The sequence below is a fragment of the Mesorhizobium sp. HAY1-8B genome, from assembly GCF_056868045.1.
The window spans coordinates 6,053,262-6,952,698 of sequence record NZ_CP200321.1 but is presented as its reverse complement, the minus strand read 5'-3'; the positions used below and the strand labels follow the sequence as shown (position 1 = coordinate 6,952,698).

The 899,437-nt window shown below is 63.2% G+C and carries 855 protein-coding genes, 4 tRNA genes and 16 pseudogenes (2 of these 875 only partly in view); 411 read left to right on the top strand and 464 right to left on the bottom strand.

Features of this window, described 5'->3' with window-relative positions:
* Positions 1-146 carry the 5' portion of an AraC family transcriptional regulator gene (locus AC1VON_RS33420; RefSeq protein WP_483126216.1) on the bottom strand. 841 nt of this gene lie to the left of the window's left edge, so 146 of the gene's 987 nt are visible here — the first part of the coding sequence; the start codon lies at positions 144-146; its stop codon lies off the left edge, out of view.
* 90 nt (positions 147-236) lie between these two features.
* On the opposite strand from AC1VON_RS33420, the gene AC1VON_RS33415 reads away from it, so the two are divergent.
* Positions 237-1,451: an MFS transporter gene (locus AC1VON_RS33415; RefSeq protein WP_172348498.1), complete on the top strand. Its 1,215-nt coding sequence runs from the start codon at positions 237-239 to the stop codon at positions 1,449-1,451.
* A 37-nt stretch (positions 1,452-1,488) separates the two neighbouring features.
* Here AC1VON_RS33415 and AC1VON_RS33410 read toward each other — a convergent pair.
* A pseudogene (locus AC1VON_RS33410) lies at positions 1,489-2,068 on the bottom strand (TetR/AcrR family transcriptional regulator).
* A 98-nt stretch (positions 2,069-2,166) separates the two neighbouring features.
* Here AC1VON_RS33410 and AC1VON_RS33405 point away from each other — a divergent pair.
* Entirely contained in the window at positions 2,167-3,075 is a 909-nt protein-coding gene (locus tag AC1VON_RS33405) for an SDR family oxidoreductase (protein WP_483126215.1), read from the top strand.
* Positions 3,076-3,091: 16 nt separating this feature from the next.
* Here AC1VON_RS33405 and AC1VON_RS33400 read toward each other — a convergent pair whose 3' ends face one another.
* Positions 3,092-3,439 carry a GFA family protein gene (locus tag AC1VON_RS33400; protein WP_172348502.1) on the bottom strand — a complete coding sequence of 116 codons (348 nt, stop codon included), beginning with the start codon at positions 3,437-3,439 and terminating at the stop codon, positions 3,092-3,094.
* A gap of 116 nt (positions 3,440-3,555) precedes the next feature.
* Between AC1VON_RS33400 and AC1VON_RS33395 the strand changes: the two genes are divergently transcribed.
* Entirely contained in the window at positions 3,556-4,851 is a 1,296-nt protein-coding gene (locus AC1VON_RS33395) for an amidase (protein ID WP_483126214.1), read from the top strand.
* A gap of 24 nt (positions 4,852-4,875) precedes the next feature.
* Here the strand turns inward: AC1VON_RS33395 and AC1VON_RS33390 are convergent, their stop codons facing one another.
* Genes AC1VON_RS33390 through AC1VON_RS33370 form a run of 5 tightly spaced genes read right to left on the bottom strand, consistent with a single transcriptional unit; the run spans position 4,876 to position 9,138 of the window.
* A complete protein-coding gene (locus tag AC1VON_RS33390) occupies positions 4,876-5,265 on the bottom strand; it encodes a hypothetical protein (RefSeq protein ID WP_172348505.1) in 390 nt (129 codons plus the stop codon).
* Between the two features lie 41 nt (positions 5,266-5,306).
* The gene (locus tag AC1VON_RS33385) at positions 5,307-6,287 is read right to left on the bottom strand and encodes a hydroxyacid dehydrogenase (RefSeq protein WP_483126213.1); all 981 of its coding nucleotides are present in this window, start codon (positions 6,285-6,287) and stop codon (positions 5,307-5,309) included.
* Between the two features lie 14 nt (positions 6,288-6,301).
* The gene (locus AC1VON_RS33380; protein ID WP_172348506.1) at positions 6,302-7,018 is read right to left on the bottom strand and encodes a FadR/GntR family transcriptional regulator; all 717 of its coding nucleotides are present in this window, start codon (positions 7,016-7,018) and stop codon (positions 6,302-6,304) included.
* A 2-nt stretch (positions 7,019-7,020) separates the two neighbouring features.
* Complete coding sequence (locus AC1VON_RS33375) at positions 7,021-8,190, bottom strand: mandelate racemase/muconate lactonizing enzyme family protein (protein WP_483126212.1); 1,170 nt, start codon at positions 8,188-8,190, stop codon at positions 7,021-7,023.
* Between the two features lie 60 nt (positions 8,191-8,250).
* Positions 8,251-9,138 (bottom strand): sugar phosphate isomerase/epimerase family protein, encoded by an 888-nt coding sequence (locus AC1VON_RS33370; RefSeq protein WP_140772162.1) that lies wholly within the window; start codon positions 9,136-9,138, stop codon positions 8,251-8,253.
* Positions 9,139-9,539: 401 nt separating this feature from the next.
* On the opposite strand from AC1VON_RS33370, the gene AC1VON_RS33365 reads away from it, so the two are divergent.
* The 3 genes from AC1VON_RS33365 to AC1VON_RS33355 all read left to right on the top strand — a co-directional run bounded on the left by AC1VON_RS33365 (position 9,540) and on the right by AC1VON_RS33355 (position 12,954).
* Entirely contained in the window at positions 9,540-10,595 is a 1,056-nt protein-coding gene (locus AC1VON_RS33365) for a sugar phosphate isomerase/epimerase family protein (RefSeq protein WP_483126211.1), read from the top strand.
* A 146-nt stretch (positions 10,596-10,741) separates the two neighbouring features.
* Positions 10,742-11,929 (top strand): Gfo/Idh/MocA family protein, encoded by a 1,188-nt coding sequence (locus AC1VON_RS33360; RefSeq protein ID WP_140772159.1) that lies wholly within the window; start codon positions 10,742-10,744, stop codon positions 11,927-11,929.
* Positions 11,930-12,102: 173 nt separating this feature from the next.
* Positions 12,103-12,954, top strand: a complete 852-nt coding sequence (locus AC1VON_RS33355) for a sugar phosphate isomerase/epimerase family protein (RefSeq protein ID WP_483126210.1) — start codon at positions 12,103-12,105, stop codon at positions 12,952-12,954.
* 98 nt (positions 12,955-13,052) lie between these two features.
* Here the strand turns inward: AC1VON_RS33355 and phnE (AC1VON_RS33350) are convergent, their stop codons facing one another.
* The 13 genes from phnE (AC1VON_RS33350) to phnG all read right to left on the bottom strand — a co-directional run bounded on the left by phnE (AC1VON_RS33350) (position 13,053) and on the right by phnG (position 23,951).
* A complete protein-coding gene (gene phnE / locus AC1VON_RS33350) occupies positions 13,053-14,420 on the bottom strand; it encodes a phosphonate ABC transporter, permease protein PhnE (protein WP_483126209.1) in 1,368 nt (455 codons plus the stop codon).
* Positions 14,421-14,423: 3 nt separating this feature from the next.
* Positions 14,424-15,395 carry a phosphonate ABC transporter, permease protein PhnE gene (gene phnE, locus AC1VON_RS33345; protein ID WP_483126208.1) on the bottom strand — a complete coding sequence of 324 codons (972 nt, stop codon included), beginning with the start codon at positions 15,393-15,395 and terminating at the stop codon, positions 14,424-14,426.
* 55 nt (positions 15,396-15,450) lie between these two features.
* Positions 15,451-16,359: a phosphonate ABC transporter substrate-binding protein gene (gene phnD / locus AC1VON_RS33340; protein ID WP_483126207.1), complete on the bottom strand. Its 909-nt coding sequence runs from the start codon at positions 16,357-16,359 to the stop codon at positions 15,451-15,453.
* 102 nt (positions 16,360-16,461) lie between these two features.
* Complete coding sequence (gene phnC, locus AC1VON_RS33335) at positions 16,462-17,319, bottom strand: phosphonate ABC transporter ATP-binding protein (RefSeq protein ID WP_483126206.1); 858 nt, start codon at positions 17,317-17,319, stop codon at positions 16,462-16,464.
* A 233-nt stretch (positions 17,320-17,552) separates the two neighbouring features.
* The gene (locus AC1VON_RS33330) at positions 17,553-18,263 is read right to left on the bottom strand and encodes a DUF1868 domain-containing protein (protein ID WP_172348515.1); all 711 of its coding nucleotides are present in this window, start codon (positions 18,261-18,263) and stop codon (positions 17,553-17,555) included.
* Between the two features lie 91 nt (positions 18,264-18,354).
* A complete protein-coding gene (locus AC1VON_RS33325; RefSeq protein WP_172348516.1) occupies positions 18,355-18,972 on the bottom strand; it encodes a DapH/DapD/GlmU-related protein in 618 nt (205 codons plus the stop codon).
* On the bottom strand, positions 18,969-19,676 hold the full coding sequence (phnL, locus tag AC1VON_RS33320) for a phosphonate C-P lyase system protein PhnL (RefSeq protein ID WP_483126205.1): 708 nt from the start codon (positions 19,674-19,676) through the stop codon (positions 18,969-18,971). Before phnL ends, AC1VON_RS33325 begins: the two co-directional genes overlap by 4 nt.
* Before the next feature lie 2 nt (positions 19,677-19,678).
* The gene (gene phnK / locus AC1VON_RS33315) at positions 19,679-20,455 is read right to left on the bottom strand and encodes a phosphonate C-P lyase system protein PhnK (RefSeq protein WP_013892928.1); all 777 of its coding nucleotides are present in this window, start codon (positions 20,453-20,455) and stop codon (positions 19,679-19,681) included.
* Complete coding sequence (locus AC1VON_RS33310; RefSeq protein WP_483126204.1) at positions 20,452-21,351, bottom strand: alpha-D-ribose 1-methylphosphonate 5-phosphate C-P-lyase PhnJ; 900 nt, start codon at positions 21,349-21,351, stop codon at positions 20,452-20,454. The genes phnK and AC1VON_RS33310 overlap by 4 nt, the downstream gene beginning before the upstream one ends.
* Positions 21,348-21,767, bottom strand: a complete 420-nt coding sequence (gene fosX, locus AC1VON_RS33305; protein ID WP_483126203.1) for a FosX/FosE/FosI family fosfomycin resistance hydrolase — start codon at positions 21,765-21,767, stop codon at positions 21,348-21,350. Before fosX ends, AC1VON_RS33310 begins: the two co-directional genes overlap by 4 nt.
* Positions 21,764-22,876: a carbon-phosphorus lyase complex subunit gene (locus AC1VON_RS33300; RefSeq protein ID WP_172348520.1), complete on the bottom strand. Its 1,113-nt coding sequence runs from the start codon at positions 22,874-22,876 to the stop codon at positions 21,764-21,766. The genes fosX and AC1VON_RS33300 overlap by 4 nt, the downstream gene beginning before the upstream one ends.
* Positions 22,877-22,878: 2 nt before the next feature.
* Positions 22,879-23,490, bottom strand: a complete 612-nt coding sequence (gene phnH / locus AC1VON_RS33295) for a phosphonate C-P lyase system protein PhnH (protein ID WP_483126202.1) — start codon at positions 23,488-23,490, stop codon at positions 22,879-22,881.
* The gene (gene phnG, locus AC1VON_RS33290) at positions 23,490-23,951 is read right to left on the bottom strand and encodes a phosphonate C-P lyase system protein PhnG (protein ID WP_172348522.1); all 462 of its coding nucleotides are present in this window, start codon (positions 23,949-23,951) and stop codon (positions 23,490-23,492) included. The genes phnH and phnG overlap by 1 nt, the downstream gene beginning before the upstream one ends.
* Positions 23,952-24,073: 122 nt before the next feature.
* Here phnG and phnF point away from each other — a divergent pair, with 122 nt between their 5' ends.
* Entirely contained in the window at positions 24,074-24,823 is a 750-nt protein-coding gene (gene phnF, locus AC1VON_RS33285) for a phosphonate metabolism transcriptional regulator PhnF (protein ID WP_483126201.1), read from the top strand.
* A 15-nt stretch (positions 24,824-24,838) separates the two neighbouring features.
* Here the strand turns inward: phnF and AC1VON_RS33280 are convergent, their stop codons facing one another.
* From AC1VON_RS33280 to AC1VON_RS33255, 6 genes are all read right to left on the bottom strand, one after another.
* Positions 24,839-25,855 (bottom strand): zinc-binding alcohol dehydrogenase family protein, encoded by a 1,017-nt coding sequence (locus AC1VON_RS33280; protein WP_483126200.1) that lies wholly within the window; start codon positions 25,853-25,855, stop codon positions 24,839-24,841.
* Positions 25,856-25,927: 72 nt separating this feature from the next.
* Positions 25,928-26,893: an ABC transporter permease gene (locus AC1VON_RS33275; protein WP_172348525.1), complete on the bottom strand. Its 966-nt coding sequence runs from the start codon at positions 26,891-26,893 to the stop codon at positions 25,928-25,930.
* Positions 26,890-28,443: a sugar ABC transporter ATP-binding protein gene (locus AC1VON_RS33270; protein ID WP_172348526.1), complete on the bottom strand. Its 1,554-nt coding sequence runs from the start codon at positions 28,441-28,443 to the stop codon at positions 26,890-26,892. The genes AC1VON_RS33275 and AC1VON_RS33270 overlap by 4 nt, the downstream gene beginning before the upstream one ends.
* Before the next feature lie 161 nt (positions 28,444-28,604).
* Complete coding sequence (locus AC1VON_RS33265) at positions 28,605-29,597, bottom strand: ABC transporter substrate-binding protein (RefSeq protein ID WP_172348527.1); 993 nt, start codon at positions 29,595-29,597, stop codon at positions 28,605-28,607.
* 342 nt (positions 29,598-29,939) lie between these two features.
* The gene (locus tag AC1VON_RS33260) at positions 29,940-30,938 is read right to left on the bottom strand and encodes an aldo/keto reductase (RefSeq protein WP_483126199.1); all 999 of its coding nucleotides are present in this window, start codon (positions 30,936-30,938) and stop codon (positions 29,940-29,942) included.
* A gap of 62 nt (positions 30,939-31,000) precedes the next feature.
* Positions 31,001-32,506 (bottom strand): UxaA family hydrolase, encoded by a 1,506-nt coding sequence (locus tag AC1VON_RS33255; RefSeq protein ID WP_483126198.1) that lies wholly within the window; start codon positions 32,504-32,506, stop codon positions 31,001-31,003.
* 253 nt (positions 32,507-32,759) lie between these two features.
* Between AC1VON_RS33255 and AC1VON_RS33250 the strand changes: the two genes are divergently transcribed.
* The 6 genes from AC1VON_RS33250 (at position 32,760) to gndA (ending at position 38,629) form a co-directional block, all read left to right on the top strand.
* The gene (locus AC1VON_RS33250) at positions 32,760-33,662 is read left to right on the top strand and encodes a GntR family transcriptional regulator (protein WP_172348530.1); all 903 of its coding nucleotides are present in this window, start codon (positions 32,760-32,762) and stop codon (positions 33,660-33,662) included.
* Between the two features lie 118 nt (positions 33,663-33,780).
* Positions 33,781-34,137: a DUF2946 family protein gene (locus AC1VON_RS33245; RefSeq protein ID WP_172348531.1), complete on the top strand. Its 357-nt coding sequence runs from the start codon at positions 33,781-33,783 to the stop codon at positions 34,135-34,137.
* Positions 34,138-34,234: 97 nt separating this feature from the next.
* On the top strand, positions 34,235-34,777 hold the full coding sequence (locus tag AC1VON_RS33240) for a copper chaperone PCu(A)C (RefSeq protein ID WP_483126197.1): 543 nt from the start codon (positions 34,235-34,237) through the stop codon (positions 34,775-34,777).
* A gap of 39 nt (positions 34,778-34,816) precedes the next feature.
* Positions 34,817-35,335 carry a YcnI family copper-binding membrane protein gene (locus tag AC1VON_RS33235; RefSeq protein ID WP_483126196.1) on the top strand — a complete coding sequence of 173 codons (519 nt, stop codon included), beginning with the start codon at positions 34,817-34,819 and terminating at the stop codon, positions 35,333-35,335.
* Positions 35,336-35,412: 77 nt separating this feature from the next.
* Entirely contained in the window at positions 35,413-37,020 is a 1,608-nt protein-coding gene (locus tag AC1VON_RS33230; RefSeq protein ID WP_483126412.1) for a copper resistance CopC/CopD family protein, read from the top strand.
* A gap of 181 nt (positions 37,021-37,201) precedes the next feature.
* Positions 37,202-38,629 carry an NADP-dependent phosphogluconate dehydrogenase gene (gndA, locus tag AC1VON_RS33225; protein ID WP_172348535.1) on the top strand — a complete coding sequence of 476 codons (1,428 nt, stop codon included), beginning with the start codon at positions 37,202-37,204 and terminating at the stop codon, positions 38,627-38,629.
* A gap of 58 nt (positions 38,630-38,687) precedes the next feature.
* On the opposite strand, the gene AC1VON_RS33220 is transcribed toward gndA, so the two are convergent.
* A complete protein-coding gene (locus AC1VON_RS33220; protein ID WP_172348536.1) occupies positions 38,688-39,731 on the bottom strand; it encodes a LacI family transcriptional regulator in 1,044 nt (347 codons plus the stop codon).
* 395 nt (positions 39,732-40,126) lie between these two features.
* Between AC1VON_RS33220 and AC1VON_RS33215 the strand changes: the two genes are divergently transcribed.
* The 7 genes from AC1VON_RS33215 to mgrA all read left to right on the top strand — a co-directional run bounded on the left by AC1VON_RS33215 (position 40,127) and on the right by mgrA (position 47,513).
* Positions 40,127-41,365, top strand: coding sequence for an ABC transporter substrate-binding protein (locus tag AC1VON_RS33215; RefSeq protein ID WP_172348537.1), 1,239 nt, complete (start codon positions 40,127-40,129; stop codon positions 41,363-41,365).
* A gap of 82 nt (positions 41,366-41,447) precedes the next feature.
* Complete coding sequence (locus AC1VON_RS33210) at positions 41,448-42,341, top strand: carbohydrate ABC transporter permease (protein ID WP_172348538.1); 894 nt, start codon at positions 41,448-41,450, stop codon at positions 42,339-42,341.
* Positions 42,334-43,269: a carbohydrate ABC transporter permease gene (locus AC1VON_RS33205; protein ID WP_483126195.1), complete on the top strand. Its 936-nt coding sequence runs from the start codon at positions 42,334-42,336 to the stop codon at positions 43,267-43,269. Before AC1VON_RS33210 ends, AC1VON_RS33205 begins: the two co-directional genes overlap by 8 nt.
* A 2-nt stretch (positions 43,270-43,271) precedes the next feature.
* A complete protein-coding gene (locus AC1VON_RS33200) occupies positions 43,272-44,375 on the top strand; it encodes an ABC transporter ATP-binding protein (RefSeq protein WP_483126194.1) in 1,104 nt (367 codons plus the stop codon).
* A gap of 51 nt (positions 44,376-44,426) precedes the next feature.
* A complete protein-coding gene (locus AC1VON_RS33195; RefSeq protein WP_483126193.1) occupies positions 44,427-45,173 on the top strand; it encodes a sugar phosphate isomerase/epimerase family protein in 747 nt (248 codons plus the stop codon).
* An 11-nt stretch (positions 45,174-45,184) separates the two neighbouring features.
* Complete coding sequence (locus tag AC1VON_RS33190) at positions 45,185-46,327, top strand: Gfo/Idh/MocA family protein (RefSeq protein ID WP_172348541.1); 1,143 nt, start codon at positions 45,185-45,187, stop codon at positions 46,325-46,327.
* A 139-nt stretch (positions 46,328-46,466) separates the two neighbouring features.
* Positions 46,467-47,513 carry an L-glyceraldehyde 3-phosphate reductase gene (mgrA, locus tag AC1VON_RS33185; protein ID WP_483126192.1) on the top strand — a complete coding sequence of 349 codons (1,047 nt, stop codon included), beginning with the start codon at positions 46,467-46,469 and terminating at the stop codon, positions 47,511-47,513.
* A gap of 91 nt (positions 47,514-47,604) precedes the next feature.
* Here the strand turns inward: mgrA and AC1VON_RS33180 are convergent, their stop codons facing one another.
* The gene (locus AC1VON_RS33180; protein WP_483126191.1) at positions 47,605-48,702 is read right to left on the bottom strand and encodes a S1 family serine peptidase; all 1,098 of its coding nucleotides are present in this window, start codon (positions 48,700-48,702) and stop codon (positions 47,605-47,607) included.
* 400 nt (positions 48,703-49,102) lie between these two features.
* Between AC1VON_RS33180 and AC1VON_RS33175 the strand changes: the two genes are divergently transcribed.
* Positions 49,103-50,197 (top strand): trypsin-like serine peptidase, encoded by a 1,095-nt coding sequence (locus AC1VON_RS33175; RefSeq protein ID WP_483126190.1) that lies wholly within the window; start codon positions 49,103-49,105, stop codon positions 50,195-50,197.
* Positions 50,198-50,368: 171 nt separating this feature from the next.
* Positions 50,369-52,174 (top strand): MORN repeat-containing protein, encoded by a 1,806-nt coding sequence (locus tag AC1VON_RS33170; RefSeq protein WP_483126189.1) that lies wholly within the window; start codon positions 50,369-50,371, stop codon positions 52,172-52,174.
* A 21-nt stretch (positions 52,175-52,195) separates the two neighbouring features.
* Here the strand turns inward: AC1VON_RS33170 and amrB are convergent, their stop codons facing one another.
* The 5 genes from amrB to AC1VON_RS33145 all read right to left on the bottom strand — a co-directional run bounded on the left by amrB (position 52,196) and on the right by AC1VON_RS33145 (position 60,367).
* The gene (amrB, locus tag AC1VON_RS33165; protein ID WP_483126188.1) at positions 52,196-53,860 is read right to left on the bottom strand and encodes an AmmeMemoRadiSam system protein B; all 1,665 of its coding nucleotides are present in this window, start codon (positions 53,858-53,860) and stop codon (positions 52,196-52,198) included.
* Positions 53,861-53,919: 59 nt separating this feature from the next.
* Complete coding sequence (locus tag AC1VON_RS33160) at positions 53,920-56,886, bottom strand: caspase family protein (RefSeq protein ID WP_246740902.1); 2,967 nt, start codon at positions 56,884-56,886, stop codon at positions 53,920-53,922.
* Positions 56,887-56,954: 68 nt separating this feature from the next.
* Positions 56,955-57,671, bottom strand: coding sequence for a DUF4760 domain-containing protein (locus AC1VON_RS33155; RefSeq protein ID WP_172348547.1), 717 nt, complete (start codon positions 57,669-57,671; stop codon positions 56,955-56,957).
* Between the two features lie 54 nt (positions 57,672-57,725).
* The gene (locus tag AC1VON_RS33150) at positions 57,726-58,070 is read right to left on the bottom strand and encodes a hypothetical protein (protein WP_483126187.1); all 345 of its coding nucleotides are present in this window, start codon (positions 58,068-58,070) and stop codon (positions 57,726-57,728) included.
* A gap of 95 nt (positions 58,071-58,165) precedes the next feature.
* Positions 58,166-60,367 (bottom strand): caspase family protein, encoded by a 2,202-nt coding sequence (locus AC1VON_RS33145; protein ID WP_172348549.1) that lies wholly within the window; start codon positions 60,365-60,367, stop codon positions 58,166-58,168.
* Positions 60,368-60,612: 245 nt separating this feature from the next.
* Between AC1VON_RS33145 and AC1VON_RS33140 the strand changes: the two genes are divergently transcribed.
* Entirely contained in the window at positions 60,613-61,014 is a 402-nt protein-coding gene (locus tag AC1VON_RS33140; RefSeq protein WP_172348550.1) for a Fur family transcriptional regulator, read from the top strand.
* Between the two features lie 203 nt (positions 61,015-61,217).
* Here AC1VON_RS33140 and polA read toward each other — a convergent pair whose 3' ends face one another.
* Complete coding sequence (gene polA, locus AC1VON_RS33135) at positions 61,218-64,175, bottom strand: DNA polymerase I (RefSeq protein ID WP_172352852.1); 2,958 nt, start codon at positions 64,173-64,175, stop codon at positions 61,218-61,220.
* 420 nt (positions 64,176-64,595) lie between these two features.
* Between polA and AC1VON_RS33130 the strand changes: the two genes are divergently transcribed.
* From AC1VON_RS33130 to AC1VON_RS33110, 5 genes are all read left to right on the top strand, one after another.
* Entirely contained in the window at positions 64,596-65,981 is a 1,386-nt protein-coding gene (locus AC1VON_RS33130) for a M20/M25/M40 family metallo-hydrolase (RefSeq protein WP_172348551.1), read from the top strand.
* Between the two features lie 78 nt (positions 65,982-66,059).
* Positions 66,060-66,680, top strand: a complete 621-nt coding sequence (locus AC1VON_RS33125) for a ribonuclease D (RefSeq protein WP_172348552.1) — start codon at positions 66,060-66,062, stop codon at positions 66,678-66,680.
* Between the two features lie 144 nt (positions 66,681-66,824).
* A complete protein-coding gene (locus tag AC1VON_RS33120; RefSeq protein WP_140772080.1) occupies positions 66,825-67,028 on the top strand; it encodes a hypothetical protein in 204 nt (67 codons plus the stop codon).
* Between the two features lie 108 nt (positions 67,029-67,136).
* On the top strand, positions 67,137-67,391 hold the full coding sequence (locus AC1VON_RS33115; protein WP_172348553.1) for a GlsB/YeaQ/YmgE family stress response membrane protein: 255 nt from the start codon (positions 67,137-67,139) through the stop codon (positions 67,389-67,391).
* A 25-nt stretch (positions 67,392-67,416) separates the two neighbouring features.
* Positions 67,417-67,563: a hypothetical protein gene (locus tag AC1VON_RS33110; RefSeq protein WP_027031097.1), complete on the top strand. Its 147-nt coding sequence runs from the start codon at positions 67,417-67,419 to the stop codon at positions 67,561-67,563.
* A gap of 1,345 nt (positions 67,564-68,908) precedes the next feature.
* Here AC1VON_RS33110 and AC1VON_RS33105 read toward each other — a convergent pair.
* Positions 68,909-69,004 (bottom strand): putative RiPP precursor, encoded by a 96-nt coding sequence (locus AC1VON_RS33105; protein WP_445299302.1) that lies wholly within the window; start codon positions 69,002-69,004, stop codon positions 68,909-68,911.
* A gap of 510 nt (positions 69,005-69,514) precedes the next feature.
* Here AC1VON_RS33105 and AC1VON_RS33100 point away from each other — a divergent pair.
* The 4 genes from AC1VON_RS33100 to AC1VON_RS33085 all read left to right on the top strand — a co-directional run bounded on the left by AC1VON_RS33100 (position 69,515) and on the right by AC1VON_RS33085 (position 73,474).
* Positions 69,515-69,820, top strand: a complete 306-nt coding sequence (locus tag AC1VON_RS33100; RefSeq protein WP_172352853.1) for a DUF982 domain-containing protein — start codon at positions 69,515-69,517, stop codon at positions 69,818-69,820.
* Between the two features lie 26 nt (positions 69,821-69,846).
* Positions 69,847-70,131: a DUF982 domain-containing protein gene (locus tag AC1VON_RS33095; protein WP_483126186.1), complete on the top strand. Its 285-nt coding sequence runs from the start codon at positions 69,847-69,849 to the stop codon at positions 70,129-70,131.
* Positions 70,132-70,356: 225 nt separating this feature from the next.
* The gene (locus tag AC1VON_RS33090; RefSeq protein ID WP_483126185.1) at positions 70,357-72,642 is read left to right on the top strand and encodes a transglycosylase domain-containing protein; all 2,286 of its coding nucleotides are present in this window, start codon (positions 70,357-70,359) and stop codon (positions 72,640-72,642) included.
* Between the two features lie 79 nt (positions 72,643-72,721).
* Positions 72,722-73,474: an SDR family NAD(P)-dependent oxidoreductase gene (locus AC1VON_RS33085; RefSeq protein WP_027023639.1), complete on the top strand. Its 753-nt coding sequence runs from the start codon at positions 72,722-72,724 to the stop codon at positions 73,472-73,474.
* 9 nt (positions 73,475-73,483) lie between these two features.
* Here AC1VON_RS33085 and AC1VON_RS33080 read toward each other — a convergent pair whose 3' ends face one another.
* Entirely contained in the window at positions 73,484-74,404 is a 921-nt protein-coding gene (locus AC1VON_RS33080; RefSeq protein ID WP_483126184.1) for a zinc-binding dehydrogenase, read from the bottom strand.
* 103 nt (positions 74,405-74,507) lie between these two features.
* Between AC1VON_RS33080 and AC1VON_RS33075 the strand changes: the two genes are divergently transcribed.
* Positions 74,508-75,314: an AraC family transcriptional regulator gene (locus AC1VON_RS33075; protein ID WP_483126183.1), complete on the top strand. Its 807-nt coding sequence runs from the start codon at positions 74,508-74,510 to the stop codon at positions 75,312-75,314.
* Here the strand turns inward: AC1VON_RS33075 and AC1VON_RS33070 are convergent, their stop codons facing one another.
* On the bottom strand, positions 75,315-77,099 hold the full coding sequence (locus AC1VON_RS33070; RefSeq protein ID WP_483126182.1) for a cation:proton antiporter domain-containing protein: 1,785 nt from the start codon (positions 77,097-77,099) through the stop codon (positions 75,315-75,317).
* A 220-nt stretch (positions 77,100-77,319) separates the two neighbouring features.
* Positions 77,320-77,769 carry a baeRF12 domain-containing protein gene (locus AC1VON_RS33065; protein WP_483126181.1) on the bottom strand — a complete coding sequence of 150 codons (450 nt, stop codon included), beginning with the start codon at positions 77,767-77,769 and terminating at the stop codon, positions 77,320-77,322.
* 429 nt (positions 77,770-78,198) lie between these two features.
* Here AC1VON_RS33065 and cysG point away from each other — a divergent pair, with 429 nt between their 5' ends.
* The 7 genes from cysG (at position 78,199) to AC1VON_RS33030 (ending at position 85,623) form a co-directional block, all read left to right on the top strand.
* Entirely contained in the window at positions 78,199-79,665 is a 1,467-nt protein-coding gene (gene cysG / locus AC1VON_RS33060) for a siroheme synthase CysG (protein WP_172348561.1), read from the top strand.
* Positions 79,662-79,955, top strand: coding sequence for a DUF2849 domain-containing protein (locus AC1VON_RS33055; RefSeq protein WP_140772068.1), 294 nt, complete (start codon positions 79,662-79,664; stop codon positions 79,953-79,955). The genes cysG and AC1VON_RS33055 overlap by 4 nt, the downstream gene beginning before the upstream one ends.
* A 45-nt stretch (positions 79,956-80,000) precedes the next feature.
* Entirely contained in the window at positions 80,001-81,671 is a 1,671-nt protein-coding gene (locus AC1VON_RS33050; RefSeq protein WP_172348562.1) for a nitrite/sulfite reductase, read from the top strand.
* Positions 81,646-82,410: a phosphoadenylyl-sulfate reductase gene (locus tag AC1VON_RS33045; protein ID WP_172348563.1), complete on the top strand. Its 765-nt coding sequence runs from the start codon at positions 81,646-81,648 to the stop codon at positions 82,408-82,410. The genes AC1VON_RS33050 and AC1VON_RS33045 overlap by 26 nt, the downstream gene beginning before the upstream one ends.
* Before the next feature lie 171 nt (positions 82,411-82,581).
* Complete coding sequence (locus AC1VON_RS33040; protein WP_483126180.1) at positions 82,582-83,115, top strand: DUF934 domain-containing protein; 534 nt, start codon at positions 82,582-82,584, stop codon at positions 83,113-83,115.
* Positions 83,116-83,211: 96 nt separating this feature from the next.
* The gene (locus AC1VON_RS33035; RefSeq protein WP_483126179.1) at positions 83,212-84,819 is read left to right on the top strand and encodes a GMC family oxidoreductase; all 1,608 of its coding nucleotides are present in this window, start codon (positions 83,212-83,214) and stop codon (positions 84,817-84,819) included.
* Between the two features lie 183 nt (positions 84,820-85,002).
* Positions 85,003-85,623 (top strand): DJ-1/PfpI family protein, encoded by a 621-nt coding sequence (locus AC1VON_RS33030; RefSeq protein ID WP_140772059.1) that lies wholly within the window; start codon positions 85,003-85,005, stop codon positions 85,621-85,623.
* Between the two features lie 126 nt (positions 85,624-85,749).
* Here AC1VON_RS33030 and AC1VON_RS33025 read toward each other — a convergent pair whose 3' ends face one another.
* Both AC1VON_RS33025 and AC1VON_RS33020 read right to left on the bottom strand, forming a co-directional pair.
* Positions 85,750-86,772 carry a fatty acid desaturase gene (locus AC1VON_RS33025; RefSeq protein ID WP_172348566.1) on the bottom strand — a complete coding sequence of 341 codons (1,023 nt, stop codon included), beginning with the start codon at positions 86,770-86,772 and terminating at the stop codon, positions 85,750-85,752.
* A 136-nt stretch (positions 86,773-86,908) separates the two neighbouring features.
* A complete protein-coding gene (locus AC1VON_RS33020; RefSeq protein ID WP_172348567.1) occupies positions 86,909-87,109 on the bottom strand; it encodes a hypothetical protein in 201 nt (66 codons plus the stop codon).
* 227 nt (positions 87,110-87,336) lie between these two features.
* On the opposite strand from AC1VON_RS33020, the gene grpE reads away from it, so the two are divergent.
* Positions 87,337-87,969, top strand: a complete 633-nt coding sequence (gene grpE / locus AC1VON_RS33015; protein WP_172348568.1) for a nucleotide exchange factor GrpE — start codon at positions 87,337-87,339, stop codon at positions 87,967-87,969.
* 115 nt (positions 87,970-88,084) lie between these two features.
* A complete protein-coding gene (locus AC1VON_RS33010; protein WP_483126178.1) occupies positions 88,085-88,717 on the top strand; it encodes a trimeric intracellular cation channel family protein in 633 nt (210 codons plus the stop codon).
* A 78-nt stretch (positions 88,718-88,795) separates the two neighbouring features.
* Here AC1VON_RS33010 and olsB read toward each other — a convergent pair whose 3' ends face one another.
* The 6 genes from olsB to AC1VON_RS32980 form a co-directional block, all read right to left on the bottom strand.
* Complete coding sequence (olsB, locus tag AC1VON_RS33005; RefSeq protein ID WP_172348569.1) at positions 88,796-89,683, bottom strand: l-ornithine N(alpha)-acyltransferase; 888 nt, start codon at positions 89,681-89,683, stop codon at positions 88,796-88,798.
* 274 nt (positions 89,684-89,957) lie between these two features.
* On the bottom strand, positions 89,958-92,246 hold the full coding sequence (locus AC1VON_RS33000; RefSeq protein WP_172348570.1) for a PAS domain-containing hybrid sensor histidine kinase/response regulator: 2,289 nt from the start codon (positions 92,244-92,246) through the stop codon (positions 89,958-89,960).
* Between the two features lie 144 nt (positions 92,247-92,390).
* Positions 92,391-93,380, bottom strand: coding sequence for an acrylyl-CoA reductase (NADPH) (gene acuI, locus AC1VON_RS32995; protein ID WP_483126177.1), 990 nt, complete (start codon positions 93,378-93,380; stop codon positions 92,391-92,393).
* Positions 93,381-93,437: 57 nt separating this feature from the next.
* A complete protein-coding gene (gene lspA / locus AC1VON_RS32990) occupies positions 93,438-93,950 on the bottom strand; it encodes a signal peptidase II (protein ID WP_483126176.1) in 513 nt (170 codons plus the stop codon).
* Positions 93,951-93,963: 13 nt separating this feature from the next.
* Complete coding sequence (locus tag AC1VON_RS32985) at positions 93,964-94,821, bottom strand: TrmH family RNA methyltransferase (RefSeq protein WP_140772048.1); 858 nt, start codon at positions 94,819-94,821, stop codon at positions 93,964-93,966.
* A 17-nt stretch (positions 94,822-94,838) separates the two neighbouring features.
* A complete protein-coding gene (locus AC1VON_RS32980; protein WP_483126175.1) occupies positions 94,839-95,924 on the bottom strand; it encodes an RsmD family RNA methyltransferase in 1,086 nt (361 codons plus the stop codon).
* Positions 95,925-96,059: 135 nt separating this feature from the next.
* Here AC1VON_RS32980 and AC1VON_RS32975 point away from each other — a divergent pair, with 135 nt between their 5' ends.
* The 3 genes from AC1VON_RS32975 (at position 96,060) to AC1VON_RS32965 (ending at position 97,635) form a co-directional block, all read left to right on the top strand.
* Complete coding sequence (locus AC1VON_RS32975) at positions 96,060-96,749, top strand: helix-turn-helix transcriptional regulator (protein WP_483126174.1); 690 nt, start codon at positions 96,060-96,062, stop codon at positions 96,747-96,749.
* Between the two features lie 71 nt (positions 96,750-96,820).
* The gene (locus tag AC1VON_RS32970; protein ID WP_483126173.1) at positions 96,821-97,201 is read left to right on the top strand and encodes a VOC family protein; all 381 of its coding nucleotides are present in this window, start codon (positions 96,821-96,823) and stop codon (positions 97,199-97,201) included.
* On the top strand, positions 97,198-97,635 hold the full coding sequence (locus tag AC1VON_RS32965; RefSeq protein WP_483126172.1) for an EVE domain-containing protein: 438 nt from the start codon (positions 97,198-97,200) through the stop codon (positions 97,633-97,635). Before AC1VON_RS32970 ends, AC1VON_RS32965 begins: the two co-directional genes overlap by 4 nt.
* Here AC1VON_RS32965 and lhpI read toward each other — a convergent pair.
* From lhpI to sppA, 4 genes are all read right to left on the bottom strand, one after another.
* Positions 97,632-98,597: a bifunctional Delta(1)-pyrroline-2-carboxylate/Delta(1)-piperideine-2-carboxylate reductase gene (gene lhpI, locus AC1VON_RS32960; protein ID WP_483126171.1), complete on the bottom strand. Its 966-nt coding sequence runs from the start codon at positions 98,595-98,597 to the stop codon at positions 97,632-97,634. The genes AC1VON_RS32965 and lhpI overlap by 4 nt on opposite strands.
* A gap of 37 nt (positions 98,598-98,634) precedes the next feature.
* Complete coding sequence (locus AC1VON_RS32955) at positions 98,635-99,015, bottom strand: cyclin family protein (protein WP_172348578.1); 381 nt, start codon at positions 99,013-99,015, stop codon at positions 98,635-98,637.
* 53 nt (positions 99,016-99,068) lie between these two features.
* Positions 99,069-99,353 carry an integration host factor subunit beta gene (locus AC1VON_RS32950; RefSeq protein WP_006200394.1) on the bottom strand — a complete coding sequence of 95 codons (285 nt, stop codon included), beginning with the start codon at positions 99,351-99,353 and terminating at the stop codon, positions 99,069-99,071.
* A gap of 80 nt (positions 99,354-99,433) precedes the next feature.
* Complete coding sequence (gene sppA, locus AC1VON_RS32945; protein WP_483126170.1) at positions 99,434-100,390, bottom strand: signal peptide peptidase SppA; 957 nt, start codon at positions 100,388-100,390, stop codon at positions 99,434-99,436.
* A 335-nt stretch (positions 100,391-100,725) separates the two neighbouring features.
* Between sppA and lptC the strand changes: the two genes are divergently transcribed.
* The 6 genes from lptC (at position 100,726) to ptsN (ending at position 106,110) form a co-directional block, all read left to right on the top strand.
* Positions 100,726-101,439 carry an LPS export ABC transporter periplasmic protein LptC gene (gene lptC / locus AC1VON_RS32940; RefSeq protein ID WP_140772036.1) on the top strand — a complete coding sequence of 238 codons (714 nt, stop codon included), beginning with the start codon at positions 100,726-100,728 and terminating at the stop codon, positions 101,437-101,439.
* A complete protein-coding gene (locus AC1VON_RS32935) occupies positions 101,426-102,031 on the top strand; it encodes an LptA/OstA family protein (RefSeq protein WP_483126169.1) in 606 nt (201 codons plus the stop codon). Before lptC ends, AC1VON_RS32935 begins: the two co-directional genes overlap by 14 nt.
* Positions 102,031-102,849: an LPS export ABC transporter ATP-binding protein gene (gene lptB, locus AC1VON_RS32930; protein ID WP_172348581.1), complete on the top strand. Its 819-nt coding sequence runs from the start codon at positions 102,031-102,033 to the stop codon at positions 102,847-102,849. Before AC1VON_RS32935 ends, lptB begins: the two co-directional genes overlap by 1 nt.
* Before the next feature lie 261 nt (positions 102,850-103,110).
* Positions 103,111-104,637 (top strand): RNA polymerase factor sigma-54, encoded by a 1,527-nt coding sequence (gene rpoN / locus AC1VON_RS32925; protein WP_172348582.1) that lies wholly within the window; start codon positions 103,111-103,113, stop codon positions 104,635-104,637.
* A gap of 367 nt (positions 104,638-105,004) precedes the next feature.
* Positions 105,005-105,589: a ribosome hibernation-promoting factor, HPF/YfiA family gene (hpf, locus tag AC1VON_RS32920; protein ID WP_027043252.1), complete on the top strand. Its 585-nt coding sequence runs from the start codon at positions 105,005-105,007 to the stop codon at positions 105,587-105,589.
* Between the two features lie 56 nt (positions 105,590-105,645).
* Positions 105,646-106,110, top strand: coding sequence for a PTS IIA-like nitrogen regulatory protein PtsN (gene ptsN, locus AC1VON_RS32915; RefSeq protein ID WP_172348583.1), 465 nt, complete (start codon positions 105,646-105,648; stop codon positions 106,108-106,110).
* Positions 106,111-106,190: 80 nt separating this feature from the next.
* On the opposite strand, the gene AC1VON_RS32910 is transcribed toward ptsN, so the two are convergent.
* Both AC1VON_RS32910 and AC1VON_RS32905 read right to left on the bottom strand, forming a co-directional pair.
* Positions 106,191-106,445, bottom strand: a complete 255-nt coding sequence (locus AC1VON_RS32910; RefSeq protein WP_172348584.1) for a BQ00720 family protein — start codon at positions 106,443-106,445, stop codon at positions 106,191-106,193.
* 63 nt (positions 106,446-106,508) lie between these two features.
* On the bottom strand, positions 106,509-106,934 hold the full coding sequence (locus tag AC1VON_RS32905; protein WP_023760739.1) for an Hsp20 family protein: 426 nt from the start codon (positions 106,932-106,934) through the stop codon (positions 106,509-106,511).
* 315 nt (positions 106,935-107,249) lie between these two features.
* Here AC1VON_RS32905 and AC1VON_RS32900 point away from each other — a divergent pair, with 315 nt between their 5' ends.
* Positions 107,250-108,194, top strand: coding sequence for a nucleoside hydrolase (locus AC1VON_RS32900; RefSeq protein WP_172348585.1), 945 nt, complete (start codon positions 107,250-107,252; stop codon positions 108,192-108,194).
* Positions 108,195-108,226: 32 nt separating this feature from the next.
* On the opposite strand, the gene AC1VON_RS32895 is transcribed toward AC1VON_RS32900, so the two are convergent.
* The 10 genes and pseudogenes from AC1VON_RS32895 to AC1VON_RS32850 form a co-directional block, all read right to left on the bottom strand.
* The gene (locus tag AC1VON_RS32895) at positions 108,227-108,604 is read right to left on the bottom strand and encodes a hypothetical protein (protein WP_172348586.1); all 378 of its coding nucleotides are present in this window, start codon (positions 108,602-108,604) and stop codon (positions 108,227-108,229) included.
* A 3-nt stretch (positions 108,605-108,607) separates the two neighbouring features.
* Positions 108,608-108,880: a hypothetical protein gene (locus AC1VON_RS32890; protein WP_483126168.1), complete on the bottom strand. Its 273-nt coding sequence runs from the start codon at positions 108,878-108,880 to the stop codon at positions 108,608-108,610.
* A 178-nt stretch (positions 108,881-109,058) separates the two neighbouring features.
* Complete coding sequence (locus AC1VON_RS32885; RefSeq protein WP_483126167.1) at positions 109,059-109,673, bottom strand: LysE family translocator; 615 nt, start codon at positions 109,671-109,673, stop codon at positions 109,059-109,061.
* Between the two features lie 106 nt (positions 109,674-109,779).
* A pseudogene (locus AC1VON_RS32880) lies at positions 109,780-111,215 on the bottom strand (amidase).
* A 1-nt stretch (position 111,216) separates the two neighbouring features.
* A complete protein-coding gene (locus AC1VON_RS32875) occupies positions 111,217-112,122 on the bottom strand; it encodes a ribokinase (protein ID WP_483126166.1) in 906 nt (301 codons plus the stop codon).
* A 154-nt stretch (positions 112,123-112,276) separates the two neighbouring features.
* Positions 112,277-112,759, bottom strand: coding sequence for a hypothetical protein (locus tag AC1VON_RS32870; RefSeq protein WP_483126165.1), 483 nt, complete (start codon positions 112,757-112,759; stop codon positions 112,277-112,279).
* Entirely contained in the window at positions 112,734-113,261 is a 528-nt protein-coding gene (locus AC1VON_RS32865; RefSeq protein WP_483126164.1) for a hypothetical protein, read from the bottom strand. The genes AC1VON_RS32870 and AC1VON_RS32865 overlap by 26 nt, the downstream gene beginning before the upstream one ends.
* The gene (locus tag AC1VON_RS32860; protein WP_483126163.1) at positions 113,228-113,620 is read right to left on the bottom strand and encodes a hypothetical protein; all 393 of its coding nucleotides are present in this window, start codon (positions 113,618-113,620) and stop codon (positions 113,228-113,230) included. The genes AC1VON_RS32865 and AC1VON_RS32860 overlap by 34 nt, the downstream gene beginning before the upstream one ends.
* A gap of 22 nt (positions 113,621-113,642) precedes the next feature.
* On the bottom strand, positions 113,643-114,113 hold the full coding sequence (locus AC1VON_RS32855) for a hypothetical protein (RefSeq protein ID WP_172348593.1): 471 nt from the start codon (positions 114,111-114,113) through the stop codon (positions 113,643-113,645).
* 220 nt (positions 114,114-114,333) lie between these two features.
* Positions 114,334-115,212 carry a methylated-DNA--[protein]-cysteine S-methyltransferase gene (locus tag AC1VON_RS32850; RefSeq protein ID WP_483126162.1) on the bottom strand — a complete coding sequence of 293 codons (879 nt, stop codon included), beginning with the start codon at positions 115,210-115,212 and terminating at the stop codon, positions 114,334-114,336.
* A 115-nt stretch (positions 115,213-115,327) separates the two neighbouring features.
* Here AC1VON_RS32850 and AC1VON_RS32845 point away from each other — a divergent pair, with 115 nt between their 5' ends.
* Complete coding sequence (locus AC1VON_RS32845; protein ID WP_483126161.1) at positions 115,328-116,143, top strand: class I SAM-dependent methyltransferase; 816 nt, start codon at positions 115,328-115,330, stop codon at positions 116,141-116,143.
* Between the two features lie 2 nt (positions 116,144-116,145).
* On the opposite strand, the gene AC1VON_RS32840 is transcribed toward AC1VON_RS32845, so the two are convergent.
* Complete coding sequence (locus tag AC1VON_RS32840; RefSeq protein WP_172348596.1) at positions 116,146-116,640, bottom strand: DUF2244 domain-containing protein; 495 nt, start codon at positions 116,638-116,640, stop codon at positions 116,146-116,148.
* Between the two features lie 22 nt (positions 116,641-116,662).
* Between AC1VON_RS32840 and nth the strand changes: the two genes are divergently transcribed.
* On the top strand, positions 116,663-117,475 hold the full coding sequence (nth, locus tag AC1VON_RS32835; RefSeq protein WP_483126160.1) for an endonuclease III: 813 nt from the start codon (positions 116,663-116,665) through the stop codon (positions 117,473-117,475).
* A 246-nt stretch (positions 117,476-117,721) separates the two neighbouring features.
* Here nth and AC1VON_RS32830 read toward each other — a convergent pair whose 3' ends face one another.
* Positions 117,722-118,177, bottom strand: a complete 456-nt coding sequence (locus AC1VON_RS32830; RefSeq protein ID WP_483126159.1) for a DUF2214 family protein — start codon at positions 118,175-118,177, stop codon at positions 117,722-117,724.
* 220 nt (positions 118,178-118,397) lie between these two features.
* On the opposite strand from AC1VON_RS32830, the gene AC1VON_RS32825 reads away from it, so the two are divergent.
* On the top strand, positions 118,398-118,931 hold the full coding sequence (locus AC1VON_RS32825) for a GNAT family N-acetyltransferase (RefSeq protein ID WP_483126158.1): 534 nt from the start codon (positions 118,398-118,400) through the stop codon (positions 118,929-118,931).
* A 16-nt stretch (positions 118,932-118,947) separates the two neighbouring features.
* On the opposite strand, the gene AC1VON_RS32820 is transcribed toward AC1VON_RS32825, so the two are convergent.
* Both AC1VON_RS32820 and AC1VON_RS32815 read right to left on the bottom strand, forming a co-directional pair.
* The gene (locus AC1VON_RS32820) at positions 118,948-121,422 is read right to left on the bottom strand and encodes an EAL domain-containing protein (protein ID WP_483126157.1); all 2,475 of its coding nucleotides are present in this window, start codon (positions 121,420-121,422) and stop codon (positions 118,948-118,950) included.
* A 251-nt stretch (positions 121,423-121,673) separates the two neighbouring features.
* A complete protein-coding gene (locus AC1VON_RS32815) occupies positions 121,674-122,477 on the bottom strand; it encodes an IclR family transcriptional regulator (RefSeq protein ID WP_483126156.1) in 804 nt (267 codons plus the stop codon).
* A gap of 185 nt (positions 122,478-122,662) precedes the next feature.
* On the opposite strand from AC1VON_RS32815, the gene AC1VON_RS32810 reads away from it, so the two are divergent.
* The 5 genes from AC1VON_RS32810 to AC1VON_RS32790 all read left to right on the top strand — a co-directional run bounded on the left by AC1VON_RS32810 (position 122,663) and on the right by AC1VON_RS32790 (position 127,883).
* Positions 122,663-123,640 carry a Bug family tripartite tricarboxylate transporter substrate binding protein gene (locus AC1VON_RS32810; protein ID WP_172348602.1) on the top strand — a complete coding sequence of 326 codons (978 nt, stop codon included), beginning with the start codon at positions 122,663-122,665 and terminating at the stop codon, positions 123,638-123,640.
* A gap of 130 nt (positions 123,641-123,770) precedes the next feature.
* On the top strand, positions 123,771-124,307 hold the full coding sequence (locus AC1VON_RS32805; RefSeq protein ID WP_483126155.1) for a tripartite tricarboxylate transporter TctB family protein: 537 nt from the start codon (positions 123,771-123,773) through the stop codon (positions 124,305-124,307).
* Positions 124,308-124,311: 4 nt separating this feature from the next.
* Positions 124,312-125,835: a tripartite tricarboxylate transporter permease gene (locus tag AC1VON_RS32800; RefSeq protein ID WP_056577744.1), complete on the top strand. Its 1,524-nt coding sequence runs from the start codon at positions 124,312-124,314 to the stop codon at positions 125,833-125,835.
* A 15-nt stretch (positions 125,836-125,850) separates the two neighbouring features.
* A complete protein-coding gene (locus AC1VON_RS32795; RefSeq protein WP_483126154.1) occupies positions 125,851-127,035 on the top strand; it encodes a CaiB/BaiF CoA transferase family protein in 1,185 nt (394 codons plus the stop codon).
* Positions 127,032-127,883, top strand: coding sequence for a citryl-CoA lyase (locus tag AC1VON_RS32790; RefSeq protein ID WP_483126153.1), 852 nt, complete (start codon positions 127,032-127,034; stop codon positions 127,881-127,883). Before AC1VON_RS32795 ends, AC1VON_RS32790 begins: the two co-directional genes overlap by 4 nt.
* Positions 127,884-127,886: 3 nt before the next feature.
* On the opposite strand, the gene AC1VON_RS32785 is transcribed toward AC1VON_RS32790, so the two are convergent.
* The 3 genes from AC1VON_RS32785 to AC1VON_RS32775 form a co-directional block, all read right to left on the bottom strand.
* Positions 127,887-128,363 carry an NUDIX hydrolase gene (locus tag AC1VON_RS32785; RefSeq protein ID WP_172348606.1) on the bottom strand — a complete coding sequence of 159 codons (477 nt, stop codon included), beginning with the start codon at positions 128,361-128,363 and terminating at the stop codon, positions 127,887-127,889.
* A 128-nt stretch (positions 128,364-128,491) separates the two neighbouring features.
* Positions 128,492-128,800: a hypothetical protein gene (locus AC1VON_RS32780; protein ID WP_483126411.1), complete on the bottom strand. Its 309-nt coding sequence runs from the start codon at positions 128,798-128,800 to the stop codon at positions 128,492-128,494.
* A gap of 470 nt (positions 128,801-129,270) precedes the next feature.
* Positions 129,271-129,981, bottom strand: a complete 711-nt coding sequence (locus AC1VON_RS32775) for a hypothetical protein (RefSeq protein WP_483126152.1) — start codon at positions 129,979-129,981, stop codon at positions 129,271-129,273.
* Between AC1VON_RS32775 and AC1VON_RS32770 the strand changes: the two genes are divergently transcribed.
* Positions 129,928-137,469: an autotransporter outer membrane beta-barrel domain-containing protein gene (locus AC1VON_RS32770; RefSeq protein WP_483126151.1), complete on the top strand. Its 7,542-nt coding sequence runs from the start codon at positions 129,928-129,930 to the stop codon at positions 137,467-137,469. The two genes, AC1VON_RS32775 and AC1VON_RS32770, sit on opposite strands and share 54 nt — an antisense overlap.
* Positions 137,470-137,504: 35 nt before the next feature.
* Positions 137,505-138,080: an invasion associated locus B family protein gene (locus AC1VON_RS32765; RefSeq protein WP_483126150.1), complete on the top strand. Its 576-nt coding sequence runs from the start codon at positions 137,505-137,507 to the stop codon at positions 138,078-138,080.
* A 63-nt stretch (positions 138,081-138,143) separates the two neighbouring features.
* Here the strand turns inward: AC1VON_RS32765 and coaBC are convergent, their stop codons facing one another.
* The 3 genes from coaBC to ubiE all read right to left on the bottom strand — a co-directional run bounded on the left by coaBC (position 138,144) and on the right by ubiE (position 142,125).
* Complete coding sequence (gene coaBC, locus AC1VON_RS32760; protein WP_483126149.1) at positions 138,144-139,613, bottom strand: bifunctional phosphopantothenoylcysteine decarboxylase/phosphopantothenate--cysteine ligase CoaBC; 1,470 nt, start codon at positions 139,611-139,613, stop codon at positions 138,144-138,146.
* Positions 139,614-139,703: 90 nt separating this feature from the next.
* A complete protein-coding gene (ubiB, locus tag AC1VON_RS32755) occupies positions 139,704-141,278 on the bottom strand; it encodes a 2-polyprenylphenol 6-hydroxylase (RefSeq protein WP_172348608.1) in 1,575 nt (524 codons plus the stop codon).
* Between the two features lie 70 nt (positions 141,279-141,348).
* Positions 141,349-142,125, bottom strand: coding sequence for a bifunctional demethylmenaquinone methyltransferase/2-methoxy-6-polyprenyl-1,4-benzoquinol methylase UbiE (gene ubiE, locus AC1VON_RS32750; protein WP_483126148.1), 777 nt, complete (start codon positions 142,123-142,125; stop codon positions 141,349-141,351).
* 134 nt (positions 142,126-142,259) lie between these two features.
* On the opposite strand from ubiE, the gene AC1VON_RS32745 reads away from it, so the two are divergent.
* From AC1VON_RS32745 to AC1VON_RS32735, 3 genes are all read left to right on the top strand, one after another.
* Positions 142,260-143,234 (top strand): adenosine deaminase, encoded by a 975-nt coding sequence (locus AC1VON_RS32745; RefSeq protein ID WP_483126147.1) that lies wholly within the window; start codon positions 142,260-142,262, stop codon positions 143,232-143,234.
* 148 nt (positions 143,235-143,382) lie between these two features.
* On the top strand, positions 143,383-144,012 hold the full coding sequence (gene upp, locus AC1VON_RS32740; protein ID WP_010911460.1) for a uracil phosphoribosyltransferase: 630 nt from the start codon (positions 143,383-143,385) through the stop codon (positions 144,010-144,012).
* Positions 144,013-144,133: 121 nt separating this feature from the next.
* Complete coding sequence (locus AC1VON_RS32735; protein WP_172348611.1) at positions 144,134-144,697, top strand: TIGR02281 family clan AA aspartic protease; 564 nt, start codon at positions 144,134-144,136, stop codon at positions 144,695-144,697.
* Between the two features lie 18 nt (positions 144,698-144,715).
* Here AC1VON_RS32735 and deoA read toward each other — a convergent pair whose 3' ends face one another.
* The 6 genes from deoA to AC1VON_RS32705 all read right to left on the bottom strand — a co-directional run bounded on the left by deoA (position 144,716) and on the right by AC1VON_RS32705 (position 151,158).
* The gene (gene deoA, locus AC1VON_RS32730; RefSeq protein WP_483126146.1) at positions 144,716-146,035 is read right to left on the bottom strand and encodes a thymidine phosphorylase; all 1,320 of its coding nucleotides are present in this window, start codon (positions 146,033-146,035) and stop codon (positions 144,716-144,718) included.
* On the bottom strand, positions 146,035-146,844 hold the full coding sequence (locus AC1VON_RS32725) for a purine-nucleoside phosphorylase (protein ID WP_172348613.1): 810 nt from the start codon (positions 146,842-146,844) through the stop codon (positions 146,035-146,037). The genes deoA and AC1VON_RS32725 overlap by 1 nt, the downstream gene beginning before the upstream one ends.
* Before the next feature lie 13 nt (positions 146,845-146,857).
* A complete protein-coding gene (cdd, locus tag AC1VON_RS32720) occupies positions 146,858-147,250 on the bottom strand; it encodes a cytidine deaminase (RefSeq protein WP_172348614.1) in 393 nt (130 codons plus the stop codon).
* A 167-nt stretch (positions 147,251-147,417) separates the two neighbouring features.
* Complete coding sequence (locus AC1VON_RS32715; protein ID WP_172348615.1) at positions 147,418-148,488, bottom strand: ABC transporter permease; 1,071 nt, start codon at positions 148,486-148,488, stop codon at positions 147,418-147,420.
* 1 nt (position 148,489) lies between these two features.
* On the bottom strand, positions 148,490-149,629 hold the full coding sequence (locus AC1VON_RS32710) for an ABC transporter permease (RefSeq protein WP_483126145.1): 1,140 nt from the start codon (positions 149,627-149,629) through the stop codon (positions 148,490-148,492).
* Positions 149,626-151,158, bottom strand: a complete 1,533-nt coding sequence (locus tag AC1VON_RS32705; RefSeq protein WP_483126144.1) for an ABC transporter ATP-binding protein — start codon at positions 151,156-151,158, stop codon at positions 149,626-149,628. Before AC1VON_RS32705 ends, AC1VON_RS32710 begins: the two co-directional genes overlap by 4 nt.
* Positions 151,159-151,374: 216 nt before the next feature.
* Here AC1VON_RS32705 and AC1VON_RS32700 point away from each other — a divergent pair, with 216 nt between their 5' ends.
* Positions 151,375-151,584: a SlyX family protein gene (locus AC1VON_RS32700; RefSeq protein ID WP_056577711.1), complete on the top strand. Its 210-nt coding sequence runs from the start codon at positions 151,375-151,377 to the stop codon at positions 151,582-151,584.
* 17 nt (positions 151,585-151,601) lie between these two features.
* Positions 151,602-151,988, top strand: coding sequence for a hypothetical protein (locus AC1VON_RS32695; RefSeq protein ID WP_483126143.1), 387 nt, complete (start codon positions 151,602-151,604; stop codon positions 151,986-151,988).
* Here the strand turns inward: AC1VON_RS32695 and AC1VON_RS32690 are convergent.
* The 5 genes from AC1VON_RS32690 to AC1VON_RS32670 form a co-directional block, all read right to left on the bottom strand.
* Positions 151,983-152,444, bottom strand: coding sequence for a GNAT family N-acetyltransferase (locus AC1VON_RS32690; protein WP_483126142.1), 462 nt, complete (start codon positions 152,442-152,444; stop codon positions 151,983-151,985). The two genes, AC1VON_RS32695 and AC1VON_RS32690, sit on opposite strands and share 6 nt — an antisense overlap.
* 88 nt (positions 152,445-152,532) lie before the next feature.
* A complete protein-coding gene (locus tag AC1VON_RS32685; RefSeq protein ID WP_056577707.1) occupies positions 152,533-153,522 on the bottom strand; it encodes a BMP family lipoprotein in 990 nt (329 codons plus the stop codon).
* A gap of 337 nt (positions 153,523-153,859) precedes the next feature.
* Positions 153,860-154,522: a peptide-methionine (S)-S-oxide reductase MsrA gene (gene msrA / locus AC1VON_RS32680; protein ID WP_483126141.1), complete on the bottom strand. Its 663-nt coding sequence runs from the start codon at positions 154,520-154,522 to the stop codon at positions 153,860-153,862.
* 40 nt (positions 154,523-154,562) lie between these two features.
* Positions 154,563-154,886: a hypothetical protein gene (locus AC1VON_RS32675; RefSeq protein WP_483126140.1), complete on the bottom strand. Its 324-nt coding sequence runs from the start codon at positions 154,884-154,886 to the stop codon at positions 154,563-154,565.
* A 131-nt stretch (positions 154,887-155,017) separates the two neighbouring features.
* Positions 155,018-155,701, bottom strand: coding sequence for a hypothetical protein (locus AC1VON_RS32670; RefSeq protein WP_483126139.1), 684 nt, complete (start codon positions 155,699-155,701; stop codon positions 155,018-155,020).
* Positions 155,702-156,106: 405 nt separating this feature from the next.
* On the opposite strand from AC1VON_RS32670, the gene AC1VON_RS32665 reads away from it, so the two are divergent.
* A tRNA-Ser gene (locus AC1VON_RS32665) sits at positions 156,107-156,196 on the top strand.
* A 144-nt stretch (positions 156,197-156,340) separates the two neighbouring features.
* Here the strand turns inward: AC1VON_RS32665 and AC1VON_RS32660 are convergent.
* Positions 156,341-157,240, bottom strand: a complete 900-nt coding sequence (locus tag AC1VON_RS32660) for a LysR family transcriptional regulator (RefSeq protein ID WP_483126138.1) — start codon at positions 157,238-157,240, stop codon at positions 156,341-156,343.
* 117 nt (positions 157,241-157,357) lie between these two features.
* On the opposite strand from AC1VON_RS32660, the gene AC1VON_RS32655 reads away from it, so the two are divergent.
* The 3 genes from AC1VON_RS32655 to AC1VON_RS32645 are packed head-to-tail and all read left to right on the top strand — an operon-like array spanning position 157,358 to position 159,850.
* A complete protein-coding gene (locus AC1VON_RS32655; RefSeq protein ID WP_483126137.1) occupies positions 157,358-158,236 on the top strand; it encodes an NmrA/HSCARG family protein in 879 nt (292 codons plus the stop codon).
* Positions 158,237-158,268: 32 nt separating this feature from the next.
* Positions 158,269-159,219 (top strand): alpha/beta hydrolase, encoded by a 951-nt coding sequence (locus tag AC1VON_RS32650; protein WP_483126136.1) that lies wholly within the window; start codon positions 158,269-158,271, stop codon positions 159,217-159,219.
* Between the two features lies 1 nt (position 159,220).
* Positions 159,221-159,850, top strand: a complete 630-nt coding sequence (locus tag AC1VON_RS32645) for an NAD(P)-dependent oxidoreductase (protein ID WP_483126135.1) — start codon at positions 159,221-159,223, stop codon at positions 159,848-159,850.
* Between the two features lie 876 nt (positions 159,851-160,726).
* Here the strand turns inward: AC1VON_RS32645 and AC1VON_RS32640 are convergent.
* A complete protein-coding gene (locus tag AC1VON_RS32640; RefSeq protein ID WP_483126134.1) occupies positions 160,727-161,122 on the bottom strand; it encodes an ArsR/SmtB family transcription factor in 396 nt (131 codons plus the stop codon).
* 645 nt (positions 161,123-161,767) lie between these two features.
* Between AC1VON_RS32640 and AC1VON_RS32635 the strand changes: the two genes are divergently transcribed.
* Positions 161,768-162,070: a DUF982 domain-containing protein gene (locus tag AC1VON_RS32635; RefSeq protein ID WP_172348624.1), complete on the top strand. Its 303-nt coding sequence runs from the start codon at positions 161,768-161,770 to the stop codon at positions 162,068-162,070.
* A gap of 156 nt (positions 162,071-162,226) precedes the next feature.
* Here AC1VON_RS32635 and AC1VON_RS32630 read toward each other — a convergent pair whose 3' ends face one another.
* Positions 162,227-162,424 (bottom strand): hypothetical protein, encoded by a 198-nt coding sequence (locus AC1VON_RS32630; protein WP_172348625.1) that lies wholly within the window; start codon positions 162,422-162,424, stop codon positions 162,227-162,229.
* A 153-nt stretch (positions 162,425-162,577) separates the two neighbouring features.
* A complete protein-coding gene (locus AC1VON_RS32625; protein WP_140771976.1) occupies positions 162,578-162,814 on the bottom strand; it encodes a DUF6894 family protein in 237 nt (78 codons plus the stop codon).
* A 219-nt stretch (positions 162,815-163,033) separates the two neighbouring features.
* Between AC1VON_RS32625 and AC1VON_RS32620 the strand changes: the two genes are divergently transcribed.
* The gene (locus tag AC1VON_RS32620; protein WP_483126133.1) at positions 163,034-163,753 is read left to right on the top strand and encodes a Crp/Fnr family transcriptional regulator; all 720 of its coding nucleotides are present in this window, start codon (positions 163,034-163,036) and stop codon (positions 163,751-163,753) included.
* A gap of 160 nt (positions 163,754-163,913) precedes the next feature.
* Here the strand turns inward: AC1VON_RS32620 and AC1VON_RS32615 are convergent, their stop codons facing one another.
* Positions 163,914-164,411 (bottom strand): YciE/YciF ferroxidase family protein, encoded by a 498-nt coding sequence (locus tag AC1VON_RS32615; protein WP_483126132.1) that lies wholly within the window; start codon positions 164,409-164,411, stop codon positions 163,914-163,916.
* Between the two features lie 372 nt (positions 164,412-164,783).
* On the opposite strand from AC1VON_RS32615, the gene kdpF reads away from it, so the two are divergent.
* The 7 genes and pseudogenes from kdpF to AC1VON_RS32580 all read left to right on the top strand — a co-directional run bounded on the left by kdpF (position 164,784) and on the right by AC1VON_RS32580 (position 172,983).
* Positions 164,784-164,873 carry a K(+)-transporting ATPase subunit F gene (kdpF, locus tag AC1VON_RS32610; RefSeq protein ID WP_032918612.1) on the top strand — a complete coding sequence of 30 codons (90 nt, stop codon included), beginning with the start codon at positions 164,784-164,786 and terminating at the stop codon, positions 164,871-164,873.
* A gap of 34 nt (positions 164,874-164,907) precedes the next feature.
* Complete coding sequence (gene kdpA / locus AC1VON_RS32605; protein ID WP_483126131.1) at positions 164,908-166,611, top strand: potassium-transporting ATPase subunit KdpA; 1,704 nt, start codon at positions 164,908-164,910, stop codon at positions 166,609-166,611.
* A gap of 7 nt (positions 166,612-166,618) precedes the next feature.
* Positions 166,619-166,834 carry a hypothetical protein gene (locus AC1VON_RS32600; protein WP_483126130.1) on the top strand — a complete coding sequence of 72 codons (216 nt, stop codon included), beginning with the start codon at positions 166,619-166,621 and terminating at the stop codon, positions 166,832-166,834.
* Positions 166,831-168,924, top strand: coding sequence for a potassium-transporting ATPase subunit KdpB (gene kdpB, locus AC1VON_RS32595; protein ID WP_483126129.1), 2,094 nt, complete (start codon positions 166,831-166,833; stop codon positions 168,922-168,924). The genes AC1VON_RS32600 and kdpB overlap by 4 nt, the downstream gene beginning before the upstream one ends.
* A gap of 11 nt (positions 168,925-168,935) precedes the next feature.
* A pseudogene (gene kdpC / locus AC1VON_RS32590) lies at positions 168,936-169,501 on the top strand (potassium-transporting ATPase subunit KdpC).
* A gap of 57 nt (positions 169,502-169,558) precedes the next feature.
* Positions 169,559-172,294, top strand: a complete 2,736-nt coding sequence (locus AC1VON_RS32585) for a DUF4118 domain-containing protein (RefSeq protein ID WP_483126128.1) — start codon at positions 169,559-169,561, stop codon at positions 172,292-172,294.
* A complete protein-coding gene (locus tag AC1VON_RS32580; protein WP_483126127.1) occupies positions 172,294-172,983 on the top strand; it encodes a response regulator transcription factor in 690 nt (229 codons plus the stop codon). The genes AC1VON_RS32585 and AC1VON_RS32580 overlap by 1 nt, the downstream gene beginning before the upstream one ends.
* 25 nt (positions 172,984-173,008) lie before the next feature.
* On the opposite strand, the gene AC1VON_RS32575 is transcribed toward AC1VON_RS32580, so the two are convergent.
* From AC1VON_RS32575 to AC1VON_RS32545, 7 genes are all read right to left on the bottom strand, one after another.
* Positions 173,009-174,445: an MFS transporter gene (locus AC1VON_RS32575; protein ID WP_483126126.1), complete on the bottom strand. Its 1,437-nt coding sequence runs from the start codon at positions 174,443-174,445 to the stop codon at positions 173,009-173,011.
* A 180-nt stretch (positions 174,446-174,625) separates the two neighbouring features.
* Positions 174,626-175,105: a DUF992 domain-containing protein gene (locus AC1VON_RS32570; protein ID WP_483126125.1), complete on the bottom strand. Its 480-nt coding sequence runs from the start codon at positions 175,103-175,105 to the stop codon at positions 174,626-174,628.
* Positions 175,106-175,191: 86 nt separating this feature from the next.
* Complete coding sequence (locus AC1VON_RS32565) at positions 175,192-175,668, bottom strand: DUF992 domain-containing protein (protein WP_172348636.1); 477 nt, start codon at positions 175,666-175,668, stop codon at positions 175,192-175,194.
* Positions 175,669-175,873: 205 nt separating this feature from the next.
* Positions 175,874-176,716, bottom strand: a complete 843-nt coding sequence (locus tag AC1VON_RS32560) for a tetratricopeptide repeat protein (protein WP_172348637.1) — start codon at positions 176,714-176,716, stop codon at positions 175,874-175,876.
* A 192-nt stretch (positions 176,717-176,908) separates the two neighbouring features.
* Entirely contained in the window at positions 176,909-177,175 is a 267-nt protein-coding gene (rpsU, locus tag AC1VON_RS32555) for a 30S ribosomal protein S21 (RefSeq protein ID WP_027056687.1), read from the bottom strand.
* 176 nt (positions 177,176-177,351) lie between these two features.
* Positions 177,352-177,738: an SET domain-containing protein gene (locus AC1VON_RS32550; protein WP_172348638.1), complete on the bottom strand. Its 387-nt coding sequence runs from the start codon at positions 177,736-177,738 to the stop codon at positions 177,352-177,354.
* A gap of 111 nt (positions 177,739-177,849) precedes the next feature.
* Complete coding sequence (locus AC1VON_RS32545) at positions 177,850-178,608, bottom strand: SDR family oxidoreductase (protein ID WP_483126124.1); 759 nt, start codon at positions 178,606-178,608, stop codon at positions 177,850-177,852.
* A gap of 196 nt (positions 178,609-178,804) precedes the next feature.
* On the opposite strand from AC1VON_RS32545, the gene AC1VON_RS32540 reads away from it, so the two are divergent.
* The 9 genes from AC1VON_RS32540 (at position 178,805) to AC1VON_RS32500 (ending at position 187,545) form a co-directional block, all read left to right on the top strand.
* Positions 178,805-179,512 (top strand): hypothetical protein, encoded by a 708-nt coding sequence (locus tag AC1VON_RS32540; protein ID WP_172348640.1) that lies wholly within the window; start codon positions 178,805-178,807, stop codon positions 179,510-179,512.
* 180 nt (positions 179,513-179,692) lie between these two features.
* Positions 179,693-180,946, top strand: a complete 1,254-nt coding sequence (locus tag AC1VON_RS32535; RefSeq protein WP_172348641.1) for a sarcosine oxidase subunit beta — start codon at positions 179,693-179,695, stop codon at positions 180,944-180,946.
* Between the two features lie 2 nt (positions 180,947-180,948).
* Positions 180,949-181,371, top strand: coding sequence for a hypothetical protein (locus tag AC1VON_RS32530; protein WP_483126410.1), 423 nt, complete (start codon positions 180,949-180,951; stop codon positions 181,369-181,371).
* 11 nt (positions 181,372-181,382) lie between these two features.
* Complete coding sequence (locus AC1VON_RS32525; RefSeq protein WP_172348642.1) at positions 181,383-181,694, top strand: sarcosine oxidase subunit delta; 312 nt, start codon at positions 181,383-181,385, stop codon at positions 181,692-181,694.
* Positions 181,691-184,699: a sarcosine oxidase subunit alpha gene (locus AC1VON_RS32520; RefSeq protein ID WP_483126123.1), complete on the top strand. Its 3,009-nt coding sequence runs from the start codon at positions 181,691-181,693 to the stop codon at positions 184,697-184,699. The genes AC1VON_RS32525 and AC1VON_RS32520 overlap by 4 nt, the downstream gene beginning before the upstream one ends.
* The gene (locus AC1VON_RS32515) at positions 184,692-185,276 is read left to right on the top strand and encodes a sarcosine oxidase subunit gamma (protein WP_172348644.1); all 585 of its coding nucleotides are present in this window, start codon (positions 184,692-184,694) and stop codon (positions 185,274-185,276) included. The genes AC1VON_RS32520 and AC1VON_RS32515 overlap by 8 nt, the downstream gene beginning before the upstream one ends.
* 58 nt (positions 185,277-185,334) lie before the next feature.
* Positions 185,335-185,565: a hypothetical protein gene (locus AC1VON_RS32510; protein ID WP_172348645.1), complete on the top strand. Its 231-nt coding sequence runs from the start codon at positions 185,335-185,337 to the stop codon at positions 185,563-185,565.
* A gap of 76 nt (positions 185,566-185,641) precedes the next feature.
* Positions 185,642-186,427, top strand: coding sequence for a ThuA domain-containing protein (locus tag AC1VON_RS32505; protein ID WP_483126122.1), 786 nt, complete (start codon positions 185,642-185,644; stop codon positions 186,425-186,427).
* Between the two features lie 68 nt (positions 186,428-186,495).
* Positions 186,496-187,545, top strand: a complete 1,050-nt coding sequence (locus AC1VON_RS32500) for a Gfo/Idh/MocA family protein (RefSeq protein ID WP_172348647.1) — start codon at positions 186,496-186,498, stop codon at positions 187,543-187,545.
* Positions 187,546-187,676: 131 nt separating this feature from the next.
* Here AC1VON_RS32500 and AC1VON_RS32495 read toward each other — a convergent pair whose 3' ends face one another.
* From AC1VON_RS32495 to AC1VON_RS32470, 6 genes are all read right to left on the bottom strand, one after another.
* Positions 187,677-187,925, bottom strand: a complete 249-nt coding sequence (locus AC1VON_RS32495; RefSeq protein WP_172348648.1) for a DUF680 domain-containing protein — start codon at positions 187,923-187,925, stop codon at positions 187,677-187,679.
* Positions 187,926-188,106: 181 nt separating this feature from the next.
* Positions 188,107-188,751 (bottom strand): TetR/AcrR family transcriptional regulator, encoded by a 645-nt coding sequence (locus AC1VON_RS32490; protein WP_483126121.1) that lies wholly within the window; start codon positions 188,749-188,751, stop codon positions 188,107-188,109.
* Positions 188,752-188,843: 92 nt separating this feature from the next.
* Positions 188,844-189,620, bottom strand: coding sequence for an SDR family NAD(P)-dependent oxidoreductase (locus tag AC1VON_RS32485; protein ID WP_483126120.1), 777 nt, complete (start codon positions 189,618-189,620; stop codon positions 188,844-188,846).
* Between the two features lie 12 nt (positions 189,621-189,632).
* Complete coding sequence (locus tag AC1VON_RS32480; protein ID WP_483126119.1) at positions 189,633-190,667, bottom strand: phosphotransferase; 1,035 nt, start codon at positions 190,665-190,667, stop codon at positions 189,633-189,635.
* Positions 190,664-191,149: a MaoC family dehydratase gene (locus tag AC1VON_RS32475; RefSeq protein WP_019861112.1), complete on the bottom strand. Its 486-nt coding sequence runs from the start codon at positions 191,147-191,149 to the stop codon at positions 190,664-190,666. Before AC1VON_RS32475 ends, AC1VON_RS32480 begins: the two co-directional genes overlap by 4 nt.
* Before the next feature lie 39 nt (positions 191,150-191,188).
* A complete protein-coding gene (locus AC1VON_RS32470) occupies positions 191,189-192,004 on the bottom strand; it encodes an SDR family oxidoreductase (protein WP_483126118.1) in 816 nt (271 codons plus the stop codon).
* A 120-nt stretch (positions 192,005-192,124) separates the two neighbouring features.
* Here AC1VON_RS32470 and AC1VON_RS32465 point away from each other — a divergent pair, with 120 nt between their 5' ends.
* The 6 genes from AC1VON_RS32465 to AC1VON_RS32440 all read left to right on the top strand — a co-directional run bounded on the left by AC1VON_RS32465 (position 192,125) and on the right by AC1VON_RS32440 (position 198,068).
* Positions 192,125-193,366 carry an acyl-CoA dehydrogenase family protein gene (locus tag AC1VON_RS32465; protein ID WP_483126117.1) on the top strand — a complete coding sequence of 414 codons (1,242 nt, stop codon included), beginning with the start codon at positions 192,125-192,127 and terminating at the stop codon, positions 193,364-193,366.
* 52 nt (positions 193,367-193,418) lie between these two features.
* Positions 193,419-194,456 carry a zinc-binding dehydrogenase gene (locus tag AC1VON_RS32460; RefSeq protein ID WP_172348654.1) on the top strand — a complete coding sequence of 346 codons (1,038 nt, stop codon included), beginning with the start codon at positions 193,419-193,421 and terminating at the stop codon, positions 194,454-194,456.
* A 220-nt stretch (positions 194,457-194,676) separates the two neighbouring features.
* Positions 194,677-195,873 (top strand): glycosyltransferase family 87 protein, encoded by a 1,197-nt coding sequence (locus tag AC1VON_RS32455; protein ID WP_483126116.1) that lies wholly within the window; start codon positions 194,677-194,679, stop codon positions 195,871-195,873.
* Entirely contained in the window at positions 195,866-196,852 is a 987-nt protein-coding gene (locus tag AC1VON_RS32450; protein WP_483126115.1) for a glycosyltransferase family 2 protein, read from the top strand. The genes AC1VON_RS32455 and AC1VON_RS32450 overlap by 8 nt, the downstream gene beginning before the upstream one ends.
* Entirely contained in the window at positions 196,849-197,664 is an 816-nt protein-coding gene (locus AC1VON_RS32445; RefSeq protein ID WP_483126114.1) for a ChbG/HpnK family deacetylase, read from the top strand. The genes AC1VON_RS32450 and AC1VON_RS32445 overlap by 4 nt, the downstream gene beginning before the upstream one ends.
* Entirely contained in the window at positions 197,661-198,068 is a 408-nt protein-coding gene (locus AC1VON_RS32440) for a GtrA family protein (protein ID WP_483126113.1), read from the top strand. The genes AC1VON_RS32445 and AC1VON_RS32440 overlap by 4 nt, the downstream gene beginning before the upstream one ends.
* 63 nt (positions 198,069-198,131) lie before the next feature.
* Here the strand turns inward: AC1VON_RS32440 and AC1VON_RS32435 are convergent, their stop codons facing one another.
* The 3 genes from AC1VON_RS32435 to AC1VON_RS32425 form a co-directional block, all read right to left on the bottom strand.
* A complete protein-coding gene (locus AC1VON_RS32435; protein ID WP_483126112.1) occupies positions 198,132-201,263 on the bottom strand; it encodes an efflux RND transporter permease subunit in 3,132 nt (1,043 codons plus the stop codon).
* Entirely contained in the window at positions 201,260-202,420 is a 1,161-nt protein-coding gene (locus AC1VON_RS32430) for an efflux RND transporter periplasmic adaptor subunit (protein WP_483126111.1), read from the bottom strand. Before AC1VON_RS32430 ends, AC1VON_RS32435 begins: the two co-directional genes overlap by 4 nt.
* A 191-nt stretch (positions 202,421-202,611) precedes the next feature.
* Positions 202,612-203,439, bottom strand: coding sequence for a MurR/RpiR family transcriptional regulator (locus AC1VON_RS32425; protein ID WP_483126110.1), 828 nt, complete (start codon positions 203,437-203,439; stop codon positions 202,612-202,614).
* Positions 203,440-203,575: 136 nt separating this feature from the next.
* Here AC1VON_RS32425 and AC1VON_RS32420 point away from each other — a divergent pair, with 136 nt between their 5' ends.
* The 9 genes from AC1VON_RS32420 to AC1VON_RS32380 all read left to right on the top strand — a co-directional run bounded on the left by AC1VON_RS32420 (position 203,576) and on the right by AC1VON_RS32380 (position 214,392).
* Positions 203,576-204,394 carry an N-formylglutamate amidohydrolase gene (locus AC1VON_RS32420; protein ID WP_483126109.1) on the top strand — a complete coding sequence of 273 codons (819 nt, stop codon included), beginning with the start codon at positions 203,576-203,578 and terminating at the stop codon, positions 204,392-204,394.
* 21 nt (positions 204,395-204,415) lie between these two features.
* Complete coding sequence (locus AC1VON_RS32415; protein ID WP_483126108.1) at positions 204,416-205,972, top strand: amino acid permease; 1,557 nt, start codon at positions 204,416-204,418, stop codon at positions 205,970-205,972.
* Positions 205,973-206,059: 87 nt separating this feature from the next.
* Positions 206,060-207,430 carry a glutamine synthetase family protein gene (locus AC1VON_RS32410; RefSeq protein ID WP_056577936.1) on the top strand — a complete coding sequence of 457 codons (1,371 nt, stop codon included), beginning with the start codon at positions 206,060-206,062 and terminating at the stop codon, positions 207,428-207,430.
* Positions 207,431-207,612: 182 nt separating this feature from the next.
* Positions 207,613-209,001, top strand: coding sequence for an aldehyde dehydrogenase family protein (locus tag AC1VON_RS32405; RefSeq protein WP_483126107.1), 1,389 nt, complete (start codon positions 207,613-207,615; stop codon positions 208,999-209,001).
* 18 nt (positions 209,002-209,019) lie between these two features.
* Positions 209,020-210,192: an iron-containing alcohol dehydrogenase gene (locus AC1VON_RS32400; RefSeq protein ID WP_483126106.1), complete on the top strand. Its 1,173-nt coding sequence runs from the start codon at positions 209,020-209,022 to the stop codon at positions 210,190-210,192.
* A 242-nt stretch (positions 210,193-210,434) separates the two neighbouring features.
* Entirely contained in the window at positions 210,435-211,541 is a 1,107-nt protein-coding gene (locus AC1VON_RS32395; protein ID WP_172348665.1) for an ABC transporter substrate-binding protein, read from the top strand.
* Between the two features lie 64 nt (positions 211,542-211,605).
* Positions 211,606-212,523 carry an ABC transporter permease gene (locus AC1VON_RS32390; protein WP_445299303.1) on the top strand — a complete coding sequence of 306 codons (918 nt, stop codon included), beginning with the start codon at positions 211,606-211,608 and terminating at the stop codon, positions 212,521-212,523.
* Entirely contained in the window at positions 212,520-213,311 is a 792-nt protein-coding gene (locus AC1VON_RS32385; protein WP_172348666.1) for an ABC transporter permease, read from the top strand. The genes AC1VON_RS32390 and AC1VON_RS32385 overlap by 4 nt, the downstream gene beginning before the upstream one ends.
* Positions 213,312-213,327: 16 nt before the next feature.
* Positions 213,328-214,392, top strand: a complete 1,065-nt coding sequence (locus tag AC1VON_RS32380; RefSeq protein ID WP_056577610.1) for an ABC transporter ATP-binding protein — start codon at positions 213,328-213,330, stop codon at positions 214,390-214,392.
* Between the two features lie 20 nt (positions 214,393-214,412).
* Here AC1VON_RS32380 and AC1VON_RS32375 read toward each other — a convergent pair whose 3' ends face one another.
* Positions 214,413-215,039: a glutathione S-transferase family protein gene (locus AC1VON_RS32375; protein ID WP_483126105.1), complete on the bottom strand. Its 627-nt coding sequence runs from the start codon at positions 215,037-215,039 to the stop codon at positions 214,413-214,415.
* A 123-nt stretch (positions 215,040-215,162) separates the two neighbouring features.
* On the opposite strand from AC1VON_RS32375, the gene AC1VON_RS32370 reads away from it, so the two are divergent.
* The 4 genes from AC1VON_RS32370 (at position 215,163) to AC1VON_RS32355 (ending at position 219,743) form a co-directional block, all read left to right on the top strand.
* Positions 215,163-216,716 carry a cation:proton antiporter gene (locus AC1VON_RS32370; protein WP_483126104.1) on the top strand — a complete coding sequence of 518 codons (1,554 nt, stop codon included), beginning with the start codon at positions 215,163-215,165 and terminating at the stop codon, positions 216,714-216,716.
* 90 nt (positions 216,717-216,806) lie between these two features.
* On the top strand, positions 216,807-217,634 hold the full coding sequence (locus tag AC1VON_RS32365) for a hypothetical protein (protein WP_483126103.1): 828 nt from the start codon (positions 216,807-216,809) through the stop codon (positions 217,632-217,634).
* Between the two features lie 347 nt (positions 217,635-217,981).
* Positions 217,982-218,890: an endonuclease/exonuclease/phosphatase family protein gene (locus AC1VON_RS32360; protein ID WP_483126102.1), complete on the top strand. Its 909-nt coding sequence runs from the start codon at positions 217,982-217,984 to the stop codon at positions 218,888-218,890.
* 7 nt (positions 218,891-218,897) lie between these two features.
* Complete coding sequence (locus AC1VON_RS32355; protein ID WP_202325961.1) at positions 218,898-219,743, top strand: EamA family transporter; 846 nt, start codon at positions 218,898-218,900, stop codon at positions 219,741-219,743.
* Positions 219,744-219,749: 6 nt separating this feature from the next.
* Here the strand turns inward: AC1VON_RS32355 and AC1VON_RS32350 are convergent, their stop codons facing one another.
* The 14 genes from AC1VON_RS32350 to AC1VON_RS32285 form a co-directional block, all read right to left on the bottom strand.
* Positions 219,750-220,967 (bottom strand): MFS transporter, encoded by a 1,218-nt coding sequence (locus AC1VON_RS32350; protein WP_483126101.1) that lies wholly within the window; start codon positions 220,965-220,967, stop codon positions 219,750-219,752.
* Positions 220,968-221,057: 90 nt separating this feature from the next.
* Positions 221,058-221,375, bottom strand: coding sequence for a Dabb family protein (locus AC1VON_RS32345; protein ID WP_172348672.1), 318 nt, complete (start codon positions 221,373-221,375; stop codon positions 221,058-221,060).
* Positions 221,376-221,386: 11 nt separating this feature from the next.
* The gene (locus tag AC1VON_RS32340) at positions 221,387-223,015 is read right to left on the bottom strand and encodes a GMC family oxidoreductase (RefSeq protein ID WP_483126100.1); all 1,629 of its coding nucleotides are present in this window, start codon (positions 223,013-223,015) and stop codon (positions 221,387-221,389) included.
* Positions 223,016-223,026: 11 nt separating this feature from the next.
* Positions 223,027-223,788, bottom strand: coding sequence for a 3-ketoacyl-ACP reductase (locus AC1VON_RS32335; RefSeq protein ID WP_483126099.1), 762 nt, complete (start codon positions 223,786-223,788; stop codon positions 223,027-223,029).
* Entirely contained in the window at positions 223,785-225,287 is a 1,503-nt protein-coding gene (locus AC1VON_RS32330) for an FAD-dependent oxidoreductase (protein WP_483126098.1), read from the bottom strand. The genes AC1VON_RS32335 and AC1VON_RS32330 overlap by 4 nt, the downstream gene beginning before the upstream one ends.
* Positions 225,288-225,375: 88 nt before the next feature.
* Entirely contained in the window at positions 225,376-226,491 is a 1,116-nt protein-coding gene (locus AC1VON_RS32325; RefSeq protein WP_483126097.1) for an ABC transporter ATP-binding protein, read from the bottom strand.
* Positions 226,492-226,512: 21 nt separating this feature from the next.
* Entirely contained in the window at positions 226,513-227,457 is a 945-nt protein-coding gene (locus AC1VON_RS32320; protein WP_483126096.1) for a carbohydrate ABC transporter permease, read from the bottom strand.
* Complete coding sequence (locus tag AC1VON_RS32315; protein ID WP_172348678.1) at positions 227,454-228,410, bottom strand: carbohydrate ABC transporter permease; 957 nt, start codon at positions 228,408-228,410, stop codon at positions 227,454-227,456. Before AC1VON_RS32315 ends, AC1VON_RS32320 begins: the two co-directional genes overlap by 4 nt.
* 153 nt (positions 228,411-228,563) lie before the next feature.
* On the bottom strand, positions 228,564-229,817 hold the full coding sequence (locus AC1VON_RS32310; protein ID WP_095084589.1) for an ABC transporter substrate-binding protein: 1,254 nt from the start codon (positions 229,815-229,817) through the stop codon (positions 228,564-228,566).
* 58 nt (positions 229,818-229,875) lie between these two features.
* Entirely contained in the window at positions 229,876-231,387 is a 1,512-nt protein-coding gene (locus AC1VON_RS32305) for an aldehyde dehydrogenase family protein (protein ID WP_483126095.1), read from the bottom strand.
* A gap of 13 nt (positions 231,388-231,400) precedes the next feature.
* Positions 231,401-232,177 carry an enoyl-CoA hydratase/isomerase family protein gene (locus AC1VON_RS32300; RefSeq protein ID WP_172348680.1) on the bottom strand — a complete coding sequence of 259 codons (777 nt, stop codon included), beginning with the start codon at positions 232,175-232,177 and terminating at the stop codon, positions 231,401-231,403.
* Positions 232,170-233,771, bottom strand: a complete 1,602-nt coding sequence (locus AC1VON_RS32295) for an acyl CoA:acetate/3-ketoacid CoA transferase (protein ID WP_483126094.1) — start codon at positions 233,769-233,771, stop codon at positions 232,170-232,172. The genes AC1VON_RS32300 and AC1VON_RS32295 overlap by 8 nt, the downstream gene beginning before the upstream one ends.
* The gene (locus AC1VON_RS32290; RefSeq protein ID WP_483126093.1) at positions 233,768-234,784 is read right to left on the bottom strand and encodes a Gfo/Idh/MocA family protein; all 1,017 of its coding nucleotides are present in this window, start codon (positions 234,782-234,784) and stop codon (positions 233,768-233,770) included. Before AC1VON_RS32290 ends, AC1VON_RS32295 begins: the two co-directional genes overlap by 4 nt.
* Positions 234,781-235,839 carry a LacI family DNA-binding transcriptional regulator gene (locus tag AC1VON_RS32285; RefSeq protein WP_483126092.1) on the bottom strand — a complete coding sequence of 353 codons (1,059 nt, stop codon included), beginning with the start codon at positions 235,837-235,839 and terminating at the stop codon, positions 234,781-234,783. Before AC1VON_RS32285 ends, AC1VON_RS32290 begins: the two co-directional genes overlap by 4 nt.
* Positions 235,840-236,077: 238 nt before the next feature.
* On the opposite strand from AC1VON_RS32285, the gene AC1VON_RS32280 reads away from it, so the two are divergent.
* From AC1VON_RS32280 to AC1VON_RS32260, 5 genes are all read left to right on the top strand, one after another.
* Positions 236,078-237,232 (top strand): dihydrodipicolinate synthase family protein, encoded by a 1,155-nt coding sequence (locus AC1VON_RS32280; protein WP_483126091.1) that lies wholly within the window; start codon positions 236,078-236,080, stop codon positions 237,230-237,232.
* Between the two features lie 97 nt (positions 237,233-237,329).
* Positions 237,330-238,391 carry a GDP-mannose 4,6-dehydratase gene (gmd, locus tag AC1VON_RS32275; RefSeq protein WP_483126090.1) on the top strand — a complete coding sequence of 354 codons (1,062 nt, stop codon included), beginning with the start codon at positions 237,330-237,332 and terminating at the stop codon, positions 238,389-238,391.
* 13 nt (positions 238,392-238,404) lie between these two features.
* Positions 238,405-239,379, top strand: coding sequence for a GDP-L-fucose synthase (fcl, locus tag AC1VON_RS32270; protein WP_483126089.1), 975 nt, complete (start codon positions 238,405-238,407; stop codon positions 239,377-239,379).
* Between the two features lie 30 nt (positions 239,380-239,409).
* Positions 239,410-240,822 (top strand): hypothetical protein, encoded by a 1,413-nt coding sequence (locus tag AC1VON_RS32265; RefSeq protein WP_483126088.1) that lies wholly within the window; start codon positions 239,410-239,412, stop codon positions 240,820-240,822.
* Positions 240,823-240,923: 101 nt separating this feature from the next.
* Positions 240,924-242,342: a tetratricopeptide repeat protein gene (locus tag AC1VON_RS32260; RefSeq protein ID WP_483126087.1), complete on the top strand. Its 1,419-nt coding sequence runs from the start codon at positions 240,924-240,926 to the stop codon at positions 242,340-242,342.
* A 131-nt stretch (positions 242,343-242,473) separates the two neighbouring features.
* Here the strand turns inward: AC1VON_RS32260 and AC1VON_RS32255 are convergent, their stop codons facing one another.
* Complete coding sequence (locus AC1VON_RS32255; protein WP_483126409.1) at positions 242,474-244,141, bottom strand: sulfatase-like hydrolase/transferase; 1,668 nt, start codon at positions 244,139-244,141, stop codon at positions 242,474-242,476.
* A 728-nt stretch (positions 244,142-244,869) separates the two neighbouring features.
* Here AC1VON_RS32255 and AC1VON_RS32250 point away from each other — a divergent pair.
* Positions 244,870-245,070 carry a hypothetical protein gene (locus AC1VON_RS32250; RefSeq protein ID WP_483126086.1) on the top strand — a complete coding sequence of 67 codons (201 nt, stop codon included), beginning with the start codon at positions 244,870-244,872 and terminating at the stop codon, positions 245,068-245,070.
* 128 nt (positions 245,071-245,198) lie between these two features.
* Here the strand turns inward: AC1VON_RS32250 and AC1VON_RS32245 are convergent.
* Together AC1VON_RS32245 and cpdR are read right to left on the bottom strand one after the other, a co-directional pair.
* Positions 245,199-245,273: transfer RNA gene (locus tag AC1VON_RS32245), tRNA-Val, on the bottom strand.
* 105 nt (positions 245,274-245,378) lie between these two features.
* Complete coding sequence (cpdR, locus tag AC1VON_RS32240; protein ID WP_006199474.1) at positions 245,379-245,741, bottom strand: cell cycle two-component system response regulator CpdR; 363 nt, start codon at positions 245,739-245,741, stop codon at positions 245,379-245,381.
* A gap of 163 nt (positions 245,742-245,904) precedes the next feature.
* On the opposite strand from cpdR, the gene AC1VON_RS32235 reads away from it, so the two are divergent.
* Both AC1VON_RS32235 and hisN read left to right on the top strand, forming a co-directional pair.
* Complete coding sequence (locus AC1VON_RS32235; protein WP_140771865.1) at positions 245,905-246,846, top strand: N-formylglutamate amidohydrolase; 942 nt, start codon at positions 245,905-245,907, stop codon at positions 246,844-246,846.
* A gap of 362 nt (positions 246,847-247,208) precedes the next feature.
* The gene (hisN, locus tag AC1VON_RS32230; protein ID WP_483126085.1) at positions 247,209-247,982 is read left to right on the top strand and encodes a histidinol-phosphatase; all 774 of its coding nucleotides are present in this window, start codon (positions 247,209-247,211) and stop codon (positions 247,980-247,982) included.
* A 6-nt stretch (positions 247,983-247,988) separates the two neighbouring features.
* On the opposite strand, the pseudogene AC1VON_RS32225 reads toward hisN, so the two are convergent.
* Positions 247,989-248,306, bottom strand: a pseudogene (locus AC1VON_RS32225) (helix-turn-helix domain-containing protein); the annotation flags it as partial.
* A gap of 39 nt (positions 248,307-248,345) precedes the next feature.
* Positions 248,346-249,323 carry an alpha/beta fold hydrolase gene (locus AC1VON_RS32220; RefSeq protein WP_483126084.1) on the bottom strand — a complete coding sequence of 326 codons (978 nt, stop codon included), beginning with the start codon at positions 249,321-249,323 and terminating at the stop codon, positions 248,346-248,348.
* Between the two features lie 530 nt (positions 249,324-249,853).
* Here AC1VON_RS32220 and AC1VON_RS32215 point away from each other — a divergent pair.
* The gene (locus AC1VON_RS32215; RefSeq protein WP_172348695.1) at positions 249,854-250,321 is read left to right on the top strand and encodes an Hsp20 family protein; all 468 of its coding nucleotides are present in this window, start codon (positions 249,854-249,856) and stop codon (positions 250,319-250,321) included.
* Positions 250,322-250,390: 69 nt separating this feature from the next.
* On the opposite strand, the gene AC1VON_RS32210 is transcribed toward AC1VON_RS32215, so the two are convergent.
* Positions 250,391-251,443, bottom strand: a complete 1,053-nt coding sequence (locus tag AC1VON_RS32210; RefSeq protein WP_483126083.1) for a threonine aldolase family protein — start codon at positions 251,441-251,443, stop codon at positions 250,391-250,393.
* Between the two features lie 492 nt (positions 251,444-251,935).
* Here AC1VON_RS32210 and gltB point away from each other — a divergent pair, with 492 nt between their 5' ends.
* Both gltB and AC1VON_RS32200 read left to right on the top strand, forming a co-directional pair.
* The gene (gene gltB / locus AC1VON_RS32205; protein WP_483126082.1) at positions 251,936-256,666 is read left to right on the top strand and encodes a glutamate synthase large subunit; all 4,731 of its coding nucleotides are present in this window, start codon (positions 251,936-251,938) and stop codon (positions 256,664-256,666) included.
* 143 nt (positions 256,667-256,809) lie between these two features.
* Positions 256,810-258,264, top strand: a complete 1,455-nt coding sequence (locus AC1VON_RS32200) for a glutamate synthase subunit beta (protein ID WP_140771850.1) — start codon at positions 256,810-256,812, stop codon at positions 258,262-258,264.
* Between the two features lie 17 nt (positions 258,265-258,281).
* Here the strand turns inward: AC1VON_RS32200 and AC1VON_RS32195 are convergent, their stop codons facing one another.
* Together AC1VON_RS32195 and AC1VON_RS32190 are read right to left on the bottom strand one after the other, a co-directional pair.
* Positions 258,282-259,517, bottom strand: a complete 1,236-nt coding sequence (locus tag AC1VON_RS32195) for an SGNH/GDSL hydrolase family protein (RefSeq protein WP_483126081.1) — start codon at positions 259,515-259,517, stop codon at positions 258,282-258,284.
* 124 nt (positions 259,518-259,641) lie between these two features.
* A complete protein-coding gene (locus AC1VON_RS32190; RefSeq protein ID WP_483126080.1) occupies positions 259,642-260,865 on the bottom strand; it encodes a lytic murein transglycosylase in 1,224 nt (407 codons plus the stop codon).
* 211 nt (positions 260,866-261,076) lie between these two features.
* Here AC1VON_RS32190 and galU point away from each other — a divergent pair, with 211 nt between their 5' ends.
* Complete coding sequence (galU, locus tag AC1VON_RS32185) at positions 261,077-261,982, top strand: UTP--glucose-1-phosphate uridylyltransferase GalU (protein ID WP_172348700.1); 906 nt, start codon at positions 261,077-261,079, stop codon at positions 261,980-261,982.
* 166 nt (positions 261,983-262,148) lie between these two features.
* On the opposite strand, the gene AC1VON_RS32180 is transcribed toward galU, so the two are convergent.
* Positions 262,149-263,930: an outer membrane beta-barrel protein gene (locus tag AC1VON_RS32180; RefSeq protein ID WP_483126079.1), complete on the bottom strand. Its 1,782-nt coding sequence runs from the start codon at positions 263,928-263,930 to the stop codon at positions 262,149-262,151.
* A 196-nt stretch (positions 263,931-264,126) separates the two neighbouring features.
* Between AC1VON_RS32180 and AC1VON_RS32175 the strand changes: the two are divergent.
* Positions 264,127-265,129: pseudogene (locus AC1VON_RS32175) on the top strand (KpsF/GutQ family sugar-phosphate isomerase).
* Positions 265,130-265,295: 166 nt separating this feature from the next.
* Here AC1VON_RS32175 and AC1VON_RS32170 read toward each other — a convergent pair.
* The 13 genes from AC1VON_RS32170 to AC1VON_RS32110 form a co-directional block, all read right to left on the bottom strand.
* The gene (locus AC1VON_RS32170) at positions 265,296-265,760 is read right to left on the bottom strand and encodes an NfeD family protein (RefSeq protein WP_056577499.1); all 465 of its coding nucleotides are present in this window, start codon (positions 265,758-265,760) and stop codon (positions 265,296-265,298) included.
* A gap of 20 nt (positions 265,761-265,780) precedes the next feature.
* On the bottom strand, positions 265,781-266,731 hold the full coding sequence (locus AC1VON_RS32165) for an SPFH domain-containing protein (RefSeq protein ID WP_140771840.1): 951 nt from the start codon (positions 266,729-266,731) through the stop codon (positions 265,781-265,783).
* 121 nt (positions 266,732-266,852) lie between these two features.
* Positions 266,853-268,064 (bottom strand): NAD(P)/FAD-dependent oxidoreductase, encoded by a 1,212-nt coding sequence (locus AC1VON_RS32160; RefSeq protein ID WP_483126078.1) that lies wholly within the window; start codon positions 268,062-268,064, stop codon positions 266,853-266,855.
* A gap of 54 nt (positions 268,065-268,118) precedes the next feature.
* Positions 268,119-269,183 carry a ferrochelatase gene (gene hemH, locus AC1VON_RS32155; protein WP_483126077.1) on the bottom strand — a complete coding sequence of 355 codons (1,065 nt, stop codon included), beginning with the start codon at positions 269,181-269,183 and terminating at the stop codon, positions 268,119-268,121.
* A 138-nt stretch (positions 269,184-269,321) separates the two neighbouring features.
* Positions 269,322-271,424 (bottom strand): 5'-nucleotidase C-terminal domain-containing protein, encoded by a 2,103-nt coding sequence (locus AC1VON_RS32150; protein ID WP_483126076.1) that lies wholly within the window; start codon positions 271,422-271,424, stop codon positions 269,322-269,324.
* Between the two features lie 200 nt (positions 271,425-271,624).
* Positions 271,625-272,002, bottom strand: coding sequence for an outer membrane lipoprotein Omp10 (gene omp10, locus AC1VON_RS32145; RefSeq protein ID WP_172348707.1), 378 nt, complete (start codon positions 272,000-272,002; stop codon positions 271,625-271,627).
* A 181-nt stretch (positions 272,003-272,183) separates the two neighbouring features.
* A complete protein-coding gene (locus AC1VON_RS32140; RefSeq protein ID WP_483126075.1) occupies positions 272,184-273,629 on the bottom strand; it encodes a homospermidine synthase in 1,446 nt (481 codons plus the stop codon).
* 130 nt (positions 273,630-273,759) lie between these two features.
* On the bottom strand, positions 273,760-274,698 hold the full coding sequence (locus AC1VON_RS32135; RefSeq protein WP_483126074.1) for a heme-dependent oxidative N-demethylase family protein: 939 nt from the start codon (positions 274,696-274,698) through the stop codon (positions 273,760-273,762).
* The gene (locus tag AC1VON_RS32130; RefSeq protein ID WP_483126073.1) at positions 274,695-274,982 is read right to left on the bottom strand and encodes a YciI family protein; all 288 of its coding nucleotides are present in this window, start codon (positions 274,980-274,982) and stop codon (positions 274,695-274,697) included. Before AC1VON_RS32130 ends, AC1VON_RS32135 begins: the two co-directional genes overlap by 4 nt.
* A 14-nt stretch (positions 274,983-274,996) precedes the next feature.
* Entirely contained in the window at positions 274,997-275,659 is a 663-nt protein-coding gene (locus tag AC1VON_RS32125; RefSeq protein ID WP_483126072.1) for an aminotransferase class IV family protein, read from the bottom strand.
* A complete protein-coding gene (locus AC1VON_RS32120; protein ID WP_483126071.1) occupies positions 275,608-276,753 on the bottom strand; it encodes an aminodeoxychorismate synthase component I in 1,146 nt (381 codons plus the stop codon). Before AC1VON_RS32120 ends, AC1VON_RS32125 begins: the two co-directional genes overlap by 52 nt.
* Before the next feature lie 169 nt (positions 276,754-276,922).
* Positions 276,923-277,699, bottom strand: coding sequence for a proton-conducting membrane transporter (locus AC1VON_RS32115; RefSeq protein ID WP_172348713.1), 777 nt, complete (start codon positions 277,697-277,699; stop codon positions 276,923-276,925).
* Between the two features lie 362 nt (positions 277,700-278,061).
* Positions 278,062-279,900, bottom strand: coding sequence for a M3 family oligoendopeptidase (locus AC1VON_RS32110; protein WP_483126070.1), 1,839 nt, complete (start codon positions 279,898-279,900; stop codon positions 278,062-278,064).
* Between the two features lie 172 nt (positions 279,901-280,072).
* Here AC1VON_RS32110 and AC1VON_RS32105 point away from each other — a divergent pair, with 172 nt between their 5' ends.
* The 3 genes from AC1VON_RS32105 to AC1VON_RS32095 all read left to right on the top strand — a co-directional run bounded on the left by AC1VON_RS32105 (position 280,073) and on the right by AC1VON_RS32095 (position 284,263).
* Positions 280,073-281,599 carry a sigma-54-dependent transcriptional regulator gene (locus AC1VON_RS32105; protein WP_172348715.1) on the top strand — a complete coding sequence of 509 codons (1,527 nt, stop codon included), beginning with the start codon at positions 280,073-280,075 and terminating at the stop codon, positions 281,597-281,599.
* 501 nt (positions 281,600-282,100) lie between these two features.
* A complete protein-coding gene (locus AC1VON_RS32100) occupies positions 282,101-283,909 on the top strand; it encodes a peptidoglycan L,D-endopeptidase MepK (RefSeq protein WP_246740908.1) in 1,809 nt (602 codons plus the stop codon).
* Positions 283,910-284,086: 177 nt separating this feature from the next.
* Positions 284,087-284,263, top strand: a complete 177-nt coding sequence (locus AC1VON_RS32095) for a hypothetical protein (protein WP_172348716.1) — start codon at positions 284,087-284,089, stop codon at positions 284,261-284,263.
* A gap of 103 nt (positions 284,264-284,366) precedes the next feature.
* Here the strand turns inward: AC1VON_RS32095 and AC1VON_RS32090 are convergent, their stop codons facing one another.
* Positions 284,367-285,260, bottom strand: a complete 894-nt coding sequence (locus AC1VON_RS32090; protein ID WP_172348717.1) for an AraC family transcriptional regulator — start codon at positions 285,258-285,260, stop codon at positions 284,367-284,369.
* Between the two features lie 130 nt (positions 285,261-285,390).
* Between AC1VON_RS32090 and AC1VON_RS32085 the strand changes: the two genes are divergently transcribed.
* On the top strand, positions 285,391-286,140 hold the full coding sequence (locus AC1VON_RS32085) for an SDR family oxidoreductase (RefSeq protein ID WP_172348718.1): 750 nt from the start codon (positions 285,391-285,393) through the stop codon (positions 286,138-286,140).
* A 4-nt stretch (positions 286,141-286,144) separates the two neighbouring features.
* Here the strand turns inward: AC1VON_RS32085 and AC1VON_RS32080 are convergent, their stop codons facing one another.
* Positions 286,145-286,783, bottom strand: a complete 639-nt coding sequence (locus tag AC1VON_RS32080; RefSeq protein ID WP_172348719.1) for a 2-dehydro-3-deoxy-phosphogluconate aldolase — start codon at positions 286,781-286,783, stop codon at positions 286,145-286,147.
* Positions 286,784-287,012: 229 nt separating this feature from the next.
* Between AC1VON_RS32080 and trhO the strand changes: the two genes are divergently transcribed.
* Both trhO and AC1VON_RS32070 read left to right on the top strand, forming a co-directional pair.
* Positions 287,013-287,942, top strand: a complete 930-nt coding sequence (trhO, locus tag AC1VON_RS32075; protein ID WP_483126069.1) for an oxygen-dependent tRNA uridine(34) hydroxylase TrhO — start codon at positions 287,013-287,015, stop codon at positions 287,940-287,942.
* Between the two features lie 118 nt (positions 287,943-288,060).
* Complete coding sequence (locus AC1VON_RS32070; protein WP_172348721.1) at positions 288,061-288,801, top strand: tellurite resistance TerB family protein; 741 nt, start codon at positions 288,061-288,063, stop codon at positions 288,799-288,801.
* Positions 288,802-288,835: 34 nt separating this feature from the next.
* Here AC1VON_RS32070 and AC1VON_RS32065 read toward each other — a convergent pair whose 3' ends face one another.
* Positions 288,836-289,096: a hypothetical protein gene (locus AC1VON_RS32065; RefSeq protein WP_172348722.1), complete on the bottom strand. Its 261-nt coding sequence runs from the start codon at positions 289,094-289,096 to the stop codon at positions 288,836-288,838.
* Here AC1VON_RS32065 and AC1VON_RS32060 point away from each other — a divergent pair.
* Positions 289,095-289,850 carry an SDR family oxidoreductase gene (locus AC1VON_RS32060; RefSeq protein ID WP_172348723.1) on the top strand — a complete coding sequence of 252 codons (756 nt, stop codon included), beginning with the start codon at positions 289,095-289,097 and terminating at the stop codon, positions 289,848-289,850. The genes AC1VON_RS32065 and AC1VON_RS32060 overlap by 2 nt on opposite strands.
* Before the next feature lie 30 nt (positions 289,851-289,880).
* On the opposite strand, the gene AC1VON_RS32055 is transcribed toward AC1VON_RS32060, so the two are convergent.
* Both AC1VON_RS32055 and AC1VON_RS32050 read right to left on the bottom strand, forming a co-directional pair.
* Entirely contained in the window at positions 289,881-290,255 is a 375-nt protein-coding gene (locus AC1VON_RS32055) for a YciI family protein (RefSeq protein ID WP_483126068.1), read from the bottom strand.
* 153 nt (positions 290,256-290,408) lie between these two features.
* Positions 290,409-291,593, bottom strand: a complete 1,185-nt coding sequence (locus AC1VON_RS32050; protein WP_056578340.1) for a pyridoxal phosphate-dependent aminotransferase — start codon at positions 291,591-291,593, stop codon at positions 290,409-290,411.
* An 83-nt stretch (positions 291,594-291,676) separates the two neighbouring features.
* Here AC1VON_RS32050 and AC1VON_RS32045 point away from each other — a divergent pair, with 83 nt between their 5' ends.
* The 4 genes from AC1VON_RS32045 to denD all read left to right on the top strand — a co-directional run bounded on the left by AC1VON_RS32045 (position 291,677) and on the right by denD (position 294,665).
* Positions 291,677-292,363, top strand: coding sequence for a GNAT family N-acetyltransferase (locus AC1VON_RS32045; RefSeq protein ID WP_172348726.1), 687 nt, complete (start codon positions 291,677-291,679; stop codon positions 292,361-292,363).
* A gap of 32 nt (positions 292,364-292,395) precedes the next feature.
* Positions 292,396-293,373, top strand: coding sequence for a cation diffusion facilitator family transporter (locus AC1VON_RS32040; protein WP_172348727.1), 978 nt, complete (start codon positions 292,396-292,398; stop codon positions 293,371-293,373).
* Between the two features lie 89 nt (positions 293,374-293,462).
* A complete protein-coding gene (locus tag AC1VON_RS32035; RefSeq protein WP_172348728.1) occupies positions 293,463-293,675 on the top strand; it encodes a hypothetical protein in 213 nt (70 codons plus the stop codon).
* Positions 293,676-293,687: 12 nt separating this feature from the next.
* A complete protein-coding gene (gene denD, locus AC1VON_RS32030; protein WP_483126067.1) occupies positions 293,688-294,665 on the top strand; it encodes a D-erythronate dehydrogenase in 978 nt (325 codons plus the stop codon).
* Between the two features lie 43 nt (positions 294,666-294,708).
* Here denD and AC1VON_RS32025 read toward each other — a convergent pair whose 3' ends face one another.
* The 4 genes from AC1VON_RS32025 to AC1VON_RS32010 form a co-directional block, all read right to left on the bottom strand.
* Positions 294,709-295,938 carry a nickel/cobalt transporter gene (locus AC1VON_RS32025; RefSeq protein WP_483126066.1) on the bottom strand — a complete coding sequence of 410 codons (1,230 nt, stop codon included), beginning with the start codon at positions 295,936-295,938 and terminating at the stop codon, positions 294,709-294,711.
* Positions 295,935-296,603 carry a DUF1007 family protein gene (locus tag AC1VON_RS32020; RefSeq protein ID WP_140771796.1) on the bottom strand — a complete coding sequence of 223 codons (669 nt, stop codon included), beginning with the start codon at positions 296,601-296,603 and terminating at the stop codon, positions 295,935-295,937. The genes AC1VON_RS32025 and AC1VON_RS32020 overlap by 4 nt, the downstream gene beginning before the upstream one ends.
* Before the next feature lie 257 nt (positions 296,604-296,860).
* Positions 296,861-297,760, bottom strand: coding sequence for a LysR family transcriptional regulator (locus AC1VON_RS32015; protein WP_172348731.1), 900 nt, complete (start codon positions 297,758-297,760; stop codon positions 296,861-296,863).
* A 3-nt stretch (positions 297,761-297,763) separates the two neighbouring features.
* On the bottom strand, positions 297,764-298,960 hold the full coding sequence (locus tag AC1VON_RS32010; protein ID WP_483126065.1) for an amidase: 1,197 nt from the start codon (positions 298,958-298,960) through the stop codon (positions 297,764-297,766).
* Positions 298,961-299,501: 541 nt separating this feature from the next.
* On the opposite strand from AC1VON_RS32010, the gene odc2 reads away from it, so the two are divergent.
* Positions 299,502-300,635, top strand: coding sequence for an ornithine/lysine decarboxylase (gene odc2 / locus AC1VON_RS32005; protein ID WP_056578400.1), 1,134 nt, complete (start codon positions 299,502-299,504; stop codon positions 300,633-300,635).
* A gap of 152 nt (positions 300,636-300,787) precedes the next feature.
* Positions 300,788-301,357, top strand: a complete 570-nt coding sequence (locus tag AC1VON_RS32000; RefSeq protein ID WP_483126064.1) for a GNAT family N-acetyltransferase — start codon at positions 300,788-300,790, stop codon at positions 301,355-301,357.
* Positions 301,358-301,442: 85 nt separating this feature from the next.
* Here the strand turns inward: AC1VON_RS32000 and AC1VON_RS31995 are convergent, their stop codons facing one another.
* The 8 genes from AC1VON_RS31995 to flhA form a co-directional block, all read right to left on the bottom strand.
* Positions 301,443-301,727 carry an SCP2 sterol-binding domain-containing protein gene (locus AC1VON_RS31995; RefSeq protein WP_013529756.1) on the bottom strand — a complete coding sequence of 95 codons (285 nt, stop codon included), beginning with the start codon at positions 301,725-301,727 and terminating at the stop codon, positions 301,443-301,445.
* Positions 301,728-301,922: 195 nt separating this feature from the next.
* Positions 301,923-302,444 carry a hypothetical protein gene (locus AC1VON_RS31990; RefSeq protein ID WP_483126063.1) on the bottom strand — a complete coding sequence of 174 codons (522 nt, stop codon included), beginning with the start codon at positions 302,442-302,444 and terminating at the stop codon, positions 301,923-301,925.
* Between the two features lie 29 nt (positions 302,445-302,473).
* Complete coding sequence (locus tag AC1VON_RS31985) at positions 302,474-302,899, bottom strand: hypothetical protein (RefSeq protein WP_172348735.1); 426 nt, start codon at positions 302,897-302,899, stop codon at positions 302,474-302,476.
* Between the two features lie 13 nt (positions 302,900-302,912).
* Entirely contained in the window at positions 302,913-303,521 is a 609-nt protein-coding gene (locus AC1VON_RS31980) for a rod-binding protein (RefSeq protein WP_172348736.1), read from the bottom strand.
* 104 nt (positions 303,522-303,625) lie between these two features.
* Positions 303,626-304,156, bottom strand: a complete 531-nt coding sequence (locus tag AC1VON_RS31975) for a GNAT family N-acetyltransferase (RefSeq protein WP_483126062.1) — start codon at positions 304,154-304,156, stop codon at positions 303,626-303,628.
* 134 nt (positions 304,157-304,290) lie between these two features.
* A complete protein-coding gene (locus tag AC1VON_RS31970; RefSeq protein ID WP_483126061.1) occupies positions 304,291-304,674 on the bottom strand; it encodes a hypothetical protein in 384 nt (127 codons plus the stop codon).
* Between the two features lies 1 nt (position 304,675).
* Positions 304,676-305,428 carry a flagellar biosynthetic protein FliR gene (gene fliR, locus AC1VON_RS31965; RefSeq protein WP_038649353.1) on the bottom strand — a complete coding sequence of 251 codons (753 nt, stop codon included), beginning with the start codon at positions 305,426-305,428 and terminating at the stop codon, positions 304,676-304,678.
* Complete coding sequence (gene flhA, locus AC1VON_RS31960; RefSeq protein ID WP_483126060.1) at positions 305,425-307,512, bottom strand: flagellar biosynthesis protein FlhA; 2,088 nt, start codon at positions 307,510-307,512, stop codon at positions 305,425-305,427. The genes fliR and flhA overlap by 4 nt, the downstream gene beginning before the upstream one ends.
* Before the next feature lie 173 nt (positions 307,513-307,685).
* Here flhA and AC1VON_RS31955 point away from each other — a divergent pair, with 173 nt between their 5' ends.
* Positions 307,686-307,985 (top strand): putative quinol monooxygenase, encoded by a 300-nt coding sequence (locus AC1VON_RS31955; protein WP_483126059.1) that lies wholly within the window; start codon positions 307,686-307,688, stop codon positions 307,983-307,985.
* Between the two features lie 39 nt (positions 307,986-308,024).
* Here AC1VON_RS31955 and AC1VON_RS31950 read toward each other — a convergent pair whose 3' ends face one another.
* A complete protein-coding gene (locus AC1VON_RS31950) occupies positions 308,025-308,498 on the bottom strand; it encodes a MarR family winged helix-turn-helix transcriptional regulator (RefSeq protein WP_172348741.1) in 474 nt (157 codons plus the stop codon).
* A 62-nt stretch (positions 308,499-308,560) separates the two neighbouring features.
* On the opposite strand from AC1VON_RS31950, the gene AC1VON_RS31945 reads away from it, so the two are divergent.
* The 10 genes from AC1VON_RS31945 (at position 308,561) to AC1VON_RS31900 (ending at position 318,381) form a co-directional block, all read left to right on the top strand.
* Positions 308,561-309,289 carry an NAD-dependent epimerase/dehydratase family protein gene (locus AC1VON_RS31945; protein WP_483126058.1) on the top strand — a complete coding sequence of 243 codons (729 nt, stop codon included), beginning with the start codon at positions 308,561-308,563 and terminating at the stop codon, positions 309,287-309,289.
* 16 nt (positions 309,290-309,305) lie between these two features.
* Positions 309,306-309,818, top strand: coding sequence for a cupin domain-containing protein (locus AC1VON_RS31940; RefSeq protein WP_483126057.1), 513 nt, complete (start codon positions 309,306-309,308; stop codon positions 309,816-309,818).
* Positions 309,819-309,981: 163 nt separating this feature from the next.
* The gene (locus AC1VON_RS31935; protein WP_483126056.1) at positions 309,982-311,763 is read left to right on the top strand and encodes a chloride channel protein; all 1,782 of its coding nucleotides are present in this window, start codon (positions 309,982-309,984) and stop codon (positions 311,761-311,763) included.
* A gap of 165 nt (positions 311,764-311,928) precedes the next feature.
* Positions 311,929-312,588, top strand: coding sequence for a helix-turn-helix domain-containing protein (locus AC1VON_RS31930; protein ID WP_172348745.1), 660 nt, complete (start codon positions 311,929-311,931; stop codon positions 312,586-312,588).
* Between the two features lie 39 nt (positions 312,589-312,627).
* Complete coding sequence (locus tag AC1VON_RS31925) at positions 312,628-313,704, top strand: extracellular solute-binding protein (RefSeq protein WP_172348746.1); 1,077 nt, start codon at positions 312,628-312,630, stop codon at positions 313,702-313,704.
* A gap of 24 nt (positions 313,705-313,728) precedes the next feature.
* Complete coding sequence (locus AC1VON_RS31920; RefSeq protein WP_483126055.1) at positions 313,729-314,598, top strand: ABC transporter permease; 870 nt, start codon at positions 313,729-313,731, stop codon at positions 314,596-314,598.
* Positions 314,598-315,395 carry an ABC transporter permease gene (locus AC1VON_RS31915; protein ID WP_172348748.1) on the top strand — a complete coding sequence of 266 codons (798 nt, stop codon included), beginning with the start codon at positions 314,598-314,600 and terminating at the stop codon, positions 315,393-315,395. The genes AC1VON_RS31920 and AC1VON_RS31915 overlap by 1 nt, the downstream gene beginning before the upstream one ends.
* Positions 315,392-316,507 (top strand): ABC transporter ATP-binding protein, encoded by a 1,116-nt coding sequence (locus tag AC1VON_RS31910; protein ID WP_483126054.1) that lies wholly within the window; start codon positions 315,392-315,394, stop codon positions 316,505-316,507. Before AC1VON_RS31915 ends, AC1VON_RS31910 begins: the two co-directional genes overlap by 4 nt.
* Positions 316,508-316,531: 24 nt before the next feature.
* Positions 316,532-317,917 (top strand): NAD(P)/FAD-dependent oxidoreductase, encoded by a 1,386-nt coding sequence (locus AC1VON_RS31905; protein WP_483126053.1) that lies wholly within the window; start codon positions 316,532-316,534, stop codon positions 317,915-317,917.
* 95 nt (positions 317,918-318,012) lie between these two features.
* Positions 318,013-318,381, top strand: coding sequence for a cupin domain-containing protein (locus tag AC1VON_RS31900; protein ID WP_483126052.1), 369 nt, complete (start codon positions 318,013-318,015; stop codon positions 318,379-318,381).
* Positions 318,382-318,408: 27 nt separating this feature from the next.
* Here the strand turns inward: AC1VON_RS31900 and AC1VON_RS31895 are convergent, their stop codons facing one another.
* The 31 genes from AC1VON_RS31895 to AC1VON_RS31745 form a co-directional block, all read right to left on the bottom strand.
* On the bottom strand, positions 318,409-320,052 hold the full coding sequence (locus AC1VON_RS31895; protein ID WP_483126051.1) for an MFS transporter: 1,644 nt from the start codon (positions 320,050-320,052) through the stop codon (positions 318,409-318,411).
* Positions 320,053-320,388: 336 nt separating this feature from the next.
* On the bottom strand, positions 320,389-320,655 hold the full coding sequence (fliQ, locus tag AC1VON_RS31890) for a flagellar biosynthesis protein FliQ (RefSeq protein ID WP_013893193.1): 267 nt from the start codon (positions 320,653-320,655) through the stop codon (positions 320,389-320,391).
* 13 nt (positions 320,656-320,668) lie between these two features.
* Positions 320,669-321,064 (bottom strand): flagellar hook assembly protein FlgD, encoded by a 396-nt coding sequence (gene flgD / locus AC1VON_RS31885; protein WP_172352860.1) that lies wholly within the window; start codon positions 321,062-321,064, stop codon positions 320,669-320,671.
* A gap of 11 nt (positions 321,065-321,075) precedes the next feature.
* On the bottom strand, positions 321,076-321,519 hold the full coding sequence (gene flbT / locus AC1VON_RS31880; RefSeq protein ID WP_172348753.1) for a flagellar biosynthesis repressor FlbT: 444 nt from the start codon (positions 321,517-321,519) through the stop codon (positions 321,076-321,078).
* Positions 321,516-321,863, bottom strand: a complete 348-nt coding sequence (gene flaF / locus AC1VON_RS31875) for a flagellar biosynthesis regulator FlaF (RefSeq protein WP_140771748.1) — start codon at positions 321,861-321,863, stop codon at positions 321,516-321,518. The genes flbT and flaF overlap by 4 nt, the downstream gene beginning before the upstream one ends.
* Positions 321,864-321,892: 29 nt before the next feature.
* Complete coding sequence (locus tag AC1VON_RS31870; protein WP_172348754.1) at positions 321,893-322,936, bottom strand: flagellar hook-associated family protein; 1,044 nt, start codon at positions 322,934-322,936, stop codon at positions 321,893-321,895.
* Positions 322,937-322,939: 3 nt separating this feature from the next.
* Positions 322,940-324,394 carry a flagellar hook-associated protein FlgK gene (gene flgK, locus AC1VON_RS31865; RefSeq protein ID WP_172348755.1) on the bottom strand — a complete coding sequence of 485 codons (1,455 nt, stop codon included), beginning with the start codon at positions 324,392-324,394 and terminating at the stop codon, positions 322,940-322,942.
* Positions 324,395-324,421: 27 nt separating this feature from the next.
* On the bottom strand, positions 324,422-325,678 hold the full coding sequence (locus tag AC1VON_RS31860; RefSeq protein ID WP_172348756.1) for a flagellar hook protein FlgE: 1,257 nt from the start codon (positions 325,676-325,678) through the stop codon (positions 324,422-324,424).
* A 79-nt stretch (positions 325,679-325,757) separates the two neighbouring features.
* Positions 325,758-326,426 (bottom strand): response regulator transcription factor, encoded by a 669-nt coding sequence (locus AC1VON_RS31855; RefSeq protein ID WP_019860967.1) that lies wholly within the window; start codon positions 326,424-326,426, stop codon positions 325,758-325,760.
* Positions 326,427-326,649: 223 nt separating this feature from the next.
* A complete protein-coding gene (locus AC1VON_RS31850; RefSeq protein ID WP_483126408.1) occupies positions 326,650-327,237 on the bottom strand; it encodes a transglycosylase SLT domain-containing protein in 588 nt (195 codons plus the stop codon).
* Positions 327,167-328,537 carry a flagellar hook-length control protein FliK gene (gene fliK, locus AC1VON_RS31845; protein WP_483126050.1) on the bottom strand — a complete coding sequence of 457 codons (1,371 nt, stop codon included), beginning with the start codon at positions 328,535-328,537 and terminating at the stop codon, positions 327,167-327,169. Before fliK ends, AC1VON_RS31850 begins: the two co-directional genes overlap by 71 nt.
* Positions 328,534-329,907, bottom strand: coding sequence for a chemotaxis protein MotC (locus AC1VON_RS31840; protein WP_483126049.1), 1,374 nt, complete (start codon positions 329,905-329,907; stop codon positions 328,534-328,536). The genes fliK and AC1VON_RS31840 overlap by 4 nt, the downstream gene beginning before the upstream one ends.
* Positions 329,904-331,283: a MotB family protein gene (locus tag AC1VON_RS31835; protein WP_483126048.1), complete on the bottom strand. Its 1,380-nt coding sequence runs from the start codon at positions 331,281-331,283 to the stop codon at positions 329,904-329,906. The genes AC1VON_RS31840 and AC1VON_RS31835 overlap by 4 nt, the downstream gene beginning before the upstream one ends.
* Positions 331,280-331,900 carry a hypothetical protein gene (locus AC1VON_RS31830; protein WP_483126047.1) on the bottom strand — a complete coding sequence of 207 codons (621 nt, stop codon included), beginning with the start codon at positions 331,898-331,900 and terminating at the stop codon, positions 331,280-331,282. Before AC1VON_RS31830 ends, AC1VON_RS31835 begins: the two co-directional genes overlap by 4 nt.
* 3 nt (positions 331,901-331,903) lie before the next feature.
* Positions 331,904-333,553 carry a flagellar basal-body MS-ring/collar protein FliF gene (fliF, locus tag AC1VON_RS31825; RefSeq protein ID WP_483126046.1) on the bottom strand — a complete coding sequence of 550 codons (1,650 nt, stop codon included), beginning with the start codon at positions 333,551-333,553 and terminating at the stop codon, positions 331,904-331,906.
* Between the two features lie 131 nt (positions 333,554-333,684).
* Entirely contained in the window at positions 333,685-334,755 is a 1,071-nt protein-coding gene (locus AC1VON_RS31820; protein WP_172348762.1) for a flagellin N-terminal helical domain-containing protein, read from the bottom strand.
* A gap of 273 nt (positions 334,756-335,028) precedes the next feature.
* A complete protein-coding gene (locus tag AC1VON_RS31815; RefSeq protein ID WP_172348763.1) occupies positions 335,029-336,024 on the bottom strand; it encodes a flagellin N-terminal helical domain-containing protein in 996 nt (331 codons plus the stop codon).
* 245 nt (positions 336,025-336,269) lie between these two features.
* Positions 336,270-337,001, bottom strand: coding sequence for a flagellar type III secretion system pore protein FliP (gene fliP / locus AC1VON_RS31810; RefSeq protein ID WP_027030822.1), 732 nt, complete (start codon positions 336,999-337,001; stop codon positions 336,270-336,272).
* Positions 336,998-337,492 (bottom strand): flagellar basal body-associated FliL family protein, encoded by a 495-nt coding sequence (locus tag AC1VON_RS31805; protein ID WP_172348764.1) that lies wholly within the window; start codon positions 337,490-337,492, stop codon positions 336,998-337,000. Before AC1VON_RS31805 ends, fliP begins: the two co-directional genes overlap by 4 nt.
* Before the next feature lie 20 nt (positions 337,493-337,512).
* Positions 337,513-338,223 (bottom strand): flagellar basal body L-ring protein FlgH, encoded by a 711-nt coding sequence (gene flgH / locus AC1VON_RS31800; RefSeq protein WP_172348765.1) that lies wholly within the window; start codon positions 338,221-338,223, stop codon positions 337,513-337,515.
* On the bottom strand, positions 338,220-338,807 hold the full coding sequence (locus AC1VON_RS31795) for a MotE family protein (protein WP_483126045.1): 588 nt from the start codon (positions 338,805-338,807) through the stop codon (positions 338,220-338,222). Before AC1VON_RS31795 ends, flgH begins: the two co-directional genes overlap by 4 nt.
* A 3-nt stretch (positions 338,808-338,810) precedes the next feature.
* Positions 338,811-340,052 carry a flagellar basal body P-ring protein FlgI gene (locus AC1VON_RS31790; protein WP_172348767.1) on the bottom strand — a complete coding sequence of 414 codons (1,242 nt, stop codon included), beginning with the start codon at positions 340,050-340,052 and terminating at the stop codon, positions 338,811-338,813.
* Positions 340,049-340,585: a flagellar basal body P-ring formation chaperone FlgA gene (flgA, locus tag AC1VON_RS31785; RefSeq protein WP_172348768.1), complete on the bottom strand. Its 537-nt coding sequence runs from the start codon at positions 340,583-340,585 to the stop codon at positions 340,049-340,051. The genes AC1VON_RS31790 and flgA overlap by 4 nt, the downstream gene beginning before the upstream one ends.
* A 6-nt stretch (positions 340,586-340,591) precedes the next feature.
* The gene (gene flgG / locus AC1VON_RS31780) at positions 340,592-341,380 is read right to left on the bottom strand and encodes a flagellar basal-body rod protein FlgG (protein WP_127275716.1); all 789 of its coding nucleotides are present in this window, start codon (positions 341,378-341,380) and stop codon (positions 340,592-340,594) included.
* A gap of 10 nt (positions 341,381-341,390) precedes the next feature.
* Complete coding sequence (fliE, locus tag AC1VON_RS31775) at positions 341,391-341,714, bottom strand: flagellar hook-basal body complex protein FliE (protein ID WP_172224748.1); 324 nt, start codon at positions 341,712-341,714, stop codon at positions 341,391-341,393.
* Positions 341,711-342,127, bottom strand: a complete 417-nt coding sequence (flgC, locus tag AC1VON_RS31770; RefSeq protein WP_027060084.1) for a flagellar basal body rod protein FlgC — start codon at positions 342,125-342,127, stop codon at positions 341,711-341,713. The genes fliE and flgC overlap by 4 nt, the downstream gene beginning before the upstream one ends.
* A 2-nt stretch (positions 342,128-342,129) precedes the next feature.
* Positions 342,130-342,510, bottom strand: coding sequence for a flagellar basal body rod protein FlgB (flgB, locus tag AC1VON_RS31765; protein WP_019860948.1), 381 nt, complete (start codon positions 342,508-342,510; stop codon positions 342,130-342,132).
* A gap of 155 nt (positions 342,511-342,665) precedes the next feature.
* Positions 342,666-343,544, bottom strand: a complete 879-nt coding sequence (locus AC1VON_RS31760; RefSeq protein WP_483126044.1) for a hypothetical protein — start codon at positions 343,542-343,544, stop codon at positions 342,666-342,668.
* Positions 343,525-344,922 carry a flagellar protein export ATPase FliI gene (fliI, locus tag AC1VON_RS31755; protein WP_483126043.1) on the bottom strand — a complete coding sequence of 466 codons (1,398 nt, stop codon included), beginning with the start codon at positions 344,920-344,922 and terminating at the stop codon, positions 343,525-343,527. The genes AC1VON_RS31760 and fliI overlap by 20 nt, the downstream gene beginning before the upstream one ends.
* A 1-nt stretch (position 344,923) precedes the next feature.
* Complete coding sequence (gene flgF, locus AC1VON_RS31750; protein ID WP_172348771.1) at positions 344,924-345,649, bottom strand: flagellar basal-body rod protein FlgF; 726 nt, start codon at positions 345,647-345,649, stop codon at positions 344,924-344,926.
* A 2-nt stretch (positions 345,650-345,651) separates the two neighbouring features.
* Positions 345,652-346,773 (bottom strand): DUF1217 domain-containing protein, encoded by a 1,122-nt coding sequence (locus tag AC1VON_RS31745; protein WP_172348772.1) that lies wholly within the window; start codon positions 346,771-346,773, stop codon positions 345,652-345,654.
* A 161-nt stretch (positions 346,774-346,934) separates the two neighbouring features.
* On the opposite strand from AC1VON_RS31745, the gene motA reads away from it, so the two are divergent.
* The 6 genes from motA to AC1VON_RS31715 all read left to right on the top strand — a co-directional run bounded on the left by motA (position 346,935) and on the right by AC1VON_RS31715 (position 351,843).
* Positions 346,935-347,810: a flagellar motor stator protein MotA gene (gene motA / locus AC1VON_RS31740; protein WP_172348773.1), complete on the top strand. Its 876-nt coding sequence runs from the start codon at positions 346,935-346,937 to the stop codon at positions 347,808-347,810.
* 32 nt (positions 347,811-347,842) lie between these two features.
* On the top strand, positions 347,843-348,790 hold the full coding sequence (locus tag AC1VON_RS31735; RefSeq protein ID WP_483126042.1) for a FliM/FliN family flagellar motor switch protein: 948 nt from the start codon (positions 347,843-347,845) through the stop codon (positions 348,788-348,790).
* Between the two features lie 16 nt (positions 348,791-348,806).
* A complete protein-coding gene (gene fliN / locus AC1VON_RS31730) occupies positions 348,807-349,205 on the top strand; it encodes a flagellar motor switch protein FliN (RefSeq protein WP_483126041.1) in 399 nt (132 codons plus the stop codon).
* Positions 349,206-349,251: 46 nt separating this feature from the next.
* A complete protein-coding gene (locus tag AC1VON_RS31725; protein WP_172348775.1) occupies positions 349,252-350,262 on the top strand; it encodes a flagellar motor switch protein FliG in 1,011 nt (336 codons plus the stop codon).
* 67 nt (positions 350,263-350,329) lie between these two features.
* Positions 350,330-351,412: a flagellar biosynthesis protein FlhB gene (gene flhB, locus AC1VON_RS31720; protein ID WP_172348776.1), complete on the top strand. Its 1,083-nt coding sequence runs from the start codon at positions 350,330-350,332 to the stop codon at positions 351,410-351,412.
* Positions 351,409-351,843, top strand: a complete 435-nt coding sequence (locus AC1VON_RS31715) for a hypothetical protein (RefSeq protein ID WP_172348777.1) — start codon at positions 351,409-351,411, stop codon at positions 351,841-351,843. The genes flhB and AC1VON_RS31715 overlap by 4 nt, the downstream gene beginning before the upstream one ends.
* A gap of 190 nt (positions 351,844-352,033) precedes the next feature.
* Here AC1VON_RS31715 and AC1VON_RS31710 read toward each other — a convergent pair whose 3' ends face one another.
* The 4 genes from AC1VON_RS31710 to AC1VON_RS31695 form a co-directional block, all read right to left on the bottom strand.
* Positions 352,034-352,804: a response regulator transcription factor gene (locus AC1VON_RS31710; RefSeq protein WP_172348778.1), complete on the bottom strand. Its 771-nt coding sequence runs from the start codon at positions 352,802-352,804 to the stop codon at positions 352,034-352,036.
* Positions 352,801-353,511: a helix-turn-helix transcriptional regulator gene (locus AC1VON_RS31705; protein WP_483126040.1), complete on the bottom strand. Its 711-nt coding sequence runs from the start codon at positions 353,509-353,511 to the stop codon at positions 352,801-352,803. The genes AC1VON_RS31710 and AC1VON_RS31705 overlap by 4 nt, the downstream gene beginning before the upstream one ends.
* A gap of 451 nt (positions 353,512-353,962) precedes the next feature.
* Complete coding sequence (locus tag AC1VON_RS31700) at positions 353,963-354,994, bottom strand: histone deacetylase family protein (protein WP_483126039.1); 1,032 nt, start codon at positions 354,992-354,994, stop codon at positions 353,963-353,965.
* A 23-nt stretch (positions 354,995-355,017) separates the two neighbouring features.
* Entirely contained in the window at positions 355,018-355,671 is a 654-nt protein-coding gene (locus tag AC1VON_RS31695) for a TetR/AcrR family transcriptional regulator (RefSeq protein WP_172348781.1), read from the bottom strand.
* A 258-nt stretch (positions 355,672-355,929) separates the two neighbouring features.
* Here AC1VON_RS31695 and AC1VON_RS31690 point away from each other — a divergent pair, with 258 nt between their 5' ends.
* The 8 genes from AC1VON_RS31690 to AC1VON_RS31655 all read left to right on the top strand — a co-directional run bounded on the left by AC1VON_RS31690 (position 355,930) and on the right by AC1VON_RS31655 (position 366,534).
* Complete coding sequence (locus AC1VON_RS31690) at positions 355,930-357,609, top strand: amidohydrolase (protein WP_483126038.1); 1,680 nt, start codon at positions 355,930-355,932, stop codon at positions 357,607-357,609.
* Positions 357,610-357,748: 139 nt separating this feature from the next.
* The gene (locus AC1VON_RS31685) at positions 357,749-358,843 is read left to right on the top strand and encodes an ABC transporter ATP-binding protein (protein WP_483126037.1); all 1,095 of its coding nucleotides are present in this window, start codon (positions 357,749-357,751) and stop codon (positions 358,841-358,843) included.
* The gene (locus AC1VON_RS31680) at positions 358,843-359,763 is read left to right on the top strand and encodes an ABC transporter permease (protein ID WP_483126036.1); all 921 of its coding nucleotides are present in this window, start codon (positions 358,843-358,845) and stop codon (positions 359,761-359,763) included. Before AC1VON_RS31685 ends, AC1VON_RS31680 begins: the two co-directional genes overlap by 1 nt.
* Entirely contained in the window at positions 359,756-360,556 is an 801-nt protein-coding gene (locus AC1VON_RS31675) for an ABC transporter permease (protein ID WP_172348785.1), read from the top strand. Before AC1VON_RS31680 ends, AC1VON_RS31675 begins: the two co-directional genes overlap by 8 nt.
* A gap of 22 nt (positions 360,557-360,578) precedes the next feature.
* The gene (locus tag AC1VON_RS31670; protein WP_483126035.1) at positions 360,579-361,613 is read left to right on the top strand and encodes an ABC transporter substrate-binding protein; all 1,035 of its coding nucleotides are present in this window, start codon (positions 360,579-360,581) and stop codon (positions 361,611-361,613) included.
* Positions 361,614-361,674: 61 nt separating this feature from the next.
* Positions 361,675-362,871 carry a serine hydrolase domain-containing protein gene (locus AC1VON_RS31665; protein ID WP_483126034.1) on the top strand — a complete coding sequence of 399 codons (1,197 nt, stop codon included), beginning with the start codon at positions 361,675-361,677 and terminating at the stop codon, positions 362,869-362,871.
* Positions 362,872-362,904: 33 nt separating this feature from the next.
* Positions 362,905-364,086 carry a serine hydrolase domain-containing protein gene (locus AC1VON_RS31660; protein ID WP_483126033.1) on the top strand — a complete coding sequence of 394 codons (1,182 nt, stop codon included), beginning with the start codon at positions 362,905-362,907 and terminating at the stop codon, positions 364,084-364,086.
* Between the two features lie 126 nt (positions 364,087-364,212).
* Complete coding sequence (locus tag AC1VON_RS31655; RefSeq protein WP_483126032.1) at positions 364,213-366,534, top strand: Tex family protein; 2,322 nt, start codon at positions 364,213-364,215, stop codon at positions 366,532-366,534.
* On the opposite strand, the gene AC1VON_RS31650 is transcribed toward AC1VON_RS31655, so the two are convergent.
* Complete coding sequence (locus AC1VON_RS31650) at positions 366,535-367,446, bottom strand: LysR family transcriptional regulator (RefSeq protein ID WP_483126031.1); 912 nt, start codon at positions 367,444-367,446, stop codon at positions 366,535-366,537.
* Between the two features lie 157 nt (positions 367,447-367,603).
* Between AC1VON_RS31650 and AC1VON_RS31645 the strand changes: the two genes are divergently transcribed.
* The 9 genes from AC1VON_RS31645 to amaB all read left to right on the top strand — a co-directional run bounded on the left by AC1VON_RS31645 (position 367,604) and on the right by amaB (position 381,493).
* On the top strand, positions 367,604-368,800 hold the full coding sequence (locus tag AC1VON_RS31645; RefSeq protein WP_483126030.1) for an acyl-CoA dehydrogenase: 1,197 nt from the start codon (positions 367,604-367,606) through the stop codon (positions 368,798-368,800).
* A gap of 115 nt (positions 368,801-368,915) precedes the next feature.
* Positions 368,916-372,275: a transglutaminase family protein gene (locus AC1VON_RS31640; protein WP_483126029.1), complete on the top strand. Its 3,360-nt coding sequence runs from the start codon at positions 368,916-368,918 to the stop codon at positions 372,273-372,275.
* 6 nt (positions 372,276-372,281) lie between these two features.
* Positions 372,282-374,693 carry a circularly permuted type 2 ATP-grasp protein gene (locus AC1VON_RS31635; protein WP_483126028.1) on the top strand — a complete coding sequence of 804 codons (2,412 nt, stop codon included), beginning with the start codon at positions 372,282-372,284 and terminating at the stop codon, positions 374,691-374,693.
* A 166-nt stretch (positions 374,694-374,859) separates the two neighbouring features.
* Positions 374,860-375,744 carry a transglutaminase family protein gene (locus AC1VON_RS31630; RefSeq protein WP_172348794.1) on the top strand — a complete coding sequence of 295 codons (885 nt, stop codon included), beginning with the start codon at positions 374,860-374,862 and terminating at the stop codon, positions 375,742-375,744.
* A gap of 146 nt (positions 375,745-375,890) precedes the next feature.
* Positions 375,891-376,826, top strand: coding sequence for a glycosyltransferase family 2 protein (locus AC1VON_RS31625; RefSeq protein ID WP_483126027.1), 936 nt, complete (start codon positions 375,891-375,893; stop codon positions 376,824-376,826).
* A 113-nt stretch (positions 376,827-376,939) separates the two neighbouring features.
* On the top strand, positions 376,940-378,034 hold the full coding sequence (locus AC1VON_RS31620) for a DNA topoisomerase IB (RefSeq protein WP_483126026.1): 1,095 nt from the start codon (positions 376,940-376,942) through the stop codon (positions 378,032-378,034).
* 94 nt (positions 378,035-378,128) lie between these two features.
* Positions 378,129-378,503 carry a YciI family protein gene (locus AC1VON_RS31615; RefSeq protein ID WP_056578181.1) on the top strand — a complete coding sequence of 125 codons (375 nt, stop codon included), beginning with the start codon at positions 378,129-378,131 and terminating at the stop codon, positions 378,501-378,503.
* Positions 378,500-379,774, top strand: coding sequence for an RNA polymerase sigma factor (locus tag AC1VON_RS31610; RefSeq protein WP_172348797.1), 1,275 nt, complete (start codon positions 378,500-378,502; stop codon positions 379,772-379,774). The genes AC1VON_RS31615 and AC1VON_RS31610 overlap by 4 nt, the downstream gene beginning before the upstream one ends.
* Positions 379,775-379,978: 204 nt before the next feature.
* Positions 379,979-381,493, top strand: a complete 1,515-nt coding sequence (gene amaB, locus AC1VON_RS31605; RefSeq protein ID WP_483126025.1) for an L-piperidine-6-carboxylate dehydrogenase — start codon at positions 379,979-379,981, stop codon at positions 381,491-381,493.
* Positions 381,494-381,890: 397 nt separating this feature from the next.
* On the opposite strand, the gene AC1VON_RS31600 is transcribed toward amaB, so the two are convergent.
* From AC1VON_RS31600 to AC1VON_RS31570, 7 genes are all read right to left on the bottom strand, one after another.
* Positions 381,891-382,757, bottom strand: coding sequence for a hypothetical protein (locus AC1VON_RS31600; RefSeq protein WP_172348799.1), 867 nt, complete (start codon positions 382,755-382,757; stop codon positions 381,891-381,893).
* 150 nt (positions 382,758-382,907) lie between these two features.
* Positions 382,908-383,636: a hypothetical protein gene (locus AC1VON_RS31595; protein WP_246741010.1), complete on the bottom strand. Its 729-nt coding sequence runs from the start codon at positions 383,634-383,636 to the stop codon at positions 382,908-382,910.
* 686 nt (positions 383,637-384,322) lie between these two features.
* Positions 384,323-384,697, bottom strand: a complete 375-nt coding sequence (locus AC1VON_RS31590) for a hypothetical protein (RefSeq protein ID WP_172348800.1) — start codon at positions 384,695-384,697, stop codon at positions 384,323-384,325.
* A gap of 194 nt (positions 384,698-384,891) precedes the next feature.
* Complete coding sequence (locus AC1VON_RS31585; RefSeq protein WP_483126024.1) at positions 384,892-388,176, bottom strand: efflux RND transporter permease subunit; 3,285 nt, start codon at positions 388,174-388,176, stop codon at positions 384,892-384,894.
* The gene (locus AC1VON_RS31580) at positions 388,173-391,307 is read right to left on the bottom strand and encodes an MdtB/MuxB family multidrug efflux RND transporter permease subunit (protein WP_483126023.1); all 3,135 of its coding nucleotides are present in this window, start codon (positions 391,305-391,307) and stop codon (positions 388,173-388,175) included. The genes AC1VON_RS31585 and AC1VON_RS31580 overlap by 4 nt, the downstream gene beginning before the upstream one ends.
* Positions 391,304-392,689: an MdtA/MuxA family multidrug efflux RND transporter periplasmic adaptor subunit gene (locus AC1VON_RS31575; RefSeq protein WP_483126022.1), complete on the bottom strand. Its 1,386-nt coding sequence runs from the start codon at positions 392,687-392,689 to the stop codon at positions 391,304-391,306. Before AC1VON_RS31575 ends, AC1VON_RS31580 begins: the two co-directional genes overlap by 4 nt.
* 129 nt (positions 392,690-392,818) lie before the next feature.
* Complete coding sequence (locus AC1VON_RS31570) at positions 392,819-393,577, bottom strand: SDR family NAD(P)-dependent oxidoreductase (protein ID WP_056578165.1); 759 nt, start codon at positions 393,575-393,577, stop codon at positions 392,819-392,821.
* A 154-nt stretch (positions 393,578-393,731) separates the two neighbouring features.
* Between AC1VON_RS31570 and AC1VON_RS31565 the strand changes: the two genes are divergently transcribed.
* The 9 genes from AC1VON_RS31565 (at position 393,732) to AC1VON_RS31525 (ending at position 402,889) form a co-directional block, all read left to right on the top strand.
* Entirely contained in the window at positions 393,732-395,141 is a 1,410-nt protein-coding gene (locus AC1VON_RS31565) for an aldehyde dehydrogenase family protein (protein WP_483126021.1), read from the top strand.
* A 16-nt stretch (positions 395,142-395,157) separates the two neighbouring features.
* Positions 395,158-395,961, top strand: a complete 804-nt coding sequence (locus AC1VON_RS31560; protein WP_483126020.1) for an N-formylglutamate amidohydrolase — start codon at positions 395,158-395,160, stop codon at positions 395,959-395,961.
* A 71-nt stretch (positions 395,962-396,032) separates the two neighbouring features.
* Positions 396,033-396,617 carry a helix-turn-helix domain-containing protein gene (locus AC1VON_RS31555; RefSeq protein ID WP_483126019.1) on the top strand — a complete coding sequence of 195 codons (585 nt, stop codon included), beginning with the start codon at positions 396,033-396,035 and terminating at the stop codon, positions 396,615-396,617.
* A gap of 145 nt (positions 396,618-396,762) precedes the next feature.
* Entirely contained in the window at positions 396,763-397,488 is a 726-nt protein-coding gene (locus AC1VON_RS31550; protein WP_172348807.1) for an ABC transporter ATP-binding protein, read from the top strand.
* Positions 397,489-397,533: 45 nt separating this feature from the next.
* Positions 397,534-398,688: an ABC transporter substrate-binding protein gene (locus AC1VON_RS31545; protein WP_172348808.1), complete on the top strand. Its 1,155-nt coding sequence runs from the start codon at positions 397,534-397,536 to the stop codon at positions 398,686-398,688.
* A gap of 42 nt (positions 398,689-398,730) precedes the next feature.
* Positions 398,731-399,435, top strand: a complete 705-nt coding sequence (locus AC1VON_RS31540; protein WP_056578155.1) for an ABC transporter ATP-binding protein — start codon at positions 398,731-398,733, stop codon at positions 399,433-399,435.
* Positions 399,436-399,443: 8 nt separating this feature from the next.
* A complete protein-coding gene (locus AC1VON_RS31535) occupies positions 399,444-400,343 on the top strand; it encodes a branched-chain amino acid ABC transporter permease (protein ID WP_483126018.1) in 900 nt (299 codons plus the stop codon).
* A 33-nt stretch (positions 400,344-400,376) separates the two neighbouring features.
* Positions 400,377-401,462 (top strand): branched-chain amino acid ABC transporter permease, encoded by a 1,086-nt coding sequence (locus tag AC1VON_RS31530; protein ID WP_483126017.1) that lies wholly within the window; start codon positions 400,377-400,379, stop codon positions 401,460-401,462.
* A gap of 32 nt (positions 401,463-401,494) precedes the next feature.
* The gene (locus AC1VON_RS31525; protein WP_483126016.1) at positions 401,495-402,889 is read left to right on the top strand and encodes a glutamine synthetase family protein; all 1,395 of its coding nucleotides are present in this window, start codon (positions 401,495-401,497) and stop codon (positions 402,887-402,889) included.
* A gap of 13 nt (positions 402,890-402,902) precedes the next feature.
* Here AC1VON_RS31525 and AC1VON_RS31520 read toward each other — a convergent pair whose 3' ends face one another.
* The 11 genes from AC1VON_RS31520 to AC1VON_RS31470 all read right to left on the bottom strand — a co-directional run bounded on the left by AC1VON_RS31520 (position 402,903) and on the right by AC1VON_RS31470 (position 417,026).
* The gene (locus AC1VON_RS31520; RefSeq protein ID WP_483126015.1) at positions 402,903-405,692 is read right to left on the bottom strand and encodes a nitrate reductase; all 2,790 of its coding nucleotides are present in this window, start codon (positions 405,690-405,692) and stop codon (positions 402,903-402,905) included.
* 4 nt (positions 405,693-405,696) lie between these two features.
* On the bottom strand, positions 405,697-406,026 hold the full coding sequence (gene nirD / locus AC1VON_RS31515) for a nitrite reductase small subunit NirD (RefSeq protein WP_172348812.1): 330 nt from the start codon (positions 406,024-406,026) through the stop codon (positions 405,697-405,699).
* A 64-nt stretch (positions 406,027-406,090) separates the two neighbouring features.
* Entirely contained in the window at positions 406,091-408,541 is a 2,451-nt protein-coding gene (nirB, locus tag AC1VON_RS31510; protein ID WP_483126014.1) for a nitrite reductase large subunit NirB, read from the bottom strand.
* Positions 408,542-408,549: 8 nt separating this feature from the next.
* Positions 408,550-409,851, bottom strand: coding sequence for an MFS transporter (locus AC1VON_RS31505; RefSeq protein ID WP_483126013.1), 1,302 nt, complete (start codon positions 409,849-409,851; stop codon positions 408,550-408,552).
* Between the two features lie 56 nt (positions 409,852-409,907).
* The gene (locus tag AC1VON_RS31500; protein WP_483126012.1) at positions 409,908-410,105 is read right to left on the bottom strand and encodes a hypothetical protein; all 198 of its coding nucleotides are present in this window, start codon (positions 410,103-410,105) and stop codon (positions 409,908-409,910) included.
* 355 nt (positions 410,106-410,460) lie between these two features.
* A complete protein-coding gene (locus tag AC1VON_RS31495; protein ID WP_483126407.1) occupies positions 410,461-411,699 on the bottom strand; it encodes a CmpA/NrtA family ABC transporter substrate-binding protein in 1,239 nt (412 codons plus the stop codon).
* 2 nt (positions 411,700-411,701) lie between these two features.
* Positions 411,702-412,304, bottom strand: a complete 603-nt coding sequence (locus AC1VON_RS31490) for an ANTAR domain-containing response regulator (RefSeq protein WP_172348816.1) — start codon at positions 412,302-412,304, stop codon at positions 411,702-411,704.
* Between the two features lie 141 nt (positions 412,305-412,445).
* A complete protein-coding gene (locus AC1VON_RS31485; protein ID WP_483126011.1) occupies positions 412,446-412,769 on the bottom strand; it encodes a hypothetical protein in 324 nt (107 codons plus the stop codon).
* A gap of 199 nt (positions 412,770-412,968) precedes the next feature.
* Positions 412,969-413,811, bottom strand: a complete 843-nt coding sequence (locus AC1VON_RS31480; protein WP_483126010.1) for an endonuclease/exonuclease/phosphatase family protein — start codon at positions 413,809-413,811, stop codon at positions 412,969-412,971.
* A 120-nt stretch (positions 413,812-413,931) separates the two neighbouring features.
* Entirely contained in the window at positions 413,932-415,395 is a 1,464-nt protein-coding gene (locus tag AC1VON_RS31475; RefSeq protein WP_483126009.1) for a phospholipase D-like domain-containing protein, read from the bottom strand.
* Between the two features lie 734 nt (positions 415,396-416,129).
* A complete protein-coding gene (locus AC1VON_RS31470) occupies positions 416,130-417,026 on the bottom strand; it encodes a LysR family transcriptional regulator (protein ID WP_483126008.1) in 897 nt (298 codons plus the stop codon).
* A 268-nt stretch (positions 417,027-417,294) separates the two neighbouring features.
* Here AC1VON_RS31470 and AC1VON_RS31465 point away from each other — a divergent pair, with 268 nt between their 5' ends.
* The 6 genes and pseudogenes from AC1VON_RS31465 (at position 417,295) to AC1VON_RS31440 (ending at position 421,536) form a co-directional block, all read left to right on the top strand.
* Positions 417,295-418,029, top strand: a complete 735-nt coding sequence (locus AC1VON_RS31465; RefSeq protein WP_483126007.1) for an SDR family NAD(P)-dependent oxidoreductase — start codon at positions 417,295-417,297, stop codon at positions 418,027-418,029.
* Positions 418,030-418,097: 68 nt separating this feature from the next.
* Positions 418,098-418,850, top strand: a complete 753-nt coding sequence (locus tag AC1VON_RS31460; RefSeq protein ID WP_483126006.1) for an SDR family NAD(P)-dependent oxidoreductase — start codon at positions 418,098-418,100, stop codon at positions 418,848-418,850.
* A 90-nt stretch (positions 418,851-418,940) separates the two neighbouring features.
* Positions 418,941-419,539: pseudogene (locus AC1VON_RS31455) on the top strand (NADPH-dependent F420 reductase).
* An 84-nt stretch (positions 419,540-419,623) separates the two neighbouring features.
* Positions 419,624-420,052 carry a nuclear transport factor 2 family protein gene (locus AC1VON_RS31450; RefSeq protein WP_483126005.1) on the top strand — a complete coding sequence of 143 codons (429 nt, stop codon included), beginning with the start codon at positions 419,624-419,626 and terminating at the stop codon, positions 420,050-420,052.
* An 11-nt stretch (positions 420,053-420,063) separates the two neighbouring features.
* A complete protein-coding gene (locus AC1VON_RS31445; protein WP_483126004.1) occupies positions 420,064-420,696 on the top strand; it encodes a class I SAM-dependent methyltransferase in 633 nt (210 codons plus the stop codon).
* A 209-nt stretch (positions 420,697-420,905) separates the two neighbouring features.
* Positions 420,906-421,536, top strand: a pseudogene (locus tag AC1VON_RS31440) (tyrosine-type recombinase/integrase).
* Between the two features lie 240 nt (positions 421,537-421,776).
* Here the strand turns inward: AC1VON_RS31440 and AC1VON_RS31435 are convergent.
* From AC1VON_RS31435 to AC1VON_RS31420, 4 genes are all read right to left on the bottom strand, one after another.
* Positions 421,777-423,315 (bottom strand): carboxylesterase/lipase family protein, encoded by a 1,539-nt coding sequence (locus AC1VON_RS31435; protein ID WP_483126406.1) that lies wholly within the window; start codon positions 423,313-423,315, stop codon positions 421,777-421,779.
* Between the two features lie 304 nt (positions 423,316-423,619).
* Entirely contained in the window at positions 423,620-423,829 is a 210-nt protein-coding gene (locus AC1VON_RS31430) for a hypothetical protein (RefSeq protein WP_483126003.1), read from the bottom strand.
* A 55-nt stretch (positions 423,830-423,884) separates the two neighbouring features.
* Positions 423,885-424,658, bottom strand: coding sequence for a type I methionyl aminopeptidase (gene map / locus AC1VON_RS31425; RefSeq protein ID WP_483126002.1), 774 nt, complete (start codon positions 424,656-424,658; stop codon positions 423,885-423,887).
* A 1-nt stretch (position 424,659) separates the two neighbouring features.
* The gene (locus AC1VON_RS31420) at positions 424,660-424,866 is read right to left on the bottom strand and encodes a ParD-like family protein (protein WP_483126001.1); all 207 of its coding nucleotides are present in this window, start codon (positions 424,864-424,866) and stop codon (positions 424,660-424,662) included.
* A gap of 377 nt (positions 424,867-425,243) precedes the next feature.
* On the opposite strand from AC1VON_RS31420, the gene AC1VON_RS31415 reads away from it, so the two are divergent.
* Positions 425,244-427,589: an HAD-IC family P-type ATPase gene (locus tag AC1VON_RS31415; protein ID WP_483126000.1), complete on the top strand. Its 2,346-nt coding sequence runs from the start codon at positions 425,244-425,246 to the stop codon at positions 427,587-427,589.
* 79 nt (positions 427,590-427,668) lie between these two features.
* Here AC1VON_RS31415 and AC1VON_RS31410 read toward each other — a convergent pair.
* A pseudogene (locus tag AC1VON_RS31410) lies at positions 427,669-427,956 on the bottom strand (Ros/MucR family transcriptional regulator); the annotation flags it as partial.
* A 300-nt stretch (positions 427,957-428,256) separates the two neighbouring features.
* Between AC1VON_RS31410 and AC1VON_RS31405 the strand changes: the two are divergent.
* A pseudogene (locus AC1VON_RS31405) lies at positions 428,257-428,340 on the top strand (ATP-binding protein); the annotation flags it as partial.
* 170 nt (positions 428,341-428,510) lie between these two features.
* Here AC1VON_RS31405 and AC1VON_RS31400 read toward each other — a convergent pair.
* Complete coding sequence (locus AC1VON_RS31400) at positions 428,511-429,464, bottom strand: sensor domain-containing diguanylate cyclase (protein ID WP_483125999.1); 954 nt, start codon at positions 429,462-429,464, stop codon at positions 428,511-428,513.
* A 128-nt stretch (positions 429,465-429,592) separates the two neighbouring features.
* Positions 429,593-431,476 (bottom strand): sensor domain-containing phosphodiesterase, encoded by a 1,884-nt coding sequence (locus AC1VON_RS31395; RefSeq protein ID WP_483125998.1) that lies wholly within the window; start codon positions 431,474-431,476, stop codon positions 429,593-429,595.
* 617 nt (positions 431,477-432,093) lie between these two features.
* Between AC1VON_RS31395 and AC1VON_RS31390 the strand changes: the two genes are divergently transcribed.
* Positions 432,094-432,324 carry a hypothetical protein gene (locus tag AC1VON_RS31390; RefSeq protein WP_483125997.1) on the top strand — a complete coding sequence of 77 codons (231 nt, stop codon included), beginning with the start codon at positions 432,094-432,096 and terminating at the stop codon, positions 432,322-432,324.
* Here AC1VON_RS31390 and AC1VON_RS31385 read toward each other — a convergent pair.
* The 3 genes from AC1VON_RS31385 to AC1VON_RS31375 form a co-directional block, all read right to left on the bottom strand.
* A complete protein-coding gene (locus AC1VON_RS31385; protein WP_483125996.1) occupies positions 432,321-433,322 on the bottom strand; it encodes an Acg family FMN-binding oxidoreductase in 1,002 nt (333 codons plus the stop codon). The genes AC1VON_RS31390 and AC1VON_RS31385 overlap by 4 nt on opposite strands.
* Positions 433,323-433,645: 323 nt before the next feature.
* Positions 433,646-434,050, bottom strand: a complete 405-nt coding sequence (locus tag AC1VON_RS31380) for a host attachment family protein (RefSeq protein WP_172348834.1) — start codon at positions 434,048-434,050, stop codon at positions 433,646-433,648.
* A 48-nt stretch (positions 434,051-434,098) separates the two neighbouring features.
* Positions 434,099-436,486, bottom strand: coding sequence for a phosphoketolase family protein (locus AC1VON_RS31375; RefSeq protein ID WP_483125995.1), 2,388 nt, complete (start codon positions 436,484-436,486; stop codon positions 434,099-434,101).
* A 193-nt stretch (positions 436,487-436,679) separates the two neighbouring features.
* Between AC1VON_RS31375 and AC1VON_RS31370 the strand changes: the two genes are divergently transcribed.
* Positions 436,680-437,864 (top strand): acetate/propionate family kinase, encoded by a 1,185-nt coding sequence (locus AC1VON_RS31370; RefSeq protein ID WP_483125994.1) that lies wholly within the window; start codon positions 436,680-436,682, stop codon positions 437,862-437,864.
* Between the two features lie 177 nt (positions 437,865-438,041).
* Here the strand turns inward: AC1VON_RS31370 and AC1VON_RS31365 are convergent, their stop codons facing one another.
* The 4 genes from AC1VON_RS31365 to AC1VON_RS31350 all read right to left on the bottom strand — a co-directional run bounded on the left by AC1VON_RS31365 (position 438,042) and on the right by AC1VON_RS31350 (position 441,230).
* Positions 438,042-438,437: a hypothetical protein gene (locus AC1VON_RS31365; protein ID WP_483126420.1), complete on the bottom strand. Its 396-nt coding sequence runs from the start codon at positions 438,435-438,437 to the stop codon at positions 438,042-438,044.
* A gap of 225 nt (positions 438,438-438,662) precedes the next feature.
* The gene (locus AC1VON_RS31360; RefSeq protein WP_483125993.1) at positions 438,663-440,177 is read right to left on the bottom strand and encodes an acetyl-CoA hydrolase/transferase family protein; all 1,515 of its coding nucleotides are present in this window, start codon (positions 440,175-440,177) and stop codon (positions 438,663-438,665) included.
* A gap of 111 nt (positions 440,178-440,288) precedes the next feature.
* Positions 440,289-440,507, bottom strand: coding sequence for a hypothetical protein (locus tag AC1VON_RS31355; protein WP_483125992.1), 219 nt, complete (start codon positions 440,505-440,507; stop codon positions 440,289-440,291).
* A 123-nt stretch (positions 440,508-440,630) separates the two neighbouring features.
* Positions 440,631-441,230 (bottom strand): hypothetical protein, encoded by a 600-nt coding sequence (locus AC1VON_RS31350; protein WP_483125991.1) that lies wholly within the window; start codon positions 441,228-441,230, stop codon positions 440,631-440,633.
* Positions 441,231-441,363: 133 nt separating this feature from the next.
* Here AC1VON_RS31350 and AC1VON_RS31345 point away from each other — a divergent pair, with 133 nt between their 5' ends.
* From AC1VON_RS31345 to mgtA, 7 genes are all read left to right on the top strand, one after another.
* Positions 441,364-442,710, top strand: a complete 1,347-nt coding sequence (locus tag AC1VON_RS31345; protein WP_483125990.1) for a ferredoxin reductase family protein — start codon at positions 441,364-441,366, stop codon at positions 442,708-442,710.
* A 132-nt stretch (positions 442,711-442,842) separates the two neighbouring features.
* Entirely contained in the window at positions 442,843-444,333 is a 1,491-nt protein-coding gene (arcD, locus tag AC1VON_RS31340) for an arginine-ornithine antiporter (RefSeq protein ID WP_172348840.1), read from the top strand.
* Positions 444,334-444,364: 31 nt separating this feature from the next.
* Positions 444,365-445,594, top strand: coding sequence for an arginine deiminase (locus AC1VON_RS31335; RefSeq protein ID WP_483125989.1), 1,230 nt, complete (start codon positions 444,365-444,367; stop codon positions 445,592-445,594).
* A gap of 32 nt (positions 445,595-445,626) precedes the next feature.
* On the top strand, positions 445,627-446,628 hold the full coding sequence (gene argF, locus AC1VON_RS31330) for an ornithine carbamoyltransferase (protein ID WP_483125988.1): 1,002 nt from the start codon (positions 445,627-445,629) through the stop codon (positions 446,626-446,628).
* 1 nt (position 446,629) lies between these two features.
* A complete protein-coding gene (gene arcC / locus AC1VON_RS31325; RefSeq protein WP_483125987.1) occupies positions 446,630-447,535 on the top strand; it encodes a carbamate kinase in 906 nt (301 codons plus the stop codon).
* A gap of 57 nt (positions 447,536-447,592) precedes the next feature.
* The gene (locus tag AC1VON_RS31320; RefSeq protein ID WP_172348844.1) at positions 447,593-448,846 is read left to right on the top strand and encodes an MgtC/SapB family protein; all 1,254 of its coding nucleotides are present in this window, start codon (positions 447,593-447,595) and stop codon (positions 448,844-448,846) included.
* Positions 448,847-449,269: 423 nt separating this feature from the next.
* Positions 449,270-451,879 (top strand): magnesium-translocating P-type ATPase, encoded by a 2,610-nt coding sequence (mgtA, locus tag AC1VON_RS31315; protein WP_483125986.1) that lies wholly within the window; start codon positions 449,270-449,272, stop codon positions 451,877-451,879.
* Positions 451,880-451,966: 87 nt separating this feature from the next.
* Here the strand turns inward: mgtA and AC1VON_RS31310 are convergent, their stop codons facing one another.
* From AC1VON_RS31310 to AC1VON_RS31300, 3 genes are all read right to left on the bottom strand, one after another.
* Positions 451,967-453,007 (bottom strand): zinc-dependent alcohol dehydrogenase family protein, encoded by a 1,041-nt coding sequence (locus AC1VON_RS31310; protein WP_483125985.1) that lies wholly within the window; start codon positions 453,005-453,007, stop codon positions 451,967-451,969.
* Between the two features lie 188 nt (positions 453,008-453,195).
* Positions 453,196-454,188, bottom strand: a complete 993-nt coding sequence (locus tag AC1VON_RS31305) for a zinc-dependent alcohol dehydrogenase family protein (protein WP_483126405.1) — start codon at positions 454,186-454,188, stop codon at positions 453,196-453,198.
* Between the two features lie 70 nt (positions 454,189-454,258).
* Entirely contained in the window at positions 454,259-454,909 is a 651-nt protein-coding gene (locus AC1VON_RS31300; RefSeq protein ID WP_483125984.1) for a BON domain-containing protein, read from the bottom strand.
* 162 nt (positions 454,910-455,071) lie between these two features.
* On the opposite strand from AC1VON_RS31300, the gene AC1VON_RS31295 reads away from it, so the two are divergent.
* A complete protein-coding gene (locus AC1VON_RS31295; RefSeq protein WP_483125983.1) occupies positions 455,072-455,566 on the top strand; it encodes a cytochrome b in 495 nt (164 codons plus the stop codon).
* Between the two features lie 55 nt (positions 455,567-455,621).
* Here the strand turns inward: AC1VON_RS31295 and AC1VON_RS31290 are convergent, their stop codons facing one another.
* Together AC1VON_RS31290 and ftsH are read right to left on the bottom strand one after the other, a co-directional pair.
* Positions 455,622-456,596: a lysylphosphatidylglycerol synthase transmembrane domain-containing protein gene (locus AC1VON_RS31290; protein WP_483126404.1), complete on the bottom strand. Its 975-nt coding sequence runs from the start codon at positions 456,594-456,596 to the stop codon at positions 455,622-455,624.
* Positions 456,597-456,693: 97 nt separating this feature from the next.
* Complete coding sequence (gene ftsH, locus AC1VON_RS31285; RefSeq protein ID WP_483125982.1) at positions 456,694-458,556, bottom strand: ATP-dependent zinc metalloprotease FtsH; 1,863 nt, start codon at positions 458,554-458,556, stop codon at positions 456,694-456,696.
* A 234-nt stretch (positions 458,557-458,790) separates the two neighbouring features.
* Between ftsH and AC1VON_RS31280 the strand changes: the two genes are divergently transcribed.
* The 3 genes from AC1VON_RS31280 (at position 458,791) to AC1VON_RS31270 (ending at position 461,472) form a co-directional block, all read left to right on the top strand.
* On the top strand, positions 458,791-460,275 hold the full coding sequence (locus AC1VON_RS31280) for a PAS domain S-box protein (protein WP_483125981.1): 1,485 nt from the start codon (positions 458,791-458,793) through the stop codon (positions 460,273-460,275).
* Complete coding sequence (gene fixJ, locus AC1VON_RS31275) at positions 460,271-460,891, top strand: response regulator FixJ (RefSeq protein ID WP_483126403.1); 621 nt, start codon at positions 460,271-460,273, stop codon at positions 460,889-460,891. Before AC1VON_RS31280 ends, fixJ begins: the two co-directional genes overlap by 5 nt.
* A gap of 194 nt (positions 460,892-461,085) precedes the next feature.
* A complete protein-coding gene (locus AC1VON_RS31270) occupies positions 461,086-461,472 on the top strand; it encodes a response regulator transcription factor FixJ (protein WP_172348851.1) in 387 nt (128 codons plus the stop codon).
* Positions 461,473-461,677: 205 nt separating this feature from the next.
* Here the strand turns inward: AC1VON_RS31270 and AC1VON_RS31265 are convergent.
* Positions 461,678-462,001 (bottom strand): annotated as a pseudogene (locus AC1VON_RS31265) (VIT1/CCC1 transporter family protein); the annotation flags it as partial.
* Positions 462,002-462,153: 152 nt separating this feature from the next.
* The gene (locus AC1VON_RS31260; RefSeq protein WP_483125980.1) at positions 462,154-463,545 is read right to left on the bottom strand and encodes an NAD-dependent succinate-semialdehyde dehydrogenase; all 1,392 of its coding nucleotides are present in this window, start codon (positions 463,543-463,545) and stop codon (positions 462,154-462,156) included.
* Between the two features lie 190 nt (positions 463,546-463,735).
* On the opposite strand from AC1VON_RS31260, the gene adhP reads away from it, so the two are divergent.
* Both adhP and AC1VON_RS31250 read left to right on the top strand, forming a co-directional pair.
* Positions 463,736-464,761: an alcohol dehydrogenase AdhP gene (adhP, locus tag AC1VON_RS31255; RefSeq protein ID WP_483125979.1), complete on the top strand. Its 1,026-nt coding sequence runs from the start codon at positions 463,736-463,738 to the stop codon at positions 464,759-464,761.
* Positions 464,762-465,167: 406 nt separating this feature from the next.
* A pseudogene (locus AC1VON_RS31250) lies at positions 465,168-465,272 on the top strand (transposase domain-containing protein); the annotation flags it as partial.
* A 70-nt stretch (positions 465,273-465,342) separates the two neighbouring features.
* On the opposite strand, the gene sdhC reads toward AC1VON_RS31250, so the two are convergent.
* Positions 465,343-465,708: a succinate dehydrogenase, cytochrome b556 subunit gene (gene sdhC, locus AC1VON_RS31245; protein ID WP_483125978.1), complete on the bottom strand. Its 366-nt coding sequence runs from the start codon at positions 465,706-465,708 to the stop codon at positions 465,343-465,345.
* Between the two features lie 163 nt (positions 465,709-465,871).
* Between sdhC and AC1VON_RS31240 the strand changes: the two genes are divergently transcribed.
* From AC1VON_RS31240 to AC1VON_RS31230, 3 genes are all read left to right on the top strand, one after another.
* Entirely contained in the window at positions 465,872-466,441 is a 570-nt protein-coding gene (locus tag AC1VON_RS31240) for a TetR/AcrR family transcriptional regulator (protein WP_483125977.1), read from the top strand.
* A 408-nt stretch (positions 466,442-466,849) separates the two neighbouring features.
* Positions 466,850-467,167, top strand: a complete 318-nt coding sequence (locus tag AC1VON_RS31235) for an NAD(P)(+) transhydrogenase (Re/Si-specific) subunit beta (protein WP_483125976.1) — start codon at positions 466,850-466,852, stop codon at positions 467,165-467,167.
* A gap of 12 nt (positions 467,168-467,179) precedes the next feature.
* Complete coding sequence (locus AC1VON_RS31230) at positions 467,180-467,710, top strand: flavin reductase family protein (RefSeq protein ID WP_483125975.1); 531 nt, start codon at positions 467,180-467,182, stop codon at positions 467,708-467,710.
* 10 nt (positions 467,711-467,720) lie between these two features.
* Here AC1VON_RS31230 and AC1VON_RS31225 read toward each other — a convergent pair whose 3' ends face one another.
* From AC1VON_RS31225 to AC1VON_RS31210, 4 genes and pseudogenes are all read right to left on the bottom strand, one after another.
* Positions 467,721-467,927, bottom strand: coding sequence for a hypothetical protein (locus AC1VON_RS31225; protein WP_483125974.1), 207 nt, complete (start codon positions 467,925-467,927; stop codon positions 467,721-467,723).
* Between the two features lie 25 nt (positions 467,928-467,952).
* Complete coding sequence (locus tag AC1VON_RS31220; protein ID WP_483126402.1) at positions 467,953-468,138, bottom strand: 2Fe-2S iron-sulfur cluster-binding protein; 186 nt, start codon at positions 468,136-468,138, stop codon at positions 467,953-467,955.
* 28 nt (positions 468,139-468,166) lie between these two features.
* Positions 468,167-468,331, bottom strand: a pseudogene (locus AC1VON_RS31215) (2Fe-2S iron-sulfur cluster-binding protein); the annotation flags it as partial.
* Positions 468,332-468,336: 5 nt separating this feature from the next.
* Entirely contained in the window at positions 468,337-468,879 is a 543-nt protein-coding gene (locus tag AC1VON_RS31210) for a nitroreductase family protein (RefSeq protein WP_246740913.1), read from the bottom strand.
* A 132-nt stretch (positions 468,880-469,011) separates the two neighbouring features.
* On the opposite strand from AC1VON_RS31210, the gene AC1VON_RS31205 reads away from it, so the two are divergent.
* From AC1VON_RS31205 to AC1VON_RS31190, 4 genes are all read left to right on the top strand, one after another.
* Positions 469,012-469,581 carry a hypothetical protein gene (locus AC1VON_RS31205; RefSeq protein WP_483125973.1) on the top strand — a complete coding sequence of 190 codons (570 nt, stop codon included), beginning with the start codon at positions 469,012-469,014 and terminating at the stop codon, positions 469,579-469,581.
* 213 nt (positions 469,582-469,794) lie between these two features.
* A complete protein-coding gene (locus tag AC1VON_RS31200) occupies positions 469,795-470,826 on the top strand; it encodes an HlyD family secretion protein (RefSeq protein ID WP_483125972.1) in 1,032 nt (343 codons plus the stop codon).
* Positions 470,823-473,543 carry a ribosome-associated ATPase/putative transporter RbbA gene (rbbA, locus tag AC1VON_RS31195; RefSeq protein ID WP_483125971.1) on the top strand — a complete coding sequence of 907 codons (2,721 nt, stop codon included), beginning with the start codon at positions 470,823-470,825 and terminating at the stop codon, positions 473,541-473,543. Before AC1VON_RS31200 ends, rbbA begins: the two co-directional genes overlap by 4 nt.
* Position 473,544: 1 nt before the next feature.
* The gene (locus tag AC1VON_RS31190) at positions 473,545-474,666 is read left to right on the top strand and encodes an ABC transporter permease (protein WP_483125970.1); all 1,122 of its coding nucleotides are present in this window, start codon (positions 473,545-473,547) and stop codon (positions 474,664-474,666) included.
* 109 nt (positions 474,667-474,775) lie between these two features.
* Here AC1VON_RS31190 and AC1VON_RS31185 read toward each other — a convergent pair whose 3' ends face one another.
* Positions 474,776-475,432, bottom strand: coding sequence for a hypothetical protein (locus tag AC1VON_RS31185; protein WP_483125969.1), 657 nt, complete (start codon positions 475,430-475,432; stop codon positions 474,776-474,778).
* Positions 475,433-475,564: 132 nt separating this feature from the next.
* Here AC1VON_RS31185 and AC1VON_RS31180 point away from each other — a divergent pair, with 132 nt between their 5' ends.
* Positions 475,565-476,290: a Bax inhibitor-1/YccA family protein gene (locus AC1VON_RS31180; RefSeq protein WP_172348859.1), complete on the top strand. Its 726-nt coding sequence runs from the start codon at positions 475,565-475,567 to the stop codon at positions 476,288-476,290.
* Between the two features lie 352 nt (positions 476,291-476,642).
* Complete coding sequence (locus AC1VON_RS31175) at positions 476,643-478,292, top strand: CYTH and CHAD domain-containing protein (RefSeq protein WP_483125968.1); 1,650 nt, start codon at positions 476,643-476,645, stop codon at positions 478,290-478,292.
* Here AC1VON_RS31175 and AC1VON_RS31170 read toward each other — a convergent pair.
* The gene (locus AC1VON_RS31170; protein ID WP_483125967.1) at positions 478,225-478,743 is read right to left on the bottom strand and encodes a GNAT family N-acetyltransferase; all 519 of its coding nucleotides are present in this window, start codon (positions 478,741-478,743) and stop codon (positions 478,225-478,227) included. The two genes, AC1VON_RS31175 and AC1VON_RS31170, sit on opposite strands and share 68 nt — an antisense overlap.
* Before the next feature lie 524 nt (positions 478,744-479,267).
* Here AC1VON_RS31170 and AC1VON_RS31165 point away from each other — a divergent pair.
* From AC1VON_RS31165 to AC1VON_RS31145, 5 genes are all read left to right on the top strand, one after another.
* Positions 479,268-480,653: a Do family serine endopeptidase gene (locus AC1VON_RS31165; RefSeq protein WP_483125966.1), complete on the top strand. Its 1,386-nt coding sequence runs from the start codon at positions 479,268-479,270 to the stop codon at positions 480,651-480,653.
* A gap of 436 nt (positions 480,654-481,089) precedes the next feature.
* Positions 481,090-482,361: an efflux RND transporter periplasmic adaptor subunit gene (locus AC1VON_RS31160; RefSeq protein ID WP_483126401.1), complete on the top strand. Its 1,272-nt coding sequence runs from the start codon at positions 481,090-481,092 to the stop codon at positions 482,359-482,361.
* Entirely contained in the window at positions 482,358-483,587 is a 1,230-nt protein-coding gene (locus tag AC1VON_RS31155; protein ID WP_483125965.1) for an ABC transporter permease, read from the top strand. Before AC1VON_RS31160 ends, AC1VON_RS31155 begins: the two co-directional genes overlap by 4 nt.
* Complete coding sequence (locus AC1VON_RS31150) at positions 483,580-484,311, top strand: ABC transporter ATP-binding protein (RefSeq protein WP_172348864.1); 732 nt, start codon at positions 483,580-483,582, stop codon at positions 484,309-484,311. Before AC1VON_RS31155 ends, AC1VON_RS31150 begins: the two co-directional genes overlap by 8 nt.
* A gap of 155 nt (positions 484,312-484,466) precedes the next feature.
* Positions 484,467-485,327 (top strand): universal stress protein, encoded by an 861-nt coding sequence (locus AC1VON_RS31145; protein ID WP_483125964.1) that lies wholly within the window; start codon positions 484,467-484,469, stop codon positions 485,325-485,327.
* A 381-nt stretch (positions 485,328-485,708) separates the two neighbouring features.
* On the opposite strand, the gene AC1VON_RS31140 is transcribed toward AC1VON_RS31145, so the two are convergent.
* Positions 485,709-485,785 (bottom strand) — tRNA-Met (locus AC1VON_RS31140).
* 240 nt (positions 485,786-486,025) lie between these two features.
* Here AC1VON_RS31140 and AC1VON_RS31135 point away from each other — a divergent pair.
* Positions 486,026-486,991, top strand: coding sequence for a Gfo/Idh/MocA family protein (locus AC1VON_RS31135; protein WP_483125963.1), 966 nt, complete (start codon positions 486,026-486,028; stop codon positions 486,989-486,991).
* A 15-nt stretch (positions 486,992-487,006) separates the two neighbouring features.
* On the opposite strand, the gene mnmA is transcribed toward AC1VON_RS31135, so the two are convergent.
* Positions 487,007-488,197 carry a tRNA 2-thiouridine(34) synthase MnmA gene (mnmA, locus tag AC1VON_RS31130; protein WP_056578138.1) on the bottom strand — a complete coding sequence of 397 codons (1,191 nt, stop codon included), beginning with the start codon at positions 488,195-488,197 and terminating at the stop codon, positions 487,007-487,009.
* Positions 488,198-488,484: 287 nt separating this feature from the next.
* Between mnmA and sciP the strand changes: the two genes are divergently transcribed.
* Together sciP and AC1VON_RS31120 are read left to right on the top strand one after the other, a co-directional pair.
* Complete coding sequence (gene sciP / locus AC1VON_RS31125) at positions 488,485-488,760, top strand: CtrA inhibitor SciP (protein WP_006203587.1); 276 nt, start codon at positions 488,485-488,487, stop codon at positions 488,758-488,760.
* 447 nt (positions 488,761-489,207) lie between these two features.
* On the top strand, positions 489,208-489,477 hold the full coding sequence (locus tag AC1VON_RS31120; protein ID WP_483125962.1) for a winged helix-turn-helix transcriptional regulator: 270 nt from the start codon (positions 489,208-489,210) through the stop codon (positions 489,475-489,477).
* Positions 489,478-489,593: 116 nt separating this feature from the next.
* On the opposite strand, the gene AC1VON_RS31115 is transcribed toward AC1VON_RS31120, so the two are convergent.
* A complete protein-coding gene (locus AC1VON_RS31115; protein ID WP_172348868.1) occupies positions 489,594-489,971 on the bottom strand; it encodes a flagellar export protein FliJ in 378 nt (125 codons plus the stop codon).
* 451 nt (positions 489,972-490,422) lie between these two features.
* Between AC1VON_RS31115 and ctrA the strand changes: the two genes are divergently transcribed.
* Positions 490,423-491,118, top strand: coding sequence for a response regulator transcription factor CtrA (gene ctrA, locus AC1VON_RS31110; RefSeq protein ID WP_006203583.1), 696 nt, complete (start codon positions 490,423-490,425; stop codon positions 491,116-491,118).
* A gap of 192 nt (positions 491,119-491,310) precedes the next feature.
* Here ctrA and AC1VON_RS31105 read toward each other — a convergent pair whose 3' ends face one another.
* Positions 491,311-491,679: a response regulator gene (locus AC1VON_RS31105; RefSeq protein ID WP_056578130.1), complete on the bottom strand. Its 369-nt coding sequence runs from the start codon at positions 491,677-491,679 to the stop codon at positions 491,311-491,313.
* Positions 491,680-491,895: 216 nt separating this feature from the next.
* A complete protein-coding gene (gene chpT, locus AC1VON_RS31100; protein ID WP_019860754.1) occupies positions 491,896-492,525 on the bottom strand; it encodes a histidine phosphotransferase ChpT in 630 nt (209 codons plus the stop codon).
* A 387-nt stretch (positions 492,526-492,912) separates the two neighbouring features.
* Between chpT and AC1VON_RS31095 the strand changes: the two genes are divergently transcribed.
* Both AC1VON_RS31095 and AC1VON_RS31090 read left to right on the top strand, forming a co-directional pair.
* On the top strand, positions 492,913-493,449 hold the full coding sequence (locus AC1VON_RS31095) for a DUF1134 domain-containing protein (RefSeq protein ID WP_246741013.1): 537 nt from the start codon (positions 492,913-492,915) through the stop codon (positions 493,447-493,449).
* 159 nt (positions 493,450-493,608) lie between these two features.
* Positions 493,609-494,760, top strand: coding sequence for a coiled-coil domain-containing protein (locus AC1VON_RS31090; RefSeq protein WP_172348871.1), 1,152 nt, complete (start codon positions 493,609-493,611; stop codon positions 494,758-494,760).
* Positions 494,761-494,795: 35 nt separating this feature from the next.
* On the opposite strand, the gene AC1VON_RS31085 is transcribed toward AC1VON_RS31090, so the two are convergent.
* From AC1VON_RS31085 to AC1VON_RS31065, 5 genes are all read right to left on the bottom strand, one after another.
* A complete protein-coding gene (locus tag AC1VON_RS31085) occupies positions 494,796-495,593 on the bottom strand; it encodes a TrmH family RNA methyltransferase (protein WP_172348872.1) in 798 nt (265 codons plus the stop codon).
* A 103-nt stretch (positions 495,594-495,696) separates the two neighbouring features.
* Positions 495,697-496,041 (bottom strand): ArsR/SmtB family transcription factor, encoded by a 345-nt coding sequence (locus AC1VON_RS31080; protein ID WP_056578376.1) that lies wholly within the window; start codon positions 496,039-496,041, stop codon positions 495,697-495,699.
* Positions 496,042-496,196: 155 nt separating this feature from the next.
* A complete protein-coding gene (locus tag AC1VON_RS31075; protein WP_172348873.1) occupies positions 496,197-496,979 on the bottom strand; it encodes a HugZ family pyridoxamine 5'-phosphate oxidase in 783 nt (260 codons plus the stop codon).
* Between the two features lie 145 nt (positions 496,980-497,124).
* Complete coding sequence (locus tag AC1VON_RS31070; protein WP_172348874.1) at positions 497,125-497,886, bottom strand: 3-hydroxyacyl-CoA dehydrogenase; 762 nt, start codon at positions 497,884-497,886, stop codon at positions 497,125-497,127.
* 123 nt (positions 497,887-498,009) lie between these two features.
* Complete coding sequence (locus tag AC1VON_RS31065) at positions 498,010-498,534, bottom strand: GNAT family N-acetyltransferase (protein ID WP_172348875.1); 525 nt, start codon at positions 498,532-498,534, stop codon at positions 498,010-498,012.
* A gap of 265 nt (positions 498,535-498,799) precedes the next feature.
* Between AC1VON_RS31065 and AC1VON_RS31060 the strand changes: the two genes are divergently transcribed.
* On the top strand, positions 498,800-499,789 hold the full coding sequence (locus tag AC1VON_RS31060; RefSeq protein ID WP_172348876.1) for a glutathione S-transferase family protein: 990 nt from the start codon (positions 498,800-498,802) through the stop codon (positions 499,787-499,789).
* A gap of 1 nt (position 499,790) precedes the next feature.
* Here the strand turns inward: AC1VON_RS31060 and AC1VON_RS31055 are convergent, their stop codons facing one another.
* Entirely contained in the window at positions 499,791-500,285 is a 495-nt protein-coding gene (locus AC1VON_RS31055; RefSeq protein WP_172348877.1) for an NUDIX domain-containing protein, read from the bottom strand.
* Positions 500,286-500,356: 71 nt separating this feature from the next.
* On the opposite strand from AC1VON_RS31055, the gene AC1VON_RS31050 reads away from it, so the two are divergent.
* Positions 500,357-501,286 (top strand): metallophosphoesterase family protein, encoded by a 930-nt coding sequence (locus AC1VON_RS31050; protein ID WP_172352871.1) that lies wholly within the window; start codon positions 500,357-500,359, stop codon positions 501,284-501,286.
* Here AC1VON_RS31050 and AC1VON_RS31045 read toward each other — a convergent pair.
* The 4 genes from AC1VON_RS31045 to leuA form a co-directional block, all read right to left on the bottom strand.
* The gene (locus tag AC1VON_RS31045; protein WP_172348878.1) at positions 501,270-501,884 is read right to left on the bottom strand and encodes a hypothetical protein; all 615 of its coding nucleotides are present in this window, start codon (positions 501,882-501,884) and stop codon (positions 501,270-501,272) included. The genes AC1VON_RS31050 and AC1VON_RS31045 overlap by 17 nt on opposite strands.
* Before the next feature lie 109 nt (positions 501,885-501,993).
* Positions 501,994-502,797 carry an alpha/beta fold hydrolase gene (locus AC1VON_RS31040; RefSeq protein WP_172348879.1) on the bottom strand — a complete coding sequence of 268 codons (804 nt, stop codon included), beginning with the start codon at positions 502,795-502,797 and terminating at the stop codon, positions 501,994-501,996.
* 223 nt (positions 502,798-503,020) lie between these two features.
* A complete protein-coding gene (locus AC1VON_RS31035; protein ID WP_483125961.1) occupies positions 503,021-504,784 on the bottom strand; it encodes a tetratricopeptide repeat protein in 1,764 nt (587 codons plus the stop codon).
* Positions 504,785-505,026: 242 nt separating this feature from the next.
* Positions 505,027-506,787: a 2-isopropylmalate synthase gene (leuA, locus tag AC1VON_RS31030; RefSeq protein WP_483125960.1), complete on the bottom strand. Its 1,761-nt coding sequence runs from the start codon at positions 506,785-506,787 to the stop codon at positions 505,027-505,029.
* A 412-nt stretch (positions 506,788-507,199) separates the two neighbouring features.
* On the opposite strand from leuA, the gene AC1VON_RS31025 reads away from it, so the two are divergent.
* Genes AC1VON_RS31025 through AC1VON_RS31015 form a run of 3 tightly spaced genes read left to right on the top strand, consistent with a single transcriptional unit; the run spans position 507,200 to position 509,461 of the window.
* Complete coding sequence (locus AC1VON_RS31025) at positions 507,200-508,366, top strand: ATP-grasp domain-containing protein (protein WP_172348881.1); 1,167 nt, start codon at positions 507,200-507,202, stop codon at positions 508,364-508,366.
* A gap of 4 nt (positions 508,367-508,370) precedes the next feature.
* Positions 508,371-509,147: an esterase family protein gene (locus AC1VON_RS31020; protein WP_172348882.1), complete on the top strand. Its 777-nt coding sequence runs from the start codon at positions 508,371-508,373 to the stop codon at positions 509,145-509,147.
* Positions 509,147-509,461, top strand: a complete 315-nt coding sequence (locus AC1VON_RS31015; RefSeq protein WP_483125959.1) for a nuclear transport factor 2 family protein — start codon at positions 509,147-509,149, stop codon at positions 509,459-509,461. Before AC1VON_RS31020 ends, AC1VON_RS31015 begins: the two co-directional genes overlap by 1 nt.
* 15 nt (positions 509,462-509,476) lie before the next feature.
* Here AC1VON_RS31015 and AC1VON_RS31010 read toward each other — a convergent pair whose 3' ends face one another.
* Positions 509,477-511,009, bottom strand: coding sequence for an MFS transporter (locus AC1VON_RS31010; RefSeq protein WP_483125958.1), 1,533 nt, complete (start codon positions 511,007-511,009; stop codon positions 509,477-509,479).
* Between the two features lie 148 nt (positions 511,010-511,157).
* Here AC1VON_RS31010 and AC1VON_RS31005 point away from each other — a divergent pair, with 148 nt between their 5' ends.
* From AC1VON_RS31005 to AC1VON_RS30985, 5 genes are all read left to right on the top strand, one after another.
* Positions 511,158-512,039: a LysR family transcriptional regulator gene (locus AC1VON_RS31005; RefSeq protein ID WP_172348885.1), complete on the top strand. Its 882-nt coding sequence runs from the start codon at positions 511,158-511,160 to the stop codon at positions 512,037-512,039.
* A 133-nt stretch (positions 512,040-512,172) separates the two neighbouring features.
* Positions 512,173-512,634: a MarR family winged helix-turn-helix transcriptional regulator gene (locus AC1VON_RS31000; protein WP_172348886.1), complete on the top strand. Its 462-nt coding sequence runs from the start codon at positions 512,173-512,175 to the stop codon at positions 512,632-512,634.
* Positions 512,635-512,686: 52 nt separating this feature from the next.
* The gene (locus tag AC1VON_RS30995) at positions 512,687-513,250 is read left to right on the top strand and encodes a cysteine hydrolase family protein (protein WP_483125957.1); all 564 of its coding nucleotides are present in this window, start codon (positions 512,687-512,689) and stop codon (positions 513,248-513,250) included.
* A 1-nt stretch (position 513,251) separates the two neighbouring features.
* Positions 513,252-513,581, top strand: coding sequence for a hypothetical protein (locus AC1VON_RS30990; RefSeq protein WP_172348888.1), 330 nt, complete (start codon positions 513,252-513,254; stop codon positions 513,579-513,581).
* The gene (locus tag AC1VON_RS30985) at positions 513,578-514,867 is read left to right on the top strand and encodes an MFS transporter (RefSeq protein WP_483125956.1); all 1,290 of its coding nucleotides are present in this window, start codon (positions 513,578-513,580) and stop codon (positions 514,865-514,867) included. The genes AC1VON_RS30990 and AC1VON_RS30985 overlap by 4 nt, the downstream gene beginning before the upstream one ends.
* Before the next feature lie 367 nt (positions 514,868-515,234).
* Here AC1VON_RS30985 and AC1VON_RS30980 read toward each other — a convergent pair whose 3' ends face one another.
* The 5 genes from AC1VON_RS30980 to AC1VON_RS30960 form a co-directional block, all read right to left on the bottom strand.
* Positions 515,235-516,338 carry an AbrB family transcriptional regulator gene (locus AC1VON_RS30980; RefSeq protein ID WP_483125955.1) on the bottom strand — a complete coding sequence of 368 codons (1,104 nt, stop codon included), beginning with the start codon at positions 516,336-516,338 and terminating at the stop codon, positions 515,235-515,237.
* 90 nt (positions 516,339-516,428) lie between these two features.
* The gene (locus AC1VON_RS30975) at positions 516,429-516,668 is read right to left on the bottom strand and encodes a type II toxin-antitoxin system Phd/YefM family antitoxin (RefSeq protein ID WP_172348891.1); all 240 of its coding nucleotides are present in this window, start codon (positions 516,666-516,668) and stop codon (positions 516,429-516,431) included.
* 50 nt (positions 516,669-516,718) lie between these two features.
* Entirely contained in the window at positions 516,719-517,027 is a 309-nt protein-coding gene (locus AC1VON_RS30970; RefSeq protein WP_172348892.1) for a putative quinol monooxygenase, read from the bottom strand.
* Between the two features lie 64 nt (positions 517,028-517,091).
* The gene (locus tag AC1VON_RS30965) at positions 517,092-517,874 is read right to left on the bottom strand and encodes an SDR family NAD(P)-dependent oxidoreductase (protein WP_172348893.1); all 783 of its coding nucleotides are present in this window, start codon (positions 517,872-517,874) and stop codon (positions 517,092-517,094) included.
* A 63-nt stretch (positions 517,875-517,937) separates the two neighbouring features.
* Positions 517,938-518,375, bottom strand: coding sequence for a DsrE family protein (locus AC1VON_RS30960; RefSeq protein ID WP_172348894.1), 438 nt, complete (start codon positions 518,373-518,375; stop codon positions 517,938-517,940).
* A gap of 95 nt (positions 518,376-518,470) precedes the next feature.
* Between AC1VON_RS30960 and AC1VON_RS30955 the strand changes: the two genes are divergently transcribed.
* Positions 518,471-519,574, top strand: coding sequence for a hypothetical protein (locus tag AC1VON_RS30955; RefSeq protein WP_172348895.1), 1,104 nt, complete (start codon positions 518,471-518,473; stop codon positions 519,572-519,574).
* 156 nt (positions 519,575-519,730) lie between these two features.
* On the opposite strand, the gene AC1VON_RS30950 is transcribed toward AC1VON_RS30955, so the two are convergent.
* The 3 genes from AC1VON_RS30950 to AC1VON_RS30940 form a co-directional block, all read right to left on the bottom strand.
* A complete protein-coding gene (locus tag AC1VON_RS30950) occupies positions 519,731-520,678 on the bottom strand; it encodes a cation diffusion facilitator family transporter (RefSeq protein ID WP_281411437.1) in 948 nt (315 codons plus the stop codon).
* A 4-nt stretch (positions 520,679-520,682) separates the two neighbouring features.
* The gene (locus tag AC1VON_RS30945; protein WP_172348896.1) at positions 520,683-522,872 is read right to left on the bottom strand and encodes an anthranilate synthase; all 2,190 of its coding nucleotides are present in this window, start codon (positions 522,870-522,872) and stop codon (positions 520,683-520,685) included.
* 127 nt (positions 522,873-522,999) lie between these two features.
* Positions 523,000-523,125: a hypothetical protein gene (locus AC1VON_RS30940; RefSeq protein ID WP_274609153.1), complete on the bottom strand. Its 126-nt coding sequence runs from the start codon at positions 523,123-523,125 to the stop codon at positions 523,000-523,002.
* 68 nt (positions 523,126-523,193) lie between these two features.
* On the opposite strand from AC1VON_RS30940, the gene AC1VON_RS30935 reads away from it, so the two are divergent.
* The gene (locus AC1VON_RS30935; protein WP_483125954.1) at positions 523,194-523,964 is read left to right on the top strand and encodes an isocitrate lyase/PEP mutase family protein; all 771 of its coding nucleotides are present in this window, start codon (positions 523,194-523,196) and stop codon (positions 523,962-523,964) included.
* A 1-nt stretch (position 523,965) separates the two neighbouring features.
* On the opposite strand, the gene AC1VON_RS30930 is transcribed toward AC1VON_RS30935, so the two are convergent.
* The 3 genes from AC1VON_RS30930 to AC1VON_RS30920 all read right to left on the bottom strand — a co-directional run bounded on the left by AC1VON_RS30930 (position 523,966) and on the right by AC1VON_RS30920 (position 528,839).
* Positions 523,966-525,021: a M14 family metallopeptidase gene (locus tag AC1VON_RS30930; RefSeq protein WP_172348898.1), complete on the bottom strand. Its 1,056-nt coding sequence runs from the start codon at positions 525,019-525,021 to the stop codon at positions 523,966-523,968.
* Positions 525,022-525,134: 113 nt separating this feature from the next.
* Positions 525,135-526,310, bottom strand: a complete 1,176-nt coding sequence (locus tag AC1VON_RS30925; protein ID WP_483125953.1) for an MFS transporter — start codon at positions 526,308-526,310, stop codon at positions 525,135-525,137.
* A gap of 165 nt (positions 526,311-526,475) precedes the next feature.
* Positions 526,476-528,839, bottom strand: a complete 2,364-nt coding sequence (locus AC1VON_RS30920) for a membrane-bound PQQ-dependent dehydrogenase, glucose/quinate/shikimate family (RefSeq protein ID WP_483125952.1) — start codon at positions 528,837-528,839, stop codon at positions 526,476-526,478.
* Positions 528,840-529,011: 172 nt separating this feature from the next.
* Here AC1VON_RS30920 and AC1VON_RS30915 point away from each other — a divergent pair, with 172 nt between their 5' ends.
* The gene (locus AC1VON_RS30915) at positions 529,012-529,461 is read left to right on the top strand and encodes a MarR family winged helix-turn-helix transcriptional regulator (RefSeq protein WP_172348901.1); all 450 of its coding nucleotides are present in this window, start codon (positions 529,012-529,014) and stop codon (positions 529,459-529,461) included.
* 3 nt (positions 529,462-529,464) lie between these two features.
* Here the strand turns inward: AC1VON_RS30915 and AC1VON_RS30910 are convergent, their stop codons facing one another.
* Positions 529,465-530,856: an FAD-containing oxidoreductase gene (locus AC1VON_RS30910; protein ID WP_483125951.1), complete on the bottom strand. Its 1,392-nt coding sequence runs from the start codon at positions 530,854-530,856 to the stop codon at positions 529,465-529,467.
* Positions 530,853-531,314: a DUF4126 domain-containing protein gene (locus AC1VON_RS30905; RefSeq protein WP_172348903.1), complete on the bottom strand. Its 462-nt coding sequence runs from the start codon at positions 531,312-531,314 to the stop codon at positions 530,853-530,855. Before AC1VON_RS30905 ends, AC1VON_RS30910 begins: the two co-directional genes overlap by 4 nt.
* A gap of 140 nt (positions 531,315-531,454) precedes the next feature.
* On the opposite strand from AC1VON_RS30905, the gene AC1VON_RS30900 reads away from it, so the two are divergent.
* Positions 531,455-532,012, top strand: a complete 558-nt coding sequence (locus AC1VON_RS30900; protein WP_483125950.1) for a sugar O-acetyltransferase — start codon at positions 531,455-531,457, stop codon at positions 532,010-532,012.
* A gap of 2 nt (positions 532,013-532,014) precedes the next feature.
* On the opposite strand, the gene AC1VON_RS30895 is transcribed toward AC1VON_RS30900, so the two are convergent.
* Positions 532,015-532,320, bottom strand: coding sequence for an ATP-binding protein (locus AC1VON_RS30895; RefSeq protein WP_483126400.1), 306 nt, complete (start codon positions 532,318-532,320; stop codon positions 532,015-532,017).
* Between the two features lie 23 nt (positions 532,321-532,343).
* Between AC1VON_RS30895 and AC1VON_RS30890 the strand changes: the two genes are divergently transcribed.
* On the top strand, positions 532,344-532,730 hold the full coding sequence (locus AC1VON_RS30890; RefSeq protein WP_483125949.1) for a cytochrome b/b6 domain-containing protein: 387 nt from the start codon (positions 532,344-532,346) through the stop codon (positions 532,728-532,730).
* A 51-nt stretch (positions 532,731-532,781) separates the two neighbouring features.
* On the opposite strand, the gene AC1VON_RS30885 is transcribed toward AC1VON_RS30890, so the two are convergent.
* Positions 532,782-533,777: a helix-turn-helix domain-containing protein gene (locus tag AC1VON_RS30885; protein WP_483125948.1), complete on the bottom strand. Its 996-nt coding sequence runs from the start codon at positions 533,775-533,777 to the stop codon at positions 532,782-532,784.
* A 126-nt stretch (positions 533,778-533,903) separates the two neighbouring features.
* On the opposite strand from AC1VON_RS30885, the gene AC1VON_RS30880 reads away from it, so the two are divergent.
* Positions 533,904-534,548, top strand: coding sequence for a cysteine hydrolase family protein (locus tag AC1VON_RS30880; RefSeq protein ID WP_483125947.1), 645 nt, complete (start codon positions 533,904-533,906; stop codon positions 534,546-534,548).
* A 67-nt stretch (positions 534,549-534,615) separates the two neighbouring features.
* Here the strand turns inward: AC1VON_RS30880 and AC1VON_RS30875 are convergent, their stop codons facing one another.
* The 8 genes from AC1VON_RS30875 to AC1VON_RS30840 all read right to left on the bottom strand — a co-directional run bounded on the left by AC1VON_RS30875 (position 534,616) and on the right by AC1VON_RS30840 (position 545,116).
* The gene (locus tag AC1VON_RS30875) at positions 534,616-536,295 is read right to left on the bottom strand and encodes a formate--tetrahydrofolate ligase (protein WP_483125946.1); all 1,680 of its coding nucleotides are present in this window, start codon (positions 536,293-536,295) and stop codon (positions 534,616-534,618) included.
* Positions 536,296-536,688: 393 nt separating this feature from the next.
* The gene (locus AC1VON_RS30870; protein ID WP_483125945.1) at positions 536,689-537,813 is read right to left on the bottom strand and encodes a DUF2333 family protein; all 1,125 of its coding nucleotides are present in this window, start codon (positions 537,811-537,813) and stop codon (positions 536,689-536,691) included.
* 103 nt (positions 537,814-537,916) lie between these two features.
* Positions 537,917-539,221, bottom strand: coding sequence for a DUF6638 family protein (locus AC1VON_RS30865; RefSeq protein WP_483125944.1), 1,305 nt, complete (start codon positions 539,219-539,221; stop codon positions 537,917-537,919).
* Between the two features lie 9 nt (positions 539,222-539,230).
* Positions 539,231-541,141: an AAA family ATPase gene (locus AC1VON_RS30860; RefSeq protein ID WP_483125943.1), complete on the bottom strand. Its 1,911-nt coding sequence runs from the start codon at positions 541,139-541,141 to the stop codon at positions 539,231-539,233.
* A 24-nt stretch (positions 541,142-541,165) separates the two neighbouring features.
* Positions 541,166-542,311, bottom strand: coding sequence for a hypothetical protein (locus AC1VON_RS30855; protein WP_483125942.1), 1,146 nt, complete (start codon positions 542,309-542,311; stop codon positions 541,166-541,168).
* A 40-nt stretch (positions 542,312-542,351) separates the two neighbouring features.
* A complete protein-coding gene (locus tag AC1VON_RS30850) occupies positions 542,352-543,440 on the bottom strand; it encodes a hypothetical protein (protein WP_172348912.1) in 1,089 nt (362 codons plus the stop codon).
* A 309-nt stretch (positions 543,441-543,749) separates the two neighbouring features.
* A complete protein-coding gene (locus AC1VON_RS30845) occupies positions 543,750-544,139 on the bottom strand; it encodes a c-type cytochrome (RefSeq protein ID WP_172348913.1) in 390 nt (129 codons plus the stop codon).
* A 119-nt stretch (positions 544,140-544,258) separates the two neighbouring features.
* Positions 544,259-545,116: a LysR substrate-binding domain-containing protein gene (locus AC1VON_RS30840; protein ID WP_172348914.1), complete on the bottom strand. Its 858-nt coding sequence runs from the start codon at positions 545,114-545,116 to the stop codon at positions 544,259-544,261.
* Between the two features lie 98 nt (positions 545,117-545,214).
* Here AC1VON_RS30840 and AC1VON_RS30835 point away from each other — a divergent pair, with 98 nt between their 5' ends.
* The gene (locus AC1VON_RS30835) at positions 545,215-546,111 is read left to right on the top strand and encodes a DMT family transporter (RefSeq protein ID WP_172348915.1); all 897 of its coding nucleotides are present in this window, start codon (positions 545,215-545,217) and stop codon (positions 546,109-546,111) included.
* Between the two features lie 22 nt (positions 546,112-546,133).
* Here the strand turns inward: AC1VON_RS30835 and AC1VON_RS30830 are convergent, their stop codons facing one another.
* Positions 546,134-546,745: a thymidine kinase gene (locus tag AC1VON_RS30830; protein WP_140771487.1), complete on the bottom strand. Its 612-nt coding sequence runs from the start codon at positions 546,743-546,745 to the stop codon at positions 546,134-546,136.
* Between the two features lie 420 nt (positions 546,746-547,165).
* Between AC1VON_RS30830 and AC1VON_RS30825 the strand changes: the two genes are divergently transcribed.
* The 3 genes from AC1VON_RS30825 (at position 547,166) to choV (ending at position 550,271) form a co-directional block, all read left to right on the top strand.
* A complete protein-coding gene (locus tag AC1VON_RS30825) occupies positions 547,166-548,101 on the top strand; it encodes a choline ABC transporter substrate-binding protein (RefSeq protein ID WP_172348916.1) in 936 nt (311 codons plus the stop codon).
* A 137-nt stretch (positions 548,102-548,238) separates the two neighbouring features.
* Positions 548,239-549,093 (top strand): choline ABC transporter permease subunit, encoded by an 855-nt coding sequence (choW, locus tag AC1VON_RS30820; protein WP_140771483.1) that lies wholly within the window; start codon positions 548,239-548,241, stop codon positions 549,091-549,093.
* Positions 549,090-550,271 carry a choline ABC transporter ATP-binding protein gene (choV, locus tag AC1VON_RS30815; protein WP_172348917.1) on the top strand — a complete coding sequence of 394 codons (1,182 nt, stop codon included), beginning with the start codon at positions 549,090-549,092 and terminating at the stop codon, positions 550,269-550,271. Before choW ends, choV begins: the two co-directional genes overlap by 4 nt.
* Before the next feature lie 34 nt (positions 550,272-550,305).
* On the opposite strand, the gene AC1VON_RS30810 is transcribed toward choV, so the two are convergent.
* Together AC1VON_RS30810 and AC1VON_RS30805 are read right to left on the bottom strand one after the other, a co-directional pair.
* Positions 550,306-551,715: an ATP-binding protein gene (locus tag AC1VON_RS30810; protein ID WP_483125941.1), complete on the bottom strand. Its 1,410-nt coding sequence runs from the start codon at positions 551,713-551,715 to the stop codon at positions 550,306-550,308.
* Positions 551,712-552,428: a response regulator gene (locus AC1VON_RS30805; protein ID WP_172348919.1), complete on the bottom strand. Its 717-nt coding sequence runs from the start codon at positions 552,426-552,428 to the stop codon at positions 551,712-551,714. The genes AC1VON_RS30810 and AC1VON_RS30805 overlap by 4 nt, the downstream gene beginning before the upstream one ends.
* A 271-nt stretch (positions 552,429-552,699) precedes the next feature.
* Here AC1VON_RS30805 and AC1VON_RS30800 point away from each other — a divergent pair, with 271 nt between their 5' ends.
* From AC1VON_RS30800 to clpS, 4 genes are all read left to right on the top strand, one after another.
* On the top strand, positions 552,700-552,999 hold the full coding sequence (locus tag AC1VON_RS30800; RefSeq protein WP_115142115.1) for a hypothetical protein: 300 nt from the start codon (positions 552,700-552,702) through the stop codon (positions 552,997-552,999).
* Between the two features lie 36 nt (positions 553,000-553,035).
* Complete coding sequence (locus AC1VON_RS30795; RefSeq protein ID WP_172348920.1) at positions 553,036-553,275, top strand: hypothetical protein; 240 nt, start codon at positions 553,036-553,038, stop codon at positions 553,273-553,275.
* 163 nt (positions 553,276-553,438) lie between these two features.
* A complete protein-coding gene (locus tag AC1VON_RS30790; protein ID WP_172348921.1) occupies positions 553,439-553,753 on the top strand; it encodes a hypothetical protein in 315 nt (104 codons plus the stop codon).
* 139 nt (positions 553,754-553,892) lie between these two features.
* The gene (gene clpS / locus AC1VON_RS30785) at positions 553,893-554,198 is read left to right on the top strand and encodes an ATP-dependent Clp protease adapter ClpS (protein ID WP_010911143.1); all 306 of its coding nucleotides are present in this window, start codon (positions 553,893-553,895) and stop codon (positions 554,196-554,198) included.
* A gap of 133 nt (positions 554,199-554,331) precedes the next feature.
* On the opposite strand, the gene AC1VON_RS30780 is transcribed toward clpS, so the two are convergent.
* The 4 genes from AC1VON_RS30780 to AC1VON_RS30765 all read right to left on the bottom strand — a co-directional run bounded on the left by AC1VON_RS30780 (position 554,332) and on the right by AC1VON_RS30765 (position 561,238).
* Positions 554,332-556,410, bottom strand: a complete 2,079-nt coding sequence (locus tag AC1VON_RS30780; protein ID WP_483125940.1) for a hypothetical protein — start codon at positions 556,408-556,410, stop codon at positions 554,332-554,334.
* 63 nt (positions 556,411-556,473) lie between these two features.
* Complete coding sequence (locus AC1VON_RS30775) at positions 556,474-559,296, bottom strand: DUF4159 domain-containing protein (protein WP_483125939.1); 2,823 nt, start codon at positions 559,294-559,296, stop codon at positions 556,474-556,476.
* Positions 559,293-560,234 (bottom strand): DUF58 domain-containing protein, encoded by a 942-nt coding sequence (locus tag AC1VON_RS30770; protein WP_172348925.1) that lies wholly within the window; start codon positions 560,232-560,234, stop codon positions 559,293-559,295. The genes AC1VON_RS30775 and AC1VON_RS30770 overlap by 4 nt, the downstream gene beginning before the upstream one ends.
* Complete coding sequence (locus AC1VON_RS30765; protein WP_172348926.1) at positions 560,234-561,238, bottom strand: AAA family ATPase; 1,005 nt, start codon at positions 561,236-561,238, stop codon at positions 560,234-560,236. The genes AC1VON_RS30770 and AC1VON_RS30765 overlap by 1 nt, the downstream gene beginning before the upstream one ends.
* A 142-nt stretch (positions 561,239-561,380) precedes the next feature.
* On the opposite strand from AC1VON_RS30765, the gene AC1VON_RS30760 reads away from it, so the two are divergent.
* The 3 genes from AC1VON_RS30760 to AC1VON_RS30750 are packed head-to-tail and all read left to right on the top strand — an operon-like array spanning position 561,381 to position 563,904.
* Positions 561,381-562,010 (top strand): DUF1285 domain-containing protein, encoded by a 630-nt coding sequence (locus AC1VON_RS30760; RefSeq protein ID WP_483126399.1) that lies wholly within the window; start codon positions 561,381-561,383, stop codon positions 562,008-562,010.
* Positions 562,010-562,642, top strand: a complete 633-nt coding sequence (locus AC1VON_RS30755) for a CoA pyrophosphatase (protein WP_483125938.1) — start codon at positions 562,010-562,012, stop codon at positions 562,640-562,642. The genes AC1VON_RS30760 and AC1VON_RS30755 overlap by 1 nt, the downstream gene beginning before the upstream one ends.
* Positions 562,639-563,904, top strand: coding sequence for a CCA tRNA nucleotidyltransferase (locus AC1VON_RS30750; RefSeq protein ID WP_483125937.1), 1,266 nt, complete (start codon positions 562,639-562,641; stop codon positions 563,902-563,904). Before AC1VON_RS30755 ends, AC1VON_RS30750 begins: the two co-directional genes overlap by 4 nt.
* Before the next feature lie 18 nt (positions 563,905-563,922).
* On the opposite strand, the gene AC1VON_RS30745 is transcribed toward AC1VON_RS30750, so the two are convergent.
* The gene (locus AC1VON_RS30745; protein ID WP_172348929.1) at positions 563,923-564,108 is read right to left on the bottom strand and encodes a DUF1059 domain-containing protein; all 186 of its coding nucleotides are present in this window, start codon (positions 564,106-564,108) and stop codon (positions 563,923-563,925) included.
* 167 nt (positions 564,109-564,275) lie between these two features.
* Positions 564,276-565,190 carry an oxygen-dependent coproporphyrinogen oxidase gene (gene hemF, locus AC1VON_RS30740; protein ID WP_483125936.1) on the bottom strand — a complete coding sequence of 305 codons (915 nt, stop codon included), beginning with the start codon at positions 565,188-565,190 and terminating at the stop codon, positions 564,276-564,278.
* A gap of 209 nt (positions 565,191-565,399) precedes the next feature.
* Between hemF and AC1VON_RS30735 the strand changes: the two genes are divergently transcribed.
* Positions 565,400-565,657: a hypothetical protein gene (locus AC1VON_RS30735; RefSeq protein ID WP_027030665.1), complete on the top strand. Its 258-nt coding sequence runs from the start codon at positions 565,400-565,402 to the stop codon at positions 565,655-565,657.
* On the opposite strand, the gene soxR is transcribed toward AC1VON_RS30735, so the two are convergent.
* Positions 565,654-566,100 (bottom strand): redox-sensitive transcriptional activator SoxR, encoded by a 447-nt coding sequence (gene soxR, locus AC1VON_RS30730; protein WP_172348931.1) that lies wholly within the window; start codon positions 566,098-566,100, stop codon positions 565,654-565,656. The two genes, AC1VON_RS30735 and soxR, sit on opposite strands and share 4 nt — an antisense overlap.
* 159 nt (positions 566,101-566,259) lie before the next feature.
* Positions 566,260-566,718, bottom strand: a complete 459-nt coding sequence (locus AC1VON_RS30725; protein WP_483125935.1) for a tRNA (cytidine(34)-2'-O)-methyltransferase — start codon at positions 566,716-566,718, stop codon at positions 566,260-566,262.
* A gap of 446 nt (positions 566,719-567,164) precedes the next feature.
* Between AC1VON_RS30725 and AC1VON_RS30720 the strand changes: the two genes are divergently transcribed.
* From AC1VON_RS30720 to AC1VON_RS30700, 5 genes are read left to right on the top strand one after another with little or no spacing between them, the layout of a single operon-like run.
* Positions 567,165-567,560 carry a hypothetical protein gene (locus tag AC1VON_RS30720; RefSeq protein ID WP_483125934.1) on the top strand — a complete coding sequence of 132 codons (396 nt, stop codon included), beginning with the start codon at positions 567,165-567,167 and terminating at the stop codon, positions 567,558-567,560.
* Positions 567,561-567,589: 29 nt separating this feature from the next.
* On the top strand, positions 567,590-569,476 hold the full coding sequence (locus tag AC1VON_RS30715) for an ABC transporter ATP-binding protein (protein WP_172348934.1): 1,887 nt from the start codon (positions 567,590-567,592) through the stop codon (positions 569,474-569,476).
* Positions 569,473-571,356, top strand: coding sequence for an ABC transporter ATP-binding protein (locus AC1VON_RS30710; protein ID WP_483125933.1), 1,884 nt, complete (start codon positions 569,473-569,475; stop codon positions 571,354-571,356). The genes AC1VON_RS30715 and AC1VON_RS30710 overlap by 4 nt, the downstream gene beginning before the upstream one ends.
* A gap of 4 nt (positions 571,357-571,360) precedes the next feature.
* Positions 571,361-571,849 carry a GNAT family N-acetyltransferase gene (locus AC1VON_RS30705; RefSeq protein ID WP_483125932.1) on the top strand — a complete coding sequence of 163 codons (489 nt, stop codon included), beginning with the start codon at positions 571,361-571,363 and terminating at the stop codon, positions 571,847-571,849.
* A gap of 2 nt (positions 571,850-571,851) precedes the next feature.
* The gene (locus tag AC1VON_RS30700) at positions 571,852-572,163 is read left to right on the top strand and encodes a DUF6665 family protein (RefSeq protein ID WP_172348937.1); all 312 of its coding nucleotides are present in this window, start codon (positions 571,852-571,854) and stop codon (positions 572,161-572,163) included.
* 3 nt (positions 572,164-572,166) lie between these two features.
* Here AC1VON_RS30700 and AC1VON_RS30695 read toward each other — a convergent pair whose 3' ends face one another.
* Entirely contained in the window at positions 572,167-572,511 is a 345-nt protein-coding gene (locus AC1VON_RS30695; RefSeq protein ID WP_483125931.1) for a cupin domain-containing protein, read from the bottom strand.
* 315 nt (positions 572,512-572,826) lie between these two features.
* Between AC1VON_RS30695 and petA the strand changes: the two genes are divergently transcribed.
* The 4 genes from petA (at position 572,827) to AC1VON_RS30675 (ending at position 576,232) form a co-directional block, all read left to right on the top strand.
* On the top strand, positions 572,827-573,387 hold the full coding sequence (gene petA, locus AC1VON_RS30690) for a ubiquinol-cytochrome c reductase iron-sulfur subunit (protein ID WP_091579102.1): 561 nt from the start codon (positions 572,827-572,829) through the stop codon (positions 573,385-573,387).
* A gap of 16 nt (positions 573,388-573,403) precedes the next feature.
* Entirely contained in the window at positions 573,404-574,705 is a 1,302-nt protein-coding gene (locus AC1VON_RS30685) for a cytochrome b (RefSeq protein ID WP_056577996.1), read from the top strand.
* Between the two features lie 27 nt (positions 574,706-574,732).
* Entirely contained in the window at positions 574,733-575,590 is an 858-nt protein-coding gene (locus tag AC1VON_RS30680; RefSeq protein ID WP_172348940.1) for a cytochrome c1, read from the top strand.
* Between the two features lie 96 nt (positions 575,591-575,686).
* Positions 575,687-576,232: an adenine phosphoribosyltransferase gene (locus AC1VON_RS30675; RefSeq protein ID WP_172348941.1), complete on the top strand. Its 546-nt coding sequence runs from the start codon at positions 575,687-575,689 to the stop codon at positions 576,230-576,232.
* A gap of 246 nt (positions 576,233-576,478) precedes the next feature.
* Here the strand turns inward: AC1VON_RS30675 and AC1VON_RS30670 are convergent, their stop codons facing one another.
* The 5 genes and pseudogenes from AC1VON_RS30670 to AC1VON_RS30650 all read right to left on the bottom strand — a co-directional run bounded on the left by AC1VON_RS30670 (position 576,479) and on the right by AC1VON_RS30650 (position 580,864).
* Positions 576,479-576,940 carry a MaoC family dehydratase gene (locus AC1VON_RS30670; protein WP_172348942.1) on the bottom strand — a complete coding sequence of 154 codons (462 nt, stop codon included), beginning with the start codon at positions 576,938-576,940 and terminating at the stop codon, positions 576,479-576,481.
* On the bottom strand, positions 576,937-577,407 hold the full coding sequence (locus AC1VON_RS30665; RefSeq protein WP_483125930.1) for a MaoC family dehydratase: 471 nt from the start codon (positions 577,405-577,407) through the stop codon (positions 576,937-576,939). The genes AC1VON_RS30670 and AC1VON_RS30665 overlap by 4 nt, the downstream gene beginning before the upstream one ends.
* A gap of 126 nt (positions 577,408-577,533) precedes the next feature.
* Positions 577,534-578,508, bottom strand: a complete 975-nt coding sequence (corA, locus tag AC1VON_RS30660) for a magnesium/cobalt transporter CorA (protein ID WP_483125929.1) — start codon at positions 578,506-578,508, stop codon at positions 577,534-577,536.
* 152 nt (positions 578,509-578,660) lie between these two features.
* Positions 578,661-579,447 (bottom strand): annotated as a pseudogene (locus AC1VON_RS30655) (APH(3')-II family aminoglycoside O-phosphotransferase).
* A gap of 64 nt (positions 579,448-579,511) precedes the next feature.
* Complete coding sequence (locus AC1VON_RS30650) at positions 579,512-580,864, bottom strand: uracil-xanthine permease family protein (RefSeq protein WP_483125928.1); 1,353 nt, start codon at positions 580,862-580,864, stop codon at positions 579,512-579,514.
* Positions 580,865-580,999: 135 nt separating this feature from the next.
* On the opposite strand from AC1VON_RS30650, the gene guaD reads away from it, so the two are divergent.
* A complete protein-coding gene (guaD, locus tag AC1VON_RS30645; protein ID WP_483125927.1) occupies positions 581,000-582,364 on the top strand; it encodes a guanine deaminase in 1,365 nt (454 codons plus the stop codon).
* Positions 582,365-582,393: 29 nt separating this feature from the next.
* On the opposite strand, the gene yddG is transcribed toward guaD, so the two are convergent.
* The 7 genes from yddG to AC1VON_RS30610 form a co-directional block, all read right to left on the bottom strand.
* Positions 582,394-583,299, bottom strand: a complete 906-nt coding sequence (yddG, locus tag AC1VON_RS30640) for an aromatic amino acid exporter YddG (RefSeq protein WP_483125926.1) — start codon at positions 583,297-583,299, stop codon at positions 582,394-582,396.
* A gap of 94 nt (positions 583,300-583,393) precedes the next feature.
* Positions 583,394-584,497 (bottom strand): redox-regulated ATPase YchF, encoded by a 1,104-nt coding sequence (gene ychF, locus AC1VON_RS30635; RefSeq protein ID WP_172348948.1) that lies wholly within the window; start codon positions 584,495-584,497, stop codon positions 583,394-583,396.
* Between the two features lie 94 nt (positions 584,498-584,591).
* Positions 584,592-585,314, bottom strand: a complete 723-nt coding sequence (gene pth / locus AC1VON_RS30630) for an aminoacyl-tRNA hydrolase (protein WP_483125925.1) — start codon at positions 585,312-585,314, stop codon at positions 584,592-584,594.
* 23 nt (positions 585,315-585,337) lie between these two features.
* Positions 585,338-585,976 carry a 50S ribosomal protein L25/general stress protein Ctc gene (locus AC1VON_RS30625; RefSeq protein ID WP_172348949.1) on the bottom strand — a complete coding sequence of 213 codons (639 nt, stop codon included), beginning with the start codon at positions 585,974-585,976 and terminating at the stop codon, positions 585,338-585,340.
* 343 nt (positions 585,977-586,319) lie between these two features.
* On the bottom strand, positions 586,320-587,264 hold the full coding sequence (locus AC1VON_RS30620) for a hypothetical protein (protein ID WP_246740920.1): 945 nt from the start codon (positions 587,262-587,264) through the stop codon (positions 586,320-586,322).
* Positions 587,261-588,292, bottom strand: a complete 1,032-nt coding sequence (locus tag AC1VON_RS30615; RefSeq protein ID WP_483125924.1) for a glycosyltransferase — start codon at positions 588,290-588,292, stop codon at positions 587,261-587,263. Before AC1VON_RS30615 ends, AC1VON_RS30620 begins: the two co-directional genes overlap by 4 nt.
* Before the next feature lie 295 nt (positions 588,293-588,587).
* Positions 588,588-589,028, bottom strand: coding sequence for a MarR family winged helix-turn-helix transcriptional regulator (locus AC1VON_RS30610; protein ID WP_483125923.1), 441 nt, complete (start codon positions 589,026-589,028; stop codon positions 588,588-588,590).
* A gap of 150 nt (positions 589,029-589,178) precedes the next feature.
* On the opposite strand from AC1VON_RS30610, the gene AC1VON_RS30605 reads away from it, so the two are divergent.
* On the top strand, positions 589,179-590,036 hold the full coding sequence (locus AC1VON_RS30605) for an alpha/beta fold hydrolase (protein ID WP_483125922.1): 858 nt from the start codon (positions 589,179-589,181) through the stop codon (positions 590,034-590,036).
* 72 nt (positions 590,037-590,108) lie between these two features.
* Here AC1VON_RS30605 and AC1VON_RS30600 read toward each other — a convergent pair whose 3' ends face one another.
* Positions 590,109-591,347, bottom strand: a complete 1,239-nt coding sequence (locus AC1VON_RS30600; RefSeq protein ID WP_172348953.1) for an MFS transporter — start codon at positions 591,345-591,347, stop codon at positions 590,109-590,111.
* A gap of 151 nt (positions 591,348-591,498) precedes the next feature.
* On the opposite strand from AC1VON_RS30600, the gene AC1VON_RS30595 reads away from it, so the two are divergent.
* A complete protein-coding gene (locus AC1VON_RS30595; protein ID WP_483125921.1) occupies positions 591,499-592,383 on the top strand; it encodes an AraC family transcriptional regulator in 885 nt (294 codons plus the stop codon).
* A gap of 21 nt (positions 592,384-592,404) precedes the next feature.
* On the opposite strand, the gene AC1VON_RS30590 is transcribed toward AC1VON_RS30595, so the two are convergent.
* The 8 genes from AC1VON_RS30590 to AC1VON_RS30555 form a co-directional block, all read right to left on the bottom strand.
* Positions 592,405-592,863, bottom strand: coding sequence for a hypothetical protein (locus AC1VON_RS30590; protein ID WP_483125920.1), 459 nt, complete (start codon positions 592,861-592,863; stop codon positions 592,405-592,407).
* Positions 592,864-592,888: 25 nt separating this feature from the next.
* Positions 592,889-593,824 (bottom strand): ribose-phosphate pyrophosphokinase, encoded by a 936-nt coding sequence (locus tag AC1VON_RS30585; RefSeq protein ID WP_019860650.1) that lies wholly within the window; start codon positions 593,822-593,824, stop codon positions 592,889-592,891.
* A 168-nt stretch (positions 593,825-593,992) separates the two neighbouring features.
* A complete protein-coding gene (locus tag AC1VON_RS30580; RefSeq protein WP_172348955.1) occupies positions 593,993-594,622 on the bottom strand; it encodes a hypothetical protein in 630 nt (209 codons plus the stop codon).
* A gap of 43 nt (positions 594,623-594,665) precedes the next feature.
* Positions 594,666-595,817 carry a M24 family metallopeptidase gene (locus tag AC1VON_RS30575; protein WP_483125919.1) on the bottom strand — a complete coding sequence of 384 codons (1,152 nt, stop codon included), beginning with the start codon at positions 595,815-595,817 and terminating at the stop codon, positions 594,666-594,668.
* A complete protein-coding gene (pgeF, locus tag AC1VON_RS30570; RefSeq protein ID WP_483125918.1) occupies positions 595,817-596,611 on the bottom strand; it encodes a peptidoglycan editing factor PgeF in 795 nt (264 codons plus the stop codon). Before pgeF ends, AC1VON_RS30575 begins: the two co-directional genes overlap by 1 nt.
* 114 nt (positions 596,612-596,725) lie before the next feature.
* Complete coding sequence (locus AC1VON_RS30565) at positions 596,726-597,814, bottom strand: class I SAM-dependent methyltransferase (protein WP_483125917.1); 1,089 nt, start codon at positions 597,812-597,814, stop codon at positions 596,726-596,728.
* The gene (lgt, locus tag AC1VON_RS30560; RefSeq protein WP_172348959.1) at positions 597,811-598,671 is read right to left on the bottom strand and encodes a prolipoprotein diacylglyceryl transferase; all 861 of its coding nucleotides are present in this window, start codon (positions 598,669-598,671) and stop codon (positions 597,811-597,813) included. Before lgt ends, AC1VON_RS30565 begins: the two co-directional genes overlap by 4 nt.
* A gap of 134 nt (positions 598,672-598,805) precedes the next feature.
* Positions 598,806-599,039, bottom strand: coding sequence for a BrnA antitoxin family protein (locus AC1VON_RS30555; RefSeq protein ID WP_019860643.1), 234 nt, complete (start codon positions 599,037-599,039; stop codon positions 598,806-598,808).
* A 216-nt stretch (positions 599,040-599,255) separates the two neighbouring features.
* Between AC1VON_RS30555 and AC1VON_RS30550 the strand changes: the two genes are divergently transcribed.
* The 3 genes from AC1VON_RS30550 to AC1VON_RS30540 all read left to right on the top strand — a co-directional run bounded on the left by AC1VON_RS30550 (position 599,256) and on the right by AC1VON_RS30540 (position 600,759).
* Positions 599,256-599,558: an accessory factor UbiK family protein gene (locus AC1VON_RS30550; protein ID WP_172352876.1), complete on the top strand. Its 303-nt coding sequence runs from the start codon at positions 599,256-599,258 to the stop codon at positions 599,556-599,558.
* Between the two features lie 323 nt (positions 599,559-599,881).
* Complete coding sequence (locus AC1VON_RS30545; protein WP_013893499.1) at positions 599,882-600,382, top strand: type III secretion system chaperone family protein; 501 nt, start codon at positions 599,882-599,884, stop codon at positions 600,380-600,382.
* Positions 600,383-600,399: 17 nt separating this feature from the next.
* Positions 600,400-600,759, top strand: coding sequence for a tRNA-binding protein (locus AC1VON_RS30540; RefSeq protein WP_483125916.1), 360 nt, complete (start codon positions 600,400-600,402; stop codon positions 600,757-600,759).
* Positions 600,760-601,069: 310 nt separating this feature from the next.
* Here AC1VON_RS30540 and AC1VON_RS30535 read toward each other — a convergent pair whose 3' ends face one another.
* The 4 genes from AC1VON_RS30535 to AC1VON_RS30520 form a co-directional block, all read right to left on the bottom strand.
* On the bottom strand, positions 601,070-602,092 hold the full coding sequence (locus AC1VON_RS30535; RefSeq protein ID WP_483125915.1) for a glycosyltransferase family 4 protein: 1,023 nt from the start codon (positions 602,090-602,092) through the stop codon (positions 601,070-601,072).
* 221 nt (positions 602,093-602,313) lie between these two features.
* The gene (locus AC1VON_RS30530; protein WP_172348962.1) at positions 602,314-603,729 is read right to left on the bottom strand and encodes an ATP-binding protein; all 1,416 of its coding nucleotides are present in this window, start codon (positions 603,727-603,729) and stop codon (positions 602,314-602,316) included.
* A 147-nt stretch (positions 603,730-603,876) separates the two neighbouring features.
* Complete coding sequence (locus AC1VON_RS30525; protein WP_115142172.1) at positions 603,877-604,596, bottom strand: response regulator; 720 nt, start codon at positions 604,594-604,596, stop codon at positions 603,877-603,879.
* Complete coding sequence (locus tag AC1VON_RS30520; RefSeq protein WP_172348963.1) at positions 604,583-605,116, bottom strand: MarR family winged helix-turn-helix transcriptional regulator; 534 nt, start codon at positions 605,114-605,116, stop codon at positions 604,583-604,585. The genes AC1VON_RS30525 and AC1VON_RS30520 overlap by 14 nt, the downstream gene beginning before the upstream one ends.
* A 261-nt stretch (positions 605,117-605,377) precedes the next feature.
* On the opposite strand from AC1VON_RS30520, the gene AC1VON_RS30515 reads away from it, so the two are divergent.
* The 3 genes from AC1VON_RS30515 to AC1VON_RS30505 all read left to right on the top strand — a co-directional run bounded on the left by AC1VON_RS30515 (position 605,378) and on the right by AC1VON_RS30505 (position 607,514).
* On the top strand, positions 605,378-606,271 hold the full coding sequence (locus tag AC1VON_RS30515; RefSeq protein ID WP_172348964.1) for a branched-chain amino acid aminotransferase: 894 nt from the start codon (positions 605,378-605,380) through the stop codon (positions 606,269-606,271).
* 145 nt (positions 606,272-606,416) lie between these two features.
* Positions 606,417-606,734, top strand: a complete 318-nt coding sequence (locus AC1VON_RS30510; RefSeq protein ID WP_172348965.1) for a hypothetical protein — start codon at positions 606,417-606,419, stop codon at positions 606,732-606,734.
* A gap of 141 nt (positions 606,735-606,875) precedes the next feature.
* Complete coding sequence (locus tag AC1VON_RS30505) at positions 606,876-607,514, top strand: MBL fold metallo-hydrolase (protein WP_483125914.1); 639 nt, start codon at positions 606,876-606,878, stop codon at positions 607,512-607,514.
* Between the two features lie 149 nt (positions 607,515-607,663).
* Here the strand turns inward: AC1VON_RS30505 and AC1VON_RS30500 are convergent, their stop codons facing one another.
* From AC1VON_RS30500 to AC1VON_RS30490, 3 genes are all read right to left on the bottom strand, one after another.
* Complete coding sequence (locus AC1VON_RS30500) at positions 607,664-608,092, bottom strand: BA14K family protein (RefSeq protein WP_172348966.1); 429 nt, start codon at positions 608,090-608,092, stop codon at positions 607,664-607,666.
* 187 nt (positions 608,093-608,279) lie between these two features.
* Positions 608,280-608,492: a cold-shock protein gene (locus tag AC1VON_RS30495; protein WP_008877668.1), complete on the bottom strand. Its 213-nt coding sequence runs from the start codon at positions 608,490-608,492 to the stop codon at positions 608,280-608,282.
* Positions 608,493-608,816: 324 nt separating this feature from the next.
* On the bottom strand, positions 608,817-609,029 hold the full coding sequence (locus AC1VON_RS30490; RefSeq protein WP_006202520.1) for a cold-shock protein: 213 nt from the start codon (positions 609,027-609,029) through the stop codon (positions 608,817-608,819).
* Positions 609,030-609,531: 502 nt separating this feature from the next.
* Here AC1VON_RS30490 and AC1VON_RS30485 point away from each other — a divergent pair.
* A complete protein-coding gene (locus AC1VON_RS30485; RefSeq protein WP_483125913.1) occupies positions 609,532-609,945 on the top strand; it encodes a Kazal-type serine protease inhibitor family protein in 414 nt (137 codons plus the stop codon).
* Between the two features lie 15 nt (positions 609,946-609,960).
* Here AC1VON_RS30485 and AC1VON_RS30480 read toward each other — a convergent pair whose 3' ends face one another.
* From AC1VON_RS30480 to AC1VON_RS30455, 6 genes are all read right to left on the bottom strand, one after another.
* Entirely contained in the window at positions 609,961-610,578 is a 618-nt protein-coding gene (locus AC1VON_RS30480) for a flavodoxin family protein (protein WP_172348968.1), read from the bottom strand.
* Positions 610,579-610,765: 187 nt separating this feature from the next.
* The gene (locus tag AC1VON_RS30475) at positions 610,766-610,984 is read right to left on the bottom strand and encodes a hypothetical protein (RefSeq protein WP_172348969.1); all 219 of its coding nucleotides are present in this window, start codon (positions 610,982-610,984) and stop codon (positions 610,766-610,768) included.
* Between the two features lie 92 nt (positions 610,985-611,076).
* Positions 611,077-611,214 (bottom strand): hypothetical protein, encoded by a 138-nt coding sequence (locus AC1VON_RS30470; protein ID WP_483125912.1) that lies wholly within the window; start codon positions 611,212-611,214, stop codon positions 611,077-611,079.
* A 42-nt stretch (positions 611,215-611,256) separates the two neighbouring features.
* The gene (locus tag AC1VON_RS30465; protein ID WP_056578914.1) at positions 611,257-611,523 is read right to left on the bottom strand and encodes a hypothetical protein; all 267 of its coding nucleotides are present in this window, start codon (positions 611,521-611,523) and stop codon (positions 611,257-611,259) included.
* A complete protein-coding gene (locus AC1VON_RS30460) occupies positions 611,520-611,789 on the bottom strand; it encodes a hypothetical protein (RefSeq protein WP_172348970.1) in 270 nt (89 codons plus the stop codon). Before AC1VON_RS30460 ends, AC1VON_RS30465 begins: the two co-directional genes overlap by 4 nt.
* A 168-nt stretch (positions 611,790-611,957) precedes the next feature.
* Positions 611,958-612,164: a cold-shock protein gene (locus tag AC1VON_RS30455; protein ID WP_140777249.1), complete on the bottom strand. Its 207-nt coding sequence runs from the start codon at positions 612,162-612,164 to the stop codon at positions 611,958-611,960.
* Between the two features lie 326 nt (positions 612,165-612,490).
* Here AC1VON_RS30455 and AC1VON_RS30450 point away from each other — a divergent pair, with 326 nt between their 5' ends.
* Positions 612,491-612,715 carry a hypothetical protein gene (locus tag AC1VON_RS30450; RefSeq protein WP_483125911.1) on the top strand — a complete coding sequence of 75 codons (225 nt, stop codon included), beginning with the start codon at positions 612,491-612,493 and terminating at the stop codon, positions 612,713-612,715.
* Positions 612,716-612,901: 186 nt separating this feature from the next.
* On the top strand, positions 612,902-614,536 hold the full coding sequence (locus AC1VON_RS30445; protein ID WP_172348972.1) for a tetratricopeptide repeat-containing sulfotransferase family protein: 1,635 nt from the start codon (positions 612,902-612,904) through the stop codon (positions 614,534-614,536).
* A gap of 241 nt (positions 614,537-614,777) precedes the next feature.
* Here the strand turns inward: AC1VON_RS30445 and AC1VON_RS30440 are convergent, their stop codons facing one another.
* The 7 genes from AC1VON_RS30440 to AC1VON_RS30410 all read right to left on the bottom strand — a co-directional run bounded on the left by AC1VON_RS30440 (position 614,778) and on the right by AC1VON_RS30410 (position 623,359).
* The gene (locus AC1VON_RS30440) at positions 614,778-615,131 is read right to left on the bottom strand and encodes a DUF1428 domain-containing protein (protein WP_140777245.1); all 354 of its coding nucleotides are present in this window, start codon (positions 615,129-615,131) and stop codon (positions 614,778-614,780) included.
* 102 nt (positions 615,132-615,233) lie between these two features.
* Entirely contained in the window at positions 615,234-615,650 is a 417-nt protein-coding gene (locus AC1VON_RS30435) for a VOC family protein (RefSeq protein WP_172348974.1), read from the bottom strand.
* Between the two features lie 160 nt (positions 615,651-615,810).
* Positions 615,811-615,993, bottom strand: coding sequence for a hypothetical protein (locus AC1VON_RS30430; RefSeq protein WP_483125910.1), 183 nt, complete (start codon positions 615,991-615,993; stop codon positions 615,811-615,813).
* A 94-nt stretch (positions 615,994-616,087) separates the two neighbouring features.
* Positions 616,088-616,474 carry a nuclear transport factor 2 family protein gene (locus AC1VON_RS30425; RefSeq protein WP_483125909.1) on the bottom strand — a complete coding sequence of 129 codons (387 nt, stop codon included), beginning with the start codon at positions 616,472-616,474 and terminating at the stop codon, positions 616,088-616,090.
* A gap of 108 nt (positions 616,475-616,582) precedes the next feature.
* Complete coding sequence (locus AC1VON_RS30420; protein WP_483125908.1) at positions 616,583-618,109, bottom strand: ABC-F family ATP-binding cassette domain-containing protein; 1,527 nt, start codon at positions 618,107-618,109, stop codon at positions 616,583-616,585.
* Between the two features lie 323 nt (positions 618,110-618,432).
* A complete protein-coding gene (uvrB, locus tag AC1VON_RS30415; RefSeq protein ID WP_483125907.1) occupies positions 618,433-621,603 on the bottom strand; it encodes an excinuclease ABC subunit UvrB in 3,171 nt (1,056 codons plus the stop codon).
* Positions 621,604-621,730: 127 nt separating this feature from the next.
* Positions 621,731-623,359, bottom strand: coding sequence for a DUF2778 domain-containing protein (locus AC1VON_RS30410; protein WP_483125906.1), 1,629 nt, complete (start codon positions 623,357-623,359; stop codon positions 621,731-621,733).
* Between the two features lie 515 nt (positions 623,360-623,874).
* Between AC1VON_RS30410 and AC1VON_RS30405 the strand changes: the two genes are divergently transcribed.
* From AC1VON_RS30405 to AC1VON_RS30390, 4 genes are all read left to right on the top strand, one after another.
* The gene (locus AC1VON_RS30405) at positions 623,875-624,744 is read left to right on the top strand and encodes a protein-L-isoaspartate O-methyltransferase family protein (protein ID WP_172348979.1); all 870 of its coding nucleotides are present in this window, start codon (positions 623,875-623,877) and stop codon (positions 624,742-624,744) included.
* Between the two features lie 54 nt (positions 624,745-624,798).
* The gene (locus AC1VON_RS30400; protein ID WP_483125905.1) at positions 624,799-627,501 is read left to right on the top strand and encodes a spermidine synthase family protein; all 2,703 of its coding nucleotides are present in this window, start codon (positions 624,799-624,801) and stop codon (positions 627,499-627,501) included.
* A complete protein-coding gene (locus AC1VON_RS30395) occupies positions 627,501-628,436 on the top strand; it encodes a hypothetical protein (RefSeq protein WP_483125904.1) in 936 nt (311 codons plus the stop codon). Before AC1VON_RS30400 ends, AC1VON_RS30395 begins: the two co-directional genes overlap by 1 nt.
* A 145-nt stretch (positions 628,437-628,581) precedes the next feature.
* Positions 628,582-628,737, top strand: coding sequence for a hypothetical protein (locus tag AC1VON_RS30390; RefSeq protein WP_483125903.1), 156 nt, complete (start codon positions 628,582-628,584; stop codon positions 628,735-628,737).
* 28 nt (positions 628,738-628,765) lie between these two features.
* On the opposite strand, the gene AC1VON_RS30385 is transcribed toward AC1VON_RS30390, so the two are convergent.
* Positions 628,766-629,695, bottom strand: a complete 930-nt coding sequence (locus tag AC1VON_RS30385; RefSeq protein WP_483125902.1) for a LysR family transcriptional regulator — start codon at positions 629,693-629,695, stop codon at positions 628,766-628,768.
* A gap of 100 nt (positions 629,696-629,795) precedes the next feature.
* Here AC1VON_RS30385 and AC1VON_RS30380 point away from each other — a divergent pair, with 100 nt between their 5' ends.
* Entirely contained in the window at positions 629,796-630,995 is a 1,200-nt protein-coding gene (locus AC1VON_RS30380; protein WP_483125901.1) for a TauD/TfdA family dioxygenase, read from the top strand.
* 286 nt (positions 630,996-631,281) lie between these two features.
* Here AC1VON_RS30380 and AC1VON_RS30375 read toward each other — a convergent pair whose 3' ends face one another.
* Complete coding sequence (locus AC1VON_RS30375) at positions 631,282-632,538, bottom strand: hypothetical protein (protein ID WP_172348985.1); 1,257 nt, start codon at positions 632,536-632,538, stop codon at positions 631,282-631,284.
* Between the two features lie 170 nt (positions 632,539-632,708).
* Here AC1VON_RS30375 and AC1VON_RS30370 point away from each other — a divergent pair, with 170 nt between their 5' ends.
* Both AC1VON_RS30370 and AC1VON_RS30365 read left to right on the top strand, forming a co-directional pair.
* Positions 632,709-633,731, top strand: coding sequence for a CapA family protein (locus tag AC1VON_RS30370; protein WP_483125900.1), 1,023 nt, complete (start codon positions 632,709-632,711; stop codon positions 633,729-633,731).
* A 130-nt stretch (positions 633,732-633,861) separates the two neighbouring features.
* Entirely contained in the window at positions 633,862-634,812 is a 951-nt protein-coding gene (locus AC1VON_RS30365; RefSeq protein ID WP_172348987.1) for a DUF3137 domain-containing protein, read from the top strand.
* A 13-nt stretch (positions 634,813-634,825) separates the two neighbouring features.
* Here the strand turns inward: AC1VON_RS30365 and AC1VON_RS30360 are convergent, their stop codons facing one another.
* Positions 634,826-635,320 (bottom strand): YegJ family protein, encoded by a 495-nt coding sequence (locus tag AC1VON_RS30360; RefSeq protein ID WP_483125899.1) that lies wholly within the window; start codon positions 635,318-635,320, stop codon positions 634,826-634,828.
* 444 nt (positions 635,321-635,764) lie between these two features.
* Here AC1VON_RS30360 and AC1VON_RS30355 point away from each other — a divergent pair, with 444 nt between their 5' ends.
* The 3 genes from AC1VON_RS30355 to AC1VON_RS30345 all read left to right on the top strand — a co-directional run bounded on the left by AC1VON_RS30355 (position 635,765) and on the right by AC1VON_RS30345 (position 638,544).
* Positions 635,765-636,007 (top strand): DUF1344 domain-containing protein, encoded by a 243-nt coding sequence (locus AC1VON_RS30355; RefSeq protein WP_172348989.1) that lies wholly within the window; start codon positions 635,765-635,767, stop codon positions 636,005-636,007.
* Positions 636,008-636,202: 195 nt separating this feature from the next.
* Positions 636,203-637,849, top strand: a complete 1,647-nt coding sequence (locus AC1VON_RS30350; RefSeq protein ID WP_483125898.1) for an FAD-binding oxidoreductase — start codon at positions 636,203-636,205, stop codon at positions 637,847-637,849.
* Positions 637,850-637,920: 71 nt separating this feature from the next.
* Positions 637,921-638,544, top strand: coding sequence for a hypothetical protein (locus AC1VON_RS30345; RefSeq protein WP_483125897.1), 624 nt, complete (start codon positions 637,921-637,923; stop codon positions 638,542-638,544).
* A gap of 449 nt (positions 638,545-638,993) precedes the next feature.
* On the opposite strand, the gene AC1VON_RS30340 is transcribed toward AC1VON_RS30345, so the two are convergent.
* The 4 genes from AC1VON_RS30340 to AC1VON_RS30325 all read right to left on the bottom strand — a co-directional run bounded on the left by AC1VON_RS30340 (position 638,994) and on the right by AC1VON_RS30325 (position 642,236).
* Entirely contained in the window at positions 638,994-639,515 is a 522-nt protein-coding gene (locus AC1VON_RS30340) for a hypothetical protein (RefSeq protein WP_483125896.1), read from the bottom strand.
* Positions 639,516-639,650: 135 nt separating this feature from the next.
* Entirely contained in the window at positions 639,651-640,649 is a 999-nt protein-coding gene (locus AC1VON_RS30335; RefSeq protein WP_483125895.1) for an alpha/beta fold hydrolase, read from the bottom strand.
* A gap of 15 nt (positions 640,650-640,664) precedes the next feature.
* On the bottom strand, positions 640,665-641,795 hold the full coding sequence (locus AC1VON_RS30330; RefSeq protein WP_483125894.1) for a hypothetical protein: 1,131 nt from the start codon (positions 641,793-641,795) through the stop codon (positions 640,665-640,667).
* 6 nt (positions 641,796-641,801) lie between these two features.
* Positions 641,802-642,236: a DUF4383 domain-containing protein gene (locus tag AC1VON_RS30325; RefSeq protein ID WP_172348995.1), complete on the bottom strand. Its 435-nt coding sequence runs from the start codon at positions 642,234-642,236 to the stop codon at positions 641,802-641,804.
* Positions 642,237-642,975: 739 nt separating this feature from the next.
* Between AC1VON_RS30325 and AC1VON_RS30320 the strand changes: the two genes are divergently transcribed.
* The gene (locus AC1VON_RS30320) at positions 642,976-643,914 is read left to right on the top strand and encodes a diacylglycerol/lipid kinase family protein (RefSeq protein ID WP_483126398.1); all 939 of its coding nucleotides are present in this window, start codon (positions 642,976-642,978) and stop codon (positions 643,912-643,914) included.
* A 93-nt stretch (positions 643,915-644,007) separates the two neighbouring features.
* Here AC1VON_RS30320 and AC1VON_RS30315 read toward each other — a convergent pair whose 3' ends face one another.
* From AC1VON_RS30315 to AC1VON_RS30305, 3 genes are read right to left on the bottom strand one after another with little or no spacing between them, the layout of a single operon-like run.
* Positions 644,008-644,925, bottom strand: coding sequence for an NAD(P)-dependent oxidoreductase (locus AC1VON_RS30315; protein ID WP_483125893.1), 918 nt, complete (start codon positions 644,923-644,925; stop codon positions 644,008-644,010).
* Positions 644,922-646,136, bottom strand: a complete 1,215-nt coding sequence (locus AC1VON_RS30310; protein ID WP_172348997.1) for a mandelate racemase/muconate lactonizing enzyme family protein — start codon at positions 646,134-646,136, stop codon at positions 644,922-644,924. Before AC1VON_RS30310 ends, AC1VON_RS30315 begins: the two co-directional genes overlap by 4 nt.
* The gene (locus AC1VON_RS30305) at positions 646,133-647,749 is read right to left on the bottom strand and encodes a GMC family oxidoreductase (RefSeq protein WP_483125892.1); all 1,617 of its coding nucleotides are present in this window, start codon (positions 647,747-647,749) and stop codon (positions 646,133-646,135) included. The genes AC1VON_RS30310 and AC1VON_RS30305 overlap by 4 nt, the downstream gene beginning before the upstream one ends.
* Before the next feature lie 263 nt (positions 647,750-648,012).
* Here AC1VON_RS30305 and AC1VON_RS30300 point away from each other — a divergent pair, with 263 nt between their 5' ends.
* From AC1VON_RS30300 to AC1VON_RS30290, 3 genes are all read left to right on the top strand, one after another.
* A complete protein-coding gene (locus tag AC1VON_RS30300) occupies positions 648,013-648,954 on the top strand; it encodes a phosphoribosylaminoimidazolesuccinocarboxamide synthase (RefSeq protein WP_483125891.1) in 942 nt (313 codons plus the stop codon).
* 222 nt (positions 648,955-649,176) lie between these two features.
* Positions 649,177-649,572, top strand: coding sequence for an acyl-CoA thioesterase (locus AC1VON_RS30295; RefSeq protein ID WP_140774704.1), 396 nt, complete (start codon positions 649,177-649,179; stop codon positions 649,570-649,572).
* 147 nt (positions 649,573-649,719) lie between these two features.
* Positions 649,720-649,923, top strand: a complete 204-nt coding sequence (locus AC1VON_RS30290) for a hypothetical protein (protein ID WP_172349000.1) — start codon at positions 649,720-649,722, stop codon at positions 649,921-649,923.
* Positions 649,924-650,091: 168 nt separating this feature from the next.
* Here the strand turns inward: AC1VON_RS30290 and AC1VON_RS30285 are convergent, their stop codons facing one another.
* Positions 650,092-650,460, bottom strand: a complete 369-nt coding sequence (locus AC1VON_RS30285) for a winged helix-turn-helix transcriptional regulator (protein WP_172349001.1) — start codon at positions 650,458-650,460, stop codon at positions 650,092-650,094.
* A 91-nt stretch (positions 650,461-650,551) separates the two neighbouring features.
* Here AC1VON_RS30285 and AC1VON_RS30280 point away from each other — a divergent pair, with 91 nt between their 5' ends.
* Both AC1VON_RS30280 and AC1VON_RS30275 read left to right on the top strand, forming a co-directional pair.
* The gene (locus AC1VON_RS30280) at positions 650,552-651,157 is read left to right on the top strand and encodes an NADPH-dependent FMN reductase (protein ID WP_483125890.1); all 606 of its coding nucleotides are present in this window, start codon (positions 650,552-650,554) and stop codon (positions 651,155-651,157) included.
* Positions 651,158-651,660: 503 nt separating this feature from the next.
* Positions 651,661-652,815 (top strand): sulfite oxidase, encoded by a 1,155-nt coding sequence (locus AC1VON_RS30275; protein ID WP_483125889.1) that lies wholly within the window; start codon positions 651,661-651,663, stop codon positions 652,813-652,815.
* Between the two features lie 122 nt (positions 652,816-652,937).
* Here AC1VON_RS30275 and AC1VON_RS30270 read toward each other — a convergent pair whose 3' ends face one another.
* Positions 652,938-653,660 (bottom strand): MBL fold metallo-hydrolase, encoded by a 723-nt coding sequence (locus AC1VON_RS30270; protein WP_483126397.1) that lies wholly within the window; start codon positions 653,658-653,660, stop codon positions 652,938-652,940.
* Positions 653,661-654,072: 412 nt separating this feature from the next.
* On the opposite strand from AC1VON_RS30270, the gene AC1VON_RS30265 reads away from it, so the two are divergent.
* From AC1VON_RS30265 to AC1VON_RS30255, 3 genes are read left to right on the top strand one after another with little or no spacing between them, the layout of a single operon-like run.
* Positions 654,073-654,627: a winged helix-turn-helix transcriptional regulator gene (locus AC1VON_RS30265; protein ID WP_172349004.1), complete on the top strand. Its 555-nt coding sequence runs from the start codon at positions 654,073-654,075 to the stop codon at positions 654,625-654,627.
* Positions 654,624-655,727, top strand: coding sequence for an HlyD family secretion protein (locus AC1VON_RS30260; protein ID WP_483125888.1), 1,104 nt, complete (start codon positions 654,624-654,626; stop codon positions 655,725-655,727). Before AC1VON_RS30265 ends, AC1VON_RS30260 begins: the two co-directional genes overlap by 4 nt.
* 7 nt (positions 655,728-655,734) lie before the next feature.
* On the top strand, positions 655,735-657,297 hold the full coding sequence (locus tag AC1VON_RS30255) for a DHA2 family efflux MFS transporter permease subunit (RefSeq protein ID WP_172349006.1): 1,563 nt from the start codon (positions 655,735-655,737) through the stop codon (positions 657,295-657,297).
* Positions 657,298-657,339: 42 nt separating this feature from the next.
* Here AC1VON_RS30255 and AC1VON_RS30250 read toward each other — a convergent pair whose 3' ends face one another.
* Complete coding sequence (locus tag AC1VON_RS30250; protein WP_483125887.1) at positions 657,340-658,596, bottom strand: RNA polymerase sigma factor; 1,257 nt, start codon at positions 658,594-658,596, stop codon at positions 657,340-657,342.
* Entirely contained in the window at positions 658,593-658,997 is a 405-nt protein-coding gene (locus AC1VON_RS30245) for a YciI family protein (RefSeq protein WP_483125886.1), read from the bottom strand. The genes AC1VON_RS30250 and AC1VON_RS30245 overlap by 4 nt, the downstream gene beginning before the upstream one ends.
* Positions 658,998-659,232: 235 nt before the next feature.
* On the opposite strand from AC1VON_RS30245, the gene AC1VON_RS30240 reads away from it, so the two are divergent.
* Both AC1VON_RS30240 and AC1VON_RS30235 read left to right on the top strand, forming a co-directional pair.
* Entirely contained in the window at positions 659,233-660,111 is an 879-nt protein-coding gene (locus AC1VON_RS30240) for a DMT family transporter (RefSeq protein WP_483126396.1), read from the top strand.
* 104 nt (positions 660,112-660,215) lie between these two features.
* Complete coding sequence (locus tag AC1VON_RS30235) at positions 660,216-660,620, top strand: GNAT family N-acetyltransferase (RefSeq protein ID WP_172349008.1); 405 nt, start codon at positions 660,216-660,218, stop codon at positions 660,618-660,620.
* A gap of 80 nt (positions 660,621-660,700) precedes the next feature.
* Here AC1VON_RS30235 and AC1VON_RS30230 read toward each other — a convergent pair whose 3' ends face one another.
* From AC1VON_RS30230 to AC1VON_RS30205, 6 genes and pseudogenes are all read right to left on the bottom strand, one after another.
* Positions 660,701-662,011 (bottom strand): hemolysin family protein, encoded by a 1,311-nt coding sequence (locus AC1VON_RS30230; RefSeq protein WP_172349009.1) that lies wholly within the window; start codon positions 662,009-662,011, stop codon positions 660,701-660,703.
* A 73-nt stretch (positions 662,012-662,084) separates the two neighbouring features.
* The gene (locus AC1VON_RS30225) at positions 662,085-662,261 is read right to left on the bottom strand and encodes a hypothetical protein (protein WP_483125885.1); all 177 of its coding nucleotides are present in this window, start codon (positions 662,259-662,261) and stop codon (positions 662,085-662,087) included.
* The gene (locus AC1VON_RS30220; protein WP_172349010.1) at positions 662,258-662,965 is read right to left on the bottom strand and encodes an LssY C-terminal domain-containing protein; all 708 of its coding nucleotides are present in this window, start codon (positions 662,963-662,965) and stop codon (positions 662,258-662,260) included. Before AC1VON_RS30220 ends, AC1VON_RS30225 begins: the two co-directional genes overlap by 4 nt.
* Positions 662,966-663,090: 125 nt before the next feature.
* Positions 663,091-663,895 (bottom strand): annotated as a pseudogene (locus AC1VON_RS30215) (extensin-like domain-containing protein).
* Between the two features lie 121 nt (positions 663,896-664,016).
* Positions 664,017-664,604 (bottom strand): extensin-like domain-containing protein, encoded by a 588-nt coding sequence (locus AC1VON_RS30210; protein ID WP_246740923.1) that lies wholly within the window; start codon positions 664,602-664,604, stop codon positions 664,017-664,019.
* Between the two features lie 657 nt (positions 664,605-665,261).
* On the bottom strand, positions 665,262-665,687 hold the full coding sequence (locus AC1VON_RS30205) for a DUF3775 domain-containing protein (RefSeq protein ID WP_172349012.1): 426 nt from the start codon (positions 665,685-665,687) through the stop codon (positions 665,262-665,264).
* Positions 665,688-665,830: 143 nt separating this feature from the next.
* On the opposite strand from AC1VON_RS30205, the gene AC1VON_RS30200 reads away from it, so the two are divergent.
* Positions 665,831-666,367, top strand: a complete 537-nt coding sequence (locus tag AC1VON_RS30200) for a tetratricopeptide repeat protein (RefSeq protein ID WP_483125884.1) — start codon at positions 665,831-665,833, stop codon at positions 666,365-666,367.
* 274 nt (positions 666,368-666,641) lie between these two features.
* Positions 666,642-667,115, top strand: a complete 474-nt coding sequence (gene greA, locus AC1VON_RS30195; protein ID WP_008877613.1) for a transcription elongation factor GreA — start codon at positions 666,642-666,644, stop codon at positions 667,113-667,115.
* Positions 667,116-667,211: 96 nt separating this feature from the next.
* On the opposite strand, the gene waaC is transcribed toward greA, so the two are convergent.
* Genes waaC through rfaD form a run of 3 tightly spaced genes read right to left on the bottom strand, consistent with a single transcriptional unit; the run spans position 667,212 to position 670,107 of the window.
* Positions 667,212-668,180 carry a lipopolysaccharide heptosyltransferase I gene (waaC, locus tag AC1VON_RS30190; RefSeq protein WP_483125883.1) on the bottom strand — a complete coding sequence of 323 codons (969 nt, stop codon included), beginning with the start codon at positions 668,178-668,180 and terminating at the stop codon, positions 667,212-667,214.
* Positions 668,177-669,184: a lipopolysaccharide heptosyltransferase II gene (gene waaF / locus AC1VON_RS30185; RefSeq protein WP_483125882.1), complete on the bottom strand. Its 1,008-nt coding sequence runs from the start codon at positions 669,182-669,184 to the stop codon at positions 668,177-668,179. Before waaF ends, waaC begins: the two co-directional genes overlap by 4 nt.
* Positions 669,157-670,107, bottom strand: coding sequence for an ADP-glyceromanno-heptose 6-epimerase (rfaD, locus tag AC1VON_RS30180; protein ID WP_172349015.1), 951 nt, complete (start codon positions 670,105-670,107; stop codon positions 669,157-669,159). Before rfaD ends, waaF begins: the two co-directional genes overlap by 28 nt.
* A 156-nt stretch (positions 670,108-670,263) precedes the next feature.
* On the opposite strand from rfaD, the gene AC1VON_RS30175 reads away from it, so the two are divergent.
* The 4 genes from AC1VON_RS30175 to gmhB all read left to right on the top strand — a co-directional run bounded on the left by AC1VON_RS30175 (position 670,264) and on the right by gmhB (position 673,720).
* On the top strand, positions 670,264-670,896 hold the full coding sequence (locus tag AC1VON_RS30175; protein ID WP_172349016.1) for a LysE family translocator: 633 nt from the start codon (positions 670,264-670,266) through the stop codon (positions 670,894-670,896).
* A gap of 110 nt (positions 670,897-671,006) precedes the next feature.
* The gene (gene rfaE1, locus AC1VON_RS30170) at positions 671,007-672,500 is read left to right on the top strand and encodes a D-glycero-beta-D-manno-heptose-7-phosphate kinase (protein WP_483125881.1); all 1,494 of its coding nucleotides are present in this window, start codon (positions 671,007-671,009) and stop codon (positions 672,498-672,500) included.
* 7 nt (positions 672,501-672,507) lie between these two features.
* Positions 672,508-673,080, top strand: coding sequence for a D-sedoheptulose-7-phosphate isomerase (locus AC1VON_RS30165; protein ID WP_483125880.1), 573 nt, complete (start codon positions 672,508-672,510; stop codon positions 673,078-673,080).
* Positions 673,073-673,720 carry a D-glycero-beta-D-manno-heptose 1,7-bisphosphate 7-phosphatase gene (gene gmhB, locus AC1VON_RS30160; protein WP_483125879.1) on the top strand — a complete coding sequence of 216 codons (648 nt, stop codon included), beginning with the start codon at positions 673,073-673,075 and terminating at the stop codon, positions 673,718-673,720. Before AC1VON_RS30165 ends, gmhB begins: the two co-directional genes overlap by 8 nt.
* A gap of 15 nt (positions 673,721-673,735) precedes the next feature.
* Here the strand turns inward: gmhB and AC1VON_RS30155 are convergent, their stop codons facing one another.
* Together AC1VON_RS30155 and AC1VON_RS30150 are read right to left on the bottom strand one after the other, a co-directional pair.
* Positions 673,736-674,530: a glycosyltransferase family 2 protein gene (locus AC1VON_RS30155; RefSeq protein ID WP_483125878.1), complete on the bottom strand. Its 795-nt coding sequence runs from the start codon at positions 674,528-674,530 to the stop codon at positions 673,736-673,738.
* Between the two features lie 247 nt (positions 674,531-674,777).
* A complete protein-coding gene (locus AC1VON_RS30150) occupies positions 674,778-675,257 on the bottom strand; it encodes an Lrp/AsnC family transcriptional regulator (protein ID WP_019860544.1) in 480 nt (159 codons plus the stop codon).
* Between the two features lie 254 nt (positions 675,258-675,511).
* On the opposite strand from AC1VON_RS30150, the gene trxB reads away from it, so the two are divergent.
* Both trxB and AC1VON_RS30140 read left to right on the top strand, forming a co-directional pair.
* Complete coding sequence (gene trxB, locus AC1VON_RS30145; RefSeq protein ID WP_483125877.1) at positions 675,512-676,486, top strand: thioredoxin-disulfide reductase; 975 nt, start codon at positions 675,512-675,514, stop codon at positions 676,484-676,486.
* 90 nt (positions 676,487-676,576) lie between these two features.
* Positions 676,577-677,473 carry a LysR family transcriptional regulator gene (locus tag AC1VON_RS30140; protein WP_027044146.1) on the top strand — a complete coding sequence of 299 codons (897 nt, stop codon included), beginning with the start codon at positions 676,577-676,579 and terminating at the stop codon, positions 677,471-677,473.
* Between the two features lie 188 nt (positions 677,474-677,661).
* Here AC1VON_RS30140 and AC1VON_RS30135 read toward each other — a convergent pair whose 3' ends face one another.
* The 3 genes from AC1VON_RS30135 to AC1VON_RS30125 all read right to left on the bottom strand — a co-directional run bounded on the left by AC1VON_RS30135 (position 677,662) and on the right by AC1VON_RS30125 (position 682,772).
* Complete coding sequence (locus AC1VON_RS30135) at positions 677,662-678,159, bottom strand: methyltransferase family protein (RefSeq protein WP_483125876.1); 498 nt, start codon at positions 678,157-678,159, stop codon at positions 677,662-677,664.
* An 830-nt stretch (positions 678,160-678,989) separates the two neighbouring features.
* Complete coding sequence (locus tag AC1VON_RS30130; RefSeq protein WP_172349023.1) at positions 678,990-681,041, bottom strand: elongation factor G; 2,052 nt, start codon at positions 681,039-681,041, stop codon at positions 678,990-678,992.
* Positions 681,042-681,239: 198 nt separating this feature from the next.
* A complete protein-coding gene (locus tag AC1VON_RS30125) occupies positions 681,240-682,772 on the bottom strand; it encodes a putative bifunctional diguanylate cyclase/phosphodiesterase (protein WP_483125875.1) in 1,533 nt (510 codons plus the stop codon).
* 248 nt (positions 682,773-683,020) lie between these two features.
* On the opposite strand from AC1VON_RS30125, the gene AC1VON_RS30120 reads away from it, so the two are divergent.
* Positions 683,021-683,416: a (R)-mandelonitrile lyase gene (locus tag AC1VON_RS30120; RefSeq protein ID WP_483125874.1), complete on the top strand. Its 396-nt coding sequence runs from the start codon at positions 683,021-683,023 to the stop codon at positions 683,414-683,416.
* Positions 683,417-683,485: 69 nt separating this feature from the next.
* Here the strand turns inward: AC1VON_RS30120 and AC1VON_RS30115 are convergent, their stop codons facing one another.
* Positions 683,486-684,688, bottom strand: a complete 1,203-nt coding sequence (locus tag AC1VON_RS30115; protein WP_172349026.1) for a pyridoxal phosphate-dependent aminotransferase — start codon at positions 684,686-684,688, stop codon at positions 683,486-683,488.
* Between the two features lie 216 nt (positions 684,689-684,904).
* On the opposite strand from AC1VON_RS30115, the gene AC1VON_RS30110 reads away from it, so the two are divergent.
* From AC1VON_RS30110 to AC1VON_RS30100, 3 genes are all read left to right on the top strand, one after another.
* Complete coding sequence (locus AC1VON_RS30110) at positions 684,905-685,801, top strand: EAL domain-containing protein (RefSeq protein WP_483125873.1); 897 nt, start codon at positions 684,905-684,907, stop codon at positions 685,799-685,801.
* On the top strand, positions 685,798-686,646 hold the full coding sequence (locus AC1VON_RS30105) for an EAL domain-containing protein (protein WP_483125872.1): 849 nt from the start codon (positions 685,798-685,800) through the stop codon (positions 686,644-686,646). The genes AC1VON_RS30110 and AC1VON_RS30105 overlap by 4 nt, the downstream gene beginning before the upstream one ends.
* A 166-nt stretch (positions 686,647-686,812) precedes the next feature.
* Positions 686,813-687,421, top strand: coding sequence for a glutathione S-transferase family protein (locus AC1VON_RS30100; protein WP_172349029.1), 609 nt, complete (start codon positions 686,813-686,815; stop codon positions 687,419-687,421).
* Between the two features lie 210 nt (positions 687,422-687,631).
* Here the strand turns inward: AC1VON_RS30100 and AC1VON_RS30095 are convergent, their stop codons facing one another.
* The gene (locus tag AC1VON_RS30095) at positions 687,632-687,844 is read right to left on the bottom strand and encodes a cold-shock protein (RefSeq protein WP_010910991.1); all 213 of its coding nucleotides are present in this window, start codon (positions 687,842-687,844) and stop codon (positions 687,632-687,634) included.
* 274 nt (positions 687,845-688,118) lie between these two features.
* On the opposite strand from AC1VON_RS30095, the gene AC1VON_RS30090 reads away from it, so the two are divergent.
* Positions 688,119-688,445, top strand: a complete 327-nt coding sequence (locus AC1VON_RS30090) for a hypothetical protein (RefSeq protein ID WP_483125871.1) — start codon at positions 688,119-688,121, stop codon at positions 688,443-688,445.
* A 187-nt stretch (positions 688,446-688,632) separates the two neighbouring features.
* Here AC1VON_RS30090 and AC1VON_RS30085 read toward each other — a convergent pair whose 3' ends face one another.
* Complete coding sequence (locus AC1VON_RS30085) at positions 688,633-689,202, bottom strand: methylated-DNA--[protein]-cysteine S-methyltransferase (RefSeq protein ID WP_483125870.1); 570 nt, start codon at positions 689,200-689,202, stop codon at positions 688,633-688,635.
* Between the two features lie 181 nt (positions 689,203-689,383).
* Here AC1VON_RS30085 and AC1VON_RS30080 point away from each other — a divergent pair, with 181 nt between their 5' ends.
* On the top strand, positions 689,384-690,355 hold the full coding sequence (locus AC1VON_RS30080; RefSeq protein WP_483125869.1) for a transglycosylase SLT domain-containing protein: 972 nt from the start codon (positions 689,384-689,386) through the stop codon (positions 690,353-690,355).
* A 5-nt stretch (positions 690,356-690,360) separates the two neighbouring features.
* Positions 690,361-690,849 (top strand): GNAT family N-acetyltransferase, encoded by a 489-nt coding sequence (locus tag AC1VON_RS30075; protein WP_172349033.1) that lies wholly within the window; start codon positions 690,361-690,363, stop codon positions 690,847-690,849.
* 278 nt (positions 690,850-691,127) lie between these two features.
* Here the strand turns inward: AC1VON_RS30075 and AC1VON_RS30070 are convergent, their stop codons facing one another.
* Positions 691,128-691,466 (bottom strand): hypothetical protein, encoded by a 339-nt coding sequence (locus AC1VON_RS30070; RefSeq protein WP_172349034.1) that lies wholly within the window; start codon positions 691,464-691,466, stop codon positions 691,128-691,130.
* A 163-nt stretch (positions 691,467-691,629) separates the two neighbouring features.
* Between AC1VON_RS30070 and AC1VON_RS30065 the strand changes: the two genes are divergently transcribed.
* The 8 genes from AC1VON_RS30065 (at position 691,630) to AC1VON_RS30030 (ending at position 697,157) form a co-directional block, all read left to right on the top strand.
* Positions 691,630-692,049 carry a lysozyme inhibitor LprI family protein gene (locus AC1VON_RS30065; RefSeq protein WP_483125868.1) on the top strand — a complete coding sequence of 140 codons (420 nt, stop codon included), beginning with the start codon at positions 691,630-691,632 and terminating at the stop codon, positions 692,047-692,049.
* A gap of 138 nt (positions 692,050-692,187) precedes the next feature.
* The gene (locus tag AC1VON_RS30060; protein ID WP_483125867.1) at positions 692,188-692,931 is read left to right on the top strand and encodes a DUF899 family protein; all 744 of its coding nucleotides are present in this window, start codon (positions 692,188-692,190) and stop codon (positions 692,929-692,931) included.
* Positions 692,932-693,119: 188 nt separating this feature from the next.
* Positions 693,120-694,112, top strand: coding sequence for a YihY/virulence factor BrkB family protein (locus AC1VON_RS30055; RefSeq protein WP_483125866.1), 993 nt, complete (start codon positions 693,120-693,122; stop codon positions 694,110-694,112).
* Between the two features lie 69 nt (positions 694,113-694,181).
* Positions 694,182-694,604 carry a pyridoxamine 5'-phosphate oxidase family protein gene (locus AC1VON_RS30050; RefSeq protein ID WP_483125865.1) on the top strand — a complete coding sequence of 141 codons (423 nt, stop codon included), beginning with the start codon at positions 694,182-694,184 and terminating at the stop codon, positions 694,602-694,604.
* 104 nt (positions 694,605-694,708) lie between these two features.
* Positions 694,709-695,260: a DUF4142 domain-containing protein gene (locus AC1VON_RS30045; protein WP_483125864.1), complete on the top strand. Its 552-nt coding sequence runs from the start codon at positions 694,709-694,711 to the stop codon at positions 695,258-695,260.
* A 358-nt stretch (positions 695,261-695,618) separates the two neighbouring features.
* A complete protein-coding gene (locus AC1VON_RS30040; protein WP_172349040.1) occupies positions 695,619-696,083 on the top strand; it encodes a cupin domain-containing protein in 465 nt (154 codons plus the stop codon).
* Between the two features lie 216 nt (positions 696,084-696,299).
* Positions 696,300-696,692: a RidA family protein gene (locus AC1VON_RS30035; protein ID WP_483125863.1), complete on the top strand. Its 393-nt coding sequence runs from the start codon at positions 696,300-696,302 to the stop codon at positions 696,690-696,692.
* A gap of 72 nt (positions 696,693-696,764) precedes the next feature.
* Complete coding sequence (locus AC1VON_RS30030; RefSeq protein ID WP_483125862.1) at positions 696,765-697,157, top strand: RidA family protein; 393 nt, start codon at positions 696,765-696,767, stop codon at positions 697,155-697,157.
* A gap of 23 nt (positions 697,158-697,180) precedes the next feature.
* On the opposite strand, the gene AC1VON_RS30025 is transcribed toward AC1VON_RS30030, so the two are convergent.
* From AC1VON_RS30025 to AC1VON_RS30000, 6 genes are all read right to left on the bottom strand, one after another.
* Positions 697,181-698,950, bottom strand: a complete 1,770-nt coding sequence (locus tag AC1VON_RS30025; protein ID WP_483125861.1) for a 5'-methylthioadenosine/S-adenosylhomocysteine nucleosidase family protein — start codon at positions 698,948-698,950, stop codon at positions 697,181-697,183.
* The gene (locus AC1VON_RS30020; protein ID WP_483125860.1) at positions 698,934-699,890 is read right to left on the bottom strand and encodes a hypothetical protein; all 957 of its coding nucleotides are present in this window, start codon (positions 699,888-699,890) and stop codon (positions 698,934-698,936) included. The genes AC1VON_RS30025 and AC1VON_RS30020 overlap by 17 nt, the downstream gene beginning before the upstream one ends.
* 95 nt (positions 699,891-699,985) lie before the next feature.
* The gene (gene carB, locus AC1VON_RS30015; protein WP_483125859.1) at positions 699,986-703,489 is read right to left on the bottom strand and encodes a carbamoyl-phosphate synthase large subunit; all 3,504 of its coding nucleotides are present in this window, start codon (positions 703,487-703,489) and stop codon (positions 699,986-699,988) included.
* Between the two features lie 236 nt (positions 703,490-703,725).
* Positions 703,726-704,757 carry an SH3 domain-containing protein gene (locus AC1VON_RS30010; RefSeq protein WP_483125858.1) on the bottom strand — a complete coding sequence of 344 codons (1,032 nt, stop codon included), beginning with the start codon at positions 704,755-704,757 and terminating at the stop codon, positions 703,726-703,728.
* Positions 704,758-704,971: 214 nt separating this feature from the next.
* Entirely contained in the window at positions 704,972-705,727 is a 756-nt protein-coding gene (locus tag AC1VON_RS30005; RefSeq protein WP_483125857.1) for a metallophosphoesterase family protein, read from the bottom strand.
* A gap of 117 nt (positions 705,728-705,844) precedes the next feature.
* On the bottom strand, positions 705,845-706,201 hold the full coding sequence (locus AC1VON_RS30000) for an ArsR/SmtB family transcription factor (protein WP_483125856.1): 357 nt from the start codon (positions 706,199-706,201) through the stop codon (positions 705,845-705,847).
* Between the two features lie 195 nt (positions 706,202-706,396).
* Here AC1VON_RS30000 and AC1VON_RS29995 point away from each other — a divergent pair, with 195 nt between their 5' ends.
* Positions 706,397-707,575: an MFS transporter gene (locus tag AC1VON_RS29995; RefSeq protein ID WP_483125855.1), complete on the top strand. Its 1,179-nt coding sequence runs from the start codon at positions 706,397-706,399 to the stop codon at positions 707,573-707,575.
* 26 nt (positions 707,576-707,601) lie between these two features.
* Here the strand turns inward: AC1VON_RS29995 and AC1VON_RS29990 are convergent, their stop codons facing one another.
* Entirely contained in the window at positions 707,602-708,057 is a 456-nt protein-coding gene (locus tag AC1VON_RS29990; protein WP_483125854.1) for a MarR family winged helix-turn-helix transcriptional regulator, read from the bottom strand.
* 215 nt (positions 708,058-708,272) lie between these two features.
* Here AC1VON_RS29990 and AC1VON_RS29985 point away from each other — a divergent pair, with 215 nt between their 5' ends.
* The gene (locus tag AC1VON_RS29985) at positions 708,273-709,067 is read left to right on the top strand and encodes an SDR family NAD(P)-dependent oxidoreductase (protein ID WP_483125853.1); all 795 of its coding nucleotides are present in this window, start codon (positions 708,273-708,275) and stop codon (positions 709,065-709,067) included.
* A 60-nt stretch (positions 709,068-709,127) separates the two neighbouring features.
* Here the strand turns inward: AC1VON_RS29985 and AC1VON_RS29980 are convergent, their stop codons facing one another.
* Entirely contained in the window at positions 709,128-709,727 is a 600-nt protein-coding gene (locus AC1VON_RS29980; RefSeq protein ID WP_483125852.1) for a LysE family translocator, read from the bottom strand.
* A 94-nt stretch (positions 709,728-709,821) separates the two neighbouring features.
* Between AC1VON_RS29980 and AC1VON_RS29975 the strand changes: the two genes are divergently transcribed.
* The gene (locus AC1VON_RS29975) at positions 709,822-710,691 is read left to right on the top strand and encodes a LysR family transcriptional regulator (protein ID WP_483125851.1); all 870 of its coding nucleotides are present in this window, start codon (positions 709,822-709,824) and stop codon (positions 710,689-710,691) included.
* 70 nt (positions 710,692-710,761) lie between these two features.
* On the opposite strand, the gene AC1VON_RS29970 is transcribed toward AC1VON_RS29975, so the two are convergent.
* The 3 genes from AC1VON_RS29970 to AC1VON_RS29960 all read right to left on the bottom strand — a co-directional run bounded on the left by AC1VON_RS29970 (position 710,762) and on the right by AC1VON_RS29960 (position 713,787).
* Entirely contained in the window at positions 710,762-711,412 is a 651-nt protein-coding gene (locus tag AC1VON_RS29970) for a dihydrofolate reductase family protein (protein ID WP_172349054.1), read from the bottom strand.
* Between the two features lie 117 nt (positions 711,413-711,529).
* Positions 711,530-712,372 carry a protein-L-isoaspartate O-methyltransferase family protein gene (locus tag AC1VON_RS29965; protein ID WP_483125850.1) on the bottom strand — a complete coding sequence of 281 codons (843 nt, stop codon included), beginning with the start codon at positions 712,370-712,372 and terminating at the stop codon, positions 711,530-711,532.
* Between the two features lie 50 nt (positions 712,373-712,422).
* Entirely contained in the window at positions 712,423-713,787 is a 1,365-nt protein-coding gene (locus AC1VON_RS29960) for an Nramp family divalent metal transporter (protein ID WP_483125849.1), read from the bottom strand.
* Between the two features lie 234 nt (positions 713,788-714,021).
* On the opposite strand from AC1VON_RS29960, the gene mntR reads away from it, so the two are divergent.
* Together mntR and AC1VON_RS29950 are read left to right on the top strand one after the other, a co-directional pair.
* Positions 714,022-714,474 carry a manganese-binding transcriptional regulator MntR gene (mntR, locus tag AC1VON_RS29955; RefSeq protein WP_056578997.1) on the top strand — a complete coding sequence of 151 codons (453 nt, stop codon included), beginning with the start codon at positions 714,022-714,024 and terminating at the stop codon, positions 714,472-714,474.
* Positions 714,475-714,683: 209 nt separating this feature from the next.
* Complete coding sequence (locus AC1VON_RS29950; RefSeq protein ID WP_056578647.1) at positions 714,684-714,872, top strand: hypothetical protein; 189 nt, start codon at positions 714,684-714,686, stop codon at positions 714,870-714,872.
* A gap of 30 nt (positions 714,873-714,902) precedes the next feature.
* On the opposite strand, the gene AC1VON_RS29945 is transcribed toward AC1VON_RS29950, so the two are convergent.
* Entirely contained in the window at positions 714,903-716,972 is a 2,070-nt protein-coding gene (locus AC1VON_RS29945) for a hypothetical protein (protein WP_483125848.1), read from the bottom strand.
* Positions 716,973-717,157: 185 nt separating this feature from the next.
* Between AC1VON_RS29945 and ypfJ the strand changes: the two genes are divergently transcribed.
* From ypfJ to AC1VON_RS29930, 3 genes are all read left to right on the top strand, one after another.
* Positions 717,158-718,078 carry a KPN_02809 family neutral zinc metallopeptidase gene (gene ypfJ / locus AC1VON_RS29940; protein ID WP_483125847.1) on the top strand — a complete coding sequence of 307 codons (921 nt, stop codon included), beginning with the start codon at positions 717,158-717,160 and terminating at the stop codon, positions 718,076-718,078.
* Positions 718,079-718,230: 152 nt separating this feature from the next.
* The gene (locus tag AC1VON_RS29935; protein ID WP_483125846.1) at positions 718,231-719,496 is read left to right on the top strand and encodes a TCR/Tet family MFS transporter; all 1,266 of its coding nucleotides are present in this window, start codon (positions 718,231-718,233) and stop codon (positions 719,494-719,496) included.
* On the top strand, positions 719,493-720,413 hold the full coding sequence (locus AC1VON_RS29930) for an aldo/keto reductase (RefSeq protein WP_483125845.1): 921 nt from the start codon (positions 719,493-719,495) through the stop codon (positions 720,411-720,413). Before AC1VON_RS29935 ends, AC1VON_RS29930 begins: the two co-directional genes overlap by 4 nt.
* Before the next feature lie 2 nt (positions 720,414-720,415).
* On the opposite strand, the gene carA is transcribed toward AC1VON_RS29930, so the two are convergent.
* Positions 720,416-721,633, bottom strand: a complete 1,218-nt coding sequence (gene carA / locus AC1VON_RS29925; RefSeq protein ID WP_483125844.1) for a glutamine-hydrolyzing carbamoyl-phosphate synthase small subunit — start codon at positions 721,631-721,633, stop codon at positions 720,416-720,418.
* A gap of 276 nt (positions 721,634-721,909) precedes the next feature.
* Between carA and AC1VON_RS29920 the strand changes: the two genes are divergently transcribed.
* Positions 721,910-722,359, top strand: coding sequence for a GatB/YqeY domain-containing protein (locus tag AC1VON_RS29920; RefSeq protein WP_483125843.1), 450 nt, complete (start codon positions 721,910-721,912; stop codon positions 722,357-722,359).
* Between the two features lie 221 nt (positions 722,360-722,580).
* Here AC1VON_RS29920 and AC1VON_RS29915 read toward each other — a convergent pair whose 3' ends face one another.
* Both AC1VON_RS29915 and AC1VON_RS29910 read right to left on the bottom strand, forming a co-directional pair.
* Positions 722,581-723,027 carry an ester cyclase gene (locus AC1VON_RS29915; protein WP_483125842.1) on the bottom strand — a complete coding sequence of 149 codons (447 nt, stop codon included), beginning with the start codon at positions 723,025-723,027 and terminating at the stop codon, positions 722,581-722,583.
* A gap of 151 nt (positions 723,028-723,178) precedes the next feature.
* A complete protein-coding gene (locus AC1VON_RS29910) occupies positions 723,179-723,913 on the bottom strand; it encodes an SDR family oxidoreductase (protein ID WP_483125841.1) in 735 nt (244 codons plus the stop codon).
* A gap of 62 nt (positions 723,914-723,975) precedes the next feature.
* Here AC1VON_RS29910 and AC1VON_RS29905 point away from each other — a divergent pair, with 62 nt between their 5' ends.
* Entirely contained in the window at positions 723,976-724,896 is a 921-nt protein-coding gene (locus tag AC1VON_RS29905; protein ID WP_483125840.1) for an AraC family transcriptional regulator, read from the top strand.
* A gap of 9 nt (positions 724,897-724,905) precedes the next feature.
* A pseudogene (locus tag AC1VON_RS29900) lies at positions 724,906-725,174 on the top strand (alpha/beta fold hydrolase); the annotation flags it as partial.
* Positions 725,175-725,229: 55 nt separating this feature from the next.
* On the opposite strand, the gene AC1VON_RS29895 reads toward AC1VON_RS29900, so the two are convergent.
* A complete protein-coding gene (locus AC1VON_RS29895; protein WP_483125839.1) occupies positions 725,230-726,234 on the bottom strand; it encodes a hypothetical protein in 1,005 nt (334 codons plus the stop codon).
* A gap of 248 nt (positions 726,235-726,482) precedes the next feature.
* Between AC1VON_RS29895 and AC1VON_RS29890 the strand changes: the two genes are divergently transcribed.
* The 4 genes from AC1VON_RS29890 (at position 726,483) to AC1VON_RS29875 (ending at position 729,847) form a co-directional block, all read left to right on the top strand.
* A complete protein-coding gene (locus AC1VON_RS29890; protein ID WP_483125838.1) occupies positions 726,483-727,391 on the top strand; it encodes an AraC family transcriptional regulator in 909 nt (302 codons plus the stop codon).
* A gap of 178 nt (positions 727,392-727,569) precedes the next feature.
* Positions 727,570-728,313, top strand: coding sequence for an SDR family oxidoreductase (locus AC1VON_RS29885; protein ID WP_172349067.1), 744 nt, complete (start codon positions 727,570-727,572; stop codon positions 728,311-728,313).
* Positions 728,314-728,528: 215 nt separating this feature from the next.
* Positions 728,529-729,239, top strand: coding sequence for a DNA helicase (locus AC1VON_RS29880; RefSeq protein WP_483125837.1), 711 nt, complete (start codon positions 728,529-728,531; stop codon positions 729,237-729,239).
* 50 nt (positions 729,240-729,289) lie between these two features.
* Complete coding sequence (locus AC1VON_RS29875; protein ID WP_483126395.1) at positions 729,290-729,847, top strand: GNAT family N-acetyltransferase; 558 nt, start codon at positions 729,290-729,292, stop codon at positions 729,845-729,847.
* Between the two features lie 9 nt (positions 729,848-729,856).
* Here AC1VON_RS29875 and AC1VON_RS29870 read toward each other — a convergent pair whose 3' ends face one another.
* Together AC1VON_RS29870 and AC1VON_RS29865 are read right to left on the bottom strand one after the other, a co-directional pair.
* Entirely contained in the window at positions 729,857-730,888 is a 1,032-nt protein-coding gene (locus tag AC1VON_RS29870) for a DmpA family aminopeptidase (protein ID WP_483125836.1), read from the bottom strand.
* A 3-nt stretch (positions 730,889-730,891) separates the two neighbouring features.
* Complete coding sequence (locus AC1VON_RS29865) at positions 730,892-731,308, bottom strand: MerR family transcriptional regulator (protein WP_483125835.1); 417 nt, start codon at positions 731,306-731,308, stop codon at positions 730,892-730,894.
* 105 nt (positions 731,309-731,413) lie between these two features.
* Here AC1VON_RS29865 and AC1VON_RS29860 point away from each other — a divergent pair, with 105 nt between their 5' ends.
* On the top strand, positions 731,414-733,663 hold the full coding sequence (locus AC1VON_RS29860; protein WP_483125834.1) for a heavy metal translocating P-type ATPase: 2,250 nt from the start codon (positions 731,414-731,416) through the stop codon (positions 733,661-733,663).
* An 18-nt stretch (positions 733,664-733,681) separates the two neighbouring features.
* On the opposite strand, the gene AC1VON_RS29855 is transcribed toward AC1VON_RS29860, so the two are convergent.
* The gene (locus AC1VON_RS29855; RefSeq protein ID WP_483125833.1) at positions 733,682-734,512 is read right to left on the bottom strand and encodes an SDR family oxidoreductase; all 831 of its coding nucleotides are present in this window, start codon (positions 734,510-734,512) and stop codon (positions 733,682-733,684) included.
* 96 nt (positions 734,513-734,608) lie between these two features.
* Here AC1VON_RS29855 and AC1VON_RS29850 point away from each other — a divergent pair, with 96 nt between their 5' ends.
* Positions 734,609-735,505 carry a LysR family transcriptional regulator gene (locus AC1VON_RS29850; RefSeq protein ID WP_172349073.1) on the top strand — a complete coding sequence of 299 codons (897 nt, stop codon included), beginning with the start codon at positions 734,609-734,611 and terminating at the stop codon, positions 735,503-735,505.
* A 5-nt stretch (positions 735,506-735,510) separates the two neighbouring features.
* Here AC1VON_RS29850 and AC1VON_RS29845 read toward each other — a convergent pair whose 3' ends face one another.
* The 3 genes from AC1VON_RS29845 to AC1VON_RS29835 all read right to left on the bottom strand — a co-directional run bounded on the left by AC1VON_RS29845 (position 735,511) and on the right by AC1VON_RS29835 (position 738,769).
* Positions 735,511-736,695, bottom strand: a complete 1,185-nt coding sequence (locus AC1VON_RS29845) for an MFS transporter (protein WP_483125832.1) — start codon at positions 736,693-736,695, stop codon at positions 735,511-735,513.
* A 97-nt stretch (positions 736,696-736,792) separates the two neighbouring features.
* Positions 736,793-737,002: a DUF2061 domain-containing protein gene (locus tag AC1VON_RS29840; RefSeq protein WP_172349075.1), complete on the bottom strand. Its 210-nt coding sequence runs from the start codon at positions 737,000-737,002 to the stop codon at positions 736,793-736,795.
* 102 nt (positions 737,003-737,104) lie between these two features.
* Complete coding sequence (locus AC1VON_RS29835; RefSeq protein ID WP_483125831.1) at positions 737,105-738,769, bottom strand: Na/Pi cotransporter family protein; 1,665 nt, start codon at positions 738,767-738,769, stop codon at positions 737,105-737,107.
* Between the two features lie 386 nt (positions 738,770-739,155).
* Between AC1VON_RS29835 and AC1VON_RS29830 the strand changes: the two genes are divergently transcribed.
* From AC1VON_RS29830 to rpoD, 3 genes are all read left to right on the top strand, one after another.
* Positions 739,156-739,524 carry an RcnB family protein gene (locus AC1VON_RS29830; RefSeq protein WP_140774628.1) on the top strand — a complete coding sequence of 123 codons (369 nt, stop codon included), beginning with the start codon at positions 739,156-739,158 and terminating at the stop codon, positions 739,522-739,524.
* 142 nt (positions 739,525-739,666) lie between these two features.
* A complete protein-coding gene (dnaG, locus tag AC1VON_RS29825) occupies positions 739,667-741,601 on the top strand; it encodes a DNA primase (RefSeq protein WP_483125830.1) in 1,935 nt (644 codons plus the stop codon).
* A gap of 420 nt (positions 741,602-742,021) precedes the next feature.
* Complete coding sequence (gene rpoD / locus AC1VON_RS29820) at positions 742,022-744,046, top strand: RNA polymerase sigma factor RpoD (protein WP_056578576.1); 2,025 nt, start codon at positions 742,022-742,024, stop codon at positions 744,044-744,046.
* A 97-nt stretch (positions 744,047-744,143) separates the two neighbouring features.
* Here the strand turns inward: rpoD and AC1VON_RS29815 are convergent, their stop codons facing one another.
* Positions 744,144-745,199 (bottom strand): TauD/TfdA family dioxygenase, encoded by a 1,056-nt coding sequence (locus AC1VON_RS29815; protein WP_483125829.1) that lies wholly within the window; start codon positions 745,197-745,199, stop codon positions 744,144-744,146.
* 272 nt (positions 745,200-745,471) lie between these two features.
* Here AC1VON_RS29815 and AC1VON_RS29810 point away from each other — a divergent pair, with 272 nt between their 5' ends.
* The 5 genes from AC1VON_RS29810 to AC1VON_RS29790 all read left to right on the top strand — a co-directional run bounded on the left by AC1VON_RS29810 (position 745,472) and on the right by AC1VON_RS29790 (position 748,495).
* Entirely contained in the window at positions 745,472-745,765 is a 294-nt protein-coding gene (locus AC1VON_RS29810; RefSeq protein ID WP_056578573.1) for a GYD domain-containing protein, read from the top strand.
* 126 nt (positions 745,766-745,891) lie between these two features.
* Positions 745,892-746,161: a putative hemolysin gene (locus AC1VON_RS29805; protein ID WP_483125828.1), complete on the top strand. Its 270-nt coding sequence runs from the start codon at positions 745,892-745,894 to the stop codon at positions 746,159-746,161.
* Positions 746,162-746,196: 35 nt separating this feature from the next.
* Positions 746,197-747,261, top strand: a complete 1,065-nt coding sequence (locus AC1VON_RS29800; RefSeq protein WP_483125827.1) for a DMT family transporter — start codon at positions 746,197-746,199, stop codon at positions 747,259-747,261.
* Between the two features lie 13 nt (positions 747,262-747,274).
* Positions 747,275-747,667, top strand: coding sequence for a thiol-disulfide oxidoreductase DCC family protein (locus AC1VON_RS29795; protein ID WP_172349081.1), 393 nt, complete (start codon positions 747,275-747,277; stop codon positions 747,665-747,667).
* Positions 747,668-747,814: 147 nt separating this feature from the next.
* Complete coding sequence (locus AC1VON_RS29790) at positions 747,815-748,495, top strand: PadR family transcriptional regulator (RefSeq protein WP_172349082.1); 681 nt, start codon at positions 747,815-747,817, stop codon at positions 748,493-748,495.
* A 77-nt stretch (positions 748,496-748,572) separates the two neighbouring features.
* On the opposite strand, the gene AC1VON_RS29785 is transcribed toward AC1VON_RS29790, so the two are convergent.
* Positions 748,573-748,833, bottom strand: a complete 261-nt coding sequence (locus AC1VON_RS29785; protein ID WP_023779112.1) for a YiaA/YiaB family inner membrane protein — start codon at positions 748,831-748,833, stop codon at positions 748,573-748,575.
* A gap of 62 nt (positions 748,834-748,895) precedes the next feature.
* A complete protein-coding gene (locus AC1VON_RS29780) occupies positions 748,896-749,573 on the bottom strand; it encodes a PspA/IM30 family protein (RefSeq protein WP_172349083.1) in 678 nt (225 codons plus the stop codon).
* A 179-nt stretch (positions 749,574-749,752) separates the two neighbouring features.
* Between AC1VON_RS29780 and AC1VON_RS29775 the strand changes: the two genes are divergently transcribed.
* Positions 749,753-750,394, top strand: coding sequence for a TetR/AcrR family transcriptional regulator (locus tag AC1VON_RS29775; RefSeq protein ID WP_172349084.1), 642 nt, complete (start codon positions 749,753-749,755; stop codon positions 750,392-750,394).
* 47 nt (positions 750,395-750,441) lie between these two features.
* Positions 750,442-750,738 (top strand): HlyU family transcriptional regulator, encoded by a 297-nt coding sequence (locus AC1VON_RS29770; RefSeq protein ID WP_172349085.1) that lies wholly within the window; start codon positions 750,442-750,444, stop codon positions 750,736-750,738.
* 117 nt (positions 750,739-750,855) lie between these two features.
* Here the strand turns inward: AC1VON_RS29770 and AC1VON_RS29765 are convergent, their stop codons facing one another.
* The gene (locus AC1VON_RS29765; RefSeq protein WP_172349086.1) at positions 750,856-752,448 is read right to left on the bottom strand and encodes an ATP-binding cassette domain-containing protein; all 1,593 of its coding nucleotides are present in this window, start codon (positions 752,446-752,448) and stop codon (positions 750,856-750,858) included.
* Entirely contained in the window at positions 752,445-754,055 is a 1,611-nt protein-coding gene (locus AC1VON_RS29760) for an ATP-binding cassette domain-containing protein (protein ID WP_172349087.1), read from the bottom strand. The genes AC1VON_RS29765 and AC1VON_RS29760 overlap by 4 nt, the downstream gene beginning before the upstream one ends.
* 100 nt (positions 754,056-754,155) lie before the next feature.
* Between AC1VON_RS29760 and AC1VON_RS29755 the strand changes: the two genes are divergently transcribed.
* Genes AC1VON_RS29755 through AC1VON_RS29740 form a run of 4 tightly spaced genes read left to right on the top strand, consistent with a single transcriptional unit; the run spans position 754,156 to position 757,516 of the window.
* A complete protein-coding gene (locus tag AC1VON_RS29755; protein WP_172349088.1) occupies positions 754,156-755,727 on the top strand; it encodes a cytochrome ubiquinol oxidase subunit I in 1,572 nt (523 codons plus the stop codon).
* 15 nt (positions 755,728-755,742) lie between these two features.
* A complete protein-coding gene (gene cydB, locus AC1VON_RS29750) occupies positions 755,743-756,897 on the top strand; it encodes a cytochrome d ubiquinol oxidase subunit II (RefSeq protein ID WP_172349089.1) in 1,155 nt (384 codons plus the stop codon).
* Positions 756,898-756,916: 19 nt separating this feature from the next.
* Positions 756,917-757,048 (top strand): cytochrome bd-I oxidase subunit CydX, encoded by a 132-nt coding sequence (gene cydX, locus AC1VON_RS29745; protein WP_096449042.1) that lies wholly within the window; start codon positions 756,917-756,919, stop codon positions 757,046-757,048.
* A 24-nt stretch (positions 757,049-757,072) separates the two neighbouring features.
* The gene (locus AC1VON_RS29740; protein ID WP_246740925.1) at positions 757,073-757,516 is read left to right on the top strand and encodes a hemerythrin domain-containing protein; all 444 of its coding nucleotides are present in this window, start codon (positions 757,073-757,075) and stop codon (positions 757,514-757,516) included.
* Positions 757,517-757,528: 12 nt separating this feature from the next.
* Here AC1VON_RS29740 and AC1VON_RS29735 read toward each other — a convergent pair whose 3' ends face one another.
* Positions 757,529-758,251 carry a Crp/Fnr family transcriptional regulator gene (locus AC1VON_RS29735; protein WP_340163209.1) on the bottom strand — a complete coding sequence of 241 codons (723 nt, stop codon included), beginning with the start codon at positions 758,249-758,251 and terminating at the stop codon, positions 757,529-757,531.
* Between the two features lie 203 nt (positions 758,252-758,454).
* On the opposite strand from AC1VON_RS29735, the gene AC1VON_RS29730 reads away from it, so the two are divergent.
* The 4 genes from AC1VON_RS29730 to AC1VON_RS29715 all read left to right on the top strand — a co-directional run bounded on the left by AC1VON_RS29730 (position 758,455) and on the right by AC1VON_RS29715 (position 763,497).
* The gene (locus AC1VON_RS29730; protein ID WP_172349090.1) at positions 758,455-760,893 is read left to right on the top strand and encodes a GcvT family protein; all 2,439 of its coding nucleotides are present in this window, start codon (positions 758,455-758,457) and stop codon (positions 760,891-760,893) included.
* A gap of 19 nt (positions 760,894-760,912) precedes the next feature.
* On the top strand, positions 760,913-762,022 hold the full coding sequence (locus tag AC1VON_RS29725; RefSeq protein ID WP_172349091.1) for a mandelate racemase/muconate lactonizing enzyme family protein: 1,110 nt from the start codon (positions 760,913-760,915) through the stop codon (positions 762,020-762,022).
* 118 nt (positions 762,023-762,140) lie between these two features.
* Positions 762,141-762,728 (top strand): DUF308 domain-containing protein, encoded by a 588-nt coding sequence (locus AC1VON_RS29720; protein WP_172349092.1) that lies wholly within the window; start codon positions 762,141-762,143, stop codon positions 762,726-762,728.
* A 187-nt stretch (positions 762,729-762,915) separates the two neighbouring features.
* Positions 762,916-763,497 carry a TetR/AcrR family transcriptional regulator gene (locus AC1VON_RS29715; RefSeq protein ID WP_172349093.1) on the top strand — a complete coding sequence of 194 codons (582 nt, stop codon included), beginning with the start codon at positions 762,916-762,918 and terminating at the stop codon, positions 763,495-763,497.
* Between the two features lie 100 nt (positions 763,498-763,597).
* Here AC1VON_RS29715 and AC1VON_RS29710 read toward each other — a convergent pair whose 3' ends face one another.
* The 5 genes from AC1VON_RS29710 to AC1VON_RS29690 all read right to left on the bottom strand — a co-directional run bounded on the left by AC1VON_RS29710 (position 763,598) and on the right by AC1VON_RS29690 (position 768,731).
* The gene (locus tag AC1VON_RS29710) at positions 763,598-764,392 is read right to left on the bottom strand and encodes an ATP-binding cassette domain-containing protein (RefSeq protein WP_483125826.1); all 795 of its coding nucleotides are present in this window, start codon (positions 764,390-764,392) and stop codon (positions 763,598-763,600) included.
* Positions 764,392-765,489, bottom strand: a complete 1,098-nt coding sequence (locus AC1VON_RS29705; RefSeq protein ID WP_483125825.1) for an ABC transporter permease — start codon at positions 765,487-765,489, stop codon at positions 764,392-764,394. Before AC1VON_RS29705 ends, AC1VON_RS29710 begins: the two co-directional genes overlap by 1 nt.
* A 157-nt stretch (positions 765,490-765,646) precedes the next feature.
* On the bottom strand, positions 765,647-766,603 hold the full coding sequence (locus tag AC1VON_RS29700; RefSeq protein ID WP_483125824.1) for a rhizopine catabolism ABC transporter substrate-binding protein: 957 nt from the start codon (positions 766,601-766,603) through the stop codon (positions 765,647-765,649).
* A 113-nt stretch (positions 766,604-766,716) separates the two neighbouring features.
* Positions 766,717-767,616, bottom strand: coding sequence for a myo-inosose-2 dehydratase (gene iolE / locus AC1VON_RS29695; RefSeq protein WP_483125823.1), 900 nt, complete (start codon positions 767,614-767,616; stop codon positions 766,717-766,719).
* Positions 767,613-768,731: a Gfo/Idh/MocA family protein gene (locus tag AC1VON_RS29690; protein WP_483125822.1), complete on the bottom strand. Its 1,119-nt coding sequence runs from the start codon at positions 768,729-768,731 to the stop codon at positions 767,613-767,615. Before AC1VON_RS29690 ends, iolE begins: the two co-directional genes overlap by 4 nt.
* Positions 768,732-768,828: 97 nt before the next feature.
* On the opposite strand from AC1VON_RS29690, the gene mocR reads away from it, so the two are divergent.
* Positions 768,829-770,298, top strand: a complete 1,470-nt coding sequence (gene mocR, locus AC1VON_RS29685; RefSeq protein ID WP_483125821.1) for a rhizopine catabolism transcriptional regulator MocR — start codon at positions 768,829-768,831, stop codon at positions 770,296-770,298.
* A 41-nt stretch (positions 770,299-770,339) separates the two neighbouring features.
* Here the strand turns inward: mocR and AC1VON_RS29680 are convergent, their stop codons facing one another.
* Complete coding sequence (locus AC1VON_RS29680; protein WP_483125820.1) at positions 770,340-771,542, bottom strand: MFS transporter; 1,203 nt, start codon at positions 771,540-771,542, stop codon at positions 770,340-770,342.
* 127 nt (positions 771,543-771,669) lie between these two features.
* Positions 771,670-772,128 (bottom strand): Lrp/AsnC family transcriptional regulator, encoded by a 459-nt coding sequence (locus AC1VON_RS29675; RefSeq protein WP_172349101.1) that lies wholly within the window; start codon positions 772,126-772,128, stop codon positions 771,670-771,672.
* Positions 772,129-772,298: 170 nt separating this feature from the next.
* Between AC1VON_RS29675 and AC1VON_RS29670 the strand changes: the two genes are divergently transcribed.
* Positions 772,299-773,033, top strand: a complete 735-nt coding sequence (locus tag AC1VON_RS29670; RefSeq protein ID WP_483125819.1) for an AzlC family ABC transporter permease — start codon at positions 772,299-772,301, stop codon at positions 773,031-773,033.
* Complete coding sequence (locus AC1VON_RS29665) at positions 773,030-773,329, top strand: AzlD family protein (RefSeq protein ID WP_172349103.1); 300 nt, start codon at positions 773,030-773,032, stop codon at positions 773,327-773,329. The genes AC1VON_RS29670 and AC1VON_RS29665 overlap by 4 nt, the downstream gene beginning before the upstream one ends.
* A 29-nt stretch (positions 773,330-773,358) precedes the next feature.
* Here the strand turns inward: AC1VON_RS29665 and AC1VON_RS29660 are convergent, their stop codons facing one another.
* From AC1VON_RS29660 to AC1VON_RS29640, 5 genes and pseudogenes are all read right to left on the bottom strand, one after another.
* A complete protein-coding gene (locus AC1VON_RS29660) occupies positions 773,359-774,417 on the bottom strand; it encodes an ABC transporter ATP-binding protein (RefSeq protein ID WP_483125818.1) in 1,059 nt (352 codons plus the stop codon).
* A 10-nt stretch (positions 774,418-774,427) separates the two neighbouring features.
* Positions 774,428-775,361, bottom strand: a pseudogene (gene kce, locus AC1VON_RS29655) (3,5-dioxohexanoate:acetyl-CoA acetone transferase).
* Between the two features lie 30 nt (positions 775,362-775,391).
* Positions 775,392-776,240: a carbohydrate ABC transporter permease gene (locus AC1VON_RS29650; protein ID WP_483125817.1), complete on the bottom strand. Its 849-nt coding sequence runs from the start codon at positions 776,238-776,240 to the stop codon at positions 775,392-775,394.
* A complete protein-coding gene (locus AC1VON_RS29645; RefSeq protein ID WP_483125816.1) occupies positions 776,237-777,172 on the bottom strand; it encodes a carbohydrate ABC transporter permease in 936 nt (311 codons plus the stop codon). Before AC1VON_RS29645 ends, AC1VON_RS29650 begins: the two co-directional genes overlap by 4 nt.
* Before the next feature lies 1 nt (position 777,173).
* Complete coding sequence (locus AC1VON_RS29640; protein WP_483125815.1) at positions 777,174-778,424, bottom strand: extracellular solute-binding protein; 1,251 nt, start codon at positions 778,422-778,424, stop codon at positions 777,174-777,176.
* Between the two features lie 149 nt (positions 778,425-778,573).
* Here AC1VON_RS29640 and AC1VON_RS29635 point away from each other — a divergent pair, with 149 nt between their 5' ends.
* From AC1VON_RS29635 to AC1VON_RS29625, 3 genes are all read left to right on the top strand, one after another.
* Positions 778,574-779,497 carry a BadF/BadG/BcrA/BcrD ATPase family protein gene (locus AC1VON_RS29635; protein ID WP_483125814.1) on the top strand — a complete coding sequence of 308 codons (924 nt, stop codon included), beginning with the start codon at positions 778,574-778,576 and terminating at the stop codon, positions 779,495-779,497.
* Complete coding sequence (locus AC1VON_RS29630; RefSeq protein WP_483125813.1) at positions 779,498-780,520, top strand: SIS domain-containing protein; 1,023 nt, start codon at positions 779,498-779,500, stop codon at positions 780,518-780,520.
* A gap of 141 nt (positions 780,521-780,661) precedes the next feature.
* Positions 780,662-781,882, top strand: a complete 1,221-nt coding sequence (locus AC1VON_RS29625; protein WP_483125812.1) for an ROK family transcriptional regulator — start codon at positions 780,662-780,664, stop codon at positions 781,880-781,882.
* A 49-nt stretch (positions 781,883-781,931) separates the two neighbouring features.
* Here the strand turns inward: AC1VON_RS29625 and AC1VON_RS29620 are convergent, their stop codons facing one another.
* Positions 781,932-782,564, bottom strand: coding sequence for an FMN-dependent NADH-azoreductase (locus AC1VON_RS29620; RefSeq protein WP_483125811.1), 633 nt, complete (start codon positions 782,562-782,564; stop codon positions 781,932-781,934).
* 109 nt (positions 782,565-782,673) lie between these two features.
* Between AC1VON_RS29620 and AC1VON_RS29615 the strand changes: the two genes are divergently transcribed.
* Positions 782,674-783,630 carry a LysR family transcriptional regulator gene (locus tag AC1VON_RS29615; protein WP_483125810.1) on the top strand — a complete coding sequence of 319 codons (957 nt, stop codon included), beginning with the start codon at positions 782,674-782,676 and terminating at the stop codon, positions 783,628-783,630.
* Here AC1VON_RS29615 and AC1VON_RS29610 read toward each other — a convergent pair.
* The gene (locus AC1VON_RS29610; protein ID WP_483125809.1) at positions 783,563-784,189 is read right to left on the bottom strand and encodes a TetR/AcrR family transcriptional regulator; all 627 of its coding nucleotides are present in this window, start codon (positions 784,187-784,189) and stop codon (positions 783,563-783,565) included. The two genes, AC1VON_RS29615 and AC1VON_RS29610, sit on opposite strands and share 68 nt — an antisense overlap.
* A 66-nt stretch (positions 784,190-784,255) precedes the next feature.
* Between AC1VON_RS29610 and AC1VON_RS29605 the strand changes: the two genes are divergently transcribed.
* Positions 784,256-784,681: a VOC family protein gene (locus AC1VON_RS29605; RefSeq protein WP_483125808.1), complete on the top strand. Its 426-nt coding sequence runs from the start codon at positions 784,256-784,258 to the stop codon at positions 784,679-784,681.
* 9 nt (positions 784,682-784,690) lie between these two features.
* On the opposite strand, the gene AC1VON_RS29600 is transcribed toward AC1VON_RS29605, so the two are convergent.
* The gene (locus AC1VON_RS29600) at positions 784,691-785,641 is read right to left on the bottom strand and encodes a S1C family serine protease (protein ID WP_483125807.1); all 951 of its coding nucleotides are present in this window, start codon (positions 785,639-785,641) and stop codon (positions 784,691-784,693) included.
* 226 nt (positions 785,642-785,867) lie between these two features.
* Here AC1VON_RS29600 and AC1VON_RS29595 point away from each other — a divergent pair, with 226 nt between their 5' ends.
* The 3 genes from AC1VON_RS29595 (at position 785,868) to AC1VON_RS29585 (ending at position 788,351) form a co-directional block, all read left to right on the top strand.
* Positions 785,868-786,740, top strand: a complete 873-nt coding sequence (locus AC1VON_RS29595; protein ID WP_483125806.1) for a S1C family serine protease — start codon at positions 785,868-785,870, stop codon at positions 786,738-786,740.
* Between the two features lie 8 nt (positions 786,741-786,748).
* Positions 786,749-787,381 (top strand): helix-turn-helix transcriptional regulator, encoded by a 633-nt coding sequence (locus tag AC1VON_RS29590; RefSeq protein ID WP_483125805.1) that lies wholly within the window; start codon positions 786,749-786,751, stop codon positions 787,379-787,381.
* Positions 787,382-787,484: 103 nt separating this feature from the next.
* Positions 787,485-788,351: an SDR family oxidoreductase gene (locus AC1VON_RS29585; protein ID WP_483125804.1), complete on the top strand. Its 867-nt coding sequence runs from the start codon at positions 787,485-787,487 to the stop codon at positions 788,349-788,351.
* A gap of 81 nt (positions 788,352-788,432) precedes the next feature.
* Here the strand turns inward: AC1VON_RS29585 and AC1VON_RS29580 are convergent, their stop codons facing one another.
* Positions 788,433-788,951 (bottom strand): TIGR00645 family protein, encoded by a 519-nt coding sequence (locus tag AC1VON_RS29580; RefSeq protein WP_172349119.1) that lies wholly within the window; start codon positions 788,949-788,951, stop codon positions 788,433-788,435.
* 320 nt (positions 788,952-789,271) lie between these two features.
* Positions 789,272-791,398 carry an OmpA family protein gene (locus AC1VON_RS29575; protein ID WP_483125803.1) on the bottom strand — a complete coding sequence of 709 codons (2,127 nt, stop codon included), beginning with the start codon at positions 791,396-791,398 and terminating at the stop codon, positions 789,272-789,274.
* A gap of 198 nt (positions 791,399-791,596) precedes the next feature.
* On the opposite strand from AC1VON_RS29575, the gene AC1VON_RS29570 reads away from it, so the two are divergent.
* Both AC1VON_RS29570 and AC1VON_RS29565 read left to right on the top strand, forming a co-directional pair.
* Positions 791,597-792,043 carry a YcgN family cysteine cluster protein gene (locus AC1VON_RS29570; RefSeq protein WP_483125802.1) on the top strand — a complete coding sequence of 149 codons (447 nt, stop codon included), beginning with the start codon at positions 791,597-791,599 and terminating at the stop codon, positions 792,041-792,043.
* 208 nt (positions 792,044-792,251) lie between these two features.
* Complete coding sequence (locus tag AC1VON_RS29565; RefSeq protein ID WP_172349122.1) at positions 792,252-792,608, top strand: hypothetical protein; 357 nt, start codon at positions 792,252-792,254, stop codon at positions 792,606-792,608.
* 156 nt (positions 792,609-792,764) lie between these two features.
* On the opposite strand, the gene AC1VON_RS29560 is transcribed toward AC1VON_RS29565, so the two are convergent.
* On the bottom strand, positions 792,765-793,475 hold the full coding sequence (locus AC1VON_RS29560) for an SIMPL domain-containing protein (protein ID WP_172349123.1): 711 nt from the start codon (positions 793,473-793,475) through the stop codon (positions 792,765-792,767).
* Positions 793,476-793,607: 132 nt separating this feature from the next.
* Between AC1VON_RS29560 and AC1VON_RS29555 the strand changes: the two genes are divergently transcribed.
* The 7 genes from AC1VON_RS29555 (at position 793,608) to AC1VON_RS29525 (ending at position 800,620) form a co-directional block, all read left to right on the top strand.
* Positions 793,608-793,683 (top strand) — tRNA-Ile (locus AC1VON_RS29555).
* An 844-nt stretch (positions 793,684-794,527) separates the two neighbouring features.
* Positions 794,528-795,637 (top strand): ABC transporter ATP-binding protein, encoded by a 1,110-nt coding sequence (locus AC1VON_RS29550; RefSeq protein WP_483125801.1) that lies wholly within the window; start codon positions 794,528-794,530, stop codon positions 795,635-795,637.
* Positions 795,638-795,653: 16 nt separating this feature from the next.
* Entirely contained in the window at positions 795,654-796,982 is a 1,329-nt protein-coding gene (locus tag AC1VON_RS29545; RefSeq protein ID WP_483125800.1) for an ABC transporter substrate-binding protein, read from the top strand.
* 200 nt (positions 796,983-797,182) lie between these two features.
* Complete coding sequence (locus AC1VON_RS29540) at positions 797,183-798,034, top strand: carbohydrate ABC transporter permease (RefSeq protein ID WP_413813938.1); 852 nt, start codon at positions 797,183-797,185, stop codon at positions 798,032-798,034.
* A gap of 10 nt (positions 798,035-798,044) precedes the next feature.
* Positions 798,045-798,929 carry a carbohydrate ABC transporter permease gene (locus AC1VON_RS29535; protein WP_445299316.1) on the top strand — a complete coding sequence of 295 codons (885 nt, stop codon included), beginning with the start codon at positions 798,045-798,047 and terminating at the stop codon, positions 798,927-798,929.
* A 162-nt stretch (positions 798,930-799,091) separates the two neighbouring features.
* Positions 799,092-800,162, top strand: a complete 1,071-nt coding sequence (locus AC1VON_RS29530; protein WP_172349129.1) for a tartrate dehydrogenase — start codon at positions 799,092-799,094, stop codon at positions 800,160-800,162.
* Positions 800,163-800,218: 56 nt separating this feature from the next.
* Positions 800,219-800,620 (top strand): LysR substrate-binding domain-containing protein, encoded by a 402-nt coding sequence (locus tag AC1VON_RS29525; protein ID WP_483125799.1) that lies wholly within the window; start codon positions 800,219-800,221, stop codon positions 800,618-800,620.
* Positions 800,621-800,783: 163 nt separating this feature from the next.
* Here the strand turns inward: AC1VON_RS29525 and AC1VON_RS29520 are convergent, their stop codons facing one another.
* Entirely contained in the window at positions 800,784-801,185 is a 402-nt protein-coding gene (locus AC1VON_RS29520; RefSeq protein ID WP_172349131.1) for a hypothetical protein, read from the bottom strand.
* A 207-nt stretch (positions 801,186-801,392) separates the two neighbouring features.
* Here AC1VON_RS29520 and AC1VON_RS29515 point away from each other — a divergent pair, with 207 nt between their 5' ends.
* Together AC1VON_RS29515 and AC1VON_RS29510 are read left to right on the top strand one after the other, a co-directional pair.
* Positions 801,393-801,824 carry an ion channel gene (locus AC1VON_RS29515; RefSeq protein ID WP_172349132.1) on the top strand — a complete coding sequence of 144 codons (432 nt, stop codon included), beginning with the start codon at positions 801,393-801,395 and terminating at the stop codon, positions 801,822-801,824.
* A 46-nt stretch (positions 801,825-801,870) separates the two neighbouring features.
* The gene (locus AC1VON_RS29510) at positions 801,871-801,933 is read left to right on the top strand and encodes a DUF2274 domain-containing protein (RefSeq protein ID WP_246741017.1); all 63 of its coding nucleotides are present in this window, start codon (positions 801,871-801,873) and stop codon (positions 801,931-801,933) included.
* A 358-nt stretch (positions 801,934-802,291) separates the two neighbouring features.
* On the opposite strand, the gene AC1VON_RS29505 is transcribed toward AC1VON_RS29510, so the two are convergent.
* From AC1VON_RS29505 to AC1VON_RS29490, 4 genes are all read right to left on the bottom strand, one after another.
* Complete coding sequence (locus tag AC1VON_RS29505; RefSeq protein WP_483125798.1) at positions 802,292-803,491, bottom strand: mandelate racemase/muconate lactonizing enzyme family protein; 1,200 nt, start codon at positions 803,489-803,491, stop codon at positions 802,292-802,294.
* Between the two features lie 101 nt (positions 803,492-803,592).
* The gene (locus AC1VON_RS29500; protein ID WP_483125797.1) at positions 803,593-804,636 is read right to left on the bottom strand and encodes an L-idonate 5-dehydrogenase; all 1,044 of its coding nucleotides are present in this window, start codon (positions 804,634-804,636) and stop codon (positions 803,593-803,595) included.
* Positions 804,637-804,658: 22 nt separating this feature from the next.
* Complete coding sequence (locus AC1VON_RS29495; protein ID WP_172349135.1) at positions 804,659-805,432, bottom strand: SDR family oxidoreductase; 774 nt, start codon at positions 805,430-805,432, stop codon at positions 804,659-804,661.
* A 53-nt stretch (positions 805,433-805,485) separates the two neighbouring features.
* Positions 805,486-806,211 (bottom strand): FadR/GntR family transcriptional regulator, encoded by a 726-nt coding sequence (locus AC1VON_RS29490; protein ID WP_483125796.1) that lies wholly within the window; start codon positions 806,209-806,211, stop codon positions 805,486-805,488.
* A gap of 159 nt (positions 806,212-806,370) precedes the next feature.
* Between AC1VON_RS29490 and AC1VON_RS29485 the strand changes: the two genes are divergently transcribed.
* From AC1VON_RS29485 to AC1VON_RS29460, 6 genes are all read left to right on the top strand, one after another.
* Complete coding sequence (locus tag AC1VON_RS29485) at positions 806,371-807,318, top strand: ABC transporter permease (protein WP_172349137.1); 948 nt, start codon at positions 806,371-806,373, stop codon at positions 807,316-807,318.
* A 21-nt stretch (positions 807,319-807,339) separates the two neighbouring features.
* On the top strand, positions 807,340-808,419 hold the full coding sequence (locus AC1VON_RS29480; protein ID WP_172349138.1) for an ABC transporter substrate-binding protein: 1,080 nt from the start codon (positions 807,340-807,342) through the stop codon (positions 808,417-808,419).
* Positions 808,420-808,484: 65 nt separating this feature from the next.
* Positions 808,485-811,031 (top strand): ATP-binding cassette domain-containing protein, encoded by a 2,547-nt coding sequence (locus tag AC1VON_RS29475; RefSeq protein ID WP_483125795.1) that lies wholly within the window; start codon positions 808,485-808,487, stop codon positions 811,029-811,031.
* The gene (locus AC1VON_RS29470) at positions 811,028-811,918 is read left to right on the top strand and encodes an SMP-30/gluconolactonase/LRE family protein (protein WP_206681908.1); all 891 of its coding nucleotides are present in this window, start codon (positions 811,028-811,030) and stop codon (positions 811,916-811,918) included. The genes AC1VON_RS29475 and AC1VON_RS29470 overlap by 4 nt, the downstream gene beginning before the upstream one ends.
* A 34-nt stretch (positions 811,919-811,952) precedes the next feature.
* Positions 811,953-812,363 (top strand): enolase-like domain-containing protein, encoded by a 411-nt coding sequence (locus AC1VON_RS29465; protein WP_483125794.1) that lies wholly within the window; start codon positions 811,953-811,955, stop codon positions 812,361-812,363.
* 13 nt (positions 812,364-812,376) lie between these two features.
* A complete protein-coding gene (locus AC1VON_RS29460; protein WP_483125793.1) occupies positions 812,377-813,126 on the top strand; it encodes an enolase C-terminal domain-like protein in 750 nt (249 codons plus the stop codon).
* Between the two features lie 406 nt (positions 813,127-813,532).
* On the opposite strand, the gene AC1VON_RS29455 is transcribed toward AC1VON_RS29460, so the two are convergent.
* From AC1VON_RS29455 to AC1VON_RS29445, 3 genes are all read right to left on the bottom strand, one after another.
* Positions 813,533-814,006 carry an MgtC/SapB family protein gene (locus tag AC1VON_RS29455; protein WP_172349141.1) on the bottom strand — a complete coding sequence of 158 codons (474 nt, stop codon included), beginning with the start codon at positions 814,004-814,006 and terminating at the stop codon, positions 813,533-813,535.
* Positions 814,007-814,222: 216 nt separating this feature from the next.
* Entirely contained in the window at positions 814,223-815,416 is a 1,194-nt protein-coding gene (locus AC1VON_RS29450) for an MFS transporter (RefSeq protein ID WP_172349142.1), read from the bottom strand.
* A gap of 41 nt (positions 815,417-815,457) precedes the next feature.
* On the bottom strand, positions 815,458-816,147 hold the full coding sequence (locus tag AC1VON_RS29445) for a Crp/Fnr family transcriptional regulator (protein ID WP_172349143.1): 690 nt from the start codon (positions 816,145-816,147) through the stop codon (positions 815,458-815,460).
* A gap of 170 nt (positions 816,148-816,317) precedes the next feature.
* On the opposite strand from AC1VON_RS29445, the gene AC1VON_RS29440 reads away from it, so the two are divergent.
* From AC1VON_RS29440 to AC1VON_RS29395, 10 genes are all read left to right on the top strand, one after another.
* On the top strand, positions 816,318-817,709 hold the full coding sequence (locus AC1VON_RS29440) for a DUF1254 domain-containing protein (protein WP_483125792.1): 1,392 nt from the start codon (positions 816,318-816,320) through the stop codon (positions 817,707-817,709).
* 204 nt (positions 817,710-817,913) lie between these two features.
* A complete protein-coding gene (locus tag AC1VON_RS29435; RefSeq protein WP_483125791.1) occupies positions 817,914-818,705 on the top strand; it encodes a hypothetical protein in 792 nt (263 codons plus the stop codon).
* Between the two features lie 54 nt (positions 818,706-818,759).
* On the top strand, positions 818,760-819,785 hold the full coding sequence (locus tag AC1VON_RS29430) for a DUF1214 domain-containing protein (protein WP_172349145.1): 1,026 nt from the start codon (positions 818,760-818,762) through the stop codon (positions 819,783-819,785).
* 250 nt (positions 819,786-820,035) lie between these two features.
* A complete protein-coding gene (locus tag AC1VON_RS29425; RefSeq protein ID WP_483126394.1) occupies positions 820,036-821,352 on the top strand; it encodes a DUF3300 domain-containing protein in 1,317 nt (438 codons plus the stop codon).
* 22 nt (positions 821,353-821,374) lie between these two features.
* A complete protein-coding gene (locus AC1VON_RS29420) occupies positions 821,375-822,328 on the top strand; it encodes a DUF2950 domain-containing protein (protein WP_483125790.1) in 954 nt (317 codons plus the stop codon).
* Positions 822,329-822,379: 51 nt separating this feature from the next.
* The gene (locus tag AC1VON_RS29415; protein WP_483126393.1) at positions 822,380-823,348 is read left to right on the top strand and encodes an ABC transporter substrate-binding protein; all 969 of its coding nucleotides are present in this window, start codon (positions 822,380-822,382) and stop codon (positions 823,346-823,348) included.
* Complete coding sequence (locus AC1VON_RS29410) at positions 823,345-824,061, top strand: L,D-transpeptidase (protein WP_483125789.1); 717 nt, start codon at positions 823,345-823,347, stop codon at positions 824,059-824,061. Before AC1VON_RS29415 ends, AC1VON_RS29410 begins: the two co-directional genes overlap by 4 nt.
* 43 nt (positions 824,062-824,104) lie before the next feature.
* Positions 824,105-824,434, top strand: a complete 330-nt coding sequence (locus AC1VON_RS29405) for a hypothetical protein (protein ID WP_246740769.1) — start codon at positions 824,105-824,107, stop codon at positions 824,432-824,434.
* Between the two features lie 35 nt (positions 824,435-824,469).
* Entirely contained in the window at positions 824,470-825,957 is a 1,488-nt protein-coding gene (locus tag AC1VON_RS29400) for an MltF family protein (RefSeq protein WP_483125788.1), read from the top strand.
* 189 nt (positions 825,958-826,146) lie between these two features.
* Positions 826,147-826,773 carry a Crp/Fnr family transcriptional regulator gene (locus AC1VON_RS29395; RefSeq protein WP_483125787.1) on the top strand — a complete coding sequence of 209 codons (627 nt, stop codon included), beginning with the start codon at positions 826,147-826,149 and terminating at the stop codon, positions 826,771-826,773.
* A gap of 316 nt (positions 826,774-827,089) precedes the next feature.
* Here the strand turns inward: AC1VON_RS29395 and AC1VON_RS29390 are convergent, their stop codons facing one another.
* The 3 genes from AC1VON_RS29390 to AC1VON_RS29380 all read right to left on the bottom strand — a co-directional run bounded on the left by AC1VON_RS29390 (position 827,090) and on the right by AC1VON_RS29380 (position 829,564).
* Positions 827,090-827,776 (bottom strand): ABC transporter permease, encoded by a 687-nt coding sequence (locus tag AC1VON_RS29390; RefSeq protein ID WP_483125786.1) that lies wholly within the window; start codon positions 827,774-827,776, stop codon positions 827,090-827,092.
* A gap of 1 nt (position 827,777) precedes the next feature.
* Positions 827,778-828,500, bottom strand: coding sequence for an ABC transporter permease (locus AC1VON_RS29385; protein WP_483125785.1), 723 nt, complete (start codon positions 828,498-828,500; stop codon positions 827,778-827,780).
* A gap of 284 nt (positions 828,501-828,784) precedes the next feature.
* Positions 828,785-829,564 (bottom strand): transporter substrate-binding domain-containing protein, encoded by a 780-nt coding sequence (locus AC1VON_RS29380; protein ID WP_172352891.1) that lies wholly within the window; start codon positions 829,562-829,564, stop codon positions 828,785-828,787.
* Between the two features lie 430 nt (positions 829,565-829,994).
* On the opposite strand from AC1VON_RS29380, the gene AC1VON_RS29375 reads away from it, so the two are divergent.
* Together AC1VON_RS29375 and AC1VON_RS29370 are read left to right on the top strand one after the other, a co-directional pair.
* The gene (locus tag AC1VON_RS29375) at positions 829,995-831,257 is read left to right on the top strand and encodes an amidase (protein WP_483125784.1); all 1,263 of its coding nucleotides are present in this window, start codon (positions 829,995-829,997) and stop codon (positions 831,255-831,257) included.
* Between the two features lie 152 nt (positions 831,258-831,409).
* Positions 831,410-832,387: a LysR family transcriptional regulator gene (locus AC1VON_RS29370; RefSeq protein ID WP_483125783.1), complete on the top strand. Its 978-nt coding sequence runs from the start codon at positions 831,410-831,412 to the stop codon at positions 832,385-832,387.
* An 8-nt stretch (positions 832,388-832,395) separates the two neighbouring features.
* Here AC1VON_RS29370 and AC1VON_RS29365 read toward each other — a convergent pair whose 3' ends face one another.
* On the bottom strand, positions 832,396-833,595 hold the full coding sequence (locus AC1VON_RS29365; protein WP_483125782.1) for an aminotransferase class V-fold PLP-dependent enzyme: 1,200 nt from the start codon (positions 833,593-833,595) through the stop codon (positions 832,396-832,398).
* A complete protein-coding gene (locus AC1VON_RS29360) occupies positions 833,543-834,544 on the bottom strand; it encodes an ornithine cyclodeaminase family protein (RefSeq protein ID WP_483125781.1) in 1,002 nt (333 codons plus the stop codon). The genes AC1VON_RS29365 and AC1VON_RS29360 overlap by 53 nt, the downstream gene beginning before the upstream one ends.
* 435 nt (positions 834,545-834,979) lie before the next feature.
* Between AC1VON_RS29360 and AC1VON_RS29355 the strand changes: the two genes are divergently transcribed.
* The 5 genes from AC1VON_RS29355 (at position 834,980) to AC1VON_RS29335 (ending at position 839,489) form a co-directional block, all read left to right on the top strand.
* Entirely contained in the window at positions 834,980-836,116 is a 1,137-nt protein-coding gene (locus tag AC1VON_RS29355; RefSeq protein WP_483125780.1) for an NAD(P)/FAD-dependent oxidoreductase, read from the top strand.
* A 24-nt stretch (positions 836,117-836,140) separates the two neighbouring features.
* Positions 836,141-836,491 carry a RidA family protein gene (locus AC1VON_RS29350; protein WP_172349156.1) on the top strand — a complete coding sequence of 117 codons (351 nt, stop codon included), beginning with the start codon at positions 836,141-836,143 and terminating at the stop codon, positions 836,489-836,491.
* Between the two features lie 398 nt (positions 836,492-836,889).
* Positions 836,890-837,792, top strand: coding sequence for an ABC transporter substrate-binding protein (locus tag AC1VON_RS29345; protein WP_483125779.1), 903 nt, complete (start codon positions 836,890-836,892; stop codon positions 837,790-837,792).
* Positions 837,793-837,796: 4 nt separating this feature from the next.
* Entirely contained in the window at positions 837,797-838,708 is a 912-nt protein-coding gene (locus tag AC1VON_RS29340; protein WP_172349158.1) for an amino acid ABC transporter permease, read from the top strand.
* A gap of 4 nt (positions 838,709-838,712) precedes the next feature.
* Positions 838,713-839,489, top strand: a complete 777-nt coding sequence (locus AC1VON_RS29335; protein ID WP_483125778.1) for an amino acid ABC transporter ATP-binding protein — start codon at positions 838,713-838,715, stop codon at positions 839,487-839,489.
* A gap of 96 nt (positions 839,490-839,585) precedes the next feature.
* On the opposite strand, the gene AC1VON_RS29330 is transcribed toward AC1VON_RS29335, so the two are convergent.
* Complete coding sequence (locus AC1VON_RS29330) at positions 839,586-840,461, bottom strand: LysR substrate-binding domain-containing protein (protein ID WP_172349159.1); 876 nt, start codon at positions 840,459-840,461, stop codon at positions 839,586-839,588.
* 102 nt (positions 840,462-840,563) lie between these two features.
* On the opposite strand from AC1VON_RS29330, the gene AC1VON_RS29325 reads away from it, so the two are divergent.
* The 3 genes from AC1VON_RS29325 to AC1VON_RS29315 all read left to right on the top strand — a co-directional run bounded on the left by AC1VON_RS29325 (position 840,564) and on the right by AC1VON_RS29315 (position 844,750).
* Positions 840,564-841,775: a trans-sulfuration enzyme family protein gene (locus tag AC1VON_RS29325; RefSeq protein WP_483125777.1), complete on the top strand. Its 1,212-nt coding sequence runs from the start codon at positions 840,564-840,566 to the stop codon at positions 841,773-841,775.
* A gap of 45 nt (positions 841,776-841,820) precedes the next feature.
* Positions 841,821-843,269 carry a M20/M25/M40 family metallo-hydrolase gene (locus AC1VON_RS29320; RefSeq protein ID WP_483125776.1) on the top strand — a complete coding sequence of 483 codons (1,449 nt, stop codon included), beginning with the start codon at positions 841,821-841,823 and terminating at the stop codon, positions 843,267-843,269.
* A gap of 80 nt (positions 843,270-843,349) precedes the next feature.
* On the top strand, positions 843,350-844,750 hold the full coding sequence (locus AC1VON_RS29315; protein WP_483125775.1) for an aspartate ammonia-lyase: 1,401 nt from the start codon (positions 843,350-843,352) through the stop codon (positions 844,748-844,750).
* A gap of 386 nt (positions 844,751-845,136) precedes the next feature.
* Here the strand turns inward: AC1VON_RS29315 and AC1VON_RS29310 are convergent, their stop codons facing one another.
* The 7 genes from AC1VON_RS29310 to AC1VON_RS29280 form a co-directional block, all read right to left on the bottom strand.
* Positions 845,137-846,426 carry an NAD(P)/FAD-dependent oxidoreductase gene (locus AC1VON_RS29310; protein ID WP_483125774.1) on the bottom strand — a complete coding sequence of 430 codons (1,290 nt, stop codon included), beginning with the start codon at positions 846,424-846,426 and terminating at the stop codon, positions 845,137-845,139.
* Positions 846,419-847,168, bottom strand: coding sequence for an ABC transporter ATP-binding protein (locus AC1VON_RS29305; RefSeq protein WP_140774345.1), 750 nt, complete (start codon positions 847,166-847,168; stop codon positions 846,419-846,421). The genes AC1VON_RS29310 and AC1VON_RS29305 overlap by 8 nt, the downstream gene beginning before the upstream one ends.
* Positions 847,092-847,922, bottom strand: a complete 831-nt coding sequence (locus tag AC1VON_RS29300) for an ABC transporter ATP-binding protein (RefSeq protein WP_483125773.1) — start codon at positions 847,920-847,922, stop codon at positions 847,092-847,094. Before AC1VON_RS29300 ends, AC1VON_RS29305 begins: the two co-directional genes overlap by 77 nt.
* Complete coding sequence (locus AC1VON_RS29295; protein ID WP_483125772.1) at positions 847,919-848,914, bottom strand: branched-chain amino acid ABC transporter permease; 996 nt, start codon at positions 848,912-848,914, stop codon at positions 847,919-847,921. The genes AC1VON_RS29300 and AC1VON_RS29295 overlap by 4 nt, the downstream gene beginning before the upstream one ends.
* Positions 848,914-849,864, bottom strand: a complete 951-nt coding sequence (locus AC1VON_RS29290) for a branched-chain amino acid ABC transporter permease (RefSeq protein WP_246740932.1) — start codon at positions 849,862-849,864, stop codon at positions 848,914-848,916. Before AC1VON_RS29290 ends, AC1VON_RS29295 begins: the two co-directional genes overlap by 1 nt.
* A gap of 150 nt (positions 849,865-850,014) precedes the next feature.
* Positions 850,015-851,127, bottom strand: a complete 1,113-nt coding sequence (locus AC1VON_RS29285) for a branched-chain amino acid ABC transporter substrate-binding protein (protein WP_172349165.1) — start codon at positions 851,125-851,127, stop codon at positions 850,015-850,017.
* Between the two features lie 141 nt (positions 851,128-851,268).
* Positions 851,269-852,042, bottom strand: coding sequence for a GntR family transcriptional regulator (locus AC1VON_RS29280; protein ID WP_172349166.1), 774 nt, complete (start codon positions 852,040-852,042; stop codon positions 851,269-851,271).
* A 110-nt stretch (positions 852,043-852,152) separates the two neighbouring features.
* On the opposite strand from AC1VON_RS29280, the gene AC1VON_RS29275 reads away from it, so the two are divergent.
* Positions 852,153-852,905, top strand: coding sequence for a pyrroline-5-carboxylate reductase family protein (locus AC1VON_RS29275; RefSeq protein WP_483125771.1), 753 nt, complete (start codon positions 852,153-852,155; stop codon positions 852,903-852,905).
* A gap of 23 nt (positions 852,906-852,928) precedes the next feature.
* On the opposite strand, the gene AC1VON_RS29270 is transcribed toward AC1VON_RS29275, so the two are convergent.
* The 7 genes from AC1VON_RS29270 to AC1VON_RS29240 all read right to left on the bottom strand — a co-directional run bounded on the left by AC1VON_RS29270 (position 852,929) and on the right by AC1VON_RS29240 (position 859,154).
* On the bottom strand, positions 852,929-853,678 hold the full coding sequence (locus AC1VON_RS29270) for an SDR family oxidoreductase (RefSeq protein WP_483125770.1): 750 nt from the start codon (positions 853,676-853,678) through the stop codon (positions 852,929-852,931).
* 24 nt (positions 853,679-853,702) lie between these two features.
* Positions 853,703-854,626, bottom strand: coding sequence for a 3-hydroxyacyl-CoA dehydrogenase NAD-binding domain-containing protein (locus AC1VON_RS29265; protein ID WP_483125769.1), 924 nt, complete (start codon positions 854,624-854,626; stop codon positions 853,703-853,705).
* Positions 854,626-855,492, bottom strand: coding sequence for a hypothetical protein (locus AC1VON_RS29260; protein WP_172349170.1), 867 nt, complete (start codon positions 855,490-855,492; stop codon positions 854,626-854,628). Before AC1VON_RS29260 ends, AC1VON_RS29265 begins: the two co-directional genes overlap by 1 nt.
* Before the next feature lies 1 nt (position 855,493).
* Positions 855,494-855,817, bottom strand: a complete 324-nt coding sequence (locus tag AC1VON_RS29255) for an NIPSNAP family protein (RefSeq protein ID WP_483125768.1) — start codon at positions 855,815-855,817, stop codon at positions 855,494-855,496.
* Between the two features lie 79 nt (positions 855,818-855,896).
* A complete protein-coding gene (locus AC1VON_RS29250) occupies positions 855,897-857,195 on the bottom strand; it encodes an alpha/beta fold hydrolase (protein WP_483125767.1) in 1,299 nt (432 codons plus the stop codon).
* 11 nt (positions 857,196-857,206) lie between these two features.
* Positions 857,207-858,181 carry an alpha-ketoacid dehydrogenase subunit beta gene (locus AC1VON_RS29245; protein WP_172349173.1) on the bottom strand — a complete coding sequence of 325 codons (975 nt, stop codon included), beginning with the start codon at positions 858,179-858,181 and terminating at the stop codon, positions 857,207-857,209.
* 1 nt (position 858,182) lies between these two features.
* Positions 858,183-859,154 carry a thiamine pyrophosphate-dependent dehydrogenase E1 component subunit alpha gene (locus tag AC1VON_RS29240; RefSeq protein ID WP_483125766.1) on the bottom strand — a complete coding sequence of 324 codons (972 nt, stop codon included), beginning with the start codon at positions 859,152-859,154 and terminating at the stop codon, positions 858,183-858,185.
* Between the two features lie 102 nt (positions 859,155-859,256).
* Between AC1VON_RS29240 and AC1VON_RS29235 the strand changes: the two genes are divergently transcribed.
* The gene (locus AC1VON_RS29235; protein WP_172349175.1) at positions 859,257-860,003 is read left to right on the top strand and encodes an SDR family oxidoreductase; all 747 of its coding nucleotides are present in this window, start codon (positions 859,257-859,259) and stop codon (positions 860,001-860,003) included.
* A gap of 30 nt (positions 860,004-860,033) precedes the next feature.
* Here AC1VON_RS29235 and AC1VON_RS29230 read toward each other — a convergent pair whose 3' ends face one another.
* The 4 genes from AC1VON_RS29230 to AC1VON_RS29215 are packed head-to-tail and all read right to left on the bottom strand — an operon-like array spanning position 860,034 to position 863,899.
* Positions 860,034-861,773 carry a cobalamin-dependent protein gene (locus AC1VON_RS29230; protein ID WP_483125765.1) on the bottom strand — a complete coding sequence of 580 codons (1,740 nt, stop codon included), beginning with the start codon at positions 861,771-861,773 and terminating at the stop codon, positions 860,034-860,036.
* Positions 861,763-862,575: an alpha/beta fold hydrolase gene (locus AC1VON_RS29225; protein WP_483125764.1), complete on the bottom strand. Its 813-nt coding sequence runs from the start codon at positions 862,573-862,575 to the stop codon at positions 861,763-861,765. Before AC1VON_RS29225 ends, AC1VON_RS29230 begins: the two co-directional genes overlap by 11 nt.
* Positions 862,575-863,351 (bottom strand): aspartate dehydrogenase, encoded by a 777-nt coding sequence (locus AC1VON_RS29220; protein WP_483125763.1) that lies wholly within the window; start codon positions 863,349-863,351, stop codon positions 862,575-862,577. Before AC1VON_RS29220 ends, AC1VON_RS29225 begins: the two co-directional genes overlap by 1 nt.
* An 11-nt stretch (positions 863,352-863,362) precedes the next feature.
* Positions 863,363-863,899, bottom strand: coding sequence for a cupin domain-containing protein (locus AC1VON_RS29215; RefSeq protein WP_483125762.1), 537 nt, complete (start codon positions 863,897-863,899; stop codon positions 863,363-863,365).
* A gap of 147 nt (positions 863,900-864,046) precedes the next feature.
* Here AC1VON_RS29215 and AC1VON_RS29210 point away from each other — a divergent pair, with 147 nt between their 5' ends.
* Entirely contained in the window at positions 864,047-865,651 is a 1,605-nt protein-coding gene (locus AC1VON_RS29210) for an FAD-dependent oxidoreductase (protein ID WP_483125761.1), read from the top strand.
* Between the two features lie 308 nt (positions 865,652-865,959).
* Here the strand turns inward: AC1VON_RS29210 and AC1VON_RS29205 are convergent, their stop codons facing one another.
* The 19 genes from AC1VON_RS29205 to AC1VON_RS29115 all read right to left on the bottom strand — a co-directional run bounded on the left by AC1VON_RS29205 (position 865,960) and on the right by AC1VON_RS29115 (position 885,152).
* On the bottom strand, positions 865,960-866,736 hold the full coding sequence (locus tag AC1VON_RS29205; RefSeq protein WP_483125760.1) for an ABC transporter ATP-binding protein: 777 nt from the start codon (positions 866,734-866,736) through the stop codon (positions 865,960-865,962).
* 8 nt (positions 866,737-866,744) lie between these two features.
* Positions 866,745-867,581: an ABC transporter ATP-binding protein gene (locus AC1VON_RS29200; protein ID WP_483125759.1), complete on the bottom strand. Its 837-nt coding sequence runs from the start codon at positions 867,579-867,581 to the stop codon at positions 866,745-866,747.
* Positions 867,578-868,471, bottom strand: a complete 894-nt coding sequence (nikC, locus tag AC1VON_RS29195; protein WP_483125758.1) for a nickel transporter permease — start codon at positions 868,469-868,471, stop codon at positions 867,578-867,580. The genes AC1VON_RS29200 and nikC overlap by 4 nt, the downstream gene beginning before the upstream one ends.
* A 10-nt stretch (positions 868,472-868,481) precedes the next feature.
* Entirely contained in the window at positions 868,482-869,552 is a 1,071-nt protein-coding gene (locus AC1VON_RS29190; RefSeq protein ID WP_246740933.1) for an ABC transporter permease, read from the bottom strand.
* 21 nt (positions 869,553-869,573) lie between these two features.
* Positions 869,574-871,154 (bottom strand): ABC transporter substrate-binding protein, encoded by a 1,581-nt coding sequence (locus tag AC1VON_RS29185; protein WP_172349184.1) that lies wholly within the window; start codon positions 871,152-871,154, stop codon positions 869,574-869,576.
* 39 nt (positions 871,155-871,193) lie between these two features.
* Entirely contained in the window at positions 871,194-872,690 is a 1,497-nt protein-coding gene (locus AC1VON_RS29180) for a M81 family metallopeptidase (protein ID WP_483125757.1), read from the bottom strand.
* 147 nt (positions 872,691-872,837) lie between these two features.
* Positions 872,838-873,671, bottom strand: coding sequence for a helix-turn-helix domain-containing protein (locus AC1VON_RS29175; RefSeq protein WP_172349186.1), 834 nt, complete (start codon positions 873,669-873,671; stop codon positions 872,838-872,840).
* A gap of 127 nt (positions 873,672-873,798) precedes the next feature.
* Positions 873,799-874,269, bottom strand: coding sequence for a GNAT family N-acetyltransferase (locus AC1VON_RS29170; protein ID WP_483125756.1), 471 nt, complete (start codon positions 874,267-874,269; stop codon positions 873,799-873,801).
* A complete protein-coding gene (locus AC1VON_RS29165; protein WP_483125755.1) occupies positions 874,266-874,736 on the bottom strand; it encodes a MaoC/PaaZ C-terminal domain-containing protein in 471 nt (156 codons plus the stop codon). Before AC1VON_RS29165 ends, AC1VON_RS29170 begins: the two co-directional genes overlap by 4 nt.
* Positions 874,733-875,164: an FAS1-like dehydratase domain-containing protein gene (locus AC1VON_RS29160; RefSeq protein WP_483125754.1), complete on the bottom strand. Its 432-nt coding sequence runs from the start codon at positions 875,162-875,164 to the stop codon at positions 874,733-874,735. The genes AC1VON_RS29165 and AC1VON_RS29160 overlap by 4 nt, the downstream gene beginning before the upstream one ends.
* On the bottom strand, positions 875,161-875,964 hold the full coding sequence (locus tag AC1VON_RS29155) for an ABC transporter permease (RefSeq protein WP_172349190.1): 804 nt from the start codon (positions 875,962-875,964) through the stop codon (positions 875,161-875,163). The genes AC1VON_RS29160 and AC1VON_RS29155 overlap by 4 nt, the downstream gene beginning before the upstream one ends.
* Positions 875,961-876,857 carry an ABC transporter permease gene (locus tag AC1VON_RS29150; RefSeq protein WP_483125753.1) on the bottom strand — a complete coding sequence of 299 codons (897 nt, stop codon included), beginning with the start codon at positions 876,855-876,857 and terminating at the stop codon, positions 875,961-875,963. Before AC1VON_RS29150 ends, AC1VON_RS29155 begins: the two co-directional genes overlap by 4 nt.
* A 23-nt stretch (positions 876,858-876,880) precedes the next feature.
* A complete protein-coding gene (locus tag AC1VON_RS29145; RefSeq protein ID WP_483125752.1) occupies positions 876,881-877,900 on the bottom strand; it encodes an extracellular solute-binding protein in 1,020 nt (339 codons plus the stop codon).
* Between the two features lie 70 nt (positions 877,901-877,970).
* On the bottom strand, positions 877,971-879,035 hold the full coding sequence (locus AC1VON_RS29140; RefSeq protein ID WP_172349193.1) for an ABC transporter ATP-binding protein: 1,065 nt from the start codon (positions 879,033-879,035) through the stop codon (positions 877,971-877,973).
* A gap of 48 nt (positions 879,036-879,083) precedes the next feature.
* The gene (locus AC1VON_RS29135; RefSeq protein ID WP_483125751.1) at positions 879,084-880,508 is read right to left on the bottom strand and encodes an amidohydrolase family protein; all 1,425 of its coding nucleotides are present in this window, start codon (positions 880,506-880,508) and stop codon (positions 879,084-879,086) included.
* Positions 880,505-882,181 carry a class I adenylate-forming enzyme family protein gene (locus AC1VON_RS29130; protein WP_483125750.1) on the bottom strand — a complete coding sequence of 559 codons (1,677 nt, stop codon included), beginning with the start codon at positions 882,179-882,181 and terminating at the stop codon, positions 880,505-880,507. Before AC1VON_RS29130 ends, AC1VON_RS29135 begins: the two co-directional genes overlap by 4 nt.
* Positions 882,178-882,972, bottom strand: a complete 795-nt coding sequence (locus tag AC1VON_RS29125; RefSeq protein WP_483125749.1) for a MaoC/PaaZ C-terminal domain-containing protein — start codon at positions 882,970-882,972, stop codon at positions 882,178-882,180. The genes AC1VON_RS29130 and AC1VON_RS29125 overlap by 4 nt, the downstream gene beginning before the upstream one ends.
* Positions 882,973-883,019: 47 nt before the next feature.
* Positions 883,020-883,922 (bottom strand): SDR family NAD(P)-dependent oxidoreductase, encoded by a 903-nt coding sequence (locus AC1VON_RS29120; RefSeq protein ID WP_172349197.1) that lies wholly within the window; start codon positions 883,920-883,922, stop codon positions 883,020-883,022.
* Positions 883,923-884,438: 516 nt separating this feature from the next.
* On the bottom strand, positions 884,439-885,152 hold the full coding sequence (locus AC1VON_RS29115) for a TetR/AcrR family transcriptional regulator (protein WP_172349198.1): 714 nt from the start codon (positions 885,150-885,152) through the stop codon (positions 884,439-884,441).
* Positions 885,153-885,539: 387 nt separating this feature from the next.
* On the opposite strand from AC1VON_RS29115, the gene AC1VON_RS29110 reads away from it, so the two are divergent.
* From AC1VON_RS29110 to AC1VON_RS29055, 12 genes are all read left to right on the top strand, one after another.
* Positions 885,540-886,700 (top strand): acetyl-CoA acetyltransferase, encoded by a 1,161-nt coding sequence (locus AC1VON_RS29110; RefSeq protein ID WP_483125748.1) that lies wholly within the window; start codon positions 885,540-885,542, stop codon positions 886,698-886,700.
* On the top strand, positions 886,693-887,097 hold the full coding sequence (locus AC1VON_RS29105) for a Zn-ribbon domain-containing OB-fold protein (protein WP_483125747.1): 405 nt from the start codon (positions 886,693-886,695) through the stop codon (positions 887,095-887,097). Before AC1VON_RS29110 ends, AC1VON_RS29105 begins: the two co-directional genes overlap by 8 nt.
* A gap of 4 nt (positions 887,098-887,101) precedes the next feature.
* Complete coding sequence (gene argE, locus AC1VON_RS29100; RefSeq protein ID WP_483125746.1) at positions 887,102-888,295, top strand: acetylornithine deacetylase; 1,194 nt, start codon at positions 887,102-887,104, stop codon at positions 888,293-888,295.
* On the top strand, positions 888,286-889,485 hold the full coding sequence (locus tag AC1VON_RS29095) for an NAD(P)/FAD-dependent oxidoreductase (protein WP_483125745.1): 1,200 nt from the start codon (positions 888,286-888,288) through the stop codon (positions 889,483-889,485). The genes argE and AC1VON_RS29095 overlap by 10 nt, the downstream gene beginning before the upstream one ends.
* A 45-nt stretch (positions 889,486-889,530) precedes the next feature.
* Entirely contained in the window at positions 889,531-890,196 is a 666-nt protein-coding gene (locus AC1VON_RS29090; RefSeq protein ID WP_483125744.1) for an RraA family protein, read from the top strand.
* Between the two features lie 208 nt (positions 890,197-890,404).
* Entirely contained in the window at positions 890,405-892,198 is a 1,794-nt protein-coding gene (locus tag AC1VON_RS29085; protein ID WP_483125743.1) for a hydantoinase B/oxoprolinase family protein, read from the top strand.
* 65 nt (positions 892,199-892,263) lie between these two features.
* Positions 892,264-893,460 carry an ABC transporter substrate-binding protein gene (locus tag AC1VON_RS29080; RefSeq protein ID WP_483125742.1) on the top strand — a complete coding sequence of 399 codons (1,197 nt, stop codon included), beginning with the start codon at positions 892,264-892,266 and terminating at the stop codon, positions 893,458-893,460.
* Positions 893,461-893,518: 58 nt separating this feature from the next.
* Positions 893,519-894,250 carry an ABC transporter ATP-binding protein gene (locus tag AC1VON_RS29075; protein WP_172349205.1) on the top strand — a complete coding sequence of 244 codons (732 nt, stop codon included), beginning with the start codon at positions 893,519-893,521 and terminating at the stop codon, positions 894,248-894,250.
* Positions 894,244-894,969 carry an ABC transporter ATP-binding protein gene (locus AC1VON_RS29070; RefSeq protein ID WP_172349206.1) on the top strand — a complete coding sequence of 242 codons (726 nt, stop codon included), beginning with the start codon at positions 894,244-894,246 and terminating at the stop codon, positions 894,967-894,969. Before AC1VON_RS29075 ends, AC1VON_RS29070 begins: the two co-directional genes overlap by 7 nt.
* A complete protein-coding gene (locus AC1VON_RS29065) occupies positions 894,966-895,847 on the top strand; it encodes a branched-chain amino acid ABC transporter permease (RefSeq protein ID WP_483125741.1) in 882 nt (293 codons plus the stop codon). The genes AC1VON_RS29070 and AC1VON_RS29065 overlap by 4 nt, the downstream gene beginning before the upstream one ends.
* Before the next feature lie 2 nt (positions 895,848-895,849).
* Entirely contained in the window at positions 895,850-896,890 is a 1,041-nt protein-coding gene (locus AC1VON_RS29060; RefSeq protein ID WP_172349208.1) for a branched-chain amino acid ABC transporter permease, read from the top strand.
* Between the two features lie 4 nt (positions 896,891-896,894).
* The gene (locus AC1VON_RS29055) at positions 896,895-898,949 is read left to right on the top strand and encodes a hydantoinase/oxoprolinase family protein (RefSeq protein WP_483125740.1); all 2,055 of its coding nucleotides are present in this window, start codon (positions 896,895-896,897) and stop codon (positions 898,947-898,949) included.
* A gap of 183 nt (positions 898,950-899,132) precedes the next feature.
* Here AC1VON_RS29055 and AC1VON_RS29050 read toward each other — a convergent pair whose 3' ends face one another.
* Positions 899,133-899,437: the 3' end of an ABC transporter ATP-binding protein gene (locus tag AC1VON_RS29050; RefSeq protein ID WP_483125739.1), read on the bottom strand. Its footprint extends 649 nt past the window's final position; 305 of the gene's 954 nt are visible here — the last part of the coding sequence; its start codon lies off the right edge, out of view — the gene reads right to left on this strand; the stop codon is at positions 899,133-899,135.

Genomic DNA, 899,437 nt, shown 5'->3' with positions numbered 1-899,437 from the left:
CGCGCTCCGGGCTGAGCCGGGAACTGGATACCCCAAGGCTCCTTCATTTCGCAGCGGCCATACTCGACACCGTCGAGACGCAGGCCGCGCAATATGTCTGTCAACGGGTCGCCGGTGATCGGAATTTTGGACGAACGGTCAAGCATAATGGGGTTTCTAGCATGGAAACTCCAGCCCGTCACTCCCTATGTTGCACCGCAGCCAAATGTTGTGCCGCAACAAATCGGAGACTGACCATGGCCGAACCCGCGACAGGCGTCATCGATGCCGCACTTCTGAACCCCACAGAATCCGATGAACGAGCCGAGCCGGCATGGGGTGCCGTGGTTTCGCTGGCGCTTGGCGTTTTCGGTCTCGTCACCGCCGAATTCCTGCCCGCCAGCCTGCTGACGCCGATGGCGCGCGATCTCGGTGTCAGCGAAGGCGTGGCCGGGCAAGCGGTGACGGCAACAGCCATAGTCGGCGCCATCGCCGCGCCCACCATGGCCATCATCACAAGGCGCATGGACCGCAGGCTTGTGATGTGGATGCTGACGGCATTCCTCATCCTGTCCAACCTCCTGGCCACCTTTGCCTCATCGCTGCCGATGCTTCTGCTTGCCCGCGTCGTGCTCGGCGTTGCGCTCGGCGGCTTCTGGGCGATGTCGGCGGCCATGGCGTTGCGGCTGGTGCCGATGCGGCTGATGCCGCGCGCCATGTCGATCATCCTGACCGGCGTCTCGCTGGCCACCGTCACCGCCGCTCCGGTCGGCGCTTATGTCGGCGACATCTGGGGATGGCGCACGGCGTTCATGATTGCGACCATCGTCGGCGCCTTGGCGCTGCTGGTGCAATTGGCCACCATTCCGAAGCTGCCACCGGTGGGTGTCGCGAGCTTCCGCACCTTGCTCGATGTGCTGGAGCGGCCGTCGATCCGGGTGGCCCTGCTGGTCGTGCTGCTGGTCGCGTCCGGACATTTTGCCGGCTTCACCTATGTGCGCCCCTTCCTCGAAAAGGTGCCGGTGCTCGACATCGAGACGATCTCGCTGGTGCTGCTGGCCTATGGCGTCGGCGGTTTCTTCGGCAATATCGCCGGCGGCATCCTGGCGGAGCGTAACCTCAAGGCGGCCGTTGCCCTGGCGCCCTTGCTGATTGCCCTGGCCGCCGCCTCGATGCTGGTCTTTGGTGCCTCGCCGACAATTGCCGCCACCGCCGTCGCCGCCTGGGGTTTTGCCTTCGGCGCGGTGCCGGTCGGGCTGCAGAGCTGGCTGGTGCGGGCAGCGCCGGACCAAGCCGAAAGTGCCGGCGGCTTGATGGTGGCGACCTTCCAGGTGGCGATCGCGCTGGGTGCTGTCTTCGGCGGCTTGCTGGTCGATCATACCGGCGTGGCCAGCGCCTTCGCTTATTGCGGCATCGCAACGCTGATGGCGGCGATCGTCGTGTTCCTGCGAGGCCCGAAGCAGGCCGAATAGTCTCCCATCCCTGACCTGCCCAGCGGCCCGAGAACCATCATGGTTCTCGGGCCGCTGCCGTTGTGATGGCGGCAACGAAGCGGCTGAGGCTGTCCTCGATATAGGTGGCGACTTCAACTGCCGGATCGAAGCTCCACCACAGGAGGGAGCCTTGCCAGTGCGACGCCATCAGCAGGCCGATGTCCCGCGGAGGTGTGGGCGTTGCCGCGAAACAAGCCGCCAGTGCCTTGCAAAGGGCTGTCTTCCAAGCCGCACCGCGCGTCCTGAGCACGGGGTCTCGCAAATCCTCGCGCAAGACGAGCAGGCCTTCGGCATAGGCTTCGATGCCGCCATAGCCTTGCGACAACGCCACCAGCAATTCAATGGCGCCGGCCGGAAGTCTTGGGCACGCTGGCGGCCAGCGTCCTGGTCCTGTCGTCGAGGCCGTCCCAGGCATGCAGCAAGGTGCGCTGCTTCAACCGTGTCTTATTGCCAAAGCGCTGCACCAGTGTTGCACCGGAGAGGCCACAGGCTTTTGCCAGACGCTCGAATGTAAGCGCCTCCGGGCCGTGCTCGTGCATCAGCCGCACTGCGTTCTCCAGTACCTGCTCGTCGGACTGGGTCTTGGGACGGGTCATCTTGACATTCCAATATAACCGAATGATCATTTATATATGATAGATGTGACGCAAGCCATCCCTTTTTGATCGATGGGTGCCGTTTTTGGGAGAGTTCAATGACTTTGCAAGGAAAAGTTGCGCTGGTTGCCGGCGGCACACGAGGTGCCGGGCGCGGCATAGCGGTCGAGCTCGGCGCTGCCGGCGCCACTGTCTATGTCACCGGGCGGAGCACGCGCGCACAGCAATCCGAGTACGCGCGGCCCGAAACAATCGAGGAGACGGCGGAAATGGCCACGGCGAGCGGTGGCAGGGGCATCGCCGTGCAGGTCGACCATCTCGTGGCCGATGATGTGCGCGGTCTGGTCGAGCGCATCCGCACCGAACAGGGCCGTCTCGATATCCTGGTCAACGACATCTGGGGCGGTGAAAAGCTGTTCGAATGGGACAAGCCAGTCTGGGACCACAATCTGGAGAACGGTTTGCGCATGCTGCGTCTGGCCATAGACACGCATCTGATCACCGCCCATCATGCGCTGCCCCTCATGATCGAGCAGCCCGGTGGACTGCTGGTCGAAGTCACGGACGGCACCGTCGAATACAATGCCGATCACTACCGCCTGTCGCCTTTCTACGATCTCGCCAAGGTCGCCGTGAACCGCATGGCCTGGGCCCATGGCAAGGACCTTGCGAAACACGGTGCCACCTCAGTCTCGTTGACGCCCGGCTGGTTACGGTCGGAGATGATGCTGGAAGCCTTCGGAGTGCGCGAGGAGAACTGGCGTGATGCAACCGCCACCGTGCCGCATTTCGTCATCTCGGAGACGCCGCGCTTCGTTGGGCGCGCCGTTGCCGCGTTGGCTGCGGATTCTAATCGCTCACGCTGGAACGGGCAGTCGCTGTCCAGCGGCGGGCTGGCGCAGGTCTACGGCTTTACCGACCTCGACGGTTCGCGGCCCGATGCCTGGCGCTATGTGCCGGAGGTCCAGGACGCCGGCAAGCCAGCCGACGCAACGGGTTATCGGTGATGCGGTCTGGGGTCGCTCAGGCCGAACGCCCGTCGAAATCGAAGACCGGCAAGGTGGACGGGTCGATATCGGCGACGCAGTTGAGGTTGATGTAGGCGGTGCGTTCGCCGCTTTCGCGGATATCCTCGGCGAAAGGGTGGATGCCGCAGGTGCGGCAGAAGCGGTGCGCCATGGTGTGGTTGCCGAATGTGTAGGTGCCCAGATCATCGCCCCAGGCCAGGACCGTCAGGCTCTCATGCGGGATGGCGCACAGCAAGGCGCCCTTGCGTGAGCAGATCGAACAATTGCACCGGACGGCGCCGGTCAGTTCCGCCTTGAATTCGAGGCCGACCTTGCCGCAGTGACAGCTGCCTTTGTACAGCATCAGTATCTTCCTATCGCTGGCAGGTGCAAAGGCACGCTGGCCGGGTTATCCCTTCCGCAGGCCAAACCGGCCGCTTGCCTAAAAGACGTTGCATCCTGGCGGAGTCCGACATCGACATGCAATCCATCCGCGACCGCCTCGAAATCATCCTGTCACGTCTTGCCAATCGTGCGGCCGACGAGAAGGTCTTCACCAAACTCTATGCCGAAGCGGCGCGCGCCGCGGCCGATGCGAGCGACGCCCGCAGCCGAGCCGGCGTGACGCTCGGACCACTCGACGGCACCATCGTTTCGATCAAGGATCTGTTCGATGTCGCCGGCGAGGCGACCACGGCCGGCTCGCTGATGCGCAGGACAGCCGCACCGGCTGTGCGCGATGCCGTTATCGTCAGCCGGCTGCGGCAGGCGGGCGCAGTGATCATCGGGAAGACCAACATGACCGAATTCGCCTTCACCGCGATCGGCGACAACATGCACTACGGCACGCCAGGCAATGCCGTTGACGCCAGCCGCATCCCCGGCGGTTCGTCGTCCGGCGCCGGCGTTTCCGTCGGCGAGGGAACGAGCGACGTCTCGATCGGATCGGACACGGGCGGGTCGATCCGCATTCCTGCCGCGCTCAATGGCGTCGTCGGCTTCAAGCCGACGGCGCGGCGCGTGCCGCTGGCCGGCGCCTTTCCGCTGTCTGGCACCTTGGACTCGATCGGGCCGCTTGCCCGAACCGTCGCGCAATGTGCCGCCACCGACGCCGTGATGACCGGCGAGGTGCCGACCGAACTGGCGGCCATATCGCTCGCGGGACTTCGCGTTGGTGTGCCGCGCGGCGTTCTTTTCGGCGACACGGAAGGTGAGGTCATGACGTCGTTCGAGCGTTGTCTCGGCAAGATCGAACAGGCTGGCGCGCGCATTGCGGATCTATCGATCGACGACATGATTGCCGATCTGCGCGCGGCGACCAAGCGTGGCTCGATCGCTGCCATGGAAGGGGCCGAGGTGCATGCCGACTGGCTGGCGACAGGCGCATCGGTGCCGGTCGACCCAAATGTCAGCGGGCCTTTGTCGCGAGCGGCAATGCTGCCGGTGCCGGTCTACATCAGGGCCTTGCGCCGCCGTCGCGCGCTTGCCGCCGCCATGGATGAGCGGCTGGCGTCGGCCGATGTGCTGGCGCTGCCGACCACGCCGGTGACGGCGCCGACCATCGTTTCCATGGCCGAGGACGCCGAGCTGCGCGACCGCGTCGAAGGCCTGCTGTTGCGCAACACACAGGTCGCCAACCAGTTCGACCTCTGCGCGATCTCGTTGCCGATGCCTGATATGGCGCTGCCGGCCGGACTGATGCTGGTCGCGCGCAATGGCCACGACTGGCATCTGCTGCGGATTGCCGCCGCCGTGGAAAGGCTGCTGGCTGGCTGAGCGACAGGAGCCGCGAATTGCGGATCAGTGTGATGAACAGTGCTTGCGTTCGCTGTCCTTGGCGGCGCGCACGATGCGGGTCGCGACCAGCCAGGGCAGGCTGTAATCCTTGCCGGTGATGGTCTGGGTGCGGTGCTCGATCGAGCCCCTGAGGACGATCTTCCCGCTGTACAGCACGTCGGACTGGTCCGTTATCGCCTTGTCGGCCTGCGGCAGGCCGCTGGTGTCGATCGACACACCCTTGATGATCGTGCCGGTGACGAGATCAAGCGCGCTGTTCGATGGGCAGGGCGCCTTGAAGCAGCGCAGCCCGTTGTCACAATAGACATAGCTGCTCTCGGCCGCGGCGACTGCCGGCAAGGCGCGGATGGACGAGGCTGCGGCAATCAGAAATGCAAGGCGAAGACCGGACATGGCCGCACCGTCGCGAAGAATTGGGGCGAAACCGCGATGCTCTAGATGTCGACCGGAAACCGTCTCCGGTAATGATCGACAACTTCCGGATTGCGCAGATTGACCGGCAGCTTGCCGGCCAGCACGAGCAAGGCTTCGCCCGCCGCGCCGACGCCCATGCGCATCATCGATTCCTCGGTAATCCCTGCCATATGCGGGGTGATGATGACGTTGTCGAAGCCGAAATAGGGATGATTGGACGGCAGCGGCTGCGTCGAGAACACGTCGAGCGCGGCGCCGCCGATGCGGCGCTCCCGCAAGGCCTCGATCAGGGCGTCGTCATCGACGACCGGCCCACGCGAAACGTTGATCAGCAGCGCGTTGGGTTTCATGCGGGCGATGCGCTCACGGCTGATCAGGCCACGCGTCTCCGGCGTCAGCGGACAGCAGAGCGCGATGATGTCGCTCTGCTCGACCAGCGCGTCGATCGACAGGAAGCCGACTTTGTCCGGCGCCGGCTGCATGCTGCGCGTGGTTGCCACCACCTTCAGATCGAAGCCGTGCGCGGCGATATGGCCGACGGCCTGGCCGACGGCGCCGAGGCCGACGATGCCGATGGTCTTGCCGGCAAGCTCGATGTTGGAATTGGCATGCTCGCGGCCGGCGAGCCAGCCTTTGGCGCGCAGGTCGCGGTCGACCCTGCGGAATTGCCGCAGCAGCGCCAGTGCGGTGAGCATGACATGTTCGGCAACCGAGCGCGCATTGACCGCCGGCACGTTGGCCACCAGCACGCCGGCCGCGGCCGCCGCTTCCATTGGAATCATGTCGAGCCCGGCGCCATGGCGGATCGCCGCCCGCAGCTTCCAGGCACCCTCGAACAGGGCTGGTGGCAGCGGCGCGCGCACGATGACGATGTCGGAATCCTTCGCCTCCCGGGTCAAAGTGGCGGCATCGAGGGCCGAAGCGATGACGAGTTGACCGGCGCCGGCGAGCTTGGCCGAGGCGCGCGGGTGCAGCGGATGGGTCGACAGGATCTTTGGCACGGCCTGGACCACGATCAGGCCTTTTCGAGCGCCGGGCTCGCGGCAACCGCGTTGCCGCCCTCGATCAGTCCCTTCCAATAGCTCTCCGCGCCTTGAAGGTGGGCACTCATCAGCGCCTGGGCGAGATTGCCGTCGCGGCGCAGCAAAGCCTCGTAGATCTGCACATGCTCGGCATGCGAGCGCACGCTGCGTTCGGGATCGTTGAAGTAGATCGGCAGGCGCTGTTCGCCCATCAGATAGTAGACGCTGCAGATGTTGTGGAAGACGCTGTTCTTGGTGGCGCGAACGATCTCGAGGTGGAACTCGCGGTCTTCCTTGGCGAGGCCTTCGCCGGCGGCGATGCGCTCCTCGGAAGCCTTGAGGATTTCGCGCAGCCGCTCGAAATTCTCGTCGGTGGCGCGCGAGCAGGCAAGTTCGGCGGCCTTGATCTCGTGGATCTTGCGCAGCTCGACCGTCTCGTAGATCTGCAACGGATCGAGCGGCAGGCCGGCGCGCGCGAACAGCGCCAGCGCCTCGACGCTCGCTTGCTTGGTGTCGATGTAGATGCCGGACTTCGCCCGACGCTCGACGATGCGCATGGCTTCCAGAATGGCCAGCGCCTCGCGGATTTGGCCGCGGCTGACGCCGAAATGCTCGGCCAGTTCACGCTCCGACGGCGTGCGGCCGGTCTCGCTGTCCGAGTGGGAGAACAGATAGGCGGCGAGTTCCGCGAGGAGGTTCTTTTCTTTCATCGTCAACTGCGTTGCGCGTGCGCCTCCAGGAATCGCTCCGAAACGGTGAACCCCAATCCGGGCTTTTCCGGGATCGCTATCATACCGTCCGTTGCTTCGACAGTCTCTTCGATCAGATCATGGATCATCGGGTTGGCGCCGAGCGAATATTCGACGATGAAACTCGACGGCGAGGCGGCGCAGACATGCAAGCCGGCGAAGAAGCAGGGTGCGCCGGCCCACAGATGTGGCGCAAAGCGCAGATTGAAGGCGCTGGCGATGGTGCCGATCTTCATCGCCTCGCTGATGCCGCCGCAGAAGGCGGGATCGGGCTGGAAAATATCGGCTGATTTGAGCACGGCAAGATCGCGGAAGGCATAACGCGTCGCCTCACTCTCGCCGGTGGCGATCGGAACAGCGCCGGAGGCCCGCACTTCCGCCATGCCCGGCTTGTCATCGGCAATGATCGGCTCCTCGAACCAGGCGAGATCGAGGTCGTTGACAAGGTGGATGAAGCGCTTGGCTTCCGCCACCGTGTAGGTGCCGTGGGCGTCGACCATCAGTTCGACATCGGGGCCGAGCGCCTGGCGTGCGGCGCGCACACGGGCGGCGGAGACGTGTGCTGCCCCATCCATGGCGCCGACCCGCATCTTCAGCGCCTTGAAGCCGCCCCGGGCCATGTAGGATTTCAATTGCTCGCCGATGGCATCCGCGGACGCCCAGCCGCCCGAGGCATAGGCCTGCATGCGGTCGACCTTGCGGCCGCCGAGCAGCCGCCAGACCGGCACGCCGAGCGACTTGCCCAGGATGTCCCAGAGCGCGATGTCGACGGCGCTGATGGCGGCGATGCTCATGCCGCGCCGGGCCAACTGCGGCATGGCGTGGCCGGTGCGCGCGGCACTGTCGTGGCGCACGCCATTGTAGAGCATCTCCCAGATGATTCCGATATCGGCCGGATCCCGGCCGATCAGCTGTGGGCCGACCTCATGGTTCAGCATGTGGACGAGGGCGCCGTAGCTGCCGGCGCTGCCGGCGGCGTTCTTGCCTTCGCCCCAGCCGACCAGCCCGTCATCGGTTTCGATGCGCAGGATGGCGGCGTCGAAGGTCGTCACCTGGCCGAAGTCGCTGCGGTGCTGCCGAGCGGCTTCGATCGGGATGCGGACCCACCAGGCTTGGACGGTCTTGATGCGCATGTTTTTCCCCAGCCCTGCCGCCGGTCATGGCGGAAGGGCAAATTTCCCAAAAAGTCTCGACTACTTGATCAGCGGCAGCAGCGTTTCGGCGGTGATGCGCATCTGGTCGGTGTAGAATTTCTCGGTCAGCACGCTGGAGCCGTGATCCTGGATGAACTTCAGCTGCTCGGGCGAGATATCGACCGGGTGGCGCTCGACCATTTCGGGATAGGGCGCTGCCGGCGTGCGGTCGACCGGAGCGACGAACTCATTGGTCAGCGCGCCGTCGTAGCCGACTTCCTTCAAGGTGGCGACGATCTTCGGCCAGTCGATCTGGCCGAGGCCGGCGGCGAAGCGGTTGTTGTCGGCGACATGGAAGTCGAACAGCCGCTTTCCGATCTTACGGATGGCGTCGTAGACGTTAAATTCCTCCATGTGAATGTGGTAGGCGTCGAGGCAGACGCCGCATTCGGGGCTCACGGCATCGGCCAGCGCCAGCGCCTGGGCCCCACGATTGAACAGGTAGGTCTCGAAGCGGTTGAGCGGTTCGACGGCGATCTTGACGCCGACCTTCTTGGCATGGGTGAAGCACTCGCGGGTCGCGTCGACCACCCACTTCCATTCCTCTTCCTCGGTGCCGTCCGGCACCACCTTGCCGACGGTGGCGGGGACGAGCGTGATGATCTCGCCGTCGAGCTCGCTGACCATGGTCAGCACGTCCTTGACGTACTGCACCGAGCGCTCGCGCTGGCCCTGGTTCTTGGCGGCAAGGTTGCGCTCGCCCAGCATCAAGGTCACCGCGCCCCAGCAGCGGATGCCATGCTCCTTCAGCAGCGCCCGCGTCTCCTTGGTCTTGTACTGTTCGGGCTCGCCGGAAATCTCGATCGACTCATAGCCGAACTTCTTGATGCGCTTGAGGGTCGTCTCCAAGGGTTCCGCGCGCATCCAGTTGTGCGTCGAAAGATGCATGGTCTGTCCTTCCCAAATTCGTCCGTATGGTTTGCCTGCGACATGCATCGCCGAAAGGCGACGCAAGGGTTCCTCCCCAAGGCACCCCCAGCCTTTTCCTGCAAACTGGTTCGACCAATTGGGCCTGAGGCGAGGTCTACAGCAAATTGCCTGGGACGGCAAGAACTGCGGAAGCGCAACTTTTTCTGCGAATTATTTCATTGATTGTATTGCGATATCTGCCGATATTTCGGGTGTGCCGGCGGCTTTGAAGATGCATTGCGAGGCTTGACCAAATTCCGCTATTTGGTAATACCAGAATGGCAGTGCCTGCAAAGCGCCCGATGCGAAAAGACCAAAATGGCTGGCCCTGCTTCCAATCGGCGCTATGCTTGGTCGCGACAAGATGAGGGAGGATGCCGATGCCGACGACAATGAAGGGCCCTGGGCTGTTTCTGGCGCAGTTCGCGGGTGATGCGGCGCCATTCAATTCACTGGCCTCGATCACCAAATGGGCCGCCGGTCTCGGCTATAAAGGCGTGCAGATCCCGACCTGGGACGGGCGCTTGTTCGACCTCAAGAAGGCAGCCTCTTCCAAGACCTATTGCGACGAGGTCAAGGGCATCTGTGCCGATGCCGGAGTCGAGATCACCGAACTGTCGACGCATCTGCAGGGGCAGTTGGTGGCGGTACATCCAGCCTATGATGCGCAGTTCGACGGCTTCGCGCCGGCTTCGGTCCACAACAATCCCAAGGCGCGGCAGAAATGGGCGGTCGAGCAGATGAAGTTCGGTGCCAAGGCATCGCGCAATCTCGGGCTGAATGCCTCCGTGTCGTTCACCGGCTCGCTGGCTTTCCCTTACCTCTATCCCTTCCCGCAGCGGCCGGCCGGACTGATCGAGGAGGCCTTTGGCGAACTCGGCAAACGCTGGAAGCCGATCCTCGATGTGTATGAGGACAATGGCGTCGATGTCGGCTACGAAATTCATCCCTCTGAGGACGTGTTCGACGGCGCCACCTTCGAGATGTTCCTCGATGCGGTCGGCGGCCACAAGCGCTGCAACATCAACTACGACCCGTCGCACTTCCTCTTGCAGCAGCTCAACTATCTCGAATTCATCGACATCTACCACGAGCGCATCAAGGCGTTCCACGTGAAGGACGCGGAGTTCAATCCGACCGGCCGGCAAGGCGTCTATTCCGGCTATCAGAGCTGGACCAACCGCGCCGGCCGCTTCCGCTCGCTTGGTGACGGACAGGTGGATTTCGGCGGCATCTTCTCCAAGCTGACGCAGTACAATTACAATTCCTGGGCGGTGCTGGAGTGGGAGTGCTGCCTGAAGCATCCGGAAGACGGCGCGGCCGAAGGCGCCCCTTTTATCCAGCACCACATCATCCGCGTGACGGAAAAGGCATTCGACGACTTTGCCGGCGGCACCACCGACAAGAAGTTGCTGCGCGCGATGATGGGCATCTAGCGCTTGTCCCTCCCTCTCAAGGGGAGGGCGGCCCGAATGGCAGGCTGGGGCGGTTCATGCCGAGCTCCGCCTCTACGACCCACCAGATCCGCTGCGCGGATCGACCCCTCCTCGAGGAGAGGTAAAATAGCACGAGGGAGAGAAACATGGTCGGCGCATCGAAGTCGGAAACGGGAGGCGGCCCGATCCGCTACGGCATGGTCGGTGGCGGGCAAGGCGCCTTCATCGGCGCGGTGCACCGCATCGCGGCGCGCATGGACAATGATTTTGTGCTGGTTGCCGGCGCACTGTCGTCCGACCCGGCGCGGGCCAAGGCTTCGGCCGCCGAACTCGGCCTCGATCCGGACCGCAGCTACGCGTCCTACGCCGAGATGGCCAAGGCCGAGGCTAAGCGCCCAGACGGCATCGAGGCGGTGGCAATCGTCACGCCCAACAATGTGCATGTGCCGGCAGCCAAGGCCTTTCTCGAGGCTGGCATCCACGTGATCTGCGACAAGCCGCTGGCGACGACGCTGGCCGAGGCGAAGAAGCTCGCCGCGGTCGTCGAGAAGACCGGCAAGGTGTTCGTGCTGACCCACAACTACACTGCCTATCCGATGGTGCGGCAGGCACGCGAAATGGTGGCAAAGGGCGTGCTCGGCGACATCCGCATCGTGCAGTCGGAATATCCGCAGGACTGGCTGACCGAGGACCTCGCCGCCACCGGCCAGAAGCAGGCGTCGTGGCGCGGTGATCCGAAGCAGGCAGGCGCCGGTGGCGCGCTGGGCGACATCGGCACCCATGCCTACAATCTCGCCCGCTTCGTCTCCGGGCTGGAGCTGGATTCGCTGTCGGCCGATCTCGATGCCTTCGTGCCGGGGCGCCTGCTCGACGACAATGTCAATGTCATGCTGCGCTTCAAACCCGCCGGCAAGACGCATCCCGCCAAGGGCATGATCTGGGCGAGCCAGGTGGCGCCCGGACACGAAAACGGGCTGAAGCTGCGCATCTATGGTTCGAAGGGCGGGCTGGAATGGGTGCAGGCCGACCCGAACTATCTCTGGTACACGCCGTTCGGCCAGCCTAAGCAGTTGATCACGCGAAACGGCGCCGGCGCGCTGCCGGTGGCAGGCCGTGTCAGCCGCGTGCCGTCGGGCCATCCCGAGGGCTATCTCGAAGGTTTCGCCAATATCTATCAGGAGGCGGCACGCGCCATCCGCGCGGCGCGCCGCAAGGGTGGCAAGCCGGCAAAGGATGTCGTCTTCCCGACCATCCAGGATGGCGTCGAAGGCATGGCCTTTATCGAGGCCTGCGTGAAGTCGTCGAAGAAGAATGGAGCGTGGACCAAGCTCTGACCGGGATGCCGATCTTCAGGTGATGCCGGCCTGCAAATGACAGTTTCCTACGCTTCCGGTGCCCGCGTACGAAAAGTACGCTCCGCTCCGGTTCTCGGAAACCACCATTTTGGGCTCGGACTGACTTGAAGCTCAACTCCCGGTAGGGGCCTAAAAAGGGGGGAGGGGCGTCGATGAAAATCGGCATGTGCATGTTCTTGTGGACGACCGCGGTGTCGAAGAAGCACGAACCACTGCTTCGCGACATCAAGGCCACCGGTTTCGACGGTGTCGAGATTCCGATCTTTGCCGGCATGCCCGACGACTACAGGAAGCTCGGCGAGCTGCTCGACCGCATCGGCTTGGAACGGACCGCGGTTTCGGCGATGGGCGATCCCTCAATGAACCTGATCTCGGCCGATGCCGCGACCCGCAAGGCCGGTGTCGAGTACATGAAATGGGCTGTCGATTGCGCCAATGCGCTTGGCGCAAGGACGCTCAGCGGACCGCTGCATTCGACGCTCGGTGCCTTCTCCGGCAGCGGGCCGACGACCGCCGAGAAGAACCGTTCCGTCGCCTCGCAGCGCGCCATTGGCGACCACGCCGGCGAGCGCAACGTCACCATCGGGCTGGAGGCGCTGAACCGCTTTGAATGTTATCTTCTCAACACGATGGCTGACCTGTCGGAGCACGTCGATGCCATCGGCCGGCCGCACATCAAGGCGATGTACGACACCTTTCATGCCAACATCGAGGAGGCCGACCCGATCGGCGCCTATACGAAGCATCGCAGGAATGTCGTGCATATCCACATATCGGAAAATGATCGCGGCGTGCCGGGGCGCGGCAACATCCCGTGGAAAGAGACGTTCGCGGCGATCCGCAAGAGCGGCTATGACGACTGGCTGACCATTGAATCGTTTGGGCGTTCGCTGAAGGATTTGGCGGCGGCGACCAAGGTGTGGCGCGACTTCGCGGAGACGCCGGAAGCGGTTTATCGGGAGGGGTATAAGCATATCAAGAAGGGGTGGAAGGCCGCCGCTTAGCCGCCTTGATCGGGGGAGAGGTGTCGAGCGCAGCTCGACGGAGTGGGTCGACCCTTGGCGCGGCACCATACGATGCCCCACGTCTATGCGTCACAAGATTAACCCTGCTCGGCCTGGATCCGGTTGTAGTCATGGATCGTCCGGCTCAGCCGGCGGCGCAGGAAGTTGGATATGTTGTCGAAGATGAAGACGACGAGCAGGATCAGCAGCACCATGTAGAAGACGTTGGCCCAGTTGGAGTTGGTGCGCATTGCTTCCCACAACTTCAGGCCGATGCCGCCTGCGCCGACGGCGCCGATGATGGTGGCGCCCCTGGTATTGGATTCCCACTGGTAGAGTGTCTGGCTGATGAAGACCGGAATGACTTCCGGCATCACACCATAGCGCTGCACCAGGAGACCGTTGGCGCCAGTCGACGACACACCTTCGCGCGGCTTGTCGTCGATGTTTTCCAGCGCCTCGGAATAGGTTTTGCCGAGCGTGCCGATCTCGGTGAAGAAGATCGCCGCACTGCCGGCCAGCGGACCGGGGCCGAAGGCGCGGGTGAAGAACAGGGCCCAGATCAGCATGTCGACCGAGCGCATGAAATCGAAGAAGCGCTTGAGGACCTGGCCGAGCACGCCGCTCGGCGTGATGTTGCGGGCGGCGAAGAAGGCAAGCGGGAAGGCGACGATGCCGCCGAGCAGCGTGCCCAGGAACGCCATGACGATGGTCTGCAAAAGCTTCGTCCAGACGTCGCCGTGTTGCCACTGGGCGTTGTTCCAGATGTTGTCGCCGGCCAGCGCCAGGTTCGACGTGCCCGGCTTCAGTTCAGGCCCCGACACGATCAGCGAGAGCACTTCGCCCGCCGATTTGCCGAAGAAGGGCGAGCGTGTGTCGAAGACGAAATTCGCCCAACCGAGGAAGCGCTTGCGCACCTTGACGCGGTCGACGGTGACGCGCACCTCGCCGACGAAGCCCATCTTGGCCACCACCTCGTCGTCATGGGCGGTGATCCAGTCCGGCACCGGACCTGATATCACCGGCTTGCCGCTGGTCAGCGCAACAGGCACGGTCTCGCCGTTGGCCGTGATCACCGCCTGCGCCTTGTCGAAGATGACGGATTTTGCCGGGCCGTCGATCAGCACGGTGAAGGTGCCGTCCGGGTTCTTGATCACCCAGTCGGGGTTCGGGTTCTCGCCAAGGGCCGAAAAGCGCGGGTATTTTGGCGTGATCTGCGGCTGGTCGAGACGGAATTCCGGCTGCAGGTCGTAGCTGATCCATTGTGTCAGGAAGAGCGGCAGACGCTCCCAGTGCGATTCCCGCAGCACCTGCGGCAGGTTGAAGAACCACAGGACATAGAGAAGATAAGTCAGGATGCCAACGAACAGGAATAGCGGAGCGAAGCGTTTGTACGGCGGCCGCCGGAACACTTGCGGGTAGCGCTCCTCGATCGACAGCATCTCCTCGGCAGTCATTGTCGCCATGGTTCACGCACCCATCATAAAAGCCTGTTCGCCGACCAGCTTGCGACGCAGCCAGGCGGAGAACTGGTCGATGATGAAGATGGTCGTGAACAGGAGAAGCACCAGCGCCAGCGTCTTGGCGCCGAAGCCGCGCGAGATGGACAGCTTCAGTTCCTCGCCGATGCCGCCGCCGCCGACGGCGCCGATGATGGTCGAGGCGCGGACATTGATCTCGACGCGCAGCAGCGTGTAGGACATGAAATTCGGCAGCACCTGCGGCAGGTCGGCGAAGCGCACGCGCTCGAACCAGTTGGCTCCGACCGCGCGCAAACCTTCCTCGGCACGCATGTCGATGTTCTCGTTGATCTCGTAGAACAGCTTGCCGAGCGCGCCGATTGAATGCAGGCCGATGGCGATGATGGCGGCGATCGGACCGATGGAAACGATGGCCGCGAACAGACCGGCAATGACGATCTCGGGAAAGGCGCGCAACAGTTCCATCAAGCGCTTGACGATGAGCCTCAGCGCCGGATGGGGCGTCAGGTTGCGCGCGGCGATGAAGGAAAACGGCACCGCGAAGGCGAAGCCGATGAAGGTCGAGACCAGCGCCACGTTCACCGTGGTCAGCATCAGTTCGAAATATTCGGGGATGTAGAAACCGCCCCAGATATAGACGCGCCCGAGCGGGAAGTTATATTCCTGGGTGCCGGTATCATGCGGCGAGGCAATGTCGAACAATGCCCGCCAGACATCGTTCCAGTCCTTGGGAACCAGCCAGCTCAGGAAATCCAGAATGTGCGGCAGTCGGTCGAAGAAATGGCCGGCATTGGCCTCGTCGGCGAACCACATGCTGGCGAACATGGCTGCGAGCAGCAGGCTGACGCCGAGCACGGTATAGAGCCGGCGCAGCGACGTCTGGCGTCGCCAGGCGTCGGCCATCTGATGGGTGGCGCCAGAAGAGGCTGTCAAAGAGGGGGCTGTCACGGAAAGGGTCATGATCGGAGATGCAAAAAGGGCGGTGTTTTGAACACCGCCCTTTCCGATTTCGCCGTTAGCCGCCAATGGCTGCCTTACGGGCTTCGACGATGACGTTGTAGAAATCCGGCTTCACCGGAACGTAGCCGGTGAAATCGCCACCTTCGACGCCTTCGAAGCAAGCCTTGTCCTTCTTCGGCAACTCGGTGAAGAAGGCGGCGAGCTTGGCGGTCATCTCGTCGCCGAGCGCGGTGCGCACGACCAGCGGGCCGTTCGGGATCAGGCCCGAGCGCCAGACTTCGACGAAGTCGTTCGGATCGACGGCGCCCTTGGCGACGACCTTGTGGAAGGTGCCGGAGGTGAAGCCGTTCTTGAAGTCGCCGATGCCCGAGGAATCATCGACCGCGACATCGACCTTGCCGTCGCGCACGGCCAGGATGTTGTTCTCATGGCCGCCGCTGAACTGCGTCGAAGCGAAGAAGGCTTCGTTCGAGGCGCCGGTGTCCTTCGGAATCTGGGTCAGCGGGATCAGGTAGCCGGAGGTCGAATCCGGATCGGCATAGCCGAGCTTCTTGCCCTTGGCCGACTTGATGTCGGTGATGCCGGAGGACTTGAGCGCCAGGCCGATCGAATAATAGCCAGTCGCGCCGTCGGTCTGCTGGGTGGTGAGGATAGGGGTGACTGCCTTCGGATCCTTGATATAGACGCTGGCATAGCCGGAGGCGCCGAGTTCGGCGAAGTCGAGCGTGCCACCGAGCAGGCCCTGGATGACGCCGTCATAGTCGGCGGCGGGGAACAGCGAGACCTTCTCGAAGCCGAATTCGGCCTTCAGATGGTCGGCCAGGCACTGGTAGTTGCGCAGCCGGTCGGTTTCGTTTTCACCGCCCAGAATGCCGACGCGGAATTCCTTCAGATCGGCGGCGTGGGCCATGCTGGTGGCCATGGCGAGCACCGAAACGGCGCTGAAAACCATCTTCCTGAACATCTGTTATCTCTCCTGTAGGTTCCGGCCCCGCGCCGGCAGCGTTATTGATTTCGACAGATGCCCTTGACGCGGGCGGACGATCCAGGCCGCTCTTTCTTGAACTCAGTAACCCGGGAATGCGGGTTCGAGCGGTCCGGCGGATGCGGCGATCTTTTGCTTGAAGGCAACGCTGGTGGAGGTGATGGCCTCCGATATCTCTGCGCCATTGCTGTCGGCGCCATAGACTAGGCGCACGGCCTCACGGTTCAGCTCTTCGGGCGGGCCGTCAAAGACGACCTTGCCGGCGGCCATGCCGATGATGCGGTTGCAATAGGCGCGCGCGGTATCGAGCGTATGCAGATTGGTGACGACGGTGATGCCTTCGCGCAGATTGATGTCCTGCAGGGAATCCATCACCACCTTGGCGTTGAGCGGGTCGAGCGAGGCGATCGGCTCGTCTGCGAGGATAACCTTGGGCTGCTGCATCATGGCGCGGGCGATGGCGACGCGCTGCTGTTGTCCGCCTGACAGCGTGCCGGCGGGCTGCAGAGCGGTGCGGGCGATGTCAAGCTGCTCCAGGGCCGCGACCGCCTCGGCGCATTCGGCGCGCGAAAACATGCCGAGAAGGTTGGACAGGGTCGAACGATGGTTCAACTTGCCGAGCAGCACGTTGGTCAGCACATCGAGGCGCGGCACGAGGTTGAACTGCTGGAAGATCATGGCGCAGTCGCGCTGCCAGCGCCGCAGCGGCGAGCCGCGCAGCTGGGAGACCTCGGCGCCGCCAAAAAAAATCGACCCCTGGCTGGGGTCGACGAGACGGTTGATCATGCGGAGAAGGGTCGATTTGCCAGCGCCCGAACGGCCGATGACGCCGACCATCTGACCCTGCGGGATCGAGATGTTGACGTCGCTGACGGCGGTGTTCTTGCCAAATCGTCGGCTGACACCGCGGATTTCGAGCGTGGCAGAGCTTGCTGACATGGGCTGGTTCCAGTCCGGTCCATATTGATCGTCAGGCATTCGCCTAACGCAGCCACATGAACCTGCCGTGTCGCCAGCATGTCAGTTTTGTTACGCTACACAGGCTTGGCGGCTGAAGCGCATCGCGCTGAAACGAATTCATGCGATGCGCTTCAGGTCTTTGTAATTATGCATGTCGTTCTCCCAAAACCGAGGTCACTTTCGGGCGACATGCATTGGCGCCTTGCGGACAATCAGCCGAGCACCAGCAATTCCTCGAAATGCTTCATGTCGCGGAAAGCGCAGAAGGCGGGCGCCTTGATCTCGATTATCGGAGCCTGCCTTGCGAAAAGCGCCAGGCAATCGTCGAACAGCGCCTGCCATGCCGCTGCCCTGTCGTTGGCGAGACGCTGGATCTGGTAGGCGAAGGTGATGTGGAAGACGTACGTGTCGTGATCGGGGTGCCGGTAGCCGAACGGCACCGCCAGCGCATCGCGCCATTGACGCATGATGCGCACGTCCTCGTCCGTCGCGCCGGCCACGGTGAGGCCGGTCGGCACGACCTCGACCACCTTGATGTTGAACGGGCCGAAGCCCTCGAAACCCTTCAGGCGTTCCAGATAAAGGCGAGTCATTGCGTCGATGCTGGTGTCGAGTGGCACGTCCTGCGGCCAGTAGGGCAGGCGGCGGCGATATTCGATGATGCCCTGGAACAGGGTCATGTGCAGGCTGGAGACGGGCGTGAACGCGAGCCGGTCGGCGTCGGCCATCGCCAGCATCTTATCACGCACGGCAAGCACCACGGCCTCGGATGGCGAACCTCCGACCAGGTGGCTGACGACGGTGTTGCCAGGCTCGGTCAGGAAATTGCCCGACGTGTCGTAGCGGGTGCCAAGATGCGCAGGCGGGGTCGGATTGGAGCCGGCAAAGAATCCGGCGAGCGAGGGTCTGACGGTATCGGGCATGGCGATCTCCTTGGGGGAAATGGCGTCCTGTCCGAGTCCTGTGTCAAGGATGTGAACAGGCTCCCCGATGACGATGATGTGAGGGATTCACCTACCCCTCGTATTTCTCCAGGAACGCTTCGGCCGACAGCTCGCGGAAATCGTCGAGCGACGCGCGCAGCCTGGCGTGGTCCCAGTCCCACCAGGCAAGCGCCTGGTAGCGTTCGGCGGTGCGGCGGTCGAAGCGCTCGCGGATCGGTTTTGCCGGCACGCCGGCGACGATGGTGTAAGGCGCGACATCCTTGGAAACCACCGCGCCGGCGCCAACCGCCGCGCCATCGCCGACGGTAATGCCGGGCAGGACGGTCGAGCCATGGCCGAGCCATGTGTCGTGGCCGATGGTGACGCGCTTGGCGCGGCGCTCAGCGAAGAATTCGCTCTCATGCTCGGCGTCATCCCAATAGTCGGAGGCGCGGTAGGTGAAGTGGTGCAGCGTCGGTCGCCAGGTCGGGTGATTGGTGGCGTTGAGGCGCACGGCGGCGGCTATGTTGGCGAACTTGCCGATCGTCGCGCACCAGACGGCGCAATCCTGCATCATGTAGGAATAGTCGCCGAGCTCGCTTTCCGAAACCCGGCTGCGGTCGGCGATCTCGGTCCAGCGGCCAAGGGTCGAGTTGTGCACCTCCGCCGTCGGGTGGACCAGCGGCGTTTCCGACAATTTCCTGGTCATGCGGCGAGTTTTCCGGGAGCAAAGGCGGTGACGTCGATGATGCGGTCGGCAACCGCCTCGCGCACATCGTGATCGTGGAAGATGCCGAGCAGGGCGACATCCGCCGCCTTCTTGGCGGCGATGAGTTCGATCACCACGTCGCGGTTGGTGGCATCGAGCGAGGCGGTCGGTTCATCGAGCAGCAGGATCGGGTGCTCGGTGATGAAGCCGCGCGCGATGTTGACGCGCTGCTGCTCGCCGCCTGAGAAGGTCGCCGGCGGCAAAGCCCAGAGTTTTTCCGGCAAATTGAGCTGCGCCAACAGTGCGCGCGCCTTGCCCCTGGCCGCCTCGCGCTCCTCGCCGCGTTCGACCAGCGGCTCGGCGACGACATCGAGAGCCGAGACGCGCGGCACGGTGCGCAGGAACTGGCTGACATAGCCGATCGTTTGCCGGCGAACGGCAAGCACGGTGCGCGGGCTGGCATGGGCGAGATCGATCAGCCCGTCCTCGTGCCTGACGATGATCTGGCCTTCGTCGACGGCGTAGTTGCCGTAGAGCATTTTCAGGATCGAGCTCTTGCCGGCACCGGACGGGCCGCCAAGTACGGTGCATTCGCCGGCCTTGATCGAGAACGAGACACCGGAAACGACAGGCAGTTTGATGCCGTCGCGCAGATGCATGGTGAAGCTCTTGGCGACGTCGGAGACAACGAGGGGCGTCGGCATGGTTACACCTGCAGGATGGAAGAAACGAGGAGCTGCGTATAGGGCGCGCGGGGATCGTCGAGCACGCGGTCGGTGAGCCCGCTTTCGACGACGCGGCCGTCCTTCATCACCATCATGCGCTGCGACAGCAGGCGTGCCACCGCGAGGTCGTGGGTGACGACGATGGCCGCGAGACCAAGATCGGTGACCAGTCCGCGCAAGAGATCAAGCAGGCGCGCCTGCACCGAGACATCGAGGCCGCCGGTCGGCTCATCCATGAACACCAGCCGTGGCCCGGTGACGAGGTTGCGGGCGATCTGCAGGCGCTGGCGCATGCCGCCGGAAAAGGCGCGCGGCTCGTCGTCGATGCGGTCTTGCTCGATCTCGACGCGCGACAGCCAGTCGACCGCCGTGGCGCGGATCTTGCCGTAGTGGCGGTCGCCGACCGCCATCAGCCGTTCGCCGACATTGGCGCCGGCCGATACGGTCATGCGCAGGCCGTCGGCGGGGTTCTGGTGGACAAAGCCCCAGTCGGTGCGCATCAGGAAGCGGCGCTCGGCCTCGCTCATCCTGTAAAGCTCACGGAACTGGCCGTCGCGCATGCGGTAGCTGGCGGTGCCGGAAGAGGGCAGCAGCCGCGTCGACAGGCAGTTGAGCAGCGTCGTCTTGCCGGAGCCGGATTCGCCTACGACAGCCAGGACCTCGCCCGGCCACAGGTCGAAGGAGACGTTGTCGCAGCCGACACGCGAGCCGTAGAATTTGGAGAGCGCCGAGACGCGCAGCAACGGTTCGTCGGTCATTGGGCCGGCTCCATTTTTTCCGAGGCATGAAGGACATCGGGGGCAAGGTGGCCGCGATGGCCATCGGCCCGCCGCTTCTCGCAGTGGTCGGTGTCGGAGCAGACGAACATGTGGCCGCCATGGTCATCGAGGATGACCTCATCGAGATAGACATTCTCGGCCGCGCAAAGCGCGCAGGGCTGGTCGAAGGTCTGCACTTCGAACGGATGATCCTCGAAGTCGAGGCTGACGACTTCGGTGAAGGGCGGCACCGCGTAGATGCGCTTCTCGCGGCCGGCGCCGAACAACTGCAAGGCCGGCGAGCGGTGCATCTTTGGATTGTCGAATTTCGGTGTCGGCGAGGGATCCATCACATAGCGGCCCTCGACCTTCACCGGATAAGCATAGGTGGTGGCGATGCGGCCGTGCTTTGCGATGTCCTCATAGAGCTTCACATGCATGAGGCCATATTCCTCCAGCGCATGCATCTTGCGCGTTTCGGTCTCGCGCGGCTCGAGGAAGCGCAGCGGTTCCGGGATCGGCACCTGGTAGACCAGCACCTGGCCGGCGGTCAGCGGGTGTTCGGGAATGCGGTGGCGGGTCTGGATGATGGTGGCGCTGGCGGTCTCGGTGGTGACAGCGACATTGGCGACCTTCTTGAAGAAGGCGCGGATCGACACCGCGTTGGTGGTGTCGTCGGCGCCCTGGTCGATCACCTTCAGCACGTCATCGGGGCCGATGATCGAGGCAGTGACCTGGACGCCGCCGGTGCCCCAGCCATAGGGCATCGGCATTTCGCGCGAGGCGAAGGGCACCTGGTAGCCGGGGATGGCGATGCCCTTGAGGATTGCCCGGCGGATCATCCTTTTGGTCTGCTCGTCGAGATAGGCGAAGTTGTAGCTGGCGATGTCGGTCATGATGCTACCTCCAATCCCTTGGCATAGCGCTCCAGCCGGTCCGCAAGCGTGCCGGTGTGCAGTTCGAACATGTGGTTGTCGTCGTCGTAGAAATAGATCGAGCGGCCTTCACCCTCGACGCGCGGACGGGGCGGGCGCATGTCGAGGCCTAGCTTGGCGACACGCTCGGTGTAGCGGTCGAAATCGGCGTCATCGATCTTGAAGGCGATGTGGTTGTAGCTGCGCTCAGGCAGCGCCTCGCCTTCCATGATGGCGATCCAGATGTCGCCGATCAGGAAGAATTTTTCGCGCGACAGCGAGAACTGTTCGGCCTCGCTGGCATAGACCTCGCGCGCGTCGAAGATGCCCTCGAGGATGGCGCTCATCCGGTCGAGATCGCGGACGATGAAGGTCATGTGGGACAGGCCTTCGATCATTCCGCGGCCTCCCGCTTTTCGTCCACCTTTGTGGGGTGCTCCCGGGCCTCGTACTCGGCGCGCATGCGACGCACGAGGTCGAGTTCGGCCTGGAAGTCGACATAGTGCGGCAGCTTCAAATGCTCGACGAAACCGGTCGCCTGGACATTGTCGGAGTGCGAGATGACGAACTCCTCGTCCTGGGCGGCGGCGACAATGTCCTCGCCGAGTTCGGAGGCACGCAGCGCCCGGTCGCAGAGAGCCATGGCCATCGCCTTGCGCTCGCTCTGGCCGAACACGAGGCCGTAGCCGCGGGTGAATTGCGGCGGCGCCTTGGCCGATCCCTTGAACTGATTGACCATCTGGCATTCGGTGACCCGCACCGTACCGAGCGGCGCGGCGAAGGGTAGTTCGGGAACGTCCAACTCCAGCTCGACCTCGCCGATACGGATCTCGCCGACGAAGGGGTGGTTGCGGGCATAGCCGCGCTGGGTTGAATAGCCGAGCGCCAAGAGAAAACCCTCGTCACCGCGCGATAGCGCCTGCAGGCGGATGTCGCGCGCCATCGGGAATTCCAGAGGCTCGCGGGTGATGTCTCCGGGAACATGATCCTGCGGCATCTCGCCATCCGGTTCGATCAGGCCTTCGCGGGCGAGGATCGCCGAGACGCGCGGCATGGCCTGCGCCTCCGTCTCGCGCTGCAACGGCTCGGCGACATCGGCACCGGCGGCAAGCTCGGGATCGAGCAGACGGTGGGTGTAGTCGAAGGTCGGGCCAAGCAGCTGGCCGCCGGGCAGGTCCTTGTAGGTTGCCGACACACGCCGTTCGACCCGCATCGCGCTGGTGTCGATCGGTCTGGAATAGCCGAAGCGCGGCAGCGTGGTGCGATAGGCACGCACCAGGAAGATCGCCTCGATCATGTCGCCGCGCGCCTGGACGATAGCGAGCGCCGCCAGTTCACGGTCATAGAGCGAGCCTTCGCTCATCACCCGATCGACGCCGAGCGACAGCTGCTCGACGATCTGGTCGAGGCGCAGGGCGGGCACCGAACGGTCGCCGCGCCGGCGGTCGGCGAGAAGGTTGTGGGCATTGGCGATTGCGGCCTCGCCACCCTTTACCGCGACATACATCTTCAAGCCTCCATCGTCTTGATACGTGTCGTGCGCGGAAGGCAGGCTATGCCTTGCGATGTGGCGAGGATGATGTCGACGCCGCGCGGAAAGCGCTTGTTGTTCTGCTTCCACTGCTCGATGAAATGACGCGGCATCTGTGCCGGCGCGATCACGGCGCTGGTTTCGATGCCGGGGCCTTCGAGCAGCAGTGGAGCGCCTGAGGTCAGGTCGCTGACTTGCAGGATCAGCGTGGTCGACCTGTCGGGATAGTCCTGCGTTCCTTGCGCAAAACCGTCGAGCGCCATCATCTCGGCCGGTGTTGCGACAAACGCGAAATGCGCGTCGGCGGGTGTGTTGGCCAGCGGCGCGCCGGTGTGGAAACCAAGCCAGGAGCCGATCGCGGCGGAGGTGTGCAGGGCCGGGTCGAGCCAGAGCGGCGTGTCGTTGTCGCACAGCGCCAGTGCCACCGCGCCTGACGTTGCCGAGAGCGGCGCCGGCGGTCGGGCCAGGGCAGGCAAAGGCTGCACGCTGCCTGGCCGCGCCATCGCATCCATGATTGCGCGGAAGACGGTCTGGGCGTTGAAGACGGGATCGGCGAAGCCGCCCTCGATCGATTGTGCTTGGATATCCATCAGTCTTCTCCGCGAACCATGGTGAAGAAATCCACCTTCGTTGCCGCCGTCTCGGCGCGGCGTTTTTCGTTGGCAGCGGCAAGCGCCGACCGCAGAGGCGCGATCAGCCTGGTCTCGACTTCGGCGCGGCTGGCAGGGTCTTGCCACAGCGCGTCGGCTATTGCCGCCAGCTTTGCCTTCTGCTTGTCGCGACCAAGCGCGTAACAATGGCCGACCTGACCGGACGACAACCGGACGGTGGCGCGGGTGACGGTCGCCTCGCCGACATTGAATGGCGCGCCGCCGCCGCCGATACGGCCGCGCAGCGTCACCAGCCCGGTCTCGGGGCCACGCAGCAGTTCGGCTTGCGAAGGCAGGCCGGCCTCATTCCAGAGCCGGACGATGTCGTCGCCGCTCGATTGCGCCAAAGTCGCCATGGCGGCCTTGCGTTCGGCCTGGTCGCGGGCTTCCTGTCCTCGCATCAGCAGCATTCCTCTTTGCCAAATTTGTCTATTGATATAGACAACTATACAAATTATACATATTACCTAACGCGAGTCCATGACGCGTGGATGACAGGCGATGGAAGGCGGGGGGCAAATTCATGATCGGACGACAGGAAGCCGACAGTATCGAACGGCGCAGCGGCGTCTCGCTGTGGCGTCAGATCGCCGACAGAATCCTGCAGGCGATCGCCATCGGCGATTTCGCCGAGAATGCCGCGCTGCCGCCGGAGGTGGCGCTCGCCGAGCGCTATGGCGTCAACCGTCACACGGTGCGCAGCGCCATATCGGCGCTTGTGCAGGAAGGCGTGCTGCGGGCCGAGCAGGGGCGCGGCACCTTCGTCTTGTCGCGCAAGCGGCTGTCCTATCCGATCGGCGCGCGCACACGCTTTTCGACAGGCCTGCAAGGGCAGACGTCGGAACGGCATATCGTGCTGCTCGCCTCATCGGTCGAGCCGGCCAGCCAGCGTGTCGCCGAGGGGCTTGGCCTGGCGAGGGGGGCTGAGGTGATCAGGTTGGAGACCCGGGGCGAAGCCGATGGACGGCCGGTGTCGCGCGCTGCCGGATGGTTCGAGGCCAAGCGCTTTGCCGGCATCGACAAGGCGATGGCTGACACCGGCTCGATCACCGCGTCGCTGGCTCGTTTCGGCATAGACGACTATCTCCGCCAATCGACCATGCTGTCGGCGCGCCACGCCGATGCGGCCGACCTAGCCGACCTCGATCTGCAGCCCGGCGCCATCGTGCTGGTGACGGTCGCCGTCAACGTCACGCCAGACGGCCAGCCGATCCAGTTTTCGGAATCGCGCTTTCCGGCGGAACGGGTGGAACTGAAACTGTCGGCGCTGTGAGTCGGCGGCGGCCGGCTACCCCACCTCGATCACAGCCTTGATCAGTCCGGATTTTTCATGTGCCCAGCGGGCGAGATCGCGCGGCGTATCGGCAAGCGATGTGCGGTGGGTGACGAGCTTGGCCAGTGGCACGGCGCCGTTGCGGATCGAGGCGGCGACATGGTCGAAGTCGGCGCGCAACGCATTGCGGCTGCCGATCAATGTCATTTCACGTTTGTGGAATTCGGGGTCGGAAAAGACGATGTCGTCCTTGACGACGCTGACCAGCACCAGTGTGCCGCCATGGGCGACATGAGCGAAGGCCGACTGCACCGATTGGGTGTTGCCGGTGGCGTCGAAGACCACATCGAAGCCTTCGCCTGATGTCGCCTCCCTGACCAGATCCGAGACTGGGCCACGTGACCCGTCAAGAGCCTGGAAGCCAAGTTCGTTTTCGGCGAAGGCCAGCCTTTCACTGCTCATGTCGAGCAGTGTTACGTCGAGCCCGGCGATGCGGGCGAAGATGGCGGTGCCGAGGCCGATCGGGCCAGCGCCGATGACCAACGTGCGGGCACCGGTCTCGCCCCGCGCACGCCGCACGGCATGCGCGCCGATGGCGAGGAACTCGACGGCGGCGGCATCGGCCAACGACAGGCCGTTTGCCGGATAGAGATTCTGCGCCGGGACCAGGATGCGTTCGCACATGGCGCCGTCGCGATGGACTCCGAGCACCTCGATCCTGACGCAGCAATTGGGCTTGCCGTGCCGGCAGGCGATGCACTTGCCGCAGGACAGATAGGGGTTGATGACGACCGGCTCGCCAACGGCAAGCTCGACACCTCCGCCGGTCTCGACGATCGTTCCCGACACTTCGTGGCCCATGATGCGGGGATAGGCCAGGAACGGGTGCTTGCCTTCGAAAATGTGGTAGTCGGTGCCGCAGATGCCGACATGGCTGACCGCGACCAGCGCCCAGCCGGCGGGCGGGGCGCCAGGCGCCGGGCGGTCTTCCAGGACAAGCTCGCCGGGCGAGCGGCAGACGACGGCTTTCATGTTTCAATCCAGTCCTTAATGGAATCGCCGGCCCGGCGGTCAAGTCGGGCCGGCGATCGATTGCGGGTCGGTCTACTTGCCGCGGCGGCGCAGCCCGTCGAAGTAGACGATGATGATGATCAGCGCGCCGGTGATGATGCGCTGCCAGAACGAGTTGACGTTGAGCAGGTTGGCGCCGTTGTTGATGGTGGCGAGGATGAAGGCGCCGAGCAGCGGGCCGTGCACCGAACCGACGGCGCCGAACAGCGAAGTGCCGCCGATGACCGACGAAGCGATCGCCTGCAGTTCCCAGCCCTCGGCCTGGGTCGGGTTGCCGATGCCGATGCGGGCGGCAAGCAGCACGCCGACGAAGGCCGCGCACAGGCCCGACAGCGTGTAGGCCATGTAGATTGTGCGCTGGACGTTGACGCCGGACAGGCGCGAGGCTTCGGCGTTCGAGCCGACCGAGAAGAGATATCGGCCCCAGCGGCTGTGATGAAGGAAGATGTAGGCCGGGATGCCGACCAGGATGACCATCCAGAACAGATTGGGGATGCCGATGAAGGAATTGCGCGAGAAGGCGGTGAATGTGTCGCTGTTGATGTTGATCGAATTGCCGTTGGTCATCAAAAGGCCGATGCCGCGCAGCGAAGTCAGCGTCGCCAGCGTGATGATGAAGGGCGGCAGGCCCATCTTGACGATGCCGAAGCCGTGAAACATGCCGATGGCGACACCGACCAGCAGTGTCACCAGAATGGCGAGCCAGATCGGGAAGCCGGCATTGATCATCATCGCGACGACGACGGTGGCGAAGCCGACTACCGCGCCGACCGAAAGATCGATGCCGCCGGTGATGATGACGAAGGTCTGGCCGACCGCCATGATGGCGATCATCGAGCCTTGGCGCAGAAGATTGGCGATGTTGTTGCCCGAAGCGAAGCTTGGCGTCGCCAGCGAAAGGACGATCCAGAGCAGCACCAGCAGCGCCAGCAGCGTCAGTCCGAACAGGACGTTGTAGTTGCGCTTCGGTTTTTCGGCGGGGATCGCCTCGATGCTCATGTCTGTCCTCCCAGTTTTTCTTGTTTCTCAGCGAGCGCCTGCGTGAGAATGTCCTCGTGACTGGCGGTGTGGAACCCATGCGTGGCCACCAGCTTGCCGCGCCGGAACACGTGCAGCGTGTCGGCCAGTTCGTAGACCTCCGGCAAATAGGACGAGATCAGGATGATGCCCGCTCCCTTCGACAGCAACTCGCCGAACAGGCGGTAGATCTCGGCCTTGGTGCCGACATCGACGCCGACGGTCGGTTCGTCGAAGATGAACAGCTTGGCGCCATGCGCCAGCCATTTGCCGATGACGATCTTCTGCTGGTTGCCGCCGGAAAGGCTGGACGCCAGCGCGCCGCGTGTCGGCGTCTTGATCCGGAGGCCGGCGATCTGGCGGTCGGCCTCGGCTTTCTCCTTTGTGTTGGAGATCAAAAAATTGCTGGAGATGCGCTTGTAGATCGGCAGGTTGAGATTGAGGCCGACCGGCAGATTGAGGCAAAGACCCTGGTCGCGGCGGCTTTCCGGCGCCAGCGCCATGCCGAGCTTGATCGCGTCATGCTCGGAGTTGACCTGAACCGGCTTGCCTTCCCACAGGATCTCGCCCGCCGACTTGCGGTGGCGGCCGTAAAGCGTGGTGACGAACTCGCTGCGGCCGGCGCCGATCAGGCCATAGAGCCCGATGATCTCGCCGGCGCGGACCGTCATCGAGACATTTTCGAAGCCTTTGCCCGACAGGTTCCTGGTCTCGACGATTGCAGCGCCGGGGGTGAAATGCTCCTTATGATAGACCTGCTCGATCGAGCGGTTGATCATCATCTTGACCAGTTCCGCGTCGTTGGTCTCGGCAATGTTCCTGGTGCCGACCAGCGTGCCGTCGCGCAGCACGGAGACGCGATCGGCGAGTTCGAACACCTCCTCCATGCGATGGCTGATGTAGATGATGGTCACGCCTTCGCCCTTCAGCCGGCGGATCAGGGTGAAGAGCTGGTCGGCCTCCTTGCGGGTGAGGTAAGCGGTCGGCTCGTCGAAGATCAGGAATTTCGTGCCGCGCACGGTGGCGCGGGCGGCGGCGATCAGCTGCTGCTGGCCGATGGTGAGGTCGCCGAGCACGACATGCGCCGGCAGATCGAAGCCGAGATCGTCGATGATCTTCTGCGCTTCCCTGACCATGGCGCGCTGCTGCAGGATGCCGAAACGTGAATTCTCCTCGCCGAGAAACATGTTGGCGGCGACCGTCAAATGACGGCAGAGCACGACCTCTTGATGCACGGCGTTGATGCCGAGCGCCATCGCCTCATGCGGGGTGGCGAGCGCTGCCGGTTTGCCTTCCCAGAAGACATCGCCTGAGGTGCGCGGCATGACGCCGGTCAGAAGTTTGATGAGCGTTGATTTGCCGGCGCCGTTCTCGCCGACGATGGCGTGGATCTCACCGGACTTGAAAGCGAGATTGACCGGCTTCAGCGCGTGCGTGCCGGGATAGCGCTTCTCCAGCCCGCGTAATTCGAGGATCGTCCGCCCTGGTTCCAGCGCGGGGGCGGGATGCAGGTCCTGCGCCGTCGAAATCATGACAATCCTCCCAGATTGGCCTCACGATTGGCAGGCGGCGAGGCAAGGACATGCGCCCTGAAAAACAGCCTAGCCTAAGCTTGCGTGTTGCCAAGCCGTTTGTGCCGGCAGTGGATGTTTCCGGGGCGCGAAGCCCCGGAAACGATGGTGGATACGACGGCTCAGAGCTTCGGGTTGAGCAGCGCGTCGATCTTGGGATCTTTCATGTTGGCCTTGGTCACCAGATTGGCGCCGGTGTCGACATTGGCTTCGACCTTCTCGCCCTTGGAGGCTGCGAGTGCGGTCTTGATGCCGTCATAGCCCATCCGGTACGGATCCTGGACGACGAGGGCGGAAATGACGCCGTCGTTGAGGAACTTAATCAGCTTCTCATCGCTGTCGAAACCGACCAGCGCCAGCTTGCCGCCAAGGTTGTTCTCAGCGACAGCCTGACCGACGCCCTGCGCCATGATCAGATTGGAAGCGAAAATGCCCTTGAGGTTCGGGTTGGCGGTGATCAGGTCGGTGGCGATGTTGAGGCCGGTGGTGGCCTGGCCATCGGCATATTTATCGGCGACCAGCTTCAGGCCAGGATACTTTGCCTTGAGCTGCTCGGTGAAGCCCTGCTTGCGCTGTTCGAGCGAGCCGGCGCCGGGAGCGTTGGTGATCAGGGCGACATCGCCCTCGATCTTGCCGCCATTGGCGGCACCGATCGCGGCCGCGAGGCCGTCGGCGGCAACGCGACCGCCCTGCACGTTGTCGGTGGTCAGGAACGAAGTGAAGGCCTTGGAGTCGGCGCCGGAGTCGATGCCGATAACCTTGACCTTGGCGGCGGCTTCGTCGATCGGCTTGCCCAGCGCCTTGAACTCGGTGGGCGCAATCACGATGGCGGCCGGGTTGCTGGCGACGGCGTTCTCGAGGATCGAGACCTGGCCGTTGACGTCGGTTTCAGCCTGGGCGCCGAGTTCCGGCACATTGACGCCGAGATCCTTGCCGGCCTTGCGGGCGCCGGCCAGAACGATCTGCCAGTAGAAGGACGTGGTGTCCTTGACGATGATCGGAATGGTCACGTCCGCCGCCGAAACCGGCGCCGAATGCATGACGCCGGCGAGCATCGAAGCTGCTGCCAGCGCCATGACGGCGCGGCGGTTGAGAATGCTGGTCACGAATTTCATTAGGATTCCTCCCTAAGTCGCCCGGTGAACGTTACGGAAAGCTCCGTTCGGATAGGCGCGGCCCAAACAGAACTTTATCAATAAAAAACATTTACGCTGTTTTGATAGTGCATCGACCTGGACGATGCAAGCGGTGTTTCGCGCCTGCTTGCCATCGTCGGCGGAGACACATTCGCACGCTGCTCCTCCCAAGATGCAGCCAGAAGCTCCCGTTTCGTTCTGTAGAGCCATGGAATATTAATTCCATGGCTTAGTCAATATGGAATATCCATTCTCTCTGAGATGTCGCGGATTTGTGAAGTTGGAGCCCGCCATCAAGGGCACGTCTGCAAGATGCCGCCTTCATCCCAGCTTCTGCACCACCGTGTAGGGACGATATTTCTGGTATTCCGCCTCCGGCACGTCGATGTCGAGCAGTCCGAGGTTGCGTGTCAGGTTTGCCAGTTTGGCGGTACCCGTAAGCACGGTGGCGACCGTCGGCTCGTGCAGGGGAAACTGGAAGGCGGCGGCCGCCAGCGGATAACCGCCTTCGCCGGCGATCTTCTCCATGGCGTCGACACGGTCGAGCATATCGCGGCTGGCGGGCTCGTAGTCGAAATGCGCGCCTTGCACCGGTCCGGTCGCCAATATGCCGGAGTTGAAAACACCGCCGATCACCAGCGACGTCCGCTGCGCCCGGCACAGCGGCAGCAATTCCGCTTCCGCGCTGCGGTCGAGCAGGGAATAGCGGCTCGCGAGCAGGATGCAGTCGAGCGGCGCCCGGCGCATCACGTCAAGGCAGATCTGGATTTCGTTGACGCCGAGTCCATAGGCGGAAATCGTGCCGGCCCGCTTCAATTCCTCGAGCGCCTTGAGCCCGCCGTCCATCAGTTGGCGAAAGTGCAGTTTTGTCTTCTCGACGCCATGTGTGTAGACGCCGATGTCGTGGACATACAGGATATCGATCTTGTTCAGGCCAAGCCGCGCGTAGCTGAAGTCGACCGACCGCATGATGCCGTCATAGGAATAGTCGTAGTCGAGCGCGAACGGCAGTGGATCGACATAGGAGTGATCGGGAACCTGATCTTCAGGCACCGGGTGGAGCAGGCGTCCGACCTTGGTGGACAGCACGTAGGAATCGCGCGGCTTGTAGCGCAGGAAATCTCCGAAGCGTCGCTCCGACAGGCCGAAACCATAGAAGGGCGCGGTGTCGAAATAGCGCAAGCCGGCCTCCCAGGCGCCTTGCAGCGTCTCCATCGCCGCCTCGCGCGAACAGGTGCGGTAGAGGCCACCGATCGCGGCGCCGCCGAAGCTGACCTCTGTGACTTCGAGCGCTGTCTGGCCGATGCGACGTTTTTCCATGCGAGCCCTCCCCGTTGCCGGCCGCTGTCCCGCCCGGCAATTCCACAACATATCAGGTGAATTCAGAGCGTCGCGCCGAGATGCCAGGGCACGAACTCGTTGTCGCCATAGCCAAAATCCTCGCTCTTGGTCTTGCGGCCCGAAGCCGTCTCGACGATCAGTTCGAAGATCTCGCGGCCCATGCCGGCGATGGTCTTTTCGCCCGAGGCGATGACGCCGCAATTGACGTCCATGTCCTCTTCCATCTGGTGATACATGGTGGAGTTGGTGGCGACCTTGATCGAAGGCGTCGGCCGGCAGCCGAAGCAGGAACCGCGACCAGTGGTAAAGACGATGACATTGGCGCCGCCCGCGACCTGGCCGGTGGCCGAGACCGGGTCGTAGCCGGGAGTGTCCATGAATACCAGTCCGTTGCCGGTGACCTTTTCGGCATAGCCGAACACGCCGTTGAGCGGCGTCTGGCCGCCCTTGGCGACCGCGCCCAGCGACTTTTCCAGGATGGTGGTGAGGCCGCCGCGCTTGTTGCCGGGCGAAGGGTTGTTGTCGATCGAGGCGCCATGCTTGGCGACATGATCTTCCCACCACTTTACATAGCCATCGAGCTTCTTGGCGATTTCTGGCGTCGCCGCGCGATAGGCGAGCAGATGCTCGGCGCCGTAGATTTCCGTGGTCTCGGAGAGGATGCCGATGCCCCCGACGCCGGCCAGTATGTCCACGGCGGCACCCAGCGCCGGATTGGCCGTGATGCCCGACATGCCGTCGGAGCCGCCGCATTGCAGGCCGACGACGATCTCGCTGACCGGGATCGGCTCGCGCTTCAACTGGCCGACTTCCTCGGCGATCTCGGCCAGCACGCCCATCGCCTTTTCCACCGATTTGCGCGATCCGCCGGCGTCCTGGATGTTGAAATGGCGTTTGCCGGCGGCCACACCCTTCTGGCCGTAAAGGGTGAGCTGGTTGACCTCGCAGCCGAGGCCGACCATCAGCACGCCGCCGAAATTCGGGTGGCGTGCATAGCCGGCGAGCGTGCGGTGCAGCACCATCATGCCGTCGCCGGTGCCGCTCATGCCGCAGCCCTGGCCGTGGACGATGGGCACAAAGCCGTCAATGCCGGGATATTTCGGCAGCAAGGTCCGGTTGGCTGTGTCGGCGATGGAATGACAGACGGTGGCCGAACAATTCACGCTGGCGATGATGCCGATGAAGTTTCGCGTGCCGGCGCGGCCGTCGGCACGGCGGTAGCCCATGAAGGTGCGAGCGCGATCGGCCTCGGTCGCGTGCTCGGCCTCGCTCGGCGGCACCACCGGCAAACGGCCGGCCTCGAAAACCAGATTGTGCGAATGGACATGCTCGCCGGGCGCGATGTCCTGCGTGGCGCGGCCGATCGCCTGGGCATATTTCACCACGGCTTCACCGGCGGCAATCGGCTTGATCGCGACCTTGTGGCCGGGCTCGATGACGGCGGTGGCAAGCGCGCCGCCCGGCAGGGCGGTGCCGATCTCGATGCGGCCATTGGCAACGGCGACATTGTCGGCGGGTGACAGAAGGATGGTGTTCGACACGTTCACGGGCGGTTTCCTGGGTGATCCTGGGATGCGCGGATTGACACGCGCCTGTTAAGAGTTAATGTCTTTTATCGTGAAAAAACAGTTTTGCGTCAATTGTTTTTTCGCGGCGGTACCGGGTGCTCCAGGGCAAATGGTGGTGCCGCAGACAATGGACCGGACCCCGCGAAAGCGATTCCTGCTTTTCAGGGTCATGGGAACGTCATATTGCGCTTCAAGCCGGCCGCCGCAAGCGCTGGCATGAATGGGTCAGGGGATGTCGAAGAGCAACAACGTCTACAAGGACGCCTACAACAGGTGCCTCAGGCTGATTGACGAGACGCGCAGCCTGCCGTCGGAGCCGGAACTGGGCGCGCTGCTCGGGGTCAGCCGCACCACCGTGCGAAGCATCCTGGCGCGCATGGAGGAAACCGGGCTGATCGCCTGGAACAAGCGCGCCAAGACGGTGCTGCGGGACCCGGGCCCCGGCGATTTCTTTCCCGAGGAAGAGACCGACACGCTGGCCGAGATCATCGAGCGATCGTTCATGCGGCGGCTGCTCGCCGGCGGCGCCGAAGCCGGCATGCAGATCAACGAGCTCGAACTGGCGCGCGAGATCGGCGTCGGCACGACCAGCGTGCGCGAGTTCCTGATCCGCTTCTCGCGCTTCGGCCTGATCGAGAAGCGCCGCAACAGCCATTGGGTGCTGAAGGGCTTTACGCGGGCCTTCGCGCTGGAGCTGACTGAAATCCGCGAAATGTTCGAGTTGCGCTCGGCGGCTGCCTTCGCGGCTTTGCCGCAGGACAGTCCGGTCTGGGCCGATCTAGACCGCCTGGAGGACGAACATCGCCAACTGGCACGCGAGATTGCCACGCGCTTCAACGAGTTTTCGGAACTGGACGAGCGCTTCCACCGGCTGATCCACCGCGCCTCGCGCAACCGCTTCATCGTCGATTTCTACGACGTCATCGCCATGATCTTCCATTACCACTACCAGTGGAACAAGGCGCAGGAGCGCGAGCGCAATGAAGTCGCGGTCGGTGAGCATCTTGCCTATATCGAGGCGCTCAAGTCGCGCGATCTCGGCAAGGTCGACGCCGCCTGCCGCAAGCACCTGAAGTCGGCGCGCCAGACATTGCTGACCTCGATTCCGGAAAGCAGACCCGTGCAAAAGTCCTGAGCCGCGTTGCCGCAGCATCGAATTGGTGATTTTCGCCCTGCCGCTCCCATGATAGGTATCCTTCCAGGAATTGCTTGAAGAGGCAGATGGCTTGAACCGCCGGGGGAGACGCTGGAGCATGCCGGTCGCGCTTGTCGCGGCCTACCTGCTGCTGCTCCAGTCGACGCTCGGCGCGTTCGCCTTCGGCACCGGCCCGAATGCCGCGCAACTCGACGCTTTCGGCAACGTCATCTGTACCCACGACGGCGCCACCCAGCTTCCCGGCGGTGACCAGCACCCGTCGCATCTGCCGGCCTGCTGCACACTTGGCTGCGGCATGTTTTCATCGGCCTTCGCGCCGCCGCCCGATGCCGGACTGGCCCTGGGCAGCCTTTCTTTTGAAGCGGTCGCCTTCGTCTTTCCGGCGAGCATTCATCTCGATTTCGCGCGCGAACGCTCGCCGTCGAACCCGCGAGCGCCGCCGCTGGCGGCTTGAGCCTTTTTGCCCGGCGGAACCTTTCGCGGGCGCACCCATCCAAAGACCGAATAGCTCGCGACCGGCAACGGCGCGATCATCACTTCATGGAGCAACCATGTCCCATTTTTCCCCCATAGCGGCGGGCACTCCGTTCAGCCGCATTCTGTCCCACGTCAAAGAGCGTCTCGGCGCTGTCGCGCTGGCGTTTGCGCTCATGCTCGTCGGCGCCCAGTCAGTCCTGGCGCATGAGTTCAAGGTCGGCGATCTCGAAATCGAGCATCCCTGGTCGCGCGCCACGCCGGCGGGCGCCAAGGTGGCCGGCGGCTATTTCACCATCATCAACAATGGCAGCGCGCCGGACCGGCTGCTGTCGATTTCCTCCGACGTTTCCGAAAAGGCCGAACTGCACGAGATGGGCGTCAAGGACGGCGTCATGACCATGCGCCCGGTTTCCGGCGGCTTGGAGGTCCCCGCGGGCGGCAAAGTGGCGCTGGCGCCGGGCGGCTATCATTTGATGTTCATCGGCCTGAAGCGGCAACCCAAGCAAGGCGAAAAATTCGCCGCCACGCTGACCTTCGAGAAGGCCGGTACAGTCAATATCGAGTTCGCCGTCGAAGGCATGGGTGAGATGGGCGGCATGGACGACCACGCCAATTGATCGCGCCAATCTGGAAATTTTGAAATCTGAGGGACCATCATGAACAAGTATTTTTTGTCGGCTGCAGCGCTTCTGGTGTTGGGGACAAATGCCGCCTTCGCGCACATCACGCTCGAAACCCAGGAGGCGCCCGTCGGCTCGACCTACAAGGCCATCTTTCGCGTGCCGCATGGTTGCGACGGCAAGGCGACGACCGCCGTGCGCGTGCAGATTCCCGAAGGGGTAATCGCGGTGAAGCCGATGCCGAAACCCGGCTGGACGCTGCAGACCAAGAAGGGCAAATATGAAAAATCCTACCAGCTCTATGGTCAGGCGGTGAGCGACGGCGTCAAGGAAGTCGACTGGAGCGGCGGCAATCTGCTGGATGAATTCTACGACGAGTTCGTCTTCCGCGCGACGCTGACGGCGGATCTGCCCGTTGGCCAGAAGCTCTATTTCCCCGTGGTGCAGGAATGCGACGGCGCCGCTGACCGCTGGATCGAGATCCCGGCGGCAGGGCAGGATGAAGATGCGCTGGAGAACCCGGCGCCCGGCATCAAGCTCACGCCAAAGAAATAGTTTTTCTCCCTGGCGCGCTCTGCTTGCCGGAGCGTGCCGCATCCCCGTGGCATGGCATGACCGCAACATCCTCTCGAATGGTCGATACCACCAGCAAGTTCGTCGGCTGGATTGCCGGCGGGCTGCTGGCCCTGCTCATGGCGCTCATCGTCATCACCTCGACCAGTCAGGCCTTTGCCCATGCGGCGCTGATCAAGACCGACCCGTCCGACGGTGCGGTCCTGGCCCAGACTCCGAAGCAATTCTCGCTAACCTTCAGCGAGCCGGTTTCGCCCCTGGTACTGACCCTGGTGAAGCCCGACGGCACGCCTGTCCCGCTGACATCCTTCCGGCTCAGCGATCAGACGGTCGAGATCGACAATCCGCAAGCGCTCAAAACCGGCACGCATGTGCTGAGCTGGCGCGTCATCTCCGCCGACGGTCATCCGGTCGGCGGTTCGCTGCTGTTTTCCATTGGCGCGCCAAGCGAGCCGCCGGCCGCGTCCGAAGCCGTCGACTGGCCGCTGCGGTCGGCGATCTGGATCGGCAAGGTCTTTCTCTACATCGGCTTCTTCTTCGGCGTCGGTGGCGCGTTCGCCCTTGCCTGGCTGGCTGGCGAGGGACGCGCCGGTCAACGCTTTGTTGCTGCCGCGATCCTGTGCGGGCTGATGGCGGCACCCTTGTCGCTCGGCTTTCAGGGGCTCGATGCGCTAGGAGCGCCGCTTTCCCATCTGGCACAGCCGGTGATCTGGCGGACCGGGCTGGGCACCAGCTTCGGCTGGACGGTGCTGGTCGCCCTGATCGCGCTGGGACTCGGCTTGCTGTCGCTGGCCGGACCGCGTGTTGCCGCCAAGCCGTTTGCCCTTGCCGGTCTTGCCGGCGTCGGCGTGGCGCTTGCCGCCAGCGGCCACGCCAGCGCGGCCGAGCCGCAATGGCTGACGCGGCCCATGGTGTTTGTGCATGGCGCCGGCATCGCCTTCTGGGCCGGCGCCCTGGTGCCGCTCGGTCTCGCGCTGAAGCGGCAAACGGCCGACGCTTTCCTGCGCCGCTTCTCCTCGGCGATCCTGCCTGTCGTGGCCGTGCTTGCCGCGGCCGGTGTCGTGCTTGCCGTCATCCAGGTGCAGACGCCCTCGGCCTTGATTGGCACTGCCTATGGCCGGCTGCTGCTGGTCAAGCTGGCGCTGCTGGTCTTCCTGTTCACGCTGGCGGCCGTCAATCGCTGGAAACTCACCGCCTCGGCCGAGGCAGGATCCACGGAGGTGCAGCGCAGGCTCACCCGCTCGATCGGCGTCGAAACGCTGATCGTGCTGGCGATCTTCGGCGTTGCCGCGGGCTGGCGCTTCACGCCGCCGCCACGGGCCTTGGCGATCGCGGCGGCGCAGCCGGTTTCGGTCCATATCCATGCCCTGCAGGCGATGGCCGATCTCAGCATCACGCCGGGCCATGCCGGGCCTGTCGCCGCCTCGATGATCATCATGACCGGTGATTTCGGGCCGCTCGACGCCAAGGAAGTGACGCTGGTGCTGTCGAAGCCCGATTCCGGCATCGAATCGCTGAAGCGCGCGGCGACCAAGCCCGGTGACGGCAGCTGGCGTGTCGACAACCTCGTCATACCGGTTCCCGGGCGCTGGACGGTGCGCCTCGACATCCTGGTCTCGGACTTCGAGATCGTGAAGATCGAGGCCCCGGTGGACATCAGGCCGTGATGGTCTATATGGCCACTTGCGACGCGGTCAGTGTCCTGCTTGCAACACAAATCGGCGAGGCGGTTGACGCGGCCCGAAAGGCCCGTCAATCATCTTGGGAAGAGTGGGCATCTCGGAAAGAGTGGACATCCCACCAAATCGCGGGCTCCAACCAACAAGATCCGAAAGCAGGGAAGAAACGATGGAAAAAGCCGAAATCGGCCTGATCGGCCTTGGCACGATGGGCTCCAACCTGGCGCTCAACATCGCCGAGCACGGGCACCGGATCGCCGTCTTCAACCGCACAAGGGCGCGCACCGACGCCTTCGTCGAAAATGCCGGCGCGCTGAAGGACATGGTCGTTCCCTGCTACAGCCTGGAGGAACTTGCCGCAGCGATCCGGCCGCCGCGTCCGATCATCATCATGGTGCTGGCCGGCAAGCCGGTCGACGAACAGATCGAAGCCCTGCGCGGCGTGCTGTCCAGCAACGACATCGTCATCGATGCCGGCAATGCCAATTTCCGCGATACGATGCGGCGCTTCTCCGAACTGTCCGGCTCGGGCCTGACCTTCATCGGCATGGGCGTGTCCGGCGGCGAGGAGGGCGCGCGCCATGGCCCGTCGATCATGGTTGGTGGCACGGAAGATAGTTGGAAGCGCGTGGAGAAGGTGCTGACCGCCATCTCCGCCAAGTTCAAGGACGAGCCCTGTGCCGCCTGGCTCGGCACTGACGGTGCCGGGCATTTCGTCAAGACCATCCACAACGGCATCGAATATGCCGACATGCAGATGATCGCCGAGATTTACGGCATTCTGCGGGACGGCCTTGGCATGGGGCCGAAGGAGATCGGCACGGTCTTTGAAAACTGGAACAAGGGCCGGCTCAACTCCTACCTGATCGAGATCACCGCCAAGGTACTGGCGGCCGACGATCCCAAGACCGGCAAGCCGGTGGTCGACATCATCCTCGATCGCGCGGGCCAGAAGGGAACCGGCAAATGGTCTGTCATCGAGGCGCAGCAGCTCGGCATTCCGGCGACCGCGATCGAGGCCGCGGTGGCGGCGCGTGTTCTGTCGTCGATCAAGGACGAGCGGCAGGCGGCGGAAAAAGCCTATGGGACTATCGGCGTGGCGAAGATTTCCGGCGACAAGGATGCATTGCTGAAAGACCTCGAACTGGCGCTGTTCGCCGGCAAGATCGCCGCCTATGCGCAGGGTTTTGCCGTGATGAGCGGTGCCTCCAAGGAGTTCAACTGGAACCTGCCGATGCCGACCATCGCCAAGATCTGGCGCGCCGGCTGCATTATCCGCTCGCAGATGCTGGATACGATGGCAGAGGCCTTCAGCAGCGGCGGCGCTTCAACCAACCTTTTGATGGCGCCGGCTTTCATCCGCTTGATGCAAGAGGCGCATCCGTCGCTGCGACGTATCGTGGCAAGGGCTTCCGAAGCCGGCGCGCCGGTGCCGGCGCTGTCTTCCGCGCTTGCCTATTTCGACAGCTATCGCCAGGGCCGCGGCACCTCGAACCTGATCCAGGCGCAGCGCGACTTCTTCGGCGCGCACGGCTTCGAACGCATCGGCGAGCAGGGGGCTTTCCACGGTCCCTGGGGCAGCGGCGCGGCTGGCTGAAACAGGGCCGCCCCGCAAATGGCGGTTTGGCCTGACCTGATGCTCAGGTCGGGCCAAGTCAGCCGCGATAGGGCAGAACCTCGCTTGGCTTGCTCAGCGTCTGCAATGAGCCGGGCGCGGCGCCTCCGATCCAGCCGAGCACGGCGCGGGCAAGCTCGGAGCCGGCCAGCCGGAAGCTCTCGTTGACGACGAGCAGTTCCCGCCGGAACAGATGCAGCAACTCCGAGGATTGTTTCGACACCACGTCGACGTCACGGCCGAGCTTGAGGCCGGCATCCTCGATGCCGGCCACGATGGCGAGCGTGGCGGCGGCGGCGCTGCTGACAAAACCGTCCGGCCGGTCCTTGCGCCGCATCAATTGCGCGGTCCGCATCCTGATCTGCTCGATCGATTGATCGATGGAAACGGTGTTGAACGGCACCTCGCTGGCGCCGACTTCACTCAGAGCATCGACGAAGCCGTTCACCGTATGGCCGTAATAGGTGAGGCCAACGGGCGGCGTGACAAGGGCAAGGCGGCTGCGGCCCTTGCCGGCGAGATAGCGCACAGCCTCGTTCGCAAAGGCGTAGTTGTCGAAATCATGATAGGGATGCACCAGCCCCATGTCGGTGCGGCCATGCGTGGCAAAGGGAATGCCGCGCTCCAGCATGTAGCGGGCCCGGGGATCGTTCGGCTGCGTGCGGGAGATGATGACGCCGTCGGCTGAGCCGGTCTCGACCAGATAGCGCACCGGATCCAGCGGATCCTGCGAGCGCGAGTATGGCGTGACGATCAGGTGGTAGGGCGTGTCGGCGATGACCTCGGTCACGCCATAGATGATATCCGAGACGAAGCTCATGAGCTCGTGCTCGGTGTTCAGCACAAGACTGATCACATTGGTCTTGCCGGTTCTGAGCCTGACGCCGGCGCGATTCGGGCGGTAGCCGATCTGCTTGGCGACGAGCTGGACACGCCGCCTGGTCTCGGCGCCGATCTCCGGCGCGTCCTTCAGCGCACGAGACACGGTGGTGACGCCGAGCCCGGTCATGAAGGCGAGCGTCTTCAACGTCGGCCGTTCCTGCGCCGACGCTTCCTCGTTCCTGTCCGTACGTTGTCTGTCCATTCGTCCCGCCCGTCAGGCGCATAGCAGTCGCCGGGCGGCCCGGCAATCTTCGCGATTGCCGCGAAGCACGATTTTCAAGCCCAGCAATGCGTCAATATACTGAAACGTTACAGATTGCCAATCTCGTTGCGCCGATGACGAATTTACGCCCCCGTGAAATTCCCTTGAGAATCCAAGGTCAAACGCCACTTCGGCATGCTCCTTGCGATTTTCATGACCTCATTGCCCGTTTTGCGTTGCGATTGCTCATATTGCGACGCACAATGAGGCGGTCGATCGACGTATTTTATTCGCGACCCGGAAAAATACCTGACGGCTTTACGCCCGGGGTTGCGCCATCCGCGCAATTGCCGTATCGAAAATCTGTAACGTTTCAGATTCTGGGAGGAACCGAAATGCGATACAAATTTCTGACCGCCGCGCTGGCGGCAACGGCCGCGCTGCAGTTCGCCGGCCCGGCGGCGGCGACGGACCTGGAAGTCACTCATTGGTGGACTTCCGGTGGCGAGGCGGCGGCGGTCGCCGAACTCGCCAAGGCTTTCGATGCCACGGGCAATCACTGGGTCGACGGCGCGATTGCCGGGTCCGGCGGCACCGCGCGGCCGATCATGATCAGCCGCATCACCGGCGGCGACCCGATGGGCGCCACCCAGTTCAATCACGGACGGCAAGCGGAGGAACTGGTGCAGGCCGGCCTGATGCGCGACCTGACCGATGTCGCCACCAAGGGCAAATGGACCGAGGTCGTGCGGCCGAAGAGCCTGCTCGACAGCTGCACCATCGACGGCAAGATCTACTGCGTGCCGGTCAACATCCATTCCTGGCAGTGGCTGTGGCTGTCCAATGCCGCGTTCGAGAAGGCCGGCGTGCCGGTGCCGAAGGACTGGAATGAGTATGTGGCGGCCGCGCCGGCGCTGGAGAAGGCAGGCATTGTCCCGCTGGCGGTGGGCGGGCAGGCCTGGCAGTCGTCCGGCGCCTTCGACGTGCTGCTTGCCGCGGTCGGCGGCACCGACACCTTCCTCAAGGTCTACAAGGACAAGGACGCCAAGTTCGCGGCCGGTCCGGAAGTCGCCAAGGTGTTCAAAGCGGCCGACGATGCGCGCAAGATGGCCAAGAACACCAATGTGCAGGACTGGAACCAGGCCACCAACATGGTCATCACCGGCAAGGCCGGCGGCCAGATCATGGGCGATTGGGCGCAAGGCGAGTTCCAGGTCGCCGGCAAGACCGCCGGCAAGGACTATACCTGCCTTCCCGGCCTTGGCCTTAACGAGGTCATCGCCACGGGTGGCGATGCCTTCTACTTCCCGTTGCTCAAGGATGGCGACAAGGCCAAGGCGCAGGAAGTGCTGGCCGAGACCTTGCTCGATCCCAAGACCCAGGTCGCCTTCAATCTCAAGAAAGGCTCGCTGCCGGTGCGTGGCGACGTCGACCTCAACGCGGCCAACGATTGCATGAAGAAAGGCCTTGCCATCCTGGCCAAGGGCGCCGTTATCCCCTGGACCGACCAGCTGCTTTCGCAGGACAGCCAGAAGCAGAAGGAGGACCTGTTCTCCGAGTTCTTCGCCAAGCCGGAGATGACCGTGGAAGAGGCGCAGAAGCGCTTCGCCGACATCATCGCCACGGCTGACTGACCGCCCGGGTCCTCCCAACTCCCGGTCTTGCAGGCGCAGGACCGGGAGTGACCACCTTACCCCCTTCAACGCGGCTGGCGAGATGAGCAAGAGCGAACGCCCGAACCAGCTTTTTCGCAACCTCAATGCGAAGATCGCTTCGATCCCGATGATCCTCACCGCGCTGGTGGTATTCGTCGGCGGCACGGCGTGGACGGTGCTCTATTCCTTCACCAATTCGAAGCTGCTGCCGCGGCTGAACTTCGTCGGCCTCGACCAGTATTACCGGTTGTGGGCGACGCCGCGCTGGCTGATTTCGATCGAGAATCTTCTGATCTACGGCGTGATCTCGCTGGTGTTCTCGCTGGTGATCGGTTTCATCCTGGCGGCGCTGCTCGACCAGAAGATCCGCTTCGAGGACACGTTTCGCACCATCTTCCTCTATCCCTTCGCGCTGTCCTTCATCGTGACCGGCCTTGTCTGGCAATGGCTGCTCAATCCGGATTTCGGAATCCAGGGCGTGATACGAAGCCTCGGCTGGACGAGCTTCAATTTCGATCCGCTCTACAATTCCAGCATCGTCATCTACGGCATATCGATCGCGGCACTCTGGCAAGGCACCGGGCTCATCATGTGCCTGATGCTGGCCGGCCTGCGCGGCATAGACGAGGATATCTGGAAGGCCGCCCGGGTGGACGGGATACCGATGTGGAAGACCTATCTGTTCATCATCATCCCGATGATGCGGCCGGTCTTCATCACCACGCTGGTCATCATCGCGTCGGGGATCGTCAAGGTCTACGACCTCGTCGTCGCCCAGACCAGTGGCGGGCCGGGCATCGCCTCCGAAGTGCCGGCAAAATATGTCTACGACTACATGTTCTTCGCCCAGAATCTCGGCCAGGGCTTTGCCGCCTCGACCATGATGCTGCTCTCGGTGATGATCGTCATCGTCCCGTGGGCCTATCTCGAATTCGGAGGCAGGAAACGTGTCTGACCATGCCGTTTCCCTGTCCGCGCCGTCCGGCGCCATTCGTGCCGACGCCTCGGGGCCGAGCGGGTCGAAGCCGCGCCACATGTTCTCTCGCCGCAACATCTTTCTCTATGGCACGCTCATTGTCGTGGCGCTCTACTACCTCTTGCCGCTCTATGTGATGGTCGTTACCTCGCTCAAGGGCATGCCGGAAATCCGCCTCGGCAACATCTTTTCGCCGCCGCTCGAGATCACTTTCGAGCCGTGGGTCAAGGCGTGGTCGACGGCATGCACCGGCCTCAATTGCGACGGGCTTTCGCGCGGCTTCTGGAACTCCGTTCGCATCACCGTCCCCTCGGTGATCCTGTCGATCGCGATCGCGTCCGTAAACGGCTACGCCCTGGCCAACTGGCGCTTCAAGGGCGCCGACACCTTCTTCATCATCCTGATCGTCGGCGCCTTCATCCCCTACCAGGTGATGATCTATCCGATCGTCATCATCCTGCGCGAGATCGGGCTCTATGGCAGCCTCAGCGGACTGGTGGTCGTCCACTCGATTTTCGGCATGCCGATCCTGACGCTTCTGTTCCGCAACTATTTCACCTCCATGCCGGAGGAATTGTTCCGGGCGGCGCGTGTCGACGGCGCCGGTTTCTGGGGCATCTACCTGCGCATCATGCTGCCGATGTCGCTGCCGATCTTTGTCGTCGCCGTCATCCTGCAGGTGACAGGCATCTGGAACGACTTCCTGTTCGGCGTCGTCTACACGCGCCCCGACACCTATCCGATGACGGTGCAGCTCAACAACATCGTCAATTCGGTGCAGGGCGTGAAAGAATACAACGTCAACATGGCGGCCACCATCCTGACCGGGCTGGTCCCGCTCGTCATCTACTTCATTTCCGGCAGGCTTTTCGTGCGTGGCATCGCTGCCGGCGCGGTGAAAGGATGAGGATGGCCGAAATCGCAAACCCCAGCGTATCGATCCAGGACCTGTCGCTGAACTATGGCGCGGTGTCGGTTCTGCAGACACTCAATCTCGATATCGCCGAGGGCGAGTTCATCGTGCTTTTGGGCCCCTCCGGCTGCGGCAAGTCGACCTTGCTCAACTGCATTGCCGGGCTGCTCGACATTTCGAAGGGCCGCGTCTTCATAAAGGGCAAGAACGTTACCTGGGAAGAGCCCAAGGATCGCGGCATCGGCATGGTGTTCCAGTCCTATGCGCTCTATCCGCAAATGACGGTGGAGAAGAACCTGTCCTTCGGCCTGCGTGTCGCCGGCGTGCCCAGGGACGAGATCGCCAGGCGCATCGCGCGTGCCGCGGAGATCCTGCAGATCGAGCCGCTGCTGCAACGCAAGCCCTCCGCGCTTTCCGGCGGCCAGCGCCAGCGCGTTGCGATCGGGCGGGCACTGGTGCGCGATGTCGACGTCTTCCTGTTCGACGAGCCGCTGTCCAACCTCGATGCCAAGCTGCGCTCGGAACTGCGCGTCGAGATCAAGCTCTTGCACCGCAAATTGCAGAACACCATGATCTACGTCACCCACGACCAGATCGAGGCGATGACGCTTGCCGATCGCATCGCGGTGATGAAGGGCGGCGTCATCCAGCAACTGGATGCGCCGCAAACCATCTACAACCGGCCGGTCAACCGGTTTGTCGCCGGGTTCCTGGGTTCACCGGCGATGAATTTCATCGAGGGTCGACTGGAAGCGGGCGATAGCCCTGCGTTCGCCGCCGATGGCGTTTCGATACGGCTCGACCGATATGAGTTCGACAAGGATGGCGGCAGCGCCGGCAAGCCCTGCGTATTCGGCATCAGGCCTGAGCACATCGCCTTTGGAGATGCGGCCAAGGCAATGCCATTCACGGCAGAGTCAGCGGTTGAGATCGTCGAGCCGATGGGCTCCGATACACTGGTGTGGACAAAGCTCGGCGGCCGTAATTTTTCCTTCCGCGTCGAGGCGGAAAAGACGCTGCGCACCGGCGATCCGGTCCGGATCGGCTTCGACCCGGCCCGCGCCTCGCTGTTCGACACCCCATCCGGCAACCGCATGTAGCTTCCAGAACCATCCTTCCAAAGACACTCCACAAGCAAACGGACAGAGACGATGAACTGGTCATTCCAACTTTACAGCGCCCGCAATTTCCAACCCTGGGAGGGCGTGCTCGCCACACTCGGCAAGCTCGGCTACACGCAAGTCGAAGGCTTCGGCGGCGTCTATGAAAATCCCAAGGCCTTCCGCGCCGAACTCGACAAGAACGGCCTTTCCATGCCGACCGGGCATTTCTCCATCGATGCGCTGGAGAAGGATTTCGACGGCGTGCGCAGGATCGCCGAGGCGCTCGGCATCAAGCTTTTGATCTGCCCCTATCTGGTGGCGGAGGATAGGCCGTCGGATGCCGCCGGCTGGCGCGGCTTCGGCGAGCGCCTGGCCAAGGTTGGCGAGGCGGCCTCGAAGGCCGGTCATGGATTTGCCTGGCACAACCATGATTTCGAGTTCAAGGCACTTCCCGACGGCTCGGTGCCGCAGGATCACATCCTGTCTTCCGCCCCCGGCATCGGCTGGGAGATGGACCTCGCATGGGTGGTGCGCGGCGGCGCCGATCCACTGCCCTGGATCGAAAAGCATGGCAAGCGCATCGTCGCCGTGCATGTGAAGGACATCGCCAGGCCGGGCGAAGGGCTGGATGAGGACGGCTGGTCGGATGTCGGCCACGGCACCATCGACTGGGCCGGTCTGATCAAGCTGCTGCGGGCCAGGAGCGCGGCAGAATACTTTGTCATGGAACAGGACAATCCCAACGACATCGAGCGTTTCGCCCGACGTTCGATCGCAACCGTCAAGAATTACTAGGACCGATCACCATGGCAAAGAAACTGGGTATTGGCGTTATCGGCTGCGGCAACATCTCGAAGGCGTATTTCACGCTGGCCCCGCTGTTTCGCGGCATCGAGATGCGCGCCTGCGCCGACATCAACATGGACGCGGCCAGGGCGCGGGCGAAGGAATTCAAGCTGCGCGCCGAGACCGTCGAGGACCTGCTCAAGGCCGACGACATCGACATCATCGTCAACCTGACGATCCCGGCGGTGCATTACGAGGTGTCGAAACAGGTGCTCGACGCCGGCAAGCACGTCTATTCGGAAAAGCCGTTCGTGCTCTCGCTCAAGGAGGGCCAGGACCTCAAGGCGCGCGCTGAGAAGAAGGGACTGCGCATCGGCTCGGCGCCCGACACTTTCCTCGGTGGCGCGCACCAGCTGGTGCGTGAGCTGATCGATGAGGGGAAACTCGGCAAGATCACCAGCGGTACCTGCCATGTCATGGGCCACGGCATGGAACACTGGCACCCCAATCCGGATTTCTTCTTCCAGCCGGGGGCCGGACCGGTGCTCGATATCGGGCCGTACTACATCACCAATCTGATCCAGCTGATCGGGCCGGTGAAGCAGGTGGCGGCCTTCGCGACGACGCCTGCCAAGGAGCGGACGATTTCATCGAAACCGCGCGCGGGCGAAAAAATCCCGGTCAACACGCCGACCACCATTCATGCCGTTCTGGAATTCGAGAACGGTGCCGTGGTGACGCTCAACACCAGCTGGGACGTCTGGGCTCATGGCCACGCGCCGATGGAGCTCTATGGCGAGACGGGCACGGTGTTCGTGCCGGATCCGAACTTCTTCGGCGGCGACGTGCGCTTCACCGAGGAGGGCAAACCGGTCAAGAAGCTGCCGAAATGGAAGCACCCGCTTGGCGTTCCCAATGAAATGCACGGCCAGGGCATGATGGCCAATTATCGCACATCTGGCCTCGCCGACATGGCGCTGGCGATCGTCGAGGGGCGGCCGCACCGCTGTTCGATGGAACTGGCGCTGCATGCCGTCGATGTCATGACCGGTATCCTGCGTTCTGGCGAGACGGGAAAATTCGTCGCCATGCAGACGACCTGCGAGCGGCCGGCCGCTCTCGGGGTCAAGGCAGCCAAGGAGTTGCTGGCGAAGAAGAAGTAGGCTGCGGAGATTATCGATAATTTTGATCTGTCCCTCTCCCCGTTTTCTTGGGGAGAGGATAAAGGGGTAGGGTGCCGAGCCAGCTTACTGCGGTTGTGATGAGGCTGGCCGGTCTGTTCAGATTCGAGGATCTTTCCCCATGCCCTATGTCGCCGCCGAAAATCGCTATGAAAAAATGATCTACAACCGTTGCGGACGGTCCGGTCTCAAGCTGCCTGCGATCTCGCTCGGTCTGTGGCACAATTTCGGCAATGACACGCCGCATCGGACCAAGCAGTCGATCGTGCGCACGGCGTTCGATCTCGGCATCACCCATTTCGACCTCGCCAACAATTACGGGCCACCGCCCGGCTCGGCCGAGACCGCCTTCGGCGAAATCCTGCGCACCGATTTCGCCGGCTACCGCGACGAGCTGATCATCTCGACCAAGGCAGGCTATGGAATGTGGGCGGGGCCTTACGGCGAATGGGGCGGGCGCAAATACGTGCTGGCCAGTCTCGACCAGAGCCTGAAGCGGATGGGGCTCGACTATGTCGACATCTTCTATTCGCACCGCTTCGATCCCGACACGCCGCTCGAAGAAACCATGGGGGCGCTCGACCATGCGGTGCGCTCAGGCAAGGCGCTCTATGCCGGCATCTCGTCCTACAACTCGCAGCGCACCCGCGAGGCCGCGGACATATTAAGGCAGCTTGGCACGCCCTGCGTCATTCACCAGCCGAGCTATTCGATGCTGAACCGCTGGGTCGAGGAAGACGGGTTGCTCGACACGCTGGAAGGGCTCGGCGTCGGCTCCATCGTGTTCTCGCCGTTGGCCCAAGGCATGCTGACCGACAAATATCTGGGTGGTATCCCCGAGGGCAGCCGCGCCTCGCAGGGCAAGTCGCTGAAGACCGCTTTCATCAACGACAAGACCATCGCCAACATCAAGGCGCTCAACGTCATTGCCGGCAAGCGTGGCCAGACGCTGGCGCAGATGGCGCTGGCCTGGGTGCTGCGCAAGGGCAAGGTCACGTCGGCACTGATCGGCGCCAGCCGACCGGAACAGGTGGAGGACTGCGTCGGCGCGCTGAAGGTGCTCGACTTCAGCGATGCCGAACTGGCTGAGATCGATAGCTACGCGCGCGAATCCGACATCAATCTGTGGGCGGCCTCCGCTGAGCGCAAAGGCCCCGCGAGAAAGTAGGCTCGCCAAGAGATAGGCTCGCCTGGCAAGCCGGCAAACAAAACGGCGGGACATGTCCCGCCGTTTCCACGTGGACGCAAATGGCCGCGCTTCAGGGCGTCGCCGGTTTCTGGGCTGTACCCAGCCCTGCCTTTGGTTTTGCCGGCGCGGGAGCAGGGGTCTTCATCTTCGCCTCGATCCAGCCGCTGTAGTTGGCCAGCCGCGTGTAGATGCCATAGGCGTCCTTGTGGCCGCAGGCCGCGCTGCCGTCGGCCGGGCCTTCGCCCCAGCTGACGACACCGACCTGGACCGGGCCATCGGCGCCGGTCATGAACAGCGGGCCGCCGCTGTCGCCATTGCAGGCATCACGCACGCCACTGGTGGTACCGGCGCAGATCATGTTGCCGGTCAACGGATCGGTCATGTCGGCGGCGATCGCATTGGCGGCGGCATCGATGCCCTTTTCGGAATAGCGCATGCGGTGGGACAGATCGCCAAGTGCCGCCTTCAGGTCATGCGCGTAGATGGCCTTGATGCCGCTGTTGCAGGCACTGTTCGGCTGCAGATCGAGATCGGCGACCATCAGCGTGGTCGGGAACGTTCCATCCTGCATCTTGCCCCAGCCGGTTACGGTGGTCTTGCCGTTGTCGGGGGTTGCCTCGCGGGCAAGCTTGATGGTCGGCGCGTCGGCCGGCTCGGCAAGCCGGAGCAGGCCGAGGTCGTTGTCGAGCGTCTGCTCGCTGTAACCCTCGTTGACGATGACCTCCACCACTTTGTGGCGCTTGCCTTCGCTGAGGTCGGTGGCACCGGTCAGCACCGTGACCGAGTCCGGCGAGATCGGCTCGCCCTTGTCGTTGAGGCAGTGCGCCGCCGTCAGCACCCATTGCGGCGCGATCAGGCTGCCGCCGCAGAATTGCGCATTGGCCTGCGAGGCCGGGTTCTCGTCCAGCCTGGCGGTGGTGAGCAGCGCGACCTGGAACGGATAGGCGCCCTTTTCGGCCTGGTTGCCGCCATAGACGCGGTCGGCGCCGTCGGGGTTGTCCGCCGCTGCCTTGGCCCTGGCATCGGCCACCCGCTGCATCGGCGAGACGGCCGCTTCCGGCCTCACGGTGCTCTCGTCCGCCCGGACGGTGTTGATGAATGCAACGGCAGCAGCAACGCCAAGCAGCGATGCGGCGGCGATTGGCCCGAACCGATTTGTGATGTGCACCTGAACCTCCTGAGACAATTCTCCGATGCGGCACGACGCCGGGCATTGTGCAAGGAGGTGTTGCCGGTTCAACGATCCGCACGCGCGCCGCATCGAAACGGTGCGCGACCGGTCACAAAACCGAATCCCACTTTTGCTAACCGTGCCCGCGAGCAGAACCCGCACAAAATCCTATAGCCCCCCACGGGCTACGTGGAAGCGATTTGTCATTGCCAATCTTGGATTATTTTAGGCAGTATATCCGTGCAGAATTTTTTTGGCGGGGGCCTTGAAAATGACAGCCTAGAAGAACGCTCGCAGGGGATGCCGGCGAGCAAACTCATTTTTCGGCGTCACCACGATCTCGACAATATTTCTGTATTTTGATCCAGTCCTTGCTGACTTTTGGGAGAGTCTCACCATGACAAAACTGACAAACCTTATGATAGCGTCCGCATTGCTTTCCACCGCGATGTGGACGGTCCCGGTCTTCGCCGCCGATCCTGGCTCCGCCAGTGCGGGTAATGGCGAAAGTATGCGGGATGTATCTTCAGGAGACTTCAAGGCCGGTCGGGCAAAACCGATCACCACGCCGAAGCTTACCGACGAAGACAGCCGCGCCGCGCCGCTTGCTGACGAGGCGACGGCTGTCAAATCCTATGGCATCGTCGGAAGGTCCGCCGATGGCAAGGAGATCAAGATCGAGCCGAGCGAAGCTCTGCGCGATCTCATCATCAAGGAACTGAACGCTCCGGCCAATGGAGCGGATGGGGTCCAGCGCAAGACCGAAGATCCCGGGCTCGGCGAAGGCGAAGCCGGCCGTCAGGTTTTCGGCCCTGATGATCGCGAGCAGGTCAGGAGCACCAAGACCTATCCGTTCTCGGCAATCGGCTATCTCGAAGCCAAATCGCCGAAGACCGGCAGCTATGGCAGTTGCTCGGCAACGCTGATCGGCCCGCGCACGGTGCTCACCGCGGCGCACTGCCTCTACAGCCATGAGGACAAGGACTGGCTCTCGGAATATCTGTTCGTCCCGGGCCTCAATGGCAGCACTGCAGACGACGCCCCCTTCGGTGCCTTCTCCTATGAAAGCGCCTATGTGCTGCAGGGCTTCATCGACAATTACCAGGGCTATTACGGCTCGGTGATCCCGTGGGACCTGGGCATCATCACGCTGAAGCAGGATGTCGGCACCAACCTTGGCTGGCTTGGCTATGCCAACTATGACGATCTCGGCGACTTCACCGCCAACCTCGTCGGCTACCCCGGCGACAAGCCGATGGGCACGATGTGGAAGACAAGCTGCGAAGTGCATGCCGAGAACATCGCTCCGGAATATTTCCAGTATGACTGCGATACGTTCCCGGGGTCGAGCGGCAGCTCGGTCTATGCCTATGACACCAACTCCAAGCAGCGCATCATCACCGGCGTCAACGTGGCGGAAAGCCCCGACGCGAATACCGCCGTGCGCCTGAACGCCGCAAACGTCCAGTGGATCAACAGCCTGTATAAATAACACGCGCTCGCGCAGTCGCGAAAAGAGGCGGCGGATCAAACCCGTCGCCTTTTTTCGTGCCGATCGCTCCGCACGGGCTTCTCTTGCACGAGGCAGGCTCGCCGATTACGCTTGGCTTGCCAAGGGGGCGAGGCATCCAGGGGGTTCAAGGGGATGGCGCGGGCAAGGGCAGTGTTCGGGGTCGTGGCCGCATCGATGCTGGGCGCGTTGATGCTTTCGACGGCTTTTGCCGATCCCGCCCCTGTCGGCGGCGCCTGGGCGGAGCGGGTGCAGATCCTCTATCAGGCCGACACACGCTCCGTGCTGCGCAGGACCGTGCGTGTCTGGGACTTCCATCCGGAGAAGAACCTCGACTTCGTCTGGGAGCCGGCGGCAGGCCTGTCGCCCGACCGGACGATAGCCGAAGACGGCACCATCAACGGCAAGGGCAGGTTGGTGTGGCGGGTGCGCGGCTCGGCGAGCTATGACCCGAAGACGGTCTATTCCAGCTATTTCGGCGACGTCAGAAACGGCCGGCCCGAGGGGCAGGGCCGGCTCGACCTGCGCTCGGGCGAGGTGTTCGAGGGGCACTGGTCCGCCGGGGCACTCCACGGGCAGGGCATTCATGTCGATGCCGACGGCAACCGCTATGAGGGCCAATTCATTGGCGGCGTCCCGAATGGCGAGGGCCGGTCGCTGTCGAAAACCGGCGAGATCTTTGCCGGCTCCTTTGTCGATGGATTGAAGAACGGCAAAGGCACCACACGGCTCGCCGGCGGCACGGTCTACACATCGCAGTGGGTGATGGGCAAGGAGGTCGGAGGCTCGCGTCCCGACGTGCTGGCCGATGCCAGGGTCGGCGGCCTGCTCAAGGCGCAGGCGGGTGACGGCGATGCCGACAAGGTCGAGATCGGCGTTGTGGTCGATCAGCGCATGACCCAGCAGGCCGACCTGAAATACCAGCATCTGGTGCGCGACGAGGACATCGCGATCTATCCGGAGGACAACCTCTACAACGATGCCTGGAACGGCACCGGCCAGGTCAAGACCAGCAATGTCTATGACGGTCCGGACTGGGAGAATAGCCCGGCCTTTGCCGAAGTCGACCTTGGCACCAAGGATCAGTCCAGGGTCAAGCTCGACAGTCTGGAAATGAAGGTCGCCGCCAGCGACGCCTATCGCAAGCCGATGCTGTCGATCTCGGAACATTTCGGCTGCATCGGCTTCAGGCCGGATTTCTCGATCATCAACAATGGCTGGGGCGATGCCAGGGACATGAAGATGTCGATCCAGTTCACTACCGTGGACGAGGAGGGCAATCCGACCGGCCAGCCAAGCCGCATGTTCACCAAGGACATCGGCGGTTTCGGCGAGGGCGTCGACGTGTCGATCAAGAGCGTGCTCGACGAGGCCGGCGTCGATACGGCCAGCCTGGAGACGGGGCGTTTTTCCTGTCCCTCGGCCGACAGCCTGAATGTCTGCCGCAGCCAGCTCACCAACAAGGTCAAGTTCGGCGAGGTCGGCGACTATCTCGGCAATTTCAACCAGGCAATGACACTCAACGCGATCGGCAAGTTCGATTATTCCTGGGCCGACGACCAGGGCAATGTCTTCCAGCAGAGCGAGCCCTTCCGTGCCCAGATGACCATGGCGGTCTTCGAGATCCCCGAATCGATGGCCGAATGCGGAGATGGCGGTGGCGGCAACCCCGAAGCGATGCGCTACCAGAACATCGAATTCCCGATCGGCAAGCATGACTACACGATCGCCATGCCGGTGCGCGGCAACAAGAATATCAGCGCCTACACGGCGCGGCTGAAGATGTGGTCGGCGATGTCATCGATCCATCGTTTCAGCATCGCCGCGCATTTTGCCGACGGCAGCGTGCGCGAGAGCAAGCCGGTTACCTTCTTCTATTTCCGGCCGAAGCAGTCGCTGTTCGAGACCAGGACCGAACCGGCGTCGTGCTATCTGCCCCGCCAGATGGGCAGCTGCTAACGTATATACCTTGGTCGGGCGCTACTTTCGGCCCATCTCGAAATAGTTGGGCAGCGGGATCAGGCGGGTGAAGATCGTACCTTGCGCAAAAACCCGCAGTTCCAGCATCGATCCTGACGAGCGTTGCGCGCTCTGGTCGAACAGGAAATTGCCGAGCGAATAGACCTCGGCCACATCGCCGCCGGCAAGCGAGACGACCGCCTCGCTCGACACATGCGGATGGCCGCCGACAATGGCCGAGACGCCGCGCAGGCGCATCCGGTCGGCAAGCATGTCCTCGCGCGGCGACGGTTCTGTCTTGTATTCACGGCCCCAATGAACGAAGGCGACCACCGGACGCTGCGCATTGTCGTGCAGCAGCCGGTCGAGCAAGGCAGGGGTCAAGAGGTCGGTGTTCTTCGAGCCGTTGGTGTCGATGTCGGTGAGGCCGACGAGATCCAGATCGGCAAGCGCCAGCGTTTCTCCCTGGCCGAAATGCGGGATGCCGGCCGCGTCCAGGGCGCGCAGCGTCTCGGCATAGCCTGATGGGCCGAGATCGTAGGCGTGATTGTTGGCGAGGCCGACGCCGGCGACATGCAGCCGCTTCAGCATGCTGGTGGCGAGGTCCTCCGGCATGGCCAGCGTCATGTCGTCGATCGCTTCCGGCACGTTGGGCAGGATGACACCCTCGAGATTGACGATCAGCGGCCGCGATCCTGTCAGCGCCAGGATGCTGTCGACGATCTTGTCGGCAACGGTGTCGCGCAGCAGGATCTTCTTCATGGCGCGGCCGAAATTCACGTCGCCGGCGAGATAGTAGATCCTGTCCTTTGGCCGCGCCGGGTTGTTGAAGCCGGGGCCGAAGGCCCCGAACAGCGCCACCACATAGCTGGTGGTCCGCTCGACATAGTCGGACGTGTGTTCCTGCGAGTTCTCGTTGGCCACAACCAGCGGCTGGGCGCCGAACAATTCGCGCTGCAGCCTGGTCTGGATGTAGAGCGCGCCGACGGAATCGGCATGATCGGGCTGGCGCAATGCCGCGATGCCGTCGAGCGAGCCTGCGGCCAGCATGTTCAGCGTCTGCTGGTCGAAACGCCTGGAATCATGCTGCGGCAGATAGTGTGAGAAGTCGGTGGATTCGACGATCAGCGTGTCCCGGTCGACGATGGCTTTGAGCGCCTCGGCCAGCCTGTCCCAGTCGCCGCGTTTCGCCTTCACCGACATCGCCACCGGCACGATCTTCGCCTCGGGGAAATAGTGATGCAGGAACGGCAGCATGGCGCGCACGCCATGTTCCTTGTCGAACAGGCAGGACTCTTCGACCATGTCGCCATGTGCTTCCAGAATGCGCACCGCATCGCTGTCGGCAGCCACGGGGCCAAGCACGGTGTCGAAGCCGCGCGCCGTGGTGGCGTAGAGCTTGTGCGTCTTGTGGAAATGGTCCGGCGACAGGATGACGATGCGCTTGTAGCGGAAGCCGGACGCGGCCCGGAAACCAAGCGCCACGAGGTCGGCGGCCAGCAGATGATGCGGCACCGTGATGCCGGTCAGCCGCTGGTTGGATGGCTCGACATCGGCGACGTTGGCGATGGCATCCCGGAAGAGCGTCGCGTCGTCGTAGAAAGGCGGAAAGTTCTCTGCGCCGGGTGGGCAGACGACAGGGGCGGCGAAGGTGGGGAGAGGCAGCGTGAGGAGGAATAGCAGCATTGCCGCGATACCGGGCCACGATCGCGCGAGGGGGGTGCCTTGGCGCAGGCCCGACCTCCTCACGGCTCGGCCAACACGATGTTCTCCACGCCGCCGACATAGTAGAACGGCTTCTGCTTCGACGCGGTCAGTCGCACCACCTCGCGCGAAATGAAATCGGCAAGCCCGAACAGCGTCACACCACCATCAGATGTTCTTGCCTTGCCGCGCAGGCCTTCGAGGATCGAATAGGTGAAGACGCCGTGGCCGAGCTCCGGCAGTTCCGCGGCGGTGTTGTTGGCGGCGGTGGCTGAAAAGACAACGATGCGTGCGTCCTGCGCATCCTTTTCCAGGCGGGGGTTGAAGGCGTTGGCGGCGTGGCAGGTGTCGAGCAGCATGAAGCGCATGCCCTTGGCCCGCTCGACCGATTTCTGGATGTCACCCCAGTCGACAAGCGAGGAGCGCTTCCAGCGATCGGCATCCTGTTTGCGGCCGTCGGTCGGGATGAAATAGTAGTCCTCGTCGATGTTGATGCCATGGCCGGCGACGAAGACGATGGTGGTGTCGTGCTCACCGGGCTTGTCGAGGAAATCGGCAAGCTGGTCGTCGATCGTGTGCGAATCCGGCTCCATGATGGTGTCGGCGCTGGCGACCGTGTAGGTCTGCTGGGCCTTGTCGGGGCTCTCGTCGAGCGCCTCGCGATTGACCAGAACCAGCGATTCCATCGACGAGAACAAGGGCGCCGATTTCTGTGCGACCACCTTGAGGAATTCGGTGGCATCGTCGACGGGGTAGCGCAAATCGCAGGCGCGGCCGGAACAGGCATCGGTCAGGAACGGATATTTGTCGACGCCGATGACCGCGACATAAAGCTTGCCCTTGGGCTCGGCCTTCTCGGTCTTTCTCGCCAGCGTCGTCACGCTGCGCTCGGTCAGATAGCCATACTCGTTGGTGCCGGTGATGCGGATGGTGTTTTGGCCATCCTCGACCGGCACCTCGACGATGGTGCTGTTGCCGTCCGCCGAGCGCGTGGTGATGTCGCCGACATTGCGGCTGTTCGACAGGATCGAGAAGCCGGCGACATCGGTGCCGGCTTCCTTGGCGCCTGTTATCTCGACGGCGACGTAACCGTCGCGAACCTTGCTCTGGTCGGTGGCGAGGCGGATGCCGAATTCCGGCGGCTTGCGCTGCAGGAGCTTCCGCAGCTCGTTGTCGACGCCCGGCCGCATCTCCTTCACCGCCTGTTTGGCGCTGCGCAGGATGATGGCGCGGCGCACCATTTCCGGGCTCCAGAGATATTTCTTCAACTGGCCGGCGCGGATGAAGCGGCCTTCATGGTCGCGGCCCTGATTGACCTGCCAGCCGATCAGCTTGTCGCCCTCGTCGGAGGAATAATAGTAGCCCTGCGGCATCCAGGCGATCCATTGCGAGCCGGCAAAGAACATCGACACGATCAGCTCGTGCGTCTTCAGGTTCCACAGCCTCACTGTCTGGTCGGCACTGCCGGTGACCAGGAGGCCGGCCTTCTCCGACGCGACCATGGCATTGATTTCGCCGGTATGGCCGGTGAATTCACCAGTGACCCTGGCGGTCGCGGCCTTGTATTCCAGCAACGTGCCGTCATTGCCGCCGGTGATCAGGCCAAGCCCGTTGTCGATCAGCGTGAAGGCTGAATGGACAAAGCCGTTGGTGGCATCGTTCTCGATCGAGCGCACCATCTTGCCGCCATTGGCGATCTCCAGCACCGCATTCTCCAGCGCGTCCTTGCCGCCCGCCGTGGCGTGCAGCGACCACTGGCCGTCGGCAAGTGCTGCACGGGCAAACGAGCCGGGCTCGATGAGGGGCTGAGGGTCATCGAAGAACCGCTCGGTGGTCGGCAGTTCCAGCCTCTTGTCCAATGCGCCCAGCTGCTCCGGGCAAGCCACGCGCTCGGGGCAGGGGTTGGCATTGCCCCAGGCGATGACGCCGTTTGTCGGATCGACGCCGATCGCGGTCACCGGTTCGCCCAAACCCTGCAGCAAGGCCTTGCGTTCGCCGTTCGCCGGATCCCAGACCTGGATGGCATTGCGGGTGCCGCCGGCGGTCGCCACCAGCGAGCCGTCGGCATTGGCGGCGCTGGCATAGACGCTGCCGTCATGGCCGCTGTAGTCGAGCAGCTTCTCGCCGGTGTCGGTGTTCCAGACGGTGGAGCGGTGCTTGTCGGCACAGCGATAGCCGCAGGATGCGACCAGCCGTGACCCCTTTGCAAAAGTCAGCGAGCCGATGAGGAAATCCTGTTTCGGCATGGCGCGCACCAGCGTGCCGTCGGCGGTGCGCCAAAGCTGGACCTGCCCGTCCTTGCTGCCGGTGGCGAACAGGCTGCCGTCCTGCGAGGCGGCCAGCGCCAGGACGCTGACGTCCCGCAATTGTTCGGCCTCATCAGGCAAGGCAATTTCCTCGCCCTTGGCGACATCCCAGAGCCGGATGCCGTTGTCGGTCGTCGTTGCCGCCAGCCGGGTTCCCGCGGCGCCGAAGGCCAGCTTGTCGATGTGCCAGGAATCGGCATCGAGCTTCCTGTCCAGCGTCCAGCCGTTCGCGGACTTGTCGTCGAGCCGCCAGAGATAGACGATGCCGTCGCCACCACCGGCAGCCAGGGTCTTGCCATCGGGAGAGAAGGCGAGATCATAGGTCGCGTAGTCGGCGGCCTTGAGCACGGCCTTGATCTTGCCGGTGGCGAAGTCGAACAGTCTGATGTCGCCATAGGGCGGCTTGTCACCGAGGCCGGCGCCGAAATAGCCGCCGGCGGCGATCGTCTTGCCGTCCGGCGAGACCGTGACCGCGAAGATCTTGCCGTCGCTGCCACTGCCGAGATAGCCGCGTATGGTGCGTAGCGTCACCCCGCTCTGCCAATCCCAGATGCGGATGGTCTTGTCGTCGGATGCCGAGACGAGATCCTCGCCGTCAGGAGTGAAGGTGAGGTCGGCAATCCGTGCCGTATGGCCTCCGGTATCGAGGTCGAGGTGGAAATCCGGGTCGTCCTCGGCGCGGGCGGCCGGGGCCGTGAGCAACGCTCCAGCCATGGCCAACCAGCAGCAGGCACGCATGAGGCGGACGCTGATCCCGGCCTTTCCCATCGCTATTTGGCTTCAGCCGCCGGTTGCCCATTGCGAACATAAGCCTCGATCGCCGTGGCGAAAGTAGGCGAACCCGCCTTGCGCTGCTTGTCGATATAGCCGGCAAAATAACTCCAGAACGAGACGGCATAGTCACGGAAATAAGCATCGGTGACCTTGCGCGAACACAGGTCTCCATCGACGCAAAAGGATAGACGGTTGAGGAAGTAGACGATGCGGTCGAAATTCTCGCCGAAATCGGCAAGCGGCATATCGCCACCGGAGGCTGTCATCGCCTCGATGCCGATGCGTTGCCGGAAAATCTGTTCTTCTGTAGGCGAGGGGTTGGCGCTGAGCAGATTGTCGTATTTGGCGTTGAGGGCAGAGAGACGATCTTTCAAGGCCCGCTGCGCCTGCTGGTAGTCCTTGGTTTCCCAGAGCTCGACCAGCGACATGGTCTGTTCGACGCGCTTCTGTTCCTGGTTGGCCAGGAACTGGTAGACCGAGAATGCCAGGGTGAAGATGATGGCGAAACGCACCAGCATGCCGGACCAGGCATAGACGAGCATGCGCCAGTCGCGATCGGTGAAGGGATTGCTCTCCTTCTTGATCTCATGGCTGCTTGGCCAGGGGAAACCTTCCGTGGTCTCCGGCAGCGTCTGCTTCGCCTCCGGCGCCTTGGCGGGCGCGGCCGCCTGTGTCTGCTTTGTCGTGTTTGTCGTGCCCCCCGGCTTCTTCATTTGCAGCTGTCCAGTTCGATGGTGGCGGACGGATCAAGCACGATGCCCGGCGCCTCAAGCTGCTTTTTCAGGCATGCGAGCTGCGGGCGCGAAACAATGAACTGCACATCCGGCTCCGCCGGCGCCTTGTTGGGCGACGGCAAGGCTTCGACCACGCCGCGTGAGGCACAGCTCGAAGAGATCGACCACCACCGCGTCACTGCTGGTCTTGGCGAACTGGTCGTACTGGTCGAGGAAGCACGTTGCCAGTTCCGAATTGATGACCACCTGCTTGGCGCAGAGGCCACAGCTGTCCTGAGCCGAGGCATTGGCAATCAGCAACAGGCCGCCGGCAAGTCCGGCAACCGTTCCGCGCCAGGAGAAAATAAAGTTCGTCACAATCGATCCTATCTGCTTCATCCGGTCGCTGGCTCCTGGCCGCGGCCGGGAATGTTCTCATATCGCGCCAATCGCGCAAGAGCCGGCACCAGGGCCGTGCGACCCGGTGGCGGAGCTCAGGCGCGCGGCACCGTCTCCATTGGGAAGATCATCACCGCGCCCTTGGGGCCGCCCTTGTCGGCAAGCCGCATCACCGAGCGGGTCGGCGGCGCCATGCCGATATCGGCGAGCATGTCGGAGAAGCTGGCGGGGCCGAGGCCGCGCGTTATCGACGTGACGCCTTCCTGCGCCAGGAAGCTCAGATCTTCCTTCTCGCTTTCCGGCGGCGCCTCGGTCAGCACCGCGATCATCCGCTCCATGCCGAAGCTGGTGTCGGTGAAGGCGAGCAGCCCTTCCTCCAGCGTGGCCCGCGGCGCCAGGCGCTCGGCGACGATGTGGGTGATCGAATAATCGCTGCCGACATAGAGTACGTTGATGTCGACCAACTGGTCCGAGCTGTTCTTGGCCAGCACATGCACCTCATCGCCGGGCGAGACGCGCGGCACCGCCGAAGCCTGCAACGGTTCGAGCCCACCCTTGTCACGGCGCTTGACCTGGAACTGGACGTCGACATCCTCGGGCTTGTAGTCGGAGGCCACCGCCAGCCGCGAGAGGCCGGTGGCGCGGAAGATGGTGCGCAAATTCCTGGTCGTGGCGTCGACCAGCTTCTGGCGGTCGTCGCGATGGATGATGACCAGAGGCGGCTTGCTGCCGTCCTTCAAGGTCACGTCGCCGGACGCCGGCAAGAACCACAGCGCCGGTTTGTCGGTGGCGTCCCCGGCGGCGCCTGCAATGGCATTCTCGCGCATCACGGCGAAGCGCAATTCGGCGCTCTTGCCGGGATCGACCAGTTCTATGTTGAAACCGGTTTCCTTGGCTGCTGCCAGTTCGTCCAGAACCGAATTGACCAGCGTGGTTTCCTCCTCCAGTCCCTTGGTCGCGGCCGGCCGCGCCACGGTGAGCTTGTAGTCGACGGCGATCTCCGCCACCCGCGCATAGGCGTTGGCGGGAATGTCGGCGAGCTTCAGCGCAGGCTTCTTCTCGAACTCGACCGGCTTGACCTGGCTCTCCAGGTTCCTTGCCGACCGCACTTCGAGATAGCCGACGGCGTCGGACAGCGACGACAGTGCCGAGGGCAGGATGGCAAGCTTGCTGCCGGGCGTCAGGCGATGCAGCAGCCCGGCGGCGATGGTCGCCTCACCATCCTTGACGACGATGGGCCACTGCATGACCGCTTCTGTCTTGTCGGTGCCGAAGACGCGCGCGTCGAGTTCGCCCTCGAACAGCGGCGTCGGCCGGGTGCGGCTGTCGGCCGAATATTGCTGCAGAACCGCCTGGCCAAGCTGGCGATAGGTGACGTTGGGGTTTTCGGCGAGCTTCGACAGGATGGTGAAGGTGAAAAGGCCAAAGCGTGGCGCGTCCGCCGTACCCTTGGGCAGCGGCATCTCCGGCGTCGTCTCCACCGTTTGCGCGGCGTAGAAGGCGACCAGCTTGCCCTTGGTGATCGGCTCGCCGCCGGTCGGCGTCAGGTTGAAGGCGGGCTTGCGCGCGCCATTCTCGTCAAGGCCCCGCGATGCGCTTACGACCGTGTCCTCATAGGTCTTGATGGCCGCCGCCCTTGCGGCCTCGTCGCCGCCGACCAGATCAGCGAATTCGACCTTGCGCTCCAGCTCGTCATCGACCTCGGCGGCACGGGTCGCAGTGCCGGAATGGCAGCAGTCGAACACGACCCAGACAAACGCGCCCTTGTCGCGGATGGCGTCGAGCGCGTCGCCGATCTCATTGTCGACCAGCGCGTTCGGCACGCCGGCGTCGCGGTTGACCCACTTCTCGATGTCGACCGGCAGGAAAATCTCGTCGAGCCCGTCGGTCTCGTTGCCCTTGACCATTTCAGGCTGCTGGGCGCCGTGGCCCGACAGATGCAGATAAACGAAATCGTCGCGCTGAACCTTGGCCGCAAGTTCGGCGAGTGCCGCCTTGATCGCCGCATGGGTCGGCAAATCTTTGGCACCGGGCACATCCTTGGCGAGCAGCGTGACGTTCTCCGGCGCGAACCGCACCGGGTCCGGCACGTTTTTCAGCAGATACTCGTGCACCAGGCCGGCATCGTTCTTCGGTCCGATCAGCCAGTTCCTCTGCGGCAGGGCAGGATATTCGGTGCAGGCGACCAGCAGCGCATGGTAGGTGCGCGATGCCGCCAATGCTCGGAACGATACCGCACCGGCCGCCATCAGCGCCGACGTGCCGACAAGCAGCGTCCGGCGTGTCAATTTGATCATATTGCTTCCCCAAGCCCGATCGAATTTCCCAAGCGAGATTACCCTCGTCGAGGATTTTGTCAGTATTTTGAATGTCGCCGCGCCATCAGGCCCGCCATCATCAAATGTGCCGGAACGTCGTCGATTGGTCCTGGACAACAACAGAAGAGTAGCAAAGACGACGGTTCGTCGCTATCTGAATGGAATCGGGCCGTTTGCACCGGCAAACAGCCTGGGGATGGCGCAGAACAAGTTGGAACAGGACCATGGCTGCGAGGGATGTGCTGACGAAAAACCAGTTGTGCGTGCTCGAGAAGCTCGAGACCGCCAGCGGGCCGCTCAGCGCCTACACCTTGCTTGATCAGCTGCGCGAGCGCGGTTTTCGCGCGCCGCTGCAGGTCTATCGGGCGCTCGACACGCTGGTGAAGTCAGGCTTTGTCCACCGGCTGGAAAGCATCAATTCCTTCGTCGCCTGCGCCGAACCGCACGACCACAGCCATTCGATGACCGCCTTCGCAATCTGCGACACATGCGGGCAGGTGAACGAAATGTCGGATCACGACGTCGACCACCGGCTGAACGAATGGGTGAGTTCGACCGGCTTCGCCGCCAAGAAGGCGGTGATCGAGTTTCGCGGGACGTGTGCCAAGTGCCGGGCTGCTGCCTAAGACCTTCGCTTCGTCATCCTATGGCGGAGTGAACGCGAAGCGGAGCGGAGACCCTAGGATCCATTCCGTTACATTTCCGACGGTTGCAGCGGTGCAGAATAAATCTCCACAGCCTCGACGCTCATGCGTCGCGGCATGGATCCTAGGGTCTGCGCCGCGTCGCTGCGCTCCTTGCTTCGCCTAGGATGACGAAGCGAAGAGCGCTAATGAGCCTCGTCCCAGTTGTTGGCCGCGCGGGCGTCGACGTGCAGCGGCACCGACATCGATACGGCCGGCATCGCCGCGTTTTCCATGACATGGCGCACGACGGGAATCGTCGCCTCGACTTCCGCTTCGACCGTTTCGAAGATCAGTTCGTCATGTACCTGCAGGAGCATGCGGGCCGACAGTTTGGCCTTCTCCAGTGCTTCCTCCATGCGCACCATGGCGCGGCGGATGATGTCGGCTGCGGTGCCTTGCAGGCGGGCGTTGATCGAGGCGCGCTCGTTGAACGCGCGCAGCGACGGATTGGACGAGCGGATATCGGGATAATGGATGCGGCGGCCGAAGATCGTTTCGACGAAGCCATGCTCGCGGGCATAGGCCTTGGTCTCCTCGATATAATCGCGGATGCCGGGGAAGCGCTCGAAGTACTTCTTGATATAATTGCTGGCTTCCTCGCGCGGGATCGACAGCTGGTTGGCGAGGCCGAAGGCCGAGATGCCGTAGATGATGCCGAAGTTGATCGCCTTGGCGCGGCGGCGTATCTCGGAAGGCATGCCTTCCACGGGAACGTTGAACATTTCCGAAGCGGTGATGGCGTGGATATCGGCGCCATCGGCGAAAGCCTGCCGCAGCTGCGGGATCTCGGCGACATGGGCAAGCACGCGCAGTTCGATCTGGCTGTAGTCGGCCGAGACCAGCCGGTTGCCCTTGTCGGCGATGAAGGCGGTCCTGATCTTGCGGCCTTCGGCGGTGCGCACCGGAATGTTCTGCAGGTTGGGGTCGGAGGATGACAGCCGGCCCGTCGTCGTCGCGGCCAGCGCGTAGGAGGTGTGGACGCGCTTGGTGTCGGGATGGATGAAGCCTGGCAGCGCATCGGTATAGGTCGATTTCAGCTTGGTGAGCTGGCGCCAGTCGACGATCTTGCGCGGCAGTTCGTGGCCTTCGGCGGCAAGGTCTTCCAGCAGTTGCGCCGAGGTCGACCATTGTCCGGTTTTGGTCTTGGAGCCGCCGGGCAGGCCCATGCGGCCGAACAGGATGTCGCCGAGCTGCTTGGGCGAGCCGATGTTGATGCGTTCGCCGATGAGCTGGTAGATTTCCTCTTCGAGCCGGGCAGCACCTTGCGCCAGTTCACCCGACAGCCTGGACAGGATCTGCCGGTCGACGGAGATGCCGCGCTGTTCCATGCGCGCCAGCACCGGCACCAGCGGCCGCTCCAGCCGCTCATAGACCGAGACCAGGCCCTTGGCGGCAAGCCGGGGCTTCAGCACCAGCCACAGCCGCAGCGTCACATCGGCGTCTTCGGCGGCGTGCGCGGTCGCTCTGTCGATGTCGACCTGGTCGAAACCGACCGAGCTCTTGCCGGAGCCGGTCACGTCCTTGAGCTGGAGCGGGGTGTGGCCAAGCCATTTCTCGGCCAGCGCGTCCATGCCGTGACCATGCGGGGTGCCGGCATCGAGCACGTAGGAGATCAGCATGGTGTCGTCGAACGGCGCGACATCGATGCCGTAGCGGCTCATGATGACCAGGTCGTATTTCAGGTTCTGCGCGATCTTGAGGACCGATTTGTCCTCGAGCAGCGGTTTCAGCACCGCCAGCGCCTCGCGAAGCAGAATCTGGTTCTCGAGCGTGCCGCCACCGAGCAGGTCACCATTGCCGCTCTTGTGAGCAAAGGGAATATAGGCGGCGCGGCCCGGCGCCGTGGCTATCGCCATGCCGATCAGTTCGGCCTGCATCGGATCGGCTGATGTCGCCCGGACGTCGAAGGCCGTGACGCCAGCCTCCCGCGCCTCGGCGACCCAGGCCTTCAAGGTCGCGATATCGCGAATGCAGAGATAGGCTGATGTGTCGATCTTGCCGGCCGCCGCACGCTCCAGTCGCAGGGCCGAGAGCAGGGAAGGGGTATCGCCTTGCTTCGCCTTGTCCGGTGTGGCGGTTGCCTCTCCGTTGGCCTGGCCCGTCTCGGCACCGCTCCGGGCCACAACCGGCGATCCGGCGCCCACATCGGGGCCATGTGCGTTGTCGGCGCGCTCGACGGTCACCGCGACGGCCTGGACGTCGCCTGCCTCGGTGCCGGTCGCTTCCGCCACGCGGCGGGTCAGCGAGGTGAATTCCATGGTCTTCAAGAAGCCGATCAGCTTCGGCCCGTCCGGCGCATGGAGGACGAAATCGTCCAGCCCCTCGGTCACCGGCACGTCGTTCTTCAGCGTCACCAATTGGCGCGAGATCAGCGCCTTGTCGGTATTGGCGATGATCGATTCGCGCCTCTTGTCCTGCTTGATCTCCCCGGCGCGGGCCAGCAGCCCGTCGAGGTCGCCGAACTGCTCCAGCAACTGCGCCGCCGTCTTCGGGCCGATGCCCGGCACACCGGGCACATTGTCGACGGAGTCGCCGGTGAGAGCCTGCAGATCGACCATCTTTTCCGGCGGCACCCCCCATTTCTCGATGACTTCGGGAATGCCGATCTGGCGGTCCTTCATCGGGTCGTACATGCCGACCGTATCGCCGACCAGTTGCATCAGGTCCTTGTCGGAGGAGATGATGGTGGTGTCGCCGCCGGCTTCGCAAGCCAGCCGGCAATAGGTGGCGATGAGATCGTCGGCCTCGAAGCCCTCCATCTCGATGCAGGGCAGGTTGAACGCCTTGGTCGCCTGGCGGATCAGGCCGAATTGCGGGATCAGGTCCTCGGGCGGCGCCGAACGGTTGGCCTTGTATTCGGGGTAGAGATCGTTGCGGAAGGTTTTCGACGAATAGTCGAAGATGACCGCGAAATGCGTCGGCACAATGCCTACATCGGTGTTGCGGGCATCCTGCATCAGCTTCCACAGCATGTTGCAGAAACCGGAAACGGCGCCGACCGGCAGGCCGTCGGACTTGCGGGTCAGCGGCGGCAGGGCATGATAGGCCCGGAAGATGTAACCGGAACCGTCGATGAGGAAGAGATGGTCGCCTTTTTTCATGCCGGCAGGGATAGCGCGGCGCGATGGCTTGGTCCATGCCAAAGACATCGCCGGATATCGGTTCCGTCAACACCCTGACAGATTGGGTCATACAAATCCGCTCACGGGCACGTTACAAAAGTGTAACGTTGATGCCCTTGAATCGCCACCTTCACAGACCCAAATACACGTCATCGGCAGTTTTCGCCGAAGTCCGGAGCAAGGCCCGTCCCCCGCCTATCCCGGACAACTGCGGCAGCCTATCCCCCCTCTCCGGGCTGCCGCATCGTTTCGAGTACGAGACCGCCGTGGTTCCCCCTCCACCACGGCGGTCTTTTTTATCTTGCGGCGGCTGTTCCGGGCCGTGGTCCAATAGTCCCGGGCTTTTCGTTTCGCCGCTCTGCCTTTACGGTTCCGGCACTGAATCGAAAGGCTTTCCAAATGTCCGCAGTTTCCCCCGTCCTCGACCGCCTCGACCAGAATCTCGACCAGAGCCTGGAACGCCTGTTCGGCCTGCTCAGGATCAAGTCGATCTCCACCGATCCCGCCTATGCCGCCGACTGCCGCAAGGCGGCGGAATGGCTGGTGGCGGAGCTCAAGCTGATCGGCTTCGATGCCAGCGTGCGCAACACGCCAGGACATCCGATGGTGGTTGCGCATCATGACGGGCCGGCTGGTTCGCCGCATGTGCTGTTCTATGGCCATTACGACGTGCAGCCCGTCGATCCGATCGAACTCTGGGAAAACGATCCGTTCGCGCCAGCGATCAAGGAGGTCGGACCCGACCACAAGGTGATCACAGGGCGAGGCTCGGCTGACGACAAGGGCCAGTTGATGACTTTTGTCGAGGCTTGCCGCGCCTGGAAGCAGGTGCATGGCAGCCTGCCGTGCCGTATCACCATCCTGTTCGAGGGTGAGGAGGAATCCGGCTCGCCGTCGCTGAAACCGTTCCTCGAAGCCAATGCCGAAGAGCTCAAGGCCGACTTCGCGCTGGTCTGCGATACCGGCATGTGGAACCGTGACACGCCATCGATCTGCGTCGGACTGCGCGGGCTGGTCGGCGAGGAGATCATGGTGAAGGCCGCCGACCGCGACCTACATTCGGGGCTCTATGGCGGTGCCGCCGCCAACCCGATCCGCATCCTGGCGAAGGTGCTGGCCGACATCCACGACAAGGATGGCCACATCACCATTCCGGGTTTCTATGACGGTGTCGAGGAGACGCCGTCGCAGGTGCTGAAATCCTGGGAGACGCTCGGCGAGACGGCCGAGACCTTCCTTGGGCCTGTCGGCCTGTCGATCCCATCAGGCGAAAAGGGCCGCTCGGTGCTGGAATTGACCTGGGCGCGGCCGACAGCCGAGTTCAATGGCATCATTGGCGGCTACACCGGCAAGGGGTTCAAGACCGTGATCGCGGCGGAAGCCTCCGCCAAGGTGTCGTTCCGCCTCGTCCACAAGCAGGATCCAAAGAAAATCCGCGCCGCCTTCCGCAAGTTCGTCGAAGACCGCATCCCGGCCGACTGTTCGGTCGAATTCCACGCCCATGGCGGTTCGCCGGCAATCCAGCTTTCCTACGATTCGCCGTTCCTGGCCAAGGCCAAGAATGCGCTGTCCGACGAATGGCCCAAGCCCGCGGTGACGACCGGCAGCGGCGGCTCTATTCCCGTGGTCGGCGACTTCCAGACCTATCTCGGCATGGAATCGCTGCTGGTCGGGTTCGGCCTTGACGACGACCGCATCCACTCGCCCAACGAGAAATACGAGCTGAACTCCTTCCACAAGGGTCAGCGCTCCTGGGCCCGCATTCTGGACGCGCTGGCGCGCTGAGCGGCGGGAAAGTCGTTTTCCTGTTGATTTTTCACCGGATCGCGGCGAGGACGGGATACGCCGCGACCGGAGAAGACAATGGCCGACATTCGTTTCCACAAGCATGATCTGCCCGACCTTTCGCATTACAATGTCGGGGCGGTGGCCATCGACACCGAGACGCTGGGCCTGAACCCGCATCGCGACCGGCTCTGCGTGGTGCAGATTTCGCCTGGCGACGGCAGCGCCGACGTCATCCAGATCGCACCCGGCCAGAAGAAGGCGCCGAACCTCGTCAGCCTGCTCAGGAGCCGCAGCGTGACGAAGCTGTTCCACTACGGGCGCTTCGATCTCGCCGTGCTTTACAATGCCTTCGGGGTGATGGCTGAGCCGGTGTTCTGCACCAAGATCGCGTCGCGGCTGACGCGCACCTATACCGACCGTCACGGACTGAAGGACATCTGCTTCGAGTTGCTCGGCGTCGGCCTGTCCAAGGCGCAGCAATCGTCGGACTGGGCGGCCGAGACGCTGTCGCCCGAGCAGCTCGAATATGCCGCTTCCGATGTGCTCTACCTGCACCGGCTGCGCGACGTGCTGGCTGGGCGGTTGGCGCGCGACAGGCGGACAAAGGAAGCCGATGCCTGCTTCCGCTTCCTGCCGACGCGGGCCAAGCTTGACCTGATGGGCTGGGACGAAGAGGATATCTTCGCTCACAGCTGACCGCCTTCGCGACGATCCGCGCCCAGCGGCCGGTTGGGAACCAGATGCGAGCCGTCGCGTTCTGTCGGCTCGAATTACTTGCCTTCGCGATTCCGGACGGAATACCGCTACGCACTTCCCGGAATTGCTCGAAAAGGGGACGAAATGGTGGACAGGAAGCCGATATCGACCGCGCCGACCGATGGCTCCAAGGTCACCATCACCTGGAAGGACAGCGACGGCGTGCTCAACGAATCCATCGGGCAATACCGCGATGACGGCTGGTGGGTCTATACCGACAGCCATACGCAAAAGAAGGTCGAGCCGACCAGCTGGCGGCCGACTTCCAGCGACGACGACGATCAATGAGCGCCGCTGGCGGGGCCAGCTGCTTTCGAATAGCCTGAAGCCGTTGATATCGGGGCCGATTCGGAGCCTTCCGCTCCGCGCTCGCCCTCTTGCTCGGAGGAAATCGCCATGGGCGTCGAAAGTCTTCTCGTCTTCATCATCATTGGTGCCATCGCTGGCTGGCTTGCCGGTCTCATCGTTTCCGGTTTCGGCTTCGGCCTGGTCGGCAACATCATCGTCGGCATCGTCGGCGCCTTAATCGCCGGCTGGCTGTTCCCGCGGATCGGTTTCTCCATCGGCGGCGGAATCATCGCTTCCATCATCCACGCCACGATCGGCGCCATCATCCTTTTGGTGCTGGTCAAGGTTCTGAAGCGAGCCTGAGGCTCGAAACGACAAAGGGCGCGCCATGAAGCAGAACACACTCTACCTCCTCATTGGCGCGCTCGTCGTCGTTGTCATCGCGCTTGGCGCCTATGTCTACCGCGAGCAAACGAAGCCGAAAGGCGTCGAGCTCAAGATCGACGACAAGGGCATTTCGATCCAGCAGAACTGAGCCAGCCGCCGGTTTGGGTGGCCTATCGCTTGACACTGGCGAAGGCTATTGGCTTAGGCCGCAAGGCCACGCCCAAGAAGGCTCCGGCCAAGCGGAAGGCGAAGGCGTAGTCCGCGATCACGGCATAACTTCCAGTCCGATCGGCCATCTTGCGATTGCTCTTCGCCGGATGCATTCTCCCTGCGTCATGCCACAGCAAGAATTCCTCAATCATCGGTTGGAATGCCCCTTCTGCCTGACAATAAGGCTGCGCATCCCGCACGACGCGAAGCCGGAGACGCACATTGTTTGCGCTGACTGTGGCGAGTTCCTAGGAACATGGGACGATCTGCTCACGGACTTTGAAAAGCAGGGCGGGCACAATGGTGTGTTCCGCCTCGACAAGGGTCGTATCAAGCGGATCGAGTAGACGGCTAGTGGCCCTTGCCTGCGATTTATGGCGCTCTACATTTGCTGCGCGGCGGACCTGAGCGGTTCGTCTGGCCGGCGCCACTCAGGCAACCTATCAAATGACAGGCGCCGGCCAACTCCCATTTAGCGCTGAGCGTTTTTCGCATTACATGCCATGGTCGTATCGCACGGCGGGCTGGGGGTTTTGTTGGGGCTGCAGCCTGCCGTCGCTGTCTCTATACGAACAGCCGGCCGACATAGGTTGTAGCCGGCCTGTCGATCATTCCTTCCCGTCCTTCATTTGCATGCTTCGCATATATTGGAGGGGCGGATATATTCGCCAGCCGGCGCCCCTCGAAGACCCGTCGGTTAGGCCCGGTGCGCTACTGCCCCAAGTGTGTGCCAGGCCGCATCGAGGAGTTAACATGGAAGCGGTAGGCCTTTACCGATGCCCAGGAATTCCGCCGTTTGCCTGCTTCATGGAGCGGGGTAAGGCGAATTACATTGCCCAGGACGCCTATCGTGCCTTGGGGCACAAGCCAGACTTCGACGCGTTGCCATGGGAAGCAGAATACAGGGCTTCAAGACAAAAGGCCTGAGAACGAAGCTCGCCGAGCAGCGGCGATGGCTGCTTCAGGCGGCCCACGATGTCCTTTTCGGAATCGCGCGTACCAGCCAGGGCCGCCCACGTCTTACGGAGCTGTCGAGCAGGTCACCGGACGGGTGGTGAAAACCCGCCGGTCGAACCCAGCGGGCTGATTGGTGGATTAAGAAGATTGGTCTCAGCCCAGAATGACGGGCGGAGCTGACGGGCCAGCAACCACCCGAGAGAGGCGGTCCTTCTTGGTCAGGACCGGCTCTTCGTAGATTTTCTTCATGGGAATCCCCCGGTTGGCCCTCAAGCGGCAACGTGCATTGCGCCAACCGAACCGCCGGCGCGAGCCGATGGCTTAAATCAACCGATGCAAGGGTGTGACGGCGTGCAGTTGGCCGTGACAACAGACAACTTGTCGCGCTTCACCAGCGCCGGCTTCACGTAGGTCTTCTTCATAGGATGTTCCCCGCTCTTAACCGGCCGATACATGCGTTCCGATGCTTGGGCTGTCAAGCCGATAGAAAAAGCCCGCCACCGCGAAAACGGCGACGGGCTCTTGTTTGTCCGCACGGCGGAGGGACACCGAGCACCTAACAAACTTGACAGGGCGTAATCGGTTCCAACAAAAAAGCCTGTGCCTGGAGGGAAGCCGCGGGCAAGTTTTGGGGAATGCTGATTGGAGGCGAACCGTCCAGTAAGAGGCCAACCACTGCGTGGTGGCTGGCCTCTCGGGAAGGCATAGGTGGGTTTAGAGCCTCGCCTTCCGCGCGAGTTTTTGCCGCAACTGTAAGAAGGCTGTCAATGCCAAAAACAGCGGCGGTTAGACCGCGAAATTCGGGGGTCGTCGCTCTTCCTTCGGCCATCTCTTGACGGAAAAAATCATCAGCCCCATATCGCCGTCGGGCGCTGACCGTTACGGTTCCGCCTTCATCAAAACTCAATTGTTCGTTCGACTTGGAGGATCCTATGAACGATCGAATGTTCGACAGCCCTGTTTTCGTTCAGAGCGCGAATAGCTTCATACAGGAAATCGCAAACCTTGATGACGCTCTGGAGTTTCTTTACGAGTGGCCAAGAGACAGACGGGGGGCAATTTACGATACCGCTCTTCGCGCCTGTCAGAGGGCATTTGACAGCGGTTACCCTCTTTCAGCCGCTCGGCAGGCGTTTTGCGGCTTCGCTAAGTCAGCCAGGATTTATGAGGAAGTGACGGCCGCTTTGCCTTGGGCAACGTCGGGCAACCGAAGCCAAGGCGGCGGACTGGCCGCTTAAGGATGTTGCGGATCAGGAGGTTCGCAATGCTGTCCAAACCTTTTGAAAAACCGGTCATGGTGTGGGTTGGACTGGGCTTTCCGCGCCAGCTCAACACGGTAGCCGACGCCTATCAGTTCGTAGTCGAATGGTGCGGCAACAGTCCTGAACAGAAGGCGGCCATACGCGCTTGCAAAGCCGCCTTGGTCGGAGATATCAATCCGGAGATTGCACGGGGTGTCTTTGTAGCTTTCGCTCGCAAGAAAGACATTCTCATGGAGGCAGGCGCCATGCCTTCAGTTGTCGGAAAACCAACTCCGAGCCACGTCTAGAGCAAGGAAAGGCGGTCGCCTTCTTTGGCGGCCGCCTTACTGTCCAGGAGGCCGGCATCAGTTCGCTCGGGCACGGTAACGGGAGTGGTAACGGGCGGTAGCGCGGAAGATTGAAGCGCTTGATTAAACAGCGCTTTAATTTTTCCCGACTTAACCCGCCCTTAAATCGCCGCATCTACTCTTCAACTCGGACGCCATTGGCCCCGGGGATATCAAGCACAGCGCATGGCGAACCGCAGAGACAGCCGCATCGAGCCCAGTTTCGAGGGACCGCCACAGGCGCGATCCCAGCCGGGTCTTTCGGTGAGCGAGGAGGACCGCGTCGTGCCAAGCAACCGCAAAGCCTCCACCAAACGCAAATCGTCGAAGGCGAAATCGTCGCGCGGCGGGCGTGGCAGAAGCCGGCGCGGCCTGTTCGGCGTGCTCGGACGGCTGTTCTACTGGTGCTTCGTGCTCGCCATCTGGGGCGGCATCGCGGTGGCCGGCGTCGTCATCTACTACGGCGCCAAGATGCCGGCGGCCACGACCTGGTCGATCCCTGACCGCGCTCCCAACATCAAGATTGTTTCGGCCGATGGTCAGTTGCTCGCCAATCGCGGCATGAGCGGTGGTGAAGCCGTCGGCCTGCACGAAATGTCGCCCTATATTCCGGAAGCCGTCATCGCCATCGAGGATCGCCGGTTCTATTCGCATTTCGGTGTCGACCCGATCGGCCTGTCGCGCGCCATGGTGACGAACCTGCTCGGCGGGCATTTCTCGCAAGGCGGCTCGACGCTGACGCAGCAATTGGCGAAAAACCTGTTCCTGAAGCCCGACCGCACACTGGAGCGCAAGGTGCAGGAGGTGCTGCTGGCGCTGTGGCTGGAGCACAAGCACACCAAGGACCAGATCCTCGAAATGTACCTCAACCGGGTTTATTTCGGCTCCGGTGCCTATGGCGTCGAGGCGGCTTCGCGGCGTTATTTCGGCAAGAGCGCGCGCGACGTCACCCTGTCTGAAGCAGCCCTGCTAGCCGGCTTGCTGAAAGCGCCGTCGCGGTTGTCGCCGGCGCGCGATCCGAAGGCCGCCGAGGAACGTTCGCAGCTCGTGCTCGCCGCGATGCGCGAGGAGGGCAAGATCAGCGACAAGGAGCTGAAGACGGCGCTCAGCGCGCCGGCGACGCGCTCGCCGTCCTACTGGACCGGCTCGGAAAACTATGTCGCCGACGCCATCATGGAAGAACTGCCCGACCTGATCGGCGATGTGCGCGGCGATATCGTCATCGATTCTACCGTCGACCTGAACCTGCAGAAGCTTGCCGAGCAATCGATCCGCAAACTGATCGACGACAACGGCAAGAAGCTCAACGTCACCCAGGGCGCGCTTGTGTCGATCGACGATTCCGGCGCGGTGCGTGCCATGGTCGGTGGCTATGACTATTCGACCAGCCAGTTCGACCGTGCCTCGGAAGCGCGCCGCCAGCCCGGCTCGGCGTTCAAGCCGTTTGTCTATATGGCCGCCCTTGAGGCAGGCCGCACGCCCGACAGTGTGCGCAACGACGCGCCGATCAAGATCGGCAACTGGACACCCGACAATTACGGCGGCAAGTACTTTGGCAAGGTGACGCTGGCGACGGCGCTGGCCAAATCGCTGAACTCGGTCGCCGCGCAGCTGACGATGGAGGTCGGGCCGAACGCGGTGGTCGAGGCCGCACACCGCATGGGCATCCAGTCCGATTTGCAGGCCAACACCTCGATTGCGCTCGGCACTTCGGAAGTGACGCCGCTTGAACTGACCTCGGCCTATGTGCCGTTCGCCAATGGCGGCTACAAGCCCGACATCCATTTCATCCGCCGCATCACCACTACCGAGGGCAAGGTGCTCTATGACAGCGGCGGCGGCAGCGCGCCGCGTGTCGTCAAGCCCGAGATCGTCGGCATGATGAATTCGATGATGATGGGCACGGTCGAGTTCGGCTCGGCAAAGAAGGCCGCCTTCGCCTGGCCGTCGGCAGGCAAGACCGGTACCAGCCAGAATTCGCGCGATGCCTGGTTCGTCGGCTACACCGCCAATCTCACCACCGGCGTGTGGTTCGGCAATGATGACGGCACGGCGATGAAGAAGGTGACCGGCGGCGCTCTGCCGGCGCAGGCCTGGCATGAGTTCATGGTCGCCGCGCATGAAGGCGTACCGGTGCGGCCGCTGCCCGGCACCTGGAAGTCGACGCCGGCCGATACAATCGTGCCCGACGACATACCTTCGGCCGACAACAACCAGCAGGCGCCGGTTCCGTCGGTATCCGTTGGCCAGCAGGCGCCGGCGCCGGCTGTTCCGCGAGCCGCTCCTGTTGCCCAGACACCAACGCCGGCCCGCGCGGTGCGTCCCGCCCAGACCGTCGATGCGGATGGCTTCGACATGCCTGCGGACAATGGCACAACCGCCTCGGTCGGGCATCCCGTGCCGCCAGGCAGTGTCGGCGGTCCGCTCAAGAAGAAGCGGACCTCGATCCTGGATATCCTGGGCGGCGGCTGATGCTGTCACCTGAGAGACGTCAATCCGCCTCTCGCCAGCGCCACGGTGTTCGGCTACACCTCCGGCCGGAGACCGCGACATGGCTGAACTCGACACCAGAAAAACCATTGTGCTGACCGGCGCCAGCCGCGGCATCGGCCACGCCACGGTCAAGCGCTTTTCGCGCGAGGGCTGGCGCGTCATCACCTGCTCACGCCAGGCCTTCGCCGAGGATTGCCCGTGGCCGGCAGGGCCGGAGGACCACATCAAGGTCGATCTTGCCGATCAGGAAGATGTCGGCATCGCCGTCTCGGAAATCCGCCACCGGCTGGAAGCGCATGGCGGCCAGTTGCATGCGCTGGTCAACAATGCCGGCATCTCGCCCAAGCTCAAGGACGGCAACAGTCGGATGAACTCGATCGACACGCCGATGCATGTCTGGCGCGACGTCTTCCAGGTCAATTTCTTCGCGCCGATCATGCTTGCGCGGGGGTTGTTCAAAGAGTTAGCCGCGGCGAAGGGCTCGATCGTCAACGTCACCTCGATCGCCGGCACGCGCGTGCATCCTTTTGCCGGTACCGCCTATGCAACCTCGAAGGCGGCGCTCGGCTCGCTGACGCGCGAGATGGCGCATGATTTCGGCCCGCACGGCATCCGCGTCAACGCCATCGCACCGGGCGAGATCGACACAGCGATCCTGTCGCCGGGCACGGACAAGATTGTCGAGACCATTCCGCTCAGGCGCCTCGGCACCACGGCCGAGGTCGCGGACATCATCTTCTTCCTGTGCTCGCAGCAGGCCTCCTATGTGACCGGCTCGGAAATCCACATCAATGGTGGCCAGCACGTGTGAGGCGGGTGCTCATCCTGCCATCGTGAGAACGGCCTTGCCGCTGAAGCTGCGCTGCCGCAGTGCCTCCAGGGCCTGGGCGATATCTGTCCACGGCACGGTCAAGGCGACACGGGTTTCGAGCCGGCCAGCCGCGACCAGGGCGAGCAGAGCGGCGATATCGGCGCCGATGCCCGGGCCGGACGTGTAGTAGGCGAAGGTCTGAAGCCTCGCCCCCTCATGGCCCGGAACGAACTGGCGGAAGCCAATCGGGGTGAGTTCGCCACTGCTCGAACCGAACATCACGATGGTCCCGCCGGGTGCGACGCGTTCGATCGCGTGGGCGAGGCTTTCGCCGCCGACCGACTCGGTGATCAGCGAGAAAGGGCCTTCGGCCAGTTCGATCGCCTCGACCACCTGCTCGGCGCCGAGATCGCGGAGATCCCCGGCATGTCGGGCGGCTGCGATCGCGGTCACCGAGGCGCCTTGTTCGCGGGCGATCTGGATCTGGAAACGGCCGACCGCGCCGCTCGCGCCGGTAATCATCACCTTTAGGCCGGCGAGGTCCCCGCCATGGCGCAAGGTCCTCAGCGCCGTCGTACCCGCCACGGGAAGCGTGGCCGCCGAGACGAAGCTGACCTCGTCGGGCAGGTCGGCGAGACGGTCGGTCGGAACGGCGACACGTTCGGCCCAGCCGGCTTCGTCGACCAGGGCCACGACCCTTGTGCCGACGGCCGGCCCGGAGCCATCGGCCGCCGCCCGCTCCACGAGCCCAACGACGTCCTGGCCAGGTATCCAGCCGTTCGGGCGTATCGTCAGCAGGCGCAGTTCGCCGCGGTTCAACGAGGTTGCGTGGACGGCGATCAGCGCTTCGTTCGCGCAAGGGCGTGGCGCGTCCACCTCGATAAGTTTCAGTCTGGCTGCGTTGTCGGAACAGACGGTGAGCGCAAGCATGGATACACCTTTGCCAATCGTGGCGAAAACGACCCGAGCCTACCGATTTGTGCGGTCGAATAATCTAGATATAAAATCAATCGATCGCTAAAAGCAGGCAATCATGAGACAACCTCTCCGCTACCCATGGCTCAATTTCGATGTCGATGACGTCCTTGCTCCGGCGATCGCCGTGCGCGTCGACGTCACCGAGACCAAGGCCGAGGTGTCGCAGCATTGGCACCGCAAGGGGCAACTCGTCTTCGCGCTCGGCGGCGGTGTCACCTGCCGCGTTCCCAGTGGCCTCTGGATGGTGCCGCCACATTGCGGCGTGTGGGTGCCAAGCCGCATGCAGCACAGCAACATCGCGACGGCCAATGCGCGGATTTTCTTCGTTTACATCGAGCCGGGCGCGGCCGAACTGCCGGATCGGTGCTGTACGCTTTCGATCTCGCCGCTGCTGCGCGAACTCATCATCGAACTGTCGGACTGCGCACCTGACGACGCGAGGTGCGCTTTCCTGGGAAGTGTCCTGCTTGCCGAACTGCCTGATATGCCGGTCCAGCAATTGCATCTGCCTCTATCTTCCGAGCCGCGCTTGCGGCGGATCGCCGAAGCGTTGGCGGACGATCCGGCTGACCGCAGCACGCTGGCGGAGTGGGCCAACCGCGTCGCACTCAGCGAGAGCAGTCTCGCTCGGCTCGTCGTAAAGGAGACTGGCTTGAGCTTCGGCCGCTGGCGCCAGCAATTGCACTTGATCGTTGCGATAAGGGAGCTGGCTTCCGGGGCAAGCGTTCAGCGGGTTTCGGGCGATCTGGGCTATGAGTCCGTCACCGCCTTCATCACCATGTTCAAAAAGGCGCTCGGCAAGCCTCCCGCACAGTATGTCAGCAGCATCGCACGGAATGGCGGGTCTGCGTTCGTGGCGTGATCAGGCGGCGGACGGTTCAGTCGCGGATGGCTTGTGACCGAGCACCTCTTCCACGATCCCGCGCGCGATCTCCCGTTCGCCCATGATCACCGTGTCGGCGCCGAGCCCCTTGAGATGCTCGACCTCGGCATCGGAATGGGCGCGGGCGACGACGTTGATGCCGGGTTTGGCGGCGCGCGCGCGCAGAACGATCTGGCCGGCCTCGAACGCGTTGGGGATGGCGAGGATCAGCCGGCTGGCGCCTTCGGGATTGGCGGCGGCGAACACTTCGGCGTTGGCCGCATTGCCGGCGACGGTTTCGACGCCGTCGGCTTTCAGCCTGGCCAGCGTCTTGTCGGCGTCCTCGATGACGAGGAAGGGCACGGCAGCGTCTTTCAGCGCGGCACCGACAAGGCTGCCGACACGGCCGTAGCCGATCAGGATGGCGTGGCCGGCAAGTGTCGTCCTCGGCGGCGGCCCGTCCTCCTTCCTGGACGTGGCGGCGACCGAAGCCACCTGGCCTGGTTCCGTCGCCGGGCCGACCGGCTTTGCGTCCGCCGGCGGTGTCGTCTTGGCGGCGCGGGCTTCCAGCCACGGTCTCATCCAGTCGATGACCAGGAACATCAGAGGGTTGAGCACGATCGACAGGATGGCGCCGGCCAGGATCAGGTCGCGGCCCTGCTCGGGCAGAAGTTTCAGCCCGACGCCAAGCTCGGCCAGGATGAAGGAGAATTCGCCGATCTGGGCAAGGCTGGCGGAGATCATCAGGGCCGTAGCCAGGGGATAGCCGAAGGCGACGACGATGACGAACGCGGCCAGCGACTTGCCGATGACGATGATGGCCAGCGTCGCCAGGATCGGCAGGCCGTTGCTGAACAGGCTGAACGGGTCGAACAGCATGCCGACGGAGACGAAGAACAGCACCGAAAAGGCATCGCGCAAAGGCAGCGATTCTTCGGCCGCGCGATGGCTGAGCTCGGACTCGCTCATGATCATGCCGGCGAAGAAGGCGCCGAGCGCCAGCGAGACGCCGAACAGTTTTGCCGCGCCGAAAGCGACACCGAGCGCGATGGCCAGCACCGCCAGCCGGAACAGTTCGCGCGACCCGGTATGGGCGACATAATGCAGGATCCAGGGGATGACCCGGCGGCCGACCACCAGCATGACGACGACGAAGGCGGCGACCTTGGCCAGCGTAATGCCGACGACGCCCCAAATGCCGTAACTGGCCGGCAGCGACAGCAGACCGCTGGCATGGGCGTCGGCCTGTTCCTGGCCGCCGAGCACGCCGGCAAGGGCAGGCAGCAGCACCAGCGCCAGCACCATGGCCAGGTCCTCGACGATCAGCCAGCCAACAGCAATGCGGCCGCGCTCGGTCTCGATAAGCCGGCGTTCCTGAAGCGCGCGCAGGAGCACCACGGTGGAGGCGACCGACAGCGCCAGGCCGAACACCAGGCCCGCTCCCATCGACCAGCCGAGCATCCAGGACAGCCCAGCGCCGAGTGCCGTGGCGAAGCCGATCTGGACGATGGCGCCGGGCACGGCGATCGCGCGCACCGACAGCAGGTCCTTGAGCGAGAAATGCAGTCCGACGCCGAACATCAGCAGGATGACGCCGATTTCGGCCAGTTCATTGGCAAGGCCGGCATCGGCGACGAAGCCGGGCGTGTTCGGCCCGACCAGAACGCCGGCTATGAGATAACCGACCAGCGGCGGAATTCGGAACCGATTGGCGAGAGCGCCGAAGACGAAAGCCAGCCCCAGACCGGCGACGATGGTGGCGATAAGGGGCGTGTCATGCGGCATTGTCTATGGAGCGCCTTTCAAGCTAGCGATGTCGGATGTGCGCCGCCCGAAGCCGTCGCCTAGTTTGCAATATGGTGGAAGGGGTGACGATGATGCAACCCGCAGGCCGTGAAAATCGATGGTGCGGCGGCAAATACTCGGCCGGCGGCTGAAAGCCGCCGGCCTGTCGAAAATCTCGCGATGGTGTCGCCCCGGGACCGCGATAGTCGGCCGCCGGCGATCAGGCGGCCCGCAGCAAGGCCTCGATCTCGAATATGGCGTGGTTGGTCAGCGTCTTGGGAATTTCGGCCGCCACTTTGCCCTCGACCTCCTTGTGCAATTTCTTGCGCATGGTCCCGAGCACCATTGGCGGCGCGACAAGAACGATCTCGTCGAAAGCGCCGTCATGCGCGAGCTTGTAGAGCCGGGCGGCAATGTCATCGGCGAAGCGCTCCTTGCCGATCCGGTGCCAGTCCGTGTCCTCGACGGCGCTGCGATGCACAGATGGGCCGTCATTGTACCGGCCTGGACTGTCGGTGCCCTGTTCGCGGGTGGGCGGATTGTCCTGCTCCATCATCTGCACGACCTCAAGGTTGGGAAACTTGTTGTCGCCGATATTCCTGAGGAAGAGCGCTTTTTCGCCATCGGCCACCATGATCCAGATGCCGTGCTTCAGCTTGATCGTACCCATGATGACGGGTTCCTTTCTCTGCTGCGTGATGCCCTACGCGGCACTCCGCTGCGGTTTCGGTTTTGGATAGCGGACGAGACGGGAACGCCTTGTGAAGCGGTAATGTTCCCACCGACAAGGTCAGCGGAACGCCCGCTGCCCGAGGCCGAAGGTTGAGAATTGTTGGCTGGTGGCTTTAATCTACCAAATTGGTAGAAATTAGAAAAAACTGTTTTGCAAGACGGCGGGCCGGCGGCTAAAAAGACCTGAAATCAAGGCCCGCTTCAGCGACTTGAGTTCGCCCACACCCAGGATGTGGAATATTTTTCTCCTGCCTTTCGCAGTTGCGAAAAAGCGATTGCCTGCCATCACAGGATGCGCGAGTGCTTTGCTTCTGGTTTTTCGCGCCCGGGCGTAAAACTGCGACACTGTTCCCGGATTGCTTTTCACATGCCGCAGGCCAATGCCAAGCTCAATGCCTTCCCCGTCTTCGTGCGGGTCGAGGGCGAAGCCGTGGCCATTGTCGGCGGCGGGGAGCAAGCCCTGGCCAAAGCACGGCTGATCGGACAGTCGAGCGCGGTGCTGCGCATCATCACCGAATATGCCGAACCGGAGCTGCTTGCCTTCATCGCTCAGTCCGGCGCCAGCCATGTCGCGGCGGCTTACGATGCTTCGCAGCTCGACGGCGCGGTCATGGTGTTTGCCGCCAGCGGCGACGAGACGCTCGACCGCCGCGTCGTCGAGGATGCGCGCAACCTGGGCATTCCGGTCAATGCAGTCGACCGGCCGGAGCTCTGCGATTTCTTCACCCCGGCCCTGGTCAACCGCGCGCCGGTCGTCATAGCGATCGGCACCGAGGGTGCGGGCCCGGTGCTGGCCCAGATGCTGCGTGGGCGCATCGACCAGATGCTGCCACCGTCGCTTGGATCGCTGGCGACGCTTGCCGCTTCACTGCGTGGTGCCGCCGAGAAATTGCTGCCGAAAGGCAATGCCCGCCGCCGCTTCTGGAGCAGTTTTTTCCAGGGTGCGCCTGCCCATGCCGTGGAAGCGGGCCAGCTGTCGCGGGCGCATGACGCCGCCGTGGATCTTCTGTTGTCGAACGCACCGGCTTCGGGCCACATCGCCCTGGTGGGCGCCGGTCCGGGCGCCGAGGACCTACTGACGCTGCGGGCGCACCGCCTGCTGATGGAAGCCGACGTCATCGTCCATGACGCGCTGGTGCCGGAGGCGGTGGTTGCGATGGGCCGCCGCGATGCCGAGCGCTTGGGCGTCGGTAAGCGCAAGGGCTGCCACACCAAGAGCCAGGCCGAGATCAACGCGCTGCTCGTCGAACTCGGACGGCAAGGCAAGCGCGTCGTGCGGCTGAAGTCCGGCGATCCGCTGGTGTTCGGCCGCGCCGGCGAGGAGATGGCGGCGCTGCGCGATGCCGGCATCGCCTACGAAGTGGTTCCGGGCGTCACCGCGGCGTTCGCCGCTGCCGCCGATTTCGAACTGCCGCTCACCTTGCGGGGGGTATCCTCGTCGATGGTGTTCACCACCGGCCACGACCTCAAGGGCAATTCGTTGCCCGACTGGGCCAAGCTTGCGATTTCCGGCGCCACCGTTGCCGTCTATATGGGCCGCTCGGTCGCGGCCGAAGTCGCCGGCCGCCTGATCGAGGCCGGGCTGTCGCCGGACACGGCGGTCGCGGTGGTCGAGAATGCCAGCCTTGCCAATCGGCGCCGTTTCCACGGCACGCTGGCCGACCTGCCCTCGCTGGAAGCGCGTGGCGATCTTTCCGGGCCGGTCATGACAATTATCGGCGACGCCGTCGCCGGCGCCAATTTCGAACGCTCCGAGCCGCTCGCGGCACGTTGGCACGAAGATCTGGGGCACGAAAGTGCGGCCACCGCCGCCACGGAGAGAGTTCAGCCATGAAGATACTGACCGCGAACCGCCTGACCGATGGCATCGCCGTCTGGTACGCCGATGGCGGCTGGGCCGAGACGGTGGGCCACGCCGACCTTGCCCATGACAAGGCGGCCGAGGATCGCCTGGAGGCGATCGGCGCCAAGGCCTATGCCGACAATGAAGTGGTCGACGTCAATCTGATCGACGCGGACGTCGTCGACGGCGTGGTCGAGCCGGTGCGATTGCGCGAGAAGATCCGCGCCGCTGGGCCGACCATTCGCGGCGATCTCGGCAAGCAGGCCGAGCGGGCCGCATAGCCAGGATTTAGATGAAACGGGCGGACGCGCCCTGAAAGACGAAGCATGTACCGTTACGATGAGTTCGACCACGATTTTGTCCAGGCCCGCGTCGCCGAGTTCAGCGATCAGGTCCAGCGCCGGCTGTCCGGCGAGATATCAGAGGACCAGTTCCGGCCGCTCAGGCTGATGAACGGCGTCTACCTGCAGCTGCACGCCTACATGCTGCGCATCGCGGTGCCCTATGGCACGCTGAACAGCAAGCAGTTGCGCATGCTTGGCCACATCGCTCGCAAGTACGACAAGGGCTACGGCCATTTCACCACGCGCCAGAACATCCAGTTCAACTGGCCGGCGCTGTCGGACATTCCGGCGATCCTGGCTGATCTGGCAAGCGTCGAGATGCATGCCATCCAGACCAGCGGCAACTGCATCCGCAACGTCACCGCCGATCATTTCGCTGGTGCCGCGGCCGACGAAGCCGCCGATCCGCGCCCCTATGCGGAAATCCTGCGGCAATGGTCGTCGGTGCATCCGGAATTCTCGTTCCTGCCCAGGAAATTCAAGATCGCGGTGACGGGTGCCGAGCGCGACCGCGCCGCCATCCAGACGCATGATATCGGCCTGCACCTGAAGAAGAATGCGGCCGGCGAGTTGGGTTTTGCCGTCTATATCGGTGGCGGCCAGGGCCGTACGCCGATGGTGGCAAGGAAGATCCGCGACTTCCTGCCGGAAGCCGACCTGCTGTCCTACTGCACGGCGATCCTGCGCGTTTACAATCTCTATGGCCGCCGCGACAACAAGTACAAGGCGCGCATCAAGATCCTCGTCCACGAGACCGGCGTCGATGAGATCACCCGTCAGGTCGAGGCCGAGTGGCAGGAGCTGAAGGACGCCGATCTGAAGCTGCCGGAGGCCGACATTCGTGCCATCGAGGCCTATTTCGCGCCACCGGAACTGTCCGAGCGGCCGGACGGCGACGCCGCGGTCAAGCTGGCGCGTCTCGATTCCAAGGGTTTCTCGGAATGGCTCGACCAGAACGTGGTGACGCACCGCCATCCCGACTACGCGGCGGTGACGATCTCGCTCAAGGGCATCGGCGAGGTGCCGGGCGATGCGTCGGACAGCCAGATGGAGGCGGTCGCCGACATCGCCGAAAAATACGCCTTCGACGAGCTGCGCGTCAGCCATGAGCAGAACCTGATCCTGCCGCATGTTGCGCGCGCCGACCTCAAGGCGGTCTATGACGCGCTGGTCGATATCGGGCTGGCGACGGCCAATTCCAATTTGATATCCGACATCATCTCGTGCCCGGGCCTCGACTATTGCGCGCTGGCGACGGCACGCTCGATCCCGATCGCGCAGGAAATCTCGCAACGCTTTGCCTCGCTGGAACGGCAGCGCGAAATCGGCGAGTTGAAGCTGAAGATCTCCGGCTGCATCAATGCCTGCGGCCATCACCATGTCGGCCATATCGGCATTCTCGGCGTCGAGAAGAAGGGGGCCGAACTCTATCAGGTGACGCTGGGCGGCTCGGCCGACGAGAACACGTCGGTCGGCGAGATCATCGGCCGCGGCTTTTCATCGGAAGAGATCACCGACGCCATCGAGCAGATCGTCGAGACCTATCTCGGCCTTCGGCTCAACCCACAGGAAAAGTTCATCGACGCCTACCGCCGTGTCGGTCCCGCGCCGTTCAAGGAGGCGCTCTATGCTGGCGAAGCCAAGGCCGCTTGACCGTATCGCCGATGTCGATGACGGCGTCGCCGCCAAGGCGGCGGGGTTTGATGCGCTTTACGGTCATCTGAAGCCGCTCGAGATCATCGAACGCTCAGCTCGCGAACTGTTTCACGACGAGATCGCCGCTGTGTCGTCCTTCGGCGCGGACTCGGCGGTGTTGCTGCACATGATCGCCGAGATCGATCGGTCGCTGCCGGTCATTTTCCTCGATACCGGCAAGCATTTCGAGGAGACACTCGGCTACCGCGACGCGCTCGTTGCCGATTTCGGGCTGACCAACATCCAGGTGATCAAGCCCGAGGAAGCCGTACTCGAGCGGATCGACCCGACAGGCAATCTGCACCAGAGCAACACCGATGCCTGCTGCGACGTGCGCAAGGTCGAGCCCTTGGCGCGCGGCGTGGCACCGTTCCGCGCCTGGTTGACAGGACGCAAGCGCTTCCAGGCCTCGACGCGGGCGGCGCTGCCGGTGTTCGAAGCGGTCGGCGCGCGCATCCGCATCAATCCGCTGGCGCACTGGACGACATCGGACCAGGCCGACTACATGCGCGCCCATGCGCTGCGCGAAAATCCGCTGGTCGCCTATGGCTATCTGTCGATCGGCTGCTTTCCGTGCACGCAGCCGGTACAGCCGGGCGAGGACGCGCGCAGCGGCCGCTGGGCGGGTCACGCCAAGACCGAGTGCGGCATTCACCTGTCGGGGCTGGAGAAGTCGCTGACCGACGCATCCCTATAGGATATGCTGATAATCAGGTGAGGCTGGCCCGCCAACGGCGGCGTTCCCGCGCTTCCGGTGCTCACGTACTTCAAGTACGCTCCGCTCCGGTTCCCGGAAGCCGCCATTCTCGGTGTAGCCTGGCTTGAGTCTCAACACATCCTTGGCTCGTTTGAATATTAGGAATTTTTGATGACCGAAACGACGACACCGGAGATCCGGCTCTGGACCCCGGAGGGGTTTCGCGAGGACGAGTGGGCTCACGCCGAGAATGCGGACGCGCTTTCCGGCAATGGCCGCTTCATCCTGCCGCTGCAGGCATTCCTCGACCTTGATCCCGATGTGCGCCGGTCCGCCAAGGAGCGGCTCGGTGTCGTGTTACAGCCAGGCGATCAGCTCGAGAAGATCGCCGACCTGCTCGACCAGCTGTCGCTGGTGGCGCTGGTCTTCCCGGCCTTCAGCGATGGGCGCTCCTTCTCCAAGGCCGAACTGCTGCGCAGCCGCTATCATTTCGAAGGTGCCGTTCGCGCCACCGGCCAAGTGCTGGTCGACCCTTTGCCGCATATGCTGCGGCTCGGTTTCGACGAGTTCGAGATCTCGAATCCCGTGCTGCTGAAACGCCTGGAAGAAGGCCGCACCGGCGGGCTGGGCCTTTATTATCAGCCAACCGCGGTGCCGGAGCCCAAGGGCCCGAAATATTCCTGGCGGCGCCTTCGCAACAGCTGACGTTGGGGTAATTCCACACATCTTTACATAGGCCGTAATCGAGCTTTCTCTTGGTCATCCGGACGGAAACATCCGCTGGGTGCGAGGGAGGACGTCATGGATTTCGACTATGTCATCGCCGGTGGTGGGTCCGCCGGCTGCACGCTTGCCGCGCGGCTGTCCGAAGATCCATCGAAAACGGTCTGCCTGATCGAGGCCGGCGGCGCGGGCAGCAACCTTCTTGTCCGCGCGCCGGCAGGCATCATCGCCTTGTTGCCGGGCCGGCCGAAGATCAACAACTGGGCGTTCGAGACGGTGCCGCAGCAGGGGCTTGGCGGCCGCAAGGGCTACCAGCCGCGCGGCAAGGCGCTGGGCGGATCCAGCGCCATCAATGCCATGCTCTATACGCGCGGGCACCGCGGCGACTATGACGAATGGGCCGACCTCGGCTGCGACGGCTGGTCATGGGACGAGGTGCTGCCCTATTTCCGGCGGGCCGAAGGCAATCAACGCGGCGCTGATGCCCTGCATGGTGGTGACGGCCCGCTGCGTGTTGCCGAGCAGCAAGAGCCACGCCCGCTCTCCCGGGCCTTTGTCGAGGCCTGCGGCGAAAACCAGATCCGCCGCAACGATGATTTCAACGGGGTCGAACAGGAAGGTGCCGGACTTTATCAGGTGACGCAATTCTGGGGCGAACGCCGCAATGGCGAGCGCTGCTCGGCGGCCGCTGCCTATCTGCAGCCGGCCATGAACAGGTCGAACCTTACCGTCATCACTGGAGCGCATGCCACGGCGCTCATCCTCGACGGCAAGCGCGCCACCGGCGTGCGGTATCGAGCGGGGAAGAGCGAAGCCGTCGCGAAAGCCAGGCGCGAGGTGATCGTCTGTGGTGGCGCCTTCGGTTCACCTCAGCTCTTGTTGCTGTCGGGCATTGGCCCGGCTGCCGAGCTTGCCATGCACGGTATTCCGGTCATCCATGAACTGCCCGGTGTTGGCAAGAACCTGCAAGACCACCTCGATTTCATCATGGGCTGGACGTCCAAGGATGCCGACATGATGGGCATCGGCCTGCGCGGCCTACCTGGCCTGCTGCGGCACATTCTGCGCTGGCGGAAAGATGGGGGCGGGATGATCGCCACGCCCTATGCCGAAGGCGGCGCCTTCCTCAAATCCGATCCGGCGATAGAACGGCCCGACCTGCAACTGCATTTCTGTATCGCGATCGTCGATGATCATGGCCGCAAGCTGCATATGGGATATGGCTTTTCCTGCCATGTCTGCGTGCTGCGGCCGCATTCGCGCGGTGAGGTGGGGCTGTCGACTCATGATCCCATGGCACCGCCGCGCATCGATCCGCGCTTTCTTTCGGACGAACGCGACGCCGAGCTTTTGCTCAAGGGGGCCAGGATGATGCGCGGTATCCTGGAGGCACCGGCGCTGGCCAGATATCGCCACAAGGAAATCTACACCGCCGGTGTTTCGAGCGACGCGGAGTTGATGTCCCACATCCGTGCCCGCGCCGACACGATCTATCACCCGGCCGGCTCTTGCAAGATGGGCGTCGACGAGATGGCGGTGGTCGATCCGCAATTGCGGGTGCGCGGACTACAGGGGTTGCGGGTCGTCGACGCCTCGGTGATGCCGACGCTGATCGGCGGCAACACCAACGCGCCGACTATCATGATCGCTGAAAAAGCGGCGGATATGATCAGAGCAGCCGCTTGACTCCGGTCTTGCCCGACCCGTGATACTGCTTTTGTGCGCCATGAAGGGCCGCTCCGCCTCCGGGAAAGAAAATTGGTCGTACCAATTGTGCGATTTGCGCTTTTCCTTTTGTCGTCCTGCCCTTAGGATAAGTCTATTATTTCGCGGCCCGAAATAAATAAGGCTACAAGGGAGGAACCGGGAATGGCTGGCAAGAAAATATTGATGCTCGTTGGCGAGTTCAGCGAGGAGTATGAGATCTTCGTCTTTGAACAGGCCATGCATGCCGTCGGCCACACCGTGCATGTCGTCTGTCCGGACAAGAAGGCCGGCGATGTGCTGAAGACTTCGCTGCATGACTTCGAGGGCCACCAGACCTACACGGAAAAGCCCGGCCACGACTACATCCTCAACAAGACGTTTTCCGAGGTGGATCCGGCCAAGTACGATGCTGTCTACGCAGCGGGCGGACGCGGTCCCGAATACATCCGCATCGACAAGCGCGTGCAGGCGCTGGTGCGGCATTTCCACGAGGCCGGCAAACCGATCTTCACCATCTGCCATGGCGTGCAGATCCTGATTGCTGTCGACGGTGTGGTGCGGGGCAGGGAAGTCGCGGCACTGCACTATTGTGAGCCGGAGGTGACGCTGGCCGGCGGCATTTACATCGATGTCGCGCCGACCGGTGCCCATGTCGATGGCAATCTCGTTTCAGCCAAGGGCTGGCCGGGCCTGTCCAACTTCATCCGCGAATGCTTGAAGGTGCTGGGCACCGAGATCCGCCACGGCGAGATCCTGATGCGCGACGAGCGCCAAGCAGCCTGATCAGGCAATCGACCGCCGCGCGCCGTCGCGTGGCGGTCCTGCTATTTCTGGCTATTTTCTGGTTTTGACGCTATTCCCAAGGGAAAGCGGCCACGGGAAAACCGTTTCACACTTTCCTGGAATTGTTTAGGCAGAGGCTCGGGCCTCACGGAACGACACCAGTTTGCGGCGGTTTTCGTCCCACAATGCCAGTTTGACGCAGCGCAGGCTGTCGAGCAGCGTGACGCGGCCAATGCCGCGCAGTTCCGGATAATCCCGCAAAACTTCCTGCAGTCGGTAGCCCGGCACCTTGGCTGAGAGGTGATGGACGTGGTGGACGCCGATATTGCCGGTGAACCAGTTCAGCACCGGCGGCAGGTCGTAATAGGACGAGCCATGCAGGGCGGCATGCTGGAATTCCCAATCGTCATCCTTTGCCCATTCCGTCTCCTCGAACTGGTGCTGGACATAGAACAGCCAGATGCCGGCCGAGCCGGCGAGAACGACGATCGGCAGATGGACCACCAGGAACGCACCGGGGCCGAAGGCCCAGATAAGCAGGGCCGCCGCAAGCGCGATGGCGAGATTGGTGGTCATGGATGATACCCAGGGCGTCAAGCCGCCGCGCATCATGCCGACAGGCAGCCTCTGCGAAAAGATGAACAGCCAGATCGGTCCCAGACCGAACATCACCAGCGGGTGACGATAGAGACGATAGCCAAGGCGCCCGCGCCAGGACAATCGGCGGTATTCGGCAACGGTCAGCGTCAGGATGTCGCCCATGCCGCGCTCGTCGAGATTGCCAGCGCTGGCATGATGGGTCGCGTGGGCGCGCCGCCAGCAATCGTAGGGCGTCAGCGTCAGGACGCCGAGCGCGCGGCCGATCCAGTCGTCAGCATAGCGGTTGGCGAAGAAGGAGCCATGGCCGCAATCGTGCTGGATCATGAAGATACGCACCAGGAACCCGGCCGCCGGAAGGATCAGGATCAGCCCCCACCAATGGCCGTAGGCATAAGCGGCCGCGGACATGGCCCAGAGCGTGGCGAAAGGAATGAGGGTGATCGCGAGTTCGATGGCGCTGCGCCGCCGGTCCGGCTTCTTGTAGCGCGCCAGGATCTTCAGCCAGGCCCGCTTGCTGTTGGCGGCCGCGTCGGGGGAAATCATGTTCATCAGGAAGCATAGACGGAAGCGCTCCCCTCCCGCAAGATGACAATCACGCGAAATTACTGTGTGTAATTGTCGCGCGACATACCATCCCGGCATGGTTCTTTCAAATTCCGCAACGCCGGGAGACTGGGGCAGGTGGCTATCGGCGGCCGCCACCAAGGCTGTTTCTCTCCAGCCGGTCCAGCCGGTCAAGCAACTCGCTAAATCGGCTAGGAATGTCGGCTTCGGTGCGAAAAGCCGGCAAGGTGCGCAGAAAGCGTGTCATCGCCTCGGCACCGAACTGGCGCCTGACTTCGGTGGCGAGCTTTTCTCCTTTTTCTGCCTTGTCGCGAGTCATCATTTCAAAATCCTGTGTCGGCTTCGAAACTCCTCCAGCAAGGGAATGGTTCCCGCATCACGCCTCTGTGGCAAGCGAAGCCGGCAGGTAAGGTAAAGTTTGAATTAAAATCGAAGTAATGCGATTGGTCACGGTTCAGGCCGGTCCGGTGGCTTACCCCTTGATTTTTGGCCGCCAAACCTCGATATCGGGCACAAAATCCATACCATTCGAGATGACGGGAAACGGCGATGAGCGACCAGGCAAAAGACGAACGCGCGCCCAGTGAAGTCGAGGCGGCAGAGGCCAATGCCAAGCGCACTGAAGGCAGTATCGACGGCGATTACGAAGCGCTTGTGCGGCTGCTGAAGGAAAATGAAGAGCTCAAGGACCGCGCGCTGCGCGTCGCGGCCGAGATGGAGAATCTGCGCCGCCGCACCGCACGCGACGTGCACGACGCGCGCACCTATGCGGTTGCGAATTTCGCCCGCGACATGCTGTCGGTGTCGGACAATCTGCGCCGCGCACTGGACGCCATTCCCGCCGAGGCCAAGGCGTCAGGTGACGCCGGCTTCAAGGCGCTCATCGAAGGCGTCGACCTGACCGAGCGCGCCATGCTGTCGGCGCTGGAACGGCACGGGGTCAAGAAACTCGCGCCTGAAGGCGAGAAATTCGATCCCAATTTCCACCAGGCAATGTTCGAAGTGCCCAATCCCGACGTTCCGGCCAACACGGTGGTCCAGGTCGTGCAGCCGGGCTATTCGATCGGCGAACGGGTGCTGCGCCCGGCCATGGTCGGCGTCGCCAAAGGCGGCCCGAAAATCGCCGCCGAGGCGCCGGTCGAGCCGGGGCCGGTGAATGAGCAGGCGGAGAAAGATGCTTAGTAAAGGCCGTAGAGCAGTAGGGCAGGGAACACTGGGGGGCCGTATCAATCGTCTGGCTTCGTGTTATCTATAATACATACTGTGCCCTATTCCCTTACTCCCTACTGCCTCAGCCATGTATCCCATCGCCCTTCTCGACTATGCCGGCGTTGCCGTTTTCGCGGCGACCGGGGCGTTGGCTGCGTCGCGCAAGCAACTCGACATTATCGGTTTCCTGTTCCTGGCCAGCGTCACCGGCATTGGGGGCGGCACGTTTCGCGACCTCATCCTCAATGTGCCGGTCTTCTGGGTGGGAAATCGTGACTATGTACTCATCTGCGCTGTCGTTGCGGTCTTGGTCTTCTTCACCGGGCACCGTGTCGAATCCCGCTACAAGCTGCTGCTGTGGCTCGACGCCATCGGGCTGGCCGCCTTTTCGGTGATGGGCGCGGCGAGAGGCCTGGCAATCACCGGTTCGCCTGTGGTTTCGATCATCACCGGTATGCTGACCGCGACCTTTGGCGGCATATTGCGCGATCTCCTGGCCGGTGAGCCTTCCGTGCTGCTGCGGCCGGAAATCTACGTCACGGCGGCCTTGGCCGGCGCCGCCATCTTCACTCTGGGCGATGTCGCCGGATTGCCGCAGATTGTTTCGGGGTTGGCCGGCTTTGTCGTGGCGCTTGCCGTGCGCGGTGGCGCGCTGCGTTTTGGCTGGTCGTTTCCGTCGTACAGGAGCCGGCCGGGAAGGCGGCCGGAGGATATTCCGTGAAAAGGAAACGAGTAGAGAATAGGGAGCAGCCAATAGGGATGACAGCCCGCAGGATTGCGGCGTAGCTCTCGCTATTCGCTATGCCGCGAAACGCTGCGCTTCTCCGCCATAGTAGTTGACGTAGCGGGCGCCGATCTCCTTGACCGGCATAACCACGAACACGTCAACCGTCGAGAATTCACGGTCGACGACGCAGCCGTCGCCGATGCGGGCGCCGACCCTCAGATAGCCCTTGACCAGAGGCGGCATCGCCGCGATCGCCGCCTTGGCGCTGACCGCCTCGATCGGCATCAGGTCCATGGAGCAATAGCGCCCGGATACCGCGCGCACATCCCAGGCCGAGTTGGTGCGGCAGTGATGGGCGAGATAGGTGAGCGCCTCGGCGTGTGCGGCCGGCACTGTGCCGTGGAAGGAAGCGCAGCCGGTCATCACGCCGATTTCGTAGTGATTGATGTAGGCCCAGATGCCTTGCCACAGCGCCTCGATGGTGCGCTTCGAGCGGTATTCAGGCAAAACACAGGAACGGCCGAGTTCGAGAAAACGCTGGCCGGGGTGGCGGGCGATGAGCTTGGTCAGCTCGAATTCGCCTTCGGAATAAAAGCCTCCGGCAGCGGCCGCGATTTCTTGCCGCAGCAGCCGGTAGGTGCCGACGATGCGGCGATGCTCGGGGCCGGAAATCGAGTTGTCGAAGACAAGCAGATGATCGCAGAGCGGATCGAACCGATCCGCGTCACGGCGGTCCTGCGCCTGGAACAGATCCTTCCTAGCGCCAAGCTCATCATAGAAGACCCGATAGCGCACTTCCTGCGCGGCCGCGATCTCGGCCTCGTTGCGGGCAAGCCGCACTTCGAGATTGCCGATACGGCCGAGCGCTGCGCCTTTTATGACGGAATCGACATTACGTCCGGCAAGCAAGGCGCTGCTGGCGTTCGGCCGAGTGTCACATTCCGGCATAACTGTATGCACGAGTGATTCTCCTTCGAGCCATCCCTCTTGGCACGGGGATACGGTGTAGGTGCAACAGGATTGTGACAGTACCGTGATACGGCGTCGCGGGCAATACTTCGTCGGCTGGCGAAAACGGTCAACCGGCTACGTTAGATGAGAAGACATGAAGCGTATCGCGTCCACGCGGGGCGCGGCGACGCGCTTCATGCTCCCTGTTTCCATGCATGTCCTCCCAGCGAAACCAGGGGTCACTTTTGGTTGACATGCATTGGCCGCGCGCCAGAAAACCGGTTCAAGCGGCGACCTGGCCCTCGACGGCGTTGACCAGCGCATCGGGGTCGAGCGGCTTGGTGACAAAGCCGCTGGCGCCGTGGGCGAGCACCGCATGGCGGGTCTTTTCCTGGCTGTCGGCCGACAGCACCATGATCGGCACCGGCGGGACCGACGTTTCCTCCTCATGGCGGCGTATCGCGGCAATCGCGTCCAGCCCATCCATGACAGGCATGTGCAGGTCCATCAGCACCACGTCGAAGCGATGCTTGTGCCCGGCGCTGGTGACGGCCTCGACGGCGGCCTTGCCATTGCCGACCACCTTGACGCGGTGTCCTGCCTTCAACAGCGTGGCGCGGGCCAGCATGGCATTGATGTCGTTGTCCTCGGCGATTAGCACGGACAGGCCCTGCTGTCGGTCAATCGGGGTGCGAAGCGCCGGGGCGCGGCACTTTTTCGGCTGTGGCTGCGCAAGCGCCGGTGCATGGCTGGTCAAAAGGACACGCAAAAGTGTTCCTCCGCGCACCGGCCGGGCAAGGAACGTCGCGTAGCCACTGGCGCGGAACTCGCCAAGCATGCCGCGGTCCGTCGGCGCTATCAGCGTGACGGCTTCGCAATCGGAAAAGCCGCTTAGGCGCAGCCGCTTGAGCAGCCTCCCGTCGCTCTCTTCCATGGCCGCGTCGACCAGGAGCACGTCACAGCCGTCGGCCAGGGACGCGGCCTGCGCCACGGTGGCGGCGATACCGGCCGTACCGCCGTTGGCGCGGATGGTGCGGGCGATGGCGTCGGCCTCGACGGCGTTCCTGGACAGGATCACCGCATGCCTGCCGGCAAGCGCATCCTGCCGGCCCTGCGGCGCGTCGGTGGCTTCCGTGGCCGGGATTTCGAAGACGAAGTCCGACCCTTGGCCAAGCCGGCTGGAGACCGAAATCGTGCCGCCCATGGCAGTCACCAGGCGCTTGGAGATGGCAAGTCCCAGTCCCGCCCCGCCATGCGTGCGCGTCGAGGTGCCGTCCGCCTGCTCGAACTCCTCGAAAATGCGCTCCATGTCCTCGTCGCGCAGGCCGGGACCGGTATCGGCGATGGTGAAGCAGATGCGATCGCTGGTCTCGGTGCGGGCGCGCGCGATGCTGACCAGCACGCCGCCGCTGTCGGTGAACTTGATGGCGTTTCCGATGAGGTTGAGTAACACCTGCCTGACCCGGCCCGGGTCGGCGGTGATCATCTGCGGGACATCCGGCTCGACGTGACAGCCGAGGCCGATATCCTTGGCGAAGGCGCGCGCGGCGAGCAATTCGATAATGTTGTCGGCGATCTCGCGCACCGACATCGGCTGCGGTTCCGGATCGAAGCGACCGGCCTCGATCTTGGAATAGTCGAGCAGGTCCTCGATCAGGGCGAGCAAGGCACTGGCCGAGGTCGAGATGGCGCCGACATAGGTCTGCTGCTCCGGCGACAGGCTGGTGTCGGCGAGCAGCCTGGCCATGCCCATGATGCCGTTCATCGGCGTGCGGATTTCATGGCTGACGGTGGCGAGAAAGCGCGATTTCGCCTGGCTTGCGAATTCGGCTCTTTCGCGCGCGGTGATCAGCGAGGATTCGGCGCGCTTGCGGGCTGTGATGTCGCGAGCGATGGCGCGATGCGAAACCGCGCCGCTGTCCTTGTCGCGCACCGACAGTTCGATCCACGAGAACCAGCGCGATCCGCCCGGCGTGCGGATGGCGACATCGGTGGAGCTCAGGCACTCGTGATCGGAGAAGGCGGCATCGGGAACGATGCCGACCTCGATGCCGAGTTCGGCCAGGGTCTTGCCGGCAAGATCGCGATGATCCGCTTCGACGAGATCGGCGAACACCTTGTTGGCGTAGACGATATTGCCGTCGCGATCGCGATGGATGACGAGATCGCCAAGCGCGTCGATGAGACCGCGAAAGCGCTCCTCGCTTTCCTGCATTTCCCACATGCGGTCGGCCAGCGTCTCGATCTCGGCGCGGCTACGGGCGGTGGTCTCGTCCAGCAGCACCACGGTGCGATGGACACTGCGTCTGGCATGCAGATGCAGCGCAAGGCCGGCGAGGCCGGTTGCCAGCAATGCGAGGCTGATGAAGATCGGCGCCCCGGTCAGATGCGCAAGGCCGGCCAGTATCACGATGGCAACGAAGGTGAGCAGCGGCAGTCCTTCCCGCCTGGCCAATTGCTGCTCGGGCACCAGCGGCGGCGCGGCGATAAAGCGCCGCGCCGCCGGCGGCGCGGCAACCGCATCGACGTCGTCGCCCTTGCTTGCCTGCTGGCTGTCGGATTCCGCGATCATGCGAAACCCTTGCCAGACAGAGATTATGGAAAATTGCGGCGGATCGTTCGAATTTTAGCGGATAGGGCGTTTTTGCCCCGGTAGCGGCGGATTTGCCACCGGATATGGCAATTCCGTCCGCTGCCTGCGACCGGCCAGGCAGGTCTACATGTCGACGACGACGCGACCGCGGATCTTGCCGTCGACGATGTCACGCGCGGCATCGATGATGCCGTCGAAGCCGATAGTCGTGGACAGGCTGGCGAGCTTCTCCAGGTCGAGATCTGCGCCGATACGCCGCCAGGCCTCCAGCCGCACAGCCTTCGGTGCCATCACCGAATCGATGCCAAGCAGCGAGACGCCGCGCAGGATGAAGGGGGCGACGCTCGACGGCAGATCCATGCCGCCGGCCAGGCCGCAGGCCGCCACGGCGCCGCCATAGGAGGTCATCGACAGGACGTTGGCCAGCGTATGGCTGCCGACCGAATCGATGCCGCCGGCCCAGCGCTCCTTGGCCAGCGGCTTGGCGGGCTGGCTGAGCTCGTCACGCGAAATCACCTCAGCGGCGCCGAGGTTGATCAGATAAGGGCTTTCGGCATTGCGGCCGGTCGATGCAATGACATGGTAACCGAGGCTGGACAGGATGGAGACCGCGACCGAACCGACGCCGCCAGCGGCACCCGTCACCACAACCGGGCCGCGGTCGGGAAGGATGCCGTGCCGCTCCAGCGCCACGACGCAGAGCATGGCGGTATAACCGGCGGTGCCGACCGCCATCGCGTCGTGCGCGCTGATGCCATCCGGCAGCGGCACCAGCCAGTCGCCCTTGACGCGGGCGCGCCCGGCATAGGCGCCGAAATGCGTTTCGCCGACGCCCCAGCCGTTCAGGATGACCTTGTCTCCCTTGCGCCAGTCGGGATTGGAGGACGAAATCACTGTTCCGGCAAGATCGATGCCCGGCACCAGGGGCCAGCGGCGGACCACCGGCGCCTTGCCGGTGATGGCCAACCCGTCCTTGTAGTTCACCGTCGTCGCCTCGACCGCGACGGTGACGTCGCCTTCCATCAGGTCGGCTTCGGTGAGATCCGTCACGGCGACCGACTGTTTCTTGTCGGCGTCGCGCGAGATGAGGATGGCTTTGAAGGTTTCGGACATCTTTTTCTCCGCGAGCTTGCTTGTCGGTCTGGACTGTGCGGCGACGGCCGCGCGGGGTCAATCTTTGGAAGGCTTGGCGTTCGAAGGCTTGGCGTTCGAAGGCTTGGGCTCGCGCCGCCAGCCGATGAGCTCGTCGAAGACGACCAGTGCCGCGCCCACGGAAATGAAGGCGTCCGCGAAATTGAAGACGGCAAAGGACCAGACCGGCGTGTGGAACAGGATGTAATCGATGACGTGGCCGTAGACGGCGCGGTCGATCAGATTGCCCAGAGCGCCACCGATGATCAGGGCGAATCCGGTGCGGGCGATGACATGGGCCGATGGCGTGAGGGTGGCGAGGTAGAGCACGAAGGCAACGACCAGTACGGCGATGACCACCAGGCCGGTGTCGCCGAAGGAGGAAAACATCGAGAAGGCGATGCCGGTGTTGTAGGTGCGAAACAGCGCCAGGAACGGCAGCAGATCGACTTTTTCCTGAAAGGGCAGGCCGGTCTCGACCAGATGCTTTATCCACTGATCAAGCGCTATGGCCGCGACGATGAGCAGCGCGTAGGGGGACCATGATCTCACGGGCTGGCAACCTTCATTGCTGGTCGGCGATTGGCTCGAGCTTCAGCGCGCCGCGCCGGATCTCGAACAGCATGATGCCGGTGGCGACGGCGAGATTGAGCGAATCGGCACGGCCCGCTTGCGGGATCCTGAGCAATCGGTCGCAACTCGCCGCCAGGCTTTCGGGCAGGCCCTGCTGCTCATTGCCCATCATCAGCAGAACCGGCCCACGGGAAAAATCGACCGAGCGATAATCGACGGCACCCTTCAGATGCGTGCCGGCGACCAGGCCTGAAAAACCGCCGCGCCAGGCCAGGAAAGCCTCTGTCGTCGCCTTGGCCACCGGCACGGCGAAGATGGACCCCATGGTGGCGCGCACCGTTTCCACGGAAAACGGATCGGTGGTGTCGCCGACCAGGATGATGCCCTTGGCGCCGACGGCATCGACGGTGCGGATGACGGTGCCGAGATTACCGGGATCGCGCACCCTGTCGAGCGCCACCCAGACGTCGCCATTGTCGGCGCGGATGTCCTTCAGGGCCAGGAATTTCTGCGAGAAGACGCCGACCACCATTTGCGGATTGTCACGGCGGGTGATGGCGACAAGCACCTTTTCCGACACTTCGAGCACTGTGCCGCCGGCGGCAACCGTGCGTGCCGCCACCTTTTCCACAGCCGCATTGCCTCGCCCTGCCTTGGCGAACACAAGCGTCCTGATCTGCCAGCCAAGGTCGAGCGCATCGATGACCAGTTTCAGCCCCTCGGCCATGAAGGCGTTCTGTTGGTCGCGGAATTTCTTCAGGGCGAGCGCCTTGATGTCCTTGACCAGCGGGTTGGCGAGGCTGGTGACTTCCTTCACCTGGCCGGGTGCGCCTGCGTGCCGCTCGTTCATTCAGGACTCCGGGGCATTCAGGCCACCCAACGCGAAAACAATGAGGTCGAAAGCGCTCTGCCGGCGGACTTTTCACGGATAATCAACTCGCCCGATTCAACCTTGCCGCCCATGCCGGCAAACGTGTCGCGCATCAAAGCGTGGATGGCGAAGAAGGAGGCGCGGATCGAATAGGCGGTCAGCACCACGGCAAGCGGTTTCGGCGTCAGGATCGCGCGGCAGAGGTCGGTGAGCGCCGGCAGATCCTCGAACAATTGCCAGACCTCGCCCTTGGGGCCGCGGCCATAGGCTGGCGGATCGAAAAGCACGATATCGTAGCGGCTGCCGCGGCGCTCCTCGCGCTCGGCGAATTTCACCGCATCGTCGACGATCCAGCGGATCGGCTTCTTGCCGAGTCCGGCCATTTCCTGGTTTTCACGCGCCCAGCCGATCGCCTTTTTCGAGGCATCGACATGGGTGACCTCGGCGCCGGCGCGGGCCGCCACCAAGGAGGCAAGACCGGTGTAGCCGAACAGGTTCAGTACCTTCACCGGTCGCCTGGCCGCCGCGATCAGCCCGGCCATGTGGTCCCAGTGCGAGGCCTGTTCGGGAAACACGCCGACATGGCGAAACGAGGTGAAACGGCCGAGATAGTCGATGCCGTCATGCTTCATCGGCCAGGTCTCGCCAAGCGGCGTCCTGGGGAAACGCCAGCGGCCGATGCCTTCCTCGTCGGTGTCGCCGGTGAAGATGGCGTCGGCACGTTCCCAGTCCTTGGCCGGCAGGGCCTTCTGCCAGATCGCCTGCCCCTCGGGCCGCACGATGCGGTAGGGGCCGTATTGTTCAAGTTTCTGGCCGGCACCGCTGTCGAGCAGCGCATAATCGGCATTCGGCGCCACTTCGAGGATGAGCGGAAGCTGCTCGGCCGGCAGGACGCCGTCACGACGGGCAAGGATGCGCGGCGCCGATTTCGGCGCGGGCTGGCTCTCCGCTTTCAAGTCACGCGCTTCGCGCGGTCTGGCGTCCGGCCGCGCCGCGCCACGTGCCTCGTGCGGACGCACTTCTCCGGTTCCGCCTTTGGCGGGCGGGCGGCTGTCGCGGCGTTTGTCGCGAAAAGACTTCAAGCGGGGGCATCTCCGAGCGGCGTGCCGCTTTTGGCATAGGGCAACCAGCTTCGCAACCAAGTCCGCCGCTGCCACCTCTCCTGTTCATGTCGGTCAGAGATGGACCGATGTCAAAGAAACAGGCAAATCTGCTGGATGTCCCGCTCCGAACGCCTCCTCGACCTCATCCAGTGCTTGCGCCGACACCGCCGGCCGGTGAGCGGACAGGCGCTGGCCGATGAGCTCGGGATTTCCATTCGAACGCTGTACCGCGACATCGCCACGCTGCAGGGGCAGGGCGCGCCGATCGAGGGGGAGGCAGGCCTGGGCTATGTGCTCAAGCCCGGCTTCATGCTGCCGCCGCTGATGTTCAGCGACGACGAGATCGAGGCGATCGTGTTAGGCTCGCGCTGGGTCGCCAAGCAGCCGGACCAGCGCCTCTCGGCCGCAGCCGCCAATGCGCTGGCCAAGATCGCGGCCGTGCTGCCGGATGATTTGCGTGAGGATCTCGACGCCTCCACCCTGCTGGTCGGGCCGACGGCGCACGCCATGGAGGGCATTGATCTCGGCACGGTGCGGCAGGCCATCCGCAACGAGCGAAAACTCGGCTTTCTCTACCGCGACGCCGGCGGTGTGGCCTCGCAACGTGTCGTCTGGCCATTCGCGCTCGGTTTCTTCGACAAGGTTCGGGTGGTGGTGGCGTGGTGCGAGATGCGGCAGGATTTCCGGCATTTTCGCACCGATCGCATATCCGGCCTCAACCCCATCGATACGCGCTATCCGCGCCGCCGCCAGGTGCTGCTCATGGAATGGCGGGCGACGCTCGACAAGCCGCGCGGGTCATGAGGCTGCTGCCAGAATCTGACAGTAGCCTATTCTAGGTTCGGCGCATCGAAACTGGACCGCGGAGAGTACACATGACCACCCCGAATCTCGTCATCCTCTATGTCGACCAGCCGCTGCGGAGCGGTGCCTTCTACAGCGCGCTGCTTGGTCGCGAGCCGGTCGAAAGCGCGCCGACCTTCGTGCTGTTCGTGCTCGACAACGGCTTCAAGCTCGGCCTCTGGTCGCGTCATACCGTGGAGCCGGCGGCAGAAGCGGCGGGTGGCGGCGCTGAGATCGTGTTTGCACTGGAGGCGCCGGAAGCGGTCGACGCCATCCATGCCGACTGGTCGGGGCGTGGCTTGAAGATCCTGCAGGCGCCGACCGACATGGATTTCGGCCGCACTTTCGTTGCGCTCGATCCCGACAATCACCGCTTGCGCGTCTACTGGCTGTCGGATGGGGAACAAAAATGAGCGCGTACTGGATCGCAGTGGCGTCGGCGGAACATGTCCGGCGCGGCCGCAAGGACGGCTTCATGCAGGTCAACCACGGCAAGGCAGCGCCGTTGCGTCGCGTCAAGCCCGGCGATGGTGTCATCTACTATTCGCCAACCACCGTTTTGGGCGAAAAGGACGGTCTGCAGGCTTTCACCGCAATCGGCACCGTGCGGGAAGGAGAGCCCTATCAAGGCGAAATGGGCGGCGGCTTCACGCCGTTCCGCCGCGACGTCGAGTGGATGGCGGCTGAAGAAGCGCCGATCAAGCCGCTGCTCGACCGGCTGGACTTCACCGCCGGCAAGGCGAACTGGGGATATCAGCTGCGCTTCGGCCTGTTCGAAGTCACCGATCACGATTTTCGTCTGATCGCCGACGCGATGGGTGCCGAAATGCGGAGGACGGTGAGCTAGGCCTTCAGCGCGTTATAAACGGCAATGCCAGCGGCAAGGTCCTCCAGCGCCTCGCCAACCGACTTGAACAGCGTGATCTCGTCAGGGCTCCCGCGGCCTTTCCTCTGGCCGCGCGCCAGTTCGTGCAAATCGGCGACGATGGCGTCCGGCTTCAGCAGGCCGGAGGCCAGTGGCTGGACGATGTCGCCGGCTTCCTTGGTGGCGCCGGCGCGGGTGTCGACATAGACCCGGGCACGGGCGATCGCGTCATCATCGCTTTCGCGCATTGTCGGGGTGAAGCCGCCGACCAGGTCGACATGGGTTCCAGGCCGTAGCAGCGCGCCCTTGATCAGCGGCGTGGTGGTGATTGTCGCCGAGGAGACGATGTCGGCCTGGCCAAGCTCGGCATCGAGGTCGGTCGCGGCGCTGGCGGCGAAGCCTTCGGCGCACAAATCGGCCGCGACTTTCTCAGCGTTGGCGGGGGTGCGGTTCCAGATGCGGATGCTTTTTATCGGCCGCACCGCCGAATGCGCCCTGGCGAGGAACGGCGACAGGGCGCCAGCACCGATCACAAGCAGCCGCGAGGCATCGTCGCGGGCGAGGTAGGACGCCGCCAGTGCCGAAGCACAAGCCGTGCGCCACTGAGTCAGGCGCTGGCCGTCGATCAAGGCTTCCGGTTCGCCGGTGCTGCCGTTGAGCAGGAGATAGAGCCCCATCACGGCGGGCTTGCCGATGGCGTTGTTGTCGGGTGAGACGGTGACGATCTTGACGCCGATATGGCCACCGGAAGACGTGCCGGCGGCGTTGAAATCGGTCCATGCCGGCATCAGCAGCAGGGTCGAGGCCTCGCCGTCGGGCCGTTCGACCGCGTGATGATGCCTGACGGGCTGTACCGCCCCGTCACGGAAAGCCGCGCGCAACGTCTCGACCAGTCCGGGAAAGGTCAGCGCACGGTCGACCTCGGCGGCCGAAATGGTCAGCATGAAAAGCTCCGTGGAAGGAAAGGCGCCGGCAGGCCGTTCAATTGGTCGGCTTTGGCAATGCCGAACCTTGGGCCGAACCTTGGGCCGATCCCTGGGCTGAGCCCTGGAGCGGTCCCTGTGCTGCCGACGGAGCGCGACTGACCGCCTGCCGCAGGTTTTCCGCCTCGACGCCGCGCTGGCGCGCCAGCTTGCGGTAGCGGCCCTGCTTGACCCAGGTTGCCAGGCTGCCGACGATCATGCCGATGGCGAGCGCCAGGAACAGGAAAATGAACAGCGGCAAGGTGAGCGTCAGCTTCGGATTGCCGGGATTGAAAGGGTCCAGCGTGAAGGCAACGAGTTCGCGGTTGGCGACGGCAAGCGCGATCAGGATGATCGCCAGGGGCACGAAGACCACGATGAGCATGAAGCGATTGAGCATGATTTCTTCCGTGCAAGTTGGCCGGATAAGGCCGTCTGGCGCTGACGCCGCGCCTACTTGCCGCCGTTCAGCCTTTCGCGCAGTTCCTTGCCGGTCTTGAAGAACGGCACCCATTTCTCCTCGACCTCGACGGATTCGCCGGTGCGCGGGTTGCGGCCGGTGCGGGCGGGGCGGTTTTTCACCGAAAAGGCACCGAAGCCGCGCAGCTCGACCCGGTTGCCTTCGGCAAGGGCGTCGGTGATCTCATCGAAGATCGCGCCGACGATGTTTTCGACGTCGCGCAGGAAAAGATGCGGATTGCGCGTGGCAATAATCTGCACAAGTTCGGACTTGATCATCAGACGGGTCCCCGTGAAAGCAGTTCGGTCAAAATTATGAGGATGATTTTATTGGCTTTTTCAGCTGTCCCAAACGGCGCTCAAGGGTGCCAGACGGAAACGAGGCCGTCAAGAAACAAGCGGTCGGCACCAAGTTCGTGGATGACATCACCGCTGTAATCCGGCAGGCCGAGGGCGCTGCCGATCGTTTTCACCATGGCTTTTGACCACAGGAAACTGCCGCGCCGTTCCGTGTCCTTCCACTCGACCACCTTGAGGTTGGCGTCGACCCCCTTGGTCGCCAGCCAGTTGATCGCCTCGGTCTCGCCACCGACGGCGTCAATCAATCCGTTGGAAACACCCTGGCGGCCGGTGAAGATCGATCCGTCGGCGAGCGCCAGCGCCTGTTCGTGCGTCATCTTGCGGCGCTCGGCGACGATGCCGACAAACCAGTCGTAGCTGTCGAGGATAAGCTTGCGGACCATGGCGCGCTCGTCGTCATTGGTCGGCTTGAAGGGAGAGGGAGAAGCCTTGAGGGGCGAGGATTTCACTTCCTCCAGCTTGACGCCGAGCTTGTCCATCAGGCCGCTGACGTCAGGGTACTGGATCAGCACGCCAATCGAGCCGACGATCGAGGTCTTGCGGGCTACGATGTGGTCGGCCGCACTGGCAATCATATAGCCCGCCGATGCGGCGAGCGTGCCGACTTCCGCCACCACCGGCTTGTCGGCGGCCAGCTTGCGCACTTCCTCGTAGATCGATTCACCACCGACGGTGGTGCCGCCGGGTGAATCGATCGCAAGGATCACGCCTTTCACTTTCGACGACTCGCGGATGTTCTCCAGCCGCTTGATCAGTTCCTCGTCCTCGGTGATGGTGCCTTCGATCCTGACCTTGGCGATATGGTCGACGGCCGAGCCGCCGAGATCGTCGCCGTAGAGCCAGGCCGACAGCGCAATCACCCCAAGTGCCACGATGCCGATGGCCACAACACGCCAGAATGTCAGCTTGCGCCGCAAGCGGCGGCGGTCGATCAGGTCGTCGGCTCTCAATGCCATGGTCAGCCTCACAGTCGGCGGGAAGAGACGCTTTTAGACCATGATGTCCTTATCGGGAAGCAGTTCCGTCTTCGGCAATCCCGACGCTGTCTGTTTTGTGACTGGCCTGCGCAGGGGACGCAAGGTAAGGGGAGGGACGGCAGTGATGAAAAAACGGCGCAAGGACGTGCATTTCTGCTATGAAGTATCGGTTGTTGTGCTGACCTCGTTTTCGTTTGTACAACCACAGTTGTCACATTTTTGCGGTTTTCGTGGGCTTGTGCTTGCTTGAAGGCGCCGGCCCCCCACCTATAGGCGGTGCTCCCTGGCGGGCAGGGGTCTAGAAGAAAGCAGTCATGTTAGCGCGATCGAATGAACCGACCAGCCCCGAGATGGAGTTGGCTCCCCCGGCGGATGGCTGGACGCGGGGCGAGGCGTTCGACCGCGCCCAGCGTCATTCGCGCCGCGTGCGCGTGCTCAAATTCGCCGTGCCCCTGGCCGCAGCGCTGATCGCCGTCGCCTTCCCGGTCTATTCCTATCTGGCCGCACCCGTCTCCGTCGCGGTGCAGGCGGACGGCACCGCTTTTTCCAACGGCAAGCTGGTGATGGCCAATCCCAAGCTCAACGGGTTCACCAAGCAGAAGCAGCCGTATTCCATGACGGCCCTGCGGGCAATACAGGACGTCAGCACACAAGGCATCATCGAGCTCGAAGGCATAGACGCCAAAGTACCGGTCGGGCCCGACAATGTGGCGGCGGTCAAAGCGTCGCGCGGTACCTACGATCGCGACGGCAACACGATGAAATTGAACAGCGACGTCGTGATCACCACGACCGACGGCATGCAAGCCAAGTTCAAATCGGTCTTCCTCGACATGGGCAAAGGCACTATGAAGACGGATGATCCCGTCGATGTCAGCCGTGGCGGGTCACAGATCACAGCGAATTCCCTGACGGTCCAGGACAACGGCAAGGTCCTGGTGTTCGAGAACAGGGTGCGCGTCAACATCGATCCCGCCGCTCTGAAGGCGGCTGAGGCAAAGGGCGAAGAAGCGAATGTGGCTCAATAGTTCGACACGGCTTGCGGCCGCAACTTCGGCGCTGCTCCTGCTGGGCCTCGTGCCGTCGCTGGCACAGTCCGGTGCCACCAGTCAGGTGTCAGGCCTGAAACTGGCGGGCGACAAGCCGATCCAGATCGAAAGCGACAAGCTGGAAGTCCGGCAGGCCGAAAATGTCGCCATTTTCACGGGCAATGTCACCGTCGTCCAAGGGCCGACACTGATGAAGGCCGGCAAGATGATGGTCTATTACATCAAGGATCCCAATGCCGCGGCCAAGGGCACGGAAGCCGCTGGCGCGGCGATGACCGGCTCGGCCAACATCGATCATCTGGAGATCTCAGACAAGGTCTACATCAAGTCGGATCAGCAGGTCGCGACCGGCGATCAGGGCAGCTTCGACATGAAGAGCCAGGTGCTGGTCCTTTCGGGCAAAAAGGTCGTTCTGTCTCAGAACGACAACGTCCTGGTCGGCTGCAAGCTCACCGTGCAGATGAAAAGCGGGCTAGCCCAGGTTGATCCATGCGCTGGGCAACGTGTCCAGATGTCGATCACCCCGCCGCCGAAATCGGATGCGCCGAAATCCGGAGCGACGAACCCCTGATGGCCAGCCTGTCATCGCTGACGGCGCGTCTTCCGGGGCGGACCGCAGGCAAGGTTTCGGCTCCGGCCACGATCACCGTCGACAAGACGAAGTTCAAGGGAACCTTGATCGCCAAGGGCCTGACCAAGAGCTACAAGGGCCGCAAGGTGGTCAGTGGCGTCACACTTGGCGTGCGTGCCGGCGAAGCCGTCGGGCTGCTCGGCCCCAACGGTGCCGGCAAGACGACCTGTTTCTACATGGTCACCGGCCTTGTGCCAGTGGATGAAGGCACGATCGAGATCGACGGCTTCGACGTGACCTCGATGCCGATGTACCGCCGCGCGCGTCTCGGTATCGGCTATCTGCCGCAGGAGGCGTCGATCTTCCGCGGCCTCAACGTCGAGCAGAATATCCGTGCCGTGCTCGAAGTGGTCGAAAAGGACCGCAAGGTGCGCGAGCGCAATCTCGACGAACTGCTCGAGGAGTTCCACATCAGCCATCTGCGCAAGGCGCCATCCATGTCGCTTTCCGGCGGCGAGAGGCGGCGCCTGGAGATCGCGCGTGCGCTGGCGACGCGCCCGGCCTACATGCTGCTCGACGAGCCCTTTGCCGGCATCGATCCGATCGCCGTCGCCGATATCCAGCAACTGGTTCGCCACCTGACGGCGCGCGGCATCGGTGTCCTCATCACCGACCATAATGTACGCGAGACGCTTGGCCTGATCGACCGCGCCTACATCATCCATGCGGGCCAGGTGCTGACCCATGGCCGCGCCGACGAAGTGGTGGCGAACCCGGATGTGCGGCGGCTCTATCTCGGCGAGGGTTTTACGCTCTGACTTTTTCCACACAATTCTGGACGGGAAGCCCTGACGCTGTCTTCCGTCCGGAATTGCCTTGGGCGTGAAATTTGTTTCCTGACACGATTTTTTGCGCGCGACGGCCTGATTTTCGGCGATTTTGCTCCGGCATAACGCTCCGGTAAGCGGCTTTTGCTAGGCTTTGCCTTGACAAGCAAAAGCCGGGCCAGTTTCTATGGACGGCCGTGAAATTCATTTCCGGAAGTCCGGACGCGTAGAGGAGGCGTTTGAAACCAAACCATGGCGTTGGCGGCGAAACTACAGCTCCGACAGTCGCAGTCGCTGGTGATGACGCCGCAGCTGATGCAGTCGATTCGCCTGCTGCAGTTCACCCATGTCGAGCTCGAGCACTTCATCGACGAGGAAATCGAGCGCAACCCGCTTCTGGAGCGCGCCGAGCCGCAGGACGACGCCGCGAGCGACCAGGCGCAGAAGATCGACGCGGAGCCGCAAGCGGCCGCCGATGACGACTGGTTCGAGAAGGAGGCCGGATGGAGCGCCGAGGCGATTTCGGAAAAACTCGACACGTCGCTGGAAAACCTGTTTCCCGACGATCCCGGCACCAGTGAGCGGCTCGGGCCTGACCTGACCGCGCAATGGAAGTCGGCTTCGGGCAGTAGCGGCGGTTCGTCGTCCGAGGGGCTCGACGCCGGCGACATGGCGGCGAGCGCCATCACCTTGCGTGACCATGTTGGCGAGCAGGTGGCACTCGCCTTTGCCGATCCCGCGGCCCGGCTGATCGCGGGCGAACTCGCCGATGGCCTGGACGAGACCGGCTATGTCAGGGTCGATCTCGCGGAGATCGCCACGCGTCTGGGCACTGACGCTGCGAGCGTGGCCAAGGTGCTGGCGGTGTGCCAGTCTTTCGAACCAGCCGGCCTGTTCGCCCGTGACCTTGCCGAATGCCTTTCGCTGCAGCTTGCGGTGCGCGACCGCCTCGACCCGGCGATGAAGGCCCTGGTCGCCAATCTGGAGCTCCTGGCGCGGCGCGATTTCCAGACACTGAAGCGGATCTGCGGGGTCGACGAGGAGGATTTGCTCGACATGCTGGCCGAGATCCGGGCCCTCGATCCGCGCCCGGGCATGGCGTTTTCGGGCGGTGCGAGCGACGCCATCGTCGCCGATGTCGAGGTGCGCGCGGCCAATGACGGTAGCTGGACCGTCGAACTCAACGCCGAAACGCTGCCGCGCGTGCTGGTCGACCATATCTATTTCGCCCAGGTGTCGCCGCATGCGAAGAACCAGGCGGAAAAGGATTTCCTGGCGGAGTGCCTGCAAAACGCCAACTGGCTGACGCGCAGCCTGGACCAACGGGCAAAGACGATCCTCAAAGTGGCGTCGGAAATCGTGCGCCAGCAGGATGCCTTCTTGGTTCACGGCGTGCGCCAGCTGAAGCCGCTCAATTTGCGCACGGTGGCCGACGCCATCGGCATGCACGAATCGACCGTCAGCCGCGTCACCGCCAACAAATACATGCTGACCCCGCGCGGCGTGTTCGAGCTGCGCTATTTCTTCACCGCCTCGATCGCCGCGTCGGGCGGCGGCGACGCGCATTCCTCGGAAGCGGTGCGGGACCGCATCAAGCAGCTGATCGACGAGGAGAAACCCGTCGACGTTCTGTCCGACGATGCGATCGTCGATATGCTCAGGGAAAGCGGCGTCGATATCGCCCGGCGTACGGTCGCCAAGTACCGGGAAGGCATGAATATTCCGTCTTCCGTGCAGCGCCGGCGCGAAAAGCGGGCGCTCGCCAGTGCCGGCCGCTAAGGCAATTCCTGGAAAAGTGTGAAGCGGTTTTCCCACAGGAATTGCGTCGGTACAAAGAGGTGAAGCGGTTCGGTGTTTCCGTGAAGCGATGGACTGCTCCAAGCACTCCTGATTTTCCACAGCTTTCGAGCTTCATTGACAAGCCCTGGGGAAGTGGCTAGAAGCCCGCCCGCATGAGACGGGCCCGATGCCCGCTAGCGGATGGTCCGTCACGACAATGGCCTCGGGACGGTCAAAAGGCGGCTTGTGATCAACCGGAAAGTTCGGATTTAAATCGGCGCCAGTGACGCCGCAAAGCTTGTGCGCACGGACCACAAGTATAAACTCAGGCCAGTTTGAAGCCTGAGCAAGGAAGGTCAGTTTTCAGATGAATCTGCGCATATCGGGAAAACACATGGATATCGGCGATGCGTTCCGCACGCGCATCAACGATCGTGTCGGCGAGGCGATCGGCAAATATTTCGATCGCGGCTTCGCGGGACACGTCACCGTCATCAAATCGGGCTCGCGCTATTCGGCGGATTGCATGATCCGGCTGGATTCCGGCGCCTCGCTGCAGGCCACCGGCGACGCCCAGGATCCGACGCTCGCCTTCGAGGCCGCGGCCGACCGGCTGGAGACCCGGCTTCGGCGCTACAAGCGCCGTCTCAAATCGCACAATTCAGGCAATGGCAATGGCGAGTTGACCGACATCGCCTATACGGTGATGGCGCCGCTTGCCGATGACGATGAGGAAATTCCGGAGGATTTCGCGCCGGCCATCGTCGCCGAATCGACCATGACGCTGAAGACCATGTCGGTGGCCTCGGCGGTCATCGAGCTCGATACCAAGGACAGTCCGGTGTTCGTTTTCCGCAACGCCGGAACCGACCATCTCAATATCGTCTATCGCCGGCCCGACGGAAACATTGGCTGGATCGACCCGTCCACGACCAAGGTCGCGCAGGGATAAAAGCCAGCCGCACGAGGGGTGGGGACTGGCGACAGGCGAACAAGGGATTTTCAAGCATGGATCTGAGCGATCTTATCAGCGTTCCGGCGATTTTGCCGGCGTTGAAGGCGAACTCCAAAAAGCAGCTTCTGCAATTGCTGTCCGAACGGGCGGCGGCGATTTCGGGCATTCCGGAGAGGGAAGTGTTCGACACCATCCTGCAGCGCGAGCGGTTGGGTTCGACCGGCGTCGGCAACGGCATCGCCATTCCGCATGGTAAGCTCGCCGGCGTGAAGCGGATCGCCGGTGTCTTCGCCCGGTTGGAAACGCCGGTCGATTTCGAGGCGCTGGATGACCAGCCTGTCGATCTGGTGTTTCTGCTCCTGGCGCCGGAAGGGGCGGGCGCCGATCATCTCAAGGCCCTGTCGCGCATCGCCCGCGTGCTGCGCGACGCCGACACGGTTGCCAAGATCAGAGGGACGCGCGATGCCACGGCGATCCACGCGCTTTTGTCGGACACCCAGGCCTCGCACGCGGCCTGAAGCCATTTTTGAATGGAATCTCCAAGGGCCGCCGTGAGCGGCCCTTTTCGTTTCAGCAAATCGCCTTGGTGAATGGCGCTTTAGTGAATGGCGACGGTGGTCAGGTCGTTTTCCATGGCGCCGGCCAGTGCGCGGTCACGCGCATCGGAAAGCAGGATCGGCTGGCCGTTGGCGGCAAACAGCGCCCACAGTTCCAGGCCGGGCGCGATCTCGCCGAGATTCGGGAAGCGGCCGAGCAATTCGTCGCTCGAGACCTTGCGCAGATAAGCGACCGAGCCCTCGCCGAGATGGGCGAATTCGCCATTGGTCATGGTGATAGTTTCAGTTCTGGTCATTTCAAGCCTCCTTGGCGCGAGACGCCGCTCAAGGCCATCCCGCATGAGAGCCATCGGTAAAGATCAGTCTTTCACCGATATGTTTATTTTCCGTACCAGCCGTTCGGACTCCGGCCGATCGAGATCGATCGACAAAAGGCCGTTCTTCAGCTCCGCCGCGATCACCCGCATGCCGTCGGCCAGCACGAAACAACGCTGGAACTGGCGCGCGGCGATGCCGCGATGAAGGAATTCGCGCTCGGTGTCGTCAGTCTGACGGCCGCGCACGACCAGCTGGTTTTCCTCCGTTGTGACATCGAGATCGCTTTCGGCGAAACCGGCGACGGCCAATGTGATGCGCAACCTCTCGGTCTTGCCGTCGGCGCCGCTGAGGCGTTCGATGTTGTAGGGAGGGTAGCTGTCACCGGATTTCGCCAAGCGTTCCAGAGTCTTTTCCATGGCGTCGAAGCCAAGGAGAAGCGGGCTGGAGAAAGGCGTCATTCGGCTCATGTTACACTGTCCTCTCAAGAGCGACATAAAGTGGAAAAACCCGGATGGCATTTTTCCCGATGGTCTTGATATGGTCCGCCCCGGGGCCAAGTTCAAGCCATCAAAAAGCCCGCCCAAAAAGACCACGTCGTGGACTCACAAGAATGATCGACATGGCGCTTGAAACGGCAAGCAGATGCAACGAGAAGCGCGACGGTCGGGATTATCTCCCCCGGTCGAGCGGTTCGACGTGGCAGCTCGCGGTCGCTGCGGCGCCCTTCGGATGTTTCGACCGGATTCATTCAAGTGCATGGCCTAGCCAAACAAGGAATTGAAATGCCGCAATCACGAAAGATCATCATCGACACGGATCCCGGCCAGGATGATGCCGTCGCCATTCTGCTGGCACTTGGCAGCAGCGAATTGGAGATCGTCGGCATCACTGCCGTTGCCGGCAACGTGCCGCTGAAGCTCACCGAGAAGAATGCCCGCAAGATCTGCGAGCTGGCCGGCCGGCCCGATATCAAGGTCTATGCCGGGGCCATCCGCCCCCTGGCGCGCCAGCTGGTCACCGCCGAGGAAGTGCATGGCAAGACAGGCCTCAACGGGCCACAATTGCCCGAACCCAAGATGAAGCTGCAGGAGCAGTATGCCGTCGACTTCATCGTCGAGACGCTGATGAAGGAAGAGAGCGGCACTATCACGCTCTGCCCGCTCGGGCCGCTGACCAACATCGCGCTGGCGCTGATCCGCGAACCGCGCATCGCTCCGCGCATCAAGGAAATCGTGCTGATGGGCGGCGGCTTCTTTGAGGGCGGCAACGTCACTCCGGCGGCCGAATTCAACATCTATGTCGATCCGCAGGCCGCCGATCTGGTGTTCAAGTCTGGCATCCCGATCGTGATGATGCCGCTCGACGTCACGCACAAGGCGCTGACCACCGCCAAGCGCACGCAGGCCTTTCGCAAGCTCGGCACCAAGGTCGGCACGGCTACCGCCGAGATGCTGGAATTCTTCGAACGCTACGATGAAGGCAAGTACGGCACCGATGGCGGCCCGCTGCACGATCCCTGTGTCATCGCCTATCTGTTGAAGCCGGACCTGTTCAAGGGCCGCAACTGCAGTGTCAGCGTGGAAACTACCTCGGAACTGACCATGGGCATGACCGTGATCGACTGGTGGGGTGTGACCAAGCGGGAAAAGAACGCCATGGTGATGCGCGACATCGACCATGATGGCTTCTTCGCCCTGTTGGTGGAGAGGCTGGGGCGGCTCAACTGACAGTCAGAGCAGACATCCGTGAGCACGCGTCTTCACCCATTGAGCAATCGATAGGTGTCGGCGCCGCGCTTATGGTGTTGCCGCTCAATGGGGATGATCGAGCCGACAAGGTGCGGCATCCCCACTTCATCGTCGACGGATATCACCGCGTTGTTGTCGTCAAGGCGGACGTCGTATGTGTAGTACAGCCCGCGACCGACAGCCATCTTCGGATTGATGGGCATTAACCTGACATACTCGACCGTGCCCATCACACGCTGAATTGCCACAACCGGATTGTCCTGATTCATCGCAATCGGGATCAGCGCCGCCAGAGGCAGTGCGCAGAAAAAAGCGACACCGATGACCGCGTCACGGTATTCCGCCTGAAACAGAAGCAGGCGATTTCTGAGAGAAAATCCTGTTGCCATGGTTCAACTCACAAACCGGTAGAAGACGAAGCCGTTGTCGCGCGTAACGCGCTCTATGCCGATATGCGAGCCGATCACGTGCAGTCGGTCGTCATCGACGAGAAGGGATGAGCCGTCGTCAAGCAAAAGCACGTAGTTGATCCGGTCATGTGCCCACTGGGCGCTTTTGATCGTCGCGTCGACCGCGGTAACTGAATGGATCGGGCTTGCGTCGTTGACCCATTTGTTCAGGGCGGCAGGAACCATCATCGCGAACAGAGAAACGGTCAGGATCACGCCAGGCGCATTCCTTTTCAAATCTGCGTAAGTCCACGACATAAACATGAATCCCCACCACAGATTCATGTGGTGGTCAGAGGGCTGACTGTCAATCAGCCCTCTTTAGTTTCAAGGCATATGGTTTTTCGCCCTGGGCGCTGCAGCTTGACGCGTCGCCCGGCTCATGGCCGCGCCGTTACTTCGACCTCGAAAACGCCAGCCACAGGCCGCCGCCGACCAGGAAGCTGCCGCTGATCCGGGACATGAGCTTGATGCGGCTGGCCGACAGCAGGCGCCCGGCCCGGCCAGCGGCGAGTGCGTAGGTCGAGTCCGACATGGCGGCGAAGATCATGGCGGTGAGGCCCATGACGACGATCTGCAGCGAGTAGTTGCCTTGCGGCGCGATGAACTGCGGAAAGAAGGCGCCGAAGAACACCAGTGTCTTGGGATTGCTGAGCGCCACCAGCAGGCCCTGCAGGAAGAAGCCGCCGCGCGGCTTTCGCGCCGTTCCGTCGGCATTCAGCGTGCCCCTGGAGCGGAACATCTGCACGCCCATCCAGATCAGATAGGCGGCGCCGATCAGCCTGACCCATTCGAACCAGTGGCCCATGCCCGCGATCAGCGTGTTGAGGCCGATGCCAACAATGGCGATCATGATGGCAAGGCCAGCCTGCGTGCCGGCGACGTTGGCGAGCCCGGCGCGGGTCCCATGGCGGATGCTGTTGGCGATGATCAGCGTGACCGTCGGTCCTGGCACCAGGATGATGACGATGCAAGCGAGAACATAGGCGGCGTAGAGTTCCAGCGACATGATTTTTCCTCTGGCGTGCCGCCGACGCGGCGCAACTGGGACAATCAATGCATGGCCAAAGCCTCCACGCAAGGCGTCCGGGAAGCACCGAGCCGTCGCACGCGGGTCAGGCGCCGGCTGGCCAAGGCAGCATCGCCTCATAGGCGGCGGCCGCCCTCAGCACGGCGAGGTCGCCGCGCGGCCGGCCGATCAGCTGCATGCCCATTGGCCGGCCCTTTTCGTCGAAGCCGACCGGCACGTTGAGCGCCGGGCAGCCGCCCAGCGTGGCGAAGGCGGAAATCTGCATCCAGCGGTGATAGCTGTCCATTGGCCGTCCGGCGACCTCGCTTGGCCAGTGCGTGGTGACATCGAAGGGAAAGACCTGCGCGGTCGGCAGCGCGATGAGATCGAAGCGGTCGAAGATCGACAGCAGCATGCGATGCCAGGAGGTGCGGATGACCGAGGCCGCGCGGATCTGCGGCGCCGTCAGCCGCATTGCATTCTCGATTTCCCATAGGGCTTCCGGCTTCAGCAGGCCGCGCTTGGAGGGGTCGTCGTAGTGGGCCTGGAGGGCGCAGCCGCTGCTGGCCTGGCGCAGCGTCACGAAGGCCTGCCATAGCGCCTCGAAGTCAAAATCGGGCAGCAAGGGTTCAATCACGAAGGACTGTCCCGCGAGCCGACCGAGCGCTGCCTCGCACAGGCCGAGGATGCCGGGTTCGAGCGGCAAGTGGCCGCCGAGGTCGCCGAGCCAGGCGACGCGGCCGCCAGTCGAGGGCGTTGCGAGCCCTTCGAGGAACGAGCCCGGTTTCTCATAGGACAGGGGTGCCTGCGGATGATAACCCGCCTGCACGTCGAGCAGCAGAGCCATGTCGGCGACATTGCGGCCCATCGGCCCCTCGACGCCCATCTGCGCATGGAAGACCTCGAAATCCGGCCCGGCGGGCACGAGCCCCTGCGACGGGCGGAAGCCGTAGACATTGTTCCAGGCGGCCGGGTTGCGCAGCGAACCGCCGAAGTCGCTGCCGTCGGCGACGGGCACCATGTCGAGCGCCAGCGCCACCGCCGCGCCGCCACTCGACCCGCCGGCGGTGAGCGCCGGATCGAAAGCGTTCAGCGTCGGCCCGAAAACGTTGTTGTAGGTGTTGGAGCCGAGTCCGAATTGGTCTTGCCGATGATGATGGCGCCGGCATCGCGGATGCGCTCGACGAAGAAATCGTCTTCCTGCGGCACGAAATCGGCGAAGATCGGCGAGCCGAAGGAGGTCCTGAGCCCAGTGGTCGAGGCAAGGTCCTTGATGGCGATCGGCAAGCCGAAGAGCGTTCCGGTTTCGTTCGCTTGCCTGCCATCGGCCGCGTCGGCCTCGCGCAGGATGTCGCCGCGATCGCGCAACGAGACGATGGCGTTGACCAACGGGTTGACCGCTTCGATGCGGTCGAGGAAGGCCGTCACCACCTCACGTACGGAAAGCGTTCTGTGGCGGATCGCGTCGGCCAGTTCGACAGCGGACAGGCGGCAGATGTCGCCGGCCGGCGGGACGGCATGTTTGGTCCGGGGACGCATCATCTCAGCTGACTTTCTGCAAGGCCTGATCGACATCCTTGGCCAGCGGGATCGCCGGTTGGGCGCCCGGCTTCAGGCAGGCCAGCGAGCCAGCCGTACCGGCACGCGCCAGTGCCTTTTCGAGCGTGAGGCCGGACGACAGGCCGGCAGCGAAGTAACCGCAGAAGGTGTCACCGGCGCCGACCGTGTCGACAGGGGTGATCTTCATTGCCGGAATGGTCAGGAAGTCGGTTGGCGTCGCCGCCATGACGCCGTCGCCGCCGAGCGTGACGACGATGGTGCGGCCGGTTTTCGCGGCGAAGTCGCGCATGCGTGCCGCACGGTCGCGGCCGTTCAGCGCCAGCGCCTCGCCATAGAGGTCGAACTCGGTCTCGTTGGCGACGGCATAATCGGCCTTGCCGAGGAAAGCCGCCGCGTCGCCCTGGAAAGGAGCGGTGTTGAGCACGGTGATGGCGCCGGCCGCCCGCGCCTGGTCGAGCGCGGCATCGACGGTCGCCAGCGGGATCTCGTGCTGCAAGAGCACGACGTCGCCCTTTTTCAGGAAGGCCTTGGAAAGGTCGCCGGGCACCACGGAAGCATTGGCGCCGGGGACCACGGCGATGATGTTCTCGCCGTCGTCACCGACCATGATCAGCGCCGTGCCGGTCGAGGCAAAGGTTTCGCCCACGCCCGACAGATCGACCTTGGCCTCGCGCAGCAATGCCAGCGCCTCGCCGGCGAAACTGTCCTTGCCGACGGCGCCGACCATGCGCACCGGGGCACCGGCGCGTGCGGCTGCCAGCGCCTGGTTGGCGCCCTTGCCGCCGGGCGCCGTGGCGAAACCGGAGCCGCTCACCGTTTCGCCGGGGCTCGGCAGGCGGTCGACTTTGGCGATAAGGTCGAGGTTGATCGAGCCGATGACGATAATCAAGCAAGGCCTCCTGCCGGCATGAATTCAAGGTTCTGGAACGTCCACGGTGCGTTGGGGCGAAGACGGGCCGTTCCAATCGCGCGGGAAGCTAACCTGTAAGGTCGCGGCTTGCCAGACCACGCGAATGGTCCAGCTTGCTTTGTGGTATCGTGGCCTATTCACAACGCACGGTGACGGTGCCCTGATAGCTGCCGGCGGGAAAGATACCGCTCGATTTGGTGGCGATGAGGTCGATCTGCATGGCGTGGGTGCCATTGACAAGCTTCTGCGGCACATTTCCGTTGATGTCGGCTCCCGAGCCGTCGAGGCGAAAGACCGAGGCGAAGGTCACGTTGGTGCCGCCGCCGCTCGGCGCGGACGAGAACGCGGCCGGCGCCGGCGCCGAAACCGAATAGCAGTCCAGCAGATTAAGCAGCGAGCACACCAGGGAGCTTGCCACCACGGTCGCGCTGGCGCTCGATCCGCCTGCCTGCTTGGAACTCAGTATACTGATGGCGGGATTTGCGGTCATCGTTCCCGATGCCCCGACCATGATGGTGCAAGTGCCGATGATTGCCGCCGACACAGGCTGGCTGAAGCCGGCAAGTGCCGCCACCGCGAGCAGCGCGCGGTTATTTCCTCTTCTTTTTCTTGTCATCGCCATTTCCGGTCCTGAGGCTCCAGCCTTCGTTGGCCCATCCGGGTGATGCGGCAGCAGAAGCGGGAGCAGGAGCGCCGCCGGCCACGCTGGCCGTCTGGCCGTCTCCGCCGAGACCCATCTTGAGCAGCTTCAGCTCCAGTTGCAGGCGCTGGACCTCAAGTTCGTAGAGCCGGCTGCAGTCGAGACGCTTCGGCGTACGCCCGATCGGGATCACCACCCGGCCGTAGGTGGCGACACCGTTGTCCGTCTGGTTGTTGCCTCTGATAACGCCGAGATCGACATAGGCACCGGAACCGGAAACGGCGGAGCGGCAAGTGGTGCCGTCGGCGGCATGGACCTCGTCCTGGCCCTGGGGCAAGGTGACACCGGGCAAATTGAAGCCGTTCTCGTTCTGATTGAGATTGTAGATCTGGTCCTGGGCCAGGGTTGGAACCGTGTTTGTCACTGCAACCGCGAGCGCCAGCGTCAGGATTTGCGGTGCCCAAAAAACTTTCCGCATATCTGTGCCCTTATCTGCGTCTGTTGATTGGGAAAGGGGATGCTCTCGATACAGATACGCACTTTACGCTCGGCAGCGCCGCCGAAGGGCACGACCACAAGGACAGGACGGGAAGCCTGGGAAGCCAACTGGAACACACTTGGAGAGATCCTGGCCTCCACCGGCTGAAAATCCTGGTCGTAGACATGGATCTCGACCCTGATCTTCTGGTCGTATGGATTGGCCGGGAAGACGCGAACCGCGAAGGCATCGGTGAAACTGTTGACCTCACCGCGCATGGGCGACATCGACTGCGCCTTTGCGGCAATAGGCGCCAGCCCGACGGCCAGTGCCGTCGCCAGGATTCGTGCATGTGTCAAGTCCCTCTCCTTAGCGACGGCGCTATTCGCAGCGCAGCGTTACCGTTGCCTGGTAGTTTCCGTTGGCGAAGCGGTTGCTGCCGCCCTTGGTGCCGGCGAGATGGACCGAGACAAGGTCGGCGCCGGGTGTGCTGATGGGCGTCGCCGAGCCGGTCTCGACGATGGAGTGCGCACCGGCGGAAGAATAGGTTGGTGTCCAGGTGGTCGATGTCGTGTCGGCCGATGGCACGGTCGTGGTGGTAACCGGATCGACGCTCAGCGACACGCCGCCCGTCGTCGTCAGCGTGACGGTTCCGGCCGAGCCGCCGCTGTTGTGGGAACTGAGGGACTGGAGGTCGGGGCTGACCGTCATCGTGCCGTTGGTGGCAATGACGAGCGTGCAGGTCGGAGTGATCGTGCCATTGAAAATGACATTTTGCGTTGTGGCCATTGCGGCCTGGTCCAGGCACGCGGCCAGCAAGGCTGCACCGAAGGCGGTGCGCAACAATTTCATCGAGACCTCCTGCCAAGTCGGATCACCCGAAGTGATAGGAGTCATGATCGCTTTATCGTGGTTAATTTAGCGTAAACTTAAATAAGGTGCGGAAATAACATTTCATAAAAAACCGAAGGTTGTCCCCGGTTGTGTCATGAACTCCGGATAAAACTCAAGTAATACTTTCCACCACTTAATATCTGTAAATTTTTCCGGCGAAAACTGGAAAAACGATATTTTACGACGACACTTGCCCCGCCTCCCAGCCCAGGATGGCGCGCTTGCGGGTCAGGCCCCAGTGATAGCCGGTGAGATCGCCGGACTTGCCGATGGCGCGATGGCAAGGCACCACGAAGGAGAGCGGGTTGGCACCATTGGCGGCACCGACCGCGCGGCTGGCGCTCGGCGCGCCGATGCTGGCGGCGATCGAGGAATAGGTGCGGGCCTTGCCCATCGGAATCTGCAGCAGCGCCTCCCAGACGCGGACCTGGAAGTCGGTGCCGATCATGACGACATGCAGCGGCTGGTCGGGCCGCCACAATGTCGGATCGAAGATACGCGCGGCGTAAGGGCCGGTCGCGGCCATGTCCTCGACATAGACGGCGTTCGGCCAACGGCTGGACATGTCGGCGAACGACGCACGTTCCTCGCCCGGATCACTGAAGGCGAGGCCGGCAAGGCCACGGTCGGTGGCCATGATCAGGGCGGTGCCGAAAGGCGAGGGGTGATAGCCGTAGCGGATGGTGAGGCCGGCACCGCGCGTCTTGTAGTCGCCCGGCGACATCGCCTCATGGGTGACGAACAGGTCATGCAGCCGGCCGGGGCCGGACATGCCCAGTTCGAACGAGGTTTCGAGCAGCGGCATGCCGGAATCGAGCAGCCGTCGGGCGTGGTCGAGCGTCACCGCCTGCAGGAAGGCTTTTGGCGACAGGCCGGCCCAGCGGGTGAAGAGTTTTTGCAGGCCTGTCGGCGTCTCGCCGACCTCCTCCGCAAGCTCCTCGAGCGAGGGCTGGTCGCGATAGTCGAGGCTGATCTTCTCGATGGCGCGGCGCACGATCTCGTAGTCGCCGCCTTGCGGCGTGATGTCCTTCTTGAGGACTGCTGTGTGTGAGCTCATCGAACTGTCTCCTTGGCCAGGAATATCGCCCCTTGGGGCGGCGATCGCCACCCGAAACTTGCCTTCTTGCCGCGCATGCCCAGATAGATTCGGGGTTTGTGCCCAGGAGTCGCTCATGGCTGGCGAGAAAGTGCACCTGACCGGGGCAAAGGAAACCTTGCTGATGACGCTCTACGGCAAGGCGCTGGAGAGCCGGCTGCCCCATTCCCTGCTTGCGGATCATTTCGCCGACGAGGCGGTGCGCAAGATCGACTATGATTTCTCCAGGCTCAAGGTCGACGAGAATCTCGGCATCGGCCTGGCAATCCGGGCCAAGACACTGGATGTCCGTGTCGAGGATTTTCTGGCCAGGAATCCCGGCGCCATCGTGCTGCATCTCGGTTGCGGGCTCGATACGCGCGTCTTCCGTGTCGATCCGCCACCCGGCGTGGACTGGTTCGACGTCGACTATCCCCAGGTCATCGAACTCAGGCGCAAGCTCTACCCGTCCCGCGACCATCACCATCTCATCGCTTCGTCGGTGACCGAGCCCGGCTGGCTGGCCGAGGTGCCGCGCACCCGCCCGGCCATGGTGGTGGCGGAAGGTCTGACGCCCTATCTCCCCGCCGATGAAGGGCTGCGTCTGGTTTCGCGGCTTGTCTCGCATCTTGCCGGCGGCGAGCTGATGTTCGACGCCTACAGCCGTTTCGGCCTGACGCTGCTTCGCCTCAATCCGACCATCAAGGTCACGGGTGCCGAGGTCCACTGGGCGATCGACGATCCGCACGAGCTGGAACTGGCGGTTCCGAAACTGAGGTTCGTCGAGGATATTTCCGCCTACAAGCCTGAACACGCCGCCCGCATGGGCTGGTTCGCCAAATTGTTCGTTCGCCTTTGGAAACACATTCCGGCGCTGCGAAAGGTAGGCAGGCTTCTGCGCTATCGCTTCTAGATTCAGCGCGCCTTTGCGGTCGCCAATGCCCGCGAAAAGGCGGTGGCAAAGCTCTCGCGGGAATCAGGATCGAGAAAACCGCCGATCGGCACGTTCTGGCCTTGCGCTTCCACGGTCATTTTGGTGATGCCGATCTCGGCGTGACGGGCCACCGAAAACCGCGCCCAGAACGGGTTGAAGCGGTGCGCTTCCGATTTTCCCGAAGGGGCTGTCTTGCGGATGTCGAGGCTGGTGCGGGACACCGACACCTCCTCGCGGGCGCGGGCGGCCCGATAATTGGCGCGGAAGGCGATGTAGACGGCGACCACGTCGAGGCCGAAGAAGCCGAACACCGGCCACGCACCACGCGACAGGAAAAACGCGCCTGTCACCAGCCAGCCGAACAGCAGCGCGCCCATCAGGACCAGGAAGCCCGTCCTGCCCAGCGACCGGTGTGGGGTCAGCAATGCGTGAAAGAAGGGCTCGTCAGCCTGGAACGAGGCGTTTGTGTCGCTCATGACAGGATATTATAGGAGGGAAATGGCGAGCCCCAAGTCCAAAGATTCTTCCATGCCCGAAAAAAAGCTGCCGGCCGGACGACGTGACGGATCGAACGCCAAGCCGCGTCCACGGCCCGTGCGGCGGACGTCACGCTATACCCCGGCGGAAGTGCATGAGATCTTCCGGCGCTTTTCGGTCCAGCGGCCGGAGCCGAAGGGTGAGCTCGAACATGTCAACGCCTTCACGCTGCTGGTGGCTGTGGTGTTGTCCGCGCAGGCGACGGATGCCGGCGTCAACAAGGCGACGCGGGCGCTGTTCAAGGCCGCCGATACGCCACGGAAGATGGTTGCTCTGGGTGAAGCCAAGGTCGGCGAATACATCAGGACCATCGGCCTCTGGCGCAACAAGGCCAAGAATGTCATCGCGCTGTCGGAGGCGCTGATCCGCGACCATGGCGGGGAGGTGCCTGATGACCGCGATGAGTTGGTCAAGCTGCCGGGGGTCGGGCGCAAGACCGCCAATGTCGTGCTCAACATGGCCTTCGGCCAGCATACGATGGCGGTCGATACGCATATTTTCCGGATCGGCAACAGGCTTGGCCTGGCGCCCGGCAAGACGCCCGAGCAGGTCGAGCAGGGGCTACTGAAGATCATCCCGGACGAGTATATGCGCCATGCGCATCACTGGCTGATCCTGCATGGCCGCTATGTCTGCAAGGCGCGCAAGCCGGACTGCCCGGCCTGCGTCATCGCCGATATCTGCAAGGCGCAGGAGAAGACGACCAGCATTCCGGCGCCCCTCGTGCCGATCGCCCCGCTCGATGCGGTGGACGAGGTTCAAGGCCAAACCTGACGAGCGGCTGGGCCTCAACTCTCCTCCACGAACACCTCGAAAGCCAACCGGTTTGCGACAAATACCGATTGCGGAACCTCTGCCCGCTTCCGATTTATTCTAGATTAGGGTGTGTTGATATTCAGGTGATGCCAGCCTGCGAACGGTGGTTTTCCGCGCTCCCGGTGCTCGCGTACGAAAAGTATGCTCCGCTTCGGTTCTCGAAAACCACCATTCTCGGCTCGGCCTGACCCGAATCTCGACACCCTAGTAGCCGTAACCGCGCGCCATCGCCGCCGCGAAGACCGGGATCAGCAGGAAGACGAAGGCTTCCGCGCGGACGTATGTCTTCACCGAGGCCAGTTCGCCCGCCGGCACGGCGAAGGAGGGATTGGCGCTGGCCTGCCTGTTCCAGGAAATGAAGCGCACGGTCGGGACGATCGACAGCAGGCCGACAATGCCAAAGGCTACCATCTTGGCCCAGAACACCCAGTTGTAGACGTAGAACTCCCATCCCTTGAGACCCCAGAAGACGCGGCCGATGCCGACGATGATGATCAGCGCGGCGATGATGCCATAGTGGCGGTCGATGCTGGCGAGCCGCTCGAGTGTCGCGGCGGGCAGGTCGCCGCGGATCAGCACGAATTCGGCGCCGATGATCCCCGCCAGGGAAAACACCAGCAGATGATGGACAATGGCAAGCACAAGGTCGGTCGTGTCCATGCTTCTTCCCTTGGGTTTGAGCACCAGCCCGCGTCGGAGAAGATCGCGTCGCAATGTGCTGAAATCAGCCGGCCGGGAAAATAACACCGTCGGGCGGAATTCCCATAGCGGAGCCACGGCACCGGACATGCGGCTTTTCTGGATGATGGCGCGTTTCGCGCTGGCCCTTGCACCGCACGGGCTATTTGCTAAGCGCGGATAACTTCAGCGAGGCAATCCCATGAACAATCCGCACGGCGCTCCGGTCATCGAGACGAAGCGAACCATTCTAAGGGCGCACCGGCTGGAGGACTTTGACGCCTATGCCACGATGTGGGCAGACCCGGCCGTCACCCGCTTCATCGGCGGCAAGCCGCGCACGCGCGAGGAAAGCTGGATGCGCTTCCTGCGTCATGCTGGCCTGTGGTCGCTGCTCGGCTACGGCTTCTGGGCGATCGAGGAGAAAGCGACGGGCCGCTTTGTCGGAGAGGCCGGTTTTCACGACCTGAAGCGTGACATGGAACCGTCGATCGAGGGCATTCCCGAGGCCGGATGGGCACTGGCGCCGGCCGTGCACGGCGCCGGTCTCGCCACCGAGGTCGTCGGCCGCGTGCTGGCCTGGGGAGAAGAAACCTTTGGACGTACGAAAACCGTCTGCATCATCGATCCGGAGAACGCCGCATCGTTGAATGTCGCTGGCAAGGTCGGCTATCGCGAAGTATTGCGGACCACCTATCATGACGCCCCGACAGTGCTGCTGGAGCGGCTGTCCTGAACTGGAATTGAGACCTCTACCCCGCTTGGCGGCGCAGTTTCCGAGCAAGGTCGGCCCACGGATCGGCGCTCTGCGCGGCCGGTGTGACGCTCCGGCCCAGCAGCACCGTCGAGGCATCGAACGGCGTCGGCCGGGCGATCCCATAGCCCTGGGCATAGTCGACGCCGATGGTCTTCAGTGCGGCGGCAATTTCGTCGCTCTCGACGAACTCGGCGATGGTACGCTTGCCCATGACCTTGCCGATATGATGGATCATCTCGACCATGGCGCGGTCGATGCGGTCGTCAAGCATGTCCTTGACGAAGCTGCCGTCGATCTTGAGGTAGTCGACCGGCAGGTGCTTCAGATAGGCGAAGGATGACATGCCGGAGCCGAAATCGTCGAGCGCGAAGCGGCAGCCCAGGCCGCGCAGATCGGCAATGAAACGCATGGCATTGGTGAGATTGGCGATAGCGCTGGTTTCGGTGATCTCAAGGCAGATCATGGCAGGCGAAATGCCATAGACGAGAAACTGCTCGCGCAGGAAGCCGAGAAACGTCTCGTCGCCGAAAGTCGCTCCGGAAAGATTGATGGCGCATGTGGCAATCGGCGGCGTGCGCGGATCGGCCTGCCGGGCGGCCAGGATGCGGAAGGTGTTGCGCACCACCCAGCGATCGATCGACGGCATCAGGCCGTAGCGCTCGGCAGCGGGAATGAAGCTCTGAGGGGTGACGAAGCTGCCGTCTTCGTCGGTCAGCCGCAGCAGGATCTCGATATGCGCTCCCGCCTCGACGACGTCGTCGTTGAGCGGCCAGATTTCCTGGGCGTGAAGCCCAAAGCGGTTTTGCTCCAGCGCGGCGTGCAGGCGCTGTACCCAGGCCATCTCGCCGAAGCGCTCGCGCAAGGCCATGTCGCCATCGCTGTGGATTTGGACGCGGTTGCGGCCTTTCTCCTTGGCCATGTAGCAGGCGACGTCGGCGGCGCGCAGCGTTTCCTCGATCGTCACCTGCGCGTTGGCGAGCTCCACCATGCCGATACTGACGCTGGTGTTGAAGGGTCTTCCGTCCCAGGCGAAATGCAGGTCCTGCACCGCCGCGCGAAGCCTTTCGGCGATGTCGGCTGCGTTGGTGGCATCGCAATCAACGAGCAGCACGCCGAACTCGTCGCCGCCCAGCCGGGCGAGTACGTCGCCGGACCGCAATTCGCGGGTCAGCAGCGAGGAAATCTGGCGCAGCAACTGGTCACCCGCGGCGTGGCCGCACGTATCATTGACCAGCTTGAACTGGTCGAGATCGAGATACATCAAGGCGTGCTGCCGGGGCTTGCCTTGCAGTTCGACGATCGTCCTTTCCAGCCGGCTTTCGAAATCGCGCCGGTTGGCGAGCCCGGTCAATGCGTCATGTGAAGCCTGCCATGAAAGCCGCTCGATATAATCCTCTTCGCGCGTCATATCGTGGAAGGCGAGCACCGCGCCGACGATATCACCGGAAACGATCAGCGGCGCGCCGGTCAGCGCGACGGGAACAACGGAGCCGTCCAGCCGCTGCAGCAATTGCGGACGGGCGCTGGAACGGCACGGTTCGCCGGCCAGGAGACGCTCGACCAGCTGCGAATCCTCGACGCTGGTATCCTTGTCGACGAGGCGAAACAGCGATGCGACCGGTTTGCCCCTGGCAGTGCCGAGCGGACAAGCCAATAGTTTCTCGGCAACCGCGTTCATGTAGTCCAGCCGCCCGTCACGGCCAGTGCTGATGACGGCCTGGCCGATAGACGCCAGCGTAACCTGGGCGCGCTCGCGCTCGGCATTGAGCGCCAGCTGGAAGGCCTGGCGCTGCGCCAGAAGCTTGCGGGTACGCCACACCGCCAGCAGGATCAGCAAGGCGGCGGTGACGAGATTGGCAAAGGTGAGCAGCATACGGATGAAGCGCGATCCCTCGCCCAGACTGTCCGAGAAGGCCTTGGACAATGGGGTGACCTGACGATCGAGCCGATGGATTTCCGCTTTCCAAGCGCCGATCTCGGCTGCCGACGCAGGCCCCTTGCCCAGCGCCGCATGCATGGTGTCGCCGAGCCGCTGGATGGCGAGTATCATCGTGTCGGCCGCCGCCCAGTGCCGAATAGCGGTATCAAGATAGCTGAACGTCCGGAAATTCTGGAACAGCCAGATCAGCCCGGCGACGTCGTCCGGGTGGTTTCTGCCTTGCAGAAAGCCTGTGCGCGCTGCCTCTGTATCGGGCTCGGGCTGCTCGAGCGCCAAGCGCGCCGAGCGATCGGCCATCGGAACGGCGATCGCCTCGCGATACTCGGTGAAGAACTCCTCATTGCCGGTGTCCGCATACAGGCTGAGGAAATAGATGGCGTGCTTTTGCCCCTTGGACCACTGGCTTTCCCCGCCGACATAGGCGCGAACCGCCGAAAGCGTGTACAGGCTGAGGCTGGCGACCAGCGCCTGGATGAGCACGACGGCGATGAACGGCCACACGAGCCCGAGAAGACGGGGGCTGGCGTCCATCGATGACGGCTTCTTCGAATTCACGAACGTGCCATGATCCTGTCAGCGTGTCTGTCCGACTGTTTCACCCGTCGGTTGAGACGATTTTCTTCCCCTCATGTCGCGCAAATGGCGACAACAACCGGGTATCACGGGGGACTTAACAGCAAATAAATAGTTCCGTTCTCTACAAAGCCATTCTTGATTTGGGCGGCTGAATATTACGCAGCGTCAAGTGACTGCTTCAAGTTGAATCAGTTTGTATTCGAAGCTTATCGATCCTTTTCGAGCCCGTAACCGAGCGGGTTAGGCAGCGCCTCCGCCGCAAGACTTGCCTGTTCGAGCAGGGAGGCGTCCTCGCCGAAGGCACGGGTGGCGCGGGCCGCCGCCTCGAGCAGCGGACGTTTCATGCGCTGAAGGAAGGCGGCATCGACGCGCGTGCTCGGCCCCGCCAGCGTCAACGCGCCAAGCAGGTTGCGCCCCGGCCCGAATACCGGTGCCGAGACGCCCGCCGTCTCGGGGTCGCGGTCGCCGACGGCGAGGCAGTTGCAGGTTCTTCGGATGGTCTCGTAGGGTTCACCCGGCTGGCCGGAAAACGCCGCAAGCACGCGTCCGCCCGAGCCGACAAGCAAGGGCAATACGTCGCCCTCGCGTATGGTGTAGCGGATCGGATGCTTGGATTCGACGCGGTAGAGACAGGTGCGGACGTCACCCGACCGGACATAGAAGGCGACGCTCTCCCAGCTGTGCTCTGAAAGGTCGCGCATGATCGGCAACAGGATGTCGACCGCCACGACCGAACGCTGATAGAGGGCGCCGAGCCGGAAGGCGGTGGGCCCGACGCGGTAGCGCCCATCGTCGAGGCGCTTGAGCAACTGCCCGCGCAGCAGTGAATTCGTCAGTCTCAGGATCGTACTCTTGTAGAGGCCGGTGCGCGCCGCTAGTTCGGCCAGGCTGAGTGAGCGGTCGGCGGTTGTAAAGGCATCGAGGATCGCAATCGCCCGATCAAGTGCCGCGACACCTTCGGCCGACGTACGCCGAAGCTCTGTATCCGCCGATTTGCTTGGTGAGTCCATTGCAGTTCCCAGTTTGCAGAAACCCGAGCGGGGCCACTCTGTCGCGCTCCTAGATCGTTCTGTCCAGCAGAATATCGTTCCGGTTGACAGAACTTGCTAACATCTGCTTGAACTCGATCACGGGTCTGTGAATGCAGGCACGTTTGGCAGGCACCGGAGGAGGTGTCGTGATTTGGAGGAATCCCATGCTGAACAGACGCAGATTTTTGATGAGCACGGCGGCGGCAGGCGCTGCCGGCCTTGCAGGACTTCATCTCACTCCCGCTTTCGCCGATGGCGCACCGCAGATCCAGATTTTCGTGCCGGCGGCACCCGGCGGCGGCTGGGACCAGACAGGGCGCACGATGGACCAGGTGCTGCGCTCAGAGAAGCTGATCTCCGGCTCGCAGATCACCAATGTCGGGGGCGCCGGCGGCACGGTCGGGCTGCCGCAGTTCATCAGCCAATGGAATGGCAAGGGCAATTCGCTGATGGTCGCCGGCATGGTCATGGTCGGCGCCATCATCGCCAACAAGGCCGCCAACAATCTGACGCAGGTGACACCGATCGCCCGTCTCACCGGTGAATTCGAAGCCCTGGTGGTGCCGGCGGAATCGCCGTTCAAGACCGCCGCCGATTTCGTAGCCGCGCTCAAAGCCGATCCGACGAAGGTTCCCGTGGCCGGCGGCTCCGCCGGTGGCTCCGACCACATCCTGTTCGGCCTGATCGCTAAGACCGTCGGCGTTCCGGCGACCAGCCTTTCCTATGTCCCGTTCGCCGGCGGCGGCGAGGCCTTGTCGGCGCTGCTCGGCAACCAGGTGGCGGCCGGCATCTCCGGCTTTGGCGAATTCTCCGAACAGGTCAAGGCCGGTGCGCTCAGGCTGCTCGCCATCTCGGCCGACAAGCGCCAGGACGGCATCGACGCGCCGACGCTGAAGGAAACCGGCATCGATGTCGAACTGTTCAACTGGCGCGGCGTTTTCGCGCCTCCCGGCGTGTCCGACGCCGACAAGGCGGCGATGATCACGCTGGTCGAGACCATGGCCAAGAGCGATGCCTGGGCCACGGAGTGCAAGAACCGCAACTGGACGCCCATCCTGCTCACCGGCGACGACTATGCAAAATTCGTCGCCGAGGATTCGGCGCGCATCGAGGCCATCCTCAAGGATCTCGGCCTCGCGTGATTTTCCCCAGGGGGATGGCGCGAGCCGTCCCCCAATTCTCAAGTCCATCGATCGCATCGCAGCGATCATGGCTGGCAGCATGAGGGCCGGTGACAGCCGTCTTGGCCCGTAATCCTGGGGAGGACACTCCATGAGCACCATCAACCAGCCGACGGCGTCCTCGCGCCTTGCCGTGCCCGAATTGCTTGTTGGCATTGGGCTTCTCGCCTGTGCCGGCGCCGTGGCCTGGCAGACGCTGGCGATCCCGGTGTCGCCGCTCTATTCCAAGGTCGGGCCGACCGTCTTTCCCTATCTCACCATGGTTGGTCTGGTGGTGCTCTCGCTGCTGCTCATCCTCGCCGCGTTTCGCGGTGGCTGGCAACCGGAGGAGGAAAAGGAAACGCCGACCGACTGGAAGGCGATGGGCTTCGTCGTCATCGGCCTTGTCGCCAACCTGCTGCTTATCCGGCCGCTCGGCTTCACGGCGGCATCGGTCATCATGTTCGTTCTCGTCTGCTACGGCTTCGGCAGCAGGCATACGCTGCGTGACGCGTTCACCGGCCTTGTCCTGGCGCTGGCCGCCTATTTCGGTTTCGCCAGGGCGCTCGGCGTCAACATCGGTGCGGGTTTCATCGAGAACCAGCTGAACACGGCGATCGATGCGATCATCGGCGCGTTTGGAGCGTGAGGCCATGAGCACGCTCGAACAACTCGCCCACGGCTTCTCGGTCGCCTTCACCCCGGTCAATCTTCTGTGGTGCTTGCTCGGCACCACGCTCGGCACCGCCATCGGCGTGCTGCCAGGCCTGGGGCCGGCGCTCACCATCGCGCTGCTTCTGCCGATCACCTATCAGGTGGCGCCGGAGGCGTCCTTCATCCTGTTCGCCGGCATCTACTACGGCGCCATGTATGGCGGCTCGACAACCTCGATCCTGCTCAACACGCCAGGTGAAAGCGCCACCATCGTCACCGCGCTGGAAGGCAACAAGATGGCGCGGTCCGGCCGTGGCGGTGCCGCACTCGCCACCTCGGCGATCGGCTCCTTCGTCGCCGGTACCCTCGGCACGCTCGGCGTCGCCTTCCTGGCGCCGGTGGTTGTCAAGTTCGCGCTGGCTTTCGGCCCGGCCGAATATTTCTCGCTGATGGTGCTGGCCTTCATCACGGTTTCGGCCGTGCTCGGCTCCTCCTCGGTGCGCGGACTTACCAGCCTGTTTGCCGGCTTCGTTATCGGCATGATCGGCGTCGACCTGCAGACCGGCCAGCCGCGGTTCACCTTCGGCACGACAGAACTGCTCGACGGCGTCGACGTCATCATCGCCGCCGTCGGCCTGTTCGCGGTCGGTGAGACGCTCTATATGGCCTCGCGCCGCTATGCCGGCAAGGACGAGATCGTGCCGCTGAAAGGGTCGCTCTACATGACCGCGGCCGAATGGGGCCGCTCATGGAAGGCCTGGCTGCGCGGTGCGGCGATCGGCTTTCCGATCGGCGCCATGCCGGCCGGCGGCGCCGAAATCCCGACCTTTCTGTCCTATGCCATCGAAAAGAAACTGTCGAAGCACAAGGAGGAGTTCGGCACGGTCGGTGCCATCGAGGGCGTCGCCGGTCCCGAGGCCGCCAACAACGCGTCCGCCGCCGGCGTGCTGGTGCCGATGCTGACGCTTGGCCTGCCTACCTCGGCAACGGCCGCGATCATGCTGTCGGCCTTTCAGAGCTACGGCATCAACCCGGGGCCGCTGCTTTTGACGACGCAGGCCAATTTGGTCTGGGGCCTGATCGCCAGCCTGTTCATCGCCAACGTCATCCTCGTCATCCTCAATTTGCCGTTGATCGGGCTGTGGGTGCGGCTGCTGAAGATCCCGGCGCCGCAGCTTTATGCCGGCATACTGGTGTTCGCGACCGTGGGCACTTACGGCATTTCGCAATCGCCCATCGATCTCGTCATCCTCTATTTGCTGGGGGCGGCGGGCTTCCTGATGCGGCGTTTCGATTTCCCGACCGCGCCGGTCATCATCGGCATGATCCTGGGGCCGCTCGCCGAAACCCAGTTCCGCCGGGCAATGACCATCTCTAATGGCGACTGGTCGGTGTTCTACAAGCATCCGCTGTCGCTGACGCTGCTGACGCTCGCCTTCATCGGCCTGGTCGGACCGCATATCTGGGCCTTCATCGAGCATCGCCGTCGGCGTGGTCCAGAGCACGTGCCGGGCGATGCCTGACCGATTTGAGAAGATATGACTGACCTGCTTTCCGGTATCCGCGTCCTCGACCTGACCAATGTTCTGGCTGGGCCTTATTGTGCCTATCAGCTGGCGCTGCTGGGGGCCGACGTGATCAAGGTCGAGGGGCCGCAAGGCGGCGACCTGGCGCGCCAGCTCGGCGGTTCGCCAAGGCTCAACCAAGCCGGCATGGGCGCCTCGTTCCTGGCTCAGAACGCCGGCAAACGATCCGTCATGCTCGATCTGAAGACAGAAGCCGATCGTGAACGCTTCCTCGACCTTGTCGCCAGTGCGGACGCGCTGGTGGAGAATTTCCGCCCCGGCGTGATGGATCGGCTCGGCCTTGGCTACGAAGCGCTGAAGGCGGTCCGCCCCGGCCTTGTCTATTGCGCGATATCGGGTTTCGGCCAGACCGGCCCGATGCGCGACAATCCCGCCTATGACCAGATCATCCAGGGCCTGTCAGGCATCATGAGCATCACCGGCACGCCGGAAACAGCGCCGCTGCGTGTCGGCTATCCCGTCGCCGATACGCTGGGCGGGCTGGCCGGTGCGTTCGCGATTGCATCGGCGCTGGTCAAGCAGAAGACCTCAGGCGAGGGTGCCTTCCTCGACGTCTCAATGCTCGAATGCACGCTTTCCGCACTCGGCTGGCCGGTGTCCAACTATCTGACGGCCGGGGTCGATCCCAAGCCGATGGGCAATGAGAACATGACGGCAGCACCCTCCGGCGCCTTCCGAACCGGCGACGGGCTGCTCAACATCGCCGCCAACAAGCAGGAGCAGTTCGTAACGCTTTGCCGGCTGATCGGGCGACCAGAGCTGGCCTTGGACCCACGCTTTGCCGAGCGCGAGACACGCAAGCGCAACCGTGCGGCGCTGAAAGTCGAGATCGACGAGGCCCTGGCAGGCGCGTCGGCGGCGGCCTGGGAAGAGACGCTCAATCGTGCGGGCGTCCCGGCGGGCAGGGTGCTGACGATCCCGCAAGTGCTGGGCGAACCGCAAGTACTGGAACGGCAGGTGACTGCGAATTTTAACGATGTCGCCGGGATGGACAGACCGCTGACCGTTCTGCGCGGCGGCTTCATGGTCGATGGCAAGGCGCCATTGCCGACAAAGCCGCCACCGGTGCTCGGGGAGCATATGGACGAGGTTTTCGCCCACCTGCCGCCGCGTGCCAAGGCAAAGGCACGGGCATGAGCAGTTCCGGGAAGAAGTCAGGCCGTGAACGCGGCGAGGAATGGTGGCAGACCGGCATCATCGAGATGAGCCCCGGCGTCATTCGGCTGCGCGGCTATGAAATCCAGGACCTGATCGGTCGCGTCAGCTTCCCTGCGATGATCTGGCTGATGTTGCGTGGTGAACTGCCCAGCGAGGACCAGGCAGCCTTGCTCGGCATTGCCCTGGGGGCGGCCGTCGATCATGGGCCGCAGGCGCCGTCGATTGCCATTGCCCGCATGGCCGCCACCTGCGGCGTCGGCATCAACAGCGCCATGGCTTCGGCCATCAATGTGCTCGGGGACGTGCATGGCGGCGCGGGCGAACAGGCGCTGTCCTTCTACGGCGATATCGCCGTGGCGATCGATGGCGGGACGGTGCTGGATGAGGCGGTCTCGGTAAGGGTCGACCGGTTCTTCGCCGAGGAAAGAAGGTATGTGCCAGGGCTCGGCCACCGCTTTCACCCGGTCGATCCGCGCGCACCACGGCTGCTGGAACTGACTCGCGAATTTGCCGCGCGTGGCGTCATCAATGGACGGTTCGCCGACATCGCCGAGGCTGTTGAGGCGGAGGTCGCGCGGCGCAAGGGGAAAAAAATCCCGCTCAATATCGATGGCGCAACGGCTGTTATCTATGGCGAGCTCGGCTTCCCGCCGCCGCTGACGCGGGGACTCTTCGTGCTGTCGCGTTCTGTCGGCATTCTTGCGCATACCTGGGAACAGTCGCAGCAGAGCGAGCGCAACAAGGGGCCGCTGCCGCGCGAATGGCTGTGGGCTTATACAGGAACACCAAAGCGGCCGTTTCCGGGAGACGGCGAGGCCGGCGGGTGAAGCCTATGCCCGGCCGGCCGACGCAGGCATGGGAAGCTTCAAGGTCTCCACCAGCGTCGCCAGGTCAGGCTCGTCGATCAGTATTGCCGCATCGGCCGGCGCCAGCCATGCCCGTTGCCGCCGTTTGGCTTCCTGCCAGTCGGCAAGCTCTTCGGTCACTTCGAGCAGATAGACGATGACGTCGACGCGAATGAAGTTGTTGGCCAGCCGTTTCCAGTAGGAATAGGTGCCCGCCGGTTCCTTCAACGTCTTGCCGAGCACGCCGGCCTCTTCCATCGCCTCGATGGTGGCTGCCTTGCGGCCACTCTTGCCTTTCATCGGCCATCCTTTGGGGACGATGAAGCGCTGCGTCGTCCGCGATGTGACCAGCATCACCTCGATGTCGCCGTGCGCGTTCCGCCGAAAGGGGATCGCCGCGACCTGGCGGATCCGCTCGCCTTTCTTGGCCTTGCGCACGGCCTTTTTCTTGGTGGCTGCCATTCGTAACAATCCAGTCGGTGCAGTGCCCCATAGCGTGACGCGGCGCCTTTGCAAAACCCAAACTGCCGCAGGGGCACTCGAAGGCCCCTATCATGTAAGTCGGCTAATTAAAAGAGTGGTCCCGCCTGTCAGCGGCAGGTGCTCACGGCGGTGTTGCCGATTATCTGCGTCTGGCAGCTCGGCCTGACCTGCGGCACCACCGGCGGCGGCTGCTGGACGATCACGCGGTCCTGGTCGCGATACTGCTGTTGCTGCTGCTGAAATTGCTGCCGCTGAATCCTGTTTTGCAAGATCTGCAGATCATTCTGCTGGATTAGCGCGTTACTTTCGGCAGAGGGATTGAGCACCTGCGCGGAGGCGGGCAACCCAAGCCCGGCCAGAACCATCGTAGCCAGCGCTGCCGATGCCAGAATCGACGGTGGCCTACGCGCGGACATGCGCCCATTCTGCGAAAAGATCCTATTCATTCCCAATATATAGGGCGGCCTGTCGGGTGATGCCATGGCCATGCATGGATCTCCCATAAGTCAATCATACCGTCGTGCGGTCCGTGACCGCAGATTGCCGTCATATGACGACTATGAAAGGCCGAAGGCTTTGGCCAGTGTCCCTTACGGAAGTTCTCGAATTCATCTGGCACAAGTCAATGTAGTCTAATTTAGCCAGAACTCAACAAGTGAGAATGCGGATACGCCGGCCTCGATGCATCGGACTTATTGCAGAATGCCGGCATTTTATTGTGTGGGTTGGCGGGGGCACCAAACTCAAGGAGGGATTGAGAGCGCCTGCCTAAAGGGGGAAGTGCATGGCTTTGGTTTCAAAGCGTGCTGTTGCGCGCTGGCCTTTTGGATTGACTGGCGGAGACCCAAACAAGGCGGATCAGACCCGCGAGGCCCCGCCAGAGGGGTTATCCGGGCAGGTGGGCAAACATCCTGCCGTTCTTAAAAGACGACTTGCCCTCCTGCTCGGCGCGACGGCGCTCGTCGGGCTCGTTTCGATTCATGCTCAGTCCCCGGCCCATGCGCAGCAATTGTCCATCAATACGGATGGTGCGCGGGGCGATGATGGTGACGACGGGATCGGTACCGCCGACGCCGAGCCCGGCAAATCCCCGACCGCGCCGGCCACAGGCACGAATAGTGTTGGCCGCACGACCTCCGGCGAGGCCGCTTTCGTGGGCAGCGCCCGGGGTGGGCGCGGCGGAGATGGCGGCTCGGCTGTCCATGCAACTGCCGTCCCGCCTTTTGTGGAGATCAAAGGCGGTAAAGGCGGCGACGGCGCGAAGGGCGGAACAGTCGATATAACAAACAATGCATCTGGAGCCCTCGAGACATCGGGAGATAATGCTCCCGGCATATCGGGTGACGCCAGCGGTGGCGATGGCGGTAACGGTGCATGGGCATTCGCCGTCGCGGTCGGCGGCAAGGGCGGTGTCGGCGGGCGGGGTGGCGATGGCGGAACGGCGACCGTCACCACCACGATCGAAAGCAACATCATCACGCATGGCAACAATTCGAACGGCATCACCGTCAATTCCAGCGGTGGGCGAGGCGGCAATGGCGGCTTGGGCGGTGCGATCGGTGCCGGCAAGGGCGGCAATGGCGGCAATGGCGGCCATGGCGGCGACGCAAAAGGCGATAATGCCGGCTCCATTTCCACGGATGGGACCTTCTCGAAGGGTATGCTTGTGCGTTCCGCGGGCGGCGTCGCCGGTGATGGCGCAAGTGGTTTCGGTATCGTCGGCGAGGGCGGTAACGGCGGTGTGCCGACAATCGGCGGCAATGCCGAGGGGATAAATTCGGGGACCATTACCACCCGGGGAGATTTTGCCAGCGGCATGGTCGTGCAGTCGGTTGGCGGCGGCGGCGGCGATGGCGGTGGCGGCCTCGGTCTGTTCGGAGGGGGTGGCGCGGGTACGGATGGCAATGACGGCCGGGCGGCAACGGGCACCAATACCGGCAACATCACTACCAGCGGCCTAGGCGCCATTGGCATGCTGGTCGAGTCGGTTGGCGGCGGCGGCGGCGATGGCGGCGGCGCATTCGGTCTCGTTTCGATCGGTGGCAAGGCAAGTGGCGGCGGCCAGGGCGGTACGGCCACCGGCAATATTGGCGGCGTCATCAAGACCGGCGTCGATGGAAACGGCGGCGATGGCGCGCATGGCATCCTGATCCAGTCGGTTGGCGGCGGCGGCGGCAATGGCGGCTATGCCATCGGCGTAGCCCCCGCGATCTCGGTCGCCATCGGCGGCGGTGGCGGCACTGGCGGCAAGGGTGGCGTGGTCAACGTCAACCAAGCCGGCGCCGGTGTGAGCGTTGAAACGAACGGCCGTTCCGCGAGCGGCATCATCGCACAGTCGGTTGGCGGCGGCGGCGGCAATGGCGGCGGCGCCGTTGCCATCGGCGGATTGGTGGGCGTATCGGTAGGCGGCTCGGGCAATGCCGCCGGTGACGGCGACAGCGTGAACTATAAAGTTGCGAACGCCAAGGTCACCACGCTCGGGGACGATTCCATTGGCGTGCTCGTGCAGTCGGTCGGCGGCGGTGGCGGCAATGGCGGTTTTGCGCTTTCCGGCTCTACAGCCGCAGCAGTGAGTGTCGGCGGCAGCGGCGGCGCTGCAGGTAAGGGCGGCGTCGTCGACGCGACGGTCGGCGGCAGCGTCAACACGTCCGGCGATCGCGCGACAGGCATCGTCGCCCAGTCGATCGGCGGCGGCGGCGGCAATGGCGGCTTTTCCGGCGCCGCTAGCTTCGGCGCCAGTGTGGGTATCGGCGGCAACGGTGCAGGCGGCGGCGATGCCGATACCGTCACGTTGCGCACGGCCGAGGGCGCGATGCAATCGATCACCACGGACGGCGCGGATTCAGCTGGCCTGATCGTACAGTCGGTCGGCGGCGGTGGCGGCAATGGCGGTTTTGCCGGCACTTTGTCGGCGATTGCCGGCTTCGGCATGGGTGGAAAAGGCGGCGCTGCCGGTAAGGGGGTGGCGACGGAAGCCACTTACAACGGTTCGGTCGAGACTTTTCGCGAAAGGTCGGCCGGTATCATCGTGCAGTCAATCGGCGGCGGTGGCGGTAATGGCGGCGGCCAGTTCGGCCTGAGCGTCAATGCAAGCGTAGGCATCGGTGGTTCAGGCGCCGGCGGCGGCGAAGCCGGGACGGCAAAATTCTTCTCGACGACAGCACTCAATGTCACGACCCATCAGTCGGATTCGGCTGGCGTCATCGTGCAGTCGGTGGGCGGCGGCGGCGGCAATGGCGGCTTTTCGTTGAATGGCGCAGGTTTGGTGGCTGCAGTCAGCATTGGCGGCAAGGCCGGCACGGCCAGCGACGCCAAGGCGGTGACGATCGGCATCCATTCGGGATTGATTCACACCTTGGGTGACCGCTCCACCGGCATCATCGCCCAGTCGATCGGTGGCGGTGGCGGCAATGGCGGCGGCACGGCCTCGGCCGGCCTCGGTGCCAACGTCACCATCGGCGGCAAGGGCGGTGGCGGCGGCGCGGGCTGGACCGTCGATGTCACCAATGGCGCGACAGTTCACACCGAAGGTGTCCAGTCTCACGGCATCCTGGCGCAGTCGATCGGTGGCGGTGGCGGTTCAGGCGGCTTTGCCGTCTCGATTGGCGGGCCGTCCTTCTCGCTTGGCGGCGATGGCGCGTCGGGCGGTGGAAGTAAGAAGGTCTATGTCGAAAACACAGGCCAGATCAACACAGACAGGGATATGTCGATCGGCATCTTCGCGCAGTCGGTCGGTGGCTCGGGCGGTGATGGCGGGTTCGCGATGGCGGCCGGCGCCTTTGCCGCGGTAGGCATCGGGGGCAAAGGCGGGGCCGGCGGTGCCGCAGGCGAGGCAGAGGTCAAGAACACCACCAACATCACGACGAAGGGCTCTCTCTCACACGGCATTCTGGCTCAGTCGGTCGGCGGCGGTGGCGGCAATGGCGGATCTGTCGGAACGTTTGCTGTCGGTGTGTTCGGCGCAGCTTCCGTGGCGATCGGCGGCGGTGGCGGCGATGGCAATCTCAGCAACCAGGTCACGGTTACCCACAAAGGTGACATTCATGTCGGCGGCATGGGCTCGAAGGCCATCCTCGCGCAATCTGTAGGCGGCAGTGGCGGCAATGGCGGCTCGGCCTATTCAGGTGCGGTCAGCGCCGGTCTCTACGTGTCCGCCTCGGTCGGGGTTGCCGTGGGCGGCGAGGGCGGCAACGGAGGCAATGGCGGCAAGGTAACGGTTCGGGCCGATGGCAACCTGATTGCTGATACGGACGCAGCCGGTTCCGGCGGCATCGTCGCCCAGTCGATCGGCGGCGGCGGCGGTAATGGCGGTCGCGCCGCTACGATTTCGGGTGCTGCCAGCACCGGAGTCAGCGTTGCACTCGGTGTCACGGTTGGCGGCTGGGGTGGTGATGGTGGCATGAGCGACCGCGTCATCGTCGACAGCGGCATGAATGGCGGCGGCAGCATCGTTACCAAAGGCGCCAACGCGATCGGCATTCTCGCACAATCGGTGGCGGGCAGCGGCGGCAATGGCGGCGATTCCTGGGGAGCCGCGGGCGGCTTCGGGGTCAATGCCAGTATCAATGCGACGGTTACCATCGGCGGCGGCGGTGGCAAGGGCAACATCAGTGGCGATGTCTCCGTTCATAACGCCATGACGATCAACACGAGTGGGGACATGAGCGCCGCGATCGTTGCCCAGTCGATCGGCGGCGGCGGCGGCAATGGCGGGGCGACCAATGGCGCGACGGCCGATCTCGGCACTGAAAACGGCGTCAACGTCGCGGTCAACGTCGGTGTTGGCGGCGCGGGTGGCACAGGCAACAAATCCGGTGCCGTGGATGTTACGAACTCCGCCAATCTGACCACCGACGGCGATTATTCGTCCGCCATTGTTGCCCAATCGATCGGCGGCGGCGGCGGCATGGGCGGTGCAACAAACACGCAGGCGTTCCATGTCGGCGGCACCGCGGGCACGAGCGTTACCGCAAATGTCAGCATCGGCGGCAATGGCGGCGACGGCAACGATGCCGCATGCGCCGCGGACGCGGGCGGTAATGCCACTTGTTTCGACGGCAAGGTCGGTGTCGCGGTCGACAATTCGGGCGAAATCCGCACCAGCGGGTTCAACTCGGTCGGCATCCTCGCCATGTCCATCGGCGGCGGCGGCGGCGGCGGCGGCTCGGCTTCGACCAAAGAGGATATCGTCGGCCCAGGCGACGCCGGGGAAACCTCGGTCGGTATCGGCGCAGCGATCGCGCTTGGAGCCGGCGGTGCCGGCAACGGCGGCACGGTTTCGGTCACCAACCGCAATCTGATCATCACAGACGGCGCCGATTCCTATGGCATCAGCGCCAATTCGATCGGTGGTGGCGGCGGCGTCGGCGGCTCGTCCAGCTCCGGCGTGCTTGGTACCTACGCAATCGGCGGCTCGCTCGGCGGCGCGGGTGGCAAGGGTGGCAATGGCAACCAGGTCGATGTCTCCAACTTGGCCGGCGCAACGATATGGACCAAGCAGGAGCGTTCAATCGGCATCTTCGCGCAGTCGGTCGGCGGCGGCGGCGGCGCAGGTGGTGCCGGCGAAAGCAAGGGCAAGAGCGATGGCGGTGAAGTCGCGGTAAACCTGTCGCTTGGCGGCGCGGGTGACGTCGGCGGCAATGGCGGCAAGGTCAATGTCGAAAACGGCGGCATCATTCAAACCGACAAGGCCAATTCCCACGGTATCCTGGCGCAGTCGATCGGTGGCTCCGGCGGCGTCGGCGGCGCGTCGGGCACGTCATCCAACGATTCGAAGATCGCCATCACGCTGAGCCTCGGTGGGGCTGGCGGTGCCGGCGGTAGCAGCGACAAGGTTCACGTCCAGAACTTGAAGAGCGGTTCGATCCTGACGCAGGACGACAACTCGCACGGTATCTTCGCACAGTCGGTGGGCGGCGGCGGCGGTGCGGGCGGCGCGGGCTCGACGGAGACCGGCAAGGCCGAGACGGCAGTCACCATGTATATCGGCGGCCAAGGCGGCAGCGGCAGCACCGGCGGCGAGGTCGAGGTCAACAACTCCGGCAGGATTGAGACACTGGGCTATATCTCGCACGGCATTCTTGCCCAGTCGGTTGGCGGCGGCGGCGGCGCTTCGGGTGCTGCGACCGGCGCATCGGAAGCAGACATGACAATCGGTGGCGGCGCCAGCGTACCCAACGGGATTCCGATCCCGGTGATCGGCGGCCCCGACAACAAGGCCGATGGCGGCAAGGTCACCGTCACCAACGATGGCGAGATCATCACACACAAGGACGGTTCATACGGCATCTTCGCCCAGTCCATCGGCGGCGGCGGCGGTTATGGCGGAACGGTTTCGTCCGACTTCGCCGGGTCCGATTCCTTTGCCCTCAGCCTCGGCGGCAAGGGTGGCAATGGCGGCGATGGCGGCGATGTCCGGGTTGAGGTTTCCGGCTCGATCGAAACCTTTGGCGACCGCGCGCATGGCGTTGTGGCGCAGTCGGTCGGGGGCGGCGGCGGCGTGGGCGGCGATGCAAAAGGCAAAACCTCGAACGCGCTCGGCATCGGCGGCCTTGGCGGCAACGGTGGCGATGGCGGCGATGTGACCGTGATCCGCACCGGCACTATCACCACGCATGGTGTCGATGCGGTCGCCATCATCGCGCAGTCAGTCGGAGGCGGTGGCGGCATCGGCGGCGCCGGCTTCGGGCGCTTCGGGGCCACGGCGGATGGCGGCAGCGGCATCGACAACAACACCATCGGGTTCAATACGTTTGCAGGCGCCAAGGGCAATGGCGGCACGGTGACCATCGAGCAAGATGGCGCGATCGTCACTGATGGCGAGCGGGCACATGGCATCGTGGCCCAAGCGGTCGGGGGCGGCGGCGGTCTGGCCGGCACGCTCTCCACCGGCGCCGCCGGTTCCGGCGGTGGCATCGGCGATGCGGCGGCGGCGTCGGCAACGGCCATGAGCCAGGTCTGGGTGAAGGGTGCGAGCTCCTATGCGATGTTTGGACAGAGCGCGACCGGCGACGGTGATGCGCACGCGGTCGATCTGACCGCCGGAGACAGCCTGTTCGCGCAGGGCGCGGATTCGGTGGCCGTCTATGGTGAGAGCACGGCCAAGGGCGCAAAAGGCAACATTACCATAAACCTGAATGGCCAATACACGATCGGCGGCGCCGGTACCGGCGTCGCGGCCATGCTCGTCGGCGGCGCGAACAACACGCTGACCAACCACAGCCTGCTCTATGCGATGGGAGCGACGCCGACATTCGAGATTCAGGCTTCGCAGTTCCAGGCGTTCCAGACCTTCCTGCTGGCGCCAGGTCCGGTGGTGCCGACGAACGCAATCCTGGAATCCCTGCTCGACGATTTCAGTCCGCTGGCCATCACCGGCACCTCGGGTGATGACCATGTCGACAATTCGCCGCTGGGCGACACGCTCGGACGCGTCATCGGCAACATCGATCTCGGCGGCGGCAATAACAGCTTCCACAATTTCGCCGATGCCTCGATGGTCGGGCTCAAGACCCTCAATCTTGGCGGCGGGATGTACACCAATGACGGGTTGTATACAAACCAGGGCATCGGCGTGGTTGCGAAGGTCGACGTCGGCGGCGGATTTAACCAGGACGGTTCCGGCCGTTTCGTTACCGACATCGACCTCAACAACCAGACCACCGATGCTCTTGCGTTGACAGGAGCAGGCAAGTTCGATGGCACCGCGCCGCTCAACTTCCTATCCATCGACAAGCTGTTTACCGCCTATACGATAGCCACGGGGTCTTCCATGGCGGCGAATTCGCAGATCGTGGCGACGATGCCCGTGGACCATCCGGCGGCGGGCTTCAATTTCATATTCGAGGTCGAACACGGTACCGATCTGGTACTGACCACCGACAACCAGACCTTCCTGCAACTCGCGCACGATCCGCAGTCCGGCGTCAATGATCCGGGCGTGTACCAGATGGCGCAATATCTCGATGACGTCGAGGCGTCGTCCAGCCCGGACAATCCGATGGCGCGGCTGATCAACCTGGTGCGCTTCTTGCCAAGCAAAGCAGAAATTGGCGAGGCGTTGACCCGGCTGACGCCGCACTATGCCGTGCATACGTTCGACATGATCAATCGCGAAACCGACATGATGCTGGAGGCGGCGCGCGAGTGCACCGGCGCGCCAGCCTACAAGAACGCCGATGGCCGCTGCATCTGGGCGTCGATCAGCCCGCAGGCCGAGTACAGCCGCGATGCGGGTGCTGGAACCACAAGCCGCGATGACGTCTTGAAGACGATGTCGCTTGGCGGCATCGGCGAGGTCGGCCAGAACTGGTCGCTCGGTGCCACGATCGGGCGTACAGAGTTCGATTCCAAGATCGGGTTCAACGGACAATTGCTCTCACAAACCACCGGTGAAGCCTGGCAGGCTTACGCGCTGGCCAAATACGCCAACCATAACTATTTTGCCGACTTTGCGCTTGGCGGCGGAACTGGTTCGTTCAACGGCGAACGCGACACCCATATCGATCCGGCGTTCTTCATCCCCGGCGAGACTTTGGACGGGCACTATCTGGACGCGGAAATGCTGCCGGGCATCGGCGACAGCGTTACCTACACCCAGAAAACCGCCATGTTCGGCGGCTCGGCGCGGTTCGGCGTTACCCAGCAGATGGGTGCGTTCTACCTGCAGCCTACGCTGCAGTTCGACGCGCGCTGGCTGCGCGTTTCCGGAAAGGAAGAGGGCTCGGTCGCCGCCTTCAACTTCGACGGCAGTGCAAATACATACTATTCGGCGACACCCGCGCTCGAGATCGGCACGGATATCGCGCTCAGCGATATTGCCAGCCTTCGCCTCTACGGAAAGGCCGGAGTGGAGTTCTCCAACAAGGACTGGGAAATCGAAGGCGGTTTCGCGGCGGCGCAGAATCTGCCCGGCAATCCCGCATTGCACTTGACGGAAACGGTCGATTCGCCGCTCTATCGGGTTGGCGCCGGGCTTGAGCTGAATGGCGTCAATGGCGTCGGCATGTCCGTCAGGTACAACGGCGCCTTCGGCGAAATGGTGAAACAGAACGCAGTCAGCGCGTCTCTCAAGGTCAGCTTCTAGCTGGCCCGGGACCGAGCCGGGCGGGAGGGGTCTTGATGAGGAAATACGTGTATTTCGCGGCAGTGCTGAGTGCGGCCTGCATTGTCGGTCTGCCGGCCATGGCCGCGCAGACCAAGGGTGACAAGGTGGTGGCGCCGGCCGCCGCCGATGCGCCGCAGCTGCCCGGCGGTGCATCGGCCCTGTCCGAGACCCATGGCGACTGGACGGTCAATTGCCAGATATCGGGCACGAACAAGGTCTGCAGTCTGTCGCACCAGCAGTTCAACAAGCAGAGCAACCAGCGGCTGCTGGCGATCGAGTTGTCGAGCAAGACCGGCGACGATGCGACGGGAACCCTCGCCCTGCCGTTTGGGCTGGCGCTCGCCAAGGGCGTCACCCTGACCATCGACGACCAGAAGCTGGACGGCAGCCTGGCATTCAACACCTGCCAGGTGGTCGGCTGCCTGGTGCCTGTGGCGTTCGACGCCAATATCACGCCGCTGCTCAAGAACGGCACCACGCTGAAGATCGACGCCTTCGCGGCCGATACCGGACAAGCGGTGAACTTTTCCATTCCGCTCAACGGCTTCAGCGGGGCGCTCGCCCGCACAGCGCAACTCTTGTCAAACTGACGGCTCAGGGCGGTATCTGATACACGGCGTCCAACAGGCGCCGCGTATCTTATCCAATGCGCGTCAAACGACTGTTGTCTTCAGCCTCTCGGCAATGAGGGCGGCGAGCCGCGCCGCCACCTCGTCCTTGGTCATCTCTGGCCATTCCTCGACACCGGTCTTCGACACGATCCGCACCCGGTTGCGATCACCACCCATGACACCCGAAGGGCCGATGCCGCTCTCGTGCGACACATCGTTGGCGACGATGAAATCGGCGCCTTTCTTCCTGAGCTTGGCCTCGGCATTGCGCAAGAGATCCTGCGTCTCGGCGGCGAAGCCGACAACAAGGCCAGGCCGCTGGCTGTGATGACCGACGCCGGCAAGGATGTCGGGGTTCTCCACCATGCGCAGCACCGGCGGGCCTTCACCCGCCACCTTCTTGATTTTTTCGCCGGCCGAATTCTCGCTGCGCCAGTCGGCGACGGCGGCAACGAACACCGCGGCGTCGGCGGGCAAAAGCTGTTCGACCGCATCGCGCATCTCCTGCGCACGTTCGACATGGATGGTCTTCACGCCGGCTGGATCGGCAATGCTCACGGGACCGGAGACGAGGCGCACATCGGCACCCAGCCTTGCCAATGCCGCGGCGATGGCGTGGCCCTGCTTCCCGGACGAACGGTTGGCGATATAGCGCACCGGGTCGATCGGCTCATGCGTCGGGCCGGAGGTGACGATGATCTTGCGCCCTGCCAGCGGCTTGGGGCCGGCATCGAGCAGCGCCTCGACCGCGGCGACGATCTCCAGCGGTTCGGCCATGCGGCCTTCGCCGGCCTCATTGCTCTCGGCCATCTCGCCCCTGGCTGGGCCGACAAAGGTGATGCCGTCCTTGACCAATGTCGCGCGATTGCGGCGTGTTGCGGCATGCGACCACATTTTCGGGTTCATCGCCGGCGCCATCAGCACGGGCTTGTCTGTGGCGACGAGCACGGTCGAGGCAAGGTCGTTGGCGTGACCGTTGGCGAGCTTGGCCATCAGGTCTGCGGTGGCGGGCGCCACCACCAGAAGGTCGGCCTCGCGTGACAGCCTGATATGGCCGACATCATGCTCATCGTTGCGGTCGAACAATTCGGTGAAGACATGGTCGGCCGAGAGCGCGCCGGCGGAAAGCGTGGTGACGAATTCCTGTGCTGCCGATGTCATCACCACCCGCACCGCCGCCCCGCGCTCACGCAGCCGGCGGATCAGGTCGAGCGCCTTGTAGGCGGCAATGCCGCCACCGATGATGAGCAGGATGCGCTTGCCGGAAAGCGTGCCTCGTGGAAAGATCTTGCCTGCCGGAGAGGCCACCGGCGTCGCCGTACCGTGCGCACTGGTGAGTTCGCGAAGGGTCTTTTCGATCTGGTCGATACGGCCGGGTCCGATCTGGCCATCGACAGCCGCCCGGATCATCACCCGTGCCTGTTCTTCCATCGAACGGTCATTTTCCGCCGCCAACCGGCGCAGCAACTCCTTGACCTCGTCATCAAGGTTGCGGATCGTGATGCTTGCCATCTGACTGCACTCTGCTCATCATTATCGATAGCAATGATAGCGATGCAATCAAACCGCTGCAAGTTGCGGACCAAGCCTTGACGGTCGGGCCTAAAGAATCTTCCAGGCGATATAAACCAGCGTCAGCGCGATCACCCACAGCGCCACCCGCCCGGAGCGGCTGTAGCGCGCCTCGGCCTTGCCGATGGCACGCGCCGTGGTCTCGTCGAAGCGCAGGCCGTGCTCGGCCATCAAGTCGATCTCACGCGACAACCGGTCGGTGCGCGCGGCAAGCTCGGGCGCCTGGCGGGCGAGCGTCAGCAGCGCCTTGGCGCCGTCGCGCGCGTCGATCATCATGCCGCGCGGGCCAAGGTTGCCGGCGATCCAGCCGCCGACCACCGGTTCGGCCGTCTTCCACATGTTGAAGGCCGGATCGAGTGTGCGAGCCACGCCCTCGACCACCACCATGGTCTTCTGCAGCAGGATCAGTTCAGGCCGCGTCGCCATGTCGAAGAGTTCGGTCACCTCGAACAGCAGCGTCAGAAGCTTGGCCATCGAAATGGTCTCGGCCGGCTGGCCGTGGATCGGCTCGCCAATGGCGCGGATCGCTTGCGCGAAGGCCGCGACATTGTGCTGGCGCGGCACGTAGCCGGCCTCGAAATGCACTTCGGCGACGCGCAGGTAGTCGCGCGTGATGAAGCCGTAGAGGATTTCGGCGAGGAAGCGGCGCTCCTTCTTGCCGAGCCTGCCGGCAATCCCGAGATCGACAGCAACGATGGTGCCGTTGGCTTCGACGAACAAATTGCCGGGATGCATGTCGGCGTGGAAGAAGCCGTCGCGCAAAGTGTGGCGCAGGAACGACTGGATGAGGTTGGCGGCGATCGCCTTGAGGTCGTGGCCGGCGGCTTCGAGGCCCGCGATGTTGTTCATCTTGACGCCGTCGACCCATTCCATGGTCAGCACGTCGCGGCCGGTGCGTTCCCAGTCGACGGATGGCACGCGAAAGCCGGGATCGTCCTTCGTGTTCTCACCAAGTTCGGAGAGTGCCGCCGCCTCGAGGCGCAGATCCATCTCGATCTTGGTGGTCTGCGCCAGCGTCTCGGTGACCTCGACGGGCCGCAGCCGGCGTGAGGAGGGGATGTACTTCTCCTGCAGGCGAGCGGCGAGGAAATAGCTTTCGAGATCCTGGAAGAAGCGGCGGCGCACGCCGGGCCGGATCACTTTCACCGCCACCTTGGTCGCGGCGCCGTCATGGATGGTTTCGGCGGCATGCACCTGGGCGATGGAAGCGGCGGCGACCGGGTCGCCGAACTCGGCGTAGAGATCGCCCACCTTGCGCCCGAGCGAGGCTTCGATGGCCGCGACCGCCTCGGCCTTGGGGAAGGTGTGCATCTTGTCCTGTAGCATGGCGAGATCGAGCGCCATGTCGTTGCCGACGACGTCGGGGCGCGTCGCCAGGAACTGGCCGAGCTTGACATAGGACGGGCCGAGCCGGACCACGGCCTTGGCCAAGCGGTCGCTGCGCTCATAGTCCAGCGCGCGGCGGCGGGTGAACAGCCGCGCCAGCCGCCAGCCGAATTTCGGCAGGCCGGACAGTTCCTCGCCGGGCAAGGCGGCAACGACGCCTTCGCGCACCAGCACCCAGCCGGCCCGTACCAGCCGGAATCCTGCGCTGACCGTGCTCATGGCTGGACCGATCCCGCCGGCTCTTCGAACCGGCACAGGCCATGGCGAGGATGGGAAATGCGGTGCAGCCTCAAAGCTTCCAGCCCGAATGCAGTGCCGCGATGCCGCCGGAATAGTTGCGGAAGGAAACGCGATCGAAACCGGCGCGTGAAATCATTGCCGCGAAGTTCCGCTGGTTGGGGAATTTCGCGATCGATTCAACCAGATAGGCGTAGGGTTCGCCGTCTCCGGTGACCATCTTGCCGATCTTGGGAATGGCGTTGAACGACCAGGCTTCGTAAGCCTTGTCGAGCAGCGGCATCTCGACCTCGGAAAATTCGAGGCACAGGAAACGGCCGCCTGGCTTCAGCACGCGGAACGCTTCGCTCAGCGCGACATCGATGCGAGGCACATTGCGGATGCCGAAAGCGATGGTGTAGGCGTCGAATGTGGCATCGGCGAAGGGCAATTCCTCGGCATTGGCCTCGACGAAATCGGTGTTGCCGGACAAGCCCTTTTTCTGCGCCCGGTCGCGGCCGACGGCGAGCATCGAGCCGTTGATATCGAGCACGGTCGCATGCGCGTTGCCATGGCTGGCATCGACGATGCGGAAGGCGATGTCGCCGGTGCCGCCGGCCACATCCAGAACCTTCCAGCCCGCCCGCTTCGGTGGATTGAGCCAGGTGACCATGGCGTCCTTCCACAGCCGGTGCAGGCCACCCGACATGAGGTCGTTCATCAGGTCGTAGCGGTTGGCGACCTTGTGGAAAACATCGTTGACCAGGGACTGCTTCTCGCCTTCCCCCACACGCTTGAAACCATAGGAGGTTTCCATGCCGCCCGCGGCCGTGGTTCTCTCAACTGACATTTTTTTGATCCGTCATAAAACCGGCGGGACCATAGCCGATCGATGCTGTGGGCGCTATTGTTTAAGGCGCGGTGTTCAGCCGCGCTTCCAGGTGGTGGGTTTTCAAGACCTGGACTGACCGACGGGATGTTTGAATGCCTTTGAAAGCGGAATTGCACTGCCACGTCGAAGGGGCAGCGGCGCCCGAACTCGTCATCCGGCAGGCGCAGAAATACGGCAAGGACACTTCGCCCTATATCCAGAACGGTTCCTTCGTCTGGCACGACTTTACCTCGTTTCTCGCGGCTTATGACTTTTCCGCCGATCTGTTTCGCACGGAGGAGGACTATGCGCGGCTGGCCGACCACTATCTGACCAGCCTTGCCCGCGATGGGGCGATCTACTCCGAGGTGTTCACTTCGCCGGATCATGCGACGAAAGCCGGGCTGTCGCCCAAGGCCTATACGGACGCGCTCGGTGAAGGCATGCTTCGCGCCAAGGCCAAGACGGGCATAGAGGGCCGCATGATCGTCACCGGCGTGCGCCATGTCGGCGTCGAGTCGATCGAACAGGCCGCGCGCTTCGCGGCGCGCTGCGGGCATCCGCTGGTCACCGGCTTCGGCGTCGCCGGCGATGAGCGCATCGGCGACATGGAGGACTATGTCAGGGCTTTCGAGATCGCCCGCGAGGCCGGGCTGGGCATCACCGTTCATGCCGGCGAACTGACGGGGTGGGAAACCGTGCAGGCGGCGCTCGATCATATCAAGCCCTCCCGTATCGGCCACGGTGTGCGTGCCATCGAGAATCCTGACCTTGTCCGGCGTATCGCCGAAGAGGGCATCGTTCTGGAATGCTGCCCCGGCTCCAACATCGCGCTCAAGGTGTTCGACAGTTTTGCCGATCATCCTTTTCCCGCCCTGCAGGCGGCAGGCTGCAAGGTGACGCTGAACTCCGACGATCCGCCCTATTTCTGGACCTCGCTGAAGCGCGAATACGATATCGCGGCGGAGCATTTCGCGATGAACGAGAAGGCGCTGACAGCCCTCACCAGGACCGCCATCGAGGCCGCCTTCGTCGACAGAAAGACCAAGGCGGCACTTCTGGCCCGGCTGAACGGCGCGGCGCGCTGATTTCTTCCGACAAAGCTGTGGTCGGTGGCGGCCAAGCGGTTCCTTGGCCGGTCCATTGTCGCTAGGGTTCGGCCAGGTAGCTTGAAGCGCGACACGTCCGAAAGGATCCATGCGCGCGGTTTCGGGCGACACGCATCAGGAGAACATCATGAAGGGCGTCACCGTCGTCGACCATCCGCTTGTCCAGCACAAGCTGACCATCATGCGCAAGAAGGAGACTTCGACGGCCGGCTTCCGGCGCCTCTTGCGCGAGATATCGCTGCTGCTCGGCTACGAGGTCACCCGCAATCTCGAACTGACGACGACGACCATAGAAACACCGATCGAGACCATGGAAGCGCCGACGCTGGAAGGCAAGAAACTGGTCTTCGCTTCGGTACTGCGCGCCGGCAACGGCTTGCTGGAAGGCCTGCTCGACCTGGTGCCGGCGGCGCGCGTTGCCCATATCGGCCTCTATCGCGACCATGAGACGCTGGAGGCGGTCGAATATTTCTTCAAGGCGCCAAGTGATCTCGCCGACCGGCTGGTGATCGTGGTCGACCCGATGCTGGCGACCGCCAATTCGGCGATCGCGGCGATCGACAAGCTGAAAGGGCGCGGCGCCACCAACATCCGTTTCCTGTGCCTGTTGGCGGCACCCGAAGGCATCGAGCGCTTCACCAAGGCACATCCGGACGTTCCGGTCTTCACCGCGTCCATCGACCGGCAGCTGAACGAGAAGGGCTACATCATGCCGGGTCTCGGTGACGCTGGCGATCGCATGTACGGGACGAAATAATACAGGCAAAGTTGCCTGGTAGGATTTACCAAGCGTTTACGCAAAAGACATGGTTTGGCCCCGCGTTAAAGCGGCAAACACCATCCGGCGCTAAAGGATCGACCGTAACAAAGGCCGATCCATGCTGCGCAAGCTTCTCATCCTCAGCGTCTTTGCCGGTACGTCGGCGTCGATCCCTGTCGTCTATCAATCGAATCCGCAGATCTTCGAAAACCTGCTGAAATCGACGGTGACGGCCAGGCCGGAGGCGCAGACGCGACCGGATGTAAACCTGGCGTCGGTTCCCGACAAGCCTGTGGCGCCGCTGCCAACCGGCCGCAAGGTCGTCGTCGCGGCGGATGGGCGCGGACACTTCTCGTCGACCTTCAAACTCAACGGTCGTCAGGTCGACGGCATGATCGACACCGGCGCGACATTGGTCGCGGTCAATACGTCGACGGCGCGCCGGATCGGGCTGTCGCTCAATCCGTCCGATTTCAGCCATGAGGTCAACACCGCCAACGGCTCGATCAAGGCGGCTGTGGTGATGATCGACCGACTGCAGATCGGCAGCATCAGCGTCGATGGTGTGCAGGCCATCGTGCTCGACGACAAGGCGTTACGCACCAACCTGATCGGCATGAGCTTCCTCAATCGGCTCGGCAAATATCAGGCCGAAAACGGCACTCTGCTGCTCGTCCAATAGCAGGCGCTCGTGGCTCGGTCAGCCGCGCGGCAAGATCCGCCGGATGACGGTTTTGTCCGCCGGTGGTTTCGAAGCGCCGATCGCATAGGCCGAAACCACAGTCGCGGCGGCGGCCTCGGCATCAGAGGGTGAGCGGGCGTGGATCAACGCCAGAGCATCTCCAACATGTACTTCCGCGCCTATGGGCAGGAGCCTGGTGATGCCGACCGCCGGGTCGACCTTATCGTCAGGCCTCGTGCGCCCGCCGCCCAGGCCAACCACCGCAAGCCCGATGTCGCGGGTGGCGATGCCGGTGACGAACCCGTTTGCCGTCGTCTTGACCACGAATTCGGTTGGCGCGTCGGGCAAATATTTTTCCGGCCTCTCGATGAAATCCGTTGGGCCGCCAAGCACCGCCACCATGCGCGCGAAGGTGGCGGCGGCGCGGCCGCTGGTAAGCGTCTCCGTGGCGCGCCGCATGCCATCCTGGTTGGACGACACCAGCCCCGCCGACTGCAGCATTTCGGCGGCCAGCGCCAGCGTCACGTCCTCCAGCCGCTTGTCGCGAAGACGGCCGGTGAGGAAATCGACGGCGTTGCGCACTTCGACGGCATTGCCGGCGGCCGAGGCCAGCGGTTCGCTCATGCCGGTGATCAGCGCCGAAACCTTTAGCCCGGCGCCGCTGGCGACCTCGACGAGGCTGTTGGCGAGCGCGGTCGCGTCGCGCGACTTCTCCATGAAGGCGCCGTTGCCGACCTTGACGTCGAGCACCAGCGAGCCCAGGCCGGCTGCCAGCTTCTTCGACAGGATCGAGGCGGTTATCAGCGGCACCGATTCCACGGTGCCGGTGACGTCACGGATGGCATAGAGCCGGCGGTCGGCCGGCGCCAGGTCGCCGGTCTGGCCGATGATGGCACAGCCCGTTTCCAGCACCGCCTTGCGAAACAGCGCGATATCGGGCTGGCTGGTGTAACCGGGGATCGCATCCATCTTGTCCAGCGTGCCGCCGGTATGGCCAAGGCCGCGGCCCGAGATCATCGGCACATAGGCGCCGCAGGCGGCGACGATCGGCGCCAGCATCAGCGAGACATTGTCGCCGACGCCGCCGGTCGAATGCTTGTCGGTGACCGGGCCGGGCAAGTCCGACCAGTCGAGCACATCGCCGGAATCGCGCATGGCGAGCGTCAGCGCCACGGCCTCGTCGCGGTTCATGCCGTTGAAGAACACAGCCATGGCGAAAGCCGCGGCCTGGCCATCGGTGACGGCGCCCGAGGTCACGCCGTCGATGAAGGCAGCGATTTCACCGGCCGAGAGCCTGTGGCCGTCTCGCTTGTGGCGGATGATTTCCTGCGGAAGCATCAGCTCTCCAGCAGCCCGTCGCGGAACACTCTGTGCAGGACCGTTGCCAGCCGCGACCCGCCGACTGGCGCCATATCCTTGGTCTCCTGGTGTGAAAGCTCGGCTCCGGTCATGCCGGCGGCCAGATTGGTGATGACCGAACAGGCGGCGACGCGCAGCCCGAGGAAGCGGGCGAGAATGACTTCCGGCACCGTCGACATGCCGACGGCGTTGGCGCCCATGATGCGCGCCATGCGGATTTCGGCCGGCGTTTCGAAACAGGGGCCGGAAAACCACATATAGACGCCCTTGTGCAGCACGGTGCCGGTCGCCTTCGCGGCGCGCTCGATGGCCTTGCGGATGCCGGCATCATAGGCTTCGGTCAGGCCGACGAAGCGGCGGTCGCTCGGTTCGCCGATCAGAGGGTTGGTGCCCGAGAAATTGATGTGGTCCGTGATCAGCATCACCGATCCCGGCAACATGTCGGGATCGACTGAACCGGCGGCATTGGTGAGGATCAGTTTCGTGATGCCGATGCCGGCGAGCACTTCCAGCACAGGGCGCATCGCCGCCGCGTTGCCATGCTCGTAGTAGTGGGCGCGGCCGGACAGCATCAGTACCGGCGTGCCGGCAAACAGTCCCGCCACCACCTCGCCGGCATGGCCGCTGACGCCGCTCCTGGGAAAGCCAGGCAGGTCGGCATAGGAGACGCGGACCGGGTGCTCGATCCGGTCGACAAGGCCGCCGAGGCCCGAACCCAGCACCAGCGCCGTCGACGGCGCTAGGCCGTCCAGCCTTTCGATAAGATGGTCCACCGCCTTTTCGGTCATTGCAGCCAGCCCGTCATTTCAAGATATCGCCGCGAAAACCATAGGGCAGCATGTCGCCCATGGTCACGGTCTCGACGACGCCGGTATTGTCGCAGAGGTAGAGTTTTGTGTCCGGCCGGCAGAACTCGGCCAGCCGCTGGCGGCAGCCGCCGCAAGGCGAGCATTTGGCCATGCGTTCGGCAAGGACGGCGATTTCGACGATCTTGCCGCCGCCAGCCATGACGTAGTGGCCAAGCGCTGTCGTCTCGGCGCACCAGCCCTCCGGATAGGAGGCAACCTCGATGTTGGCGCCGGTGAAGACGCGTCCGTCCTCGGTGCGCAAGGCGGCGCCCACCGGAAATTTCGAATAGGGCGCATAGGCCTTGGCCATGGCGGTCCTGGCCGCTTCGAACAGATCATGCGACATTTCAGTTGTTCTCTCCGATGATCGTGTCCAAAAGCCGGCGCGTCCTTGCGCCGAGCCGTCGCCCCTTAAAGCGCGTCGCGTCGGAACGGATTCATGCGACGCGCTTCAACTCTTTGTCTTATGCATGTCGTTCTCCCAAAACCGAGGTCACTTTTGGGCGACATGCACTAGCGTTCCTTGACGTAGGGCACGCCGCCGGCACGTGGCGGGATTGCCTTGCCGATGAAGCCGGCGAGCAGGATGACGGTGAGGATATAGGGCAGCGCCTGCATGAACTGCACGGGCACCTTGCCGATGATCGGCAGCGGCGAGCCCTGCAGGCGGATTGCCGCGGCATCGAGGAAGCCGAACAGCAGGCAGGCGAACATGGCGTTGACCGGCTTCCATTTGGCAAAGATCAGCGCGGCGAGCGCGATGTAGCCCTTGCCGGCGGTCATGTCCTTCACGAAGCCGCCATTCTGCACCATCGACAGATAGGCGCCGGCGACGCCGGTCAGGATGCCGGTGCAGATCAGCGCGCGATAGCGCAGCCAGGCGACCGAGATGCCGGCGGTGTCGACGGCGGCCGGGTTCTCGCCGACGGCGCGCAGCCTGAGGCCGAAGCGGGTGCGAAACAGCACCCACCAGGTGAACGGCACCATCGCGAAGGCGAAATAGACGAGGATGGAATGACCAAGCACAAGCTCGGCGAACACCGGGCCGAAGCCGGGGATCCTGGCGAGCGCATCGAACAGCAGCGCCGGCAGATAAAGGATGAGCCCGCGTATCGAAGCCAGGACATCGGTGAGGCTTGCGGTGTTGAAGCTGTAGGTGGACAGGAAGTTCGAGATCACATCAGCCGTTATCGATTCAAACCGCTCGCCCGGCTGCAGGGCCGGGGTGCGCCCGCCTTGCTGGAACCAGGCCTGGCCCAGGATGATGGTCGATCCGGCGGCGATGAAGTTGATGGCCACGCCGGACACGATCTGGTTGCCGCGATGGGTGATGGAGGCGAAGCCGTGCACCATGGCGAAGGCGACCGAGATCAGGATGGCCATGCCAAGGCCGAGAAAGGCCGAGTGGAAGACCGAGGCCGCGGCCGCCCCGGCGAAGGCGCCGACCAGCATCTTGCCTTCCAGGCCGATGTCGAAGATGCCGGATCGCTCGGAGAAGAGGCCGGCAAGGCAGGCGAGCAACAGCGGCACCGAAAGGCGGATGGTGGAGTCGAGGACCTGGACGACAGCGTTGAGAAGATCCATCTCAGGCGCCCTTTCCCTTGACCGCTTCCATGCCGACCGACCGCGGACTGAACGAGGCGAACAACGCCTGGATGTAGGGCCTGAACATGTGTTCGAGCGCGCCGGCGAACAGGATCACCAGCCCCTGGATGATGACGATCATGTCGCGGCTGATCGCCGGCATCTCGAAGGCGAGTTCGGCGCCGCCCTGATAGAGCATGCCGAACAGGATCGCCGCCAGCACGATGCCGACCGGATGCAGGCGCCCCATCAGCGCCACGGCAATGCCGACGAAACCGGCGCCGGAGACGAAGTCGATGGCGACATTGTGCTGGTCGCCCATCACCGGATTGAGCGCCATCATGCCGGCCAGCGCGCCCGAGATCATCATCGCGGTGATGATGATGCGGGTTTCCGAGATGCCGGCATAGCGCGCCGCCTTGGGGCTGTGGCCATAGGTGCGCATCTCGTAGCCGAGCCTGGTGCGCCAGATCAGCAGCCAGACCAGGAAGGCCATGACCAGCGCCAGCAGGAAGGTGACGTTGAGCGGTGCCGAACGGATCTTGGCGCCGAACAGTTCGATGATCCAGTTGAGTTTCGGCAGTTCGGCGCCGGCGAGGAAGTTGCGGGTTTGCGGGGCTTGCGATCCGGCCGGTTTCAACGGCCCGACCAGCAGATAGACCATGATCGAGGCGGCGATGAAGTTGAACATGATGGTGGTGATGACGATGTGCGAACCGCGCCTGGCCTGTAGATAGGCGGGGATCAGCGCCCACAAGGCGCCCACGAGCGCCGATGCGACGATGGCCAGCGGGAAGGTCAGCCACCAGGGCAGCACGCTGTCGAAGGACAGGCAGACGATGGCGATGCCGAGGCCGGCAATGTAGGCCTGTCCCTCGGTGCCGATGTTGAACAGGCCGCAATGCGCCGCCACCGCCACCGAAAGCCCGGTGAAGATGAAGGTGGTGGCATAGAACAGGGTGAAGGCGATGCCTGTCCCCTTGCCGAAGGCACCCTCGACCAGGATGACGGCGGCGCGGAACGGATTTTCGCCGACCAGAAGCACGACGAAGCCGGCGACGATGAAGGCCACAGACAGGTTGATCAGCGGGATCAGCCCATAGTCGGCCCAGGCCGGCAATTTGGCGTAAGGCGTGCTCAAAGGGCGGCCTCCTGGCGCTCGACACCCGCCATCAGCAGGCCAAGCTCGCCCTCGGTCGCCTCCGGACCGCGCTCGCCGACGATGCGGCCGGCAAACATCACCAGGATGCGGTCGGAGAGCGAGCGGATCTCGTCGAGCTCGACCGACACAACCAGCACCGCCTTGCCTTGGTCGCGCATGGCGATCAGGCGCTTGTGGATGAATTCGATGGCGCCGACATCGACGCCGCGCGTCGGCTGGCCGACGATCAGCACGCCGGGATCCTGTTCGATCTCCCGCGCCAGTACGATCTTCTGTTGGTTGCCGCCGGAGAAATTGGCGGTCTTCAGGCGCGGATTGGCCGGACGGATATCGTATTTCTCGATCTTGTCCCTGGCATCGGCCATGATGGCATCGACGTTGAGGAACGGCCCTTTGAGATAGCGGGGGTCGTCGTGATAGCCGAGGATCGAATTCTCGTGCTCCTCGAAGGCCAGCACCAGGCCGACATGGTGGCGATCCTCCGGCACGTGGGCCAGCCCCCGGTCGCGCAGTTCGCCCGGATCGGCCGCCCCGGTCAGGTCGATCGGCTTGCCGTCGAGCAGGACCGAGCCGGAAACGGCACGCCTGATGCCGGAAATCGCCTCCAGCAGTTCGGATTGACCATTGCCGGCGACACCGGCAATGCCGACGATCTCGCCGGCGCGCACGTCGAAGGAGATGTCGTCGACCATCGTGACGCCGCGCGTATCCTTGACCGTCAGCTTCTCGACCGCGAGCTTGACGGCACCGGCTTGCGCCTCGCCCTTCTCGACCCTCAAGAGCACGCGCCGACCGACCATCAGTTCGGCCAGTTCCTCGACAGTGGTCTTCTTCGTCTCCCTGGTCGCCACCATCGTGCCCTGGCGCATCACCGACACGGTGTCGGTGATGGCCATGATCTCGCGCAGCTTGTGGGTGATCAGGACCACCGTCTTGCCCTGTTCCTTCAGCTGCCTGAGGATGCGGAAGAGGTGGTCGGCCTCGGCCGGCGTCAACACGCCCGTCGGCTCGTCGAGGATCAGGATCTCGGCGCCGCGGTAGAGTGCCTTGAGGATCTCGACGCGCTGCTGCAGGCCGACCGGCAGTTCCTCGATGATGGCGTCTGGATCGACCTCCAGCCCGTATTCCCGCTCCAGCCGCTCCAGCTCCGAACGCGCCTTGGCGATGCTGCTCTTGAGGAGCGCATCATTCTCGGCGCCGAGGATGATGTTTTCCAGCACCGAGAAGTTATCGACCAGCATGAAATGCTGGTGCACCATGCCGATGCCGAGCGCGATGGCGTCATTCGGCGTCTTGATCGAAGCCGGCTTGCCGCCTACGCGGATCTCGCCGCTGTCGGCCTGGTAGAAGCCGTAGAGGATCGACATCAGCGTCGACTTGCCGGCGCCGTTCTCGCCGACAATGCCGTGGATGGTGCCGCGCGCGATCTCCAGATTGATGTCGCGGTTGGCGCGAACCGCGCCGAAACTCTTGTTGATGCCAATCAGTTCGATTGCCGCTTGCACCATGCAGCCTTGTCCCACTCTTATTTTTTTATCGCTTGGTCAAAATGCCTAGCATGACGCTCCGCTCATGCCAATTGGCCCGAGCAGAGCCCACTCTCGACAAATCCCCGCGCGCTTGTCAATTTCGAACGTGGCCGACGCTCTCACATTCGCTAATATGGCGAAGCCGATTTGACATTTGTGGCGCAAGGCATCGCGGTACAAGACTGGGGACTTTGCATGACCATGCCCGCCGACCGGCTGACGACGCTGGAAATCCGCGCCGCAGAGCAGGAGAAGACCATCGAGGAATTGTCGGGCCAGATCGCCGAGCAGTGGACGGTGATCGAGCGCATGCAGCGCAAGCTTGACGCCCTGACCGAGCGCTTCCTGGCGTTGGAGGAACAGGCGGCGCCCGACGTGCCCGTGACCAAGCCGCCGCACTGGTAGGGGAGGGGGCGGGAGCCATGGCCAGTGAAGGCGATCGCATCGCACGGGCCGGCGACTATGTGCTCGGCTTGATGAACGATGCCGAGCGTGAACGGGCAGAGCGCGATCTGGAGATCGATCCTGCCTTCCGCGACACGGTGTTGCGGCTTGCCGAACGCATGCATGTCTTCGACCGCGCCACACCGTCGGGCGGCCACGATCGGTGGCGGCTGATCTCGCAACGCATTGCCGAACTGCCGCAGATGCGCGGCCGTGACGAGGCAAAACCTTCGGCGGTGATCCGCAGGCTGGAGCGCAGGCCTTACGGCGTTGGTGTTCATTCGCTTGGCGGCCGGCGCGGCACCGTCATCGCCATCGTGCTGATCGCGGTCTTCGCGCTCGGCTATCTGATGGGCCAATTATAGGCCGAGTTCGCGCGCCATCAGCAGCATTGGGTGACCGTCCTGCTCGAGCGCCTCGACCACTACCCAGCCGAGCCCTGCGTAGAAATCACGCGCTTCCCAGGTATAGAGGTAGAGCCTCTCCACGCCGATCGACGCCGCATGCGCTTCGATGGCCGCGACCAGCGCGCGACCGATCCCCTTGTTGCGGTGGTCATGATCGACGACCAATCCGGCCAGCCATGGCGTCAGCTCATGCGCGGGTTCCAACTCGTGGCGAACCAGCAGGCATGTCCCGACCGCAATGCCGCCGATCCGAGCGACAAGCGCCGCCTCGAAGCCGTTCCCGGCCAGCAGCATGCCGAGCCCGGCGGTGTCCTCGTCCGGTGTCCTTGCGCTGCCCTCGAAAAATGCGGCAGCACGCAATCGTACCACCGCCTCGACGTCGTGCTCGGTCATGGGTTCTATGATCGGCGTCACTCTTGCCTCGGTGCGTCGTCCGTCAGGATCTTCCAAAAAACAAAACCGCCGGGACAAGCCCGGCGGTTCGCAAATTGGTGTTTGCCGATCAATATGGGCAGGCGTTGTCGGCCGTATAGTCGTGCACCTGGATCTTGCCGGCGATGATGTCGGCCTTGGCCTTTTCGACGGCGGCCTTCATCTCGTCGGTCACCAGCGCCTTGTTGTTGTCGTCCATGGCATAATCGACGCCGCCTTCCTTGAGGCCGAGGTTCTCGAGGCCGCCCTTGAAGGTGCCGTTCTTGCCGTCCATGAAGGCGGTGTAGACGGCAACGTCGACGCGCTTCATCATCGAAGTCAGCACCTTGCCGGGCTGCAGGCCGTTCTGGTTGGAATCGACGCCGATGCCGAGTTTGCCGGCATCAGCCGCCGCCTGCAGCACGCCGACGCCGGTGCCGCCGGCTGCGGCATAGACCACGTCGGAGCCCTGGTCGATCTGCGTCTTGGCGATTTCACCGCCCTTGGCCGGATCGTTCCAGGCAGCCGGCGTGTCGCCGGTCATGTTCTGGATGACTTCGGTCGCGCCGGCCGCCTTGGCACCGCCGACATAGCCGCATTCGAACTTGCGGATCAGCGGGATGTCCATGCCGCCGATGAAGGAGACCTTCTTGGACTTCGATGCCATCGCGGCCATGATGCCGACTAGGTAGGAGCCTTCGTTCTCCTTGAATACCAGCGAGCGGACATTGGGCAGGTCGACGGCATCGTCGATGATGGCGAAGTTGAGATCGGGGTATTCGGCCGCGACCTTCTTCAGCGCGTCCTCCCAGGCGAAGCCGGCCATGACGATCGGGTTGTGGCCGTCCTCGGCGAAGCGGCGCAGCGCCTGCTCGCGCTGCGAGGCGTTGGACACCTCGAACTCGACATAGGGCGTGCCGGTCTCGGTCTTGAACTTCTCGGCGCCATGGTAGGCTGCCTCGTTGAAGGATTTGTCGAACTTGCCGCCCAGATCATAGAGGATGGCCGGCTGGACATCGGCGGCGAAAGCCGGAAGAACCATTGCGGTTGCGGCCAGGAGGCCGAGAACGATACGTTTCATGTGATCCACACCCTGTCGGTTATTTTTCCGTTACGCCCCGCTTGCCCGCCCGGTTCTGCGGCAGGCACGCGACGTCAGCCAGGAGTGTATTTCCTCCCGCTCGGCGGCAATCTGGCACGGCCCGAAACAAAATTCACGCGGAATTTTGACCTTTTGGAAAAGCGTGCCGCGGGCAGGCCGTGCCGCAGTCCGATCCTTGCGCGATAGAGTGGTTCGTCGTTTCACGGATATGCCGAAGCGCTCTAACTTCTTGTTTCGACGCAATTCCCGTGGGGAAAGCGCCATGCGCTTTCCCCGGGAAAACCGCTTCGCACTTTTCCTGGAATTTCTCTGGCCGTCAGGAGGTGGCGGACGGCACGGCGCAGGCGATGCCGGTGCCCTTGAGGTTGCAGTAGCCGTGAGGGTTTTTCGCCAGGTATTGCTGATGGTCGGCTTCGGCGAAATAGAAGGCGGGCGCCGACGCGATCTCGGTGGTGATACCGCCGTGGCCGGCACTCCGCAGTGAGGCCTGGTAGGCCTCGCGCGAAGCGCGCGCCGCCTGGAATTGCGCATCGCCCGATGTATAGATCGCGGAGCGGTAGACGGTACCGACATCATTGCCCTGGCGCATGCCTTGGGTCGGGTCGTGGCTTTCCCAGAACAGCCGCAGAAGGTCGGCATAGGAGACGGTTTCCGGGTCGAAGACAACCAGCACCACTTCGGCATGGCCGGTCAGACCGGTGCAGGTTTCCTGATAGGTCGGGTTGGGCGTGATGCCGCCGGCATAGCCGACAGCCGTGACCCAGACACCTTCGGTCTGCCAGAACAGGCGCTCTGCGCCCCAGAAGCAGCCGAGCCCGAATATCGCCGTCTCAAGCCCATCGGGATAGGGGCCCTTGAGCGGCCGTTTCGAAACAAAGTGCCTGGGCGCGGTCGCGATCGACCTGGCGCGGCCGGGCAGCGCCTCGGACGGCTTCGGCAGATTGAGTTTCCGGTTCAGCATGTCGCTCAGAAAGAACATTCGTGGCCTTCCTTCCCTTGGCAGGATGCAAAGAAATCGATCAATTGTCGGCGAATTGGCCTGTGCGCCGCTGGCGCTTGTAGCCGATGGCGTAAAGCAGGAAGGCCAGCACCGCGAACACGGCAAAGCCCGGCTGGTTGAGCACCCAGGCGACGGCGCCATCCCACAGAAGCGGGCCGGCCTTGGCGCGGACAAGGGTTTCGAATGCCGCCCGCGTGTCCGGCGAGACGGCCAGCCAGCTGGCGTTGAGCGGGGTCAGCACAAGGGCCGAAGCCGCCACCGTGCGCGTCGTGTCGAGCACCGCCATGATGACGGAGACCGACAGCGCGACCATGGCGGCAAGACGAAAAATGAAGCGAAACATCAAGCTCTCCCCCGACCGATCCCAGACGCTTTCCCTGGGATCTCCGGCACATGTCCCGAAACGAGAAATAGAATGCGCGCGACGTGGCCGCAACCGCGATACGCGAATTTGAAGGCTTGGGCCTGCCGCCCCTACGCCATCGGCTTGCGTCCGCGCCGGTGAACGAACCAGACCGCGAGAATACCACCGCCGATCGCGCCGATAACCAGCCCGGCCAGGCCGATGAAGGCGGCGAAATAGCCGCAGCCGCCCTCGAAGCAGCTGACCTCGGCGACCTCGGCGATCACGGAACCGGCGAAGAAGCCGCCCAGGGCGCCGACAACGGCTCCGAGGATGATGCCGAGCAAGGCGGCGACAATCGAGACGAGGACCGGCGGTGCCTCGCTTTCCGGCTTGGCATAAACGGTCTCGGCGCCGGAGCCGCGGCGCACCAGGTAGATGCAAAGCAGGCCGATGCCGATCTCGATGGCGGTGATGCTCAGGCTCCTGGCGGAGAAGACGAAATCCGGCACGGTAAGCACATAGGCCTGCCTTGCCAGCAGCCAGACGATGGTGGCGACCTGCCAGATGGTGAAATGGCGTGGAAAACGCCCGGAGCGACCGAAGGCAAGGCCGAGCAGATAAAGCCCCCACAGGATGGTGATGACATTGGCGACGAGCCCGCCAAGGAGGAAATAGAAGATCTTGTCCGGCAGGCCGGAATTTCCGACTAGCCACCAGGCCGACGCCAGGCCATAGACCGACCAGGCCATGACGAAGATGAGCCAGCCCACGGGGACGTAGGACAGGTCGTTGCCCGGGCGCCCGGCCGGCATCCGTCCACTGCCCGGTTGCTCACCTGATGTCATGTCCGGACGATGCCCCCCGCAAAGCCTCTGCTTCACTCGACAGGCGCCCGGCGGCGAAGTCAAGCACGGCCGGCCCTGCTGGCTTGCCTGTGCACATCATTCGCGGCGCGGGCGCCTCGAAAAACGGGGGCGACAGCGGCCTTGCGAAACACCATGTGGCCGGCAAAGCGAATAGACCGCCGTTATGGCTTGGCATTCGGCGCGGGATCGACTAGATGAGCCCCGCGCCTGTTGCTTTGACGGCTCAGGTGCCGGGGAAGGATGTTCGCTGGTTGGGCGGCGTCCACGGCGCGGACATTCCGCACCGAAGCCCCGAGGGAGAGCATCTCCCCAACCCGCGCGGCGAAACCGGCCCGGCGCGAAGGCAAGGACGGAGAGGTGGCCGAGTGGTTGAAGGCGCACGCCTGGAAAGTGTGTTTACGGGAGACCGTAACGCGGGTTCGAATCCCGCTCTCTCCGCCAGCCCCGCCGATTCCACGCTATGGTGCGATGTTCTGCGCGATAGCTACGCAATCGCCGCCGATAGCCACACGGGCTATATATTTCCCTCACAACCTGAGTCCGCCGCCCGAATTCAGAAGCGAGACGGAATACCCACTGTGCCGCTCATACCGACGGCGCGACGAAGGCCTTCTCTGGAAACGCCTTCTCAACCACCTCCAGGAATGCGCGCACCTTAGCACCGATCAGGCGGCGTGAACTCTGCAGCGCCCAGATCTCCACGGGCGCGCCGGCATGCGTTCCCCAGTAGACGAGCCTGCCGGCCTCGATATCTTCGGCGACTAGGAGTTTTGGCAGCAAAGCCGCACCGGCGCCCGCCAGCACGGCATCGCGGACCATCAGGAGCGAAGAGAGGCGGAGAACAGGGTCCGGCCGTAGGACAATGTCAGCCTCCGTTCCGGAGTTCATTCGCCAGAGGGTTCCGGGCGGTGTCGCGGAGAGCAGCACGGCCCTCACAGCAGCTTCGTCGCCATCCGCCCCGGAAACGGGGCGCGGCATGTCGGGCGGCGCCACGATCAGGCGTTCATCGTTGAGGAAACGGCGGCCGACGAGGCGTTCGTCCGGCGACGGGTCGATCCGGATGATCAGATCGTAGCCATCTTCGACCGGATCGACCTTGCGGTCCTCGGCAACGATTTCAAGCTGGACCTCCGGATAGGCCAGAGCAAAACGCGCTCCGATCCGGGCAAGGGCCACATGCGCGAAGACGACCGGCGCACTGACCCGCAGCCTACCTTTCGGCGTCGATGCGCCAAGGACGACCGCCTCACCGGCCTCGGTGATTTCGCTCAGCAGCCCGCGCGTGCGCTCATGAAGCGCCCGTCCTTCATCCGTCAGTCGCAAGCTCTGGGATCCGCGCTCGATCAAACGCACGCCGAGACTCTCTTCGAGTTCGGCGACCCGCCGCGACAGCGTGGCTTTGGAGCGGCCGGAGGCGCGGGCAGCGCGGCCGAACCCGCCATGCGCAGCAACGAGGTCGAAGTCGGATAAAGCCTGAAGTTCCATCATTGTGTTCCGTATTTGAGACAGACGATCTCGATATTGGCATCTTCTCAGCGATAATGAAACGGCTACCTTGCTCCTCAAGAGATGCAACCCGCACTAGCATGAGGAGATTTCGACATGACCATTCTCGTTACAGGCAGCACAGGAACCATCGGGGCGCAGGTCCTGGCCCATCTTCAAGGTCGCAACGCCGACGTCCGCGCCCTGACGCGCTCGCCCGAGACGGCGCAGCTTCCCGCCGGCGTGACGGCGGTTCGCGGCGACCTTGCCGATCCGGATTCGGTGCGCGCGGCGCTTACGGGCGTCAGCACGCTGTTCCTACTCGCCCCGAATGTCGCCGATGAACTGACCCAGGCCATGCTGACCCTGTCAGTCGCCCGCGAGGCCGGCGTCAAAGGCATCGTCTATCTCTCGGTCTTCGGCGGCGACGCCTATGCCGACGTGCCGCATTTTGCGGGCAAGTACACGGTCGAGCGCATGATCAAGGCGCTCGACTTGCCCGCGACGGTTCTGCGTCCCGCCTACTTCATCCAGAACGATCTTCGTCAGAAGGACGGACTTCTGAAGGCCGGCGTCTATGGCGCGCCGATCGGCGAGAAAGGCGTCTCGATGGTCGATATCCGCGACATCGGCGAGGCCGCCGCCATCGAGCTGGTTCGTCGCGAGCAGGCCGTGATGCCGCTCGGCCACGAGACCTACGCCTTGGTTGGTCCGGACAGCCTGACCGGCGAAGGTATCGCCACCATCTGGAGCAAAGCCCTCGGCCGCGCGATCCGCTATGGCGGCGACGATCTCGTCGTCATGGAGCAGCGCACGAAGACCATGCTGCCCGCCTGGCACGCACTCGACCTGCGCCTGATGTTCGCCCGCTATCAGGCGGAAGGCGCGGTGGCGACCGCTGACGACATCGCGCGCCTGACCAAGCTCCTCGGTCGAGCCCCGCGCTCCTATGCCGCTTTTGCCAGGGATGCCGCGACCCAATGGGCGAAGGGCTGAGCCCGCACTTACCCCAGCAAAGGAGACCTGCCATGATGACGATCCACCCCCTCTCGCCTGAAGACGCCCCAGCCGTGGCCGCGATGCGACAGGCCGCCTCGGCCCATAAGGGTGAGAAACTCGGACCCGAGGCGCGGCCGATGTTCGACGCCATGTTTGCCGCAACACCCGCTGCGGCGGATGTCCGGGTCGAGGCCGCGACGGTCGGCGGCATTGCGGGCTTCTGGCTTCGGCCGACAAATGCACGACCGGGCGCGCGCATCCTTTATCTTCACGGTGGCGGCTATGTGCTCGGCTCGGCCCAGGCGCTGACCCGTTTCGCGGGCCAGATCGCCGCACGCGTCGGCGCCGATGCTTTCGTCCCGGACTACCGACTGGCGCCCGAGCACCCGTTCCCAGCAGCGATCGACGATGCGGTCGCCGCCTATCGTGGCCTCGTCGCGGAAGGGGCCAAGTGGATCGTGGTCGTGGGCGACTCGGCGGGCGGCGGCCTGACGCTGTCGCTGCTGTCGATCCTCGCAGCCGACAAGGCCGAGGGCATGGTGCAGCCGGTCGGCGCGGTGGCCATGTCGCCCTGGACCGACCTGGCGCTCACCGGGGATAGCTTCGAGACGCGGGCGGAGGCCGACCCGATCTTTACGCGCGGCGTACTCCAGGGCTTCGCAGACCTGTATCTTCAGGGCCAGGATGCCGCGAGCCCCAAGGCGTCGCCGCTCCATGCACCACTTGGCGACCTGCCGCCGATCCGCATCGATGTCGGAGACGACGAAGTGCTGCTCGCCGATTCCATCCGCTACACTGAGCGGGCGCAAGCGGCGGGCGTGGAGATCACGCTGTCGGTCTGGGAGGGCATGCCGCATGTCTTCCAATCCTCCCTCGGCCAATTTCTCGCGGCCAAACAGTCCGTGAACGCCATCGGTGATTTCCTCCGCTCGCGGCTCATCGATGCGTCCCCGTCCACCAGTACAGCTTCGGAGGTTTGACATGAAAATTCTGGTATTGGGCGCTACCGGCGCCACCGGCCGGCTGATCGTCGGCAAGGCCGTCGCAAAGGGATACGGGGTCGTCGCCCTCGTACGCTCCAAGGCAAAAGCCATGGACCTCATTGGTGCCGAGTTAATCGAAGGCGACGCCCGCGACCCTGCCGCGTTGACCCGCGCCATCGCCGGCTGTGATGCCGTCATCAGTTCGCTGGGCACGGCCATGAGCCCGTTCCGGGAGGTGACCCTGCTCTCGACGGCGACCCGCGCACTGGTCGGCGTTATGGAGCAGCAGAACATCCAACGACTCGTGTGCATCACTGGCCTCGGCGCCGGCGACAGCCGTGGCCATGGCGGATTCTTCTTCGACCGGCTGTTCCTGCCCCTGATGCTGCGGAAGGTCTATGAAGACAAGAATCGCCAGGAAGATGCCATCCGGGCCAGCACACTCGACTGGACCATCGTCCGGCCGACGGTGCTCAACGACAAGCCGGCGCGCGGTGGCATCAAGGCGTTGACCGACCTGTCAGGCGTCCATGGCGGGACCATCGCCCGATCCGATGTCGCTGAGTTCGTCGTGCAGCAACTCGCCACCGATACGTGGCTGCGCAAAGCGCCGCTGATCACATGGTAGGATCGATTGCGGCCTCTTTCAGCAACGAGCCGTCCGAGCCGCGCGATCAGAATTTCCTGAAATATCCGACCGATGGCAAATGCACAGGATACGATTATGCTGCAGCCGGCAGCTAGACGGCGAAGGCGGTGTGTACTGCGCCGATTGCGACATCACGCCCGTGCTGCCGGAGAGTGGTTCCGCCGATCTGGCCAGCGAAGACCGCGCCAATCGCCCGACCGGCGTCGAACCTATGCGATCGACCCAAGCGCGGCCGAAAAGCTGTGGCTCAGAAGCGAAGAGATCACCAATATCTCCATCCAAAGCCAGTCATGACGCAACCACGTTGCGCTGCCTCTCAACGCCGCCATTCACGAAAGGAAATAGAGAGGAAATTCGCGCCGCCGTGGGCGATGAACAGCGTCAGCACAGCGCGGGCCGCAGGACCGACTGTCCCAATCCGTGAGCTTCGCTGTGAATGATCGGTACCGCGAGCGCGCCCTTTGGGAATTCCAGGCATTGCCTTCGGCGGGAAATCTGCGCCAACTGCGGTGAAGCCGCCAGCAGCAAGCATCAATGCGCAGCCCAAAACGCAAAAAGCCCGCCGGTCGGAGCCAGCGGGCCTTCAATGCTTTGCTTTCGGCGATCAACCAACCGGCGGTGTGATTGAAGGGCCCGATGCAGCAGTGACGATCGAAAGGCGGTCCCGTTTCGTGAGCAAGGGCTTCGTAGACTTTCTTCGTTCCTAGAATTCCTTCGACGTCGGTGAAATTGCCTGCGCCGCTACCGCCGCCAAACGCTCACGTTTGGTCAGGATTGGCTTCTCGTAAGCTTTCTTCATGGGAATCCCCCGGTTACCCCTCAAGCCCGCAACGTGCCTTGCGCCAACCAAAATTGTCAACCCAGCGGATTTGAGGCTGCCCCAGGAAGCATGTCATTTCGGGCCAGATCATCCAGCAGCCGGATGACAGCCTTGGCGTCTTCCGACTTGCAGGAATAGTAATGCCAAGTGCCTTCGGCGCGGCATTCCACAATCCCGTGTTCCACAAGCACACTGAGATGTTTTGAAAGGGTGGTCTGGCTGCCGCCCACCCGGGAGACCAGGTCGGTCACAGTTCTTTCCTGATCCACCAAATGAATAACTATCAACAGGCGCTTGTCCTGCGCCAGGACAGCAACCCACCGCGCCGCGACGCCTGCCTGCTTGCGGAGCGTAAGGCGCTTGGCCGGCCGCCACCCCAGAGCGGGGTTTGCCCTGATTTCCGCAAGTCTTTGCCTGACGTATGAGGCCATTTTTATGTCCCTGTCCGCAGCGGAGCAAAATCGTTGCCCCGGCTTCGCGAGTCAACAGGCGTCAAAAAGGCCCACTGCCGGATAGGTAATGGCAGCGGGCCAGGGTCTAAGTGCTGGGATCAACCAGCACAGATCAACGAGCTGCCGCGGAGTTGGTTGCGACTACCACCGCAACCCAACAAGCCGAATCGGCTATTCCCCTTTCGGCGTGCAGGCCTATGTCTCCACAGTCCTATTCAGCCTGAGCGTCGTTCATGCCTGCTCCGCGCCGTCCAATAGAATACGCAGCAATTCATTGCGCTGATCGCGCTGGCGATATGGCTTGCGGCCAAAAATTGGCTACCTGAACAGATGATGGGAGGTGCTACCCCCGCAGTGCGCGCCAGGTCCAGTACGCAGTGACAAGCGACGCCACATACCCGTGACGCCCAGCGCGCCAAGGCCATATGAGCTTCCATCTGATCGCCCCAGCAGCACCCCATGCTGGATGAACCTGCGTTCCCACGCGCGCTGGTCTGCGACTTCCGGACTCGGCGGGCAACTCTTGGCCCGGAACCTCTTGGCCCTCCGCGCGTTTCACGGCGTCCCGTTCGTGGACCAGCCCGGATATCTCTCCTGGCGCTGCGACAATCAGGAGCCCGCTTCATGCACGACAAGCTGTTTCATTCACCGGTCGCACTGACCGTCGGCCTCGGCTTCAAGCGCGAGATTGCCTCGTTGGCCGAAATGCACGATTTCCTGACCAATTGGACGACCTCGCGCCGCGGTCCCCTCCATCGCAATGCCGTCGAGGCGTGCGGCCTCGCGTTGGAAGGCTGCATCACCAGGGATGAGGCGCGCCATGCGCTCGTCGAATTCGCGAAAGCCGCCGGCATCCTCTGGCCGGAGATCGAGCCGGTCATCGTGGCGCGCGCCGTCGCGCGCGGCTACGGCGGCTACGCCGCCTGAGTTTGAGGCCACCTTCGTCATGGTGGCCAATTCCGTATCGAGCACCATGAAAAAAGCCCGGCTTGGCCCTCCCGAGCCGGGCTTTCGCCTTTGCCGCGCGAAGATCGCAAAGATCACAGCTATTTACCGGTAATGTTGCGCGGCGCCTTTGAGGCATCAGCCTTTCGAATGTGCGTCCCGGCGCGTCGGCTTGGGCCTCCCCGGATCAGGCCCCGGCGCTGACTGCGCCGCAAGACGCAATTCTCTCAGCCTGGCTGTCTTTGCCTCGCGAGCCGCGCGCTCGGCGTCAATCACGATCTGCGCTTCACGCTTGGCGCGCTCGTCACGCTGGGTGTCGACTTTTGCACGGACCATGTGCTGCTACCTCCATCCCACGGGGCGTTGGTTCGGAACAATCGCCGCCTCCATCATCTCCCGGCTCCGCATGGTGCGGCGTTGCGGCAAGGGGCGCGATTACAAATGATGGTCGGTACGCTTTTTGCCATCGATGCCTGAAGCGAGGAGCTGTCAGTCACACCAACCGGACGAGACGACGAGCGACGCCTCGAAGATCTGGCGTCCGCCCTCGTCGCGTACCTTGACCGTGATGGCGGTGTGGTCGTTCTCGATGATCTCGTCACGGACGATGTCAGGCAGAATGCGGATTGCCTCGCGCCGCATTCGCTCGCGCGTTTCGAAGACCTGGCCGTCGTCATCCACCGTGAGGCCGTCGCCATTGTAAAGGTCAAGATAATATCGAGGCATGATGGGCTGGACCTCAGACTGATGAAATGGCGAGATATTCAACCGACAATTCGCAGACTAGACAGTTGTTCCATCAGCGGCGGCATTTGCTGTGGAACAAGCAGCTCTAACAAATGTTAATGCCTATCAGCGGCCAAAGGCTTAGTGCATCCCGAGCCGCCTTTGCTCCCGACAGAACACATGGCGATGGCTTCCGAAGCCCTTTCGCGGGAGATTGCGGTGCTTGAATCCCTCTACCTCAACCTGGGCCAGCATGACGCGCTGTCAGATGCCGAGAAGGCGCTTCTCGCCGGCGCCATGACCTTCGAGCGGCATTTCGCCACCGGCCAGGACATCGTGGCTTCCGGGTCGCGGCCGACCTATTCGACGCTGATCCTCGACGGGCTGGCGGCGCGCTACAAGGTGCTGGAGGATGGCGGCCGGCAGTTCACCTCGCTGCAGGTGCCCGGTGACTTTGTCGATCTCCATGCCTTCCTGCTGAAGACGATGGATCACGGCATCGTCGCGCTGTCGCCTTGCCATGTCATGTTCGCCGACCACAGCCGGCTTCGCGCCATCACCGAGCAGGCGCCGCACCTGACACGGCTGCTATGGCTGGACACGCTGGTGGACGGCGCCATCCACCGCGAATGGATCGTCGCCATGGGGCGGCGCTCCAAGACCTCGCATCTGGCCCATCTCGTCTGTGAGCTTTTCGTGCGGCTGCAGGTGGTGCAGCGGACCAACGGGATGAGCTTCCATCTGCCGCTCTCGCAAGCAGAGATGGCCGACGTGCTTGGCCTGTCCGTGGTGCACATGAACCGGGTCATCGGTGCCCTGCGAAAGGTCGGCGTTGTCAACTGGGCAAACCACACGGTGACCATTCTCGACTGGCACCGGCTGCAGGAAATCGCCGAGTTCGATCCGACCTACCTCAGCATGATGCGGGAACCGCGCTAAGGTATGTTGATATTCAGGTGAGGCCGGCCTGCAAAGGATGGCTTTCCGCGACCCCGGTGCCCACGTACTTCAAGTACGCTCCGCTCCGGTTCTCGAAAACCACCGCTTTCGGCGCGGCCTGACCTTGAATCTCGCACGCCTTAGGGGCTGCTTTGCAGATCTATGCTGCTTCTGCCGCGACGTTGACCGCCGACTCAGCGATCTGCGTCAACGCTTCATCAGTCGCCTTCTCTTCCTTGAGTGTCGCTTCAAGGAGTGTCACGGCCTCGTTCAAGCCGAGTTCACCGGCCCACGTCCTCAGCGTGCCATAGCGTGAGATCTCATAGTGCTCGACCGCTTGCGCGGCGGCCAGCAGGCCGGCATCGAGCGCGGGCGATCCCTTGTACTCCTCCATGATTTCGGCGCCTTCCTCGGTGATACCCATGATGGCCGCACAGGTCTTGCCGACCGGCTTCTTGCCGATGACGCCGAAGACTTTCTCCAGCCTCGCAACATGGCCCTCGGTTTCGGTGCGGTGCTTTTCAAAGGCGGCCTTCAATTCGGCGCTCTGCGCGGCCTTGGCCATTTTCGGCAGTGTCGCCAATATCTTTTTTTCGGCGAAATAGATGTCTTTCAGCGTGTCGTGAAAGAGGTCGTCGAGCATTTTCTGTTTTGCCATTGTCATCTCCTTTGGTGGGGCCCTCAGGTCGACAATCTCGCATCGGCGGATTTGTTCCGCCTGATCTGCGTCCGGCAAAATCTTTATAAAATTCCTATTTCTTTCCGCCCCGCGCCGTCTCGACCCTTTATGGCGATCGGGTCCATATTCTCCAGGAGACACACAGCTCGGCCACGATCATCTACCGTGACGGAGCGTTTTTATATGGTTTGCGCCTGTCGACTCCAGGCGTAGAGTAGAAAACGCAAATAAAACGAAGATAAGGAACATCCACGATGGATATCGTCGTTCTCGGGATAGGGGTTTTATTTTTTGCCCTCTCCTTCGCTTACATCAAAGCCTGTGACATTCTTTAGGCCGGAGGACCGCAACATGCTTCTCGACTATATCCTTGGCGGCGGTGTGACCTTGTTCCTGCTCGCCTACCTGACATACGCCCTCGTTCGCCCAGAACGCTTCTGACGGCAACTGGTGCAAGGCACGGAAAGCTACTTCAATGACTCTCAACGGATGGCTACAGATCCTCCTCTACTGCGTGATACTCGTTCTGCTGGTGAAGCCGCTCGGCGGCTACATGTACCGCGTTTTCAACGGCGACCGCACATTTCTCTCACCGGTTCTTGGCCCCCTCGAACGGGGTCTCTATCGCATTTCGGGGACCAGCGAGCGCGAAGAGCAGCACTGGACCACTTACGCGGCAGGCATCATGTTCTTCAGCCTGGCCAGTTTCCTCGTGCTCTATTTCCTGCAGCGGCTGCAGGGCGTGTTGCCCTATAATCCGGCCGGCATGACGGCCGTCGAACCCAATCTCGCCTTCAACACCGCCGTCAGCTTCCCGACCAACACCAACTGGCAGAACTACGGCGGCGAAAGCACGATGTCCTACCTCGTGCAGATGGCCGGCCTGACCGTGCAGAATTTCATGTCCGCGGCGGTCGGCATCGCCATCGCGGTGGCGCTGGTCCGCGGCTTCGCCCGGCATTCGGTCAAGTCGATCGGTAATTTCTGGGTCGATATGACCCGCTGCACGCTCTACATCCTGTTGCCGCTCTGCATCGTGCTCACCCTTATCTATGTCTGGCTCGGCGTGCCACAGACGCTTGGGTCCTATGTCGACGCCACGACGCTCGAGGGCGCGAAGCAGACGATCGCGGTCGGCCCTGTCGCCTCGCAGCTCGCCATCAAGATGCTCGGCACCAATGGCGGTGGCTTCTTCAACGCCAATTCGGCGCATCCTTTCGAAAACCCCGACGCGATCTCCAATTTCATCCAGATGGTCACGATCTTCGCCCTCGGCGCCGCGCTGACCAATGTGTTCGGCCGCATGGTCGGCAACCAGCGCCAGGGTTGGGCGATCCTGGCCGCGATGGGTGTCCTGTTCGTCGGCGGCGTCGCCATCTGCTATTGGGCCGAAGCGGCCGGCAATCCCCTTGTCCATGCGCTTGGCATCGACGGCGGCAACATGGAAGGCAAGGAGACCCGTTTCGGCATCGCCATGTCGGCACTGTTCGCCGTCATCACGACGGCTGCCTCCTGCGGCGCGGTCAACGCCATGCATGACTCGTTCACCGCGCTCGGAGGCCTGATCCCGATGATCAACATGCAGCTCGGCGAGGTCATCGTCGGCGGTGTCGGCGCCGGTTTCTACGGCATCATGATGTTCATCGTCGTCGCCGTCTTCGTTGCCGGCCTGATGGTCGGCCGCACGCCCGAATATCTCGGCAAGAAGATCGAGGCCAAGGAGGTCAAGATGGCCATGCTGGCCATCTTGTGCCTGCCGCTGGCGATGCTGATCTTCACGGCCATCGCGGTCGTTCTGCCGACCGGCGTCGCCTCCATGGCCAATGGCGGGCCGCATGGCTTCTCGGAGGTGCTCTATGCCTACACCTCGGCGGCGGCGAACAACGGCTCGGCCTTTGGCGGTCTCTCCGGCAACACGCCCTGGTACAACATAACGCTCGGCATCACCATGCTGATGGGCCGCTTCCTGGTCATCATCCCCGCGCTTGCCATCGCCGGCTCGCTGGTGGCGAAGAAGACGGTTCCGGCCTCCGCCGGCACCTTCCCGACCGACGGTCCGCTGTTCGTCGGGCTGCTGGTCGGCGTCATCCTGATCGTCGTCGGCCTTACCTTCTTCCCGGCGCTGGCGATCGGCCCGATCGTCGAACACTTGGCCATGGTCCATGGGCAGACCTTCTGAGACCGCCATGTCCAGGTTCAACCTCATGCGACGCAACGTTGAGCGTCGGACCGAAAAGGAGGGGGAGACAATCCCCCCTCCTTTCCCGACCGTGTCCACATTCCTCGGCATTGCGGCAGTCATGATCGTCATCTGGCTGCTGGTCTATGGGCCGCCGCATCTTCCTTCGGCATCCGATCGATCGGTGCCTGCCAACAACATCGATACTGGAGCCAACAAATGAGCCAGTCCAAATCCGCTAGCATCATGGATGCCAGCATCCTGTGGCCCGCCATCGGCGGGGCCTTCAGGAAACTCAACCCGCGTACCCTGATCAGGAACCCGGTGATGTTCGTCGTCGCCGTCGTCTCGGCTCTGACGACCATCCTGTTCATCAGGGACCTGATCACCGGTGGTGGCGATTTCAAGTTCACGCTGCAGATCATCATCTGGCTGTGGTTCACCGTGCTGTTCGCCAATTTCGCCGAAGCCGTCGCCGAAGGCCGCGGCAAGGCGCAAGCCGACTCGCTGCGCAAGGCTCGCACCGAGACCCAGGCCAAGCTTTTGACCGGTGAGGATCGCACGAAATACAAGCTGGTGCCCGGCACCAGCCTGAAAGTTGGCGATGCCGTGCTGGTCGAGGCCGGCGACATCATCCCGTCGGACGGCGAGGTGGTCGAAGGCGTCGCCTCGGTCAACGAGGCGGCGATAACGGGCGAATCCGCACCGGTCATCCGCGAATCCGGTGGTGACCGTTCGGCGGTGACCGGCGGCACGCAGGTGCTGTCCGACTGGATCCGCGTGCGTATCACCGCGGCATCGGGCCACACCTTCCTCGACCGCATGATCTCGCTGGTCGAAGGCGCCGAGCGCCAGAAGACGCCGAACGAGATCGCGCTCAACATCCTGCTGGTCGGCATGACGCTGATCTTCGTGCTGGCCACGGCGACCATCCCAAGCTTTGCCTCCTATTCGGGCGGCTATATCTCGGTGACCGTGCTCGTCGCGCTGTTCGTCACCCTGATCCCGACCACGATCGGCGCGCTCCTGTCGGCGATCGGCATCGCCGGCATGGACCGTCTGGTGCGCTTCAACGTGCTCGCCATGTCGGGCCGCGCCGTCGAGGCGGCGGGCGACGTCGACACGCTGCTGCTCGACAAGACCGGAACCATCACGCTCGGCAACCGCCAGGCGACGGAATTCCGTCCGGTCAAGGGCGTCACCGAGCAGGAACTCGCCGACGCGGCGCAACTCGCCTCGCTCGCCGACGAAACGCCGGAAGGCCGCTCGATCGTCGTGCTGGCCAAGGAGAAATACGGCATCCGCGCCCGTGATATGGCAACGCTGCACGCAACCTTCGTTCCCTTCACCGCGCAGACCCGCATGAGCGGCGTCGACGTCGACGGCTCTTCGGTGCGCAAGGGTGCAGTCGATTCCGTGCTTGCCCATGTCAACCAGTCGACGGTCGCCGCCCACGGCACGCGTCCAAGCAGCGATTCCGTGCGGGATCTCCAGGCGGTCGCCGACGAGATTGCCAAGTCCGGCGGCACGCCGCTGGCGGTCGAGCGTGACGGACGCCTGCTCGGCGTCGTCCATCTCAAGGACATCGTCAAGGGCGGCATCAGCGAGCGCTTCACGGAGCTGCGCCGCATGGGCATCCGCACGGTGATGATCACCGGCGACAATCCGCTGACGGCGGCCGCCATCGCGGCGGAAGCCGGCGTCGACGACTTCCTTGCCCAGGCGACGCCCGAGGACAAGCTGAAGCTGATCCGCGACGAACAGGCCAAGGGCAAGCTGGTCGCCATGTGCGGCGACGGCACCAACGATGCGCCGGCCCTTGCCCAGGCCGACGTCGGCGTCGCCATGAACACCGGCACGGTTGCCGCGCGCGAAGCCGGCAACATGATCGATCTCGACAGCGACCCGACCAAGCTCATCGAGATCGTCGAGATCGGCAAGGCTCTGCTGATGACGCGCGGCTCGCTGACGACCTTCTCGATCGCCAACGACGTGGCCAAGTATTTTGCCATCATCCCGGCAATGTTCGCCGTCTTCTACGTCGCGCCGGGGCAGACCACCGGCCCGCTGCAGGCGCTCAACATCATGCATCTGGCGACGCCGCAGAGCGCCATCCTGTCGGCCATTATCTTCAACGCGCTCATCATCATCGCGCTGATCCCGCTGTCGCTGCGCGGCGTCAAATACCGGGCGATCGGCGCTGGCGCGCTGCTCAGCCGCAACCTCCTGGTTTACGGTCTCGGCGGCATCATTGTCCCCTTCGTCGGCATCAAGGCGATCGATTTGATCGTCACCGCCCTCGGCCTTGCTTAAGGATTACGTTCATGCTCACCCAGATAAGACCCGCGATCATCATGATCGTCTTCTTCACGGTCCTGACCGGCCTGATCTATCCGATCGGCATGACCGGCATTGCGCAGGCGCTGTTCCCCGCCAGGCCAATGGCAGCCTGATCGAGAAGGACGGCAAGGTCATCGGCTCCGAACTGATCGGCCAGGGCTTCGCCAGCGACAAGTATTTCCATGGCCGGATTTCGGCGGCCGGCAGCAACGGCTACGACGCCACGGCGTCGGGCGGCACCAATCTCGGCCCGACCAATCCCAAGCTGATCGACCGCATCAAGGGCGACGCCGAGAAGCTGAAGGCGGAGAATCCGAACCAGCCTGTTCCGATGGATCTGGTGACGTCATCGGGCAGCGGCCTCGATCCCCATATCAGCCCTGAAGCCGCCTATTTCCAGGTCGCTCGGGTGGCCAAGGCCAGGGGCGTCGATGAAGCCAAGATCAAGGCGCTTGTCGACGGCCAGGTCGAGGGCAGGGAACTCGGCTTCATGGGAGAGCCGGTGGTCAACGTGCTGGCGCTCAACATCGCGCTGGACGCCGCTAAATAGTTGATGGCGAGGTCCGGGGATCGACAGCATCCCCGGGCCTCTCCATGATCGATCCCGATGCCGGAAGACCGAAGCAACGAAAACAGACCTTCCCCCGACGCGCTGCTCGAGCATGCCGAGCGGGAGGGGCGCGGCCGTCTGCGGATATTCCTTGGTGCAGCCCCGGGTGTCGGCAAGACCTACGAAATGCTGATGTCGGGCCGCGCCAGGCTGGCCGACGGCATCGATGTGGTGATCGGCGTCGTCGAGACACACGGCCGCAAGGAAACACAGGCCCTGGTCGAGGGCTACGAAGTCATCCCCCGCCGCAAGGTCGACTACAAGGGGCGCATGCTCGACGAGATGGATATCGACGCCATCCTCGCGCGACGCCCGGCGCTGGTTCTCGTCGATGAACTCGCCCATACCAACGCGCCCGGCAGCCGTCACCCCAAGCGCTACCTCGACGTCCAGGAGATCCTGGCGCGAGGCATCGACGTCTACACGACGCTCAACATCCAGCATGTCGAAAGCCTGAACGATGTCGTGGCGCAGATCACGCGGGTCAGGGTGCGTGAAACGGTTCCCGATTCCATCATCGACCAGGCCGATGACGTCGAAATCATCGATCTGACGCCCGACGACCTGATCAAGCGGCTGGAGGAGGGCAAGGTCTATTTCCCCAACACCGCGCAGCGCGCCGTCGAGAATTATTTCTCGTCAGGCAATCTGACGGCACTGCGGGAACTGGCGCTGCGCCGCACGGCCCAGCGTGTCGACGAGCAATTGCTCAATCACATGCAGTCCCATGCCATCCAAGGTCCCTGGGCCGCGGGGGAGAGGGTGCTCGTCTGCGTCGACGCAAGACCGGGCGGCGCGGCCCGCATTCGCTACGCACGCAGGCTGGCCGACCGGCTTCGTGCGCCATGGACGGCGCTTCATGTCGATACGCCTCGCTCGGCCGGCATGTCCGAGGAAGACAAGGACCGGCTCGCCACGCTCCTGCGCCTTGCCGAGCAGCTCGGCGCCGAGGTGACGACCATTCCGGGCCAGAATGTCGCGCAGGACATTGTGCGCCACGCGACGGCGAACAATTTCACCCATATCGTGGTGGGCAGGCCGACGCGGTCGCGTTGGCGCGAACTGATCGAGGGCTCGCTCACCTATGATCTCATCCGCAATGCCGGCGATATCAGCGTCCATGTCATTTCGGGGACCGAACGCAATACCGAGGCGACGTCGAGAAGCCTCCGGACGGTGGACGAGCAGCAGCAGTTCCAGATCTGGCCCTATCTGAAGGCTACGGCCTATGTTGCCGGCTCGCTCGCCTTCGCCGCCCTGCTCGACCAGTTTCTCGACGTTCGCAATCTCGCGATCATCTTTCTCATTGCCGTGCTGGCATCGGCGGTCACCGGCGGGCTGTGGCCGGCTTTGTACGCCTGTCTCGCCAGCGCCCTTGCCTTCAACTATTTTTTCCTGGAGCCGCGCTACACGCTGACGATCCGGGATCCCGAAAGCATTGTCGCACTTGCGGTCTTCCTGGTTGTTGCCGTAATCGCCAGCAATCTGACGGCGCGCGTACAGCGCCAGGCCGTCGCCGCCCGCTCGCGTGCGCGGGCCACCGAGGACATCTACCTCTTTTCCAAGAAGCTCGCCGGTGCCGGCACGCTCGACGACGTCCTGTGGGCAACCGCCTTCCAGATCGCCTCGATGCTCAAGCTGCGGGTGGTGTTGCTTCTGCCCGAAGACGGCACCATCACCGTCAAGGCCGGCTATCCGCCCGACGACACGCTGGCCGAGGCCGACATTGCCGCTGCCCGCTGGGCCTGGGAGCACAACCGTGCCGCCGGGCGCGGCGCCGACACGCTGCCTGGCGCCAAGCGCCTCTACCTCCCCTTGCGCACGGGGCGCACCGCGATCGGTGTCGTCGGCCTCGACAATGACAAGCAGGGCCCGCTGCTGACGCCCGAGCAACAGCGCCTGCTCGACGCGCTGGCCGATCAGGCGGCGGTGGCGATCGAACGCATCCAACTCGTCGCCGATGTCGATCGCGCCAAGCTCGCCGCCGAAGCCGACCGGCTGCGCTCGGCTTTGCTGACTTCGATTTCGCATGATCTGAAAACGCCGCTCTCAGCCATCATGGGGGCGGCCGGCACGCTCAAGGAATTCGCGCCCGATCTGCCCGAGCAGGACCGGGCGGAGCTTCTGTCGACGGTGATCGACGAATCGGAGCGGCTGAACCGCTTCATCGCCAACCTGCTTGACATGACCAAGATCGAATCCGGTGCGATGGAGCCGAATTACGCTCTCCATTATGTCGGCGATATCGCCGGCACGGCGCTCAACCGCGCCCGCAAGATCACCAGCGAACACAAGATCGAGGTCGATATTCCATCCGATCTGCCGATGCTGAAGCTCGATCCCGTGCTGTTCGAACAGGTTCTGTTCAATCTTCTCGACAATGCGTCGAAATATTCCCCGCCCGGCTCGACAATCCGCGTGCGGGGATGGGCAGACAATGGGTCCGTCATCGTGCAGATCATGGATGAGGGACCGGGCATCCCGGCGCAGGACCTGGAACGCGTCTTCGACACTTTTTATCGGGTGCGCAAGGGTGACCAGGTGCGCGCCGGCACCGGGCTTGGCCTATCGATCTGTCGTGGCTTCGTCGAATCGATGGGTGGCACGATCTCGGCCGCGAACCGGACCGACCGTCCCGGTGCCGCTTTCACCATCAGGATGCCGGTGCCGGTGCCGGCGGAAGTACGCGATGCCGACAATCGTGGCGAAGAGACCAGCGTGGATCAGCCGTGATGACCAATTCGAATGTCAGGATACTGGTTGTCGATGACGAGCCGCCGATCCGCAAACTGCTGCGCGTTGGCCTCGGTAGCCAGGGCTATGCGGTCAGCGAGGCGCCGAACGCCAAGGCGGCGATCGAGCTGATGGAACAGGAAAAGCCGGACCTGGTGCTGCTCGACCTCGGCCTGCCCGGCATAAGTGGCCATGAGCTCCTGCGCAAATGGCGTGACGACGGCCTCGACATTCCTGTCGTCATCCTCTCCAGCCGCACCGACGAGGCCGGCATCGTCAATGCGCTCGAACTTGGCGCCGACGATTATGTCACCAAGCCGTTCGGCATGAACGAACTGGTGGCGCGCATCCGCGTGGCGCTGCGGCACAAGTTCCAGCAGCAGGGCGAGAAGCCTGTCTTCCAGAGCGGCGACCTCAGCGTCGATCTGGTCAAGCGCATCGTCAAGGTCGAAGGCAAGGAGATAAAACTCTCGCCGAAGGAATACGACATACTGCGCATCCTGGTGCAGCATGCCGGCAAGGTGCTGACCCATCATTTCATCCTGAAGCAGATCTGGGGCGACTCGACCGACGTGCAATATCTCAGGGTCTATGTCAGGCAGCTCAGGCAGAAGATCGAGAAGACCCCCGACCAGCCGCACCACATCACCACCGAGACCGGTGTCGGCTACCGGTTGCGTGTCGACTGAGACAGCCTCATCGATTGAATCTGCGTCAGCCGGTGGCTTCCAGCGGCCGGTTTGCGGCCGTGGATGTCCGCAAGGCAGCGACGCAACCGAGGACGCCGAGCGGCACGAAGGCGAGGAACAGCCAGCTCGCGACGTTGGCTGCCGCGTCGTGGTTCAATCCTTGCGAAAAGCCGCTGGCATTGGCGACGATGCCGGCAAGGGCGGCGCCCACGGCGTAACCGATGCGCTGCATGGTCGGCACCGCGGCCGAGGCGATGGTCTGTTCGTCGTCCGGAGCGGAGGCGACGATGACGCGGGTCAGGAACGGCCAGGCGATGCCGAAGCCGCCGCCTTGCAACAGGGCGCATATCAGGATCAGCGGGATCGAGCCCAGCGGTATCGTATAGGCGAAGCCGGCGATGCCCGCCGCGATCATCAATGCGCCGCAGACAATGATCAGGCGCTCGCGCTGTGGCGGGGCGTTGGCGACAAGGATCGACAGGATCGACCAGGCGATCGATTCGGCGGCGATGATGTAGCCGGTGGTCAGTAGCGGAATGTCGTGCAGGCTGGTCAAAAGCAGCGGTCCGTAGACGCCGAAGGAACAGGTCGCGACGGAAAAGGCGGCGACCATGGTCATGCCCGCGCCCACCGGCGTCCGCCACGAGAACAGTCGCGCCGGGAAAAGCCGCGAGCGCGGCTTCAGCGCATCGACGTAGAAGAACAGCGCCAGGCCGGCCAGGCCCAGCAGGATCAGCAGCGAGGAGCGCAGCAGCGCGATATCGACGCCGGCCGAGGCGATCAGCACCACGGCGACGGCAAGACAGCCAAGCGCGGCGAACGGGAAGGGGGGTGCCTTGCCCGCGCCGGCGATGGGTCGCTTCGCCTCCGGGGTGTTCAGAACGAGGAAGCTGGCCAGCGCCATGGCGGTGCCGCCGAAGGTGAAGACGCCGAAGGCCCAGCGCCACGACAGGAGCTCGGTCATGATCGCGCCCAGCAACGGGCCGCTGAAGGCGGCGACGCCCCAGATCGCCGACATGATGCCGAAAAGCTGCGGCCAGATGGCGCGCGAAAACAGCCGCTCGACCGAGACGAAAGCCAGCGACACCAGCGCGCCGCCGCCAAGTCCTTCGATCAGGCGGCCGGCGAGGAACAATTGCATGGAAGGCGAGGTGGCGCAGATCAGTGCGCCGGCCGCGTAGAGCAGGGCCGCGACCACCATGTTGGTGCGCAGCGCCACATAGCTCACCAGCCGTCCGGCCGCGGCGCCGGCGACGATGGCGCCGAGCTCGTAGACCGCCAGCGACCAGCCGACGAGCTGTACGCCGGCCATTTCACCGACCATGGCCGGCATGACGGTCGCCACCATCGTCTCATTGGTGGCGTGCAGCAGGATGCCGAGGCTGATGAAGCAGAAGCGCGCCAGGTCGCCGCTCGCCCACAATGCGCGCCAGTCGACCCTGTTTGTGCTGATTTCAGTCATATCCACCCTATGCTCTGCATATCTCGATCGCGGCGTACGGCACCAGAAGCCAGCAAGGCTTTCCGGCAGGACCATGCGCGGCCATAGCGCCGGATAGCGTGCCTATCGAGGTGCCGGTCCGGTCGGGGTGGGCTTGTAGGACCTCAACCGCGGTTGAGGACAAGCGGTTTTTTCAAGAGGTCAGTTTTCGGTGCTGCGCAGCTGGAACTGGCTGACGCCGATGGCGAGATTGACGCCGGTCTGGGTCTGCAGGCTGAATGGCTGGAGCGTGAAAGCCTGCGAAGAGCCACCGACCAAAAGATTGGCGCCGGCTCCGACGGCAGCCGTGACCTCCGCGCTGGCGCCGATATAGTCGCCCGCCAGCGCACCAGGCGCGTAGATGTTCTTCAGCGGCGTCAGCACCAGCCAGCGCATCACCGCCTGCTTTGTCGTGCCGATGTCGAGGCCGTATTTGTTGACCGCGCCGAAATAGGCCTCCGGCGCGAAGGTCTTGTCGGTCGGGGTGAAGGTGCAGCTGAGGTCCTTGGACGAACCGAAGATGAAGCCGGTGCCGCCACCTATGGCGCATTCAAGGGTACCGAGTTCGATGCCGCGGTCCTGCGCCTGCGTCTGTGTGGCGCCGAGCACGAGTGCAATCACGGCAGCGGCTGTCTTCGACATGGCGTTCCCCTCAAAATCAAACGGCGCGGAACCATCCTATATGGTTCCGCGCCGCAAGGTAGAGAGGAGCGCGTAGCTCCTTGCGATCACTTGAGCGAGTGGATCAGCTGAAGCGAGGTCACAGCCACGGCGAGATTGACGCCGGTCTGCGCCTGGACGCTGAGCGGCTCCAGCATGAAGGCGCTGTCGAAGCCGCCGACCAGCAGATTGGCGCCGCCGCCGGTGACGACGCTCGCCTCGGCGTTGACGCCGTAATAGCTGCCGGCAAGATCGCCCGCATCGCGGTCGCGGGTTGCGGCAAAAACCGCCCAGACGAGCTGGCCCTGATGTGTCTGGCCGAGATCGACACCGATCTTGGAGATGACGCCGGTGTAAATCTCCGACGGTCCGTGATGATAGGGACGGAAGACGCAGGACACGCCCTTGTTGGAGGCGACGATATAGGCGGTGCCGCCGTCGATGGTGCAGTCGAGCGTGCCGAGCTGCAGCCTGCCGGCGCTGGCCGGGGCGGCAGCGAACACGGTCGTTGCAAGGGCAGCGGCGCAGACGAGTTTCTTGATCATGGGAGGGTCCTTTCGCAAATCGCTTGGAAATAACGGCTTGAATGGCCAGACCGTTCCGCTGAAAACTTGGCGCGAACAAGGCAAGGGTTAACGGTCTGCCGCAGGGGTTAATGCACAGTTGCCGGATTGCGGGCGATCTTCAGCGCCGCGTGTCCTTTTGGACACGCGGGATGGCGCTTTAATATCGGATCCGTCTAAGTCGAGGTCAGCTGACCCGGGCGAGGCCATCCTTGGCCGGCTGATAGGTGGGGTCGAGGCGCACGGCCTCGCGATAGGATTTCGCCGCCTTGGCCTTGTCGCCGCGCCGCTCGTAGATCAGCGCCTGATTGGCCCAGGCCTCGGCGTTCTTGCCGTCGAGCTTGATGGCCATGTTGAAGTCGGAGAAGGCATTGTCCTCGTCGCCCGTCGCCAGATAGGAGAGGCCACGGCCGTTGTAGGGCTCTGCCGCATCCGGCGCCAGCGAGATGGCGGTCGAGAAGTCCTCGATGGCGAATTTGTGCTGGCCCTGACTCTGATAGATCAGGCCGCGATTGTGGTAGGCGCGGGCGTCCGTCGTGTCGAGCTGGATCGCTTTCTGGAAGTCGTTGAAGGCATCCTGGGTCCGGCCCGCCTTGCGGTAGAGATTGCCGCGGCCGATATAGGCGGCATCATAACTGCCGTTGATCTGGATCGATCGGTTGTAGTCGGCGAGAGCGGCTTCCTGGTTGCCGAGGAAGCGCTGGATGAGAGCCCGGTTGGAATAGGCCTGGTAGAAATTCGGGTTGAGTTGGATGGCCTGGTTGAAGTCCTTGAGCGCCGCCTGGTATTGGCCGCCGCGGCCATAGGCCGAACCACGGACGTTATAGCCTTCCGGATCCTGGGGATTGCGCTGGATCACCGCCGACAGCGAGGAGATATTCTCGCTCGATCCTTGCGCCTTGTCGATGTTGTTGAACTCGCCGGTCGGGCCCGATGTCTGGCAGCCGGCAAGCACCAATCCGGAAAGCAGGGCCGCTGTCAGGGCGAAACCACGCAATGCGGTCCCGCGCTCCACGCTCGTTGCGTTCATGTCTGCCCTGTCCTCACTTGCGCCGTCGTTCAGGTCCGGTTCCCCCCTCCGGGCCGGGTCACAATGTCATAAACTGTCAGAGCGTGATTTGTGCGCCCAGATGGGCGCGAGTCGCTCTAAACAAAAAGGTGGCGGCGATTCCGCATCGCGCCACCTCAGTATCCTTCGAAAAGGACGAAATATTGGCGATAATCAGCGCGGCGGACGCGCTGCACCAGCAGCACCACCGGCGGGAACGGGACGCGGGGTCATCGGCAGCAGGCCTTCGCGCTGAGCGCGCTTGCGAGCCAGCTTGCGGGCGCGGCGAACGGCCTCGGCCTTTTCACGGGCGCGCTTCTCGGAAGGCTTCTCGTAGTGACCGCGCATCTTCATTTCGCGGAAAATGCCTTCGCGCTGCATCTTCTTCTTGAGCGCGCGAAGCGCCTGATCAACGTTATTGTCGCGGACGAGTACCTGCACGGGCAATCCTGTCTTTCGGGTTTGATATCAACAGGCAAGCGGCCATAGCCACTAGCCTCCGCGGCGGTCGACACCACGAATTGTGGCGGCTGATAGCAGAATCAAGCCGCGCTGTCCACAGTCGAAATGCAGGACAACAGCCAAATTGCCACGGTAGGCGCGAGATAGGGCGCCGACTACGCCGTGGCCAGGTGCAGCCGTTCGAAATCCTGGAAGAATTCGCCGTAGTCGCAGGTGATCTCCTCGCCGGCGGCAATGTCGCGCGTCGCGGTGGCGCCGCCATATTGCGAAAAATCGGTGTTCGGCGTCGCCGAATGGTTCATAAAGCGGCCATTGTCGACCTCATAGACCATGAAACCCGGCCGATCCGGGCTCGGATAGGCGTAGCGGTCGAGCAATTCCTTCAGAGGCTGGGGCGCGGCCTCGTATTTGTCCATCGGGATCAGCCGGTCGAAATCCGGGTCGAGCCGCCAAATCGAGGCGCCTTTCCGGATCGGCTCGGCGGCAAACATGCCGACGCCCTCGATTGCGCTCGCGGCGACATAGGTTCGGATCAGCATCATGGTTTCGGGACCCGTTTCGACACCAAAACGGAATCGCCAAATCACGCGGAAAAAGCAAGACCGGCTGCCTGCGTCAAAGCGGCGAACCGGCCTGTTGCCTGCAAAAAACCTTCACGTCCGGTTGATCGAGACGCCGCCATCGGCAAACAGCGCGGTTCCCGTGGTGAAGCTCGAGGCGTCGGAGGCGAGATAAAGCGCCGAACGGGCAATCTCCTCAGGCTGCGCCATGCGTTTCAAGGCATGGATGCCTTCGACGAAAGCGCGGGCCTCGGGTGTCGTCTTCGTCGCGCCTGGCGTGTCGGTGCCGCCCGGCAGCAAGGCGTTAACGCGCAGGCCTTTCGGGCCGTATTCGGCGGCCAGAACCTGTGTCAGGCCGATCAGGCCGGCCTTGGCTGCGGCGTAGGCGGCCATGCCCGGCATGCCGGCGGTGTAGCCGACAAAGCTCGAGGTGAAGATCAGCGAGCCGCCGCCGCGCTCCAGCATCGCCGGTATCTGGTACTTCGCTCCGAGAAAGGCGCTGGTCAGGTTGATGTCCATCGTCTCGTGCCATGCCGCCGGCATCATGTCGGGCAGCGGCGCCATCAGGCCGACGGCGCCGGCATTGTTGAAGGCAATGTCCAGACCGCCGAAGCTTTCGACCGCCAGATCGACAAGAGCCTTCGCATAGGCTTCGTCCCTGACGTCGCCGGCAAGGGCGGCGGCCGTGCCCTCCGCATCCGATATCTCGGCGACCAGCGTGTCGAGCTCGGCTTGACGGCGGGCGGAGACGACAAGCTTCGCCCCTTCCTCGGCGAAGAGTTTCGCGGTGGCGCGGCCGATGCCGGAGCTGGCACCGGTGACGATGGCGATCTTGTTGGCGAGTGCGAGCATCTTTTTGGCATCCCTGTTTCGTGCCGATCTTGCCGGCAATCGGGATGTTGATCGCAGCCTAGGGCGGCGCGAGCCACCCGATACCTGCGAAGGCATCGGCGAAGATTCTTGACGCCGGATGGACACCGGGCTACCAAGTCGCCATTCAACCTTGCGGGTGGACGCGCCACCCATTTCAATGACCCCCCAAGACATAATGAGCAAGTTGCTGGCCCCCGGCTTCGAGGGCGACAGCGAGTTGACGTTCGCTCTTCAATCGGCATTTGAAAAAGGCTTTCCGCTCGAAAACCTTCGGCCGCTGCTGACGTCCGACAACCTTCATACGCAGGCCGCCGCCGCCTACTTGGTGGCCGAAATTAGCCCCAGCTTCAGCATGAATTGCGTTGTTGGGGAGATCGCCGATCTGCTCGACAGCGAAATTGTACGGATCAGGTTCGACGCGATAGAGGCGCTGTTGGGCTGCACGACACCGGCCGATGGAGCCATTCTCGGCCGCGTGATGCTCAGGCTGGACGATGAGGTGTTCGGCGTCCGATGGAAGGTAGCGCAGTTCATCCGCCTTGCAGAGCGATGGCAGCTACGCCTGGCAGTGGAGAATGCCGCCGAACTCTGCCCAGATTCAGCATTCCCAATCCTGGCTAAGGCTCACGGCCAGTACCTCACCGCGACTACCACGACAGTGCGATGGTTGCTCGATCACCCGAACCCCCTCGTGCGGCGCTTTGGTGCGGCCGTCGCCGCCAGACCGCGCTCTGTGGTTGACGAGCAGTTCTTGGCGATGGCTGAAGCGTCGCATGACGTCGAAGTCAGGGAGATCGCGGCAGCCTCATATCGTATCCAACTGACGCCGATCTATGCGGTTTGGTCTTCTACCTTGTCTAGAAAACGTGCCTCTTCCGCATAGGTTCGTGCTTTGCATTGGTTGCGACGCCCCCGGTCTTTTTCGGCGTGGCGCAAAACGGCAAGCGCCGTCGCAAACAGCGCAAGGGTGGAAGCGCTGTTTCGCTAGTGATACACCTCGCGCGCCGGGCCAAACAAAAGCCCGGCTGCAATCCGCGAGATCTGTTGGCGCGAGGCTGGGACGTTGAAAAAATATTCGGTATTCGCCATCGCCCGCGAGGCCATGCGCGGCCACAAGGGCTGGGAGGAACAATGGTCCTCGCCTGAGCCCAAGAAGGAATACGACGTCATCATCGTCGGCGCCGGCGGCCACGGCCTGGCCACCGCCTATTACCTCGCCACGGTGCACGGCATCACCAATGTCGCGGTGCTGGAAAAGGGCTGGCTCGGCGGCGGCAATACCGGCCGCAACACCACCATCATCCGCTCCAACTATCTCTATGACGAGAGCGCCGGGATTTACGACCATGCGCTGAAGCTGTGGGATGGGCTTTCCCAGGAGCTCAACTACAACGTCATGTATTCGGCGCGGGGCGTCATGATGCTCGCCCACAATGTGCACGACATCCAGGTGCTGAAGCGCCATGTCCATGCCAACCGGCTGAACGGCATCGACAATGAGTGGCTGACACCGGAGCAGGCGCAGGAATTCTGCCCGCCGCTCAACATCTCGAAGGACGCACGCTACCCGGTCGTCGGGGCTGCCCTGCAGCGCCGCGGCGGCACGGCGCGCCACGACGCCGTTGCCTGGGGCTATGCGCGCGGCGCCTCGGCGCGCGGCGTCCACATCATCCAGAATTGTGAGGTCACCGGCGTCAAGCGCGCGCCGAATGGCGCGGTCATGGGTGTCGACACGACGCGAGGCTTCATCGGCGCCAAGAAGGTCGGCGTGGTGGCCGCGGGCCATTCCTCGGTCATCATGAACATGGCCGGCGTGCGCATGCCGCTGGAAAGCTATCCGCTGCAGGCGCTGGTTTCCGAGCCGGTCAAGCCGGTCGTGCCTTGCGTGGTGATGTCGAACACGGTGCACGCCTATATCTCGCAGTCCGACAAGGGCGAGCTGGTGATCGGCGCCGGCACCGACCAGTACGTCTCCTATTCGCAGACCGGCGGCCTGCACATCTTGCAGCACACGCTGGACGCCATCTGCGAGATGTTCCCGATCTTCACGCGCATGAAGATGCTGCGCTCCTGGGGCGGCATTGTCGACGTGACGCCCGACCGCTCGCCGATCCTGGCCAAGACGCCGGTGCCCGGCCTCTATGTCAATTGCGGCTGGGGCACGGGCGGCTTCAAGGCGACACCTGGTTCGGGCCATGTCTTTGCCCACACCATCGCCAGGGACGATCCGCATCCGATCAACGCGCCCTTCACCATCGAACGCTTCCGCACTGGCCGGCTCATCGACGAGGCGGCTGCGGCGGCTGTGGCGCACTGATGATGATGGCCGAAATGGCTGTCGCGATGCCGCTGATGCTGGCGGGGGAACAGGGCATGTTCCATTTGCCGTCGGCGGAAGAGGTGCGGCTGCAGCCGATCACACGCGCAGGCAACGAGGCGGGATGGCCGTTTTCGGTTGATGAGGGAACGCTTGCCTGTGTGTGGAGCGCCGGCCAGAAAGTGGTGATGTTCTTTGAAGGCCGGCCGAAGGGCCTGGATGAAGACGAGGATTTCAAACCGCGTGGCGTCATCGTCACGACCGACCCGGTGCAACTGACGCTTGGCAACATGGCCAACCGCGCCCTGTTCCGCAATTCCTCTGATGTCGAGGAGCGGCTGCGGCTTGTCGCGCCGTTCGTGACCATGGGCCAGAAGCTTTGTGACCAACCCCCCGGCGCCCGCGTCGGCCACGGCGAATTGTAGGAACGAACAGAATGCTTCTCATCCGCTGCCCCTATTGCGAGGAAGAGCGCCCGGAACTCGAATTCCGCAACGCCGGCGAGGCGCATATAGCGCGCTCGGCCAACATTGCCGGTGAGAGCGACGACGACTTCGAGAAGTTCTTCTTCATCCGCTCGAACCCCAAGGGCATCATCTATGAGCGCTGGCGGCACATGCATGGCTGCGCGCGCTTCTTCAATGCCGTGCGCGACACCGTCACCGACAAGTTCCTCATGACTTACAAGGCCGGCGAACCCAAACCCGCCAAGCTGCCCAAAAACTCCAACGAAGTGGTTGCCAAATGAGCGGCGCGTTCCGCATTCCGGGCGCCGGTCGCCTCAGCCAGGCCAAGACCGTGCGGTTCAGCTTCGACGGCCAGTCCCATACCGGCATCGAGGGGGATACGCTGGCGTCCGCACTGCTTGCCAATGGCGTGCATCTGGTCGGCCGCTCGTTCAAATATCACCGCCCGCGCGGCTTCCTGTCCGCCGGCGCTGAAGAGCCCAACGCGCTGGTGCAGATCGTACGGGACGATGCGCGCAAGACACCGAATGTGCGCGCTACCGTGCAGGAACTCTATGACGGGCTCGCCGCCAACTCGCAGAACCGCTGGCCGTCGCTGTCCTTCGACGTCGGCGCGGTCAACGATTTGGCGTCGCCGATGTTTTCGGCCGGCTTCTACTACAAGACCTTCATGTGGCCGAAAGCGGCCTGGAAGAGCCTTTACGAGCCCAAAATCCGCGAAGCCGCCGGCCTTGGTGTGTCTCCGGACAAGCCTGATCCCGACCATTATTCCTCGCGCTACGCGCATTGCGACGTGCTGGTGCTGGGCGGTGGTGCCGCCGGCATCGCGGCGGCATTGGCCGCGGCCGAAACCGGCGTGCGCGTCATCCTTGCCGACGAGCAGGCCGAGTTCGGCGGCAGCCTGCGTTTCGAGACCGGCGCGAAGATCGACGGACAGAACGGTTTCGCCTGGGCTCAAGCGACGGTGGCGAAGCTCGCCGCCATGGACAATGTCCGCGTGCTCTCGCGCACGACGGCCTTTGGCTACTACGCGCAGAATTTCGTCGGCCTGGTCGAGCGCGTCAGCGATCATCTGAAGGCCCCCGGCCATGATCTGCCGCGTGAGCGGCTGTGGCAGGTGCGTGCCAAGCGCGTCGTGCTGGCCTCGGGCGCCATCGAGCGCCACATGGTGTTCGCCAACAATGACCGGCCCGGCATCATGCTGGCGGGCGCGGCGCGGACCTTCCTCAACCAGTATGGCGTGGCGGTCGGCAGGAATGTCGGCGTCTACACCGCCAATGATTCCGCTTACGCGGCGGCGATCGACCTGAAGAAGGCCGGCGTCAATGTCGCGGCGATCGTCGATCTGCGAGACAACCCGACAGGCCCGGTGATCGACGAGGCGAGGGCGCTCGGCATCGAGATCAATTTCGGCCGCGCTGTGATCCGCGCCGGTGGCAAATTGCGTGTATCCTCGATGACCGTACAGCCGAAGAATGGCGGCGGCGAACGTACCATTCCTGTCGACGCGATCCTGATGTCGGCCGGCTGGACGCCGTCGGTGCATCTGTTCTCGCAGTCGCGCGGCAAGGTCGCCTTCAACGACGAGACCAAGCGCTTCGTGCCGGGCACCTATGCGCAGGACTGCGTCTCGGTCGGCGCCTGCAATGGCACCGACGGCCTCTCGGCAACGGTTGACGAGGCCTATGCGGCTGGCGCCAAGGCGGCCAGGGATGCGGGCACGAAGGATTCCAGCGCTAAGGCGGGCAAGGGCACGAAGCCGAAGGTCGACGCCTCGGAAAGCTGGTCGCGCGGCATGCTGGGTGCGGCACCCGGCGCCGGCCCGGACACGACGGTCAAGGCGTTCGTCGATTTCCAGAACGACGTCACCGCCAAGGACATCCGCCAAGCGGTGCATGAAGGCATGCGCTCGATCGAGCACGTCAAGCGCTTCACCACCAACGGCATGGCGACCGACCAGGGCAAGACCTCCAACATGCATGGGCTTGCGATTGCCGCCGAGACGCTGGGCAAGCCGATCCCCGAAGTCGGCCTGACCACCTTCCGCGCGCCCTATACGCCGGTCACCTTCGGCGCGATCGTCAGCCATGCGCGCGGTCCGCTGTTCGACCCGACGCGCAGGACGGCGACGCATCCGTGGGCCGAGGCGCAAGGTGCTGTGTTCGAGGATGTCGGCCAGTGGAAGCGTGCCTGGTATTTTCCCAAGGCCGGCGAGGACATGCATGCGGCGGTCGACCGCGAGTGCGTCGCGGTTCGCACGACGGCGGGCCTGTTCGATGCCTCGACGCTCGGCAAGATCGAAGTGGTCGGGCCGGACGCGGCCAAATTCATGGAACTGCTCTACACCAATCCGTGGGAGAAGCTGGAGCCCGGCCGTTGCCGCTATGGCATCATGCTGCGCGAGGACGGCTTCATATATGATGACGGTGTCGTTGGCAGGCTGGCGCCTGACCGTTTCCATGTGACGACGACGACGGGCGGGGCGCCGCGCGTCATGAACCATATGGAAGACTATCTCCAGACAGAGTTCCCGCATCTGAATGTCTGGCTGACCTCGATCACCGAGCAGTGGGCTGTCATCGCGGTGCAGGGTCCCAAGTCGCGCGACATCATCGCGCCGCTGGTCGAAGGCATCGACATGTCGGATGAGGCGCTGCCGCATATGTCGGTGCGCGAAGGCAGGATCTGCGGTGTGCCGACAAGGCTGTTCCGCATGTCGTTCACCGGCGAGCGCGGCTTCGAGGTCAACGTGCCGGCCGACTACGGCCAGGCCGTCTGGGAAGCGCTGTGGGCCGAGGGCCAGAAACATGGCGCTGCCGCCTACGGGACCGAGGCGATGCACGTTCTGCGCGCCGAAAAGGGCTACATCATCGTCGGCCAGGATACGGACGGCACGGTGACGCCGAACGATGCCGGTCTTGACTGGGCGGTCGGCAAGAAGAAGGCCGATTTCGTCGGCATCAGGGGCATGGCGCGGCCGGATCTGGTCGCCAAGGGGCGCAAGCAGCTGGTCGGCCTGAAAACCAAGGACCCGAAGGTGGTGCTGGAGGAAGGCGCACAGATCGTCGAGGATCCCAAGCAGGCGATCCCGATGAAGATGATCGGGCATGTCACCTCCAGCTACTGGTCGCAGAATTGCGGCCGCTCGATCGCGCTGGCGCTGGTCGCCGGCGGCCGCGACCGGATGGGCGACACCCTCTATGTGCCGATGCCGAACGGGGTGATCGAAGTGGAGGTTACCGGCATGGTGTTCTTCGACGAGACGGGAGGCCGCCTCAATGGCTAAGGCTGCTGCAAAGAAGACGGCTGCGGCCGCGTCGCCTTCGGTGGACCGCCGTCCGGCATTGGCCGGCCGCGCCACATCGGGGGCCGGCGTGAAGGTTGAAGTGCTGCCGCCGGCCGAGCGTATCTCGCTGCGGGCGCCTGAGGCATCGGTCGCGGCGCTTTCGAAGGCGCTTGGCCTGGCCTTGCCGAGGAAGCCGAAGACCTCGGTGTCGAAGGCGGGCCGCACCGCTCTGTGGCTCGGCCCAGACGAATGGCTTGTCATCGACGAGGCTGGCAAAGACCCGCTCGCTGATTGCGCAGGGGTTGCCGCGCTGCATTCGGCGGTCGGCATCTCGCATCGCAACGTCGCGATATCCGTCGCCGGTGCGGCGGCCGAAGCCGCGATCAATTCGGGCTGCCCGCAAGACCTTTCGCTCGACGCCTTCCCGGTGGGGGCGGCCTCGCGCACCATTCTCGGCAAGGCCGAGATCGTGCTGTTGCGCACGGCCGAGGACGCCTTCCGGGTCGAGTGCTGGCGTTCTTTCTCGGACTATGTCTTTACTTTCCTGTCCGAGGGAGCCCGCGACGCGGCTGGCTGACCCGGAACGTTTGCCGTCCGCGTCCGTTGTGCGGCAACAGGTCGAGGGAGAAATGCCGATGCCATCGAAGTCCGCACCGAAGTCGCCGGTGAAAAAGACGTCGGCCGTCCGCTCGCTTGAGCATGAGCAACACGAAGCGCCAAGCGCCGAACAGGAACTCGAGGAAGGCCTCGAGGACACGTTCCCGGCCAGCGATCCGGTGTCCATTACCAGTTCGGCGATCCCCGGCGCGCCAGCCAAGCCGGGCAAGGCCAAGACCGTTCCCGGGCGGAAACCCCGCAAGCCCTGATTTTCAGCAATTTGGTCGAAAGGCATCTTCCCAAGGCGTCGTCAGTTGAGATATTCAAAGCGCTTTGGAGAGGAAAATGCCGATAAAAGCTGTCGTCTGGGGCGAGAACGTCCATGAGCAGACCAATGCCGCCGTGCGCGACCTCTATCCACTGACCATGCATGGCACGATTGCTGCGGCGCTCAACCAGGACCAGGGCATCGAGGCGACCACCGCAACTCTGCAGGAACCCGAACACGGTTTGAACGAGAAGCGCCTCGCCGCCACCGATGTGCTTTTGTGGTGGGGGCATGCCGCGCATGGCGAGGTCAAGGACGAGATCGTCGAGCGGGTGCAGAAGCGGGTCTGGGAAGGGATGGGGCTGATCGTGCTGCATTCCGGCCATTACTCGAAGATCTTCAAGCGGCTGATGGGCACGCCCTGTTCGCTGAAATGGCGCGAGGCGGGCGAACGCGAGTGCGTCTGGGCGATCAACCGCGGCCACCCGATCGCGCAAGGCATCGGCGAATGCCTGGAGATCGGCGAAACGGAAATGTATGGCGAGCCGTTCGCGGTGCCGGAGCCGCTGGAGACGGTGTTCATCTCCTGGTACGAGGGCGGCGAGGTGTTCCGGTCCGGGCTGACCTATCAGCGCGGCGCGGGCCGCATCTTCTATTTCTCGCCCGGCCACGAGACCTATCCGATCTATCACAATGAGGGCGTGCAGCAGGTGCTGCGTAATGCGGTGCACTGGGCGCACAATCCGGCGCCCGCATGGTCGGGCATCACCAATGCGCCCAACGTGCCGACGGACAAGGCCAAGGAGAAGATCGAGCAGAAGGGCCTGCGCCTGCATGCCGATGGCGACAAGGGCCTGAGTTAATGGGGGGCCTGAGTTAATGGGGGGCCTGAGTTAATTGGGGGGCTTGAGTTAATGGGGGACCTGATCTGATGCATCGCCTGCTCTTGCTCGGCACCGGCTGGATCGCCGGACATCATATCGAAGAGTTCGCAAAGGTTCCTGGCTGCAGCATTGTCGCCTGTGTCGATCAGCTGCCTGGCCGCGCGGCGGCCTTTGCCGCTGCCAACGAGATCGGCGTTTCTTTCGAGAGCCTTGAAGCGGCGATCGCCTGGGGCGATTTCGACGCCGCCATCAACGCCACTCCGGACGGTGTGCATAAGGCGACGACGCTGGCGCTGCTTGCTGCGGGAAAACATGTCTTTTGCGAAAAGCCGCTGGCACCGAATCATGCCGATGCGCTTGCCATGACCGAAGCGGCCGAGGCCGCCGGCCTCGTCAACATGGTCAATCTCACCTACCGCAATTCACCGGCGATCCAGGAAGCACGGCGTCTGGTGTTGGCGGGCGCGATCGGCGAATTGCGCCATGTCGAGGCGAGCTACAAGCAGAGCTGGCTGGTCAGCAAATCCTGGGGGGACTGGCGCGTCGAGGACAAATGGCTGTGGCGCCTGTCGAGCCGGCACGGTTCAACCGGGGTTCTGGGCGATGTCGGCATCCACATCCTGGACTTCGCCACCTATGGCGCGGCCCAGGATATTGTCAGCCTGCACGCCGATCTGGTGACGTTTCCGAAGGCCGACGGCAACCGGATCGGCGACTATGTGCTGGACGCCAATGACAGTGTGGCGATGACGGCACGGCTGACATCCGGCACGCTGGCGACGATCATGGCGAGCCGCTACACAACCGGCCATGGCAATGATTTGTCGCTGGCGCTGCATGGCACCAGAGGAGCGCTCAAGGTCGAGACCGATGGCAAGGCGGCGCGGCTGTCGGCGTGCCTGGGAGAGGACGTCGATGTTCAGCTCTGGCGAGAGCTGGCCCTGCCGGATGTCAAGCGCAACGCCCAGCGCTTCGCCGATGCGCTGGATAGCCGGCAGAACGGCGATCCGTCCTTCCGGCGCGCCGCCGACATGCAGAGGTTGATCGACGCTGCCTTTGAGAGTTCAGCAGCCAAGCTGCCGATTACAACCGGCTGACATGCTCGCCCGACCGGCTTGTACCGGCCAGGTGCGTTTCGGCGTAACCCTTTGTTTGGACGCAATTCCCAAGGGCAAGCGCTACGCGCTTGTCCCGGGAAAACCGCTACACACTCTTCCTGGAATTGCTCTTAGAAGGCGCTAGGCACGATCCAGGGATTGATGCTGATGCCAAGGCGCGGGCCCTTGCCTTCGGCCTTGTTTTCCGTGGCGGCCTTCTTCTCGACCGAGCCGGTCGATGCGCAATCGAGCTTCACATTGGTCCTGGTGTCGACGCAGGTCGCGGCCGGCAGGTGCTTGACCGGCTGGGTGGCACCGGCGGCGAAGGCCGAGCCGGAAAGGGCCAGCACGGCGGCGAGGGTGAGGAGCGTCTTTTTCATTGCCAGTCTCCGTTTTCGACGGTCAAATTTTTTCGTACATGTACGGTACAGCGTACAAATACGACCGCCGATCGCGAAGTTCAAGTCAGGATCGTACGCGTACGATAAATTTTTTGTTAACCAAGAATCTGCCCTCGGTTCGAAAGATGGCGAGGAAGCGTGGAAACGAAGGAGATATCGTTCAGCAGTTGACCGGTGTGTCGGTCAATGGCGGCACGTTCTGCGTGCTGAGTGCGGCCAGTTGGAAATCGCACATGCGTTTCACGAAGGCATGCGGGTCGCCGAAGGGATAGAAGGGAAAGGTGATCAGCAACGAGATCGTGCCGTGGCCGACCGCCCACAGCATGGTGGCGATGGCGCGTGGATCGCCTTGCAATTTTCCGGCGGTGACGCAGGCTTCGACTCGGGTGATCAGCGCCTTCATCGCCGGGTTGGCCTCGTGCATTTCTTCAAAACTCCGGCCTTCTGGTGGCGAGGTCTTTTCGGTCATGAAAACGGTGCGGTATTCATTGGGATTGCCGAGGCCGAAAGCTGCATATTCAGTCATCACCGCCTGCAGGGCTTCGATCGGATCATCTGACGAGTGCCCCTCGATGCGGCGGGCAAGCGTCTCGAAGGCGTCTTCGGCAAGTGCAAACAGGATGTCCTGCTTGTCGGCGAAATAGGAATAGACCGACATCGGCGCATAGCCGACCCGCTTCGCCAGCTTGCGGATGGTCAGGCCCTCATAGCCTTCTTCCTGGACAAGCTTGTGCGCGGCTTCGAGCAGTTCGGAGCGCAGTTCGGCCTTTTGTTTTTCGCGGCGTTTCTGGACGCTCGGCGGCAAAATCTGGTGCCTTCGTTTGGTTAGTGCCTGGCTAAATTATATACGCTGTACGGAAACGGACAAGGGCACGGGAAGTTCCCATGCGGCATGGTTCAGATGGCGCCGACGCCGCCGTCGATGGCCAGCGCGTGGCCGGTCATGAAGGAATTGGCCGGGTCGGCGGCGAACAGGATGGCGGTGATGACTTCATCGACTTCAGCCACGCGTTTCATCGGCACACCGCGTGTCAGTTCGGCCAACGCCTCTGCCTCCGGCGCGCCGGAGACGCGCACGAAACTATCGACCATCGCCGTCCTGGTGTGGGCAGGGCAGATGGCGTTGATGCGCACACCCTTGGTCGCGTATTCGGCCGCCGCCGATTTGGTCAACCCGACGACGCCATGCTTGGCTGCCGCGTAGACCGAGAGCTTTGGCGCGCCGACCAGTCCGGCAACCGAGGCAATATTGACGATGGCGCCGCCCTTGGCCGTAGCCTTGAACTGCCGCTCCATCTGCGGGATCTGGTGCTTCATGGCATAGAAGACGCCGAGCAGGTCGATCTCCAGCACGCGGCGGGCTTCGTCCGACGGCACCTGTGGCAGGCGCACGAAACTCTGGACAATGCCAGCATTGTTCACGGCGACATCCAGCCGGCCGAATTTCTCGACCGCCAGCCCGACCAGATCCTCGGACAGTTTCTCGTCCGCGATGTTGCCGGCCAGGATCGCCGTTTCAGCCGGCAAGGAAGCTGCAAGATCGGCGAGCCCCCTTTCGTCGATGTCCGACAGCACCAGCCGCGCACCCTCGGCGGCAAAGCCTTTCGCGGCACCACGGCCGAGCCCGCCGGCGGCACCCGTGATCAGCACCGTTGCTCCGTCAAAGCGGCCCATCATGGCTCCCCATCATCTCTGCTTCTCGATCAGTTTGGCGGCGAGATGCGAAAGCAGCTTCACCGCCTCGCCATAGGTTCTGGCCTTTTCGGGATTGGAGGCGTTGCCGTCCAGCGCGCGCTTGTAGACGCCCTGGCAGATCGCCGCCAACCGGAAGAAGGAGAAGGCGAGGAAGAAGGTCCAGTTGCCGATGCCGGTGAGCCCGCGCCGCCGGCAATAGGCGGCGACGTATGCCTCCTCGGAGGGTAGCCCGAGCGCGGCGCGGTCGATACCGCCCAGGCCGCGAAAGCCGGAAGCATGTGGCAGACGCCATTGCATGCATTGATAGGCGATGTCGGCGAAGGGGTGGCCTGATGTCGACAGTTCCCAGTCGAGCACCGCCAATGCCCTTGGCTGGTCCGGCGCGAAGATCAGATTGTCCAGCCGGTAGTCGCCATGCACCAGCGATATCAGGCCGTCATCCGCGGGCATGTGCGTTTCCAGCCAGGCAATCAGCCGGTCCATGTCGGCAATGGTGCCGGTCTCCGAGGCACGATACTGGCTGGTCCAACGCGCCAGCTGCCGCTCGAAATAATTGCCCGGCCGGCCGAAATCGCCGAGACCCACGGCCTCGACATCGACGTCGTGCAGGGCCGCGAGCGTTCCGTTCATGGCGTCGTAGATCGCGGCGCGCTCGTCATTGTCGCGCCCCTCGGGCAGCGCCGGATCCCAGAAGATGCGGCCGTCGAGGAAATCCATGACGTAGAACATGCGGCCGATCGGCGAGTCCTCCGCCGACAGATGCAGCATTGCGGGCACCGGTACGGCGGTGCCGGCAAGCGCCTTCATCACCCGGAATTCGCGGTCGACCTGATGCGCCGATTTCAGCAATTGGCCCGGCGGCTTGGCACGCAGCACATAGCGGCCACTGTCCGCTGTCAGCAGATAGGTCGGGTTCGACTGGCCGGATTTGAACTTTTCGATTGAACGAAGCCCGGCAAAACCATGGATATGCGGTTCAAGATAAGGCGCAAGCGCTGCCTGGTCGAGCGCGTTGGCGTCGCTCATGCGGTCTCGGGCTGGCGTTCGATCAGGGTCAGCGTCAGCCAGCGAGCGGTCAGCGCCGGCTTCTTCGAGCCCTCGATCTCGATCGTCACGTCGTGTGCCGTCTGCACCCAACCTGAGGGTCTCACCTTGACATCGGCCAGCACGAAACGGGTGCGGATGCGGGCGCCGGTCTTCACCGGCGCCAGGAAGCGCAGCGAATCGAAGCCATGGTTGACGCCCATCTTGCCGTTCTCCAGCGGCGGCATGGTCTCGAACGTCATCGCCGAAAGCAGCGACAGCGACAGGAAGCCATGCGCGATGGTGCCGCCGAACGGCGTTTCGCGCTTGGCCCGCTCGGGGTCGCAGTGGATGAACTGGTGGTCGTCGGTGGCGTCGGCGAACTGGTCGATCATGCGTTGCGTGACCACCCGCCACGGTGAGACGCCGACTTCCTTGCCGACACTGGCCAGAAGCACATCGAGACTGATTGGTTCCACGCTCATGTCCTCCAGTTCACCTCCGGCTTCTGCGGTCGGAAAATGTCATTCCTTGAACAAGGTCAATCCATGCTGCACCGACTGCCCGCCATCGATCGGCAGGATGGCGCCGGTGACATAGCTGCCCGCACGGCTGCACAAATAGAGCGTTGCGCCGGCAATGTCATCCGGTGCGCCGATACGGCCGATCGGAACGTGGCTGCCGACATGCCTGGCCTGTTCATCCGTGCGGGTGGCAAAAGCCGTCATGCGGCTCTGGAAGGGGCCGGGGGCAAAGGCGTTGACGGTGATGCGGCGGGCGGCGAACTCGAGCGCGAGCGTACGCGTCAGGTGATGCACCGCGGCCTTGGACGCCGTGTAGGAATAGGCGTCGTCGGCCAGCGGCTGCGTGCCCATTACCGAACCCAGATTGATCACCCGGGCCGGATCGCTATCGCTGGCGGCGGCTTCGAGCAGCGGCAGCAATTCGCGCGTCAGATGGAAGACCGCGGTGACATTGACGCCGAAAACCTTCGCCCATGCCGAATAAGGGAAACTCTCCAGCGGCGCGCCCCAGGAAACGCCGGCATTGTTGATCAGAATATCGAGTTTTTTGGTCCGCGCCTTGACCTCGGCGACGAGTGCGGCGATGCCAGCCTCACTTGAGACGTCGCCGGCAAAGCCCTCGGCCCGGCCTGGCGCGCCAAGCCCGTTCAGTTCGGCGGCGACCTTGACGCAATCCTCGCCCTTGCGCGAAGCGATCATCACGCTGGCGCCGGCTCTCACCAACGCCGTTGCCGCCATGCGGCCGATGCCCGTTGCCGCTCCCGTTACCAGCGCCGTCTTGCCAGCCACAGAAAACAGCTCGTCGAGATAGGCCATTCCAATCCTCCACGCTTCGCCTCGGTGTCGGGCAAAGAGTTCGCGTTGACAAGGCTATCCGAAGTACGGTCATCCTTGCCACGGGTAAAATGCCCGGCCTGCATGAAGGGTTAGCGACCGATGACGGAGATGAATCTCGGCATGACCGAGCGGCTGAAGCCGATCCACGCACGCGTCGCGGCGATGGTGCGCGATGAGATCATGCCGCTCGACAAGGAATTCTTGGGCGAAGTGGGTAAGGCAGGCGACCGCTGGGTCTACAGCGCGCGCCAAAGCGAGATCCTCGAAGGGCTGAAGAAGACCGCAAGGGAGCGCGGCCTGTGGAACTTCTGGCTGACCAGCTCGGATCGCGGCTACGGTCTTTCCACTGTCGAATACGCCTATCTGGCCGAGGAGATGGGCAAGGCGCATTTGGGTGCCGAGACCTTCAACTGCTCGGCGCCCGACACCGGCAACATGGAAGTGCTGGAACGCTACGGTTCGGCCGACCATAAGAAAGCGTGGCTGGAACCGTTGCTCGAGGGCAAGATCCGCTCGGCCTATCTGATGACCGAACCGGACGTGGCGTCATCCGACGCCACCAACATTTCGATGCGCTGCGAGCGGCAGGGCGACGACTACGTCCTCAACGGCGAAAAATGGTGGGCGTCAGGCGCCGGCGACCCACGCTGCGCGATCTATATCGTTATGGTGCGGACCGGTGGCGACGAGGAACCGCAGCACCGCCGCCATTCAATGATCCTGGTGCCTTCGGATACAAAGGGCGTGACCAAGGTCCGCGCCATGCAGGTCTATGGCGACGATGATGCGCCGCATGGCCACATGCACCTTCGCTTCGACAATGTCCGGGTCCCGGTCTCGAACCTCATTCTTGGCGAGGGCAGGGGGTTCGAGATCGCGCAAGGACGGCTCGGCCCCGGCCGTATCCATCACTGCATGCGCGCCATCGGCCAGGCCGAGATGGCGCTGGAGATGCTGTGCCAGCGTTCGGTGCGACGCGAGGCCTTCGGCCAGCCCCTGGCGAAACTCGGCGCCAATTTCGACATCATCGCCGAATGCCGCATGGAAATCGAGATGGCCCGGCTGCTCTGCCTCAAGGCGGCGTGGATGATCGATCAGGGCGACGCGCGCGCGGCCGCCCCCTGGATCAGCCAGATCAAGGTCATCGCGCCGCGCGTCGCGCTGAGGATCACCGACGAGGCGGTGCAGATGTTCGGCGCGCAAGGCATCAGCCAGGACACGCCGCTGGCGCGCTCATGGACGCATCTGCGCACGCTGCGTCTCGCCGACGGACCCGACGCCGTGCATCGCCGCCAGGTGGCGCGCACGGAGTTGAGGAAATACACGCAGGAGAAGATCTGAGCAGATCGGCCCATCACATTTGCGGATTCGCCGACAAACATGGAGTGTGACAATGGCCATTCCCTCCGAAATGAAGGCGCTGCTCCTCGTCGGTGACGGCTATACCAGGACGCCGAGCGGCAGCGTGCTCGAGGCGATGGAGCCCTATCTCGAGCTAGGTAGCATCGCGGTGCCGGCGCCTGGACCGAGCCAGGTGCTGATCAAGGTCAGCCTGGCCTCGATCAATCCATCCGACGTCGCCTTCATCAAGGGCCAGTACGGCCAGCCGCGCGCCAAGGGCCGGCCGGCCGGCTTCGAGGGGATCGGCACCATCGTCGCCAGTGGCGACGAGCCTTATCCGAAAAGCCTCATCGGCAAGCGCGTCGCCTTCGCCACCGGCCTCAGCAACTGGGGCTCGTGGGCCGAATATGCCGTCGCCGAGGCAGCGGCCTGCATTCCGCTGCTCGACACGGTGCGCGACGAGGACGGCGCGGCGATGATCGTCAATCCGCTCACCGCGATCGCCATGTTCGACATCGTCAAACAGGAGGGCGAAAAGGCCTTCGTCATGACCGCCGGCGCCAGCCAGCTCTGCAAGCTGATCATCGGCCTCGCCAGGGAGGAAGGCTTCCGGCCCGTCGTCACCGTGCGCCGCGACGAGCAGATCGCACTGTTGAAAGAGATTGGCGCTGCCCATGTGCTCAACGAGAAAGCGCCGGATTTCGAGGCCACGCTGCGCGAGGTGATGAAGGCCGAACAGCCGCGCATCTTCCTCGATGCGGTCACCGGGCCGCTGGCTTCGGCCATCTTCAATGCCATGCCGAAACGGGCGCGCTGGATCATCTATGGCCGGCTCGACACGGACGCCACCGTCATCCGCGAGCCCGGCCAACTGATTTTCCAGCACAAGCATATCGAAGGCTTTTGGCTGAGCGAATGGATGCGCCAGTTCCGCGACCGCCGCGGTCCAGCGATCCTGGAAGCGCAAAAGCGTTTTTCCGACGGGCGCTGGTCGACCAACGTGACGGCCGTGGTGCCGCTCGCCGAGGCAATCGCGCGGGTGCCGGCGGAACTGGCCAAGCCCAATGGCAAGGTTTTCATTCGGCCTTGATGCCATCCACAGGAGTGCGGAAGCGCGAAACAGAAGGCTTTCCGAGCACCTTTCCCAGTGAGATCGTTGCCATGCCTGACCATCCGCGACGTCCCGCGAAGTTGATGGCCGCGTCTTTCAGCCCCCTATGCCGTGCTGCTTTGTCCGTGATATGCCGCCGCCATCGAATACCGGGACAGTGCTGGACTGAGCCTGTCCCGGATGTTGTTGGGGTGTCTTGATGACGATGTCCAAGCCGGTTTTCGACCGTTTGGGACTTGGCCTGTGGATCGGAGCGTTCCTGGTCGTTCTTGTCCTGGTCTTGTGGTCACCCCATACGCGGACGGTCTGGCAAGCCTATATAGACGGCAGCGAGGCGCTGCTGGCCCACCGGCCGCTCTACAATATCCAGTCCGAGATGGGATATCTCTATGCGCCGGCCTTTGCCGCGCTCTATGTTCCGATAGTGAAGCTCGGCCCGCATCTGGGCGGCCTGGTGTGGCATACTATCGGTTTCGCGGCGCTGACCTTCGCCGCGATGCGGCAGGTGCGCAAACTCGGCGGCGGGGAATTGCCATGGCTGCTTTCCTTTGGGCTGTTCCTTGCCCTGCCGATGGCGCTGGGAGCGATCCGCAACGGCCAGGCGACAATCCTTTTGACCGGCGCCTGCTGGCTTGTCACTTTGTCGGCGCTCGAAGGGCGGCGCGCCGAAACCTTCTTCTGGGCTTCGCTTGCCATCATAGCCAAGCCGACCGCGATCATCATGCTCTTGCTGGTGGGAGCCCTGCGTTTCCGGCTGATACCGGTGCTTGTGCTGGCGGTACTGTTCGTGCTCGCCTTACCCTACGCTTTCGCGCCCGCCGGCTATCTCAACGACCAATATCGTGCTTTCGCCGGGATGCTGACCGCGATGGCGGTCGACAACACCAGCCATTTTGTCCCCACCGACTTCACGGCGCCGTTCACCAAAATGGGGCTGCCCATCCCGGAATTCGGCGCCACGATCGTGCGCATCGTCATGGCCCTGTTTACGCTTTCAGCCGTCATCTGGTTTGACCGCAAGCTCGAACGCGGAACGGCTGGCCTCGCCATCTTCCTGACGGCGACGTTCTACATGTGTGTCTTCAACCCGCGCGTCGAGCCCAACACCTATGCCATGATCGCCGTGCCCGCCGGTCTCGCTATTGCCCTGTTGTGGCGCGAGGAACGAGGCGGCATGTTGGCCTCGGTGCTGTCCGTGATGCTGTTCCTGACAGGATTGACGGGCGTCGAGCGCCATATCCAGGATTTCACGTACCCCTGGTTCCGGCCGATCGCGGTCACCCTTATCGCCAGTTCCCTGATCTGGTGGTTTTGGGCGAGATCCGGCGACAAGGGCGCGCGAGACATGATGACGCGAGGCAAGGTGATGAATGAAAGGCCTGTCGCAAATGGCTGAGTCGCGGCCTGTTCTCGACATCGTGGCGCCGTTCTTCAACGAGGCGCAATCGGCATCGGCTTTTGCCGCATTGCTCGACAAGCTTGAAGCCGCGGTGGCGCAGCGTTTCGGCATGGAGCTCCACAAGATCCTGGTCGACGACGGCAGTCGCGACGATGGCGCCGAGCGGTTTTCGCGGGCGCTGTCGGGTTCCTGGGAGATCGTGCGGCTCAGCCGCAATTTCGGCAAGGAGGTCGCGGTGCTCGCCGGCCTCGACCGGTCGCGCGGCGACATGGCGCTGGTCATGGACGCCGACCTTCAGCATTCGATGGACACCAGCCTGAAGATGATCGCCGAGCTGGTGGAAAACCCCGATATCGATGTCGTCTACGCGCAGAACGACCGCCGGGAGGCGAGCTGGCGGCGCAGCCAGCTGGCGCGGCTTTTCTATAGCCTGATCAACAGCAGCCAGCGTTTCGACATTCCCGAGAATGCGGGTGATTTTCGCGTCATGCGTGGTGCCGTGGTGCGCGCGCTGACGAGCCTGCGCGACAAGCGGCGCTTCAACAAGGGCCTGTTCGCCTGGGCCGGCTTCCGACAGAAAGCCATACAATATTCGCCGGAGAACCGTGTCACCGGGAAGTCGAAATGGAGCCGGCTCAACCTGATCGCCTTCTCGCTGGAAGGGTTTACCTCCTTTTCCGTCATTCCGTTGCGCATCATCAGCCTGAGCGGGATGTTGGCGGCGTTGGCGGGCCTTGTCTACGGAGCCAAAGTCTTCTTCGAGGTGATGTTCTACGGCATCGCCGTTCCCGGCTATCCCAGCCTCATGGTCGCCGTCGTCCTGCTCGGCGGCCTCAACCTCACCTTGCTTGGCCTGATCGGCGAATATGTCTGGGTCACGCTCTCGGAAAGCAAGGACCGGCCGGTCTATATCGTGCGCGATGTCATGCGCGGCGAGATGGCCCATGACAGGCCGCCGGGCGCTTCCGGAACATGACGCGGCGCATCCGCCTGATCGCCGACGATTACGGCCTGGCGCCCGGCGTCTGCGCCGGGATTCTCGACCTGCTCGATCGCGGTCGCCTGACCGGCACCAGCTGCATGACAGGCTTTCCGGAATGGCCTGATGCGGCGGCGCGTATAAAGCCGCTGTGCGGCCGCGCGGCGGTCGGTCTGCACCTGACCCTTACCGACCAGCCGGCCGTCACCGGTCGGTCGAGCCTGGCGCCGGAAGGCCGGCTGCCGCCGCTGCGTTCGCTGGCATTGCCGGTCCTGCGCGGCCGCGTCGACGCGTGGGACGTCCATGCCGAGCTCGACGCGCAGTACAACCGCTTCGTCGAGGCGTTGGGCCGCCAGCCTGACTTCATAGATGGGCACCAGCACGTGCATTTCCTTCCGGCCGTGCGCACATGGCTGCGGGCGCGTTTTTCCGAAGGCGGCAGGCCGGCGCTGCGCGGTGCTCCGGCAATTGGCGGGGCCGCCGTGGCGTCTAAAGTGGCGGCAATCGCTGCCTTGGCCGCCGGCTTCAACCGGTCGATGGCGCGCGCCGGCTTCATCGTTTTCGAGCCGCTCGCCGGCATCTACGACTGGCGGCAACCTGAGAGATTTGCCCCCGTTCTGCAGGCTGCTGTCGAAGCGCTGCCGCAACGAGGCCTGTTCATGTGCCATCCCGGCCATGTCGACGAGACGCTGCGGGCGCGCGACCCGATGCAAAGCGTGCGCGAGGTGGAATTCTCGGTCCTGGCCTCGGACGCGTTCGGCGCGAGCCTGGCCCGCGCCGGTGTCGAGATCATGGACGGCAAGGGATGAGCGGCGTGGATCAGCCCCACCGTTCGACCGGCAGCAAGATCGTGCGCTTTGCCATTGTCGGGCTGGCGAACACGGCCATCGACCTTGCCGGCTTTTTTCTGCTGCTCAAGCTGCATGTCTCGCCGCTCCCGGCCAATGTCGTCTCATGGTCCATCGCCGTCGTCTTCTCTTTCTTGGCCAATGGCTTCTGGTCGTTCGAGCGCAACCACGCCATCCGGCTGCATGACGCTTTCCTGCGTTTCGTCTCGCTTGGGGCGCTGATTTCGCTCGGCGTTTCCAGCCTGTCGATAGCACTCTTCGCCGGCATCACCGGCGTGTGGCCGGCCAAGATCGGCGGTGTCGTTGTGGCCGCGGTGCTGAATTTCCTCGCCGCGCGCTGGTCGATCGAAGGCCGGCTCAAGTAGCGGCACTATCTTCCCTGACGAAGCCGCGGGTGGAAAACAGCCATCCCGTTTCCCGGATTTTGCCTACTCCGCCGGCTCCATATTGGTGTAGGCGGCTTCCTCGAGCTCGCGCTTGAGGCGTGCCTCCTCATGGGTCTTCGGGGTGACGAAGCGGCCAAGCAGGAGGTAGGCGACCGGCGTCAGGAACAGCGTCGAGATGGTTGCCAGCCCCAGCCCGCCGACGATCACCCAGCCGAGCGCCACGCGCGCCTCGGCGCCGGCGCCGGCGGCCAGCACCAGCGGCACGCCGCCAAGTATGGTGCAGATCATCGTCATCATCACCGGCCGCAGGCGGATGATCGAAGCTTGCTCGATCGCCTCGCGCACGCCGAGCCCGCGGTCGCGCAGCTGGTTGGCGAATTCGACGATCAGGATGCCGTTCTTGGCCATGACGCCAACCAGCAGCACCAGGCCGATCTGGCTATAGGCGTTGAGGCTGGTGCCTGACAGCAGCAGGGCGAAGATCGCACAAGCAAGGCCGAGCGGCACCGTCGCCATGATGATGACGGCGCTGACGAAGCTTTCGAACTGCGCGGCCAGCACCAGAAGGATGATGACCAGCGCGAAGCCGAAGATGGTGACCATGGCGCTGTTGGTTTCGCCCAGCGTCGCGGCCTCGGCCAGCGGCAGGATGCGGCTGCCCGGCGGCAGCAGCGGCGTGGCGATCTCCTCGGCGCGGCTCAGCGCGTCGCCAAGCGCGAAATTGCCCGACAGGTTGGAGGTGATGGCCACCGATGGCTGCTGTTGCTCGCGCGACAGCGACGGCGGCACGGCGCGTTCGGTCAGCTTGGCGATGGTCGACATCGGCACGAAGCGGCCGTCGCCCGTCTTCAGGAAGACATTTTCAAGATCGGTCGGATCGTTGATCGGATTGGTGGTCGAGACCAGTTTCACGCCATAGCTGCGGTCGGCGATGTAGACGTCGACGACATCATTGCCGTCGAGCATGGCCTGCATGGTGTTGGCGAGCCCCGTAATGTCGATGCCAAGATCGGAGGCGCGCTCGCGGTCGATGGCGACGGCCAGCTGCGGCTGCGTCGGGTCGATCGACAGGCGCGGCGTCTGGAAGCGCGGGTCCTTCTGCATCTCGGCGATGATCTTGACCGCCGCGTCGCCAAGCGCCTTGCGGTCGTTGCCGACCAGTGCGAACTGCAGGCCGTTGCCGGCGCCGCGGATGCCAAGGCTGTTGGGCTGCACCGGGAAGATGCGCACACTCGGCACCTGCCTGGTCAGCTGGCTGATCTCGGCCATGATCTCCTGCTGGCTGCGGCTGCGCTCGTTCCAAGGGGCGAGCGTCATCACCATGAAGCCGGAATTGTACGAGCCGTTCTGACCGGCATTCTCGAAGGTTGAGCGGATCTCGCCGGAATCGCGCATCGGCTGGATCAGCTTCTCGATCTTCTGCATCTGCTGCGTCGTGTAGTCGAGGCTGACGCCTTGAGGGGCATTGATGCGCAGCAGCACCGCCGCGCGATCCTCGGTCGGCGTCAGTTCCTGGCGGATGGTGCCGAACAGGGTGAAGGCGGTGCCGGCAAACAGCACAGCGACCAGAACCACGATCCAGGGCGCGTCGAGGCAGGCGCGCAGCGCGCGCTTGTAGGCGGCATTCAACGCGCCACCGATACGGGCGCCGATGCCCTGGCCGCCTTCATGGTGGAGCGATGCGTTTGTCAGCATGCGCGAGGCGAGCATCGGACAAAGGGTCAGCGCCACCACGCAGGACAGGAGCACCGACATGGCAAGCACGAAGCCGAATTCGCGGAACAGGCCGCCTGTCTGGCCCGGCAGGAACGAGATCGGCACGAAGACGGCGACCAGCGTCAGCGTCGTGGCGACGACGGCGAAGAACACTTCCTGGGCGCCGAGCACGGCGGCAGCGCGTGGTCCCATGCCTTCGTTGCGCCGTCGCACGATATTTTCCAGAACGACGATGGCATCGTCGACGACAAGGCCCGTGGCCAGCACGAGGGCGAGCAGCGTCAGGATATTGACCGAGAAGCCGGCCAGATAGATGGCGGCGATGGTGCCGATCATGGCGACCGGCATCGACAGGCCCGGGATCAGCGTCGCGCGCCAGTCGAGCAGGAAGACGTAGATGACGATCAGCACCATGGTGACGGACAGGCCGAGCGCGATCTCGACCTCGTGCACGGCGCCCTTGACGAAGACGGCGTCGTCACTGGTGATCTTGATCGCCATGCCCTTGGGCAGGTTCTCCTGCAGCTTGGCGACGGCGGCCTGGACGCCGGTCGAAATGTCCAGCGTGTTCGATTCCGCCTGGCGGATGATGCCGATACCGATGCCGGTCTTGCCATCGGAACGCAACGTGGTCTGGCCGACATCGGGGCCGAGCGTGACAGTGGCGACATCGCGGATGCGCGTCGTGCCGCCGATGATGATGTTTTCGAATTCCTCGGGCGTGGTCACGTCGGCCGTGGTGCGGACGATCAGGTCCTGGTTGGTCGTGGTGATCGAACCGGCGGGCGAATCGAAAGCAACCGAGGCAAGGGCTGCCCTGAGATCGGCCACGGTGAAGCCAAGGCTGGCGAGCTTGTTCTGGTCGACGTCGATGCGGAATATCTTGTCGCGGTCGCCGTAGACCTGGACGTCGGCGACGCCAGGCACGGCGGCCAGTTCGTCCTCGATCTGGTCCTGGACCACCACGGTCATGTCCTGGATCGACATGTTGTCCGAGGTCACCGCCAGGCGCATCACCGCGTCGGAATTGGCATCGGCCTTGACGATGCGGGGCGGATCGGCCGTGTCCGGCATCTGATTGGCGACGCGGCCAACGGCATCGCGCACGTCGGAGGCGGCGACATTGAGGTCGACACCGTCGTTGAACTCGATGGTGACACGGCTCGAGCCGAAGGAGGAGGAAGAAGAGATCGACTTGACGCCGGAGACACGGGCGACGGCGCCCTCGATCGTGTCGGTCAATTCGCGGTCGACGGTCTCGGCGGCCGCACCCTCGAAAGTGGTCGAAACGGTGACCACCGCGCGGTCGACATCGGGCAATTCACGGATCTCGACGCCGTAAAAGGCCGCGAGGCCGGCAACCGCGATGAGCACGTTGAGCACGAAGGCCATGACCGGCCTGCGAATGAACAGGGCGGTGAAGCCGGTATCGCTGGCGGCGTTGGCGGGTCCGGTCATGAGCCTTCGGCGGTGTTGGCGGCGCGCTGTTCCTGGCCAGCGATGCGGACCTCACCGCCTTCGCTGACGCTCTGGGTGCCTTCGGTGACCACCATGTCGCCGCTGTCGATCTCCGCGTCGATCAGCACGGTCTCGGTGTTGCGCTGGATGATGCGCACCGGCACGCGTTTGGCCTTGCCGTCCTCGATCTGCCAGACATAGGCGCCGTCCGAGCCCCACAGGATCGCCAGCGGGCTGACGGCCGGATAGGTCTCACCGGGGAATTTCATGGTGATGGAGAACGACATGCCGGCGCGTAGCGAATCGGCGGGATTGGCGATCTTGGCCTTGACCAGCAGCGTGCGGCTCTTCTCGTCGATGTGGTTGTCGATGGCCGAAACCGTGCCGGTATAGGCGTTGCTGGGATTGGCGATCGGAGTCGCGGTCAATTGAGCACCGACCTTGACGGCGGCGGCGAAGCGTTCGGGCACCTGGAAATCCACCAGGATCGAGGAGCGGTCGTCGAGGGTGGCGATCGCCGACTGGTTGGTCACATAGTTGCCGGCCGATATCGGCAGGATGCCGACGGTGCCGGCGATCGGTGCCAGAATGGAGCGGCGCTGCAGCGCGAGCTCGGCATCCTGGAGCGCCAGCTTGGCATTCGACAAGGTCACCTCGGCGTCGGCCACCGCCACCGGCGTGGCGGCATTCGAGGCGCGTAGCGACTTGACGCGATCGAGCTTGGATTGCGCGTCCTGCAAAGCGAGTTTCGCCCGGTCCTGGGCGATGACCTCGGTCTCGGAATCGAGCGTCGCGATGATCTGTCCCTTGTCGACATGGCTGCCGGATTCGACCAGCAGTTCGGCAAGGCGGCCGGAACTGTAGGGATTGACGGTCACCGAAGCGTTGGCGCGGCCAGTGCCGATCGCCTGCAGGCGATCGTTGATAACAGCCGAGGCGGCCGGCGATGCAACGATGGTGGCAATCTGGGCGCGGTTGCCCCCCGTCTGCCGGGAGCCACCTGCCGCTGTTTCTTTCGTTGGAGGTGTCGCGCCATAGGCCCAGTCGATACCCCAGCGCGCCAGCACTTCGGGAGCGCCGGGGTAGAAGCGCGCCCACGCGGCCGCGGCGGCGACCACGATCACAAACGCAAGGACAATCTGTTTCCAGCTCGGCATCGATACTCCAGCGGCAAGAATCGTCTGCCGGTTCCAAGTGGAAACGGATGCAGCGACGATAAGGGCTGGCAGCGAACACCGGCCACCCCACACCCGATATCACCGGTTTATGGCAATTATCACGCAATCGTGCACATTAAATCTCGGTAACGTGAAATCCGGGACGCCCGGTTGGAGCGGATGCGATTGGCCTAACGCAGGCCTTCCATCTCGCGGATGCGACGGGCGCCGTCGGCCTCGAGCTGTCTTGTGACGGCGCCGATCAACGTTTCGGCGACGACGAAAAGTGCCGCCGAAGAATCCCATGCCGACGGCACAGCGGTTCGTCCGGCGATGACATGGCGGGCGAACCGGGCGATAGGCGACAGCCACTGATCGGTGAACAACACGATCTGGACGCCGCGCTGGTGCGCCTTCTCGGCGAAGCGGACGAGACTGTCCTGGTAGCGCCTGATGTCGAAGATCACCAGCACATCGCGCTTGCCCATGTCGATCAGCCGGTCACGCCACATGCTCTCCTGGCCGGCGAGGTGAAAGACATCGGGCTGGATAACGGCGAGATGGGCGGCCATGTAGCGCGCCAGCGGGTCGGTGAAGCGGCCGCCGATCAGAAATGTCTTGCCACGGCGATCGGCAAGCCGCGCCGCGATATCGGCAAGCTGCCTGTCGGAAAGGTGGCGGAAGGTCTCGCGCATATTGTCGAGCGTTGCTTCCAGCATCGGCGAGACCGTACCACCGCCGGGCGAGGGCGGGTTGAGGGTTCGTATCGCCGGCGATTGCAATTGCGCCGCCAGTTCGTCCTGCAAGGTCGACTGGAATTCCGGATAGTTCTGGAAGCCGAGCCGGGCAACGAAGCGCAGGATCGTCGGCGAGGAGACACCGGCCGCGGCCGAGAACTCGGCGACCGTCTTCAGGCCGATCATCGGATAGCTCGCGATCAGCGTCTGGGCCGCGCGCCGTTCGCCGGCCGGCATCGTGCCGATGCGGTCGGCGATCAGTTCGGCAATGCTGGAAATCATGTTTTCCCCCACCCGCTGGCCCTGCCCATGAGATCGCATTTGACAAAGCCGGGCAAACTGTATGAAATCATCCATAGGGACGCAATGAGGCAAAATACGTAACATACGATACAGCGCTCCCCGGGGACGGCAGACTATGGAGAAAGCACGGCCCGCCAGCCTTGCATCGTCTGATACCGTTGGGGTGACCAACCTTGGCGGATCAAGCCCCTTCGTGCTGACCTGCGATCACGCTTCCAATTTCCTGCCCGCCGAATTCGGTATGCTCGGCCTTGCCGTCGAGGACCTGTCCCGCCACATCGCCTGGGATCCCGGCGCGCTGCCGGTTGCGCTGCGCATGGCGCAGGCCCTCGATGCGACGCTGGTCGAAACCCGAATTTCGCGCCTTGTCATCGACTGCAACCGGCCGCTCGATGCGCCGGACCTGGTGTCGCCGGTCAGCGAAACGACGGTCATTCCCGGCAATGCCGGCCTGACCGACAAGCAGCGCGCGGCGCGGGTCGCCCTGTCATGGCAGCCGTTTCATGACGCCATCGAGCGCATCGTCGAGGAACGGCTGGCGCGCGGCCAGGAGACCCGGCTGGTTTCCGTGCATTCCTTCACGCCCGTCTACAAGGGCCGCAACCGGCCCTGGCATATCGGCATCATCCACGATGAGGACCGCAGGCTGGCCTCGCCGCTGATATCGGCGCTCAGGCGGCTTGCCGGCATCACCGTCGGCGTCAACGAACCCTATTCGCCAGCCGACCGCGTCTATTTCACGCTGGAACGGCATGCGCGCTCGCGCGGGCTACCCTGCGCGATGATCGAAATCCGCAACGATGAAATCTCCGGCGAGACCGGGCAGCGGAAATGGGCGGATCTGCTCACCGGCATTTTTTCGGATCTGGAACCAGAGGAGGTCACGCGGCCCAGATCGCATTCAGTCAGAAAGTCAGTCCAATCGGCCAGCTGAAAAACAAACAGGGGACTTCCAATGGCAGCACCGGGTTATACAGACGTTGACAAGGCGGAGGACGTAAAGCACCTCCACAGCATGGGCTATGCCCAGGAACTGGAGCGGCGGCTCAGCCGCTTTTCGAATTTCGCGGTTTCCTTCTCGATCATCTGCATCCTGTCGGGCGGCATCAATTCGCTGGCCCAGGCAACCTCCGGCGCCGGCGGCATCGGCATCGGCATCGGCTGGCTGGTCGGCTGCTTCGTGTCGCTGACCTTTGCCGTTGCCATGTCGCAGATCAGCTCGGCCTATCCGACCGCCGGCGGGCTCTATCACTGGGGCTCGATCCTCGGCAATCGCGGCACCGGCTGGGTGACGGCCTGGCTCAACCTGCTCGGCCTGATCACCGTGCTGGGCGCCATCAATGTCGGCACCTGGACGTTCTTCGTCGGCGCCTTCGGGCCGGCGCTCGGCATCGAGGGTACGCTGAGCAACCAGATGATCTTCCTGGTCATCATCACCGGCGCCCAAGCCTTGATCAACCATCTCGGCATCAAGCTGACGGCGAAGCTGACCGACTTCTCTGGCTACCTGATCTTCTTCGGCTCGATCCTGATCGCGGTCGTCTGCCTGTTCTCCGCCGAGACCTGGGATTTCAGCCGTCTCTTCACCTTCCACAACTATTCGGGCGACGCCGGCGCCGGTGTCTGGCCGTCCGTCTCCAATGCCTGGGTGTTCGCACTTGGCCTCTTGCTGCCGATCTACACGATCACCGGCTACGACGCTTCGGCTCATACCTCCGAGGAAACCATCAAGGCGGCTTCCTCGGTGCCACGCGCCATGGTCATGTCGGTGATCTGGTCGGCCGTTTTCGGCTACCTGTTCCTGGCCGCTTTCGTGCTGATGATCCCGAATATGGACGATGCCGCCAAGCAGGGCTGGAACGTATTCTTCTGGGCCTTCGACCAGCGTGTCAGCCCCGGCCTCAAGGAGTTCGTCTACCTCGTCGTGTTCATCGCGCAGCTTCTGTGCGGTCTCGCCACCGTCACTTCGGCGTCGCGCATGATCTTCGCCTTCTCGCGTGACGGCGGCCTGCCCGGCTCGGCGGCGCTCGCCAAGGTCAGCCCGACCTACCGTACGCCGGTGGCGGCGATCTGGACGGCATCGATCCTGTCGGTGCTGTTCGTCTGGGGCTCGACGCTGGTTTCGGTCGCCGGCACCTCGGCCTACACCATCGTCGTGTCCTGCACCGTCATCTTCCTGTTCCTGTCCTTCACCGTGCCGATCGTGCTCGGCATGCTGGCCTGGGGCACGCCGAAGTGGGACAAGATGGGGCCGTGGAACATGGGGCGCGGCGTGTTCATGCTGTTCGCCTTACTGTCGATCGTATCGATGATCCTGATCTTCATCATCGGCATCCAGCCGCCGAACGACTGGGCGCTCTACATCACCGTCGGCTTCTTCATCCTGACGGCCATCGTGTGGTTCGCCTTCGAACGCAACCGCTTCCAGGGGCCGCCGCTCGGCGACATCATCGCCGCGCGCCAGGCGGCGATCAAGGCGGCGGAACAGGCGGTCGGCGAAACCGGCCACTGATCCCGACCATCAAGGCCATGGCCGGCATCGTGCCGGCCATGGTTTCGTTTATCCCTTTCAACGACCAAGCACTGGAGCGCCAAAGGAATGGCCGGAAATTTCTCGTTCGATCAGTTGAAGAAAGCGGTCTCCAGCGGCGAGATCGACACGGTGCTCGCCTGCATCGTCGACATGCAGGGCCGACTGGCGGGAAAACGGTTCCTGGCGCAGTACTTCGTCGATTCCGCGCATGACGAAACGCATGGCTGCAACTATCTCCTGGCCGCCGACATCGATATGGAGCCGGTGCCCGGCTACAAGGCGGCGAGCTGGTCGAAAGGCTATGGCGATTTCGTCATGAAGCCGGACCTTGCCACGCTGCGGCGCATTCCGTGGCTGGAAAAGACCGCGCTGGTGATCTGTGACGTGCTTGACCACCACACCCATGACGACCTGCCGCATTCGCCGCGTGCGATCCTGAAGAAGCAGGTCAAGCGGCTGCAGGAGCGCGGCTATATCGGCTACTTCGCTTCCGAGCTCGAATTCTATCTGTTCAACGAGACATACGATTCCGCTCGCAAGAAGCACTGGCAGGGCCTCGATACCGCTTCACCCTATATCGGTGACTACCAGATCGGCATCACCACCAAGGAGGAAGGTGTCATGCGCCGGCTTCGCAACGAGATGGAAGCGGCCGGGATCCCGATCGAGAATTCCAAGGGCGAATGGGGCCCGGGCCAGGAAGAGATCAATGTGCGCTATGCCGAAGCGCTCGACATGGCCGACCGGCACGTCATCCTGAAGAACGGCGCCAAGGAGATCGCCGAGTCCGAGGGCAAGGCGATCTCCTTCATGTCCAAGTACAATTACGGGCTCGCCGGCAATTCCAGCCACATCCACAACTCGCTGTGGAGCGCCGACGGCAAGACGCCGCTGTTCTTCGACAAGAAGGCCGACTGGACGCTGTCGACGCTCGGCCAGCAATGGGCGGCCGGGCAACTGAAATATGCCAAGGAATTCACCTGGTTCCTGGCGCCCTACATCAACTCCTACAAGCGCTTCCAGGCCGGCACCTTCGCGCCGACAAAGATCATGTGGAGCGAGGACAACCGCACCGCCGGCTTCCGCCTGTGCGGCGAGGGCACCAAGGGCATCCGCATGGAATGCCGTATCGGCGGCGCCGACCTGAACCCCTATCTCGCCTTCGCGGCGCTGATCGCCGCCGGCCTTGCCGGCATCGATGAGAAGCTGGAGTTGCAGAAGCCTTTCGTCGGCGATGCCTATCAGGCATCTCGCTTGCCGGAGATCCCGAAGACGTTGCGTGACGCCACCGAGACGCTGGCCAAGTCCAAGATGCTGAAGCAGGCGCTCGGCGAGGACGTGCTCGAACATTATGTCCACACGGCAAAATGGGAGCAGTTCGAATACGACCGCCGCATTACGGATTGGGAACTGCACAGAGGGTTCGAGCGGTATTAGGGTAGCAGCCAACGTCTGGCGCTGCCCTCACCCTTCCCCGGTGAGAATGGGAAAGGGTGCGCCAGCCGTTGGAGCGCTTCCCTTCTCCTCGCACTGTACGGGAGAAGGTGCCGGCAGGCGGATGGGGGGTAGCCCCAAGCCATGTGATTTTCGATTGTTGTAAAAGTGCGAGGACTTACAAAATGACCGAAACGGTCAAACTCATTACCCCCATAGACGGCTCGATCTATGCCGAGCGGCCCGTGGCAACGGACCAGGCGATCAATGCCGCTGTCGAGCGCGCCAAGGCGGCGCAGGAGAAATGGGCCGAGACGCCGATCGTCGAGCGCGGAAAGTACATGCTGGCGATGCTCGAAGCGCTGGTGGCGATGACCGACGAGATCGTACCCGAGATCGCCTGGCAGATGGGGCGGCCGGTGCGCTATGGCGGCGAGTTCGGCGGCGTCAAGGAACGCACCAATTACATGGTCGAGATCGCCGAGGCGGCGCTGAAATCCGTGCCGGCATCCAACCCGAAGGACGGCTTTCGGCGTTATGTGAAGAAGGATCCGCTCGGCGTGGTCATGGTGATCGCGCCCTGGAACTATCCCTATCTGACCGCCGTCAACACAATCGTGCCGGCGCTGATGGCCGGCAATGCCGTCATCCTCAAGCATGCGGCGCAGACGCTGCTGGTCGGCGAGCGCTTTCAGCAGGCCTTCGACAAGGCCGGCCTGCCCAAGGGCGTGTTCCAGAATATCGTGCTCAACCATGCCCAGACCGAAAAGCTGCTTGGCTCGGGCAAGATCGACCATGTCAACTTCACCGGTTCCGTCGGCGGCGGCCGTGCGATCGAGAAGGCGGCGGCGGGTACCTTCATGACGCTCGGCCTCGAGCTCGGCGGCAAGGATCCGGCCTATGTGCTGCCCGACGCCAAGATGGATCATGCTGTCGCCAACCTGGTCGACGGCGCCTTCTACAATTCCGGCCAGTGCTGCTGCGGCATCGAGCGCGTCTATGTGCACGAGAAGGTCTATGATGAGTTCGTCGAGGGCTTCATCGCCGAGACCAAGAACTATGTCGTCGGCAATCCGCTGGAGCAGGCGACGACGATGGGGCCGATGGCGCAGGCGCGCTTCGCCGACCTGATCCGCGAGCAGAAGGCCGAAGCGCTGCGCAAGGGCGCCAAGGCGCACATCAACATGAAGGTGGCTAACGACAGGGCGGGCTCGCCCTATCTGGCGCCGGAGGTGCTGACCGATGTCGACCATCAGATGAGCGTCATGCGCGAGGAAAGCTTTGGCCCGATCGTCGGCATCATGAAGGTGCGCAACGACGAGGAGGCGATAGCGCTGATGAACGACAGCCCCTATGGGCTGACGGCCTCGATCTGGACCAGGGATACCGAGCATGCGGTGGCGATCGGCAACCGCGTCGAGACCGGCACTGTGTTCATGAACCGCTGCGACTATCTCGATCCGGCCCTGGTCTGGACCGGCGTCAAGGACACCGGCAAGGGTGCGGCACTGTCAGCCATCGGCTACGACAATCTGACCCGGCCGAAATCCTTCCACCTGCGCGAAGCCATCTGATTTTTCGAAAGACAAGCAATGTCCAAGCTGATTTCCAAATGGAACTACCCCACCACCGTCCGCTTCGGCGCCGGGCGCATCAAGGAATTGCCGGAGGTCTTGGCGGCCACCGGTATCAAGCGGCCGCTCTTCGTCACTGATCCTGGCCTTGCGAAACTGCCGGTCGTCGCCTCGACGCTGAAGATTCTCGACGATGCCAAGGTGCCCTACGGCGTCTTTTCGGAGGTGAGGCCGAACCCGGTCGAGTCCAACCTCACCGCCGGCATTGCCGTCTTCAAGAAGGGCAAGCATGACGGTGTCATCGCCTTCGGCGGCGGCTCGGCGCTCGATCTCGGCAAGCTGATCGCCTTCCAGGCGGGCCAGACGCGGCCGGTGTGGGATTTCGAGGATGTCGGCGACTGGTGGACGCGCGCCAACTCCGACGCCATCGCTCCGATCATCGCGGTGCCGACCACGGCTGGTACCGGATCGGAAGTCGGCCGCGCCGGCGTCATCACCAATGAGGAGACGCATACCAAGAAGGTCATCTTCCATCCGAAGCTGCTGCCGGCGATCGTGATCGCCGATCCGGAGCTATCGGTCGGCATGCCGGGCTTCATCACCGCCGGCACCGGCATGGATGCGCTTGCCCACTGCCTCGAAGCCTATTGTGCGCCGGGCTACCATCCGATGGCCGACGGCATCGCGGTGGAAGGCATTCGCCTGGTGTTCGAGAACCTGCCGAAAGCCTTCGCCAACGGCAAGGACCTCGTTGCGCGCGCCCATATGATGAGTGCGGCCGCCATGGGTGCCACCGCTTTCCAGAAGGGGCTGGGCGCCATCCACGCGCTGTCGCATCCGGTCGGTGCGCTCTACGATACCCATCACGGCATGACCAATGCCGTGTTCATGCCCTACGTGCTCGCCTTCAATCGCAACTCCATCGAGGAGCGTATTGCCCGGCTCGCCGCCTATTGCGGTATCAAGGGCGGCTTCGATGGCTTTGCCAAGGCCATCATCAAGCTGCGCAAGGAGTTGAAGGTGCCGCACGCGCTGCCGGGCCTGATAAAGGGGCTCGACATGGACAAGAAGCGCAAGGCGCTGATCGCGGACATGGCGGTGGTCGATCCGACGGCCGGCGGCAACCCGGTCAAGCTGACCAAGAAGGCGGCGCTGACGCTGCTGGAAAACGCTATCGCCGGCACGATCTGACGGCGTATGACTGCCAGAAAATTGATCTGGAAAATCAGGGCAAACCAAGGGGGAAGGATGAGATGCAAGGCAGAAAGTGATTAGCCGGAAAAATAAGTGACGGCTAATTGCTACAGTCGGTTAAAAAGAGTTAACTTTTTCTGCTGCCGGCCAAGGGTTTCACAAAGCTTTCATCTGGCTGTCACATGAAAACGATACCGCATCGCAGGCGTTCAACAGCGTCAGTTCAACGGAGAGAACACATGTTCAAATTCACGGGGAAGGTGCTTTCCCTTTCGGCCGCGACCCTTATGGTGTCGTCGGTGATTTCGTCCGCGGCTTCGCTGGACGATCTCGTCAAGGCCGCGAAGGCCGAGGGCCAGCTCACCACCATCGCGCTGCCGCATGACTGGTGCGGCTACGGCGACGTCATCGCCGGCTTCAAGGCGAAGTATCCGGAAATCACCATCAACGAACTCAACCCCGATGCCGGTTCCGGCGACGAGGTCGAGGCGATCAAGGCCAACAAGGACAACAAGGGTCCGCAGGCTCCCGACGTCATCGACGTTGGCCTGTCCTTCGGCCCGACCGCCAAGGCCGACGGCCTGCTGCTGCCTTACAAGGTGTCGACCTGGGACTCGATCCCGGACAGCGCCAAGGATGCCGATGGCGCCTGGTATGGTGACTATTACGGCGTTCTTTCGTTCATGGTGAACAAAGACCTGGTCAAGGAATCGCCCAAGGACTGGGCCGATCTCCTGAAGCCGGAATTCGCCAATTCGGTGGCGCTTGCCGGTGATCCGCGCGCTTCCAACCAGGCCATCCAGGCCGTCTACGCCGCCGGCCTTTCCGGTGGCGCGGCTGCTGGTGAAGCCGCCGGCACCGCTGGCCTCGACTTCTTCAAGAAGCTCAACGCCGCCGGCAATTTCGTTCCGGTCGTCGGCAAGCCGGCAACGCTCGCCCAGGGCCAGACCCCGATCCTGATCAACTGGGATTACAATGCGCTTGCCGGCCGCGATACGCTGAAGGGCAACCCGCCCGTCGACGTCATCGTGCCGAAGACCGGCGTGGTCGCCGGTGTCTACGTGCAGGCGATCAGCGCGTATGCGCCGCATCCGAACGCAGCGAAGCTGTGGATGGAATATCTCTATTCCGACGAAGGCCAGATCGGCTGGCTGAAGGGCTATTGCCACCCGATCCGCTTCAACGATCTCGCCAAGAACGGCAAGATCCCCGCGGACGTGCTGGCAAAGCTGCCGCCGGCTGAATCCTATGCCTCGGCCGCGTTCCCGACGCTCGACGAGCAGGGCAAGGCCAAGGAAGCGATCAGCAAGAACTGGGACGCCGTTGTCGGCGCCAACGTCAAGTAAGACTTGAAATCCACCGGGCGGCCGCGAGGCCGCCCGGCTTTCCCTCGAAGACGGTAGCCGGCGCATGACCGATCTTACGCTTTCAAATCAGGCACTTGCCACCAAACCCGCGCCGCCGAACGAGGCGACCGCCTTCCGCCTGCCGACGCAATGGATCGGCGTGGCGCCTTTCTTCATCTTTGCCCTGATGTTCCTGATCCTGCCCACGCTCTATCTCGTGCTGGGCGCGTTTCAACGCGGTGACGGCTCCTTCACCCTGGACAACATCCTGCAGCTGGTGACCGACCCGTCGATCAGCGCCTCCTATTGGGTTTCGATCAAGATCAGTTTCTGGTCGGCCATCATCGGCGCCTTTGCCGGCCTCGCAATAGCCATCGCGATCGTGCGCGGCGGACTGCCAAGCTGGACGCGCTCCGCAACCCTGACTTTTTCGGGCGTCGCGTCGAATTTCGCAGGCTTGCCGCTGGCGTTCGCGTTCCTGGCAACGCTTGGCCGCGTCGGCATCGTCACCACGCTTTTGCGTGACGTCCTCAATATCAACATCTATGCGATGGGCTTCAATTTCCTCACCACGTCGGGCCTGATCGCGGTCTATCTGTTCTTCCAGATTCCGCTGATGGTGGTCATCATCGTGCCGGCCATCGACGGATTGAAGAAGGAATGGGGCGAGGCGGCCGCCACGCTCGGCGCCACGCAGGCGCAGTATTGGCGCATGGTGGTCATCCCGGTTATATGGCCGAGCTTCCTCGGTACGGTCATCCTGTTGTTCGCGAACGCCTTCGGCGCCATCGCCACGGCTTACGCGTTTGCCGGTCCGGCGCTCAACATCGTTCCCATCAAGCTCTATTCGCAGATCAATGGTGACGTGCTGCACAATCCGCAGCTTGGCTATGCCATCGCCTTCGGCATGATCGTCATCACGGGTTTGGCCAACGTCTTCTACATCTGGTTCCGGACACGCTCCGAAAGGTGGCTCAAATGAAGTCGGGTAAGTTCTGGGCCTGGGTCATCTTCATTGTCGGGGCCGCGTACTTCTTCATTCCGCTGATGGCGACGGTCGAGTTCTCGTTGCGCATGCGCCGCGGCGTTCATTCCTTCGACGCCTATCGGATCGTGCTCGGCGACGCGCGCTTCCAGTCGACCTTCCTGTATTCGGTGATCGCGGCCGTCTTCACCATCATACTCGGTGTGCTGATCGTTGTGCCGGCGGCCTATTGGATCCGGCTGCGTCTGCCGCAGCTCAGGCCGATCGTCGAGTTCATCACCTTGCTGCCGCTGGTCATTCCGGCCATCGTCATCGTCTTCGGCTATATCAGGATGTACGGCTCGAATTCGCCGCTGCCGTTCCTGGGAAGCAATATGGGTGCGAACGCCCTGCTGGTCATCGGTTATGCAACGCTGTCACTGCCTTACATGTACCGCGCCGTCGACACCGGGCTGCGCACCATCGATGTGCGCACGTTGACGGAAGCGGCTCAGATCCTGGGTGCCGGCTGGGGCACGATCATTGGCCGGGTCATCCTGCCCAATGTTCTGATTGCCGTGCTGTCGGGCGCCTTCCTCACCTTTGCCATCGTCATCGGCGAGTTCACCATGGCGAGCCTGCTCAACCGCCCGGCCTTTGGTCCCTATCTGCAGAATATCGGCGCCAACCGTGCTTATGAGCCCGCGGCCCTTGCCATCATCGCCTTCGCCATTACCTGGGGCTGCATGTCGCTCATCCAGATACTGTCCCGCTTCGCGCCGAAATCGGCTAACCGACCGAACTGACCTGAGAGAAAAAGCCATGGCCGAGCCATTCCTGTCCATCCAGCATGTGCGAAAGTCCTACGGTTCCAACACCGTGGTCCAGGATTTCAGCCTTGACGTCGAGCCGGGCGAATTCGTTTCGTTCCTCGGACCGTCCGGTTGCGGCAAGACGACGGTGCTGCGCATGGTCGCCGGCTTCGAGGAGCCCTCGGCCGGCAAGATCGTCGTTGCCGGCAAGGACATTACGCGGCTGAAGCCCAACCAGCGCAACGTCGGCATGGTGTTCCAGGCCTACGCGCTGTTCCCGAACCTGACCGTGGCACAGAACATCGCTTTCGGGCTGAAGGTCGCCGGCATGTCGAAGGCCGATGCCGACAAGCGCGTCGCCGAGATGCTCGACATGATCAAGCTGCCCCAGATGGCTGACCGCTATCCCTACCAGCTCTCAGGCGGCCAGCAGCAGCGCATCGCGCTGGCGCGCGCGATCGCGCCGAAACCGAAGCTGCTTTTGCTCGACGAGCCGCTGTCGGCGCTGGATGCCAAGGTGCGCGTGTCGCTGCGCGAGGAAATACGCTCCATCCAGAAGAAGCTCGGCATAACCACCATCTTCGTCACCCATGACCAGGAGGAAGCGCTGTCGATCTCCGACCGCATCGCCGTCATGTATGGCGGCAAGGCCGAGCAGGTCGGCACGCCGTTCGAGATCTACAACCGGCCGGCAACCAAGTTCGTGGCAAATTTCGTCGGCACGCTCAACGTGCTCGAAGGCAAGGTCACCGACGCCGCGGCCGGCACGGTTCAGGTCAACACGCAGGAAGTCTCGCTCAAGGGCAAGCTCAACGGCTCGAAGTCGGGCGACACGCTGTCGCTGGCGCTGCGGCCGGAAGCGATTTCGCTCGGCCGCCAGCCCGGCCGCGATTCCAGTCTGTCCGGCGAGATTTCCGAAGTGCACTTCCTCGGCTCGGTAATCCGGGTTCGTGTCGGCATTGGCGGCAACACGGTGTCGCTCGATACGTTCAACAGTCCGGCCACACCGCCGCCCGCCGTTGGCGAAAAGGCCGAGATTTCGTTCTCGTCGGGGGATATGCTGGTCCTTCATTGAAATTTCGCTGAGCGCCGACCTCAAGCCGGCGCAATGAACGGCTGCGATATCTCCTGAAAGACCGCCAAGGCTTCCATTTGCTTGGCGTGCGCGTCGAGGGCTGGGAAATCGGCCAGCGACACTAGGCCTGGATGCGCCTCGCCGATAAAACGCAGCACCGCGGCGACCACGATATCGGCATGACCGATATGGTCGCCGAACCAATACGCTGTCGGACGTTCGGCCCGTTCGGCCTCCAGCTCGGCGAGCACCGCCTCGATCTGCATGCGGCAGCGCCCGACCCAGACATGGGAAATCTTCTCGTGCAGCCGCTTCTCGTAGAACAGGCTGACCGCCTTGTCGCCGAGCCCGGTAGCCAGAGCTGACACTTTCAGCGCCTGATGACGCATCGGCTCGCTCACCGGAAACATCCTGCGATCGGCCGGAACAAGGCTGTCGAGATAGTCGAGTATCACATGGCTTTCGATCAGCACCTCGCCATTGTCCAGCACCAGGGTCGGCACCCGCGTCAGCGGATTGTAGGGACGGATCTTCTCGGCATCGCCGAAGGCCGACCACGGACGGTGCTCGAAGGAGATGCCATACAGGATCAGCGCGATGCCGACGCGGCGCACGAAAGGCGAGTCATATTGGCCGATGAGGATCATACCGGTCTTTTAATCGGGAGGTGGTTTGAAGCCTACTGCCAGAGGGCTTGAGTTTGATGGCCAATCCACCGCATCCTGCAGGCATATCCGCGCCGGCAATCCCGTCTCACGGAAGCACCGCTCATGGCTCTTTTCGAACTGACGCTTGTCCTGCTTTTGACGGCGGTCGCGCTGACGGCGCTGTCGCGGCGGCTGGAGATTCCCTATCCGTCGCTGCTGGCCTTGGCCGGGGTTGCGATTGCCTTCGTGCCTGGTGCGCCAATGATCGAGATCGATCCGGAACTGGCGCTTGCGCTATTCATCGCGCCGGTGCTTCTCGACGCCGCCTATGACACCTCGCTGCGCGACCTGAAGCGCTACAGGCTGTCGCTGGTGCTGCTGGCGCTTGGCGCCGTTGTCTTCACCACTGTCGTCGTTGCCTTCGTCGGCTGGAAGATGGCCGGCCTGCCAATAGCGGCGGCGATCGCGCTCGGCGCCATCGTCGCGCCGCCGGACGCGGTGGCGGCATCCGCCGTACTGGGGCAATTCAAGGTGCCGCACCGCATCACCGCCATCCTGCAGGGCGAGAGCCTGCTCAACGATGCCACGGCCCTCCTGATCTACCGGCTGGCCGTTTCGGCGGCGCTCGGCTCGATCATGCTGAGCAACGCCATTCCGACGATCTTGCTGTCGACCATTGGCAGCCTGGTGGGGGGATATGTGCTTGGTCGCTTCTCGCTGCTGACGCTTACCCGCATCGAGGATGCGGCGAGCAGCACCGTGGTGCAGTTCGCCGGAACATTCGGCGTGTGGATCCTGGCCGACAGGCTCGGTCTTTCCGCCATCATCACCATCGTCGTCTACGCGATCACCATCGCGCGCCGGGCGCCGCGCCGCATATCGGCGAGACGCCGCGTCAGCACCTATTCGGTCTGGGAGTCGGCGGTGTTCGTGCTCAACGTGCTGGCTTTCGTGCTGATGGGCCTGCAGGCGCGTTCGATCGTTGGCCGGCTCTCCGGCGAAGGGCAGGGCGAAGCCTTTCTCTTTGCCGCGACGGTGCTGGTTGTCGTGATTGTGGCACGCCTGGTCTGGGTGGCGAGTTACGTTGCCATCATCCGATGGTTCGCCCGCTTCGGCGGCGAAGACGGGAGGCCGGACGTGCCGACGTTTCGCGGCGCGGTGCTCATCGGCTGGTGCGGCATGCGCGGGCTTGTGACGCTGGTGGTGGCCATTGCCCTGCCGGCCGGTTTTCCCGGCCGCGATCCGATCGTGCTTGCCGCCTTCGCTGTGGTTCTGGGCACGCTGGTGCTGCAGGGCATGAGCCTGAAACCCCTGCTGCGGATACTCAACTTCGAACGGGATACCACGATAGACCGCGAGGTGGCCCAGGCACGCGTGGCCATCATGCAGGCAGCACTCGACGTGTTGAGCCGCAAGAATTCGGCTGCGGCGGCTGTCGTGCGAGAGCAGTACGAGGCCCAACGCGTTATCGCGGAAAACCCGGAGGACGCACAGGCGGCAACCGAATATGACCGGTTGCGCCTCTATGCCATCAATCGCCAGCGCGACACGCTGGAGGAGTTGCGCCGCAACGGCACGATCGGCGACGAGGCCTATCATCGGCTGGAGGAAGAGATCGACTGGGCGGAACTGGCGGCGTCGCCGGCGGGCCGGTTCCAGCCGCTGACGACGGATTAGGCCTCAGAAAGGGTTCTAACGCTTGATGCTATGGCTACCAGCAATTCTCTGTGGCGGGCGGCATAGCTCGCCTAAGTTATGGTGCCGATGATGATCTATCAGGCCGACTCGTGGTGTTACCTCAATTTGGAGAATCCAGTTTGCGCCTGGGCCGCATACCGTGGCGTGCTCGTGCAGGCGCCTGCCGAACCCGGCTTTCTATCCGTATGGATGGCCACGATGTTGGCCGCGAACTCCCGCGAGCGCGCGTCGCGAGAGTTTGCCTTGGAGCGTGTCCGCGCCGCTCGATTCCCCCAGGCCGTCTCTAGGCTACGAGGCATGTATGTCTTTGTTGATCGTCGAAGCGCGGAACTAGCAAGTTCATGGGGCGGATCGTTTACCGCCGAAAATCTGACTGAGCTCAGTCTTGCAGAAGCAACCACATCGGGCATTCAGCACGATGCCAACTGGATTAGCTTTCCTGATGAACAGAACTGGATGGAGAGATATTGGTCCGGTAAGCCTCACCCTAGACACGAGCCGATCTGGGAGGTTCTGGTTGAGGGCAAACTCCTTCTTTTGGGAACAAATCTCCGCAATAGAGCTTTCGACGTTGTAAGTGCCGGGTTTCCTGACGCGATAGTGCTGTTAGAGACAGCCCGACTTGCAGCATGGATCGGCTCTAACCTGGGAAACGTAGCGGCATACCTGGAAGCAACCCCTCAGGAAGTGTCTCTTCAGTATCTTATAGACATGCGAGACTCTGGTAATCCGAAGTTTCAGAAAGAAATAGTCAAGCTAAGGGATAGTGGTCATCCGATAAATTGGAAAGCAATTCAGCCACTTATTGCTCGCGGATCCTTCGTGACACCTGATTTTGGCCCGTATGGTTTTGTCCGGCCATCAGTAGAAATGGCTTATCTCGCTGATTATCGGTGACACAAATCCCCTGTTCGTTGCCAGACTCTTAGGTGACAAGACATTCCCGGATGTGTTGAGGCTGCCTGTTCCCAACCGTGCAATGGCTTCAATTTCGTTGTGAGTATCGAGCTTAACTACCTCAGTCTGGCCAGTTACCGGAGCCATGTCTGACCGAAGTTACGGAAAAGGATTCCACGCACCGTTTTTCGGCGCATGGGGGACAACGACCTGCAAAGGTATCGGTGCATGATCTCGCACAGCAGGCGCAGGGGAGGTTTCTGGCACAAGCCGCTTCCATTCTCCTGCACATTGCAACCAATCCACCGAACCGCTACTGCCATCACCGAAAGTGAGCCGGATAAGCAATGAAGCTGGTCAGCTACAACATCCAGTACGGGTTCGGCGGCGACGGGCGCTACGATCTTTCGCGCGCGGCGCGGGTCGTCGACGGCGCCGACATCATTGCGCTTCAGGAGGTCGAACGCCACTGGCAGCGCAGCAATTTCGACGACCAGCCGGAACTGCTGTCGCGCCTGCTGCCCGGTTATCACTGGGTTTACGGGCCGGCCTTCGACATGGATGCCAGCGAGCGGCGCGATGGCCGCCTGATCAACCGGCGCCGGCAGTTCGGCACCATGGTGCTGTCAAGGCTGCCGATCGTCTGGTCGCGGCTGCATGCACTGCCGATGCGCCGCACGCTGCGGCCGCTCAACACCCGCAACGCGGCACTCGAATGCATGATCCGCACGCCCGCCGGCCCGGTGCGGGTGTTTTCCCTGCATCTCGCCCATATCGCCGCGGAAGAGCGGCTTGAACAGATCGACTATCTGCTAGCCGAGCATCGCCGCGCACCGTCTGACGGCGGGCCGTGGAGCGGCGCTGATGACGAACCTTCGCGCAACTGGACCAGCGGCGAGGCCGAGCCGGAAAATCCGTTGGCGGCGATCTGGATGGGCGATTTCAATATGGAGCCGGGCAGCGGCGAATACCGCCGCATCGTCGGCAGCACGCCCTATCATCGCGGTGCCGCCTATCTCGACGGCTTCGTCGATGCGGCTTCCGTTGCCAGCGAACCGGCGGCGGATTTCCACACGCATGAGAAGATCATCGACGGCAGATTGGCAAAGCGCCGGCTCGACCATTGTTTCGTCGGCGGGGTGTTCGCCGGACGGGTGCGCTCGGTGGGATCCGACATAGGCGAGGTGGCGTCCGACCACTTCCCGGTCCGGATCGATATCGATCTCGAGACGCCCTTCGGCTTGGGAGGTCGATAGACCTGAAATGACGCTTTTCGTCTTCTTCGCGGTGCTTGCCGCCGCTGCCATGCACGCGATCTGGAACGCGCTGGTCAAGGTCCATCTCGACCGCTTCCTGTCGATCACGCTGATGACGCTCGGCATGGGTGCCGCCGCACTCGTGGTGCTGCCCTTCGTCGAAGTGCCGAAGGCCGAGGTGTGGCCCTACATCATCGCCTCGGTCATCTTCCACATGGGCTACCGCACCTTCCTGATCGGCGCCTACCAGGCCGGCGATTTCGCCCAGACCTATCCTCTGGCGCGCGGCACGGCACCTCTGCTGGCCGCGATTGGCGGCATGTTCGTCGTCGCCGAAGTGCCCGCGCCGCTCGCCATTGTCGGAATCCTGCTTTTGTCGGCCGGCACGCTGGTGATGTCGTTCCGCGGCGGCGCACATCTGGAGAAGCTCAATCTGCGCGCGGTCGGTTTTGCCTTCGGCACCTCGGTCTTCATCGCCAGCTACACGTTGTCCGACGGCAGCGGCGCGCGGCTGGCGGCAACGGCGCAGAGCTACGCCGCCTGGCTGTTCATCTGCGATGCTTTTGGCGCGCTGGTGCTGTGCCTGATTTTTCGTGGCCCTAAGGCGCTTCCCGTTCTGGCGCGCGACTGGAAGACCGGGCTGTTCACCGGCGTGCTCAGCGGTGCGGCCTACTGGATCGTGATGTGGGCGATGACCAAGGCGCCCATCGCCTCGGTGGCGTCGCTGCGCGAGACCTCGATCCTGTTCGCCATGATGATCTCGGTCTACGCGCTCGGCGAGAAGATGACGGGCTGGCGCGGCGCGGCCGCGCTCAGCATTGTCGCCGGTGTCATCGCCCTCAGACTGGGCTAGCCCTCGTCAACTCAGCACCGTCATCACCTGGCCGCGTCGTTCCGGACTGAAGCGGATGACGACGATGATGCAGACGGCGACCACGCCGGCGAAAAGCGCCAGCGCGTAGCCGTAGCTGCCGCCGGCCGCCTCGGCGATTCCCGCCTGGTACGGGCCGCCGTAGGAGGCGGCAAGATTACCGGCCTGATAGATGAAGCCGGGCAAGGTCGCGCGGACCGCACCCGGTGACAGTTCGTTGAGATGAACCGGGATGACGCCCCAGGCGCCCTGGACCGCGACCTGCATGACGAAGGCGCCGATGGCCAGCATGAAGGGGGTGGTGCTGTAGGCCCAGAGCGGGATCGACGGTAGGGCGATCAGGCAAGCGAGCGTGATGGCGTTGACGCGGCCGATCTTCTCGGACAGCGCGCCAAACGCCAGGCCGCCGACAATGGCGCCGAGATTGGCGACGATGGTGATCCAGCTCACGGTGTGCGGGTCGAAGCCGTGCTGCTTCTTCAGGAAGGTCGGGTAGAGATCCTGCGTGCCATGGCTGAAGAAGTTGAAGAACATCATCAGGACGACGGCATAGAGCGCGACACCCCAGTGCTTCTGCAGCGTTTCCAGCAGCCCCGGCTTCACCGATTTCCGCGCCTCGACGAAGGCGGGCGATTCCGGCACGTGCGAGCGGATGAAGAGCACGATCAGCGCCGGCACGAAGGAGAGCAGGAACATGGCGCGCCAGCCGATCGTATAGCCGCCGATGGTCTGCTGATAAAGCAGGCCATAGACCACCGCCGCCAGCAGGTAGCCTGCCGGATAGCCGCATTGCAGGATGCCCGACACCATGCCGCGGGCACTCGGCGGGATGGATTCCATGGCGAGCGAACTGCCGAGCCCCCATTCGCCGCCCATGGCAATGCCGAACAGAGCGCGCAGCGCCAGGAAAATGCCGAGATTGGGTGAGAAGGCGGCGAGCGCGCCGATCACCGAATAGCTGACGATGTTGAGCATGAGCATGGGTTTGCGCCCATATTTATCGGCGAGCATGCCAAAGAAGAACGCGCCGATGAAGCGCGTCGCCAAGGTCAGGAACAGTGCCTTTGAGACTGCCGGGACATCTGTGTGGAATTCACTCGCAATATCGGTGAGCAGGAATGTCAGAAGGAAGAAATCAAAAGCGTCGAGCGTCCAGCCCAGGAATGAGGCCAGAACGGTTTTCTTCTGCTCGGCAGTGAGATTCAAGACGTCCTCCTTTGGTGCCCCCAAAGGAACGATATGTCGCCCCGCTCGCAAAAGAGAACAGCGATCAGCCGGCTTTCGGAGAACCGGCGGTCACTTTTTCGTAAGATCGAGATCGAAGACCATCAATCCATCGGTGCCGCCTTCGAGTGCGGCGACCAGTCTTGCGCCCGCGCGCTGGTGCGCCTCATGCACGAGATAGGCGTCGCGCGCGGCGGCATCGCGGAAGTCGATGGTGAAGCCATGATTGAAGCCGCGCGCGAAAGGTTCCGGGCTGACATTGGCGCTGAAGTGGACGGTGTCCATGCCGTCGATCACCTGTCGCAGCGCTTCCAGGTCGGCATGGATCGCCGCGCGCTCGCTGTCGGGGACATCATCGCGAAACCTGACGAACACACAGTGCCTGATCATTTTCTTTCCTTTCAAGCAGCCCGGTTTCCGGAAAACACAGCCGGTGGCAGCGGTTCGCGACCGAGGATCAGGTCGGCGCCCTTTTCGCCCACCATGATCGTCGGTGCATTGGTGTTGGAGGAGGGCACGCGCGGCATCACCGAGGCGTCGCAGACGCGCAAGGCTTCGATACCGCGCAGCCGCAGGTCCGGTGTCACCACGGCCATGTCATCATGGCCCATGCGGCAGGTGCCGACAGGATGGTGATCGGTCTTCGAGGTGCGGCAGGCATAGTCGACCAGCTCGTCATCGCTGGCTAGCGACGGGCCGGGCAGCACTTCGCGCAGCACGTAGGGGGCAAGCGCCTTCTGCCGCATGATCTCGCGCGCCAGCCGGAGCCCCTTGAGCGACATGGCCCGATCATAGGGATCGGACCAGTAGTTCGGGTCGATCAGCGGATGGTCGGCCGGGTCGGCGCTCTTCAGCCGCACAGTGCCGCGCGAGCGCGGCCGCAGGAAGGCCGAGTTCAAGGTGACACCGGGGTTGTTCAGCTTCTCGACGCCGGCCTCGATGCCCGAGCCCAGGCCGAGATGGAACTGGATGTCGGGCGAGGCGGCGGTCGGGTCGGCGTACCAGAAGCCGCCGGTTTCGAACAGGCTGGAAGCCACCGGCCCCTTCTTGAGCAGCAGGTACTGCAGGCCGGCCCAGGCCGTGCGGTGCAGCTTGGCGTAGTTGTCGTAAGTATGGTCGCCGGTGCACTCGGCGATGACGAACAGATCGAGATGGTCCTGCATGTTGGAGCCGACGCCGGGCAGGTCGTGCATCGGCGTGACGCCGACCGATTTCAGATGATCGGCCGGACCGATGCCCGATTGCATCAACAGTTTCGGCGAGCCGATGGCGCCGGACGAGACGATCACCTCGCGATCGGCGCGCAGGATTTTCTTCTCGCCCCCCGGTTTGTCGACGATCTCGACGCCAATGGCGCGGCCCTTCTCGACGACGATGCGGGTCACCAGCACGTCGGTTCGGACGGTGAGGTTCTCGCGCGCGCGGATCGGCTTGAGATAGGCGACCGAAGCGGATGAGCGCCGGGCGTCCTTCTGCGTCAGCTGGTAATAGCCGACGCCTTCCTGGGCAGCGCCGTTGAAATCCGGATTGAAGGGAATACCCATCTCCTGGCCGGCGCGGAAATAGGCCTCGCAGATCGGCAGCGGCGAGATCGGATTCGAAACACCAAGCGGCCCCTGGTCGCCATGGAAATCGTTGGCGTAGCGCTGGTTGTTCTCGGCGCGTTTGAAGTAGGGCAGCACATCGCGATAGCCCCAGCCGGCGAGGCCCTCTTCCTTCTCCCAGGCGTCGTAGTCGCGGGCGTTGCCGCGCGTGTAGATCTGGGCGTTGATGGAGGAGCCGCCGCCGACCACCTTGGCTTGCGTGTACCAGAAGACGCGGTCCTTCATGTTTTTCTGCGGCACTGTCGACCAGCCCCAGGACGCGATGCCCTTGGTCATCTTGGCGAAGCCCGCCGGCATATGGATGTAGGGATGCCAGTCCTTGCCGCCGGCTTCGAGCAGCAGCACCGAATTCGCCGGATCCTCGCTCAACCGGTTGGCCAGAACGCAGCCGGCCGGGCCGGCGCCCACGATGATGTAATCGGTCATGTCTTTTCCACTTACAATCGCGGCACGGAGAGCGCGCCATCGACATTGATGATCGAGCCCGTCGAAAAGCCAAGCTTGCCCGTGGCAAGCGTCGCCACCACCGAGCCGATGTCGGATGCCTCGCCCCAGCGTTTGGCCGGCACCAGTCCGCCCTCGATCAAGGCATCGTATCTGGCGGTCACGCCTGCCGTCATGTCGGTGCGGATGATGCCCGGCCGCAGCTCGAACACACCGATGTTCTCCGGGGCAAGCCTGAGCGCCAGGTTCTTCACCCACATGGAAAGGCCGGCCTTGGAGATGCAGTAGTCGGAGCGTTCCGGCGAGGCCATGTCAGCGCTGACCGAGGTAATGGTGATGATCGATCTTGTGTCGTCGCCGGGTTTGGCCAACATCGCTTTGGCGACGACCTGGCTGAGAAATACGGTGCCGCGCAGGTTGATGCCGAGCGTATGGTCGAAATTCGCCGGTTTCAGCTCCAGCAGGTCGCCGCGCACCACGGCACCGACGCCTGCATTGTTGACGAGACAGTCGATGCGGCCGAAGGCACGCAACGTGGCGTCGACGAGTGCGCTGTGACTGGCAAGATCGGCGATATCACAGCGAACATAGGCGAATTTCGCGCCGCGTGCCGTGATGTCGGTAGCCAGATCGTCCGGCGCCTGTTCGGCCAGATCGGCGACCAGGATGTCGAAGCCGGCATCGGCCAGCGCCTGGGCACAGGCAAGGCCAATGCCGCGCGCGCCGCCGGTGACGATGGCCGCAGGGCGGGTCATGCAGCAAGCTCGCTCTTGCGGATATGCTCGGCCACCCGCAGCGCCTGGGCGGCGATCGACAGTGCCGGATTCACGGCAGCCGAGTTGGGCAAAAAGCTGGCATCGACGACGAACAGGTTCTGGTGGTCGAACGATCGGCAGAACGGATCGAGCGGCGCGGTCGCCGGATCGTCGCCCATCTTGACCGTGCCGCACTGGTGCGACGGCGTGCGCTTGTCGAAGGGGCGCGACAGCACGATGGGATAACCGCAGGCGCGGAAGTTTTCGCGCATCACCTTGGTCAGCCCGTCGAGCGACTGCATGTTGGAGCGCCGCCACTGCATGACGATGTCCTTGCCGTCGACCATGATGCGGCTTTCCGGATCGGGCAGGTCTTCGCACATCAAATACCAGTCGACGGCATGGCCGGCCATGTACTCGAGCGCGAATTTCGGCATCGTCTTCACATTGGCCTTGAGCATGTTGCCGTCGATCTTGCCGAGCAGCTGGACGTTGCCGAGCGGCTTGCCGCCCTTGCCGTCGGAGAGATAATAGTCGTTCAGCATCAGCGTCTTCTGGTAGACGGCATCGTTCCTGCGGCGCGGGTCGATGGCCAGCATGGCACTGGAATTGTGGTTCATGAAATTGCGGCCGACCTGGTCGGAGAGGTTGGCGAGGCCCTTGCCATCCGGTGAAGGCGAGCGCAGCAGGATGACGGCGGAATTGACCGCGCCGGCGGACAGGATGACCAGTTTTGGCGTGACTTTCTTCGCCTCGCCATTCTGCCGGTAATGGATCGCGGCGACGTTTTTGCCGTCGGGTGCTGCCTCGAGATACTCGACGTAGCAGCCGGTCTCGAGCCGGATGTTGCTGTCCTTCAACGCTGCGGCGAGCGGTGCCGTCTGGGCGTCCATCTTGCCCTGACCGGTGTTTGGAAAAGCGTCCCAGCCGGTTCTGCCTTCTTTCAGCCAGGTGTCGATGTCGACGCCGAGCGGCAGCGAGGCCGGATGCAGGCCCAGCCCCTTGAGTTCGGCGCGGGCGCGCGCGATCGGTGCTTCGTCGGGCACCGGCTTGTAGGCGTAGGGGATCGAGTGGAACGGCTCGGTCGGGTCTTCCGCCAGCGTGCCGCGCACACGAAAGAGCTGCTCTGCCTTCGAATACCAGGGCTCGAACTCGTCATAGGAAAATGGCCATGCCGGCGAGACGCCGCCGAAATGCTCCATGGCGGAGAAGTCTTCCTTGCGGTAGCGGATCAGCACCGCCCCGTAGAACTTCGAATTGCCACCGACATAATAGTAATTGCCAGGATTGAATGCGGCTCCGCCGGCTTCGCGCCACATCTCCTTCGGCCGGTAGTGGCCGTCGACGAAGATGGCGCGCGTGTCGCGCGCATGCGGCGTTGCCGGCAAGGGCTCGCCGCGCTCCAGCATCAGGATCGAGGCGCCGCTGCCGGCCAGACCGGAGGCGATCGTGGCGCCGCCGATGCCGGAGCCGATGATGACGATGTCCGGATTCGTCATGGCCTAAATCGCGTCCTGACGCGCTTTGGGTTTTTGTTTTGATGCATGTCGTTGCCCCAAAACCGGATCCACTTTTGGGCGACACACATTAGCGGATGCGGTTCTCGGTCGCCGGATCGAAGAACACCGCCTTGGTCAGGTTGAAGGCTAGTGGCGTGTTGGTGCCGGGCTGGATGTTGGCGTCGGCGCGCAGACGCGCGACCACGCCCTTGCCGCCGAGGTTGGTGACGGCGAATGTGTCCGAGCCCGCCGGTTCGACAACCTCGATATGGCAGTCGGCGGTGGCGATATGCGAGGCGTTGCGCTCCGCACCCTCCGGATCGGTCAGGGCCTCCGGCCGGACGCCGAAGATGACCGGCTTGCCCTTGAACGCCGACAGCCCGGCTGGCGCATTGGCCATCGGCAGAGTGATCGGCTGACGCGCCTCGCGCTGCAGCACGACGGACAGCGCATTGCCGTTGGTGCCGATCGTCGCCGGGATGAGGTTCATCGCCGGCGAGCCCATGAAGTCGGCGACGAAGACATTGCCCGGATTGTTGTAGATTTCGGCCGGCGTGCCGAATTGCTGCACCTCGCCGTCGCGCATCACGGCGATCTTGGTGGCCAGCGTCATCGCCTCGATCTGGTCGTGGGTGACGTAGACGATGGTTGTGCCTGTCGTGGCGTGGAGGCGCTTGATCTCGATGCGCATGTCGACGCGCAGCTTGGCGTCGAGGTTGGACAGCGGCTCGTCGAACAGGAACAGTTTGGGGTCGCGCACCAGCGCCCGGCCCATGGCGACACGCTGGCGCTGGCCGCCCGAAAGCTGGCTTGGCTTGCGCTGCAGGAGATGGCCGATCTGCAGGACCTTGGCCACCTTGTCGATCGCCTTCTGGCGCTCGTCGGCGGGCACGCCGCGCATTTCCATGCCGAAGGAGATGTTCCCGGCCACCGTCATGTTCGGGTAGAGCGCATAGCTCTGGAACACCATGGCGATGTCGCGCTTGGACGGGTGCAGATCGTTGATGGCGCGGCCGTCGACACGGATCTCGCCCTCCGTGATCTGCTCCAGGCCGGCGATGGTGTTGAGCAGAGTGGACTTGCCGCAACCTGACGGGCCGACCAGCACCAGGAAGCCACCCTTTTCGAGTTCGACATTGATGCCCTTCAGGATCTCAACATTTCCGAAGCGCTTCTTCAGCCCATCAATTTCCAGAAAAGCCATGGTCGTTCCTTCTGAATGTGGTCAGCCCTTGACCGCGCCCGCCATCAGCCCGCGCACGAAATAGCGGCCGGCGACGACATAGACGATCAGGGTGGGCAGAGCCGCGATCATCGCGGCCGCCATGTTGACGTTGTATTCGACGACGCCGGTCGAGGTGTTGACGACGTTGTTGAGCGCCACCGTCATCGGCATCGCGTCGCCGGTGCCGGCGTAGGCGGAAGCGAACAGGAAGTCGTTCCAGATGTTGGTGAACTGGTAGATGACGGTAACGACGAAGATCGGTATCGAGTTCGGCAGCATGATGCGGCGGAAGATCTGGAAAAAGGAGGCGCCGTCGACCTGTGCGGCCTTGATCAATTCGGTCGGGAAGGCCTCGTAATAGTTGCGGAAGAACAAAGTGGTGAAGCCGATGCCGTAGACGACATGGACGAAGACCAGATTGACCGTCGGATTGCCGAGGCCGAAGCTGGTGCCGACCGAGTTCTGCAGCAAGACGCCGAAGCGGCCGAGGCTGCCGAGGATCGTCGCCATCGGCAGCAGCACCGACTGGAACGGGATGAAGCAGGCGAACAGCATCAGCCCGAACACCAGTGTCGCGCCGCGAAAACGCCATTTGGTTAGCACGTAGCCATTGAGTGCCCCGAGCATGGTCGAGATCAGCACGGCCGGAACCACCATCTTGATGGAATTCCAGAAATAGCCCTTGATGCCGGCGCAGGTGAGACCGACGCAGGTCTCGCCCCAGGCCTTCAGCCACGGGTCGAAGGTCGGCGATTGTGGCAGCGCCAGCATGTTGCCGTTCTGGATCTCGTCCATGGTCTTGAACGAGGTGACCAGCATGACGAACAGCGGCATCAGGTAGAACAGCGCAAACAGCGCCAGAAGCCCATAGATGACAATGCGGTTGACGAGTTTGACGTTGACGCCGCCGGAAGCCTGGCGGGCGGGAGCGGTGACAGCGCTCATCGCGGCTTCTCCCTGAGTTCGGAATAGAGATAGGGCACGATGATGGCGACGATGGTCATCAGCATGATCACGGCACTGGCCGAGCCGACAGCCATCTCGTTGCGCTTGAATGTGTACTCATACATGAAGTTGGACGGCAGCCACGCCGAGCCGCCGGGGCCGCCAGAAGTCAGCGCGACCACCAGATCGTAGGACTTGATGGCGAGGTGGGCGAGCACGATGAAGGCCGACAGGAAGATTGGCCTGAGCAGCGGAATGACAATGCGGCGGTAGAGCTGGAAGGTGGTGGCGCCGTCGATCTGCGCCGCCTTCATGATCTCGCCGTCAATGCCGCGCAGGCCGGCCAGGAACATCGCCATGATGAAGCCGGAGGCCTGCCAGACACCGGCGATGACCACGGTGTAGATGACGAAATCCTTGTTCTTGATCCAGTCGAAATGGAAGCTCGTCCAGCCCCATTGATGCAAGGTCTGCTCGAGGCCGAGTCCTGGGTCGAGGAACCATTTCCAGGCGACGCCGGTGACGATGAAGGACAAGGCCATGGGATAGAGGTAGATCGGCCGCAGCACGCCTTCGCCGCGAATCTTCTGGTCGAGCAGGATGGCCAGGAACAGGCCGAGCGCCAGGCAGATCAGGATGTAGAGAAAGCCGAAAATGCCCATGTTGGTGATCGACGTGTACCAGCTCGACGGCGGGTCGGTGTCGAAGGTCCAGCCCCACAGCCGCTGATAGGCGCGCGGGCCGGTGATGACATAGGACGGGAAGGTCTTGGAATTGGTGAAGGACAGATAGATCGTCCACAGGATGAAGCCGTAGACGAAGACGATCGTGATGGCGAAGCTCGGCGCCAGCACGATCTTCGGCAAGGCGTCCTGCAGGCGCGAACGCACAGTGGCGCGGGGCCGTGCATGCTCGGGCGTCGGCTTGATCTGGCTTGTTGCTAGCGTGCTCATGAGCTCCTCCCGTTTTCGGGTCGTCCGTGCGCTGCCGTCAGGCGGCAAGGCGGCCCGTGCGGACGGGTCCTTGGTCGGCATGGTGTCGAGCCGGCCAATCGTGGGATGAAACCTTCCCCGCCGAAGCGGGGAAGGTGTTTTCGTGGCCGGCGCTTACTTGGCGTCGTCGATCGCCTTGACCAACTCGGTCACGGCTTCGTCCGAGGTCTTGATCTGGCCATGGACGAACTTCGAGACGACGTCCTTGTAGGCATTGGCGACCGCCGGAGGCGCGCCATAGCCCTGGGCCAGCGAGCCGAACAACGTGCCGCCGTCATTGGCTGCCTTGAGGTCGGCGATGCCCTTCTTGCCGCAAGCGTCGAAGTCGGTGTCTGGAACGTCGGTACGGGCCGGAACCGAACCCTTGACGACGTTGAAGGCGGACTGGAAGCTCTTCGACAAGGTGGCGGTGGCCAGTGCGACCTGGGCGGCCTTGCGGTCGTCCGGAACGTTGAACATGCCGAACATGTCGGAGTTGTAGATCACGGAGCCGTCAGTGCCCGGGAAGCGATAGCACAGGAAGTCCGTGCCCGGGGTCTTTTTGGCGGCGTGGAACTCGCCCTTGGCCCAGTCGCCCATGACCTGCACCAGGGCGTCGCCCTTGATAACCATCGCGGTGGCGAGGTTCCAGTCACGACCCGAGAAGTTCGGGTCGACATAGGTGACGAGCTTGGCCAGGTTGTCGAACGACTTCTTCATCGTGTCCGACTTGAGCGAAGCGTCGTCGAGGTCGTTGAAGGCCTTCTTGTAGAACTCGGGTCCGCCGGTCGACAGCACGACCGAGTCGAACATGGTGGCTTCCTGCCAGTTCTGGCCGCCGAGAGCGAGCGGGATCACGCCTGCAGCCTTGGCCTTATCGAGCAGGGCAACGAAGTCGTCGAAGGTCTTCGGCTCGGTGCCGCCGATCTTGTCCATCACAGCCTTGTTGATCCACAGCCAGTTGACCGAGTGGACGTTGACCGGGGCCGCGACCCACTTGCCGTCATAGACCGAGAACTTCTGCAGGGCGGCCGGAACCGACTTGTCCCAGCCTTCCTTCTTCGCTGTCTCGGTCAGGTCGCCCATGACGCCGGCCGCCGCATAGTCGAGCACGGTGTAGCCGAGCATCTGCGAGGCGGTCGGGTAGTTGCCGGCCGCGACCATCGCCTTCAGCGCGGTCATGGCGGCGTCGCCGCCACCTCCGGCCACCGGCACGTCCTTCCAGGCATAGCCTTCCTTGGCCAGATCGCCCTTCAAGACGTTGAGGGCAGCAGCTTCGCCGCCCGACGTCCACCAATGCAGCATCTGCACTTCCTTGACGTCCTCGGCATGGGCGGCGAAGGCCAGACCCGATGCGAGAGCCGTTCCGATAAGCAGTTTGCGCAACATGTACTTCCTCCCTTGTTGCATTACACGACCGGTGGAAGCCCACCGGGTTCTTCCAAACTCAGCCGACCCACCATCCTGTGCGCTGGCCGCGATGAAACTGGATTGTCTTTTCCTCGGTATAGTCCTCGACCGCGCGTTTGCCGAGTTCGCGTCCTAGACCGGACTGCTTGTAGCCTCCGAAAGGCAGCTCGGGATAACCTTCCATGAATGTGTTCACCCAAACCGTCCCCGAACGCACCCCACGCGCCACCGACATGCAAGTGTCGATGCTGGCGCTCCACACGCCTGCCGACAGACCATAGGGCGTGTTGTTGGCGATGTGCAACGCCTTTTCAATCGTTTCAAAAGTCAGCACGGAGAGCACCGGCCCGAACACTTCTTCGCGTGCGATGGCCATGTCCTCGGTGACGCCGCGGATGATGGTTGGGTCGAGATATTGGCCGGCATTGGAGGCCAGCTGCCGGCCACCGCTGTAGACGTTGCCGCCGCCGCTTGCGGCTGCCGTGACGTAACCGGTCACCTTGGCCAGATGGTCGGACGAGATCATCGCGCCGACCTTGGTTCGATCGTCCAGTGGATCTCCCACTGCTACTCTCGATGTAAGTGCCTTTACGGTGGCAAGAAAATCGTCGGCGATCGCCTCGTGCACGATCAGCCGGCTGCCGGCGTTGCAGCATTCCCCGGCATTGAAGAAGCCGCCGAACACCGCCGCGTCGGCGGCCGCTTCGAGATCGGCATCGGGAAAGACGATCTGGCCGTTCTTGCCGCCGAGCTCCATCGAAACCTTCTTGAGCGACTGCGCAGCGGATGCCATGGTCATCTTGCCGACGCGGGTCGAGCCGGTGAACGACACCATCTCGACCAGGGGATGGCTGACCATCGGCGCACCGACATCACCGCCCAGGCCGGCAAGGATGTTGACGACGCCAGCGGGCACGCCGGCCTCAAGCAGGATATCGCCGAGCACGAAAGTCGAGGCCGAGGTCATCTCGCTCGGCTTCACCACCGCCGTGCAGCCGGCGGCAAGCGCGAAGGGCAGTTTCTGGCTGACGATCAGGAACGGGAAATTCCACGGTGTGATGATCGAGACGACGCCGATCGGCTCGCGCACGACCACGCCCAGCATGGCGTCGCCGAGATTGGCGTAGCTCTCGCCGTGCAGCGTCCGGGCGAGCGAGGCGGCGTAGCGCCAGATGTCGACGGCGCCACCGATCTCGCCGCGCGCCTGGGCGATCGGCTTGCCCGATTCCAGTGCATCGAGCCGGGCGATGTCTTCCAGCCGCGTCTCGATCAGGTCCGCCGCCTTGAAAAGGATCGCGGCGCGTTCGGCCGCCTTCATGCGTGGCCAGGGACCGGTCTCGAACGCCCTGTGCGCGGCCTGCGCGGCTGCTTCCACCTCGGCCTCGCCGGCCTGCGCATAGCGCGAAACGGTGAAGCCATGGCCAGGGCTCTTGCGCTCGATCGCGCGGCCGTCGCGCGCATCGACATGCTTGCCGTCGATCAGCAGCCGATAGTTTCTTGGCGCGGCTGACGCTTCGGCGGGCATGGCGATGTTGAGGGGGGCGTTCATCAGGATTTTTTCTCTAACTTCTAGAAAATGCGGGTTTCTGCTTGGTCTTGAAAGCGCTTACACCAGCCTTGAGGTCTCCGGAGAGCGCGATGAAACCGCTGGCCAGTGCTTCCGTTGCCGCCGCACTTTCCTCGCCTTCGGCCACGGCGATCATCAGCTTGGCGGCTTCGGTCGCCAACGGCCCGCGCTCGGCGATCGTCTGCGCCCAGGCGCTGGCGTGGGCCAGCCCGTTGCCGGTTTCAACCACCCTATCGACCACGCCAAGGGCCAGCGCTTCGGGAGCGAGAAGTATCTCGCCACCCAAAGCCAAGCGGCGCACGGTCTGGGCCCCGAAGCGGCGCACGGCGCGCTGCGTGCCGGACCAGCCGGGCACGACGCCGATCGAGGTTTCGGGGAAGCCCAGTTTCACCTGCGCCTCGGCGACGCGAAAATCGCAAGCGACGGCCAGTTCCAGCCCCCCGCCCAGCGCATGGCCCGACAGCACGGCGATCGTCGGCTGCCGCAACCTCGCCAGCCGGTCGAACACCCGGTGGCCATAGCGCACCCATTGCACCTGGAAGTCGGCCGCGTTCATCTGCGCCCACGCCTCGACATCGCCGCCGGCGCAAAAGCCCTTGCCTTCGCCGCGCAGCAGCACGACGCGCACGCCTTCAGCCGCCTCGGCCGTGTCGAGCGCCGTTTCCAGCGCCCGCAGCATCGGAATATCCAGCGCGTTGAATTTTTCAGGCCGCCGCAAGGTAACGATGCCGATGGCGCCGTCCCGCTCGAAGGTGACGAGAGGCTCAGCCATGCGCGCCTCCGAGCGAGGCGCCGCGATTGAGCGACAGGCCGATTGGCCGATCCTGATAGAGCGTCGCCGGCGTCACCTTGAGGTCGTTTGCGACGCCAAGCGGTGTTTCCGACTGCGCCAGCACGTCGCGCTCGAGGTCGATGCCCGGCGCCAGTTCCGTCACCATCAGCCCATCAGGCGTCAGCTTCATCACGCAGCGCTCGGTGACATAGGTGATATCCTGGCCCTGGGCGACGGCGCGCTTGCCCGAAAACGAGATGTGCTCGACCTCGTTGACGATCTTCTTGACCTTGCCCTCCTGGTCGATGCGGATGCCGCCATCGGCCAGCGAAAGCTTGGCGCCGGCATTGAAGAAGCCGGAGAAGACGATCTTCTTCGCCCGCGCCGTGATGTCGACAAAGCCGCCGGCGCCGGCGGTGACATGCGGCCGCGCCGACAGCTTCGAGACATTGACCGAGCCGTGGCGGTCGATCTGCAGGAAGGAGAGCAGCGAGGCGTCGAAGCCGCCGGCCTGGAAATAGATGAACTGGTGCGGCGAGGGCATGATCGCCTCGGCGTTGGAAGCGCAGCCGAACTTGAAGTCGAGCAGCGGCACGCCGCCGACAGCACCTTGTTCGATCACCCAGGTGACCTTGCCGTGCTGGCCTTCTTCCAGGAGGATGCGCGGCACATTGGCGGAGATGCCGAAGCCGATGTTGACGGCCATGCCGTCGCGCAATTCCATGGCGACGCGGCGCGCGATCACCTTCTGGACGTTCATCTCGGCATTGCGGAAGGTCGACAGCGGCCGGAAGATCTCGCCCGAAATCGCCGGGTCGTAAGGCGTCAACGTCGTCTGCAACTGGTCGGGCGCCACCACGATATGGTCGACCAGCACGCCCGGCACGCGCACATCATGCGGCTTCAGCGTGCCGTTCTCGACGACGCGCTTGACCTGCGCGATGACGATGCCGCCATTGTTGCGGGCGGCGAGCGCCTGCTCGAGGCCGCCAAGATAGGCGCCTTCATGCTCATAGGTGAGGTTGCCGCGTTCGTCCGCCGTGGTGGCGCGGATGATCGAGACCTGCGGGACGATCGAGCGGAAATAGAGCCATTCCTCGCCATCAAACTGCTGCACCGACACGATCGGCTCGCTGGCCGCCGCATTCATGGCGCAACCCTGGTGGCGCGGGTCGGCGAATGTGTCGAGACCGACCTTGGTCAGCACGCCCGGCCGCTTGGCGGCGGCTTCACGGTGCATGTCGAACAGGATGCCGGACGGGACATTGTAGGCGGCGACCGAATTGTCGCCGATCATCTTCCAGATCTGTGGGGGCTCGGCGGAGGAGGGGCCGGACGGATAGGAGCCGCACAAAGTGCGCTTCAGCAGGCCGGGCTTGGCGAGATGATCGATGCCCTTGATGCCATACATGTCGCCGGCGGCGATCGGATGCAGCGTGGTGATGTTCTTCGGGTGACCTTCCGCGTCGAAACGTTCGCCGATGGCGGCCAGCACCGCGTCCGGGCAGCCGAGGCCGCTCGACGACGACACGGAAACGACCATGCCGTCCTTGATCAGGCTGGCTGCCTGCGTTGCGGAAACGACCTTGCTCACTTCATGCTCCCGAGTTTCGGGTCGATCTTGACGGCCTTGCCGGAGCTGGCCGATTGCAATGCCGCCTCGGCCGAGGCCAACGACCAGATGCCGTCCTCGCCGGTGGCGGAGGGCTGGCCGTCGCCGTGGATCGCGGCATGGAACTGACGCACGGACCTGGCGTAGAGATCCTCGCGGTCGAAGCTCAATTGCTCCTCACCCTTGGCCGTGCGCAACAGCACCGAGCCGTCCGGCTTCTGGGTCATGACATTGCCGGCGATCAGCGAGCCTTCCGAGCCGTGCACCTCGAAACCGGTGTCGGCGAATTTGGTCGTGAAGCCTTCATGCGACTGGGCGATGAGGCCCGATTTGAAGCGCCAGATGCACATGGCACCGTCTTCCAGCCCGCTGTCGGCCATGCCGGCGGCTTGCGTGAAGGCCGAGACCTCGACCGGATCGTCGCCGAGCACGAAGCGCAGCGTGTCGGCATCGTGCACGGTGATGTCGAGCACCACGCCGCCGCCCGCTTCGGGCTTGGTAATGCGCCAGCCCTGCAGGTTTTCCGGCAGATAGACGGAATGGAAAACGCGTGCGGCGATCGGCTTGCCGATGCGGCCGGTGGCGATGGCGTCCCGCATGGCACGATGCGCACCGGCGTTGCGCAGATGATGGTTGGTGCCGAGCACGACGCCGGCGGCGCTGGCGGCCGCGACCATCTTACGCGCGTCGGCGCTGGTCAGCGCCAGCGGCTTCTCGCACAGCACATGCTTTCCCGCGTTGATGGCGGCAAGCGCCTGCTTGAGATGCAACTCGTTGATGGTCGAGATGTAGACGGCGTCGATATCCTCGCCAAGGAGCTCGTCAAGCGTCGAGACCGCAAGCGGAATGTTGTTTTCCACGGCATATGCCTGGGCCCGCTCTGGGCTGGAACTCATCACCGCCGCGATCCTGCCATCGGCCTGCGTACGAATGGCATTGATCATGAATTGCCTGGCGATCGTGCTGGCGCCGATCAGTCCCCACTTGACGCTCATGCCGCGCCTCCCGTTCCTGCAGGCCTGTTTCGTGTGCGGCGATCCGGGCCGCAGCTTTCCCTGACAACGAGATTGACCGCGCCGATATGGTCTTCGGCACGCGTGGTGCGCGACTGGATCATCTTGAGCATGACGTGTGCTGCGCGTTCGCCAAGACCGGTTGTGTCAACCGCGACACTGGTCAGCGCCGGCATGTAGTGTTCGGCCTCGACTACGTCGTCGAAGCCGACGACGGCGAAATCCTGTCCCGGCTCAAGCCGGCGCTTGCGCAATGCCAGCATCACGCCGAAGGCGACGGCATCGTTGAAGCAAAGCGCCGATGTCGGCGGCTCGACCATTGCGAGTGCGGTTTCCAGGCAAGCAATGCCACCCTTGCGGCTGGTCTCGCCCTCGATGACGAGCACGTCGCGAGGGGCGATGCCCAGTGTCTCGCAGGCTTCGCGAAAGCCGCCCAGCCGTTCCTGATAGACCACCAGGTCCGAAGTGCCGCCGAAGAAGGCCAGCCGGCGATGGCCTTTGCCGATGAGATGAGCAGCGGCAATATAGGCGCCGCGATGATTGTCGGGCGCGATCACCGGGATGCGGCTATCAGGCAAGCGGCGCATGGCGAAGACAACCGGCACGCCAGCCATCTCCTGCCGCCGGAAAGCGCCTGGCGTGGTGCCGCGTGCCGGTGACACGATGAGGCCGGCGACGCCTTGCTCCATCAGCGACTTCAGCACCTCTTCCTGTCGCACCGGATTTTCCGCCGTATTGGCGATGAAGGGCACGATGCCGGCCGACTGGAAGACGCGCTCCATGCCCACCGCCAGTTCGGCGAAGAACGGATTGGTGAGATCGTTGATGACCATGCCGATGACGTTGGAATGGGCCTTGCGCAGATTGGCGGCGCCGCGATTGTAGACATAGCCGACATCCTCGATCGCCTTGCGCACCTTGACCGCCGTCTCGGGCCGGATCAGCCCGCTGCCCTGGAGCACGAGCGACACCGTCGATTTGGACACGCCTGCCTCGCGGGCAATGTCGAAGATCGTCGCCTTGGCCCGGCTGGCCATCCCGATATCTCCTCCCGGTTTTGGTTCAAATTATTGGAACGTTCTAATCACTGCTCCAATCGAGAGTCAATCGAGATTTTTTTCCGGCCTGGAGAATGGACAATAGGGCGCTATAGGCCATGTCTTGTAACGAGTGGAGTGCTGCGATGCAGCATTTTACGGAAGGTCGCTCGTGAATCTTAAAGGTTCTTGATTTATTGGAACGTTCCATTTATAGGCGCGATAAAGGGAGAGCTCGATGGATATTGCCTTGCCTAGTGAGGGTGGCTACAGCAGCCGCTACGCGCTTGTCGGACAGCCGGTGCAGCCGGTAATCGGCGCGCGGTTTTCGCGCATCGCCTATGCCGCCGCGCATGTCGTCGCCGATCCTCTCAAAATGACCGACCCATGGTCGCGGCCCGTGGTCGACTGGGACAGGACGATGGCGTTCCGCCATCATTTGTGGCGGCTCGGCTTCCGCATCGCGGAGGCGATGGATACGTCGCAGCGTGGCATGGGTTTCGACTGGCCAAGCGCACGGGACTTGATCCGCAGGTCTATCGCCGAGTCCCGCACCGTCGATGGCGCCGATCTTGCCTCGGGCGCGGGAACCGACCATCTGGCGCCGGCGTCGGCCAGGACGCTGGACGATGTGATCGCCGCCTATGAGGAGCAGTTCGCTTTCATCGAAGGACAAGGCGGCAAGGCTATCATGATGGCCAGCCGCGCATTGGCGGCGGTGGCGAAGGGACCGGACGACTACGCCGCCGTCTACGACCGGATTCTCAGCCAAGCCTCCGGCAAGGTCATCCTGCACTGGCTGGGTGACATGTTCGACCCGGCCTTGAAGGGCTATTGGGGCAGCGACGATTTCGAGACCGCGCTCGATACGGTGGTCGCCATCATCGAACGTCACGCAAACAAGGTCGAAGGCATAAAAATATCGCTGCTCGATGCCGGCAAGGAGGTTGCGCTCCGCGATCGGCTGCCGCACGGCGTCGTGATGTTCACCGGCGACGATTTCAACTATCCCGAACTGATCGCAGGAGACGGTCGTGGGCATTCGCACGCCTTGCTCGGCATTTTCGACGCCATCGCGCCGGTCGCCAATGCCGCCCTGGCAAGGCTCGCCGAGAACGACCGGGCCGGCTATGACGCGCTGATGGCGCCGACGGTGCCGCTGTCGCGAAAGATCTTCGAGGCGCCGACCGAATATTACAAGGCCGGCATCGTCTTCATGGCCTGGCTGAACGGCCACCAGGATCATTTCACGATGGTTGGCGGCATGCAGTCGGCGCGCGGCATCCGCCACTATGCGGAGGTCTTCCGCCTTGCCGACCAGGCAGGCCTGCTGGCCGATCCCGACCTTGCCATATCGCGGATGAAGAGCCTGTGCGCCGTCGCGGGCGTCTGAGCCGAATGAAGTTCGGCTAGAAGTATCCCCTGCTCGCGAGATTTGCGATATTGGTCTCAACCCGTATTGGGAGCGCGGATCAGTGGACCGGTAGCCGATGGCAGACAAAGTGGCCCTCATAACCGGGGTAACCGGCCAGGACGGGGCCTATCTCGCGCGGTTGCTGCTGCGGAAGGGCTATATCGTCCATGGCGTCAAGCGCCGTTCGTCCTCGTTCAACACCGAGCGTATCGACGACATCTATGTCGACCCGCATGAACGCGATATCAGCTTCTTCCTGCACTATGGCGATCTCACCGACGCCACGAACCTGATCCGGCTGGTTCAGGAGACGCAGCCTTGCGAAATCTACAATCTCGGCGCTCAGAGCCATGTCCAGGTCAGTTTCGAGACACCTGAATACACGGCCAATGCCGATGCCCTGGGGACGCTCAGGCTGCTCGAGGCAATCCGCATCCTGCGCCTGGAAAAGACGGTGCGCTTTTACCAGGCGTCGACCTCGGAACTTTACGGCAAGACCCTCGAGGTGCCGCAGCGCGAGACGACGCCCTTCCGTCCCCGCTCACCCTATGCGGCCGCCAAGCTCTATGCCTACTGGGCGACGGTAAACTATCGCGAGGCGTACGGCATGTTCGCTGCCAACGGCATCCTGTTCAACCATGAGAGCCCGGTCCGCGGCGAAACCTTCGTGACCCGCAAGATCACGCGGGCAGTTGCCTCGATTCACCATGGCCGACAGGAAACGCTCTATCTCGGCAATATCGATGCCAGGCGAGACTGGGGTCATGCACGCGACTATGTCGAGGGCATGTGGCGTATCCTGCAGCACGACGAGGCCGACGATTTCGTGCTGGCGACCGGCGAGGCGCACTCTGTGCGCGAATTCGCCGAACTGGCCTTTGCCGAAATCGGGAGGACCATTCGCTGGCAGGGCCACGGTGTGGACGAGATTGGCGTCGACGCCGGCTCGGGCGCCGTTCTGGTGCGTATCGATCCGCGCTATTTCAGGCCGGCGGAAGTCGACCTGCTTGTCGGCGACCCGTCCAAGGCCAGGACCAGGCTTGGCTGGTCGCATGTGACCGGGTTCAAGGATCTGGTGGCGGAGATGGTGCGGTCGGATCTGGCACGCGCCGACAACAGGCCCGGTGGCCGTTCCTGACGGAGGCAGTGCGATGAACGAGACCTTCGATCTCAAAGGCAAGCGGGTTTTCGTGGCCGGGCATCGTGGCATGGTCGGGTCTGCCGTCCTGCGCAGGCTGGCAGTCGAGGACTGCGAGATCCTGACCGCGACGCGCGCCGAACTCGATCTCCTGGATCAGGCCGGCGTGCGAGGCTGGATGGCCGACCGTCGGCCGGATGCCGTGGTGATGGCTGCGGCCAAGGTCGGCGGCATTCTTGCGAATGACCGGTTTCCGGCCGATTTCCTCTATGACAATGTCGCGGTGCAGACCAATCTCATCGAGGGCGCCTTCCGCACCGAAGTGGGCAAATTGCTGTTCCTCGGTTCATCCTGCATCTACCCAAAACTGGCGCCGCAGCCGATCCCCGAGGATGCCTTGCTGACCGGCCCGCTCGAACCCACCAATGAATGGTATGCGATCGCCAAGATCGCCGGGTTGAAACTCTGCCAGGCCTACCGGCGTCAATACGGCGTCAACTACATCTCGGCGATGCCAACCAATCTCTATGGTCCAGGGGACAATTTTCACCTTGAATCCAGCCACGTCATACCTGCGTTGATGCGCAAGGCACATGAAGCAAAGCAGGCTGGTCACAAGACCCTGCAGGTGTGGGGATCGGGCACGCCGATGCGCGAGTTCCTGCATGTCGACGATGCAGCCGATGCCCTGGTCTCCCTCCTGAAAACCTACAGCGGTGAAAGCCATGTCAATGTCGGGTCGGGTCAGGATATCACCATCGCCGAATTGGCCAGGACGGTGGCCTCGATCGTCGGCGGCGATGTGGAGATTACGTTCGATGCGACCAAGCCGGATGGTACACCGCGCAAGTTGCTGGACGTTTCGCGGCTGTTTGCCACGGGATGGCGCCCCCGGTACTCGCTGCACAGCGGGCTGGAACAGACATATGCATGGTTCCTCCGGCATATCGAAGCCGGTCAGGTTCGGCTGACAGCATCAGAAAGTTGACGCCGCTTGAGCGATTTCTCGATGAAGACATTGGCGGCGACCAGGGCAGATGGCCTTGGAGGGCGCCTGCTTGCCATGGTCAATGCAAAATGTCTCGCCGACAAAATGGGGTGCCGTTTCGGCTTTACCTGGAACCGCCGGTCCATCGACGACATGCAATTCCATATTGTCGATTCCGTCGACAAGGTTTTTGCCGCCGATTTCATCGAAAGACACTGGCTGGGCGAGAAGATCGACACGGCCCGGTTCGGTGTCCTCGATGGAACCCGGTTCACCCGGTCCAGCTTGGCGGCCGACGCCCGTCGGAACGGATTCCAGGGTTGGATCTGCGACGATTTCCGCATCCTGAGGTCGTTCCGGCAGGGCTGGTTCAGGGCGATGCTGCCCGCCAACAGGTCGGCCCGATTGAGGCATCGGACGTTTGGCACGTTTGGCTTCTCCGAATCCGTGAGAGCAACGATCGCCGCCGCCGGCAAACCTCGGTTTTCCCGGCCGATGGCCGCGCTGCATCTGCGCAGCGGCGACATCATCCACGGGAATTATCGCTCGCAGCTGGAGTTTTGCGACAAGGTCATTCCCGCACCTCTAGCCAAGGCGATCGTATCGAAACTGGCGTCGAAAGGCCTGGCGACGCTGGTGATCGGCCAGGACCGGGCAACGCTCGACTATCTGAAATCGGAGACCGGAGCCTTCCTCGCCGACGATTTCGATGCAAACGAGTTTGAAGACGAGACACTCAAGGCGTTTTTCGAAATGGCATTGATGGCTCGGTGTCGACAGATCCATGCGGGAAGCAGCGTGTTCGCGACAATCTCGTCAGTGATGGGCGGCATCCGGGTCATCAAGCCAAAAGCCGTGTTCGGCAATCGCGGAACAGCGACGGTCATCCTGGACGAATTGAAGGTTCGGCAATCCGATTACCATCCGCTGGAGGCCGCCTTTGGTTATCAGTCGGCCTTCGTGCTGACGGAACACAGCACCAGCCCGGCGCAGGCGAGGGGAATTCTCGAAAAGGCGGCCGCGCTCGACCCACAAAACCCCGCCTATGCGTTGAAGATGGCGGCCGGCTATTTTCGAGAACGGAATTATCAAGGGGGCGAGGCGGTTCTGAAAGCGTTCATGCTCAAGGAAGTCGACGCCCGCGCCGAGAATTCCATGCGGATTCTGCAGGTTCTGACCCGCCCCTCGGAGCGTGGCCACATCATGGCCGGTGACTTTGAACTCTACTTTGCCGCGGCCAAGGCAGGGTATCCCTACGCCGCGGCATGCTCGGCCCAGATCCTTCACGCGGCTCTGGGCAGAACCGAGGCCGCCTTGGCGATGGCCGCGCTGTCCCTCAAGGCGGAACCCGCCAATCGGCTTTTTCGGCAAATTGAATTGGCGCTCCGGGCGAGCGCGACGGCAAGTGACAGCTCGTCCCTGCGGCAGCTGGCCGGCGGTTGACGCGTTCGAACCTCGCGGTGGATTGGAACAGACATATGCATGGTTTCTCCGCCACATTGAAAAGGGCGATGTCCGGCTCGGGGCCGCGTGGCGGAGGATCGATGTTGATTGTCGTCAACAGGGAAGATGGGCTGGGCGGCCGACTGCTGGCGATGGCCAATGCGAAGGCCCTGGCCGACAGGCTCGGCTACCGCTTCGGTTTCACCTGGAGCAGCCGGGATATCATCGACCAGGAATCGCATACCGTCGATGTGGTCGGGAAGATCTTCTCCGCGGACTTCATCGACAAGCACTGGCTGGGCGAGACGATCAAGGTTGCCGATTTCGGTGTCCTCGGCGGCACGGCCTTCGCACCGTCGGACCTTGAGGCGGCTGCAAGAGGGGGAAAGCTGCGCGGCTGGATCTGCGACGACTTCGACGTTCTCGATTTCTTCCGTGACCAGGGTGTTCAACCGGCTCGGTCCGAAGCGCTGCGGGCCTTCGGGTTCGCGCCGGTCGTGCGGCAGGCCCTGGATGCCGCCGGCAAATGCCGCTTTCCCGGCCCGATGGCCGCCTTGCATCTTCGCAGTGGCGACATCGTCTACGGCCACCATCGCAGAAGGCTGGTTTTCGCCGACAAGGTTATCCCTTCGACCCTGGCCAAGGCTGTTGTGTCGGAGCTCTCATCGAAGGGCCTGACGACGCTCCTTGTCGGCCAGGATCGCGCGACGCTCGATTATGTCGGCGCGCAAACCGGGGCAATGCGGACCGACGATTTCGGTGCCGCGGACTTCAAGGGAGAGGAGGCGCTCAGCGCATTCTTCGAGATGGCGCTGATGGCAAGGTGCCAGCAGATCCATGCCGGCAACAGCATCTACGCGGTGGTTGCGTCCGTCATGGGCGAGGTCCCGTGCCTGGACATCAGCGCGCTGTTCAGCAAGCCGCGCGCGGCGGAAATCATCATGCAGGAATTGCAGGCGCATCAAGCCGACTATCATCCCCTTGAAGCCGCCTTTGGCTACCAATGGTCGTTCCTATCGCTGGAAGACAAGATCGACCCGGCGCGGGCGAGGGAGTTGCTGGAAAAAGCCCAGGCGCTGGATCCGGAAAACGACGCCTATGACCTGAAGCTGGCGGCGGCGCATTTTCGCGAAGGCGATTATCCGGCCGGCGAGGCCATGCTGAAATCGCTGATGATCAGCCAATCCCGGCTGCGTTCCAAAATTCCGTTGCCGATGATGGACATCCTGACCGACCGGATTGGCGGCTTCCTGACGATGGCCAGGGATTTCGAGGTCTTTTTCGCGGCGGCAAGGGCCGGCTATCCCTACGCCATGGCGTGCTCGGCCTATATCCTGCTCGAAGTGCTGGAGGACAGAAAGTCGGCGGTGGAGATGGCAGCAAGGTTGGTGAAGATCGAGCCTGGAAATGCGATCTTCAGGAGAATCAGGCGGCGGATCGAGCTTGGCAAGAAGCCGAAATCCGGTCGGCTGGCGAAGGCACGGTGGCGGCTCGGCCGGCTGAAGACGTTCTGGATCTGACGCCGGACGGTGCGATTGCCGCGCCGTATTGAAGACCCGATCTACAACAGGCGATGGAGGGCACCATCTGCCGACCCACTGATCTGGTGTCTGGGATCAAGCCCGCCAAGCTCATTGCAATGTAACCCCCGTTAGGGGCCATCGGCCTTCGCTGACGCCATATTCGGCTGCAATCTTTGCGCGTCAGGCTCGAGGTAGTGCAGTGACAGATCTATCGAATTCCAGTGCACGGAGTCGGAGAACAACCCAAAGATGTCACCGCTGGTGAATTGCGGAGGGCGGGACGTCGCGGCGAAGAGCGACTCGTCGTATTCGGACGCGATGTCGGCGGGACTATACCCCATCAATTCCAGCACGGTGGGAACGATCTGGAAATGGCTCGCCTTGCCGCGATTGGCCGCGGCGCCGACTGCGAAACGCGCCCTCAGCGTCGGATCGGCGGTATAGGCCATCAATGGAACAAGACCCACACGCGGATCGGGATCATAGATGGTGCAGTGGGTCGATTTGCCGACTTTCATCGCCTGTCCGTGGTCGGACGTATAGATCATCGCGGTATTCGAAAGATCGGCGCTCTCGAACAGCTTTTTCATGAAGTGGTCGACCGACCAGCGGACCGCATTGCGGTACGACGCCAAGCGTGTCGCGACCGTGTCCTTGCCGGCCGACGTGACTGTCGGTCCGTAGACGGCTTCCGATGCAGGATAGGACCAGTCATAGGGAAAATGCGCGCCGTTCTTATTGGCGTAAATGAAGACTGGCCGGCTGCCGGCCAACTCGCCGCGTAGGATGTCGATCAACCGGAAATCGGCGCGGTCCATCTGCACGTCGTCTATGAAATAGGCCTTGTCGATGTCACGCTTTTCTCGCACCGTCATGAAATTCGTGCTCCCCAGGAGGACGACTGCCTTGGCAGTCGACTGCGCGTCGATATATACCGTTCGGTATCCGGCCTTCTTCGCGTATTGCCAGATCGTTGGGTTGGTATTGACGGAATGGGCGAGATCGCGGCGCGACGCCGTGAGGCGCAGTATGGCGTTCGAATAAACACTGCAGTCGCCGCCGGACACGGCGGGACCGAAATCGACGAATCTGTCGGCGAGGGCGGCGATGTTAGGTGTGTACGAATTGCCAGGCGAGAGATCGACGAAATCGGCGCGAACGCTTTCGTCGATCATCATGACGATGTTGCGAGGCCTGACCTGCGCCGTGGCGTTCCATGTGACGGCGCGGCGCTCCGGGGCGCCTTGTGTCACGATCCGCTCCGCGGCCATTGCGGACAGAGCCAGCGGAGCAAACTGCTTCGGCAGGCCGGAGGAGCCGCCTCCGTCCTTGGCATAGACCACGGCTGCAATAATCAGGATCGGCAGCAATGGGAGCCACGCCATGCGCCCTACCCATATCGAGAGCCGGGCGCCTGTCACTGCCGGCGGAATCGAAATCGACGTCACGCCAAAGGCCATGATCGCCACGGCGGGCCAGATCAGCCGATCGTAGAAACCGGCGGCCTCGCCGATGGAATTGCGGCTCGCCCAGAGGGAAAGGATATCGAAGACCGACAGATCGGCGTGACTTGCCTGGAAATAGACCCAGGCTGCCGCGCTCGACAGTGCAAGCGGCACGGCCCATAACAGGCGTGTGACGAACCGGGGCTGGAATGACGCAAACAACAACGCCACCATGGCCAGTCCCCAGATTGCGAGGAATGGAGCCAGGGTGGTGAAGCGCCCGTTGGCGGACAGATTTCCGACGCGATCCCAGAAGTCGAAACTGGTGATCGCCACGAAAACGGCGATCATGGTCAATTTGGCACATAGGGCTGCTACGCCCCAGCGATTGCGATGATGGGTCGGAGCCTGATCGATGCGTTCACCCGTGCCAGGCATGACGACCCCCCGTATTTTGTAGAGTATTGACGACAAAGCCGCGGTGATCGTTGCGTTGGACGTGCACAGGTCTCGGAGACGATTCCGAACCGCGGACAACCCACCCGGCCGCCCCTGAAAGACCGCCGTTCAGACAGCGTTCCAAGAAGCTGCCGCCGCGCATCGGAGCCTTGTTCGGTGACCAGCGGTCAGCGAAGCGTTCGCTCGTACAGCTTGGTTCGTGCGTCGATCGGCGACGGAGCCATTGGCCAAATGCTCGCGTGCGCTGCAGTTCTTCGAACTCCAGCCGCGATACTCCTTGCCACGTCAAACCGATCTCCTGGCGTAGCATCAGCGTTTCAAGATCGCTGCCGTTGCGCTTGATCAGTTGGCGAGGTTGGTCTTCCGGTATGCTCCTTGCTCCACCAGATAATCATGGTCTGCAGTCACCTGCCATGCGTATGCGGTTGTCCGGCGGCCACGCTATGGCGGGTGGGCCTTGAGCAGCCTAACTAACCTGATGCCTCATGGGCCTTCAGTTCCATCAATATGTGCCGATCTGAAACCCGTAGCTTCATTCATATGAAGGAAGCCGGTGTGCGATTCCCCCAACTGCTGGTTTTCGCGACAGCCCGCCTCTACCTCGACCCCAAGCGAAAAGAATGGGTCGGATCGACAGCCAATGCGGCGTGATGCATCGGCGCGGGAAGGGCGTTGCGGAAACAAACAAGCGTCAGCCGCCGGTGCGGCTGGGAAGGCGAATCAGCGCACATTTGCGCGGATGGAAGATGCTCGACGACATCGCGCGTGACGAGCCGCCGGGCAGGCCGGTGAACCCGTATCGGTCTATCTGGGTGTCGTGAGCCACATGGGGCGCGGCATGGCGATAAGGTCTATTACCACCACGTTGATTTTCAGAGGAACGCGGCCGAGGTTTGGGCCGGATTTCCGTGCCAACCGGCAGAAGGGCTTAGCTGGGTATTTGAAAGGATGGTGGGCGTGACAGGGATTGAACCTGTGACCCCTGCAATGTCAATGCAGTGCTCTCCCGCTGAGCTACACGCCCATCCGAAGCCGCGCATACACCACTTTTGGTCCGGCGCGTCAATAGCAGGAAAAAGGAAAGAAGGCGTCGTCTCGCCGCAGCGGCGATGCCTTCGCGGAAAGCGGCTCAGGCCGCCTGCAGCATCTTCTCGACCTCATTGACGAGATCGCGCAGGTGGAAGGGTTTCGATAGCACCTTGGCGTCTTTCGGCGCCTTGGAATCCGGGTTCAGCGCAACAGCGGCGAAACCGGTGATGAACATGACCTTGAGGTCGGGATCGATCTCGGTGGCGCGTCGTGCCAGCTCGATCCCGTCCATCTCCGGCATGACGATGTCGGTCAACAGCAGCGAGAACGGTTCTTCGCGCAGCCGCTCGTAGGCGCTGGCGCCGTTATCGAAATCGCTGACCTGGTAGCCGGCGCGTTCCAGCGCCTTGACGAGGAACCGACGCATATCGTCGTCGTCTTCCGCCAGAAGAATGCGTGCCATGATATCCCGTCCGAATCACCCGCCCGAGACTGCCGCCCGGGCAGCCCGTTAACCATCCTGTATATGAGGAGGTGACGGTAAACATCAAGTGAACGGGCCGAAGCATTATCCGCATTCGGCAAGGCGATGCGGATGGCGAAATGCTGGACATGCGGCCAGCAAGGTGGCACTTTCATGCGATGATGCATTGGTGTTTTCGGGTTCGTGCAAATTGAAGACGGCAGCCGAGGATTTTTCGGTCGTTCAACCCTTCGAAATCCGATCGGGCGCCGAGCAGCGCGTCCCCTTCCTGTTCAACTCGCCGCATAGCGGCCGCTACTATCCCGAGCGGTTCCTTGCCATGGCAAGGCTCGACCGCAACGCCATCCGCCGCTCGGAGGATTGCTACGTCGATGAATTGTTCGGCGGCGCCGTGGCGCTGGGCGCACCGATGCTGGCGGCGAATTTCCCGCGCGCCTATCTCGACGTCAATCGTGAGCCATGGGAACTCGACCCGCGCATGTTCGCCGAGCCGGTGCCATCCTTCTGCAACATCCGCTCGGCGCGGGTGGCGGGCGGGCTTGGCACCGTGCCGAAGCTGGTGGGCGAGGGGCTCGACATCTATTCCGGCCGCTTGCCGCTGGCCGAAGCCGTTGCCCGCATCGAGGCCGTCTACAAACCCTATCACGAAACGCTGAAGCGGCTTTTGACCAGGACCCATGCCCGCTTCGGCTTTGCCGTGCTGATCGACTGCCATTCGATGCCGGCGAGCATCCGTGTTGGCGACAGCGGACTGCGGCCCGATTTCATCATCGGCGACCGTTTCGGCATTTCGGCCACCGCTGCCCTGACCGAGACAGCGATCGGCCTGCTGACCGCCATGGGCTATACCGTCGCCCACAACAAGCCTTATGCAGGCGGCTTCATCACCGAGCATTATGGCCGCCCGGCGCGCCATCTGCATGCGTTGCAGATCGAGGTCAATCGCGGGCTCTACATGAATGAGCGGACGTTTGAGAAGGCCGCCGGCTTCGACGCGCTGGCCGATGACCTGACGCGATTTTCAGCGGATCTGATGGCAATGCCGGACCATCACTTCATCGACCTGCCGCTGGCCGCGGAGTGAAATCAGGTCGTGCATGTCGTTGTCGCGAAACCGCCAGGCACTCCTCGGCGACATGCCATTGAAACCGCAGCGTAAAAAAAGACCGCATCGTTTTCACGATACGGTCGAAGTCTAGGGAGGAAACGCCCAAGGAGGGCATGGACAGGAAAACCTGTCCGAGGTCGAGGGTATTGTGCGGTGCACAAATGTCAAGCGATCTTCAGGCTTTTTTAATTCAGAGTGATGTGGAAATTGCGTTTCGATGACGTTTATGTGACATTTTGGCAACATCTGTCCCGGCGAATAAATCGATAAACAGGCTTGTTTTGGCGGAAAAGTGTCGGCAGAGCCCGGTTGGGCACTCGGCAATGCGGGAGAATCAGTTGGACGTCAGCATCGATTTCATGCGCCGTATCGCGCAGGCGGCAGCCGCGGAAACCCTGCCGCGCTTTCGCGCCCAGGGTGCCGTGGCCAACAAGGAGAAGGGCAGTTTCGATCCGGTCACGGAAGCCGATCGCGAGACGGAACGCGCCATCAGGGCGCTGATATCGGCTCAGTATCCCGACCATGGCATTCTCGGCGAGGAGCATGGCAGCGAGAACATCTCCAGCCGGCATGTCTGGGTGATCGACCCGATCGACGGCACGCGGGCCTTCATCTCCGGCCTGCCGGTGTGGGGGACGCTGGTTGGGCTGACGGTCGACGGCGACGCGGTTGCCGGCATGATGGCGCAGCCCTTCACCGGCGAACTGTTCTACGCCAACGCCTCCGGCTCGCACTATGAAGGGCCGGGCGGACCGCGCCAACTTTCGACCCGCAAGACGACAAAACTCGACGAGGCAACGCTGTTCACCACAACGCCGGCGCTGTTCAAAGGCGAGGCCCGCACGCGCTATGATGCGTTCGAGAAGCAGGTTCAGCTCGCCCGCTACGGCGCCGATTGCTATGCCTTCGCCATGATCGCCTCGGGAAGCGTCGACATCGTCGCCGACCCCGGCCTGAAGCCCTACGATATCGTGGCGCTGATCCCGATCATCGAGAAGGCGGGTGGTGTCGTCACCACCTTCGATGGCGGACCGGCGGAAAAGGGTGGAGATGTGCTGGCGGCGGCGACGCCGGAGCTTCACGCGGCCGCCATGGCTGCCCTGCGCGGCTGATCGGCTTCAGCGCGATCTGATCGAGCGCCGGAATTCCGCCGGCGTACGGCCATAGACCTGCCTGAACGACGCACTGAAATGGCTGTGGCTGGAAAAGCCGAGGTCCATGCCCAGCGTAGTCAGATTGTCGTAGCGGCCGAGCAGGTCGAGCCCGCGCGCCAGACGCAGGCGCAGATGATAGCGATAGAGCGGCATGGCCTCGACCTGCTGGAACACCTGGGTCAGATAGACCGGCGAAACGCCGACCTCGGCGGCGATCTCGGCCAGCGTCCAGCGTCGCGACAGGTCCGACGACAGCACGAGCTTGGCCCGGTCGACCAGCTTGTGTCAGCTATGCCTGCCCGTGGAGAACAGCGCCATGGGTCAGGCCGTAGGGTCGTCGGAGCCGGGAATGAAGGCGTCGAAGGCGGCCAGGAATTGCTCGCGGTAGAGGTCGACTTCCTGCAGGATTTCATGCTTGGCACCGTCGATCATCAGCAGGGAGCCGAGTCTCAGACTTCTGGCGTAGGTTTCGACAGCCTTGGTCGAGACGACCTGGTCGGCACCGGCGGCGATGATCAGCAAGGGCACCTGGATCCGGGCCATGAAGTCGGGGTCGCTGATGGCTTCCGACGCCTTCGCCGCGGCCTGCAGCCAGCGGATCGTCGGGCCGCCAAGCGCCAATTGCGGATACTCTTCATAGATGCGCGTGTTGCGGCGATAGCGCCGCGGATCCGTCGTCACCTTGTTGGCCTCGAAAGGCAGTGTTTGTCTCGGCCGCGGACCCCACGCGGCGTAGAGCCGGCCGAGCCCCAATGCACAGAAAAACGAACAGATACGGCGGACCGTGCTGATCGAGACCGGCAGGTCGGGCAAGGTCAGGAACGGCGCGATCAGCACCATGCGGCGCACACGGTTCACCATGGACGGCGCGGCAAGCAGCGTGATCACCGCACCCGCCGAGTGGGCCAGGATATAGTACGGCCCGCGACAGTCGGGCAGCACGATCTCCTCGAAGAACTGCTCGAGGTCCGCGGTATAGTCGCGGAAGGATCTGACATAGCCGCGCTGGCGATCGCGGATCAGCCGGTCGGAATCGCCCTGGCCGCGCCAGTCGAGCGTGGCGACGCCGAAGCCTCGGGCGGCAAGGTCGCGGATGGTTTCGAAATATTTCTCGATGCACTCGTTGCGGCCGGACAGCAGTACCACCGTGCCTCGCATCGGCCGCGCCACCGCCGCGAACAGGCCATAGCGGATTTTCTTGCGGTCGCGTGTGACGAAGAAGCCGCCGGTGGCGTTTTCCGGTCGCGGATTGCCCTCGGTTTCGTGGAAAAGCGGCGTGTCGTGGAGAAGGTCCGTCATTCGGCGCTTTGTGCTCGGCGTCTCACCAGCCTGTCGCGGCTGGCCTCGTCAAGGTGATAGACGCCAATGCGTCAAAAGCAAAGGAATTCCGGGTGAGGAGAGATCGGCAACGGGAAAGCCGGAAGCCGCTTGAGAGCGTACTTCCGGCCCCTGTCGATCCGGGAGGAAGGGACGTTAACACCCGGTTCGGCTTCGTTGCGGCACCTTTGTTTGACGCAATTCCGGACGGAAAACCGCTTCACACTTTTCCTGGAATTGCTTCAAGCAATCCGGCGCCGCCAATCCTTGATCTTGAGGTCACTCTAGCGGCACCGGTCTGAACGCGCGCCGAAGGTCCGGTTCATCTGCCGTTCATCAAGGGGGACAGGCGGCGTGGTTTTTGCCATCCGGCGAAACTTGAAATGCATTCGGGCGCTCCCCAAATGTTGAATGCGGTCGCCAATGTCGGGGCCGCTGGTCCTCCCGAAACGCCGCTCAAGGGTTTCGCACCGGCCATACGCAAACCATGTTGCTCAACAGGAGAACACCTCATGCGTCACGTTGATTTTTCCCCGCTCTACCGTTCGACCGTCGGCTTCGACCGTCTCTTCACCATGCTGGATTCGCTTGCGCAGCCGGATGGCGCGCAGACCTATCCGCCCTACAACATCGAGCGTACCGGTGAGGATTCCTACCGGATTTCGATGGCGGTCGCAGGCTTCTCGGACGAAGAGATCTCGATCGAAGCCCATCGCAACGTGCTGACCGTCAAGGGTGAGCGCAAGGATGAGGGCACCGGCGAAGGCTCCGAGCTGCTCTATCGCGGTATTGCCTCCAGGGCCTTCGAGCGCCGCTTCCAGCTTGCCGATCACGTTGAAGTCGTCGGCGCCGCGCTGAAGAACGGCCTGCTCTTCGTCGATCTCAAGCGCAACATTCCCGAGGAACTGAAGCCGCGCAAGATCGCGATCACCTCGGCTCCGGCCAACGCCAAGCAGATCGAGGCCAAAACCGCCGCCTAACGTTTAAGTCTCCTCCCGAGACGGAAGCGGCGCCGGAAGGCGCCGCTTTTTTGTTATCCGCAAGGTCGCCTATCCGGCGATCAACTGGCCAAAGCGGTCGACTTCCTCGGGTGACGTCGCAAAGCTGGTAACGAAGCGATAGAGCAGCTCGTCCTCGCCGATATGGCCGTCAAATCCATGCGGCTTGTGCCAGTCGTAGAAGGCGGCACCCGCGGCCTGCAACCTGTCGGCTTCGGCTTTCTTGATCACCGCGAACACCTCGTTGGCCTGCGGCAGCCAGGCCAGCTTCGCATGGGCCGAATCCTCGATTGCCGCCGCGAGGCGTGCGGCCATGGCGTTTGCGTGGCGCGCGGTATCGAGCCACTGGCCGTCCTTGAAATAGGCTTCGAACTGCGCCGCGACGAAGCGCGACTTGGAAAACAGCTGGGCGGCGCGCTTGCGCAGGAAGGCCAACTCCCTGGCGCGGTCGAGGTCGAACAGCACGATCGCCTCGGCGCACCAGCAGCCATTCTTGGTGCCGCCGAAGGACAGTATGTCGACACCGCGTTTCCAGGTCATCTCGGCCGGCGTCGTGTCGAGCGCGACCAGCGCATTGGCAAAGCGGGCGCCATCCATGTGCAAGGGCACCGAATGCTGTTTGGCGATGGCCGAAATCGTCTCGATCTCGTTCAGGCCATAGATGGTGCCAACCTCGGTCGACTGGGTGATCGAAACCGCCATTGGCCGTCCCCAATGGACGATTTCGGGCGCGAAGCGGCCAATGGTTCGCTCCAGATTGTGCGGGTCGATCTTGCCCAGGGCGCCGTCGACGGCATGCAGCCGCGCGCCGCCGGAAAAATATTCCGGCGCACCGCATTCGTCTTCGATGACATGCGATTCGCGGTGGGCGAAGGAAATGCCGCCGGGCTTGTTGAAGGTGGTCAGCGACAGCGAATTGGCGGCGGTGCCGGTTGCCACGAAGAACACCGCGACCTCGCGTTCGAAAATCTCGCTGAAGCGCTGGTAGACTGCCTGGTCGAGCGCGCTGTCGCCATAGGCGGCGGCGAAGCCGGCGGAGGCGGCCGACAGGCCGGCAACGATATTGGGATGGGCGCCTGCCCAATTGTCGGAAGCGAAGAACATGCATCTGCCTGTGTTGGGGAAATCGGCGCGGAGTTGACCGGTTTCACGCGTCAACCGCAAGAGCCAGATGCTGGAAAACCGTTAAAGCCAGCCGTGGTGGCAGGCGGGAAACGGCGACTGAAGCTTACGTTTTCTCTCAACTTCACGTAATTTTATGTCGTGGAAGCCTCAAGTTTTTTGTGAATCGGTCTTGTGTGCGCCAGGGAATTCTGCCATAAAAATTTAGGACAGTAGTGCTGTCTTATTTTGTCGCACAAAACAGGCTGGATTGGCGTAACATGTTGGCCTCTCCGGCTGTTGCCGCGAGCGACAGGTGGACGGCCAGACGCTGGCCTGTACGATACCAGATGCGAACCATGCGGAAAGCCGCCTGGTTCGCCAGGGATTTCGCAAGACGTGCCGCAAGGACCAGGGTGAGCCAAGCGCTTGCCGAGGCAAATCAGCGACCGAAGAATGGCCAGCGCCTGAAGGGCTGGGATGGAGGACAGGACAATGACGGACATGACGCTCTCTGCGACGAACGGCCAGGCCGCGCAGACGGAAGCGGCTGCCGTCAAAAATACGCCTCGAACCGACATTGGCCGAACCGGTTTTGCCTCTCAGGGCCTCTACGATCCGCGCAACGAGCATGACGCCTGCGGCGTCGGTTTCATCGTCAACATGAAGGGCGTGAAGTCGCATCAGATCGTCGAGGACGGCCTTGCCGTGCTCGAAAACCTGACGCATCGCGGCGCCGTCGGCGCCGACCCGCTGGTCGGCGATGGCGCCGGTGTGCTGGTGCAGCTTCCCGACCAGTTCTTCCGCGAGGAAATGGCGGCCAACGGCATCGAACTGCCGCCGGCTGGCCAGTATGGCGTCGGGCACTGGTTCATGCCGCAGGACGCGGCGCTGCGCGCCCATATCGAGGATATCATCGCCGAATCGGCGCAGTCCGAGGGGCTGCCGCTGCTCGGATTCCGCGACGTGCCCGTCGATAATTCGTCGCTGTCGAAGGCGCCTGACATCGTGGCGTCCGAGCCGTTCCACCGCCAGGTGTTCATCGGCCGCACGGCGGACATTCCCGATGATGAAGAATACGAGGCCCGGCTCTATCTGCTGCGCAAGGTCATTTCGGGCCGCATCTATGCCGAGAACGACAACAAGGATATCGGCGCCTATTGCGTGTCGCTGTCGGCGCGCACAATCGTCTACAAGGGCATGTTCCTGGCCTATCAGGTCGGCGCCTATTACAAGGATCTCAAGGACCCGCGCTTCGAGACGGCGCTGATCCTGGTGCATCAGCGTTTCTCTACCAACACCTTCCCGTCGTGGAAGCTGGCGCATCCCTACCGCATGGTCGCGCATAATGGCGAGATCAACACGGTGCGCGGCAACAACAACTGGATGGCCGCGCGCCAGGCGTCCGTCGATTCCGAGCTGTTCGGCAACAACATCTCGAAGCTCTGGCCAATCTCCTATGACGGCCAGTCCGACACGGCGTGCTTCGACAATGCGCTCGAGTTCCTGTTCCAAGGCGGCTACAGCCTCAGCCACGCTATGATGATGCTGATCCCGGAAGCCTGGGCCGGCAACAAGCTCATGGATGCCGACCGCAAGGCTTTCTACGAATACCATGCCGCGTTGATGGAGCCGTGGGACGGACCGGCCGCGGTCGCCTTCACCGATGGCCGCCAGATCGGCGCCACGCTTGACCGCAACGGCCTGCGCCCGGCACGCTACATCGTCACCGACGACGACCGCGTCATCATGGCTTCGGAGGCCGGCGTGCTGCCGGTGCCGGAGGAGAAGATCGTCCAGAAGTGGCGGCTGCAGCCCGGCCGCATGCTCTTGATCGACCTTGCCAAGGGCCGCATCGTGCCTGACGAGGAGATCAAGTCGGAGATCGCCACCAAGCATCCCTACAAGACCTGGCTCGCCAACACGCAGCTCATCCTGGAAGATCTGAAGCCGGTCGAACCGCGCGCGCTGCGCAAGGATGTCAGCCTGCTCGATCGCCAGCAGGCATTCGGCTACACCCAGGAAGACACCAAGCTGTTGATGTCGCCGATGGCGACCACCGGCCAGGAAGCCGTCGGCTCGATGGGCACCGACACGCCGATCTCGGCGATGTCGGACAAGTCGAAGCTGCTCTACACCTATTTCAAGCAGAACTTCGCCCAGGTCACCAATCCGCCCATCGATCCGATCCGCGAGGAGCTGGTGATGAGCCTGGTGTCCTTCATCGGGCCGCGGCCGAACATTTTCGATCTTGTGGGTAGTTCGCGCCGCAAGCGGCTCGAAGTGCGCCAGCCGATCCTGACCAATGGCGATCTCGAAAAGATCCGCTCCATCGGCCACACCGAGGACCGTTTCGACACCAAGACGATCGACATCACCTATGGCTCGAACGAGGGCGCCGCCGGCATGCAGGGGGCCATCGACCGGCTCTGCGAACGCGCGGAGGCGGCGGTTGCCGGCGGCTACAACATCATCATCCTGTCCGACCGCCAGCTCGGGCCGGACCGGATCGCGATTCCCGCCCTGCTGGCGACGGCCGCTGTGCATCATCACCTGATCCGCAAGGGGCTGCGCACCTCCGTCGGCCTGGTCGTGGAATCCGGCGAGCCGCGCGAAGTGCATCATTTCTGCTGTCTCGCCGGCTACGGCGCCGAAGCGATCAACCCTTACCTTGCCTTCGACACGCTGCTCGACATGCACAAGCGTGGCGAGTTGCCGGAAGAGGTCGACGCCTACGAGGTCGTATCGCGCTACATCAAGTCGATCGGCAAGGGCATCCTCAAGGTGATGTCCAAGATGGGCATCTCGACCTATCAGTCCTACTGCGGCGCGCAGATCTTCGACGCCATCGGGCTGAAGACCGATTTCGTGCAGCAGTATTTCACCGGCACCGCGACGCTGATCGAAGGCGTCGGGCTGGATGAGGTCGCGGGCGAGACGGTCAGCCGCCATACGGATGGTTTCGGCAGCGATCCGGTGTTGCGCAACAGCCTGGATGTCGGTGGCGAATACCTGTTCCGCATGCGCGGCGAGGCGCATATGTGGTCGCCCGACGCGGTCGCCACCTTGCAGCACGCCGTGCGCCAGGGCTCGTGGGAAACGTTCAAGGACTATTCCGCGCAAATCGACAGCGAGACGGCCCGCGCGCAGACCATCCGTGGCCTGTTCAAGATCAGGCTGGCGGACGAGACCGGGCGCAAGAAGGTCGCGCTCGACGACGTCATGCCGGCGGCCGACATCGTCAAGCGCTTCTCGACCGGGGCGATGTCGTTCGGTTCGATCTCGCGCGAGGCGCACACCACGCTGGCGCGCGCCATGAACCAGATCGGCGGCAAGTCGAACACCGGCGAGGGCGGCGAAGAGGCCGACCGCTATCTGCCGCTGCCTGGCGGCGGCAAGAACCCGGAACGCTCGGCGATCAAGCAGGTCGCCTCGGGCCGCTTCGGCGTGACGGCCGAATACCTCGTCAATTCCGATGTCATGCAAATCAAGGTCGCACAGGGCGCCAAGCCTGGCGAGGGCGGTCAGTTGCCCGGCCACAAGGTCGACGCGACCATCGCCAAGGTCCGGCACTCGACGCCTGGCGTCGGCCTGATCTCGCCGCCGCCGCATCACGACATCTATTCGATCGAGGATCTGGCGCAGCTGATCTACGATCTGAAGAACGTCAATCCGGCGGCCGATGTATCGGTCAAGCTGGTCTCGGAAGTCGGTGTCGGCACGGTCGCGGCGGGTGTGGCCAAGGCGCGCGCCGACCACATCACCATCTCGGGCTACGATGGCGGCACGGGTGCCTCGCCGCTGACCTCGCTCAAGCATGCCGGCTCCCCGTGGGAAATGGGCCTGGCCGAAACGCACCAGACGCTGGTGCTCAACGGTCTGCGCAGCAGAGTCGCGCTGCAGGTCGATGGCGGCTTGCGCACCGGGCGCGACGTCATCATCGGCGCGCTGCTCGGCGCCGACGAGTTCGGCTTCTCGACCGCACCGCTGATCGCGGCCGGCTGCATCATGATGCGCAAGTGCCACCTCAACACCTGCCCGGTTGGCGTCGCCACCCAGGACCCGGTGCTGCGCAAGCGCTTCAAGGGCACGCCCGAGCATGTCATCAACTTCTTCTTCTACGTGGCGGAAGAAGTGAGGGCGCTGCTGGCCGAAATGGGCTTCACCCATATCGACCAGATCATCGGCGACGCCGACCTTCTGGAGAAGCGCGACGTGGTCCAGCACTGGAAGGCGCAGGGCCTCGACTTCTCCAAGATGTTCTACAAGCCCGATGTGCCGCATGAAGCGGCGCACTGGACCGAACGCCAGAAGCATCCGATCGACGACGTGCTCGACCGCAAGCTGATCGAACTGGCCAGGCCGGCGCTGGAGGCCAAGCAGCCGGTGAAGATCGAGGTAGACATCCGCAATGTCGACCGTTCGACGGGCGCCATGCTGTCGGGCGAAGTGGCCAAGCGCTTCAAGCACAAGGGGCTGCGTGAGGACACGATCCAGGTCAAGCTGACTGGCACCGCCGGCCAGTCCTTCGGCGCCTTCCTGGCGCGTGGCGTCTCGTTTGAACTCGTCGGCGCCGGCAACGACTATGTCGGCAAGGGCCTTTCGGGCGGACGCATCGTCATCCGGCCGCCGGAAGAGGCCAGGATCGTTGCGGCCGACTCCATCATCGTCGGCAATACGGTGCTCTATGGCGCAACCGAGGGCGAGGCCTATTTCGCCGGTGTCGCCGGCGAGCGTTTCGCGGTGCGCAATTCGGGCGTCGCTGCCGTCGTCGAAGGCGTCGGCGACCATGGCTGCGAATACATGACCGGCGGTGTCGTCGTCGTCATCGGCAAGACCGGCCGCAACTTCGCCGCCGGCATGTCGGGCGGTGTCGCCTATGTGCTGGACGAGGCGGGTGATTTCGCCGAGCGATGCAACATGGCGATGGTCGAGCTGGAGCCGGTTCCGGAAGAAGACGATTTGATGGAAAAGCTGCTGCACCATGGCGGCGACCTCGACCACAAGGGCCGTGTCGACGTCTCTGGCGACATGACCAGCCATGACGAGGAGCGGCTCTACCAGTTGATCTCGAACCACGTGCACTACACGGGTTCGGTGCGCGGTCGTGAGATCCTCGACGACTGGACGACGTTCCGGCCGAAATTCCGCAAGATCATGCCGGTCGAATACCGCCGCGCGCTGATCGAGATGGAACGCATGCGCATGGGCGTCGCTGCCGAATAGGCTTATGAGAATCGCCGGGGAGCCCAAGGCTTCCCGGCCCCCTTCATCGACAGTTTGACCTCGGGCGCAAGCTTGCCATGGCTGCCGCAGGAGGTTAACGGGTGCGGCGAAAACCGCACCATCTGGACAGCAGGAACTGGACCATGGGCAAGGTAACAGGCTTTCTCGAAATCGACCGGCAGGTGCACAAGTACCAGCCGGCCTCCGACCGTATCCGGCATTTCCGCGAATTCACGCTGCCGATGTCGGACAAGGAGGTCGAGAAACAGGCCGCGCGCTGCATGGATTGCGGCATTCCGTTCTGCCACGGGCCGACAGGCTGCCCTATCCATAACCAGATCCCGGACTGGAACGACCTCGTCTACAACAGGGACTGGGACAACGCGATCCGCAACCTGCATTCGACCAACAATTTCCCGGAGTTCACCGGTCGCATCTGTCCCGCGCCCTGCGAGGAAGCCTGCACGCTGAACCTCGAGGACATCCCCGTCGCCATCAAGACGGTGGAGCAGGCGATCGCCGACAAGGCCTATGAGACCGGCCATATCAGGCCCTATCCGCCGGAGAAGAAGACCGGCAAGCGGGTCGCCATCATCGGCTCCGGCCCGGCCGGGATGGCGGCTGCCCAGCAGCTCGGCCGCGCCGGGCACGACGTCCATGTCTATGAGCGCGAGAGCCGCCCGGGCGGGCTGATGCGCTACGGCATTCCCGACTTCAAGATCGAGAAGCATTATATCGACCGGCGCATCGAGCAGATGCAGGGCGAGGGCGTGACCTTCCATTGCGGCGTCAATGTCGGCGTCGACAAGCCCGTCGCCGAACTGCTCGCCGAACATGATGCCGTGCTCTATTGCGGCGGCTCGGAAACGCCGCGCGCGGCCAATATTCCGGGAGACGATCTTGGCGGCGTGCATGATGCCATGCCTTATCTGGTGCAGCAGAACCGCCGCGTCGGCGGCGAGCCGATCCAGTCGGTGGCGTGGCCTTCGCATCCGATCATCGCCGGCGGACAGCATGTCGTCGTCGTCGGTGGCGGCGATACCGCGTCCGACTGCGTCGGCACCGCCTTCCGCCAGGGCGCGGTGCGGGTCACCCAGCTCGATATCCGCCCGCAGCCGCCGGAGAAGGAAGACAAGCTCGCGGTCTGGCCCTACTGGGCGACCAAGATGCGCACCTCGTCCTCCCAGGCCGAGGGTGCGGAGCGCGAGTTCCAGGTGGCGACACTCGAATTCATCGGCGAAGACGGCCAGTTGACCGGCGTCAAATGCTGCGAGGTCGACGAGAAGCGCAAGCCGATCGCCGGCACCGAATTCGTCATCCGCGCCGATCTCGCCTTCATCGCCATCGGTTTTGCCGGGCCGGCGACGGCCGGCGTGGCGAAGGAACTGGAAGGCGAGATGAAAATCACCACCGACAGCCGGCGCTCCCGGAATGTCGAGGCCAATGACCGCGATTACCGGACCAGCGTCGACCGGCTTTATGCGGCGGGCGATGTCCGCCGTGGCCAGTCCCTGGTCGTCTGGGCGATCCGCGAGGGCCGGCAGGCGGCGCGCTCGATCGACGAGGCGCTGATGGGGTCGACCGTATTGCCGCGCTGAGACCGGAGGCTCCGCTACTAAGGGGTAATCGCCGTCGTCGTGTCGGCCGCGGCGGCCGTCGCCGGCGGCTCGGCCTTGGGCGGCCAGGAAAAATCGTCGGCGCGTCCAGGCGACGCCTCTGGAGCCTTGCCCTCGATCACCAATCGTTCCCCGGGAAGAGCCGGATTGGCTTTTGCCGGCGGCGCGGCGCCGAGCAATTCGGTGCCGCCGTCGAGTGCGGGGTCGCTGAGCAGCATGGGTGCGGTTCGGTCGATCACGATGGGTGCCGCGGCTGGCGCCGGTGCCTCGACGGGCGCACCCGCCGGTGCCGTCGCCGGGGCTATGCTGCCGGGCGCGGCCAGGCCGAGGATCTTCATCAGCGGCTTTTCGGTATAGAAGGCGAGCTTGCGCTTGCCGGCCTTGGAAACGTTGATGCCGTCATCGGCGCGCAGCCGCACAGGCTGGCCGTTCATGTCGGGGCCGGTGGTGACGAAGGCGCCGTTCTCATCGACGAACCCATCCCAGACATCGACGAATTCGCCGCCATGGCTTTCAGCGGCCTGGTGATAGATGTCGTTGAAGGCCAGCATGTCGGATGTCATCTTCGGCACCCGGAAGGCTGGCATGCCGACCCACAGGAAGGGCACCTTGGCGGTGGCGATAGCCTTGCCAAGTGCGTCGGTCCGGCGCTCATATTCCTTGGTCCAGTTCTCGGACCGGGGTTGTTCGCGCACGTCCCCCACCTTCATCTGCTGGCGATCGTTGGAGCCCAGCATGACGACCACCGCGGCCGGCTTCTCGGTCTCTATCAGCGATTTGATCTGTTCGGGCCAGTTGTAGAAGTCATCGCGCACGAAGCCCGACGAGCCATTGCTGCGCACGACGATCCTGACGCCGGGATTGTCGGCGAAGGCGGTGTCCAGGCCTTCGGCAAGGCCAGTCGCCATGAAATCGCCGACCACCAGCACGGTTCGGGCGTCCGGCGTCTTTTCGACCACGGGAGTTTCAGGTTGGGCCGGAGGGCGCGGGGCCCGCGGTTTCTTGGGCTTGGGTTTTGGTTTTGCCTTTTCGATATCGAGCGGTGGCTCGACGCGCTCGCTGCGGCGCGGGAAAAGCAGATCGCGCAACGACCAGCCACGGTTCTGCTGCGGCTGTTCCTGTGCCATGGCCGGGGCATGGAAGGCAGCGGCGGCGCCGACCGCCAGCAGGACGATCGCCAGAAAAAGGATCGGCGTGCGACGAACAAGGATCGCGATACGCGCGGCCGAAACCATCACTCCTCCATCCCCTTGCGCCTGGTCCCGCAAACCGGAGCCGGTTTTGCGGCCGGGCGCAAGTTCAAAGTGCCATGGCGCCGGATGCGTGCGCCAAAAATGCGGCACGGCGCCGTAGCTGGCTCTATTTTTGCCTGAGCCATTTGAGCACTTCCATGCTCGGATAGCCGTCCTGGGTCAAGCCGACCTTTGCCTGATAGGCCATGATGGCTGTTTTCGAGCCGTCACCGATCTTGCCGTCGAACTTGCCGTCGTAAAGCCCGTGCTGCGAAAGCCGCTTCTGCAACTCCTGCCTTTCCTTGAAGCTGAGCTTGGTGAAGGGCCGCTTCCAGTCCTGGACAAGGCCGTTGCCACCGGCAATCTCGTCGGCGAGAAGGCCAACGGCAAGGGCATATTTGTCGGCGTTGTTGTAGGCCTTGATGACCGAGAAATTCCTGATCATCAGGAAAGCCGGGCCGCCGCGGCCGTCCGGCACCTTCAGCGTCGCCTTGTCGGTGAGGTTCTTGAACGGCTTGCCGCTGGCTCTGACGACGCCGAGCGCCTGCCACTGCGCCAGCGTCTTCGAGCCGCCCGGCAGTTTGCCGGCCGGTATCGCGACTTCGTAGCCCCAGGTCTTGCCGGCCTGCCAGCCATTCTTCTTCAACAGATTGGCTGACGTCGCGAGCGCATCGGGGATGGAATTCCAGATGTCGCGCTTGCCATTGCCGTCCATGTCGACGGCATAATGCTGGTAGCTGGTGGGGATGAACTGGGTCTGGCCCATGGCGCCGGCCCAGGAGCCCATCAGGTGGCTTTCGTCGATGTCGCCGGTCTGCAGGATCTTCAGGGCCGCGACCAACTGGGTGCGGGCATATTTGGACCGCTTCGGGTCGCCATATCCCAAAGTCGCCAGCGAACGAATGACGTTGCGCATGATGTCGTCGCGTTTGAGGATCTCGCCATAGTTCGATTCCATTGACCAGATGGCGAGCAGAATGTAGCGGTCGACGCCGAACCTCGCCTCGATCCTGTCCAGCCAAGGCTTCCACTTTTTCGCCATCTGCTGTCCGACGGCGACGGACTGGTCGTGGACGCGGTTGTCGAAATAATCCCAGGCGGGCGCGGTGAATTCGGGCTGGGTGCGCGCCTTTTCCAGCACCACCGGATCAGGCTCCTTGATGTCCCGGAAAGCCTGGTCGTAGACTGCGCCGGAAACGCCGCCTGCGACAGCGGTGGCGCGGAAGCCGGCGACCCATTGCCGGAAACCGGCGTCAGCGAAAGCCGGACCGGTGGGCATCAGCAGGGCGAGCGAGAGGCTGGCTGCCGTCATGACGCTGGTCAAACGTTTTGCGGCATTGCGAACGGACATGTTTTCCTCCTTCTCTGTCTCAGGAAAGACCATTCATCGCCGAACCGGGTTAGGAATTAGTTTACCATAGGCGTCGCCTGGAACGAAAAGACACCTCGATGCTTTAACCGGTGGAAGTTTCCCTTGTCCGCTCCAGTAATCTTCAATTCCGGCGTGAAAATGTCGCCAGACAGGGATTGCGGAGCCGGCCTGCAAACGGATAATTGAAAGCATGAAGAGAGTTCGCAAGGCAGTTTTCCCGGTCGCCGGTCTCGGCACGCGGTTCCTCCCGGCCACCAAGGCCGTTCCCAAGGAGATGCTGACCGTCGTCGACAGGCCGGTCATCCAGTATGTGGTGGATGAGGCGCGGGAAGCGGGCATCGAGCATTTCATTTTCGTGACCGGCCGCAACAAGGCGGTCATCGAGGATCATTTCGATATCCAGTTCGAGCTCTATGACACGCTGGCCCAGCGCGGCAAGGACGAGCAGCTGGCCCGCCTGCAGCGGCTGCAACCTGCGCCGGGGCAGACCAGCTTCACCCGCCAGCAGGTGCCGATGGGGCTTGGCCATGCCGTCTGGTGCGCGCGCGAACTGGTCGGCGACGAGCCGTTCGCGCTTTTGTTGCCCGACATGATCATGCAGTCGGAAAAGAGCTGCATGAAGTCGATGGTCGAGCTCTACGAGGAAACCGGCAACAACATCATCGCCGTGCAGGAATGCGACCCGGCGGAGGCCCACAAATACGGCATCGTCGGCCGTGGCGAGGATACGCATCACGGCTTCCGCATCACCGAGATGGTGGAGAAGCCGAAGACTGGCACAGCGCCTTCCAACCTCTACATCAACGGCCGTTACATCCTGCAGCCCGAGATCTTCAAGATCCTCGAGGGCCAGGAAAAGGGCGCCGGCAACGAGATCCAGCTCACCGACGCGATGCTGAAGCTGGAGAAGCAGCAGGCCTTCTACGGCTACCACTATCAGGGCCGCACCTTCGACTGCGGTTCGCCGGAAGGTTTTGTCGAGGCCAATGTCGCCTTCGCCCTGTGGCGCAGCGACATGAACGAGAACATTGCCGGAGTCATCCGCACGCTGCTCGACGAGATGAAGCCATCGGAGCGCCGCGGGGCCGCTTTCTAGGATATGCCGATATTCAGGTGATGCCGGCCTGCGAATGGCCGGTACCTGCGCTTCCCCGTTCTACTGCGTCGCAGTAGAACTGTACTCATATACCTTAAGTACGCTCCGCTCCGGTTCTCGGTATCAGCCATTCTCGACTCGGCCTGACCCGAATCTCGACCTACCTTTAGCGCTGCACTTTCAAGCCGAGGTAGATGCTGTTGGCGGTGTAGTCGCGGCCGGGCAGGTTGCTGGTCAGCTTCTCGGTTCTCACCCGGCTGGTGAGACCGGCATAGCGGTTCAGCCACCAGGTCAGTCCGGCCTCGGCGCTCAAGATCCTGTCATGGCCGTCGATGCCGATATAGTCTCGCCAGTCGAGGCCCAGAGCCGCATTCGCGGTGAGGTTGGCACGGATCAGCCGTTCCCCCGTCAGGCGGCCGGAATAAAGGATATCGCCGCTTTCGCCCGCAGTGGTCGTGGTTTCGACGGTGGTCTTGCCGGTCAGGCCGATCGTGGTTCCGCGCTGCGGCGACCATTTGAGGTCGGCATTGACGGTGGCGCCCGAAATCGCTTCCAGGCTCTTGTCATCGATCGCTTCCCTCAGCCAGCCGGCCGAGAATTCACCCGACAGCTTCTCACCCATGTCGAGTTGCAGGCCGGCGCGCGCGCCGAGCCTCGTCGAGGAGCGCTCGAAGCCTTCATTGTCGATGCGCTGATCGTAGACCCGGCGGCCGAACTCGATTTCGGTGAACGGGGTGAGGGCCGGAGAGATTTCGTAACCGGTTCGCAAGGTCGCCGTATAGAGCGTATTGTCCTGATCCTTCTGTGACAGCGAGGTTCCGTCCGAAAGCTCGGCGTCGCCATAGAAGTCGTGCGAGACCGCGCCGGTCAAAGTGTACTGCATCTTGCCGGCGGCCTTTTCGATGCCGAGGCTGCCGTCGATCGTCTGCCGCAGCGGCTGGGTGCTGACGCCGGCAATGGCGTTGGGCGATGACGCGGTTTCCGGCACGGCTTCATAGCCGAGCTTGGCGATGGCGCGCAGTTCGTTGTCGAGATCGACATTGAACTGGCCTTCAATGCGGCCCTGCGCGTCGTGGACCGGATAGCCCGACACGGTCTCGCGGAACAGACCATAGCCGTCGATGGTGGCGGAGTTCTCGCGCCAGTCGGAAATAGCGGAAAAGCGCAACGCCGTCTCCGACAGCAGTGCCGATGTGCCGGCACTGCTCGAATCGCCGTTCGTGGTGGCGGTCAGACCCTGTTCGATCGACGGCCGGATGACGAAGGATCCCCATTTGACGCCGGTGGCGGCGAAAGGATCGTCCTCGGCTTTCTTGTTCTGGCCTTCGATGGCGGCGGTGCGTTCGGCGCCAGGGTCGAGTTTCTGCCTGTCGGCGCTGTCGACGGTCAGGGCCCGGCGGTTGGCCGCTTCCTGATCGGTCGCGGCGTTATCGGTATCGTCAGCCGCGGCGGCGGTGGTGTCCTTGGTCGCGGCTGTCGTGTTCTTCTTCTTTTTCGATTTGCCGGTCGTTCTGGCATCCGTCTTGGTCTTGTCCTGATCCGCTGCAGTCTGTCCGGCGATCGACTGACGACGCCGAGGCTTGGCTGGCGTCGGAGTGTCGGTCGAGGCGTCGTCGGTCGCCTGCGGTGGATCGAAAATGCTGCCGGTGGCGGCGTTCGTGTCGGTGTCGTCGGGGACGGCGCCGGCGCTGGCCGGCAAATAGGTGCGTGGCGGCGCATCGTCCTGCCCGGCCGGCGCCTGCTGGCCCTGGGCGGCAAGGGCGAGTTGCCTTGCCTTGCGTTGCTGGTCGGACAGGATGGCCGATTCCGAAACCTCGCCGCGCAGCTCCGTTTCCTGGGCATGAAGCAGAGCCGGACGCGTCAGCGCAAAGATGCTGGTCGCCAGCAACAAGGCGCATACCGCCTTGCCCTGTCGTCCTCTTGATTTTTCTGGCTGGGCCCCGGACATCGCCACCACTGCTTGCGCGGCGCTATGCGCGCCATACTTACCGAACCGTAAATCGGGATGGTTAACGGAGGGTTGAGGCGGTGGCCGTTCGGCCGGTTAAAGCGGGGATCGCGGGGCGCGCGTGAAGTCCCCGCCCCGGCGCATCAGTGCCATTTCCGTTGGACAGGCAGACGGCAAAGCGCTAATCGCATCATCCATGCATGCGAGACCTCTCGATAAGAAGCCCCTAGACCGGCAAGCGTCGATTGATTCGGCCCTGAGAACGGTGGCGACCGAGCAGGCGGGGATCGCCGCCCTTGCCGAAGCGCTCGAAGAATGGACTGGCCGCGCCTTTCGCGCAGGCTGTCGACATGATCTCGAACATCGAAGGCCGGCTGATCGTCACCGGCGTTGGCAAAAGCGGCCATATCGGCTCGAAGATCGCGGCCACGCTGGCCTCGACCGGCACACCGGCCTTCTTCGTCCATCCCGTCGAGGCCAACCATGGCGATCTCGGCATGATCGCCAGGGACGACGCCATCATCGCCATCTCATGGTCGGGCGAGAGCAAGGAGATGATGGGCATCGTCGCCTATTCCAGGCGCTTCTCCATCCCCCTCATCGCCGTCACATCCGGAGAAACATCGGCGCTGGCGCGCGCGGCCGACGTCGTGCTGCTTTTGCCGCGCACCCCGGAAGCCTGCCCGCACGGCTTGGCGCCGACGACGTCGACGCTGTTGCAACTGGTCGTCGGCGATGCGCTGGCGATCGCGCTGCTCGAGGCGCGCGGCTTCACGCCGGACCATTTCCGCACCTTCCATCCCGGCGGCCAGCTCGGCGCCAACCTGACCATGGTCTCCGAGATCATGCGGGTCGGCGACCAGATGCCGCTGGCCGTGCTCGGCACCAAGATGCCGGAAGCGGTGATGACGCTGTCGCAAAAGAAGGTCGGCTGCGTCCTGATCGTCGACACCAATGGCGAATTGGCCGGGATCATCACCGACGGCGACGTGGCGCGCAACCTGCACCGCAACCTGGCCGACGTCATCGTCGACGAGGTGATGACCCGCACGCCCAAGACGGTTGACCCGCAGACGCTTGCGGGTACCGCGATCGCGCTGCTCAACGAGCACAATATCGGCGCGCTGGTGGTGACCAAAAACAACATGCCGCTCGGCGTGGTGCATTTCCACGACCTGTTGCGCATCGGCGCAGCCTAGGTGTGCTGATATTCAGGTGAGGCCGGCCTGCAAATGGCCGATACCTGCGCTTCCGATGCTCAAGTACGAAAAGTATGCTCCGCTCCGGTTCTCGGTATCAGCCATTTTCGACTCGGCCTGACCTGAATCTCACCACATCTTGCGCGTCGGCGCCCGGGCTGAAAATTCAGACCCGCTCCACCGTGAGTTCGAGGTCGGTATCGGCTGCCCCGGTGACACGCACCTGCGTGCCGGCCGGCAGGTCGGGGCCGGAGACACGCCATAGCGTGTCGCCGAGCTTGATGCGGCCACGGCCGTCCCGGATCGGTTCGGCAAGCGTCGCCATCCTGCCGACCAGCTGGGCGCCGCGCCGGTTGAGCAGCGGCTGGTCCGTCGGGTCGTGGCGCCGGCTGACCCATCGCTTGCCGACATAGGCCGAGAGCAGCGACAGCGCCAGGAAGGCGAGGACCTGAACCTGCCAGGTCCAGATCGCCGCATCCCAGATCAGCAGCGATATTGCGGCGATGATCAGGGCAGCAATGCCGATCCAGAGCATGAAGATGCCCGGCGCGATGATTTCCATGACCAGCAGGACGAAGCCCAGAACCATCCAGGTCCAGGGTCCGAGTTCGGAGATGACGCGATCGAACATAAGAGGGACCTCCTATGGACTCAGTTTTCGTTCGGCCGCACGACCGGCGGGCGGGCGGCCTGGCGCTGGGCGCCGGTCGTGCCTTCGCTGCGGAAGACTTCCTTGGCGATCTCGCCAATGCCGCCAAGCGTGCCGATCAGCGACGAGGCTTCCAGCGGCATCAGCACCACCTTGCTGTTGGTGGCCGAACCGATCCGGGTCAGGGCTTCGGTGTATTTCTGGGCGACGAAATAGTTCAGCGCCTGCACGTCGCCCTTGGAAATGGCTTCAGACACCACCTGGGTGGCGCGGGCTTCGGCCTCGGCGGAACGTTCGCGCGCCTCGGCGTCGCGGAAAGCGGCTTCCTTGCGGCCTTCAGCCTCCAGGATCTGCGACTGCTTGAGGCCTTCGGCGGCGAGGATCTGTGCACGCTTGTTACGCTCGGCGGTCATCTGGCGGCCCATCGATTCGATGAGGTTTGCCGGCGGATTGATGTCCTTGATCTCGACGCGCGTTATCTTGATGCCCCACGGATGCGCCGCCTCGTCGACAACACGCAGCAGGCGCTCGTTGATGGCGTCGCGATTCGACAAGAGCTCATCGAGGTCCATCGAGCCCATGACGGTACGGATATTGGTCATCGTCAGGTTGAGGATGGCGTTCTGCAGGCCGGCGACCTGGTAGGCGGCCTGTGCCGCATTGAGGATCTGGTAGAAAGCGATGCCGTCGACACCGACGATGGCGTTGTCGCGGGTGATGATCTCCTGGCTCGGAACGTCGAGCACCTGCTCCATCATGTTCATCTTGGCGCCAATGCGGTCGACGAACGGCGTGATGATGTTGAGGCCGGGGCTCAGTGTCTTGGTATAACGACCAAAGCGTTCGACGGTATAGTTATAGCCTTGCGGAATTGTCTTGATGCCTTTGAACAGCACCAGCACGACAAGCGCGACAAGAACAATGATCGCAATATCGAAACCACTGAAATCCATTTGGCTCTCCCTCAGAAGCGGGCCGCGAGAGCCATTCCCGCGAAGCCGACTTCACCAAAGACTTAAGTGTGTTTCAGGAGCGTTACAATCAGGTGATGAGGGATTGTTTGCGTAGATGCACTCAGGGGTTGAAGGCGAAGAGCTCTGCATCCGTGTCGACAAGGCCCTTCATCGAAGCCGAAACAAGTTCCGAAGCGATCTGGGAGAAAGTGATGCCGTTGCCGCCATAACCCATGACCGCATGGATGCGGGGATGCCTCGGAATGGCGCCGATATAGGGCAGGCCCGTGGTCGTGGTGCCGAAGGAACCGGTCCAGGCGAATTCGGGCCTGACGTCGAGTTGGGGAAACAGCCGGCCCAGTTTTTCGGCGATGCGCGCGCTCTTGTCGGCGATCAACGCGTCGCGTCTTGCCTCGTCGACAAAATCCTCGTCCTCACCGCCGCAGATGACCCTGCCGTCGGCCGTCGCGCGCATGTAAAGGTAAGGGTCCGATGCCTCCCAGATGAACGCGGTACCCGGCCAGAGCTTTCGCGGCTGTGGGCGTGTCGCTATCGCCCATGTCGAGATGACCTGGTGCGCCGCTGCCGGCACGATGTCGACCAATTCGTAACCGGTGGCCAGAACGACATGCCGTGCCGTAATGGTCGGGCCGTCCTTCGTGGCGATGACCACCTCGTCGGCACTGTCCCTGATCGCCGTCGCTTCAACGGGGGCGTAGAAGTGTGCCTTGCGTTCCAGGGCCTTGAGCAGCAGCCCAGCGGTCAGTTTGCGCGGGTCGAGCGCGATATTGTCATGGCTGAGGATGGCGCCATCGCGATCGATGCCGTATCGCTCGGCCAGCGGGGCCGGTGTGAGATAGGTCGCCTTGATACCCGCTTGCCGTCGCGCGTCGGCTTCTTCCCGCAGTTCCGAAGGACCCAGCACCGTGCCTGCCAGATAGAGTGACTGGGCGCGCGTCGGGCTGCAGGTGATGCCAAGTTCCGCGATACGGCCAGCAAGATTGGTCACGGCCAGCCGCGAGCGCCGCCAGGCCTGTAGCGCAGAGGTCTTGCCGATCATCTTCGACAGCGTCGAAAGCGGCTGGTCGATCTCGAACTGCACCAGTGCTGTGGTCGCTGGCGTCGAACCCTTGAGCGGCCCACGCCGGTCGATGCAGATCACGGAGTGACCATCCGCCGTCATCGCTTCGGCCATCATGGCGCCGCTGATGCCCATGCCGATGATCAGGACGTCGGTCTTGACGTCCCGGGCCAGCGCCGACGTCGGCACGGTTGGCGCCCGGTAGGCGGACCAGACGGTCCGGCCAGTTCTGAGGTCGAGTTTACGGGGCATCGAATTCTCCGGAAGGTGCGGCTCAACGCTCCGGAGTGGCTGTTGTTCCGGGTGTCAGATCCAGCCTAACAATTCGCGCCGCACCATCGCCTCGATCACCGCCATGCCCTCGGCGCTGTCGTTGAGGCAAGGGATGTGCGCAAAGTTCTTGCCGCCGGCGTGATGAAACGTCTCGGCTGCCTCGCGGCCGATCTCGTCCAGCGTCTCGATGCAGTCGACGGAAAAGCCGGGGTTGACGATGGCGATTGATTTCACCCCGTCCTTGCCGAGTTTCTCTACTGTCTTGTCGGTGTAGGGCTGCAGCCATTCCTGCGCGCCGAAACGCGACTGGAAGGTGATGATCAGTTTCTTGTCATCCCAACCCAGTCGTTCACGCAACAGACGCGTCGTCTTCTGGCAGTGGCAATGGTAGGGATCGCCCTTCTCGAAATAGGGTTTCGGGATGCCGTGATAGGAGGTGATGACCACCTCCGGCTCGAAATCGAGTGTCGCCAGATGCTGCTCGATCGAACGCGCCAGCGCCTCGATGTAGACCGGCTCGTCATAGTAAGGTGGCACACTGCGGATGGCTGGTGCACGGCGCATCTTCATCAGGGCGCGAAACAGCTGGTCGTTGGCGGTCGCGGTGGTGGTCGCCGAATATTGCGGATAGAGCGGGAACGCGAGAATGCGGTCGCAGCCTTGCGCGACCAGCCTCTCGGCGACGCTTGCCGTCGAAGGATTGCCGTAGCGCATCGCCCAGTCGACGACGACATTGGGCAGGTCGCGCAGCGCTTCGGCCAGCTTTTCGCCCTGCGCGCGGGTGTAGGTGCGCAGCGGCGACTCGTTCTTCTCCTGGTTCCAGATCCGGGCGTAGTTGGCGCCCGACTTCTTCGGTCGCGTCGTCAGCACCAAGCCGTAGAGGATCGGATACCAGATCGCCCTGTTGAGCTCGATGACACGCGGATCGGACAGGAATTCCCTGAGATAGCGCCACATCGACTTGAAATCGGTGCCGTCAGGCGTGCCGAGATTGACCAGCATGACGCCAATCTTCCCGGCCTTGACCGGCGGATGGCCGGCCGGCAATGGGCCGATGGCCTTCGCGGCTTTGGGATCGACAGGAGTGGAAAGCGTCATAAGGGTTCTCCGGACACGGCGCGAACCTAGCGATGGCGTGCCGGTTTTCAATGCCGCGTCTGGCCGCACCTTAGCTTGAAAATACAAAACCCGCCCGGTTTCCCGCGCGGGTTTTGTCGTTGGAGAGGCGAAGCGATGTTATTTGGCCGGGATGGTCAGCGTCGCGCCAAGCTTGAGCTGGTGGGGCCTTTGGCCCTTGTTGGCCTCATAGATCAGTTTCCACTTGGTCGCGTCGCCATAGGCTTTCTTTGCCAGATCCCAGTAAGTGTCGCCGGCAACGATGACATGGCTGCCCGTGGCCGGAGCGACTTCAGCGGGCTTTGCCGGTTCCGCAGGCTTCGCGGGTTCAGCCGGCGCGGGTGCAGGAGCAGCTTCGGCTGGTTTCACCGGTTCGGCTGGTGCGGGGGCTGGAGCAGCGGGTGCCGGCGGGGGAGGCGCTGCCTCTGTCGAGATTGCCGGTGGCGTGTTGGCGATGTCGCCCGAGTTGGCAGGCAGTTCGGGCATCGCGGGTGCGGCATCGGCGGGCTTTGCCGGTTCTGCCGGTTTCGCGGCCTCGGCCGGTGCTGTCTCCGCCGGCTTTGCGGGTTCGGCTGGCTTGGCCGGCTCGGCGGCGGGCGCCGCCGCGACAGTCGCGGCGATCTCGGTGATGCGGCCGTCGAGCTTGGGCGTGTAGGGCCGGTGGGCACCGAGGTAGTCGGCCACGACCTGTTCGAGGCCGGGGCCGTAATCGTAGGCGTTCTTGGCCTTGTCGGCGAAGACCTTGTAGCCGTCGCCGCCCTGGCGGACATAGTTGTTGGTGGCGACGAGATAGTCCTTGTCGGGATTGATCGGTGCCCAGGCGCCGTTCTCCATGACCTCGACGGACTTGACACGGCCCGCATTGGGCGCGACCGACTTGTCGAAGGAATATTTGAGACCCGCCACCTGCGGGAAGCGGCCGGCGCCGTCCTCGATCTGGCTAAGACCGCCTTCGAGGCCGGCGACCAGGTCCTTGCCGGAAATCTGGAAGGTGGCCAGCGTGTTCTGGAACGGCAACACGGTCAGCACCTCACCCATGGTGACGGTGCCCTTGTCGATCGAAGCGCGCAGGCCGCCGCCATTGGAGATGACGATCTCGACGCCCTGTCCCTTGACGCGGTCGAGTATGGCGTCGGAGACGAGGTTGCCCATCTCGCATTCCTTGGCGCGGCAATTCTCGCGGCTGCCGTCGATGACGTCGGTGGTTTCGGCCACTTCCTTGTTCTTCAGGGCCTCGATCGGCGCGCCGAGTTCCTTGATGCGGGCGAGCACGGCGGGATCGGGCGTGATCGACTTGTCGAGATAGATAGGGTCGCCGCTCGCCGACTTGACGACGCCATTGTCGTCGAACACCACCTTGAACTCGCCGAGATATTTCGAATAGGACGCCGCCTGCACCACCGGCACCTTGTAGCCGTCCGGGTTGTCGACCATCGTCGGGTAGGGGCCTAGCGCCTTCGGATCGGTGTTGGACAAAAGTGTATGGCTGTGGCCGCCGACAACCACGTCGACGCCCGGGATCTTGGCGATGACATCGCGCTCCCTGTTGTAGCCGATATGGGTCACCGCGATGATCTTGTTGACGCCTTGCGCCTTCAGCTTCTCGACTTCCGCCGTGATCGACTTGACGTCGTCCGCGATGGCGATGTTCGGGCCGGGGGAAGCGAGCTCGGGCGTGTCGTTGGTGACGGCACCGACAATGCCGATCTTCTGTCCGCCGACCTCGACGACGATCGACGGCTTGATCTTGCCCGCCGCGCCAGACTTGTCGTTGGGCACGACATTGGCACTGACGATCGGGAACTTCGCCTTGTCCAGGTAAGGCACCAGCGCGCTCTCGCCGTCGTCGAATTCGTGGTTGCCGAGCGTCACAGCGTCGGGTTTCAACTGATTGAGGAATTCCTCTTCCACGGCGCCCTTGTAGGTGGTGTAGAACAGCGATCCCTGGAAACTGTCGCCCGCATTGAGCAGCAGCACGTTCTGCCCTTCGAGCTTCTTGCGCTCCTGGGCGATCGCCGTGATCAGCCGCCCGGCGCCGCCGATGCACTCACCTTTGGTCTCCTCGTCGGCCGAACAGGTCGACTCGTATTTGTTGTTGCCTTCGATGCGGCTGTGCCAGTCATTGAAATGCAGAATGTTCAATGTGTAGTCGGCAAAAGATGCGCCGGCCGAAAGGCCGAGCGTCGATGCGGACAGGGCCAGAATGGCGGCAATCTTCTTCATCTTCGTCTCCCGGTAGGCTGATCAGAGGCGTTTAGCGCCCTTGCTTGACTGGGATATAACAGCCAGCGTTTTGACCATGTTCCCATCGCGTTCCGGCTGACGCAAGCAGAAATGCCGTCGCTATTTTCTTGCGAAAACCGGGGGCGCAAAAAAGAACGGCGGCCAGTGGCCGCCGTCCCCCGATGAGTCCTGTTCGCCGATCAGGTGCGTCGGGTGAGCACGAAGTTCTGGCCGGATGAACTGGTGCAGTTCAGCTGGCTGGTGGACACCAGCAGGCAGTTGAAGCTGACCGGCGTCTGACGGATCAGCGACGTGCCGTTGATCTCGACCGACGTGGCGCCGGTCATCGTGTAGCTGCCATCGGCCAGCTTCTGGCCGGTGTCGGTGGCGACGGTCGTGAATTTCCCACCTGTCAGCGTCGACAGGCCGGTGCCCTTGGCATCGATCCACGAGCCCTCGACGCCTTTCGGCGCGGCTGCCATCGGCGGTGCATCGGGACCGCTTGTGGTGCAGGCCGCGAGCATCACGGCAAAGGAACCCGCCACGCCCATCGAAAGAATTTTGCGCGCAATAGTCATCTGAAATCCTCTCCAAACGCACCGGCCCAAAAATCGGATTCGATTTTGGAAGGCATGGTGCGAACGCCCAAAGTGCTGGAGCGGGCATGGGTCCGCAAGACGCATGCTGCCCCAGGCCGCATCTCTTCAATCGCCCGATTTCCGGGCGATTGCAAGGCAATGGCGCAGGGTGTGCGCGACGCTATCGGACCAGGATGTTGCGGAATTGCCACGGATCGCTGCGGTCGAGGTCCTCGGGGAAGAGCCCCGGGCGTCTGTCGAGCGGCGTCCAGTCGGTGTAATGGCCTTCGATCGGTCCGAGATAGGGCGACTGCACTTCCAGACAGCGCCGGTAGTCCATCTCGTCCGCCTCGACAATGCCGGCGTCCGGATTTTCCAGGGCCCAGACCATGCCTGCCAGAACCGCCGAGGTGACCTGCATGCCAGTGGCGTTCTGATAGGGCGCCAGCTTGCGCGCTTCGGCGAGCGAGAGGTGCGAGCCGAACCAGTAGGCATTCTTGTCGTGGCCGTAGAGCAGGACGCCGAGTTCGTCGACGCCGTCGACCAGCTCGTTCTCGTCAAGCACATGGTGTACCGGCTGAGGCTTGCCGGCGGCACCGAACATCTCGTCCAGCGACAGCATCGCGTCGTTACAGGGATGGTAGGCGTAATGGCACGTCGGCCGGTATTGCACCTTGCCCTTCTTGGAGCGCACGGTGAAGAAATCGGCGATCGAGATCGCCTCGTTGTGCGTCACCAGGAGGCCGTATTGCGGGCCCGGCGTCGGGCACCAGGAGCGCACGCGCGTGTTGGCGCCGGGCTGCTCCAGGTAGATCGCGGCCTTGGAGCCGTGCTTGTGCTTCTTGGCGTTCTTCGGCATCCATTTCTCATGCGTGCCCCAGCCGAGTTCGGCCGGCTGCAGGCCTTCGGAGATGAAGCCCTCGACCGACCAGGTGTTCCAGAACACATCCATCGGCTTTGGCTTCTTGGCGCGCTGGGTGTCGCGTTCGGCGATATGGATGCCCTTGACGCCGGCCTTCTTCATCAGCTTCGCCCAGCCCTCGCGGTCTTCCTGTGCGGGCTCGGAAAACTCAAGGCCTAGATCGGTGGCGAGGTTCACCAGCGCCTGCTTGACGAACCACGAGACCATGCCGGGATTGGCGCCGCAGGTGGAAACCGCGGTAGCGCCGCCCGGTTTGTCGTGCTTTTCCTTGATCAGGGATTCGCGCAGCGCATAGTTGGTGCGGCTGGCATTGTCGGCCTTGGCGTCGAAATAGAATCCAAGCCACGGCTCGACGACGGTGTCGATGTAGAGCACGCCGAGCTTGCGGCAGAGCCGCATCAGGTCGACCGAGCCGGTGTCGACCGACAAATTGACGCAAAAACCCTGGCCGCCGCCATTGGTCAGCAGCGGCGTCAGGAGCTTCTTGTAGTTCTTCTCGGTCACTGCTTCCTGGACGAAGGCGATGCCGCGCTCGTCGAGCAGCTTGCGGTCGGTATCGCGCGGATCAAGGACCGTCATGCGCGACTTGTCGAACTTGAAATGGCGCTCGATGAGAGGCAGCGTTCCCCGTCCGATCGAGCCGAAGCCGATCATCACCACAGGGCCGGTGATCTCGCCGTAGACGGGCCAGTTTTCATTCGCCATTTTATCGAGCACTCCTTCAACCATGTGCAAAAGCCGGGCAGACATCTGCAAAAAACCGGGCATTTTCGCCAACGGCCTGCGCTACATCACAGATCATTGTCATAAACCAGCGAAAAGCGCCAACCTGTGGCTAGCCGTCCTTGGCCATGTGGTTAAGGACGGCGACAAGCCTATCGCGGTCCGATGTCAGGCCCTTGTAGTCGAGCTGGTCGAGATCGAGCGCTTCGAGCTGGGCGGCAAAGGACAGTGCGAGCGTCGCCCGATCCGGATGCCGCTCCAGCACGGCGAGCGGGTCGAGGTGGATGCGGATAGTGAACAGGATGTCGCGCGAGGCGGGCAGTTTACGCAGCGTCTGGCGCTCGACGCGGATGAAGGCGTGCGCCTTGACGTCACCGTCGGGGAAGCGTGTCGGCCTATTGGTGGCACGGTCGATGCGCTCGACATTGGACAGCGGATGATAGAGCGCATTGTCGGCCTGGATCGACCAGTTGAAGCGCTCGACCGCCTGGCCCTGCAGGCCGTCGAACATGCGGTTGATGAGTTCGGCGGGGCGCGTTCCCGGGCCGAAGCCGGGCACGGGCTCATGGATACGTTGCAGCGGCTTGCCGAATTTTTCGAGCAGCGACCAGGACGAGGGAAAGCACAGCGAGCCGGCGGCGAGCCGCCAGCCGCTGTCGTCGCGGCGCATCAGGATCAGGTCTTCCTGGACCAGCAGCGAGGCCGCGACCAGCGGGGCGTCGGCCAGCCCCGAAGTCAAAGCAGGGTGGTCCGCGGCGCCCATCACCTCGATGCCCGCATCGGTGCGGCGATGGGTCTGCGGAAATCGCTCCGGCAGATAGGCTTCGAGCAAGTCGAGCACTTCCTGCTGGGTGTCTCGCGTGCCGTCCTCCTGGACGAAAACCCGTTCGGGAATTTCGGCATAAAGCCGGCGCTTCTCGGCGAGATAGGGCAGGAGATGACCGTCGACCTCGATCCAGTTCGCGGGGTCGAGCGGCTTCAGCCCGATGTTGAACAGCTTCGACGAACCGTCATAGGGGGTATGGGTGGGCAGGGCTTCGACCAAGCTCATGCTTCCTTGAAGGCGTCGAGATTGGCGGCGGTCATCCTCGCCAGGAATTCGGTGACATCGTAGTCCGCGGCGCCTGCCTTGGCGAAGGGGTCCGCGGCCAGCCTGGCATCGAGGATCTCGCGCGAACATTGCGCGATGATGATGCCGCCGGTCCTCGGCTTCTTCGGGCCGGAGGCAATGAAGATGCCCTCTGCATAGCAGGCCTTCAGCCATTCGACATGCGCCGCCTGCAAGCGGTCGATCTCGGTCAGAGGCAGCTTGTAGTTCAGCGAAACGACGAACATGGCGTTCTTCCCGGTCACCCCAGCCTTGCGGGGATCAAGCCGCGCAGCGAATTGCCGACAAAGAGAGCCTTGGCCGACTTCAGGTCGTCGTAGGTGTAGATTGCTTCCGCCGCCCGGCCTTCATCCAGAAGCGCGGCGCGCAATACGCCAGGCAGCAGGCCGCAGTCCAGCCGGGGCGTTGCCAGCACGCCATCGCCGAAATCGGCGAAGACATTGGTGATGGTGCCTTCACAGATTTCGCCACGCTCATTGGCCAGGATCACCTCCTCGGCCTGGGTGACGAGATATTCGGATCGGGCATGGGTGTAGAGCTGGCGCCGGCTTGTCTTGTGGCGCAGCAGCGTGTTGCTCGAATCGAGCCTGGTCCGCGCCAGCCGCAGCACCCAGACCTTATCGGCGGCGAGCGGTTCGTAGGGGTGCGCCGAGGCGGTGGCTTCGCCGTTGCGTGCCAAGGCCAGCCGCGCGCGCATGGCGGTGCGGGCGCCGTCGATCGCGTTGCCCAGCACGGCGCCAACCTTTTGCGGATCGCAGGCGAAGCCAAGCTCCGCCGCCGAGCCATAGAGGCGTGCAAGGTGGCGGTCGAAGCGCAGGAAGCCTGTCTCGGGCTGCCAGCGCATGGTCTCGATCAGCTCGAAATCGGCGGTGTCCCCGTCGCGAAGCGGGCTTTGAGCAGACACTCCTGATACTCCTCTTGCGCCGTCGAATCGAAGACGATGCCGCCGCCGACATTGTAGACGGCCTCGCCCTTGGCAAAGAGCGAGATGGTGCGGATCGCCACGGAAAAGCGCATCGTGCCGCCGGGCGCGATCCAGCCGATGGCGCCGCAATAGACGTCGCGCGGCGTGCCTTCCAGATCGTGCAGGATCTCCATGGCGCGGATCTTCGGCGCCCCGGTGATCGAGCCACAGGGAAACAAAGCCGCGAAGATCCGGCGGATGGAGATGCCCGGCAGCAGCTTCGCCCTGACGTCGCTGACCATCTGGTGGACGGTCGGGTAGCTCTCGATGCGGAACAGTTCGGGCACCTCCAGCGTGCCGACCTCGCTGATCAGCGAGATGTCGTTGCGCAAGAGGTCGACGATCATCCGGTTCTCTGCCTGGTTCTTCTCGTCATTGCGCAGGAAGGTCTTCTGCCGCTCGTCCTCATCCCTGGTCGCGCCGCGCGGGGCCGTGCCCTTCATCGGATGCGTCTCGATCATCCCGGCGGCATTGATCTCGAAGAACAGTTCGGGCGAGCGCGACAGCACGATGGGATCGCCAAGCGCCACCAGTGCGCCATACTTCACCGGCTGGCGCTCGGTCAGCGCATCGAACGCGGCAAGCGGGTCGCCCGACCATTGCGCCTGCACCGGAAAGGTCAGATTGCCCTGGTAGCAATCGCCTTGCCTGATGTGCTGATGCAGCCGCGAGAAACGCTTTTCGTAATCCTCGAACGACCAGGCCGCCCTTGCATCGAAGATCGGGCCGTTGGTGGCCATTGCGTTGCGTGGCGGCACGGCGTCCTCGACCGGAGCGTCGAAGACGCCGAGGCAGATCAGCGGTGCGCGGCGCCGGCCCGGCAGCAAGGGAACGAGTTTCGGCTCGAGCAGGTAGCCCGCCTCATAGGAGAAATAGCCGGCCAGCCATTTGCCGGCGTCGTGCGCGGCCTGCGCTGCTTCCAGCGCCGGCAGGAAATCACGCGCCTCATGCGCCACGATGATGTCGGCCGGCCGGTCGAAAACGAGCTGACGCGCGCTTTCGTCGTTGCGGAAAATGGCGGCGGGCAGGGACATGGGGACCAGGATCGATGAAGCCGTCGATCGCTCTATATGGGGGGCCGCCCGCGTGCAATCGAGGGAACGGCACCTTGCCCCTCAAAGCCGACCTCTTGGCGGCCCTGCCCGCCAAAAAGAAATCGGCGGGGCCTGTGGCCCCGCCGGCTTGACGATCTGCCTGTGCGGCTCAGGTGTTGCTGGCAGTCCCGGCTGTCGGAAACTGCTTGGCGAATTCCTTCTCGTCGCCGGCGGCGAGCAGCTTGGCTTGCTCGATCCAGCGTTCGCGCGCGATGCGGCCGTCGAAGTTCATCACGTCCTCGATCCGCTTGATGTCGGCTGCCGTCCAGGCGGCGATCTGGGCGAAGGTGGTGATGCCCTGCGCCTTGAGCAGCTTTTCGTTGACCGGGCCGATACCGATCAGCCGGCGCAGATTGTCGGGCTTGCCCCCCGCAGGCTTGGCTGCCGCCGGTGCGGCCTTCTTGGCGGCTGCCGGCTTGGGCGCGGCCGAGCTCTTTGCCGAGGACGCGGCAGAGGCTGCGGTTTTGCTTGCGGCGGGTTTGGCGGCCGCTGGCTTCGGCGCCACCGACTTGGTGGCGGCGGCTTTCGCCGGCGCCGCCTCCGCGGCAGGTTTGGCAGGCGCGGCCTTGGCCGCGGGCGGAGCGGATTTGGCGGCGGCTGGCGTCGACAGGAGGGCTGCCGGGGGTTGGCTGGCGGCCTTTGCTCCGCCACCCGAGGAAGCCTGCGCGTCGCGCAACTGGCGCTCGAGGTCGGCGCGGGTCTTGCCGCATGCATTCAGTTCGCCGGTCAGCCGGTCGCTGTCGGCACGCAGCCGGTCGCGCTCGCCGCGGGTTCGGTCGAGGTCGCCGCGAAGGCTGTCGAGTTCACCACGCAGGCGACCCCAGATGAACCAGCCAACCAACACGCCTACCAGGAACGCCAGGATCACGTAGAAAAAAGTGCCCATTGTCTCTCTCCAGTCAGATCCGTCTGCCGTGGGTCATGACCTTCGGCGATGGACTACTCGGTGATGTTTCCGCGGGTTCGCAGAACAGCCGGCTTCGGTTCGAGCTGTTGGCAATCGGCTTTGCTTGCCCATGGCCAACGGCCGTTGTCGCGTTCGCCTGAGCGGCACGGCCGGCTGAGATTTCCCTCGCCGATCCGCATGCGCTCCGGCTGAGCTTGAAGCGAAGGCTATCATAGAGCTTACGGAAAGCTATGGGAAAAACTTCTGCCTAGAGTTCTTCAAGAACAAATATTTAGCGCAAGAATACTGCAATCCCAACATGCATTCCGGCTAAACTGTTCTGCCCATGCGAGACGCGCGTCTCAGCTGTCGAGGGATTCCAGTTCGTCGATCAGGCCGCTGATCACGCCAAGCCCGATCTGCCAGAAGGCGGGATCGGTGGCGTCGAGGCCGAAGGGCGCCAGAAGCTGCGAATGATGCTTTGTGCCGCCGGCGCGCAGCATCTCGAAATACTTGTCCTGGAAGCCGCGCTCGGCGTTCTGGTAGACCGCGTAGAGCGAGTTCACCAGGCAGTCGCCGAAAGCATAGGCATAGACGTAGAAGGGCGAATGGATGAAGTGCGGGATGTAGGTCCAGAAGACCTCGTAGCCTTCGCGCAGCTTGATCGCGGGTCCCAGGCTTTCGGCCTGCACTTCCAGCCAGAACTGGCCGAGCCTGTCGGACGTCAGTTCGCCGTTGCGGCGTTCGGCATGCACCTTGCGCTCGAATTCGTAGAAGGCGATCTGGCGCACCACCGTATTGATCATGTCCTCGACCTTCTGGGCGAGCATGGCCTTGCGCTCACGCCTGTCGGTGGTCCGCTCGAGCAGAGAGCGGAAGGTCAGCATCTCGCCGAACACGGAAGCGGTCTCGGCCAGCGTCAGCGGCGTCGAGGCCATCAGCGCGCCCTGGCCGGCGGCCAGCACCTGATGCACGCCGTGGCCGAGCTCATGCGCCAGCGTCATCACATCGCGCGGCTTGCCCATGTAGTTGAGCAGCACATAGGGGTGCGCCGACGGCACGGTCGGATGGGCAAAGGCACCGGGCGACTTGCCGGGCCTTACCGGGGCGTCGATCCAGTTGCGATCGAAGAAGGTGCGCGCGATCTCGGCCATCTCGGGCGAGAAGCGCTGATAGGCGGACAGTACGGTGTTCCTGGCCTCATCCCAGCCGATCACCGCCTGCGGCGTCTCCGGCAGTGGTGCGTTGCGATCCCAGTGGTTCATCACCTCCATGCCGAGCCACCGCGCCTTCATCGCGTAGTAGCGGTGCGACAGGCGCGGATAGGCCTCGCGCACCGCTGCGGCGAGCGCATCGACCACGCCGCGCTCGACACGGTTGGCGAGATGGCGTGAATCGGCAATGTCCTCGAAGCCGCGCCAGCGGTCGGATATTTCCTTGTCCTTGGCCAGCGTGTTGGTGATCAGCGTGAAGGTGCGCAAATTCTTGCGGAAGGTCGCGGCCAGCGCCTCGGAGGCGCGGCGGCGCACCTCGCCGTCGGCATCCTGCAAACGGTTGAGCGCCGGCTCGAGTGTCAATTCCTCACCATCGACGTTGAAGCGAAGGTCGGTCATCGTCTCGTCGAACAGACGGTTCCAGGCGCCGCGTCCGGTGATCGACTTCTCATGGAAAAGCTGCTCGACACGATCCTCGAGCTGGTAGGGCTTGTCCATGCGCAGGTCGAGCACCCAGGGCCGGTAGTGGCCGAAAGCGGGATCGCTAGCCAGCGCGCTTTCGATCGCTGCGTCATCGATCAGGTTCAGTTCGAGCGCGAAGAACAGAAGATGCGCACTGGCGTCGGTCATCCTCTCCTGGGTGTCGCCATAGAGCTTGGCGCGCTGCGGGTCGGCGGTGTTGCCGGCGTAGACCAGGCCGGCATAGGACACGATGCGGCCAATCAGTTCCTCCAGCGCCTCGTAGGCGACCAGCGCCTCGCCCAGCTTGCCGGCGCTGCCGCGCCCAGCCTCGGCGGCGAGCGTACCCTTCCAGCGGGTCTCGAAAGCGATCGCGTCGGCGGCGGCCCTGGCGATGTCGCGCTTCAGTTCCGGGGCTTCCATGCCGGCATAGAGGTCGGCAAGGTTCCATTCCGGCAGATCGCCAAGCTCGACCGCGCCCTGACCGGACGCTGGTGCCGCGAGCCGCCGACCAAACATCATGCGCATCGACATACCTTCTGTGAATCACGGGGTCAGAATCAAGGGGGCAGAATCAGGGAGGACGGAGAAGCCGGTCAAATCCTAAGGAATTCGTTCACCGGGTTTTTTGAAACCTTGTTTAGAACCCTGTGCCAAGATGATCCATGGGGATTTCGGGCGCGGGCAAATCAAGACAGTCATGACAGGTTCCATACTCATAGTCGATGACGATCCCGTGCAGCGCCGGCTGCTCGAGGCTGCGGTGACGCGCTTTGGCCACCCGGCAATCGTCGTCGACGGCGGTGCCGCCGGCCTTGAAGTGCTCGACGGGCCAACGGCCCGCGACGTTTCGGTGGTGATCCTCGATCTCGTCATGCCCGGTCTCGACGGCATCGGCGTGCTGAAGGCGATGCGTGAACGCGACATCACCGTCCCGGTCATCGTCCAGACCGCCCAGGGCGGCATCGAAACCGTTGTGTCGGCGATGCGCCATGGCGCCTTCGATTTCGTCGTCAAGCCGGCCTCGCCCGACAGGCTGCAGGCGTCGATCGCCAATGCGCTCAAGGTCGAAGCGGTCGAGGGCGAGGTCAAGCGCACTTCGCGCAGGCGCGGCGGGCTGCTGACCTTCAAGGACATGATCACCCACAGCCCGGCCATGGACAGGGTGATACGGCTTGGCCAGAAAGCGGCCGCCTCCAACATCCCGATCCTGATCGAAGGCGAATCCGGCGTCGGCAAGGAACTGGTGGCACGCGCCATTCAGGGCAGCGGCGACCGCCGCACGAAGCCTTTCGTCACCGTCAATTGCGGCGCCATCCCCGATAATCTGGTCGAATCGATCCTGTTCGGCCACGAGAAGGGCTCGTTCACCGGCGCCACCGACAAACACACCGGCAAGTTCGTCGAAGCGCATACGGGCACGCTGTTCCTCGACGAGATCGGCGACTTGCCGCTCGACGTCCAGGTCAAGCTGTTGCGCGCCGTGCAGGAGGGCGAGGTCGATCCGGTCGGGGGGCGCTCGACCGTCAAGGTCGACATAAGGCTGATTTCGGCGACGCACCGCAACCTCCTGCAGCAGGTCAAGGACGGCAGGTTCCGCGAGGATCTGTTCTACCGGCTGAATGTCTATCCGATCCTCGTGCCGCCGCTGCGCGACCGCCGCGACGACATTCCGCATCTGGTCACGCATTTCATGGAGAAGGTGGCACCCGCCGACCCGCGCCATCGACTGCAAGGCATTTCGGCGCCGGCACTTGCCGTGCTGCAGGCCTATGACTGGCCCGGCAACATCCGGCAGCTGGAAAACGCCGTCTTCCGCGCTTCGGTGCTGTGTGAAGGCGACGTGCTCGATGTCGATGATTTTCCACAGATCCGGGCGCAGGTCGAAGGCACCGTCAATCTCGAAACGGATGTCGCCACGCCACCGTCGCTGGAACCTCGCGACGATGATATCCTGGCCGGCGAGGCAGCCTCGATGGCCGAGGCTGAACTGCCCCCCCGGCTTCAGCCTCGCTTCGGCACCCTGCGGGCGCTCGACGAACGTGGCAATGTGCGGGCGCTCGCCGACGTCGAACTCGAGATGATCAAGCTCGCCATCGACCATTACAACGGCCAGATGAGCGAAGTCGCGCGCCGCCTCGGCATCGGCCGCTCGACGCTTTACCGCAAGCTCAAGGAATACGGCATCGACCCGGAAACCGGCCGCGCGGAACGGCTGGCGTCCTAAATCGCGTTGTGTCGAACCGCATAGCCGCCGCGTGTCAGGTCACGTTCTCATGCATGTCGTTCGCCCCGAAACCGAAGCCGGGTTGGGTAATGTGCATCGGACGCAAGGCCGGGACCAGCTTGCGATGCCAGAGTTTGTCCCGCTGTCAGCGGGGTTCGGCCGGAATATGGCAAGCCCGTGGACAGCTCTGTTCACGCATTAAGGCTAATGGTAACAGATCGTGTTCTGTCAAAAGCCGGAATCCTGATCTAAACCAGCGGTTTACCAAGAAACCTTGTGATCAATTTTTGACGGGATATCGCCATGGTGTTACCGCATTTCGGCTTCAATAAGCGATGATTAACCATTAGGATTGATATTCGGATGTGAAAACGACACGTCCGTTTGGGCAAATCCGGGGACAAACGGCAGCCTGCAAGGCCTTTTGATTTGAACAGAATCGAACGACTCACAAACGGGCGGTATCATCATCTGAGCGTCTGGCCGAGATGGCTGGCAGCGGTGATTGTCGCTTTTGGTTTTGTTGCCGCGGCCGCCACCGGCGCCCAGGCCGAAGTTCGTTCGCTGAAGCTCTACCACCTCCACACGCATGAGAAGGCGGAGATCGTCTACAAGCGCAATGGCCGCTACGATCCGGAGGGCTTGAGGAAGATCAACATCATCCTGCGCGACTGGCGCCGCAACGAGCCGACCAAGATGGATCCGCGCCTGCTGGACCTGGTCTGGGAGGCATATCGGGAAAGCGGCGCCACCGACTATATCCAGGTCGTCTGCGGCTACCGTTCGCCGTCGACCAATTCGATGCTGCGCAGCCGCAGCCGGGGTGTCGCCGAGAAGAGCCAGCATATGCTCGGCAAGGCGATGGATTTCTATATTCCCGGCGTGCCGCTGAAGAAGCTGCGCAACATCGGCCTGAAGATGCAGGGCGGTGGCGTCGGCTACTATCCGACCTCCGGTTCGCCGTTCGTCCATATGGATGTCGGCAATGTGCGCCATTGGCCCGGTATCAGCCGTCAGGAACTGGTCAGCCTGTTCCCCAACGGCAAGACGCTGCACGTGCCGAGCGACGGCCGACCGCTGCCCGGCTATGAACAGGCGCTCGCCTCCTACAAGTCCCGCAAGGGCTCCGGCACACCCAACATCGAACTGGCCAGTGCCGGTGGTAGCAGCAAGAAATCCGGCGGGTTCCTTTCCGCCTTCTTCGGCGGTGGCGGCGAGGACGAAGCCGATGACAGCGCCGATGTCGAGACCGCTTCGGCTGCCCCTGCGCCCAAGCCTAGAAACCTGAAGCCGGCGGCTGCGGCCGCCAAGAGCAGCAACCTGCCGGGCATCGCCATCGTCGCGCCCGAGAATGCGCAGCGCGCCAACATTCCGCAGATTGCCGACGAGCAGGCTCCGGAACCGGAAAAGGATACGCCGGAAACGATCATCGCCGCGCTGCCGGCCAAGGAGATTCCGCTGCCCGATTTCGCGCCGCGGCCGAAGGCCGATGTCGGCGCGCAGCCTGAGAATGTTCCGTTCGCCATGGCGGACGCGACTGCGACCACCGAACAGGCCGTGGCGACCGCGCAGGCGCCGGCGAACATGCCGTTCGGCAAGACTGATCCCGCCGCTGCTGCGGCGGCGGCCGATCCGGCGCAGGTTGCCGTCAACAACATCCCCTTGCCGACGTGGCGTCCTGAACGCACGCTTCCGGCTGATCTCGCACCGCCGCCCAGCAAGGATGTGCTGATGGCGTTGGCGGATACGGCCGAACAGGGCAAGACCGCGTCCGATGCGTTCTCGGTGCTGCCGACGGCGCGTCCCGAACCGGCCAAGCCGGACGCCGTCAAGGCCGTGCTCGACGAGGCCAATGCCCAGGTCGGCAATGCCGATGAATATAAGGTTGCGTCGCTGGCTGAAGAGCCGCGCTCGGCCTTCAATGATCCGTCTTATGTCGATGTCGCAACGCCACGTCAGGCCGTTGCTGCCCGTCCGGCCGGTTCCGATCCGGCCGCCGCGATCGGTGCCGGCGTGAAGACGACCCGCAAGGAAGCCAGGGCCACCGCCCGCGACCTGAAGCCCGGCCCCAAGGCCATGGTGGTCGCCGCGGCGCCCCAGGCCGCCCGTTGGGCGCTGACCAGCGGCGAGAACGTCGCCACCGCTTCGAGTGCGACGACGGCGCCGGGTTACGCCTACAACATCGTGCATACGCCGCCGAGCGAGGTCTATACGGCCGGCTTCCAGCCGAGCAACCAGGTGGCCGACGCCAACCGGTTCACCGGCAACGCCGTCAAGTTCATGTCGGTGGCCCGCTTCCAGACGAAATAGCCTGCTGGCCAGACGAGACAAAGCCGCGTCGGGCGACCAGCGCGGCTTTTTGCTGTCCGGGCGTGATGCATGCGGCACCCAACCCCGCGGATCACGCGCGACTGAACTTCTCGTGAAGCCGGAACGGCCCGGCTGTTTCCGGGTTAGCGTGGGTACGTTCCAACCCTGGGGATATTCATGAAGAAAATTCTACTGGCATCCGTTCTGGCATTGGTTGCAGCATCTGCCGCGATCGCTCCATCGCAAGCCGAAACCGTGATCATCAAGAATGGCAAGCATCACTGCAGGACCAAGCTGGTCACGCATTGGGTGCACCATCACAGGGTGACCGAGAAGGTCAAGGTCTGCCGCTAATCCGGAACCGATGGGATCCGGGAGAATTGGCCCGGTCGACGAGAGTCGGCCGGGCTTTTCATGTGCCAGCCGACGCAGTGCTTACGGCTTGGTTCCGAGCGCTTTAGTCGATTTCCAGCGTGGCTGCTTCGCCCTTGGCCAGAAGCCGGGCGGCGTCGCGCGCCGGCGGCAGTCCGAAATGGCGCGCGTATTCCCGGCTGAACTGGGACGCGCTTTCATAGCCGACGGCAAAGGCGACACGCGTGGCGCTTCCCGGCTCCGCGATCAGCAGATGACGAGCCTCCAGCAGACGCACCTGCTTCTGATACTGGATCGGGCTCATGGCGGTCGCCGCCTTGAAATGGCGATGGAACGAAGCATTGCTCATATGCGCGAGTTCGGCCAGTTCCGTCACGTCGATGGGTTCGTTGTAATGTGCTCGTATCCAGGCGGTGGCGCGGCGTATCTGTGACAGGCGGCCATCGGCGTGCGCGAGCTGCCGCAACTTCACTCCTTGCGGACCCTGCAGCAAGCGGAATGCGATCTCGCGTTCGAGCATGGGCGCGAGCACGGGAATTTCGGTTGGCCGGTCGAGCAGCCGCAGCATGCGGCGCCATGCATCGAGCAGTTCGTCATCGGCCCGGTTGGTCACGAAGCCGTCGCCGTCGACCGCCGGCTTGTGGTCGATGATCAGGGCAGCGATCAGCCCGACATCGAGAGCGAAGGCGATGGCCGTGTAAGGACGGGCGCTGCTCGCCTCGATGAGCTGACTGGTGGCCGGCGTCTCCACCGCATAGACGAAATAGCTGCCGGCGCCATAGCGAAGCGTGCGGTCACCGACCAGCACTGTCTTCGCCCCCTGCAGCACGAACAGCGCCGTCGGCTGGCAAAGCTCGGGCAGCGGCGGGGTCGCAACCTCGCTGCGGCCGATCGTGACGCGCGGGATCGCCGTTTTCGTGCGCCGCCCATGCGCATGGCGGCCGGCGATGCCGATCAATTCCTGCAAAACCTCTTCCATTCTTCAGCATCGCCGATCCGTGCGGCCTACGCAACCGGTTGAGAGGATTAGGCAAGAGGACGCGAGTATCCGGCGCGCGAAACCGGCCGAGGCACGTCATCTCTGGGTCACCAAAGAAGGAGACATCGATATGACGACGCAGAGGAATGCGCTGGTCACCGGCGCCAACAAGGGTATCGGCCTCGAGACCGCTCGCCGGCTGGGGACAAAAGGGTTCAAGGTCTGGCTCGGCGCCCGCGATGCCGAGCGCGGGGAGGCCGCGGCAAAGGCGTTGCGCAACGAAGGGCTCGACGTCAAATGGCTCGAGCTCGACGTCGCCAGCGACGACAGCGTGGCGAGCGCGGCCAAGACCCTGACAGCGCAGGTATCCAGCCTCGACGCGCTGGTCAACAATGCCGGCATTGCCCCCGGCTATGTTGATGCGCTGGGACCGGACGGCCGCTACGAACGGCCGCCGAGCCGCGAGGATGTCACCGATATGAAGGCCACCTATGACGTCAACGTCTTCGGCCCGGTTCGCGTCACCCAGGCATTCCTGCCGCTGCTCCTGGCATCGCCCGTCGCCCGCATCGTCATGGTCAGCAGCTACCTCGGCTCGATCGCGCGGGCCGCCGGCAACAGCCAGTCGCCCAATGTGATGAGCTATGGCAGCTCGAAAACAGCGCTTAATGCCATCACCGTGGCCTTCGCCCGGGAACTCTCGCCGCGCGGCATCATGGTCAACGCCGCCGCTCCCGGCTACACCGCGACGGACCTCAATGCGCATAGGGGCGGGCGTACGGTGCAGCAGGCTGCCGGGATCATCGTGCAATTGGCGACGCTGAAGGCGGGCGGGCCCACCGGCGGCTATTTCGATGAGAACGGTCCGCTGCCCTGGTGATCGGTTATTTCCTGAGCTTGCTCGCTTCACGTGCAAGCGATTCGATCTCGTCCCACTTGCCCGCCTTGACCATGTCGTCGGGCGCGACCCAGGAACCGCCGACGCAGATGACATTGGGCAGGCCGAGGTAGTCGGCGGCATTCTTGCCGGTGATGCCGCCGGTCGGGCAGAATTTGACATCGGCGAGCGGCGAGGCGAAGGCCTTCAGCGACGCGATGCCGCCCGACTGCTCGGCCGGGAAGAATTTCAGGAAGCGCAGGCCTGCCTCGCGCGCGGCCATGATCTCGCCAGGCGTGATGGCGCCGGGCAGCAACGGGACGGCGCTGTCTTTCGCCGCGGCCAGAAGCTGGCTGGTGATGCCGGGGCTGACAATGAATTTCGATCCAGCGGCCGCCGCTTCGCCGAACTGGCGGGCGTCGAGAATGGTGCCGGCACCGACAATGGCGTCCTCGACTTCGGCCGCCACGCGGCGGATCGCTTCCAACGCATCGGCGGTCCTCAGCGTGATCTCGATCGCCGGCAGGCCGCCACGTGCCAGGGCGCGGGCCAGCGGCACCGCATCGGCAACATTGGCGATCTTCAGCACCGGTATGACCGGCTGGCCATTGAGGAGCGACAGGAGTTTTTCGGTCTTGCTGGGCATCTGTCTCTCCGTATCCTAAGCGCGTCGCATGAATCCGTCTCGGCGTGGCGCGCTCCTAGTTCATTTCAACCGATTAGCAGACGGGTGTTTGCCTGTCCACGAAACCGGTCGCGTCGCGATGTCACGCGCTGTGGGACAGCTTATCGGCTCTTCCCCGACAGGGCCATGACAGTCACCAAAGCCCGTTTCACCTTGAAACAGCATTTACGAGCGTCTAGTTGCTCTGGCAATGACACCGCCCACATCAACCCAACCCATCCGCGTCGCCGCGCTCTACCGGTTTGCCCGGCTCGATGCCTTTGACGAGCTGCGCGCGCCGCTCGCCGCCTTCTGTTGCGGCCGTGGCATCAAGGGCACGCTGCTCCTGGCGCGTGAAGGCATCAACGGCACGGTCGCGGGCAGCGCAGCAGCGATCGTTGAACTGATCGACTATATCGAAGCCATCGACGGACTGGCGGGCCTCGAGGTCAAGTACAGCGGTGCCGCGGAAATGCCCTTCCACCGCATGAAGGTGCGGCTGAAGCGCGAGATCGTCACCATGGGCATCGAGACCATCGACCCGGCGACGAGCGCCGGCACCTATGTGGCACCGGCCGATTGGAACGCGCTGATTTCCGAGCCCGACACGATCGTCATCGACACGCGCAACGCTTACGAAGTTTCGATCGGCACCTTCAAGGGCGCGGTCGATCCGGCGACCGCGAGCTTTCGCGAATTCCCGGCCTGGGTGGAAGCGCACCGAGCCGAGCTCGAAGGCCGCAAGGTGGCGATGTTCTGCACCGGCGGCATTCGCTGCGAAAAGGCGACGGCCTATGTGAAGTCGCTCGGTTTCGAGGACGTATTCCACCTCAAGGGCGGCATTCTCAAATATCTAGAGGAGGTTCCGGCCGAGCGGAGCCTGTGGCAAGGCGAGTGCTTCGTCTTCGACGAGCGGGTTTCCGTTTCGCACGGCCTCGCCCAGGGAGACGCGGAACTCTGCCGTGCTTGCCGCCATCCGCTGACGGCAAGCGAGCTGGCGTCGCCGAAATATGCAGCCGGTATCTCGTGCCCGCATTGCTTCGATGCCCGGTCGGACGAGGACCGTCAGCGTTATGCCGAGCGCCAGCGGCAGGTCGAGCTCGCCGAGGCGCGGGGCAAGGGGCCGCATATCGGGTCCTGACCCGGGGTCCGGAACCGCGGCAAAGCGGCGGCCTGTCATTGCAATGTCAAGTTCCGGGACCTACGTCTTCGGCGTTCGAAACCTGCCCGTTCGGCCGGGCGCATGCTGGAGGCACTGAATGTTCGATCCCAAGAAGCTTCTCGACGATCTGCTCGGCTCGCAAATTCCCGGCACCAGCGGCACCGTCCGCGACAAGGCGGGCCAGGCTGTGCAGATGGCCAAGGACAATCCGCTTGCGGCTGGCGCGCTCGCGGCCGTGCTGCTCGGGACCGGCGCCGGGCGTCAGGTGACCGGCACCGCGGTTAAGCTCGGTGGCCTGGCCGCGATCGGCGGTCTCGCCTACAAGGCTTACCAGAACTACAAGGCCGGCAATGCTCCGGAGCAGGCGCCCGCGGCCGGCGAACCGGAATTGCTGCCGCCGCCCAAGGACACCGCCTTCCACCCGTCGCAGGCGCCGCAAGGCGAGGATGAGTTCACGCTGACGCTCGTTCGCGCGATGATCTCGGCGGCCAAGGCCGACGGCCATGTCGACGATGAGGAGCGCAAGAAGATCGCCGGCAAGCTCAGCCTTGCGGGCATCGGCACCGATGCCGAGAAATTCCTGATGGCGGAGCTGCAAAGCCCGCTCGACCTCGACACGCTGGTCGCAGGTGCCCAGACCGATGCGCAGAAACTCGAACTCTACACCGCATCGCGCCTCACCATCGATCCCGACACACGCGCCGAGCGCGGCTATCTCGACCTGCTGGCCGGCCGGCTCGGCTTGCCGGACGCGCTGGTCGACCATGTCGAGGCGACGGTTTCGGCGGCCCAGGTTCCGGCTACAAAGGTCGGGACCTCCCCCAACCCGCGCTGGTAGGCCAAAACGGCACAGAGAGCCCGTTTACCTTTCGTTAACTCAGCAAGCGCATGATTCTACACAGTCGAATCGGCTTTTCCTCCTCCCAAGCCCGGTTCAGATCAGGGCGGTCGCCAATGACCGCCCTTTTTGTCGGCCCCTGCCGGGCTTCCTCCGAAAACGGATTCCAACTTTTCAAGGGCATGCCCTGGCGGCCGCGCTTGCCATCGCTGCCGTCATTTGCGATGCCTTCTGCCGAGCAAAATCCCTGAAAATCAGTCAGGCGCGCGCGGCGCTGCCGGAGGATATCTGTCATGACCGAGCAAAAAACCGCCATCGTCACGGGCGCCGGGACGGGTATCGGCAAGAGCGTTGCCACGGCACTGCTCAAGACCGGTTGGAACACCGTGTTCTGCGGACGCCGCAAGTCGGTGCTGGATGCCGCCATCGCCGAGGCCGGCCGGACCGAGGCCAGGGCGTTGGCGGTTGCCTGCGACATCAGCAAGGCCGGCGAGGTCGACGATCTGTTCGAGACGGTGGCGGAGGCCTTCGGCCGCGTCGATCTGCTCTTCAACAATGCCGGCATGGGTTACAAGTCTACGCTGATCGACGAGATCCCGGTCGAGGTCTGGAACGATATCGTCGGCGTCAATCTCACCGGTTCGTTCCTGTGCGCCCGCGCCGCTTTTGGCGCCATGCGCAAGCAGCGGCCGATGGGCGGCCGCATCATCAACAACGGCTCCGTGTCGGCCTATGCGCCGCGACCGGGCTCGGTGCCCTATACGGCGACCAAGCATGCCATCACGGGACTGACGAAGACGCTGGCGCTCGACGGACGGCCCTATGACATCGCTTGCGGCCAGATCGACATCGGCAACGCTCTGACCGACATGGCGCAGCCGATGACCGTCGGCGTGCCGCAGGCCAACGGCTCCATCGCCGCCGAAGCGGTAATGGATGTCCAGCGCGTTGCCGACGCCGTCGTGCACATGGCGAGCCTGCCGCTCGACGCCAATGTGCTGTTCATGACCGTCATGGCGACCAAGATGCCGTTCGTCGGGCGCGGTTGAGCGGCGGGCACCGGCGGGGCTTTCGCCACCTCATTTTCCCGCCAGCGGCACGCCTGGCTTGAACAGCAGAATGGGCCTGATCTCGTAGACGGCGGTCGGATTGACGCGGCGAAGGTCGCGGGCGATCGCGATTGCCGCTTCCCTCGTGGCGCAGTCGACGACATAGAGGCCGAGCAACTGTTCCTTGGTCTCGGCGAACGGGCCGTCGATGATCACGCCGTCGCCGGGGCCGCGCAGGGTGCAGGCATCCTGTGTCGCTCCCAGGCGCGCGGACGGTCCAAGCGTGCCTTCCTCATGAAGCCGGGTGTTGATCTTGAGCAGCTCGGCCATCAGCGCCGCATCTTCCTGCGGCGTCAGGGCCTTGATCGCGTCTTCCACGTGATAGGCAAGGATTGCATAAAACATCTAGGGCATCCCGGTTCGATCCTGATCTCAGGACCGTAACCGTTCCCGACATAGACGCACAGTCTTGGCCGTGATCCTCCGGACGGATCATGACATCGACATGGCGGGTCCGGCCGCAAGCCATCCGAAAATGGCTCCGGCCTGCTTTGAGGTCTACTTTGCCAGGAACGCCCCGATCCGCTCCAGCGCGCGCAAGATGTTCTCCTCGGAATTGGCGTAGGAGAGCCTGACATAGCCTTCGCCGAGAATGCCGAAATCGGGGCCGCCGATCAGCGCCACGCCGGCGTCATCGAGCAGCGCCGAGGCCAGCTTCTTTGCCTTCCAGCCGGTCTTCGACACGTTGGGGAAGGCGTAGAATGCGCCCTTGGGCGTGATGCAGGAAATGTTTGGCAAGGCGTTCAGTCCCTCGACCACGACCTTCCTGCGGCGGTCGAAGGCGCGCATCATCGTGTCGACGTCGTCCTGCGGTCCGTCGATGGCGGCGATGCCGGCGAACTGGCTCGGCGCGTTGACGCAGGACCAGCAATTGACCGCCAGCTTGCGCACCTTGTCGTAGAGATGGGCGCCCTTGTCGCCGTTCGGCCAGATCGACCAGCCCATGCGCCAGCCGGTCATCGCCCAGGTCTTGGACCAGCCATTGAGCACGATCAGCCGGTCGCGGATCTCGGGATAGCCGAGCAGCGAGCAATGCGTCTCGCCGTCATAGGTCATGACGTCGTAGATCTCGTCGGAGAGGATCGCGACATCAGGATGCTTCTCCAGTCCCTTGACCAGCTTTTCGATCTCGGCACGCGGCGTGACGCCGCCGGTCGGGTTGGCCGGCGAATTGAGGATCAAGAGCCTGGTCTTCGGGGTGATCAGCGCCAGCGTTTCTTCCGCCGAGAAGGCAAAGCCGTTTTCCTCGCGCATCGGCACGGGAATGGGGGCCGCACCGGTGAATTCGATCATCGAGCGGTAGATGGGAAAACCGGGATCCGGATAGAGGATCTCCGCGCCGGGTTCGCCGAACATCAGGATGGCGGCGAACATGGTCGGCTTGCCGCCAGGCAGAATCATCACTGTCTCGGGCGAGACCTCGACGCCCGTGGTGGTCAGCGTGCGGCGAACCACTGCTTCGCGCGTTGCCAGAAGCCCGTTGGCAGGCGTGTAGCCGTGGTGGCCGTCACGCAGCGCCTTGATCGCCGCCTCGACGATATGCTGCGGCGTCTTGAAGTCCGGCTGGCCGATGCCGAGATTGACGATGTCCCGGCCCTGTTGGGCAAGTGCTGTCGCCCTCGCGAGCACCGCGAAGGCATTTTCCTCGCCGAGACGGTCGAAGGCCGAAATCGTGTGGAGCATTTTTCCCGTCCGTGTGGTTCTTGCTGTGGGGTCGTGTTTTTGTGAGCTTCGGCCCGCAAAAGTCAAACGGATTGGAGTCTTCGGTGTCGGAAAATCTCGCGAATTGGCAGCCACGCCCGCGTCCGGAGCGCAAGGCGATCGACGGCCGCTATGTCCGGCTTGAACCGCTGAGCGCCGCAAGGCACGGCGATGGGCTCTATGAAGCGTCTTCCGTGTCCGATATCGACGGCCGCTTCGCCTGGCTGCCCGATTACCCGCCGGAAACCCGTGCGGCATTCCAACCCTGGCTGGACAAGGTCGAGGCCAGCGAGGATCCACTGTTCTTTGCCGTCATCGACAAGGCCAGCGGCAAGGTCGCCGGACGCCAGACGCTGATGCGCATCGATCCCGCTTACGGCGTCATCGAGATCGGCAACATCTATTGGGGGCCGCTGATCTCGCGCAAGCCGGGCGCGACGGAAGCGCAGTTCCTGTTCATGAAATACATTTTCGACGAGCTCGGCTACCGCCGCTACGAATGGAAGTGCAACAACCGCAACGAGCCGTCGAAGCGGGCGGCGGAACGGTTCGGTTTCAAGTTCGAGGGCATTTTCCGACAGCACCTCATCGTCAAGGGTGAAAACCGCGATACTGCATGGTATTCGATCATCGACAAGGAATGGCCGGCCTTGCGCCAAGCGTATGAGGCGTGGCTTGATCCGGCCAATTTCGATGGCGACGGCCAGCAGACGCGGCGGCTCGAGGATTTTCGCTCGCAGTTCGGGGCGTGAGCTGAATTCGGGGCTCAACGGGAGTTTGCCATTTGGCGCATACGCATTCCCACGACCACAGCGGCCATGATCATGGCAGCGGCGCTCACGTGCATGGCTCTACCGACAAGAAGCGTGTGCTGGTCGCGGCCTGCCTGACGGCGGGCTTCATGGTGGCGGAAGCGCTTGGCGGTCTCTTCACCGGGTCGCTGGCGCTGCTGGCGGACGCCGGCCACATGCTTGCCGACGCCATCGCGCTCGGCCTTGCCTGGTATGCCTTCCATCTGGCGGGACGGCCGGCAACGGGCCAGCTCACCTATGGCTTCGGCCGGGTCAAGACCCTTGTCGCCTACACCAACGGCATCGCCATCTTCATTATCGCGCTGTGGATTGTATACGAGGCATGGGACCGCCTGCTCACACCGGCGCCGGTGCTGGGCGGGCCGATGCTGGTGGTGGCGATCCTCGGCCTGCTGGTCAATCTCGGCTCCTTCCTGGTGCTGCATGGCGGCGACCGCGAGAGCCTCAACATGCGCGGCGCCATCCTGCACGTGCTGGGCGACCTGCTTGGCTCGGCGGCGGCGATCGTGGCGGCACTGGTGATCCTGGCGACCGGCTGGACGCCGATCGACCCGATCCTTTCGGTGCTGGTCTCGCTGCTGATCTTGTCGACGGCCTGGTCGCTGATGCGCGCCGCCGCCCACGTCCTGCTGGAGGGCGTGCCGCCAACCCTCGACCGGGATGTGGTTGCCAAGGACCTTGAAACGACGATCCCGGGCGTGCGCGAAGTGCACCACATGCATGTCTGGTCGCTCGATGGGTCAAGCAACATGGCGACGCTGCATGCCTGCCTAGACGATGGCGTCGATGCACACCGCGCCGTCAGCGCCATCAAGAAGCGGCTTGCCAGCGAGCACGGCATCAGCCATGCCACCGTGGAGCCGGAATTCGGCCAATGCGCCGATGATAGCCACGACCATGATCACGAGCACGAGCATGACGCGGCCGCCCATCACGGCCACCATCACTAGGCCCGATCGATGACCATTGATCGGCCCTGTCTCAGGAGTTTTCCAGCTTTGAAACCCAGCCCGACGAACGACCGCCGCTCCGGTGCGGCATGATGGACCGTGACACGCGCAATGCGGCCATCGCGGCGGTCTGGATCATGCTGCTGTTCGGCATTGCCGCCTTCTACCTGCCGACGGTGATGCTGGCACTCGGAAGTTTTTCGACCGTGCTGGCCGGTATCTTCGGCACTGTCTTCGTGCTGGCGTTTTTCCTCGTGTTCTGGCTGCGCGCGCGCAGCCAGCGCAAAAATCAGGGCAAGTAAGGGAATTTCGATATGCGCATTCTGATCACTGGCGCCGCAGGCATGGTCGGCCGCAAGCTCATCGCGCGGCTGGCCAAGGACGGCCAGCTTAACGGCAAGACGATCACCGCCCTCGATCTGCATGACATCGTGCCGCCGCAGGCCCCGGCCATGGATGGCATCAGCATCAACACGCATACCGGCGACCTTGCCGAGGCAGGTGCCGCTGAAAGCCTGGTCGCGTCGCGCCCCGACGTCGTCTTCCATCTTGCCGGCATCGTGTCGGGCGAGGCGGAAGCCAATTTCGATCTCGGCTACCGCGTCAACCTCGACGGCACGCGCGCCCTGTTCGATGCCATCCGGCTTGCGGGTTTTGCGCCGCGCGTGGTCTTCACCTCGTCGATCGCGGTGTTCGGAGCGCCGTTCCCGGAGGTCATCCCGGATGAATTCCATCCGACGCCGCTGACCTCCTACGGCACGCAGAAGCAGATGAGCGAAGCGCTGCTCGCCGACTATTCCAGGCGCGGCTTCTTCGACGGCATAGGTATCCGCCTGCCGACGATCTGTGTGCGGCCCGGCAAGCCGAACAAGGCGGCCTCCGGCTTCTTCTCCGGCATCATCCGCGAACCGCTGAGCGGCCATGAGGCGATCCTGCCGGTGCCCCGTTCGGTCGTGCACACCCATGCCAGTCCGCGCTCCGCGGTGAACTTCCTGATCCATGCTGCAGGGATCGACGGTGCTGTCGTCGGGCCGCGCCGCAACCTGACCATGCCTGGCGTCGCCGTCACCGTCGGCGAGCAGATCGAGGCGCTGGAGCGCATCGCCGGGCCGAAGACGGCAGGCCTGATCCGCGAAGTGCCCGACGAGACGATCTGGGCGATCGTCAAGGGCTGGCCGACCCGCTTCGAGGCAAGACGCTCACGAGAACTCGGCTTCAGCGCCGAGAAGAGTTTTGACGAGATCATCCAGGCCCATATCGAGGATGAACTGGGCGGCAAGATTCCCGGTTAGGAGTTTGCCATCCCCCATCTCATTCTTATGGGATGGAGATGGCCTAGACGCTGCCGGTCAGGCTCGCCGACAAAAGCAGCAGTCCGAACAGGAAGACAAAGGCGGCGCCGCCGATCTCGACGATCGAATGGATGCGGTTTCCCATGCGGCCGTCGCCGGCGAAATACACCGCCCAGTTCTTGGCGGTCACGGCAAGCGTCGCCAGTGCCGAGACGGTGATGGCGGTGCCTAGCGACATTGCCAGCACCGACAGCAGGCCGCCGAGCCAGAGCCCGTTGAACAGCGCGAAGCTGAGCACGATCAGCGCGCCGGAGCAGGGGCGGATGCCGACGGCCGCCACCGCCGACCAGGCCGTGCGCCAGTCGAAGCGGTCGCCCGACAGCAGCGCCGGATCGGGCGCATGCGAGTGGCCACAGGTTTCGCAGACCTCGCCCGCCGCGTGATCGTGATGCGCGTGGTCGTGTGTGCCGTGATCATGATGGTGGTCATCCGCGCCATGGTCATGATGGTCGTGCGAATGGTCATGAACATGTTTGTGATCATCATGCACCTGCAGCGCGTGCGAATGAGCATGCGCCGAATGGCTGTGCGCGGCATGCGAATGACCGGCATGCGAATGGCTCCCATGAGAATGGCCGGCATGAGAATGGCCCGCATGGGAATGGCCCGCATGAGCCGCAGAAAGGCTGTAGACAGGCGCTCGGCCGAACAGGCGCAGGATGGACGGGCCGAGCTTGCGCCACAACAGCCAGGCGCCGAACAGGGTGACCAGGGCAAAGCTCATGATCTCCATGAACCAGGCCGCGTCAGTCATCGAGATGGTGGTGCCGCGCAGGACGAAATAGGCGAGCAGCATGACCGCGATCGCCGTCAGGCCCTGCAGCAGGGCCGAGACGAAGGACAACAGGATGCCGCGCCGCAGCGCCACTTCATTGGCGACCATGTAGGACGAGATCACCGCCTTGCCGTGGCCGGGGCCGGCGGCATGGAAAATGCCATAGGCGAAGGACAGGCCGATCAAGATCCAGATTTTGCTGCCATCCTGGCGCATCGCCTTCATGGCGCCGGCAAGAGCGCGGTAGAATTCCTGCTGCCGCAGGTTGATCCACATCAGGATGTGGGCGAACGGACCGGTGGTCGGCGCCATGCCGTCATTAACGCCGATGCCAAGTGAACTCTGGGCGTGCGCGGCGTTGGCGAAATGCATCGCGGCAAAGGCGAGGGCCAACAGGCCGAATGCCAAACGCAGGGACGGTTTCGTCACCGGCTTCATCCTTCTGGCTGACAGGTCAGTTCGAGCTTGGTGGCAAAGATCTTGCTCATGTCGGTGCCTGTCGGGTCGTTGAAGAAGGCATCCGTCAGTGTCTTCTGGTTTTCCTTGATGGCCTCATCCGGATCCGGACGGATCACCTTGCTGGTGCAATTCGACGGCAGGCCTTCAACCGTGATGTTGGAATCCTCGGTGAAGTCGATCGCCGTGTAGAAAGTCGGATCATAGACGCCGATGTCGATCGTGCCGGTCAGCTTGATCGGTGCCTTGGGTTCGGACTCGAACAGGATGATCAACTGGTCGTTGTCGAAATTGGCCATCAGGTGTGGAGGCGGCACCATCGTCACGTCCTTGCCGTTTTGCGTGACGAGCTGGAAATAATTGAATTCGGCCAGAGAGGCATGAACGGTGTCGGCGACATCCTTCAGCTCCTTGTCGTCAAGCTTCAGGTCCGAGTTCTTGTCGAACTCCATCATGACAGTACTCGAAAACAGGTCGTCGAAGCGCCAGAGATGGCGCAGCGCTTTCACACTTTGGTGATCCGGGGACAGGATCACGTCGAGCCGCGCCTCGGCGAAGACGTGCGGATGCACATAAGCCGGTCCCGTGGCGGCAAAGGTCGCCACCAAGGCCGAAGCCAGTGTGATTGCGTGCCGCTTGAGATGCATTCCCGGTCGCGATTCCCTTGGCCTTGGAGAGGAACCGAAGGTCACCAGAAAGGGGGCGAAATTGGGACCGCCAGTGCGTGTCACCCAAAAGTGTGCTTCGGTTTTGGGGGAATGACACGCACGAGACTCAAAGCGTGTCACCCAAAAGTGTGCTGCGGTTTTGGGGGAATGACACGCACGAGACTCAAAGCGTGTCACCCAAAAGTGCGCAGCGGTTTTGGGACTACGACACGTACGCAACAACAAGCCCGGGCAGGTCAAGCGACCTCACGCGTCCTGAACCACTGCACCAGGAAGTCGACGAAAACGCGGACCTTGGCCGGCAGGTAGCGGCGGTGCGGGTAGACGGCGAAGATGCCGCCGCCGGAAAGGATGCGGTCATCGAGCACCGTCACCAGCCGGCCGCTGGCAAGATCAGGCCCGGCGATGAAATCCGGCAGGATGCAAAATCCGAGTCCCGATACGGCGGCAGCGCGCGCTGCCATCGGGCTGTTGACCTCGATCGGGCCTGACACAGCGACGCTCAGCTGATCGTTGTTGTCGCCCTTGAACGGCCAGTTGTTCAGTCCGCGGCCATTGGTGTCGACGATGCATGGCATGTGGCCGAGATCCTGCGGCCGCGTCGGCATGCCGTGCTTGGCGATCAGTTCGGGCGAGGCGCAGAGTTTTATCGAAAACGGAGCCAGCCGCCTGGCGATCAGCGACGAATTCTCCAGGCGCGAGATGCGCACCGCGAGGTCGAAACCTTCCTCAACCAGGTCGACGAAGCGGTCGTCAAGCTGGATGTCGAGAACGATGTCGGGGTGCTGCTTGGCGAAGTCGATCAGCGACTGGCCGATCGGTGCGTCGGCGAAGGTGCGCGGTGCTGACACCTTGATCCTGCCGCGCACGTCGCCGGAGGATTCGCGCACGGCGTCCGCCAGGCTGTCGACCTCGCGCACGATCTCCGAGGCGCGCCGGTAATAGGTGTGGCCGGCCTCGGTCATCGAGAATTGACGCGTGGTGCGGTTGAGCAGCAGAGCGCCGAGTTCGTCCTCCAACTCGCGCACATATTTTGACAGCAGCGCCTTGGAACGGCCGATCTTGCGCGCCGCCGCCGAAAAGCCCTCGGCCTCGACGACGTCGATGAAGGCGCGCATGCGGGTCAGTGTGTCCATGGTTCAGGCCTTTTGTGCTGCGTCGAGAAGTTTTCGGCCGAGCCGTATCAGGGCAACGTCGCTGCCGGAAGGGCCAAGCAGCGACAGGCCGAACGGTGCGCCGGCGACGGAGCCGATGGGCAAGGTGATCTGTGGAAAGCCGGAGAGCCCGGCGAGGCACAGAAGATGTAGCGCCCGCTCGCGATAGGCCTGGAACTGCTCCGGCGTCGAGTCGACATAGGGTGCCGGGCCCGGCACCGTCGGCAGGACAAGGAAGCCATCCTTGCCAAGCAGGGCGCCGAGTTCGCCGCGAAAGGTCAGGCGACGCACCTTCTCCGCCTGCGCTGTGCGGTCATCTACGGCGCGGCCGAAGCCGAAGCGCTCCTCGACGCCGGGGCCAAGGTCGCGCTCGCCGCTCGTGATCCAATCGCCATGCACGCCCCAGGCTTCCTTGGCCTGCAGGCGGCGAAAGCACCAATAGAGTTCATCCGGGGAAGAAGAGAAGTACGTCGTTGGCGTCGCCAGCGCACCGAAAACCGCGCCCGCCAGTGCCTTCATCCTAGTATATTCGGCCAGCGCGGGGCGCGCCACCATCTCGTCCAGCCAGGTGAGCGACAGTGGGCGGTCCAGCGAATGCTGGTGAGGGTCGCGGCCGAGCAGCAGCTTGCCGACGGTCTCGTAGGTCTCGATGTCGTCGGCGAACCAGCCGAAGGTGTCGAAGCTTGGCGCCAACTTCATCGTGCCATCGAGCGAAATGCGGCCATGCGTGGTGCGCAGCCCGATCAGCCCGCAAAAACTAGCCGGCGCGCGGATCGAGCCGCCAGTGTCGGAGCCGGTGGCAATGTCTGCAAGCCTGCCCGCCACCGCCGATGCCGAGCCCGACGAGGAGCCGCCGGTGACGCGGTCGGGAGCCGCGGGATTCACCGGAAACGGAAAATGCGCGTTCTGGCCGAACAGCGCGAAGGCAAGCTCGTCGGTCTGGGTCTTGCCGGCGAAGCGCGCGCCGGCATCGAGAATCGTCTGCACGGCGGGCGCCGTGCGCGAGGCGGCCTGGCCCTCGGCGAACTTCCGCAAATTGCCACAGCCGGTGCGGTAGCCGGCAACATCGTAGATGTCCTTGACCGCCAGCCGCAGGCCGGCGAGCGGGCCGAGTTCGGCGTGCGCCACCGGCATCTGGTGAAGATCGAGAAAGGCGTTGAAGGGGCCGTGCGTGCCTGTCATCGTTCGATATCCGGATACGGTTTTCCCAACATTGTTCGATGCCGGAATTTTTACAACCTGCGATACGATTTTTATTGATTGTGAAACCCTTCGCCCCTATATCGCGCTTGCCCAAAGTCGCACGTGCCTGTGGGTGTCCGCCGGTCCTCGAATGGTGAGGGAAATCGGTAAGGTAACTGGAGCTAACCCCTCCAGTCGGTTTAGCGGCCAACCGCCAGACCGAGGACACCTTGAAGCAACGACGGTGCGGGCCTTTCTGGTTCTCTGCCGGTTGTCCAAAGACCGGGGTTACTGAAGAGGCACACCTTCATTGCCGGCAGTGCGGAACGGGGTTCTCCCAATCCAAGCCAAGGCAGACAAAGCGAACCGAAGCCGGGCAAGGCTAGGTTCATCGCCGCGAGACGGCGTTTCATGGTTCCGGGGTCTCCACCGGCTGGTTCCATGGAATTTTCGTCCCGCCTTTGTTTGACCGCGTGTTCGCGAGGCCGACAGCCCGCGTCCGCACCCTTGTGCGCGCCGAAAGGCGTGATGGAGAAACCCGATGGCTACTCAGCGCATTCTCGACTTCCTCGCCACCCGACGTCCGTCCGGCCCCTGCCTCGTCGTCGACCTCGATGTCGTGCGCGACAATTTCCGCGCCTTCGAGAAGGCGCTGCCCGATTCCAAGATCTACTATGCGGTGAAAGCAAACCCGGCGCCGGAAATCCTGCGCCTCCTTGCTGCGATGGGCTCGTCCTTCGACACCGCTTCCGTTGCCGAAGTCGAGATGGCGATGGACGCGGGTGCGCCCGCGGACCGCATCTCCTTCGGCAACACCATCAAGAAGGAGCGTGACATCGCACGCGCCTACCAGCTCGGCATCCGCCTGTTCGCGGTCGACTGCGTCGAGGAGGTCGAGAAGATCGCCCGCGTCGCTCCCGGCGCGCGCGTGTTCTGCCGCGTGCTGACCGACGGCGAAGGCGCCGAGTGGCCGCTGTCGCGCAAGTTCGGCTGCGTGCCTGCCATGGCCGTCGACGTGCTGCGTCATGCCAAGGGCCTTGGCCTCGATGCCTACGGCGTGTCGTTCCACGTCGGCTCGCAGCAGACCGACCTGACCGCCTGGGACCGTGCGCTGGCCGACGCCAAGAAGGTGTTCGCCACGCTCGCCGAGGAAGGCATCGTGCTCAAGATGGTCAATATGGGCGGCGGTTTCCCGACCCGTTACCTCAAGGACGTGCCCGTGGCACAGGCCTACGGCCAGGCGATCTTCTCGGCGCTGCGCAAGCATTTCGGCAACGCGCTGCCCGAGACCATCATCGAGCCGGGTCGCGGCATGGTCGGCAATGCCGGTGTCATCAAGTCGGAAGTCGTGCTGATCTCCAAGAAGGCCGACAATGACAATGTGCGCTGGGTGTTCCTCGACATCGGCAAATTCGGCGGCCTCGCCGAGACCATGGACGAGGCGATCCGCTATCCCCTCGTCACCCGCCATGACGGCTCGGAGACCGCGCCTTGCGTGCTCGCCGGCCCGACCTGCGATTCGGCCGATGTGATGTACGAGAAGACGCCGTATCCGCTGCCCTTGTCGCTGACCATCGGCGACGAGGTGCTGATCGAAGGCACCGGCGCCTACACGACCACCTACTCGGCGGTCGCGTTCAACGGCTTCGAGCCTCTCCGATCCTACGTGATCTGACGGCACTTTCTCAGCGCATTTTCGAACGGCGAACCGGACACAACTTCGCCTGAAAATGCGCTGAGAGCCGGTCAGATCATCCCAGGTGGGCGCTTGTCGTCCACCCGGGTCTCGCTTGTGGAACAGATCTCCGCTCGTGAAGGATTGCGGAAATGGAAATGTCAGTTGAAATCGTAGCTCATGCGCCGGCCTTCTCCATGGTCGCCGAAACCGCCGCCGACATAGCTGTGCGCGAAGCCTTGCTCGATCGTGCCATGGGGCCGAAGCGCAAGACCAAATCGTCGGAGAAGCTGCGGCGTGGCCGCCGGCCCTCGGAAGGCCTGGCCTTCGTCGCGCGCGATGCGTCGGGCGGCGTGGTCGGCACGGTGCGGCTGTGGGATGTCACGCTGGGCGAGGGCGGTCCGGCAGCGCTGCTGCTTGGCCCGCTCGCCGTCGATCCGTCGCTCAAGAATGCAGGCATCGGCTCGGCGCTGATGCGTCATGCCGTGGCCGAGGCGGCGCGTCTCGGTCACGCGGCGATCCTGCTGGTTGGCGATGCGCCCTACTATGGACGTTTCGGCTTCTCGGCCGCCAGGACCGGATCGCTCGCCATGCCGGGACCCTATGAGCGGCACCGCCTGCTGGCGATGGAGCTGGTGGACGGCGCGCTCGACGGCGCGCACGGCACGCTGAAGGCTTCCGGCCGCAAGCTGAAGGCGTCGGCGCCGACAATGGCAGCCTGAGCGCCAAGTCTGCTCAAAACAAAACGCCGCCCGAAAAGGCGGCGTTTTTCGTGGGCCATGAGCCCATCGCGGCAATGGAGTCGGCTCAGCCGATCAACTGGCTGAGCGCCATGGCGACGGTCATATCGCCTTCGACTTTGATCTTGCCGGTCATGAACGCCATGGTCGGGTTCAGATCGCCAGCGATCAGCGAGTCGAGATCGTCGAGCGAGAGCTTGATGGTGCAGTCGGTCGGGGCATCGGTATTCGAGACGGTCGCGCCGTCGATGACGATGACGCCGTCGCTGCCGGTGTCGAATTTCACGGAACGATCGAATCCGCTGCTGGCCACGCGCGACTTGATCTTCTCGGCAATCTCCTGAACGCTCACGCTGTTCTCCCTGTCTGGTTGCATATATCGCGCAGGGCATTTCGGTCCGGCTGAAGCCCACGCAGCACTTCGCGATCATGGTCGCTGGCGCATATAGCTTTGGATTGACGTTTACGTCAACGCGAATTGCGGAGACTGGTTCCTATCGCCGCACCGGGCGAACCGTCGGGACCAGCCATGCCCGGCCAGTGCCGCTCAGTGCGCGCTGACCGGCTTGGCCGCCTCGGGCGCCGTGGTGCCGGCATCCTGCCGGCGGCGCAGCCATTTGTCGCGGATCTCGTCCTTGCTCAGGAAATTGACCTGGTCGATCAGAACCTCATGCACGAGGGTTGCGCCGACGCGGGTGTTGACGGTGTCGCGGATCGCGGCGCGGAAGGCGTCGAGGTCGATCGCCTCCTTCTTGCCGAAGTCGATCTGGGGGTGTGCGTAGAGATAGCTGTAGACCTGGTCGGTGATCAGCGCCTCGGCCGGAATCGACAATTTCTTTATCTGTTCCGGCTCGACGGTGTAGACGAGCTTGGCCAGGAAGTAGCCGTCGATCCTGGAATCGTGGATCAGCGGCACCGAAATAATGTCGGTCTTGACGTAATCCAGCCCGCCCAGCATGGGCTTCGGTTTCTCGCCGACGCCGCGGTCGCCCGCGGCCTGGAACGAATAGAAGACAGCGCCGAGCGTGGCGGCGCAGACCCAGACCGCGATGGCGATGACCTTTATCATTCGGAACTCGAGCCCGGCGTCACCGCGCTCTAGCCTTTCAGCCGGCCGAACTCGCCGGCGGAGTAGGTGCCGTCGGTTTCGGCACGCTGGATGGCGCTGCGCAACAGGTTGGCGACCTCGTTGACGGCGCTCAGATGCGCCAGGATCGCCGCCTCGTTCTTCGCCAGTTTCTGGCGCAGCCGGGTCAGGCCCTCGCGGTGCTGTTCGAGGAACTCGGCTTCGCTGCCGCCCTTCATGGCGCGCGTCAGTTCGTAGAGATAACGGCTCTTGCGGGCGTTCGACGCCTTGAGGTCATAACTGGTGTCGCTGCGGATGCCGGCGGTCTCTTCCTCGACCACCTCCTCGATGCGGCCAATGATGGCGGCAAGATTTCCAGGCCGCGCGAACGGGATCGGAGCCTCCGGCGCGGTCGTGCGCGCTGGCAGGTTGGCGGTGAATTCGGAAGAATCGGCCATGGTGTTTCCCAGTCTAGATCTTGGTGTCTGTTTTTATGGTTGTCTCGTCGCCGGTCATCGACCTGGCGGCCTTGCGCTGCAATTCCTGGACGAGCGAAGTGGACAGACGGGTTTGCTGATCGATCTCGGTCTTTTCCGGTCCATTTGAGACCGGGCCGATCGGCACCTTGCGCTTGCCGTCGAGATAGTGGTCGGCGAGCAGCGACTTGGCGATGCCGATGCCGCCGCGCTCGGCCATGACGTCGGCGACGCGCTCGGCCAGCTGCGATTTCCACATGTCGCCGGCAAGACCCGTGCCGTAGACGCCCTCGGTGTCCTTGGGCAGCATGTTCTGGATGAAGGTTTGCAGGACCATCGCCTCGAACTTCTTGAATTTCTTTGCCGGATCGGTTCCGGCCGCATGCTCGGCAGTGGCGCGCGACAGGATCGAGCCGGCATCGACCGACGCGGCGGTGTCGACCGAGAACGTGCCGGCAGCGCCGCCCGCACGCTTCGTCAGCGCGGCACGGGCAGCCTCGATGTCCGCCGGCTCCGCGGCTCGGGCGACATCCATAACGATGTCGCTGGGTGGAGAAATCGCCAAGAAGGTCCGCCTTTTGCCAGGTTTCCTTAGCCAGACCATGCCTCAACAAGCTTGTGGCAGGCTTGCGAAGAGAGGAGGGCGGGATGTGGAGGTGGATAGGGGACCGCTTCGCGCAGCAGCTGGCGTCGCTTGCTCGCCAACAGTCACGATTCCGCGTCGAGCGCAAAACGCTCGCAGCGCTCGCCGTCGGACTCATCGATGAAGCTCTCGATATGTTTGAAGCCGAGCTTCGCCAATATCCGCAGCGACGCGAAATTGCGCGTCGCCGCCTCGGCCGTCACCTGTTCGAGCGCCAGGGTTTCAAAGGCGTAACGCAGGACTTCGCGCGCGGCCTCGCTGCCCAGTCCGTTCCCCCAATGCACACGCGCCAGCACAAATCCCAATGCGGCTGCCCGGGCGTCGGTTGCGCCGAAGGACAGCGTTATGGTCCCGATCGCGTCCGATACTCCTGTTTGGTCTATGGACCACTGGATCGCCTTGCCATCGACGAACCGCTGACGCGAACGGGCGAACCATCGCTCGCCCGCGTCTATGTCGTCAGGAACGGGATCGCCGGCAAGAGAGGCGGATTCGAGATCCGTCGCGCGTGCGAACCATGCCGGGATATCGTTTTCGCTCGGCGCCCGAAGCACGAGCCTTGGTGTCGTGAGCCTGGGAAATCGGACTGCTTCCATGGGGGCATTTTGACCTGAGGCTGCGCCAATGCAACGGCGCCGGCGGACCGCCGACGGAAATGCGAAACAAAGCCTTCTTCGACAAACCAGGACTGCTGCCCGACGACACTCGGGTCCTCACCAAATTCCCTCAGCTACTCCTCGGCCCGCTTCTGCGCGATCAAATCAAGCCGTTCGCGGTCGGAGCGTTCGCGTTCGTCGCGGTTGCGCACATCCTTGTAGGCGCGCTCGACCATGTTGGTGCGCGCGTTTGCCGTGGCGATAAGGCCGACCTCCCGCCTGGCGCTTTCCAGGTTCTTTTCCTGGCACACCACCGCCTGCGCGATGCGGCGGTGATAGAGATCGGGGAACAGGCCGGAAAGGGAATTGTCCTGGTCGAAATGGCCGATCAATTCCCTGGCCTCGGCCTCGGCGGCGTTTGCCGCCGCCAGGAAGGTGGCGTGGCGGGTCTCGTGCAGTGCCTTCAGCTGTTCCTGCACCTTGACCAGTTTCTTCAGACGGTCCCTGCGCGTGCTCATCTCACCTCGCCAAAGTCAGGTCGACGAAGCCGTCGACGAACAGCGACAGCATGGTGCCGATGGCGAAATAGAAGATGATCATGCCGCCGGCGATGACGAAGGGCTGGGAGATGAAATAAATCGGGATCTGCGGGGTCAGCTTGTTGACGAAGCCGATCGTCAGATTGACCAGAATGGCGTAGGCGACAAACGGGCTGCCGAGGCGGATGACCAGGAAGAAGGTATCCGACACGGTGTCGGTGATGTCGACGAGCGCTGCCTGCGGGTTGAAGAAGACGTTGACCGGCGCGACCGTGTAGGACGCCACCAGCGCGCGGACGATCTCGTGGTCGAAATCGAAGACGAACAGCATCAGCAGCGCCGAGAACGAGATGATCGCGGCAAGGGCGGCCTGCGGTTCCGGTTCCTCGATCGCCGGCCCGCCGGAGCCGCCATAGCCGATCAGCATGGCAATCGCCGAGCCCATGAAGCGCAAGGCTTCCATGTAAAGCCTGGTCATGGCGCCGATCAGCCCGCCGACCAGAAGTTCCGAGATGATCATCGGCACCAGGATCTGCGGGCGCGGATCGACGAAGGGAATGATGCGGTCCCACAGGAAGGCGAGCAGGCCGCCAGTGGCGGCGACCGCCACGAACAGCCGGACCTGCACCGGCACGCGGGCGCTGGACAGGCCCGGCATCAGCATGAAGCAGGCGCCGATGCGGCAGAAGGCGAGGAACGCCGCGATGACGACGCTCTGCGAGAGAACGCTCACGATATGGTCCCGAGCACCTTGATCTCGACGCCCTTGGCGATTTCGACATGGGAGAGCACCGGCAGCGTGGTGAACAGGCGCTCGATGATCATGCGCACATAGGGGCGGGCGTCGGGCGCGGTGACGAGGACGAAGCGCTCGCCGGCCTCGAGGAATTTCTTGATCGCCTTGGTGGCGTCCTGGCCGAATTCCTCCAGCTGGCGCGGATCGATGTCGAATTCGCGCACCTCGCCCTTGGCGTCGCGCTTGAGGCTCTGGTGGAAGGCAAGGTCCCAGCGGTTGCCGAGGCGCAGCACCTTGAGCACGCCGCCTTCGGAGAGATCGCCGCAGATCTGCTGCGCCATGCGGATGCGGACATGCTCGACGATCTGCTCTGTGCGGCGCACATGCGGCGCGATCTCGGCGATGGCCTCGATGATCAGGTGCAGGTTGCGGATCGAGACGCGCTCGGCGAGCAGCAGCTTCAGCACCGCCTGCAGGCCGGGATAGGAGATGTGCGTGGTGCAGATCTCATCGGCGAGCTTGCGATACTCCTGGTCCTGGCGTTCGAGGAGGGCCTTCATGTCCTTGTAGGACAGGAGCTGCGGCAGGTTGTTGCGGATGACTTCGGAAAGATGCGTGAGCAGCACCGACATGTTGTCGGCGAAGGTGTAGTTCTCGCGCTTCAAATCCTCGGCGAAGGTTTCCATGACGGAATAGGCGCGCATCCCGAAGGCCGGCTCGCGGATTTCTTCGCCGGGTATTTCGGGCACTTCGCGGCTGCCGAGCAGCACCATGATCTCACCGACGCGCATCGAATATTCGGCCACCACCGTGCCGTGCACCTTGATCTGGTAGCTCTTCGGCGGAATGGCGAAGTCGTCGGCAACGCGCACTTCCGGCACGACGAAGCCGTATTGCTGGGCGAATTTCTTGCGCATCTTGGCCATGCGGAAGACCAGCTCCTGATGGGAGACCAGGAGCCGGGTCGACAGTTGCTTGCCGATCAGCAGTTCGATCTCGGCGGTGGCGAGCGAAGCCTTGACCGAGTTCTTCTCTTCCTCGGCCTTGGACACTTTCTCCTGGGCCTTCAGCGCCTCGGCCTCGGCGACCGCCCGGTTGTGGCGCATCGGAATGACGTAGCCGAGGCCGGCCATGCCGCCGGCCAGCGCGAAGAATGGAAACAGCGGCAGGCCGGGCATCAGGCCGAGCAGCACCAGCAGCGCCGCCGCGACGTAAAGCGCGCGCGGATGGGCGCCAAGCTGGCCGAACACGGCCTGGTTGGTCGAGCCACGGGTGCCGCCCTTGGAAACCAGCAGGCCCGCGGCGAGCGAGACGATCAGCGCCGGAATCTGGGTGACCAAGCCGTCACCGACCGACAGCTTGATGAACACATCGGCGGCCTCGCCCATGCCCATGCCGTGCCTGATGTAACCGATGGCGATGCCGCCGACGATGTTGATGGCGGTGATGATGAGGCCGGCGATGGCGTCGCCGCGCACGAATTTCGAGGCGCCGTCCATCGAGCCGAAGAAGGAGGATTCTTCTTCCAGTTCGCGGCGGCGCAACTGCGCGGTCTTGTCGTCGATCATGCCGGCGGAGAGATCGGCGTCGATCGACATCTGCTTGCCGGGGATGGCGTCGAGGGTGAAGCGGGCGCCGACTTCGGCGATACGGGTGGCACCCTTGGTGATGACGATGAAGTTCACCACGATCAGGATCATGAAGACGATGAGGCCGATGACAAAGTCGCTGGCCATCACCAGCTTGGAGAAACCGGCAATCACGTATCCGGCGGCATGCGTGCCCTCATTGCCATGCGACAGGATCATGCGCGTGGTGGCGATGTTGAGCGATAGCCTGAGCATCGTGGCGATGAGCAGCACGGTCGGGAACGAGGAGAAATCGAGCGGCCGCTGGATCCACAGCGCCACCATCAGGATCAGCACCGAAAGCGCGATCGAGAAGGCGAGGCCGATGTCGATGAGGAAAGCCGGGATCGGCAGGAACAGCACGGCCAGGATGATGACGATGCCGAGCGCGAAGAAGATGTCGCGGCCGTTCTTGGCCACCGCGCCGGGCTGGATGCTTTCGCTGATCGCCATTTAAGTCCTCGAAACCATAGGCTGCCGCGCATACGACAGCCCGGCGAGGGTAGCTGGCCAAGCTTGCGCGAGGGTGGGAGACTCTGTTTTATGCATGTCGTCTTCCCAAAGCCGCGGTCACTTTTGGGCGACACGCAGTGGGCGGATAGACGATCTCGCAAGAAGGAAAGCCCATGCTGCTGATCATCGGCACGATCCGCCTGCCGCCCAACAGGTTCGAGGAGGCAAGGTCCGCGATGGAGCGCATGATCTCGGGCAGCCGTGCCGAGGCTGGCTGCCTCGAATACTCTTATGCGCGGGATGTGCTCGACGCGGGGCTGATCCGGGTGACCGAGGTGTGGCGCGACCAGGCGGCACTCGATGCGCATTTCCGTTCGACGCACATCGCTGAGTGGCGCTCGAGCTGGCCGGCGCTTGGCATAGGCGAGCGCAACCTCGTGCGCTATGAGGCGGGTGAGCCGATGCCAAGCTGATCGGCCGCCGCTCGATAATCGTCTGCCGCCGGCAGACAATCAGGGCCCGGCCGTGTCGGCCGTGGCGACGCCGACCAGCCAGCGCCTGACGGCCCTTTCTTCCTCGGACGACAGGCCCTTTGTCAGTTCGCGCTCGATGGCATGCACCCGCTCGCGGCATTCCCGCAGCAACGCCTGTCCGCTGTCGCTGAGCTCGATATGCTGGATACGGCCATGGACGGCATGCGGCCTGCGCACCAGCGAACCGGCCCGTTCGAGATTGGCGACGATGACGCTGAGCGTTTGCGGGGTGAGCAGCGCCAACCGGGCCAGATCGGCGTTGGAGAGGCCGGGATAGGCGCCAAGCATGGTCAGCGTGGCAAATTGCGGCTGCGTCACGCCGAGATCGGCCAGCGCCCTGTCGACCCTCAGCCGATGCGCGCCAGCGGCCTGCCGCAGGAGATAGCCGAGATAGCCTTCCTCGCCGCGTTTGCCTTCGCCCGGAGCCGGAACCGTCGGATCTGCCTTGCGCATGATATCAGAGCTCTTATATGTTGTTCGTGCACTGATACTATGACGATGTGGAGGCCATGACGATGGGGCATAGAATTTTCCTTGCCGGCGCCGCGGGCGCCATCGGACAGCGGCTGATCCCACAGCTTCTGGCCGCCGGCCATCATGTGACGGGTACCACGCGCAGTACTGACAAGGCCGCGACATTGCGTGCCCTCGGCGTCGAACCGGTGATCGTGGATGTCTTCGATGCCGAGGCCCTGTCGCGTGGCATGCTTGCCGCACGGCCGGACATCGTCGTCCATCAGCTGACCGACCTGCCGCCGGGGCTGGATCCGAGCCGGATGGGCGAGGCAGTTGTTCGCAATGCCCGCATCCGCGACGAGGGTACCCGCAATCTGGTCGCGGCGGCCATCGCTTCCGGCGCTCGGCGCATGGTCGCCCAAAGCATCGCCTGGGCCTATGCGCCGGGACCGGAGCCGCATGGCGAAGCCGACCCGCTGGACGGCGGGGCGAGCGGCAACCGCGGCATCAGCGTCGGTGGCGTCATCGCCCTGGAAGGGGCTGTTCTCAATGCACCATTCGCCGGTGTCGTCCTGCGGTATGGCCAGCTCTATGGACCGGGAACGGGAACCGATACGCCTGCCGGCGCGTCGCCGGTGCATGTCGATGCTGCTGCCCATGCGGCGCTGCTCGCACTCGAAAAGGGTGCGCCCGGCGCCTTCAACGTGGCGGAACCCAACAAGGCTGTCTCAACGCAAAAGGCGGTCGAGGAACTGGGTTGGCGTGCTGATTTCCGTTTGCCTGCGTGAATTCGGAGACATCGATATGATCGGCAATCAAGCTCGTCTGCGCGCCGGCCAATCTGTTGTCGCGGTCAGCGCCGTCGGGGTTCTGTTCGCGCTCGCGGCAAAGTGGGCCGGCCCGGGTTTCACGGGCGTCGTGTCGACAGGCATGGAAATGCACACGCAAATGGCAAATGCCGATATGGACAGCGCTGCCGGGGCGCGGCCGAAGACGGTCGTTACGCCGGTCTCCTGCGAAAGACTGCCTGACGTGCCGGGCAAGTCTATCACCACGGTGATCGTGGCGTTTCCACCAAACGGTTTTACGCCTCGTCACCGGCATCCGGGCTCGGTCAGCGCCTTCGTCCTCAAGGGCACGCTGCGCTCGCAGCTCGAAGGTGCGCCGGCCGGTACCTACACCCAAGGACAGACATGGTTCGAGCCGCCTGGCGCGGTCCATCTGTTCGCCGAGAATGCCAGCACCACCGAGCCCGCCGAACTCCTGGCGACCTTCGTCGCCGACGACGATTGCGGACCGCTGACCATACCGGACTGACGGCGGAGCCGGCTGCCTCGCGATCAGAAGGCTGCAAGACGGAAATCAGCCGGTTTCACGGCCATAATGGCGCCTTTGATGTCGCCATTGTGGTTGTCATGGCGAGCCGCCCGGCGTATCAGGCGGGTCTGCCATTGCCCTTTGATATCGGCGAGCCGCCCCGGTGTTTTCCAGAAACGAACCGCAAGTCTACGCCCGCCGGCTGCGCGCGGTGCTTCTGAGATCAATTCCGCTGCTCGAGGCACGCGGCATCGCCGTGGTCATCCTGGCTGGCGTTATCGGCGTGATGGCGGGCATACTGGTTACGGCGATGAGCCAGATCGTGCAGGATCTGCACGGGCTGCTGTTCGGTGTTCAGCCCGGCGGCCGGCTTTCCGGCATGTTCTCGCTCGCCAATCCAATGCAGGCGCTGATCCCGGCGATCGGCGGCATTCTGCTCGGGCTAAGCGTGATCTGGCTGAGAAAGCGCAAATTCCGCACGCCCGTCGATCCGATCGAGGCCAACGCGCTCTACGGCGGGCGCATGTCGCTGACCGACACGTTCATCATCGCCGGCCAGACCATGATCTCCAGCGGCTTCGGCGCGTCGGTCGGATTGGAAGCCGGCTACACGCAGGTCGGGTCCGGCCTGGCATCGCGGCTGGCGCGCATCTTCAGGCTGCGCCGCAACGATGTCCGTGTCCTCGTCGGCTGCGGCGCGGCCGGCGCCATCGCCGCCGCCTTCGATGCGCCGCTGACTGGTGCCTTCTATGGCTTCGAGCTGGTCATCGGCATCTACTCGGTCGCCAATGTCGCGCCGGTCATGACGGCCGCGATCTGCGCTTCGCTGACGGCGGAAATGTTCGGCGGCGTGCCCTTTCCGCTCGAGCTTTCGGGACTGCCGCAACTCACCGCCAGCCAGTACGTGCCGTTCCTGCTGCTCGGGCTGCTCGGCGGCGCCGCTTCCATCGCCATCATGCAGCTGGTGACGCTGATCGAACGTGGTTTCAACAGGCTGTCGGTCGATACCTCGCTGCGCCCCGTCATCGGCGGCGTCATCGTCGGCCTCTTGGGGCTGATCACGCCGCAGGTTCTGTCCAGCGGCCACGGCGCGCTGCATCGCGAGTTCGCCATGAACTATGGTTTGGCCGTGGTGGCCAGCGTCTTCGTGCTGAAATTGGCGGCGTCGGCGATCTCACTTGGTTCGGGCTTTCGCGGCGGCCTGTTCTTTGCGTCGCTGTTCCTCGGTGCGCTGCTCGGCAAGGCATTCGCCGGCGTGATGGCGCTGGTTTCGCCGGCAACCGGTATCGACCCCTCGGTCGCCGCCGTCGTCGGCATGACCTCGCTTGCCGTCGGTGTCGTCGGCGGTCCGCTGACGATGACCTTCCTGGCGCTGGAATCGACCCGCGACCTGACACTGACAGGCGTCGTGCTGGCGGCCTCGATCATGGCGGCGATCCTGGTGCGCGAGACATTCGGCTATTCGTTCTCGACATGGCGCTTCCACCTGCGTGGCGAGACGATCCGCAGCGCCCACGATGTCGGCTGGATGCGCAGCCTTACCGTCGGCTCGATGATGCGCAAAGACATCAAGACCATTGATGCCTCGACGACTCTGGCCGCCTTCCGCAAGCAAATCCCGCTCGGCTCCGCCCAGCGCGTCATCGCCGTCGACCCGGGCGATCAGTATGTCGGCGTGCTGATCGTGGCCGAACTGCACAGCGATCCCTCTGGCGGCGACGTGCCGGTACGCGATCTTGCCCAGTACAAGGATGCGGTTCTGGTGCCCAGCATGAACGTGCAGGCCGCGGCCGAGACGTTCCAGCGTGCTGGCGCCGAGGAACTGGCCGTCGTCGAGGATTTCACCGACCACATCGTGCTTGGGCTGCTGACCGAGGGGCATCTGATGCGGCGCTATGCCGAGGAGCTCGAGAAAGCGCGTCGGGACCTGTCCGGCGAGGGGTAGAGGTTCTCCCTGCGTGTTCCCGACGGCTGCGGCTCTTACTTCAAGCCGACAGATCTTCCCAGCTTGCAAGCCTGGCCCAGCCATTGGCGAGGTCGGGGCGGCACGCGTGGCTTGCCAGCTGTGCAGTGGTACTGTACAGATTGTTAAGTGGAGCGAGGAGACAGCATGCGCAAGGCCTCTGGCGCGGCTTCGGTAAAGACGGGCGATGCACCCGCAGCGACCCGTGCACATGAGGTGCTGGGCATGCGCCTCAAGAGCCTTCGCCTCGCCCGCAGGCTGTCATTGCGGGAACTTGCGGAGGCGACTGGAACCAGCGCCAGTTTCATCAGCCAGCTTGAACGCGGCCTGACCGGGGCCAGCACCGCATCGCTCAACCAGATGGCTTCGGTGCTTGGCGTCAGCGTCGCCATGTTGTTCGAGGAAAGCGCGGCGCAAAACCATGGCGTTCTGAGACGAAGCGAGCGGCCGAGCCTGCCGCCCAGCGACGGCTGCCGCAAGATGCTGTTGTCGCGCCCGCCGCTGAGCGACATGGAAGTCTATGTCGGGGAATTCGACATTGGCGGCTCGACCGGGCCCGATCGTTACACTCATGGCGACGCGCACGAGATGCTCGTCGTGCTGCGCGGGATCGTCGAGGTCTCGCTGGGCGAGGCGCGCCACGTGCTCGAGGAGGGCGACAGCATCGAATACACGACGTCGACACCGCATCGCTCAGAGAACATCGGCAGTGGCCGAGCCGAAGTGATGTGGATCATCGCGCCGCCGACCTCGGCGCGCGCCGAACTTGAACAATACACGGCCTGGAAACCGCTCGCGGCCAGGTAGTCCGATCAAAACGCGGGCATGAATGGGAGAGTTAGTGTGATGTTTAAATCGAGATTTGCAGGCCTTGGCGCCATTCTGGCGCTTGGCGTTGTGGCCGGCGCGGCCTTTGCGCAGGACAAGCCGGTGGCGGGCGAGGTGAAGGAAGGCTCGCTCAAGGGCAAGACCCTGACGCTCGTTTCCTATGGCGGCATCTACCAGGACGGCCAGGCGGCGGCGCTGAAGGAATTCGTCGACAAGTCCGGTGTCAAGCTGCTCAATGACGGCCCGACCGAGATCGCAAAGTTGCAGGCGCAGGTCGAGTCCGGCAATGTCACCTGGGACGTTGTCGATACCGACGACCTGCCGCCTTACGTCTATTGCGGCAAGCTGTTCCAGAAGCTGGATCTGACGAAGCTCGACGTCTCGAAAATCCCGGAAGGTCAGGTCGGCGAATGCTCGGTGCCGGCGATGAACTACGGCGTCGTGCTGATGTACAACACCGAGAAGTACAAGGACAATCCGCCCAAGAGCTGGGCCGACTTCTTCGACACGGCAAAGTTCCCGGGCGTGCGCGGAATTGACGGCTCCGGCAGCCCGACCGGCGGCTTGCTCGAACAGGCGTTCAAGGTCGCCGGCGGCGATCCGAAGGCGATGACGGTGGCCGATATCGACAAGGCCATCGACGTGGTCCGCAAGCTCGGCCCCGACACGATTTTCTGGAAGACGGGTGCCGAATCGCAGCAACTCGCCGAATCCGGCGAAGCCGATATGCTGATGATGTGGACTGGCCGCGCCATGACTGCGGTCAAGAACGGCGCCAAATATGCGCCCGCCTGGCAGGATTGGCTGGTGGTGATGGACCAGATGACGATCCCGGTCGGCGTCAAGGACACGGACGCGTCCTACGCGCTGCTCAATGCCTATCTCGGCAAGCATGCCCAGGAGGTCCTGGCGGAGCAGACGTCCTATACGCCGATCAACAGCGACGCGCAGCCCAAGGTCGACGCTTCCGTCGCCGCCTTCCTGACCAATACTCCGGACCGCCAGAAGCAGGGCTACAAGCAGAACTTCAAGTTCTGGGTTCCCAACTTCGCGGTGGCGCAGGAGAAGTGGTCGGCGCTGATGGCCGGCAACTGACCGGCTGAAGCAAAGGCAAGGCCCGTGAGCGCGTACGAACCGGCGACGCCATCCGCCCCGAAACGGGCCGGATGGGCATGGCGGCCGTTCGCGCTCACGCTGCCGGCGCTGTTGTTGCTTGCCGCGGTGATAGGCTATCCGCTGCTCACCATCGTGCTGCGCAGCCTGTCGGAACCGCAATGGGGCGCGCAGAACTACGTCTGGTTCTTCGGCGCGCCCATCAATCTCACGGTGCTACAGCGCACTTTCACCATCTCGGCCTGGGTGACGATCGTCTGCGTGATCTGCGCTTATCCTTACGCCTACCTGATGACCGCCGTCGGGCCGCGCGTGCGGCTCGTCCTGGTGCTCTGCGTGCTCATCCCGTTCTGGGTAAGCGGCGTCGTGCGCACGCTCTCCTGGGTGATCCTTTTGCAGGATTCAGGCGTCATCAATTCGCTGCTGCGCGCGGCCGGTTTTGACGGCATCCGGCTGATCCGTACCCAGACCGGCGTGGTGATCGGCATGGCGCAAGTGCTTCTGCCCTTCATGATCCTGCCGCTCTACTCGGTGATGAAGGGCATCGACCTCAGGCTGATGCGGGCTGCGCAAAGCCTGGGTGCGCGACCTTCGCGTGCGTTCTTTACCGTCTACCTGCCGCTGTCGCTGCCCGGCGTCTATGCTGGCGCGATCATCGTCTTCATCCTGGCGCTCGGCTTCTACATCACGCCGGCGCTGCTCGGCGGGCCGCGCTCGACCATGCTGTCGACGCTGGTGCAGACCCAGGTGCTCAGCCTGCTGCAATGGGGCCGCGGCGGCGCCATGGGCGTGGTGCTGCTGGTCACCACGTTCGTGCTTCTGGCGCTCGCGGCACCCGTGATGCGCTCGCGATACCGGGAAGCAGGACGGAGCTGATGGAGATGAAGCCTCTCACCCGCGTGATCCTCGGCCTCGTCTGCCTGCTGGTGGCGATATGGCTTGTCGCGCCGACGCTGGTCGTGGTGCCGATGTCGTTCAACGAGAACAAGTCGCTGGCCTTCCCGCCGCAAGGCTTCTCCTGGCAGTGGTACCAGAATTTCTTCACCAATCCGGACTGGTCGTCGAGCTTCCTCAACTCGCTGAAGGTCGCCTCGGTGGTGGCGGTGCTGGCGACGGTGCTTGGCACGCTCGCTGCCTTCGGCCTCGACCGCATGAAGGCCGGGCCCGCCACACTGTTGCGGATGCTGATGCTGACGCCGATGGTGGTGCCCGGCGTGGTGCTGGCCATTGGCATCTACGCCGTCTATCTCGACACCCATCTCGTCGGCACGCTGCTGGGCTTCGTGCTTGCCCACACCGTCCTTGCGCTGCCCTTCGTGCTGATCGCGGTCTCCGCCAGCCTCGAAGTGTTCGACAGGCGCCTCGAGACGGCGGCGGCGAGCCTCGGTGCGGGAGCGCTGACCACGTTTCGCACGGTGACGCTGCCGCTGATCCTGCCCGGCATGCTGTCCGGCCTGCTCTTTGCCTTCGCCACCTCCTTTGACGAGATCGTCGTGTCGCTGTTCATCACCAACCCCTACCTCAAGACCTTGCCCGTGCAGATATTCTCCTCCATCACCCGCGACGCCGACCCGACGGTTGCCGCCGTCGGCACGATCCTGCTTTTGGCCACCACGATCCTGATCGGCGGCGGCATGCTTCTTCTTGGCCACGAGCGGAAAGGACGCCCATGAAGCCGGGACAGGAGAGCAAGGGCGCGGCGATCGATCTCGAATCGATCAGCAAGGCCTATGGCGGCTTCAAGGCGCTGGATGGCGTTTCGCTGCGGATCGAGCCCGGCGAGTTCATGACGCTGCTTGGCCCGAGCGGTTCCGGCAAGACCACGACGCTGAACGTCGTGGCCGGCTTTACCGACGTGACCAGTGGCAAGCTGCAGGTCGGCGGCAAGAGCGTGGTCGGCGTGCCGGCGCACAAGCGCAACATCGGCGTTGTCTTCCAGCACTACGCGCTTTTCCCGCATATGAGCGTCGGCCGCAACGTCGCCTATCCGCTGACGCTGCGTGGCGTCGACCCGGCAGAGCGAAAAGCGCGCGTGGCAAGAGCGCTGGACATGGTCAAGATGGGCGACTTCGCGCATCGTTATCCCAGCGAACTGTCGGGCGGCCAGCAGCAGCGCGTAGCGCTGGCCCGCGCCATCGTCTTCGATCCGCCGCTGCTTTTGATGGACGAGCCGCTCGGCGCGCTCGACAAGAAGCTGCGCGAATGGCTGCAGCTCGAGATCAAGCGCATCCATCGTGAGCTCGGCACCACCTTCGTCTATGTGACGCACGACCAGGAGGAGGCGCTGGTCCTGTCGGACCGCATCGCCGTCTTCAACCGCGGGCGAATCGAGCAGGTCGGCACCGGCCGGGAGCTCTACGACGAACCGACGACGCTGTTCGTCGGGCGCTTCATCGGCGATTCCACGGTGCTGCGCGGAGAGGCGCGAAGCGACGGCGCGAGCACGGCGCTGAGCATCGCCGGTGAGACGGTGACTGCGCCGCGGCGGATGGCGGGCGAAGCCAGCCCAGTCATGTTGCTGCGCCCCGAAAAGCTTGCCATCCGCCGGCCCGGCCAAAGCGCGACGGGCACCAACAACCGGCTGCCGGGGACGATCGCGGAAGCCATCTATCTCGGCTCGGGATCGAAATATGAAGTCAGGCTCGCCGACGGCTCCACGGCGATCGTGCGCTCGCCGCTGACCGGCGAGAGTTTTGGCCTGGGCGAGAAGGTGGAGCTTTGCTTCAACGGTGCCGATGCCAAGCTTCTGGCCGATGACAGCACGGCCGACGCGACGCTGACCTGATCCAATCAACCTGAAAGTCATCCCATGCAAGCCAAACGCAACGGCGACATATCGTTCTGGTATGCGGATCTGGGCGGGATTCCCACGCCCCGGCCGCCCTTGCCCGGCGATGTCGAGGCCGATGTCGCGATCGTCGGCGCCGGCTATACAGGACTGTGGACAGCCTATTATCTGAAGAAGGCCAGGCCCTCGCTGCGCGTCGCGCTGATCGAGCGCGAGTTTGCCGGCTTCGGCGCTTCGGGCCGCAATGGCGGCTGGCTGTCGGGTGGCTTCTCCTGGTCGCGCGAAAAATATCTCAAGACCTCGACCCGGCAAGGGGTGAGCGCCATGCAGGCGGCCATGGCGGGCTGCGTCGACGAGGTGATCCGGGTGGCGAGCGCGGAAGGCATCGATGCCGATATCCGCCGCGTCGACAATCTGACGGTGGCCACCAATCCCGCGCAGCTCGAACGTGCGCGCGAGGAGTGCGAAACGATCCGCGCCTGGGACGTCGATCCGGACCGCGTCGAGATGCTGGATCAGGCAGGGACGCGGGCGCGCATCAATGTGCGCAATGTCATGGGCGGCTTCGTGGTCCATGGCCAGGCGCGGGTGCAGCCGGCCAAGCTGGTGCGCGGGCTTGCCGCCGCCGTCGAGCGCCTGGGCGTGCCGATCTACGAACAGACGACGGTGACGTCCATCGCCAAGGGCACCGTGACGACCGACCGCGGCACGGTGCGGGCGGAGACCGTCATCCGCGCGACGGAGGGTTTTACCGCAGGCATTCCCGGCGAGGAACGGACCTGGCTGGCGCTCAACAGCGCGCAGATCGTGACTGAGCCGCTGTCGGAGGCGCTTTGGCGCCAGATCGGCTGGGAAGGCCACGAGCTTCTCGGCAATGCCGCCCACGCCTATTGCTATGCCCAGCGCACGCGCGAGGGACGCATCACCATGGGCGGGCGCGGCGTGCCCTATCGCTACGGCTCGCGCACCGACGTCAACGGGCAGACGCAGCAGGCCACGATCGACCAGTTGCATCAGATCCTGACGACGCTGCTGCCGCAGACGGCCAACTGCCGCATCGAGCACGCCTGGTGCGGCGTGCTCGGCGTGCCGCGCGACTGGTGCACGACCGTCGGCCTCGATCCCGCGACCCGCATCGGCTGGGCCGGCGGCTATGTCGGGCTTGGCGTGTCCAGCTCCAATCTTTCTGGACGCACGCTTGCCGACCTGATCCTTGGTCAGGACACGGAGCTCACGAAGCTGCCTTGGGTCAACCGCAAGGTCAGGCCATGGGAGCCGGAGCCGTTCCGCTGGCTCGGCGTGCATTCGATGTACCAGCTTTATCGCATCGCTGACGGGCGCGAAGCCGCCGGGCTTGGGCATACGTCGAGACTGGCCGCTCTCGCCGACAGCATTACGGGTCACTGAAGCGGTTCAGCGTTCGCTGAACCGCTCCAGCAATTTGTCTTTACGCAATTCCGGACGGAAAACCGCTGGACACTTTTCCTGGAATTGCTTTGTTCATGGAGTTCAATTTGATCGATCTTTCGACCTTCCACGATCTCGCCAAGGCCGACATCGGCGCGTTCTCACCCAAGCCCACTTCCATCGAGGGAGATCAGGTCGAAGCCGCGCGCTCGCTCTTCCAGTCACCGGACGGCACCGTCGATATCGGTATCTGGGAGTGCACGCCCGGCCGCTTCACCGCCGACCGATCGGATTCGTCGGAGATTTGCCACATCATTTCCGGACGGGTGGAGGTGAGCCGCGCCGACGGCGAGGCGCGTGAGCTGGGACCAGGCGACCTTCTCGTGCTGCCGCGGGGATGGAAGGGCGAATGGCGGATCCGGGAGACCACGCGCAAGCTCTACATGATCCAGTCGGCGGGGTGATCGACGGACGTCAGCGCCGTACCGAAATCAGTGCTCGATCGGACCCTTGGCCATCACCAGCGCTGTGCCGGCGGTGGTCGGACGCTCGATGACACGCCGTACGCGCGGCGGCTCGTCGCCACTGTGCAGCGCCCGCAAGCGTTCGCCGACCATGGCGTCGGCATGGGTGATCCGGCCATTGTGACGCACATATTCGAGCCAGGTCGGCGTGTGATAGTGCTCGATCCATATTGTGGGATTTTCGAGATCGCGCGCCAGTGTCCAGTTGCGGGCACCGTCGCGGCGGCGGATGCGGCCACGTTCCGCCATGGTGGCGAGGAACTCCGCTTCGTCCTCATGGCGGATGATGTATTCGATCATGATGGCGATGGGACCGCTGCGCGGCTTCAGGTCCAGCGCCAGATGCGGTTCCTTGAAACGGTTGAGCGGGTCGAGGTTCAGCACCTGCTGCTGCGGCAGCGGTAGCACGAGGCCGATGGCGCCGCCGGCCAGCATGGCGATGGCGGCCGCGATCAGCGCCGTCTCGGCGCCATGCGCATCGGCCACGACGCCCCATATCCAGCTGCCCAGCGCGATGCCGCCGAAGGTCGCGGTCTGGTAGACCGACAGCACCCGGCCGACCACCCAGCGTGGCGTTGCCATCTGCACGGTGACGTTGAAGTGCGACAGCGCGATCACCCAGCAGGCGCCGCCGACCAGCAGGCCGAGCGACGTCTGCCAGGCGTGATGGCTGATCGCGGCATTGAAGGCGCAGACGGCGAAGCCGGCGAAGGCACAGCGCACCATCGTCTCGCTGGAGAGCATCTGCCGCAGCCGCACGCTGATCAGCGCGCCGCCGACGGCACCGATGCCGAACGAGCCAAGCATGATACCGTACGTCAAGGCGTCGCCCTTGACGACGTCGCGCGCGACGAGCGGCAAGAGCGCCAGGACGGCGCCGGCGCTGAAGCCGAAGGCGGCACCCCTGACCAGCACCTTGCCGATGTTGGGCGACATGGCGACATAACGCAGGCCGGCGCCCATGGCAGCACCCAGCGACTCGCGCGGCAAGGTCGACACGGGCACGTCAGGCTTCCAGCGCGCCATCACGACGATAAGGCCGATATAGCTGACAGCATTCGCCGCGAAGGCGGCCGCGGCGCCAGCGGCCGCGACAATGATGCCGCCGATCGCCGGGCCGACGCTGCGTGTGAGATTGAACCCCATGGAGTTCAGCGCAACGGCAGCGGGCACCTTGTTGCGGGGAACCATGTCGCCGACGGACGCTTGCCAGGATGGGCTGTTGAGCGCCGTACCGCTGTCGATCAGGAAGGTGAAGGCAAGCAGCGTCCAGGGCGTGATCAGGCCATACCAGGTGAACACCGTCAGGAGCACCGAGACGACGAGCATGAAGGTCTGCGCGACCAGCATCACCTTGCGGCGGTCGAAGCTGTCGGCGATAGCGCCGGCGACAAGCGCGAACAGCATGATCGGCAAGGTGGTCGAGGCCTGGACCAGGGCGACCTGATAGGGCGAGGTGGCGATCGTGGTCATCATCCAAGCGGCACCGACGCCCTGGATCAGACCACCGAAATTGGAAACGAGACTTGCGGACCAGACGGCGCGGAAAATGCCATGCCGGAAGGGCGCCAGCGCCGAAGCGCCTTCGCTATCCGGTTTCTCGTCAATCATGGATGGGTTCCTGCCACAGCGTGCTGATCCTTGCGGTGATCCGTTTCTCCGCATCGTTTGCCGAAACTATGGCATCGCGCCGCAAAGGGCGAATGCGATGCGAGGAAGATCATGGTCCAACAAGGGGATAGAGGAGGGCCACACCTCCGCATCGCGAGAAGCCAAGCCATCACTCGCGGCCCGACGCCGGCCATGGCGCACATGGTCCGCCGACCGGCCCGGGCTGGTCTGGGGTTTTGCGAGAGGTCACCGGGACGAATACCGCGCTATCGAGCCCCCCGGCGACTTGCCGGATGATGGACGTGGCCGACGGCCCGTGCATCCCTGCAGGTTGTGTCAGAACCCGTTCTGGATGCGCTCGAAGATGACGTTGGTGAAGGCCGATATCTGGCCACCGATGAACGGACCGGTGAGCGCCACCACCAGCATGATGGCGACGATCTTCGGCACGAAGGTCAAGGTGATTTCCTGGACCTGCGTCAGCGCCTGGATGAGGGCAATGCCGATGCCGACCGCCATGGCGACCAGCACCACCGGCGCGGAGGCGGTCAGCACCGTCCACACCGCGTACTGGACGATGTCGAGTGCGTCGGCCTCGTTCATGTGGGAGGTTGGCCTAGCTTGCCGGCTTGATCGACACGCCTGCGCCGACGGGGATCTGGGTGCCATCCTGCAGCACTGCGATCAGCCCGCTGCTGGCGAGCGTCACCGAAGATACGATGCCGGTGGTCTTGCCGTCGGCCGACGTGATCGAGCGGCCGATCAGCGCGTCGGCCTGCGACAGCGCCGAGGACTGCATGATCTGGTCGAGCTTGGTGTTGGTCTGCACCGATTGCTCGACCTGCGAGAAGGTGGCGAGCTGGGCGACGTACTGCGTCGAATCCATCGGCTTGGTCGGATCCTGGTTCTTCATCTCGGCGATCAGAAGCTTCAGGAAGGACTGGTAGTCGACCGCTGTCTTCGAGGTCGACGTGGTCGTCGAATTGGCGCCAACCGGTATTGTCGTCGTCATGTCCACGGTCATCAGTAGCGTGCTCCCACGGCCAGCGGGCGCGGTGCGCCCGGAACATCGTCATTGCCGCCAAGCGCGCGGCGTTCGAGAGGATAAAGCGAACGGATCGCCTTCAATGCCTCGTAGATATGATCCTCGCCGACCATGCGGTCGATCTGCTTCAGAGCGTTGCAGATATCAGCGTCCTCGAAACTCGCGATGAGCAGCGGCAGCGAGCGGCGGAACATCTCGCGCGCCTCGCCAGCACCAGCCGGGTTGATCAGCATGACCTGAACAATGAAATACAGCTGCCTGAGCGGCGTCGATGCCTGGTCGGCCTGGATCACATGGCTCTCGAGCAGGAACTGCACGTCGTTCATCAGTTCAACGGTGACCTTGCGGTCGACGCGGATGACAGCGCCGTTGATGTAGATCTTCTCGTTGGGCTTCAGCGATATCTTCAGCGTGTTGGTCATTGAATGCCGTCGCGGATGATCTGGGACACTTCGATCAGCCCTTCGAAATTGTTGGTGCGGCCCTGGCGAATGTCCTCCGCCTCGCGCAGCAGCCAAAGGCCGATGGAAATCAGGTTGGCGCGCAATTCCTTGGGAAGCGCATTGTCGCTGGAGCCGAGATCCTCGACGAAGGTGGTCCAGACGCGGTTGGTGAAATGCAGTGCCTCCACCGCCTCCATCGAGTCCTGGCCGGCCACCGCCGCCGCCGCCAGCATGTCGATCGAGCGGGTCAGGAGTTCGCGCTCACGGTCCTTGGCGTCCGAGACGGAGGTGCTTTGGACGTCGGCATAGGAAAATTGGTACATCGTTGGCTCTACCGTTCCGCTGGGAGTTGTCAGGTCAGGTAATTCAACAGGCTGAGCTGCTGCAGGCGCGCCGTCAGAGCGAAGGACGTCTCGATATGCTGCGTCAGATCGGCGACGCGGGTCGCGGCTTCGGCCGGGTCGACGGCCTCGAGATCGAGGATGTGCCGTTCGAACAAGTCGACCTGCGTCTTCATGCGGTCGCTGGCATCGGAGACACGCTTCTGCACGATGCCGGTTTCGGACTGGACCTGGGCGATGCCGCTCAGGGCCTCGCCGACCAGTGTCTGCGAGTGGCTGACGATGCTGTCCTTCGCCGCCTGGCTGATGTTGGTCGACATCAGGCTGGAGACAATGGCGGCGGCCATTGCGAGCTTCTTGATGCCGTCGCTGTTGGCGCTGGTCGAGGTGGCGGTGGTTTCGTTGAGGGCGATGCGGCTGACGATCTGCTGGTCGGTGGCGTTCGACATGTTGGTCTGCCAGCCCGCGCCGAGGAATTGCGGCGTAACATCGTTGGTGATGAAGTCGTCCATCTGGGCGGTGGTGATATTGGCGGCGGCCGGATCATCGGGCGTAAAGCCGAATTTGGCGACGAAGGAGGCATCGAAGGCGGCCTTGGCCGTTGAGCCGGCGGCGGTGAAATCGTTGATCGGCTTGACGTCGGTGTTGGTGCCGGCGAACAGATACTCGCCGTTGACGCTGGTGTTGAGGATCGAGGCAAGCTGCTGGATCGTCGTCTGCCCGGTCGATTGGGTCAGGCTGTCGGAGTTGTCGCCCGAAGACGCGGTGGTCAGGCTGGACAGAAAGGTCTGCGCCACGCCGGAGAGCTGGCCGAGCGCGGTCTGGGTCGACGCAAGCCGGGCTGTGACGAGGCCGTTGGAATCGACGATCACGTTCAGCCGGTCGAGGTCGCGCGAAAAGGTGACGGACTGGGCGGTGCGTCCGCCCAGTGCCAGGCCGACATCGGCGACCTTGCCGGTCGATGATTCCTTCGTTGCTTTGACGAGGTCGGCCTGCATGCGCATCTGTTGATAGCGCATGGCATTGGAGAGGGCGGCCGAGGAAACTGAGGTCATGGATTATCCCACCGCGTTCAACAGGGCCGTCATCATGTCGTCGACGGTCTTCATCATCCGGGCTGATGCCTGATAGGTGTGTTCGAGATCGAGCAGCAGCGACATCTCCTGGTCGACATTGACGCCGGTCGCATTGGACAGCGCCTCGGAGCTGCGCTGTGCCAGCGCCTCCTTCGCGTCGGCGGCGGTCGAAGCCTGCTGGCGCATGCCCTGGAGCCAGCCGATCGAATTGGCCGCGTAGTCGGAAACGCTGGAGGTCGCCGAAATGCCGGCGGCGGGATCGAACGTCATCGGCTGGTCGAGCCGATCGCCATAGGCAACCAGAAGGCTGGAATAGGAAGCGCCGCCGCTGGTGTTGGAGACGTAGGCAGCGCCGTTGGCGCCGCCGTCGCGCAGCAAGGTCGGATTGCCGCCGGTGCTCGGATCCATCGCTGTATTGATGCTGATCGTGGAAGCCAGGCCATTGACCAGAGTGCCTGCGGCCGGCACCGCCGGCGCGCCGGACCAGGTGAACAGGCCAGCGGCATTGGGCATCGAGGTCGCGGTCTCGGCAAAGGCCGTGATCAGGCCGCGCGCGGTCTCGTCGAGCTGGCTCTGCATGGTCGAGGCGACGCCGTCGCGCAGTTGCAGCAGGCCGGCAAGCTTGCCGCTGGCGCTGGTGTTGCCGCCGGCTCCCGCGGAGACCGGCACGTTGTCGATGTAGACGGTGTTGCCGGCGGCTCCGGCGGCATAGCCGGCCGATGGCGTGAAGCTCACCGTGCGCGGTATGGTCTCGAACAGCGTGGTGCCATCGCCCGTCGTGATGACCATGTCGTTGTCGCCGCGCGTGAAGGTCGATACCGGAACATAGTCCGCGATCTTTTTCAGCAGCGCGTCGCGCTGGTCGAGCGCGTCGGAAACATCGGTGCCGGAACGGGTCCCGGAAATAACCGCCTGGTTGGCGTCCTGGAACTGGCTGAGCAGCGAATTGAGGTCCTTGACCGCCGTGTCGATCTGGCTGTCGGTCTGGGTGCGGAAATCCTGAATGGCCTGGGAGCCTTCATTCAGGGAGCGCACGACCTGCTTGGCCGCGTCGATGACGCTGGAGCCGAGATTCTGGTTGGACGGCGAGGTGGCGTAGAGTTGCAGCGCCTGCTGCAGATTGGCGATGGCGGTCGAGGGCGAGGAGGCGTTGTCGACGCCGTTGACCGAAACGTCCAGCTGATCCATGCCGCTGTAGAGCGCGTTCTGGCCGCTATACGCCGACAAGGCGCTGAGATTTTGCCGGAAGAGCAGGTCGTTGGTTACGCGCTGGATATCAACCGAACGCGCGCCGGGCGCCGTGCTGGTGACGACGGCGATGCGGCGCGTATAGTCCGGATTGGAGGCGTCTGCGACGTTGCGCGAGACAACGCTGGTCTGCCGCGCGGTGTTCATAAGCGCCGATTGGGCGATGCTCAATGCGGAAGATAACGACATGCTGGTCTTTCACGGGCCACGCCCGGTTTATCTCTTCAGGTTGACAAGGACGTCCATCAGGTCGGAACCGGTCTGGAAGACTTTCGAATTGGCGGTGTAACTGCGCTGCGCCGCGATCATGTCGGTCAGCTCTTCGGCGATGTCGACGTTGGAATTCTCGAGCGCGCCGGAGATGATCGAGCCCAGCTTGCCTTCATTGGCAAAGCCGACGCGGACCGCGCCGGATTCGGTGCCCTGCGCGTAGACGTTGCCTGGGAGTGCCTTGAGCTGGTCGGGGCTCTGCACATCGGCCAGCGGAATCTTGTAGAGCGCCTTGGTGGAGCCATCCTTGTACTGGGCGTAGATGGTGCCGTCCTTGCCGATCTGGACCTTGTCGATGGTGCTCGGCGCGTTGCCGTTGACCTGCGCGTCGGAAACCGTGAAGCCGGTGCCGAGCTGGGTCATCGCCGACAGGTCGAGATTGAGGCTGGCGCCGCCCGGTACGGTAAAGGTAACGCCTGTAGTGGCGCCGGTGAGCTTGCCGGTCGTGGTGTCGAAGGTCAGGTTGGCTGTACCGAGCGCGCCGCCGGTGTAGGGGAACGATGTTCCCGGCGTCGCCTTGGACTGGTCGAAAACCGCCACCTGCCAGGTGCCGGCACCGGTGTTGGTGAAATAGACGTCGAGCAGCTTCTTGTTGCCGAGATTGTCGTAGGCGACCATCGAGGATTTCGAAGTGTACTGCGCCCCCGCCGAGTTGGTGGAGGGCAGGTTGGCGGCGGCGACCGGGGTCGCGCCGGCCGACAGGTTGCCGGTGTAGCTGCCCTCGGTGCTCGGCGTTGCGGTCATTCCCTGGTCGGAGATGACAACCGGGACCAGTCCTTCGAAGCCGTTCACCGTCGCCGCCGGCACGCCGTTTTCGTAGCTGTAAGCCATAAGCTGGAAGCCGGCCGCGTTGACCAGCCTGCCCTGTGCATCGGGAACGAAAGCGCCGGCGCGGGTCAGGAAAGGCGTGCCGCTCGGGTCCTGGACGACAAAGAAGCCATCGCCGCTGACGGCAAGGTCGGAAACCGATGTGGTGTATTGAAGTACGCCCGGGTCGCTGACCGACTGCCGGATCGTCGTGGTGACGCCGCCGGAATTATAGGCGCCTCCCGTAGATGGCATGATCAGCGTCGAAAATTCGGTGGAGGATCGCTTGTAGCCGTTGGTGTCGGAGTTGGCGATGTTGTCGGCTGTCGTCGACAGGCGGTTTGCCTGGGCGTTCATGCCGGAAACGCCGGTCCGCATCATTCCGTAGAGGCTCATCGAGATGTCTCCGCAATATCCATGCCACTGGCAGCGAGGCTACGCGCCCTGTCTTGCGCGAGGCTGGCGCGGCGCGGCATCAGAACACGAGCCGGTAGCCGAGGAAGCGTTTGGAATCGATCGGGTCGGTGCCCAGCTTCTCGCGTAGCTTCTTGCGCAATTTGCTGATGTGGCTTTCGACAACGTTCTCCTCGACCTCTTCGTCGAAGATGCCGTAGATGGCGTTGAAGACCTGGGTCTTGGTGACGCGGCGGCCGCGGTTGCTCGCCAGATATTCGAGGATGCGGCGTTCGCGGCGCGGCAAGGGCAGCGGCTGGCCGTCGATCTCGGGATCGCGGCCGTCCATGAAGATGCGCATGGCGCCGATCTCGGTGTAGGCGACATCCTCATGGGCGCGACGGCGGATGGCGGTGATACGGGCCAGGATCTCTCTGATATGGACGGGCTTGCGGATGACGTCGTCGACGCCGCTCTCGAACAACCGCAGCGTGTTCTCCAGCGAATGCTGCTCGCTGAGCGCAATGACAGGAGCGCCGGTGCGGTCGCGGATCTGGCGCGGCGAGATGGCGCCTTCGCGGCAGTCGCCGATCAGGAAAGCCCGCACCGAACGCAGGTCGGTGTCGGCGGCCGAGTTCACCCACTCGCCGAATTCGCCGGGCGCGAAGCCCGCGCAGGCGACGCCCTCGCGATCAAAAAGTGAATTGTATCCCTCAGTCACGAGCTCTCGCTCGTCAACGATCACGATCATCGGCCCCGCCTTCCGAATCAGCACATCTGCCCCGTGGGGAATGGCGTAACCGCTGGTGGGAATCGTGAACAACCGTCATTTCTTGTAACTAGTTTCTTGGGAGTTTGGAATCGCACCGGTTGCATTAGCGTGCAGCAGATATGCTTGCGGCGGGAAGTTCTGGGCAAGTCAAAACGGCAATCCCAAAGCAGCGGAATCGGTACATTAGAAGCAGAAAATGCGCTCACTGGTTGCAGAAGGCGCGGGCGTTGGTTGTCCATCTGCCAAAGCCGGTGGCAACCATGTTGGCGATCACTCGGCAGACATAGACCTTCTGCGCCGGGTCGTTGTCCGGGCCGGCATGATAACGGGCGACGGCCATCGACCAGGTTTCGTGGCGGGCATGGAGACTGGCCAGGAAACGCGCCGCGTAATCGACGTTCTGGCGCGGGTCCAGCATGTCCTCGACGCTGCGGAAATGCGAGGCGTGGTAGTGGTGGTTGATCTGCATGCAGCCGAGATCGATCAGCGTCTTGCCCTCGCGCTGCGCGTTGACGAAGGTGGCAAGCGCTTCGGTCCGGCTCTTTGGGAAGACCGCTTTTCCTTCTATATTCAATGCGTTAGGCTGAAGGCTGCCTTTCTTGCCCGTCTCGGTCAGGCCGACGGCATAAAGGATGCCGGCGGGCACGCCGTAGCGGTCGGCGGCGCGCAGAATCTCGGGCTCGCAGGGATTGGTGGCGGCGAGGGCGGCGTTCGCGAGGCTAGATAAATATATCGCCGCCAGCGCGCTCGCGAGATGGCGAAGCGGCGCGGCCGTAATCCTGCGCGTCATCATGGTTACCCCTTGCGGACTGCTGGCCCGGTTGCTGGCCGCCGGCTCCATTGTTGCCACCGCCAGAGTTTCCGGGCTGGAAGGAGGACTGGTCGCGGCCAGGCGCGGCGGCAGGCGAGGCGGTTGCATCCGCCCGGGTTGTAGCCGGAACGGCCACTGACGGTTGCATGATGGTGACCTTGTCAACCTCGAAGCCCAGCCCGCGCAGCGACTTGACGATCGCCTCGCTGTCGCTGGAAAGCCGGCGGTAGGCATCGTGCGTTTCGGGCTTCAGTTCAATCGAGAGTTGTTCTCCGGAGAGGCGAAGATGGGCAGTGACCATGCCCAGTTCGGCCGGGTGAAGTTCGATCTTCAACACATGTGTCGGAACAGCAACAGAGCCGGCCACCTGGGTGGCCGCGGAGGTCGTCGAAAACGCCTGCCGCGGGCCACCATCGGCCGCTACGGCGTTGATTATGCTGAGCGCTGCCTGGCTCATGGAAGCCTGAGGCGGGGCAGGGAAGCTGCGCTCGGAGACCACGTCGATGCGCGCCGATGCCGGGAGCTGTTTTCCTGACTCCAGCCGCAACGAGGACTGGACGTCGGCGATGGATTTCATCTGCGGTGCCGGCGGCTTCGACCCGGCGCCAGGCACCTCGGCGACCGTCGTCTCGGGTAGCGGGCCAGCGGCGATTGCATTGTCGTGCCGCGATATGCCAGCTCCGGCGTCGCGGACGGACTGGCCGTCGAGCTTTGTCAGCGGCCCGTCGACGAGCGACGCCCGCTCTGGCTTCGACATCGGTTCGGGGTCGTCATGCCCGGCGGAAGTTGCCCGATAGGCTTTGGGCAGAATCTGTCCTTCGAGTGCCGATTCCGGTCCGGCTTGGCCCGCGTCGGCCGACTTGGCCGATGTCGAGAAATGGCGCAGGTCATGAAACGCCATCAGCAAAAGCAGATGGTCGTCGAGCGGTGTTGCGCCGGCGTCGGTCGTCTGTATTTCGGTGTCGGCGTCCTTGTCCGCCTCGACTTCCTTGCCGTCTTTCGTGGATTTCGCGGCCGTAAATCCGGTCGGTGCGGTCCTCGCCTTGCCGGCCGGCATCGGTTCGTCCTCGCCGGTTTGCGCCGCAAGGCCGGCGGCAAGTTTGCTCCAGCGTGGATCGCGTGCCCCGGTCTCGGTCGTCGGCTGCTTTTCCGCATGACTTGCACCGCGATGCACCATCCTGCCGAAACCGGCATCATCCTTCTTTCCGGGCACGGCCGGCTGCTCCGCCGGGCGCGTCGCGGTAAATCCTGGTAGGGCCGGGCCGAGGCTGGGGGTCATTTCGGGGCGGCTCCAAGCATCTGATCGATAAGGTCGAGCTGTCGACGGGTCTTCATCATGGCGGCGTCGGTCGGGTCGGTCGTGTCGGGACCGGCAGTATTTGCCGGCGCCGATGCCGGCAGGATCGTCGCCGAGTCGGCCGGAGGCATTGGCGCACTCGGTGCGGCCGCTGCCGTGCCGCCGGATGGCGCAACGGCAGGCTGTTCGGAGACCGCACCCTCGACGGGCGGCAATCCGGCCTCGTCGGCGGCCTGCGTGGCGGTGACCTCGGTTTCGGTTCGCGGTGCAACGCTTGCCGGTGCCGCACTTGCGGCTGGAGGGGAAGCAGGCGGCGCCACCACCTCACCGGCGATGGCCTGGGCGGCGTCGAGCAGGGCACGGTCACCGTCCGACAGCCTGCTGCGGTCGATCTTGCCAAGCTTGGTGCGCACGTCCTCGATCGTGTCCGACGTCACCGTGGACAGGCTGGAGTAAAGCTGGGCGCGCGGATCGCCCTGATTGGTGTTGCCGTCGCGGCCCTGTTCGGCCCGCGCCGAGGCGAAGGCCGACAATTCACTGAGGCCGTCGATCGCGGCACGGCGGGCAATGCGCAGATAAATGACCTTCTCGCGCTCGGCATCCATCATCGAGGTGATATCGGCCAATTTGTCCTGGCTGATCGACATGTGCAGCGCGATGACGCCGGAAACGAAGGAATCGGCGAACTGGCTGGCATAGGGCGAATGGAGATAGCGCTCGACATACTGCGTGGAGGCAAGCGCGAACCGCGCGGCATCGCGTTGCACCACGGCGATGCCGACCGAGCGCCGCAAGGCGGCTTCCTCGACAAGGGTGCCGGGGCTGAGCAGCTTGGCCTCATCGAGCAGCGTGAGCGCCGCCGCCGGGTCGTCCGTCGCCATCAGCGATCCCTTGACCAGCGCAAGAAAGGCCCCGAGGTCGCTTGGCAATGTCATGGGATCGATTGGCTTCAGGACGTCAATAGCGCCGGCGGGCCGGCCAACCAGATAGTTGATGACGCCCTTGGCAATCGAAAGATACTGGGCATCCACCGGGGTGGCGCGGGAGACCGCCGCCTCGACGGTAGATGGATTGCCGCCGCTCATGCCGTAGACCAGCAGCGCGCGAAAATTCCTGGGATCCTTGAAGTCCTCGGCGTCCGCTTGGCGCAGGCGCGCGTCGGTCATCTCAAGCAGCTTGGCCTGCATCGGCATCGCGGCGTGATCGCCGGCGGCGATGCGATCCTGGATAAGCTGCAGCGAGCGCACCAGCTGGTAAGGCTGCAGCGTGTCCTGGGCAAGGCCGGCCGACGGATACCCGGCGGCCAGCAGCAACAGGCCCATCAGCCGGCTGGTGACGGCCGCGCGCTTCATCCGCCGGTCGCCATCAGGATCTCGATGCGGCGGTTGACCGCCGACATGGGGTCGGCGGGATCCTTCGGCTGGCGGTCGGCGAAGCCCGCAACCTCGGTGATCCGGCGTTCGTCCACGCCGCCGCGCACGAGCATGTAGTAGGCCGAATGCGCGCGCGCCGTCGATAGCCGCCAATTGTCATAGCTGGCGCTGCGGAAGGGGCGCGCATCGGTGTGGCCGTTGATGCTGATGGTGCCCTTCTGGCCGTTGACGATGCGACCGATCTTTTCCATCGCCAGCACCAGTTCACGGCTCGGTACAGCCGATCCGACTTCGAACATGCCGAAGTCGAGCTGATCGGTGATCGAGATGACGACGCCCTTGTCGGTGGCCTCGACCGAGACGCCATCATGAAGCTTGTCGCCGGGCTTGAAAGCATCAGCCAGCTGCTGCTTGACGTCGGCGGCCGCCTTCAGCGCGGCGGCGGTGGGCGCCTTTTCCGCAGTCTCGGGTTTTGCAGCCTCTTGCTTCTCGACGGTTGCATCCGGCTGGGGCGCATTCGCCGCCTTGGTGTCCGTGACCTTGCCATTCGCTGCCTTGGCATCGCTGGCTCTGGTTTCGCCGGCCTTGGCCATAGCCGCGGCAACCTCCTTGCCATCCTTCGCCAGGGGCTCGAGCGGAGCGTCCTCGACCGGCGGTGCGGGCGGCTCGGCCCTGACCTTGGCAACCTGCGTCTCGGCAGCCTTGTCTCCCGGCTTGAGAGGATCGCCCTCGATCTTGGCGCGCTGGGCACTCGCCTCGGCGGCGGGCGTGGCCACCTGCTGCGACCAGAAATCGGGTTCGAAGGGATCGCGGTAGGATGCGCCGCCCGAGGCGCCTATCGCGGGACCGGCGCTCTGTGCACCGCCATCACCCTTCTGGCTGACATTCTGCATGACGCCGGTGTCGGTGGCGATTTCCGAGAGCACCGCGTAAGGGTCGGCGAAGAGATGATCGTCGGATTGCTGCGGCTGCTGTGGATCCTGCTTGTCCTGCTTGCGGTCGGATGAGCCCGCATCACCATTGCCGCCTTGACCTGCCTTGGCAGTCGCCGGTTGCGGGTTTTGGGTCGTCGCGCCGATCGCGCTCGGCCCGTCGCCAAGGTCTTCCAGGCCCTTGCGGCTTGAATTGCGGTCGACCAGCTTTACCGGGTTGAAGTAGCTGGCGACGGCCGCCTTGGTCTGTTCGTTGGCGGCGTTGATCAGCCACATGACCAGGAAGAAGCACATCATGGCGGTCATGAAGTCGGCGAAGGCGATCTTCCAGACGCCACCATGGTGGCCTTCGTCGTGATCACCATGAGCCCGCCGCACGATGATGATCTCGTGCCTGCCGTGATCGGCCTCGGCGACGCTCATGACAAGACCTCGGAAAGGGTTGCCGACCATTCGGCCATACGTGTCTCGAACACGGCCTCGTCAATGGTCACGGTCAGGTCGAAGCCGGGCGCCTCGATGAAGTCGAGATTCGCGGCGCGGGGTCCAAGCGATGCCTTCAGCGTCTCAAACAGCGACAGCGGCCCGCGCACCGCGATGCGCACCGCTTCGCCATCGCCGACCGCTTCACGAACCGTGCCGGCAAGCGCTTCAAGCGAGCGCTTCTGCAGGTCGTCGCTGACGACACCGCCGATGATGCGGGCGACCGTGGCGGCGACAAGATCCGTCACGCGTGCCTCCATGGCGTCGATGCGTGTCGAAACGGCGTTGCCGACGTCACCGCCCAAGCTCTCGAGAAAGATCCGTGCTTCCTCGGCATTGGCCTGGCGCTCCGTTTCCAGTGCCGCGTCATGGGCAGCGACAAGCCGTTCCGCCAGCGCCGCCTCCGCCTGGGCGACCGCCTCGGCGATCAGCGTGCCGATATCGGCCAGCGGTGCGGATGCTTCCGGCTTGTGTTCGGACGTGGCCTGGGGCTGGCTGACGCGCGGCGCGCGCGTGCCGAAATCAGGGAGAAGATCGAAAAGGGCTGCGGAGGCCATGGGTTACGCCGCGACTTCCTGGGCCGCCCATTTGCGCAAGATCTGCGCGGTGCGCTCCTCATTGAGGTCGACCATGCGGGCAAGCCGCTCCTGCGGCGCTGGCCTGATCTTCTGGCGAAGATCATCGAGCGGGGTGGCGCCGGGCCGCGCGCCGGGCAAGGCGCCGATAGCGGCACCCGCATCGGCGGAAGCGGCTGCCTCCGGTGTCGGCAGCGAACGCTGGACTTCATCGAAATTGGGACCCGACAAAGCGGGCGTCGCCTTTGCCGTCAGCGCCGCCGCCATCGGCCGCAGGCCGAAGAAGGCCACAAGGAACACCACTACGATGAAAGCGCCGGCGTTGATCAGCGTGCCGGCATGCTGGCCGATGGAATCCAGCATTCCAGCCTGCGGGATCGCCTCGCCATCCAGTCCGTCGATGAACTCGACCGCGGAGACGTCGATCACGTCGCCGCGCTTGTCATCGAAGCCGGTGGCGGAACTTACCATCTTCTGAATCTCGGCGACGCGCTTGGCGATCTGCTCCGGGGTCGCGTCCTTGCCCAGGATCGTCTTCAGCCGGTCCTGGTTGACGACCACGGCGATCGACATCTTGGTGACGGTGTAGCCGTTGGAGACGGTGGCGATCTTCTTGGAGTTGATCTCGTAGTTGGTGATCTCTTCCTTGCGGTCGTTGGCCGAGGAGGTCTGCGGGCCCTCGGTGCTGGTCGCCTGGGTCTCCGGCAGGTTCTGTTCGACGCTGGCCGGGGTGGAGGCCTGCTTCTGGTTGCTGTTCTCATTGGCACGCACCGACTGCACCGAGCGCTCGACGCGCGACTCCGGATCAAAGATCGTCTCTTCGGTCTGGCGCGTGTCGGTGTTGACATCGGCCTTGACGCTGGCGCGGAAATTATCGGGCCCGAGATAGGGGGTGAGCGCGCGACGGATGTTGTCGCCGATCTGCGCCTCCACGGTCTGCTCGACGCCGAGCGTGCGGGCCGCGCTGGTGTTGGAGGGATCATCGCCGGCGGCCAGCAGGTTGCCGTTGGAATCGAGCACCGTCACCTTGTCGGCCGAAAGGCCGGGGACGGCGGCGGCAACGAGATGGCGTATCGACTGGGCGCTTTTCTCGGCGTCGATGCCGGCGTAGCGGATGACGACCGATGCCGAGGGCTGCTGTTCGTCGCGGCGGAAATTGGCGCGCTCGGACATGACGATGTGGACGCGTGCCGCCTTGATGCCCGATATGGACTGAATGGTGCGGGCGATCTCGCCTTCGAGCGCGCGCACACGGGTGATCTGCTGCATGAACGAGGTGAGGCCGAGCGAGCCGACATTGTCGAACAGCTCGTAACCGGCATTGGAACTGGTGGGCAGGCCCTTTTCGGCAAGCAGCATGCGTGCCTGCGCCGTGGTGCCGGCAGGCACCAGAACGGAGGTTCCGTCCGAACCGACGTCGAAGCCGATGCCGGCCTCGCCCAGCACCAGGCCGATCTGGTTCACGTCGGAACGATCGAGCCCGACATAGAGCGTGTCGTAGGCGGGACGGTTGAGGTAGACCGAGGCGATGCCGATGACACCCATCACCAGAACGGCGATGCCCGCGAGCATGGCGAGGCGCTTCACACCAAAATCGCGGAGATTCGAGATGATGCTCTGGATCTGTTCCGGCACGATAGAGCGACTCCCAGCATGATTGTCCGCCGGAACACTAGCCCTCGAAGCTTGTGCGAAAATGAAATCGGGCCGCGCTTGCGGCGCGGCCCGTGAATTGGAAGTGGGGGTATCCGTCGGTTACGGCTGAATTAGCCGTTCTTGAACAGCGACAGGATCGACTGCGAGGAGCTGTTGGCGATCGACAGGGACTGGATGCCGAGTTGCTGCTGGACCTGCAGCGCCTGCAGCCGGGTCGATTCCTTGTTCATGTCGGCATCGACGAGCTGGCCGACGCCGCGGTCGATGGAGTCCATCAGGCTCTGCGTGAAGGTCTTCTGCAGGTCGATGCTGCTCTTGGCCGAGCCGAGGATGGTGGCCTGGTCGGTCAGCTGGCTCATGACATTGTCGATCTTGCCGATCATCTGGGTGATGATGTCGTCGGTTACGCCTGCTGCCGTGATGTCGAGATTGAAGGCGGAAACGTTGTCGATCTTGGCAACCGTCGCTCCCGCCGCCGTCTGGCCAGCGGTGTTGGCGGCGATGTCGGTGGCGCCGCCGGCAATCGCGGTCGCATAGGCATTGTCGTAAAGGGTCTGGGCGGCCGCTGTCGCGTATACGGAAGTCTTGCGGTCGAGCGTGCCCTGGTTCTTGACGGCGGTGGAGAGACCGGAATCGAACAGTTTCGTGCTCTCGACATCGATGTCGATCGTTCCGAGCGAAATGGCGCCTGACGAGGAGCGATTGAAGGACGAGACGATCTTGGCGTCGGGCTGGACGCCGTCATTGTTGGTGGCGACCTGCGTCGACGTCACCGACAGGAAATTGGAACCCGAAAAAGTGGCGGCATCGGCAAAGGACTTCATCTGCGCCTGGAGCGCGGTGATTTCCGTCTGCGTCTTTGCCTTGGCGGCGTCCGTCTGGCCGACGGTGGAAAGCAGCTTGGTCTTGATCTGGCCGATCGTCGTCAGGACGTTGTTCATGCCGGTATAGGCGGTGTCGACCTTCGAGGCGCCGAGGCCGAGCGCATCCTGGACCGTCGACAGCGCCTGGTTGTCGGAGCGCATCGTCGTCGCGATCGACCAGTAGGCGGCGTTGTCGGCGGCCTCCGAGACCCTGTAGCCCGTCGAGATTCGGGACTGTGTCTGCTCAAGCGATTTGTTGGTGGCGTTGAGGCTTTGAAGTGCAGTCAACGCCGCAGCGTTTGTCATGATGCTCGCCAAGAACTCGCTCCTTTTCCCAGGCCGGCTTTCTCAAAACCGGCGTTGCCCTCGCGAGCCGCTGGCCCGCCCCATCGATTGCCGTCGACCCGACCGGACCGATTCGCCAATCCGTTGTAAGCTATGGTTAACCATGACTAGCGCGTTATGGTTAACGCCCTGTTAAAGGCGTGCTTTCGAGGGTTAAGAAACGAGGGTTGCGCGGGGCTGGAGCAAATGCAAAACGGGCCGCGCTTTTGGCGCGGCCCGTTTGACGATGTAGCCGTTTGAGAGCGATCAGCCGCGGAAGAGCGACAGGATCGACTGCGACGAACCGTTGGCGATCGACAGCGCCTGGACGCCCAGCTGCTGCTGAACCTGCAGAGCCTGGAGGCGGGTCGATTCCTTGTTCATGTCGGCATCGACGAGCTGGCCGACGCCGCGATCGATGGAGTCCATCAGGCTCGAGGTGAAGGTCTTCTGCAGATCGATGGAGCTCTTGGCGGAGCCGAGCTTGGTGGCGGCGTTCGTCATGTCCTTGAGCGCGGCATCGACGACCGTCATCATCTGCTGGATCTGGGTGTCGCTGGCAGCAGTGGTGCCCGAGAAGATGGCCAGGCTGGCGACCGTATAGGTGTCGGTAGCCGCGGCGGCGGCACCCAGGGTCGGAGCCGAGGCCGTGGCGACGGCGGCGCCGGTGGTGCCCAGGCGATTGGAGTCGAGGATACCCTTCGACAAGGTCGCGGCGGTGCCGGCTTCATACAGCTTGATGCTTTCCACGTTGACATCGATCGTCGAGATCGAAACCGAACCGGTGGAGGTGCGGTTGAAGGCCGAAACGATCTTGACGTCCGCAGCGCTGGTGGCCGTCGCGCCGCTGTTTACCGACAGCATGTTGGTGCCGGAGAAGGTGGCGCCATCGGCGTAGGCCTTCAACTGCTTCTGAAGAGCGGCGATTTCGACCTGGGTCTTTTCCTTGGAAGCATCCGTCTGGCCGTAAGATGCGGTCAGCTTCTGCTGGATCTGGTTGATGGTGGTGATTGCGCTGTCCATGCCGGTGTAGGCGGTGTCGACCTTGGAAGCGCCGAGGCCGAGCGCGTCCGAAACGGTGGACATGGCCTGGTTGTCGGAGCGCATCGTGGTGGCGATCGACCAGTAAGCGGCGTTGTCCGAAGCCTGGGAGACGCGATAACCCGTCGAGATGCGGGCCTGGGTGGTGTCGAGGTTCTTCTGGGTGGCGTTCAAGCTCTGCAGCGCGGTCAGCGCCGAGGCATTGGTCATGATACTGGCCATGGCTACTCGTACCCTAATTTTACAGGTTTTTTTGACATACCGGTTTGTCCGGTATGACGGAGCGGCATCATGCCAATGACCGTTGCGTTTGGGTCACCCGCCATCTGCGAGCGACTATGGCGGCAAGTCCCTACCAAAGGACTAAATCGGACGGTTAATCGAAAATAATTCGCGGAAAAATCGACGACATCGGACACGCTGCCCGGTTGTTCCGGGCAGGCGAGGCTTTGGCCGAGGCGGCAAGCTCAGTTGAAGGAGCGCACCAGGCTGCCGACGAGCAGGTTCCAGCCGTCGATCAGGACGAAGAACAGGATCTTGAAAGGCAGCGACACCACGGTGGGCGGCAGCATCATCATGCCCATCGCCATGGTGATGGTGGCGACGATCAGGTCGATGACCAGGAATGGCAGCACGATCAGGAAGCCGATCTCGAAGCCGCGGCGGATCTCGGAGATCATGAAGGCGGGCACCAGGATGCGCAGGTCGACCGTCTCCTTGGCAACGACCTGGCCGCGCTCGCGAGCGAGATCGGCGAAGAGGTCGAAATCCTTGTCGCGCACATTGTGCAGCATGAAGGTGCGGAACGGATCCGAGATCTTCTCGAAGGCCTCGGTCTGGCTGATCTGGTTGTCCATCAGCGGCTTGACGCCGGTGTTCCAGGCCTGATCGAAGGTCGGCGCCATGACATAGAAGGTCATGAAGAGCGACAGCGAAATCAGGATGAGGTTCGCCGGCGTCGACTGCAGGCCGATGCCGGCGCGCAGGATCGAGAAGGCGATGACGAAACGGGTGAAGCTCGTCACCATGATCAGCAGCCCCGGCGCCACCGACAGCACGGTCAGCAGGCCGAACATCTGGATGATGTAGCCGACGGTGGTGCCGTCGGCCTTGCCGATGCCGCCAAGGTCCAGCTGCTGCGCCGCCGCGACGGAGGTGGCGGCACCGATCAATGCGATAGCGAGAAGGAATTTTCTCATTCGAGCAGCAATGTCCTGATGAGAATTTGCTTGGCATGCCCCTGGCTGCGGATCGAGGCTCGTTCCTCGAGATCCGCCTTCAGGTGCTGGTAGCCGCTGGCGCCCTCGATCTGATGCATCTTCAGCGTACGCACGAAAGCCAGAAGGTCCTGATGGATATCCTCCGCCATCGTTGGCGGCTGCGGTGCATCGTAGACCACGGATACTTCCATCCTGATCCAGGTGTCGGTGGGCGAGGCGATGTTGGTGGTGATCGGCGCCAGCGCGACCAGCGTCGGTCCCGTGCCGGCTTCGTGCGCGGCGGCGGGCTCAGCGACCTTGCCTTCATTCTCGGGCGCAACCGGCACCGATGACGGTGCGCCGACGCCCTTGAGATAGCCGCCGGACATCCAGCCCATGCCGATGGCGGCGGCCGTCACCACCAGCAGCATGGCGCCCTGGACCACAAGGGAAGGGCCCTTGCGAGACTGAACCTGTTCGATACTGGCCATGGCGTTTTGTTCTCCAATTCCTAGAACGGAAGAACCTGGTCGAGAACCTGCTGGCCGTAGGCCGGCTGCTGAACCTCGCTTATGCGGCCGCGTCCGCCGTAGGAGATGCGCGCCTCGGCGATACGCTCATAGGGGATCGTGTTCTCGGCGCCGATATCGGCCGGCCGCACGATGCCGGCGATGGTCAGCACCCTGAGTTCATAGTTGACGCGCACTTCCTGCGAGCCGCTGATCATCAGATTGCCGTTGGGCAGGACGTCCGTGACGACAGCCGCGACGTTGAGCTCCAGTGTTTCCGATCGCTTTATCTCGCCATCGGCGGTCGTGTCCGTCTGGGAGTTGAGCGCTCCAGAGCCCTTGCCGGCGGTGCTGCCGACCTTGTCCCATTGCGCGCTGATGTCGAAACCGAGCTTGCGGTTGGCGGTGCGGCTCCTGTCGTTCTGGTTCTTGAAGTTGGCGCGGTCGTTGATCTTGATCTTGACGGTCAGGATGTCGCCTTGGGACAGCGCCCGGGGATCGGTGAACAGCCGGCTCTGCCGATCGTCCCACAGGGAGAACTTCTTCACCGGCTGCCGCGGCGTCTCGGGATATTTGTACATGGATCCGGTGCTGCCACCGTCGATGCCGGAGCCGACCGGCGACAGAGACGGTTCCTTGCCGACCTCCTTGAGGTTGGTTCCGCAGCCGGACAGTGCCGCGACCGCGCACAGGATGAGCATTCTGCGGATCATGACGGATCTACCCTTCGGGCTGCGCTGGCCATGATGCCGGTGAGCGTCGCCGCCGCCTTCTGGTCCATTTCGTTGAGAATGACGCCGGCCTTGCGTGAATCGAGCTTCATCAGGATGGCCGCCGCCAGGTCGGCGTTGACCATTGCCAGCCGTTCGGCCGCCGCATCGGGTTTCATGCCGGCATAGATCTTCACGACGCCGTCCTCGGCCCGGGCGAGGAATACCTCGCGCCGCTTCAGCCAGGTCTCGTATTCGGCTTTCTTTGCGTCCAGCGCTTTCATGCGCTCGTCGATGCCGGCCTGGAGCTGTTTCAACTCCTCGGCCTGCAAGGCGTAGCGGCGGTCGCGCGCGGCGTCGGCGATGTTGGAACAGAAGCGCTCGATCTCGCTCTGGTCGGGCGCTTTCTCCCGGGTCAATTGCTGCGGCGCCGCCGCGGGCTGCGCGCCGGGCAGAACCTGGCGAACGACATCCTCGCCGTGGGCGATGCCACCGGCAACGGACATGGCCGCGAGAGCCACGGCCGCGAACAGAATCGCGCGGGGAGGGCGCCTTTCATGGGATGAGGGAGACGAGATCATCGGCATGGCCTATTGGAGAACCAGATCGGCTTGCAGGGCGCCGGCCGACTTGATGCCTTGCAGGATGGCAATGATGCCATCCGGCTTGACGCCGAGACGGTTGAGGCCGGACACGAGGGTTTGCAGGTCGGGTCCGTCAAGCACGGCGACGCGGGCGTTGGGCCGACTGACATCGATGGCGGTGAACGGCTCGACGGCGGTTTCGCCCTTGGAGAAGGGTTCGGGCTGCACGACGCGCGGCGCCTCGGTGATGCGCACGGTCAGCGTGCCATGACTGATGGCGACGCGCGAGATCTTGACGTCGTTGCCGATGACGATGGTGCCGGTGCGCTCGTCGATGACGACGCGGGCCGGCGTGTCGGATTCAACCACCAGATTCTCGATCTCGGCATAGAAGCGGGCCGCCGAAACGTTCTTCGGCCGTCTGATCTGGACGGTGCGGGAATCGCGCTCGGCCGCCACGCGCATGCCGAAGCGCTGGCTGGTGTAGTCGTTGATCGCGTCGGCGATGCGGATGGCGGTCGAAAAATCGGGGTTGCGCAATTGCAGCGTCAACGTCGACTGGTCGTCGAATTCGGCTTTCACCTGCCGCTCGACGATGGCGCCGTTCGGCACCCGGCCGGCGGTCGGCACGCCTTGCGTCACTTGCTCGGCCTGACCCTGGGCGGTGAAACCCGAAACGATCACGGCGCCCTGGCCGACCGCGTAGATCTCGCCATCCGCCGCCTTCAGCGGTGTCATGATCAGCGTGCCGCCGGCAAGCGAGGTGGCGTCGCCCATCGAAGAGACGTCGATGTCGATGCGGGCACCCGACTGCACATAGGGTGGCATGTTGGCGGTGACGATGACGGCGGCGACGTTCTTGGCGCGCGCGCTGCCGCCTTCGGTGGCGATGCCGAGATTCTCGAGCATGGCGCGGATAGACTGCTCGGTGAACGGCGAATTGCGCAGGCTGTCGCCGGACCCGGCGAGCCCGATGACGAGGCCGTAGCCAACCAGCTGGTTGTCGCGCGAACTCTGCAGCTGGGCGATGTCCTTGATGCGCGAGGCGACCTGGCCGGGCGGCAGCGAGCTTGGCCCGGGCGAGACGCGGAACATGCGGGTGGTGGTCGCCGGATCATATTCCGGATCGTCGTAGACGCCGCCATTCCTGGCGGCGAGATCGCGCTTGGCCTTGGGTGTCAGGCCGTCGGCCAGCGCCGGCTGCAGGCCGAGCGCGGTCGCGAGCAGAAGGACAAGCGGGCGCATCATGAAGCGCTGACCTGGATGGTTCCGTCGGCCATCACCGTGCCGGAGAGGATCTTGCCGCTGTCGCTGTTGCGAACCTTGATGAGGTCGCCGGCCGAACCTGGCTGCAACGTCACGGCGGTTGCGGTGATCGTCAGTCCGCCAGCGACAAAGAAGACCTGCACCGCGGCACCCTGTTCGACCAGCCAGGCCTCGCGGATGGCGGTTGACGGAATGTAGCGGCCGGGCAGCAGCGTACGCTTGGCGATCTTGCCTTGAAGCTCCTCGGCGCGGGTCGCCATCGCTTCGGGCTTGTGCTTGCCCGGGATCAGGGTCACCTGCTTCAGGGCTGCAAGCTCGATGGTCTCGCCGGGATAGATGACCCGGTTGGGGATCAGCACGACCTCGCCGGCAGTCTGATTGCTGGCGATCTGCGTCGCCGATTGATTTGCCGACTGATTTGCCGACTCCTGGGCGAAAGCCGGCATGCCGCCGGCCACCAGCGCAAGGATCAGCGCGGTGCGGCGAAATGCGGAGCAGGAGATCGGCATGACCATCATCCGTTACCTGATGTTCTTGGAGACGACCGAGGCCATGTCATCGGCGGCCTGGATCACCTTGGAATTCATCTCATAGGCGCGCTGCGCCGAGATCAGTTCGGTGATTTCCTTGACGGGGTCGACGTTGGAAGCCTCGAGGTAGCCTTGCTGGATGGTGGCGAAGCCGGGGTCGCCGGGCACACCGACATTGGCCGGGCCGGAGGCCGTCGTTTCCTGGAACAGATTGTCGCCGAGCGGTGCGAGGCCGGCCTCGTTGGCGAAGTTGACGATCTGGAGCTGGCCGAGATTCTGCAGGTCGGTCTGGCCGTCGATGCGGGCAAAGACCTGACCGGTCTTGTTGACGATGACCTCGACGGCGTCGACCGGCACGGTGATGGCCGGAATGACATTGGCGCCATCCACCGTCACCAGCTGGCCGGTGGCGTTGGTGTTGAAGGCCCCGGCGCGGGTGTAGAGCGTGCCGCCATCGGCGCCCTCGATCTGAAACCAGCCCCTGCCGGTCAGCGCCATGTCGAAACTGTTGCCGGTGCTGGTCAGTTCGCCCTGGGTGTGCACGTTGCGCACGGCCGTCGTCTTGACGCCGAGTCCGATCGAGACGCCCTCCGGCACCAGCGAGGCGTTGGAGCGGTTGGGCACGCCCTGCGTGCGGTCGACCTGGTAGAGCAGGTCGGAGAATTCGGCGCGGGCACGCTTGTAGCCGGTGGTGTTGATGTTGGCGATGTTGTTGGCGATGACTTCCAGGTTCGTCTGCTGGGCATTCATGCCGGTGGCGGCGATGGCGAGTGCTTTCATGACCTACTCCTCAGATGCCCATGCGACTGACTTCGAGATAGGCCGAAACGACCTTGTCGCGGATGGCGACGGCGGTCTGAAGCGCCTGCTGAGCGCTCATCACGGCATCGACGACCTGGCGGGTATCGGCATCGCCCTTGAGCGCCTGCAGCGACACCTGCTCGGCATTCTGCAGCGTGTTGACGGTCTTGGACGCCGCCTGGCTAACCGCTTCCGCGAAGGAGGTGCCAAGGTTGCCGGCCGTGGCCGGCGCGACACCGCCCTGAAGCAGGTCCGTCGCCGTATCGCCCAGCCCGGGCTTCAGGTTCAGCGCGCCGATGCCATTCACGATCATTGGTTCCTCATCAGGTCGATGGTCATTGAAATGAGGTCGCGCGCCTGCTTCACGACTTGCAGGTTGGCCTCGTAGGAGCGGTTGGCCTCGGTCATGTCGGCCATTTCGATCAGCACGTTGACATTGGGCATCTTGACGTAGCCCTTCTCGTCGGCGGCCTCGTTGCCGGGCTGGAATTCAACGGGAAAATCACTCGGATCGCGGTCGATCGAGTTCACTTCAACCGTCGAGCTGCCGGACGCCCGGTCGAGTTCGGAGACGAAGCTGATGGTCTTGCGGCGATAGGGGTCGGCGCCGGGCGTGGTGCCGGTCGACTGGGCATTGGCGAGGTTTTCCGAAACCACGCGCAGGCGCTCGGACTGGGCGCCGAGGCCGGATGCTGCGACTTTCAGGGCTGCGGTCAGCGCGTCCATGATCAGCTCTTCACCGCCATCATCATCATCGAGTGGAAGGCCTTGACGATCGCCGTGTTGAGTTCGAAGGAGCGGCGCACTTCGCCGGCCTTGAGAAGCTGGTCTTCAAGCACGACGGTGTTCTTGGACGGCATGACCACGCCGTCATCTTCCTGCGGCTTGATGGTGAAGCCGGCGTTGGTCGCCGCGCTGCCGAGATGGCCGGCCTCGGTGGTCTGCAGCGACACCGCGGTACGGTCGAGCACCTTTTCGAAGGGTTCGACATCGTTTGCCGTGTAGCCCGGCGTATTGGCGTTGGCGATGTTGCCGGCGATCGCCGACTGGCGCACGGAAAGCCACTGCGCTTGCTTGGCGGCGAGATCGAAAAGGGAAACAGGCTCCATGGGAATCTCCGGGCATGTGCCCAAAGACTAGGCCGCCAGTCTTGCGCGGACCTTGCGGACAACCGCTAGTGCGTGACGCCGAAAAGCGTGAACCGGTTTTCGGACGACATCATGCCTCTCTCCTTGATCCAGAGCCGGGCACAACCGCGACGGCCTTATCTGGAAAGCGGGATCACCTGGTTGGCGCTGGTCAGCATGACCCATTTGCCGTTGCGCTGCTCGATCGACGATACCGTGCTCGAGTCCGGCAGTGTCGAGCCGCGCTGGACCATCCACAGGCCGGTATCGTCCTCGATCATGGCGCGACCGTTGGCGACGTGAACCATGCGAAATTTCGCGACATCGGCGGGGAAGGGCTGGTCGCCGGGCGGCTGTGCCGGGATGGCGTCATCCGGCACCGTTCCGGTGGCGAACAGATCGATGCTGGTGTTGGGAACATCCTTGGCTGTCAGCGGCGCGCTGCGCTCGGCGACCACGCCGCCACCTTCGCGTCCCGAATTGGTGCCGGTGCCGCCAAACTTGATCGCCTGGACGCCGAATTGGTCCTGGTTGAAGAAGATATACCAGGGAAACAGGGCGCAGATCAGGCCGAGCGTGACGCCGAGCGCGGCGATGACGAAGTCGCTCCGCCGGTCTGCCTTCCTGGCCAATTTCGGAAATTGCGGCTTTGGCGGCTGCGGCCATTCGGTGACGGGAAACAGACCGTCGATCAACGATTCGCGGCTTGCCTGCGTCGTCTCGGCGGCTTCGATGGGGGGAACCAGATGCATGGGGGCCACGGCAGTCTGAGCAAGAACAGGCTGGGATCTGGAGAGAGCCGGCTCTGATCTGGGTACAGCCGGCTTGGCTCTGGGCAGAGCGGGTTTGGCGGCCCTGGCCAGGACAGCCGCGGTCTTGGCGACTATGGCGCTGGCGGCCTTTGCCTTGGCGATCCTGGTCTCCTCCGCTCGAGCTTCCTCGGCGGCTTTCGCCTCGGCAAGCATCTCGCTCAGGATGCGCTCGGTATACTGGCGTTCAGTCTCCTGGTTCGGCATTCAGCTTTCCCTTGAGATGGCGGGCGAGATCGGAGAACGGATCGGCCGAAGGGCGGTCCCTGGGCGATTGCGTCAGCGCCTCGTAGATCAGCGGCACCTGGCGCACGGCGATGTCGAGTTCGGCGTCGGCGCCGCCCTGATACGCGCCGAGCAGGCGAATGTCGCGCGTGTCCTCGAAGCGGGCGATCATCGATTTCAGCCGCGTCACCAAGGCGCGCTGTTCGACGCTCCAGGCCTTGCCGGCCAGGCGCGATATGGACGACAGCGGATTGACCGGCGGATAGCGGCCCTGTTCGGCGATCGCGCGGTCGAGCACGACATGGCCGTCGAGAATGCCGCGCACGGAATCGGCGACCGGATCGTTGTGGTCATCACCGTCGACCAGCACGGAAATGATGGCGGTGATCGAGCCCTTGCCTTCCGCGCCAGGCCCGGCGCGCTCGAGCAGCTTGGGTAGTTCGGTGAAAACCGATGCGGGATAGCCGCGCGCGACCGGCGGCTCGCCGGTGCCTGTCGCCACCTCGCGCAAGGCATGGGCGAAGCGGGTGATCGAATCCAGCACCAGGAGCACACGTTGGCCCTGGTCGCGAAAGTGCTCGGCGACCCGCATTGCTGTGTCGGGCGCGCGCCGGCGCATCATGGCGCTCTCGTCACTGGTCGCGACGACCGCCACGGTCTTGGCCATGCTGTCGCCGATCGTGTCCTCGAGGAATTCGCGGACTTCGCGGCCGCGTTCGCCGATCAGCGCGACGACGACGGTATCGAACGCATCGGCGCCGGCGAGCATGGCGAGCAGCGTCGACTTGCCGACGCCCGAGCCCGCGAAGACACCCATGCGCTGGCCGAAGCAGAGCGGCGTGAAGATGTCGATGACCTTGACGCCGGTCATGAAGGCGGTGCCGACGCGTTGCCGTGCCATGGCACCGGGCGTTGTGCCGCCCGACATGTCGTCGCCCCTGATCAGCGGCGGGCCACCGTCGATCGCCCTGGTGAGCGCGTCGATGGCACGTCCGCGCCACGAGGCGTGCGGTGCGACAGCGAGCGGACCCCTGCGGAACACGGCATCGCCGATACCGGCATCGGCGCTGCGTTCGAAGGGCGCGATGACGACCTCGTCGCGGCTGATCTTGACGATCTCGCCGCGGCGCGTGCCGGCCTGGCCGCGCTGCTCGACGATATCGCCCAGCCTGGCGAAATCGGAAAGGCCGCGCACCTTGTAATGCGTGGGCGTGACTTCGGTGACCAGACCGCCACGCTTGACCAGCCCATCGGCGCTGCTGAAGCGCCGCCATACCCGCTCCAACGCGGCAAGCCGATCTTCCGGCGCCGGCTGGAGCTGAATTTCGGGTGCGCGGATGGATGGCTGGCCGAGCGGCATGCTACGACTTCGAGCCGAGCGTCTTGATCGCCTCGTCGGTGGAGGAATCCGTCTGCCGCATCAAGGCCGCGGTGTTCTCGAAGGCGCGCTGGACCATGATCAGGCGGGTCATCTCCATCACCGGATTGACGTTGGATTCCTCGACGAACCCCTGGGCGATGCCGACATCGGAGCGATCGGTGACCGGATCGGGGGTGCGCGAAGGCACGATGCCTGAATTGCCGTAGCGCACGAAATTCTCGCCCGGGTCGAAATTGTAGAGGCCGATCGAACCGACAAGCTGTTCGTTCTGGCGCAGCGAGCCGTCGGCGCCGGCCTTGGGCGGGCCGTTGCGAGGGTCGAGCTGGATCGGCGCACCGCCGGCGTCGAGCACCGGATGGCCTTCGATCGACATCAACTCGCCATTCTCGTTCATCGAGAAGCGGCCGTCGCGGGTCATGACGGTGCCGGCCGGCGTGTCGATGGCGAACCAGGCGTCGCCCTGGATGGCGAAATCGAATGGATTGCCGGTCTCGGTCAGGGAGCCGTGGGCACCGGAAAGATAGGTCTTGCCGGACGAGGCGAAGGATACCGATTTCTGCCCGGTGCCCGACACCACGTCCTCGAACTTCACGCCGGTAGCGCGGAAGCCCACGGTGTTGGCGTTGGCGACATTGTCGGCGATCGTGTCGAGCCGGCGCTCGAGCGCCATCTGCGCGGAAAGGGCGACGTAGAGACTGTCTTGCATGGTCAGAACTTCAACTTCTGCATGGCCATCATCAGGTCGGTGGAGATGCCCGACGTGACTGGCTTGGCAAAGAGCACGCTGATGGACGACACCGCGGTCGAGGTCGGATTGTTGATCTCGTACATGCTGGTGAAGCGCGTCAGGAACTTGCTGAGCTTCGCCGGATCGGTGAAATCAGTGAGGTCGAGCTTCTGCTCGAACAACTGCGCCTGCTTGTCGATGTCGGCGGTGGCGAAGGAATCGGGCAGGCCCAGCGCGGTTCGAACGACGCTGGCAAGCGCCGTGTCGGCCAGCACGTCGTACCAGCTGGTGATGTCGGGCGCCTTGCGCTGGAAATAGAGCGCCAGGCGCACGCCCTCATTGGTCTTGCCGGCATCCTCCTCCAGCGTCTGGCGCATGTATTTGTCGACGGTCGGCTGTTGCGCCGCATTGATGGTGGTGGCGTTCTCGCCGTACTGCTCGAAGTTGAAGGCCGAGGCCAGTGCCGCGTAGGCCGGATCCGTCTGCTTGTTGGCGACGCTGTCGGGGTCGCGCACGCCACCCTGCAGGACCTGTTTGATGAGGTCCTTGTCCTCGGTCGCCGAATCGAGACCGAACGCTGCCAGTGCATAGGTGTAGAGCCGGTCGTTCGACATCAGGTCGTCGATGGACTTCACCTTGGTGATGTTGGCGAGATAATACGTCGTCTCGCCCTTCACATAGTCTGAATTCGGATCGACGCCGGCGATCTGAGCCTGAGTGGCGTAGTTCTTTGTCACCAGCTGCTGCGCCTTGTTGTAGATGGTGGCGTCGGCGCCGTTGGCGGCGAAATTGAAGGCGCTGACGAACTGGGCATAGCGCTTGTCGGTCAGCTTGTTGGCGAAACTGTTGGGGTCGGTGACACCTTCCTTGAGCGCCTTGACCATGAAGGCCTTGGCGTAGTCCATGTCCTCCAGCCCGTAGGCCTTCATGGCATATTTGAACAGCCGGTCATTGTTGACGAAATCGTCGATCGATTTCACCTTGGTGATGTTGGCGAGATAATATTTTGTGTCGCGATCGACGGTCGGCTGTTGCTCGATGCGATCGATAGACTTGTTGATGTCCTTGGTGATCAACTGGTAGCTGGTAAAGGTATTGAGCAAGAACGTGCCTCCGGCCGAAGCTATGCCGGTACAATAGCCGCACTTCCTTGCGCGAAACTGAATCGCCCTGACATTCGGTTCCACGGCAGCTCGGATTCAAGCCTCACACAAGGCACGGGGACTATCCCTTGCACCTGGTGTGAAATGCGGAAGGACCTGCCGTGGGCATTCTGATTGGACTTGTGGTGACGCTCGGCTGCGTCCTCGGCGGCTTCATGGCCATGGGCGGGCATCTGCACGTGCTGGTCCAGCCCTGGGAAGCCGTGGTCATCTGCGGCGCCGCGTTGGGCACCTTCCTGGTCGCCAATCCGATGAAGACGGTCAAGGATACCGGCAAGGGCATTCTGGAAGCCTTCAAGCAGGCGGTGCCGAAGGAACAGGATTATCTGGAAACGCTCGGCGTGCTGCACAGCCTGATGCGCGAACTGCGCTCGAAGTCGCGCAGCGAGGTCGAGGCGCATATCGACAATCCGGAAGAATCAGCCATCTTCCAGGCCTTTCCGACGGTGCTCAAGAATCACGATCTGATGGCTTTCATCTGCGACTACTGCCGCATCATCATCATCGGCAATGCCCGCTCGCACGAGATCGAGGCGCTGATGGACGAGGAGATCCAGACCATCAAGACCGACAAGATGAAGGCCTATCACGCGCTGGTCGCGGTCGGCGACGGCCTGCCGGCGCTGGGCATCGTCGCCGCGGTGCTGGGCGTGGTCAAGGCGATGGGCGCGCTCGACCAGTCGCCGGAAATCCTCGGCGGCCTGATCGGCGCCGCACTGGTCGGCACCTTCCTCGGCATCTTCCTGTCCTATGCCGTGGTCGGGCCCGTGGCCACCAAGATCAAGACGGTGCGCGAGAAGAAGAACCGCCTCTACATCATCGTCAAGCAGACGCTGCTCGCCTACATGAACGGCGCGCTGCCGCAGGTGGCTATCGAGTTCGGCCGCAAGACCATCTCATCCTATGAACGGCCGACGATCGATGCCGTCGAGCAGAGCACGATGAACACCGCTTCCGCCGAGAAGAAGGCCGCCTGAGCGATGCGCGACAGCTTGGTACCAGCACTGTCATGACCAGTCCGGGCAGCCCCTCGGAGGTCCGCTCGCTGATCATCGAGCGCCTGGTCGGCGACAGCGGCGAGGCGGGCCAGGTCATCGGCACCGCCCGCGGCATGGCCGAGCGCGCCGCGCCGCTGCTGCAGAAGAGCCTGACCAGCGAGCTTGGCGTCCCGGTCACTGTCGATCTCAGGGCCGTCGAGGTGAGCCGCGTCTCGGAAGCACGATCGCGCGCTGGCGATACCTTCGCCATGACTATCGTCGCGTCGTCCACGTCCTCCGATGCCATGACCCTGGTGATCGACGCACCGGCGATCGCGATCGCGGTCTGCACCTTGTTCGGCGGCGACCCGGAGATGCCGGCATCGCCGATAGAGCGCGATCTGTCGCAGATCGAGATCGATGTCTCGACCATGGTGTTCCAGCAGGTCGCGCAAGCCCTCAACGGATCGGGACGACGCTCGCTCGACCTGCGCCTTCCCGTGCCGCGGGCGACGTCGGGCACCGAGGCGAAGCGGCACGTGCTGCGCGACGGCGCGGCGGTCCGCATCGTCTTTGGCATCTCGACACCGGCGGACACCGGCACCGTCACGGTGACGATGCCGCAGCGTGTCGTTCTGGCCAGCCGCGATGGCGCAGCCGCCGGCGGCGAGGACGACCAGGGCGCGAGCTGGCGCCAGCGCTTTTCGGAAGAGGTGATGCGCTCCACAGTGGAGCTCGAGGCCACCATGCCGCTGGCCCGCCTGACGCTCGGCGACCTCGCCGATTTCGAAATTGGCCAAGTCATCGAATTCGAGGAAACGGCGCAGTCGCGGGCACGTCTCGGCGCGCGCGGCAAGACGTTGTTCGTGTGCGAGTTCGGCAAGCTGGGGCAAAATTACACCGTCCGAATCAAGCATCCCTACGATGCCGGCCAGGACTTTATCGATGGGCTGATGCCGGCTTCCGCCGGGCGTGCCTGAGCATTGGAGACGACGCATGGCCAAGACCAAGGTGGAAGCCGCCCTCGATCAACCAGACGACCAGCCCGACGAGCAGCTCGACCGCGCCATTGAGGAGTTGCGCGGCGTCCTGCATGAAGAAGAGCAACGTCCGGATGCGGCGTTCAGGCCCGCTTCATCGGCCAATTCGAACGTGATCATGAACATCCCGGTCGATGTCCAGATCATCCTCGGCAGCACCGAGATGCCGGTCTCCGACCTGATGGCGCTGCAGAAGGGCTCGACGGTGGCGCTCAACCGCCGCATCGGTGAACCGGTCGACGTCGTGGTCAATGGCCGCAAGATCGCGCGCGGCGAGATCACGGTGCTCGAAAGCGATCCGTCGCGCTTCGGCATCAGGCTGACTGAAATCATAGCCGGCACGAAGGGCGCCTAGACATGGCTGGTGGGGCTTGCCGGTTGCAGCGGAGGCGAGAGGCAGCATGACACCGCTGACGACCTTGACGCGCGCGCAGAAGGCTGCCGCCATATTGGTGGCGATGGGCAAGCCATCCGCCAGCCGCCTCTTGAAATTCTTCAAGCAGGAAGAGTTGAAGGCGCTGATCGAGGGCGCGCGGCTATTGAGAACCATTCCGCAAAGCGATCTCGAGCGCATCGTCGCAGAATTCGAGGCGGAGTTCACCGAGGGGGCCGGCCTGCTCGATTCCGCCGACAGGATGGACACCATCCTCAACGAATCCCTGTCGCCCGAAGAGATGAGCGCGATCATGGGCAACAAGAAGCCGGAGGCGGCGCCGGAAGGGCCGCCGCCGATCTGGCCGGATCTTGAGAAGCTCGAACCCTCGCGGCTCGGCGCCTTCCTCGCCGGCGAACATCCGCAGACGGCGGCCATGGTGTTGTCGAAGCTGGCGCCGCAAGCAGCGGCGAGCGTGCTTTTGACACTGACGAAGCCGATGCGCGGCGAAATCATCAAGCGCATGGTGACGATGGCCAACGTTCCGGATGCCGCCGCCAGGATCGTCGAGAACCGGCTACGCGCCAGCGTGCTGGCGGAAACCTCGACCAAGGACACGTCGGCGGGACAAGCGCGCGTCGCCAGCGTGCTCAACGAGATGGACAAGCCGCTGCTCGAGGAGGTCATGCAGGATCTGGAAGCCGCCGGCACGCCCGATCTCGACGGTGTGCGGGCAAGGCTTTTCGCTTTCGACGACCTGCCATTGCTCACCCAGAAGGCACGCGTGCTGCTGTTCGACGGACTGTCGACCGAGCTTGTCACGCTGGCGCTGCGAGGCACCTCGGCGGCACTCGCCGAAGCGGCTCTGTCGGCCATCGGCGCGCGGTCGCGACGCATGATCGAAGCCGAACTCGGACAGGGTTCGGAGGGGGTTCCCCTCGCCGATATCATGGCGGCGCGCAAGACGATCGTGTCGACGACGATCCGGCTGTCGCGCGAAGGCGCATTCGAGCTTCCGTCGACGCAGAACGCCGCCTAAATCAAAGGATTAGAGCATGATGTCATCCGACAACCGCTTCACACTTTTCGGCATCATGCTCTAAGGCATGTCCGACGCCACCGACAAGGACTCGAAAACCGAAGAGGCGACGGAGAAGAAGATCCGCGACACCATCGAACAGGGCAAGCTGCCCCATTCGAGGGAAACCGCGATCCTGGCCTCCTTCGTCGCCATACTGGTGTTCACCGTCTTCTACGCCAAGGACGCGATCATCGATCTCGGCATGTTCCTGTCGATGTTCCTCGAGAAGCCCGAAGCCTGGCCGATGGACACCGAGACCGATGTCATCGAGCTCTACAAGATTGTCATGTTGGAAGTGGGTCGCGCCATCGTCAGCCTGCTGGTGCTTTTGACCGTAGCCGGTATCGGTGCCTCGGTGCTCCAGAACATGCCGCAATTCGTCGGCGAGCGAATCAGGCCGCAGCTTTCGCGCATTTCGATCACCAAGGGCTGGAACCGGATGTTCGGTGCCCAGGGCTGGGTCGAGTTCCTGAAATCCCTGGCGAAGGTCGGCTTCGCCATCGCCGTGCTCACCTTCACGCTGTCGGAGGATCACCGCAAGCTGCTCGCCGGGATGATCACCAACCCAGTCGCCTTCGGTCTTGTCATCCGCGGCATCGCGGTCGACATACTGGTGGCGATCGTCTTCGTCATGGGGCTGATCGCGGCAATCGATATCGTTTGGTCGCGCTTCCACTGGAGGCAGGACCTGCGCATGAGCAAGCAGGAGGTCAAGGACGAGTTCAAGCAGTCCGAGGGCGACCCGATCGTCAAGTCCCGGCTGCGCTCGCTGGCGCGGGACCGCGCACGCAAGCGGATGATGACGGCGGTGCCGCGCGCGACACTGATCATCGCCAACCCGACCCACTTCTCGATCGCGCTGAAATATGTGCGTGACGAGGATTCGGCACCGCTCGTGGTGGCCAAGGGGCAGGATCTGGTGGCGCTGAAAATCCGCGAGATCGCGAAGGAGCACAACATTCCGATCTTCGAGGACGTGGCGCTCGCCCGCTCCATGTACAAGCAAGTTTCGGTCGATAATGTGATCCCGTCGCAATTCTACCAGGCCGTCGCCGAACTGGTGCGGATCGTCTACTCGAAAAAGGCTGAGCGCAGACAGATTTCATGAATCGCCAACCGCACGCAAAATCCCGCGAGATCATCGTCGCCAACGCCATAGAGCAGGTGGTTGGCGAATTGCGGCTGATCGATGTCGCCGACTATATCGCCTTCATCCGGCTGGAGCATTTCGCGTGCCTGTCGGACCTGGTCGATTCAGCGGTGGAGCTGTTCTTCATGCCCGGCACGCTCAGGCTCGGCCACGGCGGCGAGGCGCATGTCGACTGGAGCGGTAGCCCGCGCATCGTGCTCGATCTGGAGTTGCGGCCGCCCGGGGTGACCGTCTATTTCCAGCTGACGCTGAGCGAGGCCGGCAACTCGGTCGTGGTCAATTACGTGTCGTTCGAAAAGCCTGGCGAGGATCCCGATCACAATACGGCGCTGCTGGAAGCGGTGATCGAACAGGCCCGTATCCGCAAGGTGGAGCCCATGGCCTTCTGAGGTCTGTTGCGGGCCCGGCGAGGCCGGCCTGCAGAATGGCGGTTCCCCGCGTTTTTTCGGGTGCTCACATACCCAAACTTACGCTCGCTCCGGCTCTCGTTATCCACCGGTTTGGTCGCTTCGCGCCCGTCTTCGATTGCGGCTCGGCCTGATCTCAATCTCAACAGACGTTGAGCGCCTCATCGATTCATTATTCGATCAGACCGAGCCGCAGCGCCTTGGCGACCGCCTGGTTGCGGTTGACGGCGTTGAGCTTCTGGGTCGACTGGGTCAGATATTGATTGGCTGTGTGCACCGACAGCTTCAGGAGCCGCGCGATTTCCTCGCTGGTGTTGCCGTTGGCGGTCAGCTTCAGGCACTCCAGCTCGCGCTTGGAGATGGCGCGCATCCTGCCGGTGTCGCCCGGACGGATGCGGGCGACCGCGGCGAACAGGGAAAAGCAGCGGGCGTGGATTTCGTAGAGTGCATCCTGCGGCAGGGCGATCTCCGACCCCAGGAAGACGACAAGGCCGCACTGACCGCGATCGGCATGGACGGGAAAGGCGATGCCGCTGGTGCCGGGCGCCAGCGGCGCCATCTGCTCGGTCCAGGCGAGGTTGCCGAACGTCTCGGTCATCGCGGCGACGCCGTCATCCGTCCACCAGCGTGGCTCCGTCGAGTTGTGGGTGTGGCGCACGATCTCCTCGCCATTGGCGCCCGAGATAAACTTCGTCGCCACCGCAATGCCGGGATAGTCGGAATCGAAACACGGGACCAGCCGTGCGCGTTCCGGCGACGGGCTGACGAAGAACAGGCCGAAGGCCGAGGCGCTGATGTCGACCGCGATCCAGCGGCAGCGGCGCACGGCATCGGGAATGGTGACGGCGTGATGTGTTTCGGAGCCGAGCGAGAAGGCGCCGAAGGGGCTGCGCTGATCGTTGAAAATCGCCTCCGCGGCGTCCCTGATGTCGGCCTGTTTCAAATGATGCCACTCCTGATCGCCGTGGCGATGGCCATCGCACGGTTGCTGGCCGCGAATTTCTGGATGGCGTGGGTGATGTAGCTGTTGACGGTGTTGGAGGAGACGCCAAGGATGACCGCCACTTCATCGGTGGTCTTGCCTTCCGAAACCCAGAACAGGCATTCGCGCTCACGATCCGACAGGGGATCCTGCATGGCCGCGGCGGCGATCAGCTGCGGAATATGCGAGAGCGCGTAGCAGCATTTCAATTGCGCCCTCATCAGCGCCGGCTGGTCGATCTGGCCGGCCATCGCCGCCGAGAACAGAGCAAACAGGCGCTGGCGGCCGACATTCAGCCTGAGCGAATAGATCTCGGCATGGCCGAGCACGTCGAGGAGACGGGCCTCTTCGCCGGAGACCAGCCCATCGACGTCGGGCGCCTCCGCCGCCACCAGCGGTCTGGGCCGGATGCCGGGCGCGACGGTAAGCGCGCCTTGGGCAAGGCCGGCGATCAGCCGCTTGCCGATCAGTTCGATGGCGTCGAAGATCCAGTTGGAGGAGACGATGCGCGCGTCGTTGCGGTCCTGGTCATGGACGATAGCAACCAGCATGTAGCTGTCGGCGCCGATCTCGGCGGTCAACTCCATGAAGAAGCTGGTCAGATCACCGCGCGACGCCAGGCGCGAGCCCAATGTGTCGGATTGAAGAGGCGCGGCGGGACTGCTCATTTGTTGCTTTTGGCCGGAATCGTTTCTGATGCCCGGATGCTGGAGAGTCAGCCGCCGAACCCGAAAACGCGTTACTTTTACGAGACACACACGAGGCGCGGGGCCGCGCCCAACCAGACGGAATCCATTCAGGGAACGCGAAGCCGTCCGCGTCTGGCGCCGGAAGATTCCGGAACGTGAGACTTTGGGTGGTCGCCGCGCCCCCCGAGGACCGGCTGATTCGGGTCTAATCTACCCGCAGATGAATCTGACATCAAACGCGATTTGACAAAATCGAATCCGATGGACTCAGGCGCGACTCAGGAGGCCATTTTCGCGGCCTTCGAGGGTGTGAGAATACCGGGACTGGGCAAGCCGGCCATATCGGCCAGATACATAAAGGGCGGCTGACGCCGCCCTTCCTTCGCCTTGTCGTTTTCTCCGAAAGGGCTGCCGCTTTCGGGCGACGAGCTTACCGGTCCTCGAAACCGGTCAGCACGCCGACGGCATTGATGCCGATCTCCTCGACGGCATAGCCGCCTTCCTGGACGAACAGCGTCGGCAGGCCGAGCTTGGCGATGCGGCGGCCGATCTTGGGATAGTCCGCGCTCTTCAGCTTGAACTGGCTGATCGGGTCCTTCTCGAAGGTGTCGACGCCAAGCGAGACGACGACGATGTCGGGCGCGTAGGCGGCGAGCCTGGCGCAGGCATCCTCCAGCGAGGCGTTCCATGCGTCCCAGCCGGTGCCGAACGGCATGGGATAGTTGATGTTGAAGCCTTCGCCCGCGCCGACGCCGCGTTCATCGGCATGGCCGAGGAAGAACGGATATTCGACCATCGGGTCGCCATGCAGGTTGAGGACCTGCACGTCGGCGCGGTCGTAGAAGATCTCCTGCGTACCGTTGCCATGGTGGTAGTCGACGTCGAGGATGGAGACGCGGGCCGCGCCCTGGTCGAGAAACCATTGCGCGGTGACAGCGGCGTTGTTGATGTAGCAATAGCCGCCCATGAAGCCGGCGCCGGCATGGTGGCCGGGCGGGCGGCAGAGCGCGAAGGCCGACCTTTCGCCGCCCTTGACCAGACCGGCCGCGGTCAGCGCCACGTCGTAGGAGGACTTGATCGCTGCCCATGTGCCTTCGACGAAGGTGGCGCCGCCGTCGAAGGAATAGTATCCGAGCAGGGCGTCGATGCGCTTTGGCGGTACGTCGCCGCGCAGGCCGCGCGTCGGCCAGGTGAAAGGCATCGCCGAACCCTGGAAACCGGATTCCACCCATTGCGGCCAGACCGTCGGCAGGAAGTCGATGTAGTCTGCCCTGTGAACGCGCTTGGCGGCGGCTAGGTCGTGCTCGACCGGCGCGATGATCGGACCGAGCTTCTCGCTTTCAACCCGCGCCTTGATGAATTCGGCCCGCGAGGGTTTTTCGAAACCCGGCACGATGGCCGATGTGACCAGTTCCATCTGGCCGGCATGGCCAGCATGAAGCGGCGAATAGACAGTCTTCATGAAATTCCTCTCGAAATGCGAAATCAGTCCAGGTTGAGATAGGGGCTCACCAGAGCCAGCCACATGGCTTCGACGTCGTCCTCGATGAGGTCGAATGTCCTGCGATCTCTCTTCAGTCCGACCAGCCGGCAGGCGTGCCCGACCTCCATCATCACCAGGCCGAGCCGTTTGGCGATCTTGTCTTCGAGAGCCGGATTCACATGCCGCAGCCAGGCGGCGTAAAGGGCGATGATCTGCTCGTCGTATTCGTCCTGGATAGGCCTGAGATCGGCGTTGCCTGAAATGGCCTCGATCACCGGCATCAGGGTCGCGTTCTCGAGATAGATACTGGACGTGTCGATGAAGAGCTTGCGCACTTCGCGCCGGAATTCTTCGCGGTTGGTGGGCCGGGGGACCTTGATGCGCTTCTCGATCACCTTGGGAAAGGAGGACAGCCAGCGCCGGGCGAGGTCCAGAAGGATGGCTTCCTTGTTGGGAAAGTACTGGTAGACCGAACCGACCGACAGGCCCGCGCGCTGCGCTATGGCGAGCGTCGTCGGAGTCCTGGTCCCTTGCTCTCGCGTCAGGATCAGCGCCGCGTCGAGAATCCGGTCGACAACCCTGCTCGACCGTTGCTGCCGCGGCTGCTTGCGCGGCTCGAGCGCTGTCCTGGTTTTGCGGTCGAGACTGCGCTTCACTGCTCGATGTCCTCGTTCCCCGCCTGGTCCCAACACAGGCGCGGGGTGCTGTCCACAATACATTCTAAATTCCGCATGTTGACAAACGCGAATAATCAGTCGCATTCTTTATCCACGCTGTCCCAAGGGATAACAAGGGGAATTTCGAAGGCAGCGGACTGGCATCGTTTTTTGTTCCGTGGCGCCGCTCAGGTGGGTGGCCGGTCGTCGAGCGCAGGGTTGTCGGTCTCAGTCGGTCATCAAAAGCGCGGAGTCGCGATGTCTGTCACGGGTGCGGGTCACAATGCGGATCTGATCGTCATCAACGGTCGCGTGCTGACCATGGACGACGACAATCCCGCAGCCGAGGCCGTGGCCGTCAGGGACGGCGCCATCATCGCCATCGGCAGCCGCGCTGTGATCGAAGAATTCAAGGGATCGACAACCAGGGTGATCGACGCCAAGGGCGGTTCGGTCCTGCCCGGTTTCATCGAAGCCCACATGCATCTGTTCTCGGGAGGGGCCGAGCTCGCGCATCTTCAGCTTGGCGGTGTCCACGGCTTCGAGGCGCTGCAGAAGGCGATCCGCGACTATGCATCGACAAAGCCCAATGCCCCGATGCTGGTCGGACAGGGTGTCGACTATACGGTGCTCGGCAGCGAGCGGGTGACGCGCCACCATCTCGACGCGATTCTGCCCGATCGTCCGTTCTGCATGGCCGCGCCCGATCATCATACGATGTGGGCCAACACCAGGGCGCTGGAGATGGCCGGTATCCTGCATGGACGCGCGCTTGGTCCGGGCAATGAGATCGTCATGGGTGACGATGGCCTGGCGGCGGGCGAATTGCGCGAGGGCGAGGCCTTCGGTCCGGTGCTCGATCTTGCCGGCGAGGGCCGGGTGCGGCTGGGGCTGGCCACCGGCGGCGAGCCGGATCCGATGCCGTCGGCCGCCGAACGCGCCGCCGACCGCGACATCATGCGGCGCGGCCTCGCCTGGTGCGCGCGCCACGGCATTACCTCCATCCAGAACATGGACGGCAATCTCTACCAGCTCGAACTGCTGGCCGAGATCGACGCCGAGGAGGGCTTGCCCTGCCGTGTGCAGATCCCATTCCACTACAAGAATTTCATGACGCTCGACATGCTCGACAAGGCGTCCGTCATGGCCGAGCGCTATAGCAGCGAGTGGCTGTCGTCGGGCATGGTCAAGGTGTTCTATGACGGCGTGCTCGATTCCTGGACGGCCGTCATGGTCGAGCCCTATGCCGACCGTCCGGACTGGGTCGGCGAGCCGCTGTTCACGCCGCAGCAGTTCATCGATCTGGCCGTCGCCGTCGACAGGCGTGGGCTGCAGATCGCCGTCCACTCCATCGGTGATGGCGCGGTGCGTGCGGTGCTCGACGGCTACGAGGCGGCGCAAAAGGCCAATGGCAAGCGCGACAGCCGTCACCGCATCGAACACATCGAGGTCACCACCACCGCGGACGTGCCGCGGTTTGCCGAACTCGGCGTCATCGCCTCGATGCAGCCGCCGCATCCGCCAGGCGCCATGGATTTCCCGCTCGAGCCGACCGTGTCGCGCATCGGGCCGGCCCGCTGGCCGCTGAGCTATGCCTGGCGAACCCTGAAGAACGCCGGCGCGCATGTCGTCTTCGCCTCGGATTGGCCGGTGTCGCCGATCGACCCGATCCTGGGCATTCAGGCGGCAGTGACGCGCAAACCGTGGGCAGAAAGCGATCCGGACCAGAGTTTTTCGCTGCAGGAATCGATCGCCGCCTACACGGTCGAGGGCGCCTATGCCGAATTCGCGGAGCATCGCAAAGGCACGCTGAAATCAGGCTATATGGCCGATCTGGTGGTTCTGTCTGATGACATCGAGAAGACTGCGCCGGCCGATCTGCACAAGGTGCGCCCGGTGACGACGATCTGCGGTGGCAAGATCACTTATCAGGCCTGACAATGGCATGAGGCTTGCTGGCTAAAGACGGACTGAACTGTGATTCAATGCCGGGCTTGCCAACCTACCGGGCGTGTGGTCACATCGAACAGGGGAACAGCTCCGCCAGCAAGAGCGGGGTCAACAGTGAGGCGTAATCGTGCCGGACAAACCGGATCGGAATGCGATTGAAGTAGTAGGCGTCAGCAAAATTTTCGGATCGGGTGAGGGGCAGGTCGCTGCCCTCGACAAGGTCTCTGTGTCCATTCGCGAGAACGAGTTCTTCACGCTGCTGGGACCGTCCGGCTGCGGCAAGACCACCCTTTTGCGGCTGATTGCCGGCTTCGACTTTCCAACCGCCGGCGAGATCCTGCTCTACGGCCAGGACATCGCGCCGCTGCCGCCGTTCAAGCGGCCTGTCAACACCGTCTTCCAGTCCTATGCGCTGTTCCCGCACATGACCGTGGCCGACAATATCGGCTTTGGCCTGGAGATGCTCGGCAAGCCCAAGGCCGAGATCAAGGCGCGCGTCGCCGAGATGCTCAAGCTGGTCAAGATGGAGGCGCTGGCCGGCCGCCGCACGGCCCAGATTTCCGGTGGCCAGCAGCAGCGCGTGGCGCTGGCACGGGCGCTCGCGCCGCAGCCGAAAGTGCTGTTGCTCGACGAACCGCTCTCGGCGCTCGACTACAAGCTGCGCAAGGAGATGCAGATCGAGTTGAAGCGGCTGCAGCACGAAACCGGCATCACCTTCATCTTCGTCACCCACGACCAGGAAGAAGCGCTGACCATGTCGGACCGCATCGCGGTGATGTCGGCGGGCAAGATACTGCAGGTCGGCTCGCCCTGGGACATCTACGACAAGCCGGCGGAACGCTTCGTCGCCGACTTCATCGGCGAGACCAATTTCCTCACCGCCGCCATATCGGGCGCCGGCAACGGCAAGGCGCGCGCGACGCTCAAATCCGGCACGACCATCGAGGCCACCGTTGCCGAAGGGTTCCAGCCGAAGGACAACGCCACCGTGGTGGTGCGGCCCGAGCATGCCAAGCTGACGAAGGGCAAGGGCGACCTGTCGGGCACGGTCGAAAACATCGTCTATTTCGGCACCGACACGCATATCCACGTCCAGCTCGACAGCGGCGATCCCTTCACCGTGCGCCAGCAGAACACGCGCAGCGCCGGCTGCGGTTTCGAGCGCGGCGACAAGGTTGGCATCCTGATCGGCAACGATGCCGCGCAAGTGCTGAGGGACTGATGGCCACCGCGGAAGAAGTCGCCAAGGCCGCCGAACGGCGTGATGTCCGTGACCGCTGGCTTTTGTCAGCGCCGGCGCTGCTGGTCATCCTGCTCGCCGCCACCGGCCCGTTGCTGATCGTGCTCGTCTATTCGTTCCTGACGCCCGGCGCCTATGGCGACGTGAAATGGCAGTTCTCGTCCGACGCCTGGACATCGGTGTTCCTGGAACGCGATATTTTCGACGACACGCTTTCGCTCGCCGCGGCGCACGTCACCATCTTCTGGCGCTCGATCAAGCTTGCGGTGGTAACGACGCTGGCAACCTTGGCGCTCGGGTTCCCGACCGCCTATTTCATGGCGACGCGCAGCGAAAAGACCCGTGACCTCTGGCTGTTCCTGATCACCATCCCGTTCTGGACCAACCTGCTGATCCGCACCTTCGCCGTGCTGCAGATCATCCGCAACGAAGGCATCATCAACACCATCCTTTTGAAGCTCGGCATCATCTCGGCGCCGATCCAGATCCTCTATACCGACACGGCGATCCTGATCGGCATGGCCTATGTCTACCTGCCGCTGATGGTGCTGCCGATCTACGCCAGCATGGAGAAGCTCGACTTTCGCCTGGTCGAGGCGGGCTATGATCTCTACGCGACACGCTTCAAGGTGCTGCGGAGGATCATTTTCCCGCTGGTCAAACCCGGCGTCATCGCCGGCTCCATCCTTGTCTTCATTCCAGCCCTGGGCGCTTATGTGACACCGAGCGTGCTTGGTGGCGGCAAGAACATGATGCTGTCCAACCTGATCGAATTGCAGTTCGGGCAGGGCCGCAACTGGCCGCTTGGCTCGGCGCTTTCGATCACGGTGATGATCATCGTCATGGTGGCGCTGCTGGCCTATGTGCGCAATGCCGGCCAGTCGGGGGTGCGTCATGGCTAGCAACTTCTCCATCAAGCACCAGCCGGGCTTCACCGCGATCGCGGCGACCTGTTTCGTCGTGCTCTACCTGCCGATCGTGGTGCTGGTGATCTATGCCTTCAACGCGGCCACCTCGACCTCCGAATGGGGCGGCTTCTCGCTGAAATGGTTCCAGTCCGCATACCAGAACACGCAAGTCATCGATGCAACGCTGCGCTCGTTCCAGATCGGCGCCATCGCGGCGGTGCTGTCGACGATCTTTGCCACCATGGCGGCGCTTGCCACCACGCGCACCGCCTCCTATCCCGGCCTTACCTTCAAATACGCGGCGATCAACCAGCCGCTGATGGTGCCCGAGATCGTCACCGGCGTGGCGCTGCTGATCTTCTTCTCGCGTATCAAGATCTTCACCGGCTATTCCGGCCTCGGCTACCTGGTCGCCGCGCATACGGCGTTCTGCATTCCGTTCGCCTACCTGCCCATCCGGGCGCGGCTGGAGAACATGGACCTGACGCTGGAGCGAGCCGCGGCCGATCTCTACGCAACGCCGTGGAAGACCTTCCGCCGCATCACGCTGCCGCTTTTGTGGCCGGGCATCCTGGCCGGCCTGATGCTGGCCTTCGTCATCTCGCTCGACGATGTCGTCATCACCGAGTTCGTCAAATCGGGCGGCCAGGACACGCTGCCCACTTACATGCTCGGCCAGATCCGCCGCGGCATCACACCCGAGATCAACGCGATATCGACCGCTTTCCTGCTGCTTTCGGTCGCGATCGTCACGTTGTTTTTCTTTGTCAGCAGGAAACGAGACTGAACCTGAAATGGGAGATAGAACGATGAACTGGAAGACAACAGCGACCGCCATGGGGTTGGCGTTGCTCGCTTCGACGGGCCTCGCCCGCGCCGACGGCGTGCTCAACATCTACAATTGGGGCAACTACACCAGCCCCGATGTGATCAAGAAGTTCGAGGACAAATACAACATCAAGGTGACCATCACCGACTACGATTCCAATGACACCGCGCTCGCCAAGGTCCGGCAGGGCGGCACCGGCTTCGACATCGCCGTGCCCTCGCAGACCTATGTGCCGATCTGGATCAAGGAAGGTCTCCTGCTCGAGACCGATCCGGGCAAGATGGAGAATTTCAAGAACGTCGCTCCGGAATGGGCCAATCCTGAGTTCGATCCGGGCCGCAAATATTCCGTGCCATGGGCCTGGGGCACGATCGGCGTCGTCGTCAATACCGATGCCTACAAGGGGCCGGCCAACACGTGGGGTATCGTCTTCAACACGCCGGACGAGCTGAAAGGCAAGGTCAACGTTGTTCCCGAGATGGGTGACGTGATCTTCGCGGCGATCAAATATGTCGGCGGCGAGCAGTGCACGAACGACAAGGCGGTGCTGAAGAAGGTGCGCGACCTCCTGGTGGCGGCCAAGCCGAACTGGATCGCGATGGAATACAACACCATCGAGAAGATGGGCGCCGGCGACTTCAAGGCGACCAGCGACTGGAACGGCTCGGCATTGCGCCAACGCCTGGCCAACCCGGCCATCCACTACAACTATCCGAAGGAAGGCTTTGGCCTGTGGAGCGACAACGTCGTCGTTCTCAAGGACGCCAAGAACGTCGAGAACGCCAAGCTGTTCCAGAACTTCATCATGGATCCGGAAAACGCGGCGGGCCTCTCGGCCTTCCACCGCTATGCCAACGCCATCACCGGCTCGGACAAGTACATGCCGGCCGACATGAAGGATGCGCCGGAAGTCGTCATTCCGGCCGACGCCAAGCCGAAAGGCGAATTCCAGAAGATGTGCGCGCCGGAAACGCAGGAACTCTACACCAAGATCTGGACCGAACTGCAGAAGTAATCGCTGCATGAGAGACCCGGCGGTACACGCCGGGTCTTTTCTTTTCCGGGAATGGCCTTTCATGGACTCCTATCGCAACAGCGATCCGCGGCCGCCGATCATGCAGGGCTCGCCGCCCGCCATGGTGCCGCCGAAGCTCGACTGGGACCGGCCGCCGTGGAACCGCTGGGCGTTCCAGCACATCAGGGAAATTCTGCCGACCGCCGAAGTCTGGCGCGGCAACGGCCATCGCCATCGTCTCGAACGCGCCGAAGTCGACCTTGACGGGCTGGCGGTAGAGGACAGCGAGGGCAAGCCGACAACGCTCGCCGGGTTGTTTGACGAGACCTATACGGATGGCTTCCTCGTGCTCAAGGACGGCAAGATAGCCTATGAGCGCTATTTCAACGGCATGGACGAGCGCACGCTGCATCTGTCGCAGTCGATGGCCAAGTCCGTCACCGGCTCGGTGTTCGGCATACTGGCCGGACGCGGCTTGATCGATCCGGCCATGCCGGTCACCGACTATTTGCCGGAACTCGGCGCCACCGGCTGGGCCGGGGCCAGCGTCCAGCATGTGCTCGACATGACGACGGGCGTGCGTTTTTCCGAGGAATACATCGACCGCTATTCCGATATCGGCCAAGTCGATGTCGCCACCGGCTGGAAGCCGGTGCCGCCAGGCAGCGATCCGGATTTCCGCTGGCCCTCGCACATGTTCGAGCTGATCCTGGGCCTGAAGGACACGGTCCGCCCGCATGGCGCCGCATTTGAATACCGCTCCATCGAGACCGACGTGCTCGCCTTCATCATGGAGCGGGTGACCGGCAAGCGGCTGGCGCAGCTGGTTTCGGAAGAACTCTGGCAAAAGCTCGGTGCCGATGAAAGCGCCTGCTTCACCGTCGACAGCGCCGGTTATGCGCTGGCCGATGGCGGCTTCAATGCGACGCTGCGCGACTATGCCCGCTTCGGCCAGATGATCCTCGACAATGGAGGCGGCATCGTGCCGGCCGGCTGGATCGAGGCGACACGCAACGGCAAGCATGGGCCGGATTTCTCCGCCAGCCTGCCGGAAGGCAGCTATCGCAACCAGTTCTGGATCGAGGATGCCAGCTCGCGCGCGCTGATGTGCCGGGGTGTGTTCGGGCAAATGATCCATATGGACTGGAACACCCGAATGGTCGTGGTGAAGCTTTCGACCTGGCCGGATTTCAGCAATCTCGCCTATTCCACAGCGACGCTGAAGGCGGTGCACGCCATCGCCGCCGCACTGCTCTGAGCTCCCACAAGAAACGACCTGGAAGGAAACGCCATGACCGGCAAGACCGCGTTCGAGACCCGCTACGGCTTTCGCCGCAACGAGGTGCTGCTTTCCAACTGGCGCGTGAACCCGTTCAATCGATGGTCGTTCCAGAATCTGGGCGAACTGGTGCCGACAGCGCGCGTGGCCGCGACGTCGGGCAGTGCCGAGGCACCCGCGCGGGATTTCGGCGGCTTGGCTGGTGAAAAGGTTTCGGTTGCAAGTGCTCCGGAGACGGTGGCGGAATTCCTCGTGCGCTCCAGCACCGATGCGCTGACGGTGATGAAGGGCGGCAAGGTGATCGGTGACTGGTTCGCGCCGCATATGGATTTTGGCGCCCGTCACATCATCTTCTCGATCAGCAAGTCGGTCACCGCCATCATCGCTGGCATATTGGAAGGCGAGGGCGTGTTCGATCCGGACGCGCCGGTGACGCTGTATATTCCGGAAGCCGCCGGCTCGGCCTATGGCGATGCGAGTTGCCGGCATGTGCTCGACATGAGCGTCAGCCTCGATTTCGAGGAAGCCTATCTCGATCCGGAAAGCGCTTTCGCGCGTTACCGTCGCGCCACGTTGTGGAATCCGGGCGGCGGCACGGAAAGCCTGCGCGAATTCATCCTGACCCTGCAGCGCCTGGCAGAGCCGCATGGCCAGACCTTCCGCTATCGCTCCCCCAATTCAGACCTGCTCGGCCTGTTGCTGGAACGGGCTTCCGGCCAGCGCTTCACCGACCTGATGCGCGAGAAGCTGTGGCTGCCGCTTGGCGCCGTCAGCGAAGCCTCGATCGGCGTCGACATGGAAGGCACGGCGCGCACCGCCGGCGGCATTTCGGTGACGCCGCGAGACCTGGCGCGCGTCGGCGAAATGATGCGGCAAGGGGGCACCGCCAATGGACGCCGCATCGTGTCCGAGGCCTGGGTGCGCGACACGACAAGCACCGGCGGCAGCGCGGAAGCCTGGCAGCGCGGCGCGATGCTGCCGCTGTTTCCCAAGGGCCGTTACCGCAACAAATGGTACCAGACCGGACATCAGAATGGTGCCTATTGCGGCATCGGCATCCATGGCCAGTGGCTTTATGTCGATCCAAGGACCGAAGTGGTGATCTCCAAGATGTCGTCGCAACCGGAGCCGGTCGATGACGCGCTGGATGTTGAACTCGTCGCGTTTTTCGAAGCGCTGAGCCGGATGGTCTGAGCGGCTCCGCAACCACATTAGCGCGCGCTTTCCTGTGGACCTGCCGGGCTGATGGAGGCGCGGCGGTTGGCGGACTGGATGTCTGCGCCTATGGTCGCCCCTCTTTTCGACGAGAGTGGGAATGACATGGCATCCGACATCAAGCGCATCGCAGCCATCATCGCGGCCGAGATCGCTGCCCGGCCCGAACAGGCGGCCGCGGCGATCCAACTGCTCGACGAGGGCGCGACGGTGCCGTTCGTGGCACGCTACCGCAAGGAAGTGACCGGCGGGCTTGACGATACGCAATTGCGCGACCTTGCCGAGCGGCTCGCCTATCTGCGTGAACTCGACGCCCGCCGCGACACCATCCTTGGCTCGATCCGCGAACAGGGCAAGCTGACGCAGGAGCTTGAGACCAAGATCGCCGCCGCCGCTAACAAGGCGGAGCTCGAGGACATCTATCTGCCCTACAAGCCCAAGCGCCGCACCAAGGCCGAGATCGCCAGGGAGCGCGGGCTGGGGCCGCTGGCGGAGGCCATTCTTGCGGACCGTTCGCTGGTGCCCGCCGAACTGGCGCTGGCCTATGTCAGCGAGGAGGTGGCCGACGCCAAGGCGGCACTTGAGGGCGCGCGCGACATCCTGTCGGAGCAGTTCGCCGAGAATGCCGATCTGGTCGGCAAGCTGCGCGCCTATATGAAGGAACGCGCTTTCATGCGTGCCCGGGTTGTCGACGGCAAGCAGGAGGCCGGCGCGAAATTCTCGGACTATTTCGATCATGTCGAGCGCTGGGCAAATGTGCCGAGCCACCGTGCACTGGCCATGCTGCGCGGCCGCAACGAAGAGGTCCTGTCGCTCGACATCGAGGTCGACGCCGACGACACTTCGCCGGTGAAGCCGGTCGAGCGGATGATCGCCAATGCCTATGCCATCGGCCCCAGCCTGCCGGGCGACCGCTGGCTGATGGACGTCGCCGGCTGGACCTGGCGGATAAAGCTGTCGCTGCACCTGACGCTCGACCTGATGCGCGATCTGCGCGAACGGGCCGAGGAAGAGGCGATCCATGTCTTCGCCCGCAATCTGAAGGATCTGCTGCTGGCCGCGCCGGCCGGTTCGCGGGCGACGATGGGGCTCGATCCCGGCATCCGCACCGGCGTCAAGGTGGCCGTGGTCGACGGTACCGGCAAGCTGGTGGCGACGACGACGGTCTATCCATTCCCCCCGAGGAACGATGTTCGCGGCACACAGGCGGAACTCGCCGCGCTTGTCCGCCAGCACAAGGTGGAGTTGATTTCGATCGGCAACGGCACCGGCAGCCGCGAGACCGAGAAGCTGGTGGCGGACATGCTGTCCGACATGCCTTCCGACGGCGGACCCAAGCCGCTCAAGGTCATCGTCAGCGAGGCGGGCGCCTCGGTCTACTCGGCGTCGGCGACGGCGGCGGCGGAATTCCCCGGTCTGGACGTATCGCTGCGTGGCGCGGTGTCGATCGCGCGGCGCTTGCAGGATCCGCTCGCCGAGCTGGTAAAGATCGAACCCAAGTCGATCGGCGTCGGCCAGTATCAGCACGACGTCGACCAGTATCGGCTCGGCCGCTCGCTGGAGGCGGTGGTCGAGGACGCGGTCAACGCCGTCGGCGTCGATCTCAACACCGCTTCGGCGCCATTGCTGGCGCGCGTTTCGGGCCTTGGCGCGTCGCTCGCCGACGCCATCGTCGCCCATCGCGACGCGACCGGGCCGTTTGCCAGCCGCAAGGACCTTCTCAAGGTGCCACGGCTTGGGCCGCGCGCGTTCGAGCAATCCGCCGGCTTTTTGCGCATTGCCAATGGCAGCGAGCCGCTCGATGCCTCGTCGGTCCACCCGGAAGCCTATGGGGTGGCGAAGAAGATCGTCGCCGCCTGCGGCCGCGATGTGCGTTCGCTGATGGGCGACAGCGCCGCGCTCAAGGCGCTCGACCCGCGCGTCTTCGTCGACGAGCGTTTCGGCCTGCCGACGGTGCGCGACATTCTTGCCGAGCTGGAAAAGCCCGGCCGCGACCCGCGCCCCGGCTTCAAGACGGCGACCTTTGCCGATGGCATTGATGACATAAAGGATCTGAAGCCCGGCATGCTGCTGGAAGGCACAGTCACCAATGTCGCGGCCTTCGGCGCCTTTGTCGATATCGGGGTGCACCAAGACGGACTGGTGCATGTCTCGCAACTGGCCGACCGTTTCATCAAGGATGCGCATGAGGTGGTCAAGGCGGGCGACGTGGTGAAGGTGCGCGTCGTCGATGTCGATATCAAGCGCAAGCGCATCGCGCTTTCCATGCGCAAGGACGGCGGTGAGGGGGCGTCAAAAGGTGGGCCGCGCGACAATGGCGGCGGCAGGCCGGCGCCACGTGGCCCGGCACCACAACGCCAGCCGGAGCGGCCGGCCCAGCAGGGCGCGTTTGGTGCTGCGTTGGCGGATGCGCTGAAGCGGAAGTAGCTACCACGCCAGAACGGCCGGCTCCTTCTCAATCTGGCTCAGCAGCCAGTCGCGAAAACTGGCGACCGGCGGATGGCCGCGCTTGTCGTGCGGGACGACGAGATAATAGGCGCTGCGGCTTTGCATGGGCTGGCCGGGCGCCGGCACAAGCTGGCCGCGCTGCAATTCGCCAGCGATGAGGAGTAGCGGCAGGAGCGCGACGCCAAGGCCTTCCATGCAGGCCTGGGCGGCGGTGCCGAACTGCTCGAACTGCATGCCGGGCCCGGTCGGCGCGCTCAGGCCCTGATGCTCGAACCATTCGGTCCAGGCACCGGGGCGCGTTGCCATATGCAGCAAGGGCAGGCGGCCGATATCAGCCGGCGTGGCGATGGCGCGGCCGGCGAGGAATCCGGGCGACACCACCGGCGCCACCGTTTCGCGCACCAGGAGGGTCGAGTCGGCGTCCGCCCAATCGGGCAGGCCATAGTGGATGGCGGCGTCCAGCCTCTCCCTGGCGAAGTCGAAACGGCCGACGCGGGTGACGAAGTTGATGGTGATGTCGGGGTTGTTCTCGACGAAATCGGGGATCATCGGCATCAGCCAGCGCGTGCCGAAGGTCGGCAATATGGCAAGGTTCAAGATGCCACTATGCCGATTGCTCATCAATCCAAGGGCGGCATCGCGCAACTGGCCAAGCGCTGAACGTACCGCTTCGGCATAGATTTCGCCCGCGGTGGACAGCCGGACATTGCGGCTGTCGCGCTCGAACAGCCGGCGGCCAAACTGATCCTCCAACAGCTTGATCTGCCGGCTTACCGCACCTTGGGTCAGATCCAGTTCCTGGGCGGCGGCGGTAAAAGACCCAAGCCGAGCCACCGCTTCGAAGGCAGCGAGGGCGCTGATGTTAGGCAGGAGGCGGCGCTGGACACTCATGATCCATTCCTAACGCTCATTGATTGGTGAAGCAATTTCGTTTGATTTTTTCGGGCCCCGGGTCGATAAGCCGGGCCAAGATTTTGCTTCACGCATGCCGTTGTTGCCAAGGATCCTGAGCTCCTTCGCCGGCATGCATCGAGTCCGGGAGAGAGCCATGGCCGCCGATAAGAATGCCTTCGTCTGGGAAGATCCGTTCCTGATCGAGGACCAGCTTTCCGAAGATGAGCGCATGGTGCGCGATGGTGCCGCGGCCTTCGCCGCCGACAAGCTCGCGCCGCGCATCGAGGACGCGTACCTCAACGAGACCTTCGACACCGCTATCTTTCGCGAGATGGGCGATGCCGGCCTGCTCGGCATCAACATCCCGGAAGAATTCGGCGGGCTCGGCGCCAATTATGTGACCTACGGGCTGGTCGCGCGGGAAGTCGAACGTGTCGATTCCGGCTATCGCTCGATGATGTCGGTGCAGTCGTCGCTGGTGATGTATCCGATCTACGCCTATGGCTCGGACGAACAGCGCAAGAGGTACCTGCCCAAGCTCGCCAGCGGCGAGTGGATCGGCTGCTTCGGCCTGACCGAGCCGGATGCCGGCTCCGATCCCGGCGGCATGAAGACGCGCGCCGAGAAGACCGCTAACGGCTACAAGCTCTCCGGCTCCAAGATGTGGATTTCCAACGCGCCGGTCGCCGACGTGTTCGTCGTCTGGGCGAAGTTGAAGGGCGAGAACGGCAAGGACGAGATCCGTGGCTTCGTGCTGGAGAAGGGCATGAAGGGGCTGTCGGCGCCGAAGATCGGCGGCAAGCTGTCGCTGCGGGCGTCGATAACCGGCGAGGTGGTGATGGAAGGCGTCGAGGTCGGCGAAGACGCGCTGCTGCCAAACGCCAAGGGCCTGGGCGGCCCGTTCGGTTGCCTCAACCGGGCTCGCTATGGCATTTCCTGGGGCTCGATGGGGGCGGCGGAGGATTGCTGGCATCGCGCCCGCCAGTATGGCCTTGACCGCAAGCAGTTCGGCAAGCCGCTCGCCGGCACGCAGCTTTACCAGAAGAAGCTCGCCGACATGCAGACCGAGATCGCGCTCGGGCTGCAGGCATCCTTGCGCGTCGGACGGCTGCTGGATGAGGGCAAGATGGCGCCGGAGATGATCTCGATCGTCAAGCGCAACAATTGCGGCAAGGCGCTCGACATCGCCCGCCAGGCCCGCGACATGCATGGCGGCAACGGCATCCAGATCGGCTACCACGTCATGCGCCACGCGCAGAACCTGGAGACGGTCAACACCTATGAGGGCACTCACGACGTGCATGCGCTGATCCTGGGTCGGGCCCAGACCGGGATACAGGCGTTCTTTTGAGCGACTTTAAGCCGGCAACCGGTTCTTTAATTTAGGTGCAGCGCAACATCCGCTTGGAGAATGGCGACCAGATGTGTCAGGGTTCGACTGAATAAACGCCGATCTCCGGGGCCCCATGGCAATTCTGGCAGCCGTCTACCACCTGACCCACTACAAATATGACCGGCCGGTGATTCTCGGCCCTCAAATTATCAGGCTGCAGCCGGCACCGCATTCCCGCACCAAGGTCTTGAGCCACTCGCTCAAGGTCGAGCCGGCGAACCACTTCGTCAATTTGCAGCAGGATCCCTACGGCAACTTCCTCGCCCGCTTCGTCTTTCCCGAGCCAGTGAGTGAGCTCAAGATCGAGGTCGATCTCGTCGCCGACATGACGGTCTACAATCCGTTCGATTTCTTCGTCGAACCGTCGGCCGAGACATTCCCGTTCGAATACCCGGAAGAGATCAGGGATGACCTCGCTATCTACCGGACGCCGGAACCCGCGGGGCCGCTGCTTTCGGCTTTCCTGAAAACCGTTGACACCACCCAGAAGAACACCGTCAATTTCCTTGTCGACCTCAATGCCCGGTTGCAGCGCGAGATCGCCTATATCGTGCGCATGGAGACCGGCGTGTTCTCGCCGGAGGAAACGCTGGCCGCCGGCAAGGGATCGTGCCGGGATTCAAGCTGGTTGCTGGTGCAGATCCTGCGCAATCTTGGCATCGCCGCGCGCTTCGTGTCGGGCTATCTGATCCAGCTCAAACCCGACCTCATCGCACTCGATGGGCCGGCAGGCACATCGGTCGACTTCACGGATCTGCACGCCTGGTGCGAGGTCTATCTTCCCGGCGCCGGCTGGATCGGCTTCGACCCGACTTCCGGCCTGCTCACCGGCGAGAGCCATGTGCCGCTCGCCGCGACACCGCATTTCCGCAATGCGGCCCCCATTTCCGGCATGGCGAGCTTTGCCAATGTCGAATTCGGCTTCGACATGCGGGTCGACCGCATCGCCGAGCATCCGCGCATCACCAAGCCGTTCTCGGATGAAAGCTGGCGGGCGCTTGACGCGCTCGGCAACAAGGTCGATGCCGCACTGGCGGCAGGAGACGTGCGGCTGACGATGGGCGGCGAGCCGACCTTCGTGTCGATCGACGATTTCGAATCCGCCGAATGGAACACCGCCGCGGTCGGTCCGACCAAGCGCGAAAAGGCCGATGCGCTGATCCGCCGGCTGCGCGAACGTTTCGCGCCAGGAGGCTTCCTCCATTACGGCCAGGGCAAATGGTATCCCGGCGAAAGCCTGCCGCGCTGGACCTTTTCGCTCTACTGGCGCGCCGATGGCGAGCCGGTATGGAGCGACCCGTCGCTGATCGCGCGCGAAAAGAGTTCGGCCGATATCGGCCCAAAACAGGCCGAAAGCCTCCTCACCGCGATCGCCGGTGAACTCGGCATCGACACGTCGATGGTCAGCGAAGCTTACGAAGACCCGGCCGAGTGGCTGCTCAAGGAAGGCAAGCTGCCGGAGAATGTCGATCCGTCCAATTCCAAGCTGGAGGATCCGGAAGAGCGCAGCCGCATGGCGAAAGTGTTCGAGCGCGGGCTGACCAAACCGTCGGGCTACGTGCTGCCGGTGCAGCGCTGGAACAGCCAGGCGTCCGGGCCGCGCTGGCGCTCGGAAAAATGGAAGACGCGACGCGGGCGGCTGTTCCTGGTGCCTGGCGATTCACCGGTCGGTTATCGCTTGCCGCTCGGCACGCTGCCTTATGTGCCACCCGCGCAATTCCCCTACATCGTGCCCGTCGATCCGTCGCTGCCGCGCGGAGCGCTGCCCCCGCGTGAAGCTATCTTGCCCTCCGCAGCGCCGACCGAACTTGAAGGTGCCGACGAGATGGCGCGCCGGCAGCAGGCGGTATCGTTCACTGCGGCGACCGGCCAGCAGGACCGGGTCGAACAGGAGATCACCGAGATTGGTGGCGCGGTGCGCACCGCACTCTCGGTCGAGCCGCGCGATGGACGGCTCTGCGTGTTCATGCCGCCGGTTGAAGCACTGGAGGACTATCTCGAACTGGTCGCGGCCGCCGAGAACGCTGCGCGGGCCGTCGGCCTACCCGTCCACATCGAGGGCTATGGCCCGCCGCATGATCCACGCCTCAATGTCATCCGCGTCGCGCCCGATCCAGGCGTCATCGAGGTCAACATCCATCCGGCTGCCAACTGGCAGGATTGCGTGGCGACGACGACGGCAATCTATGAGGAAGCGCGGCTGACGCGGCTTGGCGCCGACAAGTTCATGATCGACGGCCGCCACACCGGCACCGGCGGCGGCAATCATGTCGTCGTCGGCGGCGCGACACCAAATGACAGCCCGTTCCTGCGCCGTCCCGATCTGTTGAAGAGTCTGGTGCTGCAATGGCAGCGGCATCCGTCGCTGTCCTATCTGTTCTCGGGCCTGTTCATCGGCCCGACAAGCCAGGCGCCGCGCTTCGACGAGGCGCGCCACGATTCGCTCTACGAACTCGAAATCGCCATGGCGCAGGTGCCGCATCCCGACCAGGGCGCGGCGCCCCTGCCGTGGCTGGTCGACCGGCTGTTCCGCAACCTGTTGACGGACGTGACCGGCAACACGCATCGCTCGGAAATCTGCATCGACAAGCTGTTTTCGCCGGATGGGCCAACCGGCCGGCTCGGCCTGGTCGAATTCCGCGGCTTCGAAATGCCGCCCAACGCGCGGATGAGCCTTGCGCAGCAGCTTCTGGTGCGTGCCATCATCGCCCGTGCGTGGAAGAACCCGCTCGACGGCCGTTTCGTGCGCTGGGGCACTTCGCTGCATGACCGCTTCATGCTGCCGCATCATGTCTGGGCTGATTTTCTCGACGTGCTCGACGATCTCAAGCTCAACGGTTTCGAATTCCGGCCTGAATGGTTCGACGCCCAGCTCGAATTCCGCTTTCCCTTCTGCGGCGAGGTGCAGCATGCCGGCATCAAGCTGGAACTGAGGCAGGCGCTGGAGCCGTGGCATGTCATGGGCGAGCAGGGCGCGATCGGCGGTACCGTGCGCTTTGTCGATTCCTCGGTCGAACGGCTGCAGGTCAAGACCGAAGGGCTCAATCCGGAACGCCATGCAATCGTCTGCAACGGCCGCATCGTGCCGATGAAGGTGACGGATAATCGCGAGGTGGCGGTTGCGGGCGTGCGCTTCAAGGCCTGGCAACCCGCGTCCGGCCTGCATCCGGCGCTGCCGGTCAACACGCCGCTGGTGTTCGACATCTACGACCGCTGGTCGGGCAGGGCGGTCGGCGGCTGCGTCTACCATGTCGCGCATCCCGGCGGGCGCAACTACGATACGTTCCCGGTCAACGGCAACGAGGCGGAAGCGCGGCGGCTCGCCCGCTTCGAACCGCGCGGCCACACGCCATCAGGCTATGTGCTGCGTGAAGAACAACCGGCGGAAGATTTCCCGATGACCCTTGACCTTCGGCGTCCACCCAGACTGTGATCGGACATGGCAAAGGGGAATCACAAGAGGGTACGCGGCAAGCCGCAGATCCACAGCCTGCTGGAGCACTACCAGCCGATCGACGGTGTCGTCGACGAAATGGTCGATGCGTCAGGCAATCCCCGTCCGGTGTGGAAGCAGTTCATCGAGGCGCTCGACGAAATAGGGTCTGAAAAGCTCGGCCAGCGTTTCGCCCGCGCCGACCAGTATCTGCGCGATGCCGGCGTCTATTACCGCGTCTACGACAAGGCCGGCGCCAATGAGCGCGAATGGCCGCTGGCGCATGTGCCCTTGCTCATCGAAGACGCCGAATGGGCCGCAATCAGCGCTGGGCTCATCCAGAGGGCCGAGCTGTTCGAGGAAACCATAGCCGATATCCATGGGCGCAACCGGCTCGTCGAAAAAGGCATCCTGCCGGCGGGATTGATCGCGGCCAGCCCGGAGTATTTGCGGCCCGTGGTCGGTACCACGCCAGCCGGTGGCCATTTCCTGCATTTCTGTGCTTTCGAGCTCGGCCGTGGGCCCGATGGCCGCTGGTGGGTGCTGGGCGACCGCACGCAAGCACCATCGGGCGCCGGCTTCGCCCTGGAGAACCGCGTCGCCACCACGCGCGCGCTGTCCGACATCTATGGCGAAATGCATGTGCACCGGCTTGCCGGCTTCTTCCGCCGGTTCCGCGATGCGCTGATCGGCATGGCCAGGGAAACCGACGGCCGCGTCGCCATTCTGACGCCGGGGCCGCTCAACGAAACCTACTACGAACACGCCTATATCGCCCGCTACCTCGGCATCATGCTGCTCGAGGGCGAGGACCTTACCGTTTCTGGCGGCAGGCTGATGGTGCGCACTGTTTCCGGCCTGATGCCGATCAGCGTGCTCTGGCGGCGTCTCGATGCCGCCTTCGCCGATCCGCTCGAATTGCGATCGGATTCGCAGATCGGCACGCCGGGGCTGGTGGAAGCGATCCGCCAGGGTGCGGTTGCGACCGTCAACGCGCTGGGCTCGGGCCTGATGGAAACGCGGGCGCTGCTTGCTTTCCTGCCCAAGATCGCACGCGAATTGCGCGGCGAGCAGCTGCTGCTGCCGAGCGTCGCGACCTGGTGGTGCGGGCAGGCGACGGAACGCGCCCATGTGCTTGCCAATATCGACCGCATGGTGGTCGGCCCGGCGCTCTCGACGAGACTTGCCTTCGAGGATGATGGCCAGACCACCTTGGGCTCGACGCTGTCGGCCGGGGAGCGGGCTGAGCTGGTGGCACGCATCGAACGCGATGGCGGCGCCTTCGTCGGCCAGGAAGCGGTGACGCTGTCGACGACACCGGTCTTTGTCGGCGGCTGGCTGGAGCCGCGGCCGGCGAGCCTGCGCGTCTACCTGGCGCGCACGCCGGAGGGCTGGACGGTGATGCCGGGCGGTTTCGCCCGCGTCGGGCTGTCGCTCGACCCGACGGCGATCGCCATGCAGCGTGGCGGCCAGGCGGCCGACGTCTGGGTGGTCAGCGACAAGCCGGTGGAGCGCGAGACGCTGCTGCCGCAAGAGAGCGACAGCTTCACCCGCACCAGGCCGGGCAGCCTGCCCAGCCGCGCGGCGGAGAACCTGACCTGGCTCGGGCGCTATATCGAGCGCTCGGAAGACACAGTGCGCATCCTGCGCGCCTACCATGTGCGGCTGGCCGAGACCTCCGATCCGGACATGCCGCTGCTCGCCGACATCAGGGACTATCTCGAACCGTTTGGCATCGACGTCGAGACGGCGATCCCGTCGGGGCTGATCGGCACGCTCGACAGCGCCGTTTACAGCGCCGGACAGATCCGCGACCGCTTCTCGCCCGATGGCTGGCTGGCGCTCAAGGACCTGTCGAAGACCATCCATCAGTTCGCGACGACGGTGGCGCCGGGCGACGACGCGACACGGGCCATGACCGTGATCCTACGCAAGCTCGCCGGCTTTTCCGGCCTGCTGCACGAGAACATGTACCGCTTCGCCGGCTGGCGGTTCCTCGAGATCGGCCGGCGGCTGGAACGCGGCATCCAGATCGCCCGTACGCTCGCCCGGCTGACCAGCCCCAAGGCGCCGGACGGCGCGCTCGACATGATGCTGGAGATCGGCGACAGCGTCATGACCCACCGCCGGCAGTATCCGGTGCAGGCCGGCCGGCGCACGGTGATCGATCTTCTGGCGCTCGACCCACTCAATCCGCGCTCCATCCTGTTCCAGTTGGAAAGGCTGAAGGCGGAGATCGGCCTGTTGCCGCCGGTCGGCGGCGAGGGGCATATGTCGCCCGCGGCAAAGGAGATCCTGCAGCTCAACACCCAGATCGCCATCAAGGAGCCTTCGGACATGACGGCAAAGGCCCTGGACGACCTCGCCTATGAAATAGGCGGTCTCTACAACAGCCTCGCCAAGGCCTATTTCGGCTAGAGCCGGATGATTTTAGATCAATCATCCGGCTCTCAATTAGAAAAGATAGCGCATGATGTCGTCCGAAAACCGGTTCATACTTTTCGGAATCATGCTCTAGGCGGGTTCCGCAAAAGTGTCGCACGGTTTTGCGACAAGAACCTGCGGCAAAACAAGAAAAGTAGGCATGCTTTACGACATCAGGCTCCATCTCCATTACGATTATGCAGCGGCGGCCGGCGGCGGCCGCCACCAGATCCGCGTGCTGCCATCGACGATATCCGGCGTGCAACGCGTCATCGCTGCATCCCTGTCCTTCACGCCGGCACCCAATGAACGTTCGGATTTTTCGGACTTCTTCGGCAACAACGTCACCTCCATCGCCTTTCGCGACGCGCATGACGCGCTCGACATCCGTATGAGCGCACGCGTTTCGGTGTCGCGGCCCGAACCCGGACTTGACGTGTCGCCCGATATCGCCCGGCTGAGGCAGGAACTGGCCGCGGTGCGGTCGCTGGCGCCTGACGCGCCGCATCATTTTCTGGCGGGAAGCGCTCACTCCGGCATCGACGCGGCGATAACCGCCTATGCAGGGGATAGCATTGCCGGCTCGGCCGCCGGTACGGCGATGAATCTCTGCAATAGCATCCATCGCGACTTCACCTATGACGGTGAAGCGACCACGGTGCGGACCCGGGCCAGCGATGCCTTCAAGCTGAAGCGCGGCGTCTGCCAGGATTTTTCACACATCATGATCGCCGGCCTGCGCGGGCTCGGCATTCCGGCCGGCTATGTCAGCGGCTTCCTGCGCACCATTCCACCGAAGGGGAAGCCCCGGCTGGAAGGCGCCGATGCCATGCATGCCTGGGTCAAGGTCTGGTGCGGGCGTGACGCCGGCTGGCAGGAGTTCGATCCGACCAACGGCATGCGGGCGAGCAACGACCACATCACCGTCGGCTATGGCCGCGATTATTCCGATGTCGCGCCGATCGTCGGCGTTCTCAAGACCACGGGCGGTCAGGTGGGCGAGCAGGCTGTCGACGTCATTCCGGTCGCGCTCGAAAAGGTGTGAATGCGAGCGAAACGCCGAGGCGTCCCGTTGTTGCAATTCTGGATTGTCGAAGGCGACTTCTCAAACATCGAAGGGGCCGCTAGTCTGTATTTGTTCCGAGGGACAACCATCGTACTGCCAAGGCGCGCGAACGCGGGGTTTTGTAATTGAAAGCGGTCAGCGTCGTCATTCCTGCCTACAATGCAGCGGCCACAATCGCCACAACACTGGCGTCACTCGCCGGCGAGGCCGAGGTTATCGGCGAGGTCCTGCTGGTCGACGATGCATCGACGGACGGCATGACGGCGACGGCGCTGCAGGTCGCGGCGCGACTATCCTTGCCGCTGCGTGTGCTGCCGGCCAATTGCCGCGACGCCGGCGGCGCTCGCAACGTGGCGCTGGCTGAGGCACTCCATCCCTGGGTTTACCTGATCGACGCCGACGATTTGCATCTTGAGGGCGGATTGCGCGCACTGCTGCGGCAGGCCGAGCGCCAGCCGGAAGCCGACATGATCGTTGGCGCCTATCGGCGACGGGTGAGCGGTGAGGATCGGCAGATCAAGGTGCCGAACGGTTACCAGGCCGCCTGCCTGGCAAACGCTTCCGCCTATGTGAAGGGCGATATACGTTCGGTCGCGGTGGGCAGCGTGTTGGCATCCCGGCGCCTGATCGGCGAGACGCGGTTTCCTGTGGGTCTTGCCTATGACGAGGACACGCTGTTCTGGGCACGGCTGATGAGCAAGGCCTCGCTGGCCATGATGCCGCAGCCGGTGATGGTCTATGAGGTTTCGCCCGCCCGTTCGGACGATCGTTTTGCGATCAATCCGGTGCGGCGCTTCCTGGAGTGGCGCCGCGAACTGCGCACGCTCACGGATTGCAGCATCCCGGTCTCGGCGCTCAAGGCCAGGGAGGGACTGGTCGCCCTCAAGATCGCCCGCGTCCACTACGCACGTGGCGACCTGGACACCGCCGCGCGCTTCCTGGCGGTGGCGGCGGTCGCGCCGAAGCGACGGTCGGAGGCATGGCGCTGCCTGCGCTACAGGCTCAAGCTCGCGGTGCGGCGCCGGCTGTCGGCTCCGCTTCAGATGCAAGGCGCCCTGTAGCACACCGGCGCCCTGGGCTGTCCGCACCATCTGCGGCGCCCGGCTTTTCGAACGGTCTGTGGAACCAGCAATCGGCCAGCAGCTTATCTCTGCGTATTTTGCATGGAGCTTACATGCTGCAGGGATCCGGACCGTCACGCGGCCGCTCGTCTGATCAAGATGTCGCCTCAAAGAGCGCCGCGCAGATTTCAGCCAGGGACGCCGCACTGACCTATGTCAGCGATGCCGAGCCCGGTATCCGCCGGCTGAAGGCAGGCGAGCGGTTTTCCTACAAGGGGCCAGACGGGAAAGCAGTCTCGGATGCCACCAGGGCACGGATCGATGCTATCGTCATTCCGCCGGCCTGGACGGATGTCTGGATCTCGCCCGACGCGGATGGGCATATCCAGGCGACCGGCAGGGACCAGCGGGGGCGCAAGCAATATCGCTATCATCCGCAATGGGCCGAGGAACGCGATGGTGCCAAATATTCGAGCCTCGTCGCCTTCGCCGAAAGCCTCCCGGATCTCCGGCGCAACATCGACCGCGATTTCCGCCGCCGCGGCCTGCCGTTTGAGCGTGTCGTCGCCGCGGTCGTCTGGCTGCTCGACAACACGATGATCCGCGTCGGCAATACCGCCTATGCGCGTGACAACAAGAGCTTCGGCCTGACGACATTGCGCGATCGCCATGTCGACATCAGGGGATCGAGCCTGCGCTTTGCCTTCAAGGGCAAATCCGGCAAGGAATGGAAACTGAAGCTGGTCGATCGCCGCATCGCCGGGATCGTGCGCGGCGCGCAGGAGCTGCCGGGCCAGAAATTGTTCCAATATCTCGACGAGGACGGCAACAGGCGCCCGGTTCGCTCCGACGACGTCAACCGCTACATCAGGGATGCCGCAGGCGATGCGTTCAGCTCCAAGCATTTCCGCACTTGGGGCGGCACCATCCATGCCGGGTCGCTGTTTGCGCAGACGGAACTGCCCGAAAGCCAGGCACAGCAAAAGCGGGTGATGAACAGCGTCGTTGACAGAGTGGCCGAACGGCTGGGCAATACCCGTGCGGTCTGCCGCAAATGCTATATCCACCCGCAGGTCTTCGAAGCCTGGCTGGAGGGGCGGCTGCTTGCCGAAATGGCGGAGGCCAACAAGCGCAAGCGGTCCATTGAGGGGCTCGATGAGGAGGAGGCGCTCGTGCTGAGATGGTTGAAACACACGAACGGTGATTGACGGCAATTGTCCGCCGCCATCTCGGGATTTTTTTATCGACGTCGTGTCGGGATCGGCCCTACTGTTTCGTCCTTTGATACAGAAAGGACCAGCCATGCTCTACGCCATCCTCTGCTATGCCTCCGAAGACGTCGTCAGCTCATGGAGCAAGGCGCAGGACGACGAAGTCATGGCCAACCTCCTCGGCGTCCAGGAGAAATACGCCAAGGCCGGACGGCTTGGTCCCGTGGCGCGGCTTCTGCCGACGACGGCTGCGACGACGCTGCGGAAGGTCAAGGGTGAATCGATCGTCATCGACGGCCCGTTCGCCGAGACCAAGGAGCAGTTCCTCGGTTTCTATACGCTCGAATGCGCCGATCTCGACGAGGCGGTCGAGTTCGCTCGTGAGCTTTCCGAGGTCAATCCGAGCGGTGGATCCTATGAGATACGGCCGGTCTCGGTGTTCAATCCCACCGGGGTTGCCGTATGACCGAACTTGCCTGGATCAGCTCCGCGATCAGCGCCGCCCGCCCGCAGGCGATGGGCGCGCTGCTGCGCTATTTCCGCGATCTCGATACGGCGGAGGAAGCTTTCCAGGATGCCTGTCTCAGGGCGTTGAAGAACTGGCCGCAGAACGGGCCGCCGCGCGATCCGGCCGCCTGGCTGATCTTCGTCGGCCGCAACAGCGGCATCGACGCGGTGCGCAAGCGCGCCAAGCAGGCGCCGATGCCGGAAGAAGACCAGATCTCCGATCTGGACGATGCCGAGAGCGATATCGCCGAGCGGCTGGACGGAGCGCATTACCGCGACGACATATTACGGCTGCTCTTCATATGTTGTCATCCCGATCTGCCGGCGACGCAGCAGATCGCGGTCGCGCTGCGTATCGTCTCCGGCCTGACCGTCAAGCAGATCGCGCGCGCCTTCCTGGTCGGCGAGAGCGCCATGGAACAGCGCATCACCCGCGCCAAGGCGCGCATCGCCGACGCCGGAGTGCCGTTCGAGACCCCGGGCGCCGTCGAGCGATCCGAGCGGCTCGCGGCGGTTGCGGCCATGGTCTACCTGATCTTCAACGAGGGCTATTCGACCAACAGCGGCGAGGCACCGGCCCGCGCGCCGCTGTGCGAGGAGGCGATCCGGCTGGCCCGGCTGTTGCTGCGGCTGTTCCAGACCGAGCCGGAGATCATGGGGCTGACGGCGCTGCTCCTGCTCCAGCATGCGCGCGCACCAGCCCGTTTCGACGAAGACGGCGAGATCGTGCTGCTCGAGGACCAGGATCGCGGCCTGTGGAGCCGCAAGATGATCGACGAGGGGCTGGCCCTTGTCGACAAGGCATTGCGCCATCGCAAGCCCGGCCCCTACCAGGTGCAGGCGGCGATCGCCGCCCTGCATGCGCGGGCCGACAAGGCCGAGGACACCGACTGGGTAGAGATCGACCTGCTCTACGGCCTGCTCGAACAGATGCAGCCGTCGCCGGTCATCACGCTCAACCGCGCGGTGGCGGTCTCCAAGGTGCGCGGCCCGGAAGCCGCCCTTGCCATGATCGAGCCGTTGGAGCCGAGGCTTTCCGGCTATTTCCATTTCTTCGGCCTCAAGGGCGGACTGCTGATGCAACTGGACCGGGGCGAGGAGGCGCGTATCGCTTTCGACCGGGCCATCGCGCTTGCCAACACGGCGGCGGAAGCAGCCCATATCCGCATGCATATCGACCGTTTGATGAAAGACGGTGCCGTGCGTGCGCCGGCCAAAAAGGCCAACTGAACAGCATTCGCCCGTCTGGCTCGATCGTCCCTGGCTCAATCTTGTAATTTGGGCTTGGACCATGCCGGGGTGGCGATTTTCCCCTGAAACGAGTAAGGCCACGCCATGACTGTGCCTGAAGTGCCTTTTCGGCACGCGGGCGGCATGGCGCGAGGCTTCGACCCGACGCCATATGATGACGACGGGATCTGAAAGGGACAAAAAATGACCATAGCGAAGGAAACGGCTGAGCTTCTGGCGAAACTGGGTGTGGCCAAGGACGCGCTTGTCGGTGGTGACCTCATCGTGCGCAGCCCGGTAACGGGCGAAGAGATTGCCGCGCTAAAGACGATTTCGCCCGCCGATGCGGCCAAGACCATCGATGCTGCGCACAAGGCGTTCCAGTCCTGGCGGCTGGTGCCGGGTCCCAAGCGCGGCGAACTGGTGCGTCTGCTCGGCGAGGAATTGCGTATCCACAAGGCCGAGCTTGGCCGGCTGGTGTCGATCGAGGTCGGCAAGATCCCGTCCGAGGGCCTCGGCGAAGTGCAGGAGATGATCGACATCTGCGATTTCGCCGTCGGTCTGTCGCGCCAATTGTACGGCCTCACCATCGCCACCGAGCGTCCGGGCCATCGCATGATGGAAACCTGGCATCCGCTCGGTGTCGTCGGTGTCATTTCCGCCTTCAACTTCCCGGTCGCGGTGTGGTCGTGGAATGCAGCCCTGGCGCTGGTCTGCGGTGATGCGGTGGTGTGGAAGCCGTCGGAGAAGACGCCGCTGACCGCACTTGCCTGCGAGGCGATCTTTGCGCACGCCGTCAAGCGTTTCGGCGCCGACGCGCCGCAGGGCCTGCTCCAGGTGCTGATCGGCGACCGTGCCGTCGGCGAAGTCCTGGTCGATCATCCCAAGGTGCCGCTGGTGTCGGCCACCGGCTCGACGCGCATGGGCAGGGAGGTCGGGCCGCGGCTGGCCAAGCGCTTTGCGCGCGCGGTGCTGGAACTCGGCGGCAACAATGCCGGCATCGTGGCGCCCAGCGCTGACCTCGACATGGCGCTGCGGGCGATTGCCTTCGGCGCGATGGGCACGGCCGGGCAGCGCTGCACGACGCTGCGGCGCCTGTTCGTGCATGAGAGCGTCTATGACGCGCTGCTGCCGCGGCTGAAGAAGGCCTATCAGAGCGTTTCGGTCGGCAATCCGCTGGAGACCTCCTCGCTGGTCGGGCCGCTGATCGACAAGGCCGCCTACGAGGCCATGCAGAAGGCGTTGAAGGAAGCTACCGCACATGGCGGCAAGGTGACCGGCGGCACGCGGGTCGAGAACGGTCATCCCGATGCCTATTACGTGCATCCCGCCCTTGTCGAAATGCCGAAGCAGGTTTCGCCGGTGACCGAAGAGACCTTCGCGCCGATCCTCTATGTGATGAAATATGCCGACTTCGACGCCGTGCTCGACGAGCACAATGCGGTGGGTGCGGGCCTGTCGTCTTCGATCTTCACGCGCGACCTGCAGGAATCGGAGCGCTTCCTCGGCGTCGACGGTTCGGACTGCGGCATCGCCAACGTCAATATCGGCACGTCGGGGGCCGAGATCGGCGGTGCCTTCGGCGGCGAAAAGGAAACCGGCGGCGGCCGCGAGAGCGGCTCCGATGCGTGGAAGGCCTATATGCGGCGCGCCACCAACACGGTGAACTACTCCAAGGCGCTGCCGCTGGCCCAGGGCGTCTCATTCGACATCGATTGAGAACGCCGGGAGTTGTCCAAGGCTAGTGTCGATCAGGCTCGGCGAGCATCAATCGACACAGGTGGAGGGCGTACATGCCGCACTGACGCTGGACAGTTTCTGACGCTTGTCCAGCGTTGGCTTTTCTTACGGTCTCTTCATGCAGGGGCCTCTCGGGATGTCTTGTCGTGCAAGCGTGTCTCGCTTACGGGAGGCGCTTCGACGATCAAGTCGCGCAGGTCGATGGCGTGCAGACCGCCGTGACGTCGGACAGTCGTTCGCGCTTGTCCAAAGTCGGCTTTTCATAACGTCTTTTCATGCAGGCCCCTCTCCAATCATGGTGCCGCGCATAACGGCGATTGGAGTGCTAGCGGGCACGACGGATTCGCGCATCCCCGTGCGGGAGACGCCGCACGGGTCAGCGGCCTGCCGTCGAACCAAAGGCTTCGGCGAAGGCGGCATCCATAATCGCCAGCTTCACTGCCTGGGCGGTCATGTATTCCCCATAGAAATCGCGCGATATCCACATGACGGACTGGCCCCTCTGGCCGAGCCAGCCGACGCTGCCGAGGTCTTCGGCGGCGCGAAGCTTGCGTGCAAGGTGAGTGCGCGACAGTTTCAGCCATTTGGCGAAATCGCCGATCGAGACGACACCGGTCGGGAGCCGATCAAGGCCGGCATGCTCGGGATCGACGCCCGATATCAACCAGTCCATGACGACGCCGCCATTGTTGAGCCAGGTGAAGAGGGAAAAGGTCTGCTTGGGCTCGCGTACCGGATTGGACGAGAGCAAGCCATCGGCAATCCGTGGCTGCAGCATGGCGAGCGCGTCCGGCCTGGCCAGGAACAGGGCCAGGCGGTTCGCACCGTCGAGACCGTCCAGCGTCTGCAGATGCGCCATCAGCCAGAGGGTAACCGGCTCCAGCGAGGCCGCGGCCGGCTGCAGAGGACGGATGCGGCCGTCCTGTGCCGTGGGGATATACTCGATGAAACCGTAGTGCAGCATTTCCTTGACGAAGGCGTCGGCGGTGTTGCGGCTGGCCACCGAATTCTGCCAGATCGCGTCGAGGAAACGCGCTGACGTCAGTTCCTTACGATAGTCGTCTGGCTCCCTCCTGAAATGCAAGGCAAGACCGATATGGGCCATGAGCCAGCGTTGCTGCGTGGCAAACACCGACGCGAGCCGCGGATTCATCTCATAGGTCTGGTTCATCGCCTGTGCCTGGACGCGGATACAGCGATGCAGGGCCGGATGACCGGCAATTTCTTCCAACGTCAGCGCCATTCCCCCCGCTGCGATAAGACCCCTTGTCGCGAAGACGCAAGAACACATTTTCAGTCTTCGTGGCTCGTGTCCAGACGCCGGCCGTCAACAGTGAGTGAATGCGTATAGCGGGTACAAATCGGGGGGCGCTTCATCGCTTCGAGCCGCCGCTCAGCCACCGCCTCGCGATGGCGGAAAACAAGTCTCGAAGGCGGTGTCGACAACGGCCAGCTTGGCGGCCTGGACAGTCATGTATTCCTCGTAGAAACCGTGCGACACCCACATCACCGAATGCCCGCGCTGGCCAAGCCAGCCAATGCTGCCTAATTCCTCGGCGGTGCGCAGTTTGCGGCCGAGATGGGTCCGCGACAGCTTGAGCCATTTGGCGAAGTCGCCGATCGAAACCACGCTGGTCGGGATTCGCTCCAGGCCTGCGTGATCGGGATCGATGCCAGACATCAGCCAGTCCATGACGATGCCGCCATTGTTGAGCCAGATGAACAGGGAAAAGGTCTGGTTGGGTTCACGCACCGGCTTCGAGGCCAGCAGGCCGTCGGCTATCAGGGGCTGCAGCGTGGCAAGCATGTCGGGCCGATCCAGGAATCTGGCCAACCGGTCGCCGCCATCGATATGGTCAAGCGTGCGCAGATGGGCGATCACCCAGCCGGTGAACCTCTCGATGGTGGCCGCCGTCGGCTGCAGGGGATGCGTGCGGCCGTCTCCGCCCGCCACATACTCGGCGATGTTGTAGTGCAGCATCTCCTTGATGAAGGCGTCCGCCGTGTTGCGGCTGGCTACCGCGTTCTTGTGCACGACCTCAATGAAACGCGAGACTGTCAGTTCCTTGCGGCGGTCGTTCGGATCGCGCCTGAAGTGCATGGCAAGGCCGACATGGCCCATAAGCCAGCGCTGCTGCGTGGCAAAGATGGAAGCCAGCCGCGGGGTTTCCTCATAGATTCGGATCAGGGACTGCGACTGTTCCTGAACGTAGCGGTGCAAGGCCGGATGGGCCGCTATGTCTTCCAATTTCAGCGCGGATCTCCTGAAGCTTCAAAACAACCCTGATGGCGAGATTGCGTTCCTCATTTTCCAGCCTTCAGTATGTGTCCAGACGTACCAATTGCGAAGAACAGGGCCAGCCGAGATACGGATCCACGGCGACAGTTCACGTTTCAGTCTGCTAATTGATTGCCATGTCTTGGAAAAAACCTCCCAATCACAGTCAGTCGAACGAGCGCCGGTTGGATTGATCTTCCAACGCGGCAAACTCGAATATCACCTATGCCGGTGCGGGCTTCATCGCAAGCCGCCAGTACAGGGGCCTACAACGCCTATGCACATGGTGCTGGCGGGCCGGTGACGGCCTTCTTCACCGGCCAGCCGGTGAATGGCAACACGCGGGTGCTGGTCGAGGATCTTCGGCTTGGTGGCCTGGCCTTCGGCCAAAGGCATGGCCGAAACCGCTTCCATCCGCGCAATCGCCTCGGTCCGGCAGGCTCTTGCCTTGCTCGTTCGCGAGGCTCGATGGAAAAACCCGACGCCCCGGAAATCTGTCCGAGGCGCCGTGCGATCATGATCAGCCCGCGTCAGCCGTTCGGGTAATAACCGCCATCGGCGCCGTCGCCGATGTAGGTGCCGCCGCCTGAATCGGTCTGCAGTTGCTGATCCAGCCTCTCGATCTGGCCGAGCAAGCTCTGGTATGCATCGCCACCCGTGGCCGAGCGATGGATGCTGTCGGCCCGCATCATCAGATCGTGCTCCTGCTCAGGGGTGATCGCCTTTGCCTCCATTGCCTCGACAATCCCCTGCTTCACGCCCTGCAACTGATCCAGGACCACCCGTGCCTCGACGGACATGCCGCCGGGTTTGACCCGGTGGCGATGCACCGCGTAGGCACTCGATAGTGGCACCGCCGCCAGGAGCGATGCGATTGCTATGATCTTTGGTGTGAAACCGCGCATGGTCGCGCCTCCCTTCAACGGGAAAGCGGTAAGGTTATCGCTTTCCGATCGCGGGCAACCTGCTCCCGTCGCGTCGTGATGATCCTGTCATCGCCGGCGGATCGTGACCCGCATAGTCGATATAGGGATGTTCCGGAGCCTGGCACGACAGAGAACGGAAAGTTGACAGCTTGTGATCGGCGAGGTGAGCCGGCTCACTCCCCGGCTTGCACAGTTGGTTGCCGGGGATACCGTGCCCGCCACCGTAATTGCCTGCACCAGAGACTGAAGCGGTCGACATAGATGTAGATGACCGGCGTCGTGTAGAGGGTCAGGATCTGGCTCAGGATCAGGCCGCCGACGATGGCGATGCCAAGCGGCTGGCGCAGTTCCGCGCCCTCGCCAAGGCCGATCGCCAATGGCACGGCGCCGAACAATGCCGCCATGGTCGTCATCATGATCGGGCGAAAGCGCAGCAGGCACGCCTGGTAGATGGCGTCGTGGGCCGGCTTGCCTTCGTTGCGTTCCGCAGCCAGCGCGAAGTCGATCATCATGATCGCGTTCTTCTTGACGATGCCAATCAGGAGGATGATGCCGATCAGCGCCATGATCGAGAACTCGATGTTGAACAGGGTCAGCGCCAGCAAGGCGCCGACACCGGCCGAGGGCAAGGTCGACAGAATGGTCAGCGGGTGGGCGTAACTCTCGTAGAGAATGCCGAGCACGACATAGACGGCAATCAGCGCGGCGAGGATCAGCAGCGGCTGATCAGAGAGCGAATCCTGGAAGACACGCGCCGTGCCCTGGAAACTGCCATGGATGGTGGCCGGCATGCCGATGCGGTCGGCCGCCGCATTGATGGCCGCGATGCCTTCGCTGAGCGCGACGCCAGGCGCCAGGTTGAACGACAGGGTGGTGGCGACGAACAGGCCCTGGTGGTTGACCGACAGCGGCGTGCTGCCGGGGCCGTAATGCGCGAAGGCCGACAGCGGCACCATGATCTCGGCTCCGGTGCTGACCGCCGATCCGGTCGAAGCCGCCGTCCTGCCGGTGCTGGTGATGGAATTGTTGGCCTGATTGCGCGCCGCGTCGGCGGCGATCGACTGGGCCGAGGCGGACTGGCCTGTCGCAACGAATGTGCCGGCGACCGCGTTGCTGGCCTGCGAACCATGCACCGAGCCACCGGAGGTGCTGACATAGACCTTGTTCAGCGCGTCCGGGTTCTGCCAGTATCGCGGCGCCACCTCCATGATGACGTGGTACTGGTTGCGCGCCACGTAGATAGTCGACACCTGGCGCTGACCGAAGGCGTCGTAGAGCGTGTTGTCGATCTGGCTGGCCGATATGCCGAGGCGCGTCGCCGTATCACGGTCGATGGTGACGTCGGCTTCCAGGCCTTTGTTCTGCTGGTCAGAGTTGACGTCGGTGAGCCTGGGCTCGGTTTGCAGCGCGGCCGCGAGCTTCGGTGCCCACTCCGCCAGCTGGTCGAAACTGTCGCCCTGCAATGTGTACTGGTATTGCGCGTTCGACTGACGCCCGCCGACGCGGATATCCTGCACCGCCTGCAGGAACAGCGTGGCGCCCGGCACATCAGCCAGTTCGCGCCGCAGCCTGGCGATGACCTGGTCGGCGGAGACCTTGCGCTCCGCCAGCGGCTTCAGCGAAACGAACATGAAGCCGGAGTTGGTCTGGCCGCCCCCGGTGAAGCCGACGGCGGTGTCGACGGCTGGATCCTTGCCGACGATGGCCGCGTACTGGCTGAGCTTCTGCGACATCGACTGGAAAGAGGTTGCCTGGTCGGCCTGGATCGAGCCGGTCAGCCGTCCGGTGTCCTGCTGCGGGAAGAAGCCTTTTGGGATGGTGACATAGAGATAGCCATTGAGGCAGAGCGTTGCCGCCAGCACCGCCATGATCAGCAGCGGATTGTCGAGCGCCCAGGACAGCGACCGGCGGTAGAAGCCCAGCATGCCCTCGAAGATACGCTCGCTGAAGCGGTAGAGCCGGCCGTGTTCGCGTTCTCCCTCAGGGCGAAGCAGGATGGAGCACATCATCGGCGTGGTGGTCAGCGAGATTGCGAGCGAGACCAGGATCGCCGCCGACAGCGTGATGGCGAATTCGCGGAACAGCCGTCCGACGATGCCGCCCATCAGCAGGATCGGGATGAAGACGGCGATCAGCGACAGGCTCATCGACAGCACCGTGAAGCCGACTTCCTGGGAGCCCTTGATCGCCGCCTCCATGCGGCCCATGCCGGATGCGGTGTGGCGGGCGATGTTTTCGAGCACGACGATGGCGTCGTCGACGACGAAGCCGGTGGCGACCGTCATCGCCATCAGCGACAGATTGTCTATGCTGAAGCCCATGAGGTACATGGCGCCCAGCGTGCCGACCAGGGACACGGGCACCGCCACGATCGGCACCAGCGCCGAGCGCACGTCGCGCAGGAAGGCGAAGACGACGAGGATCACCAGGCCGATGGCGATCATCAGCGTCCGCGCGACCTCGCTCAGCGAGGCGCGGATGGTGGTCGAGCGGTCGACCGCCAGCGACAGATCGATGGCCGGCGAGATGGAGGCGCGCAGCGTCGGCAGCAGTGCCTTCACCCGGTCCACCGTCGCGATGATGTTGGCGTTGGGCGACCGGTTGAGGATGATCAGCACGCCCGGCTTGCCGTTGGCGAGACCGGCGTTGCGGATGTTTTCGACGGAATCACTGACCTGGCCGACATCGGAAAGCCTGACCGGCGCGCCATTGCGGTAGGCAACGATCAGGGAACGGTAGGCGTCCGCCTTGTTGGCCTGGTCGTTGGCGTAGATCTGATAGCGCTGCTGGCCGACATCGATCGCGCCCTTGGGGCTGTGGGCGTTGGCGGAGGCAAGGGCCGCGCGCACGTCCTCCAGCCCGATGCCGTAGTCGTAGAGCACCTGGGGGTTGAGTTCGACGCGCACGGCCGGCAGCGAGCTGCCCCCCACCGACACCTCGCCGATGCCGTCGACCTGTGAGAGTTTCTGCGCCAGCACGGTGCTGGCGGCATCGAAGAGCTGGCCCTTGGACAAAGTGTCCGATGTCATCGACAGGATGAGGATCGGGGCATCGGCGGGATTGACCTTGCGATAGGTCGGGTTGGAGCGCAGGCTGGACGGCAGGTCGGCGCGCGCGGCGTTGATCGCCGCCTGGACGTCACGCGCCGCGCCGTCAATGTCGCGGTCCAGGCCGAACTGCAAGGTGATGCGGGCGCTGCCGACGCTGCTCGACGAGGTCATCTCGTTGACGTCGGCGATCTCGCCGAGATGCCGCTCGAGCGGGCTGGCGACAGTGTTGGCCACCACCTGCGGGCTGGCGCCCGGCAGCGACGCCTGCACCGATATTACGGGGTAGTCGACCGCCGGCAGCGGCGCCACCGGCAATTGCGGAAACGCCACAAGTCCGGCCGCCAGCAGGCCGAAGGTCAGCAGCGTCGTCGCCACCGGCCGCCGGATGAAGGGAACCGACAGGTTCATGGCGCTGCGTCCATGCCCTGGATGCTGGGAAGATCGGGGGCACGGGGCAGGTTGGGCTCGATGCCTTGCAGCCGGGCGGCAAGGCGGTCGAACCAGAGATAGATCACCGGCGTGGTGAACAGGGTCAGCAACTGGCTGAGCAGCAGGCCGCCGACGATGGAGACGCCCAGGGGATGGCGCAGTTCCGAACCGACGCCGGTGCCCAGCATCAGCGGCAGGGCGCCCAGCATCGCCGCCAGTGTCGTCATCAGGATCGGGCGGAGGCGCAGCAGGCAGGCCTGGTAGATGGCCTCGCGCGGCGTCTTGCCTTCATGGCGCTGCGCGTCGAGTGCGAAGTCGATCATCATGATGGCGTTCTTCTTGACCACGCCGATCAAGAGGATGATGCCGATGATCGAAATGATGGTCAGGTCCTGGCCGGCGATCATCAGCGCCAGCAGCGCGCCGATGCCGGCCGAAGGGAGCGTCGACAGGATGGTGATCGGATGGATGAAGCTCTCATAGAGCACGCCGAGCACGATGTAGACCGTCACCACCGCCGCCAGGATCAGGAACAGCGTGTTGTCGAGCGAAGCCTGGAAGGCGCGCGCGGCGCCCTGAAAGCTGGTGATGATGCTGAGCGGCATGCCGATCTCGGCCTGCGCCTGCTCGATCGCGGTGACCGCCTCGCCGAGCGATGCGCCCGGCGCCAGGTTGAACGAGACGGTGGTGGCGGGGAATTGCCCCATATGGGTGATCTGCAGCGGCGTGGTGGCGACATGGGTGGTTGCCACCACCGACAGCGGCACCGGCGCGCCGCCCGTTGATGAGGGCAGGTAGACGGAGGACAGCGCCTTCAGCGAATCCTGTTCGGACGGGGCGGCCTCGAGAATGACGCGGTACTGGCTTGACGTGGTGTAGATGGTCGAGACCATGCGCTGGCCGAACGCGTCGTAGAGCGCGTTGTCGATGGTCGCCGGCGTGATGCCGAAGCGCGCGGCCTGGTCGCGGTCGATGTCGACAAAGACGGCAAGACCGCTGTTCGACAGGTCGCTGGCGACATCGGTGAGCTGCGGCAGAGTGTTCAGTTTTGTGAGCAGCTTTGGCGTCCATTCTCCCAGTTCGTCGGCATTGGCGTCCTGGAGTACGAATTGATACTGGGTGCGGCTGACCTGGCCGTCGATGGTCAAGTCCTGAACCGGCTGCATGTAGAGCGTCACGCCCGCCACCGAGGCGGCTTCCTGTTTCAGCCGTGAGATGACGGCGGTGATATCGGCGGTGCGCTCTTCATGCGGCTTGAGGTTGATCAGGATGCGGCCGACATTCATCGTGGTGTTGGTGCCGTCGACACCAATGAAGGACGACAGGCTGTCGACATCGGGGTCTTTGAGGATGATGGCGGCCAGCTGCTGCTGGCGGTCGGCCATGGCGGCATAGGAGATCGACTGCGGCGCCTCGGTGATCGCCTGGATGACGCCGGTGTCCTGCACGGGGAAGAACCCCTTGGGGATGACCACGTAGAGAGCCGCCGTCAGGACCAGCGTCGCCGCCGCCACCACCAGCATCAGCGTCTGCCGGTCGAGCACCCAGGTCAGCGCATGGCCGTAGCCGCGGATCACCCAGTCGAAGAAGTCGTGGCTGGCACGCTGCAGGGCGTTCTCATGCACCGCCGACAAGGGTTTCAGCAACTTGGCGCAGGCCATCGGCACCAGGGTCAGCGACACCACGGCTGAGATCAGGATGGTGGTGGCGAGCGTGATGGAGAATTCGCGGAACAGCCGGCCCACGACATCGCCCATGAATAGAAGCGGGATCAGCACCGCGATCAGCGAGACGGTCAGCGAGATGATGGTGAAGCCGATCTGCTGCGACCCTTTCAGCGCCGCCTGCAGCGGAGTCGCGCCTTCTTCGACATAGCGCGCGACGTTCTCGATGACGACGATGGCGTCGTCGACGACGAAGCCAGTGGCGATGGTCAGCGCCATCAGCGACAGATTGTCGAGGCTGAAGCCGAACAGATACATGACGCCGAGCGTGCCGACCAGCGACAGGGGAACCGAGAGGCTGGGGATCAGCGTGGCGCGCGCGCTGCGCAGGAAGACGAAGATGACCAGCACCACCAGGATGATCGACAGCGTCAGCTCATATTCGACGTCGCGCACGGACGCGCGGATGGTCGTGGTGCGGTCGGTCAGGACCTTCACGTCGACGGCATTCGGCAGCGAGGCCTGGAGCTGCGGCAGCAGCGCCTTGATGCGGTCGACCACGTCGATGACGTTGGCGCCGGGCTGGCGTTGGATGTTGAGGATGATCGCCGGCGTGCTGTTCATCCAGGCCGCCAGTCTGTTGTTCTCGGTGGCGTCGACCACATCCGCCACATCGCTCAGCCGCACCGCCGCGCCATCCTTATAGGCGACGATCAGCGAGCGGTATTCGTCGGCGCTCTTCAGCTGGTCGTTGGCGTTGATGGTGTAGGCGCGCGACGGTCCGTCGAAATTGCCTTTGGGGGTGTTGACGTTGGCGCTGCCCAAGGTGGTGCGCAGGTCGTCGAGATTGAGGCCATAGGCGGCGAGCTTGCGAGGGTCGGCCTGGACGCGCACGGCCGGCCGCTGGCCGCCGCTGAGGCTGACCAGGCCGACGCCGGGCAGCTGCGATATCTTCTGCGCCAACCTGGTGTCGGCAAGCTGCTGCACGTCACGCAGCGGCATCGTGGCCGAGGTCAGGCCGAGGGTGAGCACAGGCGCGTCGGCCGGATTGACCTTGGCGTAGATCGGGGGCGCCGGCAGGTCGGCCGGCAACAGGTTGCCGGCGGCGTTGATGGCGGCCTGCACCTCCTGCTCGGCGACATCGAGAGAGATCGCCAGGCTGAACTGCAGCGTGATGACCGAGGAGCCGGCCGAGCTTACCGAGTTCATCTGGTTGAGGTTGGCGATCTGGCCGAGCTGGACCTCCAGCGGCGCGGTGACCGAGGATGTCATCACGTCAGGGCTGGCGCCGGGATAGAAGGTCTGCACCTGGATGGTCGGATAGTCGACCTCGGGCAGGGCCGAGACGGGCAAATAGCGATAGGCCAGCAGGCCGGACAGCATGATGGCGACCATGAACAGCGACGTCGCCACCGGCCGCAGGATGAAGGCTCGCGACGGGCTCATTGCTGCTGCCCGGACTCCGCGTGATGGTGCTTGTGGCCCTGGCCCTTGTGCCTGCCCGTGTCGTCCGGCTTCGGCGTATCGGATACGGGCTGGTCGGATGCCGGCGCCTGCGACTGAGGCGCTGTGCCGGCGGGCAAGGCAGCGGATGCCTGCGCATGTGTCTGTGCTGGTGCCTGTGGCGAGGGCTGCACCGGGCTCGGTGCCTGCCCGTCCTGCTGAAGGTTGATATGGGCGCCGTCACGCAGCTTGTCGGCGCCATCGACGACGACACGGTCGCCGGGGTTCAGGCCGGCGAGTATCTCGACACGCTCGCCATTGGTGACGCCGAGCGTAACCTTGCGCACGGAAACCGTGCTGTCGGGATTGACCAGGTAGACGAAGGTGCCTGGCAGGCCGCGCTGGATCGCGGCGATCGGGGAGATCGCCACGTCCTTGTGCTCGTCGACGAGAAGCACGACATTGACGAACTGGTTCGGATAGAGGACACGCGCCTCATTGGCGAAGCCCGCCCTCAGCTTGATGGTGCCGGTGCTCGGGTCGATCTGGCTATCGAAGGTCTCGAGCTGGCCGTCGGCGAGCTTCTTGGCTCCGGCGCGGTCGAAGGCGGTGGCGGGCAGCGTGGCCCCGTGCTGCATGCGCTGCGCGATCGCGGGCAATTCATCCTCGGGCACGGTGAACAGCACACTGATCGGCTGCACCTGGGTGATGACGACGATGCCGTTGGCATCGCTGGGGGTTACGTAGTTGCCCTGATCGACCTGGCGCAGTCCGGCCCGTCCGTCGACTGGAGAGAGGATGCGGCAATAATCGAGATTGAGGGTGGCGGTCTGTATCATCGCCTGGTCGACCTGGATGGAACCCTGATCCTGCGCGACAAGGGCGACCTGCGCGTCGAGGGTCTGGGGTGTCACCGTCCCCTGGGCCACCAGCTTCTGGTCGCGAACGAGGTCGAGCCCAGCATCCTTGAGCATCGCCTGGTCGCGCACCAGCTGGCCTTGCGCCTGGGCGAGCGCCGCCTGGAAGGGGCGGGGGTCGATCTCAGCCAGCAGGTCGCCCTTCTTGACGTCCTGGCCTTCCTTGAAATTCACCTGGATGAGCGGGCCGGTGACTTGCGACTTGACGGTGACGGTGGAAAGCGAGGTCACTGTGCCGAGCGCGTTGAGGGTGACGTCTATCGTGCCTTTTTCGATGGCGGCGGCGCCGATCGTCGTCGGCTGCGCGCCGCGTCTGCCGCCGGACTGCCTGGCCTCGACATGCGGCCGCTGATAGAGATAGGCGCCCGTGGCGGCAACGATCGCAATGAAGATCAGCCAGGGAATCCAGCCGCGCGAACGGCGTTGCGCGACGGTCGTCTGCAGGGGCATTTCCAATTGCTGGTCCATGGCGGCGTCTTTCACCCCCATGAACCAATATGGCCGAATCCGGCCCAAGTCGAATTAACACTTGGACAGGTTTGAACGGCTTTCTCCGGCCGTTCGCCTCGGTCGCCATCGCGCCCTGGTGGGCGGCTTCTACATGCGCATCAACAGACCGCCATCGACGGCAAGCTCGATGCCGGTGATGTAGCTCGCGGCGTCGGAGAGGAGGAAGAGCGCGGCATTGGCCATGTCCTGAGGCGTGCCGATGCGACCGAGCGGTGCGTAGCTCGCAACGGCCGAGCGCTTTTCCTCGGTGTCCCAGCGCGCCTGCAGCGGCGTCAACGCCATGCCGGGGCAGATGGCGTTGGAGCGGATGCGCTCACCGGCGAGCTGCATGGCGAGTGATTTGGAGAGCGCGCACACACCTGCCTTCGAGGCCTGGTAGGCGTCCTGCGGATTGGCGTCGCCGCGATACCACTGGATGGTCGAGAAATGCACCATGGCGCCGCCGCGCCCGCCCGAGCGCATATGCGGAACGACCGAGCGTGCGGTGTGGACGAAGGACTTCAGATTGATGTTGAAGACCTCGTCCCAGACGTCGAGGTCCATTTCGAGCGCCGACTTGTCGCGGCCGAACCACAGGACCCCCGCGACATTGGCGAGATAGTCGATGCCGCCGCGTTCGCGGCCCGCCGTATTGACGACTTGTTCGACGAAGGCGGCGTCGGTCAGATCGCCTTGCGCGAAGGTGAGCCTGTCGTCATAGGCGGCCAGCGACGCCGGACGGGCCTTGACGTCGATGGCGGTGACGGAGGCGCCGGCATCGAGCAGGGCCAGCGTGATCGCCTCGCCCATGCCGCCGCCCGCGCCGGCGACCACCGCATGCCTGCCGGTGAAATCGTAAGCGATCATCTCAACTCCCCTCATGTGCTGCCGCCAATGCGCGATGTCGGGACAATAGGGGCGGATAAAAATTCCATCAAGCGGTATTAGAAAAAATTTGCCAAAATGGAAAATCGCGATATCGTGGCCCGAAAGACCTCTCATCTCGGATGGATTCAAGACCATGAACCTGCATTCCGGCGCGCGGACCTTTTCCGTGACTTCTCCCGTCGACGGCTCGACCTATACGACGCGCGCCTATGCGGACGGGGCGGCCATCGAAGCCGCGCTGAGCCGGGCACGTGCCGCGCTGCCGTCGTGGCGGCGCACGCCGCTGGCCGAGCGGCTGGCAGTGCTGCTGCGCTTCGGCGAGGAGATGAAAGCGCGGGCAACGCCGCTGGCTGAAATGGTGGCGTGGCAGATCGGCCGGCCGCTGTGGCAGGCCGACGAGACGCCGCGCCTGGCACTGGTTGGCGAGCTGCTGGCCGGCGTCGCACCGGAAACGCTGGCCGATGTGCCGTATCCCTCGGACGAAAACATCCGCCGCTACGCCAAGCCTGTGTCAGGTGGCCTGCATCTGTCGATCTGTGCCTGGAATTACCCGACCGCCATGCTCGGCTATCTCGTGACGTCGCCGCTCGCGGCCGGCAATGTCGTGATCTTCAAGCATTCGCCGCAGACGCCGCTGATCGCCGAACTGGCCGAGGAAGCCTTCCGTGCCGCCGGTGGCCCGGAAGGTGTCTTCCAGAGCCTGCATCTCGACCATGCCGATGCCGAGAAGCTGATCGCGTCGGGTGCCTTCAACGCGGTGAATTTCATCGGCTCGGTCAATGGCGGAAGGCGTGTCCACGCGGCCGCCGCCGGCACCTTCACACAGGTGCATCTCGAACTCGGCGGCAAGGACCCGACCTATGTCAGGGCCGATGCCGATCTTGAGGCGACGATCCCGCAGATCGCCGAAGGCACCTACTCCAATGCCGGCCAGTCCTGCTGCTCGGTCGAGCGCATCTATGTCGACAAGGCGATCCATGACCGCTTCGTCGAAGCCCTGGTCGCCGAGACGGCCAAATGGACCATTGGCCATCCCTTCGACGAGAAGCCGATGGTCGGCCCTGTGGTGCGGGCGAGTGCGGCCGACACCATTCGCGGTCTTACTGACAGCGCGGTGCGGGCAGGGGCCAGGCGCCTGATGCCGCAGGACGGCGCGCTCAAGGCCTCCGGCCTCGGCGCCGCCTATGTCGCGCCGGAGGTGCTGGTCGGGGTCGATCACAGCATGCAGATCATGCGCGACGAACTGTTCGGGCCGGTGGCCTGCATCCAGTCGGTCGGCAGCGATGACGAGGCGATCCGCCTGATGAACGACAGCGATTTCGGGCTGAGCGCCTCGATCTGGACCAGGGATATCGAGCGCGGCGTGGCGCTGCTTGACGAAGTCGAGGCCGGCACGGTCTATCTCAACCGCTGCGACCATGCCGACCTGCATCTGCCCTGGGGCGGCATCAAGAACTCCGGCCTTGGCCGCACCAATGGCCGCGCCGGACTGACGGAGGCTACAGCGGCGAAGGCCTACCATGTCCGCTCCGTCATCGGTTGATCCAGAGCTTGGCGCGATGAACGCTGTGGGCCTTGCAGGGCTTGACGATGCGGCCATCGCCGCGCTGGCCGCGGCCAGCGTCGAGCGGCTGCACATCGATGCCGCCAGCCCCTACCTGCTGATCGCCGAGCACGCCGGCCATGTCGTGCCCGCGCCCTGGCATGACCTTGGCCTGCCAGGGCCCTATCTCGGCACGCATTTCGCGGTCGACATCGGCATCGACGCCTTGACGCGCCGGCTGTCGCGCACGTTGCGGGCGCCAGCCGTTATCGCGCACTACTCGCGGCTGTTCCTGGACTACAACAGGCCGGCCGGGGAATGGGACTTCATGCGTCCGGATCTCGGTGGCATCCCGGTGCCCGGCAATGTCACGCCGGATGCGACCGATGTCAGGCTGCGCAAGTCCATCGCTTGGGCGCCGCTCGAACAGGCAATCGTCGAGGCCGCAGCCGGCCGGCAGGCCCTGGTCTCGGTGCATTCCTTCACCCCGGTGATGGCTGGCGTCAGGCGCAATGTCGACATCGGCGTCTTGTGGCGGGAGCCGTCCGCCTTCGTCACCTCGGTGCTGAAGATGCTTGGCGCGCACGGTGCGGAAACAGGCTTGAGGATCGGCGACAACGAACCCTATGACTGGCGCCAGGCGATCGGCTACACGCTGAACAGGCACGGTCTGGAGCAGGGCAGGCCTTGCCTCTACCTCGAGGTCCGCAACGACCTGCTTTCCGATCCGGAAACATTCGAGCTTGTCAGCCGCACGCTCGAGACCGTCTTTGCAACTGTTGCGATGTCGCTATGGCCGAAACCAGCCGTGGCCGTCTAAAGGCTGGACGCCCCAAGGCGGCCCCGCTAGAGCTTGTCGAATTGGAAACACGACAGCCAAGGGCACGGGCGATGCAGGGCAATGTGGGCAGCAAGATCCGCGACGCGCGCAAGGAGCAGAACATCACGCTGCGTGATCTCAGCGAGCGCTCCGGCCTGTCTGTGTCGCAACTGTCCAAACTCGAGAACGGCAAGGCGCGGCTGACGGTCGATGTCGCGCTGATGATCGCCGGCGTGCTGCATGTGCCGGTGGCTTCCTTCCTGTTCAGCCCCAAGCCCGGCATCCAGGCGCGCCGTTCCATCACGCGCGCCGGCAGCGGCATCCTGCACCAGGGCAATGCCATGGAATTCGAGGTTCTGTGCAGCGATTTCCGCGACAAGACCAATATTTTCTGGCGCGTCACGCTGCGCGCGAAGAGTTTTGAGGAGAATGGCGGCTGGCGCAGCCATTCGGGCGAAGAGTTCATCCACGTGTTGAGCGGCAGCCTGGAACTGCACACGATCCACTATGATCCGACGGTGCTGCTGCCGGGCGACAGCATCCTCTTCGACGGCGAAATGCAGCACGCCTATATCGCGCTTGGTGGCGAGCCAGTCGTCATGCTGATGTCGAACACGGTGCCACGCGACGGGCTTGCCGCCAGCGCGGGGATTTGAGCCCAGCCTGATCGCAAACCTGCTCATCTCAAGAATATTTTCTAAAATGGAAAAAAATGCTTGTTATGGAAAAGTCGGAGGTCTAGCATCCACTTGACCGGCCGACAGGAGAAATAGCCATCGACCGGGATGGGAGATGTGACCGATGCTGTCGGTTGAGGCAGTCAGCAAGACCTTTGGCGGCGTACAGGCATTGCGCAATGCGTCGCTGTCCTGTGAAGCCGGCGAGATCCTCGGCCTGATCGGCCCCAATGGCGCGGGGAAATCCACGCTGGTCAATGCCATCTCCGGCGTGCTCAAGCCCGACACCGGGAGTGTCCGGCTGGCAGGCCAGGAGATCACCGGCCATGGTCCCGAGCATTGCGCCCGGGCAGGGGTCGCGCGCACCTTCCAGACCATCCGCCTGTTCAAGGATCTGACTGTCCGGCAGAATGTCGAGGTCGCCCATATCACCTGCCAGACGGTTCGCCCGGATGCGGCGGCGCGCATCGGCATCGACCAACTGCTCGCCCAGTATCAGCTCGATGGTTTTGCCGACGTCCCGGCCGGCACGCTGTCCTACGGCAGCCAGCGCCGGCTCGAAATCGCCAGGGCGCTGGCGCTGGGCCCATCGCTGCTTTTGCTCGACGAGCCGGCCGCGGGCCTCAACGAAGGCGAGTCCGAGACGCTGGCGGTGGCGATCGAAGGCATTCGCAGCGATGTCGGCTGCGCCACCATCGTCATCGACCACGATCTGCGCTTCATCAACCGGCTGTGCGACCGGCTCTGCGTCATGGACCAGGGCCAGGTGATCGCCTCCGGGCAGACCGAAGAGGTGTGGCGCGATCCGCGCGTCATCGAGGTTTATGTCGGGCAGTCGGCCACATCGTGACGGCACCCGGGCCAGCAACAACAAGAGAGAGAAGGAGGGGTTCAAATGGAGAAGATGATCTTGGGAGCCGCGGTCGTCGCGGCGGGGCTTTTGCAGGTGGCGCATGCTGAGGCCGCCGATCTGAAGATCGGGCTCGCCGTTGCGATGACCGGCACCTATGCACCTTACAGCGAAGCCGAAGGCGCGCGCTGCATGGCCGACAAGCTGAACAAGGCTGCGGGTGCAGGCGATCCCAAGGTCGAGCTGATGATCGAGGACAACCGCTCCGACCCCCAGCTCTCGGTGTCGCTCGGCCAGAAATTCCTCGATGCGGGCGCGCAGATCATCACCGGCGTGCCGTTCCCCGACGCGCTGATCCCGACCGCGCAGATCGCGGCACCCTACGGCGCCACCGTGTTTTCGGCGCCGAACACGCAGCTCGAAATGCAGCAGGCAGGGCTCGACAATTTCATCGCCGGCGCGGTGCCCGATCCGATCAACGCGGCAGCCACCGCCAACGCGCTTTACGGCAAGGGCGCGCGCAGCGTGGCATTGATGGTCTCGCCCGATGCCGGATCCTATTCGGAAAAGCTGCCGGAATGGTTCGGTGAGGTGTTCGAGCATCTCGGCGGCAAGGTTGTCGGCAAGTTCAACTATTCCTGGGGCACCACCGACTGGTCGCCGCAGATCGCCAGCATCAAGGCGCTGCCGCAGAAGCCCGACGCCATCCATATCTGCGGCGTGCTGCCCGATGTCGGCATCTTCATCCGCCAGCTGCGCGCCAATGGTTATGACGGCTGGGTCGCCGGCTGCGATGCCTTCGACGACAAGTCCCTGGAAGGCACCGTCGGCGATCCGGCGTCGCTGGAGAAGGTGATGTTCGCCACCCATGGCGCGACCGGCATCGACAGCCCGATCGACAAGTTCCTCGCCCAGTGCAAGGCCGACGGCTACAAGATCAACGGCATCTTCGATGCGCTCGGCGCCGACATGGTGCAGATCAGCTACGAGGCGGCCAAGAAGTCCGGCACCGTCGAACCCGCTGCCTTGCGTGAGGCGATCCGCGCACCGGGCGGCTATCCCGGCACCACCGCGCCCACCATCTCCTTCGCCGAGAAGAAGGGTTATCCGGTGAAAGCGGTACCGGTGATGGGCTTCTCCAACGGCAAACGGGTGCTGATCACCGACACGCCGCCGACTTTCGTGCCGGCGCTGAACTGACGGGCAGCAGGCGATGATGATGAGAGCCTGGCAGGCCCCGTCGTGCTGAGCGTCGACAATCTGGTCGTCCGCTACGGCGCGGTGAGCGCGGTGCGCGACCTCAGCCTGAAGGTCGGGCGGGGCGAACTTGTCGCCTTGCTCGGTCCCAATGGCGCCGGCAAGAGTTCGACGATCAACGCGCTGACCGGTCTGGTCACGCCGGCCTCGGGTCGCATCGTCCTTGACGGCCAGGACATCTCGCGTGTCCGCACCGAGGATCGTATCCGCGCCGGCCTGACCTCGACACCGGAGGGCCGGCACATCTTCGCCAATCTGACCGTGGGCGAGAACCTGCGGCTGGGGGCCGCGACACGACGCGACCCCAAGGGCGTGCGTGGCGATATCGAGCGCTTCCTGGCACTGTTTCCGGTGCTGTCCGAGCGCTACGGCCAAGCGGCCGGCACGCTTTCGGGCGGCGAGCAGCAGATGCTTGCCATCGCCCGCTCTCTGATGTCGCGGCCGAAGCTGTTGCTGCTCGACGAGCCATCGCTCGGGCTGGCACCGAAGATCGTCGTGCAGATCTTCGATTTCATCGGCGAACTCAAGCGAGAAGGGCTGACGCTGCTGGTGGTCGAGCAGAACGCCAAGCAGGCGCTGCGCTTCGCCGACCGCGTCTATGTCGTCAGTGCCGGGACGCTCCGCTACGACGGGCCGCCGGCCGAGCTTGCCGACGAACATGGCCTCTTCAACCTCTATATTGGCGGGTAGGCGGCGACATGGACTATGCCCTGCAGCAGCTTCTCAACGCGCTGGCCTTCGGCGCGGAATATTCGCTGGTCGCGCTCGGCCTGGCGGTGGTGTTCTCCATCATGGGCCTGGTCAATTTCGCGCATGGCGAAATCATCGGCGTCTCGGCCTATAGCGTGTTCCTGGCGGCCGCCCTTGGCCTGACCTCGCCATTCGTGGCCGTGCTGCTTGCCGTCGCTGCCGCCGCCCTTGCGGCGGTCGCCTTCGAACGCGTCGCGTTCCGGCCGGTGCGCTACGCGCCGACGACGACAGGACTGCTCACCGCCTTCGGCGTCTCGATCGTCGTGCAGAACCTGTTCATGCTGCTGATCTCGCCCAAGCCGCAGTCGGTCTCGATCCTCAACGGGCTGAACCAGATGTGGTTCTTCGGCCCGTTCGCGGTGTCGTCGCTGCAGGTGATGGAACTCATCGTTTCCTGCCTGACCATTCTGGCGCTGGTGCTCTTCCTCAACCGCTCGACGCTTGGCCTGGCGATCCGCGCGGCATCGCGCGATTTCGCCACGGTGCGTCTGATGGGCATCAAGGCCAACCGGGTAATCGCCACCGCCTTCGCCATTTCGGGCGCGCTGGCCGGCATCGCAGCCGTCTTCATCATCGCGCGGCGCGGCAGCGTCTCGCCCGATCTCGGTTTCAGCCTGGTGTTGAAGGCCTTCGTTGCCTGCGTCATCGGCGGCTTCGGCTCGCTGGCGGGGGCGGCGGCCGGGGGCATGCTGCTCGGCTTCATCGAAGTCGGGCTGCTGGTTGCCTTGCCGCAGGAATATGGGGGCTTCAAGGATGCGCTCACCTACGTGATCATCGTCGCGTTGCTGGTCTACCGGCCGGAAGGCCTGCTCGGCCAGCGGGTTGAACTTGGCGACAAGGAGATTTGACGTGGGGGAGATTTGACGTGGGGGAGATCTGAGGTGTCGCAAGTGATCGAAAACACCGCGCCCCCCGCCGCCACCGTGACGCGGCCCAGCAGCGCCCTGACGCGCTCACTGATCGGCGGGTTGGTGACATCGCTGCCGGTACTGGCGATCGGGCTGGCGATCCTCGGTTTCGCGCCGACCTACTACACCTATCTGGCGCTCGGCGCCTTCGTGAACCTGATCGTCGTCGTCGGCCTGCAAGTGTTCATGGGCAATTCCAACATCGCCAATCTCGGCCACAGCGCCTTTGTCGGCCTTGGCGCCTATGGCGTCGCCATTCTCTCGACACCGCTCGCGATGAAGAAGCTGTCGATTCCCAACGCCCCGTTCGGCTTCGCAACCCTTCAGCTCGACCCTGTGTCCTCCGCGTTGATCGCTCTCGTTGTGGTCGGCATTGTCGCCGCTATCAGCGGCAAGGTCATCAGCCGCTTGTCGGGCGTCGCCGCGACCATCGTCAGCCTGGCGCTGTTGATCATCGTGCATTCGGTGTTTCTCAACTGGACCGATTTGTTCAAGGGCAACCAGGCCTTCTTCGGTATCCCGAAGGTGGTTGGCCTGCCCTGGATGCTGGTGTCCTCGGTGGTGGTGATCGTGCTGGCACGGCTGTTCAAGGACAGCCGCTGGGGGCTGCAACTAAGGGCCAGCGCGCAAAGCCCGCAGGCAGCGGCAGCCCTCGGCATCGACGCGCGGCGGCTGCGGCTGATGTCCTGGGTGCTGTCGGCGCTGATCTGCGGCCTGGCCGGCGTGCTCTATGCCTATTTCGCCGGTACGATCAGCCCGAAACTGTTCTACTTCCAGATGATCTTCAACACGCTGGCGATGCTGATCCTGGGCGGCATGGCAACGGTGACGGGTGCGGTGACCGGCGTGATCGTGCTTTCGGTCGGGCTCGAATTCATCCGCAGTATCGAATCCGGCGTGACGATCGGCAGTATTCAACTGCCGCAATTGCTCGGCCTGTCCGGCGTGGCGCTCGGCGTCGTCATCGTGCTGTGCATGGCGTTCCGGCCAGGCGGCATCAGCGGCCGCTACGAGCTCGACGAATTGTTGTCGCGATTTTTCCGGCGCAACGCGAAATAGCGGCGCCCTGCATTCTTGGTGGAGGACTGAAAGTGGAATTTGAGGACAAGGCCGCGGCTTACGCGCCCCAGCTCGAGGCGTTGCAGAAGAAACTCGCGGCAGACGGGGTCGAGTTCATCGAGGTGCATACGGTCGACACGTCGGGCGCATTCCGCTCCAAGATCGCACCGTTGAAGCTGTCGACCCATGGCGAATCCATCAACGCCATCCTCTATTGCGTCACCCATGGCGACGGCCAGCCGATGGGCGATGTCGCGTTTGCTTCGCCCAGCGCCAATGAGGAGAACGGCTTTCCCAACATCAAGGGGATCATCGATCCGGCGACCGTTGTGCGGCATGGCTGGAAGCCGAAATTCGCCTCGGCCATTACCCGCTCCTACATGCTCGACGGCGCGGTCTGTCCGTTCGATCCGCGCGGCGTGCTGGCTCGTGTCGAGGAGCGCGCCAGGGGGCTCGGCTACGAGCCAATGTTCGCGCTGGAATACGAGTTCGGCATCTTCCATGCCGACCACGATCTGATGCGCGCCGGGCGCTATCGTGAGCTGAAGCCCTGGGGCCATTCGCTGATCAACTATGATCTGGTGCGCAGCGGCGAATATCAGGACTTCGCCGCCGAGTTCATCACCCGGATGAAGAGCATCGGTATCGGCGTTGCCTCGCTGGTCACCGAATATGGCTACGGCATGTATGAATATGCGCTGACGCCGAAGACCCCGCTGCAGGCAGCCGATGACGCCATGCGCGCCAAGCTGCACCTGCGCGAGCTCTGTGCCGAGCGGGGCCTGGTTGCCACCTTCATGACCCGCTTCCAGCCGCCGGGCAAGGAAAGCGCCTGTGGCGCGCATCACCATGTCAGCCTGTGGCGCGACGGCAAGCCGGCCTTCGCCGCTGGCCCGAACAAGCTGACGCCGGTCGCCGAGAAATTCCTCGCCGGCGTGCTCAACCGGATGCAGGAAACGCATCTCATGTTCCGGCCGACGGTCAATTCCTACCGCCGCTTCGACCGTGGCGCCTGGTCACCGGAAGATGTCGCCTGGGGCTTCGAGAACCGCACCGCGCCAATCCGCGCCATCACCACGCCCAATGACGGCGCCTGCCGGCTGGAGCATCGCGCGCCGGGCGCCGACATCAATCCCTATCTGTCGATCGCGGCGATCCTGGCGGCGGGCTGCGAGGGCATCGAAAAGGAGCTGCCGCTGGAAGCGCCGGTGACATCCAACCTCGCCACTCTCGACAAGCCGAAACTGCCGCGCACGCTCAATGCCTCGATCGAGGCATTCGCCGCGTCGGACTTCTGCGTCGAGGCGTTCGGTGAAGCGTTCCGCGACAATTACGCCGAGAGCCGGCGGGCGGAGCAGGCAGCGTTCGATGCCTGGCAGGCGTCGCACATCACCGACTTCGAGTGGCAGCGCTATTTCGTCAGCTGACGAGGGGGGCGGCTCACTCGGCGGCCTGGACGCGATTGGCCTGGATGAGGGCGCGGATCTCAGACCGGCAGGAGCCGCAATTGGTGCCGGCCTTCAGCGCACCGCCGATGGCTTCGACGGTGGCGCAGCCGGCTGTCACTGCCGCCACGATCTGGTTGGCGCCGACGTTGAAACAGGAGCAGACGGCGGCGCCGGCATCGGGCCGGTCGGCACCGGCGCGGCCGGCGACGATCCGGAAGCGTTCACGCTGGCTGGCGTAAACCTCCTCGAGTTGTTCGGCCGCCCAGCCACGCGACACCGCGACCGGGCCAGGCGCGACGAACAAGGCGCCCACGAGGTGCTCACCGTCGAAGGCGGCGATGCGATGCCGGCCGGCGTCGCGGTCGTGATAGGCGAGCATCTGAGCATCGGGTGACGTGGCGAACAGGGATTGGGCAAAGCCCGTCCAGTCGATGCCGTCGTCAGCGAAGGCAAGCTCTACCCGCCAGCCACCCTTGCAGCGGGCAAGCGCCCAATAGTCTGCGGTAATGGTCGCGGGGCGTTGCCGTGTCACGGCAAAACCAAAAGCCTTGGCGGCAAATTTCTCCATGCGTGCGGCGACGTGTTTCAGCGCGGGTTGGCCTGAGACCGGATCGACGAGCTGCGCGGTCAGCGCGTCGAGCCGGCCCCTTGCCGCGAACTGGTCGGTCCAGTGCATTGGTGCGAAGACGCTGCCCTGGCGCTGGCGGGACGTGATCAGGGCGCGGACCAGCACATCGCCGCGTCGGCTGGAGATACGCACGATGTCGGCGTCGTCGATGCCGTGGTGCTGCGCGTCCACGGGGTGGATTTCGACAAAGGGCTCGGCGATGTGCTGGGAAAGACGCGGGCTTTTGCCGGTGCGCGTCATGGTGTGCCAGTGGTCGCGGATGCGGCCGGTGTTGAGGATGAGCGGGAAGTCGGGGGTGGCGCGGATTTCGGCGATGGGACGGATGGCTATGAAGCGGGCTTTGCGGTCGGGTGTGAAATAGCCACCGTTGGCGAAGAAGCGAACAGGCCAGAGGGGGTCGCCGGCGACAATCTCGACTTGGTTACCGCGAGACGTCAAGACTTCACCACCGACCCCACCCCGGCTCGCTTGTCTCGCTTCGCTCAACCAGCGAGCCGACCCTCCACCCAAGGGGGAGGGTAAGGCCGGTGCCGGCCATTGGAACGGCGTCAATCCCTCGTAAGCCGCAGCGTCAACACCGCCATAGGCGCCGATATCGAAATCCCGCGCGCCATCGTTCTCGTAGCCGGACAGCGCGGCGTGCTCGGCGAAAACCTCAGCAGGGACCGTATGGGTAAACGCCTCGGCAAACCCCATCCGTCGCGCCACTTCGGCGACAATCCACCAGTCGGGCCGCGCCTCACCGGGCGGAGGCAGAAAGGCGCGCTGGCGCGAGATGCGGCGTTCCGAATTGGTAACGGTGCCGTCCTTTTCGCCCCAGGCCGTGGCCGGCAGCCTTACATGGGCGTGGCGCACCGTGTCCGTGCTGGCCAGCACGTCCGACACCACGACGAACGGGCAAGCCTTGATTGCCGCTTCGACGGCGTCGGCGTCCGGCATCGAATCGACCGGGTTGGTGGCCATGACCCACAGCGCCTTGATGCGGCCGTCGGCCACGGCTTGAAACATCTCGACGGCCTTCAGCCCGGGTTTTTGCACGATATCAGGCGCGTTCCAGAAGCGCCGCACGCGGTCACGGTGCTCGGCGTTGTCGATCTCCATATGGGCGGCGAGCATATTCGCCATGCCGCCCACCTCACGGCCGCCCATGGCGTTGGGTTGGCCGGTCACGGAGAACGGCCCGGCTCCCGGCTTGCCGATGCGGCCGGTGGCGAGATGGCAGTTGATGATGGCATTGACCTTGTCGGTGCCCGACGACGACTGGTTCACACCCTGGCTGTAGACCGTCACTGTCCTGGAGGTCGCGGCAAACAGGCTATAGAAACGGCCAAGCTCGTCTTCGCTAAGGCCGGTGGCCGTGGCAACACCGGCAAGATCGAGCGTGGAGGCAGCGAAAAGGGCTTGGCCGAAGCCGGTCGTGTGCGCCGTGATATAGGCGCGGTCGAGCGCATTGTGCTGGCCGAGCCAGGCGAGAAGGCCGGTAAACAAAGCGGCGTCGCCATCGGGCGCGATCGCCAGATGCATGTCAGCTATGTCAGCGGTCATGGTGCGGCGCGGGTCGATGAGCACGATCTTCATCCCGGGCCGTTTTTCCCGGGCCGCCGCGATGCGCTGGTAGAGCACGGGGTGGCACCAGGCAAGGTTGGAGCCGACCAGCACGATGAGGTCGGCGAGTTCAAGGTCCTCGTAGGTTCCCGGCACCGTGTCGGAGCCGAAGGCGCGGCGGTGGCCGGCGACGGACGAGGCCATGCAGAGGCGAGAATTGGTGTCGATGTTGGCCGAGCCGATGAAGCCCTTCATCAGCTTGTTGGCGAGGTAATAATCCTCGGTCAGCAATTGGCCCGAGACATAGAAGGCGACCGCATTCGGGCCGTGTTCGGCGATGGTTTGCGAGAAGGTCGAAGCGACGAGGTCGAGCGCCTCATCCCAGCCTGTCCGGCGGCCGTGGATTTCGGGATGAAGCAACCTGCCGTCGAGGCCGATCGTCTCGGCCAGCGCGGAACCCTTGGAGCAGAGCCGGCCGAAATTCGCGGGATGATCGGGGTCGCCGCGGACAGACACCTGCCCGTCCGCGGGGACCTTGGCCAGCACGCCGCAGCCCACCCCGCAATAGGGGCAGGTGGTCCTCACCTCGCGTGCCTCGTCAATCTGCATGTGTTCAGGCCGCATGGCTCGCCAGCGCTTCCAGTGCCAGGAACAGGCGTTCGCCCTCGACCTTGACCGGGATGGTGCGCACCACGCCTTCGTCGGCGCCGAGCGCCTTGCCCGTCTCCAGCGAGATCACCCAATTGTGCAAGGGACAGGTCACCGCCGCACCATGGACGATGCCCTGGCTCAGTGGACCGCCTCTGTGCGGGCAGTGATCGTCGATGGCGAAGACCTGATCGTCCTGGGTGCGGAAGACGGCGACCTTACCTTGCGGAGTGGCGACGCAGCGCGCGCCACGACGGGGGATGTCGGAGATGGTGCCGATCGATATCCAATTCATGTGAATTCCCTTTTTGCGCGTGTTCTCGACCGAAAACCGGTTCCCTCTTTTTGGGAACACGCGCTCACTCCGCCGCCTCGGCAAACCCGACCGAAGCCATCGGCCGAAACTCGTGCTTGTCCTTGCCGGAGACGCGTTCCGACCATGGGTCGACCTGGGCGAATTTCTGGGAGAAGACGAAGCGGTCGTAATAGGCCTTGCGCTTGGCATCGTCGTCCATGATCTGGCGCTTGATCTCGGGGATGCCGATGCGCTTGGCCCATTTGTAGATGCGCTCGAGATAGCGGCCCTGCTCGCGGTACATCTGTGTCAGCGCCACGATGTGCTCCAGCGCCTCATCCTCGGTCTTCACAAGGCCGAGCACTTCGGTGCCCTTGATGTCGAGGCCGGCGGCGCCGGCGAAATGGATCTCGTAGCCAGAGTCGACGCAGATGACGCCGACATCCTTGCAGGTCGCCTCGGCGCAGTTCCTGGGACAGCCCGACACCGCCATCTTGACCTTGGCCGGGGTCCATGAGCCCCACATGAATTTTTCGATGCGGATGCCGAGCCCCGTCGAATCCTGCGTGCCGAAGCGGCACCAGTCCGAGCCGACACAGGTCTTCACCGTGCGCAGGCCCTTGGCGTAGGCGTGGCCGGAGACGAAGCCGGCCTGGCCGAGATCGGCCCACACCGCCGGCAGGTCCTCCTTGCGGATGCCGAGCATGTCGATGCGCTGACCGCCGGTGACCTTGACCATCGGGATCTCGAACTTGTCGACAACGTCGGCGATGGCGCGCAGTTCGGCGGCGTTGGTGACGCCGCCCCACATGCGCGGCACCACTGAATAGGTGCCGTCCTTCTGGATATTGGCGTGGACGCGCTCGTTGATGAAGCGCGACTGGTAGTCGTCGGCGTAATCATCCGGCCAGTCGCAGACGAGGTAGTAGTTGAGCGCCGGCCGGCATTTGGCGCAGCCGCAGGAGGTCTTCCATTCCAGCTCCTGCATGACGGCGGGAATGGTCTTCAGGTGCTTGGCCTTGATCAGCCGGCGTACTTCGTCATGGCCGAGCGTGGTGCAGGAGCACATAGGCTGCACGGCGGCGGGGTTGTACGCATCGCCAAGGGTCAGCACCATCAGCTTCTCGACCAATCCCGTGCAGGAGCCGCAGGAGGCCGATGCCTTGGTGTGGGCACGCACATCGTCGAGCGAGGTCAGGCCCTTGCCCGTGATCGCGCCAGTGATCTTTCCCTTGCAAACGCCGTTGCAGCCGCAGATTTCCGCATCATCCGGCAAGGCTGCAACGGCCGCCATAGGGTCCAGCGGGGCACCCCCCTGGTATGACTGACCGAAAATAAGCGTGTCACGCATCTCCGAAATATCGGTCTGCTTCTTCTTCAGATCGTTGAACCAGGCGCCGTCTGATGTTTCGCCATAGAGCACCGTGCCGATGATGCGGTCGTCCTTGAGCACCAAGCGCTTGTAGACGCCGGCCGAAGCATCGCGCAGCACGATCTCCTGGCGGTCGTCGCCATCGGCGAAGTCGCCAAGCGAGAACAAGTCGATGCCGGTGACCTTGAGCTTGGTCGGCGTGTCGGAATGGACGAAGGCGGCAGCCTCGTCGCCGGCGAGCTGGCTCGCCGCAACGCGCGCCATTTCGTAGAGGGGTGCCACCAACCCGTAGACCATGCCGTTGACCTCGGCGCATTCGCCGAGCGCGTAAATGTCGGGGTCGTTGCTGCGCATGCCGGCGTCGACGACGATGCCTCTGTTGACGGCGATGCCCGCCTCTTTCGCCAGTGCCGCATTCGGCCTGATGCCGACCGCCATCACCACCAGCGTCGCCGGAATGACGGTGCCGTCGGCGAGTTCCACTTGCTCGACCTTGCCGTTGCCGCTGATTGCCTGCGTGTTGGCCTTGGTGATGACCTTGATGCCGCGCTGCTCCACCGCGCGCTGCAGCAGGTAGCCGGCGGCTGGATCGAGCTGACGCTCCATCAGCGTCGGCATGACATGCAGCACGGTGACGTCCATGCCTTGCGCATTCAGTCCGGCCGCCGCCTCCAGCCCGAGCAGGCCGCCGCCGATGACCACGGCCTTGGCCCGCGACTGGGCGGCAAGCATCATGGCGCGTACATCGTCCAGATCGCGGTAGGTCAGCACGCCGGGCAGATTGTGACCGGGCACCGGAATGATGAACGGCACCGAACCGGTGGCGATGACCAGTCTGTCGTAAGGCTCTGTGACGCCATGATCGGAGGTAACGGTCTTGGCCTGCCGGTCGATGGCAACGATCTTGTGGCCCTTGTAGAGGGTGATGCCGTGCTTGATGTACCAACCGTCACCATGGATGATGATCTCCTCATAATCCTTCTCACCCGACAGAACAGGCGACAGCATGATGCGGTCGTAGTTCACGCGCGGCTCGGCGTTGAAGATGGTGACCTGGTAGCGGCCAGGCGCCTTTTCCAGCAGATGCTCCAGCATGCGCCCGGGAGCCATGCCGTTGCCGATGATGACGAGTTTCTCGGTCATATCCAGTCTCACTCAGCCGCGTAGGAAAGGGGTGAAGCTTCAGCAGATGCCGCACGCTCCATGCGGCGGATGGAGACATGCATCCAGGCAAGGCAGGCGACGACGATGACGAAGAGCAGCATGAAACAGCTCGACCAGACGCCGGTGAGGTCGTTGAGGGCGCCGAAGGCAATCGGCAGGATGAAGCCGCCGAGCCCGCCGATCATGCCCACGACGCCTCCTACAGCACCGACATTCTGCGGATAGTAGGCGGGAATGTGCTTGTAGACCGCAGCCTTGCCGAGACTCATGAAGAAGCCAAGCACGCAGGCAACGGCGATGAAGGCGAGCGGGCCGATCTCGAAATGGAAGGCGATCGGCCCGCTGATGCCGCGCACGACGTAGTCTGCCGAGGGGAGAGACAGAACGAGAGTCGCGACGGCACTGACGGCGAAGGTCGAATAGAGCACGGTCCGGGCGCCGATCCGGTCGGAAAGTACGCCGCCATAGGCGCGGAAGACGCTCGCGGGAATCGAATAGGCGGCGCCGATCATGCCGGCGGTCGCAAGTCCGAAGCCGTAGACGCCGATCAGGTAGCGCGGCAGCCACAGCGACAGCGCCACGAACGCGCCAAAGGCGAAGAAGTAGTAGAAGGCGAAGCGCCAGACCTGCAGGTTCTTGAGCGGCGCGAATTCCTGCCAGAAGCTTCTGGTCGGTGCTGCCTTGCCGGCACGGCGCTCGCGGATGACCGGATCGTCGCTGGTGGCGAGCCAGAAGATGGCGGCCATGACGACGAGTGCGGCCGCCCAGATCAGCGCGACCGACTGCCAGCCCCAGGAGAGAAGCACGAAGGGTGCCAGGAACTTGGTGACCGCGGCCCCGACATTGCCGGCGCCGAAGATGCCAAGGGCCGTGCCCTGCCGGTCGGCGGGGAAGAAGCGCGAGACATAGGACACGCCAACGGCAAATGAGCCGCCGGCGAGCCCGACGCCAAGCGCTGCGACCAGCATCTGCCCATAGGTATGCGCAAAGGCCAGCAGGAAGGTCGCGGCCGCCGCGGCAAGCATGGTCGCCGTGTAGACCAGCCGCCCGCCATAGCGGTCGGTCCAGACGCCGAGCACCATGCGCACGAGCGAACCAGTCAGGATCGGCGTGCCGACGAGCAGGCCGAACTCAGTCTCGTTCAGCCCAAGCTCCTGCTTTATGCGCACGCCGATGATCGAAAAGATCGTCCACACCGCGAAGCAGACGGTGAAGGCGATGGTGGACATTGCGAGCGCCTGCCGGGGAGCATTGTCCTGGCTGGGCTCGGCTGGGAGATTTAAGGTCATGGTCGGCTCCGGTTTGCGGCGTGGGAGGCACCGCGCCTGTCTGTTCGTTGCAATTATCAGCGGTGCTGCATCAGGGAGCTGGATGAAACCGAGCTCTGCGCTGTCACTTCAGGACCCTTGCCGTCAGTTTTGGAGCCGGCGGAGTGGAGCAGGAGCGCGGCGGTGAACAGCACCGCTGTCAGCGCGCTGCTCGCCAGAAAATCGCGGCGTGTGAAATCCTTGAGGGTGGTGACAGTTCCGATCTGTATTGCCATCGTCGTCTCCAGTTGACGCCGCCTGGGATCAGCGCCGTCGATTGCGTATCGGCCAAAACAAAAAAGCCGCCGGCCAGGTCTTCGCGCCCGGAAATCCGGATCGCGTCTTGACCTGAGCGGCAGCTTTGCCTGTGGGCGCCCGCCATTGGACGCCTGTTCGAGTGCCCCAGAAGGGCTCGATCACTCCAAAGCAGGAACCGTGCCAGTTTCGGGCGGCAGGAAAAAAATCAATGAAATCAGTGATGCAAAGCGATCATCGCCGCGGGGCCCCGCAGGCCGCGCGGGTCAAAGATTGTTCATCGGAGCCATCGAACGCACAATTTTTGTGCAATGCACAAAAGTGTCGCTGTAATGATCAGGCCTCCTCGCGGGCCGATTTCTGACCGGCAATGTAGGCGTCGATCTCGTCGGGATCGAAGATCTGGCCGTCGAAGAAACCGTCGGGACCGAGCACAAGGCCCGCCCCGGTCGCGCCGACCGCGGTGGCGACCTTGAGCGCGCCCTCGACCTTGGCGTTGGCGCCGGGAAGTGCCACGCCGAGCGGCTTCAGCGCCGCGCGGTAGAGGTCGGGCCTGTAGCAGTCGCGCGCAATGGCGAGATTTTCAGGCGTGTGTGCCACATGCCCCCAGCGCACCATCTGCGTGTAGAACCACAGCGCATGGCTCTTCCACGGAAAGTTCGCTGCCTTGTCGAAGGGCAGGAAGAAGTCGTCAACATCTCGTTCCGCTCCGCCACCCAATCGGAGATGACCGGTCAGGATCGGCATCTGCACGGCCGGCGGCAGGCCGAGAAAGGCGGGCTGCGCCATCAGGGCGGCCAGCTCGGTGTGGTTGCCCGGATCCTGGCACCAGCGCGCCGAATGATGCAGTGCACGCAGCAGCGCGGCCAGAGCCTCGGGATTCTCGTCCGCCCAGGACTTGCGCACGCCGATCACCTTCTCCGGACTGTTGCGCCATATCTGCGCCTTGACGGTGACGATATGGCCGGTGCCGGCGGCCACCGCGGCGCTGTTCCAGGGTTCGCCGACGCAGTAGCCGTCGATGCGCCCAGTGGCCAGCGCGTCGGCCATGAAGGGCGGCGGTACGATGACAATCTCGATTTCGCGGTCGGGATCGATGCCGCAGGCGGCCAGCCAGTAGCGCAGTTCGTAGTTGTGCCCGGAATGGGGATGCACGACGGCGAAGCGCAACGGCTCGCGACCGGCCGCCGCCCGCTCGCGGATGAAGCCGCCAAGTGCCGCCCCGGCTAGCGCCGGATCAAGATCGGGTTCCGCGCCATGCGCGGCCATGCCGGCCCAGACTGCGTTGGAAATGGTGACGCAATTGCCGCCAAGCCCGAGCGAGAAGGGCACGATGGTTTCGGACGCGAGCGGCGTCAGCCCGAGATTGCAGGCGAGCGGCATCGGCCCCAGCATATGCGCGAGATGGAAATGGCCGATGGCGATACGGTCGCGGATGTTGGCCCAGGACGTCTCGCGGTGCAGCGTGAGATTTATGCTTTCGCGCGCGGCGAAGCCAAGCTGGCTTGCCGCGACCAGCACGGCGCTGTCGAAAAGCGGCATGAAGCCGGCGGTGATCTGATGCTCGGCACCCATGCTCATTCGTCCTCCGCCGGTCCGAGCAGCCCGGCGGCAGTCACCAGGCTCTGGGCGATCTCGCTGATCTTGCGGTTCTGGTTCATCGCCGTCTTGCGCAACAGCGTGTAGGCGGCTTCTTCGGAGAGGCCGCGCGACTTCATCAATATGCCCTTGGCGCGGTCAATGACCTTGCGGCCCTCGAGCTCGCTGCGTGCCTCTTCCAGTTCGCGCGCCATGCGCGAGAAAGCATTGAAGCGGCTCACCGCCATGTCGAGGATCGGCTTGACGCGCTCTTGCCTGAGCCCGTCGACGACATAGGCGGACACGCCGGCATCGACCGCAGCCTCGATCGAGGCCTGGTCCGAGCGGTCGACGAACATGGCGATCGGCCGCTTCACGGCACGCGACAGCTGGAACATGTTCTCGAGCATGTCGCGGTTGGGGTTTTCGAGGTCGATGACGATGACATCCGGCTCGATCTCGGCGATCCGCCGCGCGATGCCGGTCACGTCATGGATGATGGTGACCCGTTCATGGCCAGCCTCGCGCAGTCCCGCCTCGATGATCGAGGCACGGATGCGATTTTCGTCGATCACCAGGACGGCTAGGGAGGATCGGACCATGCCCGCATTGTGGGCAAGGCCGCGAAATTGTGCAATGCGGCATAGCCACGTCGATGTAAGAACCGTGGCTATGCCAGACCCTTCGCGGTGCTCACTCGCCGCCGAGGAGCAGGTTCTGGCGGAACCGAGCAAGCCGAGGTTTTAGCCGCAGACGCGAACGTCCTCGATCACCCTGTGGTGATGGCGCCAATGCACGACCGTTTCGGTGTGACAGCGGTGATGCCGGTGGTGGCGCCGGTATTGGCCACTATTGTCATACTGGACGTTCTGGTCGCCATCATACTGATTGTCGTAGCGGCGGTCATGGTGCCGGCGAACAATAACGCCGCCATTATCGGACTCATCATCCGGTGAATATCGGTTGCCGTCGTCGGACTGGATAATCACGCTAGCAGCTTGCGTTGGTGCAATGACTGCCGCTGTCGCCGTCAATGCCAAAAGGGAAGCTAAGATCAATTTTTTCATTTCGTCCTCCTGCGAGTTCAGGACTTAAACTCGACGTATCAACTCGCTGAAGAACCGAGCGTTCCACTGTAAATCCACACGCTTTGCGACGCCTAGAGCCGGATGATTTCAGGCCGAGCCGACCTGAAATGTGAATCCGGCTCTAAATCAAGGAGATAGAGCATGATGTCGTCCGAAAACCGCTTCACACTTTTCGCCATCATGCTCTAGTCATTGTGGTGTGATCGGCCGAAACCATATGATCCAGGCGCACGAAGGCTGTGAGCGGCAGATGATCGGAGGCAACGCGCGATAGCGGCGTATCGTGCGCTTCGACCGCCGCTATCATTCCGTGCCGATTGGTCATGATCCGGTCGAGCGCCAAGAGCGGCAGGTTGGAGGGGAAGGTGGGGACCGCCGGCGGTTGCGGCCCGAAAGTCGCATGCAGCGTGTTGAGCGCGGAGCGGTTTCCAAGCCGCCATTCGTTAAGGTCGCCAAGCAGCAGGGTCGGCTTCTCATCGGCGCTGCTCATGATGTCCAGCACGACGCGAGCCTGCTGGGAGCGTGAATGGCGCAGCAGGCCGAGATGGGCGGCGATGACGCGCAATGTCCGGTTTCCGTCGAGGTCGATCTCCGCCACCACCGCGCCGCGCGGTTCCAGGCCCGGAAGCCTGATCTGATGCACGTCACGGACGACACCCTTCTTGAACAGCAGGACATTGCCGTGCCAGCCGTGACCCTTGCCTGTGGCCGAAATCGGCACCGGCACGAGGCCGGTTTCCCGCTCGAGGCGGGGCAGATCCAGGAGGCCGTCACGGTCGCCGAAACGGTTGTCCGCCTCCTGCAGGGCGATGACATCGGGGTCGATTTCGCGGATGACGCGGCTGGTCCGCTCAGGGTCGAACTTCCGGTCGACACCGATACATTTATGGACATTGTAGGAAGCGACCAGCGTGCCAGTGGCGGCGGTCGCCTTGTGCGCGGCTGCGTTTGCCTTCCGCATCCGCCGGTCACGGATGGTCAAAAGCACGCTTGCCGGAAGGCTGCGTCCGTTCATTCGCATCGTGTGCTTGCCATTTCTGCTGCCTTCACCATGCACTTCAAATAGAGTCTTTGCGCCTATGTTCCATGATCGACCTCAAACTATCCGCCAAACACGTCGTTTTGTTTAAGTCAGGCCTCTCTAGAGATAGGGTGATCCCAGCCATAGGATACGGTCGAACAGCCGGATGATGAAGGGCCGGGCCCGCAAGGAGTCCAGAGTGACAGGGATGGCCGTTTCAATTGCCGATCCAATCCGGGTTTCGATCTCGTGGGCAAAGCCCGCGTCAAGGACCTCCAGATCGATCTCGAAGTTGAGCCGCAACGACCGGGCGTCGAGATTGGACGAGCCGACATAGGCCCACACGCCGTCGATCGAAAGCAGCTTGGAATGGTCGAATGGGCCTCCCGTGCGCCATATGCGGCAATAGTTCTTCAAGATCTGGTCGAATTGCGCGGTCATGGCGCGGTCGACGAGGAAGAGATTGTTCACCGCGGGCACCACGACATCGATCTCGACGCCGCGTCGGGCGGCGGTGATCAAGGCGCTGATCAGCTCCCGGTCCGGCAGGAAATAGGGCGACATCAGGCGGATCGACTTGCGCGCGACCGAGAACGCACCGATCAGCAGTTTGTGGTTGGTCTCATTGCTGGCATCAGGCCCGGATGCAACCGCCCGCACCAGCATCGGTTGGCCAGGTGGCGGCGACAGCGGCGCAATTCGCCAGGCATCGCCCTTCAGGGCCTCGTTGGTGGCGAAACGCCAGTCTTCGGCGGCAACCGAGAACAGGTCGGCGACGACAGGCCCGGTGACCTTGAAATGCGTGTCCCTTGCGCTGTTGGAGCCTGCGAACTCGGCGGAAAAAGCCTTGCGGATGTTCATGCCGCCGGTAAAGGCAACCGTGCCGTCGACCACAAGGATCTTCCGGTGGGTCCTGAGATTGGCGTAAGGCAAGCGCAGGCCCATGACGATGTTGCCGTTGAAGACGTCGGCGGGAATGTCGGCCTTGCGCAGATGACTCAGGATGCTGGGGACGGAATAGCGGGCGCCGACGGCGTCGATCAGCACGCGAACGGTGACGCCGCGCCGGACGGCACCGGCCAGCGATTCGACGAAAAGCAGGCCGACGGCGTCATTGTCGAAAATGTAAGTCTCGAGCAGGAGGCTGCGTTCGGCGCCATCGATCGCCGCGCACATGGCGGCATAGGCCTCGTCGCCGGTCTCCAGTACGTCGATGGCATTGCCTGGGTTGAGCGCGCGCCGCGCCACCCTGTCGCCCAGCGTCCGCAGACCGGTGAAGCGCTGCCCGTACCGTTCGACAATGAGCGCCTCTTCGGCAGCGACGTCACCCTCGTGCTTGGCGGCCACCGCATCGCCGGCAAGCGGGCGCTGCGCGGTGATCGTGGCGCGGCGAATGCGGTTGATGCCGGCCACGGCATAGATCAGCACGCCGAGGATCGGTGACAGCACCATCACGCCGACCCAGCCGGTGGCGGCCCGGACATCCTCCTTGGTCATGACGGCGTGGGCGATGCCGACGGTCGCCATCACCACCGAGATGATTGCCAGGATTTGGGTCCAGTGAGTCGCAATGGTGTCGAACATTGCCGGGACTATCCAGCGAGCGATTGCAGAAGGCAATGCAGCCGATCATGCTTCGCATTCGCAGGTGGCGCCCATAGCTCGGTCAGCACTTTGGATAGGCATCAGCGCCACGGGATTGGCCTGGGCAAAACCTTTCCATGAAGCGTGCCGATGCATGTCGCCCAAAAGTGCGTAGTGGTTTTGGCTGAGCGATATGCATCAAACAAGACTTAAAAGCGGGTAGCGTATCTGAACGATCGTGACGCGCTTAGAAACCCAGGCTTTCGAGAAGGCGCACGCTATGCTTCGCGCCTGCTGCGAGATAGATCAGTCCTGTGGTGGAAGCAGCTCAACCGCGTAGCCTGGCGCCGCTGCCCGAATGGACATCGGGTGCGCGGTGGCTGGCTGACGCCCCAGGCAATGGATGAAATTCAGGAGGAAACCAACTCCGGCTTTCGGTGCGCGTTCTTCCGGGTGAATAGGCTAGGCGCGTATGTCAGCGTCAACTAGGGTTGGCTGATGGCGCTATGGTCTGAGCGGACTCGCGGGGGACGGCGAAGCTGAATGCGCCCATAAGGGAGCGGAGGTCTGGCGCCGTCACCAGACTTCTCGTCGGACCCGATGGAGCCTTTGAAAGGCTAAGACGCCTACCTCACCCCACGCGCCCATCCCGCGCAGCGGCTTCGTCTCCGGCCCAAATTCGGGGCAGGGTGCAATTGTATCCACGGCAAGCGTCGCCGGCGACCTGCCGCGCGTCAGTCGCGCGGTACGGACAGCCCCGTGAGAAGCGGCGCGTATGCCGCGAGCCTGCGGGATATGAATTCGGTGAAGAGCCGCACGCGCTTCGTCTTGCGTGTCTCGCCCTGTGTGAGAAGCCAGAGCGTTCCGTACATGTGCAGGTCGGTGCCCGGCACCCTCACCAGTAGGGGGTCGGCATCGCCGATGAAGCACGGCAGTGTCGTCATCCCGAGCCCCTGCCGCACCGCGACGATCTGCGCCTCGCCGTCCGTGACCCTGAACGGAACCTCGGCGGTGCGAACCTCACCTTCGTGAGCCCAGTCCGGGATTCCATGAACGCTTATGACGATCCACCGGATGGGATCAGGCGCGCCCGAACGCCATGCGGCTAGTCGATCCCGGGATATGTAGACGCCGCCGAACAGCTCCGGTCCCTTCAGACCGTGGAGATTGAGCGGCAGGGTTTTGCGGTCGTAAACGACGCGGATCGCCACGTCGGCCTCTCGGTTGGTCAGATTTGCCAGCTCGCCGGACGACAAGATTTCCATCTCGATGTCCGGATGCAGACGCGCGAAATCGGCGAAGTCCGGCATGAGCAGGTGTGTCGCGAGGGTCGGAGCCAACGTTACCCGCAGAAGCCCGCGCACGCTCTGGTCGCGACCGAAAACGCGCGTCTCCAGCTGGTGCGACGACGCTTCCATTCGCTCCGCGAGCTCGAGAACCTCCTCCCCCGCAGCCGTCAGGCGGTAGCCCGAAGGCAGCTTTTCGAACATCTGCGCCCCGAGGCGTTCTTCAAGCTGGGCGATGCGTCGTAGCACGGTCGCGTGGTTGACGCCGAGGTGCTTGGCGGCGGCCCGCACCGAGCCTCCGCGTGCGACGGCAAGAAAGTAGCGAACGTCATCCCAGCCGATCATGGTGCAATCCCGCACCGCGCGGTGCGCCGTCCAAAATTCTAACCTATCCTACAGCAGTACAGGGCGGTTATCGTAACATGTCTACGAGCGGGCCGCATTTCCGAACGGCGGAACCTTATCGTCGCGGCTGCCGTTGGGCCATGCCGGATCGATTTTGCACCACCGATGTGCGCGCTTCCTCACTCAACGCCTGACCCTAGCAGACCCATCTTCAAGGCCTCGGGGCGTTCCCGAATGACCAAGGCGGAAGCCTGGAGGGATGCAAGTCATGACCAGATTGAATGGAAAGACCGCCGTCATCACCGGCGGCGCTACCGGCATCGGCCGCGCGGCTGCAAAGCGATTCGTAGAGGAGGGCGCGTTCGTCTTCATCTTCGGCCGCCGACAGGAAGCGCTCGACGCCGCTGTGGCGGACCTTGGGCCCAATACCCGCGGGGTGAAAGGCTCGGTCTCGGATGAGGCCGACCTCGACCGACTCTACGCGGCCGTGAAGGCCGAGCGTGGAAGCCTCGATATCGTCTTCGCCAATGCCGGGGCCGGAGGCCCGCTTCCGCTCGGCAAGATCACCGCCGAGCACATTGACGAAACCTTCGACACCAATGTGAAGGGCACGATCTTCACGGTCCAGAAGGCGTTGCCGCTGATGGGCTCGGGCGGTTCGATCATCCTGACCGGATCGAGCGCCGGCACCACGGGTGCCCCGGCATTCACTGCCTACAGCGCGAGCAAGGCGGCCGTGCGCAATCTCGCGCGGACCTGGGCGGAGGACCTGAAGGGCACCGGCATCCGGGTCAATGTGTTGTCGCCCGGGGCGACGGCGACTGAACTCGCGAAGGAAGCGCTGGGCGAGGAGGGCCAGAAGGCCTACGGCGCGATGACTCCGCTCCAGCGGATGGCCGATCCTGCGGAGATCGCGGCGGTGGCTGCCTTTCTCGCGTCGTCGGACAGCAGCTTCATGACCGCCAGCGAAGTCGCCGTCGATGGCGGCCTGGCACAACTCTGACTCCCATGCGGGACCACGCTTCTCAAACTTTACGACAAAACAAAACACACGAACAAAGGTGAAATATTATGAAAAAACTCGAAGGTAAGGTTGCAGTCATCACAGGCGGAAGCAGCGGGATTGGCTTGGCGACGGCCAAGCGCTTTGTAGAAGAAGGTGCACACGTCGTAATCACCGGGCGACGAGAGAAAGAGCTGAAGGAGGCCGCAGCCTTCATCAAGATTAATGTTACGACGGTCGTGGGCGACGTGTCACGCTTGGAAGATCTGGACCGGCTCTTTGCCATCGTGAAAGAGAAACATGGTCACATCGACATTCTCTTCGCGAACGCTGGCGCGGGGACAATCGCACCGCTCGCAGCGGCTACTGAGGCCCACTTTGACCAGACCTTCGACGTGAACGTGAAGGGGCTGTTCTTCACTGTGCAGAAGGCCCTTCCCCTCTTCAAAGACGGCGGTTCGATTATCCTGAATTCTTCGGTTTCGAACGTGCTGGGGTTGCCGGGGTTCAGCACATACGCGGCGAGTAAGGCGGCAGTGCGCAACTTCTCGCGCGCTTGGACCCTAGAACTGAAAGACCGCAAAATCCGAGTGAATACGATGAGCCCCGGAGCAATCGAGACCCCCGCCTTGGCGACAACAACGGGCCTTACCCCTGAGCAAGCCGAACAAGCGGTCGCCCAGTTTGCTTCCCAGATCCCAATGGGTCGCAGGGGCAAACCAGAGGAAATCGCGGCTGCTGTCACGTTCCTCGCCTCCGATGAGAGTTCTTACATCACCGGTGTGGATCTCGCCGTTGATGGAGGCATGGCGCAGGTTTGAGCCCGGCGCGGTCCCGTGGCCGGCCTTCAGCCCCGCCAGTAGTGACCCCGCTTCTCAAACTTTAGTTCCACACAAGATAGGAGAAACATTGTGAGTTACGCAATTATCGGCTTCGGCAATATCGGCAAGGCTCTGGCCAAGGCGTTTGCCCGCAAGGGCATCGACGTGTCCGTTGCAACGACGCGCGACCCGGAAAGCTTTGCAGCCGATGCGGCCGCGATCGGCCCCACGGTCATTCCCAAAAAGCTGGCGGACGCGGTCAAGGCGGACATCATCTTTTTGGCTGTCCGTTTCGAGTCGCACCCGGAGGTCGCGAAGGCGCTCGCCACCTGGCAGGGGAAGACCATCATCGATGTGACCAATGCCTACGGCGTGCCTCCTGAAAAACTGGGGGACAGCCTTCTTCCAAGTTCATCGCGCTGGCATTCTCAGGTGCAAAACTAGTCAAGGGCTTCAACCATCTGATCGCTGCCGTCCTTGACCAGGATCCGGCCGTGCATGGTGGCAGGAGAGTCGTGTTCCTGGCGAGCGACGATGACGCTGCCGCAAAGGAGGTTGGTGCGCTTGCGGAAAAGCTCGGTTTCTCGCCGATCAAACTTGGCGGGCTGTCGGAAGGTGGGCTGCTGGTCCAGGCGCGCGGAAACAGCTGGGGTCAACTGATCTTCAAGGACCTTGTCAAGTTCGACTGAGGAACACGACGTGCCAACCGGCAGGGCCACAATGCACGGATCGGATCGAGCGCGATGCGATCCGTGCGAAATGGAGAAATTCCCATGAGCATCGAGGAGAACATCCAGACCGTGAAGGACTTCTTCGCCGCGATCGGCCGCGGCGACATCGAGGCTCTGCTGACGCTGGTCGCCGAAGACATCGAGTGGATCATTCCGGGCGAAGACTGGCCGCTGGCCGGAACGCGCCACGGACACGCCGGGCTGGCGGATTTGCTTGAGACAGCATCGAAGTCGATAGAAACGTCCACGGAAGCCCGGGAGTTCGTGGCGCAAGGAGACCGGGTCCTCGTCGTCGGCTTCGCTAGGGGAAGGATGAAAGCCACGAACAAGGCGTTCGAGGATGACTGGATCTTCGCCATCACCGTCCGGGACGGCAGACTGACCAACATCCGGGAATACGTCGACACGCAAGCACTGGCGCGTGCCGCGTGGATGGACGCGCCCGCGCGCTCGTCTAATGCCCAACCATAAAGGGGATACCGATGTACGACCAATCCAAGCTATCCGAATTGATCCGGTTCGCACGTGTCGATGCGGGCTCCACTGTCATTGACGTTTACCCAGGTGACGGCGACTGGACGCGCCTTTTCTCCGACGTCGTGGGACCCGAAGGTCGGGTCTACAGCTTCGTGCCGGCCGAAGTCGCCGACTTCAAGAACGATCCGGTCGGCCGCATGCGGACGCTTGCGAAGGAGCCGGGCCGAGAGAACGTCGAAGTCGTCTCGGCGGACCTCGTGGCGATGCCGCGGGCCACGCAGCCAGCGGATGTCCTGTGGCTGCACTTGTTTTACCACGATCTTCACACCGCCCTGATCCAGAAGAGGGGCGCGACGGCGGCCGACTTCAATCGAGCCGTCCACGAGCGGCTGAAGCCCGGTGGGTGCTACGTCATCGTCGACCACGCCGCCGCCGCTGGGTCGGGCACGAGCGACACCCAGTCGCTGCATCGGATCGACCCTGCATCGGTCCGCGACGAGGTGGTGGCGGCCGGCTTCGTACTGGACGCGGAAAGCACCATACTCGCGAACAAGGATGATGCGCACTCGATCAAGGTGTTCGATCCTTCGATCAAGGGCGAGACCGATCGCTTCGCCTATCGGTTTGTGAAGATTTAACACTGAGCTATTCGCCAACGATGAGGTGGGCACTCGTACGGGAGGCGGCTTTGACAAGTGCGACGACCGATTGTGGGTTGGTTTGGGAACGACAGCTTACCGCAGACGTCGGTCAGAACCGGATCGTCCGCTGCCGGCTCCCACAATCCCAACCGAGGATGTACCTGGACGGTCCTCTCGCGGCCAATCATGGTCGAAGGAGAAACGAAATGGGACATTCTCACTATGACCCCACCGCCCCCGATCGCCGCGCGTGGAACGCGGGCAAGACGGTCGGAACGAAACGCCCCCTGAAACCTCGACAGATATGGGCAATCCGATTCTTTCTCGATCGAGAGCGGCGACAGCGCGATCGAGCCCTCTTCGATTTAGCAATCGACAGCAAGTTGCGGGGCTGCGATCTCGTCAGGATCAAGATTGACACCCTGGTTCTCGGGCCTGAAATTCGAAGCCGCGCTGGTCGTGCAACAGAAAACAGGCCGACCGGTGCAGTTCGAGTTGATGAGCGACGCACGCTCCAGTCTTCTCGCATAGTTGGACCGACGCGGCGGCGCCGTTGACGACTACGCATTTCCGAGCAGGATCGACCCAACGCGTCACATGAGCACGAGGCAGTATGCCCGCGTGTTGGACGAATGGGTCGTGGCGATCGGGCTTCGACCCCAGGAATACGGCACGCATTCGCTGCGGCGAGCCAAAGCGTCGATCATTTACAAAGCGACGGGTAACCTCCGCGCTGTTCAGATTCTGCTGGGCCACACCAAAATCGAGAACACAGTCCGATATCTCGGTGTCGACGTAGAAGATGCCCTTGAACTTGCCGAGGCCACGGAAGTCTAACCAGATGCGGCTCCATTTCCGAGTGGAGCCGTGGATGCTAAGCGCCTCATGTCCGCCGTTCGGCATGGCCAATGCCGGCCCTGTGAGCTGCCACTCGCGACATGCCGCAATCGCGACCCGACCGATTGATTCTAGACACGCATGAGCACCAGGCTCTGCGAGACCGCTAGAACGTTGGAGGGCAGGAGCCTCGCGAGTGCGCCCTCATCTTGCGGAGCCCAAAATGGCGAGCTTCCTACTTCAACCGCCACTATAAACCTTTTTCCACAAGTCGAGCCGGGCCTTCAATGGATCAGGCCCGATGGTCACACCATCATTAGTGAAGTCGATGACCTTGTCCTCCGACGCGTTGTAGGGCGGCCATTCCGGCCGCCCGTTGCCATTCGGGTCGCCGGTCTTGGCAAATGCCACCCAATACGAACTGGCCAAAACGCCCATGCCCTTGTCGGCCTCGGTCACCTTGTCCTTCACGACTGCGGCGGGAATGTTGAACACATAGGGTATCTCAAAGCCATGCAACGTGCCCTTCCATTTTGGGCTGCTGCGCAGCGCTTCGGCGACATAGGAGAAGCGATACCAATAGGTCGGCTGGCCGGCACGGGCCACTTCGTCGGCGAGATGACGCGACGGCTCGACCAGCGTCTTGTCCGCCAGCACCTGCTGTTTCAGTTCGTCCAGCGTCTCGGTGCCTTTTGGATCGTAGAGCTTTCTTGCTTCGCCTTTGTTCGATCCGAACATGGCGAACAGCGCTCTCTTGTTTTTTGCTACGCCAACGCCAAGGTCGCGATTGTTGGCGCCAACCATGACAGGCACCGTGGCCTGATGACCGGCGGCGAAAGCAGCTTCGGGCGTCTCGGTCAGGAACTTCCCGTCAATTATGGAACCTGCCACTCCCACAACCGGCCTGCCGGAGGCCATGCCGTCGATTGTTGCCCCGGATGAAGTGCCCGCTACGACCTTGTCCGCCGGCAGCTTGCGTAGGGCAGCGAGCGCCTTTTCATCTTCGCCCTTGATGCCCATGGAGCGTGCATAGGCGAGGGCGCGTTTTTGGGCCTCGTCAAGAGTTGTCAAGGGAAGCGATTTGGCCCGCGCCGTCGGGACGCCGGGCGATTGCAGGATGGCGCGAGCAAAAAGACCGCGCGACATGGGCGACGTCAGGTGAGCCATGACCGAACCACCGCCGGCAGATTCTCCGAAGATGGTCACATTCTTAGGATCGCCACCGAACACGGCAATGTTGTGCTGCACCCATTTCAGGGCCGCAAACTGGTCCATGTAGCCATAGTTGCCGTGCACCTCGTCGGGGGCTTCCTTGGCAAGCGCCGGGAAGGCAAAAAAACCCAGCCGGCCCATTCGGTAGTTGATGCTGACGACGACAACACCTTGTGAGGCGAGCGCTGCGCCGGGGTATTGCGGCGTGTTACCGTGAACCAGGGCCCCGCCGTAGATCCACACCATGACAGGCATCGGCTTGTCGGACGTCGCGGCTGGCCGCCATACATTCAAGGTAAGGCAATCTTCGGACTTGGGCAGATCGTCCACCTGCATGCACGATGGGCCGAAATCCTTGGCATCCAGGACACCTTCCCAAGGCTTCACGGGCTGCGGGTCGCGCCAGCGCAGATCGCCGACAGGCGGTGCGGCGTAGGGGATGCCCTTGAAGCTGAGGACACCATCCGCAGTCACGCCGCGAACTGAGCCCCCTTCGATGGCGACAGGCACATCGGCCGCGTGGGCGATGCCGCCAAGCAAACCCAAGATGATGGTAGCCAGTTCCATTTTTCGATATAGGGAAAATTTCAACATGACGACGATCTCCTCACTCATCGGCCAAGTTAAAGCCCAAGAACTTTACACCTGAAACGTCCGACCTGGTAACGGTTGGTAGTCTTTCTCTCGAAAAGCGCACCTTCGATTCCAGTCCAGGCGACGGCGATGTGTCTGTGTACGAAGCCGCCTTGCGAAAGTTAGATGTTTCCGGTCTGTGCTCGAAAGTCGCATACTTGGCAGTGAGGAACCCTCCACTGAAGGGCAACAACCGATACGTCCAGCGCTCGACCACCTTCCCGTCGGGCCGCGCAGCCTACCTGCGATGCCTCGTCGACGACACCAGATAGCCCAACGCAAGCATCATGGCGCCGACTGCGATGCCCACGCTGATCACGCCTGCGGGTGTGATCCTGGCACTGCCCTGCAACGTGATGTGCTCTCCCACACGCAGGTCGAAAACGGACTTGATTTCCTCGGGATGCAAGGGAACTTCGGATGAAGTTCCTTCTTGAGCAACTGACATTTCCAGTCTCCAGTGCGAACATGCTGGGCACTGTAGCCCGAAATTTCGGTAAAGATCACGCACTGCGCTCCAGCATCTCGTCGCGGCGCAGGGTCAAGACTTCGACGCCAGTCCTCGTGACGGCCACCGTATGCTCGAATTGGGCGGAGAGCTTCCGGTCGTTGGTCACGACCGTCCATCCGTCGCTCCCGGTCGAAACCTTGCGGGTGCCCTGGTTGATCATCGGCTCTATGGTGAAGACCATGCCCTCGCGCAGCTTCAAGCCCGTTCCCGGCCGTCCGAAATTGAGCACCTGCGGTTCCTCGTGCATCTCGCGGCCGATGCCGTGCCCGCAGTATTCTCGCACAACTGAATAGCTGTTTCTTTTGGCGTGCCGTTCGATTGCGAAGCCGATGTCCCCCAGATGTGCTCCGGGCCGGACCTGCCGTATCCCTTTCCACATGGCCTCCTGGGCGACCCGCACGAGCCGCCTCGCGGCTGGTGCGGCATTGCCGACCAGATAGGTCTTGCTCGAGTCCGCGATGAAGCCGTTCTTTTCAAGCGTGATGTCGAGGTTGATGATGTCGCCGTCACGGATGATCTCGCCTGGATCGGGCACACCATGGCAGACGACATTATTGATCGAGCAGTTCAGGACATATTTGAAGCCATATTGCCCCTTGCTCGCCGGACGCGCGGCGAGATCCACGGTGATGAAGCGGTCCACCAGATCGTTGACCTGCAATGTCGACATGCCGGCGAGTTCCTGCTCGTCCAACATCTCGAAGACCGAGGCCAGCATCCTGCCTGATACGCGCATGAGCGCCAGTGCGTACGGGGTCTTTACCATGTCAGGCGACCGCTAGATCCGCGAGACCCACATGCGCCGCCGCGAACTGCATCTTCACGATCTCGTTGAAGGAGAGGGTCGGATTTGCTTCGGCCAGCATGCCGACCTTCATCCAGAACTCGGCCTGCGCATTGATGGACCGGCACATCACCGTACTGGCTCGCCGAGCTTCCTCATGCAGATCGTCGTCGATTTTCACGATGCCCATGAACGCCTCTTAAAGCAGGTAGCATATGAACCATATATGATTCGTATATTGCTTGGTCAATCTTGTTCTGATCCCTGATCGCCTCCGGGCGAAGAGGACATTGACGAAAGCACCGGGACACTCTCGAACGACGATGGCAGGGATGACGACATAGTGAACGCTCGCCCTGGGCAGTCGGCTCAAAGTAATCAGAAGGTCATTTCCACCAGAGCCGACGATATGGCAGCTTGATATCTGACCCACGGCCCATCGCAGGTCGCAGTCGGGAAGATTGTCCTGCTAGAACGGCCGGGCAAAGAATGCGCCTGGCGATCGTCCGATATCAACTGCGGCAGGTTCGTCATGTGAACCCCTGCACAAATCATAGGTTCATGCCCTTGGAAGCTGTAGCTCAAGACAATGCCGTTGAGTTGCCTCCGGGCCTTTCCAAGGAAGTGGCCGCACGACTTCTCGCAGAAGCCGGTCCGAATGAGGTTGCCTCGACCGAGGAGCATCCGGTTCGCCGCGCGTTGCGCCACTTCTGGTCGCCGGTGCCTTGGATGCTGGAGATCACCATCGTCCTGCAATTGGTAGCAGGTGAGCGACTTGAAGCGGCTATGGTCGGCATACTGCTTGTGATCAATGTCCTGCTCGCAATCGTGCAGGAAGGGCGCGCAAGCGCGACACTGGCCCTGCTTCGGCAGCAACTGGCCCCGAAAGCGAGGCTAAGACGCGATGGTGCGTGGTCCGATGCTCCGGCATCGGTGCTGGTACCGGGCGATATCGTGCAGCTTTCGCTTGGCGGCATCGTGCCGGCCGACGTGCGCCTGCTGTCCGGCTCGGTGCTTCTGGATCAGTCGATGCTGACCGGTGAATCCGTTGCCGTGGAGCAGCAAGGCGGCGCTACCGCCTATGCCGGTGCTTTGGTGCGGCGGGGCGAAGCGGTCGCCGAAGTCGTGGCGACCGGTCCGCGAACCTATTTCGGCCGCACCGCCGAATTGGTTAAGACCGCGGACGTCGAGAGCAGCGAGCAGAAGGCCGTGCTCGGCGTCGTCAAGGCGCTGACCGCGGTCAACATGGCAATCGTGGTGGCGATGGTCGCCTACGCCTACACCATCGGCATGACGGTGGCGCAAATCGTGCCGCTGGTGCTGGCCGCGCTTCTGTCCGCCGTGCCTGTCGCCATGCCGGCGGTGTTCACCTTGGCGGCGACAGTCGGTGCGCAAAAACTTGCACGTCAGGGCGTGCTGCTGGCCCGGCTCTCCGCCTTGCAGGAAGCCGCCATGATAGACGTGCTTTGTGTCGACAAGACCGGAACGCTGACGGAAAACAGTCTCGGCGTCGGCCAGGTGATCGTCCTGGCTGCAGGAATGAATGATGCCGCGGTGCTTGCCCACGCCGCCGCCGCCAGCTCGACCGATGGCCAGGACCCTGTCGATGCAGCCGTCCGCGCAGCAGTCTCCCATTCATCGGAGCCGCCCTTGAAGGTGCTCCGCTTCACGCCCTTCGATCCCGCAGTCAAGATGTCGGAGGCGATCACCGCCGGGCCGGACGGCCAAGAGATTCGTATAGCCAAGGGTTCGCCGATCGCCATTTCCACACTCGCGCCCTTAACTCCAGATATGCAGGCCTCCATAACCAACCTTAGCAGCGAGGGATATCGCGTCTTGGCGGTCGCGGCCGGCAGCGCGGGAGCCATGGCGGTGCTCGGCCTTATCGGGCTCAGCGACCCGCCGCGTGCGGACTCAAAGCCCTTGCTCAGCGACTTGAAGGCACTGGGCATCGCGCCGATCATGATCACTGGCGACACCGCGGAGACCGCGGGTACCGTCGCTCGCGCCATCGGGTTGGATGGGCCGGTTTGTCCGCCAGGCCGAATCCCGGAGAAGGCAGCGCCGCAGGACTATGCTGTCTACGCCGGCGTGTTCCCGGAAGACAAGTTCAAGCTGGTGCGCGCCTTTCAAAGCGAGGGCCATGCCGTTGGCATGTGCGGCGACGGCGCCAATGACGCTCCCGCGCTGCGCCAGGCGCAGATGGGCATCGCCGTCGCCAGTGCCACCGACGTCGCCAAGTCCGCTGCTGGTCTGGTGCTGACCGCGCCAGGCTTGCGCGGCATCGTGGCTTGTATCGAGGAGGGCAGGGCCGCCTTCCGGCGTGTGCTGACCTTCACGCTGAGCATGCTGGTCAACAAGGCGGTGACGCTGATCGTCATGGGCGGCGGGCTGGTGATGACGGGTCACGCAGTGATGACACCGCTGCTCCAGGTTCTCTGGATGCTGACCGGGGACATCGCGATGATGGCGCGCGCTGGCGACCGTGCCAAGCCTACGCCCTATCCCAACGCGTGGCGCATCCGAGAATTGACGCTTGCCGCGCTGCCATTGGGGGCCGTGAAGCTGACCTATGCCATGACGATACTGGCTCTTGGCTGGTTCTGGCTACGGTTTGACGCCGAAACGATGCAGAGTCTCACCTTCCTTACTCTCGTGCTGGCTGGGCAGGCGACGAGCCTCGTGCTGCGCGAGCGCGACCATGTCTGGCAATCGCGTCCTGCGGCCGTGCTTTTGGGGGCGATTGCGATCGCGGCGGCCGTCGCAACGACCTTCGCCTGGGCCGGGTGGTTCATGGCGCCGTTACCGGCTTGGCTCATTCTGGCGCTGTATGGAACGACAATCGGCTTTGGCCTGGTCTTCGATGCTGTAAAGGTTGCCGTGCTTAAGCGCCTTCCGGTGGACCGCCGATGATATGTTCTCAATGTGATACGTCTTGCCCCCTCTTGGCGGGGGAGGAAAAGCGGAATGATGGAAAGGATCTCTCGAAGCGGTAATCCGCTGGCAGGCCCCATTTCGCGCGGTACTCGTCCGGCGTCAGGCCGTAGTGGGTCGCGAGGTGCCGCTTCAGCGACTTGAACTTCCTCCCATCCTCGAGGCTGATGATGTAATCCGGCGCGACCGATTTCTTGATCGCTACCGCAGGCTTGAGAGCTTCGGATTTTTCCGGCGCGCGATCTTCGCTGACGGTGCCCTTCGATGCAGCGTGGATCTGCCCGAGCAGGGCAGGGAGATCGCCAACGGGAACCGGCATCGTGCTGGAGGTTATGCGCGAGCCAATGCTCGCCCTCCTGCTTGCCGGCGATGCCGCCTATCTGCTGCTCGGTGATCTGAAAGAGGCGATTATCTCCTCGCATTTCGCAGGGCAATCGAGGCGCTGTTCGCTTCACGCGCCTTGGAGGAAGCAGACCTTGTCGTGGCGGGTGCCTATAGCCATTCGCAGTTTCGTGAGGCCCTGTTTGGGGGAATGACCGAATCCCTCCTTGAGCAATTCTTGCCACCGGTGTTGGTATCGCACTAAGGGAGGGGCCGCCTCACCGTCTGACGCCAGGAGGACTGCTTCGACGGCCTCTATGAATAGACCTGGGTCATCGTCACCATCGACTTGTCGTTCAGAAAATGGCCAGCTGTCTTCGGCGACGCCAAGATGACGACTGCGCTGCTTGGGAGCAGTTCTGGAAGCCTTTTGACGGCGGTATTCAAGGCCCAACTTGATCGCACAATCTCTACAAAGCTTTCCCCGCTGCACGATATGGGCGAGGGAGTCCGAAAGCGCGCAACACTGACATTTCTTAAGCATTTGGAGACTCTCCGCTTGGGCGCTAGAGTTCACAGTTAGGCCGCATCTGGATCTTTCGGTGCAAGGAGCAGCGCGACCTCAACGCGGTTGCGGCCCTTGTGCTTGGCCTTGTAAAGGGCGGTGTCGGCGGCAAGAAGCAGGCCTTCCGGCATGCTGATCGTCCCGCCGGACCGGGACAGTGCGGTGGCGGATCCGATGCTGACGGTGACATACCCGCCGCCTTCCGGATTATCGGCATGAGGCAGACCGAGTTTTTCGATTGCGACCCTCAGCCGTTCCGCTATTTCAACCGCTCCATCGGCATCGGTATCTGGCAAAATGATGGCGATCTCTTCACCACCGTATCGGGCTGCCTCGTCAGCGGGGCGATGAAGGGCATTCTTGATGGCAGTAGCAACGGCACGAAGACAATCATCGCCAACCTGGTGGCCGTATCGGTCGTTAAACCCCTTGAACCGATCGACATCGAGCAGCAGCAGGGACATCTTTCCGCCAATCCGAACGGTGCGCCGCCATTCCCTGTCCAAGGCCTCGTCGAAGGCTCGGCGGTTGCCCAGTCCGGTCAATCCGTCCACCATCGCCAGCGCGCGGAGCTGCTCTTCGAGCTGCTTGCGTTCTGTTATATCTCTCATGATCAGGACGAAATCGCTTGGAACGCGAGTTACAGGATCTCGGACGATGCGCGCCTTGCTCTCCACCCAGACAGTCGTGCCATCTTTCCGTCGGACCTCGAGCGCCAAAGGTACGCCTTCGTCGGCCCCGGCAAGCATAAGTGCGGTTTCGGCAGCGATGCCCTGGAGATGCTCGGGCGGAACGAACACTTCCGGGCCATGCCCCAGCATTTCCTCGGGTAGCCATCCTAGAAGTCGGGTGCATGACGGTGAAACATAGCGCGCCTTCATGTCCGGTCCGATTTGCATGATGACGTCACCGCTGTTCTCGGCGAGCATTCGAAAATTCGGCTCCTCGGCGACAATGCCCGAAGGCATAACCAGACTTCCCGGAACTTGCGTGGGCTCGGCTTGACCGAGACTCTTCCGAAAGAGTCGTAACGCGGTTGGCAGACGCATATTTGTTTCCCTCCCCGGGTCTTGTGCTGCGGACCCGCAGCAGTCTTTCACCCTAGGAACCGGCCGTGGGGGCGTCCTGTCGGGCGATCAAATTGGTCTTTGCCAGCCAGATCGTCTGCCATCCCGGTCTCGTGCTCGCCGATTGGTTGAGCGAACCGAACCAAAAGTCCTGTTGCGATCTGGCGGGACACCGCTTGTGAGAACAGATATCCTTGACCGAACTGGCAACCGATCTCCGCCAGCAGACTGGCCTGAGCTTCGTTCTCGATGCCTTCAGCGATGACCCGGATGTCGAGCTTGCGTGCGATGCCAATCAAGCCCTCGACGATGGCCAGGCTTGGATCTCCCTGGACAAGGCGATCAATGAAGGATTTGTCGATCTTGATGATATCGACCGGCACCGTCAGCAGATGCGTGAGCGAAGCGAAGCCAGTTCCGAAATCGTCGAGTGCGACGCGCAGGCCATGGGCCCGTAACACCTTGATCTCCCGAGCGACGATCGGATCGCGCTGGCCGAGATAGATCGACTCCGTGACCTCCAGAATGATGTGCTTTAAGGGAACGTTCTCGCGACCGAAGGCTGCTTCGAGACGTGCGTACAGCGTGCCACTATGAAAATCGGCTGAGGTGATGTTGATGCCGATATGCTGCAGCGGAATACCTTGATCTAGCCAGGAGCGCGCGTCCGCCGCGACGATCGCCATCATGCGTTCCGTCAGATGCGAGGCGACGCTCGCATCTGACGTCGCCTGATGAAATTCGGCGGCAGAGACGACCTCTCCGTCCGGCTTGCGAAGGCGGCAGAGCGCCTCCATGCCGACGATCGCGCGGCTGTCGAGCCGCAGGATCGGCTGATAGAACGCGTCGATCCGCCCTTCGCTCAATGCCGCGTCGACATCGCGGATCACCTCGATACGGGTCTTGATCGCGCTGCCGATTCCTGGCCAATAAAGGATGAAGCCGCCCGGCGAGGTTTCCTTGGCGTGGTAGAGTGCGAAGTCGGCATTTTGGCGCACGCTTTTCGCATCGCGGTCGTCAGCGGACAACACTGCACCGCCGATCGTTGCCCGCGGCACGATCACATGTCCGTCACAGTCGGCGGGCACAGCCAGGGCATCGAGAATATGATGCGCCATACTCTCGATGCTGGCGAGCGCTTCTGCTCCCTGGAGGATCACGGCGAACTCATCGCCGCCCATGCGAAAGACCCGGTCTGGCGCCACGCTTGCGGCGATACGGAACGCTACCACCTGCAACAGAGCGTCGCCGGCCGCGTGGCCGAAGGTGTCGTTGACGGCCTTGAGGTTGTCGAGGTCAACGACCAGAAACGCCCAGGCGCCCGGTTCCGCGCTGGGCAAGCGCTCCAGAGCGACGTCAAGACTCGCCCGGTTCGGTAAGTCTGTCAGGGCATCGACATAGGCTTTGCGCTCGCGTTCGATCACCCGCTGGTGGCGCTCGAGCGCGATGGCGCACAGGGAGGTGGACGAGGCGACGACCTCCTTCTCGCGCGGGGTGGGGCCGCGCTTCTCTGGAAAATACAGGGCAAAGGTGCCGAGCACGGCGCCCTCCGCGTCGCAGATCGGGCTCGACCAGCAGGCCCTCAGGCCAAGCGCCAGGACGGGCTCCTTGAAGGCGATCCAGCGCGGGTCGGTCGCGATATCGGTCGCAGCGACGGCCTTTCCGAGATAGGCCGCAGAGCCACAGGAGCCCACCAGCGGGCCGATCATCAGGCCTTCAAGCCGAGCCGTATATCCATCCGGGAAGCTGGAGCCTGGCAGGGGATGCAACAAGCCGTTACCGTCAACGCGCAGAACGGAGCACCAGACGCCCGGCAACAGCTTCTCGATCTGGTGGCAAAGTCGGTCCGTCGTCGCTTCGAGCGTTTCGCCCCTGGCGATCATTTCGAGGATGGTGTTCTGGAAATGCAGCATGTTACCCGCCGATCCTCGATTGCGGAAACTTTCCAATCCGGCTCGTTTCCGGATGAGATAATTATCAGGGTACAACGTGAATAATATTATAATTTGAGCTAATTATTATTAATATTAATTTTCCGTCATGAAAAAATTGTCAAGAATAACCGAAATTACGGATTTCGTCTTCAGCAAGATGGATCGTGTTGATCGACTGCCCAACGTTACGTTCTCCGGCAACAATTGTAACAACAACCGTATGCAGATAGGTGCAACGGGCTCGCGAGACTCCACGTTATGATGGTAAATTGCTTCGAACCGGCGTTCGATTCTAATGCAAAAATATCTGCCTTCGTTATCGGATTGTCATCCTACCCACACAAAGGCTTCAGCATTGATACGCCGGCACTATCATTGTCGCTAAGCGTATTCAAATGACTTTTACGCCAGATCACGATTGCAATTCTGGAAAACTTTATCGGCGTGCTTATGCCAATCGTCAGTTGGGTCAGTGGCGTCGCCGCAAGATCGACATAGAGACCACTTTGTTCTTCCCTTCGTATCCATCTCTAAGCGCCATGAGGCACAGAGTCGCCGGGATCCCGAAGACAATCGTTCCAATAAAGAGCTGAAGCATGACCGTGCGTCCTGTTGACCAGATATCCAAGTCTGCGAACTTGGCTCCGTTCAACGGTAGAGACATTGCGCCGGATCAAAATGTGGAAGAGTTTTTCTCGCAATTTCTGCCGATGGCCCTCGTCTTCGAAGGAACACGAATGAGGCCGTGGCCGATGCAAAGCGTTGCTGGCGCTGATGATCCCGTCAAATCACGCCACCAAGCGCGTCGCGCGGACGATATGCCTTAGCTCAGTACGGCAGCCACGGGACGGCGGGGCGAGAAGGGTAGTTGGGGCCCGTAGCCGAAGCGGATGACGATGTCGGGCCGCCGTCCGTTCTCGCCGACGAGAGCTGCCAGATCTGGTCGGAGCCGTGCAACCTCGACCGGCTGGTTGATGAAGGCATGCTTGAGCCCAAGACTGGTTGCCGTAAGCAACAAACGCTGGCAGGCGCGCCCGATCGCGATCCAGTGGGCTTGGTCCGCGCGGTCGGCGAGAAGGATGGCGATCCCTGGGGAGGAGTCGATCTGGCGTGCATATTTGTCGTTCTCGCTCGCGGCCCTGAAGAACAGGTCGAAAGCGATGTGGCCGAGAGGGTCCGGCAGCACGGGATTCTCGCTGGCCGCCGAGAATAACCCATCGCCGGTCATCATGGCACTGCGTGGATTGAAGCGAAGCCATTGCCTCAGTTCGGTCATGAAGGCTGGATCGGCCATCTGCGCGCTGTTGCCGGCGACGACCAGATCCCGCACCCGGTCGATCTGCGCACGATCGGTAAGAAAAACGACGCGAACGCCTGGCGTCTCGGCGGCCTGTCGGAGCTTTTCGATATCGGTGATCGCCACTGGACGTCCATCATAAGTCGCGCGCGTGGATTGGCGCATGGGGATGGCCGCAAGCAGCGGGTCAGGACGGACCGCGCCCTTGCCGAATGAATAACGCGGATACCCACGATCGGGGTCGATTTGCAGTTCCCCGGGCAGGCCTGCCGCCGTCGCCGCTATCAGCAGGTTCTCGGCGGCGCAGCCGAGGCTGACGAAAAGATGATGATCGTCCGGATCGACCGCATGCGTTGCGCGCGAGAAGTCGGGCTGGATGTCGATGGAACTCTCTTCGACATGAAAGCGCCAGGGCTGGGTATTGTGGCTGTTGGCAGCGAGTGTTGCATAGCGGATGACGTCTGCCATTTTCGGTTCGGCCGGAACCGGCATGCGAAGGCGGGCAGAATAGCCATCATAGTCGGCCATCGATCCGGCGGCTGAGCGCCAGCCCGCGGCTCCCGCCCCGACCATAAGCAGCGCGCCCCCCGCGCCCATGAGCATGTTCCGCCTGTTCATCCCGACCTCCCTTCCGCACCAATATAGACTGGCCGACCGCCATGCGTTTGACCGAGGCCAGCGAGTGATGATTCACGAATGCTGTATGGCGGCCCGGTTGGTTGTGGGTCAGCGGCACTGGAAATCACGTGGTCTGTCCCGGACGAATTTCGCAACTTGCCGAGAAGAACCACGATGGAGCGGAGAAACAGTGGCCAGATCCAGCACGCTGACTCCTCCACCCTTCGCGGCAGTCACGATTCGGCAATGGCGGCTTCAATCGCCTCCCTTGAATGCTCCACCAAGTCCTTGGCAATTTGTCCCACCAGCTTCGCTTCCAGCACGCTGTGGAAATGCTGGCGCAATTCTCCAAGTGTGCGCGGATCGGCGATGATCGCAAGTGCCCCGATCTTCCCCGCAAGCGCCTCTCGGTTCAGATAGGCTGCCGCTGCCGCGACAAAATTGTCTTCCTCGAGACGAGAGCTGTCCGGATTGGCGGAACTGCTGCGATGCCGTCCGCCGGACCCTGTATTTTCCGGGTCGAGATCGAGCTCAGGAAGGTCGATCAGGGTGACGTGCGGTTCGTGGCCGTGGTTGCGGAAAAGCCGCATCCTTTTACCGTCTATGACCGCGACGAATGCCCCATTTGGCAGGATCATCTTTTTCTCCCTTCGTTAGAACTCAGTTCCGTCGAGCAGCAAACCCGCTCATTCTCTTCCCGGCCAGCGCCATCCCGCCACCTCGGGCATGTCCGCGCCGTGTTCACGGATATACTGGTTGTGCTCGATGAGTTTGTCGCGCATGGCCTGCTTGACATAGGCGGCGATCGGCCCGAGCCGTGGCACGCGGTCGATCACGTCGGCGACCAGATGGAAACGGTCGAGATCGTTGCGCACGACCATGTCGAAGGGGGTGGTAGTGGAGCCCTCTTCCTTGAAGCCGCGGACGTGCATGTTGTCGTGGTTTGTGCGCTTGTAGGCGAGCCGGTGGATAAGCCAAGGATAGCCGTGATAGGCAAAGATCACCGGTTTGTCCTTCGTGAATAGCTCATCGAAATCGGCGTCGGACAGGCCGTGCGGATGCTCGGTCTTGGGCTGCAGTGTCATCAGGTCCACAATGTTGATGACGCGGACCTTCAGGTCGGGGAGGTGTTGGCGCAGCAGATCGACGGCGGCCAGCGTCTCCAGCGTCGGCACGTCGCCACAACAGGCCATGACCACTTCGGGCTCGCCGCCGCGGTCGTTGCTCGCCCATTCCCAGATGCCGATGCCGGCCGAGCAATGCTTGATCGCCTCGTCCATAATCAGCCATTGCGGCTGCGGCTGCTTGCCGGCGACGATGACGTTGACGCGGTTCCAACTCCTTAGGCAATGGTCGGTGACATAGAGCAGCGTGTTGGCGTCCGGAGGGAAGTAGACGCGTACGATGTCGGCCTTCTTGTTCGCGACATGGTCGACGAAGCCGGGGTCCTGATGGCTGAAGCCATTATGGTCCTGCCGCCAGACATGCGAGGTCAGCAGGTAATTCAACGAAGCGATCGGGCGGCGCCAGGCGACCTCCTTCGAGGTCTTCAACCACTTGGCGTGCTGATTGAACATAGAATCCACGATGTGGATGAAGGCTTCATAGCATGAGAAGAAGCCATGCCGACCGGTGAGCAGATAGCCTTCCAGCCAGCCCTGACAGGTATGTTCCGAAAGGATTTCCATCACGCGTCCTTCCGGCGACAAATGATCATCGTAGGAAAGCGTCTCGGCATCCCAGGCCCGGTCGGTCACCTCGAAAAGGTCCTGCAACCGGTTGGAGGCGGTCTCGTCCGGGCCGAAGACGCGGAAGTTGCGGGTCGAGGCATTGTTGTGCATCACGTCCCGCAGGAAGCCGCCGGTAATCTTCGTGGACTCCGCATCCGTGTCGCCCGGACTGTGGACCGTCACGGCATAGTCCCTGAAGTCCGGCATCCTGAGCGGTCGCATCAGAGCCCCGCCATTGGCGTGCGGATTGGCGCTCATGCGCTTGTCGCCCGCTGGCGCCAGTGCAGCGACCTCCGGTTTCAACCGGCCTGTCTCGTCGAATAGTTCCTCCGGCTTGTAGCTGCGCAGCCATTCCTCAAGCAGCCCCAGATGCTCCGGCTTCTCCATGGTGAACGGCACTTGGTGAGAGCGCCAGAACCCTTCCGCTTTCAGCCCGTCGACAGTCTTCGGCCCGGTCCAGCCCTTCGGCGATTTTAAGACGATCATCGGCCAGATCGGACGCTCGACGCTACCGCCGGTGCGCGCCTTCTCCTGGATGGCGCCAATTTCGGCGAAGGCATCGTCGAGCGCGGCCGCCATCTTCTGGTGCATCACCTCAGGCTCGTCGCCCTCGACAAGGATCGGACGATAGCCGTAGCCGACAAGCAGCGACCGCAGTTCCTCCCAGCCGATGCGGGCGAGCACGGTCGGATTGGCTATCTTATAGCCGTTCAGGTGCAGGATCGGCAGGACGGCGCCGTCGGTTTTCGGATTGAGAAACTTGTTGCCATGCCAAGAGGTGGCGAGAGGCCCGGTCTCGGCTTCGCCATCACCGATCACGCAAGCGGCGACCAGATCGGGATTGTCGAAGACCGCGCCGTAGGCGTGGCTGAGCGAATAGCCCAGTTCGCCGCCCTCATGGATGGAGCCAGGCGTCTCCGGCGCACAATGACTTGGGATGCCACCGGGAAAGGAGAACTGGCGGAAAAGACGGCAAATCCCGGCCTCGTCCTGCGAGACATCGGGATAGAGCTCGCTGTAGGTTCCCTCGAGCCAGGTCGACGCGACCACGCCCGGAGCACCATGACCCGGACCGGCGATGAAAAGAACGTTCGCATCCCGCTCGCGGATGATGCGGTTGAGATGGACATAGAGGAAATTGAGGCCGGGCGTGGTGCCCCAATGGCCAAGCAGCCGCGGCTTGACATGTTCCATCGTCAGCGGCTCGCGCAGGAGCGGGTTGGCCAGGAGGTAGACCTGGCCAACCGACAGGTAGTTGGCCGCGCGCCACCATGCATTGATCAGACCAATCTCGTCGGGTGCAAGCGGGGCTGCCTCGTTGGACGTCGGATTGCTCTCTTGCATTTGTCATTCGCCTTCCTTGTTGAAGCACCGCAGGGCAAGTTGCGGAGCGAGCCATGACGGACCGCCCGGAGAACGCAGTCCTGTAGGGCACATCGGCCCTCAAAATGATACAGCTCCGATATGATTGCCTTGATGCGGATCAAGGTCCACCGTCCTGAGACGGGCAGGGTGAGGGACTAGGAGGTTTTTGGTAATGGCGGACACGATCCTGACTCTCAATGCCGGGTCCTCCAGCCTCAAGTTCGCGCTGTTCAAGACCGGCACAGATCGGTTCGACCTTGCTGTACGCGGCGAGATCGAGGAGATCGCTGCCGATCCGCATTTCGTGGCGCGTGATGCTAACGGAGTTGTTCTTGTCGATCAGCGCTGGCCGGACGCCGCAGGGAATTTCCGAATGCTCTTCGGAAACATGATCGATTGGATCGACGCCCATGTCGGCGAGGAGCGGCTGATCGCTGTGGGTCACCGGGTGGTGCATGGTGGTCCAAACCACGCCCGGCCGGAACGGGTGACGCCCGAACTTCTTGCCGCGCTCGACCTGCTGACGCCGCTAGCCCCGCTCCACGAGCCACAGAATGTCGCGCCAATCCGGGCGATCGCGACCGCACGGCAAAAGCTTCCGCAGGTCGTGTGCTTCGACACTGCCTTCCACAACACGATGCCGCTCGTCGCCAGCCGCTTCGCGCTGCCACGCGAATACGAGACCATGGGTGTTCGCCGCTACGGCTTCCATGGCCTGTCTTACGAATACATTGCCGGCCGTCTACATGAGATCGCGCCCAAGCTGGCCAGAGGCCGCGTGATCGTTGCCCATCTCGGTAATGGCGCAAGCCTGTGCGCGCTCAGCGGCGGAAAAAGCATCGACACGACCATGGCCTTCAGCACGCTGGACGGGCTGATGATGGGCACGCGCCCCGGCAATCTTGATCCGGGCGTGATCCTGTATCTATTGCAGGAACGCGGCATGACCGCGAAACAGGTGGAGGACCTTCTGTACAAGCACTCCGGCCTGCTCGGCGTGTCGGGTGGCATCTCCAGCGACATGCGCGCACTCCTTGGCAGCACCGATCAGCGCGCCGCCGAAGCCGTCGAGCTTTTCGCTTACCGCATCGCGCGGGAGGCCGGCGCTATGGCAAGCTCACTCGGCGGGGTGGACGGCATCGTCTTCACCGCCGGCATAGGCGAACACGCACCGCAGGTCCGCGCCGCCATTTGTTTAAGGCTCGCATGGCTTGGCGTCGTACTCGATCACGCAGCCAACGAGCGCGGCGATGCGGTGATTAGCGCGCCGGAAAGCCGTATCGAAATCCGCGTTGTTGCGACCGACGAAGAAAAAATGATCGCTCAACTCACCTTGGCAGCACTTCGCTCCACATGATCGCTAATCCTCACGTTCCGGCCGGTGTTTTGACGGGGAGGGCTTTGAACGGGAGCTCGTTTTGCCATGTCAACCGAACGAAATATTGATCGAGCACCACGTCACTTGGCTGCGGGGATTTGGAGGTGGAGCAGATTTCTATTGCCTTTCAGCGAGCGAATCGGCTCGTTCGAGGCACTACGACTCGTCGATAGAGGAGTAATCTTCTCCGCCGCGCGGCTTCCATTCTGAATCGCCAAAAGGGGCGAATGGTCTGGCGGAATGCGGTATTTGCGTTTGACTTCGATGATGAAAGATTGTGCGGGAGTTTTCATGGGAGCCTCGATAGTGAATCAGGCGCTGCAGGCGCTGGCCCGGCCAATGGAGCACTACATAACCCTGGCGAAATTGATCTTGCTCAAAACGCATGCAGACGAGGCCGGAAGCGTCGTTCAGAAGCGATTCACCCTCGAGAATGTGCATCAGCCGTTTCGGGATCGGCACCTTCGCGGCGAACTGCTTAGGTTGAACCACATGAAACGTCGCATTTCCACCTGCGCCGGCGTAGTTTTGTGAGCTGATCGGCGCGGGCACAGCAGCAGGATTTTGCAGCGCGACGCCGCTTTTGACGAATCGGTTGCAACAAAACGGTTTGCCCTGAGATGAAGGGTCGAACTCTGAGCCAGGGCTAGGTCGACCTGATCAAATTGGCATCGAGGAGCCGCCACCATTGCGGGAAATCACACTTGATACGTCAATTGTTCGCGGCACCTGTCGGCCCCTTTGGCGCAGCCATGGACAGCCTGTATCTGCCGTACCTCAGTGAAGCATGGTTCCGGTTTCGATGAACCTCTGGTGCCAGGAAAGCGCCTCACCGGGCAGCGACGGCGACTGCTGACCGTAGGAATGCTCCCTGGCCCGCCGGTAATAGTCGGCCAATGCCGGCTTGTAGTCGGGATGCGCGCAATTCGCGATGATGATCTCGGCGCGCTGCTTGGGCGAGAGGCCGCGCAGATCGGCGAGGCCCTGTTCGGTCACGATCACCTGAACATCCTGGGTGATGTGATCCACGTGGCTCGCTTGCGGCACGATCGCGGAAATCTTCCCGCCCTTGGCCGTCGAGGGCGTCATGAAGATGGAAACATAGGCGTTGCGCGCGAAATCGCCTGACCCGCCGATGCCGTTCTGGATCCGCGATCCCATGATGTGCGTGGAATTGACGTTGCCATAGATATCGGCCTCGATCAGCCCGTTCATCGCGATGCAGCCCAGACGCCGGATCAGTTCCGGATGATTGCTGATTTCCTGGGGCCGAAGGATCATCTTGTCCCGGAAGCGCGCCATGTCGGCATTGAGCCGTGCCGCGGCCTCGGGGCTCAGCGAAAACGCCGTCGCGGAAGCCATGCGAAGCTTGCCGGACTCGAGCAGGTCCAGCATGCCGTCCTGGATCACCTCGGTATAGGCGGTCATATCCTCAAACGCCGCATCGACGAGACCGCCAAGCACGGCATTGGCAATGTTTCCGACACCCGACTGGATCGGAAGCAGGGATGCGGGAAGTCTTCCCTTCGCCACCTCATGACGGAAGAACTCCAAGAGATGCCCGGCGATGGACCGAGCCGTGTCGTCCGGCGGCGAGAAAGGAAGGTTGCGGTCTGGCGCGTGGGTCTCGACGATTGCGACGATCTTTTCAGGGTCGCAGCGGAAACACGGCTCGCCAATGCGCTGGTCCGGACGGATGAGTGGAATGGGCACTCGATGAGGCGGCAGTGCCGTGCCGTAGTAAATGTCGTGCATCCCTTCGAGGGCGGCATTCTGCCAATTGTTGACCTCCAGGATCACTTGCCGTGCGCGGTCGAGCCAAGTCTTGTTGTTGCCGACCGAGGAGGACGGAATGAGCGAGCCATCGGGCCTGATCCCGGCGACTTCGATGACTGCCGTATCGAGTGGCCCGAGAAAGCCTTGCCACGCCATCGGCGCGACCTGGCTCAGATGCATGTCGAAATACTCCATTTCGCCGCGGTTGATCATCTCGCGGGCGACCGGATCGGAATTGTAGGGCAGGCGGAATTCTATGCCGTCCGCCTTGGCAAGGGCGCCATCCAGTTCAGGGCCGGTCGAAGCGCCGGTCCACACGCGAATGCGGAAGGGGTTGCCGGCCGCGTGCTCGACTTCGATCCGTCTAGCCAATGCGAGAGGAACGGTCTTGGGGTAACCGGAGCCAGTAAAGCCGCTCATTCCAACGGTGCTCCCCGAGGCGATGAATGAAGCTGCATGCTCCGCACTCGTGACCTTGGCGCGCAACCTGTCGCAGCCGATACGTTCGCGACCCACCTTCCACCTCCTCCATTATTTGGTTTCATTCGTTATGCTTTTGCGAGCCGTGACTGTCCAAACGGTTGCCCGACCGATTGATGCTCCTTTCGCTCCAATGAACAACACCCGTCAGTCCCCAAGGATAGGAAGACCGATGCTGTTTCGAGCGACGTCGCCTTGTTCCAAGTCAAGGCAGAGCCGTTTAAGGGCATTTTTCGGCTGTGGTGGGATAGTGTTTTCAGGGCGCAGTTGACGGCGCTGTCCCGCGCTATCATCGAGAATGTCAGCTCCAGCTTCCTTCGTTTGTTCATCGGATTGATCTACAAGGGTGGCGTCAACGGTGGCCATGCAAGTCGATACGTCTGGGCTTGACCAATTTCAGAGCGCCAACAAAGTTGCGGTGGAGGAATGGATAGCGGCCGGATGGCCATGAGCGACGAGGCGAGATGCTTCGCAAGAATGCCCATGACCTCAGGAGACTGTCGCCGGACCGAAGCTACTCGGCGGGGAGATATCGGGCATGAGCCCGGCGCCGACTGCCTTGAACCCGAGGAATTCCGGGCGTGTCACGGAGCTGACCACTTCTCGGGCGACCCGCAGGCAACGGTGTTCCTGTGCGGCGCCTACCGTCTCTCGGGAGACGTTGGCAGCGGCCTGCTCAATGCGCTGCCCCAGGTCATGCCGCTCTCGCTGCCGATCGGCGATCCCTTGCGCGACGTGGCACGTACATGCGGAACCAACCAATACCCATTGGCGGGCCAAAGCATGCACAATGGACGGCCCTTGCAGGCGCTGGCGGCCGCAAGCTCGCAAGCAGAACGCTGCAAATTGCTCACCGAGAATCGAACACCTTCGCGTTTGGGTGAACTTTTCCCAGGTTTCATCAGGCGCGGATAGATGCGCGCCGGGATTACGACAAGAACTGGTGATAGCCGCCAACACCAGGCGATCAGTTCCAAGCCCATGCCTGCCGGCGCCGCCCGTCAACATCAGCGCACAACGCGTCGAGCTGATATCGTCATCGTCCAATACTTCCTTGATCCTGCTCAATGCCGCTTCGCGTTGCGCCATGGATAAAACGGATTGCAGTATCTGATGACCATCATCATCGGACCGACAGAAAATAGGATGGCGCCATTGATGCAGGTCATGGCGGTGTTCCGCTCTTCGAGTATGAGCAAGCCGGATACGGAATGAGGCGATCGTGACGCGTGGTAATATACGGCTGTTCTGGGGCTTCTGGATTGTACTGAGCCTACTTTGGCTTGCTTGGAATAGCGCAATTTTCTCGGCCACGAATGTCTTTGCTCTGCGCGAATTGCTTTTGCAGTTCAGTGGAGTCTTGGCCATCGGAGCCATGAGCGTAGCTATGCTTCTGTCGATTCGGCCGCGCTGGCCCGAGGTGGGATTGGGTGGCCTCGACAAGATGTACAGGCTGCACAAATGGCTGGGGATCGGCGTGCTGGGGCTTGCGATCTTTCACTGGCTCTGGTCCGAAGGACCTAAATGGGCAGTTGGGCTTGGGTTCCTCGTGCCCCCGGCCCGTGGGCCACGCCCAGAGATCACAGACCCGATTCGCCGATTTCTTGGGAACTTTCACGGTACGGCGGAGGATGTTGGGCAATTGGCTTTCTACGCCGTGGTCGCCCTGCTGCTGATCGCGCTGATCAAGCTCATCCCTTACCGGTGGTTTCGCTATAGCCACCGACTTATGCCCGTCGTCTACCTTGCACTTGCATTCCATGCAGTCGTCTTGCTCGACTATGGCATGTGGGTGACGCCTCTCGGACCAATCGTCGCCGTTCTACTGGTTGCCGGCAGCTACGCGGCGGTTATCTCGCTCTTTGGGCGGATTGGCGCCGGAAGGCGCGTCATGGGCGAGATTGCCGAGATGCGCCACTATCCGGGCGTCCGCTCCCTTGAAACTGTGATTGAGGTGGGGCAAGGCTGGCAGGGCCACGAAGCTGGACAATTCGCGTTTGCGACGTCCAACCCATTCGAAGGGGCGCATCCCTACACAATCGCTTCGGCTTGGGACCCCTCCAACCCCGCGATCACCTTCATTTCCAAGGAACTCGGCGATCACACGAGCGGTTTGGTCGACCGGCTGAAAGTGGGCCAGAAGGTCACCGTCGAGGGCCCATATGGTTGCTTCACGTTCGATGACGGTTCGCCGCGCCAGATTTGGGTAGGCGCCGGCATCGGCATCACACCCTTCGTCGCGCGCTTGAAGGAGATGGCAACTCAAAAATCGACCCAGACTCGTCCCGAAATCGACCTGTTCCACACCACGCGTGAGGTCGATGAAGAAGCACTGAAACGCCTCGCGCAGGATGCTCGCGCCGCCAACGTACGTCTCCACACCCTGATAGACGCGCGTGACGGCAAGCTTTCTGGCGAGCGTATCCGCGAGATGGTCCCCGGCTGGCCAGAAGCAAGCGTTTGGTTCTGCGGTCCCATTAAGTTCGGAGCAGCACTACGGGCAGACTTCGCCGCTCAGGGCTTGCCTGTGGACGAGCGGTTCCATCAAGAGCTGTTCGAATTGCGGTAGCGATCACTCTTGAACAATTTACGTCCGGCCTCACCAAATAAAACCTGACGTCGATTTGACCCGCGTCAATGTCATCCCGACGGAACCAAACGATCGTCTCCGGGAAAACAGCCAAAACCTCGGAGACCTGCCATGGCCGTCACTGATATTCCCACTTCTGATACTCCCCCGCCTGCTGTGTTGGCCACTTCGACATCGGCAGGATCAAGCAATAAGCTGCGCCTTGGCGCGCTCACCGCCCTCGTGATCGGTTCGATGGTCGGCTCGGGTGTGTTCAGCCTGCCGCAGAACATGGCGGCCGGTGCCGGCCCGCTCGCCATCATCATCGGCTGGGGCATCACGGCAGTTGGCATGTTGGCACTGGTCTTTGTTTATCAGTCGCTGGCCACCCGTAAGCCGACTCTGGACGCGGGTCCTTACGCCTATGCCAAGGCCGGCTTTGGTCCGTTCATCGGCTTCAACGCCGCTTGGGGCTACTGGGTCAGCGCCTGGGTGGGCAACGTCTCCTATGCCGTCATCGTCTTCAGCGCTCTGTCCTACTTTTATCCAGCCTTCGGCGATGGCAACACTTGGCAGGCGGTGCTGGGCGCATCCGTGCTGCTCTGGGCCATCCATCTCCTGATCATGGCTGGCGTGCGCCAGGCGGCGATCGTGAACACGGTTGTCACGATCGCCAAGATCGCGCCGATCGTGCTGTTCGTTGGCATAGTCGCAGTGGCGTTCAAGATGCAGGTTTGGTCGCTTGATTTCACCGGACTCGGTAACGCCAGCCTCGGCACGATCATGACGCAGGTGAAAAGCACCATGCTGGTGACACTATGGGTGTTCATCGGCATCGAGGGCGCCAGCGTCTTTTCCGCCCGTGCCGAACGCCGAAAGGATATCGCCACCGCCACGGTGCTCGGCTTCTTCAGTTGCCTGGCGCTCTATGCGCTGGTTTCGCTGTTATCGCTCGGCGTCCTGAGCCAGCCGGAACTTGCCGCTCTGAAGAACCCTTCGATGGCGGGCGTTCTGGAGGCCGTGGTCGGTCCATGGGGTGCGATCCTTATCAACCTCGCGCTCGTCGTTTCAGTTGTTGGCGCCTTCCTGAGTTGGACCCTGCTCGCAGCCGAAATCCCGCACGTCGCTGGCAATGATGGCACCATGCCAAAGTTCTTCGGCTACGAGAACGAGCGCGGCGTGCCATCCACGTCCTTGCTTGTCACCAACCTGCTCGTGCAAGTGTTCTTGATCATTACCCTTTATGCCCAGAGCACTTATCAGGCGCTTTTCTCGATCGCCTCGGTGGCCATCCTGGTGCCCTACGTCTTCTCTGGCGCCTATGCAGCGAAACTTGCCATCACCGGCGAAAGCTACCAGCCGGGCGAAAACCGCACCGGCGCTCTGCTGATCGGGCTACTGGCAACGATATATGGTCTGTGGCTCGTCTATGCGGCAGGACTTTCGTATCTGTTCATGTGCGCCATCCTCTATGCGGTGGGTATCATCTTTTACGTCTGGGCACGGCGCGAAAACCAGGCACGTCTCTTCCATCCAGTCGAGGCAGTGTTGGCGGTGGCCCTGATCGCGGTCGGGCTCTACGCCGCATACGAAATGTGGATGGGCGCGGTTAGCGCGCTCTGAAGTCAACCTGCACAATTGAAAGGAACAACCCATGACTGTTCTTGGGACCGCTCTCGGCGTTCATTCCGAAATCGGCCGTCTGCGGGAGGTGATGGTGCACCGACCCGACCTCAGCCTGCAGCGTCTGACCCCGGACAATTGCAAGGCCCTGCTGTTCGACGACGTGCTGTGGGTCAAGCGCGCCAGACAGGAGCACGACGTCTTCGTCGATGCCCTGCGCGAACGCGGCGTGACGGTGCATCAGTTCGCTGATTTGCTAGCTGAGACCATGGCGTTGCCGGACGCCCGCAAATGGCTGCTCGACCGAAGGGTCGATACCTCGGTGGTCGGCTACGACATGGTTGATGAGATGCGCGGCTGGCTCAACGAGATGCCCGCCACGGATCTGGCGACTTTCCTTGTCGGCGGCATTGCTCGGGCAGAACTGCCCTTCAAGCCTGCCGGACTGACGGGCAAGACGCTGCTGCCGCAGGACTTCGTGCTTCCTCCGCTGCCCAACCAGCTTTTCACCCGCGACTCCTCCTGCTGGATCTATCGTGCGATTTCGGTCAACGCCATGTACTGGCCGGCGCGTAAGCCGGAAGCCGCCAATGTCGAGGCCGTCTACCGCTTTCATCCCCGCTTTCGTGATGCCGGCCTGCCCTTCGTGTCGCCCGACAATCCAGGCCCGGGCGTGAGCCTGGAAGGCGGCGATGTCATGCCGGTCGGTGGGGGAGTGGTCCTGGTCGGCATGGGCGAACGCACCACACCGCAGGCGGTCGGAGGACTTGCGCGCAGCCTGTTCGCCGCCGGCGAAGCCACGCGCGTGATCGCTGCGCTGATGCCGCGAGACCGTTCCTTCATGCATCTCGATACGATTTTCACCTTCTGCGACCGCGATCTCGTCACAATGTACCCGCCCGTCGTCGAGCGGTTGCGCACTTTCTCACTGCGTCCTGGCGAAGGTGAGGCGGCGGTCGAAGTCGTGGAGGAGACCAAGCCGTTCACGGAAGTCGTCAAGGAGGCGCTTGGCCTGAAAAGCCTGCGCATCGTTGCAACAGGCGGCGACGGCTACGAAGCCGAGCGCGAGCAATGGGACGACGGCAACAACGTCATCGCGGTCGAGCCTGGAGTCGTCATCGGCTATGATCGCAATGTCTACACCAACACGCTGCTACGCCATTCCGGCATCGAAGTTGTTACGGTGGAAGGTGGCGAGCTCAGCCGCGGTCGCGGCGGCGGCCACTGCATGACCTGTCCGATCGCGCGCGACGCGATCTGAATACAATCGGAGCCTAACAAGGAAACGCCGACATGCCCGTCAATCTCCATGGCCGTAACGTGCTGACACTCGACGACTTCTCGCCGTCCGAGATCCGTTACCTGCTCAAGCTAGCCGCCGATTTCAAGACCGCCAAGCAGAGCGGGACGGAAGTACCGCGGCTAAGCCGCAAGAACATTGCGCTCATCTTTGAGAAGGATTCCACACGCACCCGATCCGGTTTCGAAGTTGCCGCCTATGACCAAGGCGCACATGTCACCTATCTCGGTCCTACGGGCAGCCATATTGGCCACAAGGAATCGATGAAAGACACCGCTCGCGTGCTCGGTCGCATGTATGATGCGATCGAATATCGAGGCTTCGGACAGCATCAGGTCGAGCTGCTCGCCGCCTATGCCGGCGTTCCGGTCTACAACGGCTTGACCAATGAGGATCATCCGACCCAGATCCTCGCCGACCTGATGACCATGCGCGAGTTCACGCACAAGCATCTTTCGGACATGACGGTCGCGTTTGTCGGCGAAGGACGTGACAACGTCGCACAGTCGCTGGCCATCGGCGCCGCCAAGGTCGGCATGGACATCCGCATCGCTTCCCCGAAGAAGCTGTGGCCGGAAGAGCATTTTTGCGCGCATATTCGGGGGCTGGCTGAACGGAGCGGGGGCCGCTTCAGGCTGGATGACGACGTCGAAAGCTGCGTGCTCGGTGCCGACTTCATCTATACGGATGTCTGGCTGTCGATGGGCGAGGACGAGAGCGGCTGGACCGAACGGATTAAGCTCCTGACGCCCTATCGCGTGACGCGCAAGCTGATGGCAGCGACCGGAAACCCCTACACCAAGTTCATGCACTGCCTGCCTGCGTTCCACGATACCGAAACGGAGATCGGCGTTCATATTTCGCAGAAGTACGGCATAGACTGCATGGAGGTCACGGACGAGGTGTTCGAGTCCGAAGCATCCATCGTCTTCGACCAGGCCGAGAACCGCATGCACGCGATCAAGGCGATCCTCGTCGCCACGATCGGCAACTGAGATGCGCGTCGTCGTTGCGCTCGGTGGCAATGCATTGCTGCGCAGGGGGGAGCCGATGACCGCGGAGAACCAGCGCACCAACGTGCGTCGTGCTGCGGCCGTTCTTGGCGATCTCATCCGCGATGGTCACACGCTCATCATCACGCACGGCAACGGGCCCCAGGTCGGGCTGCTTGCTCTGCAGGCCGCGGCTTCCTCGGAAAGCGCATTCCCGCTCGACGTGCTGGATGCCGAGAGTGCCGGCATGATCGGCTACGTCCTCCAGCAGGAACTCGGCAACGTGATAAAGGACAGGCTCTTTGCCACGCTGCTGACGCAGATAAAGGTCGATCCGCGCGATCCCGCCTTCTCCAGTCCCACCAAGCCGATCGGCCCGGTCTATGACGAGGCGACGGCACGCAGGTTCGCCGCCGAACGCGGTTGGACAATCGCGCCAGACAACGACAAATGGCGCCGCGTCGTGCCGTCGCCAAAGCCGTTGGCGATCCTGGAAACGGAGGTGCTCTCCTTCCTCGTCGCGCATGGGGTCATCGTCATCTGTGCCGGCGGAGGTGGCATACCCGTCGTCGAGCTGGAGAGCGGCGCCGTTGCGGGCGTCGAGGCCGTCATCGACAAGGACCTCGCCTCCTCGCTGCTGGCCCGCCAGCTCGAGGCCGACATGCTGCTCATGCTGACCGATGTCGATGCCGTCTATGTAGGATGGGGCACGAACGCCGCCCGCGCGCTCGGCCATGTGCGCACGTCCGAGATTTCGGGCAGGGACTTTCCATCCGGCTCGATGGGACCGAAGGTCACCGCCGCGATCGAATTTTCCGAGGCGACCGGAAAGCCCGCCGCGATCGGCAGGATGGAGGACGCGGTGCGCATTGTCATTGGCGAACGCGGCACTTTTATCGAGAAGCAATAGGCGATTGCGTATGCGGGGCGGTAAGGTGCGCGTCATCGGCATCGCTGGAGCGATCTAATGGATCAGCTGATCCCCAGGTTCGGCCTGGCACTCGCCATCGGCTTGCTCGTCGGCCTCGAACGCGGCTGGCGGGAGCGTGATGAGCCCGCCGGCAGCCGTACGGCCGGCATCCGCACATACAGCATCTCCGGATTGCTAGGCGGAGTCTTCGCCGCGTTGGCTGCCGTCTTTGGCCAACCGTCCGTATTCGTTGCCGGATTTCTCGGCTTCGCGACCGTATTCGCGATATTCGCGCTGCGAGAAGCCCGTCGCGACAATGATTTCAGCGTCACTGGAGTGGTCGCAGCCTTGAGCGTTTTTGCGCTTGGAGGATTGGCCGTCTCCGGCGACTACCAGGCCGCGGCCGCTGCAGGCACGGCGCTCGCCGCCACACTCGCCAGCAGGGAATGGCTGCATGGGCTGCTGCAGCGGCTGTCATGGGTCGAATTGCGGTCCGCGCTGATGCTCGCTGTGATGACGGCGATCATCCTGCCACTGCTCCCCGATCACACAATCGATCCTTGGGGAGGTCTCAACCCCTGGGAGATCTGGTTCTTCACGGTGCTGACGGCAGCGATCTCCTATCTCGGTTATATCGCCGTACGGGTCCTCGGCCCCACGAAAGGGCTGGTAGTGAGCGCGTTGGCCGGGGCGCTCATATCGTCGACGGCGGTGACGCTGGCTTTTGCCAGATCCGCCAAGGCGGGTGGCGACGCAAAACCGTTAGCCGGAGGCGCTGCATTGGCGGCTATGGTCTCAATCCTGCGCGTCGCGACGATCGTTTTGCTGGTGCAGCCGCGGATGGCCGGGACCATCGCGGCACCCATGCTGGCCGCGGCCTGCGCGTTCGGCGCCTCTGGATTTCTCCTGCTCACAGGTGTCCGTGATGGCGCGATACCGGTCGTGTCAAACCGAAATCCGTTCGACCTCACCCCACTCATGGTTTTCGCCGCCACGTTTGGAATCGTTGCTGTCGCCAGTTCAGCCCTCGTTGGTCAATTGGGTAGTGGAGGCCTGATTGCAACATCTGCTCTGTCCGGGACCTTCGATGTGGATGTCGCAACCTTAACGGCGACGCGAATGGCAGGGCAGGCCGTCTCTCTCGAAACCGCTGGCCAGGCAACGCTGGCCGCTCTTGGAACGAATGCAATCGGACGAGTGGGGGTTGCGATCTTGATGGGCCCGCCTGGCTATTGGCTGCGCTTTGCGGCAGCAACCTTGGTCGCGGCAATGTCGGCCGTGATTGCCTATCTCCTGATGCCATTGATCTGATCGGGATTGCCTCCTTTGGCGATCTCACTGGCATGATCCACGCACGCTGATCTTTTCCTGGACAGCAGGCGCGCTTGATCCGCATCAACACGCCCTAAGTGGGAGACGTTATCTTGCGGCCACGCCCGTATCTGCAGGAGAGGAATGCGCGCAATGCCGCCAGTCGATTTGGTATCTGCCAATCGCCATGTTTCGTGATCACTGACCGTATCTCATGCCGAACTAGCAGCGACGGTCGTAGCGCGCCGTACCGCATCGCTGTCCAATGTCTATCGTCCCGGATAGGCGGGCGCAAAACCCATCGGTCAAACGGCATCCGATTCCCCTGATGCCAGTCAAGGCGCGATCATGCCGATGCCTTCTGAATTACGCTAGATTTGTCGTTGTCTCTTATGCAGCATCATTCCGGCAGGGAACACAGACATGGATGTTCAAAGCGTCACTGACGCGTCCAAGACAGACATCTACTGGTCAAGGCCAATTGAAGACCTCTTCATCGACCTACGTGCGAGGACGACCGGCCTTTCCGAACCGGAAGCGCTGACGCGCCTAAACGAAGTCGGTCCGAACGTAATCGGCCGTAAAGGGACTGCCACCGCGCTCGGCACATTCGCGCGACAGTTCCGCAGCCCGCTGGTGTTGATCCTCGTATTTGCGGCAATCGTCTCCGTCTTTGTCGGAGAAGGCAGCGAAGCGGTGATCATTGGTGTTATCGTCCTGGCAAGTTGTACTCTCAGCTTCACGCAGGAGTATGGCGCCTCAAAAGCGATGCAAGCGCTGACGGCGCGGATATCGCGCAAGGCGCAAGTGCTGCGCGGCGGGGTGGAAACGTCCGTTGCCGCAGAAGAGTTGGTGCCCGGCGATGTCGTAAGGCTGTCAGCAGGCAACCTTGTGCCCGCCGACGGAGTGCTCCTGGAGGCACGTGACTTCAACGTCTCCGAATCGGCACTGACCGGCGAGACCTTCCCTGTGGTGAAGGCACCAGGCCTATCGGCGCCCGATGCCCAGATCAGCCAGCGCAACAACACCGTCTTTACCGGGACTTCGGTGCGCAGCGGCACCGCAACGATGGTCGTGGCCAGAACTGGCGACCGAACGGAGTTCGCCTCGATCGCGGCGGTCGTGGCGCGCAACGTGCCAGAGACCGAATTCAGCCGGGGAATCCGTCGCTTCGGCTATCTGATGACCGAAATCATGCTGGTCATCGTCATATTGGTGTTCTTCGCCAATCTCCTGCTTCACCGCCCGCCGATCGACTCGCTGTTGTTTTCCCTGGCGCTCGCCGTCGGCCTGACGCCGGAACTTTTGCCCGCCATCATCAGTGTCACGCTTGCGCGCGGCGCCCGCACGATGGCGGCCAATGGCGTCATCGTGCGCCGGCTCGATGCGATCGAAAATCTCGGCAGCATGGATCTCCTTTGCACCGACAAGACGGGAACGCTCACGGAAGGCGTCATCCATCTCGACGCCTGCAATGGCATTGACGGCGCACCGTCGCCGGATGTGCATCGCTGGGCCTTGCTCAACGCGACGCTTCAGACCGGGATGGCCAATCCGCTGGACGAGGCGATCGCCGCCGACGCAAAGCCGGACGATCGGCTTTCCGAGTACTCCAAGGTCGACGAGATTCCGTACGACTTCATCCGTAAACGGCTCTCGGTGGTGGTGCGGGGGCCGAGCGGCAACGACCTGATGATTTGCAAGGGCGCGGTCCAGAACGTGCTCGACGTCTGCTCGTCAGTCGTGACAGGAACGGAGACCAAGCCGCTCGACGCGGCGTACCGAACCGCAATCGATAAGATGGTGCATGACTGGTGCATGCAGGGCTACCGTGTACTCGGCCTCGCCGTCCGCCACCTCGCCCGGCAGGATGCATACCGCATGGAAGACGAGACCGGATTTTCATTCGCCGGCTTTCTTCTCTTTCTCGACCCGCCAAAGCCCGGGATGGCGGAAATACTGGAATCGCTGAAAGATCGCGGCATCGCCGTCAAGGTCATCAGTGGCGACAATCGCTACGTGGTGACGCATCTGGCCGAAACCGTTGGACTTGGCCACAAGAACATTCTCACGGGCGAGGAACTCACCAAGCTTACAAAGGAGGCGCTGTTTGGCCGGGTGCAGCGCACGGATCTGTTCGTTGAGATCGATCCCAACCAGAAGGAGCGGATCATAGAAGCACTGAGGCGACGCGGCCACGTCGTCGGCTATCTCGGCGACGGTATCAACGATGCCCCTGCCTTGCATGAAGCCGATGTCGGCATCTCCGTCGACGGCGCAGTGGACGTGGCGCGCGAGGCCGCCGACATGATCCTGCTCAAGCGCGATCTTGGCGTTTTGTCGCGCGGGGTCGACGATGGGCGCGCGACCTTCGCCAACACGATGAAGTACATTTCCATCGCGACCAGTGCCAATTTCGGCAACATGGTTTCGATGGCGATCGCATCGTTGGCGCTGCCGTTCCTGCCGCTGCTCGCCCCGCAGATTCTGCTCAACAATTTTCTCGCGGACATTCCGGCGCTAGCGATCGCCACCGACACTGTCGACCCCGACCAGACCACCAAGCCAAGGCATTGGGACATCGGCTTCGTGCGCCGCTTCATGGTCACGTTCGGCCTCATCAGCTCCGCCTTCGACTTCTTGACCTTCGGTTTCCTTCTTCTGCTGGCGAAGGCAGACCCGGCAACTTTCCAGACCAGCTGGTTCGTCGAATCGCTGGCTACCCAACTCGGCATCCTGCTCGTCATCCGTACACACAAGGCCTTCTGGCGCAGCCGCCCAAGCGCGTTGCTTTGCTGGCTGGCGCTCGGCGTGGCCGTGCTTGCCTTCGCGACTCCCTATCTGCCTTATGCGAACTGGCTCGGCTTCGTGCCCTTGCCGCTGTCGATCATGACTGGCCTGATCATCATCACGGTGCTTTATCTGGCAGTTTCGGAAGTCACCAAATCATGGTTCTTCGCGCGGGAACGGAATCGTGGAAGACACCGGCCAAACCACAAACGCCTGCGCAGGATAAGGAAAAGCTATCGGTAGACCTGAAGTAGGCAAAACCTGACGCCGGTCAAAGACCGACGCCAGGTTCTGTAACGATATATAACGAGATTAGGCCCGAAGCGAATATCAAGCCGCTTCGATGATGACCTTGAGAGCATGGGTCTTCGCCGCGCTTCCGAACGTTTCGTAGGCATCCAGGATCTGACCGAGCTTGAAGCGGTGCGTGATCAGCTTCGACGGATCGATCTTGCCTGAACGAACCGTCTTGAGCAGCATCGGCGTGGTGACGGTGTCCACCAGCCGCGTGGTGATGGCGATGTTCTGTGACCACAGTTTTTCGAGATGCAGGTCCACCTTGGTGCCGTGGACGCCGATATTGGCGATCGTGCCGCCGGGCGCGACGATTTCCTGGCACAGTTCGAATGTGGGTGGAATTCCGACTGCCTCGATCGCGGCATCGACACCGCGCCCGCCGGTAAGGGCAAGTACCTGCCGTTTGGCCTCTTCGCCGCTCGCCTTCACGGTCTGCGTGGCGCCGAAGCGCCTTGCGGTCTCCAGCCGGTTCTCATCGAGGTCGACCATGATGATCTCGGCCGGCGAGTAGAACTGTGCCGTAAGCAATGCGGCAAGTCCGATCGGTCCGGAACCGACGATGGCGACCGTCGCGCCCGGCTCCACCTTGCCGTTGAGCACGCCGCATTCGAAGCCGGTTGGCAATATGTCGCTCAGCATCACCAGCGCTTCTTCATCGGCTCCTTCCGGGATCGGGTAGAGGCTGGTGTCTGCATGGGGGATGCGCACATATTCGGCCTGCGTGCCATCGATCGTGTTGCCGAGTATCCAACCGCCTGTCGTGCAGTGGGAATACATGCCTTTCCGGCAATATTCGCATTTGCCGCATGCCGAGATGCAGGAGATCAGGACATGGTCGCCCTTCTTGAACTGGGTCACTCCGGCGCCAACCTCTTCAACGATACCGACGCCTTCGTGGCCAAGAATGCGGCCGGGCGTGCAGGTGGGCACATCGCCTTTCAGGATATGGAGGTCGGTACCGCAGATCGTGGTCTTGGTGACCTTTACGATCGCGTCGGTCGCCGCATTGATTCCAGGCACCGGGCGTTCCTCAAGGGATTTCTTCCCCGGTCCTTCATAAACGAGCGCTTTCATTCGACGTCTCCTTGGCTGGTCGTGAAATTCAGCTCATCCATGCGCTTCACAAACGAACTCGGTGTTGACCTCGGTCAACGAGGTGGCACGGAAATGGATTCCCCCGCGGCGGCGCCGTTCGGAGATGCCGGGATACGGGGGCCTACACGAAAAGGCCGCTGCTGGGGAAAACGTCCCGGCGGCGAATGTCAATCGGCTTGCGGTACCAGCACCGCCGCGCCGCTCAGCCGGCCGGCGCGCAGGTCGGCAAGTGCCTCATTGGCACGATCGAGCGGATAGATCGTAGTGTACGTCTTCACTCCGGCCTTCTTCGCAATCGGAAAAAATTCCTCGGCGTCGTGTCGTGTCAGGTTGGCGACCGACATCAGGTGCCGCTCCTCCCACAGGATCGAATATGGCATCCGGGGAATGTCGCTCATGTGGATTCCGCCGCAAACCACCACGCCGCCCTTGCGCACCCCACGCAAAGCCGCCGGCACGAGTTCGCCGACTGGTGCAAATATGATCGCGGTGTCGAGCGGAACGGGAGGCATCTGGTCGGAGCCCCCGACCCATACGGCGCCCAGGCTCTTGGCGAAATGCTGCGCCTCGACATCGCCTGCCCGCGTGAAGGCATAGACGTCGCGCCCCTGCCAGGCGCAGACCTGCGCGATGATGTGGGCGGCAGCGCCAAAGCCGTAGAGGCCGATCCGCTTTCCGTCCCCAGCCTTCTTCAGCGAGCGCCAACCGATCAGGCCGGCGCACAGCAAAGGCGCCTGTGCGACCGCGCCGGCATCCTGATTGAGATCGAAAGTGAAGGCCGCATCGGCGACGACATGGGTCGCAAAACCTCCGTCTCGCGTATAGCCGGTGAAAAGCGGGCGATCGCAAAGGTTCTCCGCGTCGGATCGACAATAGGGACACTCGCCGCACGTGTGGCCGAGCCATGGGATGCCGGCCCGGCGGCCGATCCTTGCCCTGTCGACGCCTTCGCCCACCATATCGATGATGCCGACGATCTCGTGACCTGGCACTAGCGGCAGCTTCGGATGATCGAGATCGCCGTCCACGACATGAAGGTCGGTGCGGCATACGGCGCAGGCTTCCACCTTGAGCCTGATGTCACCCGGCCCAGGCACAGGATCGGGTCGCTCCATAAACACCAGAGGCCGTCCGATCGCCGTAAGCACCATCGCCTTCATGAACGCTGTCCCGCAATGAAGAGGGGCGGACATGATTGACCGCCTCCTATACCTTTCTCACCGATGCACTTCAGCCAATGGTGAGCCGGTCGTCCACGATGTTGACGCCCGGTGCCGCCCAAGCAGCACGCGACGCAGCCCTCCGCTCGGACCAATCATGGACGTGACCTTCCAGCGTGACCTTGCCGCCGTCGAGCACGTTCACCCGGATCGCCCGCGCCTCAACCTCGGCACTACGCTTCAGCGCGCCCTCGATCCGCTGCTTGACGTCGAAAGCGGAAGCATGCGCCTTGACCGAAATGTCGTTCTGAACGCCGATCACACCAGCCAGATCGCGGATCGCATCGGCGGCAGCCATCTTCTGGTACTGCCACTCGACCTTACCGGTCAACGTCACCCAGCCCTTCTGGACTTTCACCTGGACGGCATCGTCAGGTACGGATGTATTCCAGTCGATCGAGTTGATGGCGCGCTTGGCGATTTCGTCATCGGCCGTGCGGTTGGTGCCAAACGGGCGGACCTCGATCTCCTCGGCGATGCCCTTGACGCCTTTCACGCGGCGAACGACGTCCTCGACCGTGCTCTTTTGCGCATAGGTCGGAACATGGCCTGTCAGCGTGACCACGCCGCTCGCGACAGCAACCCCGATATCGGCCGCATCAATGCTGGGCTCGAAGTCGAGTTCATCGATGATGTCCTGCTTCAAAGTGCTGTCGTCCATGGTTCGTTACCTCGCTGTTGTGGCAGGAACTATTCCGTGCCTCGCAGAACAAGTGTCTCCGCAAAGCCCGCCGCTCGTGTTGATCCGTGTCAACGCGGGATGGCGAATTTTTCGAGAAATTCTGGCCAACTGGAAATATGATCGGACGGCAGGAGAGTGAAAATGTCGATTCAGGCAAGGCAGGGATACACCGCAACCCAGATTGGGCTGCATTGGATCATTGCGGCGATCGTGATCTTTCAACTGGCCTTCGGGGAGTCGATGAACTTCGTCGTCCGTGCAATCGAGAGAGGCACTGTGCCCACACCTTCCGAACAGCTCTGGGGCGACCTGCATTACTGGGCCGGATGGGCGATCCTGGGGCTGGTGGCGATCAGGCTGGCGATCCGCCTTTCGATTGGCGCGCCGGCATCCATTCAGCGTGGCTGGATGGATGTCGCCGCGCAGGCAAGCCACACGGCCTTCTACGTAATGCTGGTGGCGATGCCAGTCCTCGGCCTGCTGGGTTACTATCTCGGCGACCCTTGGGCCGAAATCCATACATGGGGCAAGCCCGTCTTCATCGTTCTGATCGGTCTGCATGCCTGCGCGGCACTTTATCACCAATTCTGGCTGAAGGACGGGACGTTACGGCGGATCCTCGTTCCAACCGCCTGATCAGGCCTTCGACAAGAAGGACTAGCTTGTCCCGGTGCCGCAGGTCACCTCACGCTTAAGCCGTTCCCTGGGGTGATGTGGCGCCTGTCGGCATCGCCTTCATTTCCCTCCGGATCAGCCACAGACCCGGCAGCATCGGAAGCCAGAGCGTAAAACCGCGCAGAATGAGCGTTGCTGCAAGGCTGGTTTCGAGGCCGCCTCCCAGAAGGTGGAGCATGCCGACGCATGTTCCTTCGAACGTGCCGAGCCCCAGGGGGATGGGCGACAACGTGGCTACCACCGAAGCCAACACGAAGCTCATGAAGGCACTTGCCGGGGAAAGCGCCAGACCCACGGCGTGGCCGGCACACCAGAGCGTCGCCGCATCGAGCAGGAAAACCGCACATTGGAAGACGACAGCCTCGAAAACCACGCGGCCGTCACGAATGGTATCAAGGCGAACCTGGCGAAGCAGGGCGGAGAACCTGATGGCTGGCTGCCAACGCAGTATCGCGTGGGGAATGAACCGCCCACGCGAACGGGTCACCGCCAGCACCGCCCCGGCAAGCAGCACAACGACCGCCACGAAGGCGATGGAGAGCGAGAGCCATGCCCCGCTAAGATCACCGAAATGCCACAGCAGGACGAACGCGGACAGACCGGCCAGCAGATAGGCCGTATAATAGGAGAGGCCCGCAACCAGAAGCGCCGTGATCGCCGCTGGCGATCCAACGCCGCGCCGCACGAGACCGCGAATGACCATGATGCTGCCGCTCAACCCACCGCTCGGAAGAGCTTGATTGGCGAAGAGCTCGACCAGCGCCAGGCTGAGCAGGCTGGTCAATGGCCGCGCAGCTCCTGTCCGGCGCAGGACGCACCACCATACGCCGGCGGCACAGCCATAGGTCGCGAGTTGACAGAGCGCCGCGGCGGCAAGCCAGAGCGGATCCGCCCGACGCAGCGTCGTCAGAAATGTCTCGAAGTCACCGAAATGAAGGATGAAGGTAACGAGCCCAGCAAGGACCAACAGCCCGGCGCCCCATCCCGCCATCATCCCCAATGTGGCATGGGGATGATCGGGCAGGTTGACAAGAACTGCCTCGGGCGAAGGCGTTACGCCTTCGCTTGTTGGAGCTGACCGCGAGACGTCAGCCACCATGCCCCACTGCTTCCGCGACTGGAGTGACTTTGGCCTTCCCGGACAGGACCACGGGCACTTGGCCACGCTGCAACGGGGGAAAATCGTCCGGCGTGATCGTCTCGTGCTCCAGGAGAAGTTTGGTACCCGCTTTGAGATCCGACATGTGCGCGCCGAGCAGATCCGTCGCGGCCAAATAGGCCTCATCGAGCATTTCCCGAACGGCGAGGTCGACCTCCCGCGCGGTCGCCTCCGAATAGTCCCGGGGATGGAGCGCTGATCCGTCCCCCAGCCACTGCTGCTTCTGCTCCTCGAGCACGGCCTGACCGACCGAACTCATGCCGAAGCGCGTCACAATCTGGCGCGCGACATCGGTCGCCTTGGCGAGGTCGTCAGCCGCGCCCGTCGAGACTTCGCCATAGATGATCTCCTCGGCGGCACGTCCTGCGAGCAAAGCCGTCATACGTTGCTTCAACTCGCTCGTGGTGATGAGGAAGCGATCGTCTGTTGGGCGCTGCAGCGTGTAGCCAAGTGAGCCGATCGAGCGCGGGATGATAGATACCTTATGCACCGGATCGGTCTTCGGCAGGTTCGTCGCGACCAGTGCGTGACCCATTTCGTGATAGGCAACCCGCTCGCGTTCCTCCGGTCGAAGCAGGCGGCCCCTTCTCTCCGAGCCGGCAACGATGCGCTCGACCGCATTGGTGAAATCATCCATCGTCACCTTTTCGCCATTGCGCCGCGTGGCGAAGATCGCCGCCTCGTTGACCAGGTTGGCGAGATCCGCGCCGGTGAAGCCCGGGGTGATGGCGGCAATGTCGTCAACATTCACTTCCGGGGCAGCGGTGATTGCCTTCATGTGGACCTTCAGGATCGCCTGACGCCCCTTGCGGTCAGGTCGATCCAGAACGACCTGACGATCGAAACGTCCGGCGCGGGTCAGCGCCGGATCGAGAACTTCCGGGCGATTCGTCGCGGCAAGCAGCACGATGCCGACACGCGGGTCGAAACCGTCAAGCTCCGACAGGAGCTGGTTCAGGGTCTGCTCCTTTTCGTCACCGCCGCCGTAGCCGGCAAACGGACTGCGCGCGCGCCCGAGAGCGTCGAGCTCGTCGATGAAGATGATGCAGGGTGCCGCCTGCCGTGCCTGTTGGAAGAGGTCGCGCACGCGGGCGGCACCCACGCCGACGAACATCTCGACGAATTCCGAGCCAGAGATCGAGAAGAAAGGTACCTGTGCTTCGCCCGCGACCGCGCGCGCCATAAGCGTTTTGCCGGTGCCTGGCGGACCGACGAGCAGGATGCCTTTCGGAATACGCGCTCCGAGACGACCGTACTTATCCTTGTCCTTCAGGAAGGCGACGATTTCCTGGAGTTCCGCCTTGGCCTCGTCGACACCAGCCACATCCCTGAAGGTTACGCCGGTCTTGCGCTCGACATAGACCTTGGCTTTTGACTTGCCGATATTGATCAGGCCCCCCATGCCTTGTCGGTCAGCATATCCACGAAAGACGAACATCCAGAGCCCGAAAAACACCAGGACCGGCAAGACCCATGACAGGATCGTGGTCAGCCAGTTGCTGTCGCTGCCGCCCGAAACTTTCACCCCAGCTTTCTCAAAAGTCTCGGCTGTAACCGGATCGACTTTGTTAGCGATGAAGAGCGTTTTTCCGTCTTGCGGCGTCTTGAACTGACCCTGGATCGCGGACTCGGTGATCGTCACCGAGGCTACCTTCCCCTGATTCACCATCTGCATGAGATCGCTGTAGGAGAGTTGGGAGACATCGCGCGATGCCAACCATACCTGAAACAGGCCGAGCAGGAGGAAGGCAAAAATGAAATAGCCGATATTGAACTTGTTCTTACGGTCCATGTCCGTTTCCCTCGGCTGATTTTCCAACGTTCGACGGCCTTTCTTTCACGTGTTTACCGACGTATCGTTGACTTCGGTCAAACATTGGCCCCCTACCGTGCAGGTTCTCGCGAAGCCATTTCCGATCCTTCACGATGCCAATATCAGCCGGAGCATCAGACCAGTCGCCAAGGCGTGTTGGCGATCCAGCTATTTTAATTGGTGGAACCTATGCCGGCGAGAGACATACCTGGAATGAGCGGACGACTGCTTCAAATCATCTTCTCCAGACGATTTGAGGGGAGGGTGGGATACTTTCTGGCAGCGGTATTGGTTGCCGTCGTCTTCGCCATTCGCCTTGGCCTGCAGACATTGCTTGGCGACCAGGCAGCGTTCATCCTCTTCGTTCCGGTCATACTGGTGGCTTCGATCGCCGGGGGAATAGGCCCCGGCTTGCTGGCAGTCGCGCTGTCGCTTGCCGGCGGGCTCTACATCAGCGGGTTTGGCGAAGACAGATGGCTGCAGCTGATCGTCGTCACGATTGTCGGTCTCGTGATCGCCTGGATGGGGGAGATGCTGCATCACGCCCGCCGTGCCATGGACAGGACTGAAAGCGCGCTCAAGGCCCGTGAAGCGCATCTTCGCTCGATTCTCGATACTGTTCCTGACGCGACGGTGGTGATCGACGCGCATGGCATCATCAATTCCTTCAGCGCTGCGGCCGTTCGTCAATTTGGCTACCCTGAGGAGGAAGCGATCGGCAAGAACGTTCACATGCTCATGCCCGAGCCCTATCATCGTGAGCATGACGGTTATCTTCACCGCTATCTGGCGACCGGCGAGAGGCGGATTATCGGCGTCGATCGCGTCGTCGTCGGGCGACGAAAGGACGGCTCGACTTTTCCCATGAAACTCACTGTCGGCGAGATGAAATCGCCCGAAGGAGTCTTCTTCACAGGTTTTATCCGAGACCTCACGGAGCGTGAAGAATCCGAGGCGCGTCTACAGGAAATCCAGGGGGAACTGGCCCGGCTGGCCCGTCTCAATGAACTCGGCGAAATGGCTTCGACACTTGCTCACGAGCTCAACCAGCCGCTCGCCGCCATCGCCAATTACACGCAAGGGTGTGCGCGCCTGCTCAGGAATATGGACGATACCGTGGCTCTACAGATGAAAGACGCGCTTGAGGAGACGGCAAGGCAATCGCTGCGTGCCGGGGGCATCATTCGGCACCTGCGAGAATTTGTAACGCGCGGCGAGACCGAAAAAACACGTGAAAATGTCCGCGGATTGATCGAAGAGGCCGGAGCCTTGGCGCTTGTCGGCTCTCGTGAGCGAGGCATACGGTCGGTGTTCGAATTTTCCGCAAACAACGGCATGGTGCTTGTCGACCGGGTGCAAATCCAGCAGGTTTTGATGAACCTGATGCGCAACGCCATGGAGGCCATGCGTGAAAGCGACCCGCGTGAGCTGATCGTTCGGACCTTGCCCGACGGGGATGGACATGTGGCCATTGAGGTCGCGGATACGGGTCCGGGAATATCAGATGACATAGCGGCCCGTCTGTTTCAGCCTTTCGTCACTAGCAAGGCGAGCGGCATGGGCATCGGCCTTTCCATTTCCAGGCGCATTATCCAGGCCCATGGGGGGGACATTTCAGTCAGCCGCAACGGTGAAGGGGGTGCGACCTTCCGTTTCTCACTACCAACAACCGGAAAAGAGCAAGCAGATGCAAATTGACGATTATGTCGTGCACATCGTCGATGATGAAGAACCGGTTCGCAAATCGCTTGCCTTTCTCCTCACGATCACGGGCTTCACGGTACGCGTCCATGATTCCGCCACGAGTTTCCTGGCTGCTGCCCCTGGGCTCGGCAAGGCATGTCTTGTCACGGATCTCAGGATGCCGGACCTGGACGGCGTCGAGCTACTAAGCAGATTGAGGGATGCACATGCCATGGTTCCGTCTATCGTAATCACCGGCCATGGAGACGTATCGATGGCCGTCGCTGCCATGAAAGCAGGCGCCGTGGACTTTATCGAAAAACCCTTCGAAGACGAGGTGTTGATCGATGCCATCAAACGGGCGGCGGTTCTGCTCGACAAGACGCATGATGGTGCCGCGGATGCCTCGGTCGTCCAATCTCGGCTTGAGCAGTTGTCAGATCGCGAGCGTCAAGTGTTCGCTGCCGTCGTTGCAGGCCTACCGAACAAGTCAATCGCCTACGACCTTGATATCAGCCCCCGCACCGTCGAGGTCCATCGAGCCAATGTCATGGCAAAGATGCAGGCAAAAAGCCTTCCAGAGCTCGTGCGCATGGCGCTCGCCACGGATTTTGGCGACCAGAGGCATTAGTATCGATCGCTGCTGACGTCTTGAAAATCGGTTACCATCGACATCCCTGCCACAATCACCGCGCTCGAACTACAGCCTGCGTTACCTTCCCACGGTGGCTTGTCCCATTGATCTGTAGCAAAGCGTCACTCGTCCGAACATGAGAAACGGTCATTGTCGACCAAATCGACTCGGAGGTCGGCGGAGGCCTGAATGTGACCGCATCAGAGATTGTGCTTGTGGCAGCGCCGGATCAGGCTTTTCGGCGCTCGTTGGAATTCGCTTTGCAAAGTGCGGGCTTCCAAACCAGTAGCCATTTCTATGCGACAGCTGCTTTCGCCTCGGAGCGCGCAGGCGGAGCCGTCTGTGCCGTCATCGACGAGTGTGCCATCGAGGATTGGAAACTTGTGCCGGAGCAATTTCTTCGGTTCACCAAACCAATCATCCTCCTCGCCAGCCTCTTCCAGACTCCTCCGAGTTTACCAGGCGTGACATTCGTGATGAAGCCTTTCCTTGGTGAACCGCTTATCGAAGCTGTCTGCAACGCCATCGCCGGCGGTGTGAAGGGTTCCCTAAGTAGATACCCTTACGGATATGACTGAATTTCGGCATGCCCGGTTTTGCGTGATTGATCTCTCATCAGAAAAAGGGAGACGAACATGGCAATTCTGGAAGCGACCCGAACTTCAAATGGCGCGTTGTTCGTTCGCAACATAAGCTCTGTAGGCTCCAAGCGGCCAAGTGCCGACATTCTTTCCTGCCGGCGCTGAAATCTATGCCCAAGGAGAGAAATGCCGCGATCCATTTTACATGGATTTGAGCCAGTTCCTCCCCACTCGGATCGTGGGTCGGACGCCAATTCCTGTCGCTCTCGATCGAGGTCGGCGTTCTCTGTGCCCGATTGCGAACTGACCGAAACATACTCGCCTGCAGCCATCGACATGGCGCCAGCTATCAGCCCAGCAATTCCAGCGCCCAATACTTGCGCGCTGCCAGACGACCCAGAGGCCTCGCCAACGATCAGACGATCAGACTCGCGGTGGAGAGGACGCCATCATTTGCTCCCAGAACGCCCGCACGGAGCCAACCAATACGGCCGATGCGATGGGTTTCCACGTGTGAAGAACTCATGACATTCTCCAACCGAAATCTATTCTCTGCATTTCCACGAAGCGCGGACGCTGCCGTCTGGTCGAGACGGTGTGACCAAGCCTGGCGACATGGCACGGATGGTCTCCATGCCATGTCGACGCCGCCGAAGGCGGCGCAGCTACAACATCCCGTCAGAACGCGGCGTTGATATCGACCACGTCAATGAGCTTGTGGTTGACGAACTCCTTGATGCCGAGGCCGAGAAGTTCGCGGCCATAGCCGGAGTGGCGGATGCCGCCAAACGGCAGGTCGGCCTTGACCATCGTGGGATGGTTGACGAACACCATGCCGGTCGAGATCTTCCGGGCGACCTCCGCGCCGTGCTTGGGATCAGACGTGAACACCGAGCCGCCCAGGCCGAAAGGAGAGTCGTTGGCGATCCGTATGGCGTCGTCCTCGTCCTTGGCGCGAAACAACATCGAAACAGGCCCGAAGAACTCCCAGTTGCGAGCCGGATTGTCGTCGGCGACGTTCGTCAGGATCGTCGGTTGAACGAATGCTCCCCTGTTGGGAACCTTGGGGCCGACCTCTGTCGCCGTAGCGCCGAGCGTGACTGCCTGGCGGATCTTGTCCTTGAGTTCATCGGCCGCGCCCTGCGATGACAGCGGAGCCAATGTCGTCGCCGGATCGAACGGATCGCCCGCATGCAGGCCGGCCACGCCAGCGGTATAGTTCTCAAGGAAGCGATCGTAGATTTCGTCCGCGATGATCATGCGTTTGGAAGAAACGCAAACCTGCCCGCCGTTCCAGTGGCGTCCGAAGACCGCCCACTTGACCGTCTTCTCCAGGTCGGCGTCGGCCAGCACCACGAACGCATCCGCCCCGCCGAGCTCCAGCGTTGACTTCTTCAACGCCTTGCCCGCCTGTGCGGCGACCATGGCGCCAGCGTTCTCCGAGCCGGTAAGAGCGACACCGCGCACCTTGGGATGATTGAGAATAAGATCGATCTGGGAATGCGCGGCGTAAAGATTCTGGAACGCCCCTTCCGGCAAGCCAGCATCCCGCATGAGTTTCTCGAACGCGGCCGCGCTCTGGGGAACGATGGAGGCGTGCTTGAGCAGGATCGTGTTGCCTGCCGACAATTGCGGCGCGATGATCCGCGCGACCTGGTAGTAGGGGAAATTCCACGGTTCGACGGCAAGCAGCACGCCGAGAGGTTCGTGCTCCAGGACCGCATTGCCTTCCGCGGGATCGGCCACCGGGAGTTTCTCGGGCGCAAGCAGTGCCTCGGCATGCCGGGCATAATATTCGAAGATGGCCGCCGACAGTTCGACCTCGGCCTTGGCCTCGGAAACCACCTTGCCCATCTCGAGCGTCAGAAGCTTGGCGTAGGCGTCGACATCCTTGCGCAGGAGGTCGGCCGCCTTCTGCATCACCTTCGCGCGCTCGGCGAACGAGGTTTCCTTCCAGGATAAAAACGTGGTGTGAGCGCGCTCTATGGCCTGCTCGACTTCGGCATTGGTGGCGTCCGGGAAGGTTTTCACGACTTCGCCGGTATAAGGGTTCGTGGTTGCGTACGACATGGCTATTTCCTTTTTCGATCTTGGAGGTGCGTGATCTGGTCATCATCGGAAGACGGGGTCGTCCCGAGCCTTCCCCCGGCTTCCATCAAGCGCCGGTATTCGGCCCCCGACGTTGACATCGATCAAAGTCCAGTCAATTCGAACACCTATGCTTCCGCCAGCAATGATGCTGGGCCAAGGAGACATGACCATGGCAAAAATGATGAAGGCGGCGGTGGTGCATGCGTTCGGCAAGCCCCTGACGATCGAGGAAGTGCCCATCCCGACGCCCGGATACGGCGAGGTCCTGGTCAAGGTGATCGCGACGGGTGTCTGTCATACCGATCTGCATGCGGCCAACGGCGACTGGCCGGTGAAGCCGACGCCGCCGTTCATTCCCGGTCACGAAGGTGCGGGGATCGTGGCGGCTGTTGGTCCCGGCGTCACCGGTCTCAAGGAAGGCGATGCGGTCGGCGTGGCTTGGTTGCACGACGCGTGCGGCGGCTGCGAATATTGCGAGACCGGCTGGGAGACGCTCTGCGAGACCCAGCACATGAGCGGCTACACCGTGAACGGCAGCTTTGCCGAGTATGTGATCGGGGCCGCCCCATATGTGGCACGGCTGCCAAAGAACGTGGACTTCGCCCAGATGGCGCCAATTCTCTGCGCCGGCGTAACAACCTACAAAGGGATCAAGGAGACCGAAGCGAAGCCCGGCGAGTGGATCGCAATCTCCGGGGTCGGAGGATTGGGGCATATTGCTATCCAGTACGCCAAGGCGATGGGGCTGCACGTCGCGGCCTTGGACGTTACCGACGAGAAACTCGCCTTGGCTCGCACGCTGGGGGCCGATGTGACCGTAAATGCGAAGGATCCGGACGCTGCCGCTCAGGTTGTCAAGGAAACCGGCGGTGGTGCGCACGGTGTCCTGGTAACCGCCGTATCGATCCCGGCCTTCGCACAGGCGCTGCAGATGGTGCGCCGCAAGGGTACCATAAGTCTCAATGCGATGCCGCCAGGGGATTTCCCCACCCCGATCTTTGATGTCGTGTTGAAGCGTATCACGATCCGGGGCTCGATCGTCGGGACCCGAAAGGATCTCGCCGAGGCGGTCGAGTTCGCCGCCGAAGGGAAGGTCAAAGCCCACATACACAAGACGGAGCTCGAAAACATCAACCAGGTTTTCAGCGATCTCGCAGCCGGAAAAGTGGATGGCCGGATGGTCGTGACTTTGTGAGGTGCGCGAAGCAGAGGAGACAGATCATGACTGCTGCAGCGACGAGAAGCCCCAGCGCGACGCGAAACAATGGCATAGCGCGGCACCAGGAATCTCCCACGTCCGACATCAGTGGAGACGCTTCATCACGAGATTGATCGCGTATTTGAGAATTTTGGTGCCAGTTCGAGTCGGCACCCTTTCGACAGCCCATCTTTTGAACCCGAGCTTCTGGCGCCACGCACGCTGCTATCACGGCTGAACTCCCGGGGCTCAATGGCACGGACATCGAAGTCGAGCTTTCGAACGGGATCCTCACGGCGGCCAGCCGGATTCACGCCGTATCCGCGCCAGACGGCTGAACATCGCCAAATCAATCGAAATCGACCTGACCGCATCAGAGCCAACAACCGAATTACTGGGCGACATCGCCTCGCTCATCGAAACCTGCAAACTCAACAACATCGGCCCGCGGGCATACCTGACCGCCGTGCTCACCGCCATCGTCAACGGCCACAAGCCGGATCGATGAGCTTTTGCAGCGAAGTTGTCGGGCTTTACATAACAATTCCCGCACGTGACCGCTGTCGGCTCGATGTGCGTTAACCCAGCCAAATGTAGAGCCACAAGGAGACTGTGAGAGTTATCGAGGCGATGAACGTGGCGGATGCCGAATGTCGCGAGATAACGCGCCCAAAACCATTCCCGATATCCATGAAGAGGTGTCGGATGCCGGAGGCCATATGCTGGAACATTGCCCACGTCAGGCCTATCAAGATGAATTGGCCAAACCAGCTTCCTGCGAACGAACAAAAGACCGCATATTCTTCGGGGCCGAGCGCCAAAGACATCAGATACCATGTGAAGATCGGCATTCCGACAACGTAAAGACCGATCCCTGTTATCCGATGCGTGATCGAGGCAATGGCCCATATCTGCCAGCGCCAAACGGTCAGGTGTGGCGACATGGGCCGGGTGCGAGGGGGCGGCATGAGCAATCCTATTCCACGATGCGCGATGTTCAGATACGGTCTGATTTCAAATACACTGTGAATCTGAATATCGCAATGCTACCGTCAATTCATGAAACCCAGCAAATCGAGAAAACCGCGACTGACACGGACCGAGAGCATGGCGCTTACGCGACAAAAACTGCTCGATTCCGCACTGAATGCCTTTTTGCAGGAGGGCTATTCGAAAGTGACAATCGAAGCGATTTGCGAAGACGCGGGTTACAGTCGGGGCGCTTTTTACGCGCATTTCACGTCGAAGGAGGACGTGTTTCTTGAGATTATCGCCTCGCAAGCCAATAAGGTCACGCCGATCCTAATAGAGCGCATTGAGAGGGCGTCATCACCATCCGGGATGATCGAGATCGTCTCAGAATGGGCGCAAGAGCGCAGCCAGACCCAAAGCTTGTCCGCTCTGATGTTCGAGGCAATGCAGCAGGCGCAGCGAAACGGTACCTTGGACGAGCGATATGCAGCGCTTTTCAGCGACAACTGGCGCAGCGTTGGCGAAGCCATGAGCCTGTTCTTCCCCGATCAACGGCTACCCTGCGCGCCCGAGGAACTCGTCGCGATAATCGTGGCGTTATCCTACAGCCCGGTCGTCAGTGGTGCGAGCGGGCATAAGGCTGGCAGATTGGTCGAGTTGACGCTGAAGGCATTGATGCAAAGGCCTAACTCGCCCCGAATCTAGGATTTCTGTCCAGGTGTGAGCGGCACACCGGCTGTCGCGAACGGCCTCCCCATCGCTCGATGGCAAAGGTGGAATCCGACGCCCGGCATAATTGGGCCGTCGTTCGGGTTGGAATGCCCAAGATGGATGATTGCTTGGGGCGTTTCCCGGCGCTGTCCTTTTCGACGTTCTCATGGTTCCGGCCCTTCCCGAAAAGAGCAGTGGAGGCACTCCATTGTTGATGCATATCAACACACGGAAGAATGAATGGTTGTTCCTAGTCATTCGCGCTCGCCCGGTCCGTAAGCGAATTCCACTTGAATTCGCTAGTTCTGGCTGACGGCTCTTATTTCTGGATGCTCGCCTGGAGTCTCATCATGTCGATCAAGATTGCAGTCCTCAAGGAGACACGGGCCGGCGAGCTGCGAGATGGACGAGATCAACGGCGAGTTCAGTTCCACCGACGTGGTGCTCGTCATCGGGGCCAACGATGTCGTCAATCCGGCTGCCCGTACCAACAAGTCCTCGCCGATCTATGGCATGCCGATCCTCAACGTCGATCAGGCGCACCAGATCTATGTCGTCAAGCGCGGCCAGGGAAAAGGTTATGCCGGTGTCGAAAACGAGCTTTTCTACGCGGAGAACTGCAACATGGTCTACGGTGACGCCCAAGCGGTGACGGCCAAGATGGTGCAGGTGGTGAAGGACCTTATGCCGGCCGCCCCGCCAGTGCCGGCCGCGGCCTGAGAGGAGGAGATGATGCAGGATCTGCCGCTGGCGAAGGTCTATCAGCTTCTCGAACCAGGACCGGTCGTCCTGCTAACGACCGCGGATCGCGGCAAGGCCAATGTCATGACCATGTCATGGCACATGATGCTGGAGTTCGAGCCGCCGCTGGTCGCCTGCGTGGTCAGCGAGGGCGATTACAGCTTCGCGGCGCTGCGCAAGACCAAGGAATGCGTCATCGCGATCCCTGCCGTCCAACTGGCCGCAAAGGTCGTCAAGATCGGCAACTGTTCAGGACGCGACGTGTCGAAGTTCGAGCAATTCGAGCTGACGCCAAAGCCAGCGGAATGGGTCTCTGCCCCTTTGATCGTGGAATGCTTCGCCAACCTCGAGTGCAAGGTGACCAATACGCGCTTCGTCAATCGATACGATCTCTTCGTGCTGGAGGTGGTCAAAGCGTGGATCGATCCGGCGCAGACAGACCCGAAGACAATCCATCACCATGGCTATGGAAAATTCGTCGTCGATGGCGAGACGATGATGCTTCCGTCCAAGATGAGGTGACTCGGACCGGTCAGGCTGCGGCGATCGGCAGTCGCCGGATTCGTTTGCCGGTGGCGGCGAACACCGCATTGGCGATTGCTGCTGCCGTTGGCACCGCGCCCGGTTCGCCGACACCGGTCGAGGCAACGTTGGCATCGCCGACAAAGACAACCTCGATCGAGTTGGGCGCATCATGGAATGTGGCGATCGGGTAGTCCCGCCAGGAGGATGTTGTCACCACACCGTCCTTCACTTTGAGTTCCTCAAGCAGTGTCCAACTCGCCGCCTGCTGCACCCCGCTCCAGCAGCGCCACAGCGGAAATGACCATGCCGCTGGTGCAGGCGCCGCACTGCATGGCGTCCTCGTCGAGGAAAGCCTGCTGGACCCGGATGGAGGACCTCGCCCCTCGCCAGGCCCTCGATCGTGACGATCGCCTTGCCGGCGGCATGCTCGACGACCGTCACGCAAGCCGGGACGGCCTTACGGTCGACCAACACATAGCAGGCACCGCAAGCGCCATGGCCGCAACCGTAATGCGCCCCGGTCGGACCGAGATCATCCCCCAGCAGGCTGAGAAGGGAAGAACCGGGCGGCACGTCCACGTCGCGTGCCTCGCCATTGACCGTGACGTGAATGGACATGGTGTTCACCGGTTCCAGACGATCTTTGCCTTCTCGCGCAGGGTCGGCGAAGGGAGCGCCCGGCGGTGGCCGAGGACAATCGGCGCAACCGGTCGCCACTCGGCCGGGATGCCGAGTTCGGCTTTGATCGCTGGCTCGTTCAGCCAGGCCCGCGAAAGACCGATCCAGCAAGTGCCCAGGCCTCTTGCGTGTGCGGCGAGCATGAAGTTCTCGCCGGCCAGGCAGCAATCCTCGGACGACTGGCTTTCGCCGTTGACGGCGCAGATGACGACGAGTGCTGCCGCGCCGTGAAATATCTCGAAGGCCGGATCGGCTGCATGACCTGCCAACGGCGAACTCGCTGGCAAATGTGCCCGCACGTAGCGTTTGGCTTCCGCCGAGAGTGCGTGCAGGCGCTCGCTTCCGCGCACGACGCCAAAGCCCCAAGGCTGGAGGTTCACCGCGCTCGGGGCCAGGATGGCAGCCCCGATCAATTCCTCGATCGTGCTTTCATCCACGGGATCGGGCGTGAATTCACGCACGGCACGACGAGTGCGCAACGCTTCCATAAGGTCCATGACACGCTCCAAGGCTGTTTCGCACCAATCTAGCGAACAATGCAGGTCACACTTTGATGCATCTCAATGCGCAGGACCTCGCATTCCATGAAAGTGGCGGGTGAATCGGACAGGAGAGAGAGAATGGACGCTTGGGAAATTGTCGGCGTCTTCGATAGCGACGCCAAGATGCAAAAGGCCATAGACCAGCTTCTGATCTCAGGGTTCAACCATGCCGACGTCACGTTGCTGGCTTCAGAAGAGACGATCCAGAAAGCTCCCGATCTGGCATGGCATACGTCGCAGCATCTCGAAGATGATCCCGCGACGCCTCGGGCTGCTTATGTTTCTCCAGAATCATTCGGCGATGCGCAAGGCGCCTTGATCGCAGCGCTGATCTATATCGGCGCCGTTGGAACAGCCGGCCTCATCATCGGCGGCAGTGGTCCCTTGGGCGGCGCCATCGTCACCATCGCAGTCGCCGGCGGGCTCGGCGGAGCAGTCGGAACTTTGCTGGCCCGCATTCTGAAGAAACATCATGCCCATGATCTTGCTGATCATCTGGCTCGGGGAGGGCTCTTGCTGTGGGTCCGCACACCCAACGCCTTCAAACAGGCGCGGGCGACGGAGATCTTGCGCCAGTACGGCGCAACGGATGTTCACGCGCACGACCTTCCGCTGGTGGATCAGGCTTCCCCGCAGGCAGCGAAGTAGGCTGGGATGACGGCTTCGTACCTGGAGAACAGCAAAGCCCCTAACTTCGGGTCGCATTCCAGTCGGGCTGAATCCATTCAGCGAAGAAGCAACACAGGCGTTCAATCGGCAGCCCGATGATCTACGTCAATTTCAGGGACTGAGCGCTGCGATAATTGTGCGGCCTTGGGACATCATTGCCTCCCAAGGTCAACCGTTACCTGGAGCTGTACCATGCGTTCTTCTTCACCACTGTTCATTGCCGCCGTGTTGATAGCAGGTATCGGCTTCGGAAGCGGGCGGGCGATGGCAGCCGACGAAACGAGCTTCGGCGGAAGGCTGCAAGCGTTGTGGGAACGGCTGGGCGGCAAGCAACTCCCAGACGACATCGCCATGACAAACGGCCGCATCGAGGCCGAAGAGGTACTGGTTTCAGCCAAGCTTGCCGGCCGTGTGACAGAAGTCCTGGTAGATGAGGGCCAGACCGTCGATGCCGGTGCTGTCGTGGCGCGAATGGATACCGCCGATCTTCAGGCGCAGTTAGCCGGCGCGCAAGCGGAGGTTAGACGCTCAGAAAAGGCGGCGACTGAAGCTGAAGCCTTGATCGCGCAGCGCGACAGCGAACTCGTGCTTGCCCAGCAGGAATATGATCGCGCGTCCACTTTGAATGCCCGTGGTTATGGCACCAGGCAGGATCTTGACCTGCGGCGAAGTCAGCTGACTGCCACTCAGGCCGCCGGCGCTGCCGCGGCGGCGGGCCTCGAAGAGGCACATGCCGCGACAGATGCCGCCCGCGCCGAGGTCGCTCGGATCCAGTCATCCCTTAGTGACGCGGTCCTCATAGCTCCACGGCGAGGCAGGGTAGAGTACAAGCTCGTGCAGTCCGGCGAAGTGGTCGCCGCCGGCGCCCCCATCGTTACGCTTCTTGACCTTTCGGATGTCTACATGACCGTTTTCCTGCCCGCGCAAGCAGCGGGACGTCTCGCCATCGGTGACGACGCACGCATAATTCTCGATCCCGCCCCCGAGTATGTGGTCCCGGCCACGGTTTCCTTTGTTGCATCGGACGCGCAGTTCACGCCGAAGACCGTGGAAACGAGCGACGAACGGGAGAAACTGATGTTCCGCGTCAAACTGCAGATCGCTTCGAGCCTGCTCAAGCAATATGAGGCGCAGGTGAAGATCGGCGTGCGTGGCGTAGCGTACGTACGTACCAGCCGTACGGCGGTTTGGCCGTCTGAGCTCGACGTGAAGCTGCCGCAATGAGTGAGACCGCTGCGCGTCTCGATCACGTCGTTCACCGCTATGGCAAGACCCTGGCTCTCGACAATATCGATCTCGTCATTCCAGCTGGATGCATGGCGGGCCTCATTGGGCCCGATGGGGTAGGCAAGTCGACCGTGCTCGGGCTTGTCTCCGGCGTTGTCCGCGTCCAGACCGGAAATGTCCAGGTCCTCGGCGGCGACATTGTCGATGCAAACCAACGACGTTCGATTTGCGCGCGCGTCGCCTATATGCCGCAGGGACTCGGTAGCAATCTCTATCCGACGCTGGGTGTTGCGGAAAACCTCGACTTTTTCGGCCGCCTCTTCGGGCAGGACAGCGCTGAGCGCCGCGCCCGCATCGACGAACTTCTCGCCGCCACGGGCCTTGCCCAATTCCGTGACCGGCCGGTCGGCAAACTCTCGGGCGGAATGAAGCAGAAGCTCGGCATTTGCTCAGCGCTTATCCATGACCCAGATCTGCTCATCCTCGACGAGCCGACCACTGGCATCGATCCCCTATCGCGACGACAGTTCTGGGACCTCATTGCCGGAATGCGCAAGCGCCGCCCCGCCATGAGCGTCCTCGTCGCCACCGCTTACATGGAAGAGGCGGAGCGCTTCGACTGGTTGGCCGCCATGCACGGTGGGCGCATCATCGCCACCGGTAGTCCGGCAGAAATCAGGAAACAGACAGGCCAGGCCACGCTGGAGCGTGCCTTTGTTGCCTTGATGCCGGAAGACGTACGGCAGGCGGATGTGGCGGTGGAGGTTGCGCCGCGCGTCGTTCACGACGGTGTCCCGGCAATCGAGGCCGAAGGCCTGACGCGCCGCTTCGGTGCCTTCACCGCGGTTGATCACGTGAGCTTTCGCATCGAGAAGGGCGAGATCTTCGGTTTTCTCGGCTCGAACGGTTCCGGCAAGAGTACGACCATGAAGATGTTAACCGGCCTTCTGCCTGCCAGTGAGGGCAAGGCAGCGCTGTTCGGCCAGCCACTGGACGCAGGCGATATGGCGACCCGCCGGCGCGTCGGCTACATGTCACAGTCCTTTTCGCTCTACGGCGAACTGAGTGTGCGGCAAAACCTGGTGCTGCACGCGCAACTGTTCGGCATGCCGCATAACGAAATCGAACCTCGTGTCGAAGAGATGCTCAACCGCTTTGACCTTTCTGGTGTCGTCGCCAGCCGGCCAGAGAGTCTGCCGCTTGGCATCCGCCAGCGGTTGCAGCTCGCAGTCGCAGTCATCCATCGACCCGAGATCCTCATCCTGGACGAACCGACCTCAGGCGTCGATCCGGTCGCCCGTGATGGGTTCTGGCGCTTCCTCATTGCCCTGTCGAGGGAGGACGGCGTCACCATCTTCCTGTCCACCCATTTTATGAACGAGGCCGAGCGCTGTGACCGAATCTCGCTAATGCATGACGGCAAGGTGCTCGCGGTTGGTAGCCCGCTCGAACTGAAGGAACAGCGCAGGAAACAGACGCTTGAGGACGTCTTCATTGAGGTACTCGAGAAAGCCGGGATGGGAAAAGAAGCCGGGACCGCAAATCTCGCCGCCCCGACCCCATCAAAAAAGCCTGTCAGGTCCAGGGTCATTGATCCCCGTCGTCTGTGGGCTTATGCGTGGCGCGAGGCACTCGAAATCATCCGTGACCCGGCGCGACTGGCTTTTGCATTCCTCGGACCGATAATTCTGCTTCTCACCTTCGGCTATGGCATATCCTTCGATGTCGAGCGTCTGCCGTTCGCAGCTTTCGATCAGGACCGAACCGCGCAAAGCAGGCAATTGCTGGAAAGCTTCCAGGGGTCACGCTATTTCGACGAGCAGCCATCCATCTCGTCGCCGGAGGACATGGAAGCACGGCTGAGAAGCGGTGAGCTGAAGCTCGCTGTCGAGGTTCCGCCGGATTTCGGTCGGGACCTCCTGCGCAAGCGCCAACCTGAAGTCGCCGTCTGGCTCGATGGCGCCATGCCCTTCCGCGCCGAGACAACGCGGGGTTACGTCACAGGCCTCGCACTGAGCTATGTTGCGGACGAGGCGGTGCGGCAAGGCGGCAAAACCGTCTCGCCCTATCCGATCGAAATCGAGCCGCGCTTCCGTTACAATCAGGCGTTCAAGAGCGTGAACGCCATCGTGCCCAGCGTCATCGTGCTCATGCTCGTGCTGATCCCGGCGATCATGACGGCGATCGGCATCGTCAAAGAAAAGGAGACAGGCTCGATCGCCAATTTCCGGGCGACCCCCGTAACCCGGATCGAGTTCCTGCTTGGCAAGCAACTTCCTTACGTGGTGATCGCCTTTCTGAGCTTCCTTTCGCTCGTGATTTTGGCGCGGCTGGTCTTCGGGGTTCCCCTGAAGGGATCCTTTGCGATGCTCGCTGTCGGCACGCTTGCCTATGTTCTCGCGACGACCGGCTTCGGCCTGCTCATATCGAGCTTTGTCAAAACACAGGTCGCCGCCATCTTCGCCACCGCGATCATCGCCATGATTCCGGCCGTGAACTTCTCCGGCCTGCTGGTGCCCGTCTCATCCCTTTCCGGCAGTGGACGGCTGATGGGACTAGCCTTCCCGGCTGCCTGGTATCAGCCGATCAGTGTCGGTGTCTTCGACAAGGGACTCGGTTTCCTGGCACTGTGGCCGAACCTCGCCGTGCTCGTCCTCTTCGGCGTAGGCTTTATCGCCGCCGCGGTGGTTGCGCTGCGCAAGCAGGGAGCGTGAGATGATTGCTTCCCTGGTCAGGATTCTGCGCCTTGGTGTCAAGGAACTCTATAGCCTTCGATCCGATCCGGTCCTGATGCTGCTGATCCTTTATACTTTCACCTTCGCCATCTATACCGTGGCGACGGGCGCGAAATTCGAGGTGGAGAATGCATCCGTCGCCGTCGTCGACGAAGACCATTCCATGCTTTCCGCCCGGCTGCGCGACGCGCTCATGAAACCTTTCTTCAAGGAGCCTGTATTGATCGACGCGGATCAGATCGATCCGGCCATGGATTCCGGACGCTTCGTCTTCGTCGTCGAAATACCGCCGAAACTCGAGCAGGACGTGATCGCCGGCCGGCATCCTTCGATTGGCCTCGACATCGACGCGACCGCCATGTCACAGGCCGGCAACGGCGCCTCCTACATCCAGAGCATCCTCTTCCAGGAAGTGCTCACCGCGATGCCCAACGTTGCGCAGATCGAGCCAATTCAACTCGTGGTCCGCGCCAAGTTCAATCCCAATCTCAAATCCGAATGGTTCACCGCCGTCATGCAGGTGATCAACAATATCAGCATTCTCGCGGTAATTCTGGCAGGCGCGGCTCTCATCCGTGAGCGTGAGCACGGCACGATTGAGCACCTTCTCGTCATGCCCGTAAGGCCTGTCGAGATCATGCTCGCCAAGATATGGGCAAATGGTCTGGTCATCGTGGTAGCGGCGATCCTGTCGCTGCTCATGGTCGTCGAGCTTTTGTTGGGCGTTCCCGTCGCCGGCTCGCTTACGCTGTTCGTGATGTCTGCGGTCCTTTACCTCTTCTCAGTCACAGCGCTCGGCATTCTCATCGCCACCGTGTCGACCTCCATGGCTCAGTTCGGCCTGATCGCCATGCCGGTTCTGGTGGTCATGAACCTTCTGTCGGGCAGTACGACCCCAATGGAGAGCATGCCGACCTGGCTTCAGAAAGCGATGATGATCTCACCGTCGACGCATTTCGTCGCCCTGTCACAGGCGGTCCTCTATCGCGGCGCGGGCTTGGCAATCGTGTGGCCACAGATGCTGGCACTCGTTCTCATAGGAGTCCTGTTTTTCTGGCTCGCGTCGCTCCGGTTCCGCAAGGCGCTGCTGACCATGCAGTAGCGCTGATACCGGGATGGCCTTCCTAGGGGTGCTGAAAAAAGAAAACCCCGGAAGGGCCGGGGTAATTCAGCGTCGTTAAACGACTTGGGAGGGCAACGAATAGTGGAGATCAGGCAGCCTGACCATTCGGCTGAACATTAGCAACTGCCCCGCTGGCAGTCGCCGCAGGCGCAAGGCCGTCCATATGGATGGAAGTCGGCGGAACCGTGCCGGAGGTTTCTACAAATGGGAAAGGCGCCGGCCGGGAAACAGCGGCTTCATTGCCGGACGGATTGCCAGCCATCGGCAATTGTTGGGACGACACCACTTCGTTCCAGACGGCCGTGATGGCGTATTGGGTCTCGGTCGCAATGACGCAATAGCCCTTAGGATCCATGGCATAGAGTGTCGCTCCGGCATCGTTGCGGATCTGCCGGAACGCTTGGTCGATGACCTCGAGGCAGGCCGATACTTGCTGCACGCCGGGCAGGCGCGCATGCCGCTGCATGTCCACGAGCCGGAACGCCTCCACACCTTCCTGCCCGATGCTCTCGCCCTCGCGGCCGAGCTCGAAGAAGACGTTGACGACAGGCAACATCCCGCGGATAGCCGCATAGACAGTCATCGCCTCCTGCGGCGTGCAGGCAACCAGATGCGGCGGGTTCGCCACCACCACCCCGGAACCGGCCCGCAAACCGAGGGACGCGGCAATCTCATGCTCCAGCCACTGGCGCACCTCGGGTGGTGCGGTTCGGATCTGTTCAGGGCTTAATGTAATTCCGACCATGACGTCACTCTCCATTACCAATCTGCTGAAATCAAAACAGAGTGGAGAAGAGCGGACGTTGATCCGAGTCAATTCAGAGCAGTCAATATGGTGCGAACGTTCCTTCTCAAATCGTGATGATGGAGCAAAGCCATGGCGCGCAGCCCCGGAAATATCCGTAGAACCGGCTTCGATGTGGGTTCGCACACTGCCGCTGATTTCGATCCGGGTCTGCGCCAGTACATGCTCAAGGTCTACAACTTCATGGGCGGCGGCCTGCTCGTCAGCGGTGCGGCCGGCTATCTCGCGGCGACAACAGGCTTCTATGAGCAAATCGCAGGCACGCCGCTGATCTGGGTGGTGATGTTTGCTCCCCTCGTCGCCGTCATTTTCCTCAGTTTTCGAATTGACCGGATGAGCCTCGCCGCGGCGCAAACGACGTTCTGGATTTATGCGGTCTTGATGGGCCTGTCTCTCTCGGGAATTTTTCTGGTCTACACAGGCGCGAGTGTCACCAGGACCTTCTTCATCGCTGCGGCGACCTTCGGGGCTATGAGCCTTTACGGATACACGACCGGGCGCGATCTGACGCGTGTGGGCTCGTTTCTGTTCATGGGGCTGATCGGCATCATCCTGGCGAGCCTGATCAATCTTTTCGTCGGCTCCTCCGCTCTTGAATTTGCCATCTCCCTGATAGGTGTAGTGCTCTTCATTGGCCTCACGGCCTACGATACGCAACGGATCAAGGATATCTATGTGGAAGGTGATTGGGATGAAGCGTCATCGAAAAAGGCCCTGATCGGCGCGCTAACCCTCTATCTCGATTTCATCAACCTCTTCGTCATGCTGCTCCAGTTCACTGGCGACCGGCGCGATTGATCGCCACCTATCTTGCTTCGGAACGAGACCGAAATGTCGAACCGATTGGAGGAGCACTTATTCACCGTGGTGATCACTCCAGAACAATGTCGAGCTGCACGTATCCTGGCCAAGATCGGTCGGACTGCGCTTGCAGCGCGGACCAATATCGGCCCATCCGATGCAACAGTCGAAGTGTTGTCTCGCCAACTGGCGCCGACGGCATAGAGTTGAGCAGGATTGATGCGAGAAAGCCGTTGACTGATACCGTCTCGGCGATAGTCGGACTCACCCAGACGACCACAAGGACAAGCATGCGAAACACCGCTTTGCGTCGTGCTGTTTGATACTCAAGGGAGACGTTCCAAAACCCATGTCGAGTCACCAGGAAATCGAGCTTAAGTTGGAACTGCCACTGGCATCGTTCCCATCCATAGAGAACGTTCCAATGGTGCGGCAGGCAGCGGAAGCAGCCGAGACGAAGCAGCTCAATTCCGTCTACTTCGATACGGATAAATCCAAACTGCGGAAGGCTGGCATATCACTTCGTGTTCGCTCCGACGGACGGCACCATATCCAGACAGTCAAGTGCGAGCACAGCTCTTCTCCAGACCTCACCACGCGAGGCGAGTGGGAAACCGAGATAGAGGGAACGATACCCGATCTCGACGCGGCCGGCGATACGGCTCTGAAACCACTGCTGTCAAAGAAGTTTGCCCGGGCACTGAAACCGGTCTTCCAGACCCAAACCGAACGAAAGACGCTCCCCATCAAGACCGCTCATGCCACCATGGAACTCGCGCTTGACCACGGCCAGATCGTGACCGGCAATAAGACCGAAGCGATTTGCGAGATCGAGATCGAGCTCAAGCAGGGAGATCGCACGGAACTGTTCAAGTTGGCCCGGTCGCTCGCGAACGCTGCGCCATTGCGGCTTTCAGTCCGCAGTAAGGCGGAGCGCGGATATGAATTGATCGATGACGAACCTGCGCAAGCGGCTCTCGCTGGGAAAATCACACTTCAGTCCGGCACGGACGTCACGGCAGCTTTTCGGCAAATTGCGGAATCCTGCCTCCGTCAGATCACCGCCAACTGGGAGGCGGTAAATCGTGGCGATCCGGAAGGCGTTCACCAGATGCGCGTCGGGCTCCGGCGATTACTCGCTGCTATTTCGCTCTTTTCACAGATGCTCGGCGACCGGCAAAGCGCCCTGATCAAGACGGAGCTGAAATGGCTCGCTGATGAGCTCGCTCAAGCGAGAGAACTCCACGTCTTCTCGGCTGGCATCCTCCCACGCCTGCGGAAGGCATACGCTGGCGACGATGCTTTCAAGGTTTTCGATGGAGAGGTCGGCCGGCTTCGGGCGCAAGCAGAAGCCCGAGCACGCACGGCTATCGAGACCGATAGGTTCCGCAATCTGCTTCTTGATACGGCTGAATGGATCCAAGCCGGAGACTGGATAATATCGGATGACGCATTGCGTGGCAGTCTCAAGGATCACAACATCGACGACTTTGCCCGCCAAGCGCTTTCATCACGAACCTCGAAGATCGTAAAGCGGAGCAGGAAGCTAGACGACCTTGATGCTCGCCAGCGGCACAAGCTGCGTATCGCGGCAAAAAACTTCGCTATGGCAGCGAATTCTTCCAGAGCCTTTTCCAGAGCGAAACCTCAAAGAGACACCAGGCAAAATTTCTGCGCATCCTGGAGCGCCTGCAGGACCATCTTGGCAATCTCAACGACATTGTCGGACATACTCAGTTGTGCAGATCGATGGTCGAGGACACATCGTCCGCAGCAAATCCAAATGCCCGGCAGATTGCGTTCTTTGCAGGGGTCGTTTCGGGCACCGAAGCAGCGCGAAGTGAGAAGCTTGTGCGATCAAGCACTCATATTCATGACAAACTCGGCAAGGCAAAGCCATTCTGGGACTGATCGAAACCGCGCAAAGAGAGTCAGGCGGTTCCCAGTTTCTTCGAAACGAGCAAAAGCGTGGGGTCATCCGGATATGAATGGACGGTAAACCCCATGTTTTTCTCCAACTCGATAGCGTCGTGATTGGCTCGGCTCTCGATCAATTCAATCACCTTCAGCCCCCATCTTTCAGCTTGGCCGACCACGAAGGCGAGCATTTCCCAACCAACTCCATGATCCCTGTAGTCGGCGCGGATCGAAATTGCGACCTCACCACGGCCGCTCGTGCCTTCCCGTGCCAGCATGGCCGTGGCAACCGGAGTATGATTGTCTTCGAGAAAGCCGATATAGGTTTCTACCGTGCGATGGTCGACGTGGGTCATTTCATGGATCTGCTCCAGCGGCACTTGCCTCATGCCTGCCAAGAAGCGGAAGTGCAAATCTTCTGGGCGCACGTGATGAAATAGCTCATCAAGGATTGCATCGTCATCCGCGCCCGCCGGCCGCACGACAATATTGAGCCCCGTACGGGAAATAAGTTTCCAGGTGTGACCAGCCATTTGCCTACTCCGATAAAAGTTCGAATGCCCCTGATAGCCACTAGATCCGGCTGCACGCGGAAATCCTTGAGCTAGCGCAAATCGACGCGAATTTAAGTGCCGCAAGCATGCAACGCGCTTGCAGCCGTCAAAAATTGGAAGAGGATCATTCCTTGGACCGCGCGGGATTGATCACAAGACCCATGTAGCTGTTTGACGGGCCATCGGCGCACGGAAAACCAAGATCTCCCACCCAAGCCGGCTCATCAAAATACCGCAGCGCACTTGATCCGGCTCAAAACGGCAACTCGCCAGCCGTCATAGACTTCAGGTGTTAGATGCCCAAGGGGTTGCATGAAAAGCGCGCCAGAACCTGTACAGCCGCCTGAACGACAGGGGATCAAAGCTGGAGCACGCGGTTGGCAAAGATCGACGAATCGCAAGTTGGCGTCGCGGTCGTTTCCAGCAGGGGCAACTTCGGTTGATCTTGGGCAGGAATCAGCGCTTGCCGAAAATGCGTGTCTCCGTGACGATGACATGGATCGATGATGATCACTTTCTCTCTACGCATATTAGTGACGGTCGTGTGGTTCGCCCTTTCGGTTGCGTCGATGACATGCCCCGTAAAGGCAGCGTTCTCATTTGTTCCAACGACCCAAGCCTCGCTCGCTCCAATGCTCGAACGGGTCCTTCCAACCGTCGTCAGCATCATCGTGCAAGGCCAGAATGGATCGCCTCCAGACGCAAATGCCTCGGATTCCCTGCCCCAACAATTCTCCGCTCTTTCCGGGGATGCCGGACAACAACGCGGGTTCGTCGCAGCAGGGGCCGGTGTCATCATCGATGCCGCGAATGGATACATCCTCACCAACAACCATGTCATCCAGAATGGGGACACAATCGAAGTCATCCTCAATGACGGCCGCACCTTCCAGGCTCAGCCCGTCGGACACGATGCCGAAACAGATCTCGCCGTCATAAAGATCGCGGCCGACCATCTGACGGCACTGCCTTTCGGAGATTCTTCAAAACTCCGCGTCGGCGACTATGTCGTCGCGATTGGCAATCCGTTTGGGTTAGGGCAAACGGCGACGATGGGTATCGTCAGCGCACTGGGCCGGTCAGGACTGGGAAGCGGCTACGAAAATTATGTCCAGACCGATGCCTCGATCAACCCAGGCAATTCGGGCGGCCCCCTCGTCGGCCTCGATGGTAAACTCGTTGGAATCAACAGCGCGATCATCGGGCCAAACGGTGGAAATGTCGGCATCGGCTTTGCCATTCCGGCCGCGATGGCAAAACAGATAACGGAACAGCTTGTTGCCTACGGCGAGGTACGACGCGTGCAGCTCGGGGTGGTGGTGCAGGATCTTACGCCGAATCTCGCCAAGGCGTTTCGTATCGACATTCGATCGGGAGCTGTTGTGAACCAGATTTTGTCAGGTTCAGTGGCTGAAGGTGCTGGTGTTGCTGTGGGCGACATCATCACCGCGATAAACGGAGCAAGCGTGGAAAATGCGGCTCGTCTCAAGAACATCATGAGCGCGATGTCGCCGGATACTTCCGCGAAGTTGTCGATGATCCGTCACGGCAGTCCATTGACCATTACGGCTAGACTTTCCATGGAAGGAAACGCTCGCCAGACGCAGATCGCGGGGGTGGGTCATCTCGACTCAGTCATCCTCAGCGATTTCGAGACGATATCGGGAATGGGAAACAAAAAGGCGGACGGAGCCCTGGTTCTGGCGGTGGGAGAAGACAGCGGAGCGGCTGATGCTGGTCTGGCGGCGGACGACGTGATCCTGAGCGTCAATCAGCAGGTCGTTCATTCGCCAGAAGAAGTATTGGAGCTGGTACATCAATCTCCCTCCGGCTCTCTACTGCTCGGCGTCTATCGTGACGGAGGCATGTATTTCCTGGCTATCCAGTGAGACGTGGATTTGCTTGGGTCAAAGCTGTTCTCGGCAACAAGCACGGAATGTGGCAACCGATATCAACCGCACCTTCTGATCGGGATCTCGAAGTGGCCGTGATAGACCGGGATGGTCCACACGCGCTTGGTTTTGCTTGCCGGCGTGCTCTCCACGGCTGGATCAAATCCGGAACGCAGGAGCGGATCGAGATTTGCCCGACGCATTGGCGAGATTGGAAGAATGAGGCTGTCTAACAAGCGGGGCGAACCTCGAATCGGCCGCACGATACTCATCAGAACCAACGACGGAAAAATCGTCCTCCATATGCCCCGAGAGCATCGGTTCACCCAGACAAAGGGCAATTATCGGCAACCGCACGGCATTTGACTTGGCGCAAGGTGACAGGCGTGCGCCAGGTCTACTGGAGGAGTGCGCTGCTTTCCTCGGAGCCGTCATGTTACAAACCAATACTGACCTGCACCCAGCCACATCGCGCAAATCCCGCCTGTCCGTTGCGGGGCATTTTGCCTGGGTCCATAAATGGTCGCTGGCGACACTTTTTGTGCTGGCGGTCGCACTTGCCTTGGCGCTTGCGCGCTGGCTGGTGGGTCCCGAAGTCGTCGTCTATCCCGTGGTCCGCGGCGATCTCGTGAAAACCGTCGTCGCCAGCGGCCATGTGGAGACGCCTTACCGCGTCGATATCGGGAGCCAGATCACCGGCACGGTAGAGGACGTGCTGGTCGACGAAGGACAAACCGTCAAGCAGGGGCAGCCGCTCATTGCCCTCGAACCCACGGAGCTCAAGGCTGCGATGGTCGAAGCGCAAGGCGCCGTCGCGCAGGCCGATGCGCGAATGCGGCAGATACGCGAACTCACCTTGCCGGCGGCCCAGGAGGCATTGAAGCAGGCGCGCGCCACACTCGTCAACGCGGAGGCAGCCTTCCAGAGGGCGGATCAGCTTTCCAGGACAGGCTTCGGCACCCAGGCGACCCTCGACGCTGCTACGAAGGATCTTGACGTCGCACATACGCAGGTCCGCACCGCGGAGTTGGAAGTCTACACCTCGCAGCCCGACGGCAGCGACTATGTGATGGCGCAAACGCAACTAGAGCAGGCGCAGGCCAATCTTGCGACCGCGCAGGCCCGCCTCGCCTATGCCACCATCAGATCACCTCGAGACGGGGTTCTCATAACCCGCAATGTCGAGCGCGGCGCCGTTGTCCAGCCAGGAAACGCGCTTCTTGTGCTTGCGCCCGCCGGCAACATCCAATTGGTGCTTCAGATCGACGAGAAGAATCTCGGCCTGCTTGAAATGGGACAGGCGGCGATAGCGTCGGCGGATGCCTATCCCAACCAGCGTTTCGATGCCGAGGTATCGTACATCAACCCATCTGTCGACATCGCGCGCGCATCTATCGAGGTGAAACTCACGGTCACAAAGCCTCCGACCTACTTGCGCCAGGACATGACAGTGTCAGTGGACATCAGCGTCGACAAGCGTACGTCAACACTCATTGTTCCGGCTCGAGTGGTGCATGATCCCACATCTGCGTCACCTTGGGTTCTTGTGGTTCGCAATGGCCGGCCGAGCGAACAGGCAGTCCGGACCGGCCTTCGGGCAAGTGACCAAGTCGAGATACTGGACGGTCTTTCGCAGGGCGACCTTGTCGTTCCGGTTGCCGCGGGTGTCAGAGCGGGCCAGCGTATCAGACCGGTGACGCCGTGAAGCGTTGGCTGGCATTCGCCTGGATCGCGGCACTCAGGTTCCTGGCCGAAGGACGGATGCAGACGGGCTTTATTCTCAGCGGCATTGCCATCGGCGTTGGCGTGATCGTGTTCATGTCAGCCATGCTTACCAGTGTCCAGACCAATTTCACCAACCGGGTGCTCACCTCGCAGCCGCAGATCCAAATCGTGCCGCCCGATGAAGTCGCCCGGCCGCTAAGGCTGCACGACGATGGGGTGATCGAGGCAGCCATCGTGCAGCGGCCGACGCAGCGCATCCTGTCTGTCGATCAGTGGCAGACGATCCTTGCGACGATGCGGTCGCGCCCGGACGTGGTCATCGCGTCACCCACCGTGTCGGGCTCAGCTCTTGCGGTGCGGGGCGATGCCAGCCGCAGCATCAGCATCCTTGGGATGGAACCGGACGACTACTTCCGCATCGTGCGCGTCCCAGACTACATCACCGTCGGTGATTCCAGCCTTGGCTCCGACGATATCCTTGTCGGCGTCGATCTCGCCAACGACCTTGGGGCGACGGTCGGCGACAAGCTCAACGTGACCACGGCCGCGGGTGGCAGCCGCATCCTGACCATCCAAGGCATCTTCGACCTAGGCAGCAAAGGAGCGAATGAGCGCAACACCTATGTCGCGCTGCGAACAGCGCAAAGCCTGCTTGACCTGATCGGCGGCGTGACGACGATCGACCTAACCGTCACAGACGTCTATGCGGCCGAGACCGTCGCGCAAGATATCCAAGCCACCCTTCCCATTGAGGCTGACAGCTGGATCAAAACCAACGCCCAGTTCTTCACCGCCATCAGCGCCCAGAACCTCTCCAGTACGCTCATTCGCCTCTTCGTAGGCTTGTCGGTCGCATTCGGTATCGCGGCCGTGCTCGTGGTGTCGGTCCTCCAGCGTTCGAAGGACATCGGCATCCTGCGCGCCATGGGAAGTTCGCGCGGACAAATCCTGAGGATATTCCTCATCCAGGGTGGCGTGCTCGGCTTCCTCGGCTCACTCGTCGGTTCCGTCCTCGGCGCTGCCGCACTGCTGGTTTGGCATCGCTATGCACGCCAGGCTAACGGTTCGGAGTTGTTCCCTCTCGTGATCGAGCCAAGTCTCTTCTTATCATCGGCAGCACTTGCCACACTCACCGGCGTTGTAGCGGGAATTGTGCCGGCGCTGCGCGCCGCAAGCCTCGATCCGGTGGAGGCGATCCGTGGCTGATCTGCTTGCCCTCGAAGGCATTCGCAAGTCCTTCAACGTCGGCACGCCCGTCGAGACCGAAGTGCTCCACGGTATCGACCTTGCCATGCGCGCGGGAGAATTTGTGGCATTGATGGGCCCGTCCGGCTCCGGCAAGAGCACGCTTCTCAATATCATAGGGCTGCTCGACCGCCCGACTTCCGGCCGCCTGTCAATTGCGGGCGAAGACACGACGCGGCTTTCGGAGGCATCATTGACCCACCTGCGTGGCCACGCCATCGGCTTTGTCTTCCAGTACCACTATTTGATCTCAGCCTTCACCGCGCATGAAAATGTGATGATGCCGATGCTTGTCGACCATGGCCGGCCTGACGCGACGATGGCGCGACGCGCCGACGAACTCCTCGACCAGGTCGGCCTTGGGCGTTGGCGCGACAATCGGGCGATGAACATGTCCGGCGGCCAGCAGCAGCGCGTCGCCATTGCCCGCGCCCTGGTGATGAACCCTTCGCTGGTGCTCGCCGATGAACCAACGGGCAATCTCGATACCGTCTCGGCCGACGGCGTCTTCGAGTTGATGCGGCGGTTCAACAGGGAGCGTGGGACGACTTTCTTGATTGTCACACACAACCATGATCTCGCCGACCGTTGCGATCGCATGATCGAAGTCATCGACGGCCAGATTACCCAGGATCATGACAATCCGGGCGAAAAGGAAGCTACGCTGACGCAACCGTCTCCTTGAAGTTAGGCGGATGGCGAGCATGTTGTCGAAATTGCGCGCTTTGCGGTCGGTCAAGAGGACATCAGGCTCGACCGGACATCCGGATAGCCGGAGTTCGTGGCAGGCCCTGAGCAAATCGACGCGATCATCGCTTACATGAGGAGCTTGCACGACCGATGAGTAGGGACTCGAAAATAAGCGCCGATGGCCTAAAATGCATCCTGGTCGGCATTCCTGCCATGGAAGTCTTCCAGGCTACAGCTGCCGTCAAATACGCTATCGATCTGGCATCTGCGCATGGCGCATCGCTGTCACTGTATGTTCTCCCATCACCGTTGCCGCAACCCTTCCCTTTGACGGCAGGAACAGCTTCGACGTGGGTTGAGCAGGAGGTTGACCGGCTCGAGCGACTGTCGTCCGCGACATTGCACGGCGCCAGCGAGCTCATTTCCCGGGCGAATGTCGACCTTGTCGCGGAGCAGGCACATTCGCCCTTCGAGCGGCGAGACGCCCGCTTTGTCCAGTTAGCTCGGGTCCACGACCTGACCGTGCTGGATGCTGCGGATGCAGCTGATGAGTTAGCGCGAAATGCCATTGAGGACGCGCTTTTCGACAGCGGTCGCCCCGTTATTGTCGTCCCGCCATCCGGCGTTTCTTCCGCTTCGGGCAGAATGGCGATTGCCTGGGACGGAAGCGCGCGCGCCGCGCGTGCAGTGAAGGACGCCCTTGGCCTTCTGGCCACGGCGATGTCGGTCGTCGCGGTGACCGTGACCAATGAGAAGGATCTGTCACGCATGGCGCCAGGCGCTGACCTGTCGACCTATCTCGCGCGGCACGACATAACATGCAGACTCGCAACCCTTGCCGAAGGGAAAGGCGATGTTGGAGCACGGATAAGATCATTTGCCGCCGACGAGGACGTCGACATGATTGTCATGGGGGCCTTCGTGCATTCCCGCTTTCGCGAGGCCATCCTTGGCGGTGCGACGAGATCACTTCTCGACAACTGTTCAGTTCCGATCCTCATGACGCACTAGCCCGGTAGCGGGGCGCCTTCGGAGTTGCGAGATGCGCACCTAGGGACGCATCATGATCTTCCTGCTGTCCAGTCCAGATAGGATAGCGGAGAGCGGCACGGCATTCTGCTTCCTCGGAATCAGTCATGACGGCCTCCGGCTCCATTCCACGAAGATGGCGAGGTCTTGCAGGACGCGCTAGCCCAATGCTCGAGTACCATACCGATCATCTCCAACGAGGTGCCCCGGGGTGGCGCTCTCGCCCACTTTGTTGACCGATGTAGCTATAGCTGAACGAACTGGGAAATGGTGTAGGAGTGGCGTGGGGTATGCAAGACTTATGAATCTAAGGCAGCCTACCGCCATGTCTCTCTGTAAGTCACTAATATTTATTAAGAAATTTGGTAGCGGGAGAGGGACTTGAACCCCCGACCCCAGGATTATGATTCCCGTGCTCTAACCAACTGAGCTACCCCGCCAGGGCGGCGAAAGGCCCGAAATCCACCTTAAATCGAAAGGCATTTCGAGGCGTTCGCCAAGGTCGCGCGGATATAAGGTTGGGAGGGCGAGCCTGTCAAGCTTCGAAGCATTCCTTATCGCCGCATATTCTCATTGCCGAAAAAAGCTTTGCCGCGTGGACATTTGGTTGCAACCGCCGGGGTTGAGTTCGAAGGGGCACGTCGCTATGTCTCGGCCAAGAGTTTTTAGAGTTGAAACAGATGAAGCCGCGCATTGCAGTCCTCGGTTGCGGATACTGGGGCAGCAACCATATCCGCACCCTCAAGGCGCTTGGCGCGCTGTACGCGGTTTCCGACGTCAACCGGGCGCGAGCCGAAGGCTTTGCCAGCGAACAGGATTGCCTGGCGATCGATCCCGACCAGCTGTTCGGCCGGGACGATATCGACGCCATCGTCATGGCCTTGCCGCCGCAGTTCCATGCCGACCTTTCCGTGCGCGCCGCCGAAAGCGGCAAGGACCTGCTGGTGGAAAAGCCGATCGCGCTGACGGTGCCGGATGCCGAGCGTGCGGTGCAGGCGGCGAAGGACAATGGTCGCGTCTTCATGGTTGGCCATGTCCTGCGTTTCCATCCCGCCTTCGAGACGCTGAAGGGGCTGATCGACAATGGCGAGCTCGGTGAGGTCCGCTACATACATTCGCACCGGCTCGGCCTTGGCAAGTTCCACACCGAAAACGATGCGCTGTGGGATCTGGCGCCGCATGATTTGTCGATGATCCTGGCCATAACCGGCACCGAGCCGATCGAGGTGCGCGGCGAGGGCGCCGCACTCCTCGACAATCTCAGCGACTTCGCGCATCTGCACATGCGCTTTCCCAACGGCCTGCGCAGCCATCTTTTCACCTCGCGGCTCAATCCCTACCGCGAGCGGCGTCTGACCGTGGTCGGCACCAAGGCGATGGCGGTGTTCGACGATGTCGAGCCGTGGGAGCGCAAGCTTGCCGTCTACCGCCACGCGGTCTGGCAGGACAGCGGCCAATGGGCGTTCACCACCAACGAGCCATCCTATGTCGCGGTCGCGCAAGGCATGCCGCTGACGCGCGAGCTGGAGCATTTCATCCACTGCATCGAGACGCGGGCCGAACCGCGTACCAGCGGCGAGGAAGCGATCAGGGTGCTGCGCATCCTGACGGCGGGAACGGTCACCCACACCAAATCGAAAGACTGAGAAGGCGCCGGCCGTCTATTCGGCGGGAATTCGCGCCGGCCTTGCCGCCAGCTTCGTCAGCATGGCCTCGGCCTCGGCGCCACGCTCGGAGCGCTCGATGAAACCGCCGCCGAAGATGCGGGCTTCGTTGCCGTCATCGGAATAGAGCACGCACGCCTGTCCGGGCGCGATGCCGGATTCGCCGTCCGCCAATTCGACTGATGTCACGCCTGCCTCATGGCGCAGCACCGCTGGACGCGGCGGCCTGGTGGAGCGCACCTTGGCGAACAGTTCGATGCCGCCGGCGGGCACATTGGCGAGCGGGCCGTCGCCAAGCCAGTTCATGTTGCGCAGATAAATCTTGTGCGTCTCCAGCGCCTCGCGCGGGCCGACCACGACGCGGGCCCGTTCGGCGTCGAGATGGACGACATAGAGCGGCTCGCCGGAGGCGATGCCGATGCCGCGGCGCTGGCCGATCGTGTAGCGCAGGATGCCTTCATGGCGGCCGAGCACGCGGCCATCGATGTGCACGATGTCGCCCGGATTGGCGGCGGACGGCTTCAGCTTGGCGATGATATCGGAATATTTGCCCTGCGGCACGAAGCAGATGTCCTGGCTGTCCTGCTTGGCGGCCACCGTCAGCCCCATCTCCTCGGCAATCGCGCGAACCTGCGGCTTCGACAGGCCGCCCAGGGGAAAGCGCAGATAGTCGATCTGCGCCTGCGTGGTGGCAAACAGGAAATAGCTCTGGTCGCGATCGGCATCGACCGGCCGGTAGAGCGCGCGGTGGGCGCCATTGGCGCCGGAGCGGATATAGTGGCCGGTGGCGAGGGCGTCGGCGCCAAGCTCCTTGGCGGTGGCCAGGAGATCGGCGAACTTCACCGTCTGGTTGCAGGAGACGCAAGGAATGGGCGTCTCGCCGGCGACATAGCTCTCGGCGAAGGGGTCGATGACCGCCTTGCGGAAACGCTCCTCATAGTCGAGCACATAGTGGGGAATGCCCAGCGTCTCCGAGACGCGGCGGGCATCGTCGATGTCCTGTCCGGCGCAGCATGAGCCAGCCCGGTGCGTCGCCGCGCCGTGGTCGTAAAGCTGCAAGGTGACGCCGACGACATCATAGCCCTCGCGCTTCAACAGGCCGGCGACCACGGACGAATCCACGCCGCCCGACATGGCGACGACGATGCGGGTGTTTTCGGGACGTCCGGGAAGGTCGAGACTGTTCATGATGCTTTCATTCTGCGCGGCGTCTGAATGCCAATGTCGAGAATATAGGTCAAGCTTTCCCGCGACGCCAGCTTGCACGCCGATTCACGGATTGCTGACGATCCGCCATCCGTCGGATTTTTCCCAACCAATTCAAGGCTTCGAGCCCGATGTTTCAAATGCCTGCGAAAAGACTAACGCGCCGTTCACGATCCTTACCTAGTCATTAGGGTCTGCTTAGGCAATTTTTAAAGCTGTGGCGGTAACGTGGCGGGGATTGGGTCTTTGAGTTTTTTGTAGAGAGTACGATGACCGATCTGGTTAGACCTAGAGTCAAGTATGTTATTGGGCCTGACGGCAGCCCTCTTACGATTGCCGATCTGCCGCCGACGAACACGCGTCGCTGGGTTATCCGGCGCAAGGCGGAAGTGGTCGCGGCGGTGCGCGGCGGGCTTTTGAGCCTTGAAGAGGCATGCCAGCGCTACAAGCTGACCACCGAGGAATTCCTGTCCTGGCAGGCGTCGATCGACGAATATGGCCTTGCCGGGCTGCGCACCACGCGCATCCAGCAATACCGGCACTAGAGCCGGCCTGGCACAGTCAAAGGGCGCGGTACTCCGCGCCCTTTTGCTTTTCCAGACAGGTTCCTGGTCCTGAGGCAATTTCCCGCGGTCAGACCGTTAGCGCCACCTTGCCGATCGGTCTGGTGGCGAGAGAGGCGTTAGCGGTCGCGCGCGCTGGCCTCTGCCCCCGGTTGTGTCGTTCAGGTTCAGCAAGGACACCAGCACACCCCATTCGTGATGACCTTCAGTGTTCTGCGTGCTCGCCGCCGATTGGGCCCAGCACCAGATCGATGTCGCTGATCCGGCTGGTAAAATCGCGCCATCGACCGGATTGATGCCGGCGGCCTTGACGCGAACCAGCGCTTCACGAGGCTTTGTCGTCGGGTCGGGCTGATCGGCAATGACAAGGACGTCGGGTCCGCCGACGGAATTCTGGATAACGGCACGCGTGGGATTTCTCTCGCTTGGTTGCTGCCGCTATCATTTGCCCGCAAGCTCGAAGGCATCACGCCCAAGATGCTGACGCAGACGCTGCGCATGCTGGAGCGTGACGGCCTGGTGCGGCGTGGGATCTTCCTGGTCATTCCGCCGCGCGTCGAATATGAATTGACCGAACTCGGCCAGGACCTGGCGGGACTGCTCACCCAGATCAGGGCCTGGGCGGAACAGCATGCCCCAGACATCAAGGATGCGAGAGCCAGGGCGATTGCGGCAAATGAAGGCGAATGGGCCGCCTAGGGCAGTTCGCCGCATTCTCTCTTGTTTTTACGCAAGTCCGTACGGAGAACCGCCAGGCACTTTCCTGGAATTGCTCCAGCTGCGCGCCCGCGGGCACGCCGACGATCTCGGCCTGTTCAACCGATCATGGCACTGCGGCCGCCGATCTCGGCTTCGCGAATCTTGGTGTCACGCGATTCCAGCATTTCGGCCTTGGAAAGCTCCGCTTCAGCTTCGCCGAGTAGTGATTCGGCAGCGCTTCGCTGTTGCGCGAGGTCGCTTTGCGAATTTCTGAGGTTGTCGCGGCGCAAGCGTGCCGCCTTGGCGAAGGTCGGATAGGCGAAATGATTGATGTCGGTGATGCCGGCTTTCTTTTCCTCGGCGGTGATTTGAAGCTCCAGTTCGACGGCCATGCGTTCGAACTCGGCGATCATCATGTCGAGTTGCAGCAGCTGCCGCCGCTTCTCATTCACCTGAAACTGTTTCAGCCGAACGAGGTTTTCACGTGACTTCATGATTCGGTACTCCCGGAAACGCACACCCGCACATATCGTCCAAACCACCTGGAAACGCCCAGGCGTTGCCCGTGTCCACCGGCTTTCCCCGAACTATGGGAAACAAAACCCTAAAGTTTTTTGCCGACGGTAACCATTCGTTTACGGGCATTGTTAATCATACGGGTCAGGGCTTAAGGCCGGGTAAAAATTCCGGTCGCCGAAGCGAAGGCGCGTCGATGAGTCCCTGGAGTCGCTTAGTCCAGGTTATTAATGTGTTGCATTAGGAATTTGGGTCTGGGATTCGTTATTAGATTCAAGAGGGTGTAGAAAGGGGTTAAAAAATCTGATACCGTCATGGACGGGAAATTAGGTTTTGTTAACCATTCGATGGCAGCCTCTGCACAAGGCAACCACTGCTCCGGGGCAGGACGGGTCGTGAAATGGTCCGGCAGCAGAAAAGGGGAATGAAATGCGTGTTCTGCTGATAGAAGATGACAGTGCAACCGCACAAAGCATCGAACTGATGCTGAAATCGGAAAGTTTCAATGTCTATACGACGGACCTCGGCGAAGAGGGTGTCGATCTGGGCAAACTCTACGACTACGACATCATCCTTCTCGATCTCAACCTACCCGATATGTCCGGCTACGAGGTCTTGAGAACGCTTCGTCTCTCCAAGGTGAAGACGCCTATCCTCATCCTCTCCGGCATGGCCGGCATCGAGGACAAGGTTCGCGGCCTGGGCTTCGGTGCCGACGACTACATGACGAAGCCGTTCCACAAGGACGAGCTGGTGGCGCGCATCCACGCCATCGTGCGGCGCTCCAAGGGCCACGCCCAGTCGGTCATCACCACCGGTGACCTGGTGGTCAACCTCGACGCCAAGACCGTTGAGGTCGGCGGCCAGCGCGTGCACCTGACCGGCAAGGAATACCAGATGCTGGAGCTGCTCTCGCTGCGCAAGGGCACCACGCTCACCAAGGAAATGTTCCTCAACCATCTCTATGGCGGCATGGACGAGCCGGAGCTGAAGATCATCGACGTCTTCATCTGCAAGCTGCGCAAGAAGCTCGACGCCGCGTCCGGTGGCCAGAACTACATCGAGACGGTCTGGGGCCGCGGCTATGTGCTGCGTGAACCCGAGGACATCCGCGTCAGCGCCTGAGCCACCCGACTGTTGTCGTCTTCGACAAAAAACCCGGCTTCGGCCGGGTTTTTGCGTCAGCGGTCAGCAATGGCGGTGGCTGCCGGAGCAATTCCAGGAAGGCGTGACACGGTTTTCCGTCCGGATTTGCGTGCAAGACAATGAGATAGAGCGGTTCGGTGTTTCCATGAAACGGTGAACCGTTCCGGCGTCTCAGGCTGCGATCTTAAGGGTGCGAAAGCGCTCGAGCAGCTGCGGGCGATTGAACGGCTTCAGGAGATAGCCCTGGGCGCCTGCGCGCTTGGCCCGCATGATCGACGCGATATCGAGTTCGACCAGCGAGATCAGGATCTGCGGCTTTATCGGACTCTCCATGGCGCGTACGCGGCGGATGAGGTCAACCGCCTGGACGTCCGGCAGGGCACCGTCGACCACGATGATGTCGGGCATGTCGGCGGCGCACATCTCCAGTGCATCAAGCCCGCTGGCCGCTTCGATGACCATCATGTCGGAACCGCCCAGGATGCGTTTTGCAACCTTCCTGATGACGCTTGAATCGTCGACGAACATGCAGCGTTTCATTCCGGGTCCTCTTTGCCCTTGGGCAATCCGGTCGTGCGGGGCATCTGCTGCGCACCCTAGACCAATCTGGTAAAGAACCCGGAAAGCCATTGGGTAAAATTTTTGCAAAGATGCGTTTGAGAGGCTTTTTCTTTGCGGATGCTTCGATGGCGCTTCCGGCTGAGCCATCACGACAATATTACGCCGCTGAAATACTTTGCTCTGTCGACAAGCTGCTCAGGCTGCCGAAAGTACGATTTCTTCCGCCGTCGCGTGGATCGATATCGTCATGCCGGCCTCGCGGGCCAGAAGCAGTGTATAGTAGGGCTGCACCGAATGCGCATCGATCGGCTCTTCCGGCTTGTGGCCGGAATGCAGTTCGAGGAATTTCGGCGGCACGCGCAGCATCGGGCCGCTTGCCGACAGGGAAATGCGCGGCTCGGTTTCGAGATTCTCGAGGGTGACGACCAGCTTGCCGCCACGCGGAATGGCGGCATTGGCGACCAGGATCAGGTTGAGCAGCAGCTTGACCTTGTTCTTGGGCAGCAGCGCGCGGGCCCCGTTCCAGGTCAGTTCCGGCTTTTCATTCTTGAGGAAGGCGATCGCCACCGCTTCGGCGTCGCCGGTGTCGATCAGCATGCCGGCAGAACCGGCCGCGCCGAAGGCGATACGGGCGAACTGCAGCCTGGCCGAAGCGTTCTTGGCGCTCTGGCGGATGAGCCGCATGGCGTCTTCGTCGGCGCCGCCCTCGTCAAGCAGTTCGAGCCCGTTGTTGATCGCGCCGACCGGCGAGATGATGTCGTGGCACACGCGGCTGCACAGAAGCGCCGCCAGGTCAGGCGCGGAAAGGGTGAACAGATCGGCCATCGGTGAAAATCCCTGCAAAATTCCACAATTCGTGGCCGAGCGATTGATTATCGCGCCTGCGCACACGAATCATGCTCCAACCCGAGGCTTTCTGAATACACAGCACTCGTAGGTACAGCAACAAACCCAAAATTGTCGTCTGGCAAATGGCGTGTTCGCGCAGGCCGCCGGCGCCGCGCGACCCCAAAGCCAGCCTTCGAACCGCCATCTTCCTGTGGGAGTTAATGGTTGAAAAAGAATTACGGCATAGTTTGCCCCTAACTGTCATCCTTAACGGCCGCCTAAAGAGCCGGACCGGATGCGAGGCGTCGGCGAAAGTGCTCCATGACGGAGATTGGAAGCATGTTTTCCCGATTCTATGACCGGAGTGTACTCCGTGTCTTCTCAATGGCGATCACGCTCATCGGCGTCCTCGTCTTCTCGACTTCAGCCCTGCGGGCCCAGGAATATACCGCTCAGGAGATTGTCGATTCCGGTCACAAGTTCTTCGGCGCGACATCGGGTGGGCTCGCCACGGTCGTGGAGAAGATCTTCGCCTCCTACGGCCTGCCCAATGGCTATCTCCTCGGTGAGGAGGGGTCGGGTGCGCTGATCGGCGGCCTGACCTATGGCGAAGGCACGCTCTACACCAAGAATGCCGGCGACCACAAAGTGTTCTGGCAAGGCCCGTCGCTGGGCTGGGATTTCGGCGGCGAGGGGTCCCGGGTGATGATGCTGGTCTACAATCTCGACGATGTCGGCAACCTCTACAACCGCTATGGCGGCGTGGCCGGTTCGGCCTATGTGGTGGCGGGTGTCGGCTTCAATGTGCTGAAGAACAACAATGTGCTTCTGGTGCCGATCCGCACCGGTGTCGGCGCCCGGCTCGGCGTCAATCTCGGCTACCTGAAGCTGACCGAGCGGGCGACCTGGAATCCGTTCTGATTCCAGTCCGCCGTGACCGCAATGCCGGCTTTTCCGTGGGAATTGTAGGTCGGTGATGATGCATGCGCCGCGGCAGGCTCTTGCCGCAGCGCCGGATTTCCGCCATGCCAGTATGATGCGGTCCAGTCCAGGTGGTTGCCGCCGATAGCGGGTTGTCTTTTGGTTCAGTCGGTCCTGTTCTTTGCCCTCGGCTTTCTCTGCGCCGGCTTTCTGGCGCTGATCGTGGCCCCGGCTGTCTGGCGGCGAGCGGTCTCCCTGACCCGCAGGCGCATCGAGGCCTCTATCCCGCTGACGCAGGCCGAGATCCAGGCCGACAAGGACCGGATCAGGGCCGAGTACGCCATGTCGACGCGCCGCCTCGAGATGAACGTCAAGGCGTTGCGCGAAAAGGCGGCGGAACAACTCGTCGAGATCAATCGCGGCCGCGAGGCGTTGAAGGGGCTGGCGGTCGAGCGCACGGACAAGAATCACGCGCTCGCGGAACTTGGCGCCAAAAACGAAGCATTGCGGCAGCGTGAAGAGGAGCTGCACCAGCTTTCTGAGCGGCTCAAGGAAACCGAACGCAAGCTGGAGAAGCGGGCGCTCGAACTCGAAAAGCTGGAGCACATGTACGACGACGCCAGTTTTTCCTCCAGCAGCCGGCAAATCGAGCTCGTGGCGCGCGAGTCCGAATTGCAGAAGCTCGCCAGCGACATCTCGCTGCTGCGCGGCCAGCGCAAGGAAGCCGACCGGCGCCATCAGGAAATCGCGGCCGAAAGCAAGGCCGCGCGCGATGCCCTGAAGGCGGAGAAGAAAAGGGCGGCCGAACTCGACAAGAAGGTCGAACGGCTGCTGGCGACGCTCGCCGACCGCGAGGACAAGCTCGACCGGCGCGAGAAGGAACTGGTGCGGCTGCGCGAAAAGGCGAAGGCCGAGGACGGCGCACCGGCCTTGCGGCTGGTCGGCAGGCCGGATGAAGCGGGAAGGGATGACGAGGCCGCGAGGCGCGACGACCTGGACCAGGCGATCGCCAAGCTCGACAGCGATCGCGAACGGCTGGAGGCCAGGTTGACGGCGCTGGCGCGCGAGAACAAGCGGCTCAAGGCGGATCTCGGCGCCGTGGCATCGTCGGGTTCGGCGAATGGCAGCGCCGCGCTGCGCGAGCAGATGAACGAGTTGGCGGCTGAAGTCGTCCACCTGACGGCCAAGCTCGAGGGACCTGATTCGCCGATCGCAAAAGCGCTGGCGGGCCCGCAGGACGGCCGATCCGACGGCGGCGACCTCAGTCTCGCCGACCGCGTGCGGGCGTTGCAGAAAGCGGCCACGAACTGAAGTGGCCGCAGTGCCACCGTCGTGCTCTTGCTGCGCTAATGATGTGAGAAATGATGCAGGGCGATGGCCGAGGCGGCGGCGACGTTCAGGCTGTCGAAGCCTTTCGACATTGTGATCCGCACGGTCTGCAGGCTGGCTAGCAGGTTTTCGGGCAGGCCTTCGCCCTCGGTGCCGAGATAGAGCGCCAGGCGTTCGGCCGGCCTTGCATCGCGTATGTCGGTTCGCCCGCGCGGCGACAGGGCGAATTGTTCAAAACCCCGTTCGGCGAGCGTTGCGACAAAGCCAGGGGCATCGGTGAAGGATGCGAACGGGATCTTGAGCGCGGCGCCGACAGAAACGCGAATTGCCTTGCGGTATAGCGGATCGCAGCATGTCGCGTCCATCAGCACCGCATCGGCGCCGAAGGCGGCGGCATTGCGAAAGATCGAACCCATATTGTCGTGGTTGGCGATGCCGACCAGCACCACCACCAGGGCCCGGTCGGGCAAGGCATCCAGCAATGGCCCGGTCGCTTGCGGCGGCTCCTTGCGGCCGATGGCCAGGATGCCGCGATGCATGTGGAAGCCGGCGATCGCGTCCATCACCGCACTGGTGACGACATAGACCGGCAGGTTCGCCGGCGCCTTGTACAGGATGTCGCCCAGGCCGCCGAGCCGGTTTTCCAGGACCAGGATGGATTCGGCGCCGAAGCGGCCAGACGACAGGAGCAGGTCGAGCACCACCTTGCCTTCGGCGACGAAACGCCCATGCCTGCCGGCGAGATCGCGTTCGCGGATATCAAGATAGGCGGCGACCCTGGGATCGCCCGGGTCTTCGATGCGAATTGGGTCCATATCCTCCGCTCAAATATCGAGAGCGTGGTTTGTGCGTCGAGGAAGACGCGCAGGCCACGTTCCGGAAATCGTCAGCGAGGTAGACGGCCGCGGCCGCGTCCGGTCAAGTGCCGGCGCGGCGCAATCTCTGCGCCATCTGGGACAGATCCTCCTTGCCGCCGCCGAAAATACCATCCAGCACGACAAGCAACTCGCGCACCGCATCGGAGTTGCAGGAGTAGTAGATCATCTGGCGGTCGCGGCGGGTTTCCACAAGGTCAAGCGCCCGCAACTTGGCCAGATGCTGCGAGAGGGCGGATTGGCTGAGCATCACCTTTTCGGCGATAGCGCCGACCGACATTTCACCGTCGATCAGATGGCTCATGATCAATAGCCGTTTTTCGTTGCCCATCAGCATCAGAAATTCGGCAGCCGATTCGGCGTTGGCGATTAGCTTTGTCGAGACCATGAATGCCCCATGCTGTTTGCTCATCAAGGCGCCATGGGGGCAATGGTGCCTGAATCCATAAATCCACTAGCGAAAGGCCACCGACGAGTCAGCGCCCTTCACGAAGGGTAGAACATTTCTTTCAAATCTCAAGTGTTGCTTTCGATCAAATGCAATTAAGTTTCGTTGGTTGCCTGCCCGGCAGCAGCCCGGCCGCTCCTGGCCATGGCGACCAGAATGGGTCGCAGGTCCTGTGCTGCCACCAGGGGTTGCGGAAAGAATACCCGGCAAACATTGTCTTTCGACACCAAATCCATGCCATCGGCGTCCAAACCCGCGATGCTCCAGCCGTCGCCAGATGCCCCGGCATAATGATGCGCATAAACCGCGATCGCGTCGAGATGATCCGCGTTCATGTGCTCGATGGCGGATTGTTCGCTCGCCGCAAGCTCTTCGACGACGGGCCCGCCGGTGACGAGATCGGAGCGATCGAGCAGATAGGCCTTGCCGAAACCGCCATTGAGGCTGGCGCGCTCCGGCTCGAGGCGAAAGATCGAGAAGTCGCCAAGCGCGGCATAGAGGCTCGCCTTGGGATTGCGGTTGAGATAGCGGCGCTCGGCACGAGCATGCGCGTCAGAGCCGCGGTCCAGCCGCGACGCCCGGCAGATCAGAGTCAGGCGCGGATGCGCCAGCGGGTCGCCCTTGCCGGGCTCGCCGAGCAGCAGGGAACAGCGGGGATCGGCAAGGATGGCAGGCGTATGCGCCGAAAGCATCGAGACCAGGATCAGCGGCACGCCGTCGATGTCGGTGGCGACACCGACCCGGCTTGCCAGCGGCGACCCGGTCTGCACCTCCAGCACCGCCAGTGCGCCGAAGCGGGCACTGCGCAGAAGTGTTTTCGCCAATCGGATTGCCTCGGCGTCGGTGTCGCGGATCACATCCTTCTTTCGGTCGTCCAAGGTTCTCGCCCTGCTAAGTTGATTTTTCTATTCCACTTATCAGACGATGATGCCGCTCTTGGCAAGCGTTCCATGCATGTCGCCATTCTAAAACCGCCCGGCACCCGCGACTCGAGGCCGTGGGCAGGCTCTTGGGCGACATGCATTACCTCGGCGCCATGCGGATGGCGCCGTCGAGGCGGATGGTTTCGCCGTTCAGCATCTGGTTTTCTATGATGTGCATGGCAAGGGCGGCATATTCGGATGGTTCGCCGAGGCGGGACGGGAAAGGCACGGCGGCGCCCAGGGAGTCCTGCACGTCCTGCGGCATGCCGGCCATCATCGGGGTCTTGAAGATGCCGGGCGCGATGGTGCAGACCCGAATGCCGGAACGGGCAAGGTCGCGCGCCACCGGCAGTGTCATGCCGACCACGCCGCCCTTTGAGGCGGAGTACGCGGCCTGGCCGATCTGGCCGTCATAGGCGGCGACCGAAGCGGTGTTGACGATGACGCCACGCTCGCCACCCTGCAGCGGCTCGAGCCTGGCGGCGCGGTCGGCGACGAGGCGGATCATGTTGAAGGTGCCGATCAGGTTGACCTCGATCACCTTGCGGTATTGGTCGAGCGGATGGGGCCCATCCTTGCCGATCGTCTTCACGCCAATGGCGATGCCGGCGCAATTGACCAGGATGCGCGGCTCGCCCAGCTTGCTTGCCGTCTCGGCGACGGCTGAGGCGCCACTGTCGGCGCTGCTGACGTCGCATTGCACGGCAATGCCGGCGATGTCGGCCGCGACCTTGGCGGCGCGATCGATGCCGACGTCGAAGATGGCGACGCGAGCGCCCTTGGCGGCAAGCGCACGCGCCGTTGCCTCGCCAAGGCCGGAGCCGCCACCGGTCACGATCGCGATCTGGCCGTTCGGATTCATGGCGTCATCCTTTCCTAAAAGCGGTTCAATTCCCGTGGGAAACCGTTTCACATTTTTCCTGGAATTGCTCCAGGAGGACACGACGGATCAGGCCTAGATCGAGGGGCCAGGTCAAGCCATCGCCTAGACGTGCTCGGCGACCCTGGCCTGGCTGGCATGACCGACCTCGCCCGTGAGCCTGGCAACCGCGCCCGGCGTGATCTCGTGCGACAAAAGGCGGTCGAGGTCGACGGGACGCGGCATCGAGATCTGGCCGCGCGGGATGCGCTTGAAGCCGAGCGGCCCGTAATAGGGTTCGTCGCCGACCAGTATGACGGCCGGTGCCCCGGACTTTGCGGCGGCCTCCAGTGCGATCGCCACCAGCCGGCGGCCGATGCCGAGATTCTTGAAGGCCGGCCGCACGGCAAGCGGCCCGAGCATCAGCGCGCGGCCGGCACCGGCGGCAATGCGGGTCATGCGCACCGAGGCGACGACGATATCGCCGTCGACCGCGACGAAGGACAACCCACGCTCGTGGCCGCCGGCTTCGCGGATCTTGTAGGCGGCAAGCACGAAACGGCCAGGCCCGAAGGCCTCGTCATTGATGGCTTCGATTTCAGGGTCGTGCGCCGGAGTTTCCGGCAGGTATTTCACGTCGGCAAGGCTCATGGTCTTTGCGTTCCGGTAGAGGAGGAAAGGTTGCTGCGAACGGCAGCATTCGCCAGTCAGCGCTTCAAGCGCGGGCGCCCTTTCGTCGTCGGTCAAACCGGATCAAAGCAAAGTCGAACATGCGGAGTGTCCGCTAGCATCAATTTTCGGCCGCCGCAATCGGCGCCTTCGCTGGCCCTATCGATTGACAATCTGTTCAGCCCTGAATGATTTCCGGCCTGCCGCATCGCGCTCTACATGAGGTGGAAACGCGAAAGGACATCCCATGGGATTGCTGGTCGACGGCAAATGGCAGGACCGCTGGTACGGCACCAAGGAAAGCGGCGGCAAGTTCGTGCGGCCGCAATCGCAATGGCGCGACTGGATCACGCGCGACGGAACGCCCGCCGGAGACCGCGGCCGCGGTTTCAAGGCCGAGCCCGGCCGTTATCACCTGTATGTCTCGCTCGCCTGTCCGTGGGCGCACCGGACGCTGATCTTTCGCGCGCTGAAGAAGCTCGAGGGGATTATCTCGGTCTCGGTTGTGCATCATTTCATGGGCGCGAATGGCTGGACGTTTCTCGCCGAAGACGGAGCCACCGGCGACACGCTCTACGGCCTCGATTTCCTGCACGAGATCTATACCAAGGCGGATCCAGCCTATTCGGGCCGGGTGACGGTGCCGGTGCTGTGGGACAAAAAGGAGCAGACCATCGTCTCCAATGAGTCTTCCGAAATCATCCGGATGCTCAACTCAGCCTTCGACGAATGGGGTGACGCCAGCCTCGATTTCTATCCTGAAGCGTTGCGGGGCGAGATCGATGCGATCAACGCGCTGGTCTATCCCGCCATCAACAACGGTGTCTACCGCGCGGGCTTCGCCACCACGCAGGCGGCCTACGAGGAAGCCTTCGGCGAGCTGTTCTCGGCGCTCGACACTCTGGAGGATCGCCTTTCCAGGCAACGCTATCTGGTGGGCGATCGCATCACCGAGGCCGACTGGCGGCTGTTCACCACGCTGGTGCGTTTCGACCCGGTCTATGTCGGCCATTTCAAGTGCAATTTGCGCCGCATCGCCGACTATCCGAACCTGTCGAACTATTTGCGCGACCTCTATCAGGTGCCTGGTGTCGCCGGCACGGTGAACCTGCATCACATCAAGGCGCATTATTACGGCAGTCATGAAACGATCAATCCGACACGGATCGTGCCGGTAGGGCCGGAACTGGACTATGCCGCGCCGCATGACCGGGCCCGGTTCGGGGAGCTGGCCTGATCTACCAGTGGGGCGATGTCGGCTCATCCCGAAAAACCTCGGCGATCCGCCGGAGCGTCGCTGGCGTCGTGCCTTCCGGCAAGCGATCCAGCGGGAAGAAACCGGCTTCGGCGATCTCGTGGTCCGGCTGCTTCGGTGCCGTCTGGCTGAAATGCTCGATCAGGTACAAACCGACATGGTCGCGGCGGCTGGAGCGGCGGTTGAAATGCATCGATTTGAGAACCGGCGGCGCGGTCAGCGCGATGTTGCCTTCCTCGGCGAGTTCCCGCGCCAATGCTTCGGCCAGCGTTTCGCCTGTTTCGACGCCGCCGCCGGGAAGCTGCCAGCCCGGCACATAGGTATGTCGGATGAGGAAAACCGAATTGTTGGCGGCGTCATGGATGAGGCCGCGCACGCCGAGCGTCATTGGCCGCCGCAGCACGAAATAGAGATGGAACAGTCTGGCGCGCAGCCCCGGCCAACCGGTCTGGCGGAAGGCATCTTCCGGATTTGCCATCAGGTGCGAAACCCTGGGTGATAAGGAAACCTTGAGTGGAAAGCGGGACGCTGGTCGCCTATGAGGGATGGATGTTCAGGCTCGCGCATATTTCCGATGTCCATCTGGGGCCGCTCCCCGATGTATCCTATCGCGATCTCGCCTCCAAGCGCGTGCTCGGCTACGTCAACTGGCAGCGCAACCGCCGCCGTCACATGCACGATGCTGTCATCGATGCCATCACCGCCGATATCAAGGCGCAGAACCCCGACCATCTCGCGGTCACCGGCGACTTGGTCAATCTGGCGCTCGACGGCGAGATCGAGATGGCCAAACACTGGCTGGAGACGCTGGGATCGCCGCATGATGTTTCGGTGGTTCCGGGAAACCACGACGCCTACGTGCCTGGCGCCTTCGACAAGGTCTGCCGCGCATGGGCGGCCTGGATGAGCGGCGACGGCGTCAACGCACCGGTCGACCGCAACGCATTTCCCTATCTGCGCGTGCGCGGCAATGTCGCGCTGATCGGCGTCTCGACGGCGCGTGCCACGGCTCCCTTCATGGCCAACGGCTTCTTCATGGAGGGGCAGGCGGAGCGGCTCGGCAAGATCCTTCGCGACACGGCCGCGCAAGGCCTGTTTCGCGCGATCATGATCCACCATCCGCCGGTGCGCGGCGCCGTCTCGCAGCACAAGCGCCTGTTCGGCATCGCCCGCTTCCACAAGATCATCCGCCGGCACGGCGCGGAGCTCGTCCTGCACGGACATTCGCATCTACCCTCACTGTTCCAGATCGGTCCGCGCGACGCCAAGGTTCCGGTGGTCGGCGTCGCCGCCGCCGGTCAGGCGCCGGGAGGCAAGCATCCGGCGGCACAGTACAATCTGTTCGACATCGATGGCGAAAAGGGCAATTGGCGGATCCGCCTGACGCGGCGCGGCCTGACCGGGCCTGCGATACCGCCTACCGATCTGCAGACCATGGAACTGGGTGTGGAGGCCAGCGCTTCTATTGCCGCAGGCTGAACACCATAGCCACGAGGCGGTCCCAGAACAGGGCAACCGACACCGCCAGGCCGACCAGGGCGCCGGCAGCGATCAGGCCAAGGCCTGACAGGAAGGCCGACCAGCCCTTGCCGCGCGTCGTCGAGCGCAGCGGCGGCTCGGCTTCCGTCACCTGGGCGCGCTTCATGCCGGCGACGGCCGGTTCGACCCCGCCTTCCATCATCCTCTGCCGCTCGACGATGCGCTCGGCGACATAGCGAGTCACGGAATCGGCAATCGGCTTCATCTCGGTCGATTCGGCAAGCACCACGCGGCCAATGCGAGTGTCCTTGAGGAAGCGGTAGGTGCGGCGGTCGCGGCCCATCGCGACATGGCTGACGGCATCGATCCACAGGCGCGGTTGTAGCCCGGAGGAAACGACGAAATCGAAATTGTCCATGTCGGCGGGCACGTCGGCGAAGACAGGCGCAAGTTCAGCTGCCAGGAGATCGAGGCGCATGCGATGCGCCTCGCGCATGTCGATGACGACATCGTCGCGGTCGGCGAAGGCGTTCTTCACATCACGGATTGCATCGGACAGTTTTCTCGACGGATCGATCTTTTCGCCTGCGTCCTTCATCGGCGTCTGCCTCGCGGGGTTGGTTAACACGCAGTTAACACAGCCGCCGGCAAAATGCACTGGCGAGATAGACGGCGCGCGGCGCTGGGCACCGTTGCGGCGGAAGACCTCAACCAGTCGCGGTGGCGAGTCTCGGGCGAATGGTCCTGGCGCGACGGTTCATATTGCGCTGGATGATGTTAGCCACCAGATCGGGTGCTTCCTCGACCAGCATATGGCCGGCCTCAAGCACGTGATGCACATGAAAGCGCGCCGGCAGGTCATCCGCCTGGGTGAAGGGCAGCACCGCGTCATCACTGCCCCACACCACCATCACCGGCATGGCCAGCCTCTCCAACTGGTCGCGCGGGATGACGCCTTGCCGGTCGTCCCTGGTCATGGCGGCGGCGATCTCGACGAGTTTTTCCAGTTGCCCGGGCCGTTTGCGCATGTCGCAGAGGGTGTCGGCGGCGTGATCAAAAGGCCGTGCCCGTGGTCCCGACATCGCTGCAAGGCAGGCGCGGATCTCGGATGGGCTGCGTGCGCCGGCATAGCGACGCAACAGTGGCCCGTTGATTTCCGGGCCGAAGCCGCCGGGCGCCAGCAGGGTCAGCGAGGCCACCTTCTCCGGCTCGGCCAGCGCCATCAGGGTCGCCACCGCTCCGCCCATCGAATGCCCTACGAGATGGATCCGTTTGGCCGCGCGCGCCGCAAGATCGGCAAGAACAGCCCTTGCCGCGACCTTTGCAGGCCCGGCGCCCGGAAAATCGAGCGACAGGCCATGCCCCGGCAAGTCGTAAGCAAGCGTGCGCACGGAAGGCGCGAGCGAGGCGACCACGTCGCGCCAGCCGTCGGAGCAACCGCCAAAACCGTGCAGCAGGACGATGGTCTTCGAGCCAACACCCTGTTCGGTGGCATGGAGCGATGAGATCATGATCGCGGAAGGTGTTAAATTGCGGGAAAACTCGAAATGTGGGTGGATTGCTCCTTGTCCAGCCGGATGACCAGTAAAGTTTTCGCGACTGGCGCCTGGGCGCGAGCATGCGATTCCATGGCTTTGACGGCAAAGCCGGCTAAATCAGCGCGATTGTGGCTTTATCCGCCGCTCGCGGGCGTCCAACCATCCGTTGGTCCAAACAGGTCCGGTCTATTGGACATCAGCTGGCGTTGCCGAGTCCGGCGGCGCGCAAGGCGCCGACCAGGCGTTCGGTCAGGTCGGCCGGATATTTTCGGTCGATGAAGGTCGCACGCGGATTGACAGCGAATCTCGGGAACTTGGTGCTCAGCTCATCGATCAGCTTTCGCGCTTGACCGTCCTGGCCGGAGATCCTGGCGCCGATCAGGCGGGCGGCGAGGTAGTGCGATTTCGTTGCGGTCGTTCGCAGGGCGGAACTGGCGATGGCCGCCTTGTTCGCGTCGCCGAGCATGAGTTCGCCAGCGAAAAGCCCGAAATCCCACCAGGTCGGATGGCCGCTGGAGGCATCCACCGCATGGGCCAGGATCGGAGTCCCCTCGGCGTACCGGCCGGTGAAGATCAGCCCATAGCCATAAGCGGCGGCCATGGCGAGATCGTAGGGATTAAGGTCATAGGCCTTGCGCATCCAGCGCAGGGCCTCGTCGGCGTTGCCGATACGCGAATTGATGTAGCCGTAGGAGCGATGCGCATAGGGGCTGGTCGGCCCCATCTGCACGGCGCGATGCGCGAATGTCATCGCCTTCTCGATCGTCGCGTCCGGCGGATAGGCGTAGTGGTCGTTCACAGCCTCCAGATGCAGCGAGGCGAGCTCCGAATAGACCAGCGGCGATCTGGCGCCATTGTCGGCAAGGGTTTCGAGGCAGCGATAGGCGGCCTCGTGCGTCTTGGCGTTCTGGTCGAGATAATATTTGTCGTTGAGCAACAGGCATTGCGTCAGTGCGGTCTGAATGCCGCTCTGCTCGATATAGCTGTAGATGGTGCCGGACGCGGGAAGGGCGGAACTTAGTATGCCGGCGATACGGTCCTCGACGGCCGATGGCGCGCTGTCGGCGGCGGTCAGGTTGCGCGACAAAAGTACCCGTCCGGTCGCCACGCTCTGCAATTCGATGGTCACGTCGCCAGCACCCGGTCCAGGCAGGACATCGAAGATGAAGCTTGTCGCGCTGGCGACCGAATCGGTCTTGTCGACTGTGTCGCGACCAATGAAGTCGATAGTGTCGAAGCCGCTCAGGCCGGCGCGGAGCGCCGCGGCAACGCGGCTGGCGTCGGTGCCGCTGGCCTTGACGGCGATATAGACGAGCGGCAAGGCCTCGCTCGCAGGCGACGATGCGATGCTGCTGGTCTGGCCGGCGGCCTCGACCGCTGCCGGCACGTCGCCGCCCGCGAGCAGCGCGCCGCTGCCCTGACGCATGATCAGAACGCTGAGCATGGCGATGACCAGGGCGATCGCCATCCAGAAGAACCTGAGATGGCGCGCAACCGAGGGACCGGCAGAGGGCACGGCAGGCAATCCCGCGGCGGGGGCAGCGTCGCCGGATGGTTCGGGCAGAGCAGGCGCAGGTTCGGCCTGTCCGGCAGGTTCCACGGTTTCCGGCAAACGGATCGCGTTGAGCTCATAGGCCGGGACGTAGCCGCCGCGTGGAATGGCGATGCGGACGGGTTCGGCGATGCCTTCATTGGCGAAATACTGCTGCAGCAGTTCGCGCAGCCTGCCTGCCTGCACTCGCACCACGGCATCGGTCGACGGATCGAAATCGCCGTCCTTGCCGAAGACGTCCATGGCGATGGAAAAGCCCTTCAGCCTGTCGGCTTCGCCGGCCTGCTCGCGTTCGACGAGATAACGGATCAGCTTGCGCGCGCGCTCGGATCTTCCGAACGTTTCGCTGGCAAGCAGTCGCTCCAGTGTCTCGCGCACTGCGGGGGCGGCAGGCGTGGCATGCTGCAAGTGTCGATCCTCTCGAAGTCGGCACAGGTTGAGGCACGATCATATAGTGCCCGCATCGCCACACAAGTACGCAGCCCTTATGCGATCGCGTACCTAACCGGATAATTTTCCGGTGGTTAATGGCCAGGGGCGCGGTCGGTCACGGGACGACGCGGATGGATGTGGCCAAGCTCTTGTTCCGGCTTGAAAAAATAGCGGCGCGAGAGCCAGTCGAATCTCTCGCGCCGATGACCCGCAAAATGCTACCGCGCCTTGCGGCCGACGATGCGGTTGGCGGCCGAAGTCACTGCTTCCAGCGACGCGGCGACGATGTTGGTGTTGATGCCGGCGCCGAACAGTTTGCCGCCGGGATACTCCATCTCGACGTAGGAAATGGCCGAAGCATTCGAGCCGCGCTGCATCGAGTGCTCGGAGTAATCGAGTACCGACATCTCGACGCCGACATGGCGCGACAGCGCGTCGACGAAGCCGTCGATCGGACCGGTGCCGGTGCCTGATATGGTCACTTCCTTGCCGTTGTCGAGGATGACCGCCTCGACAACGCGCCGGCCCTTCACCTCGGTATCGGGATAGGTGTGGTGGTCGAGGAATTTCAGGCGCGCGCCCGGCTGGTCGATGTAGGTTTCGAGGAAGCTATCGTGGATGCGCTTGGCCGGCACCTCCTTGCCTTCGGCGTCGGTGATCGCCTGGATCGCCTGGCTGAACTCGATCTGCAAATTGCGCGGCAGGTTGAGGCCATAATCAGCCTGCAGCACATAGGCGATGCCGCCCTTGCCCGACTGCGAGTTGATACGGATGATCGCCTCGTAGCTGCGGCCGACATCGGCCGGGTCGATCGGCAGATAGGGCACTTCCCACAGGCTGGTGTTGGCCTTCTTCAAGGCCTTCATGCCCTTGTTGATGGCGTCCTGGTGCGAGCCGGAAAAGGCGGTGTAGACGAGTTCGCCGACATAGGGATGACGCTCGGGGATCTTCAGCTGGTTCGAATATTCATAAACGTCCTTCATCCGGTTGATGTCGGAGCAGTCGATGCCCGGATCGACGCCTTGCGTGTACATGTTGAGCGCCAGGGTGACGATGTCGACATTGCCGGTGCGTTCGCCATTGCCGAACAGCGTGCCTTCGACGCGGTCGGCGCCGGCCATCAGGCCGAGCTCGGTGGTGGCGATGCCGGTGCCGCGGTCATTGTGCGGATGCAGCGAGATGATCAGATTTTCGCGGTTGTCGAGATTGCGGCACATCCATTCGATGCGGTCGGCATAGACGTTGGGCGTCGACATCTCGACCGTCGACGGCAGGTTGATGATCAGCTTGTTGTCTGAAGTCGGCCTGACGATCTCGGTAACGGCGTTGCAGATCTCCAGCGCCACTTCGAGCTCGGTGCCGGTAAAGCTCTCCGGCGAATATTCGAAACGGTAGCCGCCGCGGGCCTTGGCCGCCATGTCGGTGATCATCTTGGCGGCGTCGGTGGCGATGCGCTTGATGCCGCCGACATCTTTTTCGAAAACGACGCGGCGCTGCAATTCGCTTGTCGAATTGTAGAAATGCACGATCGGGTTGGTGGCGCCCTTCAGCGCTTCGAAGGTGCGGGTGATCAGTTCGGGCCGGCACTGCACCAGCACCTGCAGCGATACGTCGGCGGGGACGTTGCCTTCCTCGATGCACCAGCGGGCGAAGTCGAAATCGGTCTGCGAGGCCGAGGGGAAGCCGATCTCGATTTCCTTGAAACCCATGTCGAGCAGCAGGCCGAACATGCGTGCCTTGCGCTCATGGCCCATCGGATCGATCAGCGCCTGGTTGCCGTCGCGCAAATCGACCGAGCACCAGATCGGCGCCTTGTCGATCACTTTCGAGGGCCAGGTCCGGTCGGTGAGGCCTACGGTCGGATAGGGCTGATATTTGCGGGCCGCATCCGGCATGCCGTGGGCTGACTGGGTCACGCCGTTTGGAGCATTCTTGCCGGCTACCGCGGCATCAGGGCGGATTTCTTCTCGTGCGTTCATCGTCTTGTTCTCCCGGCGGCCCTCGGATCCGTCTTGGACGGATGGGTGGCGAGTGGCGCCTTTACCAGATTTTCGTTCGCTTGATATGACTGCCAAGGAGCATGCGCTTGCGCGGCGGTTCGACCGCCGGGCGCTCCTTCAGCGAACCCGGCGATCGCCGATAAGGCCGAGAAGAAGCAGGGTCGAGGCAAGCGCGCGCACGGTCTCGCCGGCAAAGCCGGTCTGACGGGAAGCGGTGGTGGCGCGCGTGTTCATGCCGGCTCTCATACAGGAGCGGCCCGTGAGAGGCAAGCGGGCCGGTATCCGTCGACTATTATCCCCAATGGGGATGCTCTTTCCCGCACGCCGCAAATGCGCCAGACTTGGGCGCCGGCGGGGCTGCGGTGCGCCATCGCGGGGAAGGGGGTCGTCCATGAATTTCGTGTTCTTCTCGCCGCATTTCCCCGCCAATGGCGCCGATTTCTGCGACCGGCTGAAGAAGGCGGGCGCCACAGTGCTCGGCATTGGCGATGCGCCCCACGATGCGCTGGACGGCAAGCTGAAAGCCGCACTTTCGGAATATTACCGCGTCGCCGACATGGAGGACTACGATGCGGTGTTCCGGGCGATAGGCCATTTCATCCACAGATGGGGCCGCATCGACCGCTTCGAATCGCTCAACGAGCACTGGCTGGAACTGGAAGCCAACATCCGCACCGATTTCAACATCTACGGCACCAAGCTCGATTTCGTGAAGAACCTGAAGCGCAAGAGCCGCATGCGCGCCTTCTTCCGCAAGAGCGGCGTCGAGACGATCGCGCAGCGCAAATGCTCCGACCGCGCCGGCGCCATGACCTTCATCCGCCGCGTCGGCTATCCCGTCGTGGTGAAGCCGGATTCGGGCTCCGGCGCCTCGAACACCTTCAAGATCTCCAACGCCAAGGAGCTCGACCAGTTCTTCCGGGACAAGCCCGAGGACGTGACCTTCGTCATGGAGCAGTTCATCGAGGGGCTGGTGGTGACCTATGACGGGCTGGTCAACCGCGACGGCGAGGTGGTGCTGGCGGCCAGCCACCGCTATGATCAGAGCGTCATGGAGGTGGTCAACAAGGACCGCCACATGAGCTACACCTGCTTTCCCCGGATCCGACCTGTTGTCGAGGAGGCCGGACGCAAGATCCTGAAGGCGTTCGACGTGCGCGAGCGCTTCTTCCACATCGAGCTGTTCGAGACCAGGGACGACCGGATCATCGCGCTGGAGGTCAACATGCGGCCGCCCGGCGCCTGGATGACCGACGCGATCAACTACACGTTCGACATCGACGTCTATGCGGCATGGGCCGAGATGGTGGTCAAGGACGCCGCCGGCGGGCCCTATGAGGGCAAATATTTCACCGCCTATGCCAGCCGCAAGCGGCACCTCCACTATTTGCACAGCCATGAGGACGTGCTAGCGGCGCACCGCGACAAGATCGTCCACCATCAGCCCATAGAAGAGGTTTTCAGCCGCGCCATGGGAAATTACGCCTACCAGATGCGCTCGAAGGATCAGGCTGATCTGCGTGAGGCGGTCGCCTATATCCACGCGGAAAAGGCTTAAGGCGATGGACATCTCCTATCACAAGCATTTCGCCCGCAATCTCGGCCGCGACATGGAATACAAGCGCTACGGCCATGCCGGCAGACCGGTGGTGGTGTTCCCGACCTCGCAGGGACGGTTCTACCAGTTCGAGGATTCCGGCGGGGTGGGCGCACTGGCCGAATTCATCGACACCGGCCGCATCCAGCTGTTCACGGTCGACGGCATCGATTCGGAATCCTTCTTCGACAAGCATCACGACGCCGCGCACCGCATCGCCCGGCACGAGGCCTATTTCCGCTATGTGCGCGAGGAGGCGCTGCCGGAATTTTTGTCCACCGCAGCGGCCGCCAATGGCGGGCGCAAGCTGAAGCCCTTGTTTTCAGGCTGTTCGATGGGCGGCTACCACTCTTCGAACTTCGTCTTCCGCTTTCCGGAGCTGGCCAGCGGCGTCATCTCGCTGTCGGGCGTCTATTCGGCCCGCGATTTCTTCGGCAAGGCGCTGGAGGGCGACATCTTCCACAACTCGCCGCTCGATTATCTGCCCGGCATCGTCGACCCCAAGCTGCTGGCTCGCTTGAAGGCGCTGAGGCTGATCTTCTGCTGCGGGCAGGGCGCATGGGAAGAGCGCATGCTGGTCGAGACGCGCCAGCTGGAGCAGATACTGCGCGACAAGTCGATTCCGGCCTGGGTCGACTATTGGGGTGGCGATGTCAGCCATGATTGGCCATGGTGGCACAAGCAGCTGGTCTATTTCTTTGGCCGCTGGCTGGATGATGACCTGATGCACAGATTGGACTGATGACCACACCCGACCCCATCCGCCGCTTCGTCGAAGCCACCAACAAGGGTGACACGGAAGCCTTTCTCGATACCTTTGCCGACGACGCGTTCCTGAGCGACTGGGGACGATCGTTCCAGGGCCGCGAGCAGATCGCGCGCTGGAACCAGTCGGACAATATCGGCGTGAAGTCACATCTGAGCATCGTCAGCGTCACGCCGGCGGGTGGCACTTATCGCGTCCGCATCGCCGTCAAGGGCAAGGGCTTCAACGGCGAAGGCGACATGACTTTCACGCTGGATGGTGACCGCATAGCGAGCCTCGTCATCACTTGATGTCGTCGCGGATGATCATGCCTCCTGGCACGCCGGCAGCGGGACCGCCTCGTGTTCCGCCGCCGATCCGCGACGCAGACCGAGGAAGACGACAAGGGCGGTGACGACGGTGATTACGGCCAGCACGATCAGCAGCCGATCGAACGCCGTCTCATAGGTCTCGACCAGAACGCTGGCATCGGCCATCGGCAAATGTTGCGCCGTTTCACCGACATTGCCGGTGACCAGCAATTGCGCCGCGGCGGCCGCGTCCGCGGAAGATGCGCCTCGAGTGGCGAGTTGTGCCGCGGTGAAGCCCGACAGGATCGCCATGACGATGGCCAGCGCCACGCCCTCGCAGGCGACACGGGTGGTGTTGAAGATGCCGACCGCCATGCCGGCGCGCTCCTTCGGCACGACGCTGACGGCGAGCCCGTCCATCAATCCCCAGGGCAGAGCGATGCCGATGCCGATCAGCATCAGCGGCGCTACCAGCGCGACGGCGACCGGTGGTGTCAGGCTCAGCCAGACGAGGCCGGCGGCGGCGATGAGCAGGCCCGCGCCGCAGATCGTGGCCGGAGCTATCCAGCGCGCCAACTGGCCGGCAAGCAAGGGCAGGATCAGCAATGGTCCCGAGAGGCAGATCATCAATTGCCCGGCCTTGATCTCGCTCATCCCTTCGATGCCGATGAAGCGGATCGGCAACAGCACCAGCAGGACGACGAAGCCATAGGCGGGTGCCGCCGCCAGAAACTGGACGCCGACGAAGCGGGAAAAGCGAACCAGGGTGAGATCGAGCATCGGCCGGCGCACGCGCCGCTCAACGATGACGAAGGCTGCGAAGAAGAGTACTGCCGCCGCGATCAACGCGATGACGACGGGATCGGTCCAGCCGGTCTGCGGCGCCTGCAGCACGCCATAAGTCAGCGCGGCCAGCGCGACGGTGAAGGTGCCGGCTCCCGCCCAGTCGAGTCCGGTTGCATCCGGGTCGCGCGATTCCCTGATGGTGCACAGGCCGAGGGCTGCCGCGGCGATCGCGAGCACTGCAACCAGAACAAAGATCGACCGCCAGCCGAATGCAGAAATGAGCAGGCCGGAGGCGATAGGGCCGAAGGCCAGGCCGATGCCGAAACTGGTGCCGAGGAAGGAGAAGGCGCGCAACCGCAGCGGTCCCTCGAATTCCTGGGCAAGTGCGGAGGCGCCGCCGGCGAAGGCCAAGGCACTGCCGATCCCTTGCGCGGCCCTGAACATGTCGAACCAGACGATGTCGGGCGCCAGCATCGCGCCGAGTGATGCCATGACATAAAGGCAGAGGCCGGCAAGGAAGACGCGCTTGCGACCATGGTTGTCAGCCAGCGCTCCCGATGCCATCAGGCCGGCGCCGAAGGTCAGCATGAAGGCGTTCGTCACCCAATTGAGCGCGATCGGGCTGCCGCCGAGATCGGCCGCGATGCGGGAGAGCGCGACGGCCGGGCCGGTGAAGGTCAAGGGCATCGTCATCGCGGCAAGGCATACCGACAAGAGCACGAGCCATCTCGCGGTCGGGCCGGTAGTGTTCTGCAAGGTCATGGATTTTCCTATCTGAAGCAGCATCGGCCGGCATGGCGCATGGGTTGCGGCGTCGGTCGCAGCCACAAGATAGTTCGGCGGCCTTTCAGGAAAAACGCTACTATATCTCCGGATATACCGGACTAAAACGCTCGAATGGAGGAGTGCAATGGATCGTCTCAATGGTCTTCTGGCCTTCGCCCGCACCGCCGAGCTTGGCAGTTTCATCGCCGCCGGGCGTGCGCTCGGCATCTCTGCCTCCGCCGTTGGCAAGAGTGTCGCAAGGCTCGAACAGGAACTCGGCGTGCGCCTCCTGCAGCGCAGCACACGACGCATCGGGCTGACGGAAGAGGGCAGGCTGTTCAACGAGCGGGTGCGCCGCATCCTCGACGACATCGACGATGCCGAGGCGATGCTGTCGCGGACGCGGGAGACGCCGCACGGACGGCTGCGCGTCTCGACCCCGATCGTCACCTATCATCTGCTGCTGCCGGTGCTGTCGGAGTTCATGGCCCGCTATCCCGAGATCGAGCTCGATATCGATTTCAACGATCGCATCGTCGATGTCATCGAGGAAGGCGTCGACGTCGCCATCCGCAGCGGCGAGCTGCCGGATTCCCGCCTGGTGGCGCGGCCGCTCACACCGTTTCGGCTGCTTCTGTGCGCCGCGCCTTCCTATGTCGAGCGTCATGGCGCGCCGAGGGTGCCGGCCGATCTCGCCCGGCATTTCGGCATCCGCTTCCGCTTCCCCAACAGCGGCAAGCTGCAGGAGTGGCCGTTCATCGCCGATGCCGCCGATCCACGCTCGATGCTGACCTGCAACAACATGGAAGCCTTGAAGGGCGCCACGATCGCCGGTCTCGGTATCGGCTGCATGCCCGATTTCCTGGTGCGGGAAGCGTTGCGTGACGGCAGGCTGCGCACCGTGCTGGACGATCATGTCGATGGCCGTGGCCAGTTCCGGATGCTGTGGCCCTCCAATCGCCATTTGTCGCCGAAGGTGCGCGTCTTCGTCGATTTCCTTCCCGAGCGCCTCGCCATGGCGCGATAGGCAGGCCAGCGGGGCACGGCCTCCGGCCGGCCCGGGGTTCACGGTCTTCGACCGGCCCGGGGTCACGGTCTTGTGATTTCGAAATATGAAGTTAAACTTTGAAGTTTAGCTTCATATCTACTACAAAGCCGCCATGAAAGATCAGTCGCCCCCGCAGAACGATCCCGAAGTCGCGCATGCGCTGGCCCTGGCGGCCGAGCTTCGGGTGGTGGCCGGCAGGCTGATCCGGCGGCTGCGCGAACAGGCCGATACCGGTGATTTGACCATGTCGCAGAAATCGGCGCTGCTTCATCTGGAGCGCGAGGGTCCGGCGACGGTGACGACGCTGGCGCGCGCCCAGGATATGCGTCCGCAGTCGATGGGCGCCATTGTGTCAGCACTGCAACTGGCCGGTCTGGTGGAAGGCGCGCCGGATCCTGCCGATGGCCGGCAGATCCTCCTGTCGCTTACGGCAGCCTGCCGGGACATGATCGCGACCGGGCGGGCGGCACGACAGGATTGGTTGTTCCGCGCCATCCAGGCGACCCTTGACCGCGAGGAGCAGGAGCAACTCGCAGGCGCCGTCGAATTGTTGAAACGGCTCGCCGACTCCTGACCTTTCAATATCCGCGATCCACGCCGCCGTTCGACCGCCGAAAGGAAGCATAATGGCAGTCACCACGCTTGATCCGAAGACCGCACTCATCGTCATCGATCTGCAAAAGGGGATCGTTTCGCTACCCTGTGCCCATCCGATCGGCAACGTCATACAGCGGGCCGGCGCGCTCGCCGATGCGTTCCGCGGCCGCGGCTTGCCGGTCGTGCTCGTCAACGTCGCCGGCGCGCCTTCGGGCCGGACGGAGCAGGCGCCGCGCGCGCGGGAATTTCCCGCCGGCTGGACTGATCTTGTCCCCGAACTGAAGCGGCAGCGGGAGGATCACATCGTGACCAAGCGCACCGTGGGCGCCTTCGTCAACACCGATCTCGAAGCCTGGCTGAAGGGCGAGGGCGTCACCCAGGTGGTGATCGCCGGCGTCTCCACCTGCATGGGCGTCGAAGCGACCGCCCGTCACGCTCGCGATCTCGGGTTCAACGTTACGCTCGCCATCGATGCCATGACCGACATGAACCTCGATGCCCATACCAACAGCATCGCGCATATTTTCCCGAGGCTGGGCGAAAACGGCACGACACAGGACATCCTCGATCTCTTGGCCAAGGGGAGTGCCTGACATGCAATGGATCGACTGTGTGTCCTATTTCCTTGGTGGCGCCGTGCTGACGAATGCCGTGCCGCATTTCGTCAGCGGCGTGATGGGGCGGCCTTTTCAAAGTCCCTTCGCCAAGCCGCGCGGCCAGGGCCATTCCTCCTCGACAGTGAATGCTCTGTGGGGATTTCTGAACCTGGCGGTCGGTTATCTCCTGGTGGTCCGTGTCGGGGATTTCGACCTGCGATCCACCGCTGATGTCGTCGCGTTGGGGTTGGGCACCCTCCTCATGGGGGTGGCGATGGCACGCATGTTCGGCCGCTTCAACGGCGGCAATGCCCCAGTTGACGGATGAGCGGCCCGGCAAAAGGCACGTTCCGTTCGCTGGCCAATTTCAACTACCGGATCTGGGCCGGCGGCGCGATCGTGTCCAATGTGGGAACCTGGATGCAGCGCACCGCCCAGGACTGGCTGGTGCTGACCCAACTGACCCACAACAACGCGACCGCCATGGGCGTGGTGATGGCGCTGCAATTCGCGCCGCAGATCCTCTTGCTGCCATGGACCGGCTTTGCCGCCGATCATCTCGACCGGCGCAAGCTGCTGCTCGCCACGCAAGCCGCCATGGGCCTGCTCGCGCTCGGTCTCGGCCTGCTCACCGTCGCCAGGCTGGTGCAATTGTGGCACGTCTATCTGTTCGCATTCCTGCTCGGCTGCACGACCGCGTTTGATTCACCAGCGCGCCAGACATTCGTCTCGGATCTGGTCGGCGAGACGGACCTGTCGAATGCCGTGGCGTTGAATTCCACCTCGTTCAATGTCGCGCGCATGATCGGGCCTGCCGTCGCCGGCGCCCTTATCGCCTCCGTCGGCTCCGGCTGGGTGTTCCTGATCAACGCGGCATCTTTTGCCGCTGTCCTTGCCTCGCTCGGCCTGCTGCGCCTCGGTGAGCTTCACCTGAAGGACAAGACGCAGCGGAGCCGCGGCAGGCTTGCCGAGGGTTTTGCCTATGTATGGAAGCGTCCCGATCTCAAAACCATCCTTCTGATGCTTTTCCTGATCGGAACGTTCGGGCTCAACTTCCCGATCTTCATCTCGACCATGTCCGTTTCCGTCTTTCACGCGGGCGCCGGCCAGTACGGTCTGTTGACGTCGACCATGGCGATCGGATCGGTCACCGGCGCATTGCTGGCGGCCCGGCGCGAGCAGCCCCGCCTGGTGTTTCTTCTGGCGGGCGCCGCGATCTTTGGCCTTGGCTTCAGCCTGGCCGCGATCATGCCCAATTACTGGCTGTTCGGCCTGGCGCTCGTTGTCATCGGCGTCTCGGCGCAGACAATGACAACCTCGACGATCGGTCTGGTGCAGCTTTCGACCGAACCTGCCATGCGTGGGCGTGTGATGGCGATCCTGCTGGCCATAACGTTGGGCGGCACCGCTCTCGGCGCGCCGGTGGTCGGCTGGGTGGCCGATGATGTCGGCCCACGCTGGGCGCTTGGCGTGGCCGCCATTGCCGGCTTTGCGGCGGCTCTCGTCGGGGTTCGCTATCTCGCGAGGTATCGCCACTTGCGCGTGCGGATCGAGGCCGGACGTCTCCGCTTCGACCTCGATGATGGCAAAGCCGAGCCGGCAGAGGCCGGATAGGGTCTTCTCCGGCGTCCCGATGAAAATATGATCACTTAGTCAAGTTCTTGATGGAAACCCCGGCGCTGTGATCGCGCTGTCGCAAGGCGAGAACATCGATATTAGCTGGCTCTACCGGCCGGCCGCGAAGCCGGCACCGCAGGCCTGCTGCCGACCGCCCTGCGCGAGCGCGGCCACGATGCGCTTGCCGACGGCCTCTTCGTGTGGGCGGGATGCGAGTTCACCGACTTCCGCGAGATCCGCAAGATCGTGCGCAAGGAATGGGCCTGCCGCGCGACGGGCATCTGGTCACCGCTTACTGGCGCCGCGGCGCGCAGGGCGAAAATGGGGGCGGCGAGGAATGAGGCACCGATGGCGCTGAAGCAGGTCAGTCCCGGATGCTTCTGGCCACCAGCCGCGCGACGCTCGGGCCGATGAGCAGCACGATCAGGAAACGCGCCGATTGCAGCGCCATGACGAAGGAGATGTCGACGTTCTGTGCCGCGGCGGCGATGATGGCGACGCTGTCCATGCCGCCGGGGCTGGTCGCCAGATAGGCGGTCAGCGGATCGATGCCCAGGAGATGGCTGATCAGGAAGGCGAGCCCGCCGCAGAATGCGATCAGCGCCACGATCGAGGCGATGATCTGCGGCAGAGCGCGCGTTGCATGGCGCAGGATCGGCCTGGTGAAATTCAACCCGATCGACCAGCCAACCATGGCGTAGCTGACCGCCAGCAGCCATGGCGGCAGCTGCATCTCGACGCCAAGGCCGAGATGGATGACGGCGCCGAAGATGAAGGTGCCGAGGAAGAAGGGCGAGGGCAGCCGGCACAGCTTTCCCGCCACCCCACCTGCGACTGCGATGCCGATGGTGGTCGCGAAGGCTTGGGCATCGATCGGCGGAAACCAGATGATCGGCGGGATTTCGATGCCCGACGTGTCGACCCACATCTTGGCGACGATCGCCGCTGTCATCGAGACGAAGATGACGCGCAGATACTGCATGAAGGCGACGAGGCGCTGGTCGGCGCCGAAAGCGCCGGCCATCAGCACCATGGCGGTGGCGGCCCCCGGCGAAGAGCCCCAGACGGCGGTGGTGCCGGGCAGGATGCGCCAACGGCTGATCAGCCAGCCAAGCAGGCTGGAGGCCGCTACCGTGGCGATCACCACGCCAAGGAACAGCGGCCACTCGGCGTAGAAGACAGGGAAGATGTCGGCCGAGATCGATGCGGCGACGAGACAGCCGACAATGGCCTGGGCGGAGCCGAACAGCAGGCGAGGCACGCGTACCGTGGCGCCATTGGTGCCGGCAACGATCGCCGCCAGCATTGGCCCGATCAGCAGCGCTGCCGGCAAGGCTGCAACTTCGAGCGCGCCGGCAAACAGGGCGGAGATGGTGAGCAGGATCAGCCATTGCCAGGGCCTGCCTATCCGCGCCATGCGCTCGGTGGCGGGCTGGTCAGGAGGTGGCTGCTGGGCCGAGGAATCCATTCTTCGGTCTTAGACCTGGCGCGTGAAAATGCGAACCACGGTTTACGAAAAAATGATGGTTTCACGCGTCCTGGCGCCGAGTAACAGCTTTCATATGTTGGCGCCGAACCGTTGCTCGATCTCATCGCGACCCATGCGGTCGAAATCTTCAGGGACTGAAAGGCCGGTCATAAAACCAACCCGTCGCTTCTGCGGTGCGGGCTGATCGATAGGCACGATTCTGGCCAATGGCTTGCCGGCGTTGGTGATGATGAACGACTCACCTTTGGCTACCTGTCTTACGAGGCGCGACAGATGGGCTTTCGCATCGCGAATGTTTACCGTTCGCATCAAAGGTTGCTCCTCAAAGACCGCCACCGTGTGGGCATTAGCCGTCCGGCTCAATCCGTCTTGCCGTCAGCCAGCCCAAAGCCACCGACGGGGTGGGTTTCCACCTGGAACTCGAAGCCGGCGATGAAGGGCCGCGCCTTGGCGATGGCCGCTTGGACTTCCGGAAGCTGCAACGAGGCCTTGTGGCTTTCAGCGTCGGTCCACACTTCAGTGACCCAGATCGCATCGGCATCCGCGGGGTCACGAGCGATGATGTAACTCAGGCAACCGGGCAGGGCGCCGGTGCTGTCGCGCAGCAGGTCCATGACCGCGTCGCGCTGGCCGCGCGCCGCCCGCATCTTGCCGATCAGTCCGTACATTCTGTTGCCTCCCCTTCAAAGTCTCCGACAAGAGTATGCGGGCTTTCAGTATGCAGATAGCCTGTCACGGCATCAACTGGCCGCCATTCACCTCGATCACCTGGCCGGTGATGTAACCGCTCAGCAGGTCCGACGAGAGGAACAGATAGGCGCCGACGCAGTCTTGCGCCGTGCCGGCCCGCCCCTGCGGAATTGTGGCGACCATGCCCTTGATCTGCTCCTCGGTCGAATAGCGCTCGTGGAACGGGGTGAGAATGGTACCGGGCGCCACGGCGTTGACGCGGATGCCGAAGCCGATCAGCTCCTTGGCCATGCCGCGCGTCACATTGGAGACGAAGGCCTTGGCCGACCCATAGAGACCGGCACCGCCGCCCGCACCATTGCGCGCGGCGATCGAGGAGGTGTTGACGATGAAGCCGCCCTGCTTCTTCAGCCACGGGATTGCCTTGCGGGAGGCGGTCAGCACCGAGCGCGCATTGAGGTCCATCACCGCGTCATAATGCGCTTCGGTCTGCTCGGCGTAGGGCACCCGGCCGAGCATGCCGCCGGCATTGTTGACCAGTCCGTCGAGACGGCCGAAATGCCGCGCACTGTCCTCGACAACGCGTTCGACATCGGCGGGAACCGAAAAATCGCCCTGGACGAGGAAGACCTCCCCGCCGCTGTCGCGAATGGTCTTGCCAAGTTTCTCGGCGGCCTCTTGGCTCGAATTGTAATGCAGTGCCACCTTGGATTTCTGCGCGGCATAGGCCAGCGCGAGTGCCGCGCCTATGCCGGTAGAGGCGCCGGTGACAAGCACCGCCTTGCCGGCGAGATCGGGAATGGTAAGCGCGGTCGTGGTGGGCACTGTCGGTCCTCCGGAGTGTTCAACGGGACCAGCCGTTCCAGGTCCCATGGTCGAGACTGTGCACTATGGCCGGAGATAGGCATAGCCCTGGCTTTGCAGTTCCGCGAGCTTGACCACGCCGCCCTTGTCGGCGGCATGGAAGCCTTCGAGCAGGTCGGCGAGCGAAATGTCCATGCCTTGCATGGTGTTGGCGCAGGCTTGCGGCTCGAGCCCCTGCTTCACCAGGCCGGCGAAGCGGCCGGAGACCGCGGCCGATATGCCCTTCGACTTGAACGCGGCCAGGGCCGGGCCATGCACGACCAGCACGATGTCGACATTGCCGCCGGTCCCCTCATAGTGGTTCTTGATGTTGCCGAGCACGAAATTGACCTTGTCCACATCGCTCAGGTGATAGACGACCTTCAGCTTGGCGGCCTCGGTGGCCGCCGCCTGCACCGCCCGCAAGCCAAGAAACGTTCCGGTTCCGGCAAGAACCGCACGGAACATGTCACGCCGGCGCATGGCTTCCTCCTCCGATTTCACCGCGATTTGCGTGGCCCCGGCCGCAATACTAGCATAAATTGACGCTACGTCCTGTCGATGCGAGGAGGGATCACATGACGTTCAGGGCAGGGGAATGGAGGACAATTGCGGGCGCTGGATTTGGCGTGGTGCTGCTCGGTTTGCTCTCAGGCACGGCAGTCGCCGGCGACACGCTTAAACTCAGGGAACTCAGCCCGAACGGGGCGGATGCCTGTTTCGGCCGGGTCTATGACGCAGCCCATCTCAAGGCGCATCCGAAGCAGAAGGTGGCGCGGATCTTCTTCTACTACGGCCATGACCCGGTCAGCCGGCCGAACGAAGAGCCCACGGCAAACGCCGACACATCGTATAATGGCTTTCTCACCACCACGGTGCGTGGCGCCAAGGCGCCGGAATGGGCCGGCGGCTGGTGCAATCACGAATCCGAGGACGGTACATCAGGCCCGATCCGCTGCGGCATGGATTGCGATCGTACGCTGGCCTCGCTGAAAGTCGACGACAAGGGCCGGCTGCTCCTCTCTGATCTGTCCTCCGATATCTACCTCGATCCGGACTCCGCGGAGCAACTCGGCAAGGCGGAATACAACCGCCAGGCGCTCGGCTCGGAGGATGATAATTTCCGCCTTGACCCGATGCCGGCCGCAACCTGCCAGGCCGAGTTCGCCCGCATCGATCCCGTCGATCCGGCGCTAGGGGACCCGTTGCGCGTGCGGCTGAAGCCGGACCAGCCCTTCTGCTATGGTCGTGACTACGACGCGGCCCATATGAGTTCGCACCCCAACCAGCTGACGCAGTCGATCCGGGTGTTCCGCGGACCTGTGGAACTGGCATCCTTCGCCTCGGGGGGCGACGCCGCCAACTGGCCCGATGGCGCCGACATTGCCGTCTCAGTGACGACCAGAAAGAATGGCGCCAAGGTCACGCAGACCTATTCCTGCCAGGGCGAGGCGGACCAGTGGCGCTGCGCGGCAAGCTCGAAGATGAGCGATTTTGCCTGCGACATCGTGCAGAAGGAGATCTTCCTCAAGCGCGGCGCCAACGGCATGATGATGCTGGCCAATCCCAATAGCAGCCTGGCGATCGTCGATCTGTGCTCGAAGGCCGCCGACGGCAAGACGAAGTCGGACGACAAGGTCTATCGGCTGGAGCCTATGCCGCAATCGGCCTGCGCACCTTGAGGCCTGTCGATATTCAGGTGAGGCCGGGCTGCGAATGGCGGCTTCCTGCGCTTCCGGTGCTCACGTACTTTGAGTACGCTCCGCTCCGGTTCTCGGAAGCCACCATTCTCGACTCGGCCTGACCTGAATCTCGACAGACCTCAGGCTAGCGCGAGGCTACGCAAACGGCACGGCGGTCGTGCCCTTGGGCAGCTTCGCCTCATCGTCGGGCTCGACATGGATGGTGACGCGCACCGAGGGGATTTCGGCTTTCAGCGCGTCCTCGATGCGGTCGCAGATGACGTGGCTGGCGCCGACCGACATGTCGGCGTCGACGACCAGATGGAACTCGATGAAGGTGGCGCGGCCGGCGATGCGGGTTTTCAGATCGTGCACCTCCAGCGCGCCCTTGCAGTTGGACGAGATGATGTCGCGGATGCGCATATGTTCCTGCGTGTCGACGGCGCGGTCCATCAGCCCGTTCATCGACGAACCGATGACGTGCCAGCCCTGCCACAGGATGTTGAGCGCGACGATGACGGCAAGTGCCGGATCGAGGATCTGCCAGCCGGTCAGGATCGCCCCGACCAGGCCGCCGAAGACACCGATCGAGGTCACCACATCGGTCATGATATGATTGCCGTCGGCGACCAGCGCCGGCGATTTCTCGGCCCGGCCGACGCGGATCAGCGTCCAGGCCCAGAAGGCATTGATGGCAGTGGCGACGCCATTGATGGCAAGACCTTTCCAGGGCTGCGCGAGCGGCGCTGGCGTTTGCCAGGAGCGCCAGACTTCGTTCAGGATCAACAGCGCGGCGACGACGATCAGCACGCCTTCGAGCACGGCCGAGAAATACTCGGCCTTGTGATGGCCGAACGGGTGGTCCTGGTCGGCGGGCTTGTAGCTGACCTGGATCGCCCAGAAGGCGGCGACCGAGGCAATGACGTTGACGATGGATTCCAGTGCGTCCGAATAGAGCGCGACGGAGCCGGTGACGTACCAGGCGGCGACCTTCAGCGCGAGCACGACAAAGGCGATCACGATCGACCAGAAGGCAAGGTTGGCGACCTTGCGCTTGCCGGCGGCTTTCGTCGCGATCATCATGGCATTGTCGGCTTCGGCCATTCCGTCAGGCTGCCTTTTCCTTGGCCTTGCGCGGCAAATGGGCGACGATATTCTCGATGATGCGCATGCCGGCATTGTGGCCGAGTGTCATGATCGATTCCGGGTGGAACTGCACCGCGGCGATCGGCTCCTTGCGATGTTCGAAGGCCATGATCACGCCGTCTTCTGTCTCGGCCGTGACGATGAAGTCATCGGGCAGCCGCACCGGATCGGCGAAGATCGAGTGGTAGCGGCCGACGGTGACTTCCTTGGGCAGGCCCGAGAAGATGATGCCCGGCTTTGAGACGCGGATGCGCGAGGGCTTGCCGTGCATCGGGATGTGCAACTGGCGCAGTTCCCCGCCATAGGCCTCGGCCAGCGCTTGCAGGCCGAGGCAGACACCGAAGATCGGCAAGTCGCGGGCGCGCGCCTTCTTGATGGTGGCGGCACAGTCGAAATCCTTCGGCGTGCCAGGCCCGGGCGACAGCACGACGAGATCCGGCTTCAGCCGCTCGAAGACTTCCTCCGGCACCGGCGTGCGCACGGTCGAGACATTGGCGCCGGTCTGGCGGAAGTAGTTGGCCAGCGTGTGGACGAAACTGTCCTCGTGGTCGACGAGCAGGATGTTGACGCCGTCGCCGACGCGCGCGGTGGTGCGCTCGGTGCTGGCGGAATTGCCCGTCTTGGCGTCGCGGATGGCGGAGAGCATGGCGGATGCCTTCAATTCGGTTTCGGCTTCTTCTTCCTCGGGAATGCTGTCGAACAGCAATGTGGCGCCGGCGCGCACCTCGGCGATGCCGTCCTTGATGCGGATGGTACGCAACGTCAGGCCGGTGTTCATGTCACCGTTGAAATTGACCATTCCGATGGCGCCGCCATACCAGGCGCGGGGGCTCTTTTCGTTCTGCTCGATGAAGCGCATGGCCCACAGTTTCGGCGCGCCGGTGACGGTGACCGCCCAGGCATGCGAGAGGAAGGCATCGAAGGCATCCATGCCTTCGCGCAGCCGGCCCTCGATGTGATCCACGGTATGGATCAGGCGCGAATACATCTCGATCTGGCGGCGGCCGATGACGCGCACCGAACCCGGCTCGCAGACCCGCGACTTGTCGTTGCGGTCGACGTCCGAACACATTGTGAGCTCGGATTCATCCTTCTTCGAATTGAGCAGCTTCAGGATCTGCTCGCTATCGGAAATGGCGTCGTCGCCCCGCTTGATGGTGCCCGAGATCGGGCAGGTCTCGACACGGCGGCCGTTGACGCGCACGAACATTTCGGGCGAGGCGCCGATCAGGTATTCGCCTTCGCCCAGGTTGATGAAGAAGGAATAGGGCGAGGGGTTGATCGACTTCAGCTTGCGCGAAATCTCGGATGGCTGCGTCTCGCAACGCTCATAAAACATCTGGCCGGGAACGACCTCGAACAGGTCGCCGCGCTTGAACGAGTCCATCGCGCGGCGCACAAGGTTGGCATATTCGCCGGGCTCATGGTCGCCACGCGGCGGGATGCGGTCGGCGGTCTGGAACGGCTCGGCGATTTCGTCGCGCGGCAGGCCCTCGGTCGAAAAACCCTCGCCTGAATAGTCGTAGCGGTCAGTCCAGGCCTTGGCCGAATAATGGTCGACGACCAGGATCTCGTCAGGCAGGAACAGCACGAGGTCGCGCTGGCTCTCCCTGCGCTCGAGCTTGTAGTCGACCGGGTCGAACTGGAAGGCGAGGTCGTAGCCAAAGGCGCCATAGAGGCCGAGATTGGCGTCTTCCGCTGTCTTGAACAAAGCGGTGATGGCACGCAGCACGGTAAAGACCGAAGGCACGCGGCTGCGCTCCTCTTCGGTGAAGACACGGCCCGGTTTGGCGACATCGAGGCGGATCAGCTTCCTGGTCGTCTCGGCGATCGTGACATCAGCCAAGCCGCCGAGCGTCTTGCCGATGACCGGCAACAGTGCTTCGCCACGCCCGTTCAGTGCCTCGATGCGCATGGCGCGACCGCGCGCGGAGATGACCAGAGGCGGATCGATGATGGCCGTGTCCCAGCGCGTGTAGCGGCCGGGATATTCGTAATTCGAGGAAAACACGGCACCGCGGCGCGAATTCAGCCCGTCGACGTAAGTGTCGATCGCGCCTGCATAGGGCCGGTCGTGGCGCTCGCGGGTGATGGTGATGCCACCCGCGGTCACGAAGCTTTCAGCGCCGTTTTCCAGAACCTTCATCGTCATTGCCGTCTCCATCTGGCTTGTTGGGGCAACGGACCCGGGACTGGCTTGGAAAAAACAAATGGCCGCCCGGACTTTCCGTTGCGGCCACCCTCTACTTTTCACGCACGCGCGTTCGAACAGGCCGCTGTCAGCAGGCCCACCACCAAATGGTCTTGGTCGAACGCATGTTCATGGCGAAATCCATAGCGGCGAAAAACTGGATGCGCAACTGATTTGAAAAGCCTCTTCGGTGGCCGCCGGTTCCCAGGCTCATGGCACATCGCCAGAGCTGGCGGTCGCGTCTAGGCTGGATACCCAACACCATGAAGACGGGAAACACCAATGACCGAACAGGCCGAGCGCGCGCGGACGTTCCATTCCCTTCACGTGAAGGGCAACCCGATCGTTCTCTACAATGCCTGGGATCCGGGCTCAGCAAAGATCGTGGAGAAGGCAGGCGCCAAGGCCATCGCCACCGGCAGCTGGCCGGTCGCGGCAGCATTCGGTTATGCCGATGGTGAGAAAATCCCGCTGGACCTGGCACTCGACAACATCAAGCGTATCGTGGCGGCGGTCTATCTGCCGGTGACGATGGACCTCGAAGGCGGTTATGGTGTCGAACCGGAGGTCGTTGCCAAGACGGTGACACGTGCCTTGCAGGCCGGGGCCATCGGCTTCAATTTCGAGGACCAGATCGTTGGCGGCACGGGCTTGCACGACATCGGCGTGCAGGTACGGCGGGTCGAAGCGGCCGCGGCCGCCGTCAAGGCCTCCGGTATCCCGGCCTTCCTCAACGCCCGCACCGACATCTTCCTCAAGGCCAAGCCCGATGCGCATGACAAGGCGCTGCTCGACCAGGCGATCGAGCGGGCGCATGCCTATGAAAAGGCCGGAGCAAGCGGCTTCTTCGCGCCGGGTCTCGGCGACGAGGGCCTCATCGAGGCGCTCTGCAGGGCCACGACGCTGCCGGTCAACATCATTGCGCTGGCGCATGTGCCGCCGCGCCAGCAGCTGGCCGAACTCGGCGTCGCCCGTATCAGCCATGGCCCGGTGCCTTACCGGCAGATGGCGGAATGGCTGGAGGCGAAAGCGCGGTTGGCCATTTCTGGCTAGGTCAGTCTTCCAGCGTCCCTGATCGTGCGTCGGCGCTCTTCCTGTCGCCGACCAGCTTCAGCAGGTCCTCGCCGGCGCGGATGATGCGGCGCGAGCGGCGGGTCAGGATGATGCCGTCCTGCGGCGCGAACACTTCCGCGCGGCCATCGGCTTCGCCCGGCGCGTGCACGATGGTGGCGAGGCGCGTGCCCCTGGCGACACGGTCGCCGGGCTTGACGTCATAGAGCACAGCACCGGCCCGGGGCGCGGGCATCATGTCGATGTTTTCCAGGGGGGCCACAGTGCCGGTGAAAGGGCCGGGTGCGGGGAGTGCGCTGTCGGCGATCACGCCGCGTACCACCAGCAGCCGGTAGAGGCCTTCGGCATCGGCGGCAGCCAGCGCGCCATCGACATCGAGGATGCCGCGATATTCGACCGTGGTGGCGACACGGCGGTCGAACTTCGCCACATCGGCGGGAACGTTCTGATAGGGCATGATCGAGGCGCCCTCGAAGGTGCCGTCTGTGTCCTCGCTCCACAGCACCACCGCATCGACGCCCATGGCGGCGGCGCAATCGGCCATGGCCGGCCACAGGCTGGTGTGGACGTAGAGATAGGCAAGACCCTCGTCATCGCAGTGCAGGTCGAGCACGATGTCGTGGCCCATCGACAGTTGCACCAGGCGTGACTTCAGCCGCTGGTCGGCGCCGCCAAACGAGGTGTCCGGCAAGAGCCTGGCGTCGGGCGCGGCAAGCAGCGGAAAGCCGCGGTTGAAATTGGTGCGGGTGCCCAGATGGAAGCGGCCCTGGTGCTCGCCGAAATGATATTGCGCGCGGCCGATCGGGTTGGCCCACGGTACGATGGTGATGCTGCCCTTGATGCGGCCTTCGGCCTCCGCCTTGTTCAGCGCCGGCATCAGCGCGTCGATGGCGACGACGCCTGGCAGTTCGCCGGCATGGAGTGCGGCCTGCAGATAGGCCGAGGGCGCCGCCTTGTCGCTGCCTGTGAAGCGGAACACCGGGAATTCGTAGGAAACGCCTTCGCTATCACCGGCGATGCGTTCGATCGATTTCTGCATGACTTCCTCCATCAAGAGCAAGAAGACATGCCCATCTGAGGCTATCGATGTCGATTGGTCCAGCCGGCCGCGCTATGGGCGCAAGATTTCCATCCCTCTGACGGAAGAGACGTCTATTCCGCGGCAGCCTGGAGCGAGACGGGCGCGCGCCGGTCCAATGCCTGCGACAGCACTGCCACGGTGACAGCCAGCAAGGCGAGCACCGCGCCGACCAGCGGCAGATTGGCGTAGGAAACGCCGGCCGACAGGGCCACGCCGCCAATCCAGGCGCCGCCGGCATTGCCGACATTGAAGGCGCCCTGGTTCAGCGTGGCGGCAAGGTTCGGCCCTTCCGAGGCCGCCTCGACGACGCGGATCTGCAGTGGCGGCACGACGACGAAGATGAGCAGGCCCCAGAGGAAGACGATGCCGATGGCCACACTTGCGATGGCCCCGAACTGCATGAAACCGACGAACAGGACCGCCATCAAAAGCAGCGTACCGATGACGGTCGGCATCAGCTTCCAGTCGGCCAGGCGCCCACCAATGATGTTGCCGATCGTCATGCCGGCGCCGAACAGCAGGAGCACCCAGGTAACTGCCGAGGTGGACAGGCCGGACACGTCGGTCAGATAGGGCTTGATGTAGGTGAACACGGCAAACAGGCTGGCCGAGGCCAGCGAGGCGATCAGCATCGCCAGCCAGACCTGCAAACTGCCCAGCACGCGCAACTCGCCGCGCAGGCCACCACCGCTCGGCTCAGTGACATCGGACGGCACCAGCCAGGCGATCGCCGCGACAGAGATCAGGCCGATGCCGACAACGGCGATGAATGTGGAGCGCCAGCCGAACGCCTCGCCGAGGGCTGTGCCCGCGGGAACGCCCAGGATGTTCGAAAGCGTCAGGCCGGCAAACATCAGCGCCATTGCACTGGCGCGTTTGTTGCGCGGCACGAGGCTTGCGGCAACGACCGAGCCGATGCCGAAGAAGGCGCCGTGCCCAAAAGCGGTGAAGACACGCGCCGCCATCAGCGTCCAATAATCAGGCGCGATGGCGCAAAACAGATTGCCGACGACGAATGAAGCCGTAAGCCCGACCAGCACCGGCTTGCGCGGCAGATGCGCGGTGGCCATGGCGACGATCGGCGCCCCGAAGACAACGCCCAGCGCATAGCCCGTCACCAGCAGACCGGCCGACGGGATCGACACGCCAAGGTCGGCGGCGACCTCCGGCAGCAGGCCCATGATGACGAACTCGGTGGTGCCGATGCAGAAAGACGCAATGGCAAGCGCAAGGATCGGCAAGGGCATGGAACGTCCAGACTGAATCGGTTCAATTTCAGTCTGCGCGAGGAGTCATGCCGGGTGCAATGTATATTGCTGCATTGCAGCAATGCAGAAAGCGTGGAGCAGATTGAAACGAGGCGCCGCGGCGCCTCGTTTGTGATCAGCGTTGAGGGAACAAGCCTTTCCCGATCATGGCGCCTTTGGCAAGGCATAGGCGATGATGTAGTCGCCACGATCGGGCGACTGACGCGCACCGCCCGCCGACACGACGACGAACTGGCGGCCGCTCTCGGGCGAGGTGTAGGTCATCGGCGTTGCCTGCGCGCCGACCGGCAGGCGGCCCTTCCAAAGCTCCTTGCCGGTGGCGACGTCGATGGCGCGCAGATAATAGTCCTGCGTGCCGGCATAGAAGACGAGCCCGCCCGCCGTCGTCACCGGGCCGCCGAGTGACGGCATGCCGATCGGGATCCGCAGGCCGGTCTTCATCTCAAGCGGGCCGGTGTCCTGCAGCGTGCCGGCCGGAATCTGCCAGACGAGTTTTCGCGTGTTCAGGTCGATGGCGCTGATCGTGCCGTAGGGCGGCTGGTGGCAGGGCACGCCGAGCGGCGACATGAAGCCGTTCTTGAGCGCGCCATACGGCGTGCCGAGCTGGGTGCCCAGACCGTCATGCGCCGCCGAGGGGCCATAATTGTCTGCCACCGCGCGCGGCAGCAATTCGACGAATTGCGGCATGCGGATATCGTTGACGATCAGGTAGCCGTTGGCCTCGTCGATCGAGGCGCTGCCCCAGTTCATGCCGCCATAATAGCCGGGAAACTGCAGCGAACGCGTCGGACCTGGCGGTGTGAATTCGCCCTCGTAGCGCAGCTTCTTGAAGCCGATACGGCAATAGAGCTGGTCGAACGGAGTGGCGCCCCACATGCTGGCCTCGGTGAATGGCTGATCGCCGATCGAAGGCATGCCGACCGAATAGGGCTGGGTCGGCGACAGGAAATCCTCCTTGGCGCCGCCATCTTGCGGCACCGGCTTTTCCTGCACCTCGGCGATCGCCTTGCCGTCGCGGCGGTCGAGCATGAAGATCTGGCCGCGCTTGGTGACCTGGATCAGCGCCGGCACCTTTCCGCCCTTGCCGTCGGGCACATCATAGAGCGCCGGCTGCGAGGGAAGGTCATAATCCCACAGGTCATGATGCACGGTCTGGAATTTCCAGCGCTCGCGGCCCGTGGCGATATCGAGCGCGACGACCGAAGCGGTGTAATCCTCCGCCGCCTTGCTGCGCTCGGCGCCGAAGAAGTCGGGTGTGGCGTTGCCGGTCGGCAAATAGACGAGGCCGAGCGCGTCGTCATAGCTCGGCGTCGACCAGACGTTGGGCGTGCCGCGCGTGTAGGTCTGGCCTTCCGGTGGCAGTTTGGTGATCGCCGGATTGCCGAGGTCCCAGGCCCATACCAGCTCGCCTGTCCTGGCGCTGAAGGCCCTGACGGCGCCGGACGGCTCGCCGGTCTCGACATTGTCCCAGACCCAGCCGCCGACCATGATCAGGTCGCGCATGACGGTGGGCGCCGAAGTCTGGAAATAGAAACCGGCCTTCACCTCGCCCATGCCTTGCTTGAGGTCGACGGTGCCGCCTTGGCCGAAATCCGGGCAGGGCTGGCCGGTCTTGGCATCGATCTCGATCAGCCGCGCATCGATGGTGGTCATGACGATGCGCCCCGCACAGACCGCTGAGGCGCCACTGGCCGCGGCATCGGCCGCCGGCTCGTAGTAGCTGACGCCCCGGCAACGCTGCCACAGCGGCGCCGAAGCCTTCGGGTCGAATTTCCAGCGCGGCTCGCCGGTTTCGGCGTTGAGCGCGTTGACGACATTTTTCGAGGAGCAGGTGTAGACCGTGTCGCCGATCTGCAGCGGCGTGTTCTGGTCCTCGGCGCCCTTGACCGGTATATCGCCGGTGCGGAAGGTCCAGGCGACCTTGAGGTCCTTCACATTGTCCTTGTTGATCTGGCCGATCGGCGCATAACGCGTGCCGGCGGGCGTGCGGCCGTAATGGCGCCAGTCGGTGCTGGAGGCGGTCGCGGCAAGCGGCGGCGCTTTGCTGGCGGCGACCATGTCGCGGATCACGCCATGCGGCTGGAAGGCGTAGGCTGCAGTGGCGATCAAGCCGAGCACGAGGACACCTGCAACGGCGAACGGGCCGCGCTTGCCGCCGCCGGATGACGGGAAAAGCGGCGCCAGCAGGAGGGCGATCACCGCCAGCACCGCCGGCGCGACCAGCCGCGGCACCAGCGGCCAGAAGTTCAGCCCGGCCTCCCACAACGCCCAGGCAATGGTGGCGACGAAGATGAGGAGGTAGAGCCAGAAGCCTGCGCGCCGCCGTAGGGCGAAGAGGAAACCGGAAACGATGATGCCGGCGCCGGCCAGCGCATAGTACCAGGAGCCGCCAAGACCGATGAGCTGGACGCCGCCATAGAGCAGCGGCAGGCCGATGATCATCAGCACCAGGCCGAAAAGCACGAGCAGCCAGATGCCGCCGGAGCTGTTGGAATCTTGTTTCGACATATCGGTCCTCACGTTTTTCCGGGTGCGGCGCCTCGCGGTCGCGGCGGCCGAAAAGGGCCGTCAGGGCGATCTTTGGAGCTCGGTCGTCGGCTTCCGGTTCTTGGCGACTGGGGCTTCGCCAGGGAAAAGAATTTTATCGCAACCTAATAAATAGCATGTTATCTTTTTCGGTATGTCCAAGCAAGACCCGGATCGTGCCAGATTTGGCCAACTGGTTATATCAGTCGCAAGGCTTTGGCGGCGCGCGGCCGACAAGGCGCTCGACGATTGCGGCCTGTCGCATGCCACCGCCATGCCACTGGTGATGCTGTCGCGGCTGGGTGACAATCGGCGCCAGGGTGTCCTTGCCGATCATCTTGGCTTCGAAGGGCCGTCCCTGGTGCGCATCGTCGACCTGCTGGTCGAGGAGGGGCTGGTGACGCGCACCGAGGATGCCGCCGACAGGCGGGCCAAGATCCTGTCGCTCACCGATGCCGGGCGCCGCCGTGTGACCGAGATCGAGCGCCTGCTGGCGGTGCTGCGCGCCGATCTGCTCAGTGATGTCGGTGACGACGAGCTGAAAGGGGCGATGCTGCTGCTCGGCCGGCTGGAGGCGAAGCTGACCGGGCCGGATAGCGAATAGATTTCAGGCCAGAGGCTTCAGTTCCTGCGCGATCGTTGGCAACAGTTCCGACACGGTGGGGTGGATGTGCACCGCGCGCGCCAGAGTGTCGACGGGCGCCTTGGCGTACATCAGGTCGAGCACGCAATGCACCGCCTCGTCGCCACCGGGGCCGAGCACCGAGCAGCCGAGGATTTCGCGCGTGTCGGCATCGACAAGGATCTTCATGAAGCCTTGCGTCTCGCCCTTTTCGACGGCGCGGCCGACGCGCGTCATCGGCCGCTGGCCGACCAGCGCGCGACGCCCGGATTTCTTCACCGCCGCTTCCGTCATGCCGCAGCGGCCGAGCGGCGGGTCGATGTAGAGCGCATAGGCCTCGATGCGGTCGCTGACTTTGCGCGGATCATTGTCGAGCAGGTTGGCGGCGACGATCTCGTAGTCGTTGTAGGAGGTGTGGGTGAAGGCGCCCCTGCCGTTGCAGTCGCCCATCGCCCAGATGCCGGGCACGCTGGTGCGCAGCTGGTCGTCGACGATGACGGCACCACGCTTGTCGACGGCGACGCCGGCTCTATCGAGGCCGAGATCGTCGGTGTTGAGCGTTCGGCCGAGCGCCAGCAGCACGTGAGAACCGACGGCCGGCGGCTTGCCGACCGAGAAGGTCACCGCGATATCGTTGCCTCTCTTGGCGAAGCCGATGTCGTCGGCGCCGACATGGACCGCGATGCCTTCGTTTTCGAGGATCGACAGGATGGTCGCCGAGACGTCCTCGTCCTCGCGGCCGGTCAGGCGCGGGCTCTTCTCGATGACGGTGACGTCCGAGCCGAAGCGGCGGAACATCTGTGCGAACTCGAGCGAGATGTAGCTGCCGCCGACGACGATGAGGTGGCGCGGCAGCACGTCGAGATCCATCATCGAGGAATTGGTCAGGTAGTCGATGTCGTGGATGCCCGGCAAATCGGGCACGGACGCGCGGCCACCCGTGTTGAGGAAAATCTTTTCGGCGGTCAAAAGGTCGTCGCCGACACGTACCGTGTTGGCGGATTCGAAGCGCGCATGGCCGCGATAGAGCGTGCAGCTCTTCATGCCGGCGATCCATGTTTCCAGATTGCCTCGGGCGTCGTTGGTGACCTTGTCCTTGCGCGCCTTGATCCGTTGATAATCCACACCGACGGGGCCACCGAGCGTGACGCCATAGTCGGCGGCGCGCCGCGCCAGATGCGCGGCATAGGCGCTGGCGACCATGGTCTTGGTCGGCATGCAGCCGGTGTTGACGCAGGTGCCGCCGACCAGCTTGCGCTCGATCAGCGCCACGCTCATGCCGGCGGCGGACAGGCGGCCCGCCAATGGCGACCCCGCCTGGCCCGCGCCGATGATGATGGCGTCGAAGGTTTTTGCGTTTAAGCTCTGGGCCGTCATGCCACCGCCGCCACGATCAGCAAGCCGCCGATGATCGCCACCGCGTCCTCGATGAAGGCGGCGGGCGGATCCTTGCCGAAGGCGGCCGCCAGCCGGCCGCGCGCTTCGGCGCCGCCCAACGTGCCGATGACCGCGCCGATGGCGCCGGCGATCAGGCCGCCTATGGTGGAACCGCCGGTCGCACCGATCACCGCGCCGCTGAAAGCACCAAGCAGGATGCGGGCGCCGAATTGCTGCGGCACCTTGCGGCTTGGCGTCGACGGCAGCTGGTCGGTGACGAGCTCGACGATGGCCAGGATGGTGAAGATGCCGACAGCGGCCCAATGGCTCATGAAGCTGGCCCAGGTGCCGGCAACCGGCAGCCAGCCCAGATATGCGCCCCAGGCGACGGCGGCCGGCGCGGTCATGGCGCGCAGGCCGGCAATGACACCGATCAGAAGTGCAAGAAGCAAGAGCATGTTGATCCCCCTCGATCACTGGCCAGGACGGCCTTGAGACGGCAGGCTACCATAGGTCCGATATTTGACCAGTACTCGGATTGGCGCTTTTGTGCCGGCCGCACTCATGCTTTTCAAAGACGTCAATGGGAGACCACGCCATGGCCGGAAGCGAGCGCGCGAAGATGGCGGCCGGCGAATGGTACACTTGCCTCGATGACGAGTTGGAGGCACTGCGCGTCACGGCGCGCGACGCGGTGTTCGAGCACAATTGCCTGCCGCCGCGGCAGCGCGGCAATCTCGGGCCGGGCTTGAAGGCATTGCTTGGTAGCGTGGGTGAGGGCGCGCGCATCGAGGCGCCGTTCCACTGCGCCTATGGCTTCAACATCGTTCTCGGCGATGGCGTCTTCCTCAACGCCGGCTGCACCATCCTCGACACGGCAAGCGTGCGCATCGGCAAGGAAACGTTGCTCGGCCCCAACGTGCAGATCTATTGCGCCGAGCACCACAAGGAAGTTGCGGGGCGACAGGCGGGGCTGGAGATCGCCAGGCCGGTCGAGATCGGCGCCCATGCCTGGTTCGGCGGCAGCGCCATCATCCTTGGCGGCGTCAGCATCGGCGAGGGCGCCATCGTCGGCGCCGGCGCCGTGGTGACGCGTGATGTGCCCGCGAACGAGACGGTGGTCGGCAATCCGGCGCGACCGGTCAAGCGCCGTTGACGTTACGCCGTGGGAAACCGGATCGTTGCCTCAAAACCATCCTGTCGGCCGGATGCTGGCGAGTTCAGGACCAGCGTCGCATCGATCTGTTGCAGGATTTTGCTGACGATCGCCAATCCGAGGCCCGACCCCTCCGCACGAGTCGCGCCCCGTTCGAACCGTTTGATCAAGCCCTGTGGGACCGGAACCACCGGACCTTGGTTGATCACACTGAGCCGGGCGTCCTCGTCGATGCGCACGACAACCTCGCCGCCTTCGGCGCCATGCCGCAAGGCATTCTCGATGAGGTTGCGCAGCACGATGGCCAGCGCATCGGTGTCGATCGCGGCGTATGATCGCCGGGTTGGCGGGATCAGGATACACGCGCTTCCGCCAGTTCGTTCGTGGGCCGCGCGCGGTGAGCGCTTATCTCGCCGACGTGGCGCAGGGTGATGAGAGGCGCTATCTAGGCCACAACCCTGCCGGCGCCGCCATGGTGCTGGCGCTTCTGACCTGCGTGGCAGGGATCGCGCTGACCGGCTGGATGCAGACCACCGATGCCTGGTGGGGCGTGGCCTGGGTCGAGGACACGCACAAGATCCTGGGCAATGGCATCCTGGTGCTGATCGGGCTTCATGTCGGCGGCGTACTGCTGGCGAGCCTGCGTCATCATGAAAATCTGGTTCGCGCCATGGTCACCGGCCGCAAGCGTGCGCCATCGCCGGAAGACGTTGCCTGATTCCGGCGGTTGGAATGCAAAGGCGCCGTATCGATACGGCGCCTTTGCCGTTCAGGATGAAAGGACGTGCGCCACGCGCGTGCCCTGATCGGCCCGCCTGGAAAACTCCCGCCGGTATTGCGCCGGCGATGTCCTTAGCCTCGCGGCGAAATGCTGGCGCAGCGATGCGGCGCTGCCGAAGCCGGCCTCGAAGGCCACGACATCCATCGATTTCTCCGTGGCTTCCAGCAACCGCTGCGCCAGTTCGATGCGCTGGCTGGTCAGCCAATCGCCAAAACTGGTGCCGATCGATTTCTGGAAGCGGCGGGTGAAGGTGCGCCGAGTGAGGCCTGCCAATTCGGCGACGCTGTCGAGGCTGTGCGTTTCGCCGAGCGTCGTGCGCACCGCGTCAAGCGCCTGGGTGAAGCGGTCGGCATTCGCGCTTCTTGCCACGGGGCGTTCGATGAACTGCGCCTGCCCGCCCTGCCGGTGCGGTGAGAGTACGACATGCCGGGCGAGCCGTAGTGCCGCCTCGGCGCCATAGCGGGCGCGCACGATATGCAGGCAGCAGTCCAACCCGGCGGCGACCCCGGCGGAGGTGACGATGTCGCCGTCATCGACATAGAGCACATCGGCATCGACTGAAATGTCGGGGTGCAAGGCCTGCAACTGGTCCGTATAGGCCCAATGCGTGGTCGCCTTCCGGCCCGACAGCAGGCCGGCCGCGGCGATGGCAAAGGTGCCGAGGCACAGGCCGACGATCAGCGCCCCGCGCCGGTGCGCGCGGTCGAGTGCTTCATTTAACGGCCTGGCCAGAGGGGCTTCGAGATCCTTCCAGCTCGGAATGATGACGATGTCGGCGTCGTCGAACGCGGAGAGCCCATGCGGGACAAGGATGCTCAGCCCGGCATCCGTCTCGATCATGCCTGCCTCGGCCCCGCAGACGCGGAAGTCAAAGCGCGGCAGGCCGAGCCTGGTGCGGTCGGCGCCGAACACCAGGCAAGGCACGGAGAGATGGAACGGACTGATGCCGTCGAATGCGAGGACAGCAATGATCGGGGCGGTCATTGGCGTTTCCAGTGTGGGAAGCTGAATTGTCCCAATTCTTTCGAACGATGTCAATCGGGCCACTTTTGGCTGCTTGTCGACCGGTCTATTTTCGGCCCATCGCATTCAAGCCGGAAGGAAAACACCATGTCTGACAGAGCCAACACCACACCGCGCCGCGCACTCGTCGTCGTGGATGTCCAGAACGACTACGATGGCGGCAACCTGGCCATCCAGCATCCGCCGTTCCGCGACAGCGTCGTCAATGTGGCGCGCGCCATGGATGCCGCCACGGCCGCCGGCATCAAGGTGGTTGTTATCAAGCAGATGGCGCCCGAGACGTCACCGATCTTCGCCAAGGGCAGCCATGGCGGCGAACTGCATCCGGAGATCGCCAGGCGCGGCCGCGACCACTATGTCGAGAAGATGCTGCCCTCGGCCTTCACCGGCACGGACCTCGAGGACTGGCTGCGCGCCAATGCCATCGATACGATCACGGTCGTCGGCTACATGACGCATAATTGCGACCTGTCGACCATCATCCACGCCGTGCATATGGGGTTTGCCGTCGAGTTCCTGTCCGACGCGACAGGCTCGGTTCCGTACGCCAACAGCGCCGGCTATGCCTCGGCCGAGGAGATCCACCGCGTGGTCACGATCATTCTTCAGTCGCGCTTCGCCGCGGTGCTGAAGACCACCGAATGGGCCGAGTGCCTGAAGACCGGCGCCTTGCCGGAGCGCGACACGATCTACGCCTCCAATCAGCGGGCGCTGGCGCGCAACGCAGCGTAGGAATATCCGCAAACACAAAGGGCGCCGCATCGCTGCGGCGCCCTTTGCCATTTGGAATTGAAAGATCTTAGAACAAGCCTTCAATCTGGCCGGCTTCGTTGAGGAAGATCTTTTCAGAGGACGGTGCCTTGGGCAGGCCGGGCATGGTCATGACCTCGCCGCAGATGATGACGACGAAGCCCGCACCCGCCGAAAGCCTGACCTCACGCACCGGCACGGTGTGGCCGGTCGGCGCGCCGCGCAGGTTCGGGTCGGTCGAGAAGGAGTACTGGGTCTTGGCCATGCAGACCGGCAGATTGCCGTAGCCGGCGTCTTCCCAGGCCTTGAGCTGGTCGCGCACCGACTTGTCGGCGATCGCCTCCGAGCCGCGATAGATGCGCTGGACGATGGTGTTGATCTTCTCGAACAGCGGCATGGCGTCGGGATAGAGTGGCGCGAATTGCGAGGCGCCGGATTCGGCCAGCGCCACCACCTTGTTGGCGAGGTCCTCGATGCCGGCCGAGCCCTTGGCCCAGTGCTTGCACAGGATCGCCTCTTCGCCCATCGAGGCGACATAGTCCTTCATCGCCTGGATTTCGGCGTCGGTGTCGGAATAGAAGTGGTTGATGGCGACCACAGCCGGCACGCCGAACTGGCGGATGTTCTCAATGTGGCGGCCGAGGTTGGTGCAGCCTTTCTTCACCGCCTCGACGTTTTCCTTGCCGAGGTCTTCCTTCTTGACGCCGCCATTCATCTTCATGGCGCGCACGGTGGCGACGATGACCGCCGCCGCCGGCTTGAGGCCGGCCTTGCGGCACTTGATGTCAAAGAACTTTTCAGCACCCAGGTCGGCGCCGAAGCCGGCTTCGGTGACGACATAGTCCGCCAATTTCAATGCCGTCGTGGTGGCGACGACCGAGTTGCAGCCATGGGCGATGTTGGCGAACGGGCCACCATGGACGAAGGCCGGGTTGTTCTCCAGCGTCTGCACCAGATTGGGCTGCATGGCGTCCTTCAGAAGCACGGCCATGGCGCCGTCGGCCTTGAGGTCGCGGGCATAGACCGGCGACTTGTCGCGGCGATAGGCGACGATGATGTCGCCGAGACGCTTTTCCAGATCCTTGAGGTCGGTGGCAAGGCACAGGATCGCCATCACTTCCGAAGCGACGGTGATGTCGAAGCCGGCCTCGCGCGGGAAACCGTTGGCGACGCCGCCGAGCGAGCAGATGATTTCGCGCAGCGCCCGGTCGTTCATGTCCATGACGCGACGCCACACCACGCGGCGGGTGTCGATGCCGAGCTCATTGCCCCAGTAGATGTGGTTGTCGATCAGCGCCGAAAGCAGATTGTGCGCCGTTGTGATGGCGTGGAAGTCGCCGGTGAAATGGAGGTTCATGTCTTCCATCGGCACCACCTGCGCGTAGCCGCCGCCGGCGGCACCGCCCTTGACGCCGAAATTCGGGCCAAGCGAGGCCTCGCGGATACAGACGATCGCCTTCTTGCCGATGCGGTTGAGGCCGTCGCCGAGGCCGACCGTGGTGGTGGTCTTGCCTTCGCCGGCCGGGGTCGGGTTGATGGCGGTGACCAGGATCAGCTTGCCGTCCTTGTTGCCCTTCACCGACTTTATGAACTCGGCCGATATTTTGGCCTTGTCGTGGCCATAGGGGAGCAGGTGCTCGGTCGGGATGCCGATCTTCTGGCCGATCTCCTGGATCTGCTTTTTCTTGGCGGCGCGCGCGATCTCGATGTCGGACTTCACTTCGGCCATGACGGCTTTCCTCTGGATTGGACGGTGGAGGGGACGGGGTTGATCTCTATCGCAAGCAGGTTGGAACCGGGAGCGCGGGCATGTTCTAACCCTGTCGCTGCCGTGGCGTCAACTTTCATGCAACTATGTTTCCTATAGAGAAAATTCCTCTGCGGTCGGCCGACCTGCTCTCGGTTCTTTCTGGCTCCGCTTGCCGCGCCGTATAGAAGCCAGAGCAGGGGCGCTTCCGCCGTCTCAAAACAGCCGCACAATGCACGGAATGCGACAGAAGCGACGGCGCAAATTCGCCATCGCCGGGCTAAAGCGCTTCGCGCTTCAGCCTTTTGTCTTGTGCATGTCGTTCTCCCAAAACCGGGACCACTTTCGGGTGACATGCACTGCGGCTGGCGAACGCTACTGCGTCAGCACGTTGCTGATTTCGACCATGTTGGAGCGCACGCGCAGGATGTAGAAGCCCATCGTCGTCAGATGCGTCGGCAGCAGCCAGCCATCCTCGCGGCCATTGGCGATGATGAAGGGCTGGATGCGCAGGGCCGAGACGAATTGCGCGTCCATCGTGTCCCACAGGCTCTGCAGGTGTTTTTCCTTGATGACGTCCTCGAAATCGGCCTGGGCGCCTTTCATCAGCCCGTAATAGGCATAGAGCTGGCCGTAGGCGAACCAGTAACGGTCGTCGGCGCGGGTGTCGAACCAGCCATTGTTGTGGTTCTCGGCGCGCTCCTTGAGGATGGCGGAAGTCGAGCCGATATCCGACGCGATGCGGTCGATATACTGCTTCAGATTGTCGGCGCGGGCATCGAAAGTGGCCTGGCAGGTGGCGAGGCGAGCGTTGAACGAGCGCAGCTTGCGCACGGCGTCACGATAATAGCTCGGCGTCGGCGTCTTCGGACCGAACGGGCTCACGCCGAAATACCAGGTGTATTCGTCGAATTGCAGATTGCCGCGCGCGTCCTGCAGGTCGGCATCGATCTGCGAGGTCGTGCGCACGCGGCCGAGATTGTCGGCAAGCTCGGTCGCCGTGCGCCGCACCGCCTGGTTGATGCCACGTTGGAAAGAGGCCTTGTTGTCCATCCACGGCGTGTTGTCCCAGTCGATGCCGAACAGGCCAAGCTTGTAGAGGATCATCGACGAGATCCAGGCATTCTGGTTGACATTGAAGTCGGTCAGGTCCGCCGCCACCTGGGCAATGCCCGAGTTGCCGCAAGTCTTGGCCGTGTCGGTGCCGGTGCCCGCGGCCACCTGCTCACCGGCGGAAACGTTGCGCTTCTCGAAAGTGTAGGTGTCCGGATAGTTGGGGTTGAAATTGTTCCACCACTGGGTGGCGTAGAAGAAGTTGGCGTAGAGGCCGATCAGGACCAGCAGAGCCAGGCCGACCACAGCCTTGAGGATCCAGCCGCGCTGCGCATACCAGCGTCCGGCCCACAGGAACGGCCACAGGATGACGCCGATCAAAAGGCCGATGCCACGGCCGATCCATTGGAAAATCCGGGTGAAGAAATTGACGATCGGATCGAGCATGGCTGTGTCACCCCTCAGCATGATGCCAAAAAGTCGCAGACTTCTTGGATAACATCATGCGCCAAAACAATAAGTCAGAACGAAATGACGGGTTCATTTCGTTCTAGTCAGTCAGGCCGTAGAGGCGTGTGCGAAACGCCACCTTGTCCTTCAAATATGTGGTTTTCAGAACGTCCACAACATGCGATCGCCAAGCGTCGCTGAAGCCGTCATAGTCCTTGTAGAAGCCCTGCTTGTTGAAGATGTAGCGCGAGACGAAGTCGGTCGGCACGAAATCCGAGATCAGCCGGTTGGTCAGCCAGGCGTCGGGATGGTCCGGCTTGGCGCGGATCACCAGGAAGCGCTGCTGCGGGAACACATCCTCGATCTTGAGATGGCCAAGCTGGGCGATTTCCCGCTTGGCGGCGTTGAGGAAGGGAAAGTTGCCGTCCTTGGTGATCAGGTCGGCATGGCCCTGGATCCAGGTCTGCAGCCAGACCTTGTCGACATCGGTCAGATTGCGGTTCGGCTCGGCGTCGCGAATCAGCGCACGCACCACCATCTCGGCGCGGTGCTCGAGATAGCCCGACGCCTCGATCCAGGAGGCGCGCGGCAGCTCGATGCGGCCGGTCGAGGCCAGGAACTTGAACACCTTGTCGGCGTCGTTGATCGAGAGGTAGCTGACCTGCCACGGCCGCGAGCGGCGGAAGCCGGGGGCTGCCGGATCGCTGATCACCGTCGTCATGTCGGGATCGACGAAGACGTAGAGGCCGCCGAAATGGCTGGTCCAGTAGGCATTGTGGCGGAAGATCACCTGGTCGGGCACCAGCGCGTTCTCGCGGATATCGCCGCAAACCTTCGCCAGGTCCACCATGCGGGTCAGCATGGCATTGTCGCGCCAGGCGTCCGGCTCCTGCCTCAGCCGGTCGACCAGCTTGCCGAGTTCGGCGGCCTTGCCCAGCACATCCTCCGCCGACAGCACCTTGAACTCGACCTGGTTGATCGACAGCAAGTCCTCGATGTCGTTGACCTTGGGAACGGAGTCCTCGATCTCGCCGTAGATGACGTCCTTGATGGTCAGCGCGTCGATGGCGCGCTGGTTCTTGGACATGAACTCGAACATCAGCTGCGAGGTGTTGGAGAAGGCTGTGTGCACCACCGGCAGGTCGATCTGCGACGGCGTCAGGATGATGAAGCGGCGATTGACCTCGTTGGGGTCGAGATAGTCGTAATCACCGCACTCGTCAGCGATCTCGGGCGAGAAGCCGGTGCGGTCGATCTGGAAACTCTTGAGATTGGTCGGCTTGAGGCCGAAGGCGGCAAGCGCCTTGTTGTAGCGCTGGATGAGATGCGGCTCGTCGACGGTGAGCAGCCGGCCGTAGATCAGCTCGTTGTCGCGAAGCAGGTCGGGTTTTTTGGCGGAGGTCATTGCGTACCTTTAGGCATTCCAACTGCCCTTCTTTTTCATCTCCTCCATCTCGCGTGCCGCCCTCTCGCGCAGGCGGGCGTCGCGCAGCAGCTTCTCCACGGCTGCGTCGTCGGATTTGTCGGAATAGCGGAACTCGCTGTCGGCGTAGCGGTTGATCTCCTGCATGACCATGTCCATCGAGAACGGACCGCGCAGTTCCTCGATCATCGCTTTCTTCTCGTCGTAGCCCTTGTGCATGAAGGCTTCCGGCTTCTCGAACCAGTCGTCGGGAAGCTCGATGTCCATGGCGCGCATCTTGATGGCGTCGGTGACGTTCTTGATGGCGCGGCCGGTGAAGCGGGGCTCGGCATCCTTGATCAGGTGCAGGTAGGTGCCGATGTCGGCCATCGTCTTGGGCGCGCCATTTTCCTTCATGTAACGCTCATAGACCTTCATCAGCCCGTCTTCCTGCGGCTTCTCGTGCTCTTCATAAGCCTCGGTAACGGCGCGCTGGATCTCCTGCGCGGCGTAGAGTTCATGATCGCCGAGCGGTATCTTGTGGTTCTTGCCGGCGAGCAGAACGAAGATGTCGATATAGTCGTCGCGGGTCTGCGGGCCGTCGACCAGCCAGCGGGCGCCAGCGCGCTGGCGCAGCGCATCATCGACGTTTTCGGGATAGTTGGAGAACATGCCGAACGAGCAGTTGCCGCGCACCACTGTAGCCGCGCCGGCGAAGGCGTCCATCAAGACGCCGGTGATCTCCTGCTGGCCGGCCGAGGCGCGGTCGTCGGAGCGGCGCGCCGCCACCTGGTCGATGTCGTCGATGGTGCCGAAGCCGATGACGCGCGGGTTCAAGACATTGTTGATGAACTGCCGGCAGTTCTGGCCTGACTTGCCCTGGTAGGACGAAATCTGGTCGACGCCGAAATTCTCATAGGCGAAGGGATAGCCGGCGACTTGGCAGTAGCCGTTGACGAGGCCGGCGATCATCTGGATCAGCGTCGTCTTGCCGGTGCCGGGCGCGCCGTCGCCGATGAAGGTGAACAGGAAGCCGCCGAGCTCGACGAACGGGTTCAGTTCGCGCTCGAAATCATAGGCCATCAGCATCTTGGCGAGCTTGACCGACTGGTACTTGGCGATGTGGTTGCCGACGACCTCTTCCGGCTTCTTGAAGGTCATCACCAGCGGCTTGGAGCGCTTGCCGGGCGCGACGTCGAAACCGTCGAGGGTGAAGTCATCCGCATCGATGCGGATATGGGCGTTCTCGAACGGGCCGATGCCGTCGAAACGGCCTTTGCGCACCAGCAACCCGTCGATGGCGACGCGGGCGAAGGCGCGTGTCCGCGTCATCAGGTCGGCATCGTCCTTCGAGCCCGCTATCGCCTTGTCGAGACCGGCGAGGATCGACTTCACCGCATCCTGCGGCGTGTCGAAGAGAAAATCCGGCTCGGGGATGTCGTTGGGCGCCTCACCGTCGCTGTCGATAAGCTGGAACAGGTAGGAGGCGAGGCTGAAAGCCGAGATATAGGCCGAGGCCGACAGAAGTTTCTTGAAGGCCGACGCCTCGTCGCCCTCGAGCGGGGCGCGGGTGTTTTTCGCCTGCAGGCTTTCGAGGTCCGAGCCTTCGGCGAAGATATTCGATATGGCGAGCGCGATTGCCGTGCCGCGCCGGGCACGAAACAAAAGCGTGTGCTGCGGGATGGTGAGCAGCTGGTCGTCGGGATGGACGGCGCCGACCGTCTTCGACAGCTCGACCTCGCGCGTGCGGCGCACCGAGCCGACCGAGACGGTGGAGACGAAGCGGCGGTTGGTACCGGCCAATGCCGTGCCGGATTCGCGCGAGGGATCCTCCAGCACGACGATGCGGGTGATGAAGCTCTGCGCGGTGGCGCGGTGCTTCTCGATCGCCGCTTCCGGGATGGTGGTCAGGCCGGTGTCCATGAAGGATGCTCCGTGGTGTTACGGTCAGACGTCTGAAATGACCTGTCCGTTGGACAGGATGTGGACCTTGTAGCCGCCAAAGATCTTCTGTGCCTCGCCGGCGGCGTAGAGCGCCTGGTAGGCCTCGTGCGGGATCAGCGCGTGATTTTCGTAACTCGACACGCCCTGGCCGGCGGCTTCCAGGTCATCGGTGTTGATGAAGAATTCCTGCGTCGTCTTCTCGCTGGAAAACAGCCCCTTGCGGCCGGGCTTCTCGCCCTTGGAATAGACCTCCTGGATGGTCCAGGTCAGCAGCCAGGCGTTTTCCGGTTTGCGCACCTTGGCCAGCACCTCGGTCACCGTCGAATTGTTGTCGGTAATGCCCGCTGAATAAAAGGGGCCGAGCACGACACGGCGCAACTGCTTGGGGTGCAGGGGCTCGAAATCCTTGTCGAGATTGACCGCGATCGTCGCCGGCGACAGCGTGTAGGCGGAATTCTTCTCGGTGAAATCGTCGAAACGGTGCGCAAGCTCCGGATTGAGCAGCCCATCGACCGGCAGGGGGATGTCGACCTTTTCGTTGAGCTTGCCGTCCCGGTCGACGAGCTGGCGGATCATGCTTTCAGAAGAATCCTCCACCGTCACCATGTAGACCAGCGGCAGGTTGGCGCTGCCGTCGAAGGTCGCCCAATGGACGAGATAATAGGGCCGTGCCGTCTTCGGATTGACCGAGACCTTGGCGGTCTGCGCCAGCGTGAAGGGACCGAAGGTCTGCTCGCTCTTGACGTCCTCGAGGTAGAGCCGCTCGGCCATCGACTTCTGCAACGCTTCGGGGAATTCCTTGTGGCGCAGGATGAAGTCGGCCATCTCCTCGCGCAGTTCGCCGGCCAGCGGGATGTTGGCAAGGCGCGCATCAGCCTGCCGGCGGTCGTTCTCCAGTTCGAGCAGGTTCTGGAACACCGGGAAACCGCTTTCGGCGCGCGAAATACGAAACGTGTCCATGAAGCCCAGCCGGTTGCGCCAGCAGGAGAAGGACTTGTCGAGCCGGGCGATATATTCGGCAACGATCTTGGCGACGATGCCGTGCCGGTAGAGCGGCGAGCGGTCGTCGCGCATGAACACTTCAAGGCCGCTGAGCGCGGCCGTTATTGCCGAGAAATACCGCGCCGCCGCGTCGTTTTCGGGGGTCATGCTGTCAGCCCTGGGATTGTCGCACCGGTGCGCGCGGCAATTATGACTGCACGTAGTTGGCCGAATTGTGCTTCTTCAGCACTTCATCGAAGCGGCGGGCAAAGGCGTCGTCGGCCAGCTTCTTGCGGCGCTGGATATCGGCGCTGGCGACCATGTTCTTCTCGTGCATCTCGAGCAGGTCGCCAATATGCTTCTGCGAGGCGGCACCGATGCCGGCCATGGTTTCTTCCGCCGTGTTGTCGACCTGGCTACCCAGCGTGTTGATCTTGTGGGCGACGTCCTGCTGGGCCGCCGTCTTCAGCGAATCTTCCAGCGCCTTGTAGAGCACGATGCGCTGCTCCGTATCGATGGTCAGCTTGTTGATCAGCGTCGACTGCGCGGCGATCTGGTTGTTGAGCGAATCGACGAAGGTCTGGAACATCGAGGTATAGCGCTCCAGCGTCTGGCTCTCGGCCAGCAGTTCCTGCTCCTTGGCCTGCTTCTCATTGTATTCGGTGGCGAGCTTGGAGCGTTCGCCCTCGAGCTGCGTGCGATCCTTTTGGCTGGTCGAGGCGGCGATCTTGTTCTCGATATCGAGCAGCATCGGGTTGAGTTCCTCGATGCGCTTCTGCACGGCTTCGAGGTTGGTCATGGTGGTCTTGCGGCGCTCGATCACCTGCGACAGGCTGGTCTCGGAAGTCTTGTAGCGCTGGTCGAGAATCTCTTTCTGCGCCTTCAGGATGCCGACGATCGTGTCGGACTTGGCGAGAAGTTCCTGCAGATTGCCGGCCAGCGACATGTTGCGCACGCGGTCGGTGCGCAGGCGCTGTTTGCGCTGGCTGGAGAAGACGCCGACGAAGTTTTCCCAGCCGGTATAGTTCTTCATGCTCTCGAACTCGGCGCCAAAGACGTTGGTGGCGTCCTCAAGGCCGATGATCAGGTCGGCGATGTTGCCTTCCATCACCTTCTGCTGCTTCAGCACATCCTCGATGCGGGCGTTCTCGATGTCGAAATTGGCGTCGCCGATCTTCTTGTCCGCGGTGGCCAGTGTGTCGAGCACGGTGCCGGACTGCTCGATCTTGGTTCGCATGTCCTGGACGACCTGCTTGGTCTTGGCAATTTCGGCGTCGAAATTCTGCAATGTCGCCATAGGGGCCTCCCGCTTCGGCTTCCGGTCGCTGGTTGCGAACAGCGGCGAATATATGTGGGGCTTCCGGGGATTGAAAGACGTGAAGACAAGGGTCGCATGAAAACAAAAGAATCCGCCAAGGCCTTGAAAGACAATGCAGGTGGGGTCATGGCGTGACTAGCCGGTCCGCCGGAACTGGTTCAACTGTCATTGAACTTTCATGCCGGCAAAACAGTCAGCCTCCGCCGACGCGGAAATCCTGAATTCGGGAGGGGATTGAACCTGTTGCAGGCAAACAGATCGGCGCGGCCGCGCCGCCCCGGCGTGCACTCAGGGCTTCGGATCGGCCTTCAGATAGGCAATGACATTGGCGATGTCGTCGTCATTTGTCAGGCCGCCAAAAGCCATTTTGTTGCCAGGAACCTTGAGCTTGGGAGCCTTGAGATATTCGGCAAGATTTGCCTCGTCCCAGACGAGGCCGGCAGCGCCGGCACTCTTCATCGCTTCGGAATAATGGCCAAGGAAGCTCTCGGCTGTACCGGCGGTGCGGCCGACGACACCCATGAGATGCGGGCCGACCTTGTCGCGGTCGCTGGCCGCTTCATGGCAGGCGATGCACCGGTTGAAGACGTGCTTGCCCTGCACGGGGTCGCCGCCGGCATGGGCGGCAATGGAGGTGGCAAGCAGAAGAAGACTGGCTGTGGAAACGGCTCGAAGCATGGCTGACCCCGAAGAGCTTGGCTGACGGCCTTATAGGACCGAGGCCTTAACAAACGCTGCATCGCGGCGGGTTGGCAAGGCGGATCTCCGGACGATCTCCCCGCGACCGGACGATGACCTCAGGCCTGCTGCGCCAGATCGCGGCGCAGGAAGTCGTGCAGCCGATCGACCGCCGGCGTCGTCGACAGCGGGTTGCGCAGGATGCCGATTTCGAGATCCGGCAGTACTGGAAGCCCTTCATTGCCGCCGATGATGCGCAGCGATGGCGGCACGCTGCGCTGCGCCAAACCGGCGACCGCCAGACCGGCCTGCACGACCGCGACCAGGCCCAGCAGCGAGGCGCTGGAATAGGTGCAACGGTAGGCGCGATCGGCATCGCCAAGCGCCTGCAGGACACTCATCCTGGCAGCGCAGCCCGGCTCGAACAACGCGACGGGCAAGGGATCGGTCTGCCAGGCAACGTGGTTGGGCGAGGCGACCCAGACGAAGCGTTCCAGCCGGATCACGTCAAGCGGCTGCTCCGGCAGCCGGGTGACGATCGCCAGATCGAGCCGCCCTTCCGCCAGGGTTTTCACCAGTGCGGTCGACTGTTCGCAGATCAGTTCCACCGTCACCAGCGGGTGGTCCGCGGCGAAGCGTGACAGGACGGGTGGCAGCAGGAACGCAGCATAATCGTCCGGCACGCCGAGGCGCACGCTGCCTGTCTCCTTTGGCCGGGTGACGCTCGCCCATGCCTCATCCGACAATTTCAGCAGCCGGCGCGCATAAATCACGAAATCCTCGCCGATCGCGTTGGGCGTGACGGTTCGGGGACCGCGCACCAGAAGCTGGTTGCCGACCATCTCCTCCAGCCGCTGCATCTGCATGCTGACGGCTGACTGGCTGCGGCCAACCCGCGGTGCCGCGTTGGACAGGCTGCCGCTCTCGACGACGGCGACAAAGGTTTTCAAGAGGTTGAGGTCAAGCGGAGCGGCCATGGTGCTATCAGCATATCGAATAGCTTGTTCCAAATCTATTCGCTTGTTTGAAAGCTATATTGCTGGCCAGATGGGTGTCGTGCGCTCGAGGAACGTCGATGAAGGATCTGTCAACTTCCCGTTTTCCTGCCGCGAGCCTCGCCTTTGCGATGACGATCGCCGGCACGGTCGGCGCCTTCGTCACGGAATCGGGATTGCATCCCGTCACCGTCGTCTTCTGGCGATGCGTGTTCGGCGCGGCGTTCCTCGGCGCGTGGTGCCTTCTGCGTGGCTATCTGCCGGACCGCACCCTGTCCTTGTCCCGCCTCGCGCTGGCAGCGCTTGCCGGGGCCTGCATGGTGCTGAGCTGGACGGCCTTCTTCGCCGGCTTCGCCATGACGTCGATCGCCACGACGACGATCGTCTATCACGTCCAACCCTTCTTCGTGGTTATCATCGGGGTGGTCTTCCTGAAGGAGCGTATCTCGCTTGACCAGATGCTGTGGATGCTCGGCGCGTTCCTTGGCGTCGTGCTGGCCAGCGGGCTGGTGGTCTCGCATGCGCAAGCCAGCACGGGATGGGCGCTGGGCATCGCACTGACGCTGGTCGCCGCGCTGCTCTATGCGGTGGCGACGATCCTTGCCAAGGGTCTGGGCCAGCAACGCGCCGAGGTCACCGTGCTTTGCCAGACGATCGTCGGGATTGTCATGCTCGCGCCCTTCGCCGGGATCGGCCAGCATGTTCCCGCGCATTCATGGGGCTGGCTGGTCAGCATTGGCGTGCTGCACACCGGTATCGCCTATGTGCTGATGAACTCGGCCTTTCCGCGCCTGACGACGCCGGTGATAGGCATCATCACCTTCATCTATCCGGTCGTTGCCATCATCATCGACTGGGCGATCTACGGGCATCCGCTTGGGCCGGCACAGGCCGCCGGCATGGTACTGATCGCCGTGGCGACGCTTGGTGTCCGGTTGGGCTGGCGGTTTCCGCGCTGGCGTGTCTCGGCGGCCTGACGCGGATCGCAGGGAAGCGTGTTCAGGGTTCCATGAAGCCGATGAAATCGTCGGGCGCGGCGCGGCCCATTTCTTCCTCCCAGTGGCGACGGCAGAGCGAGACATAGACGTCCTTGCCGATCGCCACCTGGTCGCCCTGGCGGGCAACCTTGCCGTCGGCGCCGAGGCGCACGACCATCGTTGCCTTGCGGCCGCAGCGGCAGATGGTGCGCACCTCGCGCAGGTCGTCGGCGATCGCCAGCAGCGCACGCGAGCCGGAAAACAGCTTGCCCTGGAAATCGGTGCGCAGGCCGTAGCACATCACCGGGATGTTCAGCCGGTCGGCTATGCGGGCCAATTGCCAGACCTGCTCTTCCTCGAGGAACTGCGCCTCGTCGACGAAGACGCAATGCACCGTCGTGTGGTCGTGATGCTCGGCGACGCGGGCGAACAGGTCGTCGCCATCGCGAAACATCTCGGCTTCCGTCTCCAGCCCGATGCGCGACGAGATCAGGCCACTGTCGCCCTTGCGGTAGTGGCCGGCGACGAACAGCATGGTGGTCATGCCGCGTTCGCGATAATTGTACGATGCCTGCAGCAACATCGTCGTCTTGCCGGCATTCATCGTTGCGTAGTTGAAGTAGAGCTTGGCCATGCCGCCCTTTACGGTCTGTTGATATTCAGGTGATGCCGGCCTGCAAATGGCGGCGCCCTGCGCTTCCGGTGCTCACGTACCCAAACGTACGCTCCGCTCCGGTTCTCGGACCCCACCATTTTCGTCTCGGCCTGACCTGAATCTAAACAGACCTTAAGCCGAGTTGCCTCCACGCGGGGAGGGGTCGCCAACGCATTCCCCTGAAAAAGCCGGCTCGCCTCCAAAAAAGACGCCAAGCCTCTTAAAAAACACTTGGCACGATAAAAGCGTCAACCGTGTCGCTGATTGGCCAGTCCGCGCCGTTGATCGTGATTGCCTTGACGCTTGAATCCAAAACAGAATGGTGTTTGGCTGACGAAACAAGGCGGGCAGAGAAACCGTAACTACGCTTCGCCAAAGAATCACAATGGGAGACTGTCTATGTCGCGTATGAATTCCTTCGTCGCCGGCCTCGGGCTGGCGGCTTTGTTGTCCACGAGCGCCGCCTTCGCCGGTGACGCCGAAAGCTGCAAGACCGTGCGTCTTTCCGATGTCGGCTGGACCGACATCCAGGCCACCACCGGGCTCGCCTCGGTGCTGCTCACGGCGCTCGGCTACGAGCCGAAGGTGATCCAGCTGTCAGTGCCGGTGACCATGGCTTCGCTCAAGAACAAGGACCTCGACGTCTTCCTCGGCAACTGGATGCCGTCGATGACCAACGACATCAAGGACTACACCGCCGATGGTTCGGTCGAGACCATCAGCACGAACCTGACCGGTGCAGGCTACGGCATCGTCGTGCCGACCTATGTCGCGGACGCCGGCGTCAAGTCGCTGACCGACCTTGGCAAGTTCAAGGACAAGTTCAACGGCAAGATCTACGGCATCGAGGCCGGCAATGACGGCAACCGCATCATCCTCGACATGATCAAGAACCCGAAGGACAATCTCGAGGGCTTCGAGCTGGTCGAATCCTCGGAGGCCGGCATGCTGACCCAGGCCGAGCAGTCGATGAAGAACAATGAGTGGATCGCCTTCCTCGGCTGGACGCCGCATCCGGTGATGGGCGCCATGAAGATCACCTATCTGGACGGCATGGGCGACAGCGGCTTCGGCGCCGCCACCGTGTTCACCAATGTGCGCAAGGGCTACACCACCGAATGCCCGAATGCCGGCAAGTTCATCGCCAACCTCAAGTTCAATCTGGACATGGAAGGCCAGATGATGGACGCGATCCTCAAGGGCGGCGACGCCCAGGCGGTTGCCACCGACTGGCTGAAGAAGAACCCGGACGCGATCGCGCCCTGGATCGCCGGCGTGACCACCTTCGACGGCGGCGATGCGGCAGCGGCCATCAAGACCGCCCTCGGAAGCTGAGCCGACTTTGCATCCGGCATGACCGGATGAAGATGGGCAGCCGTTTAACAAAGGGCTGCCCTTTTTCACATCCTGTGACAAGATGACGTTGCGACAGCACGGGGCCGAAGGCAGAGCTCCGGTGGAAGAGGGGTGAGATGGATCCGATTTCCAAATTCATGGTCGATCACAAGATCCCGATCGGGGCCTGGGGAAAGTCCTTTTTCGGTTTCCTGACCGACAATTTCGACACCATCTTCAGGGCCTTCTCCAACGGCTTGAATTTCATCCTCGATGGGCTGGTCGACCTCCTGCTGATGGTGCCGCCGGTGCTGCTGGCGCTGGTCATCGCTGTCATCGCCTGGCTGCTGCAACGCTCGCGGCCGCTCGCCATAGGGGTCTTTCTCGGCCTGATCTTCATCATCAACCAGAACCTTTGGAAGCAGACGGTGCAGACACTGGTGCTGGTCGTCGCCGCCGCCGCCATGGCCATGGCCATCGGCGTGCCGCTTGGCATCTGGGCGGCGCACAAGCCGAAGGTCTACCGCGTCATGCTGCCGGTGCTCGATCTGATGCAGACGCTGCCGACCTTCGTCTACCTGATCCCGGTGTTGACCCTGTTCGGTCTCGGCAACGCGCCCGGCCTCATCGTCACCATCATCTTCGTCATCCCGACCGCGGTCCGGCTCACGCATCTCGGCGTCGTCTCGGTGCCGAAGTCGATCATCGAGGCCGGCGAGGCGTTCGGCGCGACCAAAAGGCAGCTTCTGTGGAAGGTGGAACTGCCCTCGGCGCTGCCGACGATCATGGCGGGATTGACGCAGTCGATCATGCTGTCGCTGTCGATGGTGGTGTTCGCCGCCCTTATCGGCGCCGGCGGCCTGGGCACCGAAATCAACCGCGCGCTCGGCTCGCGTCGCATCGACCTCGGACTTGAAGCGGGCCTGGCGATCGTCGTGCTGGCCATCGTGCTCGACCGAATGACCCGCATTGGCGTTGGAGGCAAGAAATGACCGTCGCCGTCGATTTCAAGAACGTCGATATCGTCTTCGGCGCCGACCAGGCCGGTTCGCTGGCGATGATCGACAAGGGCGCCACGCGCGCCGAAATCCTCGAAAAGACCGGCAATGTGCTGGGCTGCGCCGACGCCAGCTTGACGGTGCATGAGGGTGAAATCTCGGTGCTGATGGGCCTGTCGGGCTCCGGCAAGTCGACGCTGCTCAGGGCCGTCAACCGGCTCAACGTGGTGTCGCGCGGCCAGGTTCTGGTCAAGGACGGCGACAAGATTGTCGACGTGGTCACTTGCGACGAGTCGACCTTGCGGCGCTTGCGCCAGAAGCAGGTGGCGATGGTCTTCCAGCAGTTCGGCCTGCTGCCATGGCGCACGGTCGAGGAAAATGTCGGGCTTGGCCTCGAACTTGCCGGCGTGCCCGAAGCCGAACGCAAGGAACGCGTGCACAAGCAGCTCAAGCTGGTCAATCTCGACCAGTGGTCGAAGAAATACGCGCATGAACTGTCGGGCGGCATGCAGCAGCGCGTCGGTCTCGCCCGCGCCTTCGCCACCGAGGCGCCGATCCTGTTGATGGACGAGCCGTTCTCGGCGCTCGATCCGCTGATCCGCACCAAGCTGCAGGATGAATTGCTGCAGCTGCAGGCCGAGTTGAAGAAGACCATCATCTTCGTCAGCCATGACCTCGAGGAGGCGCTGAAGATCGGCAGCCACATCACCATCATGGAGGGCGGGCGTATCGTCCAGACCGGCGCGCCGGAGGACATCGTGCTGCGGCCCGCCAACGACTATGTCCGAGACTTCATCGCCAATGTGAACCCGCTCTCGGTGCTCACCGCCTGGAACGTGATGCGCGACCGCCGCGACCTTGAAGAAGGCAAGGACGGCTGGGTGTGGCTCGACCGGCGCAAGACGACGCGCTTCAAGATCGACGAGCACGGGCTGGTGGCGGCGGCCGAGCGCGACGGCAAGCCGGCGGTGTGGGTATCTTGCGCCGATGTCGAGGCCCAGCCGGAGGAAGCGGCGCAAGTCTTCTGGGCCACCCCCGGCACGTCGCTGAAAACCGTGATGCTGGCCATGCACCGCTCGCAGACGGCACCGGTGGCGCTGTTCGACGATCAGTCGCGCTTCGTCGGCGCCATCGGCATCCGCGACGTGCTGAGCGCGGTGTTGCGGCGGTAGGCGCCTCGCAAGCTCCTGTTTTGACGCAATTCCGTCAGGCCGCCAGCGGCAGGCGCAGCTCCGTCAGCAATCCGCCGTCCGGATGATTGGACAGGCGGATCTCGCCGCCGGCGGCGCGCGCGATGTTGCGGGCAATGGTGAGGCCCAGCCCAAGGCCGCCGGTCTGGCGGTTGCGGGACTGTTCAAGGCGCACGAAGGAGCCGAACACGGCATCGATCTGGGCCTGCGGTATACCGGGCCCCTCGTCGCGGATGGTGAGCGTGATCGTGCCGTCCGAGCGGTGCAGGCTGAGATGCGCCTTCTTGCCGTAGGTGACGGCATTCTGCACCAGATTGGTGACGCAGCGCCTGAGCGCGACCGGCCGTGCGATGCAGATCAGGCCGCGCGAACGGGTATCGTCATTGTCGAACGACACCTCCGGATAAGGGTCGGCGATCGATTCCACGAGCGACCAGAAGTCGATGCGCTCGGTCTTTTCCTCGTTCACCTCGAAGGTGGCGAAGTCGATCACCGAACTGGCGATGCTCTCGACATCGGCAAGGTCGTGCGCCAGCGCCTCGCGAACCGCCGATTTTCGCAACAGTTCCAGCCGCAGCCGCATGCGCGTCATCGGCGTGCGCAGGTCGTGCGCCAATGCGGCGGCAAGATGCTCGCGGTCCTCGACATACTCGCGCAGCCTGGCCTGCATGGCGTTGATTGCTCTCGCGGCAGCCTGAACCTCGCGGCTGCCGCTCTCGGCGATCGGCGGGCTCTTCAGATCCTTGCCGATCCTGTTCACGGCTGTTTCCATCATCCGGTAGGGCGCGGTCAGCCGGCGCAGCGACCAGATCGACATGATCACCACCAGCCCGGCGATCAGCGCATAGAGCGGCAGGCTGTCGAAGCTCAGGATCGGGCCAATCGGCGTGATCGGCTCGGTGAAGTTCAGCCACTGGCCGTCGGCGAAGCGCAAGGAGGCCGTCAGCTTGTCGCTCTGGGCGAAATCGGCGGCGAGCACCAGGAGGTCGCGCTCCACCTGGCCGATATCGGGGCCGGATGCGGTGCCGCTGGCGTCGTCGGCCTCGCGTGTCGCCGGATCGCGCCGCACGCGCGCATCGGTGATGCCGAACTTCGACAGCCGGCCTACGAGAATGTCCTCGAGTTCGGCCAGCTCGTCGTCGCCGGCGATCGAGGACGTGACGGCGGGCGTGTCCGAGACGGTAAGGGCGTAAGTCGAGTTGAACAGGCCTGCCGCGGTTGCCTTGCGCTCCTCGGGCGTGGCGCCGCTCATCAGCTGCACCAGCGAGAAGGCGCGGTCGTTGAGACGATAGAGATCGACCACGTCGTTGGCGGCGGCGCGGTCGCGCGAGACGATATAGAGGGTCGCGACCTGGCTGATCAAAAGCCCGGCAATGACGATCAGCAGCACCCAGGCAGGCAAGGTCTGCGGCAGGAGACGTCTCATTCGGAGGTCGTCTCGGGCAGGAACTGGTAGCCGCCGCTGCGCACCGTCAGGATCAGCTTGGGCGTTTTGGGGTCATCTTCCATCTTGCGCCGCAGCCGGCTGACGAGGATGTCGATGCTGCGGTCGAAGGAATAGTCGCTGTCGCCACCGGACAGTTCGATGAGCTGGTCGCGGGTCAGCACGCGCTGGGCGCTCTTGACGAAGGTCTGCAGCAGGTTGAATTCGGCCATGGTCAGTTCGACCCTGACATCGTCGGGCGCGGTCAGCCGTCGCCGCGAACAGTCCATCGTCCAGCCGGCGAAACGATAGATCTGCTTGGTCGCGGCGCGTTTCGGCTCGGCGGCACCATTGCGCCGCAGCACGGCGCGGATCCGGGCCAGGAGTTCGCGCGGATCGAAGGGCTTGGGCACATAGTCGTCGGCGCCCATCTCCAGGCCGACCACGCGGTCGGTGGTCTCGGTGACGGCGGTCAGCATGATGATCGGCGTCGTGTACTGGGCGCGCAGGTCGCGGCACAATTCCAGCCCGCTCTTGCCGGGCAGCATCACGTCGAGGACGATGAGGTCCACCTGCGAGCGGCGCAGGATGGTCTCCATCTCGATGCCGTCGGCGGCAACCGAAGTGTGCAGGCCCCGCTTCTGGAAGAACTCCTGAAGCAGGTCGCGGATGCCCTTGTCGTCGTCGACGATCAGTATGTGTGCGTCGGATTTCACGAGGTACCCTGTCCCGGTTGCCGGCCAAGCCATTCCTGGCAGGTGAGCCACACGATAGAATTCGGGCCATATGTTGGCCAGTGCCTTGGATTTCAAGGGAGAACGAATTCCGCCTTCTCCACATGGAAAGCGGTGGGGGCCCGGCAGACACAATCCAGAAACAAAATTCTACAATCGGGAAAAACTCCTGAAAAGGTAAGGCGGCATAACGGTGCCGTGGCGGTCAGATTACCGGCTGCGACGCAAAATCTCCGGGTTCACGGAAAAACCGATGCCAAGGTTGTCGATCAGTTTGTTGGGTGCGTTGCTGGGCCTTGGCCTGGTCACTGCCGCTGTTGGACAATCGGATGCAAAGGCGCCGCTCACCCGGAGCGAACGGTGCGCCAATCTCAGCCACCAATTTGATGAAGCCCTCGAAACCCACGCCACGGCAACGCAGGTCACCGCGGCAAAGGCACTTCAGAGAAAGGGCAACCGGTACTGCGCCGCCAAGAAACAGGCACAGGGCATCCGGATGCTCGCCAATGCTTTGAAGCTGCTTGGAGTGGCACCGAACGACCCGGTCCAGTGACACTCAAATCGACCCGCATAAAAAGGAAATGAAGCCATGAAAAAGTCCATCCTGTCCGCCACCGGTCTCGCCGTTGCCCTGGCTTTCGCGATGCCCGCTCTCGGCAACGCCGCTGCCACCACGACCGCTGCTCCGGCGGCCTCGACCACGACGACCACCACCGCTCCGGCTGCTGACGCTACCGCCAAGCCCCCGGTGAAGAAGGTCAAGCACAAGAAGGCTCCTGCCAAGAAGACCGTGAAGAAGGCCAAGGCCAAGGATGCTCCGAAGGCCTGATCCAGGTCCGACGACAGATTTCCATCAAGGCCGCTCCAGCCGCACCGGCTGGGGCGGCCTTCTGCCAGGCACCCGATCGAGCAGCTGAGCACCGGCGACCCACAGCCAGCAATCTCGATCTGATTTAACCCGTTTTCAACGCCGGCCGTGTAGGACAATCCGCATGAAGAAGCGGTTTTCGTCCATTTTGCGTTCGATGGTGATTGGCGGCCTGGTTGCCACCGGTGTCGCCAGGGCGCTGATTCTGCTCACCGCGAGCCCCGTGCCGGATCCGGCAAGCGGGCGCACCGAGCCCTCGCTGTTCGCGCCGATAATTTCCAGCAACTGGGACTACATCACACCTGTCCAGGCGTGGCTGCTGATCGTGCTTCTTGCCGTGACGCTGGTCTGCGTTGCCGGATGGCCGATCGCGGCCTGGATGGAACGCCGGGCGGACGCCGGCGCAAACCGCCGCGTCTTCGGCCGCCAGGGCCGTTGAACCGCGACCGACAATCTCCCACATGATTGTGAATGACCGGGCCCGCCCGCCGGCGGTCCGCACGCCAATCAAAATGGACGATCGCTGACGCCCGTGGCAAAATACGCGGCGAAGCCCGATCGCGAAACTGTCGGTTCCGATGCCTGAAATCACCACGAAACCCCGCACCAAGGTCAAGCCGCAGACCGAGCGGCCGAAGCTCTATAAGGTCATCCTCATCAATGACGATTTCACGCCGCGCGAATTCGTGGTGACGGTGCTGAAGGGCGAATTCAAGCTCAGCGAGGACCAGGCGCACCGGATCATGATCACCGCGCACCGGCGCGGCGTCTGTGTGGTCGCGGTCTTCACCAAGGATGTCGCGGAGACAAAGGCGACGCGGGCCACCGATGCCGGCAAGGCCAAGGGCTATCCCCTGCTGTTCACGACGGAACCGGAAGAATGAGGAGTGGTCGCCCGTAGGGCGATCAATCGACAACGATTTGTCGATTGAAACGACGAACGCCCGGAGCCATAGCGGAGGGCAGCGGCTGCAGGGCGGTTTCCCTTCTCCCACGGGGGAGAAGGAAGAGGCGCGGCTACCTTCCCTCGCGGTACCACATCGAACCCATCGCCAGGAGCAGCAGGCCGAGGCCGAGGAAGCCGCCGAACAGGGGTACGCGCGAGACGGCCTTCAAGACGCTGTCATTGGTGGTGCGCAGGCCGATCCAGTCGCTGCCGGAGGCATCGCCGGCCGAGCGCACCGGTACGATGGAAGGCAGCGTCACGTCGCCGCCGGTGGCCGTGGACGAGGCCAGCCGGCGCACGCTGCCGCCGGTGGCTTCAGCCGGCGCTTTCAGCCGGTCCTCGGTGGAGATGACGTCGGCGAACTCCGGGGCGTTGACCGGCCCGACATGGGCGAGCGCGGTGAGATCGCCATTGGCAACCTGGAAGAGGCCGATCTCATTGGTCTGGACGCTGCCTAGGAAGACGCCGGGCTCGGATTTGTCGAGCTTGACGGTCACGGTCTTGCCGGAGGGCGTGATGATCTGCGCGGGGCCGGGATCGTCGGCCATGGTCTGGCGGCGGATCTCAAGCACCATGCCGCGCCCCTCGGCGGTCAGCCGCTCTTCCTCGAGCTCGGGTTCCTTCATCAGCCAGTGGGCGATGCGCCGGTAGAGCTGGACGTGCGGGCCGCCCCCCTCGAAGCCGCGCGCCCACAGCCAGCCCTGGTCGGACAACAGCATGCCGACGCGGCCTTCGCCCTTGCGGTCGAGCAGGAGCAGGGGCCGGTTGTCGGCGCCCTTCATCACCACTTCGCCTTGCGGATTCTGCACGCCGATGGTGCGGAACCAGCGGCTCCAATGCGGCGGCTCGGTGGCCGAACCGTCGAGGCCGCGCGTCACCGGATGACGCTGGCCAAGGTCGGTCAGGCGCGGATAGAACGCTTTTTCGACCACCTCGCCGGTCGGCATGGCGGGCAAGGCCGACATCAGCGGGGTGCGCGCGATCGAAGCCTCGCCGGCATATTCGGGGCCGGCGGCGATCAGCAGGGCGCCGCCCTTTTCGACATATTCGGAGATGTAGTCGTAGTAGAGGATCGGCAGCACGTCGCGGTGCTGGTAGCGGTCGAAGATGATGAGGTCGAAATCCTTGATCTTCTCGACGAACAACTCGCGGGTCGGGAAGGCGATCAGCGACAATTCGTTGATCGGCGTGCCGTCCTGCTTCTCCGGCGGCCGCAGGATGGTGAAGTGGACGAGATCTACAGACGCGTCGGATTTCAACAGATTGCGCCATGTGCGCTCGCCGGCGTGCGGCTCGCCTGAAACGAGCAGCACGCGCAAATTCTCGCGGATGCCGTCGACCAGCGCGATGGCGCGGTTGTTGGTGTCGGTGAGTTCGCCCGGTTCGCGGTCGATGGCAAGTTCGATGATGTTGCGGCCGGCGCCCGGAATGGTCACCTGCAGCGGCATGGTCTGGCCGACAGTGGCATGCTCGACGGCGACCTGCTCGCCATTGACGGAAACGCGCACATCGACCGGGCCGGCTTCGTTTTCCGTCGAGATGACGCGGTATGTCATGTCGAGCGGCTTGCCGACAAGGCCGAAGCGCGGCGCGTTCTCGAAGCGGATGCGGCGGTCCTTTTCGTGGTCGTTGCCGGTGATCAGGGCATGCAGCGGGGCATTGAAGTCGGGCGCGCCCGAAGGCGTGTCATGCACCTCGCCATCGGTGATCATGATGGCGCCGCCGATGCGCGAGGGCGGCACGTCGCGGAAAGCGCCTTCCAGCGCGCCGAACAGCCGGGTTTCGGTGCGCTCCTCGGCGGCATCGGACTTGCCGGCCTCGACGACGCGGACGTCGAATTGCTTGAAGCGGCCAAGACGCTGCTGCAGCCCGGCCAGCGCTTCATCGGTCTGCCTGGTGCGGTCGCCGATGTCCTGGCTCTGGCTGCGGTCGACGATCAGCGCAACGACGCTCTTCAGCGGCTCGCGCTCCTCATTGAGGAACACCGGGTTGAACAGCGCGGCGGCCAGCGCCAGCAGGGCGACGAAGCGCAGGACACCGCCGCGCTGGCGAAACCACAGGCCGACGAGCGCAAGCAGCGCCAGCGGCACCAGCACCAAGGCGAGCAGCGGCCAGGAGATCAGCGGTTCGAAAGAGATGGACCAGTTCATGTCCTATCCTCCCCGTTGAGGGGAAGGCCGATCCGCTGGGGGTGCGCAACAAGGAGCGTCATCTTACTGCCCCAGCCGTTCGAGCAGTATGGGCACGTGCACCTGGTCGGATTTGTAGTTGCCGGTCAGCATGTACATCATGATGTTGACGCCGGCGCGCAGCGCATAGATGCGCTGCATCGGATCGGCCGGCACGGTCGGCAGCAATGGGTCGCCATTCTCGTCGACCGCCCATGCGCCGGCGAAATCATTGGCGGTGATCATGATCGGCGAGACGCCGTCACCGGTGCGCACCGGCCGGTTGTCGGCGTTGCTGGCGTCGAGCGATGCCTCGACCCAAAGCGGGCTGCCGGCGAAACGGCCGGGAAATTCGGGCAGGATGAAGAAGGACTTGGTCAGCACGTGGTCCGACGGCACCGGCTCCAGCGGCGGCACGTTGAGGTTGCCGAGGATGTCGCGCAGCCGCTCGGTCGCAGGGCTGGTGGAATCGGCGCCGATGCCGTTGGCGAACTGGTCGCGCGTGTCGAACAGCACAGTGCCACCTTGCTGCATATAGGCATCGATGCGGGCGATCGCGGCCTGGCTCGGCATGGGGGCCGCCGGATCGATCGGCCAGTAGATCAGCGGGTAGAAGGATAGCTCGTCCTTCGAAATATCAACGCCGGCCGGCGCGCCCGGTTCGAGCGCGGTCTTCTCGATCAGGAAGCGCGTCAGGCCCTCGAGCCCGGCGCGGCTGATTGAATCGACGCCCGGCACGCCAGTCAGCACATAGGCGATGCGGGTCTTCGAGATCGCCGCGATCGCTGCCTCGTCGCCCGGCTTGGCATCGTCGGCGCGGGCGTAATCGGCATGGCCGAACAGCGCGCCAAGGGCAATCAGGACTGCCGCGGTGGTGGCTACGGCACCGGCCCGGCGCGGCCGACGAGAAAACAGGCCGCCCATCCAGAATACCGCCAGCGTGTCGAGCAGCATCAGTACCAGCGCGGCCGCGACCAGCGCACCCTTCAGGTTGCGGGATTCGTCGAAAGCATACTGGATCGTGGTGACCGGAACAGCGACTTGCGGCCGCGCCAGCGGCTCAAATCTGGTTGCGGCATCGAGCAGATTATGGGCGAAAACGCCGGTTTCCGAGCCGTACAGGCCCGGCGGGTTCTCGAAGTTCACCGGCAAAGCGCCGGCGCCCGGCACCAGCGGCCGCGCATCCGGCGTCGGCGGCACCAGCGAGCCGTCGGCCGCGATCATGCGGTAGGGCGCCAGCGAGGTGGCGGCGGCTTCGGCATTGGCGATCGCCGCGCCCTGGTTGCGTGACAGCTGGACGATGCGGCGCAGCATCTCAACGAAGCTGCCCGAGATCGGCAGGTTCGACCATGTCGCCTCGGGCGTGACGTGGAACAGCACCAGCGTGCCCTTGCCCTTCTTCAGCCCGGTGACCAGCGGCGTGCCATCGGCCAGCGCCGCCCAGGTGCGCTCGACGATATCGGGTGTAGGCTCGGCCAGCACCTGCCTGCTCACGGTGACCTCGGTCGGCGGCGCCAGGTCGGCGAAGGGGCCGGCCTTGGGAAATTCGGTGACCGGCTGCGGCGATGTCCATGACAGCGCGCCGCCGAGCGAACGCTCGCCGGTGCGCAGGCGGACCGGCAGCAGATCGTCATCATTGCCGGCGGCGGCCAGCCGCGAGCCGGCGAAACGCACCAGCGTGCCGCCATTGTCGACCCAGTCGACCAGCCTTTGTCGGACCTGCGCGGGAATGGTGCCGATGTCGGCCATGATGATCATCGCCGGCTTCTGGTCGAGGATCTGCGGGATGGCGTCGGCGAGATCGGCGCTGGAGGGTTCGACCAGGTCGGCGAAAGGCTGCAACGCGCGCCTGATGTAGTAGAGAGGCGACAGAAGCGGCTGCGCCTGGTCTGCTTCGGCCTGCGACAGCAGTCCGACGCGGCGACGCTTGGAGCTTTCGTCGAGCACGCGCACCGCACCCGCCTGGCGCTCGCCGTCGAGCGCGATCGAGGCGAAATCATTGCGCAGCTCGAACGGCACCGCCATGGTGCCGGTGGCGGTGGCTTCGCCGGGCGCGAAGGTCAGCGTCGCATCGGCGATGCGGCGGCCCTTGTCGTCGAAGGCGCCGGCGGTGACCTGGGCGGGGGCCGGGTCGCCCGGCGCGCGGATGGCGGTGAGGGCAAAGCCGTCGACCTGGTTGTCGGCGGCAGTCAGGCCGGTCAGCGAAAACCGGTCGGCGGTTGCCCAGACGATTCGAGCGGCATTTTTCGACAACAGCGTGTTGAAGGCGGCTTCGTCGCCCTTCGCGGCCAGGCCGTCGGCCAGCACGGCGACGCTGGCGCCGGGCAAGCCCTCCAGAACGCCGGCGACGCGGGCATAGACGGCGGGCCTATCGGTCGGGATTGGCCGCGGCTTGGCGGCGCGCAGCCGGTCGAGTGCGGCGGCGGCATCGAAGGGGCCGATCTCCGCATTGGCCTTTTCGGCGGTGAAGGCGATGATGACCGGCACGCCGTTCGAGCCGGCGTCGGCGATCAGCCGTTCGGCGGTGGCGACGCGCTTGTTCCAGTCGGCGGCACTGGCCCAGTCATTGTCGATGACCAGCGCAAGGGCAGCACCCTCGGCCGGCAGCTTTTCGCGCGGGTTGAAGACTGGTTCGGCCAATGCCGCTACGATGAGCGCCGCCATCAGCAGCCTGAGCAGCGTCAGCCACCATGGGCTCTGCTGCGGCGTCTCCTCGCGCTTCAGCACCCGCGCCAGGATTTTCAGCGGCGGGAAGATCTCACTCTGCGGCTTGGGCGGCGTCAGCCTGAGCAGCCACCATATCACCGGCAATGCCAGCAGGCCCCATAGCACCATGGGAGCGCCAAAGGAGAGGGGCAGCCAGCTCATGCGACAGCCTTCCCCGGCTGACCACTGCCTGCATTCAGCCCGGCATAGGAGCCATCGGCGGTCATCGCCATGTGCAGGCGCACCAGTGCGTCGGACGCCAGCCGATCGGTGTGGTTGACGGTGAAACTCCAGCCGAGCCGCTTGCACCAGCCGGCCAATTCCGCGCGGCGTGCGGTGTAGAGCAGGCGATACTCGTCGCCGAGCATTTCGGCACGCCCGGCGGTCAGTTTTTCGCCGGTCTCGGGATCGGTGAACTCGGTGCGGCCGGCATAGGGGAAGGTTTCCTCGGCCGGGTCGGCGACCTCGATCAGATGCGCGCGCACGCCGTGGCGGGCAAGCACATCGAGCCATTCCATCGTCTCTTCGACCGGATCGAGAAAGTCACTGGCGATGACGATGTCGCAGAACCGCCTGATGTCCGACAGATCAGGCTTGGCCGGCAGATCGCCGGCATGCATCAACTGGGCGGCGATGCGCTCGGCGCCATTGCGGGCCGTGAACGGATCGGTCAGTCCCGGCCAGGCGATGCGCTCGCCGCTGCGCGACAACAATTCGGCCATGGCCAGCGCCAGCACCAACGCACGCGATTGCTTGGAAACGCTGGCGCCGGTCGACTTGTAGAGCATCGACGGCGAAGGGTCTGCCCACAGCCACACCGTATGGGCGGCTTCCCATTCGCGGTCGCGCACATAGGTGTGGTCGTCGCGCGCCGAGCGGCGCCAGTCGATGCGCGAGGAATCGCCCTCGACATAGGGCCGGAACTGCCAGAAATTCTCGCCGATGCCGCGTTTGCGGCGACCATGCCAGCCGGCGATCACGGTGTTGACGATGCGGCGCGCCTCGACCAGCAGGTCGGGCACAAGCGAAGCCCGCAACCGGCCACGGGCGAGCGCGTCGCGCGTCGCTGCCGGAGCCTGGACCTCGCCGATTCGCGTCATCAAATCCCTTTCACAAGCTTCGCCACCACATCTCGCACGCTGGTGCCCTCGGCGCGGGCGGCGAAGGTCAGTGCCATACGATGCTGCAGCACCGGCTCGGCCAGAGCCCGCACATCGTCGACGGATGGCGCGAGCCGTCCCTCATAAAGCGCTCGGGCACGCGTGCACAGCATCAGCGCCTGGCTGGCGCGTGGGCCGGGACCCCAGGCGACATGCTTGTCGGTCTCGGCATTGCCCTGGCCCGGACGCGCCGAGCGCACCAGGGTCAGGATCGCCTCGACGACGCTTTCGGGCACCGGCATGCGGCGGATCAGCGTCTGGATTTCCTTCAGCCGTGCCGGCTGCAGCACGTTCTGGGCCTTCGCATCCTCGATGCCGGTGGTCTCCAGGAGGATGCGGCGTTCGGCCTCGATTTCTGGATAGAGGATGTCGACCTGCATCAGGAAGCGGTCGAGCTGGGCTTCGGGCAGCGGATAGGTGCCCTCCTGCTCCAGCGGATTCTGCGTCGCCAGCACGTGAAAGGGCGCGGGCAGATCGTAGCGGGCGCCGGCGATGGTGACATGGTACTCCTGCATGGCCTGCAGCAGCGCCGACTGCGTGCGTGGCGAGGCGCGGTTGATCTCGTCGGCCATCAGCAACTGGGCGAAGATCGGCCCGGAGATGAAGCGGAAGGAGCGCTTGCCGGTCTCGTCCTGCTCCATCACCTCGGAGCCGAGAATGTCCGATGGCATCAGGTCGGGCGTGAACTGGATGCGGCGCGAATCGAGGCCGAGCACGACGCCCAGCGTCTCGACCAGCTTGGTCTTGGCAAGGCCCGGCACGCCGACCAGAAGCGCATGGCCGCCGGCCAGCACCGCCACTAAAGTGCGCTCGACGACGTTTTCCTGGCCGAAGATCACCCGGCCGACCCCGTCGCGGATCCTGGAAATGTCAGCCAGCGCCTTCTCGGCCTCAGCGATCATGTCCGTTTCGCTGATCGGGCTTTCCTTGACCATCACGCTCATGTCGCATCGATCCCTTTGCTTGGAAATACCGGCCCGCACCATATCATAGGTTGCCGCGATTCGGCCTCGCGTAGCGCCTATGGTCGAACTTAAATCACAGACTTAGGCTGACAAGCGGAACAACAGTGACTATTTCGTGACGATGACGGAACACGACGAACATCGCCAACAAAGCCTTACGCAGGCAACCGAGGCGCGGGGCCTCGAGGCGCTGATCTCGCGCGCGGCGCGTGCCGGCAAGGGCGCGGCCCCCGTCGAGCGCTGGAATCCAGACTTTTGCGGCGATCTCGACATGGAGATCAAGGCCGACGGCACCTGGTTTTACCTGGGAACGCCGATCGGCCGCATGCCGCTGGTGCAGCTTTTCTCCTCGGTGCTGCGCAAGGACGCGGACGGCAGGACCTATCTTGTGACGCCGGTGGAAAAAGTCGGCATCCGCGTCGCCGACGCGCCGTTCATCGCCGTCGAACTGGATGTTTCGGGCAGCGGCGAGGAACAGATCATCACCTTCCGCACCAATGTCGGCGACGTGGTCGAGGCCGGACCGGAGCGGCCGCTGCGCTTCGTGGACGAGAACGGGACCGGCGGCCTGAAGCCCTATGTGCTGGTACGCGGCCGGCTGGAAGCGCTGGTGGCGCGGCCTGTCATGTACGAACTGGTCGGGCATGGCGAGGAGATCGAGGTCGGCGGCGAGACCATGTTCGCGGTCCGCTCGAAGGGCGCTGTGTTTCCAATCATGCCGGCTGGCCAACTGAAGCGGCTGAGCGCATGATGGACCAGGTGTCACCGGCGCCGTTTTCATCGGCGGATTTTCGCGCGCGCTTTGCCGCGCAGCCGCAAGCGCATGCCGGTGACGATTATGGCGACCATCGCTTCAATCCGGGCCATCCGCGCCTCAACCAGGTCAAGGCGCTGCGCAACGCGGCGGTGCTGATCCCGGTGGTCGATCATGATGGCGAGGCCACGGTTCTCCTGACCAAACGGGCCGAAAAGCTGCGCAGCCATTCGGGACAGGTGGCCTTTCCCGGCGGTACCATCGACTCGACCGACGCAAGCCCGGAAGCGGCGGCGCTGCGCGAGACCTTCGAGGAGATCGGGCTTGGCCGGGACCGCATCGAGATCATCGGCCGCATGCCGGACTATGTCGCCGGCAGCGGCTACAGGATCGCGCCGGTGCTCGGCATCGTTCGGCCGGGCTTCCAGCTAAGCTTGAACGCCGACGAAGTCGATGCCGCCTTCGAAGTGCCGTTGCACTTCCTGATGGACCCGCTGAACCATAAGCGCGACAGCCGCATGTGGAACGATCTCGAATGGTTCTTCTATGACATGCCCTATGGCGACCGGCGCATCTGGGGCGTCACCGCCGGCATCATCCGTACGCTCTATGAAAGGCTTTATGCGTGAGTGTTTCGATCGCGGGCAGGGCCGACTGGCTCGCCGACAAGCATTTGCAGCGCCTGCTTGCCGCCCTGGCTGAAGGGGGCGAAGAGGCGCGTGTCGCCGGTGGCGCGGTGCGCAACACGCTGATGGGCCAATCGGTTGCCGACGTCGACATCGCCACCACCTGTTTGCCTGACGAAACCATCCGCCGCGCCGGGGCGGAAGGTTTCAAGCCGGTGCCAACCGGCATCGAGCACGGTACGATCACCGTCGTCGCCGGCGGCAAGCCCTATGAAGTCACCACCTTGCGCGCCGATGTCGAGACCGACGGCCGCCGCGCCAAGGTGTCGTTCGGGCGCGACTGGAAGCTCGACGCCGAGCGGCGCGACTTCACCATAAACGCGCTCTACGCCGACGCCGATGGCACTGTCGTCGACCTGGTCGGCGGCATCGCCGACATCGAGGCGCGCCGGCTGCGCTTCATCGGCGACCCGGAAGCGCGCATCCGCGAGGATTATCTGCGCATCCTGCGCTTCTTCCGCTTCTTCGCCTGGTATGGCGAGGGCCGGCCGGACGCCGAAGGGCTGAAAGCCTGCGCCCGGCTGAAGGAGGGCTTGGCTCAACTTTCGGCGGAGCGCGTCTGGTCCGAGCTGAAGAAGCTTCTGTCGGCACCTGACCCGTCGCGGGCGTTGCTGTGGATGCGGCAGGCAAGTGTGCTGACCACCGCGCTGCCGGAAAGCGAGAAATGGGGCATCGATGCCATCCATGGGCTGACCAAGGCCGAAACGGATCTCGGCTGGGCGGCGGATCCGCTGCTGCGGCTGGAGGCGATCGTGCCGCCGGATGCCGCACGCATGCAAACGCTTGCCGAGCGACTCAGATTTTCGACCGATGAAGCACACCGCTTGCGCCATTGGGCACTCACGACCGCCGTCGAGCCGAAGATTACCGAGGGCGAACTGGCCAAGCGGCTCTATCGCGGCGACCGGAAAGGGTTTGTCGACCGCCTGCGGCTGTCGCTTGCGGCAGCCCGGGTGCGCGCTGTCGAGAACAATGACGCGCTGCTAGAGGCCGGCGGCTTTTCGCGCCTGCTGGCCTTCGCGCTCAAATGGGAAAAGCCGGTGTTTCCGCTGAAAGGCGCCGATCTGACGGCGCTCGGCGCGACCCCAGGGCCGAAGCTGGGTGAAATCCTCAAGAACCTCGAGGCGGAATGGATCGATGCAGGATTTGCGCCGGACCGCGGCGCGCTGCTCGAACGCGCCGCGCAAGCCCTGAACGCCGGATAGGGTACTAGCTGCTTCAGGTCAGGCTGCGTCGCGGGCTTTTTCGATGCGCGAGCGGATCGCCTCGATCATCGTTTCGCGGATAACAGTCTCACCATGCGTCTCACGCATATGCTCGACGGCACGGCGCATCACTTCGGCTTCCTCGTCGGCACGGGTGTGCCAGTCACAGCCGGGAACGAGCGACCCGCAGTGGAATTGCTTCATCGGATTTCTCCTTTTTCCTCCGTGAAGCCTGTCAAAGGCTCCACAACTCCTTTGCCCACGGTCGATCACAAGTGAGGCCTTTGGACCATGAGCAGGGCAGAGACGATAACACGGAAGGGGCAGTCTGGTTGCATCAAAGCTCCGTGCGCCTTGCCCTTACCTGACATTTACGGCCAGCGGACTTCTGGCGGCAGGCTGGACAGGATCGAGGCGACATTGCCGCCGGTTTTCAGGCCGAAGATGGTGCCGCGGTCATAAAGCAGGTTGAATTCGACGTAGCGGCCACGGCGGATGAGCTGTTCGTCGCGGTCACCGTCGGTCCAGTTCTCGTTGAAGTTGGCGCGCACGAGGTGGCCGTAGACGACAAGGAAGGAACGCCCGACATCCTGGACGAAGTTGAAGTCGGCATTCCAGCCGCCTTTCTCCTCGCCCGAATGCAGCCAGTCGAAGAAGATGCCGCCGGTGCCGCGCGGCTCGTTGCGGTGGGCTAAGAAGAAGTACTCGTCGCACCAGCTCTTGAATTTCGGATGGTCGGCGACGCCGGCGTTCTTCTCGCACGCGAACTGCATGGCGCGGTGGAAGGCGACGGTGTCGGGATCGTCCTGGGTGCGGCGGCGGTCGAGCACCGGGGTCAGGTCGGCGCCGCCGCCGAACCATTGTCGCGAGGTCACCACCATGCGCGTGTTCATGTGCACGGCCGGCACGTTGGGATTCCAGGGGTGCGCGATGAGCGAAATGCCGGATGCCCAGAAACGCGGGTCTTCCTCGGCGCCGGGCATCTGCTTCCTGAATTCAGGCGAGAACTCGCCATAGACGGTCGAGGTGTGGACGCCGACCTTCTCGAAGACACGGCCATGCATCATCGACATGGTGCCGCCGCCGCCCTTGCCCTGGTCGCGCTCCCAAGGCGTCTTCTCGAAACGGCCCGGGGACCATGAGGCCAGTGGGCCCTGGAGATCCTGCTCGATCTGCTCGAAGGCGCCGCAGATGCGTTCGCGCAGCGCCTCGAACCACAGGCGGGCTTTCATCTTCTTCTCTTCGATGTCGGCGGGCAGGCCGGCAGGTAGTTCGGGTCGTTCCAAGTGCCGTCTCCGATTGCGGGGCGGTAAGTCGACAAAAAACTCGTCTTTTCCGGGCGCGATCCCTAATCTCCTGAGGAACAGGGTCAAGTCCCGTTGCAGCGCCGCGCGTCTATTGGACGCGCAGGGAACGCCGCAGGACTTTGGTTTTGCGCGTGATCCTTTCCGAAACCCGGTTTCGGATCATGCGCTGCGGTGCAAGGAGTTTTTTCGTGCGCACCCCGGCAAGACCGCCGCTGGATGGCTTGAAGAAAAGGCTCGACCAAAGTCGGGCCGAGCGCGCACGCATGCCGCGCGACGGTTTCCTGCGCGAAACCTTCGTCCTGCCGCGCTCCGATGCGCGGCTCAAGGCCAAGGAATGGTTCGAGCGCTTTCCGAAGCAAGCCTACTGGACCGAGATCGAAAGCTGGTTCGAGCGCCCCGGCGACCTGATCGAGTTCACGATAAGGCGGTTGCCGGTGGCGGATTAGGACCCCACCACCAGACGCCTCGCCCCCGTGCCTTGCCTTGCCAGCCGGTCGCCCTTGTTCCTGAGCGGGCATTTGTCGATAGACATGCAGCCGCAGCCGATACAGTCGGTCAGCCCGTCGCGCAGTTTCTTCAACTGAGCGATCTTGTGGTCGAGCCCATCGCGCCAGGCCGTTGAAAGCAGGCTCCAGTCATCGCGCGTCGGCGTGCGGCCTTCCGGCAGTGATGCCAGTGCCTCGCCGATCTCGGCGAGCGAGATGCCGACCTCCTGGGCGATCCGGATGATCGCCACCCGCCGCAGCACGTCGCGGCCGTAGCGCCGCTGGTTGCCCGACGTGCGATGGCTGCGGATCAACCCGCGCGCTTCATAGAAATGCAGCGCCGACACCGCGACGCCGCTGCGCATGGCCACCTGGCCGACCGTCAATTCCGTTACTGGAGCCATTTCCGACTTTTCCGCTTGACCTCAAGTTAAGTTGAGCTTGTAGCGAAGAAATACTGATCGGGCAAATGACAGGAGAAGGCGATGTGCGCCTGGGTGAGAATGACTGGAGAAACCACTGTCGTCGGCGACGGCAAGGGCGCTGTCGACGGGCCGCCGATCCTATCCGAGCTGCCGGATGGCTTCGCCCGCCACCATGGCGACGGACAACGCGACGTTTATGCTGCGCGTGGTGCCCTGCATGGGGATGGTCAGCCGCGCATCCGCCGCCTGATGGACAGGATCCGGCACGCCTGCGGATTCGCGGCCAAACAAGAGGATGTCGCCGTCGGCGAAGGTGAAGCCGGTATAGGCGGTCGTGGCTTTGGTCGACAGCAGCACCAGCCGGTGCGCGCTGGCCTTGCGCCAATCCTCGAAGGTCTGCCAGTCGACATGGCGGGTCAGAGCAGCCATTTCGAGATAATCCATGCCGGCGCGCTTCAGCGCCTTGTCGGAGAGCGGAAAGCCGGCCGGCTCGATGATGTCGACGCCGAGCCCGAGGCACGCGGCGAAGCGCAGGATTGTCCCGGTATTGCCGGCAATGTCAGGCTGGTAGAGCGCGATGCGGAGACGACGGTTCATTTCCGCGTCCTTCTAATAAGTGGCAGATCGGCCACAGGGGCCTCTCGGTTTTGGAAATTCCTGGACCTGCGGGTGGCCATTTTTTGCGAAGTCGGGTATACGGCCAGCATTGTCAACCCGAACCGATGGAGGGGTAATTCATGATGACCATGCACATCCAGCGCCCCTCTCGTGGGCTTGTACGCCTGCCGGCGGTTTCGGTACGACGATTCTCCTGACTCTCTAAGACTTGATCGCACCGATTCCCGCCGAAACACCTTTTCGGCCCTCGAAGGAATCCTGCGATGTTTTTCAAAAAGTCAAAAGGGCTGAACGCCCAGTCTGAACATGTCCGGACCGATGCTTGGCGTCGCGTCCGGACCGACGCAACCCACGCCTCCGGCCGAATGCCGGCGGAGGATGTTGCTTCGCCTTTTTATCGCTATTTTCACACGGAGGACGGACCAATGTTCGATCCCTACAGAATACCGGGCTCCAGGAGCCTGCATGTCCACCGGCTGCCGACATGGGCGCTGCTGATCGGCGACACTTATTCGTCGGCGGTTCATGCCGAAGTCCGCCGCCGCCCGCATCGCGGCATGCTGCCGGATGTCGATTTCTCGCGCGCCGTTCCCGATCCGAGCCGGCCGTCGCTGGTGCGCCGGATCATCCGGCTGATCCGACCGGGCGCGAAAAACCGGGCTGGCGGCACGGTGTCGGCAGGATCGACAAACGCGCCTGTCGGCGAAAAGCCCGCGAACCCCTATATAGCGCGAAGCAGGGCCGACGGTCCGGGTGATTCCGGACCGTCGGCCCTCGGCGCCATGCGGGCCGGGGATTTCGTACGTCGCCAAGCCGCGTAAGCGGAAAACAGATTTCACAGGCATGACTTATGTTGTTGTTTAGCTGGTTTGAAAGAAGGCTCGATCCGTTCCCCGCAGCGGAGCCGGTCGAGCCGCCCAAGACCCTGGTTGCCTTCTGCCTGCATTATACGCGCGGGGCATGGCCCTATATCCTCATCGATGCGGTGCTGGTGACGGCGATCGCCATCGCGGAAGTGTGGATGTTCGGCTTCCTTGGCCGCATCGTCGACTGGCTGTCGGGGCAGAATCGCGAAACCTTCCTGCAGACGGAGGGCTGGAAGCTCGCCGGCATGGCCTTCATCGTACTGTTCGCGCTGCCCGGCACGGTGTGGCTGCATTCGCTGCTCAACCAGCAGACGCTGATGGGCAACTATCCCATGCGCATCCGCTGGCAGGTGCACCGCTACCTGCTCAAGCAGTCGATGAGCTTCTACCAGGACGAGTTCGCCGGCCGCATCGCCACCAAGCTGATGCAGACGGCACTCGCCGTGCGCGAATGCGTCATCAAGGTGATCGACGTCCTGAACTACGTCATCGTCTACTTCCTCGGCATGCTGTTCATCGTCGGTTCGGCCGACTGGCGGCTGGCCGCGCCGCTGGGCGTCTGGCTGGTCGGCTACATACTGTTGCTGCGCTTCTTCATTCCCCGGCTGGGCAAGGTCGGCGAGGAACAGGCCAATGCGCGCTCGATCATGACCGGCCGCGTTGTCGACAGCTACTCCAACATCCAGACGGTCAAGCTGTTTTCCCATGCGCGCCGCGAGGCCACTTTCGCCAGGGAAGGCATGATGGGCTTCCTCGACACGGTCTATCGGTCGATGCGGCTGGTGACGGTGCTTTTCGGCACACTCTACATGCTGAACGCGCTGCTCCTGTTCTCGGTCACCGTCATCTCGCTGTGGCTGTGGATGGGGCAAGTGGTGACGATCGGCGCGGTCGCCGTGGTCATCGGCCTGGTGCTCAGAATGTGGGGCATGTCACAATGGATCATGTGGGAAATGTCGGGCCTGTTCGAAAACATCGGCACGGTGCATGACGGCATTGCCTCGATCTCGCTGCCGCGCCTTGTCGAGGACAGGCCGGATGCGAAGGAGATCGCCGTTTCCAGGGGCGAGATCCGTTTCGAGGATATCCGCTTCCACTACGGCAAGCAGAAAGGCGTCATCGAAAACCTGTCGCTGGCGGTGAAGTCTGGCGAGAAGGTCGGCATTGTCGGCCGCTCGGGCGCCGGCAAGTCGACGCTGGTCAATCTCTTGCTGCGCTTTTACGACCTGGAGGGCGGCCGGATCCTGATCGACGGCCAGGAGATCGCCGGTGTGAAGCAGGATTCGCTGCGGGCGCAGATCGGCATGGTCACGCAGGACACCTCGCTTTTGCATCGTTCGGTGCGCGAGAACATCCTCTATGGCCGCCCCGACGCCACCGACGATATGCTCGTCGAGGCGGCGCGGCGGGCCGAGGCTTTGGACTTCATCGGCGGACTTTCGGACCACAACGGCCGCAAGGGGTTTGACGCCTATGTCGGCGACCGCGGCGTCAAATTGTCCGGCGGCCAGCGGCAACGCATCGCCATCGCTCGCGTTATGTTGAAGGATGCACCGATACTTATCCTTGACGAGGCGACGTCGGCGCTGGATTCCGAGGCCGAAGCGGCCATCCAGGAGAATCTCTACAAGCTCATGCAGGGCAAGACCGTTATCGCGATCGCGCACCGGCTGTCGACTATTGCGGCGATGGACAGGCTTGTGGTGATGGATCAGGGTCGTGTCATCGAGGAAGGTTCGCACGACGAACTGGTCGCCAAAGGCGGGCTCTACGCGCAGCTCTGGCAACGCCAGTCGGGCGGGTTCCTGCTTGAGGACATACCGACCGAAGTCGCCAATGACGCAATTGCAAAGGGCCAAGCTGCCGAATGATGACAGCCGTCTATCGCTGGTTCGAGAACTGGGTCTATCCATTCAGGGAGCCGGCGAATCTTCGGCCACCGGCGAGCGTCGGCGGTTTTCTCTGGCATTATGTCGGCCAGGCGAAATTCGCCTTCTTCGCCATGCTGGTCATCGGCGGCATCGCGCCGCTGGTCGAAGCCGGCCTGTTCTACTTCGTCGGGCGGCTCGTCGATATCCTCGACCAGCTTCCCGGCGAGCGCAGCTGGCATGCGTTGTGGACCGCCGCCGGCCCGGAGCTTGTCTTCATGGTCGCGGTGGTGCTGGTCATCCGCACCATCGTCGTCGGCCTGTCGGCGCTGGTCGACGAGCAGACGATCACGCCCGGCTTCTACAATCTGGTGCGCTGGCAGGCGCATCGCCACGTCTCGCGCCAGTCCTACGCATTCTTCCAGAACGATTTCGCCGGCCGCATCGCCACCAAAGTCTGGCAAGCGGGCCAGGCCACGGGCGACCTGATGGAGAGCTTCATCGAGGTCGTCTGGTTCATGCTCGTCTATACGGTCACGACGCTGGCGCTGGTCGCGGGGCTCGATCTCAGGCTGGCGGCGCTGGTGGTGATCTGGATCGTGGCCTTTGGCTGGCTGGCCAGACTCTATTTGCCGGCGATCCGCAAGCATGCCGAGGCGACCGCCGAGGCGGGTTCGATGATCAATGGCCGCATCGTCGATTCCTATTCCAACGTGCAGACGCTGAAGCTGTTCGCGGCCGACGGCGACGACCGCTACATCAGGAATGGCTTCGACATCTATCTCGACGCGCTGCGTCCTTTCACCCGCAGGCTGACCGGCGTGCGCATGGCGCTGACGACTTTGTCGGGCATCATGATCACGGCGATCGGCTGTTTTGCCGTCTATCTCTGGGTCGAGGGCTCGATCACCGTCGGCGCGGTCGCCTTCACGCTGTCGCTGGTGCTCAGGCTCAACATGCTGCTCGGCCGGCTGATGATGCAGCTCAACAGCATTCTGCGGAATCTCGGCGTGCTGGAGAATTCCAAGGCGCTGATCTCGCAGCCACTCGGGCTCACCGACGCACCCGATGCGAAGGAGCTCGTCGTCGCCGGCGGGCGCATCGACGTGAAGAATGTCGAGTTTCACTACGGCAAGGGGTTCGGTGTACTGAACGGCATCGACCTTGTCGTGCGGCCGGGCGAGAAGGTCGGGCTGGTCGGGCCGTCGGGTGCCGGCAAGACGACACTCGCCAATCTGATCCTGCGGCTCTACGACCTGGAAAGCGGCTCCATCACCATCGATGGCCAGAATGTTTCCCAGGTGACGCAGAACTCGTTGCGCGCCAATATCGGCGTCGTCAGCCAGGACACCGCCCTGTTCCACCGCTCGCTGCGCGACAACATCAAGCTCGGCATGCCCGACGCGACCGATGCCGAGGTGATCGCGGCGGCGAAGAAGGCCGAGGCGCATGATTTCATCCTGGGTCTGCGGGACAACCGGGACCGTGCCGGCTACGAAGCCTTTGTCGGTGAGCGCGGCGTGAAACTGTCGGGCGGCCAGCGCCAGCGTGTGGCGATCGCGCGTGTCTTCCTCAAGGATGCGCCGATCCTGATCCTAGACGAGGCGACGTCGGCGCTCGATTCCGACATCGAGGCGGCGATCCAGGAGAACCTCACCCGGTTGATGGAGAACAAGACGGTCATCGCCATCGCCCACCGGCTGTCGACGATCGCCGCGCTCGACCGCCTGGTGGTGCTGGATGGCGGCCGCATCGTCGAACAAGGCACGCACGACGAACTGGTGGCGCTCGACGGGCTCTATGCGCGGCTGTGGAAGCGGCAGTCCGGCGGCTTCCTCTATCACGAGGAAAGCGTGCTCGAAGAGACGCGGCCGGCGGAGTAGGCGCATGGGTGGAACGCTCAGCCCAGAGATCGGTTATGAGATCAAGCGGCTGCGGCCGACCACGCCGGCCTTCGACAGGCTGAAGGACGAGAGCCGGCTGGAAGGCTATTGGATGCTGGTGCGCCTGGCGGATGGCTGGGCAAGCGGGAATAGCTCTGGCGGCCGCAACAAGTTCCTGAAGCGGGGCGAGGCGCTGTTCGGGGCATGGCATGGCGCCGAACTCGCCGGTGTGTGCGGGCTCAACATCGATCCCTATGTCGAGGGCAGGGGCCATGGCCGGGTCCGGCACCTTTTCGTCAGGGCTCCTCACCGTCGCGCCGGCCTTGGCCGCATGCTGGTCGAGACCGTCATCGATCGGGCACGCCGCTATTTCACTGTGTTGAACACCCGGGCGCCGCGGGAAGCCTTCGTTTTCTATGAACGGCTTGGCTTTCAGCGCGTGGAAGGCGAAGAATTCGTCACCCATCGCATGGTGTTCGGAAAGGGGAACTGAAAATGTCCTTGCGTCCGCCATCTCATCCTGCGGCCACCTCGGCCGCTGAAGCTGCCTTCGACGCGCTTGGCCATGAGGTCCTCGCCGAGAAGGCGGCCGCGCTCGGCCGTGCCGGACAGCGCGTGGAAGAAACCCTGGCCAGACTGCGCGACAACGGCGACGAGCAGACGCGCGCCCTTCTGCTCAAGGAGGCGGCCGCCGCGGTGCATGGCTATTTCATCCAGCGAGAACTGTGCGGCCTGCGAAAGCACGACGCCGTGATCCGAGAATACGACATCCCCAAAGCCGTGCTGGTCAGGCTTGGCGCCATGTAGGGATCACTCCAGCCATTTCGTGATGAAGCTGCCGTTCTCGTGGATGTCGGTGGTCTCCAGCGGCCCCGGACCGAGATTGGTGAATTTGTGCGGCGTGTGAGGTGGCACGATGACAATCTGACCGGCGGAGGCCTCGATTTCCTTATCGCCGATGGTGAACAGGCCGGTGCCCTGGCGGATGATGAAAATCTCCGCGTAGGGGTGGGAATGCAGCCGCGGGCCGCCGCCGACATCAGGCAGGTAGTTGAAGATCAGGCAGGAGTTGGAGCCGTAGGCACCGCATTGCAGCTCGCCCTTCCAGCCGTCGGAACGAACGGCCCATTCCTCACGGTCGATGACGTGCGCCATGCCAGGGAAGATAGATCACACCGGCGTCCTGTGTCGAGGTAAACAAGGACGCCGGATTTTGCTGATATTTCCCGGTTGTTTAGCCTCCTTTCGCGGCCGTTGCCCGCCTTGCCGCGCAATAGGGGATTTTGTCCCCGCGACAATCTGCCCTTGTGCCTTGACCCGTCTGGACAAAAACGGGCTTCACGCATAAACCGAAGTCCAAATGCCGGAGGAATTCGCTAGCCTGTTCGCCATGCGCTGTCGGGTTGGCGTGATTGAGCGGGGAACAAGGCTCGGCCACCGGCGCGGAAGAGGCGAAAGGATCAGGCACCCGTGAGCGCAACCGACATCCACGATCCCAACCGTCGAGACTTTCTCTACGTTGCCACCGGCATGGCTGCGGTGGTCGGCGCGGGTGCCTTCGCATGGCCGTTCATCGACCAGATGCGCCCCGATGCCTCGACGCTGGCGCTCGCCTCGGTCGAGGTCGACGTCTCTTCGCTGACGCCGGGCATGTCGCTGATCGTCAAGTGGCGCGGCAAGCCGGTGGTGGTGCGCAATCGCACCGAACAGGAAATGAAGGACGGCGAGGCAGTCAAGCTCGCCGATCTCAAGGATCCGATCGCCCGCAACGCCAATCTGCCGGCCGACGCCCCAGCGACCGACGCCAACCGCACCACGCCCGGCAAGGAAGCCTGGATGGTGATGGTTCAGGTCTGCACGCATCTGGGTTGTATCCCGCTCGGCCAGGAAGGCGATTTCGGCGGCTGGTTCTGCCCATGCCACGGTTCGCAATACGATACCGCGGGCCGCATCCGCAAAGGCCCGGCGCCAGAGAACATGGCTGTGCCGGTATTCAAGTTCATTTCCGATACCAAGATCCTTATCGGTTGAGGCAGGGGATATTTCGATGAGCGAGGGACACTCGACCTATACGCCCAAAACCGGTCTCGGACGCTGGTTCGACGCCCGCATGCCGCTGCCGCGGCTGGTTTATGACAGCTTCATCGCTTACCCGGTGCCGCGCAACCTCAACTATGCGTGGACCTTCGGCGGCATCCTGTCGATCATGCTGGTGGCGCAGATCCTGACCGGCATCGTGCTGGCCATGCATTACTCGAACGACACCACGCTGGCCTTCGATTCGGTCGAGAAGATCATGCGCGACGTGAATTCCGGCTGGCTGTTGCGCTACATGCATGCCAACGGCGCCTCGTTCTTCTTCGTCGCCGTCTATATCCACATTTTCCGAGGCCTCTATTACGGCTCCTACAAGACACCGCGCGAACTGCTGTGGATCCTGGGCTGCATCATCTACCTCCTGATGATGGCGACCGGCTTCATGGGCTATGTGCTGCCATGGGGGCAGATGAGCTTCTGGGGCGCCACCGTCATCACTGGCTTCTTCAGCGCCATACCGCTGGTCGGCGAGTGGATCCAGCAATTGCTGCTTGGCGGCTTCGCCGTCGACAATCCGACGCTCAACCGCTTCTTCGCGCTGCACTATCTGCTGCCCTTCATGATCGCCGGCGTTGTCGTGTTGCACGTCTGGGCGCTGCATGTCGTGGGCCAGTCGAACCCGACCGGCATCGAGGTCAAGTCGAAGACCGACACCGTCGCCTTCACGCCTTACGCGACGATCAAGGACGCGTTCGGCATGATCGTGTTCCTGTTCTTCTTCGCCTATTTCGTCTTCTACCTGCCGAACTATCTCGGCCATCCGGACAACTACACGGTTGCCAACCCATTGAAGACCCCGGCCCACATCGTCCCTGAGTGGTACTTCCTGCCGTTCTACGCGATCCTGCGCGCCATCACCTTCAATATCGGGCCGATCAACTCCAAGCTCGGCGGCGTGCTGTGCATGTTCGGCGCCATCGCCATGCTGTTCCTGGTGCCGTGGCTCGACACTTCGAAGGTGCGCTCGGCTGTCTACCGGCCTTGGTACAAGCTGTTTTTCTGGCTGTTCGTGGCCGATGCCATCCTGCTTGGCTGGCTGGGCTCGCAGCCGGCGGAAGGCAGCTATGTGTTCATGGCGCAGATGGCAACGCTGTTCTACTTCGCCTTCTTCCTGATCATCATGCCGGTCCTCGGCCTGATCGAGACGCCGCGCAGGCTGCCGAACTCGATTACCGAGGCGGTGCTGGAGAAGAACAAGGGTGGCAGCGGGCATCCGGCGGGCGCCACGGCCGCACCACAGACCAAGGGCTGAGCGGTAGAGAATCTAAGGGGATTTGGCATGAAAAAGATTCTCACCTCGCTTGCGCTGATCGGCCTTGTGGCCGCCGGCACCGCGGCGTTCGCGGCCGAAGAGGCGCACAATGCGGCGGCTCCGACGCATTTCCCGATCAACGAGCCGAAGGAAATGGACTGGAGCTTCACCGGTCCGTTCGGCACCTACGACAAGGCGCAGCTGCAGCGCGGCCTGAAGGTCTACAAGGAAGTCTGCTCGGCCTGCCATTCGATGAACCTGGTGGCGTTCCGCACGCTGTCGGACCTCGGCTACAGCGACGCGCAGATCAAGACGCTGGCGGCCGAATACACCATCCATGACGGCCCCAACGATGCCGGCGACATGTTCGACCGTCCGGGCAAGCCGTCGGACCATTTCCCGGCGCCGTTCGCCAATGAGCAAGCCGCTGCTGCCTCCAATGGCGGCGCTGCTCCGCCCGACATGTCGCTGCTGGCCAAGGCGCGCGGCGTCGAGCGCGGCTTTCCGCAGTTCGTCTTCGACATCTTCACCCAGTATGACGCCGGCGGTCCCGACTACATCCATTCGCTGCTGACCGGCTACGACCAGACGCCGCCGGCCGGCATGGTCATCCCTGAAGGCACGCACTACAACCCGTACTTCATGTCGGGCGTGTCGCTGAAGATGCCCAAGCCGCTCTCCGACGGCCAGGTGACCTATGATGACGGCTCGCCACAGACCGTCGACCAGTACTCCCGCGACGTGGCTGCCTTCCTGGCGTGGGCCGCCGAGCCGCACATGGAGGCCCGCAAGAAGATGGGCTTCCGCGTGCTGGTGTTCATGCTTCTGTTCGGCGCGCTCGTCTACATGACCAAGCGCAAGGTGTGGGAAGGCGTGGCGCACTGAGCCGCGCCGGCACCTGAAAATGCAAGGGCGCCGAAAGGCGCCCTTTTCTTTTCGGCCGCTTACCGGCAAAACTGTAAGGCAACGGAACAATTGCCCATGAAATCCTCCCTAGAAGAGACGCTGCTCTCGGCCATCCGCACCATTCCGGATTACCCCAAGCCAGGCATCCTGTTTCGCGACATCACCACGCTGCTCGGCAATGCGCGCGCCTTTCGTCGCTCCATCGACGAACTGGTGCATCCCTATGCCGGGCAGAAGATCGACAAGATCGCCGGCATCGAGGCACGCGGCTTCATCCTGGGTGGCGCCGTCGCCCACCAGCTCTCGGCCGGCTTCGTGCCGATCCGCAAGAAGGGCAAGCTGCCCTATGAGACGGTGCGCGTCGCCTACAGCCTGGAGTACGGGCTGGACGAGATGGAGATGCACAAGGACGGCGTTTCGCCGGGCGAGAAGGTGATCCTGGTCGATGATCTGATCGCCACTGGCGGCACGGCGGAAGCGGCGGTCAGGCTTCTGCGCCAGATCGGCGCCGATATACTGGCGGCATGCTTCGTCATCGACCTGCCGGATCTGGGCGGGCGCGCCAAGCTCGAGGCACTGGGTGTTCCGGTAAGGACGCTGATAGGGTTCGAGGGACATTAGGTTCTTCCCTCGCCCCGTTTACGGGGAGAGGGAAGCGAAGCGAGCAACGCAAGCGGAGCAGGGTGAGGGGTAAGTACGACCGTCGAATTTAAGGCACCACTGCTGGCGCCGCCCCTTATCCGCCCTTCGGGCATGCCGGCCCTTCGCTATCGCTGCGGGCGTTCGTCGTTCGGAAAGCCAAGCAATTGGCTTTCCGTCCGCGTTGCGGACCACTTCTCACCCCCGTAGACGGGGCGGAGGAAGAAATCACTCCACTTTCACCAGCACGGCGCTCTCAAACTCCAGCACCTTGTCGCCGATCGAATCGAAAGCTTCCGAACGCAGCGACAAAAGCCGCCAGCCGGGACGCGACGAGATCGGGCGATGGGACAGCGCGGTGCGGGTGAAGGTGACGGTCTCGCCGGCGAAGACCGGTTTCAGCCACTTCAGGTTCTTGAAGCCGGGCGAGGGGCCGAATTCGGGCGCGGGGCCAGGACCGGTCCACTCGGCGCCCATCCGGGTTTCGAGGTTGAGCTTCATCCAGGTGGCGGCGGTGTGCCAGCCGGAGGCGCAAAGCCCGCCGAGCAGGCTTTTCCTGGCGGCCTCCTCGTCGATGTGGAAGATCTGAGGGTCGTATTTGCGGGCAAACGCCTTGATGGCCTCGGCTTCGAACTTATGCGAGCCGAGCGTAACGGTGGTGCCGGTGCGGAAGAATTCGTCCAGGGTCATGCCGCATTCCCCGCCGCGTCACGCGTCAGGAACATGACGGAGTTCTCAAGCTCGAAGACGCTTTCGCCACGCTGGTTGACCAACTCGCTGCGCAAGGTGACGAAACCGAGATGGGGCTTCGACTTCGACAGGCGCTTGGCAATCACGACCATGGTGCCGACCAGCCTGTCGCCGGCCAGGACCGGCTTCTTCCACCTGACCTGGTCGACGCCGGGCGCACCCTGGCAGGTGGAATCCAAAAGGAACGCGTCGCACCACATGCGCATGAACATGGCGCAGGTGTGCCAGCCTGAGGCCGAGAGGCCGCCCAGGATGCTGGCCTTGCCCGCTTCCTCGTCGAGATGCATGGGCTGGGCATCGAATTCGCTGGCGAATTCGATGATCTCGGCGGCGGTTACCTGTTTGGTGCCGAGGTCGAACGAGGCACCCTCGACGAAATCCTCATAGGCCCATGTCTTTCCGGTCATGGTCTGGAATCCGGTTGCGGAACGCGCGACCCGCATGGATCGGCAAACCCGGATGCAGGCCACGGGCGATTTGGTCAAGTCCTTTCTGGTAAGCCAGCGCCAGCGAAAGGCTGCCGGCGGCAGCAGTCAGAGCCAGCCGCGGCGGCGGAAATACCAGAAGGGCAGGATCGCCGACAGGATCATCAGGCCGATGGCGAAGGGATAGCCAAGCTCCCATTTCAGCTCGGGAATGATATCGAAATTCATGCCGTAGATCGAGGCGACCAGCGTCGGCGGCAGGAAGATGACGGCGGCGACCGAGAAGATCTTGATGATGGCGTTCTGCTCGATCGAGATCATGCCGAGCGTGGCGTCGAGCAGGAAGGAGATCTTCTGGGACAGGAATGTGGCGTGGTCGGCGAGCGACAACACGTCGCGCGACAAGGTCTTGATGCGGGCGCGCACATCCTTGCTCATCTTGGTCTGGGTGGCGACATGGGCGAGGAAGCCGGCGAGGCGCTGCAGCGAGATCAGGCTGTCGCGGACGGAGGAGGTGATGTCTTCCTTGCGGCCGATGGCTTTGAGCAATTCCTGAAAGTCGCGGTTACGCTTCGACACCTTGGTCGAGCGCGCCTCGAAAATGTCGCGCGAAATCCCCTCGATGTCGCGGCCGGCGCGCTCGAGGATATCGGCGAGACGGTCGACGATCGCCTCAAGCAGGCCAATGAGGATGGTGTCGCCGGTGGTGCAGCCGGTCGCCACCTTCTCGGCGCGCAGCGGGAAGGTCTTGAAGGCCTTGGGTTCATGATAACGGATGGTGATCAGCCTGTTGCCGGCGAGTGCGAAGGTGACCGGCGACATCAGGGGATCGTCGACCTCGGTCTGCGCGGGCAAGGTGGCGGTCATGAAGTAGGCGCCGTCCTCGATGTAGAGGCGGCTGGAAATCTCGATCTCCTCCATCTCCTCGCGGGTCGGGATGGCGACGCCGAGCCAGCTTTCGATGGTGGCCTCTTCCTCCTTGGTCGGATTGACCAGGTCGGCCCAGACGACCCTGTCGCCATCCGCCAGCAGGTCATCGACGACGCGCAGGCGATCATTGTCCACGACAAATGCCTTGATCATCGCCAGATCTCCCCTGCGAAGGTGCGTTCGGATTGCGCGTCGTGTCGGATTGCACGGCTCTTCGTCGTGTACGCGACCGTGTGCCTGCCGCTTAGACCCGTGGCATGACAAAATCAAGACAAGCCCACCAGGGACAGGCCGGTATCGGCCGCTCAGAAAAACTCGTCGAGGAGCCGATACCAGGAGAGCTTCGCCGGCTCTTGCGGTGGTCCGTAGCGTTCGAGAAAGGGCTCTATCCAGGTCTCGCCGATGTTATAGCGGATGCTCGAGCAGGCGAGCGCCAGATCCTGGTGGCGATCGGCGACGCCCAGCCGGCCGCAATCGATGAAACCGCTGAAAACTGTCCCGGGCAGCCATGACATTCGGCAGGCAGGCATCGCCATGGGCGACGACAAGATCCTCGGTTGTTGGCCTCAGCGCCTCAAGCTCGGCGAAGGCTTTCGCGGCGGTCCAGCCCTGCCTCTCATCGTCGAAATCGCTTTCGTCGACGTCGCCGGCCTCCATGCGCGATCGCGCGGCCTCGATCCGCCTGAAGAGGCGATGGTCGAAGGGACAGGAGCCGATATCCAGCGTGTGCAGGTCGCGAAGCGCGCTGGCCATGATCTCGATGACATCAGCCGGATCGATCGGCGCCGACGCCAAATCCTCGCCGGCGACGGCCGACATCAGCAGCCAGTCGTGACCGGCATGGCTTTCCAGAGCGATCACATCGGGACAGGCGATGCCTTGTCCGGCAAGCCAGCGCAACCGCGCGGCTTCATCGGCGAGTTCGGCAAAGGGACCGTTCCGCTCGCATTTCAGGAACAGGGCCGGCTTGTCGTCGGCTACCAGCCGGAACACGCCGGCCTTTGATTTGCCGATGGTTTGCCGGTGCCAGCGATAGCCGGAGAGCCTGTTCTTCAGCTCCCGCGGCAGTTCATTTTCGGGGACGAAGTTCATCGACAAAGACTGGGAGGCCGGGGATCGGGAAGGCCGGACTCTGGTGTCCGGCCTCCCGATCTCTCTATCGGGCGTTCGGCAGGATCTGGTGCAGCACGATCGCCCAGACGGCGCCGAAGGCGATGGATGAACCCAGAATGTACTGCACGATATCCGGAAGCGTCTTGACGAAATCCGGCGGCGCCAGCGTGGCAAACAGTGCCATCAGGATCGGCAGGCCGATGACCAGCATGTTCCTCTCGGTCAACGGCGTGCCGCGCACCACGCGAAAACCGTTCATGGCGATGACGACGCAGAGAACGCCGAAGACGCCGCCGATGACCGGCCCCGGGATCGAGGCGATGACCGCCGAAAGCTTGCCGATCAGCCCGAACAGCACCAGGAAGATGCCGGCCGCGGCAAAGGCGGCGCGGCTGGCGATGCCGGTGATGGCGATGATGCCGGCATTGGACGAGTAACCGGTGACCGGCGTGCTGCATAGCAGGGCGCTGACCAGGCAGCCGAGGCCTTCGCCGGTGGCGCCCCTGTCGAGCTGTTCATCCGACAGCGGCTTGTCGATGACGGCGCCGACCGCGAACCAGGTGCCGGTGGTCTCGGCCAGGACGACGATGTAGACGATCAGCATGGTCAGCGTCGCCGACAGCGAGAAGGTCACGTCGAGGTTGAGGAACGCAATGCGCGGCATGGAAAACCAGGTCGCGGCGGAAACGCCCGTCATGTCCAGCTGGCCCATGAAGGCGGCTGCGATGCTGCCGGCCACAAGCGCGATGATGACGGAAAGCAGGCGCAGCCACGCGCCTTTCGCGCCAAGCGTCATGCCGGTCAGCATGCAGCCGACAAGCACCGCCGCCGCGATGAAGGCGAGGATGATGTTGCCGCCAACGGTGGCGGTGCCATGGACGGCGAAAACGCTTTCCTTGAGTGCCACCGGCATCAAGGCGACGCCGACCACGATGATGATGGCACCGCCGACGATGGGCGGCACGAAATGGTTGACGAGGCGATGGAAGATCCTTGTCGGCGACCCGAGCAGCATGACCAGTATGGCGCCCGGAATGAGCGCGCCGATCACCGCCGACAGCCCGCCAATGCCGCCGCCGGCGCCGAAGGCGATCGCCAGCACCGCGCCGATCGGGACGAAGGACGGTCCTTGCATCACAGGCAGCCGCATCAGGAGCTGCGACTGGATCAGCGTTGCGATGCCCGCCGCCACGAAGGCCGACTGGATGAAGGCGCCGGCATCGCCGACGCTGAAGGCGAGCACCGATGCGATGATGAACGGCACGATGTAGACGTCCATCGCCAGCACATGCTGGAGACCGAGCAGGGCGGCCTTGCCCAGGGGCAACGGATCGTCCGGCTGGGCGATCAAAGTGATTTCTGGCGCAACGCTTTCCATGGTCTCCCCTCTGGCCATGATGTCCCCTCTGGAAATCTCTACACGATCATGTGATCAGTCGCCGGCAAAGGACAGCGGCGCAAAGGTTCGCCAACTGTTTTTTAGTGGGCCACGCAGTGACGGTCTCACGCGCCAGCACAACCGGAGCGACAGATGACAAGAGAACCTTTCACGCTGCTCGGCACCGCCTTCCACACGCCGGAGCGCGGCAGGCTGGAAGTGCTGGAAGATCATCTGTTCAGCATCGATGCGCAGGGGCGGATCGCCGAGATTCTGGCGCCCGGCCATCCGGACTATGCGGCGCGGGAAAGCGATGCCCGCCTGTCCGGTACGCTGGTGCGGCTTGCTGACGGCCAGTTCCTGCTGCCCGGTCTGGTCGACCTGCACATCCATGCGCCGCAATGGCCGCAGATGGGCAAGGCGCTCGATGTGCCGCTCGAAGTCTGGCTGCAGAAATATACATTTCCGCTCGAGGCCCGCTACGCTGACGCCGACTATGCCCGCGAGGTCTATGCCGATCTGGTCGACAATCTTCTGGCCAACGGCACCACCACCGCGCTTTATTTCGCCACCGTCCATGTCGAGGCGAGCCTGGCGCTTGCCGGGATTTGCATGGAAAAGGGCCAGCGCGCCCTGGTCGGCAAGGTGGCGATGGACGATGCCCAGCAGTGCCCGCCCTTCTACCGCGATGCCGATGCGGCGAGTGCCGTTTCGGACACCAGGCGTTTCATCGTGGCGGTCCAGTCACTGGATTCGGGCGAGAGGCCGCTGGTCCAGCCGGTGATCACGCCGCGCTTCATCCCGAGCTGCACGGATGCGGCCTTGCAGGGGCTGGGTGAACTCGCGACCGAATTCGGCTGCCATGTGCAGACGCATTGCTCGGAGAGCGACTGGGCAAAGCAATTCGTGGAGGAGCGCTTCGGTCAGACCGACGCGGCCAGCCTGGACGGTTTCGGCCTGCTCACCCGCCACACCATCCTGGCGCATTCGAATTTCATCGACGGGCAGGACATGGACCTCATCAAGGAGAGGGGTGCCGGCGTCGCACATTGCCCGCTCTCCAATGTCTACTTCGCCAATGCGGCGTTTCCGCTGCGCGCGGCACTGGACCGGCAGATGCATGTTGGACTGGGGACGGATATTTCGGGGGGCTACAGCCCCTCCCTGTTCGACGGCTGCCGGCACGCTCTGTCGGCGTCGAGGACGCTGCAAAACGGCGTGCATGCCGGGCTGCCGCCCGAGCAGCGCGGCGCGCCCGGAGAGCCGATCACCCATCAGGAGGCGTTCTGGCTGGCGACCGCCGGCGGTGCCGAAGCGCTCGACCTGCCGACAGGCAGTTTTCGCGTCGGGCACGAATTCGACGCGCTGTTGATCGACACCAGGGCGAGCGCCTCGAACATCCACATCAACGCGGCCGACGACACGCTTGACGATGTCTTCCAGAAGATCGTGCTCAACGCGGCGCGGGCGAATATCGCCAAGGTCTGGGTGAGCGGCCGGATGGTGGCGGGGCAATAGAAGCGTGGCGCCCCGCCAATCGACCTGGGCTATGCGCGCGCTGCTGTTTCCGCCGGGGCCTCTCTTTTCGGCTTGAGCAACATGTCCTTGGCGGCAATCAGCGCGCCAACCGTGATCAGCACGCAAGCCAGCGCCACGGACCAGTGGAAGACGCCGAAACCCGCCAGCAGCAGCACGATCACCGAGAACAGCGGCGCGGCATACGAGATCGCGCCCAGGATCATGATGTCTCCGTGCTTGCAGCCATAGTCCCATGCGTAAAAGCCGGCGCCGAGAGGGATCACGCCCAGAACGGCGATGGCGCTCCATTGCGTCGGTGTTTGCGGCCAGACCGTGCTCTCAAGCGTGAGATGCAGCGTGAGGGCGACCGCCGCGGTGATGAGGCAGTAAACCGCGACCACATCGGTCGGGACCTGGCCAAAGCGGCGCGACAGGACGGAATAACCGGACCAGACGAAAGCGCAGAACAGCGCGATGACGTGGCCCGGCTTCACCCCGGCGGCAAGCCCCACGCTGCCGCCCTTCGTGATGACGACGATGGCGCCTGCCAGGCCGAGGACCACACCCGCAATGTGGTGAGGTTTAAGCCGTTCTCCCGGCAGGAAGGCGGCGAAGACAACGATCAGCAATGGCCAGAGATAGGCGATCAGGCTCACTTCGACGGGCGGGGCCGACTGGATCGCGAAAAAGTAGGCACAATGGTAGATGCACAGCCCTGCCGTGCCGATCGCCCAGACTTGCCATGGCTGCCGCAGCGTCCTGATCGCCGAGGGCCGAACGATCCAGCTGGCGGCTCCGACGGAGCCGCCGAGCAGAAATGTCATGGCGGCGAGTTGAAACGGCGGAATCGGTCCGGCCGCGGTCGAAAGCAACGCGAGGAACGACCAGGTCAGAATGGCCGAGAAACCGACCAGGGTTGGGATCGTCCTGTTCATGTTCGCCCTTCCGCTTCATTGACGGGATAGCGGAAAGGACCGGCCGATGGCAGCCGCGTACGGCCTCACCCTGTCGGGAATGCGACGCGGCTGTTCAGGTGTTGAACTTGAACAGCATGATGTCGCCGTCCTGGACGACATATTCCTTGCCTTCGTCGCGCGCCTTGCCGGCTTCCTTGGCCGCCACTTCGCCGCCCAGCGTGACGAAGTCGTTGTAGGCGATGGTTTGGGCGCGGATGAAGCCGCGCTCGAAATCGGTGTGGATGACGCCGGCGGCCTGCGGGGCCTTGTCGCCCTTGTGGATGGTCCAGGCGCGCGTCTCCTTCGGCCCGACGGTGAAATAGGTGATGAGATGCAAAAGCTCATAGCCGGCGCGGATCACCTTGTTGAGGCCCGGCTCGTCGAGGCCGAGGGAGGACAGGAATTCCATCTCTTCCTCGTCGGAGAGCTGGGCGACTTCGGCCTCTATCGCGGCCGAGATCACCACCGTGCCGGCACCCTGCGCTGCGGCCATCTTCTCCACGGCCCGGGTGTGCTCGTTGCCGGTGGCTGCATCGGCTTCGGCGACGTTGCAGACATAGAGCACGGGGTGCGACGTCAGGAGGTTCAAGCCCTGCAGGATGCGCAAGTCTTCGGCCGAGATGCCTTTGAGCAGCACGCGGGTCGGTTTGCCGGCCTGCAGCAGTTCGAGCGCGGCCTCCATCATCGGCAGCACCGTCACCGCTTCCTTGTCCTTGCTGCCGGCGCGCTTGCGGATCTGGACGATGCGGCGCTCCAGGCTGTCGAGGTCGGCGAGCATCAGCTCGGTCTCGACCGTCTCGGCGTCGGCGACAGGGTCGATGCGGCCCTCGACATGGGTGATGTCGTCATCCTCGAAGCAGCGCAGGACGTGCACGATGGCGTCGACCTCGCGGATGTTGGCGAGGAACTGGTTGCCCAACCCTTCGCCCTTGGAGGCGCCGCGCACCAGGCCGGCAATGTCGACGAAGGAGATGCGGGTCGGAATGATCTCCTTCGACTTGCCGATGGCCGCGATCTTCTGCAGGCGCGGATCGGGCACCGCCACCTCGCCGGTGTTCGGTTCGATGGTGCAGAACGGATAGTTGGCGGCCTGCGCCGCCGCCGTCCTGGTCAACGCATTGAAGAGCGTCGACTTGCCGACGTTGGGCAAGCCAACGATGCCGCATTTGAAACCCATTTTGTCCAGTCCTATCGGGAAAGCGAAATTTGATGAGGGCTATGGGCGATAGGGGTGATCAACGTCAAGCCCCGTAAGGCCGCATGCGTGGCGCTCAGTCCTTGTTGCCGAAGAGTTTCTTCAGCATGGCGGCCATCGGGCCGGATTCCGGCAATTTGACCGCCGGCTGCTGCGGACGCGCCTGGCGGACGTGACTTTGCTGCTTGGGTTCCTGCTTCCGCGCCGGCTTTTCCGGTTCGGGCGCGGCCTTGCCCTGAACGGCGAGAGCGGCCTTGTTCATGAAGCCGGATTCGTCGCCCTTGACGATCATGGCGGCGTTGTCGGCGATCGCGTCGAGCAAGGGATCGAGCCATTCGCGGTCGGCCCTGGCGAAGTCGCCGAGCACATGGTGCTGGACCATTTCCTTGACGCCGGGGTGGCCGACGCCGATGCGCACACGGCGATAGGCGTTGCCGACATGGCCGTCGATCGAGCGGATGCCGTTGTGGCCGCCGGCGCCGCCGCCGGTCTTGATGCGCAGCTTGCCTTCGGCAAGGTCGATCTCGTCATAGAAGACGGTGAGCGCGGAAACGTCGAGCTTGTAGAAGCGCAGTGCTTCGCCGACCGACTGGCCGGACAGGTTCATGAAGGTCTGCGGCTTGATCAGGATGATCTTTTCGCCGCCGAGCGTGCCTTCGGCGATCAGCCCCTGGAATTTCTTCGACCAGGGCGAAAAGGAATGGCGGCGGGCGATAGCGTCCGCCGCCATGAAGCCGACATTGTGCCGGTTATCAGCGTATTTCGCGCCCGGATTGCCGAGGCCTGCAAAGACAAGCATCGTCTGCTCCGGGCGGAAAAGAGTTACTTCTCTTCGGCGGCGGGAGCCGCCTCAGGTGCGGCCTCGGCCGTCTCTTCCGTCTCCGGCTTCATCGCCGACGAACCGGCAATGGTCGCGATGGTGAAATCGCGATCGGAGATCACCGGCTTGACGCCGGCCGGCAGCTTGACCGCCGAGATGTGGATCGAGTCGCCGATATTGGTACCGGTGAGATCGACGGTGATGAATTCCGGGATCGCATTGGCCGGGCAGTGGAACTCGACTTCGTGACGTACGATGTTGAGCACGCCGCCGCGCTTGATGCCGGGCGACTTGTCCTCATTGAGGAAGTGGACAGGCACGTCGACATTGACCTCGGTGTCCTTACCGATGCGCAGGAAGTCGACATGGACAGGGAAATCCTTGACCGGGTCGAGCTGGAAGTCCTTCGGCAGGACCTGGATCTTCTTGCCGTCGACATCGATCGTGGCGACCGTGGTCAGGAACCCGCCGCCATGGATCTTGTAGTAGATGTCCTTGTAGGTGAGAGCGATCGCCAGGGGAGGCTGCTTGTCACCATAGATTACTGCAGGCACTTTACCGTTGCGGCGAACTGCACGGGCGGACCCCTTACCGACCTGTTCGCGCGCTTCGGCCTTGAGCTCGTAAGTATCGTGGCTCATGGCTTTTCCTTTCGCGTGTTATGGAGCGTTCGCGGTGGGCAATGTGCCCGAGCCGTAAACGTCGAAAGCCGCCGGTCCTGGATTTCCGAATGAAGGCTACCGCTTTGAGACGGACCTTTGTTCGGGATCACAAGGGAAGGCAGCCTTCCGCCGCGTTGCCTCCAAGGGTGTCTACGCGGGTGGCGGCTCTATAGCGGAAGGCAGCGAGAGGCGCAAGCGGTTGGGCTGTAAGGCTTGAAAGGCAGTTCCAGGATCGACGATATACCCGGAAGTCTCATCATCCGACAGTCCGCCAAGGAGACGCCAAGCCTGTGTTGGGAGAGGCAACGACCGATGGCAGGCATCATTGCCGCGACATAAGTTTTGACAACCAGCGGCGAAGCTTTTGGGTCAAAGTGCGTTTGGATCGTGCCCGGAAGGTAATTTGCACGCGCCAGTCCGGAATATCATTCTCGGATTCCGTGCTCGCCGTCCTAGCCTTCCGCGCCAGCCATGGCACGTCGACAAGCGCGCATCCATTGGCTAGCAACCGGTTGGTGAGCATCTGCTCATTGAGAATGGCCCGGGCCTTGCTTTCGAAAAACGGTAGCGTTTCAGGCGTAAGATCGAACCTTGAATGCCAGACTACCTCTTTGCCGGCTCTGTCGCCGGTGAGCCAATGCAGCAAAAACTGCTGATATCCTTGCGAGATCGGTGCGTCATCACGAAAGGGTTGCCGAGGGTTGCCGCTGAAAATCGGTGCGTTCCTGCCGACGCTTACCAAGGATCCCAGGCTGCTGAGTTGCCGCGGGTGCATCAGGATGAACGAGCTGCGGAGCCAGGCCTGCGAGCGGATTCCGAAAATCGAGAAGGCCTCGCGGCGAGAATCGATGCAACCCAGCGCTCCCTGCAAGCCAAGCAACGACCGCAACGAGCCACCATCAATCAATTTGAGATGGTCGGATGTGGATGCCGCGAAAGCCGAAGTGGCCAAGTGAATGAGATCGTAGTGATGAAGTTCGGCGCCGGTATGATTGATGCCGCAGTCCCACGCGGAGAACTCCCAATCTTCGTTCGACGCGCCGATCAGTTCGACCCCGCAGTCGAGATCAGAGCAATGACCGACTGGCAGCGAATTGTCGATCACGAGCATGCGATGCGCTACCTCCGGCATCTGGTGGGCGAACATGGCTCGCAAGTCCCGCCATGCGGTCGGATACTTCTCGGTTCCGTGACGCACCAGAAGGGTCAAAACACGAAGCGGCTGGGTGTGCATGGCGAATGCAGACGCGCCGTTTTCCCGCGTCAACGCGTTCTTCCCGTCAAGCGCGAGCGGATCTTTCTCAAGGTCTTCTTGAGACGGGATGGCCGCTTCGGTCGAACTGCCGGTCCGACTGCCTGGGCGGATGTTTGACGGCGGTCGGACCTCAACGGGTTATGAAATGCTTCCATCTCCTTGCGGACGGCGGCGAATATTGCCTCTCCCTCAGGCCCGCCGCGGGTCTCCCAAAGCTTCGCTCGGTCGGCAATGTCGTAGGTTGCCTCCAATTCCGCGCAGACGGCGGCGAATGCAGCGTCGCCATCAAGGCCATCCTGCGCTTCCCATAATTTTACCCGGTCCACTATGTCGTAGACCGCCCGCAGCAGCGCGGTGGCGACAACGTAGTCCGACCGCGACCTGGATTGAGCCAGCCAGTACGCTATGCGCTCTTGTCCGAAAGTCTCCAAGGGGGTGCTGGCGTCGAAGAACGAGACCCTGTCTCGCTCGTTCGTATAACGATTGGTTTTTTCAATCCATTGATGCGCATCCCGATGCGACAGATTGTGGATGCACACGCCTCCGTCATGCGGGACATCGTAGACCTCGCTCGTTATTCGTCCGACCTCTTCATGCAGCGTCGAGACGAATTCCGCCGCGCCGCGGCGAAAGGCGCGCACATTGTAGGAAGGCCAGTAATACGCATCATCGTCGTGGCGTCCCATAATGTATTCACGCTTGGGCATGCGAAACACGCCAGCCGGATGGGAGCCGGCATTTTCCCTTACCCAGCGAATAGCCTCGACGCTGAGGCATTCGTCGTGATCCAGATAGAGTATGAAGTCGTGTGAACATGCATCGTAGGCGACAAACCGCGTCTCGGTGGGCAATGGCGACCAGGGCACGGAGATGACTTTGTCGGCAAAGCCGGCCGCGACGGCAGCCGTGCCGTCGGTGGATGATTTGTCGACGACAATGAGCTCATCGACAAAGCGCAAGGAGCGCAAGCAAGTCTTGAGAATTTCTCCACTGTTATAGGTTATGACGAAGCCGCTTATCTTGGGGCTGTTGACACCCATTACCGCACCTTTGCCGCAGAATTGCTCGCGCTATACCCTATAGCGGAATAGGGGGCCCATAGGTCAATACCGCGCGAATCGTAAAGCTCCAGTTTCGTTCGTTCGGGTCTGAACACAAGAGGGCGAACGAGGTAAGTATTTCGGTTCCGCTTGATTGCAAGTCCGTGCAACGAGCGCTGCGATTGACTGGCCCGCACTCACCAAATCAATCGACGTTGACATGACGCAAACGCAATCCGCTTTCGTACCGCATCCGCCGTGAGCGCAGTTCAAGCTGCGCCGAGGCACTCAAGCTTCAGTTGGTGCCGGCCAGATTGCTGCTCAACGCGTCGCGTAGCGCTTGCACCTGCCGGTTCAGGGCATCGAGCTCGGCCAGCGTCATCCCCGAACGCTTGATCAGGGTCTCGTTCAGGCAATTGCACTGGACGAGCAGCGCGCGCCCGGCCGGTGTCAGGTCGACCTGGACCTGGCGCTCGTCGGTCTGGCTGCGCTGGCGGGTGACAAGACCGGCCTGTTCCATGCGCTTGACCAGGGGCGTGACGGTGCTTGATTCCAAGGCCAGCCGGTGGGCGACCCTGCCGACCGACATGCCATCGGCCTCGCCCAGTGCGTTCAGCACGAGATATTGCGGATAGGTGATCCCCATCTCGTCCAGCATCGGCTTGTAGGTGCGGTTGATCGCCATGCTGGTGGCATAGAGCGTGAAGCAGAGCTGGTTGTCCAACGGGAGAGGCACGACGCGTTCCTTGTTTGCCGACGTAGGAATTTCGGTACCACGAAAAATGATATCGCGATACATATTTCTATAGACAGGGGTTCAAGGCTGCGCTAGCCATATAGATATCGCGATATTGTTTATCGCGAAAAGCAATCAAAGGAGATTGAGATGGCTTCGCAGACAAAATCCAGTTCCGGCAGCGGCACGATCACCACCAAGGACGGCACGCAGATTTTCTACAAGGATTGGGGAACCGGCCAGCCCATCGTCTTCCACCATGGCTGGCCGTTGAGCAGCGATGACTGGGACGCCCAGATGCTTTTCTTCCTGGCACAGGGCTACCGCGTCATCGCCCATGACCGGCGCGGCCATGGCCGCTCGACGCAGACGGATATCGGCAACGAGATGGACACCTACGCCGCCGATGTCGCTGAACTCGCGGCGCATCTCGATCTCAAGAACGCCATCCATGTCGGCCATTCGACCGGCGGCGGCGAAGTGGCGCGCTATGTGGCGCGGTACGGCTCGGGCGGCCGCGTCGCCAAAGCGGTGCTGATCGGCGCGGTGCCGCCGATCATGCTCAAGACCGCGGCCAATCCCGGCGGCCTGCCGATCGAGGTCTTCGATGGTTTTCGCGCTGCCCAGGCGGCCAACCGCGCCCAGTTCTTCCGCGACGTTCCGGCCGGTCCGTTCTATGGCTTCAACCGTCCAGGTGCCGAGGTTTCGCAGGGCGTCATCGACAATTGGTGGCGCCAGGGCATGATGGGCGGCACCAAGGCGCATTATGATTGCATCAAGGCATTCTCGGAAACCGACTTCACCGAGGATTTGAAGGCAATCGACGTGCCGGTGCTGGTCATGCATGGCGATGACGACCAGATCGTCCCCATCGCCGACTCGGCACTGCTGTCGATCAAGCTGCTCAAGAAGGGCGAGCTCAAGGTCTACAAGGGTTTTCCGCACGGCATGGCGACAACCCACGCCGATGTCATCAACGCCGACCTGCTGGCCTTCTTCAAGGCGTAAGGCGTTCTGCTGGATAGACAAAGCACCCGCCCATCCGGGCGGGTGCTTTCATCTGGATTCGGATCTGCCGGGTCAGGCAGCCTGCGCCTTCCGGGCTTCCTTCATGTTGGGCAGGAACACCGTCAGCAGGCCCAGGAACGGCAAATACGAGCAGATCTGGAAGACGAAATCGATGCCCTTCATGTCGGCGACGACGCCGAGCACGGCCGCCGCGATGCCGCCCATGCCGAAGGCGAAGCCGAAGAAGATGCCGGCGATCATGCCGACGCGGCCCGGCACCAGTTCCTGCGCGAAGACGACGATGTTGGAGAAGGCCGACGACAGGATCAGTCCGATCAGCACGGTCAGCACCATCGTCCATTCCAGATTGGCGTAGGGGAGCGCCAGCGTGAAGGGCAGGACGCCGACGATCGAGAACCAGATCATGGCCTTCTGTCCGTAGCGGTCGCCGAAGGGGCCGCCGAGCAGGATGCCCAGCGCCGAGGAGCCGAGGAACAGGAACAGCATCACCTGGCTCATCTGCACCGACACCCCGAACTTATGGATGGAGTAGAAGGTGTAGTAGCTGGCGAGGCTGGCGATGTAGGCGTTCTTGCTCAGCACCAGCAAGGTCAGCACGATCAATGCCGACATCACCTTGCGGCGCGGGAAGGGCGAGACGAAGCTTGCCGCCTTGCGGTTGCCTTGCGCGGCGCGCAGACGGCTGTACCAGCCGCCGACCTGCCACAGGATGACGATGCCGATCAGCGAGCCGACGGCGAACCAGGCGATGCTGGTCTGGCCGAACGGCACGACGATGAAGGCAGCCAGCAAGGGGCCCATGGACTGGCCGAAATTGCCGCCGACCTGGAACAGTGACTGCGCCAGGCCAAACCGGCCGCCAGACGCGAAGCGGGCGATGCGCGAGGATTCGGGATGGAAGATCGCCGAGCCGATGCCGATCAGCGAGGCGCCGATCAGGAGCAGGTAGTAGTGCCCGGCATAGGCCAGCACGACCAGTCCGATCAGCGACGCCGCCATGCCGTAAGGCAGGGAGTAGGGCATCGGCCGCTTGTCGGTGATCATGCCGATGATCGGCTGCAGCAGGGACGCCGTGACCTGGAAGGTGAAGGTCAAAAGGCCGATCTGCCAGAAGTCGAGGCCGTAATTGTCTTTCAGAAGCGGGTAGATGGCCGATAGCAGCGACTGCATGATGTCGTTGATGCAGTGGCACAGGCTCACCGCCAGGATGACGGTGAAGGCCGTCGCCTGGGCTGAGGCGTGACTGGCGCTCGCTGGTGGCGCGACGCTGGCGGCTGTCGTATCGGTCAAGGTAGGCTCCGTGGTCTTTTTGGCGGGCACGCCCGCAGGTAATTTGGCGGCCGCTCCTGCGGCAGCCCTAGGGACGGTTGCCTTATAAGCCGCTTGCAGGGCGACTTCTTTCGTGGTTTGGTCCAATAGTTTCGCGAGTGGGCCATAGCCGATGCCACATGGCAGGGAAATCTTCCACGCCGGCAATGCCGATCTCGGCAAGTTGCACGAGAGCCGCTGGCAGTGGCTGGAACAAGTGGCCGGGCCGGCGGTGGCCTTGCCGACCGAATATCCTGACGGCTACCATGTGCCCCAACATCGACACAGCCGCAGCCAGCTGCTGCACGCGTTGGTCGGCGTCGTGCTGGTAAAGACGCGGCACGGGCGCTGGATGGTGCCGCCCGACCATGCGATGTGGATTCCGGCCGGCATCGAACATTCCGTCGAGATGCTGGGCGACGTCTCGATGCGCTCGGTCTATGTCATGCCGGGTGCGATCCCCGGGCTACCGGAAGGCTTGCGGGTCGTCGGCGTCACCGAACTGATGCACAGCCTGATCGTGGAGTCGGAGAAGCTGCCGCAAGGCGGCGAGTTGGAAGGACGCGGCGGGTTGATCATGAACCTGCTGCTGCATGAAATCCCGACCTTGCCGGAACGGCCGCTCGGGCTTCCATTCCCGTCCGATCCGAGGCTGGCGGCGCTGTGCCGTCGCTTCGTCGCGGCGCCTTCGCCGCACGCAACGATCGACGAATGGGCCGATGCCGTCGGCATGAGCCGGCGCTCCTTCACGCGCGCCTTCCAGCGCCAGACCGGCCTGTCCTTGTCGACATGGCGCCAGCAGGCGTGCCTGTTCGCGGCGCTGCCGAGGCTCGCCGATGGCGAGCCCATCACCAGGGTGGCGCTCGACTTGGGCTATGACAGCGTGCCGGCCTTCATCACCATGTTCAAGCGCATGCTGGGCTCCTCGCCGCGCGGCTATATGCGCGGCGCGCGCGACAATGGCGAAAGCGTGCGTCGGCTTAGCGGCCCGGCACGATTGGAAAGTCCCCTGCCGTAGGCCGCGCTTGGACGCTCTCGACTATTTAGGCCGAGCCGTGTCCTGGTGAAAGGCTTGGCTGAGCCGCGATTTCTCTAAAGCAGTCAGGTTTGCCTCATCATGGATCACTGTTTCTTCGATGCCCCAAGCCTGTCCCGGAAGGTTGCTGGAAGGCGGAATGTCCAATGTTGGGAGCGCTGCATTTATTTTGTTAATGATCCAGACCAAGCAACATATAATACCGATATAGGCGACAAGACACCCAAGCATGGATTTCAGGCCTATATTATCGGCTATCCAGTGCGTTACCGATACGCCGAAGGCCATTAGGGAAAAGCCCGAAAATAGCAAACCGTATAAAAGCCCAAGCGCAATTGGGTAGAGCGCCGGATGGTTTGCAGCATTCAACATGCCGCTAACTTTGCCTACAAGTATTGAAAACTGATCAAAGCCAAAAATAGAATTTGAACGACAACGAGCCCAATCCCGCTTGTCGTTCACTCGTCAAAAGCTCTGCAACTGGCTTCTAGTCGAAGAGGCTCGACACCGATTCCTCGGTTGCCGTGCGCGAGATCGCTTCGCCCATCAGGTCGGCGATCGAGATGACGCGGATGTTGGGGGCGTCGAGCACGCCTTGCGTCGGCTGGATGGAATCGGTGATCACCAGTTCCTGCAGCTTCGAGCCGCTGATGCGGGCGACAGCGCCGCCCGACAGCACGCCATGGGTGATATAGGCGGTGACGCTGGTGGCGCCGTTGGCCAGGAGAGCATCGGCGGCGTTGCACAGCGTACCACCGGAATCGACGATATCGTCGATCAGCAGGCAATCCTTGCCGGCCACCGCGCCGATGATGTTCATGACTTCCGATTCGCCCGGGCGCTCACGGCGTTTGTCGACGATGGCCAGTTGCGCGTCGAAGCGCTTGGCCAGCGCCCGCGCCCGCACCACACCGCCAATGTCGGGCGACACCACCACGACGTTGCCGAGCTGCTTGTATTTCGCCTTCACGTCGCGGGCCATCACCGGCACCGAGAACAGATTGTCGGTCGGGATGTCGAAGAAGCCCTGGATCTGGCCGGCATGCAGGTCGAGCGTCAAAACGCGGTCGACGCCGGCGCGGGTGATCATGTTGGCGACCAGCTTGGCCGAGATCGGTGTGCGGCCCGAGGCCCGGCGGTCCTGCCTGGCATAGCCGAAGTAGGGAATCACCGCCGTGATGCGCTTGGCCGAGGAGCGCATGAAAGCGTCGATCATGATGAGCAGTTCCATCAGGTGATCGTTGGTCGGGAACGAGGTCGACTGCAGGATGAAAACATCCTCGCCGCGCACGTTTTCCTGGATTTCGACGAAGATTTCCTGGTCGGCGAAGCGCCTGACGCTGGCCTTGCCCAGCGGGATGTTGAGATAGCGGGCGACCGCCTCGGCCAGCACCCTGTTGGAATTGCCCGCGAAGAGTTTCATGCACCGTTCCTGGTGGGGGATGGGAAGGCCTGACAGACTCTCCCGCACCTTTTAATCGGGCTTTTAGCGGCCCGCGCTGGTATTGCAAGCGCCGAGATCGGGAATCCGCCGGCTAAGCTGAAGAAAGGTTAGTGCCATCGCCGAGAGGCAACACTCGAGCATGCCTTGCTAGCCAGCCTTGCCGCCCAGAAATGCCGCGAACTGGTCGATGGTCTGGTCGGCGATCGCCTGCATGGTGGCCGGCGAGACGCCCTTCCAGCCGTCGGCGCCCGCGCCGGCGCCGGAATTGACCGAAGGCGCCTTCATCTGGCCGTTGATGCGGTGCAGGCGGTTGCCGGCCGGGTCGTAGACATCCCAGACATAGATGACGGTGGTGTCCTTGCCCTCCGAAATCGCCGAGAAATAACCCTTCAGCACATGGGTCGCGGTCTGGTCGGCGCTGCCCGCGAGCGTGATGCCGCGCTGCCTGGCGCGCGTCTGCAGTTCCGCCGTCAGCGGGGTCGCGGCCTCCACCGAAGCGCCGACGATCGGCGCGATCTGCAGCCGGGTCTTCGACATGATGGCGGCACTCTGGGCTGAGGTAAGCGGCGTGGTGGTGGTCGCGGCAGTGCTCGTGGTGGCGGCAGGCGCGGTTGGTGACGTTGCGGGAACGGTGGCCGCCGTGCTGCCCGGCGCTGCCGGTGTCGAGGTCGCCGGCGGGGTGATGGCGGAAGGTTCGAGAACGTCCTTTGCGTTGGTGCAGGAGGCAAGAGCCAATGCCACAAGCAATGACACGGTCGTCACATGCGATCGTCCCATTTGCCTTCTAACTCCTTGGCGAAGAACGCCTCCCATTATGGATTCACTGTACGATCAAGTCGAGATCATGGCGGGACAGCGGCTTCGGCTGGGATTCGGTGGTCAGGTAGGTGCGGCCAAGCGTCATTGCCGTCTCGGTGTCGGAATCCATGATGATCATGTGGGCGAACAGCGTCATGTGCGGCGCGATCGGCTCGGGGTTGCCCTGGTAGAACATCGGCATGTCCATCCAGGACGGCGTGAAGCGGGCGCCGACGGAGTAGCCGCAGGCGTTCAGCCGGTGCTTGGTCAGGCCGTGTGCCTCCATGGTGCGGGCATGTGCGTCGAAGACGTCGCCGAAACTGTTACCCGGGGTCATCGCCTTTTCCACCGCGAGAAGGGCGGCACGCGCGGCGTCGAACAGCTCCTGGTGGCGCTTCGATACCTTGCCGGTCAGCACCGTGCGCATCATCGGCGCATGGTAATGATGGAACACGCCGGCCCATTCAAGCGTCAGCTGGTCGTTCTTGGTCAGCTTGCGGCGGCCTGCCTTGTAGCGGCAGAGCAGCGCATCGACACCGGAGCCGATGATGAATTCATTGGCCGGATAGTCGCCACCGCCGGCAAAGACCGCGCCCTGCATGGCAGCCAGGATCAGCGCTTCGTCGCCGCCCTGCTTGATCAGGGGCAGCGCCGCGTCCAGCGCATCGTCGGAGAGGTTGGCGGCCTTCTCGGCCTTGGCGATTTCGGCCGGGCTCTTGAACAGCCGCAGCCGCCCGACGATGCCGGACGCGTCGGCGATCTGGCCGAAGGTCTGCAACTGCTCGTCCAGCCGGCGGCCATTGTACGCGGTCAGGCCATGGGTGTCGTATTCGACGCCGATGCGGGCGCCGAGCAAATTGAGATCGTTGAGCAAATTGCGCAGGTCGACCGCCGGGTTGGCGCCGTTGCGGTCGGTCCACACCACGATGTCGTCGATGATGGAGGTGTGGCGCGCCTGGCGCAGGTCGGCCGAGCGGGTCAAGAGCACCATCGAGCCGTCGGCCTTCACCACCAGGCACTGGAAGAAACAGAAGCCGAACGTGTCGTAGCCGGTCAGCCAGTACATGCTTTCCTGCGCGAACAGCAGGATGGCGTCGAGTTTCTTCTCGGCCATCTCGATCATCAGCCGGTCGCGCCGCGCGTCAAATTCCGACCGTTCAAAATGCAGCGCCATTATTCATTCTCCAAAACGATAGCCGAAACCTGCCGGCCGTAATCGGGCTCCTTGCGGTGCGTGGTGCGCCGGTAGGAGTAGAACAGATCTTCCTCGGCATAGGTGCAGCGGCCAAGGCCCTCCGCGGTCACGCCGGCCCTTGCCAGCCGGTCGACCGTATAGCGATTGAGGTCGAACATGGCATGGCCTAATGTGGCGGACGGCGCGAAGTAGCCGATGTTTTCGGCGTCGGCCTCGACGAAGCGGGCAATGAATTCCGGCCCGACTTCGTAATTGTCAGGGCCGATCGAGGGGCCGAGCACGGCGACGATGTTTTCGCGCCGGGCTCCGAGGCCTTCCATGGCGGCAATGGTGTTTTCCAGCACGCCGGTGAAGGCGCCTTTCCAGCCGGCATGCGCCGCGCCGATGATGCGCGCCCCGGCATCCGCGAACAGCACCGGGCCGCAGTCGGCGGTCGAGGCGCCGATGGCGATGCCCGGGCGATCGGTGACGATGGCATCGGCCTTGGGCCGTTCTCCGGCAAAGGGTCCGCTGGCGACGATGACATCGGGGGAATGAATCTGCCAGGCGGTCAACAGATGGTTCGTCGGCACACCCATCCAGGCGGCGACACGGGCGCGGTTCTCGGCCACCAGCGTCTGATCGTCATTAGATCCGGTACCGATGTTGAGACCCTGGTAGATGCCGGTCGAGACGCCGCCCGCGCGGGTGAAATAGCCGTGGCGGATGCCTTGTGCCTGCGCCTTGTCCAGCAGCGGGGACCGAACGGGATCCGGTTTGGTCTGATTCAGCATGCGGGCGTTGTTGTCCGTATGGGCGGTTTCGTCAAGAAAAAGCAGAAGCGGGGCGGCCGGCGGTTCGGCCTCTCTCCTGCCCGACGGGAGATTGGAAGAGGCAGCGGCGAAAAGTCAATCCGCTGTCGCGAAGGGTCGGACGGCGGCGCCGCGCGGCACGACGGCAAGCACCTTGAACAGTTCGCCCATCGCCCGCGGCCCGGCGAGGCGCTCGACGTCTTCGGTGATCTTGTCGCGAGCGGCCTGGCCGGCATCGGCGCCAAGCCGGCCGGCACGCTCGAGTATGCCCATGCCGAGCAGGAAACTGCCCTGTGTCGACAGATGAGCATCGAGACCATGCGCGCGCACGATCGCGGCAAGGGCGGAGAAATCGACATGCGAGGTGAGGTCGGCCTCGCCTGGATTGGCCAGCACATCTTCGTGATTGTGCCTACGCAAGGCCTGCAGCGTGTCGCCGACACCCGGCTGCAGGTGGCCGTAGTCGAGGAACAGCCCGGCGCCGCGGTTTCGGGCCATGCGTTCGGCAATGGCCGCCATCAGGGCGGTGCGGGCGGGTGCCACCTCGGCGATCGCCCCTTGCGGCGCTTCAGCCGCGTCGACGGGCAGCAGCGTCGGGTCGACCGAGCCGGCGCCGGCGAAGAAACAAAGGGTGTTCTCGTCGTCCAGGCTCACCATGCGCTCGCGCCAGCCGGTGCCGGCGCGGACGAACTGGCGGATCGGTATGGCGTCGAACAATTCGTTGCCGACGATGAGCAGCGCCTGATGGGGCAAGGTGTCGATGGTCTCATGCCAGCGAACCGCAAAAGGCGTGGCGCCAAGCGTCTGTTTCTGGACTTCGGTCAGGCGTGGACTGGTCTCGATCATGGCGAAGGCGGCGCCATTGGCCAGGGTCGGATCAAGCCGCGACAGCGTGCGCAGCATGTCTTTCATCAGCGTGCCGCGACCGGGGCCGATCTCGGCGATGGTGACAGGCATCGGCCGGCCGATTGCTGTCCAAGCCTGGTAAAGCCACACGGCGACGAGTTCGCCGAACATCTGGCTGATCTCCGGCGCGGTGACGAAATCGCCAGCGGCGCCGAAGGGTTCGCGCGTCGTGTAGTAGCCGTCCGCAGGGTCGAACAGGCATAGCGCCATGTATTCGTTGACGGGAAGGGGCCCCAGCGCCTCGATCAGGTCGACGATACGGGTCTTCAGCCTCGTCATGTCGCCTGCGGCTGCGCTTGCGTCACCGGCTTGGCTGTTGCCATCGCCCAAATGCCGATCAGCACCATCGGGGTCGACAGGATCATTCCCATGGTCAGCCAGTTGGTGCCAAGGAGGTAGCCGAGCTGCTGGTCGGGCTCGCGGAAGAATTCGACGAAGACGCGTGACAGGCCGTAGCCGCAGATGAAGGCGCCGCCGACGAAGCGCGGCGTCTTCAGCTTGAGGCGCGAATGGGTGAGGATGCGCAGGACCAGGAACAACACCAGGCCTTCGAGCAGGGCCTCATAGAGCTGGCTCGGATGGCGGGTAAACGGCCCGCCATTGGGGAATTCTATTGCCCAGGGCACGTCCGTCGGCCGGCCCCAGAGCTCGGAATTGATGAAATTGGCGACGCGCACCAGGCCAAGCCCAACCGGCACGCCGGCCGCCACGACATCGAACAGCGACCAGGTGCGGATGCCGCGCTTGATGGAAAACAGCGTCATGGCGAGGATGACGCCGAGCAGGCCGCCATGGAAGGACATGCCGCCTTGCCAGACCGCGAAGATGTCGAGCGGGTGCGCGATGTAGCGTGCCAGGTCGTAGAACAGCACATAGCCGGTGCGGCCGCCGAGCACGACGCCGATCGCCGCCCAGACGATGAAATCGTCGAGGTCCTCGGGCTTCATCGGCAGTACGCCGTCGGGCCACAGTTTCGGGTTGGCGGCAAGACGCTTGGCGTACCACCATGCAAACAGGATGCCGATAATGTAGCCGACGCCATACCAGTGCACCGCCAGCGGCCCGATCTGGATGAGGATCGGGTTGATGTTGGGGAAAGGCAACGAGGCCAGCGGCAGCAGGAAATATTCGTTCAACGGGAAGCTCTCGGTTGCGGTCGCGTTCGGGCGCGGACCATGCGGCAGGGTTTTGGCGGGGTCAAGGCAAGCCGGTCGCCGTCAAGTGCCGCGACGGATCACCTTTACGAGCCATCGCGCCGTGCGTGGTCAACTCACCCCTTGGCGGCCACCCACTGCCGCAATGCGTCGTTGATCCTGTCCTGCCAGCCGGGGCCGTCTTCCTGGAAATGGTCGAGCACGGCCCGGTCGATCCGGATCGAGACAAGCTCGCGGACATTCGGTGCGGTCGAGGGTTCGCGAACTGGCGCTGCCGGCTTCTTGACCGGCTTGAAGGCCGCTTCGGCGGCTGCGAACGGATTTGTCGGTCGGCGCGGAGGCGTTGCCATTGATTGACCCTGATTAGAGCGTTCTGACGCAAATAGGAGACGACAACACCATAGGCGATTTGATGTTCTCAAGTATAGCTTGGGGCGGTTCGAGAGCTTCCCGCCGGCATGGCAGCGTCCATGCGCCATAGCAACGCAGAGGCCGTACTGGGCCTCAACGTTCTTGCATTCGGCGCTCAGCGCCACTACGTCATTTCGAGCAAGCGAGGATTTGCCATGTCGACCGGACCGAACCGCATTCTCGATGAATTCGCCAAGCTGATGACCGACGCCGCCGGTGCCGCGCAAGGCGTACGGCGCGAGGTGGAGACCGCCTTCAAGGGCCAGGCGGAGCGTATCCTCAATTCGATGGACGTGGTGCAGCGCGAGGAATTCGAGGCCGCGCGCGAGATGGCCGCCAAGGCCCGCGACGAGAATGCCCGGCTTGCCGCCCGTATCGAAGCGCTCGAAGCCAGGCTCGCCGAACTGGGCGGGGATGCCGCACCAGCGGCGGCGGCGAAGCCGCGCGCAAAAAAATAATCATTAAACTTTTCCACATAGTCAAAGTCCGAAAATCGCTTTGCCGTGAATCGCTTAACGGCATTGCATGAATCTTTGTGACAGCGCCTTTCCACATGCGAATGCCGCAGTGCGAAAAATTGGGCTGTTCACGCGACTCCCGATCAATAGACTGAATTTGTTGCATGATTCGGAGCAGAGTCATGCGGCCGGGCGGTGGGGTCCGGTCTGGGGTCTTTGCGTCGAGAAGTCCTGGCCGTCCGAGTTCTAGATCAGATTGTTCGTTGTGTGTGCCCTCCCGCGGAGCGTGTGGCGGCGCTCCTCAGAACGACAGGAAGCATTCCATGGAACTTCTCGAACTCGAATTCTCCCGCGAAATCCATCCGGTGGATGTTATCGAGCAGGTGGCCCACAACAATGACTGGTCCTTCGAAAGGGCCGGCGACGATGAAATTTCGATCTCGGTTGCCGGCAGCTGGACCGACTATCACGTCTCCTTCTCCTGGATGGAGGATTTCGAGGCGCTGCACCTGGCCTGCGCCTTCGACATCAAAGTGCCGGAGACCCGCGCGCTGGAAGTGATGCGGCTGTTGTCGCTGATCAACGAACAGATGCTGTTCGGCCATTTCGACCTGTGGGAGCAGGAGGGCGCGATCATGTTCCGCCAGTCGCTGCTTTTGGCCGGCGGGGTCGAACCCTCGAGCCAGCAGGTCGAGGTGCTTCTGTCCTCGGCGCTGGAAGCCTGCGAATGCTATTTCCAGGCGTTTCAGTTCGTCGTCTGGTCGGGAACCTCGGCCAAGGACGCGCTGGCCGGCGTGCTGTTCGAGACCTACGGCAACGCCTGAGCCTTGGTAGTCTCGAAATGAGTTCAAGCCACGAGCGTAAGCCCGAGATCAGTTTTGCCGATTTCGATCGTGTCGACATCCGCGCCGGCACGATCGTCGAGGCCGAACCGTTTCCGCAGGCGCGCAAACCGGCTATCAAGCTGAAGATCGATTTCGGACCCGACATCGGGGTGAAGAAATCCTCGGCGCAGATCACCAAATATTATGAGCCGGAGACGCTGGTCGGCCGGCAGGTGTTCGCGGTGGTCAATTTTCCGCCGCGCCAGATCGGTCCGTTCATGTCGGAAGTGCTGACGCTCGGTTTTCCCGACGAGGAGGGCGCCGTCGTGCTGGGCGCCATCGAGCGCAAGGTGCCGGACGGCGGGCGGTTGTTTTAGAGAGCCACCGCCAGCTACAGTCGTCGCACGTTCCACGCCTTCGTCATCCACGGGCGGAGCGGGCGCGAAGCGCACGCGCAGACCCGAGGATCCATGCCGTGACAGTGGCCGAAGGGTGGGGCGGTCCAGAAAGTCGTGTTGCCTCTGATCCAGCATAGACGGCTTCGCGGCTATTCATGGCCCGCAGATTCTTCACCGCAGCGGATGCTTCCAGCTCACGGAATGGATCCTCGGGTCTGCGCGCCGGCTTCGCCGACGCCCCGCCCGTGGATGACGAAGGAGGGAGGCTCGCCCTCTGGTGCGCCAGGCGTCAAGCCGCGAGCTTGCGCGTCCTGCCGAGCGCCTCCTCGACCGTGTCGAGAAACATTTCGGCACAAGCCTTCCAGCTGTAGCGCATGGCGCGTTCGCGGGCCTGATCGCGGCTGACGTTGAGCGCGGCAAGCGAGGCTTCGCGCAAATCGTTGGAGACCGCGCCACCAAAGCCGTCGCCGACAATGTCGATCGGCCCGGTCACCGGATAGGCGGCGACCGGCGTGCCGCTGGCCAGCGCCTCGATGATCACGTTGCCGAACGTATCGGTGCGGCTGGGGAAGACGAAGACGTCGGCCGAGGCGTAGATTTCCGCCAGTTCGTCATTGGGGCGGTGGCCAAGGAAATGCGCATTGGGGTAGCGCGCCTTGAGCTTGGCAAGCTCCGGACCCTCGCCGACCACCACCTTGCTGCCGGGCAGGTCCAGGTCGAGGAAGGCAGGCAGGTTCTTTTCGATGGCGACGCGGCCGACGCAAAGGAACACCGGGCCGGGGAAGCCGAGATCCCTCCTCTTGTCCGGACGGAAGTGGTCGGTGTCGACGCCGCGCGTCCAGGGCCTGAGCTTGGTGAAGCCGCGCGCCGAAAGGTCGTCGGCGAGCGACTGGGTGGCCACCAGCGTGCCCTGGCCGGAATTGTGGAAATCGCGCAGCCAGCGATAGGCCCAGCTCTCCGGCACCGGCAGGCGGGCGCTGAGATATTCGGGGAAGCGCGTGTGATAGCTGGTGGTGAATGGCCGGCCGGCATTGCGGCAATAGCGCCGCGCCATGATGCCGAGCGGCCCCTCGGTGACGATGTGGATGTGGTCGGCCTTGTAGCCGTCGATCAGCTGCGCGACATGGCCGGGCGTGGTCAGCGCCAGGCGGATGTCGGGATAGGTCGGCAGGGGCAGCGTGCGAAAGATGTTGGGCGTCAGGAAATCCACCGCGACGTCGAAGGATTTGAGCGTTTCGGTGAGCCGTTCCAGCGTGTGGACGACGCCGTTGACTTGCGGGCGCCATGCGTCGGTGACCATCAATATGCGCATGGCGGCCCTTTGCTGGAAAGGTCGACGGTTGCCTTGAGACGATGCCGGAATGGCGACCAGCCTGCTGCCCTCGCTTCGCTCCAGCGCACCCGGGTGGGCACGGGGTCGAAGTGAGGCGGTTGAGCCGAATCAAGTGTGGTCGCGCGCTTCATGCGCGCTCTTCACCATGGTTTCATGACGGGCGGATGAAGCTTGATGCTTCGCCTGGTACTTGGGCTCGCCTAGGCCGGGACCTTGATCACCGCGCGCAGGCCGCCGAGCGGACTGTCGTCGAGGGTGATGTCGCCGCCATGGCTGCGGGCGATGTCGCGGGCGATCGACAGGCCGAGCCCCGTGCCGCTGGCATCGAGGTTGCGGGCCTCGTCCAGTCGCACGAAGGGCTTGAACACGTGCTCGCGCTTGTCGACCGGAATGCCGGGACCGTCGTCATCGACGGTGACCACAAGCGAACCACGGCCATGGTTGGCATTGACCTCCACCGTCTTGGCATAGCGGAATGCGTTGCCGATGACATTGGACAGCAACCGCGCGAAGGCGTTCGGCCGTACATGCACCGTCGGGTCGCCGGAAAGCGTCGTCGACAGCTTGCATTTGCGCAAGGCGGCTTCTTCGCCGAGCTTCTGGAAATAGGCTTCGAGATCGAAACGTCCCGGGTCCTCCGAGGCTTCGCCGCGGGCAAAGGCGAGATAGCCTTCCAGCATCGACTGCATGTCATCGATGTCCTGGTTGAGTGCCGCCTTGGTCTCGGTCTTGCCGCCGGCCAGCGCCAGCTGCAGCTTGAAGCGGGTGAGGATGGTCCTGAGGTCGTGGCTGACGCCGGTCAGCATGGCGGTGCGCTGTTCGATCTGGCGCTCGATGCGCTCGCGCATCTGGATGAAGGCAAAGCCGGCACGGCGAACTTCCTCGGCGCCGCGCGGGCGAAAATCGCGCGGCATCGGCCGGCCCTTGCCGAAGCTTTCGGCGGCTTCGGCGAGCGTGAGGATCGGCCGGATCTGGTTGCGCAGGAAGGGGATGGCGATCATCAGCAGCACCAGCGAGGTGCCGACCATCCAGATCAGGAAGATATGGGTGTTCGAAGCATAGGCCTGGCTGCGGCGCACGAAGACGCGCAACACCTTGCCTTCGAGCTGGACGCGCACCTCAACGATGTTGGAATTGCCGACCGTGTCGATCCAGAACGGCCGGTTGATCTGCCGGGTGATCTCGGCCGAGAGCACGTCGTCGAGGATCGAGAAGAACGGTTTTGGACCGGGTGGCGGCAAGGGATCCGGCGGCAGCAAATCGACCTTCAGCTGCATGCGGTCCTGCGCGATGCGGATGATGTTGGCGTAATCGGCGTCGTGCGGGTAGGTCTCGATCAGGTCGATGATGGCGGCTATGTCGCGCACGGTGGCCTGCGACAGGCGCTGCGTCACCGTTGCCCAGTGGCGTTCCATGAAGACGAAGGCGACCACCGATTGCAAAAGGATCATCGGCGCGATGACGATGATCAGCGAGCGCGCATAGAGGCGCTTGGGCATGTAAAGCGAAACGAGGCGCCAGAACCGGTTCCAGATGCGCGGCACCGCCTTGAGCGTTCGCGTGGCACGTGCGCTCAAGCCGTCATTTCCCGGCTGTTCCAGTTCCGTGGTCGCCATTGGCTCTTTTCATTTCGCCCGCGGCACTAGATCAGAACGACGTCTGGTTCAATCGTCAGTCTGATCCAACTCTTTGTTTAAGCGTGATCTTTTCCGAAAAACCATTCCCACTTTTCGGGATCATGCCCTAGAGCCGCGTCCGATATTCTATTCCACGCTGAGCCGATACCCAATACCGCGCACGGTCTGCAGCCAGACGGGGTTGGACGGATCGCGCTCGATCTTGCGGCGCAGCCGGTTGATCTGCACGTCGATGGTGCGCTCGCCGACTTCCGAATCGTCGCCGACCAGTTCGTGGCGCGGGATGGTCTCGCCGGCCCGCGCGGCGAAGATCGCCAGGATCTCCTGCTCGCGGTCGGTCAGCTTCAGCGCCTCGCCGCCTCGCTTCAGTTCGCGCCTGGCGATCTGGAAGGTGTAGGGACCGAAGACCAGCTGTTCGACCTTGGGCGTCGTCGCCGGGCCGCCCCGGCGCAGGATGTTGTTGATGCGCAGGATCAGCTCGCGCGGGTCGAAGGGTTTGGGCAGGTAATCGTCAGCGCCGGCCTCCAGCCCGGAGATGCGGCTGTCGGTCTCCGAAAGTGCGGTCAGCATCAGGATCGGCACGTTCTTTTCGGCGCGCAGCGATTTAGTGAGATCGACGCCGCTCTCGCCGGGCATCATGACATCGAGCACAAGTAGGTCGAAGTCGAGGCCGGCGAGCTTGCGCCTGGCTTCGCCGGCATTGCCGGCGACGGTGACGCGAAAGCCGTTTTCGGTCAGATACTGCTTGAGAAGATTGCGGATGCGTGTGTCATCGTCGACCACAAGCAGATGCGGCGCGTCGTCGTCCGGTGCGGCCGCCTGATCGACCCTCTCAGTGCTCTCCATGGCTTTTCCCTGACATTTTTGCGGACCCAACGTCGATCTGAGCTCTCAGTTCCGGATTGACCATCGCTTCGAGGAAGCGTTCCACCAAGGTCCGTTCGGCGGCGCCGGAATCTTCCAATGCAGCACGGATGCGGCGCGACTGTGGCCGCGCCAGGGCCAGTGCCAGCGCCCGGCCCTTGGCTGTCGGGTAGAGTTCGCGCTGGCGACGGTCGCGCGGGCCTTGCAATTGCACGACATGGTCGGTGTCGATCAGCTGCTTGAGCACCCGCGCCAGGCTCTGTTTGGTGATCTTCAGCACGTCGAGCAGTTCGGCGACCGTCAGGCCCGGCCTGCGGTTGACGAAATGCAGCACCCGGTGGTGGGCACGGCCGAAACCATAGTCGGCCAGGATCTGGTCGGGATCGGAGGTGAAGTCGCGATAGGCGAAGAAAAACAGTTCGATGATGGCGAAGTCGATGCCGTCCTCGACTGACATCGCGGTCCTGATCGGTTTTCCGGCAGAAGGGCTTCGATCCGTCATCATTTCTCCATGGGAACGGGAGATTATGTCAGTACTATTGACGTAATTTCCCTGCAATGGTAATTTTTGACAAGCTTTTGGGCGGATTGCGAACGAAAAGGCAAGTCAGGCCGGTTTTTTCCGGAATTTCCTGAGTTTGCCAGAGCGCGATTATCCGCCTACGCTTCGAGACACCGGCCGGCGTCTCAAATCGCATGGCGCGGCCAAAAAGAACACGCAACGACACTGAGATATGCGGGCCGTGGCCCGCGGGAGGTTACCATGGCATCCGTTCCCTTCGATCAACTGGACGGCTTCATCTGGATGAATGGCGAGTTCGTGCAATGGGGCGACGCCAAGATCCACGTGCTGACCCACGGCCTGCACTACGCCAGCGCGGTCTTCGAGGGCGAGCGCGCCTATGGCGGCGAGATCTTCAAGCTCAACGAGCACACCGAGCGCCTGCATGAATCGGCGCGCCTGCTCGGCTTCAAGATTCCCTATTCGGTCGCCGAGCTCAACGACGCCTCGGCCACGCTGTTGAAGAAGCAGGGCTTCCAGGACGCCTATGTCCGGCCGATCGCCTGGCGCGGCAGCGAGCAGATGGGCGTTTCGGCTCAGAACAACCGCATCAACGTCGCCATCGCCATCTGGCAGTGGCCGAGCTATTTCGATCCGGCGCAGAAGCTCAAGGGCATTCGCCTCGACGTGGCGGAGTGGCGCCGGCCCGACCCGCGCACGGCGCCGTCGCGGTCGAAGGCCGCCGGCCTTTACATGATCTGCACCATGTCCAAGCATGCAGCCGAAGCAAAAGGCTATGCCGACGCCATGATGCTCGACTGGCGCGGGCAAGTGGCGGAGGCAACGGGCGCAAACATCTTCTTTGTCAAGGACGGCAAGATCCATACACCCACGCCCGACTGCTTCCTCGACGGCATCACCCGCCGCACGGTCATTGGCCTGGCCAAGGATCGCGGCCTGGAAGTGATTGAACGCGCGATCATGCCGGAAGAACTCGAAGGTTTCGAGCAATGCTTCCTGACTGGAACGGCGGCGGAAGTAACGCCGGTTTCGGAGATAGGCCCTTACCGATTCGAGGTCGGCGAAATCGCCAAGAATCTTATGAACGACTATTCTGCCGCGGTTCAGCCCAAGCACGCGATCGCCGCAGAATAACGATAGTCACAGCTTTTCACGCAAGCAGGGGCGGTTTTCGAGCCGCCCCTTTTATTTCAGCGTTTCTGCATTTGACTTTCATCCAATTCGGCGTCTCATGATGGTGTCGGCCCGGGAGGCTGGCAGCTATGGAGGGACTAATCATATGGACATGAACACGCTTCTTCCGATCATCATCCAGATCATTACAGGCATCATCGGTGGTCAGGCGGTCGGCGCGGCAATCAAGACGGCGGCGATGGGGCAGCTTCCCAAAATCCTTGGCGGAGCCATTGGCGGCGTCGGCGGCGCGGCGATCCTCGGCAGCCTGCTCGGTGGCGGCACGATCACTCCAGACGCAGCTGCGGCGGCGACGAGCGGTCTCGGCAGCGCGCTCAATCTGCAGAACATCGTCGGCGGCGCCGGCGGCGGCGCGATCCTGACCGGCATTATCGGCGCGGTCCTGGGCGCCATGAAGAAGTAAGCCTGACGGTCTCAGGTTTGTTCAAATGGGCGGCTTCGGCCGCCCATTTCTGTTTTTCAGACGACTGACTGTTCGTCTTTCGAGGGGTGGACGCGTTTCGCCGGCACCTCTACATCACGCCAGGGATACGAAAGGACGATCATGGGTCAGCTCAATGCCGGCATCGTGCCGGTCACACAGTTTCAGCAGAACTGCACCATCCTGTTCGACATGGACGACAAGCGTGGTGTCGTCGTCGATCCGGGCGGCGACATCGACAAGGTGCTGGCGGTGCTGAAGGACAATGCGATCAGGGCCGAGGCAATCTGGATCACGCATGGACATATCGACCATGCCGGCGGTGCCATGGAATTGAAGGAGGCGCTCGGCATCGACATCATCGGTCCGCACGAGGCCGACAAGCCCTTGCTCGACAATCTGGAGAACCAGGGCAAGCGCTACGGCATTGTCGGCTCACGCGACTGTGTGCCCGACCGGTTCCTCACCGAGGGCGAGACCGTGTCGTTCGGCGGCCACGTGTTCGAGGTGCTGCATTGCCCCGGCCACGCGCCGGGCCATGTCGTCTACTACAACCGCGCGGCCAAGTTCGCCCATGTCGGCGACGTGCTGTTCCGTGGCTCGGTCGGCCGCACCGACCTGCCGGGCGGCGACCATGCGATGCTCATCGCTTCGATCAAGGACAAGCTGTTGCCGCTGGGCGACGATATCGGCTTCATCTGTGGCCACGGTCCTGGCGGCCGCTTTGGCGAGGAGCGCAGGACCAATCCATTCCTGACCTGAATTTCAACACACCCGGGCGCCCAACAAAAAAGCGCTGGCCTTGCGGTCAGCGCTTTCTTTCTGGGGCAGGGAAGCCCTAAGCGCTTTCGCGCTTTGTTTGGTGCAAGTCGTTGTCCCAAAACCGCTGCGCACTTTTGGGCGACATACACTCAGTTGGCAGTGCAGAAATGCTGCTCACCGTCATTGCCGGTGAAGGTGCCGGTGCGGGAGTTGAAGGTGCGGTAGCGGTCCGAGCAGTATTCGTACCAGTCACGCGTCCACGGTTCGGCATAGCGATCGGCATACACCACCCGCGGCTCCGCGTAGTAGCGGCGGACCGGAGCCGGGCGGATCCGCACGTCACGATCGTAGTAACCGTCATCGTAGTAGCGGTCAGCGTAAGGCGGTGGCTGGTCATTGGCCAGCGCGCCACCGATCAGGGCGCCGGCGGCGAGGCCAAGCACGCCGGCGGCAACGGCGTCGCCATTTCCGTGGTGGCGGTGATGGCGCCACTCATCGGCATTGGCCGCGGGCAGGGCCACGAGCATGGTGGCGGCCATGGCGGCGGACAGCACGGCTGTCTTGAAAATTCTGTTCATCTTGGTCTCCTTCGTACCGGGCCGTGCAGTTTTGCAGGGGATGCGGTCCGGCTTTACCCAAGACTAATATGCGACCGTGGCTGAACGGAGGCTGAACGGATTTCTCCCCGCCTGTCCGAGAGGGCGTCAAGAACCACGCTCGAAATGAGCTGGGCTGCCCTGCCGGAGCCGACAGCGTGAAGCCGGCTCAGCCCACAGACAGGTTGACGGCCTTGGGCCCCTTGCCGCGCTTGTCCGGCTCGGTGTCGAATGTTACTTTCTGCCCATCTTCGAGACCGGGAAGACCCGACGCCTGCACGGCCGAAATATGGACGAAGACATCCTTCGCGCCATCGTCCGGCGTGATGAAGCCGAAGCCTTTGGCATGGTTGAAGAATTTGACGGTGCCGGTCTGCGGCATGGGAAGCTCCTTTGATCCCATAAACTCCAGTCTCGGGCCGGCAAATGCCCGAGAGGAAATTTGTCCTTTATTTTAGCGTCATCGGCAAGAGAAAGTTTTTTAGGCACTTAAAGCGCGTCACGCTTCAAGCCCTTGTTATGATGCATGTCGTCGATCCAAAACCGGATCCACTTTGGGGCGACATGCATTCATGCTGCATCGCGGACATGAAAAAGGCGCGGCGAAAACCGCCGCGCCTTTCAAAATCTGTCTGCGTGCCCAGAGGCTGGGCAAGCCCTGGAACCTCGTTCGCTCGCCCTCAAGGACGCGCGGCGTGCCGATGGTTCAGGCAGCGCGGAGGTTGACCGCCTTCGGGCCCTTGCCCATGCGATCCGGCTCGACGTCGAAGGTGACCTTCTGGCCGTCGACGAGCGTGCGCAGGCCCGATGCCTCGATCGCGGAAATATGGACGAACACGTCCTTGGCGCCGCCGTCGGGCGTGATGAAACCGAAGCCTTTGGTCGCGTTGAAGAATTTAACGGTGCCGGTCTGGGCCATTGGGGAAACTCCTTCACCCGTTCAGTCTTTGGTGGTCCTGCCCGCCACCTGGCGTCGAGGGCAGTTCCCGGTGGTTGCTTTCGGCAGTCATGCATTGGCGCATGGTCAAACCCCCCGCCGAAAAACGGGGCCGTCAGAGATTCACAGTATCGGGGAAAGGTCGTCCAAAACGTTCCGCTCTCCGGGTCGCAAATGCCCGAACACGGAATTTATCGCACGGAAACGTGAAGGTTGCAAGATAGCGCCGCGGGCCGCCGCTATGAGGGCATCCCGACGCATGAATCGACCGATCTGAGCGTCGACCGGCCGCAGATAGGCCTGGTTGTCCGGCCGGTCATCGGCCCACGGACAGGGTCACGCATGGGCCAGGGGTGGCCCGGCGGCGCGATCGAATGCCCGCCATGGCCCTCCGTTTGCAGTGTGGATAGCCGCGAACGGGGTTGCATTTGAAGGGCGAATGGCGAGGATCGCGATCGGGGATGGGATCGAGGGAGAGATCAGCATGAAATTCCTGGCGTCAGTTTTTTCGCGGCAAGGGTTTGCCGTCCTGTTCCTGTCGGCGCTGCTGGCCGCCTGCACCGTCGTCGTCGATGACGGGCCGGGGCCTCGTCCACGTCCGCCGCGTCCCGAACCGCAATTCTGCACCAGGCAATATGAACCGGTCTGTGCCCGGCGCGGCGGTGATCGCCAGACCTTCGCCAATGCATGCCTTGCCGACCGAGCCGGTTACCGCGTCGTGCGCGACGGTCCTTGCCGCGACGGCGGCGGCGGCGGCGGCGGCGGGGAAGAGCAGACGTTCTGCACCCGCGAATACGCTCCGGTCTGCGCCCGCCGCCATGGCGAGACGCGCAGCTTCCCCAATGCCTGCGAAGCCCGCGCCGCGGACTACCGCATTGTCGGCGACGGGCCGTGCTGAGGAGGCGGGAACTCGTTACTTGTCCACGCCGATATAGGCTTTGCCCTTCAGCAGGGCAGCCAGATGTGCCGCATTTGACGCGGCCATCTCGATCATTCCGTCGACCTTTTCGGGGGTCGCCGGCAGGTCGACATAGTTGACGTCGCCCATGGCTTCGCCCACCCAGTAGACCCCGCCATTGGCCGGTATGGTGAAGCCGACATCGTTGAGCGCCTGGAAGCATTCGGCATGGCAATGGTGCGCACCATCCTCGTTGCCGACGATCGCCACCAGCGCCACCTTGCCAGCGGCCGGCATGCGGCCCTTGTCGTCGGTTTCGGAGAGGAAAGCGTCCATGCGCTCCATGACGCGCTTGGCCACGCTGGAGGGTTGGCCCATCCAGATCGGCAAGCCAAGGATAAAGATATCGGCGGAGATGATTTTCTCACGCAGGGCGGGCCAGTCGTCGCCCTTGCCCATATCGGAGAGCACACCGGCCTTGATGTCGTGATCGAGGGCGCGCACGACCTCGCCCTTCACCCCATGCGGCTTGAGCGCCGAAAGCAGATCGGCGACGATCTTGTCGGTGGAGGATTTTTCCTTTTCGCCCGAGGCTTTCAGGGAACAGTTGATGGCAAAGGCGGTGAGGGACATTGGCGGCTCCTGCGTGTCGATGTGCAGGGTCAACGTCGCGGGGCGGTTGCGGTTGCGGTTGCGCGGCAATGATACTGGTGGCAGCCCGGAGCAATTCCAGGAAGAGTGTGAACGGTTTTCCGGCCGGAATTGCGTCGAAACAAAGAGGCGGACCGGTTCGCCGTTTCGGTGAAAACGGTGAAACGCCCTAGACCGGATACGCTCCATCGGCCGGACCGGCATAAAGCTCGCTGCCATGCTCATCCGAAATGCGCAGGCGGTCGGGGGTCTGCGGCATGGCCAGGCTGTGGAACAGAGCGGCCGCGCCCTGCAGGGCGGCGCGTAGCGTCGGTGCTTCCAGCGACACCCTGTCGAGCATCGCTTCCTCGGCGTCGCGCGACCGGTAGAACTCGATGACGAAGTTCAAGCAAGCCTCCGTGGCAGGACTTGGCAAGGCCTTTTTGTCAGTTTGCAGCCTGCTTCGGAGCAGGGCTGGGGGGCGCGAGGCACCCCAGGCTATCAGCCCTTCGTTTTCGGCTTCAGGCCGCTCTCGGCCTGCTTGACCGACGAGCCGAACGGAGAGGCGGGCTTGGCCACCACCTTGTCCTTCTTGGGTTTGCGTGTTTCGCGGTTGCTGCGCTGTTGGCCCTTGGCCATATTGTCTGCTCCTCGTGCGGGTTGTCTGACGTTGCTGAGGTCTCAGGCCGCCGGATTGTTGCCAACCACCGGATTGCCGGCCGGTTCGAGATTGTCTTCCGTGGTGACCCGTTCGTGGGTCTCCTGGTCACTGCGGATACGGTATTGCGGCGAGCCGTCCTTGACCGGCAGCCTGCTCTTGATCTCGAACAGTTCGGCTGTCTTGAGGAGGAGGCCGCCACGGCTTTTCATGCGCACGGTCTGGCCGATGGCGAAGAGATGCGAGGGGGTATCTGTGCGCGGACGCGCATTCTGCTGGAAACGGATCATGCTGCATTCTCCCGGTCGCGCTTCAGCGCGTTTTCGAGTTCGAGGTGGTCGATGGCGACAAGCTGGCTGGTGGTCGGGTTCTTAACAGCCCTTGCCGGCAGGTGAATGAAGGTGGCGACGCGGCGCCAGGCAATGCGTGACACGCCCTCTATCAGTTCCTCGTCCTGATCGATGTCGTAGTCGCCAGCCGGCAACGGCCCTTCCAGCCCCCCGAACGTGAAGGGAGCCGCGAAATGCGCGATGGAATGGGTGGTTCGGTCCGACATTGTCCTGGCCTTGATGTGCCCACGCGTTGGGCGTCATGTAAAACCGCTGCCTGAATGCAAAAAAGCGGGGACAAGCCCCGCTTTCCTATTTCCGGCAATCGCTGGAAATAAGCCTCTTTCGAGAGCTGCCAGTACATCCGTGGTCAGCGTTCATCGAATTCGGCCTGATCAGATCAGTTGCAGATTGGCGGCCGACTCGCGGCCCTTGCCGTCACGCTCCAGTTCGAACTGAAGCTTCTGGCCTTCCGCGAGACCCGGGAAACCGGCGCGCTCCAGCGCGCTGACATGGACGAAAACGTCCTTGCCGCCATCGGCCGGCTGAATGAAGCCGAAGCCCTTCTGGCCATTGTAGAACTTCACGGTTCCGGTGTTCATATGTGTCTTTCGCGTGTTGAGATGTCGTCGCGCGGCGAAGGTGCGGCGCGTCCGGTAGCAACGATTTGGAATAAGATTTGGCGGGTCGAAAACCTCTGACGCCGCGAGATGCCAATTCTGGCCAAAACGATTTGTCTTACATATGTCGACATGGCTGGCTATTCAAGTAGATTTCCGAAATTTTCCGCCTCTCATCGAAAAACACATCGCTATGAATATTCATATAATTATGCTATCGGTTTGGAATATTTCTAAAAAACATTGAAAATTCGCAAGGGTGTTTCCCTTGCGCGCCATTTTATTTACTCCGAAATGAGGACAGAACCATGATTTCCACAAGAGGCTCAAGGGGGAAGACCGTCGCGATCAACCCGATCGCCAAGCCGGCCATCATACACGCCGTTGCCGTTGGCCCGACCGGCCAGCCGATGATCGTCAAGTCGGCACGGCTGACCATCAGAAGCGATGAGGCGGCAAGGCGAACGATCGCCGATACCGATGGCACCGTAAGGCGGGCCAGACAGGTCGCCGAAAGCAACCGCCTGGTCTGATCGCGTTCATGGCGATGGAAAGGCCGCAGAACCACACTGAGACTTGAACCTGCCGCGCCAATGGCCTAGATCGCAGAGGCGGACAAACACGGCAGGTTTCCCATTAACAGAGATCAGAGACGAGCGGCGGGTGCGGGAGCCAGGTCTGGCGCGGGCGGACAACCGCCCCTGGGCCTCGACCAGTATGTGCAGCAGGCGCTGCAACTTCACCAGGCAGGGCGCAGGCAAGAGGCTGAGTCAATCTACCGGCAGGTGTTGGCGCGTCAGCCCAGACACGCGGCCGCGGCACATTTCCTGGGGCTGCTGCTGCATCAGACCGGACGCAGCGAAGAAGGGCTGGATCTCCTCGAACAGTCCGTGAGCCTGCAGCCCACGAACCCCGATTTCCTCAACAATTTCGGCACGGTGATGCGTGACCTCGGCCGCGTTGCCGCGGCCATCGATTTCTTCCGTGGCGCGGTCGATCTGCGGCCGGACCAACTCGCGGCGCGCGACAATCTCGGCTCGTCGCTGAATCAGCTCGGCCAGTTCGAGGAGGCCGAGGAGATCTATCGCGGTACGGTCGCGCGCAATCCATTTCATGTGCGCGCCCGCATCGGGCTTGCCGAAACCCTGCAGGAATCAGGGCGGCTGGATGAGGCGCTGGCGACTTTTCGCGAGTCGCTGACCATCCGCCCCAAGGATGCGGACCTGCTACACGGGCTTGGCGTCGGGCTGATGGAAAAGGGCAAGCTCGACGAGGCGGCCGATCTGTTCCGGCAGGCGCTGGCGATCAATCCCGGCATGGCCACGGCCTGGCTGATGCTGACGCAGGTCAAGCGCCAGAAGGAGCGCGATGCCGAATTGGCCGGCATGGAAGCCCAGCACGCCAAGGCGCCGCAGGACAGCCTGGCACGCATGCAGCTGTCCTTCGGCCTCGGCAAGGCCAATGACGATTTGAAGGACTACAACAGGGCCTTCGATTATTTCGCCGAAGGCAATGCCATTCGCCGCAAGGGCATCAACTACGATCCCGTCAGGACGCGTGCGGATTTCGAGGCGATGAAGACGGTGTTCGATGCCGGCTTCTTCCAAAGGCACAGACCGAGCCCAATCACCGATGACGCGCCGATCTTCGTCGTCGGCATGCCGCGTTCGGGCACGACGCTGGTCGAGCAGATCATCGCCAGCCATCCGAAGGTCTATGGTGCGGGCGAGCTCAGCATCTTGAAGAAGGTGGTCGGCAAGCAGTTCCCGTCGACCATGCCGGGCGGCTTCCCCTGGGGCGTGTCGGACACGGACGATGCGGATTTTGCCGAGGCAGGCCAGGCCTATCTCGACATGCTGCATGCCCGCTATCCGCATATCGGCCACGTCACCGACAAGATGCCGGGCAACTTCCTGCTTGTCGGCTTCATCCACATGATGATGCCGAAGGCCAGGATCATCCACGTCACCCGCGATGCGGCGGCAACCTGCCTGTCGATCTACAAGGTGCATTTCCGCGGCGACAGCCACCGCTACGGCTATGACCTCGACGAACTCGCCGACTTCCATAACCTCTACATCGACATCATGGCGCATTGGCACAAGGTGCTGCCCGGCGTCGTGCATGATGTTCGCTATGAGGATTTCGTCGCCGATCAGGAAGGGCAGAGCCGGGCGCTCATCGACTATCTCGGCCTGCCCTGGGACGATGCCGTGCTGTCTTTCCACGCGACCGACCGGCCGGTGCGCACGGCGTCCGCCGCGCAGGTGCGTCAGCCGATGTATCAAGGCTCGGTCGACCTGTGGAAACGCTATGGGGATCGGCTGAAGCCGCTGCTGGATAGGCTGGATTAGCGCGTCGTTCATCGATGGGCCGGAGCCCTCTCCGCTTCGTCATCCTATGGCGGAGCAAGGAGCAAAGCGACGCGGCGCGGACCATAGGATCCATGCCGCGACGTTAAGGCCTTGAAAACGGTACAGAATACTGCTCAGCTGCGTCCTTCGATCGAGGTCGCGGCATGGATCCTCGGGTCTTCGCGACGCCGCTTCGCGGCTGCTCCGCCCGTGGATGACGAAGCTGAGAGGGCTCAGCCGCTCAAAGCTCGATGAACGGCTGGAAGCCGCCGAAGATCATGCGCTTCATATCGAAAGGCATCGGGCCCCAATCGGGTGTCAAGCGCGGGTCGGCCATCACCTTGGCCATCACCGCATCGCGGCTTTGCCTGGATTCATAAACCGCCCAGGCGAAGACGACGATCTCGTCGTCCGTTGCCTGAACGGCACGCGGAAACGAGGTCACCTCGCCATAGGGCACGTCGTCGCCGATGCATTCGACATAGGCCAGCGCGCCGTGTTCCATCCATATGGGGCCCGCGAGGTTGGCGAGTTTCTTGTAGTCGTCGAGTTTGGCTTTTGGCACGGCAAGCACGAAACCATCGACATAGGACATGATAAACTCCTCTGTTGAAAAATGAGCGCCGGGTCGGCGGGGTACGACCCGGCGCGGTGAGCACGTCAGCCCTGGCGGGCGACGCCTGCTCGCCAGGAAAACCTATTTCACCGGCGCGTTCATCGCCCAGGCGACGCCGAAGGGATCCTTCACCTGGCCCCAGCGGTCGCCCCAGAACATCACCTGCAGCGGTGTCACGACTTCGCAGCCGGCATCGACGGCGCGCTGCCACCAGGCATCGATATCGTCGTTGTCGAGATGGAGCTGCAGCGTGTAGCCCTGCGCATCCTTATGCGGGTGGCCGTGTTCGGGATAAGCATCGCCGAGCATCAGCGTCGAGCCGTTGATGTGGAGGTGGATGTGCATGGTGCGGCCTTTTTCGTCGGCCGGATAGGCAAAGACTTCCTCGGCTCCGAAGGCCTTCTTGTAGAATTCGGCGGCCTTGATGGCGCCGTCGACCTGCAGATAGGGGGTCAGTCCGCCAAGCACTTCGGCTCGTGGTGGGGTCTGGTCGGTCATGTCTTGCTCCTCTTTGCGTTTGGCTTGGCCTTGCAAAGCCTAGGACGCACGAGGTGACGGCAATTCTACATGGCCGCGCAAATTTTTTAGCGGGCCGGGCCCGGGCACACCGGGCAACCGGAGGTGTTGAGCGACAATCGCATGGACAGGCTGGTCGCGGTCATATGACCTTGGCCGTGAAAGTAGTTGCACGACGGCTGTTCCGCGCGTCGAAGAGTTCCGGAAAGCCGATGTCCTTGCGCAGTTCGGCTGGCAGCGAGAGCAGGATGCGTTCGCTGCGATGGCGGGCACGTGCTGCCGCATATTGGGTTGCGATGCGACCGATGGATGAAAGGACGGACATGACAAGGTTCTCCCTGGGTTGAAGCCGGCATCATCGTGCAGGCATCCCAAGGACGAGGCAGGTTCAGGCGATCCGACAGGACGTCGAAATTATTTCAGGTGACCGAGGCGGCCAGCGCCGTGTCGTAATACTCCACCATCTCGATGACCTTGCCGTCGCGCAGGGTCCAGAAGTTGGCGGCGCGCATGACGAATTCCTTGCCGGTGGTTTTTCGCGTCAAATGGATTTCGACCTGCGCCGCGACCTTGTCGCCGCCGTCGATAATGTCCACCGGGACGAAGTTCCGGTATTCGAAATCACTGTCCAGCGCCATGAGGCGGGCAAGGAATTCCTGCTTGCCGTTGCCCGTCCCGATATAAGGCGTCTGCGGTTCGGCGACCCAGCGGAAGACGACATCGTCGGAGCAGTGGGCCAGCGCGCCCACGATGTCGCGTTTCGCATAGGCATCATAAAGGGTCTTGACGACGTCCACCCCGCGCATGACCGGTCTCCTCCCTCGGCTTGCGGAACCTTCAGGATGCGCCTTTTTCGGCTGGCGGGAAAGTGCGGGCCGGCAAGCTCGAATGCCAGCCCGGTCGAGGCATCGCCTTCAACCACCCGCGTCAGCCACTTCGCGGAAAAAGTCCTCGGGGTCTTCGACCTCGGTCAGGCGCCGCTTCTCGATCAGCCAGAAGCGGTTGCCGATGGCGCGGATGAAGGAGCGGTCGTGCGAGGCGAGGACGCAACTGGCCTGGTGCTTGAGCAATTCTTCCTCCAGCGCTTCCTGGCCATCGATATCGAGATGGTTGGTCGGCTCGTCGAGCAGGTAGAAGTTGGGGTTGGCGAGCCTCAGCGCCAGCATCATCAGCCGCGCCTTCTGCCCGCCGGACAGCACGCCGATCTTTTTCTCCTGCATCTCGATGACCACGCCGGCGCCGGCAAGCAGCGAGCGGGCGCGCTGTTCGCCGACATCGTAGCGGCGCGATACCATCGCCAGCGGTGTGTCGTCGCCGCCTATGCCGGACAGCGCCTGATCGCTGTAGCCGAGCACCGTCGACGGCGTCACCTTCACATTCGCGACCGTGTCGGGCTCGACGATGGCGTTGCGGATCAGGCTGACGAAGCGCGACTTGCCGACGCCGTTGCGGCCGAGCAGAACGATGCGGTCGCCCTGGCAGATGTGGCGCTTGCCGGTCCTGAACAGCAGCGTGCCGTCCGGCGTTTCGACGGCTGCGTCGTCGAGCGTGATCAGCACCTTGGCGTGGGTGCCGCGATTGGCCAGTTTTATTGCGCCGGCCGATTTCTCGCGATGCGCTGATACCGCCGCCTCTTCCAGCTTTTCCGCCCGTTCCTTGAGCTGCCTGGTTTTCACCGTCAACAGGTCGCTGCCGGAATTGATGCCGATGTTGTTGAGCTTGGCGGCTTGCTTTCGCAGCTGCTGGACGACCTTCATGTCACGCTCGAACTTGCGCGCCGTCGAGGCGTCGACCTCGTCGAGCGCCTGTCTGGCGCGGGAGTAGGGCAGCGCAAACACCGGCGATTGTTCCGGGCGCAGGAACAGAGTCCGGTTGGTGGTGGCGTCGAGGAAGGCGCGGTCGTGGCTGGCGATGATAACAGGCACTTCGCGCGGCAGGGCGCTCAGCCAGCTTTCCAACTGGCTGATGCGGGCAAGGTCGAGATGGTTGGTCGGCTCGTCGAGCAGCAGCATGTCGGGATCGGTGACCCAGACGCGGGCGATCAGCGCCAGCCTCTGCCAGCCGCCGCTCAGCGCTCGCATTTCCCGGCCGCGCATCGGCTCGGGCACGTCGAGCGAATCCAGCACCACGTCGACGCGCCACATCTCGCTGTCGGCCTGATCCGGCGGCAAGGCATCGGCAACCACCTGATGGAAGGTGCGGCCAAGCAGGGCAGGGGGAACGGCCTGCTCGACATGGCCGACGCGCAGGCCGCGCGTGCGGGTGATGTCGCCGGAGGTCGGTTCCATCTCGCCGGTCAGGCATTTCAGCAAGGTCGACTTGCCACGGCCATTGGCGGCGACGATGCCGAGCCGGTCGCCAGTGCCGATGGTGAGGTCGAGGTGCGCGAAAAGCGGCGCACTCATGGTAACGCCGAGGGATTTGAGGCTGATCAGGGCCATTTGGGATTTCTCTGGTCTTGCCGGAGACACCTCCGGATGCACTTTGACGGTGCGCGTGCTGGCCATCAGGCTCGGCGTTGCGCACCACGAAGGGCAGACCAAAAAATCGAAGCGGGAAAAAACCCGGACCGTCCCTGGTCAGCCCTGCAAGCTAGCTCGCAGGGCAGAAATCGGGCCACGCTGACGATGGTGACGATGAAACGTAAACACGTGAGCCCTCCTTTCAAGACGTTCGAGTGTTGGGGAGCGATTACACCAAAGGCGGGGGTGGAGGCAAGTGGGGCGCAGTTTCCTTCTCCCACAAGGGGAGAAGGGAAAAAGCGCTACCGCCCCGGCCGACCCGTCTTGCCCGGCCGGCGCTTTTCGCGGCGCGCATCGCCTGGATCCTCGTAAGAGCCGATGCCGGCGCGCTGACGGACGATTGGTTTGCCGTCGCGATCCTTTGCGCCCACCTCTGTCCTGCCGGACATCTCCCCCACGAGGGGGGAGATTGGCTGTGGCTTCGCCGGCAGTTTTCCCTCGACCGGCTTTTCCGTCCGCCGCACCGTCATCTCGTCCAGCGAGTTCTTCTTGAACAGCGGTTTGACCGGCTCTCCGGGAATGCCGAAATCGGAGCCGTGCGCTTCGGACGCCGACTGTTTCTTGAACAGCGAGCGCGACACCGCACCTGCCGGCGTCGGCATGTCGGTGCCTGGGCCCATGTCGTCAATCGATGGTTTGGCGAAGAGCGGCTTCTTCACCGGCACGGCGCCATCGGCGCCCATCTCGTCTAGGGCCGGCTTGCGGAAGAGGTTGGGTCGGCCCGCCTTGGCCGCCTCTTCGGCGGCACGTGCTTCGTCGAGCTTGCGGAAACGCTCCTGCTCCTCCGCCGTACGGTGTTTGGCCACGCCCTTGTTGTGCTTGCCCTTTTCGCGGCCCGAGACCGGGCTCTCCATGTCGGCGTATTTGGCTAGCGGGTCCTCTGAGATCGAGAGTTCCATCTCGCGCAGACGCTTGATCTCGTCGCGGATGCGGGCGGCCTTCTCGAAGTCGAGATTGGCGGCGGCGTCGCGCATCTGCTTCTCCATGGCGTCGAGATGGGCCTTGAGGTTGTTGCCCATCATGGCGCCGGCGCTGTCGGTGAACTGCGAGATGTCGGCGCGGACGTGGTCCTTTTCGTAGACCGAGTCGAGAATATCCGAGATGCGCGACTTGACCGACTCCGGCGTGATGCCGTTGGCCGCATTCCATTCCATCTGCTTTTCGCGGCGGCGGTTGGTCTCGGCCATCGCCCGCTCCATCGAGCCGGTGACCTGGTCCGCATAGAGGATGACCTTGCCGTCGACGTTGCGGGCGGCGCGGCCGATGGTCTGGATCAGCGAGGTCTCCGAACGCAGGAATCCTTCCTTGTCGGCGTCGAGAATGGCGACGAAGCCGCATTCGGGGATGTCGAGGCCCTCGCGCAGAAGGTTGATGCCGACCAGCACGTCGAAGGCGCCGAGGCGCAAATCGCGCAGGATCTCGATGCGCTCGAGCGTGTCGATGTCGGAGTGCATGTAGCGCACGCGCACGCCCTGTTCGTGCAGGTATTCGGTGAGGTCCTCGGCCATGCGCTTGGTCAGCACCGTGACCAGCGTGCGGTAGCCGGCCTTTGTGGTCTCGCGGATCTCGCCGACGACATCGTCGACCTGGCTTTTCGCCGGGCGCACCTCGACCGGCGGGTCGATCAGGCCGGTCGGGCGGATGACCTGCTCGGCGAAGACGCCGCCGGCCTGCTCCATTTCCCAGCCGCCCGGAGTTGCCGAAACCGCGACGGAGAGCGGGCGCATGGCGTCCCATTCCTCGAAGCGCAGCGGCCGGTTGTCCATGCAGGACGGCAGGCGGAAGCCATATTCGGCCAGCGTCGCCTTGCGCCTGAAGTCGCCGCGATACATGCCGCCAATCTGCGGCACGGTGACGTGGCTTTCGTCGATGAAGACCAGCGCATTGTCGGGAATGTACTCGAACAGGGTCGGCGGCGGATCGCCCGGCTGGCGGCCGGTGAGGTAGCGCGAATAGTTCTCGATGCCGGCGCAGGAGCCGGTGGCTTCCAGCATTTCGAGGTCGAAACGGGTGCGCTGCTCCAGCCGCTGTGCTTCGAGCAGGCGGCCGGCCCGCTCCAGCTCCACCAGCCGGTGCTTGAGTTCTTCCTTGATCGACTTGATCGCCTGGTTCAGCGTCGGGCGCGGCGTCACATAGTGCGAGTTGGCGTAGATCTTGACGCTTTTCAGCTCGCCGGTCTTCTGGCCGGTCAACGGGTCGAACTCGGTGATCTGTTCGATCTCGTCGCCGAACATCGAGATGCGCCAGGCGCGATCTTCCAAGTGGGCGGGAAAGATCTCGATCGTGTCGCCACGCACGCGGAACGAGCCGCGCACGAAATTGATGTCCTGGCGCTTGTATTGCTGGGCAACGAGATCGGCGAGCAGCGCGCGCTGGTCGAGCCGGTCGCCGATCTGCATCTGGAAGGTCATCGCCGTATAGGTCTCGACCGAGCCGATACCGTAGATGCAGGACACCGAGGCGACGATGATGACGTCATCGCGCTCGAGCAGAGACCGCGTCGCCGAATGGCGCATGCGGTCGATCTGCTCGTTGATCGAGGATTCCTTCTCGATGAAGGTATCGGTGCGCGGGACGTAGGCTTCCGGCTGGTAGTAGTCGTAGTAGGAGACGAAATACTCCACCGCGTTGTCGGGAAAGAACTTCTTGAACTCGGAATAGAGCTGCGCGGCCAGCGTCTTGTTAGGTGCCAGGATCAAGGCGGGGCGCTGCGTCTCCTCGATCACCTTGGCCATGGTGAAGGTCTTGCCGGAGCCAGTGACGCCAAGCAGTACCTGGGTGCGGTCGTTGTTGTCGACGCCTTCGACAAGATCCTTGATCGCGGTCGGCTGGTCGCCGGCCGGTTCGAAATCCGACACCATCTTGATGGCGATGCCGCCCTCGGACTTTTCCGGCCGGGCGGGACGGTGCGGTGTCCAGAGGACGCCGTCCTTGTGCAGCGGATTGCCGGATTCGATCAGCGCCGACAGAGCGGCGACCGTCGCGGTGACGCCGCTCGACGTCATCGTCTCGGCTTCTTCCAGCGAAACATCGAGGCCGGCGACCGGATTGAGACCCGCCGCCGCGCGTTCGCGGGCGGTGGCCGCGCCGCCCATCGAGGTGCCGCGCGCGGTGCGTCCGGGCGCGGCGGAGCGTTCGGGGATCTTCTTCGACGGCTTTGGCGATTTGCCGCCGTCGCCCTTGCCGATCTGGCGGCCTTCGCGTTCTGCCTCCTGTTCGATCTGCTCGGCCCAGTCGGCGATCGAACCGGTCAGCGGCGTGCCCGACAGTTCGGGCTGCGGCATCTCGGCGAACCCGCCTCTGTGCAGCGGCTCCGAGGCGTCGAGGAAATCGGTCAGCGGGCTGCGCCGCTTCGGCGCGGCGCGGTCGGCATCCGCCGTCGGCGGCGTTCTCTTATCGGGGGATTTGGCCATGACCTGAATATGGGAGGTCTTGGCGAAAATGGAAAGAGCGCGATGAGGCAAGCCGCATGCCCGGATGCAGCTCCTGACAGAAGGCTGTCAGGAGGAGGCAGTGCCATGGATTACCTGCCTGTCGCGGTCAGGCGCCGCGTGCGTTGTCCGCCGCCACGCGGGTCGGCGATCCGTTCAGGCGCGGCACCACGACGAGGCGCGTAACCTTGCCCTTCTTGAAGGCGGCGAGGAAGCGGGCGTAGTCGCGGAAGACGACGCAGCCATTGGACTCGGCGCGGCCGCCGCGCAGCATGTAGGTGTGGGCAAGCAGGCCGTCGCGGTTGTATTTGTTGCCGCCACCGACCGGGGTCAGGCGCAGGGCCTCGACGCCATGGAAGCGCGATTCACGCAGCGACAGATTGTAGGTGTTGGGCGGCGTCGGACCACGATCCTTGACGTGGACATAGCGCGGCTGGTCGACCATGGCGCCGAGGCCCGAATGTGCCTCGAGCCGCTGGCCGTCGGGCATGTAAACGGTCTTGGCGCTGATGTCATAGACGGCGACGCCGTGGCCGGCTCCGCTTCCGGCGCTCGGCCCGTTGAACAGGTTCCTGAACGCCTGGCCAAGGCCGCCAGAGGGCGTGTCCGGCTTGGCGTAGGCCAGCACGTCGCCGCCTTCGCCAGACCGGCCGGCCCGGGCTGGCCTTGCCGGCTGGGCTTGCTGGACCGGCTTTGCCTGCGGCGCTGGCTTCTGCTGGGCGAGCTTGGGCTGAGCAATCTTGGGCTGCGAAGCCGGCTCATCCTGTTCCACGGCCTTGGGTTGCGGCGCGTCATATTGCGGGCGATGGGTCGGCAGCGGCACGTCGTCGGTCAGCGCATCCGGCAAGGAGGCGGCGTCGCCGGGCTGTTCCTGCTGGGTCTCGACAGGCGCAACCGCGACATCGGCGGGGGATTCAGTCATCGGCAGCGGCGAGGCAAATGCTTCGTCCTCGACGGGCATCGACTCCACGAGGGCCAGCGCCAGTTGCGTGTTGTCAGGCGTCTCCGACTGCGCAAAGCCCATTGGCGCGGGCGCGGTCTGCACGACAACCGAACCGGTATCGGCAGGAGCGAAGCGTTCCGCCGCCGGAGCCGGCATGTCATCAGACAGGCTGGCCATGACCTGAACGGAGGGCACCAGCGATGCCTCGGTAATCTGCGGCGCGGCCTTGGAAATCACCGGGCGGGCGTCGGCCGTGGCAACAGGCTTGCCGGCACCGGCAAAGGCGGCGGCAAGCCTGGTCGGCGACAGCGATGCTTCCACGCGTTCGAAACGCTCCTGCGCCTTCGACTTCACAATTGGCTGTTCTGGCTTTGCCTGCGCCACGAGGCGTGCGGATTTCTCCGCCAGCGGGCTCACGCTGGCCAGCTTGAAGCAACTGGCGCCGCATTGCACGGCGTGGTCGTGCAGCGCCTGCGCGCCGCCATGGGCATTGGCGAGCACGAAGGGCGCCGAGGATCTGAGGAAATGCTGCTTCAACGGATCGGCCAGCGCCAGCGAGCCAGGCATGGACAGCGTCTGCGGCAGGCCGCCCGATGTCGCCGACAGCGAGGCGCCGACGGAACTGAGGCCGGCCATGGTGCCGATCAGCCAGAGGCCGACGGCAGCGCTGACACCGGGCACCGCGACCCAGCGGACGATCCGTTGCGGGTTGAAGGAAGGGGTGCGCGGCGCATCGACGAGCTCTCCGCCCTCGCGCTGGTCCCAGATCATTTTTCGTTTACTCGACAACGCCATGCAACCAATCTTGCTCCAATCGGTTTTCCCCGTACGTGGCCTTGTCAGCCGCGACGACCATTCTGTGAGTGATCCCAGGTGGTCCCCGACGCGTTTGCCGCGCCTGTCGTTGGTTGCCGATTGCTTCAAAATATGGACAAAGTTGGTTAACCAATCCCTCTCAAAACCAACCAAGAGACGTGGACTTTGTGCCAAAAAAGGCTCGTCCACGATCATGCACGCGGTATTGCAGCCCTTCCGAAGCAAGTTTGCTGCCTGTTTTTGGCGGCCGAGTCAAGCAAAACGGCCTGCGCCAAATCTGCAAAAAGCCACCCGGGGTCCCGCCTGGCGAGGGTGCTTGGCGACCGTTTCAGCTGAAAAAGGCCCTGTCGACCGGCCAAACTGTTGCCCTCCTGCCACAAAATCCCTGGCCAGGCGGCTGTCTTTCGACGGCCATTGACTCGTTTTGGGAGGCGGTGCAATCGGATTAAGTGCTTGGTTTTGGGGTGGCAAAGGCCACTTTTGGAGGCTTTTCCATGAAGCGTCGGGACTTCTTGGCGCTGTCGGCGGGTGCTGCGGCGTTTTCCATTCTTCCGACCTCGGTCAGGGCCAATGTGCCGGTTCCCTACGACCGCAACGCCGAACTCCCATTCAACGACAAAAAATCGTTCATCGACTGGATGGTGGCCAATCGGGGGGAGGATCCGAAGTTCCTAGCCGAGCGATTCGATCGCTTCCAGATCATGGTCTACAACAAGGACGTGCTGGACGACCGCAACAAGCGCGCTTTCCTCGCCACTCCGCGCGAGGAATTCGTGCTGCCGCAGAATCTGGCGCGCGCCTATGATCATGCCTTCCTCGACATCGGCTACGGCGTGACCATTTCCGGCCCGCACCTCGTCGGGCGCATGACGACGGCTATCGACGTGCAGTTTGGCGAAGCCGTGCTCGAGGTCGGCACCGGCTCCGGCTACCAGTCGGCCTATCTGGCCAATCTCACCGACAAGGTACACACGATCGAGATCATCAATCCGCTGGCACAGCGCACCCGCCGCACCTATGACGCCCTGATCGATCGCGGCTACAGCGTGTTCGGCTCCGTCACCAGCCGCAGTGCCGACGGCTATTATGGCTGGGAGAGCGTCGGCCCGTTCGACAAGATCATCGTCACCTGCGGCATCGACCACATCCCGCCGTCGCTGCTGCAGCAGCTCAAGCCCAACGGCGTCATGGTCATTCCGGTCGGTCCGCCGGGCGCCCAGCACGTGCTCAAGGTGATCAAGCAGCAACTCGCCGACGGCACGTTCAACATCGTCCGCTCGGACATCTACAATGGCAAGGTGGTGCCGTTCGTGCCGTTCACCAAGCTGGAAGGCGACCAGATCGTCGGCACGCACAACGGATGAGTTGGCGCGCCGGTCCAAGCCTGTTGAGCTGAACCGCCGCATCAAGGGGCTTGAATGACGGCTGTCGTATCGACCTCTCGGCCAAGCATCGCCTCGCTCGAGGCGCCGCGGCTCGCGCACTATCTGGCGGTCGGGCTGATCGCCGGCGCCATCGTCGCGCTGCAGATCGCTGTGATGCGCGTCTTCGCTGTCGGCAGTTGGTCGCATTTCGGCTCGCTGGTGGTCAGCCTCGCCATGCTCGGCTTCTCGCTGTCCAGCGTCGTTATCTTCGCCGGCAAGGGCTGGTTCGACCGCCATTGGCAAGGGGCCGCCACGGCGGCCCTGCTGCTGATCGGCCCGCTCGCGGTCGGCTCCAACCTCATTGCCCAGACAGTGCCGTTCAACGCCATCTTCCTGGTTTCCGACCCCGAGCAGAAATGGCGGCTCCTGGCGAATTTCCTGCTCTATCTCCTGCCTTTCCTGGCCGGCGCGTTCTTTCTCGGCATCGTCTTCCTGAAAAGCCGCACCGCCTTCGGCCGCGTCTATTTCGCCGACCTTACCGGCTCGGGGCTGGCCGGCCTCGTGGTTCTGGTGTCGCTTTATCTGTTCGCGCCGGAAACCATCATCGTCGTGCCGCTGCTGCTGTGGGCGGCCGGGTCGCTGCTGTGGTTCTTCGCCTTTGGCGCCTGGAAAAGCGTTGTCGCAGGGGTTGTCGTGGCGGCGCTGTCGATCGCCGGTTACCTCATGCTGCCAGGCTGGCTCGGCATCCCCGACATCGCCGTGTCGCAGTACAAGGGTGTCGCCTATGCCCGTAACTTCCCGGACGGCAAACGTATCTACCGCAGCGTCTCGCCCTTCGGCGACCTGCAGGTCTATGCCAGCTCCTACATGCATTTCGCGCCGGGCCTGAGCGACAATGCCGCCTTCGGCATGCCCGAGGTTCCCGCCAACACTTATGTCGGCATGTACCGCGACGGCGACGGGCCGGAAGGCATCATGCGCAATCTGGCGCCGGCTGAGCAGGTCTATTTCCGCTACCTGCCGATGCACTATCCCTATGTCATCAAGGACAAGCCCAAGACATTCGTGGTGCAGTTCGGCGGCGGTATCTCGACGCAGGCCGCGCTCAATGCCGGCTCGACCTCGGTGACCGTCGCCGAGAGCAACCCGATGACGCTGCGGGCGTTCCGGGATCCTGTTCTGAAGGACGTCACCGGCGATATCCTGGCCGAGCCGCGGCTCAAGGTGATCGACTATGACGGGCGTCTGTTCCTCGCCAACACGACAGAGCGCTACGACGTCATCGATCTCAGTCTGGCAGACAGCGTCGGCCTGTCCAATCCGGGCGGCTTCGCCATTTCGGAGAAATACGCCTACACGCATGAGGCGATGTTGAGCTACATGCACGCGCTGGCCGATGGGGGCGTGCTGTCGGTCACCTTGTGGAACAAGGAAGAGCCGCCGAAATCGGTGCTGAAGCTCTATTCGACCGTTGCCGAGGCAGCGAAAACCTTCGACCCGCAAGGCGCTGCCAACGATATCTTCGCCGTGTCGAGTTACCTGTCGACCACGACTGTGCTGTTCAAGCGCGGCGGCTTCAGCGAGGCCGAAATCAAGACGCTGCGCGACTACACCAGGTCGATGTCCTGGGAAGAGGTCTATTATCCAGGAATGGTTTATGACGGTTCGGGCGCGCAAAAGGTACTCGATGATTACCGCGCCTCGATCTTCGGCAGCGGACAGGACGCGACGCTGACGCAGCCCGCCGACGCGACCGCGCCAGCCGACGCTACCGCGCCCGCAAACCCCGACTGCGATCCGACGGCGCCTGCCGATCCGACGCTCGACGCCTGCGCGGGCGCCGGCGGCGATACCGGCCCGCAGGTGCTGCCGGCGACGGAACTGCAGCGCATGGCATGGCACGCGCTTTTGACCGGCGGCTGGGAGAAGCTGGCCAGCGATTACGTCTTCGATGTGCGGGCGCTCAGCAACGACCAGCCCTATTTCGCTGCCTATGTGAAGGTCGCCGACCTGCCGCGCACGCTGGACCGGCTCGACCTGTTCCAGGACGATTGGGGCTATCTGTTGATCTGGGCGACGCTCGGCATCGCCTGCATCACCGCGGCATCGCTGGTGCTGCTGCCGGTCCTCTTCGGCTGGCGCATCGTGTTCTCGCGCTCGCGCGGCAAGCTCGGCACCATCCTCTATTTCGCCTGTCTGGGCCTCGGCTACATCATGGTCGAGGTCGGGTTGATCAGCCGCTTCACCGTGGCGCTCGCCAATCCGACCGTGTCGGCCTCGGTGCTGATCTCCTCGATGCTGGTGTTTTCCGGGCTCGGCAGCCTGTTCGCCGAGCGCATCTTCGACCGCGCCAGGACGCTGCTGCCCGTTGTGCTGCTGGCTGTCTGCGTGCTGCTGCTCACCTATGGCTTCTATCTGTCGCCGGTGCTCGACCGGATCGGCGCCTATCCCTATGCGGTGCGGCTGCTGCTCTGCTTCCTGCTGGTGTCGCCGCCGGCCTTCCTGATGGGCATGCCTATGGCCACCGCCATGACCTGGCTGGCGCGGCTCGGCAAGGAGCATCTTTTCGTCTGGGCGTGGGGCATCAATGGCTGTTTCTCGGTCATCGGCTCCGCTGCCGTGCCGATCATCGCCACCAGCTTCGGGCTGAGCGCCGTGCTGCAATGGTCGGCGATCGCCTATCTCATCGCCATCCCCGCCTTCTTCGCCGTGCTGTTGCCGTCGAAGGCGCCTGATGTGCGGCTGGTGGCGGCCTGATGCCGGACCGGCGCGCCATCGTTGCCGGACTGCTGGCCACGGCCGCGTTTCCGGTGGCAAGCCAGGGGGCGCGCTTACACAAGACCATCTCGACCATCGTGCCGTTCAAGGCGTCACCCTTTCCCTACCGGGGCAAGCTGCCCGATGGCTCCGCGCCGTTTCTCGACGTGACGGCGGCGGACGGAAGGCGCGGCCACACCTCACCGCGCGGCGGCGTCTATTGGGAAGATGAGACCTATTCCGACCGCTCGACGCTGCTGGCCGTGCCAAAAGGGTTCGATCCGGCAAAGCCGGCGGTCATCGTCGTATTCTTCCATGGCAACGGGGCAACCTTGCAGCGCGATGTCGTCGGCCGCCAGCGGGTCGTCTCGCAGGTCGCGGCGTCCGGCCTCAACGCCGTGCTGGTGGCGCCGCAATTCGCCAGCAATGCGCAGGATTCCAGCGCCGGCAATTTCTGGACGCCGGGTTATTTTGCGAAATTCATGGCAGAGGCGGCGCAAGGCCTGGCCAAATTGAGCGGTGCCAAGACGGCAAGGTTCGACGCCATGCCGGTGGTGCTGGTCGCCTATAGCGGCGGCTACAACCCGACCGCTTTCGTGCTCAGGAATGGCGACATCAGTGCACGCCTGTTCGGCGTCATCCTGCTCGACGCCGTCTTCGACGAGGCCGACATTTTCGCCAACTGGGTCGCGCAGCACCGGAAGCGTTTCTTCGTCAGCGCCTATGGCAAATCCTCGGCCTCCGGCAATGCCGAGATCAGGCAGTTGCTGGCGGGCCAGGGCATCAACGCCAGTTCCGATCCGCCCCGCAGCCTCGAAGCCGGCACTATCGCGTTGCTTGCCTCCGATGCCGCGCACGACACGTTCGTCACCCGCGCCTTCGTCGGCAACCCGGTGCAGTGGTTGCTTGCCCGGCTGCACGGGTTCCAGCGCTAGATTTGGAGGCTCAATTCCCGGCCATGCTCCTGACCGCCATCGTCATTGCCCAGATATTGGACCCGCTCAGGATCCTGCTGGTCGGGATCGCCTATTTCCTCAGCCGGGTGGCCAAGCGGCCAAGCGTGGCTGGCTTGGATTGTTCGTGGCGATTGTCGTTATAGCCGCCGGATTTCCGTTCATGGTCTTTGGCCAGTCCGGCGATATCGCCTGGACGACCGCCGCGATCGGCGTGATCTCGAACGCGCTCATAGCCGGCGCGGTGGCCGGGCTTCTACGGCTCCAGAGGCTGTTTTTCTAAGGCGCGCCGGGCGACATGCATTGGAGTTTCATCGCGGCAGGGCGCCATCGATGCCGGCGCCGGCCGCCGCCAGAAGCGCCGCCGCCACCGTCGCGGCGTGGCGCGCCTTCGGGCCGTGCTCGGGCCACACGATGCGACGCCCTATGGTCAGTGCCGGTACTTCGCGCGCGATCTCGACGAGGTGGCCCGCGTCGAGATGGCGGCGCAGCACCAGTTCGCTGGCCAGCAACGCACCCATGCCGGCGATCGCCGCTTGCGCGGCGACGATCGTCAAACCGAAGCGCGGACCCTGGTCGATGTCCTTCCTTTGTCGCGCCGCCACGACGAACCAGTCCCGCCAGGTGGGATAGACATCGTCGCCCATCATCGGGTCGATGTGCAGCAGCGGCATCCTGTCCAGCACTTCGGCCCTGTCCGTCCCGGCACGATCCTGGACCAGCGCCGGTGCGCAGGCGGGGATGACCCGTTCGGTGAAGAGGTCGAGTGCGGCGATGTCAGATGCCGATCCCTTGCGGTAGCTGATGGCGAGGTCGATACCTTCCTCAGCCATGGCATCGAGCGCAACGGAAGCGACGATGCGAACCTCGAGCCGCCGCAAGGCCGGCCGCACCATGGCCAGGCGCGGCGCCAGCCAGAGCGAAGCGAAAGACGGATCGGCCGAGATGGTGAAGGTTTCGGCCTGGCGTTCGAAGCGCAGCCGGCGCATGCCGGAGGCCAGCGCATCGAAGGCGCGATCGATATCGGGCAAGGCGGCCTCGGCGGCACGGGTGAGCACGATGCCGTTGCCCTCGCGCCGGACCAGATTGACGCCGAGTCGCTCTTCCAGCTGCCGGATCTGGTGGCCGACAGCGCCGGGCGTGACGCCCAACTCTTCGGCCGCGCGCGTCAAACTGCCGGCCCTGGCGGCGGCCACCAGCGCCCGCAACCCCGACAGCGGTAAATCCCTAAGCGTCGTCATGTTTTGAATTTACCTCAAAACCTGGAGAAGGGAACTCGTTTGAGTGCGGGACTTTCCTTGCCTAGGCTGGTCGAGGAAATTCAACCGCAGGGGAAGCCAGATGCTCGACACGCCAAAGCAACAGCAAAGACATGCCGTCGCGCCAATCCGCGCCATGCGCGCGGAAGGCGCACGCATTGCCGTCGAATTGGCGGACGGCCGATCGGCAAAACTCTCGACGCGCTGGCTGCGGCTGGCCTGCGAATGCGGGCAATGTGGCGACACCGCCTCGGGCAAGAGGTGGCTGACGCCGGCCGATGTCGACAAGGCAATCCATGCAGAAAGTTTCGATGTCTCCGTGCCGGGGCAGGTCACGGCCATCTGGCAGGACGGGCATGTGTCGCATTACGATCCGACCTTCCTGGCGGGTCATGCCGGCGGCTCGGGTCCGGGCCGTTTCACGCCGCAAATGTGGAACAACGATCTCACCGCACGGCTCGGCCGCTTCGCCTTCGACGCGGTGGTCGCGGAGGACGAAGCGCTATTCCAGTCGCTCCGGGCGCTAAGGGATCAAGGCATAGCGATGCTGATCGGCGTTCCGGCCGAGACGGAAGCAACCGCGCGGGTCGCCGGCCGCTACGGGCCGATCCGCGAGACGAGTTACGGCAAGGTGTTCGACCTCATCTCGCGGCCGGATGCGCGGGTGGCGGGCGAGACGGCGCGGGCGCAGATCCCGCACACGGACGAGCCGTTCCGCTACGCGCCGCCGGGCTTCATCTTCTTCCACGCCATCCGCACGGGCGCCGGCGCCGGCGGCACGTCGCTGATGGTCGACGGCTTTCATGTCGCCGAACGGATGCGGACGCGCACGCCCGACCTGTTCGATCTCTTGACGCGGCACGGTGTTACCTTTCACCGCGAACATGAAGGCGAGGTTTTCTTCAGCGCCGAGGCGCATGTCATCAGCCTCGATGCGGCAGGCGCGGTCACCGGCATCCGCTACAATGACCGCTGCCTGGCGCCGCAATGGGCACCTCTGGACCGGATCGATGGGTTGATCGAAGCGCTGGCCGAACTGACGCGGCTGATCTGCGATCCCCAGAACCAGTTCCAGCACCAGTTGCAGCCCGGCGAAGTGCTGGTCTTCGACAACCAGCGCGTCCTACATGGCCGCAGTGCTTTCGATCCGACATTGGCGGTGCGGCATCTGAGAAGCTGCAACATCGACCGCGACGGTGTGCACAGTGCGTTTCGGACACTGGCCAGACGGTTTGCGCCGGAAGAGGCGGAGGCGGTTTTATACCAAGGAGCTATTTTCTAGGTGCCGTCCATCGTTCGCTATTATCGCAAACGCTGGAGCTTGGCCGAAGCCTAACCAGCTTCGTCATCCGAGGGCGAAGCAGCCGCGCAGCGGCGTCGCCTACACCCTGGGATCCATGCCGCGATGTCCGCCGAGGAACGCAGCGGTTCAGAACAAATAGCCCTGTGACCGGCGCAGCAGAATAGAGTCTGCACTGCTGCGTCGCTTTGATGTCCCGGCATGGATCCTCGGGTCTACGCCGCGTCGCTTCGCTCCTTGCTTCGCCCCAGGATGACGATGGCGCCGCTCAGTTGAACCACAGCGCGAACGTCAAAAACCCGCCGCCACCGAACTCGCGCTGGATCTGGTCGAAATCCTCGCTGGTCAGGATCCTGCCGCTTTCGAGGTAGGGCGCGATGCCGGGGCCAGTAATCGACAGCACCAGGTCGAAGGGCTTGGGTTCGTCGAAGAAGCGCTTCATGTTGATGCCCTTGCCGGTGATACGGAAATGCGGCAGCAGCGCCCGGCCTTCGAGCAGGTCCTCGGCCATGGTCAAGGCGGCGAGCCAAGCTTGCACCTGTTCCTCGCCGACTTCGAGGCCCGTCAGCGGGTTCTCTCCCTTTTGTTGCGGACCGGGCAGCCATTCGCGGTCATTGTCGGTCTCGGCGCGGATCGCCTTCCAGTCCTCGCGCGACAACCGGATCATTTCGAGCAATTCCTGGCGCGCCGCCTTGCGGCGTTCCGGCTCGACCACCGGCCAGTTGATCATGTGCACCATCGAGATGAAATCGGCGATGCGCCATTCCGAGGAGAAGATGTTCGACCCCATCTCGCTCGGCGGCGGCACGAGAATATCCTGCAGCGGCAGCTTGGCGCGCGGGAACAGCATGTGGAACGAGCCGTCGAAAGTGCTCCTGAAATCATGCGCCAGCCAGAAATCGGCCTGCGCCATCAGGAACTCGGCATAGCCCTGCAGCCAGTAGCCGTCGGCGCGGTCGAAGCGGAAGGTGAGCGCGGGTGCGCTATCGCCTTGCGAGATACTGCCACGCGACAGCGCGGCCATGATGGCCGCCATGCTCTCATCCGGGGCGATGGTGCCGTCCTCGTTGAGGTCGATGCCGACATGGGTGAGGTCGATGACCATGCCGATATCGGCATTGGCCGGAACCGAGCCCAGCGTCGCGGCGGATTTTTCCAGCCGGTCGCGGAAGGCAACCAGTATGGCGCGGAACTCTTCATAGGTCAGCGGCTCGGGGTTTGGGTTTGATGGCACCGGCAGCTGCATCAGCGGCAGCATGAAGGATTGCGGGCTTTCGAAACCGTGGCGATGAAGGCCGCTGGCGAGCAACTCCAGTGCGGTGAAAAATTCGCCGGCGCCGGCGGCATAGGACGATGCCGGATCTTTCGCCGCGGCGGCCTCCAACGTCGACAGGGCGCTGTCGCGCGCGGCCACGGTCTTCGCCTCGAACAGCGCGGTTGCCGCTTCGGGCATGGCGGCGCCGGCGGAAGACAAGGGCAAAAGCACAATGAAGGCGGATGCCAGCAGGCTTGCTATTCGTGTCATCTTTCCCCTCCCAAGCATTTGTCGCCGACAATCATACACAGATTTGGGCTATTTGAGGCATCGCGCCTGTCAGCGCCAATGCACTGTCCACTTCGTTGCATGATTGTCGAGGGATGTGCTTCTACCCGCCTTCCGGAGCGTCTACACAAAGGCAAACGATTGGGCATTGCGTGTCGAACTATCCGCTTTCCTACAAACTGTCATGGCTGCCGCGTTTCCTGAAACCGTCGCTTGGCGGCGACGGCAACGGGTTTGCGCCGATGGCGGGGACGTTGATGGAGCCGCCGCCGGGAGAGACGGTGCGGCTTGCCTTCATAGGCGACATCTCGGCGGTGGCCAACAGCCGTGCGCCGGACTGCGACCCGGCGATCAAGGCGCTGCTCGGCGGCGCCGACCTTGTGATCGGCAATTGCGAAAGCCCTGTCGTGGACAGGCCAAGCGCGGTGCTGGGCACGAGGCTCGGCACGCACCATGCGATGAACGAGCGGTTTCTGGCCGAGGCGCTCGCCGCGACCGGTCTTGCGCGCGAAAAGCTCGTGCTTTCGCTGGCCAACAATCATGTGCTCGACCAAGGCGTCGCGGGTTTCGACGAGACTGTGGCGGCGCTGAAGCGGCTCGGCATCCGCACCATCGGCCTGGCCGCCAATGGCCCGGCACAGACAGTCAAGGTGGGCCCGCTGGATGTCGGCCTGGCGGCCTTCACGCTGTGGCGCAATGCAGATGAGAGCCTGTTTGCCGGGCGTGTGTCGATGGGCAGCGATCTGGCCGGCTGGCCGCGCGTCGATCTTCTCTGCGCGGTGCCGCATTGGGACTGGGAGTTCCGGCATTTTCCGCGCGCCGGGACGCGGGCTTTGGCCAGGCGCCTGGCCGAGCAGGGTGTCGGGCTGATCGCCGGCCACCATTCGCATGTGGTGCAGCCGGTGGAGCGGATCGGCGACGCGATCGTCGCTTACGGGCTCGGCGATTTCCTTGGCACCGCCTTGGCGCGACAGCCATGGCCGGGGCGCATTGGCGGGATCTTCGTCGTCGATGTCAGTGCCGATGCCGAGACGCGTGGTGCGATTGCCTCTTACCGGCTGCATCCGTTCGTGCGGCTGCGGGGCGGTGATCATGAGCAACTGGTGCCGGTGGAGGGGCTTGAGGGTGCGATGAGGGGAAAGGTTGAAAGACGGCTGAGAGCAATCTTTCCTTAGCGCTGCAAGCGACGACACTATTCTACGGGCGAACATTTGTTGGAGAGAGCCTGCAGTCGATACCTCACGCAAAACCAGCTATCATGAACCTGTCGAGGCAGCGGGGGTGGCGGTGGAAACAGCGGATTTCATGCCTGATGAAACTGTCATCGCCGGCATCCGGAAGAATATCGAGGCCTATGAGGCGGCGCGGGCCTCGGCGGTGCGGCAGGTGCGCTGGCGGGTGCCGCTGTTCGTCGGCCTGACATTGGTGGCCGTGGTGGTGATCGCCTGGCTGTTCAACAAGGTCGCCGATCCCAACGAGCAATGGTTCTCGACGCCGCATGTGTTCCTCTATGTCATCGGATTCGCCGCTTCGATCCTGCTCTACTTCCAGGCCATCAAGCCGGCGACGCGGCTGCAGCAATCGTTCCGCGACACGTTGCTGCCGATCATCTTCGGCTTCATCCGCGAGGTGCGTTACCAGCGTGGCGGCAGGCCGAACTCGTTCGACCGGCTGCCGCGCGAGGCGGTCGGGGCTTTCAACCGGCAATCGTTCGACGATGTCGTTTCCGGCCGCTACGAAGAGTTTCCATTCGAGCTTTACGAGGCGGAACTGCGGGAAGGGACCGGCAAGGGCTCATCGACGGCCTTCAAGGGCGTCATCGTCGCCTTCGAGGCTGTCGAGCCGTTCCCGGGAATCCTGGTGGCGACGCGGCGCACCAACGCTGTCGTCGGCTTCTTCCGCGGCCTGTTCGGGTCCAAGCTGCAGGAGCTGTCATCGGGCGAGCCCTTGCTTGATGCCGCCTATGAATTCCGCACCGACAATCTCGAGGCGGCGCGGCCGCTGGTGACCGGTCGGCTGGCGCAGGCGTTGAAATGGCTCGGTGAAACCTGGCCGGACGACCCGGCTCGCGTCGGGCTCAATGGCGGCGACGGTTTCCTGCTGTTGCCGCAAGCGAAGAACTTCTTCGAACTGCCAGAGATTTCGGTGCCGCTCGACTACACCAGGCATGTGGCGCCGATGATCTCCGACATGGGCGCCATGCTGGCGACGGCCGCACTGGTGCGCAAGATCGGGGTGAAGGACGAAGCCAGTTAGCCGGCCGCCACGATCAGCAGTCAAATCCGTATTTGCCGCGCATGTAGTCTGCTTCTTCCTTCGGCATTCTCTTGAACATGACACAGACGGTGAAGCTACCGACCTGCCGTCCGTCCCGGGTGTAGCCCCAATCGGAAACATCGTCCCTGGTGAATTCGATATTCTGGCCGAGGACGACATTGCGAACTTCTTCCGGCTGGTTCGCCAATATGCCGGCAAAGCCGGTTTCGGTGTGCCGGAACGGGATGACCCAGAAGTGCTCGGTAACGTTGCCGTCACGCACCTTGACCTTCAATTTGAACCGCTCGGTGCCGGAGGGAGGCGCTTCGGCAAGGGCCAGGAATTCATCCAGGCTGGCGAGCGCCTGGGCGGTCGCCGCCGTCATTTCAGGATCGCCCGGGGCAAAGGTAATCGTCTTGTCATCGCCTGGATCAGCGCCTTGTGCGCCGGCCAATCCCGGCGCAAGCGCCAGCATCAGAGATATGATGGTTCGGACTGCCAGTCTCATGGCGGCTCCCCCTCGTCGCAGCGGTTAGAATGATCCTGCATTCATTTCGAATTTGCAACCAATGCGCGAGTGTTATCCCGATTTTTATAGTCGCGGTTGAGCTTATCCATGAAACAAAACTTGTATCAATGGAAGATCGGCAGGGTGTTGCGTGATACAATCCGGGGTGGATTGTGGCGGCTGCGTGATGGCCGCGACGCGCCCGCCCCAATCGGCTAAACAACTCTTTTCGTGGACGAACTGCACGTGTCGAGTTGATCGACGCGGCTGGAAACCGCATCGAGCTCAGGCAATGTGTCAGAATTAAGCCTATGATTTCCTTTGCGAAAATTCACTCAACGTGATTTGCGGCCAGCAGGCTTTCCGGCCCAGTGTCAGTTCGTTCGGTGCTGTCGTTACCCAAGGCGACGGTCCGGAAAACCGAAACAGCACGGAGTACATCCGATGAAAAGAACCCTCGTAACCACCGCCGCTCTGCTCGCGTTCCTCGGCACGGCCTATGCCGCGTCCGTTCAGGGCACCATCCAGGCGGTCGATCCGACGACCAAGTCGATCACGCTCGACGACGGCAAGATCTACCAGCTGTCGCCGGAGGCGAAGATCGGCAAATTGAAGGTCGGCGCCAAGGTGGCGGTAACCGTCGATGACAAGACCGGCATGGTGACGTCGATCAAGAAGGCTTCGTAGAGGCTTCTCCCTTCTCCCCGTTTGCGGGGAGAAGGTGCCGGCAGTTGGATGAGGGGCAGTGCAACCCAGCGAGACTCGCCCCGTGATATCGGAACACCAGCTGCCCTGACGCCGAAGTGGCGCCATGGCTCTGCCCGGCGCCCCTATGGTTTTCGCCAAAGAGCCGCGCTATCCCTTGGGCAACGGGGGATCCGCATGGCTGACGAACAGAAAGGGTTTCGCCTGTCGCGCCGGTTGGTGCTTGGCGCGGCGGTTGTCGGCGGCGCGGTGCTGTGGGGCGGAACCACCATGGCGCGGTTGGCGCGCGGGCCTTCGGGGCCGAAGAATGCCGGGCGCATCGCAGATATCGACGGCATTGCCCTGCCGCTCAAGCCGCTGGAGAATGTCCCAGCTTTCGATCCTTCGCTGCCCTGGTCGGCCAGGGGCGGCGACATCAATGATGCCAGCGGCCTGTCGCGGACGCCGGTCTATGGCGTGGTCGAGGTCAGCGAGGAGGACCATATCGCCAGGGCGTTGGCCTTCGCCCGTGCCAACGGACTGAAAGTATCGCTGGCCGCGATCCGCCATTCGATGGGCGGGCATGCCTTCGACGACAACGCCCTGGTGCTCGACCTCAGGAAATTCAACAAGGTCACCGTCGACGCGGCGGCCAGGACCATGACCTTGCAGCCGGGCGCGCGCTGGCACGACATCCAGAACCTGCTGAATCCACGCTTCGCGGTGAAGGCGATGCAATCGACCGACATCTTTTCGGTCGGCGGCTCGCTGTCGGTCAACGCGCATGGCATGGACCATCAGGCGGGCTCGGTGGCCGGCTCGATCCGCTCCATGCGGGTGATGCTGGCCGATGGGTCGGTGTCCACGTGCTCGCCGAGCGAGAATACGGACCTGTTCCGCCACGTCGTCGGCGGCTATGGCCTGTTCGGCGTGGTGCTGGAGGCGACGCTCGATATCGTCGACAACGCCGTCTACCGTACCTCGCGCGAAATCATCAGATCCGATGATTTCCCGAAATTCTTCGCCGAGGTGCTGGAGCCGAACAAGGATATCGGGCTGTTCTACGGCCATCTGTCGACGGCGCCGGGCAACTTCCTCGAGGACATGATCGTCTATCGCTACGACAAGGTGGCCGACCAGCCGCCGGCCGACCAGCCTGAAATCGGCGAACCGGAGGGCGTCGGACTGAAGCGGGTGATCATCAATCTGGCGAAATGGGGCAGCGTGTTTCAAGAGCTGAAGTGGTTCACCGAAAAGACGCTGGAGCCGAAGTTCGAAAGTTGCACGGTGGCGCGCACCTCCGCCATGGCGGAGGGGGAGGCCTGCCTCGTCACCCGCAACAATCCCATGCACGATTCGGTGCCGTATCTGTTCAACGATTTGACTGACGAAACCGATATCCTGCACGAATATTTTATTCCACGCGCTGCCTATGTCGCGTTCATCAGCGAAGCGCGTGAGATCCTGCGCAACCAGCAACTGCCGGTGCTCAATGCCTCGGTGCGCATCGTCCACAAGGAGGATGTGGCGCTGACCTACGCGCCGGAGCCCGCCTATTCGCTGGTGCTCTACATCAACCAGCCCACCGATGCCGACGGCAATGCCAGGATGCGGGCGCTGACACGGGCGCTGATCGATGTGACGATCAAGCATGGCGGGCGCTTCTTCCTGCCCTACCAGCTGCATTACACGGCCAGGGAGTTGCTGGCCTCCTATCCCGAACTGCCGGCCTTCCTGGCGGCGAAGCGGCAACATGACCCCACGGAACTGTTTTCCTCTACCTTCTACCGTGCCATCAAGGCGCTGAGCGGGGTGGCGCAGGAAGCAGTTCCGGGAAAAGTGTAAAGCGGTTTTCCCGGGAAACCGCGCAGTGCTTTCCCTAGGGAACTGCTCAGGAATAGAGCAGGAGAACAATCATGCGTATGGCATCAGCGGCGGCCCTCACTCTTATCGCGCTGTGCGCTGGACCGGCAGGGGCCGAGGACCTCAAGGCCTTCAAGCTGACCATCGACGGCGTGGCGGTCGATATCGATCCCGGTGAGAGCACGACCATTACGCTGCCCGGCGGCAAGCAGAGCAAGGTGACGCTCGAGCGCAACGACTTCGCCACCTTTTCCGGCGACAGTTTCTCCTTCGTCCATCCAAGCGGCATTTCGGTGACCAAGACCGATCTCGGCGAAAACATCACGCAATATCTGATGGCCTCGGCGCTGGGTACGATCGTCGTGGTGCAGGAATACGGCAAGATGAACCCTGTGTCGCTCAACCAGCTGATGCTGCAGGAGATGACCAGGGAATCGGTGCAGGCCGGTGCGGAGCTGACGCAGCAGCCGACGACGCGCAAGCTTGCCGACGGAAAGGAGTTGACCGGCATCCGCGCCGAGGTGAAGACACGCACCGACACCGCGTATTTCGAGATCGTCGGCTACGGGCTTGCCGATCAGGGGCTGCTGTTCATCACGCGCGTCGGCAGCGAGGACTTGGTCACCGAACAGCCGCTGATCGACAAGTTCTGGGAGAGCCTGAAGGTCAAGATGTAGGGACCAGGGCAGTGTCTCAGTTTGGATTTGGGCTCTGGGTCGAATGCGCCTCGCTTTCCCAGCGTATTCTCGAAAACGAGCTGCTCGGCATTGGTGATTTATGAGCCGAATGGCCAAAAAGGACTTGCGATAGATGAGAAGCTCGCAAATGGACAAATATGTCTGGGCCTCAGTTCTATATTATGTCGTGATTGCAATTGGGGGTGTGGTTCTTTTTATCTTAATCAGCTTAATCGGAATATTTTTGGGTCTGTTTGCGCTGTTTGGATATTTGGCGCTGGTCATATCCCTAAATGCATGGCGACTGAGACGGCATCCGCGAAGCGTCTATCAAGTCGAATTGACCAAACGAAGACTGGGCGACTGACACCGCTGGACAGAACCCGCCGGCAGGCCTTTAATCGTGTGTCATACGTCCGCAGTAGGTCGTGAGCCGAGACGCTAGCGGACTACAGCCCCGTCGGCACCAGGCCGGCCAGCCAGTTCACCGAGCGTTTGGCCGCGTCGGCGGTCGCGGAAGCCGCGCGGCCAAGATCGGTCTTGACCACCGCATAGCCGTTCTTGGTGCGGTAGAGCACGCCTGTGCCGCCATCGACCACCTGTTCATAGGCGACGGGGCGGGCAGCATCCGCTTCGACGGCCGTCGTCGGCGTGCCGACCGGGACGCTTGGTCGACGGCTCAGTTCCGGCGGCAGCGGGCTTTGCGTCCGTACGGTCCTGTTGGCCGGCTTCAGTTCCGGGCGGGACGCGGTGGCGGCCAGTTGCGAGGAGGACGACGAACCCTTGGCGCGGCAGATGCCGGACACCAGCGGATAGTTGAAGTTGCGCTCGTGCAGGATCTGGCTCTTCATCGCGGCTTCGCACTCGGCGATCGTCGACCATTTGGCCGGCGTCTCGCCGATATATTCGCACAGCCTGGCGTCGCAGTCGCAGCCGACAATGGTCATGGCGACAAGGGCGGTCTTGATCACGGTCTTGTCCCTTCGAGATGCCCGCCCGGGCGCCCATTCAGGTGCGTGCCGGGCTTTCAGGCGGCTTGCACTTCCATCGCGCGCGAACAAGGCGGGATTTGGCCGCGATTGTGGAATGAGCATGGCGGCGCGTGCCTATTGGGCTGCCGGCAAGGTCCGTTTGAGAAAATTGGCGATCAGCCGCACCACGTCTTGCGGGCGCTCGACCTGGGGGATGTGGTTGACGCCATCGAGAACGGCCAGTTCGGCATGTGGAAACAGCGAGGCGATCTCCTGGCCCTGTGCGAGGGGCGTGGTCGTATCATCTCGCCCCCAGATGACGAGAACCGGAGGCATGAAGGCGCGATAATTCACCCGATTGGCGGCAAGCGATTTCCGCTCGTCATTGTAGAGGCCGCTGAACAGCCAGTGGCCAACGGCATTGGTGGTGCCCTTGACGTTCAAAGGGCGCGTGTAGATCGCAATGCGCTCCGCCGTGACGAGATCGTCATTCTCGATGAACTGGCGCAAACCGAACCCGGTCATGAACGGATTGGTGAAGGTCGAGGCGGTCAGGAGTTGGCGCGGCCAATCCCTGTCGAGCAGGGATGCGAACGGCAAGGCTGGCGGCTCGGTCTGGCCGAGGCCAAGCGCCACGTCGAGCAGGATCAGCGCGTCGATGCGATCCGGGGCCGAGAAGGCGGCCTCGATCACACCGCCGCCACCATAGGAGTGGACACCGACGCTGAAATGGCGAAGGCCGAGCGCGTCGGCGAACCCGAGGACGCGCTTTGCGTGGGCGGCGCGCGAATAGTCCTGGTTGGCTGGTCTTTCGGAATAGCCGAAGGGCGGCATGTCGACCGCGATCACGCGAAAGCCCTGTTCGCCCAGCGGAGCGGCGATATCGCGGTAGGTTTCGGCCCAGGAGACCGTGCCGTGGAACAGAAGCAGCGGTGGCCCGTCCGGCGGACCCCAGACCTGATAGTGCATCTTCAGCCCGTCCACGGTCGCGAACAAGGCTCCCGCCGGTGCCGCCTCCTGCGGCGACAGCGTTTCGCGCAAGGCCGCGGCGCCGCGGAAGCCGACTGGCGCGACAACGATCAGCACGACCAGCGTGAGCGCGAGCCAGCCGACAATGCGGATCAGTCGACGCATGGTGCGGCTGTCGTCTCAGTAGTCGTAAACATGTTCGAGCCTGGCGCCGGCCTTGATCAGCGACGGCAGCACCAGATGCAGCTTGCGCACGGCAACGACCATGCCGGTGCGGCGCGTCGCGGTGTCGGCCGGCAGCGGATAGCTGAACAGGATGCGCATGCCTTCTGGAACGGCGATCGAGTCGGTCGAGAGCATCGTGACCATGATCTCGTCATTGCCGCCGATCTCGACGAAGGAGACACCCTTGTCGATCAGCCGTGGGATCATGTCGGTGAAGACCTGATAGCGCTTGGTGACGAAGATGGTGCCGTCGGCTCCCATGTCGCGTTCCAGCAAGGTGTCGGGCTCGGTGCGGGTGGCTTCGCCGACCGGGCCCTTGGCCCAGACGTGGATGTCGAGCAAGGCCGGGTCGGAGGTGGCGGCGAGCGCCTGCCTTATCAGGTCGGCATAGCCCTGCTTGATGGTGTCGGCGAGACCGAAAGCGAGCTTGCGCTCGCTGGTGCGGACGAAGCTGTCTCCCGGCGCCGGCTGCACGGCAAACAGGCCGGCGCGTTTTTCGCCATAGGGAAACTGGTACCACGGCACCTGGTCGAGAAAGCCTGCGTAGTCGGCCGCCACCTTGGCCTGGTAGATGTCGGCGGCGGTGCGCTTGGCCGATGTCGCCTCGGTGATGCGGCCGACCGTGTTCTCATAGGCCCATTGCAGGATATGCTCGATCGAGTGGCTGGTGCCGATGATGACCAGCATCTGATGGTTGGCATAGTTGAACTTGTAGGGAGAACTGGCGCGGATCACCGTGGCGTAGTCCTGCCAGAAGCGGCCGACATAGGACCAGTAGGGAAAGCCGCTCGGCTGGTCCTTGGCGACGAAGCCGGCGTATTCACGCGCGGCGTAGACGATCGCCCATTCCGGATAGGTGAGGAAGGTCGATTCCTCGGGCCGCTGGTAGCCGGGGATTTCAGCGCGGACCTTGTCGGCCAGCGCCTTGGGTGGCGCGCCGTCGGCAATGCCGGGCAGCGGCGTCTTGTCGAGCGATGGCGTCGTCAGGAAGCCATAGGCGAGCCCCGCGATCGGGACCAGGATGACGATGACGATCAGCCAGAGGATCGTCTTGATGAGGCGCTTCAGCCAGCGGAACACGAGCATGGCCGGTCAGGCCGTGGCGAAGTGGTCGTGTATGCGCTTTGACAGCCAGAAACCGACATAGACGGCGAAGCCGCCAATGACGATGTGTGGCAGGTTGGCGAAGAAGCGGGCAGGGAATTCGATATCGTTGAGGGAGCGGAAGCCGTTGATGAAGATGCCGGCATCGAGGCAGCCGGAACCGGTGATCAGTCCGAGCACACCGTCGAACAGATAGACCGAGCCGAACAGCTTGAAATAGAATACCGCTTGGCGATGCGAGATGAAGGCAGCGGCCAGCGCCCAGACGCCCGAGAAGGCATGCAGCAGGTCATCGTACCATTGCAGCGAAAACAGGCCGAACAGATTGCCGTTGGCGTCGTTGAACGCCGGTATGTAGCCGACGGCGACGACGGCGAAGAACAGGAAGGCATAGCCAACGGCAAGCTTCTGGATGAGCGTCATGAAGTCTCCCCCTTCTACGAGCTCGTTTTCAAACGGACCCTGACGACATCGAACGTTAGCCGATTTTGCCGCCGGTTGCAGCCCCAGCCGAAAACACCGTAAAAATTGTGGGAGATAGATCTCAAAGACAGTCGGCGCCGGGATTTCTCCCAGCGCCTCCCTGTCAGATCAGGACACGGTCGCGGCAGCAACTTCCGTAAAGTCGTCGCGCCATGCCGGCCTTGATTTTGACGGTCCTGCCAGCCACCACCCGAAGGCGGCGTCCGTTCCAGACCACGCCGGTCTTGGCCCTTGCAGGCCTTGCCCTGCGTGCCATCGAAGGTTTTTGCCGTCCTTCATGGCAGCATCGGTCCGCCGTCGGCGTTGGCACGCTTTCCGCGGCCCCGTAGGTCTCGGCTACCGTCCCTCAAAACAGGCAAGCCTGCTCTCGCTCCGGGCCGTACGGGCCTCAGGAAATCCGCCTTTCACTTCCGCCTTTCGGCTTGGCGATCGGTAGCCGCCTGAGATGGGTTTAACGTACGCCGGGTAAGTGTCTCGGGGAATGGCCATGGGCCTGTGGATAGCGGGATTATCGGGGACCGTTTGCCACAAGCCCGGAATTTCGGCGCCGGCTGCCTTAGACAGCCTGCCCCGCTTTTTAGGGCTCCGACCGACAGCGCCCCTTGCTCCGCCGACGGGCACGGGCTTCAATGCCGGCAAACGACCGGACATGCATGTTCGGCGCCGGGGAGGGCGCGTGTTGAAAGTCGGGGTGGTTCTCAATCCGATAGCCGGTGGCGGCCGGCTGAAACGGCATTGGCCTGAGGTTGCCGCCTCGCTGAAAAAGCATTTTGGCGATTTCGAGCTGCGCGAGACGCAGGCCGAGGGCGATGCCGAACGGCTGGCCATCGACCTCGCGGCCAGCGGTTACGAACTGGTGATCGCGGCGGGCGGTGACGGCACAGCCAGCGAAGTGGCCGACGGGCTGCTGCAGGCATTTGAGGAGAGCGGCAGGATGACCGAGCTCGGCCTGCTGCCATGCGGCACTGGCATCGATTTCGCGCGCGGGCTCGGCCTGCCGAAGGCGGTGGACGCGACCTTGAAGCGGATCGCCGAGGCAGAGGGACGTAAGATCGATGCCGGCCGCATCTGCTACATCGACGATCATGGCGCGCTGGCGAGCCGCCACTTCATCAACATCGCCAGCCTTGGTCTGTCAGGCGCTACCGACCGCGCCGTCAATGCCGACAAGCGCAAGGGCAAGATGTCGGCCAGGACGCTGTTCCTGTGGCGCACCGTGGTCGAGTTCGTCCGCTACCGCTTCCAGGATGTCCGGATCACGGTCGACGACGGCACGCCTGTCGAAGCGCGCATGGCGCTGGTGGCGGTGGCAAACGGAAAGTTCTTCGGCGGCGGCATGATGATCGCGCCCGATGCCGAGCTGACCGACGGGCAGTTCGACATCGTCATCCTGCGCGCGGCGGGCAAGCTGAAGCTGATCTGGGACATCAGGCTGCTCTATGGCGGCCGGCATCGCAACCATCCGGCAATCACGATCCTGCGCGGCAAGAAAGTGGTTGTCGAACCGCTGGGTGATGTGGAAAAGAACGGCGCGTTGGTCGACATAGACGGTGAGTCGCCCGGGCGCATACCGGCAACCTTCGAGATCCTGCCCGGGGCGCTGACGCTCAGATATTGAATCAAGGCGTTGCCAGATTGATTCAAGTCTTTTCGAAACTGAATCCGGCTATCGATTCAAGCTAATGAAATCGCTTGGTTTTCTGGCTGCGGCTCAGATTTCCAACTTGGCCGGGAAACCGGGCGCGCGCAGGTCGGTACCGACGGCATCCTCAAGCAATCTGACGATCTGGGTCGACCAGGCACCGCCGCCATAGGTTTCCTTGCCCTGCTGAAAAATCGCGTTGACGCGTGACGCCAGCTCGAGCGGCACGCCGAAATCCTTGCCCATGCCCAGCGCGAAGCCAAGGTCCTTCAGCGCCAGATCCATGGTGAAGCCGATGTCGTAGGAGCCGTTGAGGACGAGCTGGCTTTCGGTCTCGTGGACGAAGCTGTTGCCGGAGGAGGCAACGATGGCGTGATAGGACTGGGCGAGGTCGAGCCCGCCCTGCTTGGCCAGCATCAGCGCTTCACCGGCGGCGACGAGATGGATGAAGGCCAGCATGTTGGTGATGACCTTGATCACCGCCGCCGAGCCAATCGGTCCCATCAGGAAGGAGCGCGCGCACATCGCCTCGATCGCCGCGCGATGGCGTTCGTAGAGCGCGGCATCACCGCCGACCAGCGCGGTGATTTTTCCAACCGCCGCCAGATGCACGCCGCCGGTGACCGGGCACTCCAGCGTCTCGACGCCTCTGGCCAAGGCGAGGGCGGCAAGCCGCACGATCTCGTCGCGGCCATTGGTCGACATCTCGATCCAGGTGCCGCCTGAAGGCAGGCCTTCGAGCAACCCGCCTGGGCCGGCCAACACTGCTTCGCTGACCTTTGGCGAGGGCAGGCAAGAGATGGCGTTGCCGGCGCGGGCGGCCGCTTCCGCGGGACTGCTCGCGGCGGTGGCGCCGAGCGCAACGAGGCGCTCGACCGCCGCTGGGTCGCGGTCGAAGACCGTGACCGCAAAGCCGTTGCGGATCAGGCTGGCGGCAAGGTTGCCGCCGAGATGGCCGAGGCCGATGAAGGCGTAGCTTTCGCTCATGGCATCAGCGGCGTCTGCATCATCTGCAGATGCAGGTCCTTGCCAGTGTAGGGATGGGCGTCGCAGACCGCTTCGTTGAGCTCGACGCCCAGCCCCGGTTCCTTCGACGGGATGACATTGCCGTCCTGCCACTCGATCTTCTTCTTGAGCAGCGTCGCGTGGAAACCGTCCCACTGCTTCAGCGATTCCAGGATCAGGAAGTTGGGCAGCGTCACCGCCAGCTGAATGTTGGCGGCACCGACGATCGGCCCGCAATAGCAGTGCGGCGCGACCTGGATGTGATAGGCCTCGGCCATGGCGGCGATCTTCTTGGTTTCGAGAATGCCGCCGGAGCGGCCAAGATCCGGCTGCAGGATGGTCGCGGCGCGGTTCTCGATGACGCGGGCGAATTCGAACTTGGTCGTCAGCCGCTCGCCGGTGGCGATCGGGATCGAGGTCGCGCGGGCTACTTGCGCCATGACCTCCGGCATGTCGGGCGGCACCGGCTCCTCGAACCACAGTGGATCATAGGGCTCGATGGCGCGGGCCATGCGCAGCGCGCCGGAAGCGGTGAATTGGCCGTGCGTGCCGAAGAGGATGTCGGCGCGGTTTCCGACCGCCTCGCGGATTGCCTTGATCATGCGGGTGGAGACATCGATGTCGAGCAGGCGCGGCTGGTGGCCGTCGAAGGCGGTGTAGGGACCGGCCGGGTCGAGCTTGACGGCATTGAACCCCTGCTCGACATATTCGAGCGCGCAGGCGGCCGCCATTTCGGGGTCGTTGTATACGTTCCTGCCGTCCGGCGCGTCCTCGGAATGGACGCTGCCGGTGTGCGGGTAGAGATAGGTGTAGGAACGCAGCGTCTCATGCACCTGGCCGCCGAGCAGCTTGTAGACCGGCTTGCCGGCTTCCTTGCCGACGATGTCCCAGCAGGCCATTTCAAGTGCCGAGAAACAGCCCATGCCGGTCACGTCAGGACGCTGGGTAAAGCCGGACGAATAGGCGCGGCGGAAGAAGTTCTCGATGTCGTGCGGATCGTGGCCGATCAGATAGCGTTCGGCCATGTCCTCGACCAGCTTGGCGGTGACATGAGCGGAGAAGGTGGCGTTGTAGGCCTCGCCATAACCGACCACGCCGCCGTCGGTGGTCAGCTTGACGAAGATGAAATACTTGCCGCCGATGCCGGGCGGGGGGTTGCCGACAACCCAGGTCTTGACGTCGGTGATCTTCATTTTTGGTCCTCCAGAACCAGTTCGGCGCCTTTCCATCCGGTCATGACCGAGGCGGCGTTGGTGTTGCCGGTGATGTTGTCGGGAAAGATCGAGGCGTCGATGACGCGCAGGCCTTCGAGCCCATGCACCTTGAGGCGCGGATCGACGACGGAGCGCGAGAGATCAGGCCCCATGCGGCAGGTCGAAACCGGGTGATAGACGGTGCCTGAGCGTTTCCTGAAATCCGTGATCAGGTCGGCGTCCGACTGGATCGACGGGCCGGGCAGGACCTCTTCCCTGATGATCTCCGCCATGGCCGGCATCGAGGCGATCTTGCGAACGAACTTCACCGCCGCCAGCATCTCCTCGACGTCGGCATTGGTGGAATAGGCGTTGGCGACGATCCTTGGATATTCCAGCGGATTGCTGGAGCGGATCATGATCTCGCCCCGGCTCGACGGACGGCAGTTGGACAGGCCGATGGAGAAGCCCGGCCAGGGGTCAGGCGTCAGGATCGGCCGCTCGCCGCTCTTCGGGATGACGGTCGAGAACGCCTGGAAATAAAGCTGCATGTTGGGGCGCGTAAATGCCGGGTCGGTGCGGAAGAAGCCGCCGCCATGGTTCATCGACAGCGACAGCGGCCCGGAACGGGTCAGGATGTACTGCATGCCGACCAGCAGCTTGCCCCACCAGGGGCGCAGGATCTGGTTCAGTGTCGGCACATTGCCCTTGAAGGTGTAGTTGATGCCGACATGGTCCTGCAGATTGGCACCGACATTCTCGTTGGCATGGACGACCGGGATGCCCAGCCCCTTGAGCAAAGCCGCCGGACCGATGCCTGAAAGCTGCATGAGCTGCGGCGAGTTGATCGAGCCGGCGGAAAGGATGACTTCGCGGCCGGCGCGGGCCGTCTTCGTCCGACCGTTCTGCAAATACTCGATGCCAACGGCGCGCTTGCCCTCGAACAGGATGCGGCTCGCCAGCGCATTGGTTTCGACGCGGACGTTTGCGCGCTTCATGGCCGGGCGCAGGAAGGCGCGGGCGGCGGACATGCGGCGGCCGTTCCTGGTCGAGATCTGGTAGGTGCCGACGCCTTCCTGGGCAGCACCATTGAAATCGGGGTTGAGCGGCAGGCCGGCCTGCTGCCCGGCGGCGAGATAGCGCTTGGTCAGCGGGTGGACGGCGTTCGTCGTGTTGCTGATATGCAGGGGGCCGCCGGTACCGCGCCATCTGTCGGCGCCCGCCTCATTGTCCTCGAGCGCCTTGAAGGCGGGCAACAGATCGTCATAACCCCAGCCGGGATTGCCGGCGGCGCGCCAGTCGTCGAAATCCTCGCGCGCGCCGCGGATCCAGACCATGGCGTTGATCGAGCTCGACCCGCCGAGCAGCTTGCCGCGGGGCCAGTGGTCGACATTGCCGCCGAGGCCTGGGTCAGCCTCGGTCTTGTAGTTCCAGTTGACGGCGGGATCGAAGAAGGTCTTGCCGTAGCCAAGCGGCATCTGCACGTAGAAGCGGCGGTCCGTGCCGCCGGCCTCCAGCACCAGCACCGAGAAACGGCCCGAGGCCGAGAGTTTGTCGGCGAGCACCGAGCCGGCCGAGCCGGAGCCGACGATGATGAAGTCAAAAGTCTGCATGATGGAAATGGGTGGCTCCGGAAAACTGGCCGCAGCCTAGACGCGACGGGTTCGCCGCGTCGCCGCGCCTTCCGGCATGCGTTGTGAAAAAAGCGACTGGGACGCCGGGTCGAGTTGCGGGGAATACCGACAATCGCGCTTGATATGCATGGGGTCGACAGCTTATGCGGGACATTATCATTATTCTGGCCCATGATTTTTCCGAAAAGTCTGCAATTTTTCGGAATCATGCGCTGGCCACTCTGCGGAAGGCAGGAAATCATATGCGGATCCTGTCGGATGCCTTCATTCCCGAGCTGCCGGGCCACTACAAGGGCAAGGTCCGCGAAAACTACGACCTTCCGGACGGGCGGCGCATCATCATCGCCACCGATCGGCTCAGCGCGTTCGACATCATCCTGACGTCGATCCCGTTCAAGGGCGAGATCCTTACCCAGACGGCACGGTACTGGTTCGAGGAAACCGCCGATATCTGTCCGAACCATGTGCTCGAATACCCCGACCCAAATGTCGTCGTCGGCACCAGGCTCGACATCCTGCCGGTCGAGATCGTCGTGCGCGGTTATCTGGCGGGGACCACCAGCACCTCGATCCTGACCCGCTACAAGCGCGGCGAACGCGACATGTATGGCATGCGACTGCCGGACGGGCTGCGCGACAATGAAAAGCTGGCCGAGCCGGTCATCACGCCGACGAGCAAGGCAGCGGATGGCGCCCATGACGAGCCGCTGTCGAGGGCGGAGATCCTCGAACAGGGACTGCTCACACAGGCACAATGGGACACCGTCTCGGATTATGCCCTGAAACTGTTCGCCCGCGGCCAGGCACGCGCTGCCGAGCGCGGCCTGATCCTGGCCGACACGAAGTACGAATTCGGCACCGACAGAAACGGCACGATCATCCTGGCCGACGAAATCCATACGCCGGACAGCAGCCGGTACTGGATCGCGGCGAGCTATGGGCAGGCCCTAGCCAGCGGCACCCGGCCGGACAGCTTCGACAAGGATTTCATCCGCTCGTGGGTGGCGGCGCGCTGCGATCCCTACAAGGACCCGATCCCGAAGATTCCGGACGAGATCGTCGAACAGGCCTCCAACGTCTATGCGCAGGCCTATGAGGCGATCACCGGCAAGGCGTTCATCCCCGACCTGTCTGGTAGCACGGTGCTGGACCGCATCCGAGCTAACCTTGCAGGTTATTTTTGAGAGGTGCGCCTCTCAGCTAGCGCCTGGTCTTACGCCGCGCAGTCGACGGAGTGGGGGAAGCCCGCTCTAAAACCCGAAGCTCTGAGAATCAGGCACAACCGGGCGAATGCCAATGTTAGCCTATGGCCCAAGGAGGCGAGGAAACAGCAGCTGCGGCGCGTTGACCTGTTCCTGCAGCGGCGATACGGGATCGATGACCATCACCTCACAAGGACTCTGCCCATGGTGCACTACGCGGACGGACGGCCGATCGGAGACCTGACGCTGCGCACGCTCGCCATGCCTTCGGACGCCAATGCGGCCGGCGACATTTTCGGCGGCTGGGTGATGGCGCAGATGGACCTTGCCTGCGGCATCCGCGCCGCCGAGCGGGCCAGGGGCCGCGTGGTGACGGCGGCGGTCAAGGAGATGTCCTTCGCCAAGCCGATGAAGATCGGCGACACGCTGTGCATCTACACCCATGTCGAACGCGTCGGCCGTACCTCGATGACGCTGAAGGTCGAGGCCTGGGCGCAGCGCTATCTCTCCGACCTGATGGAAAAGGTGACGCACGCCGATTTCATCATGGTGGCGCTCGACGGCGAGGGCAAGCCGAAGGCCGTGCCGGCCGAGAGTTGACGAAAGCTCATTCTCGCAAACCCCGTTCTCCCAGTCCCCGTTCTCCCAGTCCAGGGGCAATTGTAACATCATCCGCGCGGGCGATGCGCTCCGCGACATCCAATGGTTGCCTTCACGCCTGATTGTGCCGGCGTTGGAGGGGCGACAATGCGTCAACACATACTGAACAGCTGGCTGGTGGCAGCCCTTGTCGCCGTGATCTGCCTGCTTGGCGTAACCGCCTATGCCGCAGTCAAAGAGGACCTTCCGCGCACCTCCTGCCTGCGTGCCGGCAAGGGCGTCAGGGAGCCGGCCGCGACATGTGCGATCTGCAGCCCGGCGCCTTGCGAGAACCTGGCGCCAGGAAGCTAATGGTCATCCTGGGTTTACGATTGTCTTCATCAAAGCAGCGCCGAGCGTTGGTCGGCCTGAAGCGCCATCGGACAAGGTTGCGAGGCCTCCTTTAGAGAGCCACGAATTCCCGGCCATCAGACAACTTCACACAACGCGAAACGCCCGACACCTTGCCGTGCAAAGGTTTCAGCCGTGCATGCCGTCGAATTTTTCGCGTGCCGCGCGCACACGCTGCGTGTTCCTGCGCGCCCATTCGCCAAGCGCGCTGACCGGGATCAGCAGTTCGTGGCCGAGTTCCGTCAGCTCGTAGTCGACGCGCGGCGGGATGGTCGGGAACACGGTGCGGGTGACGAACCCGTCGCGTTCCAGCCCGCGCAAGGTCGTGGTCAGCATCTTTTGCGAGATGCCGCCGACGGCGGCGCGCAGCTCGTTGAAACGCAAAGGTCCGTCGCCAAGTTTGCCGACCACAAGAACGGTCCATTTGTCGCCGACGCGCTGCAGGATTTCGGAAATCGCGCGGCAGTCTTCGGTGCGGTGCGGGTGCCTCAGTAACAAAAAGGTGCCTCCTTGCGTCGCGAGTTGACAGTATCTCATATAGCTCCGGTATCTAAACGATACCAGCATTTTACTGGAATGGAGAGCCCCCATGTCAAAGCCGAAAATCGCCATCATCGTCGGTTCGACGCGCGCCGCGCGCTTCGCCGATGTGCCCACACAATGGATCGCAAAGATCGCCAAGTCGCATGCCGACATCGACGTCGAGATCGTCGATTTGCGTGACTTCCCGCTGCCCTTCTTCGACGAAGTCGCCTCTTCCGCCTGGGTGCCGTCGACCAACGAGGTGGCGCAGCGCTGGCAGAAGAAGGTCGCCGAATATGACGGCTTCATCTTCACCGCCGCCGAATACAATCACGGCCCGACGGCCGTGCTGAAGAACGCCATCGACTATGCCGCCAACGAGTGGAACAAGAAGCCGGCCGGCTTCGTCGGTTACGGCAGCGTTGGTGGCGCCCGCGCCGTCGAGCAGCTCCGTCTCCATGCCGTCGAGTTGCAGATGGCGCCGGTCAAGTCGGCTGTCCATATCGCCTGGGGCGATTTCCTCGCCGTGCGCCAGGGCGAGAAGAAACTCGAAGACCTCGAACACTTGAACCAGGCCGCCACGGCGCTGGTCAACGACGTCGCCTGGTGGGCCAAGGCTCTGAAGAAGGCGCGCGACGCCGACATGGTCGACGAAGAAATCAAGGCGGCCTGATCGCCGGCCGAATTATCCTCCCAAGGGATATGGGGCGGCGCTTGCGCCGCCCTTTTCAATTGTGTGAAACCGCTTGTGGCCGGTGGCCCGGTAGCCGCTACCAATCCGGGTTGCCTTGCACGACACCAGCCCGAACGCCTATGCGCAAGGCCAGGGACGGGCGGTGAGAGGCTTTAGTGCCCCTCAGCTAGAACAGGACACCGTCAAGCGAACACTTAGTGCCGGAAGCGGGTCCCGAACTGCAACGGAACGGAAATCGGCCGCAAGGTCAACATATCCCGTCCAAGTTGTGGACACATCCTTTTTCCGGGCGCACTCTCCAAGCACGAAACCCAAGCTAGAGTTTCGTCCAATGCTTTACATGCTTGAGACGCGTCGCTGACCGCATGACCCATCCGGATTACTTCCGGGTGGCAGTCGTTCCTTTGTGCGCCTGTCCGAGATCAGGCTATGGCCCGAATAGCACGCTGCAGCCCGTTCCGGACCAACTGGGAGGAAACAGCATGCCTCATCTTCAACGCAGAGAACTTATCCAGGGAAGTGTGGCCGTTGCCGCAATTGCCGCTCTCCATACCTCGCGTGTTTACGCTTTTCCTACACGGCCCGGCGAGAAGATCGTCGAATGGCTCGACAAACTACCGCCGAACCCTGTTCCGGAGGTCATCAAGAACCAGCTCGTCTGGGAGAGACTCAATTCCTGGGTAACGCCCAACGACAAATTCTTTTCAATCGCGCACTTCAACCGACCGGTCATCGACGAGAGCACGTGGAAGCTCGAAATCGATGGCATGGTCAAAAAGCCGATGGCCCTGACGCTTGCCGACATCAAGGCCCGTCCGCGCCAGGAAGTCACGTTCACGATTGAATGTTCGGGCAATACCGGCCTTCCGTTTTTCAACGGCGGCATCGGCAACGCGCGCTGGGCGGGCACACCGCTCGCACCGATCCTGAAGGAAGCCGGGGTCCTCGACAGCGGCATCGAGGTCGTCTTCTGGGGTGCCGACGAAGGCGAGATCAAACGAGCCGACGAGGTCAAGTTCAAGCAAAATTTCGCGCGCAGCATGTCGGTCGCCGAAGCCATGGATCCAAAAAACATCCTTTGCTACGAGATGAACGGCGCTCCCTTGCCGCCCGACAACGGTTTCCCGCTGCGGCTGGTGGCGCCGGGCTGGTACGGGGTCGCCAACGCGAAATGGCTCAAGCGCATTGACGTGCGCGACCAGCGCTTCGAGAACCGGTTCATGGGACGCGACTACGTCACGCTTCGCGAGGAAGACCATAAAGGCGAGACCGTGTGGGTGGAAACCTCCGTTGGCCGGGCGCGCCTCAAATCGGCGCCGGCCCGGGTCACTCAGGTCGGTAGCAACTACCGCATCGTCGGAGCCGCCTGGGGCGCGCCGGTCGACCGGGTCGAGGTGAAGATCGACGATGGGCCGTGGATGCCGGCGACCATCGACCATACGGAGGAGGCGGAGTTTGCCTGGAAGATGTGGTCTCTCGACTGGCCCAAGCCTTCCGCCGGGGAGCACACCGTCACCTCGCGCGCGATCGATACGAGCGGCAATATCCAGCCGGCGATGAGTGATCCGTGGATCGCCAAAAAACACACCTACTGGGAGAGCAACGGACAGGTGACACGCCGCATTCAGATCGGTTGACGGTAACGCCGGTCAAGTCGGCTCTCCATAGCGCCTAGGACGACTTCCTCGCCGTGCGCCAGGGCCAGAAGAAGCTCGAAGATAGGGGGCGGCGCTTGCGCCGCCCTTTTCAATTACAGCGGCTATAGCGGTTCAAATCGAAAGCCGCCGCCAGACCGCACGACACGGCCAATGCCGGGCGAGTCCAGATGTGCGCCGGCAACGAAGCAATGATCGTCCGCCGCAAGAGCCAGCAGCCGCAACCGGCTCTCGCGCGCCTGGTCCTGATCCCCATCGAACTCCCACGTCACCTCAGGCCGATCGAACTGAAGCGACGGGACGTGGACGGTGTCGCCCCAGATCAAAATGCGCTCGCCGCCGCTCGAAACGCGAAAGCAGCTGTGACCGACCTCATGGCCATGAGCGCCGATAATGTCGACATGGGTCCCGATACTGTCTCCGGCTTCGAATGGTCGCGCCATGCCGTGAAATCGCTTGAGCCGCGCTACGGCGCGGAAGAGGCCGAGTTCCTGCCTGGGAACCAGCAGGCGCGCCAGGCGCGGGAAAGCGTCCCGACCGTCGGCAAGCACAAGGCCATGGATGTGGTCGAGATGCGTATGGGTGAAGCAGACAGTGTGGACTTTTTCGACATCGATGCCGGCTTCGTCCAGCGCCTCGGGAAGCCGGCCCATGGTCGGGTGCCAGGCATTCGAGGCGCCGGTATCGATCAGCGTAATCTCATTCCCATCGTCGATCGCGAAGGCATTGACCGAAAGCCTGAGCTGACCGCCAATCAACGCGACCTGTGGCGGCAAATCATCGCCAAATGGCTTGTCGCCGTTTTGCCGAAGCCGCCCGACCGGCATGTCGACATAGCCATCGCGCAAGGCGGTGATGCGCAGGTCGCCAAGAGTATAGGTCCAATGAAATTCGCCCGAAGCTATGCGGTGCATTCGCCGTTCCGTTCTGTAGATATCGACAGTCTGCAATGAGTAGCCAGTGTCCGCAACCCGCCCGGTCAATTCGATCCAAGCCAATTGTGCGTGCTGCGCCTGCCGTGGCCGGATGATGCAGTCGGCGAGGCGGTGCTTCTCGTCCAGCTCATTCGCGGGCGACCAGCGGTGTACCGTTAGGCCCTGTCTCACCCTGTGGGCCGGATGGATCTCCATCCACGATCTCCAACGACGAAAGCCACCTCGTTCCGATCACGCCTGAGTGACTTGCATAATGAAACTAACTTGGCTAGGAGTCACTTTCATCTTGAAAGAGACTCCGGCCATGGTTGCAAAAACAAGCTTCGAAACACGCCCGTGCCCCATCGCGCGCAGCCTCGACGATGTCGGCGAGTGGTGGAGTATCCTGTTGCTCAGGGACGCGTTCCAGGGGCTGACGCGCTTCGATCAGTTTCAAAAGAGCCTGGAGATCGCGCCCAACATTTTGACGCGCCGTCTGAACAGCCTGGTCGAGCGTGGGCTGTTCGAAAAGCGCGCCTACTGCGAGCGGCCGCTTCGCCATGAATATCTGCTGACGGCAAAAGCGCGCGATTTCCGTCCGGTGCTGCTCTCCCTGCTCGCCTGGGGCAACAAGCATCTCGCGCCCGAGGGCCCGAGCCTGGTGGTGGTGGACAAGGCCGACGGGCGCTGGGCCGAGCCCGTGCTGGTCGACCGCGAGAGCGGCAGGCAACTCGACAGCGAGGGCTTCACCATGGCGACGGCACCCAAGGCCACCGATCGCATGCGGCGGCGCTATCGCTTCAGCAGCGAGGGCTCCGGCCTGCCGCTCATCGACAACACTTTGGTTGATCAAAGCCGCGAAGAGGCGCTGGGCAAATGAACAAGGTTCTCTCCGCTGCCGAGTTGCAGCCAGCGCAGCCGTCGGTCGTCCAGATTCCCGCGCCTGCAAAGAACCGGCGCAAGCCGTTCGTCATGCTGGGCGCCGCGATCGTGATCGGCGTCGCCGGCTGGTATGGCTTTCAGTGGTGGCAGGCCGGCCGTTTCCTCATGTCGACCGACGATGCCTATGTCGGCGGTAACGTCACGCCGCTGGCGCCACGGGTCGCCGGGCATATCGATCAGATCCTCGTCGAGGACAACCAGCATGTCGCCGCCGGCCAACTCATCATCCGCATCGACGACCGGCCCTTCAAGGCAGCGGTGGAGCGTGCGCAGGCATCCGTCCAGCAGCAGCAGTCCGCGCTCGACAATCTCCGTGCCCAGGTCTCGCTGCAGAATTCGCTGATCGAACAAGCGCAGGCTGATCTCGAAGCCAAGAGTGCCGCCGCTACGTTCACCGCACAGGACGCTCAACGCTATGCGGTGCTGGCCAGCACCAAGGCCGGCTCACAGCAGGACGCCCAGAGAAGTCTCGCCGCCGACGGCCAGGCCAAGGCTTCCGTCGCCGCCTCGCGCGCCGGGCTTGCAGCCGCCAAACAGCAGCTCGATGTGCTCCACACGCAGATTGCGGAGGCGACCGCTGCCGTGGCGGCCGCCAAGGCCGATCTCGATACGGCTGAACTCGATCTCGGCTTCACGCAGATCCGCTCGCCCATCGACGGCCTCGTCGGCAACCGGCTGGCGCAGGTCGGCACCTATGTCTCGCCGGGCAGCTATCTCCTGACGATTGTCCCGGAGAAGGGTCTGTGGGTCGATGCCAATTTCAAGGAAGACCAGTTGCGCAGCATGGCCGACGGCCAGGCGGCGACGGTCTATACCGACATTGCCCCCGACGCGCCGCTCAAGGGGCATGTTACCAGCCTGGGACCGGCGACCGGAGCGATCTTCAGCGTCATCCCGGCGCAGAACGCGACGGGCAATTTCACCAAGATCGTCCAGCGCGTTCCCGTCCGGATCACCATCGACCCGGATCAGGCGCACAAGGTCGCGCTGCGGCCGGGCCTATCCACCGTCGTGACGGTCGATACCGGCTCGCACTGAGGACGCCATGCCCGAGCGCGCCGAACCACAATCCTTCATCGCCAGCATCCTGCCGTTCATGGTGATGTGCGTGGGGATGTTCATCGCGCTGCTCGACATCCAGATCGTCGCGTCCTCGCTGCAGGACATCGGCGGCGGCCTGTCGGCGGCGCAGGATCAGATCGGCTGGGTGCAGACCTCCTATCTGGTGGCGGAGATCATCGTCATTCCGCTGTCGGGCTGGCTCACCCGGGTGTTCTCGACACGCTGGCTGTTCACCATCTCGGCGGCCGGCTTCACGTTGGCCAGCATGCTGTGCGGCTTCGCCTGGAGCATCGAAAGCATGATCGTGTTCCGCGCGCTGCAAGGGCTGCTCGGCGCGTCGATGATCCCGACGGTCTTCACCTCGTCGTTCCACTATTTCCAGGGTCCGAGGCGGGTCTACGCGGCCGCGGTGGTCGGCAGCATCGCTTCGATCGCGCCGACGCTCGGGCCCGTCATCGGCGGCTGGATCACCGACACGCTGAGCTGGCACTGGCTGTTCTATGTCAATGTCATTCCGGGCACCATCATCACCGTGCTCGTCGCGTTGCTGGTCAAGATCGACAAAGCCGATCCGTCGCTGCTGAAGGGCGCCGACTATATCGGCATGGTGCTGATGGCCGTCAGTCTCGGCACGGCGGAGTACGTTCTGGAGGAGGGTACGCGCTGGAACTGGTTCGACGATGCAACGATCCGCAACGGCGCCATCGTTGCCAGCGTTACCATGGTTCTGTTCATCATCCGCAGCTTGACCTATGCGCAGCCGGTGGTCGACTTCCGCGCCTTCGGCAACCGCAATTTCGCCATTGGTTGCTTCCTGTCCTTCGTCACCGGCATCGGCATCTTCGCCACGATCTATCTGACGCCGCTGTTCCTCGGTTATGTCCGCGGCTACGACGCATTCCAGACCGGGGTGGCGGTGTTTTCCACCGGCGTCGCTTCGATGATCGGTGTTCCCGTCTACATCTTTCTCGCCAAGCGCTTCGACACACGCTGGCTGATGATGTTCGGCCTGGCCTCCTTCGGCGCGTCGATGTGGAGTTTCAGCGCCATCACCAGCCAGTGGGGTGCGGCCGAACTGCTGATCCCGCAACTGTTCCGCGGCTTCCCGCAGGTCTTCGCGGTGGCGCCGAGCGTCAATCTCGGCCTCGGCAGCCTGCCGCCCGAACGGCTGAAATATGCCAGCGGCCTGTTCAACACGATGCGCAATCTCGGCGGTGCCGTCGGTATCGCCATTTGCGGCGCGATCCTGAACGACCGCACCAACTTCCATTTCCTGACGATCGCCTCGCATCTGACGCCACAGAACGAGGCCGCGATGCGGCTCGTCGACAATGTCGCGCTGCGCTACAGCCAATTGCCCGGCGCGGTCGCCGATGGTCACACCGCTTCGCTGAAGCAACTCTGGGCGCTGGCCTACCGCGAGGCATCGACCATGGCTTACGCGGATGCGTTCCTGGTGATCATGGTCGCCTTCGTCATCGCGACCGCGCTGGTTCCGTTCCTGCGCAATGTCGCGCCGAAGGCGCCGCCGCCGGACGCCCATTGAGGTCAAACTCACAACCGCACCGGCCGAGTGCAGGCACTTGGGCTAGTCGCCCGCGCGGGTAAGCAGCAGCGCGCGTTCCCTGTCATTGCCGGTCAGTTCCGCGGCCTGGCGGAACGCGGCGCGGGCTTCCGCCTGATATCCCAGTTTCTCCAGGAGATCGCCGCGCACCGTCGGCAAGAGATACGAGTCCTTCAGCCGCGGCTCATCCTTCAGCGTCTCGACGATGGCGAGGCCCTGCGCGGGTCCGAACGCCATGCCGACGGCCACCGCGCGATTGATCTCGACGATGGGCGAGGGGGCCGCCAAGGCCAGGGCCTGATAATAGGCTGATATCGCGATCCAGTCGGTGTCGGCGGCGGTTGCCGCGCGGGCATGGCAGGCGGCGATCATCGCCTGCAAGAGATAGGGGCCTGGTGTCGGCGTCAGGGCCAACGCCCGGTTCAGGCCGTCGAGACCCCGCCGGATGAGCGACCAGTTCCATCGGGCGCGGTCCTGGTCGAGCAGCAGGATCGGTTCGCCCGCTTTGCCGGTGCGGGCGGGGAAGCGCGAGGCGTTGAGGTCCATCAGCGAGACCAGCCCCTGCACCTCCGGCTCATCAGGCATCAGCGCCGCCAGCGAACGGCCGAGGCGCTGCGCTTCGCCGCAGAGATCGGCGCGCAGCCAGTCCGGCCCCGTGGTCGCCACATAGCCCTCGTTGAAGGTGAGATAGACCACCTCAAGCACCGCGGCGAGGCGTTCGCGGCGCTCCTGCCCGCGTGGCGTCTCGAACGGGATTGCGGCATCGCGAAGGGTCCGCTTGGCGCGCACGATGCGCTGGGCGATGGTGGCTTCGGGCACCAGGAAGGCGTGGGCGATCTCCGGCGTGGACAGCCCGCCCAGCAGCCGCAGGGCAAGTGCCGCGCGCTGATCGGCCGGCAGCACGGGATGACAAGCGGTGAAGATCAACCGCAGAAGGTCATCGTCAATATCCGCGTCGAGCGCGGCCTCGATATCGGGCATCTCGCGCTCCAGACCGGCGAGGTCGATGGCAAGTTCGCGGTGCTTGCCATCGATCATGGTGGTGCGGCGCAGCCGGTCGAGCGCCCGATTCCCAGCGACCCGGGTCAGCCAGGCGGCCGGGTTGCGCGGAATGCCGTCCCGGGGCCAGCGCTCCAACGCCAGCAGGAAGGCATCCCCCGCGATCTCCTCGGCCAGTCCGATATCCCTGAGATAACGGGCGAGCCTGGCGGCAAGCTTCGGCTGCTCGATCCGCCAAACCGCTTCGATGGTGGCCGCTTCGATGGTGGCTGTAGCCGTCAACTCTTCAACGCGTTGAAACCTTCAACCACCTGCTGGACGTCCTCGGGGAACTCACTGATCTCAAAGACGCGGCGGACCTCGATCACGTCATTCTCTCCAGCGGGGCAACGGCGAGCCCATTCGATGGCCTCCTCGCGCGAGCGCACGTCGATCACCCAATAGCCACCGAGCACTTCCTTGACCTCGGCGAACGGCCCGTCGGTGACGGCTGGCTTGCCGCCCTTGAAGCTCACCCGAGCGCCCGATGACGGCGGATGCAGCCCGTCGAGCGCCAGCAATACGCCGGCCTTCTTGAGCTCCTCATTGTATCTCATCATTCCCTCCACCGCTTCGGCGTCGGGCATGACGTCGGGCGCCGCGTCTGCGTAGCCGGCGGGAATCATCAGCATCATGAACCGCATGGTCTTCTCCTTGGCTGGGTTGGTTCGATGATACGACGAACGGGAGATGGAGAAATCGACAGGCGCGGCAAAAAAGTTCGAAACTCGGATCATGCCCAGGACCGACAGCGTTGGACCGCCACATGGGCGAGGCTGCCATCTGGCCCTGCCAGTTTGCCCTGATATGTCAGCTTGCATCCGACACCTCAAGTAAACCCGCGTGAAATCACCCAACCTGGCCGGCACCGTTTCCCCCATGATCCCGGTGCTCGTTTGCGCGCTTGGCATCTTTCTGCTGTCCGGCATGGACGCGGGGATGAAGGTGCTGGTCATCGCGGTCGGCGTCTACAACACAGTGCTGTGGCGCAGCATGCTGGCGACCGTGGTCGCGGGCGCGGGCTGGCTGGCAGGGCCGCGCTCGCTTCCCGTAGCCTCGGTGCTGAGGCTGCATGCGCTGCGCGCGCTGATTGTCGGCATAGTCCTGCTGTGTTTCTTCTGGGGGCTTGCAAGGCTACCGCTGGCGGAGGCGATCGGGCTCAGTTTCGTGGCGCCGCTGTTCGCCCTCCTGCTGGCCGCACTGCTTTTGGGCGAGAGGATACAGCGCAAGGCGGTATGGGCCTCGCTTGCCGGCATTGCGGGTGTCGTGATCATCGTGGCCGGCCAGTTCGGGCAGAAAACCTATGCCGGTGATGCGCTGCTCGGTACGGCGGCGGTGCTCGTGTCGACGGTGTTCTATGCCTATAATCTGATCCTCGCGCGGCAACAGGCGCTCCTGGCCAAGCCAATCGAGATCATGCTGTTCCAGAACCTTTGCGTTGCGGTCATGCTCGGCCTGGCGGCACCTTGGTTCGCCATTGCTCTGCCTGGCAATCTCTGGCTTCCGCTCGCCGGGGTGACGGCACTGTCGCTCGCCGGCCAGTTCCTGATGAGCTGGGCCTATGCGCGTGCCGAAGCGCAATATCTGATCCCAACCGAATACTCGGCCTTCATCTGGGCGATCGCGCTCGGGTGGTTCTTCTTCGACGAGGCGGTGACCTGGACCACGCTGGCCGGAGCCGGCCTCATCGTGGCAAGCTGCCTGATCGCCGCGCGCTCGAACCCCAGGCTGGCCGAGCCGATCGAAGCCGCGGTTTGAGCGTTTATTAGTCGCGTGCTGTCGAACGTCTTGGCCTGCCGCCACATGCCTTCCCATCAAGTTTTCCTCCTGCTCTATTGGGAGGTCGAGAAGCGGGAGACGATATGCAAGGCCGATGGATCGAAACGTTCGAAGGTGAGCGCCAGCGCGAACTCTATGATCTCTACAGCAAGGAGTGGTGGACCGCAGGGCGAGAGTTTGAGGATGTAATCAAGATGATGGAGCATTCCGATCTAGCGATCGGCCTTTGCTCGGATGATGACCGATTGGTCGCGTTCGCACGCGTGCTGACGGATTACACATTCAAGGCGATGATCTTCGACGTTATCGTCCATTGCGATTTTCGTGGCCGGGGGCTTGGAAAAGCTATCGTCAATCGGATTGTAGAGCACGAGACCTTGGCTCAGGTGCGCAGTTTCGAACTGTACTGCCCCGACGATCTCGTTTCCTTCTATGGCCGGATCGGCTTTTCAAAGGGGCGCGCGAATTTGCTTTTCCGAGAGCGATGACGCGTCGTCCGCTTTCACCCATTGCGGCGTTCAATGGGGCTCGCGGGCAACGTGTCAGGATCAAGAGTCGACATTCGCGGTCACCGCACCGCTTCGCGTTGGCTACCGGGCAGGCGGGTGGCGATCAGCTTGTCGATGCGGCGGCCGTCGAGGTCGACCACCTCGAAGCGCCAGCCTTGGGCCTCGACGCATTCGCCGGTCGCCGGCAGATGGTGCATGTGCGACAGCACATAACCGGCCACGGTCTCGTAGTCGCGGTTTTCGGGCAGGTCGAAGCCCAGAATCTCGGCCATCTCGTCGGCCTGCATATAGCCCGCCAGCAGCCATGAGCCGTCCTCGCGCTTGACGGCGTTTTCCTCGTCGCCGGCATCGAGGTCGGCGCGAAACACGCCGGTGATGGCTTCCAGAATATCGGCGGGCGTGACGATGCCTTCGAAATGGCCGTACTCGTCATGCACCAGCGCCATCGGCACATCGGATTCCTTGAGCTTGTGCAGCACGTCCAGCGCATCGGCCTGGTCGTAGACGATGGGGGCGGCGCGCACATGCTTGCGCGGGTCGAGCGTGCGGCCGGCAAGGATCGCGGCCAGCACGTCGCGCGTCTGGACGACGCCGACCATCACGTCGACGCCGCCATCGCCCGCCGGCAGGCGCGAATGCTGGGTTTCCATCAGCAGCTTGCGGATCGTCGTGTCGTCGGACTGCAGATTGATCCAGTCGACCTCGGTGCGCGGCGTCATGACCGCGCGCACGGCGCGGTCGCCAAGCCGCATGACGCCGGCGATCATGCGCCGCTCGTCGGATTCGATGGTGCCGTGATGCTCCGCCTCGGCGACCAGCATCTTGATCTCCTCGTCGGTGACCTTTTCCTCGCTTTCACCGCGCTGGCCAAGCAGCCACAATATGGCGCGGCCGGAAATGTCGAGCAGGAAGACCAGCGGTGCCGATATCGTGGCAAGAATGGTCATCGCGGGGGCCGCGCGGGCGGCAACCCGCTCCGGGTCGCGCAGCGCGATCTGCTTCGGCACCAGTTCGCCGACGATCAGCGAGAAATAGGTGATGATGGCAACGACAATACCGACGCCGAGCGGGTCGGCGACGCTTTCGCGCATGCCGGCCGAGGCCAGGAACACGGACAAACGGTCGCCGAGCGTGGCGCCGGAGAAGGCGCCGGAGAGCACGCCGACCAGCGTGATGCCGATCTGCACCGAGGACAGGAACTTGCCTGGATTCGAACCGAGATCCAGCGCCCGGCCGGCGCCGTTGACGCCGCGGTCGATCATTGCCTTGAGCCGTGCCGGGCGCGATGAGACAATGGCGAGTTCGGACATCGACAAAAGGCCGTTCACACAGATGAGGACGACCACGATAGCGATTTCAACGTATAGCATGAGGGCTCAATAGCATTACGGCGGGGGGCTCGAAAATAGCGGGTCGTCATTTTTAGAATATGACGCGTGTCTTTCAGGCATTGTCCCTCGACGGCGCCGAAAAGTGTTCGACGAGAGCGTCGACGACAACCCGCACTTTTGGCGCAAGCGCGCGCGTCACTGGCCAGACGTCGTGCACGACGATGTTTTCAAACGGACAGTCCGGCAAGACCATTTCGAGATCGCCCTGCCTGAGGCTGCAGTCTCTCACCGTGGCTGTTTCAGCACGCCAATGATTGCCTTGCCGTCGGTGAAATAGGGGTCTCCGCCGCCATTGCGGCCGGTCCTGGTGGCGCCGATGCCCGCCATGTCGCTGGTCGATGCCAGCAGATCGGCCGCGTTCAGGTCGCCGATCAGGAAGTCGCGCTCGGCATCGATGTCGGGACCGATGTGATGGGTGATCGCACCCGTGTCGTGGCTCAGGCCGACGCCGCGATCGAAGCTGGCGGCTCCCAACCAGAGCGGACGGCCGTCGTCGCCGACCGTTTCCGTCCGCCAGAAACGGACGTGGTGGCGTCGGTCGGCACTGTTGCCGACCGGCTTTTCGAAAGCGAGATCCTGGGCGCGGCCTTCGAACAGGAGGCGGCTCATCGGCGCATCGGGATAGGGACGTGAAAACAGGACACTTTCGCCGATATCGATGGCGGTTCTCAGGGTGACGGCATCGGCGGTGTCCCAACCGGCGACGGCGAAGGCATGGACCACCTCCTTCTCGGTGCCGACAAGGCCTACATTGATCGGGTCGCCGGGAATGCCTTGCGGCGTATGCGTCACCATCTCGAAGCGCTGGTCGCGAAAGCCGCGCTCCCGGAATGTCCAGAATTCCGGCGCAGCGAAATAGGCAAGCGCGAGCCAGGCGGCCAAAAAGGCCGCCATCCAGATCGCAATGCGTCGCTGAATACTCCGCTGGCTCATATGCCGTCGCCCGACCGTTCCGGCGTCACTCTATGCGAAGTCGTCGGCCGCTGGCAGAGGGTACGAGCGCCAATGCCAGAGCATGTCATTCCACCAGAACCGAGGGCACTTTTGGGCGGTAGGCACTACCGGCAGGCGCGATAGCCGTTCTTGCGGTTCTTGATGTCGAAATGGAAATGGTTGCGGTGGTCGTAATTGTAGCCGGGGCCGAGCACGGTGGTGAAATACTGGCAGCCGTCGGCGCGCACATTGTTGAGGAAGCCTCGGGTGCGGAAGGCAAACAGGCCGGGCTTGCGCACGTCGATGTCGTCGCCATTGTTGAGCTCGATGCTCATGACGTCCAGCGCATTGCCCTTGCCGTGCTCGGACAGCACGCCTTCGCCGGCGATGTTGCGGCAGGAATAGCTCGAAGCCCTGGTGGATGGTCCTGACGCCGGAGAAATAGCGCCAGCGGGCGGAAGGAACGAGTTCGTTCTTCGTCCAGGCGGCGAAGGTGGCGGCCATGTCGCAGGTCAGCGTCGCGGCCGGCTTCATCTGGATGCTGCCAATGGACGTGACCTTGACCGGATAGTCGATGCCGCACTGACCTTCGTGGATCGGCGCCAGGTCGGTATAGGCAACGTCGAGGCGTTTCAGCTGCCGGCGGCAATCGGTTTCGCTGGCAGGTATCTGCTCGACCGGCGACATCGGCTCATCCATGCGCGGATAGGCGGCCTGCGTCATGTAGGGATTGGAGGGGACAAGCCGTTGCATGCCCGTATATTGCGGCACCGCCGACGTTTGCGCGCCGACATCGACCGCCGGCTGCAATGACAGCACGCTGCCGGTATTGCAGGCCGAGACCGCGGCCAGCGCAAGACTGGCGGCCACCATGATTACGGGTTTTGCTCGGCGCGCAACCCTTACGGCGGCGCGGAATGTTCCGGCCATCGGCGGAATCCCTGTTCCCAGATATCCGGCATTTTAACGATCAAGGGTAAAGGAAAACTCAGCGCCCGCGTTCATTCCTGAGGCTGAATTGCGGCGCGTCGGGCTGTGCGCCTATCGGCGCCTATTGGCAGAACGTGCCGCCATTTTTGCGTGGCTCGAGATCGAGATGGACATGCAAGGCGTGGTCGGCGTCGGCGCCTGGCCCGAGCACCGTCTTGAATGGCCCGCAGGCGGCCTTGCGCACGGCGTTGAGGAATTTGGCGTCCTTCTCCGGCGGTGACGGGCCGATCTCGATTCTCCTGCCGTCCGACAAGGTGAAGCTGGCGATGTCGAGCGCGTTGCCGAAGGCATGCTCCGACAATTTCCTGGTGCCGTGGCGCGGCCGGCAGACGAAGGCCGAGGCCTGGCTGATCGATTTCACTTCCGTGCCGAACTCCGCCCTGGCTGCCGGCTGAACAACATCGGCAGTGAAGCGGGCGGCCGCCTCGGCCATCGAGCAATTCAACTCGGTGCCGGGACCGATGGCGACCGACTTGTTGAGCGTCTTGATGACGATCGGATAGGGGATCGAGCAGCCGATCTCGGGATCGCTTTCAGCCTTGTGCTCCTCGAATTCGACGCCGAGCGCCTTCAGCCGCTCACGGCAAGCGACTTCCTCCGCAGGCATCCTGTCCGCGGGCAGCTCGGCCGAGCGCGGGTCGGGAAGCATCTTCCTGTCGCCGGCATCCGCCGGTTTTTCAGGCGGCTGCGGCGCTACATCAGGCGGCTCAGCCTGAGGTCCAGCATTGTCGGGCCTTTGTGTCGGGATCGGCACCTCGGGTGGCGGCTCCGGCCCGCTTTCCGTTTCGGCTGATGGCTCTCGGGCTGAAGGTGCGGGGGCTGACGGCTCGGGATGTGCCTCCCTTGCCTGACGAGCCTTTTCTTCATTGAGCTGGCTGGGTGCGCCCGGGGCTTTTGGACTTTCCGTCTTTTGCTCTTGCCCCGTTGCGGCGTCGGTTTTTTGAGCGTCCGCGGGACGCGGCTCGGGCACCGGAACATCGGCGGGGGAAGTCCGCTCGTCCGGCGTTTCCTGTTGTGTCTTTGGCGGATGCTTGCCCCTTGATCTCAGGCGCTGCTTGCCCCTCGGCCTAAGCGGCTGGTCCAGGTGCTGCGTCAATGGCTGCGCCATCCTGGGTGATTGCGGCTGGTTATGCCTGTGACGATGCCTGGCGTCGGCCGGCGTCACCAGCAGGGCCGCCGCCGCCAGAGGCAGCGCAAGGATGCAAAATCGGGAAAAGCTCAGCGTTGCCATCGTTCCGAAACGGCGCCGGCATGCCGAAGTTGCCTGGATGGGCGCTTGCGGCGATCACAATCGGTTACTTCGGCGTTACGCGCCGATCGCTTCGAGGCCTTCCTCCAGCCAGTCGGCGAGCAGTGGCATGCCAAGCAGGTATTTTGCAGTGCGCTTGTTGGCGCGTTCGCGTGCCGCGGTCACCGCGTCCGACCATTCCGAGGCGTCGTAGTCGCCGCGCCCGACCCAGGCGAGTGCAATCAGCTCGGCGGCTTCATCGACATTGAGGTCGTTGATCAGCTCGCGCAATTCTTCCTCGGTGAGGTTTTCCGAACTTTCCTCGGCAAGGCCGTCATGGTGGTGGTTGGCATGCGCCTCGCCATCGAGCTCGACCTCGTGTTCGGCGCCGTCGTCGTAGTCCTCGTTGACGGCGGCACTCAGGGCCTTGGCCTTGAGGATGAACAGGCGCACGGTGTCGGGGCCGATCGTAAGGTCCCAGTCCTTTTCAAGCCGCCGCTGCACGGGCCATCTCCGTCAGTCGTTTGCCGGATGATAGCGGATTTGCGGCATCCGTCACCTGATGTTCTCCACTCCAATTTTTTTCCGGGATGAAACGCGGGCCGCTTGGCGTTAGTGTTGCATTCTCACCCCTCAAGGAGGCTTCGATGCATAAAAGAATGCTGATCCAGGCCGCGACTGCCCTTGTCGCGCTGCAGTTCTTTGCTGTCCCGGTGTTCGCGGCGGGCAGTAGCGGTGGCAGCGACCAGACTGTCACCCAGTGCAAGAAGGGAGAGGTATGGGACAAGAAGAAGAAAAAGTGTGTCGCACCCCAGGAAGGCATGCTGGACGACGACAGCATCTATGATGCGGGCCATGCGCTGGCTATGGCCGGGCGCTATGACGAGGCGATCTCGGTGCTCAGCCTCGCCGCCAACAAGCAGGATCCGCGCATTCTCAACTATCTCGGCTATTCGCACCGCCATTCCGGTCGTGTCACCGTCGGCCTCGGCTATTACGAGGAAGCGTTGCGCATCGACCCGAATTACACGCTGGTGCGTGAATATCTCGGCGAGGCGCACCTGCAGATCGGCGATCTCGCCGGCGCACAGCAGCAGCTGATGGAAATCGAGAAGCGCACCGGCAAGGGATCGCGCGAATACGGCATGCTGTCCGAGCAGATCGAGCATTTCATGCGGAGCTGATCAGGCTCCCAGGGCTTGTCGAAGCGGCCGCGAGCGATCGCGGCCGCTTTTTTGTTGTCTCCAGCCTCATTGGCTGCCTCCTCTTGGTGAAAGCGGGGATGATTTTTGCAAAACCGATTTTTTGGGCGTGAAAAACCCGCTGACATTGCTATATTAGGGGAAATTGTGGTGAAACGGTTCCGTTAGCCCGAGGCTGCCGGACCGTTTTCTTTTTGTACCCATCGACAAGGCTTTCCCCGGAACGCGGGGGTGGCGGCAGGAAAGGTCAGGCATCATGAACAAGGTCCCGATGACAGGCGAGGGGTTCGCGTCATTGAAGGAAGAACTGCGTTGGCGCCAGCAGGAAGAGCGGCCGCGCATCATCGAGGCGATCTCGGAAGCGCGCTCGCATGGCGACTTGTCCGAAAATGCCGAATATCATGCCGCGAAAGAGGCGCAGAGCCTCAATGAAGGCCGCGTCAACGAACTCGAGGACCTGATCGCGCGCGCCGAAGTCATCGACGTCACCAAGCTCAGCGGCGACAAGGTCAAGTTTGGCGCCACGGTGGTGCTGGTCGACGAGGACACCGAGGAAAAGAAGACCTACCAGATCGTCGGCGACCAGGAGGCCGACGTGAAGTCCGGCCGCATTTCGATCTCCTCTCCGATCGCGCGTGCGCTGATCGGCAAGGAAGTCGGCGACGCCATCGAGGTCAATGCGCCTGGCGGTGCCAGGGGCTATGAGATCGTCCAGGTGCAGTTCATTTAGGACATTTTGATAAAGCGGAACGTACTTTAAGTACGTTCCGCTCCGGTTCTCGAAAACCACTCTATTCGACTCGCCAGAGCGAATTCTGAAAAGGTCCTAGGCCGGCGCTTTGAGATTAAGCAGCCTCTCTGCCTCCGCCACCACCTCCGCCGGCGTTACACGCCCGCCTGCCGCGGCCATCAGTGTCGACGCAAATTGCCCACGCGGGCCTGTCAGCCCCGGCTCCGTCGCCAAAAACACCGCGACCGTCGGCAGGCCGAAGGCGCTAGCCAGATGGGTCAGACCAGTGTCGGCGCCGATCACCAGTGTCGAGCGGCCGAGGATGGCGGCGATGTCAGCCAGCGGTGACCTTGGCACTACCGCCGTGGAAGGTACGGCTTTGCCGATCGCTTCGGCCACGGCCTTTTCACGGTCGTTCGACCAGGTGGTAACCGGAATCATGCCGCGCTCGACCAGCAGGCGGGCCGATCCGATCCAGTCTTCGACAGGCCATTTCTTGTCCTCGCGGCTGGTGCCGTGCAGCAGGAAGGCGGTTTTTCCGATGGTGCCGGCCAGAGTTCCAGGTGGCGGCACGATGCCGGAGTTGAGCGTCGACAGATCGGGCTGATAGCCGAGCGCCAGCCCGAACAGCCGCCTTGTCCGCTCGATGGCGTGCAACTCGCGCGGCACGGCGTAGGTGACGTCATAAAACAGTGTCGCCGAGGGTTCGCGCGCGCTCGACCGGTCGAAGCCGGCGATCGGCGCGCCGGCCTGCCGCGCCACCAGGGCCGATTTCAGCAGGCCCTGCGCGTCGATGACCAGGTCGTAGCGGCATTCGCGTAACGTGCGGCGCAACGCGGCTGCCTCGCGCCATGTGCCGCTACTGAAAAGCGCCTTGCGCCAGCGCCGGATGGCGACCGTGTGAATCCCCGCGATCGCCGGGTGCAGGGCGACAATGCCGGCGAACGCCTCTTCGACGCACCAGTCGAAGGACACGTCCGGCCGGTTCAGGCTGGCATCCTCGACGGCCGGAAAGGTGTGGATGACATCGCCCATCGACGATGTCTTGACGATCAGGACCTTCATGCCGCTGCCGGAAGTTCCAGCAGCCGGTCCGCCGCCGCTGCGACCTGGCCGACTTCCAATGTCTTCAGGCAGTTGAGATGGCCGAGCGGACAGACTTTTTGGTGGCAGGGCGAACAGGAGAGGTGAAGCCAGACCAGCTCGCGCCGCTCCGCCAGTGGTGGCGTATTGTCGGGCGAGGTCGAGCCATAGACGGCGACAATCGGCGTGCCGACGCCCGCCGCGACATGCATCAGCCCGCTGTCGTTGGAGACGGCGAGCCTTGCCGCCGCGATCAGGTCGATGGCGTCCTCCAGCCGCGTCTGGCCGGCGAGGTCGACGGCGCCGGGGGCAAGGGCCGCGATCTCCGCCGTGACGTCGCGGTCGTTCTTCGAACCGAACAGGGCGACCTTCAAGCCCTTGCCCATGAACTGGCGGGCCAGGCCGGCATAGCTTTCGCTTGGCCAACGCTTGGCAGGGCCGAATTCGGCGCCAGGCATCAGGGCTACAAATCCCTGTGGGGTCAGCCCGAAACGGTGGAGCAAGGTGGCCTGGTTACCCGCATCCACGGTCAGATGAGGCGCGCGAAAACCGCCGCCCTTGGCGAGGCTGAAATAGGCCTGCGCGGTGCGCCGTTTCAGAGCCTCCGGCAGCGGCACGACGTCGGTCAGAAGGCCATAGCGCATTTCGCGCAGATGGCCGAAACGGCGCGGGATGCGGGCAAAGAACGGGATCAGCGCCGATTTCCAGCTGCCGGGCAGGATATAGGCCATGTCATAGCGGCCGCGCAGCAGGCGGCCGAAGCGGCGGCGATGGGTGAATTCGAGCGCGCCGGGTTTCAGCGGAAAGTCGATCTGCTGGCGGATCTCAGGCATGCGCTTGACCAGCGGTGCGGCCCAGGCCGGCGCCAGCACGTCGATCGCGGCGTTGGGATGGAGCTCCTTCAGCGCCGAGAACAGGCACTGCGCCATCACCATGTCGCCAACCCAGCGTGGGCCGATCACGAGGATCGTTGGGCTTTCAGCCATTCGACATAGTCTCTGACACCGGTTTCGACTGTCCGGAATTGGCCATTATAACCGGCCGCGCGCAAACGGGACATATCAGCTTGCGTAAAGCTCTGGTAGCTGCCCTTGAGGTGGTCGGGGAAGGGGATGAACTCGATCTCGCCCTTGCCCAGCGTGTCGATGACCGTCTCGGCGATGGCACGGAAAGGCTGGGCGCGGCCGGTTCCGCAATTGAAAATACCACTCGAACCGCGATTCCAAAGCCACAGATTGACGTCCGCGACATCGCCGACATGGATGAAGTCGCGGCTTTGCTCGCCGGGTCCGAAGCCGTCATAGGCGCCGAACAGTTTCGGGTTCTGGCCTTGCTCGACCTGGTTGAACAGATGGAAGGCAACCGACGCCATCGCGCCCTTGTGCGCCTCGCGCGGTCCGTAGACGTTGAAGTAGCGCAAGCCGGCCACAGGCGAATGATCGGTGTCGAAGACGGTGCGCCTGACATAGTCGTCGAACAGTTTCTTGGAATAGGCATAGACATTGAGCGGCCGCTCAAGCGCAGGTTCCTCGCGAAACTCGGACCCGCCACCGTAGACGGACGCGGAAGAGGCGTAGAGGAAGGGCACGCGCAGCGCGAGACACTCATGCAGCAGCCGCTTCGAGTAGGCGTAGTTCACCTCCATCATGAACTTGCCGTTCCACTCCGTGGTGGTCGAACAGGCACCCTGATGGAAGACGGCCTCGATGCGGCCGAGACCGCCGGCCTCCAGGCGTGGCAGGAAGTCATCCTTGTCGAGGTAGTCGGCTATGCTGAGATCGGCGAGATTGGCGATCTTGTGGCCGTCGGTGAGATCGTCGACGACGAGGATGTCGTCATGGCCCTCGGCGTTGAGCGCGGCGACGATGTTGGAGCCGATCATGCCGGCGCCGCCCGTGACGATGATCATGAAGGCCTCTGGTTGCTTGCGATTCCGGTCCTTATAAGGGAGGCCAGCCGGACTGTCGACAAAGCAGGTGCAGGAGGGCAGGCGCGCCACAGTGGCGCCGCAAAGCTTTCGCTTCTGTAGGTTCGATCCGCAGGCCAGGATCATAAGGGACAAAAAATGCCGTCGACCGAATTGCTCATCGCATTTTTCGCCACGACGGCGATCTTCGCCTATATTCCAGGTCCGGCCATGCTTTATGCCGCGGCGCAGACGATGGCGCGTGGGCGCTGGTCGGGCCTGACGGCCGCACTCGGCATCCATCTTGGCGGCTACGTGCATGTCTTTGCCGCCGCCGCCGGCCTGTCGGTGCTGTTCCACGCCGTGCCGCCGCTTTACATGGCGGTCAAGCTGGTCGGCGCGCTCTATCTGATCTGGCTCGGTGTCTCGCTGTTCCGCAAGCGCGTCGAGGGCGACGTGGCACTGCCCGCCATCGAGCGGAAATCAGCGCGCCGTGCTTTTTTCGAAAGCATCACCGTCGAGGTGCTCAATCCGAAAACCGCGATCTTCTTCATGGCGTTCCTGCCACAGTTCATCGACGCCTCGGCGGCCTTCCCGGTGTGGCTGCAATTCGTCGTGCTGGGCACTATCGTCAACCTGATGTTCTCATCGGCCGATATCGTCTGCGTGTTCCTTGCTGGGTTGGTGATCGGCCGGCTGCGGCGTTCGAGCCGGGCGCAGCGGCTGATGCAGCGGGCCGGTGGTGCGGTGCTGGTCGGGCTCGGCGTCCACGTTGCCCTACAGAAGAGCTGACGGGCATCGCCGTTGCGCCGGCTCGAATTGCGGTATATCGGCAGGCATGAACGGCCGCCAGCCGCCCCCTATATTCCAGAGACGGTTTTTCCCAGCGCGTTGCCAGTGACATGATCAAGCACAATCCGCCTTCACCCGAACCCCTGCACCGCGCCATTGCGCGCTTTGGCGACGTCGCCGTGCTGGTGGTCGGCGACATCATCCTCGACCGCTTCGTCAACGGCGTCATCGAGCGCATTTCTCCGGAAGCGCCGATCCCGGTGCTGCACGGGCGCGGCGAGACCTCGGCGATGGGCGGCGCCGGCAATGTCGTGGCCAACATCATCTCGCTCGGCGCGCGCGCCATTCCGGTTTCGGTGATGGGCACCGACACGGCCGGCGACAGCCTGGTGCGGATGCTTGGCGAGCTTGGCGCCGACACGGCAGGCCTGGCGCAGCAGGGTGGCCGCATGACCTCGTCGAAGAGCCGTTTCAGCGCACTGAACCAGCAGGTGCTGCGCTTCGACGAAGAAGAGATCAAGCCGCTCGGCGAAACGGAGCGGGCCGGGTTGATCCGGCATTTTCGCGCCGCACTCACGGCGGCCGACATCGTCATCCTGTCCGATTACGGCAAGGGCATCCTGCTCGATGGCGTCGCCGCCGAACTGATCGCCATCTGCCGCGAGGCGGGCAAACCGGTGCTGGTCGACCCGAAGGGCAGGGACTATGCGCGCTATGCAGGCGCGACCGCCATCACCCCCAACCGCAAGGAGCTTGGCGAGGCCGTCGGCCATGCGGTGTTCGCCGATGACGAGATCGTCGCGGCGGCCCGTGAGCTGATCTCGGCGCATGGCTTCGACTTTGTCGTCGCCACGCGCAGTGAAAAAGGCATGAGCGTCGTCGGCCCGGATGAGGCGCGCCACATCGCCACCCAGGCGCGCGAAGTGTTCGACGTCTCGGGCGCGGGCGATACGGTGATTGCAACGTTCGCGCTGGCGCTCGCGTCGGGTGCCGAGCCCGTCGCGGCGGCCTCGATCGCCAATGCCGCCGGCGGGGTTGTTGTGGGAAAACGCGGCACCGCGCGGCTGACGGTCGAGGAGCTCACCGGCGCGCTGTTCCGCTCGCATGGACCGACCGCCCACAAGGACGCTATCCTAGATGCCGCATCGGCCGCGCGCATGGTGGCGGCCTGGAAGGAAGAGGGCCTGAGCGTCGGCTTCACCAATGGCTGTTTCGACATCCTGCATGCCGGCCATGTCAGCCTCTTGCACGCGGCGCGCAGCCAGTGCGACCGGCTTGTGCTTGGCTTGAACAGCGATGCCTCGGTGCGGCGGCTGAAGGGGCCGGGCCGCCCGGTCAACGACCAGCATGACCGCGCCTGCGTGCTCGCGGCCCTGGCCTCGGTCGATGCGGTCGTGGTGTTCGAGGAGGATACGCCGCTGGCGCTGATCGAGGCGCTTCTGCCCGACATACTGGTCAAGGGCGCGGACTACACGATCGAGACGGTGGTGGGCGCCGATGTGGTGCAGAAGGCCGGCGGACGCGTCGTGCTGGTTGATCTCGTCGCTGGCAAGAGCACCACCGGCACCATCGGAAAACTGCGCGCGGGCGGCAGCACCAACTGAGGGTTTCATGTCTGAACTGAATGACTATCTGGTCCGCTCGGCGGCCGCGATCACGGCGATGGTCGAGCGTGACCTGACCGGCGAGATGGAGCGCGCGGCGAGCGCCGTGGTGACGGCGCTTTCGTCGGGCAAGGCCTTCCTGATCGCCGGCAATGGCGGTTCGGCCAGCGATGCCATCCACATAGCCGGTGAACTCGTCGGCCGTTTCCTCAAGGAGCGCAAGGCCTACAATGTCATAGCACTGCCGGCCAACGCGGCGGTGCTGACCGCATGGGGCAATGATTACGGCTTCGACACGGTGTTTTCGCGCCAGGTCGAGGCGCATGGCTCGGCCGGTGGCGTGCTTCTGGCGATCTCGACCAGCGGCAATTCGCCGAGCATTCTCGCCGCCGCCGAACAGGCGCGGATGATGGGCATGACTGTGATCGGCCTGACCGGCGATACTGGCGGCAAGCTCAAGCCGCTGTGCGATATACTGCTCAACGTGCCCTCGACCTCGACGCCGATCATCCAGCAGGGACATCTGTGCCTTTACCACTATCTGTGCGAGGTGGTCGAAACGCGCCTGCACAATGGCTGACGGGGTATCGCACCCGCTGGTCGAGCCGGGGGTGTGGATCGAGCGGATCGGCGACCGGGTTTTTCCGCGGCACGTGCCGGCGCTGTTCCTTGACCGCGATGGCACCATCAACATCGATACCGACTATCCCAGCGATCCGGCCGAGATCGAGCTCAGGCCGCAGATGCTGCCGGCGATCGCAGCCGCGAACGAGGCCAGGATTCCGGTTGTCGTGGTCACCAACCAGTCCGGCATAGCGCGCGGCTATTTCGGCTGGAGCGTCTTCGCCGCGGTGAACGGCCGCGTTCTCGATCTGCTGCACGATCAGGGCGTGTTCGTCGACATGGTGCTTGCCTGCGCCTACCACGAGGCGGGTGTCGGGCCACTGGGCGTATCGGATCATCCGATGCGCAAGCCCAATCCGGGCATGCTGATCGAGGCTGCCAAGCGCCTCGGCATTGATCTTGGGCGCTCGCTGATCGTCGGAGACAAACTGGCCGACATGCAGGCAGGCCGGCGCGCCGGCCTGCCGCAGGGCTGGCTGGTTGACGGCGAGGCGGCGGCTCAGGCCGGTTTCGCAGTCAGGCCCCTGCGGGATGACAGCGACCTCGGTGGTCTGCTCGCCACCATCGAAATGCTCGGCCGGGACGACAGGTCCTGAGCCAGGACATACAGCTCATACAGGATCGTTGCGTTCCGAGGCTTCGTAAAGCTTGGCTTCGGTGGCGAAGGAATAGATCATCACCGACATCGAGTAGACGAAGCCGTGCCGACCGCACAGGAAGTAGCGCTTGGCCAGGTAGAATTTCAGGAAGTTGCCGAACGGCGACAGCACCAGCCGCACCAGGCCGGGCTTCTTGCCCTTCTCGACCAGCGTGACGGCCTTGAGGCCGGAATAGGCGTTGGCGCGGGCAAGATCCTCCTCGACCGATATTTCACGGCGATGCAGCAGGACGCCCTCTTCGATCGTGCCGGTCTCGCCCGGAACGTGGAAGGCTTCGTGCACCCGCGCGGTGAGATCCATGGTGGCGCCTTCCCGGCGAAAAAGCCGCATCAGCCTGTTGTGCAGCACCCAGCGGTGCGCGTAGCCGTAGCCCTTCAGCCAATCGCGGCGGCGGATGTACCAGGCGCTGATCTTGTTGTCGGCCGCCTGCGTGATGGCCACGATCGACTGTCGTAGCTGGTCATCGACGCGCTCGTCCGGGTCGATAGAAAGACACCAGGGCTGTGTGGCATGGTCGAGCGAGAATTGCCGCTGACGGGGAAAGCCCGGCCAGTCATTGTGCAGCAGCTTTATCGGGTAGCCCTTGGCGATATAGCCTTTCACGCATTCGACGGTGCCGTCGGTCGAGCCGGAATCGACGATGATGATCTCGGCGCAGAAATCGATGCTTTCCAGGCATGGGCCGATCATGTCGGCCTCGTCCACGCAGATGATAAGCGCCGAGACCGGGCTTGCAAATCGAGTCATGGTCCCCTTCCCATGGCGGGCCGTCCCCGGAGCAAACGCTGCTTGTGCCATCTGTTCTTACGCAATGCCGGGCAGAAAACCGTTACACATTTTTCCAGCAATTGCTTGAGAAACCAATCAGGCGGTCAGTTCAGCGGCGAAGTCCGGCAGAGCCGTCCAGCCTTGTACATCAGCCTCTGTCGAATACCAACGCGGCACCGGTGTGACGGAGACCAGGAATTCGCAGGCGCGCAGGCGGTCGTCCGGTTCAGGGGCGCTCGAAGGAGACCAGGCCTTCATCCTTGACACGGCGGATGGTGAGCGCGGTGCGCACCGTGTCGACATTCGGCGTCGAGGTCAGTTCCTCGATGACAAAGGTCTGGAAGGCACCGAGGTCGCTTGCCACGCAGTGCAGCAGGAAATCGGATTCGCCCGAGACCATCCAGGCATCACGCACGATCGGCCAGCCGCGCGTGCGCTCGGCGAAGGTGCGCAGCTCGGCGTCGGCCTGATGATGCAGGCCGACCAGGCAGAAGGCCACGACATCGAGGCCGAGCGCCGGGGCGTTGAGCAGCGCGCGGTAGCCGCGGATGATGCCGGCTTCCTCCAGCCGCTTGACCCGGCGCAGGCAGGGCGGGGCAGAAATGCCAACGCGGTTCGACAACTCAACATTGGTCATGCGTCCGTCGGCCTGCAATTCGCGCAGGATCTTCCAGTCGATGGCGTCGAGGTCGGCTTTCAGGGGCATGGTTGTCTGTGCTCGGCGCAAGAATCTTTCGCGATTTTGTAATTAAACGACTTTTGTGTTGGCGCCAGCCCTCATCAACGCGATTTTTGAACCGTAACGAAAGCGGCGATCATGCGAATAACCGCTTGGGCCGAAGCTTTCCGGGGACGACGGCCCGTTCGTCTTGCTGGCGTGGTTGGCAACCCTTACATTAAGCGCGAATTCCACGTCTTTCTCCAAGGCACATCCGATTGTCTGCCCCGCTGAGGCTTTAAATGACCACCAAGCACGCGCCTGTTCTCATTATCGGTTCCGGCCCTGCCGGCTATACCGCCGCGGTCTACGCCGCGCGCGCCATGCTGAAGCCGATGCTCGTCGCCGGCCTGCAGCAGGGCGGCCAGCTGATGATCACCACCGATGTCGAGAACTATCCCGGTTTCGCCGATCCGATCCAGGGCCCGTGGCTGATGGAACAGATGCTCAAGCAGGCCGAGCATGTCGGCACCGACATCATCAACGACATCATCACCGAGGTCGACCTCAACGTGCGGCCGTTCCGCGCCAAGGGCGATTCTGGTACGACTTACACGGCCGACGCGCTGATCATCGCCACCGGCGCGCAGGCCAAGTGGCTGGGCATTCCGACCGAACAGGATTTCATGGGCTTCGGCGTTTCGGCCTGTGCCACCTGCGACGGCTTCTTCTATCGCGGCAAGGATGTCGCGGTGGTCGGTGGCGGCAATTCGGCGGTGGAGGAAGCGCTCTATCTGTCGAACCTCGCCAAGAGCGTGACCGTCATCCACCGGCGCAGCGACTTCCGCGCCGAGCGCATCCTGCGCGAGCGGCTGCTGCGGAAGGAGAATGTCCGCGTCATCTGGGACACGATCGTCGACGAGATCACCGGCCGCCCCGGCAAGGCGCCGCTGCCGCCTTCAGTCGAGGGACTGAAGCTCAAGCATGCGGTGACCGGCGCCGAAAGCCACCTCAAGGTGGACGGCGTGTTCGTGGCGATCGGCCACGCACCGGCCGTCGAACTGTTCGTCGGCAAGCTGAAGCAGAAGCCTAACGGCTACCTCTGGACGGCGCCGGATTCGACCCGCACCGACGTGCCCGGCGTGTTCGCCGCCGGCGACGTAACCGACGATGTCTATCGCCAGGCGGTGACGGCGGCGGGGCTTGGCTGCATGGCCGCGCTCGAGGCGGAAAAGTATCTGGCCGGCATCGAGGTGCATCGCGAAGCAGCGGAATAGGGCCGCTGTCAGATTGTTAAAAAAACGGCTTAGAGACGCCGTGTAAAAGCCTGATTTTTCATTCAGACGCCAAACAGAACGAGGGGAATCATGGCGTTGGACTGGGACAAGCTACGCGTGTTTCACGCTGCGGCGGAAGCGGGGTCGTTTACGCACGCTGCTGAGACATTGCACCTGTCGCAATCGGCGATATCGCGGCAGGTCAGTGCACTCGAGCATGATGTCGGCGTGCCGCTGTTCAATCGCCATGCGCGCGGTCTGGTGCTGACCGAGCAGGGCGAGATGCTGTTCCGCACGGCGCATGACGTGCTGATGAAGCTCGAGACCATCAAGTCGCGCCTGACCGAGACCAAGGATCGGCCTTCCGGTGTGCTCCGCGTGACGACGACCGTCGGCCTAGGCGCGGGCTGGCTGACCGAGCGGGTGCAGGAATTCATCGAGCTCTATCCCGAAATCAGCCTGCAACTGATCCTCGCCAACGAGGAACTCGACCTCACCATGCGCCAGGCCGACTGCGCCATCCGGCTGCGCCAGCCGCAGCAGCCGGACCTGATCCAGCGCCGCCTGTTCACCGTGCATTTCCACTTGTACGCGGCGCCGTCCTATGTCGCCAAGCATGGCAAGCCGGCATCGGTCGCCGAGCTCAGAAACCATCGCATCGTCACCTTCGGCCTGCCGGTGCCGTCGCATCTGTCGGAGTTGAACTGGCTGGAGACGGTCGGCGATTTCGAGGGCGGTCAGCGCGTGCCGTCGCTGCAGATCAACGACATATTGTCGATCAAGCGCGCCGTCCAGGGCGGCGCCGGCATCGCCATGTTGCCGGACTATGTGATCAGCAAGGACTCCGGCCTGGTGCAGTTGCTGCCAGAAACCGAGGTGCCGTCCTTCGACACCTATTTCGCCTATCCCGATGCAATGAAGAACCAGGCCAAGCTGCACGTGTTCCGCGACTTCATCATTGCCAAGGCCAGAAGCTGGTCCTTCTGAGGGCATGTCGATATCCAGGTGAGGCCGGCCTGCGAATGGCAGCCTCCTGCGCTTCCCCGTTCTGCTGCGTCGCAGTGGAACGTGCACACGTACTTTAATACGCGCTGCTCCGGTTCTCGGAAGCCACCATTCTCGACCCGGCCTGACCTGAACCTCGAGATGCCCTGGGCGGCGCTCCTCACTGCTCGTCAACCCCGCCAGGGTGTCGGGCGCGGCAGCCAGCCAGGGACGTTGCGGCGATAGGTTTCATAGTCGGCGCCGTAGCGGCTTGCGAGCGTCGGCTCCTCGTAGAACCTGACGAAGGAACCCATGGCAATACCGCCGATGACGGCATAGGCGAGAAGCGTCCAACTCGAGAACAGCAATGCCTGGCCAAGGATGATCGACAGCACGGCGACATACATGGGATTGCGGACATGGCGATAGACGCCGCCGATCACCAGCTTCTCGGTCGGCGCGATTGGGGCCGGCGTGCCCAACCCCTCGAGCGCGAAGCGGGCGAAGGCATGCAGCAGCACGGCGGCCGCGGCGACGATGAGGATACCGCCGGCAAGAACAAAGCCCGGTACGGTGGACCACGGCAAGCCCCAGCGGTCGCTGAGCAGCCAGGGGACAAGTCCGGCAACCACACCTGGCGCCGCAATCAGGAAAACGCTGCTTCCGGCAATGGCTGAAAAAGGACGCATTGGCTGCTTCCCGCCTGGTTGCCTCAGAATTGAACGGCCAGTGCCTGATTCCAGGTCATCAGGAGTTTTCGGCTTTTTGGAGCAAAATCGGCCTGGATTAACACTTTTCACAACGAGAAATGGCCCGCAGCGTGCTCCGTTTTGGTGATTCTGCTGGTCCTATTGGATTTCGGAATGGGTTAGACCACAGCCTGCGTCTTTTTGCATGCGTGTGTTGCAAAATAGATGCTTGTTTCTTGGGCATGATGAGCAGATATATAGATCATCTCCTGGGCGCGTTCTCCTCCCATTAGCGCCCTCGAGTGTTCCCCTCTGGAGGTTAGCCTTAACAGGCACTTCCAATCAAACTCAGCCGGATCTTCGTTGATCCGGCTTTTTTGTTGCCCGGACCTTGCCGGAGCGACCGGGGAATTCACCAGAATTGCCGCGTAACAGTGTCATGTAACCTCTGGTAACATGACAACGATGCCTTCCGATGCTATGTAGACGCTAGGACGCGGTGTGGTTCGGACGAGGGATGGGGGCATCACTCGTACGGCCCGGGCTCAGGCGGCTACCGCGTCCGAACCTTTTCCGCCGAACCCGGCGACGGCATATGCGGCGGACCTGCCGTTTCTCCTCCCAAGAAAACGGTCCGCAAACAAAACGGCGTCCGGCCCCCCGGGCGTCGTTTTTGGTTTATGCATGTCACCGTCGAGGCCGCGGCTCACATCCGGGTGGCATGCTTCGATCCCGCTGGTCATGAACTTCCCCAACGTTGACGTCGCCCCTCACGGTCCTGCCAGCCACGTCTCGCCTTAAACCGCGAGACGTGGCTGATCGCGGCGAAATCAGGCGGCCTTGCCGTTGGTGTTCATCGCTTCGTCGGCGAGACGGCCGGTGAGTTCGGCCATGTGGTCGAAGGCGGCGCGATAGCTGGCGACGCCCGCCGTTGCCGAGCGCAGTTCGATGATCAGGTCGCCGATCTCGGCTTGCGGCATGGTCGCCTCGACGACATCCCATCCCGGCCAGCCGGGCCGGGCGTCATAGCCGAGAATCTGGCCCCGCCGCTGCGGGATGAGTGCGATGATCTTCGAGGTTGCGTCCGACGGCGTGACGATCTCGACTTTCATCACCGGCTCCAGAAGCACCGGTGAGCAGGCGGCCATGCCTTCCTTCATGGCGAGCTTCGCCGCCATCTGGAAGGCCATGTCGGAGGAATCGACCGCATGATAGGAGCCGTCCGACAGGTTGACGGCGACGTCGACCACGGGGAAGCCGAGCGGGCCGGTTTTCAGGTAATCGCGTATGCCTGTTTCGACCGACTGGATGTAGGTCTTGGGTACCACGCCGCCGGTGATGGTGTCGGTGAACTGGAAGCCGGAGCCGCGCGGCAACGGCTTGATCTCGATCACCACGTCGCCGAACTGGCCATGGCCGCCCGACTGCTTCTTGTGGCGGCCACGCTGCTGCGCCGATTTGCGGATCGTCTCGCGATAGGGCACGGCCGGGGCATGGCCTTCGACGGGGATCTGGTTCTTGCCCTCCAGCCGCTCGCGCACGACGCGCAGATGCATCTCGCCATGGCCAGACAGCACTGTCTCGGCTGAGTCCTGGTTGTGGCGCAGGCTGAGCGAGGGGTCTTCCTCCGCCAGCCGCTGGATGGCGGCCGACATCTTGACCTCGTCCTTGCGCTCCTTCGGCCGCAGCGCGAAAGCGAATACTGGCTGCGGTGGCTCGAATGCGAACAGCTGTTTGGTGCCGCCCTTGGCCGAGGTCAGCGTCTGGCCGGTCTTGACCTCGTCCAGCTTGCCGAGCGCCACGGTGTCGCCAGCCTTGGCGGCGGTGAGCTTGAACTGGTCCTTGCCGAGCATCTTGTAGATGCCGGAAACCTTCGCCGTCTCACCGCCGGGCAGCCAGAGTTCGGAGCCGTCGGCTACCTGGCCGGACAGGATGCGCGACACCGACAACTTGCCGCCATGCGGTGTGTGGATCGTCTTCATCACCTGGACCAGGGTGGCGCCGTTGTCGGGGGCGCCAAGCCGCTTGCGGGTCGCCTCGATGTCGGGTGCGTCGTGGCGGATCGTCTTCAAGAGGCGCAGCACGCCATTGCCCTTCTCGGCGGTGCCGATCAGCACCGGCGTCACCACGCCATTACGCAGATCGGCGGCAAGGTCGTCGAAGATCGCGTCCTTCGGCGGCTCGATCTCCTCGAGCAGCTGTTCCATCAGCTGGTCGTCATGGTCGGCCAGGGTTTCCAGCATGGAGAACCGTGCTTCCAGTTCGCGCGCCTTGTCGTCGCCCGGTATCTGGGCCACTTCGCTTTCGGCGTACTCGCGGTAGATGTAGGCACGCTCCAGCGCCAGATCGATCGAACCGATGACGACGCCGTCCTTGCGAAGTGGAATCTGGCGCAGCAGGAGCGGCACCGAGCTTGCCGGCTGCAGCATCTTCAGCGTGTCGCGCACGCCTGCTATCGCCTTGTCGACCTTGTTGAGGAACAGGATGCGCGGCACGCCGAGATCGTCGAGCTTGCGCATGATGAGCTGCAGGGCAGGAATCTTCTTTTCGTCGGCCTCGGCCACGACCACCGCGAGGTCGCAGGCGGCCAGCACCGGCTCGGCCTCGAAGGAGAATTCGATCGAGCCGGGACAATCAACGAAGGTGATCTGCTCGCCCATGAAATCGGTGGTGGCGACGGTCGCCTCGACGCTCATGGCGTGGGCGCGTGCTTCCGGCGAATGATCTGAGACAGTGCTGCCCGAGGAAACCGGGTTCTGGCGGGGAATGGCGCCCGTACGGGCCAATATGGCTTCGAGAAGTGTTGTCTTACCGCTTGCAAAGGGACCGACTATGGCAATGCATTTCGGTCCCGTGCGTCGTCCTCCGGCGCGAGTACCCATGGCTGACCTCCACTCAGGCGTTTCCCTAGGGACCGACTGGCATGCATGGTTCAGGCGTGGTCAATCGGTCCTGAGCGGCGGCCGGCCTGTTCGACCGTCGCGGGCGGGGGTTCTTTTCTTGTCGCCACCTGCCCTGACGCATCGTCCCACTTGTTTGCCGGCAGGGCAAGGAAAATAGAAATCGGGCCGCACGGCCCCTCAGGCGCTCAGTGCCATGGGTTCGGCATCATCGATGGCGCGCAAGGGTCCCACCTTGTCGCGCGGCGCCGGCCTGCCGAAGAAATAGCCTTGGAAGCGATTGCAGCCGGCGGCCTTGGCCAGCGTGAACTCTTCTTGTGTCTCGACACCCTCCGCCACGATGGTGACGTCCTGGATGCGCGCGATCTGCGCCAGCGCCGAAACGAAGATCTGCGCCACCTGGTCATGGGCAAGGCTGCGGATGTAGGAGCGATCGATCTTGATGCTGTCGATGGGCAAGGTCTTCAGATAGTTGAAGCCGCAATGGCCGGTTCCGAAATCGTCGAGCGCGATGTGAAAGCCGAGGCCCCGCAACGCTTCGAGGCGCCGCAGGATCTCCGGCGTGGCGGCGGTTGCCACCGTCTCGGTGATCTCGATGATGAATTGTGCCGCCGAACGGCCGGTTTCCTTCAGCACGCGGTCGCACATGGTGACGATCTCGTCGCGCTTCAGCTGCTCGCCAGAGACATTGATCGAGATGCGGCGCCCGGAGAAATGGCCGATATCGGCGCAAGCCCGCTTGAACACCCATTCGCCGACCATGTCGATCAGGGTCGAGCGCTCGGCGATCGGGATGAACTCGGCCGGGGAGATCAGGCCGCGAATCGGATGGCGCCAGCGGATCAGTCCCTCGAAAGCATAGGTGGACCTGTCCGGGTTGACGATCGGCTGGTAGTGCAGCTCGAGTTCGCCGAGATAGACCGCGGCGCGCAATTCCCGCTCGACCAGGCGGCGGTAGCGCTTGTCGGACAGCATCTCCTCGTCGAACACGGTGACGCGGCCACGGCCCGCCGCCTTGCTCTCATAGAGCGCCAGGTCGGCAACCAGCATCAGTTCCGTTGTGTTCGAGGCGTGGGCCGGCGCCAGTGCCACGCCAATCGAGATGGAGAGCGGAATGGTCTTGCCTTCGTGCGATTTGCCGGCCCGCATGGCATCCAGCAATTGCCTGATATCCTTGTTGATGGCGGTGAGATCGCCGTGCGGGATGATGACGCCGAATTCGTCGCCGCCGAGCCGGCCGACCATGCCGCCGGCAAAGATACGCTCGGTGGTCTTGACGAGATGCGCCAGGGTGCGGTCGCCGAACTGATGACCGAACGTGTCGTTGAGCTGCTTGAAATGGTCGAGGTCGATCAGCAGCAAGGCCGCATCGCGCCGGTCGCGCATAGTGCCCAGGCTGTTGCCCAGCGCTTCCAGGAAATAGCGGCGGGTCATCGCCCCGGTCATCGCGTCCCTGGTCAGGAAATGATGCTTTTCCGCTTCGGCGGCGGCGGCGGATCTCAGGCTATGAACGACGCTGCTGCGCATGTACATCAGCGCCAGCAGGGCGAGCCCCGTGGCGAGGATCGAGACCGCGTAGGCGCTGTTGGAGGGCAGGCTTTCCGACGTCTCGACTGTGCCAAGCAACGCGGCGCCGATGCTGATCAAAAGCAGGGCCTGGATGGCACGGTAGATCCGGCCGCTATGGTCCTTGATCGTCGCCAGTATGCTCATCTCATCGCCCCTGCAATGCAGGCTCACGGCTAGTGCGCAGCTGTTAAGAAGACATTGAATTCGCCCTTGTTTCGCCTTGTTGCGCCATGCGGGGAAGGTTCATGGTTAAGGAGAGAAAACCGCGTCTGCGCGACGGCGGGCCAAACGGCCGGTTGCGCCTTGGGTGATATCGGCCGAGAATGCGTTTTGCCCCGATGAGCCGCGGCGTTTGCCGTGGCTCGCTTCACCACCAGTTTCAGGATCAGACGATGAAGATCATTGCTTGCGGCAGCGTGCCGACCATCATAGCGCCGGACAAATACTTCACCGGCCGGGTTCTGCAGACGCCGATCATCGAGACGGAGGCTCCGGCGCGGCTGAGGGCGACGCTGGTAAGCTTCGAGCCGGGCGCGCGCACCCACTGGCACACGCATCCGTTCGGCCAGACGCTCTACGTCACCTCTGGCGCCGGCCTTGCCCAGACATGGGGTGGCCCGATGCAGGAGATCAGGGCTGGCGACACCATCTGGTTCGCCCCCGGTGAGAAGCACTGGCATGGTGCGGCGCCGAAATCGGCGATGACGCATATCGCCATGCAGGAGGCGCTTGACGGTGTCCATGCCGACTGGCTGGAGGCGGTGACGTCAGCGCAATATGGCGGCTGAGTGCCGAGCCGAGCTCATGAGAAACCCGGCGTTGAGCCGGGTTTCTCATTTCCAGTATGGCGTATCTGATCAGGTCAGTGACGCGGTGAACCGCTGGATGCGCGTGCAGGCTTCCTCCAGCAGCGTGTCCGAGGTGGCGTAGGAGATGCGGAAGTTGGGTCCGAGGCCGAAGGCCGAGCCGAACACCACCGCCACACCTTCCGCCTCGAGCAATTCCGAGCAGAAGGCTTCATCGGTGTCGATCACCTTGCCGGCCTTGGTCTTCTTGCCGATGAGCTGGGCGCAGGACGGATAGACATAGAAGGCGCCTTCCGGCGACGGGCACGTGATGCCGCGCGCCTGGTTGAGCATCGACACGACCAGATCGCGCCGGCCCTGGAAGATCGCCTTGTTCCTGGCGATGAAGTCCTGCGGGCCGTTGAGCGCCTCGACCGAAGCCCATTGCGCGATGGTGCAGGCGCCCGACGTTTGCTGGCCCTGGATCATGTCCATCGCCTTGATCAACTGAACGGGACCAGCCGCATAGCCGATGCGCCAGCCGGTCATTGCATAGGCTTTCGACACGCCGTTCATGGTCAGCGTACGTTCGTAGAGCTTCGGTTCGACCTCGGCGATGGTCTTGAAGACGAAGTCGCCATAGGTCAGGTGCTCGTACATGTCGTCGGTCAGCGTCCAGACATGCGGATGCCTGAGCAACACATCGGCCAGCGCGCGCAGTTCGGCCTCGGTGTAGGCCGCGCCCGACGGGTTGGACGGCGAGTTCATCAGCAGCCATTTGGTCTTCGGCGTGATCGCCTTCTCCAGCACCTCGGCCGTCAATTTGAAACCGTTGTCGATCGAGGTGTCGGCGAACACCGACGTACCGCCGCAGATCGCCACCATTTCAGGGTAGCTGACCCAGTAGGGGCGGGGGATGATGACCTCGTCGCCGGGGTTCAGCGTCGCCATGAAAGCGTTGAACAGGATCTGCTTGCCGCCGGTGCCGACAATGGTCTGCTCGGGCTTGTAATCGAGATTGTTCTCGCGCTTGAATTTCTTCGCGATCGCTTCGCGCAGCGGCACGATGCCAGACACGGGCGGGTACTTGGTCTCGCCGCGGCGGATCGCCTCGATCGCCGCGTTCTTGATGTTGTCGGGCGTGTCGAAATCCGGTTCGCCGGCGCCGAGGCCGATAATGTCACGGCCGGCATTTTTCAGCTCGCGCGCTTTCTGCGTCACCGCGATGGTGGCGGAAGGCTTTACGCGGGAAAGGGTGTCGGCAAGAAAGGCCATGACCTTTTATCTCTCCTGGGAAGATCGGCGCGGCCAGGAGCGGCCGCGGCGCTTCTCATGTCGCATCATCCCCGCCAGTGCAAGCCTTCTCGGCTGGGCCAGATGGGACGGCGCGGTCAATGAGGCGTGATCGGCAACACTAAATTCATTAACGGGCGGTAGAGGCTTGCATGGCAGGATCGCAATCCATTCCGCCAATCCGCGGAGCGAGGAACCGTGTCGCGCAACATCGGGCTTGCCCATATCATCCGTCACGATGACGGCACCTCGTCAGGTGTCTGGGGCCTCTACACGCTGCAAAGTGCCTTCCAGCCGATCTTCGCCTTCAAGGAAGGCAAGCTGTCGGTTGTCGCCTTCGAAGGGCTGATCCGGCCGTTCCGTGACGGCGAGGCGCAATCGCCGACGACCTTCTTTTCGACCTGTCCGGCCGCCGACCGCTTGCATATCGAGGCGCTGACCAGGACGCTGCATCTCCTCAATGCCGGCGCCTGCCTGCCGCGGGAGGCATCGATCTTCGTCAATTTCGATCCGTCCGTGTTCACCGAGCGGACGGTCGCCGACAATGCCTTGCGTGAAATGCGGCTGGTGCTGCACGAGGCCGGCATCGATCCGGGCCGCGTCGTGTGCGAGGTGACCGAGCAGAGATCGGCATCGCAGGAGACGCTGCACGGTTTCGTCGCGGCGCTGCGGGGCAACGGTTTTCGCATCGCCGTCGACGATTATGGCGCCGACGATTCCGACATCAACCGTATCAAGGAGTTGAGGCCCGACATCGTCAAGTTCGATGCCCTCTGGATCACGCAACTGATGGAATCCGGCGCCGGTTTCGCCCTGCTGACCTCCATGGTCAAGAGCTTCGAAGAGCAAGGCATCCGCACGGTGTTCGAGGGTATCGAAGAGGGCTGGCAACTGGAGCTCGCGGAGAAGTCCGGCGCCTCGATGGTGCAGGGCTTCGTACTGGCGCGGCCCGAGCTGGCTCCGACGAGTTTCCGTGTTTTCGCAAAAAGCAGTCCTGACCCGATTGCCGTCGCGAGGGATGCGCCCACTGCCCACACCGTCGCCCCACGTACAGCGCGATCGACGAAAGCCTTCGGGCGTCGGGTAACGCCATGAGGCTCGAGCGGCGGCGCAATGTCGGCGACGCGATCTTCGTCGATGAGGTCGGCATCGAATACGGCGTCCATGGCGATTTCCGCCTGCGCAGCGCCTACCAGCCGATTTTCGCGCCGCTCGGCGGCACGCTGCACGCGGTGGCGGTCGAAGGGCTGATCGAGCCGCACCGTGGCGGCCGGGCAGGGTCGCCGCGGGCGTTCTTCGAGAGCATCGCGATGTCGGACCGGCTGTTTGTCGAAACCATGTGCCGGGTTCTGCATCTCAGGAATTTCCAAAACATCGGCGTCGACGGGCTCGATCTGTTCTTCAACTACAATCCGATGGTCAACGACCATCCCGGGCGGGCGCTGGCCGAGATCCGGCTGATGAGCCGGCATCTCGGCGAGCTCGGCCTCGCCCCCGGCATGCTGATCTGCGAAATCACCGAACAGGCGGCGGACGACGCGCTTCTCGCTCGGCTGGTGCGCGAAATGCGGCGCGACGGCATCCGCATCGCCATCGACGATTTCGGCACCGGCCACTCGACCGAGGAGCGGGTGAGCCTGCTCCAGCCCGATATCGTGAAGATCGATGGCGGCTGGTTTGGAGAGTTCTGTCGCCACGCCGCCGCCGAACGGTTCTTCAGGCCGCTGGTGTCCAGCCTGCACGATCGCGGTGCCAGGGTGCTGGTCGAAGGCATCGAGCAGCCCACCCATCTGCGCGTCGCGCTCGACGGTGGCGTCGACCTGCTGCAGGGTTTCCTTCTGGCCCGGCCGGCGCTGGCCGGCACCATCTTCGACGAAAAGCCGATCGCCATCGATGCGCTGCTGGGCAAGGAGAACAATGTCGTGCCGCTGTTCGGCTAGGGCATGCCGATATTCAGGTGATGCCGGCCTGATCTGAATCTCGACATGCGCTTGAGCGAGCACTTTCACATATCAGCGCCGCTGATGGTCGCGCCAAAACAAATCATTGGTTGAAGGCGCGGCGGCTGCGATAATCGCCTGGTCAAGGCAGTTCCGGGGATCGTCCATGATACTCTACAGCATGATCGACAGCGGCAATTGCTACAAGCCGCGTCTGCTGATGGCTAAGCTTGGCCTCGCCTTCACCACGATCGAGGTGAGTTCGCATACCGGCGACACGCGAAAGGCCGGCTTCGTCGCCAAGAACCCCAACGCGATGGTGCCGCTGCTCGAACTCGACGACGGCCGCCGGCTGGCCGAATCCAACGCCATCCTGCTCTATCTCTCCGAAGGCACGCGCTTCCTGCCGGCGGACAGATACGAGCGCGGGCTCGCCTATCAATGGCTGTTCTTCGAGCAGTACAGCCACGAACCCTATATCGCCGTGCGCAAGGCGCTGCTGACCTTTCCCGAGCGCGCCAGGGATGCCACGCCCGAGCGGCTGGCCGTGACGCTGGAGCGCGGCAACAAGGCACTGGGCGTGATGAACAAGTATCTGGAGAACAACGCCTTCTTCGCCGGCAACGCCTTCAGCGTCGCCGACATCGCGCTCTATGCCTACACGCATACGGCCGAGCAGGGCGGCTTCCAACTCGACGCTTATCCGGCTGTAATGGCCTGGCTTGGCCGCGTCGAGGCGGATCCGGGGCATGTGCCGATCGAGTGGGTGGGTTGAGGGCTGTGGTCCAGACAAACAAAAAGGCGGGATAAATCCCGCCTTCCCATCCTCGGTAGCCTGATTGGGAGCGTCCGGTCCGGGCTGGCAGCTATCTGCTGATCCGGCTTGTCGGGTCTTTCCGCTCCAGCGCGCTTCTCGCGCGACTGTCAGTACATCCGTGACTTGCCGCGCGCCCCGAACTCTCGTCCGGCGCGCGCTATCGCAAAATCAGGCTGCCTTGCTCAGAGATCCAGCGGACGACTTGCCAGTGCGGCGGTCCTGCTCGATCTCGAAGTTGATCTTCTGGCCTTCGACCAGGGTCGACAGTCCAGCGCGCTCGACAGCGGAGATGTGGACGAAAACGTCCGCGCCGCCCGCGTCAGGCTGGATGAAGCCGAAGCCCTTGGTGGCGTTGAACCACTTGACCGTTCCAGTTGCCATAAAAATAGTCCTTGCATTTGCTTTGGTTTGACCAGACCGAAGTCCAGCCGGTGTGCATCGAGATTTTGGAGATAGACGTCAGCAAACGCGAAGATCGCGAGGCCCGGATCGATCGGCCGAAATATCAATGGGACTGATATAGGCTGCTTTCGCACGAAAAACAAGACTGTGTGAGAAAGCCGTGATTGCGGGACTGCCCAACGGCCGCCCCAATCTGGTGAAACCGTTGCCACAAATCGCGCTGTCCTTGGGTAGCGGATCAGGGGAGAGGACCATGAAAACCATTCTGCTTGCCGCCTGCCTGACGCTGGTGGCCGCCGAGGCGCAGGCGATCTCGCGCTACGACCCGACGCATATGAGCTGCGGCAAGGTGCAGTCGACCATCGCGCGCCAGGGCGCGGTCATCCTGCGCTACCAGTCGAAGCGCGTGCCAGGGCTGCCGCTCTACGACCGCTATGTGCAGAGCCAGCAGTTCTGCACCATGGGCGAGGTGAGGACGCGGGCCTATGTGCCGAGCGCCGACACCAAGTCCTGCCCGGTCTACAACTGCAAGCGTCCGGACAATGACCATTTCCGCCGCCGCTTCCTGCGCCGTCACTAGAGCGTTTCGCCGTTTCACGGATACGGCGAAACGCTCTATCTCTTTGTTTTTGACGCATTTCCGGACGGAAAACCGCTCACACTTTTCCTGGAATTGCTCTAAGGTGTGCTGATGTTCAGGTGATGCCGGCCGCGAACGATGTCGGCCCTGCCTGACCTGATCACAACACACCTCAAGACCAAGGCCTCTAAAACCCGAAGGACACCTGCGCCGGAGGCGGCGGGCCGACGCGCACGCCTTCCATGGCCAGCATCTTTTCCTTGGTGACTGAGCCGCCGGGCGCGGAGAAGCCGCCGATCTTGCCGCCGGCCGCAAGGATGCGGTGGCAAGGAACGACCAGGGGCACCGGATTGGCGCCAAGGGCGGCACCCGTTTCGCGCGGCAGGCCGGCATGGCCGGCGCGCTTGGCCAGTTCGCCATAGGTGGTGGTCTCGCCATGGCTGAGTTTGCGTGCCGCGTCGTAGATGGCGAGACGGAACTCGTCGACGCCGTCGAGATCGACCGGGACGCCGGAGAAATCGACGTCCTCGCCGGCGGCGTAAGCCTTGATCGAGGCGATCAGGTCGATCACCCATGACGGCTGGGCGGTGGAGGCGGAAACGCCGGCATAGCGCATCAGCCGCCGCTCCACTGCTTCGCGGCTGCGTTCGGGCAGGCAGAGCCGGATCAGGCCCTTTTCGCTCCAGGCGATGCCCATGAAACCGATCACTGTTTCTAACACTGCGTGGCCGGCTGTGATCGAAGATGTCGTTTCCATGATGCGCTCCTTTCCGCAAAGCCGTGAAATCCGGGATTCCATCCAGTACATATCAGGAACAATATGGCATCGCCGCCCGCGTCCCGCCACCCGAAAACCACCAGATGGCCCCGATTGCCCCCCAGGAATCGCTGGTGTAAGGGAAATCTTAACGACCCGACAAACCGGACCAGAGCGCGGCTTGCCAGCAAAACATACCCTTATCGCGATCGGCGTGATCATGGCGGCGGCCGGCATGAGCGGCTGTACCTCGACCTCGCAGATGAAAGCCGCGCCGTCCCTGACCGAGACCGCGACTGTCGCTGGTACCGGTGCCGGCTTCACCATACCGCTGCCGGACACCGTTTCGGTGCTGCCGCAATCCTCCGGCATTGCCCCCGTCCAGACCGCCGAACTGACGCCTGGCGCCGTCATTTCGGAAGGTGAGGCAGCAGTCGCGCCAGCCAGCCAGCCGGCGACCGCGGCCTTTGCCGGCGCGACGCCGACGGCTCCGGCCGTGCCCGCCATCATGATCGCCAGCCCCAGTGCCTGGCAGGCGCCGCCGCCCTCCAAGGCAGGCCAGCCGGTGAAGGCAACTCAGCCCGTGATCAAGTCCGCCGAGACCTATACGACAGCCGGCATCGTCGTGCCGGCAGTCGCTGGCGGCCAGAAGGCCATGCCCGGCGTGCAGCAGGTGGCCTATGTCGTGCCGCAGAACCCGGCTTCCCTCGTGCAGTTCCCGTCGGCGCCGCTCAGCCCTGCCGCCCCGGAAGAGCACACAGGCATGCGCGGCGACGTCGACCGGCTGATCGTCAAATACGCTGCCCTTTACCAGGTGCCGGTGGATCTGGTGCGCCATGTCGTCAACCGCGAAAGCACCTTCAATCCCAAGGCCTACAATAATGGCCATTGGGGGCTGATGCAGATCAAGCACGCGACGGCGCGCGGCATGGGCTATGACGGGCCGGCCAAGGGCCTGTTCGACGCCGAGACCAATCTCAAATACGCGGTCAAGTATCTGCGTGGCGCCTGGCTGGTGGCGGACGGCAACGCCAAGAAGGCCGACTGGCTCTACCAGACCGGCTATTATTTCGACGCCAAGCGCAAGGGCTTGCTCGAGGCGACCGGCCTCGGCGTCGATCGCAAGCGGCGCCGCCTGCAGCCCGACGCCTGAGCGCGATGCCCGAACCGCGCCCGCCGGCTCTCAACGACATCCGGCTGCGCAAGATCCTCGACGAGACGCTCGTTGCACCGCACTGGCCGGAAGGCTTTACCATGCGTTGCTTCGAGCCCGGTGACGCGCCGCCTCTGCATGCGCTGCTGAGCGAAGTGTTCGACGACGGCGCCGACGGCCCGTTCGACGAATGGTGGCCGCGCATCTCCGGCGACCCCGAATTCGACCCGGCGCTGTGTTTCCTCGTCATCGACGCCAAGGGCCGGCTGGCGGCGGCGGCACTGTGCTGGACGTCGGCCTTCGTCAAGGACCTCGCCGTTCATCCCGAGGCGCGCGGTAAGGGCATCGGCGAAGCGCTGATGTGGCATGCCTTTGCCAGCTTTCGCGACCGGGGCGCTGACCGTGTCGACCTGAAGACCAACACGGTCGAGAATCCCGCCGCCGTACGGCTCTACGAGCGGCTGGGGATGACGCCGGTCGCCTGGGAAGGCTAGATTCACGCTTTTTCTGGAATTGCTCCGGGGACCGATCGCTTCCTGTCGATTGGTGCCGGCCGATTCTCCGCCGCCGAGCGGAAAACCCAGCGTTCTGTGAACTGCTTCACGGAGGCGGCCGCCTGCCCATGCTAATGAAGCGTCATGACGCCATTCGGCTGATCCGGGATCGTCGATCAGCTGGGCACAGGAGGAGGTCGCACCGGCATGTGTCGGCCCTTCCACGGCAGGTCCCGGCGCGGGGTTCCGGGGCCTGCCGTCCTGCGCGATTCTCTGCTCTAGATATCCGGCGCGTTGCCGATCTTCTTCTTGAGCTCCAGCGCCCAGGCGCGGCCCTCATCGCCGCCCCACAGCAGCCAGGCGATGTGGCCGGCTGACGGGTTGTCCTCATTGCCGTAGTTTTTCCCGCGCTTGTCGACCTCGTGGCGCGCGAAATAGCTGACCATGCGGCGGATGGTGGACGGCGCGAGCTTCTCGCGGTTCTTCAGTTCGGTCGCCCGCGCGACGCCGATCTCGGTGCCGCCACGGCCGAACCGCTCGCGCAGCCTGAGCCCCTTGGCGGCGTTGTCGGCCACCACTTGCGGGCAGCGCAGGTCGATCTCGTCGGCGTCGTGCATTCTTCTCCCCAGTCCCGCAAGCCCTAGCCGATGGAGGCAATGCGGGAAAGGCGGAGGGGTTCCAACACGTGAAAGAAACTATCCACCAAGGTGGCACATCGCATCTTGCCCGAGATGGCTTGACGGTTAAGCTGCGGTCTCGACCGAAACAGGAGGAAACATGATGCGGCTTCTGCTCTCCAGCCTTGCCACCCTGGTCCTTGCGGCCCCGCTCCTTGCCGGCGCCGCGCGGGCCGCCGACTGCGCCAATGCCCAGGACCAGGCGACGATGGACCAATGCGCCGGCAAGGATTTCGATGCGGCCGACAAGAAACTCAACGAGGCCTACAAGCAGATCATGGGTCGGCTGAAGGACAATGCGCCGTCGAAGAAATTGCTGGTCGACGCGCAACGCGCCTGGGTCTCCTTCCGCAATTCCGAATGTGCCTTCCAGGGCGGACCGCGCGAAACCGCCGGCAGCGTCTATCCCATGGTCGTCGCCAACTGCCAGGCGGGGCTCACCGAGAACCGGCTGAAGGAGCTCCAGAGCTATCTCCATTGTGAGGAAGGCGACCTGGACTGCCCGGTGCCGGCGGCGCAGTAGCCATCATCCGCTCTTTCCGGGGTTTGGCGATCGTCTCCGCAAGCCGCGCAAGAATGTCGGAACCGATCGCGGCCAGACGTCCTTGGGTCGCAGAGCAACCGCGCCGGGACGCCGGCGCGCGGACCCAAGGAGCCGATCATGATCACCTTTCCCAACGAATCCGCCAGATACCGCACCGCGCGCGAAAAGCTCCTGAAGAAGGAAATCGAGTTGCGCCGAGCCATGGAAGCGGTGGCCGAGGCGCGGCGTGCGCTGCCGCCGGGCGGGCTGATCCGCCAGGACTATGTCTTCGATGCGCTCGATGCCGGTGGCAGGCCGGCGAAGGTGAAACTGTCGGAGCTGTTCGCGCCCGGCAGGGATTCGCTCATCCTGTACAACATGATGTTTCCGCGCCATCCGCGGGAAACGCGCGATGTGGCGATATCAGGCGGCACGGCCAGGCTCGCCCGGCCGGACCAGCCATGCCCGTCCTGCACGGCGCTGCTCGACCAGTTCGACGGCGCGGTCGGGCATCTCGAAGCGGCCGGCTTCAACTTCGTCGTGGTGGCGAAAACCCCGCTCGAAAACCTCGTCACGCTCGGCCGCGATCGCGGCTGGCGCAACATGCGGCTGGTGTCGTCGGCCGCCAACAGCTTCAAGCGTGATTACAATGCCGAGGATGCCGACGGCGCGCAGATGCCGCTGCTGTCGGTGTTTCACCGCGATGGTGACGGCATCAGGCACTTCTGGTCGTCGGAGCTCGGCTTCGCGCCGGCGGAACCCGGCCAGGACCCGCGCGCCATCGGCACCTGCGAGATCCTGTGGAACCTGATGGATTTCACGCCGGAGGGCAGGCCGGATTGGAATGAGCAGCTGCAGTATGGGGAGGCCTGCTGCCATTGAGGGTGGTGCGGCCTCCCTTCTCCCACAAGGGGAGAAGGGGTTCTTCCCTGCTCGCCTTGCGCACGGTTTCCGCACCATTGATCGTGCGCTTCACATCGCTGGTGAAGCTCCCGCTCAAGTCGGCCGGAACATAGGAAGATGCGCTGCATTGATAGTAGACGGTTTGCGACCTCCTTCACGGATTCGAAGTGCGACTCACAATCAGAAACGCATGGGACTTGGTGCGCGAAAGCGTGGTCGGCTTTGTCAACGACAATGCCCTTAGTCATGGCGCGGCGATGGCCTTTTATGCCGCCACGTCGCTGGCCCCGGTTCTGATAATTGTCGTTGCGATCGCTGGCATCGCATTTGGTCATGACGCAGCGCGGCTGGCTTTGTCTGCTCAGATATCGGGGCTGATGGGCTCAGAAAGCGCGGCGCTGCTTCAGACAGCGCTCGAAGGGGCATCCAGCAAATCATCGGGGACCCTGGCGGCCATCGTTGGCGTGGCCACCTTGCTCGTCACCGCCTCCGCGGTCTTTGGCGAGATGCAGCAGGCCCTGAATGCAATATGGAAAGTTGAAACGAAAGGGAGCTCGCTGTCGCGTCTCCTGCGTGCGCGTGCGGCAAGTCTCGGCCTGGTCGCCGCACTCGGCTTCATGTTGCTGGTATCCCTGGTGGCGAGCGCCGCGATCTCGGCTCTGGGCAACACGATCAGCGCTCAATTGCCATTCGGCGAGTTTGTTCTGAGCGCGACCAACACCTTGATTTCCTTTTCCCTGATCTCCGTGATGTTTGCCGCTATCTACAAAGTCTTGCCGGATCGTGCCTTGGAGTGGCGGGATGTCGGGATCGGTGCTGTCGTGACCGCCGCACTGTTCACATTGGGCAAGTCGCTTATCGGTTGGTATATCGGCACAAGTGCGATCGCATCGTCATATGGTGCGGCCGGAGGTCTGCTCGTCATACTGCTCTGGGTCTACTATTCATCAGAAATCTTTCTGTTCGGCGCAGAGTTGACCCGTGCCTATTCCGTTCGACATGGCAGCAGGTCCGACCTGAACGGGCTGGTTCAACATGCATCCACTCAAACTGTTTCAATTCGCCAAGATGCCAGCTCTTCGAGCGCCGTTGCGTTGTTGGCGGTGGCGTGCGTGAGTGCAGTGATGACAGCCTTTCTGCTGGGGCCTCGTCGCCCATAGCGTCAATTCCTGAGAACCAAAGGGGAGATCGCACGTTGCCCTAGCCAACCCCTTTGACAGGAGCACACCATGCCCGACCGAAACCTTGCCGAAATTGCCGAAAAGATGCGCGACATCGATGTCGCCATGCTGTCCACCCATTCCGAAGGCGGCGCCATCGCCGGCCGGCCGATGAGCAACAACCAGGACGTCGATTATGACGGCTCGTCCTACTACTTCACCTGGGAGAAGTCGGAGGTAGTGGCCGAGATCGAGCGCGACGCCAACGTATCTTTGGCCTTCAAGGGCGACGATGGTTTCTGGGTCGCCGTCGAGGGTAAGGCCGAGATCATCCGCGACAAGGCGGCGTTCGAGGAACACTGGAACGAGGACATCGACGAATGGTTCGAGCAGGGCACCGACACGCCTGGGCTTGCCATGATCAAGATCGAGGCCATTCGCGCCCATTACTGGGATGGCGAGGACGAGGGCGAGGTGACACTGCAGGCGTGAGGCCGCCGTTTACCCTTCTCCCGCACGGGAGAAGGGACGCTGCGGGGGCAACCTCACCGCTTCTGCCGCGTTGGGCCTTCGAGGGCACCGACATGGAGAGTATCATGAGACCGCATCTTGCCATCGCCATGCTGGCCCTTGTGGTCGGCGCGCCTTCGGCCTTCGCCCAGCAGGCGGTGCCGTCCACCGGCGTGCCGCCCGTGTCGGAGAACAAGGTCGACACCGATACTTTCACCAAGGCATTGGTCAGCGCCAACCGCTTCGAGATCGAGAGCAGCAAGCTGGCCTTGAAGAAGGGCGTAGCGGCCGATGTGAAGGTTTTCGCCGAGCTGATGGTGAAGGACCACACCAAGGCCGGCCAGGATTTCAAGGCCGCGCTGGAAACGAGCCAGACCACGGCTTCCGTCACGCCCGAAGGTCCGCCGCTGCTGCCGAACGACCAGGCGATGCTCGACCAACTCGAGGCGCTGGACGGCGACGCCTTCCAGGCCAAATACATCACCTTGCAGATGCAGGCGCACAAGCAGGCGGTGGCGATGTTCTCCACCTACGCCCAGTCCGGCGACGACCCGGCGCTGAAGGAGTTCGCCAAGAGGACGCTGGCGACGCTGAAGATGCATGAGATGACTGTCAGGGATCTGGCGGCGGTGCACTAGGGGCGCGCGGGTGAGACCGTGTGCCGAGACTGGCTGAGCCAACCCTCGCTTCGTCATCCACTGGCGAAGCAAGGAGCGAAGCGACGCGGCGCAGACCCCGCGGATCCATGCCGGGACTCCTGTGCGTTGCAGCGGTGCAGAATTCTGCGCCGCTGTGCCTCTCGTGGATGTCGCGGCATGGATCCCAGGGTCTCCGCGACGCCGCTCCGCGGCTGCTACGCCCTAGGATGACGAAGCTGGGGGCGCTTCGGCCAATCTCCGACGGCTGCAATAGCCTGGCAAACCCGCTGCCGCAAAGTGGCTCTGTGCCGGCGCCCGCAGTGCCATAGACTTCCCCCACTAATCCACGGGAGCACCCATGCCCAAGATCGACCTCGCATCCGTCCCCGTCCGCCAAGGTTCCGGTTACCCCGCGCCCTTCGATGCCGCTTGCGCCACCCGCACCCGCCGGCGCCTCGGCGATGCCGGCGGCCTCAGCGATTTCGGCGTCAATTTGATGACACTCCCGCCCGGGGGCTGGTCGAGCCAGCGCCACTGGCACAGCCATGAGGATGAACTCGTCTATGTGCTGGAAGGCGAGTTGACGCTGGTTGAGGATGGCGGCGAGACGCTGCTCAAGGCGGGCGACAGTGCTGCCTTCGCCAAGAACAGCGGCAACGGCCATCACATGATCAACCGGTCGTCGGTTACAGCCCGCTACCTCGAGGTCGGCTCGCGCAACCCGGACGATGTCATCACGTGCTCCGACATCGACATGATGAGCCCGAGTTCGGATGGGCGGTTTTTGCACAAGGACGGCACGCCGTATCCGGGGCAGGGGTGAGCGCTGGCCTTCCTTCTCCCCCTGTGGGAGAAGGTGTCGCCGAAGGCGACGGATGAGGGGTGTTCCAGGGAACACCAACGCCTCACTCCGCTGGAACACCCCTCATCCGTCTCGGCGCTATCGCGCCGATCCACCTTCTCCCACAAGGGGAGAAGGGAAGAACTGCGCTGGCGTTCCGCCAATGATAAGCTCCCTGCCAACCCAGCGAGCATCACCATGAAGAAAGAAGTCATCGAAGTGCCGGTGCTGTCGGCGGCCGTGCGCGCGCTCGGCGTGCCGTTGTCGCTGGTGACCAGGGGCGCGGGGCTGGTCTTCGTGTCCGGCACGCCGCCGCTCGATATCGCGACCGGCAGGCTGGTCAAGGGCGACATCGAGGTGCAGACCGAAGCCTCGCTGAAGGCGCTGAAACATTGCCTGGAAGCGGCGGGTACCTCGCTGGAAAACGTGGTGATGGTGCGCGTCTATGCTGTCAATTCCGGCTTCTACAACGCCATCAACCGGGTCTATGCCAGGCATTTTCCCGACAATCCGCCATCGCGGACCTTCGTGCCGGTGGCGTCATGGCCGATGGAGTTCGATATCGAGATCGAGTGCGTGGCGGTGGCTTGACCCCTGGACCATGCGTCGGCGCTGGCGTTCGCCCGGTAGCGCGATAAGCTCCCCGCAAACGGAGAGATTGCCATGAAGAAGGAAGTCATCGAAGTGCCTGTGATGTCGGACAAGGTGCGGGCGCTCGGCCTGCCGTGCTCGACGGCGGTGAAGGCCAATGGGTTCGTGTTCATCTCGGCGACGCCGCCGGTGGACATGGTGACCGGCGAGATGGTGCGCGGCGACATCGAGGTGCAGACCGAGGCGTCGCTCAAGGCGCTGAAACATTGCCTGGAAGCGGCCGGCACCACGCTGGAAAACGTGGTGATGGTGCGCATCTACGCCGTCAATTCCGGCTTCTACAACGCCATCAACCGGGTCTATGCGCGGTATTTCAGCGTCAACCCGCCGTCGCGGACGTTTGTGCCGGTGGCGTCATGGCCGATGGAGTTCGATATCGAGATTGAGTGCGTGGCGGTCGGGTGAGCCAAGGGCCAAGAATCTTGCTTCTATTTCTTCGACCAGCGAGAACCTATCATTCCGATTGCGAGACGAGACGCGTTTTTGGCCGCAAGCTCCTGATATTTGTCGTCCTTTGCTTCCGCAAAATCGCAAATGCCTTTGAACATTACAAAAGGAATTCTTCTATCCATAGATGTCGCGGCTAAGCCAGCGCACTCCATCTCCCCACCGATGGCTCTCGGAAAGAGCGAGGTCAATTTCTTTTTGAAATCCGGATCATCTACTAGCTTTTCGCCAGATAGAACCGGGCCGACGTGGATACCAAACTCGTCACGGAATTGAGCACGCGCGCTTCTAGCGTAAGTTACGCCCAGGTTGTCAGATGGGATTGGGATACCCCTAGGCTGCAGTGTTCCACCGCGAGCAGCCGCCAGCTCATACGGCAACACGCTGTCAGAGACGATCACGTCTCCGAGCTTTTGTTTGGTTGCGTCGATTCCAAAACAAATACCCACGGAAATTGCGTAGTCCAAATTTGGCATTGCAAGAAATTTGAGCGACGAAATAGTGCTTCCGTGAACGCCACCCGATCCGGCACTCGTTCGAACATGATATATGTGTATCGTGTCATAGTAAGTGTAGATACTAAACGCGACATCCTCGAAAAAATCAGTCCCGCCTGGCTTGTACCCAGCGGACAACAACTCAGAATATACAACTTCGTCTTCTACATCTGTCGCGGTAAATATAACTATTCGATTACGTTCCATACTCTTCAATCCATCTCTTCCGAGTGCTGCGGCGATTTCCTCGCTGTTCTCGGTTGCTTTAGACAGCGATGTTGTAATAATTTCAGCAAATCGCTCCGGCTCAAACGAGTAAGCTCTTCCGGGTAGGATGAAGTTAAAGCCCCTAATGAATTTCTTATATGGCTCACAGTGCCCGATGTCCTCCTTCCGTTTCCTCAGAAAATTAATCATGGTATTGAAGAAAAGTCTCTTCATCTCGCAAAAAGAATAGTACTTTCTGTCGCTTACAAAGCGCAGGTAATCCCTTTCATAATGCCTATGTATAACAAGGGGGTCTAACCCAAGCTTTGAGAGAAACGAGAAATTGACATTGACGTCAAAGTGAGGGAAATATTCAAAATCCTCTATAAGTGGATCATTGTATATCCCTGTTGGGGAAATCAGGCTGTGTTGTGTGGTGTAATGATTGCAAAAAAGCCGCGTCGATATCTCTCCCATCAACCGTGCATCTTTATCTGTTTTGGCAAGAAGTATCTTCTCGTATACAGAAAATGTGGCTGCGACCTTTGGGTCCGGAAGTTGGTCTCGAAGAAAGCTCTCATTGTTCCTTAATACAGCCTTTTCATCGGAGCTAATTAAGTTTGAGCCACTGTATGGATTTAGAGCGCTTATCAGCTGACCTTTAATATGATCGGTCGTGTGTAGTTTTTGTGATCGTTCATATACGCCCTCCAGCGGTTGACTTTTGGCGAAGTAATTTTGGTATTTTTGTCGGTCTATCGAGTACAGGTCTCGCCTTTTTTCCAAGAAAACGTGGAAATCTGGCTCTGCATTTATAAGCTTTAACTGACCTGTTCGTGAAAGCTCACCTACGAGGTGAGCGAACGTCCGTGAACTATTGCCTAGTTCATGGGCCTGAGCGAATGAGGCATAAATTTCTGCTTCGTTCATCATAGAGCACGTCTTGATGAATTTTATGTACTCTTCTTCCGAAAAACTCCTCCTGCGTATGAACGCCAGCTCTCTATTTAAAAAAGACAAATAAATACTTTTACTTGTGTCGATCAAAGGCGTTCTCGTTCAGCATGCGAAAAACATACTGGGACCATGGCTCGAACTTGAAAAAACTGTTCGGAATCTCATCGTAGCACTTCCAGTGCATATTTTTGACTCCGAGTTTTATGTTATCAGTATCCAATTTTTCGGAGGTTCGCACTAAGGAAACGAGGGCCAATCGCATCTTTCGCTCATCAGAAAAGTCATCATACAGCACGCCCGCATAGCGCACTGAGCTTATGAGCTTGTGAGCGTCTTTATATAAAAAATGGAAGAAGTCGTAGAACTCCCTAGCGACGGCGTTTTTGAATCCTATACCAGTCTCATCAAATAAATCTGCATCATCTTGGTATAGGTATCCAGTTATTCCGATGGTGTCCTTATTTTTTATTTTTTCATTATCTTGGATGTATGACGTCGGCTCAAAGCACAAAACTTGATTATTGTGTAAGATAGATATGAAGGTATTAATTACTATTATATTCTGTTTCTGCAGCGCTTCTCGCCGAGGCATATAGCGAAGGGGTAGGTGTTTGAAGAAGCGCAATGGAATATGCTCAGCTTCTGAAAATCCTGCGCTGGGCCGGAATTTCGTAGTTTCTAAATCAATAGAGCAAATTGCCGAATTGTCCAATTGACGTGATCGATTAAACCCGATGTAAATTCGCTTGGGAGCCGGCTTGTATTTTCCCTGTTCGGAAAGCTGTCTTAGCGCAAATATTGCTGGTGCTGTTCGGAAAAAACGTGAGTTAGGTCCGTTCTTCTTGATGTCGGTGGCTATCCTTGCTTGGATCGTCTTCTGAGGCGTGACACCAACTATCCGTCCCTCGAACTTTGGATTTGATCTCAGAAAGTGGCATATTTCAAGCGCTGACGCTGGGCGTTGAAGCTGCTTCAAGGCGTACGCAGCTGCATCGATATACGTGCTATCATGGGTGTGCTTCGCGGGCATTTTGGGAAGCTATATCCGAACGCCAGGGAAGGAAAGAACACTGTGAAATTTGCCACAGGGAGAGAGAAGTAGGTCGGACGCGCCGGTCGTCATCCCTAAGCAAAATACTCCTGCAGCGGCCTGACCTCCAGGCTCCCCGCCTTCAGCGCCGCGATCGCCTCCGCTACCGCCGCAGCACCCGACAGCGTCGTGTAATACGGCACCTTCTGCATCAGCGTTGCCCGCCGCAGCGACTTGGAGTCCGACACCGCCTTCTGGCCGTCCGTGGTGTTAAAGACGATCTGGACCTGGCGGTTGCGGATGGCGTCCTCGATGTGGGGGCGGCCTTCCAGCACCTTGTTTATTTTCTCGGCGACGACGCCGTTTTCGGCGAGGAAGCGCTGCGTGCCCGAGGTGGCCAGCACCTTGAAGCCGAGGCCGGCCAGGCGCTTGACCGCCGGCAATATGCCCTTCTTGTCCTCGTCGCGCACCGAGACGAACAGCGTGCCCGCGCGGGGGAGATCAACACCCGCGCCGAGCTGGCTCTTGGCGAAGGCGAGCGCGAAGTCGCGGTCGAGGCCCATGACCTCGCCGGTGGAGCGCATTTCCGGGCCGAGCAGGATGTCGACGCCGGGGAAGCGGGCGAAGGGGAAGACGGCTTCCTTGACCGCGATATGGCCGGGATTGCGGGCATCGGGCATGGCGCCGTAATGGGCGAAGGCGTCTTCCAGCGTCTCGCCGGCCATGATGCGGGCGGCGATTTTCGCAATGGGACGGCCGATGGTCTTGGCGACGAAGGGCACGGTGCGCGACGCGCGCGGGTTGACCTCCAGCACATAGACCGTGCCGTCCTTGATCGCATACTGCACGTTCATCAGGCCGCCGACATTGAGCGCGCGGGCAAGGGCCGCCGTCTGGCGCTCCAACTCGTCGACCAGTTCGGAAGGCAGCGAGTGAACTGGGAGCGAGCAGGCCGAGTCGCCCGAATGGATGCCGGCCTCCTCGATGTGTTCGAGAATGCCGGAGACGAAGGTCGCCTTGCCGTCGCAGAGGCAGTCGACATCGACCTCGATGGCGCCCGACAGATAGGTGTCGAACAGCAGAGGGTTCTTGCCCAGAAGCGTGTTGATCTGGCCGGTCTTGTCGTTGGGGTATTTCTGCTTGATGTCCTCCGGCACCAGGCCGGGCACGGTGTCGAGCAGGTAGGATTGCAGCATGCCCTCGTCATGGATGATCTGCATGGCGCGGCCGCCCAGCACATAGGAGGGGCGCACCACCAGGGGGAAGCCGAGTTCGCCGGCGACGAGGCGGGCCTGCTCGACCGAATAGGCGATGCCGTTCTTCGGCTGGCTGAGGTTGAGCTTGTGCAACAGCTTCTGGAAACGGTCGCGGTCCTCGGCCAGATCGATCATGTCGGGCGAGGTGCCGAGGATCGGGATGCCGGCCTTTTCCAGCGCATCGGCGAGCTTCAGCGGCGTCTGGCCGCCGAACTGGACGATGACGCCGACCAGTTCGCCCGACGCCTGTTCGGCGCGCAGGATCTCCAGCACGTCCTCCGCCGTCAACGGCTCGAAATAGAGCCGGTCCGACGTGTCGTAGTCGGTCGAGACCGTCTCCGGGTTGCAGTTGATCATGATCGCTTCATAGCCGGCATCGCGCAGCGCGAAGGCGGCGTGGCAGCAGCAGTAGTCGAACTCGATGCCTTGGCCGATGCGGTTCGGCCCGCCGCCGAGGATGACGACCTTCTTGCGCGACGAGACCTGGGCCTCGTTGGCGAGTGCGCCGGCGAAAGGCACTTCATAGGTCGAGTACATATAGGCGGTGGGCGAGGCGAACTCGGCCGCGCAGGTGTCGATGCGTTTGTAAACTGGATGAACGTCGAGCTTTTCGCGAATCTTCTGAACGACTTCGGCGTCGGTCTTCGTCAGCGAGGCGAGGCGGGCATCGGAGAAGCCCATGGCCTTTAGCATGCGCAGATTGACCGCATCCTGCGGGATGCCGTGCTCGCGGATGCGGGCTTCCATGGCCAGGATGCCGGCGATCTGTTCGAGGAACCACGGGTCGATCTTGCACATGGCGTGCACGTCTTCCAGCGACGTGCCCATGCGGATCGCCTGCGCCACCATACGCAGCCGGTCGGGCGTCGGCGTGCCGAGGGCGGCGCGGATGGCGTTGCGGTCGTCGGCATGGTTGGCAACTGCCGCCCCGTGGCCGAGGCCGGGGATCTCGATCTCGTCGAGACCGGTGAGGCCGGTTTCGAGACCGCGCAGCGCCTTCTGCAGCGATTCCTGAAAAGTGCGGCCGATGGCCATGACTTCGCCGACCGACTTCATGGCGGTGGTCAGCACCGGCTCGGCGCCGGGGAATTTCTCGAAGGCGAAGCGCGGGATCTTGGTGACGACGTAATCGATCGACGGCTCGAAGGAGGCGGGCGTGGCGCCGCCGGTGATGTCGTTCTCCAGCTCGTCCAGCGTGTAGCCGACGGCGAGCTTGGCGGCGATCTTGGCGATGGGGAAACCGGTCGCCTTCGAGGCTAGGGCGGACGAGCGCGAGACGCGCGGGTTCATCTCGATGACGACAAGGCGGCCATCGGCCGGGTTGACTGCGAACTGCACGTTGGAGCCGCCGGTCTCGACGCCGATCTCGCGCAGCACCGCGATCGAGGCGTTGCGCATCATCTGATACTCTTTGTCGGTGAGCGTCAGGGCAGGGGCGACGGTGATCGAATTGCCCGTATGCACGCCCATCGGATCGATGTTCTCGATCGAGCAGACGATGATGCAATTGTCCGCCTTGTCGCGGACGACCTCCATCTCGTACTCCTTCCAGCCGAGCACGCTTTCCTCGATCAGCACTTCGGTGGTCGGCGAGGCGTCGAGGCCGGACTGGACGATCTCGTAGAATTCGGCCCTGTTGTAGGCGATGCCGCCGCCGGTGCCGCCCATGGTGAAGGAGGGGCGGATGATGGCGGGCAGGCCGACATGGTCGAGCGCCTGGGCGGCGATCGCCATGGCGTGGCTGATGTAGCGCTGCTTGCGGTCGCCTTCGCCGAGGTTCCAACGGGTTTCCAGCGCGTCGAGCGCGGCGTCTAGGTTTTCCGGCTTCTCGGCCTTGAGTGCGGCGCGCTCGGCCTCGTGCGTCTTGCGGTCGGCGTTCTTGACGTCGGTGGCGTTGGCCAGCATCGACTTTGGCGTTTCCAGGCCGATCTTGCTCATCGCCTCGCGGAACAGCGCGCGGTCCTCGGCCTTGTCGATGGCCGTGGCGTCGGCGCCGATCATCTCGACATTGTAGCGCTTGAGCACGCCCATGCGGCGCAGCGACAGAGCGGTGTTGAGCGCGGTCTGGCCGCCCATGGTCGGCAGCAGCGCGTCGGGCCGCTCCTTGGCGATGATCTTGGCGACCACCTCGGGCGTGATCGGCTCGATATAGGTGGCGTCGGCCAGTTCCGGATCGGTCATGATGGTGGCCGGGTTGGAATTGACCAGGATGACGCGGAAGCCCTCTTCCTTCAGCGCCTTGCAGGCCTGGGTGCCGGAATAGTCGAACTCGCAGGCCTGGCCAATGACGATGGGGCCGGCCCCGATGATCAGGATCGACTTGATGTCAGTGCGTCTTGGCATGGCGAAGTTCCGTTTGGCGGGCGGCTTGCACAAAAAACCGGGACGGGAAGACCCGGCCGGTTGTGCTCGCGATTCTGGTATCAGGCTAGGTGGGCCTTATAGGGAAGAGTTTTGGCGGATGTAACCCCGAAAATGCGAAGAAGGCAGTAGGGATTGGGCAATAGACAGCAGGGGAGCTTCAAGCGCCTCGAGCGTATGCCCCTACTGCCTATTCCCTACTGCCTACTGCCTAATCCCTAGTCTCCAAACGCCACCGTGTCCGTGATCTCGAAGCGTTCGGAGACGCCGATGCGGATCAGGTTCAGGCTGCCCTCGCGTGTGTAGCGGAATTCGCTGTGTCCGTTCGAGCCGGCCGGCAGGCGGGCGTCGAAGGAGATGACGCGGCTGCCGCCGTCGGGCCAGATCACGATGATGTCGGCCTTGTCGGCGCCCTTGTGCACGACGGTCGCCGCGCAGCGCTCCATCGGCTGGCCGAAATAGCGGGAGCAGGGGATCTCGAGGCCACCGCCCGGGGCAAGGGAAGCCGGCCGCGGCGGCAGTTCGGCAACGGTCTGCGTGTCGAGGGCGGGCGCGGCATCGGCGGATTCCGGCCGCGGCGTGGGAACGGGAGCGGATCCCGCCGCCGAGCCGCTGTCCGCCGTACCGGCATCGCCGTCGGGGGCCGGGATTATTTCCCCGGTCGACGGCGTTTCACTCGCCGCCAGGGCCAGGCCGTAGGCATCCTGCATGGCGATGGTGGCGGCGGATTTCACCTGAGCTTCGGCCACGGGTTGGGCCACGCCGCCCAGCCTTGCCGTCAGGTCGGGCGGCGGCGTGCCGCTGCTCGATGCCTGGGCGGCGGTTGGTGTCGCCGCGGCTGGGTCGCCGGCGGCGGGCATGGCCGCATCGGGAGCGGCTGGTGGTGCATCCGCTGCCTGGTCGGGGCTGGGCACGGTTGCCGGATTGACGGGCACGAGGTAGCGCGCGGGCGCCCAGCCGGTGGCTTTGGGATTGTCCGATACAACCTTGCACCATGGGTGCCCGTCAATGTCGTTGCAGCCAAGGTTCCTGACGCTTGCACCGGCAGCCAGGCGGGTTTCGGTCTTGCCGATCGCCGATGGCTTGGCGCGGATATTGAGCAGGTCGTCGGGGGCGAGGCCGGTGACGATGGAGATGAACGGCGCCTCTTCGGCCTGGGCAGGCACGACAGCCGGCCACGCCGCCATCAGCAACGGAGCCGCAATCAGCGCATGCAAACTTTTTCGGAGCGTAACTGTGCGCCTCTTCATTTGGCCGTGCGCCGATACTCAAATCACCATGCCGTGGCGGTTCCGCCGCGTACCCGGCCGGTTTTATAAGGGACGAAGCGCCGCCATGTAAGTCCGAAAATTCAAACGAGCCATGGTGCTGGTCCGGCGGGAGGAGCCCCGCCGTTGCTTCCAAAGCCCCAGCGGCGGTGCAGGTTTATGGCTCAGGATCGCGGATTTGACCGTGCAGGGATGCTTACGGCATGAAGCCGGTTCTGAGCGCGTGGGCCCATTCCGGGCGTCCCGCCTGTTCGGCCTGTCGCGCCGCCGCTTCATGGTCATAGTCGACGGCGATGGCCTCGAAACGGTCGGGCCGGCCTTCGCCGCCCAATGTGACGATGCCGTAGCGCGCATGCGGCGAGCCCTGTTCGGAAACATGCGCGGGCGGGGTGGAATCATCATAGGCGGGGCAGCCGATGCTGCCCGGATTGAAGATGACGGGACCGCCGGGGACGCGGATCAGCTCCGGGCGGTGGCTGTGGCCGCAGAGCGCGATGCGGCAGGCGGGGTCGAGTGTCTTCAGCCGCCGCCGGATCGCCGCCAGCGGCGCGCGCACCAGTTGGCCATCGACGATCGCGTCGAGCAGATATTTCTCGTCATGGTCGGGCCGGGCGTGGAAGGCGACAATGCCTGGCGCGATCTCCAGCGTCAGCGGCTGGGCGAAGAGAACCTGGCGCTGCGCCTCGGTCAGCCGCTCCTTTGCGTAGACGTCGGACGCCCACATGGTCTCGTCCGCGGGATCGGCGGCGACGCGGCGGTCGTGGTTGCCGCGCACCGTCGGCAGGTTCAGCGCCTCAAGCCGGGCAAACGTCTCGCGAGGCCAGAGCGGGCCGGAAACGCTGTCGCCGAGATTGACGGCGAGATCAGCGCCGCCACGCCGGCGCAGATCCTCCAGCACGGCGTCCAGCGCCAGGACGTTGCCATGGATATCGGCGAGGACGGCAATGCGCATGGGGAGGCTCCGGTGGTGAGGCAGCGTTTCCTCTCCCTCGCGGATCGGGGAAGAGGTGGCCGCGAAGCGGCCGCAGTCGGCGCTTCCTTGCCTTGGCTGTTAACGCCGCGTCGTGATTCAGGCCGGTACTTCGAGGTCGTGGCCGCCGACCGTCGGGAGTGCCGGGTCGTCCACGGCCGCGGCGATGACGCTGTCGAGCAGGCCGGGGAAGCGGGCGTCGAGGTCGGCGCGGCGCAGCGTGATCATGCGGTTGGTGCCGGCCACTTCGGCGCGGGTGACGCCGGCCTCGCGTAGCTTGGCAAGGTGGTAACTGAGATTGGTCTTGGAGGCGAGGTCGAGGAACTGGCTGCAGTTCAGCGGCACGCCTTCCTTGCTGGCGAGATAGCGCACGATAGCCAGCCGCGTCGGGTCTCCGAGCACGCCAAGCACGATGGGCAGGCTGATCTGGTCCGTATTGGGGTGTGGCAAGGTCATGGCTGGAACCTAAGCACGGTTCGGGCCGATTTCAACGCGTCTGTCCCGCCGTGGCCGTGCACAGTGTTTCTCCGTCCTGGGATCCGTGCTGACACAGGGCTGTCAGGATGGTTCAGCTATTTTCCCCTGGCTTCATTGACATCATGACCTGTTATGTCCAATTGTTCAATAACTTTTGAACTAAGGACACCTGCCATGGACAAGCGGCTCTTCTGGCTCGCGCTCGGATCGTTCACGATCTCGACCGAAGGCTTCGTCATCTCCAGCCTTCTGCCCGACATCGCCAGGGATGCCGGCATTTCCATCCCGCTCGCCGGCTCGCTGATCACCGCCTTCGCGCTCGCCTATGCGGTCGGCACGCCGATCCTGGCGACGCTGACGGGCGAATGGGACCGGCGCCGCGTCATCCTGTGGACGCTGGTGTTCTTCGTCATCGGCAACGTTGTCGCCGCCTTGAGCTCATCCTTCGAAGTGCTGTTGGCAGCACGCATCATCATGGCGCTGTCCTCCGGCCTGTTCGCCGCGACCGCGCAGGGCACGGCGGTGGCGCTGGTCGATGACCATCACCGGGCGCGTGCCATCGCCGTCGTCGTCGGCGGCACCACCGTCGCCGTCGCCGTCGGCGCGCCGCTTGGCGCGCTGGTCGCGGCGGTCGCCGGCTGGCGCGGCACCTTCTATGCCATTGCCGGGCTTGGCGCGCTTGCCGGCGCCATCCTGTGGTACCGGCTGCCGCGCGGCATCGTCGGCACCAGGCTGCCGCTCAGGCGCCGGCTGGCGGCGGCCATGCGGCCCGGCGTGATGCCGATCCTGGTGACGACATTGCTGGCGCTGACCGGCGCCTTCACCGTCTTTGCCTATGTCGCGCCGCTTGCCATCGAAGGCGCCGGCCTCAGCCAGATCGCGCTGCCCGGCATGCTGCTCGCCTTCGGCGTCGGCGCCGTCATCGGCAACATCGCCGGCGGCCAGGCGGCCGACCGCTTCGGCGCCACGCGCACCGTAGGCTGGTCGCTGGCGCTGAGCGCGGCCATGCTGGTGATGCTGTCGGTCGTGCCGACCTTCCTGCCGCAGCATATTGCCGGCCCGGCGCTCATGGCGATGATGGTGCCGTGGGGCATCGTCGGCTGGGCTTTCCCGCCGGCGCAGGCCAGCCGCATCATCAAGCTGGCGCCCGACGCGGCCCCGATCGTGCTGTCGCTCAACGGTTCGGCGCTCTATCTCGGCGTGGCGCTGGGCGCGGTGGTCGGCGGTGGCGTGCTGCGCTACGGCGCGCCGGCCGACCTCGGCCTGGTCGCCGCCGCCTTCCCGTTGATCGGGCTCGGCATCGTGCTGGCCGGCCGATGGGCGGCACGGCCGGTCGCGATGCCGGCTGAGTAGAACCTGTCTTGAACCCGCCGGCCAGCTCAGCTGGCTGGCGGAAAATCAAAATCCAGCGCGGAAATATCATCCAACGCCGCGCGCAACTTCGCTGCCTTCTCCTTGCCGACCATGTCTTCGAAGCGCTGTTGGGCCACCCGCCACAGCTTCATCGCCTCATCGAGCTTGACCAACCCTTGAGGCGTCAGCCGCACCCGCTTGATGCGGCGGTCGGCCGGATCGGCGAAGGTCTCGACATAGCCGTCGCGGATCAGCGGCTTCAGCGTGTGGCCGAGCGCCGACAGATCCATGATCAGGGCAGACGCAATGGCGCCCATCGCCGGTTCGTTGGAGATGTGGATCTGATAGAGCAGGCCCTGCTGCGTGGCTTTCAGGCCCGAGGGCGCCAGTACGTCATCGTAGTACTGGCCAATCTTGCGCGTCGCGCGACGCAGCATGGCGTTGTTGCAGAGCGACAGTCCGGGCAGGGCCTCTTTCGACATGACGGTTCCCTCGGCGGCGCAGACATGATGTCCGGCTGCCGCCTGACAAATAATCCCGGATGCGCTCATTGACAAGATAGTGGCATATGCCTATTTTGCCGATAGTGGCATATACCACTAAATCAATCAGACGGCTTGCCGGCAAGGTGAGGGCTGACGTCCACGGTGCCGGCGACAAGGTCGAAGCGAACAGTTCGAGATAGAAGGACAGGACAATGAGTGGACAGGTAAACAAGGGCACGGCGGTCGTCACCGGCGCCTCATCGGGCATCGGCGCGGTCTATGCGGACCGGCTGGCTGGGCAGGGTTACGACCTGGTTCTGGTGGCGCGGCGCGCCGACCGGCTCGAGGAACTGGCTGAGAAACTGCGCTACGCCTACGATCGCAAGGTCAGCTTCATCACAGCCGATCTGTCCGATGACGAGGACGTGCGCCGTGTAGAGCGGCTGATATCGGCCGACGACAGCGTGACGCTGCTCGTCAACAATGCCGGCCTTGGCGGCCAGCAGGTGGTGGCGACGGCCGACGCCGACGCGGCCGAACGCATGATCAAGGTCAATGTCATCGCCTTGACCCGTTTGACCCGTGCCGTGCTGCCGGGTCTTCTGGCTCGCAACCGCGGCGCCATCGTCAATATCGCCTCGGTGCTTGCCTATGAGACCTCGTTCGGCGGCATCTACAGCGGCACCAAGGCCTATGTCGTCAACTTCACCGAGGCCCTGCACCGCGAGGTCGCGGGCACCAATGTGAAGGTGCAGGTGGTGCTGCCGGGCGCGACCCGGACCGATTTCTGGGAACTTGCCGGCAGCGATATCGACCAGCTCCCGAAGGAAATCGTCATGTCCGCCGACGATATGGTCGATGCGGCGCTTGTCGGCTTGGCCAGGGGCGAAGCCGTCACCGTGCCCGCTCTTGCCGATGCCGGCAAGCTGGACACTTTCCTTGGTGCCCGGCAAGCCTTCTATGGCAGCCTGCACGCCGGCAAGCCGGCCGCCCGCTACGCGGCTTGAGGCAGCAAGGCTTGGGTTCCTCGCTCCCATTCTATGGGGGCGTGGAACTGGGCCATCGCCTCACGCCGATCGCCACATCGGGATGATCGACGCCGCCAGCACCAGCGCCAGCACGATGTTGAGCGCGCGCCATTGCCACTCGGTCTTGAGCAGCCGTGCCAGCACCATGCCGGCGAGGCACCAGACGGACAGCGAGATGGCGGCGGTGAGGCCGAAGGTCGAGCCGAGCAGCAGGGCAAGCTGTCCCGGGCCGTCGGCCAAGGCGGCGAACGAGGCCGCCGCACCCAGCCCCATCGCCCAGCCCTTGGGATTCATCCACTGGATGCCGGCGCCGCCCAGGAAGCTGTTCGGCCTGGCCATGCTCACGTCGAGATTGGGCGGCCCGGCGCGACCGATCTTGACCGCCAGCCAAAGAAGATAGAGCGAGCCGGCGATCTTCATCGCCAGTTGCAGCGAAGGGACCGCAAGCAGCAGGCCGGCGAGCCCAGCGGCGGCTGCGCCTGTCACGGTGGCGAGGCCGGCGGCACTGCCGATCATCAGCGGAACGGACCGGCGAAAACCGAACTGCGCCCCCGAGGCAGTCGACAAGGTTGTGGCGATACCAGGCGTGGCCGTGGCCACGAAGGCAAACAGGATGAGCGGCAGGATGGGCTGGAGCATGGGGCGTCCTTCTCGGAGGCCCCATGGTAGGCTTGGGCCGGCATCAGTAAATGCAATGTTTGTGATATCAGGCATTAGCATCTATAATGCCGATATGATCCGCAATCTCGATACGGCGCTGATACGCACTTTCGTCACCGTCGCCGACAAGGCCAGCATGACGGCGGCCGCCAATGTGCTGCACCTGACGCAGGGCGCCGTCAGCCAGCAGGTGAAGCGGCTGGAGGAGACGCTCGGCTGCAGCCTGTTTGAGCGCGACCGGCGCGGCCTGCGCCTGACGCGGTCGGGCGAGCGGCTGTTCGACAAGGCCAGGCGCCTGCTCAGCCTCAACGACGAGATCTGGGCGGAGATGGCGGGCTCCGCGGTCGCCGGGCAGGTGCGGCTCGGCGTGCCCTACGATCTGGTCGGAACCTTGCTCGCGCCGGTGCTGAAGGCCTATGCCGAGACCTATCCGCAGGTCGAGATCTCGCTGGTCTGCGCCTCGTCGCCGGAACTGGCGTCAGCGCTCGCGGCCGGAACCATCGACCTTGCGGTGATCGAGGAGCGGGTCGGCCCGACATCAGGCGAATGCCTGGCCATCGACCGCTTGGTCTGGGTCGGCGCCAGAGGCGGCACTGCGCGCGCCAAGCGGCCGCTGCCGGTGTCGATCGTCGCCGACACCTGCGCCTTCCGGCCGGTGGTGCTGGCGGCGCTCAACGAGCATGGGCTGGAATGGCGCACCGTGTTCGAGAACGGCAATATCGACGCGACGACGGCGACCGTGCGCTCCGACCTTGCCGTCACCACGTGGCTCGCTTCGACCGTGCCGGCCGATCTCGACATCCTGCCGTTCGAGACCGGCCTGCCGCCGCTGCCGAATTTTTCGATCAACCTGCATTTGCCAAGGCACGGCGTCGGGCCGGCGGCGCAGGAATTCGCGCGGCATATACGCGATGGACTGGCGCGACGGCCTGTCGCGGCTTGAGACCAAGCAGCACTAGGTTTCCTCGCCCCCGTCGATCGGGGAAGAGGAAAGGTGCCAACGCCGGGTCCCGCTATTTCCAGTTCCTGCGCCGCTCGAGCTCGGCGTCGGACGGCTCCCCGGTGACAAAGGAGCCGACCTCGATTTCGCCTGATCGTTCGTAGGTCGCGATGATGACGCCGGTGCTGGAGGTCTGCGACTTGGCAAGCCTGAAGGCGGCCGGCATGGCGTCATCGCCGAACAGCCGTTTGCCCTTGCCCAGCAGCAGCGGGAAGATCATCAGCCGGATTTCGTCGATCAGCCCGTTGGCGAGCAAGGTCTGGATCAGGTTGCCCGATCCCTGGATGAGGAGGTCAGGTCCATCCTCCTGCTTGAGGCGGCGCAGTGTCGCGACGATGTCGGGCCCAAGCGATTGCGTGTTCTGCCAAATGAGGGTGTCAGGCCGATGCGTCGCCACATATTTGGTCGCCGGGTTGAATGCATCCGCAATCGGATCTTTCTGATACGGCCAGTACGCGGCGAAGATGTCATAGGTCCTGCGGCCGAGCAGCAGGGCGAAGGGTTTGGAGAAGAGTTCTTCCATTGCCGCGCCTCCCACCTCGTCGAAGTAATGGAAGGTCCAGCCGCCGAACTTGAAGCCGCCGACGGGATCCTCCTCCGGCCCGCCCGGCGCCTGCATGACGCCGTCCAGGCTGACGAAGGTGGCGGCGATGATCTTTCTCATTGGTCTCTCCCTTGTTCCATCCACGCCGTCACGGCCGGAGCATGGCCCAAGGACGGACCGCCCGCGGCCATCCCGACAGGGGTCGCGAAATTTTGGACAAGCCGGCCCATCGATCCGTCAGTTGCCGGGTTTGGCGCGGAGATCTTTCGATGAGAACCAGACGTCGCCGAAGATGGCCGTGGCCGTGCGGTCCGGCGCCTTGTCGCTCGTCAGCCATATCGAGCGGCTGCGCGTGGCTTGCTCGCGGGTCGGGATCTTCGCCGCAAGATCCGCAACCGAGGCACCGAAGCATGGGATGAACCAGGAGCGCATGAAGGGATCGCAGGCGAAGCCCTTTTGGGTGCGGGTCACCATCACCGCCAGCGGGACGCGCTCGGCCGGGCGCCAGGGGAAGATCATGCGGCCGCCGGGGCGCAATGCCTTCAGCCATCCGGCTGGAGGGGCGACGACCCCGGCGTTGACATAGATGATGTCGGATGGCGGCAAGGGCATGGTCACGGCATCGCCATGGACGACAGTCGCATTGCCATAGGCTTCGAGATTCTTGCGCGCCAGATCGGCCAGTCTGCCGTCGAGTTCGAAGGCGGTGACGGTGCCGCCAGGTGACACCAGCCTCGCCAGTACGGCTGAGTAATAGCCGGTGCCGGCGCCGATATGCGTGACGGTCTCGCCGGGTTTTGGCGCCAGTTTTCCGATCCACGCGGCGTGCAGGAAGGGCTCGCCATTGTTGATGCCCTTGTCGGCATCGAGCGCCACCAGCACGTTCTGGTAGATGTGGGCGGGGTCGGCGCTCGGCGTGGTGACCTTGCCGTTGCCGGCGACGATCGTCCACGGCCCAGGGCCTAGAAAGGCTTCGCGCGGTACAGTGGTGAACACTTCCTCCAGGCGTGGATCCGATGAGGCGGCATTGGCCGCCATCAGCCGCGCGTAGAATCTCCTGATATCTTCTATCGTGCTCATGGCGCCAAGATAGCGCGATTTGGCGGTTTGTCTCGCGATCCGGGGGAACCTTAGCCGACCCCGAACATCGTGTCGTAGAGCAGCTTGAAATTGAGCACCAGGATGATCGCGGCGACCACCCAGGCAAGGGCCGCCACGGCGCGCGGGATGGCAAGGCTGCCCATCTTCTTGCGGTCGGAGACGAACTGTACCAGCGGAATGACCGCGAAGGGCAATTGCATGGACAGGATGACCTGGCTGAACACCAGCAACTGGCCAGTGCCCTTTTCGCCGTAGAGCGCGGTGACGACCACCACCGGGATGATGGCGAGGCCACGCGTCAGAAGCCGCCGGGCCCAGTTGGGGATGCGCAGGCGCAGGAACCCTTCCATGACGATCTGGCCGGCAAGCGTCGCCGTAACCGTCGAGTTGAGGCCGGAGGCAAGCAGTGCCACGGCGAACAGGATCGAGGCGATGCCCAGGCCCAGGAGCGGCGACAGCAACTCGAAGGCCTCGCCGATCTCCGCGACATCCTGGTGGCCGGTATTGTGGAAGGCGACAGCCGACACGATCAGGATGGCGGCGTTGACGAACAGCGCCAGCATCAGGGCGATGGTGGAGTCCATCGTCGCCCATTTGACGGCGTCGCGCTTGCCTTTTTCCGTGCGCTCATAGGCGCGGGTCTGCACGATCGAGGAATGCAGGTAGAGATTGTGCGGCATGACGGTGGCGCCGATGATGCCGATCGCGATGTAAAGCATCGCCGGGTTGGTGACGATTTCCGAGGACGGCACGAACATAGAATGCAAGATCGTGCCGGCAGGTGGGGCGGCGACGAAGATCTGGATGGCAAAGCAGCTGAAGATGATGATCAAAAGCGCGATGACGAAGGCTTCGAGATAGCGGAACCCCTTGTTCATCAGGAGCAGTACCAGGAAGGTGTCGAGAGCGGTGAGCATGGCGCCGCCGATCAGCGGAATGCCGAACAGCAGCTGCAATGCGATCGCCGTGCCGATGACTTCGGCGAGGTCACAGGCGATGATGGCGAGTTCGCAGGCGATCCACAGCACGAAATTGACCGGGCGCGGATAATAGGCGCGGCAGGCCTGGGCGAGATCGCGGCCGGTGGCGATGCCAAGGCGTGCGGCCAGCGCCTGCAGCAGTATCGCCATCAGGTTGGACAGCATGATGACGAACAAAAGCGTGTAGCCGAACTGGGCACCGCCGGCGAGGTCGGTCGCCCAGTTGCCGGGATCCATATAGCCGACCGACACCATGTAGCCGGGGCCCATGAAGGCGAACAGACGGCGGAACCAGACGCCGGAATTCGGCACCGCGACGGAGGAATTGACCTCGCGCAGGCTGGGCTGATCGTCCTCGTCCCGTCCGGCGAACCGCCATTCGGACCGGGTGGCTGTAACTTCTGTTTCTGACATGGAAAGGCTTTCCGCGACGTCCGGAGGATATCCGTAACCTATGTCATGGCTCAACATTATGCAATAGGCTATATTTCATTGTCGGTGCTTTTTGCCGGACGCTCCGAAGTGCGTGTGCAAGCGCCAATCGGAAACACCGGTTGCGCCTGTGGGGGAATGCAAATAAACGGCCTGAAGAATCAGAGCCCGTGCTATAAAAGCCGCGACGGCCAAACTCCCGAGGAGGAGCGCGCATTGGCGCTGAAGAACAGACCGGTTCCGCGCGAGCCCTTGCCCGACGCCGATGTCCATTCGGAAGGGTTCAGGCAGACGCGCGAAGCGCGCCGCAGCGCGCTGGTCGAGGACTATGTCGAGCTGATCGCCGACCTGATCGAGGACGGCAACGAGGCGCGCCAGGTCGACATCGCCGCACGGCTCGGCGTCGCCCAGCCCACGGTGGCCAAGATGTTGACGCGACTGTGCGCCGACGGGCTCGTTTCGAGAAAACCCTATCGCGGCGTGTTCCTGACCGATGCCGGCCGCAAGGTGGCGGAAGAAAGCCGCATCCGCCACCAGACGGTGGAAGCCTTCTTGCGTTCGCTGGGCGTCAGCGCCGAAACGGCGCGCATCGATGCCGAGGGCATCGAGCACCATGTCAGCGCCGAGACGCTGGAAGCATTTCGCAAGGCCATGACCGCGCCGCGTTAGAGCAATTCCAGGAAAAGTGTGTAACGGTTTTCCCGGGACAAGCGCGTAGCGCTTGCCCTTGGGAATTGCGTAAAAACAAATAGCTGGAGCGGTTCTGCGATTCCGTGAAACGCTGAACCGCTCCAGGCCGCTTAGCCGTTCTCGGACGGCCGCCGGAACCACCGCACCTTACGCACGTTGCTCCTGATGTCGCACCAAGGGAGGAAGCAATGGGCGTTGAACAAGCACCGACCGCCAAGGGCAAGCAAGCCGCCAAAGGGTTGAAACAGGCGGCCGCGAAGGACGAGCGCAAGACCGAGGCCGAAACCGGCCGTCCGCTGAAAAAGGGCGCCGCGCGTTTCGAGGAGCGCTCGAAAAGCTCCGACGGCAAGAGTGCCGGCGCCAAGCAGAAGGGCTGAGGCCGGGCCGGCGTCAAGGCGCCGGCATGTTCACTCCCGCACATCCTGCACCCAGCTTCTGGGGTGGCCGTCGACGCGGAACTGGAAGATGAAATAGGGCGGGATGCAGGTGCCTTCGCCGGGCTTGGCCTGTGGCAGGTCGTCGTAGCCGGCGGTGCAGATATAGTCCTCGCGGCAGGGATGCGCCTTGTCGCAGGCGCGCAGGCCGGCGGTCTTGGTGAATTCCCTGGTGCAGAATTTGTGGTCCTTGCCGGATGCGACGCAGTCGTTGAAGCCGGTCTTGGCGAGACGACCGCATGTCGCCTCGTCGGGAAGCCTGTCGCAGGTCGCCTTGCGCAGCATGCCGCCGGGAAAGCCGCCGGTCTTCTGTTCGGGGTTGTCGTAGCGCTGGCGCGCGGCGCCGTAGCCGGCGAGCTTGACCAATGGTTTCTTGTCACGCGCGGGGTCGATGGCGCATGCCTTGGCGGTGGCCGGCGACAGGCGGCAATACTGGTCGTTGCCCCATGTCGACATTCTTATCTGGCCGAACTCGACGGGATCGCCGACCGCGGTGCCCTTCTCGCTGACGCAAGTACCGAAGCCCGGATGGATGGCGCTTTCATGGACGCCGGCGCAGCGCAGGCCGGCACCACAGGTCCAGTCCTTGAAGCTAGCGTCCTCGCCGCGATAGCAGATCGAGCCCCAGCCATTGTACAGGTCGGTGCCCTCCAGCGCTTCGGCATATTTCTGATCCGGACGAGCAGCGAAGCCTCTGGTGAAATCCGGATGGCCGCCGGCGGCGAATTGCTCGACGATGGCGCGGCGGCGCGGCAGGTCGGCGAAGAACACCGCCGAGCCTGGCACGAAGACGGCGTTGCGCCGCGGTTCACTGGCGGGGTCGGCGCCGGTGTAGTGGAAGCCGGCAATGCCATGCGTCTGGTGGCAGCCGGTGCAACTCATCTCGTTCAGCCGCAGATTGAAACCGGCCACCGACTTTATGCTGGCGAGCGTGTTGCCCCGGGCGACATAGTCCCGCAGCGCCTTGTCGATATCAGCGTCGTCAACCAGCCCATAGGCGATGTTGTTCTGCGAGCGGCTCAACCCTCCGGGCGCGACGGATACGGCGCTCTTGCTCAGGAACTTCTCGTCGATGACGAGCCGGCCATGGTCGAGGTCGTAGATGTTGCGGTCGGTGAGCAGCCATTTGGCGAAGGACTTGACGTCGGCCAGCACTGTCGCGCGGTCGATCTGGTTCTCCATCTTCGCTTCGTGGAAGCTCGAGGTCGCCGGGTCCCATTTGAAGATTTTCAGGAGATATTCGGCATGGCCACCGAAATCGCGCCGCGTCGAGGCCGATAGCCGCAGCACCTGCATGTTGAGTTCGAGCCGCATGATCTGCGAGGAATTCAGCATCGCGCCGGACAACGGCCCTTCATCGGAACGCAGCCAGGCCGCCAACTGCTCGGGCGGCAGGTCCTTCTGGCCGGCGACAAGCCAGCGCTGTGCGATTTCGGCGCAGGATACGTCGGCGGCACGTGGCAAATCCCTCGAGGCACGGGCCTGCGCTCGCGTCGGCTTGGCATTGAACACCAGGCTCATGGTCAGCGGCAGGCGCGACGAGATGCGCTGCGCGACCTTTCCCCTGGCCGGCTTTTCGGCGACCGAATAGTGGAAGCGGTAGATCAGCCTGATCTCGCCGCATTCGGTGTGGCCGAGATAGCCGCGATCCATGCGGTTGACGACGCCGGTCAGGTCGAGCGTCGAGCCGTCATCGTCGATATATCTGGGGTTGAACTTCTGGCTGGTGTCGCCCGATCTGGCCATGGCCGCGACATAGGGGTCGGGGCTGGTCTTCGGTTCGTCCGATATCTCCTGCCTGACCGTGTCGCGCACCGTGGCCAGCGCCGGCACTGAAAACAGGCCGTGATTGTCGACGTCGCGGGTGAGACCGAGCGCGGGTCCGAGCAGCCGGCTGATCGACAGGCCGCCTCGCTCAAGTGCCTGCAAGGTGGCCGGGTCGGTGACGGCAACGCTGGAATCCAGCGTCACCGCGCCGGCGCCTTGCAGGCCAAGGCAGAACAGCGCTGCCAGCAGCGACAGGAATTGACCGACCCTCTGCAAGCCTCGCACGCCCCCGGTTTGCTGGCGATGCTACAGGCCTTGCGGGCTCTCGGCCAGAGCACCATGCCAGGCACCCCGGCGGCCTCGAAAAATGCTGTGACTTGGTGCAACCATTGGGCTAATTGTTTGTTGGGTTGAGCCGGCCTGCCGGAGCAACGGGGAAGTTTGCAGCGCGAGGAGTTGCCATGCTCTGGAGAGGCCGTCGTCAGAGTGACAATATCGAGGACGACCGCAGCGACAGCGGCGGTGGTGGGATCGGCGGCGGCGGCCAGTTCCGTCTCCCCATTGGCGGTCGCACCGGTGGCGGCGGCAGCATCTTCCTGGTCATCCTGGTGGTGCTGGCCGGATGGTATTTCGGCTTCGATCCTTCGGCGATCCTGGGCGGAGGCGATGGTGGCCTGCTGCCGGGCGGTGGCGGCCAGATCACTGACAACAGCGGTGGCCAGGACAGCGGCACGGCACCCGCCAATGACGAGATGAAGCAGTTCGTCGCGACCGTGCTGGCCGAGACCGAGGACACCTGGACCGGCATCTTCAAGTCGCAAGGGTTGACCTATGAGGACCCCAAGCTGGTACTGTTTTCCGGCCAGGTGCGTTCGGCGTGCGGCTTTGCCTCGGCGGCCGCGGGGCCGTTCGATTGTCCCGGCGACCACAAGGTCTATCTCGACATGACCTTCTTCCAGCAACTCGATCAGCAGTTCGGCGCTTCCGGCGAGTTCGCCCGGGCCTATGTGGTCGCCCATGAGGTCGGCCACCACGTGCAGAACCTGACCGGCATCATGTCCAAGTTCAATCAAATGCGGCAAGGCATGAGCGAAGCCGACGCCAACCAGTTGTCGGTGCGCATCGAACTGCAGGCCGATTGCTTCGCCGGCGTGTGGGCTCACTACACGGCGCAGAAGGGCATATTGGAGCAGGGCGACATCGAAAGCGCGCTGAACGCCGCCAAGCAGATCGGCGACGACACGCTGCAGAAGAAGATGCAGGGCTATGTCGTGCCGGAAAGCTTCAACCACGGCACCTCGCAGCAGCGCCAGACCTGGCTGGCGCGCGGCTACAAGAGCGGCAAGCTGTCGGACTGCAACACGCTGAGCGGCCCGATCTGAGCACTCGCGTCATGGCAATACACTGACGGCGAAGACGCCGTCAGTGAGTGTCAGGATCAACTATTCCCTCCTGTTCTTGCATTGTTCCTTTTCGCGGGCTCGCCTATAAGGTGCGTCCGACTGCGCAGGGCGGCCGGAGGAGCCTGACCATCATGATCGACCCCAAAACCGCCAGGCGGGGCCTTGCGCTGGTTTTCACCACGCTGCTGCTCGACATTATCGGTTTCGGCATCATCATGCCGGTGCTGCCAGCCTATTTGCAGGAATTGACCGGTGTCGGCGTCAGCGAGGCGGCCATCGAGGGCGGTTGGCTGTTCTTCGTCTACGCCGCCATGCAGTTCTTCTTCGCACCCATCATGGGCGGCCTGAGCGACCGCTTCGGGCGGCGGCCGATCCTGCTTGCCTCGGTGCTGACCTTTTCCATCGACAATCTGATCTGCGCTATCGCCTGGTCCTATCCGATGCTGTTCATCGGGCGTGTGCTGGCCGGCATTTCAGGCGCCAGCTATTCGACGACATCGGCCTTCATCGCCGACATCTCGAACGACGAGAACCGGGCAAAGAATTTCGGCCTGCTTGGCATCGCCTTCGGCGTCGGCTTCGTCATCGGGCCGGTGCTGGGCGGATTGCTCGGCACGTTCGGACCGCGCGTGCCGTTCTATTTCGCCGCCGGGCTCGCCTTCGTGAACTTCCTGATCGCGATGGTCTTTCTGCCGGAAACGCTCGATGAAAAGCATCGCCGCCGCTTCGAGTGGAAACGCGCCAACCCGGTCGGCACGCTTCTGCAGATGCGCCAGTATCAAGGCATTGGCTGGATCGGGCTCGTCTTCTTCCTGATGACGCTCGGCCACATGATGTACCCGGCGGTGTGGTCGTTCGTATCCAGCTATCGCTATGGCTGGAGCCAGCAGCAGATCGGCTTCTCGCTCGGCGCCTTCGGCCTGTGTGGCGCGCTCGTCATGGCAACGGTGCTGCCGCGCGTGATCACGAGGCTCGGCGAATGGAAGACGGCGGCAATCGGGCTGACCTTCACTGCGGCCAGCGCCTTCGGCTATGCCTTCGCCACGCAGGGCTGGATGATCTACGCGGTGATCGTCGTGGGTTGCCTGGAGGCCTTGGCCGATCCGCCATTGAGGAGCCTCGCCGCCGCCAAGGTGCCGCCTTCCGCGCAAGGCGAACTGCAGGGCGCGATGACCTCGATCTTCTCGATCACCTCCATCATCACGCCGCTGCTCTACACGGCGGTCTTTTCCTGGTTCACGGGGCCTGGCGCGCCCGTGACCTTCGGCGGCGCGCCCTATCTGGTCGGTGCGTGCTTCCTGGTGCTGGCGCTCATCGTCTTCGTTACCAAGGTGGCGAGGCCGGCCGTGGTCAGGACTGTCACCACCGACGTCGCGGAAGATGGAGCGCCGATATGAGCCATGACAGCCGCATCGTGCTGACCAAGGACGGGGTGTCGCTGTCGCGGCTGGTCTTCGGCGCCTGGCGCCTGCTCGACGGCGACGCCCGCCCTGATGCCGACCAGGTCGGGAGGCTGATCGGCGCCGCTGTCGATCTCGGCCTGACCAGTTTCGACCACGCCGACATCTACGGAAATTACGGGGTGGAGGCGGCCTTCGGCGCCGGGCTGTCGCGCTGGAAAGGCAAGCGAGAGGAGATCGAGCTGATCTCGAAATGCGACATCATGCTGGCCTCGGCCAACCGCCCGCGGAACCGGCTGAAGCATTACGACACCAGCGCCGTCCACATAGCCGCCTCGGTCGACCGCTCGCTCGGCAATCTCGGTACCGACTATCTCGACCTGTTGCTGCTGCACCGGCCGGATCCGCTGATGGATGCCGACGAGACGGCGGCGGCACTGGCCGCGTTGGTCAAGGCCGGCAAGGTGAGGGCGGTAGGCGTCTCGAATTTCACACCGTCACAGTTCGATCTACTGGCCTCGCGGCTGCCGTTTGCCCTGGTCACCAACCAGATCGAGATGTCGGTGCTGAAGACGTCCGCATTGGCCGATGGCAGTCTCGACCACGCGCAGCGCCTGGGCTACGCGCCGATGATCTGGTCGCCGCTCGGCGGCGGCTCGCTGTTCACCGGCAAGGAAGCCCGAGAAGCTCGGGTGCGGGCAGCGCTCGCGGCGGTTGCCGCCGAAGTCGGCGCCGGAGATCTCGCCACTGTTGCCATCGCCTGGCTGCTGCGCCATCCGGCCCGGCTGGTGCCGGTGCTGGGCTCAATGAAGCCGGAACGGCTGGCGGCCATGGTCAAGGCGCTCGACATTGTGCTCGACCGCCAACAATGGTTCGCGATACTGGAGGCGAGCGAAGGCCGGCCGGTGGCGTAAGTTCACGCCCGCTCGGCGAGCAATTCCTCGCCGCGCTTTTGCCGGATCAGGTTGACGAAGCGGCGGAACAGATAGTGCGAATCCTGGGGGCCGGGCGAGGCTTCGGGGTGGTGCTGGACCGAGAACACCGGCCGGCCGGTCAGCGCGATGCCGCAGTTCGAACCGTCGAACAGCGAGACATGGGTTTCCTCGACGCCTTCGGGCAACGAGTCGGCATCGACGGCGAAGCCGTGATTCATCGAGACGATCTCGACCTTGCCGGTGGTGTGGTCCTTGACCGGATGGTTGGCGCCATGATGGCCCTGGTGCATCTTGGCGGTCCTGCCGCCGAGCGCCAGCGCCAGCATCTGGTGGCCGAGGCAGATGCCGAACACCGGGATGTCGGTCTTCAACAGATCCTGGATGACCGGCACGGCATAGCCGCCGGTGGCTTCCGGATCGCCGGGGCCGTTGGAGAGGAAGATGCCGTCCGGCTGCATGGCGAGGATTTCTTCGGCACCAGTCTTGGCCGGTACGACGGTGACCTTGGCGCCGAGGCCGGCGAGCAGCCGCAGGATGTTGCGCTTGACGCCATAGTCGATGGCCACGACGTGCAGGGACGGATCAGTCTGTTCGCCAAAACCTTCGTTCCACACCCAGGGCGTCTCGCGCCAGACCGAGGACTGGCCCGAGGTGACTTCCTTGGCGAGGTCGAGGCCGATCAGGCCCGACCATGCGGCGGCGCGCTGCTTCAGGTCGTCGAGATCGAAGACGCCGTCCGGCGCATGCGCGATGACGGCGTTGGGCATGCCCTTTTCACGGATCAGCGCGGTCAGCGCGCGGGTGTCGATACCCGACAGTGCCACGATGCCGCGCTTCTTCAGCCACAGGTCGAGACCGCCGGCGGCGCGGTAGTTGGACGGGTTGGTGACATCGGCCTTGAACACGGCGCCGACGGCGCCGGCGCGGGCGGCCGGGTTGAGGTCCTCGATGTCCTCGCCATTGGTGCCGATGTTGCCGATATGCGGGAAGGTGAAGGTGACGATCTGGCCGGCATAGGAGGGGTCGGTGAGGATTTCCTGATAGCCGGTGAGCGCGGTGTTGAAGCAGACTTCGGCGACGGCGGAGCCGGTGGCCCCGAGACCGCGGCCCTCGATGACGGTCCCGTCGGCCAGCACCAGAAGGGCGGTCGGCTTTTCGGTGGCCCAAGGTGGGGTCAGCGCGGGCGTCGTCTCGGCCATGGCGGCACTCCTATCACACTGCGCGCTGCAAAGGCCCGGCGGGCCATCCGCGCAGCAAACGGCGCGGAGCGGCGAATTCGCGGCCTCCACGCATTCAAGCTTCAGTTCATGCAAGGCCCAGTACATAGGGGAAGGGGGCAGGGCGGTCAATGATCATGCGAAATGCCGCCATGATTTATTTCATCAAGCAATATCAGAGGCTTGATCCACAATATCTGGGTTTGCCTTGGCTAGGCCCCGGCGCTATTGTCCGCGCCGGTCGAAGGAGAAAGCATCATGCGCGGAAAAATCGCCGAATCCCTGAAGAGCGCGATGAAGGCGCAAGACAAGCATCGGCTGCCGACATTGCGGCTGATCCAGGCGGCCATCCACGATCGCGACATCGCCAATCGCGGTGCCGGCAAGGATCCCGCCAGCGACGAGGAGATCCTGCAGATCCTGGCCAAGATGGTGAAGCAGCGCGAGGAATTGGCCAAGGCGTTCGAAGACGGCAAGCGGCCGGAACTGGCGGCGCAGGAGCGCGGAGAGATGGAGATCATCCGCGGCTTCCTGCCGACCCAGCTCGATGATGCCGCGATCACGGCCGCGGCGCGCGAGGCGATTGCCGAGACCGGTGCCGCCAGCCAGAAGGACATGGGCAAGGTGATTGCGGCGCTGAAGCAGAAATATGCCGGCCAGATGGATTTCGGCAAGGCAAGCGGCATCGTCAAAGGCCTGCTGCAGTAAGCCAGGCGTTCTGGCCGTAGGCGCCCAATGTTCAGGAGCCTCCTGGGCCGCGATCCTCGACACGGACGTAAGGCGCATCGACAAGCCGCTCGCTCGCCGTGCCTTCGCTGCATCCACTGCTCCAGCCATTTGAGCCTGAACGGTCCGAGCAACAGTATCCGTCACCCACAGGATCGCCGAACTGTCGTTGGTCGAGCGCTATGGCGGTACAGGGGAACCGATCAGCCCATCATGCCGAGTTGCCTGAGCAGGTCGAGCTGGTCCGCGCTCAGCCAATATTCGCGAACTTTGCCGTTCTCGACGCGCAGGAAATCGGCGCCCGCAAATCTGATGACCGTGCCAGGCTTGGCCTTGGCGCCCGGGAACCCGCCCTTGTATGTGCCGCTCGCCAGCCAGCGTCCAGCGATCATGCCCTCACCGAACAAGGGCTGGACCTGGACTTCAAAGACGAACGGATCGATGGCGGCGTGCAACTGGCCGATCCAGCCGGCCATGCCGTCGGGTCCGGCATAGATCGAGAGGTCCTCGCCTCCCAGCGGGGACATGTGCAGCTTGTAGTCCGGCGCGATAATCTGGCCCGCCATGGCCAGATCGCCATTCCACATTGCGATCCATTTGCCCCAGATCGTAGCCAGTTCGTCGTCGTTCGTCGGCTGTGCGGTGCTCATCGCAGTCATCCCCAGCAGCGGAATTGCCGCCAACGTTGCGCCTGTCATATCACGTCGGTTCATTTTCAATGCCTTGATCTGTCGTGAAACTTGGACCCGCTTGCCGAGGGAGGCAGGGAGCGGCTGTCGATCCATCACATGAAACCGACCATCAATCCTGAGCCGTCGGTCGTATGACGATGCTGCCGACGTCCACATCGGCCGGTTGCTCGATCGCGTAGACGACACCGCGAGCGATAGCATCGGGCGAGATTGCGAGGTGGCCGATGCGCTTGCCCATGGCTTCCTTGACGACCGGATCGGTCATTGAATCTGCAAAGTTCGTCGAGATCATGCCTGGTGATATTTCGGTAACCCTGAGGTGTGGCCCTGCCTCCTGCCTCAGGGCCTCGGTGATTGTGCGCACGGCATTCTTCGTCGCCGCATAGACGCCCATGGTCGGGAGGATCTTGATCCCGGCCGTCGAGACAATATTGATGATGTGCCCTGACTGCTGACGTTGAAACACTGGCAGCGCTGCGGCGATGCCATAGAGCGTGCCGCGCAGATTGACGTCGATCATGGCGTCCCAGTCTTCCACGCGCAGAGCATCGAAGCGCGATATGGGCCCAATCCCTGCATTGTTCACGATGACGTCGAGCCTGCCGCCCTGCTCGATCGCCAAACCGACGAGGGCCTCGAGATCGCCGCGCTGGCGGACGTCGGTCGTCTTGTATACGGCCTTGCCCCCCGCGGCCGCGATCTCGTCGACGACGGCGGCCAGTTCATCCTCGCGGCGGGCGCCGAGCACGACGAAGGCCCCATGTCGCGCGAGAAGTTTTGCTGTCGCACGCCCAATCCCGCTGCTTGCGCCTGTGATGGCGATGACCTTGTCCACTATGCTCATTGCAATTCTCCTTCACTACCGAGATAAGGCCACCGGACAAGATTTTATATATCGGAACGTCCATGAATTTATCGCAATCGTCTAACGCGACGACTGATCCTCTATCCGACGTGCTGATTGCCCTCGGCGCGACAGTGACCCGACGCACCCGGCTGGAAGCCGCGGGCCAGTGGGCCCTCGAATTTCCGGCTCTTGATCGACTGAAGTTCGTGGCGCTGTTGAGAGGAACCATCTGGTTGACCGTGCCGGGGCAAGACGCTCAACCGATGAGCGCAGGTGACGTCTGCCTGATCGGACGCATGACCTACGCGGTGGCCAGCGACCCGACACTGCCGCCTCTCGACGGTCGGGCCCTCTATGACGGCCGCGACGTCGTGCGTCTTGGTGGCGACGAGACAATCGCCCTCGGTGGAAGCGTCACGTTCTCGCCGGGAAACGCGGACTTCCTGCTCGACATGCTGCCGGGCTTCCTGCTGGTTCCTCGGTCCTCGACGGCATCTGGTGCGGTGACGACAATCCTCACGCTTTTGAATGGCGAAATGGAACGCGCCGCCATGGGAAGTCGGATCGTGAGCGCCCGCCTGGCCGATGTGCTTCTGGTGGAGGCGATCCGCGCCTACGCGGAAGGAGCCCAGGGCATCCAGACCGGATGGCTTGGCGCGCTCTCGAATCCAGGGCTCGGCCGCGTGCTCCGCGCCGTTCATGGAGATGTTGCCCGGCCATGGACGGTGGCGCAACTCGCCAGTGTGGCCGGCATGTCGCGGGCGGCCTTCTCGGCAGCGTTCACCCGCCAAGTGGGACAGCCACCGCTCGGCTATGTGCGGGCGTGGCGCCTTGCTCTCGCTCATGCGGCGTTGGCCCGTGGCGATGCTGACATAGCAGGCATCGGCAGCAAGCTCGGCTACATGTCGCAGAGTGCTTTCACGCACGCCTTTCGACGCGCCTTTGGCACTACCCCGAAAGCTGTCGCGCGAGCACGATGATCGGCGACGGCCAACGAACCGGTCATCGGTATCGACCGGCAAGGTTTGGCTGGCCTGTTCGCCGCCGTTCGCGATGCCGACCTTCGGAGTACGGTAGCGCTGATCAACCGGCCGACGCTGGTGATCGCTGGCCAGCACGACACGGTGACGGCGGCCAGCCATGGCGAATTGATCGCCGCAGCCGTGCCGGCGCGAAGCCGCTTGTCCTGCCCGCGGTTCACCTGTCGAACGTGGAGTATCCGGCAGAGCTCATAGAGGCCGTGCTCGATTTCTTGCGCGGACCGAGAGTTCTGGTCTCGTGGGGTCCGCTGTCTCACGACCTGAAGCGGGACCTCACGGCTCCTTGCACATTGGCAGCGGCTGCGCGGGCGGCGCCGGGTGATCCTTCTTGTACTGGGCGATCATCGGCTCGAGGGTTTTTCGCGGCCAGAATTTCGGCGCGCCGATTTCCCTAAGGCAGGATGCGTTCCAATAGGGCGCCTCGCCGGATGGCGAATGGCCTTTGGCCGCCTGCGCGACGGCGGCGATGTCGCGCGATTCCGGATAGATGTAGAGTGTCGTCGGATTGTCCTTCACCATCGCGATGATCTGCCGCGCGTCCGCCGGCGACCAGCTGGTGCAGCCATTGCTGCGGCCGCCGGCATAGTCCACCAGCTTGCCGAACGGCACCAGACCATCGTGGTCGGCGTAGGAGCTGTTCGGGCTTTTGCGCATGCACGTGGCGCGCAGCACCTGTGCCGCATGGCCGCCGATCACCCGTTGTCTCGCATTGGCGGCTTCGCCCTCGCCGTCGAACTGGATGAAGGTGCGCAGGAAGGCGGCATTCTGTTTCGCGCTGGCGCTGTAAAAGCCCTTGAAGGAGGTCTTCGCCTCGCGGGTGACATAGGCGCCGCCGGCGGTCAGCTCCGAATCCATGGCATTGCCGAAGTTCTTGGAGCAGCGCCTGCCATTTGAAAAATCGGCCGTGCCTTTCAGATTTTTTCCACTGCCGTGACCTGACGCGATGGCGCGAAACGATTGGCTGGCCTCACAGATGACATAGTACCGGCGCCCCAGCACGCCATTGCCGAGATCGCCGGGACGTGTAGCGTCCATGGCGAAGTAACAGGGATTCCTGACCGCGCCTTGCGCCACCTTTTTCAGGTAGAGCGCACGCGCCCGCTCCAGCACCACGGCCGAGATCTGGCCGTCGCTGTCGCCGACATGGGCCTGCAGCCATGCCGGAACAGCTGATGGCTGCAGTGCGGCGAAGGATCGGGCAGTCGCCGTCAAGGCGATGACGATGACAAGAAGACTGAGCGTGACGACCACACCCAACGGGACAGATCTCAACCGCACCGGATCAATTCTCCTGCCAAAGCCATGCGAATCCTTGCGGCGTCATATCCGCAACCAATCATAAAATGTCCCGCACCCATCGGCGAGACACATCTTGTTTAGCGTGCCTGGCAACGACCGTTTTGCGATCGGCAGCGCATGACGCATTGCAGGCCAACCCGCACGCCTGCGCGCCACCAAGCCAAGCTGGACAGGCTGCGAGGACGATTTATAATTATCGGGCGCAAAATAATTACGGATCGTCCGAGATGGATCCCCTCAGTGACATCATTGCCCTTTTGCAACCCAGCACGGCGATTTCCAAGCCCATCAAGGGGCGTGGCCAATGGGGCGTGCGTTACGCCGCTTATGATGCGCCTGGCTTTACTATAATCGTGGAGGGCGCGTGCTGGATCGCGTTTGCGGGTCAGGATCCAGTCAAGTTCGAGAAGGGAGACTTTCTCCTGCTGCCTTCCACGCCGGCCTTCTCGCTCAGCAGCCATCCTGGCATCGACTGTGAGCTCCGGACGCCAATGGACGTTGCCATCCAGCATGGCGAGCAAGATGGAGACCCGGATTTTGTCGCGCTCGGCGGGACGTTTCGAATCGAGCCGGTCAACGCCGCGCTCCTGCTCGCGCTCCTTCCGAGCGTCATCCAGGTGCCCGGATCGCAGGGCCGTTCCTCCAGGCTTGGCAGGGTCGTCAGCCTCATCATGGAGGAGTGCGAGAACGAAGATCCGGGCAAGGAGATGGTCTTGCAGCGATTGCTCGAGGTTCTGCTCGTCGAAGCGTTGCGATGGCGTGGCATCGGTTCCGGCGCGGCCGGCCTGCTCGGCGGGATGCGGGATCCGGCGCTGGCGCGCGTGCTCCGCGCCATGCACGAGGATGTCCGGGCGGGCTGGACGGTCGCGGAACTTGCCAGGATCGCGGGACTCTCGCGGTCGGCCTTCGCGGCTCGCTTCGTGGACGTGCTCGGTTGCGGCCCGATCGAGTACCTGGCCCGCTGGCGCATGGCGCTGGCGAAGGATGCTCTCATTCGAGGCTCGAAAACCCTGGACAAAATAGCCGGTGAGATCGGCTACGAGTTCGCCAGCGCCTTCAGCACTGCTTTCAGGAAACGGCTTGGTTGTTCACCGGGAAAGTTCGCCCGCGACGGTGGTGCTCGCTTGACCGCGTAAGGCCGTGCCTCGCGCGGCGTGGCTTCTTCAAAAGATTTCGCTGATCGACGCTGATCACTTGCTCCCTGCTCGGGATGAGCCATTTTTGGACAGTTGGAAATAAAAACAGGACTATTGATTATAGATCGTCTGCGTTTGCAAGCCTACGAAAGGTGCATTGAAACCAACGGAGCTTAGCATGCAAACGATCCTCATCACCGGCTGTTCATCTGGCTATGGCCTTGAGACTGCCCGCCATTTTCTCGTCAACGGGTGGAACGTCATCGCTACCATGCGGACACCGCGGGAGGACATACTGCCGCGCTCGGAGCGCCTGAGGATACTGCCGCTGGACGTCACCAGCGAGGCCAGCATCTCGGCGACTGTCGAAGCCGCGGGTCCGATCGACGTTCTTGTCAACAATGCAGGCATCGGCGTGGTCGGCGCCTTTGAAGCGACGACCATGTCGCACATCCGCAAGGTCTTCGAGACCAATACGCTTGGCGTGATGGCCATGGCGCAGGCCGTGATACCGCAGATGCGCGAGCGCCGGTCCGGCGCGATCGTCAACGTCACCTCAAGCGTTACCCTCGCTGCAATGCCCTTGGCGGCCGCCTACACCGCCAGCAAGCAGGCCATCGAGGGCTTCACCGGATCGCTCGCGCACGAACTTGCCTATTTCGGTATCCGCGCAAAGCTGGTCGAGCCAGGATACGCGCCGACAACGCGATTTACGCAAAACACTTCGGTGCGCATCGAAGACATGATCCCGGAAGCCTATGCCGATTTCGCGGCCCCGATCTTCGCGGCCTTCGCCCAGCCCGCGCTGACCACCAAGGAAAGCGACGTTGCCGAAGCTATCTGGGCCGCTGCCCACGACACTTCGGGCAAGCTCCGTTTTCCGGCAGGCCAGGATGCGGTCGCGCTGGCAAACGCTGGCTGAAGTCTCCCGGTGCGTGCGGGGTGCAACGATTTTCGCCCCGCCAATTCTACGTCCGTTCGGATTGAGCTATCATCTGATTCTGGCGTGGCCCACGCCTCCTCCCTCCACCGGGAAAGCATTCGTTCATGCGGGGCACTCTCATCACCGAACCGACTGTTCGAGCACCAGGCATAAGGAGGGGTTGCGAAGACTGCTCGCACCAGGAGGTTTTTGAGATGATTCTATCCGCGCCCGTCTACCATCTGAAGCGTCAAGCCAGGCTGTTGTCGCGCGAGGCAAAAATCCCGCTCCACCGGGCGCTCGACCGTATTGCCACGCAAGAGGGATTTGCCAGTTGGAGCCTGCTTGCGGCGAAGCTGTCCGAGACGGCGCCCGCCAGCAGGTTGTTCGCGCAACTGACACCTGGAGATCTCGTTCTGGTCGGCGCGCGGCCGGGCCATGGCAAGACGCTGATGAGCCTCGAACTGGCGGTCGAAGCGATGAAGTCGGGCCATCGCAGCGTGTTCTTCACGCTGGAATATACGCACCGCGATGTGCTGGAGCGGTTCCGCGCCATCGGCGTCGAGCCGGCCCGGTTCGACCGACTGTTCGAGTTCGACACTTCCGATGCCATCAGCGCCGGCTATATCGTCAGGATGTTGGGGCCGGCGCCGCGCGGCACGCTGGCGGTCATCGACTATCTGCAACTGCTCGATCAGAAACGAGAGAACCCCGGCCTGATGGACCAGGTCCGCACGCTGAAGGCTTTCGCGCGCGATAGCGGCGTGATCCTGGTCTTCATCTCGCAGATCGACCGGTCCTACGATCCCGCCAAGAAGCCGGTCCCGGATATCAGTGATGTTCGCCTGCCCAACCCGCTTGATTTGTCCCTCTTCGACAAGGCCTGCTTCCTGAACGAGGGCGAGATACGCTTCCAGGCTGCTTGAGCGCTCCGGCGGCCAAGGCTATCCCCCGCGTGACTGAGAGAGCATGGATCATGGTCGAGATCGTCAAACCGGCGCTTGAACATCTGCCGTCCTACAAGGCGGCGCTCGAGCGCGGCTGGTCGCCGGACAATGTTCGGCTCATGGAGGCAACGCGCGAGCAGCTCGCGGCGATAGAGCAGGATCCGGTGGCCTTCCTGGCCAGCCTCGATGATCCCGAGGCCAGGGGCGACCCGATCACCTTGCCCGATGGCACGCAAGTGCCGCGCCTGCCGGGATTTCGCCGCTGGATCTGGGATGGCGAGGCGTCAGGCTCGATCGGCTTTCGTTGGCAGAAGGGAACGGCGATGTTGCCGTCGCATGTGCTTGGCCATATCGGCTATGCGGTGGTGCCCTGGAAGCAGCGGCGCGGCTACGCCACCGAGGCCTTGCGATTGATGCTCGACGAGGCAAGGGCGGTCGGCCTTCCCTACGTCGAGATTACCGCCAAACCGGGCAATCCGGCGTCACACAAGGTGATCCTGGCCAATGGCGGCAAGCTCGTCGGGCGCTTCCTCGAGGACGCCGCCTATGGCGGGGTCGAGAGTCTGCGGTTCCGGATCGATTTGTAGGGCGCCTTGTCACCCGGCCTGATCGCGCAGCCAGTCGGCCAGCGATGCGCGATGCTTGCCGGCCCTGCCGGTGAAGGCTTCGGCCGACAGCATGGAGTTCAGCACGGCCTCCTGCGTGGCTTCCGCCGCCGCCCGAAAAAGGATGTCGATGCGCGCTTCGTTGAGCGCCAGCAGTGGTACAAGATCGCGGCTTTCATCGTGGTCGACCAGATTGCCGGTGCTGAAGGCAATGGCGATGTCGCCGCTGCCATGGCCCCAGAAGGAGCCAAGCGTGGCGATGCCTGCTCCGGCGCGGCGTGCTACTCTCTCGAGCTGGCGGTGTTCGAGCGGCACATCGGTTGCCAGCACGACCATGATCGAGCCGCGTTCGGCTCCGGCCAGCCGTCTGGGATCGGGCCGGCGCCCATCAGGCAGAATGAGGTCGCCCGGCCTGCCGAAATTCGAGAGCACGAGAACGCCAAGGTGATGTTCGCCGCCAAGCGCGATTCTTCTGGACGCCGAGCCGATGCCGCCCTTGAAGCCAAAGCAGCTCATTCCCGTTCCGGCGCCGACATTGCCCTGTTCGACCGCGCCTTGGTGAGCGTCCGCCAGTGCCGCGAGGGCGTGTTCTTCGGTTACCGCCAGGGCCTGGATGTCATTCAGCGGACCGTCATTGCATTCGCCGACCACCGGGTTGACGGTTCCGGTGGTGCGGCCGATATCCGGATTCTGGCGGATGGCGTCGCGGATCAGCGCCGTGGCGCAGATGCCGACCGAGAGCGTGTTGGTCAAGAGAACAGGCGTTTCGATGGTGCCGAGTTCCTGCACCTGCGTCAGGCCGACCGTCTTGCCGAAACCGTTGATGACATGGCTTGCCGCCGTCACCTTCTTGCGGAACAGATTTCCGCCATGCGGCAAGATCGCGGTCACGCCGGTGTTGATGTCGCCGCCGCGCAGCGTGCGGTGACCGACGCGCACACCGGGCACGTCGGTGATCGCATTCAGCGTGCCCGGCGGCAAGGTGCCGCAAATCAGGCCGAAATCCCTGACGGTCCCGGTCATGGGTCAGATGTGCTCGTCGGCGCAGAGCGCGTGGTCGGACAGCGCGCGGATGACGTAGCAGTCGCCGACCGTCTTGCCGTCGCAGCAAGAGGCGATGCGCTCGAGCTCGGTTTCCAGCCGCTTCATCTGGGCGATCTTCTCGCGCACGGAAACCAGCTGCTCCTGCGCGATCTTGTCGGCATGGCCACAAGGCTGCTCGGGATGGCTGCTAAGCTCGATCAGCGAACGGATGTCCTCGACGGCGAAGCCCAGGTCGCGGGCGTGGCGGATGAAGGCCAGCCGTTCCAGCTCCTGCCTGGAGTAGCGACGCTGGTTGCCTTCCGAGCGCTCGGGCGCCGCAACCAGGCCCATCTGCTCGTAATAGCGGATGGTCGGCACCTTGACCCCGGTGCGGCGGGAGAGATCACCGATCGAAAACATGCGTTTTGCCTCTTGAAGCTCTAGTGACTAGAGCAATTACATTGGCTGACATCAAGGTTCAAGGCCCGGCGCGCCAAGCCGGTGAAAGAGCAGACAGGTAATGTGATGACGGCTCCTCTAAAGCAGACACGGTTCAGGATCGGCGGCATGGATTGCGGCTCCTGCGCGGCCAAGATCGATACGGCGGTGCGTCGCCTCGACGGAGTGGCCGATGTCTCGGTTTCGGTGACCGGCGCCTCGATGACCGTCAGCCATGGCGGTCCGCTCAACGATGACAAGGTGCTGCAGCAGGTGGCGCGGCTGGGCTACGGCATCGTCAAGGCGGAGGCCGGGACCGGTGGGCCAGCGGCCAAGGCGCATGATCATTCCGCTCATGATCACGAAGGCCATGACCATGAAGGTCACGAGCACGAGGGCCATGACCATGGCGGCAGCCGACAAATCACCGAGGAGGCTGCAGGATCATCCCATCTCCACAGCCATGCCGAGCCTGGGCAGGCGTGGTGGCGCGGCCGTCGCGCGGCGCTGACGCTGGCCTGCGCGGCAGCGCTGCTGGCCGCCTATGGCATCGGTCATCTGTATCCCACGACCGAGCGTTGGGTCTTCCTGGCTGCCTTGCTGGTCGGTCTCGTTCCGATCGCGAGGCGCGCGCTGATGGCGGCATTGGCCGGCACGCCGTTCTCGATCGAGATGCTGATGACCATCGCCGCCGTTGGGGCCGTGATGATCGGTGCCACGGAAGAAGCGGCAGCCGTCGTGGTGCTGTTCCTGATCGGGGAGCTTCTCGAGGGTGTCGCCGCCGGCCGTGCGCGGGCCAGCATCCAGGGTCTGGCTGATCTGGTGCCGAAGACGGCGCTGGTCGAGCGGGGAGGCGGCACGGTTGAAGTTCCCGCCGAACAGCTTGCCGTCGGCGACGTCATCACGGTGCGGCCGGGTGACCGCATCCCGGCCGATGGCGAGATAACAGAGGGTTCGAGCGACATTGACGAGGCGCCGGTGACCGGCGAGAGCACGCCGAAGCGCAAGAGCGTTGGAGAGCCCGTCTTCGCCGGCACGATCAACAGCGACGGCGTGTTGAAAGTGCGAGTGACGGCGGCCGCTTCCGACAACACCATCGCCCGCGTGGTGCGGCTGGTGGAGGAGGCGCAGGAAGCCAAGGCGCCGACCGAACGCTTCATCGATCGATTCTCGCGCTACTACACGCCGGGCGTGCTGGCGGTCGGCGCGCTGGTGGCGGTGCTGCCGCCGCTCGTCGCCAACGGCGACTGGAATGAATGGATCTACAAGGGCCTGGCGATCCTGTTGATCGGCTGTCCCTGCGCGCTGGTCATCTCGACGCCGGCCGCGATCGCCGCGGGTCTGGCGACCGGCGCCCGGCGGGGCCTGTTGATGAAGGGCGGCGCGGTCCTGGAAGGTTTCCGCCGGATCACGGCGGTGGCCTTCGACAAGACCGGCACGCTGACCGCGGGCAAGCCCGTCGTGACCGACATCGTCGCTTATGGCCGCGACGAACGCAGCGTGCTGGCGCTGGCGGCGGCACTCGAGCAGGGCTCCAGCCATCCGCTGGCGGTGGCGATCCTGGACAGGGCAAAGGCGGACAAGGCACCGGTGCCGCCGGCGCTCTCGGCCAAGGCGGTCTCCGGCAAGGGAGTCGAGGGCAGTGTCGGCGGCGTCGCCGTCTTCCTCGGTTCCGGACCGGCGGCGGGTGAACGCACTGAAATGACGCAAGCGCAGCGCCTTGCCGTCGATAGCCTCAATGGCCAGGGCAAGACCGTGTCGGTGCTGGTGGCCGATGGTGTGCTGGCCGGGCTGATCGCAATGCGTGATGAGCCGCGGCCGGACGCGGCGGCGGGCATCGCGGCGCTGAAGGCCGAGGGCATCCGCGCGGTAATGCTGACCGGTGACAATCGTCGTACCGCTGAAGCCATCGCCGTCTCGCTCGGCATCGAGGCGCGGGCGGAACTGCTGCCGCAAGACAAGCAGCGGATGATCGGCGAGTTGCAGCGCGAAGGGCTGACAGTGGCCAAGGTCGGTGACGGCATCAATGACGCACCGGCGCTCGCCGCCGCCGACATCGGCATCGCCATGGGCGGCGGCACCGATGTGGCGCTGGAAACGGCGGATGCCGCGATCCTGCATGGCCGCGTCACGGACGTTGTCCGGATGGTGCGGCTGTCGCGGGCGGTGATGGCCAATATCGGCCAGAATATCACCGTGGCGCTGGGGCTGAAGGCAGTCTTCCTGGTCACGACCATCTTAGGCATCACCGGCCTCTGGCCGGCGATCCTGGCCGACACCGGCGCCACGGTGCTGGTCACCGCCAACGCCATGCGCCTCTTGCGCTGGCGCGGGTGACCGGCACGCTACCGTTGGTCAGGGGTCGATATCCATGGCGAGTGCCGCGTCCTTCCGGTTCTCCAATTCCGCAAGCCTGCCCTGCAGCGCGCTGCGGATCGAGGCGTAGGCGGCGGCGCCGAAGGTCAAACGTCGAGGCGCGGGATCCTGCTCCACCGAGGCGATCATCGCCTCGACCATCTTGCCGGGATCGCCCTTGATGTCGAACGAACCCTCGGAAAAAGCCCGGCGTAAGTCCGCGACCGGGGTGTTGTCATAGGCATCCGTGGACCCGGAGCTGACCAGGCTGGCACCGAAGTTCGTGCGTGTCGGCCCGGGCTCGACGAGCGTCAGCCCGATGCCGAACGGCTCAACCTCCTGGCGAACGGATTCGACGAAGCCTTCGATGCCCCATTTGGTGGCGTGATAGAGGCTGAAGCCGGGATAGGCCATCTGTCCGCCCTCCGAGGAGACTTGCAGGATGCGGCCGCCCTGCTGTTTCCTCAGATGCGGCAGTGCTGCCCGGATCAGCTGGATCGAGCCGACGAGGTTTGTGTCGATCAGGTCGCGGATCTGGCTGTCCTCCAGTTCTTCAGCGGCGCCGAAGAGGCCATAGCCGGCATTGCTGACGATGACATCGATGCGCCCCAATTCGCCAAAGGCCCTGCTGATCGTCGCCCGGATCGCATCGGTGTCGGTCATTTCGAGCGAAGCGATCCAGAGCCGATCGCCATGTTGCGCCTTCAAATCGGCGAGCGTCCGTGGCTTTCGTACGGTCGCGGCGACACGGTCGCCACGGGCCAGAAGCCTTTCTGTCAAAAGCCGCCCGAAACCGGATGAGGTGCCGGTGATGAACCATGTCCTGGCCATGGGAGATGTCCTTTCATTGCTGAGTTCGGCCAAGACTACGCCATCCAACTCATGATACTATCCGTTCAATTTCATATGGCTTGATGAAGATTTCCCATGAATGGCAAGCCCGGACTTCCGGAATTGACGGCGCTAGCCGCGATTGTCTCGCATCGCAGCTTCCGCAAGGCAGCCGACGATCTCGGCCTTTCGCCTTCCACGCTCAGCCACATGATGCGGACGCTGGAACGGGGCATGGGTGTGCGCCTGCTCAATCGCACCACGCGCAGCGTTGCGCCGACCGAGGCGGGCGAGCGGCTCGTCACGCGGCTGCGGCCGCTTCTGTCGGATATCGACGCCGCATTGGCCGAGGTCGACGACTTCCGTGGTCTTGCGTCAGGGACGCTGCGGATCAACACCAGCGAGATCGGCGCGCGACTGTTGCTCGGATCCGTGGTGTCGGTCTTTCTTCAGCGCTACCCTCAGGTCTCGCTCGATCTCGTCACCGAGGGAAGACTGGTCGATATCGTCGCTGAAGGCTTTGATGCCGGTATCCGTCTGGGCGAGGCTGTGCCGCAAGACATGGTTGCGGTGCGCTTCGGCGGGCCGACACGCTTCATTGCCGTTGCATCGCCGGCCTATCTGGCCGGCCGCCCGGTTCCGCGCGTCCCGGATGATCTTAGGGATCAAACCTGCATCCGCTTTCGGTTGCCAAGTGGCAAACCCTACCGATGGGAGTTCGAGAAACATGGCCAGGAGATCGCCATCGATGTTCCTGGCGCACTGACGCTCGACAATATGGAGTTGATGGCCGAGGCAGCCGCCGGCGGCATGGGGATCGCTTACATCTCTGACAAATCCGCCAAGGCTCACCTCGACCGGGGAGCGCTTGTCACTGTGCTTGACGATTGGTGCCCGCCCATTCCCGGCCTGTTCCTCTACTATCCGGGCCATCGGCTGGTGCCGCCGGCGCTGCGGGCCTTCATCGATGTGCTGAAGGAGACCGAAAACTGAGGCCGCTACTCGGCTGGAGCGGTGAGCGGCGGCGTGGTGTTGCTGCGCCCTTCCCAGACCTGGGAGACAATTGCGACCACGACGGCGACCAGCATCGCCAAAGCTCCGACCACCGGCAGGCTGCGGTAGCCGTAGCCGGCATTGAGCATGGCGGCGCCCAACGACGCGGCAAGCGCGATGCCGACATTGAAGCCGGACGGGATCAGCGAGGAGGCGAGGTTGGCGGCATCCGCCGTCCACGCCAGGATGCGGGTCTGGATCGGCGTGCCGATGGCGAAGTTGAGGCCGCCCCAGATGACGATCGCGATGACCATCGGCACGGGGTAGGGGCTGACGGCGTAGATCACCGCCAACGTCACCGCCTGCAAGGCGAGCATGGTGATCAGCGACGGCATCAGCTTCCAGTCCGACAGCTTGCCGCCGAGGAAGACGCCAAGCGTGGCGCCGACGCCGTTGAGCAGCAGCACCCAGGGCACCAGGTTCTCGTCGAGTCCGGTGATCTCCAGCAAAGTCGGGGTGATGTAGGTGAACAGGCAGAACTGGCCGAGCATCAGCATCAGCATCAGGATCAACGAGGTCCAGACCTGCTGGCGTGCCAGCACGCGGACCTCTCGGGCAAGGCCGGCGGGCTTGGCCGATGAGCCGGTGGTGCGCGGCAACAGGGCGGCCATGGCAAAAGTTGCCGCCACGCCCAGCCCGCACATCACCCAGAAGGTGGCGCGCCAGCCCCAGATGTTGCCGATCGCGGTGCCGGCCGGCACGCCGATGACGTTGGAGACGGTGAGGCCGGACAGGATGACCGCCACCGCCATGCCGCGTTTGTCTTCCGGAACGAGGCCGACAGCGACCACCATGGCGACGCCGAAATAGGCGCCGTGCGCGACCGCGACGGCAATGCGCAGAAGCAGCATGGAAATGAAGTCGGGCGCCAGCGCGCAGGCCGCCTGGCCGATGGTGAAAGCGACGGCGAGGCCGAGCAGCAAGGTCTTGCGCGGCAAGGACTTGGTCGCGAGCGCCAGCAGCGGGCCGCCAATGGCGATGCCGCAAGCATAGCCGGAAACGAGATAGCCAGCGGATGGGACCGAGACGCCAAGCCCTTGCGCCACCTGCGGCAGCACGCCGGCAATGACGAATTCGGTGGTGCCGAAAGCGAAAGCGGCGATGAACAGGGCGATAAGCGGAAGCGACATGGGGAAGCCTTGGCTGGAACGGCCTCAAACCACGGATGGACTGCGGGGGCAATCCAGAAATTTTTGTCGCGACTTTAGGTTTTCTTGACCGGCAGCCTCAGGCTGTGGTCTTGCGGCCATAGGGGATCTTCAACCACGCCCGCTCGTGGAAATAGTAGAGCAGGGACTTGGTGAAAACCTCGGTTATGCCGATGGCCGCGGCCAGTTTGACGCTTCCTGTCACGACCAGGGAAATGATCAGCGTGTCAATGGTGCCGGTCACACGCCAGGATAGCGCCTTGGCAAAACTGCGCGAATGGGTGTCCATCGATTCCTCCGAAAGCCTGGGCGGTCGATCCTTATCCTGCTTGGCGGAAGCGGAGCAAAGGTATTTTGCCGTCACGTGAAGACCGCAGCCGGTGGGGTGACCTCAGCTCGCCTTCAACCTTGACCCCGTCAGCAGGCCGCGCTCTTCGAGCACCGGATAGGCCATCGACGCCAGCAGCGAGTTGATCTGCTTCAGGTCGCGGATGGTGTCGAGATGGATCGAGCTGGTCTCGACGCTCTTGGCGGTGCCTTCGCGCAGCCGCAGGAAATGGCTGGCGCTGGTTTCCTTCTCGCGGTCGCGCAACTGGTCCTTTTCCAGCACCAACTGGCGGGCGGTTTCTGGGTCGCGCGAGACCAGCACATTGAAGGCAAGCCTTGCATTGGCCAGCACCGAGCTGTGGAAGGCGCACAATTCGCTCCAGCCTTCGTCGGTGAATTCCAGCCCGCGATCGAACTTCTTCTTCACATGCACCAGCATGTTGCGAACGATGATGTCGCCGACCTGCTCGAGCTTGACGCAGGCGCCGATCAGCTCTTGGCAACGCAGCGCCTCGTCCTCGGTCAGCGGGTTCTTGGTGACCTTGGCGAGGTAGAGTTTTATAGCGGCATGCTTGCGGTCGACGCGGTCGTCGAGGGCGGCCAGCGCCTTGATCTTGTCGGCGTCGGCGCTCTCATAGAGCTCGATGATGCGTTTCAGCATGATCTCGACCGTCTCGCAGACCCGCACCACCTCGCGCGTGGCGTTGGCCAGCGCCTGGCTCGGCACGTCGAGCGCGCTCTCGTTGAGGGCGGACAACTCGATGACGTCGAGCGAGGCCGTTGGCTCCGGCTTGGTGCCAAGCGCCACGATCTTCTCCGAAGCGCGGTAGACGAAACCGGCCAGCGGCAGGCCTGCGAGCAGGATGATGACGTTGAACAGGATGTGGGCGTTGACGATCTGATCCGCGGCCGTCGCGCCGAGGAAGCCGACATGCGGCCGGAAGATCATGAACAGGATCAGCATGACCAGCGAGCCAAGCCCGCGCATCAGGAGATTGCCGATCGGCACGACGCGCACGGCGGGTCCGGCCGAGCGGGTCAGCATCGGCGCGATGATGGAGGAGCCGAGATTGACGCCGAGAATGAGGACGACGCCGAGTTCCGGGCTGATCAAGCCACGGCCGGCCAGCGTCGCCATCAGCAGAACCGCCGCGATGCTCGACTGGAACAGCCAGGTGATCAGCGCCGCCAGCAGGTAGGCGGTGATGGAATCGCTGGAGAAGTAATTGATGATGACCGGCATGAGCTGGCTGTTGCGCAGCGGCTCCGACGCCTGGCCGATCATTTCCAGCGACAGGATCAAAAGGCCGATGCCGACCAGGATGCGGCCGGTCTGGCGCCAGTCGCGCCGTTCGGTGGCCATGAACATCACCGTGCCAGTGATCAGGCAGAGCGGCACCAAAAGCGTGAGGTCGAAGGTCAGCAGCTTGACCACCAGCGCCGAGCCGATCTCGGCGCCACGCACGGCCAATTGGCCGGCGGCACCCGAAACGATGCCGGAGCCGGCGAAGGAGCCTACCAGAAGCGTCACGGCGGTCGAGCTTTGCAGCGCGATCGCAAGGCCGGTGCCGGCCAGCACCGCCATGATTGGATTGCGCATGGTGGCGCGCAGACGATGGCGCAGCACATCACCATAAGCGCGTTCGACGCCGGTCTTGACCATGCGGGTGGCAAATAGCATCAGCGCGACCGCGCCGGCCAAATGCAGAAGGACGACGGAACCGCTCATTGCGGCGCCTGCATGCGGGCGGGGCGCGCGGTGCGGGCGGCGCGGCGATCAGGAAGGGAAGCGAGGGTACGAATCATGGTCATGGCAGTCGTCATATATAGCTGGAATATTTTAGCCGGATAATAAAATCTTGTCGATCTCAAGGGGCCGCCGCAGGGCGACAGGCCGTGTCGGGAAATGGACGGGTGCGCAAATGGTTGCATCGCCGGGTCGCGGCGGGGCGGGAAGCAGCCGGCCTGCCGTGCTTGTGGCATCTGTCTTTGCGATGATGTTCAAATATTCGAAATAAGCGAAGGATTTCATTACACAATTGTAATGCTGCCGTTCAGTTTCAGTTCATCCCTTGGCCGCTATTCCTCGGGCATCGACAACCAAGGAGACTTCTTATGAAACGCATTGTCCTTTCCGCTCTCGCTGTCGCGATGCTGGCCGCCACCTCCATGACCGGTCAGGCCGCGCCGATGAACGCGCCGGTCGCGCCGCAGTCGAATTACACCAAGGTCGACTGGCAGAAGCCAGGCCACCACAACGACGTGAGGAAGCGCGTTTACAAGAAGAAGGTCGTCGTGAAGCGCAACAACTGGCGCAACGGCCAGAAATATTCCGGCTGGAGGCAGCACCAGCCGATCCGCGACTATGGCCGCTACGGCCTGCACCGTCCCGGCCGCGGCCAGGAATGGATCCGCGTCGGCAACGACTATGTCCTGGTCGGCATCCTCTCCGGCGTCATCTTCGGCGCGCTTGCCGCGCAGTAAGGTTCGATCGCTGGATTGAGCTGGGAAGGGCGGCCTGCAAGGGCCGCCTTTCTTTTTGCCCTGTGGAAACCGGTGATCGTCCGCATTGGGGGTCGTCGGATTTCGAGGGTATGCTTATATGGTGGGGAAACGAGTTCCCTCAATGCGCTTTCCGCCCGCCTTTCTCGACGAGATCCGCGACCGCGTGCCGATTTCATCTGTTGTCGGCCAGCGCGTCGCGTGGGATCGCAAGAAGACCAATACGTCGCGCGGCGATTATTGGGCCTGTTGTCCGTTCCATGGCGAGAAGAGCCCGTCCTTCCACTGCGAGGACAAGAAGGGCCGCTACCATTGCTTCGGCTGCTCGGTCTCGGGCGACCATTTCAAATTCCTCACCGAACTCGACGGAATGAGCTTTCCCGAAGCGGTCGAGAAGATCGCCGACATGGCCGGCGTCCCGATGCCAGTCCGCGACGTCCAGGAGGAACGGCGCGAGAAGGAACGCGCCAGCCTGACCGACGTCATGGAAATGGCGACCGCCTTCTTCCAGGAACGGCTGCAGGGACCCGAGGGCGCCAAGGCCCGCGCGTATCTGCGCGACCGCGGGCTGACGCCGGCGACGCAGCATTCGTTCCGGCTCGGCTTCGCGCCCGACAGCCGCAATGCCTTGAAGGAGCATCTCGCGGCAAAAGGCGTGCCGAAAGCCGATATCGAGGCCTGCGGACTGGTGCGCCATGGCGACGACATTCCAGTCTCCTATGACTGGTTTCGCGACCGCATCATGTTCCCGATCCCGGATTCGCGCGGCAAGATCATCGCCTTTGGCGGCCGGGCGCTGGCACCCGATGCGCTGGCCAAATACATGAACTCGCCCGACACGGAGCTCTTCCACAAGGGCAATGTGCTCTACAATTTCGCCCGTGCCCGCAAGGCTCTGGCCAAGGGCGGCACGGTGATTGCCGTCGAAGGGTACATGGACGTGATCGCGCTGGCGCAGGCCGGCTTCGAGAATGTCGTGGCGCCGCTTGGCACCGCGCTCACCGAAAACCAGCTGGAATTGCTGTGGCGCATGGCGCCGGAGCCGATGCTGTGCTTCGACGGCGACAAGGCCGGGCTGAAGGCGGCATGGCGTGCCGCGGATCTGGCATTGCCCTCGGTGCAGGCCGGCCGTTCGGCGCGTTTTGCGCTGCTGCCGGAAGGCAAGGATCCCGACGACCTCGTCAAGGCCGAGGGGCCGGACGCTTTCCGCGCGGTGCTAGCCGATGCGCGGCCGCTGGTCGACCTGTTGTGGATGCGGGAGACGGCGGGCGGTGTCTTCGACACGCCGGAACGGCGGGCGGAACTGGGAAAGACGCTGCGGGAGTTGACCAGCCGCATCCGCGACGAAAGCACGCGCTATCACTACCAGCAGGAAATGCGTGAGCGGGAAAAGAGCTTCTTCGGCGCGCAGCGCGATGCGCGGCAAGGGCGCCAGGACTGGAAACCGGGGCAGGGCAAGGCAGCCGCACCCGGCGGACAATTCGCCAAGCCTGGTGGCGGCCGCATGGCGATCACCGAAAGCCTCGGCCAGTCGGCGCTGGTCAAGCGCGGCAGCGAGGGCATGTCGGTGCGCGAGGCGACGATCATCGTGGCGCTGGTCAACCATCCGGCGCTGATCGACGAGAATTTCGCCCATGTCGAATTTCTCGACCTCGCCAATTCCGAGCTGCAGCGGCTGCATGCCGCCATCCTCGACGCGATGGCGCATGACATGGCCAATGACCGCCATGCCGTGGTGGCGACGATCGAACGCGCCGGCTGCGCGGAGATCTGGGAGCGCGCCGTCGGCCTGATCCGGCGGGCGCGGCAATGGCCGGCGCTGGAGACGGCCGCACTCGACGATGCCCGCGATGCTCTGAACCAGGCACTGCACTTGCAGCGCAGCGCGCGCACCTTACATAAGGAACTGAAACAGGCGGAAGCGGCTCTCGAAGCGGATCCTTCGGACGAAAACTTCCGCCATCTGATCGAAATTCAGGCGCAGTTTCAGGATGTACAGGCGACGGAAGCGCTGATCGAAGGATTTGGCGTTTCGTCGGGCAGGGCCGGGCGAGCCTAAGTGCAGCTGAGTACAGGAATGAGAGCGTGGCCGAGCTTCCCCAAGGGGCAGGGCGCGCTAAGTCGGGTAATTGATTCGCTTTTTTCATGCGAATCATGCCAGAGGCGCTTGACCTTCCGACAGAATGGCGGAATCAGGACGATTCGAAACGTTAACCCGCACCCGCGCCGACGGGAAATGAGCGATGTGAGGTACTGGTCACTGGACAGGCAGGCCGCCTGCCACAGATATCAGGGTTAATCTGGACTTAATGCATGTCGCCCAAGAGTGGAAACCGGTTTTGGGGCAACGACATGTACCAAACAAGGTAGATGCGGTTCTGGCCCGGTGAAGCGCGTTTCATAAGCGAGCACATCCGGTTTCGACTGGTCCGACAGCTTACGCGGCTTCGATGGCAGCCGCTTGGAGAAGATAAAAATTATGGCGACTAAGGAAAAGGAAGAGGTCGAGACCGAACGCGAAGGCGCCACCGATGGCCCTCTGCTCGACCTTTCCGATGATGCTGTCAAGAAGATGATCAAGGCCGCCAAGAAGCGCGGCTATGTCACGATGGACGAGCTGAATTCGGTGCTGCCTTCCGAGGAAGTGACCTCCGAGCAGATCGAGGATACGATGGCAATGCTGTCCGACATGGGCATCAATGTCGTCGAGGATGACGAGCAGGGCGAAGAGGCCGAGGCTGGCGACACCGCGGCCGACGCCGAGGAAGACGCCAACGAACTGGCCGAACAGACCGGTACGGCGGTTGCCGCCACCACCACCAAGAAAGAGCCGACCGACCGCACCGACGATCCCGTGCGCATGTATCTGCGCGAGATGGGTTCGGTGGAGCTTCTGTCGCGCGAGGGCGAAATCGCCATCGCCAAGCGCATCGAGGCCGGCCGCGAGACGATGATCGCGGGCCTGTGCGAGAGCCCGCTGACATTCCAGGCCATCATCATCTGGCGCGACGAACTTAACGAATCCAAGATCCTGCTGCGCGAGATCATCGATCTCGAAGCCACCTATGCCGGCCCCGAAGCCAAGCAGGCGCCGGTCGTCGAGCGCATCGAGGAAGCGCCCAAGGCCGAGGAAAAGCCGCGTCGCGGGCGCGACGATGAAGACGACATCACCAATGTCGGCGCCGATACGCGCGGCATCGGGGACGACGACGAGGAAGACGAAGACGAGGCCAGCCTGTCGCTGGCGGCGATGGAAGCGGAACTCCGCCCGCAGGTGATGGAGACGCTCGACGTCATCGCCGACACCTACAAGAAGCTGCGCAAGCTGCAGGACCAGCAGGTCGAGAACCGTCTGGCCGCCGCCGGCACGCTGTCGCCCAGCCAGGACCGCCGGCTGAAGGAGCTGAAGGACCAGCTGATCAAGGCGGTGAAGTCGCTGTCGCTCAACACGGCGCGCATCGAGGCGCTGGTCGAGCAGCTCTACGACATCAACAAGCGCCTGGTGCAGAACGAGGGCAAGCTGTTGCGGCTGGCCGAAAGCTATGGCGTGCGCCGCGAGGAATTCCTGAAGGAATATCAGGGCTCGGAGCTCGACCCGAACTGGACGCGCTCGATCGCTAATCTGACCTCGCGCGGCTGGAAGGAATTCACCAAGAACGAGAAGGATGCGATCAAGGATCTGCGCGCCGAGATCCAGCACCTGGCCACCGAAACGGCGATCTCGATCCTGGAATTCCGCAAGATCGTCAACCAGGTGCAGAAGGGCGAGCGCGAAGCCGCGATCGCCAAGAAGGAAATGGTCGAGGCCAACCTGCGCCTCGTCATCTCCATCGCCAAGAAATACACCAATCGCGGCCTGCAATTCCTCGACCTGATCCAGGAAGGCAATATCGGCCTGATGAAGGCGGTCGACAAATTCGAATACCGCCGCGGCTACAAGTTCTCGACCTACGCGACATGGTGGATCCGGCAGGCGATCACGCGTTCGATCGCCGACCAGGCCCGCACCATCCGCATCCCGGTGCACATGATCGAGACGATCAACAAGATCGTGCGGACCTCGCGCCAGATGCTGCACGAGATCGGCCGCGAGCCGACGCCGGAAGAACTGGCCGAAAAGCTCGCAATGCCGCTCGAAAAAGTGCGCAAGGTCTTGAAGATCGCCAAGGAGCCGATCTCGCTCGAAACGCCGGTCGGCGACGAGGAGGATTCGCATCTGGGCGATTTCATCGAGGACAAGATGGCGATCCTGCCGATCGACGCGGCGATCCAGGCCAATCTGCGCGAGACCACCACGCGCGTTCTGGCCTCGCTGACGCCGCGCGAGGAGCGTGTCCTGCGCATGCGCTTCGGCATCGGCATGAACACCGACCACACGCTGGAAGAAGTCGGCCAGCAGTTCTCGGTCACCCGCGAGCGTATCCGCCAGATCGAAGCCAAGGCGCTGCGCAAGCTCAAGCACCCGAGCAGGTCGCGCAAGCTGCGCAGCTTCCTCGACAGCTGAGTTTTATCTGCCGCGAGGAATTGAGGGCGCCGATTGGCGCCCTTTTTCGTTTTTCTGCATCGACGGAAAGCCGTTTTCAGACTTGCCGGGAATTGGTCTACAACGGCACGTTCAGCCGCGTCCCCCTGACGATGATGCCGCCCCGGTCGCCGATCTCGATCGAGCCATAACGCTGCCTGAAGCATTCGGGCAGCGGGCGGTCGCCGGGAATTGACAACCACAGGCGCAGCATGTGGCGCCGCTTGTCGGATTCCGGCCAGTCGCGAAACCCCATGCGGTCGTGAAGCAGCGAATGATTGTAGACGAACTGCATGTCGCCGGGCCGAAGCCGCATCGACAGGTTCAGCTTCGGATCGTTGGCAAGGCTGTCGAAGAGATCCAGCGCTTCGACATGGGCGGCGCTCAGCCGCATGGCATCGGGGAAGCGCTGCGCGCTGTCGATGTACTGGCGCTGATAGATGCCGGTCAGCAGTCCCGCATGCCAGTTGAGGACCGGGATTTCGAAGTAGGGCTTTTCGCCTTCCGGAATCTCGCCGCGCCGGTCGGTGGCGATCGGATCGAACAGCAGGCGCACCAGATCAGGCCGGCTTTTGCGCATCTCGTTGTAGATCGTCACCGTGCTGACCAGCAGGGACTCGCCGCCTTGCATGGCATCGCTCAGGCAGAGCAGGCCGACGACATCGGCGGAATCGGTGTGAAACGTCTGGCGCTCGGCAGTCTGGTAGATGCGTGTCGTGGCGTCCCTGGCGTCGGCGCCGATGTCGCGGACATGGCCGAGTACATGGCCTTGGGCATTCTGCGAGCGTGCGCTTCCCAGATGCGCGCCAATCCCGCAGAAGATGGTTGCCGTCATTGCAGCGGAATATCTCTCGACCGGGAGGCCGCGAAGCACCTCGAACCCGATGCCGGCGATCAGTTTTTCGCGAAGGGCGGCAAGATGGCCGGCAAGCCGGGGCAAGGGGAAATCGGCCTTGGTCAGGCCGCCTATGTCCCGAGAGCCGGCGAGAAAGCTGGTTGCCGCCAATTCCAGCTCGGCGACGTCGCGAGGGTCCAGTTCGACCAGCCAACGGTCGGGATGCTCCGCCATGTCCTCACCGGCCCACGCGGCGGGAATTTCGATCGATGCCGGTGGCAGGTCTGTTGTCTCGCGCATGAAGCCCTCCGGCGGCTGGATCGGTCCTGGACATCAGCCTGGGATTTCCACCATGGCCACGGAGATTGCAGCAATCAGGCAGGTTTTCAAACCGGCTTTCCCTGGTCGCCGCCAAGTGTCACTTCCAGCCCGCAAATGATGGCGTGGATGCGTCCTTGCAGGACGTTCGCCGCAGGAGGATAATTCCACTTCGGATGCATTTTCTGGGCGACAACCCGGATGCCCGCCCCGGCGAAGCCGCCGTGCTCCGTGGCCCCGGAGGGAGGTGAGCCATGACAAGCTACATCGTGCTGATGAACTGGACGGAGCAGGGCGCCAGAAACGTGCGCGATTCACCCAAGCGGCTCGACGCCGCCAGGAAGCAGTTGGGAGATATGGGCGGCTCGTTCAAGTCATTCTATCTGACCATGGGTGAATACGACATGGTGGCAGTGGTCGAAGCCCCCGACGACGCGGTGCTCGCGCGTTTCTCGCTGATGCTGGCGGCGAGCGGTAATATCCGGACGCGAACGCTCAAGGCCTTCCCCGAATTCGCTTATCGCGAGATCATCACTTCGCTCGGATAGTGTTCGCGGACAACCGGATCGGGTGCTGCCTTGATGGCACCTGATCCGGCGCGTTCCGACATATTTGACGGTTGCCTCGGGACAGGATGCCTCGCCGTGGTAGATATGCGGCCAGGAGGGATCGCGATGAACAATTTTTCGATACTGGCCGTCGCCCTTGCCTTGATATCATCGATGCCGATCGACGTCGGCGCCGCCGTGCAAAAACCTGTCGGCATGGCCAATCCGGCATCGGTCCATTGCAGCGAGATCGGCGGACGCTTCATGATCAGGAAGGACAAGGCCGGCAACGAATACGGCTTCTGCCGCTTGCCTAACGGGCGCCTGTGCGAGGAATGGGCGCTGTTTCGCGACAACAAATGCATCGGCCCAAAGGCCGCGATGCGCCGCAAATAGCAGCCACGTCGCCGCCCTGTTACAAGGATAGGACCATGTCAGAGCCGCACTCGCATTCCCATCTGTGGCCCGGCGTGCCGCTTGCCCTGTTTTCTGCCGCATTGTTTGGCGCCACGCCGCCCCTTTCCAAGCTGCTGCTCAACAGCGTCAGCCCCTTCATGCTGGCTGGCCTGCTCTATCTCGGCGCCGGCATTGGCCTGGCTTTGTATCGCCTGCTTCGCGGCAAACAGGCCGCGGCCGGCGAAGCGCAACTGGCCGCCAGCGATGTCCCCTGGCTGGCACTGGCAATCGGCATGGGCGGCATCCTCGCGCCGGTGTTGTTGATGTTCGGCCTCAGCCTCAACACGGCATCCAGTTCAGCGCTGCTGCTGAACCTGGAAGGGCTGGCGACGATGGCTATCGCCTGGCTCGTCTATCGCGAGAATGTCGACCGGCGCCTGCTGGTTGGCGCCTTCGCCATTCTGGCGGGCGCCGTACTGTTGTCATGGCAGGGTGAGGGTGTCGCCTTCAATCTCGGCGCGCTGCTCGTCGCCGGGGCCTGCCTGGCATGGGGACTGGACAACAACTTCACCCGCAAGATCTCGGCGACCGACCCGGTGGTGATCGCCATGCTGAAGGGCCTGGTGGCGGGCGCGGCCAATGTCGGGTTGGCGCTTGCTGCCGGAGCGTCGTTTCCCGCGATATCCATTGTCGCTGCCACGGCCGCCGTCGGCTTCCTTGGTATCGGCGTCAGCCTTGTGATGTTCATCCTGGCGTTGCGCCATCTTGGTACCGCGCGGACAGGCGCCTATTACTCGCTGGCTCCGTTCATTGGCGCGCTGCTGGCCATCGTCATCCTGGGCGATGCCGTCACCTTCAAGCTGGCGTTGGCGGGACTTCTGATGGGCATCGGCCTGTGGCTGCATCTGTCGGAGCGCCACGACCATGAGCACGACCACGAGGCGTTGGAACATGAGCACAGCCATGTGCATGACGAACACCACCAGCACGATCATGACGGGCCGGTGAGCGAGCCCCATTCGCACTGGCACCGGCATGCGCCGATGCGCCACCGCCATCCGCATTATCCGGACCTGCACCACAGGCACGGCCACGGCTGAGCACGCCAGGATCATGCTCAAGCAAACCCCCAGGCCTGAACTGACCGTCTGGTACAACACGCGATGCCCCGTCTGCGATGCCGGCATTGCCAGGCAGAAGCGGCGGCTGATCGAAGCGGTCAGGGCCGGGCGGATCGAATTTCGCGACATCAATCTGGAGCCGGCGGCCCTGGCCGGACGCGGCGCCTCGGTGGAGGACATCCGCCGGCGGCTGCACGCCACCGATGCGGATGGCCGCTTGCTGGTCGGCGCCGACGTCGCCATCGCCGTGTGGCGGATAACGCCAGGCGAAGGCTGGCTGGCCACGCTTTTCGGCAATCCGGTTGCCTTGCCGCTGACCCGCTTTGCCTATGATCGTTTCGCCGATCTGCTCTACGCCTGGAACCGGCGCAAGGGCCGCTGGTAGCGACTTCATCTCGTTGAATGGAACGCCCCGAACCGGGAGATCGGCTCGGCTGGCACGCACTCAGATACATCGTAAGATATATCTTGACTCCATGGAGGCGTGCGCCTACTTAAGTTATATCGTAAGATAGAACTCAAGGAGCAAACAATGCACAAAGACAATCATTGCGGACGCGGCCATTTTGGCGAACGCATGTTCATGCACATGGCCGGCAAGTTCGGTGGCAGAGGGGGTGGCGGCTTTGGCCCGTTCGGACATGGTGGTCGCGGTGGCGGACGCGGCGGGCCGGGGGACATGTTCCGCGCCGGGCGGATGCTGGCCGACGGCGACCTCAAGCTGATCACGCTGTCGCTGCTGGCCGAGGCGCCGCGCCACGGCTACGACATCATCAAGGCGCTGGAAGAGCGCACCAGCGGCATCTATAGCCCGAGCCCGGGCGTGGTCTACCCGACGCTGACCTTCCTGGAAGAGGCTGGCTATGCCGTCTCGTCGAGCGAAGGCAACAAGAAGGTGTTCTCCATCACCGAGGCCGGCCGGGCGCATCTCGCCGACAACCGCGAGATGATCGACGGCGTGCTCGAACACCTCGAGCGTTTCGGCCGCAAGATGGCCAAGGCGCGCGACTGGTTCGGCTGGAATGACGATGGCGAGGACCGCCGTGGTGGCCGTGGCGAACGTTCGGAAACGCGCGACGAATTCCGCGCCATCCGCCACCGCCTGCGCGCGGCGCTGGGCGAGATCGTCGATGCCCCCGCTGAAAAGCAGGCCGAGGCGATCGCCATTCTAGAAGCCGCGGCGGAAGCGCTGGAAGCGCTGTCGCCCCGCTGAGGCGGGCGGCATTTCGCGGTACGCAAAAAAAGCCCGGGGAGACCCGGGCTTTTTTGTTGGCGATGATGCGGAGGGCATCATTCCTTGCCGACATACTCACTGATCAGCTTTTCGTTGCGCGCCTTTTCGATCTTGGCGGTCATCTCGGCCGACAGGCGTTCATCCGTGCGGTACTTGACCAGGTTCACCAGGCTGCCGGTGAGCAGCAAAATGCCCATGGCCCAGTAACCCTTGGTCGCCAGGTCGACCGGCGCCAGCCAAAGCGACAGGCCGAGCATGAAATAGGCGGCACCGACCGAGGCGGTGTTGAACATGATGTAGGTCTGATTGGCGTTCATTGGAGTTCTCCGTTGATTTGATGGTTGGGTTTTGATGAGATCAGGTCTGCAAAGGCTGGTTTTCAGTTGATGGTCTTCAGGCGCTCGAGCACGTCCTTGGCGCGCACCTTCACCGCCGCGCCGTGCCCGGCGTCGGCAAGCCGGTCGCGGATTGCTTCGTGACGCAGCTCGCCGTCGATCTCGTCGAGAATGCCGGACTCCTCGAACGGGTCGCTGGCTCCCTTGATGCGGGCCAAGAGCTCCTCGGCGTCGTTGAGGCTTCCAGAATTGCCGATCGACCTGACGAGGCGCGACTGCGCCTTGCGCTCGGCATCGATGGCCCGGGCCGAGATCATGCCCTGGTTGAGGTCGATGATGCGCCGATGCGCCCGCTCCACCGAAACGCGCATCCGCAACGTCTTTTCGCCAAGGCTCTGCACGGTGGCGCGGCGGACCTCGCGTTCATTCTCCAACTCGGCGACAGCCGCGGCACCGCTTTCGGCCAGCCCCTTGTTGCCGGCGGCGAGCGCGCTGATCGTGCGGGTTTCCAGATCGGCATGGCGGCGCTCGAGTTGGTCGAGACCGGCCTGCTCGGCACGGTGGCGCACGATCAGCGTGGCGAGCGTCTGCTTGGCGGCGGCAAGACCCGCCTCGGCGTCGCGGATGCGCTGCGCCAGAAGGTCGATGGCGAAGCGATCCTTGAGGCCGTCCTCGGCCCGTGCGCTGGCGCCATCAAGCAGTGTTCTGATCAGGCTAAGCATGGTTCTTCTCCCTTCGAATTGTGCTGTGAACAATGTTCACGAAGCCAACATAACAGGAAATGAACATTGTTCAAGAGATTTTTGAACGCTGTTCACGAAACCCCTTGTATGGTAAACAAGGGGAAATCGCCGTTCGAACCAGCGTGCCTCGCAAGGCATTCGCATCCACAAGGACTGATATGGCACTGGACAAGGAAGAGACGGGCGAGCGGGTGCTGGCGATTGCCGAAGTGCTGCTCAACGAGGGCGGCATGGACAATCTGAAGGCCAGGACCATCGCCGAGCAGGCGGGCATCTCGGTTGGTTCGGTCTACAATCTGTTTTCCGATCTCGAGGGGGTGCACCGTGCCGTCAACATGCGGTTGCTTGATCGACTCGGTGCGGCAGGGGCGGCGGCGATGGCCGATCTTTCCCGGCGCGGAATCACCGATGTGCGCCAGCGCCTGCTGGCGCTGGCCGGCGCCTATGTGCGCTTCGTCGAGGCGCATCCGGGCAGCTGGCCCGCATTGCTTGCCTTCAACAGGCGGCGTCCGACACTGGCCGAACCGGATGCCTATGAGGCTCGGCTCGACCAGTTGTTCGAGATCATTGCCGGCGTGCTCGCTGGGGGCGATTTCGACCTCGACGCCGACACGCGCCGGATCGCCGCGCGCACCTTGTGGTCAAGCGTGCATGGAATCGTCACCAGCGGCTATGCGGCCAGATCCGTTCGCCGGCAGGCCGACGAGATCGACCAGCAGATCGAACTGCTGGTCGCCGTCTTCATCAGGGGGCTGGAACGCGGCGGCACATTCGCGCATGCTGGAACAACAACGTCGTGAATCGCGAACGGACCGTGGTTTGCAGGACGAACAAGGAGATTTGAGCCATGTCTTTTCTGAAACGTCTTTTCGGCGGTGGCGGCGGCGGTGAGACGGCCGAGCCCAAAAGTGCGGCACCGGCCAAGCAGGTCGAGCACAAGGGTTTCATGATCAGCGCCACGCCCTACAAGGCCGATGGCCAGTACCAGACCTGCGGCATCGTCTCCAAGGAGATCGACGGCGTGGTGAAGGAACACAAATTCATCCGCGCCGACCGTTTCGCCGGGCTCGACGATGCCGTCGACATTTCGATCAAGAAGGGCATCCAACTGGTGGATGAACAGGGCGATCGGATCTTCGGGTAGGCGGACTGATCGAGTCGACCGCTCGCATTGCACCAGAGGAAGAAAATGCTGGCGCGGCCAAGCGTCGAAACGCGCGACGCTCGCCCAGGCCATGAAAGGCCCGTCCTTGTCGAGGGTTCAAGGTTTCAGCTCGATTGTGCCTATGTCGCGAAGCGGGAAAGCGCGGTGGGTGGAAATGGCGACGATCCGGTCGCTCAGGTGGGCGAGCAGCCGCTCCAGGATGCGCTCGCCCTGCTCGTCGTCGAGATGCTCTGTCGGCTCGTCGAGCAGCACCAGCGGCATGGAGGACAGCCAGGCGCGCGCGAGGTTGATGCGCTGCACCTCGCCGAGCGAAAACCGGTCCTGCCTGATCCAGGCATCCAGCCCGCCGGCTTCACGGATTCGGCCGTCCATCTCTACGGCTTCCAGCGCACGCCACAGGGCCGCGTCCGGAGCGTCGCCGACGAAGAGGTTGGCGCGAACCGTGTCCTCGAGGATGACCGCATCATGCAACACCAGTGCCGAGAGCGCCCGCCGCTCGCCTGCCGACAGGATGCGGTCGCCGGCGGCAAATCCATCCTCGCCGATCCAGCCGGCAACCTGCTTGAGCAGACTGGTCTTGCCCGAGCCGCTGGCGCCGACGAGTACCGTTGGCCGACCTCTTTCGAGCGTAAGCGCGACCGGTGCCCCAATGGGCCGGCCGTCCGGCGCGCGGCGCTGCAGGGCGCCGTGGCGCAGTTGGCGCGGTTCGTCCGACACGTGCGCTTGCCTGTCCGCCGAACCGACCTCGGTCCACTTGCCGATCTCGGCCCGGGCGGCATTGCGGCGAAGCACGGCAACCAGCATGCGCGACGCGCCGTTCAGCGCTTCGCCAAGCGCCAGCCACGAAAAGCCAAGCAGCATCGGCAGGAGAAGCTCCGTGCCCTGCCGTCCGGCATACCAGGCGGCGGCCATCACGCTGATGCCGGCAAGCGGACCGAAGGCGGCGCAGAGCGTGTCGAGCCCGGCCTGCAGGCGGCGAAGCGCAAGCATCTCGCCATCCGCGCGCGAGAGCGTGGCAAGCGCTTCGCCACACTCATGGCGCCAGGCACCTTCGGCCTTGAGCGGAACGGCTGACGCCATGGCCGTGCCAAGCCTGCCTGCGCCCCCGCGACGCATCGACCTGGCGCGCTCCCATGCCATGGCGCCAGCCTTGGCCACCCCGTTCCCCGCGAACAGGATGGCGAGCAGCAGAAGCATGATCGGTAGAAGGGAGAGCGGCGCGAGCATCGCCGAACCCGCAATGAGGACGGCGATGCCGCAGGCCAGCGTCAGCGCAGGCAGTCCGGCACGCAGCCGGGCGTAGTCGAGGTCCTCGACATCGTCGAGATAATCGGCCAGCCTTGCGTCATCGCCGAGCTGCCATCCGGCCCTGCGCACGGCAGGCGCCGCCGCCATCGCGGCGAAAAGTTCGACGCGATGCGCGACCTGGTCCGCGAGTGCTGCCTTGTGGCCGGCCAGCCGCTCACCATAGCGGGCGACCGTGCGGCCCACCGCGAACAGCCTGACCAGCGCCGCCGGTATGTGGAAGTTGAAGGTGAAGGCGGTGGCGGAAAGGCCGGCGATCGCCACCGATCCCAACAGCCAGGCGGAAACACCGCCGAGCAATACGCCGCAGCAGAGGGCCGAGAAAGCAAAGCCCGTCGCCAGCCGCCACGACTTCCGGCTTGAGGATTGAAGGAGAGTGTTCATGCCGCCACCTCGATGGCATCGTTGGGGGTGAGATCGACCGTCATGTCTGCGGTGGCGGCGAGGTCGCGGTCATGGGTGGCCACGACGACCAGCCGTGATCGCGAGATCGCAAGCAGCATGCGTCGCACCGCTTCGGCCGTCTGGCGGTCGAGCTTTGCCGTGGGTTCGTCAGCCAACACGGTCCGGCCGGAAAGCTGCGCGCGGGCGACCGCGATGCGCAGCCGTTGCCCTCCGGAAAGGTTGGCTCCGCCCCGGTCCAGCCTGACTTCGAGGCCGCCGGGCAACAGCGCGTCGTCGAGCAGGCCGATCGCGCCCGCGGCTGCCCCGAGATTGTCCCCGGCCGGCGCGGCGATATTCCATGAAAGGGCTTCGGCAAGCGTTCCCTCGGGCACGCAGCAGTCAGTGGAAACCCAGACGATTTCCCGGCCGGCGAGTGCATCGGCGTCGAGCGATCCGCCTGGTTCGAGCCCGGCCAGTCGGCGCAGCAATGTCGACTTGCCCGATCCGCTCGGGCCGACAATGGCGACCAGGCCCTGTTTCGGCAACGCCAGGGACAGGCGGTCGAGAATCGGCAAGGTCTTTGCCGCGGCCGGCTCGGCACCGAGCAGCCGGTCAAGTGCGGCCGCCGCGGCAAGGCCTTCCGCCTTGGCATGATATTGTTCCGAAAAGCGCCGGAAGGGTGCGAAATATTCCGGCGCGATCATGAGGATGAACAGGCTTTGCCAAAGCGCGAGGTTGGAGAAGCCAGGGATCATCGCGAGCTTCAGGTGGCCAAGGCCGAGGAAGACGGCGAGGATGGCAATCGACAGCGATGCGAAGAAGTCGATGATGCCGGCATTGACGAAAGCAATGCGCAGCACGCCCATCGTGTTGCTCGCATAGGCTTCGAGGCGGCGGGCCAGCTTGGCGTCCTCGGTGGCCATCGCGTGGTTGGCGAGGATCGTGGGCAGCGTGCGGATGCGGTCGGCGAACTGGCCCGCCAACCGGCCGAAGGCGCGTTCCTGGGCGTCGGCGCGCCGGCGGATGGCATTGCCCACCAGCGCGAGGAACAGGATCATCACCGGCGTCAGGCAGATGACCAGCAGCGCCGCCTGCCAGGAGACGAGGAGAAGTGCGATGGCCGCAAGCAGGGGTCCCGCACCCATCATCGTGCTGGCCGCGCGATGGCCGACGACAAGGCCGGCCACCGCCTCGGGATGACGCTGCATCGAGACGATGACGCCGCCGACCGACAGCGATTGCAATTGCCGCGCCGGCATGTCGTTCAGGCGCTCGCCCGCAGCCCCGCGCAACCCCGCCGAGACGGCGGTTTCGGCCGATGCCTGCGCCCTGTCGGACGCGAGCCCGGCGAGGCAGGCAGACGCGAGAAGCACGACCACAGCCGCGACCAGCCATGGGTCGACGGGATCGCCCATCACCAGCCGTCCGGTTGCGATCGCCGCCGACGCGGCGAAGCCGAGCCGTAGCCCGGTGCGCGCGACTTGCAGGATGAGCAGCCGACGCAAGCCGCGCCTTGCCAGCCGTTCGCCGATCGAGAGTGCCTGAAAAGGGGCGGGGCCGGAGGGGACGACCTTCGAATCCGGTGCGGGGACGGCTGACGTTTTCATGCCCCGGTTCTCGCACACGCAATGATGAAACGAATTGATCCAGATCAAGCGGCGGATGTTCGCGGCGCGTTATGAGCGGGTATCCAGAAAGGACGCTCCCATGCCCGACTTTCTCCTCGTCGACCTGTCCCGGCTGCAGTTCGCGCTGACGGCCCTCTATCATTTCCTGTTCGTGCCGCTGACGCTGGGCCTCTCCATCCTGATCGCCATGATGGAGACCGTCTATGTCATGACCCGCCGCACCATCTGGCGCGACATGACCAAGTTCTGGGGCGTGCTGTTCGGCATCAATTTCGCCCTCGGCGTCGCCACCGGCATCACCATGGAATTCCAGTTCGGCATGAACTGGGCCTACTATTCGCACTATGTCGGCGACGTGTTCGGCGCGCCCCTCGCCATCGAGGGCCTGATGGCCTTCTTCCTCGAAGCCACCTTTGTCGGGCTGTTCTTCTTCGGTTGGGACAGGCTATCGGCCCGCGCGCATATGATCGTGACCTGGTTGATGGCGCTTGGCACCAATTTCTCCGCGCTCTGGATCCTGATCGCCAATGGCTGGATGCAGAACCCGGTCGGTTCTGCCTTCAACCCGGACACGATGCGCATGGAGGTCACCGACTTCATGGCGGTGATCTTCAATCCGGTGGCGCAGGCGAAGTTCGTACACACCGTTTCGGCCGGCTATGTCTGCGCCGCCACCTTCGTGCTCGGCGTTTCGGCCTGGTACATGCTGCGCGGGCGTCACGTCCAGCTCGCCAAGCGCTCTTTCGTCATCGCCTCGGCCTTCGGCCTCGCCTCGTCACTCTCGGTGATCGTGCTCGGCGACGAAAGCGGCTATGCGCTGACCGACAACCAGAAAATGAAGCTCGCGGCCATCGAGGCCATGTGGGAGACGGAACCCGCGCCGGCGTCCTTCACGGCCTTCGGCATTCCCAGCCAAAGCGACCGCGAGACGCATTTCGCCATCCGCATCCCGTGGGTGATGGGCATCATCGGCACGCGCTCGATCGACAGGCAGATCCCCGGCATCGACGAACTTGTCGCCCATGCCGAAATGCGCATCCGCAACGGCATCGCCGCCTATGACGCGCTGGAGAAGATCAAGGCGGATCGCACCGATACCGCCGCCCGCGCCGCCTTCGATGCCAGCTCCGGGGATCTCGGCTACGCGCTGCTGCTCAAGCGGTACCTGCCGGATCCGAGGCAGGCGAGCGAGCAGCAGATCAAGGATGCCGCCTGGTCGACCGTGCCTTACGTGCCGCTGCTCTTCTTCGGCTTCCGGCTGATGGTGGCCTGCGGTTTCGTGCTCGCCGCGCTGTTCGCGGTGTCGCTGTGGCACACGACACGGGAGACCGAAGCGCCGCGCTGGCTGTTTCATGCCGCGCTCATCGCCATGCCGCTGCCCTGGATCGCCATCGAGGTCGGCTGGTTCGTGGCGGAGTTCGGACGCCAGCCCTGGATCATCGATGGCGTGCTGCCGACCTTCCTCGCCACGTCCGAGCTTGGCGTCACCGACCTGGCGCTCACCATCTCCGGCTTCACGCTCATCTACGGCGTGCTCGCCCTCATCGAGGTCAAGCTGATGCTGGCCGCAATCCGCAAGGGGCCCGAGATCGCCAGCGTCATCGATGACCTGCGCCCGAACACCGACCCCGCACTGCAACCCGCAGAATGAAAAAGGATCACGACGATGATCGACTTTCTCTTCGACTATGAAACGCTGCGCGTGATCTGGTGGATTCTGCTCGGCATCCTCCTGATCGGCTTCGCCGTGACCGACGGTTTCGACATGGGCGTGGGCGCGCTGCTGCCCTTCGTCGCCAGGACCGATGCCGAACGGCGTGTGGCGATCAACACAATCGGCCCGGTATGGGAAGGCAACCAGGTGTGGTTCATCCTCGGCGGCGGCGCCATCTTCGCGGCGTGGCCGGCGCTCTACGCGCTGAGCTTCTCCGGCTTCTACCTTGCCATGTTCCTGGTGCTTCTGGCGCTGATCCTGCGCCCCGTTGCCTTCAAGTATCGCTCGAAGCGGCCCGATCCCGCCTGGCGCGGGCGCTGGGACTGGGCGCTCTTCGTCGGCGGCGCGGTGCCGGCGCTCATCTTCGGCGTTGCCCTTGGCAACACGCTGCAGGGCGTGCCGTTCCATTTCACGTCGGATCTGCGCCCCATCTATGAAGGCAGCCTGTTCGGCCTGCTCAACCCGCTCGCGCTCTATTGCGGCCTCGTCTCGGTCGCCATGCTGATAACCCACGGCGCGGCATGGCTCGCGTTCAAGGCGGAAGGCATCGTCGAAGACCGCGCGCGCGCGATCGGCGCCAAGTCCGCTGTCATCACTTCGCTGCTCTTCGCCGGCGGTGGCGTGCTGGTCTGGCTCGGGCTGCTCGGCGGCTACCGCGTGACCTCGCCGATCGTGTGGGACGGGCCGTCCAATCCGCTGCTCAAGACGGTGTCGGCGGACAGCGGTGCCTGGCTGGCGAATTTCCATGCCCATCCGCTGCTGTGGATCGTGCCGGCGCTCGGTGTCGTCGCACCGCTGCTGGCGGCTATCGGCTTTCGGGCCCGGCGTGAAGGCTGGACCTTCCTTGCCTCGCAGTTAGGCGTCGCGATGATCATCGCGACGGTGGGGCTTGCCATGTTCCCCATCCTTCTGCCGTCGAGCAGCAATCCCAGCCATTCGCTGACCGTGTTCGATGCTTCCTCAAGCCGCGCCACGCTGCGCAACATGCTGATCGCCACGGTGATCTTCCTGCCGCTGATCCTTGCCTACACCGGGTGGGTCTACAGCGTGCTGTGGGGCAAGGTCGGCGAGAAGAGCGTCGAGAAGGCCGGCTCGTCGGCCTACTGATTCAACCGGAGTTTTGACCATGTGGTATTTTGCCTGGATCCTCGGCCTCGGACTGGCCGCCTCCGTCGGCATCCTCAATGCGCTCTGGTATGAGCTGCGCACCGTCCGCGAGGAGCCCGCCAAGGACACCGTCGCCCTGCCCACGCCTTGAGCCCGCCGTGGCGGAGGAGGCATCATGAGCGACTCTAATCTCGGACCGCTGCGCGGGCCGGCGGACATGAAGCGGGCGCACGTGCGGATGCTTGCGCTCTGTCACATGCTTGAAGGCATCGCCGACGACCTGCCGTCGCGCGTCGACCGCTTCCAGTGCCTTGCCGTGGCGGCCGATCTGTTGCCAGTGCTGCGAGAGTGCCATCGCTTCGAGGAAGAGACTGTCTTCCCCGCCTTCGCGCGGCTCCAGGGCGGGGAAGACATCGTCGCGCGGCTCAAGATGGAGCATCTGGAGGACGACTGCGCGGCGGCTGATCTCAGTGAAGTCCTGCTTGCGCACGGCCACGGGAGGCCTATCGAGAACCCCGAGGCGCTCGGCTACATGCTGCGCGCGCTGTTCGAATCCATGCGGCGCCATATCGCCTTCGAGCGCGACCATGTGCTGCCGGGGATTCTCGGGCAGCGCTGAGCGCTTCGGCGATCAGTTCCCGGAACGCGCCGCCAGGCGCGCGAGGTCGCTGACGACAATGTGACGGTTGTTGTCGATGCGAATGACGTTGTCGCCCCGCAGCCTGGTCAATTGCCGGCTTACCGTTTCGATGGTCAGGCCGAGGAAATCCGCGATCTCCGCGCGCGACAGCGGCAGGTCGAAAGCGGCGGCGCGGTGTTCCGGGCCAGCGGTCGGATCGATGTTGCGCGCGATCATCAACAGGAAGCTCGCGATCTTCTCGGCGGCGGTCTTGCGACCGAGCGCCACCATCCAGTCGCGCGCCTGGTCGAGTTCGCGCAATTTCTGTTCGAGCAGCCGATGTTCGAGGTCGGGGTGCTCCTTCATCATCCGCTCCAGCGTTTGGCGCGGAAAGGAGCACAGCTCGACATTGGTCGCGGCTTCCGCGGTCAATGTGCTCTCGGCCTGGAACGGCCTGCCCAGAAAATCAGGAGCGAACTGCAGGCCGACGATCTGCTGGCGGCCGTCGGACAGCGTCTTGGTGAGTTTCACGACACCGGAAAGAACGTTGGAGAACCGGTCGACGCTTCCGGTGTCGCTCATCAATTCCTTGCCGGTCTCGGCCTTGTGCCGTTTCGTCGACTTGGACAGGGCGACAAGCTGATCGGGGTTGAGGGCGCCGCAAATGCCACGATGCCGCGCTTCGCATGAAACGCAGAGAACAGGAATGCCCTTCGTGTGAATGTCTTCGCGCACGATGGTACATCTATAGTGTTACCAGCCGGCAGTGCAACGCATGGGCGACGACTTTAGCGATGGTGCATACGCACCGCCGAAAGGGCCCAGTTGCATAAATCCAGCTTATCATGAACCCCAGTTTTTGAAGACGTTACAGGGGCTTTCGCCGCCTGTAGCCTCGACGATGGGTTCTTTGAAGATGCCAGGGATTTGGTGGGTCGATGCAGACACATGCGCGGGTGGTGATTGTTGGTGGCGGGTGCGTCGGCGCGGGCATCCTGTACGGTCTTGCCAAGCGCGGCTGGACCGACGTCGCACTGCTCGAACGCACCCAGCTGACGGCCGGCTCGACCTGGCATGCGGCGGGCCTCGTCCCATCCTACGCCCGCAACATCAATATCGGCCGGATGATCAACAAGACCATCGAGATCTATGAAGGGCTGGAGGCCGAGACCGGGCAGCCTGTCGGATGGCACAAATGCGGCCAGCTGCGCATCGCCAATTCCAGGGACCGGCTCGACGAATACAAGAGCTATATGAGCGTCGCCGACGTTCAGGGCATGCGGGCGCATCTGCTGTCGCCGGCGGAGGCGAGGGCGCTGTGCCCGCTTCTCGACAACAAGCACATGCTCGGCGCGCTCTATCATCCCGATGACGGCCATATCGCGCCGGCCGACGTGACCCATGCCATGGCCAAGGGCGCGCGGGATCTGGGCGCCAAGATCTACCTGAACACGGAGGTCACCGGCTTTCAGCGGACCGCGGGCGGCGAATGGCGGGTCCAGACGAACAAGGGCGACATCACCTGCGAGCATGTGGTCTGCGCGACCGGCAATTACGCGCGCCAGACCGGCGCGCTGCTCGGCCTCGAGATCCCCGCCATCCCGATCCTGCACCAGTACTGGATCACCGAGCCGGTGCCGGAGGTCGTGGAGCGCAAAAAGCAGGGACGGGCGGAAATGCCGATCCTGCGCGACGAGGGCTTTGAAGGCTATCTGCGCGAGGAGGGCGACGGCTTCATGTTCGGGCCCTATGAGCGGACCGAACACCTCAAGCTGTTTGCCGAGGATGGCGTTCCCGCCTGGTTCGGCGCCGACCTCGTCGAAGAGGATTTCGAGGCGGTGTCATGGAACTGGGAGCAGGCAACGCAACTTGTGCCGTCACTGGGACGCGCCGGAATCAAGGCCAATGTCCGCGGCCCCTTCCAGATGACGGCGGACGAGCTTCCGCTGATGGGACCGGCCTGGGGCCTGCCCAATGTGTGGCTGGCCGAGGGCGTGCCGGGCGGCATCCTGTGGGGCGGCACGATCGGCTACTATCTGTCGGAGCGGATCGTCGAGGGCGGCAACAGCCTCGACACCTCGGATCTGGATCCTCGCCGCTTCGGCGACTACGCCAACAAGGCCTGGACGCGCGAGAAAGTCCGCGAGGCCTGGGGCACGCATGCGGAGCAGAAATATCCCGGACAGGACATGCCTGCCGCCCGGCCGCAGAAGACAGCGCCATCCTATGCGCGGCTGAGCGAGTTGGGCGCGGTCTGGGGCGTGCTCAACGGTTGGGAAATGCCCAATTGGTTCGCACCCAAGGGCGTCGAGGCCAAGGACCAGTATAGCTGGCGCTGGACCGCCAAGGGCGTTTTCGTCGGCGAGGAAGTGCAGGCCGTGCGCAATGCCGTCGGCCTGGTCGAGATGACGCCGATGACCAAGTTCGAGGTCTCGGGACCAAACGCAGCCGCCTGGCTCGACAGGATCCTTGCCAATCGCCTGCCAGCAGTCGGCAGGGCTGTTCTGGCGCATCACCTCACCCCTGCAGGTGGGGTGCAGGCGGAATACATGGTGGCGCGCCTCACCGACGACGGCTTCTATCTCATCTCGACGCCGCGCGCGGAGCGCTGGAATTTCGACGATCTCTCAAAGCTGCTCCCCGCCGACGGCGGTGTCAGCCTGAAGAACGTCACCAATGAGCGCGGCTGCTTCACGGTCGTGGGGCCAAATGCCCGAGATGTGCTGCAGCCGCTCACCGAGATCGACCTGTCGAACGCCGCCTTTCCCTGGTTCGGCGTGAAGACCGGCAGCGTGGCGCTTGCCAGCGACGTGCGGCTGCTGCGCGTCAACTACGAAGGCGAGCTCGGATGGGAGCTCTATCATCCCATGGCCTATCAGCGGCAATTGCTCGACGCGATCCTGAGTGAGGGCGAGAAGCACGGCATGCGGCTCGTCGGGCTGCATGCGCTGGAATCGCTGCGGCTGGAGAAATCCTATCGCGCCATGTACCGGGACATGAATCCCGAGCTCAACGTGCTGGAGAGCGGGCTCGAGCGGTTCGTTCGCCTCGACAAGGGCGATTTCGTCGGCCGCGAGGCGGTGCTGAAATACAAGGATCGTAACGACCAGCGCCGATCGGCAACGCTCAGGATCGAGACCGATGGCGCCAGCACGCTTGCCAACGAGGGCCTCTACATCGATGGCGAACTGGTCGGGCGCATCACGTCGGGCGGCTATGGCTATACGCTCGGGCATGATGTGGCGCTGGCGCTGTTGCCGGAGCGTCTCAGCAAGCCCGGCACCAAGTTCGACGTGGCGATCCTAGGCGAATGGAGGGTCGCCGAGGTGATCGCGGACTCGCCCTACGATCCCAGCTCGGCCAGGGCGCGCAGTTGATCGCAAGGGCTGAGCGAAGATGCGCATCGACCGGATCAACGTCCATACGGCGCAGTTGCCCGTCAAAGGCGGCGCCTATCGCATGGCCAGCGACGACGTAGAGTCGCTGGACAGTACCTTAATCGAGATCGTGACGGATGACGGCCTGACCGGTTGGGGCGAGACCTGTCCGATCGGACCGGTCTACCAGCCGCATCACGCGCTCGGCGCCCGCGCCGCGATCGCCGAAATTGCCCCAGGCCTCATTGGCGCGAAGATTGCCTCGATCAGGCTTCTGGCGAAGCGGATGGATGAGCGCCTGAACGGGCACGGCTACGCCAAGGCCGCGTTCGACATGGCCTTTCTCGACCTTCTCGGCCAGAAGCTCGGTGTGCCGGTGTCGACGCTTCTGGGCGGCTCGCTCACGGATCGCGTGCCGGCCTACTATTCGCTGATCGTCGGCCCGCCGGATGAAACGGCCAGGATCGCGGCCGACAAGGTGAAGGCAGGCTATCCGCGTCTGCAGGTCAAGATTTCCGGGCGTAATCTCGAAGAGGATGTGGCCACCGTCCACAAGGTCTGGGAAGCGGTCGGCTACAAGGCGCGCATTGCGGTGGACGGCAACAGAGGCCTGACGGCGGCCGCGGCAATCCATCTCGACAGGCTCTGCCAGGCGATCCCCTTCGTCCTCGAACAGCCCTGCAACACCATGGACGAGATCGCGACGCTGAAGGGCCGCGTGACACATCCGATCTATCTCGACGAGAGCACCGAGGACCAGAACGCGGTGCTGCGGGCGATCTCGCTGGGCATCGCGGATGGTTTCGGCTTCAAGGTTACCCGCCTTGGCGGCCTCACCAAGATGGCGACCGTGCGCGACCTTTGCGCCATCCGCTCGCTGCCGCACAGCTGCGACGATGCCTGGGGAGGCGACATCATCGCGTCGGCCTGCGTCCATCTTGCGGCGACTGTCGAGCCGCGCCGCATGGAAGGCGCATGGATCGCCCAGGAGTATATCGATGGGCATTTCGACCCTGGCAATCCGGTCGTCATCCGCGAAGGGCATATCGCCGTGCCGCAGCGGCCAGGCCTGGGCGTAAAGCCCGAGCCCGGCATGTTCGGCAAGCCGATCGCCACATACGGAGCCTGAGCGGGGGCGGTCTCCAGAGGCTGCCAAGATGGTGCGCATTCAGCCAATCCTGTTGTTGACTTCGATATGCCTACCTTCTAGTAGGTAGTCAACATCAACCAGCATTGGACAAACAAGCATGCCTTCCCAAGAAACCGACACCCTCGCTCAAGCTTCGAACACATGGCTCAAAAGCTATTATTTTGTGCGGTTCGCCGTTTCCGCGGCATGGGTCGCACTGGCCTTCACCGTCGCCAGGACCATGCCGCCGCTGGCCGCGATCATGCTGGTAGCGTATCCCGCCTGGGACGCCCTGGCGAACTTCCTCGATGCCCAGCGCACAGGCGGGATGAGCCGCAACAAGTCTCAGTTGCTGAACTTTGTCATCAGCGCGCTTACCACCCTGGCGGTCGCTGTCGCGCTGACCAGGAGCATGAACACAGTGCTCGCGGTCTATGGTGTGTGGGCCGTGCTGTCCGGCGTGTTCCAACTGATTACCGCGGTGCGGCGCTGGAAGACCAATGGCGCGCAATGGGCGATGATCCTGAGCGGCGCTCAATCGGCGTTGGCGGGCCTCTTTTTTGTCAAGATGGCCGGGGGCATTGAAGATATCGGCATCACGAATGTCGCACCATATGCCGCGTTTGGCGCATTCTACTTCCTGGTGTCGGCGGTATGGCTGACGGCCGGCGACATCCGTCGCAAGTCACCGCGAGCCGCCAGCTAAGGTGCGCCCCTTGCAGGAGCCGTTCGACATCCCGCCCTGCTTTTCCCAACTGACCGGTCATGCGCTGTCTCCATGAGGGACGGCGCATTTCCCGTCGAAAGGATTGGTTCACCCTTGGCTCGCCGACTAGGACAAATCTTGCAAGGATCGGCTAAATTTCCTACCTCGACCTATTGGAAGGTAGACAATGAACATTGCACTCAGTGACACCGCGGGCAAATTGGTTGGGGGAGCCGCCCAACTCATCATGCGTGTTGGCTACAACGGCTTCAGCTACGCCGATCTTTCGGAGCGCTTTGGCATCCGCAAGGCCAGCATTCACCATCACTTTCCGTCGAAAGTCGATCTGGTGGTAGCCGTTGTCGAGCAAGCGCGTGCCGGCATCCGGGCTCAGCTTGCGGCGTTGGACGAAGGTTCGCCGGTCGCGATGGATCAGCTGCGGTTTTACACCGGGTATTGGGAACGCTGTATCAAGGACCAGTCCGCTCCCTTTTGCCTGGCTGCCGTGCTGGCCGCTGAATTGCCGGGTCTGCCCGAAGAGGTGGCGCTTTCCGTTCGCGGCCATTTCACCGATCTCGGCAGATGGCTGGAGCGGTTGTTCGAACTTGGTGTGGAGCAGGGGGCGGTGCATCTCGAGGCATCCCCCGACATCGAGGCACAAGCATTCATGGCGACCGTATACGGAGCCATGCTTGCGGCCCGGGCGTTTGATGACCCGGAACGCTTCAACGTGATTGTGGAAACGCTTTTTCGTCGCATCCGCGCGTGATGCCTGACGTCTAGCTTCGAGCGGCAAAGCATGCGCGCCTTCGCCCGCGCGAGTGCTTGTTTGGCCGTGCGTTTCGTTGCCTGCAAAGGCGCGCCGCGCCTCAAGCCCGGCCGTTCTTGGCCGACTTTGCCAATTCCTGTTCCAGGTCCACCAGTTCCTTGCCGCCGGCCATCAGGTTGAGCAGCTGATCGCGGTCGATTTCGCCCTTGGCGTAGGTGCCGGTGCTCCGGCCGCGCTTCAAGAGCGTGAAGCGGTCGCCCACGACATAGGCGTGATGGACGTTGTGGGAAATGAAGATGACGCCGATGCCGCGCGCCTTGGACTGCACGATGAGCTTCAGAACCACGGAGGCCTGGTGGACCCCCAGCGCCGATGTCGGCTCGTCGAGGATCAGCACCTTGGCGCCGAAATAGACGGCACGCGCAATCGCCAGGCATTGCCGTTCGCCGCCTGACAGGGTGCCAACCGGCTGTTCGGGGTCGCGCAGCTGGATGCCCATCGCCGACATCTCGTCATAGGCGGTGCGGTTGGCGAAGTCGCTGTCGAACTGATGGATTGGCCCGAACTTGCGCATCGGCTCGCGCCCGAGGAAGAAGTTGCGCGCCACGCTCATCAGCGGCACCAGCGCCAGGTCCTGGTAGACCGTTGCGATGCCGCTGTCGCGGGTATCGGCGGGCGAGGCGAACCGTGTCGGCTTGCCCTGGATACGGATTTCGCCTTCGTCGGGCGTGTAGACGCCCGACAGCGTCTTGATCAGCGTCGACTTGCCGGCGCCATTGTCGCCGAGCAGGCAATGCACCTCGCCGGGGCAGACATCGAAAGACACGTCCTTGAGTGCCACGACCGAGCCGAAATATTTGCTGACCGATTTCAGTTCGACATAGGGCTCGGCCATCACCGGCTCCTCATGGCGCGGTTGCGCACATAGCTGTTGAACAGCACCGCGATGACCATCATGGCGCCCATGAACAGCTTGAACCAGTCGGTATCGATGCCGGTGTAGAAGATGCCCATCTGCACCACGCCGAAGATCAGGGCGCCGAACATGGCGCCAATGGCCGATCCATAGCCGCCGGTGAGCAGCGTGCCGCCGATGACGACGGCGATGATGGCCTCGAATTCCTTCTGCGTGCCGCGCAGCGTGTCGGCCGAGCCGGTGACCAGCACCTGGATCGCCGCGAACAGGGCTGCCGCGAGTGCCGTCATGATGAACAGCGTGATCTTGGTGCGCGCCACCGGCACGCCGAGATTGCGCGCGGCATTGGCTTCGCCGCCGGCGGCGAAGATCCAGTTGCCGAAGCGGCTGCGCGTCAAGAGCCAGGTGCAGGCCAGTGTCAGCACGATCCACCATACGATGGACACCGGAATGCCTGATATCGACGGCAGGCCGTCCGCCCGCTTGCCGATCAGGCCGATGTCGGAAAGCCAGGCGATCAGGCCGGAGAACACCTGCTCCGAGAACAGGCTGTTGAGGGGATCGTGCAACGCCAGTTCATGCACGCCCGAGACCTGGGTTCGGCCTGAGATGCCGCGCGTGAGGCCGAGCGTGAGGCCGCGCAGCATGAACAGGCTGCCGAGCGTCACGATGAATGAGGGCAGGCCGGTCCTGACGACGGCGAGCCCGTTCAGCGCGCCGATGCCGCCGCAGACGGCGAAGGTGAACAGCAGCGAAAGCCAGATCGGCCAGCCCCAGAACACGGAAGGGATAGCGATGAGGATGCCGGCAAAGCCGATCATCGAGCCGACCGACAGGTCGAACTCGCCGGCGATCATCAGCAAAGCCACGGGTGCGGCGAGAATGCCAAGCTGGGCCGAGACTTCGAGGAAGTTGACGATCCCCTTGGCACTGAAAAGTCCCGAGCTTCCCGCCGTGACGGCGAAGAACACGAAGACCAGCACGGTGCCGGCCGCGGCGCCAAGTTCCGGCCTGCTCAACAGGCGGCTCAGGCGTGACACGGACCGGACCCGCTCGTCGCGAATCTCTGAAACCATGACTGCGTTACCCTTCACATAGAGCCGTTCATCGTTTCACGGAAACGCTGAACGGCTCTACTTCCCTGCCTTGACGCAACTCCGGACGGAAAACCGCTCACACTTTTCCTGGAATTGCTCTGATGAAGCGGCCGGAGCGAAGCTCCGGCCGCCAGTGTCAGCGCTTGCCGAGTTTCGACAGTTCGATAACCGAGGCGGCGGTGTCCTTGGTGACGAAGCCGGGGCCGGTCGGATAGTCGGCGATCGGCATGATCTTGTACTTCTTCCAGAGGTCGAACATCGCCACCGGGATGTAGCCCATTGCATATTGCTGGGCGTCGATGCACCATTCCATCTTGCCGGCGACGACGGCCTGCAGGATCGTGGGGGAGAGATCGAACGTGCCGGTCTTCACCTTGCCCGAGAGGCCCATTTCATCAAGGGCGGCCAGCGTCGGTTCGGCGCCGCTGGCGCCGACGGCGAGGATGAACTGTGTGTCGGCATGAGCGGTCATGTAGGCGATCACGCGGTTCTTCATTTCGGTCGGGTCGATTACGCCGTTCATCACCGGAACGTCGACGCCCAGACCCTTGGCAAAGCCGGCGCAGCGGTCGTCGAGGCTCGAATTGCCGACCTCATGGTTGGCGCAGACCGCCTTTGTGAGGCCGAGCGCCTTGATGCGCTCGCCGGCCATGACGCCCGCCTGGAATTCATCCTGCCCCATGAACAGCAGGCCGCCAAGATCATGGGTCAGCTTCGAGCCGCCGGAATCGATGACGATCACCGGGATGCCGGTGGCGACCGCGTTCTTGACCGGTGTCGAAAGGGCGGCCGCGTCGGGGATCGAGACAACCATGCCGTCGGGCTTGGAGGCCGCGATGGCGTCGATCATCTGCCCCATCTTGGCCATGTCGAAGGTTTCGGGGGCCAGATACTCGGCCTTGACACCGAGCGTCTTGGCGGCGTCGTCCATGCCGTTCTTGACCACCGACCAGTAGGGGTCGCCGCTCTGGCCGTGGGTGACGAACACCACCCGCGTCTCGTCGGCGGCCGCAAGTGTCGTGGCCGCCGCCATCATCGTGAAGCCGGCCAGCAGGCCGAGCGCAGGCTTTATTAATTTCGCAAGCGAAAACATAGAACCTCCTGTTTGTTTTCCGCCGCCGCAATTACGGTCGGCGGTTCCAGTTGCCCCTTTATTCCAGTTCCATTCCTCAGCACTGGTTCCTTGGGGGCCGCACGCGGCCCCAATCATTCGATGACGGTAAATCCGGCTCCCTTCGCCATGCGCGACAGGTTCCGGAAGCCCATTGTCGCATAAGTCAGCGGGTTGGCCTTGCTGGGATCCTGCTCGGCCTCGACGACCAGCCAGCCGCTGTAATCATTGTCGGCCAGCACGCGCAAAATGGCGGGATAGTCGATGGAGCCGTCGCCGGGAACGGTGAAGATCCCTTCCATGACCGCACCCATGAAACTCATGTCCTCGGCGCGGGCACGATCAAGCACGGGTTTGCGTGCGTCCTTGCAATGCACATGCACGACGCGTTTGACATGGGCCTTGATCAAGGCCAGCGGGTCGCCGCCCGAAAAGACCGAATGGCCGGTGTCGTAGAGCAGGCCGACCGCTTGCCCGGTGTGGCGCATCAGCAAGCCGACCTCGGCATCGGTCTCGACGATGGTCCCCATATGGTGGTGAAAGGCCATGCGCACGCCGAAATCCGCCATTCTTTCAGCCAGTGCAGTCAGCTTGCGGCCATAGGCCGGCCATTCGTCCGGGCTGAGCGCAGGGCGCTGCGAGATCGGCCCCCAGATGGCGTTGTGGCGCCCGCGCGAGGTGTCGGCATAGACGACATGGGTGGCGCCCATGTCCTTCAAGAGCTGGAGATGGGGCGTGACGGCATCCATCTCCGCGCCGACATCCTTCTCGTCGCAGCGGCCGTCATACCAGCCGGAAATTACCGCAAGGCCATGGCGCTGCATGATCGGCTTCAGCTCGGCCGACCGGCGCGGAAACTTGCCGCCAAGCTCGGTGCCGGAATAGCCGGCCTGCCTGGTCTCGGCGAGACACACCTCCAGTGGCGTGTCGCCGCCGAGTTCCGGCACGTCGTCATTGGTCCAGGTGATCGGATTGATGCCGATGCGAACCTTCACGGGCGAACTCCTGATTGCTTCGACTGGGCAAGGTGATGGCGGGCGAGGCCGGCCAGCAGCGTCATGTCGCGGCGGGCATGCTCGGCGGTGTTGCGCACGGGCGTGCCTTCGACGATCGCCGACCAGAAGCCTTTCAACTCCTCGATGAACGCCTCTTCGTAGCCGCTGCGGATGTCCGCGCTGGAAAGCGTGTGGCCGCTGCTGGTGCGAACCGTCAGCCGCGTCGGCTGGTGGTTGAGATAGGGCGAGGGGAATTCCAGCTCGAGCGAGGCGTCGTCGAAGTAGAGCGTGATGCGCTCGCGATAATCGGGCAGCCTCGGAATGGCGACATGCACCATGGTCCACAGCGCCTGGCCGTCGAGCAGCCGGACAGTGCCTTGGCCGCCTTCGCCTCCGGCGAAAAACGAGGCGCCGACAATTTCGCCGTCAGCGACACCGAGCGCATCGAGGAGCCCATGCACGGCGTTCACGTCATGGACGATCGAGGAACAATAGGCGCCGACAAAGCCTCGAAAGGCGTCGGGATCATCGATGCCGGGCACCGCGCGGTCCACCTGCTCGCGCTGCCTGGCTTCGGTCGAGGCAACCAACCCCTCCGCGACGTCGTCACCCCGGCAAGTGGAGGTGTGCCGGATGAAGGGCCAGGCGTCGGGATCGTTGACCTCGACCGAAATGTAGCGAAGCGTCCGCGCCGTGCCCGGCAGCATTTTCAGCGCCGCCTCGTAGCTCGGGTCGAAACGCTTCATGTAGCCGACCTGGAGCACCTTTCCGGCGCGGTCCCTGGCGGCGATCAATTCGTCGATGTCTCCGGCGCTGTAGCAAAGCGGCTTTTCACAGAAGACATGCAGCCCCCGGGCGAAGGCGGCGAGACTCTGTTCGCGGTGCAGCGCGTCCGGCGAGGCGATGACCACGGCATCGAGCGGCATCGCGAGAAGCGCGTCGAGATCGGGGAATGTCTCGAGGCCGAATTCCTCGCCGACGAAGGCACGGACCTTGCGCGACGGATCGTAGACGCCAACGATCCTGAACCGCCGGTGCAGCTTGAGCAGGTTCGGTATGTGCTCGACCTGGGCGACGCCGCCCGCCCCGATCACTCCCACTTTTATGCACTGCATCGGCCAGCCCCATCTGAATCCGAACGCTTTTTTCTTGAGCCTAGGACGCCTTTGGTTCCATTGTTAGAACCAGATTCCATTGATTTTTGGGAACCAGATGAAGACCAGCTTTCCCATCGACGGCATCGCCCTGGATCGCGACAGTCCCGCCAATCTGCACCGGCAGCTCTATGTCCAGTTGCGCGGCCTGATCGAACGGCGCGTGCTGCCGAGCGGCCATGCGCTGCCCTCTACACGGGTCATGGCGCGGGATCTGAATGTGGGGCGCAACACGGTGATTGCCGCTTGCGACCAGCTCGCGCTGGAGGGCTACCTCGCCATAAGGCCACGCAGGCCCTCGGTGGTCATGGACCTGCCGACCCGTTCAGTCGTGGCGGAACACGTGTCAGTCGAGGACGCCAATCCGTTATCGCTGCGCGGGCAGACGATGCTCGCCCAACCCTATCATCATGGCCGGCCGGGCATGCTCGCCTTTCATCCCGGCATGCCGGATCCGGACAATTTTCCGTTCAACACCTGGTCGAAACTGCTCAGCCGCCGCGCCAAATTCGCGCATATCGATCTTTTCGGCACCTATCACGTCAAAGGCTATCCGCCGCTTTGCGAGGCGATAGCGCGCTACCTTACCGCCTCGCGGGGCGTGAAGTGCACCGCCGAGCAGATCGTGGTGACCAATGGCGCCCAGTCGGCTTTCGATCTGCTGGCCCGGTTGCTGATCGATGAGGGCGACACGGTGTGGATGGAGGAGCCGGGCTATTACGGCGCCGGTTCGGCCTTCGTCTCGGCCGGCGCGAAACTGGCGCCCCTGCGCGTCAGCAATGCAGGCTGGAACCTTGATCCGCCTGATGTCATTCCGCGCATGATTTTCGTGACGCCCTCCTGCCATCACCCACTCGGCATGACCATGCCGATGGAACAGCGGCTCAATCTCCTGCACATGGCCGAGACCTGGCGCTCGTGGATCATCGAGGACGACTATGACGGCGAGTACCGGTTTCAGGGACAACCTATCCCAGCCCTGCAAGGCATCGGCGCGTCAAACCGCGTGGTGTATGTCGGGACCTTCGCCAAGATTCTCTTCCCGGCCATGCGCCTCGGCTTCATGGTGGCGCCCAAGGCGATCGATCACACGATCGTCTCGGCACTGAGCGTCAGCGGCCAGTTCGCCCCCTTGCTCACCCAGGCCGCGCTCGCGGACTTCATGAATGAAGGCCATTTCACCCGCCATCTCAGGCGCATGCGGCGTCTCTACGCGGAGAGGCGGCAGTTCTTCCTGGAAAGCGCGCAAAGGCATCTCGGGGAATGGCTGGATTTCCACACCACCGAATCCGGCATCCAGGTCGTCGGGATTTTCCGCGGCAGATGCAGCGACAGGGCGGTTGCCGAGGCGGCCCTCCAGCAAGGTATCAACGTCTCGGCACTGTCGATCCAGTACCGCCATGGCACGGAGCAGAACGGTCTTGTCATGGGCTTCGCGGCGGCCGATTCGCAGACCACCGAAAAGACGATGCAGAAGTTTCGCGCCGTGTTGCAAAGCTATTTCCTGCGTGTCAACAATCCCGGGTAAAGGCCTGGGATTGTTTGTTGTTTTCTCGGTGCGGTGGTTTCCTATGCCATCTGCACTTCCCGTCGCGGCAGCGGCGGGAAGGCGATTGCTATGCCCGCCGCTCCGAGCCCGATCAGGGCCGAGCCGATGAACAGCCAGTGATAGCTGGCGTAGGCGTCGAATATCATGCCGCCGGCCAATGGTCCCAAGGCCATGCCGAGGCTGGACAGCATGGTGGCGGCGCCGAACACGGTGCCGAGGATGCGCTGGCCGAAATATTCGCGCGCCAGCACGGCATAGAGCGGCATGACGCCGCCATAGGTGGCGCCGAAGATGACGGCCAGCATATAGAACTGGTCGAGCTGGCTGATCGTTAGATAGGCGGCGATGACGATCGCCTGGATCGCGAGGCCCGCGACCAGCACCGGCTTGACGCCGAGCCGGTCGGCCAGCACGCCGTAGAGAAGCCTGCCGCCCAGGCCGGCGAGACCCTCGACACTGTAGATCGTGACTGCCGCCATGGGGGCGACGCCGCACAGCATGGCATAGCTCACCATATGGAAGATCGGGCCGGAATGGGCTGCGCAGCAGGCGAAAAAGGTCAGCCCGAGCACGATGAACTGCGGCGAGCGCAGCGCCTGGCCGACGCTCATGCCCGCACCCTCGACGACCGGCGCGGAAGCCGCATCCGCAACAGCGGACTTGGGCGGCTGGCGCACCAACAACACCGCCGGCAGCAGCAGCACCCAGGCCATGATGCCGATATCGAACATGGCGGTGCGCCATTCATAGGCCGAGATGAGCCAGCGGGCGAAGGGCGAGATCGTCATCGGGGCAACCCCCATGCCGGCCGAGACCAGCGAAACCGCAAGGCCGCGGTGGGTATCGAACCAACCCGTGGTCAGCGCGATCATCGGCGCGAAGAAGGCGCTGGCCGCAAGTCCGACGAGGACGCCATAGGTGATCTGGAAGGTCAGGAGCGAGCCGGCGCGGCTGGCCAGCACCAGCGCCAGCCCGAGCAGCACCGCACCGATCGTCACGACGAGGCGGGCGCCGAAGCGGTCTGAGAGGGCACCCCAGGCGAAGCCGCCAAGGCCCATGACCAGGAAGTTGAGCGTCATGGCGCTTGAAATGCCGGCGCGCGACCACTGGGTGTCGAGCGCCATCGGTTCGAGAAAGATCGCCAGCGAAAACATCGTGCCGATGGCGACACAGGACATCAGCGCGCCTGCCGCGACGATGACCCAACGATAGGAAAGGTTCATGCAAATCTCCCATGCCAGAGGGCAGCGCTGAGCGCTGCTTGCGTCCGAAGGACGCTGGCACGGAAGACGATCCTACAATCCGGTTGCATTTTTTATCCAGTCTGGAACGGACCGTTCTGCCGTCCCCTCAGATCGGCAATTCCGACGTGTATTTGATCGTCCAACTGGGAACGTCGGTCTTGACGTTCTGGACACCCTTGATGCGGCTGAGATGCTCCGACTGGAAGCGGCGATAGTCGTTGATGTCGGCCGCCACCACGCGCACCATGGCATCGCAGTCACCCAGCATCAGATAGCATTCCATGACCTGGGGCAGCTTGGCGACCTCGGTGGCGAAATGCTCGATCGTATCCTCGTCCTGTGCCTTCAGCCAGATGCGGGTGAAGAAGGTGAGGCCCTTGCCGATGCTGGCTGGGTTGAGCACGGCGACATAACGGTCGATGACGCCGGCTTCCTCCAGCAGCTTGACGCGCCGCAGGCAAGGCGAGGGCGACAGGCCGACCTCGTTGGCCAGATCGTTGTTGGCCATGCGGCCGTCGCGCTGCAGCGCGCGCAGGATGCGTTTGTCGATGTCGTCGAGCTTCATGGCTCACAATTCCATTTTACTGGCCATATGTGACATCAGATGCCAAAATTTGACGATATACAACGATCTTCGCAACCAAATTGCGGAGAAGTGTGGGTATATTTGCCGCCGGTATCACGAGAATTCAAACGCAGGGAAGCGGCGGCCACGAGGTCGGCCGATGGCAAGCCATGAGCATTTCACAGGCAGTCGAAGCGGCGGGCGATGGTTCGGGGTCAGAGTTCCGCCGCGGCGTGGCGTCCTGCGCGCCGGTGCTGTTCGGCACCATTCCCTATGCACTGGTGCTTGGCGCCCAGGCGACCCAGAAAGGACTGAGTCCGGTCGAATTGTCCATCATGACGGGGCTGAATTTCGCCGGCGGCTCGGAATTCGCGGCGATCCAGTTGTGGACGTCGCCGCCGCATATCCTGCTCATCGTCGCCATCACCTTCCTGGTCAACAGCCGGCATTTGCTGATGGGCGCGGCGCTCGCGCCATTCCTGCGCGACCTGCCGCGGGGCAAGGTGTTTCCGGCACTGTTCTTCCTGTGCGACGAAAGCTGGGCGCTGGGCCTGGCCGACGCCAAACGGCGTGCGGCGGCGGGCATCACGCCGGCCTTCAGCCCCCGCTACTATCTGGGCGCGGCCCTGGCGATGTATCTGACCTGGGTGGGCTTCACCACGCTGGGTGCCTTGCTCGGTCCGATGCTTGGCCATGTCGAGACCTATGGGTTCGACATGGCGTTTCCGGCAGTCTTCCTGGTGCTGATGCGCGGCATGTGGAAAAGTGTTTCGGCGGCGCGGCCCTGGCTGGTCAGCCTGGTCGTTGCGGCAGTTGTCTATCTCTTCGTTCCCGGCGCCTGGTATGTCGCGGCGGGCGCGGTGTCGGGGCTGCTTGCCGCCTGGCTGATGGCAGGTGACGCATGATCGACATGGCCACCCTCCTCACCATCCTGCTGATGGCCGGCGTCACCTATCTCACGCGGATCGGCGGCTATGTCGTGCTGCGCAACCGCATGCTCAGCGCGCGCGCCACGGCGGTGATGGAGGCGGCACCCGGCTGCGTGCTGATCTCGGTCATCGCGCCGGCCTTCGTGTCGCGGAACCCGGCCGATCTTCTGGCGCTGGCTATTACTTTCGTCGCGGCTACGCGGTTGTCCATGCTGCCGACCGTGTTGATCGGGGTCGCTTCGGCAGGTCTGCTGAGGCATCTCATAGGCTAAGCCTCCGGCAGCCAGGCCAGCGTCTGCGTTCACTGAATGGTGGACGCGATGCGCCGACCCTTGGTGTTGAACAGATGCAATTGGGTCAGGTCCGGCGCCAGGAAAACCTGCTGGCCAGGCATCACGGGAATCCGCTCGCGCAACAGCGCGCTCAGCGTGTTGTTGCCGGCTCTGGCCATGACCAGCGTTTCAGAGCCGGTCGGCTCGACCACTTCGACCACGGCCGGCACGCCGCTATCGGCGAGCCTGAGATGTTCGGGCCGGATGCCCCAGGCAGAAGCGCTTTCGCCCTGTCCCAGCGCCGGCAAGGGGAACACGGTGCCGTCGCTGGCCGTGAAGCCGTTCGCGGTCGTGCGGCCCTGCAAGATGTTCATCGACGGCGAGCCGATGAACTGGGCAACGAACAGATTGGCCGGCCGGTCATAGAGATCGAGCGGGGCGCCAACCTGTTCGACGATGCCGCCATTCATGACGACGATCTTGTCGGCCATGGTCATGGCTTCGACCTGGTCGTGGGTGACATAGACGATGGTGGTTCCCAGGCGCTGGTGCAGCGCCTTGATTTCGGTGCGCATCTGCACACGCAGCTTGGCGTCGAGGTTGGAGAGCGGCTCGTCGAACAGGAAGACCTTGGGATCGCGCACGATGGCGCGGCCCATGGCGACACGCTGGCGCTGGCCGCCGGAGAGCTGGCGCGGGTAGCGGTCCAGCAGATCCTGCAGGCCGAGGATCGTCGCGGCGCGCGTGATCTTGGCGTCGGTCTCGCTCTTGTCGGTCTTCTTCAGGGTCAGCGCGAAAGCCATGTTCTCGCGCACCGTCATATGTGGATAGAGCGCGTAGTTCTGGAACACCATGGCGATGTCGCGCGATTTCGGCGCGACGTCGTTGATGACCTTGCCGTCGAGCGCGATTTCGCCGGCGCTGATATCCTCCAGCCCGGCGATCATCCTGAGCAAGGTCGACTTGCCGCAACCGGACGGGCCGACCAGGATGACGAATTCGCCCGACGCGATATCAACCGACACGCCGTGGATGACCCGCGCCTTGCCATAGGCCTTCTCGACATCCGATATGGTGACCGCACTCATTTGTTGTTCCTCAGAAAGAGACCTTGTCGCCGCCCTTGAGCTGCAAGATCTGCCGCGCCTCGTCGGGGGTGGCGACCGAGGCGCCCAGCCCTTCGATGATCTGGCGCACCTTCTTCACCTGCTCGGCGTTGGATTTCGCCAGCTGGCCCTTGCCGATCCACAGCGAGTTCCTCCAGCCCGACGCGCACATTGCCGCCGAGTGCAATCGCCTGGGTGGCGATCGGCAACTGGCTGCGGCCGGCACCCAGCACCGACCAGTGGTAGTCCTGTCCGAACAGGCGGTCGGCGGTGCGCTTCATATGCGCGACATCCTCCGGATGGGTGCCGATGCCGCCCAATATGCCGAACACGCTCTGGACGAAGAACGGCGCCTTGACCAGGCCACGATCGACGAAATGGGCCAGCGTGTAGAGATGGCCGATGTCGTAACATTCGATCTCGAAACGCGTGCCGTTTTCCGCGCAGGTGCGCAGGATGTGTTCGATGTCGCCGAAGGTGTTGCGGAAGATGCGGTCGCGCGAGCCTTCGAGATAGGGCCGTTCCCAGTCGTGCTCGAAAGTCTTGAAGCGTTCGAGCATCGGATAGAGGCCGAAATTCATCGAGCCCATGTTGAGCGAGGCAACCTCCGGCGCAAAGGTCGCCGCCGGCTTGACCCGCTCCTCGACGCTCATCGTCGCTGCGCCGCCGGTGGTGATGTTGACCACGCAGTTGGAGCGCTGCTTGATCACTTTCAGGAACGGCGCGAAGGCTTCGGTCGACTGGTCGGGCCGGCCATCGGCGGGATTGCGCGCATGCAGATGGACGATGGCCGCACCGGCCTCGGCCGCCCCGATCGCGGCGTCGGCGATCTCTTGCGCGCTCACCGGCAGATGCGGCGACATGGACGGCGTGTGGATCGAGCCGGTGACCGCGCAGGTGATGATGATCTTGTTCTGGTTCGCCACTTGAAAGGATCCTCGTTTGTTTGACCGCGCCTATTTCACCGCGCCCTGGGTGATGCCCGAGATGAACTGCTTCGACAGCACGATATAGAGCAGCGTGATCGGCAGTGCCGCCAGTGTCAGCCCGGTGAACAGTACGCCCCAGTCGGTGGTGAACTCGCCGACGAAGACGGTGAGGCCCTGCGGCAGCGTCTTGAGATTGTCCGAGGTTATCAGCACCAGCGGGAAGAAGAAGTCGTTCCAGATCGGAACCGCGTTCTGGATCGCGACGATGACCAGTGCCGGGCGCGCCAGCGGCAGCATGATGGAGCGCATGATGCGGAATTCGCTGGCGCCGTCCATGCGTGCGGATTCTTCCAGCTCGCGCGGCAAGGTCCTGAGGAAGCCGGTCATGATGAACACCGCCGAGGGAATGCCCATGGCGACATAGACCAGCACCAGGCCGGCATAGCTGTCGACCAGGCCAAGCGAATCCAGCTGGATGAACAGTGGAATGATCGCCAGCTTCAGCGGCACGGTCATGCCGCTCAGGAAAAACATCAGCACCAGCGCGCTCAGCCGGAACTGGTAGCGGGCAATCGCATAGGCGGCCATGGTGCTGAACAGAAGGATCAGCATCACCGCGGCCGCGGTGATGCCGACCGAATTGGCGAGGTAGCGCACGAAATTGGTTTCGCTCCACACACGTTCGGCATTGGCCAACGAAAAATGCGCCGGCAGGGCGAAGGGTGAACTGAAGATCTCGGCATTGGTCTTGAAGGACGACATCACCATGACGAACAGCGGATAGATCATGATGACGGCGTTGATCGCCAGCATCAGCTGGATGGCGCCGTTCTTCAACAGCTCGCCGGGCTCCCTGGTGCCGACCGCTGCGCTCACAGTTCGATCTCACGACGGCGCAGGTAGCGAAGCGCGATTGCGGTGACGCCGGCAACGATGATGAACATCATCACCGCCAGCGCGCTGCCCTGGCCGAAATCCTGGATGCCTGTCGTCGTCGAGCCGAAGGCGGTGCGGTAGAAATAGAGGCCGAGCACGTCCGTCGCGCCACCGGGCGAGCCGGTGAGGCCAGCCATGACATAGGGGATCTCGAACCAATTGAAGCTGCCGATGAAGGTCAGGATGGTGACGATGGTGATGCTCGGCGCGATCAGCGGCCAGATGATGCGGGTCATCAGCACATAGTCGCCGGCGCCGTCGAGGCGGGCGGCCTCGATCACTTCCTTGCTGATGCGCTGCATGCCGGCGAGCAGCACCAGTGTCGGGAAGCCTAGCCAGTGCCAGATGTTGGCGAACAGGACGCTGCCCAGCGCCGTCGATTCATTGCCGAGCCAGGGGACGGCGCCGATGCCGACCAGCGCCAGCGTCTGGTTCACCAGACCGAACAGCGGATGCAGGAACAGCTTCCACAGGAAGCCGACGATGACCGCCGACAGCACGACCGGAAGAAAGACGATGACCTGGTGGATGCGGTGACCGGGCAGCGCCTTCAGCAGCGAATAGGCGAGCAGGAAGGCGGTGCCGTTCTCGAACACCATCAGCGCCACGAAAGCGATGATGTTGTGCTTCAGCGCATTGTAGGTCCAGCCGCTATAGGGCTGTTCAAACAACACCTTGCGGAAGTTTTCGAAGCCGATGAATCCGGTCGGCTGCAAGCCGTTGAACTCATAGAAGGCAAGGCGGAAGGCGGAGAGCAGCGGCCACAGGACGAACAGCACCATGACCACCAGGGCCGGTGTCAGCAGGGACGCGATCCAGAGTGACCGGCGCCACGGAAAGGCTTTTGTGGTGTGGCGCCGGCCGATGTTCATGTCACTTGCCCTGGAAAGGCTTGTACCATTTGGCGAGGCCGTCGGTCAGGTCGGCGGCCAGCTGGTCCGGGGTGATCGAACCCGACATCATCTTGGTGATGTCGCCCTGCAGCAGTTCCGATCCCGTCGGCTTCTCGAAACGGAAGTAGACGACATTGATATGCGGCATGGCGGTTTCGTTCAACTTGGCGACATGGGCGAGCAGCTCGTCCTTGATGACGACGCCCTTGATGGGCGAGATGTTGCCGAGCAGCGCGGAGAACTTGTCGCCGAACTCCTTGGTGCCCATCCAGTTGACCAGCTTGAGCGCCGCCTCCTTGTTGGCTGACTTGGCGTTGACGGCATAGCCGCCATCGAAGAACTTGGTCACCTCGGGTGTATCGCCGGCCTTGGCCATGGGCGGGGCGACGAAGTCCATGTTGATGGCCGGGTTCTGGCTCCTGTAGGTGGCGATGTCGAAGCTGCCGCCGGCCAGCATCGCCGCCTTGCCGCTGATGAACAGCTGGCCCGCGGTGTCGTAGTCGATGCCTTCGAAACCGGGAGGCATGTAGTCGCGCAGCTCGAGCAGTTTGCCGAGTGCCGCGACATAGCGCGGGTCCTTGAAGGTGGTCTTGCCCGACGTCAGGTCGCTGACGAAATCCTGGCCGAGGAACGGGTTGGTGAAGATGGCAACGAACATCTCGTTGAACCAGCTGGTGCCCATGCCGTTGGCGAGGGGATAAATACCCTTGTCCTTCAGCGCCTTGCTGACGGTGATGAATTCGTCCCATGTGGTCGGCGGCGTCAGCCCGGCCTTGGCAAAGACGTCCTTGTTGATGAACAGACCGAGCGTCTGCGAAGCGAAGGGCAGGGAATAGACCTTCTTGTCGGCGCGGTAGGTGCCGGCCACCAGCGCATCGGCGGGCTGGTTGGCGAGCGAGGGGACGGTGGTCAGATCCTGCGGCTCGAAATAGCCTGCTTTGACGAACTGCTCCAGCCAACCGTAAGCATGGGTGTGGATCACGTCGCCACCCTTGCCGGCGGCCAGCGCCGTCGAGACGATGGTCGGGTAGTTCTCATCCGGGAACGACTCGAACTTCACATGGATGTCCGGGTTCTCCTTGGTGAAATCGGCGAAAAGTTCGTTGTAGGCGGCCTTGTCTTCCTGGCGCCAGGTCCAGAACGAGATGTCGGTTGCATGCGCCACGCCGGCTGCCAATCCCCATGCGAAAGACGCGGCCGCGAGGGCCAGACCCATCCTTCTCCTGCTCATGTTGCAATCTCCCAATGCGCTTGATGCGCCTTTTACGACGATTATCAAATCATAGTTCTTGCCGTCTGGAAAGATAGTTTGTAAAGTTTCCTAACTAATGTGAATTGGACGCGGCAACCCGCTTCGTCCGGCGTGCGCGGTGGACATCGGTGACCCAGAAAATCATTGCAGGCGTGGATATCGGCGGCACCAAGACGCGCATCATGGCGTATCTGGGCGAGCGCATGGTCGCCGACGAGGTGGTGGTGACGGAGAGCTGGCGCATTCGCCAGATGGAGACCGATGCGACGACATTGGCCGGCATCGTCACCAATCTGTGCGGCGGCGTCGCGCCCGCCGCGTTGGCGGTCGGCGCCCATGGCTGCGACACGGGTGAACAATGCCTGCGCTTCCAGGCGCTGCTGGCAGACAGGACCGGCGGCGCGGTGCAAGTGGTCAACGACGCCGAGCTGATGGTGCCGGCCGCCGGCCATGTCGACGGCATCGGTGTCGTCTCCGGCACCGGCTCCATCGCGGTGGCGCGCACGGCCGACGGCAAGATGCTGGCGGCCGGCGGCTGGGGCTGGATCCTCGGCGACGAGGGCAGCGCGCCGGCCCTGGTGCGCGAGGCCGCGAAGGCGATCCGGCACAGTCTCGACCGGGGTCAGCAGGGCGATCCGCTGATTGCCGCGCTGATGCGCGAACTCAACACCGACGACCAGACCAAGCTCGGCATCCTGCTCAACGAAACGCGTGGCGCCGCGGTCTGGGGCCGCTATGCCAATGCCGTGTTCGATGCGGCGATCGCCGGCTCGGCGCTGGCAACCCGCGTCATCCGGGAAGGCGGGGCAGGGCTTGCCGCGCTGGTCGAACTGTTGATCGAACGCGGTGCCAATCCCGCCCTTGTCGTGGCCGGTGGCGGTGTCATTTCAGAGCAGCCGATGCTGATGACGGCATTCGTCGAGGCCATGGCAAAAGTGTCGCCGTCGAGCCAGGTGCTGTTGTTGCGCGAGCCGCCGGTGCTTGGCGCGGTCGCCTTGGCCAGGCGACTGCTCGTCGGCCAAGGGTTGTCCTCACAAATTGGAGTCATTTGAATGCAGAAGCGTATCGGTTATCGCCAGGCGATGGCGCGCCAGACGGAAAGTCTCGAGATCGGCCGGGGCTCGGTGGCCGCGGTGCTCGAGGGCCTCGATCTCAGCGCTTTTGCCGGCAAGACGATCGGGCTTGCAGGCATCGGCGCCAGCTATCAGGCGGCGCTGGCCGGCGCGCTGTACCTGCGCGCCTCCGGCATCAGGGCTTTCGCCTATACGCCGACCGATCTCTATGGCCGCACGGATGAAGCCGCCGATGCCTTCATCGCGCTCTCGGCTTCGGGGCAGAGCCGTGAAATCTGCGATGTCATGCGCGAGGCATCAGCGGCGCCGCGCCTGGCGGTCTGCCGGGGCAGCGACAATCCGCTGGCTGATCTGACCGGCGCGGTGCTGGCCACGGATTCGGGCGCCGACAATGGTGCGAGTTCGACGGGCTACACAGGGACCTTGCTGGCGCTCGGCATGCTGATCGACAGGCTTGCCGGCAACAGTTTCGACTGGACGCGTTTGCCCGGCGCTGTCGCCACCATCCTCTCCGGCGTACAACAGGCGGCCGGGCAAGCGGCGCGGCTGCTGCAAGGCAGAACCTCAATCGATATTGTCGGCGCAGGTGTCTGCTTCGCCAATGCCGGCGAGGCAGCGATGCTGATCCGCGAAGCCGTTCGGGTGCCGGCCTCGGGATGGGATACGCTGAACTATCTGCATGGGCCGATGGAATCGCAGGATGCGGCCACCGGCGTGATCGCCATCGGCGACGGCCGCGAGGTCAAGATCGCGCAGGACATGGCCGGCTTCGGCTGTCCCTGCGTGCTGGTGACGAGGCGCACGGATGTCGCCGATGCCGAAAGGCTGGTGGTGATCTCCATTCCAACCCTCGGCAACGCCATGGCGGACGCCATATTGGAAATCATCGCCATCCAGCTTGTCGTCGGCGACATGCAGGATGCGGCCGGGCTCACCGACATCACGTTCCGCTATCGCCAGACCGACACCAAACTGAAGCCGTGGTCGCCGACGGAAGTCTGACGTCCCTGTCCGGGCAGTGTGGAAATTGCCAAACCGGCTAGCAATGGGGCATTGAGAGAGGGATGCGGCTTTCGAGTCGGGGCGGCAATCTCGCTTTCGCCGACTGGAGACAGGATTTCAGGCAAAGGTCGAACGGCTGAGATGGCGGCTGCGGAAATCCCCAATCTGACCGACAGCGCCCGCGCCGTGCTGCGCCTGCTCGCTTCGCACGGGCCAGTGACGCGGCCGAAGCTCGGCGCCATGCTCGACCTGTCGAAGCCGACCATGTCGGCGGCGGTCTCGGAACTGAGCGCGCTCGGCCTCGTCGCCTCGCGTGGGCTGGAGCGCGGCGCCATCGGCCGCACGGCGACGATCTACGGTATCGGCCCGGGCGCAGGCTATGCGATCGGCATCGATGTCGGCGCCGCGCAGGTGCGCGCCGTGGCCTATTCGATGGACGCACAGAAGCTGGCGTCGGCGGAAGAGCCCATCCCGGAGACGATAGCCGGCGATGCCGACGAGGTCGGTGCCGTCGTGCTGTCGGTGGCGCGTGCCACAATGGCTGGGGTGGCCAGGAGTTTTCGCGCGCTGCGTGCCATTGCCGTGGCGGTGCCGCGCATCGTGTCCAACGATCGTTTCGACCGCCCCGGGGGGCCGTCCGCCGTGCTTGGCCTGCTACGGCGCAGCATCGAGGTGCCGATCATCCTGGAAAACAACGTCAACTGCGCGGCCATCGGCGAAATGCATTTTGGCGCCGCGCAAGGCCACCAGACCTTCGCCTTTCTGCAGGTTGGCGTGCGGGTTGGGCTCGGCTTCATCACCGAGGGGCGTTTGTTTCGCGGCGCCGGTGGTGCGGCTGGCGAAATCGGCCGCATGCCGTTTCCGTGGTCGGCCAGCGAGACGCCCTATCGTGAAGGGCTCGAACATTATCTCGGCTCGCGGGCGCTGATCGAGCGCTGCCGTGTCGACTGGCCAGCACAAGAAGGAGCACCGCCGGACTCGGCCAAGGATCTGTTCGCGCGTGCCCTGGAGGGCTCGCCGCCGGCGGTGGCGGCCGTGGCGCGCCATGCCGCCGATATCGGCAGGCTGGCGGCGGGCTGCATCGGCATGCTCGACCCCGGCCTGATCGTGCTTGGCGGCGGCGTTGGCAGAAACCCGCTGATGACGGAAAATGTCGCGCATGTCGCGGCGGAACTTGCATGGCCGACGCGGATCGCCGTCAGCTCGCTCGAAGACGGCGGCACGGCGCTCGGCGCGATGAAGCTGGCTGTCGATTACAGCCTTGGGCTGATGCTGCGTGAAGGCCGCCATCCGGCCGTCGTGCTGCCGCCGCTGTCCGAAGTGACGCAGGACGCGACGGTCGATCAGGCAAAGGACGCCTAAAAGAAAGGCAGGCGCGGGCGCCTGCCTTCGAGTTCAGATAGTGGGTGCCTTAGGCAGCCGCGGCAACCTGCTGGCTCGCCACCACGGCGTCGACCTTGGCGGTCGCCTTGGCGAGCGCTGATGTCACCGCGTCAGGCCCCATGCCCACGCCTTCGATGCGGATGACGTCGACATCGGTCATGCCGAGGAAGCCGAGCACGCCGCGCAGATAGGGAACCGCGTGGTCGAACTGGACGGCAGCACCTTCGGAATAGATGCCGCCCGAGGCCAGCACGATATAGACCTTCTTGCCGGTGACGAGGCCCTTGGGGCCGTTCTCGCCATAGGCAAAGCTCCTGCCGGAACGGGCGATGTGATCGACCCAGGACTTCAGCGTCGAGGAGATGTTGAAGTTGATGAAGCCCGTGGCGAGGATCACCGTGTCGGCGGCGAACAGCTCGTCGAGCACGACGTCGGAGACGCCGACGACTTCAGCCTGGCGCGGTGTGCGGGCTTCGGCAGGCGTGTAGATGCCAGTTGAATAGTCGGCATCGATATGCGGCAGCGGGTTGGCGACGAGGTCGCGCACGACAAGCGTGTTCGACGGATCGGCGGCGAGGAGTTTCTCGGCGAATTCGGTGGCGATGCGGGTTGAGTGCGAGGCAGCGCCGCGCGGGCTCGAGGTTACAAGAAGAATGGACATAGCGGGTCTCTCCAGTGGAAATGAATTGTCCCGGCATATATGGGGCTATCAACCCATCAGATAAACTGGTATATTTTCTATACGATCCATCTACAAAATAGATACAGCGATGCAGCCGAATCCGACCCTCGATCAGCTTCAGATCCTTGTCGCCGTCGCCGATACCGGGAGCTTCTCGGCCGCCGGCCGCAAGCTCAACCGGGCCCAATCGGTCATCAGCTATGGCATCGCCAATCTCGAGGCGCAGCTTGGGCTGAAGCTTTTCGAACGCGAGGGCACCCGCGAGCCGCAGCTGACCGAGATCGGCCGGGCGATGCTGGAGGATGCAAGGCGCATGATCGGCGTGCTGCAGCGCATGCGTTCGCGCGTCGACGGCCATCATCATGGACTGGAAGCCGAAGTGGCGCTGTCGGTCGATGCGACGTTGCCCTCACCTGTGCTGGTGCGGGTGCTGAAGGCGTTCGAGACGCAGTTTCCGACCGTGATGCTGCGCCTGCATATAGGCTCGCTTGGACTGATCCCGGACCATGTCGTCAATGGACAGGCCGATCTCGGCATTGGTGGCCTGCTGGGCGAGGTCGATGTCCATCTCGTGCGCATCGGCTTCATGTCGATGGTGCCGGCCGCTGCCCCCAGCCATCCGCTGGCGCGGCTGCCCAAGCCGGTAAAAATCGAGGATGTGCGCGAGCACACGCAGCTTGTCGTGACCGATCAGTCCGAACGCACCAAGGGGCGCGACTATGGCGTCTTTGCCTACCGCACCTGGCGGCTGACGGACATGCGCACCAAGCACATGCTGATGCGCGAGGGGCTGGGTTGGGGTGGGCTGCCGCGCTGGCTGATCGCCGACGACCTGGCCACTGGCCGCCTGGTGGAACTTGATCTCGAACCCTACAAGGAAGTGAGTTCGCCACTGTTTGCCATGCATCGCAACGACCGCAGCCCGAAGCCGGCCGCCGCCTGGCTGATCGAACGGTTCAAACGCGGGCTCGGCTGCTTCAACGAGTTCGAGCCGGGCGAGGTGCCTGACGAGGAACCGGAGACAATCCGTCAATCAGCGCCATGAGGACGGCGCGATAATCCTCGGCTGACGCGCCGGCTTCGATGGCGAGTGCGGCGCGGTCGAAGGCGGAGGCGAGCAGCGCGGTCAGTGCATCCACCGGCAATCTCGTCATCGTGTTGGCCCGCATCGCCGCGACCAGGCCTTCGCGCAGCGAGCGGTTGCCGTGGCGGTTGTCGATCGCATCCATGGCGGCGCGGCCGAGCACGGCCGGGCCGTCGAGCAGCAACAGCCGCGTGCGGCCGGGCACGCGCATGGCGGCGAGATAGGCGTCGGATCCGGCGATCAGCGCATCGCGGGCTTCGAGCGAGGGTGGCGAAGCGCGGTCGATCTCGTCCGCCACCACTTTTGCCTCCTGCTCGACCACGGCGGCAAACAGCGCCTGCTTGTCGGCGAAGTGGTGGTAGAGCGCGCCGCGCGTCACGCCGGCTGAATTGACGATCTCCGGCGTGCCGGTCTCGGCATAGGATTTCTCGGTGAACAGCTTTCGCGCCGCCGCGATCAAATCGGCGCGCGTCGCCTCGGTGCGATCGCGGTTGGAACGACGTCCGGAATCCTGTTGCATGCATGCAGCCTGTATGTTAATTCGATTTACATACAGACTGTATGTTATGTCCAGGGAGAAGGAAAGATGAAGACCACGAGCTATTACCCGGTGCTGATGACCGGCGACGTCGCCGGCACGGCGGCCTTCTACGTCAAGCATTTCGGCTTCCAGCCGCTGTTTGAAAGCGACTGGTACGTGCATCTGCAATCCGCCGAGAACAAGCGCGTCAATCTGGGCATTGTCCAGGGCGACCACGAAACCATCCCGGAAGAGGGGCGAGGACGCACCTCGGGCCTGCTGATCAATTTCGAGGTCCGCGATCCCGATGCGGTCTACGAGCGGGTCCTGGCCGCCGGCCTGCCGGTTCTGCGAACACTGCGCGACGAACCCTTCGGCCAGCGCCATTTCATCACCAGGGATCCCAACGGCGTGCTGATCGATGTCATCAAGCCGATCCCGCCCAGCGAGGAATTTCTGGCGCAATACGCGGAAGGGGCTGCCGCGGCTTAAACGGCAGTCTCACCCAGCCCGTGCCACGGGCGTCACCGCCACCTGGCTGACGCCGGTGCGGCGCACCACCGTGCACAGCGTCTCGCGGCCGATGCGCTCGGCGTCGAGCATGCGCACGAGGTCGTCGACGCCGGTGACCGGGCGCCCGTCTATTGCCGCGATGATGTCGCCCTCCTTGAGGCCGGCCTTGTCCGCCGGGCCATTCTTCTCGACGCTGCGCAGCCGCACTGCCGTGCTGGTCGACACTTGCGACAGAAGGGCGGCGCGGCGCGGCAGATTGGTGGTGTCGGCCGAGATGCCGATGAAGGCGCGGCGCACGCGGCCAAAGCGGATGATCTCCGAGATGACGAAATTGGCCGTGTTGGAGGCGACCGCGAAGGCGATGCCTTGCGCGCCGTGGATCATGGCGGTGTTGACGCCGATGACTTCGCCCGCCGAGGACACCAGTGGCCCGCCTGAATTGCCGGGATTGAGGGCCGCATCGGTCTGGATGACGTCGTCGATCAGCCGGCCGGTCGAGGCGCGCATCGAGCGGCCAAGGGCGGAGACGACGCCTGAGGTGACCGTCCATTCGAAGCCGAGCGGATTACCGATGGCAATGGCGATCTGGCCGCGCCTGAGCCGCTTGGAATCGCCCAGCGGCGCGACATCGGCAAAGCTGCCGTCGGCGCGCACCAGGGCGATGTCGGTGTCGGGGTCGCGGCCGAGCACGCGGCCCTCGGAGGAGGCGCCGTCGGGCATCGACACGCGCACTGTTCTAGCGTCCCCCACGACGTGGAAATTGGTGACGACCAGCCCGTCCGGCGCAATCACGAAGCCGGAACCATGGCCGCCCTGGCCACCAATGCGTTCGATGCGGCAGACGGCCGGGCCGATGCGGTCGACCGCGTCGGCGACCGTCATGGAATAGGCGTCGAGCAGCGTGTCATCGGATTGGAATTTGGCGGCGGCGAGGGCCATGGGCGGGCTCCGTGTTCTCAGGCGTAACGATGCCTTTTGTCTCGTGCGTATCGTTGTCCCAAAACCGCTGAGCACTTTTGGGCAACACGCACTATATGTGCGGAGCGGCTGGAACCGCCGCGACCTGACCAGATGGCCAGTCAAACCGCCAACTAGCCGTCAGGCGAGTACCTCCAGGGGCGCCGTCGGGCGATATCTGGGACATGACGAACCCCAGGAGACCATCATGAGTGACTTCAATCTGAATGCGTTTTCGCAAGCTGTTGCCGACCTTGCCGCCGCGGCGGCGCCGGCAATGGCGAGCTTCACTACCCATCATCACCGTACGGCAAGCGCCTTCCACTGGAGCGACGGCTACTTCGTCACCGCCGAGGAGGCGGTCGAGGCAGGCGAGGAGATCGAGCTGACGCTGGCTTCGGGTGAGACGGTGAAGGCCGAGCTCACCGGCCGCGATCCTTCGACCGGCGTTGCCCTGCTGAAGCCGGCAACTGCCGTGAATGCCGCGCCGCTGGCCAAGGCCGACGCGGTACGGCCCGGCAATGTCGCCATCGCCATCGGCAACAGCCAGGGCTCGGCGCTGGCGGTGTCGGGCTCGGTCGGCGAAGTCGGCCCGGCCTGGCGTTCGATGCGCGGCGGCACGATCGACCGGCGCATCAATCTGGCGGTCGGCGCCGGCGGCCGTTTCGAGGGCGGTCCGGTCCTCGACGCGAAGGGCGGGCTGATCGGCATGCTTTTGTTCGGGCCGCGCGGCCGGGCGCTGGTCATGCCCTATGAGACGATCGAACGAGCAGTCGCGACCCTGCGCGAGAAGGGGCACGTCGCCCGAGGTTATCTCGGCGCAGGCCTGCATCCGGTGCGCGATCGTGACGCCCATGGCGCGATGGTGATGAGCCTCGACGACAATGGCCCGGCCAAGGCCGCGGGCCTTTCGCTCGGCGACATCATCGTGGCGTGGAACGGCGAGGCCGTGCACGGCCCGCGCGACCTCATCCGCCGGCTCGGGCCTGACAGCGCCGGGGTTTCCGTGACGCTTGGCGTGGTGCGAGGCGGTGAACAGCGGGATGTGACATTGACCATCGGCGAAAAGCCGCTGAGCTGAGAGGATTGATGGAAGCGCTCGTCGGCGACCGGACCATGACTGACAGCGCCGCCTCGCGGCGGCTGGTGGTGCTGATTGCGCTTGGCGATGCCGCGCGCGCCGAGCGTCTGGCCGCCACGCTTGCCGCGAGCGATGACCTGCTGCCGGTGGTGGCCGGCGGCGGCAGGGCGGACGTCGCCATCATCGACGACAGGAGCGGAGATGCGGTGCCGGCCTCGGTGCCACGGGTGCTGTTGGGGCGTGCGGGCGGCGAGCTGCCCGCCGGCGAGGTGTTTGCCATAATGCCCGCGGGCGCCGACGATCTGCTGATCGCCGCGGCGGCGCGGCTGGCGGCGGCCGGCTATCGCGTCGCCGGCGATGGCGGCCACGGACGCGATGAGGACTTCCACACGGGTGAAAGCGGGCCGTTCGAGGATGAGCCGGCCGATGATCACGCCGTTCGCCCGGCACTTTCGCCGCGCGAGGCGGAAGTGCTGGCGCTGCTCGCCGAAGGCGCGCCCAACAAGGTGATCGCGCGGCGGCTCAACATTTCCGTGCACACCGCGAAATTCCACGTCGCCGCGATCCTGATCAAGCTGGGGGCGGCCAACCGCACCGATGCCATCGCGATTGCGATGCGGCAGGGGCTGGTGCTGGTTTAAACCCTACGCAGCGTAACGGGGCGTCCGGCGTATCTGGCCTTGCGCTGTGGTCGTCTGCCGCGCAAAGGTTCGCGCCTGCTGTGTTGCAAGGGAGGCGCAGGAAATGTCGCTCAAGGGAAAGACGCTGTTCATCTCCGGCGGATCGCGCGGCATCGGGCTGGCGATCGCGCTTCGCGCGGCGCGCGACGGCGCCAATGTGACGATCGCGGCCAAGACCGCCGAGCCGCATCCGAAACTGCCTGGCACGATCTACACCGCCGCTGAAGAGATCGAGCAGGCCGGCGGCAAGGCGCTGCCCATGCTGTGCGACATCCGCGAGGAGGCGCAGGTCGCCGAGGCGGTTTCAAGGACCGTCGAAAGATTCGGCGGCATCGACATCTGCGTCAACAACGCCAGCGCCATCCAGCTCACCGGCACGCTGGAGACCGACATGAAGCGCTATGACCTGATGCACCAGATCAACACGCGCGGCACCTTCCTGGTCTCCAAAATGTGCATTCCGCATCTGAAGTTAGCCAACAATCCTCACATCCTGAATCTGGCGCCGCCGCTCGACATGAAGGCCAAGTGGTTCAAGAATCATGTCGCCTACACCATGGCCAAGTTCGGCATGTCGATGTGCACGCTGGGCATGAGCGCCGAATTCGCCAAGGACGGTATCGCGGTCAATTCGCTGTGGCCGATCTCGACCATCGACACGGCGGCTGTGCGCAATCTGCTGGGCGGCGCCACGGTGGCGGCAATGAGCCGGTCGCCCGACATCATGGCCGACGCCGCGCACGCCATCTTCATGCGGCCCTCGCGCGAGGCATCGGGCAATTTCTATATCGACGAAGAGGTGCTGCGCGCCGAGGGCGTCAGCGACTTTTCGGTCTATGCGCCCGATGCGACCGGGCCGCTCGCCGGCGACTTCTTCGTGCCGGACGAGGTGTTTGCGAATTCGGAGACGAAGGTCAGAAGCATTTACTGACGGAAACCGCGCCCTGCCGGCGCTGCCCCTCATCCGCCTGCCGGCACCTTCTCCCCGCATAGTGACGGGGACAAGGGAGCCTCACACCTCGTCTTTCTTGCCTTTGCTCAGGCCCATCAGCCTGTCGATATAGGCCAGCATCAGTGCCGAGACGACAAAGGTGAGGTGGATGATGGTCAGCCACATCAGCTGGTCGGTCGAATAGGAGGACGAGTTGAGGAAGACCTGCAGGAGGTGGATGGAGGAGATGGCGACGATGGTCGAGGCGACCTTGACCTTCAGCGATCCGACATCGATCGTGCCCAGCCAATGCACGCCGCTGCCATCCGGGTTGTCGAAGCGGCTGACGAAGTTCTCGTAGCCCGAGATGATGACCATCACCACCAGCGAGGCGACGAGCGCCGCATCGATCAGGCCGAGCATCTTCAGGATTGTGTCGGTGTCGCCGAGCAGGAACACCATGGTGATGAACTCGTAGAGTTTCTTGGCGAACGACAGCGCATAGACAGCCAATGCCAGGCCAAGACCGATATAGAAAGCGACCAGAAGCCAGCGCGAGGCGAGGATGATGGATTCGATGGCGAGTTCGAGACGCTTCATAGAGTGGTTCCAGTTGTTCTCTGATCGGTGATCAGGCGGTATTTCGGCCACGCGAACGCTTTTTGCAAGATAGCAAAAAACCCCGCCGGAGAGGGCCGGCGGGGCTCAATGCGTCCCGCTGGAGTCGGGACGGGGCAGGGAACGCCCAGTCCTGAATCTGGGGTGAGCGGGCTCGCGATTCAATGCGCCGGCTTTAATGCCGGGACAAATCTTCTTGAGCCCGAGGCCCGGATCCGAACCTTTCCCACCCCCGGCGGAGCCGGGGATGGGCGGTTCCAGCGTTGAGTCCGCAAATTAGGTCATGATTTTGAAATCATGACCTAATTGTTGCTGGCAACGGGTGCTACCAGCGACGTGATACGGCGGATGGCGACACGCCGGTTCTCACGGTTGGGCGCGGAGGTGTTTACCTTCAGATACTCCTCGCCATAGCCCTGCGTCGTCAGGTTCTCCGGCGGAATGCCGAAGGCATTGGTCAGCGCTTCGGCAACTGCTTCGGCGCGGCGGTCGGACAGAGCAAGGTTTGCCTCCGGCGTGCCGACAGCATCGGTGTGGCCTTCGATCAGGAAGGTCTCGGCCGGGTTCTTCTTCAGCAGCTTCTCCATGGCGCTGGCGACACCCTCAAGCTTCTGCACCTCGGTGTCGGAGATCGAGGACGAGCCGAATTCGAAGTTCAGCGTGTCAAGGTCGACGCGGCGCGCGATGTCGCGTACACGGGCCGAACGCTTGACCTCGTCGATCGAATAGAGGCGCTGGACCCTTTCCACCGGCGGCTGTTCGAGGAAGGTGTAATAGTCGTCAGGGCTTTGGACGTCCTCGGAATCGAGGATGTAGTCACGGCGCGGGATGGTCAGCCGCATCGGCGGCAGGTCATCGCCGGGATCGCGCCAGTCTCCCTCGTCCTGATAGTCCTGCTCGTCGACATAGCTCAGCACATATTCACGCCCGTCAGGCGTGATGCGTGAACGCTGGATGACATCGCCATAGCGGTTGCGGATGGTGACGATCCGGATGCCGTTGTCGCGCTCGACCGTCTCGCGTGTACGGCCCTGCGGCAGGTCCTCGTAGTAGACGTCCTTGGCACCACGATTCATGCGCGGACCGTCATTGCTCTGGACGATCGTCTGGCCGCCGAGCTGGATGATGACGCGGTCGCCGATCTCCTTGAGCACGTCGACACCCTGGGGGCGCCGGCGGTCGCGGATGTTCTCATCGGGCGCACGATCGCGGCGTTTGCCCTTCTCTTCCGTCACAGGGACAAGCTTTTCGGGCTTGATCTCCTGCTGGGCTGCCTTGTCGTCGGTCGGAGGCGGACCCTGGTCGACGGGAGCGACCACCGGCTTCTGCCCCTGATCGCCGCCTTGCTGGGCGTTCTGGCCACCATTCTGCTGCTCGCCATTCTGCTGGGCGTTCTTGTCGCCATGCTTGCGGCCGCCGCCCTTGCGTTCGGCGTCCTTCTGGCTGTCGAGGAGGGGGGCAGCGTTCTTGTCGGCGGGAGCTTCGCCCTGTACGGGATTTTCGCCTTGGACAGGCGCGGCCTTGCCGCCATTGGCCGGCTGTTCGCCGGTCGCGGGCTGCGCGCCCGTGGCCGGCTGCTCGCCCGCGGCCGGTTGGTTGCCATTCACGGGCTGTTCACCCACCGGCTTCTTGCCGTGCTTCTTGGTCTTGTCCTGGGGCTGTTCTCCCTGGACCGGCGGCTGTTCGCCGGCAGGAGCTTCCTTCGGCGTCGGGGCGGCTTCCGGCGTTATCGCCGGGGCCTGCTCGGCCGGCTTCTGCTGATCCTGCTTGTGTTTCTTGCCCGGCTTGGCCGGCTGGTTGTCGTTGGCGGGTGCAGCCTGGCCAGCCGGGACCTCGCCGGCCGGTGCCTGCTCGGTCTGCTGTTGCTGCTGGTCGCGCTTCTTCTTGCGCGGCTGCTGCTCTTGGGCGGCAGGGGCTGCCTGTTCGGCCGGTGCCTGCTCGGTCTGCTGTTGCTGGTCGCGCTTCTTCTTGCGCGGCTGCTGTTCCTCGGCTGCCGGTGCGGCCTGTTCGGCCGGCGCCTGCTCGGTCTGCTGCTGCTGGTCGCGCCTCTTCTTGCGCGGCTGCTGTTCCTCGGCTGCCGGTGCGGCCTGCTCGGCCGGCGCCTGCTCGGTCTGTTGCTGCTGGTCGCGCTTCTTCCTGCGCGGCTGCTGTTCCTCGGCGGCTGGAGCGGCCTGCTCGGCTGCCGGCGCTGCCTTCTCGGCGGGGGCCTGCTCGGTCTGCTGCTGGTCGCGCTTCTTCTTGCGCCGCTGCTCCTGGTCGCTCTGTTGTCCCTCGTCGGCGGGTGCGTCCTGGGCCAGGATCAGCGGCGTTCCACCGCGCTGCGTGAGGTCGAACGCGGCACTTCCCTGAAGCGGGAACGCGCCCAACGGCGCGGATGCCATCAGCAGGCCAAGTGCTGTACCTGCCAGAATCCGTGGTTGGCGTTTCATCGAAAACTCTCCTTGTGGGGTCCCATCCTTGCCGAAACCGATCTTGGACCGATTGGTTCCAGTTTGGTGGGGATAGATGCCGTACGGGGCGATTGGCCGGCCTTTTGAAGGCAACTTCGTGTCATTAGGCCAGCCTAAGGTCCGATTCCAGTCCTTACCGCGCTTGACCTCGGCGGCGGCCGGGGCCACATCCGCGAGATGGAAACGCCATTCTGGAAAACAAAGACGCTGGAAGCGATGAGCCCGGCCGAGTGGGAATCGCTGTGCGACGGCTGCGGCAAATGCTGCCTGTCGAAGCTCGAGGACGAGGATACGGCCGAAATCTATTGGACAAGTGTCGGCTGCCGGCTGTTCGATGCGCAGAGCTGTCGCTGCGCCGACTATTCCAACCGGCTGGCGCGCGTTCCTGATTGCGTCGGCCTGACGCCGCAGAATGTGCGCACCATCAGCTGGCTGCCCAGCACCTGCGCCTACCGGCTGGTGGCCGAGGGCCGCGACCTCTATTGGTGGCACCGGCTGGTGTCGGGCAGTGCCGAGACCGTGCACGAAGCCGGTATCTCGATGCGCGGCCGGGTCAAGGCGAGCGAGACCGAACTGACCGAGCCCGGGGATTATTTTGACTATATACTCGACGACGAGCCTTGAGGCTGAGGCTGGTGGCCGCCAGCCGCCAGGAATCGGGGCAGGGTATTGGGGTCATATTGTTATTGTTCGAAGACCGGCGGAGGTTTTCTGACCGCCACATGAACCGCAGATGAACGGCGAGTTCGTAAATAGTTCAGACAGGCCAGTGCATTGTCCCGCCATCGGTTTCACGAGGACGGGCGCAAGCCCGCAACAAGGAGAGAGAAGCATGTACACCAAGATCAAGACGGCAGCCCTTTCGGCGCTGGTCGGCCTCGGCACGCTGGCCGCCATTCCCGCCCATGCCGACAGCCTCTATCTCGGCTTCGGCAACAACCAGGATCCGCGCTTCGGCGTCTACGCCGGTGATGACGGTTATCGCCACCGCCGTGACGAGCGCCGCGACGACTGGCGCCGTGGCTGCTCGCCCGACCGCGCCCTCGACAAGGCCGAGCGCATGGGGCTGCGCCGTGCCCGCATCGTCGACGCCAACCGCCGCGTGGTGAAGGTGATGGGCCGCCAGTATGGCGATCGCGTCGTCATCGTCTTCGCCAATGAGCGCGGCTGCCCGGTCATCAACCGCTGAAGCCTCTCGATGGCGGAGCCCCTGTCCGATCGGACGGGCGCGGCTCGAAAAACCCCGCGGGAGCGATCCCGCGGGGTTTTTCCTTGCATTGTATCGGCTGCAGGTCATCCGTCGCCGGCACTGCCGGCGACGGATGACCGTTGCGTCGGCCAGCTGTTATTTCAGCTCGAAGGTGACGGTCACCTGGACATTGTAGGCGTTTTCGCCGGCTTGGGTCGGCACCGCCGACCGGGCCGCGTCGAATGCCTTGGCGTTGATCGCCATCGGCGCCGGAGCGATGTTCTGATCGGAGATTTCCAGCACCCGGCCGATGCTGACGCCGGCAGCCTCGGCCAGCGTCTTGGCCTTGGCGATGGCATTGGCAACCGCCTTCTTGCGGGCTTCGGTTATGGTGGCATCAGGATTGTCGTTGGTGAAGGAGATGCCGCCGCCCTGGTTGACGCCCAGAGACACCGCCTTGTCGAGGATCTCGCCCGTCTTGTCGATGTCGCGCACGCGTACCGCCAGCGTGTTGGTGACCTGGTAGGCAACGAGCTCGGCCTCCTGGCTGCCGTCGGGCTTGTTGGTGAAGTTGTAGCGCGGATTGATCTGGATGCCGGCGGTCTGCAGGTCGCGATCCTTGATGCCGGCCGCCTTCATCGCCGCGATCACGGCGGCCATGGCGTCGTTGTTGGCATCGAGCGCCGCGCGCGCCGTCTTGGCCTCGCGCATCACGCTGAGCGACAGCAACGCCAGGTCGGGAGGGGTGGTCGCTTCGCCTTCGCCCGATACGATGATGCGGGCGGGCGTCGGCGAATCGGCGGCTCCAGCCATCGACGGAAAAGCGATTGCAGCGGCGAGCGCGAGGGGCAAAAGATGTCTGGTCATGAAAATCTCCGTGGTATGCGATGGTCGCAAGCGTCGCGTAGAGCGCGATTATGGGTTGATTTGGGCGATCAGCGAAAGCCCGTCGCGAAAGCCTTGTGCCGCGATGCGAAAAACATTAATCCAGCCGGCGTGGGGCCTGTAGCTCAATGGTTAGAGCCGGCGGCTCATAACCGCTTGGTTGGGGGTTCGAGTCCCTCCGGGCCCACCATGACCATTGATTTTATTACGGAAAAGTGCCTCGGCCCAAAACGTCATGGGCCCATTATGGGCCCATGAAAAAGGCGGCCAGAAAGCCGCCTTTCAATTCGGTTCTGTTTCGTTCGCTCATTTGGTGACTCGCAGCGGCATCTTTTGCCGCATAGCATCGCGTTTTGCTTCTCGGGAGCCCAAAGGCGTTCTTAAGTACCGCCCCGCCGTTCGACCGATCCAGCGGCGCCAATGCCTGGGCGAGCTTATCGACGATTGGAGTGAACATCTCGCGGCCGCCATGGCGGTTGCGGTTCTTTTTTGCCGGAAGTCGAAGGCTTCGATTACCTCGATCGAACCATCAAACAGTTCGACTTCCTCGACTACCAGATGCTCCCAATCGAGCGCAGCGACATCCCCACGCCGGTTGCCTAGCCAGAAGCCAAGCGCATAGCAGGTACGTGCGGCAGATCCGATCGGGTGGCGTGCCTGGAACTTTTCGCGGATCGCAATTGGCCAAGCCGGGTTGGCCGTGGATTTGGGTATGGGACACGGATGGACAGTGACGGGTGGTTCTGCGGTTTGATCCATTTCTCGACATGGATCGCTACCCACAGCAGCGCATCTGGCACCACAAAGATGCCTAGGGTGGAGATTGCTGCCCAATCCAAGATCACCCGGATGCCCGGATGCGCGGCGTTGTCCCGGGGCGGTAGAACCCGCGGTTCGAGTAAAGCTTTACAGCCCGGGCTGGTAGCGCTACCGTTTCCGCGTCGCGTGAGCAAGGGAGGGGGCCAGGGCTATCGCGGATCAGACACGAAGCGGTTTCCTTTACGACGTCGCAGGAAGCATTCGGGAGGAAATCGATGGCGTCTGTCGCAATTGGCGAAGTCTATAAATCATTCGGGACCATCGAGATTCTCCACGGCGTGAGCGTGGACATAGAAGACGGTGAGTTCGTCACGCTGGTCGGGCCGTCTGGCTGCGGAAAATCTACCCTTCTCAGGATGATCGCGGGCCTCGAAAAGATTTCGCGCGGCCAGATCGCCATTGGTGAGCGTGTTGTCAACAACGTTGCGCCCAAAGAACGCGACGTCGCCATGGTCTTCCAGAACTACGCGCTCTACCCGCACATGACCGTCGCCGAGAACATGGCGTTCTCGCTGATGCTCAAAGGTGTTTCCAAGTCAGAGAGCGATGTCGGCGTGCGCCGCGCCGCCGAAATCCTCGGACTGGTGCCGTTGCTGGCGCGCTATCCTCGGCAGCTTTCCGGCGGGCAGCGCCAGCGCGTCGCCATGGGTCGGGCGATCGTGCGCGATCCGGCGGTCTTCCTCTTCGACGAGCCGCTGTCCAACCTGGACGCCAAGCTCAGAGTACAGATGCGCGCCGAGATCAAGGAACTGCACCAGCGCCTGAAGACCACGACGGTCTATGTCACCCACGATCAGATCGAAGCCATGACCATGGCCGACAAGATCGTGGTCATGCACGACGGCATCGTCGAGCAGATCGGGCCGCCGCTGGAACTCTATGACCGGCCAAACAATCTCTTTGTTGCCAGCTTCATCGGCTCGCCGGCCATGAACTTGCTCAGGGGCGAAATCGCCACGGATGGCTCGCCGTCCTTTCGCGGCGCCGGGGGGATTTCGGTCCCGCTGGCCTCGGCACTTTCCATCGGCAATGGCGAGCCGGTGGTGCTGGGAATACGGCCAGAGCATTTGCGGCTGTCCGACCACCAGGGCATTCCGGTCACCGTCGCGGTGGTCGAGCCGACAGGGTCCGAAGTGCAGCTCATCGGCCGGACAGCCGGCGGCGAAGAGATCGTCGCGAATTTCCGGGAACGCCATTCCTTCACGCCGGGCGAAATCATCCGGCTTACAGCCGATCCCGGCCTCATTCATCTCTTTCACGGCGAAACCGGACAGCGATTGGAAAACGCGCACCAGACAGTAAGAACCACACGGCGAGGGCAATAAACAGGAGGAGACGAGCATGAAGTTCACCAGACGCGATGTGATCCGCACCACCGCCGGGGTGGCGGCGGCGGGAGCCTTGGGAAGCCGGTTCGCCGGCTCTTCCGCCTATGCCCAAGAGGGGTTGAAATACAAACCGGAGGACGGCGCCAAGCTCAGGCTGCTGCGATGGTCGCCCTTCGTGCAGGGCGACGAGGATCAATGGCTGGCCAACACCAAGCGGTTCACCGAAGCGACCGGTGTCCAAGTCCGCATCGACAAGGAAAGCTGGGAAGACATCCGCCCGAAGGCGGCGGTTGCCGCCAATGTCGGCTCCGGCCCGGATCTGATGTTCGTCTGGTTCGACGACCCGCACCAGTATCCCGACAAGTTGCATGACGTGACAGAGCTGGGAGAGTATCTGGGCTCGAAATATGGTGGCTGGCACGAGGGACCAAAGCAATACGCGACACGCGGGGGCAAATTCCTCGGCCTGCCTCTGGCCACCATCGGCAATGCCATCGTCTATCGCGAAAGCTGGGTGAAGGAGGCCGGCTTCTCGGAGTTTCCGAAGGACACTGCAGGCTTGCTCGAGCTTTGCAAGGCATTGAAGGCGAAGGGGCACCCGGCCGGCTTCACGCACGGCCATGGCGTCGGCGACGGCAACAACTACGCCCACTGGCTGCTGTGGAGCCACGGCGGCCAGATGGTCGACGAGAGCGGCAAGGTGACGATCAACAGCCCCGAGACCCTCAAAGCGATCGAATACGCGCAGGAGCTCTACAAGACCTTCATTCCGGGCACCGAAAGCTGGCTCGACGTGAACAACAACCGTGCCTTCCTGGCCGGCGAGCTGAGCGTCATCGCCAACGGCATTTCCGCCTACAACACGGCCAAGATCAACAAGGACAAGGATCCAAAACTGGCTGAAATGGCCAAGGACATCCGCACCACCAACCTGCCGATCGGGCCGGTCGGAAAATCCGTCGAGCTATTCCAGGTGACCACGGCGGTCATCTTCGACTACACGCCTTACCCCAACGCGGCCAAGGCCTATCTACAGTTCATGTTCGAGGATCCGCAAATGCCGGCCTGGATCACTTCCTCGGCCGGTTACTGCTGCCAGACGCTCAAGGCCTTCGACAACAATCCGGTGTGGACGGCCGATCCGAACAATGCCGCCTACGCCAAGGCCTCGGCGACGCTGCGTCCCAATGGCTATGCCGGGCCGCTCGGCTATGCCTCGGCGGCGACCATGGCCGACTATGTGCTGGTCGACATGTTCGCCAAGGCCGTGACAGGTCAGGCCACACCTCAGGAGGCGATGGAAGAGGCGGAGAAGCGCGCAAATCGCTATTATCGCGTCTGAGCGGAGCTTGGCCGGGCAGCCACGACCGTGCTGCCCGGCTGGCTTCGGACAGCGTCAGGGCCGTTCCGGCCAATCAATAAGACCTCAACAGGAGCCGACCCATGGCCGTGCCGTCAGCTGCCATTCAGACGCGTCCTTCGATCCTGTCGCGGACCCTGTCGCGCTGGGGCGAAAGCCGCAATGCGCTTGGCTTCGGTTTCATGCTGCCGGCGGCGGCGCTGCTGCTGGTCTTCCTCACCTATCCGCTCGGTCTTGGCGTATGGCTTGGCTTCACCGATGCTCGCATCGGCCGCCCCGGCATCTTCATCGGCCTCGAGAACTACGAATACCTTTGGAGCGACGCCGTCTTCTGGCTCTCCGTCTTCAACACCTTGCTCTACACGATCAGCGCCTCGATCCTAAAATTCGCGCTCGGCCTCTGGCTGGCGCTCATTCTCAATCAAAACCTGCCCTTCAAATCGTTCTTCCGCGCGATCGTCCTGCTGCCGTGGGTGGTGCCAACGGTGCTGTCGGCCATCGCCTTCTGGTGGATCTACGATGCGCAGTTCTCGATCCTGTCATGGGCGCTGCAGCAGATGGGCCTTATCGACCATCGCATCAATTTCCTTGGCGATCCGACGAACGCTCGGGCGTCGGTGATCGCCGCCAATGTCTGGCGCGGCATTCCCTTCGTGGCGATCACACTGCTTGCCGGCCTGCAGACGATTCCGCAGTCGCTCTACGAGGCCGCGACGCTTGACGGTGCCAGCCGCTGGCAATTGTTCCGCTACGTGACGTTGCCGCTGCTCACCCCCATCATCGCCATCACCATGACCTTTTCGGTGCTCTTCACCTTCACCGATTTCCAGCTGATCTATGTGCTCACCCGCGGCGGGCCTGTGAACGCCACCCATCTGATGGCGACGCTGTCGTTTCAGCGCGGCATTTCCGGCGGCCAGCTTGGCGAGGGCGCCGCAATCGCCGTTGCCATGATTCCATTCCTGCTTGCGGCAATCCTGTTCAGCTATTTCGGCCTGCAGCGCCGCAAATGGCAGCAGGGTGGCGGAGACTGACATGGCCGCGATCGAAACGAGCACTCGTGCGGATACAGACGAAGGCGGCATGGGCTACCTTCAGAGTCTGCCGCGCCGCGTTGTGACCGTCTATGTGCCGCTACTGGTATTCGTCATCGTGCTGTTGTTCCCGTTCTACTGGATGACGATCACGGCGGTGAAACCCAATCTCGAGATGACGGATTATGCAAATTTCAACCCATTCTGGGTCGTGCATCCGACGCTTGAGCATATCCGCTATCTTCTCTTCGAGACGTCGTACCCCGGCTGGCTGCTCAACACGATCATCATCTCGACCGCCGCCACGTTCCTGTCGCTGCTTGCGTCGGTGTTTGCGGCCTATGCGATCGAACGCTTGAGGTTTTCCGGCGCGCGCCAGGTCGGTCTGGCGGTCTTCCTGGCCTATCTGGTACCGCCCTCGATCCTGTTCATTCCACTGTCGGTGATGGTGTTCAACCTTGGCCTTTACGACACGCCGTTCGCTCTGATCCTTACCTACCCGACCTTTCTCATCCCGTTCTGCACGTGGCTGTTGATGGGCTACTTCCGCTCGATACCGTTCGAGCTGGAAGAATGCGCCCTGATTGATGGGGCGAGCCGCTGGCAGATCCTCACCAAGATCGTGCTGCCACTGTCGGTGCCGGGCCTGATTTCCGCGGGCATCTTCGCATTCACCCTGTCGTGGAACGAATTCATCTACGCCTTGACCTTCATCCAGTCCTCCGAGAACAAGACCGTTCCAGTCGGCGTGCTTACCGAGCTGGTGCGCTCGGACGTCTATGAATGGGGAGCCTTGATGGCGGGCGCACTGATCGGCTCCCTGCCGGTGGTGGTGCTTTATTCATTCTTTGTCGAACACTACGTTTCCTCGATGACAGGGGCAGTGAAGGAGTAAGGCTTTTGCTACAGGCGCCTTCCAAGTCGCCCCGCGGGCCTGGCCTCCTTTTTAGGGCAAATATACAATTCCTCTTTTTAGGGAACTTACTCGGCCTCATGGGGGCCCAATACCGAAGGAATGGCTGGCGCTATCGTCGTTGCCCTCGAAGAGGAGCCTGGAATGGCCTCGCATAAGATCGCTGTCATTGGTGGTGACGGTATTGGACCGGAGGTCATCGAGGCCGGGGTGAAGGTGCTCGAAGCCTTGACGGTTGCCGAACCGGATCTTGCCTTCGATTTCAAGCGCTTCGACTGGGGTTCAAATTACTATCGCGGCAACGGCCGCATGATGCCGCAGGATGGCCTCGATCAGATTAAGGGCTTCGATGCGATCTATTTCGGCTCAGTGGGCGACCCGAATGTCCCCGACGATATCACACTTTGGGGGCTACGCCTTGCCATCTGCCAAGGGTTCGACCAGTACGCCAATGTGCGGCCGACGCGCCTCTTGCCTGGACTGACCGGTCCGCTGCGGCCCGACCTCGGCAAGCAGATCGACTGGGTAATCGTCCGCGAAAACACCGAAGGCGAATATGCCGGCGTTGGCGGTCGCGCCCATCGCGGCCTGCCGATAGAGGTCGGCATGGATGTAGCCGTCTTTACCCGAACCGGGATCGAACGGATCGCCCGCTTTGCCTGTGACCTTGCTCTGTCGCGCCCCCGAAAGCTACTGACCGTCGTCACAAAATCTAATGCACAGCGTCACGGCATGGTGCTCTGGGACGAAGTCGTTCGCGAGGTGGTTCGCGACTACCCCGGTCTGACTGTCGACTGGATGCTAGTCGATGCCATGACCCAGCGAATGGTCAACAGGCCCGGCAGCATCGATACGGTTTTAGCGACCAACCTCCATGCCGACATCCTCTCGGATCTGGCTGCTGCGCTTGGAGGTTCTCTTGGCGTTGGCGCAACATCGAACATCGATCCGTCTTGCCGGCATCCGTCCATGTTCGAACCCATCCACGGTTCGGCGTTCGACATCGCCGGCAAGGGCGTGGCCAATCCGCTTGGATCGTTCTGGACAGCAAGCCTCATGCTTGACTATCTCGGGGAGGCGGCTGCAGCGCGTCGCCTTATGGTGGCGATCGAAATCGTCACCGACCGCGGAGAGTTTCTGAGCCCGGATCTTGGCGGTGCTGCCAGCACGGCAGAGGTTACGGCCGCCGTGATCGGGGCACTTCGCGCCAACTAGCTAAAGCGCGCGGGGATAGGGCACTGTCACGGACTGCACGTCACGGATCGGTTCAAGTGTATCCAGACATCAGGCTCACCATTGAGGATGTCCAAGCCAGGCAGAGACTGGCCACCCTACGCCGCGGGCGTTTCGCCATCTTTCTCACGCACGACATCGGGGCCGACAAGAACTGCAGCGCCGAGGTGTTTTGGCAGGAGCGTCTTTTCGTGCTCCTCCCGACCGCCCATTCACGTGTGGAGAAGCCGATGCTCGAATGGTGTGACCTTGCGGATATGCGTCTGCTCGTTCCGGTTGGGCTGGAAGGACCGTCGCTGGATCTGTGCCTGCTCGAACACATTTCAGCGGATGGCGGCCCGGCCCTGCAGACATGTCGTGCCAACCAGGCAACGGTCATCTTCAAGGTGCAAATCGGAACGAATTGCGGACACCAGCCACCGGCTACAGGGGTTCTGTAGCGATAACTGGCTGTAGGAGGTCAGCTGCCATGCATGCTGGCATCGATCGTCGGAGCATCTCATTCCCGGCGGCCACGACCTGTCGCAACTTCGACGAGCTATAGCCGAGGGCGCAAAACGTGTGTCACGGATGATCAGGAGCGGTGTCGGATGGCTGATGCGGTCAAAATGCCTGGGTCGTTCCGTCTTCAAAGCTCGCGGAATGGACGCAGGTGCTCACCGAAACATCAGAGTGGTTCATGCCGACCAACTGGCGCCATCGAGCATTGTTCGATTTGGTCGTTTGCTTTGTCCAACTGCCGGGATTGATTTGCAAATGCCTGTCGATCTTGGTGGAGGAAATTACGCCGCCTCTTTTGTCGATGAAGTAAATTCTGCCTATGGCACTCTTCATCGGTTCGGCTTGGCCTTGCAAGCCGACCGTGATCCGGTACGACCCGGGCGCCGGGCTTGTTACCGACCAACTCGGGGCGGTAACCGCCAGCCGGCTTCCTTCACAGGGTAGCGCCAGTGCGGCAGTGGACTGAAAAGCAATTGCGAACGCGAAGATTAGCTGTTTCGTCAAGCCTATTCTCCGGAATGCCAAGACACATGGCCCATTTGGCCGCCTCAGGTCTTCATCATCATTGCGACAATTTCAGGGTACGGCGATCGGTCTAATCGCGCGCCGGCGAGGCCAGGGATTCTCGCCTTTTTAAGGTCCACTTGCACGCGATCATGCCTTCGCCAGGGCCATACCAGATGGGCGAAGCGTCGCTAGCGAGATAATTCCATGAACATGCTAATTGCCATCACATTGACGTTCGCCGCGGTCATTGGGTCGTCGTCTTTGCACTACGAAGCAATCCAGCGCCTCGACAAATTGGCACGCAAGTCCACTGGCGCTTACCCTGCACTGCTCTTCGTCATCTGCGGCCTGGTCGGGCTTCATCTTCTCGAGATTGGCATCTACGCCGCCATATTTCATCTGGCGGACCAGACACTTTCCCTAGGTGATTTCGGCGGAAAGGCCTTCCCGTCAAGCATGGACTATTTTTACTATGCCGCCGAGGCCTACGCCTCGCTCGGCTACAACAACGTGATACCCATTGGCGAAATGCGGCTCATCACGTCCATCACACCACTGAACGGCCTGCTCCTTTTGACCTGGTCAGGCTCGTTTCTTTTTTCGCTCGTGGAGGATTGGCGCGGGAAGAGCAAATAAGCTCCGAAGCTCATTTGAGATCAATCCATCGCGCCTGATCGCGCCGATGCTGGAACGGTTTATCGCAACGGATCGCGGCTTTGCCAAAGCAAAGAAGGGGGAGGCCTAGATCGGATTCCAGTGGCCCACGACACCACCTCGTGGACAATCGATCGTTTTGTCGGTCTCCGCATCGACGCAAAGGAGGATGCAAGAGGCGACCTGACTCTTCGTTCGCTTTTTCACTAGCGAAACTTGAGATTGAAACGCTGTTGAACGCGTCAAAAAGTTGACGTTCAGCCTGCTGTATGTTCGCTAGTTGTACTCGAGAAGTCGCATAATTGGCAGTCTGTAACTGGCTGCGCGATTCGACCGCCCGATACGACAAGCTCGCGAGAAACTCCCTTGCTGGAAGCCTCTCGCAGCCGAAATAACCTGGTGGCTCAATTGAGTCCGGGCCCGAGCCTAGGGCACGATGGGAATTACCCCTACATCTGCGAAAGGCGCGTTGAGAGATCGGGGCGCTCAAAGACGGCAGGCTGCAACTCCGTGCCGAGCCCTGGTCCCTCCATGGGCAGAACGTGACCGTCGACGACACGTGGCAGCTCCGTGACCAGTTCATTGTACCAGCCGGTATAGAAGGCACGCACCGATTCCTGGATAAGCGTGTTGGGTTGCGAGAAGGACGAGTGGACTGCCGCCACATACGCCACCGGTCCCGTGCAGTCGTGCGGCGCATAGGGACGGTGATAGGTATCGGCCAGTGCCGCGATCTTGCGGCCTTCGGTGAGCCCGCCCGTCCACACCAGATCCGTCATGACAATGCCGATCGCGCCCGCCTCCAGCATATCCTTGTAGGGGAAGCGCGATCCCAGCGTCTCAGAGGCGCAGATGGGCACCGAGGTGTGCGCCGCAAGCTCGGAAAGCGCCGAGGTCGAGTTCATGCGGATCGGGTCCTCGTACCAGGTTGGTTGGAAGGCTTCCAGTTCGCGTGCGATGCGCTTGATGCTGGGCAGGTTCCATAGGCAATGGAACTCGACCATGATCTGTATCCTGTCGCCTACCCGCTTGCGAATCTTCTCGAACGGCGAAAGAGCGGTGCGAAGCTGCGCTGCCGTGATGAAGCGCCCATCGTTCTCCACCGCGGCGGGATCGAAGGGCCATATCTTCATTGCTGTGATGCCGCTTTCCAGCAGGTTTTCGGCCAATGCGCCGGCGTCGGTCATGAAGGCGACCAGGTCTTCGTAAGGCCCGTCCGACGCTCCCATGTTCCAGGTGTCCACGGGCTTGATGCGGTTCGAACGCACATAGCCGTAGCCCGCACAGGTGTTGTAGACGGGGATGCGCTTGTGGCAGGCGCCGCCCAGCATCTGGTGGACAGGAAGGTCGCAGACCTTGCCGAATATGTCCCACAGCGCCAGATCGATCGCGGAAGCAGCCCTGTATTCCGCGCCGGTGGATGATTGCGCCAGCGGCAGGTTCACCAGTTCGCGCGAGAGCGCCTCGATGTGAAGGGGGTCGCGGCCAAGCAGTCGGCTGGACAATACCTCGTGGATATGGGCCTCCACGGCGCCGGCGCCGTAGAAGGTCTCGCCGAGCCCAGTGATGCCGGCATCGGTCTCGAGTTGGACCCAGAGCACATTGGCGAACTCTTGCAGCCTCAAGGTGCGGATTGCGGTGATCTTCATGGACTTGGAGGCTCCATCGGTCGGTCTTCGCCGCACGCCGGCGGCCCTGAGTGGATGAATCACCGGCGATCGAGCATCGTCTCCCGGTCTTCCGGTTAGTGCTACACGTCCTGACCGAAGCTGATCTGGACCTTTGTCGCCTTCGATTTGTCGTTCGCAAGCGCAAAGGCCTCCAGCACCCGGTCGAGCGGAAAAACGGCGCTGAGCAGTGGCCTGACGTCGATTTGCCGGCTGTTGATGAAAGCGACGGCCTCCTCGAACTCCGCATCGAAGCGGAAACTGCCGCGAAGGTCGACCTCGCGCGTCACGATCAGGTTGAGGGGAAGCCCGACATCGCCTCCCAGACCAAGCTGCACCAATATGCCGCGCGGACGCAGGTGAGGGAGCGCGCCGCGCTGGACCGATGCGCTTCCAGAGGCTTCGAAATGGACGTGGAACGCGCCGTTCCGCCCGGCGAGGTCGGCAAGCGACTCAGGTTCCTCCGCCACGTTCAGGATATGATCGGCCCCGAGTTTTTGCGCGAGAGCAAGGGCGGAGTCGTGGATGTCGGTCGCGACGATCCCGGCCGCGCCGGCATGGCGGGCGGCCATGATGGTTAGAATGCCGATCGGGCCGCAGCCGGTGACCAGCACCTTGCGTCCTTCCAGCGGTCCCGCCCGCCTGACGGCGTGCAGGCACACGGCAAGCGGCTCGGCCATCGCGGCCTCGCCCAACGACACGCCCTCGGCGACGGGAAAGACCTGATCCCGATCGACACAAAGCATTTCACGGAACCCGCCCTGGATATGAGGGAAGCGCATGGCGCTGCCCATGAAGCGCATATTGATGCAGTGGTTGCGCAGACCGGCCCGGCAATTCTCGCAATCACCGCAGGGCCGGCTGGGATTGATCGCTACGCGTGTTCCTGGTGTGATGCCGGAGACGCCGGAGCCAACAGCCGCGATCGTGCCGGCGATCTCATGACCGAGGATCATCGGTTCGCGCAGACGGATCGAATCCGTTCCACCGTGATTGAAGTAATGCAGGTCCGAACCGCAGATTCCGCCTCTCGATATCCGGACCTGAACCTCACCTGGTCCAGGTTCGGTATTGGTGATTTCCTCGATCCGAAGATCGAGAGGAGCATGGACGACGACACCGAGCATTTTGGTTCCCTGAAGTGTTCGGCTAGAGGACGGCAAGCATGCCGCCATCGACATAGATGATCTGGCCGTTGACGTAGTCCGAGGCGGCCGATGCCAGGAAGATTGCGGTTCCCACCAGATCCTTTGGCAGGCCCCATCGGCCCGAAGGTGTGCGACCCTTGACCCAGGCATCGAACTTGGCGTCGGACGTCAACGCCTTGTTCATTTCGGTATCGATGTAGCCCGGGCCGATCGCATTGGCCTGGATGCCGTGCGCCGCCCATTCGGCCGCCATCGAGCGGGTGAGCATCTTGATGCCGCCCTTCGCTGCCGTGTAGGGGGCGACGGTGGCCCGCGCCACCTCGCTGGTCAGCGAACCTATGTTGATGATCTTGCCGCCGCCACCCCTTGCAATCATGCGGCGGGCGGCCTCGCGACCTATGATGAAGGCGCTGGTGAGATTGGTCTCCAGCACCCGCCGCCAATCGGCGCTTTCCAGCTCAAGCATCGGCCGGCGAAACTGGACGCCGGCATTGTTGACCAGGATATCGATGGCGCGACCCTCGTCGTCGAGGCGCCCGAACGCGCCCTTGATCGCCTCTTCATCGCATACGTCGAACACACTGAAGTGAACTTGTCCCGCGCGCTCGCCGAAGCTCTCGGCCGCCTGCGTGAGCCTGTCTGGATCACGCCCGTTGAGAACAATCTCGGCGCCGGCTTCCGCCAGACCGCGGGCCATGGCCAGGCCGAGTCCGCCGGATGACCCAGTCACCAGCGCGGTCTTGCCCGTCAGGTCAAAGTAGGGGATTGCACCCATGCTCAACTCGATTTCGATGCGGCAGTATTCAAGGGTTGGAACCGTGCCCGGGATCAAATGACTCCGGCGGTGAGAAGGGCGCGGACGGTGAGATCGAAATGGTCCGCCATCGCCTTTTCGGCCGCCCTTGCGTCACCCTTCCGAATGGCAACGGCGATTGTGCCATGGCCTTCGATGCTGCCCATGCGCTCGGCGTCGGTCGGGCGGGCGGCCCAACCGATCGCCCAATTCTGCCGCGTGACGGAAGCGAAGGATGTGACCAGCAAGGCGAAAAGGGGGTTGCGCGACGCGCGCGCCACGGCAGCGTGGAAAGAGATATCGAGTTCCATCACGTCTCCTGTCGCGGCAAAGCTCCGCTTCATCCCGTCTGCGATCGCACAAATCTCGTCAGCCTCCTGGTCGGTGCGCCGCAATGATGCGAGGGCGGCCGTCCTGAGTTCGATCGTGCGGCGCACGTCGAATATCTGCTGGACGGAAAGCTGGTTGGTATAGACGCAATGGTCGATCATGCGGCCGATGGCGGAACCGTCCGCGGGTGCCACGCGCGCGCGCCGGCCGTTGCCGACATCGATCAGCCGCAACGCAGCCAGACTTCTGAATGCTTCGCGGGCGACCGCGCGTGAGGCGCCTGCTTCGACGGCGAACGCCAACTCGCTGGGGAGCGGGGAGCCGGGCGCAAGTGCGTTGGTGCGAATATGGTCAACCACTCTGTCCGCTACGGTGTCGACGAGCGACTGCGGAGTATCGCCAGTTTCAGGTATTTTTGTCATCACAGTCATTTCGCCCCTTATCGCTTCAACCTATATGATAGGTCAAGCAATTTTTGCATGAATCTTAAGCCAAACCTGTTTACATTTATGATGGGTGCGTGATACAGCGCATGCCAGTTTTGGAGGAAGCATCGTGCACGACCCGATGACAACAGGGAAGTTCGCATAATGAGCCAGGCGCTTGGCATGATGCGTCGCTATCCGGTCTGGGTCGCGGTGATCCTGCTTTACGCCGTGGCGGGTTTCTTCTCGCCCGCCATGCTGAAACCTGAGCAGATCCTCAACATCCTTCAGGTCACGGCCTTCCTTGGGCTCGTCGCGTCGGGTCAGACCCTTGCCCTGCTCGTCGGCGGCATCGATCTCTCGGTCGCGGGTGTCGTCACCATGACCAACATACTCGCGACCAGCATGATGATGGGCCAGAACGAGCGCATTCCGCTGGCGCTGGCCTGTTGCCTGGCGCTTGGATTGGGGGTCGGCGTGATCAACGGGATTCTGATCGCAGTCCTTCGCATGGCGCCCATCATCGCCACCCTGGCCATGAACGCCATCCTGTTCGGCGCGGCCCTCGTCTATACCGGCGGTGCGCCGTACGGAACCTCCGCGCCGGCCTTTAATGTGGTTGGTCAGGGCTCGCTTTTCGGCCTTCCGGCGAGCGCCCTGTGCTGGCTGGCCATAACGATTGCGCTGGCCTGGATCATGCGACGCACGACGCTCGGCCGGTGGATTTACGCGGTCGGCGCCAACGAGACGGCGGCGCGCTTCATGGGGGTGCCGGCGCGCAGCGTGCTGGTCATCGCCTATGCGCTCTCAGCCATGCTGGCCGTGCTCGGCGGCCTTCTGCTCACGGCCTATATCGGCAATCCGAGCCTCGGCATCGGCAACCAGTTCCTGCTGACCTCGGTCGTCGCCGTCGTTGTCGGAGGAACAGCCCTTACGGGTGGCATTGGAAGCGTCCTTGCCACCGTCGCCGGCGCGCTGTTCGTAACTGAACTCAACAGCTTCACCAACATCGCCCAGGTATCCACGGGCGCCCAATACGTCATCCAGGGCGTTCTCATCGCCCTGAGCGTGATCGTCTACCGGCTAATCGGCGCGAGTGCCGATGAACGGTGAAATTCCAGAAGGAGGAGAGCAATGACAGAACATACTATCGACCGCCGCAAACTGCTGACGTTGGGCGCAGGGGCCGCCATCGGTTCCTTCGCACTCACCCGTGGGGCCTTGGCCGACGTGATCAGCAACGCCAAGATCGAAGGCTCGGCCGACATGGCCAAGGGCGCGCAAAAGTCGGGCAAGATGCGTATCGGCTTCTCGAACGGCTTCTCGGGAAACACCTGGCGTACGCAGAACCTTGCTTCCATGCAGACCGAGGCTGCCGCCAACAAGGACAAATACGACCTGATCACGGTCGACGGCCAGGGTGATATCACCAAGCAGGTCAATGACATCGAGGACTTGATCGCGCAGAACGTCGATGCCCTGCTTGTCATACCGAACTCGGGCACGGCGGTTGTTCCAGCACTGAGGAAAGCAACCAGGGCCGGTATCGTCACAATTCCCTTCAATCTGCCGGTCGAAGGAGACAACTGGACTGCTTTCATCGGCACAGATCCGAAGAAGAAGGGCGCAACCACGGGCAAATTCCTGAACGATGCGCTGGGCGGCAAGGGCAAGATCGTCGCCCTCGGCGGCCTGCCTGGCAACTCCTACACGGCCGAGTGCTGGGCAGGCGCGCAGACTCAGTTCGGTTCCGGCATCGAGGTGCTCGCCTTCAAGGATGCATCCTGGCAAGAAGACAAGGCCAAGGTGGTCATGGCGGACCTGATCGCCGCTTATCCGCAGATCGACGGCATCTGGTGCGATGGCGGGCAAGATGCGGCAGGGGGGCTCAAGGCGCTCATGGCGGCGAACCGTCCGCTGGTGCCCGCCACGGGTGACGACTACAACGGGCTTCTCAAGCTCTATGACGCGCAGAAGGCGGCCAATCCGAAGTTCAAGATCGGCTGCGTCTCCGAGCCGTCATGGGAAGGCGTCGTTGCGCTGCGCACGGCAATGAAGCTGCTTTCCGGTCAGGACGTACCCAAGCGCCAGATCATCAGCCCGGTCCTTATGGATGACAGCAACTACAGCCAGTTCATCAAAAAGGATCTGCCCGACGGGGTGTTCGTCGATACGCTGCTGACGGACGATGAACTGAAGAAGCTCTTCAGCTGAGGGCTGGAAGAACCGACCGGCGGGCCGCGCCAGGATGCGGCCCGCCCTTGCCTGAAAGACACCGAATGCAGCATGACCCGGCGGTTGGAACGGAAATCTACGCGCTAGAACTGAGAGGCATCGACAAGAGCTTTGTCGGCGTCAAGGCGCTGAAAGGCGCTTCGTTCGCATGCCGTCCAGGCGAGGTCCATGCGCTGATGGGAGAGAACGGCGCCGGCAAGTCGACCCTCATGCGCGTCATCGCCGGCGTCTGGAAACCTGATGCGGGAACGATCCTCGTCCAGGGGCGCGAGGTGCACATCACCGGACCGCGCCATTCCCAGGGTCTCGGCATCGCGATGGTCTACCAGGACACGCGCCTGGTTCCCGATCTCGACGTAGCGCAGAACATCTGGCTCGGACGCGAGCCCGGTGGGGCGATCACTGTCGATCGTCAGGCCATGGAGGAGGGTGCGCGCACTATCCTCGGTCGTCTTGGCGTTACCTTGCCGATGAATCGCCTGGTCAGGGATCTTGAGGTCGCCGAACGTCAGATCGTGGAGATCGCGCGGGCATTGACGGGCGATCCTTCTGTCCTGATCCTCGACGAGCCGACCTCGGCCCTCGACGCGGCTGAAATCGAACGCCTGTTCTCGATTGTGACCGAGCTCAAGCGGCAGGGCACCGCAGTCATTTTCATTTCCCATAGATTGCCGGAAGTCTTCGCGATCGCCGATCGCATCACGGTTCTCAAGGACGGTGAACTCGTCGGGACGGTCGACCGCGAGGCAGTGGACCATGAGAAGCTCGTGGCGATGATGGTCGGGCGCGATCTCGCCCTGGCCTATCCACCGCGCGCGCAAGCCGTGGGCGCGGAGCGGCTCAAGGTCGAGTCGCTTTCGAGCCCCGGTCTCTTCAGCAACCTTTCCTTCGGTGTTCGCGCCGGAGAGATCGTCGGCTTAGGAGGCATCCAGGGCAATGGCCAGGCCGATGTGGCTCGCGCTCTTTTTGGCTTGGTTCCCTGCGCCGGCTCGGTGATGTTGGACGGCAACCAGGCGCGTTTCAAGGCGCCCGCGCACGCCATCAAGGCCGGCTTGGTCTATGTTCCCGGCGACAGGCATCGCGAGGGCCTGTTCATGCCGCACTCCATCCGCGAGAATCTGTCTGTTCCACACTTGGCGGAATGGGCTGGTCTTGGACGCATCCCCAGCGCCCGCGAGCGCCAGGAGACACGCGATGCAATGTCGCGTTTCGCGATCAAGGCGGCGTCGGGCGAGCAGGCTGTACGCACGCTATCGGGAGGCAACCAGCAGAAGGTCGTGCTCGGCCGATGGACCGTCGGCGATCCCAAGGTCTATGTCTTCGAGGATCCGACCCGCGGCGTGGACGTCGCCACCAAGCTCGAGATCTATCGGCGCATCCGCGCGCTGGCCGACGCCGGCGCGGCGGTCATCCTGGTCGCCTCCGACCTGCTGGAACTGATAGGGTTGAGCGACCGCATCCTCGTCTTCTCCAAGGGCCGGATCGTCGACGAGATCGCCGGCGCCGAAGCAACGGAGGAGCGTATCGTCGGCAGCGCCGTCGAGGCCGGGCAGACGCATGGCGATCCGCAGGCTGCGACGTCTCTGATCGGCGACGCGACAACTCCTTCGGCCGCGGCGAAAAGCGACTTGGCGGCCGGTTCTGCCCTGCTTTCGCGCTATATAGGTCCGCTGCTGCTGCTGGTCCTCATAGCATTGCTGGGCTTGGCGACGACCCGCTACTCCGATTTCTTCCTGACTTCGCGCAACCTGTCGAACATTGCCGCCCAGGTGGCGCCGCTGGCTCTCGTTGCGCTTGGGCAGTTCTGCGTGGTCGTGCTGGGCGGCATCGATTTGTCCGTCGGCCCCCTCATCAGTCTCGTCACGGCCATGGCCTCCTTCCTTGCCGCGACCGAAGGTGGTGCTGGAGTCGTGGCTGCCATCGGCGCTGCTCTGGCGGCCGGAGCGGGGACGGGCCTGGTCAACGCCCTAATGATCGTGCGGTTGAAAATCCCCGACCTCGTCGCGACGCTTGCCACGTACTCGGTCGTATTCGGTCTCGCTCTGATTGTCCGGCCCAGCCCCGGCGGGCTGGTGAGCGACGATTTCCTCGATTTCTTCGAGACCTCGCTTGGCCCGGTGCCGGCCGCGGCACTCGTGATCGTGCTTGTCTACATTGCTTTCGAATACTTGATGCTGCGGGGCCGCCTCGGCCAGCGGCTCTATGCCGTCGGATCGAGCAGCGAGGCAAGTCTGGCGGTGGGAATCCGGACATCCTGGATCCGCGCGGCCGCCTATGTCTTCTGCGGCATTTGCGCCGCCATAGCCGGTCTTATCGTGACCGCGCGCATCGGAAGCGGCGATCCACAGGCAGGATCGACCTTTACGCTCGCCTCGGTAACGGCTGTCGTGGTCGGCGGCGTCTCTGTGTTCGGCGGACGCGGCACGGCGATCGGGGTCCTGCTCGGCGCCGTGGCGGTCGGCGTGATGCAGAACGCGCTGAATCTGATGCAGGTTTCCGCCTACTACCAGTATATCTGGACGGGTGGCCTCACGTTGCTTGCGGTCGCAGGTTACTCGCTGCGGCTCTCGAGGAGGAGGAAGAGGTCATGACAATAGCGGCATTGGAGCGGGAGGTTTGCTGCGTCGTCGACTGCGCGAACAGGCTGGGCGAGGTGCCCGTGTGGGACGCCGCTGAACAGGCACTCTACTGGGTGGACATCGAAGGCTGCCTACTGCAGCGCTTTCATCCCGTCTCCGGCGAAACCCTGACATGGCGGCTGCCCGAGCGAGTCGCCTCACTGGCGCTGCGTGAGGCGGGAGGCATCGTGTTGGCGCTGGCCTCCGGCTTCGCCTTTTTCGACCCGAAGACCGGTGGCATTGAACGGCTCGCCGCCCCCGAGGCCGACAAGCCCGGCAATCGCTTCAATGACGGGAAGTGCGACCGGCGCGGCCGCTTCTGGGCCGGGACGATGGACGATACCCTCAAGAACCGTACGGGCGGCCTGTATCGTCTCGATCCTAATCTTTCCTGTACGAGGATGGAGGAAGGCATCGGTATCTCCAACAGCCTGGCCTGGAGCCCGGATGACCGGACATTCTACTTCGCCGATACACTGATCCGTACGATCTTCGCCTACGACTTCGACCTGGAAAGTGGGGCGATCGCCAATCGCCGTGTGTTCACGGATTGCGCGGGGCAACCAGGGAACCCAGACGGGTCGACGATCGACGAGCAAGGATTCCTGTGGAATGCGCAGTGGGACGGCTGGCGGCTGGTGCGTTACGCACCCGACGGTCGTGTCGACCGCATCGTCCCATTGCCCGTCCAGAAACCGACGAGCTGCATGTTCGGCGGCTCCGATCTCTCGACGCTTTACGTAACGTCCGCCATCTGGGATCTCTCGCCCGAGGCATTGAAGCAGCAGCCTCACGCCGGCGGCGTCCTTGCTCTCGATGTCGGCGTACGCGGCCTGCCCGAACCGCGCTTCGCGGGCTGACGTTGTCTCACTCCTTCCATCAGGTGCCACGGCCTTGAAGATAACTGCCATAACGACCCGCATCGTCAACGCAGAGATGCGCAACTGGGTCTTCGTCAAAGTCGAGACCGACCAGCCGGGGCTTTTCGGCTGGGGCGAGGCGACGCTGGAATGGAAGACGCGCGCCGTAGCCGGCGCGGTCGAAGATCTCTCGCCACTGATGATTGGGCACGATCCACGCGATATCGAGCAGGCCGTGAGGGTTATGAAGAAGCACAGCTTCTGGCGCCTTGGCGTAATCGGAATGAGCGCGATCTCCGGCATCGAGATGGCGCTGTGGGACATTGTGGGTAAGGACTTCGGCGTGCCGGTGTGGCGGCTGCTCGGCGGCAAGGTCCGCGATAAGGTGCTGGTCTATACCCATCTCGGCCTCGGCGACATGCGCGCCGTATACGAGAACTCTTGAGGAAGCGCCACTGGTGGAACGCGCAAGCGAGGTGGTGGGGATGGGCTACCGTGCTTTCAAGGCAGTCTTCATTCCCTATACGAACTACCATGCACCCCTGGCCGAGATCGACAAGGTCGCCCGCATGATGGAAGCAATGCGCAAGGCGACCGGCAACTCGGTCGAGATCATGGTGGATTTCCATGGCCGCCCGGCAAGCGCGGCGGCCTCGATCGCCTATATCGAGGCGCTGGCGCCCGGTCGCCCGATGTTCGTGGAAGAGCCCGTGCCGCCAGGCGAGACCGCTGCGCTAAAGACGGTCGCGCAAAGCGTTACGGTGCCGCTGGCGACCGGGGAACGCCTTGTCGACCGATCGGAATTCGTTGATCTGCTGAATGCCCGCGCGGTCGCTATCATCCAGCCGGACATCTGCCACTGCGGCGGTCTCGGCGAGGCCAAGAAGATCGCGGCGATGGCCGAGGCCTTTTCGGTGGGAGTGGCGCCGCACAATCCGCTCGGCCCGATCGCTGGCGCGGCCGCGCTGCATTTTGCGGTCTCGACGCCAAGCCACGTCATCCAGGAAGAGATGGTTGGCGCCGTTCCTTGGTATTTCGATGTGGTCCAGGGGCCCATTCGCCGTATCGATGGCTATTGGCAGGTTCCCGAGGCTCCCGGCCTCGGCATCGAGGTGGACGAGAAGGAATGCGCGAGGCACCCGTTCGCACCCGAAGTTCTGCACACACGTAACGCGGTTCTGGAAGATGGCACAGTCGTTGACTGGTAGGTCGTGCAACGTGCTGCCTTGAAATGTCCTCGCCCGCTGGACAAAACAGGGCTTACGAGGGGCACCGCATGGCGGCCAATGAGGGGATGGCGCGCCTGTATCGCGCGACAATCGGGCTGAGGCTAAGGCCGCCTTTACTTTCGACAGGGTCATGCGCGGCGACGAAGCATAACAGGACCTTCGTGCCACCAACGCTTCCCAGAAGCCCTTCAAGCGTGGCAGCTCCCCGACATCAGGGCAGAGGCGTCACGCCGAGAAGGTCGCGCAGTTCCCCGGCTTTTCTGCGGCGATCTCGCGGCTACGCATGCTGAAAGCTTGCGCTCGATCGCCGGCGGGACAAGGTTGCCACCGTTGATCAGGAATAGCGATGCTACGTCGACCCGCCCAATAACAAGTCGGTCCTATTTCAATCCTTTTTCCCCACTTGGACTAGCTGCAGGACCCCCAGCACGATCAGCGCCAGTACAGTTGCTAGCGTAGCAATCTGCCAGAACCCGAGCCCTACCGCTAAACCTATGGCTCCAGCCAGCCACATGCCCGCGCCAGTGGTAAGCCCCTGAACTTCTCCCTTCGAGAAGAAAATGATGCCGGCAGCCAGAAACGCCACTCCTGCGGTAGTGGCTTCGATCAGCCGGAGGGGATCAATCGCGACCTCCTGACCATCGAACACGTGAAGGTGGGTGATCTCGATTGCCAAGACGGCGATCAGGGCCGTGGCAACGCAAACAAGAATATGGGTCCTCAATCCGGCCGGCCGGTTACGCCATTCGCGTTCGGCACCTACAACCGCTCCCAAGAGCGCTGCAAGCAAAAGCCTGGCCGAAATTACGGAAAAGGGGAGCCAAGTCGTTTGCCCAAACCGCTCAATGAACTCGTCCATGAGGTCCAGAACGCAGTGTTGGCAGCTCGGTTCCCTCCCCACGTGCCAATCCAGAGGGAGACTGCTTTGTCCACACCACGCGACTATCATTCCCAACGATGACGGCGAGGACGTCGTCTCGAACATTGCCCAGATCGAGGGCGCGTCGGCGTTGGTCTGGGTTCAGGTCGAGCATGACGGCGGGCAGGGCAAGCTGCGGCTTGGCCCGAGGCGCTACTACAGTTGGTTCGCCGCGGCAGATCTCCATGCCGAAATCGCAACCAGGCATGCTATCGCAAGCAGTACTGTCGCTGCAGAAAATGGGGCCTCAGGGGATATCCGATGAAGGCTGGCACCGGCGATCGGCCCGATTGCCTGCCCCAGCCCCTGAGCGAGGACATTGACGCCTGCGGCCTTGCCCTGCGCGCCGCCTCCAGTCCACAAACTGAGCGAAGCGAGATTTCCAGTCAGCATGAGACCCAGACCGATGCCGAGCAGGATCAGCGTGGCGAAAATCGCGGAATAGGTCGTCACCAAGGTGCAGATCAGCATGGCAATTACTGCCGTGATCGCTCCAACCCCCAGCAGCCGGGCTGATGTCCATCCGAAGACGCGAACTGCACAAGCCTGCACGACAATCATAGCAAGCGCCGTCGCCATCAGCGCCGCGCCTCCCCTGGAGATCGATTCTTCGATCGTGAAGCCCAACGTATCCTGCAGACGCAGCGCCGTAACTTGCTGCAGGATGCTGTACGCAGAAATAGACGCAAGCGTGATCGCCAAGAATGGCCATATCCGGCCGAGCGGGAGGCGGGTGTCTGAAATAGCTGTTGAGGCGGCGCGGATGGGTTCCTTGGCCAGCCAGAGGATACTCGACAGTGCAACAGCAGCCAGTATTGCGATGATGGCGAAAGCCATGACCGGATTGGCTCCCGCAACGCGCCACGCAAGCGCTGCCCCAAGGATAGCGCCAACGCCGATAGCCACCCCGAGGGTGGCCATGCCATTGGCCCGCTGGGCTGGAGGAGTAACGTCCGCCATGTAGGCTTGTGCTGCGGGCAAGATGCCGCTGGTGACCAAGGTTTGAGCCGCGCGGACGACGGCTATCAACACTAGCGCCAAGAAAACGCTCAAGGTACCCGACAGCCGAAAATGGACGATCGCACCAAATCCGACGGAGCCCAGCATAGCCCCAGCAAGAGCTGCCAACAGGACCGGACGTCGCCCTATGCGTTCGCTGAGATAGCCCCAGGCAGGGGCCGAGGCCATGATAAGCAAAGCAGACAAGCTGAGTATGCCGCCGATGTGGAGGTCCGAGAAGCCCAGGCGCCTTCCCAGCGGAGGAAGCACGACGAGAAGAAAAGATTGTCCGGTGGTGAAAACCGTCAGGCTGAGAAATAGCGCTATCTGTGCCTTTGATGTCTGAGACACTACGTTCAAAGCTCCCCCCCTTGAGACTTTTCGCTGCCTAACTACTCCGACCCGTCACCTTCGGAGAACTGTCGCAGCACCCGTGGTTTCATCACGGTAACGGACCGATAAGTGTATTTCACCCAGCCATGAGAAGCGAAACGCCGCATTGCTGCGTTGACCTGTTGCCGCGAGGCATTCGCCATGATGCCAAGGTCTGCCTGAGACAACGGGATGGGCATGTCGCCGAGCCAACCGGCCCGTTGGAGCACGGAGGCTATCCTGCGCCCGACATCCCGCTTCTGCAGGTCGTGAACGATTCGGAGCAGCACGTCCACGGTGAATACCGTATTCATTCCAATCGCGCGCGGTACGCCGGGGTCGCGCGCCGTCATCTGCTCCAGGGCATCCAGCGGCACATGCATCATCCAAGCGTCGCTGAGAGCCCTCATCTCTGCCCTGCGTGGCTGGCCAGTCAAGAAGGGGCCTTCACCTGTCCAAGATCCCGGCATCCCAAGATGGATCAAGCGAGGGATTGCGTCGGGTGGCGCTGTGTTGATGGTAAGCGAGCCGGCAACGAGCCCGTACATCCCACCGGGCGGATCACCAAATCGGTAGATGATCTGATCTGGAGCGAATTTCAGGAGGTGCGCATGGCGCAACAGGGTGGCTCTGAAAGGGTCTCCCACATTCGTGAGCCAAGCGCCTTCGCTCATGACTTGTTCTGCCTGTTCTCGCGTCAAGTTCAGCATCTAGCCCCCAGATTGTCTGGATCCGGACAGTGTCTCCATCTCGATTGTGTAGTTTGTCAGCACCGCTATTTCCAGAGCGGAAATGAAGGAACAGGGGATTTCGCCGGCCGCAGGAAATGTTCTTTGCGCGCGGAAAATATACGTATTGCAATATCGCCACGAGGATGACCATGATCAGGTTTATTTTTACTGCAATCGCGTGTGTGATGGCAGTGCATTCTGCTATTGCTCAAAATTTATCGTCTAAAGAGGCCAGAGATATAGCAAAAGAGGTCACGATCTATGGTTTTCCGCTTGTAGATAATTATAGAGTTCAGTATTCGTATTTTGTTGATCGTAACAATCCTGACTTCAAAGCGACCTGGAACAATATCAACAACGTCGCTCGCGTCTTCACGCCAGATGACAAGGCGATCCAGACTCCCAATTCCGACACGCCTTATTCACAGCTCGGCGCTGACTTGCGCGCCGAGCCGCTGGTGATCAGTGTGCCTGAAGTCGAGGCCGGGCGATATTATTCGCTCCAGTTCATCGACATGTATACGTTCAATTTCGCTTATGTCGGCAGCCGCGCCACCGGCAACGGAGCAGGGAATTTCCTGCTTGTCGGTCCGCGCTGGAGCGGCGAGAAACCGGCAGGCGTCAAGGCTGTCATCCGCTCCGAAACCGACTTCGATTTCGTGCTCTACCGGACACAACTCTCCGGTGCGGCCGACATCGACAAGGTCAGGAAAGTTCAGGCGGGCTACAGTGTGCAACCGCTGTCTCGGTTCCTGGGGCAGCCGGCGCCACCCGCGCCTCCTCCCGTTGATTTCATCAAGCCGCTGTCGCCGGAAGACCAGCGCAAGTCGCCCGAATTCTTCAACATTCTCAATTTCGTTCTTCAATTCTGTCCGACGCACCCATCCGAAGCTGATCTCATGGCACGCTTTGCCAGGCTCGGCATCGGCCCTGGCAGCAAGTTCGACTTCGCAGCGATGTCACCGGAAATGCAGCAGGCCGTCCTGGACGGAATGGCTGATGCATGGAAGGAGTTCGCCGACTTCAAGGCGACGATGGTCGATACGGGCAAGCGGCCCGCCAGTGAGGCGTTCGGTACCCGCGAGTTCATGAAAAACGACTACATGGCCCGCATGTCAGCGGCCGTACTGGGCATATACGGCAACTCGAAAGAAGAGGCCCTCTACCCGACCTATTTCGCCGATGCCGACGGCAAGGCTCTGAGGGGGGACCACGACTACCGGCTATACCTCACGCCGGACAAATTGCCGCCGGTCAACTCGTTCTGGTCGCTTACCGTCTATGACCTTCCGGAAAGCCTGCTCTATCCGAATGCCCTCGATCGCTATCTGATCAACTCGTCGATGTTGCCAGACCTGAAGCGTGACGCCGACGGTAAGATCACGATCTACCTCCAGCACGAATCTCCGGGAAAGGACTTGGAGGCGAACTGGCTGCCGATTCCGGCAGGGCCATTCTGGGCAACGTTGAGACTTTACTGGCCCAAACCCGAAGCGCTCGATGGCCGTTGGAAGCAGCCCCCACTCGAGCGGGCTCGATAAAGCTGCGGCATCATAATTCAAATCAGCCACAGTTAAGATGATCGTCAACATTGTCCGAATCCGGACAGAGTGACGGAGGGGAATGTGCGATCTGATCGTCGCCGACGAGGGGCGGACCGCAATGGGGATTGCGGACTACGCTCACGCTGCTCTTTCCGAGGTGAGATGGACCGAGAATTGTCACAAGGCAACGAGGAACGGTAGATGAAAACTAGCACCAAATTCGGATTGGCGTTGCTTGCCTGTACAGTAACGGTCTCATTCGCCCAAGCTGCGGACGTTCCGCAACCGGTCATCCTGCCTGAGGCAAAGCCGGCTGCGGGCGATGGCTGGACCTTTGCGGCCAGTTCCTATTTCTGGGGCGCCGGCATGTCGGGTGACGTCGGACAGTTCGGCCTGCCGGCGGTTCACGTCGCATCCGATTTCGGCGATATACTGAAGGACTTGGATTTCGCGTTCATGGCGATCGGCGAAGCCCGCCACGACCGGTTCAGTATCTTCGGGGACGTCATCTATACCAAGGTCTCCACGGGCTCGGGCACGCCCCTGGGCGTTGTCGCGAACAGGGTCGATCTCACGTCGGAGACGTTCACGGGACTTCTTGGGGCGGGCTATTCCGTCTTTCTGGACGGTCGCAGCAATCTCGATCTCGTTGCCGGCGCACGTGTCTGGCACGCGAGTACGGACATCTCCTTTGCCGGCGGTGTTCTGGATGGGGTCTCGGCGAGCGACGGCGCCACGTGGGTCGACGCCATGACCGGCGTTCGCGGCAGGTATTTTCTGACGGACAAGGTCTACCTCAGCGGATGGGGCTTGATTGGGGCAGGCCAGGCAGACCTCGACTGGGATCTCGCCGCCGGCGTCGGCTACGAGTTCAGCGACCGGATCTCGGCCGTAGCCGGGTATCGCGCTCTCGGCGTCGACTATAGCCATGACGGCTTCGTGTTCAATGTGGTCCAGCAAGGGCCGATCCTCGGCATGGTCATGCGGTTCTAACGCTGCGGGCAGGGCAGACTCTGCTGCCACAACAATTCAATCATGGAGGTTTCTATGTCTCGAAAGAAATTGGGTTCTTTGGTGATTGCCGCCGCAGCACTGCTTGCGGCCGCGCTGCCGGTCGCCGCCGCTCCGATCACAGTCAACAGCGACAACTTCGTCCGCGCCGAAAGCGACCTTTACTTCTCTGGCATCGCCAAGAATGGCGGCTTCGGCAAGTTCGACCACACGCGGGAAATGGCGCCGCTTGATAAGCAGACAGTTGTCCGCCTGAATCGGGATACCCTTTATTCGTCCGCCGTGTTCGATCTGGATGCCGGACCGGTCACGATTACCGTGCCGGATCCCGGCAGCCGGTTCGTGTCGCTTCTTGTGATCGATGAGGACCACTATGCCCATGGCGTATACTACGGGGCTGGTTCGCATACCTTGACGCGCAAAGACATAGGCACCCGTTATGTGGCGGCCGCTTTCCGTTTCTTTGCCGATCCCAGCAAACCTGAAGATATGAGCAAGGTTCATGCGCTTCAGGATGCGGTCACGGTCAAGCAGGCAGCAGTGGGCAGTTTCGAGATTCCCGAGTGGGACAGCAAGAGCCGGGACAAGACCCGTCGCGCGCTCCTGGATCTCGGCGCGTTGCTCCCGGATACCGCCAAGATGTTCGGATCGCGCGACGAGGTCGATCCGGTCCGGCATTTGATCGGAGCAGCGCTCGGATGGGGCGGAAACCCGGACAAGGAAGCATTCTACCTCAACGTGACGCCTGAAAAGAACGACGGCAAGGTCATCTACCGGCTGACTGTGAAGGATGTCCCGATAAAGGATTTCTGGTCAGTCACTGTCTACAACAAGGACGGCTTCTTCACACAGAACGACTTGAACGCGTACTCGCTCAACGATGTGACGGCGAAGAAGAGCGCGGACGGATCGATCATGATCCAGTTCGGCGGCTGTGACGGCAAGATCGCGAACTGCCTGCCGACGCCCGAGGGTTGGAACTACATGGTCCGCCTTTATCGCCCTCAGGCGCAGATACTCGACGGGAGCTGGAAGTTTCCGGTCGCCCAGGAAGTGAAGTGAGCCGTCGCGTCCTTCTGAAAGGTACCGTCGCGCCGGATGTCTTGCAGGCTCTCCGGCTTTTGCGCGGGAAGACATCAGGCCGGTGGTTCGCGAAGCCAATAGCTGAGGCTGTCCGAGGGTGAAGAACCACCTGTAAGCCCTTTAACCTGGCGGGCAGCCAATATCTTCCGAAGCTGGAGGCGTTGGACGGGCGCCGGCCGCCGCCTCTAGTCCAACTGTCTGAGGGAACACACGTATGCGCTTCTCTTGTTTGCTGTCTCTACGACCATTGGCCGGGGCATCGGTAGCCACCGCGTTGCTGGTGAGCGTCTCATTTTCCGCGTTTGCGCAAGAGCAAGCGGCTGCCTCGAACGCGGCCACATCAACTGCGGCCGCGACCGCTTCACCCGCGCCATTGAGCGCCGACGAGATGGAAATCCTGGTCGCGCGCATCGCCCTTTATCCAGATGATCTTGTAGCCGTCATTTCCGCCGCCTCGCTCTACCCGCTCCAGATCGTGGAGGCGCAGCGCTTCCTCGACGGCTACAACAAGGACAAGACCCTGAAGCCCAAGGAAAGCTGGGACGGCAGCGTCATTTCGCTTCTGAACTATCCCGAGATCGTCAAGATGATGAGCGACGACCTCGACTGGACACAGACGCTCGGCGAAGCGATCGCTTATCAGCAGAAGGATGTGCTGCTCGCCATCCAGCAGCTTCGCGGGGAAGCGGTTGCCAAGGGCGTCATCAAGACAGACGACAAGGTCAAGGTCGAGAAGCAGGCAGACAACATCGTCATCCAGCCGGCGAGCGCCGACACCATCTACGTCCCGCGCTACGATCCGAAGGTACTCTACGTTGCGAACTATCCGCCGGCGCCGGTCGCCTACTATCCCGATCCTTATCCCTATTACTACAATCCGACGGCCCCCTTCTTTGCCGGCGCGGTGACCGGCGCCGTCTGGGCCGCGGCCGTAGACTGGGACGACAGGGACGTGTGGGGCGGCCACTGGAGCGGTCCGGATATCAACATCGATTGCGATAGATGTCTCAACAACATCGACCTCGACGGCAAGGTGAATTTCAACGACATCGACTGGAAGAACGTCGATCGATCGAAGATCAAAATCGACAAGGATCAGTTCGCCAAATTCGACCGCACCCGCATCAAGGGCGGGATCGCGGCCAACGGCGACAACGCATTGAGGGACCGTGCCGGCGACATCAAGCGGGACAATGCCGTCAACCGGCCCGGCAGGAAGCAGCAGGCGACCGACATCCGCAAGAACACCCTGGAGGGGCTCAAGGCGAAGCCCGGTGGCGGGACAACTGCAAAGAAGACGGAGATCGCGAAACGCGACGTCTCCAAACGGGACATCCAGAAGCCGGGCAACATAACCCGGCCGGTCGGCAAGGTGAAGCCTGCGGCCAAGTTGGACAGCCGGCCGAAGAAAATGTCGGGTCTTGGAGACATGGACCGCGGAAAGATCTCTCAGTTGCAGTCCGACCGCGGCCGCAAGTCCCTGGGAGGTGGGCAGCGCGGCGGCGCCGGCAAGGCCATCAAGCGTCCCGCCGGTCACAAGCGTTGATATTGAGGGAAAGGACCAGACAATGAAGTCGACCCTTCGTGCCATGCTTGCCTGTCCGGCCCTTGCCGTCGCGTTTCTCCTCGGTCATGCTTCGGGGCCTTCGGCCGCCGCCGCCCAGAGTCTGCAGGAGGTTGCCTCCCTTGCCGCCACCACGGAACCGCCGTCTTTCGACAGCGCCGATGCCGCGGTGACTGCTTTCAAGGAAGCGCTTCGCGCAAACGATATCGATGCGCTCGCCAAACTGCTTGGGCTCGACGTCGTGAAGCTCAAGGCCGATGCGAATACCGCCACCACCTTCATCCGGATCCGGGATGGCGCTGCCCGGCAATTGGTCGTCGAGGATGAAAGCGATCGCAAACTGATAGAGATCGGCGATAAGTTGTGGACGCTGCCTTTCCCGCTGGTGAAGGGCAGCGACGGCAAATGGGCCTTCGACACCTATGCCGGGCTGGAAGAGATCGTAAATCGCCGCGTCGGCGCAAACGAGTTGGAAGCCATCGCGAGCCTGCGCGCCTATGTCGACGCCCAGAACGATTATTTCCTACAGGATCACGACAATGACGGTGTGCCCGAATACGCACAGAAGCTGATCAGCGGCAAAGGCGCCACCGACGGACTCTATTGGCCAGCCGAACAGGGCGACGGCGACAGCCCCGCGGGCGATTTCCTTGATCAGGTGCCTTTGGGCAAGGCCATCAAGGGTGAGGGCTATTTCGGCTACCGCTTCCGTATCCTGACGAAACAAGGCGCCAACATCGCCGGCGGCGCCTACGACTATGTCATCAACGGCAACATGATCGCGGGCTTTGCCCTTATCGCCTGGCCGGTCAAGTACGGCGAGACCGGCGTCAAGACCTTCGAAGTCAACCAGCACGGAATCGTCTACGAGGCCGATCTCGGCGCGAACACCGACGCTGTCGTGAAGCACATAAACAGCTTCAATCCCGATAAGGGCTGGGACGTGGTCGGAGACTGAACGGATATCGTGCCCATGAGGAAACGCGTCGCACGTGAAGAGGATCACCTGATGGCCGATTTGGTGAAACTGGCATGGAAAGTGGCGGTGGTTGCCTCGGCGCTTGTGCTCGGCGGCATTCCCTCGCACGCTGCCGACCTGGTTATTGCAATGCCGAACTGGTCGTCGGGCCAGGCGACGGCCAACATCCTGAAGGTGAGTCTCAAGAAGGAGTTCGGGCTCGATGCGGATGTGGTGGAGATGGGCACCATGATCGCTTTCGCCGGTCTTGACTCCGGCCAGGTCGACATCCATCCGGAGGTCTGGCTGCCGAACCTCGATACCTTGGTCAAGAAGTATGTCACCCAGGCTGGAACGGTCGCGATCAGCCCGATCGGCGTCCCGGCCTGGCAGGGTATCTGCGCCAACAAGACAGCGGCCGACAAATACGGCTTCAAGGACATTTCCGACCTCGGTGATCCGAAGAAGACCGAGGCGCTCGACACGGACGGAGACGGCAAGGGCGAGATGTGGATTGGCGCCCAGACGTGGTCGTCGACCACCATCGAGCGCATCCGCGCCAACAGCTACGGCTATGCCAAGAACCTGACGCTGCTCGAAATGCCGGAAGATGTCGGCATGGCGGCTGTCGATGCGGCGGAGGCCTCGGACCGGCCGATGGTCTTCGCCTGCTATGCGCCGCATGTGGTCTTCAAATTGCACGACATCGTGCGCCTGACGGAGCCACCATACGATGCCGCCAAATGGAAGATCGTCCTGCCGACGGAAGACCCGCAATGGCTTTCGAAATCGCACGCCGCCGTTGGCTGGGACACGGCCCACTACCACATCGCCTACGCGACCTCGTTGCGCAAGAAACATCCGGAGGTGGTTCGCTTCCTGGAGCGCGTCGACTTCAAGCCGGAGGAGGCGATCGAGATGAGCTACGCGCTCCAGGTCGAGCGGCAGGCGCCCTCTGCCTACGCCGAGCAATGGGTGGCCAGGAACGAGACGCGCGTCGAAGGATGGGCCAAGCAATGACCAGACGCACAAAGACGAGGTTCGGCACGGACGCACGGGCGACGGGAACCGGCGGCAAGCATGCGGCAGGCCTGGCGGTTGTGCTGGCGCTGGGGCTGGCGTTTTCCACCTTGGCAGCGCTTGCCGCGGGAACGCAGGTCTACGATCCCAAGACGCGGCAGTGGACGGATTACAATCGCACCAAGGCCTACCAGTACTACAAGCTTCACAAGCAGGTGCCGGAATCCTTTCGCCCGCAGGTGGTCAAGTTCCGCACCGCCGAGCAGCCCGGCACCATCATCATCGACGGCAACCAGCACTTCCTCTATCTCGTCCAGCCCGGCCAGCAGGCGATCCGCTACGGCATCGGCGTGGGCAGGGAGGGCTTCGGATGGGCCGGCATCGTCAAGGTCGGGCGCATGGCGGAGTGGCCGACCTGGACACCGCCGGCAGAAATGGTTGCCCGGGATCCAAAAGCCCGGCCGTGGGCCAATGGCATGCCCGGTGGGCCCGACAATCCGCTCGGCGCGCGGGCGCTCTACCTCTACGAAGACGGCCATGACACCATCTATCGCATCCATGGCACGCCCGAACCGTGGACCATTGGCCTGGACGTGTCTTCCGGATGCATCCGCATGAACAATGGCGACATCATCGATCTGCATTCCCGCATCAAGGTCGGGGCGAAAGTGATCGTGCTGATGCAGGGCGCGGCGCTCTACAAGGGTGTGTGATCAACGACGGACGTATAGTTCGACAAACACAGGGGACAAGACCATGGTGACCGGCAGGCAGATCAGGATGAGGCACTGGGCCGTTCGCGGATCGGCCTCGATCGTCATCGCAACGGTTCTGGCGGCATGCCAGAGCGCGCCGACGCCCGACCAGATGTCGAGGACGACGGTCGAAACGGCACCGGCCGATCTCCAGCTTCTTTGTGCCGGCGCGGCGGCAAAAGCGGGCGGCGTCGATAGCGGCAAGGCGTTGCCGACCAGCTCGCGCAGGCTCGATTCCAAGAGCTTCCAGGTCGAACTGAACGTCGCGGGAAAGCCAACCAGCTGCATCGTCGATACCGACGGCAAAGTGGCGTCCGTCCAACCGGCCTGACTGTCAAGGGACGAAATGCGTCGAAGGGGGCGTCGATGATCGGGACGGATTGCACGGGCATGGTCGGCCGGGCTTGGGCCCCAACGGTCCTTGCATTTCTTTCGCTGCTGGTTCTGGGCGCCCTCACGACGTGCGGGGCCCTGGCCGAAGACCTCTCGAGCGCGGCGCGCGTCAAGAGCTGGAGCGGCGATTTCGACGGCATGGAGAAGCGAAGGGTTGTCCGCATCCTCGTACCCTATTCGAAGACGATCTATTTCATCGACAAGGGCAGGCAGCTTGGTACCGCGGTCGAACTCGGACAGGCGCTTGAGGATTGGCTGAACAAGCGGCTGAAGAAAACCAAGGAGGTAGAAAGGATCAGGATCGCCTATGTGCCGGTGGCCAGAAAGGACCTTCTGCCGGATCTCGCGGCGGGGCTTGGCGACATCGTCTCGGCCGACCTCACCATCACGCCGGCGCGGCAGAAAATAGTCGATTTCTCCGATCCGATGGCCAGCGGCGTCATGGAGGCGCTTGTGACCGGTCCCGCCTCGCCGCCTGTCGCCTCCCTGGACGATCTCGGCGGCAAGGAGGTCTATGTCCGCGCGAGCAGCAGCTATCACGAGCACCTCGTCGCGTTGAATGCCGAGCGGAAGACGGCGGGCAAACCGGAAATCATCATCAAGGACATCGCCGAAAACCTCGAGGACGAAGACATCCTGGAGATGGTCAATGCCGGACTGCTGCCATGGTGCGTGGTCGACCGCTTCAATGCCCGCATCTGGGCTCAGGTCTTCGACAAACTTGCCGTGCATGACGACATTGCCGTCTCGACCGGGGGCGACATCGCCTTCGGCATCCGCAAGGACAGCCCGAAGCTGAAGGAGGTGCTTGATGCCTTCGTGAAAGATCACAAGGTTGGGACGACATTCGGCAACATCCTGAAGAAGCGCTACTACCAGAGCGACAAGATGGTGCGCACGGCCTACGCGCCGGCGGAGATCGCCAGGTTCCAGGCGCTGTGGCTGCTGTTCCAGACCTATGGCAAGCAATATGATTTCGATCCGCTGCTGCTGGCCGCGCAAGGCTTCCAGGAATCGCAGCTGAACCAGAGCCAGAAGAGCCCACGTGGCGCGGTCGGCATCATGCAACTCCTGCCCTCGACCGCCGCTGACAAGGCCATCGGCATCAAGGGCATCGCCGATAGTCCTGAGCGAAACATCGAGGCCGGGGCGAAGTATCTGCGCCACCTGTCCGGGGTCTACATCACCGATGACGGTCCCAAGCCTCTCGACCGGATGCTGCTGACGCTCGCCGCCTACAACGCCGGGCCGAACAATCTGAGGAAGTTCCGTGGAGCCGCGACCCAGATGGGGCTCGATCCCAACGTCTGGTTCGGCAATGTCGAAAACGGTGCCGCCAAGATTGTCGGCCGCGAAACCGTCCAGTACGTCTCGAACATCTATAAATACTACATCGCCTATTCGATGTATGTCGAAAGGCTCGCGGAGCGAAAGGACGCGGCCAAGCCAGTTCCCGAATAGGCGCAGATGACAGCTGGCGCTTCACCAAGTTTCGACGACCGCGTGCGCGATGGCAAGATATTCGGCAGCGTCAAGAACATTGTAGCGATCCGGACAAAGCTAAAGGTGGCGTCGTGATAGTCGCCCACCATGGACGTTACTAGAGCACAGGCAGAAGAGATTGTTAGCGGGACAGGCTGGCTTTCGCGGATGTCACCCGTGCTTCGCGCAACAGTGTTGCGACACTCCATCCTGATGAACTTTTCCCACAACGAACATGTTTTCCGATATGGCGATCCACCAGGCGGGATCTACGGCCTTGTTGCGGGTACGGTCACGGTCAATACGGCACCGCCGAATGAATCCCCCCAACTGGTCCATCTGGGTGCCCCTGGCGACTGGGCTGGGGAGGAGTGTTTCATCACTAGGCAGTCGCGTCGAAGCGAGTTACGTGCTTCTGGCAGCCTGTGGATGATGCATATCCCGCTGGATACAATGGACAGGATGGCAGCGGCTGACCCGGGCGCGGTACGGGCTTTCGCCATGATCTCGGTGCTCGGCTCGGACGTGCTTATCCGCGTCATCCATGATCTTCAGCGACAGCAAGCCGACCGACGGATAGCTGCGGTGCTTCAGCGGGCCACATGGATCGGTCGAATGCCAATCCCTCTGTCACAGGCTGATCTCGGTGTCATGGCAAATGCTTCGCGCCAGCAGGTCAATGCCGCGCTACGGCGGTTTGCATCGGCAGGTTGGATCGAGCACCAGTATCGCTCCATCACTGTGAAGGATGCCGACGCCCTGTATCGCTTTGCCTCAACTGACGATGGTCGTTGAATCGTTATCTTTCCAGCAACATGCGCGGCGCGCGCCTCCTCGAGACGCTATACGCGGCGTGCAGGTGACAATATCCGCAGGCCAGAGGCAACGTCCGCCAGGCATCTGCTTGCGCGTCACGAGCCGCATGACGCGATCCATCCCCCGTACCTTCAGCCGAACCTGCGACGTCTCGCGCGAATAAAGCTCCGCATGATCGATGTCTTGGTGCCCCATCGCGTCCATGAGCTGTCTGGTTGAGGCTTCAGTCTCGGCTGGCTTCTTCTGATGACGGACGCCAGCGTGAACCGTTTTGCAGGTTTGCCCAAAGCCGAGATCAATACCGCCGAGCTAACCGTCTCTCGAAGAAACCGAAGCCGGTCGTCACAATTGCCGCCAGCAGGAAATATCCCAACGCGGCGGCGAACAGAGGCTCGTAGATCCTAAAAGTCTGCGCACGAACCAGGTTCGCTGCACCCATAAGTTCGAAGACGGTGATCGTCGAGGCCAGAGCGGTCCCCTTTAGAAGCAGGATATTCTGCCCTCCGATCGCCGGCAGGGCTAGCCGGAAGGCCTGCGGCAGAAGCACGGAAATCATGATCCGTGTTTTGGACAACCCAAGCGACTGGCCGGCCTCACGCTGACCGTCAGGAATAGCCTGTATCGCGCCTCTCCATATTTCACCGCAATAGGCCGCGGTGTTCAGGGACAGGGTAAGAAACGCGTAGCAATAAGCGCCTCGAAGGAGGGGCCACAATGGGCTGTACCTTATCGAAGGGACACCGCCGAGGAGCTGGCCGACGCCGAAGTAGCAAAGGTAGAGCTGAACGAGAAGCGGCGTGCCCCGGAAAGCCAGGATGAAGGCGACCGCCGGGTAGCGAAGCCATGGCCTTGCCGATAACCGGGCAAGGGCAACCGGGATGGCCAGCAGATTGCCGACGAGCGCGCAGCCGACAAACAGGACGACGGTGGTCTGGATGCCGGCCAGGAGCTGGGCGGCGAGATATTGCCCGAATTCTGTCACGCTATCTGCGCCTCCCAGTATTGGCGGTAGACGTTTCCAGGGCGTGGAAGAGCATCGCCGACAGGCCTGACATGACCAGGAACACGAATGCGATCGCGCAATAGAACAGGAAGTAATCGCGCGTCGCCCCGGCGGCCATCTTGCCTGCGAGGACGAGCTCCGTGAAACCGATGAGGCTGACGAGCGAGCTTTCCTTCAGGACGACCAGCCACAAATTGCCGAGCCCTGGCAGCGCCAGTGGGATCATCTGCGGAAGGATTACCAGGAAGAAGGTCTGGCTGCGGGTCAAACCAAGCGCGTGGGCGGCCTCGGCCTGGCCTCGCGGGATGGCGGTGATTGCACCGCGAAGAACTTCCGTGCTGTAGCCTCCCTGAACGATCCCGAGCGACAAAGTCGCCGCCACAAATCCGTTCATCTGAAATTCGGAAGTAAACCCGACAAGAGTCACGCCCGAACGCAATGCGTCGGTAGCAGTATAGTAGACCAGAAAGATAATCAGGATGTCAGGGACGGAGCGGATAATGGTGGTGTAGGCGGTGGCGACAAAGACAGCTGTCCGGCGCTTTGAAAGCTTGGCCAACGCACCCGCAAGGCCAAGCGTCAGGCCAACGATATAGGCGCTTATCGAAATTTCGATGCTCAGCAAGGCGCCGCGAAGCAATTCGTCGCCCCAGCCCTTGTCCCCGAAGCCGAGCAAGGTCAGCCAAGACACGATCGAATCCATGCGGCGAGTTCCAATGAGGATGGTGCCGGCCGGAACGGGATGGCCGGCACGAGAGCAATTCCAGGAAAAGTGTGACCGATTTTCCGTCCGGAATTGCGTCAAAACAAGGAGTTGGAGTGGTTCGCCGTTTCCGTGAAACGGTGAAGTGCTCTAGAACATGACGCCGAAAAGTGGGAAGCGGTTTTCGGACGACATCATGCTCTCCTTCTTTCATTTAGAGGCGGATTCAGATTTCAGGTCGATACGACCTGAAATCAGCCGGCTCCAGGCCCTGCATCTGATGATCAATCGCCGTAGATGTCGAAATCGAAATATCGCTTGGTTATCGTGTCATACTCGCCGCTGGCCTTCACGGCCTTCAGCGCGGCGTTGAGGCGGTCCCTAAGCGCCGTGTCTTCCTTGCGCAGGCCGCCGCCATCCCCGTCGCCGAACATCTTTTCATGCGGCAGCGTAACCTTGATTTCATAGGCTTGGCCTTCCGGCTTTTTCAGGAAGTCCTGGATCTGGATTCCCGCCGCCGCCATCAGGTCCACACGGCCGGCTTGCATGTCGGCGATTTCATCGTCGAGCGTCGGATAGATCTTCACTTCGCCAATGCCGTCCAACTTATCCTGCATGTAAGTCGCCTGCAGGCTCGCACTCTGCGCCGCCACGGTGACGCCCTTGAAAGTATCCGGCTTTGCTACATCGAATTGCCGCGTGTCGGCCTTGGCGCCGACAAGTACGTTGGGCGAATAGTAATACTTGTCGGTGAAGTCGATCACCTCCTTGCGCTTGTCCGTGATCGACATAGAGCTCCAGATGACATCGAACTTCTTGGCCAGCAGCGCGGGAATGATGCCGTCCCAGGCGATATCGACGATTTCGCACTTCGCCTTCATCTGTGTGCAGACGGCATTCATCAGGTCGATTTCCCAGCCTTGCCATTTGCCGCTGGCATCCTTGACTGAGAAGGGCGCGTATGGCTCGGCGGCTACCCCGAAGCGAATGACGTCTTCGGCGGCCGCTGAGGACGTGGCGGCGGCGCCAAAGGCCGCAGCAATTAGTGATACGATAACTGCCAGTTTTTTCATGACGGTTCCCCTTTTTTGTTTCCTGCTGAATTGTCATTTCGCAGGGTGGTCTTCAAAAACGCTAACAGCTCAAGTCAAGGCGATCTAATGCTCTCTGCCGCGCGGTTCATCACCAATAGTTATGACAACGGCAGGGGCGCGATTGGCGCATTCCGGCCTGAGCCCCGACTGTGCCGAAAACCCTCTTCAGCCGCTTCCGTTGATCCAACCATGAGTTTTCCTCACTAGCCTCGTTCTGAAGGAAATAGGTGCGGCACTTGTCCGCCAAATCTGGGTTGTGTCATCGTCGATCCGATCCCGTCCTTGGGTGACTGCGACGCCGACAGCGAGGTCTCGTGCGACTTGAGTTTGCCAAATGAGAAGTGGCCTTTCCGGATCTGTCGAGGAACTGAGCGAAAAAATCGCTTCCGGCCTTTCGCCGGTGACGATCGTGGAAGGCTGTCTGGAGAGGATCCATACGCTGAACGGGCAAATCAGGGCGATGATCTTCGTGAACGAAGCCGATGCCCTCGATGCCGCGCTCCACGCAGAGCGCGAAATTCAGGCAGGTCGCCGGCGCGGTCCGCTGCATGGGGTGCCCATCGCGGTCAAGGACGTTGTTGATGTGATGCACTGGCCGACGACCGCGGGATCCCTGCTGTTGCGTGACCACGTCGCCCAGAATACGGCAGCCTGCGTCGCCAACCTCCAGGCGGCAGGGGCAATCATGATCGGCAAGACCAACCTTCATGAGTTCTGCACTGGCGGGCATGACAATCCCTGGTTCGGCAAGGTCGTCAATCCGCTCGATGCAAGCCGCGGAACGGGCGGCACCAGTAGTGGATCGGCAGCGGCGGTTGCCGCGGGTTTCTGTGCGGCGGCGATCGGCACCGACAGCGGCGGTTCAAACCGGTCTCCGGCGGCCGCGACGGGGTTGTTCGGCTATAAGCCGACCAACGGTCTGATCGACACGAAGGGTGTGATGAGCATCGCGCCCTCGCTGGACTGCGTCGGCGTGCTGGCGCGCTCGACGAGGGATGTTCGCCTGGTCACCGAGGCCCTGACCGGAAAGCGGTTCAGCCGGCCGCGGGACAGCGGAAGCGTCAAGAGGACCGGCATGACGATCGCCGTGTGCCCCGAGCTGACCGGGGCACTTGTCGACAGTACTATCGAAACGGCATTGGCCGCGCTGCTCGATCAGCCCTTCGTTCGCACGGTGGAAATCGCCTTCGACGACACAGAGCAATTCGTGGCTGCGGGCCTGACGATCCTACAATATGAATTTGCCAGGACCTACCAGGATTTGATCGAGCGGAACCCGGATCTGGTCGGCGACGCGGTTCGCGTTTTCCTCGAGGACGGCGTCGGCATCAGCGCGGACGCTTACGACAGAGCCGTCGGGATCCGCGAGGATGCGCGTCGGCGCTTCATGGTGAAAATGGCGGGCCTGGATGCCCTGGCAGTCCCGACGGCTCCCGGCTCGGCGCCCCGGCTGTCGGACGAGCTTACCCAGGTGAATGGTGAAATGGTGTCGTGGGGGATGGCAGGCGGCCGGTTTCGCCGCTGGGCAAATATGCTCGGCATGCCGGCTTTGGCAGTCCCGTTGGATGTTCCCGATGGCCTTCCCGTGTCGATACAGCTTGCCGCTCTTCCTGGCCGGGATGCCGCCTTGCTCGACCTTGCCGAGACCTTGACCGGCACCTGACTGGCGTTCGCAGGTCGTCAAAGTTCATAACCTGCCGGAATGAACCTCATTCGTTTGGCTATTGGAACGCCCGCTATCGCAAGTTAACATCGGCTTTGCCGTGACTTGCTCGGACGGCGCATCGATTTATCGACGGGGCAGGGTCAGCGGCCATGAAGTTCAGTGAGAAAGACACGGTTGCAAAGGACGTGGAGTTCACGCCCCGCGAGATCGAGATTTTCGCTTCGGTCATGCTGCACGGGACGACGACGAAGGCGGCCGACGCGCTGGACATCACGCAGCCCGCTGTCAGCAAAATGCTCCAGCAGCTCACCGAGAAGGCGGATTTTCAGCTGTTCAGGAAAAGCCGGCAGCGACTGATCCCGACTCCTGAAGCGCACATGCTTTATGCGGAAGTGCAGCGGGTTTTCGAATCCGCGCGCGGTATCTCGCGTGCCGCCAAGGAAATCCGCGAGCTGCGCAGCGGCAGGCTGAACATCTGCGCGCTGCCGGCTTTCGGATCCACACTGCTGCCATCCATCATAACCAGCTTCTCAAGCCACCATCCGTCCGTGTCCATCTCGCTGGATATCCGCAGCTCCGCGACGGTGGTGCAGAGGGCAAGCCGCAATCAGCTCGACATCGGTATTGGTGTCACGGCGTCGGACGAGAACCCTTCCATCGTGAGGCGAGCGCTGACCGCGACACCGCCCGTCTGCGTCATGCCCGCGGGCCATCGTTTATCGCAGCTCGAAGTCATCGAGGCGGATGACCTCGACGGTCTCGACTTCATCTCGATGGGCTCGGCCGATCCGATGCGACGGCAACTCGACGCCCTGTGCGACGAGCGCGGTGTCAGGCGCCTGCTGAAGGTGGAGGCCAGCCTGTCCAGCGCCTGCATCGCCTTGGTCGCGTCCGGAGCGGGCGTGACGGTCGTTGATCGGCTCTCCGCGTGGATGGCACGCGACCTGCCGATCGAGATCAGGGATTTCCGGCCGCATCTTGATCTGAATCTCAGCGTGTATCGGCCGTGGGGCGTCATCGCGTCGACTGCGGCTGACGCTTTCACCGAGCATCTAATCCAGACCACGCGGAGCTTTATGAACAGCGTGGACGCCGGGATAGTGGCTCTTGGGACAAGGCAGGATTAGCAAGGGTGCTAGCGGAGCGGCAGGCTCAGGAAGAGGCGATCGATATCGGCTTCGTCGTTGTAAACATGAGGAGATACACGCATCTTGGTGCCGCGCAGCGTGACATGCACATTAGCGCGCTTCAGTTCCTGCGCCGCATTCGGCAAGAGCCGATCGCCGATATCGAGGATCGAGATATGAGGCGTCGGATGCAGCGGACGCACAACCGGCAGGCCGCGATTTTCTGCCTCTATCCAGACTAGCTCGTTGAGGTGACGAAGGCGCTCGAAAACGCGCTCGATGGTCCAGTCGCGGATGAGCTCCATGGCGGCGATTGCGATAGGCAGGACGGCGAAGTCGGAGCGTTCGCCCATGTCGAACCGCCGCGCGCCGGGCAAAAACTCGGCCACCGTTACCTTGTAGAAGTCGGCCCGGTCGCCACCCAGGCGGTTCCATGAATGGTGTTCGAGCGTGCGTCCCCCTTCGTGCCAGCGCGGGTCGGTGTAAAGGAACGCCAGGCGATACGGGCCAAGCAGGAATTTGTAGGTGGCAAAGACCAGGAAATCCGGCCGGACGCGACGGACGTCGAAGGGCACCGCGCCAACCCATTGAGTGCCATCGACAACGAGGGCCGCGCTCGCCGCCCGTGCGGCTTCCGCCACGACCTCGAGGTCGATCGCCATGCCCTCGAACCAGTGGACGAGAGTGCCGGCAACGACCGCGATGGGGCGGCTGGAGGCGCGGATCGCGGATACGATCGCGCCGGTCCAATCTCCGTCGGCCGGTTGCGGAACGACGTCGACAAGCGCGCCCGAGCGCTGCGCCAGATCATACCAGACATATCGGTGCGAGGTGTGTTCGTTCTCCATGAGAAGGATAGCCGAACCCGGTGGAACCGCCACGTTGGCGGCCGCGATCGCCATGCCGTAGCTGGTGGCGGCTACGATGGCGACGTCGTCGGCAGCGGCGCCCACCATCGAGGCGGCAAGCCGCCGGGCGTGTTCCACCTCGTCGTAATAGGATGCGATAGTCATCTTCCAGGGCTCGGCTTTCACCCTGACGCCAGCCTCTCCGGCAGCGACCGCAGCGATCGGGATCGGGGACATGTAGGCGGCGTCCAGGTAAGCCGTCTCGCGGGGGATGGAAAAGAGATCGCGCTGGCAGTTCAACATGGCGTCACAACCTGAAATCGATCGAGGTACCCCGGCCGGTGTCGCGGGCGCGGGCATAGACGAGATTGGCGAGTTCGATGTCCTGGGCGGGGACACCGAGAGACCGGTAGAGCGTCAGGTCGGCGTCGCTGGTGCGGCCGGGCTTCGCGCCCGCCAGCACTTCGCCGATCTCGCCGCGAATATGGTCGCCGCTGATTTGGCCGCCCTCAGTCGCCTCGACCAACTCTCCGGCGGCGACGAGCGCCATGGGCAGGTAATCCACCCAGATCTTCGATCTGCGCACGCATTCGAGGTCGATCTCGCGGCATGACGCCACGCTCGCGCCGACCGCGTTGACATGGACACCACGCGGCAGCCATTCGCCGAACAGCACCGGCACCTCGGAAGATGTCGTCGTGCAGACGATGTCGGCCTCGCGAACGGCTCGACTGGCGTCGCGATGCGCATGCGCCTCGAAGCCGGCGGTCGACAGGCTCTCGGCGAAGCGCCGCGCCTTCGCAAGATCTCGACCCCAGACATGGACCACGCGGATTGGCCGCACATCGGCAATGGCCTCGACGTGCCGGCGAGCCTGCTCGCCATAGCCGAGGATCGTCAGCGTCGAGCTGCCCGGGCGCGACAGCGCCCTCGTGGCGACCGCGCTAGCGGCCGCGGTCCGCCAGGCCGTCAACTCTCCGCCGTCGATCAGAGCCGCAGGCCGCCCGTGATCCTTGTCGAACAGGAAAACACCGCCGCGGTGAGACGCGAGCCCGTGCGCGAAATTGTCCGGAAATACCGACAGCACCTTCGCCCCGAACAGCGGCTGGTCGTCAAGTGCGGCGTACATCAACGACAGGCAAGTGCCGGCCGCGCCCGGAAGGTCGAGCGTGCGCCTGATCTGCTGGCGGGCCGCGCCGTTCGAAGTCTTGAGCAGCGCCGCCTCGGTCACTTCAAGCGCGTCGGCCAGGGTCAAGACCTGCCGGATCGCCTTCTTGTCGATCAGGAGGAATTCGGTCTCGGCATTCACCGTGCGGTCTCGTCCATTCGACGACCTCCGTATGCGTCGGGTTTCGCCGAGCGTAGCACTGCCCTCGCAAGCGGCTGCGCACGACTTTCATAACTTGGCGCGAGAAGTTGCCCATGCCGGATCATGCGCCGACAAATGCAGCGTGGAGAGCGGCAGGCGCCGGTTCATAACTTTTGGCTATCAACGGCAGTGGCCAGTTCAATTGACCGCAATCGCCCGCTCGTTGCAATGTTTCCGGGCAATTTGAAGTGCCGCCTCCGACTTGTATCGAAATTCATCTGCGGTTGAAGCGAATAAAATTGTCGAAATCTGCAATATGAAAAACGTTTACGAAATCAGGCGACCGGCACGACAGCAAATACGCACACAACAATTTCATCACTATTGAGAAATTGGTTGGCGTGAAGAGTAATATTTCTATCGGAGGTTATCCATATGCGTGTCGTGGTCATCGGTTCCGGCATCGTCGGCAGTTCCGCCGCCTATGAATGCGCCAAGGCGGGGGCGGACGTCTTGGTGCTGGAGGCCGGCAGGATAGCGGGGGGCACATCGGCGGTAAGCTTCGCCTGGACGAATGCTACGACCAAGCGGCCGCGGCCCTATTTCGATCTCAATGTCGCGGGTATGCGCGCCCATCTCGAGCTGAGGCGCGACTTCGGTGTCGCCCCCTGGTTTACCCAAAGCGGCAGTTTCGATTGGCGCACAGTGTCGGAATCGATGGACGATTATTTCGAGAACTTCCGGCAGATGAAAGAATGGGGCTACGGCGTCGAGTGGATCGACAAGAACCTGGTAGCCGAGATGGAGCCCGATATCGACGTCGCGGCCATCGGTGATTGTCCGATCTCGTATTATCCGGAGGAGGGCTGGGTCGATCCGGTCCTTTATGCGGCCTGGCTTTTGCGGGCGGCGAAGGAGCGCTGGGGCGCTGAGGTGAGGGTCGATGCACGCGTGACCGAGATTGAAACCGAAGGCGGCCGCGTCAGCGCGGTACGCACGGCGGACGGCGTGCGCCACGGTGCCGATGCCGTGGTGAACTGCACCGGCGGCTGGTCAAGCCAAAGGCTCGGCGATGCCCAGGGCATCCCGCTCTCCTCGACGATCGGCGTGCTCGCCTTCACCCCGCCGGTGGCGTTGACGCTGCGCAGCCAGTTGCATGCCGACGATCTGGATATACGTCCCGACGGCGCCGGCCGCATCATGATCCACAAGGTCTCGGTGGACCTGACCTTCAAGAAGCCGGAGGCTATCAGCCCGAGCGGCGATGAGGCGAGGACGCTGCTGGAGGCAGCAAGCAAGGTCCTGCCTTCGCTTCGCGCCGCGGGCGTGGAAGCCATCCGCACCACGGTGCGACCCTTCCCGGAAGACGGCTATACCTGTGCCGGCGCGATGCCGGACGTCGCCGGCCATTATATGGCGGTGACGCATAGCGGCGTCACCATCGGCCCGCAACTGGGCAAGGTGGTCGCCGACGAGGTCGTGCGCGGCAAGCTCCGTGACGAGATGGAGACGTTCCGCCCGCAGCGCTTTTTCCAGGCGAGCGCGAAGCGCGCCGCCGCCGCGCACGCATGATTTCTCGTCGAACGCAGGCGCACGATGACGAAAATTGAAAGACACGAGAAGAATGAGCGGCTCAGTCGGATCGTCGTTCACAATGGGACGATCTATCTCTCGGGCCTAACCGCCGACGACCGGCAAGCCGATACAGCCGGCCAAACGCGACAGATACTGAAGAAGGCCGACGACCTTCTGGGTAGGGTCGGTTCCGCTCGATCGCAACTGCTGTTCGCGCAGATATGGCTGAAGGACGCCGGCGATTTCGACGCGATGAACAAGGCCTGGGTCGACTGGCTCGACGGCGCCGAACCGCCGGCGCGGGCCACTGTCGGAGCAAGCTTCGCGCTGCCCGATATCCGCGTTGAGATACAGTTTACCGCGGTGAACTGACAAGTGCGCTCTTCGGTCAAGTCAGGAATCAGCTCCGGTTTTTAGAACCGTTGCCGCGCGCTCCCCTTCGGCCGACCAACAGAGCGCCGCCGACGCTCCACATTCCAGTCGTTTGCTCCGACATCGTCAGGTGTCGGTGCCTCGCGTCTCCATATTTCCGACATCGCAGCAAAAGCGGATCCCGCGCTCGACATTTCGGTCCAAGCGCGCAGGACGGCCAGCGCAATTCACTATGAAAGCCTGGTCGATGTACCGATTCCTATAACCTGTGAGAATAGACCTTCGAAATCATTCTATTGGACGGCATTCATTCCAACGCACATTCTGCGGCCGCTGAAGGGCAGTCGTCCAAGTTTTCGGTTCGCTCTTCCTCACAACGAGAAAAATGGGGAACGTTGATGTTTGACAGAAAGACCTGCTTGCGGGCCGTGTCGGTTTTGGCGGTGATGACCGCCTTTAGCTGCGCCACGGATGCTTTGGCGCAAGGCTTTGACACATCCGGGATCAAGGTTGATTCGTCACTTGCCGCGCGTCTTCCGGACAAGATCAAGGACGCTGGCGTGATCGTGATCGGCTCCGACACGTCCTATGCGCCCTGGGAGTATCTGAGTGAGAAGGACGGGCAGACGCCTGAGGGCATCGATGTCGACATCGCCGATGCGATTGGCAACAGGCTCGGCGTGAAGATCGATTTCCAGACCTCGGCCTTCGACGCCATCCTTCCCGCGCTCGGAACGAAGTTCGATCTCGGCGTTTCCGCACTCTCGATCACCAAGGAGCGCATGAACGCAGTCAACTTCGTCAGCTACACCCAAACGGGAAATCTATGGGGCATAAGGGCAGGTAATCCCACTAACTTCGATCCGGCCAATCTGTGTGGGACCAAGATCGCGATCATGTCCGGCACGTCCCAAGAAAAAGAGGTGGAGCAGGAAAGTCAGCGGTGCGTTTCGTCTGGAAAGAAGGAAATAGAACTCATTCCCTTCAAGGTCCAGACCGAGGCGCTGACCCGTGTTGCGGCCGGGGGCGCCGATGCGACGTTTTCCGGGCCGGCCACGATTGGTTATGCGGCCAAGAGTTCGAATGGCCAGTTGGAGACAATGGAAGCAACGCCCGCGATGTCCGAAATCGGATATAATGGCATCGCAGTGGCCAAGTCAGATGACAAATTGACGGGTCTGGTCGCCGATACCATCAATTCCCTTATCGAAGATGGTACCTACAAGGCTATTCTGGATGCCTGGGGTCTCGGCTCGGCAATCGTCGACAAAGCCATGGTAAATCCTCAAGTCGAAGACTGAAATCATGGGTTTTGAGCCAAATGTCAGAGCCGGCCCCCGGCCGGCTCCCATACCAAATCCATTGGAGTTCCAATGCAATGTCGTGGTTCCCCGTCCTCGCCCGGGGCGCTGGATCGCGGTTGCGATCATCGCGATCATCTCGCTTCAGGTTGCGGTTGCCGTCGCAAGGAACTCCAATTTTCACTGGGATGTCTACCTTACTTACCTGCTTCACCCGCAGGTGGTGAGGGGGGTCGGGTGGACCCTGCTCCTCACTGTGGTTGCGATGGCGACCGCCATCGTCATCGCGGCTTTTCTGGTGATCATGCGCGAGAGCGACAATCCAATCCTTCGCGGGCTGGCGTATGCGTGGATATGGTTCTTTCGCGGAACACCTGTCTATACACAGCTGCTGTTCTGGGGGCTCTTTGCCGTCTTGTTCCCCAGCCTGAGCATCACGATCCCTTTCGGTCCCGAGATTATGAGCGTGGATACGAAGTATGTCGTGACGCCGGCTCTGGCAGCGATTTGCGGGCTCGGCTTCAATGAGTCCGCCTACCTGACAGAGATATTCCGGGCAGGTTTCAATTCGATCGACCGCGGACAAGCCGAAGCGGCTCAGGCGCTCGGCATGCGACCGGCAAAGATCTGGCGGCGGATACTCATGCCGCAGGCAATGCGCGTGATCATTCCCCCTACCGGCAACGAAACCATCGGAATGCTGAAGATGACATCCTTGGTTCTCGCGGTGCCATTCACGCTGGACCTGACGTTCGCCACCAATGCCATCGCCAACAGGCTCTACCTGCCGATTCCGCTGCTGATGGTCGCTGGAACCTGGTACCTTGCTGTCACGAGCCTGCTGATGGTCGGTCAATACTTCCTCGAGCGCCATTTCGGCAAGGGCGCGTCGGTCCATCCGACGCGGGCGGAGTGATCCGATGGAGGCGAGTATCTCCGGCTTCTGCGTGGAAATGCAGAACATTCACAAATTCTATGGCGCGGTCCATGCGCTCAAAGGCGTGGAGCTGCGGGTGAAACGTGGCGAAGTCTGCGTTGCGATCGGCCCCTCCGGCTCCGGCAAATCGACGCTTCTGCGCTGTATCAACCAGTTGGAGAGCATCTCTGCGGGTCGCGTTTTCGTGAAGGGCGAGTTGCAGGGATTCGTGGAGCGGGGCGGTCGTTTCCACCCCCTACCGCCAAGTCGGGTGGCAGCCCAGAGGCGCTCGACCGGCATGGTGTTCCAGCGCTTCAACCTGTTTCCTCACATGACCGCCCTCGAAAACGTGATGGAGGGGCCCCTCCATGTGAAGGGTTGGTCGCGGGAGCGGACGAAAGCCAAGGCCACTGAACTTCTCACGCGGGTGGGGCTTAATGGACTCGGAGGTCGATATCCCGCACACCTGTCCGGTGGGCAGCAGCAGCGTGTCGCCATCGCGCGCGCGCTCGCCATGGAGCCGGAAGTGATGCTCTTTGACGAGCCAACCTCCGCGCTCGATCCCGAACTCGTCGGCGAGGTCCTGGACGTCATAAAGGATCTGGCACAAAGCGGTATCACGATGGTCGTGGTGACGCACGAGATCGGATTTGCACGCGAAGTCGGCAATCACCTGGTTTTCATGGATCAGGGACAGATCGTTGAGGAAGGGCATCCAAGGGCGGTACTCGCCAGTCCGAAGAACCCGCGAACGGTCGCTTTCCTCTCTAAGGTGCTGTGAGGGGAGGCCATGACTGAAGCAGGTAACGGGATCGGGTCTCGCCATCCTTCTGAATTCGCCCGGAAGCAAGCTGACACGCGGGAATGTCCGTGCACCTCAGAGCGCCGCCCGAAGATCGTCGAGGAATTCCGCAAGAATTCGGGAGGGAAGGCGATTGGGTGGCCTGATCAGCAGTGTCCGAAAGTAGAGTGCGGGCTCGAACGGCCGCAATGTCAGTCCGCGGCCCTCATAGGGCTCAGCGGTCAGAGGATCGACCAGGCCGACGCCAATGCCGGCGGCCACCATCGCGCAGATCGTCGTCGAATAAGGCGTTTCCATTACGGTTCGGATTGCGACGCCGGCTTCATTGAAAACGTGCTCGGCATCGCGTCGCGTCGTGTCTTCGCGAGCGAGAGCGATAAACGGATAACCCGCAAGATCCATTGGGCGAATGACGTCCAACGCCTCGAGCGGATGTCCCTTGGGCACCGCCACCGCCACGGGAAAGCGCGCAAACTCCGTTGCCTCGACCCCCGTGCGATCGATCTCGTCGGCGACAATCCCGAGATCGAACTGACCCGAAGCGACCAGATCGCGCACGTTGGAGGACATACGTGCCTGGAAGGTCACAGCGACGTTTGGGTTGCGGTCCATAAAAGCGTGAAGAGCACGCGGGAGAACGTTTGTCGACAACGCCGAAAGAGAAGCGATTCTCAGTTCGCCGGAACCATAATCCCGAATGCGGGCGGCCGCCCCCCTCAGATGGCTCAGGCCGAGAAAAGCCTGTTCGACCTCACGGAAGAAAAGCTGTCCCTCGGGCGTAGGGTGCAGTCTGCCCTTGATCCTTTGAAAGAGATCGAAACCAAGCGAACGCTCCAGCTCCTGGATGCTTTTGCTGATCGCCGGCTGGGACACATGCAAAACATCAGCCGCGCGCGCCGTGGTTCCGTTGGTCATGACTACCCGGAAGACCTCAACCTGCCGAAGATTCATGGACCCCCCAACCAATAACTTTCGCGAATAGCAATGCCGCAAAAGCATATGCCTTTCGATCGATTTCCTAAAGTGTTCGCAGCCATTTTGAAAGGCGCTCTCATGAACGATCTCACCCAATGCGTTCTAACGCCCGATGTGCCGACCGACGGATTTGTTTCTCTTGGCGTTGGAGTGCACCGCGCTTCAACCATCGTATTCGCGAATGCCGCCGCCTATGCGTCACGCGGCGACCGTGGGCATCAGGGCTATTCCTACGGCCTTTACGGCACACCGACCACCCGAACGCTTGAAGCGAAGATCACGAGCCTGGAAGGTGGGGTCTGGAGTTTCCTCACGCCATCGGGGCAGGCGGCAAATGCCCTTGCCGTCATGCCGTTTCTGACCACGGGCGATCATGTCCTGATCGCGGACACCGCCTACCCGCCAATGCGGGATTTCGCGGAATCCGACCTGCGCCGCCTGGGCGTGGATGTGGAATTCTTCGACCCGCTTTCTCCGGAGGATGTCGCGTCGAAAATGCGGACCAGGACGCGGATCGTCTGGTGTGAAAGCCCTGGGTCGACGACGATGGAAATCCTTGACCTGCCGAAAATCGCGGCGATCGCTCACCAAGGGGGAGCGCTGGTCGGCTTCGACAACACATGGGCGACGCCGCTGAACTTCAAGCCGCTCAAACACGGCGCCGATATCGTCACAGAAGCGCTTACCAAGTTCGTCTCGGGCCATTCCGATGTTCTGATGGGCTCGATCACCGTGAGCGACGCCGCGCTCATAAAACCTATCCGTTCCCTGATGGGGAGAATGGGCATCGGTGTCTCGGCGGACGATGCCTCGCTTGTCCTGCGCGGCTTTGAAACCCTGGGGGTGCGTCTTCGTCACTCCGAGAGGGTGGCTCTCGATTTCGCCCGCAGGCTTGCAGGCCATCCTCTCGTCGAGCGCCTGCTGCATCCGGCGCTCGAAACCTCCCCCGGGCATGAAATCTGGAAACGCGACTTCCTCGGTTCGAGCGGAGTCTTCAGCATCCTTTTCAAGGGCAGCGCGTCCCGGCATGTCGAGGCCGCGCTCGATGCTTTGGAGGTCTTCGCCATTGGCGCGTCCTGGGGTGGAACCCGCAGCCTTGCCGCGCCGATGTCGATCGACGGTTTCCGCAGCGCGGCACCATGGGCCGGACCGGATATCATACTGCGCCTGAGCATCGGACTTGAGGACGAGCATGAACTCTGGGCCGATATCGAACGACTTTTGACAAGCATCGAGGCACGGCAAAGCAAGAAGCATGAAGCGCCTCTAAAGGCCACTCGTCATGGCTGACAGTTCCCCGAAGGCCGCAGCCAAATAATCATCAGGTGATCACGCATGCCGAATTTGCAAAGTACGTTTCGTACCGTCGATGACAATTTCGACGTCTCGGTGCGCAAACTCTTGGAGTTGATTTCTATCCCGTCGATTTCGAGCGAGGCTTCGGGGCTGGCAGGTATCGTCCGCGCGGCCGAGTGGCTCAAGCGGGAGTTGTCGGCCATGGGGCTTTCCGTGGAGATCATCGAGACGAAGGGGCATCCCGTTGTCCTTGCCCATTCTTCGGCGGGCCAGCGGACCAGACATCCGAGGCTGCTGTTTTACGGACACTACGATGTGCAGCCTGTCGGCGATCTGAACCAGTGGCAACATCCTCCCTTCGAGCCACGCGTGATGGAGGAAGATGGCATCCACAATTTCTACGGCCGCGGCGCGTCCGACAGCAAAAGCCAGTTCTGGACCGTCATTGAGGCGCTGCGCGCATGGAGGGCCGCCCGGGGCAGCTTTCCGGCAGATATCGTCGTGATGCTGGAGGGAGAAGAGGAGGCAGGCTCGCCGAGCCTGCCGGAATTCATCGACGCGCATCGACATGATCTTCGATGCGACGTCGCATTTATCTGCGATGCCGAGATGTGGTCACCGACACAGCCCGCGATCACGACTCAGCTCAAAGGGCTGGTCCACGAGCGGGTGACGATCTTTGCTCCCAATCCCGACCTTCACTCAGGTCACTATGGCGCCGTGGCCGCCAATCCCATCCGCATATTGAGCGACATTCTGGCCGGCATTCATGACGAAGCCGGGCGAGTGACCATCGGGGGCTTCTATGACGACGTGTCCGAAATCCCGGATAGGCTGCGCCAACGATGGCGGCAGCTGGCGCAGGACGCCGGCCGGTTCGAAGAGGTCGACCTGAGCGGCGGCGTAACGGAAAAAGGATACTCCACGCTGGAAGCGATGTGGGGACGTCCTACTGTCGACATCAACGGCATCACCGGTGGAAACCAGGGGCCGGCCGAACGGTCGGTCCTGCCAGGAAGCGCAACAGCCCGTCTTTCGTTCCGGCTCGTATGCGGACAACAACCGGAAAAGGTCCGCGCCGGATTCAGAGCTTATGTCAAATCAGAGCTTCCCAGGGGTTGCACTGTGGAATTCGAAGGGGCGGGAGGCAGTTCGGCGGTAGTCCTGTCGCAGGACAGTCCGTTTCTCGCTGCCGCCGCGCGCGGACTGGAACAGGAGTGGGAAAGTCCTGCCATTCTGAGAGGAACGGGCGGAGCGATACCGCTGGTGCAACAACTCAGCGAGGTTCTCGATGCGGAATGCGTCGTCATCGGCTTCATATTGCCGGGCGACGCCATCCATGCTCCAGACGAACGTTACGATACTCGGCGTCTTCGCAAAGGGATTCGCAGCTGGATACGGATCTTCGAAGAGATCCAACGGGAATCCTCCAGGGGCATGCTCGACCAACGGCTTGCAACGAGCCAGCACGACGGCAGGCTGGAATAAGAAAATCAGTGAAACCCCTTGAATCCCGTGGCTTCCGCCAAACCGGCGGAGAGTTTTTGCATTCTTCAACTGGACGCAGAATGCCGGCCACCCGCATAGACACCGATAGCCTTGGGCCGCGACAATTGCCTGAGGACGCGCTTTACGGCGCGGCCACCATGCGCGCGCATCACAATTTCGACATCTCCTCCCGCAAGCTGGGCGATGCGCCGGAATTGCTGACCGCGCTCGCGCAGATCAAGCACGCCGCTGCGGCTGCCAACCGCGATGTCGGCGTACTGCGACCCGACATCGCCGATGCGATCATCGCAGCATCGATCGAAGTCGCGAACGGGCTGCACGCCGATCAATTCATCGTCGACTTGCTGGAGGGGTCCGGCGGCACATCAATCAACATGAACATCAACGAGGTCGTCGCAAACAGGGCGCTGCAACTGTTGGGCGATGCGCCCGGTCATTACGACCGCGTGCATCCGAACGATCATGTCAATGCCGGCCAGTCGACCAATGACGTCGTACCGTCGGCCATAAAGCTCGCGGTCCATGAAAAGTCCGGCAGGCTCATAGACGTCCTGGCGCATCTCGCGGACGCGCTGGACGACCGCGCCGAAGCGTTCAAGGATGTGCTGAGACTCGGCCGGACCTGCATGCAGGCGGCGCAACCTATGCGCCTTGGCCAGGCTTTCGGCGGTTATGCAGCGGCTATCCGCCGACTCATCGCGAAGCTGCTCGGCGCCCGTGACGAGATGCTGACCTTACCCCTCGGCGGAACAGCCATCGGCACCGGGCTTGGCTCGGCGCCCGGCTACCGCAGCGCGATCTACAGCCATCTGCGTGAGATCGTTGGCGCCGACGTTCGCCCGGGCGAGAACATGTTCGACGCCATGCAGAACGCCGATGGCTTTGCAAGGATCTCCTCCGAAATTCGCATCTGCGCCGAGGTGATCGGAAAAATCGCTTCGGACCTCATCATACTCTCCTCGGCTTTGGACGGGGGCACGGGAGAACTGCGGCTTCCCTCGGCGCAGCCCGGTTCCTCGATCATGCCTGGCAAGATCAACCCGGTGCTGCCTATGATGATGCAGCAGGTCGCGTTCGCCGTGGTGGGTAACGACGCCGTGGTGTCGCTGGCATCGCTCCAGGGGCAGCTCGAGATCAATCACTTTGAGCCTGTCATTGCATCGCGCCTCTTTGATTCCATTGACCTCCTTGCGAAATCGACGCGTATCTTCGCGGATCGCTGTGTCGCCGGCATCGAGGTCGACCGTGACCAATGCCTGAAGAACCTGATGTCCTCCGCAGCCCTCGCGACCGTCTTTGTTCCGAAGCTTGGTTACACAAAGGTATCGAAGCTGGTGCACTCGTCGGCTACGGACCAGCGGCCTTTCATCGATCTCGCCATCGAGCAGGGATTGCTGACCCACGAGCAGGTGCTCGACCTATTGCGCGAAAGTACGGACTACCAACAGGACGCCGTGTGAGCCGCTATCCGGCTTGCGTCTGATTGTGCTGCCCTCGTCTCCCGGCGTGTTGGAGAGCTGCGGCGTAAAATAGTGTGCAAGAAGGCGGCTTTGCTTCGAGCCGCAAAACTGTCACTCAAAGGCTGCGGCCCAATCTCCGCACTTATTTCGGCCGGCCGGAATCAGGTGGGCAGACATCACAGGAAAAAGGTCTCGGCAGCTTCAACGCCGATCTCGCGATGCCGCCAACAAGTCGCCTGCTGCATCCACCAAAGGTCGTGCTTCGTTCAAATCCTGATGGGCTTCGCGAGACTGCCGCGTCAATGGCAGGAAGTGCCAAGGCAACACCATGGCTGGACCATCAAGCCGCCGGCACACGAACTCAGCGTCCTTGGCCTACAATGGCATCAAGAGCTTCGATCCTTGAAACGGTTCCAGATGTGCATGCGGTTGGCGACCTGCACGGCGACCGGATGGAACGGAACCGGTTTCATGTTGGTGACCGGCAAAGGCATCTGCTCGTCCCGGCGCCGGCCTGCTGCCCAGCGGCCGATTTCCTGGCCAAGCGACATTGCCAGTGCCACGCCGCGGCCGGAATAGACGCCGCCAAACACGAGGCCGGGCGCCAGGCGATAGAGGCGAGGCCTGCGATCAGGCACCACGGCAAAGGTGCCATGCCAGTATTCCACGATCGCCGGTTCGCCGCCGAATGCGTGAAAAGCCTTGCCCAGCATGCTCGAGACCTTGGCGCGACCGCGGTCGGCCTCGTCGAACCAGAATGTATGCGTGCCGCCGCTCACCAGCCGGCCGTCGACGTCGTAGTGGAAATAGCGGATGTCGTTGCGCATGTCGGACACTGCGGGGTTGCCGACAAGGATCCTGGTGCGCAAGCCTTCCGGCAGCGGGTTTGTCGCGGCCTGGAAGACCTTGAACGGCATCAGTGTCTTCTTCAGCCCAGGCCAGAGGTCGCCGGTAAGCGCATTCGTGGCAAGTACCACTTCTGGCGCCGTGACGCTTCCCGTTGCGGTGAGGACGCGCCAGCCGCCTTCCACCTTCTCGATGCGAGACGCCGGGGAGTTCTCGAAGATGGTCACGCCTTCGCGCTCAAGGGCGCCGGCAAGGCCAATGGTCATGGCGAACGGATTGATGTGGCCGGAATTGTGCACCATCCAGCCGCCGAGATAGGGGCTGCCGATGCGCGCGGTGGCCTCGGCCCGGTCAAGCCAGGAGACATTGGCGCCGAAGGCTTTCCACTCCTCGTAGAACTGGCGCGCGCGGGCAAGCGTGGCCTCGGTGTGCGCGGGTTGGATCCAGCCTTCCTGAACCTGGTGGGCGTCGATGTTGAAGCGCTGCATCAGGCCGAAGGCGACGCCCGCCGCATCCGCAACCATCCGATTGTAGCGTTCACCGATCGTCTTGCCGTAGACCGCCTCGAACTCCGCCGGCGAGGCCTTGGAATGGTGGGAGATGACAAGGCCGTTGTTGCGGCCCGACGCCGCCGATCCGATCTCGTTGCTCTCGAGCAGGATGACGTTGACGCCGCTGTCGCGCGCGCCGAGTGCCGCGGCCATGCCGGTGAAGCCGCCGCCGACCACCAGCACGTCCGTCTTCAGCTCGCCTTGCAGTGCCGGTGCGGCTGGGCGCCTGTTCGCGGTCTTGCGCCACAGATGCGGCGTCTTCCAGTCGACCTCAAACATGAAGGACGTCCTCGCTGGCGCCGCCGAGATAGTGTTCCCTCAGGGCCGAATGCGCGGCCATTTCCTGCGCCGGGCCGTGCAGCTTCACCTTGCCGGTGTTGAGCAGGTAGGCGTAGTCGCCGCATTCGAGCGCCAGCTGAACGTTCTGCTCGACGAGCAGGATCGAAATGCCGTTGCGCGACAGGTCGAGGATGATGCGGAAGATCTGGTGGACGATCTTCGGGGCGAGACCGAGAGACGGTTCGTCCAGCATCAGAAGCTTCGGCTCGGCCATCAGCGCGCGGCCGATCGCCAGCATCTGCTGCTGGCCGCCGGACATGCGGCTTGCCATGCCGTTGCGCCGTTCCTTGAGCACCGGAAACAGCTCGAACACCTCGGCGCGCAACGCCTCGAAACTCTTCCCGCCGCGACCGATATGGGCCGCGACCATGTTTTCCTCCACCGTCAGGCGCTGGAAGATCTGCCGGCCTTCCGGGCAGTGGGTGATGCCGAGACGCACGACCTGTTCGGGGCGCATCCCGGTGATGTCACGGCCCTCGAACGCGATGCTGCCGGCGGTGGGCCGCGCAACGCCGGAGATCGAGTTGAGCAGCGTCGTCTTGCCGGCGCCGTTGGGACCCAGGATGACGACGATCTCGTGCGGATCGACGTCAATGCTGATGTCCTCAAGAACGCCGACGCGCCCGTATCCCGAGCTGAGCCCGGCGATCCTGAGCAGCGGCTCGGATGTCGTCGATGTCATTGGCGGTTCCCAGATAGGCGAGTTGGACGTCGGTGCTTGCCTGCACCTCGGCGGGCGTGCCCCGGAAGAGCAGTTTTCCGTGATGCATGACGATGATGCTGTCGCAGAGCGTCATGACGAGATCCATGTCGTGCTCGACGACGATCATGATCCGGTCGGGCGAACGCAACGCGGTGAGTTTTGCCGTCAGCTCCGCCGTCTCGTGGTGGTTCAATCCGGCGGCGGGCTCGTCGAGCAGCAGGACGCGCGGATTGGCGACCAAGGCGCGGGCGATTTCCAGCATGCGTTGCCGGCCATAGGGCAGGCCCCCGGCATCGACGTCGGCATAGGACTGAAGATCAAAAAACCGCAGGATTTCCATGCATTTTTCACGCCGGCGCCGGCGCTGGGCGTTGGCATAGGGTGGCCAGATCACTTCCCTCCAGGCGGCCGCAACCTCGGCGGGATAGAAACAGACCTCGAGGTTTTCGATGGCCGACATCTGGTCGAAGAGCCGGATGTTCTGATAGGTACGGGCAATTCCCGAATTGGCGATCTGGTATTTCTTGAGCTTGTCGAGACGCTTGCCGTCGAGCGTGATCGAGCCGGAGGAAACCGTGTAGGAACCCGCCGTCATGTTGATCAGCGTCGACTTGCCGGCGCCGTTCGGTCCGATCACGCCGTGGATCATGCCGGGGGCGAAGGCGGTCGACACGTCGTCGATGGCGACGACCTCGCCATACACCTTGCGAAGGCTCTGAAAGACCAGCGTCATTTTCCGAAAAGCCCCCGGATCAGTTTCTCCGGCCCGAAGCTGCGCGGCACGATGCCGGCCGGGCGCGCGATGATCAGAGAGATCATCAAAAGACCGAGGAAGAGGATGCGCCATTCGGCGAATTCGCGCAGCAGCTCCGGCAGCAGGATCAGGATTGCCGCGCCGGCGACGATGCCGAAGATGTTGCCGATGCCGCCGACCACGATCATCAGCACGATCAGCACCGATTCCTGCAGCGTGAAACTTTCCGGGCTGACGAAACGCTGCGATGCGGCGAAGATCGCGCCGGCTATGGAGCCGATCGTGGCCGAGGTGGCGAAAGCGGCAAGCTTGGCATTGGTGGTGTTGATGCCGATGCCGCGCGCGGCGTCCTGGTCCTCGCGGATCGCTGCCCACGCCTTGCCGAGGATGGAACGCTCCAGCCGCCAGACCACGGTGCCGACGATCAGCACGGTGATCAGCAGCAGCCAGAAGAAGTCGATCGGCCGGGCGATCTGGATGCCAAGGATCGAGGCCTTGTCCAGGCGGGCAATGCCTTGCGGCCCTCCGGTCAGCCAGTCGAGATTGTTGATGATGATGCGGATGATCTCGCCGAAGCCAAGTGTGACGATGGCCAGATAGTCGCCGCGCAATCGCAACACCGGAATGCCGAGCAATATGCCGGTGAACGCGCCAAGGCAGGCGGCGACGAGCAGGATGAGCAGGAACGGCATATGCAGGCCGAGCTGGGGGCTTGCCAGCAGCCCATAGCTATAGGCGCCGACCGCGTAGAAGGCGACGAAGCCGAGGTCCAGCAGCCCGGTATAGCCGATCACGATGTTCAGGCCGATGCCGAGCAGGATGTAGATCAGCAGGCTGTTGAGGACACGGACATGGTAGTTGGGCAGGAAGGGCGTGGCCACGATCAGCGCGATCGCGATGGCTAAGACGAGCCAGGAGATGGTCCGGTTCGCACTCGGCCGGGCGGTTGCGAGGGTGTCGGCGGCGGCCATCAGAATTCCCTCTTGTACACGATGCTTTCCTCGGAGACGGCCTCGCCGAGTATGCCGGCGGGACGGACCAGGAGCACGAGTATGAGGATCGCAAAGGCGAGAACGTCGCGATACTCGGTGCCGAGCACGCCGTTTGTGACGATGGGCAGCAGCGCGGTTCCCCACACTTCGATGAAAGCCAGGATGAAGGCGCCAAGCATGGCGCCAGGGATCGAGCCGATGCCGCCGAGGATGGCCGCGGTGAAGGCCTTCAGCCCGATGACGGCGCCCATGCTGGGCGACATGATGCCATAATAGCTGGAATAGAGGATGCCGCCGGCAGCACCCAGAAGCGGCCCGACGAAGAACACCATCGAGATGGCGCCGTTGACGTTGATGCCCAGCAGCTGCGCGGTCGGGCGGCTTTCCGACACGGCGCGCACGATGATGCCGATACGGCTCCGGTTGACCAGGACATGCAGGCCGAACATCAGCACGAAGGCGGCGATCAGGATGCCGATCTGCATCAAGGTGATGGTGCCGCCCATCACCTGATAGCGGACGACGGGGAAGAAGCTCGGAAAGGCGACCGGCTGTGGGCCGGCCAGGATCTGCACCCCGGTGACGAGCGACAATGAGACGCCGAGCGAGGAGAGCATCGGCGCGAGCCGGGTGGAGCTTCTCAGCGGTTTGTAGGCGACCCTTTCAATGCCGACGCCGATGAGGCCGACGAGGAAGATCGCCACGAGAAAGGCCGCGGTAAGCGCCAGCGCGCCCGACACCCCGACATCGCCGACCAGCAGGCTGAGCGCCAGAAACGCGACATAGGCGCCAAGCATGAACATCTCGCCATGGGCGAAGTTGATCATGCGCAACACGCCATAGACCATGGTGTAGCCGAGCGCGATCAGGGCGTAGATCGAGCCGATGGTCAGGGCATTTACCGTTTGTTGGATAAGGTTTCCCAGCATGGGCCGGCGTCCTGTGCCTGCAACCCCATGGACCGGTCGAACCGGGAAGGGGAATGGTCGACGAGGCCGCCCGTACTTGCGGCAGGCACGCCCGTCAACAGGTGAAGGAGCCGCTTCGCGCCTAGCGATGCGGCTCCGGCGGTCTGGGTGCTACTTCGAACCGACGAGCTGGAAGCCCGTTCCCTCCACCTTGTAGAGGTAGGATGGGGCGACTTTGAGTTCGCCGGTTTCGTCGAATTCCAGCTCGCCGACGACCGTCTTCGCCTTGACCGCATGCAATGCCGCGTTGAGGTCCTCACGCGTCAGGCCCTTGGTGGTCTTCAGCACCTGTTCCAGGATCTGGCCCTGCACATAGCCGTAGATGGAATACGGGCCGGCTTCCTCGCCATACTTCGCCTTGTAGAGCTTGGCGAAATCGGCGATCTCGGGCGAAGCATCCATCGGCGGCACCTGGATCGCGACAAGCGTGCCCTGGACATTGGCTTCGCCGGCCTGCTTGATGAGGTCCGGCGTGTAGCCGCCGTCCGGCACCATCAGCGCGGCGGCGATGCCTTGCTCGTGCATCTGCTTGGCGAACAGCGCAAGCTGCGGCATGACGGCGCCGAGATAGATCGCATCGGGCTTCTTGGACTTGATCTGGGCCAGCACGGCGGTGAAGTCCACGTCGGACGGCGCCACGGCAATGGTATCGAGGACCTTGCCCCCGCCGGCTTCGAAGTTCTTGGCGAAGATTTCGGAAATGCCCTGGCCGAAGACCTGCTTGTCGTTGACGATCACGGCTGTCTTGGCGCCGAGCTTGCCCAGCGCATATTCGGCCGGCAGCAATGCCCCGGCCAGATCGTTGGCCACCGGGCGCACCATGAACTTGTAACCCTGCTTGGTGAGAGACGGGTTGGAGCCGAAGGTCATGGTCGGCAGCGTGCAGTCTTCATAGATCGGCAGCGTCGACTGGGCGACGCCGGAATTGAAGTTCACCAGGCCAAGCACGACCTTGTCATTGTCGCAGAATTTCTGGGCCACGAGCGTTCCCTCGCGCGGGTCGGCCTTGTCGTCCTGCTGGTCATAGGCAATGGTGACGCCATTGACGCCGCCATCGGCGTTCAGCTTGTCGACGTAGAGCTTGAAGCCATTGTGCCAGGTGCTGCCGAAATAGGCCTGCGCGCCCGAGAGCGGCGCGGACATTCCGACGGTGATCTGCTCGGCCATGGCCGGCGCTGCAAAAAGCGAAGCGCCGAGAAGAAGTGTGGCGATAGATTTTTTCATCATGGTTCCCCTTAGCTGCTGACTACGACAGGGGAGGCCGTTCCGGTCTTCTTCCCCGTGTAAGCCCATCGAAGCAGACAAAGAGAGCGCCGTCAAGAAAGTGTCGACACTATTGCGTTCAATTTTGTGCTCAGATATCGATTATGCGTCGCGAGCCCTTCGGCGACGCTTCAGCTCGGCGCCGTTGTCGGGCGCGAAAACCTTGAGCAGGGCGTCCTTGAGCGCTTGCTGCGTGGCGGAGACGGTCATTTCGATATGTTCGCGCAACAATTTCGCGCCGTTCTCGGCGTCGCGCTTGACGGCGGCTTCGACGATGGCCGAATGGGAGGTGATCTGTGCCTTGTCATGCGAGGGGTGTTCGATCTGGATGCGCCGGATGAAGCGGATGCGGGCATTGATGGAGCTGAGCTGCCCGACGAGCTCGGGATTTCCGGACAGTTCGGCGATGAGCAGATGAAAGCCTTCGTCCTCGGCCAGGATGATATCCGGAGGCTGGTTCGGGTAGACATCGACAATCGCTTCCCAATACTGCCGCAAACGATCGATCTCGCTGTCGTCCGCGCGCTCGCACATCAGCTTGAAGGCGGCGCATTCGATGATGGAGCGCAACTCATAGAGATCGAGCAGGCCCTCGGTGCTGAGGCTCCTGACGAAGAAACCGCGATTGGGTGTGAGCGAAACGAAGCCCTCGGAGGCAAGCCGGTTCAGCGCCTCGCGGATCGGCGTGCGCGACACGCCGAGGCTGCGCGAAAGCTGGACCTCGTTGATGCGTTCGCCAGGCTTCAGCTTGAACTCGACCAGAAGCTTGCGGATGGTGAGGTAAGCGCGCTCGCTGCTGTCGGCGGTGCGGCGCGTCTCGGCCTCGTTGGCGAAGGACGGGTCGCTGTCGGCGCCAGTCTCGGCTCGTTCGGTCATGAAGGTTCCAATCCGGTTTGTCTGCAGGCTGTGTCGACACTTTATGGTGCATCTTTCTTTCCCAACTTCACAGGAATGGCAAGCCACAGGTTGCAGCGCGGGAGACAACTATGATCATCGGTATTCTTGGCGTCGGGCATCTGGCGGCATCCATGCTGGCCGGGTTCCGGCGTTCCGGGCTTGACCCCGCGGCATTCATCCTGTCACCGCGCGGCAAGGCTGCCGCGCTGGCCGCCCACCATGGTTTTCAATTGGCGGTGGACAATCGTGATCTCGTCGAACGGTCCGATGTCGTCATTCTGTCCGTGCGGCCCACCCATGCGCCGGATGCGGTTCAAGGCTTGCCGTGGCGCGAAGGTCAGGTGGTGGTTTCGGTCTGCGCCGGGGTTCTGCTGTCACGGCTCGATGTCGCGCCCGCGCGCGCTGTGCGCGCCATGCCGTTCACCGCTTCGGAGATTGCCTCCAGTCCAACGGTCTATTTTCCCGATATCGAGCAGGCGCGGACGGTTCTTGACCGGCTCGGCCCCTCGATCGCTCTTGCCAGCGAAACGGACTTCGAAGTGGCGACAGTCAGCGCCGCCGTGTACGGCTGGGCGCAGGATCTGATCCGCAACACAGCCGATTGGTCAAGCGCCAGGGGTCTCGACCCGGAAATCGCACGCCGGCTGGCGGCAATGACCTTCGTGGCGGCCGGACGGTTGATTGCGGAGAAGAGCGAGCCGATGGATCGGATGCTCGAAGAGCTGGTGACACCGGGCGGCATCACCGAGCGGGGGCTGCAGGTTCTTTCGGCGCGCGGCGTGCCGGCGGCCTGGAAGGAGGCCTGCGCGGCCGTGCTCGACAAATTGACCCGACCTGGCTGATGCGCGGCCTCTTTGAGGCGCGGTCACCGCTGCGGGGCTGGTGGATAGGTGTGGCCGCCGGCGGCTTGTTCGCTGGGCGTGACGGTCAGTTCGGCGATGTCGACATGGTCTGGCATCCGCAGCGCGGCGACAAGCACGGCCGCGATATCGGCCGGGCCGAGCGGCCGCTGCTCGCTGTACATGCGCTTGCGCAGGCCCTCGCGGTCGCCGTCGAAGGCCTTCAGGTAGAAATCCGTTTCCACACGGCCGGGCGCGATCTCGGTCAGCCGCACGCCGGTGCCAGCGAGATCGAAGCGCAGGATGCGGCCGGCCTGGGAAAGGCCGGCCTTGGCCGCGCCATAGGTCGTCGTGCCTGGAAACACGGCGCCGGCCGCCGTGCTGGTCAGGTTGAAGATGTGGCCACGCTTGCGCGCGATCATGCCAGGCAGCAACAGGCGGATGAGCTGCAACGGCGCGGTGAGGTTCAGGGCCACCACCTCGGCTGTTTCCTCGGCATCCTGCTCTTGAAGGGGACGCACTGTGGCCAGACCGCCGGCATTGTTCACCAGCACATCGATTTCCGTCGAACCGAGCGCCGAGGCGATCGCCTGATGGTCGCGCACATCGGCGACAAGCGGCTTGACGCGGGGTCCGAGCCGTTGCTGCAAGACCTGCAGCGCGTCATCGCCGCGCGCCAGCGCATGGACGGTCAATCCTTCCGCCACCAGGCTCTCGACGATCGCCGCGCCGATGCCTTTCGAGGCGCCGGTGACAAGGGCAGTACGGTAATCCATGGTTGCTCTCCAAAGCCGCTATGATCAAAGCGCGCCGCGTTCGGCCACCGTCTTCAAAATGTCGACGAGGCCGGCCTCGCGTGCCGCCTTCAGTTCGCGCTGGCTGCGCTCTCCCACGGCTGCATCCGTCGAAGCCGTGATCGCGCGGATCGTCTCGTCGTCGAGCTTGGCATCGAGCAGCGTGTCCCAGATCGCCTGATAGGTCGGGCCATATTTGTGCAGGAAATCCTCGATGCCATCGGCGTTGAGGCTGTTGGAAATGAACGAGCCCTGCAGCGTCCATTTCGGCCCCGGCCCGTACATGAAGGCTCGATCCACGTCCTCGACGGAGGCGACGCCATCGCGCACCAGCGCGATCGCCTCACGCCACATGGCGCCCATCAGGCGCAGGGCGATATGACCGGTCACTTCCCGGTTGAGCGTCACCGGCTTCTTGCCGATCGCCTCATAGAGGGCGCGTGCCCGGGCGATCGCCTGTGGATCGGTCGCCTTGCCGCCGACGATCTCGACCAGCGGCATCAGATGCGCGGGGTTGAAGGGATGACCGAGCACGATGCGGCCGGGCAGGCGGCATTCGGCCTGCATGTCGGACACCAGCAGCGCCGAGGAGGAGGACGCGATGATGACCTCGTCACCGACATGGTCTTCGATTTCGGCGAGCAGCCGGCGCTTGAGGGCCAGGTTTTCCGGGCCGTTCTCCTGCACGAAGCCGACGCCTTCGAGCGTCTCGGCGAGCGTCGGGAAAAGACGGAGCGCACCGGGCGCCGGCGAGGGACCCTTCAGGGCGTCGAGGTCGGCCATGAGGGCGGGCAACACCTCGCTGAATGCCGTCTCGCGCCGATCCGTGGGATCGAACACGCGAACCGCATGGCCGGCATGGGCAAAGCATGCCGCCCAGCGCTGACCGATCACGCCGAAGCCGACAATGCCGATAGTCGGCCTTTCCATCAGCTGGCCTTCCTGCCATCAAGCGCGACGCGAAAAGCCTCGTTGAGGTCGTTCCATGGGATCAGGAGATCGAGCCAGGCGCCGATCCGGCCAGCGACCAGGATTGCCTCGTCGATCAGGGCATCGAAGGGATGGCCGTCGCCCATCGCCGCCTCGAGCCGGAAAAGCAGAGCCGGCGTTTCTTCCATGTGACAGAAATCGCGCAGGCGGGTGCCGGTCTTGTTGAGCACGAGCGCCGCCGTCTGCCGCCGCACGGCCTCCTCCCTGCCGCGCGCCGCGCGGATCCACCATAGCAGCTCGTGCAGCACGCGCGCTTCCGACTCCGCCGTGAAGACGGGGCCGGCCGGGTGCATGATCGCGCGGGACGCGGTGACATTGCCGATATCGGCGGGACAAGCCGCCCACAACGCCTTGCGCGCGGCGATGATATCCTGCGGGAGCGGCGACGGCGCCGGCGGCTCGGATGCGCCGCCATCCGATCGGACCAGCGTGCCTTCCAGAATGCGTCGGCCCTGGTCCCGCTTCAGTGTCGCGGCGAGCTCGGCAATGCCTTCCACCGGTGCGTCAAGATGGCCGAGAACGGTGATCTCGGCATTCTCCGCCTGAAGCGGCGCGAAGGTGATTTCGAGGAACTGCCGCACCGGCCAGTAGATGAAGGCGCCGGCGGTCGCGGCGAGCACATGCGTCGCGCCCTCGACATCCTCCACGAAAGGCGCATGCCAGTAGATATGGCTGCCGGCGATCTTGGGCGTATGGAGTTGCAGGCGCATCGGCAGGGCCGAAAGCAAGGCACGGCGGGTGCGGTCGGCATTGCCGCTGAGCCGCAGCGGCCAGCTTTGCCCCTCGGCCGAGAAAATCAGGTCCATCTTATTTTCCCGGATTGAAGAACGAAACTGGCTTGAGGATCTGGTTGCGCATGTCGAGCAGATAGTCGGTCTCGATCACCTTGTGCCGGTAGGCCTGCCATTCCGGGTCGGCCTCCATGCGGTCGCGCCGCTCTTCCCGGTCGGCAAGGCTGTCATATTTCCACAGATGCACGGTGCGCGAGAGGTCGCCGATATGCGTCTGGAAGAAGCCGAAGGGCTCGCCCAGATAATGCCGCTGCATCGGCAGGCCGACCTCCTCGTAGAGAGTGAGGAAATGCGACAGCTTGTTCGGGCGAGCGGTATAAATGCGGTGGTCGAAGATCATCTTTGGCACTCCTTCTGGCATCTGCTCCGGCGCCCCAGCGCCGGTCAACGTGGTCTGTCTGCCTCTCGCGGTCGCCGGCTCAGCCGGCGCTTCGCACCGTCTCGGTTATCAGCCGGGCCGTGAGCGCCGGCGCCTCAATCTGCGCGACATGGCCGATGCCATCGAGAAGATGGACGCCGGCGAAGCCTGGCGCGCGGGCCGCATGGGCGACCGGGATGATGCGGTCGAGCCTGCCCCAGATGAGCCGCGTCGGGACGGCGAGTTCCGCGAGCGCGCTGCCAAGGTCGAAGCCTTGCGTGCCGTCGGGGAACAGGCTTTCGGCCATCGCAGCGAGCGTGTCGCGATTGCCGGTCTTTTCGATCTGCCGCAGCGCGGCCTGCGCGTAGCCGCCAGGCAAGGCCGAGGGGTCGCCGACCATGACCGCCAGCCACCGCTCCAGGGCCTGGACGGTTGTGGCGCGGGCGAGCCCGGCAAGGAAACCCGCATTGATCTCGGGGCCGAGCCCGCCGGGCGCCAGAAGCGTGACGGAGCGGACCGCCAAGCGGCCAAGCCGGGTGAGCGCGAGAGCCGCCGCGCCGCCGAGCGAATGGCCGACGAGATGGGCGTTGCCCACGCCCATTTCCTCCAGCCGGTCGGAGAGGAGGAAAGCGATCTCTTCGATGCTGCTCGCCGTCGTGGCGGCTTCACTGCCGTGGCCGGGCAGGTCGAGGCTGATAGTCTCGATTCCCGACCCGAGCAGCGGAACGACCTGCCGCCACACGGAGCGATCCGCTCCGAAGCCATGGATGAAAACCATCGGCACGGCTTGTCTGGCCAACGCCGGCGCGGCAACAGACGATGTCCGGCCCGGGGCCGGCGTCCGTAGGACCGTGGCATCCTGTCCGTTCGTGCGAGCGGCAAGGGTGGCATCGATGTCGCGCTTCTTGATGCGTCCGCGCGGCCCGCTTCCCGAAATGGCGGCAAGGTCGAGCCCGGCCGCGGCGGCAAGCCGCCGGGCAAGCGGGCTGGCGATCGGGCGGTTGCCGGGCTGCCGGATGGAGGAAGAGGCTTCGTCAGCCACAAGCTCGCGCGGCTTGGCTGCCGTGGCGGCTGCTATAGCCGGCCCGGGCAAGGCTGGCTGGCCAGCCGTCGGCTTCTCGTCCGCGATCGTGCCGAGCACGGCGCCCACCGGCGCTTCCTGTCCTTCGGCGAAGAAGATGTCAGCCAGCCAGCCGTCGCGGTCGGCTTCGATTTCGGTCGCGGCCTTGGCCGTCTCGACGGTGACGACCAGATCGCCGGCCTTGACCGGATCGCCCGGCTTCACCGCCCAGGCGATCACGAGCACGGCTTCCATGTATTCGCCACCGGCGCTGTCGATCGTGATCGGATGGGTTGTCATCGCCGCCTCCGTCACTTCAGCGTCTGCAGCGCGGCAGTGCGGATCTTTTCGGCATTCGGCAGCATCGCCGTTTCCAGCGGTTCGGAGTAGGGGATCGGCATGTCCGGCAGGGTCACGCGTGCGACCGGCGCGTCGAGCTCGTCAAAGGCGTGGTCCATGATCGTTGCCGAGAGCTCGGCGGCATAGCCGCAGAAGCGCCAGCCTTCGTTGACCACCACGGCATGGTGCGTTTTCGAGATGGAGGCGACGATGGCGTCGACATCGAGCGGGCGCAGCGACCGCAGGTCGACGATTTCGGCCGAAACGCCGTCAGCGGCGAGGAGGTCGGCGGCCTTCAACGCCTCCACCACCATCTTGGAGGTGGCGAATATCGAAATGTCGCTGCCCTCGCGCATGGTCGCGGCCTTGCCGAGCGGCACCGTCACATCGCCATCCGGCACCTCGCCGCGAATGTTGTAGAGCAGCTTGTGCTCGAGGAAGACCACAGGCTGGTCGTCGCGGATCGCGGCCTTCAGCATGCCCTTGGCGTCGGCGGGCGTCGAAGGCGCGACGACCTTGATGCCGGGTATGTGGGCAAGCATGGAATCGAGCGCCTTGGAGTGCTGCGCGCCGGCACCGGCGCCGCCGCCGCCTTGCGTGCGCAGCACGAAAGGCATCTTCACCTGGCCGTTCCAGATGTAGTTGTAGATCGAGGCCTGGTTGACCAGGGCATCGAGCGTCAGCGGTATGAAGTCCGCATACATGATTTCCAGCACCGGACGGGTGCCGGTCATGGCCGCGGTCACCGCCATGGCGGTCATCGCCTGTTCGGATATCGGCGTGTCGCGCACGCGCGTCTCGCCGAATTCCTCCATCAGCCCTTTCGTCACTTTGAAGACGCCGCCATAGCGGCCGATGTCCTCGCCGAAGAGGAAGACGGAAGGATCGGCCTGCATCTCTTCGCGCAGCGCCGCGTTGAGCGCCTCGGCGTACCGCATCATGGCCATGTCAGTGCGCCTCGCTGTAGGGATTGCAGGCTTCGTCGACGGAAAATTCCGGCAGGGGATCGGACAGCGCGGTCTCGAAGGCTTCGGCCACCTCGGCCTTGGCCGCCGCCTCGATGTCGGCGAGCTTAGTCTCGCCGACATCGCCAAGAAGTGCCTTGCGTGAAACCAGCAGCGGGTCGCGTGCCTTCCAGGCGGCGATGTCTTCCGGCTTCTGGTAGCCGCCCATGTCGGAGGTGGAAAAGCCTTCGATGCGATAGGTCTTGCATTCGACCATGCCGGGGCCTTCGCCGCGCCGGGCACGCTCGGTCATGGCTGACACGGCGCGGTAGACGGCGACGGCATCATTGCCGTCGACGATCTCGGCCGGTATCGCATAGCCGGCGGCGCGGATCGACAGATCCGCGACCGGCGACTGCACATCCGAGGGGACGGTCAGGCCGAACTGGTTGTGCTCGAGCACGAAGACGACAGGCAGCTTCCACAGCCCGGCCATGTTCATAGCCTCGTGGCAGATGCCGGTCTGGGCGGCGCCGTCGCCGAAGATACACATGGCGACGTTGCCGGTGCCGAGAATCTGCATGGAAAGCGCCATGCCGGTTGCCGCCGGGATGCCCGCGCCGACAATGGCATTGCCGCCGATCACGCCCTTTTCGGCATCGGCTATCAGCATGTGGCCGGCGCGTCCGCCGCAGGCGCCGGTGGCGCGGCCGAGGATTTCGGCGACCACGGGGCGCATGGCCATGCCCTTGCCGATATAGACCGCGTGGCCGCGATGGGTGGTGGCGACCTTGTCACTCGCCTCGAGCACCGCCGTTGCCGCGACACCGACGGCTTCCTGGCCGTCGCAGCGATGGATCGGACCGCGCGTGCGGCCTTCCTTGTGGAGCGCGCCAAGGCTCTCTTCCAGATGCCGCACCAGCAGCATCCGGCGGTAGATTTCCAGGTGTTGTTCGACGGAAGGAGTGTTTTTCACTGATATCTCCGATCTCGTGTCGAAATTAAATACAAAAGTGTCGACACTTTGCAAGGGCTTCTGCAAGATGGGGACGAACAAATCTGGAAAACAGGATCAACAATGCGTTTGAAGGACAAGGCGGCGATCGTGACAGGCGCGGGAGCCGGCATCGGCGCCGCCGTGGCGGAACTGTTCGCAAAGGAGGGCGCGCGCGTTCTGGTCGTCGACCGGGACGGTGGCAAAGCACGGGAGGTTGCGCACGGAACGGGTCAGCTGGCGATGGAGGCCGATGTCTCGGACGAGAGTTCCGTCATGGCCATGGTGGCGCGCGCCCAGGAGGCGTTCGGGCGCATAGATGTGCTTGTCAACAATGCCGGCTACGGCATACGCGGCTCCGTCGTCACCACCGCGGCGCAAGACTGGGACGCGCTGATGGCCGTCAACCTCAAGGGCGTCTTTCTCTGCTCCAAATATGCCGTTCCGGTCATGGCCGCGGGCGGCGGCGGAGCGATCGTCAACACCGCCTCCAATGTTGCCCATGTTGGGATTGCCGACCGAGCGGCCTATGTCGCGTCGAAGGGCGGCGTCGCGGCGCTGACACGCGCCATGGCGCTCGACCACGCGGCGGAGAAGATCCGCGTCAATGCCGTGGCGCCCGGCACCACCTGGTCGAGTTATTTCGACAAGATTCTCGAAACCCATTCCGACCCCGAGGGCTTCGTCACGGCGTTGAATGCACGCGCGCCGATGAACCGCGTTGCCCAGCCCGTCGAGATCGCGCAGGCGATCCTGTGGCTTGCGAGCGACGAATCCTCCTTTGCGACCGGCTCGATCCTGACTGTCGACGGCGGCATGACGGCCTGGTGAGATGCGCGCCCGTCCGGCCCATGGCGGGCGTCACCGGCCGTTCGGGATGGAGCGCAGGGCGACGAGCATCGCATCGAGATCGGCGCATGGCACGCAGCCGAGCTTTGCGATGTCCTCGGTCACATCCACCGGCAGGCCGGAATTGGAGTCCTTCGGCACTTCGTTCAGCCTTCCGCCGATGAGCACCGGCAGGACAAGTCCGCGCGCCACCATCGCTGCCTTCACCGCCTGCGCGTAGCGAAGCGCCACGCCATTGTAGGTACTGACGGCGATGGCATTGGCCCCGCTCTCAGCCGCGTGGGCGACAAGCGCTTCGGGATCGACGGCCACGCCGGCATCGGCAATGGCAACGCCCAGGCCGGCCAGCGCCTGTTCGACGAGATACTTGCCGTGCTCGTGCACGTCTGTCGTACCGATGCAGACGATCAGGGGTTCTCGGCTTGCCAACGGTGTCTGCGTCGAAACCCAGCCTGCCGCCTTGTGGTTGAGCTCGCGGGCCCATTCGGCATGGATCAGTGGCGTGCGTCCGCGCCCGCTTGCCGCGCCGGGGCCGAAAAGATCCTCCAGGCGCTTCGGTCCCATGCGGCGGATGGCGAGCATCAGCGCGGCCGGGTCTTCGGTATCCACCCCCCGCTCGGCCAGCCCCTTCATGACGGCGTCGGCAAAACGGCGTCCGCCTTCGACCAGCACATCGGCCATTGCCTCCGCCTTGGTCCAATCGAAGACCGGGTCGTAGAAAGGGGCGTGTAGCGTCAGCCGGTGCGCGAAGGTCTGCGCGTCGATGATCTCGTCGACATCGGGAATCCGCTGGTTCTCGGTCACCGGCACGGGATTGATCGCATGGCCGGACGGCCACCGCCCGACCGCCAGTATGTCGGCCAGGAGATAGCTTGCCAGGCTGGCGTAGTTGCCCGCCGGGGTCGACTGGTAGGAGACGGTGTTGCCGAAGATCATGGTGCCCGGCGTGTCGTTGACCCGCACCAGCGCGGCATGGAAGGCGGTGCGCGACAGCGGATCGCTGAAATGGTGGCCGTAGCAATGGGCGAGGCGCGCGCCGATTAGCTCCTCGACGATGTGCTTTTCGATCAGCACCATGCCCAGCGCGCAGGCCATGTCGATAAACAGCCCGGCAAATCCGTCGTCGAGATTGGAATGGACGAGGATCTCGGCATCCTGCGCGGCGATCAGGCCGAGCGCGGTGACGGTCGCCTCGGTGGTCGCCACATCGTCGTCCCAATAGGGCAGCCGGAAAGTGAAATACTGCCCGAGATTGCCGACCGCCGTCGCCCCGGCGGCGATAGCCGAGCGGGTGTTTTCCAGCGCGCCAGGCAGGCCGAGCATGAAGTCGCCGAAATGGGCGGCGGCGGGTGCGGCATTGGTGATGCGGGCAAAATCCTCGGGACCGGTGAGCACGATGCCGGTGCCGCGCGCCGCCTTGGCGCGCATGGCTTGCGGATAGCCCATCGACCAGTCGAGGGTGATGCCGAAACGGTCGACCGTCACCCCAGCCTCGCGGCATTGCCCGTGCACTTCCCCGATCGCCGCGATGGTGCGGTCGACGCTTCTGAAGCCGATATGGGCGTGCTGCATGACGCGCTTCTCGGCCGCTGCCTTGCGCTTCCAGGCGGCCTCCGAAGGCATGCCGGTTTCAGTGAGGAAGAGGCAGCTGCCGAGCCGCCAGTCGCGCGCCATGGCGCGCCCTTCGGCGAGGAGGCCGGCGCCCGGCTTCAGGCGCGGATCGATGAGAGCGGCGGCGATTTCAGCGGTCATGATATTTGCTCTCGGCCCCGGCGATGAAACGGCGAAGGATGGCGGCAAAACCCTCGGGATCGGCGAGAGGATGAAAATGCGCGCCGGGAACAGTTACATGGTCGGCACCCGGTATTGCCCTGGCGATAGCCTGCGAAAGGGTGGGCGGCGTCAGGATATCGCCAGCGGCCGCTATCACCTGCACCGGGGCGGCGATGCGCGGCAGGTCGGCAAGGCGATCGTGGTCGAGCAGCATGCGCACGCGCGCCGCGGCGACGGCGAGTGGCGCCAGCGTATGCGGGGCGCCTGCGACCGCCGCGTCGAGTTGCCCGGCATGTGTATCGAGGTAGGACGGTTCGTGGCACAGCACATGGCCAAGGCGCTGAAAGGTTTCGGCCATGCCGGCATCAAGCAGTTCGGCACGGGCGCCAAAGAGCGTGCGGAAACGGGCGTCGGCCTGCGCCCAGGAGCTGCTGATCGTATAGCTCAAGCCGATCTCGGCATGATCGAGCGCCAGCACCTGCGCGATGGCGCCACCGGTCGAATGCCCAACAATATGAGCGGGACCGCCCGTCCGAGCCAGCAGGCCGGCAATGTCGCTGGCGATCAGCGGAATGGAATAGCGGCTGTTCGGGCGATCGCTGCGGCCCGCGCCGCGATGGTCGGTGACGATGATGCAATGGTGGGCCTCGAGCAGCCGAACGACGCCGGCCCAGAACCTCCCATCTCCGCCGAGCCCGGGGATGAGGATCAGGCGCGGGCCATGGCTGCCTGATGTCTCGTAGTGGATGCGGCAACCATCGGCGGCGGCGAAGAAGGGCATCAGTGATGGCCTTCCTGGTCGAGCAATTCGCGAAGGGCCGCGACGAGGCTGAGCGCGGTGAGCGCCGAAGTCTTGGGATTGTCGGGCGAGGGCGCGTTGACGAGATGGAAGGAGGCGGCGCCGGCGGCACTCTCGACTTCGATTTCGTGGGTGTTGCCGGAAGCCGCCGGATCGGCAACCACACGCACCGTCACCTTGTCGGCGCCCGCCGCCAGCGCCACGGCGAAAGCGGCATTGAGGTTTTTTGGATAGCGCCTTGCCGCCTCAGCGGGCGTGCCCTCGAAGAGGGTTACGGCGCCATTGTCGGCTGAACGGCCGGCGGAAGCCAGCTCCGCCGTCCAGGCGGCCGGCGGCTTGCGCGAGGTATAGCGGACGCGCGCATCGGGAAGTAACGCTATCGCCCGCAAATAGTCGAGGCCTCCCAGGGCGCCCGACGGCAGGACCAGGCGCGCGCCTCCGATGCGCGCGGCATCAGTCAGCCGGGCGGCAAGCGCCGGATCGGACAGCGCGCCGACCGAAGCGATGATGGCCGGGATGCCGGCTTCAAGAAGCGCGGGCACGCAGGCGGCCACCGCTTGCTGGCTCGCCGCCTCCACCACCGCCGCGGGGCGTGCGTCGATCAATGCTTCAAGCCGCGTCACCGCGCTGACATGTGCCGGCAATGCCCGGCTGGCGCCTTCGCGCAACAGCGCCACCCAGCGAACCGCATCCGGCGGGAAAGCGCGGACGATCTCGTGCGCGATCGCACCGTAGCCGATGAGGCCAATCGTCAGCATCCTGGCCTGCTTCAGGAGGTCTGTTTCGTGGGATCGAACTTGTCGGCGAGATCAGCCCCGAACACCGTCTTGCGCTCGATCTCCAGCACGTTTTCCGGACGCGGAAAGTTGGACGGCACGCGGTCGCCTGGCTTGCGCGGTTTGCCGATCAGGCGGAAGAAGTCCTCCAGACCATTGGGCACGATCAGCCAGATCCAGCGCAGCCGCGTCTCGCCATCGTTGATGAACATGTGCCTGACATTTTTCGGCAGGAACACCACGCTGTCCGGGGTCAGCGGATATTCCTTGCCGTCGATGACGGCACGGCCATGGCCTTCGATGACATAGACCGTCTCCTCGTTTCGGTCATGCGTGTGCTCGCGCACATAGCCGCCGGGCGCGACCGATTGAGTACCCAGTGCGAAGGGGTGCTCCATGCCGACGATATGCGGCGCCAACGCCACGTCGATATGGCCGTTTGCCGGTACCGGCTGCCAGTAGCTTTCGCGGGTTTCGGATCCGGAAACATGGATGCCGGACGGAGCGGCTGGGAAGCGGGTATCGTCCATGGTTTCTGCCTGTCTAAAGAGCTGCGGGATCATGCCGGGGACGCTGGCAACCTGAGGGAAGCTACAATGCAAAAAGTGTCGACACAAGAGTAGACAGATCTAATTTCCTGTTCCTATAGTGACACTATGAAAAGCAGGGGAACGCCAGTGGACGAATTCGACGTTCTGGTCATCGGTTCGGGCTCGGCGGCTTGCTCAGCGGCCCTGAGGGCCGCCAAAGGCGGTCTCAAAGTGCTGGTCATCGAGAAGACCGAATGGTTGGGCGGTACATCGGCCATGTCCGGAGCCGGTGTATGGATACCGGCCAATCATGTCGCGGCCGAAGCCGGCATCGCCGACAGCCGCGAGGACGCGCTCGCCTATCTGCGCGCCGTCGCGCCCGAAGGGTGGGAGCGGAAGGAAGACGCGCTCTGGACTGCCTTCGCCCAGGCGGCGCCGGATATGCTGCGCTTCCTCTCCGGCAACACGCCGCTCGACTTCCGCCTGATCAACGAGCCCGACCCTTTTGCCGAGGCGCCAGGTGGCAAGCTTTACGGCCGCATGCTCTCGCCCAGACCGGTCAGCCGCCGCATCCTGGGCAGGTTCGCATCCAGCCTGCGCCGCTCCACCTTGCCGCACAGTTTCACCTACCAGGAGATCGTCGACCTGGATCTCTATCATCACCCGATCCGCGCGGGATTCAAACTCTGGCCGAAGCTCCTTTGGCGATGGCTGACCAATTCCGGGGGGCAAGGCACGGCACTGATGACCGGGCTGATCAGGGGCTGCCTTGATGCCGGCGTCACCTTCAAGCTGGGAACGCGCGCCATCACCCTGCTGCAGGATCTGGACTCACGTATCACCGGCGCGGAGGTGGAAAACGAGGGTCAACGAAAGAAGATTGTCGCGCGCCGAGGCGTCGTGATCGCCACCGGTGGCTTCGAATGGGACAACGAGATGCGCAAGCGCCATTTCCCCGGTGCATTCGACCGGATCGGTAGTCCGCGCGGCAACGAGGGCGACGGCCAGAAACTTGCGGCGTCCGTCGGCGCGCAACTGGACCATATGGACCAGGCGAACGTCTATCCCTGCCTGCCGACGCGCTACCAGGGACAGCCCCACGGTCTGCCGATGACATTCCAGGCCGAGCCCCATTCGATCGTGGTCGACCGTCACGCAAAGCGCTTTATCAGTGAAAACGCCTTCAATATCGGCGAGGCGATCGATGCACGCGGACCCGACGGCGCGCCCATCCATCTGCCTTGCTACCTCGTGGGCGATCATCGTTTCCCGCGAACCTCGCTACCGTTCCGCTGGTACGCCTCCTATGAGCGGGACTGGGTGAAGAAGGCGGATACGATTGCCGGCCTTGCCGCAAAACTCGGATTGCCGCCGGCAGCGCTCGAGGAGACGATTGCCCGCTGGAATGGCTTCTGCGCCAAGGGGCACGATGCGGATTTCCAACGCGGCGAGAACGGTTGGGAGGCATACAAGGCGCATGGCCCGGAGAACCGTCTGAAGCCGATAGACAAGCCTCCCTATGTCGGCATGACGATCAATCGCTCTATTCTTGGCACCAAGGGCGGCGCCCGCACCAACGAGCGGGCGCAGGTGGTGAGACCGGACGGCTCGATCATTCCCGGCCTCTACGCGGCAGGGCTTGCGATGGCCAACCCCATCGGCACGCGCGCCGTAGGAGCCGGCACCACGCTCGGCCCCAACCTGACCTGGGGCTTCATCGCGGCCGAGACGATCCTGCATCAGAACAGGTGATCGCGCACGGAAAAGGACGAAGACCTCCGACCGTCGTCCTTTAAAAACAACAAAGATCAGTGTTTGCCACACGTCCTGCGGGCTCGCCACGACCATCGACCATGGCGCTTCACAGCCGTATCGGGACGAAATGAGAGGAATTGCCACAGCCAAGCAGAGTGCACTGCACTGAGACCTGCAACGAGGATTTCCCCGCCCGGTCGAAGACGCCCCCATGGACTTATGTGCATCATGCCCAGAGCGCTGACGACCTTGATGCCCCTCTTTTCCGAGATTTCGATTGGGCATGCGGCGTCATGGAGTTTGTCTCAGGTTTCCTGCCAGAGATCCTCCAGGAGTGCGCGGTCATAGCCGCCGCTTGCCCGCAGAAGCTGGCGCGAATAGGCGTGCTGGAACTTCCCTTGTGCCAAATCGGAACTAGTCCCGGTTTCCAGGATACGTCCACCGTTCATTACCGCGATCCGGTCGCACATGTAGGCGATGACCGCCAGATTGTGGCTTACCATGATGGTCGTGAAGCCGCGTTCCCGCCGCAGCCGCCGCAACAGGTTGAGCACCTCCGCCTGCACTGAGACGTCAAGTGCGGACGTCGGCTCGTCAAGGAGAAGCACCCGGGGTTCCAGAATGATCGCGCGGGCGATCGCCACCCTCTGGCGCTGTCCTCCGGAAAGCTGATGCGGGAAGCGGAAACGATGCTCTGGCTTCAGCCCGACATCGGCCAGTGCACGTTCAACCCGTTGCTCGATGTCCGGTAGGGAGTGGATGCGGGCTGGCTCCGACAGCACCTTGTCGATCGTATGTCGAGGGTGCAGCGATCCGTAAGGATCCTGGAACACCATCTGCACGAGGCGACGCTGCGCATGGCTGCGGGAGGGCCGCGCCTCCGTGCCGTCAATACTGACCGCACCGGCATAGGCGTCGATCAAGCCGGCGACGGCATTCAGCACGGTCGACTTGCCCGATCCGGATTCGCCCACCAAGCCGAATGCTTCGCCATGAGCGACATCGAACGACACGTTGCGCACGGCGGCCAGCCGCCTTGCGCCCTTGCCGAAGCTGACGCAAAGGTCGGAAATCCGGATCATCGGCTCGCTCATTTCGCCCAGCCGGCATCGCGCTGCAGGACGGGCAGTTCCGCCCGGTCGTCGCCGAGGCGCGGCATTGAAGCCATCAGGCCACGCGCGTAGGGGTGCTGGACCTTGTCGAGATCGCTCGCCTTCACGGTCTCGATCACCTTGCCGGCATACATGATCATCACCCGGTCGCAGAAGGCAGAGACCATACCAAGGTCATGGCTGATCAGGATCAGGCTCATGCCGCGTTCACGGACGAGGTCGTCCAGTATCGCGAGGACCTGAAGCTGTACCGTCATATCGAGAGCGGATGTCGGTTCATCGGCAATGAGCAATTGCGGTTCCGGGACGAGCATCATGGCGATCATGACGCGTTGTCCCATGCCGCCGGAAAGCTGATGTGGATAGAGGTGGTAGACCGTTTCCGGATCGCGGATCTTCACCGCTTTCAGCGCCTCGATCGCGCTTTCGCGGGCTTGACGGCGGTTGTTGGCGACATGCAGGCGGTAGGATTCCTCGATCTGGTGCCCGACCTTCATGACAGGATTGAGCGAGAATTTCGGATCCTGCAGCACCATCGAGATGCGCTTGCCGCGGATATGGGGCATTTCGGCTTCGGGCAGTTTCAGGAGATCCTGTCCCATGAACGACAGCCTGTCGGCACTCACTCGTCCAGGGGGTGGCACCAGCCGCAAGATCGAGCGCCCGGTCAGGGATTTGCCGGAGCCGGATTCACCGACGATGCCCAATCTTTCACGTCCAACCGTGAAGCTGACGCCGCGCACCACGTCGACGTCCCCGTGATGGGACGGGAAGGTGACGCGCAGGTTCTCGACGTCCAGGACCGGCGCGCTCATGTCCGCTTCGGGTCCAGCACGTCGCGCAAGCCGTCACCGAGCAGGTTGAACCCCAGGCTGACGATGAAGATCGCAATGCCTGGAATGGTCGCCACCCACCATTGGTCGAGCAGATAGTCACGTCCCGTTGAGATCATCGCGCCCCATTCCGCCGTCGGCGGCTGCGCTCCCAATCCGAGGAAGCCCAGGCCTGCGGCGGTCAGGATGATGCCCGCCATGTCGAGCGTCATGCGCACGATGACCGATGCGGCGCAAAGTGGCACCATGTGATGCCAGATGATGCGGAAGGCCGAGGCGCCCTGCAATCTCGCCGCCTTGACGAAATCGGCGTTGCGCGCGGTGATCGTCTCGGCGCGGGCAATGCGCGCGTAAGGCGGCCATGAGGTCAGCGCGATGGCGATGATGGCGCTTTCCAGGCCGGGCCTGATCGCTGCGACGAAGGCCAGCGCCAGGATGAGCCGTGGGAAGGCGAGGAAGATATCGGTGATGCGCATCAGCACGACGTCGACAGCGCCGCCGAGATAGCCCGACACCGTGCCGATCAGAAGCCCAATCGGCACGACGATGATGACCACCATGAGGACGATGGTGAGGGTGATGCGCGCGCCATGGGCGACGCGCGAGAAGATGTCACGGCCGAGTTCGTCGGTCCCGAACCAGTGCTCGGACCCGGGCGGCTGGAGCCTTGTGGCAAGCGATTGCAAGGTCGGCGACTGCAAGGGCAGCACCGGGGCGAGGACCGCGACCAGAATCAGCAGCGTGACAATCGCAAGGCCGATCATCGCCAGCGGGTTGAGGCGAAAGGCCAGCCAGTTGCGATACCAGTGACCGATGGAGGCCTGACGCCGCGAGTGCGGCGTGTCGGTGAGCAGCCATTCGCGTGCCGTCATGCGCGCGCCCTCATGTTCGCGCCCTCGGGTCGAGAAGCCGGTAGAGCAGGTCGCAGAATACATTGAGGCAAACGAAGATCGCGCCGATCAGCATGGTGCCGCCGAGCACGGCGTTCATGTCGGCGTTGAACAGCGAGCGGGTGATGTAGAGACCGAGCCCCGGCCATGCGAACACCGTCTCGGTCAGCACCGCTCCTTCGAGCAAGGACGCGTAGCTCAGCGCGACGACCGTAATCAGCGGCACGACGATGTTGCCAAGCGCGTGGCGCCAGATCACACGACGTTCCGGCATGCCTTTCGCGCGCGCCGTCAGGATGTATTCCTGGCTGAGCTGCGCCAGCATGAAGCTTCGCGTCATGCGCGAAACGTAGGCGAGGGTCAAGTAACCGAGCAGGCTCGCCGGCAGCACCAGATGCGAGAGCGCATTGGCGAACACATCCCAGTCACCGGACATCGCGCTGTCGATGGTAATGAGCCCGGTGACCGGCTCGACCAGGCCATCGTAGCCGATGTCCAGCCTGCCCGGTCCAGCGACGAGGCCGAGCCAGGCGTAGAGGACAAGGAGGCCGACAAGGCCCATCCAGAAGATCGGGATCGAGTAGCCGACGAGGCCGACGACACGCGTGACGTGATCGATCCATCGACCGTGATGCGTGGCGGCAACGACACCGAGTGGAATACCGACGACGACGCCGATCAGCGTCGCCGCGGTGGCGAGCTCGAGCGTCGCGGGAAAGAATTGCGCCAGGTCATAGAGCACCGGACGCGACGTCATCGCCGAGGTGCCGAAATCGCCCTGCACGACCTTGAGGAGGTATATCCAGAATTGCTGATAGATCGGCAGGTCGATGCCGAGTTCTTGCCTGGCTCGCGCATAGGTCTCGGGCAGCGCGCGGTCGCCGACGATGGCAAGGACCGGGTCTATCGGGACCACGCGCCCGATGATGAAGGTTATGAAGATCAGCCCGAGCAGGGTAAGGGCCAGGATGCCGGCAAAGCGGACAAGTTCGTAAGCAAACTCGGTGACGCGCGGTTGCCAGCTGGCAACCGCGCGTCCCGTCGAAGTCATGTCACTGGCCATCGGCTATGCGATCCCGAACGCTTATTTGGTCACGTCATAGTAGAATACCAGGTCGGCGTTCGGTCCCGAGAAAAAGCCCTTCACATTCTTGCGCATGACCGTCTGTTCGCTTTCCTGGAACATATTGATGAACGGGCCGGATTTCTGCAGCTTGGTCTGCAGGTCAAGATACATCGCCTTGCGTTTTTCGATGTCGCCTTCCTGAAGTGCCGCACGCGTCTCCTTGGAGATATCCGGGATATCCCAGCTGTTGCGCCAGGCAAGCGGCTTCGAGGTCGAGGCATCGCTGTTGTCGGGGTTGTTGGCGAAGCTGTCGGCGTTCGCGTTCGGATCGAGATAATCCGGTCCCCAGTACATGTAGATCATGTCATGCTGGCGGGCCCGATACTTGGTCAGCACCTGCTTGATCTCGGCGGCGTTGATCGTGACCTTCACGCCGGCTTGCGCGAACGTCGACTGGATCGATTGGGCGATGCCGGTGAAAGGCTGGGTGTTACCGGCGTCGAGCCCGATCTCGAAGCCGTTCGGGTAGCCCGCTTCGGCAAGCAGTGCTTTCGCCTTGGCAGGATCGAGCTTGTAGGGATTGTCTTCCAGCGAGGCGTAGAAGCCGGCGGGCCAGAAGGATTGATGCACGAGCTGCTGGCCTTTCAGGAACGAGTCCGCCATGCCTTGGTAGTCGATAAGCCAGCGCAGCGCTTCCTGGACCTTCGGGTTCCTCAGGGCCTCCACCTTCTGACTAAGGCCGAGATAGTAGATCGTCGCCTTGGGGAAGGTGCCGACCACCAGGTCGGTGTTGCCTTCAATGCCCTTGATCTGGTCGGGTGTCAGGTTGCGCGCGATGTCGATGTCGCCCTTTTCTATGAGCAGACGCTGGGTGGCGCCTTCGGGCACATGCCTGATGATGACACGTTCCATCTTGGGCGCGCCAAGGCGAAAGCCGGGATTGGCCTCGAGTACCACGGACTCGTTTGCCTTCCAGGAACGCATCTTGTAGGCGCCCGAGCCGGCGGAGTTGGTCTTCAGCCAGGCATGGCCGAGATCTCCGTCCTTTTCATGCGCCATCGCCTCCTTCTTGTCGACGATCGATGAGGTCACCGTGCTCATGAGGTTGAGGACATAGGTCGGCGCGTATTTTTCCGAGACAGTGATGCTCACGGTCGACGCGTCGACTGCCTTGACCATGTCCTTGACGTTGTCGGTGGTCCAGCCGAGGCCCTGAAAAAGATAGGCGGGTGTCAGGTTGAGCAGAATGACACGTTGCAGCGAGAATGCGACGTCCTCGGCGGTCACCGGGTTGCCGGAATGAAACTTCAAATTCGATTTCAGTTTGAAGGTGAAGGTCTTGCCGTCATCGCTGACCAAATAGCTTTCGGCCACTTTTGGCACCAGCTTTTTCATATCGCCAATCTCGAGGCCCATCAGGCGGTCATAGACATTCACCGCGATTTCGGAATTCGAGAGCTCGTAGATCTCGGCTGGATCCATCGTCACGATATCGTCGATGGCCTTGGCCACCACCAGCGTGTTGGCGGGCGTATCGGCAAGCGCGGGCACCGACAGCATCGCAGCCGCGAGGCAGAGTCCCAGGAACATGCGTCTCATTGTTGTCTCCCATTCTTCGTTGATGGCGGATGGCTTGGCTCAACCCCCTTGGCTGAGCCGCACCCCGGGACGCAGGTTCTTGTAGACGACCTGATCGTTCCGGCAGAAATTCGCTCCAGGAGCCTCGACCATGATAATTTCCTGGGCGATCGGTTCGAAATCGGCGCGGAAATGGATGGTGCTCTTGACCGCGATGACAGCCTGTTCGGTTGGCTCGATGCCGACGGCGCGCAACAGGCCCTGATCGAGGCATTGGTAGCGGACGCTGCAGACCGCGACCTGGACATTCGACTTTTCGTCAAGGATGCGCAGGCGCGCCATGAGCCCGAGCGACACGGTGACGCCGCCAAGGATGGCGCCGTGACAAGTGAAGGTTCCGTTGGAAAGCGCTTCGACACGCACCGTTGCGGCGAAGGGTTCCGGATCGTAGCCGAAGCGGCCGCCAATCACGAGATCGATCTCGGCTCCGACGCCGGCATCGTGCGCCGCTTGTGCCGCTTCGGGGTCCCACAACAGCCCGAGCGCGCTGTCACGTAAGCCGGCGTCGACCATGGCGCGCAACAATCCCACAGTATCGGATGTGCCGCCGGCCCCTGGATTGTCCTGAACGTCGGCGAGCACGATCGGCGTGCCCTTGCGGCCATGCACGGCCGCGTAGCCGGCTGCCGCCGCGGGGCTGAGCATGGGGGCTTCGAACACGGGCTCGGCCGCAAGCAGCCGACCGAAATGCTCGTCGGCGGCGGCCGTCACCGCGGCCTCACCGGTTCCGTAGGCAACGATCGCCGGCCCACATTCGGCAATGTCGGCCGGCGGAAAGCCCATGGCGAGGTCGACATTCAGGACGCCACCGGCCGGCGCGTCCGGCAGGCCGGCGTAAAGGCCCCGGCAAGGTTCAAGATCAGTGCATTGTGCCGCGAGCGGCACAAGAAAAGGCGCTTTGCGAAATGCCTTGAGAAACGGTTTGCCGTGCTGGATCCGCTGCCGCAGGAGCGCATAGGTGCGCTGGCCGGTTTCCACCATGTCGATATGCGGATAGGTCCGGTACAGCGCGATCGCGTCCGACAGTTCGACCATCGCGGCGGTGACATTGGCGTGCAGGTCGAGGCTTGCGACGATCGGAAGATCGGGCCCGGTAATGGCCCGGATGCGGCGCAAGAGCTCGCCTTCACCATCCTCATGGGATTCGACGACCATCGCGCCATGGAGGTCGAGATAAACGGCGTCCAGGCTGCCGGCTCGCGCAATGCCCTCGCAGATCATCGTCGATATGCGGTCGAACGCGTCGTCGGTGACGAAGCCGCAGGGCTCGGCGGAGGCCCAGACAAGCGGCAGGAAGTCACACGTATCGCGCGCGGCGCGGATGAAGCCGCCAATCGGGATGGCCAGCGGCGAGAAGACATCGAGAATGGCATCACCGGTCGTCATTTCGGGCCAGCCATCGGCACGAACGAAGTCGCCGTAAGACGCGCCGAATGGTGCGAACGTGTTGGTTTCGTGCTGCAATCCGGCGATGGCGATGCGCGGTCGCGCGGTCATGGTGAGTGATACCCTTCCAGTCGAGGTCAGTTGCTGATCGGACGGTATCGAATGCGTGTGCGCCGCACAATTTCGCTAGTCGGCGCAATTCGCTCGCTCACACTCGCTCAAACAAGCGAAGGGTCGCGGGAAGACTGGAATAGGCGATTAGTATTCCATGGCGCGCAGCACGGTGTCGTGCGCATCGACATGGTTGTCCAGCCGTTTGGCGATCTCGTCGCTGATCTCGCCGCTGCCAACCGGGTAAAGCCCGCAAGCCGAGATCATCCTGCGCAAATCAGGAGCGATGCCGCAATATTCATAGACGACACGCGACGCGAAAGGCTGGCGTCCAGGCCCGCTTGATACCGAGACGAAGACACCGGACAGAATCCGCGGGGTCGGAGAATAGGATGGATAGAATGCCACCATCGACAGGGTTTGATGGATGCCGATAGTCTGGTGCAGCACATAGAGGCGATCATTCGTATGCAATACATCGCCATTGTATTTGTGCAGGGACCGCAGTTTTTTGTAAGGGTCGTTTCTGTCGACTATCCGCTCCAGTGTCTTGTCGAAGAAGAGCCCGTGCTTCTCATGGATGCGCGAAATGGATTTGAGAATCTGCCCCGGATGGGCAGGCGACAGATAATAGGAATGGTAGTAGCCCACATAACGCTCGATCCTGCGGCGCGCATCGGGATTGGCTTCGTTTATCCGCTCCAGGAAAGATCCCAGCAGCAATTGACCCGAGATGCCGTGACCGCCCGGCGCTTGACGCCTCGACGATGTCGCCAAGCCGCTGCCGTAGCCGTCGATATCCAGATAGCCGCAGATGCGGACGAGATTGTTTGCCGAGGGAAACGAGGACCCCGACAGGTATTTGTTGAATTGCTGGCGGTTTATTCCAAGATCGCGGCAGACCTTCGAGATCGATTTATGGCGTGCACAGGCTTCGCGAAGCCTCGCGGAGAAGAGATCCTGATTCTGCCAGATGTTCATCGATTTCTTCGGTTTGGTTCTGTTAGGTCTGGGTCGCCCTGTTCGATCTCTTGATGCTCATTCTCGCCATTCCGGCGCCTGCTTTCAATAGCGGATCCGACCCCTAGTCAGCTGTGCCTCGCAGCGCTCACGGATCGCACACATTCAGATCATAGCGCAGGTAATCCATGCGCTTGGCCACCTTGTCGTAGAGGCGCTGGGCCGCATGGTTGTCCGACTGGGTCATCCAGAAGATCTTGAACCAGCCGGCATCCAGCCCGAGCTGACGAAGGTGGGCGATCATCGCCTGGGCTATGCCCTGGCCGCGGTTCTCGGCGACCACATAGATGTCCTGCAGGTAGCAGGCGTCGCCATTGCTCCAGGTGAAGGGGAAGGCGAGGAAAAGCGTGAAGCCTGTGGGTACGTCTTGTGCGTCCACTGCGACAATGCAGCGAAGGCCTGAGGCGGGGTCCATGATCCGGCCCCAGTTGCGCTCGCCCATGGCATGATTGCCGGGCTCGCCCGGCGCGAGCGAGACGAAGTCACGCCACATGTTCAGGAAGGCCGCGCGATCTTCGGCCTGTGCGGGCCGCACGGATATGGCGCTGACGGTCATCATGTACCTTTCTGATTTTTCTCGCGCGCCGTGCGCGCCTGCTCTGAACATGCCCGAGGCGCATCGCCAACAATGTTCCCGGTCAGCACGCGTGCCGTTCCCGAAAGAACGATGTCGCCATTGCCTCGTTGCAACTCGATAACCAGATCCGCTGTCTGCCCACCGCTCCCTCCCGCCAGGACATCGATGGATCTGCAATGAGCAGTCAACACGTCGCCCGGCCACACGGGGCTGCGGAAGCGAACCGTATAGCGGCGGACACTGCCAGGCCCGAACCACTTCGTCAGCGCGGAGGCCAACAATCCGGCGGACAGCATGCCGTGCGCCATGACGTCTGGCAGTCCGGCTTTTGCCGCGAACTCATGGTCGTGGTGCAGTGGATTGAAATCACCCGACGCGCCCGCATAGCGAACAAGGTCGCTGCGCGTCAGCGGGCCGTAGACGACGGGTTCGCGCGGCCGGAGCGTCACGCCTGCTCTCCTGCCTTTTCGATCGCCGCTTTTTCGATCGTTGTCATAGTCTCACGACAAACCAGATTGCCGGTTGCCGCGGACATGAATTCGACCTTGGTCGTTATCACCCGCATCGACCCGCCGCGGCGTCCCGTCTTGGTCTCGTCGCTCATCATGCGAGCACGACAGCGAAGCCGGTCGCCGGATCTCATCGGCTCGAAATACTCGTAATCCTGTTCGCCGTGGACCGTTCGCGAGCGATCGAGGCCGAGCATGCTGGTGATCAGTCTCTCCACGAAATCCGCCGAGGCGACCACGGGAAAGGTCGGCGGGGCAATGTCGGCATTCTCCGAATGGACATCCTGTACCGCGCGCGCGAACTCGCGGACCTTGCCGGCCTCGACAACGAAATCCCATTCTTCCAGAATATCGCCGGCCACGATCATGTCATGCCTTCCCGCAAGGCCCTGTTGCGGCGGGTGAGCAGCAAGAGCGCTGCCAGCGCCAGAATATTGAAGGCAATCAGCAGCGTCGCAACGGCCGTAATCGTTGGATTGATCTGTATGACCAACTCGTTGAACATTCGTTTCGGGATGGTCATGTGGGTTCCCGCGATGAACAGCGTCACCACCACCTCGTCGAAGCTCATGACGAAGGAGAATATCCACGCCGCCGCCGCCGAAGGCGCCATGTTCGGCAGCACGACCCGCGTCAGGATCTGAAGCTGCGAGGCGCCGAGCGTTGCCGCCACCTGCTCGATGCGGACATCGAAGCTCCTGAACGCCGCCTGCATGATCAGAATGACGTAAGGCACCGCCAGGATCGTATGGCCGAGCACGAGGCCGAAGAACGTGCCGAGCAGGCCGATCCGCGCGAAGAAGATGTAGAGCGAGACCGCCGTGATGATGGAGGGCAGGATCATCGGCGCCATGAAGTTCGCTTCGAGAAGGCGCTTGCCCCGGAAATCGCCGCGTACCAGGACATAGGCAGCGAGCGTTCCACAGACGAGCGCTATGCTGCTGGAAAGCGTGGCGAGAACGAGCGAATTCGTACCCGCCTCGATCCAGACCGGATTGCCGAACAGGCTCTCATACCAGCGCAGCGACAGCGCCGCCGGCGGAAACTCCAGCGATTTCGCGTCCGAAAAGGACATCGGCGCAACGATCAGCACAGGCAGGCAAAGGAACATCAGGACGGCCGATCCGACAACGCCAAGCCAGAGATCGGAGAAGGAAGTACGCTTCATGCCTGACCTCGCTCGCGAAGCCATTGGTAGACGGCATAGAGCGAAAGCGTGATCGTCATCAGCACCACCGAGATCACCGCCGCGATTTCCCATTGCGCGAAGCGATTGATGAGCAGGTCCATCATGTTGGAGATCAATGGAAAACGACCGCCGCCGAGAACGGCCGGCGTGATGTAGAAGCCGAGGCTGAGAATGAAGATGAGAATGGCGGAAGCGGCAAGCGCCTGAAGCGTCTGCGGGAAGAAAATCTGCCAGAAGATCCGCGTGCGGCTGGCACCGAGCGTTTCGGCCACCTGCATGAGCCGCCCGTCGACCTTGATCATCGCCGCATAGAGCGGCAGGACGAGGAAAGGCAGCAGCACGTTCGCCATGCCGATCAGGATGCCGATCTCATTGTAGAGGAATTCGACGGGGCGGGTGGTCAGCCCGAGGCTGAGCAACGTCTTGTTGACGAGCCCTCCATTGCCGAGGATCACGATCCAGGCATAGGTGCGCACCAGGATCGAGACCCAGAAGGTCATGACGACGGTGCCGAGCACAAGCATGCGCAGGCGAGGCCGCAGCCTGGTTGTCCAATAGGCGAGGGGATAGCCGAGCAGTACCGTGACGATCGTCACCTCCAGCGCCACGACGAGCGTGCGCCAGATGACGTGGGAATAGACGTTCGACTGCGCGAAATCACGATAGAACTGGGTGGTCAGCGTGCCGGTCTTCGAATCGTCGATGCTCCAGTAGGCGGTGTTCAGCAACGGAAGATCGAAGACCGCCAGGATGAGCAGCGCCATCGGTGCCAGGAGCACGAAGAGATCGAGTTTCGAGCGGAAAGACGAGCGCAAGGGCGCGGCGACCTTTCGGGTCGTCGCGTCCTCGAGGGCGATGGAAGCATCGGACATGGATGACTTCGCGGCGGTCTTCGTCACTGCGCCAACTTGAACTCGTTCCAGCGTTTCTCGACCTCGGCGGCGTGGTCGAACCACCATTGGCCATTGATCAGCCACTGGACCTTCTTGTTCTCGGCAGATGTCGGGAAGGTCTTGAGCACTTCAGGTGTCACGATCTTCTCGAGCTGCGGGCTTGGACCGGGATAGGGCAAGAAGTCGAGTATGCACTTCTGTACCTCGGCGTTGCTCTGCACCTTCATCCAGGCGTAGAGCATGTCGCGCTGTTCGTCCGAGATGCCCTTGGCCACCATCCACCACGAGATGTCGAGCATGCCCTGATTGTAGGTCGCCTCCACGCCTTCCTGACCGAGCACGCGGCCCGACCATGCGATTGCGTACTGGACCTCGTTGTCCTTCAGCAACTGGGCTGGCTGTGCGCCCGACTGCCACCAGATCGTATCCTTCTTGATCCGCTCCAGGGTCTTGAAGGCGCGATCGAGGTCGACACCCTTTTGCACCTCCTCGGGCGTCATGCCATCGCCCATGGCCGCAAAGGCAAGAACGAATTCGGGATAGTCCGGCAGCGCCCGCTTGCCGGGGAATTTTTCCGTGTCGAAGAAGTCGACGAAGTTCTGCGGTGCCTTGGCGTCCTTGCGCCAGGCCATGATCGTGGAATAGTAGCTGGCCCCGAAGCCGTTGGCATTCTTCGCTTCGTCGAACATGGGCTCGGGATTGAGCTTCGCCCAGTCGATAGGCTCGAGCAGGCCCTCGGCGGCCAGCCGGTACATGTCGCCGGTCGAGCCGTCGGTCACCGTGTTGGTGATGACGCCGGATTTCGCCTGCGCGGCGATCTTTGCATAACCGCCGGGAGTCTCGGTGATCACCTTGATGTTGGCGTCCTTGAGAAGCGGGCCGTTGACGCATTTGTCGAGCGCATCGCCATACTCGCCGCCCGAATTCATGATGTGAAGTTCCCTGGTTTGCGCCATGGACTGCGTCGAGGCGATCAACGCGATGGCACAAACAAGTGAGATGTTCCCCAGTAGTTTTTTCATTTTCATCACCTTTGTTCCGGTTGGATCGACAGAGATGGAATGAGATCGAGCCGCTCTGTCACGGCGACTTTTATTGCGCTGCGACACCTCCCGTGCCTTCAGGCAATATCCAGACGCTCGCCGGATCCCATGAGAGCCACACCTTGGACCCTTCGGGCTTCGGCCCGCGCGAACCCGCCAGGCTTGCCTTCATGCGGCGCCCATTATCGAGTTCGACGTCGTAACGGACAGTCTCGCCGAGGAAGACGACGTCCCTGACCGTACCGTTGATGAAACCGCTGTCATTGTCGGCGCGAATGTCTTCCGGACGGATCATGCCGCAGACGCGATCCCGCACCCGTCCGGCCGGCGCATCGCACGGGAAGAGGCTGCCGTCGTCGCCGACAATCTCGTTGTGTGCCCGCAACCTGCCTTCGAGGAAGTTCGCCATGCCTAAAAAGCCGGCGGTGAAACGCGTTGTCGGCCGATGATAGATTTCGCTGGGCGTTCCGGTCTGCTCGACCCGGCCGTTGGCAAGCAGGACGACGCGATCCGACATCGACAGCGCCTCTTCCTGGTCATGCGTCACCATGATGGTCGTGATGCCGAGGCTGCGCTGCAGGTCGCGGATTTCGGATCGGACCTCTTCGCGCAGCTTGCGGTCGAGGGCGGCCAGAGGCTCGTCCAGCAGCAGGATGTCCGGCCGGAACACGACCGCGCGGGCGAGCGCCGCCCGTTGCTGCTGGCCGCCCGACAACTGGTGCGGCTTTCGCCATCCGAAATCCGTCAGCCGGACAAGCCGCAGCGCGTCAGAGACACGGTCGCGGAGTTCGGAGGCCCCCACGCCGCGCACGCGCAAGGGAAACGCGACATTGTCGAAGATCGTCATGTGCGGGAAGAGCGCGTAGCTTTGGAACACAAGGCCGATGTTGCGCTGTGCCGGAGCCACGAAGGTGATCTCGCGGTCGCCGATCTCGATGCGGCCTGACGTCGGGACCGAAATCCCCGCAATCAGTGACAGCATCGTCGTCTTGCCGGAACCGCTGGGCCCGAGGATCGTCGTGAACTCGCCGGAATTCACCGTGACCGAAACATCGTCGATGGCCCTGACCAGGCCATATGATTTCGTGACGTTGGAGAATCGGACGAGGGTCATCTTGCCTTGGGTTTCAGGTTCGGTTGCGGCGGATCACTGTTCAGTGCCTCATGCGACAAGCGGCCAGACGGTTCGTTGCGCGATGCCGGCGCGCTTGGCCACACGCTCGGCGGAGTGTCTTGCCAGCCGGTAGATCTCGCTTTCGTCGAGTTTCACCAGCCGCCCATGACGCACGATCATCTCGCCGTTGCAGACGACTGTGTCGACCGCCTTGGTTCGCGAAACGAGCACGAGCTGGCGCACGACGTCGACATTGGGCTGGGCGTCCGGCAGATCGTTGCTGCGCACGACGACATCGGCCTTCTTTCCGACCTCGATGCTGCCGAGTTGTGAAGGCAGTCCGAGCGCGCGCGCGCCGCCAAGCGTGAACATTTCCAGGATCGACTGCGACGGCAGATACTCGCCCCATTCGCGGCTGACGAGATAGGCGATGAAGCCGAGATCGCCGAACGCCCATGCCTTCGCGATGTCGGTTCCGAAGGCGATCGAGGTGCCCGACTTGTGCAGGCCCGGGAAGCGGCTCCGGCCGGTCTGCGAGATGCCGTAATACATGAAATTGCCGGGATGCCAGACCAGCCCCATGCCGGTCGCCGATATTGCGTCGACCTCGCTCGGCTCGAGAATGTTCATATGGGTGAAGAAGCTGTTGGGACCGATCAGGCCCTTTTCGGCGAAATGGACCAGAGCCGGTTTGCCGAAGCGTGTCTTGTCGTAGTCGGCATCCGCCACCATCAGATTCTGGTGCTGGTGAAAGACCGCGCCGCTGCGATCGGCGAGCGCTTTCGCCTCCTGCATCAATTCCTCGGAGGCGCTGCCGCAGCCATACAAGGCGACGTGGCCGCGCGCCAAACCGTCCTCGTCCGAGTTGCGCTTCAATTGGCCACCCAGTCCCTCGCGCGCTCTTTTCGCATCGCATGGCGCGCGGGGAATATCGGCCGCCATCGGCTCGCCGCCGACGATGTCCCACAGCATGCAGTCGGAAACCGAGCAGCGGATGCCGACGGCCCGCGCACCCTCGACGATGGCGTCCGGCGAATAGCTGGTTGCGGCATCGACGAAGCCGGTGAAGCCGTTGCGCGCCATTTCGGCGGCGGCCATCAGGGCGCTGGCGTATTCGTCTTCGTCCTCGACGGCGTTCATCCAGCGTGTGAACACGCCGGTCCCGGCGCCGCCTTCCTCCCTCGGTGGATTGGGATTGTCGGTGATCGAACCGCGGCTGAGATGCAGGCCCGCGTGATAATGTCCGTCGATGAAGCCCGGATGCACCACGCCGCCGGCCGCGTCTATCTTGCGGCTGGAGGTCCATTCGGTTTCGATCTTGTTGGTCGTGCCGACCGCGACAATCCTGTTTCCCACGATCGCGACCGCACCGTCCGGATAGACCGTTCGCTGCTTGTCCATGGTCAGGATATAACCGTGGGTGATCAGCAGGTCGCAGGGCTGCGGGACGCCGGGTTCGGGAGGCGTCGTCATATCTGCACCTTCCCGGTCTCCCGGTCCCACGATCCGACGCGCAGGTCCGGCTTTTCCTTGAGCAGCGACTGTTTGTGAACGCGCATCGATGGGGTTCGCTCGAAGTCGGTGTCGCGAATCTCGATGAAGCGCGGGATCTTGAAGGCCGCCAGATTGGCCCGGCAGAACTCGACGATCATCTCGGGAGACAGGTCATCGCCCGGTCTCACCTGAACGTATACCTTTACCTCCTCGCCGCGAAGCTCGTCGGGCACGGGTACGACCGCCGCGTCTATGATCTTGGGGTGGGAGCGCAGGACGCCTTCCAGTTCGGCCGCGGAGATGTTCTCGCCAGAGCGGCGGATGATCTCCTTCTTGCGGCCGACGAAGTAGAGCAGACCGCGCTCGTCGCGGCGCGCCACATCCCCCGAATGATACCAGCCGCCGCGATTGGCCTCGGCCGTGGTCTCCGGCCGGTTGAGATAGCCGGCATAGAGATCCGGTCCACCGATCAGGCATTCGCCGGCATCGCCTTCGGCAACGTCATTGTCGTCGTCGTCGACGAGGCGGATAGTCACGCCCGGCGGCTCGACGCCCATCGTGCCGGTGCCGATGAGTTCGTCGGCCATGTGGTTGGGCACGCGGCTCATCACGCCACCCTCGGTGCTGCCATACTGGTTGTGCCAGTGGAAGCCATAGCGCTTCACCATTTCGGCATGCAGCTCCTTGGGCAGGCCGGCATGGATGGCGAGCCGAATGCGATGGTCCAGTTCGGCGGGTCCGGGCTCACCTTTCATCAGCAACGCGGGAATGGATGCGATGGACAGGATTTCGGTGGCGTCATAGGTCGTCACCACATCCCAGAAGCGCGATACGGAAAAGCGGCGCATCGCGACCATCGTGCCGCGCGAGGCGAGCGAGGTGAGAAGCTGGATCGCGGGATCCGCGTAATAGAACGGCAGGCAGCAGAGTTGCCGGTCCTGCCAGCCGCGCCGGAAAAGTCGAAGGTCGACGTCGATGACGCGTAGCCACCAGCCGTGATGCAGCATGCAGCCTTTCGGCGCGCCGGTCGTACCGGATGTATAGTAGACCGTGATGATGTCTTCGCGCTTGCATTCGACCGTGGCGAAATCCAGGGGCTCGGCCGCGTTTTCATACGCCGCAAGGCCGTCCGGTTCGTCGCCTTCGACCAGCACGATGTGGCGCAGTGCCGGCGAATTGCCGCGCACGGCCTCCATGATCGGCAGTTGCGGCTTGCCGACGATCGCCACCGTCGGCTCGGCGTCCGTCACGATGTGGCCCGCGTCGTATTGCATCGCGGTTGGTGCGATCGACACCATGGTGCAGCGGTTGGCGATAATGCCGAACAGCGCGATCATGAATTCGAGCCGGTTGTCGAGCATGATGACGACGCGGTCGCCAGCCTTGACATGGGGTTTCAGATATCCGGCAAATCGTTGGCAGCGATCGAGGAATTCTCGCCGCGTCATGACCGGTCCGCCATCGATGATGATCGCGGGGCGCTCGGGATCTTCAAGGCAGCCCTTGGAGACGATCTCGATGACCGTCTGATGGGGAACGCCGCTCCACTCCGGTGCGACGTTCTCGTGCTTGATCCAGGTCGATGGTCGCGGCGGAATGTTGGAGATGCCGAGTTCCATGCGCGCTGCTTGTGTGGCGATCGGGCCGCTCATGAAGACACCTGTGCGTAGCCGTTCTTGATCACGATGTTGCCGGCGGAGTCAGAGGCTTCGAAGCCGACAAGCCCGTCCTGTCCGGCCCAGTGGTCGACGGCGACTGATTGGCCGGGCGTCAGAAAAAGCGGATGGGCGAAGCGGCAGCCGAGCCGCTTCAGCCTCGGCGTCTGCCCGCCACAATGGTCGTCGACGACCGCGCGGGCGGCGAAGGACAAGGTGCACATTCCGTGCACGATCGGTGCCGGAAATCCGGCCTTGGCCGCGACGGCCGGATCGATCGTGTAGGCGGAATAATCACGCGCCGCATCGGCATAGCGGCGGGTCTGGTCGGGCGTCAGGCCGTATTGCGCCGAGGCCCCTTGCGTCCTTGCGATCACCGGTCGCGCAGGTGGCGTCTCGCCATGCACCGCATCGGAAGGTTCTCCACGGACAAGGCAGGTGCTGTACTGGGTACAGACCGCCTTGCCGTCATGCGTCACGGTTTCGGAACGAATGACGAAGGTGGTGCCGGCACGGGTGCCGCGCACGCTCGTCAGCGTCGAGGCGGTGAACAGCCGCTGTCCGGGCACGATCGGCGCATGAAAGAAGAAATCGTGCTCGCCATGCAGGACGAAGTCCCCGGTCAGCTTGTCCAGCACCTCGACCATGCTTTGCATGACGGGCACATGGGAGAAAACGGGCGGCGCGAATTCACCTGCCAGATGCCGCGGGTTTTCGTCATCGACCGAGCGTGCGAACTGCGCCAGCCTGTGGCTGCTGGTACGGAACTCCTCGGAGTCACGTGACATGCCTATGGGCGGAGCCTTGGTGTTGAGGTGCCCCGGGGAGCCTGAATTCATAACGGGAGTCCTTCGACGAAATCACCCAGTTGCGGAAGCTTGGGTAGTCTGTGGTTCAACGCCTTCTCGACATCCTCGATCTGCCAGCGCCCATCCGTGCGCAGATCGATCTCGATGGCGCTTGGCGCGATCACCTCGATACGATTGCCATAGGCCTGAAAAACCTGTCCGGTCGCTGGACAGTCTTCCAGCGCAAGCCAGCAGATCAGTGGCGAAACATTGTCGGGCGAAAAGACGTCGAACACGCCGTCTGGCGGCGCTTGCAGCGACGTCTCGATGCGCGTGCGGGCCGAAGGGGAAACGGCGTTGGAGCGCACGCCGTATTTGATGCCTTCAAGCGCAAGCGTGCGCGACAGGCCGATTACCGCGAGCTTCGCCGACGCATAGTTTGCCTGGCCGAAACTCCCGACCAGCCCGGCGAGGGAGGTCGTGTGCACGATCGACGCGGCGACCTGTCTGCCGGCCTTGGTCTCGTTGCGCCAATATTCCATGGCGTGGCGCGCCGGCGCCGCATGGCCCTTGAGATGGACACGGATGACGGCGTCCCATTCGTCTTCGGACATGTTCGCGAACAGACGGTCGCGCAGGATGCCGGCATTGTTCACCAGGATGTCGAGCCCGCCGAATGTCTCGACGGCCATTCCGATCAGCGCCTGGGCCTCGCTCCAGTCCGCGACGTCGTGGCCGCTCACCATCGCCTTGCCGCCGTCCGCGATGATTTCGGCGACGACCGCGTTGGCGGGGGATACGTCGCGCCCTTGCCCGTGGAGATCGGCACCGAGATCGTTGACGATGACGGATGCTCCGTGCCTGGCCAGCGCAAGCGCATAGGAGCGGCCAAGACCCCGACCCCCGCCAGTCACCACCGCGATCCGTCCTTCAAGCCGACGCTTCGTCATTACGACAGCCTGTCCGATGATGTCGCGACCACCGCGCGTTCGCAGAAAAAAGGTGCAATCTGATCGCGCACGTCCACCTCGCTTGTCGCCTGCAAGGGTCGCTCTGGCGCCTGACCAACTGAATGGTCCGGCACTCACCCCCGCAGCCCTCGTCTCGTCCAATGTTTGACAGCAGACATCAAAATGAATATGAGGTCAATATCATTTTTATCGGCAAATCTCCATTCCAAGTCTGATTTCTCCATTCCAAGTCCGATCGCGGAAAGAGTAAAAGTCGCGGCAGGGATGGCGACGCCCTCTACGGCTTTGCACTGGACGCCAAGGTGGCGTTCGTGCCGGGCAGCGTCTTCGATCCGGCGGCGAAACTCCGAACGGCGATGCGCGCGAACTTCACCAGAAGTGCGCCGGCGGTGTGCTCGAGGCAGGTGTTTCCACGGCTTGCGGTAGCGGTCAAACGCTACCTGGCGTCAAACCACTGACCGTGACCGGACAAACAGGCGTTCGTCCGGCGAACGATCAGCGCCCGGGCGGATCCTTGCAATAGACCGCCCGGTACCAGAGCGTCGACAGCATGAGCGCGAGGTCTTCGTCGCCGGAGAGGCCTTCCTGGTCGAAGAGCGAGTCCCGGCTGACAATCACAGCATAGAGGTAGTGGAAGACCATTCCCTCCAGCGCGTGCGCCACCGCGACCGCCGATCCCGGCATGTCTTCCTTGTAGTTGCCGCGTCGCGAGATCGACCGGGCGAGGTTCTCGATCCACGTCTGGTGCCGTGGCCGCCACAATTGGCGGAATTCCGGCAACTGGCTCTGCAATTGCAGATGGCACTGCATAAGCCCGGCATTCGCGCGATAGGCGGCCACAAAGAACCTGTTGGTGTTCAAGATCGCGTCGAATTCACCGGTGCCGCGTCCGACCTGGCGTGCGCGATCATACAAATGCTCGACGAAGTCCAGCACCACCTCGATGGCGATCTCGTTCTTGTCGCGGTAATAGACATAGAAGGTTCCCAATGCCACGTCGGCATAGGTGCAGATGTCCGAGACCTTCACGTCCTGATAGCCGATCTCCTCGAGCGCCTGCGCCGCGGCAATCTTCAATCGATACTTGGTCCTGTCGCCTTTCGATGCGAAAGACCGCGAGGTCATCCCCACGGCCAGATGCTCGGCATACTTCTCGGCCTTGCCGCCGTTGCCGGCCGGCGCGGCCTTTTGTTGCGCCTTCACTGCCATGCGATCATCCTCCGCCCGGTGGTGTTGCACCAGCGTGTCCGTTTATCATTATTCGCGCCGGTGTGGTGGATTTGAAGTTCCTGTTGTTTGACGACATCAGCGTTCAGGAGCTTCAAAATCCAAAACCACACGAGAGTCCATCCAGTGCGTTCGAGTGGCCACGATAAAAATTGATATTGACTTCATATTCATGTTGTATGATTTCTGATTCCGCTGCCGTGCGCAAGCGGTGAGCCAGCGCGGCCTCATTTTTTGGGCGCCGTCCGCGATGTGCATCAGCGGCTGAAGGCTGAACAGGCTGGAGGACATCTCTTTGGACGTCGGATCTGAAATGGCGCTTTACGTCTTTCGCATGGCGAGCCCCTGTCTCCAGGGTTGGGATGATCCATGCCTCACATCTTGACCGCCTCACCCGTCTATATCGTCGGTGCGGCCGAGACGCCCCTTGGAAAGGTGCTGGACCAGAGCGAGCTGTCGATGGTGGCGCTGGCCGCCAAGGAGGCGCTGGGAGAAGCCGGGCTGGGCCTGCGCGATGTCGATGCGCTCTTCACCAACTATATGGGCGAGGAGGGGTCCGTCCAGCTTGGCGAATATCTCGGGGTGCGGCCTCGCTACGCCGAATCGTCTGATATGGGCGGTGCCTCTTTCGAGTTTTTCGTACACCATGCCATGACGGCGATCGCGACCGGCCGGTGCGATGTCGCGCTCATCGCCTATGCCTCGCGTCAACGCAGCCGCCGAAACCGCAAGAAGGCTGCTGCTGCTCTGGATGGTTCGCTCTCCGCGCAGTTCGAGACGCCCTACGGCATCCATTTTCCGATCGGTCACTATGCGCTGAGCGCGGCGCGCTACATGCACCAGTACGGCGCCACGCCAGAGCATCTGGCCGAGATTGCCGTCGCGGCGCGGCAATGGGCCGGGCTCAACCCGAAGGCCTGGATCCGCGATCCCCTCACCATCGAGGAGGTGATGGCGTCGCCGATGCTGTGCGATCCGTTGCGCAAGCTCGACTGCTGCCTGGTCACCGACGGCGGCGGCGCCATCGTGGTGGCGCGCAAGGACCGGGCGCGTGATGCCGCCAAACGGCCAGTGCGCGTCCTCGGTGCCGGCGAGAGCCATGTCCAGTGGCATGTCGCGCAGTGCCCCGACCTGACGGTGACGCCGGGTGTGGCCTCCGGCCGTGACGCCTTCGCAATGGCCGGCGTGAAACCGGGCGATGTCGACGTGTTCGAGCCCTACGACAATTTCACCCACGCCGTGCTGCTCTATCTGGAGGATCTCGGCTTCTGCGGGAAAGGCGAGGCGGGTGCCTTCGTCTCGGAAGGCCGCCTCAGGCCCGGCGGCAGCCTGCCCAGCATGACTTCCGGCGGCGGCCTTTCCTATTGCCATCCCGGTGCGCTCGGGATTCTCCTTTTGATCGAAGCGGTGCGCCAGTTGCGCGGCGAAGCCGGCGACCGCCAGGTTCCCGGCGCCGAAATCGCGGTCGCGCACGGCACCGGCGGCCTTGCCTTCTCGACAGCCTCGACCGTGGTGCTCGCCCGTGACTGACAATCTTTCCTTCTCCGATCTCGGCGCGGCCGACCCAACCACCGAGCCGTTCTGGCAGGCCTGCGTGGAAAGGCGGCTGACCGTGCAGCGCTGCACGGCCTGCGGGTCGCATCAGTTCTATCCGCGGCCGTTCTGCCTTTCCTGCGAGGCGACCGGGCTCGAATGGGTGGACGCCAAGGGAAGCGGCACGATCTATTCGCTTACCACGGTCCGCATGCCGGTCAGCGAGGATCTGGCGCCTCCCTACCTTCTCGCACTCGTCGATCTCGACGAGGGGCCAAGGCTGCTGACCAATATCGAGGCCGAAAGCGCAGGGATCGGCGACCGCGTGACCGTCGCGTGGCGGCGGCGCGACGGGTTGCCGCCGCTTCCCGTCTTCAGGCTTTCGGCCGGGTGATGCGATGACGATTGTCGCCGGCGCCGTGGACGACAGCATCGCCATGATCGGCGACCTCATCGGCTTTCCGACGGTGTCGCGCGATCCCAATCGCGATCTTCTGTTCTATGTGGAGGCATATCTCGCGCGCCACGGGATTGCCTGCGACATCATCTGGAACGACGACCGCACCAAGGGCAATCTGTGGGCGACGATCGGTCCGGCCGATGTGCCGGGCGTCATCCTTTCAGGACACAGCGACGTGGTGCCGGTCGACGGGCAGGCCTGGACAAGTGATCCGTTCGTGCTGCGACGAGCGCATGGACGCATCTACGGCCGGGGTGCCTGCGACATGAAGGGCTTCATCGGTATCGTGCTCGCCGCCGTTCCCGGTCTGGTGCGGCGCAACCTCAAGGTTCCGATCCATATCGCGATCTCCTACGATGAAGAGTTCGGCTGCACTGGCGTTCGCAGCCTGATCGACCGCATCGCCGGCATGCCGATCAAGCCGGCGCTCTGTATCGTTGGCGAACCGACCGGCATGCAGGTGGTGATCGGCCACAAGGGCGGCGGCATGTACCGGGCCACGATCGCCGGCAAAAGCGCCCATTCCAGCCTCGCGCCGACTGCCGTCAACGCCATTGAATATGCCGCGGAACTGATCGCCTTCATCAAGAGCTTGTCTTGCGAACACGCCCATGGCGGGCCGCACGATCATGTCTATGATATCAGCCATTCCACCCTGTCGGTGACGACCATCTCCGGCGGCACCGCACTCAACATCATTCCGAACAGCTGTGAATTCGGCTTTGACATCCGTTCGTTGCCCGAGGTCGATGCGCGCGCCCTGATCGAGCGTATCCGCGGCCATGCCGAAACCATGATCCTGCCCCGGATGCGGGCGATCGCGCCCGAGGCCGAAATCATCGTCGAGCCGATTGTCGAATTCGTCGGCCTGTCGACGCAGGCGGATCATCCCGCGGTGACGTTCATCAAGCGCCTGGTCGGACGCAACGATCACGTCAAGGTCGCCTACGGCACCGAGGCCGGCCTGTTCAGCAATTCGGCCGGGGTGGTCTCGGTTGTATGCGGGCCGGGATCCATCGAGCAGGCCCACAAGCCGGACGAATATCTCGATCTTGCCGAGATCGAACGCTGCCGTGCCTTTCTCGATCGCCTGGCGGGCCAACTCGAGGACGGCGGACTGCCGTGGCTGTGAAGCGCGGTTTCGACGCGATCGTCGTCGGCGCCGGAATAGCCGGCACGGCCAGCGCCTATTATCTGCGCCAGACCGGGCTCTCGGTGGCGCTGGTCGACACGCATCATCCCGGCTGGGGGGCGTCGGGCCGCAATCCTGGCTTTCTCTGGCTGCAGACCAAGGCGGCAGGGCTGGCCATGGACTTTTCGCTTGCCGGACGCCGGTTCGCCGAAACGCTTGCCGGCGAATTGCCGGATTTCGGCTTCCGCGCCAGCGGCGGGCTGATCACCTGGCGCGACGACGTCTTCGAGCCGGTGGCGCGCGCCTTCGTCGCAGACCGGGTTGCCGCGGGGTTGCCGGTGTCCCTGCTCGACCGGCCGGCTCTTCGAGATCTCTGTCCTGACATTTCGCCGGAGGTCTCCGGAGCGGTTTGGAATCCTCTCGACGCGCACCAGGACACGCGGCTTCTGGTGCGCCACCTTGCCGATGCTTTCCAGAACGGAGGCGGCAGCATCCTTGCGCCGGCGCGGGTCGAAAGTATCGCCCTGACGGATTCGACCTGCCGGGGTGTCAGGCTGGCGGATGGCACGGAAATCGAAAGCGGCGTCGTGGTGGTGGCTGCCGGGCCATGGTCCAACCTTTTGCTCGGACCGTTGGGGCTCGACATTTCCTTCACGCCGACGCGTTTCGAGGCGGCGGAGACCGCGCCGGCGCCTTTCAGGATAAAGCCCGTGATCTCGGGGCAGTCGCTGTTCCGCTTCTTCACGCCGCCGGGCATCGATGCGACAAGCCTGCCGCGCGAGCCGGTGGAACTCTTGCGCCCCGAACTCGGCTTTACCGGACAGATCGCAAGCTTCCCCGATGGGTCGCTGCAGTTCGGCTGCGCCTACGAGATCGGCAGCGACGATGACCGGGCGACAGTGGCCGGGCAGGCGATGGCATGCTCGATCATGAGCCGCAATTTTCAGGCGATGGCCAGCCTGCCGATCCTGAGGCAATGGGCAGGTATCGTCGCGCAGACGCCGGATGGCCTGCCCGTCATCGATGCCGGGAGTGGTCCCGAGGGATTGATCCTCAACACCGGTCATTTCTTCGGCAACCTCGCGGGCGTATTTTCCGGCGGGATCGTCGCTCAACTGGCAAGCGGGCAGGAGCTTGTCTATCCTGTTGAAGGATTTTCGCGACGGCGTTTCACTCGGGTGGCCGCGTAGCGTGGGGCAGGGACGTTGGTCGAAACAGTCCGACAGGGAGGAAGCATGCCGACAAGGATTTTCAGGGCCGCGTTTGAGCGGCTGGCGCCGGACGCGCTGGCGGACTGGGCAGCAATACCTGTCACGATCGTTTCCGATATCAGCGCCGGGCATGTGGTGGTCGACCCGCGCATCAGGCTGCTCCGGCCGCTCGCCATGGGCACGAGAATGGTCGGACAAGCGGTCACCGCCAGGTGCGACCGTTCCGATTTCGGGGCGATGCTGCACGCCATCGACATTGCCGGCCAGGGCGAGGTCGTCACCGTCGATGCCGGCGGCTGCCTGCAGACAGCCTATACCGGCGAAATCCTCTGCGGCCTGGCGCGGCGCAAGCGGGTCGCGGGCCTGATCGTCAACGGGGCGGTCCGGGATGTCGACACGATCGCCGGCTGGAACGATTTTCCTGTCTACGCGCTCGGCAACACGGCCAAGGGCCCGCTGTCGAAAGAGCATGGCACGGTCAACGGCGACATCGTCTTCGGCGGCGTCGCGGTAAGGCCCGGAGACATCATACTTGGCGACAATGACGGTATTGCCGTCATCCCGCTGGGCGACGCCGGGGCGTTTCTCGAACTGGCGCAGCAAAGAGTCCGCATGGAAGAACAGTGGGTGAGGGAACTCGCCTGCGGCCGGACACTGATCGATGTCTTCAGCGTCCCAGAGGCGATATGAGCCGAATCTTGATCGTGTCCTGACCAGGGCGAAAGACGCTTGAGAGTCGAACGTCACGACAATCCAATCGAGTCAAAAATGATATTGACTTCATATTCATTTCGCAGTCTGTTGATATAGCGGTATCCACTGCCGGCGAGAAGCCTGTCTCGCCCAGGAGATAGCCGTCCTGCTACGTGACTGCGTTCTCAATCCGGAGGGTTTGCCGATGGCGCAATCGGGCAAAGCCAAGAAGCTGGCCAAGTTCGATCCCACGCTGCTCGCAGTGCTGTCGAGCCGGTTCGAGTCGATCATCCGTGAGATGACGAACACGGTTATGAAAGCGAGTCGTTCCAGCGTCATCAAGAACGCCCGTGATATGTCCTGTGGCATCCTCACCTATGATCACCGGCTGGTTTCGGTGGAGGAAGCGCTGCCGATCCACGTCAATGCGCTCGAGCTGACCACAAGGCCCATCACCGAACTGTTTGACGACGTGAAAGAAGGCGACGCATTCCTCAACAACAGCCCCTTCTACGGTGTCACCCATCATGCCGACCTCACGCTTTGCGTGCCGGTGTTCTTCGAAGGCACACCACTGTTCTGGACCTTGTCGCGGTCACACCATGCCGACATCGGCGCGCCGGAACCCTCGACCTATCTGCCGTTCGCGGCAACGATCTACCAGGAGGGCGTGCATTTCCCGTGCGTTCGTATCCAGGAGAACTTCAAGGACAAGCAGGATCTGATCCGCATCGGCCTGCAGAAGATCCGGGTCAGCAACATCTGGTACGGCGACTACCGGGCGCAGGTCGGGGCTTGCCGAACCGGGGAGCGCCGTCTCAAGGAACTGGTGGCGCAGTATGGGATCGACACCGTCCGCGACTTCATCGAGGCGTGGATGGACTATGGCGAACGGCGCGCGATTGCCGCGATCAAGAAACTGCCGGCAGGTACCTACATTTATGAAGTCCGTCACGATCCGGTCGCCGGCGTCGCCGACGAGGGCATTCCGATCAAGGCGAAGGTGACGGTCGACCCGAAAAAGGGCCTGATCACCGTGGATGTGCGCGACAACCCCGACTGCGTCCCAGGCGGCCTCAACCTGACGGAGGCGTGCGCGGTGGCCTCTTGCCGGATAGGCGTCTACTACAATCTGGAAGCGAGCGTTCCGCACAATGAGGGCAGTTCGAGCCGGATCGTCCCGCTGCTGCGCGACGGTTGCGTCGTCGGGCGGCCGAGCCATCCGATCGGAACGTCCTGCGCCACCAGCAACGTCAATGAACGCCTAGCCAACGCGGTGCAATGCGCATTCTCCGAAATGGGCGAGCCCTATGGCATGGCGGAAGGCGGCGGCAATTTCTCGGCTGCCCTGGGCGTCGTCTCCGGCATCGACAGGCGCCGGGAAGCGAGCGTCGAATACATCACCCAGCTCATGCTGGCCCTGTCCGGCGGCCCTGCCAATCACGGCCATGACGGCTGGCTGACCTATGAGTGCTCGGTCGGCAACGGCATCATGGTCACCGACTCGATCGAGGTCGACGAAGCGACCTATCCTATCCTTGTCGAGGAACGGCGCATCCGCCAGGACAGCATGGGCTTCGGCCAATGGAACGGCGCTCCGGCCGTGGAGGGCGCCTACCGTTCGCTGACCGGCGACATGACGCTTTATGTCTGCGGCGATGGCGGCACATTTCCGGCCAAGGGCGTGCTCGGCGGATTGCCGGGTGCCAATGGCGGAACCTGGCGTCGCGGCCGAAATGCCGAGGTCGAGAGGTTGCCGGATTTCTACAACGGCGCGTTTACGGACGGCGAGGCCATCCTCTACCGCTCCTGCGCGGGCGGCGGCTATGGCCGGCCCGACCGGCGCGACCCAGAGCGTGTCGCGGAGGACGTCAACCGGAAATGGCTGAGCGTGGCGACCGCGCGCGAAGTCTACGGCGTCGCCCTGACGCTCTGCGACAACGGTATCGACTACCAGGTCGACACCGCCGGGACCGAAAGGCTGCGCGCGACAAACTGAACGCATGAGAAGAACAAGAAGGCGGCGGCAAGCCGACCGCCAATCTGGAACCAGAGGGAAAAGCGATGAAACAACGTCAATTGTCGAAAACTGGTCTTCTATCGAAAACGGGCCTGGCGGCCCTGGCGCTTGCCGCCGCCCTTTCGGGCGCGCGGGCCGAGGATCCGATCATCATCGGAGCTGCGATTGCCCAGAGCGGCGCGATCGCTCCCTATGACGACGGCCCGGCCAAGGCGATGGAGATCGCCGTGGACGAAATAAATGCCAAGGGCGGCATACTCGGCCGGCAGCTCAAGATCATCTATTCCGACACCAAGTCGGACATCGCCTATGGTGCGACGGCGGCGCAGGACGTCATCGACAAGGGCGCGAAGATGGTCGTGGTCACCTGCGACTATGACTATGGCAGCGCGGCGGCGTCAGTCGCCGATGGTGCGGGGCTGATTGCCTTCTCCACCTGTGCCGGCGATCCGAAGTTCGGCCCATCGGGCATTGGCCCGAACGCGTTCACCATGGCCACCGGCGCGCCCGGACAGGCGGTGGCGCTGGCCGAATGGGCGTATAATGTGAAGGGATGGCGCACAGCCTATGTGCTGCTCGACACGACCATCGCCTTCGACGCCAGCTTCGCCGACTTCTTCACGCGCCGCTGGACCGAGTTGGCCGGACCCGAAGGACTTATCGGCAAGGACACGTTCGGCGGCGAGGATCCCCAGATCGCCAGCCAGATTACCCGCATCAAGGCATTGCCCAAGCAGCCGGATGTAATGGTGCTCAGCTCGTTTCCACCAGGCGGATCGAGCGCGATGCGCCAGTTGCGTGCGGCCGACGTCAATGTGCCGCTGCTCGGCTCCGAGTCCTGGGATGGTGACTATTGGCTGGAGGCCGTTCCCAATCTCAGCAATTTCTACCTCGTGACGTATGGTTCCGTTTTCGGCAACGACAGCCGTCCGGAAGTCGTTGCGTTCATGGACAAGTTCAAGAAGAAGTTCGACACACGTCCGGTTACTTCCCATGCGATGACTGGCTACAGCGTCATCCAGGGCTGGACGAAGGCGGTCGAGAAGGCCGGTACATTCGATACCGACAAGGTCCGCGACGCGCTGGAGACCTTTGTCGACGAGCCGCTGCTTGCCGGACCAACCACCTTCACCAAGGATACGCACATCAACATGCGGCGCGATCTCATTCTGCTCGAGGTAAAGGACGGCAAGCCCGGCAACGTCATCAGTGTCATCAAGGCGGAGCAGATGCCGAAGTAGCCCTCGCATCGCAAGCCGCATCATGTCCGTACAGCAGACAGCCGGTTCAGAGCCGACCGTGTCCACGTTGGATGTCAGGGATGTCGTCGTCGACTTCCAGGGTCTGCGTGCGATCGAGAATGTGAGCCTGACGTTGAGACCGGGGGAAATCCTCGGCCTCATCGGTCCGAATGGCGCCGGCAAGACGACCCTGATCAACGTCCTGACCGGGTTCCAGACGGTGACGCAGGGCAGCGTCCACATGAATGGAGTGGATATCGGATCCTGGAAACCGCATGAGCGCAGCCGCAGAGGGCTCGTGCGCACCTTCCAGAGCGTGCTGCCCTTTGTCGGACTGACGGCGCTCGAGAATGTCGAGGCCGGCGGCGTGGCGATCGGCATGAGCCGGCGCGAAGCACGCGCCGAGGCGCGCCGCATCCTCGGCGAGATGGGGCTTTCGGCCAAGGCCGACAGGCCCGTCGGCACACTGCCGTTCGGCGAGGAGCGGCGTGTCGGCATTGCCAGGGCCGTCGCCATGAGACCGCGCTTCCTGTTGATGGACGAGCCTGCGGCCGGGCTCAACGATGCGGAATGCAACGATCTCCAGCAGATCATCAGGAGCATCGGAGAGCGGCTCGACTGCGGCATCCTTTTCATCGAACACCGCATGTCGCTGGTGTTTCAGCTTTGCCATCGGATCCAGGTGCTTCAGCTTGGCCGCACGCTGGCCATTGGTTCGACCGCGGAAATCAGGGCTGATGCCAAGGTCCGCAAAGCCTATCTCGGCGAAGAGGATCCCGCGCCTTGCTGAATATCCGCGACCTGCACGTCAACTATGGCAACATCGTTGCCTTGCGCGGCGTTTCGCTCGATGTCGGTGAGGGCGAGATCGTCGCCGTGATCGGCCCGAACGGCGCCGGCAAGTCGACGCTGTTGCTGGCGGTCGCCGGCGTGGTGAAAGCACGCGCCGGCAGCATCGAGCTTGCCGGGCGCAACACCGCCCAGATGCAGGCCGAAGCGCTTGTTTCCGCCGGGCTCTCGCTGGTTCCGGAAGGCCGCCACATCTTTGGTTCGCTGAGCGTGGCGGAAAACCTGGCGCTCGGTGCGACGGTTCGCCGGGACAGAAAGCAGATCGCGGCCGACATCGACAAAGTGCTGGCCATGTTTCCGGTGCTGAAGGACCGGTATCGGCAGCGTGCCAACAAGCTTTCGGGCGGCGAGCAGCAGATGCTGGCAATCGGCCGTGCGATGCTGGCGCGACCAAAGCTCCTGCTTCTCGACGAACCATCGCTTGGGCTGGCGCCACTGGTGGTCAACCAGGTCTACCAGGCGGTACTCGAACTCAGGCGCTCGGGTGTCACGGTGCTGATCGTCGAGCAGAACGTGACACGCGCGCTGGCAGCGGCCGACCGCACCTATGTGCTGAGTTCCGGAGCAATCGCGATGTCGGGCAAGTCGGCCGACCTTTCGGGCACGGCCGCGTTCGACGCGGCCTATTTCGGTGTCGCGGGTGAAGGGGGAAAACCATGATCTTCCTGCAAAACGCCATCGACGCCATCAGCCTCGGCGCTGTCTACGCGTTGGCGGCATTGGGGATCGGCCTGATCTTCAGCATCATGCGGCTGATCAATTTCGCCCATGGCGAGCTGATCATGGCCGGCGGCTTCACGCTTTTTTCCTTGGTCGGCCAACCGCTTCTGGTGATGATCCTGGCGGCCATCATGATCACCACGATCCTGGCGCTCGGCATGGAGCGCGTTGCCTTCCGGCCGCTGCGCAAGGCCAATCCCGCAACGCTGCTGATCGCTTCCTTCGCGGTTTCCTATCTTGTGCAGCACACCGTGCTGATGATGTTCGGATCGCGCGCCATCGGCGTCGCCTTTCTCTCGGAACTCGGCACCAGCGTTGAATTCGGCGGCTTGCGCGTGCCACGCCTGCAGATCGTTACGATCGCAACCACACTCTGCCTGATGGCCGGGCTTGTCGTCTTCTTCCGCTTTTCGCGGATCGGACTGCAGATGCGCGCCGCCGCCGAGGATTTCACCATGGCCCGTCTCGTCGGGGTTCGTGCCAACCGGGTCATCGCCTTTGCATTCGCGATCTCCGGCGTGCTGGCAAGCATGGTGTCGCTTTATCTCGTCGCCCAGACCGGCAGCGTATCCTACAAGATGGGTGTGTCGATGGTGCTGATCGCCTTCGTCTCGTCGGTCATCGGCGGTATGGGATCGGTCGCCGGCGCGGCCCTTGGCGGCTTCCTCGTCGGCGTCGTCTCAGTCTCGCTTCAGGCCTATCTGCCCGTCGACCTGCGGCCCTATCGCGACGCCTTCGTCTTCCTGATGTTCATCCTGTTCCTGTTCTGGCGCCCGGATGGACTGCTGATGAGTCGCGCCGACCGGGAGCGGGTGTAGGCATGAACAATGATACCGCGCTTCGTCCGCTGCAGACGGCGGCCATCCTGATCCTGCTCCTGCTGACGGTGGCACTGATCGCGACGGCCACGCCGTCGGCCATGCAGCGCACCATCGTCGAGGCGATGATCAAGCTTGTCGTCGTGGTCGGCCTGTTCATCTTCGTCGGCAATTCCGGCGTCTTCTCCTTCGGCCACGTCGCCTTCATGGCGATTGGCGGCTACATGTCCGCCATTCTCACCTTGTCGCCGGCGCGCAAATCCGTCCTGCTCGACCTGCCGGGCAGCATCGAGGCGCTGCAACTGCCCTGGCCGGTCGCGCTGGTGATCGTCGTGCTCGCCGTCGGCCTGATCGCCCTGCTGGTCGCCTGGCCACTCTGCCGGTTGCGCGGCATCGCGCTGCCCATGGCGACCTTCGCCATGCTGGTCATCACCTTCGTCGTCGCATCGAACTGGCAGCAGGTGACCGGCGGACGCCAGGCACTCGTCGGGCTTCCCCGCTACACTGGCCTGTGGGTGGCTTTCGGCGGCGCCTCGGTCGCGATCATCGTTGCGGCGGTCTATGGTACGACTCGCCACAGCCTGATGCTGCGCTGCTCGCGTGAAAGCGAGGTCGCCGCTGCCGCCACCGGCATCGACCTCGAGCGCGAGAGGCTTATCGCCTTTGTCCTCAGTGCCATGGTGGTGGCCCTGGGCGGCGTGCTGTTCAGCCACTTCATCGGCACCATCACCGCCAACACCTTCTATCTCGACCTCACCTTCGTCACGCTGACGATGCTGGTGGTCGGCGGCATGCGCAGCCTGACCGGCGCTTTTGTAGGCGTGGCCTTCATCTCGACCATCTCGGAACTGTTCCGATCCATCGAACGCGGCGTGTCCATCGGCGGGCATGTCCTGTCGGCGCCCCCCGGACTACAGGAAATTGCGCTCGCGGTGATCCTGCTCGCCATCCTGATCACCCGGCCGGCCGGCTTGCTTGGCGATCGCGAAATAAGTTGGCCGCAACGGTCACGGCACCCGAACACGACAAAGCAACAGGAATAGAATTATGTTCGTCGCCTGCATCGACATTGGGGGAACGTTCACCGACCTTGTGCTGTATCGCGAGGGCGCGGATCTCGAGATCCACAAATCGCCGACAACACCGGGAATGTTCGAGCGCGGCTTCATCGACGTGCTTGAGGTGGCGGCCAGGAGCCACGACATGGCACTGGCCGATTTCCTGTCCAAGATGAACATGATCGTGCACGGCACGACCGTTTCGACGAACGCGCTTGTCGAGGGCAAGGTCGCGCCAACCGGCCTGATATGCAACGCCGGTCATCCCGACATCCTTACGCTGCGCGAATCCCCGCGCAAGCGCGCTTTCAACATCAAGATCGATTTCCCGCCGCCCTATATCCATCGTAGCCGCACCTGCGAGGTTCGTGGTCGCATCGATTCGATGGGCAACGAGGTCGAAGGCCTCAACGACGACGACGTGCGCGCGGCCGCGCGCCATCTCAAGGCGTGCGGCGTCGAGGCGATTGCCGTGTGCCTGCTCTGGTCGATCGTCAATTCGACCCACGAGCGCCGCGTCCGCGAGATCATCGAGGAGGAGCTTCCGGGCATTCCCGTGACGCTCAGCCACGAACTCAACCCGATCCCGCGCGAATATCGGCGCACCATATCGACAGCCATCAACGCTTCGCTCTATCCGATCGTCAGCGAATATGTGGGCAACCTCACGCGCGCTCTGAAGAAGGCCGGCTACGATGGCGAGCTCCTGATCGCCAACTGCGTCGGAGGCATGATGCCGCCGGAGGAGATCGTCGCGCGGCCGATCTACAGCGTGATGTCGGGCCCGACGCTGGCGCCGATCGCGGCGACCAGCCTTACGGACGCCAGCAACGTCATCGTCGTCGATATGGGAGGCACCACCTTCGACGTCTCGGCATTGCGCGACCGGCACCTCGTCGTCACCCCGGAGGCGACCTTCGGCATGGAGATGCTGGGCATACCGAAGATCGACGTCCGCTCGGTCGGTGCTGGTGGCGGCAGCATTGCCTGGGTCGATGCCGGCGGGCTGCTGCGTGTCGGCCCGCACAGTGCCAGCGCAGTGCCAGGGCCGGCCTGCTACGGCCGCGGCGGCACGGAGCCGACCGTGACCGATGCCAATGTCGTGCTCGGCATTATCGACCCCGACTATTTTCTCGGCGGTCGCATCAAGCTGGACCGCGCGAAGGCCGAGGCCGCGGTCGGCAAGATCGCAAGGCAATTGAAGATCGGCCTGATGGAAGCGGCTTACGCGATCTACACCACGACCAACCACAACATGATCGGCGCGATCGAGGATATCACCGTCAACGAGGGCATCGACCCGCGCGACAGCTATGTCGTCAGCGGCGGCGGGGCGACCGCCTGCCACATTGGCGACATGGCCCGCATCCTCGGCATCAAGAGTTTCATGGTGCCGCGCTTTGCGGCAGGGCTGAGCGCCTATGGCGGCCTGATTTCCGACATACGCTGGGAAGAGACCGGCACGCTGAACACCACCGACCGGGACTTCGACCTCGCCGGCGTCAACCGGCTGCTGGCATCGCTCAAACGGCGGGGCGGGGCTTTCCTCAAGCGGTCCGGGCTCGATGCGAAATGGCAGCGCTTCGAATTCGCCTTTCAGGGTCGCTATCTCTATCAGTCCTGGGACATCGAGGTGCCGTTCGACCTGTCCGAAGGCAAGCTTGCCAAGGGCGCGCTCGCCGAACTGGTGGCTGCTTTCCATGCCCAGCACGAGCGTATCTACACGATCAAGGACGAGGCCGACACCGTGGAGTTCACCACCTGGAAGGTGCGTGCCATCGGCGATACTGGCGGCAAGGCGCGCCGCGGGTCGCCGCTGTCGCCCCAGCGAGGGAAAATCCGACCCAAGTCAAGCCGCGATATCTACCTCGACAAGGGTTTTCGCGAGGTCCCGGTCTACGACGCTAGCCTGATCGGCGCGGGCGCAAAACTGGAAGGCCCAGCCGTGCTCGAGCTGCCGACAACGACGATCCTGCTCCTGGATAACCAGAAAGTGCGGGTCGATGGGCAGGGCAATATTCTGGTCGATCTGGTACGGGAATAGAAAGCTGGCCAGCGGGCCTTGTCATAACCGCGCGATGGATTTCCTCGGTTCCTTGGAAGAAAGCCGGGAACTCCGCCTCTCCGCACAAACGAAATGCCATACGGCGGAGGCCCCTTTGGCAACAAAGGGCAACAGACTCGATAGGGAGAGATGGTCTCGGCCATCTCTGCCGCCTGCGTAAGATCAGGCCGGTGATGTCTCGCGCACGAAATGGGTAGGCGAAACGGCATTCATCGGTAGGCGGACCGGGACAAAGTCAACGCCGCGTACCGCGCTGGGAATCTCATCCGACATCGGTTCGCGTCCAACCGGTCGTCGCGCTGGATCCGCTACGGGAACCGCCGAAAGCAGCTTGCGCGTATAAGGGTGTTGAGGATTGCCGAAGACCGATCGGCGGTCGCCGATCTCCACGATCTCACCCAGATACATGACGGCAACGCGATGCGCGATGCGCTCGACCACGGCCATGTCATGGCTGATGAACAGAA

What these genes read in the sequence shown, in the direction of transcription:
- AC1VON_RS29780 (WP_172349083.1), bottom strand. Translation starts at nt 749,573, where the DNA reads ATGCTTAGCCTGATCAGAACACTGCTTGATGGCGCCAGCGCACGGGCC.
- sciP (WP_006203587.1), top strand. Translation starts at nt 488,485, where the DNA reads ATGACCGATCTGGTTAGACCTAGAGTCAAGTATGTTATTGGGCCTGAC.
- AC1VON_RS31390 (WP_483125997.1), top strand. Translation starts at nt 432,094, where the DNA reads ATGACCGTGCGTCCTGTTGACCAGATATCCAAGTCTGCGAACTTGGCT.
- AC1VON_RS32285 (WP_483126092.1), bottom strand. Translation starts at nt 235,839, where the DNA reads ATGGCCAGCCGGGCCAAGGCGACGATCTTCGACATTGCCCGCGAGGCA.
- AC1VON_RS32865 (WP_483126164.1), bottom strand. Translation starts at nt 113,261, where the DNA reads ATGCGGAAAGTTTTTTGGGCACCGCAAATCCTGACGCTGGCGCTCGCG.
- AC1VON_RS31500 (WP_483126012.1), bottom strand. Translation starts at nt 410,105, where the DNA reads ATGGCAATACAGATCGGAACTGTCACCACCCTCAAGGATTTCACACGC.
- flgH (WP_172348765.1), bottom strand. Translation starts at nt 338,223, where the DNA reads ATGATCCGCAGAATGCTCATCCTGTGCGCGGTCGCGGCACTGTCCGGC.
- AC1VON_RS29610 (WP_483125809.1), bottom strand. Translation starts at nt 784,189, where the DNA reads ATGCAACAGGATTCCGGACGTCGTTCCAACCGCGATCGCACCGAGGCG.
- chpT (WP_019860754.1), bottom strand. Translation starts at nt 492,525, where the DNA reads ATGGCCGATCTGTTCACCCTTTCCGCGCCTGACCTGGCGGCGCTTCTG.
- AC1VON_RS32460 (WP_172348654.1), top strand. Translation starts at nt 193,419, where the DNA reads ATGGCCATTCCCTCCGAAATGAAGGCGCTGCTCCTCGTCGGTGACGGC.
- AC1VON_RS29500 (WP_483125797.1), bottom strand. Translation starts at nt 804,636, where the DNA reads ATGCTCGGTGTCGTCGTCCATGCTCCTCTCGATCTTCGGATCGAGGAA.
- AC1VON_RS32400 (WP_483126106.1), top strand. Translation starts at nt 209,020, where the DNA reads ATGTCCAAGCTGATTTCCAAATGGAACTACCCCACCACCGTCCGCTTC.
- AC1VON_RS30040 (WP_172349040.1), top strand. Translation starts at nt 695,619, where the DNA reads ATGCCCAAGATCGACCTCGCATCCGTCCCCGTCCGCCAAGGTTCCGGT.
- AC1VON_RS29175 (WP_172349186.1), bottom strand. Translation starts at nt 873,671, where the DNA reads ATGAACATCTGGCAGAATCAGGATCTCTTCTCCGCGAGGCTTCGCGAA.
- AC1VON_RS32105 (WP_172348715.1), top strand. Translation starts at nt 280,073, where the DNA reads ATGACAGGTTCCATACTCATAGTCGATGACGATCCCGTGCAGCGCCGG.
- AC1VON_RS30925 (WP_483125953.1), bottom strand. Translation starts at nt 526,310, where the DNA reads ATGCCCTTGCCGATCCTTGCGCTTGCCATTGCGTCTTTCTGCATCGGC.
- AC1VON_RS32250 (WP_483126086.1), top strand. Translation starts at nt 244,870, where the DNA reads ATGGGTCGGATCGACAGCCAATGCGGCGTGATGCATCGGCGCGGGAAG.
- AC1VON_RS29220 (WP_483125763.1), bottom strand. Translation starts at nt 863,351, where the DNA reads ATGCTGACGATTGGCCTCATCGGCTACGGTGCGATCGCGCACGAGATC.
- phnK (WP_013892928.1), bottom strand. Translation starts at nt 20,455, where the DNA reads ATGACCGACGAACCGTTGCTGCGCGTCTCGGCGCTCTCCAAATTCTAC.
- AC1VON_RS29840 (WP_172349075.1), bottom strand. Translation starts at nt 737,002, where the DNA reads ATGGACACCCATTCGCGCAGTTTTGCCAAGGCGCTATCCTGGCGTGTG.
- AC1VON_RS29570 (WP_483125802.1), top strand. Translation starts at nt 791,597, where the DNA reads ATGGAAACGCCATTCTGGAAAACAAAGACGCTGGAAGCGATGAGCCCG.
- AC1VON_RS31830 (WP_483126047.1), bottom strand. Translation starts at nt 331,900, where the DNA reads ATGGCCTCCGCAGCCCTTTTCGATCTTCTCCCTGATTTCGGCACGCGC.
- kdpF (WP_032918612.1), top strand. Translation starts at nt 164,784, where the DNA reads ATGCTTCTCGACTATATCCTTGGCGGCGGTGTGACCTTGTTCCTGCTC.
- AC1VON_RS32385 (WP_172348666.1), top strand. Translation starts at nt 212,520, where the DNA reads ATGAAGTCGGGTAAGTTCTGGGCCTGGGTCATCTTCATTGTCGGGGCC.
- waaF (WP_483125882.1), bottom strand. Translation starts at nt 669,184, where the DNA reads ATGGCTGAAAGCCCAACGATCCTCGTGATCGGCCCACGCTGGGTTGGC.
- AC1VON_RS31955 (WP_483126059.1), top strand. Translation starts at nt 307,686, where the DNA reads ATGCTGCTGATCATCGGCACGATCCGCCTGCCGCCCAACAGGTTCGAG.
- AC1VON_RS29930 (WP_483125845.1), top strand. Translation starts at nt 719,493, where the DNA reads ATGAGCCATGACAGCCGCATCGTGCTGACCAAGGACGGGGTGTCGCTG.
- AC1VON_RS33270 (WP_172348526.1), bottom strand. Translation starts at nt 28,443, where the DNA reads ATGATTTCGACGGCGCAGGACCTGCATCCCGCCCCCGCGCTGGAACCA.
- amrB (WP_483126188.1), bottom strand. Translation starts at nt 53,860, where the DNA reads ATGCTGCTATTCCTCCTCACGCTGCCTCTCCCCACCTTCGCCGCCCCT.
- AC1VON_RS30535 (WP_483125915.1), bottom strand. Translation starts at nt 602,092, where the DNA reads ATGCGCATATTGATGGTCACCGACGCATGGCGCCCGCAAGTCAACGGC.
- AC1VON_RS33330 (WP_172348515.1), bottom strand. Translation starts at nt 18,263, where the DNA reads ATGCCCGATACCGTCAGACCCTCGCTCGCCGGATTCTTTGCCGGCTCC.
- AC1VON_RS33190 (WP_172348541.1), top strand. Translation starts at nt 45,185, where the DNA reads ATGGCAAAGAAACTGGGTATTGGCGTTATCGGCTGCGGCAACATCTCG.
- AC1VON_RS30165 (WP_483125880.1), top strand. Translation starts at nt 672,508, where the DNA reads ATGTCTGAACTGAATGACTATCTGGTCCGCTCGGCGGCCGCGATCACG.
- waaC (WP_483125883.1), bottom strand. Translation starts at nt 668,180, where the DNA reads ATGAAGGTCCTGATCGTCAAGACATCGTCGATGGGCGATGTCATCCAC.
- AC1VON_RS29315 (WP_483125775.1), top strand. Translation starts at nt 843,350, where the DNA reads ATGCCGGCCACCCGCATAGACACCGATAGCCTTGGGCCGCGACAATTG.
- AC1VON_RS32810 (WP_172348602.1), top strand. Translation starts at nt 122,663, where the DNA reads ATGCTGAACAGACGCAGATTTTTGATGAGCACGGCGGCGGCAGGCGCT.
- AC1VON_RS29830 (WP_140774628.1), top strand. Translation starts at nt 739,156, where the DNA reads ATGAAACGCATTGTCCTTTCCGCTCTCGCTGTCGCGATGCTGGCCGCC.
- AC1VON_RS32080 (WP_172348719.1), bottom strand. Translation starts at nt 286,783, where the DNA reads ATGCCCAGCAAGACCGAAAAACTCCTGTCGCTCCTCAATGGCCAGCCG.
- flhA (WP_483126060.1), bottom strand. Translation starts at nt 307,512, where the DNA reads ATGGCGATCAGCGAAAGCATCCAGCCCGGCGCGGTGGCCAAGAACGGC.
- AC1VON_RS32305 (WP_483126095.1), bottom strand. Translation starts at nt 231,387, where the DNA reads ATGAACGCCCCCCTCAACATCGCCATGCCCGCCGAAGCGTCAGCCGCG.
- AC1VON_RS30720 (WP_483125934.1), top strand. Translation starts at nt 567,165, where the DNA reads ATGTTCGATCCCTACAGAATACCGGGCTCCAGGAGCCTGCATGTCCAC.
- AC1VON_RS30395 (WP_483125904.1), top strand. Translation starts at nt 627,501, where the DNA reads ATGCCGGACCGGCGCGCCATCGTTGCCGGACTGCTGGCCACGGCCGCG.
- AC1VON_RS30295 (WP_140774704.1), top strand. Translation starts at nt 649,177, where the DNA reads ATGGTGCACTACGCGGACGGACGGCCGATCGGAGACCTGACGCTGCGC.
- AC1VON_RS29160 (WP_483125754.1), bottom strand. Translation starts at nt 875,164, where the DNA reads ATGATCGTGGCCGGCGATATTCTGGAAGAATGGGATTTCGTTGTCGAG.
- AC1VON_RS33265 (WP_172348527.1), bottom strand. Translation starts at nt 29,597, where the DNA reads ATGAAATTCGTGACCAGCATTCTCAACCGCCGCGCCGTCATGGCGCTG.
- AC1VON_RS30770 (WP_172348925.1), bottom strand. Translation starts at nt 560,234, where the DNA reads ATGACGCGAATCGGCGAGGTCCAGGCTCCGGCAGCGACGCGCGACGCG.
- AC1VON_RS32420 (WP_483126109.1), top strand. Translation starts at nt 203,576, where the DNA reads ATGGAGAAAGCACGGCCCGCCAGCCTTGCATCGTCTGATACCGTTGGG.
- AC1VON_RS32035 (WP_172348728.1), top strand. Translation starts at nt 293,463, where the DNA reads ATGATGGACCGTGACACGCGCAATGCGGCCATCGCGGCGGTCTGGATC.
- AC1VON_RS30150 (WP_019860544.1), bottom strand. Translation starts at nt 675,257, where the DNA reads ATGCCCCTGAAAGCCGACCTCGACGCCATCGACTGGAAGATCCTGCGC.
- AC1VON_RS31990 (WP_483126063.1), bottom strand. Translation starts at nt 302,444, where the DNA reads ATGATAAAGGTCATCGCCATCGCGGTCTGGGTCTGCGCCGCCACGCTC.
- gltB (WP_483126082.1), top strand. Translation starts at nt 251,936, where the DNA reads ATGACGGACATGACGCTCTCTGCGACGAACGGCCAGGCCGCGCAGACG.
- AC1VON_RS32685 (WP_056577707.1), bottom strand. Translation starts at nt 153,522, where the DNA reads ATGAAACGTATCGTTCTCGGCCTCCTGGCCGCAACCGCAATGGTTCTT.
- AC1VON_RS33275 (WP_172348525.1), bottom strand. Translation starts at nt 26,893, where the DNA reads ATGAGCATCGAGGCGATCCCCGCCGAAAAACCGAAGCGCAACTACAAC.
- AC1VON_RS33215 (WP_172348537.1), top strand. Translation starts at nt 40,127, where the DNA reads ATGCGATACAAATTTCTGACCGCCGCGCTGGCGGCAACGGCCGCGCTG.
- AC1VON_RS32645 (WP_483126135.1), top strand. Translation starts at nt 159,221, where the DNA reads ATGAAAATTCTGGTATTGGGCGCTACCGGCGCCACCGGCCGGCTGATC.
- AC1VON_RS31450 (WP_483126005.1), top strand. Translation starts at nt 419,624, where the DNA reads ATGAGCATCGAGGAGAACATCCAGACCGTGAAGGACTTCTTCGCCGCG.
- AC1VON_RS33045 (WP_172348563.1), top strand. Translation starts at nt 81,646, where the DNA reads ATGCTGGCGAAGCCAAGGCCGCTTGACCGTATCGCCGATGTCGATGAC.
- AC1VON_RS29110 (WP_483125748.1), top strand. Translation starts at nt 885,540, where the DNA reads ATGCCTCACATCTTGACCGCCTCACCCGTCTATATCGTCGGTGCGGCC.
- AC1VON_RS32415 (WP_483126108.1), top strand. Translation starts at nt 204,416, where the DNA reads ATGGCAGCACCGGGTTATACAGACGTTGACAAGGCGGAGGACGTAAAG.
- AC1VON_RS32575 (WP_483126126.1), bottom strand. Translation starts at nt 174,445, where the DNA reads ATGACTGAAATCAGCACAAACAGGGTCGACTGGCGCGCATTGTGGGCG.
- AC1VON_RS31665 (WP_483126034.1), top strand. Translation starts at nt 361,675, where the DNA reads ATGGACTCCTATCGCAACAGCGATCCGCGGCCGCCGATCATGCAGGGC.
- AC1VON_RS29705 (WP_483125825.1), bottom strand. Translation starts at nt 765,489, where the DNA reads ATGGTTTCAGAGATTCGCGACGAGCGGGTCCGGTCCGTGTCACGCCTG.
- AC1VON_RS32120 (WP_483126071.1), bottom strand. Translation starts at nt 276,753, where the DNA reads ATGTCCCTGCCCGCCGCCATTTTCCGCAACGACGAAAGCGCGCGTCAG.
- AC1VON_RS32065 (WP_172348722.1), bottom strand. Translation starts at nt 289,096, where the DNA reads ATGACAGATATCCTCCGGCAGCGCCGCGCGCGCCTGACTGATTTTCAG.
- AC1VON_RS30020 (WP_483125860.1), bottom strand. Translation starts at nt 699,890, where the DNA reads ATGCCCGCGAAGCACACCCATGATAGCACGTATATCGATGCAGCTGCG.
- AC1VON_RS33220 (WP_172348536.1), bottom strand. Translation starts at nt 39,731, where the DNA reads ATGGACAGACAACGTACGGACAGGAACGAGGAAGCGTCGGCGCAGGAA.
- AC1VON_RS29710 (WP_483125826.1), bottom strand. Translation starts at nt 764,392, where the DNA reads ATGGCCGAGCCCTATGTCGAACTGAAATCGGTCAGCAAATATTTCGGC.
- AC1VON_RS29850 (WP_172349073.1), top strand. Translation starts at nt 734,609, where the DNA reads ATGAATGGCAAGCCCGGACTTCCGGAATTGACGGCGCTAGCCGCGATT.
- AC1VON_RS33400 (WP_172348502.1), bottom strand. Translation starts at nt 3,439, where the DNA reads ATGCTGTACAAAGGCAGCTGTCACTGCGGCAAGGTCGGCCTCGAATTC.
- omp10 (WP_172348707.1), bottom strand. Translation starts at nt 272,002, where the DNA reads ATGACTATTGCGCGCAAAATTCTTTCGATGGGCGTGGCGGGTTCCTTT.
- flgD (WP_172352860.1), bottom strand. Translation starts at nt 321,064, where the DNA reads ATGACGACGACAATACCGGTTGGCGCCAATTCGACGACCACGTCGACC.
- AC1VON_RS29275 (WP_483125771.1), top strand. Translation starts at nt 852,153, where the DNA reads ATGATCATCGGTATTCTTGGCGTCGGGCATCTGGCGGCATCCATGCTG.
- upp (WP_010911460.1), top strand. Translation starts at nt 143,383, where the DNA reads ATGAAGGGCGTCACCGTCGTCGACCATCCGCTTGTCCAGCACAAGCTG.
- AC1VON_RS32090 (WP_172348717.1), bottom strand. Translation starts at nt 285,260, where the DNA reads ATGGAAGAGGTTTTGCAGGAATTGATCGGCATCGCCGGCCGCCATGCG.
- AC1VON_RS30420 (WP_483125908.1), bottom strand. Translation starts at nt 618,109, where the DNA reads ATGGCCCTGATCAGCCTCAAATCCCTCGGCGTTACCATGAGTGCGCCG.
- AC1VON_RS31070 (WP_172348874.1), bottom strand. Translation starts at nt 497,886, where the DNA reads ATGAATCCGAACGGCCAGATCGCGATCGTGACCGGTGGCGGCTCCGGC.
- AC1VON_RS32975 (WP_483126174.1), top strand. Translation starts at nt 96,060, where the DNA reads ATGTCCCGCTCCGAACGCCTCCTCGACCTCATCCAGTGCTTGCGCCGA.
- AC1VON_RS30300 (WP_483125891.1), top strand. Translation starts at nt 648,013, where the DNA reads ATGCGGATCCTGTCGGATGCCTTCATTCCCGAGCTGCCGGGCCACTAC.
- AC1VON_RS33150 (WP_483126187.1), bottom strand. Translation starts at nt 58,070, where the DNA reads ATGAAGCAGATAGGATCGATTGTGACGAACTTTATTTTCTCCTGGCGC.
- greA (WP_008877613.1), top strand. Translation starts at nt 666,642, where the DNA reads ATGAACAAGGTCCCGATGACAGGCGAGGGGTTCGCGTCATTGAAGGAA.
- AC1VON_RS32815 (WP_483126156.1), bottom strand. Translation starts at nt 122,477, where the DNA reads ATGGACTCACCAAGCAAATCGGCGGATACAGAGCTTCGGCGTACGTCG.
- lptB (WP_172348581.1), top strand. Translation starts at nt 102,031, where the DNA reads ATGGCCAGCCTGTCATCGCTGACGGCGCGTCTTCCGGGGCGGACCGCA.
- AC1VON_RS31305 (WP_483126405.1), bottom strand. Translation starts at nt 454,188, where the DNA reads ATGAAGGCGATGGTGCTTACGGCGATCGGACGGCCTCTGGTGTTTATG.
- AC1VON_RS31435 (WP_483126406.1), bottom strand. Translation starts at nt 423,315, where the DNA reads ATGGAACTGGCTACCATCATCTTGGGTTTGCTTGGCGGCATCGCCCAC.
- AC1VON_RS29630 (WP_483125813.1), top strand. Translation starts at nt 779,498, where the DNA reads ATGCAGAAGCGTATCGGTTATCGCCAGGCGATGGCGCGCCAGACGGAA.
- AC1VON_RS32970 (WP_483126173.1), top strand. Translation starts at nt 96,821, where the DNA reads ATGACCACCCCGAATCTCGTCATCCTCTATGTCGACCAGCCGCTGCGG.
- AC1VON_RS29645 (WP_483125816.1), bottom strand. Translation starts at nt 777,172, where the DNA reads ATGAACATCGGCCGGCGCCACACCACAAAAGCCTTTCCGTGGCGCCGG.
- AC1VON_RS30795 (WP_172348920.1), top strand. Translation starts at nt 553,036, where the DNA reads ATGAAAAAGTCCATCCTGTCCGCCACCGGTCTCGCCGTTGCCCTGGCT.
- AC1VON_RS31950 (WP_172348741.1), bottom strand. Translation starts at nt 308,498, where the DNA reads ATGCGCAAGGCAGATCCGACGGTTCCGGCTCCGGGCGAAGGCAAACGC.
- AC1VON_RS32365 (WP_483126103.1), top strand. Translation starts at nt 216,807, where the DNA reads ATGATCTATCAGGCCGACTCGTGGTGTTACCTCAATTTGGAGAATCCA.
- AC1VON_RS31905 (WP_483126053.1), top strand. Translation starts at nt 316,532, where the DNA reads ATGCAAGCCAAACGCAACGGCGACATATCGTTCTGGTATGCGGATCTG.
- AC1VON_RS32905 (WP_023760739.1), bottom strand. Translation starts at nt 106,934, where the DNA reads ATGAGCCGAATGACGCCTTTCTCCAGCCCGCTTCTCCTTGGCTTCGAC.
- AC1VON_RS31495 (WP_483126407.1), bottom strand. Translation starts at nt 411,699, where the DNA reads ATGGGTGCCGAGCATCAGATCACCGCCGGCTTCATGCCGCTTTTCGAC.
- AC1VON_RS32455 (WP_483126116.1), top strand. Translation starts at nt 194,677, where the DNA reads ATGACGATGTCCAAGCCGGTTTTCGACCGTTTGGGACTTGGCCTGTGG.
- AC1VON_RS32675 (WP_483126140.1), bottom strand. Translation starts at nt 154,886, where the DNA reads ATGTTTCGCTTCATTTTTCGTCTTGCCGCCATGGTCGCGCTGTCGGTC.
- AC1VON_RS32025 (WP_483126066.1), bottom strand. Translation starts at nt 295,938, where the DNA reads ATGAAGCCGGTGACGAAACCGTCCCTGCGTTTGGCATTCGGCCTGTTG.
- AC1VON_RS32640 (WP_483126134.1), bottom strand. Translation starts at nt 161,122, where the DNA reads ATGGCCTCATACGTCAGGCAAAGACTTGCGGAAATCAGGGCAAACCCC.
- AC1VON_RS29550 (WP_483125801.1), top strand. Translation starts at nt 794,528, where the DNA reads ATGGCGTCTGTCGCAATTGGCGAAGTCTATAAATCATTCGGGACCATC.
- AC1VON_RS31975 (WP_483126062.1), bottom strand. Translation starts at nt 304,156, where the DNA reads ATGGAAGCAGTCCGATTTCCCAGGCTCACGACACCAAGGCTCGTGCTT.
- AC1VON_RS30580 (WP_172348955.1), bottom strand. Translation starts at nt 594,622, where the DNA reads ATGGGACGATCGCATGTGACGACCGTGTCATTGCTTGTGGCATTGGCT.
- AC1VON_RS30245 (WP_483125886.1), bottom strand. Translation starts at nt 658,997, where the DNA reads ATGCGGTTCATGATGCTGATGATTCCCGCCGGCTACGCAGACGCGGCG.
- AC1VON_RS30290 (WP_172349000.1), top strand. Translation starts at nt 649,720, where the DNA reads ATGCGTCAACACATACTGAACAGCTGGCTGGTGGCAGCCCTTGTCGCC.
- AC1VON_RS30380 (WP_483125901.1), top strand. Translation starts at nt 629,796, where the DNA reads ATGCTCGACACGCCAAAGCAACAGCAAAGACATGCCGTCGCGCCAATC.
- AC1VON_RS30695 (WP_483125931.1), bottom strand. Translation starts at nt 572,511, where the DNA reads ATGGCGCACGTCATCGACCGTGAGGAATGGGCCGTTCGTTCCGACGGC.
- AC1VON_RS33080 (WP_483126184.1), bottom strand. Translation starts at nt 74,404, where the DNA reads ATGCTTGCGCTCACCGTCTGTTCCGACAACGCAGCCAGACTGAAACTT.
- AC1VON_RS32050 (WP_056578340.1), bottom strand. Translation starts at nt 291,593, where the DNA reads ATGCTCCACACGATTTCGGCCTTCGACCGTCTCGGCGAGGAAAATGCC.
- AC1VON_RS30790 (WP_172348921.1), top strand. Translation starts at nt 553,439, where the DNA reads ATGAAGAAGCGGTTTTCGTCCATTTTGCGTTCGATGGTGATTGGCGGC.
- AC1VON_RS32020 (WP_140771796.1), bottom strand. Translation starts at nt 296,603, where the DNA reads ATGCATCTCAAGCGGCACGCAATCACACTGGCTTCGGCCTTGGTGGCG.
- fliQ (WP_013893193.1), bottom strand. Translation starts at nt 320,655, where the DNA reads ATGAACGAGGCCGACGCACTCGACATCGTCCAGTACGCGGTGTGGACG.
- AC1VON_RS32705 (WP_483126144.1), bottom strand. Translation starts at nt 151,158, where the DNA reads ATGGTGCAAGCGGCAATCGAACTGATTGGCATCAACAAGAGTTTCGGC.
- AC1VON_RS29410 (WP_483125789.1), top strand. Translation starts at nt 823,345, where the DNA reads ATGACCAGACGCACAAAGACGAGGTTCGGCACGGACGCACGGGCGACG.
- AC1VON_RS32655 (WP_483126137.1), top strand. Translation starts at nt 157,358, where the DNA reads ATGACCATTCTCGTTACAGGCAGCACAGGAACCATCGGGGCGCAGGTC.
- AC1VON_RS31025 (WP_172348881.1), top strand. Translation starts at nt 507,200, where the DNA reads ATGAATTTCGTGTTCTTCTCGCCGCATTTCCCCGCCAATGGCGCCGAT.
- AC1VON_RS29890 (WP_483125838.1), top strand. Translation starts at nt 726,483, where the DNA reads ATGGATCCCCTCAGTGACATCATTGCCCTTTTGCAACCCAGCACGGCG.
- flgG (WP_127275716.1), bottom strand. Translation starts at nt 341,380, where the DNA reads ATGAAAGCACTCGCCATCGCCGCCACCGGCATGAATGCCCAGCAGACG.
- mocR (WP_483125821.1), top strand. Translation starts at nt 768,829, where the DNA reads ATGAAGACCAGCTTTCCCATCGACGGCATCGCCCTGGATCGCGACAGT.
- AC1VON_RS31485 (WP_483126011.1), bottom strand. Translation starts at nt 412,769, where the DNA reads ATGAAAAAATTGATCTTAGCTTCCCTTTTGGCATTGACGGCGACAGCG.
- AC1VON_RS30835 (WP_172348915.1), top strand. Translation starts at nt 545,215, where the DNA reads ATGAAGGATCTGTCAACTTCCCGTTTTCCTGCCGCGAGCCTCGCCTTT.
- phnG (WP_172348522.1), bottom strand. Translation starts at nt 23,951, where the DNA reads ATGCGAGGACAGGAAGCCCGCGACCAGGCCGAACGCAAGGCCGCCATG.
- AC1VON_RS33260 (WP_483126199.1), bottom strand. Translation starts at nt 30,938, where the DNA reads ATGGAAAAACGTCGCATCGGCCAGACAGCGCTCGAAGTCACAGAGGTC.
- AC1VON_RS31480 (WP_483126010.1), bottom strand. Translation starts at nt 413,811, where the DNA reads ATGCGAATGAACGGACGCAGCCTTCCGGCAAGCGTGCTTTTGACCATC.
- AC1VON_RS29235 (WP_172349175.1), top strand. Translation starts at nt 859,257, where the DNA reads ATGCGTTTGAAGGACAAGGCGGCGATCGTGACAGGCGCGGGAGCCGGC.
- AC1VON_RS31135 (WP_483125963.1), top strand. Translation starts at nt 486,026, where the DNA reads ATGAAGCCGCGCATTGCAGTCCTCGGTTGCGGATACTGGGGCAGCAAC.
- AC1VON_RS30460 (WP_172348970.1), bottom strand. Translation starts at nt 611,789, where the DNA reads ATGTCGGACCGAACCACCCATTCCATCGCGCATTTCGCGGCTCCCTTC.
- AC1VON_RS32190 (WP_483126080.1), bottom strand. Translation starts at nt 260,865, where the DNA reads ATGTCCGTTCGCAATGCCGCAAAACGTTTGACCAGCGTCATGACGGCA.
- AC1VON_RS29640 (WP_483125815.1), bottom strand. Translation starts at nt 778,424, where the DNA reads ATGAGCAGGAGAAGGATGGGTCTGGCCCTCGCGGCCGCGTCTTTCGCA.
- AC1VON_RS32565 (WP_172348636.1), bottom strand. Translation starts at nt 175,668, where the DNA reads ATGATCAAGAAACTCGTCTGCGCCGCTGCCCTTGCAACGACCGTGTTC.
- argF (WP_483125988.1), top strand. Translation starts at nt 445,627, where the DNA reads ATGCCCGTCAATCTCCATGGCCGTAACGTGCTGACACTCGACGACTTC.
- AC1VON_RS32895 (WP_172348586.1), bottom strand. Translation starts at nt 108,604, where the DNA reads ATGGCAACAGGATTTTCTCTCAGAAATCGCCTGCTTCTGTTTCAGGCG.
- AC1VON_RS30075 (WP_172349033.1), top strand. Translation starts at nt 690,361, where the DNA reads ATGCCCGAACCGCGCCCGCCGGCTCTCAACGACATCCGGCTGCGCAAG.
- mnmA (WP_056578138.1), bottom strand. Translation starts at nt 488,197, where the DNA reads ATGAACAGTCTCGACCTTCCCGGACGTCCCGAAAACACCCGCATCGTC.
- AC1VON_RS31210 (WP_246740913.1), bottom strand. Translation starts at nt 468,879, where the DNA reads ATGGAAGCGTTGCGCACTCGTCGTGCCGTGCGTGAATTCACGCCCGAT.
- AC1VON_RS31570 (WP_056578165.1), bottom strand. Translation starts at nt 393,577, where the DNA reads ATGATCGCTTACGATTTCACCGGCAGGCATGCGGTGGTCGCCGGCGCG.
- AC1VON_RS30355 (WP_172348989.1), top strand. Translation starts at nt 635,765, where the DNA reads ATGAAAAGAACCCTCGTAACCACCGCCGCTCTGCTCGCGTTCCTCGGC.
- AC1VON_RS33210 (WP_172348538.1), top strand. Translation starts at nt 41,448, where the DNA reads ATGAGCAAGAGCGAACGCCCGAACCAGCTTTTTCGCAACCTCAATGCG.
- AC1VON_RS29600 (WP_483125807.1), bottom strand. Translation starts at nt 785,641, where the DNA reads ATGGCCCTCGCCGCCGCCAAATTCCAATCCGATGACACGCTGCTCGAC.
- AC1VON_RS32790 (WP_483126153.1), top strand. Translation starts at nt 127,032, where the DNA reads ATGAGCAGTTCCGGGAAGAAGTCAGGCCGTGAACGCGGCGAGGAATGG.
- AC1VON_RS29420 (WP_483125790.1), top strand. Translation starts at nt 821,375, where the DNA reads ATGAAGTCGACCCTTCGTGCCATGCTTGCCTGTCCGGCCCTTGCCGTC.
- AC1VON_RS30780 (WP_483125940.1), bottom strand. Translation starts at nt 556,410, where the DNA reads ATGAACTGGTCCATCTCTTTCGAACCGCTGATCTCCTGGCCGCTGCTC.
- mgtA (WP_483125986.1), top strand. Translation starts at nt 449,270, where the DNA reads ATGGATGTTCAAAGCGTCACTGACGCGTCCAAGACAGACATCTACTGG.
- AC1VON_RS32795 (WP_483126154.1), top strand. Translation starts at nt 125,851, where the DNA reads ATGACTGACCTGCTTTCCGGTATCCGCGTCCTCGACCTGACCAATGTT.
- AC1VON_RS32495 (WP_172348648.1), bottom strand. Translation starts at nt 187,925, where the DNA reads ATGAAAAAGACGCTCCTCACCCTCGCCGCCGTGCTGGCCCTTTCCGGC.
- AC1VON_RS31595 (WP_246741010.1), bottom strand. Translation starts at nt 383,636, where the DNA reads ATGGGCCATGTCGGCCTTGCCATGCACTTCAGGCGCGATCCGAACGAC.
- AC1VON_RS32485 (WP_483126120.1), bottom strand. Translation starts at nt 189,620, where the DNA reads ATGGGCCGCTTTGACGGAGCAACGGTGCTGATCACGGGTGCCGCCGGC.
- AC1VON_RS33325 (WP_172348516.1), bottom strand. Translation starts at nt 18,972, where the DNA reads ATGACCAGGAAATTGTCGGAAACGCCGCTGGTCCACCCGACGGCGGAG.
- AC1VON_RS30970 (WP_172348892.1), bottom strand. Translation starts at nt 517,027, where the DNA reads ATGTACGGACTGATCGGCAAGATGCGGGCGGCGCGCGGCCAGCGCGAC.
- AC1VON_RS30135 (WP_483125876.1), bottom strand. Translation starts at nt 678,159, where the DNA reads ATGCGTCCTTTTTCAGCCATTGCCGGAAGCAGCGTTTTCCTGATTGCG.
- AC1VON_RS29875 (WP_483126395.1), top strand. Translation starts at nt 729,290, where the DNA reads ATGGTCGAGATCGTCAAACCGGCGCTTGAACATCTGCCGTCCTACAAG.
- AC1VON_RS30880 (WP_483125947.1), top strand. Translation starts at nt 533,904, where the DNA reads ATGTCTGACAGAGCCAACACCACACCGCGCCGCGCACTCGTCGTCGTG.
- AC1VON_RS30365 (WP_172348987.1), top strand. Translation starts at nt 633,862, where the DNA reads ATGCCTGATGAAACTGTCATCGCCGGCATCCGGAAGAATATCGAGGCC.
- AC1VON_RS29795 (WP_172349081.1), top strand. Translation starts at nt 747,275, where the DNA reads ATGCTCAAGCAAACCCCCAGGCCTGAACTGACCGTCTGGTACAACACG.
- AC1VON_RS31835 (WP_483126048.1), bottom strand. Translation starts at nt 331,283, where the DNA reads ATGAGCGTCGCCGAGGCCGATCACGGCAGGCACGAGATCATCATCGTG.
- AC1VON_RS29885 (WP_172349067.1), top strand. Translation starts at nt 727,570, where the DNA reads ATGCAAACGATCCTCATCACCGGCTGTTCATCTGGCTATGGCCTTGAG.
- AC1VON_RS29915 (WP_483125842.1), bottom strand. Translation starts at nt 723,027, where the DNA reads ATGAGCACCGCACAGCCGACGAACGACGACGAACTGGCTACGATCTGG.
- AC1VON_RS30860 (WP_483125943.1), bottom strand. Translation starts at nt 541,141, where the DNA reads ATGGACACCGGCCTGACCACCATCCCGGAAGCGGCGATCGAGAAGCAC.
- AC1VON_RS29585 (WP_483125804.1), top strand. Translation starts at nt 787,485, where the DNA reads ATGTCGCTCAAGGGAAAGACGCTGTTCATCTCCGGCGGATCGCGCGGC.
- corA (WP_483125929.1), bottom strand. Translation starts at nt 578,508, where the DNA reads ATGATCAAGGCATTTGTCGTGGACAATGATCGCCTGCGCGTCGTCGAT.
- AC1VON_RS29800 (WP_483125827.1), top strand. Translation starts at nt 746,197, where the DNA reads ATGTCAGAGCCGCACTCGCATTCCCATCTGTGGCCCGGCGTGCCGCTT.
- AC1VON_RS29140 (WP_172349193.1), bottom strand. Translation starts at nt 879,035, where the DNA reads ATGACCCTCGTCCGATTCTCCAACGTCACGAAATCATATGGCCTGGTC.
- fliK (WP_483126050.1), bottom strand. Translation starts at nt 328,537, where the DNA reads ATGACCCCCAGCCTCGGCCCGGCCCTACCAGGATTTACCGCGACGCGC.
- AC1VON_RS30800 (WP_115142115.1), top strand. Translation starts at nt 552,700, where the DNA reads ATGCCAAGGTTGTCGATCAGTTTGTTGGGTGCGTTGCTGGGCCTTGGC.
- AC1VON_RS29485 (WP_172349137.1), top strand. Translation starts at nt 806,371, where the DNA reads ATGAGCCAGGCGCTTGGCATGATGCGTCGCTATCCGGTCTGGGTCGCG.
- AC1VON_RS30315 (WP_483125893.1), bottom strand. Translation starts at nt 644,925, where the DNA reads ATGAGCGAAAGCTACGCCTTCATCGGCCTCGGCCATCTCGGCGGCAAC.
- AC1VON_RS32840 (WP_172348596.1), bottom strand. Translation starts at nt 116,640, where the DNA reads ATGAGCGACACAAACGCCTCGTTCCAGGCTGACGAGCCCTTCTTTCAC.
- AC1VON_RS33365 (WP_483126211.1), top strand. Translation starts at nt 9,540, where the DNA reads ATGCCGACGACAATGAAGGGCCCTGGGCTGTTTCTGGCGCAGTTCGCG.
- AC1VON_RS32910 (WP_172348584.1), bottom strand. Translation starts at nt 106,445, where the DNA reads ATGACCAGAACTGAAACTATCACCATGACCAATGGCGAATTCGCCCAT.
- AC1VON_RS29225 (WP_483125764.1), bottom strand. Translation starts at nt 862,575, where the DNA reads ATGCCCTTCTTCGCCGCCGCCGATGGTTGCCGCATCCACTACGAGACA.
- AC1VON_RS30540 (WP_483125916.1), top strand. Translation starts at nt 600,400, where the DNA reads ATGAGTTCAAGCCACGAGCGTAAGCCCGAGATCAGTTTTGCCGATTTC.
- AC1VON_RS29700 (WP_483125824.1), bottom strand. Translation starts at nt 766,603, where the DNA reads ATGTTTTCGCTTGCGAAATTAATAAAGCCTGCGCTCGGCCTGCTGGCC.
- AC1VON_RS29250 (WP_483125767.1), bottom strand. Translation starts at nt 857,195, where the DNA reads ATGACAACCCATCCGATCACGATCGACAGCGCCGGTGGCGAATACATG.
- AC1VON_RS30235 (WP_172349008.1), top strand. Translation starts at nt 660,216, where the DNA reads ATGCAAGGCCGATGGATCGAAACGTTCGAAGGTGAGCGCCAGCGCGAA.
- AC1VON_RS30995 (WP_483125957.1), top strand. Translation starts at nt 512,687, where the DNA reads ATGGCAGTCACCACGCTTGATCCGAAGACCGCACTCATCGTCATCGAT.
- coaBC (WP_483126149.1), bottom strand. Translation starts at nt 139,613, where the DNA reads ATGGCAAGCATCACGATCCGCAACCTTGATGACGAGGTCAAGGAGTTG.
- AC1VON_RS29385 (WP_483125785.1), bottom strand. Translation starts at nt 828,500, where the DNA reads ATGGATTCGATCGTGTCTTGGCTGACCTTGCTCGGCTTCGGGGACAAG.
- rfaE1 (WP_483125881.1), top strand. Translation starts at nt 671,007, where the DNA reads ATGATCAAGCACAATCCGCCTTCACCCGAACCCCTGCACCGCGCCATT.
- AC1VON_RS32585 (WP_483126128.1), top strand. Translation starts at nt 169,559, where the DNA reads ATGCCGGAAGACCGAAGCAACGAAAACAGACCTTCCCCCGACGCGCTG.
- AC1VON_RS29080 (WP_483125742.1), top strand. Translation starts at nt 892,264, where the DNA reads ATGAAACAACGTCAATTGTCGAAAACTGGTCTTCTATCGAAAACGGGC.
- arcD (WP_172348840.1), top strand. Translation starts at nt 442,843, where the DNA reads ATGGCCGTCACTGATATTCCCACTTCTGATACTCCCCCGCCTGCTGTG.
- AC1VON_RS30510 (WP_172348965.1), top strand. Translation starts at nt 606,417, where the DNA reads ATGGACATGAACACGCTTCTTCCGATCATCATCCAGATCATTACAGGC.
- AC1VON_RS29670 (WP_483125819.1), top strand. Translation starts at nt 772,299, where the DNA reads ATGAGCATTTCACAGGCAGTCGAAGCGGCGGGCGATGGTTCGGGGTCA.
- AC1VON_RS30765 (WP_172348926.1), bottom strand. Translation starts at nt 561,238, where the DNA reads ATGAGCGTGATGGTCAAGGAAAGCCCGATCAGCGAAACGGACATGATC.
- AC1VON_RS31615 (WP_056578181.1), top strand. Translation starts at nt 378,129, where the DNA reads ATGCTCTACGCCATCCTCTGCTATGCCTCCGAAGACGTCGTCAGCTCA.
- AC1VON_RS30550 (WP_172352876.1), top strand. Translation starts at nt 599,256, where the DNA reads ATGTCGACCGGACCGAACCGCATTCTCGATGAATTCGCCAAGCTGATG.
- AC1VON_RS29920 (WP_483125843.1), top strand. Translation starts at nt 721,910, where the DNA reads ATGCGCGGAAAAATCGCCGAATCCCTGAAGAGCGCGATGAAGGCGCAA.
- AC1VON_RS33130 (WP_172348551.1), top strand. Translation starts at nt 64,596, where the DNA reads ATGTCCGCAGTTTCCCCCGTCCTCGACCGCCTCGACCAGAATCTCGAC.
- AC1VON_RS30505 (WP_483125914.1), top strand. Translation starts at nt 606,876, where the DNA reads ATGGGTCAGCTCAATGCCGGCATCGTGCCGGTCACACAGTTTCAGCAG.
- AC1VON_RS29120 (WP_172349197.1), bottom strand. Translation starts at nt 883,922, where the DNA reads ATGACGAAGCGTCGGCTTGAAGGACGGATCGCGGTGGTGACTGGCGGG.
- AC1VON_RS30865 (WP_483125944.1), bottom strand. Translation starts at nt 539,221, where the DNA reads ATGACCTCCGCCAAAAAACCCGACCTGCTTCGCGACAACGAGCTGATC.
- AC1VON_RS31280 (WP_483125981.1), top strand. Translation starts at nt 458,791, where the DNA reads ATGAGCGGACGACTGCTTCAAATCATCTTCTCCAGACGATTTGAGGGG.
- AC1VON_RS30005 (WP_483125857.1), bottom strand. Translation starts at nt 705,727, where the DNA reads ATGCGCATTGCCGTCCTCGCCGATATCCATGGCAACGTCCTGGCGCTG.
- AC1VON_RS32015 (WP_172348731.1), bottom strand. Translation starts at nt 297,760, where the DNA reads ATGGACACACTGACCCGCATGCGCGCCTTCATCGACGTCGTCGAGGCC.
- AC1VON_RS32545 (WP_483126124.1), bottom strand. Translation starts at nt 178,608, where the DNA reads ATGCTCGCACTCGCCAACAAGATCGCCATCGTCACCGGTGCCAGCTCC.
- AC1VON_RS30565 (WP_483125917.1), bottom strand. Translation starts at nt 597,814, where the DNA reads ATGACGAGGCTGAAGACCCGTATCGTCGACCTGATCGAGGCGCTGGGG.
- AC1VON_RS30855 (WP_483125942.1), bottom strand. Translation starts at nt 542,311, where the DNA reads ATGACCCCCGAAAACGACGCGGCGGCGCGGTATTTCTCGGCAATAACG.
- AC1VON_RS31460 (WP_483126006.1), top strand. Translation starts at nt 418,098, where the DNA reads ATGAAAAAACTCGAAGGTAAGGTTGCAGTCATCACAGGCGGAAGCAGC.
- AC1VON_RS33125 (WP_172348552.1), top strand. Translation starts at nt 66,060, where the DNA reads ATGGCCGACATTCGTTTCCACAAGCATGATCTGCCCGACCTTTCGCAT.
- phnD (WP_483126207.1), bottom strand. Translation starts at nt 16,359, where the DNA reads ATGTTCAGGAAGATGGTTTTCAGCGCCGTTTCGGTGCTCGCCATGGCC.
- AC1VON_RS30230 (WP_172349009.1), bottom strand. Translation starts at nt 662,011, where the DNA reads ATGCTATACGTTGAAATCGCTATCGTGGTCGTCCTCATCTGTGTGAAC.
- AC1VON_RS31970 (WP_483126061.1), bottom strand. Translation starts at nt 304,674, where the DNA reads ATGAGCACGCGCAGGGACCGTCTGAAGAAACTGGTCAAGGTGCAGGAA.
- fosX (WP_483126203.1), bottom strand. Translation starts at nt 21,767, where the DNA reads ATGATCGAAGGCCTGTCCCACATGACCTTCATCGTCCGCGATCTCGAC.
- AC1VON_RS33000 (WP_172348570.1), bottom strand. Translation starts at nt 92,246, where the DNA reads ATGATCGCGGAATCCGACAGCCAGCAGGCAAGCAAGGGCGACGACGTC.
- AC1VON_RS30905 (WP_172348903.1), bottom strand. Translation starts at nt 531,314, where the DNA reads ATGCTCTTGCTTCTTGCACTTCTGATCGGTGTCATTGCCGGCCTGCGC.
- AC1VON_RS31910 (WP_483126054.1), top strand. Translation starts at nt 315,392, where the DNA reads ATGAAGCCGGGACAGGAGAGCAAGGGCGCGGCGATCGATCTCGAATCG.
- AC1VON_RS31400 (WP_483125999.1), bottom strand. Translation starts at nt 429,464, where the DNA reads ATGCCTTCGGGCATTGTCGCCGAGGAGCCGAATTTTCGAATGCTCGCC.
- adhP (WP_483125979.1), top strand. Translation starts at nt 463,736, where the DNA reads ATGGCAAAAATGATGAAGGCGGCGGTGGTGCATGCGTTCGGCAAGCCC.
- uvrB (WP_483125907.1), bottom strand. Translation starts at nt 621,603, where the DNA reads ATGGCCAAATCCCCCGATAAGAGAACGCCGCCGACGGCGGATGCCGAC.
- AC1VON_RS33140 (WP_172348550.1), top strand. Translation starts at nt 60,613, where the DNA reads ATGGCTGCGAGGGATGTGCTGACGAAAAACCAGTTGTGCGTGCTCGAG.
- AC1VON_RS31985 (WP_172348735.1), bottom strand. Translation starts at nt 302,899, where the DNA reads ATGGCCGATTCTTCCGAATTCACCGCCAACCTGCCAGCGCGCACGACC.
- gmhB (WP_483125879.1), top strand. Translation starts at nt 673,073, where the DNA reads ATGGCTGACGGGGTATCGCACCCGCTGGTCGAGCCGGGGGTGTGGATC.
- AC1VON_RS33175 (WP_483126190.1), top strand. Translation starts at nt 49,103, where the DNA reads ATGACAAAACTGACAAACCTTATGATAGCGTCCGCATTGCTTTCCACC.
- AC1VON_RS30310 (WP_172348997.1), bottom strand. Translation starts at nt 646,136, where the DNA reads ATGAAGATCACCGACGTCAAGACCTGGGTTGTCGGCAACCCCCCGCCC.
- AC1VON_RS29910 (WP_483125841.1), bottom strand. Translation starts at nt 723,913, where the DNA reads ATGAGCATAGTGGACAAGGTCATCGCCATCACAGGCGCAAGCAGCGGG.
- AC1VON_RS30000 (WP_483125856.1), bottom strand. Translation starts at nt 706,201, where the DNA reads ATGACCTTGCCACACCCCAATACGGACCAGATCAGCCTGCCCATCGTG.
- AC1VON_RS29365 (WP_483125782.1), bottom strand. Translation starts at nt 833,595, where the DNA reads ATGCCCGCGCCCGCGACACCGGCCGGGGTACCTCGATCGATTTCAGGT.
- pth (WP_483125925.1), bottom strand. Translation starts at nt 585,314, where the DNA reads ATGCTTGTCTTTGCAGGCCTCGGCAATCCGGGCGCGAAATACGCTGAT.
- AC1VON_RS32695 (WP_483126143.1), top strand. Translation starts at nt 151,602, where the DNA reads ATGGCCAGTGAAGGCGATCGCATCGCACGGGCCGGCGACTATGTGCTC.
- AC1VON_RS32630 (WP_172348625.1), bottom strand. Translation starts at nt 162,424, where the DNA reads ATGGTCCGTGCAAAAGTCGACACCCAGCGTGACGAGCGCGCCAAGCGT.
- carA (WP_483125844.1), bottom strand. Translation starts at nt 721,633, where the DNA reads ATGGCCGAGACGACGCCCGCGCTGACCCCACCTTGGGCCACCGAAAAG.
- AC1VON_RS30400 (WP_483125905.1), top strand. Translation starts at nt 624,799, where the DNA reads ATGACGGCTGTCGTATCGACCTCTCGGCCAAGCATCGCCTCGCTCGAG.
- AC1VON_RS29290 (WP_246740932.1), bottom strand. Translation starts at nt 849,864, where the DNA reads ATGCTGGGAAACCTTATCCAACAAACGGTAAATGCCCTGACCATCGGC.
- AC1VON_RS30095 (WP_010910991.1), bottom strand. Translation starts at nt 687,844, where the DNA reads ATGGCAACTGGAACGGTCAAGTGGTTCAACGCCACCAAGGGCTTCGGC.
- AC1VON_RS31505 (WP_483126013.1), bottom strand. Translation starts at nt 409,851, where the DNA reads ATGACCTTAAATCTCCCAGCCGAGCCCAGCCAGGACAATGCTCCCCGG.
- AC1VON_RS29300 (WP_483125773.1), bottom strand. Translation starts at nt 847,922, where the DNA reads ATGACGCTGGTCTTTCAGAGCCTTCGCAAGGTGTATGGCGAGGTCGTC.
- AC1VON_RS32440 (WP_483126113.1), top strand. Translation starts at nt 197,661, where the DNA reads ATGAGCGGCGTGGATCAGCCCCACCGTTCGACCGGCAGCAAGATCGTG.
- AC1VON_RS31535 (WP_483126018.1), top strand. Translation starts at nt 399,444, where the DNA reads ATGGACTATGCCCTGCAGCAGCTTCTCAACGCGCTGGCCTTCGGCGCG.
- AC1VON_RS30840 (WP_172348914.1), bottom strand. Translation starts at nt 545,116, where the DNA reads ATGGCCGCTCCGCTTGACCTCAACCTCTTGAAAACCTTTGTCGCCGTC.
- fliN (WP_483126041.1), top strand. Translation starts at nt 348,807, where the DNA reads ATGGCCAAGACCAAGGTGGAAGCCGCCCTCGATCAACCAGACGACCAG.
- AC1VON_RS30410 (WP_483125906.1), bottom strand. Translation starts at nt 623,359, where the DNA reads ATGGCGTTGTCGAGTAAACGAAAAATGATCTGGGACCAGCGCGAGGGC.
- AC1VON_RS32345 (WP_172348672.1), bottom strand. Translation starts at nt 221,375, where the DNA reads ATGATCAGGCACTGTGTGTTCGTCAGGTTTCGCGATGATGTCCCCGAC.
- AC1VON_RS29505 (WP_483125798.1), bottom strand. Translation starts at nt 803,491, where the DNA reads ATGAAGATCACCGCAATCCGCACCTTGAGGCTGCAAGAGTTCGCCAAT.
- AC1VON_RS32900 (WP_172348585.1), top strand. Translation starts at nt 107,250, where the DNA reads ATGCCGCAATCACGAAAGATCATCATCGACACGGATCCCGGCCAGGAT.
- AC1VON_RS31200 (WP_483125972.1), top strand. Translation starts at nt 469,795, where the DNA reads ATGCGTTCTTCTTCACCACTGTTCATTGCCGCCGTGTTGATAGCAGGT.
- AC1VON_RS33115 (WP_172348553.1), top strand. Translation starts at nt 67,137, where the DNA reads ATGGGCGTCGAAAGTCTTCTCGTCTTCATCATCATTGGTGCCATCGCT.
- cydB (WP_172349089.1), top strand. Translation starts at nt 755,743, where the DNA reads ATGATCGACTTTCTCTTCGACTATGAAACGCTGCGCGTGATCTGGTGG.
- AC1VON_RS33155 (WP_172348547.1), bottom strand. Translation starts at nt 57,671, where the DNA reads ATGAAGAAGCCGGGGGGCACGACAAACACGACAAAGCAGACACAGGCG.
- AC1VON_RS30270 (WP_483126397.1), bottom strand. Translation starts at nt 653,660, where the DNA reads ATGCCGGTCGGGCGGCTTCGGCAAAACGGCGACAAGCCATTTGGCGAT.
- AC1VON_RS32340 (WP_483126100.1), bottom strand. Translation starts at nt 223,015, where the DNA reads ATGACCGATTACATCATCGTGGGCGCCGGCCCGGCCGGCTGCGTTCTG.
- AC1VON_RS31060 (WP_172348876.1), top strand. Translation starts at nt 498,800, where the DNA reads ATGGGATTGCTGGTCGACGGCAAATGGCAGGACCGCTGGTACGGCACC.
- AC1VON_RS30240 (WP_483126396.1), top strand. Translation starts at nt 659,233, where the DNA reads ATGATCCCGGTGCTCGTTTGCGCGCTTGGCATCTTTCTGCTGTCCGGC.
- AC1VON_RS32140 (WP_483126075.1), bottom strand. Translation starts at nt 273,629, where the DNA reads ATGGCGAATGAAAACTGGCCCGTCTACGGCGAGATCACCGGCCCTGTG.
- AC1VON_RS29355 (WP_483125780.1), top strand. Translation starts at nt 834,980, where the DNA reads ATGCGTGTCGTGGTCATCGGTTCCGGCATCGTCGGCAGTTCCGCCGCC.
- nirB (WP_483126014.1), bottom strand. Translation starts at nt 408,541, where the DNA reads ATGACCGAGAAACTCGTCATCATCGGCAACGGCATGGCTCCCGGGCGC.
- AC1VON_RS29295 (WP_483125772.1), bottom strand. Translation starts at nt 848,914, where the DNA reads ATGGCCGCCGCCGACACCCTCGCAACCGCCCGGCCGAGTGCGAACCGG.
- AC1VON_RS32465 (WP_483126117.1), top strand. Translation starts at nt 192,125, where the DNA reads ATGACGGAGATGAATCTCGGCATGACCGAGCGGCTGAAGCCGATCCAC.
- AC1VON_RS31230 (WP_483125975.1), top strand. Translation starts at nt 467,180, where the DNA reads ATGCAGGATCTGCCGCTGGCGAAGGTCTATCAGCTTCTCGAACCAGGA.
- AC1VON_RS30440 (WP_140777245.1), bottom strand. Translation starts at nt 615,131, where the DNA reads ATGTCCTATGTCGATGGTTTCGTGCTTGCCGTGCCAAAAGCCAAACTC.
- AC1VON_RS30990 (WP_172348888.1), top strand. Translation starts at nt 513,252, where the DNA reads ATGCAATGGATCGACTGTGTGTCCTATTTCCTTGGTGGCGCCGTGCTG.
- AC1VON_RS32200 (WP_140771850.1), top strand. Translation starts at nt 256,810, where the DNA reads ATGGGCAAGGTAACAGGCTTTCTCGAAATCGACCGGCAGGTGCACAAG.
- AC1VON_RS30070 (WP_172349034.1), bottom strand. Translation starts at nt 691,466, where the DNA reads ATGCACGACGCCGACGAGATCGACCTGCGCTGCCCGCAAGTGGTGGCC.
- AC1VON_RS31045 (WP_172348878.1), bottom strand. Translation starts at nt 501,884, where the DNA reads ATGAAGGACGCAGGCGAAAAGATCGATCCGTCGAGAAAACTGTCCGAT.
- nikC (WP_483125758.1), bottom strand. Translation starts at nt 868,471, where the DNA reads ATGACGGCACGCGAATGGCTGCTCACCGACACGCCGCACTCGCGGCGT.
- cydX (WP_096449042.1), top strand. Translation starts at nt 756,917, where the DNA reads ATGTGGTATTTTGCCTGGATCCTCGGCCTCGGACTGGCCGCCTCCGTC.
- AC1VON_RS30985 (WP_483125956.1), top strand. Translation starts at nt 513,578, where the DNA reads ATGAGCGGCCCGGCAAAAGGCACGTTCCGTTCGCTGGCCAATTTCAAC.
- AC1VON_RS33095 (WP_483126186.1), top strand. Translation starts at nt 69,847, where the DNA reads ATGCTGTCCAAACCTTTTGAAAAACCGGTCATGGTGTGGGTTGGACTG.
- AC1VON_RS30200 (WP_483125884.1), top strand. Translation starts at nt 665,831, where the DNA reads ATGCATAAAAGAATGCTGATCCAGGCCGCGACTGCCCTTGTCGCGCTG.
- flbT (WP_172348753.1), bottom strand. Translation starts at nt 321,519, where the DNA reads ATGACCAACACGCTGAAGATATCGCTGAAGCCCAACGAGAAGATCTAC.
- AC1VON_RS31580 (WP_483126023.1), bottom strand. Translation starts at nt 391,307, where the DNA reads ATGAGCCCGTCGCGAGCCTTCATCCTGCGGCCGGTGGCGACGTCGCTG.
- AC1VON_RS29305 (WP_140774345.1), bottom strand. Translation starts at nt 847,168, where the DNA reads ATGACATCGACGACATCCGAGCCGCTGCTCAGGATCGCCGGGCTCAGC.
- AC1VON_RS31940 (WP_483126057.1), top strand. Translation starts at nt 309,306, where the DNA reads ATGATCGGCAATCAAGCTCGTCTGCGCGCCGGCCAATCTGTTGTCGCG.
- phnH (WP_483126202.1), bottom strand. Translation starts at nt 23,490, where the DNA reads ATGGATATCCAAGCACAATCGATCGAGGGCGGCTTCGCCGATCCCGTC.
- AC1VON_RS29575 (WP_483125803.1), bottom strand. Translation starts at nt 791,398, where the DNA reads ATGAAACGCCAACCACGGATTCTGGCAGGTACAGCACTTGGCCTGCTG.
- AC1VON_RS30375 (WP_172348985.1), bottom strand. Translation starts at nt 632,538, where the DNA reads ATGACACGAATAGCAAGCCTGCTGGCATCCGCCTTCATTGTGCTTTTG.
- AC1VON_RS30210 (WP_246740923.1), bottom strand. Translation starts at nt 664,604, where the DNA reads ATGCTTCCCGACCCGCGCTCGGCCGAGCTGCCCGCGGACAGGATGCCT.
- flaF (WP_140771748.1), bottom strand. Translation starts at nt 321,863, where the DNA reads ATGTACCAATTTTCCTATGCCGACGTCCAAAGCACCTCCGTCTCGGAC.
- AC1VON_RS30850 (WP_172348912.1), bottom strand. Translation starts at nt 543,440, where the DNA reads ATGGCGACATTGCAGAATTTCGACGCCGAAATTGCCAAGACCAAGCAG.
- flgA (WP_172348768.1), bottom strand. Translation starts at nt 340,585, where the DNA reads ATGGTCATGCCGATCTCCTGCTCCGCATTTCGCCGCACCGCGCTGATC.
- AC1VON_RS33055 (WP_140772068.1), top strand. Translation starts at nt 79,662, where the DNA reads ATGAAGATACTGACCGCGAACCGCCTGACCGATGGCATCGCCGTCTGG.
- AC1VON_RS30350 (WP_483125898.1), top strand. Translation starts at nt 636,203, where the DNA reads ATGGCTGACGAACAGAAAGGGTTTCGCCTGTCGCGCCGGTTGGTGCTT.
- AC1VON_RS33355 (WP_483126210.1), top strand. Translation starts at nt 12,103, where the DNA reads ATGAAAATCGGCATGTGCATGTTCTTGTGGACGACCGCGGTGTCGAAG.
- AC1VON_RS33010 (WP_483126178.1), top strand. Translation starts at nt 88,085, where the DNA reads ATGTATCCCATCGCCCTTCTCGACTATGCCGGCGTTGCCGTTTTCGCG.
- AC1VON_RS32785 (WP_172348606.1), bottom strand. Translation starts at nt 128,363, where the DNA reads ATGGCAGCCACCAAGAAAAAGGCCGTGCGCAAGGCCAAGAAAGGCGAG.
- AC1VON_RS31020 (WP_172348882.1), top strand. Translation starts at nt 508,371, where the DNA reads ATGGACATCTCCTATCACAAGCATTTCGCCCGCAATCTCGGCCGCGAC.
- AC1VON_RS29335 (WP_483125778.1), top strand. Translation starts at nt 838,713, where the DNA reads ATGGAGGCGAGTATCTCCGGCTTCTGCGTGGAAATGCAGAACATTCAC.
- AC1VON_RS32320 (WP_483126096.1), bottom strand. Translation starts at nt 227,457, where the DNA reads ATGAGCGCTGTCACCGCTCCCGCCCGCCAGGCTTCCGGCGGCGTCAAC.
- AC1VON_RS32670 (WP_483126139.1), bottom strand. Translation starts at nt 155,701, where the DNA reads ATGCCGGCCGGGCGCCCGGGCAACGACCTGTCCTACGTCCCCGTGGGC.
- sppA (WP_483126170.1), bottom strand. Translation starts at nt 100,390, where the DNA reads ATGGCATTGAGAGCCGACGACCTGATCGACCGCCGCCGCTTGCGGCGC.
- AC1VON_RS29880 (WP_483125837.1), top strand. Translation starts at nt 728,529, where the DNA reads ATGATTCTATCCGCGCCCGTCTACCATCTGAAGCGTCAAGCCAGGCTG.
- AC1VON_RS33380 (WP_172348506.1), bottom strand. Translation starts at nt 7,018, where the DNA reads ATGAAAGAAAAGAACCTCCTCGCGGAACTCGCCGCCTATCTGTTCTCC.
- AC1VON_RS30140 (WP_027044146.1), top strand. Translation starts at nt 676,577, where the DNA reads ATGGCGTTGGACTGGGACAAGCTACGCGTGTTTCACGCTGCGGCGGAA.
- AC1VON_RS32800 (WP_056577744.1), top strand. Translation starts at nt 124,312, where the DNA reads ATGAGCACGCTCGAACAACTCGCCCACGGCTTCTCGGTCGCCTTCACC.
- nirD (WP_172348812.1), bottom strand. Translation starts at nt 406,026, where the DNA reads ATGAATTGGATATCGATCGGCACCATCTCCGACATCCCCCGTCGTGGC.
- AC1VON_RS29980 (WP_483125852.1), bottom strand. Translation starts at nt 709,727, where the DNA reads ATGCTCCAGCCCATCCTGCCGCTCATCCTGTTTGCCTTCGTGGCCACG.
- AC1VON_RS32260 (WP_483126087.1), top strand. Translation starts at nt 240,924, where the DNA reads ATGTTGATTGTCGTCAACAGGGAAGATGGGCTGGGCGGCCGACTGCTG.
- AC1VON_RS31205 (WP_483125973.1), top strand. Translation starts at nt 469,012, where the DNA reads ATGGACGCTTGGGAAATTGTCGGCGTCTTCGATAGCGACGCCAAGATG.
- AC1VON_RS31290 (WP_483126404.1), bottom strand. Translation starts at nt 456,596, where the DNA reads ATGGCGGGATGGGGCGCCGGGCTGTTGGTCCTTGCTGGGCTCGTTACC.
- AC1VON_RS32395 (WP_172348665.1), top strand. Translation starts at nt 210,435, where the DNA reads ATGTTCAAATTCACGGGGAAGGTGCTTTCCCTTTCGGCCGCGACCCTT.
- carB (WP_483125859.1), bottom strand. Translation starts at nt 703,489, where the DNA reads ATGCCAAGACGCACTGACATCAAGTCGATCCTGATCATCGGGGCCGGC.
- AC1VON_RS29755 (WP_172349088.1), top strand. Translation starts at nt 754,156, where the DNA reads ATGCCCGACTTTCTCCTCGTCGACCTGTCCCGGCTGCAGTTCGCGCTG.
- AC1VON_RS30255 (WP_172349006.1), top strand. Translation starts at nt 655,735, where the DNA reads ATGCCCGAGCGCGCCGAACCACAATCCTTCATCGCCAGCATCCTGCCG.
- AC1VON_RS30705 (WP_483125932.1), top strand. Translation starts at nt 571,361, where the DNA reads ATGGGTGGAACGCTCAGCCCAGAGATCGGTTATGAGATCAAGCGGCTG.
- AC1VON_RS31145 (WP_483125964.1), top strand. Translation starts at nt 484,467, where the DNA reads ATGAGTAGGGACTCGAAAATAAGCGCCGATGGCCTAAAATGCATCCTG.
- AC1VON_RS29775 (WP_172349084.1), top strand. Translation starts at nt 749,753, where the DNA reads ATGGCACTGGACAAGGAAGAGACGGGCGAGCGGGTGCTGGCGATTGCC.
- AC1VON_RS32520 (WP_483126123.1), top strand. Translation starts at nt 181,691, where the DNA reads ATGAGCGGCGCGTTCCGCATTCCGGGCGCCGGTCGCCTCAGCCAGGCC.
- AC1VON_RS30700 (WP_172348937.1), top strand. Translation starts at nt 571,852, where the DNA reads ATGTCCTTGCGTCCGCCATCTCATCCTGCGGCCACCTCGGCCGCTGAA.
- AC1VON_RS30715 (WP_172348934.1), top strand. Translation starts at nt 567,590, where the DNA reads ATGTTGTTGTTTAGCTGGTTTGAAAGAAGGCTCGATCCGTTCCCCGCA.
- ypfJ (WP_483125847.1), top strand. Translation starts at nt 717,158, where the DNA reads ATGCTCTGGAGAGGCCGTCGTCAGAGTGACAATATCGAGGACGACCGC.
- AC1VON_RS30545 (WP_013893499.1), top strand. Translation starts at nt 599,882, where the DNA reads ATGGAACTTCTCGAACTCGAATTCTCCCGCGAAATCCATCCGGTGGAT.
- AC1VON_RS29185 (WP_172349184.1), bottom strand. Translation starts at nt 871,154, where the DNA reads ATGAGACGCATGTTCCTGGGACTCTGCCTCGCGGCTGCGATGCTGTCG.
- hemH (WP_483126077.1), bottom strand. Translation starts at nt 269,183, where the DNA reads ATGACGCTTTCCACTCCTGTCGATCCCAAAGCCGCGAAGGCCATCGGC.
- lptC (WP_140772036.1), top strand. Translation starts at nt 100,726, where the DNA reads ATGTTAGCGCGATCGAATGAACCGACCAGCCCCGAGATGGAGTTGGCT.
- AC1VON_RS33025 (WP_172348566.1), bottom strand. Translation starts at nt 86,772, where the DNA reads ATGAACATGATTTCCCCCGACGCGGCCGCCAACAGCAAGCGGGCCTGG.
- AC1VON_RS30825 (WP_172348916.1), top strand. Translation starts at nt 547,166, where the DNA reads ATGTCGCGTATGAATTCCTTCGTCGCCGGCCTCGGGCTGGCGGCTTTG.
- AC1VON_RS31635 (WP_483126028.1), top strand. Translation starts at nt 372,282, where the DNA reads ATGGCAAAGGGGAATCACAAGAGGGTACGCGGCAAGCCGCAGATCCAC.
- AC1VON_RS31670 (WP_483126035.1), top strand. Translation starts at nt 360,579, where the DNA reads ATGAACTGGAAGACAACAGCGACCGCCATGGGGTTGGCGTTGCTCGCT.
- AC1VON_RS30125 (WP_483125875.1), bottom strand. Translation starts at nt 682,772, where the DNA reads ATGAGCATACTGGCGACGATCAAGGACCATAGCGGCCGGATCTACCGT.
- AC1VON_RS31790 (WP_172348767.1), bottom strand. Translation starts at nt 340,052, where the DNA reads ATGATGCGCCCGCTTGTCCTTCTGCTCGCGACCGCGCTCGGCCTGCAG.
- AC1VON_RS32830 (WP_483126159.1), bottom strand. Translation starts at nt 118,177, where the DNA reads ATGGACACGACCGACCTTGTGCTTGCCATTGTCCATCATCTGCTGGTG.
- AC1VON_RS29285 (WP_172349165.1), bottom strand. Translation starts at nt 851,127, where the DNA reads ATGAAAAAATCTATCGCCACACTTCTTCTCGGCGCTTCGCTTTTTGCA.
- AC1VON_RS30725 (WP_483125935.1), bottom strand. Translation starts at nt 566,718, where the DNA reads ATGAACCGTCGTCTCCGCATCGCGCTCTACCAGCCTGACATTGCCGGC.
- AC1VON_RS31420 (WP_483126001.1), bottom strand. Translation starts at nt 424,866, where the DNA reads ATGGGCATCGTGAAAATCGACGACGATCTGCATGAGGAAGCTCGGCGA.
- AC1VON_RS31735 (WP_483126042.1), top strand. Translation starts at nt 347,843, where the DNA reads ATGACCAGTCCGGGCAGCCCCTCGGAGGTCCGCTCGCTGATCATCGAG.
- AC1VON_RS32405 (WP_483126107.1), top strand. Translation starts at nt 207,613, where the DNA reads ATGACCGAAACGGTCAAACTCATTACCCCCATAGACGGCTCGATCTAT.
- AC1VON_RS33390 (WP_172348505.1), bottom strand. Translation starts at nt 5,265, where the DNA reads ATGTCCGGTCTTCGCCTTGCATTTCTGATTGCCGCAGCCTCGTCCATC.
- AC1VON_RS32425 (WP_483126110.1), bottom strand. Translation starts at nt 203,439, where the DNA reads ATGATTTCCAGCATTGCCGAACTGATCGCCGACCGCATCGGCACGATG.
- AC1VON_RS31380 (WP_172348834.1), bottom strand. Translation starts at nt 434,050, where the DNA reads ATGATCCTGCCAAATGGGGCATTCGTCGCGGTCATAGACGGTAAAAGG.
- AC1VON_RS29605 (WP_483125808.1), top strand. Translation starts at nt 784,256, where the DNA reads ATGAAGACCACGAGCTATTACCCGGTGCTGATGACCGGCGACGTCGCC.
- AC1VON_RS30810 (WP_483125941.1), bottom strand. Translation starts at nt 551,715, where the DNA reads ATGAGACGTCTCCTGCCGCAGACCTTGCCTGCCTGGGTGCTGCTGATC.
- AC1VON_RS32635 (WP_172348624.1), top strand. Translation starts at nt 161,768, where the DNA reads ATGCACGACAAGCTGTTTCATTCACCGGTCGCACTGACCGTCGGCCTC.
- AC1VON_RS30265 (WP_172349004.1), top strand. Translation starts at nt 654,073, where the DNA reads ATGGTTGCAAAAACAAGCTTCGAAACACGCCCGTGCCCCATCGCGCGC.
- AC1VON_RS33375 (WP_483126212.1), bottom strand. Translation starts at nt 8,190, where the DNA reads ATGCGCATCAAGACCGTCCAAGCCTGGTGGGTCCGCATCCCGATCGAA.
- AC1VON_RS32215 (WP_172348695.1), top strand. Translation starts at nt 249,854, where the DNA reads ATGCGTCACGTTGATTTTTCCCCGCTCTACCGTTCGACCGTCGGCTTC.
- AC1VON_RS30890 (WP_483125949.1), top strand. Translation starts at nt 532,344, where the DNA reads ATGATCGCCGGGTTGGCGGGATCAGGATACACGCGCTTCCGCCAGTTC.
- AC1VON_RS32060 (WP_172348723.1), top strand. Translation starts at nt 289,095, where the DNA reads ATGACCGAGCAAAAAACCGCCATCGTCACGGGCGCCGGGACGGGTATC.
- AC1VON_RS33195 (WP_483126193.1), top strand. Translation starts at nt 44,427, where the DNA reads ATGAACTGGTCATTCCAACTTTACAGCGCCCGCAATTTCCAACCCTGG.
- AC1VON_RS31630 (WP_172348794.1), top strand. Translation starts at nt 374,860, where the DNA reads ATGCTTTACGACATCAGGCTCCATCTCCATTACGATTATGCAGCGGCG.
- AC1VON_RS32210 (WP_483126083.1), bottom strand. Translation starts at nt 251,443, where the DNA reads ATGTTCTTCGCTTCCGACAATTGGGCAGGCGCCCATCCCAATATCGTT.
- AC1VON_RS31840 (WP_483126049.1), bottom strand. Translation starts at nt 329,907, where the DNA reads ATGAAGCGCGCGGCCGTCACCAGCCGGCTGATGGGCCTGTTGCTGCTG.
- AC1VON_RS31010 (WP_483125958.1), bottom strand. Translation starts at nt 511,009, where the DNA reads ATGACCTTGCAGAACACTACCGGCCCGACCGCGAGATGGCTCGTGCTC.
- AC1VON_RS31355 (WP_483125992.1), bottom strand. Translation starts at nt 440,507, where the DNA reads ATGGCCACCGTTGACGCCACCCTTGTAGATCAATCCGATGAACAAACG.
- AC1VON_RS31185 (WP_483125969.1), bottom strand. Translation starts at nt 475,432, where the DNA reads ATGGTCGGAATTACATTAAGCCCTGAACAGATCCGAACCGCACCACCC.
- AC1VON_RS30830 (WP_140771487.1), bottom strand. Translation starts at nt 546,745, where the DNA reads ATGGCCAAGCTCTACTTCAACTACGCAACGATGAATGCCGGCAAGACG.
- AC1VON_RS30885 (WP_483125948.1), bottom strand. Translation starts at nt 533,777, where the DNA reads ATGACCGCCCCGATCATTGCTGTCCTCGCATTCGACGGCATCAGTCCG.
- AC1VON_RS31590 (WP_172348800.1), bottom strand. Translation starts at nt 384,697, where the DNA reads ATGCGCGGTTTCACACCAAAGATCATAGCAATCGCATCGCTCCTGGCG.
- AC1VON_RS29760 (WP_172349087.1), bottom strand. Translation starts at nt 754,055, where the DNA reads ATGAAAACGTCAGCCGTCCCCGCACCGGATTCGAAGGTCGTCCCCTCC.
- AC1VON_RS33085 (WP_027023639.1), top strand. Translation starts at nt 72,722, where the DNA reads ATGGCTGAACTCGACACCAGAAAAACCATTGTGCTGACCGGCGCCAGC.
- AC1VON_RS30305 (WP_483125892.1), bottom strand. Translation starts at nt 647,749, where the DNA reads ATGCAGACTTTTGACTTCATCATCGTCGGCTCCGGCTCGGCCGGCTCG.
- AC1VON_RS29260 (WP_172349170.1), bottom strand. Translation starts at nt 855,492, where the DNA reads ATGGACCTGATTTTCTCGGCCGAGGGGCAAAGCTGGCCGCTGCGGCTC.
- AC1VON_RS29475 (WP_483125795.1), top strand. Translation starts at nt 808,485, where the DNA reads ATGCAGCATGACCCGGCGGTTGGAACGGAAATCTACGCGCTAGAACTG.
- AC1VON_RS32450 (WP_483126115.1), top strand. Translation starts at nt 195,866, where the DNA reads ATGGCTGAGTCGCGGCCTGTTCTCGACATCGTGGCGCCGTTCTTCAAC.
- AC1VON_RS30120 (WP_483125874.1), top strand. Translation starts at nt 683,021, where the DNA reads ATGAAGATCATTGCTTGCGGCAGCGTGCCGACCATCATAGCGCCGGAC.
- AC1VON_RS33100 (WP_172352853.1), top strand. Translation starts at nt 69,515, where the DNA reads ATGAACGATCGAATGTTCGACAGCCCTGTTTTCGTTCAGAGCGCGAAT.
- AC1VON_RS29580 (WP_172349119.1), bottom strand. Translation starts at nt 788,951, where the DNA reads ATGAAGCGTCTCGAACTCGCCATCGAATCCATCATCCTCGCCTCGCGC.
- AC1VON_RS32150 (WP_483126076.1), bottom strand. Translation starts at nt 271,424, where the DNA reads ATGAAGAAGATTGCCGCCATTCTGGCCCTGTCCGCATCGACGCTCGGC.
- AC1VON_RS29340 (WP_172349158.1), top strand. Translation starts at nt 837,797, where the DNA reads ATGGGTTTTGAGCCAAATGTCAGAGCCGGCCCCCGGCCGGCTCCCATA.
- AC1VON_RS29540 (WP_413813938.1), top strand. Translation starts at nt 797,183, where the DNA reads ATGCTGCCGGCGGCGGCGCTGCTGCTGGTCTTCCTCACCTATCCGCTC.
- AC1VON_RS31310 (WP_483125985.1), bottom strand. Translation starts at nt 453,007, where the DNA reads ATGAAAGCGCTCGTTTATGAAGGACCGGGGAAGAAATCCCTTGAGGAA.
- AC1VON_RS30595 (WP_483125921.1), top strand. Translation starts at nt 591,499, where the DNA reads ATGCCACATGGCAGGGAAATCTTCCACGCCGGCAATGCCGATCTCGGC.
- AC1VON_RS31000 (WP_172348886.1), top strand. Translation starts at nt 512,173, where the DNA reads ATGAAAGATCAGTCGCCCCCGCAGAACGATCCCGAAGTCGCGCATGCG.
- AC1VON_RS31645 (WP_483126030.1), top strand. Translation starts at nt 367,604, where the DNA reads ATGGCCGCCGATAAGAATGCCTTCGTCTGGGAAGATCCGTTCCTGATC.
- gndA (WP_172348535.1), top strand. Translation starts at nt 37,202, where the DNA reads ATGGAAAAAGCCGAAATCGGCCTGATCGGCCTTGGCACGATGGGCTCC.
- AC1VON_RS31475 (WP_483126009.1), bottom strand. Translation starts at nt 415,395, where the DNA reads ATGTTCGACACCATTGCGACTCACTGGACCCAAATCCTGGCAATCATC.
- AC1VON_RS31040 (WP_172348879.1), bottom strand. Translation starts at nt 502,797, where the DNA reads ATGATCTCATCGCTCCATGCCACCGAACAGGGTGTTGGCTCGAAGACC.
- trxB (WP_483125877.1), top strand. Translation starts at nt 675,512, where the DNA reads ATGACCACCAAGCACGCGCCTGTTCTCATTATCGGTTCCGGCCCTGCC.
- AC1VON_RS29965 (WP_483125850.1), bottom strand. Translation starts at nt 712,372, where the DNA reads ATGAGCACGATAGAAGATATCAGGAGATTCTACGCGCGGCTGATGGCG.
- AC1VON_RS32525 (WP_172348642.1), top strand. Translation starts at nt 181,383, where the DNA reads ATGCTTCTCATCCGCTGCCCCTATTGCGAGGAAGAGCGCCCGGAACTC.
- AC1VON_RS29345 (WP_483125779.1), top strand. Translation starts at nt 836,890, where the DNA reads ATGTTTGACAGAAAGACCTGCTTGCGGGCCGTGTCGGTTTTGGCGGTG.
- galU (WP_172348700.1), top strand. Translation starts at nt 261,077, where the DNA reads ATGAAGAGAGTTCGCAAGGCAGTTTTCCCGGTCGCCGGTCTCGGCACG.
- AC1VON_RS29990 (WP_483125854.1), bottom strand. Translation starts at nt 708,057, where the DNA reads ATGTCGAAAGAGGCCCTGCCCGGACTGTCGCTCTGCAACAACGCCATG.
- AC1VON_RS29280 (WP_172349166.1), bottom strand. Translation starts at nt 852,042, where the DNA reads ATGACCGAACGAGCCGAGACTGGCGCCGACAGCGACCCGTCCTTCGCC.
- AC1VON_RS33240 (WP_483126197.1), top strand. Translation starts at nt 34,235, where the DNA reads ATGTCCCATTTTTCCCCCATAGCGGCGGGCACTCCGTTCAGCCGCATT.
- AC1VON_RS33360 (WP_140772159.1), top strand. Translation starts at nt 10,742, where the DNA reads ATGGTCGGCGCATCGAAGTCGGAAACGGGAGGCGGCCCGATCCGCTAC.
- AC1VON_RS32475 (WP_019861112.1), bottom strand. Translation starts at nt 191,149, where the DNA reads ATGAGCGTGGAACCAATCAGTCTCGATGTGCTTCTGGCCAGTGTCGGC.
- flgC (WP_027060084.1), bottom strand. Translation starts at nt 342,127, where the DNA reads ATGGACGCGCTGACCGCAGCCCTGAAAGTCGCAGCATCCGGCCTCGGC.
- AC1VON_RS29975 (WP_483125851.1), top strand. Translation starts at nt 709,822, where the DNA reads ATGATCCGCAATCTCGATACGGCGCTGATACGCACTTTCGTCACCGTC.
- AC1VON_RS31490 (WP_172348816.1), bottom strand. Translation starts at nt 412,304, where the DNA reads ATGGTCCGATCCTCCCTAGCCGTCCTGGTGATCGACGAAAATCGCATC.
- AC1VON_RS32885 (WP_483126167.1), bottom strand. Translation starts at nt 109,673, where the DNA reads ATGTCGCTGGAACTCTACGCCGCCTATGTTCTCGCTTGCATCGTCATC.
- AC1VON_RS31585 (WP_483126024.1), bottom strand. Translation starts at nt 388,176, where the DNA reads ATGAACCTGTCGGTTCCCTTCATCCGGCGGCCGGTGGCGACGACGCTG.
- AC1VON_RS30105 (WP_483125872.1), top strand. Translation starts at nt 685,798, where the DNA reads ATGAGGCTCGAGCGGCGGCGCAATGTCGGCGACGCGATCTTCGTCGAT.
- AC1VON_RS29060 (WP_172349208.1), top strand. Translation starts at nt 895,850, where the DNA reads ATGAACAATGATACCGCGCTTCGTCCGCTGCAGACGGCGGCCATCCTG.
- AC1VON_RS32950 (WP_006200394.1), bottom strand. Translation starts at nt 99,353, where the DNA reads ATGATCAAGTCCGAACTTGTGCAGATTATTGCCACGCGCAATCCGCAT.
- AC1VON_RS31870 (WP_172348754.1), bottom strand. Translation starts at nt 322,936, where the DNA reads ATGACCTCAGTTTCCTCGGCCGCCCTCTCCAATGCCATGCGCTATCAA.
- AC1VON_RS32480 (WP_483126119.1), bottom strand. Translation starts at nt 190,667, where the DNA reads ATGAGCGACGCCAACGCGCTCGACCAGGCAGCGCTTGCGCCTTATCTT.
- AC1VON_RS31180 (WP_172348859.1), top strand. Translation starts at nt 475,565, where the DNA reads ATGGCGCGCAGCCCCGGAAATATCCGTAGAACCGGCTTCGATGTGGGT.
- AC1VON_RS31220 (WP_483126402.1), bottom strand. Translation starts at nt 468,138, where the DNA reads ATGCCGCCGGCAAGGCGATCGTCACGATCGAGGGCCTGGCGAGGGGCG.
- AC1VON_RS32165 (WP_140771840.1), bottom strand. Translation starts at nt 266,731, where the DNA reads ATGGATTTCAGTGGTTTCGATATTGCGATCATTGTTCTTGTCGCGCTT.
- odc2 (WP_056578400.1), top strand. Translation starts at nt 299,502, where the DNA reads ATGGCTACTCAGCGCATTCTCGACTTCCTCGCCACCCGACGTCCGTCC.
- flgK (WP_172348755.1), bottom strand. Translation starts at nt 324,394, where the DNA reads ATGTCGTTATCTTCCGCATTGAGCATCGCCCAATCGGCGCTTATGAAC.
- AC1VON_RS29495 (WP_172349135.1), bottom strand. Translation starts at nt 805,432, where the DNA reads ATGGGTGCAATCCCCTACTTTGACCTGACGGGCAAGACCGCGCTGGTG.
- fcl (WP_483126089.1), top strand. Translation starts at nt 238,405, where the DNA reads ATGAACGAGACCTTCGATCTCAAAGGCAAGCGGGTTTTCGTGGCCGGG.
- AC1VON_RS29215 (WP_483125762.1), bottom strand. Translation starts at nt 863,899, where the DNA reads ATGGACGATACCCGCTTCCCAGCCGCTCCGTCCGGCATCCATGTTTCC.
- AC1VON_RS29835 (WP_483125831.1), bottom strand. Translation starts at nt 738,769, where the DNA reads ATGAGCGGTTCCGTCGTCCTTCTGCATTTGGCCGGCGCGGTCGCGCTG.
- AC1VON_RS30945 (WP_172348896.1), bottom strand. Translation starts at nt 522,872, where the DNA reads ATGACGATGAAGGTTCTGGAAAACGGCGCTGAAAGCTTCGTGACCGCG.
- AC1VON_RS29720 (WP_172349092.1), top strand. Translation starts at nt 762,141, where the DNA reads ATGCCTTCCCAAGAAACCGACACCCTCGCTCAAGCTTCGAACACATGG.
- rfaD (WP_172349015.1), bottom strand. Translation starts at nt 670,107, where the DNA reads ATGATCATCGTCACGGGCGGCGCCGGCATGATCGGCTCCAACATCGTC.
- AC1VON_RS32550 (WP_172348638.1), bottom strand. Translation starts at nt 177,738, where the DNA reads ATGATGCTGATCCGAACCTATGTCGCCGCGAGCGCAATCGAGGGCGTC.
- AC1VON_RS31715 (WP_172348777.1), top strand. Translation starts at nt 351,409, where the DNA reads ATGAATCGCCAACCGCACGCAAAATCCCGCGAGATCATCGTCGCCAAC.
- msrA (WP_483126141.1), bottom strand. Translation starts at nt 154,522, where the DNA reads ATGTTCTTTCTGAGCGACATGCTGAACCGGAAACTCAATCTGCCGAAG.
- AC1VON_RS29715 (WP_172349093.1), top strand. Translation starts at nt 762,916, where the DNA reads ATGAACATTGCACTCAGTGACACCGCGGGCAAATTGGTTGGGGGAGCC.
- AC1VON_RS30130 (WP_172349023.1), bottom strand. Translation starts at nt 681,041, where the DNA reads ATGGGTACTCGCGCCGGAGGACGACGCACGGGACCGAAATGCATTGCC.
- cdd (WP_172348614.1), bottom strand. Translation starts at nt 147,250, where the DNA reads ATGTCGCATGATCTGTTCGAAGCGGCCAGGACCGCCATGGCCAAGGCC.
- AC1VON_RS29430 (WP_172349145.1), top strand. Translation starts at nt 818,760, where the DNA reads ATGTCTCGAAAGAAATTGGGTTCTTTGGTGATTGCCGCCGCAGCACTG.
- AC1VON_RS32700 (WP_056577711.1), top strand. Translation starts at nt 151,375, where the DNA reads ATGACCATGCCCGCCGACCGGCTGACGACGCTGGAAATCCGCGCCGCA.
- AC1VON_RS31850 (WP_483126408.1), bottom strand. Translation starts at nt 327,237, where the DNA reads ATGACGCGCAGGATTACGGCCGCGCCGCTTCGCCATCTCGCGAGCGCG.
- AC1VON_RS33250 (WP_172348530.1), top strand. Translation starts at nt 32,760, where the DNA reads ATGTCGAAGAGCAACAACGTCTACAAGGACGCCTACAACAGGTGCCTC.
- ptsN (WP_172348583.1), top strand. Translation starts at nt 105,646, where the DNA reads ATGGATCTGAGCGATCTTATCAGCGTTCCGGCGATTTTGCCGGCGTTG.
- AC1VON_RS29470 (WP_206681908.1), top strand. Translation starts at nt 811,028, where the DNA reads ATGACAATAGCGGCATTGGAGCGGGAGGTTTGCTGCGTCGTCGACTGC.
- AC1VON_RS29155 (WP_172349190.1), bottom strand. Translation starts at nt 875,964, where the DNA reads ATGAAGCGTACTTCCTTCTCCGATCTCTGGCTTGGCGTTGTCGGATCG.
- AC1VON_RS30260 (WP_483125888.1), top strand. Translation starts at nt 654,624, where the DNA reads ATGAACAAGGTTCTCTCCGCTGCCGAGTTGCAGCCAGCGCAGCCGTCG.
- AC1VON_RS29310 (WP_483125774.1), bottom strand. Translation starts at nt 846,426, where the DNA reads ATGTTTGAGGTCGACTGGAAGACGCCGCATCTGTGGCGCAAGACCGCG.
- AC1VON_RS32855 (WP_172348593.1), bottom strand. Translation starts at nt 114,113, where the DNA reads ATGAAATTGTTGCGCACCGCCTTCGGTGCAGCCTTGCTGGCCGCGTGC.
- AC1VON_RS29480 (WP_172349138.1), top strand. Translation starts at nt 807,340, where the DNA reads ATGACAGAACATACTATCGACCGCCGCAAACTGCTGACGTTGGGCGCA.
- AC1VON_RS30845 (WP_172348913.1), bottom strand. Translation starts at nt 544,139, where the DNA reads ATGCTTCGAGCCGTTTCCACAGCCAGTCTTCTTCTGCTTGCCACCTCC.
- AC1VON_RS29615 (WP_483125810.1), top strand. Translation starts at nt 782,674, where the DNA reads ATGCAGCCGAATCCGACCCTCGATCAGCTTCAGATCCTTGTCGCCGTC.
- AC1VON_RS29085 (WP_483125743.1), top strand. Translation starts at nt 890,405, where the DNA reads ATGGCGCAATCGGGCAAAGCCAAGAAGCTGGCCAAGTTCGATCCCACG.
- AC1VON_RS31055 (WP_172348877.1), bottom strand. Translation starts at nt 500,285, where the DNA reads ATGGCAAATCCGGAAGATGCCTTCCGCCAGACCGGTTGGCCGGGGCTG.
- AC1VON_RS29530 (WP_172349129.1), top strand. Translation starts at nt 799,092, where the DNA reads ATGGCCTCGCATAAGATCGCTGTCATTGGTGGTGACGGTATTGGACCG.
- AC1VON_RS32625 (WP_140771976.1), bottom strand. Translation starts at nt 162,814, where the DNA reads ATGCCTCGATATTATCTTGACCTTTACAATGGCGACGGCCTCACGGTG.
- AC1VON_RS31545 (WP_172348808.1), top strand. Translation starts at nt 397,534, where the DNA reads ATGGAGAAGATGATCTTGGGAGCCGCGGTCGTCGCGGCGGGGCTTTTG.
- leuA (WP_483125960.1), bottom strand. Translation starts at nt 506,787, where the DNA reads ATGAACGCACGAGAAGAAATCCGCCCTGATGCCGCGGTAGCCGGCAAG.
- AC1VON_RS33235 (WP_483126196.1), top strand. Translation starts at nt 34,817, where the DNA reads ATGAACAAGTATTTTTTGTCGGCTGCAGCGCTTCTGGTGTTGGGGACA.
- AC1VON_RS29675 (WP_172349101.1), bottom strand. Translation starts at nt 772,128, where the DNA reads ATGAAGCTCGACGACATCGACAAACGCATCCTGCGCGCGCTGCAGCGC.
- AC1VON_RS31565 (WP_483126021.1), top strand. Translation starts at nt 393,732, where the DNA reads ATGAACCTGCATTCCGGCGCGCGGACCTTTTCCGTGACTTCTCCCGTC.
- AC1VON_RS29995 (WP_483125855.1), top strand. Translation starts at nt 706,397, where the DNA reads ATGGACAAGCGGCTCTTCTGGCTCGCGCTCGGATCGTTCACGATCTCG.
- AC1VON_RS31855 (WP_019860967.1), bottom strand. Translation starts at nt 326,426, where the DNA reads ATGATCGTGATCGTTGACGAGCGAGAGCTCGTGACTGAGGGATACAAT.
- rpoD (WP_056578576.1), top strand. Translation starts at nt 742,022, where the DNA reads ATGGCGACTAAGGAAAAGGAAGAGGTCGAGACCGAACGCGAAGGCGCC.
- AC1VON_RS29560 (WP_172349123.1), bottom strand. Translation starts at nt 793,475, where the DNA reads ATGACCAGACATCTTTTGCCCCTCGCGCTCGCCGCTGCAATCGCTTTT.
- AC1VON_RS31925 (WP_172348746.1), top strand. Translation starts at nt 312,628, where the DNA reads ATGTTTAAATCGAGATTTGCAGGCCTTGGCGCCATTCTGGCGCTTGGC.
- AC1VON_RS29135 (WP_483125751.1), bottom strand. Translation starts at nt 880,508, where the DNA reads ATGACGACGCCTCCCGAACCCGGCGTCCCGCAGCCCTGCGACCTGCTG.
- AC1VON_RS31160 (WP_483126401.1), top strand. Translation starts at nt 481,090, where the DNA reads ATGTTACAAACCAATACTGACCTGCACCCAGCCACATCGCGCAAATCC.
- AC1VON_RS32300 (WP_172348680.1), bottom strand. Translation starts at nt 232,177, where the DNA reads ATGGCTGAGCCTCTCGTCACCTTCGAGCGGGACGGCGCCATCGGCATC.
- AC1VON_RS32615 (WP_483126132.1), bottom strand. Translation starts at nt 164,411, where the DNA reads ATGGCAAAACAGAAAATGCTCGACGACCTCTTTCACGACACGCTGAAA.
- AC1VON_RS29400 (WP_483125788.1), top strand. Translation starts at nt 824,470, where the DNA reads ATGATCGGGACGGATTGCACGGGCATGGTCGGCCGGGCTTGGGCCCCA.
- choV (WP_172348917.1), top strand. Translation starts at nt 549,090, where the DNA reads ATGACCGTCGCCGTCGATTTCAAGAACGTCGATATCGTCTTCGGCGCC.
- rbbA (WP_483125971.1), top strand. Translation starts at nt 470,823, where the DNA reads ATGAGTGAGACCGCTGCGCGTCTCGATCACGTCGTTCACCGCTATGGC.
- AC1VON_RS30335 (WP_483125895.1), bottom strand. Translation starts at nt 640,649, where the DNA reads ATGCGTCGACTGATCCGCATTGTCGGCTGGCTCGCGCTCACGCTGGTC.
- AC1VON_RS29855 (WP_483125833.1), bottom strand. Translation starts at nt 734,512, where the DNA reads ATGGCCAGGACATGGTTCATCACCGGCACCTCATCCGGTTTCGGGCGG.
- AC1VON_RS31295 (WP_483125983.1), top strand. Translation starts at nt 455,072, where the DNA reads ATGTCGATTCAGGCAAGGCAGGGATACACCGCAACCCAGATTGGGCTG.
- ubiB (WP_172348608.1), bottom strand. Translation starts at nt 141,278, where the DNA reads ATGAGCACGGTCAGCGCAGGATTCCGGCTGGTACGGGCCGGCTGGGTG.
- acuI (WP_483126177.1), bottom strand. Translation starts at nt 93,380, where the DNA reads ATGTCCGAAACCTTCAAAGCCATCCTCATCTCGCGCGACGCCGACAAG.
- AC1VON_RS33200 (WP_483126194.1), top strand. Translation starts at nt 43,272, where the DNA reads ATGGCCGAAATCGCAAACCCCAGCGTATCGATCCAGGACCTGTCGCTG.
- AC1VON_RS29125 (WP_483125749.1), bottom strand. Translation starts at nt 882,972, where the DNA reads ATGTCACGTGACTCCGAGGAGTTCCGTACCAGCAGCCACAGGCTGGCG.
- AC1VON_RS33090 (WP_483126185.1), top strand. Translation starts at nt 70,357, where the DNA reads ATGGCGAACCGCAGAGACAGCCGCATCGAGCCCAGTTTCGAGGGACCG.
- trhO (WP_483126069.1), top strand. Translation starts at nt 287,013, where the DNA reads ATGACACCGCCCACATCAACCCAACCCATCCGCGTCGCCGCGCTCTAC.
- AC1VON_RS29065 (WP_483125741.1), top strand. Translation starts at nt 894,966, where the DNA reads ATGATCTTCCTGCAAAACGCCATCGACGCCATCAGCCTCGGCGCTGTC.
- AC1VON_RS29445 (WP_172349143.1), bottom strand. Translation starts at nt 816,147, where the DNA reads ATGCTGAACTTGACGCGAGAACAGGCAGAACAAGTCATGAGCGAAGGC.
- AC1VON_RS32955 (WP_172348578.1), bottom strand. Translation starts at nt 99,015, where the DNA reads ATGCTCAATCGCTTCATGCTCATCGTGGTCTTCGTGCCCCTGGCGATC.
- AC1VON_RS29330 (WP_172349159.1), bottom strand. Translation starts at nt 840,461, where the DNA reads ATGAATCTTCGGCAGGTTGAGGTCTTCCGGGTAGTCATGACCAACGGA.
- pgeF (WP_483125918.1), bottom strand. Translation starts at nt 596,611, where the DNA reads ATGCTGAATCAGACCAAACCGGATCCCGTTCGGTCCCCGCTGCTGGAC.
- AC1VON_RS29205 (WP_483125760.1), bottom strand. Translation starts at nt 866,736, where the DNA reads ATGATCCGGATTTCCGACCTTTGCGTCAGCTTCGGCAAGGGCGCAAGG.
- AC1VON_RS33280 (WP_483126200.1), bottom strand. Translation starts at nt 25,855, where the DNA reads ATGAAAGCCGTCGTCTGCCGCTCGCCCGGCGAGCTTGTCCTGGAAGAC.
- AC1VON_RS32600 (WP_483126130.1), top strand. Translation starts at nt 166,619, where the DNA reads ATGTCCAGGTTCAACCTCATGCGACGCAACGTTGAGCGTCGGACCGAA.
- AC1VON_RS30485 (WP_483125913.1), top strand. Translation starts at nt 609,532, where the DNA reads ATGAAATTCCTGGCGTCAGTTTTTTCGCGGCAAGGGTTTGCCGTCCTG.
- AC1VON_RS29690 (WP_483125822.1), bottom strand. Translation starts at nt 768,731, where the DNA reads ATGCAGTGCATAAAAGTGGGAGTGATCGGGGCGGGCGGCGTCGCCCAG.
- AC1VON_RS32775 (WP_483126152.1), bottom strand. Translation starts at nt 129,981, where the DNA reads ATGGCCGCCATTGCCGCCATTGCCGCCCTTGCCGGCACCGATCGCACC.
- AC1VON_RS33020 (WP_172348567.1), bottom strand. Translation starts at nt 87,109, where the DNA reads ATGATGACTCGCGACAAGGCAGAAAAAGGAGAAAAGCTCGCCACCGAA.
- AC1VON_RS29765 (WP_172349086.1), bottom strand. Translation starts at nt 752,448, where the DNA reads ATGAACACTCTCCTTCAATCCTCAAGCCGGAAGTCGTGGCGGCTGGCG.
- AC1VON_RS29860 (WP_483125834.1), top strand. Translation starts at nt 731,414, where the DNA reads ATGACGGCTCCTCTAAAGCAGACACGGTTCAGGATCGGCGGCATGGAT.
- AC1VON_RS31260 (WP_483125980.1), bottom strand. Translation starts at nt 463,545, where the DNA reads ATGTCGTACGCAACCACGAACCCTTATACCGGCGAAGTCGTGAAAACC.
- AC1VON_RS30220 (WP_172349010.1), bottom strand. Translation starts at nt 662,965, where the DNA reads ATGAGCCAGCGGAGTATTCAGCGACGCATTGCGATCTGGATGGCGGCC.
- AC1VON_RS30920 (WP_483125952.1), bottom strand. Translation starts at nt 528,839, where the DNA reads ATGTCGAAACAAGATTCCAACAGCTCCGGCGGCATCTGGCTGCTCGTG.
- AC1VON_RS30430 (WP_483125910.1), bottom strand. Translation starts at nt 615,993, where the DNA reads ATGTCCGTCCTTTCATCCATCGGTCGCATCGCAACCCAATATGCGGCA.
- AC1VON_RS29435 (WP_483125791.1), top strand. Translation starts at nt 817,914, where the DNA reads ATGAAAACTAGCACCAAATTCGGATTGGCGTTGCTTGCCTGTACAGTA.
- hpf (WP_027043252.1), top strand. Translation starts at nt 105,005, where the DNA reads ATGAATCTGCGCATATCGGGAAAACACATGGATATCGGCGATGCGTTC.
- AC1VON_RS29725 (WP_172349091.1), top strand. Translation starts at nt 760,913, where the DNA reads ATGCGCATCGACCGGATCAACGTCCATACGGCGCAGTTGCCCGTCAAA.
- AC1VON_RS30470 (WP_483125912.1), bottom strand. Translation starts at nt 611,214, where the DNA reads ATGGCCAAGGGCCAACAGCGCAGCAACCGCGAAACACGCAAACCCAAG.
- AC1VON_RS31015 (WP_483125959.1), top strand. Translation starts at nt 509,147, where the DNA reads ATGACCACACCCGACCCCATCCGCCGCTTCGTCGAAGCCACCAACAAG.
- AC1VON_RS31105 (WP_056578130.1), bottom strand. Translation starts at nt 491,679, where the DNA reads ATGAAACGCTGCATGTTCGTCGACGATTCAAGCGTCATCAGGAAGGTT.
- AC1VON_RS29810 (WP_056578573.1), top strand. Translation starts at nt 745,472, where the DNA reads ATGACAAGCTACATCGTGCTGATGAACTGGACGGAGCAGGGCGCCAGA.
- AC1VON_RS30665 (WP_483125930.1), bottom strand. Translation starts at nt 577,407, where the DNA reads ATGACCGGAAAGACATGGGCCTATGAGGATTTCGTCGAGGGTGCCTCG.
- AC1VON_RS31165 (WP_483125966.1), top strand. Translation starts at nt 479,268, where the DNA reads ATGATGATCACTTTCTCTCTACGCATATTAGTGACGGTCGTGTGGTTC.
- argE (WP_483125746.1), top strand. Translation starts at nt 887,102, where the DNA reads ATGACGATTGTCGCCGGCGCCGTGGACGACAGCATCGCCATGATCGGC.
- AC1VON_RS31335 (WP_483125989.1), top strand. Translation starts at nt 444,365, where the DNA reads ATGACTGTTCTTGGGACCGCTCTCGGCGTTCATTCCGAAATCGGCCGT.
- flgF (WP_172348771.1), bottom strand. Translation starts at nt 345,649, where the DNA reads ATGCAAGACAGTCTCTACGTCGCCCTTTCCGCGCAGATGGCGCTCGAG.
- yddG (WP_483125926.1), bottom strand. Translation starts at nt 583,299, where the DNA reads ATGAACAGGACGATCCCAACCCTGGTCGGTTTCTCGGCCATTCTGACC.
- AC1VON_RS31795 (WP_483126045.1), bottom strand. Translation starts at nt 338,807, where the DNA reads ATGCCGATGATCTCGTCTCCCTCATCCCATGAAAGGCGCCCTCCCCGC.
- nth (WP_483126160.1), top strand. Translation starts at nt 116,663, where the DNA reads ATGGCGAGCCCCAAGTCCAAAGATTCTTCCATGCCCGAAAAAAAGCTG.
- AC1VON_RS30940 (WP_274609153.1), bottom strand. Translation starts at nt 523,125, where the DNA reads ATGAGCCTGGGAACCGGCGGCCACCGAAGAGGCTTTTCAAATCAGTTG.
- AC1VON_RS32290 (WP_483126093.1), bottom strand. Translation starts at nt 234,784, where the DNA reads ATGAGCGTCAAGTGGGGACTGATCGGCGCCAGCACGATCGCCAGGCAA.
- AC1VON_RS30910 (WP_483125951.1), bottom strand. Translation starts at nt 530,856, where the DNA reads ATGACGGCCCAGAGCTTAAACGCAAAAACCTTCGACGCCATCATCATC.
- AC1VON_RS29680 (WP_483125820.1), bottom strand. Translation starts at nt 771,542, where the DNA reads ATGAACCTTTCCTATCGTTGGGTCATCGTCGCGGCAGGCGCGCTGATG.
- mgrA (WP_483126192.1), top strand. Translation starts at nt 46,467, where the DNA reads ATGCCCTATGTCGCCGCCGAAAATCGCTATGAAAAAATGATCTACAAC.
- AC1VON_RS32580 (WP_483126127.1), top strand. Translation starts at nt 172,294, where the DNA reads ATGACCAATTCGAATGTCAGGATACTGGTTGTCGATGACGAGCCGCCG.
- AC1VON_RS31115 (WP_172348868.1), bottom strand. Translation starts at nt 489,971, where the DNA reads ATGAAGTCACGTGAAAACCTCGTTCGGCTGAAACAGTTTCAGGTGAAT.
- AC1VON_RS32355 (WP_202325961.1), top strand. Translation starts at nt 218,898, where the DNA reads ATGACGCTTTTCGTCTTCTTCGCGGTGCTTGCCGCCGCTGCCATGCAC.
- map (WP_483126002.1), bottom strand. Translation starts at nt 424,658, where the DNA reads ATGGTAAAGACCCCGTACGCACTGGCGCTCATGCGCGTATCAGGCAGG.
- AC1VON_RS30585 (WP_019860650.1), bottom strand. Translation starts at nt 593,824, where the DNA reads ATGAAACTCTTCGCGGGCAATTCCAACAGGGTGCTGGCCGAGGCGGTC.
- AC1VON_RS30345 (WP_483125897.1), top strand. Translation starts at nt 637,921, where the DNA reads ATGCGTATGGCATCAGCGGCGGCCCTCACTCTTATCGCGCTGTGCGCT.
- AC1VON_RS29180 (WP_483125757.1), bottom strand. Translation starts at nt 872,690, where the DNA reads ATGACCGCGCGACCGCGCATCGCCATCGCCGGATTGCAGCACGAAACC.
- AC1VON_RS29985 (WP_483125853.1), top strand. Translation starts at nt 708,273, where the DNA reads ATGAGTGGACAGGTAAACAAGGGCACGGCGGTCGTCACCGGCGCCTCA.
- AC1VON_RS30520 (WP_172348963.1), bottom strand. Translation starts at nt 605,116, where the DNA reads ATGACGGATCGAAGCCCTTCTGCCGGAAAACCGATCAGGACCGCGATG.
- AC1VON_RS31860 (WP_172348756.1), bottom strand. Translation starts at nt 325,678, where the DNA reads ATGAGCCTCTACGGAATGATGCGGACCGGCGTTTCCGGCATGAACGCC.
- AC1VON_RS32115 (WP_172348713.1), bottom strand. Translation starts at nt 277,699, where the DNA reads ATGGGCACTTTTTTCTACGTGATCCTGGCGTTCCTGGTAGGCGTGTTG.
- phnC (WP_483126206.1), bottom strand. Translation starts at nt 17,319, where the DNA reads ATGTCAGCAAGCTCTGCCACGCTCGAAATCCGCGGTGTCAGCCGACGA.
- AC1VON_RS30755 (WP_483125938.1), top strand. Translation starts at nt 562,010, where the DNA reads ATGGACCAGGTGTCACCGGCGCCGTTTTCATCGGCGGATTTTCGCGCG.
- AC1VON_RS30960 (WP_172348894.1), bottom strand. Translation starts at nt 518,375, where the DNA reads ATGCGCCGGCGTGACATGTTCCGTGCGGTTCTTGCCGGAACCGGAACG.
- AC1VON_RS33070 (WP_483126182.1), bottom strand. Translation starts at nt 77,099, where the DNA reads ATGCCGCATGACACGCCCCTTATCGCCACCATCGTCGCCGGTCTGGGG.
- AC1VON_RS29170 (WP_483125756.1), bottom strand. Translation starts at nt 874,269, where the DNA reads ATGATGACCGTCAGCGCCATATCCGTGCGGCCCGCACAGGCCGAAGAT.
- AC1VON_RS32570 (WP_483126125.1), bottom strand. Translation starts at nt 175,105, where the DNA reads ATGTCGAAGACAGCCGCTGCCGTGATTGCACTCGTGCTCGGCGCCACA.
- AC1VON_RS30625 (WP_172348949.1), bottom strand. Translation starts at nt 585,976, where the DNA reads ATGAGCCACGATACTTACGAGCTCAAGGCCGAAGCGCGCGAACAGGTC.
- AC1VON_RS29255 (WP_483125768.1), bottom strand. Translation starts at nt 855,817, where the DNA reads ATGATCTTCGACCACCGCATTTATACCGCTCGCCCGAACAAGCTGTCG.
- AC1VON_RS32850 (WP_483126162.1), bottom strand. Translation starts at nt 115,212, where the DNA reads ATGAGCTCACACACAGCAGTCCTCAAGAAGGACATCACGCCGCAAGGC.
- AC1VON_RS31900 (WP_483126052.1), top strand. Translation starts at nt 318,013, where the DNA reads ATGGAGTTCAATTTGATCGATCTTTCGACCTTCCACGATCTCGCCAAG.
- AC1VON_RS31385 (WP_483125996.1), bottom strand. Translation starts at nt 433,322, where the DNA reads ATGGCCGACTATGATGGCTATTCTGCCCGCCTTCGCATGCCGGTTCCG.
- AC1VON_RS32315 (WP_172348678.1), bottom strand. Translation starts at nt 228,410, where the DNA reads ATGAGCACGCTAGCAACAAGCCAGATCAAGCCGACGCCCGAGCATGCA.
- AC1VON_RS29490 (WP_483125796.1), bottom strand. Translation starts at nt 806,211, where the DNA reads ATGACTGTGATGACAAAAATACCTGAAACTGGCGATACTCCGCAGTCG.
- AC1VON_RS32095 (WP_172348716.1), top strand. Translation starts at nt 284,087, where the DNA reads ATGAAGAAAATTCTACTGGCATCCGTTCTGGCATTGGTTGCAGCATCT.
- AC1VON_RS31370 (WP_483125994.1), top strand. Translation starts at nt 436,680, where the DNA reads ATGGCGGACACGATCCTGACTCTCAATGCCGGGTCCTCCAGCCTCAAG.
- AC1VON_RS30670 (WP_172348942.1), bottom strand. Translation starts at nt 576,940, where the DNA reads ATGACCCTGGACGAATTCTTCCGCACCGGCACCACCGTTACGCTCGGC.
- AC1VON_RS31235 (WP_483125976.1), top strand. Translation starts at nt 466,850, where the DNA reads ATGGACGAGATCAACGGCGAGTTCAGTTCCACCGACGTGGTGCTCGTC.
- AC1VON_RS31470 (WP_483126008.1), bottom strand. Translation starts at nt 417,026, where the DNA reads ATGATCGGCTGGGATGACGTTCGCTACTTTCTTGCCGTCGCACGCGGA.
- AC1VON_RS30675 (WP_172348941.1), top strand. Translation starts at nt 575,687, where the DNA reads ATGAAATCCTCCCTAGAAGAGACGCTGCTCTCGGCCATCCGCACCATT.
- AC1VON_RS29270 (WP_483125770.1), bottom strand. Translation starts at nt 853,678, where the DNA reads ATGGATTACCGTACTGCCCTTGTCACCGGCGCCTCGAAAGGCATCGGC.
- AC1VON_RS32360 (WP_483126102.1), top strand. Translation starts at nt 217,982, where the DNA reads ATGAAGCTGGTCAGCTACAACATCCAGTACGGGTTCGGCGGCGACGGG.
- AC1VON_RS29350 (WP_172349156.1), top strand. Translation starts at nt 836,141, where the DNA reads ATGACGAAAATTGAAAGACACGAGAAGAATGAGCGGCTCAGTCGGATC.
- AC1VON_RS31620 (WP_483126026.1), top strand. Translation starts at nt 376,940, where the DNA reads ATGCTGCAGGGATCCGGACCGTCACGCGGCCGCTCGTCTGATCAAGAT.
- AC1VON_RS32380 (WP_056577610.1), top strand. Translation starts at nt 213,328, where the DNA reads ATGGCCGAGCCATTCCTGTCCATCCAGCATGTGCGAAAGTCCTACGGT.
- AC1VON_RS32110 (WP_483126070.1), bottom strand. Translation starts at nt 279,900, where the DNA reads ATGCGCATGATGTTTGGTCGGCGGCTCGCGGCACCAGCGTCCGGTCAG.
- AC1VON_RS31660 (WP_483126033.1), top strand. Translation starts at nt 362,905, where the DNA reads ATGACCGGCAAGACCGCGTTCGAGACCCGCTACGGCTTTCGCCGCAAC.
- AC1VON_RS31465 (WP_483126007.1), top strand. Translation starts at nt 417,295, where the DNA reads ATGACCAGATTGAATGGAAAGACCGCCGTCATCACCGGCGGCGCTACC.
- ubiE (WP_483126148.1), bottom strand. Translation starts at nt 142,125, where the DNA reads ATGTCAGTTGAGAGAACCACGGCCGCGGGCGGCATGGAAACCTCCTAT.
- AC1VON_RS32470 (WP_483126118.1), bottom strand. Translation starts at nt 192,004, where the DNA reads ATGGCCTATCTCGACGAGCTGTTTTCTGTGGCTGGCAAGACGGCGCTG.
- AC1VON_RS29200 (WP_483125759.1), bottom strand. Translation starts at nt 867,581, where the DNA reads ATGAGCGCGCCGGTCCTGGACGTCGAGAACCTGCGCGTCACCTTCCCG.
- AC1VON_RS29145 (WP_483125752.1), bottom strand. Translation starts at nt 877,900, where the DNA reads ATGAAAAAACTACTGGGGAACATCTCACTTGTTTGTGCCATCGCGTTG.
- AC1VON_RS30360 (WP_483125899.1), bottom strand. Translation starts at nt 635,320, where the DNA reads ATGAGACTGGCAGTCCGAACCATCATATCTCTGATGCTGGCGCTTGCG.
- AC1VON_RS29805 (WP_483125828.1), top strand. Translation starts at nt 745,892, where the DNA reads ATGAACAATTTTTCGATACTGGCCGTCGCCCTTGCCTTGATATCATCG.
- AC1VON_RS30500 (WP_172348966.1), bottom strand. Translation starts at nt 608,092, where the DNA reads ATGAACAGAATTTTCAAGACAGCCGTGCTGTCCGCCGCCATGGCCGCC.
- AC1VON_RS32195 (WP_483126081.1), bottom strand. Translation starts at nt 259,517, where the DNA reads ATGGTTTCGGCCGCGCGTATCGCGATCCTTGTTCGTCGCACGCCGATC.
- AC1VON_RS32055 (WP_483126068.1), bottom strand. Translation starts at nt 290,255, where the DNA reads ATGTTTTATGCAATCCTTGCCTATCACGTGGAAGACGCGATCAAGGCC.
- amaB (WP_483126025.1), top strand. Translation starts at nt 379,979, where the DNA reads ATGACCATAGCGAAGGAAACGGCTGAGCTTCTGGCGAAACTGGGTGTG.
- AC1VON_RS33370 (WP_140772162.1), bottom strand. Translation starts at nt 9,138, where the DNA reads ATGCATCTTTCGACGCACAACTGGATGCGCGCGGAACCCTTGGAGACG.
- AC1VON_RS32135 (WP_483126074.1), bottom strand. Translation starts at nt 274,698, where the DNA reads ATGAGCTTGGTCGAAGCCCTGCCCACCCATACCCCCTATGACGGTTCG.
- AC1VON_RS32845 (WP_483126161.1), top strand. Translation starts at nt 115,328, where the DNA reads ATGGCTGGCGAGAAAGTGCACCTGACCGGGGCAAAGGAAACCTTGCTG.
- AC1VON_RS32180 (WP_483126079.1), bottom strand. Translation starts at nt 263,930, where the DNA reads ATGTCCGGGGCCCAGCCAGAAAAATCAAGAGGACGACAGGGCAAGGCG.
- AC1VON_RS29960 (WP_483125849.1), bottom strand. Translation starts at nt 713,787, where the DNA reads ATGTCAGAAACAGAAGTTACAGCCACCCGGTCCGAATGGCGGTTCGCC.
- AC1VON_RS30115 (WP_172349026.1), bottom strand. Translation starts at nt 684,688, where the DNA reads ATGGCCTTTCTTGCCGACACCCTTTCCCGCGTAAAGCCTTCCGCCACC.
- AC1VON_RS32390 (WP_445299303.1), top strand. Translation starts at nt 211,606, where the DNA reads ATGACCGATCTTACGCTTTCAAATCAGGCACTTGCCACCAAACCCGCG.
- AC1VON_RS30530 (WP_172348962.1), bottom strand. Translation starts at nt 603,729, where the DNA reads ATGGCGACCACGGAACTGGAACAGCCGGGAAATGACGGCTTGAGCGCA.
- AC1VON_RS29190 (WP_246740933.1), bottom strand. Translation starts at nt 869,552, where the DNA reads ATGGCCAGTGACATGACTTCGACGGGACGCGCGGTTGCCAGCTGGCAA.
- AC1VON_RS31395 (WP_483125998.1), bottom strand. Translation starts at nt 431,476, where the DNA reads ATGCTGCATTTCCAGAACACCATCCTCGAAATGATCGCCAGGGGCGAA.
- AC1VON_RS32010 (WP_483126065.1), bottom strand. Translation starts at nt 298,960, where the DNA reads ATGACAGGCACGCACGGCCCCTTCAACGCCTTTCTCGATCTTCACCAG.
- AC1VON_RS31065 (WP_172348875.1), bottom strand. Translation starts at nt 498,534, where the DNA reads ATGAGCCTTGCCGACGTGAAATACCTGCCGGAAACTCCGGCGCACGAC.
- AC1VON_RS33395 (WP_483126214.1), top strand. Translation starts at nt 3,556, where the DNA reads ATGCAATCCATCCGCGACCGCCTCGAAATCATCCTGTCACGTCTTGCC.
- AC1VON_RS31690 (WP_483126038.1), top strand. Translation starts at nt 355,930, where the DNA reads ATGTCTGTCACGGGTGCGGGTCACAATGCGGATCTGATCGTCATCAAC.
- guaD (WP_483125927.1), top strand. Translation starts at nt 581,000, where the DNA reads ATGACAAGAGAACCTTTCACGCTGCTCGGCACCGCCTTCCACACGCCG.
- AC1VON_RS31895 (WP_483126051.1), bottom strand. Translation starts at nt 320,052, where the DNA reads ATGATTGACGAGAAACCGGATAGCGAAGGCGCTTCGGCGCTGGCGCCC.
- AC1VON_RS32505 (WP_483126122.1), top strand. Translation starts at nt 185,642, where the DNA reads ATGCCGATAAAAGCTGTCGTCTGGGGCGAGAACGTCCATGAGCAGACC.
- AC1VON_RS32445 (WP_483126114.1), top strand. Translation starts at nt 196,849, where the DNA reads ATGACGCGGCGCATCCGCCTGATCGCCGACGATTACGGCCTGGCGCCC.
- AC1VON_RS32820 (WP_483126157.1), bottom strand. Translation starts at nt 121,422, where the DNA reads ATGGACGCCAGCCCCCGTCTTCTCGGGCTCGTGTGGCCGTTCATCGCC.
- AC1VON_RS29230 (WP_483125765.1), bottom strand. Translation starts at nt 861,773, where the DNA reads ATGACCGCTGAAATCGCCGCCGCTCTCATCGATCCGCGCCTGAAGCCG.
- phnE (WP_483126209.1), bottom strand. Translation starts at nt 14,420, where the DNA reads ATGGCGACAATGACTGCCGAGGAGATGCTGTCGATCGAGGAGCGCTAC.
- AC1VON_RS32370 (WP_483126104.1), top strand. Translation starts at nt 215,163, where the DNA reads ATGGCTCTTTTCGAACTGACGCTTGTCCTGCTTTTGACGGCGGTCGCG.
- AC1VON_RS31520 (WP_483126015.1), bottom strand. Translation starts at nt 405,692, where the DNA reads ATGCAGATTGACGAGGCACGCGAGGTGAGGACCACCTGCCCCTATTGC.
- AC1VON_RS30495 (WP_008877668.1), bottom strand. Translation starts at nt 608,492, where the DNA reads ATGCCGCAGACCGGCACCGTCAAATTCTTCAACCATGCCAAAGGCTTC.
- AC1VON_RS31320 (WP_172348844.1), top strand. Translation starts at nt 447,593, where the DNA reads ATGGATCAGCTGATCCCCAGGTTCGGCCTGGCACTCGCCATCGGCTTG.
- flhB (WP_172348776.1), top strand. Translation starts at nt 350,330, where the DNA reads ATGTCCGACGCCACCGACAAGGACTCGAAAACCGAAGAGGCGACGGAG.
- AC1VON_RS29455 (WP_172349141.1), bottom strand. Translation starts at nt 814,006, where the DNA reads ATGGACGAGTTCATTGAGCGGTTTGGGCAAACGACTTGGCTCCCCTTT.
- AC1VON_RS31705 (WP_483126040.1), bottom strand. Translation starts at nt 353,511, where the DNA reads ATGAGCAGTCCCGCCGCGCCTCTTCAATCCGACACATTGGGCTCGCGC.
- AC1VON_RS30480 (WP_172348968.1), bottom strand. Translation starts at nt 610,578, where the DNA reads ATGTCCCTCACCGCCTTTGCCATCAACTGTTCCCTGAAAGCCTCGGGC.
- polA (WP_172352852.1), bottom strand. Translation starts at nt 64,175, where the DNA reads ATGAAAAAAGGCGACCATCTCTTCCTCATCGACGGTTCCGGTTACATC.
- AC1VON_RS30155 (WP_483125878.1), bottom strand. Translation starts at nt 674,530, where the DNA reads ATGACTCGATTTGCAAGCCCGGTCTCGGCGCTTATCATCTGCGTGGAC.
- AC1VON_RS31640 (WP_483126029.1), top strand. Translation starts at nt 368,916, where the DNA reads ATGGCAATTCTGGCAGCCGTCTACCACCTGACCCACTACAAATATGAC.
- AC1VON_RS30060 (WP_483125867.1), top strand. Translation starts at nt 692,188, where the DNA reads ATGATCACCTTTCCCAACGAATCCGCCAGATACCGCACCGCGCGCGAA.
- AC1VON_RS32335 (WP_483126099.1), bottom strand. Translation starts at nt 223,788, where the DNA reads ATGACCCGCCCTGCGGCCATCGTCACCGGCGGCGCGCGCGGCATTGGC.
- AC1VON_RS30490 (WP_006202520.1), bottom strand. Translation starts at nt 609,029, where the DNA reads ATGGCCCAGACCGGCACCGTTAAATTCTTCAACGCGACCAAAGGCTTC.
- AC1VON_RS30870 (WP_483125945.1), bottom strand. Translation starts at nt 537,813, where the DNA reads ATGCTCGATCCGATCGTCAATTTCTTCACCCGGATTTTCCAATGGATC.
- AC1VON_RS30045 (WP_483125864.1), top strand. Translation starts at nt 694,709, where the DNA reads ATGAGACCGCATCTTGCCATCGCCATGCTGGCCCTTGTGGTCGGCGCG.
- AC1VON_RS29370 (WP_483125783.1), top strand. Translation starts at nt 831,410, where the DNA reads ATGAAGTTCAGTGAGAAAGACACGGTTGCAAAGGACGTGGAGTTCACG.
- AC1VON_RS32650 (WP_483126136.1), top strand. Translation starts at nt 158,269, where the DNA reads ATGATGACGATCCACCCCCTCTCGCCTGAAGACGCCCCAGCCGTGGCC.
- AC1VON_RS32870 (WP_483126165.1), bottom strand. Translation starts at nt 112,759, where the DNA reads ATGACAAGAAAAAGAAGAGGAAATAACCGCGCGCTGCTCGCGGTGGCG.
- AC1VON_RS33230 (WP_483126412.1), top strand. Translation starts at nt 35,413, where the DNA reads ATGGTCGATACCACCAGCAAGTTCGTCGGCTGGATTGCCGGCGGGCTG.
- AC1VON_RS31915 (WP_172348748.1), top strand. Translation starts at nt 314,598, where the DNA reads ATGGAGATGAAGCCTCTCACCCGCGTGATCCTCGGCCTCGTCTGCCTG.
- AC1VON_RS30385 (WP_483125902.1), bottom strand. Translation starts at nt 629,695, where the DNA reads ATGACGACGCTTAGGGATTTACCGCTGTCGGGGTTGCGGGCGCTGGTG.
- AC1VON_RS30975 (WP_172348891.1), bottom strand. Translation starts at nt 516,668, where the DNA reads ATGCGAACGGTAAACATTCGCGATGCGAAAGCCCATCTGTCGCGCCTC.
- AC1VON_RS31555 (WP_483126019.1), top strand. Translation starts at nt 396,033, where the DNA reads ATGCAGGGCAATGTGGGCAGCAAGATCCGCGACGCGCGCAAGGAGCAG.
- AC1VON_RS29935 (WP_483125846.1), top strand. Translation starts at nt 718,231, where the DNA reads ATGATCGACCCCAAAACCGCCAGGCGGGGCCTTGCGCTGGTTTTCACC.
- AC1VON_RS31095 (WP_246741013.1), top strand. Translation starts at nt 492,913, where the DNA reads ATGGCGATCACGCTCATCGGCGTCCTCGTCTTCTCGACTTCAGCCCTG.
- AC1VON_RS29150 (WP_483125753.1), bottom strand. Translation starts at nt 876,857, where the DNA reads ATGTCCGATGCTTCCATCGCCCTCGAGGACGCGACGACCCGAAAGGTC.
- gmd (WP_483126090.1), top strand. Translation starts at nt 237,330, where the DNA reads ATGGCAGACAAAGTGGCCCTCATAACCGGGGTAACCGGCCAGGACGGG.
- AC1VON_RS30760 (WP_483126399.1), top strand. Translation starts at nt 561,381, where the DNA reads ATGACGGAACACGACGAACATCGCCAACAAAGCCTTACGCAGGCAACC.
- AC1VON_RS30325 (WP_172348995.1), bottom strand. Translation starts at nt 642,236, where the DNA reads ATGACGCTCATCCAGAAGCTTGCCGTTGGCTATGCCTTCCTGTTCTTC.
- AC1VON_RS30710 (WP_483125933.1), top strand. Translation starts at nt 569,473, where the DNA reads ATGATGACAGCCGTCTATCGCTGGTTCGAGAACTGGGTCTATCCATTC.
- AC1VON_RS31550 (WP_172348807.1), top strand. Translation starts at nt 396,763, where the DNA reads ATGCTGTCGGTTGAGGCAGTCAGCAAGACCTTTGGCGGCGTACAGGCA.
- AC1VON_RS31610 (WP_172348797.1), top strand. Translation starts at nt 378,500, where the DNA reads ATGACCGAACTTGCCTGGATCAGCTCCGCGATCAGCGCCGCCCGCCCG.
- AC1VON_RS32985 (WP_140772048.1), bottom strand. Translation starts at nt 94,821, where the DNA reads ATGAACGAGCGGCACGCAGGCGCACCCGGCCAGGTGAAGGAAGTCACC.
- AC1VON_RS30275 (WP_483125889.1), top strand. Translation starts at nt 651,661, where the DNA reads ATGCCTCATCTTCAACGCAGAGAACTTATCCAGGGAAGTGTGGCCGTT.
- AC1VON_RS30465 (WP_056578914.1), bottom strand. Translation starts at nt 611,523, where the DNA reads ATGATCCGTTTCCAGCAGAATGCGCGTCCGCGCACAGATACCCCCTCG.
- AC1VON_RS31680 (WP_483126036.1), top strand. Translation starts at nt 358,843, where the DNA reads ATGGCCACCGCGGAAGAAGTCGCCAAGGCCGCCGAACGGCGTGATGTC.
- AC1VON_RS32965 (WP_483126172.1), top strand. Translation starts at nt 97,198, where the DNA reads ATGAGCGCGTACTGGATCGCAGTGGCGTCGGCGGAACATGTCCGGCGC.
- AC1VON_RS32430 (WP_483126111.1), bottom strand. Translation starts at nt 202,420, where the DNA reads ATGCCGAGCTGGAAACAGATTGTCCTTGCGTTTGTGATCGTGGTCGCC.
- AC1VON_RS30010 (WP_483125858.1), bottom strand. Translation starts at nt 704,757, where the DNA reads ATGAAGAGGCGCACAGTTACGCTCCGAAAAAGTTTGCATGCGCTGATT.
- AC1VON_RS29590 (WP_483125805.1), top strand. Translation starts at nt 786,749, where the DNA reads ATGGAAGCGCTCGTCGGCGACCGGACCATGACTGACAGCGCCGCCTCG.
- AC1VON_RS33040 (WP_483126180.1), top strand. Translation starts at nt 82,582, where the DNA reads ATGACCGAAACGACGACACCGGAGATCCGGCTCTGGACCCCGGAGGGG.
- AC1VON_RS32765 (WP_483126150.1), top strand. Translation starts at nt 137,505, where the DNA reads ATGAGGAAATACGTGTATTTCGCGGCAGTGCTGAGTGCGGCCTGCATT.
- phnF (WP_483126201.1), top strand. Translation starts at nt 24,074, where the DNA reads ATGATCGGACGACAGGAAGCCGACAGTATCGAACGGCGCAGCGGCGTC.
- AC1VON_RS30745 (WP_172348929.1), bottom strand. Translation starts at nt 564,108, where the DNA reads ATGAAGCAATTCCACTGCGGGTCGCTCGTTCCCGGCTGTGACTGGCAC.
- AC1VON_RS32160 (WP_483126078.1), bottom strand. Translation starts at nt 268,064, where the DNA reads ATGCCCCGTAAACTCGACCTCAGAACTGGCCGGACCGTCTGGTCCGCC.
- AC1VON_RS30455 (WP_140777249.1), bottom strand. Translation starts at nt 612,164, where the DNA reads ATGAACACCGGAACCGTGAAGTTCTACAATGGCCAGAAGGGCTTCGGC.
- AC1VON_RS32255 (WP_483126409.1), bottom strand. Translation starts at nt 244,141, where the DNA reads ATGATCGCCGTTTTCGTGGCGATCACCAGTTTCGACTTCTGGGATCGC.
- AC1VON_RS30085 (WP_483125870.1), bottom strand. Translation starts at nt 689,202, where the DNA reads ATGGAAACGACATCTTCGATCACAGCCGGCCACGCAGTGTTAGAAACA.
- AC1VON_RS33030 (WP_140772059.1), top strand. Translation starts at nt 85,003, where the DNA reads ATGGCTGGCAAGAAAATATTGATGCTCGTTGGCGAGTTCAGCGAGGAG.
- AC1VON_RS29415 (WP_483126393.1), top strand. Translation starts at nt 822,380, where the DNA reads ATGGCCGATTTGGTGAAACTGGCATGGAAAGTGGCGGTGGTTGCCTCG.
- AC1VON_RS32085 (WP_172348718.1), top strand. Translation starts at nt 285,391, where the DNA reads ATGACGACGCAGAGGAATGCGCTGGTCACCGGCGCCAACAAGGGTATC.
- AC1VON_RS31085 (WP_172348872.1), bottom strand. Translation starts at nt 495,593, where the DNA reads ATGGACCCAATTCGCATCGAAGACCCGGGCGATCCCAGGGTCGCCGCC.
- AC1VON_RS31240 (WP_483125977.1), top strand. Translation starts at nt 465,872, where the DNA reads ATGGCGCTTACGCGACAAAAACTGCTCGATTCCGCACTGAATGCCTTT.
- AC1VON_RS29970 (WP_172349054.1), bottom strand. Translation starts at nt 711,412, where the DNA reads ATGAGAAAGATCATCGCCGCCACCTTCGTCAGCCTGGACGGCGTCATG.
- AC1VON_RS31560 (WP_483126020.1), top strand. Translation starts at nt 395,158, where the DNA reads ATGAACGCTGTGGGCCTTGCAGGGCTTGACGATGCGGCCATCGCCGCG.
- choW (WP_140771483.1), top strand. Translation starts at nt 548,239, where the DNA reads ATGGATCCGATTTCCAAATTCATGGTCGATCACAAGATCCCGATCGGG.
- AC1VON_RS30450 (WP_483125911.1), top strand. Translation starts at nt 612,491, where the DNA reads ATGATTTCCACAAGAGGCTCAAGGGGGAAGACCGTCGCGATCAACCCG.
- AC1VON_RS29845 (WP_483125832.1), bottom strand. Translation starts at nt 736,695, where the DNA reads ATGTCGCTTCCGCTTATCGCCCTGTTCATCGCCGCTTTCGCTTTCGGC.
- AC1VON_RS29440 (WP_483125792.1), top strand. Translation starts at nt 816,318, where the DNA reads ATGATCAGGTTTATTTTTACTGCAATCGCGTGTGTGATGGCAGTGCAT.
- kdpA (WP_483126131.1), top strand. Translation starts at nt 164,908, where the DNA reads ATGACTCTCAACGGATGGCTACAGATCCTCCTCTACTGCGTGATACTC.
- AC1VON_RS29545 (WP_483125800.1), top strand. Translation starts at nt 795,654, where the DNA reads ATGAAGTTCACCAGACGCGATGTGATCCGCACCACCGCCGGGGTGGCG.
- AC1VON_RS30980 (WP_483125955.1), bottom strand. Translation starts at nt 516,338, where the DNA reads ATGGATTCCTCGGCCCAGCAGCCACCTCCTGACCAGCCCGCCACCGAG.
- AC1VON_RS33300 (WP_172348520.1), bottom strand. Translation starts at nt 22,876, where the DNA reads ATGTATGTCGCGGTAAAGGGTGGCGAGGCCGCAATCGCCAATGCCCAC.
- AC1VON_RS32935 (WP_483126169.1), top strand. Translation starts at nt 101,426, where the DNA reads ATGTGGCTCAATAGTTCGACACGGCTTGCGGCCGCAACTTCGGCGCTG.
- AC1VON_RS30915 (WP_172348901.1), top strand. Translation starts at nt 529,012, where the DNA reads ATGTCCAAGCAAGACCCGGATCGTGCCAGATTTGGCCAACTGGTTATA.
- AC1VON_RS29515 (WP_172349132.1), top strand. Translation starts at nt 801,393, where the DNA reads ATGAACATGCTAATTGCCATCACATTGACGTTCGCCGCGGTCATTGGG.
- AC1VON_RS33075 (WP_483126183.1), top strand. Translation starts at nt 74,508, where the DNA reads ATGAGACAACCTCTCCGCTACCCATGGCTCAATTTCGATGTCGATGAC.
- AC1VON_RS32715 (WP_172348615.1), bottom strand. Translation starts at nt 148,488, where the DNA reads ATGGATCTTCTCAACGCTGTCGTCCAGGTCCTCGACTCCACCATCCGC.
- AC1VON_RS29665 (WP_172349103.1), top strand. Translation starts at nt 773,030, where the DNA reads ATGATCGACATGGCCACCCTCCTCACCATCCTGCTGATGGCCGGCGTC.
- fliE (WP_172224748.1), bottom strand. Translation starts at nt 341,714, where the DNA reads ATGATCGTGAATGGCATCGGCGCGCTGAACCTGAAGCCCGGGCTGGGC.
- AC1VON_RS31170 (WP_483125967.1), bottom strand. Translation starts at nt 478,743, where the DNA reads ATGGCTGGTCACACCTGGAAACTTATTTCCCGTACGGGGCTCAATATT.
- AC1VON_RS30605 (WP_483125922.1), top strand. Translation starts at nt 589,179, where the DNA reads ATGGCTTCGCAGACAAAATCCAGTTCCGGCAGCGGCACGATCACCACC.
- sdhC (WP_483125978.1), bottom strand. Translation starts at nt 465,708, where the DNA reads ATGTCGCCACACCTGACCGTTTGGCGCTGGCAGATATGGGCCATTGCC.
- arcC (WP_483125987.1), top strand. Translation starts at nt 446,630, where the DNA reads ATGCGCGTCGTCGTTGCGCTCGGTGGCAATGCATTGCTGCGCAGGGGG.
- AC1VON_RS31080 (WP_056578376.1), bottom strand. Translation starts at nt 496,041, where the DNA reads ATGGTCTCGACAAAGCTAATCGCCAACGCCGAATCGGCTGCCGAATTT.
- kdpB (WP_483126129.1), top strand. Translation starts at nt 166,831, where the DNA reads ATGAGCCAGTCCAAATCCGCTAGCATCATGGATGCCAGCATCCTGTGG.
- AC1VON_RS31675 (WP_172348785.1), top strand. Translation starts at nt 359,756, where the DNA reads ATGGCTAGCAACTTCTCCATCAAGCACCAGCCGGGCTTCACCGCGATC.
- AC1VON_RS29625 (WP_483125812.1), top strand. Translation starts at nt 780,662, where the DNA reads ATGGCGGCTGCGGAAATCCCCAATCTGACCGACAGCGCCCGCGCCGTG.
- AC1VON_RS32170 (WP_056577499.1), bottom strand. Translation starts at nt 265,760, where the DNA reads ATGTTCGATCGCGTCATCTCCGAACTCGGACCCTGGACCTGGATGGTT.
- AC1VON_RS29950 (WP_056578647.1), top strand. Translation starts at nt 714,684, where the DNA reads ATGGGCGTTGAACAAGCACCGACCGCCAAGGGCAAGCAAGCCGCCAAA.
- AC1VON_RS32070 (WP_172348721.1), top strand. Translation starts at nt 288,061, where the DNA reads ATGTTCGATCCCAAGAAGCTTCTCGACGATCTGCTCGGCTCGCAAATT.
- AC1VON_RS30930 (WP_172348898.1), bottom strand. Translation starts at nt 525,021, where the DNA reads ATGCAGAAATCGATCGAACGCATCGCCGGTGATAGCGAAGGCGTTTCC.
- AC1VON_RS31050 (WP_172352871.1), top strand. Translation starts at nt 500,357, where the DNA reads ATGTTCAGGCTCGCGCATATTTCCGATGTCCATCTGGGGCCGCTCCCC.
- AC1VON_RS29565 (WP_172349122.1), top strand. Translation starts at nt 792,252, where the DNA reads ATGTACACCAAGATCAAGACGGCAGCCCTTTCGGCGCTGGTCGGCCTC.
- cysG (WP_172348561.1), top strand. Translation starts at nt 78,199, where the DNA reads ATGCCGCAGGCCAATGCCAAGCTCAATGCCTTCCCCGTCTTCGTGCGG.
- AC1VON_RS33105 (WP_445299302.1), bottom strand. Translation starts at nt 69,004, where the DNA reads ATGAAGAAGACCTACGTGAAGCCGGCGCTGGTGAAGCGCGACAAGTTG.
- phnL (WP_483126205.1), bottom strand. Translation starts at nt 19,676, where the DNA reads ATGCCGACGCCCCTCGTTGTCTCCGACGTCGCCAAGAGCTTCACCATG.
- AC1VON_RS31375 (WP_483125995.1), bottom strand. Translation starts at nt 436,486, where the DNA reads ATGCAAGAGAGCAATCCGACGTCCAACGAGGCAGCCCCGCTTGCACCC.
- AC1VON_RS30650 (WP_483125928.1), bottom strand. Translation starts at nt 580,864, where the DNA reads ATGGCCAGAGGGGAGACCATGGAAAGCGTTGCGCCAGAAATCACTTTG.
- AC1VON_RS32280 (WP_483126091.1), top strand. Translation starts at nt 236,078, where the DNA reads ATGGATATTGCCTTGCCTAGTGAGGGTGGCTACAGCAGCCGCTACGCG.
- AC1VON_RS30175 (WP_172349016.1), top strand. Translation starts at nt 670,264, where the DNA reads ATGCCGTCGACCGAATTGCTCATCGCATTTTTCGCCACGACGGCGATC.
- AC1VON_RS33405 (WP_483126215.1), top strand. Translation starts at nt 2,167, where the DNA reads ATGACTTTGCAAGGAAAAGTTGCGCTGGTTGCCGGCGGCACACGAGGT.
- AC1VON_RS32515 (WP_172348644.1), top strand. Translation starts at nt 184,692, where the DNA reads ATGGCTAAGGCTGCTGCAAAGAAGACGGCTGCGGCCGCGTCGCCTTCG.
- AC1VON_RS31760 (WP_483126044.1), bottom strand. Translation starts at nt 343,544, where the DNA reads ATGCCGAACCAGGAGACTGAACGCCAGTATACCGAGCGCATCCTGAGC.
- AC1VON_RS29320 (WP_483125776.1), top strand. Translation starts at nt 841,821, where the DNA reads ATGCCGAATTTGCAAAGTACGTTTCGTACCGTCGATGACAATTTCGAC.
- AC1VON_RS32375 (WP_483126105.1), bottom strand. Translation starts at nt 215,039, where the DNA reads ATGATCCTCATCGGCCAATATGACTCGCCTTTCGTGCGCCGCGTCGGC.
- AC1VON_RS31655 (WP_483126032.1), top strand. Translation starts at nt 364,213, where the DNA reads ATGGCATCCGACATCAAGCGCATCGCAGCCATCATCGCGGCCGAGATC.
- AC1VON_RS32805 (WP_483126155.1), top strand. Translation starts at nt 123,771, where the DNA reads ATGAGCACCATCAACCAGCCGACGGCGTCCTCGCGCCTTGCCGTGCCC.
- AC1VON_RS31575 (WP_483126022.1), bottom strand. Translation starts at nt 392,689, where the DNA reads ATGGACCAGCAATTGGAAATGCCCCTGCAGACGACCGTCGCGCAACGC.
- AC1VON_RS30525 (WP_115142172.1), bottom strand. Translation starts at nt 604,596, where the DNA reads ATGGAGAGCACTGAGAGGGTCGATCAGGCGGCCGCACCGGACGACGAC.
- AC1VON_RS29730 (WP_172349090.1), top strand. Translation starts at nt 758,455, where the DNA reads ATGCAGACACATGCGCGGGTGGTGATTGTTGGTGGCGGGTGCGTCGGC.
- AC1VON_RS31300 (WP_483125984.1), bottom strand. Translation starts at nt 454,909, where the DNA reads ATGGACGACAGCACTTTGAAGCAGGACATCATCGATGAACTCGACTTC.
- AC1VON_RS31930 (WP_172348745.1), top strand. Translation starts at nt 311,929, where the DNA reads ATGCGCAAGGCCTCTGGCGCGGCTTCGGTAAAGACGGGCGATGCACCC.
- phnE (WP_483126208.1), bottom strand. Translation starts at nt 15,395, where the DNA reads ATGACCCTTTCCGTGACAGCCCCCTCTTTGACAGCCTCTTCTGGCGCC.
- AC1VON_RS32745 (WP_483126147.1), top strand. Translation starts at nt 142,260, where the DNA reads ATGCCTTTGAAAGCGGAATTGCACTGCCACGTCGAAGGGGCAGCGGCG.
- AC1VON_RS30680 (WP_172348940.1), top strand. Translation starts at nt 574,733, where the DNA reads ATGAAAAAGATTCTCACCTCGCTTGCGCTGATCGGCCTTGTGGCCGCC.
- AC1VON_RS30555 (WP_019860643.1), bottom strand. Translation starts at nt 599,039, where the DNA reads ATGGCAACGCCTCCGCGCCGACCGACAAATCCGTTCGCAGCCGCCGAA.
- AC1VON_RS31350 (WP_483125991.1), bottom strand. Translation starts at nt 441,230, where the DNA reads ATGGCGCAACGCGAAGCGGCATTGAGCAGGATCAAGGAAGTATTGGAC.
- AC1VON_RS32130 (WP_483126073.1), bottom strand. Translation starts at nt 274,982, where the DNA reads ATGTTCGTCGTTTCGCTGAACTACAAGCTGCCTCTGACCGAGATCGAC.
- AC1VON_RS30425 (WP_483125909.1), bottom strand. Translation starts at nt 616,474, where the DNA reads ATGCGCGGGGTGGACGTCGTCAAGACCCTTTATGATGCCTATGCGAAA.
- AC1VON_RS33415 (WP_172348498.1), top strand. Translation starts at nt 237, where the DNA reads ATGGCCGAACCCGCGACAGGCGTCATCGATGCCGCACTTCTGAACCCC.
- denD (WP_483126067.1), top strand. Translation starts at nt 293,688, where the DNA reads ATGCGCATTCTGATCACTGGCGCCGCAGGCATGGTCGGCCGCAAGCTC.
- AC1VON_RS32560 (WP_172348637.1), bottom strand. Translation starts at nt 176,716, where the DNA reads ATGAACGCAACGAGCGTGGAGCGCGGGACCGCATTGCGTGGTTTCGCC.
- AC1VON_RS30100 (WP_172349029.1), top strand. Translation starts at nt 686,813, where the DNA reads ATGATACTCTACAGCATGATCGACAGCGGCAATTGCTACAAGCCGCGT.
- AC1VON_RS30280 (WP_483125890.1), top strand. Translation starts at nt 650,552, where the DNA reads ATGTCAAAGCCGAAAATCGCCATCATCGTCGGTTCGACGCGCGCCGCG.
- AC1VON_RS33310 (WP_483126204.1), bottom strand. Translation starts at nt 21,351, where the DNA reads ATGACCGACATCGCCAGCTACAACTTCGCCTATCTCGACGAGCAGACC.
- AC1VON_RS30405 (WP_172348979.1), top strand. Translation starts at nt 623,875, where the DNA reads ATGAAGCGTCGGGACTTCTTGGCGCTGTCGGCGGGTGCTGCGGCGTTT.
- AC1VON_RS29620 (WP_483125811.1), bottom strand. Translation starts at nt 782,564, where the DNA reads ATGTCCATTCTTCTTGTAACCTCGAGCCCGCGCGGCGCTGCCTCGCAC.
- AC1VON_RS30050 (WP_483125865.1), top strand. Translation starts at nt 694,182, where the DNA reads ATGCCCGACCGAAACCTTGCCGAAATTGCCGAAAAGATGCGCGACATC.
- AC1VON_RS31805 (WP_172348764.1), bottom strand. Translation starts at nt 337,492, where the DNA reads ATGGCCAGTATCGAACAGGTTCAGTCTCGCAAGGGCCCTTCCCTTGTG.
- AC1VON_RS31175 (WP_483125968.1), top strand. Translation starts at nt 476,643, where the DNA reads ATGTCGAGTCACCAGGAAATCGAGCTTAAGTTGGAACTGCCACTGGCA.
- AC1VON_RS30035 (WP_483125863.1), top strand. Translation starts at nt 696,300, where the DNA reads ATGAAGAAAGAAGTCATCGAAGTGCCGGTGCTGTCGGCGGCCGTGCGC.
- AC1VON_RS33145 (WP_172348549.1), bottom strand. Translation starts at nt 60,367, where the DNA reads ATGATCAAATTGACACGCCGGACGCTGCTTGTCGGCACGTCGGCGCTG.
- AC1VON_RS32660 (WP_483126138.1), bottom strand. Translation starts at nt 157,240, where the DNA reads ATGGAACTTCAGGCTTTATCCGACTTCGACCTCGTTGCTGCGCATGGC.
- AC1VON_RS29115 (WP_172349198.1), bottom strand. Translation starts at nt 885,152, where the DNA reads ATGGCAGTGAAGGCGCAACAAAAGGCCGCGCCGGCCGGCAACGGCGGC.
- AC1VON_RS32735 (WP_172348611.1), top strand. Translation starts at nt 144,134, where the DNA reads ATGCTGCGCAAGCTTCTCATCCTCAGCGTCTTTGCCGGTACGTCGGCG.
- AC1VON_RS32510 (WP_172348645.1), top strand. Translation starts at nt 185,335, where the DNA reads ATGCCATCGAAGTCCGCACCGAAGTCGCCGGTGAAAAAGACGTCGGCC.
- AC1VON_RS29395 (WP_483125787.1), top strand. Translation starts at nt 826,147, where the DNA reads ATGTCACCCGTGCTTCGCGCAACAGTGTTGCGACACTCCATCCTGATG.
- AC1VON_RS29405 (WP_246740769.1), top strand. Translation starts at nt 824,105, where the DNA reads ATGGTGACCGGCAGGCAGATCAGGATGAGGCACTGGGCCGTTCGCGGA.
- AC1VON_RS32725 (WP_172348613.1), bottom strand. Translation starts at nt 146,844, where the DNA reads ATGACCGAAAAGGCGGTGGACCATCTTATCGAAAGGCTGGACGGCCTA.
- AC1VON_RS30935 (WP_483125954.1), top strand. Translation starts at nt 523,194, where the DNA reads ATGACCGAACAGGCCGAGCGCGCGCGGACGTTCCATTCCCTTCACGTG.
- AC1VON_RS31445 (WP_483126004.1), top strand. Translation starts at nt 420,064, where the DNA reads ATGTACGACCAATCCAAGCTATCCGAATTGATCCGGTTCGCACGTGTC.
- AC1VON_RS29790 (WP_172349082.1), top strand. Translation starts at nt 747,815, where the DNA reads ATGCACAAAGACAATCATTGCGGACGCGGCCATTTTGGCGAACGCATG.
- ftsH (WP_483125982.1), bottom strand. Translation starts at nt 458,556, where the DNA reads ATGGACCGTAAGAACAAGTTCAATATCGGCTATTTCATTTTTGCCTTC.
- AC1VON_RS30090 (WP_483125871.1), top strand. Translation starts at nt 688,119, where the DNA reads ATGAAAACCATTCTGCTTGCCGCCTGCCTGACGCTGGTGGCCGCCGAG.
- AC1VON_RS32780 (WP_483126411.1), bottom strand. Translation starts at nt 128,800, where the DNA reads ATGTCCGCGCGTAGGCCACCGTCGATTCTGGCATCGGCAGCGCTGGCT.
- AC1VON_RS31700 (WP_483126039.1), bottom strand. Translation starts at nt 354,994, where the DNA reads ATGAAGACTGTCTATTCGCCGCTTCATGCTGGCCATGCCGGCCAGATG.
- ctrA (WP_006203583.1), top strand. Translation starts at nt 490,423, where the DNA reads ATGCGTGTTCTGCTGATAGAAGATGACAGTGCAACCGCACAAAGCATC.
- AC1VON_RS32220 (WP_483126084.1), bottom strand. Translation starts at nt 249,323, where the DNA reads ATGACGGACCTTCTCCACGACACGCCGCTTTTCCACGAAACCGAGGGC.
- AC1VON_RS29815 (WP_483125829.1), bottom strand. Translation starts at nt 745,199, where the DNA reads ATGCGCGAGACAACAGACCTGCCACCGGCATCGATCGAAATTCCCGCC.
- AC1VON_RS29090 (WP_483125744.1), top strand. Translation starts at nt 889,531, where the DNA reads ATGCCGACAAGGATTTTCAGGGCCGCGTTTGAGCGGCTGGCGCCGGAC.
- AC1VON_RS29905 (WP_483125840.1), top strand. Translation starts at nt 723,976, where the DNA reads ATGAATTTATCGCAATCGTCTAACGCGACGACTGATCCTCTATCCGAC.
- flgB (WP_019860948.1), bottom strand. Translation starts at nt 342,510, where the DNA reads ATGGAGCCTGTTTCCCTTTTCGATCTCGCCGCCAAGCAAGCGCAGTGG.
- AC1VON_RS31980 (WP_172348736.1), bottom strand. Translation starts at nt 303,521, where the DNA reads ATGGTCTGGCTAAGGAAACCTGGCAAAAGGCGGACCTTCTTGGCGATT.
- AC1VON_RS31815 (WP_172348763.1), bottom strand. Translation starts at nt 336,024, where the DNA reads ATGGCCAGTATCATGACCAATGCCTCGGCGCTGACCGCGCTGCAGAGC.
- AC1VON_RS33245 (WP_172348531.1), top strand. Translation starts at nt 33,781, where the DNA reads ATGCCGGTCGCGCTTGTCGCGGCCTACCTGCTGCTGCTCCAGTCGACG.
- AC1VON_RS30875 (WP_483125946.1), bottom strand. Translation starts at nt 536,295, where the DNA reads ATGGCCGAAGTGAAGTCCGACATCGAGATCGCGCGCGCCGCCAAGAAA.
- AC1VON_RS32410 (WP_056577936.1), top strand. Translation starts at nt 206,060, where the DNA reads ATGGCCGGAAATTTCTCGTTCGATCAGTTGAAGAAAGCGGTCTCCAGC.
- AC1VON_RS29740 (WP_246740925.1), top strand. Translation starts at nt 757,073, where the DNA reads ATGAGCGACTCTAATCTCGGACCGCTGCGCGGGCCGGCGGACATGAAG.
- AC1VON_RS29265 (WP_483125769.1), bottom strand. Translation starts at nt 854,626, where the DNA reads ATGGAAAGGCCGACTATCGGCATTGTCGGCTTCGGCGTGATCGGTCAG.
- AC1VON_RS29660 (WP_483125818.1), bottom strand. Translation starts at nt 774,417, where the DNA reads ATGAGTGCGGTCACCATATCGGATGTCGAGAAGGCCTATGGCAAGGCG.
- AC1VON_RS29055 (WP_483125740.1), top strand. Translation starts at nt 896,895, where the DNA reads ATGTTCGTCGCCTGCATCGACATTGGGGGAACGTTCACCGACCTTGTG.
- AC1VON_RS30575 (WP_483125919.1), bottom strand. Translation starts at nt 595,817, where the DNA reads ATGGCGCTGCATTTTGAACGGTCGGAATTTGACGCGCGGCGCGACCGG.
- AC1VON_RS29785 (WP_023779112.1), bottom strand. Translation starts at nt 748,833, where the DNA reads ATGAACGCCAATCAGACCTACATCATGTTCAACACCGCCTCGGTCGGT.
- AC1VON_RS30685 (WP_056577996.1), top strand. Translation starts at nt 573,404, where the DNA reads ATGAGCGAGGGACACTCGACCTATACGCCCAAAACCGGTCTCGGACGC.
- AC1VON_RS31190 (WP_483125970.1), top strand. Translation starts at nt 473,545, where the DNA reads ATGATTGCTTCCCTGGTCAGGATTCTGCGCCTTGGTGTCAAGGAACTC.
- AC1VON_RS32825 (WP_483126158.1), top strand. Translation starts at nt 118,398, where the DNA reads ATGAACAATCCGCACGGCGCTCCGGTCATCGAGACGAAGCGAACCATT.
- AC1VON_RS33065 (WP_483126181.1), bottom strand. Translation starts at nt 77,769, where the DNA reads ATGGGTACGATCAAGCTGAAGCACGGCATCTGGATCATGGTGGCCGAT.
- AC1VON_RS30775 (WP_483125939.1), bottom strand. Translation starts at nt 559,296, where the DNA reads ATGAGCTGGCTGCCCCTCTCCTTTGGCGCTCCCATGGTGCTATGGGGC.
- AC1VON_RS30950 (WP_281411437.1), bottom strand. Translation starts at nt 520,678, where the DNA reads ATGGCCGAAGCCGACAATGCCATGATGATCGCGACGAAAGCCGCCGGC.
- AC1VON_RS32310 (WP_095084589.1), bottom strand. Translation starts at nt 229,817, where the DNA reads ATGTTGCGCAAACTGCTTATCGGAACGGCTCTCGCATCGGGTCTGGCC.
- cpdR (WP_006199474.1), bottom strand. Translation starts at nt 245,741, where the DNA reads ATGGCACGCATTCTTCTGGCGGAAGACGACGACGATATGCGTCGGTTC.
- AC1VON_RS30955 (WP_172348895.1), top strand. Translation starts at nt 518,471, where the DNA reads ATGACGTTCAGGGCAGGGGAATGGAGGACAATTGCGGGCGCTGGATTT.
- AC1VON_RS30615 (WP_483125924.1), bottom strand. Translation starts at nt 588,292, where the DNA reads ATGGGTGTCAACAGCCCCAAGATAAGCGGCTTCGTCATAACCTATAAC.
- grpE (WP_172348568.1), top strand. Translation starts at nt 87,337, where the DNA reads ATGAGCGACCAGGCAAAAGACGAACGCGCGCCCAGTGAAGTCGAGGCG.
- AC1VON_RS29325 (WP_483125777.1), top strand. Translation starts at nt 840,564, where the DNA reads ATGAACGATCTCACCCAATGCGTTCTAACGCCCGATGTGCCGACCGAC.
- deoA (WP_483126146.1), bottom strand. Translation starts at nt 146,035, where the DNA reads ATGCTTCCGCAGGAAATCATCCGCCACAAGCGAGACGGCCACAGGCTC.
- AC1VON_RS30330 (WP_483125894.1), bottom strand. Translation starts at nt 641,795, where the DNA reads ATGCTCGTGTTCCGCTGGCTGAAGCGCCTCATCAAGACGATCCTCTGG.
- AC1VON_RS32435 (WP_483126112.1), bottom strand. Translation starts at nt 201,263, where the DNA reads ATGACCGGACCCGCCAACGCCGCCAGCGATACCGGCTTCACCGCCCTG.
- AC1VON_RS31600 (WP_172348799.1), bottom strand. Translation starts at nt 382,757, where the DNA reads ATGGCGCTGACGTTGGAAGAAATTGCCGGTCATCCGGCCCTGCATCGC.
- AC1VON_RS33120 (WP_140772080.1), top strand. Translation starts at nt 66,825, where the DNA reads ATGGTGGACAGGAAGCCGATATCGACCGCGCCGACCGATGGCTCCAAG.
- fliI (WP_483126043.1), bottom strand. Translation starts at nt 344,922, where the DNA reads ATGCCGCTCGGCCAGCCATCCATCCGCGCACCCGAAATTCAGCTCCAG.
- AC1VON_RS32540 (WP_172348640.1), top strand. Translation starts at nt 178,805, where the DNA reads ATGAGCAAGTTGCTGGCCCCCGGCTTCGAGGGCGACAGCGAGTTGACG.
- AC1VON_RS29245 (WP_172349173.1), bottom strand. Translation starts at nt 858,181, where the DNA reads ATGGCCATGATGCGGTACGCCGAGGCGCTCAACGCGGCGCTGCGCGAA.
- AC1VON_RS32330 (WP_483126098.1), bottom strand. Translation starts at nt 225,287, where the DNA reads ATGACGAATCCGGACATCGTCATCATCGGCTCCGGCATCGGCGGCGCC.
- AC1VON_RS30515 (WP_172348964.1), top strand. Translation starts at nt 605,378, where the DNA reads ATGGCATCCGTTCCCTTCGATCAACTGGACGGCTTCATCTGGATGAAT.
- clpS (WP_010911143.1), top strand. Translation starts at nt 553,893, where the DNA reads ATGCCTGAAATCACCACGAAACCCCGCACCAAGGTCAAGCCGCAGACC.
- AC1VON_RS30900 (WP_483125950.1), top strand. Translation starts at nt 531,455, where the DNA reads ATGGCCGGAAGCGAGCGCGCGAAGATGGCGGCCGGCGAATGGTACACT.
- dnaG (WP_483125830.1), top strand. Translation starts at nt 739,667, where the DNA reads ATGCGCTTTCCGCCCGCCTTTCTCGACGAGATCCGCGACCGCGTGCCG.
- AC1VON_RS30065 (WP_483125868.1), top strand. Translation starts at nt 691,630, where the DNA reads ATGCGGCTTCTGCTCTCCAGCCTTGCCACCCTGGTCCTTGCGGCCCCG.
- AC1VON_RS30030 (WP_483125862.1), top strand. Translation starts at nt 696,765, where the DNA reads ATGAAGAAGGAAGTCATCGAAGTGCCTGTGATGTCGGACAAGGTGCGG.
- AC1VON_RS31725 (WP_172348775.1), top strand. Translation starts at nt 349,252, where the DNA reads ATGACACCGCTGACGACCTTGACGCGCGCGCAGAAGGCTGCCGCCATA.
- AC1VON_RS33110 (WP_027031097.1), top strand. Translation starts at nt 67,417, where the DNA reads ATGAAGCAGAACACACTCTACCTCCTCATTGGCGCGCTCGTCGTCGTT.
- AC1VON_RS33035 (WP_483126179.1), top strand. Translation starts at nt 83,212, where the DNA reads ATGGATTTCGACTATGTCATCGCCGGTGGTGGGTCCGCCGGCTGCACG.
- AC1VON_RS29595 (WP_483125806.1), top strand. Translation starts at nt 785,868, where the DNA reads ATGAGTGACTTCAATCTGAATGCGTTTTCGCAAGCTGTTGCCGACCTT.
- AC1VON_RS31945 (WP_483126058.1), top strand. Translation starts at nt 308,561, where the DNA reads ATGGGGCATAGAATTTTCCTTGCCGGCGCCGCGGGCGCCATCGGACAG.
- AC1VON_RS32325 (WP_483126097.1), bottom strand. Translation starts at nt 226,491, where the DNA reads ATGGCTTTTCTGGAAATTGATGGGCTGAAGAAGCGCTTCGGAAATGTT.
- AC1VON_RS29865 (WP_483125835.1), bottom strand. Translation starts at nt 731,308, where the DNA reads ATGTTTTCGATCGGTGATCTCTCCCGCCGCACCGGGGTCAAGGTGCCG.
- AC1VON_RS32000 (WP_483126064.1), top strand. Translation starts at nt 300,788, where the DNA reads ATGGAAATGTCAGTTGAAATCGTAGCTCATGCGCCGGCCTTCTCCATG.
- AC1VON_RS32500 (WP_172348647.1), top strand. Translation starts at nt 186,496, where the DNA reads ATGCATCGCCTGCTCTTGCTCGGCACCGGCTGGATCGCCGGACATCAT.
- soxR (WP_172348931.1), bottom strand. Translation starts at nt 566,100, where the DNA reads ATGGCTCCAGTAACGGAATTGACGGTCGGCCAGGTGGCCATGCGCAGC.
- fliP (WP_027030822.1), bottom strand. Translation starts at nt 337,001, where the DNA reads ATGAGAAAATTCCTTCTCGCTATCGCATTGATCGGTGCCGCCACCTCC.
- AC1VON_RS29130 (WP_483125750.1), bottom strand. Translation starts at nt 882,181, where the DNA reads ATGAGCGGCCCGATCGCCACACAAGCAGCGCGCATGGAACTCGGCATC.
- AC1VON_RS30435 (WP_172348974.1), bottom strand. Translation starts at nt 615,650, where the DNA reads ATGACCGACCAGACCCCACCACGAGCCGAAGTGCTTGGCGGACTGACC.
- lhpI (WP_483126171.1), bottom strand. Translation starts at nt 98,597, where the DNA reads ATGCTGACCATTTCGGCCGCCGAGGTCGACCGTGCGCTGACCTTTCCC.
- AC1VON_RS31005 (WP_172348885.1), top strand. Translation starts at nt 511,158, where the DNA reads ATGGATCGTCTCAATGGTCTTCTGGCCTTCGCCCGCACCGCCGAGCTT.
- AC1VON_RS29870 (WP_483125836.1), bottom strand. Translation starts at nt 730,888, where the DNA reads ATGACCGGGACCGTCAGGGATTTCGGCCTGATTTGCGGCACCTTGCCG.
- ychF (WP_172348948.1), bottom strand. Translation starts at nt 584,497, where the DNA reads ATGGGTTTCAAATGCGGCATCGTTGGCTTGCCCAACGTCGGCAAGTCG.
- AC1VON_RS29770 (WP_172349085.1), top strand. Translation starts at nt 750,442, where the DNA reads ATGTCTTTTCTGAAACGTCTTTTCGGCGGTGGCGGCGGCGGTGAGACG.
- AC1VON_RS32530 (WP_483126410.1), top strand. Translation starts at nt 180,949, where the DNA reads ATGATGGCCGAAATGGCTGTCGCGATGCCGCTGATGCTGGCGGGGGAA.
- AC1VON_RS33050 (WP_172348562.1), top strand. Translation starts at nt 80,001, where the DNA reads ATGTACCGTTACGATGAGTTCGACCACGATTTTGTCCAGGCCCGCGTC.
- AC1VON_RS31430 (WP_483126003.1), bottom strand. Translation starts at nt 423,829, where the DNA reads ATGTCAGTTGCTCAAGAAGGAACTTCATCCGAAGTTCCCTTGCATCCC.
- AC1VON_RS31650 (WP_483126031.1), bottom strand. Translation starts at nt 367,446, where the DNA reads ATGAGTGTCCAGCGCCGCCTCCTGCCTAACATCAGCGCCCTCGCTGCC.
- rpoN (WP_172348582.1), top strand. Translation starts at nt 103,111, where the DNA reads ATGGCGTTGGCGGCGAAACTACAGCTCCGACAGTCGCAGTCGCTGGTG.